Genomic DNA, 888,756 nt, shown 5'->3' on the forward strand with positions numbered 1-888,756 from the left:
GACCACGAGTACGTCGCCCCGCGCGAGCCCGTCGCCGCCTGATCCGCGGCGTGCCGCCGGCCCGTAGTCTGGGCCGCGTGCCGCACACACCGATCACCGTCTCCGGCGTCGAGGTGACACCGCTCTGCGACGCCGTGGGCCCCATGGGGGCGGCGATCCGCCGCCCGCTGCCCGAGATGTTCCCCGGTTCCGGGCTCCCGGACGAGCCGTGGGTCCTGCACTTCCACTGCTATCTGCTGCGTTCCGCGACGGGCCGCCTGACGCTGGTCGACACCGGCATCGGCGGCACCGGCTCCCCGGCGGCGAGCTGGGCGCCGGTCCCGGGCACGCTGGCGGGCGAGCTGGCCGCGGCCGGCGTGGCGCCCGCCGACGTCGAGACCGTCGTCCTCACCCACCTGCACAGCGACCACGCGAGCGGGGTGGTGACCGACGACGGCCGGCCCGCCTTCGAGAACGCCCGCCACGTGCTCCAGCGCGCCGAGCTGGACGCCGCCCAGGGCGGCACGCTCGACCGGCTGATCGCCCCGATCAAGGACCTGGTGCAGGTCGTCGAGGGCGACGCCGAGGTCGCGCCCGGCGTGCGCGCGCACCTGGCTCCCGGGCACACGCCCGGCCACCAGATCGTCCGGGCCGGCGATGTCGCCATGACCGGCGACCTGGTGCTGCATCCGGCCCAGCTCGCCGACCCCGCCGTGCGCTACGTGTACGACGACGACCAGGAGGCCGCCGCGCGCACCCGCGCCGAGGTGCTGGAGCGGCTGCGGGCCGAGCGGGCGGTGCTCGCCACCGCGCACTTCAGCGAGCCGTTCGTGCGTCTTTGATCGCATCCGGCACCATGTCTTCTCATGAAGACTCGCATCACGGCCGGCGTCGCGCTCGGCCTCGCCCTGACGGCCCCCGCCGCGGCTCCCGCAGAGGCGGCCGCGCCCCGGCCGGTGTCGGGCGCGGCCGTCTACGGCGGCGCCCAGCTCGCCCGCTACCAGGGCGGCGGCTGGAGCACGCTGGCCAGGACCGGCGCCCTGCCGCAGGTCGCCGCCTCGCCCGACGGCAAGAAGGCGGCCTGGGTGACCGACGGCGGCCGGCTCCAGGTCCGCCAGAACGGTAAGACCACCACCCTCGTCAGCGGCCTCCAGGGCGGCACGCCCTGCCTCACCCCCGTCTGGTCCCCCGACTCCACCCGCCTCGCCTACGCCGGCGGCGCCGACACGATCATGTCGGTCCCGGCCGACGCCGGCACCGCGCCGCGCGAGCTGGGCCGCTCCAAGGGCGTCTGCCACCTCGCCTGGTCGGCGAACGGCCGCTACCTCGCCGGCTACACCGGTACGGCCGACGCCGTCTACCGCCTCGACGTGCGGACCGGCAAGGCGGCGAGAGCCAAGGGCGTCAAGCTGGTCACGCACGTCCAGAGCCTGTCGCCGGACGGCCGCCGCGCCGTCGTGGAGTTCCCCCGGAACGCGGACGCGCTCGGCGACGGGAGCTGGCCGGCGGCCTTCAAGCCGGTCGTGCTCGACCTGGTGTCCGGCAGGCGGCAGGCCCCGAAGGTCAAGGGCCGGCTGATCGGCGCGACCTACCTGCCCGACGGCCGCCTCGTGGTGCGGGTGGCCGGCGCCGCCCACAACACGCTGGTCGTGCTCGACGCGGCGGGCAAGGAGCTGCAGCGGCTCGCCGAGCCGGCCAGGGCGAAGGACCGGGCGCTGCTTCAGGTTCTGCCATAGTGGCTGCTCCAGGTTCTGCCATAGTGCGTCTGTGAGCGATTTCTGGGCCACGGTCAACCGGCCGATCGCCGGGGCGGCCGCGTACATCACCGACGAGCGCGGCCGGGTCCTGCTGGTGGACCCCAACTACCGCGAGTTCTGGGGCTTCCCCGGCGGCATCATCGACGCCGGGGAGCACCCCGCGCAGGCGTGCGCGCGGGAGGTGACGGAGGAGGTGGGGCTGACGGTCGAGGTCGGCCCGCTGCTGACGGTGGCCTGGGTGGACGGGCAGCCCCGGGTGCCCTACGCGATGGTCAACTTCATGTTCGACTGCGGCGAGGTGGCCTCGGACACGCCGATCACGCTCCAGGCCGAGGAGCTGGACGACTACGGCTTCTTCACCGTCGAGGAGGCCGGGAAGCTGCTGGCCGGCCACGCGCACGCGCGGCTGATGGCGGCCGCGGCCGCCCGGGTCTCCGGGTCGATCGCCTACCTACCGCCCGGCGAGGGCCGGCTGGTCGGCCAGTAGCGACGACGGCAGGGCCACCATCGCGGTCAGGCCGCCGTAGGGCGAGGGCGTCAGGGTGACCTTGATGCCGTGCCGGGCGGCGAGCCGCGCCACCACGAACAGCCCGAGCCGGTCGCTGCGCGCGAGGTCGAACTCGGGGGTGTGGGTCAGCCGGTCGTTCAGCTCGTCCAGCTCGGCGCGCGGCAGGCCGAGCCCGCGGTCCTCGATCTCCACCAGGACGCCGTGCGGCCCGGTGGAGGTGCGCACGTCCACGCGGGTCTGGGGCGGCGAGAAGAGGGTGGCGTTCTCGATCAGCTCGGCCATGAGGTGGGCCACGTCGGTGACGGCCGGGCCCAGCAGCGCGACCGGCGGCGTCGAGAGCACCTCGACCCGCTCGTACTCCTCGATCTCGGCGACGGCGGCGCGCAGCACGTCGTGCATCGCCACCGGGTGCCGCCAGCCGCGTCCGGGGGCCTGGTCCGACAGGATGATCAGGCTCTCGGCGTGCCGGCGCATGCGGGTCGTCAGGTGGTCGAGCTTGAACAGGTCGGCCAGCATGTCGGGCTCCTCGGCAGCCCGTTCCATGCCGTCGAGCTGCAGGAGCTGGCGGTGCAGCAGCGACTGGTTGCGCCGGGCCAGGTTGACGAAGACCTGGCTGACGCCGTGCCGCAGCCGGGCCTGGTCCACGGCGGCCTCGACGGCGGTCGACTGCACCCGGTTGAAGGCCGCCACGATGTCGTCCACCTCGGAGCTGTGCGTCTTGACCTCCAGCGGCGCGGTCTCCTGCGGCGTGGGCCTGGAGGTGTCGGTGCGCAGCCGGGCGACCAGGCCGGGCAGGCGCACCTCGGCCAGCTCGGTGGCGGCGTCGCGAAGCCCGGCCAGCTCGCGCACGAGCCGGCGGCGGAAGCGCAGCGAGAGCAGGATCGAGGCGATCACCGCGACCAGGCCGACGCCGCCGGCCACGCCCACCTTGATCAGCAGCCCGATCGCGGCCGGCGTGACCCGGGCGGTGATGCCCTTCGTGGCGAGGGACTGGTCGCGCTCGACCAGCTTCCACAGGTTCTGGCCGTCGACCGGCCAGGTGGCGGCCGCCGCGGGCAGGCCGTCGGCCGCCGCCTGGCCCCTGATGGCGTCCTCGGTGTCCAGGAACTCCTTGTACGCGGGCGAGGTGGCCAGCTTCTCGAACGGGCCGCGCAGCTTGCCGTCGAGGTGCGAGAGCGCCTGCGTGTAGAGCAGCCGCCGGGTCGCGACCATCCCGGTGAACGCCTCCCGCTCCCGCGGCCCGACCTGGCCGGCGGCCAGCACGACCGCGATGACCGCCCGCTCCCGCGACAGCACGTCCTTGGCCTCGCCGAGCATGGTGACGGCCCTGGCCTGGCGGTAGAGCGCCGTGTCGGGGACCAGGATCATGGCGTCGTACATGCGGAAGGAGGCGTCGACGATGCCGCTGTAGCGGTCGATGACGTCGAGCGGCGCCGCCGAGCGGGCGTCCACGCCGCGGCGGACGTCGGTGAGCTGGTCGAGCTTGCCGTTGAGCGCGTTGAGCTGGGCCGCCATCTCCGGCGACAGGTCGCGCAGGGTGCTCGCGGCGGAGCGGAAGGCGGTGACGGCCCGGTCGGTGCGGCCCCGCTGCTCGGCGACCTCGTCGGCGGCCCGGCCGCTGACCAGGAACTCGACCGAGGCCAGCCGCTCCTGCTGCAGCTCGATGTTGACCTGTTCAGAGGGGATCGCCACTTTCGTGGCCAAATCGTTGATCGAGAGCAGGCGCAGCCCGTCTCCGCCGGTCAGGCCCGCCGCGAACGCCCACAGGCCCACGAGGGACAGCAGGGGGACGAGCAGCAGGACGAGGAGTTTCACCGCGATGGGACGGCCACGCTTGGGGGGCATGCGACCTCCGGGTGCATGATGAGATCGCCTCGCAGATTACACCCCCCTTCGGAAGGATTTCTGTGCGTCTTCCGCGTTCCCTCTCCGGCTGGACCATGGCGGTCTTCGGGTTCCTCGCCCTCGCGCTCGGCCTGCTCGGGCTGATCTCGCCCGCGACGCTGCTGGCCATGCTGGGGTTCGAGGTCCTCGACGTGCGCCCGCCCGGGGACTACACGCTCGTCTACATGGCCGCCTCGTCCATGGCGGCGGTCAACATGGGCGTGTACTACCTGTTCGCGGCCTCGGCCGACTACACGCCGTTCTTCCGCTGGACCGTGCCGTTCCGGCTGGTGACCTTCGCGGTCTTCACCACGCTCGTGCTGACGGGGGCCGCGCCGGCGAAGTTCTTCGGCGTCGGGCTCTGGGAGGGAGTGGGGGCGCTGGTGACGGGGCTCGCGCTGTGGCGCGAGGGCAAGCTTCTGCCCTCGCGCCAGCAGCACAGCGTGGCCTGAACGCCGTTACGGGCGGGTGTCCTCGGCGCCGCGGGAGACGAGCCGGTCACCCTCGGGCACCGTGTGGCGCCCGGTGGTGTGCTCGCGCTGCGCGGGGACCTGCTTGGCGGCGTGCTCGCGCTCGAGCTTGCGCTGCAGCTCGCGCTTCTCGTCCTCCAGCTGGGCCACCCGGCTGGAGGCTTCGGCCCTGGCGGCGCGCAGGTTGCGTCGCTGCTTGGCCGTACGGCGCGCGCCCGAGCTCATCATCCAGAGGCCCAGCACCAGGACGGCCGCCGCGACCGCCCCGAACAGGAACATCTCGACCTGGTTGAGCTCGAAGGTGTATCCGAACAGGATGTACCTGGTGCTCTCCTCGCTGAAGACCAGGACACCGGCGCCGACGGCGAGCAGGACCAGGATCAGACCCAGGAAAATCATCCGACTCACCCCTTGTCGTAAGAGTGGGTTTCTCCTGCCCGTCGGGCGAAGGGGTATGCGCGATGATGACTTTCATGAGACCAGAGCCCGGTCAGGTGCTGCACTTCTCCGAGGACCCGTCGATCGAGCGGTTCATTCCGCACGTGGCGGTCACCACCGCGCTCACCGAGCCGTACGTGTGGGCGGTCGGCCCGGAGCGCTGCCCCGACTACTGGTTCCCGCGGGCCTGCCCGCGCGCCATGGCGTGGGTGGGGCCGGCGACGACGGAGGAGGACCGCGCGCGGATCGTCGGGGCGGGCTGCGGCCAGCGGGTGCACGCCGTCGAGTACTGCTGGCTGCAGGCCATGCGGGACGTCAAGCTCTACGCCTACCGGCTGCCGGAGGCCGAGTTCGCGCCGATCGGGGAGCCGCCGCACGCCGTGGTGGCCACGGTGCCGGTCGAGCCGCTGGGCCCGCCCGAGCCGGTCGGCGACCTGTTCGAGCTGCACGAGGAGGCGGGCATCCAGCTCCGGGTGCTGCCCAACCTGTGGACGTTCTGGAACGCGGTGACGGCCAGCACCCTGGAGTTCAGCGGGATCCGGCTGCGCAACGCTCGTCGATGAGCGCGTTCAGCGTCTCCAGCGGCATCGAGGCGGGCGGCAGCTTCTCCCTGGCGTGCCGGTTGGCCTCGCGCTGCAGCACCTCGTTGACCGGGGTGGGCACGCCGTGCAGGCGGCCGAGCAGGACGATCTCGCCGTTGAGATGGTCGGCCTCGATCGAGCCCGCGCCCCTCGCCAGGCTCTGCCAGGACGAGCCGCCGCCGCGCCGCACGCCCTCGATGGGCTGGGCGTCCACCTGGTGCCCGCGCACCTCGGCCTCCTCCTCGGGGGTGGAGTAGGCGATGCCGGCCCGGTCGAGGACGGCCCGCGCCTCGGCCCTGGCCCGCTCGACCACGGCGGCCATGCCGTCGGGGTGGCCGACCAGGGCCTCGACGGCGTTGCCGAGGTTGCCGAGCAGCTTGCCGTGCTTCCAGCGCATCACGTCGGGGGCGGCGCGGGCCACCAGGCCGTGCTTGCCGAGGTCGGCGACGAGCTGCGCGGTGAGGTCGTCCACACCCTGGGGGTAGCGGCCGACGTGCAGCATCCCGGAGTACGGGTGCCCGTGCGCGGCCACCACGCCGGGCTCCAGGTGCTGGGCGGGCAGCCACACGCACACGCCCTGGACGGCGGCGAAGCGGCGCAGCGCCGTGCGCTCGTTGGCGACGCCGTTCTGGGCCAGCACCACGGGCAGGTCGCGGGACCAGCCGTCGAGGGCGGCGACGGTGTCCTGGGACTTGGTGGCCAGGATGAGCACGTCGCCGGCGCGCGGCGGCACCGGGCCGCCGGTGGCGGGGATGCGAAGGGTCTCCTCGCCCTCCGGGGTGATCAGGCGCAGGCCGTCGTCCCGCAGCGCCGCGAGGTGGGCGCCGCGGGCGACGAGGAGGACGTCGTGGCCGCCCTGGTGCAGGCGGGCCCCGATGGTGCCGCCGACTGCTCCTGCTCCGATCACTATGTAGCGCATTGTCGAAGAATGTCATCTTTCATTTCGCGAGGGCCACCTGGGTCGGCGCCGGAACGGCTGACCTCCCGGCCCGCTCCCTGACGATCGTGCGCAGCACCCGCCAGCCGTCGCGGACGGCGTTGAGGTTGCTGGTGCCGTGGATGCGGGAGCGCTCGTGGCTGGGCACCTCGCTGATGACGAGCCCGGCCTTGGCGGCGCGGACGTTCATCAGCGTCTCGATCTCGAAACCGTCGCAATCGAGGTCCAGTGCCTCCAGGTGGCGGGCCCAGAAGGCGTTGTAGCCGTAGCACAGGTCGGTGTAGCGGGTGCCGTAGAGCAGGTTCGTCAGGCCGGTGAGGACCTTGTTGCCGAGCGAGCGCCACGGGCTCAGGTCGTCGGAGCCGCCGCCGGGCGCGTACCTGGAGCCCTTGGCGAAGTCGGCGCCGGCCAGCAGCGCGTCGACGAAGCGGCGGATCTCCCTGCCGTCGGTGGAGCCGTCGGCGTCGATCATGACGATGATGTCGCCGGTGGCGGCGCGGAAGCCCTCGATGAGCGCGTTGCCCTTGCCGCGCCGGGACTGCACGACGACCCGCAGGTCGGGGCGCAGCCTCCGCGCGACGGCGACGGTGTCGTCGGTCGAGTTGCCGTCGACCAGGATCACCTCGTCGATCCATTCGGGCAGCGTGGCGAAGACATGGGGCAGGTTCTCGGCCTCGTTCATCGCGGGCACGATGACGCTGACGCTGGCGGCGGAAGGCTGCTTGTTCATGGGTCAAGGTTCTTCGGCACACATGCAAGCCGCTTGACATTGCCTTGCAGAGATCGTTCCTATGACTTGACGATCACCGCTTGGTCCACTTTAGTGATGATTTCTGCCACTGTTTCGTCCGGAGTCTGGCCCGACGTGTCCAGCCACAGCCCGAGACGCGGGGTCTCGTGGCGGAGCACGCGGTCGAGCGCGGCGGGCGTCCAGCCGCCGCCGTAGCCGGTCTTGGCCCGCGCCCGCTCCCGCTCGGCCACCACCGCGGCCCGCGGCAGGCGCTCGGCCAGCCGCTGGGCCACCGTGGACTTGCCCGAGGCCATGATGCCCGTGACGAGGAAGGCGCCCCTCACGCGCCCACCAGCTTGCGCACGCGGCCGGCGCCCACCGCGAGCAGCAACGTCGGCAGCCGGGGGCCGGTGTCGCGGCCCACCAGCAGCCGGTAGAGCAGGACGAAGAAGGCCCGCTGGGCGGCCTTCAGCTCCGGCGTCGCCGGGGCGTCGGCCGGCAGGCCCGCCCGGAGCTTCGGGACGCCGTACACGAGCGCCGTCAGCCCGTCGGGCGACCAGTCGTCCAGGCCGTCGGCCAGCAGCCGCAGCGACTCCCGCTCGTCGGGCCCGAGCGAGTCGAGCAGCTCCTCGTCCGGCTCCTCGCGCACCCGGGTGCGCTGGTCGGGGGGCAGGTGCAGCTCCACCCAGCGCGCCGCGCGGTCGAGGCGGGGGCGGGCGGCGTCGAGGTCGCCGATGCCGTCGAGGTCGCGCAGGATGCGCAGGATCTGCTCGCCGTGGCCGGTGGTGATGTCGGCGATCGAGGCCAGCGTGCGGTAGGGGACCGGGTGCGGGGTCAGCGCGAGCGGGCCCTCGGCCGTGGTGACCGCCCGGTCGTGGGCGGCCAGCTCGGCGGGCTGGCCCTGCCCGGCGGCGATCTTGCGGCCGAGGGCGTCCCACTCGTCGTACAGGCGGTGGATCTCCTGGTCGAAGGCGATCTTGAAGGACTGGGCCGGCTTGCGGCGGGCGTACAACCAGCGCAGCACCGGCGCCTCCATGATCTCCAGGGCGTCGGACGGGGTCGGCACGTCGCCCTTGGAGCTGCTCATCTTGGCCATGCCGGTGATGCCGACGAAGGCGTACATGGGGCCGATCGGCCGCTCGCCGCCGAACACCTCGCCCACGATCCGGCCGCCCACTGTCCACGCCGAGCCGGGCGAGTGGTGGTCGACGCCGGACGGCTCGAACAACACGCCCTCGTACGCCCACCGCATCGGCCAGTCGACCTTCCACACCAGCTTGCCCCGGTCGTGCTCGGCCAGCCGCACCGTCTCGCCGAAGCCGCACTCGCAGGTGTAGGCCAGCTCGGTGCTCTCGTCGTCGTAGGCGGTGACCGTGGTGAGGTCGCGCCCGCACAGCTCGCAGTACGGCTTGTACGGGAAGTAGTCCTCGACCTGCCTGCTGCGGTGGCGCGAGAGCACGGCGTCGATCGCGGCCCGCTCGCGCACCGCCAGCAGGATCTGCTCGCGGTAGGCCCCCGAGGTGTACTGCTCGGTCTGGCTGATCATCCGGCACCGCACGCCGAGGGCGTCCATCGCCTCGATCATCGGCGCCTTGAAGTGCTCGGCCCAGTTGGGGTGGGGGCTGCCGGGCGGCGCGGGCACCGCGGTGAGCGGCTTGCCGATGTGCTCGGCCCAGGACGGGTCGACGCCCGCGGGCACCCTGCGGAAGCGGTCGTAGTCGTCCCACGACAGCAGGTGCACGCAGGGCACCCCGCGCCGGCGCAGCTCGTCGGCCACGAAATGCGGGGTCATGATCTCGCGCAGGTTGCCCAGGTGGATCGGGCCCGAGGGGCTGAGGCCGGAGGCGCAGACGATCGGTTTCCCGGTGCCGCGCCGCTCCGCCTCGGAGATCACCTCGTCCGCGAACCTGGACACCCAGTCGCCTTCGCCACGTTCAACCATCGGGCCATTGTCCCGGTTTCGGAAGGTCCGGGCCAACGAGTCAGGAAGGTTCGATCCGCGGATCGGAGAAGACCTGCCCGGCGGCCCGGCGGCCGGCCTCCTCCGTGACGCGCAGGACGTACAGGCCGGCCTCGGGGAGGAGGGCCACCAGCCCGTAGCCGGTGTCCACCTCCTCCTCGGCCAGGCCCAGGACGTCGAGCGCGTCGGCGAGGGTGGCCCCGGGCGGCAGGCTCACCTGGAGCAGGACCATGTCAGGCCGCGCGCTCACCGCGCGTGCGGCCGAGCGCGGCCACCGCGGCGGGCGGGTCGATGACCCCCCAGCCGTAGTCGTAGTCGTAGCCGACGGTGCTGCGGTCGTCGGCGGTGCGGTTGAGCTGGGTGCGGAGCTGCTCGGGGGAGAGCTGCGCCGCCGGGCGCTGGGCGCGGATCGCGGCCACCACGCCGGCCGCGGTCGGGCAGGCGGCGGAGGTGCCGGTGTCGGCCTCGCCGACCGCGCCCGAGCCGGCGAAGTGCGTGTACGCGCACAGGTCGGGCTTGCGGTCGGCCAGCCGGGCCGGGCCCTGCGAGGAGTAGCCGACGCGCTCGCCGTGGGTGTCGACGCCGCCCACCGACAGCACGTCGGGGTGGCCGTTGGCGCCGACGATGGGCCGCTCGCGGAAGCCGCAGCGCCGGTCGGGGCAGTCGCGCCCGCAGTTGCCGGCCGCGAAGACGATGTCCGCGCCGGCGTCGGCCAGGCTGCCGACGATGACGTTGAACGGGTGCGAGGGGTTGTCGGAGTAGTTGCCGGGATGGCCGGGCGGGAAGTCGTTGTCGGGCGAGAACAGGCCCCAGCTGTTGGAGACCACGAGCGAGCGGGAGTCCTCGGGCATGGCGTTGAGCACGTCGCGCAGGTGGGAGTAGGCGGCGACCGCGTCGGACAGCAGGCCCGCCATGTCGCCCTGCTGCGACAGCAGGATCGGGATGTCCAGCAGCGTCGCCTTCGGGGCGGCCAGCAGCACGTCGAAGGCGCACATGGTGCCGTGGTTGACGGGGTAGCGGCCCGGCTGCTTGGGCACGCCCTGCGGGGCCCAGCTCCGCTCGGCGTCGATCGTGACGTCCTCGCCGAGGACCGAGCGGACGTGCTCGGCGTTGATGCCGGTGTCGCAGATCGCGACCGCGACGCCCTCGCCGTCGTAGCCCTGCTCCCACAGGTCGGAGGCGTGCAGCAGCCGCCTGACCTCGTGCCAGTCGCCGACCGGGCCGTCGCCGCCGCAGGTGGGGGCGACCGGCACGATCTGCGGGTCGACGAAGACGCCGGTGACCTCGCGGACCGCGGACTGCAGCCGGGAGAGGCGGGCGGGCAGCTCGGCGTCGGGGATCTCGCCGCGCACGAGCACGGAGGCGTGCTCGGGCGAGAGCGAGAACTCGACGCGGGCGGACAGCGAGTGCGCGCCGCCGTGGGCGGCGCTGGGCCGGGCGCGCGGCACCGCGACCGGGCTGAACGCCTCGTCGAGGCGGATGCCGGGCAGGTCGGAGACGACGTCGGCGACCGTGCTGGCGACACCGGGGTCGAGCACGGACGCGACGACGTCCGCCGCGGGACGGAGCTGGATCAGGACACGCATGCGATCTCCCTTGACGTGGGACGAGCGTTGCCATTTGATTACGCTCAGTCATACATGCCCGCCTGACCTGTGACGATGTCGCCGGGTAAGGATTATGTAACGGTGTGCGGGGCGGCCCGGGCGGCGCCGCCCCGCGCTCAGCCGAGCGTCGCCGCGTACGGGTCCCAGCCGTCCGGCAGCGGCTCCGGCGCGGTCAGGGTGGAGGCGATCGGCCGGAACTCGCCGCGCTCGCCCGCCTCGGCGATCGCCGCCATGAGGTCGAGCACGTGATAGGCCAGCTCGCCCGAGGCCCGGTGCGGGGTGCCCGCGCGCAGCGACCTCGCCATGTCAAGGACGCCGATGCCCCGGCTCGCGGTGGTGCCCGACACCGGCAGCTCGCGCCAGTCCGCGTCGTGCGGGCCGCGGACCAGCAGCGGCCCCTCGAAGGTGTTGGGGTCGGGCAGGGACAACGCGCCCTCGGTGCCGATGATCTCGATCAGCCGGCGGTTGACGGGCGAGTCGAAGCTGAACGTGGCCGCCGCCGTCGCCGTGCCGGGGAAGTCCAGCAGGGCGTTGACGTGGGTCGGCACGTCCACGGGGAACCTCTGCCCCGCCTTGGGGCCCGAGCCCACGACCCGCTCGGCGCGGGCCCGCCGGCTGCTCGCCGCCACCCGGGCGACCGGGCCGAGCAGCGAGACCAGGGCGGTCAGGTAGTAGGGACCGAGGTCGAACAGCGGCCCGCCCCCCGGCTGGTAGAAGAACTCCGGGTTGGGGTGCCAGGACTCCGGGCCGAGGCTCTGCGTGGCCGCCGTGACCGCGACCGGCTCGCCGATGAGGCCCGAGCGCAGCGCGTGCAGGGCGGACTGCAGCCCGGCGCCTAAGAAGGTGTCGGGCGCGCCGCCGACCCGCAGGCCGAGCGCGGCGGCCTCGGCCATGATCTTGGCGCCCTCGCCGGGGTCCATCGCGAACGGCTTCTCCCCGTACACGTGCTTGCCGGCGCGCAGCGACTCCAGCGCCACGGCCGCGTGCGCGACCGGCACGGTGAGGTTGACCACGATCTCGACCTCGGGCAGGCCGAGCACCGCCTCGAGCGGGCCGGACACGGGCACGCCGTGCTCGCGCGCGACCGCGGCGGCCCGTCCGGTGTCGAGGTCGGCGACGCCGAGCACGCGCACGTCGGGGAACGAGGTGAGGTTGCGGAGATACTGGCCACTGATCACTCCGGCGCCGACCAGGGCGACGCCGACGGGGCCGTCGGTCAAGAGGCCTCCAGGGAGGTGAGGTAGGCGTGGCTGTCGGCCAGCGCCGCGAAGACGTCGGTGGCGCACTCGTCGAGCTCGACCACGCGCCAGGCGTCCGGCGCGGCGGCGAGGACCGCGGGCACGTCCATCGCGCCCGCGCCCACCGCCGTGTGCGGCTCGCCCTTGACCACCGGGCCGTCCTTCACGTGCAGGGCGAGGGTCCGCCCGGCCAGGCGGCCGAGCAGGGCGGGCACGTCGGCGCCGCCCACGGCCGCCCAGTAGGTGTCGATCTCCAGGAAGACCTCGGGCGCGAGCAGGTCGGCCAGCGCCTCCAGCGCGTGCCGGCCGTCGATCCGCGGCTCGATCTCCCACCAGTGGTTGTGGTAGCCGATCCGCACGCCGTGCCCGGCCGCCCGCTCGGCCAGGCCGTTGAGCCGTTCGGCCACCCGCCGCAGGCCGTCCTCGGTGGTGAACTCCTCGTCGGCGAAGCCGCCGGGCACGATCGCCAGGTCGGTGCCGACCGTGGCGATCGCGTCGAGGACCTTGGAGGTGTCCTGGCTGAGCAGCGCGTACGCGTGCGTGGCCGACACCTGGAGCCCGAGGTCGTCGGCGACCCGGCGGAAACCCTCCGGGTCGGTGGTCGGGTCGAACGGCTCGACGGCCCGGTAGCCGATCCCGGCGAGACGCCGCAGCACGGCGTCGCGATCGGCGGCCAGCGCATCCCTGACGGTGTAGAGCTGGACGCTGACCGGTCGGCTCATCCGCGTACCCCCATCAGGTGCTCGAGCGCGAGCTGGTTGAGCCGGGTGAAGTGGAAGCCGCGGGCCGCGGCGGCCTCGACGTCGAAGTCGTCCTTGGCGAGGTCCTGCCAGGTCTCGCCGGCGGCCAGGGTGGGCTGGGCCAGCTCGGTCACGCGGGAGGCGGCCAGGGCCTCCTGGACCTCCGGGTCCTGGCGGAACTTGGCGGACTTGTCCTTGAGGATGAGGTAGGTGCGCATGTTGGCGGCGGCGGAGTCCCAGACGTCCTGCGGGTCGTCGGTGCGCAGCGGCTTGTAGTCGAAGTGGCGGGGGCCGTCGTAGCCGCCGTTCTCCAGCAGGTCGACCAGGAAGAAGGCGCTCTTGAGGTCGCCGTGGCCGAAGATCAGGTCCTGGTCGTACTTGGGGCCGTGCTGGCCGTTGAGGTCGATGTGGAAGAGCTTGCCGTGCCAGAGGGCCTGGGCGATGCCGTGGACGAAGTTCAGCCCGGCCATCTGCTCGTGGCCGACCTCCGGGTTGAGCCCGACCATCTCGGGGTGCGCCAGCTCGCTGATCAGGCCCAGGGCGTGGCCGATGGTGGGCAGCAGGATGTCGCCGCGGGGCTCGTTGGGCTTGGGCTCGATGGCGAAGCGCATGTCGTAGCCCTTGTCGAGCACGTACTGGCAGAGGAGGTCCAGGCCCTCCTTGTAGCGGTCGAGGGCGGCGCGGACGTCCTTGGCGGCGTCGGACTCGGCGCCCTCGCGGCCGCCCCAGCACACGTACGTGGTGGCGCCGAGGCTCGCCGCCAGGTCGATGTTGCGCATGACCTTGCGGAGCGCGTAGCGGCGCACGTCGCGGTCGTTGCTGGTGAACGCGCCGTCCTTGAAGACGGGGTGGGTGAAGAGGTTGGTGGTGGCCATGGGGACCTTCATGCCGGTCTCGTCCAGGGCCTTGCGGAAGGCGGCGACGGCCTTGTCGCGGTCGGGTTCGACGGCGAGCAGGTCGTCGTCGTGGAAGGTGACGCCGTACGCGCCGAGCTCGTGCAGCTTGTGGACGGTCTCGACCGGGTCGAGCGCCGGGCGGGAGGCGTCGCCGAACGGGTCGCGCGCCTGCCAGCCCACGGTCCAGAGGCCGAAGGTGAAGCGGTCGTCGGGGGTCGGGGTGAATCCGGTCATTTTCCTGCGCTCCGATTGTTTAGTCCATAATCTGTACATAATCCTGAGGAGGTGGACGGGGTGTCGTCAAGAGGAGTTCGGCATGATTCCATGCGCGCCCGTAACCTGGCCGTAGTGCTGGACGCCATCCACCGCACCGGACCTCATACCCGCGCCGCGCTCGCCGAACGGACCGGGCTCACCAAGACCACCGTCTCCAGCCTGGTCGCCGACCTGCTGGAGGCCGGGGTGGTCGCCGAGGGCGGGGCCGTGCGCGGCGGCGAGCGGGGCCGCCCCGGCGTGGCGGTCGGCCTCAGCGGGCAGCGCGTGGCCACGCTCGGGCTGGAGATCAACATCGACTACCTGGCGGCCTGCGTCGTCGACCTGACCCGCGCCGTCCGGCTCCGCCGCACCACGCCCGCCGACAACCGCAACTCCGACCCCGCCGAGATCCTCGGCCGGCTGCGCGCCCTCGCCCGCGACACCATCGCCGCCGCCGAGGCCGGCGGGCTGCGCGTCATGGGGGCCGCGCTGGCCGTGCCCGGCACCGTCGAGGGCGGCGTGCTGCGGAGCGCCCCGCACCTCGGCTGGCGCGACGTGCGCGTCGCGGACCTGGCCGGCGACCTGCCGATCACCATCGACAACGAGGCCAACCTGGCGGCGCTCGGCGAGCTGTGGTTCGGCTCGCGCGAGGCGGACTTCCTGTACGTGTCAGGGGAGATCGGCATCGGCGCCGGCCTGGTGGTCGGCGGCGCGCTGTTCAGGGGCACGTTCGGGCTGGCCGGCGAGCTCGGCCACGTCGTCGTCGTGCCCGACGGGCCCGCCTGCCGGTGCGGCGGGCGGGGCTGCCTGGAGGTGTACGCCGGCCAGGACGCCCTGCTCGGGCCGCTCGAGTCGGTGACCGCGCTGACCGGGCGGCTGGAGACGGGCGAGCCGCGCGCGCTGGAGGCGTGCGAGCGGGCCGGCCACGCGCTCGGGGTGGCGCTCACCTCGGCCGTGCACCTGCTCGACCCCGGCCGGATCGTGCTCGGCGGCGTCTTCGCGCCGCTCTTCCCCTGGCTCGCCGGGCCCGTCACCGACGGGCTCGGCGCGCGCCTCGCCCTGATGCGCGGCACGCCGCCCCCGGTCGTGGTGTCGGAGACCGGCGCCGACGCCGCCGTGCTCGGCGCGGCCGGGCTCATCATCCAGCGCATCCTCGCCGACCCGGCCCAGGCGCTCGGCCTCTGACGAGGGGTCCCTACGATGACGGGCATGCTGATCGAGGAACGCGAGACCGGCGACGGGGAGCTCGCCGCGCTGCTCGACGCGGCCTTCGCCGAGCTGGTCGCCCGCTACGGGCCCGAGGGCCGCTCCCAGGTGCGGCCCGGCGCCCGCTTCCTGGTGGCGGTCGTGGACGGGCAGGCGGTCGGCTGCGGCGCCGTGCAGCCGGTGGACGAGCTGACCGGCGAGCTCAAGCGCATGTACGTCCGGCCCGGCCACCGGGGCCGGGGCATCGCCAAGGCGCTGCTGGGAGCGCTGGAGGAGCTGGCCGCGGGCATGGGCCACCGGCGGCTCCGGCTGGCCACGGGGCTGCGGCAGCCGGAGGCGATCGCGTTGTACGAGCGGTGCGCGTACACGCTGACCGAACCCTACGGCAAGTACGTGGACGCGCCCCTGACCCGCTGTTACGCGAAGGCGTTAACGGCCGAACGACCCTAGCCGGGCACCGGGCGGACGCCTGCAATGGAGGGAGATCTCGGTAAGGAGGGACTCCGATGTCCGAGGTACTCATTCCCGGCGACGCGGTCGATGAGAAGGGGCGCGACGTGGCCGCCCCCGCCGCGGATCTCATGCAGGCGCTCAACCTGCAGTCGGAGGGCCAGCCCGCGGGCTATGACCTCATCAAGGCCGACGCCCTCTCGCTCACCAAGTGGATCACGAGCCTGATCGGCGGTGGCAGCGTCACTGTCGGCGGACTGGGCACGGCCCTGCTGTCCGGCACGACGGAGGTCGCCGAGCGGGTCGCGCTCATCGCCGGGCTGGCGCTGCTGCTGAGCGCCGCCGCCGTCAGTGTCGCCTGGGTCGTGATCACCGACGTCCGAACCAGGGCCGACGTCCAGAAGGCCCGGATCGAGGCGCGCACCGCCCTCGGCCACGACTACCTGGGGCTCGTCGACCGGTTCCAGCCGCCGCCCATCGTCCTGGTGCCGGACGGGCACGATCAGTAGGAGCCCGCGCGGGTCGGCCGGCGCCAAGTCAGGTCCAAGAGGGTGCTAAGAGCGGCGGCGCACCCTGGTGCCATCGACGACGACCAGAGGAGCGACGACCATGGCACCCGACACTCTCGGCTTCCGCATCGGCCACCGCGCGATGCGCGGCGACACCCGCCGGCTGGCCCGCCTGATGGACGGCGTGGCCGCCGGCGACGAGCGGGCCGACGCCGCCCGGCTGAAGGCCGTGGCCACGTTCACCAGGAAGCTGTGCGCCGGCATCCACCATCACCACCAGGCCGAGGACAACGTGCTGTGGCCGGTCATCGTCCGCTCGGCCGGGGCCGAGGTGGACCTGAGCGACCTCACCGACGACCACGCCCAGCTCGACCCGCTGCTGGAGGAGATCACCGCGTGCGCGGCCCGGCTCGGCCGCGACCCGGCCGCCGCCAAGCGCCTGGCGCAGGGCCTCGGCGCCCTCGCCGACCTGCTGGACGAGCACATCGAGGAGGAGGAGCGGCTGCTGTTCCCGATCATCGAGAAGTACGTGTCCGAGGAGGACTGGAAGGCGGTCGAGAACGAGGTGCGCAAGGGCGGCGACATCGCCTTCGACCTGCCGCGCATCTTCCAGTACGCGCGGCCTGAGGAGATGGCCGAGCTGCGGAGGCTGGCCGGGCCGGTGCTGGTCGCCATGCTGGCGCTGCTCAACCGGGGGCACCGGCGCCGCCAGCGGCTCATCTTCGGGGCAGCGGCATGAGGCGGGCGCGGGGGCGGCGGGTCAGCCGGTGCCGGTCAGGCGTTCGCGGGCGGCCTTGGCCCAGTGCGGCGAGCCGACCCGCTCGGCGACCTCCGCCGCCCGCGCGTAGTGCCCGTCCGCCTCGGGCAGCCCCAGCAGCCGGGCGAGGTCGCCGAGCACCAGCGCGACCGGCCCGAGGGTGACGGAGCCGCTGTTGAGCCCGGCCACCCGGTCGTCCCAGGGCAGCAGGGCGGCGTAGCAGCGCCGGGCCACCTCGCGGTCGGCGAGGGCGACGGCGGTCTGCGCGCGCAGCGCCTCCCACAGCAGCCAGTAGTAGTCGCGCGAATGGCGGCCCTGGGGGTCCCAGACGCGCCGGGCCGCGTCCAGGTCGCCGGCCGCGGCCAGGGCGCCCGCGTACAGCTCGCGGGTGCCGTCGTTCGGCAGGCGCGCGTGCAGGGCGGCCAGCTCGGGCAGCGAGGCGCGCACGTCGCCGCGCGCCATCCGCACCACGAACCTGCCGAGCATGCCCATCGCGTCGGCGTTGACCGCGCCGCGCTCGGCCATCTGCCTGGTGACCCCGGTGTAGATCGCCTCGGCCGTGTCGAAGTCGCCCTCGACGAGCTTACGCAGCGCCCCGAACAACGACAGGATGACCAGTGACAGGCCGAGCTGGCCGCTGGTGGAGACCGCGAGGCCGCTGTCGGCGTGCCGGCCGGCCGTCTCCAGGTCGCCGCGGCCGAGCGCGGCCATGAGCAGCGCGGAGTGGGCCAGCGTGAGGTAGCCGAAGAGCCGGTGCGTCGTGGCCAGCTCCAGCAGCTCCTCGCCGAGCGCGGTCAGCTCGTCGCGCCGCTCGGGGGCGAGGACGGCGAAGTAGCGGGCGTTCAGCGCCAGGCACAGCAGGTCGGGGCGGCCCAGCTCGCGGGCCAGCGCCACCGCCTCGGCCCCGGCGGCGTCCACGCGCGCGTCGTCGTGGCCCTCCACGGCGAAGACGAGGGCGGCCAGCAGCCGGCAGCGCGCCTCGGGTCCTGGGCCGGCGGCCAGCTCCCGCTCCACGTGCGCGACGAACTCCTCGTCGTAGCGGGTGTCCGGCTGGATGGTCCAGATGACCGGCGCGTCGTACGAGGTGAGCGCGCGCACGCCGGGCGACAGCCGGACCGCCTCCGCCCGCGCGGCGAGTGCCCCCGACACGTCGCCCGCGTGGCCGAGCGCCGACACCAGCCCGCACAGCAGCTCCAGCCGGGTCGCGTCGTCCGCGGCGAACGGCAGCGCCGCCCGGTACAGGGCCGCCGCCTCGCGGTGCGCGTGCAGTCCGGACGCCTGCGCGGCCGCCGCCCTGGCGTGGCCGACCGCGCCCGGCGCGCCGGCCTCCAGCGCGTGGTGGGCCAGCGCCGCCACCTCGCCCGGCCGCAGCCGCTCCAGCGCGGTCACCACGCGCCCGTGCAGCCGGGTGCGCCGGATCCGCGCCGTGTCCTCGTACAACACCTCGCGGACCAGGACGTGCGTGAACCGGACCCGTCCCGGGCCCGGCTCGGACAGCAGGCCGGTCATGACCCCGGCCTCCAGGCCGTCGAGCACGGTGTCCTCGTCGCCGTCCTGCAACGCGACCAGCACGTCCACGTCGGCGTCCCGGCCGACGACGGCGGCGTTGCGGAGCACGGTCTGCGCGGTGGCGGGCAGGCGGGTGATCCTCCGCCTGATCAGGTCGCGGACGCCGGGCGGCAGGGCCCGCGCCGCCCCTGGGCCCTCCGTGGCCAGCAGGCGGGCGATCTCGCAGACGAACAGCGGGTTGCCCAGCGTGCGCTCGCGCACCGTGCGCACGGTCGCGGCGTCGGGGACCTGCTCGGTGTGGCGTTCCAGCAGCTCGGCGACCGCGTCGTCGGCCAGCCCCGGCAGCTCCACGTGCCGGCTGCCGGCCGCCAGCGCGGCGAGCGTGGCGGCCAGGTCCTCGGTGGTCTCGGCGGGGCGGTGGGTGGCGACCACCAGGAGCCGGGCGGTCTGCGGCAGGTGGCGCAGCAGGTGCAGGGTCTCGCCGTCGGCGCGGTGCACGTCCTCCAGCACGACCAGCAGGGGCGCGCAGGAGGCGAGGTAGCCGGCCACGGCGCGGGCGAGCTGGAACTGGTTGGGGATGGGCACGCCGTCGTGCAGCAGCGGGGCCAGGCCGGCGGGATCGTCCGGCGGGCAGGCGGCGGCCAGGTGCCGGACGATCTCGCTCCACGCCCAGGCGGGCGGCGCGCCGCCGTCGATCTCGGGGCAGCGGCCGACCGCGACCCGCCAGCCGCGCCCGGCCAGCTCGGCCGCGAACGCCTCGGCCAGCGTGCTCTTGCCGGCGCCCGGCTCGCCGCCGAGCCAGACGGTGCGGTGGGCGGGCTGGGCGGCCTCGTCCCTGAGGATCGCGAGCTCACGCGCCCGTCCGACGATGACGGGCCCGGCGGCCTCCTCCCGCACCGGCTCCGGTGTCCTGGTCGGCTCCGGAGTCCTGGTCGGCGCTGTCCGGTGGGCCGGCGCCGGCTCGGGCGCGTGCAGCGTGTCGGACTGGCGAAGGATGTCCTGCTCCAGCGCCCGCAGCTCCGGCCCCGGGTCCACCCCCAGCTCCTCGGCCAGCCGCTCGCGCGCCCGCCGCAGCACCGCCAGCGCCTCCGCCTGGCCGCCCGCCCGGTAACAGGCCAGCGCCAGCAGCCGCACCCCGCTCTCGCGCAGCGGGTGACGCTCGACGTGCCCGCGCAGCTCGGGCACGACCTGCGCGTGCCGGCCCAGCAGCAGCGCGGCCTCCGCCCGGTGCTCGACGGCGAGCAGCCGCAGCTCGGCCAGCCGCTCGGTCTCGGGGACGGCCCACTCCTCGTCGGCGAACTCCCCGTAGGCGGGACCGCTCCAAAGCGCGAGCGCGCCGTCCAGCAGCTCGTACGCCACCTCGCCCGCCCCCCGCCGCAGGGCCGCCGCCGCCTCCTCGATGAGGCCGGGCAGCCGCCAGGCGTCCACGGCGTCCGCCGGCAGCCGCAGCCGGTAGCCGGGCGGGGCGCTCACCAGCACGCGGGCGGGGGCGCGCGGCGGCCGGTCCGGCTCGACGACGCGGCGCAGGTTGGAGACGTACACCTGGAGCGCGGCGAGCGCCTTGGGCGGCGGCTGCCCGCGCCAGAGGTCGTCGATGAACCGGTCGGTGGACACCACCTGCCCGCCGGCGGCGGCCAGGCGCGCGAGCACCGCCCGCTGCCGCGCCGAGCCCAGGTCGACGGGCCGGCCGTCGAGGTCGGCGTGGAGCGGTCCGAGCACGCGCAGGGCGAGCCGGGGTTCGTCCCGATCGGGGTGCCACCCATCTGTCACCAGCACAGAGTGGGGCAAAAGGCCCGCTCATGACAATGGCCGTCCAGCCGCTTCCCAACCAGCTCCAAGCGACCTCCAACCGCTCAGGAACAGCGGTAGCCGGCGGGCACCTGGGAGTCGCCGTTCGGGCGGCTCGCCTGGAAGCCGAACGTCGTGCTCTGCCCCGGGCCGAGCGCCCCGTTGTGCGCGGCGTTCCTGGCGGTCACGGTCTGGCCGCTCACCGTCAGGACGGCGTTCCACGAGCCCGTGACGGCGTGCCCGGCGGGCAGCGTGAACGTCACCGTCCACCCGGTGGTCGCCGAGGCGCCGTTGTTGGTGACCGTCACCGGCTGGATCACGTAACCGCCGCCCCACTGGGTCTGCGTGGTGGCGGTCACCGCGCACCCGCCGCCGGTCGCCGTCGTCGTGACGGTGACCGTGCCGGAGACGGGGGAGAGGTTGCCGGCGGCGTCGCGGGCGCGGACCTGGTAGCGGTAGGTGGTGCCGGCGGCCAGCCCCGAGTCCGTGTACGAGGTGCCGGTCGCGGTGCCGACCTGCGCGAACGTGCCGCCGGACGGGCCCGTCGCGCGGAGGACGTCGTAGCCGGTGACGCCGACGTCATCGGTGGCGGCGGTCCAGGCGAGGGTCGTGCCGCCCGAGGTGGTGCCGGAGGCCGTCAGGCCGGTGGGCGCGGTGGGCGGCGTGGTGTCGGTCCCGCCGGACGGCGGGACGCGGATGATCCGGTCGTCGGCGGCCACGGGGGTGCCGCGGCCGTCCCGGTTGCTGGTCGACAGCCACAACCAGCCGTCGGGGCCGACCACGCTCGCGCGCAGCCGCCCGTAGTCGCCCTGGAGCTCGGACACCGGCGTGCCCGCCGTGCCGCTCGCGGTGAGCGGCACCGCCCACACGCGCTGGCCGCGCAGCGCCGCCGCGAAGAGCGTGCCGTTCGCGTACGCCAGGCCGCTCGGCGACGCCTCCGCCGTGGGCCAGGTGACGATCGGGTTGCGGAAGGAGGTGCCGGAGCAGACGCCCTCGCAGGTGGGCCAGCCGTAGTTGCCGCCCGCCACGATCTGGTTGATCTCGTCCCAGGTGTTCTGGCCGAACTCGCTGGCGTACATGCGGCCCTGGGCGTCCCAGGCGAGGCCCTGCACGTTGCGGTGGCCGTAGCTGTAGACCCGCGAGCCGGGGAACGGGTTGCCGGACGGGACGCCGCCGTCGGGCGTCATGCGCAGGATCTTGCCGGCCGGGCTGTCGAGGTTCTGGGCGTTGGCGCTGTTGTTGGCATCGCCGGTGGACAGGTAGAGCAGCCCGTCCGGCCCGAACGCCAGCCGCCCGCCGTCGTGGATCGTCGCGCTCGGCACCCCGCTGAAGATCACCTGCTGTGTCTGGGGCGCGCTGAGCCGCAGCCTGACCAGCCGGTTGTCCCCGGCCGTGCTGGTGAAGTACGCGTACACCCACCCGTCCTGCGGGTACGACGGCGACACCGCGAGCCCGAGCAGCCCGCTCTCCCCGGACGCGCTGACCCCGCTGACCGTGGCCACCGCCGTCGCCGCCTGCCCCGGGCGCACCTGCATGATCCGCCCGGTGCCGCGCTCCGACACGAGGGCGCCGCCGTCCGGCAGGAACGCGATCGCCCACGGCACCTGCAGCCCCGTGACGGCCACCTCCGCCCGATCGAAGTCGAACCCGCCCACCGCCTGCGCCCGCGCCCCGGGCGCGGTCACGACGAACGCGAGCAGGGCCAGGACCAGGGCCGAGATGACGCGACTGCGCCGCATGACGGGCTCCTTGACCGGATCGGGGCACACCGATGTCAATACGGTAGGCATCCCGCCCGTCCCGCCTCAACGCCCCAGGGCCGCCGACCCCGCCGGCCTGCGCGGACGCCGGCCGCCTGATGAAACTTTCAACCTCCGGCCGCTCGGCGGGGGCGCGCTACGGCAGGACGGAGCCGGTCCAGAGCGTGGCGGCGGCCTGGTCGGTTGCGACCGCGCCGCAGCCTTCGCCCGGCCACCGGGAGTCGACGGAGGACGTCCCTGGAGCCCAGCGGCTGGTTCCATGAGAAGCCCTGCGCGCCGGCGTGGTCAGGGACGAAGACCCACCTGCCGAACGTCCCGCTGCCCTCGGGGTCGAGCACGGAGTGGCCGGATCGTCCCGAGGACCGACGCGATGACGTTCGACGGCGAGCGGGCGGCGGGTCAGCTCGCGGCCTGCTTCACCAGGGCGGCGATCCGCTCCGCGTCCTGCTCGGACAGGCCCTTGAGCGCGAAGGCGGTGGCCCACATGTCGCCGTCGTCCAGGTTGGCGGCGTCGTTGAAGCCGAGCGTCGCGTAGCGGGTCTTGAACTTGCGCGCGGGCTGGAAGAAGCAGACGATCTTGCCGTTCCTGGCGTACGCGGGCTGCCCGTACCAGAGCTTCGGCGTCAGGTGCGGTGCGACGGAGGTGACGATGGCGTGGACGCGCTCGGCCATCTCCCGGTCCGAGCCCTCCATCTCGGCGATCTTCTCCAGCACGTCCTGCTCGCCGTCGGCCTTGCCGCCGCGCCGGGCGGCCTTCTTCAGCTCCTGGGCGTGCTCCTTCATGGCGGCCCGCTCCTCCTCGGAGAAGCCGTCGAACGTGGTGGTCTGCTGCTTGTTGTCCGCCATTGGGTTCTTCCTCACGTGTGCGGCTGTTTGCGTGTTCTCAGACTAGTGAGCCGCGCACGGCGGAGGCTTCTTGAAAACTGACCAGTCCGCTCAGCCGGACAGGGGGCCGAGGTCGGCGACGATCCGGGCGAAGGCCCGGATGAGGTCGTTCTCCGTCTCCGCGCGCCACACCGCGGCGTAGGGCAGCACGCCGAGGTCGCGGACGGGCAGGTAGGCGATGTCCGGCCGGCTCCAGTAGCGCCTCATGTGGGCGGGGAAGAGGTTGACGATCTGCCCCGTGCTCGTCAGGGTGAGGACCTCCTCGGCGCTGCGCACCACGGGGCCGCGTTCGAGCAGCCGTCCCGAGCGGGTGTGGGGCGGGAGGTAGGCGTCGAACCAGTACTCCGGCCGTGAGGGGGTCTCGGCGTGCCGGAAGTCGGCGAGCATGTCCAGGGAGACCGAGTCGCGGCCGGCGAGCTCGTGGTCGGCGGCGACGGCGACCACCCGAGGCTCGGCGAGCATGACCGGGCCGGTCGTCAGGTCGGGCTCCTCGACCGGCAGCCAGGAGACCAGGACGTCGACGTCGCCGCTCCGCAGGCCGGCGAACGGGTCGACGAAGGGCGCGTGCTGGATGCGCAGCTCCCACTGCGGGTGGCGGCTGCGGAAGGTGTCCCAGTAGGGGCGCAGGTCGTGGGCGTTGACGGGCAGCATGCCGACCCGCAGCACGGCGGTGACGCCCTGCGCGGCCAGCTTGGCGCGGCGCATGCCGTCGTGGAGGCCGGTGTAGACGGGCCACAGGTCGTCGCGGAGCTGCCGGCCGAGCGCGGTCAGCCGGACGGTGCGGTTGGTGCGCTCGAAGAGCGGCGCCCCGATCTGGCGTTCCTGCTTCTTGATGGCCTGGGTGACGCGGGCGGGGGTGACGCGAAGCCGCTCAGCGGTGCGCCCGAAGTGCAGCTCGTCGGCCAGGGTCAGGAAGATCTCGATGTCGCGGAGTTCCACGGTCCTCCCTCCGTTAACGCGGGGGTTAATGCTGCCTTGCGCGGTTTGTCGTTGTTCCCGGCCACCGGTCGCGTTGATCCTAGTCGCCGGAGAGAGCGACCACTCCGGCGCTGTCAGCGGCCGCGTCAGGACGGCGACGGCCCGGCGTCAGCACGGTCCGCCATCGTCATCCCGTACACAGCACGACGCCACTGAAGGAGACCCCGACATGTCCGTCACCCTCACCCCCGAGGACAAGACCACCCTCCGCACCGCCGCCTACGGCGCCGTCACCCTGCTGGCCGCCGCCGACGCGGCCGGCAAGCCCCACAAGGCCGCCACCGCCGGCAGCATCGCCCTGGCCTCCGCCACCGGCCTGGTCGGCCACGTGCTCGCCGAGAAGACCAAGGACATCACGGTGGAGGGCAGGACGACGGCCGCGATCGCCGACCGCGTGCTGCCCGCCCTGACGGCCGCCATGCACCTGCTCAAGCAGCACGACCCCGCCGAGGCCGGCAACTTCCGCAGCACCGTCCTGGTCGCCGCCGACGCCGCCGCGAGCAGCCACCGGACCCCGCCCAGCCCCACCGTCGCCGACATGATCCACAAGATCACCGCCGCCCTCGACGCCTGACCCGCCGCGACCGCACCACCGAAGGAGCACCCCCATGGCACACACCGGCTTCACCCAGAGCGGCCTGCGCAGGCTGCGCGAGGTCCTGGACCGGCACGTCGAGTCCGGCAGGATCCCCGGCGTGGTCGCCCTCGTCGGCCGCGGCGACCACACCCACGTCGAGGCGCTCGGCACCATGCACCACGACGGCGGCGACCCGATGCGCCGCGACACCGTCTTCCGGATGGCCTCCACCTCCAAGCCGGTATCCATCGCCGCCGCCATGGTGCTCCTGGACGAATGCCGCATCCGCCTCGACGACCTCGTCCAGACGTGGCTGCCCGAGCTCGCCGACCGCCAGGTGCTCACCCGCCCCGACGGGCCGCTGGACGACACCGTGCCCGCCCGCCGCCCGATCACCGTGCGCGACGTGTTGACCTCCACCTTCGGCCTCGGCATGGACATGACCTCGATCGGCACCCCGATCATGAACGCCGTGTTCGCCAACGGCCTCACCCCCGACCTGCCCGAGCCCATGCCCGAGCCCGACGAGTGGCTGCGCCGCCTGAGCACCCTGCCGCTGATGCACCAGCCCGGCGAGCGCTGGCAGTACCACATCAGCAGCGACCTGGTCGGCGTCCTGGTCGCCCGCGTCACCGGCCGCCCCTTCGAGGAGTTCCTGCGCGAGCGCGTCCTCGGCCCGCTCGGCATGGACGACACCGGCTTCTCGGTGCCGGAGGACCAGATCGACCGGCTGCCCACCCTGTACGCCCCCGACCCGCAGACCGGCGCGTTCCAGGTCTGGGACGAGGCCAAGAACGGCCGCTGGAGCCGGCCCCCGGCGTTCCCCGGCGGGGGCGGCGGGCTGGTCTCCACCGCCGACGACTACCACGCCTACTTCCGCATGCTGCTCAACGGCGGCGTGCACGAGGGCCGGCGCGTCCTGTCCCGGGCCGCGGTCGAGCTGATGACCACCAACCGGCTCACCGCGGAGCAGCAGGCCGCCCGGCACGCGATGGCGGTGAACAATGTGCACATCTCCTTCGGCCAGGGCCAGCACGGCGGCTGGGGTTTCGGCATGGCGGTGCGCACGTACCGCGGCGACTACGCCCCGCTCGGCCAGTTCGGCTGGGACGGCGGCAGCGGCACCAGCACGTACGCCGACCCGGCCAACCAGCTCACCGGCCTCCTGCTCACCCAGGTCGGGATGTCCGTGCCGAACGCGGCGCACCTCATCCACGACTTCTGGACCACCGTCTACCAGGCCCTCGACGACTGACACCGCCCCCTGAGCCCGCGGCCGCGCCCCGCGGGCTCATCGCGTTCCGCCACAGCCGTCCGTCATGGCTACAGTCGTCCGTCATGGCCGAACCTTCCCCCTACCTGACCGCGACGGCGGACGCCTACGACGCCCTCGCCGAGATCTACGCCGACTTCGCCCGGAACTCGCTCGACCGCCTGCCGCTGGACCGCGCGATCATCGCCGCGTTCGCCGAGCTGGTGCGGGCCGGCGGCCCCCGGCCGGTCGCCGAGGCCGGCTGCGGCCCCGGCTACCTGACGGCGCACCTGCGCGACCTCGGGCTGGACGCCTTCGGCGTCGACCTGTCCCCCGCCCTGATCGACATCGCCCGCCGGGACTTCCCCGGCGTGCGCTTCGAGGTCGGCTCCATGGGCGCCTTCGACATGCCGGACGGCGAGCTGGGCGGCGTGGTGTCCTGGTACTCCGTCATCCACACCCCGCCGGCCGAGCTGCCGCCGTACCTCGCCGAGTTCCGCCGGGTGCTCGCCCCGGGCGGTCACCTCCTGGCGGGCTTCTTCGAGGCCGAGGACGGCCCGGTGGCGCCGTTCGACCACAAGGTGACCACGGCCTACCGGTGGCCGATCGACGAGCTGGCCGCCCTGGCCCGCGAGGCGGGCTTCGCCGAGGTGGCCCGCATGTCGCGCGAGCCCCTGGAGGACGAGCGCTTCCGCCGCGGCCACCTGCTGATGCGCGCGATCCAGCCCGACCCCGCGGCCACCGGGTGAGCCGTCAGGCCGGCCGCAACGCCACGTCGTCGATCTGGAACGCGGGCCCGGCGGCGCTCGCGTTCCAGACGAAGGTCCAGTCGACGCGGGTCGCGCCCGCGGGAGCGGTGAACGTGTCGGCCGCCTGCGTCCAGGCCGTCTGCCGGGCCAGCGTGATCGGGTCGGTACGCAGCACCGTGCCGCCCTCGTCGTGCCAGCGCAGGTTCCACGTGACGGCGGGCATGGGCGCCACGGCCTCCCGGTGCCACAGCGACGCGCGGTAGCTCGTGCCGGCGATCACGCCGCTGAAGCCGGGGAAGTTGTCCAGCGCCACCGCGCTGCCGAACGCCTCGGCGCTGGTCAGCCGCAGCGAGCCGGTGCCGCCGTGCGCGTCGCCGGTCCGGTGCTCCACGGCGGCGCCGTACCACGGGGTGTAGGGCGAGGTCGTGGCGGACTCGAAGTCCTGCGCGGCGATCGCGGGCGGCTCGGGAGCGGCGCCGTCGAACGTGCTGCGGGCGTCCTGGCCGTACTGGGGGCCGGCCCACTCGCCGGGCGTGATGCGCTTGCCCATGTCGGTGACCCTGAACTGCCACGGCCCGGTGTAGGTGTTGTCGTGCCAGGAGTTGTTCGACTCGTGGACGATCGCCTGCTGGATCACGGCGCCCTTGTACGGGGACCAGTCCGGATATGTCCCCCAATTGGACAGCAGGGCCATGTGCCCGCAGTACTGCGTCGGGCAGCCGCCGTGCACGTCGGCGGGGTCGAAGGCGAACGTGTTGTGGTGCACGTCGACGTTCTTCGTCCACCAGCGGCAGTCGGTGTAGAGCGGCTCGCTCGCGATGGCGGGGGCCGCGCACCGCGCGGTGTTGGTCGGCCCGACGATCAGCGTGCAGTCGCCGGTCGTCGAGGCGGGGCTGTTGCAGAACCGGTCGGCGTTCGCCCAGGCGGTGATCCCGCCCCAGTTGTTCTCCAGCAGGTTGCCGGTGATCTCGATCTTGCTCGTCCGGGCCGGCACGCGCGGCTCGCCGTCCGCCTCCGACAGGTAGATCGCCGCCTCCGGGAACGGGTCGCCCTTGGCCGCCCGCTCGGCGCCGGAGGCCCAGGCGTTGCCGCGCAGCGTGTTGTTCCTGATGATGGCGTTGTAGCTGATCTCGTAGAAGATGCCGAGCGAGTCGTTGTCCTCGATGAGGTTGTCCTCGATGAGGAAGTCGTTGTCGTTGGTGTCCGCCCAGACCCCGGGGCCGTGGTTGGCGTGGACCCAGTTGCCGGTCACGTCGGCGCCGTTCACCGCCCAGAACTTCATCCCGCCGGTGCACCCGCACCCCGGGATCTGGTGCTCCCAGTCCTGGGTGTTGTTGCCGGTGAACTCGTTGTCCGCGACGACCAGGCCGGTGATGGTGTTGCCGGCCTTGTACGCGTTCAGCCCGTACTGGCCGTTGTCCTTGAGGCAGTTGCCGCGGATCTGGTTCTCGGCCCCGGCCATCAGCCCCGCGCCGGCGTTGTCGCGGATCGTGTTGTGCTCCACGATCCACCGGTCGCCGGAGTCGTGGTTGACCGCGCCCTCGTCGTGCCGCGGGATGAAGCCCTTGATCGTCAGGTACCGGATCGTGACGCCGGTCGCGTCCCCGCCGAACGCGTACCGGTTCAGCCCCCGTCCGTCCAGCACCGCGCCGGGCGCCCCGATGAACGTCGCGCCTTTACCGGGGATGATCTGCGCGTACTCGCCGTCGCCCAGCTTGTGCGTGCCGGTCTTGAAGTAGTACGTGGTGTTCTCCTTGCGTAAGTCCACGCCGCTGTTGTCGCCCTCGGGCACCACGACCGCGCCGGCGGGCGGCGCAGTCGGCCCGTCGAGCGACGAACTGCCGCACACCGCCGCCTTCGCCGCCGCCGAACCGGCCGCGGACCCGGTCGTGGGCCCGGTCGTGGGCCCGGCCGCCTCGGCACTCGCCGGCGCCGTCCCGCCCATGACCACCAGGGCGAGCGCCGCGAGGGTCACCGGCCAACTTCTTCGCATCCCTGTTCCTCCAGGTTTCACGCACGTCTTGACCGCACTTGACCGCCGGCCGTCGCCAGCGTAGTGAGGACGGACGCACACTCTCAAGATCGCGGAGGCGAAGATCCCGGAAACACGTAAGGCCGCTTCCGACAATCGGAAGCGGCCTTCTCTGTGGCTACTGCTGCTCAAGTGATCCATCCGCTGGCCGGTCCTAGTCCCAGTCCTGCAGCTGCTGGAGCAGGTCGGCGTCGCCCTCCATCCGCAGCGAGCCGGCCGGGATGCGCTTGTACATGAGCAGGGCCATCTCGCTCGCCGTGCCGTGGATGGCGGCGGTGGGCTTGCTCTCGGCTGCCTCCGCCGCGGTGAGGCGGGTGAAGCGGGAACCGGCGGCGTCCACCGTCTGGCGCCAGGAGCCGGCCTCGGCCGCGTGGTAGTCCATGGTGGCGGGCTCGCCCGGCCACGGGATCGTGCCGGTGCAGACGGTGGCGAGGAACTCCTCGATGGCGTCGCCCGCCTCGGTCGTCGGCAGCTCCTGCGGGGTGCCGGCGGCCAGCTGGGCGTCGTAGGTGTGGATCAGCGACTCCGGGACGCGGCGGCGGGCCACGGCGGCCACCGTGTGCGGGGAGGCCAGCGGCTCCCACCAGGCCCAGCAGCCCCGGTCCGGGCCGGCCTCGCGCAGAGCGGCAAGCAGCTGCTCCGTCGAGTCGGCCAACCAGGTCATGAGGGCCTCGCGCTCTCTGGGCGCCGCCAGCCCGTCCTTGCTCGGCCGCTCGTCGCCGGGCGCGGTGTTCAGCACGATGTAGGCCCAGAAGCGGTCCCCCTCACTGAGGTGGTTCGCCAGGTCGTACAGCGTCCAGCCCGGGCAGGATGGGACGTCGGCGTCGAGGCTGGGGGCCGCGGCGACGGTGGCGCGGAACGCGGCGGACCGCTCGTCGATCATCCGCAGCAGGGTGGGGAAGGCGAGATGCTCAGTCATGTAAACCTTGTCTCACTCTGGGATCGGGACTCTCGCGCGCGGGAAAGCGCGCCGGACGCTCTCAGGCGCTTCGTGCCGGTGACTTCTCGTGGATGCTCGGTCACGTAGTCACGCAGTCAGTCACTCAGAGGACAAGAGAGGCCGCTTCCGAGCTTCGGAAGCGGCCTTCTACCTGCGGCGATACTGTCGGGGTGGCGGGATTTGAACCCACGACCTCTTCGTCCCGAACGAAGCGCGCTGCCAAGCTGCGCTACACCCCGGTGCACGCGCCGATCGGTGCGTACCTGGAAAAGTCTAGCGGACTCCCAAGGTGGTTGTGACCGTCTTCAGGGGCGGCGCGGGACGAGGGTGAGGAGGGAAGCCTCGGGGAAGCAGGCGAAGCGGGCCGGCGCGTACGGTGACGTGCCGAGACCGGCCGAGACGTGCAGCCAGGCGCCGTCGTGGCGGCTCAGCCCCTTCACGCGGGCGCGGTCGATGCCGCAGTTGGTGACCAGGGCGCCGTAGAAGGGGACGCAGAGCTGGCCGCCGTGTGTGTGGCCGGCCAGCAGGAGCTGGTAGCCGTCGGCGGCGAACAGGCTCATGTTGCGCGGCTCGGGGGAGTGCATGACGCCCAGGCGCAGGTCGGCGTCGGCCGGGGCCGGGCCGGCGACCAGGTCGTAGCGGTCGCGCGAGATGTGGGAGTCGTGGATGCCGGCCACCGCCACGTCGAGGTCGCCGACCTTGATGCGGGCCGTGGTGTTGTTCATGTCGAGCCAGCCCTCGGCGGCCATGCCCGCGCCCAGCTCCTCCCAGGGCAGGCTGGGGACGTGCTGGCGGCGCTCGTTCTTGGAGGTGCGCCACAGGTAGCGGGCCGGGTTCTTCGGCTTGGGGGCGTACAGGTCGTTGGAGCCGTAGACGAACAGGCCCGGGCGGGAGAGCAGGGGCTCCAGGGCGTGCAGGAGCGCGGGCACGGCCTCGGGGTGGGCGATCGAGTCGCCGGTGTTGACCACCAGGTCGGGCTTGAGCGCGCCCAGCGAGCGCACCCACTTGATGAGCATCGAGCGGCGCGGCGTCAGGTGCAGGTCCGTCAGGTGGAGGATGCGCACCGGACGCTGGCCGCGCTCCAGCACCGGCACGTCGAAGCGGCGCAGCCGGAACCAGTTGCGCTCGACGACGGACGCGTAACCCAGCCCGGCCAGGCCGAGACCGAGCATGGACAGGGGGACTGCGGCGGCTTTCCTCACCCAATCATGATGCCCGACATCCGGCACGAGGTGTCCGCGCAGGCGGCAAGATGGACCGCATGAGCGCATTGAAGGACAAGCTGAAGGCCGACCTCACGGCCTCGATGAAGAGTCGTGACGAGGTCCGCCTCCGGACGATCCGCATGGCGTTGGCCGCCGTCAACGTCGAGGAGGTCTCCGGCAAGCAGGCCAGGGAGCTGACCGACGACGAGATCATCAAGGTCCTGACGAAGGAGGCCAAGAAGCGGAAGGAGGCGGCCGAGGCGTTCGGCAACGCGGGGCGCGCCGAGCAGGCGCAGGCGGAGCTGGACGAGCAGGCGGTGCTGGAGGAGTACCTGCCGGCGCAGCTGTCCGACGAGGAGCTGGCCGAGCTGGTGGACGCGGCGATCGCGGAGACGGGCGCGTCCGGGCCGCAGGCCATGGGGCAGGTCATGAAGGCCGTGAACCCGAAGGTGGCGGGGCGGGCCGAGGGCGGCCGGGTGGCCGCGACGGTGCGGGCGCGCCTGGCCGCCACCTCGTCGTAGGCCGCTGGCCCGCGAGCCGGCCGGCCCTTCGCCATCAGGCCCCGGGCTCCCACGGAAGCTCGTGGCGGGTCCTGGAAGGGCCCTGGGGTTCCTAGGGGCTTTCCCGAGGCACCGGGGGGCTGAGCGCGTTTCTGGGCTTCCTGGCGACGGCAGGAGGCCCAGCGCGGCGCCCGGCGGCTCCCGGCGACGGCAGGAGGCCAATCCCAGCGCGCGGCGCCGCGCCCGCCCGGCGGCTCAGTTGCCGCCGAAGCCCGGCACGATGATCGGCCCGGCGTCGCCGCCGCGCCCGCGTCCGGTCCCGCCGTCGCCGCGCCCGTTGCCGCCCTGCCCCTGGTCGCCGTTGTCGGGCGGGTTGAAGATGTCGAACGGGTTCCCGTCCCCGTGCCGCCCCTCCTCCGGCTTCTTCTTCTTGGGCTTCGGCGCGCAGTGCTCGGTGCAGCCGCCGAACCGCGACCGGTCCACCGGCGTGAACTCGACCGGCTCGACCCCCTTGAGCGCGCTCAGCATGGAGTCCTTCCAGATGCGCCCGGAGATCGACGCGCCGTACACGTACGAGTAGTAGCGCCCGCCGATGGTGATGCCGATCAGCTCGTGGTTGGCGGCGCCGCGCGGGTCGCCGAGGGAGACCGCGGAGGCCAGGTTCGGGGTGTAGCCGGCGAACCAGGCGGACATGTAGTTGTCGGTCGTGCCGGTCTTGCCGGCCGCGTCCCGCCCGATGCCGCCCACCTCGGTCATCGTGCCCTTGGTGAACACGCCGGACAGGATGCCGCTGACCGCGTCGGCGACCTCCTCCTCCAGCACCTGCGAGCACTTCGGCTTGTACTGCTTGGCCTTGCCGTCGCGGTCCTTGATCTCGGTGATGGCGAGCGGCTTGCAGTACTGGCCGCGCGAGGCGAACACCGCGTACGAGCTGGCGATCGTCACCGGGTCGACCTCGTTGACGCCGAGCGTGAACGTCTCGACCTCCGACAGCTTGTCGCCGTCGGCCCGCTTGACGCCGAGCTTCTTGGCCATCTTGACCACGTCGCAGAGCCCGACCTGCTGTTCGAGCCGCAGGAAGAACGTGTTGACCGAGCCCCAGGTGCCGGTCTCCAGGGTCTTGAAGCCGCCGCCGCCCTCGCTGGAGTTCATGACGGTGTGGGAGGGGTCGCCGACGTTCTCGCCCTTGCAGTTCTTGAACGTGCTGTAGCCGTCGGCCTCGTAGCCGGCGGGGGCGGGGAAGCCGTCGCCGTACTTCAGGCCCTCCTCCAGGGCGGTGGCCAGCGTGTACACCTTGGCCGTCGAGCCCTGCTGGAACCCGCGGCCGCCGCCGTGCGCGGCGTCGGCCACGATGTTGTAGCTCATCTCGTTCTTCTTCTTGCTCCCGCCGAACTTTCGGGAGGCGGCCATCGCCTTGATCTCGCCGGTGCCGGGAACGACCATGGCCTGCGCGGCCACGGGCTTGTCCTTGGTGGACACGTACTTCTTGATCGCCTTCTCGGAGGCGGCCTGCATCTTGGGGTCGATCGTGGTCTTGATCGTCAGGCCGCCGCGCTGGAGCAGCTTCTTGCGCTCCTCGGGGTTCTTGCCGAACTCCTCGTTGTTGAGGATCTCGTACTGGACGTACAGGCAGAAGTACGGGTATTTGCTCTCTTCGCAGCCGCCGGGGAACTCGACGTCCTTGTAGCCGAGCTTCTTCGCCTTGGCGTCCGCGGCCTGCTGCGGCGTGATCTTGCCGATCTCGACCATCCGGTCGAGCACGGTGTTGCGCCGCTGCAGCAGCCGCTCCCGCGACTCGGCGCTGACGTTGGGGTCGGTGCGCGCCGGGTTCTGGACGGCGCCGGCCAGCGTGGCGGCCTCGGCGAGGTCCAGCTCGGAGGCGGGCTTGTCGAAGAAGCGCCGGGCCGCGGCCTGGATGCCGTGCGCGCCGGCGCCGAAATAGGCGATGTTGAGGTATTTCTCCAGGATTTGGTCCTTGGAGTACTTCCGCTCGATCGCCATCGCGTAGCGCAGCTCGGACAGCTTGCGGGAGACCGTGGTCTCGATGGCCGCCGCCCGCTCCTCGTCCGTCTCGGCCTTGTTGAGCAGCACCTGCTTGACGTACTGCTGGGTGATCGAGGAGCCGCCCTGGGTCACGCCGCCGCTGGTGAGATTCTTGACCAGCGCTCTGGCCGTTCCCTCCACGTCGATCGGCCCGTGCTGGTAGAAACGGAAGTCCTCGATCGCGATCAGCGCCTCCCGCATGATGGGCGCGACCTTGTCGAGGGTCACCGACTGGCGGTTCTCGTAGTAGAACTGCGCGATCTGCTTGCCGTTGGCGTCCATGATCTTGGTGCGTTCGGGAAGAGGGGGCTCGTCGAGCTCTTGGGGCTGAAGGTCGAGCCCCTCCAGCGCGCTCTTGGTCGACATCCCGGCTCCGCCGACCGCGGGCAGGGCCACGGCGGCCGCCAGCACCCCGGCCGCGGTCGCCGCGATGATCAGTCGCACGACGGCCAGAACGGGGTTGGAGCGATCTTTGCGCTGCGCATGCACGGTACCAAGGGTACGTCTAAAGGCTGACCGAATCGGTAGCCGCGCCACATTTCGCCTTGACGAGCCCGGGTGACTAGTCATTCCCGGTCAAGATGGCCGCGAGAAATTGGTCCTCTGGGGTCTGTCGGCCCGAACGTGTCGTTGCGTACGTTCTCCCTGCGGCAACTGAATACGGAGGCTCGGCGCCCGCGCCCGTCGGCCCCAAATGACGACTGACCACCTAAGGGGAGTGGGGTCGAAAAATGTGGATCACGGATTGGACCTCCCGTGCCGCCTGTAAAGGTGCGGATCCGGATGCCCTGTTCGTGCAGGGCGCCGCGCAGAACAGGGCGAAGCTCATCTGCCGGGGTTGCCCGGTCCGTACTGAGTGCCTCGCCGATGCGCTGGACAACCGCATCGAGTTCGGGGTGTGGGGCGGCATGACCGAGAGGGAACGACGCGCGCTGTTGCGCAGGCGTCCCGACGTTGACTCGTGGCGAGAGCTGCTCGAGTCGGCGAAAGAAGAGTACGAGCGTACGAATGAGCTGATCGCGGGCTGATCTGGCCCGGCGAGCGCGTGAGTACGGCCGGCGCCGTCCGCCGGCCGTACTTCCATGAATCACGCGGGGCAAGACCCCGCTACGCGCTCGCCAGCAGCTCCCCGATCTGCCGCAGACCGGCCAGATCGTGGACGTCCTCGGACATGGCGCGGACCTTCGCCACCGGCACCGTGGGATGTGCCGAGACGAAGTGCTCCCGTTCGCGGCCTTCGCGAGCGGCGAGCTGCATCCGACCGGCGTGCAGCCGCAGCACGGCGGCGGTCAGCTCGTGCTCGCCCCTGGATTCCAGGTCCTCGGCCGCGGCGGTGCTCCGCGCCGCCGAGAGCGCGGCGGCGGGGGACGTGTGCACCCGGTTGACCACCAGGCCGGCCAGGGGCATGCGTTCCTCGGCCAGCCGCTCGACGAAGTACGAGGCCTCGCGCATCGCGTCGCGCTCCGGCGCGGCCACCACCACGAAAGCGGTGCCGGGGGCCTGGAGCAGCCGGTACGTCATCTCGGCCCGCTGCCGAAAGCCCCCGAAGACGGCGTCCAGCGCGGAGACGAACGTCTGCAGGTCCTTGATGACCTGCGCGCCGAGCAGCTTGGTGAGCGCGCCGGCCATCAGCCCGAACCCGGCGTTCAGCAGCTTGAACGCGCTGCGGCCCCCGGCCTTGGCCGGCGCCGTCAGCAGCCGGATGAACCGGCCGTCCAGGAAGCGTCCGAGCCGCTCGGGCGCGTCCAGGAAGTCCAGCGCCGAGCGCGACGGCGGCGTGTCGACCACGATGAGGTCCCACTCGTCGGAGCGGCGGAGCTGGCCCAGCTTCTCCATCGCCATGTACTCCTGCGTGCCCGAGAAGCTGGAGGACAACGACTGGTAGAAGGGGTTCGACAGGATCTGCCGGGCCCGCTCGGGGTCGGCGTGCGCCTCGATGATCTCGTCGAACGTGCGCTTCATGTCGAGCATCATGGCGAAGAGCTGGCCCCCGCCGGCCTCCTCCTGCACCAGCCGCGGGGTGTTGTCGAGCTCGGTGAGGCCCATCGACTGCGCGAGCCGCCGCGCGGGGTCCACCGTCAGCACGACCGCGCACCGGCCGCGTTCGGCGGCCCGCAGGCCGAGCGCCGCGGCGGTCGTGGTCTTGCCCACGCCGCCCGCGCCGCAGCAGACGATGATCCTGGTGCCGCGGTCGTCGAGGATCGCGTCGATGTCCAGCCGGGCGGGCTCTTTCACGCTGCTCCCTGGGTGCGGATGCTCTCGGCCAGCTCGTACAGGCCGGCCAGGTCGACGCCGTCGGCGAGGAGCGGCAGCTCGAAGCTCGGCAGCCCGGCCTCGGCCAGCGACGCGCGCTCGGCGCGCTCCAGCTCGGTGCGGTGGGCGTGCTCGACGACCTCCTCGGCGAGCGCCTCGGCCAGCGCGTTCGCCTCGGCGCCGTCGGCGACCCCGGCGGCCTTGAGCCCGAGCACCAGCTCGCCGACGTCGAAGCGGCCCTTGACCGCCGCGTCGAGAGCGGCCCGCGGAAGCTGGGACTCCCGCACCATGTTGACGAAGATGCCGCCGGCCGGGAGCCCCGCCGAGCGCAGCTCCGCCACGCCGTCGAGGGTCTCCTGGACCGGCATCTCCTCCAGCAGGGTCACGAAGTGCACGGCCGTCTCGGGGCTCTTCACGACGCTGCTGACCAGCTCGGAGTGGTTCTTGATCGGGCCGACCCTGGCCAGCCCGGCGACCTCCTGCGTGACGTTGAGGAAGCGCGTGATGCGGCCGGTCGGCGGCGCGTCCAGCACGACCGTGTCGTAGACCCGGCGGCCGTTCCTGTTGCGCCTCCGCACGGCCTCGGTGGTCTTGCCGGTGACCAGCACGTCGCGGAAGCCGGGGGCGATGGTGGTGGCGAAGTCGACGATGCCCATCTTGCTCAGGGCGCGGCCGGCCCGGCGCATGCCGTAGAACATCTCCAGATATTCGAGCATGGCGTCCTCGGGGTCGATCGCCAGCGCGTACACGTCGCCGCCGCCGGGCGCCACGGCGATGCGGCGCTCCTCGTACGGCAGCGGCGGCAGGTCGAAGACCTGCGCGATGCCCTGCCTGCCCTCGACCTCGACGAGCAGCACCTTCTTGCCGCCCGAGGCCAGGGCGAGGGCGAGGGCGGCGGCGACGGTCGTCTTGCCCGTGCCGCCCTTCCCGGTGACGACGTGCAGCCGCACGTCCGCCCGATCCGTGTGCGGAAAGTCCACGATTCGAGGCTACCGAACGGTCACTTGTCGAAAGCCGGTGACCACCCTTTGAGATTGCTCACACTACTCTGGCCCTCATGAAGAAATGGGAGTACCTCACCGCCCCCCTGCTCATCCACAACACCAAGATGATCCTGGACAACTTCGGCTCCGACGGGTGGGAGCTGGTCCAGATCGTCCAGGGCGCCTCCCCCGAGCAGCTCGTCGCCTACTTCAAGAGGGAGAAGCAGTGACCCCCGAGGAGCGGCTGGCCGAGCTGGGGCTGACGCTGCCCGAGGTGGTGCCGCCGGTGGCGGCGTACGTGCCGGCCGTGCGCACCGGCAACCTGGTCTACACCTCCGGCCAGGTGCCCATGGTGGAGGGCAAGCTGGCGGCTGGTGGCAAGCTGGGCGCCGGGGTGAGCCTGGAGCAGGGCTACGAGATGTCCCGCATCTGCGCGCTCAACGCCCTGGCGGCGCTGAAGGCGGAGGTCGGCGACCTGTCGAAGGTCGTGCGCATCGTCAAGGTCGTCGTCTTCGTGGCCAGCGACCCGTCCTTCACCGACCAGCCGAAGGTCGGCAACGGCGCGAGCGAGCTGCTGGGCGAGGTGCTGGGCGAGGCGGGCAGGCACGCGCGGAGCGCGGTGGGCGTGGCCGCGCTGCCGCTGGACGCGCCGGTCGAGGTGGAGCTGATCGCCGAAGTCGGCTGAAGCGGGATATGTCACCATGACCGAGTGACGTTCTAGGAGGAGGTCATGTGACCGGATTTCCGCTTCCAGCCGAGCTCGCCGAGCGAGCCAGGGACCTCATCGCCGGGAAGATCGCCCCGGTGCCCCCGCGGGACGCCGCCACGGTGGTGATCCTGCGGGACGGCCCCGAGGTGTACCTCCTGCGGCGCAAGGCCACCATGGCCTTCGCGGCCGGCGCGTACGTCTTCCCCGGCGGCTCGGTCGACGTCCGCGACACCGACCACGCCGTGGCGTGGGCCGGGCCGTCGCCCGCCGAGTGGGGCGCGGTGTTCCGCGCCGACGAGCAGCTCGCCCGCGGGCTGGTGTGCGCGGCCGTGCGCGAGACGTTCGAGGAGTCCGGGGTGCTGCTGGCCGGCCCCGACCCCGGCTCCGTGGTCGCGGACACCACCGGCGACGACTGGGAGGCCGACCGGCTGGCCCTCATCGACCGCGACCTCGCCTTCGCCGACTTCCTCGCCCGGCGCGGGCTGGTGCTCCGCTCCGACCTGCTGAAGCCCTGGGCCCACTGGATCACCCCGGAGATCGAGCAGCGCCGCTTCGACACCCGCTTCTTCGTCGCCGTGCTGCCCGAGGGCCAGCGCACCCGCGACGTCGGCGGGGAGGCCGACCAGGTCGCCTGGACGCGGCCCGGCGAGGCGGTCGAGCGGGCGCACCGCGGCGAGATCTTCCTCATGCCGCCGACCTACCGCACGCTGAGCGAGCTGGCGGAGTACGCGAGCGTGGCGGACGTGCTCGCCGCGCCGCGCGACATCGTGACCATCCTGCCGAAGGCCGTGGAGATCGAGGGCGAGATGCGGCTGGTGACCACGTGAGCGGGCTGCACATCCCCATCGACACCCCCGACGGCTCCCGCACCGAGCACGCCGTCAACGTCCTGGCCCCCAACCCCGGCATCATGACGCTCGACGGCACCAACACGTGGGTGATCGGCGCCGGCGAGGAGGTGATCGTGGTCGACCCGGGCCCGGACGACCCCGCACACCTCGGCCGGGTGCGCGACCGGCTCGACGGCCGGCACGTCACCACGATCCTGCTCACCCACGGCCACTTCGACCACAGCGGCGGCGCCAGGAGCTTCGCCGCGATGGTGGACGCCCCCGTCCGCGCCCTCGACCCGCGCCACCGGCTCGGCGAGGAGGGGCTGGCCGACGGCGACGTGCTCACCGTGGACGGCCTGGAGCTGCACGTGTACGGCACGCCGGGCCACTCGTTCGACTCGCTCTGCTTCTGGCTGCCGCGCGACGGCGCGATGCTCACCGGCGACACCGTGCTCGGCCGCGGCACCACGATCATCGCCCGCGACGGCGGCCTCGCCGACTACCTGCGGAGCCTTGACCGGCTCCGCTCGGCCGCGGAGAGCCTGGAGGCGCGGGTGCTGCTGCCGGGCCACGGCCCGGTGCTGCCCGACCCGATCGCGGCGCTCGACGGCTACCTCGTGCACCGGCGCGAGCGGCTGGACCAGATCAGGGCGGCGCGGGCGCAGGGCGCGCGCACGCCGCGCGAGATCGTCCGCGTCGTCTACGCCGACGTGGACCGCTCGCTCTGGGCCGCCGCCGAGATGTCGGTGCGCGCCCAGCTCGACTACCTGGAACGGTTGTAGAGCCGGTCCATGTCGAGGATCACCACGGCCTTGGCCTCGATGCGCAGCCAGCCGCGCTGGGCGAAGTCGGCCAGCGCCTTGTTGACCGTCTCGCGGGAGGCGCCGACGAGCTGCGCCAGCTCCTCCTGGGTGAGGTCGTGGTGGACCCGCAGGCCGTCGTCGGTCTTGGCGCCGAACCGCTCGGCGAGGTCGAGGAGCTGCTTGGCGACGCGGCCGGGCACGTCGGTGAAGACCAGGTCGGCCAGCACGTCGTTGGTGCGCCGCAGGCGCTGCGCGAGCGCGCGCAGCAGGTGCAGCGCCACCTCGGGCCGGCCGGTGAGCCAGGGGCGCAGGTCGTCGTGGCCGAGACCGGCGAGGCGCACCTCGGTCAGCGCCGTCGCCGTGGCCGTGCGCGGCCGCGGGTCGAACAGCGACAGCTCGCCGAACATCTCGCTCGGCCCGAGCACGCTCAGCAGGTTCTCCCGGCCGTCCGGGGACGTGCGGGACAGCTTGATCTTGCCTTCGAGCACGACGTAGAGGCGGTCGCCCGTCTCGTTCTCGTGGAAGAGCGTCTGCCCCTTGGAGAGCTGGACCTCGGTGATGCTCGTCCGCAGCGCCGCGGCGCTCTCGCGGTCGAGCGCGGCGAACAGGGGGGCCTTGCCCAGCACATCGTCGGTGTTCACTCTGCCTCCTCTGCTGCCATTGTGACTCACCCCACTCCAGGCGGCACACACAGGTTATGGGAATGCCGGAGTGTTCTGGCTCGTCCGGGTGTGTCGAGTCTGCGTCGAGTCCGGGTCGAGTCCAGAGGGAAAGTTACCGGAGGCCCGGGTTCAGCAGGCGAGCAGGTCGTCCACGGAGGCCATCGCGGTCGCGACGGACTGGCCCAGCAGGACGCGCAGCACGTCGGCGGCGCGCGGGCGGGACCGGTGATCGGGGCGGCGGCACTGGGCGACCGCGACGCGCAGCGTGGGCGGCAGGGCCGCCGGGTCGCCGTCGCGGACGCCGGTCGCGGCGAAGACCACCAGGTCGGCCCAGGCCCGCACGTCGTCGGCCACCGCGCCCTCGTACCCGGCCGCCGAGGGCAGCCAGCCGATGAAGACCTGGCCGTGCGCGCCGAGCGCCACGCTGTCCTGGCTGAGCCGCAGCCCGGCCATGCCGCGCTCGTGCAGCCTCGCCATCGTCGCGGCGCAGGCCAGCGCCAGCCGGTGCAGCGCCTGCCCGCGCAGCGGCCCCGAGGCCCGGACGAACTCCGCCACCGTCGCACCCTGACCGCCCATGGCCACCCCTCCCGTGTCGCCAGCTTGTACGGGACCGGACCCGTCCGGGGTTCAAGCACGGGCGGAACCTTCTACCCTTGCGGTCATGGCGACGACAGCGGCGGGGCGCAAGCCGGAGACGCAGCTCGCACTCGTGCGGCGGGCACGCAGGATGAACCGGATCCTGGCGGAGACGTACCCGGACGCGCACTGCGAGCTCGACTTCCGCAACCCCCTGGAGCTGCTGGTCGCCACCATCCTGTCCGCGCAGTGCACGGACAAGCGGGTCAACATGGTCACTCCGGTGCTGTTCGCGAAATATCCGACGGTCGAGGACTACGCCGCCGCGGACCGCACCGAGATGGAGGAGATCATCCGCTCGACCGGCTTCTTCCGGGCCAAGACCAACAGCATCATCGGCATGGCCCAGGCCGTCTGCGAGCGTTACGGCGGCGAGGTGCCCGGCCGGCTGAAGGACCTCGTCACGCTGCCCGGCGTGGGCCGCAAGACCGCGAACGTGGTGCTCGGCAACGCCTTCGACGTCCCCGGGCTCACCGTCGACACCCACTTCCAGCGCCTCGTGCGCCGCTTCGGCTGGACCGAGGAGACCGACCCGGTCAAGATCGAGCAGGTCGTCGGCGAGCTGCTGCCGCGCCGCGAGTGGACGATCTTCTCGCACCGGGTCATCTGGCACGGCCGCCGCATCTGCCACGCCCGGCGTCCGGCCTGCGGCGTCTGCCCGCTGGCCGCGCTGTGCCCGTCGTTCGGCGCCGGGCCGACGTCCGAGGCCGAGGCCCGCAAGCTCGTCAGGTCCGGGCCCTTCTCCTGAGGGAAGCGGGTGAGGCGCCGGCGCGTTGGAGGAGGAGTGACCCAAGTCCCCGACTGGCTGATCCGCCTGGCGGAGCAGGCCCAGCAGCTCCCCGTCCCCCAGACCATGCTGCCCCCGGACGGGAGGGGACGGCCCGCCGCGGTGCTCATGCTCTTCGGCGAGGGACCGCTCGGCCCCGACGTGCTGCTCATCCAGCGCAGCACGCGCGGACGCAGGCACGCCGGGCAGCCCGCGTTCCCCGGCGGCGGCGTCGACCCCGAGGACGGCGGCCCGATCGAGGCGGCGCTGCGCGAGGCCGAGGAGGAGACCGGGGCCGACCCGCGCGGCGTGCACGTGCTGTGCACGCTGCCCGAGCTGTACCTGACCTACAGCGACAACCGGGTCACGCCCGTGGTCGCCTGGTGGCGGGAGCCGTCCGCGGTGCACGCGGCCTCGCCCGACGAGGTCGAGTCGGTCGAACGGGTGCCGATCGGCGAGCTGGTCGACCCGGCCAACCGGGTCATGCTGCGGCACCCGAGCGGCATGAAGGGGCCGGCGTTCCAGGTGCGCGGCATGCTCGTGTGGGGGTTCACCGCCATGATCCTCGACTCCGTGCTGCGCGCGGGCGGGCTCGAGCGGCCCTGGGACACCTCGCGCACCGCGGAGCTGCCCCCCGACCTCGACGGCCGCCCCCGCTAACGCCCCGACCACAGGGCGACCCCGAGCGAGGCCCAGCCGGCCACGTCGGCGTCGGTGTCGGCGGCCAGCACGCGCAGCGCGGCCAGCCCGGACGGGTCCGGCGGGTCGCCGAGCACGTGCTGCAGCGCGTACGCGGCGCCGTACCTGACCCGGGCGTCCCGGTGCGCGGCCAGGTCGATCACGGACGGCAGCGAGCGCGGGTCGGCCAGGTGCCCGAAGGCGATCAGCACCGAGTAGAGCACCATGGCGTCGTGCTCGCTGGCCGCGAGGTAGCGCAGCACCGGCAGCGTGCGGTCGGCGAACGGCCGCAGCATGCCCATGATGTCCACCCCGAGCAGGCGCTCGGCCACGGTGTCCGCGGCGCACAGGCGCCGCGCCTCGATGAACGACTCCAGGTCGCCGCGCTGCCGCAGCACGGAGATCACGTGCCAGCGCAGCGGGCCGTCCGGGTCGTCGTCGAGCAGGGCTGCCTGGATGAGATCGCGAACTGTTCCCTCGACCGGCGGCATAGCGCCCAAGGTAGCCAGGAGGGTGACGCGGTCCTGGCCGAAGACGTGCACGCTTGACCGTATCCCTGGCTACCTTTGAAGCGTGCGCGGTGATCTGCTTGACCTCATTCTGATCGGCCTCGTGATCGCCTTCGGCGTCTCGGGGTACCGTCAGGGGTTCATCATCGGGGCGATGAGCTTCGTGGGGTTCGTGGGCGGAGCCGTGCTCGGGGTCTTCATCGCGCCGCCGGTCTCGCGGGCCGTGGTCGACGGCGACACGCCGCAGGCGCTGCTGGCCATCGTGATCGTGTTCCTGTCCGCCACGATCGGGCAGTTCGCCTCCTCCACCCTCGGCGCCGTCGTGCGCAGCCACGTCACCTGGGAGCCGGCGAAGGTGGCCGACGCGGTCGGCGGCACGTTCGCGAGCGCGCTGTCGGTGCTGGTCATCGCCTGGCTGATCGGCTCGCTGATCGTCTCGACGTCCTTCTCGCCGCTGGTCGACCAGGTCAAGAACTCCGCGCTGCTCACCACCGTCGACGACGCGATCCCGCAGGCGGCCCGCAACTGGCAGGCGCCGTTCAAGAAGTTCATCGACCGCTCGGAGTTCCCGCCGGTCTTCGACGACATCGGCGCGGGGCAGCTCTTCGACGTGCCGCCGCCCGACCAGAGCGTGCTGCAGGGAAACCGGCTCGGCCGCGCCCGCCGCGCCATCGTCAAGGTGCAGGGCGACGCCCAGAGCTGCAACAAGCACATCGAGGGCACCGGCTTCGTCTACGCCCCCGGCCGGATCATGACCAACGCGCACGTCGTCGCGGGCGTCACCCGCGACCTGGAGGTCATCGACCACGACAACGTCCGGCACGAGGCCGTGGTCGTGCGCTACAACCCGCGCCGCGACATCGCCATCCTCTACGTGCCCGGCCTCGACCTGCCCCAGCTCACCTTCGACGGCGAGGGCAGCCGCGGCGACAACGCGATCATCGCCGGCTTCCCCAAGGGCAAGGGCTTCACCGCCGAGCCGGCCAGGATCGGCGGCAAGCTCGACGCCGAGGGCCCCGACATCTACCGCGACACCACGGTGACCCGCAAGGTGTACCAGATCCGCGGCATCGTCCTGCCGGGCAACTCCGGCGGCCCGCTGCTGACCGCCGACGGCCGCGTGTACGGCGTGATCTTCGCCGCCGCCGTCAACGAGAAGGAGACCGGCTACGTCCTGACGGCCGAGGAGGTCGCCCCCGACGCCGCCCTCGGCCGCACCGACACCTCGCCGGCCAGCACCCAGGAGTGCGACTGACCGCCCGCTAGCGCGGCAGCCGGTCCAGGATCAGGGCGATCGACTCGTCGGCGTCGCTGTCCTGGCCCAGGCCGGAGGCGGCCTTGCCCACCGCGTCGTACGCGCCGCCGTACGCCTGGGCGCGCGCCGCGCCCCGCGCGAACAGCGTCACCGCGCCGCGGCCGTTGCCGCGCTGCAGGTGCGTGAGCCCGACGCAGATCTGCGCCAGGCCCTGCCACAGTTCGCGCTCGTCCTCGGGGGCGCACTTCCAGCGGCCCTCGAACACCTCGTGGGCGTTGAACGGCAGCCCCTCGGCCAGGAACCGCCGCGCGTCGGCGAGGGCCTGCTCGGTGGTGGGCGCGTAGTCGTCGGGGACCCGCGGCATGCCGGGCGAGCCGTAGGGGAGCGGCCTGCCGTACGCGTCGCGCGGCCGGGCGTTGCGGGGCCGGCCCTCGGGGTCGCGGTCTCTCATCTCTCAGGCTCTCTCGTCAGGTGGGGGGCCCGCTCACCGGTCGGGCTCGTCGTCGGCCAGCCAGCCGAGCAGCTCGGTGTCGAACGCGTCGGGGATCTCCTCGTGCGGGAAGTGGCCGGCGCCCTCGAACAGCCGCCACCGGTAGGGGGCGGCGACGTACCGGCTCGATCCCTGGGCGGTGCGCGGCAGCGCGCGCGGGTCGAGCGCCCCGTGCAGGTGCAGCGTCGGGGCCTCGATCTCGGTGCGCATGGCGCGGGCGAAGCGCCGCCCGTCGGGCCGGAGCTGGGAGCGGCCGAACCAGCGGTGGTACTCCAGCGCGCAGTGCGCCACCGTCGGGATGCGGAACGCCTCGCGGTAGACCCGCGCGTCGCCGGCCTCCGGCCAGCCGGGTCTGGCCCACTCCTCCAGGTAGCGGCCCACGAGGGCGCCGTCCTTGCGGGTCAGCCGGTGCTCGGGCAGCAGCGGCACCTGGAAGCCGAGCGCCTGCCTGCTGGCCTTGAGCTGGCCCAGCGGGTCGGTGAGCAGCGCGTTCCTGAGCCGCAGCGGGTGCGGGGCGGACACGGCCACCAGCCGGCGCACGCACTTGGGGTCGAGCACGGCCATCGTCCAGGCCAGCAGCCCGCCCCAGTCGTGGCCGACGACGATCGCCCCGGTCTCGCCGAGCGCCCGGATCAGCCCCGCCGCGTCGGCGGCCAGCGTGGGCAGGTCGTAGCCGCGCGGCGGCTTGTCGCTGCCGCCGTAGCCGCGAAGGTCGGCCGCGACCGCCCGGTAGCCCGCCGCGGGCAGCGAGACGAGCTGGTGCCGCCAGGTCCACCAGAACTGCGGGAAACCGTGCAGCAGCAGCACCAGCGGGCCCTCGCCCGCCTCCACGACGTGGAAGCGGGTGCCGCCGGCGTGCACCGCCCGGTGCGTCCAGGGGCCCTGGATCTCGATGACCGACTCGTCAGGGCGCGTCACGGGTCACCGGCTCGCGCTCGCGGCTCGCCGCCTGACCGTCGGGGCTGACGGCCGGGAGCGTCGCCTCCTCCTCGGGGGTGGCGATCTCCTTCAGGCCCTTGATCGACCGGGCCGTGCGCTTCATCCCGGCCAGGCCCTTCAGCCGCCGGATCCCGACGAACACCAGCAGACCCGCGACCAGCAGGTAGAACACGGTCACGATGAGGAAGGCCGCCCACGTCGGCAGCCACTGGGCCAGCACGTAGGCGATCGTGAACGAGGCGAGGATCAGGCACAGGTGCGCCATGAAGGCGGCGGCGGCGAACAGGCCGCCGGCCATGCCCACCCGCTTGGCGTCGAACCTGAACTCGGCCTTGGCCAGCTCGATCTCCGAGCGGACCAACGTCGAGATCTGACTGCTCGCCTGGGCGACCAGGGAGCCCAGGGATTCTTCCTCGGGAGTCTGCGGCATGAACGTCTCCTATCGAGGCCCGGTGGCCGTGTCAATCATCATCCAGCGCATTGCGACGGTTGCGTACCCGAATGTGCAGCAGCCCCGCCGCGAGGACCGACGCGACCAGGCTGGCCGCGAGGATCCCCGTGGTGACGGCCTCGGCGCGCTGCCGGTCGTCGCCGTACGCCAGGTCGCCGATCAGCAGTGACACCGTGAACCCGATCCCGGCCAGCAACGACACGGCAGCCATGTCCCGCCAGTGGAGCTCGTCCGACAGCTTCGCCAGGCCGAGCCGCACCGACAGCCACGCGCCGCCGAACACGCCGAGGAACTTCCCAAGGATCAGTCCCGCTATCACTCCCAGAACTACCCGATCGGAGAAGATAGCGCCGAGGCTGGACCCGTCCAGCTTCACCCCCGCGGAAAGGAACGCGAACACCGGCACCGCGAGACCCGCCGAGACCGGGCGCAGGTAGTGGTCGGCGGCCTCGGCGGGGGAGCGGGGCTCGTCGTCGCGGGCGGTGACCCTGGTCAGCAGGCCGAGCGCCACCCCGGCCACCGTGGCGTGCACGCCGCTCGCCTCGACGGCCCACCAGGCGGCCACCGCGAGCGGCGCCAGCAGCCAGGGGTTCGTGACGTGGCGGCGCTGGAGCAGGCCGTACGCGGCGATGAGCGCCGCGCCGAGCAGGAGCGCGGGGACGTTCAGGTCGTGGCTGTAGAAGACGGCGATGACGGTGATCGCGCCGAGGTCGTCCACGACCGCGCAGGTCAGCAGGAACGCCCGCAGGGCCGCCGGCATCGCGCCGGCCGTGACCGCGAGGACGGCGAGGGCGAAGGCGATGTCCGTGGCCGTCGGGATCGCCCAGCCGCGCGCGGCGCCCTCCGCGCCCGCGCTGACCGCCAGGAAGACGAGCGCGGGGACGACCATGCCGGACAGCGCGGCGATGACGGGCAGCGCGGCCTTGCGCAGGTGGGCCAGCTCGCCGTGGACGAACTCCTCCTTGACCTCCAGCCCCGCCACGAAGAAGAAGACCGTCAGCAGGCCGTGCTGCGCCCATTCGTAGAGGGCGAGCGGGCCGAGCCGGACCCCGCGGATCGCCTCGTAGCCGTCGAGGGAGACGTTGGCCCAGATCAGGGCCCCCAGGGTGGCGGCGAGCATGATGACGCCGCCGATGGTCTCGGTGCGGAGGGCTTCGGCGACGGTACGGGCGTAGCGGGCGGTGACGGGCATGAGGGCTCTTCCGGGATCGGCGGATGCTACGCCGACCCGACTTCCCGGCACACCTGCGTACGACTGTACACAAAAGGGGCGCACACCACCTTTCGCGGCATGCGCCCCCTTTCTGGCCGGATCAGTCCTCGGACTTCGCCGACGGGAGCTTCTCCGAGATCAGGTTCATCACCGTGCTGTCGGCCAGCGTCGTGACGTCGCCGATGCTGCGGTTCTCCGCCACGTCGCGGAGGAGCCGTCGCATGATCTTGCCGGAGCGGGTCTTCGGCAGCTCGGGCACGACCAGGATCTGGCGGGGCTTGGCGATCGGGCCGAGCGTCTTGGCCACGTGGTTGCGCAGCTCGGTGGCGATGTCCGCGTCCTCCTCGGCGCTGCCGCGCAGGATCACGAACGACACGATGGCCTGGCCGGTCACCGGGTCCGTCGCGCCCACGACCGCCGCCTCGGCCACCTTCGGGTGGCTGACCAGCGCGCTCTCCACCTCCGTGGTCGAGATGTTGTGGCCGGAGACCAGCATGACGTCGTCCACGCGGCCGAGCAGCCACAGGTCGCCGTCCTCGTCCTTCTTGGCGCCGTCGCCCGGGAAGTACATGCCGGGGAAACGGCTCCAGTAGGTGTCGATGTAGCGCTGGTCGTCGCCCCAGATCGTGCGCAGCATCGACGGCCACGGGTCGCGGACCACCAGGAAGCCGCCGCCGCCGTCCGGGACGCTGGTGCCCTGGTCGTCCACCACGTCGGCGGTGATGCCGGGCAGCGGGCGCATCGCGGCGCCCGGCTTGGCGGCGGTCACGCCGGGCAGCGGGCTGATCATGACGGCGCCGGTCTCGGTCTGCCACCACGTGTCGACGACCGGGCAGCGGTTCTGGCCGATGTGCTCGCGGTACCAGACGTACGCCTCGGGGTTGATCGGCTCGCCGACCGAGCCCAGGACGCGCAGGCTGGACATGTCGTACTTGGCGGGGATGTCGTCGCCCCACTTCATGAACGTCCGGATCGCCGTCGGGGCCGTGTACAGGATCGTCACCTTGTACTTCTGCACGACCTCCCAGAACCGGCCGCGGTGCGGGGTGTCGGGGGTGCCCTCGTAGATGACGCTGGTGGCGCCGTTGGCCAGCGGGCCGTAGACGATGTAGGAGTGGCCGGTCACCCAGCCGATGTCCGCCGTGCACCAGTAGATGTCGGTCTCCGGCTTGAGGTCGAAGACCGCGTGGTGCGTCCAGGCCGTCTGCGTCAGGTAGCCGCCGGTCGTGTGCAGGATGCCCTTCGGCTTGCCCGTGGTGCCGCTGGTGTACAGGATGTACAGCGGGTCCTCGGCGCCGTGCGGCTGCGGCGTGTGCCGGTCGCTCTGGCGGCCGACGACGTCGTGCCACCACAGGTCCTTCTCGCCGAACGCGACGTCCTGGCCGGTGCGGCGCACCACGAGGACGTTCTCGACCTGCGGGCACTCGGCGACGGCCTCGTCCACGGTCGGCTTCAGCGCGCTCGGCTTGCCGCGACGGTAGCCGCCGTCGGCCGTGATCACCAGCTTGGCGTCGGCGTCGTCGATGCGGCTCTTCAGCGCGCTGGCGGAGAAGCCGCCGAACACCACGCTGTGGATCGCCCCGATGCGGGCGCAGGCCAGCATCGCGATCGGCAGCTCGGGGATCATCGGCATGTAGATCGCGACCCGGTCGCCCTTGGCCACGCCCAGCTCCTCCAGGGCGTTCGCGGCCTTGCTGACCTCGGTCTTGAGGTCGTTGTAGGTGAGGACGCGGGTGTCGTCGTCCGGCTCGCCCTCCCAGTAGTAGGCGACCTTGTCGCCGCGGCCCTCCTCGACGTGCCGGTCCACGCAGTTGTAGGCCACGTTGAGCTCGCCGCCGACGAACCACTTGGCGAAGGGGGCGTTCCACTCCAGGGTGGTGTCCCACCGCCTGGCCCAGGTCAACCGCTCGGCCGCGCGCTCCCAGAAGGCGAGACGGTCAGCGGCGGCCTCGTCATATGCGGCGGCGGTCACGTTCGCGGCCGCCGCCAGGTCAGCCGGAGGTGCGAACCGGCGGTTCTCCTGCAGCAGGTTGGACAGCGCCTGGGTCTCGTTGCCAGGGGTCTCCGGGGCCACCTCGTGCTCCTTCTATGGCCAGATTGGTTGGTCGTGTCCCACTTCACCAGCTCACGGCCTCCGCACACAAGAGGTCTAGACAGGTCTGTACCTGGGAGCGGTGAGGTGGGGACGGGGTTATCAGAGAGGCTTACCTTCGCAATTGAAATGTTGTCATCCTGAAATCCGGAGAATATGCGAGTTGGTCATGGCGGCTTTATCGGGCGGGGCGGAACGGCGGCCGGAAACCTCCGGCCCTTTCCCTCCCCGCGCCCCGACCCCTAACCCCTTTTCCTCGCTGTACGCCCCGTTCCCCTTCCAGCCCTGACTCCACTTGACCCCTCGCTCCGTTTCCCCTCGTTCCTCCCCGCCCCGGCCTCTTCCCCGGCCCCTGGCTCCCCTTCGGCCTCGGCCTCTGTCCGACCCCCAGCCTCTGTCCGACCCCTGGCTTCCCTTCGGCCTCAGCCTCTCCGACCCAGCCTCGCTCCGACCTCAGCCCTCAGTGGTCCCTCGCCCCGCACCGACCGCCGCTGCCTTGCAGCCCTCGCCCCGCCTTCCTGCGGCCTTCGCTGACCTGCGCCCCTCACCCTCGCGCTTCGCCTCTCCGCAGCCCGCACGTCACGTCCCCGCGTGCCCCGCTTCCACGCATCTCGCGACCCCAGCCCAGCACGCCGCCGGGTTCGACTTCCGCACGCCGACCTACTGCCGCTCACCTGCCTGTCGCCATCCCTTTCGCCCTGGCCCGGTTCCGTCCTGTCCCGTCCTGTCGCGTCCCGCCCCAGCCTCGCTCCAGGCATCGCCCAGCGCCTCCGCCCTCCCCTGAGCCACGCCCACCGACGACCCTCGCCGCTGGCCACCACCCCAAGCCGACACCCCACCAGCCGCCCAAGCCCTCAACCCTGACCCCCGCAGCCACAGCCCGACCTCACAGAAGACCCTCCCGGCCTCCGACCTCCAACGCCCCGATCGGCCGACACTCTGCAAGTCAGGCGCCCTGCGGCCGGTGGACCATACCGGCCGGTAGGGTCAGTCCTCGTGAGCGACCCTCTGGCCATCATCACGACCTTCCCCGGCGTACAGGAGGCCGTGGACCAGGCCCGTCAATCCGTCGACCGGCTCTACCGCCACCGCGTCCTGCGCCGCGCGAGCCCGGCGGTCTCCACCGAGTCGTCCCTGCGTGGCGCCCGCGCCTCGGCCGCCATCGAGGGCGTGGACGTCCCCCTGGACGCCCTCCGCCGCGACGAGGTCCACGACCCTCTGGTCCAGGGCGCCCTGCGCGCGTCCGCGGAGATGGGCCGGCTCGGCCCGACCTGGCGCCGCGCCCCCAGGCAGGTGCTCGCCCGCCTGCACACGGTCGCCGCCGCCGGCCTCGCCCCGGAGGCCGCTCTGGGCAGGCCGAGAGCCGAGGACGAGGCCCCGGACCCGCTCGGCCTCGGCCCGGCCCCGGACGCCAAGGAGACGGCCGCCCGCATGGACGGCCTCATGGACCTCCTCGAACGTCCCACGAAGGCGCCGGCGGTCGTGCTGGCGGCCGTGGTGCACGCCGAGCTGGCGGTGTTGCGGCCGTTCGGCGTCGTGGACGGCGTGGTGGCGCGTTCGGCCGAGCGGCTGACCCTGGTCGAGTACGGGCTGGACCCGAAGTCGCTGGTGGCCGTCGAGGTGGGGCATCACGAGCTGCCGTACGCGGAGGGACTGCGCGCGTACCTGAGCGGCACTCCGGAGGGCGTCGCCCAGTGGGTACAGCAATGTGCCTCCGCGGTAAGCCTCGGCGTCCGTGAGACGACCGCGATCTGTGAGGCGATGCAGAGGGGCTGACCCGCCCACGCGAGGAGCGGTCACCGGCAGCGCAAGGGAACCGGCCTCGGCCGCATAACGCCTGGTGGGGCAGGGTCACCGACATAGCTGACGGCGTCTCAGTCCTGAGACGCCGTCTGCCGGTGCATCACGCCGGGTTACCAAGCGTGCACCTCTATTCGTCGGAGCGGGTCAAGCCCGTCACGACGCGCCTCCCGCGGCTGGTCGCGCGTGGGTACCCGGCCGATGCACCCGGACAAGTGGTCCGTGACCCCTTTCTACGTCGGATCCGTCCTGATGGGAACCCCTCGGACCAAGACCTTTACCCGCACCCGCCATCCCCGCTGCCCGCCCGCGCGGGCACTCGATCCAGGTCCGGTTACCAATTCGTGATGATCACTCTCTGTGATCGCCTTTATGTGATCGTTATCAGTCCGCGAAAAAACTTGGCGAAAATGCGAGATTGCTGCTCGACGAAACTCGTTCGGATCGGGCAGCATACGGTGGTATCGCCCGAAACTGGAGCGCCGTTGCTCGGGATAGCTTTGCAAGTCCCTTGCCAGGCTCCGGTGAAGTGATGAAAGCTTTCTTCTGAAACGGGACCGGCTCTACCCCCCCGGAGCCGGACCGATCAGGCGACCCCCGCTCTCCCCCCCGGCGGGGGTCGCCCCTTTTTCCGCCCCAGCATCACCGCGCACCCCTCCGCCGCGCGCCTGCATTCCCGCGCCCGCACTTCCTCCGCCGCACGCCCAGGCCCTCAGCCCTGGCGCCTCCTCCGCTGTACGGCCGGCCATGAACCCGCACCCCTCCGCTGTGCGTCCCGGCCCTGAGTCCCGGCGCTCCCTCCGTGGTGCATCCCGGCCCTGGACCCGCATCATTCCCTGGCGCGGCCCTGCCCTGGACGCGCACCCCTCCTGGCGCGGCCCCGCCCTGGACGCGCACCCCTCCTGGCGCGGCCCTGCCCTGGACCCGCGCCCTCTTCAATGCCTTGCGCATCCTCCTCCCGCATGTCTCCCGGGTTATCCACAGGCTCCCCGCACTCCGAGCCACCCATCCCCAGAACCCCGTTCGCCCCCTCGCCGCACCCACCCTCCCCCTCACCCTGGACCTCCCACCGCTCCACCCGACCCACCCCGGGAGGCCCGATGCACCGCCCTCTGGTCATCACCGACGACCACGCCCTCCTCGACGACCTGGTCCGCATAGCCGCCGCCGCAGGCGCCCAACTCGACGTGGCCCACCTCCCCGCCCACGCCCGCCCGTACTGGAACCTCGCTCCTCTCGTAGCGATAGGCGCCGACCAGGCGGACGCGGTGGCCGCGACCGCACCCCCACCCCGCGACCAGGTCCTGCTGGTCACCCGCACCCCAGACGACCACGACACCTGGCGCAAATGCGTCACAGCGGGCGCCCAGGCCGTCATCACCCTCCCGAACGACGAACGCCACCTCGTCGACCGCTTCGCCGACGCCATGGAGCCCGAGCCCCGCTCAGGCCCCGTCCTCTGCGTGCTGGGCGGCCGAGGCGGGGTGGGCGCAAGTGTCCTGTCCGCCTGCCTCGCCCTGCACGCCTCCGGCAGCGCCCACCTCCGCACCCTTCTCGTGGACGCCGACCCGCTGGGTGGCGGCATAGACGCGTTGCTGGGCCACGAGGAGGCCTCGGGCGCCCGCTGGGGTGACCTGGTGGCCAGAGAGGGCCGCATCAGCAGCAGCGCGCTCCAGAAGGCCCTGCCCGCGTTCGGCGACCTCGCGATCCTGTCCTTCCACAGGGGCGACGGGGCTCCGATCCCCGCTCAAGCCATGCGCTCCGTCCTCGACGCCGGTCAACGAGGCTTCGATCTGGTGGTGGTGGACCTTCCGCGTCACTTCGACCCGGCCGCCCTCGAAGCGCTGTCCAGAGCGAAAACCACCCTGCTGGTGGCGGCGGCCGACGTCCGCGGCATCCTCTCCGCGGCCCAAGTGCTCGACCAGGCCTGCAAACACACGACGGACCTCCGCACGATCCTCCGCCCCGGCATCGTCGACACCGACACCGCCACCACGTCCCTGGGCATCCCGTACGCCGGCATCCTCCCCGACCAGCCCCGCCTCACCGCCACCCTCAACCGCGGCGAACTCCCCAAACTGGGCCCCCGCACCGCCCTCGGCACCCTCTGCACCGCCCTACTCCACGACCTCCTCCCAACCTGACCCAACCCCCGCCAACGCAGCCCTCCTACAACCTCAGCCCAACCACATCCCCCACCCGCCCAACCCCTGCCTCCATCCCAAGCCCCAACCCCCAACCCCTATCTCCCTCACCCCGCAGCGAACCCCCGCAGTCCCAGCCCGTAGCCCAATCCCGCGGCCCCAACCCCGCGGCCCCAACCCCCCCACCCCTCCGAATGCCGCAACCCTCAGATCCCGATCCCGATCCCGATCCCGATGCCTCAGAGCCCCATATCCATCCCCAGACGACTGGTCCCTCCATGACCGCCACAGCCCCAACCCCAACCCCAACCCCAACCCCAAGCGTGTCCCCAGAACTCGTCGAAGCCGTCCGCGTCCGCCTCGCCCGCACCGGCACCGAGCCCACCCCCGCCCAAGTCGCCGTCGCCCTGAGAGCCGAGAGAGCGGTCTACGGCGACGCCGAGATCCTCGCCGTCGCCCGGGCCCTCTGCGCGGACCTGATCGGCGCCGGCCCCCTGGAGCCGCTCCTCGCCCGCCCCGACGTCACAGACGTCCTGGTCAACGGCCCCGACGAGGTATGGGTGGACGACGGCAGCGGCCTCAGCCGCACATCGACCCGGTTCACCGACGACGCCGCCGTCCGCCGCCTGGCCCAGCGTCTCGCCGCCACGGCGGGGAGACGCCTCGATGACGCCTCCCCGTACGTGGACGCCCGGCTCACCGGCGGCGTACGCCTCCACGCCGTGCTCCCGCCCATAGCCCCGGAAGGCACCTGCCTGTCCCTGCGCCTGCCGCCACGCCGCGCGTTCACCCTGCACGACCTGACCACAGCGGGAACGGTCGCGCAGCCGGCCGTCGCGATCCTCACGGCCATGGTCACCGCCAGGCTGGCCTTCCTGGTGACCGGCGGCACCGGCACCGGCAAGACGACCCTCCTCTCGGCCCTGCTCTCGCTGGCCGATCCCGGCGAACGCCTCCTCCTCGTCGAGGACTCCGCCGAACTACGCCCTCTCCACCCTCACGTGGTCCGCCTCGAAACCCGCCCGCCGAACCTCGAAGGCGTCGGAGGTGTGGGCCTTCGCGACCTGGTACGTCAGGCACTCCGCATGCGTCCGGACCGTCTCGTGGTCGGCGAGGTCCGAGGCGCCGAGGTTGTGGACCTTCTTGCCGCCCTGAACACCGGCCACGAGGGCGGCTGCGGCACGCTGCACGCGAACACCGCCGCCGACGTCCCCCCTCGCCTGGAGGCACTGGGCTGCGCCGCCGGGCTGAGCCGCGAGGCCGTCCACAGCCAGTTGGCAGCAGCGCTCGACGCCGTCATCCACCTGACGCGCGACCGCCACGACGGCCGTCGCCGCATCGCCGAGATCTGCCTGCTCACCAGAACATCCACAGGCTTCGTCGAATCACTCCCGGCCCTGACCTTCGACCCGTCCGGCGCCACACATCCCGGCCCTGGCTACGAAGCCCTCGCCAGCGCCGTGCAAATCGCCCCGCACCCCCCGACAACGCACTGCCCGCCACAGCACAGGACCCCGAAAACTCATGACCGGAAGGAGAACCAACCTTGCCTCCCGCCGCCTGGCTAGCCGCGTTGTCCACAGCCTGCGCCCTCTGGCTGTGGACAACTCCCACCGCCGCCACAACCCGTCTCGCCAAGCTGACGACCCGGAGCCGCACCCCAAAAGTCACCACCCAACGCCGCAAACTCCTCGATCTCCTCCTCACCCCGCAGAGCCCGAAACGCCGCGCCGAGGCCTGGCGCCTGGCCTCCATCGAGCTGTGCCAGGCACTCACCGCCGAACTATCCACAGGCCGCACCCCAGGCGAGGCCCTGACCAGAGCGATTCCGGCCGTCAGCTTCCCCGACGCGGACGTCCTCCGCCCGGTTCTCGCCGCGGCCAGGGACGGCGGTGACGTCCCAGCAGCCTTGAGGACCGCAGCCCCTCAACAGGGCGGCGAAGGCTTATGCCACCTGGCTGCCTGCTGGCAGGTGAGCCTCACCGCGGGAGCTGCCCTGGCAGCCCTGACCGAACGGGTCGCCGCCACGTTACGGACAGCCCAGATGCACCGCCAGGACGTCGCAGCCCAACTGGCCGGCCCCCGCACCACGGCCAGAATGCTCGCCGTCCTCCCCGTGCTCGGCCTCCTCATGGCCGCCGCCCTCAACATGCACCCCCTGAACTTCCTCTTCGGCAGCCTCCCCGGGCTCGCCTGCCTGACCACAGGCACAGCTCTGAACGCCTGCGGCCTCTGGTGGACCAACCGCCTATCCACCACAGCCGACCCCTGACCTACCAGACCACCGAACCGCATCCCTAACCGCCACTACCGCCCCGAACTGCTGCGCGCCACCACCTCGTCCATCACCCACCGCACGGCCTTCGCCGCCTCGCGCCCCAACGCCGCCTACATCACACCGCCCCGACTTGGACCACCCCGACTTGGACCACCCCGACTTGGACCACCCCGACTTGGACCACCCCGACTTGGACCACCCCGACTTGGACCACCCCGACTTGGATCACCCCGACTTGGATCACCCCGACTTGGATCACCCCGACTTGGATCACCCCGACTTGGACCACCCCGACATGGACCGACTCCATCTGGATCGCCCCGACCTGGACCACGCCGACCTGGATCGACTCCATCTGGATCGCCCCGACCTGGGCCGCCTCCAACTGGGCCGTCCAACAAGCGACGGTCTCTCATCGGACCGTCCTCGCGCCGCGCCCTCCTACTGAACCCGAGCTAAGTGGTCCTCGCGCTGAGTCGTGCCCGTTGTTGTTGGGCCCCGCTGGTCCGTCCCGTCGGGGCCGTCTTCTGCGCTGGGCCGTTCTCACCGCGCGGGTGCCCAGCCGGGCGGGTGCCTAGCCGTGCGGGCCCCAGCCGGGCGAGTCCCCAGCCGACAGGTCCCGCGCTGGGCCGTACCCGCCGTCTGCTTTCTGCTGGTCGTTCCCGTTGGGCCGTGCCTCTGCGCCGCCCCCCTCACTGTGCCAAGCCCGCCCGCCACCAACCCCCCAACGCCCTACCTATCGGGACGACAACCCATGCCCCAACTGCTCTCCGCCCTGTGCATCGCCCTAGCCACGTGGCTCTGGTTGCCATGGCGCACTCCACAAGATCGCCTAGCCCGCCTGCGCCCTCCCACCCCCTCCGAGACCGCAAAAGGCCTGCTGCCCCCGGCGACCCCCCAACCTTCCCCCTCCGATTCAGCCGCACGTCCTCTCCGCGGTGCACAGCCACCCCCGACCTGGCTCAATCCCCCCGACGCCCAACCTCGTCCACCCATAACCCGCAGAACGATCATCACAGCCACAGCCACCGGCCTACTGATCGCCGTACTGCTCGGCGGCGCCCTAGGCGTCCTCGCCGGCCTCCTGATGACCCCCGCCACAGGCTTCTACCTGCACAAGAAACAACCGACAAAGACACAACACGACCGCCGACGGATCCTCGCCGACCTCCCGTTCGCCACCGACCTGATGACCGCCTGTCTTCTCGCGGGCCGCCCCGTCAGCTCCGCCACCGAGATCGCCGCCAACGCCATAGGCGGCCCTCTCGGCCAATGCTTGACCTGGGTGAGCAGTCAGCTCCGCCTCGGCGCAGACCCAGAGCCCACCTGGGCCCTCTTAGCTCAGGACCCCGCGCTGGGCCAACTCTCCCGCACCATGATCAGGGCAACCCAGAGCGGCACCCCCGTGGCCGACGCCCTGACCCGCCTCGCCGACGACGCGCGCGAAGCAGCGAGAGCGTCCGCCGCGGCAGCAGCGAGGCGCGTCGGCGTGAAAGCAGTGGCTCCTCTGGGCCTGTGCTTTCTCCCGGCGTTCGTCCTCCTGGGCATCATCCCGGTAGTTGCCGGCCTCGCCTCGGCAATCGTCCTCCCTTGACCGGCCTCACACCGCTTACCCGTTTCGCTGCCTAACCCCGCATCCTTATATCGCGCCTCCGCATTCTCGCCCTGCCGGAACTCAACGTCCCCGTTATCCACAGAACGCCGCTCGGCGACTACGGCCTGTCCGCATCCAGCGAAGCTAGGACCCAGTCAGCCGGAAAGCCCGGCTCCACCGAGCACCTGGAGGCACGATGCACAGTCCCGCCACCACGCCAGACACCATCAGCGCCGCCCCAGAAGGAACCACCACGGTCATTCCGCCGTCCGACTCCGGAAGCCGGCAGTCCAGCCACAGCGATATGCCGCGAATCGCAATCAGTAACCTCTCTTACCAGCAGGCCGCGAAGCCGGGCCACGTCATCAAGAAGAAGAGCCGGGCAGAGGCAAAGCCGACGCGTATCAGCGAATTTCCGATCACCGCGCAATCGAAGATCGAACCCAAAGCCCCGCATCCCGAGAAGCCGCGCGGAGCCGCTACCGCTGTTCCCGCTGACAGCCGTCAAGCGGCGCATCCCCAGCCTCGTCATCGCTACAACAGGTGGCTGTACTACGCGAGCAGGAACCGCGAACGCGGTATGTCCACAGCCGAATACGCCGTCGGAACCATCGCCGCCTGCGCTTTCGCCGCCCTTCTCATGAAGATCGTGAGCAGTACGGAGATCCAAGAACTCCTGTCCGGCATCATCAGCCGCGCTCTGAACACCAGCGCATGACTCCCCGCCCCAAGCGGCTCCTGCAGGGCAGGCCGTCGACGCGAGGGTCGGTGACCGCCGAGACGGCCGCGGTGCTGCCGGCGCTCATGATCGTCCTGGCCGCTGCCCTGTGGGCCATCCAAGCGGTCGCAGTCCAACTGCAATGCGTGGACGCGGCCCGCACGGCAGCCCGCGCCGCCGCGAGGGGCGAGTCGTTGGACGAGGTACGAATTGAAGCCCGGTCTGCCACGCGCCCAGACGCCCAAGTAGAGGTAAGTCGCGACACGGAGAAGACGACCGTCGAAATCGCGGTTCAAGTACGGCCGGCATGGGGTTCTGTACTACCGGCCGTGCGTGTATCCGCGTCGGCGACAGCAGACACAGAGCCATAACACAGTATCTGACCCTCCTGATTATTGATGCCGTGAGGACCATGGGACGGATGATGCGCGCTCATGCGAGTCACTTCGCACCGTGCTGAGACGCCACCGTCCCATGGTCGCAGCTAGCAGGAAGAGGACCCGGCCGCTGCAACAGCCCTTCGCGAAAGGGAAGAGCAAGTGAGCGAAGTATCGAGAGACGGAATCAACCCTCATACGCCAGAGCCGACGAACCGTAGGTCGCGTCAGGAAAAGCGTTTGTGGTGGCGAGGAGAAGTCGCGGCATTCGAGCATCACCAGTTGCAATTGGACGAGCCAGGCGTACGGGCGGTCGGTGGTGAACGGGGATCGGCCACTTTGTGGGGCGTGGCTCTGATGGGGCTTCTCATGGCTGTGGCCACGGCTTTCGCCATCGTGGGCACCGTACGGGTTGCCCGCTACCGGGTTAACAGCGCGGCCGATCTGAGCGCTCTGGCCGCGGCCCGGCTGGCGCTGCTCGATCCGCAGGAGGCGTGCGCCAGGGCCGGTGCGTTGGCGGTCGAGAACGGGGTCGAACTGACTCGATGTGAGATCAAGGACGAGGTGGCCGATGTCTGGACCTCGTTGTCGATCTCGCTACCGATCGGCGGCGCACGCACCGTCAAGGGCAGAGCGCGTGCGGGGCCGGTGACGTGACCGGTGCCTACGCAGCTCGCAGGGAGGCCCGCAGCGCGGTCGCCGACGTGCTCCCGGTGATCGGGCGCAACCCTTCACGTTCCTCGGTCACGGGGAGGCGGGGGCCGACGCGCTCGCGTCGGCGGCGCTGAATCGCTTCGGAGGATTAGGCGTCGTCACGATCCCGAGGGAATCTCGCGCGCCGGGACTTTCCGGCAGTGCAGGGCTGACGACGCTCACGTTCTGGTCGTGTGGTGAGACGGCTGGGGTGGGTCGAGGTTCCGGGGGTCGTTCAGGGAAGGCGCGAACGAGCGTCGCGTTCAGACCTGAAATGGCGGTGGCTCTGGGGCTTGTGAGGCTAGGTCGCAATCGAGTCACGACTTCTTGGACTCGGTGTCCAAGAGTCTGGTTGCTCACGTAACGTTCCGCTTACCCTCGGTCCATGCCGTTCGTGACGAAGGGTCTGGGAGAGCCGGAACGGAGTCGCTAGGGTGCGGGGCCGGGGGCGGTCGGTGACCGTATCGCCGGGCGGACTGCACTTCCGGTCGTCGCACGGAGCGCCCCCGACGGGGCGGCCGGGCGGCGCGAGGCTCTCGATGGAGGGAAGCGTCGTGACGGTAGTTGGCAGAGTGGCGGCCGCGGGGATCGTCGCGGTGGGATCCATGGTGTTCGGTGGATCAGCTCATGCGGCCGTGACGGCGGGAAGCAGCTCCTCCGGGCAGATCACTTCGCCGTCGGACGGCCAGGTCGTCTCCGGGTCGTCGGTGACCGTCTCCGCGCGTACGGGGCTCATGCAGCTGCGCATGGGGCTGTACGTCGACGGTCCCTCGACCTCGTCCCAGAAGGTGGCAGGCGGGGGCGCCAACCAGACGATCTCCGGGACGTTCGACACCGGCAACGCGCCGAACGGCACCTTCACCGTCACCCTCAAGGGCGAGATCACCGGCACCAGGTACGACAGCGTCACCTTCAAGCTGCGACGGCCCGCCGACACCCCGAGCAACGTGGAGGCCAACCTCCAGGGCACCAGCAAGGTCGTCGTGACCTGGAGCAAGGGCGCCGAACCCGACCTGCAGGCGTACCAGGTCTCCAACACGCAGTCGGGGGTCGTGGGGCGGCTGTCCGCGGACAGCGCGTGCTCGGGCGGGTCGTGCAAGGCGGTGCTGGCGGTGCCGGCCAAGGCGGCGGGGCAGAAGGTGGGATTCACGGTCAAGGCGTTCAGGAGCGACGGGGACGGAGGGACGGTCGGGTCCGGCGAGTCCGGCGCCGCCTACGTCAGCGTGCCTGCTCCGCCCGCCGCCCAGCCGAAGAAGGAAGTGGACAGGACGCAGCAGACGCCGCCGAAGGTGTCGAAGGAAACCAAGAAGGTCGATCCGCTGCCGACGTTGCCCGCCAAGAAGCAGACTCTGCCGTCGAGCCAGGCGACCGTCCACAAGCCCAAGGCGACGGCCAAGGCCCCGGCGATGCCAGACACGGACGCAGAGGGCAATCTGCCCATTCCGTCCGCCGATGCCCGGCAGGGCGAGGACGGTGGGCTGACGCCGTCGGGCGGCGCCGGGGACGGGGACAACAGGGCGACCGGCGAGGGCGACGGGGCCGGCAACGGCCGGGACGGTGACGGCAAGGACAGTGCGACCGTGCAGGTCGACGGGGTGAAGGCGCAGGCGGGCGAGTCCGCGTTGGGGAACGTCGGGCAGTACGGGCTGTATGTCGCCGGTGGGCTGTTGTTGCTGCTGCTCGGTGCGCATGCCGGGGCGTGGGCTCGGCGGCGGGCGTTGGCCGGTGAGGGCGGTGGCGGGCGCGCACCGGCGTTGGGAGCTCAGCCGGTGGCGGCCTCGGGTGCGGGGAGCCCTTCGGGGACGGGTGCTGCCGTGGGGCTGCGGACGGAGGCTGCGGCCGGGCTTGCGGCGGGGGCGGAAGGGTTACGAGGCGCCGCCGGTGATGTGGCGACGTCCGCCGGCGCGGGGGCTGGCGCCCTGGCCGGGGCGGGAACCGGGGCGGGAGCTGCGGCTTCTCGACGTAGACCTACGGTGATCCTCGCGGTGGCCAAGACGCGGATGCCGCAGGCGGAGAGGGAGAACCCAGCGCGGGGAGAGGCGCCGGGCGGTAGGGGGCAGGGGGCCGGGCGGGTTGAGCCGGCGGTCGGAGGGCGTCGGGTGGATGAGCCCGAGAGGCTGCCGCTTGGTGCGAGTGAGGGGCCGGGCGACGCAGCCGAGCGGCCTGGCAAGGACGGACGTGAGGGGCGGCAGGAGCCGGTGCGGATCGCGTTGCCCAGCTCGGCGGTGATCGACGTGTCGGAGCCGTCCGAGGCGGTGCCGCCGCAGCCTGCGGTGCGGATCGAGGAGCGGTGGGACGACTACCTGCCGCCTTCGCCCAGGTCGATGGAGGACAGCGGGTTCTGGGAGCGGCCGTTGCCGGGTGCGCTGGACTTCTGGGCGCCGGATGACGAGGGGAAGGGCGAGATCGGGAACGCCGACGGGACCGCAAACGGAAAGGGAAACGGGACTCGGGCTGGGGCGGAGGCTGGGGCTGGGGCTGGAAAGACCGCTTCCGCAAGGCGACGACACCAGGACGGACTCAGCTAGGAGCAGGGTGGCCCGGCCAGGCTCGGTCCGACGTGGCTGGGCCAGGGTCTTGGGCTGAGCGGGAGTGTCGGGTTGGGCCGGGGTTTCGGGCTGAGCCGGGGTCTCGGGTTGAGCCGGGGTTTCGGGTTGGGCCGGGGTTTTGGATTGGGCCGGGGTCTCGGGTTGGGCCGGGGTTTCGGTCGGATTGGGTCAGGGTCTCCGGGTGGGCCGGGGTCTCGGATTGGGTCAGGGTTTCCGGGTGGGCGGGGTCTTGGGGTGGGCCGGGGCGGCGGGGCTGGTTCGGGTGGCTGATCGGGAGCCCTGAGAACCGGTGGTGCGGGCGGCCGGGCTGGTGGGCGGCCTTGAAGGGCGGCGGGGATCTCGGGGGCGGTCAGCCGGGGGTGAGCAGGGTGTTCAGGAGTTGGATGGCGCCTCGCTTGTGCAGGGGTTCGTTGCCGTTGCCGCACTTGGGGGACTGGATGCAGGACGGGCAGCCGCGCTCGCACTCGCAGGAGGTGATCGCCTCGCGGGTGGCCGTCAGCCAGTCGTGCGCCCGGGCGTAGCCGCGTTCGGCGAAGCCGGCGCCGCCCTCGTGGCCGTCGTACACGAAGACCGTGAGCAGGCCCGTGTCGGCGTGCAGCTCCGTGGAGACGCCGCCGATGTCCCAGCGGTCGCAGGTGGCGAACAGGGGGAGGAGGCCGATGGAGGCGTGTTCGGCGGCGTGGGCCGCGCCGCCGAGGTCGATGCCCGCCTCCGCGAGGGGGGCCACGGCCGAGGCGGGGAGGGTCCACCAGACGGCTCGGGTGCGGAGGGTGCGCGGCGGCAGGTCGAGGGGTTCGTCGCCGAGCATCTCGCCCGACTGGAGGCGCCGCTTGAGGTAGGAGACCACCTGCCTGGTGACCTCCACCTCGCCGAAGTGCAGGGTTCCGGGGCCCAGCGGCTGGGAGCGCTGGGTGCCCAGGATGGAGATGTCGGTGATGTCGCGGGCGAAGGTCGAGTAGTCCGGGTCGGCGGCCGTGACCAGGGCCACGCCGGCCTCCAGGTCGAGGAGTTCCACGAGGAACGTCTCGCCCTGGTGCAGGTAGACCGCGCCCGTGTGGACGGTGGTGTGGGCGGAGGGCTCGTCCACGCTGCCCAGGAGACGGCCGGTGGACGCCTCCACCACCTGGATGGGGGCACCGCCGCCGCCGCGGATGTCGGCGAGGTCGGTGGCCCGCTCGCGCCTGGTCCAGAACCAGCCCGCCGGGCGTCTGCGCAGCAGGTTACGGCGGACCAGGTCGTCGAGGACGTCGGCCGTCGTCGGGCCGAAGATCGGCAGGTCGGCCTCGGTCAGCGGGATCTCGGCGGCCGCGGCGCACAGGTGGGGGCCCAGGACGTACGGATTGTCGGGGTCCAGGACGATCGCCTCCACCGGCCGGCCGAACAGGGCCTCCGGGTGGTGGACCAGGTAGGTGTCCAGAGGGTCGTCCCTGGCGATCAGGACGGCCAGGGCGTCCTGGCCGTCGCGGCCCGCCCGGCCCGCCTGCTGCCAGAGCGAGGCGCGGGTGCCGGGCCAGCCCGCGATCAGGACGGCGTCGAGGCCGGAGACGTCGACGCCGAGTTCGAGGGCGTTGGTGGTGGCCAGGCCCATGAGGGTGCCGTCGCGGAGCGCCTTCTCCAGGACGCGGCGGTCCTCGGCGAGGTAGCCGGCCCGGTAGGCGGCGATCTTGTTGGGGAGGTCGGTGAGGTCCTTCAGGTCGGGGAGGGCCCAGGAGAGGGGGTTCGCCGGGTTGCCGGTGCCGGTGCCGGTGGTGGAGGAGGAGGAGGCGAGGTTGTCGACGTCGGCGGGAGGGGCGGCGTCCGCAGGGGCGACGGCGTTGGGGCCCGGGCCCGTGTACGGCATGGAGAAGGCGACGTCGGCGAGTTTCGCGCGGGCGGTCAGTGCGACCGTCTCCGCGCCGCGCCGCGACCGGACGAAGGCCAGCGTGCGGACGTCGGCGAGCACGAGGTCGGCGAGGAGGTCGGCGGCCTCCGCCGTGGCCGTCCTGCGCACAGGTGCCCCTCCCTCGCCCCGTAGCTCGGTCAGGGGCGGCTCCCACAGCGCGACCGTGGTGGAACCCTTGGGAGAGGCGTCCACGGTCACCTCGTCCATCTCAAGCCCCGTCAGCCTCATGGCGAACGCGCCGGGCTCGCTGGCCGTCGCCGAGGCGAGCAGGAACGTGGGCGTCGAGCCGTACCGGGCGCACGCCCGGCGCAGGCGGCGCAGGATCTGGGCGACGTGGGAGCCGAAGACGCCGCGGTAGCCGTGGCACTCGTCCACGACGACCATGCGCAGCCGGCGGAAGAACGACGACCACTGCGCGTGCCTGGGCAGGATGCTCCGGTGGAGCATGTCGGGGTTCGTCAGGACGTAGTTGGCGTGCTGGCGTACCCAGGTGCGCTCCTCGAACGGCGTGTCGCCGTCGAACGTGGCCGCGCGCACCTGCGTGATGCGCAGCTCCCGCAGCCCGCGGAGCTGGTCGGCGGCCAGGGCCTTGGTCGGCGTCAGGTACAGGACCGTGCCGCCGTCGAGACAGGAGGCGACCGCCGGGGTCAGGTACGCCAGGGACTTGCCCGACGCCGTGCCCGTTGAGATGATCACGTTTCGGCCACGGAAAGCCAGGTCGGCGGCCTCGTACTGGTGAGGCCAGAGTCCTGTCACCCCGCGGTTCGCCAAGCGCGTAACCAGGACGTCCGGCGCCCAATCAGGCCAACGGGCTTGACCCGCCTGACGTGCTGGAACATGCTCCACATGGGTGACGCGCTCATGACGTGCGGGAACACCGAGCAGATGGCGGAGGAGTGGACCTGCTCGTTGTGGGGAGGATGCGGAGGAAGTCACTGTTTCCAGTCTTGCATCAGTGGGCAAAGTCGCCGGGAATCGTGATTTCGTATAGACACAAGCCAGGCACGTGGTTGAATGCCGCGCGTCAGGGTCGGACAGTCTGGGGCCACGCTCCAGATTGCCAGGCCGGCAAGAGTACTTTCGCAGGCGAGGCGCTGGAGGATCTGTGGATCTGAAGTTGGATCACCACAACGAGGACCGACTCACCATCGTCGAGGTCGAGGGTGAGATCGATGTCTACACGGCGCCGAGATTGCGTGAGCTCCTCATCGACCTGGTGAACAAGGGCAACTTCCACCTTCTCGTCAACATGGAGAAGGTCGACTTCCTCGACTCGACGGGTCTTGGCGTCCTGGTCGGCGGGCTCAAGCGGGTCCGGGCGCACGACGGCTCCCTGGAGCTCGTCTGCACCCAGGAGCGCATCCTCAAGATCTTCCGGATCACCGGTCTGACCAAGGTCTTCGGGATCTACGCTTCGGTCGACGAGGCCAAGGAAGCTCACGGCAAAGACAAGTAGCATGGCTACCGTCGAGCTGACGTTCAGCGCCCTCCCCGCGCACGTGCGCACCGCCCGGCTGGTCGCCACGGCGATCGCCCGCCGCACCGGCGTGGAGGAGTCCCTGCTGGACGAGGTCAGGCTCGCCGTGGGTGAGGCGTGCTCCCGGGCGGTCGAGGCGCACCGCGCCCACTGCCCGGGCGAGCCCATCCGCATCGAGCTACGTGACGATTCCGGGCGGTTCGAGGTCACGGTCAGTGACCAGGCCCCCAGCGACGAGATCCACCAGGAGCAGCCGCTCGACCTGGGCATGCTCTCCGACTCGTTCATGACGGGGTTCGGCCTCGCGGTGATCTCCGGGCTGGCCGACGACGTCGAGGTGTTCCCCACACCCAAGGGCACCGACATCCGGATGAGCTGGCCCGCCTCCAACGGGATCCCCAGGCACTGAGGGTGCCCCGCCGCTTTCGGGCGCCCCGCTTCGCGGGCGCCTGAAACCCCTTTTTCCCTCCTTGTACGGCAAGCCACCCTGGCGCCACCCGCCGACCATGGCGGGGGGCCTCCAGGGGGACGCCCTCTGACCCGCACAGGGCCGGCCGCCGCAACGGCGCACAGGCACCGGCTGCCGTGGTGAAGCGAACCCGCTGGCGTGCCGGACCCCGTGACGACCGGGGAATCTGCGCCGCCGACCGGGAGCGTCCCGCGCTGTCGAGAGCCGTGCCGGGAGCCGAGGGCCGACGATCGAGGGCCTCGGTTGAGGGCCGTGCCGAGAGCCGAGGGCCCCAGGTTGGGGGTCTGGGGAGGGCCGACGGTCAAGGGCCTGGGTCGAGGGTCTGGGGCAGGCCGACGATCGAGGGCCTGGGTCGAGGGCCGTGCCGAGAGCCGAGGGCCCCAGGTTGGGGGTCTGGGGAGGGCCGACGATCGAGGGCCTGGGTCGAGGGTCGTGCCGAGAGCCGAAAGCCGAAGGCCCAGGTTGAGGGTCGTGGGGAGGGCCGACGGTCAAGGGCCTGGGTCGAGGGTCTGGGGCAGGCCGACGATCGAGGGCCTGGGTCGAGGGCCGTGCCGAGAGCCGAGGGCCCCAGGTTGGGGGTCTGGGGAGGGCCGACGATCGAGGGCCTGGGTCGAGGGTCGTGCCGAGAGCCGAAAGCCGAAGGCCCAGGTTGAGGGTCGTGGGGAGGGCCGACGGTCAAGGGCCGTGATCCAGGAGTCGCAGGGCTGCCCGGGTGCCGGCGATCAGGTCGGGGTCGCCCGAGGCCAGGCGCAGATCCAGTGCCTCCCGCAACGCCTCGCGGGCTTCGCCGGGACGGTTCAGGTCGGTGAGGGTCTTGCCGAGGTGCTGGAGCGTGAAGGACACCAGCTCGGGCGCCTCTGCCCTGGCGAGGGTGAGCATCGCGCGGCACAACGGCTCCGCGGTTGCCGGGTCGCCCGCGTAACGGTGGGCGTCGGCCAGGTTGAGGGTGGTGGCGATGCGCCGGCGGGTGGTGTCGGCCAGGGCGTGGGCGCGGACGAGGTGATCGATCGCGGCTTCGTGCTCGCCGAGGACCAGCATGCCGACGCCCAGGGCGCGGAGCGTGGCGTGGTCGGCCGGGGCCTGCGCGCGGGCTGCGGCGAGGAGGGCGGCGAGCCGGTCGCGGTCGCGGGGGATCATGCGCTGGCGCTCGTCGTAGGTGATGAGCCGGTTGATCTCCTGGAAGAGCACCTTCCGAGCCTGAGGCGCGTCATGGGGCTCGACGGGCGATCTCTCCGGCGGGCGGCGTCTTCGTGGTGAAGAGGGCTGGTAGGGGCCGGAATCGTGGGGAGGGTCCGTCCTGTGTCGTGCCGGGTGCGTGTCCGGTGCGGGCGGCGCCCTTGACGGGCTCGTCGTGGGTCCCGGGCAAGCGTTCGATGGAGACCATTTTCGGTCGGTCCGAATCCTGTCCTTGTCTTGACCCTAAACCAACGGAAATTCCGCGTGTCAGACCGCAAACCGCCCCCCTGACCGGCTCTTACTGGACTCGCGGATAATTAGTGACCTTCGGAGCCTTCATATCCGTTCACTGCCTGCGTAGACTCCCGGCACCGGCCAAGGTGATCCGGCGGAACAGCGGATTCAACCGGAAGCGGCACCCACAACCCGGATGGTGCCGCAACACCCGCCGAGGAGGGGCGCAGCACCGCCCGGGCAGGACGACCGGTCTTGCCGAGGAGAACCATGAGCAGGCACATGCTGGCAGCGGAGCCAGCGTCAAATCTGGCCCTGAGTGGAAACAATCTCACCATCGTGATCGTGGTCGCCGCGGTCGCGCTCATCGCGCTGGCCGTGGCAGGTGGTCTGGTACGGGAGGTGCTGGGCGCGGGCCAGGGCACCGAGCGCATGCAGAACATCGCCCGAGCCGTGCAGGAAGGCGCCGCCGCCTACCTGGCCCGCCAGTTCCGCACGTTGGCGATCTTCGTCGTCGTGATCCCGTTCCTGTTGCTCCTGTTGCCGGGGGAGACGGACGTCCGCATCGGGCGGTCGATCTTCTTCGTGGTCGGGGCGGTCTTCTCCGCGCTGACCGGCTTCATGGGCATGTGGCTGGCCGTGCGCGGGAACGTGCGCGTGGCCGCCGCGGCCAAGGAGGCGGGCGAGAAGCGCGCCATGCGGATCGCGTTCCGCACCGGCGGTGTGGCCGGCATGTTCACGGTGGGCCTCGGCCTGCTGGGCGCGGCCGTCGTCGTGCTGCTCTACCAGGGCAACGCGCCGGGCGTGCTCGAAGGGTTCGGCTTCGGCGCGGCGCTGCTGGCGATGTTCATGCGAGTCGGCGGCGGCATCTTCACCAAGGCCGCGGACGTCGGCGCCGACCTGGTGGGCAAGGTCGAGCAGGGCATTCCCGAGGACGACCCGCGCAACGCCGCCACCATCGCCGACAACGTGGGCGACAACGTCGGCGACTGCGCCGGCATGGCGGCCGACCTGTTCGAGTCGTACGCGGTCATGCTGGTCGCCAGCCTCATCCTGGGCCGGGCCGCGTTCGGCGAGGAGGGCCTGGTCTTCCCGCTGATCGTGCCCATGATCGGCGTGATCACCGCGATCATCGGCATCTTCGTCACCGGCATGCGCGACCGCGACCGCAGCGGCATGGCGGCGATCAACCGCAGCTTCTTCATCTCGGCCGCCATCTCGGCGGTGCTGGTGACCGCGGCGGCGTTCTGGTTCCTGCCGTCGAACTTCTCCGGCCTGACCGGCTCGCGCGTGCAGTCCGACGCCGACCCGCGGCTCATCGCGATCGGCGCGGTCCTCATCGGCCTGGTGCTGGCCAGCGCCATCCAGCTGCTGACCGGCTACTTCACCGAGACCACGCGCCGGCCCGTACGGGAGATCGGCGAGAGCTCGCGCACCGGCGCCGCCACCGTCATCCTGTCCGGCATCAGCGTCGGCCTGGAGTCCGCCGTCTACTCGGCCCTGATCATCGGCGGCGCGGTCTACGGCGCGTTCCTGCTCGGCTTCGGGAACGTGACGCTCGCGCTGTTCGCGGTGGCCCTGGCCGGCACCGGCCTGCTGACCACGGTCGGCGTCATCGTCTCCATGGACACCTTCGGGCCGGTCTCCGACAACGCCCAGGGCATCGCGGAGATGTCGGGCGACATCGACGGCGAGGGCGCGCGCGTCCTGACCAGCCTCGACGCGGTCGGCAACACCACCAAGGCGATCACCAAGGGCATCGCGATCGCCACGGCGGTGCTGGCGGCCACCGCGCTGTTCGGCGCCTTCCGCACGGCGGTCGAGACCGAGCTGGCGCAGGCCGACACGGCGATCAAGAACGCGCTCGGCATCTTCCAGAACTTCAGCCTCAGCATCGACAACCCGAACGTCCTGGTCGGCCTGATCATCGGCGCCGCGGTGGTGTTCCTGTTCTCCGGCCTGGCGATCATGGCCGTCGGACGGGCGGCGATGCGGGTGGTGTTCGAGGTGCGCGACCAGTTCCGCAACAAGCCCGGCATCATGGACGGCACCGAGAAGCCGGAGTACGGCCGCGTCGTCGACATCTGCACCCGCGACTCGCTGCGCGAGCTGGCCACGCCCGGCCTGCTGGCGGTCATGACGCCGATCGCGGTCGGCTTCGCGCTCGGCTACGCGCCGCTCGGCGCCTTCCTCGCCGGCGCGATCGCCTGCGGCACGCTGATGGCGGTGTTCCTGGCCAACTCCGGTGGCGCCTGGGACAACGCCAAGAAGCTGGTCGAGGACGGGCACCACGGCGGCAAGGGCTCCGAGGCGCACGCCGCCACGGTCATCGGCGACACGGTCGGCGACCCGTTCAAGGACACCGCGGGCCCGGCCATCAACCCGCTGATCAAGGTGATGAACCTGGTGGCGCTGCTGGTGGCGCCCGCGGTCGTGCTGTACGCGGGCAACCCGGTGCTGCGGATCGGGGTCACCGTGGTCGCGGTGGCCGTCGTGGTCGGGGCGATCATCGTCTCCAAGCGGCGCTCGGCGACGGCCGAGCCGGCCAGCAACAACAACGACCGCAAGCAGGAGCCGGTCGCGTCCTGACGCCCGGCCGCGGCCCTTCTTCGGCAGTGGTGAACGCCCGCTTTCCCCGTGACCGTGACGGGGAGGCGGGCGTTCCGTCTTCGCAGGAAAGGGGCCGGTGCAGGCGGCGTTTGGGCGGTATTCCGGGGGAAGAGGGAAGATCCAGTTCAGGGGGTGGAAGGGGTTCGGCGATGGCCGGAGACCGGACGGGACGCGGCGGATCGGCCTGGCGGCACGGGCACCGGGGCAGGTGCGCGCGGCCCCGGGGGCCCGTGGTGGGAAACTGTCCCGGTGGAGAGCGAGAAGCCGCCCAACGGCGCGAAGACCTTGGGCCTGATCCTGCTGGCCATGATCGTCATCCTGGCCGTCCTGGTGGGGCTGTCCGTCTGGGCATCGAGGAGCGGGTGATCCGGTGCGGACGCTGATCGTGCTGCGGCACGCCAAGGCCGCCCACGTCGCCGGCCTGGCCGACCGGGAGCGGCCGCTGACCGACCGCGGCGAGCGGGACGCCGAGCGGGCGGGCGAGGAGATCAGGGCGGCCGGCCTGGAGCCGGACGCCGTGTTCTGCTCCCCGGCGGTCCGCACCAGGCGCACCGCCGAGCTGGCCTTCCCCGGCGCGGAGATCAGCTACGAGCGCGAGATCTACGAGGCCTACCCCGAGGACCTGCTGAGCGTGCTCCACCGGGCCGACCCCGAGCTCGGCACGGTCGTGTTGTGCGGGCACAACCCGGGCGTGCACGAGCTGGCCCTGAGCCTGGCCGGAGGCGAGTACGGGTTCCGGCCCGGGTCGTTCGCGGTCATCGAGCTCGACGCGGCCTGGGCGGACCTCCACCCGGGCGAGGGCCGCCTGGTCAGCCGCTGGGACCCCAAGGGCGAGGACTGACGCTTCGGAGAGCTAGCGCGGGGTGAGGACGCCGTCCTCGGCGTCGGCGGCCTCCACCTCGTCCCGCGAGATCCCGAGCAGGTAGAGGATGGAGTCGAGGTAGGGCGTGTTGACCGCGGTGTCGGCGGCCTGCCGCACGACCGGCTTGGCGTTGAACGCGATGCCGAGCCCGGCCGCCGCGATCATGTCCAGGTCGTTGGCGCCGTCGCCGATGGCCACGGTCTGGGAGATCGGCAGGCGGGCCGCGGCGGCGAAGCGCTCGAGGGCCCGCGCCTTGCCCGGCCGGTCCACGATGTCGCCGACGACGCGGCCGGTGAGCCGCCCGTCCACGACCTCCAGGACGTTCGCCGCCGAGTAGTCGATGCCCAGCTCCTCGACCAGCGCGTCGGTGATCTGGGTGAAGCCGCCGCTGACGATGGCGAAGCGGTAGTCGAGCCGCTTGAGCGTGCGGACGAGCGTGCGGGCGCCAGGCGTCAGCACGACCTCCTTGCGCACCTCGGCGAACACCTCCTCGGGCAGCCCCTCCAGCAGCGCCACCCGCTTGCGCAGCGACTCGGCGAAGTCGAGCTCGCCGCGCATGGCCTGCTCGGTGACGCGGGCGACCTCGTCCAGGCAGCCGGCGTGGGCCGCCAGCAGCTCGATGACCTCGCCCTGGATGAGCGTGGAGTCGACGTCCATGACGATGAGCCGCTTGGCCCGGCGGGACAGGCCGGTGCGCTGCACGGCGACGTCGACCTCCTGCGCGGCGGCCTCGGCGGCCAGCTCGACGCGGAGCGAGTCGGGGTTGGCGCCGGAGACGGACAGCTCGATGCAGGTGACGGGCCACTGGGCGAGGCGTTCGATGCGGTCGATGTTGGCGCCGGCGGCGGCGATGCGCCCGGCGATGCCGGCGATCGCGGCCGGCTGGAGCGTGGCGCCGAGGACGCTGACCGACAGCCGCCCGCGGCGGCGCTGCTCCTTGGCCTGGGAGCCGGTGGAGAGCTCGACCTCCATGCCGAGGTCTTCGGCCACCCGCTCGACGGCGGTCCACATGGCGCCGAGCGTCGTGCCGGTGCCGGTGGACGGCCCGCCCGCGTAGGCGACGAGCACGCCGAGCGTGAGCCTGCCTCGGATGACGACCTGCTCGATGTCCGCCACTGTCACGGGAAAGCCGGACAGGACGGAGAAGAGGCGCGAAGTGACGCCGGGCCGGTCGGGGCCGGTCAGGGTGATCAGGAGGGTGCGCTGGTCCACATCCAGCCACGGTACTGCGCCCGGTCCGATGCTCGCGCAGCAGGCTCGCCATTCGGACGCGGGCGCGGCAGCCGGAGGCGTCAGCGCACGACCGTGGTCTTCACGGACTTGGCGAAGAGGTAGCCGGGCACGCCGAGCCGGTCGAGCTCGCGCATGTCCATGTCCTCCATGCCCTGGTCGAGGTTGTAGGAGATGACGCCGAGGGCGGCCCGCTGGGTGCCCCGCGCGCTCTTCTTCGTCTTGGCGTAGAAGGTGACGGAGAACGAGGCGCCGACCTTGATGTCCTTGTCGGCCCAGCAGAAGAAGCCGCGGTCGGAGACCAGCATGCAGTCCATCTTCTTGCCGGTGGAGGAGTAGCGGATGTACCTGGGGTCGACGCCCTTGGGGAAGGCGCCGCCGACGAACCAGGCGTCCGCGGAGGCGAAGTACGGGCCCCTGTTGGTGGCCGAGATCTTGTACTTGATGTAGCTGCCGGCCTTGACCTTCTTGGTCGCCGACACCTGCACCGCGAACGCGGAGTAGGGCTTGGCCGCGGTCTTGGCGGTGGTCGCGGCGGTGGTCGCGGTGGTGGCTGAAGCGGGAACAGCGGGGACGAGCAGGGCGCCGGACGCCAGCATCGCCAGCACGGCACCCTTGGCAAGGGACTTGTGCATTACCTCTCCGGGTAAAGGAATTGGACATGGGGCCGTGTAATACAACAAGCCCCCCGTAAATTGCCCGCTGTGTCTATCACGATCTTAAAATCTGTGTAAAGCGTATTACTTCAGAATCAGGTGCGTGTCGCCGAACTCGTGCCACAAGTACCCCTCCCGCAACGCCTCCTCGTACGCCCGGGCCAGCGCGTCCACGCCCGCGACGGCCGACAACATGAGCAGATGGCTCGACCGCGGCTCGTGCAGCCCGGTGAGCAGCCCGGTCACCGCCCGGACGCCGGTCTCCGGGGTCACCACGTGCCGGGTCCAGCCGGACGCCGCCCGCACCAGGCCGGCCGCGTCCACGGCGCTCTCCAGGGCCCGCACCACGGTCGTCCCGGCCGCGACCACCCGGTTGCCGCTCTCGCGGGCCAGGTTGACCAGGCGTGCGGTCGGGGCGGGCACCGCGTACCGCTCCGCGTAGGGCGGCTCGTCCTTCTCCGGCGAGGCGACCCCGGTGTGCAGGGTGATCGGCGCGATCCCGATCCCGCGCGCCACCAGCGCCGTCACCAGAGCCTCCGTGAACGGCCGCGCCGCGCTCGGCATCTCCGCGCTGCCCGGCACGGTCGCGAACACGGTCTGGTACGCCTCGATCGGCCAGTCCTCCTCCACGTACGAGTACCGGATCGGCGCCCCGTACGCCCGCAGGTACGTCTCCACGTCCCGGTCCAGCTCGGCCCGCCACAGCCGGGGCGTCTCCCGCTCGACGAGCCGCAACGTGGCCCGTCCCGGCAGCGGCAGCCACTCGCCCGGCTCGCCCCCGGCGTACGGCTCGCTCGCCCTGGCGGTGCGCCGCCGCAGCTCGACCAGCCAGGTGCCGTCCTCGCGGGCGGTCGAGAAGTGCACCGCGAGCCGGTCCAGCCGGACCGCGGCGGGCAGCGTCGCCGAGTTGTTGACCACGATCAGGTCGCCGGGGGCCAGCAGGCCGGGCAGGTCGCGGAAGCGGTGGTGGCCGGGGGCCTGGTCGCCGCGCGACACCAGCAGCCGCACGTCGTCGCGCGAGCGGCCGCGCACCTCGGGCGGCTCGTGCGCCGACAGATCGGGCGGCAGCTCGAAGTCGGGCGCGAGGGCGGTCGGTCGGGGGCCTGCCTCGCCGTCGAAGCCGGTGGCGGTCATCGGGCGCTCCCCTCGCTGGTGGGATCCGGTGGAGGTCAAGGGGGTGCTCCCCTCGTTGTGGAGCCCGGTGGCGGTCATTGGAAGGTCACCCGGCCGCTGGCGGGGCGGGACGAGACGAGGTCGTGCAGGGCGGCGGCCACCTTGGCCGGGTCCGCGGCGCCGGCGGCCTCCTCGGCGCCGACGGCGTCGGCGAGCATGCGGGTGTTCATCTCGCCCGGATCGACCCACCAGACCCGGACGTCCGGCTCCTCGGCGGCCAGCACGTTCGAGAGCTGCTCCAGAGCCGCCTTCCCGGCGCCGTAGCCGCCCCAGCCTTCGTAGGCGCCGGTCGCGGCGTCGGAGGTGACGTTCACGATCGCGCCGCGCGCGGCCCGCAGCGCCGGCAGCGTGGCCTGGGCGAGCGCGAGCGGCGCGGTGACGTTCGTGGCCAGCAGCGCGGCGAACGCGTCGAGCGGGAGGTCGGCGAGGCGGGGCAGCGGCGTCGGGCCGAGGTCGCTGGCGTTGTTGACCAGCAGGTCCAGCTCGGGGGCCGCGCTGGCCAGCCGCTCGACGTGCGCGGGGTCGCTCACGTCGCCGGGGATCGCGACGGCGTCCAGCTCGGCGGCGGCGCGTTCGAGGTCGGCGGCGCCGCGGGCGGTGAGCACGAGACGCCAGCCGGCGCCGGCCAGCGACCGCGCCAGGGCCAGGCCGAGCCCGCGGGAGGCCCCGGTGATGATCGCGGTGCGGGTGGAGGTGGTGTGTGTCATGCCTCCGACGCTAGGAACGCGGCGGCGTGCGGACATCGGGCGCGGGACGGGCCCGCCCTGGGCACTTGGTCCTAGGACCCGCGAGCGGGACCAGCACCAGGACCGGAACCAGCACCACCGCCCGGCCCGGCCCGGGGCCGCCGGGTCGCCGGCGGATCCTAAAGTGGATGCCGTGACGGCCGACCGAGACGAGATCCTGCAGGCGGTGAGCTCCGCCGTGCTCGCGGTCACCCGGCACCTGTCCGTCCGTGAGGTGCTGCAGGTGATCGTGCGCTCCGCGCAGCGGCTGCTGGACTGCCGCTACGCCGCGCTCGGCGTGCCCGACGAGGACGGCTCGTTCGCCGAGTTCGTCGCCGAGGGCCTGACGGACAAGCAGTGGGACGCCATCGGGCCGCTGCCCCGCCAGCACGGCATGCTGGGCGCGATGTTGCGCGACGGCGCGCCCGTCCGGCTGCCCGACCTGCGCGCCGACCCGAGGTTCGAGTGGTGGCCGAAGGCGCACCCGGTGATGAAGGACTTCCTCGGCGTCCCCATCCGCGACGGCGAGCAGGTGCTCGGCATCATCTTCCTGGCCAACAAGCGCACGCCGGGCACCGGGTTCACCCAGGCCGACCAGGAGCTGCTGACGTTGTTCGCCGCGCACGCGGCGATCGCGCTGACCAACGCCCGCCTCTACGAGTCCGGCCGCGAGCTGGCCATGCTGGAGGAGCGCAACCGCATGGCGCGGGAGCTGCACGACGCCGTCACGCAGAAGCTGTTCTCGCTGCGGCTCAGCGCCCAGGCGGCGGGCACGATGCTGGCCAAGGGCCCCGACAGCGCCGGCCAGGTGGCGGCGGAGCTCGAACGCGTCCAGCGCCTGGCCGGCGAGGCGCTGGCCGAGCTGCGCGCGGTGATCGTGGAGCTGCGCCCGGCCGAGCTGGACCGGCACGGGCTGGCCGAGACGCTGCGCAAGCACGTCCGGCTGCTGGACCGGCTGCATCCGCCGGCGTTGTCGTTCGAGTGCGGCGAGCTGCCGCCGCTGAAGGCGGCGGTCGAGGTGGCGGTGCTGCGGGTGGCCCAGGAGGCGCTGCACAACGCGCTGCGGCACTCGGGCGCCGCCACGGTGGGCGTCCGCCTGGCCTTCGAGGACGACACGCTGAGGCTGACCGTGCGCGACGACGGCGGCGGGTTCGAGGAAGGGGAGTCGCGCGGCCTCGGGCTGGTCTCGATGCGCGACCGGGCCGAGGCGGTCGGCGGCGTGCTGAGCGTCGAGTCGGCGCCGGGCCGGGGGACCACGGTGCGCGTGGAGGTGGGCGGGTGATCCGGGTGCTGATCGCCGACGATCATCCGGTGGTGCGGCAGGGGCTGCGGACGTTCCTCGACCTGCAGGACGACATCACCGTCGTCGGCGAGGCGGGCGACGGCGCGCAGGCCGTCGAGCTGGTCGGGGAGCTGGCCCCCGACGTGCTGCTGCTGGACCTGAAGATGCCGGTGCTGGACGGCCTCGGCGCGCTGGAGCGGCTGACCGGCGGCCCCACGCGGGTGGTGGTGCTGACGTCGGTGAGCGACCGCGGCGACGTGGGCCCGGCCATGCGGGCCGGCGCGGCCGGCTTCCTCTACAAGGACGTCGACCCCAATGCCCTGGTGCAGGCGGTCCGGGCGGTGCACGGCGGCCAGGTGCTGCTGGCGCCCGAGGCCGCGGAGGCGATGCTGGCCGGGGAGGGCGCCCGGCAGGACGGGCCGGCGCCGGTGCCGCTCACCGAGCGCGAGCGCGAGGTCCTGCGGCTCATCGCGGCCGGCCGGTCCAACCGGGAGATCGCGCGGGCGCTGGCCGTGGCGGAGAAGACGGTCAAGACGCACGTGTCGAACGTGCTGATGAAGCTCGGCGTCCAGGACCGCACCCAGGCGGCCCTCTGGGCGGTCCGCCACGGGCTCGGGTGAGCACGTGACGCGGCTCACGTGGTGAGCGCGTACTTGTGCGCCGAACGAAGCACCGCCGCGGCCTACCGTCGGGGGCGTCGATCGGACGCACGTCGAACGGAGAACACACCATGTCCGTCAAGTCTCGAACCGCGCTCGCCAAGCGGCTGACGGCCGTCGCGGCCGCCGCCGTCGCCACGGGAGCCGTCCTGGCCGGGCCGGCCCGGGCAGCCGGTGAAGACCTGCAGGTCACGCTCAGGTTATGCACCATTTTCGCGAACAACATCAGCTGCGCCCAGGACTACGTCCTGGACAAGGACCCGGTGCCGGCGGGCTCGCCGTTCCGCCGGAACTACTTCCTCATCCACCGGCCGAACAGCGTGGTGCAGAGCAATTTCAACGTCCAGGTCTTCAGGAACGACGCGAACGGTCCGGTGATCGCGCAGACCAAGTCCGTCCTGCTGATCGACCAGCAGACGGGCAAGACGCTCGCCTCGGCGACCGGGCCGCTGGTCACGCTCGCGCCGAACGTGTCGACCATCAAGAACCTGTCGGTGTCGGAGCCGAGCAACCCCAGCCAGGCCAACAGCGGCTACCAGATCACCTGGCACAAGTGATCAGGGGCTGCGCAGCGGCTCGAAGATCGCGTGGTGCGCGGCCACGAGGGCGCGGCGCACCGCCCGGTCCAGCTCGCGCAGCGCGTGCCCCCGGGCGGCCACCTGCCCCGAGGTGATGCCCCGCTCGTCGGCCAGCCGCAGCACCGCCGCCAGCCGGGCGGCCAGCGCGGAGACGCGGTGGGCGCGGGCGGGGTAGCCGGGGGCCAGCTCGCCGCCCCGGCCGCCCAGCTCGGGACGGGCCTGGGCGGGGCCGTCGACGGACGACAGCGCCTCGGTGGCGGCGCGCATGGCTCCCGACAGCTCGCGCTCGGCCTCGGCCAGCGACGGCAGGTCGTGCCGGGCCGGGCCGGACTCGTGCACGTCGAGGCGGACCCCGACGTAGGACGAGCCGCGCCGGTCGGGCGCGGGCACCAGGCCGAGGTTGCGGTCGTCGAGCACGGCGATCGCGGCCTGGCCGGCGTCCACCGCCGCCGCGTTGAACGAGGCCGGCCCGGACAGCCCGAGCGGGTCGCCGGGCGCGGGCAGGGCCAGGCGCAGCTCGCGGAGGCCGCCCGCCCGCAGGTTCGCGAGGTAGGCCCGGAGCGGGACCTCGCCCGCGACGGCGGGCCCGCCGGCGGCTTCCACGTGGTCGGCCGCCTCGTCGAGGCCCACGTGACCGGCGAGCCACGCGTTGCCCCAGGCGACCAGGGAGGGACAGACAGGCGATTCAGGGCGCACCGATCCACGATAAGCGCTCGCCCTGCAATAGGTTTGTCCCGAGGGTGACTCCTGAAGGAGGTAACGGGGATGGGTGGTCAGGTGCTGCGGCTCCAGGACGTCGCCGTCAGGCGGGACGGAGCGGCCCTGCTGCGCGGCATCGACTGGACGGTCGGCGAGGACGAGCGGTGGGTCGTCATCGGCGCCAACGGTGCGGGCAAGACCACGTTGCTGCAGGTCGCGGCCACGTTGTTGTATCCGAGCGAGGGCGTGATCGAGGTGCTGGGCGAGCGGCTGGGGCAGGCCGACGTCTTCGAGCTGCGGCCCCGCATCGGCCTGGCGAGCGCGGCGCTGGCCGAGCGCATCCCGCCGGAGGAGAAGGTCATCGACCTCGTCCTGACGGCGTCGTACGGGGTGATGGGCCGCTGGACGGAGGAGTACGACTCCAACGACGTGACCCGGGCCGTCGAGCTGATCGACATGATGGGCGCGGCTCACCTGATCAGGCGCAGGTTCGGCACGCTGTCGGAGGGCGAGCGCAAGCGGGTGCAGATCGCCCGCGCCCTCATGCCCGACCCCGAGCTGCTGCTGCTCGACGAGCCGGCCGCCGGGCTCGACCTGGGCGGGCGCGAGGACCTGGTGCGGCGGCTGTCGGCGCTGGCTGGCGACTACCGCTCGCCGACGCTGGTGCTGGTGACGCACCACGTGGAGGAGGTGCCGATCGGGTTCACCCACGGGCTGCTGCTGCGGCACGGCTCGGTGGTGGCGCAGGGGCCGCTGGAGCACGTGATGACGGCCGACAACCTGTCGCAGACGTTCGGGGTGCCGCTGACATTGGAGCGCAGCCCGGAGGGCCGGTGGTATGCCCGGGCGTACTAGGCCCGGCCGTGCTTACTTGATCGCCATTTATCGACATAAAAAACGAATTAGGATCTCCGCAGCCGGTTCCCTCGACTTCGGAGCGTCGCCATGACCGTCGAGCAGCTCGTCGTGGTCCTCGTCGTGGTCCTCGCGGTGATCTTCGGGGTGGTCCGCACCGTCCGCATCATCCCCCAGGCCACGGCGGCCATCGTCGAGCGGCTCGGGCGCTACCACCGGACGCTGCGGCCCGGCCTCAACCTGGTCGTGCCCTTCATCGACCGCATCAAGGACATGATCGACCTGCGCGAGCAGGTGGTGTCGTTCCCGCCGCAGCCGGTCATCACCTCCGACAACCTGGTGGTCTCCATCGACACCGTGATCTACTTCCAGGTCACGAACCCGAAGGCGGCCACGTACGAGATCGCGAACTTCCTCACCGGCGTCGAGCAGCTCACGGTCACCACGCTCCGCAACGTGGTCGGCGGCATGGACCTGGAACGCACGCTGACCTCCCGCGAGGACATCAACACCGCCCTTCGCGGCGTCCTCGACGAGGCCACCGGCAAATGGGGCATCCGGGTCAACCGGGTGGAGCTGAAGGCCATCGACCCGCCCGCCTCCATCCAGGACTCGATGGAGAAACAGATGCGCGCCGACCGCGACAAGCGGGCCGCGGTGCTGGCCGCCGAGGGTCAGCGGCAGGCGGCGATCCTCCAGGCCGAGGGCGAGAAGCAGGCGTCGGTGCTGCGGGCCCGCGGCGAGGCCGAGGCGGCCGTGCTGCGCGCGCAGGCCGAGGCCGAGGCCCAGGCCATGCGCGCCAAGGGCCAGGCGGACGCGATCGGCATGGTGTTCCGGGCCATCCACGACGGCAAGCCGGACCAGCAGCTCCTCGCTTACCAGTACCTCCAGACCCTGCCTGAGATCGCCAAAGGCGAGGCCAATAAAATCTGGATCGTCCCATCGGAGATGGGAAAAGTCCTGGAGAGCCTTGGCGGCCTGTTCACACCCCCCAAGAGCCCAGACACGTAAGGAGTGCTCGTGACGGGGTGGGAACTGGTCGCGGTCTGCGCGGCCGGCGTGGTGGCCGGAGCCATCAACGCGGTCGTCGGGTCGGGCTCGCTGATCACGTTCCCGACGCTGGTGGCGATGGGCGTCGACCCCGTGACCGCCAACGTCTCCAACACGATCGGCCTGGTGCCCGGCTCCTTCACCGGCGCCTACGGCTACCGCGCCGAGCTGAGCGGCCAGCGCGAGCGGCTGCTGCGCCTGGGCCTCGCCTCGGCGCTCGGCGCGCTGATCGGCGGCGTCCTGCTGCTGTTCCTCGACCCTGACGTGTTCCAGATCGTGGTGGTCGTGCTCATCGCCCTCGCCTGCGTGCTGGTCGTGGTGCAGCCGCGGCTCAACCGGTGGCTGGCCGACCGGCGCGAGCACGCGAGCCCGCACGGCGGCCTCGCGCTGTGGCTGGGCGTGCTGGCCGCCGGTGTCTACGGCGGCTACTTCGGCGCGGCCCAGGGCGTGCTGCTGATCGGCCTGCTCGGCAGCTTCCTCGACGAGCACCTGCAACGCGTCAACGCGGCCAAGAACGTGCTCGCGCTGATCGTCAACGGCGTGGCGGCCGTGCTGTTCGTCCTCGTCGCCGACGTGGACTGGCAGGCCGTGGCCGGCGTGGCCCTGGGCGCGATCGCGGGCGGCTTCCTGGGGGCCCGGATGGGCCGGCGGATCCCGGCCCCGGTGCTGCGCGGCGTCATCGTGACCGTGGGAGTCGCGGCGATTATCGTACTGGTGTACGGATAGCGTGAAACGGGTATGACCCGGACATGAAGGGTGACCGGGTGGAGATCGTCATCGACGCGGGGGGCTCGCCCCGCACGTACGAGATCGCCGCCACCCGCGCGGGCCGGCGGGTGGAGATCGCCACGCGCCGGGGGCTCGTCGAGGTGAGCGAGGTCACCCGCGGCGGCACCCCCGTGCGCACGGCGAGGTTCATGTCCAGCCGGGTCCTCGCCCTGGTCGAGCATCCCGCCGCCGAGCCCGCCGACGGTTCCGGCGGAGCTAGCTGAAGTCCGCCGCGTGGTCCTCGGCCCACTGCCGGAAGGTCAGCGCGGGCCGGCCGAGCAGCCGCCGCACGGTGTCGGTGACGACCTCGGGGGCGCTCACGAAGCTCTCCCAGGTGCGCAGCGCGCTCTCCACGAACGCGGGCGCGCCCCACACCGCCGTGAGCTGCTCGCGGGCCTCCTCCGGCGGCTGCTCCTCCCAGCGCACCTCGCGCCCGATCGCCTCGCCGATCACCCGCACCTGCTCGGCCTGCGTCAGCCGGTCCGGGCCGGTCAGCACGTATGCCGCCCCGTTGTGCCCCGCCGAGGTCAGCACGTGCGCCGCCACCGCCGCGATGTCCCTCTCGTGGATCAGCGAGCGCGCCGCCCGCCCGAACGGCCAGCGCACCACGCCCCGCCGCACCTGGTCCGCCCAGAGGAGGGTGTTGACGGCGAAGCCGGCGGGCCGCAGGAACGTCCAGCCGAGGCCCGAGTGCCGGACCAGCCGCTCCAGCTCGTGGTAGTGGCTCTCCGGGGCGTCGGCCCCGGTGGCCGACAGGAGCACCACGCGCCGGGCGTGCTTGGCGATGGCGGTGACCACCTGGTCGGCGCCGTCCGCGGTGAAGGCGGGCCAGAGCAGGAAGACGCTCTCGACGTCCCGCAGCGCCGGTTCGAGGGTCTCGGGCGCGGTCAGGTCGCCCCGCACGGTCTCCACCGGCAGTGCCGCCCGCCCGGGGTCACGGGCGAGCGCCCGCACGTCCAGCCCGCCCTCGCCGAGCTGGGAGACCAACTGCCTGCCGACATTCCCGGTCGCGCCGGTCACCAGAATCTTGCTCATGACACGACCGTAGAACCTCAAGCAAGGTTCAGGTCAACGGTCGCACCTGGATCGTGCCGTCACGCCTGACGCGCGTCTCGAACGTGGGCGCGGGCGCGGTCGCCGGCCCGTGCCGCACCGAGCCGTCGTTCAGCCGGAACGTGCTGCCGTGCCACGGGCACACCACGCACGCCTCGCCGTTCTCCATGACCAGCCGGCCCTGGTGCAGCGGGCCCGCGAGGTGCGGGCAGAGGTCGGCGAGCACGGTGACGGCCTCGCCCTGCCGCAGCACGAAGAGCTGGATGTAGCCGAGCCGCCGGGCGACGGGCCGGCCGTCCGGCAGGTCCTTGATCGGGCACAGGTCGTGCCAGCCCAGCGGCACCAGGTGGGTGACCTGCGGCGCGTGGTTGGCGCCCGCGGCCTGGCGGTAGGCCAGGTGGCCGCCCAGGTACGCCCCCAGCATGCCGACGCCGAGCCCGGCGAAGGAGAGCATGCGGCCGGTCCGCTCGCGTCCGCGCAGGCGGACCAGCAGCGAGGCGGAGAACAGCCCCAGGGCGGTCAGATTGCCGGCCATGTGGACGAAACCCACCCGCTGCTGCTCGCGGTGCAGCGACGACCAGTCGGTCAGCCCGGCCGCCGCCGTGGGCAGCGAGCCGGCGATGCCGGTGGCCAGCAGCAGCCGGGCCGCGCGCGGGTCGGCGCCGGCCGCGTCCAGCACGGCGGCGGACACCCAGCAGCCCAGCGTGACCGAGGCCAGCGGCGGGTGCAGCGGCTCGCCGATCGGCACGCCGTGCAACAGGTCGCGCAGCCAGCCGGGCTTCACCCGCTCGCGGACGGTCTTGGCCAGCCCCCTGATCGGCGCGTCCATGGCCTTCGACTTCTCCAGCCGATCGGCCAGAGCGACCGGACCGGCGAATCCCTTCAATTGCCGACGCTTCGCTCGTACTGTCTCTTTCACGACAAGTCCCCTACCCCGGGCATACGGGGATCACTCGGCGAGGTGTCCCCTGGCCACCGAGAGTTCGACCAGTTCCAGGGCGTACCTGCCGAGCGTGGGCGAGCCCTCCTCGATGATGCGCACCTTCTCGCGCACCTGCGCGGCCCGCACCTTGAACAGCGGCCAGGTGCCGCCCTCGGTGTGATGGTTGGCCAGGATCGGGGCGAAGCGGTCGAGCGCCTTGGCGAACTTCGCCTCCGGCGTCTTGCGCTCCTCGAACTCGTCCCAGAGCGCCCGCAGCTCCATGCCCTGCTCGGCGGGCAGCAGGCCGAAGATGCGGTCGGCGGCGGCCCGCTCGGCGCCGGCCTGCGCGGCGACCTCGACCGGGTCGTAGATGAACGTGTCACCGGCGTCGATCTCCACCAGGTCGTGCACCAGCAGCATGGCCGCCACCCGCTGGAGGTCGGTCCCCGGCGGGGCATGCTCGCCGAGGACCATCGCCAACGTGCCCACGTACCAGGAGTGCTCGGCGGTGTTCTCCCGGCGCGAGCCGTCGATGAGATGGTTGCGGCGGATGATCCGCTTCAACTTGTCGATCTCGATGGCGAAGGCGATCTGGGCGTTCAGGCGGTCCTCTTCTGGCGCGATAGTCACGCGCAGCACCCTAATGTGCGCTGATCACCCCGGTTGGTGAAATCGTGACCGGAACTCCGTTGAACACCGCGTTGCCGCTGGGCGCATCGACGGCGTCGTCGTCGGTGAGATCGTTCACGCTGACGCCCGCGTGCTCGGCCGCGACGCGCTGCGCGCTGCCCGCGTGACCCCACCCGTGGGGCAGGCTGACCACGCCCGGCATGATCGTGTCCGTGGGCTCCAGCGCCACCGTGAGCCGCCCCTTCGCCGAGCGCACCTCCGCCTCGCCGGCCAGGCCCAGCCGGGCCACGTCGGCCGGGTTGATCTGCAGCGTGCAGGCGTTGCTGCCGCCGACCAGCGGGCCGACGTTGTGCAGCCAGCTGTTGTTGGAGCGCAGGTGCCGGCGGCCGATGAGGACCATCTCCGGCGGCTCCTCCTCCAGCTTCGCGCGCAGCCGCTCGACGTCGTCGAGCAGCCGCGGCGGGGCCAGCTCGATCCGCCCCGAGGGGGTCCTCAGCACCTCGCCGAGCCGCGGCTCCAGCGGGCCGAGGTCGAGGCCGTGCGGATGGTCGAGCAGCTTGCGCAGCGACAGGTCGCCCTTGCCGGCCCACTCGCCGTACGGGCCGAGCCGCAGCATCAGGTCGAGCCGCCGCTCGCCGCCGGTCTCGCCCTCCAGCGCGGCGCGCAGCTCGGCCACGTCCCGGCCCTCGACGCCGGAGCCGGGCGTCTCGGTGGCCTTGCGCAGCGTCTCGTCGATGACGAACGCGTCCAGGTCGCCCTCCAGGCCGCTGGCGATCATGGCCAGCCTGGCCAGGATCTGGGCCTCCGAGGGCTGCCCGTCCAGCGGCAGCAGCGGGGGCGAGTAGCGGGCGTAGTTGCGCACCGCGAAGCCGAGCAGCGCGAAGTCGTAGTGGCCGGACTGCAGCACGCGCGGCGGCGGCAGGATGACGTTCGCGTGCCGGGTGGTCTCGTTCAGGTACGGGTCCACGCTCACCATGAAGTCGAGGCGTTCGAAGGCCGCGTCCAGCCGGGCCCCGTGGGGCGCCGACAGCACCGGGTTGCCCGCGATCGTGAGCAGGAAGCGCACCTGGCCCTCGCCGGGCGTCTCGATCTCGTCGGCGAGCGTGGCCACCGGCAGCTCGCCGTTGGCCTCCGGCAGGCCGCGCACCCGGCTCTTCCACCGGCCCAGCGCGTACGGCCGCCGCCGCGCCGCGAACTCCGTGGCGGGCTTGGGGAACATCGCCCCGCCCGGCCGGTCGAGGTTGCCGGTGAGCACGTTGAGCACGTCCACCAGCCATTGGGCCAGCGTGCCGAACTCGGCCGTGCAGGTGCCCATCCTGGCGTACACGGCGGCCGTGCGCGCCGCGGCCAGCTCCCGCGCCAGCCGCCTGATCACCTCGGCGGGCACGCCGGTGCGCCGCGCCACCGCCTCCGGCGGGAAGTGCTTGGCCGCCTCCCGCAGCTCCTCCAGGCCGTTGAGCGCCTGCGCCGGCCGCGCCAGGTCCTCGGCGAGCAGAGTGTGGACCATGCCGAACAGCAGGTACGCGTCCGTTCCCGGCCGGACGAAGACGTGCTCGTCGGCCAGCGCGGCGGTGCGCGTGCGGCGCGGGTCCACCACGACCAGCCGCCCGCCGCGCCCGCGCAGCGCCTTGAGCCGCCCGGGGAAGTCGGGCGCGGTGCACAACGAGCCGTTGGACTCCAGCGGGTTGGCCCCAAGCATCAGCAGGTGATCGGTGCGGTCGAGGTCGGGGACCGGGATGGCCAGCGGGTGGCCGAACATCAGGCCGCTCGCCACGTGCTTCGGCATCTGGTCGGCGGTGGCGGCGGTGAAGACGTTGCGGGTGCCGAGCGCCTTGATCAGCGGACCGGCGTACAGCGCGCCCGCCATGGTGTGCGCGTTCGGGTTGCCCAGGTAGACGGCGACGGAGCTGCGGTCGGCCACGCGGTCGAGGCCCGCCTTGACGGCCGCGAACGCCTCGTCCCAGCCGGCCTCGCGCCACAGCTCGCCCTCGCGGATGATGGGCTTGCGCAGCCGGTCGGGGTCCTCGTCGAGGCGGCCCAGACTGGCCCCCTTGGGGCAGATGAAGCCCTTGCTGAACGGATCGTCCTTGTCGCCGCGGACGCTGGTCACGTGCCCGCCCTCGTCGAGGGTGAGCGTCAGGCCGCAGACGGCCTCGCACAGGGGACAAGTCCGGTGGACGGTCGACGTCATCACGACTCCTGAGTTCGCCAGATGAACTCATCTTGGCCCGAGCCGCGCGCATGGGGAAGCCCCGGAGCCCCCGCGGTCTCCGGGGCTTACCCCCTGGGGAAGGCCCCATTTATCCCCAGGCTTCTAGCCGATCAGCGCCGGCTCCCGTGGACGGCGCAGATCAGGCGGCTCCTTCAGGTCGGGCCGGAGCGGGACCCAGGCGCGCCGGCCGAAGAGCCGGTCGAGCCCGGGGCCGGCGGCGCCGGGCGTCTCGTCCCGCCGGACGACCTCCACGACGACGAACTGGGCCCGCGCGCGGTGCCGGTAGACGCTCGCGCTCCTCGCCCAGCAGGCCGCGGCGATCTCCTCGCTGTAGGCCTCGAACTCCTCGGCGCTGATCCCGGCCCGCGTGAGGATCAGCGCCTTCTCGCCGGTGGCGGTCGGGGTGATCCACAGGATCAGCGGGATGCGCCCGGCGCGGGTGTGCATCGTCGTCTCCAGGCAGACCCGCTGCAGGCGGTGCCGGGAGACGACGCACCAGTAGTGCGCGGCGATCCAGCCCCGGCCGGCCCTGGTGGCCGCCGGGACGGAGATCGCGCCGGCCGTCAGCGCGAGGGGCAGGAGGTGGCCGTCGCCCGCGGCCCGCACCAGGAGCGTGCCCGCCAGCCCGAGAACGGCGGCCAGCAGCAGCTCGGTGCGCGCCCGCCAGAGCCGGACCAGGGGCCCGCCGCCCCGCGCGGCGGGCAGGTCCTCGTTGGCGGGGTAGATCTGGTTGCGCGGGTTCCTCGGCACCTCACGTCACCTCCTCGTGCACCCTGCCGGGCACGCGGAGCTGGTCGAACCGTGGGTCGCGGTAGCGGCGCGCGCCGAAACCCGTCCTGGTCACGGTCCAGCCGACGTGGTAGGCGAACTCGTCGGGCTCCATGCAGATCTCGCGGTCGGCATAAGCGAGGAGTTCCCGAATCCGGGACTTGATTCGGCCAGGTCCCTTGGTACCTTGTGAGTACATAGAAGACCCCTTTCGCGGCATTTCTAGAGGTGGCTTCTTTGCCGGTCCGTCGGCTGGCGGCCGGTGCTCCCGCAGGGTGGCAGCCCATATGCGGAAGCCAGGTCGTCAGCCGCGGCCCGGCCTTTTTCGTGCCCGTGGCACGGGGTGCGCTGATCGCTCAGCGCTGCACTCGTCAGGTGGTCACACGTTCCTTCCGGCGGGGCGCCTCCCAGGTGGTGAGTGTCGATTCCGGGACGGCGACGTTGCCGGAGGAACGGCCCGGCATGCTCGGGCGCGTGGTCACAAGGGGGAGGCCCGGTACGTGCGGCGAAGTCGTCATGCCCGGCCTCCTCACATCCGAGAAAAACCTTTCTGGCTCGATCGTCCTCCGCGGGAGGGCCTGCTGCAATACCTCAAGCAAGGAAGATTTGCATTTTTTCGCTTCTTGCGCGGACGATTGCGGTGCAAGTTGCACGGAGGCATCGATCAAGGACGTTTCCTTGCTCCTACGCTCTCTCCGTGACAGCCTTCTCGCAAGGGCGTGTGGCACTGCTCGTGCAACTTGCAGTGTAAGATTGGGCGAACGGCCCAAAACGCCGTCCTCGAAACGGTCCCCGCCGGCTACACCTTCCTTACGGACAAGGAGAGCGGACGGTGCCATCGCAGCAGGGCAGTCCGACGGTACGCAGGCTCCGGCTCGGCCAGGAGTTGCGTTTGCTGCGTGAGCGTAACAAGCTCACCGGCGCCAAGGCGGCCAAGGAGCTCGGCTGGTCCGCCAGCAAGGTCAGTCGCATCGAGGCCGCCCGTACGATGCCCAGTGCCGACGACATCAAGGCCCTGGTGAAGCTCTACCGCGTCGACGGCGGCAAATTTGACGAACTCATCGGCCTGTTGCGGGATGCGGAGCAGCGCGGGTGGTGGGAGGATTACGAAGAAGCCCTGCCCGAGGAGTACACCAGATTCCTGGGGCTGGAGGCGGAGGCGATCTGCCAGCGATCCTGGGAACCGCAGATCGTGCCGGGCCTCCTGCAGACCGAGGATTACGCGCGGGAGGTCATCCTGGCCACCCGCGGCATCGCGCGCATCACGCACAGCGGTGTCCGCAGCCGCGTCGAGGCCCGCCTCGATCGGCAGCGCCGCGTCCTGCATCGCCCGGAGGCGTGCCGGCTCACGGTCGTGCTCGACGAATCGGTGCTGATGCGCCGCTTCGGCGAACCCTCGGTGATGCGCGAGCAGATGGAACATCTGCTGGAGATTTCACTGCTGCCGCACGTGAAGCTGCACGTCCTGACCCTGGACTCCCTGCACCCGGTCAACACCGGGCCTTTTATTCATCTGCAGTTTGCGGCGTTTGACGATGTTGTGTACCTAGAACAGCTGTATACTGCCAGCTTCGTCGAAGACCTCCAACTCGTGGCCGGATACGAAACCGCCTTCGAACACATAAGGGCGGAGGCCCTGGACGAGGACGAATCACGCGTTCTGATCCAGCGCAAGGCCATGGTGTGGCGCCGTTGACGACGACCACCTCAACAAGGGGCAATGACGCCCCTTCAGCTATTTGGGGAGATAATGCACAACCACCTTTCCAGGGCGGCTTGGCGGAAGAGCACCTTCTGCAATGGCGCAGACGCCTGTGTCGAGGTAGCGCCCCTCTCCGACGGCAACGTCGCGCTGCGTGACAGCAAGGTGCAGGACGGCCCGGTCCTCGTGTTCACTCCGGCGGAGTGGGCCGCGTTCACCTCGGGCGTCCGTGACGGCGAATTCGACCTGTCGACGCTCGCCGGAGCCTGAGAAAGGAAACGGCCCGGCGACGTTGTTGACGGCAACACCGCAGGGCCGGCCCCCGCTGGACCTTTTGGACGCAGCTCGGTTTTCGCAGACATCATGGCACACCATCCCCCCGGATGATCAAGCACGCCCGGACGTCGTCCCGCCGTGTGATAAGCCTCCTTATCAGATCTTCCCGAACGGGCCGCCGGGCCCGTAAGAATTGCGCCGGAAAGCGCATGCGGCGCGCCCTTTTCGCGAAGGGCGCGCCGCGTCGGCGTTCCACGGCGGTCAGGCGGCGCGGCGGCGCACCAGGAAGACCGAGCTGATCCCGGCGAGCACCGCGAGCCCCGCCATCGCGAGCGCGGCGCCCAGCGAGGCCGACACCGTGCCGTGGCCCTGGCTGAGCGAGATGAACAGGGTGCCGACCGTCGAGACGCCGATCACCTGGCCGAGCTGCATGACGGTGAGCAGGGCGCCGCTCGCGTCGGCCGCGTACGCGCCGTCCACCCGCTCGGTCGCCATGTTGGTGACCGCGACCTGCACGCCCAGCCCGGCCCCGATGAGGGCGCTCATGACCGCGTACGGCAGCCCGCCCCCGGCGGCGAGCCCGAGGCCGAGGTAGGCGGGGGCGGCCACCACGTAGCCGAAGGGCACCAGCGGGCGCTGCAGCCCGGCGGGCAGGCGCGGCCAGAGCAGCCCGACCAGCCCGAAGGCCAGCGCGCACGGCACCAGCATCAGGCCGGCGGCCAGCGGCGTGAGGTGCAGCTCGCCCTGGAGGTGCAGGGCCGAGGTGAACAGGAAGGAGCCCCAGGTCGCCGGGCCGAACAGCAGGATCGCGAGCCCGGGCCGCATGCCGGGGGCCCTTAGCACGCGGGCGTCCACCAGCGGCCGCCCGCCGCGCGCGGTCACCCAGCGCTCGATCCAGACGAACGCGCCGAACACGGCCACGCTCGCCCCCATCGAGATCCAGCCCCACACCGGCCAGCCGAGCTCGCGGCCGAGCATGAGCGGCACCACGAGCAGCAGCACCGCCGCCGACAGGCTGACCAGGCCGAGCGGGTCGAGCCCGGTGCCGCCGCCGCCCTGGTCGGCGGGCAGCACCTTGAGCCCGGTCGCCAGCAGCAGCGCCCCGACGGGCACCAGCACCAGGAACACGATCCGCCAGCCCGCGCCGAAGCCCAGCAGCACGCCGCCGAGCGCCTGGCCGACCACGATGCCGCCGCTGACCGTCAGCGACCACAGCCCGATCGCCCGGCCCCGGGCCGCGCCCTGGTAGTTGCGCTGGATCAGGGTCAGCACCTGCGGCATCATCATCGCCGCGCCCGCGCCCTGGACCAGCCGGAAGGCCACCAGCCAGCCGGTGGACGGGGCGAGCCCGGCGGCCAGCGTGGTCAGCGTGAACACCGCCAGGCCGCCGAGGAAGGCCCGCCGGTAGCCGAACAGGTCGCCGACCCTGGCCCCGGTGATCAGCAGGACGGCGTAGACAATGGTGTAGCCGGCCACGATCATCTGCAGGCCCGCACCCGAGGAGTGCAGGTCGGCCTCGATGGTCGGGGTGGCCACGTTGACGATGTTGACGTTCAGGATGGCCAGGAACTGTCCCACGAGGATGATCGCGAGGAGCAGGCCGCTGGCCCGGGTCCGTTCCTGTGGCTGCTTGGTGGGCAACGGGGACGTGACATCAGCGGTTTGCGTCATGGAGATCAGTTTGCCGCGCGTTCGATACCAGTAACGAGAGCCCACTTATACTGGTATTGAGGGTAACTGGATAACCGGTCCCGTCTGACCCCATAGTGGAGGAATGACGGTGGTGGAGGCGAAGCGCTCGGACCTGTCCGCGTTCTTGCGGACGCGCCGCGAGCGGATCACGCCGGAGATGGTGGACCTCGTCCCCGGCTCGCGCCGGCGCACCCCGGGGCTGCGGCGCGAGGAGGTCGCCCAGCTCGCCGGGGTCGGCGTGACCTGGTACACGTGGCTGGAGCAGGGGCGGCCCATCAACGCCAGCACGCAGGTCCTCGACGCCATCGCCCGCACGCTCAGGCTCGACCCCGCCGAGCGGCAGCACCTCTACCGGCTCGCCGGACACGCCGAGCTGCCCGTGCCGGTCGATTCGGGGCAGGTCACGCCCGAGATGCGGGCCATACTCGACCGGCTCGGCGACATGCCCGCCTGCGTCTCCAACAGCCGCTGCGACGTCCTCGCCTGGAACGCGGGCTACGCCGCGCTCTTCCCCGAGCTGGTCGCCGCCCCCGAGGGGGAGCGCAACTCGCTCTGGCAGGTCTGCGTGAACCCGCGCCCCGTCACCGAGCTGGTCGAGCTGTGCCAGGAGCTGGCGCGGGCCGTCGCCGTCTTCCGCGGCGCCTACAGCAGGCACGCCGACGACCCCTGCTGGCAGGACTTCGTGCGGCGGCTGTGCGCGGAGAGCGCCACGTTCGCCCGGCTCTGGGCCCGTCAGGACGTGGCCGAGCCCGGCCCCCGCGTCAAGCGCTACCGGCACGTCGAGCACGGGCCGCTCAGCTTCAGCACCACCAGCCTCACGGCCGGGCCGGAGATCCGGATGATCGTCTACACGCCGACGGACGAGGCGACCAGGTCCGTGGTGGACAAATTGGTGCGCTCTGCCATGTAATACGCCGCTCATGGCATGCTCAATCCCTGGAAAACAGGATTCGAGCGGAAGTGCGGCAGATGAGACTCCCCCGTGCCCTCCCGTTGTTCGCCGTCGTCGCCTCGGTCGCCTCACTGGCCGCGTGCTCGTCGGCGGCCCCGGAGAAGGAGCCGCAGGCCAAGCAGGTGGACCAGCAGGCGGCGGTGTCGCCGGAGGGCGAGCCGACGCCGGAGCGGCGGCCGTACACGATCTCCTTCGGCGGGGACGTGCACTTCGAGGGCGTCCTGCGGCCCCGGCTGGCGAGCCCGCGCACCGCGCTCGGGCCCATCGCGAGCGTCCTCCGCCAGGCCGACCTCACCATGGTCAACCTGGAGACGGCGATCACCACGGGCGGGACGCCCGCGCCCGGCAAGCAGTTCACCTTCCGCGCGCCGGCCAGCGCCTTCACCGCGCTCAAGGCGGCCGGGGTGGACGTCGTGTCCATGGCCAACAACCACGGCATGGACTACATGGAGAGCGGCCTCGCCGACTCGCTGGCGGCGATCAAGCGCAGCCGGTTCCCCGTCGTCGGGATCGGCAGGAACGCGGCGGAGGCGTACAAGCCGTACCGGAAGACCGTCAACGGCAACCGGGTGGCGATCATCGGGGCCACCCAGGTGCTCGACGCCGAGTTCATCCAGTCGTGGACGGCCACCGCCGACAAGGGCGGCCTGGCCTCCGCCAAGGACGAGGCGAGCCTGCTGCGGGCCGTGCGCCAGGCGCGCAAGAGCTCCGACACCGTCATCGTCCACCTGCACTGGGGCACCGAGATGCAGAAGTGCCCGAACCAGGCGCAGCTCTCGCTGGCCCCCAAGCTGGTCAAGGCGGGCGCGGACGTCGTCGTCGGCGGCCACGCGCACATCCTGCTCGGCTCCGGCTACCTCGACGACGCCTACGTCAGCTACGGCATGGGCAACTTCGTCTTCTACAACTCCAACCCGGCGACCACCGGCCGCACCGGCGTGCTGACGCTCACCATCAACGGCCGCAAGGTCCTGAAGGACCGCTGGACGCCCGCCACCATCCAGGGCGGCGTGCCGGTGCCGATGACCGGGGCCGCGAAGACGCAGGCGGTGGCCGACTGGCGGGCGCTGCGCTCCTGCACCGGGCTTTCCGCGAAGCCCTAGGCGATCTATATTTTGGACGGGAGGTCCAACAGGGGGGCGCGATGCGGTGGGTCGAGTCCGGTGACGTGCGGCTGGCGCTCCACGAGGACGGCGACCCCGCGAACCCGACGGTGCTGCTCCTGCACGGCTATCCCGACACGCACCGGGTCTGGGACGAGGTGGCCGCGCGGCTGACGGGCCGCTTCCACGTCGTGCGGTACGACGTGCGGGGGAGCGGCGCCTCCACCGCGCCACGGGACCGCCGGGACTACGGGCTCGACCGGCTCATGGCCGACCTGGAGGCGGTGCTCGACGCCGTGGGCGCGAGCAGGGCGCACCTGGTGGGGCACGACTGGGGGTCCATCCAGGGCTGGGAGGCCGTGGGGCGGCCCGGGCTCGCCGCGCGGCTGGCCTCGTTCACCAGCCTGGGCGGGCCGGGCACGGCCGACATCGCGGACTTCGCGCGGCACGGCCGGCGGCGTGACCGGCTGACCCAGCTCGTCCGGTCCTGGTACATCGGGGCCTTCCAGGTGCCCGTCGTGCCCGAGCTGGCCTGGGGCGCGCTCGTGCCCCGCCTGCTGGCGCGGGTGCTGCGGCGCGAGGGCGCGCTCCCGAGGGACGGGCACCCGGCCCCGACGCTGGTGCGGGACGGGCGCAACGGGCTGTGGCTCTACCGGGCGAACCTGCGCGGCCGGCGCCCCGCCGGCACGCCGCCGGTCGCCGTGCCGCAGGTCGACGTGCCTGTGCAGCTCGTCGAGGCGGCGCACGACGGGTTCGTGACCCCGGCGCTCGCGGGCTGGTGCGAGCGGCGGACGGCCCGGCTGTGGCGGCGCGTGATCGACGCCGGGCACTGGGCGCACCGCGGCCGGCCGGAGGTGGTGGCGGAGCTGATCGCCGGGTTCGTCGCGCACGTCGAGGGCGCGCCTCCGGGGCGGGAGCTGCGGCGGGCGCGGGCCGGGCGCGCGCCGCGCGGGGCGTTCGCCGACCGGCTGGTGGTGGTCACCGGCGCGGGGTCGGGGATCGGGCTGGCCACGGCGCGGGCGTTCGCGGCGCACGGCGGCGAGGTGGTGTGCGCGGACGTGGACGGCGCCGCGGCGGCGCGGGCGGCCGAAGGGATCGGGAAGGACCTCGGGGGCACGGCGTGGGCGGTGCAGGTCGATGTGGCAAATATCGATCAGATGGCTGCTTTTTCGCGAAATATCATCTCGGAATACGGGGTGCCGGACATTGTGGTCAACAATGCCGGGATCACCGTCGCCGGCCCCATTCTGGATCACACGGCCGAGCACTGGCGAAGAACGATCGACGTCAATCTGTGGGGCGTCATTCACGGCTGCCGGCTGTTCGGGGCCGCCATGGTCGAGCGGGGGCAGGGCGGGCACCTCGTCAACGTCGCCTCCCTGGCGGCGTTCGCGCCGACGCGGCTGCTGCCCGCGTACTCGGTGTCGAAGGCCGGCGTGAAGGCCCTCAGCGACGTCCTGCGGGCCGAACTGGCCGGGCACGGCATCGGGGTCAGCGTCGTGTGCCCGGGGTTCGTCTCCACGCCGATGGCCGGGCACACGACGTACGTGGGCGAGGACCGCAGGGAGAGCGCCGTGCGGTGGCTGGCGCGCCGGGGCTATCCGGCCGAGCGGGTGGCCGCGCACATTCTGCGTGCCGTGCACCGCGACGAGGCCGTCGTCCCGGTCAATCTGGAAGGCAAAATCGGTTATGCGCTGTCGCGGATTTCGCCCCGGCTGATGCGCAGGGTGGCACGGCTGGGCTGATCCCCGAGAAATCCATAAATTCCGCACCTAACGATCGCCCGTACAGGAGAAGATGAATCCGTGTCTTCGCCGCAAATCGATGATGACTGCTCACGGTCCCAAGCTCTCAGGCGGCGGCCCGCGCAGCGCCGCAGCGCGCGACGGGTCGAGCGCATGCTCGACGCCTGCGCCGAGTTGCTCGACGAGTCCGGGTACGAGGCCCTGTCCACCACCCGCATAGCGGAGCGGGCGGGCGTGGCCATCGGCTCGGTCTACCAGTTCTTCCCCGACAAACGGGCCATCACCCAGGAGCTCACCCGGCGCAACGTCGAGGAGTTCGTCCGCAGGGTGGACCGCCGCTTCCTGGACGAGGACTACCGCGGCTGGTGGGAGGCGGTCGACGCGATCATCGACGTGTACGTCGACATGCACCGCACGGTCGCCGGCTTCAAGAGCCTGCACTTCGGCGACGCCGTCGACCTCAACCTGCTCGACTCCGACTCCGAGAACAACACCGTCATCGCCGGACGGCTGCGCGGGCTGTTCCTGAAGGAGTTCGGCCTGGCCGACAGCCCGCAGCTCGACATCTCGGTGCTGGTGGCGGTCGAGGCCGGCGACGCGGTGCTCAAGCTGGCCTTCCGCCGCGACCCCGAGGGCGACCCCGAGATGATCGAGGCGGCCAAGCACCTCATCCGCGGCTTCCTGTCGCGCCGGCTCAGATCCTGGTCGCCGGTGTAGCTACTCCGCGCGGACGGCGTTCTCGGCGTCCCGCGGCAGGCCGGGCAGCCAGTCGGGCAACTCATCGCCGGACCGGCGCCCGGCGTGCCGGCCGTCGCCGAGCGCGCTGGCGGAGAACTCCTGCAACTGCGGGGTGGACGGCGTACGCGTGCACGGCGTGTAGGAGACGGGGCGCGCGTCGCGGGCCTCGCGGAGCTCCAGGCGCGCCTCCAGCGCGCGCAGGTTGCGCTCGGCGGCCTCGATCGCCTCCATCCGGGCCGTCAGGTAACCGGCGACGCCGGGCACGAGAGCCGACAGTACGACCGTACAGGCCAGCGCGAAGGTCATCTGCTTGGACATGCCCATCACAGCCCCTTCCGCTCGCGGGGACGCAAAGCAAGACGTATATCCCCATCGAGCAGGCCGAACACGCGGAGCGTGACCAGCCTTGAACGGGAGGTTACCGAAACTGGAACCGACCGGCGATGTGCATTGACCGGGCAAAGGCGCACGTGGCTCGGTAGTCTCGCGGTGTGGCGCATGTGACCCGTGAGCACCTTGATCGTCTGCTTGAGCAGGCCCTCCTGGCCGACGACCATGATTCCCTGGCCAGTCGGCTGTACGACGTCGCCCTCGGATACTCCTCCGGCGACGTCTCCAGGGCGTCCATCCTGGTCCTCGCCGCCGAGGAGTGGCGAGCGGCCGGACAACCGGCGCGCGCGATGGAGTGTTTCCAGCGCGCGGTCGAGGACGGCGGCGAGACCGGGTTCGATCCGCGTGCCGGCATCGCCGACACGCTCTTCGAGCTCGACCGGCCCGACGAGGCGAGGGAGGTCATCGAGACGATACGCGCCGAAGGCGGCATCTCCACGGCGACCGCTCACACCATCGCCGAGACGCTGGTGGCGTACGGAGACCTGCAGGGCGGGCTGGAATGGGCGACCCAGGCCGCCCTGGGGTCCGACGAGAGCGACCCCGAGCACGAGGCGGCGCTGCGCACGCGGTACCGCATCCGGGTCGACCTCGGGCTCCCCGAGGACGAACTGGACGCTCTCGTCCACTGACGGCCCGCCCGGCCCCGCCCGCGGGCCGGGCGCCGGAGCGGCGCGTGCATCGCCCCTCCACGGTGCACGGGCCATTCCGCCATGCTCCCGCGCCCGGGGCTGCCACCAGGCGCTCACGGAGGGGCTGAGCGGCTCTGAGGGGGATTGTGCGGGCGTGGGGAGAGGCGGTCAGCGTAGGCCGAGGCCCTGGACCAGGCCGGTGAGGCCGGCGACGCCCGGATCGCGGCCCGGCAGGACGGTGGAGCCGCCGAGGTCGCCGATCGCCCGCGGCAGCAGCTCGCCGATGACCCGCGAGCCCACCTCGCTCACCGGCTTCTCCAGGCCGATCGGGTCCTTGGCCCCCGAACCGATGATCCGGTTGTGCGGCTTCGGCGCGCCGCCGAGCGTGACGTCCTGCGGGATGCGCTTCTGCAGCGGCACCCCGGGCAGCCTGGGCACCATGGGCAGCGTCGGCAGGGCGGCGACGTGCGCCGCCGTGGACAGGTCCTCCATGCCGGCCGGCCCGGCCGCCGCCGGGAAGAACCGCGGCGAGGTGGAGGCCAGCGACGGCATGCCCCAGGTGGCGGCGAGCCCGCCGAGGTCGGCCATGCCGGGCACGGAGCGTCCCATGGCGAGCCCGGTCAGCCCGAGCTGGCGGGCCAGCCGCCCGGCGGCCATCGCGAGGTCGTTGACCTCCGGGGTGAACTCCTTGGTGCCCGGCACGTCGTTCAGATGCAGCTCGGTGCGCCCGGAGCAGCCGGCTAGGCCGTCGCGGGTCATGATGGCCCGCCTGCCGCAGGTGTCCGCGCCCGTGGGGCCCGCGGCGAGCCAGGTCACACCCGCGGCCAGCGTGGCCAGCGCGGCCGTCGCGACGATGGTCCGGATCTTGTGGGATGGCACCGCACGCCCCCTGGTCGTTGTCGGTGGTCTGACGAACGCAGACCGTAGTAGCCCCGGAGGCGCGGCGTGCGGCGCTTGTCCGAAGGGTGGGGCGAACCTTAACGAGACGGCGGCCCGATGACCGAGCGTGCACCGGGCCATGACACGCCGGAGCCCGGGAACCACGCGGGTTCCCGGGCTCCGGAGGTGTCTCAGGCGGCGCGCTGCACGAGCAGCTCGTCGTCGCCGAGCTCCACCGTGACCTTGTCGCCGTCGGCGACCTCGCCCGACAGCACGGCCTTGGCCAGCTTGTCGCCGATGGCGGACTGGACCAGGCGGCGCAGCGGGCGCGCCCCGTAGAGCGGGTCGTAGCCGGTCAGCGCCAGCCACTCGCGGGCCGCCGGCGTGACCTCCAGCGTCAGCCTCCGGTCGGACAGCCGCCGGGCCAGCCGCTCGACCTGGAGGTCGACGATCTGGGCCAGCTCCTCCGTGCCGAGGGCGTCGAAGAGGATCACGTCGTCGAGGCGGTTGAGGAACTCCGGCTTGAAGGCGGTGCGCACCGCCGCCATGACGGCGTCGCGCTTGGCGTCGTTCTCCAGCTTCGGGTCGATGAGGAACTGCGAGCCGAGGTTGGAGGTGAGGATCAGGATGGTGTTGCGGAAGTCGACCGTGCGGCCCTGGCCGTCGGTCAGCCGGCCGTCGTCGAGCACCTGGAGCAGGATGTCGAAGACCTCCGGATGGGCCTTCTCCACCTCGTCCAGCAGCACCACCGTGTACGGGCGCCGCCGCACCGCCTCGGTGAGCTGGCCGCCCTCCTCGTAGCCGACGTAGCCGGGAGGCGCGCCGACCAGCCGGGCCACGCTGTGCTTCTCGGAGTACTCGCTCATGTCGATGCGGGTCATCGCCCGCTCGTCGTCGAACAGGAACTCCGCGAGCGCCTTGGCCAGCTCGGTCTTGCCGACGCCGGTCGGGCCGAGGAACAGGAACGAGCCCGTCGGGCGGTCGGGGTCGGCGATGCCGGCCCGGCTGCGCCGCACGGCGTCGGAGACGGCCCGCACGGCCTCCTGCTGGCCGATGAGCCGGCGGCCCAGCTCGTCCTCCATGCGCAGCAGCTTGGCGGTCTCGGCCTCCAGCAGCCGCCCGGCGGGGATGCCGGTCCAGGACGAGATCACCTCGGCGATGTCGTCGGCCCCGACCTCCTCCTTGACCATGGCGTTCTCCGGCTGCTCGGCCTCGGAGGCGGCCTTCAGCGCCTGCTCCAGCCGCGGCACCTCGGCGTACATGAGCCGGGAGGCGGCCTCGAAGTCGCCGTCGCGCTGCGCCCGCTCGGCCGCGCTCTTGGCCTCGTCGAGCTGCTTCTTCAGCTCGCCGACCTTGTTGAGCCCGGCCTTCTCCTGCTCCCAGCGGCCGACGAGGGCGTTGAGCTCCTCCTGGCGGTCGGCCAGCTCCTGGCGGAGGCGGTCGAGCCGCTGGACGGAGGCCTCGTCGGTCTCCTTGGACAGGGCCAGCTCCTCCATCTTCATCCGGTCCACGGCGCGCTGGAGCTGGTCGATCTCCACGGGACGGGAGTCGATCTCCATGCGCAGCCGGGAGGCGGCCTCGTCCACGAGGTCGATGGCCTTGTCGGGGAGGAAGCGGTTGGTGATGTACCGGTCGGACAGCGCGGCGGCGGCGACCAGCGCGCTGTCGGCGATCTGCACCTGGTGGTGGGCCTCGTAGCGGCCCTTCAGCCCGCGCAGGATCGCGATGGTGTCCTCGACCGAGGGCTCGCCCACGTACACCTGCTGGAAGCGGCGCTCCAGCGCCGGGTCCTTCTCGATGCGCTCGCGGTACTCGTCGAGCGTGGTCGCGCCGATCATGCGCAGCTCGCCGCGGGCCAGCATGGGCTTGAGCATGTTGCCCGCGTCCATGGCGCCCTCGGCCGCGCCCGCGCCGACGACCGTGTGCAGCTCGTCGATGAAGGTGACGATCTGCCCGTTGCTCTCCTTGATCTCGGAGAGCACGGCCTTCAGCCGCTCCTCGAACTCGCCGCGGTACTTCGCCCCCGCGACCATCGCGCCGAGGTCGAGCGAGATGAGCCGCTTGCCCCGCAGCGACTCCGGCACGTCGCCGGCCACGATGCGCTGGGCCAGGCCCTCGACGACGGCGGTCTTGCCGACGCCGGGCTCGCCGATCAGCACCGGGTTGTTCTTGGTGCGGCGGCTCAGCACCTGCACCACGCGGCGGATCTCGGTGTCGCGGCCGATGACCGGGTCGAGCTTGCCGCCCCGGGCGCGCTCGGTCAGGTCGACGCCGTACTTCTCCAGCGCCTGGTAGGTGTCCTCGGGCGTCTCGCTGGTGACGCGGGCGTTGCCGCGCACCTTCTCGAACGCGTCGAGCAGCGCCTGCGCGGTCGCCCCCTGCGCCTTCAGCAGGTCGGCCACCTGGCCGCCGTCGGCGGCGAGGCCCACCAGCAGGTGCTCGGTGGAGACGTAGAGGTCCTCCAGCCGGTTGGCGTGCTGGGCGGCGGTGTTCATGACCGTCAGGAGCTGGCGGGAGCTCGACGGCGCCCCCACCGTCGCGCCCTGCGCCTTCGGCAGCCCGGCCAGCAGCTCCTCGGCGCGGGCCCGCAGCGTGCGCCAGTCGGCGCCGACGGCCTCCAGCAGCGGCACGGCGGTGCCGCCGGTCTGCGAGAGCAGGGTGGTCAGCAGGTGAACCGGGGCGATCTCGGGGTTGCCCTCCGCGGCGGCGCGCCGCATGGCCCCCGACAGCGCCTCCTGGCTCTTCTGGGTGAGCTTGTAGTCCATGTCTTTCTCAGGCCCCCGGTGGCAGCTCGTAGCGGATCAGCGCTCTGACCATCCGCATCTCGGCACGCAGGCGATGGACCTCCTCGCGCAACCGCAGGGTTTCGTTCTCGAGCTCGAGAATCCGCTTGATGCCCGCGAGGTTGATGCCCTCCTCCTGGGAGAGCCGCTGCACCTCGCGGAGCTGGATGATGTCTCTTGTGGAGTAGAGGCGGCCGCGCCCGGCCGTGCGGCCGGGGCTGACCAGCCCCAGCCGGTCGTACTGCCGCAGGGTCTGCGGGTGGAGACCGGACAGCTGCGCGGCCACCGAGATCACGTAGACGGGTGTGTCGTCGGAGAGATCGAAGTAGTTGGCGTCCATCGGCTCACTCGCTTCTGGCTCGCTGAATGAGGTCGGCGCGCGGGTCCTCGCCCGCGGTCGCGGTCTGGAACTCGTTGAGGAGCTCGCGCGACTTGTCGTCCAGCGTGTTCGGCACGAGCACCTCGACGGTGGCCAGCAGGTCGCCCTTGGTGCCGTCCTTGCGGGTGACGCCCCTGCCGCGCACCCGGAAGGTGCGCCCGTTGGGGGTGCCCGGCGGGATGCGCAGCGTGACCGGCATGCCCTTGAGGATGGGCACCTTGATCTCGGCGCCCAGCGCGGCCTCGGTGAACGTCACCGGCACGGTGACGGTCAGGTTGTCGCCCGACCGGCCGAACACCGCGTGCGGCTTGACGTTGGTCTGGATGTAGAGGTCGCCCGCGGGCCCGCCGTTCTCGCCGGGCGCGCCCTTGCCCTTCAGCTTGACCCGCTGGCCGTCGGCGACGCCGGCGGGGATGCGGGCCTGGATGGTGCGGGTGCTCTTGGCCCGGCCGCTGCCCTCGCACACGGGGCAGGGCACGTCCACGATCAGCCCGCGCCCCTTGCAGTCGCGGCAGGGCTCGGAGAAGGCGAAGTTGCCCAGGTTGCGGCTGGCCGCGCCGGTGCCCTCGCAGGTGGGGCAGACCCTGGGGGTCGTGCCCGCCTTGGCGCCGGTGCCGCTGCACGCCGTGCAGGCGGCCGAGCTGGTCAGCCTGAGCGACACCGTGGTGCCCTCGACGGCTTCGGTGAACGACAGCGAGACCTCGGACTCGATGTCCTGGCCCCGCCGCGGCCGGGTGGTGGTGGTGCGGGTGGACGCGCCGCCCTGCCGGTTGAACAGCCCGCCGAACAGGTCGCCGAGCCGCTCTCCCGCACCCCCCTGATGGGTCTGCCCGGTGCCCCCGAACAGGTCGCCGAAGTCGAACGAGAAGCCGCCGCCGCCCGGCCGCTGGCCGCCCACCCCGGAGCCGAACAACGTCCGCGCCTCGTCGTACTCCTTGCGGCGCTTGGTGTCGGACAGGACGTCGTACGCCTCGGAGACCTCCTTGAACTTGGCCTCCTTGGCGGGGTCGCCCTGGTTGCTGTCGGGGTGGTACTGCCTGGCCAGCTTGCGGTACGACTTCTTGATCTCGTCGGCGGTGGCGGTCTTGGGCACACCAAGGACGGCGTAGTAGTCCTTCTCCAGGTAGTCCTTGGTGCTCATCTACGGCCCTTCGTCCTCGTCAGCTTTCGTCTTCGGTTTCGCCCTGGGGGCCGGCGGCGGCCTCCTGGGGCTCTGCGGGCTCGGCCACGGCCACCCGTGCCGGGCGCAGGATGCGGTCGCCCATGCGGTAGCCGGGCTGGAACACCTCGACCGCGGTGGCCTCGCTCACGTCCGCTGAGTAGCTGTGCATGAGCGCCTCGTGGACGGTCGGGTCGAAGGGCTCGCCCTTCTGCCCGAACGGGGCGAGGCCCAGCTTGGTGAGGGCCGCCTCCAGCGACTCCGCCACCTTCGCGACGCCTCCCGTGAGCTCGCCGTGGTCGCGGGCCCTGCCGATGTCGTCGAGCACGGGCAGGAGCTCGGTCAGCACGCTCGCCACCGCCTGCTCCCTGACCGCCTGCCGGTCGCGTTCGACCCGCTTGCGGTAGTTCACGTACTCGGCCTGGAGCCGCTGCAGGTCAGCGGTGCGCTCGGCGAGCTGGGCGGCCAGCTCGCCGTCGGCGGCCGGACCGGCGGCCGGGCCGGCGGGCGGCGCCTCGGCGGACGGCTGCCCGTCCGCCTGCTGGGCGCCGGCCTCGCGCGGCTGCCCCGTCTCCGGGTCGATCTTGCGGTTGTCGCGGATCACCGGCTCCTCGTGCCCGTTGTCGCGCGGCGGCATCACTTGTCCTTCTTCGGCTCGTCGTCGACGATCTCGGCCTCGACCACGTCCTCGTCGGCCTTCTGGCCCTCGCCGCCGGCCGCGGCGTCCTGCGGGGCGCCCTCGGGGCCGGCCTGCTGGCCCTGGCTGGCAGCGTAGATCGCCGAGCCCATCTTCTGGCTGACGGTGGCGAGCTTCTCCGCGGAGGTGCGGATGACGTCGGTGTCGGTGCCCTCCAGAGCCTTCTTCAGCTCGGTGAGGGCGTCGTTGACCTCGGTCTTGATGTCGCCGGGGACCTTGTCGTCGTTCTCGCGGAGGAACTTCTCCGTCTGGTAGGCGAGCCCGTCGGCGTTGTTGCGGACCTCGGCCTCCTCGCGGCGCTTCTTGTCCTCCTCGGCGTACGACTCGGCCTCGCGCATCATGCGCTCGATGTCGTCCTTCGGCAGCGCGGAGCCGCCGGTGATGGTCATCGACTGCTCCTTGCCGGTGCCGAGGTCCTTGGCGGAGACGTTGACGATGCCGTTGGCGTCGATGTCGAAGGTGACCTCGATCTGCGGGATGCCGCGCGGCGCCGGCGCGATGCCGGTCAGCTCGAACGTGGCGAGCTTCTTGTTGTACGCGGCGATCTCGCGCTCGCCCTGGAAGACCTGGATCTGCACCGACGGCTGGTTGTCCTCGGCCGTGGTGAAGACCTCGGAGCGCTTGGTCGGGATCGTCGTGTTGCGCTCGATGATCTTGGTGAAGATGCCGCCCTTGGTCTCGATGCCCAGCGACAGCGGGGTCACGTCGAGCAGCAGGACGTCCTTGACCTCACCCTTGAGCACGCCCGCCTGGAGGGCGGCGCCGATGGCGACGACCTCGTCCGGGTTGACGCCCTTGTTGGGCTCCTTGCCGCCGGTCAGCTCCTTGACCAGGTCGGTCACGGCGGGCATCCGGGTGGAGCCGCCGACCAGCACCACGTGGCTGATGTCGGAGACCTTGATGCCGGCGTCCTTGATGACCTGGTGGAACGGGCCCTTGGTCCGCTCGAGCAGGTCGGCCGTGAGCCGCTGGAACTCCGAGCGCGTGAGCTTCTCGTCGAGGTGCAGCGGGCCCTCGGAGGAGGCCGTGATGTAGGGCAGGTTGATGCTGGTCTCGGACTGGCTGGACAGCTCGATCTTGGCCTTCTCCGCGGCCTCGCGGAGGCGCTGGAGGGCCATCTTGTCCTTGGCCAGGTCGACGCCGTGCGCGTTCTGGAAGCGCTTGACCAGCTCGTCGACGACGCGCTGGTCCCAGTCGTCGCCGCCCAGGTGGTTGTCGCCGGAGGTGGCCTTGACCTCGACGAAGCCGTGGCCGTCCTCGGAGCCGACGTCGAGCAGCGACACGTCGAAGGTGCCGCCGCCGAGGTCGAAGACCAGGATCGTCTGGTCCTGCTCCTTGTCGAGGCCGTAGGCGAGGGCCGCGGCGGTCGGCTCGTTGATGATGCGGAGCACGTTGAGGCCCGCGATCGTGCCGGCCTCCTTGGTGGCCTGCCGCTGGGCGTCGTTGAAGTAGGCGGGGACGGTGATCACCGCGTCGGTGATCTTCTCGCCCAGGTACGCCTCGGCGTCCTGCTTGAGCTTCTGCAGCACGAAGGCGCTGATCTGCTGCGGGGAGAACTTCTTGCCGTCGATCTCCTTGGACCAGTTGGTGCCCATCTCGCGCTTGACGGAGCGGATGGTGCGGTCCACGTTGGTGACGGCCTGCCGCTTGGCGACCTCACCGACCAGGACTTCGCCGTTCTTCGCGAAGGCGACCACGGACGGCGTGGTCCGCGAGCCCTGCGCGTTGGCGATGACGGTGGGCTCACCGCCCTCGAGGATCGAGACGACGGAGTTGGTCGTCCCAAGGTCGATACCTACCGCACGTGCCATGAGTACGTCCTTGTAGTCAAAGTTGAGTCGGTTGGACTCAAGCTACGGATGACTGTCGTCTTTGTCAAACGACTTGAGCCTACTCGACTCAACCCTCGTGAGCGTCACCGCATTCCCCCATCCTGCCCCGAATTTCGCGCGACAGAGCAGGCCCCCGGGCGGTGGGCGCGCTCCGGGGGCCTGCGGGTGCGGTGGCTCAGGTGATCGGGGTGTTCATGTCGGTCTGGATCTGGGCCGCGGTGAGCGCCCGGTCGTAGACGCGGACCTCGTCGAGCAGCCCGCTGAAGTACTCGCCCCACACGCTGTTGCCGCCGATCCGCAGCACGCCGTTGTCGGTGCGGATCGCCCCGGTCTTGTAGGTCTGGCCGACCTGCGTGCCGTTGACGAACAGCCGGAGGTAGCCGCCGTCGTAGGTGGCGGCGAGGTGGCTCCAGGCGTTGAGCGGGAGCTGGCTGGGCGCGCCGACGTCGGCGCCGCTGGTGGTGTGGATCGCGGTGTGCGGGCGGTTGCTGTCGCTGCCCGCGGTCAGCGTGTACGCCTCCCCGCCCGCGTGCTGCTTCATCACCACCGTGCGCCAGCCGGTCACCGCCGCCGGCCGGACCCACGCCTCCAGCGTCATCCCGGTCGTCAGCCGCAGGCTCGCCGCGTCGGGGACGGTGACCCAGCTCGACGTGCCGTTGAAGGACAGCGCCTGGCCGTAGCGGCCGGCGGCGTTCCACGTGGTCGCGGTGAGCGTGCCGGTGTTGCCCCTGCCGGAGGCGTCGGCGGTCGTGGCGCCCGCGCCCTCGTTCATGCCGTACGCCGCCACCAGCCCCGGCACGCCGGTCGCCGGCGCGTACGTCGCGGTGTAGGTCGTCGCGGTGGCCGGGGCGGCGATCTGGTGGGTCGCCGCGCCGCCGTCGGACCAGGAGGAGAAGGCGAGGCTCTGGCCGCCGGAGGTCTGCGGCGAGGGCGCGGAGACCGAGTTGCCGGAGCCGACGATCACCGTCCGGGTGAACGGGGTGGTGGCCTGCTCGCTGTTGAAGCCGAGCTTCAGGCCGGACGGCGCGGACTGGAAGGTCAGGTTCACCGTGCGGGGCTGGAGCAGCACGCTCTCGGTGTCGGTCAGGCCCTGGGCGTCGGTCACCGTGAGCCGCAGCTCCAGGTGCGACGGGTAGTCGTGGTCGGGGGCCTGGAAGGAGCCGCTCGCGCCGGTGAACGTGGTGATCTCGTGCTCGTGGCAGGTGCTCGGGCAGTGGTGCAGGATGAGCGTCCAGGTCATGCGGGAGCCGGGGATCGTGCCGTCCTGGGCGTCGGTGCCGGTGCCGGAGAACGCGATCGTCTGGCCCACCGCCCAGGTCGTGGTGGCGGCCGGCGTGGTGATGGCGGCCGTGGGCGCGGTGTTGTCCACGTTGACGGTGACCGTCGCGTCGCCCTGGCCGCCCCTGCCGTCGCGGACGCGGAGGCGCACCTCGTACGAGCCGGGTTGCGCGTAGGTGAACGTGGGCGCGGCGGCCGTGGAGTCGTCGAGGTCGCCGTCGCCGTCGAGGTCCCAGGCGTAGGTGAGCGGGTCGCCGTCGGCGTCGCTGGAGGAGACGCCGGAGAAGGACACCGTCAGCGGGGCGTCGCCCGAGGTGGCGCTCGCGTTGATCACGGCCGTGGGCGGATTGTTGGCGTAGAGGTAGCGGACGAGCGTCCCGTGGTCGTAGTCCACGGCGAACAGGTCGCCGCCGGGGCCGGTCACCAGCTCGACCGCCGGCATGCCGGAGTCGAAGGTCTGGATCGTGGCCGGGTCGGGCAGGCCGTTCGCGCCCTTGGTCATCACCCACACGCACTGGCGGCTGTAGTCGGACAGGAACAGCGCGCCGTCGTAGGCGGCCGGGTAGGCGCCGCCGGTGCCGTGGAAGGCGACGCCGCTGGCCGACGAGCCGCCCGAGGGGCAGGGGTCGTTCGGCGCGGGGCGGCTGTTGTGGTTCCAGGCGAAGTACGGCGTGACGTGCGCGGACGCGCCGGCGGCGTACAGGGTCTCGCACAGGGTCAGGTCGAGGTTGTCGTAGCCGCCCTGGCGGCCGGAGCCCTCGTAGCAGGGCCAGCCGAAGTTCGAGACCGGCGCGGTGGGGCTGACGACCCGGTTGATCTCCTCGAAGCTGTTCCAGCCGACCTCGGCGAGCCAGAGCTCCGAGGTGCCGGGGCGGACGGTGAGGCGGAACGGGTTGCGCAGGCCGTGGGCGATGATCCGGGCGGTGCCGGGGTCGGGGCTGGCGGCGTTGGGGTTGCCGGCGGCCGCAGCCCCCGTGTCCGGATTTATCCGGATCAGGGTGCCGTCGAGGCCGGCCGGGTCCGCGTTGGTCCGCACGTCCTGCGAGCGCAGCGCGCCGCCCTCCGCCGACGGCGGCGACAGGGCCGTGCCGACCGGCGAGGGCGGGTCGCCGCACGGGTTGTCCGGGGTCACGTCGGAGGAGGTCAGGTTGTCCTGGCCGTAGTCGGCGAAGTTGAAGCTCGCGCCGTCGCCGGCCGAGGCGTACAGCGCGCCGTCCGGGCCGAAGCGCAGGTCGCCGACCGAGTGGCTCGGGTGCTGCTGGCACCAGTCGGTGATCAGCGGGGTCTCCGCGCCCGTGGGGGAGATGACCGACAGGCGGCCGGTCACCAGGCAGCCGTCGCCGGTCGCGCCCGGCGGGGTGGGGCAGGGGTCGTCCGTGGCCCCGGCGGTGCCCCAGCGCGGGGCCGTGCCGCCGGGGACGGCGTCGTAGGTGTAGAGCACGTACAGGCGCGGGTCGGCCGGGAAGTTCGGGTGCAGGGCCATGCCCAGCAGGCCGCGGTCCCAGAAGTTGTGCACCTGCGTGCGGAGGTCGGCGTAGATCGCGGGCGTGGTGTCGGACAACGAGTCGAACACCTTGATCAGCCCGCTCTTCTCCGCCACGAACACCCGCCCGTCCGCGGCGAACTCCACGTTCGTCGGACGGCTGAGCCCGCTGATCACGGTCTGCCGCTGGAACGCCGGCGGCAGCGCGTGCGCGGGCGCGCCCGGCAGCGCGATCCAGCAGACGAGAGCGAGCAGGAGGGACGACGATAAATGGCCGAGTCTTCTCACAGGGACCCCCATGGCAGCGCGCGGCGTCACCCTCGACGCCCCCGCGCCTCCAGGTGCCTGATCGATGTATCGCAAGCAATCGATCGATTGTCAGCAGGGGTGTCCGCTGTTGGACACGGCGGATGCCGGGCGGGTCAGTGCTTGGCGCCGTCCACGAGCGTGCGCTTGCCGAGGGGCTTCTTCAGCTTGACGGTGGTGGTCTTCTGGATCGCGATCATGATGCAGGAGACGTTCTTCGCCTTGGGGGAGGCGCCCTCGTACAGGGTGATCGTGACCTTCCTGCTCGTCTCCTTGACCTTCACCCGGTCGAGCACCGTGCACGGCGCGACGCCCGACCACCAGGTGAGCTGCACCTTCCGGCCCTTGGAGACGGGCTTGGCCTTGGTCCAGCGGACCTTGTGGACGTTGACCGCGTCGCCCGTCGGCTTGACCGGCTTGGGGGTGTCGGCCGGGGTCGTGGGCGCGGTGGTGACCGGCGTCACGGTGACCGGTGACGGCGGGACCGGGGTCCGAGTGGGGGCGGCTGCGGGCGCTGTGGGCGCTGTGGCACAACTCGTCGCGAGCACCAGGGATCCGGCCAGCAGAGTCGCTTTCGTCATTGTGCGCATACCCTTACGACGGATCAGGGGCGCCCGCGGTTCAGCGGCCTGCCGGGGTTAGTGTGGTTCCCGTGCTCCGTCAGGCCATGCTCGCCGTCTCCAAGAGCGGACGCGCCGAACGCGTCATCTCCACCTCGCCTCTGACCAGGGACGTGGTCAAGCGGTACGTAGCCGACGACATCGCCGCCGTGATCACCGCGCTGACCCGCCGCGGGCTGCTGGTGACCGTCGACCACCTCGGCGAGGAGGTGCGGGACCGGGAGCAGGCCGGCGCCGCCGTCAGGGAATACCTCACGCTGCTCGGGGTGCTGCCGGCCGGCGCCGACGTGTCGGTCAAGCTGACCGCGCTCGGGCTGCGGCTGTCGGAGCAGCTCGCCTTCGACCACGCGGCCGCCATCTGCCGGGCCGCCGCCGGCCGCGGCGTCACCGTGACGCTCGACGCCGAGGAGCACGACACGATCCGCGGGCTGCACGCCGTGCACGCCGCGCTGCGGCGCGAGCACCCGGACGTGGGGGTGGTGGTGCAGGCGTACCTGCCGGACTCGCTGGAGCGGTGCGAGAAGCTCGGCGGGGCCCGGGTGCGGCTGTGCAAGGGGGCCTACACGGCGCCGGGGGCCTACCGCTCGCCGGGCGACGTCGACCGGTCGTTCGTGCGGTGTCTGCGGGTGCTCATGGCCGGGACGGCGTACCCGATGGTGGCCACGCACGACCCCCGGCTGCTGCGCATCGCCTCGACGCTGGCGGTGCTCGACGGGCGCGACGTGACCGGGTTCGAGTACCAGATGTTGTACGGCGTCCGGCCGGAGGAGCAGGCGCGGCTGGCCGGGCTCGGGGCGCAGATGCGGGTCTACGTGCCGTACGGGGACGACTGGTACGCCTACCTCATGCGGCGGCTCGCCGAACGGCCGCGCAACCTGGCGTTCTTCCTGCGCTCGCTGGTGTCCCGCCGGTAGCGGGCGGCTGTGGATAGGCTGCCAGGATGATTGCGATTCTGGGCACGGGCAAGATGGGCGAGGCCCTGCTGTCCGGGCTGCTGCGGGCCGGGTTCAAGCCGGGCGACGTCCTCGCGACCACCCGCCGGCCCGAGCGGGCGCAGGCGCTGCGCGAGACGTACGGCGTGCGCACCGTCACCAACGCCGAGGCGGCCAAGGCGGCCGACACGCTGATCCTGGCCGTCAAGCCCCAGGACATGGCGACGCTCCTGGCCGAGATCGCCCCGTACGTCCCGGCCGACCGGCTGGTGATCAGCGCCGCGGCCGGCATCACGACGGCGTTCGTGGAGCAGCGGCTCGGGGTGGAGGTCCCGGTCGTGCGGGTGATGTCCAACACGCCGATCAGGTTCGACGAGGCGATGAGCGTCATCTCGGCCGGCGCGCACGCCGACGAGGAGCACCTGAGGCTCACCGAGAACCTGCTGAAGCCGGTCGGCAAGGTGCTGCGCATCCCCGAGTCGCAGCAGGACGCCGCGACGGCGCTGTCGGGCAGCGGCCCGGCCTACTTCTTCTACCTGGTCGAGGCCATGGTCGACGCGGGCATCCTGCTCGGCATGCCGCGGGCGGCCGCGCTCGACATGGTCACCCAGTCGATCGTCGGGGCGGCCGTGATGCTGCGCGACTCGGGCGAGCACCCGGTGATCCTGCGCGAGGCGGTCACCTCGCCGGGCGGCACCACGATCGCGGCGATCGCCGAGCTGGAGCGGCACAGCGTGCGGGCGGCGTTCCTGGCCGCCATCGAGGCCGCGCGGGACCGCGGACGGCAGCTCGCGGGCGGCTGAGCCCGGTCCCCGGGCGGCCCACGGCGGGCCGGCGGGCGCGGACCATACGATGCTCGGGTGACGCCACGTCGCGGCCTCGCGCCGCTGCTCGTGCTCTTAGCATTGACCGGCTGCACGTCCGAGCCGACGCCCTCCGTCCAGGTCGGGGACGTCCGCCGTGCGCCGGTCACCGAAGTCGTCGAGGCCCCCGCCACCATCGGCGCGCGGGCCTCGGCGACCCTGCGCGCGCCCGCCACGGGCACGATCGCCAAGCTCTACGTCCGCGAGGGCCAGCGGGTGCGCAAGGGCGACCTGCTCGTCCGGATCAGCTCCCCCCAGGCCCGCGCCCAGCTCGGCCAGGCCCGCCGGGCGGCCAGGACGCCCGCGCCGCCGAGCCCCGCCACCTCTGTGCGCCTCCCCTCGCTGAACACCGCCGGCTTCGACCGCAAGGTGGCCGCGCACTTCGCCAAGGCGCGCAAGGCGGCCAGGAAGGTCGCCGACGCCCGCGTCCGTAAGCAGCTCCTCAACGCCATCGACCTCGCCCAGGCCCAGCACCGGGCGCAGACGGCCGCCCTGTCGACGATCACCGCCCAGCTCGGCCGCTCGATCAACGGCGTGCTGTCCGGCGTGACCAGCGGGCTGGCCGGCTCCATGGCCTCGTTGCAGGCCGCCTCCAAGGCCCAGGCCAGGGCCGCGGTCAAGGCGGCCGAGAGCACGGTGGCGGCGCTCACCGTGAAGGCCCCGTTCGGCGGCGTGGTCACGCTGGGCCGCGTCTCGGGCGGCGGCGCGGCGGGCGGCGTGGAGAGCCTGCTCGGCCAGTTGCCCGGCGCGGGTCAGGAGCTGCCGTCCCTGCCGGCGGGCGGGTCGGGGCCGGCCGGCACGCCGGTCGCGGCCGGCGTCCCGGTGGCGGCGGGCGACCCGCTCGTCACCGTCACCGACGTCTCCACCCTCCTGCTGGACGCCGACGTGGACGAGACCGACGTCCTCATGGTCAGGAAGGGCATCGAGGCGCAGGTCGAGCTGGACGCGGTGCCAGGGGCGACGTACTCGGCCCGGGTCACCGGCATCGGCGTCACCCCCAAGCAGGGCACCACGGGCGGCGTCAGCTACCCGGTGCGGCTCACGCTCGGCGCGGGCGCGTTCGACGACGGGACCCGCGCGCCGACCCCGAAGCCGGGCATGAGCGCCGTCACGCGGCTGACCGTGCGCGAGTCGCCGGCCGCGATCTCCGCGCCCGCCTCGGCCATCGTCTCCAGCGGGCGCGAGAGCGTGGTCTGGGTGGACAGGAACGGCGTCGCCGAGCGGCGCGTGGTCAAGCTGGGCGCGCAGGGCGAGGCGGTGGTCGAGGTGCTGACCGGGCTGTCGGTGGGCGAGCGGATCGTGGTCAAGGGCGCGGACTCCGTACGGCAGGGGCAGCGGCTGTCATGACGGCACTCACCACGGGAGGGCCGGCCATCGAGGCCGTGGACCTCGCCCGGCGCTACCAGCTCGACGGCGTGTCCGTGGAGGCGCTGCGCGGCGTGTCGCTGACGATCGGGCAGGGCGAGTTCGCCGCGATCGTCGGCCCGTCGGGCTCCGGCAAGTCGACGCTCATGCACCTGCTCGGCTGTCTCGACCGGCCGACGTCCGGGCGGCTGCGGATCAACGGGACGGAGATCTCCCGCCTGTCCGACGGCGAGCTGGCCGAGCTGCGCAACAAGACGATCGGCTTCGTCTTCCAGTCCTTCCACCTGCTGGGCCGCACCAGCGCGCTGGACAACGTGGCCCTGCCCCTGGTCTACCGGGGGATCGGCCGGGCGGAGCGGCGGGCGCGGGCCGGGGCGGCGCTGGAGTCCGTCGGGCTCGGGCACCGCCTGGGGCACCGGCCGGCCCAGATGTCCGGCGGCGAGCAGCAGCGGGTGGCGATCGCGCGGGCGCTGGTCGGCGAGCCCAAGGTGCTGCTGGCCGACGAGCCGACCGGCAACCTCGACACCGCCAACGGCGCCGAGATCATGGCCATCCTCGACCGGCTCAACGGCGAGCACGGCATGGCTGTGGTGCTCGTCACGCACGAGGGCGCGATCGCGGAGCGGGCCAGGCGGCAGATCCACGTCCGCGACGGCCTGATCGAGCTGGACACCGCCGCATGAGGGCGGGCGAGGCGCTGGCCATGGCGCTGGAGTCGCTGCGGGTCAACCGGCTGCGCAGCGCCCTGACCATGCTGGGCGTCATCATCGGCGTGCTGGCCGTGGTGGTGCTGGTGGCGATCGGCACCGGCGCCAAGGACGAGATCGAGAAGCAGATCTCCGGCCTCGGCACCAACATCATCCTGGTCGTCCCCGGCCGCATCAGCCTGGGCGCGGCCCCGACGCAGAGCAAGCTGGGCCTCGCCGACGTCGCGTACGTGCGCCGCGTGGTCGGCGACCCGGCCAAGGTGACGGTCTCGCTCCAGTCGGGCGAGACCGTGCGGGCCGGCCGGACGGAGGCGTTCGTCACGGTCGTCGGCACCGACCAGAACCTCGTCAACATCTTCGAGCGGCCGGTCGCCAAGGGCCGCCCGCTCAGCGGCACCGACGTCGACACCCGCCGCCGGGTGGCGGTGCTGGGCTCGGAGGTGGCCGACCGGCTGTTCGGCGACCTGGACCCGATCGGGCGGCAGATGTCGATCGCGGGAGCCAGGTTCCGGGTGGTCGGCGTGTACGCGACGGTGGGGCAGACGTTCGGGCTCTCCCGGGACCAGGAGGTGCACGTCCCGGTGACGACCGCGCAGCGGCTGCTCGGAATCGCCCGGATCAACGGGATGGCGGTCGGCGCGAGCGGCCCCGACGAGATCCAGCCGCTGTCGGACCGGGTCACGGCCGCGCTGCGGGCCCGCTACCCGGGCGAGCAGTTCTCGGCGGTCACGCAGACGGCGCTGCTCGGCACGGTCGGCAGCGTGCTGGGCATGCTCACCGGCGTGCTGGCCGCGATCGCGGGCATCTCGCTGCTGGTCGGCGGCGTGGGGGTGTCGAACATCATGCTGGTCAGCGTGCGCGAGCGCACCGCCGAGATCGGGCTGCGCAAGGCGCTGGGGGCCAGGCAGCGCGACGTCCTGGCCCAGTTCCTGCTGGAGGCGGTGCTGCTGACGACCATCGGCGGGCTGATCGGGATCCTGCTCGGCGTCGGCGGCTCGCTGGCCATCGCCGCCACCACCGAGGTGCCGGCCTCGATCACCTGGTGGTCGATCGTGCTGGCGTTCGGGGTGTCGGCGGCGGTCGGGATGTTCTTCGGCGTGGCGCCGGCGCGGCGGGCGGGCCGGCTGGACCCGGTGATCGCCCTCCGCGCGGAGTAGGCCGCGGGCCGGGTCAGGCGTCGCGGCGCTGCATGAGCACCGCGCCGGCGGCCACGGCCACGGCGATCCACACCAGGTAGACGCCGAACCCGGCCCACGGGGCCAGCGACGAGCCCGGGTCGCCGCCGGGCACGATGAGCTGGCCCGCGTTGGTGGTGAAGTACTCGGCGACGGTCCTGCCCCACTGGCCGGGCAGCTGCCTGGCCACGAGGGGCAGGACCATCATCAGCGCGATCGCGCTCACGATCGCCCCCGGCGTGTGCCGGACGAGCGTGCCGAGCCCCACGCCGAACAGCCCGCACGCGGTCAGGTAGAGGCCGGCCCGGACGGCGGCCCACGCCACCTCGCCCGCCGACACCCCGGCCGGCTGCATGATCGCCAGGCCGACGGCGAGCGCGCCGGCCGCGGAGAGCGTGCAGACGACCAGCGCGGTCGCGCTGAAGACCGCGATCTTGGCGGTGAGCAGGCTGAGCCGGCGCGGCACGGCCATCAGCGAGGTCCTGATGCCGCCCGTGCGGTACTCGCTGGAGATCACCAGGACGCCCAGGGTGGCGATGGACAGTGCCGCGAACATCACGCCGAGCAGGCTCACGCCGAGCGCCTGCGCCGCGTCGACCGGCCCCCGGCCGCTGCCCCTGATCGAGGCGGCGAGCAGCGCGCCGAAGCCGACCATCATCGCGGCGGTGACGACCAGCGTCCACACCGTCGAGCGGACCGAGCGCAGCTTGGTCCATTCCGACCTCAGGATGTCGATCATGACGTGAACTCCAGGCTGTCCTTGGTGAGCTCCATGTACGCGGCTTCGAGCGAGGGCTGCACGTACGTCAGCTCCTCCAGCGGGATGCCGGCCCGCGCGGTGAGGGTGCCGATTTCCAGCGTGCTCATCGCGGTCACCCGCAGGTGGTCGGGGTGCAGCTCGCCCACCTTCACCAGGTCGGCCACCTCGGCCAGGCGCGGGGAGCGCACCCGCACGTACCCCTGGGAGCTGCGGCCGATGAACTCCTCGACGCTCGTGTCGGCGATGAGCCGGCCCTTGCCGATGACGACGAGGTGGTCGGCGGTCTGGGCCATCTCGCTCATGAGGTGGCTGGAGACGAAGACCGTGCGGCCCTCGGCGGCCAGCTTGCGCATGAACGTGCGGATCCACAGGATGCCGTCGGGGTCGAGGCCGTTGACCGGCTCGTCGAACAGCAGGATCTCCGGGTCGCCGAGCAGCGCCGCGGCGATGCCGAGCCGCTGCGCCATGCCGAGCGAGAAGCCGCCGACACGGCGCCTGGCCACCTGGCTCAGGCCCACGGTCTCCAGCACCTCCGTCACGCGGCTCGCGGGCAGGCCGTTGCTCTGGGCGATGGCCAGCAGGTGGTTGCGGGCGCTGCGCCCGCCGTGCACGGCCTTGGCGTCGAGCAGCGCGCCGACCTTGCGGAGCGGGTGGCGCAGCTCGTGGTACGGCCGTCCGGCCACGAGCACCGAACCGCCGGACGGGCGGTCGAGCCCGAGGATCATCCGCATGGTGGTGGACTTGCCCGCGCCGTTGGGGCCGAGGAAGCCCGTCACCTGGCCGGGCTCGACGTCGAACGACAGGTCCGCCACCGCGACGGTGGCGCCGTACCGTTTGCTCAGGTTCGTTGCTCGGATGGCGGTCATGATCCCAGCGTGCCGTCGCGGCCCGCCGGTTTCGTCCTGCCCGAGGACCGTCTTCGCGCCGCGGCCGTAGGACCTGGGTCCTACTCTCCAGGGTGGACGAGCGCCGCCTCGTAGGCGACGATCACCGCCTGCGCCCGGTCCCTGACGCCGAGCTTGGCGAACAGGCTGGTCACGTGGTTCTTCACGGTCGAGGGGGAGACGGCGAGGTCGGCGGCGATCTCCGGGTTGGAGCGGCCCCTGGCGATGAGGACGAGCACCTCCCGCTCCCGGTCGGTCAGCCCTGGCAGCCCGGCGGGCACGTCCCTTCGCCGCGAGGCGCGCACGAACGTGCCGATCAGCCGGGTCAGCAGGCGCGGCGCGACGGCCGACTCGCCCCGGTGCACCACCCGCACGCCCTCGACCAGCTCCTCGGGGGAGACGTCCTTGGGCAGGAAGCCGTCGGCGCCCGCGCGGAGCGCCGCGACCACGTTCTCGTCGAGGTCGAACGTGCTCAGCGCGAGCACCCGCACCTCGGGCAGCTCGGCGGTGATCAGCTCGGTCGCGCGGACCCCGTCCATGGCCGGCATGTGCAGGTCCATGAGCACCACGTCCGGGCGCAGCCGCCGGGACAGCTCCACCGCCTCCGCGCCGTCGCCGGCCTCGCCCACCACGGACAGGTCGGGCTGGGCGTCCAGCATGAGCCGGTAGCCCGTGCGCACCAGCTCGTGGTCGTCGGCGAGCAGCACTCGGATCATGGTCTCTCCAGGGGGATGCGGGCGTGGACGCGGAAGCCGCCTCCGGGGCGGGGGCCGGTCGAGAGCTGGCCGCCGCAGAGCGCCACCCGCTCGGCCATGCCGCCGAGCCCGAACCCGGGCGCGCCGCCGCCCTTCACCGACCCGTCGTCCAGCACCTCGACCTCGACCGCGTCCGGCCCGTAGGCCAGCCGCACGCTGGCCCGGGCGCCGAGCGCGTGCTTGCGGGTGTTGGTCAGCGCCTCCTGCACGATCCGGTAGACGGCGAGGTCCACCGGCGCGGGCAGCGCGACGGGCTCGCCGGTGACGCTGAGGCTGGCGGGCAGCCCGGCCGACCTGGCCTCCTTGATCAGCGCGGGCAGCCGCTCCGCGCCGACGCCGGTCGCCGCGTCCGGCCCCTCGCCGGCGCCGTCGGCCCGCAGCACGTCGAGCAGCCGGCGCATCTCGGTCATCGCCTGCCTGGCGGTCTGCTCGGCGCTTTCCAGGGCGTTCCTGGTGACCTCCTGCTCGGCGGGCAGCGTCGCCCGCGCGCCGCCGACCAGGGCGTTGATGACGGTGATGTGGTGGGCGACGACGTCGTGCAGCTCCCTGGCGATGCGCCGGCGCTCCTCGCGCACGGCGGCGTCGGCGGCCTCGCGCCTGCTGCGCGCGGTCAGCTCGGTGCGCAGCCGGACGAGCTGGCCGATGCCGACGGCGGCGCCGACGGAGAACAGGTAGCCCACCCAGTTGCCGCGTCCTGGCCAGAAGAGCTCGCCCGCGACGGTGTAGGCGGCGTAGGAGGCGAGCGCGGTCAGGGCGGTGGTGCGGCCGGAGGTGTAGCGGCCGACGCTGTAGAGCGCGACGGCCGACGGCACGTTGGCGAGCTGGGTGAGGTGCGCGGCGAAGGCGGCGGCGTCCAGCGCGGTGACGAGCGCGGCGGTGAGGATCGGCCGGCGGCGGCGCATGAGCAGCAGCGACGCGCCGACCAGGTAGTGCGCGGCGCCCAGCGCCTGCCAGGCGAGGCCCTGCACGATCATGGAGACCAGGCCGATGACCGCGGGCACCGAGATGACGATCACCAGCGCCAGGTCGGCGACCTTGGGGCGGCGCAGGAACCGCACGGCTCTCCCGACCGCTCGCCCCATCCCCACGCCCAAACCCTAAATCATGAAATAAGCCCTTATCCGGCCGAGAGCCCGGGCTACAACGAGGAGTCCGCGCTGCGGTAACGTCGGCCAGAGGCGAGGCGGCACGCGGAGGGGTTGGCATGAGCCGGTCGGTACGGGTGATCTGGGACGACGCTCTCACCTCCTACGACTTCGGCCCCGGCCATCCCCTGGCCCCCGTCAGGGTCGAGCTGACGATGGCGCTCGCGCGCGGCCTCGGCGTGCTCGACAAGGTCGAGCTGGCCGGCTGCGACCCGGCGAGCGACGACGAGCTGGCCATGGTCCACAAGCGCGACTACGTCGAGGCCGTCAAGCGGGTGTCCGTCTCCGGCTTCCCCGACCTCGGCTGCGGCCTCGGCACCACCGACAACCCGGCCTTCAAGGGCGTGCACGAGGCCTCGGCGCTGATCTCGGGCGCCTCGCTGGCCGCCGCCCGCGCGGTCTGGGAGGGCACGGCCGAGCACGCCCTCAACATCGCGGGCGGGCTCCACCACGCCATGCCCGCCATGGCCAGCGGCTTCTGCGTCTACAACGACCCGGCGCTCGCCATCGCCTGGCTGCTGGAGCGGGGCGTGGAGCGGGTCGCGTACGTGGACGTGGACGTCCACCACGGCGACGGCGTGCAGACGGTCTTCTACGACGACCCGCGGGTGCTGACGATCAGCCTGCACGAGAGCCCGCGCACGTTGTTCCCCGGCACCGGCTTTCCCGAGGAGACCGGCGCGCAGGGCACCTCGGTCAACGTCGCGCTGCCGGCGGGCTGCGGCGACGCCGGCTGGCTGCGGGCCTTCCACGCGGTCGTGCCGCCGCTGCTGCGCGAGTTCCGTCCCGACGTCCTGGTCACCCAGCAGGGCTGCGACAGCCACGCCCTCGACCCGCTGGCCAACCTCATGCTCAGCGTCGACGGCCAGCGCGCCGCGTACGCGGCCCTGCACCGGCTGGCCCACGAGGTGGCGGGCGGGCGCTGGGTCGCGGTCGGCGGGGGCGGTTACGAGCTGGTCCAGGTCGTCCCGCGGGCCTGGACGCACCTGCTCGCCGAGGCGGCGGGCCATCCGGTCGCCCCGGCCACGCCGACGAGCGAGGAGTGGCGCAGGTACGTGCGCGAGCGCACGGGCGAGACGCCCCCGCTGACGATGACGGACGGCCGTAATCCGGAATTTCATGACATCTCGGGCGGTTATGACCCTGCGGACCCCATCGACCGTGCGGTCATGGCGACCCGGAAAGCGGTGTTCCCCCTGCACGGCCTCGACCCGATGCCCTAGCGCTCGACGTTCTGCGAAGGAAAGCTGTGCTGAGCCGCGACCAACTCCGTGATCATCTCGTCCGGACGCGCATTGCCGGCGATGTCGCGACCCCCCGGGAGAACAACCTCGACCACTTCAGCTCCCTGGCGAACGGCGACCCGTACTACGCGCTCGGCCTGACCTTCGACCAGCCGTGGTCCTTCCGCGACGTGCTCGCCCTCATGGCGAAGTCCTGCGGCGTCGTCGCCGACCCCGGCCACCGCTGGGGTCAGGACACCATCGACCCCGACCTGACGATCGACGCGATCGACGCCATGGCCGAGCGCGTCGCCGCGGCGCTGTCGCGGCCCGAGCCGCGGGTGATGTTCGCCACCGGCCACCCCACCGGGCTGCTGGCCGTGCACCTGCCGCTGGCCGCCCTCTGCGCGCGGCACGGCGCGCGGCTGGTGACGCCCGCCGAGGGCTGGACGTACGCGGGCTCCGGCTTCGGCCGCCCCCGCCGCATCCGCTACCTCCAGGACATCGCGATGCTCGACGACCGCGGCAACTTCGTGCACACCCACGACGCCGCCCCGATGCGGCACATGCTGCACGAGCTGGGCGACGAGCTGCCCGACCTGGTGATCGCCGACCACGGCTGGGCGGGCGCGGCCGGCAACGCCGGCGTGCCGACGGTGGCCTTCGCCGACTGCAACGACCCCGGGCTGTTCGTCGGCGAGGCGGAGGGCAAGATCGACGTGGTCGTGCCACTCGACGACAATGTGCTACCCCGTTTCTACGCTCCGTTGACCGAACGTTTGGTCACTCTGGTCACTCGCGCCCTCTGAGTTCAATTCGGCCCTCCCGATACCGTCTTTTCGCGCCTGCATTCCAAGGGGCTCGCCGTCCCTTTGCCAACTTTTGATACGGCTCCGGCGACTCTTATGTGTGGCAACTTGGACAGTTCCAACGTCCAGGCGAGGTGCTCGGCCCGGCTGCTCACCAGCGATTTCGCTGGTTCGGCTGACAGGAGGCTCCGGTGAGAGAGAAACTAGGGGGTTTGCGCACCCGGAGTCCCGACTTACGCTGACGGCAGTACACGTGCGTGAGCAATGGCACCAGTGGGGATAACCCGGAAACACGTGCGGAAGAGGCGTCCGATGGGTGCAGGCGAAAGACCTCTCAGCGAGGTGAAGTTCCTGACCGTCGCAGAAGTGGCGACGGTCATGAGGGTGTCCAAGATGACTGTGTACCGGCTCGTACACTCCGGCGAGCTCCCGGCCATCAGGGTAGGCCGGTCGTTCAGGGTGCCCGAGCAGGCGGTACACGACTATCTGCGGGAGGCCTACATCGAGGCAGGTTGACGTAGCGACGTGATGATCACGCCGTGAATGCTGTCGCGGGAGAGGCCCGGCCGCTCGCCACGCGCGGCCGGGTCCTCACCCCCCGAGGGGCGATCTACCGTGGATCGCCGGTAGTCTTGTGAGCCGGTGTGCGCTCGCACTCCGATCAGACTTGCTATCAGTACCTGGGGGTCCCGTGGGCTCTGTGATCAAGAAGCGCCGCAAGCGGATGGCCAAGAAGAAGCACCGCAAGCTGCTCAAGAAGACGCGCATCCAGCGGCGTAACAAGAAGTAACCTACGCAGCTGCGAGGCGCTGATGACCCACACCGTGCTCGTCACCGGGGTCTCGCGCCACATCGGCGCCCGGGTGTCGAGCGTTCTGGCCGCGGACCCGGACATCACCCGGGTCATCGGAGTGGACACCGTGCCGCCCCCCTCGCTGACGCGGGACGGCGGGGTCTCCCTCGGCCGGACCGAGTTCGTCCGGGTGGACCTGCGCAGCCCCGACATCGCTCAGGTGATCGCGGCCGCGGACATCGACACCGTTGTGCACATGAGCCTGGTCAGCGCTCCCTCGCGGGGCGGTGGCAGGGCCGCCATGAAAGAGCACAACATCATCGGCACCATGCAGCTGCTCGGCGCCTGCCAGCGGTCGGCGACCGTGCGGCGGGTGGTGGTCCGCTCCACCACCGCCGTCTACGGCTCGTCCCCGCGGGACCCGGCGGTGTTCACCGAGGACCTGGAGCCGCACGACGGCCCCAGCCACGGTTACGCGAAGGACGCGTGCGAGGTCGAGGGCTACGTGCGGGGCTTCGCGCGCCGCCGTCCCGACGTCACCGTCTCGCTGCTGCGTTTCGCCAACTTCATGGGGCCGGGCGTCGACTCGCCCCTGACGCGTTACTTCACCCAGCCGGTGCAGCCGACCGTGTTCGGCTTCGACCCGCGGCTGCAGTTCGTCCACGAGGACGACGCGGTCGAGGTGCTGCGCCGGATGGCGACGGAGGACCACCCCGGCACGTACAACGTGGCCGGGGCGGGCGTGCTGCTGCTGTCGCAGTGCGTGCGGCGGGCCGGCCGGCTGTCGCTGCCGCTGTTCTCGCCCGCCTTCGAGGCGCTCGGCAACGCCGCGCGCCGCGCCGGGCTGGTCGAGTACTCACCCGAGCAGCTCAAGCTCATGTGCTACGGCCGCGCGGTCGACACCTCGCGGCTGGAGGCCGAGCTCGGCTGGAAGCCCAAGTTCACGACGGGGGCGGCCTTCGAGGACTTCCTGCGCTCTCGCGGCCTGCGCCCGATCGGAGGTGTGACCGGTTGAGCGTTTCCCGCGAGTCGCGCGAGGAGGACGACGGACGCGTGGTCCCCATCAGCGCGGCGCCCTCCTTCGAACAGGCCGGGCCCGACCCGCTCGCCGAGCTGCTGGCCTTCGTCCGGCGGCGCGTCACCGGCGACTACGAGGTCGACGAGTTCGGCTACGACCCCGAGCTGACCGACAAGGTCTTCCTGGAGCTGGTCCGGCCGCTCTACACCCACTGGTTCCGGGTGGAGACGGTGGAGCTGAAGAACGTGCCCGACGAGGGCGGCGCGCTGGTCGTCGCCAACCACAGCGGCACGCTGCCGGTCGACGCGCTGATGCTCCAGGTCGCCATGCACGACGACGTCCGGCGGCCGCTGCGGCTGCTCGGCGCCGACCTGGTCTACCAGCTCCCGCTGCTCAGCCACCTGGCCCGCAAGACCGGCCACACCCTCGCCTGCCGCGAGGACGCCGACCGGCTGCTGCGCAAGGGCGAGCTGGTCGGGGTGTTCCCCGAGGGCTTCAAGGGCGTCGGCAAGCCGTTCTCCGAGCGCTACAAGCTGCAGCGCTTCGGCCGCGGCGGCTTCGTGGCCTCGGCGATCAGGGCCGGGGTGCCCATCCTGCCCACGGCCATCGTGGGGGCCGAGGAGATCTACCCGAAGATCGGCGACCTCAAGTCGCTGGCCCGGCTGCTCGGGCTGCCCTACCTGCCGATCACGCCGTTCTTCCCGCTGCTCGGGCCGCTCGGGCTGGTGCCGCTGCCGTCCAAGTGGATGATCGAGTTCGGTGAGCCGATCCGCACCGACGAGTACGAGCCGGACGCCGCCGACGACCCGATGACGGTCTTCAACGTCACCGACCACGTGCGCGAGACCATCCAGCAGATGCTCACCGAGCTGCGGCTGCGCCGGGGGCACGCCTTCCCGCCGTTCCTCTGAGCCCTGCAACCGCGCTCCCCTCCGCGGTGTTCTCGATGGCGAAATGTCGTGAACACCGAAGGGACCCACCATGGATCTCGAACTTTCCGGGCGCGTGGCGATCGTGACGGGCGCCTCCAGGGGCATCGGGCTGGCCGTCGCCCGCACCCTGGCCGAGGAGGGGGCGCACGTCGTGGCCGTGTCCCGCACCGCGGGCGGCGAGCTGCCCGGCAAGGCCCTGCACGTCGCCGCCGACCTCATGGACCCGCAGGCGCCCGCCAGGGTCGTGGCGCGGGCCGTCGAGGAGTTCGGCGGGGTGGACGTGCTGGTCAACAACGCCGGCGGGCCGCCGCCCGGGGTGACGCTGCCGCGGGTCGGCTTCCTGACGCCGGACGAGGAGGACTGGCAGGCCATGTTCGCCTTCAACCTGTTCTCCGCCGTGCGGATGATCCGGGCCGTCCTGCCGGTGATGACCGGGCGGGGCGGCGGCTCGATCGTCAACGTCTCGTCCGGGACGGCCCGGCAGCCCGGGCCGATGAACGTCGACTACGGCGCCGCCAAGTCCGCGCTCAACCACGTGAGCAAGGCCGTGTCGGAGGAGTTCGGCGGGCAGGGCGTGCGCGTCAACACGGTCTCGCCCGGCCCCGTGCTCACCGACTGGTGGACGAAGGAAGGCGGGGCGGCCGAGGTCATCGCGGGCATGGCCGGAGCCTCCAAGGAGGCCGTGGTCGCCGAGGTCGCGCCCGGCATGATGAAGCTGGTCACCGGACGGCTGGTCCGGCCGCAGGAGGTCGCCGACGTCGTCGCGCTGCTCGCCTCGCCGCGCTCCGGCAGCACCACCGGCGCCGAGTTCGCCGTGGACGGGGGCTTCCTCAAGGAGCTGTGAACCCGGGCGGCGGGTTGTGGCAAGACATGCGTGACCGATCCCCCACAGAAGGGCGGAGATGATCCTGCAACCCGCCACCCGAGGCGCGGACGCGGAGCTCGTGAACGCCTCGTGGACCGACCCCGAGGCGTTCGCCGAGCTGTTCGACCGCTACGCCGGAATGCTCTACCGCTACGTCTCCAAACGGCTCGGCCCCGAGCCCGCCGAGGACCTCGTCGGGGAGACGTTCCTGGTCGCCTTCTCCCGCCGCAGGAGCTACGACCTGGCCTACCCGGACGCCCGCCCCTGGCTGTTCGGCATCCTCACCAAGCTCATCTCCCGGCACCACCGCAAGGAGGCCGCCCGCTACCGGGCGCTGCTGCGGGCGCCGGTCGACTCCGCCGTCGAGTCGCCCGCCGACCGGGTGGCCGCCGGCGTCACCGCCCAGGCGGTGCGCGGGGAGCTGGCCGGCGCGCTCGCGTCCCTGCCCGCCAAGGACCGGGACGTGCTGCTGCTCATCGCCTGGGGCGACCTGACGTACGAAGAGGTCGCGCAGGCGCTCGGCATCCCGATCGGCACCGTGCGCTCCCGCCTCAACAGGGGCAGGCGGAAGGTGCGGGCCGCGCTCGGCGACACCAACCCCATGGAGGAGGAGTGACGATGGACGACCTCAGACTGCTCCGCGACCTCGGCGTGGAGCTGGAGCACGAGCCGCCCGCGACCCTCCTCAGGCAGCGTGAGCGGCTGCTGCGGGCCCGTACGCGGCGGTGGCGGGCGAGCTGGTGGGCCGCCGGGCTGGTCGCCGTGGCCACGGCCGCCGCGGTCGTGGTGCCCACGGTGCTGCTCGCCGGCCGGCAGACCGCCGTCCCGCCCGCCGGCTCGCAGGCCGTGGAGGTGCGCGGCGCCGTGAACATCCTGCTGATCGGCTCCGACAGCGTCCAGGGCGCGAACGCCGAGTACGGCCCCCACCGCGCGCGGCAGGCCGACGGCGGCGGGCAGCGCGCGGACACCATCATCGTCCTGCACGTGCCCGAGGACCGGCGCACCGTGACGGCGGTCAGCGTGCCCCGCGACTCGCTGGTGGCGATCCCCGCCTGCGCGGGCCGGGCCGCCCGTACCGACCTGATCAACTCGGCGTACGACAAGGGCGGCCTGCCCTGCCTCCGCGACACCATGCGCAAGCTGACCGGGCTCAGCTTCGAGCACACGGTGGAAGTGGACTTCACCGGCTTCAAGGGCATCGTGGACGCGCTGGGGGGCGTTCAGCTCACCCTGAGCCGCCCCGTGGACGACCCGCGCGCCAAGCTGCGGCTGCCCGCCGGCAAGGTCACGCTGAACGGCGAGGCGGCGCTCGGCTGGATGCGCTCACGGGCCGCCGGGGACGGCTCCGACATCGCCCGCATCAAACGGCAGGCGCAGCTCCTGCGCGCGATGGCGAAGAAGGTTCAGGGCGCGCTCGGGGAGGAGCACCGGCTCAAGGCCCTGCTCGGCGAGGTGCGCGAAGCGGTGCACACCGACCTGAGCGTGGAGGAGATGGCGGGGCTCGCCGGGTCGCTGGCGGAGGCCAAGGTCACCATGGCGGTCGTGCCGTGGAGACCGGCCGCGACCGACCCGAACCGGGTCGAGTGGCAGCAGCCCCAGGCCCGCGAACTGTTCGACACCCTGAAGTGACCCCCGCCCGCCCCGGTCACGGCCGGGGCCGTCGCGGGAGGGCGCGGAGGGATGGGGGCGGGGTGAGGGTCAGTGGCGGCGGTAGTGGCGGCGGAGGGCGATGCCGGCCGCGACGCCGCCCGCGACCGCCCCCACGCCCGCCGCGATGGGCAGCGCCGTCAGCGTCGCCTTGCGCCCCGTACGGAAGTCCTTGACCGGCCAGTCGTGCTTCCTGGCGTGTTCGCGCAGCTCGCTGTCGGGGTTGATCGCCACGGCGTTGCCCACTAGCGACAACATCGGCAGGTCGTTCGCCGAGTCGCTGTAGGCGGTGCAGCGCGTCAGGTCGAGGCCCTCGCGCCGGGCCAGCGCCCGCACCGCCTCGGCCTTGGCGGGGCCGTGCAGCAGGTCGCCGACCAGGCGGCCGGTGTAGATGCCGTTGCTGGTCTCGGCGACGGTGCCGAGCGCGCCGGTCAGCCCGAGCCGCAGCGCGATGACGCGCGCCAGCTCGACCGGCGTGGCGGTGACCAGCCAGACCCGCTGCCCGGCGTCCAGGTGGGACTGGGCGAGCGCGCGGGTGCCGCCCCAGATGCGGTCGGCCATGACCTCGTCGTAGATCTCCTCGCCGAGCCGTACGACGTCGTCGACCTTGGCCCCGGCCACGAACGCCAGCGCCGTCTCCCTCGCCACCGCGATGTGCTCGGGGTTCTCGCTGCCGCGCAGCCGGAACACCGCCTGGCCCACGGCGAACTTCACCAGGTCGGACGTGGTGAACATGCCGCGCGTGGCCAGGCCGCGGGCGAAGTGGTAGATGGAGGCGCCGCGCATCATCGTGTTGTCCACGTCGAAGAAGGCCGCCGCTTCCAGGTCGGGCTCGACCGGCCGGGCCGGCGCGACGGTGACCGCCGCCTGCGCCGCGGCCTCGCCCGCAACCTCGGGCTGGACCTCGTGTCGTCGTCCGAAAAGCCGCATGAGCTTCAGCTTAGCTACCTACTGCGGGGCGGCCAGACCCTCGATGTAGTCGAGGTAACCCTCGGCCTGGGCCTGCTGATCGCCGTTGAGCTGCGGAAGCATGGGGCCGACCATCTCCTTCTGGTCCCGCGCGAATTTCTTGATCTTCGGTGAGCGCGGTTCGGCCCGTTCCAGGCGGCTGATGCCCGAGCGGGTGGAGTCCTCCATGTCCTTGAGGGTCTTGCTGACCAGCGGGCCGTCGTCGGCGGAGCCGAGCAGGCTGGCGACCTCCCTGGCGCGGGTCTTGGCCGAGTCGAGCTCGCGCTCGCCGCGCTCGGCGTCGTCGGCGCTGAGCCGGACGAGCGTGCTCTCGGCGGCGCGCTTGAGCGGGTAGAGGGAGTCGCCGGGCACCGCCTGGTACGTGGCGAACGCCGAGACCATCATGCCCGCCGCCAGCCCGAACGAGGCCAGGTGGGACAGCAGGGGCCGCCGCCGCGCCGGTCGCACGGCCGGTCGCCGTTCGGACCGGGCGGGCCGGGGCCGGGCGTGCCGCGCGCCCCTGCCGTGGCCGAGCGGCCCGCGCCCGGTGCGCACGTCCCGCTCGCCCTCCCGATCGCCCCGCCGATCGACCCGTCGATCGACCCGTCGATCGACCCGCCGATCGACCTCGCCCGCGAGGGGCGACTCCTCCGCGAGCAGCGTCCGCTCGGCGAGGGCGACCTCCTCGGCGAGCGCGGCCCGTTCGGCGAGGCGCCCGGAGAGCAGGTCGGCGCGCAGCCGCGCGCGAAACGACGGCTCCGGAGCCCCGCCGATGGGCAGGCTCCGCAGCTCCGAGAGGTGTTCGAGCACGCGTTCCCGCCGCCTGCGCGCCCTACCCATGACAGTCGCTCCCGTCTGGCCGTGACACATGCTCAACGAGGAGCCGATGGTGGAGGTTACGCCAGGTCGTGCTTGAGCGCCCGGGCCAGCGCCCGGACGGCGCGGAACTGCAGCGCTTTGATCGCTCCACTCTTCTTCCCCATGATCAACGCGGTTTCCGCGAGTGAGAGTCCGTGCAGGAAACGCAGGACGACGCATTCCTGCTGTTCGGGATTGAGCTCACGTACGGCACGCAGCACGCGGTCGTTGATGATGGCCGTGACCACGGCGTTCTCCGGGATGTGCGAGCCGTCGAGCGGAACGTCGATGATCTCCCCAGTGGGGATCTCCAGCCGATATCGCCCCGATTTGAAGTGGTCCGTCACCAGGTTGCGGGCGATCGTCACGAGCCAGGCGCCGAAGTCGCGGCCCTGCCAGGTGAAGTCGGCGATCCTGCGTAACGCCCGCAGGAAGGTCTCGCTGGTCAGGTCCTCGGCGAGCTGGTGGGAGCCGACGCGGAAGTAGATGTAGCGGTAGACCAGATCCACGTAGCGGTCGTAGAGCGTGCCAAACGACTCCGTGCAGCCGTTCTTGGCGTGCAGCACCAGCGCCCGCAGGTCCACGTCCGCGGCCTGGTCCACCTCGTGCTCCGGCGCTTCTTCGCGCACGGCGAACTCGCCCGTCCGGGCAGGTCCAGCGAGCGCTGGCGCAAGCAGCCCGGCGAACGGCGACGAGTCAGGCATCCGGTATCCCTAGGGGTAAGGGGTGCGGCGTGCTCGAACACTCTAGAAATCAACCGGAAATTCCACAATCCACAGGGTGCTGGCATGACTAGGCGTAACCGACAGATAGCGTGAGGATCGACCTGTTCCCTCTTCGGCTACCGGCTGGGAGGCATCGTCCGGCAGCATTGGAGTCACCATGGAGATCCTCGTTGCTGTCATAGGTTTCGCCGGTGCGATCCTCGCCGGGTTCGCGACAGGTGCCCTGATCAAGCGGCTGCGCGACGAGCCCGAGGGCTGGCTGATCGGCTGGGTCGTCGCGGGCGTGGCGCTGTGCCTGTCACTGGCGGTGATCGGCATCGGCAGCCTCATGGGGTTCGGGGCGGTGACGTTCCGGATCTACCAGGTGACGGGGTCGCTGCTCGCGCCGCTCTGGCTGGCCGTCGGCATGATCCAGCTCCTGGCCGAGCGGGTGCCGCCGCGCTTCCTGGCGTGGCTGATGGGCATCGCGCTGACCATCGTCACCGGCGCGATCATGATCTTCGACCCGCTCAAGTCCCAGGACATGAGCAAGAGCGTGCCCGCCGGAGCGGCGTTCTGGGGCATCGTCCCCGGTTACCTGCTGATCGGCGTGCACGCGATCGCCGTCGTGATCATGCTGGCCATGCTCGTGGTCGCCGCGCTCAAATGGCGCAACGGCGACGAGTACGACACCGACAACCTGCACGCCTCCCTGGTCATCGCGCCCTCGGGCATCGCCCTGGTGGGCGCGATGCGCTTCACGGTGCCCCCGCTGTTCACCGCGGCGCTGCTGGCGGTGGCCGCGGCGGCGATCTGGTACACCGTGCTGCGGCCGCTCGCGCCGTACGACGACGAGGACGAGGACGACTTCCCCGACCGCGACGCGCCCGCCCGGCACGGCCAGGGCGCCGCGGCGCGGCACGGCCACGACGCCCCCGGGCGGCACGGCGACGTCAAGCGCCCGCTGCCGCCGGAGGACCACGACCGCACGGTCCCGCGCGGGCGCAGGGCCATGCCCGAGCCCGTGCCGGCCGCCGACCTGCCGCCCGCCGCGCCGCGCCGCGCCACCGGCCTCGGCGACCTGGTGGCGGAGTACCGCGCGGGCGAGCGCGAGGTCGACTACGCCGCCCGCATGGCGCCGCCCCCCGAGGACGGCCCCGCGACCGGCTACATCATGAACGGCCCCTCCGGCGCCCACGGCCTGAACGGCCCCTCAGGCCCGCACGGCATCCAGGGCCCGCACGGCACTCAGGGCCCGCACGGCATCCAGGGCCCGCACGGGACGCCCGGCGCGCACGCCTCCCAAGGGCTGGGCGGCCCTTCCGGCCCGCAGCGCCTGGGCGGCCCCTCCGGCCCGCAGCGCCTGGGCGGCCCCTCCGGCCCGCAGGGCACGCCCCGCCCCGAGTACGCCATGCCGCCCACCCCGCCCCCGCCCGGCCCGGCCACCGGCATGCTCTTCTCCGGCGCCGACCTGTTCTCCCCGTCCCAGCAGAACCAGCAGGGCCAGCAGAGCCAGCCCCAGCCCGGCGGCGGTGGCGGCCGCCCGTCCCCGAGCATCTACGGCCTGCTCACCGTCTTCACCATCATGGACGGCGCGGGCGAGGCGTTCGACCGGCTGGCCGAGAGCACGGTCGAGGCGGTGCGCCGCGGCGAGCCCGACACGCTCGTCTACGCCTGCCACGCGGTCAAGTCGGCCCCGCTCCAGCGCATCGTCTACGAGCTCTACCGCGACGAGGTCGCCTACCGCGACCACCAGCGCCAGCCGCACGTGGAGCGGTTCGTCAACGAGCGGCAGTCGATGGTGCTGGCCACCAACGTGATCGAGCTCAACGTCAACGCCGCCAAGGTGGTGCCGCTGCCCACCGTCATGTACTGAGCGCCGCCCGCAGCCGGGCCTCGTCGACCCGCCAGAAGTCGTGCTGCACTCCGTCGACGAGCGTCACCGGGATCATCTCCCAGTACTTCTCCCTCAGCTCCTCGGAGGAGTCGATGCTGATCTCCTCCCAGGACACGCCGAGCTCGCCGGCCACCCGGGCGACCACCTCCCGCGCGTCGTCGCACAGGTGACAGCCGGGCTTGCCGAGCAACGTGATGCGGTGCATACGGCAACCGTACCGCCGCGACTTTGTGCATCGGTTCACAAAGGGATTAACCTGAAAGACGGTTCTCATCCGTTTTCCGCGGCCTCAAGCCGCCTGTCCCCTGGAGCTCCGGCACGTGAAGAGCCCGTCCCAGCCTCGTGACCGAGGCATCCCCGAGGCGACGGTCGCGCGGCTTCCGTTGTACCTGCGGGCGCTGCACGGCATGGCGGAGCGGGGCATCGCGACGGTCAGCTCCGAGGATCTGGCCGTGGCCGCCGGGGTGAACTCCGCCAAGCTGCGCAAGGATCTTTCGCATCTCGGCTCCTACGGCACCAGAGGCGTAGGCTATGACGTGGAGTACCTCGTCTACCAGATCTCCCGTGAGCTGGGCCTGACGCAGGACTGGGCGGTCGCCATCGTCGGCGTCGGCAATCTCGGCCGCGCGCTGGCGAACTACGGCGGCTTCGTCTCCCGTGGCTTCCGGGTGGCGGCGCTCGTCGACGCCGACCCCGAAGTCGTGGGCGACACCATCGCGGGGTTGAATGTTGAGCACATCGACGAACTGGAAGCCGTCATCCAACGGCGTGGAGTCTCGATCGTGGTTCTGGCGACACCGGCGGAAGCGGCGCAGGAAGTCTGCGATCGCGTGATCGCCGTGGGCGTCACCAGCATCCTGAACTTCGCCCCCGTCGTGCTCACCGTGCCCGCCACCGTCGATGTCCGTAAGGTCGATCTCTCGATCGAGCTGCAGATTCTCGCGTTCCACGAGCAACGCAAGGCTGGAGGGCCACTCATGGCGGTGGACAGTCAATGAGTGTTCTGGCGATCGGACTCAGCCACCGCACCTCGCCGGTGGCTCTGCTTGAGCGCGTCTCCATCACCGGTGACGCCCTGGTCAAGCTGCTGCACGACGTGCAGGACGACCCGAGCGTCGCCGAGGCCATGGTGGTCTCGACCTGCAACCGGGTCGAGGTCTACGTCACCGTCGACCGCTTCCACGCCGCGGTCACCGCCGTGACCGGCCTGCTCGGCAGGCACTCGGGCATCCCGGTCGAGGAGCTCACGCCCCACCTGTACGTGCACTACGAGGAGCGCGCGGTCGAGCACCTGTTCTCCGTGGTGTGCGGCCTCGACTCCATGGTGGTCGGCGAGGGCCAGATCCTCGGCCAGGTCCGCCAGGCGCTCAAGCTCGGCCAGCGCCAGGGCACCGTCGGCGCCACCCTCAACGAGCTGGTCCAGCAGGCGCTGCGGGTCGGCAAGCGGGCGCACGCCGACACCGGCATCGACCACGCCGGGGCCTCCCTGGTCACGGCCGGGCTGTCGCTGGCCGGCGAGATCGCGGGCAAGCGGGCGCTGGTCGTCGGCGCGGGCTCGATGAGCTCGCTGGCCGCCGTCACGCTCCAGCGCGCCGGGGTCACCGACATCGTCGTGGCCAACCGCACGTACGAGCGGGGCGCCCGCCTCGCGGCGAACGTCGGCGGCCGGGCGGTCGAGTTCGCCGACATGCCCGCCGAGCTGGCCGCCGCCAACATCGTCATCACCTGCACGGGAGCGGGCCGGCACATCATCACGCCGGATATGCTGGACGGGCCCGCGTTCCTGCTGGACCTGGCGCTGCCGCACGACATCGACCCGGCCGTGCGCCGGCTGCCGGGGGTCCGGCTGGTCGACCTGGAATCCATCCAGGAGTCCGGCATCGGCTCGCGCGAGGTCGACGCGGTCGCGTCCGTGCGCGCCCTCGTCGTGGAGGAGCTTCGCGCCTACCTCGACGCCGAGCGGGCAGCCAAGGTCACCCCGACCGTGGTCGCGCTGCGCAGCAAGGCGGCGAGCGTGGTCGAGTCCGAGCTCGGCCGCCTCATGATGCGCATGCCCGACCTGGACGAGCGGGCCCGCGACGAGGTCGCCATGACCGTGCAGCGCGTCGTCGACAAGCTGCTCCACGAGCCCACTGTGCGTGTCAAGCAGCTCGCCGCCTGCCCGGGGGGCGATCATTATGCGGAGGCGCTGCGTGAGCTGTTCAACCTGGACCCGAAGGTGCCCGAGGCCGTGAGAGAGGTGGAGTTGTGACGTCCGGACCCCTGCGGCTGGGCACGCGCCGGAGCTCTCTGGCGACGACCCAGTCCCAGATGGTGGCCGACGGCTACACCGCCCGCACCGGGCGCGCGGTGGAGCTCGTCGGCGTCACCACGTTCGGCGACGTCACCAAGGCCCACCTCGCGCAGCTCGGCGGCACCGGCGTGTTCGTCAGCGCGCTGCGCGACAGGCTGCTCGACGGCGAGATCGACCTCGCCGTGCACTCGCTGAAAGACCTCCCCACCCGGCAGGACCCGCGCTTCACCCTGGCCGCGATCCCGGCCCGCCACGACCACCGCGACGCGCTGGTGGCGTCCCGCAAGTTCGCCGACCTGCCGGCCGGCGCGCGCGTCGGCACCGGCTCGCCGCGCCGGGTGGCCATGCTGAGCGCGCTCCGCCCCGACCTCGAGTACGTCGCCATCCGCGGCAACGCCGACACGCGCATCGGCAAGGTCGCCTCCGGCGAGCTGGACGCCGTCGTGCTGGCCTCCGCCGGGCTGCACCGGCTCGGTCGCGACGCCGAGATCGCCCAGATCTTCGAGGTCGACGAGCTGCTGCCGGCCCCGGGCCAGGGCGCGCTCGCGGTCGAGTGCCGCGCCGACCGCGCCGACCTCGTCGCCTTCCTCGGCGTGCTCGACGACCCGCGCACCCGCTCCGCGGTGAGCGCCGAACGGGCGCTGCTGGCCGCGCTGGAGGCGGGCTGCGCCGCACCAGTGGGTGCTTTCGCGGCCGATGACGGGCACACTCTGAACTTGACCGCCACGGTCGTCGCGATCGACGGCCGCGAGGCGGTCCGCAAGTCCGCCGCCGGCTCTCCTTCGGAGGCTGTCGATCTGGGCCGCCTCCTCGCGGCCCAGATGATCGCCGAAGGGGCCGACAGATTGATGGGGGAGCATTCCCATTGAGCTCCGATAGTCCAACCTCCGGTTTCGTCGCGTTCGTCGGCGCGGGTCCCGGCGACCCCAACCTGCTCACGCTCCGCGCCGCCGAGCTGCTCGGCAAGGCCGACGCCGTGGTGCTCGGCGACGAGACGCACCGCGCGCTGCTGCGTCACGCCCGCGAGGGGGTGCAGGTCGTCGAGGGCGGCGACGCGCTGCCCGGGCTCGTCAAGCGCGCCAAGGACGGCGGGCTGGTGGTCCGCCTGTGCGCGGGCGACCCCATGCTGTTCTCCTCGATCACCGAGGAGGTCGCGGCCTGCGCGGCGGCGGAGGTGGACTTCGAGGTCGTGCCCGGCGTGCCGCCCGCGACCGCCGTGCTCACCTACGCGGGCATCCCGCCGGCGACGGCCGTGCCCGAGTTCCGCGTGGTCGACGCCGCGCAGGAGCAGGACTGGTCCTCCCACGCCGCCTGCCCCGGCACGCTGGTCGTCTACAACGGCATCGCCGACGCCGTGGCCATCGGCAAGGCGCTGATCGCCGGCGGCAAGCCCGACACCACGCCCGTCGCGGTCAGCAGCGCCGGCACCACCACCGAGCAGTACACCGTCGTGTCCTCGCTCGGGCGGCTGCAGGCCGACCTCAAGCACGCCGGGTTCACCGAGCCGGCGCTGATCGTGGTCGGCGAGGCCGTGGGGCAGCGCGAGAAGCTGTCGTGGTTCGAGACCAAGCCGCTGTTCGGCTGGCGGGTGCTGGTGCCGCGCACCAAGGAGCAGTCGCGCAGCCTGTCGGAGCAGCTCGTCGCCTACGGCGCGGTGCCGGAGGAGGTGCCGACCATCTCGGTCGAGCCGCCGCGCACCCCGCAGCAGATGGACCGCGCGATCAAGGGCCTGGTCACCGGCCGCTACGAGTGGGTCGCCTTCACCAGCGCCAACGCCGTCAAGGCGGTGCGCGAGAAGTTCGAGGAGTACGGCCTCGACGCGCGCGCCTTCGCCGGGCTCAAGGTGGCCGCCGTGGGCGACGCCACCGCGCGGGCCCTGGTCGAGTTCGGCGTCAAGCCCGACCTGCTGCCCTCGGGCGAGCAGTCGTCCGAGGGGCTGGTGGCCGAGTGGCCGCCGTACGACTCGATGCTCGACCCGATCAACCGGGTGCTGCTGCCGAGGGCCGACATCTCCACCGACACGCTGGTGGCCGGGCTCACCGAGCTGGGCTGGGAGTGCGACGACGTCACGGCGTACCGGACCGTGCGGGCCGCGCCGCCGCCCGCGCCCATCCGTGAGGCGATCAAGGGCGGCGGCTTCGACGCCGTGCTGTTCACCTCGTCCTCCACGGTGCGCAACCTCGTCGGCATCGCCGGCAAGCCCCACAACGTCACCGTGATCGCGGTCATCGGGCCGCAGACGGCCAAGACCGCCGAGGAGTTCGGGCTCCGGGTGGACGTCATGGCCGACAAGCCGTCCGCCTCCGCGCTCGCCGCCGCCGTGGCCGAGTACGGAGCCAAGCAGCGCCAGGCGGCGCTGGCCGCCGGCGACACGCCGCGCCGGCCCTCGCAGAACCGCCGCGGCGCCAGAAGGAGAGCCAGATGAGCGCGCAGTACCCCGTCGCCCGCCCCCGCAGGCTCCGCCGCGACCCCGCCCTGCGGCGGATGGTCGCGGGCACCCGGCTGCACCCGGCCGAGCTGATCCTGCCGCTGTTCGTCAAGGAGGGCATCGACGCGCCGCAGCCGGTCGCCTCGATGCCGGGCGTGTTCCAGCACACCCGCGACTCCCTCCGCAAGGCGGCCCACGAGGCGGCCGAGGCGGGCGTGGGCGGGCTGATCCTGTTCGGCATCCCGGCGGTCAAGGACGCGCGCGGCTCGGCCGCCGACGACCCCGACGGCGTGCTGCAGCAGGCGCTGCGCGACGTGACCGCCGAGGTCGGCGACGCGCTCGTGGTGATGGCCGACACCTGCCTCGACGAGTTCACCGACCACGGGCACTGCGGCATCCTCACGCCGTCCGGCGACGTGGACAACGACGCCACTCTGGAGCGCTACGCCGCGATCGCGGTGGCCCAGGCCGAGGCCGGCTCCCAGATGATCGCGCCGAGCGGCATGATGGACGGCCAGGTGGGCGCCATCCGCGCCGCCCTCGACGGCGCAGGCCACGCGAACGTCCCGATCCTCGCCTACTCCGCCAAGTACGCCTCCGCCTTCTTCGGCCCCTTCCGCGACGCCGCCGAGTGCGCGCCGCAGTTCGGCGACCGCAGCACCCACCAGCAGGACCCGGCCGGGCCGCTGGAGGAGGCGCTGCGCGAGGTGCGGCTCGACCTGGCCGAGGGCGCGGACGCCGTCATGGTCAAGCCCGCCCTGGCCTACCTCGACATCATCGCCGCCTTCCGCCGCGAGGTGAACGTGCCGGTCGCCGCCTACCAGGTGAGCGGCGAGTACGCGATGATCGAGGCGGCCGCGGCCAACGGCTGGGTGGACCGCGAGCGGACGATCATGGAGTCGCTGGTCGCGATCAAGCGGGCCGGCGCCGACCTGATCCTGACCTACTGGGCCACCGAGGTGGCGCGGGCGCTCTAACCAAGGGGTTTCCCGTCAACTCGTGTGGCCTGTGCGTTAGAGTGCGATGAGAAGTGCTGGTGTGTCCCGCGTGAGCGAACGCCTGCCCGGAGCCGGGACCTCCTGAGGCGCGGGACTCGACGGGAGACACCAATGGTGGGGGTACCTCTGGCTCGGCGTACCAAAAAGCGGGCCCAGAAGCAGGCACGGCCGACGCGCATCGCGGCGGTCCTCGACTACGCGGCCCTGGGCTGGCCGGTGGTGCCGGGCGCGTATCCGCTGGCCACGGGGCCGCGGGCGTGTTCCTGCGACCGGCTCGGCTGTCCCGACCCGGGCGCCCATCCGCTCTCGCCGGCCTGGCCGCTGCTGGCCACGACCGACTCCGCGCAGCTCTCGCGCTGGTGGCAGGCCGACCCCGAGGCCGGGGTGATCCTGCCCACCGGGCGCGTCTTCGACGTCTTCGACGTACCGCTCACCACCGGCCTGTCGGCCCTGACGAGGATCGACGAGGCGGGAGCCCACTCCGGCCCGGTCGCCGCGCAAGGCGACCGGGTCTTGTTCTACGTGGCCACCCGAGGCAACCCCGAGGACGAGGACGAGTGGTGGTCCTGCCACCTCGACTGCGACCCGGCCACCATCGACGACACCCCGGGGCTGCGCTGGCACTGCCGCGACAGCTACGTGCTCGCGCCGCCGTCGCTGCTGCCCGGGGGCCGGCCGGTCACCTGGCTGCGCCCGCCGGACGGCCGTCCCCTGCCCGACCCGCTGCGCGTCCTGGAGTGGCTGGCCGACTGACGGGCCTGCCACGGGACGGCGGCCCGCCCCGACTAACCTGGTCGGGTGAGCCGCATACAGAACTCCGAGGACCTCTTCGCCCGCGCCCGCCGGATCGTGCCGGGAGGCGTCAACTCCCCGGTGCGCGCGTTCGGCGCGGTCGGCGGCACCCCGCGCTTCATGGCGGCCGGCCAGGGCCCCTACCTGACGGACGTCGACGGCAACCGCTACGTGGACCTGGTGTGCTCCTGGGGCCCGATGATCCTCGGCCACCGCCACCCCGCGGTCGTCGAGGCGGTCGCGGACGCGGCCGCCCACGGCTTCTCCTACGGCACCGCCACCCAGGGCGAGGTCGAGCTGGCCGAGGAGATCGTCTCCCGGGTGGCGCCGGTCGACAAGGTGCGCCTGGTCAGCTCCGGCACCGAGGCGACGATGAGCGCGGTGCGCCTCGCGCGCGGCTTCACCGGCCGGTCCAAGGTGATCAAGTTCGCCGGGTGCTACCACGGGCACGTCGACGCGCTGCTGGCCGCGGCGGGCTCGGGCGTGGTGACGTTCGGGCTGCCCGACACGCCGGGCGTCACCGGGGCGTCGGCGGCCGACACGATCGTGCTGCCCTACAACGACGTCGCGGCCGTCGAGGAGGCGTTCGCGCAGGCCGAGATCGCCTGCGTGATCACCGAGGCGTGCCCCGCCAACATGGGCGTGGTGCCGCCGCGCGACGGCTTCAACCGGCGGCTGCGCGAGCTGTGCACGGCCCACGGGGCGCTGCTGATCATGGACGAGGTGCTGACCGGCTTCCGCGTCTCGGCGGCCGGCTGGCACGGCCTGGACCCGGTCCAGGCCGACCTGATGACGTTCGGCAAGGTGATGGGCGGCGGGCTGCCGGCGGCGGCGTTCGGCGGCCGGGCCGACGTGATGGCCTACCTCGCGCCGGAGGGCCCGGTCTACCAGGCGGGCACGCTGTCGGGCAACCCGCTCGCCTGCGCGGCCGGGCTGGCGACGCTGCGGGCGCTGGACGCGGAGGCGTACGCGAAGGTGGACGCCGCCGCGCTGGCGGTCGGCGACGCGGCCGCGGAGGCGCTGGCCAAGGCCGGGGTGCCGCACCGGCTGCAGCGCGCGGGCAGCCTGTTCTCGATCTTCTTCACCGACGCGGAGGTGACGAACTTCGCCGAGGCCAAGACCCAGGACACCGCGGCGTTCACCGCGTTCTTCCACGCGATGCTGGACCAGGGCGTCTACCTGCCGCCGTCGGCGTACGAGGCGTGGTTCCTGTCCGCCTCCCACGACGACGAGGCGCTCAGCCGCGTCGCGGAAGCGCTGCCCGCCGCGGCCGAAGCCGCCGCAGGGGCCGCCGCAGCGGCGAGATAGCGGTGCCGGCGTAGAGCACGCCGCAGACGATGAGGGCCGCCGCCGCCAGCTTGAGCGGGGTGAGCGGCTCTCCCGTCACCAGGGCGGCCGACGACATGCCGAAGACCGGCACGAGCAGCGTGTACGGCGCCACGGTCGAGGCGTCGTAGCGCCGCAGCAGCCAGCCCCACACGCCGAACCCGCCGAGCGTCGAGACGAAGGCGACGTACAGCAGGGACAGCCATCCCTCGGCGGGGGCGGCGAGGTCGGGCACGCCCTCCAGCCACAACGACAGCAGCAGGAGCGGCGGCGCCGACAGGGCGCTGACCCAGACCATGAAACGCAGCGAGTCGGGCGGCGCGGCCCGGCGCTGCGCGACGTTGCCGAGCCCCCAGCAGGCCGCGGCGGCCACGCAGAGGACGAAGGCGAGGATCGGCCCCGAGACGCCGAAGTCGTAGGCGACCAGGGCCAGGCCGCCGAACGCGACGGCCAGCCCGAGGACGCGACGGGCGGTGAGCCGCTCCCCGAGCAGCGTCACCGCGAACACCACGGTGAACAACGCCTGCATCTGCAGGACGAGCGAGGTCAGCCCGGCGGGCATGCCGGCCCGCATGCCGACGAGCAGCAGGCCGAACTGTCCCACGCCGATCGTGGCCGCCACCCCTGCGACCCAGCGCCACGGGACCTGGGGCCGTCCCGCCAGCAACAGGGCGGGGAACGCGGCCATGGCGAACCTGAGGCCCGCGTAGAGCAGCGGCGGGAAGTGCCGCAGCCCTACCTGCATGACCACGAAGTTGACGCCCCAGACGGCCGCGAGGCCGACGGCGAGGGCGAGGTGGCGGGGGCGCACTCAGCGGGTGGGCTTCTGGTAGCGGATGCGCTGCTCGCGAGCCTGCTCGGCGAGCTCCTTGAGGTACGAGGGACCGGCGGGCTGCTGCTTCTTCGACTTGATGATTCGCATGCATCTATTTTCGCCTGCTACACATTCGACCACAAGCGAGACTTTCTACGCTAAACCCTTTAGTCTGGCTTACATGTTGGACTTGAACCGGCTCAAGGCCCTTCACGCTGTGCACGTCTACGGTTCGGTCGGCGCGGCCGCCGACGCGCTCATGGTCACCCCGTCGGCGGTGTCCCAGCAGATCGCCAAGCTGGAGCGGGAGACCGGCGCCCGGCTCGTCGAGCGCAACGGCCGCGGCGTGCGGCTCACCGACGCGGCCGGCCTGCTCGCCGAGCACGCCGAGCGCATCCTCGCCCTGGTCGAGACCGCCGAGGCCGACTTCGAGGCGCTGCGCGGCGCGGTCGTCGGCCGGCTCAACATCGCGGCCTTCCCCACCGCCGCCCGCGGTCTCATGCCGCACGCCCTGGTCGCCCTCCGTGACCGCCACCCCGACCTGTGGATCCAGCTGACCGAGCGCGAGCCCGAGCGGGTGGTGCGCGACGTGGCCAGGGGCGAGCTGGACCTCGGCGTCATCCAGGACTGGATGAACCGGCCCATGGCGCTGCCCGACGGCCTGTCCAGGGCCACCCTGCTCGACGACATCGCGGACGTGGCCCTGCCCGCCGCTCACCCGCTGGCCGGCTCGCGGGAGATCGAGCTGGCCGCCCTGCCCGGCGAGCGGTGGGTCAGCGGCTCGCCCGGCACCGTGTGCCACGACTGGCTGGTGTTCACCCTGCGCAGCGCCTCGCTGGAGCCGGAGATCGCCTGCATGGCCGACGAGTACCCGACCCAGCTCGCGCTGGTCGCGGCCGGGCTGGGCTGCGCGATCGTGCCGCGCCTCGGCCGCCACGTGCCCCCGGGCGTCGCCATGGTGCCGATCAGGCCGCGCCAGTCGCGCCGCATCTACGCCGTCTGGCGCGCCGACGCCGCCCGCCGTCCCGCGATCCGGGCCCTCGTGGACGCCCTCATGGAGGCCAGCAAGGAGCAGGAGAACGCCTGGGCCGTCCAGTAGCCGGGCCTTCGGCCGGCGGCCCGGCTCCCGGCCAGGAGCCGGGCTCTCAGCTCAGCGCGATGGCGGCCACCCCGCCGAGGATCACCCCCGCCGCCAGCAGCCGCCGCGCCAGGTCGCCCTCGGCCAGCAGCCGCCCGCCCAGCACCACGGCGATCAGCACGCTGATCTCCCTGGCCGGCGCCACCACGGTCACCGGCGCGAGCGTGAACGCGATCAGCACCAGCAGGTACGACACGAAGATCAGCACGGCCGCCCCGGCGATGCGCCACCGGTGCTCCCGCCACACCGGCGCGACGAGCGCCCGCCGCCGCGCCCCGAGCGCCACCGGGGCGAGCGCCAGCGCGCGCCCCACCTCGCCCAGGTAGATGAGCGTGACCGGGGCCACCCCGAAGGGCCCCACCACCTGCGAGTCCCACACCGTGTACGCCGCGATGAACACCCCGATCACCAGCCCGGCCGTCACCGAGCGCAGGTCGCCGCGGGCCGTGCCCCCGCCGAGCAGGAACACCCCCACCCCGACCAGCACGATTCCCGCCACGTTGGCCGCCGACGGCCGCTCGCCGAGGAACAGCACCGCGACCAGGCTCGCCAGCATCGGCCCGGTGCCCCGCGACACGGGGTAGACCACCGACAGGTCGCCGTGGCCGTACCCGCGTTGCAGCAGCACGAAGTACCCCATGTGCAGCGCCGTGCTGCCGCAGACCACCGCGAGGTCCCGCCAGGACGGCAGGTCGCCCGTCACCACCAGGAACCCGGCGAACAGCGGCGCCCACACCGCCGCCGAGGTCACCGCCACCAGCCAGACGAACACCAGGCCGTCGGCCCGCGAGGAACGCTTGCTCAGCAGGTTCCAGGTGGCGTGGGCGACGGCGGCGACGAGCACGAGGAGCAACGCCCAGGGACTCACCCCGGGACCCTATCTCCCGGCGAGCCCCGGCGGGCGAGCGGATAGGCTGTGCCCACCATGGCTGAAACCACCGTCGTCCACCTTCTGCGCCACGGTGAGGTGCACAACCCGAAGGGCATCCTGTACGGCAGGCTGCCCGGATACCACCTGTCCGAGACAGGTCAGCTCATGGCCGAGACGGTCGCCAAGGCGGTCGGCGGCCGTGACATCGTCGCCATCTTCAGCTCGCCCCTGGAGCGGGCCCTGGAGACCGCGGCCCCGCTCGCCGACAAGCTGGGCCTGGAGATCCAGCGGGACGACCGCCTCCTCGAAGCGGGAAACCTGCTGGAGGGCCGGCCCGTCGCGCAGGGGGTGGGGTTGTTCCGCGACTGGCGCAACTACCGCTACTTCTGGAACCCGCTGCGCCCGTCGTGGGGCGAGCCGTACCCGGCGATCGTCCGCCGGATGAAGGCGATGGTCGACGACGCGCGGGCGGCGGCGCGCGGGCACGAGACGGTGCTCGTCAGCCATCAGCTCCCCATCTGGGCGATCAGGTCGGCCGCCGAGGGCCGCCGGCTCTGGCACGACCCGAGGCGCCGGCAGTGCGCGCTGGCCAGCCTGACGACGTTCACGTTCGACGGCGACCGGCTCATCAGCGTCGGCTACAGCGAGCCGGCCGGCTCCCTGGACACCGGGCCGTCCGTGCCCGGCGCCTGATCCCGGTGTCCGGAGCGTCGGGGCCCGCCGGTAGAGTTGCAAGCTCTACCGGTTGTAGTACAAGGAGATCTCCCTCCGTGCGCGCCAAGTCCCTCTCCCTCGTCCTCCTGGCCCTGCTGGCCGGAGGTTGCGCCGGCAACCAGAGCGGCCAGCCGCAGGCGGGCGACACCCGGTTCGTCGCGGGCGACGGGAAGATGCAGGTGTTCGCTGTGAGCGAACGCAAGCCGGCGCCGGCCGTCCAAGGCCCCACCCTCGACGGCGGCTCGGCCTCGCTGGCCGCGCACAAGGGCAAGGTCGTCGTGCTCAACTTCTGGGCGTCCTGGTGCGGGCCCTGCCGGGCCGAGGCGCCGGTGCTCAAGGAGGTCGCGGCCAAGACCAAGGGCGCCGGGGTCGAGTTCATCGGCGTCGACTTCAAGGACCGCCAGGCCGACGCGCTGGCCTTCGAGCGCACCGAGCAGACCGGCTACCCGTCGATCTACGACCAGCCGGGCAAGGTCGCGCTGGCCTTCCAGGGCACGGTGCCGCCCGCGGCCATCCCGTCCACGCTGGTCATCGACGAGCAGGGCCGCATCGCCGCCCGCGCGCTCGGCGCGGTCAAGTACACCGACCTGATGAACACCGTCACCAAGGTCCGCGATGAGTGACGTCGTCGCCTCGGGCTCGCTGCTGCTGGCCGTGCCGATCGCGGTGCTCGCCGGGGTGGTGTCGTTCCTGTCGCCGTGCGTGCTGCCGCTGGTGCCGGGCTACCTGTCGTACGTGACCGGGATGAGCGCCGCCCCCGGGCGGGGGCGGCTGGTGCTCGGCGCGGGGCTGTTCGTGGCCGGGTTCGGGCTGGTGTTCGTGCTCAGCGGGGCGCTGTTCGGCGGGCTCGGGTCGCTGATGCTGCTCAACGCCGGCATCATCACGCGGGTGCTCGGCGTGCTGACCATCGTGCTCGGGCTCGCCTTCCTCGGCGTCGTGCCCGGGCTCATGCGCGACGTGCGCATCCACCGCCTCCCGGCGGCGGGGCTGGCCGGCGCGCCGCTGCTCGGCGTGGTGTTCGGCCTCGGCTGGACGCCGTGCATCGGGCCGACCCTGGCCGTGGTGCTGGCACTCGGGCTCAACGAGGGCAGCGCCGGCCGCGGCGCCCTGCTGGCCGTGGCGTACGCGCTCGGCCTCGGGCTGCCGTTCGTCGCCGCCGCGCTGGCCTACAGCAAGGCGCTGCGCACGTTCCGGGCCATCCGCCGGCACTCCCGCCTCATCACCCGCATCGGCGGAGGCATGATGGTGGCCGTCGGCGTGCTCCTGGTGAGCGGCCTGTGGGGGGAGATGATCGCGGCCATGCAGGGCGTGATCGGCGCGTTCGAGCCGGTGATCTGATGAGCGTCAAGGAGCTGGAGCGCGAGCAGGCGCCCAAGCAGGCGGGCTTCGGCCTCACCGGCTGGCTGCGCTGGGCCTGGCGCACGCTCACCTCGATGCGGACGGCCCTCATCCTGCTGTTCCTGCTGGCGCTCGGCTCCGTGCCCGGCTCGCTGGTGCCGCAGCGCAGCGTCGACCCCGACAAGGTCGCCCGCCTGTACGACCAGAACCCGGCGCTGGCCGAGTGGTACGACCGCCTCCAGCTCTTCGAGGTCTTCACCTCGGTCTGGTTCGCCGCCGTCTACCTGCTGCTGTTCACCTCGCTGGTCGGCTGCATCATCCCGCGCACCCTCACCTACGCGCGCGAGCTGCGCCGCAAGCCGCCAGCCGCGCCCAAGCACGTCACCAAGCTGCCCCACCACGCCGTCATCGAGCACGGGCCCGGCGTCGAGGAGGCCGCGCGGCGGCTGCGCCGGCTGCGCTTCCGCGTGGTCACCGGCGACGGCTGGGTCTCGGCCGAGAAGGGCTACCTGCGCGAGACCGGCAACCTGTTCTTCCACGTCGCCCTGATCGGCATCCTGCTCGCCATCGGCGCCGGCTCCCTGTACGGCTACCGCGGCAACGTCCTGGTCGTCGAGGGCGACGGCTTCGCCAACACCGTGGCCGCCTACGACCGGTTCATCCCGGGCAGCCAGGTGTCGGCCGAGTCGCTGGAGCCGTTCTCGCTGCAGCTCGGCGACTTCGCGGTGTCCTACCAGGTCGAGGGCGAGAAGCGCGGCCAGGCGCTCGACTACACCGCGCACCTCAAGGTCAACGACTCCCCGTCCGCGCCCGCCCGGGACGTCGACCTCAAGGTCAACGACCCGCTGGAGATCGGCGGCACGCAGACGTACCTGATCGGCAACGGCTACGCGCCGGTCTTCAAGGTCACCGACGGCAAGGGCCAGGTGGCCTACGAGGGGCCGGTGGTCTGCCTCATCGAGGACAAGGCCACGATGACCTCGGGCTGCGTGCTGAAGGCGCCCGACGCGCAGCCGGCGCAGCTCGGGTTCCTGCTGCGCTTCCTGCCCAGCAGCGTCGCGCTCCGCGACGGCACCTACGCCTCCGCCTTCCCCGGCGACCTCAACCCCGAGGTGCAGCTCCTCGGGGCCTTCTCCGGCGACCTCGGGCTGCGCGACGGGCAGCCGCAGTCGGTCTACGAGCTGGCCCCGCCGGAGAAGCTGAAGAAGCTCAAGCCGCTGCTCATGGGCACCAGCGTGCCCAAGCCGCTCGCCGTGGGGCAGTCCGTCGACCTGCCGGGCGGCGCGGGCAGGCTCCAGTACACCGGCGTCAAGCAGTGGATCACGCTGCAGATCGCCTACGACCCCGGGCGGCTGCCCGCGCTGCTGTTCGCCGGCACGGCCGTCGTGTCGATCGCCCTGTCGCTGCTCATCAGGCGGCGGCGGGTGTTCGTGCGGGTCACCGCGGACGGCGCCGCCGAGGTGGGCGGCCTCACCCGCACCGAAGGCTCCGCGGCGGGCTTCGCCGAGGAGTTCGCCGACATCGTCAAGGTTCTATCAGCAGGAGAGAAGGATGTCCGCTGAACAACTCGCCGAGCTGAGCGACCTGACCGTCGTCGCCGCGGTGCTGCTCTACGTCCTCGGGATGGTCGCCTTCGCGACGGAGCTGGCCTTCGGGCGCTACGTCGCGGGCAAGAAGGCTGCCACCGGCGCTGCCGCGGGGGCTGAGGGCGCCGCGCTGGCCGCCGCCAAGCGGCCCGTCGCGGTCGGCGCGGCCGGGGCCGACGGGCCTGAGGGGGCCACCGGCGTCCTCGACGCCGACGCCCCCGCCGACGCCCCCGCCGACACCGTCACCGGCGCGGCCGCGAACGCCCCGGCCGAGGCCGGGCAGGGCGGCGTGACGGCGCCGTCGCCGCTGGCGGCGCGGGCCGGCACCGTCGCCCTCGCGCTGGGCTGGCTCGGCTGGGCCGCCAACCTGGCCGCCATCATCACCCGGGGCCTGTCCGCCGGCCGGTGGCCGTGGGGCAACATGTACGAGTTCGTGGTGGCGATCTGCTTCGCCGCCGTCACGGCGTTCCTGCTCACCCAGCTCCGCCACAACGTGCGCTTCCTCGGCGCGTTCGTCATGGTGACGGCCGCGCTCGGGCTGGGCCTGGCGTCCAAGGTCTTCTACACCGCGGCCGGCCCGGTGGTGCCGGCGCTGAACTCGTACTGGATCGCCATCCACGTGACCGCGGCGATCATCGCCAGCGGGCTGCTCACGCTGGCGGGCGTCGCGGGCGTGCTCTATCTGGTGCGCGGCGAGGGCATGTCGCGCCTGCCCGCCCGCGAGGACCTGGAGCGGGTGGCGCACCGGGCGATCGTGTTCGCGTTCCCGCTGTGGACGTTCGCGGTGATCGCCGGCGCGCTGTGGGCGGACCGCGCCTGGGGCCGCTACTGGGGCTGGGACCCCAAGGAGGTGTGGTCGTTCATCACGTGGGTGGCCTACGCGGCCTACCTGCACGCGCGGGTGACGGCCGGCTGGAGGGGGAAGGCCGCCACCGTCGTGCAGCTCGTGGCGTTCGGCTGCCTGATGTTCAACCTGATCGGCGTCAACATCTTCATCAGCGGCCTGCACAGCTACGCCGACGTCTGAGCCGGGCTCAGGCCTCGTCGCCGCGCAGCCGCCGGTCGAGGTCCCGCAGGAAGTCGGGGTCGTCGTCGGGCCCCTTCGGCATGCCCGGGCCGTGGGTGACCGGCCAGGCCTGCCGGGGCGCCCGCGGCCGGCCGCGGGCCATCCAGACCAGGCCGCCGACGAGCGGGATCAGCACGACGACCATGATCCATAGAGCTTTTGGTACGTTCCGAACCTCATCTTCCGGAGTGGTGACGACGTCGAAGAGCGAGAAGAGCCAGAAGGCCAGCAGCGCCAGGCCGATCAGAACACCTGCCATGCCCGAACTGTAAGCCATCCGCGACGTGATCGTGCTTCCCGATGTCCCATTTCGGGTGACTAGGGGAAGATCCGCGTCGTACGGTGGTACCTGAAACGGCGGAGCCCACGGGGTTCCACGGGCGTTGAGAGGTGCGATGGCCTTTTCTCAGGACAAGGGCCGGCATCGTCGTGGTCGCTGGTGGCGGCGTGGGTCGTACCTCTTCTCGCGGCGGTCCGAGGCGCCCAGGGGAGCGGACCGTTCCTTCTGGTCCGACGTCCGTGAGAAGCCCAGGGAAGCGCCCGACGGCCCCGCCGAGGGTGAAAGGGTCAACGGGGCAGGGCGAGGCCGCAGACCGGGCGCTGAGCGGCCGGAACACCGCTCCTGGCCGGGCGCGGAACACCGTCCCGAGCAGCAGAGCTGGGACGGCTTCGCGCTCCGCGAGCGCCCCGAGCGACTGCCGGCCGCCGTCCTGGAACGTCCCCGCTACTCCTGGTACGACTTCGAGCTCGACGACCGCCCGCCGCGCGCCGAGCCGCACCGCCCGGACGCTCCCTCCCTGGGCGACGGCCTGCGCCACTGCGGGAAGCTGGAGTCCATCCTGCACCGCCAGTGGGACGCCCGGCAGGGCCCGCCGCCGCCCGACGTGGTCCGCGCGGTGGAGAGCCTGGCCCGGCTGCCCGACCGGCTGAAGGAGAAGCTCGCCGAAGGGCTGGAGGGCATCTACGTCGGTCCTGGCGGCGTCCCCGACCTCGACGACATGGGCTACTTACGCGGCGCTCCGCTGCCCTCCGGCCGCGCGACCTGGGACATCTGCGCCGGCGCGTACGGCGACCGGAAGATCGTCGTCGGCGACCGTCCCTCGCCGACCCCCGACGTGATGATGCACGAGGTCGGCCACGCCATCGACGACATCGACTCGGCGTACGGCGCCTGGGTGTCGGACTCCCCGGAGTTCGTCTACCTCTACGAGAAGGCCCGGCCCATCCTGGCCTCCGCCTTCCACCGCCAGGGCGGCGGGCTCGGCCGCAAGGAGTTCTTCGCCGACGCCTTCGCCGCCATCGCCGCCCGCCAGCGCCCGGCGCTGGTCGACATGCTCGGGGGTGACACGCGGATGGCGCTCGACGTCATGCTGTTCTTCAACCGGCGCTACGGAATCTAGGTGATTCGGTCATGTACGTCATCCGGCTCGCGGACGGGACCGTGCGCGTTCCGCAGAGCCTGACCAGCGAGGACGGCCGGCTGATCGGCAACGCCTACGCGGAGCTGCGGCCGGGCGATCCGGACTACGAGCGATGGCTGGCCGAGTCACTGACGGAGGAGGAGCTGGAGGAGCGCCGCCGGCGCTGGGAAGAGGAGAACGACGACCTGGAGCGCGAGTTCCTGGCGTTCAAGGCGCAGCAGGAGGACGCCTGAGGGTCACCGGCGGGACTCCGGACAGGCGCCAGCCACGGTCGGCGGTTGGCGCCGCCCCGTGCTCGCCGTACGCAAGTGTGGCCGGGAAGCACGCGAAACTCGGGTTCCGCAGGCGGTGACCCTGCCGGGTCGCAGGATCACCGTCTCGGACGGAACGTCAGACGCGCGGGGACTCACCTGCTGGCCTGTCGGCCGTGAGAACGTCCTCGCCTCGGAGAAGGGCGTGCACTTCCGACTCGCGGAAACGCCGGTGCCCTCCGGGGGTGCGGATACTGCTGATGCGGCCTGCCGCAGCCCAGCGCGTAACCGTCTTTGGGTCTACCCGGAAGAGGGCGGCAACCTCTCCAGGGGTCAGCAGACGCTCGCTGCTACTCTCCACCAATCTCTCCCCCTCGCATCCCGCTTCCTGCCAGCGGGCGGACAGGTAACCAGTGTGTCGAGCGAAGCCTGATTTATCCGTGGTTTTCGGAGAAGATCACGGGTTGTTATCAGCTGACTGCCCGATTGTTATATGATAGAGCCTCTTTGGGGCTCTCGTGGGTGTTTCTTTACGAAACTCCCTAACTGGGAACAGTAGCAGCGCACGTGCCCGATGCGAAGAGCGACCGGGACACAGGTCCGAGTAACCTCGAAGCCGTGCATCCCGTTCTCGTTTACACCGCGTCACGCATCGGCCTGTTCGTCGTGACCCTCGGGGTCTTGCGCCTGCTCGGCCTGCAAAACCCGCTGGTGCTCATCGCAGCGTCGTTCTTGATCAGCGGAGTGGCCAGTTACGTCCTGCTGTCCAAGCAGCGCGACGCCATGAGCGCGCGAATCAGCGACAGGCTCGACCGGCCGAAGCCGCAGGACGACTAGGGCAGGGGGAACATGCCAATCCGGGCATGGTACTCCCGTCCGAGTCTCGTTGTGTCACTACCGACAAGTAGTCCGCCAGGTTGCGCCGAAAACGCCTTCACGCCGATCCCTCGCTCCCGCGTGGGATTCCAGCCGAGCGCCATTCCGGTCCGCGGATGAATGGCGCCGATGCCCTCGCGTGACACCGCCCCCGGCCCGGCCGTGTCGCGTCCGCGCGGGTTGTTCAGCCAGCGCTGGTGCCCGCCCACGTACACCGCGGCCCCGGTCACCGCGACCGCGTAGAGCGAGTCGCCGCCCGTCGCGTTGACCCAGGTGGGACGGATCGCGGAGCCCTTCGCGTAGGTCTCGAAGCGGGCCGCCGTGTCGCACATGCCGCCCCGCGGGCCGCCCGTGGTGACGACCACGAAGTAGCTCCCGTCGGGGGAGAAGTCGAGGCCGCGCACGTACGACGGGAACGCCTCGGCGCACCTGCGCGCGTAGGCGTCGGTGCGCCAGGGCGCGACCCGCGCCGTGGGGCCGCTGACGTCGATCAGGCCGAGCTGCGGCCGCGACTGCCCGTCGAGCGTGGTGAACGAGCCGTCCACGGCCAGCCGGCCGCGCGACAGCGCCAGCGCGTAGACCTTCACCCGGGACGTCAGCGGCGCCCCCGGCGTCACGGCGAAGCCCGGGTCGGCCGCGCCCGTGGCGGCGTCGAGCCGGGCCAGGCCCTCGCGCGGCCCGGTGAAGTCGCCGCCCACGTAGAGCGCGCGGCCCTGCCGCACGACGGCGCTCACCGAGCCGCCGGTGAGCTGCGGCGCGAAACCGGTGTCGAGGGCGCCGTCGGACAGCCGGACCCTGGCCAGGCCGCGGGCGCGGACGTTGTCGACCCCGTAGAACTCGCCGCCCAGGTAGACGGTGCCCTGGTCGCCGGCGGCCAGCCCGTAGACGGGGCCGGTGACCACCGGGGCGAAGTCCGGCAGGACGCGCCCGGTCGGCAGGTCGAAGGCGAACAGGTTGTCGCGCGGCACGACCTCGGCGCGCGCGGCGTCGCTCACCTCGCTGAAGGAGCCGCCGACGACGGCGGTGCGGCCGACGACGGCGATGGCGTTGACGATGCCGTCGAGGACGTGCGGGGTGTAGTCGACCGGGTCGGCCGACACGACGCGGGTCTGCGTCACGTGGCCGTGGGCGGCGGGGGCACCGGCGATGATCGCCGCAAGGGCGACACGGGCAAGCATTCCCCAACAACTAGCAGACTCTCGGTAATATGACAGTCACTTTCCGTTGATTGTCCCGATAGCCATAAGCTTTCCCGCATGACGCGCGCTCAGTTGGACAAGCAGCCCGGCGAGGTCGCCGCGATGTTCGATCGCACCGCCCGGCGCTACGACCTCGTCAACGACGTGATCTCCCTCGGGCAGGTCAGGCTCTGGCGCAAGGCGGTGGCCGCCGCCGTGGACGCCGGCCCCGGCGAGGTCGTGCTCGACCTGGGCGCGGGCACCGGCACCTCCACCGACTCCTTCACCACGCTCGGCGCCCGGGCCATCGCCTGCGACTTCTCGCTCGGCATGCTGAGCACCGGCGTGCGGAGGCACGGCGGCAACGCGCTGAGCGGCGAGGGGGTGCCGTTCGTCGCGGGCGACGCGCTGCGGCTGCCGTTCGCCGACGACGCCTTCGACGCGGTGACGATCTCGGTGGCGCTGCGCAACGTGCACGACACCGAGCAGGCGCTGCGCGAGATGCGCCGGGTCACCAGGCCGGGCGGCCGGCTGGTGATCATGGAGTTCTCGCACGTCACCGTGGGGGCCTTCGACCGGGTCTACCGCGAGTACCTGATGCGGCTGCTGCCGCGGGTGGCCCGGGTGCTCGGCTCCAACGACGACTCCTACGAATACCTCGCCGAGTCGATCCGCGACTGGCCCGACCAGCGCACGCTGGCCGCCGCCATCCAGCGGGCCGGCTGGGAGCGGGTGGCCTGGCGCAATCTGTCGATGGGCATCGTGGCCGTGCACCGGGCTTTCAAGGCATCCGATAGGGCCTGATTTCGCAAAATTTCAGAAAATTCCCCCGCGCCGGATTTCCCCCCATGTCGACGCTCGGCCCGTCACGGGCGACACGCCGTCCCCAAGGATCACAGAACGGCCCCCCGACTGCCACTATGTACAGGAAAAGCAGTAGACTGCGGGCCGACAAGTTTGTGAAGGGGTTCACAAAGGAACGAAGGCGCCACACCCCGAGCCTTCGCGTGTGTAGGACAGGACAGTCCAGTGACCGTGCCAACAGCCAATCAGGCTGACGCCGACGTCATCGTCGTCGGCGCCGGTCCCGCCGGTTCCGCAACCGCCTTTCACCTCGCCCGGGCCGGTCTCGACGTGCTGCTCCTGGAGAAGACCAGGTTCCCGCGCGAGAAGGTCTGCGGCGACGGCCTGACCCCGCGGGCGGTCAAGCAGTTGCTGAACATGGGCGTCGACATCGACGCCCCCGGCTGGATCAGGAACAAGGGCCTGCGCGTCGTCGGCGGCGGCCTCCGCTTCGAGCTGGACTGGCCGCAGCTCGACCGGTTCCCCGACTTCGGCCTCGTCCGCACCCGGCAGGACTTCGACCAGATCGTCGCCGCCAACGCGGTCAAGAACGGCGTGCGGCTCATGGAGGGCGTCACCGTCACGGCGCCCGTCCTCGACGACCGCAGCGGCCACATCGTCGGCGTGGAGACCAAGGACGGGCGCACCTTCCGCAGCCGCCTGGTCGTCGCCGCCGACGGCAACAGCACCCGCCTCGCGCTCGGCATGGGCCTGCACAAGCGCGAGGACCGCCCCATGGGCGTGGCCGTGCGCACCTACTTCGAGAGCCCCCGCCACGACGACGACTACCTGGAGATCTGGCTGGAGCTCTGGGACGGCGACACGCTGCTGCCCGGCTACGGCTGGATCTTCGGCGTCGGCGACGGCACCGCCAACGTCGGCCTGGGCCTGCTCAACACCAGCGCCCAGTTCAAGAACATCGACTACCGCGACCTCCTGCGCCGCTGGACCAGGTCGATGCCGGCCGACTGGGAGTTCACCGAGGAGACGATGACGGCCCCGATCCGCGGCGCCGCGCTCCCGATGGCCTTCAACCGCCAGCCCCACTACACGCGCGGCCTGGTGCTCGTCGGCGACTCCGGCGGGGCGATCAACCCCTTCAACGGCGAGGGCATCGCCTACGCGATGGAGACCGGCGAGATCGCGGCCGAGGTCGTCGCCAAGGCCCTGCGCGGCACCACCCCCGCGCAGCAGGAGCGGATCCTCCGCACCTATCCTCAGACGCTGAAGGACGCCTACGGCGGTTACTTCACGCTCGGCAAGTGGTTCGTCGAGGCGATCGGCAAGCCGGGCGTGATGAGCTTCGGCACCAGGCACGGACTGCCTCACCCGAGGCTGATGCGCTTCGCCATCAAACTCCTTGGTAATCTCACCGACCGGCGAGGCGATGCGTCAGACCTGATCATCAACGCACTCTCGAAGGTCGCCCCACCAGCATGAATCCCGCAATCAACAGATCCGGCTGCGCGCCCGCGCGCGCGGCGACTCCAGAGGAGGCGTAGCGATGGACCTTTACGTGCCCATCCTGGTGCTCGCCGTTCTCGCGGGGGGCTTCGCGATCTTCTCGGTCGCCATCGCTCCCTTCACCGGCCCCAAGCGCTGGAACCGCGCCAAGCTTGACGCCTACGAATGCGGCATCGAGCCGACGCCCCAGCCCGTCGGTGGTGGACGGTTCCCGCTCAAGTACATGGTCACCGCGATGCTCTTCATCGTGTTCGACATCGAGATCATCTTCCTTTACCCGTGGGCCGTCTCGTTCGCGCCGCTGCGCAACGACGCCGGCCAGGTGATCATGCCGGGTCTCGGCCTGTTCGCCCTGGTGGAGATGCTCCTGTTCATCGTCACCGTGCTCGTCGCCTACGCGTACGTGTGGCGCCGCAAGGGTCTGGACTGGGACTGAAAATGGGACTTGAAGAGAAACTCCCCAGCGGGTTCATCCTCAGCACCGTCGAGGCGGCGGCCGGATGGGCGCGCAAGAACTCCGTATGGCCGGCCACCTTCGGCCTCGCGTGTTGCGCCATCGAGCTGATGGCCACCGGCGGCCCCCACTACGACCTGGCGCGCTTCGGCATGGAGCGCGCTTCGGCGTCTCCCCGGCAGGCCGACCTGATGATCGTGGCCGGCCGGGTGTCGCAGAAGATGGCGCCCGTGCTGCGCCAGATCTACGACCAGATGGCCGAGCCCAAGTGGGTCATCGCGATGGGCGTGTGCGCCTCCAGCGGCGGCATGTTCAACAACTACGCGATCGTCCAGGGCGTGGACCATGTCGTGCCGGTCGACATCTACCTGCCCGGCTGCCCGCCGCGGCCCGAGATGCTGATCGACGCCATCGTCAAGCTGCACGACAAGATCCAGAACATGAAGTTCGGCGCGCACCGGGCCAAGCAGATCGACGAGCTCGAACTGCAGGCGCTGCGCACGCTGCCGGTGATCGACCAGGGGGCATCGAAGTGACCTCGCCCGACAACCTGCCCGAGGTCCCCGACGCGCAGGTGCCCGACGTCCCGAAGGCCCCCGAGCCGCCGATCGCCCGTCACGGCATGTTCGGCGCCCAGGACTCCGGCGACACCTCGGGCTACGGCGGCCTCGTGGTGCGCCGCGCGCCGCAGCTGTCCACGCCCCGCCCGTACGGGAGCTACTTCGACGAGATCGTCGACACCCTGGCGCTCGACGACGCGATCGAGCGCGTGGTCGTCGACCGCGGCGAGCTGACCCTGCACGTCAAGCGGGAGCGCCTGCCGGAGGTCGCGCGGAAGCTGCGCGACGACCCGGCGCTGCGCTTCGAGCTGTCGCTCGGCGTCAGCGGCGTGCACTACCCGCACCTCGCGGGCGAGGAGCTGCACGCGGTCTACCACCTGTGCTCGATCACCCACAACCGGCGGGTGCGGCTGGAGGTGTCCTGCCCGGACGCCGACCCGCACATTCCATCCACGGTCAGCGTCTACCCTGGTCACGACTGGCACGAGCGGGAGACGTACGACTTCTTCGGCATCGTCTTCGACGGCCACCCGGGCCTGACCCGGATCATGATGCCGGACGACTGGGACGGCCACCCGCAGCGCAAGGACTACCCGCTCGGCGGCATCCCGGTCGAGTACCGCGGCGCCACCATCCCCTCGCCGGACCGGAGGAGGTACTACTCGTGAGCACGTCTTACGACGAGGCGACCGAGGGCAAGGTCTACTCGGTCAACGGGGCCGACTGGGACCAGGTCGTCAGCGGCGTCCGCGACTCCGAGGACGAACGCCTGGTCGTCAACATGGGCCCGCAGCACCCGTCCACGCACGGCGTGCTCCGCCTGGTGCTGACGCTCGACGGCGAGACGGTGACCGAGGCGCGCGGCGTCATCGGCTACCTGCACACCGGCATCGAGAAGAACATGGAGTACCGGACGTGGACCCAGGGGACCACGTTCGTGACCCGCATGGACTACCTCTCGCCGATCTTCAACGAGACGGCGTACTGCCTGGGCGTCGAGAAGCTGCTCGGCATCACCGACCGCATCCCGGCCCGCGCGCAGGCCATCCGCGTGATGATGATGGAGCTCAACCGCATCGCCTCGCACCTGGTGGCGATGGGCACGTTCGGCATGGAGCTGGGCGCGACCACGCCGTTCCTGTTCGGGTACCGCGATCGTGAGATGATCATGGACCTGTTCGAGTACATCACCGGCCTGCGCATGAACCACGCCTACGTCCGCCCCGGCGGCGTGAGCGTCGACCTGCCGGCCGGCGCGGTCGACAAGGTCGGCGAGTTCCTGAAGGAGATGCCCAAGCGGATCAAGGACATCCGCAAGCTCCTCGACGAGAACCCCGTCTACGTGCGGCGCACCAAGGACGTGGCCTACCTCGACCTGACCGGCTGCATGGCGCTCGGCGTCACCGGCCCCATCCTGCGGGCCGCCGGCCTGCCGTGGGACCTCCGCAAGTCGCAGCCCTACTGCGGTTACGAGACCTACGAGTTCGACGTCGCCACCGAGCGCGGCTGCGACGTCTACTCGCGCTACCTCGTCCGCATGAGGGAGATGGAGGAGTCCCTCAAGATCATCGAGCAGGCCCTCGACCGGATCGCCGGCGACCTCAAGGGCCAGCCCGTCATGATCGAGGACAAGAAGATCGGCTGGCCCGCGCAGCTCGCGCTCGGCCCCGACGGGTTCGGCAACTCGCCCGACCACATCGCCCACATCATGGGCACCTCGATGGAAGCCCTCATCCACCACTTCAAGCTGGTCACCGAGGGCTTCCGGGTGCCGGCCGGGCAGGCGTACGCCAGCATCGAGTCGCCCAAGGGCGAGCTCGGCGCCCACGTGGTCAGCGACGGCGGCACCCGGCCCTACCGCGTGCACTTCCGCGAGCCGTCCTTCTGCAACCTGCAGAGCTTCCCCGCCATGGCGGAGGGCGGCCAGGTCGCCGACGTGATCGCCGCGGTCGCTTCAATCGACCCCGTCATGGGAGGTGTGGACCGGTGACCTACTCGCCGGAAATCCGCGAGCGGCTCGAACGAGACGCCAAGGAGATCATCGGCCGCTACCCGAAGACGCGGTCGGCCCTGCTGCCGCTGCTCCACCTCGTGCAGTCGGAGGACGGCTACGTCTCCGACGACGGCCAGGAGTTCTGCGCCGAAATGCTCGGCATCAGCAAGGCCGAGGTCACGGGCGTGGCCACCTTCTACACCATGTACAAGCGCAAGCCCGCCGGCGAGTACCACGTCGGCGTGTGCATCAACGCGTTGTGCGCGGTGATGGGCGGCGACCAGATCTGGGAGGAGCTCACGGAGCACGTCGGCGTGGGTCACGAGGAGACCACCGGCGACGGCAAGGTCTCCCTTGAGCGCCTGGAGTGCAACGCGGCCTGCGACTTCGCGCCCGTCATGATGGTCAACTGGGAGTTCTTCGACAACCAGACGCCCGAGTCGGCCAAGCAGCTCGTGGACGACCTGCGCGCCGGCAAGGACGTGGCGCCCACGCGCGGCCCGAAGAAGCTGTGCACCTTCAAGGAGGCCTCGCGGGTGCTCGCGGGCCTGCCCGACGAGCTGGCGGGCGAGGGCCCGTCGGCGGCCGGCCCCTCGCTGGAGGGCCTGAAGGTGGCCAAGGCCAAAGGATGGAAGGCCCCCGAGGCATGACGACCACGCTCACCCCGGTCCTGACCGCGAACTGGGACCGGCCCGACTCCTACACCCTCGACGCCTACGGCGAGTACAAGGCGGCCAAGAAGGCGCTCGGCATGGACCCCGACGCCGTCATCCAGGCCGTCAAGGACTCCGGCCTGCGCGGCCGCGGCGGCGCGGGCTTCCCCACCGGCATGAAGTGGGGCTTCATCCCGCAGGGTGACGGCAAGCCGCACTACCTCGTCGTCAACGCCGACGAGTCGGAGCCGGGCACCTGCAAGGACATCCCGCTCATGATGGCCAACCCGCACGCGCTGGTCGAGGGCGTCATCATCACCTCGTACGCGATCCGGGCCAGCCACGCCTTCATCTACGTGCGCGGCGAGGTGCTGCACGTCATCCGGCGGCTGCACGCGGCCGTGCGGGAGGCGTACGAGAAGGGCTACCTCGGCAGCGACATCTTCGGCTCCGGCTTCAACCTGGAGCTGGTGGTGCACAGCGGCGCCGGCGCGTACATCTGCGGCGAGGAGACCGCGCTGCTCGACTCGCTGGAGGGCTTCAGAGGTCAACCGCGACTCAAGCCCCCGTTCCCCGCCGTGGCGGGCCTTTACGCCTCGCCGACTGTGGTGAACAACGTCGAGTCGATCGCGAGTGTTCCCTCGATCATCGCCAACGGCGCCGACTGGTTCGCCGGCATGGGCACCGAGAAGTCCAAGGGCTTCGGCATCTTCTCGCTCAGCGGCCACGTGACCAGGCCCGGCCAGTACGAGGCCCCGCTCGGCATCACGCTGCGCGAGCTGCTCGACATGGCGGGCGGCATCCGGGCCGGGCACCAGATCAAGTTCTGGACCCCGGGCGGCTCCTCCACGCCGATCTTCACCGACGAGCACCTCGACGTGCCGCTCGACTTCGAGGCCGTCGGCGCGAAGGGCTCCATGCTCGGCACCCGGGCCCTGCAGATCTTCGACGAGACGACCTGCGTGGTCCGCACCGTGCTGCGGTGGACGGAGTTCTACGCGCACGAGTCGTGCGGCAAGTGCACGCCGTGCCGCGAGGGCACCTACTGGCTCAAGCAGGTGCTCAAGCGCCTGGAGGCCGGCCAGGGCACCGAGGACGACCTCGCCACGATCACCGACATCGCGGACAACATCCTGGGCCGCTCGTTCTGCGCCCTCGGCGACGGCGCGACCAGCCCGATCCACTCCTCGGTGAAGTACTTCCGCGAGGAGTACCTCAAGCACTTCGAGATCGGCGGCTGCCCGTTCGACCCGAAGAAGTCCACTCTCTGGGGTGAGCAGTGACCGTCGTAGAGACCGAAACGAACCTGGTGACCCTGACCATCGACGGGTTCCAGGTCAGTGTCCCCAAGGGCACTCTGATCATCAGGGCCGCCGAGCTGCTGGGCATCCAGATCCCGAGGTTCTGCGACCACCCGCTCCTCGACCCGGCGGCCAACTGCCGCCAGTGCCTGGTCGACATCCCCGACGCCGGCAACGGCCGCGGCTTCCCCAAGCCGCAGCCGTCGTGCGCGATCGAGGTCGCCGAGGGCATGGTCGTGCAGACCCAGCTCACCTCGCCGGTGGCCGAGAAGGCGCAGCGCTCGGCGATGGAGTTCCTGCTCCTGAACCACCCGCTCGACTGCCCGGTCTGCGACAAGGGCGGCGAGTGCCCCCTGCAGAACCAGGCCATGTCGAACGGCCGCGGCGAGTCCCGCTTCCAGGAGCAGAAGCGCACCTTCCCCAAGCCGCTGCCGCTGTCCACGCAGGTGCTGCTGGACCGCGAGCGCTGCGTCCAGTGCGCGCGCTGCATCCGCTTCTCCGACCAGATCGCCGGCGACCCGCTCATCGAGTTCTTCGAGCGCGGCGCCAAGGAGCAGGTGCGCACGGCCGACGGCAAGCCGTTCAACTCCTACTTCTCCGGCAACACCGTGCAGATCTGCCCGGTCGGCGCGCTCACCGGCGCGGCCTACCGGTTCCGGGCCCGCCCGTTCGACCTGGTGTCCACGCCGAGCGCGTGCGAGCACTGCGCCTCCGGGTGCAGCCTGCGCACCGACCACCGGCGCGGCCGCGTCACCCGCCGCCTGGCCGGCAACGACCCGCAGGTCAACGAGGAGTGGAACTGCGACAAGGGCCGCTGGGCGTTCACCTACGCCACGCAGCCCGACCGGCTGAAGACGCCGCTGGTCCGCAACGAGGAGGGCGTGCTCGTGCCCGCCTCGTGGCCGGAGGCGCTGGCCGTCGCCGCCGAGGGCCTGGCCAAGGCCCGCGGCAAGGCGGGCGTGCTGGTCGGCGGCCGGGTCACGGTCGAGGACTCCTACGCCTACGCCAAGTTCGCCCGGCTCGCGCTCGCCAGCAACGACGTCGACTTCCGCGCCCGGCCGCACTCGGCCGAGGAGGCGCAGTTCCTCGCGCACGCGGTGGCCGGCAAGGGCATCGAGATCAGCTACGCCGACCTGGAGAACGCCCCGCACGTGCTGCTCGTCGGGTTCGAGCCCGAGGAGGAGTCGCCGATCGTCTTCCTGCGCCTCCGCAAGGCGGCCATGAAGAAGGGCCTCAAGGTCAGCTCGATCGCCCCGTTCGCCACCCCCGGCCTGGTCAAGATGGGCGGCATGCTCGTCCGCACCGCGCCGGGCGGCGAGGCCGACGCGATCGGCGAGCTGGTCGGCCGGCTGCCCGAGGGCACGATCGTGCTGGCCGGCGAGCGCCTGGCCACCGTGCCGGGCGCGCTGTCGGCGCTGGTCCGGCTGGCCAACGCCACCGGCGCCCGGCTCGCCTGGGTCCCGCGCCGGGCCGGGGAGCGCGGCGCGGTCGAGGCCGGCGCGCTGCCCAACCTGCTGCCGATCGGCCGCCCGGTCGAGGACGAGAGCGCGCGGGCCGAGGTGGCCCGCGTCTGGAACGTCGCCTCGCTGCCCGCCACCCCGGGCCGCGACACGGCCGGCATCCTCGCCGCCGCCCGCGCCGGCGAGCTGGACGCGCTGGTCGTGGCCGGCGTCGACCCCTACGACCTGGCCGACCCGGCGGCGGCGCTCGACGCCCTCGAGCACACGCCGTTCATCGTCAGCCTGGAGATCCGCGCCAGCGCCGTCACCGACCGCGCCGACGTGGTCCTGCCCGTCGCCGCGGTGCAGGAGAAGAGCGGCACGTTCGTCAACTGGGAGGGCCGCGGCCGCTCCTTCGACGCGCCGCTCAAGGTCCCCGGCCTGCTGAGCGACCTCGCCGTGATCGCCAACCTGGCCGACCGCATGGACGTGCACCTCGGCCTGCCGGACGCCAAGGCCGTCCGCCGCGAGCTGGCCTCGCTCGGCTCCTGGCGCGGCAGCCGGGTGCCCGCGCCGCAGCTCGCCACCCGCGCCCAGGCGGCCCCCGCGGCCGGCCAGGCGCTGCTGGCGACCTGGCACCAGCTGCTCGACGAGGGCAGGCTGCAGGACGGCGAGCCGTACCTGGCGGGCACCGCCCGCCCCGCCGAAGCACTGGTCTCCGAGAGCACGGCCGCCGAGCTGGGCGTCGCGGACGGCGACAAGCTGGTGGTCGGTGGCATCGTCACCCTGCCGGTGCGCGTCGCCGACCTGCCGGACCGCGTGGTCTGGGTGCCGGCGAACTCCGGCGGCTGCTCGGTCACCCGCGACCTGCGCGCGGTGGCCGGCGACATCGTCACCATCGGGAGCGCCTCATGACCCACGTTCTCGCGGCCGATCCCACCCTCGCCGACTTCGGCAAGGACCCGCTGTGGATCACCATCATCAAGGCCGTGATGCTGTTCCTCTTCCTGATGCTGGGCATCCTGTTCGGCGTCTGGTACGAGCGCAAGCTGATCTCGCGGATGCAGCACCGCTACGGCCCCAACCGGGCCGGCAAGTTCGGCCTGCTGCAGTCCGTGGCCGACGGCCTGAAGATGGGCCTCAAGGAGGACATCTTCCCGCGGACCGTGGACAAGGTGCTCTACCTGCTGGCCCCGGTGATCATGGTGATCCCGGCGTTCCTGGCCTTCTCCATCGTGCCGTTCGCCCCCATGGTCAACCTGTTCGGCGTGCAGACGCCGCTGCAGCTCGTGGACCTGCCGGTGGCGGTGCTGTTCATGCTGGCCATGGGCGCGGTGTCGGTGTACGGCGTGGTGCTGGCCGGCTGGTCGTCGCGCTCGCCGTACGCGCTGCTCGGCGGTCTGCGCTCGGCGGCGCAGGTGGTCTCGTACGAGATCGCGATGGGCCTGTCGTTCGTGGCGGTGTTCATCTTCGCCGGGACGCTGTCCACGTCCGAGATCGTCAAGGCGCAGGCCGACACCTGGTACGCGGTGCTGCTGATCCCGTCGTTCCTGATCTACGTGGTCTGCATGTTCGGCGAGGCCGCGCGCATCCCGTTCGACCTGCCCGAGGGCGAGGGCGAGCTGGTCGGCGGCTTCCAGACCGAGTACTCCTCGTCGCTGAAGTTCGCCCTGATCATGATGGGCGAGTACCTGCACACGTTCACCGCCTCGGGCATCGCCGTGACGCTGTTCCTCGGCGGCTGGCGGGCTCCGCTGCCGGCGTCGTGGGAGTGGGCGCACACCGGGTGGATGCCGGTGCTGTGGTTCTTCATCAAGTTCGTGCTGACCTTCAGCTTCATCGTGTGGGTGCGCGCCTCGCTGCCCCGCGTGCGCTACGACCAGCTCATGTCCCTGGGCTGGAAGGTGCTCATCCCGGTCAACCTGGCCTGGATCCTGCTCGTGGCGGCCGTGCGCAACGTGGTGGTCAACGAGGACAACCGCATGATCGGCGTCGCGCTCGGCGCGGTCATCGTGGTCGGCGCGCTGGCCATCTGGATGCGGTTCGACACCGTCAACCAGCGGCGCAAGGAAGCCAGGAAGGCCGAGGCCGAGGCCGAGTTCGAGCAACTGTCCAACGAGCCCGCGGCAGGTGGCTTCCCGGTGCCGCCGCTCGATCTGCCGCACTACCACGGGGTGCAGCACAAGGAGATTCCCAGTGGGACTAACTGATTGGCTGAACCCCGTCAAGGGCTTCGGGGTCACCTTCCACACGATGTTCAAGAAGCCCGTCACGACGAACTACCCGGAGGAGAAGAAGCCGACGGCTCCGCGCTTCCACGGGCGTCACCAGCTCAACCGCTGGCCGGACGGGCTGGAGAAGTGCGTCGGTTGCGAGCTGTGCGCCTGGGCGTGCCCCGCGGACGCGATCTACGTCGAGGGCGCGGACAACACCGACGCGGAGCGCTACTCCCCGGGCGAGCGCTACGGGCGCACCTACCAGATCAACTACCTGCGGTGCATCCTGTGCGGACTCTGCATCGAGGCGTGCCCCACCCGCGCGCTCACGATGACCAACGAGTACGAGCTCGCCGACTCCAGCCGCGAGAGCCTCATCTACACCAAGGAGATGCTGCTCGCGCCGCTGACCCAGGGCATGGAGCAGCCGCCGCACCCCATGCGGCTCGGTGAGACCGAAGAGGACTACTACCGGCTGGGGCGGACCAATGGGTGAGACCATCACGTTCTGGGTGCTCGCCGTCGTGTCCGTCGGCGCCGCGCTCGGCATGGTCTTCAACCGGAAGGCCGTCTACTCCGCGCTGATGCTCGGCACGGTCATGCTCAGCCTCGCGGTCCTGTACGCCGTGCAGGACGCGCCGTTCCTGGCCGCGGTGCAGATCATCGTCTACACCGGCGCGATCATGATGCTGTTCCTGTTCGTGCTCATGCTCGTCGGCGTCGACTCCTCCGACTCCTTCGTCGAGACGCTCAGGGGCCAGCGCTTCTGGGCGGTCATCGCCGCGCTCGGGTTCGGCACGCTGGTCGTCGTGGCCGTGGGCAACGCGGTCTTCGCCCCGCAGGCCGGCCTCCAGCAGGTCACCGGCGCGGGCGGCTACATCCGCTCGATCGCGCTCGAGCTGTTCACCAAGTACGTGTTCGCCTTCGAGATCACCTCGGCGCTGCTCATCACCGCCGCGCTCGCCGCGATGGTGCTGGCGCACCGTGAGCGGCTGATCGAGAAGCCGACCCAGAAGGACCTGTCCAGGGCCCGCTTCCAGGGCGACCACCCCTCGCCGCTGCCGGGGCCGGGCACGTACGCCAGGAACAACGCCATCGACATGCCGGCCCTGCTGCCGGACGGGTCGGTGGCCGAGTCCTCCGTCAACCGCTACATCGCCCGCTACGACGTCGAGCACGACCACCTGCCCGCCGACCCGCGGCTCGCCGAGGCCATCAGGCACACGGCCGAGCACGAGGAGGCCCCCACGGAGGCCGAGCAGGACGCGACCGAGCACGGCAGTGAGGTGACCAAGTGACCACGCACTACCTCGTCCTGTCCGGTCTGCTGTTCGCGATCGGCGCCATGGGCGTGCTGATCCGGCGCAACGCGATCGTGGTGTTCATGTGCGTCGAGCTCATGCTCAACGCCTGCAACCTCGCCTTCGTCACCTTCTCCAGGCAGGTCGGCAACCTGGAAGGCCAGATCATCGCGTTCTTCGTGATGGTGGTGGCCGCGGCCGAGGTCGTCGTCGGCCTCGCCATCATCGTGACGATCTTCCGAACCCGCAGGTCCGCGTCGGTCGACGACGCCAACCTGCTGAAGTACTAAGAGGTGACTGGTGGAGTCTATCGCTCAGATCACCCAGCACACCGGCGGCGTGATCGGCAACGCCTGGCTGATGATCGCCCTCCCGCTGGTCGGGGCGTTCATCCTGCTGGTGTTCAACAAGCTGACCGACCGCTGGGGCCATCTGCTGGGCGTGGCCATGTCCCTCGCCTCGTTCGTCGTGGCGGTGCTGGCGTTCTTCGAGCTGATCGGGTTCGGGGAGGCCGAGCGCCGCCGTGCGGTGCACCTGTACGAGTTCATCCCGAACCTCAACCTCGACATGGGGCTGCTGATCGACCCGCTGTCGATCAGCTTCGCGCTGCTGATCACCGGCGTGGGCTCGCTGATCCACATCTACTCGATCGGCTACATGGCCCACGACGAGCACCGCCGCAGGTTCTTCGCCTACCTGAACCTGTTCGTCGCGGCGATGCTCCTGCTGGTGCTCGCCGACAACTACGTCGGGCTGTTCATCGGCTGGGAGGGCGTGGGTCTCGCGTCCTACCTGCTCATCGGCTTCTGGCAGTTCAAGCCGTCGGCGGCGGTCGCGGCCAAGAAGGCGTTCGTCGTCAACCGCGTCGGCGACTTCGGCCTGCTGGTCGGCATGTTCGTCATCTGGACCTCGTTCGGCTCGCTCGCCTTCAAGGACCTCGCCGAGAAGACCTCCGGCGTCGAGAACGGCACCACGCTGGCCATCGGCCTGCTGCTGCTGCTCGGCGCGTGCGGCAAGTCCGCGCAGCTCCCGCTGCAGTCCTGGCTCCTCGACGCCATGGAGGGCCCGACCCCGGTCTCGGCCCTCATCCACGCCGCGACCATGGTCACCGCCGGCGTCTACCTGGTGGTCCGGTCCGGGGCGTTCTTCTTCCACGAGGGCTCGGGCGCGGCGCTCGCCGTCGCGATCGTCGGCGCGGCCACGCTGCTCGCCGGTGCGATCATCGGTTGCGCGAAGGACGACATCAAGAAGGGCCTGGCGGGCTCGACGATGTCGCAGATCGGCTACATGATGCTCGGCGCGGGCCTCGGGCCTGCGGGGTACGCGTTCGCGATCGGTCACCTGATCACGCACGGCTTCTTCAAGGCCGACATGTTCCTCGGGGCCGGCTCGGTCATGCACGGCATGAACGACGAAGTCAACATGCGCAAGTACGGCGGGCTCCGTAAGTTCATGCCGATCACGTTCATCACGTTCTTCATCGGCTACCTGGCGATCATCGGCTTCCCGCTGCTGTCCGGCTACTTCACCAAGGACGGCATCATCGAGACCGCCGTCGAGCACAACCAGGTGCTCGGCTGGCTGGCGGTGCTCGGCGCCGGCATCACCGGCTTCTACATGTCGCGGATGGTCTTCATGACCTTCTTCGGCGAGAAGCGGTGGGCCGAGGACGCGCACCCGCACGAGTCGCCCGCCGTCATGACGGTGCCGCTGATCATCCTGTCGATCGGCTCGATCTTCCTGGGCGGCTACCTCATCCTGAGCAACACGCTCATGAAGTTCCTCGGCCCGGCCGTGGGGCTGCCCGAGGAACTGCCGTCGTTCCACTTCGCCAGCGTCCCGGGCCTCGCGACGCTCGCGCTGGTCGCAGTGGGGGCGGGCTTCGCCTGGATGCGGTACGGGCGGGTCGAGGTGCCGTCGGTGCAGCCGCGCGGCTCGTTCCTCACCACGTTCGCCCGCCGTGACCTCTACGGCGACGCGCTCAACGAGTCGTTGTTCATGCGTCCCGGCCAGTGGCTGACCCGCATCGCGGTGTTCTTCGACAACCGCGGCATCGACGGCCTGGTCAACGGGCTGGCCGCGGGCATCGGCGGCAGCTCCGGACGCCTCAGGCGGATCCAGACGGGCTTCGCCAGAACGTACGCGTTGTCCATCTTCATCGGTGCCGCCCTGCTGACCGGCGCCCTGCTCCTCGTTGGGACCATCTGATGTCACCCTGGCTTCCGATACTCATGGCGGTGCCCGTGGTGGGCGCCATCGTGGTGGCCCTGCTCCCCAAGGGCAGCGACAAGCTGGCCAAGCAGGTCACGCTGCTGGTCTCGCTGGTGGTCCTGGTGCTCACGGGCGTCGTGGCGGCCGGGTTCAAGCCCGGCGGCGAGCGCTTCCAGTTCCGCGCCGAGTACGACTGGATCCCGAGCTTCGGCGTGAAGTTCGGGGTCGGCGTGGACGGCGTGGCGCTGGTGCTCATCGCGCTGTCGGCGGTGCTGGTGCCGATCGTGGTGCTGGCCTCCTGGCACGACGCCGACGGCGTGAAGACCGCCGACGGCACCCTGATCACGCCCAAGCGGTCGGTGAAGACGTACTTCTCGCTGCTGCTGGTGCTGGAGACGATGATGATCGGCGTCTTCGCGGCGACCGACATCTTCCTCTTCTACGTGTTCTTCGAGGCCATGCTCATCCCGATGTACTTCATGATCGGGTCGTACGGCGGGGCGCAGCGGTCGTACGCGGCCGTGAAGTTCCTGCTGTACTCGCTCTTCGGCGGCCTGCTCATGCTGGTCGCGGTCATCGGGCTGTACTTCGTGGCCGGCAAGTCCACGTTCATGTTCCCGCAGCTCGTCGGGGCCATCCAGGACCCGACGATGCAGAAGTGGCTGTTCGGCGGCTTCTTCATCGCCTTCGCCATCAAGGCGCCGCTGTGGCCGGTGCACACCTGGCTGCCCGACGCGGCCGCCCAGGCCCCGGCCGGCGCCGCGGTGCTGCTGGTCGGCGTGCTGGACAAGGTCGGCACGTTCGGCATGCTGCGCTTCTGCCTGGAGCTGTTCCCCGACGCGGCCAAGGCGTTCACGATGCCGATCGTCGTGCTGGCGGTCATCAGCATCATCTACGGCGCGATCGTCGCCATCGGGCAGACCGACATGAAGCGCCTCATCGCGTACACGTCGATCTCGCACTTCGGCTTCATCGTGCTCGGCGTGTTCGCGATGTCGTCCACCGCGTCCTCGGGCGCGGCGCTCTACATGGTCAACCACGGCTTCGCGACCGGCGCGCTGTTCCTCGCCGCGGGCTTCCTCATCGCGCGGCGCGGCTCGCCGTTCATCGGCGACTACGGCGGCGTGCAGAGCGTCGCCCCGGTGCTGGCCGGCTTCTTCCTGGTCGCCGGTCTGGCCGGGCTCTCGCTGCCGGGCCTGTCGTCGTTCGTCAGCGAGTTCATGGTCATGATCGGCACGTACCAGAGCGAGGCGCACGGCTCCGGCGCACTGACCGTCGCCGCGGTGATCTCGGCGCTGGCCGTCATCCTCGCCGCCGTCTACATCCTGTGGATGGTCCAGCGGACGCTGAACGGGCCGACGGCCGAGCCGGTCAAGGCCTTCAAGGACCTCAACGCCCGCGAGATCTGGGTCCTGGCCCCGCTCGTCGCGCTGATCATCGGGTTCGGCTTCTTCCCGAAGCCGCTGCTCGACGTGATCAACCCGTCCGTGCACCAGACGCTGACCAACGTGAAGGTGCCGGTCTCCACCATCGCTGAGAAGGGGACAGGTCAGTGAACCCCGCCATTAACGCGCCGACGATCGAGTACGGCACGCTGGCGCCGCTGCTGGTGGTGTTCGGCGCTGCCTGCATCGGCGTGCTCGTCGAGGCGTTCGCGCCTCGCTACCTGCGCAAGTCCATCCACGTGCCGCTCACCCTGCTGAGCCTGGCCGGCGCGTTCGCGCTGGTGCTGGTGCAGGTGCTGCGCGGCAAGGTGCCGACCGCCCCGTCCGCCATGGGCGCGGTGGCCGTGGACGGTCCTTCGCTGTTCATCTGGGGCGTCATCCTCATCCTGTCGTTCGTGTGCGTGCTGCTCATCAACGACGAGGGCCACTTCGTCGCCTCGGCCGCGGCCGTGCCGGGCAGCTCCGACGAGGAGGAGGCCGAGGCCGCCGACAACGGCTCCGGCCACACCGAGGTCTACCCGCTGGTGCTGTTCGCGGTGGGCGGCATGCTGCTGTTCCCGGCCGCGCACGACCTGCTGATGATGTTCGTGGCCCTGGAGGTCATGTCGCTGCCGCTGTACCTGCTGTGCGGCCTGGCCCGTCGCCGCCGCCTGCTGTCGCAGGAGGCGTCGATGAAGTACTTCCTGCTCGGCGCGTTCTCCTCGGCGTTCTTCCTGTACGGCACCGCCATGGTCTACGGGTTCGCGGGCACCGTCTCGCTGCCCGGCATCAACCAGGCCCTGGCGGCCGGCTCCGGGCTCGACCCGCTGCTGATGATCGGTCTGGCGCTGCTCGGCGTCGGCCTGATGTTCAAGATCGGCGCGGCGCCGTTCCAGGCGTGGAAGCCGGACGTCTACCAGGGCGCCCCGACCCCGATCACCGCCCTGATGGCCTCCGGCACGCTGATCGCGGCCGTGGGCGCGGTGCTGCGGGTGTTCTGGGTGGGTCTCGGCAACCTCGACTGGAACTGGCGTCCGGTGATCTGGGTCGTGGCGGCGCTCACCATGATCGTCGGCTCGGTGCTGGCGATCACGCAGACCGAGATCAAGCGGATGCTGGCGTACTCGTCGATCGCGCACGCGGGCTTCCTGCTCGTCGGCGTGATGGCCACGTTCGGCACCGCCCAGCAGAACGCTGTCTCCCTCAAGGCGATCCTGTTCTACCTGGCGGTCTACGGCGTCACCACGGTCGGCGCGTTCGCGATCGTCACGCTCGTCCGCGACCCGGGCGGCGAGGCCGGTCACCTGTCGCGCTGGGCCGGGCTCGGCAAGCGGTCCCCGCTGCTCGCCGGCACGTTCGCCTTCTTCCTGCTCGCCTTCGCCGGCATCCCGCTGACCAGCGGCTTCTTCGGCAAGTACGCCGTCTTCGCGGCCGCCCTGGACAGCGGCACGCAGGCCGGCGACTCCATGGGCGGCTGGATGGCGGGCCTGGTCGTGGTGGGCGTGATCGCCTCCGCGGTGGCCGCGTTCTTCTACGTCCGCGTCATCGTGCTGATGTTCTTCAGCGAGCCCGCGGCGGACGGTCCGGCGATCGCCGTCCCCAGTATGGGGACCGTGGCCGTCATCGCCGTTTCGCTGCTGGTTACCGTAGGAGTGGGGCTCTACCCGGAGTCCGTGCTCGGTATCGCCAACGACGCTGCTAGCAGCCTGTTCATTAGATAAGGGGAATCTCTATGTCTGCGCCTCCCGTGGTTGACCTTCCCATTGAGGACGAGCGGTTGGCGCAGGACGTGGCCAACGGTCTGGCCGCGGTCGAGAAACTCCTGCGCTCGTCGGTGGAGAGCGAGGACGCCTTCGTCACGGAGGCGTCCAAGCACCTCATCGAGGCGGGCGGCAAGCGGTTCCGTACGCTGATGGTGCTGCTGGCCGCGCAGTTCGGCGACCCGTCCGCGCCGGGCGTGGTGCCCGGCGCGGTCGTGATCGAGCTGACCCACCTCGGCTCGCTCTACCACGACGACGTCATGGACGAGGCCCCGGTGCGCCGGGGCTCGCCGTCGGCCAACGCCCGGTGGGACAACACCGTGGCGATCCTCACCGGCGACTACCTGTTCGCCCAGGCCAGCGACCTGCTCGCGGACCTCGGCCCCGAGCTGATCCGCATCCAGGCGCAGACCTTCTCCCGCCTGGTCCAGGGGCAGATCCGCGAGACCGTCGGCCCGCGCGCCGGCGAGGACCCGGTCGCGCACTACCTCAACGTCCTGGCCGACAAGACCGGCTCGCTGATCGCCGCCTCCGGCCGTTTCGGCGCGCTGCTGTCCGGCGCTCCCGCGGACGTGGAGGAGCGGCTGAGCCGGGCCTGCGAGGCGATCGGCGTGGCCTGGCAGCTCGGCGACGACCTGCTGGACGTGGCCTCCTCCGGCGCCGAGTCCGGCAAGACGCCGGGCACCGACCTGCGCGAGGGCGTCAAGACCCTGCCGGTCCTGTACGCGCTGGCGGCCGGCGACTCCCCGCGCCTGACCGAGCTGCTGTCCGGACCGGTCGCCGAGGACGACGTCGCCGAAGCCCTCGACCTGCTGCGCGCCCACTCCGGCATGGACCAGGCGCGGGCCGAGCTGGAGGCGTGGGTCGACCGGGCCCGGGCCGACATCTCCGGCCTCCCGGACATCCCCGCCCGGGACGCGTTCCTAGCCCTGTGCGACTACGTGGTCCGGCGCTCCGGCTGAGCGCGCCGTCTCCCGCCTGACCCGGGCGGCCTGGCGGGCCGTCCGGAGGCTGTCGTAGGTGAAGATCGCCAGGGCCAGCCACACGACCGAGAACCCGATCCACCGGCTGGACGGCATGACCTCCCTGGCGATCAGCACCCCGCAGGCCATCTGCAGGACCGGCGCGATGTACTGCAGCAGGCCCATCGTGCTGAGCGGCACCCGGATGGCGGCCGCGCCGAAGCAGAGCAGCGGCAGCGCCGTGATGATCCCGGCCCCGACCAGCAGCGCCGCGTGCCCGGCCCCCTGCCGCGCGAACGTGCCGTCCCCGCCCGCGTGCAGGAACACCAGGTAGCCGAGCGCCGGGAGCAGCAGCACCAGCGTCTCGACCGTCAGGCTCTCGGTCGCCTCGACGTTCGCCTTCTTCTTCACCAGCCCGTAGATCCCGAAACTGAACGCCAGCGTCAGCGCGATCCACGGCAGCCGCCCGTAGTCGAACGTCAGCACCAGCACCGCCAGCGCCCCGAACCCGACCGCCGCCCACTGCAGCGGCCGCAGCCGCTCGCGCAGCAGCACCACGCCGAACAACACGCTGACGAGCGGGTTGATGAAGTAGCCGAGCGCGCTCTCCACGACGTGGCCGCTGTTGACCGCGTAGATGTAGGTGCCCCAGTTGATGGTGACGGTGATGGCGGCGAGCGTCAGGAGCGCCAGCTTGCGCGGCTGCCGGCCCAGCTCCTTGACCCAGGACCAGTGGCGGCGCACCGCGAGCACCGCGACGACCGCCACCAGCGACCACACCATGCGGTGGGCGAGGATCTCGACGGCTCCGGAGGGCTTGAGGAGAGGCCAGTAGAGGGGGAACAGGCCCCACATGGTGTAGGCGGCGATCCCGAACAGCACACCGCGCCGAGAGTCAGGCATGTAACCCATCCTGGCTGATTACCACCCTTTACCACAAATTCCGTCCACTAAGTGGAAATGTGTAGCTGACCTAAAGCGTTGGGCGGAGTGAAGCCCGCCGACCCCTCCCGCGAGGGCGTGGGTAGGCTGACAGGAGGAGCGCGAGCGCACCTATGGAGGTAGTGCGATGGGCTGGCTTTTCGGCGGCAACAAGACATCGATGGTCCGGCCGGAGGACGCCCTGCCGGGCCGCGCGGAGCAGATGCCCGTGGCGCCGCGCCACGCGGTGCTGGACGCTCCGCTGGCCCCGCCGTACCCGGAGGGGCTGGAGGTGGCCGACTTCGGGCTCGGCTGCTTCTGGGGCGCCGAGCGCAAGTTCTGGCAGACCCCGGGGGTCGTCACCACGGCCGTCGGCTACCAGGGCGGCTACACGCCCAACCCGACGTACGAGGAGGTCTGCTCGGGCCGCACCGGCCACACCGAGGCCGTCCGCGTCGTCTACGACCCCGCCCGGATCTCCTACGAGGAGCTCCTCAAGGTCTTCTGGGAGGCCCACGACCCGACCCAGGGCATGCGCCAGGGCAACGACGTCGGCACCCAGTACCGCTCCGCGATCTACTACCACTCGCCCGAGCAGCGCAAGGCGGCGGAGGCTTCGCGGGACGCGTACCAGAAGGTCCTGAAGGCGGCCGGCTACGGCGACATCACCACCGAGATCGCCGAGGCGGGTCCGTTCTACTACGCGGAGGACTATCACCAGCAATATTTGTACAAAGTGCCCAACGGGTACTGCGGCATCGGCGGTACGGGTGTCGCCTGCCCGGTGGGCCTGACGTCCGGCGAGGCGTGAGCCGAACGCGGGCCAAGCGTCGCGCTTCTGTGCAGATAGATATACAGTTCATGTATGACTGTTCTGCACGACGCTACTGAGCTGAGCGTGACGGAGGCGGCCCAGCGAGGGGTTGCCCGCCTAGTGGCTGATGCGGAGCAGGGGACCGATCTGGTGGTCACCCGTCGGCGTCAGCCAGTGGCGGCCGTGGTGAGTATGCGCCGGGTCAACGAGCTGGAGGAGGCGGCGGCTGATCTGCGTGATCTGGCGCTGGTGCTCGCCCGGTCGGTTACGGACACGGGGGAGCGGGTCTCGCTCGATGAGGTGCTTGCCGCTTTCGGGCATACTCGCGAGTCGCTGTCCGCCATCCCGGACGATGAGTGAATCGTGTCCGACGTCGCCTTCACGGCGCCGGCGGTCGACGACCTTCGACGATCGGCCCAGACGCGGTACCCAAGGTGCTCAAGAAGATTCTTCTCCTGCTGGACAACCCTGAAGCTGGTTATCCGCTCGGCGGGGAACTGACCGGTTTCCGGAAGCTGGTGGTCGGTCGCAACACCTGGCGTGTCGTCTACCGCATCACCGAGGACAAGTCGGTGGAGATCTGCGAGGTGTGGGCTGTCGGTGAACGTGCCGACGCCGAAGTGTACGAGGAGGCGGCGGCGAGGGTCCGGGAGGCGGGTGCAGGCCGGCCCGAGATCATCCAGCTCGGCCAGGTGATCGAACGCCTCGGCGCACTGACCGATCACATCCGGGTGGAGAAAGCATCTCCCAGGGAACCCGTTCCAGATTGGCTCGCGGACCGCTTGATCTACACGGTCGGGATGGCGCGTGAGGATGTTGCCGCTCTTGACCTTGAAGAGGCGGTCGACACGTGGGCTGAGTACCGGTCCAAGCAGCCCAAGCGAGTTCAACCTGGGAATATCGACGCCGAGGTGGCCGGACGCCGTGCGCCGGATCAAGGACTACCTGACGCGGTATCCCGAGCAGTCCACCGTCCGGGTGGCCGGTGAGCACCGGCGAATTAGGTATGAGGACCTCCAGGAGTACAAGCGTCGCGATGACGCCAAGCACCGGAGGAGTCGTGATGAGGGAGCGCACCGATTGGAGTGAGCTCCGGGACCGACGGCTGTCGGAGCCCGGGCCGCCGAGGCTTATGACGCTACTCGTCTTGCCTGCGAACTCGTTCGCGCGGTATGGCGGATGCGGGAATCCCGCGGGTGGAGCCAGAGCGAGCCGGCCCGCGCTGCCGGGATGACGCAGTCGGCGGTCGCTCGTTTCGAGGCGGGAGGGACCGTCCCGACATTGCCTGTTCTCGAGCGTCTGGCCAGGGCCCTCGAGGCCGATCTGGAAGTACGCCTCAACCCACGTGCGTCTGCGGGCTCAGTTTGATCTGATCTGCGCGCGGGCGTAGCGGGACGGGTCTGGTGGGCGGCGCCGGGGGCCGGGTCAGGGGCGGTTGAGGTAGAGGAGGACGGCCTGGACGCGGCGGTGGTCCTCGTCGGAGGTGGTGAGGCCGAGTTTGGCGAGGATGGAGCTGACGTGGGTCTCCACCGTGCGGTCGGTCAGCCAGAGGCGGCGGGCGATGCCGACGTTGGTGCGGCCCTCCGCCATCAGGGCCAGCACCTCGCGTTCCCTGGCGCTCAGCGCGGCCAGCGGGTCGGGGGCGCGGCGGGTGTCGATGAGGCGGGAGACGACCTCCGGGTCGAGGGCGGAGCCGCCGGCGGCCACGCGTTGCAGCGCGTCGAAGAAGTCGTCCACGTCGAAGACTCGGTCCTTCAGCATGTAGCCGAACCGGCCCCGGGACACCAGGTCGACCGAGTGCCGGGTCTCGACGTGCTGGGAGAGCAGGACGATGCCGAGCGACGGGTGGGCGTCCCGGATGCGGCGGGCGGCGCGGGCGCCGTCGTCGGTGAGGTCGGGCGGCATGCGGATGTCGATGATGACCAGGTCCGGGTCGGCGGCGGCGACGGCGGCGACCAGGCCGGGGGCGTCCTGGGCCTTGGCCACCACCTCGTGCCCGGCGTCGGCGAGCAGGCGGGCCAGGCCCTCCCGGAACAGGGCGGAGTCCTCGCCGATCACGATGCGCACGGCAGCTCCGCCTCCACCAGGGTGCCCCCGCCCGCCGGGCTGCGCAGGCGTAACGCGCCGCCGGCCGCCTGCACGCGGTCGGCGAGGCCGGCGAGGCCGGTTCCGGGGCGGATCTCGGCGCCGCCCGGCCCGTCGTCGCTGACCCGTACGGTGACCCGGTCGCCGGCGCGGGCGACGCGCACCCCGATCGAGGCCGGTCCGGCGTGCTTGACGGCGTTGGTCATGGCCTCGCTCGCGACGTAGTAGGCGGTCATCGCCACGTCCTCGGGAAGGTCGTCGGCGGCGACGTCGAGCGTGACCGGCACCGGCACCTTGCGGGCCAGCATGACCAGCGCGTTGCCGAGCCCGTCGTCGAGGCTGCTGGGACGCAGGCCGTGCGCGATCTGGCGCAGCTCGGTGACCGCGGCGGCCAGCTCCGCCACGCACCGGTCGAGCAGGTCGCCGACGTCGACGGTGCCGTCGTGCAGGTGGCGCTGGGCGAGCCGGATCGCCATGCCGAGGGAGACCAGGCGCTGCTGGGCGCCGTCGTGCAGGTCGCGTTCGAGCCGCCGCCGCTCCTCGTAGCCGGCGTGCAGCAGCCGGGCGCGGCTGGCCTCGGTCTCGTCCAGGGCCCGGCTGACCTCGATGCGCAGCCGGACGACCTCGATGAGCAGCGCGCCGGCGTCGGCGGCCTCGCGCAGCAGCTCGCGGGTGCCGGTGGAGCCGCGCACGACGGCGCCGATGGTGTGGCCGCCGAGCCGTACGGGCGCGACGTGCGCGTCGCCGGGCTCGACCGGCGCGCCGCCCGCGTCGACCAGCCGGGACGTGCCGGGCAGCAGGTAGCCGACCCGCAGCGCCGGGTCCCGGAGCGCGGCGCGCAGGGTGGCCTCCAGCTCCTCGGGCTGCGCCAGACCGGCGTGCGTACGGTCGCGCAGCTCCGCGATGGCGGTCAGCACCGCCTGCCGCTGCGGGTAGAGGCGGCGGTCGACCTGGCGTTGCAGCCGCACACGGAGGGGGGACAGCGCGGCGGCGCAGATGGCCGTGCCCGCGGCCGCGGCGACCGGCGAGCCGCGGCCGGCGCCGAGCCCCACCAGGAACGAGGCGGCCGTGTAGAAGCCGAGCAGGATCGCCGTCACCAGGCCGTAGGTGACGGTGGCGCTGATCGCCCGGTCGATGTCGTAGAGGTCGTGCCGCAGCACCGCGATCGTGGTCGCCACCGGGATCGCGAGGGCGGTCACCGCCAGGCCGGCGAGCGCGAGGTCCGGCCCGCCGATGAACAGGTAGCTCGCCCAGCAGAGCAGCAGCGTCAGCGGCAGCGCGGCGGCGCCGAGCGCGAACCATTTGAGCTGCGCCCGCCGCACCTCCTCGCGGGTCCGCCGGTAGCGCAGCACCACCGCGGCGGCGGAGGCGACCAGCAGGCCGAGGAAGACCGGCAGCAGCGACAGCCCCGCCACCATCAGCGCCGGCCGGTACGCCTCAGGGAGCTGGAACAGGTGCGGCAGCGACGCGAACGGCTGCCGGTACGGACTGGGATCGAGCGCCCCGAACAGGATGAACACCGCAGGCACCACCAGCAGCCCGGCGACCACCCACCGCCATCGCCGGCCCGGCAGCCGCCCGTCGGGGAAGACCAGCATGAGCAGCGCGGCGGGCACGTACAGGAACATCCAGTCGCCCTGGGACAGGGCCACGTACAGCTCGGCGAGCGGCAGGCCGGGACGGCGGGCGATGGCCGCGAAGTACAGGTCGCCGGCCGTGACCCACACCGCCGTCGCGCCGACCAGCATGAGCAGCGGCCCGACCGCGCTGCCCGGCCGCCGGACGGCGACCACCATGCCGAGCACCACGGAGGGCAGCGCCAAGGTCGCGCCGGCCGCGAACTCGGTCGTGGCGCCCGCGTCCCCGGCGATCACGGCCAGCACCACCCCGGCGGCGGCGAGGACGCCGATCAGGGGCGCCAGGACGAACGCGAACAGACGCGGGATGGCCACGCCTCCACGGTAGGACCCGGGCGCTCCCGGATGAATACGTGCCAGCACGGAGCCGGTGAACACGTGGCAGCACGGAGCCCGGTCCCGTGCCCGCCCGGATCCGCCGGCCGGGTCGCGCGGCCGAGACTGCGAGCAGGCAACGAACCGAGGAGGAACCGATGAAACGCTCCCGTCTGCTCGTCACCGGCCTGGTCCTGGGCGGTCTGCTCGGCGTCGTCGACGTCGTCACGCTGCCGTTCGGCGACGGCGAGCACCCGCCGGTCGCGGTGGCCGTCGCCGGGGCGGTGCTCGGGCTGATCACGCTGGTCGGCGTCGTGTTCGCCTGGCGCGGCAGCCGGGCCGGGGTGGTCGCCGTGGTCGTCTCCAGGCTGCTGTCGGGGCTCACCGCCGTGCCGGCGTTCTTCGCGGACGGGGTCCCGGTCGCGGCGATGGCAGCGGCCGGGGCCGGCCTCGCGGTCACGCTCGGGTGCATCGCCCTGGTCGCGCCGTCGCTGCGGGTACGCGGCTGAACGCGCGACGTCCGGAGGGGGAGATCATGGACACGTCCGTCCGGGTCGCGGCGTCGCGCAGCGTCCCGCTCGCCCTGGCGCTGTTCACCGCGCCGTGGGGGCTCGCCGCCGCCAACGCCGCCTACGCCTGGGCCACCCGCGCCGGGGGTGGCGACGAGACCGGCGCGCAGACGCTCGCCCTGGCCGCGGCCCACCCCGGGCTGTACCGGCTGGGCAGCGTCGCGGCCATGCTGGGGAGCCTGCTCATGGTGCCGGCGGCGCTCGGCGCCCACCGGCTCCTGGCCGGCCGCAGCCCGAGGCTCGGCACCACGGGCGCGGTGCTCATGGCCGGCGGGTACGTCTGCTACTTCGCGATCGCCTTCACCGGCGTCATCGAGCTCGCCATGGCCGAGCGCGGCGGGCCCGTGCCGGACTACGCGGCCGTCCTGGACAGGGGCCAGGACGACCTGACGGGTCTCTGGGTGTTCCTGCTCTTCGTGCTCGGCAACCTGGTCGGGACGCTGCTGCTCGGCGCGGCACTGCTCCGCAGCCACCGGGTGCCCGCGTGGGCGGCGGTGGCGGTCCTCGCCTGGCCGCCGCTGCACGTGGCGGGGCTGGTGGCCGGCAGCGAGTGGTTCGAGGTGGCGGGCGGCGTCCTCCAGGCGGTGGGGCTGGGGGCGGCCGGGATCCGGCTCCTGAACGCCACTGGTTGAGCCGCCGGACCCGGTCCGGCGAAGCGGGGCCGCGTCCCGAGGAGGGGAGGGACGCGACCCGATGGGGGAGACGCGGCCCTGGGACGGCTGTCAGCGCAGCCACCTCAGGGCCGCGTCGGCGCAGTCCACGGGGGTGCTGTTGAAGGCGATGGCCGCGTTCGGGGCGTGCCGGCGGATCAGGTTGACGACCTGCTCGAACAGCGGGAGCAGCGGCTCGTGCGCGCGGATGCCGCCGCCGATCACCACGCAGCCGTACTCCGTGCGGGTCAGCGCCTCGGCGACGGCGGCCTCGGGGGCGTCGTCCGGCGCCAGCAGGCAGTAGTCGGCCTCGATGCCGAGCTCGATGAACCGGGCCTGGCCGCGCGCTATCGCCGCCTGCACGGGCTCGGGGTCCCAGCCCTCCAGCTTGGCGGGGTCGAGACCGAGCACCAGGACTCGTGCTGCGCTCACCGTGTCCTCCCGTCTGGTCGTGGAACGTCCTCCCGCATTGTGCCCCTGCCGGGCCTCAGCCGGTGGGCAGACCGGCCTGCCGGGCCAGGGTGGCCGGCGCCCGCCGCAGGCTCTCCGCCTCCTCGGCGGGGAGGCGGGCGGTCAGCTCGGCGTCCAGCACTGCCAGCAGGCCGGCGTGCTTGGGCTTGAGGTCGTGAGCCGCCAGCCGTTCGGTGAACCGGTCGGTCACGGCGGCCCCCAGTGTGCCGAGCCGGCGGTCGGCCCGGGGTGATCGAGGAGGTGCCCGGGGGGGAGCCGTACGTACGCACCGGGCCGTCCTGCTGGGACGACGCCGCCTGGCGCGCGGCGGGCTCGACCGGCGCACCGGGGACGCCGCCCTGCGGCAGCTCGAGGCCGCGGGCGGCGTGGTGACGTCGGTGGCGGGGTTCGCCGCCGACCTGGTGCGCGACTTCGCCCCGCCGGCGGGGCGGCGGGTCATCGCCGCCCTGCACGAGCTGGTGTGAGCCGCCCTGCACGTGCCGGCGTGAGCCGCCCCGCACGAGCCGGAGTGAGGCGTCAGCGTTGCGCGGCGGCCAGGCCGGTGCGGATCGTCGCGGCGTCGGCCGGCACCGCCGGCGACTCCCAGAAGTTGGCCGGGTCACCCGAGTACGGGGTGCCGTAGACCGGCGTGCCCGGCTCGAAGCGCCAGCTCTCCGCGAGCGGCCCGGCGTCGACCGCGTCGTAGCCGATCGCGTCCAGGAACCCGGTCGCCTCGCGCTTCGCCGCGTCGTCGTCCCCGGCGATCGCGAGGGCGCTGCGGTCGGGGGAGCCCGCGGGCCGGCCCAGCTCGGCGAGGTGCCGCCAGTTGATGTGGTTGAAGACCTTCACCACCTTCGACTCCGGCAGGTGCCGCTGCAGCAGCTCGCTGGAGGTGGTCGAGCCGTCGTCCAGCTCGGCGAAGTGGCCGTCGCGCTGCGGGTAGTAGTTGTTGGTGTCGAGGACCGTCTTGCCGGCCAGCGGCTCGACCGGCACGTCCCGGTACGCCTTGAGCGGGACGCTGACCACCACCAGGTCACCGGCCGCCGCGGCCTCCGCCGAGGTGGCCGCGCGGGCGTGCGGGCCCAGCTCGTCGACCAGGTCCCGCAGGGTCTCCGGGCCCCGCGAGTTGCTGAGCACGACGTCGTAGCCGGCCGCGACGGCCAGCCGGGCGACGGTGCCGCCGATATGTCCACTGCCGATGAAGGCGATTGTCGTCATGAATGCTGTATCTCCGGACACGGGCCGGGCATTCCCCGCCCGCGTCCGCGCGCCTCAGCCTGCGGCGGCCAGCTCTTCGAGCGCGCGCAGGCTCGGCAGCTCGAAGGGCGCGCCGACGGGGACCCGGCCCGCCCGCGCGTCCTCGCTCTCGCCCGCCCAGTGCCGCAGGGCCGCGAGCGGCGTGACGCCGCTGGCCTTGGCCCAGCGCAGCCGGCCGGTCCAGGCGACGGCGGCGTCGAACGCCGGGTCGCCCGCCTGCTCGCGGGGGACGTACTGGGCCGCGTCGTCGCTCGTCGCGGCCCACAGGTAGCCGATGACGGTGTCGTCCTTGAGCACCGGCACGTAACGGACCGGTGCGGACGTGGTGCGCGCGTAGCTGTCCGGCGCGTGGATGGTCCGGAACTGGGGCTGGTCCTTCAGTGACACGTTGTCTTCGTCTCCTCCGTCAGCGGCCGGCGCCGGACGCTCCGGGCGGCAGCACCCAGCCGTAGACATGCCATACGCCGTCACGTCGCTGCACGTCCTCGGCCAACCACGATACGCCGGTGCCCAGCAGCAGCTCCTGTTCCCCCAGCCGGCTGACCAGCTGCAGGTAGAAGGCCGGGGTGCCGGGAGGGACCCGCAGGTGCAGGTTGACGTTGCCGTGGAAGACCGGGCTGTCGCCGAGGTTCGTCGAGAAGAAGCCCGGGTCGTGCTGCACGGTGCCCGGCAGCTCGTGGACGGGCACCGTGAACAGGTCCGCGGTGAGGTCGACCGACCGGAACACGTCGATCGTCGCCGGGACCGGCTGGCGGTGCATGATGCCGTTTAGCAGCTCGATCTGCTCCTGGATGTATGCCTTCCTGGTGGCGAACTCGTTCGTGGGGCCGGTGATGGCGGAGTCGCCCTTGCGGAGGAATCCGTTCATCTCGATGTAGCCGTGGCCGGCGTAGAACCTCGACGCCTCCTGCTCGGGCAGCGTCAGGTCGCGGTACACGTCCGCCCAGACCGCGTCGCCGAAGGTCGGGCCGACGAGGCGGGAGCCGAACGGCGAGTCCACGGGGACGTGCGGGGCCGGGCCGGTGAAGTACAACGACCCGCTTCTGTGGATGACCTGGCCGGTCGAAGGGTGCGGTCCGTCGGCGACGAGCCCGGAGTAGGCCGCAGGCTTGCCGCCGGACGGGTGCGCGAAGGGATCGCCGGGAGCGGTGCGGGCGCCGAAGTCCACCGGGGGCTTGATCGCGTGCGTCGTGGCCTGCGGCGTGTAGTGCGCCTGCGCGGGCGGGGCCGCGTCCTGGTGGTACAGGGCGAGGATGTCCGGCAGGGCCTTGGCCAGGGCGGGGTGCAGCCTGTTGTTGTTGGCGAGGGAGTTCAGCTCTTTCAGCGTGAACCACCGCGCGTCGCTGGTCTCGAACGAGTCGAGCTTCGACGGCTCGAACATCGGCCCCTCGGCGGCCAGGTTCGTGTACGTCCAGCCGTCGTCGCCGACGTGCACCGCGTGCTCGCCCTTGAGCTGCAACGTGTTGAGGTAGTCCTGGCCGACGCCCAGCTCCTCGCTCAGCTCGCGGGCGGCGCCGTTGATCGGCTTCTCCAGGCTGTCGAGGGCGCCGCCCGGCAGCTGCCACTTGCCGGCGTTGGAGACGTACTCGCTCTGCTGCATGAGCAGGTAGCGGGCCTGGCCCTGCTCGTCGAAGGCGCGGATGAGCACGCCTGCGGCGCCGTACTTGCCCCATTGGCCGCCCGGTAGATAGCCGTCGCCTGATTTACCGGGATTTTCCAGGATTCGGAACGGCCCGGGCGAGGACTGCTGGTGCAGTGGGGGCGGCACGTCGAAGCCCGGCGGTTTCGCGCTCGCCGGCACCGTGGAGTCGCCGGAGTGCACCGGGGCGGGCGGGTCCGCGGTGTGCGAGCCGTTGATGAGGGCGTCGACGCCGAGGTTGGACTTGAAGGAGATGTCCTGCTTGGCGGGGGCGCCGGCGAAGGTGGTGCTGTCGGCGGCCGCCTGGGCGAAGGGGTGTGAGGCGGTGTTCTGTACGAAATGCCCGGTCGGGGTGGCGGCGGCGCTCGACGCGGACGGGTGCGCGGTGGTCGGGTGCGGGGTGGCGGGCGCCGGCTGCTGCGTCCAGCTGGGGGGCAGCTTGGACGAGGTGAAGGAGTGGCCGTCCTTGGGGTAGGGGGCCAGGGTGACGTCGTTCACGGGGCCGGCGGGGGGCGTGTGATCGGCGGACGGGCCGGCGCCCGACCTGCCGTGCGCGAGCGGGTTCCAGCTCGCCCAGTGCGCGTCGGCGCCGCCCAGCGCGCCCGAGGTGAGGCTCTTGAACAGCCGGTCCCAGTCGAGCGGCCGGCCACTGGCGAGCTGCGTCGTCAGGTCCGTGGCGGCGCTGGCCCCGGCCGACCGCGCCATCAGCCCCCACATCGACCTGGCGGGCAGCAGCCCGGTGAACCCCGTCAGGAAGGTGCCGAGCAGCGCGCCGGTGCCGCCCGACGCCAGGATCTGCTCCCAGTCGAGGTGGTCGCGCCGCGACTGGGACGCCTGGACCGCCAGGTCCATGCCGGCCATCAGACCGCCGAACAGGCCGATGTTGATCAGCAGCCGTCTGCCGAGCTGGGCGATCGCGAGCCGGGTGAGCTGGATCCGGGTGTTGGCGATGGACAGGGAGAGCGCTCCCCAGGGGCCGTTGGCGGCGGCCAGCAGCCAGGCGAGCTGGAAGATCAGGAACCAGACCGAAACCTCGATCATCCGTTTCGTGTACTGGACCTGGACGCCGAGGTCGTTGTACTGGAACGCGGCCGAGAAGAGCTCCTGGAGGAGGTCGCGCAGCGCCGGGTCCAGCACGTAGTCGACGCGTTCGCGGAACGCCTTGAGCGCCTCGCCGTCCCAGTCGTCGCCCGGCTGCACGTACGGCGCCATGAACTGCTCGGCCATGATGGTCTGCGCGGTGTGCGCGCAGGCGTCGGCGAGCCGGAAACAGCCGTCCTCGTCACCTTCGGGCCAGTCCATGCCGACGGCGTAGCCGACGTACGGCTTGGCCCAGTCCGGCACGAGGAAACCGTCGAATCCCAACGACGTTCACCAGCCCTGCGGGTAGGCCGGGTCGGTGGGATCGCTCGGGAGGTCGTTCAGCGACGTGTCCGGCAGGTCCTCGGTCCCGCTGCTCCCGTAGCCGTCGTAGCCGTCATAGCCGTCGTCGCGGGTGTAGCCCTCGGCGTCCTCGTAGTTGCGGGAGTTGTCCCTGAGCCCGTCGCGCATGTCCTCCACCTGCCAGATGTAGGTGGTGAAGGCATCGAAGACGCCGTCCTCGATCTTGTAGCGCTTCTTCTCCAGCTCCGCGCCGTAGTGGTCGTCGCCCAGAGGGTTGCCCACCTCGGCGAAGGTCTCATCCAGCCGCGAGCGCAGGTTGAACAGCAACGTCGCGTAGTCGTGCGCCTGCGAGGACCGCGTCCGCAGCCCGCCGAAGACGGCCTGGTACCCCTGGGACCGCGGGTCACCCACGCGCGCCCTCCTCCTCGTCCTCCTCCGAAGGCAGCTTGACCGGCTGGGGCAGGAACGACTCGACGCTCGCCCCCTCGCCGAACACGTCCTCCAGCGGCAGCCCGGCCGGCATGAACGGCGCCATGAGCTCCTTCGTCCGGCCGGCGACCTGCTCGGTGGCCGCGCCGATCTGCTCCATGATCGACCGGGCGAGCTGGGACGGCGACAACTTCCGGTACACCCGGGGGTCCAGCTTGATGCCCTGCACCTGACCTCGGGGCCCGACCGTCACGCTCACCATGCGGTCGCGGGACTCCGCCGTCACCGCCAGCTCGGACAACTCGGTGTAGGCCTGGCGCAGCTGGGCGGCCTGCCGGTTGTACTCCTTGGCCAACGCCTCGATGGTCAGCCGGAACTCGTCGCTCAAGCAGCTACCTCTCGTCCCACAGCACCGGAAGTCACATGTGCCACTGCCGTAACGTGGACGATATACGGTACTAAGTCCTTCTGCGGGGTGAAAGCGGGCGATGAGGCGGACCGGGTGACGGGCCCCCGGCCCACCCGCGCTGCCGAGGGCGTGGATGGGCCGGGGAGTGCGGGCGGTCAGGCGCAGGTGTAACCGGAGGGGAAAGAGGCGTCGCCGCTCGGGCGGCCGGCCTGGAAACCGAAGGTGGTGGTGGCGGCTCCGGGGGCGAGGGTGCCGTTGTAGCCGACGTTGCGGACCGTGACGGTCTGGCCGGAGACGCTGACGGTGCCGTTCCACGAGCCGGTCAGGGTGTGGCCGGCGGGCAGGGTGAAGGTGACGGTCCAGCCGTTCATGGTCGTGGTGCCGGTGTTGGTGATCGTCAGGGGTTGGATGACGTAGCCGGTGGACCACTGCGTCTGCACGGTCGGGACGGCGGCGCAGCCGCCGGTCGGGGTGCCGGGCTGCGTGGTGACCTGGACCGTGTTCGAGACCGGGGACAGGTTGCCGGCGGCGTCCCTGGCCCTGACCTGGTAGCGGTAGGTGGTGCCCGGGGTCAGGCCGGTGTCGGTGAACGAGGTCGTGGCCGAGGCGCCGGCCTGGGTGAAGGCGCCGCCGCTCGCGCCGGGCGCGCGCAGGACGTCGTAGCCGGTGACGCCCGTGTCGTCCGTCGCGGCCGTCCAGGTGAGGGTGGCGCCGGTGGACGTGGTGGCCGAGGCGGCCAGCCCGGCCGGCGCGGTGGGCGGCGTGGTGTCGGTGGTGGTGTCGCTCAGGGCCGGCGTCGTCCAGTCCCGCCACTCGGCGAGGTTGCCGCTCTTGACTGCCGCGATGCGCATCGTGCCCGTGGAGCCGCCCGAGCCGAGGAGGAACTTCTGGATGTTCTGCTGGAGCGGCGTCCGCCATTCCGGACGGGTGGCGCAGTGCGTGCCGTCCTGGACGTCGGACCAGTACGTGATGTTGCCGCCCGCGCCGAGCGCCTTGTAGATCTCGGCGCCGCCCAGCGCGGCCACGCTCGCGGACCTGGCGGCCAGCCAGTCGATGTGCGGGTTGTCCATGATGAACAGCCCGCGCGGCGCGATCATGCCGACGACCTCGTGGGTGTCCACCGGGAGCCGGGCCGGGCTGCCGGTGAAGGAGCTGAAGGCGTCGCCGAGCCACGGCTGCTCGGAGTACGCGCTGCTCAGCGGCTGGGCGCCGCTCTCGCCGGGGATCGCGCGGAGCGCGGCCACGCCGCCGCTGCCCGACTCGATCGGCATGGTCAGCGCGATGCGCTGGTCGAACGCGCCGGCCACGAAGGCGCCTTTGCCGTAGCGGGAGCAGCCGGTGACGCCGGTCGCGTCCGCGCGCAGGATGCCGCCGCCGGACTGCTCGATGACGTCGATGATCCGGCTCACGCCCCACGCCCAGGCGGCCAGCAGGCCCGTGCCGCTGGTGGCGCCGTAGATCGTGTAGAACGCGCCCTGCTTGCTGGTGCGGGCGGTGCCCTCCTTGCCGACGGCGAGGGGGTCGTAGCTGATGACGGCGGCGCCGGCCGCGCGGATGGTGGCCGTGTCCGCGCCGAGGCCGCCGAGGACGACCACGGCCGGGTACGGCCCCGAGCCGCCGCTGGTCGGCAGCTGTACGCCGGCGGAGAAGCCGGCGCTCCGGCCGTTGTGGGCGACGTTCACCGTGATGGAGCTGCTGGAGACCGTGCCGGTGACGCTGGACGGCTTCGGCGGCTTCTCGCCGTAGACGAACTTCTCCGCCAGCTTCTTGATCTCCTCCCTGCGGCAGCGCCAGTCGGCCTTGGCGGTGACGCGGCCGCCGCCGAGCTTCGTGAACGGGTCGGGCAGCTTCGTGACGGTGGGCAGCGATCCCGCGTCGGGCAGGCCGGGCACCGCGCAGCCGGCGCCCTCGTCCTCGACCCCGGCTGCCGCGAGGGGGGCCGTGGCCCCGGCCGTCGCCCCGGAGGCCGCGAACGTCACCGCCGCCGTCAGCGCGGCGACGGTCCAGCGCAAGGGGGAGCGGCTCAAGCTCGTGATCACCGGAGTTCTCCTTCCGGGTGGGCTGTCCAGCCGATGATCAGTGTGCGAAGGCGTATGAAAAGTGTCAAGAATTCTTTGAAATGTTTCGGTCGGCTGTTCGGCCACCTGGTGACGGAGCGACCGCGCCGATGAAAGTTTCCTCGTGGTCCGGTGAGGGAAGCCCGGCGGCTCGGGTCGGCCGAAACTTTCGAAGCGGCGCGGCGGCACGCCGGGAGCGCGAACGGCGCGTTACGCGGCCCTTTCGGGCAGGCGGCGGTTGCCGCACGGTTGCACCCGCCGGTGGACAGCGTGATCGAGGCGAACGATATTGGAGCCAAAGGAGGTTCATCCATGGAGGCACGCCTGGACCATCTCGTCTGCTGGGTCGCCGATCCGTCCGCCGCGCTGCGCTTCTACGAGCAGGTGGTCGGGTTGCCCGGGGTACGGGCCGAGGAGTTCCGAGAAGGCAAGGCCGGGTTCCCGAGCGTACGGGTCGCGCCTGAGACCATCCTCGACCTGATGGCCTACGAGAGCGCCACCGGCGTGGACGAGGGCACCGGGGTGCGGGGAACCGCCGGGCATCCGCTCAACCACTTCTGCCTGGCCGTCAACCGCGAGGACTTCGACGCGCTGCAGGTACGGCTCAAACAGCACGAGATCGAGGTCACCGGCACCGGCACGAACTCGTTCGGCGCGCAGGGCATCGCGCCTGAGGCCATCTACTTTCCCGACCCCGACGGCAACGTCATCGAGGTCCGCTACTACGAGTGAGGCGGCGGCGTCCGGAACTGTCGGAGGGCTCTGGTAGACAGGCGGGCATGGGTGTGAGCGTCGATGAGTTCCTGCAGATGCTTGACGAGCTGCCCGGCGTCAAGCTGAGCCACGGCGGCGAGTGGATCGGCCTCAAGGTCCGCGACAAGGGCTTCGGCTACCTGTGGGAGGCCACCGAGACGGTCGGGCTCAAGGCCACCATCGAGGAGCAGGTCGCGCTGGTGGCCGAGCGGCCCGAGGTGTTCGAGGTGCAGTTCACCGCCGGGCGCTTCGGCTGGGTGGTCGTGCACCTCGACCGCATCGACGCCGACGAGCTGTTCGAGCTGGTCGCCGAGGCGTGGTGCCTCACGGCGCCGCGTCAGATGGTGGAGGAGTTCGAGGCCACCCATCCGATCGGACAGCGGGTGCAGTCGGGGTAATCTCGGACATCGTGACCACCATCGCGATCTCCGATCACGCGTTCGGCGGCACGGTCCGGCTGCGGGCGTGGCGGGAGAGCGACGCTCCCGTCGTGCTCCGCGCGTTCCGGGTGCCCGACCTGCGGGAGCAGAGCGCGTTCCCCGTCGTCACGCCGCAGGACGCGATCGGGTGGATCGCCGGCTGGGAGGGGACGGGGCACGCCTTCGCCGTCACGGTCGGCGACGGCGGGCCCGTGGTGGGCAACGTGGCGATCACCGGCGTCGACGACCGGCAGAACGGATGGGTGTCGTACTGGGTGCTGCCCGAGGCGCGGCGGCTCGGGATCGCGGCGGCCGCCACCGACCGGCTCGCGCGCTGGGCCTTCCGCCGGCTCGGGCTCTACCGGCTGGAGCTGGTGCACCGGCTGGACAACCCGGCCTCGTGCCGGGTGGCGACCAAGGCCGGGTTCCGGATGGAGGGGATCGAGCGGGGCAAGGCGTACGGCGAGGGCGGCCTCCGGCACGACGTCGAACGCCACGCCCGCCTCGCCACCGACTGACTCCCGTTCGCGCCCCGACCCTCACCCGCGCCCCGGCCTGCGCCTCGGCTCGCCAGTGAAGGGGCGGCTGATCTACCCTTTCCGGGTGGACAGTGAGAGTCTGGCCGCGGCCGGCCTCCTGGCGGCGCTGAGCCGGACGGCGGAGATCTTCGCCGGCTTACGGCATCCCTTCGTCCGGCACGAGCACATCTCCACGTTCTTCCCGCCCGCCGGCGTCCGCGTCGGCCTCGCCTTCATCCTGCCCGACGGCCGCGAGGTGCGCTTCGAGGTCTCCCTCGCCGCCGTCGGCGACGCCTTCCAGGTCGAGGGCTCGATCACCGCCGAGAGCGAGACGATCCTCGCGCTGCCGCGCAGGGCCCTGCCCGACGTCCGCGACGCGCTCGCCGTCCTCGACGACTACGCGGACGAGGTCGCCGAGGCCGCGAACCGCACGATCGACCAGTTGCTGGAAGAGATCGTCTGACCGCGCCCCTGGAAGAAGGCCCAGCAGGCGGAGATTGGACATCGCTGTCTGGTTGTCAGACAATGTGCGCATGAGGAACGGACCACTCGCCGTCGTCGCCGCAGCCGTGCTCTGGGGGACGGCCGGCACCGCCGGGCTGCTCGTCTCGGCCGACAGCATCGCCCTCGCCGCCGCCCGCCTGGTCATCGGCGGCGCGGCCCTGGCGCTGCTGGGCGGCGTCGCGGTCCGGCGGGTGGCCGGCCCGGGGCTGCTGCTCGGGGCCGTCGCGGTGGCGGCGTACCAGCTGTGCTTCTTCGCGGCCGTGGCGCGCACCGGCGTGGCGATCGGGACCGTGGTCGCGATCGGGAGCGGGCCGGTCTTCACCGGGCTGCTGTCCTGGCTGCTGGAGCGGCGCCGGCCGAGCCGCCGCTGGACGGCGGCCACGGCGGCGGCGATCAGCGGCTGCGCGGCGCTGATCGTCGGCGGCGGGGCCGAGGCGGGCGGGCAGGTGGTGTCCGGGGTGCTGTTCGCGCTGCTCGGCGGCCTGCTGTACGCCTTCTACGCGGTCATGGCGGCGCGCGCGATCGGACGAGGGGGCGAGTCGAACGCGGTCATGGGCGCGATGTTCGGCGGCGCGGCCGTGATCATGTTGCCGGTGCTCGTCGTCAACGGCGGCGTCGGCTGGCAGCCGCGCGAGCTGCTGGCGGTGCTCTACCTGGGGCTCGGCTCGACCGCGTTGTCCTACTTCCTGTACGGGCGGGGCCTGCGCACCACGCCGGTGTCCACGGCGGCGACGCTGGCGCTGGCCGAGCCGGCCGTGGCCGCGTTGCTCGGGGTGGTGGTGCTGGGCGAGCGGCTGGCCCCGGTGTCGGTGGGCGGGCTCGTGCTGCTCGCGCTCAGCCTGGTCGTGGTGGCGGTGCCGGAGCGGCGGGCGCAGGCGGCGGCCGAGGCCCGGGTTCCGGCGGCGGCGGGCGTACCGGAAGGGCGTTAGAGTCGCAGGCGTGACGTTGCCGCTCAGACCCGTCTCCACCGTCGGGGCGCTCGCCGACGCCCTGCGCAGCAGGGTGCTGTCGGGCGAGATCCCGCCCGGCACGCCGCTGCCGGAGCAGGAGCTCGCGGCGTCGTACGGCGTCGCCCGCCCCACCGTGCGCGAGGCGCTGGCGGTGCTGGTGCACGAGGGGCTGCTGCGGCGGGAGCGCAACCGCAGCGCGTATGTCCCCGAGGTGACGATCTCGGACCTCGACGACCTCATGTACGTGCGTCGCCCCCTGGAGGACCTGATGGCGGGGGCGGTGGCCGGCCGGCGGGTGCCCCGGGCGGAGGCCGCGCTGCACCGCATGGCGGCGCTGCCCGCCTCGGCCCCGTGGTCGGAGAGCGTGGCCGAGCACATGGCGCTGCACGAGGCGCTGATCGAGGCGGTCGGCAGCCCGCGCCTGGAGCGGCTCTACGGCGTGCTCGCGGCCGAGACCCGGCTCGGCCTGGTACGCCTGCGCGAGGTCTACACCGACCGCGACGTGCTGATCGCCGAGCACCGCGACCTGCTCGACGCGATCGCGGAGGGCCCGGCGGACAGCGCGCGGGCGGCGGTCGCGGCGCACCTCAGCCATTCCTGGGGCGGGCGGCACTGAGCGGGCGATGCGCCTTTGAGCGCGAACCCTTGCGGGACTGCCACCGAACTCGCAAGAATCGCGGCCATGCACGGCAATCCGGTGCCGGACTCCTACGTGTACGTCACGGAAGAAGGCGTCACCCGTCACTACGCGGACGGTAGCGTCGAGGCCCTCGCGTGGGAGGACGTCGTGGAGGTCCGTGTCGTCACCGAGTCCGGCGAGGATGTGCTGTTCATCCTGCTCGACCGCGACGGCGAGGGCTGCGTCGTGCCCCGCTCGGCGACCGACGCCACGTTCCTCGCGCGCCTGCGCTATCTGCCGGACTTCGACCTCGACCGGCTGACGCTCGCGGCCGAGTCCGCGCACGACGGGGTCGTGGTGGTGTGGCGCAGCCCGGACCCGCCGTCGGCGCTGCCGGATCTGGAATACGACTAGATCAGCCAACGGCCCCGGCAATAAGCCGAAATATCGCCGTAAACCTCCTAATTCACCCTTATGGACCGCTGCACCAAATGGAGCGTTCCGTCAAGCCCTCGGCGTCCCCATCAAACGTCCGATTGTGGACGTTTGTTGTTATTCCCCATGCCGGAATCGATCTTTAATCTTTAGTGGGGGCCGCCGCCCTTAGGCAAGGGACGTCAAGACGTCGCGGAGCGCGGAGTTCACAGGGTGGTGCTATGAGGGTGGGGACCGGGGAGTCCGCTGTCGTGCTCCTCAAGGCCGTGCCACGCCGTGCGTCCAGCATCTGGACACGGGCGTACCTACGGCTTCTGCTGTACGGAGACACGACGTGCGCGCTGGCCGCCTGCGTGTGCGTGGTAGGGACACGGCTGCTGAGCGGCGCGTTCGTCCCGTGGGTGGAGTACCTGCTGGGGTTCGCGCTGGTCGTCGGCTGGCCGGGCGCGCTCGCGATGGGCGGCGCGTACCGCCAGCGGGCCAACGGGGAGGGCACCGAGGAGTTCAAGGCGGTCTTCAACAGCGGCGTCGCGCTGATGGCGACGGTCGCCATCCTGGCCTACGCCACGCAGACCGCGATCGCCCGCAGCTTCGTCATGGCGATGCTGCCGCTGGCGCTGGTCGCCACGCTCGGGTTCCGCTTCCGGATGCGCAAGCGGCTGCACCGCAGGCGGGCGGTCGGCGACTACATGCGCCAGGTCATCGCGGTCGGGCACCGCGAGTCGATCCTGGACCTGGTCGTGCAGTTCAGGCGGCAGCCCTACCACGGGATGCGGGTCGTGGGCGCCTGCCTGCCGCCGCAGCACGACCTGGACGCGGACCTCGACGGCGTGCCGGTGCTCGGCTCGTTCGGCGACGTGGCCCGGGTGGTCGAGCGGGAGCGGGCCGACGCCGTCGCCGTGCTGGCCTGCCCGGAGCTGGACGGCGCGGCGCTGCGCCGGCTGGCGTGGAGCCTGGAGACCGCCCGCACCGACCTGTTCGTCGCCCCGGCGCTGCTCGACGTGGCCGGGCCGCGCATCAGCATCAGGCCGGTCGCCGGGATGCCGCTGTTGCACGTGGAACATCCCGAGTTCGACGGCACCAAGCAGCTCGCCAAGGCCGTCTTCGACCGGCTGGTGGCCGCGCTCGCGCTGCTGCTGCTGGCGCCGCCGCTGCTCGGCATCGCGCTGCTGATCCGCCTCACCAGCGACGGGCCGGCGTTCTTCCGGCAGACGCGGGTGGGGAAGGGCGGGGCCGAGTTCAGTCTGGTGAAATTTCGTACGATGGTCGCCGATGCCGAGCGGCTCAAGGGCACCCTCCTCGAATCCAACGAGTTCGACGGAGTGCTCTTCAAGATTAGGAACGATCCAAGGATCACCCGCGTAGGCGCCTTCCTGCGCAAATACTCGCTCGACGAGCTGCCCCAGCTCCTCAACGTGCTGCGCGGCGAGATGTCGCTCGTCGGCCCGCGTCCGCCGCTGCCGCAGGAGGTCGCCGAGTACGGCGCCGACGTGCGCCGCCGCCTCGTCGTCAAGCCGGGCATGACCGGCCTCTGGCAGGTCAGCGGGCGCTCGGACCTGACGTGGGAGGAGTCGGTCCGGCTCGACCTGCGCTACGTCGAGAACTGGTCGCTCATCCTCGACCTGCAGATCCTCTGGAAGACCTGGTCCGTCGTCACCCGTGGAGAAGGGGCGTACTAGCCGTGAAAGCAATCGTGCTCGCCGGGGGGTCGGGCACACGGCTCCGGCCGATCACGCACACCTCGGCCAAGCAACTCGTGCCGGTCGCCAACAAACCGGTGCTGTTCTACGGCCTGGAGGCCATCGCGGCCAGCGGGATCACCGAGCTGGGCCTGGTGGTCGGCGACACCCACGCCGAGATCGAGGCGGCGGTGGGCGACGGGTCGGCGTTCGGGCTGCAGGTGACCTACCTGCGGCAGGAGGCGCCGCTCGGGCTGGCGCACGGCGTGCTCATCGCCCGCGACTACCTGGGCGACGACGACTTCGTCATGTACCTGGGCGACAACTTCGTGGTGGGCGGCATCAGCGGCCTGGTGGAGCGGTTCGCCCGCGAGCGGCCGGCCGCGCAGATCATGCTCACCAAGGTCGGCGACCCGCGCCAGTTCGGGGTGGCCGAGCTGGACGGCGCGGGCCGGGTGGTCGGCCTGGAGGAGAAACCGGAGCGGCCCAAGAGCGACCTGGCGCTGGTCGGCGTCTACCTGTTCAGCCCGGCGGTGCACGCGGCGGTGGCCGAGCTGAAGCCGTCCTGGCGGGGCGAGCTGGAGATCACCGACGCCATCCAGTGGCTGATCGAGGCGGGGCTGCGGGTGGAGTCCTCGGTGATCTCCGGCTACTGGAAGGACACCGGCAACGTCACCGACATGCTGGAGGTCAACCGGCTCGTCCTGGAGTCGGTCGAGCCGCGCGTCGCGGGGCACGTGGACGCCGGCAGCGAGCTGGTCGGCCGGGTCGTCGTCGAGCCGGGCGCGAGCGTCGAGCGCTCCCGCATCGTCGGCCCCGCCATCATCGGCGAGCGCGCCCGCGTCCGCGACAGCTACGTCGGCCCCTACACCTCGCTCGGCGCCGACTGCTCGCTCGCGGACGCCGAGATCGAGTACTCCATCGTCCTGCCGAGGGCGTCCATCGCCGGGGTGGGCCGGGTCGAGTGCTCGCTCATCGGCCACGACGTCGAGGTCACGCCCGCGCCCAACACTCCCCGGGCCCATCGTCTGGTGCTCGGCGATCACAGCAAGGTACAGATTTCTTCATGACAAGAGTCCTGGTGACGGGCGGTGCGGGATTCATCGGCTCGCATTTCGCCCGGAGCCTTCACGACGTGTACGTGACCGTACTCGACAAGCTCACCTACGCAGGCAACCGCGCCAACCTCGACGGCGTCCGCCACGACTTCGTGCACGGCGACATCTGCGACCCCGACCTGCTCGCGCGGGTCGTGCCCGGCCATGACCTGGTGGTGAACTTCGCCGCCGAGTCCCACGTCGACCGCTCGATCGAGGGCGCGGCGGAGTTCATGCGCACCAACGCGCTCGGCACCCAGACGCTGCTCCAGGCGTGCCTGGAGGCCGGGGTGCCGAAGGTGGTGCAGGTGTCCACGGACGAGGTCTACGGCTCCATCGACATCGGCTCGTGGGACGAGGCCGCGCCGCTGCGGCCGCGCTCGCCGTACGCGGCCTCGAAGGCGGGCGGCGACCTCATCGCCCGCGCGTACGCCATCACCTACGGGATGAACGTCTCCATCACCCGGTGCGGCAACAACTACGGCCCCCGCCAGTACCCGGAGAAGATCATCCCGCTGTTCGTCACCCGCCTGCTGCGCGGCGAGCAGGTGCCGCTGTACGGCGACGGCGGCAACGTCCGCGACTGGATCCACGTCCAGGACCACTGCGCCGGCATCCGCCTGGTCGCCGAGAAGGGCGCGCCCGGCGAGGTCTACCACATCGCGGGCACCGCCGAGCTGACCAACAGGGAGCTGACCGAGCGCCTGCTGGAGGCGTGCGGCCGCGACTGGGACGCGGTCCGGCAGGTCGAGGACCGCAAGGGCCACGACCGCCGGTACTCGCTGGACGACCGCAAGCTCCGGGCGCTCGGCTACCGCCCGGAGATCCCGTTCGAGCAGGGGCTCAAGGACACCGTCCGCTGGTACGCCGAGCACCGCGACTGGTGGAGCGGGGAGGGCTGATGAGGTGGTTGGTCACGGGGGCGGGCGGCATGCTGGCCGCCGACGTCCTCGCCCGGATCACGCGGACCGGCGAGCCCGTGCTCGCGCTCGGCCGCGCCGAGCTGGACGTGCGCGACCGGCGGGCGGTGCGCGACTTCTTCGCCGCCTACCGGCCCGGCGCCGTGATCAACTGCGCGGGCTGGACCGCCGTGGACGACGCCGAGACCCACGAGGCCGAGGCGCTGGCGGTCAACGGCGATGCGGTGCGCTGGCTCGCCGAGGCGTGCGAGCGCACCGGCGCCCGGCTGGTGCAGGTCTCCACCGACTACGTCTTCGACGGCACGGCCGCCGGCCCGTACGCGGAGGACGCCCCCACCGGCCCGCTGAACGCCTACGGCCGCACCAAGCTGGCCGGCGAGCGCGCCGCCCTGGAGCACGGGCAGTACGTGATGCGCACCGCCTGGCTCTACGGCGCGCACGGCGTCAACTTCGTCCGCACGATGATCCGCCTGGCGGAGGAGCGGCCCTGCCTGGACGTCGTGGACGACCAGCGCGGCCAGCCGACGTGGGCCGCCGACCTGGCCGACCGCCTGGTCCGGCTGGCCGGCGCGGACCTGCCGCCCGGCGTCTACCACGGCACCAGCGCGGGCGAGACGACCTGGTGCGGCTTCGCCAAGGAGATCTTCGCGCTGCTGGGCGCGGACCCCGCCCGGGTGCGGCCGGTGCCGTCCAGCGCCTTCCCCCGGCCCGCCCGCCGCCCCGCCAACAGCGTGCTGGCCTGCGGCAGGGGCGAGCCGATCCGGCACTGGCGCGAGGCGCTGCACGCGGCCTGGCCGGCCCTGATGGGGAGCCGTCAGTGCAGCGTGGCGTAGAACTCCCGGCACTTGTCGTAGTCGGGCAGCAGCCCGGCCGCGAGCGCCTCGGCGAGCGACGGCGCCGCCGCGTCCTTGTCCGACAGCACCGGCTCCAGCCCGGCCGGCCAGGCGATGCCGAGCGCCGGGTCGAGCGGGTGCACGCCGTGCTCGCCGCCCGGGTTGTACGGCTGCGAGCACAGGTAGACGACCGTCGCCTGCTCGCTGAGCGCCATGAACGCGTGCCCCAGCCCCTCGGCGATGAGCACCGCCCGGCGCGTCCGGTCGTCGAGCACCGCCGACTCCCAGCGGCCGAAGCCGGGAGAGCCCGCGCGGAGGTCCACGACCACGTCGAGGACCGCCCCGGACGCGCACGTCACGTACTTGGCCTGGCCCGGCGGCACGTCCGCGAAGTGCACCCCGCGCAGCACCCCGGCGCGCGACACGGAGCAGTTGACCTGCGCCACGTCGAGCCGGTGCGGCAGCCCCGCGGCCCGGAACGCCTCCAGAAAGGCGCCGCGGGGGTCGGTGTGAACGCGGGGGGTGAAGAGCCACGAGCCTTCGATCGAAAGGCGATCCACGAACGCAGCATGCCAGACCGCCGCTCGGATGCAAGCCGTCCCGGGAGGGATCTCTGATGATGACCGCAGTCTTCTCCAACAGCGCGGTGCCCGACGACCGCCGCCGCGAGCTGCTCTACCAGGGCGAGGTGTTCGTCTACTCGGCCTCGCCCGCCACCACGGAGCTGGTCGGCTTCGCGAGGGAGCTGATCGAGGACGCCTTCGGGGGCCGCGACCCGGAGACCGCCCAGCACGACATGGACGTCGAGGAGTTCGCCAAGCTGCTCGCCGACCTGAAGCCCCGCTTCATCCACCACCCGGAGTGCAAGCGCCTGCTGCCCATGGTCGTCGCCGAGCGCGGCTGCGACCTCGGCCAGACCTACTTCGACGTGCCCCGGTTACGCACCTCGACCTCCGACGACTACCTCGTCTCCGGCATCTCCTACGCCTTCCACCCGCACCGCGACTGCTGGTACTCCGCGCCGTTCAGCCAGGTCAACTGGTGGCTGCCGATCTACCCGGTGGTGCCCGAGAACGTCATGGCCTTCCACCCGAAGTACTTCGACCGGCCGGTGCGCAACGGCAGCGCGGGCTACGACTACGCCGAGTGGAACCGCACCAGCCGCCTGAGCGCGGCCGCGCACGTCCGCAGCGACACGCGGGTGCAGCCGCGGCCGGAGGAGCCCATCGAGCTGGAGCCGCAGGTGCGGGTGGTGCCCGAGGCCGGCGGGCTGCTGATGTTCTCCGGCGCGCAGCTCCACTCGACCGTGCCCAACACCTCGGGCCGCACCAGGTTCAGCATCGACTTCCGCACGGTGCACCTCGGCGACGTGCGCGCCCGCCGGGGCGCGCCGAACGTGGACGCCCGCTGCACCGGCACCACCCTGCGCGACTTCGTGCGCTGCGCCGACCTCGCGCCGATGCCCGAGGACCTCGCCCTGGACTACGAGGCCGCGGCCCTGGCGGGAGTGAGCTGACGTGACGACCTGCCGCCTGTGCGGCTCGGACGAGCTCATCGGCGTCGTGGACCTCGGCGCCACCCCGCCGTGCGAGCTGTTCCTGACCGCCGACCGGCTCGACGCGCCGGAGCCGACCTACCCGCTGCACCTGCGGGTCTGCACGCGCTGCTGGCTGGCGCAGCTCCCGCCGCTGATCACGCCGGAGGAGACGTTCACCGAGTACGCCTACTTCTCCTCCTACTCGACCTCCTGGGTGGAGCACGCGCGCCGCTTCGTCGAGGGCGCGGGGCTGCGCCAGGACGCGTTCGTGGTCGAGGTGGCCAGCAACGACGGCTACCTGCTGCGGCACGTGGTCGAGCGGGGCGTGCGCTGCCTCGGCATCGAGCCGTCGGCCAACGTCGGCCGGGCCGCCGCCGAGAAGGGCGTGCCGACGCTCACCGGCTTCCTCACCCCGGAGACCGGCCGCCGGGTGCGGGCCGAGCACGGCCCCGCCGACCTGGTGGTGGCCAACAACGTCTACGCCCACATCCCCGACGTGGTGGGCTTCACCGAGGGCCTGCGGGCGCTGGTGGCCGACGACGGCCGGGTGTCGATCGAGGTGCAGCACCTGCTGACGCTGGTGGAGCTCAACCAGTTCGACACGATCTACCACGAGCACTTCCAGTACTACACGGTGGCCTCCGCGCAGCGCGCGCTGGCGAGCGGCGGGCTGCACCTGGTGGACGTGGAGCTGCTGCCCACCCACGGCGGCTCGATCCGGCTGTGGGCGCAGCCGCGGGAGGCGCCCGTGTCGCAGCGGGTGGTGGACGTGCTGGCGCTGGAGAAGGCGGCCGGGCTGCACGAGCCGTCCGGGTACGCCGACTTCGCCGCCCGCGTCGCCAAGGTGCGCCGCGACCTGCTGCGCTTCCTCATCGACGCCGCCGACGCGGGCCGGACCGTGGTCGGCTACGGCGCCCCGGGCAAGGGCAATACGCTGCTGAACCACTGCGGGGTGCGGCCGGACCTGCTGGCGTACACGGTGGACCGGAACCCGTACAAGCACGGCCGCTACACGCCGGGCTCGCGCATCCCGATCCACCCGCCCGAGCGCATCGCCGCCGACCGGCCCGACTACGTGCTGGTGCTGCCCTGGAACCTGCGTGACGAGCTGGTCGAGCAGCTCTCCTACGTCCGCGAGTGGGGCGGGCGGCTGGTCTTCCCCATCCCGAGTCTGGAGGTCGTGGAATGAAGGTCGTGCTGTTCTGCGGCGGGCGCGGCACCCGCATGCGCAGCGACCTGCCGGGCGGCGAGCTGCCCAAGCCGATGCAGCTCGTCGGCCCGCGCCCGCTGGTCTGGCACGTCATGCGGTACTACGCGCACTTCGGCCACACGGAGTTCATCCTGTGCCTCGGCTACGGGGCACAGCACATCAAGGACTTCTTCCTGACATATCAGGAAACGGTGTCGAACGACTTCGTGCTCCGGGACGGGAACGTCGAGCTGCTGTCGACCGACATCTCCGACTGGCGGGTGTCGCTCATCGACACCGGGCTCGACTCCTCCATCGGCGAGCGGCTGCGCCGGGTGCGGCCGTACCTGGGGGAGGACGAGGTGTTCCTCGCCAACTACGCCGACGTGCTCACCGACGCCCCGCTGCCCGACATCATCGCCCGCTTCACCGCCTCGGGGGCCGGCGCGTCGATGATGGTCGTGCCGCCCACCAACACCTTCCACGTCGTGGACGTCGGCGAGAGCGGCCTGGTCGGCGCCATCACGCCGGTCGCCGAGCTGCCGCTCTGGGTCAACGGCGGCTTCTTCGTGCTGCGCCAGGAGGTCTTCGAGCACATCCCGGAGAACGGCGACCTGGTCGCGGACGGCTGCGCCGAGCTGGCCAAGCGGGGGCGGCTGATGGCCTACCCGCACCGGGGCTACTGGCGGCCGAGCGACACCGTCAACCAGCGCCTGGAGCTGGACCAAGCCTGGGCGAGAGGAGAGCGCCCGTGGGCGCTGTGGGAGAGCTGACCGGCCTCCGCCCGGCCCGTCTGGAGGCGGTGGTGGCGCTCGGCGCGCACTGCGACGACCTCGCGATCGGCGCGGGCGGCACGCTGCTCACGCTCTGCGCCGGCCGGCCGGGGCTGCGGGTGGACGCGCTGGTGCTGTCCGGTGGCGGCACCGAGCGGGAGGACGAGGAGCGGGCGGCGCTGGCCGCGTTCTGCCCGGGCGCGGACCTCGCCGTCACCGTGCTCAAGCTGCCCGACGGCCGGCTGCCCGTCCACTGGGACGAGGCCAAGGACGCCCTGGAGGACCTGCGCGCCCGCACCGCGCCGGACCTGATCCTCGCCCCCTGGCCGGGCGACGCCCACCAGGACCACCGCGGCCTGGCCACGCTGGTCCCGACCGTGTGGCGGGGCTGCCCGGCGCTCGGCTACGAGATCGTCAAATGGGACGGCGACCTCGGCCGCCCCTCCGTCTACCAGCCGCTCGCCCCCGGCGTCGCCGAGACGAAGGTGCGGCTGCTGCAGGAGCACTACCCCTCACAGCGGCACCGCCCCTGGTACGACCGGGAGGCGTTCCTCGGCCTGGCCCGCATCCGCGGCATCGAGTGCGGCGCGGCGTACGCCGAGGCGTTCCACACGAGCAAGCTCATCATCGATCTGGCCTCCGGAGGCTGACGTGCGGATTCTGTTGACCGGGCATCAGGGGTACCTGGGCACCGTGATGGCCCCGGTGCTGGCGGCGGCCGGGCACGAGGTGGTCGGCCTCGACTCCGGCCTGTTCGCCGACTGCGTGCTCGGGCCGGCCCCCGACGACCCGCCGGGGCACGCCGTGGACCTGCGGGACGTCCCGGCGGAGGCGCTGGCCGGCATCGACGCGGTCGCGCACCTGGCGGCGCTGTCGAACGACCCGCTCGGCTCGCTCGCGCCCGAGCTGACCTACGACATCAACCACCGCGCCTCCGTCCGGCTGGCGCGGCTGGCCAGGGACGCCGGGGTGCGCCGGTTCGTCTACGCCTCCACCTGCTCGGTCTACGGGGCCTCCGGCGGGGACGCGCTGGTGGACGAGGACGCGCCGCTCCGGCCGGTGACGCCGTACGCCGAGTCGAAGGTGCGGGTGGAGGACGACCTCGCCGGGCTGGCCGACGACGACTTCTCGCCGGTGTTCATGCGCAACGCGACGGCGTTCGGGTTCTCGCCCCGGCTGCGGGCCGACATCGTGCTGAACAACCTGGCCGGGCACGCCGTGCTGACCGGCGAGGTGCGGGTGCTGTCCGACGGCACGCCGTGGCGGCCCCTGGTGCACGCGCGCGACATCGCCGAGGCGTTCCTGCGGGCGGTCGAGGCGCCGCGCGCGGCCGTGCACGCCCAGGCGTTCAACGTCGGCACCGAGGCCAACAACGTGACGGTCAGGGAGATCGCCGAGGAGGTCGCGGCGGCCGTGCCCGGCGCCAAACTGACGATCACCGGCGAGACCGGCAGCGACCCGCGCTCCTACCGGGTGGACTTCTCCCGCATCCGGCGCGCGCTGCCCGGCTACGACGCCGGCTGGACGGTCAAGGCGGGCGCCGACGAGCTGGTGCGGGCGTACCGGGCCCATGGCCTGACCGCGCCCGACTTCGAGCGGCGCTACACCCGGCTGGCCCGCCTGGCCGACCGGCGGGCGGCGGGCACGATCGACGCCGGGCTCCGGCCGTGACCGGCGAGGAGATGCACGACCTCGTCCGCCGGCTCTACCCGCTGTGCCGCAGCATCACCGGCGACGGCGTGCGGCGCACGCTGGAGATCGTCGGCGAGCGGCTGCCGCTGGCCGTGCGCGAGGTGCCGACCGGGACCGAGGTGCTGGACTGGACGGTGCCGAAGGAGTGGAACGTCCGCGACGCCTACGTCAAGGACGCCTCGGGGCGGCGGGTGATCGACTTCCGGGAGTCGAACCTGCACCTGGTGGGCTACAGCGTGCCGGTGTCGGGGACGTACACGCTGGAGGAGCTGCGGCCCCGCCTGCACACGCTGCCCGACCGGCCCGCGCTGATCCCCTACCGGACCAGCTACTACGCCGAGACGTGGGGCTTCTGCCTCAGCCAGGACGCGCTGGAGCGGCTGCGCGAGGAGGACGGCCCGTACGAGGTGCGCGTCGAGTCCACCCTCGCCGACGGCTCGCTGACCTACGGCGAATACGTGGTCCCCGGCCGGTCGCCGGAGGAGGTGATGATCTCCTGCCACGTGTGCCACCCGTCCCTCGCCAACGACAACCTGGCGGGGATCGCGGTGGCGGTCGCGCTGGCGTCGCGGCTGCGCGCGCCCCGCTACACCTACCGGTTCCTGTTCGCGCCGGGCACGATCGGGGCCATCACCTGGCTGGCGCTCAACCGGGAGCGGCTGCACCTGATCGCGGGCGGGCTGACGCTGGCCTGCGCGGGGGACCCGGGGGCGCTGACGTACAAGCGGAGCCGGCGCGGCGACGCGCTGATCGACCGGGCGGTCACGCACGTGCTGCGCGGGCGGCCGCACGAGGTGCTGGACTTCTCGCCGTACGGGTACGACGAGCGCCAGTTCTGCTCGCCGGGCTTCAACCTGCCGTTCGGCGGCCTGACCAGGACCCCGTACGCCGGATACCCGGAATATCACACCTCGGGGGACAACCCGGAGTTCGTCACCCCCGAGGCCATGGAGGACACCCTCGACGCCCTCACGCGCGTCGTCGAGGTGCTGGAGCACGAGCGCACGTACGTGAACCTCAGCCCGTACGGCGAGCCGCAGCTCGGCCGCCGCGGGCTCTACGGATCACTGGGCGGCCGGAGTGACACGAAACAGGCCCAGATGGCGATGTTATGGGTGTTGAACCTGTCGGACGGGGAGCACGGCCTGCTCGACATCGCCGACCGATCCGGACTGCCGTTCGCCGCCGTGAAGGAAGCGGCCGAGTCGTTGCTGGAAGCCGGGTTGCTGAAGGAGAAGGCGTGATGGACCTCAAGGTCGGGGACGTGGTCGAGGTGCGGGGCGAGGCCGAGATCCGCGCCACCCTGGACGAGCGCGGCGAGCTCGACGGCCTGCCTTTCATGCCGGAGATGGCCGCCTACTGCGGCAAGCGCCTCACCGTCCACAAGGTCGCGCACAAGCTCTGCGACACCCAGACCAGGACCGGGCTCCGCAGGATGGAGCGGGCCGTGCACCTCGCCGGGGCGCGCTGCGACGGCTCCGCGCACGGCGGCTGCCAGACGGCCTGCTCGATGTACTGGAAGGAGGCCTGGATCAAGCGCGCCGACGACACGCCCTCGGCGGCCGAGCCCGACTCGCGGCTGCTGCCGCTCCTCCAGATCGGCACCCGCAAGCCGGACGACCCCGACCGCTACGCCTGCCAGGCCACGGAGCTGCTGCGGGCCGCCCCCGTCTGCCTGCCGGTGCGCAGCATGGGCCAGTACGTCACCGACGTGCGCACCGGCAACGCCGGCCTGCTCCGCACCCTCCAGGCCCTGCTGATCGGCGTCTTCGACCGGCTCCAGGACGTCAGCAAGCGGGTGCTGCCCCGGTGGATGTGGTTCAGGGAGGGCCGCCGCTGGGGGTTCCTCAAGCCGGCGCTGCACGGCAGGACCCCGGCGGCCTCGCTCGGCCTGCGGCCCGGCGAGCTGGTCAGGGTCCGCTCGAAGGAGGAGATCCTGGCCACGCTCAACCAGCAGATGCTCAACCGCGGCATGGGCTTCGAGGAGGAGATGTCGCGCTGGTGCGGCCACGTCGCCCGCGTCCAGACCCGCGTGGAGCGCTGCATCGACGAGCGGACCGGCGAGCTGCTCACCATGAAGACGCCCTGCGTGACGCTGGAGGGCGTGGTGTGCCAGGGCCTGCACAGCCTCAACTGCCCCCGGGAGTTCGTGCCCTTCTGGCGGGAGATCTGGCTGGAACGCGTCTGAAAGGACTCCATGGAAGAAGAGACACAGCGCGTCGACGAGGTGGGGGCCCGGGCGGGCCGCGGGCTGCGCTGGACCGTCCTCGGCAGCCTGGTCACCCGGGCCGGCTCCTTCGCGATGGGGCTGGTGCTGGCCCGGCTGCTGGCCGCCGACGACTTCGGCACGTACGCGGTGGCGCTCGCCGCGACGCAGCTCGTCATGCACGTCAAGGACATCGGCATCCAGGCGGCGATCATCCAGTGGCGCGGCCGGATCGAGGACATCGCGCCCACCGCCAGCGTGCTGAACTTCGCGGTCACCACGGCCGCGTACGGCGGGTTCTGGCTGTTCGCCCCGGTCTTCGCGCGGATGGCCGGCAACGAGGCGGCCACCGGCGTGGTGCGGCTGCTCACCGCGGTCGTGCTGGTCGAGGCGTTCACCGCCGTGCGCAGCGCGTCCCTGCTGGTCCGCTTCCAGCAGGACCGGCTCACGCTGGCCATCATGATCGGCTTCGTGGCGAACGCGGCGGTGGCCGTCACGCTGGCCTTCGCCGGGGCAGGGGCCTACGCCTTCGCGTGGGGGCAGGTCACGGCCTCGGTGGTCACCGGCGTGCTGATCTTCTTCTGGGGCCGGCTGCCGATCCGGGTCGGCTGGGACCGCGAGACGGCCGGCAAGCTGCTGCGCGTCGGCATCCCGTCGGCCGTCGGGTTCGGGCTGGAGGCCCTGCTCATGAACGCCGACTACGTCATCGTCGGCAACGTGCTCGGGGCCGGGCAGCTCGGCTACTACCTGCTGGCCTTCAACGTGTCGAGCTGGGTGCCGGGCATCATCGGCACCGCGCTCCGCTACGTGTCGCTGCCCAGCTTCTCCCGCCTGTCGGAGGACCCGGTGGCGCTGTCGGAGGGGGTACGGCGGGCCGTGCCGGTGATGGTGGCCTTCGTGCTGCCGCCCGCGCTGGTCATGGGCCTGCTCGCGCACCCGCTCATCGCGTTCCTGTACGGGGACCGGTGGGACTTCTCGGCCGGCGTGCTGCGCTGGCTGGCGGTGCTCATGGTGGTGCGGATGCTCATCTCCTTCCTGGCGGTGGACGTCCTGACCGGCCTCGGCGCCACCAGGACCACCGTCTGGCTCAACCTCGGCTGGGCCGTCGTCCTGCTGCCCGCCCTGCTGGCCGGGGCGCACCTCGGCGGCATCAGAGGCGCGGCCGTCGCCCACGCCCTGGTCGCCGTGCTGGTCGCGGTGCCCATGGCGCTGGTCATCCTGCACCGGGTGGGGGTGCGGCTCGCGCCCGTGCTGCCCGGCCTGGTGCGCCCGGCCGCCGGCGCGGTCGCGGCCGGGCTCGTGATGGCCCTGCTGGAGGGGGCCACCAGGACCGGGCCCGCCCTGGTGCAGCTCGTCGTCGCCGGTGGAGCCGGGCTGCTGGTCTTCGTCCTGATCGTGGTGCCGGGCGCCGCGCTGAAGAAACTCGTCACAAGGAGCGCTTGATGGCCGCATCCGAGTCGCTGGTCTCCGTGGGGGTGCCCGTCTACAACGGGGCCGGCCGCATCGAGGGGACGATCACGTCGGTCCTCGCCCAGGACCACGCCAACCTGGAGCTGGTGATCTGCGACAACGCCTCGACCGACGGCACCGAGGAGATCTGCCGCGACTGGGCCGCGACCGACCCCCGGGTGGTCTACCACCGGCAGCCGGAGAACATCGGGCAGATCCCCAACTTCACCGACGCCATCCGGCGGGCGCGCGGCGAGTTCTACCGGTGGGCGGGCGACGACAACTGGCTCGCCCCCACGTACGTCTCCCGCTGCCTGGAGGTGCTCGCCGCCGACGAGCGGCTGCTGCTGGTCACCACCCAGCAGGCCTACGCCTGCCCCGACGGCTCGACCAGGACCGCCGCCTACACCGGCACCGGCTACCTCTCCGGCGACCCGGTGGACCGCTTCGCCGAGAGCCTGCGCATGCTCAACGAGAACCCGCTCGCCATGGACCCGCTCTACTCCCTCATGCGCCGCGAGCGGGTCATGCGGGTCGAGCGCGGCCGGGTCATGCTGCGCGAGGACGAGATCTACGCCGCCCGCATGGCGCTCGCCGGGCCCTGGGGACACGTGCCCGAGATCCTGGCCGGGCGGGAGTGGGAGGCGCAGCCGCAGGGGGACATCGCCCGCAAGCTCGGCGTGCCCGCGTGGCAGGCCAGGTTCGCCACCCTGTTCCAGTGCAGGGAGCTGCTGCGCGCGCTCGGCGAGGTCCCGCTCACCCCGGCGCAGCGCCGGCGGGGGCGGGCGCTGGTGGCCCGGATGTACCTGCGGCGGCACGGGGTGACGGCGGCGCGCAGGGGCCGCAAGCTCATGTCGACGACGAGGCTGCTCGGCTCGCCGCGCTGACCCCGCCGCCGGGCCCTGGCCCTGGCCCCGATCAGGTCAGCTCAGGTGCTCCAGGAGCCGGTCCAGCGGGCGCGGCACGCGGCCGGGGTCGAGCGCCGCGACGAGCAGCGCGGAGTAGCGGATCTTCCGGCCGCTGCCCGAGCCCATGAACCGGCGCAGCTGGTCGTGCGGGTCCCGGCCGCGCCAGCCGGGCTGCTTCTGCAGGGTGCGGAACGAGCCCAGCTCGCCCTCGGCGTCGATGACCCGTTCGACGGCGGCCGGGCCGAGAGCGCGGATCAGCTCGTCCTCCAGGTCGGCGTCGCACACGAAGAAGCCGAGCCCTTCGAGGCTGTCAGGATCGGGAGCGAGGCCGGCGCGTTCGAGGCCGCGGCGGAAGTCGTCCTCCTCCCGGGCGTCGCACAGGCCCGCCAGCCGCAGGCCGCTGCCGGCGTACTTGCGGAGGTAGGCCCCGATGTTCGTGGCGCCGCCCATGGCCACGACGGTGACGCCTTCGGCCGCGAGGTCGCGGCCGCGGCGCGCGGCCAGCGCCTCGACCGCCGCCTTGTCGCTGACGCCCTCGACCAGGACCACGGTGCGCGTGTCGATCACCGGCCCAGCATCGCAGCCGGCCTGCGGACTTTCATCCGGTTTTAGGGCGGACGGCGGCCAGCCGCTCCCGCACGGCCACGCGCAGCGCGGCCGCGCTGCGATGGCGCTGGAACGGCAGCTCGCACACGGCCGCGAACCCCCGCGCGAACACCACCGAGGCCGGCACCGCCACCGCCAGCAGCACCAGGAGCCTCGCCACGCCCGGCCCCAGCAGCGGGGCCACCAGGAAGTGGTTGAGCGCGACCACGATCGGCGCGTGCACCAGGTACAGGCTGTAGGAGAACGAGCCGAGCGCGCGCACCGGCCGGGTGTCGAGCAGCCGCACCAGGGGACGCGGCCGGCCGCAGGCGACCGCGGCGAGCAGCAGCCCGGCGGCGGGCGCGAGCGCCAGGTCCACCCAGAAGAAGTTGGCCACCGTCCACACCGAGCCCCGCACGACGATCAGCACCAGCACCGGCACGGCCGCCCCGGCCGCCGCCCAGTGCAGGAACGCGCGCGGCCGGCCGCGCAGCACGCCCGCCGCCAGCACGCCGGCCGCGAACAACACCGCGAACTGCGGCGTCAGCCGCATCAGCGTCGCCACCGCCGGCACGGACGCGGCGAGCACGCCCACCGCCGCGACCACGACGGTGACGGCCCCCGCCATGGCCCACGCGCCGAGTCGGCGCACCAGGAGCAGCAGGAGCGGGAAGACGAAGTAGAGCTGCGCCTCGACGGCGATCGACCAGAGGGCCCCGTTGGGGCTGGGCGAGCCGAACACGTCCTGGAGCAGCAGGCCGTACACGACCACGGTCCGGCCGGTGGGCACCGGCTGGCCGGGCTGGGGCACCAGCAGCCAGGCCACCGCCAGGCTGAACGCCAGCGCCGCCCAGTACGGCGGCAGGATGCGCCAGGCGCGGCGGCGGGCGAACCTGCGCACCCCGCCGAGCCGCCAGCCGGCGCGGGCCGGGGAGACGGCCAGGGAGAAGCCCGACAGGGTGATGAAGACGACGACGGCGAAGTGCCCGTACAGCAGCCAGCCCGCCCAGCCGGGGCCGGTGTCGGCGGGGAAGCCGGGGAAGGACAGCAACCAGCAGTGGTGCAGGACGACGAAGAGGGCGGCGAGCCCCCGGATCCCGTCCAGCCCGCCCAGCCGCGCCCGCCCCGCCCCGCCGACCCCCGAAGGCGCCCCACCTACCTCGCCCGAAGCCGCCCCGCCGGTCTCGCCCGGAGGGCGGGAGGGCGCGGTGGTCGCCGGGTCGGGTGAGGAGCCGGTGCGGGAAGCGGGGGGAGGGTCGGCGGGGGAGCCTGCGGTTGCGCTCGTGACCGAGTCCATCCCCACCCCACCCCCGCCCCGGCCGCCCGCGGCAGCCGCCCTGGGTATATCGCGGCCTTTCCCGCCCGCGTAACAAGCAGAGCGAAAGCGGCGATGTCCTGATTGGAACGGTTTTTTTGGGGGGATGAACGACGCCCCGTTGCGCTGCATATCGGGCTGGGGATATATGGAATTCTGGAAGGCCATTCTGGGCCTTGCCCGTAACAAGTTCATCGGCGTCCCGGTGGCCGTCCTCGCCGCGGCCCTGGCCCTCGCGGGATATCTCGCCTTACCCGAGCGCTATGTGGCCAGCGCGTCCATGGTGCTGGTGACGCCGTCGGGCGGCGGCTCGATCGACCGGACGAAGCCGGTGGCGCAGACCAACCCGCTGCTGCAGTTCTCCGACGACCTCCGCACCACCGCCAGCATCCTGATCCTGGCCATGAACTCGCCCGACGTCTTCAAGTCCGTCGGCGTCACCGAGGACGGCTCCACCGACCTCACCATCGACGACGGGCGCAGCAACCCGACGCTGCTCGGCGTGGGCACCACCGGCCCCTTCATCTACGTCCAGGTCGAGAGCGGCACCCCCGCCGGGGCGACGAAGGTGCTGGCGGCCACCCAGGAACGGCTCCGCCAGGAGCTGGACGACCGGCAGAACGAGCTCAAGGCCCACCCCATCACGTTCGTCCAGCTCGACGACGTGGTACGGCTGGGGCCCGAGGCCGACGCGTCCACCAAGCTGCAGGGGGCCGTCGGGGGCGCGTTGTTCGGCCTGGTGGCGGGGTTCGGGGTGGCGTACGCGTTCGTCCGCGGCCGGCTGCGGCTGCCCGCCCGCCTCCGCCCCGCCCCCGAGGACCCGCCGGCGGAGACCCCGAAAACCACGGAGACCCCGGAGACCCCGCACGAGAACCACGAGAACGGCGTCCCGCAGAAGGTCGGCAGCCCCAACGGCAGGGCGCCGGACCGCGAAGCCGGCCCCGTCGAGGACGGGACCGGCTCCAAGGACGGCGACGCCGTGGACGTCGTCAGCGGCGCCGACGGCCGCGACCCCGACTGAGCGTCCCGGCAGGGGTCACTTGCGCGGCCCCATCAGGTCCGCCAGCGCCGGCGGCACCCACCGCTTGGCGACCTGGCGGAAGCTGCTCTTCCACTCCTCGCCCGGCCGCTGCTTGAACTTGGTGTCGTGCTCGTCGAGGACTTCCTCGGCCGGGCGCCCGTTGGTGTAGTAGTACAGCGCCATCGAGCGCCGCGCCCGGTCCTCGGGGCAGGTCAGCGGCTCGGGGTGGCCGTGGTTGGCGTCGTCGGTGGTGGCGAAGAGCACGAACCGGTTGAACACCGGCAGGATCTTGTGCTCGCAGCGGCTCATGTCCTTGTTCCAGAGCTGCAGGTGCCCGCCGTAGGACTCCTCCCAGTCCTTGTTGAGGTAGAGCAGGCCGTTGAGCCGGCGGTCCAGGTTGAGCCTGCGGTGGCGGTTGAAGTCGACGTGCACCTTCAGGTAGCCGCCGGGCTTGATCTGGTGCAGGCCGCCGCCGTCGTAGTGCGGGTCGGAGACCAGGTGCTCGATGCCGGTGAGCCGTTCGAGGAAGTCGATGAAGACCTGGCCGTTGAACTCCGCCAGCAGGTTCCTGGTCGCGGGGCCCATACGCTCGGTGTCGGCGAGGGCGAGCTTGATCTCGCGGGCGTTGTCGAACCGCTGCCACTCGGCGTCCCGCGGCTCCGGGAACTCGGCGAGCACCGGCTCCAGGACCTCGGGGGGCAGGAAGTCGTCGATGACGACGTGCCGGAACGGGCTCGCCTTGAGGAAGGACTCCCGCAGGCTGTCCGCCAGCGGGAGGAGATTGTCACGTTTGAAGGTGAATTCCGGAAAAGGCATTGCTGCTCCCCACCCTACGGAATTGGCGTGAATTCCCCGGGATGACATCGGGATATACCGTGATCTCGTTACGTGTTCACCGGTAACGCCGCATACGTCCGACGCCGATGACCGTATCGAGGGCTCGGGTCGTCCGGCTCGGGGGAGAGGGAGACGCCGTGGACTTCTGGGGGACGGTCCTGGTGGTGTTCCGGCGCTGGTACGTCACCGTGCCCGCGTTCCTGCTGGCACTGGGCGCGTCGTTCGCCGTCTACCGCACGGTCCCGACCGTCTACCAGTCGAACGCGGTGCTCGTGCTCACCATCCCGGTGACGGGCGGGAGCGTTCCAAGCAACCCCGACTACCCGAACCCCCGCACGAACCCGCTGCTGAACTACAACGGCTCGCTCAACGTCGCCGCCTCGATCCTGCTCCAGGCGCTCAGCGCGCCGGAGACCGCGGCCCGGCTGGGCGCGCCGCCGGGCGGGCAAACCACGTACGTCGTCCACAACGGCAGCCCCAACCCGGAGCTGCTGGCCAGCGGCCCGTTCGTGATCATCGCCGCGAAGTCGCCGTCCGCCGAGACGGCCCACACGCTGGTCACCCGGCTCGTCGAGCAGGCGCGGGCCGAGCTGGCCGCCCGCCAGAGCATGCTGGGAGCCCCGGTGAGCACGTACATCCAGCTCACCCCGATGGTGCCGCCGACCGCGCCGCAGGAGCAGCGCGGCGGCAAGAGCAGGACGGCGATGGCGGTGCTGGCGCTCGGCCTGTTCGCCGCCCTGACCGCCGGCTTCGCCGCGGAGAGCCTGGCCCCGGCGCTGCGGCGGTGGCGGACCGGGCCGCCCGCGCCCGAGCCCGCGCCCGAGCCCGGCGAGCCCCTGGTGCTGCGCCCGTGAAGGCGCTCGCCCTGACCAGGACCCCGCCCGGCGCCGACGTGGCCGCGCTGCCCCGCCCGCACCCCGCCGACGGCGCCACGCTGGGCGTCGTCTTCGTGGTCGTCCTCATGATCGTCCCGGCCCGGCTGGTGTTCCGCGGCCTGTCCTTCGCCATCACGCCCGCCGAGGCCGTGGGCCTGTTCGCGCTGATCTGGTGGTTCTGCGCGCAGCTCACGACCACGCTCGGCGCGGCCAAGGGCCGCACCCTGGTCCGCGGCGCCGTCTTCGGCTACGCCTGCTCGCTGCTCGCCACGTACGCCTACGCCGCCGCCGGCAACCTGCCGAGGGACGAGCTCGACCTGGCCGACCACTTTCTGATCACCGCGTTCGCGATGGTCGGCGTCGTGCTGGTCGTCGTGGACGGCGTGCGCGGCCGGGCCAGGCTCGACCTGGTGCTGAAGACCGTCGCGGTGATGGGCGCGGCGCTCGGCGTGATCGGGGCGGTGCAGTTCCTGCTGAAGTTCGACCCGACCAGGTACATGGTGCTGCCCGGCCTGCGCTTCACGCAGGAGGAGCTGTTCATCGTGGAGCGCAACGGGCTCAGCCGGGTGGCGGCGACCACCGGGCATCCCATCGAGTTCGCCGTGGTGTGCGCGATGATCCTGCCGATCGCGCTGCACTTCGCCTTCCAGGCCATGGAACGCCGGCAGCCGCACCTGCGCTGGTGGGCGTGCGCGGGCCTGATCGCGGCGGGCATGGTGTTCTCGGTGTCGCGCTCGGCCTTCGTCGGGATCGCGGGGGCGGCGGTGGTGCTGCTCGCCGGCTGGCCGCGCCGGCGGCGGCTGCTCGCGCTCGGCGCGATGGTGCTCTTCCTCGGCGCGGTGAAGGTGGTGGTGCCGGGGGTGCTCGGCGCCATCGTGGAGCTGTTCACCGGCCTGTCCAACGACTCCAGCCTGCGCTGGCGCACCATGGACTACACCGCCGCGGCCACCGAGATCTCCCGCCACCCGTGGCTCGGCCGCGGCCTCGGCACCTGGTACGCCCCGAAGTACCTGGTCTTCGACAACCAGTACATCCTGACCACGGTCGAGACCGGGATCATCGGCGTGCTGGCCTTCGCCGGGCTGTTCCTGGCCGGCATCTGGTCCGCCCTGCGGGCCCGCCGCCTGCTCGCCGACCCCGGCGACCGCGACCTCGGGCTGACGCTGGCGGCCTGCCTGGTGGTGCCGCTGATCGGCGCCGCCACCTTCGACCTGCGGGCCTACGCGGTGATCACCGGGCTGTCGTTCCTGCTGGTGGGGGCGGCGGGCGCGCTGATGCGCGAGGCCCGGCGCGGGCGGGCGGCCGCGGCGGGCCCGCTCACGCCAGCAGCCGCGCCTGCGCCTCCCGCCACGAGCCCGCCGACAGGTCACGGGCGCTGATCGCGGTGACCGGCAGCGGCCAGGCGAGGGCGAGGTCCGGGTCGTCGTAGCGGACGGAGACGTCCTCGGCCGGGTCGTGCTCGCGGTCGATGCGGTAGCAGACGTCGGCCTGCTCGGTGAGCGCCTGGAAGCCGTGCAGGAAGCCGGGCGGCACGTACAGGCAGGCGAAGGTCTCGTCGTCCAGCACCACGCTCATGCTCCCGCCGTACGTCGGCGAGCCGGGACGGGCGTCCACCAGCACGTCGTGGATCGCGCCGCGCGCGCACCTGACGAGCTTGGCCTCGCCGCGCCCCACCCGCCCGTGCAGGGCCCGGACCGTGCCGAGGCGCGAGCGCGACTGGCTGTCCTGGATGAAGGCGGCCGGGTCGAGCCCGTGCTCCTTCGCCACCGCCGCGTCGAAGGTGCGGGTGAAGAAGCCGCGGTCGTCGTGGTGCGGCGCCGGGACGAAGAGGAGGACGCCGTCGAGGGCGCCGCGCTCCGCTCTCATGGCCCTCATCCTCCTGGCTGGAGTGCACTTCCTGCCAGACCCACGCGTAACGGATTTCTCCGTCATGCCGATGATCCTGCGAAAGGTCGGGCTGGGCTGGGCCAGGCGAAGGAGCGAGGACATTCCGGCAGACCCCTTCACCGCGACCAGTCCTCCCGCGCGCGTCCGCGTGGGAGCCGTGCACGTCATGGCGCTCACCGAGACCGGGGTGGCCGACCACGTCTCCCGCGAGTGGGCCGCCGGCCGGGGCGGCGCGATCGTCACCGCCAACGTCGACATCGTCCGCGCCGCCACCCGCGACCCCGCGCTCGCCGCCCTCGTCGCCCGCTCGGAGCTGGTCGTCGCCGACGGCATGCCGGTCGTGTGGGCGGGCCGCCTGGCCGGCACCCCGATCCCGGAGCGGGTGACCGGGGCCTCGCTGGTGCACACCCTGTCGGAGCGCGCCGCGCGGGACGGCCGGTCCGTTTACCTCCTGGGCGGCGACGAGGGCGTCCCCGAGGCCGCCGCCGCCGTCCTTCTGGAACGTTGCCCGGGGCTGCGGATCGCGGGAACGCACGCCCCGCCGTACGGCTTCGACGCCGACCCGGCGACGCGGCGCGAGGCCGTGGAGCGGGCCCGCGCGGCCGCCCCCGGCCTGGTCCTCGTCGGCCTCGGCTTCCCCAAGCAGGAGCGGCTGATCCTGGAGCTGCGCGCGGCGCTGCCCGCCGCCTGGTTCCTGGGCTGCGGCGCGGGCATCCCGATGGCCGCCGGCCAGTTCCGCCGCGCCCCCGAGGTCCTGCAGCGCACCGGGGGCGAGTGGCTGCACCGGCTCGCGCTCGAACCCCGCCGCCTGGTCCGCCGCTACCTGCTGCACGACGCGCCGTTCGCCGTGCGCCTGCTGGCCGGCGCGCTCCGCGCCCGCCTGCTGGGCCGCGTCCGTCTCCTGGGAAGGTGAGCATGCTGGCGGTAGTGATCGTCACGTACTTCAGCGAGCGCGTCGTCGGCGACTGCCTGCGCTCGCTCCAGGCCGCCGGCGCGGGGGACGCCCGGGTGCTGGTGGTCGACAACGACTCGGCGGACGCCACGGTCGAGCGGGCGCGCGCCGCCCTGCCGGCCGTCGAGGTGGTGCGGACCGGCCGCAACGCGGGCTTCGCGGGCGGCGTGAACGCCGGGATCGCCGCCGCCCCCGGCTGCGACGTGCTCGTGCTGAACCCGGACATCCGCCTCGCCCCCGGCGCGATCACCGCGCTGCGGGAGGCGCTGGCCGTGCCGGGCACCGGCATCGCGGTGCCCCGGCTGACCGCCGAGGACGGCACGGTCCACCCGTCGCTGCGCAGGCGGCCCACCGTGCTGCGGGCGCTCGGCGAGGCGCTGCTCGGCGGGTACCGGGCCGGGCGGGTCCCGGCGCTCGGGGAACTGGTCGTGGATCCCGCCGCGTACGAGCGGCCGGGCACCGCCGACTGGGCGACCGGCGCCGCCTGGCTGGTCTCCCGCGCCTGCCTGGACGCGCTCGGGCCGCTGGACGAGCGGTACTTCCTGTACTCGGAGGAGACCGAGTACATGCTGCGCGCCGGCGACCACGGCCTCGCCGTCCGCTACGAGCCGCGGGCCGTGGCCGTGCACCTCGGCGGCGAGCAGGCCACGTCGAGCACGCTGTGGGCGCTCGCCACCGCCAACCGGGTGCGGCTGCACCGCGAGCGGCACGGCCGGGCCCGCGCGCTCGCCATGCGCGGCGCGGTCACGCTCAACGAGGCGGTCCGCGCGCTCGCCCGCCGCGGCGGGCCGGCGCCCGGCACCGGGCGGCCCTCCGCGCGCTGGTCCGGCTGCCCGCCTGGCCCGCGCCGCCGGGCGGGCCCGAGCCCCCGGGGTACGTCTGCTTCGCCGCCCAGGACTGGTGGTACCACAACCGGGCGCACTCCGACTTCCAGCTCATGCGCTCGATCGCCGCGCACCGCAGGGTGCTCGTCGTCAACAGCATCGGCATGCGCATGCCCGCGCCCGGCACCACCACCCACGTCGCCCGGCGCATCCTGCGCAAGCTGCGCAGCGTGGCCAAGTTCCTGCGGCAGCCGTACCCGGGCTTCCACGTGATGTCGCCGCTGCCGCTGCCGTTCTACGGCTCGCCGGTCCTCCGCCGGGTGAACGCCGTGCTGGTGCGGGCCCAGGTGCGGGCGGTGTGCCTGGCGCTCGGGCTGCGCCGGCCGGTGATGGTGGTCACCATCCCCACGGCGTGGGACGTGGTCCGGCCGATGCCCCGGCGCGCGCTGCTCTACAACCGCTCCGACCGGCACTCGGCCTTCCCCGAGGCGGACGCGGCCGTGATCGGCGCCCTGGAGGACGAGCTGCTGGCCCGCAGCGACCTGGTCCTCTACGCGAGCCGTACGCTGATGGCCGACGAGCGGGAGCGCACCGGCGAGCGCGCCCGCTTCCTCGACCACGGCGTGGACCTCGACCACTTCACCAGGGCCGCCGAGCCGCCCCCCGAGCTGGCCGCCGTCCCCGCGCCCCGCGTCGGCTTCTTCGGCGCGCTGGACGAGTTCGTGGTGGACGTCGGCCTGCTCGAACGCCTGGCCGCCGAGCTGCCGCAGGCGTCGCTGGTGCTCATCGGCGACGCCACCGCGCCGATGGACCGGCTGACCGCCCACCCCAACGTGCACTGGCTCGGCTTCCTGCCCTACGAGCGCGTCCCGGCCTGCGCCTCCGGCTTCGACGTGGCGATCATGCCGTGGCAGGACAACGACTGGATCAGGCACGCCAACCCGATCAAGCTCAAGGAGTACCTGGCCCTCGGCCTGCCGGTGGTCAGCACGGACTTTCCCGAGCTGGCGCACTACCGGGACCGGGTGCGGATCGCGGACACGCCGGACCGGTTCGTCGCGGCGGTCAAGGAGGCCCTGGCCGAGGGCGGCCCGCGCCCGGCCGCCGAGCTGCGGGCGTCGGTGCTGGGGATGTCGTGGGCGTCGCGGGCCCGGCGGCTCATGGAGCTGGCGGAGGGCGGTCGCCTCACGGGGCCGGCGGAGGGCGGCCGCTGATGCGGGGCGGCCGGCTGCTCCTCGCCGCGGCGGTGATCGTCGTCGCCGTGGCCGTCGTCTGGGCGGTCGTGGGCAGCTCGCAGGGCCGGTCGGAGGCTCCCCGGCCGTCGGCCTCCCGTTCGCGGGAGGCCGGCGCGCTGCCGCGCGTGCCGTGGGAGGGCGGCCCCGCCTACTACGACCGCTTCGCGAGCACCAAGGCCGCCGGCTGGACCGACCCGGCCTTCTTCCCCGTCGGCGTCTGGTACGAGTCCGTCATCACCCAGGACGACGTGAACAAGGACCGCGAGGCCGGGATCAACACCTACGTCGAGCTGACCGAGACCAGCGACCTGGCGCTGATCAGGAACAACGGCATGTTCGCGATCCCGAGCAAGCCGCTGCCCGGCTACGGCCAGGAGACCGTGGCCTGGCTGATCACCGACGAGGCCGACATGTGGGCCGGCCCCGGCGACGACGGCTGGACCGGCAACTTCCCCGGCCAGGGCCCCCTCTGCATCCCGGACGACCCGCACAAGGAACGCTGCGGCTACACGGTGATGAAGACGCTGAAGGACAAGCTGCCCAAGGACGGCCGGCCGCACTACGCCAACTATGGCAAAGGCGTCATGATCTACCAGAACGACCGTCAGGCCGGCCGGTTCGTCAACGACTACACCGACCTCGTCTCCCTCGACGTCTACTGGTACACCAGCTACTACGCCTGCGTGGACGCCCAGAACTCGCTGCGCATGACCGAGGAGCAGTGCCGCCGCTCGGCCAACTACGGCCTGCTCATCGACCGCCAGCGCAAGCTCGACGCCCAGGACGGCAAGCTCCAGCCCGTCTACGCCTTCGTCGAGGTCGGCCGGCCCGCCGCCGAGGACCGGCGGCAGATCGAGCCGGCCGAGGTCAAGGGCGCGGTGATGAGCTCGCTCATCCACGGCGCGCGGGGCGTCATCTACTTCAACCACAGCTTCGGCGGCCCCTGCCAGAGCCAGCACGTGCTGCGCGACGGCTGCGGCGTCAAGACCCGGCCCGTGGTGATCGAGGTGAACGCCCAGATCAAACGGCTCGCCCCGGTGCTCAACACCCAGTCGCTCGAGTACGACTTCGGCCCCGGCGTCGACACCATGCTGAAGGAGCACCAGGGCGCCTACTACCTGTTCGCCATGCCGTCGGCCACGGGCACGCCGGGGGCGCACACGTTCGCGCTGCCCCGCGGCCTGTCGCCCGGCCAGGTCGAGGTGCTGTTCGAGAACCGCCGGCTGCCCGTGGACGCCGGAGGCCGCTTCACCGACACCTTCACGAGCGAGAGCTCCTACCACGTCTACCGGATCACGGCCTCCTGAGCGGCCTGCTGAGCGGTCTCCTGGGCGGCCTGCTGAACCGCCGCCTCGGCGCGCGCGATGAGCCGCTGGAGGTGCAGCCCGCGCCGCACGTCGATCGAGTGCGGCCGGCCGCTCCTGACCGCCGCCGCGAACTCGGCCCGCAGCGCGGCCCTGGTGGGCGCGGAGTCCGGCGGGACGGCGGCGAAGTCGAGCGTCAGCTCGCCGTCCGGGCCGTAGAGCTCGAAGACCGTGCGCTTGCCCAGCCCGGGGACGTGCCCGCAGAGCGAGAGCTGGCTGACCGCGCCGCCCTCGTGGCGGCAGGTGAGCGCGAGGAAGCCGTCGCGGTCGCCGGCCGCGTCGAGGCCGGTGATCGGCCCGAGCGCCGCGTCGATGAGGTCGAGCGTGTGGGGGGCGTTGTTGTAGAGCACGCCGAGCCGCATCCGCCACGGGCTGTCCAGGAACGGCCCGGCCACGAACTCGCCGTTGACCACGCACGCCCGCGCGCCCAGCACGCGCATGCCGCGCGCCCGGTCGAGGAAGGCGCGCACCGCGGGCCGGTAGCGGTTGGTCATGACGAGCTGCGTGACGACCCCCGCGGCGGCCACCGCCGCCGCCAGCTCCTCGGCGGCGGCGAGGTCGAGCGCGATCGGCTTGTCGAGCAGCAGCGCCCGCCCAGCCCGCGCGGCGGCCGTCGCCAGCCCGGCCTGCACGTCGGGGGGCAGCGCGAACGCCACCGCCTCGCTGCGCTCGACCAGCTCGGCGTAGTCGGCGTAGAACGGCACGCCGAACCGCGCCGCCAGCTCCTCGCCCGCCGCCGCCCGCCGCGCCCACACCCCGGCCAGCCTGGTCTCCGGCCCCTGGGCGAGCACCGGGGCGTGGAAGTTCGCCGCCCACGGCCCCGCGCCGGCGAGGCCCACCTCGACAGGTCTCATCGCCCGCAATTCTGGCAGCAGGCGCGGCGCGGTGTCTCCCCCAGGGATTGGATCGGTCCTAATGCGGACGCCGGGCGCACAGCGGGCAGCCGCGCGCGTGCCGGGGGTCGGCGCGGCGGTGCACGGGCCGGCCGCGCACCGCCGCCGCCCGCCCGGCGGCCAGGGACGAGTCGCTGCTGAGGATGGCCACGTGCAGCTTCTGCAGGTCGGGGCCGGGCTCCAGGCCGAGGTCGGCGGTGAGGATGCGCCGGCCGGCCTGGTAGACGTCCAGGGCCTCGGCCTGCCGGCCGCTGCGGTAGAGCGCGAGCATGAGCTGGGCGCGGAAGTTCTCGCGCAGCGGGTGCTCGCGCACCAGCGCGGACAGCTCGCCGACCAGGGCGGCGTGCCGGCCGAGCCGCAGGTCGGCCTCCACACGGTCGCCGAGCGCCGCGAGGCGCTGCTCCTCCAGCCTGGTGGCCTGGCGGTGCAGCAGCGGGATGTCGTCCAGCCCTGACAGCGCCGGCCCCCGCCACAGTTCCAGGCCCTCCCGCAGCAGGTCGCTGGCCTGCGCGTCGTTGCCGGCCGAGATCGCCTGGCGGCCGCTGCGGGCGAGCCGCTCGAACGTCCGGGCGTCGACGTCCTCGGCGGGCACCCGGAGCTGGTAGCCGGTCGACTGGTGGGCGATGGCGACGTCGTCGCCCAGGGTGCGTCTGAGCCGGTGGAGCTGCAGCCGCAGCCGCTGGTGGCCGGCGTCGCCGGCCTCGGCGCCCCACAGGGCGTCGATCAGGGCGTCGCTGTGCGCGACGGCGCCGTCATGGCAGAGCAGGAGGGCGAGGAGGCTGCGCTGCTTGACCGAGCGCAGGGGTAAGGGTAACCCCCGGTCGGTCACCTCCAGGGCGCCCAGGATACGGAACTGCATACGTCCCCCCGCTGCACGGTCCGATCGGTTTTCTCGCTGACCGGTTGAGGATATGCCGCGCGAATGCGGCGGAAAACGCTCGTGAGGAAACTGTGCTGAAACGTAAGTGAAATCGGTCATGCGCACACTCGGGGCTGGCCGATGGTGCCTGCGTCGGCCTAGTGAGCATTCGTGCCTTCAGCGCCGAATGGGGGGATATGGTGGGTTCTTTTCGGCATTTCCGTGTTACCGCGTTAAGGACGTCGCGCCGCGCGTTGGCCCTGGCCAGCGCCACTGTCGTGGTTTTCGGTCCGGGTGCCTACGGCGCTTCCGCGACCGCAACAAAGCCCGACGGCGGACACGCGCACGCCGCTCCTTTGCGTGCGCCTATCGCGCGTCCAGAAGTGGACAAACTAGGCCCGCTGCCGAAGAAGAAAGGCACGTTACCGATCATCGGCTCGACCACCACCGCGCAGACCACCGCAGCACTGGCCGCCGCCGCCAGTGACCGCGTGGGGCTGCGGGTGCTCGTCGTCGCCGTGGACCAGGACGACTGGGGCATCGCCACCTGGCGCGCCACCCTCGACCGGGTCGGCGCCCAGTACGACGTCCTGCTCAGCAAGACCCAGCCGCTCACCGCCGCCGACCTCGTGCAGGCCGACGGCACCGGCAAGTACAACGCCGTGCTGCTGACCAACAACTCGCTGCTCTACGACGACGGCACCGGCTACGTCAGCGGCCTCGACGCCACGGAATGGAACGTTCTCTGGGCCTACGAGCGCGACTACGGCGTCCGCCAGGTCTCGCTCTACACCGCCTACGGCACCTGGCCCGAGGACTACTGCCTGCGCGCCGGCAGCGAGGGCGGCGTCGGCGACACCCCGATCGACACCGCGCTCACCACGACCGGCGCCGGCGTCTTCGACTACCTCAAGAGCGGCGCCGACGTGCCGGTCTCGCTCTCCTACGTCTACCGCTCCACGCTGGCCGCCGGCTGCACCGCCGACGCCGTGCTCACCAGCGGCTCCGACGTGCTCGGTGTCCGCAGCACGTCCTCCGACGGCCGCGAGCGCATGGCGCTGACCTTCACCAGCAACCAGTACCTGCCGCAGGCCGACCTGCTCACCTACGGCCTGTTCCGCTGGGCCACCCGGGGCCTGTTCCTCGGCGAGCAGCGCCACTACCTCAACGCCGACGTCGACGACTGGTTCAACTCCACCGACCACCTGTACGCCGACGGCCACCTGGAGACCGACCCCGGCTACCGGATGAGCAGGTCGGACGCGGTGAGCACGTACAACCAGCAGAACGGCTTCCGCGCCGCGAACCCGCTGGCCGGCGGCTTCAAGCTGAACATCGCCTACAACGGCGAGGGCGCCGACCCCAACGCCCTGCCGAGCTGCCTGCTCACGCTGCCCGGCCAGGACGGCCTGACCAGCTACTCGCGCTGCCGGGCGGCCTCGTTCACCTGGATCAACCACACGTTCTCGCACCCGAAGATGAACTTCACGGACTACCCGACGAGCTACGCCGAGATCCACGACAACCTCACCAGGGCGGCCGCGCTCGGCCTCAGCGTGGACCCGACCGTGCTCAAGACCGGCGAGTACTCCGGCCTCGGCGTCTACAACCCCGACCCGACCAACGACATCGACCCGCCCACCGACTACGGCCTGGCCGCCTCCAACCCCAACCTGTTGCAGGCCGCCAAGGACCTGGGCGTGAAGTACCTGCACGGCAACATGTCCTTCGCCAGCCACCGGCCGTCCTGCTTCAACTGCGGCATCCGCCACCCGCTGGAGCCGTCGCTGACGGTCGTGCCCGACTGGCCGACGAACATCGCCTACCACACCACCACGCCGGCCGAGGAGACGCTGTTCTACAACTCCTACTACGGCCCGAACGGCAAGTTCCCCTACTGGCCCGCCGACCAGACCTACCCGCAGGTGCTCGGCCACGAGAGCGACGTGGCGATGCAGCACGTGATGTCCGGGTCGGTCTACACGCACACCTTCCACCAGGGCAACCTGCGCAACTACGGCTCCAACCACAGCCTGGTCTTCGACTGGCTGAACGCGGTCATGGCCAAGTACAACGCGTACTACAACGTGCCGCTGCTCACGCCGAACTGGGGCACGCTCGCCCAGTACGTCGACCACCGCACCGACCACTTCGCCGGCCTGTCCTCGGTCAGCGCGGTCTACGACCGGGCGGCGGGCACCGTCACCTTCACCGCGAGTGCCGGCGCCATGGTCTTCGCCACCGACGTGACCGCCCCCGGCGCCGCCGCCTACGGCACCGACAAGGTCGCCCTGCTCAGCCTGACCGCCGGCACCCCCGTCACGGTCCCCGCGAGCGTGCGGCCGTGAAGGTGACGCTGGTGTCCGAGGGCACCTACCCGTTCGCCATGGGCGGGGTCAGCGTCTGGATGGACCAGCTCATCCGGGGCATGCCGGACTGCCGCTGGGACGTCGTGACGATGACGGTGGACGGCGAGGAGCGGCCGGTCTGGGACCTGCCGCCCAACCTGGACCGGGTGATCCCCATGCCGCTGTGGGGCCGCGTGCCCCGGCGCCCCTCGCGGGCGCCGGGGGTCGGCTTCGGCGAGGCCTACGGCCGCTTCCTGGAGATGGTGCTGACGCCCGCCGTCATGGGCGACGGCAGCGCGGAGTTCCTCGCCGTCCTGGAGGCGCTGCACGGCTACGCCCACGACGGCGGCGACCTGGTCGGCGCGCTCACCGCCAACGAGTCGCTGACCCAGCTCATGGACGCCTGGTACTGGAACAGGACCGACGGGCTCACCCTCGCCGACGCCGTCACGGCCGGCCACCTCATGGGCCACATGCTGCGCCCGCTCGCCGAGCCGCCGCCGCGCACCGACCTCGTGCACGTGGCCATGAACGGCCTCAGCATGCTGACCGCGATGACCGCCAAGTGGCGGCACGGCACCCCGGCCGTGCTCTCCGAACACGGCGTCTACCTGCGCGAGCGCTACCTGCAGTACGTGGACGAGCCGGTCTCGCACGCCGTGCGGGTGCTGCTGCTCAGCTTCTTCCGCCGCCTGGCGGGCGCCGCGTACGTGGCCGCCGACCGCATCGCGCCGCACTCGTCGTACAACCGGCGCTGGCAGATCCGCAACGGCGCCGACCCGGACCGCATCCGGATCATGTACAACGGCGTCGACCCGGACGACTTCCCCCTGGCCGAGAGCGACCCCGACGAGCCGACGCTGGTCTTCATGGGCCGCATCGACCCGCTGAAGGACCTGCACACGCTGCTGCGCGCGTTCGCGATCGTGCGCGACAAGGTGCCCGGGGCGCGGCTGCGGGTCTTCGGCGGCGTGCCGGCCGGCAACGAGCCGTACCACGCGAGCTGCGTGGAGCTCGCCGACGAGCTGGGGCTGGAGGACGCGGCGTGCTTCGAGGGCCGCGTCTCGACGCCGGCGGACGCCTACCACGCCGGCCACGTCGTGGCCCTGACCAGCATCTCCGAGGGCTTCCCCTACACCGTGGTGGAGGCCATGGCGTGCGGCCGTCCCGTCGTCGTCACCAACGTCGGCGGGGTGGCCGAGGCGGTGGGCGAGGCCGGGCTGGTGGTGCCGCCGCGCGACCACGTGGCCGCCGCCGAGGCGATGGTGCGGCTGCTGCGCGACGCCGGGCTGCGCCACCGGCTCGGCGGGCTCGCCCGCGAGCGCGTGCTGGAACGTTTCACGCTCCAGCAGTCGCTCGACGACTACCGCTCGGTCTACGAGGAGCTGCTGGGGGTCTCGGCATGACCGCGGTGGAGCCGTCACCCTCGCGCTCCATGGACGACCTCATCGAGCCGATGGGGACGGGGATCTTCCGCGCCGTCGAGCCGTTGCAGGTCGCCGCGATGCTGGAGTCCCAGGGGCTCAGCGACAAGATCGCCCGCGAGCGGTACGGCCACGACGACGTGTTCTCCCTGGCCGAGGCCGCGTACTCGCACATCAAGACCATGGAACGGCCCTCCCCGCCGGCGGGCGCGCCGCTCCGGCGGGCCAGGCCGCTCGCGCAGATGGCGCACGGCCTGCTCTACGGCCTGCCCGCCGCCCTGCTGCCGGCCGCCTCCGGCCTGGTCGGCACGCAGTTCCTCATGCCCGGCCTGGTGCTGACCACGGGGCTCGGCTGGGTGGTGGGCAGCGCGGCGGCGCAGCTCGCGTACACGCTGGTGGGGCGGGGCCACCCGCGCTCGGCGGGCCGGGTGCTGCGGACCGGGCTGGTGCTCGGCGTGCTCGGCGCCATGACGATGGCCGGCGCGCTCGCCCTGGCCAGGAACGCGCCCGTCGCGCTGGTCGCGCTCTGCGTCACGCAGATGGCCTTCCAGATCGCCTCCGGCCTGCTGCTGTTCTACCGGCGCGAGGGCTGGCTCGGCGTGATCATGCTGCCCGCGGTCGTGGCCGGCCTCGCCTACGTCGCCATCGGCGACCGGTGGGTGGGCCTGCTCGCGGTCTGCGTCGGCGTGGTGTGCGTGGCCGGCGTCGTCGGGGCCGCGCTGCTGCTCACGCTCGCGCAGGGCGAGGACGCCCCGGCCGAGCCCCCGCTGCGCCGCCTGGCCCGCGGGCACCTGCGCGGCCTGCTGCCCTCGTTCGTCTACGCCGCGCTGACCGCGCTCTTCCTGCTCCAGGCCGAGGCCCGCTACGTGCTCGACCGCACCGACATCGCGGTGGCCGGCGCCGGGCTCGTGCTCGGCATGGGCATCCTGGAGTACCGGGCCCACCGTTTCGACGACGAGGCCAGGGCCGCCGTCCGGGACGTCTGCTACCCCGCCGACTTCACCCGCCGCGGCCGGTGGCTGCTGGCCAAGGGCACGCTGGCCTGTCTCGCCGCGCTGTCCCTGCTGTCGGCGCTGCCGCTGGTCTTCCTGCACGTCACCGGCACCCTCACCGACGCGGGCCTGGCCATGGCCGGCGCGCACGTCACCGTCGGAGGCGCCTACTTCGTGGCGTTCCTGCTCGCCAACCAGGGCAAGGTCGTGCACCTGTGCCTGGCCCAGGCGGCGGCGCTCGCCGTCCATCCCGCCGGGCGCCTCCTCCTGCCCGGCGGCGGCTCGGCGACGGCCGACGTGCTGCTCTTCGCCGCCGCCGCGCTGCTGTTCCTGCTCATCCTGCTGGCCCTCATGGGCCACGGGCTGCGGGACGTCAGACAGTACTGCTGAACGAGATCCGACCGGAGGCAACCCCCATGCACGTCGTCATCCTCGCAGGCGGCAAAGGAGTGCGCCTGCGCCCGTACACCTCGGCGCTGCCCAAGCCCCTGGTGCCCATAGGCGAGGAGTACGCGATCCTCGACATCATCCTGCAGCAGCTCACCACGCAGGGCTTCACCCGGGCCACGCTCGCGGTCGGGCACCTCAGCCCGCTCATCCGCGCGTTCGTCGGCGACGGCTCCCGCTGGGGCCTGGAGGTGGACTACACCGAGGAGGTCGCGCCGCTGTCCACGATCGGGCCGCTCTTCCCCATCAGGGACCGGCTGCCCGAGCACTTCCTGGTCATGAACGGCGACGTCCTGACCACGCTCAACTACGCCGACCTGCTGGCCAGGCACGTCGGCACCGGCGCGCCGCTGACCGTCGCGACCAGCCCCCGCGTGGTGAAGATCGACTTCGGCGTGCTGGAGGCGAGCGGCGGCCAGATCGTCGGCTTCAAGGAGAAGCCGCTGCTCAGCTACCTGGTCAGCATGGGCGTCTACGCCCTGTCCCGCGACACCATCGCCCGCTACCCGGACGGCATGCCGTTCGGCTTCGACGAGCTGGTCCTCGACCTGCTGGCGCAGGGCAACCGGCCGGGCATCTACGAGTTCGAGGGCTACTGGCTCGACATCGGCCGCCCCGACGACTACGACGAGGCCAACGCCCGCTTCGACGAGTTCCGGCCGCTGCTGCTGCCCGCGGCGCGGGAAAGGGTGCGATGAGCACGGTCGTGGTGTTCGGGGCCACCGGGTTCCTCGGCCGGCCGGTCGCGGAGCTGCTGGAGGGGGACGCGCGGGTGACGCGGCTGGTCCGGCCGCGCCGGGCCGAGCTGGACCTGCTGACCGCCGCGCCCGCCGACGTGGCCGACCTGCTCGCCGCGGCCCGCCCGGCCGCGGTGCTCAACTGCGTCGGCCGGCTGTCCGGCGGCTACGACGAGCTGCTGCGCGGCAACGCCGGGGTGGCCGCCGTGCTGCTGGAGGCCGTGGCGCTCGCCGTGCCCCGCGCCCGCCTGGTCCGCCTCGGCTCGGCCGCCGAGTACGGCCCCGCCCTGCCCGGCGCCCGCCAGCGGGAGGACGGCCCGGCCCGGCCGACGGGCGCGTACGGCATCAGCCACCTCGCCGGCACCCTGCTGGTCGAGCGGGCCCGCGAGGTGGACGCCATGTCCCTGCGCGTCTTCAACCCCGTCGGCCCCGGCGTCTCCGCCGGCAACGTGCTCGGCCGGGTCCTGGAGCTGATCGGGGCCGCGACCGGCGACGTCGAGGTGGGCCCGCTGGGCGCGGTCCGCGACTTCGTGGACGTGCGCGACGTCGCCCGCGCGGTGGTCCGCGCCGCCTTCGCCGCCGAGCCCGCCGAGCGGGTGGTCAACGTCGGCAGCGGCCGGGCCGTGCTGGTCAGGGAGGCGGTCGCGCTGCTCGCCGAGGCGACCGGCTTCACCGGCGAGATCCGCGAGAGCGCCCCGGCCCCGGGCCGCTCCGACGCCGACTGGAGCCAGGCCGACACCGGGCGGGCCGAGCGCGTGCTGGGCTGGCGGGCGACCGTCCCGCTGACCGAGTCGATCAAAGCGATGTCGATCAAGGCGATGTCGACCCGGGCGACGGCGTGAGGGGGCTGCTGATGGCCGCTCTCCTCGCCACGCTGACCGGCTGCGCCCCCCGCGTGCCGCTGAACGAGGTGCGCACCTTCACCTACGTCCTCCAGAACTACCGCCACGGGCGGCTGGACGACGTGGCGAAGGCGCCGCACCAGCTCGCCGTCGTCGACCTGTCGCGCGACGGCACGGCCAAGGGCTACTTCACGCCGGCCGAGATCGCCCGCGTCCGGGCCACCGGCAAGATCGTCCTGGCCTACTTCGAGATCGGCTCGATCGAGAGCTTCCGCACCGAGGCCCGCACGCTGCCCGCCGGGCTGCGGCTCAACCTCTGGCCGGACTGGCCCGAGGAGCACTTCGTGCGCTACTGGGACCCGCGCTGGTGGGACCTGGCGGTCCGGCCGCGGGTGGACCAGGCGCTGCGGGCCGGGTTCGACGGGGTCTACCTCGACACGCCGCTCGCGTACGAGGAGATCGACCTCAGGCGGGTGCCCGGCGAGAGCCGGGCGAGCCTCGCCGCCCGCATGACCGGCCTGATCGTGCGGATCAGCCGCTACGCCAAGGCCGCCAGGCCCGGCTTCCTGATCGTCCCGCAGAACTCGCCCGAGCTGCGGCTCCAGCCCGGCTACGTTCAGGCGATCGACGGCGTCGGCATGGAGGAGCTGTTCTTCCAGGCCACCGGCCGGCCCTGCGTGCAGGACTGGTGCCGGGAGAACCTGGCGCACGCCCTCGCGCTGCGCCGGCTCGGCAAGGCCGTGCTCGCCACCGACTACGCCACCCGTCCCGCCGACGTCGCCGCCGCCTGCGCGAGCTACCGCCGCCACGGCCTCGCGGGCAACGTCACCGTGGTCGACCTCGACCGCGTCAGCCCGCCCTGCACCGCCACCAGACAAGGAGCATGAGATGCCGAAGACCGTCGGCGTGATCGGCATGGGGTACGTGGGCCTCACGCTGACCGCCGCCCTGGCCCGCAAGGGGTACGTCGTCCACGGCGTGGACGTCAGCCCGCGCGTGGTCGAGGCGCTGTCCAACGGGCGCGTCCACGTCTACGAGCCCGGCGTCCAGGAGGCGTTCGCCGAGCACCTGGGGAGCGCCGTCACCGTCTCCGACCGGCTGCCCGAGCAGCCGCTCGACGCCGCGATCCTGTCCGTCTCCACGCCCGTGGACCTGACGACCGGCGTCCCCGACCTGAGCCACCTGGCCGCCGCCGCCGAGCACGTCGCCGAGACCTGCGCGCCCGGCACGCTGGTCGTGGTGCGGAGCACCGTGCCGATCGGCACCAGCCGCGCCGTCGTGCTGCCGACGCTCGCCGCCCGCTGGGGCGAGCACGTGCGGCTGGTCATGGCGCCCGAGCGCACCATCCAGGGCCAGGCGCTGCGCGAGCTGGTCGAGCTGCCGCAGGTGATCGGCGGCCTGGACGAGGAGAGCCTGCGCGCGGGCGTCGAGCTGTTCGCGGGCCTGGCCGAGCAGATCGTGCCGGTCAGCGGGCTGGAGACGGCCGAGATGGTCAAGCTGTCCAACAACTGCCACACCGACCTGATCTACGCCTTCGGCAACGAGCTGGCGCTCATCGCCGAGCAGCACGGCCTGGACCCGCTGGAGGTCATCCGGGCCACCAACCTCGACTATCCGCGTCCCGACCTGGCCAAGCCGGGGTACGTGGGCGGCGGCTGCCTGTCGAAGGACCCGTACCTGATGATCGCCAGCACGTCGCGGCCGCCGTACCTGGTGGACCGGGCGCGGGCGCTCAACGAGCGGCTGCCGGGGCACGTCGCCGAGCGCGTGGTCGAGCTGGTCCGCCAGGCGGCCGGGCGCACGGAGGGGGTGCGGCTGTCGGTGCTGGGCTGGGCCTACAAGGGCTGGCCGGCCACCGACGACATGCGCGGCACCCCCGTCGCCGACATGATGCCGGTCTTCCGGGCCGCGGGCCTGACCGTGCTCGGCCACGACCCGCTCGTCGCCGACGACGTCATCCGCGCCTACGGCGGGGAGCCCGTCAGCCTCGACAAGGCGTTCGCCGACGCCGACGCGCTGCTCGTGGTCAACGACCATCCCGACTACCGGGGACTGGAGGTCGAGTCCCTGCTCGCCGGCTCCGGGGTGCGGGTGCTGTTCGACTCCTGGCGCATCCTGGACGAGGCCGCGGTGCTGCGGCACGGCGTCCGCTACGCCGGCATCGGCTACCTGGCGGGGGAGCGGGCATGAGGGCGCTGCTGCTGGGCGGGGCCGGGTTCATCGGGCTGCACCTGGCCCGCCGGCTGCTCGCCGACGGGCACGAGGTCACCGTCGTGGACGACTTCTCGCGCGGCCGGCGCGACGACGCGCTCGCCGGGCTGGCCGTCGAGGTGCGCTCGGCCGACCTCACCGACCCGGCCGCCTACGCCGGGCTCGAACCGCGGTGGGACCAAGTGTTCATGCTGGCCGCGGTGGTCGGGGTGCGCAACGTCGAGTCCGACCCGGCCCGGGTGATCCGGGTCAACACGCTGGCCCTGATGCACCTGCTGGACTGGATGGGGCCGGGGCGCGGGCGGCTGTTCTTCGCCTCCACCAGCGAGGCGTACGCGGGGGCGGTCAGCACCGGCCTGGCCGCGGTGCCCACCGCCGAGGACGTGCCCCTGGTCATCGAGGACGTCGGGTCGCCGCGGCACACGTACGCGATAAGCAAGCTGCTCGGCGAGGCGGCGGTGCTGCACACCGCGCGGGCCAAGGGGTTCGAGGCGGTCGTCGGCCGCTTCCACAACGTCTACGGCCCGCGCATGGGCGCCGACCACGTCATCCCGGAGCTGTCGCTGCGGGCCGCCCGCCGCGAGGACCCCTTCACCCTCTACGGCGCCGACCAGAGCCGCGCCTTCTGCCACGTGGACGACGCCGTCGAGGCGGTGGTCCGGCTCATGGCCGAGCCGCGCGCCGCGGGCCGGATCGTGCACATCGGCAACGACGCCGAGACCGGCGTCGCCGACCTGGCCAAGCTCGTGCTGCGGATCGCGGGCCACAGCCCGGAGATCCGGCACGTGCCCGCGCCGCCGGGCTCGGTCGCGCGCCGCTGCCCCGACCTCGCGCTGCTGCGCGAGCTGACCGGGTACGAGCCGCGCGTCGCCCTGGAGGAGGGCGTGCGGCGCACGTACGCCTGGTATCGGGAGTCGTGGACGGAATGACGCAGCCCATCGCGTTCTACTACGGGGCGGGCGAGCTGGAGCGGCTGTCCGGCTTCGACAAGGTCGTGCTCCAGGCCGACTTCTACGGCCCGGAGGAGCTGGAGCTGCTGCGCGGGCGCGGCGTGCAGACGCTCGGCTACCTGTCGCTGACGGAGGACGTGGGACCGCCCGCCCCCTGGCACCGCGCCGAGCGCAACCCCGACTGGGGCGGCGCGTTCGTCCACACCGGCGACCCGCGCTGGGTCGCGCACGTGGTGGAGCAGGCGCGCGCGGCCATCGGCAAGGGCTTTCGCGGCCTGTTCCTCGACACGCTCAACATCGAGCAGACCTACCCCGAGGACCTGCCGCACCTGCTGTACCTGATCGCCGCCGTGCGCGAGGAGACGCAGCCGGAGTACCTGCTGGCCAACCGGGGGTTCGGGCTGCTGCCGCAGCTCGCCGACCTGGTGGACGGCGTGCTGTTCGAGTCGTTCTCGGCCCGCTGGGTGGACGCCGGGAGCTACGCGCCCTGGCCGGAGGACGTGCTGGAGGTGCACGCCACGGTGGCCGAGCGGCTGCTCGGCCTCGACGTGGACCTCTACGCCCTCGACTACGCCGACAACGACGAGCTGTGCGACTTCGCGCGCCGGCGGGCGCGCGAGTTCGGCATGCTCTGCTTCGTCAGCGACCGGGTCCTGTCGCGGATCTGACGCGCCGCCGGCGCGTCAGATCCGCCGGCCGGTGTGCCGGCCAATGTGCCGGTAGGGCGCTCAGTTGATGCGCCAGGTGTCGCCGCCCATGAGCAGCTCGCCGAGGTCGCCCGCGCCCTGCCGCTGCGCGGCGGCGTCGAGCTGGTCGCTCATCAGCGACTCGTACGACGGCCGGTCCACGCTGCGGAAGATGCCGATCGGCACGTGCTCGAAGGCCGGCTCGTCCAGCCTGGACAGCGCGAAGGCCACCGAGGGGTCGGGGTCGTGCGCGTCGTGCACGAGGATCTGCTCCTCGCCCACGCTCGCGCGCGGCACGACCTCGATGCCGCCCCTGGCGCCGCGCACGACCGCCTTGGACGCGCTCGCGATCGGCTGCCCGTGCTCCAGCCGGATCGTGATGTCGTCGCGGACCTCGGGGTCCTTGAGCGGCTGGAAGGCGTCGTCGTTGAAGATGTTGCAGTTCTGGTAGATCTCCACCAGCGACGTGCCGCGGTGCGCGGCGGCCTCGCGCAGCACCGACTGCAGGTGCTTGCGGTCGGAGTCGATGGTGCGGGCCACGAACGACGCCTCGGCGCCGATGGCCAGCGACATCGGGTTGAACGGCTTGTCCAGCGAGCCCATCGGGGTCGACTTGGTGATCTTGCCGACCTCGGAGGTGGGGGAGTACTGGCCCTTGGTCAGCCCGTAGATCCTGTTGTTGAACAGCAGGATGTTGAGGTTGACGTTGCGCCGCAGCGCGTGGATCAGGTGGTTGCCGCCGATCGACAGCGCGTCGCCGTCACCGGTGATCACCCACACGCTGAGGTCGGGCCGGCTCGCGGCCAGGCCCGTGGCGATCGCCGGCGCGCGGCCGTGGATCGAGTGGAAGCCGTAGGTGTTGAGGTAGTACGGGAACCGCGACGAGCAGCCGATGCCCGACACGAACACGATGTTCTCGCGCCGCAGCCCCAGCTCCGGCAGGAAGCTCTGCACCGCGGCGAGGATCGCGTAGTCGCCGCAGCCGGGGCACCAGCGCACCTCCTGGTCGGACTTGAAGTCCTTCAGGGTCTGCTTGGCGTCGGTCTTCGGGACGAGCGACAGGCCCCTCCCGTTCACCAGCTCACTCACTGTCGATCACGTCCTGGATGACTCCGGCCAGCTCCTCGGCCTTGAACGGGAGCCCGCGCACACGGTTGTAGCTGATCACGTCGACGAGGTAGCGGGCGCGCAGCAGCAGCGCGAGCTGGCCCAGGTTGATCTCGGGCAGCAGCACCTTGTCGTAGCGCCTGAGCACCTCGCCGGTGTTGGCCGGCAGGGGGTTGAGGTGGCGCAGGTGGGCCTGGGCGACCTTGCCGCCCTCCCGCCTGATGCGCCGCACGGCCGCGGCGATGGGCCCGTACGTCGAGCCCCATCCGAGCACGAGCACCCGCGCGTCGCCGTCGGGGTCGTCCACCGCGAGGTCGGGCACGTCGATCCCGGCGATCTTGGCGGCCCGGGTGCGGACCATCAGGTCGTGGTTGTCCGGGTCGTAGGAGATGTTGCCGGTGCCGTCGGCCTTCTCGATGCCGCCGATCCGGTGCTCCAGGCCCGGGGTGCCGGGGATGGCCCAGGGGCGGGCCAGCGTCTCGGTGTCGCGCTTGAACGGCAGGAACGCGCCGTCCTCGCCGTTGGGCTCGGTGGTGAACGTCTGCGAGATGTCGGGCAGGTCGGCGACCTCGGGCAGCCGCCACGGCTCGGAGCCGTTGGCGAGGTAGCCGTCGGACAGCAGCATGACCGGCGTGCGGTACTTCACGGCGATCCTGGCCGCCTCGACGGCCGCGTCGAAGCAGTCGCTCGGCGACATCGGCGCCACGATCGGCACCGGCGACTCGCCGTTGCGGCCGAACATGGCCATCAGCAGGTCGGTCTGCTCGGTCTTGGTCGGCATGCCGGTGCTCGGGCCGGCGCGCTGCACGTCCACGATGATCAGCGGCAGCTCGGTGGTGACCGCCAGGCCGACGGTCTCGGCCTTCAGCGCCACGCCGGGGCCGGAGGTGGTGGTGACGCCGAGCGCCCCGCCGAACGCGGCCCCCAGCGCCGCGCCGACGCCCGCGATCTCGTCCTCCGCCTGGAACGTGCGAATGCCGAAGCGCTTGTGCTTGCTCAGCTCGTGCAGGATGTCGCTGGCGGGGGTGATCGGGTACGAGCCGAGGAACAGCGGCAGCTTGGCCTGCACGCTCGCGGCGATCAGGCCGTAGGCGAGGGCCTGGTTGCCGGAGATGTTGCGGTAGACGCCGGGCGCGAGCCGGGCCGGCTTGACCTCGTAGGAGACCGAGAACGACTCGGTGGTCTCGCCGTAGTTCCAGCCCGCCTGGAAGGCGGCGATGTTGGCCTTGGCGATCTCGGGCTTCTTGGCGAACTTCGTCTCAAGGAAGCGGATCGTGTGCTCGGTCGGCCGGTGGTAGAGCCAGCTCAGCAGGCCGAGGGCGAACATGTTCTTCGACCGCTCGGCGTCCTTCTTCGAGATGTCGAAGCCTTCGAGGGCCTTGACGGTGAGCGAGGTCAGCGGGACCGCGTGCACCCGCCACTCGCTGAGCGTGTCGTCCTCCAGCGGGCTGGTGGCGTAGCCGACCTTCTGGAGGTTGCGCTTGGTGAACTCGTCGGTGTTCGCGATGATGTCGCCGCCGCGGGGCAGGTCGCCGAGGTTGGCCTTGAGCGCCGCGGGGTTCATGGCCACGAGCACGTTCGGCGCGTCGCCGGGCGTGAGGATGTCGTGGTCGGCGAAGTGGAGCTGGAAGCTCGACACGCCGGGCAGGGTGCCCTGCGGGGCGCGGATCTCGGCCGGGAAGTTGGGCAGGGTCGACAGGTCGTTGCCGAACTCCGCCGTGCCCGCGGTGAAACGGTCGCCGGTGAGCTGCATGCCGTCGCCGGAGTCGCCGGCGAACCTGATGATCACGCGGTCGAGTTGCTGGACCTGCTTTGTCACAGCGGCTCAGTCCTCCTCGACGCGCCAAGGCGCGGTTGCATTGGGCGCGTTCTCTGTTTCCATGCTAGATCCTCGAAAGGTCACGCGTTTGCGAGCCGCCAAATGCGGGTAAACGCGGTCGGAGTCAGGGTGAGGTCGGAGAACTACGACGACACAGCCCCGACGCGAGCCTGCAGAGGTCTACATGCAGGCGGGCGAACAGGACGGTTCGGGTCACGAGCGCCAACTATACGTCCCCCCAACACGTGCGCTACGTCAGGGGCTGCTTACGGGACGGCTCGCTCCCTGACCTGTACAAGCGTCCGGCCTGCATGCCGGCAGGTCCGTACAACTCAGGAACGGTGACGAAGCTGTAACCCTTCCCGCGCAACCTTTTGAGGATGTCCGGAACCGCGGCCACGGATTCCCGGTGGATGTCGTGCAACAGGATGATCGCACCCGGGTGCGCGCCGCGGACACCCCTATCGGCGATGTCAGGGGTCGCGCCGCCCTGCTGGTCCATGGCGTCCACGTCCCAGGTCACCAGCGCGTACCCCTTCTCGCGCGCGACGTTGCGAAGGCCCTTGCTGACCGCCCCGTACGGCGGCCGGACCAGCGTCGGCGCCTGGCCGATGGCGGTGGCGACCGCGCTCCTGGTGCGCTCCAGCGAGTCGGCGATCTTGGGATTGCCCTGTTTGGACAGGTCCGTATGCGACCAGCTGTGGTTGCCGACGAGATGGCCCTCGTCGCTCATGCGGCGCAGCAGGCCCGGCTGGGCGGCCGCGTTGCCGCCGACGACGAAGAAGGTGGCCCGGACCTGCTCGCGTTTCAGCAGGTCGAGCAGCTCGGCGGTGTAGGGGCCCGGGCCGTCGTCGAAGGTCAGCGCCACGCACTTGGCGACGGCGCAGTCCACGGTGCCGGCCCGGCTGCTGGTGGCCTCGGGGCTGCGCGGCGGCACGGCGAACGGGCTCGCGGCCGGGCCGCCCCGCCGTCCGGCGGGCCCCTTCGCGGCCGCCTGCTGCGCCCGCCGGCCGAACGCCGACAGCAGCGGCGTCGCCCGCTTCGCGGGCACGGCCACGGCGACCCGGCCGAGCTGGCACGGCGCGAGCTGGCAGTCGTCGAACTCGACGACCAGGTCGCCCTCCCGGTTGAAGGCCATCGAGTCGAACTGGTCGCCGCCGCCCGTGACCTCGCTCCGCTCGACCTGCGCGCCGCGGCCCGCGAACTGCTCCTTGACCAGCTCGGCCAGCCGGCGCAGCGCGTCGCCGCCGGCGACCAGCCCGGTGGAGCCGGTGGTCCTGCCGGTGCTGGGGTCGTACCAGAGCGTGCGGGTGGCGTTCTCCCAGCTCGCCCGCAGGTACTCGCCGCTCCGCAGGCGCACCGCGATCGCCTGGGGGGAGGCGGCGGCGAGCTGCCAGTCCACGTTCAGCTCGGGGCGCGGGTCGGCGGGCTCGCCGCCCGCCCGCGCGCGGAAGTCGCCGAGCTCGCGCTGCGCCTGCTCGCGCAGCGCCCGGCCGAGCGCGGGCGCGCCGGACAGCTCCGGGTAGGTGATGTGCACGTAACGCGACCCCCGGGTGGCGTGGCCCTCCGTGATCGTCTCGGTGGTCAGGCCGGGAACGGTCGCCGGGTCGACGAAGTCGATCAGCGTCGGCTCTGCCGGGACCAGGACGTCCCGCTCGGGGGAGGCCGCGGCCAGGCCGCATCCTCCGGTCGAGAGGGCCAGCAGAGCGATTCCGGAGAAGAATCGCGTTTTGTGCATGCTTAGAGGCTATTGGGGCGATCTTACTGATTGTTGCGTTTTGCCCCGTTTTGAAGGGATGGGGTGGGAGGCTTTGACGGATCCTGGGTTTACCGCGCCGGCCGGGCTACGATCACGTCATGGACGGCTACTTCGGGTCGTACGCGCTGGTCGCCGCGCTGTTCGCGATCGGCGTCGCCATCGTCGCCGGCGCCCTCATGGCCAACCGGCTGCTCCGCCCGACCCGCCCCACGCCCGACAAGCTGACCACGTACGAGTGCGGGGTCGACCCCGTCGGCGAGGGCTGGGCGCAGTCGCAGGTCCGCTACTACGTCTTCACCTACCTCTACGTCGTCTTCGCCGTCGACGCGGTCTTCCTCTTCCCCTGGGCCACCGTCTTCGACGCGCCCGGCTTCGGCGTGGCGACGCTCGTCGAGATGTTCGTCTTCCTCGGCTTCATCGCGCTCGGCATCGTCTACGCCTGGCGCAAACGCGTGCTCACCTGGACCTGACGCTTGCGGAGCCGGTGATCCGCGCGAGAATGGACGGCATGGCAGCGACGGATCTCCCGATGCCCACCGTGGGCCCGGTCTCGCGGCTGGCGCCCAAGCCGATGCGCTTCGTGCTCAACTGGGGCCGCCGCTACTCCCTGTGGGTGTTCAACTTCGGGCTCGCCTGCTGCGCGATCGAGTTCATCGCCACGTCGATGAGCCGGCACGACTTCATCCGGTTCGGGGTCATCCCGTTCGCCAACGGCCCGCGTCAGGCCGACCTCATGATCGTCTCGGGCACGGTCACCGACAAGATGGCGCCGGCCGTCAAGCGGCTCTACGAGCAGATGCCCGACCCCAAGTACGTCATCTCGTTCGGCGCCTGCTCCAACACCGGGGGGCCGTACTGGGACTCCTACTGCGTGACGAACGGGGTGGACCAGATCATCCCGGTCGACGTCTACGTGCCCGGCTGCCCGCCCCGCCCCGAGGCCCTGCTGTACGGCATCACCAAGCTCCAGGAGAAGATCGCCGAGGAACGGCTCAGCGACCGGTACGTGTGGTCCCGGCCGCACGGGGACACCACATGACCGCCCCCGACCCCTCCGCGGCGGCCTCCCGGCTCGCCGGCGCGCTCCACGACCGCTTCGGCGAGCGCGCCCGCGTCTCGGAGTCCTACGGCGACCTCACCGTCGACGCCGGGCCCGACCTCTGGATCGACCTCCTGACCTTCGCCCGCGACGACCTCGGCCACGCCTTCTTCGACTGGCTGACCGGCGTCGACGAGCCCCCCGACACCTTCCAGGTCGTCGCGCACGTCTACAACCCCGACACCCGCGAACGCCTGCTGCTGCGCACCGCCGTCCCCCGCGCCGACCCCCGCCTGCCGTCCGCGGTCGCCGTCTACCGCGGCGCGAACTGGCACGAGCGCGAGACGCACGAGATGTTCGGCGTCGTCTTCGACGGCCACCCCCACCTCGTGCCCCTGCTGCTGCCCGACGGCTTCGAGGGCCACCCGCTGCGCAAGGACTTCGTCCTGGCCGCCCGCGTCGCCAAGGCCTGGCCCGGCGCGAAGGAGCCGGGCGAGTCCGGGCACGGCGCCCCGAGCCGCCGCAAGACCCTGCCGCCCGGCGTCCCCGCCGACTGGGGCACACCGCCCACCTGACCCTGCTGCTGGGAGCCGCCCGATGCTGCTGCACGTGGTGCTGAGCTTCGCCGTCATCCTCGTCGTGTTCCTGGTGCTGCCCCTGATCGTGGGGCAGACCGAGCACAAGGTCATGGCCCACATGCAGTCGCGCCTCGGCCCCATGTACGCCGGCCGCTTCCACGGCTGGGCGCAGCTCATCGCCGACGGCGTGAAGTTCGCCCAGAAGGAGGACGTCATCCCGGCCGCGGCCGACCGCCGCGTCTTCATGATCGCCCCCGGCGTGGCGCTCGTCCCGTACCTGGTGGTGCTCATCGCCATCCCCTTCGACCGCGACTTCGTGGCCGTCGACCTCGACCTCGGCCTGTTCTTCGTGCTGGCCGTCATGGGCGTGGGCGTGCTGGGCGCGATCATGGCGGGCTGGGCGTCGGCCAACAAGTACTCGGTGCTCGGCGGCATGCGGGCGGCGGCCCAGCTCATGTCGTACGAGCTGCCGCTCGTCCTCGCGGCCTCCTCGGTCGCGATGGCCGCCGGGACGTTGTCCATCCCCGGGATCGTCGAGGCGTGGCAGTGGTGGTGGCTGCCGTGGCAGGCGGTCGGGGGCGTGGTGTTCTTCCTCGCCGGCCTGGCCGAGCTGCGGCGGCCGCCGTTCGACATGCCGATCGCCGAGTCCGAGATCATCATGGGCCCGATGACCGAGTACACCGGCATGCGCTTCGCGCTGTTCATGCTGTCGGAGTACGTCGGGATCGTCGTGCTGTCCTTCCTGACGACCGTCCTGTTCCTCGGCGGCTGGCACGGGCCGCTGCTGCCCGGCTGGTTGTGGACGCTGGTGAAGGTGTTCGCGCTGGCGTTCGTGGTCATCTGGCTGCGGGTGACGTACCCGCGGCTGCGTGAGGACCAGCTCCAGAAGCTGGCCTGGGCCGTCCTCGTGCCCCTGGCCCTCGGCCAGCTCGCCCTGACCGGCGTGGTGAAGGTGCTGCTGTGAGACTCCCCCCCGCCGGCCGTTCGTCCCTCACCCCGAACGCCCGGCCCCCGCCCCGCCACCCCAAGGCGGGGTATTGCGAACGGGAGGTACGGCACGTGCGCGAACTCGCCCCGGTCTCCGGCGCCACACCGGGAGTCAGACGCCCGCTCGCCACGATGACCGCCGGCGCGGGCGCCCTCACGGTCACCGACCACGCCACCGACCACGCCACCGACCACGCCACCGACCACGCCACCGACCACGCCACCGACCACGCCACCGACCACGCCACCGACCACGCCACCGACCACGCCACCGACCACGCCACCGACCACGCCACCGACCACGCCACCGACCACGCCACCACCACGCCACCGACCACGCCACCGACCACGCCACCGACCACGCCACCGACCACGCCACCGACCACGCCACCGACCACGCCACCGACCACGCCACCGGCCGGACCGCCCAGGTCCCGCCCGCCGCCCTCCGCTCCTACCGCTACAAGCGCCCCGGCTCCGCCGAGCCGCACGGCGTGGCCGCGCTGGACGCCGACGGCCTCGTCCTGCTCGACCTCCCGGGCGGTCGACGCGTCCCCGACCTGAAGGACCTCGCCGAGCAGGCCGGCATCCCGGTCACCGAGAGCCGCCACCAGAGCGCGGGCGCGGTCGGCGCGAGCCGGGCCGCCTGCCGACCTCGACCGCTTCGCCCGGCGCGACGACCTGACGCTCGCCGTCCACACGATCACCCGCGACGAGCACGTCACCCTCGCCATCAGCCACCCCCTGACCCCGAACCCCGACCCTCCGTGTCCCTCCCTGTCCTCTTCCTGCCCTCTCCCTGTCAACCGGACGCGCCTCCCAGGCGGTAGTCATCCCTGGAGACGACGAGACGGAGACGACAGATGGACGACGGGTTCGCCGAGTACGTGGCACACCGCCACCTGCGGCTGTGCCGAATGGCGTACCTCCTCACCAGGGACTGGGACGCGGCCGAGGACCTGGTGCAGACCGCCCTCGCCAAGGCATGGGTGGCCTGGCGGCGGATCGAGGGCAACCCCGATCCGTACGTCTACCGCATCATCGTGAACACCCACGCCTCGTGGTGGCGGCGGCTGTGGCGGGGCGAGGTGCCGGTCGAGACCATGCCCGACCCGGCCGACCCGCGTGACCAGGCCGCCGCCGTGGACGACAGGACGGCGCTGTGGACCGCCATTGGCGCCCTGTCGCCGCGCCAGCGGGCGGTGATCGTCCTGCACTACTTCGAGGAACGGACGCTCACCCAGGTCGCCGGCATCCTCGGCTGCTCCTTGGGCGCGGTCAAGAGCCAGCTGAACAGGGCGCTCACCCGTCTCCGGGTCGACCCCGACATCCGCACCATGAACCTGGAGGAGCTGCAGCGATGAGGCACTCGGAGAACGACCTGCGCACGCTCTTGGAGCAGCACGCCCACGACCGGACGGGCCGCGAGCCCACCCTGCACCTGGACGCCATCGTCCGCCGGGGCCGCCGCGCCCGCCGCACCCGCCGCGCCCTGACCACGGCGGCCGCCCTGACCACCGCCGCCACCGCGACCACCGCCGCCGTCCTGCTGACCCCTCCCCTCGGACCGGACCGGACCGTGATCGCCCAGCAACCGGCCGCGCCCCACACCGGGACGACGCAGCAACCCGGCGTGCCACGTACCGAGCTCCTGCCGCCGGCCGCGCCACGTACCGAGCTCCCGCCGCCGGCCGCGTCACCTGTCAGCACGAGCCGGCAGCCGGACTCGGCGCAGCTCCAGACCTCCCCGAAGCCGCCCGCGAGCTTCCTGGTGCGGCTGGGGTCCAAGGAGATCCCCCTGTCCCTGATCCACTCCGAGAGCTTCACCACGACGGGCGCCGCCCGCACGGTGAAGTTCACCCCGACCAGCGTCTACACCGGCCACAAGGTGGTCTGCGCCGACCCCCGTGCCTGGGTCGTCGTCCAGATGCCCCTCAAGGGCGGCGAGAAGGGCGGCGCCTCCGGCCGATGCGGCGACGGCCTGACCGGCCACCACGACCGGCTCTCCGTACCTTCGGGCTGGCTCAAGCGCCCGCAGACGTTCCAGGTCTGGGTCTTCCCCGCGGACGCCCCCATCGTCGAGGTCGCCGACGAGCTCGGCCGCTGCCGCCGCTACACCGACAAGGCGGTCTGCGACGAGCAAGCGGCACAGGCGGCACTCTCCTTCCCGGACGTCCTCGACCGCCTCTCCACCAGAACCGGCACCCAACCGGGCAACTGGGCCATAGGCGTCTACGACCGCCCAACCCCTGCACCCCCGACCACCTCTCCTACGAAAGCCCGCAAAACCGCCAGCACACCCCCAACCCCGTAATCACCCACAACCGAGCCACACACCTGACCCACCCGGTCGGGTGACCCACCCCGGCCCACCTCGTCCGGGTCCGGTGTCCCCGTCCGGGTCCGGTGTCCTCGTCCGGGTCCGGTGTCCTCGTCCGGGTCCGGTGTCCCCGTCCGGTCCACCCGGCCGCGCGGTCCGCTTGACCCGCTCGCCTGTTTGGTCGGCATGGTCCGCTCGGCCGCTTGGCCGGTTCGCTCACTCCACCGGTCCGTGGTCCGCACGATCCGCTTAGCCGCTTGGCCGGTCCGCTTGGTCCGCTTGGCCGGTTCGCTCACCCCACCGGTCCGTCTGGCCCGCGCGGTCCGTCTGGCCCGCGCGGTCCGTCTGGTCCGCGCGGTCCGTCTGGTCGGCCTGTCCGCATGGTCAGCCTGGTCCGCTTGGCCGGTTCGTCTGGTCCGCTCGGTCGGTTTGCTCACTCCACCGGTCCGTGGTCCGCACGATCCGCTCAGCCGCTTGGCCGGTCCGCCTGGTCCGCTCGACCGATTCGCTCACTCCACCGGTCCCGGTCCGCATGGACCGCCTGGTCCGTTCGGTGCGCCTCGGTTCGCCGTTCCATCGTCCGCTCGCCAAGCGCGCTACACAGGTCCGTCCGTCCAGTGCACTCGCTCGTCCGGGTGCACTCACCGGTCCTGCACAGTCACCTGTCCGGCACGTCTGCCAATCCGACTCGACATACCCGTCCTACGGGCCCGCTTACCCGGGCCCGCCCGTCCCCAGACCCGCTTGCCCGAGCCCCATCGTCCACCAGATCCGCTTGCCTGGGCCCACCTGCCTACCAGGCCCGCTTGCCTGGGCCCACCTGCCTGGGCGCGCTTGCCTGGGCCTGCTTGCCTGGGCCCGCTGGCCCGGGCGGCCCGCTGGCCGGGCGCGCCCGGCCACCCGACCCGTCCATTTGCCGGGTGTGGCCCGTGTGGCCGTCAGCCTGAGCGCGCCGCCGACAGCCCGCTCTCGGCCTCTCCGCCCGAAGGTGGACGGTGAGCTTCAGTGGATGATCGCCAGCATCACGTCCGAAGCCGCCGGCCGTTCCTGCGGCCGCTTGTTGAGGCAGGACCCCACAACCCCCCGCAACCCAGGCGGCAACGGCGACAGGTCCGGGTGGAACGTGAGCACCCGGTTGAACACCGCCGGCACGGTGTCCTCCCCGAACGCCGGCCGCCCCGTGGCCGCGAACATCATCGTCACCGCCCAGCTGAACACGTCCGAAGCAGGCCCCACCTGCTCGCCGGTGAGCTGCTCCGGCGACATGTAAGGCGGCGTCCCCACCATCTTCCCCGCCGTCAGTGTCACCTGGTCCAGCCCCCGGGCGATGCCGAAGTCGATCACGCGCGGCCCGTCCGGGCCGATGAGCACGTTGCTCGGCTTGAAGTCCCTGTGGACAACTCCGGCCTTGTGGATGGCCGCCAATGCACCGGCTGTGGATAACGCGAGTCGCGTGAGCCCGTCCTCATCCCGCGGCCCGTGCTTCTTCACCAGCTGCTCCAGCGAGGGCCCGTCGACGAACTCGCTGACAATGTACGGGAACTGCCCGCTGATGTTGACGTCCAGCACCCGGGCTGTGGAAAACGTGGCCACCCGCCGCGCCGCCTCGACCTCCCGCGCGAACCGCGCCCGCGCCGTCTCGTCCACGAGGTCGTGCAGCACCTTGACGGCCACCCGCGCCCCGTTGGGCGCCGCCGCCAGATACACAGCCCCTTGCCCGCCGCGCCCGAGCGACCTCACGACCCGATAGTGCCCGATCCACTCCGGCTCGCCGGGCCGCCGCTGGTAGGTGGGCTCGGTGGTGCGCTGGTGCACGCTCTCCCGGGGCCCGTGCCGCTGGTCGCCCATGAGGTGCGGCCCCGGCCGCCGTTCCCCCGTCGAGGGGACGCGCGTGTGACCGCCCATCGGAGGCATGTGCCCCTGGGGACGTACACGCTGGTGTGGATGGACGGGAGCCCGCAGCCGCGCCTTGACCATGATCGGCACCAGCACCGCCGAGTGCACGACACCCCCGAACCAGGCCACGACGAGCCCCAGCGACACCAGGAACTGGAGCGGCTGCGGAATGTCCTCGATGTTGTCGTACGCGACCGCGCCGATCACGAAGGACCCGATGCAGACGAGGTAGACCGAGGCGGCGACGGCCTGGAAGGCACTACGCAGCCAGTACGCGGCGAACCCGATGCTGAACGGGGTCGCCAGCCCGCACGTGAACAGGGGCAAGCAGGCCCACGCGACGGCGGCCGCCCACGCCCCGCCACTGGGACGGACCGCTTGGCTGTGCTGCATGGCGGGAAGACTATCGTCCCGTCGTGGTTCATACCGGGCATGTGCTCAGCTTGTGGATAACCACCCCTCATCCTGTGGATGGCTGTGGAAAACCTGGGGACAACGCCCCTGCACATTCACGTCCGCGCCCACTTGCGTCATGATGTTGAACCATGGCGCGGATACCGGGAGTCGGACTGGCGAAGGGGCTGTCCATCACCCTTCGCCACATGCTGCGCAAATCGGTCACGCAGCAGTATCCCGAGGTCAAGCCCGCCCTCCCGCCGCGCAGCCGGGGCGTTATCGCCCTGGTTGAGGAGAACTGCACCTCCTGCATGCTCTGCGCCCGCGAATGTCCCGACTGGTGCATCTACATCGACTCCCACAAGGAGACCGTCCCGGCCCCGGAAGGCGGCCGTCCCCGCCAGCGCAACGTCCTCGACCGCTTCGCCATCGACTTCGCCCTGTGCATGTACTGCGGCATCTGCATCGAGGTCTGCCCCTTCGACGCGCTGTTCTGGTCCCCTGAGTTCGAGTACGCCGAGGGCGACATCCGCAACCTCCTCCACGAGAAGGACCGGCTGTCCGCCTGGGTGCAGACGGTCCCGCCGCCGCCCGCCCACGACCCGGGCGCCGAGCCGCCCAAGGAGCTCACCGCCGCTCCCCGCCGCCCGGCGTCCCGAGCCGGGACAGCCGCCCCTGCCGGCGCCGGGAGCGAGCGCCCCGCCCGCGCCCCCCGGCCCGCGACCGACCGTCCCACCAGGGAGTCTCGCACCTCGCAGCCCGCCCCCACCTCGGCTTCCGACGCCTCCACGACCGGCACAACGGGCCCGCGCCCCCTCGCCACGCCCGAGTCGTCCACAGTGCCCGAGTCGTCCACAGCGCCAGAACCGGGTGCCGAGGTTGAGCCGCACACCGGATCGGCCGTTCCCGAGCCTCCCTCCGACTCCGGCCAGGGCACAGGCCCGGTCGGGGGATCGGGCGCGGGATCGGGCGCGGGATCGGGCGCGTCCGGCCGGCCGCCGCGCGCTCGCCGGGCGACGTCCAACGTCCGTGGCATCCGCCCACCTGGCGCCCTCCCCGCCGCCGACCGCAACCAGGAAGAGGGCGCAGGCGCTGCCGCCCCCTCGGAGCCCCCTCCTCCGGACGCCGCCGCAGAGCCGAGCGTCTCCGAGCCGAGCGTCTCCGAGTCCGCACCCTCCGACGGCGACGGCGACGGGAAGCGTGACCCCGCCGCCTCTCGCGAGCAAGCTTCATCCACAGACGAGCCAACCTCAGAAAAGTTGTCCACAGCTTCGGGCGAGCCGCAATCGGAGGCCGATCCGGAGGTGCAGACTGCTGCCCCGAGTCCTCGCCGGCGGCGGATGGCCGACCCACGGTCCATACGTCCGCCCGGCAGGCTCGGCCCTGACGATCCGAAGGAGCCTGAGGAGGAGTCGTGACCGAGGCGGTGCCCTCCTACCTGTCGCCCACAGGGCAAGAGATCGTCTTCTTGCTCCTGGGCGCGGTAGCGGTTGGATCGGCGCTGCTCGTCGTCACGACCAGGCAACTGGTGCACGCGGCCCTCTGGCTCGTGGTCTGCTTCGGCGCCCTCGCGGGCTGCTATCTCGTGCTGACGGCCGAGTTCGTGGCCTGGGTGCAGGTGCTGATCTACGTGGGCGCGATCGTGGTGCTGCTGCTGTTCGGCATCATGCTCACCCGCGCCCCCATCGGCCGTTCCGACGACCTGAACAGCGGCAACCGCCTCGTCTCCGCCCTGGTCGCGCTCGCGACGGCGGCCGTCCTGGTCACCGTGGTCATCGACGGCTTCCGCGCGGCGTACACACCGCTCAATCCCGGCGAGGGCGCGGCCCGGTCGCTGGGGGCGAGCATCTTCGCGACCTGGGTGCTCCCGTTCGAGGCGCTGTCGGTGCTCCTGCTCGCCGCCCTGATCGGCGCGATCGTCCTGTCCCGTACGGACATTCCCGGCGGCTCGCCGCCGACCGCCACCGACACGCCCGCTCCGGCCGCGACGGACGGCTCCGCCCCACCTGACCAGACGACCGGGGGCCAGTAGTGCACATCGTCTACCCGGCGGTCGTCTCCGCGCTCCTGTTCTCGATCGGCGTCTACGGCGTGCTGGCCAGGCGCAACACGATCCTCGTGCTCATGTCGGTCGAGCTGATGCTCAACGCCGTCAACCTCAACCTGGTGGCGTTCGACGTGTGGCTGGCCGACCGGCTGCACAGCGGGCAGGTCCTCACGCTCTTCGTGATCGTCATCGCGGCGGCCGAGGTCGGGCTGGGCCTGGCGATCATCCTGGCCCTCTACCGCAACCGCCGTACGGTCGACCTCGACCGCCTCCGCGCCCTGGCCGAGCCGCCGGCATCCGTCCCGGAGGCGTTCCAGGGCGCGGGAGGGGCCGACGCGCCGGCCGCAGCCGACGGGGTGACGCGGCACTCAGGCGACGCGCCACGGGCCACGCCCGGTGCCGCGGGAACGCGCACGCCTGCGGAAGAACCGACGATCAGGGCGACGCCCGCGACCGACGATCCGTACGCGACCAACGATCCGTACACGGCCGACGATCCGTACGCGGCCGAGCGGCGCGGGGCGGCCGAGGAGAGCGGGCCCGCCGAAGAGCGTGGGGCGGCCGAGGCCGATCGGGGTCGTGGCGGTGGGCAGACCGTCAGGCGAGAAAGGCGAGAAAGGCGAGAAAGGGGCACGCCATGACGACGTTCCCGCTCCTGGCGGTCCTCCTCCCCTTCGTCGCCGCCTTCGCGGGCCTGCTGCTCTCCCGCCGGCCGCACCGGACGGGACGAACCCTCACGAAGCAGTCGGCGGACAGGCGCGCCAACACCCGGGCCGCCTGGATCGCCATCATCCCGACCACCGCCTCCACCGCCCTCGCGGCCTGGCTCGCCTGGGGCCACGGGTTCGCGTTCCTCACGGGCGACGGCACCACCCCGGCGACGGCCACCGGCCGGACGTACGGCACGCTCACCACCGGCGGCCTCCCGATCTCCCTCACCCTCCAGGCCGACGACCTGTCCGCGATCCTCGGCGTCCTGGTCACCCTCGTGGCCCTCGCCGTCCAGGTCTACTCGGTCGGCTACCTCGCCGACGACCCGCGCTACCCCTCCTACAGCGCGTTCATCAGCCTGTTCACCAGCGCCATGCTCCTGGTCGTGTACGCGGGCGACCTCCTGGTCCTCTACGTCGGCTGGGAGGTCATGGGCCTGTGCTCGTACCTCCTCATCGGCCACTGGTGGGAGGACAGAAGCAACTCGCGGGCCGCCGTGAAGGCGTTCCTGGTGACCCGGCTGGGCGATGTCGGCTTCCTGTTCGGCATCTTCGTCCTGGGCATGGGCGCGGGCAGCTTCCGCATCGCCGACGTCCTGGCCAAGGTGCCCGGGATGTCCACGGGCACGCTGGTGACCGCCACGCTGCTCCTGCTGGCGGGCGTGGCCGGCAAGAGCGCCCAGGTGCCGCTGCACACCTGGCTCCCCGACGCGATGGCCGGCCCGACCCCGATCAGCGCCCTCATCCACGCCGCCACCATGGTCGCCGCGGGCATCTTCATCGTGGCCCGGCTGTTTCCGGCGTTCCGCGCCGCGCCGCCCACGATGGACGTGCTCGCGGTGCTGGCCGCCCTCGGCATGCTCGGCGCCGCCCTCGCCGCCCTCGCTCAGGACGACCTGAAACGGGTCCTCGCCTACTCGACGGTCAGCCAGCTCGCCTACATGGCGGGCGGCCTCGCGGCCGGCTCCGACACCGCGGCGATCTTCCATCTGCTGACGCACGGAGCGTTCAAGGCCCTGCTGTTCCTCTGCGCGGGCGCGGTGATCCACCACGTCGGCTCCAACCTCATGACCCAGATGGGCGGCCTGCGCCGCGAGCTGCCGGTCACGTTCACGGCGATGACGATCGGCCTGGCCGCGCTGATGGGCCTGCCGCCGGCCAGCGGCTTCTTCAGCAAGGACGCGATCCTCGCCGCCATGGACGACGCCGTCGCCACCGGCACGCTCACCGACGCCGCGGCCCTGCTGCTCTACGGCTGCGCGCTCGCCACGGTGGCCGTCACCGGCGCGTACGCCACCCGCGCCTGGCTGCGCACGTTCTTCGGCGAGGCGCGAGTGGTCGCGCTCCCCGAGCCGGAGCCCGGCACGGCCCACGTCGTGGACGTCACCGAGGCCCCGAGGACGATGCTCGTCCCCGTCGTCCTCCTCGCCGCGCCCGCCCTGCTCCTGGGCCTGGCCGGCGGGCTGCACGTGGACCTCGGCGTGGCGACGGCCGGCGTCGTGCTCGCGCTGCTCGGCGCGGGGGCGGTGTACGTGTTCTGGCGCATGGACCCACTGGCCGACCCCGCCCGCCTCCTCGGGCCGCTGCGCACCCCCTGCGAGCAGGCGTTCTATGTCGACCACGCCTACTCCGCGCTGTTCGTCCGGCCGGTCCTGGTCCTCGCCCGGCTGGTGGTCAGGACGGACGACGCGGTCGTGGACGGCGCGGTGCGCGGCTCCGGCAGGTCGGCCCGCGGCCTGGCGGGCGTGCTGCGCCTGGCCCAGAACGGCAACGTCCAGCTCTACGTGAGCGGCCTGCTGGCGGGTGTCCTGTTGATAGCGGTAGGGGCGGTGGTGCTCACATGAGCGGGATGACCGGGATGGGCTGGGTGCCGGTCGCGCTGCTGGCCGTGCCGCTGCTGGGCGCGCTCGGCCTGGTCGTCTTCCCGTATGCCCTCCGCCCGGTGCTCCGCGCGTACGGGCTGGTCCTGTCGGGCGTCACGCTGGCCCTCGCCGCGCTGCTGGTGGTGACGTTCGACCACCGGCGGCCGGCCGGTCCGCAGTTCGAGGTGGACGTGCCCTGGATCCCCGGGCTCGGCCTGCGCTTCCATCTCGGGATCGACGGCATCTCGCTGCCGCTGGTCGCGCTGACGGCGCTGCTGACGTTCCTGTGCTTCGTCTACCTGTCCTGGGGCAGCGCCCGTGCCACCGGCCAGTTCCTGCGGGCCCGGCCGCGGGCGCTGGTGTTCACGCTGCTGGTGCTCGAAGTCGGCATGATCGGCACGTTCCTCGCCCTCGACCTGCTGCTCTTCTTCGTCTTCTTCGAGATCGTGCTCGTCCCGATGTACTTCCTGATCGGCGTCTGGGGCGGCGAGGGGCGGCGGGCGGCGTCGGTCAAGTTCCTGCTGTACACGCTGCTCGGGTCGGTGGTGATGCTGCTCGGGCTGCTGCTGGTCTGGGCGCAGACCGGCACGCTCGACATCGAGGCGCTGGCCGCGGCGCACGGCAGCGGGATGGCCAGGTCGGTGCAGGTCGTGGCGTTCGTGGCGATCGGTGTCGGGCTGGCCGTCAAGACCCCGATGTGGCCGCTGCACACCTGGCTGCCCGACGCCCACACCGAGGCGCCCACGGCGGGCTCGGTGCTGCTCGCGGGCGTGCTGCTCAAGATGGGCACGTACGGCTTCGCCAGGATCGCGATCCCGGTCCTGCCGGAGGGGGCGGTCGCCGTGGCGCCGTGGCTGGGGGCGTTCGCCGTGGTCGGCATCGTGTACGGCGCCCTCGCCTGCCTGGCCCAGCGCGACCTCAAACGCATGATCGCCTACTCCTCGGTCGGCCACATGGGCTTCGTCCTGCTGGGCTTCGCCACCCTCACCCCCACAGGCATCAACGGCGCCCTCTTCGCCAACGTCGCCCACGGGCTGATCACCGGCCTGCTGTTCTTCCTGGCCGGCGCGGTCAGGGAGCGCTACCGCACGGTCGACATGACGGTCCTGGGCGGCGGCCTGCTGGCCACGCTGCCGCGGCTCGGCTCGGTGCTGACGTTCGCCTCGATCGCCTCGCTGGGGCTGCCGGGGCTGGCCGGGTTCTGGGGCGAGATGCTGGCGCTCCTCGGGGCGTTCCGGCCTGCGGACGGGCTGCCGCGCGGGCTGTTCCTGACGTACATGGTGATCGGCGGGCTCGGCGCGGTGCTGACGGCCGCGTACTTCCTGGTCATGCTCTCCCGCGTCACCCACGGCCGGCCCGCGGCCGCCGAGGAGACCCCGTCCGGGTCGGTGGACGACCGGCTCGTCGGCGAGACCCCGGACGAACGCCCGGTCGTCCCCCTCGGCACCGAGGTCGCGCCCGGGGCCGCCGGGCGGACGGCCATCCTGGAGCCCGTCCTCCGCACCGACGACATCCGGCCGTACGAACTGCTCGCCTGGACCCCGCTCGTGGCCCTGATCCTCCTGTTCGGCCTCTGGCCCGGCCTCCTGCTCTCCCTCACCACCCCGGCCGTCCAAGCCCTGCTGGGAGCCGTCTCATGAGCCAGCAGATCGACTACTTCGCGATCGCGCCGCCGCTCGCGCTGGCCGTCACGGCCGCCCTGGCGCTCCTGCTGGACGCGTTCCTGCCGCAGCGCCAGCAGGCCCGCACGACCATGCTGGGCCTGGTCACGCTGGCCGGCGTCCTGACGGCGCTGGGCTTCGTCGTGGCCCAGGCGGTCGCGGGCCGGGAGCTCACCACGTTCTGCGTCCCGCCCGCGATCGACGTCCTGGGCCTGGACCCGTGCTCGTTCGTCGTGGACGGCTTCACCCTGATCTTCGCGGGGCTGGTGCTGGCGGCCTCCGTGGTGATCGTGCTGATGTCGATGACCGAGCTGGCCGGCGGCGCGATCCCGCCGGGGGAGTGGTACTTCCTCCTGCTGTGCACCCTCGTGGGCGCGGTGACCCTGCCCGCCTCCCGCGACCTGATCATGCTGCTGGTGGCGCTCGAACTCGTCTCGCTGCCGGTCTTCGCCCTCACCGCGCTCAAGCGCTACGACGGCCGCGCCTCCGAGGCGGCGGTGAAGCTGTTCGTGGTGTCCGTCGTGTCCACGGCGGTCATGTTGTTCGGCCTGTCGCTCCTGTACGGGATGACGGGCGCGGTCCACCTGTCCGAGCTGGCCGACGCGCTCGGGAAGGGGGCGCGGGCCGAGGCGCCGGTCGTCACGGTCGGCGTCGTGCTGGTGGTGGCCGGGTTCGCCTTCAAGATCGCGGCCGTGCCGTTCCACGCGTGGGCCGCCGACGTCTACCAGGGCGCCCCGGTGCCGGTGGCCGCGTTGTTGTCGGTGGTGTCCAAGGCGAGCGGGTTCGCCGGGCTGATCCTGGTGCTCGTCACGGCACTGCCCGGCCAGGCCGGCACCTGGGGCCCGATCGCCGCGATCGTGTCCGCGCTCACCATGACGGCAGGCAACCTGCTGGCCCTGCGCCAGCGCTCCGCCGTACGCCTGCTGGCCTGGTCCTCGGTCGCCCAGTCCGGCTACATCCTGGCCCCGCTGGCCGTCGCCGGTTCCCCGGCCGCCGCGTCCCGGGCGGTGGGGGCGTCCGTCGCGTACCTCGTCATCTACGCCGCCATGAACCTCGGCGCCTTCACCGTCGTCCTCCTCGTCTCCAGGGCCGCCGGACGCAACGAACTCGACGACTACCGCGGCCTGTCCCACCGCAGCCCCGCGGCGGGCATCGCGCTCGCCTTCTGCCTGGTCTGCCTGGCCGGCCTGCCGCCGGGGCTCGCCGGGCTGTTCGCCAAGGTGTTCGTCTTCCGCGCGATCGTCGAGGGCGGCGCCGGCTGGCTGGCGCTGGTCATGGCGGTCAACACCGTCATCGGCCTGTACTACTACGCGGTGTGGGCCGCCCGGCTGTTCACCCCGGCCGCCCCGCGCACGCTGGCCGCGCACCGCGCTCCTGCCGCGCTCTGGCCCGCGATGGGCCTGTCCGTGACGGTGGCGATCGTGTTCTCGTTCGCGCCGCAGCTCGTCCTCGACCTGGCGTCGTTGTGACGGACGGGCAGGTCGCGCTCCGCCCCCGGCTGAGCACTCCGGGGAACGAAGAGCCGGGTCGTCTTCGTTGGACGTGGTGAACCCAGAGCACGAAGGGGGGAACCTTGCACCACAACGGTCTGCGCACAGCCGTCCTGCTGGGCGGCATGTCGGCGCTGATCCTGCTGGTGGGCGCGTGGTTGGGCGGGGGCACCGGCGTCCGCATCGCGTTCGTTCTCGCCCTTGCGGGCAACGGCTTCGCCTACTTCTTCTCCGACCGGATCGCGCTGTCGGCCATGCGGGCCAGGCCGGTCAGCGAGGTCGAGCACCCCACGCTCTACCGGATCGTCCGCGAGCTGTCCACGCAGGCCAGGCAGCCGATGCCGCGGCTGTACATCTCGCCGACGGTGCAGCCGAACGCGTTCGCGACCGGGCGGAGCCCGCGGCAGGCGGCGGTGTGCGTCACGTACGGGCTGACCCAGCTGCTCGACGAGGCCGAGCTGCGCGGCGTGATCGGGCACGAGCTGTCGCACGTGTACAACCGGGACATCCTCGTCTCGTCCGTGGCCGGCGCGCTGGCCACGATGATCACCTGGCTCAGCTACATCGCGGTCTTCTTCGGCGGCTCCGACGACGACGAGGGGCCCGGCTTCCTGGGGGCGTTGCTCATGATGGTGCTCGGCCCGGTGGCGGCCGGCATGGTGCAGATGGCGATCTCCCGCACCCGCGAGTTCCAGGCGGACGAATCGGGCGCCCGGCTCACCGGCGACCCGCTCGCGCTCGCCTCGGCCCTCCGCAAGATCGAGCTGGGCGCGCGCCGGCTGCCGCTGCCCGAGAACAGCCGGCTGACCTCCGCGTCCCACATGATGATCGCCAACCCGTTCGCCGGCTCCGGCATCGGCCGCCTGTTCTCCACGCATCCGCCCACGTCCGAGCGGGTGGCCCGGCTGGAGCGCATGGCCGGCTACCGCCGCTGATGGCCCCCTTCCGATTAACCGAAGCCGAGCGGAAGGTGTGGAACGCCTTCCCGGCAGGCCAGTTCGTCGACCTCGGCCCGGTGACGCCCAGCAGGCCCGGCTCCGGCGCCGGCGACAACGCCCCCAAGGACGGCGACACCTGGGGCCCCGAACGGACGGTACGGGCCAAGGTCATCGCGTCCCTGCTGCTCGGCGCCAGGGAGGCGGGCGGCGGCTCGGTCCCGGCGGTGCGCCTGCGCGGCGCCCGCATCACCGGGCAGCTCACGCTCGTCGGGGGGACGGTTCCGTACGAACTGGTCATGAGCGGCTGCCACCTGGAGCAACCCGTCCAGCTCACCGGCGCCACCACCCGCACCATCCGGCTGACCGACTGCGCCCTGCCCGGCCTCAGCGGCGGCGGCCTGCGCGTCGCCGGCCACGTCAGCCTGTCCGGCTCGAACATCACCGGCACCGTCCGGGTCGCCAGAGCCGTGTTCGAGAGCGGCCTGTGGCTCGGCGGCACCAAGATCGTGAGCGACGACGGCGAGTGGGCCCTGTACGCCAACGCCACGGTCGTCGACTCCGGCCTCTTCCTCCGCAACGCCGACTGCGAGGGCGGCGTCAGCCTGGTCGGCGCCCGCCTGAACGGCGGCTGCTTCATGGAGGGCGCCACCCTCCGCAACCCGGGCAAGGACGCCCTGACCGCCGACAACGTCGTGGTCGAGGACGTCATGCGCCTCACCGACGGATTCCGGGCGGAAGGCTGCATCCGGCTGCGCGGCGCCCGCATCAACGGCAGGTTCGCCCTGCGCGGCACCGTGACCAGCCCCGACACCCGCTACGCCCTCCACATGAGCTACACCGAGATCCGCGAGGCGTCCCTGCTGCCCGCCGCGCCCATCGACGGCGTCGTCACCCTCGCGCACAGCAAGCTCGGCACCCTGCACGACGACCCCGACACCTGGCCCGCCAAGCTCCGCCTCAACGGCCTCACCTACGAACGGCTGCGCGGCCACGGCGTCGTCCGCCGGATCGAGTGGGTCACCCGCGACCCGGAGGGCTTCCGGCCGCAACCGTACGAGCAGCTCGCCGCCTGGTATCTGGGCGACGGCAACGACGCGCTGGCCCGCCGCGCCCAGCTCGCCAAGCTGCGCGCGCGCCGGCAGACGCAGGGGGTGGGCGGGCGCGTCTGGGGGCGCCTGCTCGACGTCGCGGTCGGGTACGGCTACCGGCCGTGGCTGGCGGGCATGTGGTTCGCGCTGCTGCTGGCGATCGGCACGGCCGTCTTCGCCGCCGTCCCGCCCCGAGCCCTCAAACCCGACGAAAGCCCCCACTTCAACGCGTTCGCGTACGCCTTCGACCTGCTGCTGCCGCTGCCGGCCTTCGGCCAGCGGGAGGCGTTCGACCCGATGGGGTGGACGCAGTGGCTGGCGTACGGGCTGATCGTCGCGGGCTGGATCCTCGCGACGGCGCTGGTCGCGGGCGCTACCCGCGTTCTCCGCCCGCAGTGATCTTGCGCAGGATGCCCGCCAGGTCCTCCGGGAAGTACGGCTCCTCGGTGCTCTCCAGCTCCTCCAGGCTCCACCACCGGAAGGCGAGCGTGGTGTCCTTCTCGATCTGCTCCATGTGCTCGAACGACACGGACGCCGTCTCGCCCACCCGGACCGCGTAGAACGTCTGGTCCTGCGTGATCGCGTACTCGCCCCACTCGAACGTGACCGTGACGGTGCCGTACGGGCCGCTGAACTCGTCGGCGTGGGCCCGGATGCCGACCTCCTCGAACAGCTCCCGCGCCGCCGCCTCGACCAGCGTCTCCCCGTCCTCCATGGCTCCGCCCACGGTGAACCAGAACGGCCGGTCGGGCCGAACGGGATCGATGCCGTGCAACAGGAGCACCCGATCCTGGTCGTCGAGGGGCAGGGCACGTGCCGTGAACCGGCGCAGAGGGATCTTCGTCACATTGTCGAGCTTACGGCGACGCTTTGCCCTTCCGGGCGAACGTCCAGGAAAAGGCACATGGCCGCCATCACCGCCCAAACCGCGACCACATGCCTCAACCCCGCCCGGAACCGCCCGGACCCGGACTGGAACCTCAACCGGCGCGCCCCACCTACCTCCGCACACCTCTACGCCTGCGTTGGCGAGCCGGTGACATCGGTGACCCACGACCTCCGCGACCCCCACGACCGCACGCCACGCCGGCCGCCACCGCCAAACAGACCCGAGCCCGCGCGAACAGCGACCCGACGCCTACCTACCGGTAATTCACGAACTGCAGCGCGATGTCCAGATCCTTACCCTTGAGCAGCGCGATGACGTCCTGCAGATCATCCTTCTTCTTGGAGCTGACCCGAAGCTCCTCGCCCTGGATCTGCGCCTTGATCCCCTTGGGCCCTTCGTCGCGAATCAGCTTCGAAATCTTCTTCGCGTTCTCCTGATCGATGCCCTCCTTGAGCCCGACCATCATCCGGTACTCCTTGCCGGACAGCTTCGGCTCCCCAGCATCGATGATCTTCAGCGAGAGCCCGCGCTTGACGATCTTCTCCTTGAAGACGTCCAGCGCCGCGTTGGCCCGCTCCTCGCTGTTCGCCTTGATCTCGATGTTGTTCTGCCCCGACCCGGACCAGCTGATGCTCGCCCCGGTGCCCTTGAAGTCGAACCGGTGCCCGATCTCCTTGACCGTCTGGTTCAGCGCGTTGTCGACCTCCTGCCGGTCGATCTTGCTGACGATGTCGAACGACGAATCAGCCACAACACCCACCCTCTCCACTGCTCCACTACGAAGTCCTCCGCCGGGCCCGCCCACCGCCCGAGCGCGCCGCCGCGTCCGGCGCCCCGGACCACTTCACCACTCCGGCACACCGACGACCCCGACACGCCCGAACGTACGGACCCAGCGAACGAGCCTAGCCAGCATCGCCGCCACATGCAGGCCGCCGCCCCCCTACCCCGATCATCCCGTCCGCCCCGCCTTCCCCCCAATCACACCTTTCACCCCCGTCCACCCACCCGCGCCCCCTCCACACCCCGCCGACAGATCCCGCCACGGGACAAACCGGTGTCACGTACACCTCCGAAGTCCGCTATCCTTCTGTGTGTCGCCGCGAGAGCGGAAGACAAGGCAGGTTGCCCGAGTGGCCAAAGGGAGCGGTCTGTAAAACCGTCGGCTCAGCCTACGCAAGTTCGAACCTTGCACCTGCCACACCAACGGGGAAGAGGCCCGTCACCAGCGGAAACGCGGTGACGGGCCTCTCGCTTTGTATCCGGCTGTCCACGGCCAGCACCGGCGCCCTACGGTTGATCGTTCCCAATGCGTTCCCATTCGATCAAGCCTTCAGAACGCCGGGTGATTCGTAAGCCGACGACGACCCCCTACACGAGCGCGGAGAGAAGAGCCGGGAACGTACGGTCGCTGAAGACCCAATGAGTTCCCCCACGAGCGCGGAAACCCCAGCGCCGCACCTACCCGCACCGCGGGTCACCCCCACTTGCTTGGGGAGGAGGGCCGTGCAAGGCCCTCGCGCTTCGCGCGACCCGGGTCACCCCCACGGGCGTGGGGAGGAGGCTGCTCGACCCCGTCCGGTCCGTAGCCGACCGGGTCACCCCCACGGGCGTGGGGAGGAGGTCCAGCACGTCCTGCTGTGCGGGCCGATCACCGGGTCACCCCCACGGGCGTGGGGAGGAGCCGTTGACCAGGTCTGATCCGAGCGACCAGAGCGGGTCACCCCCACGGGCGTGGGGAGGAGGATCGCCTGCTGGCAGCCGAGCTCAAAAGGATCGGGTCACCCCCACGGGCGTGGGGAGGAGACTTCCTGAGCTGGGCGAATATCGGTGGCCTGCGTAAATGTGGATGTCGGGGTTTGTCGTCATTCGAACCGGGGCCGGGAGAGGTGCTGGTGTCATTGAGTTGCTTCCCAGATTCGACGCATGGCGTCCCGTTGCTGACCGTAGATGCACTTGGCGTAGACCCGCAAGAGAACGTCAACGCTATGCCCTGCCCACTCGGCGACCTGAGGTGCGGGTACTCCGGCGTTGAGCCATGTGGATACGCAGGCGTGCCGGAGGGAGTAGGGAACCTCCATGAGAGGGGGACTTGGCCTCCGCGGAGGTGAAGGCCTGCGTTCTGGCTTCGTGAAAGACCTTCAGGTAGGCGCGGTCGGTCATCTGGCCGCCGCGCGGGCCGATGAAAATGCGTCCATCAGGGCCCGTGCCGAACTGCTGCAGGTGCTCGCGGAGCATCGCGCAGAGTTCCGGGTGGATGGGAACGGGCCGGGTCTCGCCTTTGGCTCGGTGCTTGAGTTCGCGACGCTCGCGTACCTTGCCGCTGTCGGTCCAGCGGCTGCCGGCACGAGGTTCGGCGTTGGTGCGCCGCATCTCGCCCCAATCGCCCTCGGGGAGACTGCTCAAGTGCTCCTCCCGTAGGTCCACCACTTCTTCCGGGCCTAGGGCGGCAAAGTACATGCAGCCGAAGAACGCCTTCATCCGCCTGCCGCGCTCACCGTACTTTTCGACGGCGTTGAGGAAGCGGCGTGCCTGGTCGATGTTGATGACCACGCGCGGGTCAATGGTGGTCAGGGCTCGGGGTTTGGACCACTTCACTGCCTTGAGCGGATTGGAGGGAAGGGCGCCGATCTCACAGGCGTACTCCATGGCGTTGTTGAGAACCATGCGCTTGCGGTTCGTGGTGTTCGCGGCGGCCGGCTTGCCGTCCTTGGTCTGGCTGATGCGGGCCAGGATCGCTCGTGTGAGTACGACTCCGGACCCCGGCTCAGTGAGGGCGGTGATGGTCGTGGTGTTCGCGTGCAGCCATTGGATGGCGTCGGCCAAGCCAGGAGGAGGCTGCTCGTTGTCCCGGATCCGACCGCTGTAGGACCAGCGGAGGGCGGCACGCAGCTTCTCGCGTGGCTGGTCATCGCTGGTCAGCAGTGCTTCAGTTGCATCGGTAAGTGCCTCAGCGATACCGCGCCTTGCCCGGCCCATTCGTAGGCGCCGCAGCACGAGGTCTCGGTGATGCGGATGTGGTCCTTGGGCAGGCGTTGGTACGGCTGCCACCGCACCGGTGGTGGTTCAGGAGGCTGGCTCACGGGCCTCGCTCCTTTGGGCGTACTTCTGCAGGTAGCGGTAGACCTTGCGACGGCTCCGCTGCCAGGTGCACTTGTAGGCGAGCTGCATGGGAGTGTCGGCGACCAGCTCCGGGAGTATCCGATAGGCGATCTCACCGCTGGTCGGCTTGGGGAGCGGCCTGGCGCGCCAAGTGCCGTCGGGGTGGCGCCAGACGTAGAACCGCCTGAACGCGCCGCGGAGATCGGGGGCGGACAGCGCTTCGCGGGCAGTCGTCATGTGAGTTTGCGTCCTCCGTCACGATTTTGGATAATTAGGTCTCTTAAAACTCTTCGAGAGAGGCGTTTGCCCACGTTAACGCTAGGGCCTCATGGCCACAAGGGTCATGGCAACATGGCCCTGTGACACTTGTGTGCCGTGATCGACTACAGCTCTGGGGTGCCGGTCTACCGGCAGGTCGCAGCTGCGATCCGCGACGACATCACGGCCGGCCGCTACCGGCCCGGAGCATGGTTGCCCTCGGAGTCCCAGCTCGCACAGATGTACGAGGTCGGCCGCGACACCGTACGCGAGGCCCTGGCCTACCTCCGCGCCGAAGGGCGGATCGCCACGGTGCGCAAGCGGGGGTCGATGGTGGCCACTGAGCCGGCTCGCGAGCCGCACCACATCCCGAGCGGGGCCAGGGTCATTACGCGCATGCCGACGCCGGACGAGCGGCGGGACCTGGCCACGTCAGCGGAGCTTCGGGAGTTCGGTGGCATGCCGGAGGGCGTACCGGTGTTCGAGGTCGTACCGGGGCCGCGGAAGCACCGCAAGGTTCTGCGCGGGGACCACGTGGAACTGATCGTTGAGAACGGGTCAGACGGGGACTGATCGCCGGCGGGCGACGATTGTGCGGGATAGCGCGGCAATGTGCGAACGGTGAAGGAAGAGTCCTGCCGAGCGTTGCCCTTGCCGCCTTACCTGCGCTGCTCCGCCTTAAGAGCGATTTTGCGGATTGTGCGGACGCTCTCTCCCGCACCTTCGACGCGGCGTCGGGGCTGCGGCTTCAGGGCAGCCCGTATCTTTTCCTGATCGTCACCGCTTCTTCCTCGGTCACCTCGGTCGGTGTCCGGCCCAGCGCCGTCTGCAACTCGCCGATGATGCCCTGGCCGGAGGCCCTCACCCGCGCCCGGAACTGGGCAAGCTGGGTGCCGAACAGCTTCGCCGTCGGCCCGGTCCATACGTTTCCGCTCTGGAACTGCTGGAAGGGCGTCTCGATGCCGCGGTCGATCTCCTCGACCATCGGGCCGACCATGCGCAGAACGTTTTGCAGTGCCTCGCGCAGCGGGTTGGACACCATCGTAGCCATGGTCAGTCCTTCGTCCTGCGGGGAGCGTTGGCGTCAGCGATCAGCTTTGGGGCGATCAGCTTCATCAGCGCGATCACATCGGCCGCGTTGTCCCGGCCTTCCACGCCCTTCGACATTCCGATGAACAACTGGGCTTTCCCTTTCACTAGCACGGCGCCGGCCTGAGTCTTCTCGGTTCTCCCGCCTTGGGTGTAGAACCCGATACCGCCCGAGAGGATCTCAGGTAGCGGCTTGCCGCCCGCTTTGAGCTGCGCCTTAACCCAGTCCTCCCCTCCCTCCGGAGTCAGGTCGATGTCCAGCAGCTTCTTCTTGTCGCCCGTGGACTCGAAGACATGGCAACCACCCACGCCCAGGCCATTGCCGAAGTTCAGGTTGAAATAACCGCTCGCGAACGGCTCCCGTACACCTGTCATCAATTCGACGGCGCGAAGCGGAATGTGGTCGCAGATGTAGGGCGGGGCGGCGGTGGTCGGCAGCGGTGTCTTGTCGACGGGCGGCTTCGAGGCGCTTGTGCAAGCGGTCGCCAGAGCCAGGGTCGCGCCGAGGGCAGCGAGCGTTCTTGTCATTTGTGCTCGCTGAATCCGCCCTGGTATGCATCGTTCAGCTTGTCTTTCGCGTCCTTCCATATCGTGCCCTTGTGATCGTCGTCGGCCCACTGCTCATAGGCTTCGAAGTCCGGATGCTGGACGGTGCCCTCAGGCGTCATCTCGGCCAGTGTCATCAGGCTTCCGTCGGGTTTGAGGAAGCTCAAGGAGCGGCGAGTGTCCTTTTTGAAGAGGTTGTGGTCGAACATCGCCTGAGCTACGAGTTGGGTCGCCAGGAACTTCGATCTCGCCTTCGTGGTGTTGGCGTCGTAAGTGGCCTGGTTCGTGTTGACATCGGTGTGAGCGCTATCTTCAAGCAGGCTGTTCCAGGCACCCACGACACCGACTCCAATGGGCCAAGCGCCTTGCTGCGGGATCGCCAGCCCCGAGTTGACCACCATCATGAATTCCTTCATCTTGCGCTCTTGGGCCTCGTCCAACTCCTGGCCTCGGGCTACGGCGGCAAGTCCGGTGGCATCGGTGATCAATCCGAATCCCGCGCCGGTCTCCTTCACGGCGGTCATGAAACGCTCGGCGTCGCCGGTTGCGGCGGTATGGCCGAGAGACCTTTTCGACCAGACGGTTTGGGCGGCCATCAGCGTCCCAACAGTTTCAGGGTCCTCTTCGAAGGCTTCTTTCATCACTGTGCGTATGTCCTCGGTGGCGAACTCGGCACCCCATGGATCGTCGGGTGGCTGGGTGGGATCTCTGACGGTACGAACACCGGTGCTGCCAAGCCCGGAATGCGACTGGTCGCGTCTTCGGAGCGGTGTAAAAGGCTCAACGAGGTAGGTGCCGTGGAGCGATCTTAGGCGGCCACCGTGTCGGGTGTCGACTCGGCCGTCGTGGTGCTGGTCGGGCGAAGCTGGGCGGGCGGGTGGAGCAGGGCACGGCGCAGGTCTTGAAGGATGCGCAGGCCCTTGCTGGTCATGGCGAAGCCGCGCCAGCCTCGCGCGGCCCGGTCCAGCACCGCCCACACGAGGGAGACGCAGGAGGTCTCGCCGGGGAAGCGGCCGATGACCTTGACGCGGCGGCGGGTCTCCCCGAAGGTGCGCTCGATGAAGTTGGAGTGGCGGATGCGTTTGTGGTGCTCGGGCGGGAAGCGCAGGTAGGTGGTCAGGCTCTGCCGGTCGGTCAGCAGGCTCTTGACCGCGGCCGGGTAGCGTCCGCCCCAGGTCTCGGCGAAGGCGTCGATGCGGGCCTGTACCCAGGCCACCAGGGCCGGGCCGGGCTCGATCTCCGTGCCGTCGTTGTTCAGGCTGCTGGTGTCGAAGATGTTCCAGAAGGCGGCCTTGACCTCGGCCTGGTCGCCGGCGCTGACCTTCGACAGGACGTTGCGGCATTTGTGGATCACACAGCGCTGGCGCAGCGAGCGGGGAAATGCCTGCTCGGCAGCGGCGATGAGGCCGGGCGCGCCGTCGGAGATGACCAGGAGCGGCGGACGCAGCCCGCGGATGGCCAGGTCGGTTAGGAAGTCGTGCCAGGCGTCGGTCGACTCGGCCGCGGCGGCCGACAGGCCGATGAAGACGGGTTTGCCCTCGGTGGTGATGCCCCAGGCGGCCAGCACCGGCTCGGCGCGCTGGCCGTCGTGCATCTTGAAGTGGCTGGCGTCCAGGAACAGGTAGTCCAGCTCGATGCCGGTCAGGTCGCGCCGGCTCCAGGCGTCGTACTCGGCGACGATGGCCTGGCAGATGGTCGAGACCGTCGACTTCGACAGTGCTGCCTCGGGGCCGAGGGCATCGGCCAGGGCGCCTTCGACGTCGCGCACGGACAAGCCACGCACGAAGGAGGCGATGACCAGGGTCTCCAGGGCGTTGGTGCGGGTCACGCCGGTGCCGAACAGGCGGGAGGCGAACGCCTCGGTGGTGCCGCGCAGCTTGGGCCGTGCGATGGTGACGGCTCCGGTGGTGGTCTTGATGGTGGTGGGGCAGTGCCCGTTGCGGTGGCCAGGTCGTACCACGGTCTCCTCTTCGCCGCTGCCGGTGACGGCGGCGGCGCGCTGGTAGCGGGCGCGGCCGAGGAAAGCGTCCACCTCGGCCTCGACGGCGGTCTGGATGATCAGGCGGGCGCCGAGCCGGGCGACGTCCTCGATGACCTCGACCAGGTCACGGCCTTCGGCGAACAGGGCGTCGATCTCGGCGCGGATGGCCTGAACGGGCGGTAGTGTGCGTGCCACGAGCGTAGGTCCTTGCGTAGTGCGAACTTTGGACGGTTCAGCACGGCAACCTACGCTCGTTCCCTTTTACACTGCATCTCGGACGCGACCGAATGCGACGCGGCATAAGCGACATCAGGGATGTAGGCGGAGAGGATGAGTGCTGTCGTGCTGGCTGGGACGGCGGACTTGGCGCCCTTAAGGGCTCGCTCGGCCTGCAAACCGACGAATTCCGAGGCCAGCCGGGCGGATAGGAAACCACGAGAGGGATGCTCTGCCGTGCCGTCGCGGTCTCGGAAGATCGTGGTGGCAGCTTCTATCGCACTGCCCACTGCCTTCTTGCCGTCCACCGTGGGGCGTTCAAGAAGATACCGCCTGAGCGCCGTGGGATCCTGGGCGAAGAAGTCCTGGGCGGCGGCGGGATTGTGACCCAGGGCCATCATCATGTCCACGATCGGATCGTCGTGAGGGTCGCGCAGGGCGATTCCGCCTTGAGCGGGGAGTTTACGGTCGTGGGCGTCGATGGCCTTCGCCACCTGCAGAAGGAAGGACGAGTCGAACGAGCCGTGTTTGATCGCCTTCGCCAGCGCTTGGTGGTCCTGCGGCCTCAGGCCGGTGGTGAACTCCTTGCGCCAGTCGGCGTCCAGCCGGGAACTGGCGGTGCCAAGGGCCTTGCTGAGCGCCGTCTGGAGGCGGATGAGCGTCTTGTTGCCCTTCACCGTCTTGGCCATGACGTTCCGGAACGTCGTCGCGCCCAGCGCGTTCATGAGCATCGTGGCGAAAGCGGGATCGCTGATGTGTTTCTCCAGCTCGGCGACGGTCTTCTCGTCAACCTTGCCGGTCTTCGCGGTTTCGGCCAGTTGGGTCGCGGCGGCATAGACGTCGGGGCTGCTGGAGGCCCGGTTGTAGAGGGCTTCGTCGAAGGGGACCATGTCGGCGGCGTCAGCGCCCCAGGTCGTGGTCAAGGACTGGATGGTCTCGTTGCGTTGCCGCAGTTCGGGACGTTTGGAGCTGATCCAGTTGCCCATCTCGCGCAGGGCCGTCAGGGCGGAGGTGTCGAGCTGGAGTTGGGTCAGGGCTTGCCGGATGCGTGGCTCGTGGACGCCGAGCGCGGTTTCGAGCCTGGCAAGGTCACGCTCAAAGTGGTCCATTTCCGAGGGCGTGATGCCGGAGTAATTCCAGTTCGGAGGCTTGGGTGTGAGCGAGGGCTTTGCCGGGTCGGGATCGCCGGTCTTGGCCGGCGGCGGTGTGGGTTGGCCGGGAGGGCGATCGGATGTGGGTAACGGGGTGGGGGTCGGCTCGGCTAAGTCCCCGGGCGGCTGGTCGGACTTGGCCAGCGGCGGTGGGGTCGGGGAAGGATCGGGCACCGGCGGACTCATGACGGGTCTCCAGCACGGAACGGCACGCGAACAGCCGGATTATCGCCGATGCGGGCATGCCTCGTCAGGCGCTCATAACGCAATCGCATGATCGTCGTCCCTGGCATGGTGAAGTGCGCGGTCGCCAGGATGTACGCGAAGCTCGCTCGCAGGGTTCGTTTCTCGAGCGACATGGTCTGAGGCTGATTTGGCGGGCCTTTCAGAAGGTCAGAGAGCGCCCGGCTGACCTCAGTCAGCATCCTTGAGATCCGCGTTCGCGGCTTCTGAGTGGAACACCCACGCCCGTGGGGAGGGCTCGGCCAAGAGTCACGAGATCCTGATCGAGATCGGAACACCCCCGTGTGTGGGGAGAACTGGGCACTCGGCATCCTCATCCACCACGCCGCCGGAGCACCTCCACGTGCGTGGGGAGGACGTGGTCCTCTCGTGGCGGCCCGCGTTGGCCGCCGGAACACCCTTACGTGCGTGGGGGAGGACCGTTGTCAAAGTTGTAGGTGAACGGCTCCTCGCGGAACACCCCCACGTGCGTGGGGAGGACGTCAGGGGACCCGGCCCTGGGCTCGAGGGCGGAGGAACACCCCCACGTGCGTGGGGAGGACATTGCGTGCGCGACCACGGCTTGCTCTGCCGTCGGAACACCCCCACGTGCGTGGGGAGGACGGCCCTCTGCCGTTCGGTGACCGCAAGGGGGCCGGAACACCCCCACGTGCGTGGGGAGGACCCTTCGTGGCCTGCTGTTTCACATGTTCACATGCGTTTCTCCCTGAACAAGCTGCGGCCCAGTGGCAGCGGCGAACTTGATGAGCTGGAGGCCGTCGAAGTCGACCACGTGACGCCGTCGCTGTCCCGATGTCTGCATGGTGAATCCCTGCTCGTTGTCGGCAGGGTGGATCAGCACCGCCATGCCCTCGCCCACGCTCGCGCTGACCGCAGCCCACAGTTCATCGCGGACCCGAGCAGAGACTGTACCCACGAAGAGACCCGGGCACGGTTCTATGAGCCACCGTGACAGCGCTCCACCGACATGATCGGGGACGGCGGTGGTGGAGATGACGATCATCGATGCCATCAGTCACTCCAGTGGAACATCGATGAACTCGTATCCGTAGTTGACCCCTGCGGGCAGCGCGCCGGCGTCCGGGTCCCACAGGTGGACCAGGTCCGTTGTCCGATCGCCGGAGTCGTTGCCGCTGCTGCTGTCAGGGTCCAGCAGGCTTTGGATATCGCGAACGATCTGCGGCATGAGCTTGAGCGCTCGAAACTCCTCACGAAGCCGCCTACGTGCCTCTCGCTCAGGGTCCTGCGAGCTGTACAGCGAGAAGGCCATCGGGATGGTGACGCGCGCCTTGTACAGGTCGGCCACGTCGTAGACGAACGCCATTTGGGTGCCGCTGTGGATGAACCCAAGAGCTGGGGAGCAGCCCAGCGCCAGGACGGCTGCGTGAACGACGCCGTACATACAGGCATTGGCTCCCGACAGCGCTTTGTTCACGGGGTCCTGGTCGTCCCAGGAGTCGGGGTCGTAGTTGCGGGTGAAGCGCTTGAGCCGGTATTTGATGGCCATCATCCGGTACAGCGCCTTGATCCGCTGTCCTTCCAGGCCGCGTAGCTGGGCAAGCGTGGCGCCCGGAGGGGCTGTTGACTGGCCGAACCGCATCTCGTACATGCGCACCGCCACTTGCAGGCTCAGGTCGTCACTGGCCCATGCACGGACCTGCTTCTCTAGCCAGGCAGTGGTGAGCGACGACGGCACGATGCCCGCGTAGCTGCGTACGCCGCCGGCGCCGACGCATACCAGAGAGGTCCCGTGCCGGGCGATCGTGGCCATGGCCGGCTGCGTGATGGACGTCCCAGGGCCGAGCAGGATGCACGCCAGGGAGGCGGTCGGGAGGTAGACACGATCGGTCCCGTTGCGGGAGGCGACTTGAGCACAGACGCCCGTGTCGTCCTGCACGATACGGACCGCCTCGGCGTACAGGAACGAGAGCGAGTCGGCCACCCGCGGCAGCATGGCCAGCGTGGGCGAGGCCAGCTTGCGGCGCGCGTTCGCGCTCACCGGGCCACAGCCAGGCTGAGCAGGCCGCAGCCGTAGCTCTTCCCGCGGCCGATACCACTGAGCACCGCCGCACGCAGCGCGTCAGGGTCGGTGACCACACCGCTGCCGTCGAAGCGAACCACCGCGTGACGGACGCTGCCCTTCGCACGGATGTCGCGCTCGGACAGAGCTTGGACGGTCGCGACGGCCAGGCCGTGGCCGGCCGCCTTGGCCCCCCACCACTCCTCGGCGTCCGGGCCCCGCAGAGCTTGGATCTTCCCGGCGTTCTCGCCCGCGCTCTTGCCCAGCCTCTTGGACGGGTTGGCGGCGATGCGGTACTGCACCCGCAGGCCGGCGCGCAGGTTGCCGAGCAGCGTGCCCAGTTCCCGCACGCTGATCTCGCCGTAGCCGTCCGGTAGCCGTTCCAGCTCGGGCTTCATGCTGCTCTGCACGAGCAGTTGGGTGCCCTGGCGGGTTTCCTCGACGCGGAACAGCACTCCCGCCGTGGCACGCGCCCGGTCGCCGATGTCGTCCGGCACGAGCAACATCAGCCGCTTGTGCAACCGGTCCGGGTCGCGCAGGTCGTTGTTGACATCCCGGCGGGTGAGGTCGGGAAGGATGCGCATCAGCCAGGCGGTCATCGTGCTCCCTCCTCGCCGATGTAGTCGACGAGGCAGTCCCAGAACGCCGCACCGCTGACGAACAGCCCATCAGCGACGGCTTGCGTGGTGATGCTGACTGCTCTGGTCCGGTAGCGCCGGTCGCAACGGCTGAAACTCTCCGGAACGTCGGCCAATTCGGTGACGGAGTCGGCCGTCTCTTCGGCGGACTCCGTGACGAACTCCGCCTCCGGCTGATCAGATCCGCGAAGAGCTCGCGCTATGGGCACTCGGGTCCGCAGGTCCGCCACCGGGTCAGCGGCAGTGCTGCTCAGCAGCAGAGGCTGGTCGGGCGGGCATGAGCGTCTGCCCAGGTACGGTTGCCAGCGCGGCTGCCGCAACGCTTCTGCGATCTCGGCCAGCCGCTCGTCCGGTCCCTCGACGGCCACGGTGAAGACGGCGTCCGAGAGGTACTGGCGCCGGGTCACCATGGTGGCCGTCCCCTGTGGTCGCTGGGTGCCGTCGGGCCGCGGCACGCCACGCGACATGCCGCCGCCGATCGTGTGGAAATCCAGCAGACGAACGCCGGGACGATCGATCCTGACGGTGAACCGCAGACCCTCGTAACCGGTCAGGGACCGTCCGCGTTCGAAACCCTCGGCGCTGGCCAGGAGGCCGATGAGGCCCGAGCGGGTCGGGAAGCGCAGCGTGTCGCGCTGGGCGAAGACGCTGTGCTCGCCCCACGACTGCAGCGGCCCGGCGAGCCGCAGCACCAGACCGCTCATGCCGCGGCTCCGCCGTGCGCCGCGGTCACCGCCCGCTCGATGAGCTGGAGGTAGGAGTCCATGGGGTCGCCGAGCCCCGTCAGCGGCTTCTCATCGATGCATGCGTACGCGTGGTCGATGATTCCGGTGGTGTTCCACAGTTTCTCCAGCCGGCCGGCGTGGTGGCTGAGCTGCTCGCGTGAGGGAGCGGCGAGGCCGCGCTCAGCGCGTACCGGTGCTTCGAAGGCAGCGGCGAAGGAGATCGGCCGGTCAGCGCGTACGGCGACGTGAACCAGGTCAGGCAGGGTGTTGGCGGCCGAGGCCGTCTGCTTCCCGGTCGGGAGGGAGGAGATGAACGCCGTCAGGAACGCCTTGGTCAGTTCTTCGGCCATGGCGAGGTCACCGCCCAGGTTGTCGCGCAGTCCGACGAGGTCCAGGCTGGCGTAGCGGTAGAAGACTCCCGCGCTGAACTCGGCGCTGTTCATGTGCCCGCTGCCGACCTCGTCCTCGGGGAGGCAGTCGTCCACCGCGGTGAAGAAGTCGATCTCCGGAGCCACCTCGTGCGTGGTGAAGGCGTGCGCGACTTGGACGACCCCCGCGACGCCGGCGCCCGGAAGTTCGGCCAACATGCGGCCGAACAGGTTGATAACGCCGTTACGCTCCGACAGCAGCTCGCCGACCTTGTCCACGGGCAGCGCGGCCTTGGGCTTCTTGACGCCGACCGTCTGCTCGATGGCCTGCCGGTGCTCGTCGGCCAGGTCTGCCAGCGCGTCCAGCGCCGCCCTGGGCAGGTACAGCAGCACGGAGGTGCCGCCCTTGTCCTCGAGCTTGAGTCCGTCTTTCTTGTTCGCCGACAGCACCACCTGGGCGCCGGCCGCGATGGCGGCCTCCTCGGACCAGCCCCGGTCCTGGAGCCGGGCGGCGACCTCGGCCGGCACACGCCGCGTACGGACGGCAGGGTCGCCGATGGCTCGTTCCACGTCCAGACGGACAGCGCGCTTCCAGCACTGGCTGGAGACGCGGGTACGTGTGGCGCCGCCGTAAACCAGGCTCTTGGGGGATCCGAGGTCGTCGCGGTTGAGGTTGGCGAACGGCACGGTCTGGAGGATGTGCACGTCGAGGTATCGGGGGGTGGTCACTGGTCCTCGCTCTCGGATTGGTCGTCGGCGTTGGGCGGCTCTGGCGCGTCGGCGCGGCGGTAGAAGTCCTGGAGCCATCTCTTGGTCACCAGATTGCGATCGTGCTCCCACCGGCTGAGGTCGCGCAGCAGCCGGCCCCAGTCGGGGTCGATCTCCTTGGTCGCCAGTTGACGGACCACGGAGGGCAGCTTGCGGTGAAGACCGGAGACGTCCTGACGGCACAGCAGGTGCAGCCGAGCTTCTACGGTGTCGCGGTTGAGCTTCTTGTCGCGGACGGCAGTGCCGAGCGTGGCTCCCAGGCTGACGGACGGACGTTCGGTCTTCTTGCGCGCGGCTTCCGGTTCGTTCGCGGACTCGTCCTGGACGAGTGGAGGAACGTCCTCTGCGTCCGCCTGCTCATCACGTCGGCGAGGCTGGGCCGCGATCATGGCCGCGACTCCGTAGTAGGCGTTCTCGACAGCCGATCGCGTTCGCTCCGACGGCAGCCACGCGGCGACCACAGAATGCGCTCGACGGGTCGCGGCATCGTCCACCGGTCGTCCCAGGCTCCGACGCAACGCCGCCCTGCTGCCGGGAGCGGTGACTTTCTTGTGGATGTAGGTGACGTACTTGTCCGCTGTCTCCAGCGAAACCGCCATCACCCCACCTCCCTTCAGTCGTTAGGTTCGCCTTTGCGCTTCAGGGCGAAGCGGATGAGGCCACGCTTGAGTTCGACAGCGCGCCGGACACGGGGAAGAACAGCGGCCTGATCGGTCACCTCGTCGTAAACCATCAGGGCCAGCTTGAGGAGCTGCTGTGCTGCGTCGTCAAAGGCCCGCGTGCGCACTCGCTGCCAAAAGAGCCGCTCGGCTCGCGGCCAGTAGCGGAACGAGCCGTCAGCCGGCCAGGGGCCCTCGGGGATGTCCTTGCGCGCAGGCTTGCCGTTGCCGTTGGACGGATCGTTGATGGCGATCCATGCCTGTCGCAGCGCGTACCGAAGCTGCGATTCCAGCTTCTCGGCTGTCTGCCGCATAGTGCTGATGGCCGCCGGCACGCCGTCTTCCTTCGCCAGGCCGAGCAGGGCCGGCGTCACGCCGACCGTCCACTCCTTGTCCCGTGTCTGGCCGTCCTGGTCGAAGCCGAAAGCGCGTGCTCTGAGACTCGGCAGGAGGAACAGGCGCAGGTCTTCGACGGCGGCCAGGACCATCGGGCGACGCGCATGGTTGTCCCCGGTGTCCTCCATGATCAGGGCGTCGAAGTCCCGTCACAGTGCGCGATTGCTGTCGGCCTGCCGCGCGTAGCGGTTACCGTCCTTGCTCTGTTGATAGATGAGGTACGGGTCTTCCGCTGGGAACTCTTCGTCTCGCCACGCCCAGGTGATCCAGGCGTCGGCGACGTGTGCGCCATCGGGAGAGCCCTCGAGGAGGACCGCATGTTGGAAACGGCCCGTGAGCACCCCGCCCAGGCCGCTGGGACACGGGGCCAGGCGTGTGGGGTCAGGCAGGTCGTGTGCCTCCCAGGGGGCTCGGTCGGTGCCCCCTGTGGCGAAGTGGTGCGCCGGCGGGATACCCGCCACCAGGGATTCGAAGACACTGGTCCCCACGGGATGGAATGAGACCGTCCGCCGCAGCGGGCCGGCCTTGCTGTTCCCGCCGGATACCGTGCCGGCCGTTCGTGGGGTGCATTGCCCGGAGGGTCCGTAGTACAGCTGGGTCAGCAGGTGGAAGATCGCATCTTCTGTGGGCAGCGGAGGGGGGTTCAGGGCTGTCGAATGGTTGAACCAGACCTGGTTGTTGCCGGCCGGCCTGGACATGACGAGCTTGTTCACCCCGGAGCTCGTCTTGCACTGGTCACGAAGGCGGGGGTCCTGCAGCCAGGGCCGGCTCAGGTCGAAGAGGTTGAACCGGTGTGCGTACTTGTCGAAGTAGTCCTCGGCCTTGTCCGGGTCGAAACGGCCCTTTTCCAGCACGTCGGCCTGGAGGTCGTTCCACCTGTCGCTCCCGCAGGTCATGTCGTCCAGGCCGGTGATGCGGGCGGCGATCACGGTGAGCACTCGCCACAGCCCGGCGGCGGCGGGGGGAGGAGATGCCTCGATGTCCGTCAGCTCGTGTGCGGTGCCGAAGAGCTCCCGCAGCCCGACCTTGCGCTGCTGAGGGCCTTCTCGTACGGGCAACCAAGAACGCTCCAGGAGGTCATAACCAGGGGCCTCGGGCGGACCGGCGATCGGGGGAGGTGGCACGTTCGGTCCGCCTTTCGATCGGTAGGCTTGGGGATGTAGCTACGGGTGGTTCGGGAGTGACGTAGAGCAGCGCTATGGTTTCGATCGTCAGTGCTGGTCCGTTACGGCTCGTCGTGCTCAAGGGATGGGGCGTTGTCCGTGGTTGCATCGCGGTCATCGCTGCTGAACTCTGACAGCCCAAGCTCTGGGGAGAGCCACACTTCCCGCTCGCCGAGCGCACCGGACGACTGCGGGTCAGTCAGCCGGACTACGACGAGGTCACGCAGATGTGCGCTGTCACTCCAGGACTCAGGAGTGGCGTCGCTTTCAGATCGCCCTCGTAGCCAATTCCCTGGAACAGGGATGGCGTGCAGAAGCACCTGACGTACCTGATCCTTGGTGAACCAGGTGCGGTTACCCTTCCTGCCGTTCGGCTTCACCGGCAGCGGCCGGTCCCCGAGCATGAGCTGTCCCTCGGCACCGGTTGTGCAGCACACCACGCGGCCAGAGTCCGCGCCGAGCCGCGTGGAGTATTCGGTCACGAAGTCATCGCCGGTGAGCTGGCTCAGATCATCCACGGCGCTGGGCACCGGGATGGCGGCCATCTTGGCGTACAGGTCCTTGGTCTGCTCGTCCGCGAGCCGGGCGAGGTCTTCCTCACGGGGAGCGGAGGCCGCGTCACCGAAACCTTCGTCGTACACCTGGTCAACGAGTTTCTGGACGTCGTCCGGGATGGCCACCTGACCCGCAGACAGAGCCGTGAGGGCGCTCCAGGTACGGCGTAGTAGCGCGGCGGGATATACGAACGGCCATGACCGGGGTATCTGCAGTGCCCCCGACTCGTCGACCGGTGTCAGCACCACGAGAGTCATCCTCGGCCGTAGCTGTACGTCCGCTTCGTGCTCTTCTCGGTCGACGGCCCAGCTTGGCCGCCACTTGTCGTACTGCTTATGCCGCTGGCAGCGGCCGGCCCGCTGCAGCAGCATGGCCATCGGCGCCAAGTCGCTGATCACGAGGTCGAAGTCCAGATCCAGGGATTGTTCGATCACCTGTGTGGCGACGAGGATCGCCGCGGTCGGGCGAGCATCCTGGGCGTCCTTGCCGAACCAGCGCACGGCCTCCTCGGTCGCCTCTGCTCGACGGCAGGCGGGGAACGTTAGTGCAACAAGCGGAGCGCCGGGACGGCACCCTCCTGTTCACCGAGCCATGACCTCAAGTCCAGATACGTGCGTTGCGCTTCCGCCACCGTGTTGCAGATGACGGCCGCACAACCGCCCTGCTGCACAAGAGGGTGCAACACCTGGCGCAATGTCGTCGTTCGCCGCAGGCGCTGCCTCGCGTCGAGCGGAACCTTGTGCAGATCGACGTGCAGCCTTCGCTCCCGGCTCTTGACCGGTACGGACTGCGCCGCGGTCGGGCTGACGTACAGCCAGCCCGGATAGGTCAGCTGGGGCACCTTGTTGTTCTTGTAGCCGGCGCCGGCCAGGTACGCCTCCGCCAGGCGCCGGCCCGTGGCCACGGGCAGCGTCGCTGACAGGAGGACAACGGGCACCTTCAACAACCCGAGCCACTCCAGCAGGACCTTGAGCAGGCCCTGCATGTAGGCGTCGTAGGCGTGGACCTCATCGATCACCAACACCTTGCCTGCCAAGCCGAGCATACGTAGCACGTTGTGCCGTCCGCGTAGCACGGCCATGAGCGCTTGGTCGATGGTCCCCACCGAGAGATTCGCCAGAAGTCCTCGTTTGCTTCCGCGCAACCAGGGGGTCGCCATGGGATCGCCCGTCACCACCTGGGCTTCGTCGCCTTCGGCTGTGTATGCGCTGTTCAGCCAGGCCATGCCGTGCAACAGCGTCAGCGAGGTGGCTCCTTCGACGCGGCGGCCTCGGAACTCATCCACCCGCCGGAGCATCTGGTCTGAGGTCGCCATGGTGGGGAGGCCGATGAAGTAGCCAGGCATGTGCGCTGCCTCGCCCATCAGACGTCCCGCGTGCAGCGCGGTCTCCGTCTTGCCCTCGCCCATCGGCGCAGTGATCAGTAACAGGCCGGGGTTGCTGCTGAGCAGGGCCGGCAGTTGCTCGCTCACTGAGAGCTGCAGATCGTTCGGGATGAACGGGAAGTCGTCGCTGTCAATCCCCTGAAAGCGTGGAGACGGTTCTATGCCACAGTGGCCCTCAGCAGGGCCGATGAGGCGTGTCTCTTCTCGATCATGTGACGTTCGAATGTGATGGGCGGCAGGTCGTCGTTGGCGCTATGCCGCCGAATGGTGTTGTAGAAGTCGGCAATCCAGGTCGCGATCTTCAGGCGCGCCTCGGTCCGGGTGCGGAAGCGATGGCGGTGCACGTACTCAACCTTCAGTGTGCTGTTGAACGCCTCAGCCGCGGCGTTGTCCAGCGCGCAGCCGACCCGGCCCATGGACTGCACCACGCCCAGGCGCTGGCAAAGCTCCTGGTAGCGAGCCGCAGTGTATTCCGAGCCGCGATCGGAGTGGAAGATCACCCCGTCCACATCGCCGCCGCGGGTGGCCACCGCCATCTGCAGCGAGGCGCAGGTCAGCGCGGCATCGTGGTGTTCGGACAGGGCATAGCCGAGCAGCCGGCGGGAGAACAGGTCCTCGACGGTGGCTAGATACAGCTTGCCCTCGTCGGTGTCGATCTGGGTGACGTCGCCGCACCACAGCACGTCCGGCGCCACCGCGTCGAACCGGCGGCGGACCAGGTCCGGGGCGGCCGGCCGTCTGCCCTGCCGGGTCAGCGAGCGCGGCCTGCGCCGCTTGCGGGCGACCAGGCCGAGCTCGGCCATCCTTGCTGCGACCGTGTTCTCCGACACCCGCCAGCCCGCCTCATGCAGGTCACAGGTGATCCGCGGCGAGCCGTAGGTGCCGCCTGAGGCGTTGAAACAGCGGGTGATCTCGGCGTCCAGGTCGGCTCGCCGCTGCTGGCGAGTGGTGGGTGTGTCCCGGCCGATGCGGTTCTTCCACTTGTAGAACCACGACTGCGACACCCCCAGCGCCCGGCAGGAGGTGATGTGGTCGATGTCGTACTCGGTCTTCTGGGAGCTGATGAAGGCCGCCACGCTTACCGGCCCATCGCCTCTTTGACCCACAAGACCACGGAACGCTTGAGGACATCACGCTCATCTTCCAGCTCGGCGCGTTCCTTCTCCCACGCCGTCCGCTCCTTGGCGTGCTGCTTGACCAGCTCGGCCTTCTCCCGCCGCAGCCGGGCCAGCTCCTCCTGCTCGGACTCCTCCAGCGTCTTGCCCCCGTCGCCGTTGTACTGCTCGTTCAGCCGGTCCATCTGCACCCAATTGTGCAACGTGTACGGGCTGATCCCCAGATCCCGCGCCACCTGGGCCACGGGCTTAGCGGTTTCCTTCACGATACGCACCGCGCCCGCCCGGAACTCCGGATCAAAGCGCCGCCGCGTGACTCCTGTCACGACCAAACCTCTTCCGGTTCGGTCTCCACGTTATGAGGGGAAGGCCAGAGGTGACAAGCCAACGGGTAGGGGGACGGCAGCCCTCGCGACTTGCCCCACAGAGCGAGATCGATGTCTGTTTCGCTCATCCGAGTCCTCAATCCGGCAGCATCCAAATGACGATCAGCAGCCCACTGCACCAGCCACTGGCCAAGAGTCCACACAGTAGAGTCGAGTGCCGACAAAATCCGTTGAAGGGACGGAGGCAGGGCCGTTGCGTTCTCATGTGATGAAACCGAGTAGCTGAAGAGCGTCGGCGGGGTGGCTGCGGTAGTGGTCGGTGGCGGCGGCGATGTTGGTCCAGCCGATCAGGCGGGCCAGGCCGATGGCGAGGTTGCGGAGGCCGGCCATGATGCGGGGTGCGGTGCCGGTGCGGATGCGGGAGGCGTCTTCGCGGTAGGTGACGTCGCGGATGTGGTGCAGGGCTTCGATGCTCCAGTGGCCGCGGATGAGTGCGGCGAGTTGGGCGTGGGTGATCCGGCCTGGTGGCAGGTCGGTGATGGCGTAGATGGTGACGATGGTGGTTTTGCCGGTGCGGTGGTCGGTGCGGCGGCGTTTGATCTGGATCGCCTGGGCGGCGTGCGGGAAGGGCAGGTGGGGGCGGGTGGTGCAGATCTTCATGCGGCGAATCTCGCGGCGGCCGTGCGCGGTCTGGTCGGTGCGGTCGTTGAGGATGGCTTCGCGCCAGGGCAGGGCCTTGAGCCGGTGCAGGAGCGTGGGCTGGTTGCCCTTGACGATGAACAAGTAGTGGCCGCCGGCGGCGATGACGTGGTGGGCGTGGTCGTGCTGGGTGTGCAGGGCGTCGGCGGTGACCACCACGCCGGTCAGGTCCAGGTGGGACAGCAGGGGTGTGAAGGCGGGGATCTCGTTGCTCTTGGCCTCGACCTGCCGTTGGGCGACGACGGTCTGGGTGTCGTGGCGGGTGGCGGCCAGTAGATGGATGACACCGTCCGGGGTACGGCTGCCACGCAGGGTCTTGCCGTCCACGGCCAGGCCGGACAGCGCCGTCCGGGCCGGGAGTTGGATATCGGTGGTGGGCGGGCCGCAGTCGGCGAGTGTGGCCAGGTAGGTGCAGGTCGCCGTGTCGAAGGCGTCGCCGTCCAGCCGGGCGAGCAGCCGTCCTAGGGTGCTGGCGGCCAGGCGCACGGTGCCGGGCAGGCCGGCCCGGGCGCGCAGGTCGGGGTCGTATCCGGTGATGAATCGGGCGATCTTGGTCAGGGAGGTTGCGCCGCCGAGCACGGCGAGCAGGGATATCGCCAGCAGCGGGCCGAGCCGGTAGCGGCGGCCTCGTCGGCTGCGCGGGTCCGGGATGGCGTCCAGGAGCTCGGCGAGTGTGGGCAGGTCAGCCGGTGGGTCGGTGATGGTGACGTGCTCCAGGTGGCGGGTGAGCACGTCGATCGGGGATGATGGCACGCGAACGCGGCCCCTGTTCTTGATCGACTGGCGTAGACACCCAACGATCTTCAGGGGTCGCGTTTGCCGTCTGCCTGCCGGGGTGCCCTCAACCGCCCGGCTTCATCGAGCCCGTGTATGTCTCGTCAGACGAGAACGCTTCGGCCCTGGGGACGGAGGGCGTGATTGCATTTGGCTCCGCGGTGGCCTGAAGCGGGGGCATGGCCAAGGTGGATCAATCGTCGCTCTCGGACAAGCCTTTACGGGTCCTGCAGTCCAGGAGGGTCCGTCTGTCCGTAGGAATGCCGTCAAAACCCGACACCGACTTGGTGATGGGTTGGTATAACTGCAGGTCAGCAAGTGTCCTCCCCACGCACTTGGGGGTGAGCCTTCCTCCGCGCCCACCGCGACCAGATTCGCCGCGTCCTCCCCACGCACTTGGGGGTGAGCCGACGCACCTGTACGGCGAAGGCCACGAGGAGACGTCCTCCCCACGCACTTGGGGGTGAGCCGCGACCCGCGCGCCGGGGGAGGTCCGCATCCTCGTCCTCCCCACGCACGTGGGGGTGAGCCGATCCGCGCGTCCGTCAGGGCGATGGCCGGCATGTCCTCCCCACGCACGTGGGGGTGAGCCGTCCGATGAGACACCTGGTGCAGATGACGCGGCGTCCTCCCCACGCACGTGGGGGTGAGCCGTCGTGGCAGGTCATGAGGACGATGTCGGAGTCGTCCTCCCCACTCACGTGGGATGAACTGGTTCACCGGTACCGGCCGCTACCTTGTGCGATGTGTCCTCAGCCTTGATCGTTCCCAGGGCGTTCCCATAAGGGCTTACTGCTATGAGAAGCTGCAGGTCAGACGCTTATTGCGATGGGACTGTGAAACCGTCGGCTCAGCCTACGCAAGTTCGAACCTTGCACCTGCCACCAGCAGTAAGTGCAGCTCAGAGGCCCTACGGGGCCTCTTCTGCGTTTCGGGGGCATGTCGCTGTAGGCAGCCCTGAGCGGCCGTTTGTCGGTGGTCGCGCAATACATGCGCAATGATCTTGGGGCTGTTTTCGCAGGTCGAGGCGGGCGTTTTGGGGGTCGTGTGCCCCAGGAAACGCGAACGGGCCCCGGAGATCATCCGGGGCCCGACGGCTTGTGGGTGGCGTGTCATGCCGCCAGTGCGTCGTCTATTCGTCGGTTCGCGATCTCCTGTTGGCCGTCGATGCACTTGGCGTAGACGCGGAGGAGGACGTCAACGCTGTGGCCCGCCCGCTCGGCTACCTCCGGGGCCGGAACGCCTGCGTTGAGCCAAAGGGAGACTGCCGCGTGCCGGAGATCGTAGGGGCGCTTGGCGAGCGGCGAGGCGACCTGGGCAGGCGTGAAGGCGAGCTTCCGGGCCTCCTGCCAGACTTCTGTGTAGGCCGTCGAGGCGACCACCCCGCCGCGCTCGCTCTGGAAGAGCCGGCCGTTCGGACCGAGCCCGAATTCGGCTATGTGGTCGCGGAGGATCTTGACCAAGGTCGGCGGGATGGGCACGGGCCGGACGTCATCCTGTCCGCGGTGCTTGAGTCCGCGTTCCTCGTGGGCATCGCCGGTGTCCGTCCACTGTGTGTTGACCTTCGGCCGGGAGGCGTCGATAAGGAGGCGTCCCCAGTCCGCCTTCGGAAGATCGCAGTCCTCCTTACGCAGGGCAATGGCCTCGGCGGGTCGGAGGGCGGCGTAGTACATGCACGCGAACAAGGCCGTGAGCCGCCTCCCGCGTCCCCGCCTGCCTATGTAGGTCACCGCGGTCAGCAGCTCTTGCGCCTGTCGAGGATTGACCACGATGCGTGGATCCACGGTCTCGGTGGTCTTGGGCGGCTTCCAACTTGATCCGGTGCAGCGGATTTGCCGAAGCTCATCCAACTCCACGGCGTACTCCAAGACTGCGTGCAGGACGGCTCGCCGCGTCGGGTGTCTGGGCCGTAAGTGGCTGAGCTGGAAGCTTGATCATCCCGTCCGTCATCGACCCGGGACAAGCCGAGCAGACCTTGACCCCGTGGCCCAGGCCCGCTTCCCCTCCGGGCGGGTCGAAGGCAGACGGGATGATCAAGTAGGGTCAGTCGTCAAATGCTCCCGTTGCGCCTGCCGCGAACCACATAACCGCGAACACGCCGATGTTGCCCCATGCCCACGGCCAGAGGGCCTCGATGTTGTAGATGTAAGCCAACAAAGGCAACGCTATGAGGATGATCACCCAAGCGACGCCGATTATCGGTATCTTCTTCCAGACTAGGGCGAAGGCGCCCCCGATCAAGCCCCATGCTACGACCGCTACCACACAAAACACGATGAAGCCGATGATCCATAGCGCGACGGTTAGGATGGTCCCGGCTCGATCGCTCGGAGTGTCGAGTGCGCTGAGGAGGATTTGCTGCACCATGGCTCGTGCCTCCGTGAGGGCCACTAGATGATGTGTGGTGCCTCCTACTGTGCGTGTCGGGCCAGTTGCAGATACAAACTGGCGCTTTTTGTCTAGAACATCTGCAGGCTGATCGTCCTGGCGCGCGCCTCGTGTGCATGCTCTGGGTTCGGCGGCGGCCACTACAACTGCTGGGCATGCCCCAGAAGGACGCCGGGACGCAGGTTCGATCGCTGTGCAATATGCGTGTAATGATCATGCCCACTGCGTATCCGCGTGGGGCTACGTCGCAGCTCGCATGCCGTGTCGGCTTGAGAAGAGTCACGAGCTGTAAAACCATCAAAGGAGGTTGCGGTGGTCGACCCCCTCGTTCAGTTTCGTTGGTTGGAAGCTTCGCCAGGAGTAGGAGACCGTGAGGATCTGCTCGGCGAGATTTTCTGTGTGTCCTTTTTTCGCGGCTCGAACCTGCTGAGGTGCTGCGACGCTTCGGGGCCGGACGCCCAGGGCGGGAGATGACCTTCCATGAACTCCGTGTCAAGGTTTGGGAGTCGGCAGGGGTCGGCAACGACTATGTCGGTGTCGTCCAGGTCGGTGAACCGCCCCGGCTTTGATGGAGACCTCAGCGGTTGATTGCTAGGGCTTCGTTGGGGTGGTGCTGAGCGTAGTAGATCGCCTCGAACTCCTCGGGCGGGAGGTGTCCGATGGCTGAGTGCAGGCGGGTCGTGTTGAACCAGGCCACCCATTCAGCGGTGGCCAGTTCCACCTCAGCCAGGCTGCGCCACGGGCCCCGGGGCTTGATCAGCTCGGTCTTGTAGAGGCCGATATGCGATTCCATCAGGGCGTTGTCGAGCGCGTCGCCGACCGTGCCGATGGAGGCGTCGATGCCGGCCGCCAGCAGATGGGTGGTGAACCGGAAAGAGGTGTATTGACTGCCCGCGTCCGAGTGATGAACCAGTCCCGGCCCGGCCGGGTGGCCGGTGCGCTCACGCCGCCACAGGGCCATGTCCAGGGCGTCCAGCACGAGCGTGGTGTGCTTGGTCAGCGAGGCGGCCCAGCCGACGATCGCCCGGGAGTAGATGTCGACGACGAACGCGACGTAGACCACCCCGCACCAGGCCGTCACGTGGGTGAAGTCGGCCACCCAGGTGGCGTTCGGCTGCTGGGCGGTGAAGTCGCGCTGCAGCCGGTCGGCCGCCCGCTCGTGCCCGGGATCGGGCGTGGTGGTGCGGATCTTCTTGCCCCGCCGGGCGCCGTGCAGGCCGAGTGCGCGCATCCGGCGCTCGACGGTGCAGCGGGCCACCCGATGCCCCTCGCGCAGCAGTTGCTGCCAGACTTTGCGGGCGCCGTAGACGCCGTAGTTGGCGGTGTGGATGCGCTGGATGTGGGCGTCCAGTTCGGCGTCGCGCACCGCCCGCGTCGAGGGCGGGCGCCTCTTGGCGGCGTAGTAGGTGCTGGTGGAGATGGGGCAGCCGTGCTCGGTCAGGACACGGCAGATCGGCTCGACACCGAACACGCCGGCGTGCTGGTCGATGAAGGTCACGAGTGCGTGTGCGGCCGGTCGAGCTCGGCCGCGAAGAAAGCCGATGCGGCCTTCAGGATCTCGTTCGCCCGCCGCAGTTCGGCGTTCTCCCGGCGCAACCGCTTCAGCTCGGCCGACTCGTCCGTCGTGCGGCCGGGCCGGCTGCCCTCATCGATCTGCGCCTGGCGGACCCAGGTACGCAGTGTCTCCGCGGTGCCGATGCCGAGCTTGGTCGCCACCGCGTTGATCGTGGCCCACTCGGTCGGGTAATCCGGCCGCACCTCGGCGACCATCCGCACCGCCCGGCGGCGCAGCTCGGCGGGATAGGGAGACTTACCAGGCATGGACTTGATCCTCTCAAGAGATCAAGTCTCCACCGAACCCGGGGCGATTCACGGTGAGTGGAGCGTGGCCGTCGAACCGGGAGGCTTCCAGGCGGTGCTGGCCGAGCCGCTGACCGGGCTGTCTCGGGGATGCGAGGTGGTTACCGTGGGACGGCACGATTATGCGGAGGACAGCTTCGTGTATGCGGTAGATGGCGAGGTCGTCACGAGGTTCGCGCCGCACCTGCCAGGCACTCGGTGGGGCAGTGACCCGGACCGGATCAACGAGCTCATGCGTGAAACCGGCTTGCCTCCGGAGAAGTTGGATAAAGAGGCATGGGAGGCGACCTGGGATGACAGGTTCACCAACAGGATCTCGCGTGCGTTCTTGCTGGCAGCCAAGATCACTGGCGTGGTGTTCACTCCCAGCGTCCTCGACGAGCCCCTACTTGTCGGGGCCATCAGTCAGTGATCACGAGGAGCGTGCACTGGTGTTGCGGGTGGCTACCAAGTCCACCCGGTTTACCGCCGATCCGAGTTCAAAGCGCCGGTCCTCTACAGGTGGAAGGCCCTCTCTCCCGATAGATCGGGCGGTTCCTGGGGGCGATCGTGGCTGGCTAACACCATGTTCGACTGCATTCCGGCCGACGAGTGGCGCATCCACTGACCCGCTCGTGTGGGACGACCACTCAGCGCGCTCCATCTAATGATCCGGAGTATGCCCGGAATGATCTTAGAGGTACATGGCTTGGGTACCGCCCCACCGCACGTGGGTGGGCAAGTGGAACCGGAACGTGTGACGCCCTGTGAAACCGTCGGCTCAGCCTACGCAAGTTCGAACATTGCACCTGACACATCAGCGGGAAGAGGCCCGTCACCAGCGGAAACGCGGTGGCGGGCCTCTCGCTTTGTGTCCGGCTGCCCACGGCCGGCACCGGCGGCGTACGGCTGATCGTGCCCAACGCTGCATCATTCGTAAGCCGACGACGGCCCCCTACCGAGCGCGGAGGGAAGAGCCGGGGACGCACCAGACCACGACGCGGTACGTGGTGTGGTCGAAAGGTGCGTCATTGGTGAGGGGATGTTCGAAGTCGGCCAGACGATCCAGGTCCATGAACAATTCCGCAGCTCTGGGCGTGGTCTCAGTCAGGGGTATGAACTTCGCAGGCATGCTGGCTGATGCCAAGGCAGGCGACCACACGTGATGCGTCCGGAGCTAGGAAAAGCTGAAAGTGATAGGCGAGTTCCGGACGATGCCCGGGATGAGGTGTTGCCGTCCGTAGGAGCTGAGCTGGGTGACTGCCTCCTCGAAGCCGAGGGATGGGATCTCTAGCCGGTGGGTGAGATGGGCGCGGCGCTGGTAAGTCCTGGTCAGGTGGAGGGCCTCGACCGGGTCCGGTCATATTTTGAAATGGGTGTAGCTCTTTCTCAGTGAGTGCCTGAGCTGGACTTTTGTGGCCGTGACTGTTTCGTCCAAGAACCGCCTTCTACTGTGAGTGCAGACGGTGAGGCGGTGGTGACGATGGGCTCGTTGCTCGAGGAGTTGGCACGGCGTGAGGCTGTGGCCCGGCAGCGGATCGAGGAGATCCGCGAGCAGATCGCCGCGTTGGAGTCACGGCTGGAGGATGAGCACGATCGGCTGTCACGGCTGGCAATCACCCGGGAGACGGTGGAGGAGATCTTGGGTGAGGCAGCCGAATTGGCCGCTGAGCCCAGCGAAACGGCCCCGATCAGCGCGGCCGGTGCGGTGCCGGTGCGGCCAGCGGTGCTCGGTGTGGTGACGGTGCCGCCGTGGCAGGCGGGCATGAGTGCGGCGATGCTGCCGCGCGCGTACCGGGACGCGGTGGAGATCATGGCCGATGCCGGGCGGGCGATGCGGGCCGGGCAGATCGCGGTGGCAATGGGCTTGCCGGATGAGGCCGCCAAGCGGGAAGGACTGCGCTCCAAACTGAAGCGCCTGGTGGAACGCGGCTGGGCCCGGGAGGAAGGACCGGGCTTGTTCATGGTGATCGAGCCGGTGGCGCGTGAGGTGTCCGGGCAGGGCGACGGATGGTCACGGGACGGCATCGCGGCGTCATCTGCTTCGTCACCGGGCGGGTGATTGCGGCAGGGCTCTTCCGCCGTCAGGTTCAAAGGTGCCAACCACATGTCCCCGGCGGAAGAAGAGCCCTATGCAGGCACCGTACGACACCGAGGTCACCACTGACGTCTTTGCGGAGGCGAGGAACACCTTCAACTGTCTCATCGGACAGCTCACCGGCACGGCGTCCGCGACGCTGACCCATGACCGGCTGGAGGAGACGATCGTCGAGCAGGGCCGTGAGAGCGGAAGAGGAGGACAGCGAGAGGAGGGAGGGAGGAGGAGCTGCAGCGCCAGATGCTGCAAGCACACCTTGATCTGCGGGCGTTGCGCGAGCGGCAGCAGGCGCACCACGCCCGCCAGGACCGCCAGGACGCCACGACCGCCGGAGTGACCGGGCCGGACGGCGTGGCGCGGCGGCGGCTGGAGAGCGGGCATCACCGCTTGCTGGCCACCGTCGTGGGGACGGTGACGGTCACCCGATGTGCCTGGCGCGCCCCCGGCGTGCGCAACGTATACCCGGCCGATGTTGCCTTGTCGCTGCCGGCGGTGCGGCACTCGGCCGGGCTGGCCAGGCTGGCGGTCATCGAGACGGTGCGCGGCTCGTTCGACGCCGCCCACGCCTCCCTCGTCGCGCGCTGCGGCAGCGTGATCGGCAAACGGCAGATCGAGCAGGCTATCGTGGCGGCCGCGGTCGATGTCGATGCCTTCTACGCCGCGCAGACGCCCGTTCCGTGCATCGCGTCCACGGTGCTGGCGATCAGCGTGGACGGCAAGGGCATCGCGATGCGCCCCGAGGCGCTGCGGCCGGCGACTGCCAAGGCCGCCCGCGCCCGCGCCACCTTCCGGACCCGGCTGGCGGCAGGGGAGAAACCGGCCCGCAAGCGGATGGCCACCCTCGGGGTGGTCTACGACGCCGAGCCCGCGCCCCGCCGGCCGCACGATGTGATCGCCGTACCTGGCGGCCGGGCCGGGCAGCGCCTGCCACGGGCCAGGCCGTCCGCGATGCGTAAGTGGCTGTGCGGCTCGATCGTCACCGGCCCCGGCCCGGTGATCGCCAAGGTCTTCGACCACGCCGAAGCCCGTGACCCCGGCCATGCCCGTCCTTGGGTCGTGCTCGTCGACGGAGCCCGTCACCAGCTCGATCTGATCGCGGCGGAGGCCGCCCGCCGCGGCATCGGCGTCCATGTCGTGATCGATTTCGTGCACGTCCTGGAGAAGTTATGGGCTGCCGCCTGGAGCCTGCATCCGCCCGCGGCTCCGGCCGCGGAGGACTGGGTCGCCGGCCACGCCCTTGCCCTGCTGGCCGGGCACACCGGCCACGTCATCACCGCGCTAACCGCGCAGGCCAGCACAGCTGGCGCGCAGCGCCGCGACGGCATCGACGCCTGCATCCGCTACCTGACCAACAACTTCGAGCACCTGCGCTACGACCAGGTACTCGAAGCGGGATGGCCGATCGCGACCGGCGTGATAGAGGGAGCGTGCCGTCATCTGATCGCAGACAGATTCGACCTGGCCGGGGCACGCTGGGGTCTGGCCGGAGCAGAAGCGGTGCTGAAACTCCGCGCTCTGATCGCGAACGGTCATCTTGAGAAGTACTGGCATTTTCACCTCGCCCGGCAACACGAACGTGTCCACCAGAGCGACTACCAGGACGGATACTCCCTCACGGCTTGATCGCTGCACTCACCGAGAAAGAGCCACACCCTTTTGAAATAGGCTCCAGCGGTGAGCGCTTGACGGCACGCAAGGCATGCTTTTCCTCCTGTGCTGTCGAGAAGTTGAACGAGTGTCTCTCTATCCACCAGGGCAGCGTACGCATGACCCGGTCCCCGGGAACCGTGCGATACGCGTCTAATGATCATGTTGCGGGAGAGTGCCGGTATCGCTCTGCACCCGCCGTGATGGTCATTAGCGCAACCCTCCAAGGAGGTTGCGGTGGCCGATCTCCTCGCCCCGCTCCGTGGGTTGGGAGCCTCGCCAGGAGACGGCTTGCTGCGCCGTTCGCCCAAGGCGGGAGATGACCTGCGGGCGGTGGATTCACAGGGCGGGTACTTCTGGGGCGGTCATGCAGCGGTCCAGGTGGTGGTACGGGAGCCGGCGCATGCCCGTTTGGTCGTGGGTGACGGTCAGCGCGGTCACCGCGGCCATGACGGAGCTCGAGCGCCGGACCCGTCACAGGAGGCGGGAACTCCCCAGCTCCACTCCGCACGTCAGAGGACCCCGCGCTGTTCGGTGCGGGATTGTCGGCGGGGTCAGGTGGTCAGGTGGTCAGTTGGGCGAGGGCCAGGGTGTGTGCTCGGGTGAGGGATTCGGGGGCCGGGCAGGGGACGTCCGGTTGTACGCCGGTGCCCTCCCAGTTGGTGCCGGAGACGGGGTTGATGGCGCGGCCGGTGGGGACGGTGGCTTCCAGGTGGGGGTGGACGGTCCAGCCTTTGCAGGGGTGGGCGCCGCCGCGGGTGGGTTCGCCGACGACGGTGGCGCGGCCGAGCTGTTGCAGGTCGTAGGTCAGTTCCTCGGCGGCGGAGAAGGTGGTGGCGCTGGACAGCACGTACAGCGGTTTGCTGCCGCCGAACCGCGCGCCGGGGACGTGCGGCAGGCTCCAGGACTGTTCGGTGCGCTCGCCGCTGCGCCAGTACATGGTGTTGAGGTGGGTGCGTTCGTCCAGGAGGTAGCTGCAGACGAAGGCGACGGTGTCCGGGTCGCCGCCCCGGTTGCCGCGGAGGTCGACGATCAACGCCTGGGCGCGGGCGGCCAGGGTGAGGGCGGCGGTCAGGGGCTCGGCGGCCCAGTCCAGCGGGAACAGCATCGGAGCCAGCTCCACCACGGCGACTCCTCCGTGGAGCAGCTCCACGCGAGGTGCGCCGCCCAGGGAGGTGTCGAAGTCGCGGCGGATGGATTCCAGGGTCGCCGCGCCCTGCTCGGGGGAGACCGGGTCGGCGTGGTACTTCAGTCTCAGGTGTTTGTCGCCGTTGACGGACTGCAGGTCCGCGGTGACCAGCCGGGCGAGTTTCTCGGCGTCGCCGACGTCGTAGGCGCCCTCGGCGAGGCGTCGCCGTAGCAGGTCGGCGAGCTGCTCGGCGGTCTCGGGGAAGACGTAGTGCTCGGTCACCAGCCGGGCTGTCTCGTCGATGACGGGGGCGGGTCGCAGGTGGGTCAGAGTCGTCATGGCCGGGAGTAGATCAGGGGCGTGACGAGAGCGTCAAAGCCGCTCGGACGCCTTCGGCAGGCGCGGTCGGCCCTGCCGGGTCGTGGGCGGGTCAGGTCCACGTCGCCGTATCGGGGTCGATGCCGTGGTCGCGGGCGTTGGCGTTGATGATGTCGCGGAGCCAGGTGGTCAGGCCGGGCTCGATGGCGTCGTAGTACGCCGTGAAGCCCGGGTCGGTGACGTAATTCCTCGCCAGGCAGACCTGCATGGCATGGGTGCAGTCGAAGTACACGTCCATCGAGGCCCTGTGCCGTTCGGCCAGGGTGTTGGCTTCGGCGCTGCCCGGCCGGACGCCGGCGCGCTTGGCCGCCGCCAGGTCCTGCTCGAGCGAGGCGATGTTGCCGGCGATGTGCTGCCACCTTTCGGGGGTCATGCCTGCGGCGCGTTCGGCGTACTGCGCCCATTGGGTCGTGTCGCCCCATCGGGCGCGTGCGCCGGCGGCCAGTGACGGGTTCCAGCGCTGCCCGAAGATCGCCACCTGCTCCTCGGCGGAGAGCAGGATGCCGGCGTTCGCGGCTTCGATCATGCGGTCGACCGCGTCGACCATCGTCCGCAGGCGGGAGATGCGGTCGAGGAGCTGGGCCCGCTGTTGTCTCAGCGGCACGGTCATGTCGGTCGCCGGGGCGTCGAGGAGTTCGCCGATCGCGTCGAGCGGCAGACCGAGCTCGCGGTAGATGAGCACCCGGTGGACGCGGGCGAGGTCGGTCGCGGAGTAGAGCCGGTAGCCGCCGCTGGTCCGCCCGGACGGGCGGACCAGTCCGATCGCGTCCCAGTGGTGGAGGGTGCGGACGGTGACTCCCGCGTGTGCGGCCGCGGCCCCGACGGTGAGTCCGCCGAGCTCCGTGGCGTCGTCGTCGTTCGTCGCGGTGCTGGTCACGCCGTCGAGTGTGCCACGCTTGTCCGGTTTCATGCCTTGGGGAGCATGAAGCCGTTCTCGTCGAGGTGGCGTTCCTCGGCGCTGTCGGCGGTGAGAGGGAGGGCGGCGGTGACGGTCACGCGGGCGTTCTCCGGCGTGGTGACGTTCAGCTCCAGGGCGTTCCATGGCATCTTGCGCGGTCCCGTCGCGGAGCCGGGCACCAGTGCGTCGCACGCCCGCGCGATCTCGTCGATCTGGCTCATCACGCAGCTGAGGCCGATGCCCACCGTCCCGGCGGCCGGGACGAGCAGGACGTCCTGGAACGCCCACCGCCGGAGGTGCGTGACCTGGCCCGGCATGGTGAACAGGTCGACGAACCCGAGTCCGCGGGTCCAGAACTCGACGGACGCGGACAGGTCCGCGGTCGGCACCGTCACGTACATCGGCATGCCGTAGATGCCGCGGAAGACCTCCGGCGGCGCCACGTCGGGGCCGGGCGCAGGGACAGGGCTGATCTCGAATGCCTCGTAGTGGTCGGCCATGTGTTCATGGTCGGGCCTGACGCGGCGTCAGGGTCAAGCTCGGCGCCGGGTCAGCGGTGGCGTCGGTAGTGCAGGTAGACGATGCCGTTGCTGGAGGTCGTTGTGGAGACCAGGTCGAGCTGGTACGACTTGGGGATGCCGTCGAACAGCCGGGTGCCCTCGCCCGCGATGTAGGGGAACATGCTCAGCTGGAGCTCGTCGAGCAGGTCGAGCCGCATGAGCGAGCGCCAGAGGCGAACGCCGCCCCAGACGATGATGTGACCGTCGCCGCCCTGCCGGAGCTTGTCGATCTCCTCTGTCGTGTCGCCGGCGGCGATCGTGGTGCCGGCCCAGCCGGCCGTCTTCATGGTGCGGGAGAAGACGACCTTGCGTCCGGAGTTGAGCAGGTCGGCGAACGGGTGGTCGGTGGCCGTCGTCATGGCCGCCGACATGCCCTCGTAGGCCGTGCGGCCCATGAGGTGGGCGTGCGCGCCGCGGAGGAAGTCGAGGTGCGCGGAGTCGTCGGGGTCGCGGTTCTCGGGCAGGTCGAAGCAGAACTTCCAGAAGTCGGTGTCCTCGTCGGCGAGGAGGCCGTCGAGGGAGTGGTTGAACACTGTCGCTATCAGCTTGCGCATGGTGGTCACGGCTCCGTGGGTCTCGGGTGTCCCTGATGCTTCAGACGGCGGTGCCGTCCGGAAGTCATCGGTGCCGGCGGGCTCAGAGGCCGGCCGCAGGCGGGGCACGGGAGGACGACGTCGTGGCCCTCGGCCCAGCCGTGCACGACGTCGCGGAAGGGCTCCCACGCCGCGTCGTCGAGCTGGAACTACTCGTCGACCAGGTCGAACGTCGTGGCACGCGGTGCGTTCGGTCAGGACGACTCCTGAGGAGATCAGCCAGTGCCGGACGTAGCGATGCGAGACCGGGGCCTTCGACGCACCGAGTGATACCTTCTGGGCATGGCCTACACCTTGGAGCAGCTGCGTGGCTTCGTGGCTGTGGCCGAGGAGTTGCACTTCGGGCGGGCGGCCATGCGGCTGCGCATGACCCAGCCGCCGCTGAGCCGGCAGATCCAGAAGCTGGAGGCGGCCGTCGGCGTGCAGTTGCTCGAACGGGACAACCGGCACGTGTCGCTCACCCCGGCGGGCGAGGCGTTCCTCGGCGAGGCGCGCCGCCTGCTGGCCATCGCCGAGGCGGCGCCCGACCTGGCGCAGCGCGTGCACCTGGGCACCCGCGGGCTGGTGCGGCTCGGGTTCACGGCGGCGTCGACGTTCGGGGTGCTGGGCGGGCTGCTCAACAGCCTGGAGTCGAAGCTGCCGGACGTCCGGATCGAGCTGTTCGAGATGGTGACGCGCGAGCAGATCACCGCCCTGGCCGCCGAGGACCTGGACCTGGGGCTGGCCCGGCCGCCGTTCGACCCGGAGCTGTTCAACTCGGTGCTGCTGCACCGCGAGGCCCTGATGCTGGCGGTGCCCGCAGGGCACCGGCTGACCCGCCTCGACCGGCCCGCGCGGGCGGACGACCTCGCCAGCGAGCCGCTGATCTTCCACTCCCAGCAGCGGGCGCGCTACTTCTACGACCTCGTGGTCAGCATGGTGCCGCTCACGCAGGAGCGCGTGGTGCACAGCGTCAGCCAGGTGCTCACCATGCTCTGGCTGGTCTCCGCGGGGCGCGGCATCGCGTTCGTGCCGGCCTCGGCCACCCTGCTCAACATCCCGGACGTGGCGTACGTGCCGCTGACCACGCACGTTCCCGAGCCGGTCGAGCTGCACCTGCTGTGGTCGCGGCACTCGCGCAACCCCGCGCTCGACCGGGTGCTGACCGTGCTGACCGACGATGCCGGCACGGTATCACGCGATACGTAAACACCATTGGACAAGTATCGTCCGTGGTTCTTACGGTGGCGGCGTGACGCTGACTCCTCCTAACGAGCTGGCCGGCCGCCTGACCACCGGCCTGCTGTCGTTCCCCGTGACCCATTTCGACGAGCACCTCGCCTTCGACGAGCCCCGCTACCGCGAGCACCTGGCGTGGCAGGCCGGTTTCGGTGTCGCCGGGCTGTTCGCCGGCGGCGGCACCGGCGAAGGCTTCTCGCTGACGTCGGAGGAGATCGACCGGGTGGTGCGCGCCGCCGTGGACGAGGTCGGCGACCGGCTGCCGGTCATCGCCCCGGCGACCGGCGGCACGGCCCAGGCGAGCGCCCAGGCCGTCGCCGCGCAGCGAGCCGGGGCCGCCGGGCTGCTGCTGCTGCCGCCGTACCTGACCGAGGCCAGCCAGGCCGGGCTGATCGAGCACGTGAGCGCGGTCTGCCGGGCGACCGACCTCGGCGTCATCGTCTACAGCCGGGCCAACGCCGTGCTGGACGACGACACCGTCGCCGAGCTCGCCGACCGCAACCCCAACCTCATCGGGCTGAAGGACGGTGTCGGCGACATCGAGCGCATGACCCGCACCTACGCCAAGGTCGGCGACCGCCTCATCTACATCGGCGGCCTGCCCACCGCCGAGACCTTCGCCCTGCCCCTGCTCCAGCTCGGCGTCAACACCTACTCCTCGGCGATCTACAACTTCGTGCCCGAGTTCGCGCTGCGCTTCTTCGCGGTCGTCCGCGCCCAGGACCGGGTGGCGGTGTACCAGATGATCAACGACTTCATCATCCCGTACATCGACATCCGCAACCGGGCGCGCGGCTACGCGGTCTCCATCATCAAGGCCGGGCTCACCGCCGTCGGGCGCGACGGCGGGCGGGTGCGGCCCCCGCTGACCGACCTCACGGACGACGAGCGGGCGGCGCTGGCGACCCTCATCGAGAAGGTCGGCGGGACGTCATGAGCCCGCGCACCCCCACCGTCGCCCGCGTCGAGGCGATCCCCGTGGCCGGGCGCGACAGCATGTTGCTCAACCTCAGCGGCGCGCACGGGCCGTTCTTCACCCGTACGCTGGCGGTCGTCACCGACAGCGCCGGCAACGTGGGGGTCGGCGAGGTCCCCGGCGGTGAGGCGATCCGGCACACCGTCGAGGCGGCCGGTGAGCTGCTGGCCGGCCGGCCCGTCGCCGAGTACGCGAGCCTGCTGCGCGAGGTGTCGGCGCGCTACGCCCACCTCGACGCGCGGGGGCGGGGGCGGCAGACGTTCGACCTGCGCACCGCGATCCACGCCGTCACGGCGCTGGAGAGCGCGCTGCTGGACCTGCTCGGGCAGCACCTCGGCGTGCCCGTCGCGGAGCTGCTGGGCGAGGGGCGGCAGCGCGCCGAGGTGCCGGTGCTCGGCTACCTGTTCTACGTCGGCGACCGCACCCGCACCGACCTGCCGTACGACGCGGGGAGCGACCCGGCCGACGACTGGGAGCGGCTGCGTCGCGAGCCCGCGCTCACCCCCGAGGCGATCGTCGCGCTGGCCGAGGCCGCGCGGGCGCGCTACGGCTTCGCCGACTTCAAGCTCAAGGGCGGCGTCCTCGACGCCGAGCAGGAGATCGCCGCCGTGCGCGCGCTGGCGGCGCGCTTCCCGGACGCCCGGATCACGATCGACCCCAACGGGAGCTGGCTGCTGGCCGACGCCGTCGAGGTGTGCCGCGACCTCGGCGGCGTGGTGGCCTACGTCGAGGACCCGGTCGGCGCGGAGGGCGAGCTGTCGGGACGCGAGACGATGGCCGAGTTCCGGCGCGTGACGGGCCTGCGCACCGCCACCAACATGATCGCCACCGACTGGCGGCAGCTCGCGCACGCCGTCCGCGCCGACGCCGTGGACATCCCCCTCGCCGACCCGCACTTCTGGACGATGCGCGGCTCCGTCCGCGTCGCGCAGCTCTGCGACGACTTCGGGCTCACCTGGGGGTCGCACTCCAACAACCACTTCGACGTCTCGCTGGCGATGTTCACGCACGTCGGCGCGGCCGCGCCCGGCCGGATCACGGCTCTCGACACGCACTGGATCTGGCAGGACGGCCAGCGCCTGACGCGCGAGCCGCTGCGCATCAGGGACGGCCGCATCGCCGTGCCGACCGCCCCGGGGCTCGGCGTGGAGCTCGACCTGGACGCGGTCAAGGCCGCCCACGAGCTCTACCTGGAGCACGGGCTGGGCGCCAGGGACGACAGCGCGGCCATGCAGTACCTTCACCCCGGCTGGCAGTTCGACCCGAAACGGCCGTGTCTGCTGCGGTGACCGGGGCGATCCGCCCTGATACGTCACAGTCCGGCGAACGTTGTCGATCACCTTGGGAACGGGCGCGCGGTGAGACGCATGCTTGCGGACGATCAGGGTAAGCCGGGCGCTATGTCTGCTTCGCGTTATGAGGGCTGGTTACTGGCGGGTCGTTACCGACTGCAGGCCGAACTCGGCCGGGGCGGCATGGGCCGGGTCTGGCGAGGCCGCGACGAGCTGCTCGACCGGCCGGTGGCCGTCAAGGAGGTCGCCCTCGACCACCGGCCGCAGTCCGAACGCGAGGCGCTGCTCCGCAGGACCATGAGCGAGGCCCGGCTGGCCGGCCGGCTGAGCCACCCGAACATCACCACCGTGTACGACGTGGTCGAGGCCGACGGGCGGCCCTGGATCGTGCTGCAGCTCGTGCCCGCGCCCACCCTCGCCGACGTCCTCGCGCAGGACGGCCCCCTGCCGCCCGCCACCGTCGCCGGGATCGGCCTCCAGATCCTGGACGCGCTGGCGGCCGCGCACGCCGCCGGCGTCGTGCACCGCGACGTCAAACCGGCCAACATCCTGCTGGACGACGACCGCCGGCACGCCGTCCTGACCGACTTCGGGCTCGCCACCAGCGTGGAGCGGCCGGTGGGCGTCACGGAGGCGGGCATCGTGGTCGGCACCCCGGCCTACATCGCGCCCGAACGCGCCCGGGGCGGCACGCCCACCCCGGAGAGCGACCTGTGGTCGCTGGGGGTGACGCTCTACACGGCGGTCGAAGGGCGGTCGCCGTTCGAACAGGGGGCGGCGCTGGCCACCATCAGCGCCGTGCTCACCGCCGACCCGGAGCCGTTCGAGCGGGCGGGGGCCCTGGCGCCGCTCATCGCCGCGCTGCTCAGCAAGGACCCGGCCGGGCGGCCCAGCGTCGCGGAGGCCCGCCGGCGGCTGCGGCGGGTCTGCGCCGTCGCCGCCGGTCCCGGTCCCGCTTTCGGTTCCGGTTCCGCCTCGCGGACCCGCGTCCTCGAGGTCGCCCCGCCCGAGCCCGTTCCGGCCGCGCCCGCCCTTTCCGCGTCCATTCCGGCCGCGCCCGCTCTTTCCGCGTCCATTCCGGCCGCACCCGCCCAGGCCGAGCGTGCCCCGGCCGAGCGTGCCCCGGCCGAGCGTGCCCTGGCCGTGTCTGTGCCGTCCGGGCCTCGTACGGCCGAGGCCGTCACCCGTGCGCCGGGGCGGCGTCGTTTCGGGGTCAGAGCCGGGGTCACGCGGTTCCAGCCGGACCACGTCCGGCATGTCGCGCTGGTGGGCGTGCTGGTCGCCGCGGCCCTGGCCGCCGCGAGCTGGCACACCGAGGCGCCCCCGACGGCCGCGGCGCGGCCCATGGCGGGCACCCCGCCCCGCCGGCCCAGCCGTCGCCCGCCGGGACGACGGAGACGCGGCCGAGCGGGGTGCTGCAGGCGCAGCCGGCGGCGGCCCGGCGGCGCACCGCCGACCGGCGCCGGACGGCCAGGCCCGCGGCGGCCCGCACCGCCGCGACCTCGTCGCCGCACGGCGAGGCCAGGAAGCTCGCCGAGCCGGCCAAGCACGTGCCGCCCAAGCACGTGCCGCCGGGGCTCGCCGTCGCGCACCCCGGGAAGGGGAAGGCCAAGGGCCGGAAGTAGCCGTCGTCAGCAGGCCCGCGCGCGGCTCTCCGACGGCTTCTCCCCGGCGGTCATGACGTAGCGGAAGTCGCACAGCGGGGCGCCGCCGGCCAGCGTACGGGTACGCGCGAAGCGCACGCCCGGCGGCAGGTAACCGCTGATCGCGAGGTCGCCCGCGCACATCAGCGGCGCCAGCTCGGGCGCGCCCTGGGCGGCGAGGAAGGCCACGGCGCCGCAGCGGGTGACGTCCACCCCGTAGAAGCGGCCGGGGGCGGGGGCGAGGTAGCGGAAGCGCCAGCCGGCGGGCTCGTCGAGCAGGTTGGCGCTCCAGAACCACCAGCGGCGCAGCAGCAGATGGGCGCGCCGGTGGCGGTAGACCCAGCGCACCAGCGGGCTGTCGAACTGGGCGCGCATCCAGGCGGTGACGAAGCGCTCGACGAGTGCCAGCCGCTCGGCCCGCGACAGGGCGGTGGGCAGGGCGGTGGGCAGGCCGGTGGGCAGGCCGGTGGGCAGGGCGGTGGGCAGGGCGGTGGGCAGGGCGCGGTAGAGGGCGAGGGAGTCCACCGCGATGCGCAGGGTCATCCGGCTCATCGGGGCGCGCAGGCGGGGGACGGCTGCTTCGAGGGCGTCGTACTGGCGGGACATCGACCGCCGCAGCCCGGCCCGCTGGGCCGGGCCGGACAGCAGGGGAACGGCGAGGCGCAGCGCGTGCCTCCGCTGCCGGCGGGAGATCGTGCTCATGTCCGCTCCCCGGACAGGGCGAGGCCGAGATGGGTGGTCAGGAGACGGGTCTCGCCGGTCACCAGGGCAGGGGAGGCGGCGGCCACGCGCGGGTGAGCCGTCACCAGGCACGGGCCGGGCCCCGGCGGATCGGGAGGTTGCGAGGTGAAGGTGACCTCGGTCCGTTCGGTCATGACGGTCTCCGGTCGCGGGGCGGCGGGACGGGCTCGCGGTGCAGGACGCGGTCCAGGCGGGCGGCGGCGTACCCGAGGACCGACAGCGCGGCCACGACGAGCAGGTCCGGCAGGGTGAGGGGGACGGTGCCGAGCAGGTCGCGGAGCAGCGGCACGTACAGGCCGGCGAGCTGGAGCCCGAGCGCGCCGGCCACGGCGAGCAGCAGCGCCGGGTTGGCGAGGGAGCCGGGCCGGGCGCGCGAGCCGAGCGCCACGCCGAGCTGCACGGCGCCGAGCGCGAAGAACGCCATGCTCTGCCAGGGACGCCCGGTGTGCAGGGCCCAGACGGCGACGCCGAGCGTGACGGCGGTCAGCACGACCGCGATGCGGATCACCCGCTGCCACAGGCCCGCGCCGAGGATGCTCTGGTCCGGCGGGCGCGGCGGGCGGCGCATCACGGCCGGGTCGGCGGGCTCGCCGCCGAGCGCGACGCCGGGCAGGCCGTGGGTGAGCAGGTTGACCCAGAGGATCTGGGCGGGCAGCAGCGGCAGCGCGAGCCCGAACAGCGGGCCGAGCAGCATGACGGCGATCTCGGTGGCGCCGCCGGACAGGCCGTAGACGAGGAAGCGGCGGATGTTGGCGTAGACGCGGCGGCCCTCCTCGACGGCGGCCACCACGGTGTCGAGATCGTCGTCGGCGAGGACCAGGTCGGCGGCCTGGCGGGCGACCTCGGTGCCGCGGCCGCCCATGGCGACGCCGATGTCGGCGCGGCGCAGGGCGGGGCCGTCGTTGACGCCGTCGCCGGTCATCGCGACCACCTCGCCGCCGGCCCGCATGCCCTCGACGAGGACGAGCTTCTGCTCGGGGGTGGCGCGGGCGTACACGGTGGCCCCGGCCGGCGGGCCGGGGGCGTCGCGGCAGTCCACGATGGGGTCGGCGGGGCCGATGACGCCGAGCTCGGTCGCGACGGCCCGCGCGGTGCCCGGATGGTCGCCGGTGATGAGGACGGGACGGATCCCGGCGCGGCGGCAGGCGGCGACGGCCGCGGAGGCGGCCTCGCGGGGCGGGTCGAGGATGGCGACCAGCCCGAGCAGCCGCAGCCCCTCCTCCGGCACCCGCTCCGGTACGCCGTCCAGGTCGGCGACGGCCACGGCCAGCACCCGGTACCCCTCGTGCGCGAGCCGTTCCGCCTCCGCCGTGGCCCCGGCCACCAGGGCGGGATCGGCGGCGAGGACCGGCGCGCGCAGCAGCGCCTCCGGCGCCCCCTTGCAGATCACCCGGGACCGGCCGCCGGGCAGCCGGTGCAGGGTGCTCATCCGCTTGCGCACGCTGTCGAAGGGCCGCTCGGCCAGGCGCGGGCAGCGCTCGTTCAGCTCGTGCCGGTCCAGGCCCAGCTTGGCCGCGGCGGCCAGCAGCGCGGCCTCGGTGGGGTCGCCGAGCGCCCGCCACTCCTCGCCGTCGTCGCCGCGCAGCAGCCGGGCGTCGTTGCACAGGGCGGCGGCGGTGAGCAGGCCGGTGAACGCCTCGGCGGGGGCGTCGCCGTCGAGCCGGCCGTCCGGGCCGTAGCCGGTGCCGGTGAGCGCGGCGCGGGCGGCGGGCGTCCACAGCCTGCGGACGACCATCTGGCCCTCGGTGAGGGTGCCGGTCTTGTCGGTGGCGAGGACGGTGACCGAGCCGAGCGTCTCGACGGCGTGCAACCGGCGGACGAGGGCGTGCCGCGCCGCCATCCGCCGCGCCCCGAGCGCCAGGCTGAGGGTGACCACGGCCGGCAACGACTCCGGCACGGCCGCCACCACCAGGCTGATCGCGGTCACCACCATAAGCTCGACCGGCTGCCCGCGTACCAGGCCCAGGGCCCCGACCACCACGCACAGGAACACCGTCACCCCGGCCAGCAGCCGCCCCACTCCGACCAGCCGCCGCTGCAACGGCGTCAGCCCGGACCCGGTCGCCATCAGGCCGGCGATCCGCCCGGCCGCGCTCGCGGCGCCGGTCGCGCACACCTCGGCCCGGCCGCGTCCCCTGACCACGACGGTGCCGGAGGCGACCTCGTCGCCGGCGCTCTTGTCCACCGGCACCGACTCGCCGGTCAGCGCGGACTCGTCCACCAGCAGCGCCGCCGCCTCCTCCAGCCGGGCGTCCGCCGGGACGATGTCGCCTTCGGCCAGCACCAGCACGTCGCCGCGGACCACCTCGGCCGCCGGGACCTCCTGCTGCGCGCCGTCCCTGACCACCCGGGCCACGGGCGCGGTGAGCGCGGACAGGGCGGTGATCGCCCGGTCGGCGCGCACCTCCTGCGCCACGCCGACGGTCGTGTTGACGACGATGACCAGCAGGATCACGGCCATGTCGGTCCAGTCGCCGGTGATCGCGGTCAGCGCCGCGGCCACCAGCAGCACGACGATCAGCGGGTCGCGGAGCTGCCCGGCGACCCGCCGCCACAGCGGGGCGGGCGGCTTGGCGGGCAGCAGGTTCGGGCCGTCCCGGTCCAGTCGCACGGCGGCCTCCGCCGACGACAGCCCACTGCGCGACATGACCATCGGTGCCCCCAAACCCGTTCCGCGGCGCGCGTCTCCCCCTATCCTCGCTGCTCACAGCGGTACGGCCAGGGCCGAAGGTCCCGCGCGCCGCCGTCCGACGACCTCACGCGGGCACCTCGGCCACGGAGTGAGGACCTTCGGCTCTGCTGCGCGCCGGCCGGGGTGCCTACCGTTGGGCTCGACCCCGTTCCTCGCCGTCGGAGGCTGCTGGAGGTCACGTGAACACACTCGCACCGGCGCGCCGGCCGCTCGCCGCCCGCCGAGCCGGTTACACCGTCGCCGCGGTCATCGACGCGGCCCTGCTGTACGCCGTCAACGTCCGCCCGGGGTGGCAGGTGGTGCCGTTCCTCACGGCGGGCACCGTCCAGGTGGTGTGGCTGGTCAACCTCTCGATGATCGTCGGGCTGGCCGCCAACCTGATCTACGTGATCCACGACCCGCGCTGGCTGCGCTCGGCGGGCGACCTGGCGGGGGCGGTGGTCGGCACCGCGGTGCTGATCAAGACCCTGCGGGTCTTCCCCTTCGCCTTCGGCGAGTCCGCCGTGAACTGGGAGCTCGTCGCGCGGACCGTGCTGATCGTGGCGATCGTCCTCACCGCCGTGGCGGCCGTCGCCCACCTCGTGTCCCTGCTGCGGCAGGCGTCCGGGAGGTAGCCGGCCCGGGGGCGGCGTGCCTGCGCCTGTGCCGTACGGCGAGCGCCGCGGTGGCCGCGGCGCCTGCCAGGGCGACGGCCCAGACGTGGGGCAGCAGCGCGGGCGGCGCCTGCTGGACGAGGACGAAAGCGCCCATGGCCAGCACGAACCACCCGAACCCTTTGCGTAGCCGGTCCGCGTCGACCCGGCCGGCGAGGGCGCCGCCGATGAGCCCGCCGACGACGGCGGCCGCGGTCACCGGCAGGGCCAGCGCCCAGTCGACGGGCGTGCTCGCCAGGTATCCGGCGAGGCCGGCCAGCGACTTCATGGCGATGACGAGCAGCGAGGTGCCCACGGCCACGCCCATCGGCAGGCCGCCGAGCAGGACCAGCGCGGGCACCACGAGGAACCCGCCGCCCGCGCCGACGAGCCCGGTCACCAGGCCGACGCCGATCCCTTCGGCGATCACCGGCAGGACGGGCAGCTCGTGCCGCGCCGGCCGGGCGGCCGGGACGCGGCGGTCGCGGATCATGGCGACGGCGGTGGCCAGCATCATGGCCGCGAAGGCCGCCATGAGCAGCGCCTCGGGCAGGTGCGGGCCGAGCAGCCCGCCGCCGTAGGCGCCCGCCATGCCGGCCGCGCCGAAGATCAGCCCGGTGCGCCAGCGGATGCGTCCGGCCCTGGCGTGGCCGACGGCGCTGACGGCGCTGGTCACCGCCACGACGAACAACGACATGGCGATGGCCTGCTTGGCCGGCACGCCGGCGAGGTAGACCAGCACCGGCACGGTGAGGATGGAGCCCCCGCCGCCGAACAGGCCGAGCGTCACGCCGACCACGACGGCGGCGGCGAGGGTCAGGGCGAACATTTATACCCCCCGGGGTATGCAGAAGTCATGGGAAAGCGCCTCCTCACGCGTTCGCCCGCGTCCCGCGCAGGCGGGTGAGCGCGGCCTCGACGTCCACGCCACCGGCCTGGTTGTACGGCAGCCTGGACAGCAGCAGGCCCATCGCGCAGGTGTCGGTGAGCGCGGCGACGGCCAGGCCCGCGCCGACGAAGGCGGCGACCAGCACCACGGCGGGGATCCACAGGCTCGCCAGCGCCGAGGCGAGCACGATGCCGCCGGCGACCAGGCGGACCTGCCGCTCCAGCGCCCAGCGGGGGCGCCCCCGCGTGACGGACCCGCCGAGGGCGGTCCAGGCGCTCATCCCGCCGTCGAGGACGACGACGTCGGCCAGCCCGGCCTCGCTCAGCGCCGTCCTCGCGCGCTCGGCGCGGCCGCCGGTCTGGCAGACGATCAGCAGCCGGCCGCCGGCGTCAGCGACGATGCGCCGCAGGTGGGCGTCGATCTGGTCGAGGGGCAGGTTGATGGCGCCGTCGAGGTGCGCGGTCGCGAACTCGGCCGGGGTGCGGACGTCCACGACGAGGACGTCGGGGTTGGTCGCGAGCAGATCGCGGGCGGCGGCGGCGTCGATGCGGGACACGGAAGGGGTTCTCCTGTTCGAGAGGCGGTGAGGGGATGGGTCAGGCGGCGCGGTGGTCGCGGAGCGCGGTGCCGAGCTCGGCGACGCCGGCGCCGGTGAGCACGATCGGCCGGTAGCCCTCGCGGGCGAGCAGGGCGGCGGCGATCGCGGCGCGGCGGCCGGAGGCGCAGGCGACCAGGACCGGCCGGGCCGGGTCGAGCTCGCCGGGGACGCCCTGGGCGAACAGGTCGGGCAGGAACCGCTCGACCGCGCCCGCCAGCGGCGTCTGCTCCCGTTCGGCCGGCATCCGCACGTCCAGCAACTGGGCGCCGGGCCGGGCCAGGAGCTTGACGAAAGCGTCGAGCCCGGCCAGCTCGTACGTCTGCGTGGCGGCCGCGCCGGGGCCGCGGAGCACGCCGCGGACGGTGTCGACGCCGATCTGGGCGAGCTGGGTGACGGCGGGGGCGACGTCCTGGCCGGGCTCGGCGACCAGGGTGATCGGCTCGGCGTAGGGGAGCAGCCAGCCCGTCCAGCTGCCGAAGTCGTCGTCCAGCTCGATGCCGTACGAGCCGGGCAGCATGCCACGGGCCTGCGCCTGGCGCGGCCGGAGGTCCACGACGTGCGTGCCGGGCGCGGGCGCGTCCAGCTCGGGCACCTGAACGGGGGGCATGGGCGGCACGCCGAGGGTGTTGGCCGGGCCCATGTGCCGGTAGAAGGCGGGGATGGGCATGGGGGCGGCGAGCAGCGTGTCCGCGAGCGTCTCGGGGTCGCCGATGGCGAGCAGCGGGTTGGTGCGCAGCTCGGCTCCGATGGTCGAGGTGAGGCGGCCCGCGCCGGTCGCGGTGCAGAACGAGCCCTCGCCGTGCGTCGGGTAGAGGGCGACGCCGGGCGGGAGCGCCGCCAGGCGGCGCAGCGAGACGTGCTGCAGACGGGCCAGCGAGCGGGCGCGCTCGGGGCCCAGCAGGTCGGGCCGGCCGGCCGAGGCGACCAGCAGGCTGCCGCCGGAGAACAACGCGACCGGCTCGCCGTCGATGAGCACCAGGTAGCTGGTGTGCTCGGGCGTGTGGCCCGGCGTGTGCACCGGGCGGACGGTCAGGCCCGCGCCGCCGTCGAGGTCCTCCAGGTGGAAGGCGGGCGTGTGCCGGTAGGCCGGGGCCGCGGCGGCCGGCAGGACCAGCTCGGCGCCGGTGCGCAGGGCGGCCTGCTCGCCGCCGGAGACGTAGTCGTTGTGCAGGTGGGTCTCCAGCACGAACCGCAGGTCCACGTCGCGTTCGGCGGCGGCGCTGAGGAAACGGTCGATGTCGCGCTGGGGATCGACGAGAACGCCCTTGCCCTCGTGGACCAGCAGGTAGGTCTGGTCGCCCAGGCCCGGTGTGCGGAACGCCGTGACGTCCGTGCTCATGCTTGCTCTCCTTATACCCCCGGGGGTACCTCCATGTGCTTCGAATATACCCCCAGGGGTACAGGGGTAGGCAAATCAGGCCTGGCGCGTCAGGGGGTGGTCGTGTAGCACTTCGCGCCGGCGCCCGGCGCGTAGCCGATCTGGCCGAGGGCGTCGGTGGCGACCGCCTCGTACACGGCGGGCCGGCTCGGCGAGCAGGCGAAGGTCTGGCTGACCTCGCCGACGCTGCCGTACTGGTCGGCGCTGGTGCTGTAGTGGACGCCGTCCACGTACCAGTCGACCCGCCACGGGCCCCAGCCGCCGATGACGGTCGCGGTGCACCTGATCTTCAGCCTGGTCCAGCTCTCGCACCCGACATGCAGGTACACGGCGAGGCTCCGGCGCGAGGCGGCGTCGGCGCGGTGCGCCGTCCCGCCCGCCAAGAGCGTGGCCGCCGTTGTCAGGGCCAGGGCCAGCGCGAGGGCGCGGCTCCGGTGGGCGTGTCGCATGTCGTCCCCCAGTGATCTCGGTTCCTGAGCACCAAGGGAAATGCATCGGGCCGGGCGGTGACAGGGCCACTGCCCAGCCGGATCACCGCCGCAGTGGCCCTGACGCGAGCCGGGTGGAACGCGGTGGAACGCCCTGCCGGGTGCACCAGCCCGCGCGACGACGGAGGTACCCGCCCCATGCCCAGGCCGAACCACACGACCACCCGCAGCCCGGACGTGCCCGTGCACCTCAGGCGGGACGGCCTCGACCCGGCCCCCGAACTGGCCCGCCTGCGCGCCGAGCGGCCGGTGACCAAGGTCCGGCTGCCCCGGGGCGCGGAGGTCTGGCTGGTCACCCGGTACGACGACGTCCGCGAGGTGCTGGGCGACGCCGCCCGCTTCAGCAGCGCCGACGGCGTGCGCGCGGGGCTCGGCAGGCCGACGCCGCGTCAGGGCGCGTTCGGGGTGCTCATCGGCTACGACCCGCCCGATCACACGCGGCTGCGGCGCCTGCTGGCCCCGGAGTTCACGGTACGGCGGATGGAACGCCTGCGTCCCCGCGTCGAGGCCATCGTGGCCGGGCACCTGGACGCCATGGCCGCCGCCGGGCCGCCCGCCGACCTGGTCACGTCCTTCGCGCTGCCCGTCCCGTCCCTGGTGATCTGCGAGCTGCTGGGCGTGCCGTACGCGGACCGGGCGGAGTTCCAGCAGCGCAGCGCCCGGCGGCTCAGCGTGACGCTCGACGCGGAGGCGCAGGTCGCAGCGGGCCTGGAGTCCCAGGCGTACCTGCGGGAGCTGGTCGCCCGGCAGCGCAGCGACCCCGGCGACGACCTGATCGGCATGCTGGTCCGCGAGCACGGCGCCGGGCTCGCCGACGAGGAGCTGGTCGGGCTCGCCGACCTGCTGCTGCTCGCCGGGCACGAGACCACCGCCAACATGCTCGCCCTCGGCACGCTCCTGCTGCTCCGCGACCCGGAGCAGCGGGAGCTGGTACGCCGGGGGCAGGACGTGGACCGGGCGGTGGAGGAGCTGCTGCGGTATCTGTCCGTCGTGCACGCGGTGCTGCCGCGTACCGCCCGCGAGGACGTCGTGCTGGCGGGGGAGCGGATCAGGGCCGGGGACGTGCTGCTCTGTTCGCTGCCCGCGGCCAACCGCGACCCGGCGGTGGGCGGCGACCCGGAGCGCTTCGACGTCTCCCGCCGCCCGGCGAGCGGTCATGTCGCCTTCGGGCACGGCGTGCACCACTGCCTGGGGGCGCCGCTGGCCCGCCTGGAGCTGCGCGTCGCCTTCCCGGCGCTGCTGCGGCGCTTCCCCGGGCTGCGCCTGGCGGCGCCGGTGGAGGAGCTCGCGTTCAAGAGCCTGGCGGTCATCTACGGGGTGGAGTCACTGCCCGTCACCTGGTGAACAGCCCTGCTGTGCGTGGCGGTCAGGAGCGCGCCCGTGCGGATCAGACCGGCCAGCAGCACCGGGACGCCGACGGCCCAGCAGCGCAGGCCGGCCAGGGGTCCCTCGTTCACGTGCCGCCCGTTGCCCTGGACCTCGGGCGCGAGCGCGCCGGCGATCACCGGCAGCAGGAGCAGCGCGACGCCCGCGAGGAGCAGCGCCAGGCTCGCCGCGAACGACTGCCGCGGCCGGTAGGGGCGGGCGGCCAGCAGGGTCAGGACGACGGCGCAGCAGGCGGCGGGCGCGGCCACCTTGCCGGCCCAGTGCAGCAGCATGGTCGTCCCGTACCACCGCTCGTCCGGCAGGGGCTCGGCGAAGTAGAGGACCGGATCGGGCGGGCCGTTCAGGTCGCGGGCCGTGCCGAGCAGGCTGCCGCCGACGAAGGCGCCGGCCAGGACGGCCCAGCGCCGGGTCGCCGAGAGGTTCGCGGGCGGCAGGACCGCGAGGGCGGCCGTGGTGGCGAGCAGGCCGAGCACGACGCCCTTGGCGGTGCCGTCGGCGAACGGGATCCACGCGTTCCAGGGGTAGTTGCGGACCGTGGCGGCGGTCCAGGCGCCTACCGCGCCCCAGGCCAGGGCGCCGGCCGCGACCCCCGCGCACAGCAGGTCCCAGATGCGGCGGTCGCGGTCGAGCGCGGGAGGTCGGGGGGCCATCGGATCACTATGGCGGGCGGGAGGCCGATGGGCAATCGCGGGCGGATGCGAGCGGAGACGGGCGGAACGGTACGTGGTTGCGAGAGGAGAGGGGCGGTCAGGGTGGTAAATGCGGGCGGTATGGTGCACGCTTGTGATGATGTTCCGGATCAGCGAGGCCGCCGCGCTGCTCGGCGTGAGCGCCGACACCGTCCGCCGCTGGGTGGACGCCGGCCGGCTGCGGGCCGAGCGGGACGAGCACGGCCACCGCCGCGTCAACGGCCCCGACCTGGCCGCCTTCGCCCGCGCCCAGGTGGAGGCCCCCGGCGGCGGGGGCAGGTCGTCGGCGCGCAACCGTTTCCGCGGCATCGTGACCGAGGTGCTGAGGGACGCGGTGATGGCGCAGGTCGAGATCGCCGCGGGCCCGTTCCGCGTGGTGTCGCTGATGAGCCGCCAGGCGGCCGACGAGCTGGGGCTGGAGGCGGGAGTGGTGGCGGACGCGGTGATCAAGTCCACCAACGTCGTCGTGGAGATCCCCGGCCACGAGCGCGTGGCCGGCGGCCAGTGAGGAGCCTGCCTTGGTGACCGGACGACTCTCCCGGCGGGCAGCCGCGTTCGCCGCCGTGCTCCTGCTGGGCACGGCGGGGTGCGGCGCCGGCCCGACGGCCGCCACCCACGCGCCGGCGGACGGCGGCGGAGGGGGCGGGAAGGTGACGGTGTTCGCGGCGGCGTCGCTGACCGAGACGTTCACCGCGCTCGGCAGGACCTTCGAGGCCGCCCACCCGGGCACGAAGGTGACGTTCAACTTCGGCTCCAGCGCGACCCTGGCCCAGCAGATCACGCAGGGCGCGCCGGCGGACGTGTTCGCCGCCGCCAGCCCCGCCACCATGAAGACGGTGACCGACGCCTCCCTGGCCGCCACGCCGGCGACGTTCGCGCGCAACAAGCTGCAGATCGCCGTCCCGGCGGACAACCCGGCGAAGGTGGACGAGCTGAAGGACCTCGCCGACCCCCGGGTGAAGGTGGCCCTGTGCGCCGAGCAGGTGCCGTGCGGGGCGGCGGCCGTCAAGGCGCTCGACGCCGCCGGGTTGAAGGTCACGCCGGTCACCCTGGAGCAGGACGTCAAGGCCACGCTGACCAAGGTCGAGCTGGGCGAGGTGGACGCGGCGCTGGTGTACCGGACGGACGTGATCGCGGCCGCGGGCAAGGTGCGCGGCATCGCGTTCCCCGAGGCCGACCAGGCGGTCAACGACTACCCGATCGCGGTGCTGACGAAGGCGCCCGCCGGCGACCTGGCCAGGCGGTTCGTGGCCCTCGTACGGTCGTGGCAGGGCGCGGACGTGCTGGCCGAGGCCGGTTTCGAGGCCCCTTGACCGCGCTGCGAAGACGCCGGGGCGTCGCCGGCCGGCTGCCGTGGATGCTGGTCGTGCCGGCGCTGGCCGGGCTGGCGTTCCTGGTGCTGCCGCTCGCCGGGCTGCTGGTCCGCGCCCCCTGGGCCACGCTGCCGCGGCGGCTGGCCGAGCCGCACGTGCTGGAGGCGCTGCGGCTGTCGCTGGTCACCGCCACGGTCGCGACCGCGGCGTGCCTGCTGCTCGGCGTGCCGCTGGCCTGGCTGCTGGCCCGTACCGACTTTCCCGGCCGCCGCGTGGTCCGGGCCCTGGTCACCGTGCCGCTGGTGCTGCCGCCGGTCGTCGGCGGCGTCGCGCTGCTGCTGGTGCTGGGCCGGCGCGGGCTGCTCGGGCAGTGGCTGGAGTCGAGCTTCGGGGTCACGCTGCCGTTCACCACGGCGGGGGTGGTGGTGGCCGAGGCGTTCGTGGCGATGCCGTTCCTCGTCATCAGCGTCGAGGGCGCGCTGCGCGCCGCCGACCAGCGCTACGAGGAGGCCGCCGCCACGCTGGGCGCCTCGCGGTGGACGGTGTTCCGCCGGGTCACGCTGCCGCTCATCATGCCGGGGGTGGTGGCGGGCGCGGTGTTGTGCTGGGCGCGGGCGCTCGGCGAGTTCGGCGCGACGATCACGTTCGCGGGCAACTTCCCCGGCACCACGCGGACCATGCCGCTCGCGGTCTACCTGGCGCTGGAGACCGAGCCGGAGGCGGCGATCGTGCTCAGCCTGGTGCTGCTGGCCGTGTCGGTGGTCATCCTGGCCAGCCTGCGCGAGAGGTGGGTGAGCGCGCCATGACGTTGCGGGCCCGGCTGGTGGTGGAGCGGGCCGCGTTCACGCTGGACATCGAGGTGGCGGCCGAGCGGGGAGAGGTCGTCGCGCTGCTCGGCCCGAACGGCGCGGGCAAGACCACCGCCCTCCGCGCGCTGGCCGGGCTGACGCCGATGACCGGCGGGCACATCACGCTCGACGGCAGCACCGTGCACGCCCTGCCGGCCGACCGGCGGCCGATCGGCATGGTGTTCCAGGACTACCTGCTGTTCCCGCACCTGTCAGCCCTGGACAACGTCGCCTTCGGGCCGCGCTGCCAGGGCCTGTCCAAGGCGGAGGCGCGCGCGATCGCCGCCGGGCTGCTGGAGCGGGTCGGGCTGGCCGAGCACGCCGCCGTCCGGCCGCGGCGGTTGTCCGGCGGGCAGGCGCAGCGGGTGGCGCTGGCCCGTGCGCTCGCCGTCCGGCCGCGGCTGCTCCTGCTGGACGAGCCGCTGGCGGCGCTGGACGCGCACACCCGGCTGGAGATCCGCTCCCGGCTCCGCCGCCACCTGACGGACTTCGACGGCGCCACCGTCCTGGTCACCCACGACCCGCTGGACGCCATGGTGCTGGCCGACCGGCTGATCGTCATCGAGCGCGGCGCGGTCGTCCAGCAGGGCGCCCCGGCCGAGGTGGCGCGCCGGCCGCGCACCGACTACGTGGCCCGGCTGGTGGGGCTGAACCTGTACCGGGGCGTGGCGGACGGGGCCCGGGTGCGGGTCGGCGAGCTGCTGTTCAGCACGGCTGAGCAGCTCGCCGGGCCGGCGTTCGTGGCGTTCCCGCCGGCGGCCGTCGCGCTCTACCGCTCCCGGCCGGACGGCAGCCCGCGCAACCTGTGGCAGGGCCGCATCGAGGGCATCGAACGGCACGGCGACAACGTCCGCGTCCACCTGGACGGGCTGGTCGCCGCCTTCGCCGACATCACGCCCGCCGCCGTCGCCGAGCTGGACCTGAGCCCGGGGCAGCAGGTGTGGGCGTCGGTGAAGGCGACCGAGACGCACGCCTACCCGGCCTGAGCGCGGCGCCGGCTCAGAACGCGGGGTCGCCCGGCGGCGCGGGGTGCGGGATGTCGGGGAGCTTGGGCCGGGAGTGACCGTTCGCGGGGACGTAGAGGTGCCCGTCCTCGCTGAGGGACCAGCCGAGCAGCTTCAGCAGCCGGCCCACCACGGGCCTGATCGCGTCGAGCACGAGCTTGCGCGGCGCGGGCAGCCCCGCGGCCGTCGAGGTGATCTTGCGCAGGCCGGTCACGTCGATGAAGGTGAGCGCGCCCAGGTGGAGGTGCACGTCACCGTCGCCCTGGCGGACGGCCCACGCCAGCGCGCGGGCCAGCAGGTCATGGCTGTCCCGGTCGATCTCGCCGCTCACGCGCAGCCCGAACGGGTGCACGACCGGCGAGATCCGGGCGTTGCCATCGAAGGTGAAGGACGTCATCACGCCTCCGGCGGATCCAGGACCTGATCCGGGCGCGGCTGAGCACCCCGTGCCGGGGCGTGAGCGCAGCGGCCGGCGCGCGCGGACGCGCGCGGGCGGCACCGGCGCCACCGGACACCGGTGATCGGCCGTGTGCTCGCAGTCGCGCCCGGCTCAGCTCGCTTACGAGGTCACGCGTCGCTACTGCCCGCGACGGAGCGTTCCATGCCTGTCACCCCCGCACGCTGGGCTTCCCCGGCGAACCGGACGGCGGTGAGTTTAACGATCGCAAGCCCGGTAACCCGTTAGACGCCCGGCTTTTCCACTCAATGACCCCTGACCCCGGGTGTGACGACATGACTGCTGAGTACGAGCTGCGCCGCCCGGGCGGCGCCGACCTCGGGTACGTGCGCCGGCTGGTGCGCGCGCACGCCGAGCACAGCGGGCTGGCGCCCGAACGGGTGGAGGACCTCGTCCTGGCGGCCAACGAGGCGGCCACCAACGTGCTGGACCACGGCGGCGGGCACGGCAGGATCGCGGTGCGCGAGCACGACGGCGACCTGGTCGTGGAGATCACCGACGCCGGCGGCCGGCTGCGCGAGGAGCACCTCGCCGCCGCCGACGGCTCCGGCCTGTGGGTGGTGCGCAACCTGTGCGACGAGGTCAGCGTGGCGCGCAACGGGGCGGGGTCGTCGCTGCGGCTGCGCATGGCCAAGGTGCGCGAGCCCGCCGGGCCCCGGCCTGTCGCGACGGGCTCAGGGGCGTTCGGCGGCGGCGTCGCTCGGGCGCGGACGTCCTGAGCCGTCCTCGGGCGGCTCGCCCTCGCCCCGGCCGTCAGGGGACAGCGGCGTGGCGCGGTGGCACCGCAACCGGATGACCCGCCGCGGCCCCGGCCACTCGCGCGGCGGCACGTCCGCCGACGAGCGCTCGCCCGGCGGCTCCGCCACGGACCGGTAGGCCATGAACAGCTCCAGCCGGGAATGCCCCTCCGGATGGTCCAGCCGCACCTCGTCGCACACCTGGCGGATCACCCAGAGCCCCATCCCGCGGGTGGGCGGCCACGGCGGCGGGCGGTCCAGGTCGGCGGGGCGCAGCCGGCCGGCCGGGTCGACGATCTGCACCCGCACGCCCCGCGCCTCCCGCCACAGGTGGATGGCGCCGGTGCCGGCCCCGTGCTCCAGGACGTTGGTGACCGCCTCGTTGACCGCGAGGACGAGGTTCTGCAGCCGGTCGCCCGCCAGCCCCGCCTCGGCCGCGAAGGCGTGCACCGCCTGACGGATGGTGTGCAGGTCGGCGTCGATCGGCAGTGACCTGCCAATCGGCTTGTCCATCACGTCCTCCGTCCTCACGCCGGCAGCCGGAGCGCTCCCAGACAGGGATACGGCTCCGGGCGCGGCGATGGTCGCCGCGGAAGCCGAAAAACCATCGAAAGCAGCTCGCATCAGCCAGTGTCCCGCTTCAGCGTGACGAACGGTTGCAGATCGCTTAACCCGGACGAGCCTGCTTCAGCAGGCACAGCGTTGGGGGGCGCGTCGGGCCACGCCCCCGGGCGGGCCTCACAGGGCCAGGAGGTGGCGGGCGGCGGTGCGGGCGCCGTCGTCGCGCATCTTCCCGGCGAGGGCCTGGGCGCGGGCCGCCACGTCCGGTTTGAGCGCGCAGTCGAGCGCGGCCGTCAGGGACCCGGCGGACGGGACGCCGGGCGGGTGCGCCGCGCCGATCCCCAGCTCCTGGACCCGTCCCGCCCAGTAGTGCTGGTCGTAGAGCTGCGGCAGCACGACCTGGGGAGCGCCGGCGCGGGCGGCCGCGGTCGTGGTGCCCGCCCCGCCGTGGTGCACGACGGCGGCCACCCGCCGGAACAGGGCCTGGTGGTTGACCTCGTCGACGGAGAGCAGCCCGGGCGGCGCGAGCTGCCCCCAGCCGCGCGCCACGACCGCCCGCACGCCGAGCTCGCGGGCCGACCCGGCGACCGCCTCGGCGAGGCCGTCCGGCACCCGCATGCTGCCGAAGCCGTAGTAGACGGGCGGCTCGCCGGCGTCCAGGAACGCCTCCAGCTCCGCGGGCAGGGGACGCTCGTCGGGGAGGAGCCAGGCGCCGGTCTGGAAGACGGCGTCGTCGCCGGGGGACGGCCAGGGCGCGAGCGCGGGGTCGGCGGCCAGCCACGGCAGGCCGGTGAGGACGTGACCGCGCACGTCACCGGCCGGCGGCAGGCCGAGCGCGGCCCGCCCGGCGTCGAGCGCCGCGCCGAACAGCTCGTTGAAGCTCTCGGCGTCGCGTTCCCACAGCTCGCGGTTGCCGGACGCGGGCGGCCGGCCCGGCACGAGCGGCGGCGCGTGGTGCGGCGAGGGCAGGACGGCCGGGCAGTAGGCGGTGAAGACGTAGGGGATGCGCAGGGACTCGGCCACCGAGCGGGCGGCCAGTTGCAGGGCCGTGGCGGCCACGATCACGTCGCAGCCCCCGGCGGCCGGGACGAGCGTCGCGAACTGGGCGGCGACCGTCTCCTCCGCGAGTGAGCGCCGGTGCTCCCGCACGCGGGGCGCGGCGGTGGCCGTGCTCCGCAGCTCGGGGCCGATGGCGACGACGGGGAAGCCGAGCCCCTCGATCCACGCGCGGAAGTCGGGCGGCACGCAGAGCCGGGCCTCGTGGCCGAGCTCCCGCAGCTCCGTGGCGAGCGCCACGAGCGGCTGCACATCGCCGCGCGACCCGATGGTGGACAACAACACGCGCATGGCGAGACCCCCAGAGCATCCGGCTCACGACCTCCCGATTGTGCGGGAGGGCCGGGGTCTTGCGGCAAGTCCCCCTCGCCGCTGTACGGTCAAAGCGGCGAGGGGGACGCGGCACGGGGTCGCGGAGGGTTTACGGCACGCGACGCCTGCCCCAGAGGCCGGCCGCCAGGGCCACGCCCACTCCGGCGAGCACCACCTGGAGGATCAGCTCGATCCAGTCGATGCCTTTGGTGTCGGCCACCCCGAACGCGGCGGCCACGGCGGTGCCGATCAGGGCGGCGACGATGCCGATCAGGATGGTGAGCCAGATCGGGATGTTCTGTCTTCCTGGCACGACCAGGCGTCCGAGGACGCCGATGATGAGCCCGATGACGAGGGCGGAGATGATGCCGGTGACTGCCACGCTGCACGCTCCTGTCGCTCGGCGACCTGACCTGGGGGCAGGTGCAGGTCCTCGCGTCTTTACCTGACAGTGCGGTTGCTGCCCATTTGCGCAATATAGAAACAACGGCCTGATCGCGGGCCCGGCCGGGGCGACGGCCGTTTGCGCAAAGCACCGGACCCAGGCGTTCCCGCACGCTACCGTGACCACCGCGGTGACCACCGCGGACAGGGCATGACCTGCACAAACCGTGGGAGGTGCGATGGACGCCGACCGCCTGCTCGCCGCGGCCGTGGACGCCGTGCCGCGCGCGCACTACACCGACCATCCCGAGCTGGGCGCGCCGCCGCAGACCTCGCCGCCCAAAGTCGTCCAGCGCGACCTCGCCCGGGCCGGGGCCGGCCTCAGGGGCGCCCGGGTGCTGGAGATCGGCACCGGCACCGGCTACACGGGCGCGCTGCTCGCCCAGCTCGTCGGCCCGGCGGGGCTCGTGGTGTCCGTGGACGTGGACGGGCGGCTGGTGGAGCGGGCCCGGCGGCTGCACGCCGAGCGGCGCTGCCCGGTCACGGTCGTGTGCGGCGACGGCCACGACGGCGTCCCCGACCACGCGCCCTACGACCTGGTCATCGGCTGGTGCGCCCCCGCCCTGCTGCCCGACGCCTGGCTCAAGCAGACCCGGCCGGGCGGGATCGTCAGCACCCCCGTGTACGTGGCCCCGGCCGCCCGCGCGGTCGGCCACGTCCGCGCCGAGGTCACCGGCGACGGCGGGCTGACCGGCGTCCGGCTCGCCACCGCCTCCTACGTCGACATGGGCGACGCGGCGAACGTCACGCTGGGCGCGCCCCTGCTGCACCTCGACGCCACGTGCGGGCCCTCGTACGTGTCGGTGGCCTGGCGCGGGCGCGCCGGCGGCGAGCCGGCGGCGGCGCTCGCGCTCCTCGACCGGCCGGGCCACGCCGAGCCGCACCCCGTCGGCCTGCACGGCGAGCAGGCCGCGGCGGCCTGGCACACGCGCGCCCTACGTCGCCGCCCGCGACCACGCGCGCGGCGAGGGCGCGTTCAGCACGGGGCAGCGGCGCGCCGGCGGGAGTCGGCCTCGGCCTCACCGGCGGCGGGGACGCCGCCGTGGTCACCGGCTCCTGGGGCTGCGGGCCGCCACCCCGGCTCGGCCGCGCTGGCGGCGCTGCGCGAGCACCTGCGGGCCTGGGACGCGGCCGGCCGGCCCGGCCTGGACCGGCTGGCGGCCGAGGTCACGCCCGCCGACGGCGGCCGGCGCGTCCAGGTGACGCTGCCGCCAGGGGCGGCGTGAGCGCGGTCACGGCGACGGGCTGGCGGTCGGGGACGGCTCCTGCGCCGGGGCGCTGACCTGCGGCAACGGCGCGATGACGTTGTTCACCAGGGCGGTGGCGACCGTGGTGCCGGCCGCGATGACGACCGCGGTCACCGGCGCGGCGAGGGCGCGCAGGCTGCGCACGTTCCGCAGCCGCCCCCACGGCTCGCGCGCCAGCGACATGAGCCGCCACTCCCACCACAGCCCCAGCCCGATGCTGACCACCGCGATGTCGCCGAGCGCCACCAGCATGCCGATCAGCGCCTCCCGCACCGTGGGCGCGCCCGGGTCCGCGGACATGGCCGCGGCCAGCGTCTGGAGGTATCCCGGCAGCTCCACCAGGGCCGCGGCGACCAGCAGCGTCAGCGACTTCGCGATCGGGTCGTCGCCGCGCACCCGCGGGTAGAAGTAGCCGAAGACCAGGCACAACGCGGGCAGCGTCAGCAGCGTCATCGCCGCGAGCAGGATCTGCCCCGGGGTGCTGCGCCAGGTGTCGAGCGACTCGTAGACCCGCAGCGCGGAGAAGGGCAGCGACAGCAGGATCCCCACCCCGAACGCGGCCAGCCCGTTGCGCCAGGGCGAGTGCCCGGCGAGCGTGGTCAGCGCCAGGTCGGAGTCCAGGGGCCGGGCGCTGCCGTCGGCGGCGCGTTCGAGCGCCGCCCGCCGCTCCTCGAACGCCGCCACCTCCAGCCCCTCGGCCGGCGGCCGGCGCAGCAGGTTCGTCAGCGCCGCCCGGACCGTCCTGCGCCGGATCAGGTCACGTACGAGCAGCCGGTGCTCGGCCCCTGACACCTCGGCCCCCTCGGGAGGCGGGCGGGACAGCAGCCAGGTGACCCCCGCCCAGGCCGTCACCGGCAGGACCAGCAGGCCCCCGGTCGGCTGCAGCCGCAGCACCAGCAGGAGCAGCACCGCCGTGTGGTAGGCGGTGGCCGCCGTCAGCGCCGCGCCGCCCGCCCCGATCCTGCGCAGGCGGAGCAGCAACATCGCCAGCACCAGCGCCGGCAGCCCGACCAGCATGATCGGCAGCAGCGTGGCGGCCGGCTCCTCGCCCGCCTCCTGGGTCCACGGCCGGAGCAGCCAGGACTCGGGGAAGATCGCGTAGACGACGACGGCGAGGCTCAGCGCGACCGCCGCGCCGCCGCCCGCGGTCCACGCCGCCGACCAGCGGCGGTTCACCTCGGCGAGCCAGCCGCACGCGGTCAGGGCGAAGGACGTGGCGAGCAGGACGGTCCACACGGCGATGCCGGGGAAGGCGCCCGTCCACACCGCCCGGCCCGCCGGCAGCACGCCCGACCCGGCGAGCAGGAGCACCGCCCAGGGCAGCAGCCGCCGCCACGGCCGCACGAGCGCGCAGCCGGTCAGCAGGGCGGCGGCCCCCGCCAGCCACCAGGCCACGGCCGCCGGGCCGAGCAGCACGCCGAACGCCCACAACGCGAGCGTCGCGCCCGACACGGCCACCGCCGTCCAGGCCGCGACGGCCGCCGGGCGCCGCCCCTCGCCGCCGAGCGCGCGGCCGGCCGAGCGCAGCGCGAGCACCGGCAGGCCGATCACCAGGAGGGCGAGCCCGGCCCAGCGCGCCGCGCCGGCGCCGCTCAGCCCCAGGACGAGCGCGGCGGCGGGCAGCGCCGCGAGCAGCCGGTTGCGGCGCCGCCGCCACCAGTCCCGGCCGAGCGCCCGCGCCAGCGACATCCCGACGAGCAGCGTGCCGGCGATCGCGGCCGCCCAGGCCAGCGCGGTCCCGGCCCGGGTCAGCGGGGCGACGTCGGAGCGCTGGAACTCCTCGCCTGAGCCGGTCGCGGTGTCCCGGCCCTCCTCGACCCGGGCCGCGATGACCGGGTCGTCGGTCAGGTAGTCGGCGACCGAGGCGGTCTCGCCGTCCCGGACGAAGGCGGCCCTGAGCGCGCCGCCGCCGGCGTCCAGGCGGGCCGAGCGCGCGTCCTGGGCGAGCGGCGGCGGGCCGGTCACGCCGGCCAGCGTCCAGCCGTGCGCGGCCACGACGAGCTGGTGGGAGGAGAAAGGCAGCCGGCCGGCGTCCGGGTCCGGCGGGGTGAACTCGATCCCGACGAACGTGGCGCCTCCGTCGGCGGCGTAGTTGCCGTAGCCGACGCCGGTGAAGGTGACGACGGCCTGCCGGGACCCCGGCTCCACCCGGATCGCGGGCGGGAGGAAGGCGGCCGGGTAGACCGTGTTCGTCTCGGCGGCCTCGGTGTCGCCGAGCCTGCTGGTGACGAACGCGGTGGGCGCGCTCGCCGCCGCGCCGAGGCGCAGGGCCGCGAGGTCCGGGTCGTCCGCGGGCAGGCGCAGCTCGTGCGTCACCCGCAGCTCGTAGACGCGGTCCGTCAGGTCGCCCCGGTCGAGGACGGCCCGCGCGGCGGCGGGGTGGCGGCGCCAGGCGCCCGGCGCGGCCTCGGCCAGCGACACCCACGTCGTGGCGGTCCGCGGGACGGGCGCCGGCGTGGGGGAGGCGCGCGGCGGCTCGACCACCAGCAGCGCCCTGCCGGCCGCCGGTCCGGGGGCGGGGTCGCCGGCGGCTCCGCACGCGCCCCACACGTCGTACCGGCCGGCCGGCAGGCCCGTGCGCAGTGTGGCGACGCCGCGCAGCCCGCCCGTGGCCGCCCGCTCGTCCAGCAGCACCGGCTCGGCGAAGGCGGCGGAGCCGGCCGTGGCGTCCGTCGCCCCCGCCCCGCACGAGACCGTGACCGCCACCTCGGCCGCGCCCGGCGGCACCAGCGGCGGGTCGAGGACGACCGCGGCCTGCGGCGGCGCGGGCTCCTCCGACGGCGGGCCGGCCGCTCCCGGCGGGGGAGCGGGCGCGATACGGCCGACCAGCCACACGCCGGCCGCGAGCAGGACGAGGGCCACGCCGAGCCACCCGAGCGGGCGGCGGCGTGGCCGGGCGGGGGGCTTGTCCACATCCGGCATCATCGGGGGAGCCGGGGCTCCCGCTCAACGCCGGCGACGGATTCCTCGCGCGCCGCTGATCAGTCGGCGACCTCGATGGCGAACGCCGGGCAGACGGCGGCGGCCTCGCGCACCGCGGCGTGCCGGTCCTCGCCCGGCTCGGCCTCCAGCAGGACGACGATGCCGTCCTCGTCACGCTGGTCGAACACCTCGGGCGCGATCAGCACGCACTGCCCGGCGCCGCAGCACTTGTCCTCGTCGACGGTCACTTTCATGCGGTGTCTCCCTCGATCGGTGATTACCAGCGGACCGGTACGGTGCGCAGACCGCCGACGGCCAGCCCCTCCACGCGCTCCAGCTCCGCCTCCGGCACGGCCAGCTCCAGCGTGGGCAGCTTGCGCAGCAGCACCTCCAGCACGACCTGCAGCTCGGTGCGGGCCAGCGCCTGCCCGAGGCAGGAGTGCGCGCCCGCGCCGAAGGCGAGGTGCGGGTTGGGGCTGCGGGTCAGGTCGAACTCGCCGGCCGCCTCGAAGGCGCTCTCGTCCCGGTTGGCGGCGGCCATGCTGCAGATGACGGTGGTGCCCCGCGGCAGCTCGGTGCCGTCGATCTCGGTGCCCTCCTTGAGGTAGCGGGGCAGGCCGAAGCCGGAGTTGGCGTCCAGGCGCAGCGACTCCTCGACGGTGCCGCGGATCAGCGTGGGGTCGGCCAGCAGCGCCTCCCAGCGGGCGCGGTCGGCGAGCAGCATGGCGACCATCTTGCCGATCATGTTGGCGGTGGTCTCGTGCCCGGCGACCAGCAGCGCCATGCCGGTGACCAGGATCTGCAGGTCGCTCAGGCCGCCCTCGTCCGGGCCGCCCGCCGCGATCAGCTCGCTCAGCAGGTCCTCGCCCGGCTCGGCGCGCTTGCCGGCCAGCAGGTCCGTCATGTACTGGAAGAACTCGGCCTGGGCGGCCTCGATCTCGTCCTTGCCGTAGCGGGTGAGGTTGAGCAGCGTGTCCGACCAGTACGAGAACCGGTCGCGGTCCTCGGCCGGGACGCCGAGCATGTCGCAGATCACGTACACCGGCAGCGGGAAGCCCAGCGACGCCTTCAGGTCGCCGGGGGCGCCGCGCCCGACCATCTCGTCGATGAGGTCCTCGGCGATCCTGGCCATGGCGGGCCGCATGGCGTTCATGCGCTTGGCGGTGAACCACTTGCTGACCAGCCGCCGCCAGTGCTGGTGCTCCTCGCCGCCGTCGGGGATGATCGTCGCCATCTCGCTGCTGAAGACGCCGCCGCCGTCGGCCGACAGCCGGGCCGCGTCGGGCGCGTTGAGCTGGCGGGTGAAGCGCGGGTCGGCCAGCACCCGCTTGACGTCCTCGTAGCGGGTCAGCAGCCGGGCGCGGTCGCCGCTCGGCAGCTCGACGTGCGCGACGGGACACTTGGTGCGCAGCTCGGCCCACTCCGCGGGCGGCTGGAGCGCCGCGTCGTTCGGGATGGGGTAGGGCAGGACCTGCTCGTCGATGGTCATGCGTCTCCTTGGGAAGAGGGGTGGGGCGCTCGTCACGCGGGCGTGAGCGGCTGGCCGGCCAGGACCTGCTGGCGCAGCAGGCGGGCCTGCTTGGGCATGTTCCAGCCGAGCACGGCGGTGACCCGGCCGCCCTCGCGGTAGAGAGCGGCGAAACGGTGCTGCTCGGGGTCGCCCTCGGCGACGGTGACGGCCGCCGCCGGGGACGGCAGGCCGTGGGCCTGGATCTTGACGTCGTACTGGTCGGTCCAGAAGTAGGGGATCGGCGTGTACGGGCGGTCCGCGCCGAGGATGTTCGCCGCGACCGTCTGGGCCTGCTCGGTGGCGTTGGTGCGGTTCTCCAGGCGCAGCCGCCGGCCGAGCCCCTCGTGGTGGAAGGAGGCCACGTCGCCGACCGCCCAGACGCCGGCGGCGGCGCGGCAGCGGGCGTCGCACTCCACGCCGTCGCCCAGGCCGAGGCCGCTGCCGTCGAGCCAGCCGGTGGCCGGGCGGGAGCCGACGGCGACCACGACGGCGTCGGCGGGCAGCAGCTCGCCGGTGGCCAGCCGGACGCCGGTCACCCGGCCCCCGTCGCCCACCAGCTCGCGCACCGCGACGCCGAGCCGCAGCCGCACGCCGCGCTCGGCGTGGACGCGGGTGAGCAGGCCGCCGACGTGCGCGCCGAGCTGGTCGCCGAGCACGGCCTGGCCCAGGCCGGCGAGGGTGACCTCCAGGCCCAGGCCGCGGGCGGTGGCGGCGATCTCGCCGCCCAGCACGCCCTCGCCGACGACCACCAGCCGGGTGCCCGGGGTCAGGTGGGCGCGCAGGGTCAGGGCGTCGTCGAGGCCGCGGAGGACGTGCACGCCCGCCAGGCCGTCCTGGCCGGGTAGCCGGTGCGGGACGAGGCCGGTGGCGAGGACCACGGCGTCGGCGCGCAGCACGCGCCCCGAGGCGGTGGTGACCGCCCGCGCCCCGACGTCGAGCGCCACGGCCGGCTCGCCCCTGACGAACTCGGCGCCCAGCGCGTCGAGCTGCGGCCGGCCGCGCAGCCGGGCCCGCTCCGGCTCCCAGGCGCCGGCGAGCACCTGCTTCGACAGCGGCGGCCGGTCGTAGGGCAGGTGCGGCTCGGCGTCGAGCAGCGTCAGCCCGCCGTCGTGGCCGAGCCGGCGCAGTGCTTCGGCGGTGCTCAGGCCGGCGGCCGAGGCGCCGACGATCAGAACGTCCACGTGATCCTTTCCGTCGGTTCCGACCCGACCACAGTACCTTACAACTGCAAGTTAACTGACAGATGTAAGCCAAGGGTAAACTCAGTAGGTGGCCACCACGAAAGACAGCAGGACCCCGTCCGTAGACCGCCGCGTCCTCCGCACGCAGGCGACTCTCGCGCGGGCGCTGCTCGCCCTCGTCGAGGAACGGGAGCTGTCCCGGATCAGCGTCTCCGACGTGGCCGAACGCGCCGGCGTCAGCCGCACCGCCTTCTACGACCACTACCGCGACGTGCACGAGCTGGCCGAGGCCGCCAGCACCGCGATGATCGACGGCCTGATCAGGTCGCTGCCCTCCCCGGGCCCCGGGTCGGCCGATCCCGAGCGGGAGGCCACGCGCTCCCTGGAGGCGTTCTTCGCCAGCCTGGCCGAGCACGCCGGGCTCTACCGCAGCCTGCTCGGGCCGCAGGGCAGCGCGCGGGTGGCCGACCACATCCGCCGCCGGCTCACCGCCGCCGTCCACAACCGCGTCCGCCAGGCCAACGACGGCACCGCCCCGGCCGACCCGCTGGACATCCCGCACGACGTGCAGGCCGCGTTCACGGCCGGGGCGATCTTCGGCGTGGCGGCCGACTGGCTCCAGCGCGAGTGCCCGGAGCCGCCCGCGCGGATGGCCGCCCTGACCTGGCCGCTCTTCCACGCGCTCTACGGCGTCGTGAACCCGCCGGGGGCCGCCGCGTCCTGAGCCGGGCGGCTTCCCAAGTCGGCTCCAAGCCATGGACAAGAGCGGTCACGCAGCATGGCCGTCCGTGAGCGGATATTTCACGAGAACTCTGACGAAAATCGCCGCGGGTGCGGCGGTCGTCCTGGCGGTCGCGCTGCCCGCGGCCCCGGCGGCGGCCGACGAGTCGCCCGACGCGCGGCCCGACGTGCCCGTCGGCACCTGGCTCGCCGCCCGGACGCAGCCCGCGGTGCAGCTGACCAGCTTCACCTACACCGGCACGGTCGCCGTGCCGACCAGCAGCATCAACGAGAACGCCTTCAACGCGCTGACCCAGCAGGCCGTCGTCGCCGTGCAGAACGGCAAGATCTCCTCCGACGAGCGCAGCATCGCCAAGTGGCTCTTCCAGCGCATCGCCGCCGACGTGGACGCCTACCTCGTCGAGAGCACCCCGGAGCGCACGGTCGAGGCCGAGGTCGGCGGCATGTGCACCGGCTGGTGGGTCACCCCCGACGGGTACATGGTCACCGGCGCGCACTGCGTCCAGGTCGGCGACAAGGAGCTGAACCAGCTCTTCGCGCAGCAGGCGCTGGCCAAGTTCAACGAGCAGGACGCCAAGGAGATCATCAAGGGCCTGCAGGGCATCGAGGCCGACGAGGAGATGGTCAAGCTCGCCCAGCAGATCTACGTCACCTTCAACAGCACCCACATGCGCCTGCGCGACCTCAAGCAGAGCCTGTCGGTGCTGCAGAGCCTGCCCGGCGGCGGCGTGGACAAGACCGCCAAGGCCGTCCCTGCGGAGCTGGTCTCGGTGGGCGAGAGCTACCCGGGCAAGGACTTCGCGCTGCTCAAGGTCAACGGGCAGCAGAACCTGCCGACCGTGCCGCTCGGCGAGGACGCCGACGTGCGCACCGGCGACACCCTCTACATCAGCGGGTTCCCCGGCCTGGTCACCAACACCCCGTTCTTCAGCCTGGAGTCGAAGCTGGAGCCGGCGCTGACCGAGGGGCCGTACAACGCCAAGCGCACCACGCAGACCGGCGTGCCGTACATCCAGACGCAGGCCCCGTCCTACCACGGCAACTCCGGCGGCCCGGTGTTCAGCAAGGACGGCAAGGTCGTCGGCATGCTGATCGCGGGCACGGTGAGCGAGGGCGGCGAGGCGTCCGAGAGCGAGAGCTTCGTCCTGCCGGTGAGCATTATCAAGGAGAAGCTGGGCGAGAAGAACATCAAGGCCGCCCAGGCCACCACGACCACGCGCTACAACGAGGCGCTGAACGACTACTTCCGCAACTACTTCGAGGACGCGCTGCCGAAGTTCCGCGAGGTCCAGGCGCTCTTCCCGAACCACCCGTACGTGGCCAAGTACATCAGCGAGTCGCAGACCGCGATCTCGGCGGGCAAGGACGAGTCGCCGAAGCCCGTCCTGCTGTGGGTGCTGATCGGGGCCGGCGTGGTGGTCGTGCTGGTGCTGGCCCTGGTGCTGTTCCGGGTGCTGGGCAAGCGGCGGCGGTCGCGGCCGGCGGTGTCGTACGGGCCCGCGCCGCAGGCGCCCGCGTACAACGCGGTGCCGTCGCCGCCGTGGCCGCAGCACCAGCTCCCGGCCGCCCCCGGGCACCACGGCCAGGGCGCGAACGGCTACCAGCACGGCCCGGGAGCCCAGCCCCAGTACGGCTCGGGCCCCCAGTACGGCCCGCCGCCCACCCCGCAGCCCCAGCAGCCCCAGCAGCCCCCGCACGACCCTTACGGTCAGCACGGCTCCTACGGTCAGCAGGGCTCCTACGGGCAGTCCGGCCCGCAGGCGCAGCCCGGCCCGTACGGCCAGGCGGGCCCGTACGGCGAGCCGACCCGCAACGTGCGCTACGGCCAGTTCGCGCCCCCGCCGGATGGCCGGCAGCAGTGACGGCCGGGGCGCCTCCCGGCACGTCACGGGACCGCCCCGAGCCGGATATCCGGTGATAGCCGGTAGTTTGACGGCCATGCGACTGCGTGTGCCGGCATTGCCCGGGTCCCTCGTCCGCCTGGAGCCGCTGGAGGAGCGGCACGTCGCCGACCTCGCGGCGGCGGCCGAGGAGGACCGTTCCTCCTACGCCTTCACCCTCGTCCCGAGGAGCGCCGACATGGCCGCCTACGTGCGGGGGCAGCGGGAGCGTCCGGGGCTGACGCCGTTCGCGCAGGTGCGGGTGGCCGACGGCAGGGCCGTGGGCTGCACCGGCTACTGGGACCCGCGCACCTGGCCAGGGCGGGAGGCGCTGCTGGCCGTCGAGATCGGCTGGACCTGGCTGGGCGCCTCGGCGCAGGGCACGGGGATCAACGCCGAGGCCAAGTACCTGCTGTTCGAGCACGCCTTCGAGGTGCTCGGCGCGGCCCGGGTGGACCTCAAGACCGACGCGCGCAACGCCCGCTCGCGGCGGGCCATCGAAAGGACCGGGGCGCGGTTCGAGGGCGTGCTGCGCAAGTGGTCGCCGTCGTGGGCGCCGGGCGAGGAGGGCGGGGTGCGGGACTCCGCCATGTTCTCGGTGATCGACGAGGAGTGGCCGGACGTCAAGGCCGCGTTGCGGCTCCGGCTCGGGTCGCGGCGATGAGACGTCCGATGGCCGCCAGCGCGCGGGTGTGACCGGCGGCGACAGTGGGAGGCATGAGCAACACCACCACTGCCGCGGCGCATGTCCGCATCGAGCCGAACATCCTCTACTTCGGCACCCCGGTCGTGCTGGTCTCCACGGCCAACGAGGACGGCTCCCCGAACCTGGCCCCGATGTCGTCGGCGTTCTGGCTCGGCTGGCGCGCGCTGCTGGGCCTCGGCGCGCGCTCCCGGACGGCCGGGAACCTGCTGCGCACGCGGGAGTGCGTGCTGAACCTGCCCTCCGCCGCCCAGGCCCCCGCCGTGGACCGGCTGGCGCTGACCACGGGCGCGGACCCGGTGCCCGAGCGCAAATGGGAGCGCGGCTACCGGCACGTCGCCGACAAGTTCGGCCGCGCGGAGCTGACCCCGGTGGCCTCCGAGACGGTCGCGCCGCCCAGGGCCGCCGAGTGCCCGGTCGCGATGGAGAGCGTGGTCGAGGCGGTGCACCCGATCGGCGACGACGGCGGCACCCTGGCCTTCGAGGTGCGGGTGCAGCGCGTGTGGGCGCACGAGGAGATCCGGCTCGCGGGCACGGACGACCACATCGACCCCGACGCCTGGCGTCCGCTCATCATGAGCTTCCAGAAGTTGTACGGGCTCGGCCCGCAGGTGCACCCGTCGACCCTGGCCTCGATCCCGGAGCGCATGTACCGCAGCGACGACCTGGAGCGGGCCAGGGAGGTTCAGAGCAGGTCGAGCCAGGTGTGATCGGGGCACACCCGCTCGATCTCCGCGCGCGGCAGCCAGGCCGCGCGGGTGCTCTCCGAGCCGGCCGGCGGCTCGGTGGGCGCGCCGGGGCCCGGCAGGACGGCGCGGAACATGGCCATGTAGGCCAGCGACGGGTAGCGGTAGCCGGCGGGCGGCGGCTCCAGCAGCTCGATGCGCTGCCAGGCGAAGGCGGACAGCGCGGCGGCCGGCAGGCGCAGCCCGGTCTCCTCGTACAGCTCGCGGGCGGCGGCCTCGGCCGCGCTCTCGCCCGGCTCCAGGTGCCCGCCGGGGATGTCCCAGCCGCGGCCGGCCCGGTCCACGCAGGTCAGCAGGGTGCGGCCGAGCCCGTCGGAGACGAAGGCGAAGGCGGACGTCGTGCTCCCGGCGGGCGGGGTGTCGCCGGTGAGGATGACGTCCAGGCGGTGCGCCACGGGGATCCAGGGGACGGTCTTCGTCGCGATCGGCTCGGTCACCAGGCAACCTTCAGGTCCGCGCGAAACGCATGTCAAGGCATCATTGGGGTGAAAAGTCCTTTCCGTCCGTGAAGATGGGGGAACGCCCTGTACTTGATCCGTAACGCCGCGAGACTTTGGACCGTTCTCATCCCCGCCCTGGCGCTGCTCGCGCTCGGGCTCTCCTGGGGCCGCGAGCTGCCGGGCGCGCTCGTCGTCCTCGTCGCCCTGCTCCTGGCCGGCGCGGTGCTGGCCGCCGTGCACCACGCCGAGGTGATCGCGCACCGCGTCGGCGAGCCGTTCGGCTCGCTCGTGCTCGCCGTGGCCGTCACGGTGATCGAGGTGGCGCTCATCGTCAGCCTCATGATCTCCGGCGGCGGCCAGACCGCGACGCTGGCCCGCGACACCGTGTTCGCCGCCGTGATGATCACCTGCAACGGCATCGTCGGCCTGTCCCTGCTCACCGTCACCCTCAAGCGGCGCACCGCGGCGTTCAACGCCGAGGGCACCGGCAAGGCGCTGGCCACCCTGGCCACGCTCAGCACGCTGAGCCTGGTGCTGCCGACGTTCACGACGAGCGCGACCGGGCCGGCGTTCTCGGGCCCGCAGCTCGCCTTCGCGGCGGTGGCCTCGCTCGCGCTGTACGGGTTGTTCGTCGTCACGCAGACCGTCCGCCACCGCGACTACTTCCTGCCGGTCGCGCGGGACGGCGCGGTCCTCGACCCCGGCGAGCACGCGCCCCGCCCCTCCGGCCGCACCGCGCTGACCAGCCTCGGCCTGCTGCTGGTCGCGCTGGTGTCGGTGGTCGGGCTGGCCAAGGTGGAGTCGCCGGTGATCGAGGCCGCGGTGTCGTCGGCCGGGCTGCCGCAGGCCGTCGTGGGCGTGGTGATCGCCCTGCTGGTGCTGCTGCCCGAGACCATCGCGGCCGTCCGCGCGGCCCGCCGCGACCAGGTGCAGATCAGCCTCAACCTGGCGCTCGGCTCGGCGATGGCCAGCATCGGGCTGACCATCCCGGCCATCGCGATCGCCTCCCTCTGGCTCGACGGGCCGCTGCTGCTCGGGCTCGGCGGGACGCACCTGGTGCTGTTCGCGCTGACGGTGGTGGTCTCGACGCTCACCGTCGTGCCGGGGCGGGCCACGCTCATGCAGAGCGGGGTGCACCTGGTGCTGTTCGCGGCGTTCCTGTTCCTCGCCGTCAGCCCCTAGATCACGCCCTCAGACCACGCCTGTCCGCATCGCGCGGACCCCGAGGCGCAGGCCGAGCGCGGCGATCAGGCAGGCGGACGCGGTGCCGTACAGGACCGAGGGGGCGGTCAGCTCCCCGGCGAACAACGCGCGCTGCGCGTCCACGATGTACGTCACCGGATTCGCCCGCCCGATCGCCCGCAGCCACGCCGGGGCGGTGTCCAGCGGCAGCAGCACGCCCGACAGCAGCAGCAGCGGGAACAGGATCGACTGGCTCACCATGTAGAACAACGTCCCGTTCGGGGCCGACCTGAGCGCCAGCACGAACGAGAACGCCCCCAGCCCCACCCCGAACACCACGAGCTGGGCCAGCCCCGCCAGCACCCCGGCCGCGTGCAGCTCGAAGCCCAGCGGGATCGCCAGCAGGATGATCAGCACGGCCTGGGTCAGCAGCAGCACCATCGCCTTCAGCGCCCGGCCGACCAGCATCGCGCGGCGGTCGAGCGGCGTGACCAGCATCCGCTCCATCGAGCCGCCGAGCAGCTCGACCAGCAGCGAGTAGCCGGCCCCCATCGGCCCGGTCAGGCACATCATCACCAGGATGCCCGGCACGAACCACTGCCACGACGTCCCCGTCGCGCCGTCCAGCAGCGCCCCGAACAGGAACAGGAACAGCAGCGGCTGCCCCATCTCGAACAGCAGCGCGGCCGGGTTGCGCAGCGAGGGCCGCAGCTCGCGCGAGAAGACGGTGGCGGTGTCACGCAGGAAGGTCGTCATCGGTGAGGCTTCTCCCGGTCAGGGTGAGGAACACGTCGTCGAGGGTGGGGCGGACGGTCTCGGCCGTGACGACCTCGATCAGCTTGGCGTCGAGGGCGCGCAGGAGGCCGGGCAGCGCGGCGGGGGCGTTGGGGACGCGGATCCGCACGGTCGTGCCCTCCGCCGTGCCCTCCGCCGTGCCCTCCGCCGTGCCTTCGAGGGCGCTCGCGGCGCGGCGGGCGTCCTCCTCGGTGCCGGTGGTCAGCGTGACGCGGTCGCCGGCCAGGTCGTTCTTGAGCTGTTCCGGGGTGCCGTCGGCGATGACGCGGCCGTGGTCGACGATGACCACCCGCTCGGCCATCGCGTCGGCCTCCTCCAGGTAGTGGGTGGTGAGGAACAGCGTGGTCCCGTACGCCTCGCGCAGCCGCAGGATGTGCTGCCAGATCTCGGCGCGGCTCTTCGGGTCCAGGCCGGTCGAGGGCTCGTCCAGGAAGAGCAGGTCGGGGCGGTGCACGAGGCCGAGCGCGAGGTCGAGGCGGCGGCGCTGGCCGCCGGACAGCGTGCCGGGCGTGCGGCCGGCCAGCGGGGCCAGGTCGAGGAGGTCGAGCAGTTCGTCGGCGCGGGCGGCCGCCGCGCGCGCCGGCAGGCCGTAGCAGCGGCCCTGGGTGACCAACTCGTCGCGGACGCGGAACTCCTCGCCCGCGCTGTTGCGCTGGCCGACGTAGCCGATGCGGGAGCGCACGCCCGCCGGGTCGGTGGCCACGTCGTGGCCGGCCACCGTGGCGGTGCCGGAGGTCGGGGGCAGGAGGGTGGTGAGGATGCGCAGAGTGGTGGACTTGCCTGCGCCGTTGGGGCCGAGGAAGGCCACGAGCTGGCCGGCCTCGACGTCGAGGTCGAGGCCGCGCACGGCCTCCACCTTCTCCTTCTTCATCGTGAACGTGCGGGTCAGCGCCCGGGCTCGGATCATGTCGGTCGGTCTCCTGCGGGCATGACGAAGAAACCCCTGGTCGGGGGCTCGGTGGGCGGGATCCGCACCAGTTTGCGCAGGGAAAACCCGCTTTGGCAAACGTGAACATCACGTATATATACGGCGCTGACCTGCGGAAACACCGGGTGCGGGGGTGAGTCGCGGACGGCGATTTCCGCCGCCCCGACCTGCGGTTTCGCGGGACGTGGGGCACCGATTCCAGCGCCCCGGCGCGACGGCGTCGCACCGGCCGGCTCGGTGGAATGATGCGATCTGTTGATATTCGCGGCCTTGCGAAATTCCGCGGAACCCCGCGATGATCCTGGCCGTGAAACGTCTGGGATTATTAGCGGCGATCGCGGCACTGGGCATCGGGGCCGGTAGCGGGAGCGCGTACGCGGCCGACGGGGTGCCCGGCGTCGACGTCAGCAACTGGACCGGCGAGATCGACTGGCCGAATGTCGCCTCCGGCGGCGCGAAATTCGCGTTCGTGCAGCTCACCGAGGGCACGGATTACCGTAACCCGAGTTTTGACGCCCAGTACGGCGGCGCGGTGTCGGCGGGCCTGTATCGCGGCGCATATCACTTTGCGCAACCGCACGAATCCGATGGGGCGACGCAGGCGGAATTCTTCCTGCAGAACGGCGGCGACTGGATCTCGGACGGCATGACGCTGCCCGGCGTGCTCGATATCGAGGACAACCCGTACCAGGACAAGAACGGAAAGAACAACTGTTATGACCTGTCCGCCAAGGACATGGTCACCTGGCTCAAGGATTTCACCAGGCGCTACAAGGAGCGCACCGGCCTGCGGGTGATCATCTACACCACGACGAGCTGGTGGCGCACCTGCACCGGCGACTCGGCGGCCTTCTCGGCCAACCCGCTCTGGCTGGCCCGGTGGGGGTCCGACCCGGGCGAGCTGCCGAAGAGCTGGACGGCGTACACGTTCTGGCAGTCGGCCGACAAGGGGCCGCTGGTGGGCGGCGGCGACGTCTTCAACGGCGCCGAGGACGGCCTCAAGGCCCTCGCCAACCCGCCGGCCGAGATCTCGGTCACGGCGGCGGCCAAGAGCCGCAGGAAGTACACGGTGACGCTGCGGAACACCGGCCCGTACCCGGTGACGAACGTCAAGGTCGCGGGGCGGACGTTCGGCGGGCAGCGGGTGACCGGGGCCTCGGGCGGCTGCCGGTTCAGCGGCACGGCGGTGCGCTGCACGGTCGCGGAGGTGGAGCGCGGCGGGAAGGTGACGCTGACGTTCACGACCCGGCCGCGCAGGGCGCGGGGCGCGGTGGGCATGGACGTGACCGTCGGAACGGCGAAGTTCACCATCAAGGTGCGATAAGGCACCATAAAACGCGGAATCTGCTGTCACGGGGACGGAGACGGGATGACGCGCCACCGCACGGACCCGGTCGCGCATCCCCGCACACCCCTCGGCCCGCGGGCGGTCGCGCGCCCCCGCCCACCCCTCGGCTCGCGGGCGGTCGCGCTGCTCGTGCTGGCGTCCCTGCTGCTGGCCGCCACCGCCTCCGTCCCGGTCTCGACCTGGACGCAGCCGCGCATCGTCCGCCTGGCGTACGAGATCGAGCGTCGCGGCGTCGTCTACTCGTGGGGCGGCGGCCACGCCGAGCGCCCGGGCCCGTCCAAGGGCACCTGCCAGGGCTACCGGGGCCGCATCAAGCCCTGCCCGGCCGCCCGGACGCGCGGCCTCGACTGCTCCGGCTTCACCCGCTGGGTGTACGCCCTCGCGCACGGCCGGGACGTCCTCGGGCCGGGCAACACCGACGACCACGTCCGCCGCCTGCACCGGGTGGACGCCGCGCCCCGCCCCGGCGACCTGGTCTTCTTCGGCGTCATCACCCCCACCAGGGTCAGCACCCACCACGTCGGCGTCTACCTGGGCGGCGGCAGGATGATGAACGCCCCGGAGACCGGCGCCGAGGTGCGCGTCGACGCCGTGGACCGCCTCAAGGACTTCGCCGGTTTCTACCGGTACTGATCCGGTATGGCGGTAACGCCTGTGGCGTGGCGAAAATTGAGAGACCCGGAGGCTACTCTGTGCCGCTATGGAAAGGCGATGGGTCGGTCTCGACGGATACGAGGTCGTGGGCGCCGTGCGAGCCGGGCGCCAGGTGCTCCGGGTGCGCAGGCACGGCCGGGTGGTCGCCGACTGCTCGTCGGTGGCCGAGGTGGCCCGGCACGTCGATCTGGCCGACCTCTGTGAGGTCGTCGAGCTGCCGGTGCGCGCCCCGGCGGCGGAGATCGTCGCGGAGGCCGGAACCAGTTCGCATCATCGCTGAGTGCCGTGTATGGTTACACCTGTCCGCAGCGCCGGACAGGCCCCTATAGCTCAGTCGGCAGAGCGTCTCCATGGTAAGGAGAAGGTCAACGGTTCGATTCCGTTTGGGGGCTCCACTCCTGACAAGGCACGACGCCCGGTCCGAGATCACTCGGAGCCGGGCGTTCCTCGTCTCCGGGGGACGATCCCTGAAAGGGCCGGCTCAGACCCGCTTCGGCACCTTGCCGGCGCTGCTGAGGACCAGGCGCATCGCCCGGTGGCCGAAGTCGGCGGCCGGGGCGAACATCAGCGGGCAGCCGCCGTCGATCACCGTGACCCCGTTGCGCCGCCCGTACTCCGTCGCCGCGGCCGAGACGCTGCCGGCGCCGAACGCCCGGTGCATCCACACCTGCCGGATGCCGAGCCCGACGCACTCCCGCATCGTCGCCTCGCCGGTCTCCGGGCGGGTGGCGATCACCACCGCCTCGACGCCGTCCGGGATGGAGGCCAGGTCCGGGTAGCACCTGTCGCCTTCGACCTGCTCGGCGTTCGGGTTGACGGCGAAGACCTCGTAGCCGAGCTCGCGCAGCCGCCGGTAGACGACGTTGCCGCCGTGCTCGCCCGGGCTCCGGGACACTCCCGTGACCGCGATCCGCTTCGCGCTCAGGAACTCCGCCGCCGCCTGCTTCATGGTCGTCATGGCCGCCTCCCGCGTGCCCGGGACGCCCCTCCGCGGACGCGTCCCTGCCGTCAGGCTCCGCCCGCCCCGCCGGGGCCGCCAGGGCCCAAGGTCCCGATCTGAGGCTCCTCTAAGGTTCGCCGACGGTTGGGTGAAGGCGGGCGCGGTTGGGTGGCCTCGTGGCCGGCGTCGGAGCCGGCCGGGACGAGGGAGAGATCATGGTTCGAGGCAGGACCGCGCTGGTCATGGCCACGGTCGCGACGCTGCTGCTGGGCGGGTCCTCGGGGGCGCTGGCGGCCTCCGGGCCCCGGCATCCCGGCAAGGACGAGATCCGCCCGCCGGCGGTCGTCAAACAGGACGACTTCAAGAAGCGGGAGGCGTGCGGCACGGACACCAAGGATCCGGTGCGGAAGAAGCAGACCCGGGCCGACCAGCTCAAGATCGCCAAGGCGCTCGCCGACGAGCTGGGGGTGAGCCTCGGCAAGGCGATGCGGGCCGTGAAGGAGCTGGACGCGCTCTCCGAGCAGGGCGGCGTGGACATCGACTCGGCGGAGTTCGCCGCCATCGCCGAGCGGCTCGGCGTGTCGCCGGCGCGGCTGGACAAGGCGATGCGGGCCGTCAAGCGGGCCTTCGCCGAGAACGAGGGCCAGGACAAGATGGACAAGCGGACGGACCCGGCGGACGGCTCCTGACACCGGACGGCGGCTCCTGGCAGTGGGCGGCGGCTCCTGGCGACGGGGGGCGGGCTCCTGACACCGGACGACGGCTCCTGGCGACGGGCGCTGGCCCCGGAGCGGGTGAGGCGGGGAGAGTGGCGGCATGAACGTCCTTGTGGCCGACGACGACGAGGCGGTGCGCCGGTCCCTGGCCCGCGCCCTCGCCCGCGAGGGCTACCACGTCAGCACCGCCGCCGACGGCCTGCGCGCCCTGGAGGCGGCGGGCGGCGGCCGGCAGGACGCGGTGGTGCTGGACATCATGATGCCGGGCCTCGACGGCCTGGAGGTGTGCCGCCGGCTGCGCTCCGGCGGCGACCGCACCCCGATCCTCATGCTCACCGCCCGCGACCTGGTCGCCGACCGGGTCGCGGGGCTGGACGCCGGCGCCGACGACTACCTGGTCAAGCCGTTCGCGCTGGAGGAGCTGCGCGCCCGCCTGCGCGCGCTGCTCCGGCGCAGCGGCGCCGCCCAGGAGGTGCTGCGCTTCGCCGACCTGGAGCTGGACGCCGCCGCCTGCCGGGCCCGCCGCGGCGCCCGCGTGCTCGACCTGACCAGGACCGAGTACACGCTGCTCAAGGTGTTCCTGCGCAACCCCGACCGGGTGCTGAGCCGCGGCGTCATCTTCGACGCGGTCTGGGGGTACGACTTCGGCCCGTCCTCCAACGCGCTCTGGGTCTACATCAGCTACTTACGCGCCAAGCTGGAGGCAGGGGGCGAGCCGCGGCTGATCCAGACCGTGCGCGGCCTCGGGTACGTGCTCCGGGAGGAGCCGTGACGCTGCGGACCCGGGTGGCGCTGGCCGGCGCGGCCGTGGTGGCGGCGGCGCTGCTGGCGGCCGCGCTGGTGCTGTACCCGGCGATGGCGGCCGGGCTGGCCCGGCAGCACGACGGGGAGCTGGTGCTGGCCGCCGGGCAGGCGCCGCGCCTGCTGAAGGCGCTGAAGGTCAACGCGGACCCGCTGCCCGCCGGCCCGGTCCAGGTGGGGAACACGCTGCTGCAGTTCTACCCGCCGCCGGTCGAGGCGGGACCGGTCCGCGGCTTCGCGCCGCTGGAGGAGGTCGACGTGGCGGTCGCCTACGGCAAGAGCAGCCCCTACTTCAGGGAGCTGACCTACGGCGGGGAGCGGTACCGGGTCTACACGGCGCCGCTCGCCGAGGTGGAGGAGGGCCTGGTCCGCACCGCGTTCCCGCTGGACCGCGACGCGGCGACGCTGAACGGGCTGAAGATGTTGCTGGCCGGGCTGACGCTGGGCGGCGCGCTGGCGGCCGGGGCGGGGGCGCGGCTGCTGGCGGGCCGGGTGCTGCGGCCCATCGGCCGGCTGACGGACGTGGTGGAGCGGGTCACCGCCACCCGCACGCTCGCCGTGGACGGCCTGGACGGCCTGCCCGGCTCGGGCCGCGACGAGGTCGCCCGGCTGGCCCGCTCGTTCGCCACCATGGCGGGCGCGCTGCACGAGTCGCTGGTGGCGCAGCGGCGGCTGGTGGCCGACGCCTCGCACGAGCTGCGTACGCCGCTGACCAGCCTCATCACCAACCTGGAGCTGCTGGGAGAGGGCCGCGGCACCGCGGACCCGCAGGCGCCGGCGCTGGTGCGCGAGGCCCGCGAGCAGGCGGGGGAGCTGCGGGCGCTGGTCAACGACCTGGTCGAGCTGGCCCGGCACGGCGACGCGCAGCCGCACGTCGAGGACGTCCGGCTCGACCTGGTCGCCGATCGGGTGATCGAGCGGGCCCGGCCCCGCGCGCCGCACGTGCGCCTGCGGGCCGAGCTGGCGGAGTGCCTGGTGCCCGCCGACGCCGACGCGGTGGAGCGGGCGGCCGCCAACCTGGTGGACAACGCGGTCAAATGGAGCCCGCCGGGCGGCGAGGTGCTGGTGCGGGTGACCCCTGACGGCACGCTGTCGGTCGCCGACGAGGGGCCCGGCATCGCGCCGGCGGACCTGCCGTTCGTCTTCGACCGCTTCTACCGCGCCGACGCCGCGCGGGCGCTGCCGGGCTCGGGGCTCGGCCTGGCGATCGTGCGGCAGATCGCCGAGGCGCACGGCGGCTCGGTACGCGCCGAGCCGCTGCCGCGCGGGGTGCGGCTCGTGCTGGTACTGCCGCCGGCCGCCTGACGTCACTCCTCGATCTCGGTGCTCACCGTGCCGGCGGCCGGGGCCTTGATCGACACGCGGCGGCCCCACGAGGTGAAGCGGGTGTCGAAGGACAGGGTCTTGCCCTCCATGGCCGAGTTGTCGAAGACGCCGGTCGCGTCGTACGAGCTGGTCACCCGGGTGACCAGGCCCTTGCCGCTGAAGGTGAGGCGGTAGGACACCTTGGTGTCGTCGTGGAAGCGGATCGGGACCGAGCCCGCGAACCACTTCGAGACCTTGTCGAGCTGCTTGAACGTGATCGTGCCCGTGAGCGTGTTCCCCTTCCGCGTGCCCTTCTTGACCAGGGCCGCCAGCGTGGACGGCTCGACGGGGTTGATCACCTGGCCGTAGAAGCCGGAGCCGCCGCCGTGCAGCCCGCCGGTCCGGTACCAGCGCTTGCCCTCGGGAAGCTGCTCGGCCCAGAAGCCGCCGGACAGGTAGGTGTGCTTGCCGATGGTGATGACCCGCTCCGCCTTGTCGGTGATGAGGTCGGTGGAGGTGAGGTCGGCGGCGGCCAGGCCCTTTTTGTCGAACTGGAAGGTGCCGGTGCGCCGCTGCATCACCTTCTTGGTGGTGCCGCCCATGAGGGTGGTGGTCTCGGTGAAGCGGACGCCGTGGCCCGGCTTGAGCTGGGCCTTCAATGCCCGTACGGGGTCGGTGGCCGCCTGGGCGGGGGCGGGGGCCAGCAGCAGGGCGCCGGCGGCGGCGGTCATCATGGCGATCATGCGTCTCATAGCGGGCGATCGTGCCAGCTCCTGATCACGGTTTCGTGCAGGACCGGTCCCCGGAGGGAATAGGATTTCAGGTAATGGAGGTTCCTGAGGCATACTGGTCCTACCCCTGCCCGATCAGGTGAGTTACGACTCTGGTCGCCGCTTCGGGTATCCTCTACGGGGCCGGGTTCGTACCGGCCCAAAGGCGGAGTAGCTCAGTCTGGCAGAGCAAACGGCTCATAATCGTTGTGTCGCCGGTTCAAGTCCGGCCTCCGCTACTGCCCAGTCCCAGGTCACCGACCTGGGTACGGGTATGTCCCTGTCCCGAACGTAGAAAGGCACTCCCCAGTGGCTGCCACCGACGTTAGGCCGAAGATCACGCTGGCCTGCCAGGAGTGCAAGCACCGCAACTACATCACGCGGAAGAACCGGCGCAACGACCCGGATCGGCTTGAGCTGAAGAAGTACTGCCCCAACTGCCGCTGCCACCGCGCGCACCGCGAGACCCGATAGCAGCTCGCCAGGGGGGGCTCTTCTCCCATCCTGCATACCACCGCACAACCGGCGTCCCCGTTGTGGGCGCCGGTTTGTCGTGTCTGCTCCCGTTTCCGGCGACGCCGTCCGGCCGCGTAAAAACCCGGCCAACCGCAGGGGACAGCCGAACCTTGTTCTGTTACCGTCGCCTCAGCAGCGCTCGGCTGACGGACACGCGAGGGAGCACTGATGGCCTTGAACCGTGACTTCGTGGGCAGAACCTACCCACCCGGCGCACCCTACGAGGTCAGCCGGGTGAAGATCAGGGAGTTCGCGGCGGCGATCGGTGACGGCAACCCGCTCTACCGGGACAAGGAGGCCGCCCAGGCGGCCGGCTACCCCGACGTGATCGCGCCGCCCACGTTCCCCATCGTGTTCAGCCTCCAGAGCGGCGGCGAGGCGCTGGCCGACCCCGACCTCGGGCTCAACTTCGCGATGGTGGTCCACGGCGAGCAGCGGTTCGAGTACGCCCGTCCCATCTGCGCCGGCGACCAGCTCGTCACCACCGCCACCATCACCGACATCCGCTCCGCCGGGCGCAACGAGCTGCTGACCGTGCGCAGCGAGGTCACGACCGTCGAGGGCGAGCCGGTCTGCGTCACCTACAACACGATCGTCGAGCGCGGAGGGGCGGGCTGATGGCGGCCACGGTCAGGTACGACGAGGTGGAGGTCGGCCAGGAGATCCCGGCCGTGGACTACAACGTGCGCCGGCTCAACCTGGTGATGTACGCGGGCGCCTCGGGCGACTTCAACCAGATCCACTGGAACGAGCGCTTCGCCAAGATGGTGGGGCTGCCGGACGTGATCGCGCACGGCATGTACACGATGGCGCAGGCCGGGCGGTTCGTCACGGACTGGGCCGGCGATCCGGGCGCGGTGGTGGACTTCGGGGTGCGGTTCTCGTCCATGGTGGTCGTGCCGGACGACGACCAGGGCGCCACGATCTCGGTGAGCGGCGTCGTGGAGGAGAAGCTGGAGGACAAGCGCGTGGTCGTCGCGCTGACCGCCAGGGCCGGCGACGCCAGGGTGTTGTCCAAGGCGCAGGCGGTCGTCCAGCTCGCCTGACTTTGTGATGATAAGTCGGGCGGCTCTCGGGTACCCGTGTGCCTATGACTGAAGCTGCGCGACAGGTATGGCCCACGGTCCGGTCGATCCCCGTCTCCGCCGTGACCGACGCCAAGCCGCCCGGGCGGCTGCGACCGGCCCACCCGGAGCAGGTGGCGGGCGGCACCGGAACGGGACGCGACACGGCGGGCGGCGCCCCCGGCCCCGACGGCACGGGCGGCGCCGCGTCGGACACCGGCGGCGCCGTGTCGAGCACGGGCGTGGGGACGGCGGGCGCCCGGGGCGCGCACGCCCGCATGAACCCGGCCGCCGAGCTGGGCTTCTCCGGCGACCCCGGCCAGCACGGCGACCACGGCGACGAGCTGCTGCACGCCCAGCGCATCTGGGACGGCGCCCTCGCCACCAACCGCCTCGACGACGCCGGCGTCAACGCCGAGCGGCAGCGCGTGGAGACCAAGGACGTCACGGCCGCCGTGAGCCTGCTGGTGGACGGCTGGCCCGCCGACGTGCGCGCCTGCGTCGAGTCGTTGCTGGAGCACACCCGGGCCAAGGTGCTCGCCTTCGACCTCGGCGACGTGGACGGCGCGGGCGACGTGCTGGACGAGCTGGCCGCGCGCGACCCGGAGCGCGTCGCGGTGTGGCACGTGGCCGAGCGGCCGCACTGGCGCGGCGGCACCGCCACGTGGGGCGAGAGCCGCGCCAAGCTGCTGCGGCTCGACGAGTCGGACGTGCACGTCCTCATGGAGACCACGGTGGCGCTGCGCGGGGACGCGCTGACCCCGCTGCTCGCGGCCATCGCCGAGGGCGCGACCGCCGCCGGCTGGCAGGGCGTGGACCTCTACGACGACGGCCCGCGCGAGGCCGGCCCCGGCCGGGTCCAGGCGCTGACCGGCGAGGTCGTCGCGGTGCGGCGGCAGGCGGCGCTCGGCGCGCTCCCCGAGGACGCGCACTGGGGCCGCAACGCCGACCTGGCGCTGTCGCTCGGCCTGCGCGGCGAGCTGGTGGTGCCCGAGGGCCCGGCGCCCGTGGCGCGGCTGGGCGCCCACGACGTGCCCGCCGGCTACGCCGACCAGGAGTCCCGCCGCAACTACGACGGCGTCCTGCGCCTGCTGAGCGCCCGCACCCCGTGACGGGGACGGCACGGCGTGCTGACGAGGCCGCGCGGCTCATAAGCTAGTGGCCCATGGAGATGCTCGCGCCGTACACCACGCTGGGTCTGGGCGGCCCGGCCCGCGACTTCGCCGAGGCGACGACGGCGGAACAGCTCGTGTCCCTGATCGCCGAGGCCGACGCCGGGGCCGTGCCCACGCTGGTGCTCGGCGGCGGCAGCAACGTCGTGGTGGCCGACGCCGGCTTCGACGGGCTCGTGGTGAAGGTGGCCACGCGGGGCGTGTCGGTCTCGCGCGATGGCGAGCAGATCGTCGTCACCGTCGAGGCGGGCGAGGACTGGGACGCCCTGGTGGCGCGGGCCGTCAGGGAGGGCTGGTCGGGCATCGAGTGCATGTCCGGCATCCCGGGCCTGGTCGGGTCCACGCCCATCCAGAACGTCGGCGCGTACGGGCAGGAGGTCGCCCAGACCGTGCGCTGCGTGCGCGCCTACGACCGGCGCACCCGCCACGTCGTCGACCTGGAGGCGCGGCAGTGCGGCTTCGCCTACCGCGACAGCATGTTCAAGCGCGACCTCGGGCGCTACGTCGTGCTGGCGGTCACGTACGCGCTGGAGCTGTCCGACCGGTCCGGCCCCGTCCGTTACGAGGAGCTGGCCAGGCGGCTGGAGGTCGAGCCGGGCGAGCGGGTGCCGCTGGAGCGCGCCCGCGAGGCGGTGCTCGGGCTGCGGCGCGGCAAGGGCATGGTCCTCGACCCCGGCGACCCCGACACCCGCAGCGCCGGCTCGTTCTTCACCAACCCCGTCCTGACCCCCGAGCAGGCCGCCGAGCTGGCCGTCCGCGCCCCCGGCCACCCGGGCTGGGCGATGCCCGACGGCTCGCTCAAGGTGCCGGCCGCCTGGCTCATCGAGCAGGCCGGCTTCCCCAAGGGCTACACCCGGGGCCCGGCGCGCATCTCCACCAAGCACACCCTCGCCCTGACCAACCCGTCCGGCGACGCCACCGCCGCCGACCTGCTCGCGCTGGCCCGCGAGGTGCGCGACGGCGTGCGCGAGAAGTTCGGCGTCACGCTGGTCAACGAGCCGGTCCTGGTGGGCTGCGCCCTGGGGGAATAGGCGCCTGGCCGGGGCTGTTATGGTTGGTTGCAATTACCGAAGGGGAGTAGTCCCAATCGGGTGATCGACATACTGGCGGCGCCTTCGCGCGGCGCCCGGTCATCCGGGCCTTCATCGCAGGGCGGACGAGACCTTCGGCCTGGCAGTCAGTTCATCTACGGAACAGGACGCTGCCGGGCCGAAGCCGTCGTGCCCGACATCTCCCCGGGTTCACGCTTCCGGTCCGGCTCGCGTGCGAGAAGAGGACCCTGTGGAAGCGTTCTGGATCAGTCTCGTCGCCATCTTCGTGGCCGAGCTGGGCGACAAGAGCCAGCTCATGGCGATGACGTTCGCGACCCGTTTCAAGACCCGGACCGTGCTCCTGGGCATCACGATCGCCACGACCGCCGTGCACCTGCTGAGCGTCGCCGTGGGCGGCCTGCTCGGCGACGCGCTGCCGACGACGGCCATCTCCGTCGTGGCCGGCCTCGCCTTCCTCGGCTTCGCGGTGTGGACGCTGCGCGGCGACGAGCTGACCGAGGAGGAGTCCAAGAAGGCCCAGCGCACCACCAGGAACGCCCTGATCGCGGTGACGGTGGCGTTCTTCCTGAGCGAGCTGGGCGACAAGACCATGCTGGCCACGATCACGCTGGCCACGCAGCACGACTGGGTGGGCACCTGGATCGGCTCGACGGTCGGCATGGTGGCCGCCGACGCCCTCGCCATCCTGGTCGGCCGCCTGCTCGGCAAGCACCTGCCGGAGAAGGTCATCCGTTACGGCGCCGCCGCCGCCTTCGCCGTCTTCGGCGTCGTGCTCCTGGCCGAGGCCCTGCTGTAATCGGATCCATGGAGATCTGGATCAACCCGCACTGCTCGCACCAGGACGGGTGAGCCGACGCCGGCGTAAGGTGAACGTTCTTGTGCGGAGAGTAGTCAATTCGATACCCTGTGTGATTCTGTGGAAGGTACAGGACGACCTCTCACAGAAAAGGATCGACATGTTCACCCCCAAACGCCGGCTCGGCGTCGCGGTGCTTGGCGGCGCGCTGCTGCTCCCCCTGGTCCCGGCCGCCCCGGCCGCCGCCGCCAACGGGCTGCTGGTCAACTCGGTCACGAAGACGGGCGACCTCGTCCACATCAACATCTCCTACAACTGCGACAAGCCGGTCGACAGGGTCCTGGGGGTCGCCTTCAAGGACCAGGACAACCTGGCGACCAAGACCGCCGTCCCCAAGTGCGACGGCGTCACGCACAAGGCCGACCTGAAGGCCGTCGTCAAGAAGGGCGCGATCGCGAAGGGCGACAAGGTCCACGTGGTCGCCGAGCTGTACCACCAGGTCGACAAGACCACCAAGACGGTCTACGTGCAGAAGCTCCGCACGCTGACCGTGCAGTGATCGCTCACGACAGCAGCGACAGCCGGTGGGCGGCGGCGGCCGCCTCGCCGCGGGTGGTGGCGCCGAGCTTGGCCAGGATGTTCGACACGTGCACGCTGACCGTCTTGGCCGAGATGAACAGCTCGGCCGCGATGTCGCGGTTGGTGCGGCCCTGGGTGACCAGGCGCAGCACCTCCAGCTCGCGCGGGGTCAGCAGCTCCGACGGCTCCTGCGCCTGCGGCGCGCCCCCGCCCACCCGGCGGGCCAGCGTCTCGATGTCCTCGACGAGCGGCGTGGCCCGCAGGCCGCGGGCCAGGGGCAGGGCCACCTTGAGCCGGGCCGCGGCCCCTTCGCGGTCGCCGGCCCGCGCGGCCGCGGTGGCGGCCCGCAGCAGGGCCTTGGCCTGGTTGTGCGGCCGGTTGAGCCGTTCCCAGCCGGCCGCCGCGGCGTCGAAGTCCCCGCTGTAGGACAGCCGGTACGCCTCCACCACCGGCCCGATCACCGACAGCTCGGCGGCGACCTCGGCGGCCCGCGCCCGCACCGCCGCGGCCCGTTCCGGCTCGGCGGCCTCGGCGGCGTCGCAGACCGTGCGCAGCAGGGAGAGCAGCCGCCAGCCCAGCATGGCCTTGCTGGAGCGCGCCGGGTGCGCGAGCACCCGTTCGGCCGTGGCCAGCGCCTCCGACGGCTCGCCCCGCAGCAGGTGCCAGCCGATGTGCAGCCGGGCGTTGTTGGTGATGTCCTGGACGAAGTCCTCGGCGCGTCCCTTGAACACCCCGATCTCGGACAGGATGTCCTGCACCAGCTCCACCTCGCCCCGCGCGAGGGCGATGTCGGCGCGCACGCGCAGCAGCGCGAACCGGGTGCGGAGCGCGGGCCCGTAGGCGAGGGCCGACTCGACGATGTCGATGGCCTCGTCCCACCGGCCGATGGTCTCCAGGCCCTCGGCCCAGTTGTTCATGATGAACAGGCCGCTGCCGCGCAGCCTGCCCCACTTCTTCGCGGTCTCCCAGCCCTGCTCCGACAGGCGCAGGGCCTCCTCGTGGCGGCCCATCTCGATGAGGGAGTCGATGTTGTTGCCGATCGCCCGCAGGATGAGCCGGTGGGACTGCTCCTCGCGGCCGATCTCCAGCGCCTGCTCGTTGAGCGAGATCACCGACTCGGTCTCGCCGTTGAGCGAGTGGCCGAGCGCCAGGTTCATCAGCAGATCGGCCTCCATGGACCGGTCGCCGTGCTGCCGGGCCAGGCGCAGGGCCTCGGGGATCAGCTCGCTCGCCTCGGCGACCGCGCCGCGCAGCATGAGGTGGCGGCTCAGCGAGGTGACGACCTCGGCGCGTTCGAGACTGTCCTCGGGGACGAGCCGCAGGGCGTGCCTGAGGTCCTCGATGATGCCCGGGTGGCCCTTGGAGTTCTTGAAGTTGGCCCGCCGCACGATGAGCTGCGCCACCCGGCCCGGCTCGCGGGTCTCGTCGAGCTGCTTCAGCGCGGCCTTGACGAACTTCATGCCCTTGTCGACGTCGCCGCCCGCGTTCGCGGCCTCGGAGGCGCGCTCCAGCACGGCCGTGTGGTCGGCGCCGATGCGCTCGGCCGCGCCGGGCACCCGGTCCCAGAGCATGAGGACGCGCTCCAGCAGCGGCACCGCCTCGGTGTAGGCGAACGCCCTGAACGACTTCTGCGCCGCCTCCCAGGCCGAGATCAGCGCCCACAGGTCGTTGCGGGCGCCGTACCAGTGGTGGGCCAGCTCGACCGCGGCGCGGCCCGGCGGGACGAGCGTGCGGTCCTTGGAGATCTCCTCGGCGTAGCGGGCGTGCAGCCGCTGGTGCTCGCCGGGCAGCAGCTCCTCGTGCACCGCCTCCTGGATGAGGGAGTGGCGGAAGACGTACGCACGGTTGTCGGCGACCTGGAGCACGTTGCCCGCGATGGCGGGGCGGAGCGCGGTCTCCAGCGCGACGTCCGACAGGCCGCTCACGGCGGCCAGCAGCGCGTGGCCGACCCGGATGCCGCCGGCCGCGGCGATGCGCAGCACGCGCTGGGTCTCCTCGGGCAGCCGCTCGACCGAGTTGAGTATGAGGTCCTGCATGGACTCGGGGAAGGCGCACTCCTCGCCGCTCTCCAGCATGGCCTCGACGAACAGCGGGATGCCCTCGCTGCGCTCGTAGACCTTCTCGACCTTGGCGTAGGCGGGGACGCTGCCGAGGATGCCGGCCATCTGCTGGGCGACCTCGTCGCGCGACAGGCGGGGCAGGTCGAGCCGGTGCACGCCCTGCACCCGGCCGAGCTCGGCCAGCACGGGCCTGAGGGGATGCTGGCGGTGCAGGTCGTCGCTGCGGTACGTCATGACGATCAGCACGTGCGGGATGTGCAGGTTGCGGCTGAGGAAGGCGATGAGGTCGCGGCTGGACCGGTCGGCCCAGTGGATGTCCTCGATGACCAGGACCGTGGGGCGGGTGTCGGCCAGCCGCTCCAGCAGCGTGAGGATCTGCTCGAACAGCCGTGCCCGGCCGGTGTCGGTCTCGCCGTCGCCGAGCGGCTCGCCGAACTCGGGCAGCAGCCGGGCGAGGTCGCGCTGGGCGCCCTCGGGCAGCAGCGCGGCGACCGCGGCGGGGCCCTGCTCGCGGACGAGCTGGCGGAGGGCGGCGGTGAAGGGCGCGTAGGCGAGGCCCTCGGTGGACAGCTCCACGCAGCCGCCGAGCAGCACCTGGGCTCCGTCGGCGGCGCAGCGCTCGGTGAAGCGCTGGACGAGCCGGGTCTTGCCGACGCCGGCCTCGCCTCCCAGCAGGACGGCTGTCACCTTGCCCTTGAGCGCCTCGTCGAAGCTCTCCGAGAGGGCCGCCAGCTCCTCTTCCCGCCCGACGAAGACGGGACTGACAGATCGTCCCCGCATGTCATCCAGCATGTCATGCCTTCTCAGATGCTTTCGCCGAATTATGACGCTTTATGGGGGGAGCGAGGCCCGGCCGCGAGGGAGGTGGCGGCCGGGCTCTCGTGGGGCGGTCATGACGAGCGGCGCTTGCCGAAGACCGAGCGGCGCTCGGCCTTGTTGGCCTGCTCCGCCTCGCGTACCCGGCGGTGCTCGGCGGCGGCGCGGCGCAGCTCGTTCGCGTGGCTCTTCATGAGTTCGTACTCGATCTCGGGATTCATACCGTGTCTCCTGACACTTGGTGCGTCTTCCTGACATTTCTAGAGTCGGGCTAAGGTGCCCTTCGTCACATCGGGTGGATGCCCTATCTCTCAAGCCGGGAGCGCACGCGGCATACCTAGGGAGACCCCGGTTGCGCCTTAGGCGATCGGTTTGGAGGACGCGGGGCCGGTCGGCGATGCTGTGATGGTGTCAACTATGACGACTTCGCTCGCGGACGTCGCCGCGTCCGGCGCGACGCTGCGGGCCTTCCTGCACGGCCTGCCCGGCGTCGACCGGGTCGGCGCGGACCAGCGGGCGGCCACGCTCGGCACCCGATCGATCAAGACCACCGCCAAGGCCACCGCCATCGACCTCGCCATCTCCATGGTCGACCTGACCACGCTGGAGGGCGCCGACACGGCCGGCAAGGTGCGCGCGATGTGCACCAAGGCCGTGCGCCCCGGCGGCGACGCGCCCCGGGTGGCGGCCGTCTGCGTCTACCCCGACCTGGTCGCCGTGGCCGCCGAGGCGGTGCGCGGCTCGGGGGTCAAGGTGGCCTCCGTCGCCACCGCGTTCCCGAGCGGGCGCACCTCGCTGGAGGTCAAGGTGAGCGACACGGCGCTGGCCGTCGCCGCGGGCGCCGACGAGATCGACATGGTGATCGACCGCGGCGCGTTCCTGTCCGGCGACTACCTGAAGGTGTACGAGGAGATCGTCGCCGTCAAGGCCGCGTGCGGCGCGGCGCACCTCAAGGTCATCCTGGAGACCGGCGAGCTGGCCACCTACGACAACGTGCGGCGCGCGTCCTGGCTGGCGATGCTGGCCGGCGCCGACTTCATCAAGACCTCGACCGGCAAGGTCTCCCCGGCCGCCACGCTGCCGGTGACGCTGGTCATGCTGGAGGCCGTGCGCGACTTCCGCGCGGCGACCGGGCGGCAGGTGGGCGTCAAGCCGGCCGGCGGCATCCGCACGACGAAGGACGCGGTCAAGTACCTCGTGCTGGTCAACGAGACGGCCGGCGACGACTGGCTGACCCCCGACTGGTTCAGGCTCGGCGCGTCCTCGCTGCTCAACGACCTGCTCATGCAGCGGCAGAAGCTGGCCACCGGGCGTTACGCCGGCCCCGACTACTTCACGTTGGACTGATGATGGCGATCTTCGAGTACGCACCCGCCCCCGAGTCCCGCGCCGTCGTCGAGCTCCAGCCGGCCTACGGGCTGTTCATCGACGGCGAGTTCACCGACGGCTCCGGGCCCGCGTTCAAGACCGTCAACCCGGCCACCGAGGAGCCGCTGGCCGAGATCGCCACGGCCACGTCCGACGACGTGGACCGGGCGGTCCAGGCGGCGCGCAAGGCGTTCGGCGTGTGGAGCGCGCTGCCCGGCGCCGAGCGGGCCAAGTACCTGTTCCGCATCGCCCGGATCATCCAGGAGCGGGCCCGCGAGCTGGCCGTGCTGGAGTCGCTCGACAACGGCAAGCCCATCCGCGAGTCGCGCGACGTGGACCTGCCGCTGGTCGCCGCCCACTTCTTCTACTACGCCGGGTGGGCCGACAAGCTGGAGTACGCCGGGTTCGGCCGGAGGACGACGGACGGGCGCGGCGGCACCAAGCCGCTGGGCGTCGCCGGGCAGGTCATCCCGTGGAACTTCCCGCTGCTCATGCTGGCCTGGAAGATCGCCCCGGCGCTGGCCTGCGGCAACACCGTCGTGCTGAAGCCGGCCGAGACCACCCCGCTGAGCGCGTTGTTCTTCGCCGACATCTGCCGGCAGGCCGACCTGCCGCCCGGCGTGGTCAACATCGTGACCGGCGCGGGCGAGACCGGCGCGGCCGTCGTCGCGCACCCCGACGTCAACAAGGTCGCCTTCACCGGCTCCACCGAGGTCGGCCGGCTCATCGCCCGCGCGGTCGCGGGCACCGACAAGAAGCTGACGCTGGAGCTGGGCGGCAAGGCCGCGAACATCGTGTTCGAGGACGCCGCCATCGACCAGGCCGTCGAGGGCGTCGTCAACGGCATCTTCTTCAACCAGGGCCACGTCTGCTGCGCGGGCTCGCGCCTGCTGGTGCAGGAGTCCGTCCAGGACGAGCTGCTGGCCGCGCTCAAGCGGCGCATGGCCACGCTGCGCGTCGGCGACCCGCTGGACAAGAACACCGACGTCGGCGCGATCAACTCGGCGGCGCAGCTCGCCAAGATCCGCGAGCTGGCGGAGCTGGGCGAGAGCGAGGGCGCAGAGCGCTGGTCGGCGCCGTGCGAGCTGCCCGAGCGCGGCTTCTGGTTCGCCCCGACCGTCTTCACCGGGGTCGCGCAGTCGCACGCCATCGCCAGGGACGAGATCTTCGGCCCGGTGCTGTCCGTGCTGACCTTCCGCACCCCGGCCGAGGCCGTCGAGAAGGCCAACAACACGCCGTACGGGCTGTCGGCCGGCATCTGGACCGAGAAGGGCTCGCGCATCCTGTGGATGGCCGACAAGCTGCGCGCGGGCGTGGTGTGGGCCAACACGTTCAACAAGTTCGACCCGACCTCGCCGTTCGGCGGCTACAAGGAGTCCGGCTACGGCCGGGAGGGCGGCCTGCACGGGCTGGAGGCCTACCTTGACGTGTGAGCATCGCCGCCCGGAGCGCGGGAGACGGCGTGCGCAGGCCACCCGCGGTCACGCCTTCGCCCGCGCCGGGCGGCCCGTCCGCACCGGCTGGTACGCCCACCGCTGCGGCGTGAGCCGGTGCGGCCAGGTCTTCGTGCCGGTCCAGATGTCGCAGGAGTCCACGTGGAGGGGGCGGGGCGATGAGTAGGTTGTCCGTCAGAAAGACCTACAAGCTGTACATCGGAGGGGCGTTCCCGCGCTCGGAGAGTGGGAGGTCCTATCCCGTGACCTCGGCCAAGGGCGACTTCCTCGCCAACGCCTCGCTCGCCTCCCGCAAGGACGCCCGCGACGCGGTGGTGGCCGCGCGCAAGGCGTTCCCCGGCTGGTCGGGCGCGACGCCGTACAACCGGGGGCAGATCCTCTACCGGGTCGCCGAGATGCTGGAGGGGCGGCGGGCGCAGTTCGCCGACGAGCCGGCCTCGGGCGGGGCGGGCGGCAAGCGGGCGGCGCTGGAGTCCGTGGACGCGGCGGTCGACCGGCTGGTCTGGTACGCGGGCTGGTCCGACAAGATCGCCTCGGTGCACGGGGCGGCCAACCCGGTCGCCGGTCCCTACTTCAACCTGTCGGCGCCCGAGCCGACCGGCGTGGTCGCGGTGGTCGCGCCCGCCGATCCGCTGCTCGGGCTGGTGTCCGTGGTCGCGCCGGTGATCGTCACCGGCAACACCTGCGTGGTGGTGGCCTCCGAGCCGTCGCCGCTCGCCGCGATCACGCTGGCCGAGGTGCTGGCCACCTCCGACCTGCCCGGCGGCGTGGTCAACCTGCTCACCGGGCGGCAGGCCGAGCTGGCGCCCTGGCTGGCCGCCCACATGGACGTCAACGGGCTCGACCTCACCGGCGTCACGGACACCGAACTGGCGCTGCGCTGCGAGCAGGAGGCGGCGGAGAACCTCAAGCGGGTGCTGCGGCCCGCCCAGGAGGACTGGACGGTCGATCCGGGGATCGGGCGGATGACCCGGTTCCTGGAGACCAAGACGGTCTGGCACCCGAAGGGCGCCTGAGGCCCAGGGCCGCTCAGCGGCGGCCGGCCGGGCTCGCGGGCCCGGGAGGCCGCTCAGCGGTAGCCGGGCGGGCGCAGCGGCGGGTGGGCCGCCTGGAGCTGGGCGGCCAGGCCGAGCAGGTGCGGCTCGCCGCCCGGCGGGGCGACCAGCTGCACCCCGATCGGCAGCCCGCTGGAGTGGGTGGCGATCGGCACGGTGAGCGCGGGCCAGCCGCACATGTTCCACGGCCCGGCGCCGGGGGCGAAGCGCACGTTCAGCAGCACGTTGCTGACGAACCCGCGCTCGCCCCACCGCTCCGCCCGCGGCGGGACGGCCGCGAGCACCGGCATGACCAGGGCGTCCGCGTCGCCGAACCACTGGTCGGCCCCGTAGGCGCGCCAGCGCTCCCGGCCCCGCGCCCCGCCGGCGCGCAGCCTGGCCAGGCTTCGCCCGGCGCGGGCCAGGGCGCGGGTGCGCCGCTCCAGCCGGGCCGGGTCCAGGCCCTCGGTCGTGGTCGCGGCCAGGCTGAGCCAGGTGGCGATGGTGGCGGGGCCGAGCCAGACGGGCAGCCTGCGCGTGTGCTCGACCACCGTGTGCCCGGCCACGCGCAGGGACTCCGCCGCCGCGCGCACCGCGGCCTGGAACTCCTTGTCCACCGGCAGGCCGGGCGGCAAGGGCTGCGGGGCGTAGGCCACCCGCAGGTCGAACGGCTCCGGCCCGTCGGGCGGCGGCTGCGGCCGCCACACCTCGTCGTCGTCGGCCCACACCGACCGCAGCATCGGCGGGCGCGGGTCCACGCGGCGGCCGGCTTGCCACGCTCCGGCCAGCGTCGGGTCCGCGGCCAGCACCGAGAGCGCCAGCGCCAGGTCCTCGGCGGTGGTGGCGATCGGGCCGTTCTCGGTCAGCCCGTTCCAGTCCTGCGCGGGGGCGGGCACCAGGCCGGCGCCGGGCTTGACGGCGAGCACCCCGCAGGCCGCGCCGGGGATGCGGAGCGAGCCCAGGCCGTCGTTGCCGAGCGCGAGCGGCGCCATGCCGGCCGCCACCGCCGCCGCCCCGCCCGAGGAGGAGCCGCCCGGGGTGCGCTCGGGGTTCCACGGGTTGCGGACGGTGCCGTACGCGCTGTCGCCGACCGCCACCAGCCCCAGCTCGGGCATGTTGGTCAGCCCGATGACGAGCGCGCCCGCCGCGCGCAGCCGGGCGACCGTCTCGTGGTCCTGCGCCGCGGGCGTGGCGGAGGACGCCGCCGAGCCGAGCCGGGTGGGCTCGCCCGCCACCTCCAGGTTGTCCTTCACCGCCACCGGGACGCCGGCGAGCGGCAGCTCGGCGAGGTCCCGGCGCTTCTGGAGGGTCTGCGCCTCCTCCACGGCCTGCTCGCGCACGGCCCGGAACGCGCCGACCCGCGCGTCCCGGGTCGCGATGGCGTGCAGATGCTCCTCGACGACGGTCACGGCGGTGACCTCGCCCTGCCGGACGGCCGTCGCGATCTCGATAGCGGACCTGCCTGCCCACAACATGTCTAGAGTGTGCAGGTTTTCACTCTTTGTTGCGACCCCTAGCCCTGAGGCTCTTCCGCCGGGCAGCGGGTGCCCCGGGCGGGCACGGTCAGCGAGATCAGGTAGTCGTCCATCGCCCGCGTGGTGCACTCCGTCATGCCGTAGACGCCGTGACCCCAGCCCTCGTACGTGAGCAGCCTGGCCTTCGGGCCGAGCTGACGGGCCACGTTCGCCGACCACTCGTACGGGGTGTCGGGGTCGTGCTTCGAGGTGGCGACCAGCAGCGGGGCGCTGCCCTTGTAGCGCAGCCGGTGCTGCGGGTTGTTGACCGGGTGGCCCTGGCAGATCGGCATGTCGCCCATCGGCATCGGGTTGTAGCGCATGTCGGGCGCGACCGCGTTGGAGGCGCGCATCACGTCGGCGTACTGCGCGTAGCTCCGCAGCCCCAGGTTCCAGTCCTCGCACAGGATCGCGGTCGGCAGCTCGGCGGTCTCGCCGCCCACCTGCCAGTTGCCGGGCGGGCCCGGCATGTCGTCCGGCACCGGGCCGCCGTCCAGGGCCAGCAGCACCTTGGCCTCCAGCCGCCAGGAGGGCGCCTCGTTCATGATGACGCCCAGCCACAGCAGGTTGTGGGCCGGCACCGGGCGGCCGTCGCCCGGCCACAGCAGCTCGCCGCGGTCCGCCTTCTCCAGCAGGCTCTTCCACAGCGCCCGGACGTCACGCCCGTGCAGCACGCACTCGCTGTCGCGCTCGCACCAGGCGACGAACTCGTCGAAGCTGTCCTGGACGGTGGCCGCCTCGGTCACCTGGAACGCCTTGACGTCCAGGCTGTGGTCCATGTTGCTGTCCAGCACCATGGCCCGGACCCGGTTCGGGAACAGCTCGGCGTACATCTGCTGGGCCAGCGTGCCGTAGGAGACGCCGTACGAGGTCAGCTTCTCCTCGCCGAGGGCGGCGCGGATGGCGTCCATGTCGCGGGCCACGTTGACCGAGTCGAGGTGGTCGTACAGCGGGCCGGTGCGCTTGCGGCAGTCGGCGCGCAGCTTCCTGTCGAAGGCGACCCACTTGTCGTAGTCGGCCTGGCTGGTCATGACCGGGTACGGCATCTCGTTGTAGACCGAGGCCGAGCAGGTCACCGAGCCGCTGCGGGCGACGCCGCGCGGGTCGTAGCTGACGATGTCGAAGCGCCGCTGCACGTCCTCGCTGAAGCCGGAGGGGCGCAGGATGTCGTTCACGCCCGAGTTGCCGGGGCCGCCGGGGTTGGTCAGCAGCGACCCGATGCGCGCGGCCGGGTCGGTGGCCTTGCGCCGGGCGAGGACCAGGTCCACGGTGCGGCCGTTCGGCCGGGACCAGTCGATCGGCACGGCCAGGGTGCCGCACTCGACGCTGGGCTCCTCCTCGCACGGCGCCCAGGTGATGCCGCGCCTGCCGACCTCGTCGGTCACGTCCTGGCCGGTGATCGCGGCGAGGGCCGCGCCGGGGGCCGTTAACAGCGTGGCGACCGTCACGAGGGCGGTGGCGATCACGGTGGTTCTTCTTGGCACAGTGCTCCTGTCGTCGATCGACCGGCGGAAGATCATGACCCCGAATCTAACAGGTGGTGGTTCCGCCCATTGACATATGACTCGTTAGCTTTTATGCCATACGCGCAACGGGCCGGCGACGCGGAAACCGTGCCGCAGGGCGTCGGACGGGTCCTGCTCGTACCCGACCAGCGGGCGGCCGGGGAACAGGCCAGCCGCCGCCGAGACGACCGCCGCCCAGACGTCGTCGGCGTCGCAGCCCGCGGCGAACACGTTGGAGACGCCGACCACCCGCGCGCGCGGGGTGAGCACGCACCCGCAGACCACGTCGCCGCCGCCGATCCGGCCGCCGAGGATCGTCACCTCGTCGAGCAGCGCGGCCGGGAACAGGCCGCGCACCTCGCCGCCGAAGCACGCCTGCTCCCACGCGGGCAGCGTGCCGGGCGTGACCCGCTCCCACGTGACCCGGCCGGGCCGGGGCGCGGGCGCGGGGTGGTGGATCCACCGGGCCTCGAACAGCACGTCGAAGCCGGGCAGGTCGAGCGCGGCGAAGCTGTCCTTGACCGAGGCGCCGGGGCCGGCGTCGATGCGGCCGAGCACGTCGGCCGCCGTCGCGGCGGGGGAGAGCGTCACGGCGTCCGGGTAGTAGAGCGGGGTCCTGACGGCGCTGGTCCAGGCCCGTTCGGCGAACACCCCGCCGCCGCCGTGGGCGCGGCACATGCTCGCGCACCACTCGGCGTTGTCGCGGGCGGCCAGGGCGGTCACGGTCACGGGCGGGTCCTCGGGTTCGTGCGGCGGGTGGGCGGCGCGGTGAGCGGGTCCTCGGGCCAGGGGTGCCTAGGGTAACGGCCGCGCAGCTCCGCGCGGACGGCCCGGTAACCCTCCCGCCAGAACGAGGCCAGGTCCGCCGTCACCGCCACCGGACGCCCCGCCGGGGACAGCAGGTGCACCAGCACCGGCACGCCCGCGATCCGCGGCGTCTCCCGCAGGCCGAACACCTCCTGCAGCTTCACCGCCAGCACCGGCTGCTCGCCCGAGTAGTCGACCCGGACCCGCGACCCGCTCGGCACCTCGACGCGCTCGGGCGCGACCTGGTCCAGGCGCGCGCTCCACGGGACCAGCCGGAGCAGGGCCTGGGCCACGTCGATGCGCTCCAGGTCGGCGCGGCGGCGGGCGCGCGACAGCTCGGGCTCCAGCCACCTGTCGGCCAGGGCGACGAGGTCGTCCACCGGCGGCCAGGGGTCGCCGAGGGCGCGGTGGCAGAAGGCCAGCCGGTCGCGCAGCTCCCTGGCCTGCCTGGTCCAGGTCAGGACGTCCTCCGTGCGCAGGCCGTGCAGGACGGCGGGGCGGACGTCGGCGTCCGTGAGCGGGGTCGCGGACAGCTCGATCGCGCCCAGGCGCTCGACGGTGCGGGCCGTGACGTCGCCGCGCCGGCCGCCCGGCGGGACCCGCCACTCGACCTCGTCCTCGACGGTGACCGGGTGGGCGCGCCTGGCCGTCTCCTCGTCGATCGGCACGGCCTGCCGGACGCGGGCCGACGCCGACCCCGTGGGCCGGTCGGCCACCGCGATCGCGAGCCATTCCGCGCTCCGGAGGCGGGAGCCGTCGGCGAGCTCGGCCCGCGTCCCGGACGCCATCAGGTAACCCCCGCCCCGCCGCCGCGCCACCCGTTCCGGGAACGCCAGCGCCACCACCAGCCCGGCCACCTCCTCGTCGGACCCCTCGGGAGAGGAGGCCGCGGCCCCGGCCGGCTCGGCCGGGCGGCCGGGCTGCCTGGGCTCGGCGGGCCTGGTGGGTGCGGGGGCGGCGGATGTGTTGCGGAGGCGGCGGGTCTCCTGGCGCCAGCGGGCGGCGAAGCCCGTCCCGCCGCGCCGGGCCGCGCGCCAGACCTCCACCAGGTCGTCCCCCGCGTCCCTCGGCAGTTGCTCCGAGAGCAGCGCCACCACCTCGGCCGCGCGCGGGCCGCCGTCGAGCAGCGCCCGGGCCAGCCGCGGGTGCACGCCGGCGAGCGCCATCCGCCGCCCCCGCCCGGTGACCTTGCCGCGCCCTGGGCCGGGGCCGGGCTCCAGCGCGCCCAGCTCGCCCAGCGTGCGGACGGCGGCCGCCAGGGCGGCCGGGGGCGGCGGGTCCAGCAGCGCGAGGCCGCTCGCGTCCGGGTCGCCCCAGCAGGCCACCTGCAGCGCGAACCCGGTCAGGTCCGCCAGCGCGATCTCCGGCCGGGGATGCTCGGCCAGCCGCTCGTGCTCGGCCTCGGTCCAGCAGCGGTACACCGCCCCCGGGGCCTCGCGCCCGGCCCGGCCGGCCCGCTGCCCGGCCGCCGCCTTCGACACCCGGACGGTGGTCAGCGAGCCGAGCCCCCGCGCGTGGTCGGTGCGCGGCTCGCGGGCCAGCCCCGAGTCCACGACCACCCGCACCCCGGGCACCGTCAGGCTCGACTCGGCGACGGACGTGGCCAGCACCACGCGCCGGGCCGTACCGGGGGCGAGGACGGCGTCCTGCACGTGCGCGGGCGCCCGTCCGTGCACCTGGAGGACGTCCACGCCGGCCCCCGCCAGCAGCCCGGCCACCCTGGCGATCTCGCCCACGCCGGGCAGGAAGCACAACACGTCGCCGTCGCGCTCGCCGAGCGCCCGGCGGACCACCGCGGCGACGTGCGCCAGCAGCGCGGGATCGACGCGCAGGCCGTGCGGCGGGGCGACCGGGCGCGGCGGCGGCGCCCACACGGTCTCGACCGGGTGGGTGACGCCGCTCGCCGCCACCACCGGGCCGCCGAGCAGCCGGGCCCAGCGCTCGGCGTCGGCGGTGGCCGAGGTGGCGAGGACGCGCAGGTCGGGGCGGAGCGTGTCGCGCACGTCCAGCAGGAACGCGAGGGCGGTGTCGGCGTCCAGGTGGCGTTCGTGGCATTCGTCCAGCATGACCGCGTCCACGCCGGCCAGCTCCTGGTCGCGCTGGAGGCGCTGGAGCAGCACGCCGGTCGTGACCACCTCGACCATCGGGTTGGCGCCGGTGTGGCGCTCGCCGCGGATCGTGTAGCTGACGCCCATGCGCCGGGCCGCGGCCCGCACCGCGAGCCGGCGCGGCTCGGCGACCAGCACCCGCATCCCGGCCTCGGCCAGGGCGAGCGGGACCACGGTGGTCTTGCCGGTGCCGGGCGGCGCGGTCAGCACGGCCGTGCCGCCCGCGGCGAGCGCGCCCAGCAGGCCGGGCAGGACGTGCCGGATCGGCAGCCCGTCCCCCAGAGCGCCGGTCACGGGAGCGTCGCGTTCAGGGCCGGTCCCGGCAGCGTCGCGGTCGGCGCCGGTCACGGGAGCGTCGCGTTCAGCACCGAGTCGAGCAGGCCGGGGAAGCGGCGGTCGAGGTCGTCGCGGCGCAGGCTCATGTACTTCAGCCTGCCCACCTGCTTGGTCAGCACCACGCCCGCCTCGCGCAGGGTGCGGTAGTGGTGCGAGGCCGTGGACTTGTGCACGCCGAGGTCGTCGCCCGCCACCCCGCACGACATCTCGCCGGCCACGGCCAGCCGCATGACGATCTCCAGCCGCACGGGGTCGGCGAGCGCCCGCAGGACCTCGGTGAGCTCGATGTCCTCGGTGGCGGGATGCGGCAGCAGGCGCATGGGTGAAACCTTATCTCGGTTCAATGGTTTGACAACAATCCAACTATAAGTCAGTTTGATGAGCATCCAACTGTTCTGTCGTGGAGGCTCCATGAGTTCGCGGCTCTACTCCCTGGCTGTCGGGAATTTCGCCATCGGCACCGGCATGTTCGTCACCGCCGGGCTGCTTCCGCCCATCTCCGCCGACCTCGGCGTCTCGCGTTCGGCGGCGGGGCAGCTCATGACGGTGTTCGCGCTGGCGTACGCGGTGCTGTCGCCCCTGCTCGCCGCGCTGACCGCGCGCCTTTCCCGCCGGCGGCTGCTGCTGCTCGCCCTCGGCGTCTTCGTGGCGGGCAACGCGCTGACCGCGCTCGCGCCGACGTACCCGCTGGTCCTGGCCACGCGGGTGCTCGCCGCGGCGGGGGCGGCGATGTTCACCCCGACCGCGTCCGGGGTGGCCAACGCGCTCAGCACGCCCGAGCGGCGCGGCCGGGCGCTGGCGCTGGTGATGGGCGGGCTGAGCGTGTCGTCGGCGATCGGGGTGCCGCTCGGCACCTGGCTCGGCGGCGCGGCCGGCTGGCGGGCCACGCTCTGGCTGGTGACCGGGCTCGGCGTGCTCGGGCTGGCCTGGGTGGCCGCCGCGGTGCCCGAGGTCGTGGTCGCCTCCTCCGGGCGGCTGAAGGAGCGCTTCGCGCCGCTGGCCGAGCGGCGGGTGCTGGCGGTGCTGGCGACGCAACTGCTGATGTTCGCGGCGGGGTTCACCGCCTACACCTACATCGGGTCGCTGTTCGACCTGCCGCTGACGGCCGTGCTGTGGGCGTGGGGGCTCGGCGGCGTCGCGGGCAACCAGCTCGGCGGGCGGCTCACCGACCTGTACGGCCCCCGCCGGATGATCATCCTCGGCCTGGCCGCGTCCACGGTCTTCCTGGCCCTCATCCCGGTCGCCAACCTCGCCCTGCCCGTCGCGCTGGTGTGGGCGTTCCTGTGGGGCGCGCTCGGCTGGCTGGTGGCCCCGGCGCAGCAGTTCAGGACCGTCGCGGCGGTGCCGGGCAACGTGCCGATCGGGCTCGGGCTGCTGTCGTCCGCGCAGTACCTCGGGCTGTTCGTGGCCGGGCTCGCGGGCGGCGTCGCGCTCGACGCCTACGGCCGCGCCGGCGTGACCGCGCTCGCCACCGCGCTCGGCCTGACGGCCCTGCTGGTCACCCTCGCCACCTACCGAGACCTGGCGAAGGCGCCGGTCGCCGAGCGGGCCTGATCTTCTCCCTCTGCCAGCGGACGCCGCATCGTCCCCGCGGCGGACGACGGCCCGCGTCCCCGGCGCCTACCGTCGGCGGCATGTTGAACAACCAGGTGACCTTCCGCCGCGTCGCGGCAGGCGTGCTCCTCATCGCGGCCCCGCTGTTCCAGGCCGTCGCCGTCGTCGTCGACCCGGGCACCTGGGGCGACGACCGCGAGGCGGTCAGCTACGGGGCCAACCCCGCGCTCGCGCAGACCGAGTCGGCGCTCTACCACTGGAGCTGGCTGCTGATGGCCGTCGCGGCCCTCGGCCTGGTGCACGTCACCAGACGCCGGGCGACCGTGCTCGGCCATCTCGCGGGCGCGGCCACCGTCGTCGGCTACATCTCGGCGTCGGCGCTGCTCATGGCCGATCCGGTCGAGTGGTGGCTGGGCCGGCACTACCCGCCGGACCGGGCGCAGCAGATCCTCGACGAGATGCTGAACCTGCCCGGCGTCGTGATCGGCTTCCAGATGCCGTGGATGTTCTTCGCGCTGCTCGGCCTGCCGCTGCTGACCGTGGCCGTGTGGCGGGCGCGCTTCGTCGGCTGGTGGGTGCCGCTGCTCGTCTTCGCCGGGTACGTGCTGTCGTTCCCGGTGCCGTACGGGCCGGTGACCGTGGCGTTCTGGGTGCTGCCCGTCATCGCCCTGGGCCACACCGGCCTCAAGATCCTCAAGATGGGCGACGAGGCGTGGGCGGCCTACTACCCGGCGCCCGTGCCCGCCCCCGCCGTCGCGCCGGAGACCGCGCCGGCCTGAGGGTCGAGCCAGCCCATGGTGACCGCGAAGAGGATGAACAGCCCCAGCAGGATTCGGTAGACCACGAAGCCGGTGAACCGGTGGGTGCTGATGTAGCGCAGGAACCAGGCGACCGCCGCGTACCCGACGGCGAACGAGATGACCGTGGCGAGGATGGTCGGCCCCCACGCGGGGGCCGGCCCCTCGCCGATGTCCTTCAGCTCGAACAGCCCCGACGCCAGCACCGCCGGGACGGCCAGCAGGAACGAGTACTTCGCGGCGTCCTCGCGCCGGTAGTCGAGCAGCAGGCCCGCCGTGACCGTGCCGCCCGAGCGGGACACGCCGGGGATCAGCGCCAGGGCCTGGGCGAAGCCGTAGATGATCGCGTGGGTGAAGCTGAGGTGCTTCTCCAGCGTCAGCTTGTTGCGCGCGGTGTGGTCGGCGAACCACAGGATGATCCCGAAGACGATCAGCGTGGCGCTGACCAGCCGCAGGTCGCGGAAGACCGTCTCGATCTGGTCCTTCAGCAGCAGGCCGAGGATGCCGATGGGCAGCGTGCCGGCGATGACGTACCAGCCCATGCGGGCCGCCCAGTGCCGCCGCAGCTCCTTGTTCCACAGGGAGCGGGTCCAGGTGGAGATGATCTCCCAGATCTCCTGGCGGAAGTAGATGAGCACGGCGGTCTCTGTGCCGAGCTGGATGACCGCGGTGAACGCCGCCCCGGGGTCCTCCCATCCGGCGAAGGCGGAGACCACGCGGATGTGGGCGCTGGAGGAGATCGGCAGGAACTCCGTGAGCCCCTGGACCAACCCCAAGATCACCGCTTCCAGCCAGCCGATCACGAGGACACCTTTCCGGGACGCGCGCGCGTAGTGACGAAGGCGAGGTTAGCGGAACTTCGCCCGCAGCTCGCGGCGGACGGCCACACAGCGCGGGCTCCCGGTGGGCCCCCGGCCGGGTGCCGTTAGGACTTCCAGACCGGGGCGTTCGCGCGGGCGAAGCCGGCGAAGTCGCGCGCGGGGCGGCCGAGGGCGCGCGGCACGCCGTCGGCGACGCTCGCGTTGCGGCCGTCCAGGACGCCGGTGAACAACGTCGCCAGGCCCTCGGCCTCCTCGCGCGGCAGGCCGGCGGCGACGGCGGCGGCCACGTACTCCTCGGGCGTCACCCGGACGAACTCCACCCTCCTGCCGGTCGCCGCCGACAGCTCCGCGGCGGCCTCGGCGAAGGTCAGCAGGCGCGGGCCGGTCAGCTCGTACACCTGACCGGCGTGGCCGTCCTCGGTGAGCGCGGCCGCGGCCACGTCGGCGATGTCGTCCGCGTCCACGAACGGCTCCGGCACGTCGTCGGCGGGCAGCGCGATCACGCCCGCGCGCACCGGCTCCAGGATGAAGCCCTCGCTGAAGTTCTGCATGAACCAGCCGCAGCGCACCACCGTCCACTCCGCGCCGGACTCCTGGACCGTGCGCTCGCTCGCCCGCGCCTCCGGCTCGCCCCGGCCGGACAGCAGCACCAGCCGCCGCACGCCGGCCCGCACGGCCAGCCCGGTGAACGCCCGCACCGCGTCGTACGCGCCGGGAAAGGCGAGGTCGGGGTAGTAGGACACGTACGCCGCCGTCACGCCCTCCAGCGCGGCGGGCCAGGTCGAGCGGTCCGCCCAGTCGAACGGCGGGGTGGCGGAGCGGGAGCCGAGGCGTACGGGCAGGCCGCGGGCGGTGAGGTGGTCGGCGACGCGGCGGCCGGTCTTGCCGGTGCCGCCCAGAACCAGAATCGTCATGTGTCCTAGTAAGCCGCGATACCGGAAAGACTCTCCATGGTTGAGAAGCGCATTGGCATATGCGATCGTCTAGCCATGGATCAGCTCGCGGCGTTGCTGGACGGCCCGCGGGCCCGGGGCGCGTTCCTGCTCCGCTGCGTCCTCGACCCGCCGTGGTCGATCCGGGTGCAGGACGAGGCGCCGCTGTCGGTGACCGCCCTGGTGCGCGGCGAGGCGTGGGTGCTGCTCGACGGCGCCGAGCCGGTACGCCTCGGGCCGGGCGAGGTCGCGGTCAACCGGGGGCCGGCGCCGTACGTGGTGGCCGACCGGCCCGGCACCGAGCCGCAGATCGTCATCCACCCCGGCCAGCGCTGCACCACGCTCGACGGCGCCTCCCTCGCCCAGGCCATGGACCTCGGGGTGCGCACCTGGGGCAACGACCGCGACGGCGGGACCGTCATGCTGACCGGCACGTACACGATGGAGGGCGAGGTCAGCAGGCGGCTGCTGGAGGCGCTGCCGCCGCTCGTCGTGCGGCCGGGCGGGCCGGTGACCACCCTGCTCGGCGCGGAGATCGTCAAGGACGAGCCGGGCCAGGAGGCGGTCCTCGACCGGCTGCTCGACCTGCTGCTCATCGCCGTGCTGCGCGGCCACTTCGCCACCCACGACGCGCCGGCCTGGTACCGCGCGATGGGCGACCCGATCGTCGGCAAGGCGCTGCGCCTGCTCCACAACAACCCCGCCCATCCGTGGACGGTCGCCGCGCTGGCCGCCGAGGTCGGCGTCTCGCGGGCGTCGCTGGCCCGGCGCTTCACCGACCTGGTCGGCGAGCCGCCGATGGCCTTCCTCACCGACTGGCGGCTGGCGCTCGCCGCCGACCTGCTGCGCGAGCCCGACGCCACGATCGGCGCCGTCGCGCGGAAGGTCGGCTACGGCAGCCCGTTCGCGCTCAGCGCGGCCTTCAAGCGGGTGCGCGGCGTGAGCCCGCAGGAGTACCGGCGGCAGCCGGCCGGAGCCGCCGGGTGAAACCCCTGCTGCTGCTCGACGTGGACGGCGTGCTCAACCCGATCGGCCGCCCCGCCCCCGGCTACCGGCAGTTCCGCTGCCTCATCGACGACGAGACCTACGTCGTGCACCTCGACCCGCGGCACGGCCCCCGCCTGCTCGGCCTCGCCGCCGCCACCGGGGCCGAGCTGGTGTGGGCGACGACCTGGGAGCACCACGCCAACGACTGGATCGCGCCGCGCATCGGCCTGCCGTCGCTGCCCGTCATCGGCGTCAACGCCGCGGCCGGGCCGGTCAGTGAGCACGGCGAGATGTTCAAGACCCCGCACGTGGCGGCGTACGCGGGGCGGCGGCCGTTCGTCTGGTTCGACGACCAGGTGTGGGCCGAGGACGAGGAGTACCTCAGGGTCCATCAGGGTCTCGGCGATTTCCTGCTCGTGCACGTCGACCCCGCACGCGGACTGACCAGCCGTCATCTGGGCATGGCACATGAGTGGCTGACCCTTACAGGGTTTTCTCAGGGTTCCTGACGGGAGTTCCGCGACCGCCCCGTCCGTTCTCCTGACAGAACGAGAAACGGAAGGAACATCATGTACCGCTCACGAGAGCACAGGATCCTCGCCGGCGTCTGCGGCGGCATCGCCGACAAGCTGGGCCTCCCGCCCACCCTGGTCCGGATCCTCTGGCTGCTCCTTTCCCTCATTCCCGGACCGCTGTGGGTCGTCTACGTCGCGATGTGGATCCTCGTCCCCGAGGAGCCGAAGGGCTACCGCACCGTGTGACCCGGGACGACCGGCCGAGGGCGGCCCGCCCTCGCGCCCGACGCCCGCGACCCGCCCGGGTGCCCCGTCCCCGGGCAGGTCCGGGGCGGCTTATCCTCGAAGCATGAGGGCAAGGCCGCTGACACTCCTCCAGGACGATCTCGTCGACTACGACACGGCGATGCGGCGCATGACCGACCTCGTCGGGCAGCGCCAGCGCGACGAGCGGCCCGACACGCTCTGGCTGCTCAGCCACCCCTCCATCTACACCGTCGGCCGCCGCACCCCGGCCGCCCACCTGCCCGACCCCTCGCACGGCATCCCCGTCGCCGAGACCGGCCGCGGCGGCCAGCTCACCTACCATGGGCCCGGGCAGCTCGTCGGCTACCTCATCGTCAAGCTCGGCGAGGAGGAGGGCATCGTCGACTACGTCCGCGAGGTGGAGCTGCGCCTGGTGGAGGCCCTGGGCAAGCTGGGCCTCCCGGCCGAGCGGCGCGACACCCCGCCGGGCTCCGAGCTGCTGACCGGCGTCTGGACCACCGAGACCGGCCGCAAGATCATCTCGATCGGCATGCGGCAGAGCCGCGGCGTCACCAGCCACGGCTTCGCCCTCAACGTCGACGGCGACCTCACCCCGTGGAACTGGGCGGTGGCCTGCGGCATGCCCGACGTCGACATGACGTCGGTGCAGCGCGAGCTGGGCACCGCGTCGATGCCGCAGGTCCGCGAGGTCGTCGCCGAAGCCTTCGAAGCCGCCTGACGCGGCCGGCCCCGGCGTCTCAGACGGTCTCGGGCTCGTCGACGGTGCGGCGGGGGCCGGTGAACCAGTGGCGGGCGGAGAGGGTCCACCACAGGGCGATGAGGATCAGGACGACGCCCACCGCGATCGGCGCGTAGTTGAACGACGTCCAGGTGAAGCCCGGGTTCCCCGGCACCCCGGCCGGGCTGAACGGCATGATGAAGTAGATCGAGACGACCACGATCTCGACGCAGGCGATCCAGCACATCGCCTTGTACTTGCGCCCCAGCGTCCACGGCCCGGGCCGGAAGGCGGCGCCCATGCGCAGGCGGAGCCAGATCGGGATGAGGAAGGCCAGGTAGAGGCCGATGACGGCGATCGAGACGACGGCGTAGAAGGCGACCGGGGTGGTCAGGCCGGCCGGGGCGTAGAGTGCGGGCAGGGTGATCAGGGCGGCCACCACGCAGCCGGCGACGATCGCGTTGACGGGCGTGCGGTTGCGGTCCACCTTCGACCACAGCCGCCAGCCGGGCACCGCGCCGTCCCTGGAGAAGGCGTACGTCATGCGCGACATCGAGGTCACGCAGCTCATGCCGCAGAAGAACTGGCCGATGGTGGAGATGGCGAAGATCGCGGTGGCGAGCGGCGAGGACAGCGCGGTCTCGAAGATGGCGCCGACGAAACCGGACTGTTTGTTGAGCTCGTCCACGTTCGTCGCGGCGAACAGGAACGCCAGCAGCAGGATCCAGCCGCCGATCGCCGAGTAGAAGATCGACTGCCACAGGCCGCGGGCGGCGGTCCTGGCCGCGCCGTGGGTCTCCTCCGAGACGTGGGCGCAGGCGTCGAAGCCGGTGATCGTGTACTGGGTGAGCAGGAAGCCGAGCGGCAGCACGTACAGCCAGAACGGCACGCCGTCGGCGCCGGAGCCGAAGCCGGAGTTGTTGTTGGTGCCGAAGAAGACGAAGGACGCCGACTGGTGGCTGTCCGGGGCGAAGATCAGGATGGCGACGACGATCGCGGCGCCCGCGACGTGCCACCAGACGGAGACGTTCTGCAGGAGCGAGATCAGCTTGTGGCTGTAGATGTTGATCAGCGCGTGCAGGGCGAGGATGACGACGAACAGCAGGAACGCCTGCGGGAGGGTGGCCTCCCAGCCGCCGCCGGTCAGGCGGTTGAGGGTGATGTTGAGGAACGTGGCGCAGCCGTAGTCGACGGAGGCGGTGACGGCGACGAGCCCGATGAGGTTGAGCCAGCCGGTGAACCAGCCGTGGACGGGCTTGCCCATCGTGGCGGCCCACCAGTAGATGCCGCCCGCCGTCGGGTACGCCGAGACCAGCTCCGACATGCAGAGGCCGATGATGAGGATGAACAGCGAGATCACCGGCCAGCCCCACGAGATGGCGATGGGGCCGCCGTTGTTCCAGGCCTGTCCGAAGGTCGTGAAGCAGCCGGCGAGGATCGAGATGATGGAGAAGGAGATGGCGAAGTTCGAGAATCCGCTCCAGGTGCGCGCGAGCTCCTGCTTGTAGCCGAGCTCGGCGAGTCGCCTGGAATCCTCGTCAACGGTCATTGAGGTCTCCCTGGGGGGCGCGGAGGACGCTCCTTTTGGTCTACGTCTAGACCATTTCCGGCCCAGGGACAAGGCGTTACGAGTGAGTTTCGGATCTGTCAGGCCGCCCCGCGGCCTCTCGGGGAGGCCGCGGGGGCCGCGCTGCGGCGGCTACTTGCCGAACGCGTCGATCGCGGCCTGGCAGAACGCCTTCAGGTCGTCGGGCTTGCGGCTGGTGACGAGGGTGTTCTGGCCGTCCTCGTCCACCACGACCTCCTGGTCCACCCAGGTGGCCCCGGCGTTGCGGAGGTCGGTCCGGAGGCTCGGCCAGGACGTGACCGTGCGGCCGCGCACCACGTCGGCCTCGACCAGCGTCCAGGGCGCGTGGCAGATGGCCGCGACCGGCTTGCCGGCGTCGAAGAACGCCTTGGCGAACCGCACGGCCTCCGGCTGCGTGCGCAGGAAGTCCGGGTTGGCCACGCCGCCGGGCAGCACGAGGCCGTCGAAGGACGCGGGGTCGGCGTCGTCCACCGTGTCGTCCACGGCGAAGGTGTCGGCCTTGTCCAGGTGGTTGAAGCCCTGGATCTGCCCGGAGCCGGTGGAGACCAGCCGGGGCGTGCCGCCCGCCTGCTTGACCGCCTTCCACGGTTCGGTGAGCTCCACCTGCTCCACTCCCTCGGGAGCGACGAGGAAGGCGATGGTCTTGCCGTTCAGCATGAGAACTCCCCTGGGATCTGTGCGTTTTCTCCCCTCTATCCGGGCGTGTCGAATGTATGCGTCTTTACCCCGAGGGGGTATGCTCGGTCCCATGACTGTCACGACATACCAGGTTGAGGGCATGACCTGTGGCCATTGCGTCAGCTCCGTGACCGAGGAGGTCGGGGGCCTGGCGGGGGTCAGCGGGGTCGAGGTGGATCTGGCCTCCGGGGCCATGACGGTGACCAGCGCGGCGCCGCTCGAACGGGCCGCGGTGGAGGCCGCCGTCAACGAGGCGGGCTACGAGCTGGCCGGCAAGGTCGAGCTGCTGCCCCTGGCGGGCGGCGGGGTGAACGGCGGGGCGGACGGCGGGTCCTGCTGCGGCTCCGGCGGCTGTCACTGACCTGGCGGCCGGGCGCGGGCGGCCGTGTGGAGCGCCCACGCGGCGCCCGCGCCCACGGTGTACCAGAGCAGGTCGGGCGGGTTGAACGTGCTGCCGAGCAGCGGCCGCAGCACCGCCGGGATCTCCCCGAGCTGGGCGAACTCGATCGCCCAGCTCAGCCCGGCCGACGCCAGGGCGGCCGCCCACGGCCGCGTCCGGGGCAGCGCGAGCAGCACGAGCGCGTAGATCAGGACGGTGTAGAGCGCGTCGCCGGCGTACTTCGGCACCGGGCCGTCCCACAGCAGGCGCACGCCCAGCCCGGCGGCGACGGTCAGGACGGCGGCGAGAGCGGTGATCGGGCGGGGCACCGGTTCACGGTAGTGCCAGGAGCACTGAAAATTTACACCGCCAAAGGATACGAAGATGAAACAATTTTCCGTGTCTCGTTGACACGCGGTCTCCGTATGGTGTGCCTTTCCATACACAGGAACCCCCGCCTGAAGGTGAGGCACTCATGAGGAAATGGCTCGCGCGCCTGGCAGCGCTGGGCGTGGCGGTGTTAATCGCAGGTCAAGGCACAACGGCGGCCCTCGCGCAGGATCCGTCGGCGGGGAAGAAGATCCTGAAGGTCGGCGCGACGCAGGCCATGGACTCCATGAACCCGTTCCTCGCGGTCCGCCTGGTCTCGACCTCGATCCACCGCTGGATGTACGGCTACCTCACGGTGCCCGACTCCAAGACCCTCCAGCCGAGCCCCGACCTGGCCGAGTCGTGGACGACCTCGCCCGACGGGCTCACCTGGACGTTCAAGATCCGCCAGGCGAAGTGGTCCGACGGCCAGCCGATCACGGCCGACGACGCCGCCTGGACGTTCAACAAGATGATGACCGACGAGGCCGCCAAGACGGCGAACGGCCCCGCGGTCGAGAACTTCGAGAGCGTCACGGCCAACGGCCAGGACCTCGTCATCAAGCTCAAGGCGCCGCAGGCGTCCATGCTGGAGAACCCGGTCCCGATCATGCCCAAGCACGTCTGGGAATCGGTGACCGACATGGCGAACTACGACGCCGAGAAGTACCCGTCGGTGAGCAGCGGCCCGTACATCGCGGTCGAGCACAAGAAGGACCAGTACGTCAAGCTGCAGGCCAACCCCAACTACTGGCGGGGCAAGCCGAAGATCGACGAGCTGCAGGTCATCTTCTACGACAACCCGCAGGCCGCCATCGCCGGCCTGAAGAAGGGCGACATCGACCTCATCGGCCGGCTCAGCCCGCCCGAGTTCGAGGCGATCCAGAACGACCCGAACATCGAGGCCTGGAACACCCAGGGCCGCCGGGCCGCGTACCTGCAGATCAACCACGGCGCCACCACCAACGACGGCAAGCCGCTCGGCGACGGGCACCCGGCGCTGAAGGACCTCAAGGTCCGCCAGGCCCTGCACTACGCCATCGACAAGCAGAAGCTCGTCGACGAGGTCCAGAACGGCCTGGCCAAGCCCGCCGACGGCTCGATCGTGCCGCCGCTGTACAAGGACTGGTTCTGGGAGGCCACCGGCGAGGAGAAGGTCACCTACGACCCGGCCAAGGCCAACCAGATCCTCGACGACGCCGGCTACAAGAAGGGCGCCGACGGCGTCCGCACGATGCCCGACGGCAAGCGCAAGCTGGAGTTCCGCTTCAGCATCCACACCGACACCCCGATCGAGGACAAGCTCGCGGAGTACCTGACCGGCTTCTTCAAGGAGATCGGCATCACGCTGACCACCAAGAAGCTCGACTCCAGCAAGTTCACCGAGGAGACCGGCGTCACCGGCCTGTTCGACATCGCGATCAGCGGCTGGTCGGTCAACCCCGACCCCGAGGAGGTGCTGGCCACCCACCTGTGCAGCAGGCGGCCGGCCCCCAACGGCGAGGGCGGCGGCACCGAGTCGTTCTTCTGCGACGACACCTTCGAGAAGCTCTACCAGGAGCAGCTCAAGGAGCTCGACCGGCCCAAGCGCGTCGAGCTGATCAAGCAGATGCAGGAGCGGCTCTACACGCAGGCGCCGATCATCGCGATCTACTACACCAACGACCTCGAGGGCTACCGCAAGGACAAGATCACCAGCATCACCCCGATCCCCGAGGACAAGGGCCTGCTCTACGGCGGCAGCGGCTACTGGCCGTTCTACACCGTGGACGTCAAGGCCACGTCGGCGGCGAGCGCGGGCGGCGGCGGCGGCTCGAACACCGGGCTCATCGCCGGGATCGTCGGTGTCGTGGTGGTCCTCGGCCTCGGCGCCTTCTTCCTGACCAGGCGGCGCAAGAGCACCGCAGACGAGCGCGAATGACCACACCTCTGGAGTCAGCGGAGCCCGCCGTCCAGGCGGCGGGCCCCGCTGACGACCGCCCCGCCCGCCACGGCACGCTGCGCTACGCGGCGTCCAAGGCCGGCGGGGCGCTGTTCAGCATCGCCATGGTGATCGTCGGGACGTTCTTCGTCTTCCGCCTGCTTCCCGGCGATCCCGTACGCAACCTCGCGCAGGGCCGCAACATGACGCCCGCGCAGCTCGACCTGGAACGTCACCGGCTGGGCCTGGACAAGCCGCTGATCGACCAGTTCCTCGACTTCGTCGGCAAGACCCTGCGGCTCGACCTCGGCACCTCCTACGAGTACAAGCGGCCGGTGCTCGACCTCATCGGCGAGCGCCTCGGCCCGACCCTGCTGCTGACCGGCACCGGCCTCGCCATCGCGGTCAGCCTCGGCATCTGGCAGGGCACCCGGGCCGGCTGGCGGCACGGCACCCGCTTCGACCGCTTCTCCACCGGGGCGTCGCTGGTGCTGTGGTCGGTGCCCACGTTCTGGCTCGGGTTGCTGCTCATGATGGTCCTCGGCGTCGGCATCGGGCCGATCCCCGGGCTGTTCCCCTTCCGCGGCATCGAGAGCGTGGACGCGCCGGACGGGTTCGCGTACGTGCTGGACGTGGCCTCCCACATGGTGCTGCCCTGCCTGACCCTGGTCGCCGTCGTCTACGCCCAGTACCTGCTGGTCATGCGCTCCTCGCTGCTGGAGGAGGTCAGCCAGGACTACATCACCGTGGCCCGCGCCAAGGGGCTGCGGGACGACGAGGTGCGGCGGCGGCACGCGGTGCCGAACGCGCTGCTGCCGACGGTGACGCTGGTGTTCATGCGGATCGGGTTCGTCGTGGGCGGCGCGGTCACGGTGGAGACGATCTACACCTGGCCCGGGCTCGGGCAACTGTTCTACGAGGCGGTGCGGGTGCCCGACTTCACGCTCATGCAGGGCACGTTCCTGCTGATCACGGTGGCCGTGATCGTCATGAACACGCTGGCCGACGTGGTCTACCACTTCCTGGACCCGCGGGTGAGGTCGGCATGACCAGCCTCGCCGCCACGCGCCGGCGCCTCGCGCTGAGCCGCTTCTGGGCCGAGTTCCGCACCCACAAGGCCGGGCTGGCCGGGGCGGTCGTCCTGCTGGTCGCCGTGGTCCTCGCGCTCGCCGCCCCGCTGTTCATCAGCGAGGACGTGACCAGCGTCGTCCAGGGCACCGGGCAGAAGTGGGCGGCGCCCAGCCTCGCCGAGCCGTTCGGCACCGACGAGTCGGGCCGCTCGATCCTGCTCATGGTGTGGTGGGGCTCGCGCACGTCGCTGCTCATCGGCTTCCTCGCCGCGCTGCTCAGCGTCGTGATCGGACTGGTGGTCGGCGTCGCGGCCGGGCACTTCCGCGGCTGGGCCGGCGGCGTGCTCATGCGGGTGACCGACTGGTTCCTGGTGCTGCCGTCGCTGGTGACGGCGCTGGTGCTGGCGGCCATCCTGGGCGGCAGCACGTTCACGATCATCATGGCGATCGGGATCACCACCTGGCCCTCGACGGCCCGCCTCATCAGGGCGCAGACCCTCGCGGTGGAGGCCCGGCCCTACATCGAGCGGTCGAAGGCGCTCGGCGCGGGGCACTGGCACGTCACCACCCGGCACGTCCTGCCCAACGTGGCGCCGCTGCTGCTGGCCAGCACCACGCTGGAGGTCGCCAGCGCCATCGTGACCGAGTCCACGCTCGCCTTCCTCGGCGCCAGCGCCAACAAGACGTCGTGGGGCACGATGCTGCGCGGCTCCTACGACTACGGCGCCGCCACCAACGCGGCCTGGTGGTACATCTTCATCCCCGGCCTCGCCATCCTCACCGTGGTCATGGCGTTCACGCTGGTCGGCCGGGCGCTGGAGGCCGTGCTCAACCCGCAGCTCAGGAGGGCCGCATGAGCCTCTTGGAACTCGACGACGTGTCCGTGACGTACCGCATCGCGGCGGGCGAGGTGCCCGCCGTGCGCGGCGTGTCGCTGACCCTCGGCTCCGGAGCGGCACTCGGAGTCGCCGGCGAGTCGGGATCCGGCAAGTCGACGCTGGCCATGGCGCTGCTCCGGCTCCTGCCCCGGGACGCGCGCGTCGGCGGCCGGATCCTGCTCGACGGCGAGGACGTCGCCGCCATGAAGTGGGGCCGCCTGCGCGCGGTCCGCTGGGCGGAGGCGTCGATCATCTTCCAGGGCGCCCAGCACGGGCTCAACCCGGTGCGCAGGATCGGCGACCAGATCGCCGAGCCGCTGCTCACGCACAACCTGGCCAGACCGGAGGGCGCCCGCAAGCGGGTGACCGAGCTGCTGGAGCAGGTCGGGCTGCCGGCCTGGCGGGCGCGCAGCTACCCGCACGAGCTGTCGGGCGGGCAGCGGCAGCGCGTGATGATCGCGATGGCGCTGGCCTGCTCGCCCCGCCTGATCATCGCCGACGAGCCGACCACCGCGCTCGACGTGATGGTCCAGGCGCAGGTCCTGACGCTGATCAAGGAGCTGGTGGCCGAGCACGGCATCTCGCTGATCATGATCTCGCACGACCTGTCGGTGCTCGCCGACGTCTGCGACCAGCTCGCCGTCATGTACGCCGGCCGCGTCGTCGAGCACGGCCCCTCCGCGCAGGTCTTCCACGACCCGAAGCACCCCTACAGCAGGGCGCTGGCGGCGGCGTTCCCGACCGTGGGCGACCCGGCCTCGCGCATGGCCCCGAAGGGGCTCGGCGGCGACCCGCCCGACCCCATGCAGCTCCCGACCGGCTGCGCCTTCCACCCGCGCTGCCCGGTCGCGCTGGCGGAGTGCCCCACCCTGGACGTGGAGCTCTGGCCGGCCGGCCCCGGCCGCAGCGCGGCCTGCGTGCACGTACGGGCGAAGGAGGAGGCTCGATGACCGAGACGCAGACCCCCGCCGAGTCGGTCGCGACCTCGCGGCCCACCCTGCTGGAGGCCCGCGACCTGCACGTGGAGTTCAGCTCCCGGGGCCGCAGGGCGCGCGCCGTGGACGGCGTCAACCTGGCGATCGGCAAGGGCGAGATCGTCGCGCTGGTCGGCGAGTCGGGCTGCGGCAAGACCACGCTCGCCCGCACCCTGCTCGGCCTGGAACGCCCCTCCTCGGGCGAGGTCCGCTTCGACGGGGCCGCGCTCGACTACCGCTCGCGGGCGCTCAAGGCGTACCGGCGGCAGGTGCAGCTCGTCCTCCAGGACCCGATGGGCTCGCTCAACCCCCGGCACACCGTGTACGAGGCCGTCGCCGAGGGCCCGCGCATCCACGGCCTGGCCGACGAGCGGGACGTCGTGGCCACGGCCCTGTCCCGGGCCGGGCTCCGCCCGCCGGACCGCTTCTTCCTGCGCTACCCGCACGAGCTGTCGGGCGGGCAGCGGCAGCGCGTGGTGATCGCGGGCGCGCTCGCGCTGGACCCGAAGGTGCTGATCGCCGACGAGCCGGTGGCCTCCCTGGACGCGTCGGTGCGCGGCGAGATCCTGGCGCTGCTGCTCCGGCTGCGCGACGAGCTGGGCCTGTCGGCGCTGGTCGTCACGCACGACCTCGGGCTGGCGTGGAACATCGCCGACCGGGTGGCGGTCATGTACCTCGGCAGGATCGTCGAGTCGGGGCCGGTGGAGCAGGTGCTGACCGCGCCGCGGCACCCGTACACGCAGGCGCTGCTGTCGGTGCTGCCGGAGTCGCCCGAGCGGGTGGTGCTGACCGGCGAGCCGCCGGACCCGACCCGCATCCCGGGCGGCTGCCGCTTTCACGCCCGCTGCCAGGTGCTCGCCTCCGGGCGGGCGGCCGAGGCCGGGGTGGACGGCCGGTGCCGGGGCGAGCTGCTGTCCGTGCTGCCCGCGCGGCCCGAGGCGCAGGCGGCCTGCTACTACGCGGACGCGGTGAGCTAGCCGAGGTCGGCGTCGTGCACCAGGATGGCCGCCTGGACCCGGTTGGCCAGGCCCAGCTTGGCCAGCACCCGGCTCACGTGCGCTTTCACCGTGGCCTCGGTCAGCCGCAGCTCGCGGCCGATCTCGGCGTTGGACAGGCCGCGGGCGAGGGCCCTGATCACGTCCTCCTCGCGGCCGGTGAGCGCGGCCAGACGGCGGCGGGCGGTCTCGGCGCGGGACGGCGCGCGGTCGGCGTAGGAGGCGATCAGCCGCCTGGTGACCGACGGCGACAGCATGGCCTGGCCGGCCGCGACCGTGCGGACGGCGGCGGCCAGCTCCCTCGGAGGCGTGTCCTTGAGCAGGAACCCGACCGCGCCGAGGCGCAGCGCCTCGTGGACGTACGCGTCGAGGTCGAACGTGGTCAGCATGACCAGCTTGGGCGCGCCGGGCGCGGCCAGCAGGCGGGCGGCGGCGGTCAGGCCGTCGACGCCCGGCATGCGCACGTCCATGAGCACGACCTCGGGGCGCAGCCGGGCCGCCGCCGCGACCGCCTCCGCGCCGTCGCGAGCCTCGCCGACCACGGCGATGTCGCCCGCCGCCTCCAGGATCAGCCGCAGCCCCGAGCGCACCAGCTCCTCGTCGTCGGCCACCAGGACCCGGATCACGCGGGGATCCTCGCCGCCACGAGGAAGCCGCCGCCGTCCTCGGCGCAGGTGCGGAGCGTGCCGCCGAGCAGCTCCACCCGTTCGCGCAGGCCCACCAGCCCCCAGCCCGCGCCGGGCAGCCCCGCGGGGGCGGCGGGCGGCGGCCCGTTGCGCACCTCGACCTCCAGCGCCTCGGGGCGGTAGCGGACGCGCACGTCGGTGCGGGCGTCCGCGGCGTGCTTGTGGACGTTGGTGAGCGCCTCCTGCACCACCCGGTACGCGGTCCGTCCCACGGCCGGCTCCACCGCCCGCGCCTCGCCCTCGTCGCGCCGGACGACCTCGATGCCGAGCGCCCGCGACTGGTCGAGCAGCCGGTCGAGGTCGCCGAGCGTCGGCAGCGGGGCGGAGACGGCCGCGGCGGGCTCGGGGGAGCGCAGGACGCCGAGGACGTCGCGCAGGTCCGCCAGCGCCTCCCGGCCGATCCCGCCGATCAGCGCGGCGGCTCGCGCGGCCGCCTCGTCGGCCGTGCGCACCTCCAGCGCCCCGGCGTGCAGCACGATCAGCGACACCCGGTGGGCGACCACGTCGTGCATCTCCCTGGCGATCCTGGCGCGTTCCTGCGCCCTCGCCTGCTCGGCCCGCATGACCTGCTCGCGTTCGGCGCGCCGGCGCACCTCGTGCCTGGCCCGCGTCCACAGGCCGAGCGCGAACGGCAGCCCGATCACGGCCACCGCCAGGAACAGCGCGTTGCCGGGGGTGGCGGCCAGCATCTCCTGCGGGCCGGCGCGCCACGCGCCGACCAGCGCGGACGCCCCGCACACGGCGGCGCAGCCCCCCAGGTACGCGGCCGAGTCCCGGCCTTTCGCCAGGTCGCGGCCGGCGAAGTAGGAGGCGGCCAGCAGCGGCGGCCACAGCAGGAACCAGACGTAGGCGGCGGCCCCGAGGGCGGCGAGCGGCCACCAGGAGCGCCGCGCCCACCACGCGGCCGCCCCGGCCGCCGCGGCGACCGCGACCGCCGCCGGCAGCGGCAACCCCGACGGCGCCCCCGCCTGCCCCTGGAGGACGGGCAGCGAGAGCGCCGAAACCGCCGCGCCGAGCAGAACGAACCGCATGCCACCAGCGTAAGGGCCGGTCCGGCGCCGGCTTTACGACGAAAGTAGCGGTCCCGCCCGACGATCGGCGCTCCCGCCCGCGCGGCCCCCGCCGCCAGCCTGGAACGCATGCTGAAGACGCTGATCGCCCTGTCCCTCGTGGCCACGCCCCCGCAGGCGGACCTCGCGCTGCCCGCCCCCACCGGTCCGTTCCCCGTGGGCGCCGCCGCCCTGCACCTGGTGGACGCGGACCGCCCCGACCCCTGGAACCCGGCGGCGGACGAGCGCGAGCTGCTGGTCACCCTCTGGTACCCGGCCCGCGCGGACAACGGGAGACGGGCCCCCTACCTCACCCCGCAGGAGTCGGCCGCCGTCCTCGCGCCGTACCAGGACGTGCCTCCCGACGCGCTGACCCGCGTCAGGACCCACGCCGGGCAGGACGCGCCGGTCCGCGCGGGCCGGCTGCCGCTGGTCGTCCTGTCGCCCGGCTTCAGCTTCCCCCGCGCCACCCTGACCTCTCTCGGCGAGGACCTGGCCAGCCGGGGCTACCTGGTGGCCGCCGTCGAGCACACCTACGAGTCGGCCGCCACCACGTTCCCCGACGGCCGCACCACCACGTGCCTGGCCTGCGTGCCGGGCCAGGACGGCGCGAAGGTCGCCGCGAGCAGGGTCGCCGACGTGCGCTTCGTCCTGGACGAGCTGACGGCGGGCCCCTGGGGCCGCTCGATCGACGGCTCGCGGATCGCCATGGCCGGCCACTCGATGGGCGGCAACAGCGCGGCCCTCGCCCTGGCGAAGGACCGGCGCATCAAGGCGGGGGCGAACCTGGACGGCACCTTCGACCCGCTGGTCAGGCGGCTCGACCGGCCGTTCCTGCTGGTCGGCGCGCCGAAGTCGCACGCGTGGAACGGCACCGACGACTCGTGGAAGAAGTCCTGGGCCGGGATGAAGGGCCAGAAGAAGTGGATCACGGTCACCGGGACCGACCACAGCGCCTTCGTGGATCACGCCGTGCTCCGCCCCCAGGTCGGCCTGCCGGCCCAGGAGCTCGACGGCGAGCGGGCGCTGCGCATCACCCGCGACCACCTGGCCGCCTTCCTCGACCTGCACCTGCGCGGGAGGAAGACGCCGGTCGCGCACTACCCCGAGGTCGTGGCTCAGCCGTCGAGGTAGTCCTTGAGCGTGATGGCGTTGGCCGCGCGGTGGATCGGCCCGGCGACGCGCTCGATCATGCGGTCGCGGCCCGGCAGGTGGGGGAGCAGCCGGATCATCCGGAGCTGGAACCACAGGGCGAGCCGCGACGGGACCACCATGCCCTTGAGGTTGGGCTCCGCGAGCGCCTGGTTGGCCTCGGCGAACGCGCGCAGCTCCCGCTCGTAGCCCTCCGGCCCGCGGCCCGCGGCCAGCTCGCCGGCCAGCACGTACGCCCCCACGATCGCCAGGCTCGTGCCCTGCCCCGAGGCGGGGGAGGCGCAGTAGGCCGCGTCGCCGAGCAGCACGGCCCGCCCCCGCGACCAGCGGTCCATGCGGATCTGGCAGATCGCGTCGAAGTAGAAGTCGTCGGCCTTGCGCATGTCGTCCAGCAGGCGCGGCACCTGCCAGCCCATCCCGGACATGGCCTCGGCCACCAGCTCCTTCTGCCGCTCGACGTCGCGGTGGCCGGTGGCGAGCGGCGGGGCGGACCAGATGAACGCGGCCTTGGCCACGCCGTGGTCCTGGCGGGTGCTGTAGACGTTCGCGGTGCGGCCGGGGGCGGCGTGCACGGCCTCCTCGCGGTCCAGGCCGAGCGGGTCGGGCACCGAGCAGATCGAGATGTAGTGGCCGAGGTGGCGCAGGTAGCGCCGCTCCTCGCCGAAGGCCAGCCGGCGGACGTTGGAGTGCACGCCGTCGGCCCCGATCACCAGGTCGAACCGGCGGGGGCGGGAGCGCTCGAAGGTCACCGTGCCGTCGTCGGCGATGGCGGTGATCGAGTCGTCGAAGACGTACTCGACCTCGTCGCGGGTCAGCCCGTACAGCAGCTCGTTGAGGTCGCCGCGCATGATCTCGGCGTCGTCGCCGGTGCGGCCGCCGAACAGGTCGGCGTCCATGGTCGCGACCGGCCGGCCGGCGGCGTCGTAGTGGGTGGCGACGCGCATGCCGGTGCCGCGGGCGCGGACCGCGTCCATGAGCCCCATGCGCTCGACGACGCGCAGCGCCGCGCCGCGGATGTCCACCTTGTAGCCGCCCTGGCGGACGGCGGGGGCCCGCTCCACCACGGTGACCGTGAAGCCGTGCCTGCGCAGCCAGTAGGCCGCGGAGGTGCCGGCGATGCTCGCGCCGGAGATCAGGATGTCCGTCATGCCGAGAACGGTACAACTGTCTAAGACGCTTGTCTAGGACGAATGTGCTACCGTTCCCGGCATGGGAAACAGGGAGGACCTGCTGGCCGGCGCGAAGCAGTGCCTGATCGACAAGGGCTACACGCGCACCACGGCACGCGACATCGCCCGCGCGTCCGGCGTGAGCCTCGCCGCGATCGGCTACCACTTCAAGTCGAAGGAGACGCTGCTCAACGAGGCGTTGTTCGAGGTCATGCGCGAGTGGGGCGAGGAGCTGGCGGCGACGCTGCCGGCCGGGATCGAGCCCGGGGCGGCCCGGCTGGACCGCTTCGCGGCCGTGTGGGACCGGGTGCTGGAGTCGTTCGAGCGGCTGCGCCCGCTCTGGGTGACGCAGCTCGAACTGCTGGGGCAGGTCGAGCACCTGCCGGAGGTGCGCGCGCAGCTCGCCGCGGCGAGCGTGGAGGCGCAGGCGGGGCTCGCCGAGCTGTTCGGCGGCGGCGAGCCGGGGGCCGATCCCGAGCGGGAACGGCTGACCGGGGCGCTCTACCAGGCGCTGCTGACGGGGTTCCTCGCGCAGTGGCTGCTCGACCCCGGGCGCGCGCTGTCGGGCCGCGAGGTGGCCGCGGCCCTGCGCATGGTGACCGCCTGACGGGCGCTCGTCCTGAGCGCCCGAAAGGCTCAGAAGCTCAGAGGCTCAGAAGGCGCTGATCGTGGCCGGGGCGCGCTCGGCGCGGCTCAGCGTGCGGATGACCGCCGTCGGGCCGTGCCGGTGCACCGCGAGGCGGGCCAGCAGCTCCACCACCGGCCCGATGACCTGCTCGGGCAGCGCGGGCGTCTCGATGCCGACGCTCGCCGCCAGGTCGTCGGCGTGCACCACCAGCTCGACCAGGCGGGTGAGCAGGAAGTCGTCGAGGGTGAGCGCCCAGCCGGACGCCTTGACGAAGACGACCCGGCCGGCGGGCTCGGCGGGCAGCGCCGCCGTCTGCGCGCCGAGCAGCTCCCGGGCCCGCTCCACCAGGGCGGCCGGGCCGTCGGCGGCGGCGGCCTCGCCCCCGCGCCGGATGCCGACGTTGATCTCGTGGTCGAGGCCCGCCTCCACCCACGGCGAGCGCGAGTAGTGCTCCAGCAGCGTGATCGGCCGGTGGCCCGTGCCGTCGGAGCCGAGCACGTCGCGGACCCGGACGAGCTGGTGGGCCAGATGCCCCGCCAGCCCCGCGACGCTGAACTCGGTGAGCGCGCTCGGCTTGTCCCAGGCCGCGGCCACGGCCGGCGCGCCGAGCAACGACACCGCCGACGTCGCGGCGATCAGATACGACTGCCTGATCTCCCCCATGTGCCGCCCTTCCCGTGTCTCAGGTCGTGACCCGGGCCAAGACTATCCCTCCCACGATCAGCGCGAGCGCGGCCATCCGCCCGGCCGAGACGGGGTCGCCGTTGAGCACGATGCCCAGCGTGATCGCGCCGACCGCGCCGATGCCGGTGAAGACGGCGTACGCGGTGCCGACCGGCAGCGTGTTCATGGCCCGCGACAGCAGCCACACGGCGGCGGCCATGAGCATGAGGGAGACCAGCGTGGGCAGCGGGCGGGTGAAGTTCTGCGTCGGCTTGATGCTCTGCGACCAGGCCACCTCGACCAGCCCGGCCAGCACCAGGATCAGCCAGTTCACCGCGCCGCCGCCTCCTTCCGCACCGCCTCCGCGGCCGCCGCCACGGACTCCTCGTGCTGCTCGCGCAGGTGCGCGAGGGCCGGGTCGAGCCGGGCGTTGACCAGCTCGGCGTGGATGAAGGTGACGTCCTCGACCCGGAAGTGGCCGCGCAGGAAGTCGCGCAGGTAGCGCTCCTCGTGGTCGTACGGCTCGCGCGGCGTGCCCGGCCCGTACGCGCCGCCCCTGGCCCCGGTCACCACGAACGAGCGGCCCGCCAGCGACATCCTGGGGAAGGTGATCTGGTCGAGCCACGCCTTCAGCGCCGACGGGATCGAGTAGTTGTACATCGGCGTGCCGATCAGGATGACGTCGGCGGCCACGACCTCGGCGAGCAGCGGCTCCACGATCGCCCACGCGGCCCGCTGCGCGGGCGTCCGGACGGCTTCCGGGTAGCGGGCGAGGTCGGTGATCTCGTGCTCCAGGACGTGGTCGCACAGCTCCGTCCACGCCTCGCCGATGTGCGGCACGGGATGGGCGGCGAGGTCGCGGTAGGCGTACCCGGCTCCGGGGTGGGCCGCGCGCCAGGTGTCGGCGTACAGGGCCGACAGGCGGCGCGAGAAGGAGTTGCGGCGCGCGCTGGCGTCCAGGTGCAACAACATGACGGGTTCTCCTCAGCTATGTGGACACCGTGTCCGCTTACTATAAGCGGACGTCGTGTCCACATACAATGGGCGCATGGAAAGAGCCGACGCCGCCCGCAACCGCGCGCGGATCCTGGAGGCGGCCGCCGCGCTGTTCGCCGAGCGCCCGCCGCAGGACGTGACGATGGACGACATCGCCAGGAAGGCCGGAGTGGGCCGGGGCACGCTCTACCGCCGCTACCCCGACCGCGCCTCGATCGCCGTCGCGCTGCTCGACGAGCACGAGCGCGAGCTCCAGGAACGGCTGCTGCGCGGCGACCCCCCGCTCGGCCCCGGCGCGCCCCCCGCCGACCGGCTGGCCGCCTTCTACGCCGCCATGGTGCGCCTGCTGGAGGACCACGCCCACCTGGTGCTCGGCACGGAGGTGGGCCGCTCGCGCTTCGCGACCGGCGCGTACGGCTTCTGGCGCGCCCACGTGCGCGCGCTGCTGGTGGCGGCCGGCACCCCCGGCCCCGACGCGCTGGTGGAGGTGCTGCTCGCGCCCCTCGCCCCCGAGGTGTACGGCTACCAGCGCACCACGCTCGGCCTCACCCCGGACCAGATCGCCGCCGCGCTGGCCCGGCTGACCGCCGTGCTCAGGTGAGGATCTTGCGGATCGCCGACCGGATGAACGCGCGGGCCAGCTTGGCCCGCCGGAACCGGCTCAGCCCGGGCCGCGGCGTGCCGTACCGGCGGGCCCGCACGTCGGCCACCACGATCTCGGGCGCGCCCAGCCCGGGCAGCAGGTCCAGCGCCTCCCGCTTGCTGATCAGCCGCCCGTCGGCGAGCGTGACCGCGGCCCGCGCGACCGTCACCGTGCCGAGGTCGACCCAGACGTCGCGCAGCCAGCGCCGCCGCCCGCGCGTCATGACCAGCCAGAAGTCCCGCAGGTCGGCCCGGACGAACTCGGCCAGCTCCGCGTCGGAGACCGGCGGCAGCAGCTCGGCGGGCGGCGGGCCGTACAGGTGGAGTGCCTTGGTGTGCAGCTCGCGCCGGGTGACGGGGGTGACCGGGCGGCGGAAGATGCGCTCGTGCGCCCACGTCACGTGCTCGGCCGCGAGGTCCGCCAGCTCCTGCCGGGCCAGGTACGAGCAGTGCAGCTTGTCGGCCAGCGGCAGATCGATCGCCCGGTGCGCGGCCTTGAGCCGCCGCCACTGCTCCATCGTCACCGGCTCGGCCACGACGGCGATGAGGTCGAGGTCGCTGCGGCCCGGCTGGTAGTCGTCCGTCGCCAGCGACCCGTGGGCCCATAACGCGACGAGGGGGACGGTGGGCTCCACGGTCTCCAGGAAATGCCTGAGCAGGCGGTCGGTCGCTGCGTGCATGATGGCCACTATGATCGATCCTCGCCTGACTGGGAAGGTCGCGTTGATCACCGGCGCCAATCACGGCATCGGGGCCGCGACCGCGACGGCGCTGGCGGCCCAGGGCGCCGCGGTCTTCCTGACGTACAAGAGGCTCCGGCCGCTGAAGCATCCGGCCTATCCCGAAGCCTACGACCTGGCCCGCGCCGGCGACGCGAGCGACGTGGTGGCGCGCATCCGCGAGGCGGGCGGCCGGGCCGAGGCCGCGGAGGCCGACCTCGCCGACCCGGCGGCGCCCGGCACGCTGTTCGACCTGGCGGAGAAGGCGTTCGGGCCGGTCGAGATCCTGGTCAACAACGCCAGCGGCTGGCTCAGCGACACCTTCGCGCCGCGCGGGGAGGACGGCTTCGGCCGCCCGCTGCGGCCGGTGGACGCCGAGACGTTCGAGCGGCAGTTCGCGGTGGACGTGCGCGCGTCCGCGCTGCTCATCGCCGAGTTCGCCCGCCGGCACGTCGGACGGGGCGCGAGCTGGGGCCGCGTCATCGGGCTGACCTCGGAGGGGCCGCACGGCTTCCCCAGCGAGGTGAGCTACGGCGCGGCCAAGTCTGCCCAGGAGAGCTACACCATGTCGGCCGCGCACGAGCTGGGCCCGTACGGCGTCACGGCCAACATGGTGCACCCGCCGATCACCGACACCGGCTGGGTCAACGACGAGGTGGCGAAGCTGGCCCGCGAGCACGGCCCGCTGCGCGCCGTCGGGCAGCCGGAGGAGGTGGCCGAGGTCATCACCTACCTGGCCTCCCACCAGGCCCGGCGGGTGACCGCCCAGGTGATCAGGATGTACTGAACAGGGCGCTGACCGACTCGCCGTCGTGGATCCTGCGCATGGCCTCGGCCAGGGCGGGCGCGATCGACAACACGGTCAGCTTGTCGCTCGGCTTGGGCGGCGGCACGGTGTTCGTGCAGACGATCTCCGCCACCTCGGGCAGCGCGCTCAGCCGCTCCACCGCCCCGCCGGAGAACAGCCCGTGCGTGCACGCCACGCGCACCGAGCGCACGCCCAGGTCGCGCAGCCGGTCGAGCAGCTCGATGACGGTGCTGCCCTTGGCGATCTCGTCGTCCAGGATGATCACGTCCTTGCCGGTCACCTCGCCGATCACCGAGCTGATCACCACTCGGTCGTCGCTGAAGCGCTGCTTGGCCCCCATGGCGACGCCGGTGCCGAGCAGCCGGGCGAAGTGCGCGGCCTCCTTGGCGTTGCCGAGGTCGGGGGAGACGACGACCGTGTTCGACAGGTCGTAGCGGCGGAAGTGCGCGGCCAGCTCGCGCAGCGCGTGCAGGTGGTCGACCGGCACGCTGAAGAAGCCGTGGACCTGCGGCGAGTGCAGCGTCATCGCCAGGAAGCGGCTCGCGCCGGCCGCCACCATCAGGTCGGCGACGAGCCGCGCGCCGATCGAGATGCGCGGCTGGTCCTTCTTGTCGGAGCGGGCGTAGGCGTAGTGCGGCAGCACCACCGTGGTGCGGGCCGCCGACGCGCCGCGCGCCGCGTCCAGCATCAGCAGCAGCTCGACCAGGTGCTCCTGCACGGGCGGCACCAGCGGCTGGATGAGGAAGACGTCACGCTCGCGGCAGTTCGCCTGGAGCTGCACCTCCAGTACGTCGTTGGCGAACCGGCTGACCTGCACCGGGTGCAGGGGCGTGCCCAGGTGGGCACAGATCTCTTCGGCCAGTTCGGGATGGGCACTGCCACTGAAGACCGTGATGTCTCGCACGATTCCGTAAGCATAGCCACCGACCGTCCGAAATCACGAGATCAGGTCGGGCGTGAGCGCGCCGAGGTCCGGCAGCACCCGCCAGGCGAGGGCCAGCGCGTCCGGCGCGGGCGGGTAGCGTGGGTGCGGCACCGCGATCACCCGCATCCCGGCGGCGTGCGCGGAACGCAGCCCGTTGCTGGAGTCCTCGACCGCGACGCAGCCGCGCGGGTCCACCTGCATGCGCCGCGCCGCCTCCAGGTAGCCGTCGGGCGCGGGCTTGCCGCGTTCGACCTCCTCGGTGGACACGGTGGCCGCGAAGCACCCCTCCAGCCCGGCCGCCTCCAGCACCACGTCGATCAGCCGGCGCGGGGACGAGCTGGCCAGCCCCAGCGTGAGCCGCCCGGCCAGCTTCCGCACGGTCTCCACGGCGCCCGGCATCAGCGGCACCTCGTCGCGGTAGCGCGCGGCCATCCGCTCGACCACCCCGCGCGCGATCTCGTCCGGCTCCAGGCGCACGCCCAGCTCGTGCAGGTACGCGGCCCACTCGCCGGTGCTCATGCCCATGAGCCGCGACTGGGTGTCGGGCCGCCACGTGCCGCCGTGCCCGGCCACGAACGCCCGCCGCACCTCCTCCCACACCGGCTCGGAGTCGACCAGCACGCCGTCGAGATCGAACACACAGGCTTCCATGGTCGATCAGCTAATCACACGGCTCCAGCGGCGGCCGGTGTCGCCCCAGGATGTCCTTAATTGCCCGAGATTCATGCTTCTCGGGAAGTTTGTTGAGCTAGCCGGGACGGAGTACCGGGCAGGCGCAGAGTCATGGCAGACCTTCCATTTCACGACAGGGGCGACTTCGACGACGCGGATCGCGGCTTCGTCGCCAAGCTCAGCCCCGGCGTGATCAAGACCGCCGACGGCAGGGTCGTCTGGGACATCGACGCCTACGACTTCCTCCAGGACGAATGCCCCGACACCGCCCATCCGAGCCTGTGGCGGCAGGCCCAGCTCCGCGCCCGGCACGGTCTGTACGAGGTCACCGCCGGCGTCTACCAGGTCCGCGGCCTGGACCTGGCCAACCTGACGCTGATCGAGGGCGACAGGGGCGTCGTCGTCGTCGACCCGCTCGGCTCGGTCGAGTGCGCCGCCGCCGCGCTCAGGCTCTACCGGGCCCACCGCGGCGAGCGCCCCGTCACCGGCGTCGTCTACACCCACCCCCACGCCGACCACTTCGGCGGCGTGCGCGGCGTCGTCCAGGACGAGGTCCCGATCCTCGCCCCGGCCGGATTCCTGGAGCGGGCGGTGGCGGACAGCCTGTACGCCGGCCCGGCCAGGGCCCGCCGCGCCGTCTACATGCACGGCCCCGCCCTGCCCCGCTCCCCGGAGGGCCAGATCTGCTCCGGCCTCGGCCTGGCCGCCGCCTCCGGCACCCGTTCGCTGCTCCCGCCGACGCTTGAGGTCGCGAGCACCGGCCAGGAGGAGACGATCGACGGCGTCCGCCTGCTCTTCCAGCTCAGCGCCGGCGGGCTGGCGTTCCTGCTGCCCGACCGGCGCGCGCTCGGCCTGCCCGAGCACGCCGCCCACGGCCGGCACGCGGTGCTGTCGCTGCGCGGCTCGCCGGTGCGCGACCCCCGCGCCTGGGCGCGCGGCCTCGACCGGACGCTCGCCCTGCTCGCCCCGCACGCCGACGTCGCCTTCGCCGCCCACCACTGGCCCACCTGGGGCGGCGACGGCATCGCCCGCTTCCTGTCCCGGCAGCGCGACCTGTACGCCTACCTGCACGACCAGACCGTGCGCCTGATCAACAAGGGCCTGACCGCCGCCGAGATCGCCGCGGCCGTCCGCCTGCCGCCCGAGCTGGAGCAGACCTGGCACGCCCACGGCTACCACGGCTCGACCGGCCACGACGTCAAGGCGATCTACCAGCGGTACCTCGGCTGGTTCGATGGCAACCCGGCCCACCTCTGGGAGCACCCGCCGCGGGAGAGCGCCGTCCGCTACGTCGAGTGCCTGGGCGGCGGCGCGGCCGTGGTCGCCTTCGCCCGCCGCTACCTCGACGAGAACGACCTGCGCTTCGCCGCCCAGCTCCTCAACCACGCGGTCTTCGCCGACGAGGGCAACAAGGAGGCCCGCGACCTGCTCGCCGAGGTCTACACCCGGCTCGGCCACGGCGCCGAGAACGCCGCCTGGCGCAACTTCTACCTGACGGGCGCGCTGGAGCTGGCCGACGGCATCGTCCCGGCCACGCCGGAGCGGGCCGTGCCGGACGTGCTGGGCGCGCTGAGCGTGGCGCAGATCTTCGACACGCTCGCCGTGCGGGTGGACGGGCCGCGCGCCTGGCACGAGCGCCTGTCCATCGACTGGCACCTGACGGACCTCGGCGAGCGCCACCGTACGACGCTCTCCAACGGCGCGCTCATCCACCAGCCGGACCCGCCCGCCGCCGAGCCGCCCGACCTGACGCTGCGGCTGACCAAGGCGCAGCTCGTGGAGCTGATGGCGGGCAAGGGCGTGGAGGGCGTGGAGCGGGAGGGCGACACGGCGGCGCTGAAACGCCTGGTGGGGGTGCTGGACCACCCGATCCCGGACTTCGCGATCGTCACGGCCTGAACCCGTTCCGGAAACGGGGCGTGCTCAGGGGTGCGGGCGGGCGGCCTGCTCGTCGAGGAGACGGCCGGCCTGCTCGCCGAGCGCCCGCGCGGCCTCGGCGCGCATCGCCTGGCAGGCCAGCGCCAGCAGCGTGACCACGGCCGCCGCCAGCCCCGGGCCGGCCACGAGCGGCATCGTCAGCTCGCCCGCGTGCCAGGCCGCCGCGAGGACCGCCACCGCCGTCACCGTGCCCACCCCGAACATGGCCAGCCAGAGCGGCAACATCCGCACGTACGCGAACAGCAGCGGGAACACCGGCCACACGAACGGCGCGGCGGCCACGGCGAGCGCCAGCCAGAGCGCCGTCACCGCCGCCAGCCACACCTGCCCGGCCACCGGCCGGTCCTCGACCGAGGGCCCGGCCGCGTACACGATCCCGAGCAGCACACCCGCGGCGGCCACCCCCACCTGATCCTCGTGGAGCACGGTGACCACGGCGATCGCCAGCAGCCCGAAGGCCGTGAGGTGCACCGCCCACCCGAGCAGCCGCAACGGTATGTCCATCATCAATCACCAACGGTAACCGCCCGGCGGCCGGAAGGCGACGACCGCGGGCGGATCAGGCGCGCGTCCGCCGCGCGGTGGCGAGGAAGTACAGCGCCCCGGCCAGCACCAGCGCGATCACCACCCCGATGTTCGCCGCCCCGAACGTGGACGTCTTCAGCTCCTCGCTCATCAGGAACCCGACGACCTTGGCGATGTTCTCGTCCGCCGAGGTGATGAGCCCCATCCCGACGACCGACGCCACCACGAGCGACCCCACCCCCGCCCAGTTGACGGCCGGCCCGCCGGCCCGCAGCAGCCCCTCGTCGTAGCCGTGGCCGCCGTCCCGCAGCCGCCACATGTCCACCAGGAAGATCGCCACCCAGGCCGCCATGACGACCCCGACGATCGCCAGGAACGCCTGGAAGGTGCCGAAGAAGCTGTCGCTGACGAACAGCAGGTAGTAGCCGCCGAGCACCATGAGCAGCCCGTCCACGAGCACCGCGTAGTGCCGCCGCAGCGGCACCCCGAGCGCCAGCATGGACAGCCCGGACGAGTAGATGTCCATGATCGCGCCCGCCAGGAACCCGCCGATCGCGGTCAGCAGGTACGGCAGCAGGAACCACGTCGGCAACGCCCCCGCCAACGCCGCCACCGGGTCGCCGCCCGCCGCCTCGGCCAGCTTCGGGTCCCCGCCCGTCAGCAGCACGCCGAACACCAGCAGCACCGCCGGCGGCAGCGCCCCGCCGAGCGTCGTCCACAGGGCCACCGCCCGCCCGGAGGAGCGCGCGGGCAGGTAACGCGAGTAGTCCGCGCCGCAGTTGACCCAGCCCAGGCCGAGCAGGGTCATCGCGAAGATGATCCCGCCGATCCACTCGCCGGGCCCGGAGGCGTCCCGCGCCGACGCCCCGAGCTGGGGCAGCATGAGCGCCATGTAGACGACGGTCAGCACGACGAACACGTACGTCAGGTAGCGCTGCACCACCATGATCAGCGCGTGCCCGTACACGCCGACCGCGATCACCACCAGCGCCGCGACGGCGAAGCAGAGGGCGGTGGCGGTCGTGCGGGGCAGGCCGGGCGCGAGCCGGCCGAGGATGGCCGCCCCGCTCTGCGCCGACAGCGTGACCAGCACGATCTCCCAGCCGACGTTCGAGACGTACGAGAGGGCGGCGGGCAGCTTGTTGCCCTGGTAGCCGAACGGCGCCCGGCCGAGCGTCATCGTCGGCACGCCGGACCGGCTGCCGCCGATCGCGACCAGGCCCACCAGCAGGAACGACAGCGCGTACCCGGCGGCCCCGGTGACGATCGCGGGCACCACGCCGAGGCCGAGCCCGACGATGTAGACGCCGAAGGCGACCCCGAACAGCGACAGGTTGGAGCCGGCCCACGGCCAGAAGAGGTCCCTCGGCCGGCCGTGCCGCTCGGCCTCCGGGACCGCGTTGATGCCGTTCTGCTCGACGGCCATCGTGTCCATGATCGGGACGTTACCTCCCGTTCGTACCGAAACCCATCGCGTGGGGATATCGGGATCGTTACGGCGACGAAATCCTGGTTAGGGAAGGACGATATTCGCCGGGAGGGGTTGCCGCTCATGGAGGCGTCGGGGATCGACACGCGCAGGCGCGCGCTGGGCGTGTGCCTGGTGGCCGCGTTCATGACCGGGCTCGACGTCAGCATCGTCAACGTGGCGCTGCCGTCCATCCGCGAGGGCCTCCAGGCGAGCGAGGACGGCCTGCAGTGGACGCTGTCCGGCTACGCGCTCACGTTCGGCCTGCTGCTGGTCCCCGCCGGGCGGCTCGGCGACGCCCGGAGCCGGCGGACGTTGTTCCTGTGGGGCGTGGTGCTGTTCACGCTGTCCAGCGCCGCCTGCGGCTTCGCCTGGAGCATGAACGTGCTCATCGTGGCGCGGCTCGTCCAGGGCATGGCGGCCGGCCTGCTGAACCCGCAGGTGTCGGGGCTGATCCAGCAGATGTTCCGCGGCTACGAGCGGGGCCGCGCCTTCGGCGCGCTCGGCGCCACGATCGGCGTCTCCACCGCCGCCGGGCCGCTGATCGGCGGGGCCCTGGTGACCGCGTTCGGGCCGGAGCTGGGCTGGCGCTGGGTCTTCCTGGTCAACCTGCCGATCGGCCTGGCCCTGGTGCCGCTCGCGCACCGCCTGCTGCCGGCCAGGACCACCTCCGACGGCGAGGCCGGCCGGCGGCACGAGAGCATGGACCCGGTCGGCGTGCTGCTGCTCGGCCTCGGCGTGGCCTGCCTCCTGCTGCCCTTCATCCAGCAGCACCAGTGGCACGGCCAGGCGAAGTGGCTGCTCGTCCCGCTCGCCCTGCTCGTCCTGGCCGGCTTCGTCGCCTGGGAACGCGCCTACCGCCGTGAGCCCCTGGTCGACCTGTCCCTGTTCCGCAAGCGTTCCTACAGCCTCGGCTCGGCCATCGCCCTGTTCTACTTCGCGGGCTTCACCGACATCTTCTTCGCCTTCACCCTCTACCTGCAGAGCGGCCTCGGCTACAGCCCCCTGATGGCGGGCCTGTCGATCACCCCGTTCGCGCTGGGCTCGGCCTCGGCGTCGGTGGTCGGCGGGCGGCTGGTGTCGAAGGCGGGCCGCCGGCTGGTCACCGCCGGGCTCGTCACCGTGATCGCCGGGCTGGCCGCCACGATGGCCGCCACCCTGCTCGTGCCCGGCCACCACGTCGGCCTGGCCACCGCCCTGCCGCTGCTCGTCGCCGGCGTGGGCAGCGGCCTGGTCATCTCTCCGAACCAGGCGATCACCCTGTCCGAGGTGCCGCCCGAGGGCGGCGGCAGCGCGGCCGGGGTCCTGCAGACCGGTCAGCGGCTCGGCTCGTCCATCGGCATCGCGGCGGCCGGCTCGGTCTTCTTCGGCTCGCTGCCGCAGGGCTGGCCGACCGCGTTCCGGCACGGCCTGTTCGTGGTCCTCGCCTGCGTCTGCGTCGCCCTGCTCGCCGCGCTGCTCGACCTCGCCCGCACCCGCCGCGCCTGACCCCGCGTCCGCCGCGCCCGCCCTGAACGCTCAGAACTCGCATCCGCCCGGGTCGAGCAGGTCGTCGTCGTCGAACTCCGGGGGCGGAGGCGGCGGCGCCGGCCGCCACGAGCCGCGGTCCAGCCCCGCGCCCGTGGGCCCGGAGACCCGCACGGTGAGCCCGTGACCGCCGCGGGGACCGGCTTCCAGCGACACCTCGATGTCCCGCAACGCCCTGTCCTCCTGCTCTCGCCACCTGTCGTCCGATCCGAATGATGGACGGCCCGGATGCACGGAGCGTGGCGAAACGCCCCTCATGGCACCTCGCTTACCGAATCTCGATCCCCTGTAGGGGCGGCGCGGGACCCGTAGACTCCGGTCGTGGACCTGCGGCAGCTCACCGACGCGATCGAGGCCGTCTCCAGCCGGTACGCCGCCTCGCTCGGCGTCGAGCGGGACGACGTCTGGCACCTGCTGAAGCTCCAGGAGGAGGTGGGCGAGCTCACCCAGGCGTTCCTGACGCGCACCGGCCGCGCCAGGACCAGGGGCCGCACGCCCGACGAGATCGAGTCGGACTTCCGGTCGGAGCTGGCCGACGTCCTCTGCCACGTGCTGCTGCTCGCCCACCACCACGGGGTGGACCTGCAGGCGGAGGTCGACCGCAAATGGCTGAGACGCTGAAAAACGGGTGGCGCGGCGGTGCCGGGCGGCAGTTCACTGGGCCCGTCCCGCCCAGCAGAGGAGTCCTCCCCGCATGATCGTGATCACGGGCGCGTCCGGCGCTCTCGGCCGTCTCGTCCTCGACCGCCTGCGCGCCGCCGGGGCGGAGGCGACGGCCGTGGTCCGCGACCTCGCCCGCGCGCCCGCCGGCGTTCCCGCACGTCAGGGCGACTACGACGACCCGGCGAGCCTGCGGGCCGCCTTCGCGGGCGCCGGGCGGCTCCTGCTGATCTCCTCCCCGGAGCTCGACACCGCCCGCCGCGTCGCGCAGCACCGCAACGCCGTGACCGCCGCCAAGGAGGCCGGCGTGGGCGCGCTCGTCTTCACCAGCTTCCTGGACGCCGACACCGTCGCGACGGGCCTGACCGAGGCGTACCACGCGACCGAGCGGGCCGTCCTGGACAGCGGGCTGCCGTACACGCTGCTGCGCCACCCCTTCTACAGCGACGCCCTCCTGCCCAGGGTCACCGCCGACGGGGAGATCACCGGCACCACCGGCGGGCGCGGCCTCAACACCGCCTTCCGCTCCGACCTGGCGGCCGCGGCGGCGAACGTCCTGACCGGCGACGGCCACCTGGGCCGCGCCTACGACCTCACCGGCCCGCTCTGGACCCACCCGGAGGTCGCCGCGGCCCTCGGCGTCCCCTACCGCGAGCTGCCCCCGGACGCCGAGCAGGGCCCGATGGCCTGGATCTCCGCCCGCGTCCGAGCGGGCGCCCTGGAACGGCAGACCCCCGACCTCGAACGCCTCCTCGGCGGCCCCGCCGAGACGGTCCTCGCCCGCCTCCAGCGCCGGCCCTGACCGGCATCGGCATCGGCATCCACTACGGTGGCGGGTCATGACCGACTTCATCTCCCTCCCCTTCTACGACCTGTTCCACGAGAACGGCCACGTCCCGGTCATCCGTGAGACGCTGCCCTCGCTGCTCACCGGCGTGACGAGGAGCATCCTGGAGGTCGGCGCCGGCACCGGCCTGATCACCACGTCGCTGGCCGACTGGAGCCCGGCCGAGATCTTCGCCCTTGAGCCCTCGGACGGGATGCGCGCCATCCTGCTGTCCCGGCTGAACGCCCGCCCGGAGCTGCTCGACCGCGTGACGGTGCTGCCCTGCGACGCGCTGAGCGTGCGGCTGCCCGAGCCGGCCGAGTGCGTCGTGATGATCAACGTCCTGTATTCCTTGCCGCACGACTACCGCAGGCGCCTGTGGCCGGTCCTCGCCGAGCAGCTCGAACCCGGCGGCCTGCTGGTCTTCACCTGGCGGGCCGGCGGCGCCCCGCAGGTGCGTCCCGTCGAGAGGCTGGAGTCCCGGCGGGTGGGCCGGCACACCTACTCCGTGTGGTCCGGAGTCACCGAGTCGGACGAGAAGGAGACCTTCACGGGCCGCTTCGTCTACCGGATCACCGAGGGCGACGAGGTGATCAGCGAGGAGGAGGTCGTCGGCGAGGCCTATCGCCCGCTCTGGGAGACGGTGGAGAGCGAGCTGACCGGGGCCGGCTTCACCCAGCAGCCCGGCGCCCCCGACGGGCTCCTCGCCTGGCGCCGCGCCGGTTGAGTAGCCCCCTGCTCAGGCGCGCGCCCGCCGCCCCGGTGACCCTGGTCCCCAGGTCACACGACGGGGAGGTACGAGGGTGGGGACATTACGCGCGCTGGTGACGGCGCTGCTGCTCGTGGCCGGGGTGACGCTGGCCGGCGTCGCCCCGGCCCACGCCGAGACGCACACGGTCACCGTGAACCTCTACAGGGTGGTCGAGCTGTCCTGCGACGAGGGCGACGGCGAATCCTGCACCAACGACTACTATCCGAAGTTCAACATCGACAACCAGGGCCTGTTCGACGGCAGCGACGACTACTGCTGCGCCCACGGCAAGGACTTCACCACCAACTGGACGCGCTCGGCCACGGTGGACGAGTCCCACAACCAGATCGACATCCACCTGGAGCTGTGGGACCAGGACGACCTGAGCGGCGACGACGTCATCCACTGGGTCAAGGACAGGGACTACCTGGACCTCAAGTTCGACCTGTTCACCTGCGTCTTCACCGGCAGCGGCCTGACCACGCAGCAGGGCGCGAACCTGCCGACCCTCGCCGGGCAGAGCGAGGCCGGCGGCGCGGACTCCGCCCGGGCGTACTTCAGCATCAGCACCCCGCACTGCAAGGACGTCCTGGAGCAGACCGACAGCGACGGCGACGGCCTGATGAACGGCTGGGAGACCCCCACCGGCGGCCTCGACGTCGACCACGACGGCACCGTGGACCTGGCGCTCGGCCAGGCACCGTACGACGCGCTGCCCTACCGCAAGGACCTGTTCGTCGAGGCGGACCACATGCGCGGCTTCGCGCCGCAGACCGGCGCCCTCGACGACGTCGTCAAGGCGTTCGCCGCCGCCCCGGTCGACCCCGACCCGGCCGCGCCTGGCGGCTTCCGGGGGATCACCCTGCACGCGATGCCGGGGGAGGAGGTGCCGGCGGTGCACGACGTGCTGTTCGACAGCGACGGCCCCGGCCCCCAGGACGACTTCAACGACCTCAAGCACGGCAACCCGCAGGTCAGGCAGCCGGGCGCCTGCTCGGGCTTCTTCGGCACGCCGGCCGACCGGTCCAGCGCGAACTGCGTGAACATCCTGGACGCCAAGCGTCAGGCGTTCCGCTACATGATCTTCGGGGACACGTACCAGGAGGACCCGAAGTCCTCGGGCCGCGCCGAATGGGACGCCACGAGCCCGGGCGGCGGCCCGATCGGCGGCAACGACTTCATCGTCACGCTCGGCGGGTTCAGCGACACCGGCATCGCCAAGGCCGGCGGCCGGCGCGACGCCGAGGCGGCGACGTTCATGCACGAGCTGGGCCACAACCTGAGCCTCGGCCACGGCGGCGGCGACGCGGTCAACTGCAAGCCGAACTACCCGAGCGTGATGAACCACGCCCTGCAGTTCTCCAGCCGCGACTCCTCCCGGCCGCTGGACTACACCAGCGCCTTCCGGGGCACCGCCTTCGGCACGCCGCTCGACGAGGCCCACCTGAACGAGAACAGAGGCGTGTACGGCACCCCCGCCAACCCCAGCCGCAACATCGTCTACGGCGTGGCCGGCAAGCTCAGGGTCGCCCCCGCCACCGACGGCCGCATCGACTGGAACGGCGTCAACGGCGACAAGGAGGGCGACATCCCCGCCGACATCAACCACATCGACTCGGTGGGCGCGTGCAAGGACGCCAGCGCCGGCGAACGGCTCGGCGGCTTCGACGACTGGGCGAACATCCAGTACGACCCGCGGCTCAGCACGAAGTTCTTCACCGACGGCGCGCGGCCCGGCCTGCCCGACGAGCTGGACGAGAAGACGGTCCTGGCGATGACGCAGCAGGCCGACCTCAAGGTCGTCAAGTCGGCCGACCAGGCCGAGGCCGCCGGCGGCGACACCGTGAGCTACACGGTCGAGGTCAGCGACCTCGGCCCGGGGCCGGCGTCCGGCGTCTCGCTCGCCGACACCCTGCCCGACGGCACCCGGCAGGAGCGCCAGGTGCCCGACCTGGCCGCCGGCGCCGTCCACACGGTCGCGCCGAAGATCACCTACCAGGTGCCGTGCGACACGGCCGACGGCACGGTGCTCACCAACCGCGTCACCGTGACCGGCCACGACGCGGCCGGCGTGCCCGACCCGTACGTGGGGGACAACACCGCGCAGGCCACCACCACCGTCCGCGCGCCGGTGCTGACGGCCGCCACCACGGCGACGGCCACGGTGAACGCCGGCGAGGCCGTCACCTACACCCTCACCTACGCCAACACCGGCGGCGGCGCGGCCGCGAACGTCACCGTCACCGACACCCTGCCGGCCGGCGTCTACTACAGCCAGGCGCTCGACACGGGCGCCGGCCCGAAGCCGGACGCGGTGACGCTCAACGCCGACGGCACCAGGACGCTGGTGTGGAAGCCGGGACAGGTGCCCGCCGCGTCCGGCGAGCAGAAGATCGTCTTCACCGCGCGGCCGACGCTGCTGGCCACCGCGGGCACCACGTACCAGAACAAGGTGTCCGTGAGCTACCGCAACGCCGGCGGGGCCTGCGACTTCGCGCCGGTCACCGGCACGGCGACGACGACGGTCACCGCGCTACCGCCCAGCAGGACGCCGCTGCTCGCGACGGCGTGGGCGCTGCGCCCCGACCTCCGCACCGCCGAGGTGCTGGCCCGCGTCCAGGCCACCGACACCCGCTTCGACGGCGCCGACGGCTCCGCGCCCGACGGCGCGCTGTCCCAGCGGGAGGCGTCGGCGGCGCTGACGCTGCCGGTGACGCAGCCGCGCACGCTGCGGGCCGAGCTGCTCGCCACCGCGCTCAACCTGGGCACGCGCCGGATCAACGCCGGCACCGCCGTCGACACGCTCACCCTCCGCCGGCTGCGGCTGGACACGGTGGGCGACGCCGTCCGGTACGCCCAGGCGACGCTGGCCGAGCCGCCCGCCGTGGGCAACGTGGTCCGCTACGCCGACTCCACGCTGACGCTGACCGAGATCAACTCGGGCGTGGCCGAGCGCTACTGACGCCGTCACACTTCCGGCGGCTCAGGGTTCAAGGGGATGCCGGGCCGACCGCGGCCCGGCATCCCGTGAAGGAGAGTGTTCCGATGTCCACAGCCGCCGTCGTCGTCACCGTCCTCGCCGCCCTCTGGGTGGGGTTCTCCGCCTTCTCGGTCTTCGCCCGCGCCAAGTGGGTCGTGGAGCCGCTGGCCGAGTACGGCGTCCCGCGCGCGGCCTGGCCCTGGCTCGGCGCGGCCAAGGCCGCGGGCGCGGCCGGCCTGATCGCGGGGCTGTTCGTGCCCGTGATCGGCGTCGCCGCCGGCGTCGGCCTGGTCGTGTACTTCACCGGCGCGGTCGTCACCGTGCTCCGCGCCCGCAGCTACAAGCACATCCCGTTCCCGCTGCTGTACCTGGCGCCGGTCGTGGTCGCCATGGCGCTGGCGTGACCGGTCACCGGCGGGCGGCGAGCCGGGCCGCGTACTCCTTGACCGTCAGCGCGAGGGCCATCGTCTCCGGGCCGAGCAGCAGCCCGGCGCAGAGCAGCCGGTACCAGAACGCGGCGGTCAGGGGGCCCTCGGCCAGCCCCTCGGCGGTCCAGCGCAGCACCTCGGCGAAGACCGGCAGCAGCAGGACGCAGAACCAGGCGACCACGCCGGCGAAGCCCGCCAGCCACACCCACCGGAACCAGCGCCCGACCCGCAGGTCGGTCTCGGTGGCCTCGGCCAGCTCCGCCGCCTGCTCCGCCGTCAGCCGGCCGAACGCCCGCCGCAGCATCAGCGACTTCACCCGCCACAGGTTGCGGCAGCCGAGGGCGTTGACCAGCACCGCGTACAGGTCGGTGCGCAGGAAGACCAGGCACTGCCACAACATCTGCATGACCTTGATGAACACCCACGCGGCCAGCAGCGAGGCGACCAGCCCGGGGGCCGCCCACAGGCCGGTGTCGATCAGCAGCCGGCCGGTGAGCAGCACGGCCAGCAGCACGGAGTCCACGGCGAGGCCGGCCAGCAGCGGCCCGTAGCGCTTGCCGCGCGGCAACGTCCAGAGCTGCGTGAGGTCGGTCTCGAACACCAGCATCCACAACCGGCGGTCCACGCCGAACCGGGTCTGGATGCCCGCGGCCCGCGCGCCGAGCCAGTGGCCGCACTCGTGGCCGGCCGCCGCGAACCACACGAACGGCAGCCAGGCGAGCGCGCTCAGCCCGGTGTCGCCGAAGGCGAAGGCGTCCGCGGCCGGGTCGGGGAGCAGGCCGGGCCGCAGCACGAACACGGCGACCGCGTAGAGCAGGCAGGCGGCGTAACACGCCCAGGCGACCGGGCCGAAGAACGGGCGGACCGCCTCCGGCCGGACGGCGGTCATCCACCGCCGGGCCTGGATGGGCGCGGTCCTGACCGGCTCCTGGGCCTCGTCGTCGTCGGCCAGGAAGCCCAGCTCGCCGAGGGTGGCGACGAACGAGGGCACGTTCACCGGCTGCCCGGCGAACTCCTCGGCCTCGGCCGCCGCCTCCGCCACGGTCGCGCCCCGCCGCAGCGCCTCGATCACCACCCCGCCGACCGCCGGGATCGTCACGAACGCCCCGGTCGCGGCGTCGCCGACCAGCACCTCGTCCTCGCCCTCGGGGACGACGCTGAGCGGCTTGAGCCGGACGGTCGCCGAGCCGGGGTCCTCGGTCCGCGCGGCGGTCACCGGCCGCCGTCCGCGCGGCGCGGCGCGAGGCGGCAGACCTCGCAGTCCGGGTTCCGGGGGAGGGGCTGCCACTCCGGCGTCAGCCCCTCGCGCAGGTCGAGCGTCACCCGGTACCCGGCCGCGCGCGGCGGCTCGTACCCGGTGAGGTAACGCTGCGCCTCGAACGCGAGCAGCGAGCCGACCTGCATCGCCATCGGCCCGGTGAGCGGGTTGCTCAGCTTCATGTTCTCCACGATCCGGTACGCGACGCCCTCCGAGGTGTCCTCGGCCGGGCGGTCGGCGTAGTCGCAGGCCAGGCAGGCGGTGCGGCCGGGATCGACGGAGAGGTACATGAGCTGGCTGCGGTTCGCGCCGCCCAGCACGTACGGGACGCCGGCCCGGACCGCGGCCTCGTTCGCCCAGAGGTTGGCGTGCGGGTGGCCGTCGAGGCCGCCCGCGATCAGGTCCACGCCCTGGACGAGGTCCGCGAGGTCCTCCGGCGCGGACACCCAGCGCTCGACCGGGCGCACCTTGATGGACGGGTCGTACTCGCGCACCCAGGCGGCGGCGCGCTCGGCCTTCGGCAGGCCGAGGTCGGCGTGGTGGTAGAGGAACTGGCGGGCGAAGTTGCGGGACTCCACGCGGTCCTGGTCCACCAGCGTCAGCTCGCCGACGCCGAGGCCGGCCAGGCATTGCACCAGTGACGAGCCGCCGCCGCCGACGCCGAGCACCAGCACGTGGGCCTCGCGCATCGAGCGCTGGAAGGCGGCCCGGTGGCGGCCGAGCGCGGCGTGGGTGCCGTAGAAGCTGAGGTTGGAGAAGTGCCGCTCGTCCTCGGCCGGGTCGCCGAGCGCGCGGCCGTCGGCGTCCTCCACCAGGCCGAGGGAGTCGAGCCCGGCCAGGCCGCGGCCGACGTCCTCCTCGGTGAGCCGGAAGCCGTGCCCGGCGAGGGACACGCTCAGCTCGGCCGCCGTCTGCGGGGCCCGGCGCAGCTCGCTCAGGAGCGCGGCCACCTGGCCCTCGGGATCGCTCAGGGTCATCGCCTCGCGAGCGTCGAAGACCACCAGGAGATCCTCGCCGGTCGTCTCCCACTCGCATTCCTTCAACGCCACACGCATCGGGCCTCCAGCGCCGGCCGGTTGGGGCCCACGGGGCGGGCGGCGCTCGGCACGCCCGCCCCGTGGGATGATCGTCAGGCGGTGTCAGCGCCTCACGTGGCGGGGTTCTGGGTGGCCTTGACGGACTCGACCTTCTTGACCTTGATCTCCATGGTGTTCCTCCTCGTGAGGTAGCGCGGCCCTGAGTGCCACTGGTGACCAGAGTGACCCGGGGTGCTGAAATGTCGCTTATTTTCGGCTGAGTCGCCTGATGGCCGACGGGGTAGTGATCATTGCGGACACTTCCTCGACGGCGGTCAGCGACTGGAGGCAGGAGACGAGTGACGGCGAACGGCGTCGAGTTCCGCCTGCTGGGTCCGGTGGGAGTCTGGGACGCCGGGCGGCGCCTCGGCCCGTCCACCGCGCAGCAGCGCACCGTGCTGGCGATGCTGCTGCTCGAACCCGGCCGTCCGGTGCCGGTCGCCCGGCTGGAGACCGCGCTGTGGGGCGCCGAGCCGCCCGCGTTCTCGCGCAACGCCGTCCAGGGGCACATCTCGCGGCTGCGCCGGCTGCTGGCCCCCTGTCCCGAGGCGGCGCTGACCACCTCGGCGCGCGGCTACTGCCTGACCGTCGACCGCGACCGCGTCGACCTGCACCGCTTCCGCGCCCTGACCCGCTCGCCCCACGCCGGGCCCGAGCAGGCCGCCGGCCTCCTCCGCACGGCCCTGGCGCTCTGGCAGGGGCCGCCCCTCGCGGACGTGGCGGGCCGCTGGCTGGCCGACGTCGTCGTACCCGGCCTGGAGGAGGAACGGCTGACCGCCCTGGACCGCCGGGCCGAGCTCGACCTGCGCCTCGGCCGCCACCAGGAGGTCGCGGCCGAGCTCGCGCCCCTGGTCGGCGAGAACCCGCTGCGGGAACGCCTGGTCGCCCTGCTGATGACCGCGCTGCTGCGCGGCGGCCGCCGCAGCGAGGCCCTCGCCGTCTTCCGGCGCGTCCGACGGCACTTCGCCGAGGACCTCGGCATCGAGCCGGGGGCCGAGCTGCAACGCCTGCACCAGGCGATCCTCGCCGGCCACGACGAACCACGCCCGAAGGCGACGCCCGGGCCGTCGGGCGGCGCGCCCGCCCTGTCCGGACCGTCGGGCGGCGCGCCCTCCCCGCCTCCGCTCGCCGTCCCCCGGCACCTCCCCCCGGACACCGAGCTGTTCACCGCCCGCGACGACGAACTCGCCGCCCTCGACCGCCTCACCACCTCCGGGACCGCCCTCGCGCCCTGCGTGATCACCGGCACCGGCGGCGTCGGCAAGACCACGCTCGCCGTGCACTGGGCCCACCGCGTCCGCGACCGTTTCCCCGACGGCCAGCTCTACGTGAACCTCCAGGGCTTCGGCCCCACGCACGCCGTCCGCTCCCCGGCCGAGGCGGTGCGGCTGTTCCTGGACGCCCTCCAGGTGCCGCCGCAGCTCGTGCCCGCCACGCTGGAGGCCCAGGCCGGCCTCTACCGCAGCCTGCTGGCCGAGCGGCGGGTGCTCGTCGTGCTCGACAACGCCCTCGACTGCGACCAGGTCCGCCCGCTGCTGCCGAACGCGCCCGGCTGCCTCGCCCTGATCACCAGCCGCGCCGAGCTGACCGGCCTGGTCGCGGCGGAGGGCGCCCGCACGCTGTCCCTGGGGCTGCTGCCGCCCGCGCACGCGCGCGAGCTCCTGACCCGCCGCCTCGGCGCCGGCCAGGTGGACGCGGATCCACAGGCGGTGGACGACATCGTGGACCGGTGCGCGGGCCTGCCGCTGGCCCTCGCCATCGTGGCGGCCCGCGCCCAGACCCGGCCCTCCTTCCCCCTCCGCACCCTCATCTCCGACCTCTCCGCCCCGGAGGATCCCGCGGACGAGACGGACAACCCCGACACGCTGGACGTCCTGGACGGCGGCGACGCGGCCACCAACATGCGCACCGTCCTGTCCTGGTCCTACCGCGCCCTCACCCCGCCCGCCGCCCGCCTGTTCCGCTTACGCGGCCTCCTCCCGGCCCCGGAGATCTCCACGGCCGCGGCCGCCAGCCTGGCCGGCGTCCCCGTACGGGAGGCCCGCCGGCTCCTCGCCGAGCTGACCCGGGCCAACCTCGCGACGGAACGCGCCCCGGGCCGCTACGGCTGGCACGACCTGCTCCGCGCGTACGCCGCCGAGCTGACCCGCCTCCACGACCCGCCCGCCGAGCGCCACGAGGCCCTGCACCGGCTCTTCGACCACTACCTGCACAGCGCCCGCGCCGGCGACCGGCTGCTCGACCTGCTGCACCGCGTCCCGCTGGTCCTGCCGCCGCCCCGGCCGGGGGTGGTCCTGGCCCGGCTCACCGACCGGGCGCAGAGCCAGGCGTGGTTCGCCGCCGAGCACCGGACGCTGCCGGCCGTGATCCGGCACGCCGCGAGGTCCGGATTCGACGCGCACGCCTGGCAGCTCGCGGGCGCCTGCTGGGGCTTCCTGTCCCAGGAGGGACGCTCCGACGACCAGGAGGCCATGTTCCGGCTCGCGCTGGAGGCGGCGGAGCGGCTGCGCGACCGGGCCGCCGCCGCGCACGCCCGCGTCGGCCTGGCCCACGCCCTCACCCGGCTCGGCCAGGACGCGGCGGGCGAGGCCCACCTGCGGGCCGCGTACGAGCTGTTCGGCGGCCTCGGCGACCCCGCCGGGCAGGCCCGCTGCCTGGTCTACCTGAGCGTGCTGAAGGACCGCCACGCCGAGCACCGGGCGGGCCTGGCCCTGAGCGAGGAGGCGCTACGGCTCTACCGCGCGGCCGGCGACCGCGCGGGCGAGGGCCGCGTGCTCAACAACATCGGCTGGTTCCACGCCCAGCTCGGCGCGCACGAGCAGGCCCTGCGCCGCTGCCGCGAGGCCCTGGCCGTCCACCGCGAGCTGGACGACCTGCCCGGCGAGTCCGCCACCCTCGACAGCCTGGGCCACATCCACCACCTGCTCGGCCAGTACGAGGAGGCGATCGCCTACTACCGGCGCTCCCTGACCTGGCGCGGCGGCGGCAAACGCGCGCTGGGCGCCCGCACCCTGCGCCGCCTCGGCGAGGCCCAGCTCGCCGCGGGACACCCGCAGGAGGGCGCGGAAACCCTCCGCGAGGCCCTGACCCTGCTCACCGAGCTCTCCCCGGGCGACGCCGAAGCCCTCCGCGTCCGCCTCGCCACCCTGCGGCCCGAGCCGTCGGTCACCGGTGACAGGGGTGACGCACCATGAACACGTCCACCTCGTCCTCGCGCTCCGTCACGAACCCGTGCCGCTCGTAGAGCCGGCGCGCCGCGCTGCCCTGCAACACGTTCAGCCGCACGACCGTCCCCTCCCGGTCGCACCGCTCCAGCAACTCCCGCAACACCCCGGACCCGATCCCCCTGCCCTGCCACGCCGGGTCCAGGAAGAAGTGCTCCAGCCAGTGACAGCCCTCCGCGGGCCGCAGGGCGACGCACCCGCCGAACGCCCCGCCCAGCTCGATCACCCAGGCGTGCTCCGGCACGTACGCGTCCCGGAACCGCTGCCGCACCCGATGCTCGTCGAACCGCCCCAGCCGCACCAGATCCGGCCGCATCACCACGGCCCGCAACTCGGCGATCATCTCGACATCTTGCGACAAAGCTGGCCGAAGCTCCCAATCCGCCATGATCGCGATGTTATCGCCACCATCCGCCCACCCCGACAAGCCCTACCGCCGCCCCGCCCGGCGAGGAATCAGGCGGTGATCCGGGTCATCTCCCGTAGCTCTCCCCGGGTCGACTCGCAGTCCATCGCCCGCAGCCGGGCCAGCACCCGTCCGGCGTCCGCGTTGAACCGCAGCTCCTCCGGGCAGCCTTCGACGATCCGCCACAGCAGCGCCATGGCCGCGCCGGAGTCGCCCTCCATGGCGTGCGCGGTGGCCACGGCCAGCAGGTGCCGCGCCTGGCGGTCCCTGTCGGGCAGGCGGTCGGCGTCGACGTCCGCCGCGAGCCGGACGGCCCGCGCGTACCGGCCGGTCCGGACGGCGACCGCCACGCGGTGCACGTCCACCTCCAGCGCGAACTCCGGGCCCAGCCGGTCGCCGATCTTGCGGGCGTGGTTCAGCAGCTCCTCGGCACGCAGCACGTCGCTCTCCTCGGCGGCGGCGAGCGCGGCCGTCAGGTAGCAGAGCCCGGTGACCTGCGGCGATCCGGGCCGCTCGTCGATCACCGCGAGGCACAGCCGCCGCGCGTCGGCGTACCGGCCGAGCGAGACGAGCACGCCCGCGACCTCGGCCTGGGTGATCGCCGAGCCCGCCGCTGAGCCCGCCGCTGAGCCCGCCGCTGAGCCCGCCGCTGAGCCCGCCGCTGAGCCCGCCGCTGAGCCCGCCGACGAGCCCGCCGACGAGCCCGCTGACGAGGCCACCGCGCGGTCGGCGGCGAGCAGGGCGAGCGCGTACTGGCCGCTGCTGCGCAGCAGCGCCGTGAACAGCCGGTACACCTCGGTGAGGCCGGCCGCGGCGGTCTCCCGGTCCGCGCCGGTGGCGTCCCTGGCCGACCGGTCGGCCATCGACAGCAGCGGCGGCAGGCGTCGGCGCGTCTCGGTGTAGCGGCGGGGGGAGCGCTGCCAGATCTCCCAGGCCGCCGTCACGTGCTGCCGCACGCGTGTCACGTTCTCGGCCGCCTCGCCGGTGGGCCGGCCGGGCAGCAGCAGCGCGTTCCCGACCTCGTCGGGCTCGGGGTGGTCGCAGGCGGGCGGGAGTCTCGTGCGGCCGGCGACGAGCTCGGACAGGTCCTCGACGTGCAGCACTTCGGCGATCCGCATGATGGTCGACAGCCGGTCCAGGGGCCGTACCCCGTTCTCGACCAGGCGGAGCCATTCCTCGCTGCAGCCGACCAGGTCGGCCAGGATCCGTCGGGTGAGGCCGCGCGAGCGGCGCCTGGCCATGATCCGCGCGCCGTCGACCAGGAAATCGCCGACCATGCTGCCACAGTAGGTGAGGAATCCGCGGCCCTCGGTGGCCGGAAACGACGGCAACTCCTTGCCACCCTATCCTCCCTGGAATGTGGGTTATACTGGAGGGTTCGGCATGACACAACTCCAGTTGGATCTAGCCGGTCGGGCTCCGCCGACACTGCCGCTACACCGTTCGGCAGGAGGAGACCACGATGGCGATCGACGTCGAGTCGATTCGGAAGGAATTCCCGTTCTTCGAAACCGCCCCTGACGAGTCCCGCCCACCCGTGTACCTCGACAGCGCCGCCACCACCCAGAAACCCGCCGCCGTCCTGGACGCGCTGCAGCACTACTACGTCCGCACCAACGCGAACGTGCACCGGGGCGTGTACCGGCTGGCCGTCCAGGCGACCGAGCTGTACGAAGGGGCGCGAAACAAGATCGCCGCGTTCGTGCGCGCACCGCGGGCCGAGGAGATTGTGTTCACCAAGAACGCGACCGAGGCCGTCAACCTGCTGGCCAACTCCCTCATCTGGGCCGACGGGCGGCTCCGCGTCGGCCCCGGCGACGAGATCGTCCTGACCGAGATGGAGCACCACTCCAACCTGATCCCCTGGCGGCTGCTGGCCGAGCGGGTGGGGGCGACGGTCCGCTACCTCGGCATCACCGACGACGGCCGCCTCGACCTCTCCGACCTGCACGAGAAGATCAACGAGCGCACCAAGGTCGTCGCGGCCGTGCACGCCTCGAACATCCTGGGCACCGTGAACCCGGTCGCGACCATCGCCGCCCGCGCCCACGAGGTCGGCGCCCTGATGGTCGTGGACGCGGCCCAGTCGGTGCCGCACCTCGGCATCGACGTGACGGCGCTGGGGGCCGACTTCGTCACGTTCTCCGGCCACAAGATGTGCGGCCCCACCGGCATCGGCGCCCTGTGGGGCCGGCACGAGCTCCTGGAAGCGCTCCCGCCCTTCCTCGGCGGCGGCGAGATGATCGAGCACGTCGCGGTGGACGCGATGCACTACGCCGCGCCCCCGCTGAAGTTCGAGGCCGGCACGCCCCCGGTCGCGCAGGCCGTCGGCCTCGGCGCCGCCTGCGACTTCCTGAGCGAGCTCGGCATGGACGCGATCGCCGCCCACGACCAGGCCCTCATCGAGTACGCCCTGGACCGGCTCGGCGGCGTGCCCGGCATCCGCTTCATCGGCCCGACCGACACCGCGAACCGGCTGCCGCTGCTGTCGTTCGTGGTGAACGGCATCCCGCTCCAGCGCATGCGCGCGAGCCTGGACGAAGCGGGCATCGCCGTCCGGTCCGGCAACCACTGCGCGCAGCTCGCGTGCAGCCGGTTCGGCGTGCCCGCCGCGATCCGGGCCTCGTTCTACCTGTACAACTCCCCGGACGAGGTCGACATTCTCGCCGAGACCCTGGAGACGGCCACGAGGTCCCGGGCCGCCGTCACCGCGGACACCGGCTTCGGCGTCGACCAGGTACGGCCCTACCAGGACGTCCTGCTCCCGTCGATCTTCCAGCCGTGGGCCGAGCACCTGGTCGAGACGCTGGCGCCGGCCCCCGGCACCAAGGCGCTCGACGTCGGCACCGGCCCGGGAACCGTCGCCCGGGTGCTCGCCAGGGCGATCGGCCCCACCGGCGCGGTGGTCGGCACCGACCCCAACCCCGCCATGCTCACCCTCGCCGCCGAGCTCCCCGCCGTCGACGGCGCCCCCATCCAGTACTCGGAATGCGGCGCCACCCCGCTGCACGTGTCCGACCACGCGTTCGACCTGATCACCATGCAGCAGGTGCTGCAGTTCGTCCCCGACCGGGGCGCGGCGCTGGCCGAGCTGCGCCGGGCCGCCCGCCCCGGCGCGCGGATCGCCATCGCCACCTGGCAGCCTCTGCACCGCAACCCGCTCTTCCGCGCCCTGCACGACGCCGTCGCCACCGTCCTCGGCCCCGACCTGGCGGCGCTCTTCGAGGAACCATGGTCCCTGCCCGGCACGGAGGTCGCCACGCTGGCGAAGGAGGTCGGCTTCGTGGACGTCGAACTCCGCGACCGCACGCTGCCCACCACCGTTCCCGGCGGGCCTGACGCCCTCTGCTGCCTGTTCGACTTCTCCGCGATCAGCCCGTACGCCGGACCGCGCCGCGCCGACCTGGTGGCGGCCGTACGCGCGAACCTGGCGCACTGCACGGACGCCGCCGGCGTCCACTCGGAGACCGCGGCGACCCTGGTCACCGCCCGAGCCTGACCGCGAAGGCCACTTCCCACCCTCGGGAAGTGGCCTTCCCTGCGCCCGTCGCAGCCACTCAAGAGCCCGCCTGTCCGGCAGGACCTCCGGCCGCCTACGATCCGCCCACGGCGCCTACCTCCTCCGGAGGGCACGAGGCGGAGGGCACGGCGATGTGGCTGCTCCCCAGCCCGCCCGCCGAGGCGGCCGTGATGACGGCGTGGGCCGAACACGGTCACCCGCTGCTGTCGTGGAGCGACGACCTGCTGTTCTTCGCGGTCATCTGCTGGGAAGCCGCTGCCCGCGGCCTCTCCGGCCCGCGCGAGACCGAGCCGTAGGCGCGGATCAACGGGAGAGTGACCGCCCTCGTTGCGCTCGTCGTCCTCCTGCTCGCGGTGGGGCGCCTGGTCGCGGTATCGGTCGCCGCGTGGCGCGTGCTCCTCACCCTGACGACCGCCTGAACCCCGCCGGCCCGGACAGCGCGCCCTATGGTTCTTTCATGAACGAGGCACTGCGGCTGGCGCCCATCACCCCTGCCAACATCGAACTGGCCATCGCTGTGAAAGTCCGCCCCGACCAGGAGCATTTCGTCTCGCCGGTGGTGAAGTCCCTCGCAGAGGCCTACGTACAGCCACAGGTCGCCTAGCCTCGCCTCATCCTGGACGGCGACCGTCCCGTCGGATTCCTCATGGCCTTTCTCGACATCGACTGGGACGGCAAGGGCGTCGATTTCCGATCAGGCTTGTGGCGCCTCAACGTGATACCCGAAGCATAAGGACAAGGCGTCGGCCGATTCGCCGTCAGGGCCGTGGCCGCCGAGATCAAGCGCCGCGGCGGCAGGCGCATGTACGTCTCGTGGGAGCCGGGAGAAGGCGGACCCGAGAACTTCTACCTGAAGCTCGGCTTCCAGCTGACGGGCGAGGTGAGCGGCGGCCAGCGAGTCGGAGTACTGGACCTGCGCTGAAAGCCCGGGGGCACACCACAGAGGATCGAACTGCATCAAACCGCGCTCCGCACCCCGAGCCCGACCTGGCCTGTTCGCCTGTGAGTGATCGTCATGGAACCCTGCCAGCCGCGAGATCGTTATTCCCCACGGCAACTGCTGCATCGATTCGACAAGAGAGACCAGCGCCCTATGGCACGGCTTCGCCATGATGAGCAGGAAATGGGCCGGACCATCGCGGAGGCTCGGCGGGCCTATCAAGAAGGCCGTGAGGTCTTCGTGTTCCGACTCCGGGTCAAGCCCGAAAGGATGCGCGCATGGGCGGTGCCGGAGGCCCCCGAACTGATCGAGGGCGTCGAGCGTGAAGGATGGTATCTCAGCCACGTGTCGGAAAGCCTGATCGGAGATGCGCACCCGCTGATGACCTGTATCCTCCGTCGCCGCCGCTGATCGCAGAGCGTTGTGCGCTGGGGTTGGACAATGCCGCGGCGCGGACAACAAGATCTCGGCATGGGAACCGACATCCACGGATTCATCGAGTGCCGCACCTGGACTCCCGGTCTCGATGTCGGCGAGACCGCCTGGTGCGCTGCTGCTGCGAACTCCGAAGAGACAATCGAAGGCTTCGTAGTCTCTCAGGCCACTGGCGACCGGTAGAGGTCACCACGACCGACTGGGACGAACCCGCCCTCCACTCGACCGACATGGCCCAGCACCGGCAGCTTCCCGATCACGACCCGGAACTCGTCCACCGCTCGGTATGGAGCCGCAGATTCGCTCGGGTGAGTGGCGTGGACACCTTGACGGTCGACCCTCATCAGGTTGCCGTGCTTTGGGCGGAGGGCACCGAGTGGAGGGATGGAGACACCGTCTTCCGCGTCGAACGTGCCACGCGCCGCCGCGCCGTGCCACCCGACAGCCTCTGGCAGGGTATGGACAGTGAGGCTCTCCAACCTGATCGCGCTGATCAGCAGGGACGACGCTGGTTCCCAGTGAGACAGTAGTCGACCTTGACCGCAGCGCCTCGTTGTCTTGCCGTGCCGTGATTCCGCTGTCCCATCACACCCTGATCCGTCCTGCCGGGCTGATCCGCGTCCGGCTTGCTGAGCGCGGCTGCCGGTGGTGACGTCTCGCAAGCCGTAATCCGAGGCTTGAAAGTCGTCCTCCGATCGAAGCATCGCTACTGTATCTAACCCGGAATCGACAGATATCTACTATGCCGCAGCCATGGTCCTCAGGGGCCGTGCTCAAGCGGGATTCGTAGATCCACTACACGCAGGAAAGAGACGGATTTCTCCGCAGCCAGTTCACGAAGATCATCCAGGTATCCGCTCGCGACGAACCCGTACGCGAGCCCGGAGCGCGCCGCGGAACGCATGTCCGCCAGGTTCAGCCCGAAGGTGGCCAGAGCAGACTGGTCCTCAGCGGTAAGGCTGGAAACCCACGCGCGAAATCCCGACGTAGAAGACGCGGGATGGTCCGAGGCGCATGTCGGCAATCCCCGGTCCATGCAGAAGGAAACGTCCCAAGAAACGGGCTTGCGGTCTTTCCGGCGCGGCGAGAAGAAAAGAACGTCGGCTCCGTCGGGCCAGAACCTTTGAATCGATTCCTCAGTCTGCGGAGCGGTCAACCACACAACGGCGAGCGCGATGACTCCCCGGGGCGGAACCTTTGATTTCAGCAGCGCTTGGTCGTCAGGCAGCAAACGTCGTCCGGCATCCTGGTCCGACACTTCCAATGCTCTCGTCATCCGCCAGTCGACGAGCTCGGGCGGGGACGGCATCCCCCTCTCATCTAATTTCAGCGTGACCGGACGTCTCGCTTCGGGTCCATGCGTCAAAGGAAGCGGAGGGCGAGGCTCCACTAGGACGGAGACACTCTCATCGGTTGTCGAGGCTCCGCTGGCCATGGTGAACAGATAGTCTGGATGAGCCGTCGACAAGGCATTGAGCAGCAGGAGCCGCCGCTTCGTTGACACTGGCTCATCTCGCCAGATCATCAGCGGCACTACCACGATGGCGGTGATGATGACCACCAGAACGACAGCCAGGACAATCGGACGCTTCTTTGAAGCCGTTCTAGAAAAGGCACTAGCCAAACTGTCACGCCTCGCTTTCTATTCATCAGTGCTAAGGAGCCGAGGCGTTGCCGCCCAGGCACTGGCGACGCCCGCGCGACAAGCCTCGAATTCCTGCTCCAGTCTAGTGGCTTGTTCGTTGGAGTAGACCTCTTCTGGCAGGTCCCCGCCATATATCCGGAAGTCCATACGCGGTCATCGTCCCGATAGATCTGACACCTTGCGAAGTCGAAGTAATATTCGCTGGCGAGATAGTGCTTGTACCGCTGGATCCAGCAATCCTCACCGGCGGCGGGCGGGCACTCCGCCAGGATCAGTGGCCGGTAACAGCAAGAAGCTCCTGGTAGACGGGTTGATCACCACAATCCACACCGTCGCCACCAGGAGCTTCAGGTGCTCCTCTGTCGTGCCGCCGTCGATGTGTCGCACCAGACCCTGAACCACGTCGCCGGAGTGATCCTCAGGCACCGCGAGACGATGAGGTCGCCCTGGCGGCGGCTCAACCCAGGCCGGCAGGCCCTGCTGGTGCTGGTCTACCTGCGCAAGGGCGAGACCTACGCCGAACTCGACGCCGGCTTCGGGGTATCGACGGCAACCGCGTGGCGATACGTGGAGGAGACGGTGGCACTGCTGTCGGCTCGCTCGCCCAGGCTCGGCCAGGCACTGCGCGAGGCGAAGCGGACGGGCTGCACTACCTGGTGCTGGACGGCACCCTGATCTGCACCGACCGGATCAAGGCCGACCAGCCGTACTTCTCCGGCAAACACCGTGTGCACGGCATGAACATCCAGGTCATCGCCTACCAGATGGGACGAAGCTGTGGACGTCCGGCGCTTTGCCCGGCAAGGCCGACGATCTGACCGCCGCCCGCATCCGGGGCATCCTGCGCGCGCTGGTACAAGCCGGGATCATCGCCCTGGCGGACAAGGCGTATCAGGGAGCCGAGGGCCCAGGGCTCACCCCGCACAAGGGCGGAGAAAAGCCCGAGTCCCAGAAGCAGGCCAATCGCGCCCACGCCAAGCTCCGCGGACCCGGCGAACGCGCAAACGCCCAGCTCAAAAGCTGGAAGATCCTCCGAAAGCTCCGCTGCAGCCGTCAAAGGCCGGCCACCCCTGCAAGGCCATCGCCGTCCTTCAAAACCATCGCGTCGCTCAGGCTGCGTGAGCCTGAAATAGGTTCCGTCATGCGTAGGCTCGCGTACGTCCACGGAGACAATGCTGTCCGCTTGGTGGCCGCCGAGCGCGAGCTGCCGTCCTGGGTGAGAACGTCCAATGCATGTTCGGTCTCCGCGTCGCTGCGGATGGTGATGGTGTCAGCCATGTAGCCCACTTAAGACGTTCTGTCACGCGGCACATGCTGAACTCGCCCCAGACGTCCAAGAGCGAGCATGGCGAGGTGTCGATGTCGTACGAGAGCGCGTTGCTGCAAAGTCAAGCTGATTCACGGCCGACGGACCGGCCCAGCGGGTAACCAGGCAGCAGCGAACGGTGAGCGAGGAGTTTTCTGGGAGTCGAAGGGGGCGGAGCCCCCTGGGAAGTGCGGCCTGGAGCTGCCGAATGCGCGAAGCGCTCCAAGCGAAAGCCCGTGCAGTGAGAGCGGGTGACGGGAATCGAACCCGCGCTGTCAGCTTGGGAACTGCATCGATCACGGCTTGATGAGGCGCTGAACTGGGCAACGGACCGGTCCTGAATGATCGTGGTTGACTCCTCGTCACCCCTCCTAATGGCCGCTAATGGCCCGGCACTTGCGGCGGGTGACATCACCGCGGTTATGACAAAGTGAGTAGTGTGGACAGACCGGCGAACGATCTAGACATTGTGGAGATCTTGAGGGCGGTTCGGGTCGGCGACATCGTCTCGGGGACGATCACTCAGGTGGGACGTCCTCACGGGGCCGCGGTGAGGCTCGACGGGCGGCTGGGTCTGGCATCGGCGGACATCGGGCCTTTGGACGTCTCCTGGTGTCGCCGGTCGGATGAGGTCATACAGGTCGGCCGGCGCGTCACCGCCGAAGTGATCGATGTCGATGAGGAACGGGGAAGAATCGCCCTGTCCCTGGCCGCAACCGAGAATCCCGAACTCTGGGCATTCCTGAAAGGACTCCGCCCTGGCGAGGTACTCAGCGGCGAAGTGGCAGACGTGCAGGGGTTCGGTGTGTTCGTGGCGCTGGATGATGGCCCGCCGCATCCCGTCTATCCAGGAGTAGGGTTCATCACGATCCCCGAACTGTCCTGGCGACATCTCGATGAGGTCTCTGAGGTCGTAGAGGTAGGGCAGCGGGTCACCTGTTCCGTCCTCTGCTTCGATACCTACCAGGGCGAAGCCAGGCTCTCCCTTCGCGCACTTCAACCTGATCCCTTCGAGGAGTTCGCCGACGCGGCTCACGAGGGACAAGAGTTCTTCGGAACCGTGACCAAGCTCGTCCCGTTCGGAGTCTTCGTCAGACTCGTAGAAGGCATCGAGGGCCTGGTGCCCTTGGACGAACTCGTCTCCATGCCTGTCGAGACTCCCGAAGAGGTCATTGAAGTCGGCGACCGCGTCAAGGTGACCATCATCAGCCTGGACCGCGACCACCGCCGCGTGCTCCTCGCCCGCAAGAAGGCCGATTCTGGTCCTCATCGCCTTGATGGCACCTGACGGGCGACAACACGCTCCCGGACCGATACGAGCGCGCCGGCCTCCCCGAAAGCGTGAGGTACGTACAGACAGGTGCCCGCTATCCGGTGGGCCGGGGCTGAGGAACGAAGCCCCGGACCTTCGATCGCCCCCAACCCGTTCGGTGACTAGGGTCTGTCTCGAAGCGTTGATCAACGGCGTGTCGGAGCCGGGCAAGCGAAGAGGCCTCCGGTAAAGGGTTCATCGACCAAGAAGAACCTGTAACCGGCGACCTCGTGGCCACCTTAGCGGTGACGCGGCGGTTCGACCTCACCGATGCGCAGTGGGCGCGGCTGGAGCCGCTGCTGCCCGCGCCGAAAAGGCCAGGTCGGCCGTCGCAGTGGAGCAAGCGCCAACTGATCGATGGGATCCGCCGGCGGGTCCGGGTCAGCGCGCCGTGGCGGGACGTGCCGGAGTGCTACGGCTCCTGGCAGGCCGTCTACAGCCTGTTCCGCCGCTGGCAGCGAGCCGGCATCTGGCAGCAGATCCTCACCCGGCTGCAAGCGATGGCAGATGCCCGGGCCTGCTCGGCTAGCAGGTCGGGGCGGACTCCACCATCTGCCGGGCGCACCAGCACGCCGCCGGCGCGTCGCGGTGGGGTGAACTGCAGGCCGAGCCACCCGGCGGAGTGCGGCCCGAGCCTGCCGATCACGCCCTGGGACGCTCCCGGGACGGGTTGCCGACCAAGCTGCACCTGGCCTGTGAGCAGGGCCGGCGGCTGCTGGCCGTGGTACTCACCGCCGGGCAGCGCGGTGATGCGCCGCAGTTCCCCGCCGTCATGGCAGGGATCCGGGTGCCCCGGCTCGGGCCGGGTCGCCCGCGCACCCGGCCCCAGACCGTCCGCGTCGATGAGGCATACTCCTCACGCGCGATCCGGCAGCACCTCCGCTCCCGCGGCATCCGCTGCACCATCCCCGAACCTGTCGACCGGATCGCCGCCCGCAAGCGGCGCGGCAGTCGCGGCGGCCGGCCACCAGCGTTCGACCCCGTCGACTACCGCGCCCGCTCGGCCGTCGAGTGTGGCATCAACCGGCTCAAACGGCATCGCGGCATCGCCACCCGGTTCGACAAACTCGCCGTCCGCTACGAAGCCGCCATCCACATCGCTGCCATCAACGACTGGCTCGTCCTTCTTTGAAACACGTCCCAACGCCCGCCTGATCATCCCGTCTGCCGTTGACCCGCCCGCAGGGGAAGCGGGCCAGGGCCACGGGTACCAGATGGAGCGCCCTACTGGACGAACGATTTGGTACCCGTGCACCTGGTCTGCTTGGCTTGTCCCGGGTCGATGGCAGACGGAATGATCAGACTTCCACCTCAGCCAGCTACGAACCTTGCGCGTCGCCTTGGCGATCATCCCGGAGCTGGAGCGCCCCCGCCGGAGGCGCCTCTACCGCGTCACTACTCAGGGTGTAGCGACCCCACCTCACCACGAAGCACGCGCCCTTGCGGGGACTGCGGCGGTTGGAGCAGATCATTGCCGATACGCAGGACAGCGCGACGCATGGCGGCGGGACGCTTCTTGCGGAGGGCGGCTTCGAGCACGGCCTGGCGGATGGCCGCCGAGCGCGAGTTGCCGTCCTGGGTGAGAACGTCCAACGCGCGCTCGGCCTCCGCGTCGCTGCGGAAGGTGATGTAGCCAATGCGACGTCTTGTCTTACGCGACATGTGCTGAGCTCGCCGAGACCTCCGAGATGGAGCATGGCGAAGTGCCGGGTATCGAGGTCGGACGAGAGCACATAGCCGCTCCCGGGATATCTGAATCGTGTGCCTGAGCTCGGGGGGCGCAACTGATCCACGGTGGCCGATGGACCGGCCCGAAGGGTAACCAGGCAGCGGACGGCGAGCGGAGCGAGCGAGGGGTTTTGGGGGTCGAAGGGGGCGGCGGAGCCCTCTGGGAAGCGCGGCCTGGAGCTGCCGAATGCGCGAAGCGCTCCAAGCGGAAGACCGTGCAGTGAGAGCGGGTGACGGGAATCGAACCCGCGCTGTCAGCTTGGGAAGCTGATGTTCTGCCATTGAACTACACCCGCGCGCCCCTCCCGAAGACGGTGACCGCCCTCAGGGAACTCGCGTCCCCCACTGTAGCGGAAGTTTGGGCCGTAACAGCAATCCCGTGCCCCCGGACTTCGCGTCCGACCGGTAGGTTGCTCACCGTGCTGCTATCTGACCGTGACATCCTCGCCGAGATCGACGCCGGCCGCCTGGTGCTGGAGCCCTTCGAGCGGGAGATGCTCCAGCCGTCCAGCATCGACGTGCGGCTGGACCGGTTCTTCCGGGTGTTCGAGAACCACCGTTATCCGCACATTGATCCGGCGGTGGAGCAGCCGGATCTGACGCGGCTGGTGGAGCCGGACGGGGATGAGCCGTTCATCCTGCATCCGGGGGAGTTCGTGCTGGCCTCGACGCTCGAGGTGATCACGCTGCCGGATGACCTGGCGTCGCGGCTGGAGGGGAAGAGCTCGCTCGGGCGGCTCGGGTTGCTGACGCATTCGACGGCGGGGTTCATCGATCCGGGGTTCAGCGGGCATGTGACGCTGGAGTTGTCGAACGTGGCGACCCTGCCGATCAAGTTGTGGCCGGGGATGAAGATCGGGCAGTTGTGCGTGTTCCGGCTCAGCTCGCCGGCGGAGCATCCATACGGGTCCGCCCGGTACGGTTCGCGGTATCAGGGGCAGCGGGGGCCGACGCCGTCGCGTTCTTATCGGAACTTCCATCGGACGAAGATCTGAATCAGATGAACATCAGGTGAACGGCCGGGGAACATTGTGGTGAACGAGGGCGCGATTCGCGGTCTCGGACGAAGACGTATCAGCTGCTCATAGCGGGCAGGAGCTGCAAAAAGGGCCCCAAGCTAGCCACATTCCCGGTGTCGCACAACATACGGGGGGTAGCCAGTAGGCGAAGGGGACATGAAGTTCGCATTTTGCCTGGTAGGCCATACCCTCTTCCACGGACCATCCCCGCACATCTGGAGAACGACGTGCGCCTGCGTCTCACGCCACGTGAGGACAGCTACTACGACCTGTTCGCCGACTCGGCGAACAACCTGGTCACGGCATCGCGCCTGCTGGTGGAGATCATCAGCGACGGCTCGGACAGGGAGGCCCTGGCCGAGAAGATGCGCGCCTGCGAGCACGCCGGTGACGAACGCACCCACGCGATCATGAACCGGCTCAACGAGAGCTTCATCACTCCGTTCGACCGCGAGGACATCTACCGTCTCGCCTCCAACCTCGACGACGTGATGGACGCCATGGAGGCCGCCTCCGACCTCATCGTCCTCTACCAGCTCGACCACCTCCCCAAGGACGTCGTGCGCCAGGTCGAGGTGCTGGAGCGCGCCGCCGAGCTGACCGCCGAGGCCATGCCCCGCCTCCGCTCGATGAAGAACCTCAACGAGTACTGGATCGAGGTCAACCGCCTGGAGAACCAGGGCGACCAGGTCTACCGGCGGCTGCTGGCCAAGCTGTTCAGCGGCGAGTACGACGCCCTCACCGTCATGAAGATGAAGGAGGTCGTCGACGCCCTCGAAGAGGCCGCCGACGCCTTCGAGCACGTGGCCAACACCGTCGAGTCGATCGCGGTCAAGGAAAGCTAGGCCCGACCAGTGGACCTCACGCTCGCCCTCGTCATCGGCGTGGTCGTCATCGCTCTGGCCTTCGACTACACCAACGGGTTCCACGACGCGGCGAACGCCATCGCGACCTCCGTCTCGACCCGGGCCCTGACCCCCAGGGCCGCCCTGTTCATGGCGGCCGCCATGAACTTCATCGGCGCCCACCTGGGCACCCAGGTGGCCCAGACGGTCGGCAAGGGCATCATCGACGCCCCCGACGGCTCCCACGGCCTGGTGATCGTGGCCTCCGCGCTCATCGGCGCCATCGTCTGGAACCTCATCACCTGGTACTTCGGGCTTCCCTCCTCCTCCAGTCACGCCCTGATCGGCGGCCTCGTCGGCTCGGCGATCGCCTCGGCCAGCGTCGTCCACTGGGACGGCGTGTTCGAGAAGGTCGTCATCCCGATGGTGTTGTCGCCGGTGATCGGCTTCACGCTGGCGGCGCTCATCATGATCTCCATCTACTGGATCTTCCGGCACAGCCAGCCGGGCAAGACCAACCGCGGCTTCCGCTACGCCCAGACCGTCTCGGCCGCCGCCATGGCGCTCGGGCACGGCCTCCAGGACGCGCAGAAGACCATGGGCGTGATCTTCCTGGCCCTCACCGTCGGGGGCTTCGCCTCTCCCGGCGACGAGATCCCGCAGTGGGTCATCCTGGCCGCCGCGGGCGCGATCTCGCTCGGCACGTACTCGGGCGGCTGGCGGATCATGCGGACGCTGGGGCGGCGCATCATCGCCCTCGACCCGCCGCAGGGCTTCGCCGCGGAGTCCGCGGCGGCGACCGTCCTGTACGTGGCCGCCATGGGGTTCGGCGCGCCCATCTCCACCACGCACACGATCACCACGGCGATCATGGGTGTCGGCGCGACCAAGCGGCTCAGCGCCGTGCGGTGGGGCGTGGCCGGCAATATCGTGACCGCCTGGGTCCTGACCATCCCGGCCGCGGCCCTGGTGGCGGCCGTCTCCTACTTCGTCCTGCACGCCATCGTCGAATAGGCCGGAACACGGATACGGGGCCGTCATCGTCTAACAGGCCCGAACACGGGTGCGGGCCCGCCAGCGTCGCCGGGCCCCTGCGGGCTCAGGGCGCGGGCTCAGGGCGCGGGCTCAGGGCGCGGGCTCAGGGCACGGGCTCAGGTCGCCGCGTACATCACGTCCACGTCCCAGCGGGCGAAGCCCAGGGACTCGTACAGCCTGATCGCGGCCGTGTTGGCCTCGTCCACGTACAGCATGGCCTGGGCGAGGCCGCGCGCCCGCAGATGGTGCAGGCCGGCCAGGGTGAGGGCCTTGCCGAGACCGGTGCCCTGCTGGGACGGGTCGACGCCGACGACGTACACCTCGCCCAGCGGCTCGTGGCCGTGGTCCTCGTCGCGGTCGGACGCGCCGTGGATCTTCGTCCAGTGGAAGCCGGCCAGCCGGTCGCCGCGGAAGGCCAGGAAGAAGCCCTCCGGGTCGAACCAGCCCTCCTGCTCGCGTCGCAGCAGGTCGTCCATGGTCCAGGCGCCCTGCTCGGGGTGGTGGGCGAAGGCGGCGGCGTTGACCTTGAGCCAGGACTCCTCGTCCTGCCCGGGCACGAACGTCCGCAGCCGCACCCCCTCGGGCAGCGCGTACGGCGCCAGCGGCGCGAACAACGACCGGCGCATCTGCCAGAGCGAGCGCACCCGCTCCATCCCGAACGCCGCCGCGAGCGCCCCGGCGGCGGCGTGGTCGCCGTGCGCCCACAGGCGCAGCCGCCCGCCGGCGCGGTCGAGGACGGCGCGCAGCAGGTGGGCGCCGTTGCCCGCGCGGCGGCGCGCCGGGTGGATGACCAGCTCGGCGCTCGGCCCCTCGACCTCGTCGGTCGGGTCGACGTGGGCATAACCTGCCAGAACATCGTCCTGGTAGAGCAGGAGCGAGCGCGCCCGCGGGTCGCCGCCGTAGCGGAGGTGGAGCATCACGTGCTCGTTGAGCGGGCGGACGCCGTCGGCCTCCGTCGCGGCCTCGACCAGGCCGAGCACTTCGGCGATCTCCGGGTCGTCCAGTCGTTGCCTGATTTCCACGCGCACGCTCACACGAGAACTCTAGGCGTATGACTGGCAAATAACGCCATGCCACGGCCGGATAAATCGTTACCTTTGCGACATCGGCCGCATGGATTCCCGCTCTAACGTCTTAGGCCATGACGTCTCGTTCCTTCCTCCGGCTGGCCCTCGCCGGAGCCGTCGCCTCGGGCGCGGTCGCGCTGGCCGCGCTCCCGGCGGCCGCGAGCCCGAGCAGCCATGCTCCCCGCACGGTCCCCGTGCGGCTGCTCGCGCTCAACGACTTCCACGGCAACCTCGAACCCCCGACCGGTTCCTCCGGCCGCATGGTGGACGAGAGCGGCAAAACGGTCGATGCGGGCGGCGCGGCGTACGTCGCCGCGCACATGAAGGCCCTGACCGACAGGAACACGATCGCCGTCGCCCAGGGCGACCTCATCGGCGCCTCCCCGCTGATCTCGGCGGCCTACCACGACGAGCCGTCCATCGAGTTCATGGACAAGCTGGGGCTCAAGGTCGCCGCCGTCGGCAACCACGAGTTCGACGAGGGCTACGCCGAGCTGCGCCGCATCATGGACGGCGGCTGCCACCCGGTCGACGGCTGCTCCCCGGCCGGCGCGTGGAAGGGCGCGAAGTTCGACTACGTCGGCGCGAACGTGCTGTTCAAGAACCCGGGCGAGAAGACCGACGCGCTCGCCGCGCTCGGCGCCAAGCAGGCCGAGGCCAAGAAGCTCCTGGCCGACTGGGGCGTGCCCGCCCTGCCGCCGGTCAGCGTCAAGTGGATGAACGGCGTGCCGATCGGCTTCATCGGCCTGGTCACCCAGACCACGCCGAGCATCGTCACCGCCGAGGGCATCAAGGACCTCAAGTTCATCGACGAGGTCAAGGCCGCGAACGTGGCCTCCAGGATCCTCAAGCTGGTCGGCGTCAAGGCGCAGGTCGTGCTGGTGCACGAGGGCGACCAGGTTCCCCCCGGGCAGTCGCCCGACACGTGCGCGGCCGTCCCCGGCGCCGGCTCCCGCATCGCCACGCAGGTGGACCCCGAGATCGACGTCGTGCTGAGCGGGCACTCGCACCAGGCCTACCTCTGCAAGGTCAAGGACCCGGCGGGCAACGACCGGCTGTTCTCGCAGGGCGGGTCGTTCGGGCGGGTCATCACGCAGGTGGACCTGAACGTCAACCTCAGGACCCTGGACATCGACCGGTCCTCGGTCGTCGCGGACAACCACGTCGTGACGCGGACCGTCGATCCGGATCCCGAGATCGCCACGTTCGTCCAGACCTGGAAGGACCGCGTGGCGCCGGTCGCCAACAAGGCGGTCGGCAGCATCACCGCCGAGATCGGCAACACCGCCGGCCCCTCCGGGGAGTCCCCGCTCGGCGACCTCATCGCCGACGCCCAGCTCGCCGCGACGAAGACCGGCGGCAACGCCCAGATCGCGCTGATGAACCCGGGCGGCGTGCGGATGCCGCTCACCTATCCCTCCTCGCCGGCCGACGAGGGCGACGGCGTCGTGACCTACGGTGAGGCGTTCGCCGTGCAGCCGTTCAACAACCTCATGCAGGTCGTGACGCTGACCGGCGCCCAGCTCAAGACGGTGCTGGAGCAGCAGTTCACCGGCGGCCCCAACAACCAGGCGTTCACCAAGATCCTCCAGCCGTCCGCGAACTTCACCTACACCTACAGCGCGGGCGCGCCCTGGGGCTCCAAGGTGTCGGACATGAAGATCGACGGCGTGCCGGTGACGGACACCCAGACGATCAGGGTCGCCGCGAACAACTTCCTGGTCGGCGGCGGCGACGCCTTCACGGGCTTCACCGCCGGCACCGACCTGTGGAGCGGCCCGCTGGACATCGACGCCTTCGTCGCCTACCTCGGCCAGAACAGCCCCATCGCCCCGCCCGCCACGAACCGCATCACTGTGGTGAGCTGACCACGTCACGGGCCCGCTCCCGGAGCGGGCCCGTAATGCGGTTGACCCGCGACCCCGCCGGAGGCCACTCTCGGACGGGTGCGCATCGAGTTCACCAGGTTCACCGCGGCCGACGCCGGCGCGCTGGCCGACTTTTTGACCGGCGAGGACTGGCCCTACCACGCCGGCGTCCAGGACCGCGAGGCCGTGCGCCGGCGGGCCGCCGCGGGCGGCTACGACGACGCCGAGAACCGCACGTTCTGGATCGTCGCGGACGGGGAGCGCGCCGGGCTGGTCAGGCTGCAGGACCTCGCCGACGACACCCCCATGTTCGACCTGCGCGTACGGGCCGCGCACCGGGGCCGCGGCATCGGCACGGCCGCCGTCGCCTGGCTGACCCGCTACCTGTTCGCCGAGCTGCCCGGCGTGCGGCGCGTCGAGGGCACCACCCGCCAGGACAACCACGCCATGCGGGCCGCCTTCCGCCGCAACGGCTACGTCAAGGAGGCCCACTACCGCCGGGCCTGGCCCGCCCCCGACGGCGCCCGCCACGACGCGGTCGGCTACGCGATCCTGCGCGAGGACCTCGAGTCGGGCGAGATCACCCCGGTCGCGTGGGACGACGAGCTAACTTGAGCTCGGTCGCGAGCAGGCCCATCATGAGGAAGTCGTACCGCCGGCCCCGGGTGCGGAACGCCTCCCGCTTGCGCCCCTCCTCCACGAACCCCACCCGCGTGTACGCCCGCACCGCCGCCGTGTTGTCCGCCACCACCCACAACGTCAGGCGGTGCAGGCCCATCTCCTCGAAGGCGTACCGGCAGATCACCCGCAGCGCGTCGGTGCCGTAGCCGCCGCCCCGCCGGTCGCGGTCGGCGATGGCGATGCTCTGCAGCTCGGCCTCGCCGTGCCGGAAGTCGGTGCCGCCGAGCGCGACGTAGCCGATGAGCCTGCCGTCGTCGAGCGCCTCGATGCCGAGCACCATCTGCTCGAAGGTGTTGCGCGGGCGGTTCTGGCCCTTCTCGATGTTCTGGGCCAGGGAGATCGGCGGGGAGCCGTCCATCCACAGGCCGATCTCGTCGTCGTGGTACCAGCGCCACATCAGCTCGCTGTCGGCCGGCTCCAGGGCTCTCAACCGCACGCGTTCTCCGGTCATCACGCCGGACAGACCTACCAGCGAACGCGGGCAGGGCGCAAAGGATTTTCGCTGGTGACGGCCATCGCGGGCGGGCGCCCTCCGGCAGAGCCACGGATGAAGCCCGGAGGGCGGCGGGCGATGGCCGCCGCCCTCCAGTGTGCGCGGCCCGGTCCCGGGGCGGGGCCGCTTCCGGCACCGGTGACCCCTACTTCCGGCCGCGCGGGTCCTCGCGTGCGTCAGGCGTACAGGAAGTAGTAGCTGTACTGCTGCTCGCAGTGCCACCATCCCCACCAGCCCTGGGTGTAGCCGTACTGGCCCACCCGCTGGCACTCGGAGTAGTCGTAGAAGACCCCTCGCAGGCTTTCCGCGTGCGCCGGGGCGGCGTTGAGCGACACCAGCGCGCCGCCGGCCAGCAGGGCCGAGACGAGCAGAGCACGTACCTTGCGCATTGATCCTCCCGCAGGGACGGTTCCTGCCGCGATTGTCACCGAGGAGCCGTTCCACCGCTGGTCGGACGGGGGGTAAAGAGCGGTGGAAGGGTGCTGACCAGCTCTTATCGATCAACGGGCCGGTGAAACTTTCACTCACTCCCGCGCCGGTTTCAGCGTCGTCCGGGCGGGGTACGGCCGTCGTTGATTTCTGAGCTGCCTGGTGTCAGGAGCCACAGATGTCCCGTATCACGCTCACGCCTGCCGCCCGTGAAGCTCTGCGCGACGACGAAGTGGTGTTCTTCGACTGGCACGCGACCGGTCTCTGCTGCGCTGACGCCGGCGAGTTCTCGGTCCGGCCACTGCGCCGCTCCCGCCTCCCGAAGCAGGCGCGCGGCCTCGTGCGCGACGTGGTGTACGCGCACCCCACCGCCTGGGTGCACCTGGCCGAGCTGCCGGTCGCGATCGACTGCCGCCCGCTTTGGCGCTGGCGGCGCTTCACCACCGATCTGCCGCCGGACGCCGGCCTCCGCTGCTGCCTGGGGCGGCCGCTTGATGGCTTTCATGGGAGGTAACCGGTGAAGCTGCGGTCCATCATCATCTGGACGGTGGTCGCCCTCGTGGGCGCCACCGGCTGGGCGGTGCTCGCGCTGTCCAGGGGCGAGAACGTCAACGCGGTGTGGCTGCTGTGCGCCGCGCTCGGCTCGTACGCCATCGCCTACCGGTTCTACGCGCGTTTCATCGTGCGCCGGGTGCTGGGGGCCGACGACCGCCGGGCCACCCCGGCCGAGCGGCTCGACAACGGCATCGACTACCAGCCGACCGACCGCCGCATCCTGTTCGGGCACCACTTCGCCGCCATCGCCGGGGCGGGGCCGCTGGTCGGGCCGGTGCTGGCGGCCCAGATGGGCTACCTTCCCGGCACCATCTGGATCATCGCCGGCGTCATCTTCGCCGGGGCCGTCCAGGACATGGTCGTGCTGTTCTTCTCCATGCGCCGCAACGGCCGCAGCCTCGGCCAGATGGCCCGCGAGGAGATCGGGCCGTTCGGCGGCGCGGCGGCGCTCATCGCCGTCTTCGCCATCATGATCATCCTGCTCGCGGTGCTGGCGCTGGTCGTGGTCAACGCGCTCGCGCAGTCGCCGTGGGGTGTCTTCTCGATCGCGATGACCATCCCGATCGCCCTGTTCATGGGCTTCTACCTGCGGGTGCTGCGGCCGGGCAAGGTCGTCGAGACGACCGTGATCGGGGTCGCGCTGCTCGTCCTCGCGATCGTGGCGGGCGGCTGGGTGCAGGGGTCGAGCTGGGCGCCGGTCTTCACGCTGAGCCCGTCCGCGCTCGCGCTGTGGCTCATCGCGTACGGGTTCGTGGCCGCGGTGCTGCCGGTGTGGATGCTGCTCGCGCCGCGCGACTACCTGTCGACGTTCATGAAGATCGGCACGATCGCGCTGATCGCCGTCGGCATCGCCGTCACCCTGCCGCCGCTGCGCACGACCGCCTTCACCGACTTCGCCTTCTCCGGCAAGGGGCCGGTCTTCGCGGGCTCGTTGTTCCCGTTCGTGTTCATCATCATCGCCTGCGGGGCGTTGTCCGGGTTCCACTCGCTGATCTCCTCCGGCACCACCCCGAAGATGATCCAGAAGGAGAGCCAGGTCCGCATGATCGGCTACGGCTCCATGTTGATGGAGTCGTTCGTGGCCGTGATGGCCATCACCGCGGCCTGCGTGCTGTCGCCCGGCCTCTACTTCGCGATGAACGCCCCGGCCGGGGTGGTCGGCACCACCGTGCAGTCGGCCTCCCAGGCGGTCGCCGGCCTCGGCTTCACCATCACCCCCGAGCAGCTCCAGGCCGCGGCGGCGGCCGTGCAGGAGCACACGCTGATCGCCCGCACCGGCGGCGCGCCGACGCTGGCCGTCGGCATCTCGCAGATCTTCTCCGGCTTCCTCGGCGGCACCGGGCTGCAGGCGTTCTGGTACCACTTCGCGATCATGTTCGAGGCGCTGTTCATCCTCACCACCGTGGACGCGGGCACCCGGGTGGGCCGGTTCATGCTCCAGGACACGATCGGCAACCTGTGGAAGCCGGTGGCCCGGGTGAGCTGGTGGCCGGGTCTGGTGGCCACCAGCGCGGTGGTCGTGGCGGCCTGGGGCTACTTCCTCTACCAGGGCGTCAACGACCCGCTCGGCGGCATCAACCAGCTCTTCCCGCTGTTCGGCATCGCCAACCAGCTCCTCGCGGCGGTGGCGCTCACCGTGGCCACCACGTTGCTGATCAAGAGCGGGCGGCTCAGGTGGGCCTGGGTGACGGGCGTGCCGCTGGCCTGGGACGCGGCGGTAACGCTGACCGCGAGCTACCAGAAGGTGTTCTCCGCCGACCCGACGCTCGGCTTCTTCGCCCAGCGCGACCGCTACCAGGCCGCGCTCGACCAGGGCAAGCTGCTCGCGCCCGCCAAGAGCACGGACGCGATGCGGCAGATCGTGGTCAACTCCACTGTGGACGGCGTGCTGGCCGCGCTGTTCGCCGTCATGATCATCATCGTGATCCTGGACGCGGCCCGCGTCTGGGTCAAGGCGATCCGGGCCCGCGAGCCGCTGCCGACCACCGAGGCGCCGTTCGAGGAGTCGAAGCTGCTCGCGCCGTCCGGCCTCATCGCCACCCGCGAGGAGAAGGCGGCCATGGCCGCCGAGGCCGGGGCGTCGTCGGGTTAGAACTCCTTGATCACGCGGGTGAGTGTGGCGTTGAGCTCGGCGAGACCGTCCTCGCCGAGCATCGCCGCGAGCCGCCGCTCCACCTCGTCGATCGCGGCGTAACCGGCCCGCAGCGCCGCGTCGCCGCGCGCGGTGAAGACGATCAGCTTGGCCCGGCGGTCCGCCGGGTCGGGGACCCGGCGCAGGTAGCCCAGGCGCTCCAGGTCGTCCACGAGCGCGCCCATGGCCTGCGCGGTCATCTGCGCCTTGGCCGCGAGCCGGCTGAGCCTGATGCCGTCGTGCTCCATGTGGAAGAACACGGCCTGGTGCGCGGGGCGGATGCCGGGCGCGTGGGTGCGGGCCGCGTCCTCGACGACGCCTTGAAGGCGCAGGAACGCCTCGTACAGCAGGGCCACGACGTGCGGCGGATGTGTGGCGGCCATGGGGCTTCTCCATCTGCTAAGGCTGCCTTATATTAAGGCCACCTTAGCGAATGGGGGGAAGCGATGGACCAGGAGGAGATCTGGGCCGCCCTCGCCGTCGAGCGGCGCGGCCTCGCCGACCTGCTCGCCGCGCTGCCGGCGGCCGACTGGGAACGGCCCTCGCTGTGCGCGGGCTGGCGGGTGCGCGACGTGGCGGCCCACCTCACGTTCGCCACCGCGCACACCGGGCGGGCGCTGGCCGCCTTCGCCCGCGCGCGCGGCGACTTCGACCGGGCGATCCACGACAGCGCCGTGCGGCTGGCCAGGCGGCTGTCCCCGGAGCGGATCGTGGCCGAGATCCGCCGCTCGGCCGGCTCGCACCGCCGGGCGCCCTCGACCAAGCCGCTCGACCCGCTGTTCGACGTGCTCGTGCACGGCCAGGACATCGCCGTGCCGCTGGGCCTCGACCGGGCCGTGCCGGTCGCGGCGGCCCGCGCCTGCGTCGCGCACGTCTGGGGGCGGGGCTTCCCCTTCCACCCGCAGCGGCGCTTCGCCGGGCTGCGCTTCGCCGCCACCGACGCCGGCTGGGCGGGCGGGGCGGGGGAGCGCGTCGAGGGGCCGGTCGGGTCGCTGCTGCTCGTGCTCAGCGGGCGGGCCGCCGGGCTGGCCGGGCTGACCGGCCCGGGCGTCCCCGAGCTGGCCGAACGCCTGACACCGACGGTGCGGGCGGGGTGACGCTGGGCGGTCAGGGCGCGAGCCAGCGGGCCGTCGGCCAGCCCTCCCGCCGCCACGCGCTGTCCCAGAACATCCACTCGTAGGCCGCCGCCGTCCGGTAGGCCCGCGCCATCGCCTCCCGCGTGCCCGGGTCCGCGGCGGCGGCGAGCCGGTCGGCGATGGCCTTGGCCTGCGTCACCGACGCCGCGAACGCCGGGTCGGAGTAGGTGGAGATCCACTTGCCGTACGGGTGGCCGGTGAGGTCGCCCGCCCGCCGCAGCAGCGCCGTCCCCACGTCCTGGTAGATCCAGAAGCACGGCAGCACCGCCGCCGCCAGCACCGGGTACGGCGCCGCCAGCGCCGTGGCCTGCAGGTACGACGCGTACGCCAGGCACGTCGGCGAGGTGGGCAGCCCGGCCGCGTCCGCGCCCAGCTCGGCCACGTACCCGGCGTGCAGCAGCCGCTCGGCGGCCAGCGCGGTGTGCGCGCTCTGCGCGAAGAACGCCGCCTCCGCCGGGTCGGCGGCGCGGGCCGAGGCGGTGGCGAGCGCCTTGGAGAACGCCTCCAGGTAGCGGGCGTCCTGCACGATGTAGAAGGCGAACCGGCCGGCGTCGAGGGTGCCGTCGCCGAGCGCGACGTTGAACGGGTGCTCGTGGATGGCGGTCATCAGGTCGGCCGTACGCAGCCACATGTCATCGCAGAACATGACGTCCCTTCGCTGGTGGGAGCTGAATCAGGTTCGAACAGGGGCTCAGAGGCGCAGCTCGGGCGGGAAGCCGGTCCAGCGCAGCCCGGCCGGCAGGTGCGCCGTGTCGTTGAGCAACAGGAGCGCGGGCGGCCGGTCGGCGGTGTAGCGGATGACGGTGAGCGCGGCGTTGGCGTGGTTGAGCCCGAGCCAGCGCCGCGGCGGGGCCTCCAGGGCGGCGCGCACCAGCCAGCCGATGAGGAAGTTGTGCGTGACCACCAGCTCGTGGCGGGGCACGTCGCCCGCCACCGGGCCGGTGAACGCGCGCTCCGCCGCCTCCGCGAGCGCGGGCTCGGCCGCCGGGAAGCGCCGGACGAGGTCGAGCAGCGGCCCGGCCACCTCCTCCTCACCCGGCGTGTACGGGACGTAGTCCCCGGCCGCCTCGGCGGGGAGCAACGGGACGTCAGGGAGATACCGCCCGACCAGGTGGGCCGTCTGCGTGGTGCGCAGGGCGGGCCCGTGGTGCACGGCGGCGAGCGGGACGTGGCGCAGTCGTTCGCCCAGCAGCACGGCCTGGCGGCGGCCCGCGGGGGTCAGCACCGCGTCGTCGCCGTCGCCGATGGCCTCGGCGTGCCGGGTGAGGTACAGGTAACGGGTCATGATCTGGCCCATTGTCCCCGATATCGTGGGCTGATGACCGGCGATGAGACGCGCGAGGGCGTGACGCTGACCAATCTCGACCAGCCGCTGTTCGACGGGGCCGAGGCCACCAAGCGCGACCTGGTCGACTATCTCGACGCGATCGCCGGCCGCCTGGTGCCGGCGCTGCGCGGCCGGGCGCTGTCGGTCGTCCGGGTGCGGCCCGGGCAGGAGCCGTTCATGCAGAAGAACCTGCCCAAGTACGCGCCCGCGTGGATCGAGCGCGTCTCGGTGTGGGCGGAGGCGTCGCACCGGCAGGTGACGTACGCGCTGTGCAACGACCGGCGAACGCTCATCTGGTTCGGCAACCAGCGGGCGGTGGAGTACCACCCCGCGCTGTGGGCCGGCGACCACTTCACCCACCTGGTGCTGGACCTCGACCCGCCGGAGGGCTCGGAGTCGTTCGGGCTGGCCGTGCGGGCGGCGTTCCTGGTGCGGCAGGCGCTGGCGGAGGCGGGGCTCGCGGGCGCGGTGAAGACCAGCGGAGCCAAGGGCGTGCACGTGTTCGTGCCGGTGGAGGCGGGCGTGCCGGCGGAGGACCTGGCCGCCGCCACCCGCGCGCTCGGGGCCCGCGCCGAGCGGGTGGACCCCTCGCTCGCGACCACGGCGTTCATCAGGGAGGACCGCGCGGGCAAGGTCTTCATCGACTCGACGCGGGCGGGCGGCGCGACGGTCGTGGCCGCCTACAGCCCGCGGATCCGGCCCGGCGTGCCGGTGTCGTTCCCGGTGCCGTGGTCGGACCTCGACCGGGTCGCGCCACGGGACTTCACCGTCCGTACGGTGCCCGCCCTGGCCGGGGCGGGCGACCCGTGGGCGGAGGCGATGCCCGCGCCGCAGCGGCTGCCGGCCGACCTGGTGGAGGAGGGGCACACGATCCCGGTGGCGCGGGTGCAGGCGATGCACGAGGGCAAGCGCCGGGCCCGCGCTCGCCGGAACGAATCCTGAAATAGGGGACACTTTCTGAAATAAGGGACACTGGGCCTTTTCACTGGCTGAGTGCCGGGTTACGGTCGCGTTCGGCGCGGCTCGGGGGGAAACGCGCGCCTTTCCCGTATCCGGCAAGCTGGGAGCTTCCTCGTATGCGCATGCCCAGACCCGTCGTCGCCCTCGCCTTACCCCTGGCGCTGATCGCCACGGCCCTCACCGCGCCCGCCGCCACCGCGTCGGCCACGGGCCTCGACGACGTCTTCGCCAAACTGCTCGTCAAGCAGGTCAAGGGCGCCAACGTCACCAAGCACCTCCAGGCACTCCAGTCCATCGCCGACGCCAACGGCGGCACCCGGGCCGCCGGCACCCCCGGCTACGACGCCTCCCGCGACTACGTCGCCGGCAAGCTGCGCAAGGCCGGCTACAAGGTCACCCTCCAGCCGATCAACTACGTGCGGAGCTGGAGCGAGAAGAGCCCGGCCACCCTTGAGGTGCCCGGCGGCAAGGCGTACGTGCCCGGCGAGGACTTCTTCACCTTCGAGCCCTCCCCGTCCGGCGAGGTCACCGCGCAGGTCCAGGGCGTGGACCTGACGCTGCCGCCGGCCCCCGCGCCCAGCTCCACCAGCGGCTGCGAGGCGGCCGACTTCGCCGGGTTCGTCGCCGGGCGCATCGCGCTCATCCAGCGCGGCACCTGCCCGTTCGTCAACAAGGTGCAGAACGCCCGGGCCGCCGGCGCGAGCGGCGTCATCGTCTTCAACGAGGGACAGCCGGGCCGGACCGACGCCTACCCGCTGGACATCGGCGAGTGGCGGGCCGGCATCCCCATGGTCTTCGCCGACTTCGCCGTGGGCAACGAGCTGGCCGCCACGCCCGGCGCGACCGTGCACCTCAAGGTCGACGCCGACCTCGTGCTCGGCACCAACGACAACGTGATCGCCGAGTCCCGCCTCGGCGACCCGCGCAACGTCGTCATGGTCGGCGCGCACCTCGACAGCGTGCCCGCCGGGCCCGGCATCAACGACAACGGCTCGGGCAGCGCCGCCATCCTGGAGGTCGCCCGGCAGATGGCGCTCTACCCGGTGAAGAACAAGGTCCGCTTCGCCTTCTGGGCGGGCGAGGAGATCGGGCTGCTCGGCTCCGACCAGTACGTGGCCTCGCTGTCGCAGGAGCAGCGCGACCGCATCCGCCTCTACCTGAACTTCGACATGATCGCCTCGCCGAACTACGCGTACAAGCTGTACGACGGCGACGACTCGGACGGCGTCGGCTCCCCGGCGGGCCCGCCCGGCTCGGCCCAGATCGAGCAGCGGCTCGCCGCGTTCTTCGGCTCGCGCGACCTGCCGACGAACGGCACCGACTTCGACGGCCGCTCCGACTACGGGCCGTTCATCGAGGTCGGCATCCCGTCCGGCGGCATCTTCACCGGCGCCGAGGGCATCAAGACGGCCGAGGAGGCCGCGCTGTTCGGCGGAACGGCGGGGGCCGCCTACGACGCCTGCTACCACCAGGCGTGCGACACGATCGCCAACATCGACGCGACGGCGCTGGACGTCGACTCCGACGCCATCGCCGACTCCGTCGCCCGCTACGCCTTCGACCTGAGCACCATCCCGCCGCGCACCACCGCCAAGGCCGCCGCCGCCCTGACGGCGGCGGGCACGGCGAGCTGACCCGCTCCACCATCCCCGCGCCGCCGGGCGTGGCCGCTCCCTTTCACGGGGACGCGGCCACGCCCGGCCGCAGCGCCGCCACGACCGCCTTCGGGTCGTCGGCGAAGAACGTGACCCGGGTGACCTCGGCCCGCCGCCCCAGCGGCCGCACGGCCGTGACGGGCCGGGCCAGCTCGACCGTCACGTTGGTACGCGACCCCACCGCCACCCGCAGGTGCCCGTCCACCACGGACACCAGGCGCTTCTCGTCCGCGCCGCGCCCGGCCCGCACCCCGGTGATCAGCTCCCTCGGTACGCGCAGGTCGAAGTAGGCGCCGTAGCGCACCCGCAGTTCCTCGCCGGTGACCACGTGCGGCCGCGTCGCGCAGGTGGCGGCCGTCATCAGCCCGAACAGCACCCCGTACACGCCGGCCACCAGCACCGGGTACCGCACCCACCCCGGCACCCCGACCGCGGCCAGCAGCAGGTCCACCACCACGGTCTCGACCGCCATCGCGAACACCAGCAACGCCAGCGTGACCGCCTGCTCCCCGGCGTACCCCGCCGCCACCGCCCCCGGTGGCACCCCGTGCCGCCGCCGCAGCACCCACAGCACGAGGCCGCCGAACCCCTTGACCTCGAACCCCAGGACCCGCAACGCCACCCTGACCATCCATGCCCCTTCCGTCGCCTCCCCCCAAGTGCACACGTTGACGTCGCGTCAAGGTCAAGCCGGCGCCCTGCGTATTGACATGCAGCCGTTCGGCTGCCTATCTTAAAGGCAGCCAAACAGCTGCATATCCATCGAGGGCAACGGGTACGAGGACGGGCATGGACGAGGTGTTCAAGGCACTGGCCGATCCGAGCCGGCGCGCGCTGCTCGACTCGCTCAACGCCCGCAACGGGCAGACGCTGCGCGAACTGTGCGCCGGGCTCGACATGGCCCGGCAGTCCGTCAGCAAGCACCTCGCGGTGCTGGAGGAGGCCGGGCTCGTCACCACCGTGCGGCGGGGGCGGGAGAAGCTGCACTACCTCAACGCCGCGCCCGTGCACGAGATCGCCCACCGGTGGATCAGCCGCTACGACCAGGCCAGGGTCCAAGCCCTGGCGGACCTGAAACTCGCCCTGGAGGAACCCCCGATGGACGCGCCGACCTTCGTCTACACCACCTACATCCGCACCACCCCACAGAAGCTCTGGCAGGCGCTCACCGAGCCCGCCTTCACGAGCCGCTACTGGGCCACCGAGTTCACCACCGACTGGGCCGCCGGCTCGCCGATGACCTGGGACAACCACGGCGTCGTGATCGACGACCCGGAGCAGGTCGTCCTGGAGTCCGACCCCTACAACCGGCTCTCCTACACCTGGCACGCCATCACCCCCGAGCTGGCCAAGCGCTTCGGCTGGGACGAGGAGATGCTCGCCCGGCTGTCCGGCGAGGCCCGCTCGAAGGTCACCTTCACCATCGAGGAGGCCGCCTCGCAGGTCGTGAAGCTCACCGTCGTGCACGACGGCTTCCAGCCGGGGTCGAGCCTGGCCGAGATGGTCAGCCACGGCTGGCCCAACGTGGTGGCGAGCCTGAAGTCGCTGCTGGAGACGGGCGAGCCGCTGCCCGCCGACGCCTGACCGCGACCCCGCGGGCACGGTCACGAGCCCTTCGCCACCCTCCCCCCGGCCGCCTGAACAATCTGGCATGGCGTTGAACCCCCGGCCGCCGCCCGGCGTACAACGTGGCGGACAACGGCACCCGCGGAGGTGCCTGACCTGCGCCGATCACCTGCCACGGGGATGCGATGGCGATGGACTTTCACGGATGGAGCGACGGCCTCGCGCTGCGGCCGCGCGACTACCTGGCGAGCGGCGGCCGGCCGCTCCTCGACGTCGTACGGAGCGAGGGCCCGTTCCGGGGCGAGACCCTCTACCTGCTGGCCCTCGGCACCGCCGCCACCATGGCGCGGCTGCACCTGGCCGGGATCGCGGGCCTGCGGCTCGGCCCGGACAACGTGCTGCTCGGCCCGTACGGGCAGGCGAGCTTCGCGCCCGGCCCGCGCGACAGCGAGTTCCCGTCGCACGACGTGCGGGCGTGGGCCGAGGTGATGGTGTTCGCCGCGACCGGGCAGGAGGCGGGGCCGGGCGAGGAGCCCGACCTCGACCGGCTGCTGCCCGCGCTGCGCGCCGTCGTGGACGAGTGCCGCCGCCCCGACCCCGAGTGCCGCCCCACGGCCGCCGACCTGGTGGCCATCCTGCTCGGCCGGCCCGCCCCGCCCCACCGGGCGGCCGCCGAGCGGCTGCTGCGCGAGGCCGAGAGCCGGCTCCGGCCGCACCGGCCGCCCGCGTACGAGGAGTCGCTGGTCGCCGTGCCGCTGTGGCGCAGGCCCGCCTTCCTCGCCGGGGTCGCGCTCGGGCTGGCCGTGGTCGCGTTGCTGGCCGGGGCGGTCGTCCTGGTCTCCGCGCTGGCTGCGGGGAACGTTCCAGCGGGCGCGGTGCCGCATGGCTGACGAGTTCGGCGCCGACCTGCGCGAGGCCGCAGCAGTCGCCCGCGACCTCAAGAGCATCCGCGCCGCGCTCGACGGCGGCCGGCTCGGCGCGCTCGCCGCCCACAGCGGCTCGGCGAAGGTGGACGAGGCCGTCCGGACGTTCTTCGCCGAGTCCTCCGACAACCGCGAGCGCATGGACCGCCTGCTCGACCGCGCCGCCGGCCTGCTCGACGCCCTGGTCGAGGGCGCGACCCGGCTGGACGCGGGCCTCGCGGACTCGCTCACCACCAAGACGGGAGACGCGTCATGAAGGACCTCGGGCTCGGCGTGCTCGTCGGCATCCTGCTGGGCACCGTCGCGGCGTCGCTGACACTCGCGCTGGCCGACCTGCCTGTGGCGGCGCGGGCGTCGGCGGTGGAGGTGTACCGGCATGGCTGAGCCGCCCTTCGGCTTCACGGTACGGGTGCCGGACACCTGGTACGCCTTCGACGTGCTGCGCGCCGGCCGTACCGGCGACCTGGCCCGCCTGGTCGACGCCCGGGTGGCGGCCGCGCCCGAGCTCGCCCCGCACCGGCCGCTGCTGCTCAAGGTGCTGCGCGAGGTCGCCGACCTGGCGGCCAGGCGCGGCGCGGTGTTCTGCGCGGCGATGACCGACCACGGGGCGGGCGGTGCCGTGCTCGCCACGCTGATGGCGCTGCGCACGCCGGGCCCGCAGGACCCGGCCGGCGCCACGCCCGAGGCCATCGCCGCCGGCCTCGCCGGGCGCGGCGCCGAGCTGGTCGAGCTGGACGCGGGCCGCGCCGTCCGCGTCGCGGACGTCCGGACCGGCGGGGCGGGCGAGCCCGGCGCGGTCACCATGCAGACCCTCGTGCCGGTGCCCGGCGGGCACGGCGTGCTCGACCTGGTGCTCACCAGCCCGCACCCGGAGCTGGCCGAGCCCCTGCTCGACCTGTTCGACGCGATCAGCGCCACCCTGGCCTGGTCCGATCCCGTATCAGCCGCGAAGGAGTGAACGATCATGGCAGGTGGCATCCATCACCTCAGCTTCGCCCAGGTGGAGAGCAGCGCGACCCGGCTCAACAAGGAGAAGGAGGACATCGAAAGCCGCCTGACGCAGCTCAAGGCGATGATCGACCAGCTCGTCAGCAGCGACTTCGTCACCGAGCGCGCCTCGGGCAAGTTCCAGCAGGACTACGACCAGTGGAACACCGGCGCCCGGCAGGTCATGCAGGGCCTGGAGGGCATGAGCACCTTCCTCAAGACCGCCGTCGCCAAGCACCACGAGCTGGACGCCTCGCTCAGTGGCGGCGCGGGGGCGTGACGAGATGCCGGGCGGATGGGAGGTGCTCGGCCTGACCGGCGACCCCGCGCCCGGCGACCCGGGCCAGGTGCGGGGGCTCGCCGGCCGGCTGCTGGAGGAGGCGCGGCTCGCCGAGGACAACACGGCCCGGCTCAACGCCGTCTCCGGCGGCGCGGGAGCCCTGCGCATGCGCGGCGACTACGCCGCCGCCTACGGCGAGGCGCTGGGCGAGCTGCCCGGCGAGCTGGCCAAGCTGGGCAGGGCGTACCGGGGCGCGGGGACCGCGCTCATGACGTACGCGGGCAGCCTCGAGCAGGCCAGGCAGCAGGCGGGCGCGGCGCTCGACCAGGGCCGCGCGGCCGAGGTCCGCTACCAGGGCGCCCTGCGCGAGGTGCGCGCCCAGCTCCTCCGGCCCCACCGGCGACCTGGCGCAGGTCGAGGCGGCGGTCGGCGCGGCCGACCCGGCCGTGCGGGCCGCCGTCCGGCCGGCCGTGCAGCGGGCCCGCGACGCCGAGACCGACCGCGCCCGCGCGCGCCGGATCGCCGACGAGGCCGCGCGGCTGCGCGGCGACGCCGAGTCGCGCGCGGTCAGGGAGCTCGAGGACGCGCTCGACGGCAGCGGCATCAAGAACAAGACCTTCCTGGAGAAGGCGTGGGACGTGATCTCGACGCCGTTCCGGTCGTGGGACGACTTCGTGTCGTTCGCGGGCAAGGTCGCCATGGTGGCCGGGCTGGTGGTGCTGGTGATCGGCACCGGCGGGCTGGCCGGGGCGATCCTCGCCGGGGTGGCGGTGGCCGCGGGGGCGGTGGTGCTGGCCGACGCGCTGAACAAGTACCGCCAGGGCCGCGGCTCGCTCGGCCAGGTGGCGCTGGCCGCGGTCGGGGTGCTGCCGTTCGGCAAGGGCGCGGGGCTGCTCGCGCAGAGCGTCAAGGCGCTGTCGCGGCTGCGCGGCGCGGCGGCCCTGGTACGGGGCGGCGGCGGGCGCGCGCTCGGGCTCGGCGCGCTGCGCGCCGGCCTCGGCGGTACGGCCACCTCGATCCGCTCAGCGATCAACGCCGGCGGCACCCGCGCCGGCGCGGCGGCGAACGCGGCCTGGCAGCGCGGCCGCCAGTTCTTCAGCAAGGACCCCGTGCACTTCCCGACCGGCATCGTGCTGCTCCCGCAGACCGACGTGGACCTGCCCGGCGTGCTCCCGCTCCGCCTGGAACGCACCCATCTGTCCGCGCACCGCACCGGACGCTGGTTCGGCCGCTCCTGGGCCTCGACCCTCGACCAGCGCGTGGAGGTGGACGACGAGGGCGTGTGCCTGGTCACCGAGACCGGCGTCCTGCTCGCCTTCCCGCACCCGTCGCCGGACGGCGGCGAGCCCGCCCTCCCCGCCGACGGCCCACGCCTCGAACTGCGCGCCGACGGGGACGCGTACACCGTCACCGACCCCCTGACCGGCCGCACCACTCACTTCGCCGGCCCGGGCGAGGTCCGGCCCGTCAGCGCGGTCACCGACCGCAACGGCAACCGCATCGACTTCCACTACACCCCCGACGGCCTGCTGACCGACGTCACGCACTCCGGCGGCTACCACCTGGACGTCGAGACCCGGCAGGGCCGGGTGGTCGAGATCCGCCTGCGCGGCGCCGGCCAGACCCTGCTCACCTACGGCTACGACGACGACACCGGCGACCTCACCGAGGTGGTCAACTCCTCAGGGCTGCCGCTGCGGTTCTCCTACGACGAGGAGGGCCGGATGACGCGGTGGCTGGACCGGATCGGCACCTGGTACGCGTACACGTACGACGAGGAGGGCCGCTGCGTCTCCGGCACCGGCGCCGGCGGCGTCTTCGCCACCGAGATCGGCTACGGCGACGGCGTCACCACCGCCCGCGACTCCCTCGGACACACCACCACGTACCACTACAACGACCTCCTCCAGGTCACCCGCGAGACCGACCCGCTGGGCCACGCCACCCACTACCGCTGGGACCCCTTCGACCGGCTCCTCGCCCGTACCGACCCGCTCGGCGCCACCACGGAGTTCGGCTACGACGACGCCGGCGCCCTGCTGTCGGTCGTCCGCCCCGACGGCGCCGTCCGCCGCGTCACCCGCACCCCGCTCCACCTCCCGGAGACCGTCACCGACCACGACGGCACCACCACGACCTTCACCTACGACGACCGCGGCAACCCGCTCTCCGACGGCACGACGACCTGCTCCTACGACGAGCGCGGCGCCCTGACCTCGATCACCGACGCGCTCGGCCACACCCACGCCCTCCGCAACGACCCGGCCGGCCTGCCCGTCGCGATCACCGACCCGCTCGGCGGCACCACCCGCCACGACCGCGACCCCTTCGGCCGCGTCACCGCGACCACCGACCCCCTCGGCAACACCACCCGCCACACCTGGACGGTCGAGGGCCGCCCCGCCACCCGCACCCTGCCCGGCGGCGCCACCGAACACCGCCGCTACGACGCCGAGAACAACCTCATCGAGCACGTGGATGCCCTCGGCCAGGTCACCCGCACCGAGATCGGGCCGTTCGACCAGCCCGCCGCCCGCACCACGCCCGACGGCGCCCGCCTGGAGTTCGCCTACGACACCGAGCTGCGCCTGCTGGCGGTCACCGACCCGCAAGGGCTGACCTGGCGGTACACCTACGACGCGGCGGGCGGCCTCACCGAGGAGAGCGACTTCGACCAGCGCGTCATCACCTACGCCCGCGACCCGGCGGGCCGCGTCACCGAGCGCGTCAACGGCGCGGGCCAGTCCACGACGTACGTGCACGACGTGCTCGGCCAGGTCGTCGCGCGACACTCCGGCGGACAGGCCACGACCTTCGCCTACGACGAGCTCGGCCGCCTGGTCCGGGCCGCGAACGCCGACGCCGTCCTCACCTTCGCCCGGGACGCCGCCGGCCGCGTCACGGCCGAGACGTGCAACGGCCGCGCCGTCACCTCCGCCTACGACGCGGCGGGCCGGCGCACCGCGCGCCGCACCCCGTCCGGCGCGCGGACGGCCTGGGCCTACGACGCGTGCGGGCAGCCCGCCTCCGTCCGGACGGGCGGGCAGACGATCCGGTTCGGCTACGACCCCGCCGGCCGCGAGATCTCCCGCGACTTCGGCGCCGACGTCACGCTGACCAGCCACTGGAGCGCAGACTCCCGGCTCGACAGCCAGATCCTGACCGCGGGCCCGGCCCAGCGGGTCGTCCAGAGCCGCCGCTACGGCTACCGCGCCGACGGGCACGTCACCGAGATCGACGACCTGCTCGCCGGGCCGCGGCGCTTCGACCTCGACCCGGTCGGGCGCGTCACCGGCGTGCTCGGGCCCGGCTGGTCGGAGCGGTACGCGTACAACGTGGCCGGCCAGGTCACCGACGCCCTCTGGCCCGCCCCGGCCGACTCGCGCGGCCCGCGCGCCTACACCGGCACCCTGATCCGCCAGGCCGGCCGCACCCACTACGCCTACGACCGCCAGGGCCGCCTGGTCCTGCGCCGGCAGAAGGGCCTGTCCGCCAAGCCCCGCACCTGGCACTACACCTGGGACGCCGACGACCGCCTGACGTCCGTCACCACCCCCGACGGCACCCGCTGGCGCTACCTCTACGACCCGCTCGGCCGCCGCATCGCCAAGGAGCACGCCGACGGCACCCACCGCACCGACTTCGTCTGGGACGGCCTCACCCTCGCCGAACAGTCCACCGGGGACCGCACCACGTCCTGGGACTGGCAGCCCGGCACCTTCCACCCCCTCGCCCAGACCGACCGCCACCACGACCAGGACCGGTACGACGAACGGTTCCACGCCATCACCACGGACCTGATCGGCACCCCGACCGCCCTGGTCGCCCCGGACGGCACCCTCACCTGGCGCCCCCGCCCCCACACCCTCTGGGGCGCCGGCCCCGCCGACACCGACTGCCCCCTCCGCTTCCCCGGCCAGTACGCCGACCCCGAGTCCGGCCTCCACTACAACTTCTTCCGCTACTACGACCCGGAGAGCGCCCGTTACCTCAGCGACGACCCGCTCGGCCTGCTCGGCGGGTCGGATCCGGGCGCCTACGTGGTCAATCCGTACTCCTGGTGCGACCCGTTCGGGCTGAGCCCGTACCGGCCGCAGGGCGCGTCGCGGCCGTACGTCAACCCCAGGGGAAACTGGACCAACGACCTGTACACGGTGGACCGGCAGAAGATGCTCAAGCACCTCGACGGGACGCCGGGGGAGAGCCAGTTCCTGTTCCATGTGGAGGCCGAGAAGCTAGCATTGGACGCGGCCGCCTTCGCTGACGCGAACAACCTGTGGGTCCTCAACAAGGCCCGCGTGCTCGTCACCAACGGGCCGATCGGCGTGCACGCCCGGACCGGCCATCTCACTGACTGGATAACGGTCACCAGGAGTGGAAAGAAGATCCACGCCTGGCCCATGTTGCCGTCGAGCGTTCCTTGAGGAAAGAGGAAGATATGACGGAGCTGGGTGGTTGGCTGCGAGCCGCCAACCTGAAGGGTTTCATGCTCGCGCTCTCGGAGATCATCGCCTACGACTTCGACGACTCCGACTGGGACGCCATCGCTTTCGGCCTGGAACGGGACGCGGAGAAGGACGCCTGGTTCACCTACCCCCTCGGGCACGCGGGGCTGACGGTGACGATCTCCAAGGCGACCGAGGAAGGGACGATCGATCTCAGGATCGCCGTTCCGGACGGGATTCCCTGCCTGCGCGAGAAGATCGACGTCGCCTGGATGGTGTTCAACCAGTTCGACGTGAACCCCGACGTCGAGATCCTGTAGGTCACCACGGTCGCCGGGAGGTGAGCGGCTCGGTGCGTGAGGTCAGGTGGCGGTCCTTCTCGCGTGCGGACTACGACGCGCTGGCCGAGAAGGCCGCCGCGCTGCTGGCGGGTCTGCGTGACGGCGAGGTCCAGGAGGTCGCCTACCGGGAGGAGGAGTGTCCCGCCTGCGGGCGGCGGGGCCTGCGCTCGTTCTACCGGGACCACGTCGGCGAGCGCCGCACCGTCGGCATGTCCTCCGTCTGGTGCACTCATTGCCACCGGTACGCGTCGGCGACGACCGTCACCATGGCCGCCGCGGGCTTCGACGTCGACCGGGTGCCCGAGGGTGTGGTGCGGGGGCTCGGCGGGCTGGAGTTGCCCGAGTACCTGGACGCGCTCGACCGGCTCTGGGACGAGGGCGTGCTGCCGCAGCGGATCAGGCGCCGGTGAGGGCGATCTGGATCAGGTCGGTGCGGCGGCCCACGGACAGGTAGGCGCGGCCCGGCGGTCCGGTGAAGAACTGGTCGGGTTCCAGGGTGAGGGCGTGTTCGCGGGCCGTCACGCGGTTCGACGGGGCGAGGACGACGCGGGCGCCGGCGCGGAGGGTCTCGGTGACCTCCTGGGACAGGGCGCGGCGGTGGCCCTCCAGTATCGGGGTGGCGTCGCCGGCCAGGATCAGGGCGCGGCGGCCCAGCTCGGCAGGGGTGAGGAGGTCCTGGAGGAGGGTGGGGAGGGTGTCGAAGTTCTGCTCGCCCGGAGTGATCGTGAGCTGGTCGAAGTCGTCGAGGAGCACGGCGTAGGGGGTGCCGGCGAAGGGGGCGGCCGCGGCGCGGAGGTCGGCGTCGGTGAAGGCGGTGCCGGTCAGGAGGCGGGCGCCGGGCGGGAGGGCGCGGGCCAGCGGGGAGCGGGGCGGGGCGAGCGCGAGGACGCCGACGCCCGCGCGGAGCAGGCCGGTGGCGAGGACGAGGGCGGCGTTGCTGCGGCCCGAGCCGGGCGGGCCCGAGACGAGGGCGAGGTGCGGGCCCGCGCCGAACAGGTCCAGGGCGACCGGGCGCACGTCCGGCCCGCCGACGCCGATCGGGATCCCGCCGGCGCTGACAGGGGTCGCGCCGACGCTGACAGGGGGGCCGGCGAGTTCGTCCAGGGGGAGGGCGGCGGGCAGGGGCGGGAACGACTTCGGGAACGGGGGGCCCGGCAGCGGCCACGGCGGGTCGAGGGGCAGGGCGATCTGGGCGTGCAGGCCGGTGGCGGCGTCGATCGCGCGGCCGGGCAGCACCGGCGGCGACACCATGCCGGACGACGCCAGGTACGAACGCCGCGTCTCCTCCCGCGCGAAGGGCAGGAGCAGCCGCCGCGAGAACAGGTCCGGGGTCTTGCCCCGCAGCATGTCGTGCCCGCCTGCCGCCACCACATGCACGCCGACCGGCGGGCCGCCCGCGACGACGCCGCGCAGCGTCACCAGCAGCGAGGTCTCCACGAAGTCGGGGTCGCCGCGGTTCTCGAAGTACTCCCAGCCGTCGATGAGCAGCACGATCACGGGCGGCCGCGGCGACGGCCGGGCCAGGCGGCGGCGGTCCACCTCGCCGGCGAGCCAGGTCACGAGCCGGCGGATCCGGTCCGGTTCGGCGGCGTTCGCGACCGCGCCGCAGATCGGCAGGCGTTCGTAGGGGGCCAGGCCGCCCGGCTGGTTCTCGATGACGTACAGCCACACCTGGGCGGGCGGGCAGCGGGTGGCCAGGCTGGAGATGAGGGTGCGGGCGAACGTGGTCCGGCCCGACTGGGGGCCGCCGGCCACGAGCAGCCGTTCGGTGCCGGCGAGGTCGAGCGTCATCGCGGGCTGGGCCTGGAGGGCGGGGTCGTCCAGAAGGGCGAACGGCACGGGCGGCGGGTCGCCGGGCGCGGGGGAGCGGGCGGCGTGGCGTCCCCGGGCCGCCGCCGCCCCCGGCAGAAGCGCCGGGTCCGAGGCAGCGGGAGAGGCAGCGGGAGAGGCGGAGGAGGGAGCGGGAGAGGCGGCGGGAGAGGGGTGGGGCGGCGGCGCCGGATCGAGGGCGGCGGGCGGGGGGAGGATGGCGGTCAGGTCCAGGGCGGCGGGCAGCGGCGGCAGGAGCGGGCGGAACGGCGGCTCGAAGGCCAGGCGCCCGGCGGCGGCGCGGACGGCGGCGATCGCGAGGTCCTGGTCCGTGGGCCCGTTCGCGGGCCGGGACGGCGGCTCGGGCCGGGGCAGGCCGAGCGCCGTCCACGGCAGCACCCGGGCACGCGCCGGCGCCGCGCCGGCGGCGGGCGGCGGGTCGCCGAGGTAGCCGGTCTGGAAGAGCTGCGGCGTCCGCTGCTCGCCGCCCACCCGCATGATCATGCCGCGCCCCCGCAGCCGGGACGGGATCGCGGCGGCGTCCGGCACGCCCAGCACCTCCACGCTGTCGGAGGGCTCGTTCTGGCGCAGGGTGACGCGCAGCGAGATGTTGTTGCGGAGCTCGGGCGACAGCTTGCCCTGCAACGACTGCGTGGCCAGCACCAGGTGCATGCCGAGCGAGCGGCCCTTGGCGGCCACGTTGACCAGCTCGCGCAGGAAGTCGGGCGAGCTCTCCAGCACCCGCGCGAACTCGTCGAACACCATCACCAGCCGCGGCAGCCGCCCGCCGGCCGCCCAGTAGGCGTCGATCTCGCCGCCGTGCCGGGCGAGGATCGCCTCCCTGCGGCGGACCTCGGCCCGTACGGAGGCGAGGACGCGCCGGGCGGCGCTCTCGTCGAAGACGTCGGCGGCGGTGTCGCCGGTGGAGCGGATCAGCCCGACGACGTGCGGGCAGTGCTCGAACGGCAGGAACGCGCTGCCGCCCTTGAAGTCCACCAGCACGAGGTTGAGCTCGTCGGGCCGGTTGGCCAGCAGCAGGGAGGTGACGAGGGTCTGCAGCAGGATGCTCTTGCCCGCGCCGGTCGCGCCGCCGAGCATCGTGTGGGGGCCGTCGGCGGCGAGGTCCACGGTGACGGGGCCGGCGCCGTCGGCGCCGACGACGACCCTGGTGGTGGGCCCGGGGTCGGTCGCCCAGCGGGCCAGCACCCCTTCCGGGGTGAGCTCGCCGCCGAGCACGTCGAGCAGCCGCACCGCGGACGGGATCACGCGTTCGGCGCGGGCCAGCGTGAGCCGGTCGCGCATCGGGGCGACGGCCCGGGCGATGCGCTCGGCCGCCGCCTCGCTCAGGCCCTCGGGACGCACGGCGGCGGGCAGCCCGCGCCGGGCCCGGGTGAGCAGCATGGACGCCCCGTCCAGCTCGCAGACGCCGCGGCACTCGTTCAGGCTGCGCTGGTCGGCGCAGATGACGTGGACGCCGACCGACGGGCCCTCGCGCAGCACCTCGCGCACGCCGGGGACGTCGCGGAGGGCCCGCGCCCCGTCGAGCACGACGACCACCTCCTCGGCGAAGCGCCGGTGCTGGTCGCGGGCCTTGAGACGGTCGGTGACGAGGTCGCGCAGCTCCTCGACGCGTGCGGTCCTGGTCTCGGGCGTGTTGCCGACCAGGCAGGGGACGGGGCCGCCGTCCGGGGCCAGGTGCGGCAGCCAGCGGGTCCAGGCCAGGCGTTCGCCGCCGGAGGCGGTGATGAGGACCAGGCGCAGCTCGTCGGGGGCGCGCAGGGTGCCGAGCTGGACCAGCAGCCAGCGGAGCAGCGCGTCCACCGGCTCGGGCGGGCCGATGACGCCGAGCACGCCGATCTCGCGCAGGTCCACGGTGACCGGGACGCCGCGCAGCACCGGCTCGGCGAAGCCGGGCCACGGCTCGCCGTCGAAGCGGATCGCGGCGGGCTCGTCGGCGACGCCGACCCGCAGCGTCAGCCCGTCGGGGGAGTCGGCGTTGCGCGGCCACAGCCCGGGGCCCTCGTGGGTGGCGGCGTAGGTGAGGTCCACCTCGTCGGGCGCGACGAGGTGGCGCAGCCACTGCTCGCGGACGACGTGCCGCCTGATCCGTTCCAGCGTCTCGTGCTTGCGGGCGTCGAACTCCCGCTCTTTCCTGGCGCGCTGCCGGCCCTCGACCCACTGCGTGGCGAAGAACGTGATCGGCGTCAATATCCCGAACAGCAGAAAGTACGGACTTTTTAACAAGATCGCCATCGCGACCGAAATGGGCAGCGGCAGCAGTGACGAAAGCAGCGCGGCGGCGGTATTCCGCTGCGGCGTCTCGTTCCTGGGCAGCGTGATCACGGCCGCCGGGACGGCGGGCGCGGGGGAGAAGGCCCGGTCGAAGTCGATCCGCCCGTCGGCGGCGCGGGTGGTCCGCAGCCGGGACGGCGGCAGCGGCGCCCAGCGCAGCCGGTCGTCGCCCACCTGGAGCACCCCGTCCGGCCGGAGCGGCACCGGCTCGCGCACGGGCAGCTCGTCCACGAGCGTGCCGTTGCGCGAGCCGAGGTCGGTGACCGTGACCTCGCCGGTCCAGGACACGTCGAGGCGCGCGTGCTGCCGGGACACCCGCTGGTCGTAGGGGAGGCAGACGCCGGTCTGGTCGCGGCCCACGACGTGGGCGCCGGGGCTGACCCAGATCACCCGGCCGGCGTCCGGCCCGGCGAAGACGCGCAGCGCCCCGGCCGCCGCGAGGGGACGCCAGGGCTGCGCGCGCTCGGGCTCGCCGATCGAGATCGTCGCGCCGGGCACGATCGGGCCGCCCGCGACGGTCGCCTCGGGGTCGAGCTTGCCGGTGCCGACGAAGCACGGCCGCCCCGCGACGGGGACGGGCAGGGCCCGCAGCAACGAGCCGACGGTGGTGCCCGGCTCGGCCGTCACCTCGACGTCGCACTCGGCAGAGGTCGCCGGATCGCGGATCGTGGTCCGAATGATCATAGGCCCCTCTCCGGAGGACCGGAGGACTTAACCTGATTTATCAATTAAATCTAGCTGTACGACCAGAGGGGCAAAGTACATGGCCGCGGCCCTCGCCGCTAGCTAGAGTAATAAATCCCATATCAGCGCGGTATTTAATGATATCCGCAGTACGCGAGGAGCCCGCCCCCTTGTGAGGAATCACCGCGTAACCGAAGAGGCCATGGTCCGCGCCCTCTACCGCGAATACGGCGCCCCGCTGATGGCCTTCGCCGTCCGGCTGACGGGCGGCGACCGGCGCTGGGCCGAGGACGTCGTCCAGGAGACCCTGGTCCGCGCCTGGCGCAACATCCACGACCTCCGCACCGACAGCGGCTCGCTCATGCCCTGGCTGGCCACCGTCGCCCGCCGCGTCGTCATCGACGACCGCCGCCGCTCCGGCCACCGCCCCCTCGACACCGTCGAGGAGATCCCCGAGCGCGCCCAGGCCACCGTCGCCGAGGACGAGCGCCTGCTGCGCGAGATCGTGGTGACCGACGCCATGCTCTCGCTCTCGCCCGCCCACCGCCAGGTGCTCACCGAGACGTTCCTGCTCGACCGCACGGTCGCGGAGGCGGCCGAGACGATCGGCGTCCCGGTCGGAACGATCAAGTCCCGCGTGTACTACGCCATGCGGGCCCTGCGCGTCGCATTGGAGGAAAGGGGGGTGATGTTGCCATGAATCCTCCGATGCGGCACATGATGGAGAGGGGGGTGGTACGGCCATGAACGAGGTCCAACACGAGGACGTCGCCGCGTACGCGCTGGGCCTGCTCGACGAGGGGGAGCGAGCGGCCTTCGAGCGCCACCTGGCGGGCTGCCCGAGCTGCGCCGCCGAGGTCGGCATGTTCGCCGAGATGGGCGAGCTGATCAAGGGGGTGCACCCGGACGACCTGCTGCCGAGCCCGCCCGACCCGCAGGTCGAGTCGCTGCTGGTGCGCCGGGCCGCCGCCGAGCGCCGCCGCCGCGGCCTGCACCGCACGATGACGGCCGCCGCCGCGTGCGTGCTCATCGCGACCGGCGTGTTCCTGGCCGTGCGGTCGTTCACCGGCGGCCCGAACCCGGACAGCGTCCACAGCCCGGCCGCGGCCCTGCTCATGACCGGCAGGACGTACACGGTCACCGACCCGGCCACCGGCGTCAACGCCGTCGTCGGCCTGGAGGACAAGGGCTGGGGCACCCACGTCGCGTTGCAGCTCAAGGGCGTCAGGGGGCCGCTGCAGTGCCGCCTGCTCGCGGTCGGCGACGACGGCCGCTCCGAGACGGTGGCGAGCTGGGGCGTCCCCGACAAGGGGTACGGCGTGCCGGGCGCGCCCGACCCGCTGCTCCTGCACGGCGGCACCAGCCTGACCCAGGACCACCTCAACCACTTCACCGTCGAGACCTTCGACGGCCGCACGCTGGCCACGATCGCGACCTGATGCGCGTCGACCTGCACAGCCACAGCAGCGCCTCCGACGGCACCGAGCCCCCGGCCGCCGTCGTGCGCCGGGCCCGCGAGCGCGGCCTCGACGTGCTCGCGCTGACCGACCACGACACCGTCGCGGGCCATCCCGAGGCGATCGGCGCCCTGCCCGCCGGGCTGACGCTGGTGCCCGGCATGGAGCTGTCCTGCCGCCGCGACGGGCAGAGCGTCCACCTGCTCGCCTACCTCTTCGACCCGGCCGAGCCCGAGCTGCGCGCCGAGTGCGGGCGGCTCAGGGCGGCCCGCGAGACCCGGGGGCGGCTCATGGTCGAGCGGCTGGCCGAGCTGGGCGTGCCGGTCACCTGGGAGCAGGTCGCCGCGCTGGCGGCGGGCGGCCCGGTCGGGCGGCCGCACATCGCCCGCGCCATGGTCGCCGCCGGGGCGATCGCCGCGCCCGAGCTGGCGTTCACCCCCGAGTGGATCGGGACGGGCGGCCGGGCCCACGTCTCCCGCTACGCGCTCGACCCCGTGCGGGCGGTGCGGCTGGTCAGAGCCGCGGGCGGGGTGCCGGTGCTGGCCCACCCCAAGGCGGCCAGGCGCGGGGCGACGGTGCCCGACGCGGACATCGCCGAGCTGGCCGCGGCCGGGCTGTTCGGGGTCGAGGCCGACCACCTGGACCACGACGAGGCCGCCCGCGCCCGGCTGCGCGTGCTGGCCGGCGAGCTGGGCCTGGCGGTCACCGGCTCCAGCGACGACCACGGCGAGTTGACCGGGCACCGCCTCGGCTGCGAGACCACGGCCCCCGAGGTGTACGAACGCCTCGTCGCCGAGGCCACCGGCGCGGCCCCCGTGGCGGCTCCGCGCGAGTAGGGCCGCGAGGCGCCGCCGGTCAGCCCGGCTTGCGCGGGGCCGCGAAGTGCGTGACGAACCAGTCGCGGGCGTGGTCGGCGACGGCGTCGAGGGCGCCGGGCTCCTCGAACAGGTGGGTCGCGCCCGGCACGACCGTGAGCCGGCTCTCGACGCGCAGCCGCCGCTGGGCCTCCTGGTTCAGCTCGACCACCACCGGGTCCCGGCCGCCGACGACGAGCAGCGTGGCGGCCCGCACGGCGGCCAGGCGCGGCCCGGCGAGGTCGGGACGGCCGCCGCGGGAGACGACCGCGGCGATCTCGTTGCCCGGCTCGGCGGCCGCCCACAACGCCGCCGCCGCGCCGGTGCTGGCCCCGAAGTAGCCGATCGGCAGGCCGGCGGAGCGCGGGTCGTCCCTGGCCTGGCGGGTGCGGTCCAGGAGGCGTCCGGCCAGCAGGGCGATGTCGAAGACGTTCGCCCGGTCGGCCTCCTCCTCGGGCGTCAGCAGGTCGAACAGCAGCGTCGCCAGGCCGGCCTCGTTGAGCGCGCCGGCGACGTACCGGTTGCGCGGACTGTGCCGGCTGCTCCCGCTGCCGTGCGCGAACAACACGAGCCCCTGAGCGGCGTCAGGGACGACCAGGTCCCCATCCCCGGCCATGCGCAACACCTCCCCACCTGCCGGCACCGCTACCCTCGTGCGGCGGCCTCTACCCCCCGCCGCGCCGCCCGCCCTCGCGGCGCCGGGGCCGGGGTCAGTGGAGGTCGGGCGGAGGGGGCATCCGGGCGCCGCGGACCTGGGCGGCGATCGGGTCGAGGGCGGCCATCTCCTCGGGGGTGAGCGTGAGGTCGAGGGCGGCGGCGTTCTCGCGCAGCCGTTCCGGGCTGCGGGTGCCGGGGATGGGGACGACCGTGACGCCGAGCTCGTCGCCCCGCTGCGCCAGCCAGGCCAGCGCGACCTGCGCCATCGTGGCCCCGTGCGCCTCGGCGGCCCGCCGGACGGGCGCGAGCAGGGCCTCGTTGTGCGTGGCGTTGGCGGCCTGGTAGCGGGGCAGGCCGCGGCGCAGGTCGTCGGGGGCCAGGCCGTCCGTGGAGACGTGCCGGCCGGTCAGGAAGCCGCGGCTGAAGGGCGCGTACGCCACGTAGCCGATGCCCAGCTCCGCGCAGAGCGGCCCGACGGACGCCTCGTCGTCGCGGCTGAACAGCGACCACTCGTTCTGCACGGCCGCGATCGGGTGCACGGCGTGCCCGGCGCGCAACTGCCGGGCGTCGACGTTGGACAGGCCGAGGTGGGCGACCTTGCCCTCGGCGACCAGCTCGGCCATGGCGCCGACCGTGTCCTCGATGGGCGTGGCGAAGTCGGGGTGGTGCAGGTAGTAGAGGTCGATGCGCTCGACGCCGAGGCGGCGCAGGCTGCCCTCGCAGGCCTCGCGCACGTACGCGGGGTCGCTCCGCACCCCCACCAGCTCCCCGGTGCCCGGCGCGCGCACGGCGGCGAACTTGGTGGCGACCGTGATCGGCCCGTCCGCCCGCCGCTCGGCGAGGAAGCCGCCGATCAGGCGCTCGTTGGCGAAGTCGACGCCGTAGTAGTCGGAGGTGTCGAGGAAGGTGACGCCGAGGCGGGCGGCGGCGCGCAGCGTGGCGAGCGCCTGGTCGTGGTCCGTCGGGCCGAGGAATTCGCTGAGGCCCATGCAACCGAGGCCGATCGCGGGCACCTCCAGGCCGCCGCCGCCGAGTTTGACCGTACGCATGACGCGACTCCCTTGATAATATGCGGGACGGGCGTCCCGGTTATTTCCCGGAATATACGGGACGGCCATCCCGCTTGTCTATGGAGCCGGAACGGAAGCCGTATGAGCAGGCCATTGCGCGCCGACGCCCAGCGCAACAGGGCGCGGGTCCTGGAGGTGGCGGCCGAGACGTTCGCCGCCGAGGGGCTGTCGGTGCCCGTGCACGAGATCGCCCGCCGGGCCGGGGTGGGCACCGGCACCGTCAGCCGGCACTTCCCCACCAAGGAGTCGTTGTTCCAGGCGATCCTGCTGGAGGGCATGGAACAGCTCGTCCGGCGCGCGCACGAGCTGGCCGGCGGCGAGCCGCCCGAGGAGGCGTTCTTCGCCTTCTTCGGGCTCATGGTCGAGGCGGGCGCGGCCAACCGGGGCCTGGTGGACGCGCTGGCCGGCGCCGGGTTCGACTTCGAGGGCGTGGCGGCCGACAGCCGATACGACGTCATGGGCGCCTGGCGCGTGCTGCTGGAGGCGGCCCAGGGCGCGGGCGCGATCCGCCGCGACGCCGACCTGGCCGACGTCAAGGCTCTGCTCAACGCCTGCGTCGCGCGCGAGCGGCCGCATCCCGACCCGGTGGCCCGCGCCCGCATGCTCACCATCGTCCGCGAGGGCCTGCGTCCCTGACGCATACTGGCACAGATGTCCGATCTCTCCGCCTTCCGCGCCAGGGGCAGGCAGGCCCTGCTGTCCGGCCGGGCCACGTACGACCCGCCGCTCACCGAGGGAGCCCGCCGCTGGGGGGCGGCGGGCGTGCTGCGGCCCGAGGGCGAGGTCGTGGCGCGGCTGTCCGCGCTGGCCGCGACCCTGCCCGCGCCGGGCCACTGGGTGCACGGCGGCCCGTCCCTGCACGTCACCTTCCGCTCGCTGGAGCCCTACCGGGAGCACGTCCCCGAGGACGACCCCCTGCGCCGCGCGTACGCCGGGGCCCTGGCCGAGGCGGCGGCCGGGCTGCGGCCCGCGCGGCTGCGGCTGCGCGGGGTCTCCCCGCACCCGGGCGGCGTCCTGGTCCACGGCCGCCCCGAGGACGACACGCTGGACCTGCTCGGCAAGCGCTTCGCCGGGGCCCTGGCGAGCCGGGGCGTCCGGGACCTGGACCACGGCCGCCGCCGCGACCTCTGGTACGTGAGCCTCGCCCACTTCGCCGGCCCGGTCCGCGACCCGGCCGCCGTCGTGGCCTGGTGCGACGCCCACGCCGACGCCGACCTCGGGACGGCCGAGCTGGACTCGGCCGAGATCGTGCGCTTCACGCTCACCGGCGATCGCATCGCCGTCCACAGCCTGGAGCGGATCGCCCTGGCCGGCGGGGCGGCCCCCGTGTGACGCCCCGCCGGCCGGAGGCCGTGCTCAGCCCAGCACCAGCGCCGTCACGAACTGCAGCAGGTGCCAGGCCGCGTACGCGCCCGCCGCCCAGACCGCCCACTCCTTGCCCCGCCGCACCCGCGAGATCCAGCGCAGGTCCTCCACCGGGTCCTTGCGCGCCCGCGGCACCCGCGTCACCAGGCGGACGGCGCTCAGCCAGGAGAAGGCGGAGACCAGCAACAGCCCGATCGAGAGCCCGAGCAGCACCCCGGACCCGGCGGGCACGTCCCACGGCACCTGTCTGACCCAGGCGGCGGCCACGCCGGCCAGCAGCGCGAGCGTGATCCGCCGGTCCCTGCGCGCCTGCCGTCTGAGCCACTGCAGGTCGCGCCGTAGCTGGTTCTTGAGCATCCGGATCACCTCCGCCGTTCGTGGCCGTCGTCCTCAGTGAACGGCAGGGCGGCGGTGAAGATCTGCGACCTCACAACCCGGATTTGGCGACTTTTAGCGGGAATTCACGATAAATAGCGGAGTTCTTCCGTGACGCGGCGGGTCTCCAGCACGTCGCCGGTCTCCTCCAGCGTCCGCACCGCCTCCGTCAGGCAGGCGACGGCCGTCTCCCGGTCCTCCAGCCGCGCCGCGATCAGGCCGAGCGCCCGCAGCGCCCACCCGAGGTCCCGCCGGGTGCCGCACTCCTGGTGCACGTCCCTGGCCTGCCGCGCGTGGGCCAGCGCCTCGGCCGGGCGGTCCAGGTCGAGCAGGATCAGCGCCAGCGTGGTCAGCGCCGCCGCCCACCGGTCCCGGGTGCCGGTCTCCTTCTGCAGCTCGACGGCCTCCGTGGCGGGGCCGAGCGCCGCCGCCGGGCGGCCCGCCGCGTGCAGGGCCTGCGCGGTGGACAGCAGCGCGCTCGCCCGGTTGTCGCCCAGCTCCTCCCTGATCGCCAGCGACGCCCGCGCCGCCCGCAGCGCGGGCTGGTGCTGCCCCAGCGACAGGTACGTGTACGCCAGCGTCTCCTGCACGTCCGCCTCGGCCCGCCGGTTGCCGGTGCCCTGCACGATGTCCAGGGCCTCCAGCGCGTACACGAACGCCACCTGCGGCTGCCCCTGCCGCCGCCGCACCCGGGCCAGCCGGTTGAGCATGCGGGCCTCGCCCGGCGCGTCGTGGATCACCCGGCTGATCGCCAGCGCCTGGCTGAGGTAGTCGCCGGCGCGCAGGTAGTCCGCCAGCCGCCAGTGCACCAGCCCGATGTCGCCCAGCGTCTCGGCCTTGCCCTGCTCGTGGTGCAGCTCCACCTGCACCGCGAGCGCCTGCTCGTAGCAGGCCAGGGCCTCGTCGTAGCGGGAGCCGTTGCGGGCGATGCGGCCGAGCGCGGCGAGGGCCCGGCCGCTGCCGTGCTGGTCGCCGGCCGCCGTGTAGCCGGCCAGCGCCCGCTCGGCGTCGCGCCGGGCGTCGTGCGGCAGGCGCAGCAGGTCGTAGATCTCGGCCAGGCAGAGCAGGGTGTCGGCCTCGGCCTGCTCGTCGCCCAGCTCCTGGCAGATCGACAGCGCCTCCAGGCCCTCCGACAGGGCGGCGTCGGGCCGGCCCAGGTCGCGCTGGACGCGGGCCAGCAGGATCAGGCTCTCCGCCGTGCCGCGCCGGTCGCCCAGCTCCTCGCGCACCCGGAGGGCCTGGCCGGCGTACTGGAGGGCCGGCTCGTAGCGCTCCTGCGACAGGTGCAGGCGCGACAGCGTGTGCAGGCAGCTCGCCACGCCGGGCCGGTCGCCGATCCGGCCGTACAGGTCGAGGGCCTCGGCGGCGCAGCGGAGCGCGTCCTCGCCCTTGCCCGCCAGGCCGTGCACCTCGGCGAGGTCGTTGAGCGCGCGGGCGCGGCCGACGTCGTCGCCGAGCGAGGTGTGGTCGGCCAGCGCCTCGCCGATGAAGCGGGCGGCGAGCGTGGACGGCCCGATGTCGCGGTGGATCGAGCCGAGGTTGCCGCGCATGAGCGCGATCGCCCGCCTGTTGCCCACCTGCATGGCCGAGCTGAGCCCGGCCTGCTGGATCTCCAGGTTGTTCTCGTAGTGGCGGAGCCGCCGGAACGGCGCGAAGACCGCCTCGGCCAGCCGCCAGGCCATCCCGTACGCGCCGCTCTCCTCGGCCAGCCGCACGGCCGACACCAGCGAGCGCCGCTCGGCCTCGAACCACTCGCGCGGCGTCGCCGGGTCGGTGGCCACCGCGAGGTAGTGGTCGAGCAGCCGGGCCCGCGCCTCGCGCACGCCCGCCTCGGCGTGCCGGCCGAGCTCCCTGGCCAGCCGCTTGACCAGGTCGTGCACCCGGTAGCGGGGGCCGGGCAGCGGCTCCACCAGGTACGCCCGGTGCAGCCCCTCCACGGCGGCGACGGCCTCGCCCACCGGCACGCCGAGCGCGGCCGCCAGCACCTCAGGGGTGAAGTCGCGCCCCGGCAGCAGCCCGACGTGCCGGAACGCCCGCCGCTGCCCCGGGCTCAGCGACTCGTACGCGAGGTCGAGCGCCGACCTGAACGCCTCCTCGGGGTCGCCGACGAGCAGCCGACCGGGCCTCCGCAGCTCGCGCACCCGCTCCTCGACGCCCATCCCGGGGTTCTCGGCCAGCTTGGCGGCCGAGATCCGCAGCGCGAACGGGTGGTAGGAGCACACCCGGGCCAGCTCGGCCAGCGCGTCCCGGTCGGCGGCGCGCGGCGAGTCCTTGCCGAGCACCCCGACGAGCAGCGCCACGGCGTTGCCCGGGTCGAGCACGGGCAGGTCCATGAGGTCGGCGTGCCCGGTCGCGCGCAGCGGGGCCATGCGGGTGCGGCTGGTGATGAGCACCACGCAGTCCTTGCCGCCCGGCAGCAGCGGGCGCACCTGGGCGGCGTCGGCCGCGTTGTCCAGGATGAGCAGCAGCCGCCGCCCGGCGGTCCTGCTCCGGTAGAGCAGCATCAGCTCGGCCTCGTCGGCGGCGGGCTCGCCGACGCCGAGCGAGCGCAGGATCTGGCCGAGCGCCTCCACCGCGCTCATCGGCGGCTGGCTGGGCGACTGGCCGCGCAGGTCGATGACGATCTGGCCGTCGGGGAACCGGTCGGCGTGCAGGTGCCCCCAGTGGGTGACCAGCGCGGTCTTGCCGACGCCCGGCAGGCCCTGCACGACCATGGCGCCGGTGCGGCGGGGCCGGTCCAGCCAGGCGGTGAGCAGGTCGAGGCTCTGCTGGCGGCCGGTGAAGTCGGGCACGTCGGCGGGGAGCTGGCGCGGCTTGGGCAGCTCGCCGACCGGCAGCGGCTCCGCCGGGGCGCCCGGCCGGGTCAGGAACGGCGTCACCCGGCCGGTGAAGGGCGCCGACAGGTGCTCCCAGTCGCCGGCGGCGGCCCGCAGCGCGGCCGGGTCCTCGACGCGCAGCCGCCGGTAGCCGGGGCGCACCAGCCAGCCGCGCTGCGTCCACTGCTGGAGCTGGCGCTGCACCACGTCGGGCGAGCTGCCGACCAGGTCGGCCAGGGTCTCCATGGACAGCGGCGGCGCGGACTCGGCGGCCAGGCCGTAACGCTCGTCGAGGTGCAGCAGCCACACCGCGAGCCGGGCCGCGACCGGGGCGCGGGCCAGGGCCTCGTGCCGGCGGGCGGCCACGTTGCGCGCGAACAGCTCCTGCACCAGCGCGGTCGCGACGGCGGGGCTGGCGGCGGCGTGCTCGCGCAGGCCGCGGAGGTCGATGGGCCAGGCCCGCAGCTCGGTCAGCGCGTCCACCCGGACGCGCTCGGCGGGGCTCCAGAAGGCCAGCTCGCCGATGAGGTCGCCGTCGCCGCGCAGGTCGTGGATGGACTCGCGGTCGCCGGCCGGGGTGTACTCGCGGGCGTAGCCGTAGTCGATGACGTAAACGTGGCTGGGAGCCCGCAACGGGGAGCAAATGGTCTCGTTACGCCGGAACACGCGCGGCCGGGCGCCCTCGTCCACCAGCGACCTGAACGACCACACCCCGACACCACCCATCCTCGGACGGCGGTGTCCTCGACCTGACAGACCTTCTACGGACCGACCACCAATGTGTCACACCGGGCGGCCGTGCTGTCAAATGCGTGTCAGACGTTCGCGGCGTCGGTCCGGTCGGGGACGAAGCGGTAGCCGACGTTGCGGACCGTGCCGATCAGCGACTCGTACTCGGTGCCGAGCTTGGCGCGCAGCCGCCGGACGTGCACGTCGACCGTGCGGGTGCCGCCGAAGTAGTCGTAGCCCCACACCTCCTGGAGGAGCTGGGCGCGGGTGAAGACCCGGCCGGGGTGCTGCGCGAGGTACTTCAGCAGCTCGAACTCCTTGAAGGTGAGGTCGAGCACCCGGCCGCGGAGCCGGGCGGTGTAGGTGGCCTCGTCGATGGACAGGTCGCCGCTGCGGATCTCGTCGGGCACCTCCTCGGCGGCGGCCTGGGTGATGCGGCCGGTCGCCATGCGGAGCCGGGCCTCGACCTCGGCGGGGCCGGCGCTGTCGAGCAGGACGTCGTCGACGCCCCACTCGGCGGTCATGGCGGCGAGGCCGCCCTCGGTGACGATGACCAGCAGCGGGCAGTCGATGCCGGTGGTGCGGATCAGCCGGCACAGGCTCTTGGCCTGGACGAGCTCCTTGCGCGCGTCCACGATGACGGCGTCGGCGGGCGGGGTGTCGATGAGCGCGGACGCCTCGGCGGGTGCGACGCGGACCGAGTGGAGCAGCAACCCCAGCGCCGGGAGCACCTCGGCGGACGGCTCGAGGGCGTTGGTCAGCAGGAGCAGGTTGCTCATTACGGCCTCCTCAAACGCGCAAGGACCCGGGGGCTACGTCGCCCAGGTCCTGTGAGTGAGGATATCCCACGAGTAAGTCGCGTCCATTGCGGGTCCACCAGGTGAACAGCGCGTCTCCTGGAACAACCTCGTTAAGGACGCCGCACAATAGATCTGTACCGATTGTGAGGATCGCATGGCCACTGGAAAAATACGGTATTGGGCGGCGGCCAAGGACGCGGCGGGCGTTGCGGAAGAAACGTTCGAAGCCGTCACACTTGGTGAACTGATGACGAAAATCACACAGAATCGCGCAGAGTTGGCGCAGGTCGTGCGCCGCTGCTCGTTCCTCGTGGACGGCTCGCCCGTCGGCAGACGCCCCCACGACGAGGTCGCCCTCGGCGACGGCGTGACCGTCGAGGTGCTGCCGCCCTTCGCCGGCGGGTGATCATCCGCTTCGTGGGGGAATGAGAGCCTCCATCGATAGGCTCTAACCCCCGCCTGCACAGGGAGCCCCATGCGCAAGCTGATCGTTTTCCTGATCGTGCTGGTCATTCTCCTTGTCGCCGTCGACCGCGTGGCCGCCGCCGGGGTCGAGCGCGACCTGTCGAACCGCATCGCGGCGGCCGCCGACCTCTCCGGCACGCCCACGGTGACAATTGAGGGCATCCCATTTCTCACTCAGGCCATCAGCGGGCGGTATCCAGAGGTACGGTTCAATCTCGGCACGTTCACCTACGGAGGCGTGCCGGTGAAGAACCTGCGGGGCGCCGCCTACGACGTGACGGCGCCGCTGGCCGACGTCCTCCAGAACAGAGCCAACATCCGGGCCGGCCGCGTGAGCATCAGCGGCACCCTCACCAGGGCCACGATCGACAAGTACGCCCCCAGCGGCGTCAAGATCGGCGGGAACGGGTCGCGGCTCACGGCGTCGGGCGAGGTGACGGTGGGGGTGAGCAAGGTGAAGTTCAACGCCGAGATGCGGGTCGACGTGGCCGACGGGGGCATCAGGCTCCAGGCCGTGAAGATCCAGGGTGTGCCCGACCAGCTCGCGCAGTTCGTGTCGTACACGATCCCGTTCAAGGGGAAGCTGCCGTTCGACGTGAAGGTGACCGGGGTGAAGAGCGTGGCCGAAGGATTGGAGTTCTCGGCCGAGGCGACTGACGTGCCGCTCCGTGGATGAGGTTGAACCGATCCGTCCCGTCGTACGTGATGAGGACGTGACCGCAGCCGACACCGCCGACGAGGAACTGGTGAAGACCCTCTTCGACGAGCACGCGGGGCCGCTCTACGGCTACGTGCTGCGACTGACCGGTGACTCGGGGAGGGCTGAGGACGTCGTGCAGGAGACGCTGCTGCGCGCCTGGCGGCATCCCGACGCGCTCACCGACCGGCCGATCCGGGCGTGGCTGTTCACCGTGGCCCGTAACCTCGTGGTGGACCAGCACCGCGCCAAGAAGGCCCGGCCGCAGGAGACCGGCGACGAGGCGCTCACCGTGCTGCCGGCCGAGGACGAGCTGGAGCGCGCGGTCGAGTCGTGGGCGGTGGCCGAGGCGCTGGCCGCGCTCCGGCCGGAGCACCGCGAGGTGCTGATGGAGGTCTACTACCGGGGACGATCGGTGAAGGAGGCGTCGGCGACGCTCGGAATCCCGCCGGGAACGGTCAAGTCACGCACGTACTACGCCCTGCGCGCGCTCAAGCTCGCACTGGAGGAGCGGGGGCTGGCGCCGTGATGACGTGCGAAGAGGTGCGGATGTCCCTGGGCGTGCACGCCCTGGGCGCGCTCGACCCCGAGGAGGCGCTGGAGGTCGACCGGCACCTCGCCGACTGCGAGGCGTGCGGCGCGGAGCTGCTGGAGCTGGAGGACGTCACCTCCTACCTGGAGAAGGTGTCCGAGCGCGACGTCGAGCTGGTCGCCAGCCCGCCGCGCCAGGTGCTCGACCGGCTGCTCAACGACCGCGTCCGGCGCACCCGGCGCGGGCGGATGCTGCTGCTGTCGGCCGCGTCCGTCGCCGCGCTGGTGCTCGGCGGCACGGTCTGGTCCGCCGTGACCGGCGACGGCGGCCCGGCGACGACCGCCGCCCAGGCGCCCGAGAGCGCCGCCTCGGCCCGGGAGCCCGCGACCATGGCCGACCAGGGCCAGGCGCTGAGCGCCGGGCCCGAGCGCAAGGCCGTGCCCACCCCGTCGGCCAGCAGCAGGGCGGTGACCGGCCCCGAGTTCAAGGGCGAGAACGAGGAGGCCGACTACTACGCCACCGTCATGGCCTGGCCCGACGAGGACGGCACCGAGCTGGGCGTGCAGGTGCGCGGCGTGCCGGCCGGCACCAGGTGCCACGTGCTGGTGATCGGCGCCGCCGGGCAGCGGGACGTCACGGAGAGCTGGGTCATCGGGACCGGCGCCTACAGCAGGCGCACCGCGTTCCGGACGGAGACCAGGCTCGCGCTCAAGGACATCGCGCGCTTCGAGCTGGTCGACGACCGCTCCGGCAAGGTGCTGGTCAAGGTGGCCGGGAAGTAATCACGGAGCCCGCCGGTTGCACCTGAGGTGACGGGTTCGTCGACGGGTCCGCTGTCCGCGGCCGATCTCGGGGCCGCGCTCGGCGAGCGGGCGACGCTGGTGCACTTCGCCACCGCGTTCTGCCAGCCGTGCCGGGCGACCAGGCGGGTGCTCGCCGACGTCGGCGCGCTGGTGCCGGGCGTGCGGCACGTCGAGGTCGACGCCGAGTCGCGCCTCGACCTGGTCCGCCGGCTGGAGATCACCGCCACCCCCACCGTGCTCGTGCTGGACGGCGCGGGGCACATCGTCAAACGGGCCTCCGGCCTGCCGCGCAAGGCCGACGTCCTGGTGGCGCTCGCCGCGGCCGTGGAGCGGGAAACGTCTCACCAACCGGACGAGATGTGACAGATGACGAGACGCCGAGTAGTGTCGTGCGCATGACCCTTTCGACAGAGCTGCTCACGAAGCGGCGCGCGGTTGACTTCTGCCGCGTGGCCACCGCGCTCTGTCGCGCTGCCTGAGGACGATCTAGCGCGGATCGACGATCCGCCCCATCGACCCTTCAGGAGCATCCCGCGATGCGTGCCGACCTTGAAACGTCGCGCCTCCGCGCGCCGAACCCGACCCTGACTCCCGCCCTCGTCGCACCGACGGGGCGCTTCCGGGTGCCCGGGGCCGCGCGCACCTCGCCGGTGCTCCACACGAAGATCCTCAACGCAGCCTCGGGATCCAGCCTTGGCTGCGCCACGTACCCGCATATCAGCCGTCTACTGCCCGCCGCCAACATGGAGGTTTCCCAATGAGCCGCTCCGCCGCACTGGTGGACGCCGACTGGGTCGAGGCCAACCTCGACACCCCCGGAGTCGTTCTCGTCGAGGTCGACGAGGACGTCAGCGCCTACGACAGCGGTCACATCCGTGGCGCCGTCAAGATCGACTGGCGGAACGACCTGCAGGACCCGGTCCGCCGCGACTTCGTGGACAGGACCGGCTTCGAGGCCCTGCTGTCCGACCGCGGCATCTCCAACGACGACACGGTGGTGCTGTACGGCGGCAACAACAACTGGTTCGCCGCCTACGCCTACTGGTACTTCAAGCTCTACGGCCACGACAACGTCAAGCTGCTCGACGGCGGGCGCAAGAAGTGGGAGCTCGACTCGCGCGAGCTGGTCAAGGACGTCCCCGAGCGGCCGAAGACCCAGTACGTCGCCCAGGAGCAGGACTCCGCGATCCGCGCCTTCCGCGACGACGTGGTCAACGCCATCGGCAAGCTCAACCTGGTCGACGTGCGCTCGCCCGACGAGTTCACCGGCAAGCTGCTGGCCCCCGCCCACCTGCCGCAGGAGCAGGCCCAGCGCGCCGGCCACGTGCCGACCGCCCGCAACATCCCGTGGTCCAAGGCGGCCAACGACGACGGCACCTTCAAGTCCGACGAGGACCTGCGCACCCTCTACCAGAACGCCGGCGTCGACTTCGGCAAGGACACCATCGCCTACTGCCGCATCGGCGAGCGCTCGGCGCACACCTGGTTCGTGCTGCACGAGATCCTCGGCCAGCAGAACGTGAAGAACTACGACGGATCGTGGACCGAATACGGCTCGCTCGTGGGCGTGCCGATCGAGCTGGGGGAGGCCCGCTGATGACTGCACAGGGTTGCGGAGCGCCGGAGCAGACCGTGGCGCTGCCCGCCGGGATCGACCTGTCCAACCAGGCCGTGATCCAGGGCGTCGTGACCGGCGCCGGCACCGCCTACGCCCGCCTGCTGGACCGCTCCGGCGAGTTCACCGGCGAGGTCGTGGTGTCCGAGGACGGCGTCTTCCGCTTCTTCGCCGCTCCCGGCGACTGGACCGTCCGCATCATCGCGGGCGGCGGCGTCACCAGGGACGTCCAGGTCGAGGCCAAGCTGGGCGAGGTCGCCCAGCTCGCCGTCGCCGTCTGAACAGCGTGCGAGCAAGGGCCCGCGCCGGCATCGCCCGGCGCGGGCCCTTCCGCGTGCAACCGATCCCGGCCCGGCGGTGTTCTTCCTGACGTGAGTGCTATCGACCCCGTCGCCAAGGCGCTGCTCGACGACCTCGACGAGGGGTTCGCGGAGCTGTACGCCGGCCACCGCAACCTGGTCTTCTCGACCGCGTTGCGGCTGAGCGGCAACTGGTCCTGCGCCGAGGACCTCACCGCGGAGGCGTTCCTGCGGGCCTATCGGGCGCTGGCCGGCTACGGCCCCGACCGTCTCGCGGCGCTCCAGCCGCGGGCGTGGCTGATGACCGTGCTGATGAACCACTGGCGCAACGCGGCCCGCGCCAAGGCCCGCAAACCCCCGCCCGACCTGCGCGACGAGCCGCTGGACGAGGTGGACCCCGGCCAGGACGTCGAGGCCGCCGCCGAGCGCCGCGAGACCGGTGACGAGCTGGCCGCGCTGCTCGGCCTGCTGCCGGCCGAGCAGCGGGCCGCCGTGGTGCTCCGGCACGTCGCCGACCTGCCGGTCGCCGAGATCGCCACCGTGCTCAGGATCCCGCAGGGCACGGTGAAGTCGCACGTGTCGCGGGGGTTGCAGCGGCTGCGCGCACTGGGAGGCGTTCGATGACCGAGGACCGTCTGCTCGCCGGGCTGGCGGCGCTGGCCGCCGACGCGCCGGACGAGCTGTTCGAGCGCGTGGCCGCCCGCTGGGTCGCGGTGCCGTCCGCGGTCGGCGAGCTGCGGGTGGCCTGGACCGGCCGGGGCGTGGCGTACGTGCGCGGCGCGGAGGGGTTCGCGCGGGCGTTCCGCGCGCGCTTCGCCCGGCCTCTCCTGCCGGCCGCCCGGCCGCCGCTGCCCGCCGCCCGGCCGCCCGCCGGGCTGCTGCCCGCGTTGCGCACCGGCCGGTCGAGCGGGGTGCGCCTGGACCTGGACGGGCTGAGCGCGTTCCGCCGCGAGGTGCTGGAGGCGGCGCGGACGATCCCGCGCGGCGAGGTCCGCCCGCACTCCTGGATCGCCGCCCGCCTCGGCCGCCCCACGGCCGCCCGCGCGGTCGCGGCGGCGCTGGCGGACAACCCGGTGCCGCTCCTCGTGCCCTGCCACCGCGTGGTCGGCGCGGACGGCCGGCCCGGCGAGCACGTCCTCGGCGCGGCGGCCGGCGAGCGGCTGCTGCTGGCCGAGGGCGTGGACCTGGAGCGCCTGCGCCGCCTGACCGGGCAGGGCGTGTTCTACCTGGCGAGCGACACCACCGGCGTCGTCTGCTTCCCCACCTGCCACAACGCCCGCCGCATCACGCCCGCCCACCGGCACGGCTTCCGCACGCTCGCCCAGGCCCGGGCGGCCGGCTACCGGCCGTGCCGCACCTGCCGCCCCGCCCCCGCTCAGGGCTTGGTGGGGTAGCGCATGAGCAGCGTGGCCCTGACGAGGTCGGGGCCGTGCGCCCGGTAGCCGTGGGGCACGTCCGAACGCCAGGAGATGTGGTCGCCGGGCCCGGCCGTCAGCGGCTCCTTGATGGGCCCGGCGCTGAGCGTGCCGCTGAAGACCGTGACGTGCTCGGTGACGCCCTCGTGGTGCGCGGGCGAGGTCTGGGTGAGGCCGGGCGGGACGCGCACGCGGTAGAGCTCGTAGGTGACCCGGTCGTCCTCGAAGACCTCCAGCAGCTCGGCCTCCATGGCCGTGCCGCGCATGATCTGCGGCTCGGGCGGCGGGTCGAGTATGGCCCCGATCGGCACGCCGAGCTGGGCGGTGATCGCCCACAGCGTCTCCAGCGTCGGGTTGCGGGTGCCGGTCTCCACGCCCGACAGGGTGGCCTTGCCGATGCCCGCCCGCTTGGCGAGCTCGGAGAGGGAGACGCCGCGCGCCTGGCGCAGCTGCCGCAGCCGATCTCCCACCACGCGCGGGTCGGTGTCGAACGCGGGGAGCGGTTCCATACCGTTCATGCTGCCGTACGGGCCGCGGATCGCGCCGGGGATTATCGACTTGTCACCCCCGGCGCAGCCCATCGCGTTTCCCGGGTTGCTGCTGCGTCATAAGGGACATACCGCTACGATTCCACAGATGTCCAGTTCGACAGGCGTGATGGCACCACCCCTGACTGGGCCTACGCCGGCTCAGCGGATGCCGTCGCCGTACTCGTTGCCCCTGCACGCGCTGCGCCTGGCGGGGAAGTGCGCCCTGCCCCTGATCCTCTGGTTCGCCGCCGGCGAGCTGGCCCGCTTCGCGCTGCTGTACGGGGCCACCGAGGTCGCCTACGGCGAATGGCGCCAGGTCCGGCTGATCGCGGTCATGACGCTGCTCACGCTCATCATCCTGTCGGCGATGACCGTCACCACCGGCATGCTGCACGCCCTGCGCGGCGCGCTCTGGGAGACGCGCGCGCGGACGGAGTCGGGCGTGGCGCAGGAGCGCTTCTTCCGCACCCTCGACCGGGTCGCGCCGGCCTTCGCCGTCCTCTACCTGTCCTGGGGCTTCCAGACCGAGGACGCCAGGGACGTCTACCAGATGGACATGTTCCATCACATCGACGACATGATGAACGCCGCCTGGTTCGGCGAGAGCAGCACCGCCGGCCGCTCCCTGACCGACCTCGACTGGCGCGTGTCGCTCGGCGCCATGGCCGTCACCTTCGGGCTGAAATGGCTGTTCGCCAAGGCCCTGGAGAAGCGCAAGAGCGGCTTCTACGGGTTCCTCGCCGCCTTCTCCGAGTTCGCGTTCGTCTTCTACGGCCTGAACGCCACCGTAGCCTTCGGCAACGCCCGCGCCGAGTGGATGGAGCACCGCAACGTCGTCGCGGGCGGCGAGGAGGCCCTGACCGCCGCCAAGGAGAACGTGCCCGTCTGGGACTGGATCACCGGCGTGTTCGCCGAGTACTGGCCGCTGTTCCTCGACGCGGTCGCCGTGCCGCTGGCCTGGCTCACCGTGGCGATGCTCGTCTTCGGCGCCTTCTCCGACGACGCCCGCGCCCTGGTCAAGGGCACCCGGCTGGAGCGGGGCGTGGACCGGCTGGAGAACAGCCACGACCTCACGCAGAAGTCGTTCGACCAGCTCACCGGAGGCTTCAAGGACCGCTGGCTGCCGCTGGCCAACTCGCTGCGGATGGTGTTCAGGAGCGGCTTCCCGCTGTTCGGCATGATGTGCCTGTGCTACGTGGCCCTCTCGGTGGGCGGCGACTACGCCCTGCGCGGCGTGGTGCACCTCATCGGCGGCGCCGAGGACTGGGCGTGGATCTACCGGATCGTGCCGCTGTCCTTCGTACGGGACCTGGTGGTGACCGTGCTGACCATGGCGCTGCTGGCCGCCACGTACGACCTCGCCGCGACGCGGGCGCGACTGCGCGGCGAGGCGTTCGACGACGCCGCCTGAAGCCGCCCGGGTCGCGCTCAGCGCCGCCTGAACCGCAGCACCACGACGTCGATGCCCCTCGCCTCCATCTTCTCCCGGTTGAACAGGTCCTCGGTCGGGGTGTCGGAGCGGTAGTCGCTGGGCTCGAACGACAGCTCCACCTCGTTCGCCACCGGCGTCGGGACGATCGCCAGGCCCTCGATCCGGTAGTCCTTGCCCACCACCAGCCGGTCCGTCGGACGGTCGCCGACCGGCTGGATCGGCACCGTCCACTCGCGGCCCGCCTTGTCCAGGAGCTTGACCCGGTTGGGCTCGGCGGTCATGGTGGCGCTCGACTCGTCCACGACCCGCTTGGTGATGTCGATCTTCAGCCAGGTCACCTCGGGGCCGTGCTTGCTGCCCTCAGGAGCCTTCGTCGGGGTGATGGCGACCCGGTACTCGGTGTTGTAGGCCTTGCCCGGCCGGCCGGCCGGGACGATCGTCTCGTTGAGGTTGAGGCCGCGGGTGATCTGCTGGTGGTAGAAGGCGTAGCCGTCGTAGGTGCGGGCGCCGACGGTGAGCAGCGACACGACGACGGCGCCGGCGGCCACCAGGAGCAGCCTCCGCCGCCCGCCCGCCCTCGACGCGCCCCCCACCGCCCCCTGCCCCGCGGCCCCGACCCCGGCCTCAACCCCGGCCGGACCCTGCGCCACTCCTGGCCCTTGCCCGGCTCCTGCGCCCAGCCCGGTCCCCACGGCCAGCCCGGTACCTGCGCCCTGCCCGGCTCCTGCGCCTAGCCCAGGCCCCGCGCCCTGTCCGGCTCCTGGGCCTTGCGCTGCTGTCGGGCCTTGCGGCATCCCCAAGCCCAGCGCGTGCGGCCCCGGGGGCTGCGGCGGTGACTGCGGCGGCCATGGCTGACCGCCCGGGCCGCCGTGAGCGGGCGCCATGGGGTGAGCGAGGCCACCCTGAGGCTGAGGGCCGCTCTGAGGCTGAGGGCCGCTCTGAGGGTAAGCGCCGCCCTGAGGGTGGCGCGCTGCGGAGGGCGGCCACACCTGCTGATCGGGCTGATACGGCCGCCCCCGATCCTGCGGCATGCCCTGCGGCCCGCCCATGCCAGGGGCTTGTGGCCCGCCCATCCCGGGGGCTTGTGGCCCGCCCATCCCGGGGGCTTGTGGCCCGCCCATCCCGGGCGTGCCCGTGCCCGGCGCTGGAGGGCCGCCGACCCCGGGCGTCTGGGGAGCGCTCATGCCGGGCGGCTGCGCAGACCCCATGCCGGGTGCGGGCGCGGAGGGAACTCCGGGGGCCTGCGGCATGCCTCCCGGAGGCGCTTGGGGCCTGCGATACCCCGCCGCTCCCTCCGGCCCCTGCGGGTAGCCCGCAGGGCCGCCTGGGCCCTGGGGCTGCCCGGCGTGAGGGGACTGCCCGGCGTGAGGAGCCGAGCCCTGGGGGTGCCCGGCATGAGCGCCCGGGCTCTGGTGCTGCCCGGTGTGGGCGCCCGGGCTCTGCGGGTGTCCCGGGTGAGCACCAGGGCTCTGCGGGGGTCCCATGTGGGTGCCAGGGCTCTGCGGGGGTTCCGTGTGGGTGCCGGGGCTCTGCGGGTGTCCGGCGTGGGCGGGGGTGTGTGGCTGGCTGGCGTACGGGCCTGGGGGCTGAGGGCGACCGGTGGCGGGGTACGGCGGGTACGTGTCGGGGGGCTGCGGCATGGCGTGGCGAGGCGCGCCCTCAGGCCGGTGCGGCGACCCCTGGCCTCCGAGGCCCTGGCCTCCGACGCCCTGGCCTCCGAGGCCCTGGCCTCCGAGGCCCTGGCCTCCGAGGCCCTGGCCCCCGAGGCCCTGGCCCCCGACGCCCTGGGCCTCAGGCCCCTGGCCGCCGACGGGCGGTGGTGCGGCGTGGCGGGGGTGGGCGGGACGCTGATCGGCCGGCTCCGGACGACCCGGGGGCAGGGGACGGCCCGGGTGCATGCCGGGCCCCGGCGGGAGTCCCTGCCCGGGCGGCTGCGCGTGGGCCGACGGGGGTGGCGGGGGCGGGGCGTCCTGGGGGTTCCTGGGGACGGTGGCCTCCCAGCTCTCCGCCGCCGGCTCCCGCTCCTCCCGCCCGTCGTTCTCGGGCGAGAACCAGTCGCGCTCGTTCGTGCTCATACGACGATCACTTCTTCACGATCGAGTAGACGTCCTGTGCCGAGGCCGCGAGCTTGCGCGCCCCCTCGGCGTCCAGGCCGAGGTCCACCTCGACCTGCGGCTGGTACGGCTCCACCACCACACCTTGCTGCGGCAGCTCGAACAGCACGCCGGCACCCGGCAGCGCCGACGCCGGCACCTCGAAGTAGAAGCGCCCGCTGACCCAGATGTCCGGCTGCACGAACGTGTTGGACAGCGTGAGCGACCGGTCCACCCGGTCCGTCGCGTCGAACTTCTTGCCGTCGGCGGTCACCAGCACGGGCGGGGCGAGGTTGTACGGCTTGAGCGCCGACTTGGCGGAGGCCGTGACGATGAGGAACAGGTTGTCCGTGGCGAGGGTCTCGGAGGAGCCCTGGAGGGACTTGGCGGCGGCGACGGAGTCGAGCCTGAGGGTGAACCGGCGGGCGTCCACGTCCTCGCCCTTGACGCCGCTGTAGACGACGGGGTCGGAGACCTCGCCCTCGCCCAGCTTGAGCGTCTGCAGCGCCATGGCGCCGGCGATCAGCAGCAGCCCGGCCAGGGCGGCGATCAGGCGCGGGCCGAGCGCGGTCCGGCGGCGCTCGTCCCCGGGGCCGGACGCGGGCCCGGTGCCCGGGCGGGACGGGACGACGGCGGCGTGGGGCTGGGTGGCGGTCATGTGCCGGCCTCCTGCTTGACGGGCAACGTCACCCGGGCCTTGATCTCGGGGTAGAACTTGTCGCCCACCGGCTTGGAGACCATCTCCCAGGTGGGCGTCGCGTTGAGGAAGCTGGTGCCCTCCTCGAAGGAGGCCACGTCCAGCGTCATCTTGTCCGGCGGGCGCTGCCCCTCCTTCAGCCGGTAGCGGACGATCACCTGTGTGGGGACGTCCGGCTGGAGCTGCTGCGTCTCGTCGCCCTTGACCAGCCCGAACACGAACGGCCCCGACTCCTTGTCGAAGGCCGGGCTGATCTTGACGAGCGAGGCCGCGAAGCCGAAGCGGCTGACCGCCTGCTCGATCTTCTCGGCCGGCAACCCGACCATCGCGGTCTCGTCGCTCTTGTTGGTGACGTCGAAGACCAGCTCGACGAAGCGCTTGTCCTCGTCCACGATCGACTTGGCCTTCTCCACCCGCACCCGCGACTCGACGAACTTGGTGGAGTACATGCCCTGGTCCAGCACCGCGCCCTGGCTCAGCGGCTCCGGCGTCTCGGGAGCCTCGTCGAGCCCGCCCAGCAGAGCGGTGACGCCGACGGCGGTGAGGGCCACCAGCGCGATGGCGGGCACCACTACCGGGCGTCTGGGCCTGTCATTGCTGCCGCCGGAGGGTTCCGTCATGGGTAGTGATGGTAATAGGTATCGCTTGTCCCATCTGCCGCATTGCTCCCATCGCTCTGGCCGAATTGCCGAGAAACTCTGCCGTTCAGGGGCCCGAAGCTCTTACGCTGTCACGAGGCGGGAAAGGGCTAGTCCTCATTGGGTGAAGATTCGCGGCCGGAGGGTCACGTGACGGACGTGCATCCCGAGCATGCCCAGCTCCAGGCGGACCGCATCTACCTGGGCTGGCAGTACATCCTGTTGCACCCCGACCCAGGCCCGCCGCCCAAACGTCCCTCCCCCGAGGAGGGCCAGGCCGCCGGCGGCCCCGATCCCGCCCAGGTCGAGCTGGTCCGGCGCGAGCGGATGCAGGAGGACATGCTCAACCGGCCGGTCCGGCTGTTCCGCGTGTTCGCGCTGGTGCTGAGCGTGCTGATCCTGGCCGTGGCCATCGCGGGCTACCTGGCCTGGTCGTTCGCGCTCGTCGGGCTGGTCGCGGCCGGCGGGGTGGCGGTCATCTGCACCTTCGCCCTCATGCAGGGCGACCGGGCGGTCCGCTACCGCGTGCTGGAGCAGCAGGCGCGGGACCAGCGCCGGCGCCAGGAACGTGACAAGGAGCTGTTCAAGGCCCAGGAGGACCACGCCAGGCGCTACCGCGAGTGGCAGGAGTCGAAGGACCGCCACGACCGCCAGCTCACCTGGTACGCCGTCGCCGTCCCCGACGAGATCGACCGCATCGACGTGGCCGGCGGCACCCTGCCCGGCTGGTCCGCGCTGGTCACGCTGCTCGGCGCCACCCGCCTCTACAGCGGCGGCCACCTGACCGTGCTCGACCTGTCCGAGGGCGCGATCGCCAAGGACCTCATCGAGCTGGCCCGCAAGGGCGGCGACGACCCCCTCGTATGGGTGCTGCCGGTCGACCTGCCCAAGCTCGACCTCGGCGCCACGCTCAAGCCGGAGGCGTTCGCGGACGTCCTCGCGCACGTCGTCAGCGTCAGCGAGGAGCACCGCACCACCCGCGACCTCAGCTTCGACAACGCCATCCTGGAGCGGGTGCTGGAGGTGCTCGGCGAGAACGCCACCATCAGCCAGGTCACGGCCGCGCTGCGGGCCCTCGCCCAGGTCGGCGACCCGCGCGACGACCTGCGCTTCGGGCTCATCACCGCCACCCAGCTCGAACGCATCGGCACGCTGTTCGGGCGCGGCGTCAGCGACCGCGTGGTGATCGAGCGCGCCTGGGCTCTCGAATCGCAGCTCCGCAAGCTGGAGACGCTCGGCACCGAGGCCGTGCGCCTGCCGCCCGCCCGGCTGCGCGTGGTCAGCATGGACCGGCAGGCCGGCGTCTTCGGCAACCGGGTGCTCGGCACGTACGTCGCCACCGCGCTCACCCACATCCTGCGCCAGTCGCCCGCCTCCGACCGGCCCTGGTACCACACCATCATCGTGGCGGGGGCCGACAAGCTCAGGGGCGACGTCCTCGACCGGCTCATGGACGCCTGCGAGACCTCGCGCACGGGGCTCGTCCTGACCTACCGCTCGCTCACCCCCACCGTGCGCGAACGGCTCGGACGCGGGCACGCGGCCGTCGCGTTCATGCGGCTCGGCAACGCCGAGGACGCCCGCGTCGCCAGCGAGCACGTCGGCACCGAGCACCGCCTGGAGCTGGCCCAGCTCACCGAGACCATCAGCGACTCGCTGCCGACCCTCAACGGCGGCTACACCTCCACGATCTCGCAGGTCGACGACGAGCGCGAGGAACGCGACGAGGGCCAGGCCGACCTCGCCGAGGACATCACCGAGTCCACCGAGTGGGGCCGCACCGCCGACAAGATCTCCGAACGGGAGCGGGTGCTCCAGCGCTCACGCGAGTTCCTGGTCGAGCCGCACGAGCTGCAACAGCTCCCCACGACCTCGGTCATCGTCACGGACGCCACCGCCGAGGGCCGCCGGGTCCGCCTCGCCGACGCCAACCCGGCCATCCTCACCTTCCCCAAGACCACGCTCGGCGAGCTGGAGGACGTGCGCGAGGCCGTGCTCGCGCTCGACCCCCGGCACCCCGACGGCGAGGAAGAGCCCCCACCCAACCTCGGCCCGCCCCCACCCCGCCTCGACTGGCGCAAAGGCCGCCCATGACCGCCCCGAAGGCGAGGGACTCTTCCTGCTGTCCGAGAGGGCCGGATGTGACCGCCTCTCCCCGCTGGCCGGAAGGGCCGGGCATGGCCGCCTCTCCCTACCAGTCGGGAGGGCCGGGCATGGCCGCCTCTCCCTACTAGCCGAAAGGGCCGGGCATGGCCGGTTAATGAGATGGTCAATGTCAAGGTGACGAGCTGGCGGTTGCTGGAATTTGGCGAAGAACCGTCTCTGGGGGATTGATGATGCAGCCGAGCGTCTCGCTCAGCGGGCCCTGGTATCGAATCCAGTCGATCGCCGCGCCCTCGCGAAGCTCGTCGGCGGAATGGGATTTCGTCACCGTGCTGCCCGCCGTGCTGTCGGCGGCGCAGCGCGACCGGCCGTTCGTGATCGGATGGCTGTCGCGCGGGTCCGGCGCGCCGCTCGAACTCATCACCAACGCCGGCCCGCTGTCGCCGCCGCGCCAGCCGCGCCGCGCCACCGACGTGCCGGACCGGCCGAAGGGGCCGCAGCCGTTGCTGTTCCCGGGTGGGGCGCGCGGCGTGCCGCTGTCGGAGGAGTACCTGGCCGACCTGGCGGACCTGGTCTGGATGCCCTGCCCGGGACGGCAGGCGCCGCCGCTCGGCGGCCGGGAGCGACACGGCGACCCGGACGAGCTGACCCGGCCCACGCTGTTCGAGGCGACGCTGGTGACGCTGATGTCGCGGCCGTTCGCCTGGCTCGTCGTGGCCGAGCCGACCGACCTGCTGGACGCCGAGGTGGCGCACCTCCGCACCCAGCTCAACGTGCTGCGCCAGTACGGCGACGCCTCCGAGCGCTCCCGTTTCGACGCCGAGCGGGCCGAGCGGCGCATGCAGGAGCTGGACGCCTTCCGCGAGGCCGGGCTGTGGAACGTGCGCGTGCTGGCCGGCGGGGCGACCGCCGAGGAGCTGCGGCAGATCGCGCCCGTGCTGGTCGGTTCGGTGGAGATGAGCCATCACCCGTACCGGCTGCGGAGCGCGCACGGGGCCGCGTACAGCCTGGGCGAGGCCCTGGCCATCACCATGCAGGACCCCGCCGACGGGGCGGCCGCGCCGTTCGCCGCGACCGCGGGGGCGCTCGCAGCGCTGGCCGGGCTGCCCCGCCGCGAGGTGCCGGGCGTCCGGGTGCTCGACTCGGGGTTCTTCGACGTGACGTCCGAGGCCGACGGCGGCGAGCTGGAGCTGGGCGAGATCCTGGACGGCCAGGACCGCGGCGTCGGCATGTTCCGGGTGCCGCTCGCCACGCTCAACCGGCACGCCTTCGTCACGGGGGCGACCGGCTCGGGCAAGTCGCAGACCGTCCGGCACCTGCTGGAGCAGCTCAGCCGGGCGCGCATCCCGTGGCTCGCGATCGAGCCGGCCAAGTCCGAGTACGCCGCCATGGCCGGCCGCCTGGACGCCCCGGTCACCGTGATCAACCCGTCCGCGCCCGACGGCGTGCCGTTCAGCGTCAACCCGCTCGAACCCGAGCCGGGCTACCCCGTGCAGGCCCACATCGACATGGTCAGGGCGCTGTTCATGGCGGCCTTCGACGCCGAGGAGCCGTTCCCGCAGATCATGTCGCTGGCGTTGCAGCGCGTCTACGAGGCCACCGGCTGGGACGTCGTCACCGGCGGCGCCGTGCCCGGCAGCAGCGTCCCGCCCAGCGTCCCCACCCTCGAACAGCTCCAGCAGCACGCCATGGACGTGATCAAGGAGATCGGCTACGGCCGCGAGGTGCAGGCCGACGTGGAGGGCTTCATCTCGCTGCGGCTGCGCTCGCTGCGTGTCGGCTCGGCGGGGCGCTTCTTCGAGGGCGGCCACCCGGCCGACATCGGCGGCCTGCTGGAGCGCAACGTGGTGCTCGCCATCGAGGACGTCGCCAACGACGAGGACAAGGCGTTCCTCATGGGCACGCTGATCATCCGGATCGTGGAGCACCTGCGGATGCGGGCCCGCAAGGAGCGCTCGCACGGGCTGCGGCACGTGATCGTCATCGAGGAGGCGCACCGGCTGCTGCGCGACCGCGGCCACGGGCGCGCCTCCACGCACGCGGTCGAGCTGCTGGCCGGCATGCTGGCCGAGATCAGGGCGTACGGCGAGGGCATCGTCGTGGCCGAGCAGATCCCCACCAAGCTCGTCCCCGACGTGGTCAAGAACACCGCGCTGAAGGTCGTGCACCGGCTGCCCGCCGAGGACGACAGGAAGCTCGTCGGCGCGGCCATGAACCTGAGCGAGGAGCAGTCGCGCCACGTCGTGTCGCTCCAGCCCGGCTCGGCGGCGGTCTTCGCCGACGGCATGGACCGGCCCCTGCGGGTACGGGTGCCGCTCGGCGAGGGACGCGAGAAGGTGCTGCCGGGGCCGCCGCCGCCCATCCGCGGCCGGCGGTCGGCGGCGTGCGGGGCGCAGTGCCGGGGCGGGCAGGCGTGCACGCTGGTCGAGCTGCGCGAGGCCGACGTGCTGGCCGACGCGCCGGAATGGGCGTGGCTGCGAATCTGGTGCGACACGGTCGTGCTCGCCTTCGTCAGCAACCGGCCGCTGCCGGGGGTGCCGCGCGTGTTGTCGGCCGCGTGGGGGGAGCTGCCCGCGCGGCGGCGCGAGTGCCTGCTCGCCACCCTCGTCGAACGGTCGGTGCAGCGGCGGGCCTGGTCGCTGCGGAGCTGGTTCGACCCCTCGCTGCTGACGGAGAAGGCGGCGGAGAAGGCCACGCGGCTGCTCGCCGGGCTGGAGTCCGGCGGCGAGCGGCCGGGGGCGTCGTGGGTGATCCCGCAGGTGCGGTGGCTGCACGAGGTGGACCGGCTCTTCCCGCACGGGCAGGCCGCGCCCAACCTGCGCAGCCCGGCGCCGCCCATGGAGTACGCCCTGTTCCGCCCGCCCCACGGCAACGGCAACGGCTCGCCCGACCGGGTGCACACCGAGCTGCTCGGCCACCGCGCCAAGGCGCTGCGCCACCACCCGCTGTCGATGGAGGTGGACCGGAACCGGGCGCTGGCCTGGCGGGTCATCCTGGGCGACGACGAGAACGAGGCGGTGCAGCGGGACATCACCACCGTCGCCATCGGCATCGAGTCGTCGGCCCGGATCCGGCACGTGGGGCAGACGATGGGGGCGGGGTGGCTGGAGGGCGTGCTGTCCTGGCCGCGCCGCTTCGTCCTGCCCTTCGACCACGGCGGCACCCCGGAACTCGCCTTTCCCGCCGCCCCGTCCCCCGCCCCCGTCCCCACCCCGACCCTCTGACGGTCGGCTACGGGCTGAGCTCCTTCCGGGAGGAGGTGGCCGGTGGTCGCGGGCCGAGGTGGGCGGGTCCGCTCGGGGGGACGGCCGGGGGTGGCTGCGCGAGCCGGGAGTGCCGTGAGCTGGGGGAGACGGGTCAGTGGCCGCGGCGGCGGGCGAGGCGTTTGCGGCGGGCCGCTTCGCGCCGTTGCTCGTCCTGTTCCCTCCGCAGGTCCCGCCGCGCCGCCGAGGCCGCCGCCTTGCGGCTCTCCAGCTCCAGCCGCATCGCCTCCTGCGCCGCCGTCCCCCGCTGGGGCGGGACGCGGGCGGCGGCGCGGGCGGCGAGCTTGGCGGCCCGCTTGGGGTTGACCCGCCCGCCGGGGTCCCGCCGGTCGGCGGCGACCGGGGGAGCGGCGGCGGCCTGCCGTAGCAGCGCCACCCCGTGCCGCTGCAGGTACGCATACAGCTCCGGGTCCGTCGGCTCGCCGCCGAGCACGAACCGCACGGCCCGCACCACGCCGCTGCCTTCGTCCTGGACCTCCAGGACCCCGACCCAGAACCCGCCGTCCAGATAGACGGAAAGCGTCACCATGACGTTCGCCCTCCTGTGGGCATGCCGAAACGCCGGCCTGACGAGGCCGCTTCCGGCACACCGGACATCCCAGGAAGGGCGGATACGGACACCATCGCCCGGGCTACCGACCGGGCCGCGTTTTCGTGTGCGTAACGAGACTACGGCCCGAGGCCGACTAGGATCCATGCACATGACCCAGCTTCCTCTGCGGGCTCAGCTCGCCAGCGCCCTGGGACGCAGTGCCGCCACGCTGTCCAGGATGACCGGCCGGGGCGACGGCTCGGTGATCGGGGGCCGGGTCGGCCTGATGCTGGAGCCCGACCTCCTGCGCAAGCTGGCCCGTGACCGCAAGCTGGCCCTGGTCAGCGCCACGAACGGCAAGACCACCACCACCCGCCTGATCACCTCCGCGCTGCTCGACCTCGGCGAGGTCGCGACCAACGCGTTCGGCGCGAACATGCCGGCCGGGCACGTCTCGGCGCTGTCCCAGCACAAGAGCGCCCCTTACGGCGTCCTCGAGGTGGACGAGAAGTACCTGCCCGAGGTGCTCGACACCACCGGCGCGAGCGTCGTCTGCCTGATGAACCTCAGCCGCGACCAGATGGACCGCGCGGCCGAGATCTGGCTGCTGGCCCAGAAGTGGCGCCGCGCGCTGTCGGGCAAGCCCACCCACGTCATCGCCAACTGCGACGACCCGCTGGTCACCTGGGGCGCCTCCACGGCGGCGTCGGTCACCTGGGTGGCGGGCGGCCAGCGGTGGAAGGAGGACTCCTGGTGCTGCCCCGAGTGCGGCGGCCCGCTCGACCGCAAGGACTCCTTCTGGGCCTGCCGCGAGTGCACCTTCCACCGTCCCGAGCCGCAGTGGGTGCTCGACGGCGACCAGGCGATCGACCCGCGCGGGCAGCGATGGCTGCTCGACATCCAGCTTCCGGGCTCGGCCAACCGCTCCAACGCCGTGATGGCGCTGGCGGTGGCGGAGGCGTTCGGGGTGCCGGTGGAGCGGGCGCTGCCCCGGCTGCGCGAGGTCACCTCGGTGGCCGGCCGCTACACCACGGTCGAGCGCGACGGCCGGCACGCGCGGCTGCTGCTGGCCAAGAACCCGGCGGGCTGGCTGGAGGCGTTCGACGTGGCCGACCCGCAGCTGCCGATCATCCTGTCGGTCAACGCGCAGGGCCCCGACGGGCGTGACACGTCGTGGTTGTGGGACGTCGACTACCGCATCCTGCGCGGCCGCCCGGTGTTCGTGACCGGCGAGCGCCGGCTCGACCTGGCGCTCCGGCTCGACGTGGCGGACGTGCCGTTCACCCTGTGCGGCTCGTTCTCGGAGGCGCTGGCCATGCAGCCGCCTGGCCGGGTCGACGTGATCGCCAACTACACCGCCTTCCAGCAGATCCGATCGGAGTTCGGTCGTGCCGTCTGACAGCGTCCTGCGCATCGTCTGGATCTACCCTGACCTGCTGAGCACGTACGGCGACCAGGGCAACGTCCTGGTCCTGGAGCAGCGCGCCCAGCGGCGGGGCATCGAGACCGAGACGATCCACGTGCGCTCGTCCGACCCGGTGCCGGAGAGCGGCGACATCTACCTGATCGGCGGCGGCGAGGACCGCCCGCAGATCCTGGCCGCCCAGCGCCTGCGCAAGGACGGCGGCCTGCACCGGGCCATCGCGGGCGGCGCGGCCATGCTGGCGGTGTGCGCCGGCTACCAGATCATGGGCAGCACGTTCGGCGGCGAGGAGGGCCAGCCGGTCGACGGCATCGGCCTGCTCGACATCGCGAGCACGCGCGGCCCGGCGCGCGCGGTGGGCGAGCTGGTGGCCGAGGTGGACGCGGCGCTCAACCTGCCCACGCTGACCGGGTTCGAGAACCACATGGGCGTCACGAGCCTCGGCCCCGGCGTCCGGCCGCTGTCGCGCACGGTCAAGGGCATCGGCAACGGCAACGGCTACGAGGGCTGCTACGCGGGCCACGTGGTGGGCACCTACCTGCACGGCCCGGCGCTGGCGCGCAACCCGGCGCTGGCCGACCTGCTGCTGTCGTGGCGGGTGGGGCAGCTCGCCCCGCTGGACGACTCCCGTTACGAGGCGCTGCGCCAGGAGCGCCTGGCCACCGTCCTCGCGGCGGAGTAGTCCTCTGCTGAATCCGGGCAAATTGGGGTAGATGGTTCGCCGTGGGATCTACGGTGACCGTCCCCCAGACCCGGACGATGAGCGGCGAGGAGCTGTCCGCCGACGACGCATGGGCGACCCTGCGCCGGTACGGCGGCTGGCACCTCGTCCGCGACTCGCTGATCAGGTTCCGCTACGGCGACGGCATGAGCCACGCCCGCGCGCTGGCCTTCCAGCTCTGCCTGGCCATCATCCCCGGCGCGATCGCCCTGGTCGGCCTCAGCGCGGTGACCGACCAGGACGAGCTCGGCCACGTCCTGGAGCTGACGCTGCGCGGCCTGGCGCCCGGCGGCGGCGCCGAGGCGGTCAAGGAGGCGCTGCAGGGCGGCAACCACGTCTCGGGCAAGCTCGCCCTGCTGCTCGGCCTCGGCACCACGCTGGTGGCGCTGGCGACCGCGATGGCCCAGTTCGAGCGGGGCGCGAACCGCATCTACGGCGTCGAGCGCGACCGGCCCTTCCACCGCAAGTACGCGCGGGCGGCCCTGCTGGCGCTGACCGCCGGGGTCCTGATGATCACCGGCTTCACCGTCCTGGTGGGCGGGGGCGCGCTCGGGCACGCCATCTCGGAGGTCTACGGCTGGGGCGACGGGGCGCGCGGGGCGTTCTCGCTGGTCCGCTGGCCGCTCGGCTTCCTGCTGGCGATGGTGAGCACGGTCACGCTGTTCCGGGCCTCGCCCCGGCGGCGGCAGCCGGGGCACACCTGGCTGGCCGTGGGCGCGCTGGTGGCGCTGGCCTTATGGACGGGCTTCACGCTGCTGCTGGCCCTCTACACCGACAACAACGGCTCCTTCGGCGACACCTACGGGCCGCTGACCGCCGTGATGGCGTTGCTGCTGTGGTCGTTCCTCAGCTCGATCGCGCTCTTCCTCGGGATCGCGTTCGCCGCCCAGCTGGAGGCGTGCCGGGCCGGCTGCGTCGAGCCCGCGCGGCCCGACCCGGGACCGACGGCGGAGGAGGAGCGGGAGCCGCTGGTCGGCGCGGTGGGGTCGGCCGCGATCGGCGCGGTGCGCGACCTGCTGGCCAGGCGCCGCCGGCCCGCTGCCCGGCCCTAGTAGACCAGCGCCTGCACGCCCTCGGCGGTGACCTCCTCGACGAACGTGGGCGCGCCGGCGATGCGCACGCCCTCGATGACGTCGTCCACGGTGATCTCGCGGCGGGCCGCGCACTGGGTGCACAGGGTCACCCGCCCGGCCGCGAGCACGGCGTCGAGCAGGTCCGTCAGCGGCGCGGCGTGCGGCAGGGCGAACTCCTTCGCCCGCCCGGGCAGCGCGAACCACGACGCCTCGCCGGTCAGCCACAACGAGACCGGGACCCCGCTCGCGAGCGCGGCGGCGGCGACGTTGAACGCCTGGTTGCAGCGCTCGGGAGCGTCCGCCCCGGCGGTAACCTTGATCACCAGTGATCGTGCCATGTCCGCCACCCTAGCCTCAGCCGGGCGCCACTAGGCTTGGGGACCATGGAAGAACCTGAGGTGCACCCCGCCCTGGAGCCGATCGCGTTCCTGCTCGGCCGGTGGGAGGGCGCGGGCGTCGGCGGCTACCCGACGATCGAGAGCTTCAACTTCGGGCAGGAGATCGAGTTCGGTCACAACGGCAAGCCGTTCCTGACCTACGTCAGCCGCACCTGGCTGCTCGACCAGGACGGCGACCGGGTCCGGCCGCTCGCCACCGAGACCGGCTACTGGCGCGCGCTGCCCGAGCGGCAGCTCGAGGTGGTGCTCGCGCACCCCACCGGCGTCGTCGAGATCTACATCGGCGAGGTGGTCTTCCACAAGATCGAGCTGCGCACCGACGTCGTGGCGCGCACGGTCACCGCGAAGGAGTACACCGCGGGCCACCGGCTGTACGGGCTGGTCAACGGCAACCTCATGTGGGCCTACGAGATGGCCGCGATGGGGCAGCCGCTGTCGGACCACATGTCGGCCGAGCTGAAGAAGGTCTCGTGAGCACGCCCTTCACCGCCGACGCGGTGGAGGCCATCAAGCGGCACATGAACGACGACCACGCCGGCGACTCCCTGCTCATCGTGCGGGCGCTCGGCGGCCGGCCGGCCGCCACCACGGCCGTGACCAGCGACGTGGACGCCGAGGCGATCGAGTTCACGATCGACGGGGGCGAGCGCGTACGCGTGCCGTGGGGCGCGACGCTCACCGAGCGGGCGCAGGTCCGCAAGGCCGTGGTGACGCTGTACCGGCGGGCCTGCGCCGAGCTGGGCGTCGCGCCCCGGGGTGAGCACTAGGCGGTGCCGTAGGCGGCGGCGATGTCCTTGGAGGAGGCCCACCTGCTGTAGGTGGGCGACTGCGGCCAGCCCTCGGGCACGTCCTGCCACTCCTCCTGCCGCCCGTACGGCAGCACGTCGATCAGCGCGAAGGTGTGGCTGAGCTGCTCGGTGCCCCGGCCGGCGGTGTGCCAGGTGCGGTAGACGGCGTCGCCGTCGCGCAGGAACACGTTGACGGCGAAGCCGCCGCCGGGAGGCGCGCCGACGTCCGCGCCGAACGGGCTGTTCGCGGTGGAGTACCAGGTCATCTTGTTGCCGACGCGGCGCTTGTAGGCGAGCGCCTCGTCGATCGGGCCCTGCGTGACGATGACGAACCGGGCGTCGTAGGCGTCCAGGAACTCCAGGCGGGTGAACTGCGAGGTGTAGCCGGTGCAGCCCGGGCACTGCCACTCCTTGCCCGCGAACCACATGTGGTTGTAGACGATGAGCTGGCTCCTGCCCTCGAAGACGTCGGCGAGCCGGACCGGCCCGTTCTCGCCCTCCAGGACGTAGTCCGGCATCCGCACCATCGGCAGGCGGCGGCGCTGCGCGGCGATGGCGTCGAGCTCCCGGGTGGCGGCCTTCTCCCTGGCGCGCAGCGCGTCGAGCTCGCGCTGCCAGGTCTCGGCGTCGACGACGGGCGGTAGTGCGTTCGTGCTCATGGTCCCTCCGGAGGACGTCGTACGGTGCTGTCGTACGGTGCTCAGTCGTACGGTGCTCAGGAGAAGACCGGCGGGGAGCGCGAAACTCATCGGGACATGAAGAAGGGCCCCAGGCATCACTCCGCCCGCGGGTGCGGGCGGGCCGGATGGACCAAGGCCGGGATTCGATCCCGCCCTCCGGCTGCCAGGGGCCCCGGTGGTTGCCTCGTATTCGCGTCACGTCACGAGACCGAGACAGGCGTCCGCGACGTCAGCGGACAACCACCTCGCTAGCCCGACTATGACTAACCATTATTCGGACCACCTCCTTTCCGCGTACCCATGAAGCTATGTGGTGTTTCGTCCCGTAGGCAAGTGAATATCACCGGGCCGTACACTCGGGGGCATGACCGAGACGCAGTGGCACGAGGAACTTCGCGCTAAGGGCTACCGGGTCACGCCGCAGCGCCAGCTCGTCCTCGAAGCGGTCAAGGAGCTGGAGCACGCCACCCCCGAGGAGATCTGCGTCAAGGTCCGGCAGACGGCGCGCGGGGTCAACATCTCGACCGTCTACCGGACGCTGGAGCTGCTGGAGGAGCTGGGGCTGGTCACCCACACGCACCTCGGGCACGGGGCTCCCACCTACCACCTGGCGGCCGAGGCCGACCACGTCCACCTGGTGTGCCGGGGCTGCGACCGGGTCATCGAGGTGCGGCCGGAGCTGGTCGAGGGGCTGGTGAAGGCGCTCGACGACGAGATGGGCTTCGCGACCGACGTCCACCACCTGACCGTCTTCGGACGTTGCCGCGAGTGCCGATAGCCTGGAGGGCATGCGTAGCCCTCTGCTCGACCTTCCCGGCGCCGTCGCGGCCGACGCGCCGGACTCCGACGTAGCCGCGCACTACGGCGACCTGTTCGCCGAGCAGCGCGCGCTGGCCAAGGGCGAGGCGGTCGTCGACCGCAGCAACCGCGAGGTGGTCCGCGTCTCCGGCGCCGACCGGCTGAAGTGGCTCAACGACCTCACCTCGCAGAAGCTCGACACGCTCAGACCGGGCGAGTGGACCCAAACCCTCGACCTCGACCTCCAGGGCCGCGTGCTGCACCACCTGACGCTCGTCGACGACGGCGAGAGCGTGCTGGCCCACGTCGAGCCGGGCACCGCGCAGAGCCTCGTCGACTACCTCGACCGCATGCGGTTCATGCTGCGGGTCGAGGTGTCGCGGGCCGACGACCTCGCCGTGCTCTCCACCGCCACCGACGACTTCCTGGTGCCGCGCGCCGAGCTGCCCGAGCACCTGGGCAGGCCGCTCGCGGGGCTGTGGGCGTACGAGGCGCTGCGCATCGAGGCGCACCGGCCCCGGCTGGGGTTCGAGACCGACCACAAGACCATCCCCCACGAGGTGGGCTGGATCGGCGCCGCGGTGCACCTCAGCAAGGGCTGCTACCGCGGCCAGGAGACCGTGGCCCGCGTGCACAACCTCGGGCACCCGCCGCGCCGCCTGGTCTTCCTGCACCTCGACGGCAGCGTCGACACGCTGCCCGTGCACGGCGATCCGGTGATCTTCGAGAGCCAGGAGGTCGGCGTCGTCGGCTCGGCGGCCCGCCACCACGAGCTGGGGCCGATCGCGCTGGCGGTGGTCAAGCGCACGGTGCCGGTCGACGCGCCGCTGCTGGCCGGCGGCGTGGCGGCGAGCCAGGAGGTCGTCGTGCCCCCGGACGCCGGCCGCAACGTCGCCATCGACCCGTCCCTGAGGCGGCGCATCCGCTAGCGGCGGGGCGGGTCCGCTAGAACTCCAGCACGAGGGTGATCGGCCCGTCGTTGACCAGCGACACCTTCATGTCCGCGCCGAACACCCCGGTCTCCACCCGGGCGCCGAGCGCGCGCAGCTCCTCGACCACGGCGTCCACCAGGGGCTCGGCGACCGGCCCCGGGGCGGCGGCCTGCCAGGTGGGCCGCCGGCCCTTGCGCGCGTCGCCGTAGAGGGTGAACTGGCTGATCACCAGGAGCGGCGCGTCGACGTCCGAGCAGGACTTCTCGCCGTGCAGGACGCGCAGCCCCCACAACTTGGCGGCCAGCTTGGCCGCCTCCGCCCTGGTGTCGGTGTGCGTGACCCCGACCAGGACGAGCAGGCCGGGCTCGGCGATCGCGCCGGCCGTGCGGCCGTCCACCTCCACGGACGCTGAACTGACTCGCTGCACCACTGCTCGCATGGCATCTCATTCTGGACCAGGTGAAACCCTCCGTAGACTCGACCCGAAAGGAGTGCGCCAAATGTCGCTGATTGTGGAGGTCGTGCGGTCCGGGTTCGTGGAGTCCACGCACCAGGCTCGCATGCTGACGGTGGACGCGGAAGGCCGCCTGGTCGAGACGCGGGGCGCGGTGCACGTGCCGGCCTCGCCGCGGTCGTCGATGAAGCCGCTCCAGGCGCTCGGCATGCTGCGCTGCGGCCTTCCGCTGGAGGACGAGCTGCTGGCGCTGGCCTGTGCCTCGCACTCGGGCGAGCCGTTCCACGTGGACGGGGTGCGCAAGATCCTCGGCGAGGCCGGGCTGGAGGAGTCGGCGCTGGGCTGCCCCGAGGACTACCCGGCCGACCGGAGCGCGACCGAGCGCGGGCGCGTCTACATGAACTGCTCGGGCAAGCACGCCGCCATGCTGGCCACCTGCGTGCTCAACGACTGGCCGCTGGAGACGTACCTGCAGCCGTCGCACCCGCTCCAGCGCGCGATCAGGGACACCGTGGAGGAGTTCACCGGCGAGCGTGTGGCGGCCTCGGGCGTGGACGGCTGCGGCGCGCCGCTGTTCTTCGTCTCGATGCTCGGGGTGACCAAGGCGTTCCGGGCGTTCCCGAGGTCGTCGCCCGACTCCTACGAGCGCAAGATCTTCGACGCGATGCGCGCCCACCCGGAGTGGACGTCCGGCACCGACCGGCCCGAGGCCCGGCTCATGCGGGCGCTGCCGGGCCTGATGGTGAAGGCGGGGGCGGAGGGCTTCGACGCGTTCGCCTTCGAGGACGGCCGCGCCGGCACCGTCAAGATCGAGGACGGCTCGCCGCGCGCCCGGGTGCCCGTCACGGTCGCGGCGCTGCGCTCGCTCGGCCTGGACGCCCCCGAGCTGGCCGAGCTGGCCACCCCGCCGGTGCTCGGCGGGGGACGGCCGGTCGGGGAGGTGCGGATCCGCTGACCGCCCGCCGCCGGCCGGCCGCCGGTCAGAGCGTGCGGAACTGGCGGGTCGCGGAGATGGCGCCCGAGGTCGTCGTGCAGAACGTGCGCATCGACCCGGCGAACTTCGACAGGTCCCACTCCGCCGGCCCGTGGTACCAGTAGAGGTTGTCGGCCTGGTGGCCGTTGCCGGTGACGGAGGCCACCACCCGCGACCAGTGCTCCACCCCGTCGAAGATCACCGCGTAGGGCAGGTAGCGGGAGAACAGCTCCACCCGGTGCTGCTCGGGCACGTGCCCCAGCTCGCCGGAGAACAGGTACTCGCGAAAGCCCAGGGTGTGCGCGAGCGCCGCCGAGCCCTTGGCGGTCTTGGCCGGCATGTACTGCCCGCCGACCGCGAGCGCGGCGCCCGCGATGATGACGGCGAGGCCGAGCAGCCCGTACGTGGTGAACCAGGCCAGCCCCACCGTGGCCAGCACGCCCGCGGCGATGAGGATGACGCCGATCGTCGTCCACCGGGTGCGCTCGGTGTCGGGCCGGCGGGCGAACCAGCCCTGCTTGACCACGTCGGCGTAGAGCGCGTCGCGCACCTTGCCGAGGTGCGTCGCGAACGTTCCGGTGAGCTGGGACAGCAGCACCGCGTCCCGGCCGTCGAAGATGGCGTCGTAGAGCGCCTTCTCGTAGGGCAGCAGGGCGTTGACCGGCGCCGTGGGCAGCCGCACCAGCAGCCAGTCGGGGGCGTCGTAGGTCTGGCGGGGCTGCTCGTCGATGCGCAGGTAGCCGCGCACGGCGAGGTCCACGATGGTGGCGGTGACGTCCACGACGTCGGCCTGCTCGTCCACGAGCGTGCCGATCTGGCCGGGCCGCACCCCGTCGGGCGGGGAGAAGTGACCGTTCTGGACCGGGCTGACCGCGCCCTGCTCGTGGCCGGCCACCCGGGCGTCGCGGCCTCGCGTCCAGTAGAGCAGGCCGATGCCGCCGAGCAGCAGCACCAGCAGGCCCGCGAGCGCGCCGCCGGTGACGGTGTTCAGCGTGAACGCCGACGCCAGCGAGAAGCGCCGCTCCAGGATCGGCGCGCCCTTGCTGGAGCCCGAGGGGAAGCCGATGACGACGGTCAGCGCCTGGCCGGGGGCGATGTTCTCCTGCTCGAAGTCGGCCTGGGTGGCCGAGTGGTCCATGGAGGCGGCGGTGCAGCCGACGGCCGAGGTCAGCTCGCCGGCGAAGCAGGACAGGTTCTGCACCTGTCCGGGGCCCTGCACCTTGACCGTGGCCTTGGCGACCTGCTGGTTCCAGCCGCTCACCGCGAACCAGCGCAGCTCCTCGACGCCGCCCGTGGACATGACCGCGCCCTTGACGTCGTACTCGACGGTGCCGCCCGTCACGGTGAGGGTCTCGCCGTCGAAGGTGCCGCCCTTGACGTTCGTGATCTGGTAGAGGCGGTCGTTGTCGTCGTCGTACCGGGTGCGGGTGATGAACGTGCGCGCCAGCCCACTCGACCCCCCGCTGATCTTCTCGACCACGTGGAGGGTGCCGTCCTTGCCGAGGGTCATCGTGACGTCGTCCGTGATGCCGGCCGCCGCGCCCAGGGCGGCGGGAGCGGCGGTCAACGTCAGAGCGGCGGCCCCCAGCGCGGCCAACGTGAGTCTGATTCCGGTCATGGCGGCAAATCGTAGCGGTTCGTCCCGTCAATCGAGTGTGATGGCGGTGGCCGCCCGCTGAATGCTCTCGGGGGCCGCGCCCTGGCCCGGGTTCTCGGTGGCGAGGGCCTGGTTGGCGGCGACGAACGGGCGCATGCGGTGCTCGTAGCGGTCGAGCGCGGCGGCCGGGCCGGCGGCGAGCTCCTGCGCCAGCACGTACGCGCCGACCATGGCGAGGCTCGTGCCCTGCCCGGACAGCGGCGAGGCGCAGTAGCCGGCGTCGCCGACCAGCGTCACCCGGCCGGCCGACCAGCGCTCCATCTTGACCTGGGCCATGGCGTCGAAGTAGAAGTCGTCGGCCTTCCACATGGCCTCCAGCAGCCGGGGGCCCTCCCAGCCGAGGCCGGCGCAGCGCTCCTGGATCAGGCGCTTCTGGGCGTCGGTGTCGCGGTGGTCGTAGGCGACGGGGCCGTCCTGGAAGCCCAGGTTGACGCGCATGGTGGTGGTGTCGCGGTCGCTGTAGACGCAGCCGCCGACCGCGCCGTCCTGGAACCAGGTCTGCCAGTGGTCGAGGCCGAGGAAGTTGGGGGCGGTGAAGATGGAGACGTACGCGCCGAGGTGGTGCACGAAGCGCTCCTCCGGGCCGAAGGCGAGGCGGCGCACGTTGGAGTGCAGGCCGTCGGCGCCGACCACGTAGTCGTAGCGGTCGCGGCGGCCGCTGTCGAAGGTGACGTCCACGCCGTCGGCGTCCTGGGCGAGGGCGGCGATCGAGTCGCCGTAGCGGATGTCGGGGGCGGCCGCGTCCATGAGCAGAGCGGTGAGGTCGTCGCGCATGATCTCGACGTCCGGGCTGTCGAACGCGCCGCCGCTCAGCGTCCCCTCGGTGCTGCGCATCAGCTCGTTGCCCTCGCCGTCCAGCATGGACATGCCGCGCATCGTGGTGCGGAGGGCCCTGGCCTGCTCCAGCACGCCCATCCGGTCGGCGACGGTGAGCGCCGCGCCCCTGATGTCGATGGCCTGGCCGCCGCTGCGCGGGGCCGGCGCCCGCTCGACGAGCTCCGCCTCGGCGCCGTGCCGCCGCAGCCAGTAGGCCAGGACGGGGCCGCCGACACTCGCTCCGGAAATGAGGACCTTCATGTTCGCGCTCCTTCTGTACGTTGTACGCAGAACTGAATGTACGGCGTACATACAGCAGGCCGCAACGCTATGATGAGCAGATCTGTACTAGGACAGGGGAGAGCATGGAAGTCCCGCCCTACGCGCGCATCGCGGCCGACATCAAGCGGCGCGTCGCCGACGGCCGGCTGCGTCCCGGCGACCGCGTGCCGTCCACCCGCCAGCTCGCCCGCGACTGGAACGTGGCCCTGGCCACCGCCACCAGGGCGCTCGCGCTGCTCGCCCAGGAGGGCGTGGTGATCGCCGAGCCGCGGGTCGGCACCGTGGTGGCCGAGCCGCTCCGCTCAGGCCGCGCCGCCCAGGGGCCGGCCGCCCGCCGGGGCGCGCCCGCCGGGCCCGACGGCACGCGGGAGCGCGTGGTCCGCGCGGCCGTCGAGATCGCCGACGCCGACGGCCTCGACGAGCTGACCATGCGCGGCCTCGCCGACCGGCTCGGCATGGCCACCATGTCCCTCTACCGGCACGTCGGCGGCAAGGACGAGCTGGTCCTGCTCATGCTCGACACGGTGATCGGCGACCACCCGCTGCCCGCGGAGCCGCCCGCGGGCTGGCGCGAGGCGCTGGAGACGACCGCCCGGCTCCAGTGGGCCGCCTACCGCGCGCACCCCTGGATGGCCGACGTCTCCTCGCTCTACCGGCCGCTGCCCTCGGCCGGCCTGCTGAAGCACTCGGAATGGGCGATGCGCGCCCTGGCCGGCACCCGGCTCGACGCCACGGCCAAGATGCACGTCCACATCCTCGTCCACAGCTTCGTGCAGGGCCTGGCCGCCAACATCGAGCAGGAGCGGCGGGCCCGGGCCGCGACCGGGCTGAGCGACGAGGAGTGGATGAGCGCGCAGGAGGAGCGCATGCGGCAGGTCAGCGAGTCGCCGGGCTACGGGGCCTTCGCCGCGTTCCTGCGCGAGCTGGGCGACTTCGACCTCGACCTCGACCGGCTCTTCGAGTTCGGCCTGCGCCCCCTGCTCGACGGGCTCAGCCGGATGATCGACTAGTCGGAGATCTGGATGCGCAGGCGGCGGAACCCCTTGCCCTTGCTCTCGATCTTGGCCACCTTGATGCGGCCGATCTGCTTGGTCGAGGCGACGTGGGTGCCGCCGTCGGCCTGCGTGTCGAGGCCCACGATGTCGACGATGCGGACGTCCTGGACGCTCTCCGGCACGAGGTTGGTGGCGGTGCGGATGATGTCGGGGATCGCGAACGCCTCGGGGCGGGGCAGCACCTTGACGTCGATGCGGCGGTCGGCGGTGATCTCGGCGTTGCAGGCGTCCTCGACCGCCTCCTTGAACCCCGGCGGCACCTCGGGCAGGTTGAAGTCCATGCGGGCGCTCAGCTCGTCCATGTTGCCGCCGGTGACCAGGCAGCCGTAGTCGCGGAAGACCACGCCGCACAACACGTGGAGGCCGGAGTGGGTGCGCATGAGCGCCGAGCGGCGCGCGTCGGCCACCGCCGCCTCCACCACCGTGCCGGCGGGCGGCACCGGGTCGCCCTCGGCCGGGACGAGCTGGAGGTCGTCGCCCTTGCGCACACCGACGATGCGCGTCTCCACGCCCTGCCAGATGAGCACCCCGTGGTCGGCGGGCTGGCCGCCGCCGCCCGGGTAGAAGGCCGACCGGTCGAGCACGATCCCCTCGGGCGAGGAGTCGAGCACGACGGCCTCGAAGTCGCGCAGCGCCTGGTCGGCCAGTTCGAGCCTTCGGGTACGCCCGTGGACGTCATAGGTCATGACGGCAGCCTAGAGCTTGGTCACCAGGGGCCGTACGGGCCGTTGTTGCCGCCCCGGCCGCCCATGCCCTTGACCGCGGGCTTGACGTCCACGATGTAGACGGTGGCGGCGATGACGGCCAGGATCGAGAAGATGCCGAGCCCGATGCCGAGGAAGCCCTCGCTGCCGATGAGCAGGAACGCGTTGAAGTAGCTCCACGCCCCGGCCCCGGAGAACAGCGTGGCCAGCACCAGGATGAGCAGCCAGATGGGCTTCTGGAGCTTGCCCGCCGCGAGGAACGCGTTGGTCGGCACCCGCAGCGCGTGCACGAGCGCGTAGACCGACATGCCGAAGATGACGGCGGCGAGCACCAGGAAGAGGAGGTTGAAGACCCCGTTGATCAGACTCATGTTGTCGGCTCCGCCCAACGCGCGAGATGAAAACCGGTCCCCAGCCTAATAGGCGGGACCGACAGCCGGGCAACCCCGAGCGGAAAGGCCCGTCTCCGCATGAACGGGACGGGCCTTTCCAGGGGGAACGGTCAGGCCTTGACGGCCTTGGTGGTGCGGGTGGTCTTCTTGACCGGCTCGACGGGCTCGGCGACGGGCGGCTCGGCGGCCTCCGACACCTCCTCCAGCTCGAGGGCGGCCGTGCCGGTGGCCTTGCTGACGACCTTGCGGCCCCGCGTGGCGAAGTCCTCGTAGACCTCGGTGGCGCGGTGGCCGAGCTGGTCGGCGTACTCGCGGGCCTTCTCGGGGAACTCGCGGGCCACGGACTCGACCTTGTCGGCGTAGGCGCGGGTGCGCTCGGGCAGCTCGCGGGCCAGCTCGTAACGCCGCGCCTGGAGCCGCTGGAGCTGCTCGGGCAGCTCGCGCAGCTTCTCGACGGCGTAGTCGCCGACACCCGCGACCGCGTAGAAGGGCTTGGAATCGGTGAGCTTCTTGACCTCGGTGGCGAGCGTCATGGGTTAACCTTCCTTGGTTTCCGGGGTGACGTTGCCGTTGCGTGAGGTCGCCGCGTAGGGCTCAAGAGCGGCGAGAAACTCCTCGGGCAGCGGCTCGTCGTCCTGCTCGGAGCCGGACCGGGGGCGGGCGTCTTGGGAGGTCTGCTCGCCCTCGGCCGGCTGCTCCTTGCGGAACGACTCGTAGATGTCGATCAGCACCTGGCGTTGCCGTTCGGTGAGGTGCGCGTCGGCGCGGATCGCGGTGATCACGTCGCTCGGCGGTTCGCGGTCCTCGATCAGGCCGGCCTGCACGTAGAGCGCCTGCGAGGAGATGCGCAGACCTTTGGCGATCTGGTTGAGGATCTCCGCGCTCGGCTTGCGCAGGCCGCGTTCGATCTGGCTGAGGTAGGGGTTGGAGACCCCGGCAGCCGCCGCGAGCTGGCGCAGCGAGATCTTCGCCTGCTGCCGCTGCTCGCGGATGTATTCACCGATCGAACCGACCTTGGGTAGTGCCATACCCATAGTCTGCCGCCCGCTGCTTGCAATTGCAAACGCGGCGGTTAACACCAGCAAGCATCAGAGCTGGTAGAACCACAGGGCGGGCGCGGCGGTGAGCAATGTCACAGCGAGCGTGAGGTAGCCGTAACGCACCGAGAACGCCAGCTCAGGGCCCGGCTTGACCAGGCGGTCGACCCGCGCCATCACGTTGTGGACGTGCACGCCCAGCATGCCGTGCGGCGTCGGCATGGCCCCCGCCGAGCCGAACCGCAGCAGCGCCGTGGCCAGGCGCCGCGGCGAGCAGTAGCGGCGGGCCCGGTCGTCGGCGGCCATCTCGATGAGCAGCTCGACCTGCGCCTGCGCGTCGGCCACCACCTTCGACCAGGGCAGCGCCCTGCGCAGCGCGGCGAACGGCAGCAGCACCAGGTCGTGCCGCTCGCGCACGTGCGCCGCCTCGTGCGCCAGCACCGCGGCCAGCTCGTCCTGCGACAGCAGCTTGCGCGCCCCCTCGCTGACCACGACCTGCGAGCGCAGCCCCGGCACGCAGTACGCCGCCGCGCCCGGATGGTCGAGCACCCGCACGCCGGGGATCGACGGGTCGTCGTGGGCGATGAGCGCGAGCAGCATGCGGTGCCGGCGGCGGGCCCGCAACGCCTGCACGCCGGCCGTCAGCAGCACCGCGACCAGCACGGCCAGCGCGGTCAGGCCCGCGATCATGGCGAGCACGTGCAGCGGGTCCCACGCAGCGGCGGGCGTCTCGCCCCGCGCGAACGCGATGAGCCCCGGCAGCACGCCGAGGTCGTAGGGCTGGACCGCGTACGCCAGCATGGCGCCGGTCGTGGCGAGGCCCCAGGCCACGCCCAGGGACTGCCAGAGAATGATGGCCAGCCGCGGCGCGCGCGGGGTCCAGTCGGCTTTGGTGAAACGCCAGGAGCCAACGGCGCACGCCGCAGCGAGCGCTGCCAGCGCCGCTGCCGTGATCACTCTTCCTCCAGCTCCGTGAGGGCTCTGCGCAGGATCTCCGCCTCGGGGCCCGACACGGCCTGGGCGAAGCGGGTCAGGGCGGCCGATCGGTCGCCCGTCAGGTCCAAGGCTTCCAGCATAAGCTCGGCGATGTACGCGTCGCGGCTCTCCGCCGGCTGGTAGCGCCAGGCGCGGCCGTCACGGGTGCGGTGGAGGAAGCCCTTGCGGGTGAGGCGGTCGAGGACGGTCATCACCGTGGTGGGGGCGAGGTCGCGGTCGGCGATGAGCCTGCCGACCTCGCGGGCGGTCAACGCCCCGTCTTCCGCCCACAAAATGTCCATGATGCTGCGTTCAAGCTCGCCGAGACCCTTCACGTTCTTCAGGGTAGCTCTACAGGGCGTCGAGCTGGCATCCGGGAGGCTTGAGATGAATATCACGCTGGTCAAGGGCGACATCACCGAGCAGCGGGCGGACGCCGTGGTCAACGCCGCCAACTCCTCGCTCCTCGGCGGGGGCGGCGTGGACGGCGCGATCCACCGGCGCGGCGGCCCAGAGATCCTGGAGGCGTGCCGGGCGCTGCGGGCCGGCCGGTACGCCGGCGGCCTGCCGACCGGCTCGGCGGTGGCCACGACCGCGGGCCGGCTGCCCGCCCGCTGGGTGATCCACACCGTGGGCCCGGTCTATTCGCCGTCGCAGGACCGCTCGGACCTGCTGGCCTCGTGCTACCGCGAGTCGTTGCGGGTGGCCGACGAGCTGGGGGCGGCCACGGTCGCCTTCCCCGCGATCTCGACCGGCATCTACGGCTGGCCGATGGACGACGCCGCCCGCATCGCCGTGGAGACGGCGCGGGCGGCGGAGACGTCCGTGACGGAGGTCACGTTCGTGCTGTTCGACGGCCCGGCCTACGCGGTCTTCGGGTCCAGGCTCGGTCAGCGGGCCTAGGGGAGATCAGCGGGGGTCGATCGCCGACCAGGAGAGGGTCACCTCGCCCAGCCGCCAGCGCCGCGCCCCGCCCAGCGGCGGGCGCGCGCAGACCGGCCAGGAGTCCCCGAGCAGCCGGACGGCGGCCAGCCAGCGCTGCCGCGCCCCGTGCGCCCCGTAAGGCGCGCTCACCGCCCACGCGCGGTCGAAGTCGCGCAGGAACGCATGGACGCGCTCACCCGGCACGTTGCGGTGGATGAGCGTCTTCGGCAGCCGGTCGGCCAGGTCGGAGGGCCGCTCGAAGGCGTCGAAGCGGGCCGAGAACGTCAGCGTCCGCGGCCCCTCCCGCGACAGGTCCACCCACACCGCCCGCCGCCCGGTCTCCGAGCAGGTGCCCTCCACCAGCGCGCCGTCCGGGGCCAGCTTGCCGCACAGCAGGTCCCAGTAGCGCCAGGCGTCCGCCTCGGCGTACTGGCGCAGCACGTTGAACGCCCGGACCAGCGTCGGCGGCCGGTCCACGGGCAGCTCGAAGCCGCCGAGCCGGAAGCTCAGCCCCTCCCGCTCGTACGGCTTGGCGAGCGCCACCCGCGCCGGGTCGATCTCGATCCCCACCACCTCGACCCCGGGCGCCGCCCGGCGCAGCCGGGTGAACAGCTCCAGCGTCGTGGTGTGCGAGGCCCCATAGCCCAGGTCCACCACCAGGGGCCGGTCGGCGGCACGCAGCCGCCGGCCGTGCGCCGCGACCACCCAGCGGTCGCAGCGGCGCAGCCGGTTGTGGCCGGTCGTGCCCCTGGTGACGGCGCCGACGGGCCTGGTCACCGAACCCGGTGCACCTTGTGCTGGGCGGCCTGCGCGCGCGGGCGGATGACCAGCCGGTCGACGTTGACGTGGGCCGGCCTGGTGACGCACCAGGCGATCGCGTCGGCGACGTCGTCGCTGCTCAGCGGGTCGGGGACGCCCTCGTAGACGCGGTCGGCGGCCTCCTGGTCGCCGCGGAACCTGGTCACCGCGAAGCCCTCGCTCCGCACCATGCCCGGCGCGATCTCCACGATCCGCACCGGCTGCCCGACCAGCTCCAGGCGCAGGGTCTCGGCCATCGAGCTCTGGGCGTGCTTGGCCGCGCAGTAGCCGCCGCCGCCCTCGTACGACACCAGGCCGGCGGTGGAGGTCAGCATCACCAGCACGCCGTCGCCGGAGGCGATCAGCTTCGGCGTCAGCGCCTGGACCATGCGCAGCGAGCCGAGCACGTTCACGTCGTACATGCGCTGCCAGTCGTCGAGCCGGCCCTCGGTCACCGGCTCCAGGCCGAAGGCGCCGCCCGCGTTGTTCACCAGCACGTCGCAGCGCTCCAGCGAGGCGGCCAGCGCGTCCACCGACTCCTGGGAGGTCACGTCGAGCGTCACCGGCCGGACGCCGGGGGCCTCGGCGGCCAGTTTGTCGAGCCGGTCGCGGCGTCGCGCGCCGGCCACCACGTCGTACCCCTCGGCGGCGAGCCGGCGCGCCGTCGCCTCGCCGATCCCGCTGCTCGCCCCGGTCACCACAGCCGTCTTCCGCATGCCCACATCCTGCCAGCGCCCGCCGCGCCCGCCGTCCGCACCCCCGCTATCACCACTTGTCGGGAATGTCGCAAAAATCTGGATAGTTACCTGCAAGGAGGTGGTGCCGAGTGAGGCGACGACGGGTCGGCCGGGTCGCGACCATCAGCATGCACACATCGCCCCTGGACCAGCCCGGCACGGGCGACGCCGGCGGCATGAACGTGTACATCGTCGAGTCCGCCAGACGGCTCGCCGACCTCGGCGTCGAGGTGGAGATCTTCACCCGCGCCACCGCCCGCGACCTCCCCCCGGTGGCCGAGCTCGCCCCCGGCGTCCTCGTCCGGCACGTCGCCGCGGGACCGTACGAGGAGATGGACCGCGCCGAGCTGCCCGCCCAGCTGTGCGCCTTCCTGTCCGAGGTGCTGCGCACCGAGGCCATGTACGACCCCGGCCGCTACGACGTCATCCACTCCCACTACTGGCTGTCCGGCCAGGTCGGCTGGCTGGCCAAGGAACGCTGGGGCGTCCCCCTCGTGCACACCATGCACACCATGGCCAAGGTCAAGAACCTCCTGCTGGCCGCCGGCGACAAGCCCGAGCCCCAGGCCCGCGTGGTCGGCGAGGAGCAGGTCGTGGACATCGCCGACCGCCTGGTCGCCAACACCGCCGACGAGGCCCGCGAGCTGATCGACCTGTACGGCGCCGCCGAGGAGCGCGTCGCCGTCGTCAACCCCGGCGTCGACCTCGACGTGTTCCGCCCCGGCTCTCAGGCCGCCGCCCGGCACCGCCTCGGCCTGCCGCTGGGCGCGCACGTACTGCTGTTCGTCGGCCGCATCCAGCCGCTCAAGGCCCCGGACGTGCTGCTGCGCGCCGCCTCCCGGCTGCTCATCGAGGAGCCCGCGCTGCGCGAGCGCCTGGTCGTGGCCTGCGTCGGCGGCCCGTCGGGCAACGGGCTGGCGCGGCCGTCCATGCTCACCGAGCTGGCCGCCGAGCTGGGCATCGCCGACGTCGTCCGCCTCGTGCCGCCGGCGCCGCAGCAGGAGCTGGCCGACTGGTACCGGGCGGCCACGGTCACCGTCGTGCCGTCGTACAACGAGTCGTTCGGCCTCGTCGCCCTGGAGTCCCAGGCGTGCGGCACGCCGGTCGCCGCGGCGGCCGTCGGCGGGCTGCGCACCGCCGTCAGGGACGGCGTCTCCGGCCTGCTCCTCGACGGCCACGACCCGGCCGAGTGGGCGCAGGCGCTGCGCCGCTTCGTGACCGCTCCCCACTGGCGCGACCAGCTCGCGAGAGGCGCGCGCGGGCACGCCGCCGCGTTTGGCTGGCAGGCCACCGCCTCCCGCCTGGTCGAGGTCTACACGGCCGCGCTCGCCCACCTGCACAACACGCCCGTCGCGGTGAATCTGTAGCCTGCCTAACCATGCGAGATGTCGTCGAAGCCGCGCTCAAGGCCGCGGACGTCACCTACGACGAGCCGCGGCCCGGGGCCTTCCTTGTCAAGCTCCCCGGGCAGCACAAGCTCGCCACCATGACCTGGCTCATCGTCGGCGAGCGGGTGCTGCACGTCGAGGCGTTCTTCTGCCGCAAGCCCGACGAGAACCACGAGGAGTTCTACCGCTGGCTGCTGGAGAAGAACGGCTCCATGTACGGCGTGCACTTCTCCCTCGACCCCGTCGGCGACGTCTACCTGGTGGGCCGCCTCCCGCCGGCCGCCGTCACCGAGGAGGAGGTCGACCGGCTGCTCGGCTGCGTGCTCACCTACGCCGACGACTGGTTCGACCGCGCGCTGGAGCTGGGCTTCGCCTCCTCCATCCGGCGCGAGTGGGAGTGGCGGGCCAAGCGCGGCGAGTCGCTGGCCAACCTCCAGGCGTTCGCCCGCTTCGCCGACCCCGGCCGCTGAACCTCCCTTTCCCCTTCCCACCCATAGGATTGGGACATGGCGACTTTGGTGCTGCTACGGCACGGCGAGAGTGACTGGAACGCGAAGGGCCTGTTCACCGGCTGGGTGGACGTGAGCCTGTCCGCCAAGGGCGAGGACGAGGCCCGCCGCGGCGGCAAGCTCCTCGTGGAGGCCGGGCTGCGGCCGGACATCGTCCACACCAGCCTGCTCACCCGGGCCATCCAGACGGCCCAGCTCGCGCTGGCCGAGGCCGACTTCATGTGGCTGCCGGTCAAGCGGAGCTGGCGGCTCAACGAGCGCCACTACGGCGCCCTCCAGGGCAAGAACAAGGCGCAGACGCGCGAGGAGTTCGGCGACGAGCAGTTCATGCTCTGGCGCCGCTCCTACGACGTGCCGCCGCCCCCGATCGCCGACGACGACGAGTACTCCCAGGCCGGCGACGCCCGCTACGCCCTGCTCCCGCCGGAGCTGATGCCCCGCACGGAGTGCCTGAAGGACGTCGTGGAGCGCATGCTGCCCTACTGGTACGACGAGATCGTCCCCGACCTCGCGGCCGGCCGCACGGTGCTGGTGGCCGCGCACGGCAACTCGCTGCGGGCCCTGGTCAAGCACCTCGACGGCATCAGCGACGAGGCCATCGCCGGCCTCAACATCCCGACCGGCATCCCGCTGGTCTACGAGCTGGACGAGGAGTTCCGGCCGCGCGTGCGGGGCGGCGAATACCTCGACCCCGAGGCCGCCAAGGCCGCCATCGAAGCAGTGGCCAACCAGGGCCGCTGAGCCGCACGCCCTCGCCGGAGGCCCCGGCCGCCCTGTGGCGGGTCAGGGGCCGATGGTGGGGCCGAAGGGGAGGCCGCGTTCGGCCTTGGCGACGCAGTCGGGGCACACCGGCACGTCGACCGAGCGGGCCACCGCCTCCGGTGTCGCGGGCCGCATCGTGCCCGCGACCGTGAACCCGGGCGGCAGCCCGGTCATCTGGTCGACCAGGAACGTCGTCACTTCCGCGGGGTCGTAGTCGAACTCCCGCCTGCAGGCGTAGCAGCGCCCGCTCTCCACCGCCATGGCCCGCCCCTTCCGAGACGGGCCCAGCTTACGACGTCCGCGCCGCGGGCGTCAGGACGGGCGGCTGCCGGTGACGAGGTAGACGACGTCCTGCGCGACGCGCACCGCGTGGTCGGCGTACCGCTCGTAGTAGCGGCCGATGAGCGTGATGTCGATGGCCGCCTCGATGCCGTGCTCCCAGTCCTTGCTGAGCAGGAGCCGGAACAGCCGCCGGTGCAGCCGGTCCATGGCGTCGTCGTCCTGCGGCAGCTCCAGGGCCGACTCCACGTCGCGCGAGGAGATGCAGCCGCCGGCCTTGGTGATCAGGTTCTCGGCGATCTGGCCCATCTCCACGATCGTGGAGCGCATCTGGGGCGGGATCGCCGAGTCGGGGTGGCGCAGCCGGGCGACCTTGGCGACGTGGACCGCGAGGTCGCCCATCCGCTCCAGGTCGGTGCCCATGCGCAGCGCGGTGATGACCAGGCGCAGGTCCACCGCCACCGGCTGCTGCCTGGCCATGAGGTCGAAGATCGTGGCCTCGATCTCGGCGAAGATCGCGTTGACTTCCTCGTCGCGGGAGATGACACTCTCGGCGATCGCCAGGTCCGAGTCGAGGAGGGCCGTGGTGGCACGGGAGATGGCCGACCGGGCCAGCCTGGTCATCTCGACCAGTTTGTCGGTCAGGCCTTCAAGTTCTTCATGGTACGCGTCGCGCATGCCGTCACCGTACGTGGCGCATGATGAACGAACTCCTACCGCGAGATGAACTTTCCAGGAAAGGGACGTTCATCCCCTGATGAGGGGGTCTGTCCCTGGGAAAACGCCACCTACCATCGAAGGCATGAGTGAGATGGCCATGAGCTTCGCGGCCCTGGCCGGGTTCGTCGTGGGAGCCCTGGCGGTCCTGTTCTACCGCAACCAGATCGAGGCCCCGAGCCGTTCGGCCAACGCCGACGGCGCCGAGAGCGGCGCCGCGCTGCCGCAGGGCGTGGCCTCCGTCCTCGCGGTGCTGCCCTCCTCCGCCGTGGTGCTCGACGCCCACGACCGGGTCCTTCGCGCCAGCTCGGCCGCGCGGGCCTTCGGCCTGGTGAAGGGCGACCGGCTGATGGCCGCCGAGCTGCTCGCCCTGGCCCGCCAGGTACGCCGCGACGGCGAGATCCGCGAGAGCGAGATCGACGTCGCGGGCCACAAGTTCGGCCAGGAGACCACCAACTTCGCCGTCCGCGTGGCGCCTCTCGGCTCCTACGGCCAGGTGCTCGTCCTGGCCGAGGACCAGACCGAGCGGCGGCGGGTCGAGGCGGTGCGGCGCGACTTCGTCGCCAACGTCAGCCACGAGCTGAAGACCCCCGTCGGCGCGCTCAGCCTGCTGGCCGAGACCATCCAGGACGCCGCCGACGACCCCGAGGCCGTCACCCGCTTCGCCAACCGCATGCAGCACGAGGCGGCCCGGCTCAACTACCTCGTCCAGGACCTCATCACGCTGAGCAGGATCCAGGGCGCCGAGCCGATCCCCACTCCCGGCCAGGTCTCGATCGACGAGGCCGTCCACGACGCCATCGACCACTGCAACACCAAGGCCGCGGCCAAGGACATCGCGCTCGTCACCGGCGGCACCGAGGGCCTGCGCATCTGGGGCGACGACGAGCTGCTGGTCACGGCGCTCCGCAACCTCATCGACAACGCGGTCGCCTACAGCCCGGAGCACACGCGGGTCGTGGTGAGCGTCCGCCCGGCCGGCGACTCGGTCGAGATCAGCGTCAGCGACCAGGGCATCGGCATCCCGGAGGAGGCTCTGGAGCGCATCTTCGAGCGCTTCTTCCGCGTGGACGCCGCGCGGTCGCGGGCCACCGGCGGCACCGGGCTCGGTCTCGCCATCGTCAAGCACGTCGCCGCCGCGCACGCGGGCGAGGTGTCCGTCTGGAGCAAGGAAGGGTCCGGCTCCACCTTCACGCTCCGCCTGCCCGCCTTCGGCGGCACGGCGGTGGCCGTACCACCCGCTATTCCCCTGGAGGCAGCCACATGACCCGAGTTCTCGTCGTCGAGGACGAGGAGTCGTTCTCCGACGCCCTGTCCTACATGCTGCGCAAGGAGGGCTTCGAGGTCTCGGTCGCGGCGACCGGGCCGGAGGCGCTCGACACGTTCGACCGCAACGGCGCCGATCTGGTGCTGCTCGACCTGATGCTGCCGGGCCTGCCCGGCACGGAGGTGTGCCGCTCGCTGCGGCAGCGTTCCAAGGTGCCCGTGATCATGCTGACCGCCAAGGACAGCGAGATCGACAAGGTCGTGGGCCTTGAGCTGGGCGCCGACGACTACGTGACCAAGCCGTTCTCCTCGCGCGAGCTGGTGGCCCGCATCCGGGCGGTGCTGCGCCGGCAGGGCGACGTCGTGGAGGAGCTGGAGAGCGCCGTGCTGGCCGTCGGGCCGGTGCGCATGGACGTGGACCGGCACGTGGTCGCGGTGCGCGGCGAGCAGGTGCAGCTCCCGCTGAAGGAGTTCGAGCTGCTGGAGGTGCTGCTGCGCAACGCCGGACGGGTGCTGACCCGCGGCCAGCTCATCGACCGCGTCTGGGGCGCCGACTACGTGGGCGACACCAAGACGCTGGACGTGCACGTCAAGCGGCTGCGCGCGAAGATCGAGGCCGACCCGTCCAACCCGCGGTGCATCCTCACCGTGCGGGGCCTGGGCTACAAGTTCGACGTGGTGGACGACTGAGAAACCCCTTGTTCCGGTACGGGCCGCGTACCGGGACAAGGGGTTTTCCGCTGGGTCAGTGCGCTTCCTCGGCGGGGGCCGAGGCGGACGGGGTGGGCGTCGGGGCCGGCGTCGCGCCGGGCGCGGCGGGGTACTCCGCGAATTCGCGGCTGCGCGTGACCACAGGCACGTTCAGGGACACGATCCCGGCGTTGGCGAACTGGAGGTCCAGCTTGACGGTCTCGCCGCCCCTGAGGCTCCTGGAGATCGACTCGAGCATGAGCTGGGGGGTGGGCTTGCCGGTGTTCACGAGCTGGTTGCTCGGGATCTGGACGGGGGCCGTGACCTTGACCGTGCCCATGGTGCCGGCCGAGACCGCCTGGAGGGTGTCGGGGGTGCCCGTGGTGTTGAGGATGTTGAGGTAGATCGGGGCGGAGCCGCGCCAGGGGAGCTGCGCCCCCGAGTCCGGGCCGAGGATGAACGCCTGCGGGATGTGAATGCCGCGCGAGCCGTAAGAGCCGTTCTCGATCAGGGCCTGTGCCTCGTTGGGCGCGTACGGCTTGTTGGTGGTGGCGTCGAATCCGGCGCCGCAACCGGCGAGCACGGGGGCGATCAAGAACGCGGCGGCGGCGGCAATCCAGCGACGGCTGGTCACGAGCGGGTACTCCTTGGGTCTTGCGCATGCGTGTCGGGGGCTCTCGCGCATGTATGGCCTACGCGTGAGTGCAGCGCCAACCATATCGATCCGAATCCATGGTCATATCCGCGCCCCCGCAGGTCATTCGCTATGTCCGGAAATGTCAGACATAGAGTTGCGCGCTTGTCAACCCCCAATATGCCGCTTTGACCTGCAGTTATGAGGATTTCACTGTTCCGGGAGGCTGTGGATGCGTGGTACCCTGGAGTACAGCGGAAGGGGTACTTGTCACATGACTTTCCAGGTCGGCGACACTGTCGTCTACCCCCACCATGGGGCTGCTCGGATCGAAGCAATCACGAAGCGATCCATCAAGGGTGAGGAAAAGACCTACCTGGTGCTCAAGGTCGACAAGGGCGACCTTACCGTCCAGGTGCCAGCCGAAAACGCAGAACTCGTCGGTGTGCGCGATGTCGTCGGCCAGGAAGGCCTTGAGCGGGTTTTCGACGTCCTTCGCATGCCGCACACGGAAGAGCCGACCAACTGGTCTCGCCGTTACAAGGCCAATCTGGAGAAGCTCGCATCCGGTGATGTGAACAAGGTCGCCGAAGTCGTTCGGGACCTGTGGCGGAGGGACCGCGAGCGCGGTCTGTCCGCGGGCGAGAAGCGCATGCTCGCCAAGGCGCGTCAGATCCTGGTCAGTGAGTTGGCGCTCGCCGAGAAGACCAATGAGGACAAGGCTGAGGCCCTTCTCGACGAGGTTCTCAACAGCTGAACGCGAATCTTCCACGGGTGGGCGTCGGTGTCGACGTCCACCCGTTCGCTTCGGCGGCCTCGGGGCGCGAGCTCAGCCTCGCCGGGCTGCACTGGCCGGGGGAGCCCGGCCTCGACGGCCACTCCGACGGCGACGCCGCCGCCCACGCCGCCTGTGACGCGCTGCTGTCCGCGGCCGGGCTGGGCGACCTCGGCCGGCTGTTCGGCACCGCCGACCCGCGCTGGGCGGGCGCCTCTGGTGCCGTGCTGCTCCAGGAGACCGCCCGCCAGGTGCGCGCGGCGGGTTACGAGATCGGCAACATCGCCGTCCAGGTGATCGGCAACCGGCCGAAGCTCGCCCCCCGGCGGGTCGAGGCCGAGCTGGCGCTGAGCGGCGCCGCGGGCGCCCCGGTGAGCGTGTCCGCCACCACGACCGACGGGCTCGGGCTGACCGGAAGGGGTGAGGGCATCGCCGCCATCGCGACGGCGCTGGTGGTGAACCTGTCCCCGTAGCCGGGCGTCTCTCATGTGGGATGCGTGAGGGTGTCCCGGCGGGCCGTCAGCCGGCCCGCCCTGAGCGGAGGCGGCGGTTCGTCACTGGCGCGGTACGGACCGCCGCCTTCCTTATACGTTGGGTTGTTTGTCCTGTTCAGCGGGTAGGTCTCCCCAAGACATGTGAACGTCTTCGGGGGGAGCTACACATGATCGGCGCGATTGTCTCCGCCGTGGTCATCGGCGCCATCGTCGGTGCGCTGGCCCGGCTGCTGGTGCCCGGCAGGCAGAACATGTCCATCGGGCTGACCCTCATCGTCGGCATCGTCGCCGCGCTCATCGGCACGCTGATCGCCCAGGCGCTCGGCTGGGCCGATACGCGAGGCATCGACTGGATCGAGCACATACTCCAGCTCGCGCTGGCGGTCATCGGCGTGCTGCTCGTGACCCGGATGGGCATCGGGCGGGGGCGCGGCGGCGGACGTACACGCGGAACCATGACCTGACCTGCGTAAACACAAATCCGCGCATAAAAGCCGGAGATCGGGTAGCGAACATCCCCGTGGAGGTGAACGGCTCACCCTCACGGGGAGGTTTCGAACCATGACAATCCAGTCCATCCTTGGCGCCATCGTGATTGGCGCCGTGATTGGCGCAGTCGGTCGCCTGCTGCTTCCCGGCAGGCAGGCCATCGGGTGGATTCTCACCGTCGTCGTCGGCATCGTGGCCGCCCTCCTGGGCACGCTGCTCGCGCAGGTGCTGGGCGTGGAGACGACTCCCGGCATCGACTGGATCGAGCTCGTGATGCAGGTGGTGCTGGCCATCGTGGGTGTCGGCCTGGTCGCCGGCCTGAGGCGCGGCCATCGCGTCTGACCAGAGAACTGACGGCCGTACCGCAGATCCGCGGACGCCGGGCATACATCGGCCCGCCTCGGGAGCCGATCCGATCGGACAGCTTCGATCGGACCGCCTTCCGGGGCGGGCCTTCCTGTGCGTCAGTCCTCCGGGGGCCGCGGGGTGCTCCGCAGGCGGCCCGACGGGGCCGGGGGATCGTCGTGGATCACGGGGTGCGGGGCGGTGTCCGCTAACTCGTCCTCAGCGCTCTGGGCGGTCTCCGCGGGGGGCTGGGCGCGGGGCGCGGGGGCCGGGCGGTCGTCGTCCAGGATGATGGGCTGGGGCTGGGTGTCGGCGTTCCTCGGGTCGGGGCGGGGGTGCACGAGGACGTCGGTGGGCTTGTAGCGGTCGCCCCAGCGGACGGGGCGGGTCGGGGCCTTCTGCGGGGGCTCCCCGGCGTCCTCGGCGTCTTCGGCGTCTTCGATGTCCTCGATGTTCCGGGCGTCCTGCGCGGGCTCTTGGGGTCGCTCGGGGGCGTGCTCGTCGTGGGGCGCGGCGTGCCACTCGGCGACCTGCTCCGAGACGGGGGCCTCCTCCTGCGGCTCCTGCGCGGGCTCCTCGGGCTCCTGGGGCTCGGGGCGCTGGAGCGGCGTCTCCCGTGCTCCCCGGACGCGGATCTCCTGCGTGGGGACGCCCGCCTCCTCGATCTCGTCGCGCTCGTCCTCGTCGCGCATGGGAGCGTCCACGGTCTCGTACGGAGAGACGGGGGGCGTCTCCGGGGCGGGCGTGGGCCCGACGACCGGCGTGGGCTCCAGCACCGGCGCCGGTGCGTCGGTCATGAGCGGCGGCGCCTCGGTGACCAGCGGCGGCGCCTCCGTGACCAGCGGCGGCGGACCGGCCTCGGCCGTGCCCCGCCGGTGGAACGGAACGAGGTCCGCCTCGTCCTCCTCGTCCTCCTCGCGGGCGCCGCCGCGTCCGCCCGCCTGCACGTGCTTGATCATCAGCAGCCAGATCCACAGGGCGACGGCGAGCATGACCCAGGGGGCCAGCGCCACCCCCATGGCCGCCTGCCGGGGATCGATCGCGAGGCGCAGCGCGGTGGCCGCGTTCACCGCCGCCGCGGCGACGATGAGCAGCACCAGCACGGCCGCGGCCTGGAGGCGTACCAGGAACCGGGCCGAGCGCAGCAGCAGGACGCCGACCAGGGCGACCACGAGCAGCGCGTCGAAGGCGGCGGGATAGAGGTAGGCGAGATCGGGCCGGGCCTCGCCGACGACGGCGAGCGCGCGCAGGTCGTCGAACGACAGCGCGCACGCGGCCCCGGCGAGGGCGGCGACCGCGAGCCCCGCGAGGGCGATGCCCAGGCGCCGGAGCACAGAGGGGGGAGTCACGTCCATGGCGGTTTCGAGCCTACAGAACAATGTGATTCCGAGACCGATCAAGGGAGAGACATGGCCGAGTTGCCAGCAGAAGCCCGCAACCTCCTGGACGCGCCCAATTTCGCCACCGTCACCAGCATCAACCCCGACGGCTCCCCGCAGTCGAGCGTGGTGTGGGTCCGCACGGAGGGCGACGACGTGCTGTTCTCGACGGTCAAGGGACGGGTGAAGCCGCGCAACTTCGAGCGCGACCCGCGGACGAGCCTGCTGGTGATCGATCCGGCCGATCCGTACCGGTATCTGGAGGTTCGTGGCACAGTGACCGTGTCGCCCGATCCGACGGGCGCGCTCATCGAGGAGCTGTCGCAGAAGTACCGCGGGCAGCCGTGGCAGGACAAGCCGGGCACCGAACGGCTCATTGTCCGGATCCGGCCGGAGAAGGTCGTGCTCCGAGGCTGATTTATCGGCCTGATGACGCCCTTGAGGCGTTAGCCTTGCCTTCGTGAGCCTGCACATCTACGACACCAGCACGCGCGCCATCCGTGAATTCGTGCCGGTCGAAGCCGGCCGGGCGTCGATTTACCTGTGTGGGGCCACCGTGCAGGCTCCGCCGCACATCGGGCACATCCGCTCGGGCGTCAACTTCGACGTGCTGCGGCGCTGGCTGACCCGCTCCGGCTACGACGTGACGTTCTGCCGCAACGTCACCGACATCGACGACAAGATCATCAGGGTGTCGGCCGAGGAGGGCGTGCCCTGGTTCGTGGTGGCCGAGCGCAACCAGCGGGCCTTCACCTGGGCGTACGACACGCTGGGCTGCCTGCCGCCGACCGTCGAGCCGCGGGCGACCGGGCACGTCCCCGAGATGATCACGCTGATGCGGCGGCTCATCGACCGCGGCCACGCCTACGCCTCCGGCGGCGACGTCTACTTCGACGTCCGCTCCTGGGCCGACCACTACGGCTCGCTGTCCAACCAGAAGCTCGACAACATGCGGGCCGCGGCCGACACCGACGACGAGTCGTGCAAGCGCGACCCGCGCGACTTCGCCCTGTGGAAGGGCGAGAAGCCGGGCGAGCCCACCTGGCCGACGCCGTGGGGCCCCGGGCGTCCCGGCTGGCACCTGGAGTGCTCGGCGATGGCGACGAAGTACCTCGGGCCGACGTTCGACATCCACGGCGGCGGCATCGACCTGATCTTCCCGCACCACGAGAACGAGATCGCCCAGTCCCAGGCGGCCGGCGACGGCTTCGCCCGCAACTGGATGCACAACGGCATGCTCAAGATCGGCGCGGAGAAGATGAGCAAGTCGCTCGGCAACTCCCTGCTGATCCCCGAGATGGTGCAGAAGGTGCGCCCGGTCGAGCTGCGCTACTACCTCGCGGCCCCGCACTACCGCTCCTCCATCGAGTACTCCGAGGAGGCGCTGCAGGAGGCGGCGGCCGCGTACCAGCGCATCGAGGGCTTCGTCACGCGCGCCGCCGAGGTCATCCACGACGTGGACGCCGACGCGCCGCTGCCGCAGGCCTTCGCGGACGCCCTCGACGACGACCTCGGCACGCCGCAGGCGCTCGCGGTCGTCCACGAGGTGGTGCGCGAGGGCAACGTGGCGCTGGCGCGGGGCGACAAGGAGGCCGTGGCGCGGCTGCTCGCCGAGACCCAGAACATGCTCGACGTGCTCGGCCTCGACCCGCGCTCGCCGCAGTGGCGCGGCACCGGCTCCGACCTGACGCCGGTCGTCGACGCGCTGGTGGCGGTGGCGCTGGAGCAGCGCAAGGCGGCCCGCGCCCGCAAGGACTACGCCTCCGCGGACGCGATCAGGGACCAGCTGGCGGCGGCGGGCATCACGGTGGAGGACACGCCGCACGGGGCGCGCTGGGAACTGTCCCGCTGACCGCCCGAACCGACCTGCCTTCGGCCGCCGCCGTTCCGCGGGACGGCCCCTCGGAAGGGCCGGCGCTCCCGATCCCTCCTCGAATGGGAAGATGCGGAAGATCCGTTCGTACGACTCGGAGGAGAAGCCTCGGCATGGCCGTCATCCACCAGACCGATCTCAAGCCGTCCAAGCTGGAGCTGCTCACCTCCTGGCTCCCCTCCCGGGCTTGGTACTCCGGCAGCGACGCAGGCGGACCGCGGCTGGCCAAGGCGGGCGGCTTCCGCCTGGACGACCCCGAGGGCGAGGTCGGCATGGAGTTCATGGTGGTGACCGACACCGCGGGCGCCGAACCGTCCACCTACCTGGTGCCGCTCACCTACCGGGGCGCCCCGCTCGACGGGGCGGAGCACGCGCTCGTCGGCACCATGGAGCACGGGGTGCTGGGGCGGCGCTGGGCGTACGACGGCTGCCACGACCCGGTGCTGGTCGCCCAGTTGCTGGCCCTGATCGAAGGCCGCGTCCAGGCCCAGGACCAGAACGTCAGCGACACGCCCGACCCGGACGTCACCCGCTCCTGCACCGCCGACGGCCTCGCCCCGGCGCAGTACACCGCCGTCGACGACAAGGAGGGCACCGCACTGCGGGCAGCGGACGGCACGGTCCTGCGCCTGCACCGGCTCCTGCGCCCGGCCGCCACGGACGACGTCCTCGCCGCCCTTCCGCCGTCGGCGAGCGGTCACGTCGCGGGCTCTTGGCGGGCGGCGGACGGGGCTCGCGCACGGGGGCTGTTCGCCGTTCTGAACGCAGGCTCCCGCGCCTGACGAGGCGATCGCCGTTCACTGCCGACCATCGGTCCTTCCGGCGGCATCGGCTGATCCGGTGGGCATCGGCTACTTCGGCGGCCGCCGGGCCACTGCCGGTGCGTCGCTGGCCATCGGATCCTCGGGGACGTCGGCCTCGGTAGGCGTCCGCCGACTCGCCGATCCACACCGGCCTTCGAGAGGCCGACCCCTCTGCGGGAGCCCGCCCGCACCCCGGACGACGTCAAGCTCTAGGGAATCTTCGCTTCTTACGGGGCCCGCCGACTCACCCGACGAGGCCGGGCGTTCGCGGGGCCGTGTGCCCAGATGGCCGTCGGCCCTTGAGTGGTCACTGCATCCTTTGGTGGCTGCCGGTCGCTTGGCGACGAGCGGCCTACCGGTGGCCGCCGATCCCTGGGAGCCGTCGGCCTTCGTGTGACGAGGCCACCGCCACCACTGGCCTAAACGCTCACTCCATTCACCCTCAGCGCAACGTCCACGTTCCCGCGCGTCGCGTTGGAGTAGGGGCAGACGCGGTGCGCGCCCTGCACCAGCCCCACCGCCTGATCGACGTCCCCGATCGACGGCAGGGTGACCCCGAGCTCCACCCCCAGCCGGAACGTCCCGTCACCCTGCGGGATCAGGTGCACCTTGGACTCCACGACCGCGTCACCGGCCTCCACGCCCTCCCTCCGCCCGAGCATGCTCAGCACCGCGGAGAAACAGGCGGCGTAACCGACCGCGAACAACTGCTCGGGGTTGGTGCCGTCCCCGTCCCCGCCCAGCTCTTTGGGCTGCCGGAGCCGTACGTCGAGCTTGCCGTCCGAGCTGACCCCGTGCCCGTCGGCCCGTCCTCCTGTAACGGTCGCCTCCGCCGTGTACATCGGCTTGGTCATGCCGTCCACTCCCTGCCTCGCGTTCCCGTCCCGTCTTCTTGTTTGTGAATCATAGACTTCAAAAACCGAAAGTCAACGATTAAGATCGAGAACGCCACCCTCCGGCAACCGTGTGTCTTATGGCCGCTGGGTCGAAATCCTCAAGGTGGTACTGATCCCTGGAGGCGACATGTCAGGATCCGGTCCTCGAAGCGGTCACTCGCTTCCCGTCCACACCAGGCGGGTCCTTTGCCTCGCCGCTTCGTCGGGAGGCTCCGCTTCCCCGGCGAACGTCGATACCTTGGCGGGCGTCGCCGCCGCGACCTGTCCCGAAGCCGGCGCGGCGCTGCCCTCGACCCTGGTCGCCAAGCGCGGGACGCGCGCAATCGGCCCGTCGTACGACTCTCACAGCGTGGCCACGACACAGGAACCCGTCGCGCAGCGGGTGGTGTCGGCATGACGACCTTCGTCCTGGTCGCCGGCGCGTGGCACGGACCATGGGCCTGGGACCGCGTGGTCCCGTTCCTCGACCGGGCCGGGGCCCGCACGATCGTCCCGGACCTGGCGTACGCACCTGGCACAACCCTCCGGGATCACGTCAACCAGGTGCTCGCCGCCCTGCCCGCAACCAGCAGAATCGACTCCACAACCGTCCCAGGCACCGACCGCGGAGTCGGCTCTGGAACCGGTCGCACAACTGGCCGTGAAACCGGGTGGTCCGACCATGACCCTGCCGACCAGGTGATCCTCGTCGGTCACAGCTACGCGGGTCTCGTCGTTCGCCAGGCAGCCGACATGCGCCCCGACCGGATCGCCCGCATCATCCTGGTGGACGGTTGGGCGGGCCCGACCGGAAGCAGCATGTTCACCCTCGCCCCGCCCGCCTTCGCCCAGGCGATGCGGGCCGCGGCCGAAGCCACCGCAACCCCAATCCGGCGTTCCCAGAGTCCCGCGTACGAGAACCCGACGCCCCAGACCCCTGCGCCCCAGAACCCCACACTCCAGAACCTGGCGCCCCCGGACCCCGCGCCCCCGGACCCCGCGCCCCCGGACCCCGCGCCCCCGGACCCCGCGCCCACAGACCAGCGGCTGATCCCGCCCCCTCCGCCTCACCTCTTCGGCGTGACGGACCCCGCCGACGCCGCCTGGCTGACCCGGAACCTCCGCCCCCACCCCCTCCGCACGTTCGAGGACACGACGGAGCTCACCGGCGCAGTCGCCGCCATCCCCGGCACCGCGATCCACTGCCGCCCCCAGACCTACCCCTTCGAACGACTCGGCCAGGCCATCGGCTACGACACCATCCCCATCGACGGACCCCACGACATCATGGTGGCCGCCCCGGAAGCCCTCGCCACGCTCCTCCTCTCCCTCGCCGCAGAATCACTCGGTTCAGGAACCGGAAGCCGCTGATTAAACTGCTGAAGTGGACCGTACGTACAACCAGTTCTGCGCCACCGCCAGGACCCTGGACATCGTGGGCGAGCGCTGGACGCTGCTCATCCTCCGCGACCTGCTGACCGGCCCGAAGCGGTTCTCCGACTTCCAGAACAGCTTGCGCGGCCTGGGCACCGGCCTCCTCGCCGCCCGCCTGAAGCATCTTGAGCACGAGGGCCTCATCCGCAAGATCACCCTGCCGCCGCCCGCCCGCACTCCCGCCTACGCGCTGACGGAGGCCGGCGACGAGCTCGGCCCCGCGATCCTGGAGCTGGCCAAGTGGGGCATGAAGTGGGCGATGGGCGAGCGCCGCGAGGGCGAGGCGTTCCACGGCGGCTGGGCGGTCCTCGGCCTGCGCGCGTACTTCGATCCGAGTGCCGCCGAGGACGTGCGGGCGATCTACGAGTTCCGCATCTCGGGCGAGGTCTTCCACGCCATCGTCGAGAACGGCACCATCGAGACGATCGTCGGCCCGGCGCAACGTCCTGACGCCGTCCTGGAGATCGACGACGAGGTCCTGATCGACATAGCCGCCGGCCGCACGACGTTCGGGCAGGCCGTCAGGGAACACCGTGCCCAGGCCAGCGGGGCTCCGCAGGCCATCCTCGCCCTGGTCAGCATGTTCCGTGCCCCGCAGCCCCAGTCGCGGAGGCAGCCCGGGCAGGCATGACCGGACCGGCGTACGGAGGCTGCGGGAGCGCCCGCCAACGGCCGATCCGCGGACGTACGTGCTCGGTGGCTCATCCAGCCCCAGGTCGGAGCCGGTTCGCGCGGAATCCGAACCTCCGCGCAGCGTGACGGCGTGCCGGCGTCCCGTCCTGGAGGCCGGCCCCCGTCAGGCGCCTGACACCCCGGACGACGCCGAGGCCCGGCTCCGTCCGCGGACCGACGACCTCCTGAGCCCACCACCCCGTCCTGGCCCCCGGTATGACTGAGTGGGATGAGGCGCATGACGGCCCGAGTACCCTTATGGACATGGCAGCAGGCGGTAGGGCTTCGGGCAGGCCCGCGAAGAAGAAGGGCCCGTCCAAGGGCACCGGCGGTCAGAAGCGCCGCGGGCTCGCGGGCAAGGGGTCCACCCCGCCTGCCGAGATGCGCCACTGGTACAAGGACAAGGCGCGCACCGAACGCATCGCCCGCGAGGAGCGTACGGGCGGCACCGGCACCCGGCGTCCGGCTGCGGCGGGCCGCCAGCGTCGTTCGGAGGACGCCCCGGAGTACATCGGCGGCCGGAACCCGGTCCTGGAGGCCCTGCAGGCAGGCGTCCCGTGCACGGCTCTCTACGTGGCGCAGCGCGTCGACAACGACGATCGCGTCCGCGACTCCATCAAGATCGCCGCCGAGCAGGGCATCGCCCTGCTCGAAGTCACCCGTGACAAGCTCGACCGCCTGACCGAAGGCGCGGTCCACCAGGGCATCGCCCTCCAGATCCCGGCGTACGACTACGCCCACCCGGCCGAGCTGGTGGAGCTGGCGCAGGACGCCGCCGAGACCCCTCTGATCGTCGCCCTCGACTCGGTGACCGACCCCCGCAACCTCGGCGCCATCGCCCGCTCCGCCACCGCGTTCGGCGCGCACGGCCTGCTCGTCCCGTCGCGCCGCTCCGCCGGCGTCACGGCGGGAGCCTGGAAGACCTCGGCCGGCACCCTCGCCAGCCTCCGCGTCGCCCGCGCCGCCAACCTGACGGCCGCCCTGCGCGAATACCGCGACGCCGGCCTCTTCATCATCGGCCTGGACGGCGGCGGCGACACCGATATCGCCGACGTCGACCTCCTGACCGAGCCGGCCGTCATCGTGGTCGGCTCCGAGGGCAAGGGCCTGTCCCGCCTGGTTCGCGAGCAGTGCGACGTGCTGGCCCGCATTCCGATGGCCACCGCCGCCGAGTCCCTGAACGCGGGTGTGGCGGCCGGTGTGGCGTTGTACGAGGTCGCTCGTCACAGACGTCTCTAGCGTCTACACTGGTAGGCCGCGCCGACGTAGCTCAATCGGCAGAGCATCTGTCTTGTAAACAGAAGGTCAGGGGTTCGATTCCCCTCGTCGGCTCTGCACCAGGAAGCCCCTGAACAGGCGTCATGCCGTCAGGGGCTTCTTCGTTTGTCAGGACAATGTCGGGATCTTGCTAACGGGCGTGCTAACACGGCCGCTATTCGGTGACGGCCTTGGCGAAGACGTCGGCAGCGGTGGCGGCCTGCTCATGAATGACGTGGGCGTAGATCCTGAGGGTGATCGCCAGGTCGGCGTGGCCGAGTCGGGCCGCGAGGACGTGGACGGGAACGCCGGCCAGGAGCAGCGTCGTCGCGTGGATGTGGCGGAGGTCGTGCAGGCGGGCATGGGGGAGTTGGGCTCGCGGGTTCTGCTTGTTGTGGGTTTCGATGAGCTTGGGCATGAGCGAGCTGGGCGTGTCCGGGAAGAGCGGATCTCCCCAGCCAGTCGTAAAGACGTACGCACCGCCGCCCTTCCAGGACTCGCCGAGCCTTAGGCGTTCCTCGTCCTGGCGGGCGCGGTGGGCCTTGAAGACTCTGACCGTGCTGGGGTCGAGGGACACGACGCGGGAGCAGGTCGGTGGCGAGCTGTTCGGAGACGCCCAGGCGGGCGCGGATGGAGTCGGCGGAGATCGGTTCACCGTGCTTGGCGTGGTGCTCGTCAGCGACGCGGCGGGCGTAGTCCACGAGCGCCGGGTCTGGTGCCGAACCGGGACGTCGCGGGACTCTGCGGGGACGGTTGAGGACGGTTGCGCGGAAGGTGAGGACGTCTGCGGGACGTCCTGTGGTGTGTCGGTGCCGGTGGTCGTGGCGCGGCGTTCGAGCATCGACACCGCGACGAGGAAGGCGCCGGCCGGGGTTGCGGCGGTGATCCAGCCCCAGACGGTCGGTGTGGCTTGGGCGAGGTTGGCGGCCAGTGACAGAACGATTCCGCCGGTCAGGACGAGGACGGGCCAGGAGATCGGGCCGCGCCGGGTTCGGTGGGTCTTCTTGTCGCGTTGGCGTTCGCGGGCGGCCATGACGCAGGTCAGGTCGATGCAGATGGCGATGGCCCAGGACATCCAGCCGGTCTGTCCGTGTTCGCTGGCGGTGTCGCGGATGTGGGTGAACGAGCCTGCGCCCGCGATGAGTGCCAGGACGAGGACAGGGCCGGTGTCGAGGAGCCGGGCGGTGATGCGGCGCATCTCAGCTCCTCCTCGCAGCGACCGGGTTCAGGCGGTCTGCTGGTCGGGTGTTGGGACGGGTTGAGCGATCATCACCTCGGCCCAGGGCGGTGCCAGGTGGGCGTAGGTAGTGGCGGCCTGTTCGGCGGTGTGCTCGCTGACGTAGGAGGAGCGGGCGCGGTACCACTGGCCGTCCTGGGAGGCGACGATGGCGACGCCAGGTGTCTCGGCGGCGATGGCGCGGGCCGAGTCGAGCGCGGCCGGGTAGGAAGAATGAACGCCTCTACGATCAAGGAAAGTCAGGCTGCCGCGAGCGCCGATGACGGCTGACGATCTGCCGCGTCCAGTGTGTGTACCAGTCCAAGAACGGCACCGGTTCGCTCCAGCCCCCATGCAGACGGCCCGACGGCTCAACATCCCTCCAGGGAGCCGACGGCCACCAGTACATGTCCTTCACCCATCCCATCTCGGTAAGCCAGACCGTGCCGGCGTACTCGCCGTTCATGGCGAGCATGCTGATCCACGAGCACCCGTGGCTGCACAGGAACATCGTCCCGGGTGAGGGTTTGTCCATCCACAGGGTGGGGTCTGCTTCCTCGGCGGCGAGGCGCCGCAGTTGCCGCACATCATCCCGGGTCACCGGGAAGGGCTCCCACGGGTAGGCGGCGACGTCGGGTTCCTCCTGGAAGTCCTCACGCTCCCGTTGGGTCTCTTCCACGATCCAATGCAGGTCGAGCAAGGGGCCTGGACGGACTCCCCGGCCGAATCGCAGCAGGAACGACCGGAACTCGTCAGGCAGCGGCGCGCCGATCACTTCCTCAAGAGCCACAACCTCGGATTCCGGCAGAGGCACAGCCGTTGAGAGATCAGCAAGCCGGGAGAGCTCAGCAGCCATCTCATCCAGGCTGACGTCTGACCGCATGGATTCTCCCGGTTGAAGCGTCAACGCGTACAGGCTAACGGCGTCGAAGAGCGGGTGACTGGGCTCGGGTTTGGGCTGCGTGCCCCAGCATCCGGCCACAGGAGGGTGGTGCGATACTCACCGAATGCCGCTCTACATTCCTCGCGAGGACGCCGGTTACCTCGCCGGCGCCGTACCGGTACTGGTTCTCGTCTCGACCGAACAGATCGAGCGGCTTCCCGTCTTCCGGCTCGATGCGGGCAGGCCGTTGCCCTGTGAGGGCTGGCAGTTCCTCGCCGGCCTGACCGCCTCAGTGGTCGACGGCCCCGGTGATTCCGGGATCTTCGTCGAAGGCATCGCCCGTCCCGAGGAGGCCGAAGAGCGCTTCGCATGGCTGGAGGCCGTCGACCGTTCCGGCGGTGCGGTCGTGCTGGTCGTCGACTCGCACAGTGCGGTGGACGACTGGGCGGCACTGGCCGATGGCGGGAAGGCCCGGGGCGGGTTCGTACCCGCGGTGCAGCGGACCGATTGACCGCCGAGCGGCAGGACCAGCAGCGTCTCGGGACAACCGAGGTCTGGCCGATCTTGCTAACGCTGTTGCTAACAACGTCCCTGGACGTCGGTGTACGCCCGTGGACGATCTCGAACTGGCTTGTGAACAGCAGGTCAGAGGTTCGATTCCCTTCGTCGGCGCTGCCCCGTCAGGGGCTTTTCGTCGGAGGCGGTCGTCGTGGCCCGGGCGGGTCTCGTAGTGCAGTGTGATCAAGAGGGGGAGACCTCGTTGCGGGTTCACTCTTGTGGTGGCAGGCGAGGCTCAAGCCGCGTGCGTGGAAAGCCGGTGAGGCGGAGGACGGGATCATCGCAGGGTTCTCTGGTGGCGGGTGGTCCATGCGGTCGGGGCGGCGGCCAGGGTGAGGGCTCCGGCGAGCCACAGGACGGCCTGGAGCGGCAAGGTGTCGACGGCTGCGGCGCCGGCCAGGGCGCCGAGGCCGATCGAGAGGTTGAACACCGCGACCCACAACGCGGACGCTTCCTCGACGGCCTCCGGCGCGGCCTTGATCATCCACGTCTGCAGGCTCGTGGAGACCCCGCCGTACGCCAGGCCCCAGATCACGAGCAGGGTCACGCCGCCCATGGCGGTGAGTCCCGCCACGGGGTAGAGCAGCATGGTCGCCCCCAGGGCGGCGGCGATGACCAGGACGGTGCGGTGCGGCCTGCCGGCCACGGTGGCGCCCGCGGCGAAGTTCCCCGCGACGCCGGCGACGCCGAAGGCGAACAGCAGCGGCCCGACCAGGCGTCCGTCGATGCCGGACAGGTCGCGCAGCACGGGGCTGATGAAGGTGTAGGCCGTGAAGTGGCCGGTCACGATCAGGAACGTCGCCAGGATGCCGGCCCGGACGCCCCCGTTGCGGAACTGGCCGGCCAGCCGCCGCAGGCCCACGGGCTGAGCCGCCGTCAGCGGCGGCAGCACCGCCAGCAGGGTCACCAGCACGGCGAGCGCGAGGGCGCTCAGCGCGCCGAACGCGATCCGCCAGTCGGCCAGCCCGCCGATCAGTGTGCCGATGGGGACGCCGGCGACGTTCGCGGCCCCGACGCCGCCGAAGATGATCGCGGTGGCGCGTGGCACGCGCGCGGCCGGGACGAGCCGGACGGCCAGGGCTCCGGCGATGGCCCAGAACCCGCCGATGGCCACGCCGACCAGCACCCGGGCGGCGATCAGCAGCGGGTAGGCGGGGGCCAGGGCGGACGCCAGGTTGGCGAGCGTCATGAGCCCCATGAGGGCGACGAGCAGGAGCCGGCGGTCCATCCGGCCGACGAGCAGCGGGACCGTCGGGGCGGCGACGGCGGCGACGATGCTGGGGACCGTGACCATCAGCCCCGCCGCGCCCTCCGAGACCGACAGTGCCGAGCCGACGGGGGTGAGCAGTCCGATGGGCAGCTGCTCCGCCGTGACCAGGAGGAACGTGCCGAAGGCCACGGCGCAGACGGCGGCCCAGTGGCTTGTCGGCGGGGTGTCTCGGTCGCTCGCGGGCGGGTGCGTGGCCGTCACGTCGGGTTCTTCCTCTCAGTTTGGGAGCGGTCGCTCCCGTATGGCGGCACACCCTAATACGGGAGCGATCGCTCCACAACTTTGTTAGGGTGGGGGCATGGCACGACCCAGGGAGTTCGACGAGCAGGACGTGGTCGCCAGGGCCGCCCACCTGTTCTGGTGCCGCGGCTACAACGCCACGTCCGTCCGTGACCTGGGCGCCGAGCTCGACCTCAAGCAGAGCAGCCTGTACCGGACCTTCAACGACAAGCACACCCTGTTCCTGCGGGCGCTGGACCACTATTGGGCCACCGAGTCCGCCCAGGCCGAGGAGCGGCTGAGCGTCGCCGGCTCCAGCCTGCGGATCCTGCGGGAGTGGCTGATCTGGATGGTCACGCACGAGGCCGGGCGCGGCTGCTTCGTGGTCAACACGGCGACCGAGCTCGGCGCCACCGACCCCGCGGTCCTGGAACGGACCGAGGCCGCGTTCGAAGGCACGCGGAAGAGCCTCGCCTCGCTCCTTCGGCGCGGCGTCCGCGACGGCGAGCTGCCCGCCGGCCTGGACGTCGAGGCCGCGGTGGAGTCGCTGTTCACGACGGTGCTCGGGCTGCGCGTACGGGAACGCGCCGGACACGACGCCGAACGGCTGACCACGGCTGTCGACTTCACGATCAAGATGCTGGCCGGGCCCGCGACCACCTGACCCCTGCCGGAGCCCGGCCGGGTCAGGGCAGTCAGGTGGAGGGCGAGCGCGACGCGCGTCCGGGGCGGTCGCGGATCAGGGGAAGGCGACGGCGGGCATCGGGCAACAACAGGTGACCGACGTCCGCCGACCGCAAGGCGTATGCATGCATGAGCCCCACCTGGCCGCCGCTCCTCAGGACGCCGCGGAACCGTCATCCGACGACGACGCGGCGGCGATCGAGCGGTCCTGGGACGAGCCCGAGTGTTTCGGCGCCGTCTTCGACGCGCACTATCCGGACATTCATCGCTACGTCTCCCGCCGCCTCGGTCCGCACGCCGCCGACGACGTCTCCGCCGAGACGTTCGCCCTGGCCTTCCGCCGGCGGCGCCGCTACGACCTGAGTCACCGCAGCGCCCGTCCCTGGCTGTACGGCATCGCGACGAACCTCATCAGCCGGCACCGCCGCGACGAGGTGCGCCTCCTGCGGGCGGTGGACCGGCTGCATCCTCAGGCGGAGCCGGCCGGGGGCCACGAGGAGGAGGTGACGGCCCGGGTGAGCGCGGAGAGCGTCAAGGGCGCGCTGGCCGAGGCCGTCGCCGCCCTGCCCGCCGCGCAGCGTGACGTGCTGCTGCTGGTGGCGCTGGCCGGGCTGAGCTACGACGACGTGGCGCGGGCCCTGGACGTGCCCTTCGGCACGGTGTCCTCGCGGCTGAACCGGGCGCGAAGGAAGCTGCGCGAGGCGCTGGGCGACACGAACCCGCTGCTCGACGAGGAAGAGGCCTGACGATGAACGAACTGGATCTCGTCCGCGGCGTGTACGGCGACCCGCCTCCTCCGTCCGCGGCCGCCACGGCGACGGCCCGCCGCCGCATGCTGGGCCAGGACGCGCCTGCGCCGGTACGCCGGCGTCGCGCCTGGCGGGTGCCGCTAGGCCTGGCGGCCGCCGCCACGGCCGCGGCGGTGGCGGCCGGCGTGACGCTCACGTCGGGCGGCGAGCCCGCACGGCCCCGTCCGGGCCTGACGGCCGGCCCGGAGGCTCCGTCGCCGCGCGGCATGATGCTGGCCGCCGCCTCCCGGGCGGAGCTGCAGCCGGAGGGCCGCTACTGGTACACGCATCAGCGCCACGCCTTCGCGGCGCTCGCGCTGGGCAGGACCGGCGGGTACGTCGTGGAGGAGCGCGACGAGTTCTTCAGGTGGACGGGACGCAGCCGTGGCGACGGCACCTCCTTCTACGGCCGTGACTTGTCCGGCAAACCCCAGACCAGGGCCGACGCCGACGCCTGGCGCGCGGCGGGCTCCCCGTCGAGCTGGCGGATCCGCTCGTCGGGGCTCACCAGGACCCTCGGCTCCGAGCCGGGCCCCTGGCAGGAGGACGATCCGGACGCCCAGGGCGGAGGCGCGTTCCACATCGCGGGCGTCGGCCGGTTCACCTACCAGGAGCTCCAGGACCTGCCCACCGGGCCCGAGGCGTTGCGCGAGATCCTGTGCGAGGGCTCGATCACGTCCGCCGACGGCGGATCGGGTGCGCCGAAGCGTTGCGACGAACCCAGGCATGTGCTGGACCACGTCTTCTTCATGCTCGCGGACACGCCCGTCCCGCCCAAGGTACGGGCCGGTCTCATGCGCCTGATCACCGATTACCCCGGCGTGCAGCGGCTCGGCGCCGTCACCGATCCGCTCGGGCGGGCCGCGGTCGCCCTCGCGGTCTCGTTCGAGAGCGTCGACGGCCGCGGGACGATCCAGCGGCAGGTGCTCTTCGACCAGCGGACCGGCGAGCTGCTGGGCAGCCGCGACATCCAGCTCAAGCCTGGACGGAACAGTCAGAAGTGGCAGGTCCCCGGCCGCATGCTGGACTACTGGCTGGTGGTGGACGCGGGCTGGTCCGACACCAGGCCCGTACTCCCCGGCTGACTCCGGCGGCCGGGCAGGAGGTCAGTGGACCGCTTCCGCGTACGTCGCGAGGGTGGCCTCCGCCGTGCGGGCCCAGGAGTAGCGGGCGCGGACGTGGGCGGCGCCGCGCCGGGCGAGGGCGGCCGCGTGGCCGGGGTCGTCGAGGCAGCGGGACAGGGCCGCGGCCAGCTCCGCAGGCGAGCCGGTGCGGCAGCGGACCGCTCCGTCGCCGACCACCTCGGGGGAGTAGCCGGGGCCCACCACGACCGGCCGGCCCAGCGCCATCGCCTCGACCGCGACCAGCCCGAACGGCTCGTACGACGAGGGGAAGACGCACACGTCGGCGGCCAGGAAGTGCGCGAACACCTCGGGCGCGCCCAGGAAGCGGTGGGTGGCGACGACGTGCCGGCCGACGCCCTCCCGCTCGATCAGCCGGGCCAGCTCGGCGGCGTCGCCGGTGCCGGGGCTCTGCCCGCCGACGAGCACGACCCGCAGGTCGTCGTGGTCGCGAAGCAGCGCCGGCACGGCCCTGACCAGGGTGTGCGCGCCCTTGTGCGGTGACAGGCGGCCGGCGAAGACGATCAGCCGGCCGGCGCCGCCGGGCAGGTAGCGGGCCCGGACCTCCGAGCGCAGCCGGTCGCGGTCGGCGTCGGGCAGCGCGGCCAGCCGTACCAGCTCGGGGTCCTCGAAGCCGTGCGGCACGACGCGGAGGCGGCCGGGCGGCCAGCCGCGCGCCACGAGCTCGTCGCGCATGCCCGCGCTGGGCACCACGATCAGGGTGGCGAGCCGGGCCTGCGCCGTCTCCAGCGCGGTGATGCCGACGGTCACGGCGGTGCGGCGGGCGCCCGTGGCGGGGTTGTGCTCGCAGGTGTGCACGTGGAAGACCACCGGCATCCGGCCGAGCAGGCGGCACAGGATCCCGGCCAGGCAGCCCATCCAGTCGTGCACCGCGACGACCGCGCCGGAGCGGTCGGCGCGACCCGAGCGACCCGAGCGACCGGCGCGGTCGGCGCGCAGGACGCGGGCCGCGACCCGGACGTTGAAGGCGAGCAGCCCGGCGATCCTGACGAGCGGCCGGACCCGGGCGCCGGGAGCCCCCGCGGTGCGCAGCCGGTGCAGCGTGACGCCGCCGGTCCGGTCCGTTCCCGGACGCCGGCGCGGGCCGGCCGCGCCGAACACCTCGACCGGGACGCCGGAGCCGGCCAGGGCGGGGATCATGCGCTCGGCGTACCGGCCGAGGCCGCCGACGACGTTCGGCGGGACCTCGGTGCAGACGACGTAGCAGCGGCGCGGCGGAGGCGAGGGAGGGCTGTCGGCGCGGGCCGTCATGCGGCTTGGCATCTCCCATCCGAGGTCACCGCCCGGCCGGCCGGGCGGTCGCTTCGGAAGGTGACCCTATCCGGTGCGCACGCGGTAGCGCAGGTGGAGCACCCGGTTGCCCTGGATGACCACGTGGGGGTCCTCCAGCAGGTGCTGGGCGTCGACGGAGCCGAAGTAGCGCTTGCCCGCGCCGAGGACCACCGGCGCGACGTCCATGGCCACCTCGTCGACGAGCCCGGCCGCCAGCACCTGGCCGCCGACGTCGCCGGCGGCGACCTCCACCGTGCGGTCGCCCGCCAGCCGTCGCGCCTGCTCCACGGCGGCCTCGACGCCCTCGACGAAGTGGAAGGGGGCCGCGGCGTCCCAGTCGTCCGGCATCGGCCGGTGGGTCACGACGACCATGTGGTCGATGCCGCTCGGCGGCCGGCCGCCCCACCCCTTCGTCAGGTCGAAGACGTGGCGGCCGACGACCGTCACCCCGATCTCGTCCCAGTACGGGCGGACGTAGTCGTAGGACGCCTGGGTGACCTTCACCTCCCCCTTGTCGTCCAACGGGACGTCACCGCCGGACATCCAGTCGAACAGCGGCCCGACCTGGTCGTTCGGGTCCGCGATGAAGCCGTCCACGGACACCGTGCTGTACAGGACCACCTTGCCCACGAGGGTTCTCCTCTGCTCGTCAGCTCGCCGGTGCCCATGGTGGCCCGCCGGAGGCCGCCGGCTCTTGTAAGAAACTAAACGGCCGGCAGCGGCCCGACGTCGAGGGCGTGGCCGGGGTGCTCGCGCAGGAACCGGCGGCGGGCCTCGACGTACCGGGTCGGGGTGAGCCCGGTGAACGTCCGGAACTCGTGGCCGAAGTGGGCCTGGTCGAAGTAGCCGGCGCGGCCGGCCAGGTCGGCCCAGTCGACCGGCCCGGCGGCGTCGATCGCGCGCACGGTGGCGGCGAATCGGTAGGTGCGGGCGAGCCGCTTCGGCGTGAGGCCGATGAGCTCCTTGAACCGCTGCCCCAGGTGGGCGCCGCTGACGCCGGCCGCCGCGCTCAGGTCGCCGATCACCACCGATCCCCGGGTCGCCGCGATGACGCCGCTCGCGTGGCGGACCAGCCCCAGCCCGGTGGTCTCGCGCGTGCGCCGCATGAGCCGTGTCAGCTCGTCCTCCAGCAGCGTCAGCATCTCGTACGGCCCGCGCGCCGCGGCCAGCCGGTCCCGCAGCTCGCACACGGCGCGGCGGCCCCAGACCTGCTCCACCGTCAGCGGCCGGTCGCGCAGCTCGGCCGCCGGCATCGGCAGGAACGGCGCCAGCCCCCACGGCTTGAAGTGCACGCCGACCGACCGGGTGCGCGGCGGGTAGCCGAACTCCAGGGCGCGGGTGAGGGTGGTGATCACGCAGCCGTCGGCGTACTCGGCGGACTCGATGGCCACGGACTCGGTGGCGGCGCGGATCCGGAACGGCGCCCCGAGGTTGAGGATGAGCACCGCCGACGGCATCGGTGGCAGCGTCAGCCGGGAGTACGGCGGCGCGCCCGCCAGGTAGTAGAGGTCGTCGATCAGCCCGGCGAGCGGCTTTCGTGGTGCTTTGGACACGTACTCCACGTCTCCCAGCATCGCCGGGCGCGGCCCCCTCGCGCGACAGGGGCTCAGCGGGGGCCCGCGCCCGCGCCGTGGGCCTCGGCCGACAGGTGCTGCCAGTCGGACCAGGTCTTGAGACGGGCGTCGTACGCGTCCTGGATCATCGGGTAGAAGCCCTGGCCGAACAGGACGCGCAGGGGCGGGCTGTCGAGGTCGGCGAGCTTGAGGAGGGCCTGCGCGGCGGCGGCCGGGTCGCCCGCGGGCTGCTTGCCGGCGAGCGCGCCGAGGCGGGCGCGGAGGCCGTCGTAGGCCGGGTCGGTGCTGGACATGTGGCCGTTGGCGAGCGGGTCCGGGTTCTTGCCGCCCCTGGTGGCGAAGCCGCCGGGCTCGACGATGGTGACCTTGACGCCGAACTCGGCGACCTCGCCGGCCAGGGCCTCGTTCAGGCCCTCCAGCGCCCACTTCGAGGCGTGGTACGCGCCGCCGAGCGGCATCGCGATCACCCCGGCCGCCGAGGAGAGCTGGATGATGTGCCCCGAGCGCTGCTCGCGCAGGTGCGGCAGGACCGCCTGGACGACCCACACCGCGCCGAACAGGTTGGTCTCCATCTGGTCGCGCAATTCCTGCTCGGTGAGCTCCTCGACCGCGCCGACCTGGGCGTAGCCGGCGTTGTTCACGACGACGTCGAGGCGGCCGAAGCGGTCCACGGCGCGCCGCACGCCGTCGAGGACGGCGGCTCTGTCGGTGACGTCCACGGCGAGCGGGAGCACCGCGTCGCCGTACGCGGTGACCAGGTCGTCGAGGTCGGCGGCGTTCCTCGCGGCGGCGGCCACCCGGTCGCCGCGGGACAGGGCGGCCTCGGTGAAGTGGCGGCCGAGGCCGCGGGACGAGCCGGTGATGAACCAGACCTTGCTGCTCATGATGTCCTTCCTGGGGTGGTGAGCGGGTGGTCGTTACCAGGCGACGGGGCCGAGGCGGTCGACGAAGACGCCGGTGGGGCCGTCGGGGTCGAGGGTGGCGAGCCGGATGATCGGGTCGGTGCCCTCGGTGACGGTCAGCTCGCCGGTGTGGTGGTTCATGTCGGTGGCGGTGAACTTGCGGTTGGCGACCTCGCCGGGCGTGGCGACGTTGAACTTGATGTGCGGCAGCGCCTGGGCGTAGCGGACGGTGATCATGTTGAGGGCGGCCTTGGAGGAGCTGTAGGCCAGCTCGTGCATCTTCGAGACGCGCTGCTCCGGGTCCGTCACGACGGCGAACGAGCCGCCGCCGCTGGAGACCATCACCACGCGCGGGTGGTCGGCGGCCTGGAGGAGGGGCAGGAAGGCGTGGGTGACGCGGACGGGGCCGTAGACGTTGGTGTCGTAGACCTCGTGCAGGTCGGCGACGGTGGCGTCCGCGGGCGGGACGATGCCGCCGGGGGCGCCGGCGTTGTTGATGAGCACGTCGAGGCGGTCGGTGTGCTCGGTGACCAGGCGGGCGGCGGCGGCGGCGGACTCGTCGGAGGTCACGTCGAGGGGGACGAGGATCGCGGTCACGCCGTCGGCGGCCAGCTTGTCCACGGCGGCCTGTCCTCGGGCCTCGTCGCGGGAGCCGAGGAAGACGGTCCAGCCCATCAGGCCGAGCCGGCGGGCGGCCTCCAGGCCGAGACCCTTGTTGGCTCCGGTGATCAGCACGGTGGTGGGGCGCGGGGCGCTGTTGTTGTCGCTCATGTCCGGGAGACGACGTGGCGTCCGGGCCTGTGACATGACGTGAGCGAGGTCACAACGCCGGGAATCGGGGCGATTCGGTGCAGTAAAGGCACGGACGGGTGCGGGTGCGGGGCGGATACCGTGCAGAAAGGCGTCCGGGGGCGGGAGCGGGCCTAGGTTCGCGAAGTATGCGGAGAGTGGACGTACTGGTCGTCGGGGCGGGCCTGGCCGGGCTGCACACGGCCCGGCTGCTGGCCGGGCGCGGGCTGGACGTGCTGGTGGTCGACCGCCGCCGGTCGCTGGCCACGGGCATCAGGACGACGGGCATCTTCGTGCGGCGCACCCTCGACGACTTCGACCTGCCCGGGCACCTGCTCGGCCCGGGCATCAGGGACGTGCTGCTGTACCCGCCGTCGCGGCGCTCGCCGGTCAGGCTCACCAGCGAGCGGGACGAGTTCCGCGTCGCGGACATGGCGGGCGTGTACGCGTACGCCCGCCGGGCCGCGGAGACGGCGGGGGCGCGGGTGGAGCTGGGCGTCCGCTACGCGGGGCCGGCGGCGGGAGGTGCGCGGCTGGCGGGGACGGAGCCGGTGGCGGCGCGGTTCGTCGTCGGGGCGGACGGGGCGCGCTCGCGGGTGGCGCGCGACCTCGGCCTCGACGTCAACCGCCGGTTCCTGGCCGGCGCCGAGCTCGTCCATCCGGTCGCGCCCGGCGCGGGGCGGGCGCCGGCGTTCCACTGCGTGCTGGACCCGCGGATCGCGCCCGGCTACCTGGGGTGGGTCGTCGACGACGGGCGGGAGGCCCATGTCGGCGTGGCGGGGTACCCGGGGGCGATGCGCGGTGGCGTCCGCCGGCTGCTGGACGCCTTCGTCGCCGCCGGGCCGCCCGGCCACCCGGCGCCGGCCGGGCCGGTGGCGCGCAGAGGGGGGCCGATCCCGGTGGGCGGGGTGCTGCGGCGGCTGGCGTGTCCCGCCGGGCTGCTGGTGGGGGACGCCGCGGGCGCGGTGTCGCCGCTGACGGCGGGCGGGCTGGACCCGTGCCTGCGCCTGTCGGAGCTGGCGGCGGCGGTCGTGGCGGAGTACCTGCGGACGGGCGACGAGCGGGTGCTGCGGCGCTACGACGGGGGCGCGTTGCGGGCCCGGTTCCGGGGGCGGCTGCTGTCGCGGCGGGCGTTCGCGGGCATCCGGTCGCCCGCCGTGGCGGAGGCCGCGGTGGCGGCGCTGCGCGGCCGGGCCGGGCGGGCGGTGGCGGCGCGGGTCCTGTTCGGCGACGGGTCCTTCCCCGACGTGCGGCCCGACGCCGTGGGCGGCCCGGTCACGAGGAGCCGGAGTGGGTGACCCCGCTCACGCGGGGCTGAGGGTGGCGGCGAGGGTGGCGCCCAGCTCCCAGCAGGCCGCCAGGTCGTCCTTGCCCGGCGCGCCGGTCACCGTCACCGGCGGCCGGACGCGCTCCCAGCCGAGCCCGCCCGCGATCGACTCGACCGCCCGCACGGCCCCGGTCGTGTCGTCGTTGCCGTGGACGTACAGCCCGTACGGCAACCGCCGGGTCTCCTCCAGGCACGGGTAGTAGACCGTGTCGAAGAAGTGCTTGAGCGCCCCGCTCATGTAGCCGATGTTGGCCGGCGTGCCCAGGAGGACGCCGTCCGCCTCGAACACGTCCACGGCCGTGGCGCGCAGCGCCGCCCGCGCGACGACCTCCACGCCCTCGACCTCGTCGGTGGCGGCGCCGTCGCGCACCGCCTCGAAGAGCGCCTGCAACGCGGGCGAGGCGGTGTGGTGCACGATCAGCAGGCGGCGGACCTCACGCGGCGACACGAGGGCGATCCTCTCACGCCGGGGTCAGCCGCGGACGGCGTGGATCTCGTCGAGGTGGCTCTCCACCCAGGAGCGGAGCAGGCCGAGGGGCCCGGCCACGCCGCGGCCGAGGTCGGTGAGCGCGTACTCGACGTGCAGCGGCACCGCCGGGTAGATCGTGCGATCGACGAACCCGTAATCCTCCAGGCGGCGCAGCGTCTGGGTGAGCACTTTCGGGCTCACGCCCTCCAGCCGCCGCTGCAGCGCGCCGAAGCGTTGCGGCCCGTCCTCCAGCGCGCCGACCACCAGGGCCGACCACTTGTTGGCGAGCATGTCCAGGACGTCCCGGCAGGGGCACTGCGCGGCGTAGACGTCGTGGCGGTCGTGCAGGCCGGTCCGGCAGGTCATCGGCATCCGCAGAACCCTTCCTCGGCGGGTTATAACTTCCCAAAGGATAGTAGTCGCCCTTGCGAGTTACTACCGTCCTTTGGATAGCTTCGGCTGCGGCCGGGCCGTACGACGCCCGGCCGGTTCGAGACAGAAGCGAGGAGACACCCATGCGCGCGATCATCCAGGACACCTTCGGCGGCCCGGAGGTGCTGCGGCTCGCCGACGTGCCGCGGCCGGCCCCGCTGCCCACCGAGATCCTGGTACGGGTGCACGCCGCCGGCGTCAACCCGGTCGACTGGAAGACCCGCCAGGGCGGCGGCATGGCCGGGGTGCTCGGCGAGCCGCCGTTCATCCTGGGCTGGGACGTCTCCGGGGTGGTGGAGGAGGCCGGGTTCGGCGTGACGGTGTTCGAGCCGGGGGACGAGGTGTTCGGCATGCCGTGGTTCCCGCGCCAGGCCGGCGCGTACGCCGAGTACGTCACCGCGCCCGCCCGCCAGTTCGCCCGCAAGCCGCGCACGATCGGCCACGAGGCCGCCGCCGGGACGCCGCTGGCCGCGCTCACCGCCTGGCAGGCCCTGGTCGACACCGCCGGGATCGCCGCCGGGCAGCGGGTGCTGATCCACGCGGCGGCGGGCGGCGTGGGCCACCTCGCGGTGCAGATCGCCCGGCACGCGGGGGCGTACGTGATCGGCACCGCGAGCGCGCCCAAGCACGACTGGCTGCGCTCGCTCGGCGCGGACGAGGTGATCGACTACACGGCCACGTCCTTCGAGGAGGCGGCGCGCGACGTGGACGTGGTGCTCGACCTGGTCGGCGACGGCCACGACCGGACCAGCACCCGCTCGCTGGAGGTGCTGCGGCCCGGCGGGCTGCTGATCGCGGTGCCGTCCGGGGTGGCGCCCGAGCTGCTCGACCGGGCCCGGGGACGCGGCCTGCGCGCCACCGGCATCCTGGTCGAGCCGGACGGCGCGGCGCTGACCAGGATCGCCGAGCTGATCGACAAGGGCGAGCTGACGGTCGAGGTGGACGAGGTCCTCCCGCTGGAGGAGGCTGCCGAGGCGCACCGCCGCGGCGAGCGGGGACGCACCCGCGGCAAGATCGTCCTCACTGTCGCTTGATGGGAAAAGTTACCCTTTGTCGCCTATTGCGCTCTTTGTCCCCGTAGGGGCACTATCGGCGCATGGCAGAGCGCGATCTTCGCAGCGGCGACCTGGAGCTCGACCGCCTGATGGCGGAGTTCCAGGCGAGCTCCCGGGAGCTCTCCGACGTCATGGGCCTGGTCGGGGACGTGACCGGGCAGGCGGAGAGCCCGGACGGCAAGATCCGGGTGCGGGTCTCGTCCTCGGGACAGCTCACCGGCCTGCACCTCGACCCCAGGGCGATGCGCCTGGGGTCGCAGGAGCTGGCCGAGGCGATCATGCGGCTCTCGCGCCGCGCGGCCGAGGACGCGGCCCGGCGGCTCATGGACGTCGCCCGGCCCTACCTCGACGGGCCGGCCGGCGAAGCCGGGACCGGCCGGCCCCGGCGGTGATCGGCCCGGCCGATCACTTCGGGATCAGGCTGCGCGTGCCGTGGATGATGAACTTCTGGTACATCTCCTCCTCGGTCAGGCCGTGCTCCGCCCCGGGCAGCGGGTTGTCCCCGTGCTGGGCGTCCATCACCATCGAGTACGTCGTCGAGGCGGTCAGCCGGGGCACGAAGCTGCCGGTGTTCAGCGTGTGCCCGCCGGGCAGCGGCACGTCGGTGGCCACGGTCCGGAGGCCGGGCACCTTGGTGACCAGGGCCGCGCTGCCGTCGGCGACCGCGTCGAAGGCCAGGTTCGCCACGAAGTGCTCGCGGAACGCGGTGAGGTTGTAGCCGGCCGAGCGCACGTCGTTCCCGGACAGGTCCGTCTTGATGCCGGCGAGGTGGTTGAGCCCGAGCGGCAGGACCACCTCGCCCGTCGCGTACGCCGCGCTGTCGGCCACGTAGTAGGCGAACATCGGCAGGAGCAGCGTCACGAACCGGTTCGCCGTGGCGGTGAGCAGCACCGCCTTCCGCTTCATGATCGCCTGGAAGAGCTTCCAGGTGACCACCTGGTAGCCGATCGTGAACATCATGTCGACGGTCATGATCCAGCACATCACCCGCAGCGCGTGATTGATCTTCTCGATCACGTCCGCGAACGCCCGGCAGGCCCGGGCCGCGTTGCGGTGCTTGAGCGAGACCGCGAGCACGGCGGGCCCGTACGTCCCGGTCCAGAACGTCCTGAACTCCTCGACCGCCGGGTCCTGGCTCTTCGTCCACACGGTCTCGGCGGCCGTGTTCGCCTCCCGGAAGTGCGTGTCGATCGCGTCGGCCAGCTCGTCCAGGGCGTCGGCCGCCTCGCGGATGCGCTCGGGGTCGCCCTCCAGGTACGAGACGCCGAACAGGACCTCGGGCGCGAGCAGCCCCGCCGCGCCCGCGCCGGCCATGCCGCCCAGCGCGACCTTGGTGCCGAGGCCGAGTGCCATGCCCGCCCCCTCAGGCCCGTTCGACCGGCGTGGAGGGCACGCTGATCTCGTCGTTCCTGCGCCGGGCGAAGGCGACCAGGTCCCGGACGAAGGCGTTCCTGTCGACCATGCTCGCCCAGTCGGCGGCCTTGACGTTCCTGCTCATCGCGACGACGGCCGAGCCGATGCCCTGGTACGCCTCGGCGAGGTTGCGAAGGGCCGTGCTCAGGTCCTCGTAGGCGCCGTCGAAGCCGGGGTGGCCGTCCTGCCCGCGCCGGAAGATCCGGGCCGCCTCGTCGCTCGCCGGGTCGCCGAAGTGGGGGATGAGGGGGTCGAGCCGGGTGCGCACCCGGCTGACGGCGCGCGCGAACTCGCCGCCCTCGGCATGGATCGCCTTGCCGCCGGCCTCCGTGCTGGTGTGGTCGATGTCCACAAGAGTCCCTTTCGTCCCGCGCGTCACCCCACGCCAGTCTCTGAACCCTTTGTTGCCGGCGCATGACTTCCCGGTTGCCAGTGGTGACCAAACCCGAGAGAGCGCTCTCTTGACAGGGGCGGTGAGATTGCCGGAAGGTTTCGGTTGACGCACTTCCGTGGATCCGATGAGGTAATCGCGATGGTCCGCACCCCCCGAAAAGGAACGTTGCTCGCCGCCTGCGCCGCACTCGTCTCGGTGCTCGCGCTGCTCGTCCCCCTCGCCGGCGCCGCGAGCGCCGCCCCCGCGCCCGGTCCCCTGGTCTGGTCCGACGAGTTCGACGGAGCCGCCGGCAGCGCCGTCGACGCCGCCAAATGGCGCTTCGACATCGGCGGCGGCGGCTGGGGCAACAACGAGCAGGAGTACTACACCAACAGCACCCGCAACGCCGCCCTCGACGGCGCCGGGAACCTGGTGATCACCGCCCGCCGTGAGAACCCGGCCAACTACCAGTGCCACTACGGCACCTGCCAGTACACCTCGGCGCGGCTCCTCACCTCCGCCACCTTCACCCGCGCCTACGGCCGCTTCGAGGCGCGCATGAAGCTGCCCAGGGGCCAGGGAATCTGGCCGGCGTTCTGGATGCTGGGCAACGACATCGGCTCCGCCGGCTGGCCGAACAGCGGCGAGATCGACATCATGGAGAACATCGGCCGCGAGCCGAACACCGTGCACGGCACCATCCACGGCCCCGGCTACTCCGGCTCGGGCGGCATCGGCGCCGGCTACACGATCGGCTCGGCCTTCGCCGACGCCTTCCACACCTTCGCCGTCGACTGGTCGCCCAACCTGCTCGTCTGGTACGTGGACGGCGTCGAGTACCAGCGCCGCACCCCCGCCGACCTGGGCGGCAACCGGTGGGTCTTCGACCACCCGTTCTTCATGATCATGAACGTCGCGGTGGGCGGCTACTGGCCCGGCTACCCCGACGCGACCACCACGTTCCCGCAGTCCATGACCGTCGACTACGTCCGCGTCTACGCCCCGCCCACCGACACCGGCACCGGCGGCCGGATCACCGGCTACGGCGGCAAGTGCGTCGACGTGGCCGGCGCGAGCACCGCCAACGGCACGGCCGTGCAGCTCTACGACTGCAACGGCACCGCCGCCCAGAGCTGGTCGTGGAACTCCGACGGCTCGGTGCGGGCGCTCGGCAAGTGCATGGACGTCACGAGCGGGTCCACCGCCAACGGCGCGCAGGTGCAGCTCTACGACTGCAACGGCACCGGCGCGCAGAAGTGGACCTACAACTCGGGCACCGGCCAGATCGTCAACCCGCAGTCCGGCAGATGCCTCGACGCGACCGGCGTCAGCTCCGCCAACGGCACCCGGCTGCAGATCTGGGACTGCACCGGCGGCGCCAACCAGAAATGGGCCAGAAGCTGAGAGAGCGCGTTCTCGTCCCCCGGGTGGCCCGGTCATTCCCTGCGGGGAATTGTCCGGCCGCCCGGGGCGGGCGCACGATCGGCCGCATGAGTGACACGGTGACGACAAGGCGCATGCCGGCCTGGCGGGCGCGCAGCGGGGGCGGCATCGACGGGCTGGAGCTGCGTGAGGAGCCGGAGCCCGTCCCCGGGCCCGGCGAGGTGCTGGTGGCCGTCAAGGCGGTCTCGCTCAGCTACCGGGAGCTGCTGGTGCTGCGCGGCGAGTACGTCCTGCCGGTGAAGGACGACCTGGTGCCGGTGTCGGACGGCGCCGGCGAGGTGGTGGGCCTGGGGCCGGGGGTGCGCGGGACGCGGATCGGCGACCGGGTGACCGCCGGGATCTTCCCGTACTGGGCGGCCGGGCCGTTCGGGCGGCCGGAGCAGCTCCCGCAGCTCGGCGGCTCGCTGGACGGCCTGCTGGCCGGGAGGGTGGTGCTGCCGGAGAGCGCGCTGGTGCCGGTGCCCGCCCACCTGTCCTACGCCGAGGCCGCGACGCTGCCGTGCGCCGCGGTGACCGCCTGGCACGCGCTGGAGGGCGTCCGGGCCGGGGACACCGTCCTGACGCTGGGCACCGGCGGCGTGTCGCTGTTCGCGGCGCAGCTCGCCCGGCTGCTCGGCGCGCGGGTCCTCGCCACCACCGGCGACCCCGGCAAGGCCGGGCGGCTGCGCGCGCTCGGCGTGGACGAGGTCGTGGTCCGCGGTGAGGGGCCGGGCGACTGGCCCGAGCGGGTGCGCGCGCTGACCGGCGGCCGGGGCGTGGACCGGGTGGTGGACGTGGTCGGCGACCTGCCGCGCGCGCTGCGTGCGCTCGCGATGTCCGGTGAGGTGGCCTTGGTCGGGTTCCTGGGGGCGGAGCCGCCCGCGCTGGACCCCCGGGCGTTGTTCGGGGCGGCCGCCCGGGTCCGGGCCGTCGCGGCCGGGAGCCTCGCGCACTTCGCCGCGATGAACCGGGCGATCGAGGCGGGCCGGATGCGGCCGGTGCTGGACCGGGTGTTCCCGTTCGAGGAGGCCGTCGGCGCCTTCCGCTACTACGCGGACGAGCGGCCGTTCGGCAAGGTCGTCATCACGGTGTGAGCGCCGGTCACGCCGTCGCGGCCGGCAGGCGCAGCACGAAGCGGGCGCCCGCGTCGGAGTCCTCGATGGTCAGGGACCCGCCGTGCGCGGCGGCGATCTCGCGGGCGATCGGCAGCCCGAGCCCGGTCCCGCCCGCGTCCCGGTTGCGGGAGGCGTCCAGGCGGGTGAAGCGCTGGAAGACCACCTCGCGCTGGTCGGGCGCGATGCCCGCGCCGTCGTCCAGCACCTCCAGCACGGCCTCGCCGTCCTGCCGCCGCACGGTCACCAGGACCTGCTCCTCGGCGTGCCGCTCGGCGTTGTCCAGCAGGTTGGTGAGCAGCCGGACGAGCTGGAGCTGGTCGCCGGTGACGACGACGCCCGGCTGCACGCTGGTGATGACCCGCCTGGCCCGGTGCCGGCCGGCCTCGGCGTTGACCAGCTCGCCGAGGTCCACCGGCTCGCGGGCGGCCGGCGCGCCGGCGTCCAGCTTGGTCAGGGTGAGCAGGTCGGTGACGATGGCCTGGAGCCGGTCCAGGCTGTTGCACACCTGGCGGGCGGTCTCCGGCCAGTCGGCCTCCTCGGGGTGGAGCAGGGCGTCCTCGACCTGGGTGCGCATCGCGGTGATCGGGCTGCGCAGGTCGTGGGAGGCGTCGGTGGCGAAGCGGCGCTGCCGCTGCATCGCGATCTCCTGCTGCCGCATCGCGTTCTCCAGCCGCTCCAGCGTGCGGTTGCCGGTCTCGGCGAGGTCCCTGATCTCGTCGTCGTGCTCCGGCACGGGCAGGCGCATCGCGCCGTCGCCGCCGGCGGTGATCTCGGCCAGTCTCCTGGTGATGCTGCTGACCGGGGCGAGCGTCTTGGCGACGATGTGCGAGACCCCGAAGTAGGTGAGCGTGACCAGCAGCGCCGTCACGCAGACCTGGAAGAGCAGCACCTTGGAGCTGACGTACCAGGGGACGGACGGGGCGTAGGCGAAGATCCGGTACTCGCCGTCCGGCTGGTAGGCGATCAGCGCCACCACGGTCTTGCAGGAGCCGGGGAACGCGGGCAGGTCGCAGACGTGCGGCAGGCTGTCGTTGGCCTGGTTCGGGTGGGGGAGGGCGGTGGTCTGCTGCGGCCGCCCGGCCAGGTTCGGCGTCCACGCGAGCGGGCGGCCCGACGGGTCGAGCACCTGGACGCCGTCGAGGCCGTAGGACGGCAGCACCCGGGGGAGCCGGTCGTGCTTGACCATGAGCAGGACGCGCAGCACCCGGCTTGACGTGTCGTGCGCGTTGATGGTGGCGACCTGGTTGCGCACGCCCCACAGCACGAACCCGCTGACCACCACGTTCAGCAGCAGCATGACGATGGCCGCGTACAGCGCCAGCCGCCTGCGCAGCGACTGCCCCAAGCGTGTCTTCACACCGTCCCCCGGCGCCCAGGACATCACAACGAGCGCGTTCATCGGGACTTTGGGCGACAAAGGTTAGATAAAAGGTCAGAAGAAATGCGAGTTATCTACAAGATTGTCCGGTGCTACGCGGGGCAGTGGGGCGGGGATGTCCTCCCCCGACCTCATCCTGGCCCTCGGCGGCGCCGCCGCGCTGCTCGCCGCCGTCCTGCCCGCCCTGCTCGCCCGCCGGGCGGTCTCCCTGCCTCTGGTCTACCTGCTCGCCGGCATGGCGCTCTACCTGCTGCCGATCGGGCTGCCCGAGCCCGACCCCGTCGCCCACCGGACGGCGGTGGAGCACGTCACCGAGATCTGCGTGCTGGTCTCGCTCATGGGCGCGGGGCTGGCGCTCAACCGGCGCGCCGGGCTGCGGAGCTGGTCGTCCACCTGGCGGCTGCTCGGCTGGGCGATGCCGCTGACCATCGCGGGGGTCACGGCCGCGGCCATGGGCCTGCTGGGCTGGCCCCTCGCCGCCGCGCTGCTGCTCGGGGCGGTGCTCGCGCCCACCGACCCCGTGCTCGCCTCCGACGTCAGCGTGGGCGAGCCCGCCGACGCCGAGAACGCCGACGACGAGGTGCGCTTCGCGCTCACCTCCGAGGCCGGGCTGAACGACGGCCTGGCCTTCCCGTTCGTCTACGCCGCCATCGCCCTCGCCACGGTCGGCGGCGCGGGCTGGGCCGCCGGGTGGGCGCTGACGGACGTGCTCTACCGGATCGTGGCCGGGGTGGTCTGCGGCCTGCTCATCGGCCGCCTGCTCGGCCGGCTGTTCTTCCACAGCCGGGCCGAGGAGCTGCGGCTGGCCGAGCACCGCGACGGCTTCGTGGCGCTGGCCGCCACCCTCCTCGCCTACGGCGTCACCGAGCTGGTCAGCGGCTACGGCTTCATCGCGGTGTTCGTCGCCGCCTGCGCCATCCGCCGGGTCGAGCACGGCCACGGCTACAACACGATCATGCACGGCTTCGTCGAGCAGCTCGAACGCCTCTTCACCGCCTGGCTGCTGCTCCTGCTCGGCGGCTTCGTCGCGGCCGGCGGCCTGGCGCCGCTCACCTGGCGCGGCGCGGCCGTCGGGCTGCTGCTGCTCCTGGTCATCCGGCCGCTGTCCGGCCGGATCGCGCAGATCCGGGGCCTGGCCGGGCCCCGGGAGCGGTGGGTCATCTCCTTCTTCGGCATCCGGGGGATCGGGTCGCTGTTCTACCTCGCGTACGCGCTCGGCCACGCCGACTTCGGCGTGCCGGGCGAGGAGCTGTGGGCGGTGACCGCGTTCACCGTGATGATGTCGGTGGTCCTGCACGGGGTCACCGCCACGCCGGCCATGAGCCGGCTCGACGCCCTGCGCGAGCGCCTGCCGGCCCGTGGGTGATCAACCGGTCAGCGGAGGAGGGACGCCCAGCCGGGACGGCCGGGCAGCGGGCCCGGGTACGGACGCGGCGCCTGCTTGGCCGCCATGTCGGCAGGCGGCACCGCCGGGCAGCGCGCACCGGGCGCGGGCAGCGCGCCGGACACCAGGTACCGGTCGAAGGCACCCGTCGGGCAGTCGCCGCGGCCGTAGATGCCGTGGCCCCACCCCTCGTACGTCAGCAGCCGGCCCTCGCGCCCGATCTGCAGCGCCGCGTTCACCGCCCACGGGTAGGCCGTGGCCGGGTCGTGCACGGCGTTGCCGAGCAGGAGCGTCGGCGAGCCGTCCACCTTGAGCCGGTGCTGCGGGTTGGGCGTGGCCGTGCCCTGGCAGGCCAGCGCGAGCGGGTGCGCCGCGGCGCTGACCAGCATGTCCGGCGCGATGGCCGCCGACCTGCGCAGCAGCCGCGCCCAGTCGCGGTAGTCGCGCACCGGCAGCGCGTAGTCCTGGCAGAAGACGAAGCCGGCGTCGTTCACGGTGTCCTCGGCGGTGTCCCCGGCGGTGTCCTCGGCGGTGTCCCCGGCGGCCCTGGCGGCCGGCGGGGCGAGCAGCGGGCTCGCCGGCACCTCGGCGCCGCTGTCCATAGCCGCCAGCAGCTCGGCCAGCCGGCTCCAGGCCGGGCCGTAGAACGCGCTGAACGCCAGCCCGATGAGGTCGAGCTTGCGCAGCTTGACCTCCGGCTGCCCGGGGAAGGACACCTCGCCGCGCTCGGCGCGGGCCAGCAGGTCGTGCCACACCGCGCGGACGTCCCTTCCGTGCAGGGCGCACGAGGTGGTCCGGTCGCACCAGGCGACGAACTCGTTGAAGGAGTCCTGCGAGGTCCACGACTCGGTGTCCAGGAACGCCTGGGTGCCGAGGCTGTGGTCCATGTTGCTGTCCAGGGCCAGGGCGCGGATGCGGCGCGGGTAGCGCTCGGCGTAGAGCTGGCCGATCAGCGTGCCGTACGACACCCCGTAGTAGGTCAGCTTGTCGTCGCCGAGCGCGGCGCGCAGGGCGTCGAGGTCGCGGATGACGTACCCGGTGTGCACGTGGTCGAAGAGCGGGCCGGTGCGCCGGCGGCAGTCGTCGCGGTAGCGCTTGTTGTAGGCCAGCATGGCGTCCCAGTCGGCCTGGCTCTTCAGCGACAGCGGGTCGGGCGCCTGCTGGGCGAGCTCCAGCGAGCAGGTGACGGGGTGGCTGCGGGCCACGCCGCGCGGGTCGAAGCCGACCACGTCGAAGCGGCTGGTGATCTCGGGGGTGAACCCGAGCCAGTCGTTCAGCACGGCGTCCACACCGGAGCCGCCTGGGCCGCCCGGGTTGATGACCAGCGAGCCGACGCGGGCCGCCGGGTCGCTCGCCCTGCGGCGGGCGAGAGCCAGCTCGAACGTCCCCGCGCCCGGGTTGTTCCAGTCGATCGGCACGGTGAGCGTCCCGCACTCGACCTCGGCGTTCTCCGCGCACGGCGCCCACTGGACGGCGGGCGCCGCGGCGGCGGCGGTGGCCGGCACGAGCGGCGCGGCCAGGGCCAGCAGGAGAGTGAGGATCAGGACCGGTCTTCGCATCGCGATGTCCAATCGTCGGGGACCTGATCATCGGTCAGGACGCCCGACAAAGCCATCCGACTATAGTAGGAAAAGCGAGTCATCCTCGGGGACCTGTTCGAGGGCGCCCGCCGCCCCGCCTCAGCCCCGGGCCGCGCCCACGGGCCGGCCGCCGGAGCCGCGCACCGCGCACAGCAGCCGGTTGTTGCCGCGCTGCCACAACGCGCCGACCTCGCTGAACCCGGCCGCCCGCAGCGCCTCGACGTGCTGCGACAGCAGGTGCGACTCCGATCCGTGGTGGCCCGCCCCCGCCGTGGTGCGCTCCGCGTCCAGCTCGGCGAGCGCGGGGTCCGCGCCGACGGCCTCCCACCAGGTCCGCCAGTCCTCCGGCCGCCGCGCGCCGAACACCCGCTCCGCCTCGCGCTCGTGCACCGCGCGCTCCAGCCGCGACAGCGTCGGCGTGACGTCGTCGCTGTCCAGGTGGTCGCCGTTGAGCAGCACGCCGCCCGGCCGCAGCACGCCGGCCAGCTCGGCGTAGACGCGGCGCAGGTCGGGGCCGGAGATCCAGTGCAGCGCCGTCGTGCTGACGGCCGCGTCGGCGGGCCGGTCGAGGCCCAGCAGGTCGCTCCAGCCGGGCCGGCGCAGGTCCGCCGGCACGAACGTGAGCCGCGGGTAGGCGGCCCGGCCCAGCCCGAGCAGCAGCGGGTCGGCGTCCACCGCCACGACCCTGGCCTCCGGCAGCCGTTCCAGCAGCCGGGCCGACAGCGACCCGGGCCCGCAACCGAGGTCGATGACCAGCGGGTCGGGCCGCCCGAGGGCCTCGACGGCGTCGATCAGGGCGGTGAAGCGCACCTCGCGGTCGGGGAGGTAGCCCTCCTGCTGGCGGTCCCAGCGCTCGATCCATTCCAGTGCGGCATCGTGGGTGAGCATGGACGTCTCCTTGTGACCGTCGTTTATGCTTTCGGCAGTCACAACTTAGAACACGAAGGTGTAACCGGTCAATTGGACTTCAACAGTCACACTGATGGGGTGGTCCGGGTGACGGTGGCGTTGGTGAACGCCCTGACCCCCGGCGAGCAGCGCGGACGCCCCCACCCCAGCCCCGCCGACGCCGGCGCAGCGGCCACCGCGGCCCTGCGCTCCGTGTACGGCTCGTACCGTGAGATCACCGCCGCCGACGGCGCCGAGCTGGCCGCGGTCGCCGGCCGGCTGCGCGAGGTGTTCGCCGCCGTCGACGCGGGCGACGTCGACAGCGCCGCGACCACGGTCAACGCGCTGCTGGAGGAGTTCCACGCCCGGCCCATGCTGGAACGGCACGACGGCGAGCCCTGGCACCTGCACTTCCACGGCAAGGGCGGCACCACGGCCGGCGAGTGGGGGGCCGGCTGCGCGACCGGCCTCGCGATCGTGCTCGGCAGCGAGTTCGCCGACCGGCTCGGGGTCTGCACGGCCCCGCACTGCGACCGCGTCTACGTGGACGTCTCCCGCAACGGCACCCGCCGCTTCTGCTCCACCGCCTGCCAGAACCGGGTCAAGACGGCCGCCTTCCGCGCCCGGGGCCGCGAGAGGTAGCGGACATCGGAAAAGACGGCTTACCGGGAGGCGGCTTTCCCCTTACCGGCCGAACCGGCCGCGGCGGGGAGCCGTGAGCGAGGGTGTCCTGAAGTCCGATGGGAGAGGAATCGTCCCATGCGCAGACACTTGGCAGCCGCCACCCTCGCCGCCGCTGCCGCCGCCACCGCCCTCGTCGCGCTCCCGGCGCCGGCGAGCGCGTCCACCGCCGCCGGCCCGGCCGCCGCGGCGCGGGTCGTGCTGACCGGCAGGCAGGAGGTCCCCGGGCCGGGCGACCGCGACGGCTTCGGCACGTTCTCCTACCGCGTCCGCGGCGGGAAGCTGTGCTACGTGCTCACCGCCCGCAGGATCGCGCCCGCCTTCGCGGCGCACGTCCACGCGGGCCGGCGGGGCGTGGCGGGGCCGATCGTCGTCACGCTCAAGGCGCCGGCGAAGGGCTCCGCCAGCGGGTGCGTCAAGGCCGTGCGGCACCAGAACCGCAGGAACGCCGCGCTCGTCCTCACCTTCCGCGAGCTGCGCGGCATCGTACGCACGCCGCACCGCTACTACGTGAACGTGCACAACGCGAAGTTCCCCAAGGGCGCCATCCGCGGCCAGCTCTGACCGCGGCCCCCTGCTCCAGCTCCCCGGCGTGCGGACGGGGAGCTGGAGCCCGTTCTCATCCGGCCCCCGTCTCCTCGGGACCGAGCCGTTCTGCCTCTTCGTGCAGCGCGAGGATCAGCACCAGCTCCAGCCGGAGCTCGGCGAGGTCCGGCGTCGCCAGGCCGTCGAGGACGCGCATCATCAGCCTCCTGACGATGAGACGCCCCAGCGGCCACAGGGGTTTACCGGTTTACCCCTCGGATCTGAATCGTTCCCACGCCGACTGGCGGGTCATGCCCAGGGCGGTCCCGATGCGTTCCCAGCTCACGTTCCGCTCGCGCAGTTGTGTCACCCAGTCGTGCAGATTGTCGTCGACCTGAGCCTGCACGGCCGCGATTTTCGGTAGATGGTCGAGTATTTGTTGATCTGTCATGGTTTCCCAGGCGGGCAACCGCGGCTCGGTGGCGGAGGCGGCGCGTTCGGTTTCCAGAATCGCCGTGCACAGTTCTACACATTCGTTACAAATGTGAACACCGGGACCGGCGATGAGTTTGTTCACGTCCGCGGCTCCCTTATGGCAGAAAGAACAGCGGAGTTTGTCCTTCCAGTCAGGCATTCCCTGACGGTACACCCGTCAGGCCGCACCTGACAACCCCTCGGTCCTGTTCCGCCGCGAGAACTGCGCCTGCAGGATCGCCTGGCGTTCCTCGGTGATGCGCTGGCAGATCACCACGTAGGCGTCCAGGATCTGGCTGTAGGCCAGCCGCGCCTGCTCCGCCTGTTCGTACAGGCGCACGAAGAGGTCGACGTCGCCGCCGCGTTCGGCCTCGGCCAGCAACACCCGCGCCTCGCCGACGATCTCTTCCGCGCGCGCCCTCGTACGGCGCAGCAATGCCGAGCACTCCTGCAGTTCCGCCAGCCGCGCGGACGCGGCGATGAACTCGACCTTGTGCACACTCACGCCGTCCACGGCCGGCCTGCGGAGATCCGATCCCATTTCCTGCCACCTCCCGGTCAAGGTTGCCTAACTGTAGACGCGCATACCTCGCCAGTGGATCACACCACGGAACTGGGCGTATCTCGATGCACCCGGCGGAGAGGTTTCTCCCTCCCGGGAGGAAAACCTCTTTCCTGAATGCCGTTCGGTCGCACATGAATGTGGTAATTGGCGGCCCTGCCTGCGGTTTCAGAGAAATGCCGTGATTACCCGTTGTTCAGCAAAAGCCGGAGAGGAAGACGTCCGATCGGGCCCCCGGAGGCCGCGTGTTGGTCACATACTGAAAACGGAAAGCAACGGAGCGTGAGCACGGGAGTGGTGGAGCGATGCCGGCGACTGGGAACGACGACGCGGTGGACGTCAGTGTCGTCATCCCCGCACACAACTGCCGCGACTACCTGGACAGATGCCTCACGTCCGTGCTCGTGCAGCGAGTCAAGAAGGAGATCGTCGTGGTGGACGACGGCTCCACCGACGGCAGCGCCGAGCTGCTCGACCTGTACGCCTCCTACCACAAGGACTGCGTGCGGGTCGTGCACCTGGAGGGCAGCGGCGGCGCGGGCCGCCCGCGCAACGTCGGCATCGAGCACGCCACCGGCCGCTACGTGTTCTTCTGCGACGCCGACGACTACCTCGGCCCTGAGGCCCTGGAGCGCATGGTCGCCATGGGCGACCGCAACGGCTCCGACATCGTCCTCGGCAAGATCGTCGGCCACGGCCGCCGCGCGCCGATGTCGATGTTCCAGCGCAGCGCCGACCGTGTGGCGCTGGCCGACAGCACCGTCTACAACAGCCTGAGCTGCTTCAAGCTCTTCCGCCGCGACATGCTCCAGCGCCACCGCATCCGCTTCGGCGAGGGCATGTTGGTCGGCGAGGACATCATCTTCAGCGTCCACGCCTACTGCCACGCGCGGGTGATCTCGGTGGTCGCCGACTACGACTGCTACCACCTGGTCGCCAGGCCCGACGGCAGCAGCATCATGCAGCAGCCCGGCAGCCGCGACCCCATCGCCTGGCTCACCATGATCCGCGAGCCGATCCGCCTCATGGCCCGGCACGTCCCGCCCGGCCCGCTCCGCGACCACCTGCTGCGCCGGCACTTCCGGCTGGACGCCTTCGCCCAGCTCGGCTCGGTCTTCCTGGAGAGCGACGACATCCGGCGCAAGGACATCGCCCGCGAGGTCGCCGCCCTGTGCGAGGAGTGGTACACGCCGGGCGTGCACGAACGGCTGGGCAGCATCGACCGGCAGCGGGCCGGCGCGCTCGACGACATCGACCGCCTGGTGCGCCTGGCCCGCATCGAGAGCGCCACCGTGCGCCGCCGGCTGACCGGGCTGCGCTGGGACGGCGACCTGCTGGTGGTGACCGGCGCGGCCCGCCTCGACGGCATCAGCAGGGACGACGGGGTCGCGGTGATCCTGCGCTCGCGCTACGACCCGCACGCCGAGCTGGTCGTGCCCGCCCAGCGCAAGGGCGGCGAGTTCGCCGCCAGGATCGACGTCTCCGCGCTCGACTCCGGCATCTGGGACCTCCGGATCGCGGTCGAGCTGGAGGGCGTGGTGCGCCACGGCCGGCTCGGCGCCGAGCGCGACGGCGACATCACCCGGCCCGCGCCCCGGCTCGTCGGCGAGATGGCGGTGCTGCCGTACTTCACCCGCGACAACGGCAACCTCAGCATCGACGTCGGCGGCCACGTGGTGGACGTGCCCGGGGTCGCCCGCCTGCGGCGCACCCGCTGGTCCCTGGGCCACCGGCTGCTGGTGGACGGCGAGGTCAGCGTCGCCGGGGCGACGCCGCCTGCCGAGGCGGTCCGGCAGTTCGTCTGGCGCGAGCGGCGCACCGGGCGCGAGCGGACCGAGCCGGTCACGTCGTTGCCCGGCGGCACGTTCACGGCCCGGCCCGCGATCGGCCGGCTCGCGCCCGGCACCTGGGACGCCTACCTGGAGCTCGACCTGGGCGGGCCGCCCGCGCGGTTCAGGATCGAGGCCGAGGAGGAGGCGGTGGCCCCGCCGCGCCGGTGGCGGGGGGCGGCCCTGCTGCGCAGCGTGCGGCCGTACGCGACGGCCCGCAAGGGACGGCTCAGCGCGGTGGTGAGGAGGATGACGGCGCGGAGCATCGCCAGAAGAATCTTGAGGTAATTGCCATCTATGTGCAGGTGCAAGCCGATGACCTAAAGTAGGGACGTTGTTCGTCCTCTTTTGGGAGGTCGTCCCCTTTCTGGGAGGCAAGGTCGTGCACGTACCTGATGGGTTCTTCGACGCGGTGACGTCCATTTCCGCCGGGGTCGTGGCGGCCGCCGGGGTCGGGGTGTGCCTGCGCGGCGCGCGGCGCGAGCTCGACGACCGCACCGCGCCCATGGCCGGGCTGGTCGCCGCGTTCATCTTCGCCGTGCAGATGCTCAATTTCCCGGTCGCCGCCGGCACCAGCGGCCACCTGCTGGGCGGCGCGCTGGCGGCGATACTCGTCGGCCCCTATACCGGCGTGTTGTGCATGGCCGTGGTGCTCCTCGTGCAGGCCGTGTTCTTCGCCGACGGCGGGCTCACCGCGCTCGGCGTCAACGTCACCGTCATGGGCCTGGTCACCGTGCTCGTCGGGTGGGGCGTCTTCCGGCTGGTCAGCGGCCTGTCCCGGAGCAGGGGCGGGGTGACGGCGGCCGCCTTCCTCGCGGCGCTGGTCTCCGTGCCGGCCGCGGCGCTGGCGTTCACGCTGCTGTTCTGGATCGGCGGCACCGCGCCGATCGAGGTGTCGGCGGTGGCCGCCGCGATGGGCGGCGTGCACGTGCTCATCGGCCTCGGCGAGGGCGTCATCACGGCGATGACCGTCGGCGCGGTGCTGGCCGTCCGGCCCGACCTCGTGTACGGCGCCCGCGGCCTGGCCACCCCCCTGGTGCTGCGCGGCGCCACGGGCACGACCACCACCGTCGGCGCGCAGGAGCCGGCGGCGCCCGCGGCGCGCGGCGGGCTCCGGCCGTTCCTGCTCGCCGGCGTCGGGGTGACGCTGGTGCTGGCCGGACTGGTGTCGTTCGCCGCCTCCTCCTCGCCCGACGGGCTGGAGGCGGTGGCCGAGACCCACGGCTTCTCCGGCCGGGCGGCCGACCACTCGTTCGGCGGCTGGGCCCTCGCCGACTACGGTGAGGTCGGGGGCATCCCCGTCGGCATCGCCGGGATCATCGGCGTCGGGCTCGTGCTGCTCATCGCCGGTGCCGTGGCCCATGCCGCCAGGAGACGGAACAAGATCAAGGTGTGAGACGTGGGCGCGGGCCATCATCACCAGCTCTACCTGCCGGGCGACTCCGTCGTGCACCGGCTGCCGCCGCAGTGCAAGCTGCTCGCGGTCCTCGCGTTCGCGATCGTGGTGGTGGCCACGCCGCGCGAGCGGTTCTGGGCGTTCGCCGCCTACGCCGTGCTGCTCGGCGTCGTCGCGGCGGCCGCCCGGGTGCCGCTGCGGCACGTCACCCGCCGGATGGCGATCGAGCTGCCGTTCGTGCTGTTCGCGGTGCTCATCCCGGTCATCGGGCTGGGGGAGCGGGTGAGCGTCCTGGGGGTCTCGCTGAGCGTGGCGGGGCTCTGGGCGGCCTGGAACATCCTGGCCAAGGCCACGCTCGGCGTGGTCGCCTCGATCCTGCTGGCCGCCACCACGGAGCCGCGGGTGATCCTGCTCGGCGCGCAGCGGCTGCGGCTGCCGGGCCTGCTGGTGCAGATCGCCATGTTCATGCTGCGCTACATGGACGTGATCCTCGACGAGATGCGGCGGATGCGGGTGGCGCGCGAGTCGCGGGGGTTCGAGGCCAGGAACGCCCGGCACATCCCGGTGCTCGCGCGTTCGGCGGGGGCGTTGTTCATCCGCTCGTACGAGCGGGGCGAGCGGGTCCACCTGGCGATGCTGAGCCGCGGCTACACCGGCCAGATGCCGATAATTACCGATATGACGGCATCGACCGCCCATTGGGCGACCGCCCTCGCCCTGCCCGCCGCGGCCCTCGCGGTGCTCGCTCTCTCGGCCTCAGGACTGTTGTGAACTCTCTGGAAGTCAGGCAGCTCGCCTACGCCTACCCCGACGGCACCCAGGCGTTGTTCGGCGTGGACCTGTCGATCGCGCGCGGCGAGCGGGTGGCCCTGCTCGGCCCCAACGGCGCGGGCAAGACCACGCTCGTCATGCACCTCAACGGAATACTCACCGCCGGGCACGGCACCGTCACCGTGGCGGGCACCCCCGTGCGCAAGGACACCCTCAAGGAGGTCAGGCAGCGCGTCGGCCTGGTCTTCCAGGACCCCGACGACCAGCTCTTCATGCCCACCGTGCGCGACGACGTGGCCTTCGGCCCGGCCAACGCCGGCCTGCGCGGGGCGGAGCTGGACCGGGTGGTGGAGCAGGCGCTGTCCCGGGTCGGCATGCTGCAGGCGATCGACCGGCCGCCGCACCACCTGTCCTTCGGCCAGCGCCGCCGGGTGGCGGTCGCGACCGTGCTGGCCATGGAGCCGGAGATCCTGGTGCTCGACGAGCCCTCCTCCAACCTCGACCCGGCCGCGCGGCGCGAGCTGGCCGAGATCCTGCGCTCCCTGGAGGTGACCGTGCTCATGGTCACGCACGACCTGCCGTACGCGCTGGAGCTGTGCGAGCGGGCCCTCATCCTCTCCGGCGGCGTGATCGCCGCCGACGGGCCCACGCGGGAGCTGCTGGCCGACGCGGAGCTGCTGGCCGAGCACCGTCTGGAGCTCCCGTACGGTTTCGCGATCCCGGCCGTGTGACCTGGACCGCACCGGCTTGCCCTCGTATATCCAACTCTTCGTAGTCTGTGCATGCCCGGCAACGGGGCATGTCGAAGTACAGTGGCTCATCGAGGAGGGGCCAAATGAAGCTGCGGCTTGCGCGACATGCCCTGGGAGACGCCGTGGTGGTGGCCGTTGAGGGAGAGCTCGACCTGTTCACCGCACCGTTCCTCCGGGACGAGGTACGCGACGCCATCAAGCAGGACGGCGCGAAGCTCGTGCTCGATCTGCAGCAGCTGTCGTTCATGGACTCCAGCGGGTTGTCGGTGCTGATCGAGGCCTGGCGGCTGGCCACCGGGGAGGGCGGCGGCGTCTCGCTCGCCGCGCCGCAGGCGCCGGTCGCGCGCATCCTGCGCACGACGGGGCTCGACCGGCGCATCAAGGTCTACTCCGACGTGGACAGCGCCGTGGGTGAGATTTAACCGACCCCAAGTAGAACTTCATTCGGTTATCGGGTTAGGGTCCGGGATATGGACGTGAACGGATCCTCAACAATCATCTCCGGCGGCGCCAGCGGCCTCGGCGAGGCGACCGCCCGCGAGCTGGCCCGCGCCGGCGCCACCGTGGTCGTGGCCGACCTCAACGAGGAGCGCGGCAAGACGGTCGCCGACGAGATCGGCGGCGTCTTCGTCAAGACCGACGTGTCGGACGACGAGCAGGTGCAGGCGGCCGTGGACGCCGCCGTCGCCACCGGCAAGCCCCTCCGCGTGGTGGTCAACAGCGCCGGCATCGGGTGGGCGGAGCGCACGGTCAACCGTGACGGCAACCCGCACAACCCGGCCACCTACCGCAAGGTCATCGAGGTCAACCTGATCGGCACGTTCAACCTCATGCGCCTGGCGGCGGCGGCCATCGCCAGGACCGAGCCGGCCGACGCCGACGGCCAGCGCGGCGTGGTCGTCAACACCGCCTCCGTGGCGGCCCTGGAGGGCCAGACCGGGCAGCTCGCCTACTCGGCCTCCAAGGGCGGCATCGTGGGCATGACCGTGCCCGCGGCGCGCGACCTGGCGGCCATCGGCGTACGGGTGAACACGATCTGCCCCGGCATCATCGACACCCCCATCTACGGCTTCTCGCCCAACTCCGAGGAGTTCAAGGCCAAGCTCGTGGCGCCGGTCGTCTTCCCCAAGCGCATGGGCCGCGCCGACGAGTTCGCGCACCTGGTGCGCTCGCTCGTCGAGAACGACTACATCAACGCCGAGGTCATCCGCTTCGACGGCGGCATCCGCTTCCAGCCCAAGTAGCCGGGGGGTTCCTCTCGTGTCTGACGAAGTGCTCGTCGAGGAGTCCGGCAACGTCGCGATCATCACGATCAACCGCCCGAAGGCCCGCAACGCCGTGAACGGCGCGGTGGCGCGGGGGATCGCGGAGGCGCTGGACGGCCTGGACGCTCGCCCCGAGATTTCCGCATATGTCCTGACCGGTGCGGGTGGTACGTTCTGCGCCGGCATGGACCTCAAGGGCTTCCTGTCCGGCGACTTCCCGGTCGTGGAGGGCCGCGGGTTCGGCGGCCTCACCGAGGCCCCGCCGAAGAAGCCGCTCATCGCGGCCGTCGAGGGCTACGCCCTGGCCGGCGGCTTCGAGATGGCGCTGGCCTGCGACCTCATCGTGGCCTCGGCCGAGTCCACGTTCGGCCTGCCGGAGCCCAAGCGCGGGCTCGTGGCGGGCGCGGGCGGCATCATGCGGCTGCCGCGGCGGATCCCGTACCACGTGGCCATGGAGATCGCCCTGACCGGCGACCACTACCCGGCCTCGCGCCTGTACGAGCTCGGCCTGGTCAACCGCATCGCCGAGCCGGGCAAGGCCCTGGAGGACGCGCTGGAGCTGGCCCGCAAGGTGGCCGCCAACGCGCCGCTGGCCCTCGCCGCGACCAAGAAGGTGATCATCGAGTCGCAGGACTGGCCGCTGGCGGAGATGTTCAAGAAGCAGGGAGCGATCATCAACCCGGTGTTCGGCTCCAAGGACGCCATGGAGGGCGCCGCCGCGTTCGCGGAGAAGCGCGCCCCCCAGTGGAAGGGCGAGTAGCCGCCGTCCCGCCGTCACCCCCTCCCGCGCCCGCGCCCGCGCGCCGGGGCGGGAGGGGCTTTACGCGCGCATGACTCTTCCTGCGTACGGTAAAGAAAGAGGAGACGAGCTACTGGGAGAGCGCATGGGCGACTATTCGGGTTCCAGGTTCGATTCCGCCAGGCGCGGCGCAGGAGCCCTGCTCTCGGGAGCGCTCAGCGCGTTCATCATCGTGGCCGTCATGCTCGCGATCATGTGGGTCGTCGAAGGGGTCGACTTCTTCCTCAACGGCGCCCTCGACCACAACTTCGGGATCGTCGGCTGGGAGCCCGAAGGGCTGGTCGGCATCGTCTTCGCGCCGTTCCTGCACGGCGGCTTCGGCCACCTCATGGCCAACTCGCTGCCGCTGCTCGTGATGGGTTTCCTGGCCGGGCTGCGCGACGTGCGCAAGTTCCTCTGGGCCACCCTCATCATCATCCTGGTCGGCGGCCTCGGCACCTGGCTGATGAGCCCCATGGTCATCACGGTCGGCGCGAGCGGGCTGATCTTCGGGTACTTCGGCTACATCATGGCCAGGGGGCTGTTCGACCACCGGGTGCTCGACATCGTCATCGCGATCGGCGTGGGCATCGCCTACTGGGGGATCCTGGCCGGGCTGCTGCCCAACCAGGAGGGCATCTCCTGGCAGGGCCACCTGTGCGGGCTCGTGGCCGGCGTGCTGGCCGGCTGGGTGCTGCGCCGCAGGAAGCACGAGATCCCCGCCCACTGACGAGAGCGGGCGGGGACCGGCGCCGGATCGGGCTAGAGGCGCTCGACCACGTGGTCGATGCAGACCGTCAGCGCCTCGACGTCGGCCGGGTCGACGGCCGGGAACATCGCGATGCGGAGCTGGTTGCGGCCCAGCTTGCGGTAGGGCTCGGTGTCGACGATGCCGTTGGCGCGCAGCACCTTGGCCACCGCCGCGGCGTCGACGTCGTCGTTGAAGTCGATCGTGCCGACCACCTGCGAGCGGAACTCGGGCGCGGCGAACGGCGTGGCGTAGGACGACTTCTCGGCCCAGGTGTAGAGGCGCGAGGCGGAGTCGGCGGTGCGGGAGGTGGTCCAGGCCAGGCCGCCGTTGCCGTTCATCCAGTCGAGCTGGTCGGCCAGCAGGAACAGCGTGGCCACGGCCGGGGTGTTGTAGGTCTGGTCCTTGCCGGAGTTGTCGATCGCGACCGGGAGGCTGAAGAACTCGGGCACGAAGCGGCCGGAGGCGGCGATCTCCTCGACCCTGGCCAGGGCGCGCGGCGACATGAGCGCGATCCACAGGCCGCCGTCGGAGGCGAAGCTCTTCTGCGGGGCGAAGTAGTAGACGTCGCTCTGCGCGACGTCCACGGGCAGGCCGCCGGCGCCGGAGGTGGCGTCCACGAGCACGAGGGCGTCGTCGCCGCCGACCCGCTCGATCGGCATCGCGACGCCGGTGGAGGTCTCGTTGTGGGTGAGCGCGTAGACGTCCACGCCGTCCTCGGCCACGGCCGTCGGGTGGGTGCCGACCTCGGACTTGATGACGCTCGGCTCGGCCAGCCACGGCGCCTTGCCGGTGACGGCGGCGAACTTCGAGGAGAACTCGCCGAAGGACAGGTGCTGCGACTTCTCGCGCACCAGCCCGAACGCGGCGATGTCCCAGAACGCCGTGGTGCCGCCGTTGCCCAGCACGACCTGGTAGCCCTCGGGCAGCGAGAACAGGTCGGCGAGGCCGGAGCGGACGCGGCCGACCAGGCTCTTGACCGGCTTCTGGCGGTGCGAGGTGCCCATGTACTCCGCGCCGGAGGCGGCGAGCGCGGCCAGTTGCTCGGTGCGAACCTTCGAGGGCCCGCAGCCGAAGCGGCCGTCGGCGGGCTTGATGTCAGCGGGAATCACGATGTCAGCCACATGAAGGAGCCTACCGACCGGCGCGGCGTGGCTCGCACGGGGTCCGGGATCTGAGACGCGGATCTCACCGACCGATCATGACAAAACGGCCGTCGCGCGGGTGCGAGCCGCGCGACGGCCGTCCGTCTCATCCGGCGGTCAGAGCTTGCCGGCGACCTCGTCGGCGCCCGGCACGTCGCTCAGCGGGCGCGAGGACGGGCCCACGTAGTTCGCGCTGGGGCGGACCAGCCTGCCCGTGCGCTTCTGCTCCAGGATGTGCGCCGCCCAGCCGGCGGTGCGGGCGCAGGTGAACATCGAGGTGAACATGTGCGAGGGGACCTCGGCGAAGTCGAGCACCACGGCCGCCCAGTACTCGACGTTCGTGGCCAGCACGCGGTCGGGCTTGCGGGCGTGCAGCTCCTCCAGCGCGGCCTGCTCCAGCGCCGCGGCGACCTCGTAGCGGGGCGCGTCGAGCTCCTTGGCGGTGCGGCGCAGCACGCGGGCGCGCGGGTCCTCGGCGCGGTAGACGCGGTGGCCGAAGCCCATGAGCCGGTTGCCCTTGTCCAGCTCGCTCTGGACGTACTTCTTGGCGTCGCCGAGCTGCTCGACGCCCTCGATCATGTGCAGCACCCGGGCCGGGGCGCCGCCGTGCAGCGGGCCCGACATGGCGCCCACGGCGCCGGAGAGCGCCGCCGCCACGTCCGCGCCGGTGGAGGCGATGACGCGGGCGGTGAACGTGGAGGCGTTCATGCCGTGCTCGGCGGCGGAGGTCCAGTAGGCGTCGATGGCCTTGACGTGCTTGGGGTCGGGCTCACCGCGCCAGCGGATCATGAAGCGCTCGACGATGGTCGTGGCCTCGTCGACCTTGCTCTGCGGCACCATCGGCAGGCCGAGCCCGCGCGCGGACTGTGCCACGAACGACAAGGCCATCACCGAGGCGCGGGCGAGCTGGTCGCGGGCCTCCTCGTCGCTGATGTCGAGCAGGGGCTTGAAGCCATAGGCCGGAGCCAGCATGGCGAGCGCGCTCTGCACGTCTACGCGGATGTCACCGGAATGGACAGGGATGGGGTACGGCTCCGCCGGGGGCAGGCCCGGCTGGAACTTGTTGTCGACCAGCAGGCCCCAAACGTGCCCGAACGGGACACGGCCGACCAGCTCTTCGATGTCGACGCCCCGGTATCGAAGGGCGCCCCCTTCTTTGTCCGGTTCCGCGATCTCGGTCTCGAAAGCTACGACGCCTTCGAGCCCGGGTTTGAAGTCGGACATACTCGGCCGCCTCCCTTTCTGCCATGTTCCGGCAATGCAAAGCCTTGATGTCGAGATACCGGCGGGTCAATTTAACCCCCTCCCAGCTCATGCTCGGTCTCCGGACCCGCCGAAGAGTCAAAGCCGCTGGTGGGGAGCGGTGTATGGGATCTACCACACGAGCGCGCAAGAATACCGTCTCGTGGATGCCACCCCGCGCCCGCCCATGCTGGCGGGGCTCCGACGCGCGTACGAGGGCGAGCCGATGCTCGAGTCCGACCTCGCGTCCGACCCGATCGCGCAGTTCACCGTCTGGTTCGAGGAGGCGGCCGCCGCCGGGCTCCCGGAACCCAACGCCATGGTGCTGGCCACGGCCTCGGCCGGCGGCCGGCCGAGCGCCCGCACCGTCCTGCTCAAGGGCTACGACGAACGCGGCTTCGTCTTCTACACCAACTACGAGTCGCGCAAGGGCCGCGACCTGGCCGAGAACGCCCGCGCGTCCCTGCTGTTCCCCTGGCACGCCATGCGCCGCCAGGTGCGCGTGGACGGCACCGTGACCCGCATCTCCCACGAGGAGTCGGCGGAGTACTTCAACTCCCGCCCGTACGGCTCCCGCATCGGGGCGTGGGCGTCGCGGCAGTCGGCTGTCGTGCGCTCCCGGGAGGAGCTGGACGCCCGCTACGAGAAGCTCGCGGCGCGCTGGCCGGATGATCCGCCGGTGCCCGACTTCTGGGGCGGTTACCGGGTCCACCCGGTGGAGGTGGAGTTCTGGCAGGGGCAGCTCGACCGGATGCATGACCGGCTGCGCTACCGGCGGACCCCACCCGGATGGGTTCTGGAGCGTCTTGCACCTTAATGTTCGGTAAGTGGCTTTCGGGGACTTGATCAAACGTCATCTGGTGGACACCCGGCCCCTGGGGGTGCCCGCGTACCGGCGGATCTGGCTGGGCCAGGCGGTCTCGCACGTCGGGGTCGGGGTGACCGTCGTCGCGGTCGGCAAGCAGGTCTACGAGATCACCGGGTCCTCGTTCTGGGTCGGCCTGCTCGGCCTGGCCAACCTCGTCCCGCTCGTCGTCTTCGGGCTGTGGGGCGGGGCCGTGGCCGACGCCGTGGACCGGCGCAGGCTGCTGCTCGCCGGATCGGCCGTGGCCTGGGCGGCGACGCTGTTCATCCTCGCCCAGGCGCTGCTCGGCCTGGACAACGTCTACGTGATCTTCGCCGCGGTCGCGGTGAACGCCACCGGGTTCGCCATCACCGGGCCGACCCGGGGCGCGATCATCCCCCGCATCCTGGAGCCCGAGCTGGTGCCCGCCGCCAACGCGCTCAACTCGCTCGTCTACAGCATCGGCGCGGTGATCGGGCCGATGGTCGGCGGGGTGCTGCTGGCCGGCGGCGGGTACGCGGGCGCGTACGCGGTGGACGCCCTGCTGTTCACCGCCGGCCTCTACGCGGCCCTCAGGCTGCCCGCCCTGCCCCCGGCGGGCGAGGTGACCCGTCCGGGCGCGCGGGCGGTGCTGGAGGGGCTGAGCTTCATCATGCGCAGCCCCGTGCTGCTCATGTCGTTCGTCGTGGACATCATCGCCATGGTCTTCGCCCTGCCCCGCGCGCTCTACCCCGAGGCGGCGGACCTGTGGTTCGGCGGCTCGGACCTGGCGCTCGGCTGGCTGAACTCGGCCATGGCCATCGGCTCGGTCGCCGGGGCGCTGTTCTCCGGGTGGGTCGGGCGGATCAGGCGGCAGGGCGTGGCACTGGTGGTCGTCATCGCCGTGTGGGGGCTCGCCGTGGCCGCCGCCGGGACGACCCAGCACCTGTGGCTGGTGGTGGCGTTCATGGCGGTCGGCGGGGTGGCCGACGTCATCTCGTCGGTGTGGCGGCAGTCGATCCTGCAGCTCTACGCGCCGGACGAGATGCGGGGGCGCATGCAGGGGGCGTTCATGGTGGTCGTGGCCGGCGGGCCGCGGCTCGGCGACCTGCGGGCCGGGGCGACGGCCACGGTGTTCGGCCTGACGGGGGCCTGGGTCGGCGGCGGGCTGGCCTGCGCCGCCGTGGTGCTCGTGGTCGGGCTGTCGGTCGCGGGCTTCCGCGACTACCGCTCCGGCACGGTGGCCGGGCGGCGGCCCTAGCCGGCCTGCCCAGGCGGCGGGCTCAGGCGGCGCGGGAGGCGGCCTTCAGGTCGTCGAGGAAGCCCGCGTACGCGGCGTCGCGGTCCGGCGCGCGCAGCACGGCGGACGGGTGGATGGTCGCCACCGCCAGCCGGTCGCCGAGCGGTATCGGCTCGCCCCGGTGCCGCGTCACCTTGAACGTCCGCCCGAGCAGCGAGCGCGCCGCCGTCGCGCCCAGCACCACGACCACGCGCGGCTCCACGGCGGCCAGCTCGGCCATGAGCCACGGCTGGCAGGCGGTGATCTCGGCGGCCGTCGGCTTCTGGTGGATGCGCCGCTTGCCGCGCGGCACCCAGGAGAAGTGCTTGATCGCGTTCGTCACGTACACGTCGTCGCGGTCGATGCCCGCCTCGGCCAGCCCCTTGTCCAGAATGCGGCCCGCCGGCCCGACGAACGGGTGCCCCTGGCGGTCCTCCTGGTCTCCCGGCTGCTCGCCCACGAGCATGTACGCCGCCCGCCGCGGCCCCTCCCCGAACACCGTCTGCGTGGCGTTCCGGTAGAGCTCGCACCCCTCGCAGCAGGCCGCCGCGGCCCGCAGCGCGTCGAGGTCGAGCCGCTCGGGAAGGAAGTCGGCGGCGCTGTTGTTGCCGTCCTTAACCATCGTCGGTCGTTCTCCCAATAGGGTTCCCTGCGTGACCAATGTGCCCGAGGCGGACGGGCTCAGTCCCCGCCACGACCGGCGTAACATTCAGTTGGGAGGACTGTCTTGACCGCACACGGCCTGATCGACACGACGGAGATGTACCTCCGCACGATTTACGAGCTCGAGGAGGAGGGCATCGTCCCGCTGCGCGCCCGCATCGCCGAGCGCCTGCAGCAGAGCGGTCCCACCGTGAGCCAGACCGTCGCCCGCATGGAGCGCGACGGCCTCGTCCGCGTCGAGGGCGACCGGCACCTGTCCATGACCGAGCTGGGCCGCCAGCTCGCCACCCGCGTGATGCGCAAGCACCGGCTCGCCGAGTGCCTGCTGACCCAGGTGATCGGCCTGCCGTGGGAAGAGGTGCACATCGAGGCGTGCCGGTGGGAGCACGTGATGTCGGAGTCCGTCGAGGCCCGGCTGGTGACATTGCTGGACAACCCGACCGCCTGCCCGCACGGCAATCCCATTCCCGGGCTCGCCGAGCTGGGCGCCAAGGAGCCGGTCACGGCCGAGCCCGACGGGCTGGCGTCGATGTGCGACGTCGCCACAGGAGCGAAGAATGTGCCCGTGGTGGTGCGGCGAATTAGCGAACAAGTGCAAAGTGATCCCGCTGTGATGCTTAAACTCAAGCAAGTTGGGATACAACCCGGACGCGAGGTCACGCTCGCGGCGAGCGACGACGGTGTGCGGGTGACAGGTGACGGTGACGCGAACGACACTCCCGCGGAGCTTCCGCGCGATGTTGCCGCGCACGTTTTTGTCTCCAAGCGCTGACGCGCGCGCAGCGGCTTGGTTGAATCCCTCCTGGGAGGCCCTCCACTCTCCCCAGACCAAGACTGTTGCAGGAGCGCTCGTGGTTCGCTGTGCATGCTCGCCACCCCGAGGAGTGGTCTCCGGATGAAGCGTTGGGGGGATCTGTCACAAGATGCGGCTGATCACCTTGCTGCCGGGTCCGTCTTGGACCACGCCGAGATGGCGGTGGTCGTCACCGACCGTTTCAGCAATCTTCTCTACTGGAACCCCTTCGCTGAGAAGCTCTTCGGCCGCCCGGGCAGAGCGCCTTCGCGTGACGCCTCCGTCCTGTCCCTCGGGATCATGGAGAAGGACCACCCGCAGGCGATAGAGCTGGCCAAGCACGTGCTCAAGGGCGGCGTGTGGGAGGGCACCTTCGACGTCAAGCGGGGCGATGGCACGATCGTCTACGTCCGCGCCCAGGCGGTGCCGCTGCGGCACACCTCGGGCGCCGTGACGGGCATCGTCATCACCGCCCGCGAGGCCCTGCGCAGCAACGAGCGCGAGAAGGACCGCTTCGGGCTGCTGGAGCGCATCGGCGAGCGGCTGGCCGGCTCGCTGTACGTCGAGGAGACGCTGAAGCGCGTCGCCGAGATGCTCGTCCCGCAGTTCGCCGACCACTGCTTCATCGAGCTGATGGAGGGCGACCGCCTGGTCCGCCGGGTCTCGCAGCACGTACAGGGGTGGTCGCCGCCGTCGGGCACATGGAAGCCGGTGGGGGCGGAGATCCGCTACCCCTCCGGCCACTACGCGGACACGGCGCTGCGCCGCCAGGAGACCATCCTCGTCGAGGACTTCGCCACCAGCAGCTTCCCCGCGCCCAGCGAGGGCGGCGCCCGGCTGTGCGGCGAGGTCGGCATGACCTCCGCGATCGTCGCCCCGCTCCTGGTACGCGGCGAGACGCTGGGCCTGATGTACCTCGGCCTGTCCAACCTCACCGACCGCCGCAGCCCCCACTACGACGCCTTCGACCGTGACTTCGTCGGCGCCATCGCCACCCGCGTGGCGGTCGCGATCGACAACGCGCTGCTGTTCGAGGAGGAGCGGCACACCGCCGAGTCGTTCCAGAAGTACCTGCTGCCGAGGGCCCTGCCGCAGCTCGACGGCCTGCAGATCGCGGTGCGCTACTACCCGGCGGCCCCGCTGGCCTCCCACGGCCAGGGCATCCAGACCCAGGTCGGCGGCGACTGGTACGACGTGATCCCGCTGTCGGCCGGCCGGGTCGGCATCGTGATCGGCGACGTCGAGGGCAGGGGCGCCAAGGCGGCGGCCATCATGGGCCAGCTCCGGGCCGCCCTGCGGGCCTTCGCCCAGGACGACAAGTCGCCGGCCGACATCCTGGCCAGGCTCGACGAGTGGACCCGCATCATCGCCACGCCGGAGAAGGACGACAACGGCGCCGACGTCAGCATCCCGCCCATCGTGACCTGCCAGTACCTCGTCTACGACGCCTGGTCGCGGCAGCTCTCCTTCGCCAACGCCGGGCACGCCCCGCCGCTGCTGCTGGTCGACGGCCAGTGCCTGGAGATGGACATCGAGGAGGTCGGCCAGCCGCTCGGCGTCCGCGCCAAGGGCCTGCACGCCGACCTGGTCTACAAGGAGGAGACCCGCACGCTCCCGCCGGGCGCGGCGCTGCTGCTCTACACCGACGGGCTGATCGACCGCCGGCCCGGCCGCGACGGCCGCATGCCGAGCGACGCCGAGACGCTGGGCGTGCTGTGCGAGAAGCTGGCCAAGATGTCCGAGGCCGACGTCGAGCGCATCGCCGACGCCGCCACGGTGGCGGTGCCCGGCGAGATCGACGACGACATGGCGATCCTGGTCGTCCGCTCCGCCGACGGCGACCTCGACGTCGAGGAGCGCACGTTCCCCGCCCAGCCGATCATGGTCGGCGAGGCGCGGCGCATGGCCTCCGAGGCCTTCGCCGGGTGGAACGTGCCCGAGGAACGCGCCGAGCTGGCCTGCCTGCTGGTCTCCGAGGTCGTCACGAACGTCGTGCTGCACGCCTCCACCGCCACCGTGCCGCGCAGGGAGCTGTCGGTGGAAGGCCCGCCGCTGCCGTTCGAGGAGTCCTGGGACATCCCGGGCATGGAAGAGGAAGCGGTCGGCGACAAGGAGTTCACGCTCCGGCTGCGCAGGGGCGGCGAGTCGGTCTGGGTCGAGGTGTTCGACCAGGACCTGCGGCTGCCGCGCATCCGCAGCGCGGGCGAGAACGACGAGGGCGGGCGCGGCCTTTACCTGGTCGACCAGCTCGCCCGGCGCTGGGGCTCGCGTCCTACCAAGGAAGGCAAAGCCGTCTGGTTCGAGATTCCCACCCGCGGCAGGTGAGTGTTCTACTGGCGGGATGGACCTGGCCTTCGAACGGCGGGGCACGGGCGCGCCGCTGATCCTCATCCACGGCATCGGGCACCACTGGCAGGCCTGGCTGCCGGTCATGGACCGGCTGGCGGCGACGCGCACGGTGATCGCCCTCGACCTGCCGGGGTTCGGCGACTCGCCGGGGCTGCCCGCGGGCACCCCGTACACCGCCGAGTCGCTGGCTGACGCGGTCGAGTCGTTCTGCGCGTTGCTCGGCGTGCGCGAGCCGGCCGTGGCGGGCAACTCGCTCGGCGGCTATCTCGCGCTCGAACTGGCCTCGCGCGGGGTGGTCCGCTCGGCCGTGGCGTTCTCGCCCGCCGGCTTCTGGTCCCGTTCCGAGTACGTCTACGCCCGTACCCTGCTGCGCGCGCTGCGGGCCACGGCCCGGGCGCTGCCGCCCGAGCGGTCCGCCCGCCTGGCCGAGTCGCCGGCCGCCCGCGCGCTGTCGGCGGGGCTGCTGGTCGCCCACCCCTCGCGGCTGGCGCCCACCGCCCTGGCCGCCGCCACGCAGGCGCTGGCCGCCGCGCCGGGCTTCGAGCAGACGCTGGAGTCGTTCGACGGGCTGATGCCGCCCGCGCCGCCCAAGACGCCGATCACGATCGCGTGGGGCGAGCACGACCGGCTGCTGCTGCGCAGGCAGGCGGTGCGCGCCGCCCGGTGGTCGGGGGAGCGGGTCAAGCTGCTGACGGGCTGCGGCCACGTGCCCATGAGCGACGACCCCGAACTGGTGGCCCGGGTGATCCTCGAAGGCGCCTAGACCTTCGTCTGGCCCCAGACGAGCAGCATGGCGATGATGAACACGATCATCACGCCCGCGTAGCCGACGGCGCCCAGCCGGAAGGCCCGGCGCACGCGGTTCAGCACCCAGGCGAACAACAACGCCAGGAAGACCAGGAGGATCAGGCCGCCGTAGTCCATGCCCTCCAGTATGCGGCGCGCGGCGGGCCCGCGCGCGGCGCGTACCGGAACCTGGCCGGCTAGAAACCGAACGAGCGGCCGATGATCTCCTTCATGATCTCGGTGGTGCCGCCGTAGATCGTCTGGACCCGGCTGTCCAGCCACGCCTTCGCGACCGGGTACTCCATCATGTAGCCGTAGCCGCCGTGGAGCTGGAGGCAGCGGTCGATGACCTTGTTCTGCAGCTCGGTCGTCCACCACTTGGCCTTGGCCGCGTCCACCGCCGTGAGGGCACCGGCGTTGAGCGCGAGGACGCACTTGTCGACGTAGTGGCGGGCGATCTCGGTCTCGGTGGCCAGCTCGGCCAGGACGAACCGGGTGTTCTGGAACGAACCGATGCTGCGGCCGAAGGCCTGGCGGGTCTTGCAGTACTCGATCGTCTGCTCCAGCACGGTCTCGGCGGCGGCGACGGCGGCCACCGCGATCGACAGGCGCTCCTGGGGCAGGTTGTGCATGAGCTGGAAGAAGCCCTCGCCGTCCTCGGGGCCGAGGCGGTTGGCGACGGGCACCCGGACGTTGTCGAAGAACAGCTCCGCGGTGTCCTGGGCCTTCATGCCGACCTTGTCCAGGTTGCGCCCCCGGTGGAAGCCCTCCATGCCGCGCTCGGCCACGACCAGCGTGGTGCCCCTGGCCCCGGCCTCCGGGTCGGTCTTGGCGACCACGACGACGAGGTCGGCGTTGACGCCGTTGGTGATGAAGGTCTTCTGGCCGTTGAGCACGTAGTGGTCGCCCTCGCGGAGCGCGGTCGTCCTGATGCCCTGGAGGTCGCTGCCCGCGCCGGGCTCGCTCATCGCGATCGCGGTGATCAGCTCGCCGCTCGCGAACCCGGGCAGCCAGCGCTGCTTCTGCTCGTCGTTCGTCAGTTCCACGACGTACGGGGCCATGACGTCGTTGTGCAGCGAGAACCCGAGCCCGGACGCGCCGTGCCGGATGATCTCCTCGACGATGACCGCGTTGTACCGGAAGTCCTTGATGCCCGCGCCGCCGTACTCCTCGGGCACCGAGAACCCGAACATGCCCAGTTCCCCGGCCTTCTTCCAGATCTCGCGCGGGACGATGCCGTCCTTCTCCCACTGCGCGTGGTGCGGCACCACCTCGCGGGCCATGAACTCGCGCACCGTCTCCCGGAAGAGCCGGTGTTCCTCGTCGAAGAGATCCCTCTCCATCTGCCACCTCCCGAACAGGATTCTGGTGGTGGACACGGCTTCATCACAAGTAACGGAAGATGCGGCATTCCGTGTGTGTTCTGGGTCTTTGCGACTCTAAGATCTACCCTCGGTCTATTTGTGGGTGATCGGAGTCTCCCCGTGAGTCGGTTGCACAAGGCGTTGATCGCCGCGGCGGTCACTTCCGTGGCTGCGTTAGGTGTGACGGTGCTGCCGAGCCTGCCCGCGTCGGCGGCGCCGGCCGAGCTCGAGGTCGAGTACATCTGCACGCCGACCGGCACGAGCAGCATCGTCAGGCACGGTCCGGTGCGGTTGACCACCAACCTCACCTTCGAGACGGACCTGGTCGTCGGCGGGCCGCTCAAGTACTCCTGGAAGCTCGGCTACACCGGCGACGGCAGCCGGCTGCAGTCGCCCGGCTACTTCGGCCCGGGCGGACAGGTGCACGCGGTCGGCAACCTCGAGCTCAAGAGCAACTGGGTGGGCATCCTGCAGCCCAAGGGCAGCGCCGAGCCGGAGGACGGCCTGCGCCCCGACGACCCGCTCGGCCTGCCGCCGCTGCTGAACAGCCCCGGCATGATCGACAAGGCGGGCACCATCAGGATCACGCCGAAGGACATCGACCTCGACTTCACCCCGCCGGACAACAGCGTCGTCATCAACGACGGTGACGACGCCGACAACCCGAGCGACATGCAGATCGTCTACAACGGCACGTGGACCTCGATCGACGACCGTCCATCCTCCGAGCACCACGTGCACAACGACCTGCACGAGACCACCGAGCTGGGCGCCTCCGCCGAGCTGACCTTCATCGGCACGAGCGTGACCTACATCGGCCCGACCGACAAGGACGCCGGCCCGGTCGACATCTACCTCGACGGCATCAAGCGGGCGACCGTCGACCCCTCGCGCGACGCCGACGACGACCCCGTCAACGACGACCTCGACGGCGGCCAGGAGCTCTGGAAGTCGCCCGAGCTTACCTACGGCAAGCACGTCGTCAAGGTCGCGAACGCCTCCACCAAGCAGGCGTGGCTGGACGCGTTCGAGGTCTCGACCGCCACCTCGCAGACCCCGACCGGCTTCCACAGCGCCAAGTGCAAGCCGGCCAGCACGCCGGGGACGATCGTGGTGACCGTCGGGGAGCCGCAGACCAGCCCGACGCCGACCGTCACCCACACGCCGACCAACAGCCCCACGATCACGCCGACCTCGACCGGCACCGGCTCGCCGACGAGCACGTCCTCGGCCTCTGTGTCGCCGTCCTCCCAGATCACCCACCCGTCGATCGTGATCGTCGGCCCCGGCGGCACGACCGGCACCCCCACCGCCACCCCCACGGGCTCCGCCAGGCCCACGGTGACGAAGTACGTCAGACCGCAGGTGGTCAAGACCCCCAAGGGCGGCGTGAACACCGGTGAGGCGCCGGATCCGCCGCTGAACACAGGGGCGTACACGCTGATCGCGGGCGGATCCGCGATGTTCATGGCCAGCGCCGCGGGCGGACTGCTGGTGTGGCGCCGCCGCGCCGCGCACGCCGGAGGTGTGAAGTGACGAGCGAGCAGCAGCAGACGCAGCCGGCGCAGCCGGCGCAGCCGGCGCAGAAGCGGAAGTCGACCCTCAACAAGGCGATGCCGGGCCTGCTGATCGCCGGCTCGCTGGCCGGGGTGGGCGCCGTCATGGTGGGCCTGCTCTCCCTGGCGCCCCCGGTGGACGACGGCTCCAGCCCGCTCGCGGCCGGCGCCGAGCCGTCCACGGTGCAGATCGAGAACGCGGGCGCGTTCGTGCTGCCGCCGACCGTCGGCCCCGGCGGCAAGAGCGGCCTCACCCCGGCCCGCATCGACGCGCCGCCGCCGGTCGCCGCCGTGCCCACGATCGCCCCGATCCCGGCCGCCAAGACCGCCAAGGCCAAGGCCGCCGCCAAGCCGTCGCGCATCAAGATCCCGAAGATCAAGGTGAACGCGCCCGTCGGCCAGGTCACCGTGGACATCAAGGGCAACCTGGGCACCCCGTCCCTGAGCAAGCCGAACCAGACCGGCTGGTACCGCTTCTCGCCGCTGCCCGGCGAGAACGGGCCGACGATCATCAACGGCCACGTCAGCACCCGCAAAGGCCCCGCCGTCTTCGCCCGCCTCTCGGAGCTGGTCAAGGGCGACAACATCTACGTGTACCGGTCGGACGGCAAGATCGCCCGCTACACGGTGAGCGGGATCGAGCAGGTCAGCAAGGCGTCGTTCCCGACCAACCGGGTGTACGGCAACACCGACGGGGCCCAGCTCCGGCTGATCACCTGCGGCGGCGTCTACAACAAGGCCGGCCACAGCTACAAGGACAACATCGTGGTGTACGCGACCCTGTCGAAGAAGAAGGTCTGATGACGGTTGTGGCCGGAATTTCCGGGTTTACGGGAAGTTGACAGGTAGAGTTCGTAAGATCTCGACCTAACCGTGACCGAACGCTGGGATTCTGGCACGACTGTTGTGTCCGCTGTGAAACGGAGAAGGATCGTGCACATGTCTCAGGCGTGGCGCCGCCTCGCCCACAAGACATTCGCCCTGGGGGCAGCGGCGTCGCTCGCCCTCCTGGTCGGTTCGATCTTCGTTGTCACGACCTCGACGGCGGCGTCGGCAGCGGTGACGAAGTCGTACGCCTACACCTGCTCCGGAGGGCCCTTCAGCAACACGTCGCTCAGCGTCGGGCTCAGCGCTCCCGACTCGGCCACGGCGGGTCAGTCCTTGGATCTCACGGTCACCATTCCCGCGCTGACGCTGACGACGGCTCCGACCGCGGCCACCACCGTCCAGGCGACCCTGGACCTCACGCCTACGGGCGGCACGGTCTCGGACGCGGGCGCGAAGACGGGCGCCGCCGTGACCGCCAACCAGACCACCGTGCCGGCCGGCAACGTGACGTACAAGATCGCGGTCACCGCCGGCGCCACCGGCAACGTGACGGTGCGGCCGGGGCAGCTCAAGCTGGCGCTCACCAGCGCCGCGACGACGGTGACGACGTGCAACACCACCTCGACCGAGACGCTGAGCGTTCCGATCGGGACGGGTGGCGGGAACGGTACCGGCACCGACCTGGTCCAGTACGAGTGCGTCGGCCCCGCCACCACGGACACCCAGGACGTCGAGATCAAGGTCGAGCTGACCATGCCGACCTCCGCCACCGTCGGCACGCAGTTCGCCGTCAAGTGGAAGGGCACGTACACCACGGGCAAGGAGCTGAAGGCCCCGAGCACCGGTCAGACGCCCAGCGCGTCGATCTTTCCCTACGCCGCGCTGACCGGCATCTCCGGCTTGACCTCCGCCACGGGGCAGGGCACCACCGGGACGATCACCGCGGGCGCGATCATCCCGCTGCCCACGGCCACGATCGACCTCAAGGCGACCGCGAGCAGCGCGGGCACGGTCACCGTCAAGCCGTCAAAAATCAACTTCGGGTCGAACACCGCCTCGGGTACGCAGCCGGCGATCGAGTGCACGGTGCAGAACGAGAGCGCGCTCAAGAGCTACACGTTCACGGTGAGCACGTCGTCCTCGACGTCGAACAGCCCCTCCCCGTCGCCCACGCCCACCACCACCAGCCCCAAGCCGACCAGGACCCACACCGAGATCGTCACCGTCACCCCGTCCAGCTCGAAGTCCACCCGCAAGTCCCAGACCCCCAAGGCGGGCGCCGACACGGGTGCGGGCGGCACGATGGGCCCCGACGGGCGGGCGTTCATCCTGACCGGGACGGCGCTGGTGGCCGCGGCCGCGGTGGGCGGGCTGGTCCTGCGGCGGCGTAACGCCGCCAGGGGCTGAGTGGGATGGCCGGGTACTACCCCTACGGCGGCGGGCCGCCGGCTCCTGAGCCGCCGCAGGACAAGGGCGGCACGGCTCTGCGGGCGGTGCTGATCGTGGCCGCGATCGCCGGGGTCGTGACCGTGGTGGCTGGGCTGCTGATCGTGCTGCGCTCGCCCGACGAGTACGGCCTGGCCTCCAACCGGGACAGCCTGGCCCTGCCGTCCAAGCCGCAGGCGAGCGGCAAGCCGGAGCAGGCGTTGTTCCAGGCGGCCCCGGACGTGCCGCCGCCGCTGCCGCAGATCACGCCGGCGCCGCCGATGTTGCCGTCCACCCCGGTCCGGATCGTGATCAAGCGGCTGGGGATCAACGCCCCGATCGAGGCGGTCGGGCTGGCGAAGGACGGCACGATCCAGGTGCCGCCGGCGAACGACCCGAACCTCGTGGGCTGGTACCGGAACATGTCCACGCCGGGCGAGGCGGGCCCGGCGGTGCTGCTCGGGCACAAGGACACCCGCACCCGCAGCGCCGTGTTCAGCAGGCTGTTCGAGATCAGGAACGGCGACACGATCGAGGTCAAGCGCCAGGACAGGACCACGGCGGTCTTCACCGTGGGCGGCGTGGAGCAGGCGAACAAGAAGACGTTCCCGACCCAGCGCGTCTACGGGCCGCAGGACAACGCCCAGCTGCACCTGATCACCTGCGGCGGGACCTACAACCGGAACACCGGTCACTACACCGACAACATCATCGTCTACGCGACGATGACGAGCTCCTATCGAAGCTGAGCGCGGAGGCGGGCATGGGCTGGATGGCGAAGCGGAGACTGCGTACTGGCCCCACGGCGGTGCTGCCGGCCAAGGTGCAGCCGGCCGAGCTGCTGCGGATCGTCCGGCTGGCCGACCCGGGCGCCCGCCTGGACGGCGACGACGTCGTCGCGACGGACGTGCGGATCTGCGCCCCGGTGGAGGCCGAGCCCGAGCTGACGGGCGGCGAGCTGGAGAAGTCGTGGGCGGTGCGGGTGGCCGGTGAGGGGCCGCTGCCGCTGGACTTCTTCGACCGGTTCCTGGCCGAGGGCATCGCCTACCGGCTGAAGGGGCTCGCGGTGTGCCGCGGCGAGGTGAGCGATCCGGCCGACGAGGAGAACGCCGGACCTGCGGTGATCGTGCCGGTGCGCCCGTCCGCCGAGGAGCTGGCTCCGCTGCTGGAGCCGCAGGAGGACGACGAGTTCACGTTCGTGGCGGGCGAGGTCCGGGCGGTGCTGGTGCCGCAGAAGGGGCAGCCACCCGCGGTGGCGGAGCTGCTGCCCTTCGCGACCGAGCTGACCGCGATCGAGCTGCGCGGCGAGGAGCAGGCCAAGCTGGGCGCGCTGGCGCTGGAGCTGGCCGACCGGCTCCAGGGGCTGGTGGTGGACCGGTGGCGGTTCCGGATCGACGCCCCGGAGGACCTTCTCCCCCCGGAGTGAGAGGCCACAGAACGTCGTTCTGTTGTACGCTGCCCCTAGTAACCGAATAATGCTCGGTTTCCAGGAGGCACTGTGGCAGAGGCGTACATCGTCGGGGCGGTCCGCACCCCGGTCGGCAAGAAGAAGGGCGGTCTGTCCACCGTCCACCCCACTGACCTGGCCGCTCACACGCTGAAGGCGCTCATCGAGCGCACCGGCGTCGATCCCGCCGCGGTCGAGGACGTCATCCTGGGCTGCGTCATGCAGTTCGGGCCCCAGAGCATGGACATCGCCCGCAACGCCTGGCTGTCGGCCGGCCTGCCGGAGACCACCGCCGGTGTGACGATCGACCGCCAGTGCGGCTCGTCCCAGCAGTCGATCCACTTCGCGGCGCAGGGCGTCATGTCCGGCACGCAGGACCTCGTCGTGGCGGGCGGCGTCGAGTCGATGAGCGTCGTCCCGATGGGCTCGTCCATCAAGGCCGCGCTCGACCTGGGGATGCCGTTCCCGTTCGGCGAGAAGTGGGTCGAGCGGTACGGCAAGCAGGAGATCTCGCAGTTCCGCGGCGCGGAGCTGATGTGCGAGAAGTGGGGCTACACCCGCGAGGTCCTGGAGCAGTTCGCGCTGGAGTCCCACCAGCGCGCCGCCAAGGCCATCGCGAACGGCTACTTCAAGGAGCAGATCGCCCCGGTCAACGGCGTCGAGGACGACGAGGGCCCGCGCGGGGACACCACTCTGGAGAAGATGGCCTCGCTGAAGACCCTCAAGGAGGGCGGCCAGATCACCGCGGCCACCTCCTCGCAGATCTCCGACGGCTCGGGCGCGGTGCTCATCGCCTCCGAGCAGGCCGTCAAGGACCACGGGCTGACCCCGCGGGCCCGCATCCACCAGCTCGCGCTCATGGGCGACGACCCGGTCTACATGCTGACCGCGCCGATCCCCGCCACGCAGCGCGCGCTGAAGAAGGCCGGCATGTCGATCGACGAGATCGACGTCGTGGAGATCAACGAGGCGTTCGCCCCGGTGCCGCTGGCCTGGATGCACGAGCTCGGGGCCGACCCGGCCAAGGTCAACCCCAACGGCGGCGCCATCGCCCTCGGCCACCCCCTGGGCGGCACGGGCGCGATCCTCATGACCAAGCTGCTGCACGAGCTGGAGCGCACCGGCGGCCGCTACGGCCTGCAGACGATGTGCGAGGGCGGCGGCCAGGCCAACGTCACGATCATCGAGCGGCTCTGACCGTCAGGACGAGAAAGTGGGGCGCCGCCTCCAGGCGTAACGAGGGAGGCGGCGCCCCGAACTACCCATCCCGGTAGTTGCTCGTGTGGCCCCCTGGACAACGACGGTACGGGCGGGCCCTGAGCAGGCGCAATCGAATTACCCGCGGGCCGCCGCGATCACCAGGCGGGGCGTGCCCGCACCGGTAGCCGGTCACGCGTCGAGGTGGCGGGCGAAGCCGGTCACCATGGCCGCGAGCCCCGCCTCGAACCAGCCGTCGTAGAAGGCGGACTCTCCGGTGGGGCCGGGCGTGCCCCCGGGCGGGGCGCCGACCTGGGCGAGCGCGTGGCCGAGGACGTACACGGCGACGGACTGCACGGCGGTGGTCGCCTCCTCGCCGGCGACGCCCGCCCGCGCGAAGGCGCCGAGCAGCCCGGCCAGCAGGGCCGTGCCCAGCTCGACGTCCACGGGGTGGACGGCGAGCAGCGGCACCGCGTTCGGGTGGGCGAGCAGGACGCGCCGGTAGCTCCGGGCGAAGCCGGTCAGCGCCTCGGGCCAGGCCGCCTCCCCGGGATCGGTCGCCGCCTCGGCGAACAGCCGGTTGACCACCTCGGCCAGCAGCGCCTCCCGGCTGGGGACGTGCCGGTAGAGGGACATCGCGGCCACCCCCAGCTCGGCGCCGAGGCGGCGCATGGTGAGCGCCTCCAGTCCCTCGGCGTCCAGCACCCGCACGGCGGCGGCCACGATGCGCTCGACGGTCAGCACGGCCGGGCGGCCCGCGCGCCTCCTGCCCTCGCTCATCCGGACAGCGTAACGGCGAGCGTGGTCCCCAGCATGATCAGGGACAGCACGCCCACCACCATGTGCTGCACGTCGATGACGACGTCGTGCCCGGCCGTGGGCAGCACCTTGAGCGTGCGGGCGTAGTCGCGCCGGTAGGTCTCGCGCTGCGCCGCCGTGCTGAGGCCCGCGTACGGCAGCCACCAGCTCGTCACGTGCCCGAACACGATCAGCCCGGCCAGCGCGGTGGCGGCGACCAGCGACCAGGTGCGCCCGAGGGCCACGCCGGCGGCGATGAGCAGCGGGAACGGGTAGTTGATCGCGGCGGCGATCCTGCGGTGGCGCAGGTTGCCGGGGCGCAGGTCGTTGAGCGGGAACATCGGCACCCACTCGGTGAGGACGAGCCAGGCCAGCCATAAGCCGGGGACGACGGTCGCGAGCACTCTCATGTCAGCTCCTCGTTTTTGCGTACCTTGTAAGCTTACACAGTACGCAAATCCGGGCGACGATGACGGCCAGCCCCGCGAGCCCCGCCACCAGCAACGTGATCGACAGCGGCGCCGGGAAGTAGGTGAGCTGCGCCCACGTGACCGTCCGCCCGTTCATCAGGAACGAGGTCCAGTCCGGATAGGACGCCAGCACCAGCACCGGGAGCAGGGCCGGCAGCAGCCGGAGCGCGGCCCGCCACCGCGGCCGGCCGGCCCGGCGCGCGGCCCAGCGGCGGGCCCGCAGCACGCCCAGCACCCCGAGCGCGGCGGCGGCGAGCGCGACCGCCCCCAGGATCGCCTCGTAGAGCTGCCGGTCGCCGCCCGGGACCTCGGGCCTACGTCCCTCGCTGAGAGCGGTCAGGCCGAGCATGATGGCGTACGTGTCGTCCTGGAGGGCGGCGCTGTTGGTCATGACGGCGAAGCCGTAGCCGGTGCGCGGCGAGATGGCCTCGACCGCCGTGTACGTGAACAGGTTGCCGGAATGCGTGAGCTGCCCGGTCTCCTGCTCCACGCCCCACCCCATCGCGTACGGCCGGATCGCGATCGGTTTGTGCATCTCCTCCAGGCTCTGCCGCTTGACCAGCGGCCGGCCGTGGCCCGTCTGGGTGACGAGCCACTTGCCCATGTCGTTCGCGGTGGTGACGACGCCGCCCGAGCCGCTGCCGTTGAGGAAGGCGGGCAGCTCGGGACGCGGCAGCCAGAGCCCGTAGACCGAGTTGTAGCCGTCGGCGGGGCGGACCTCCTGGTCGCTGACGGCGCTGGAGGTCATGCCGAGCGGCCCGAAGACGCGGTCGCGCAGGTAGGAGCCGAAGTCCCGGCCGCTCGCCACCTCGACCAGCCGGGCGGCCAGGTCGTAGTTGACGTTGCAGTACTCCCAGCGGGTGCCGGGCTCGGCCCGCAGCCGCCCGCCGGCCAGCCGGGCGGTGTAGGCGGCCAGATTGGTCGTCTCCTCCAGCGCGTTGATGTCCACGGTGGTGTCGGACAGGCCGGAGGTCTGGTTGAGGAGCTGCCGGACGGTGACGCGGGCGGCGCGCGGGTCGGCCATCCGGAAGCCGGGGAGCTGCGCGGCGACCGGCTCGTCCAGCCGGATCCGGCCGCGCTCGACCAGCGTCATGACCGCCGTCGCGGTGAACGACTTGCTGACCGAGGCCACCCGCATCGGCGTGTCGGCGGTGACCGGGCGGCCCGCCGAGTCGTGGCCGTACCCGGCGGCGTGCACGACCTGGCCGTCGTGGGTGACGACCACGGACACGCCGGGCAGGCCGGTGGCGGCCAGGGCGTCGCGCATGTACCCGTCCACGGTGGCCGGGGTGAGCTGGGCGGGCGCCGGGGTGGCCAGCGTGCCGGCGGCGAGGAGGCTGATCAGGAGCGATTTCACGCCTCAGAACCTAGAAAGGGACACCCCCTTACCGAATCGGCCGTCCGTCCAGAACCACCCCTGACGAAAGTCAGGTCTCGCCGGGCGCGGGCAGCGGGGTGGGCACCGCGTTCTGCATCTGCTGGAAGACCACCGAGGTGCGGAAGCCGACGATCTCCTTGCGCTTGCTCAGCTTGTCCAGCAGGAACGCGTGCAGGTGGTCGAGGTCCTGCACGGCCACGTGCAGCAGGAAGTCGTCGCCGCCGGCCAGCACGAAGACGCTCAGCACCTCCGGCATGCCGCCCGCCGACGCCTTGAACGCGTTGATCACCGCCCGGCTCAGCGGCCGGACCTGGACCGAGACCATCGCCTGCGTGCCCCGGTTGAGCGCGGCCGGGTCGATGTCGGCGTGGTAGCCGCGGATCACGCCGCGGCGGGTGAGCGAGCGTACCCGTTCGAGACAGGTCGAGGGGGCGATGCCGAGCTGCCTGGCCAGCTCGCGGTTGGACTGCCGCGCATCCGTTTGGAGCAGCCGCACGATCGCCGAATCAAGTTCGTCCATGACCGGAGATTCTGCCCTGTCTCCGGCCGGACGGTCGGCTGACCCCTCGTGGTGTCGTGCAACTGCTCTACTTTCGAGCCTATGACGCAACAGACGGAAGCTCGCATGACGGCAGGACAGGGCACGGCGCTGCTGGTGGGAGCGGTGCTCGGGCCAGGCATGCTGGTGCTGCCGCAGCTGGCCGCCGCCGCGGCGGGCCCCGCCTCCGTGCTGGCCTGGGCGGGCCTGCTCGCGCTCAGCGTGCCCGTCGCGCTGACCTTCGCCGCGCTCGGCGCGCGCTACCCGGACGGCGGGGGAGTGGCGAGCTTCGTCGGGCTCGCCTTCGGCCGGCGCGCCGCCGCCGTGACCGGCTGGTGGTTCTTCGGCGCGGTGCCCGTCGGCACGGTGGCCGGCGCGATCGGCGGCGGCCGGTACGTCGAGGCGTGCTTCGGCGTGGACGGCACCCTCGCCGCCTGGCTCATCATGCTGGCCGCCGTCGCCGCCAACGCCGCCGGCCTCCGCACCTCGGGTTGGCTCCAGCTCGGCTTCGTGCTGCTGCTGGTCGGGCTGCTGGCCACCGCCGTGATCGTCGCCGCGCCGCACGGACGGGCGGCGAACCTCACCCCGTTCGCCCCGCACGGCGCGGCAGGCGTGGCGAGCGCGGCCGGGGTGCTCATGTTCGCCTTCGCCGGGTGGGAGGCGGCCAGCCACCTGTCCGCCGAGTTCGCCGACCGCAGGAACGGCCTGGTCCGGGCCACCGTCGTGACGCTCGCCGTGATCGCCGTGCTCTACCTCGGGGTGTCGCTGACCTCGGTCGGCGTGCTCGGCGCGGACATGAGCGGCGTGCCGCTGACCGGGATGCTGGAGCTCGGCCTCGGCGGCGCCGCGCGGCCGGTGACCGGGGTGGTGGCGGTGCTGCTGACGTTCGGCGCGGTCAACACCTACCTGGCCGGCGCGGCCCGGCTCGGCGCGGCCCTGGCCAGGGACGGGGCGCTGCCCTCCTGGTTCGCGGCGGGCGGGGAGGCGGGGCGGACCCCGTACCGGAGCCTCGGGCTGGTGGCGGCGCTGACGGTGCCGGTGCTGGTGTCGGGGGCCGACCTCGACGTGCTCATGCGGGCCACCTCGGCGTGCCTGACGGCGGTCACGGCGGCGGGCGTGGTGGCCGCGGTCCGGATGTTGCCGGCGGGCCGGCACCGCGGCACCGCCGTGGCGGGGGCCGCGCTGTCCGTGGCGGCGCTCGCGTTCTGCGGCGTCTACCTGCTGGTTCCGGCCGTGTTGGGGCTGGTGGCGGCCGCCGTTCTTACGGCCGGCTCTCGCCGACCGTATAAAAAGGGCATATAAACGGCGAGAGGCGCCGTCAGGCGGGCACCAACTCATCGTCACCGGGACGGCGCGATGTCGGGAGGGTGCGATGACGCAGCACGCCAAGTACGAGGAATCCAGGGCGGTCGGCGAGCAGGCGCGCGAGAAGGAGTGGGCCCGGCCCAGCTTCGGCAAGCAGCTCTTCCTCGGCGACTTCCGCCTGGACCTGGTCCACCCGGCGCCGGCGCTGCCCGACGAGGCCGCCAAGCGCGGCGAGGAGTTCGTCCGGGCCGTGCGCCGCTACCTGGACGCGCACGTCGACCCCGCGCTCATCGAGCGCACCGGGCAGATCCCGGACGAGGTGGTCAGGGGCCTGGCCGAGCTGGGCGCCTTCGGCATCACGATCGGCGAGGAGTATGGCGGCCTCGGCCTGCCCTACCTGTACTACTGCCGGGCCCTCATGCTCGTCGGCTCCTACTGCCCGGCGCTCGCCACGCTGCTGTCGGCGCACCAGTCGATCGGCGTGCCGCAGCCGCTGAAGCTGTTCGGCAGCGAGGAGCAGAAGCGCGAGTACCTGCCGCGCTGCGCCCGGGGCGAGATCTCGGCGTTCCTGCTCACCGAGCCCGACGTCGGCTCCGACCCGGCCCGCCTGGCCACCACCGCCACCCGCGACGGCGACGACTACGTGCTGGACGGCGTCAAGCTGTGGACGACCAACGGCGTCGTGGCCGACCTGCTCGTGGTGATGGCCAGGACCGGCAAGAAGATCAGCGCGTTCGTGGTCGAGGCCGACTCGCCGGGCATCACGGTCAGGCGGCGCAACGCGTTCATGGGCCTGCGCGGCATCGAGAACGGCGTCACCGAGTTCTCCCAGGTCAGGGTGCCGGCCAGGAACCTGATCGGGCGCGAGGGCGAGGGCCTGCGGATCGCCCTCACCACGCTCAACACCGGCCGCCTCTCGCTGCCCGCCACCTGCGCGGGCAACGCCAAGTGGGCGCTGAAGATCGCCCGCGAGTGGGGCAACGCCCGCGTGCAGTGGGGCCACAACATCGGCCGGCACGAGGCCGTCGCCACCAAGCTCGCCTTCATCGCGGCCACCGCGTACGCGCTGGAGGCCGTCATGGAGCTCAACAGCCGCCTGGCCGACGACAAGCGCAACGACATCAGGATCGAGGCGGCCCTCGGCAAGCTCTACGCCTCCGAGATGGGCTACCGCATCCTGGACGAACTGGTCCAGATCAGGGGCGGCCGCGGCTACGAGACCGCCGAGTCGCTGGCCGCCCGCGGCGAGCGCGGCGTGCCGGCCGAGCAGATGCTCCGCGACTCCCGCATCAACCGCATCTTCGAGGGCTCCACCGAGATCATGCGCCTGGCGATCACCCGGGAGGCCGTGGACGCGCACCTGTCGGCCGCCGGCGAGCTGATCAACCCGGACGCCTCCCGCCAGGAACGCGCCCAGGCCCTCCGCCGGGCCGGCCGCTTCTACGCGGGCTGGCTGCCGACGCTGGTCGCCGGCGCGGGCACGCTGCCCGGCGGCTACGGCGCCTTCGGCCCCCTCGCCGGGCATCTCCGCTTCGTGGAGCGGACCAGCAGGAAGCTGGCCCGGTCCACCTTCTACGGCATGTCCCGCTGGCAGGGCCGGCTGGAGCACCGCCAGGCGTTCCTCGGGCGGATCGTGGACGTCGGGGCCGAGCTGCTGGCCATGACCGCCGTCTGCGTCAAGGCGGCGGGCGACTCGGCGGACCTCGGGCGGCGGCCGTACGAGCTGGCCGACACCTTCTGCCACCAGGCCAGGCTGCGGGTGGAGGCGCTGTTCGACCGGCTCTGGGACAACACCGACGCCCGCGACGCCCGCCTGGCCGGGTACGTCCTGGAGGGCCGCTACGACTTCGTCGAGGAGGGCGTGCTCGACCCGTCCATCGACGGGCCGTGGATCGGCTCGCCCGAGGGCGGCGAGAACGTCCGGCGGAAGATCGTCTGACATCCGGTCTAGACCGGGTGTGCGCAACCGGCGGCCTTACTGTTGCCGAACCGCAACAGGCCGGTATAGACCGGATGGGGAACGCGGGCTTACGCTGACGCAAACGCGGCGAGCTCCGGAGCGCTCCGGGCTGCTCCGGGCTTCCGCGTGCTCATCCCCCAGGGCGGGTCCGGGCCCACTGGTACGGACCAGCGTCACCCGTCCGACGATAAGGCGGTATCTCCAGTGAACAACAAGCTTGCGGGCGGCGCCGCTGTCGGCCTCGCCGCGCTGCTGGTCCTGGCCGGCTGCGGCTCGGAAGGCTCCGGTGGCGGCGGCGGCAACCAGGCCTCCTCCGGCGGCCAGGTCACGCTCAAGATGGTCGCCGCCGACTACGGCGACGGCCCCGGCAAGCCGAACTCGGGCGAGACGTTCTGGAAGGGCGTCGTGGACGAGTTCCAGGCCGCCAACCCGAACATCAAGGTCGACGTCCAGGTCATCAACTGGAACGACATCGACAAGCAGGTCGCCACCATGGTCCAGAACGGCCAGGTGCCCGACATCCTGCAGACCGGCGACTACTCCGGCTTCGTCAAGGACAACCTGCTCTACAAGGTCGACGAGGTGCTGTCGCCGAACGTCTCCGGCGACCTGCTGCAGAAGTTCGCCGACTTCGGCAAGGTGGACGGCACCGCGTACGGCATCCCGTTCGTCTCCTCCGCCCGCGCCCTGTTCTACAACAAGGACCTGTTCGGCAAGGCCGGCATCAACGAGCCGCCCAAGACCTGGGACGAGCTCAAGGCCGCCGCCGAGAAGCTGAAGGCGGCCGGCGTGACCCAGCCGTTCGGCCTGCCGCTCGGCCAGGAGGAGGCCCAGGCCGAGTCGTTCCTGTGGATGCTCGGCAACGGCGGCGGCTACAAGGACGCCTCCGGCAAGTGGGCGATCAACTCCGCGCCGAACGTCGAGACCTTCACCTACCTCAAGGGCCTGGTCGACGCCGGCCTGACCACCCCGAACCCCGGCACCAAGGACCGCAAGACGGTCTGGGAGGACTTCGGCGCCGGCAAGGTCGGCATGGTCAACGGCGGCCCCATGTCGATCCCGATCTTCGACGCGGCCGGCCTGAAGAACTACGGCGTCGCGCCCATTCCCGGCAAGTCCGGCCCGCTCGACACCACGCTCGGCGTCATGGACTGGATCATGGCGTTCAACAAGAACGGCCACGCCGCCGAGATCAAGAAGTTCTTCGACTTCTTCTACACCGGCAACGCCGCGCAGAAGATCTCCGACACGTACAAGCTGCTGCCCGTCACCAACAGCGGCATCAAGAAGCTGTCGGGCGACGAGAAGCTCAAGCCGTTCCTGGACGCGCTGCCCAACGCCAGCTTCTACCCGTTCCAGGACCCCAAGTGGGCCGAGGTGAACCCGGCGATCAAGCAGACCATCGGCGGAGCCGTCAAGGAGGACCCGGCCAAGGTCCTCGGCGAGCTGCAGAAGGTCGCCGAGGCGGGCTGATCGTGGCCGGCCCGGCTCCCTCCACGGGGAGCCGGGCCGACTTCATGATGGAAGGTCTTCAATGAAAAGGTTGCGCGCCCTCGAACCCGTCGCCTGGGTCGGGCCGGCCGTGGTGCTCATCGCGGTGGTCGTGCTCTGGCCGGTGATCGAGATGATCAGGTCGTCGTTCCTCAAGATCAGCCGGTTCGGCGTGGTCCAGGGCGGCAACGGCTGGGCGAACTACGACAAGCTGGTCAGCGAGAAGGACTTCGCGGACATCATGGTCCGCAGCGTGATCTGGGTGGTCGCGGTCGTCGCGCTCACCGTGCTGATCTCCCTGGCCCTCGCCCAGCTCTTCAACCAGCGCTTCCCGCTGCGCAAGCTGGCCCGCTGGGCGCTCATCGCCCCCTGGGCGGCGTCCGTGCTGATGACGGCGATCATCTTCAAGTGGATGCTCGACCCCGAGGTGGGCGTGATCAACCAGATCCGCCTCAAGCTCGGCCTCATCGACGCCATGGGCGGCGCGGCGGCCGACCAGCTCGGCGACGCCTCCACGGCCATGCCGTGGCTGGTGTTCGTGGCGGTGTTCGTGTCCGTGCCGTTCACCACGTACGCGCTGCTCGCCGGCCTCGCCACCATCCCCGGCGACGTCTACGAGGCGGCCAGGATGGACGGCGCCGGACGGTTCCGTACGTACTGGTCGATCACGCTGCCGCTGCTGCGCCCCGCGCTCACCGTGGCGGCGCTGATCAACGTGATGAACGTCTTCAACAGCTTCCCGATCATCTGGGCGATGACCCACGGGCAGCCCGGCTACTCCACGGCCACCTCGACGATCCTCATGTTCATCCTCAAGAGCTCCGACATCGGCGAGTCGGCCGCCATGTCCGTGGTCAACTTCGGCATGGTCATCGTGCTGACCGTGATCTTCCTGCGGGTGTCGCGGTGGAACAAGGAGGTGGCGTGATGGCCGTCGAGACCGCGCCCCGGCAGACCCGTCCCCATCCGCACGCCCGGACCCGGGGGCCCGTCGTGCGGCGCATGCCGAAGCTCAAGACCGTGCTCGTCGCGGCCCTCGCCTACGTCATCGCGCTGATCTTCCTGTTCCCGTACGTGGTGATGCTGCTCACCTCGCTGCGGGCCCAGGACTCGCTGCGCGAGGTGACGTTCTGGCCGGACGAGTGGGTGTGGTCGAACCTGGCCAACTTCTGGAGCAGCGGCCTCGCCGGGAACCTCTGGGTCACGATCAAGGTGGCCGCCGGCTCGACCGTGCTGGTGCTCCTGGTGGCGCTGCCGGCCGCGTACTACTCGGCCCGGCACCGCTTCAGGGGACGGACCGCGTTCCTGATCCTGGTGCTGATTACCCAGATGTTCCAGCCGACCGCCATGCTGGTCGGCATCTACCGCGAGTTCTACCAGTTCGGGCTGGTCGACACGATCTGGTCGCTGATCCTGGTCAACGGCGGCTTCAACCTGGCGTTCGCGGTGTGGATCCTCAACGCCTACTTCGCCTCGATCCCGCGCGAGCTGGAGGAGGCGGCGTTCATCGACGGCAACGGGCGCTTCGGCGCGCTGTTCCGCATCACGCTGCCGCTCGCCATGCCCGGGGTCATCACGGCGCTGATCTTCACGTTCATCGCGGCGTGGAACGAGTTCGTGGTCGCCCTCACGCTGACCACGACGCCCGAGAGGCAGCCGCTCACCGTGGCGCTGAACTCCTTCATCGGGCAGTACCAGGTGGACTGGCAGAACCTGTTCGCCGGGTCGGTGATCGCCACGATCCCGGTGATCATCCTGTTCGCGCTGATCGAGCGCAAGGTCGTCGGCGGCCTGACCGCCGGATCGATCAAGTGAGCGCGGGGGAGGCCCGACCGGCCTCCCCTCCGCCTCACTGCCCGTAGTCGCGCGGGACGCGGGCCACGCAGAAGACCGTCTGGCCGAACGGCGGCCGGACGAAGCGCTCGATGAGCCGCGTCAGCGGCACCACCGTGCGGTCGTAGATCTTGACCAGGCGCGGGTCCGGGTAGCCGACGCCGCCCCGGCGCACCGCCGCCCACCAGGCGATGCCGCCCAGGAAATTGATCGGCTTCAGCACCTCGACGTCCAGGCCCGCGCGGGCGACCGTGGTGCCCAGCGTCTTCGGCGTGTAACGCTGGACGTGGCCGACCTTGCGGTCGAAGTCGCCGTAGAGCTGCATGTAGCCCGGCACCCAGATGACGATCCGGCCGCCCGGCAGGGTGACCCTGGCCAGCGAGCGCAGCGCCTCGGCGTCGTCCTCGATGTGCTCCAGGACGTTCATCAGCACGACCGTGTCGACCTTGTCCTTCAGCGGGATGTCGGTCGGCAGGCCGAACTGCAGCACGTCGATGTCGTCGCGGCCGGCGAAGCGCTTCTCCAGCTGCTCCACGCAGTAGGGGTCGAAGTCGCTGACGACGAGCCGGTCGAGCCGGGGCAGGAACTGCTCGGCGAAGTGGCCGAGCCCCGAACCGATCTCCAGCATCGAGCGGCCCACGTGGGGGGCGACCATGTCGAACTCGTACTGCCGATAGTTCTTGGCCTCGTCCCCACCGAGGTGGTTCTCCAGGGCCTCGTCACCGGCCGCCGGTTGCACTACACGGTCATACCCAGAAGACATAGTCCCGTTCCTTCTAGGGGGCACACGGATTGCCCGAGTCTAATGCCCCGATCAACGGCGGGGGTCACGCGATCCACTGGACGCACTTCCCTGCGACGCCTGGTTTGCGGTGGAATCTGACTCGTCATGGACGACGACGAGGCGATCACGCGCTCGCTGGACGGGGACCTGGCGGCCTATGAGGCACTGGTCGCCCGCTACAGCGCGCTCGCCCACCGTACCGCGTACCTGCTCGGCGCGGGCGACGAAGCCGAGGACGTGGTGCAGGAGGCGTTCGTCAAAGCCTTCCGGCACCTGTCCGGCTTCCGGCGCGGCGCGGCGTTCCGGCCCTGGCTGCTCCGCATCGTCGCGAACGAGACGCACAACCTCACCCGGTCGCGGGGCCGGCGCGCGGCCCTGGCGCTGCGGCTCGGCGCCGAGGCCGACGAGCGCGCCCCGGACGACCCCGAGGGCGCGGCGGTCGCGACCGACCGGCGGGCGCGGCTGCTCGCGGCCGTGCGCGCGCTGCCGGAGCGGGAACGCCAGGCCGTGGTGTGCCGGTACTTCTTACAGCTGACGGAGGCGGAGACGGCGCAGGTGCTCGACTGGCCGGTGGGCACCGTCAAGTCCAGCACCCATCGGGGGCTGGCGCGGCTGAGGGAGGAGGTCGGCAATGAACTCGCGTGAACCCGGCGACGGCCCCCACGACGACCCCCGCCCGGCCGCCCCCGGCGACGGCTTCCCCGCCGACCCGGGCTCCGCCGACCCGGGCTCCGCCGACCCGGGCTCCGACGACCCGGGCTCCGACGTCCCTGGTGACGGCTTCCCCGCCGACCTCAGCTCCGCCGACCTCGGTTCCGTCCTTCCTGGGGACGCTGGGGACGGGGACGGGCTGGAGTCCGAGCTGTTCGCGCTCGGCGACCTGCTCGACGTGCCCGCTCCGCCGCCGCCCGCCGACGTGGCCGCCGCCGTCCGCGCCCGCCTGCGGGACGCCACCGCACCCGAGCCCATCCCTCCGTCCTCCATGCCGGAGCCCGTTCCGGGTCCCGGGGACGGGACGGGGGCGGGTTCCGGGGGCTCGCCCGATCCGGCGCACGGGCCGCACCCCACTCCTTACCGCCCGCCCGTCCGCCGGCCCGCCCGGCGGCGGCGGGGGCGGTGGAAGGTGGTGGTGGCCGCGCTCGTCGCCGTGGCCGCCGTCACGGCCGCCACCCCGCAGGGCCGGGCCGCCGTGGTGCGGATCCTCCGGTTCGCCGGCGTCGAGCTGCGGGTCTCGGAGAGCGGCCCGGCCCCCGCCGTCCCGGAGAGCAGTCCGGCCCCCGCCGTCCCGGAGAGCAGCCCGGCGCCCGCCACCTCCGCCCCGGGGTCGCTGCCGGGGGAGCGCGCGGTGGCGCCGTCCGCCCTGCCCGGCCTGGCCAGGTTCGAGGTGCGGACGCCGCGCCGCCTCGGCCCGCCGCGCGCGGCCTCGGTGTCCGAGGGCGGCCGGGTGGTGTCGATGTTCTGGCCGGGCGGCGTCCGGTTCGACCAGTTCGACGGCGAGCTGGAGCCGTACTTCTTCAAGCAGGTCGGCGCGCCGTCCCTGGAGCAGGTCGAGCTGGACGGCGGCGGCGAGGCGTGGTGGATCGGCGGCGAGCACCCGCTCGGCTACCTGCGGCGCGCCGACGGCACGCCGGTGCCCCTGCGCCAGGCGGCCCCCACCCTCATCTGGACCGGCCGCGGCGTCAACTACCGCCTGGAGGGCGTACGGACGGCGCGGGAGGCCGCAGCGGTCGCGGCCTCACTCCAGTGAGCCGGTCAGCCAGTCGTCCACGCCCTTGAGCAGCTCCTTGCGCACGGACTCGGGGGCCGCCGACGAGCGCACCGACTGCCGGGCCAGCTCCGCCACCTCGGCGTCGCTGAACCCGTACACCTCTCTGGCCAGCTCGTACTGCCGCAGCAGCCGGGTGCCGAACAGCAGCGGGTCGTCCGCGCCCAGCGCGATCGGCACGCCCGCGTCGAACAGCCGCCGCAGCGGCACGTCGGCGGCCCGCTCGGCCACCCCCAGCCCGACGTTCGAGGTCGGGCACACCTCGCAGCAGATCTGCCGGTCGGCCAGGCGCGACATCAGCCACTCGTCCTCGGCCGCCCGCACGCCGTGCCCGACCCGGTCGGCGCCGAGGTCGTCCACGCACTGCGCGACGCTGCGCGGGCCCATCAGCTCGCCGCCGTGCGGCACGGCCAGCAGGCCGCCCCGCTTGGCGATCCTGAACGCGCGCTCGAAGTCGCGGGCCTGGCCGCGGCGCTCGTCGTTGGACAGCCCGAACCCGATCACGCCGTGGTCCTTGTACTGCATGGCCAGCCGGGCGAGGGTGTTGGCGTCCAGCGGGTGCCGGGTGCGGTTGGCGGCCACGATGACGGCGATGCCGATGCCGGCGTGCTCGGCGGCCCGGCGCACCGCGTCCAGCATCAGCTCCAGCGTCGCCGTCAGGCCGCCGAACCGCTGGGCGTAGCCGGACGGGTCCACCTGGATCTCCAGCCAGCGGGACCCGGCCGCCACCTCGTCCTCGGCGGTCTCGCGCAGCAGTCGGTAGACGTACTCGGGACGCGTCAGGACGGACCTGGCGATGTCGTACAACCGCTGGAACCTGAACCAGCCGCGCTCGTCGGTGGCCCGCAGCTTGGGCGGCCAGTCCTGCTCCAGCGCGTCGGGCAGATGCAGCCCCTGTTCCCGGGCCAGCTCGATCAGCGTGGCGTGCCGCATGGAGCCGGTGAAGTGCAGGTGCAGATGCGCTTTCGGGAGCGTGACCAGGGGCCTTGGCATTCGCTTATCTTGCCACTCGTCGCGCGGCCGGGTTCGCGGGTCGCCGGGAAGACCGCCCGGCGGACGGGAAAGCGGCGGCACCGGAAAGGGCGGTACGGGCCCCGCCCGGTGGGGGATCATCGGGGCATGATCCCGGAAGGGCGCGTGGACGGGCAGGGGTGGCGCGGGGCGCTCGCGGCGCTGGCGTTCGCGGTGACGGCGGCGGCCATCTACGGGCTGTTCGCGTCCGGGTTCGGGCGCGTGCGGGCGGGCGCGGGTGAGACGGGCGCGGGTGAGGCGGGCGCGGGGGAGACGTCCGCGCCGGCCGCGAGGCCGCAGGCCGGGGCCGTCGCCGTGCCGAAGCCGGCCGTGCCCGGGCTCGCGGTGATCGCGGACGACTTCTGGCTCACGTACCTGCCGCCGGGCCTGCGGCGCAGCGGCAGCGGGCCGATCGGGGCCGGGCCGGGGGGCGGGACGGGCGGCTGGGCCAGGTACGGCACGCCTGCCGCGTACGTCGAGGCCCGGGTCGAGCGCGGCCCCGTCGCCGCCGACTGGCCGCGCTACCGCGCCCACGTCCCGCTGCTCGACGCCCGCGGGACGGTCCTGCGCGGCAGGCCGGCCGTCGTGGGCCGCGATCCGCGCGGCGGCCGGGCGGTCGCGTGGCTGGAGCGGCCGGGCACCGGCGCGTGGGTCAGGGTCAGCGAATCACTCGGCAAGGAACTCCTCGCAGTTGCCGCCTCGGCCCATGCTCCTGTAGGAGACTAAGACCCTTTCCCGCACCCTTGCTGCGGGTGCGCACACACGTCATGGGGGGTCGATGCGGCGGCTGGCGGCGGTGATCCTCGTGCTCGCGCTCTCCGGCTGCGCGGGCGGGCACGGCGACGGCGACGGCGACCGGGACGGCGGCGGCGCTCCGGAGGCGGGCACGCCGGTCGTCTCCCCGTCCGCCGGGTCGGCGGGCAGCCGGGCGTCGTCGTTGTCGTGCGGGGCCGACGAGGTGCACCTGCCCGCCGTGTCCGGCAGGCTCGAACGCGCGGGCGCGTTCTCCCGGCTGCCCGCGCTCGCCCGCCCGCTCGACGTGCGCGGCCTCATCTGGAGCAGCAACGACGAGCGCCTGTACGCGGGCGTGGTGTGCGGCCCCCGCACCGCCGAGCAGTTCGCGACGCTGGTGGCCAGGGCGCGGCTGACGGCGTACGAGGGCCGGCCCGCCCTGCGCTGGACCACCCGCACGGGCGTGCGCAACCTCATGTGGCTGGAGCGCCCGGGCGTCGCGGTCTACGTCGCCGCGACGCCCGGCCTCACCGCCCAGATGCGGCGCGTCGCCGCGGGGATCGAGTGACCGCGCCCACGACCGGGCCCACGACCGGGCCCACGACCACGCTTACGACCCCGCTCACGACCGGGCCCACGACCGCGCTTACGACCCCGCTCACGACCCCGCTTACGACCGGGCCTCCGACAGCAGCTTGCCCAGCCGGCTGACGCCCTCGGCCAGGTCGTCGTCGCCCAGCGCGTACGACAGCCGGAAGTAGCCCGGCGTGCCGAACGCCTCCCCGGGCACCACCGCGACCTCGGCCTCCTCCAGGATCAGCTCGGCCAGCTCGCCCGACGACCGCGGCCGCCGCCCGCGCAGCTCCTTGCCGATCAGCTCCTTCACCGACGGGTACGCGTAGAACGCCCCCTTCGGCTCCGGGCAGAACACGCCCGGGATGTCGTTGAGCATGCGGACCATGGTCTGCCGCCGCCGGTCGAAGGCGGCGCGCATCTCGGCCACCGCCGACAGGTCGCCGGAGACCGCCGCCAGGGCCGCCATCTGGGCGACGTTGGAGACGTTGGAGGTGGCGTGCGACTGGAGGTTGGTGGCGGCCTTGACGACGTCGGCCGGGCCGATGAGCCAGCCCACCCGCCAGCCGGTCATCGCGTACGTCTTGGCCACGCCGTTGAGGATCACGACCTGGTCGCCCAGCTCGGGCACCGCCGTGGCGATGCTGGTGAACTCGGCGTCGCCGTACACCAGGTGCTCGTAGATCTCGTCGGTGACGACCCACAGGCCGTGCTCGGCGGCCCAGCGGCCGATCGCGACCGTCTGCTCGCGCGAGTGGACCGCGCCCGTCGGGTTGGACGGCGAGACGAACAGCAGCGCCTTGGTGCGCTCGGTGCGCGCCGCCTCCAGCTGCTCGACGCCCGCGAGGTAGCCGGTGGACTCGTCGGTGACCACGTCGACCTGCACGCCGCCCGCCAGCTTGATCGCCTCGGGGTAGGTGGTCCAGTAGGGCGCGACGACCAGGACCTCGTCGCCCGGGTCGAGCAGCGTCGCGAACGCCTCGTAGACCGCCTGCTTGCCGCCGTTGGTGACCAGCACCTGGGACGGCTCGGCGGCGTAGCCGGAGTCGCGCCGCGTCTTGGCGGCGATGGCCTGCTTGAGCTCGGGCAGCCCGCCCGCCGGCGTGTACTTGTGCATGCGCGGGTCGCGGGCGGCCTCGATCGCGGCCTCGACGATGTAGCCGGGCGTCGGGAAGTCGGGCTCGCCCGCGCCGAACCCGATGACGGGACGCCCGGCGGCCTTCATGGCCTTCGCCTTGGCGTCCACGGCCAGCGTGGCGGACTCGGAGATCGCGGCGATTCTTGCGGAGATGCGGCGTCGGCTGGACATGGTCCCATCGTCCCACGCCGCCGTGACCTGGGCGATCAGGTTTCGGTTCGACGTACCCGGCATTCCCCCGTATGCTTCAGCTCGGTCCTTCCGCCGCATGTCGGCGCGCGGTTCGGTCCAGGCAGTGATTCAATCAGGGTAGTCTGGTTGATGACATAGGGCACTGGCGCAATTGGTAGCGCACCGGTCTCCAAAACCGGCGGTTGGGGGTTCGAGTCCCTCGTGCCCTGCGAGTGCGGTCCGCGCATGACAGGCGTGTAAGCGCGCCGCAGAACTGCGTTGGATACGACGAATTCAGGTGAGGACTGTGGCGATCGACACGCGCGGCGAGACCGCAGACAAGCCCAGTGGCGAGAAGAAGACGCGCACTTCACCTGCCCTCTTCTATCGGCAGGTCGTCAACGAGCTTCGTAAGGTCATCTGGCCGACACGCAAGGATCTCGTCACCTACACCACGGTCGTTCTGATATTCGTTCTGATCATGGTCGCCATCGTGTACGGGCTCGACAGCGCCTTGGGATGGGCAGTGCTCAAGCTCTTCGGCCAGTCCTGATCCCGACGCCGCCGGTGCCGACTGACGGAGTCGCCCAACGATTCGACGAAAGAGGAAGAGTCACCGTGTCCGAGTCTTCATTTCCGGCGGACGAGTCTCGCGACGAGTGGGACGACGAGCTGGAAGAGGCCACTGAGGAGACCGCCGCGGCGGATCCCGAGGAGGCCGGGGTCGCGGAGCTCGCGGAGAGCGACGAGGCGCCCGACGCCGAGCCTTCCGCCGCCTCCGACGACGACGCTTCCGACGACGCTTCGGTCCTTCCCGACGTCGACCCCGTCGAGGAGTTCAAGCAGTCGCTGCGCGGCCTGCCCGGCGAGTGGTACGTCATCCACTCCTACGCCGGCTACGAGAACCGCGTGAAGTCCAACATCGAGAGCCGCAACGTGTCGCTCAACATGGAGGACTACATCTACCAGGTCGAGGTGCCGACGCACACCGTCCAGGAGTTCAAGAGCGGCAAGAAGGTGCCGGTCAAGGAGCGTGTGCTGCCCGGCTACGTCCTGGTGCGCATGGAGCTGACCGACGAGTCCTGGGCCGCGGTGCGCAACACCCCGGGCGTCACCGGCTTCGTCGGCCTGTCCAACAAGCCGAGCCCGCTCAGCCTCGACGAGGTCGCCAAGCTGCTGGCGCCCGAGCCGACCGAGGAGACCAAGAAGGCGGCCACCAAGACCGCCACGGGCCCGACGGTCGAGTTCGAGATCGGCGAGTCGGTCACGGTCATGGACGGCCCGTTCGCCACGCTGCCGGCCTCGGTGAGCGAGATCAGCCCCGAGTCGCAGAAGCTCAAGGTGCTCGTCTCGATCTTCGGCCGGGAGACCCCGGTGGAGCTCTCGTTCAACCAGGTCTCGAAGATCTAGGGCCATCACCTACACTTAGACGTTCGGACTGGCCGCCTGCCGTGTCGGGCGGCCTCCGACATGTCAGGGCCGCATCCGCCGCCTAGACACGCATCACAATCCAGGACCCGGAGAAGGACACATGCCTCCGAAGAAGAAGATCGCCGCGTTGGTGAAGGTCCAGCTCCCCGCTGGCCAGGCCACCCCGGCACCGCCGGTGGGTACCGCCCTCGGTCCCCACGGCGTCAACATCATGGACTTCGTCAAGCAGTACAACGCTGCGACGGAGGCCCAGCGGGGCAACATCATCCCCGTTGAGATCACCATTTTCGAGGACCGCAGCTTCACCTTCGTCACGAAGACGCCGCCGGCCCCCGAGCTGATCAAGAAGGCCCTCGGCCTCGACAAGGGCAGCGCGGTCCCGCATCGCGACAAGGTCGGCAAGCTGAGCCGCGAGCAGCTGCGCAGCATCGCCGAGACCAAGATGCCCGACCTCAACGCCAACGACATCGAGGCCGCTGAGAAGATCATCGCCGGCACCGCCCGGTCGATGGGCATCACGGTCGCCGAGTAACACCCTTCCCAGACGCGTGGGAGGGCCGGACCGCTCCCGGCCCGAATACCACTAGGAGTAAAGAATGAAGCGCAGCAAAGCGCACAAGGACGCGGCGGCCAAGGTCGACCGCGACAAGCTCTACACGCCGGTCGAGGCCGCGAAGCTCGCCAAGGAGACCTCGACCACCAAGTTCGACGCGACCGTCGAGGTCGCGCTGCGGCTGGGCGTCGACCCTCGCAAGGCCGACCAGATCGTGCGCGGCACGGTCAACCTCCCGCACGGCACCGGCAAGACCGCCCGGGTCCTGGTCTTCGCGACCGGTGACCGTGCCGAGGCGGCCCGCGAGGCGGGCGCCGACATCGTCGGCGCCGACGAGCTGATCGACGAGATCTCCAAGGGCAACCGGCTCAACGAGTTCGACGCCGTGGTGGCGACGCCCGACATGATGGGCAAGGTCGGCCGTCTCGGCCGCGTCCTCGGCCCGCGCGGTCTCATGCCCAACCCGAAGACCGGCACCGTGACGCCCGACGTCGCCAAGGCCGTGACGGACATCAAGGGCGGCAAGATCGAGTTCCGCACCGACCGGCAGGCCAACCTGCACTTCATCATCGGCAAGACGTCCTTCGGCGAGCGTCAGCTCCTGGAGAACTACGCCGCCGCCCTGGACGAGGTGCTGCGGCTCAAGCCGTCGGCCGCCAAGGGGCGCTACCTGAAGAAGGTCACCTTCTCCACGACGATGGGCCCGGGCGTCCCGGTCGACCCCAACGTCACCCGCGGCATCACCGCCGACCTGGCCGAGTAGGGTTCTCCCGCTCTCGGCGAAGCCCCGCCCGTCTCGCACGGGCGGGGCTTTCTCATGCCTGAGCGCGGTCTTGGCGACGGGGGAGGGCGGGGAGTCGTGGCCTTTCCGTCTCATGAGCCGGTGGCGGTGGTGAGGCGGGTGGCGAGGGCGCGGATGCGGGCGACCAGCTCGGGCGGTTCGTGCACCTCGAAGTCGATGTCCATCAGCGCGACCCAGACGGCCAGCTCGTCGAGGTCGTTGGCCCCGCTCTGGACCAGGCACGACCGTTCGTCGATCGGCTGGACGGCGCCCGCCGTGGCCGGCAGGTGCTCGGCGACGACCTCGGCCGGCGCGTGCAGGGTGAACCGGCCCTGGTACCGGTAGGGCGCGCTGGAGATCGACCGGGACACGTACGCCGCCAGGTCGGGATCGGGCGGCTCCCTGGGCACGAACCGGGGCCCGTTCGGGGTGCGCAGCCGCAGGCGGTCGATGCGGTAGGTGCGCCAGCCGGCGCGGCCGGTGTCCCAGCCCAGCAGGTACCAGTGCCGTCCGGAGTGGACGAGCCGGTACGGCTCGGCGGCCCGCACGCTCTCCTCGCCGCCGTGCGTGCGGTAGTCGAAGCGCAGCGTCTCGCGGTCGCGGCAGGCGGCGGCGATCGCGGCCAGGGACGCCGGCTCCACCGCCGAGCGCGCCCGTCCCATCGGCACGGTCATCGACCGCAGCGCGTGCACCCGGTGCCGCAGCCGCGACGGCAGCACCCGTTCCAGCTTGGCCAGCGCCCGCAGGGCCGTCTCCTCGATGCCGGACACCGCGCTCCCGGCCGCCGTCCGCAGCCCGACGGCGACCGCCACGGCTTCGTCGTCGTCGAGCAGCAGGGGCGGCAGGTCGGTGCCCGCGCCGAGCCGGTAGCCGGCCGTTCCGGGGCTGGCGTGCACGGGGTAGCCGAGCTCGCGCAGCCGTCCGACGTCGCGGCGGACGGTCCGCGTGGTCACGCCGAGCCGTTCGGACAGCTCCGCGCCGGACCACTCGCGGTGGGTCTGCAGCAGCGACAGCAGTTTCAGCAACCGGGCCGAGGTCTCCAGCATGCCGTCCAGACTGCCGTACAGCTAGGACCGTAGCTGTCCTGACCGGTTCCTAACGTGGTCGGCATGACGTCCGCCACGGAGATCACTCCGTTCCGCATCGACATCCCGCAGGCCGCGCTGGACGACCTGCACGACCGGCTCGACCGCACCCGCTGGCCCGACGAGCTGCCCGGCGTCGGCTGGTCGTACGGCATCCCGGTCTCGTACGTGCGCCGCCTGGCCGAGTACTGGCGCCACGGCTACGACTGGCGCGAGCACGAGGCGGCGCTCAACGCGCACCCGCAGTTCACCACCGAGATCGACGGCCAGAACGTGCACTTCCTGCACGTGCGCTCGCCCGAGCCGGACGCGCTGCCGCTGATCCTCACCCACGGCTGGCCCGGCTCGGTCGTGGAGTTCATGAAGGTCATCGGCCCGCTCACCGACCCCAGGGCCCACGGGGGCGATCCCGCCGACGCCTTCCACGTCGTCGCCCCGTCCATCCCCGGCTTCGGCTTCTCGGGGCCCACCCGCGAGGCCGGCTGGGACCTGCGCAGGGTCGCGGCCGCGTGGGCCGAGCTGATGAGCCGGCTCGGCTACGGCCGTTACGGCGCCCAGGGCGGCGACAGCGGCTCGGTCATCTCGCCCGAGCTGGGCCGCCTCGCGCCGGACCGGGTGGCCGGCGTGCACGTCAACGGCGCGCTCGGCTTCCCTTCCTTCGACCCGGCCGAGCAGGACGGGCTCACCGAGGCCGAGCGGGCGAGGTACGCGCTCTACGCCGACGACGACCGCTCCGGCTACGCGGTCATCCAGTCCACCCGGCCGCAGACCGTCGCCTTCGGCCTGCACGACTCGCCGGCCGCCCAGCTCGCCTGGATCGCCGAGAAGTTCAAGGAGTGGACCGATCCGGCGTACGAGCTGCCCGAGGAGGCGGTCGACCGCGACCAGTTGCTCACCGACGTGAGCGTCTACTGGCTGACCGGCACCGCCGCCTCGTCCGCCCGCCTCTACAAGGAGGGCTCGGCGCAGTGGGGCGCGCCGGTGGAGCGTTCGGAGGTGCCGCACGGCGTCGCGGTCTTCCCGGGGGACGCGGGGGTGCGGCGGGTGGCCGAGCGCGAGCACAACGTGGTCCACTGGTCGGAGTTCGGCCGAGGCGGCCACTTCGCCGCGATGGAGGCCCCGGACCTGCTGGTGGACGACGTGCGGGCGTTCTTCCGCAAGCTGCGCTGACCCGCGCGGCGGCCGCGAGGCGTCGTCACCGCCGAGGCGGGAACATCGGTTTGTGCAGAAGCAGTGCAGAGGGTGTGGGGGAGAACCCTGGGTTTTCCCCTAATTGTGCGGGGAAGCCGCTACCTTCCCGGTTCACAAACGTAGGGTCAAGACATGCTGAAGCGCACGATAAGTCTCGCCGCGGCGGGAGCCGCGCTCGTCGTGGCCGCGGTTGCCGGTTGTGGCACGAACGCCCAGCCCATCCAGGTCAATCTTGCGGCCTCTGAGGTGCTGGCGCAGGCCGCGCAGAAGACCGCCGAGGTCACCAGCTACACCGTCGACGCGGTGCTGAACGCCACGGACACCCAGGAGGGCAGCGGCCGGGTCCAGGGCCGCATGCTCTACCAGAGCAAGCCCGACCTGGCCGTGGACCTCACGCTCGACACGGTGGACATGGGCGGCAAGAGCCTGCCCGGCGGCGTCCGCGCCGTGCTCCAGGGCGACACCGTCTACGTCAAGGTCGAGGCGCTCAACAAGATGCTGGGCGCGACCAAGCCGTGGATCAAGGTGTCGCTGGACCAGGTGGGCGACCGCTCCCAGGTGGACCAGTACTTGGCCCAGATCCAGCAGTTCGACCTGGCCAACGTCACCAAGCTCGTCACCGCCTCCAAGGACGTCAAGTCGGTCGGCAACGAGAGCGTCAACGGCGACGACACCACCCACTACAGCGGCTCCTTCCCGGTGGACGCGGCCGTCCTGCTCCTGCCCGCCGACAAGCAGTCGCTGGCCCGCACCAGCCTGGCCGAGCTGAAGGACGTCAAGTTCGACATCTGGGTCGCCTCCGACGGGCTGCCCCGCAAGCTCGCGCTGAACGGCCAGAAGGAAGGCGACAAGCTCGACGCCACGCTGTTCTTCAAGGACTTCAACAAGCCCGTGACCATCCAGGCCCCGCCCGCGGACCAGGTCGGCGACCTGCCGCAGGCCCAGGGCACGACCAACTAGGAACGGACTTCCCGAGAGCGATTTGGAAACTCGGCGGCCAGGACGTACTCTGGTCGTTGCCGAAGACCGCCGGTCGTCGTCAGGTGCTCACATCCTGACGACCGAAGGATCCACGTCCTGTGGACGGCCCGCGCAGGTGTGATGCGAGTTTCCCCGCATGGTTTCCATGCGCGTGAGCCCCGTGTGCGCCCTGCGCCCGGGGCCGTTCTCATTTCCAGGGCCCTTCGCCGGCGGCACATCTGGAAGGAGGCCCATGGCGAGGGCGGATAAGGCGACGGGCGTTGCCGAGCTCAAGAGCGAGTTCGAGGGCAGCTCTGCCGCCGTTCTGACCGAGTACCGCGGTCTCACCGTCGCGCAGCTCAAGGATCTGCGCAAGTCTCTCGGTGAGAATGCGAAGTTCGCCGTGGCGAAGAACACCCTGACCAAGATCGCCGCCAACCAGGCCGGCGTGACGGGTCTGGACGACCTGCTGGTCGGCCCCACCGCCGTCGCCTTCGTCAAGGGCGACGTCGTCGAGGCGGCCAAGGGTCTGCGTGACTTCGCCAAGGCCAATCCCCTTCTGGTGATCAAGGGCGGTGTCCTCGAGGGCAAGACGCTCGACGCCACCGAGATCACCAAGCTCGCCGACCTCGAGTCCCGCGAGGTCCTCCTCGCGAAGCTTGCCGGTGCGCTCAAGGCGAAGCAGAGCGCCGCTGCCGCTATGTTCGCCGCGCTCCCCACGCAGATGGCTCAGCTGGCCGACGCCCTCCGCGCGAAGCGCGAAGAGGCGGGCGAGTAACACGGGGGTTGCCGCATTCACCCGCGGTCCCGTTCCTAGTTTTCAGCAAGTCCTAAACGTAAGGAAAACATCATGGCGAAGCTCAGCAACGACGAGCTCATCGACGCCTTCAAGGAGATGACCCTCCTTGAGCTCTCCGAGTTCGTGAAGCAGTTCGAGGACATCTTCGACGTCAAGGCCGCCGCCCCCGTCGCGGTCGCCGCCGCCCCCGCCGCCGGTAACGGCGCCGAGACCCCCGCCGCTGAGGAGCAGGACGAGTTCGACGTCATCCTCGAGGCCGCCGGCGACAAGAAGATCCAGGTCATCAAGGAGATCCGCGCCCTCACCTCCCTGGGCCTCAAGGAGGCCAAGGACCTGGTCGACGGCGCTCCGAAGCCGGTCTTCGACGGCAAGGTCAACAAGGAGCAGGCGGAGAAGGCCAAGGCTGCCCTCGAGGGCGCCGGCGCCACCGTCACCGTCAAGTAAGACGGTTCTGGCTCTACCGAGCTCTTTCTGAGAAGGGGCGGAGGACATCCTGGTGCCGGATGTCCGCCGCCCCTTCTCGCATGTCCGGAGCCGGTCCGGCGGGGCCGTTCAGGCAATTCTCATGAACGTCTCAGCGCGTCTCCAAACCGCGTGCCTAGCGTGCGGGATGTGAAACAGAAGTCTCGTTGGGCGCTCGCCGTCCTGCTCGTGGGCGCGGGCGTGCTCTATGTCTGGGGCCTCGGCGCTTCGGGGTGGGCCAATTCGTACTACTCGGCGGCGGTGCAGGCCGGCAGCCAGAGCTGGAAGGCGTTCTTCTTCGGGGCCTCCGACGCCGCGAACGCGATCACCGTGGACAAGACGCCGGCCTCGTTGTGGCCGATGGTGCTCAGCGTGCGGCTGTTCGGGCTGAACTCGTGGGCCGTGCTCGTGCCGCAGGCGCTGATGGGGGTCGCGACGGTGGCCCTGGTGCACGCCTCGGTGCGGCGGCTGGCCGGGCCGTGGGCGGGACTGCTGGCGGGGGCCGTGATGGCGCTGACGCCGGTGGCGGTGCTGATGTTCCGCTTCAACAACCCCGACGCGCTGCTGGTGCTGCTGCTGACCGCCGCCGGGTACTGCGTGGTGCGGGCCCAGGAGCGCGGCGCGACGCGGTGGCTGGTGCTGGCGGGGGCGGCGATCGGGTTCGCGTTCCTCGCCAAGATGTTGCAGGCGTTCCTGGTGCTGCCCGGGTTCGCGCTGGTGTACCTGCTGACCGCGCCCGTGGCGGTCCGGCGGCGGGTGGGGCAGCTGCTGCTCGCCGGGGCCGCGATGGTGGCCGCCGCCGGGTGGTGGCTGCTGGCGGTGGCGCTGGTGCCCGCGTCGCAGCGGCCGTACATCGGGGGCTCGCAGGGCAACAGCGTGCTGGAGCTGGCCCTCGGCTACAACGGCATCGGCCGGCTCAACGGCGGCGACTACGGCGGCCTCGGCAACCTCAACCAGCAGGCCGGCTGGCTGCGTCTGTTCGACACCGAGGCGGGCGGGCAGATCTCCTGGCTGCTGCCGGCGGCGCTGGCGCTGCTCGTCGCGGCGACCTGGCACACCAGGCGGGCGCCGCGGACCGACCCCACGCGGGCGGCGCTCTGGGTGTGGGGGAGCTGGCTGGTGGTCACGGGGCTGGTGTTCAGCCTCATGCAGGGGATCTTCCACGCGTACTACACGGTGGCGCTGGCGCCGGCGATCGCGGCCCTGACCGGCATGGGGGCGGCCGTGCTGTGGGAGCGCGGGGCGCGCCGGCTGCTCGCGATGGTGGTCGCGGGGACGGCGGTGTGGTCGTACGCGCTGCTGGCGCGCACCGCCGACTGGAACGCCTGGCTGGGGACCGCCGTGCTGGTGGCGGGGCTGGGGGCCGCGCTGGCGATGTTACTGACCCGGCGGGTGGCCGCGGTGGTCGCGGTGGCGGTGGCGGCGTGCCTGGCGGGGCCGGCGGCGTACGCGGTGGACACGGCCGCGACTCCGCACACCGGGGCGATCCCGACGGCCGGGCCCTCCACGGGCGGCGGCTTCGGACGTCCGGCGGGCGCGGCCGGACGCTTCCGGGACGGCGGCGGCGACGGCAGTGGCGGTCCGGGCGGCGCCTTCCAGCCGCCCGGCGGGGGACGGCCCTTCCGGCAGGGTGGCGGGATGCGCGGCGGCGGCATGGGCGGCCTGCTGAACGCCGGCACCCCGAGCGCCGAGCTGACCACGTTGCTGCGGACCGGCGGCTCCGCCTGCACGTGGGCGGCGGCCACCGTCGGCTCCAACAACGCGGCCGGCTACCAGCTCGCCTCGGGCCTTCCGGTGATGGCGGTGGGCGGCTTCAACGGCACCGACCCCGCGCCGACGCTGGAGGGGTTCCAGCGGTACGTGGCCGACAACAAGATCTGCTACTTCGTCGGCACGGGGATGGGCGGCTTCGGCGGCCGCGGCCCCGGCGGCAGCCCGGCGGGCAGCCCCTCGGGCACGGGCGGGAGCGACGACGCCGCCCGCATCGCCGCCTGGGTGCGGCAGACGTTCACCGCCACCACCGTCGGCGGCGTGACCGTCTTCGACCTCACCCAGAGCTAGGAGCGCCCAGGAGCCCGGGTCAGACGCCGGCGGCGGCGCGGACCCGGGCGATGGCGCTGGTGTCCATGTAGTCCCTGGTGTGGACGATCTCCCCGTCACGCACCCGCAGCACCAGCAGGCCGGGGACGGCGACCGCCTGGTCCCCGGCCCTGACGTGGGTGACCTGCTCGACGATCACCACCTCCGGGTCCTCCGTCCGGTGCAGCGCCAGCCGCCGCACCTCCTCGGCCTCGAACGGCGTGCCGCCCCACATGGCCCGGTAGCCCGCGCGGACGGCCTCGCGCCCCGCGAACGGCGCGAGCCCCCCGAACGGGAACTCGTGCAGCCCGTTGGCGGCGTAGAGGCCGGCCAGCTCGTCGGCCGACTTGTGCGCCATCGCGGCGTGGTAGCCGGCGACGATCTCCTCGATGGACATGGGTCTCCCCGCATTTCGCTCAACGGTCGTTGACTCAACGAGCGTAGAGCGAAAGGGCGTACCCGGTCAACGCGTGTAGAGTCGGCCGGGTGGACGACCGATCGCTGCCCCGGGCCGAGCGGCGGCGCAGGACCGAGGAGCGCATCCTCGGCGCGGCGCGGGCGCTCTTCGCCGAGCTGGGGTTCGAGCGCACCACGATCCGGGCGGTCGCCCGCGCGGCCGGGGTCGACCCGGCCCTCGTCATGCAGTACTTCGGCAACAAGCAGGAGCTGTTCCGGCACGCCGCCCAAGCGGTCCCGCCCCCCGAGGACGGCCTCGACGCCGACGGGCTGGTCGACCACCTCCTCGGCACTCTCGACACCAAGATCGGCGCGCTGTCGCAGGGCTCCCTCGCCATGATGCGCTCGATGCTCACCCACCCCGAGGCCGCCGCCGCGGCCCGCGAGGTGCTGGGCCGGCAGATCGACCGCCTGGCCGCCTCGATGCCCGGCGACGACGCGCGGCTGCGGGCCGCGCTGATGACGATGGTCATGCTGGGCGTCACGGTCGGCCACCAGCTGCTGGAGCTGGAGGAGCTGCGCGGCGTGTCGACCGAGGAGATCGCGCGAGCGCTGCGGCCCGGCCTGCGGGCGCTTACTGGACCTGATGTCTCATAACCGCTTCCCAAGCGGGCGGCCGTCCCGTTACGGTGAGGTCATCGTTCGCGACTGGGAGGTGGCCGGTGGGCGTCGAGGTCGTGGTGGAAGGGCTCACCAAGTCGTTCGGGCGCCAGGTCATCTGGGAGGACGTCTCCTTCACGCTGCCCGCCGGGCAGATCTCCGTGCTGCTCGGCCCGTCCGGCACCGGTAAGTCGGTCTTCCTCAAGACGCTGGTCGGCCTGCTCCGCCCCGACCGCGGCCACATCTGGATCGACGGCCACGACCTCGCCAACTGCCCCGAGAGCAAGCTGTACGAGCTGCGCCGGCTGTTCGGCGTGCTCTTCCAGGACGGCGCGTTGTTCGGCTCGCTCAACCTCTACGACAACATCGCCTTCCCGCTCCGCGAGCACACCAGGAAGAGCGAGAGCCAGATCCGCGACGTGGTCATGGAGAAGATCGAGCTGGTCGGCCTGCTCGGCGCCGAGACCAAGCTGCCGGGTGAGATCTCGGGCGGCATGCGCAAGCGGGCCGGGCTGGCCAGGGCGCTGGTGCTGGACCCGGAGATCATCCTGTTCGACGAGCCGGACTCGGGCCTCGACCCGGTGCGCACGGCGCTGCTCAACCAGCTCATCGTCGACCTCAACACCGAGGTCGAGGCCACGTTCCTGATCGTCACGCACGACATCAACACCGCCCGCACCGTCCCCGACAGCATCGGCATGCTCTTCCGCAGGGAGCTGGTGATGTTCGGGCCGCGCGAGATGTTGCTCTCCAGCGACGAGCCGGTGGTGCGGCAGTTCCTCAACGCCCGCCGGCACGGCCCCATCGGCATGTCGGAGGAGAAGGACCTGTCCGAGCTGGAGGCCGAGGCCCAGATGGGGCACGACCCCGGCGTGCTGCCGCCGATCCCGCCGCAGCTCATGCCGACCGGCGACCGCATCCGCCGCACCCAGCAGCCGCCCGGCACCTGGCTCGCGGCCAACGGCGTGATCCCGCCGCAGGGCTCCTTCGTGGACGAGCGGGGCCGCAACTGGCTGGAGGAGTACCCGCGCCTGGTGAACGCCCGCCTCCACGGCGTCCAGTAGGAACCTCGGCCCTCGGGTGGTTCCCGGTAGGACCTCCGGGCCGACGGGAGCCTCAGCGGCCGTCTGAGGGCCGTCTGGGGGGCATTTTAAGGGGATCCGCCGCCCTTGCCCGGGTTCCTACACCCCATCGGTCGTTTCGGGGACCCCAGGCGCGGACGCCGCGTTATGATCCGGCGACCGGGGAGGGGGTGATCAGCCATGGCACCAGCGGCCGTCCGGCCCGCGCGCATCGTGATCACGATTCTCGCCGCCACGCTGGCGGCGCTCGTGGGCACGGGCGCCTGGATCGCCGCCGAGGCGCGCGAGGAGCAGGGCAGGGCGGGCGACAGGGACGCCGTGCTGCTGGCCGCCGGCTCCCACGCCAGGAACCTCGTCTCGCTCGACTACCGGACCGTGGACGCCGATCTGCAGCGCATCCTCGACACCTCCACGGGCCCGGCCAGAGCCGAGTACGTCGCCGCCGCCGCCAAGCTGAAGTCCACGACGATCAAGAGCAAGGTCGTCCAGACCGGCGTGCTGCGGGCCACGGGCCTGGTCTCGCTGACCGGCGGCAAGGCCAAGGCGCTGGCCGTGGCCGACGTGGAGATCCACTGGGACGGCTCCGCCAGCCCGCCCCAGGAGCGCTACTACCGCTGGGCCATGGACCTGGACAAGGTCGGCGGCGTCTGGCTCGTGTCGAAGGCGGTGCAGGTGCCGTGAGGGCGTTCGGGATCGTGCTGCTGAGCGTCCTGGTGGGCGTGGCCGGCGTGCTGGTGCCCACCATGTGGTTCAACCTGCGCGAGCTCAGGGAGGCCGACGCGGCGGGCTCGGCCGCCATGGCCGCCGCCCGCCGGGCCGCGCCCGAGCTGCTCTCCTACGACTACCGCACGATCGAGCGGGACCTCGCCAGGGCCGGCGCGCTCACCACGGGCGAGCTGACCCGGCACTACAGGGAGCTGACCACGAGCCTGGTGACCCGGGCCAAGGCCGAGAAGGTGGTGCAGACCGCCTCCGTGGCGGGGGCGGCGGTCGAGCGGGCCAGGCCCGACCGGGTCGAGATTCTGCTCTTCGTGAACACTGGTACGGTCAGGGAGATCCCCGGCCGCTCCGGGCCGCAGCAGCAGGTGGCGCAGAGCCGGGCGAGGCTCGTGATGGTCCGGCAGGGCGACCGGTGGCTCGCCGCCGATCTGTCCACTCTGCTGGGGGCGGCGTGAGGACGGGACGGGGACGGCGGGGGTTCATGATCGGGGCCGGGCAGGCCCGTGATCAGGGCTGGAGCTCCCGGGCGTGCCGCTTCCCTCAATTGTTACCAAAAATCTGGTTTAGCGAAGCCTTCGATAGGGGTAACCCAGTCACAGCTACACCGGTAGTCGGCATGGGTTCGACCCCTGGTGTGACGGAGCGTTAACCGCCCCCGTTCGCGGGTATCGTCTTGGGCCGTGGCGGTAGGCGATCGGTCACGCAGGGGAGAAAACCCAGCGTCCGGGCCCTGAACCGGCGAAAAGTCGGGCTCACGGGCTTGACGTTTCCGCCCGAACGGGCGATGCTGCGACCAACGTGGAGCATGCAGCGAGAGCGAAGTGGACAGGCGTGTGCCGATCGGCTACACTGCCCCTTTGCGCTGCCCTTTGACGACCCGCGATGCTTGCTCACGTTGCGAGGTTGTCTGGCGTGCGTGTAGTCAGTCCGCCGCGAGCCCTCGGAAGGACATCTGTTGGCAGCCTCGCGCAACGCCTCCGCCGTACCCGCTGGTCCCCGTCGCGTGTCTTTCGCGCGTATCCAGGAGCCTCTCGAAGTTCCTGACCTTCTGGCCCTGCAGACCGAGTCTTTCGATTGGCTGCTCGGAAACGAGAAGTGGAAGGCCCGGGTAGAGGCGGCTCGTCAGGCCGGGCGCAAGGACGTCCCGACCCAGTCGGGCCTCGAAGAGATCTTCGAAGAGATCAGTCCCATCGAGGACTTCTCGGGGACCATGTCCTTGTCGTTCCGCGATCACCGGTTCGAGCCGCCGAAGTACTCCGTCGATGAGTGCAAAGACAAGGACATGACCTTCTCCGCCCCGATGTTCGTCACGGCGGAGTTCATCAATAACACCACCGGTGAGATCAAGAGCCAGACGGTGTTCATGGGGGATTTCCCGCTCATGACGCCGAAGGGCACGTTCATCATCAACGGCACCGAGCGTGTGGTGGTCTCGCAGCTGGTGCGTTCGCCCGGTGTGTATTTCGAGCGCACCGTGGACAAGACCTCCGACAAGGACCTGTACGGGTGCAAGGTGATCCCGTCGCGGGGGGCCTGGCTGGAGTTCGAGATCGACAAGCGTGACAGTGTCGGTGTGCGCATCGACCGTAAGCGCAAGCAGGCCGTCACCGTGCTTCTCAAGGCTCTGGGGTGGACCAGCGAGCAGATTCTCGAGCGGTTCGGTCAGTACGAGTCGATGCGGGCGACCCTGGAGAAGGATCACACCGCCGGTCAGGACGATGCTCTGCTGGACATCTACCGCAAGCTGCGGCCGGGTGAGCCGCCGACCAAGGAGTCGGCGCAGACGTTGCTGGAGAATCTGTACTTCAACGCCAAGCGGTACGACCTGGCGAAGGTCGGCCGTTACAAGATCAACAAGAAGCTGGGGGTCGACGCCGAGATCACCCAGGGCACCCTCACCGAAGAGGACATCGTCGCCACCATCGAGTACATCGTCCGGCTGCACGCCGGCGAGGAGTCGATGCCGGGCGCCGGTGACCGCGAGGTCATCGTCGAGATCGACGACATCGACCACTTCGGCAACCGCCGCCTGCGCAGCGTCGGCGAGCTCATCCAGAACCAGGTCCGTCTCGGCCTGGCCCGGATGGAGCGCGTCGTGCGCGAGCGGATGACGACCCAGGACGTCGAGGCGATCACGCCGCAGACCCTGATCAACATCCGCCCGGTCGTGGCGTCGATCAAGGAGTTCTTCGGCACCTCGCAGCTGTCGCAGTTCATGGACCAGACCAACCCGCTGGCCGGCCTGACGCACAAGCGGCGTCTGTCCGCGCTGGGCCCCGGTGGTCTGTCCCGTGAGCGGGCCGGCTTCGAGGTCCGTGACGTGCACCCGTCCCACTACGGCCGGATGTGCCCGATCGAGACCCCTGAGGGCCCCAACATCGGCCTGATCGGCTCGCTCGCCTCCTACGGGCGCATCAACGCCTTCGGCTTCGTCGAGACGCCGTACCGCAAGGTCGTCGACGGCCGGGTCACCGACCAGATCGACTACCTCACGGCCGACGAGGAGGACCGCTACGTCAAGGCGCAGGCCAACACGACGCTCAACGCCGACGGCTCCTTCGCCGAGGCGCGCGTCCTGGTCCGCACCAAGGGCGGTGAGACCGAGCTCGCCCGTGCCGACGAGGTCGACTACATCGACGTGTCGCCGCGCCAGATGGTGTCGGTGGCCACCGCGATGATCCCGTTCCTCGAGCACGACGACGCCAACCGCGCGCTCATGGGCTCCAACATGCAGCGGCAGTCGGTGCCGCTGCTGAAGAGCGAGGCGCCGCTGGTCGGCACCGGCATGGAGTACCGTGCCGCGACCGACGCCGGCGACGTCATCAGCGCCGAGAAGGCCGGCGTGGTCGAGGAGGTCTCCGCCGACTACGTCACCGTCATGAACGACGACGGCACGCGCACCACCTACCGTGTCGCCAAGTTCAAGCGCTCCAACCAGGGCACCAGCTTCAACCAGAAGCCCATTGTCGCCGAGGGCGACCGGGTGGAGGTCAACCAGGTCATCGCCGACGGCCCCTGCACCGACAAGGGCGAGATGGCGCTGGGCAAGAACCTCCTGGTGGCGTTCATGCCGTGGGAGGGCCACAACTACGAGGACGCGATCATCCTGTCCCAGCGCCTGGTGCAGGACGACGTGCTCTCCTCGATCCACATCGAGGAGCACGAGGTCGACGCCCGCGACACCAAGCTGGGCCCCGAGGAGATCACCCGGGACATCCCGAACGTCTCCGAGGAGGTCCTCGCCGACCTCGACGAGCGCGGCATCATCCGGATCGGCGCCGAGGTCGTTCCCGGCGACATCCTGGTCGGCAAGGTCACGCCCAAGGGCGAGACGGAGCTGACCCCGGAGGAGCGGCTGCTGCGCGCGATCTTCGGTGAGAAGGCGCGCGAGGTGCGCGACACCTCGCTGAAGGTGCCGCACGGCGAGTCCGGCAAGGTCATCGGGGTGCGCGTGTTCTCCCGCGAGGAGGGCGACGAGCTGCCGCCGGGCGTCAACGAGCTGGTCCGCGTCTACGTGGCCCAGAAGCGCAAGATCACCGACGGCGACAAGCTGGCCGGCCGGCACGGCAACAAGGGCGTCATCTCCAAGATCCTCCCGGTCGAGGACATGCCGTTCCTGGAGGACGGCACCCCGGTCGACATCATCCTCAACCCGCTGGGCGTGCCCGGCCGGATGAACGTCGGCCAGGTCCTGGAGACCCACCTGGGCTGGATCGCGGCCCGCGGCTGGGACATCACCGGAGTCCAGGAGGCGTGGGCCGAGCGCCTGCGCGACAAGGGCTTCGGCCAGGTCGAGCCGCGCACCAACGTCGCGACCCCGGTCTTCGACGGCGCCCACGAGGAGGAGATCGTCGGTCTGCTCCAGAACACCGTCGCCAACCGCGACGGCCAGCGCATGGTGCAGCCCTCCGGCAAGGCCCAGCTGTTCGACGGCCGCTCCGGCGAGCCGTTCCCGTACCCGATCTCGGTCGGCTACATCTACATCCTCAAGCTGCTCCACCTGGTCGACGACAAGATTCACGCCCGCTCGACCGGCCCCTACTCCATGATCACCCAGCAGCCGCTCGGCGGTAAGGCCCAGTTCGGCGGCCAGCGCTTCGGTGAGATGGAGGTGTGGGCGCTGGAGGCGTACGGCGCCGCCTACGCCCTGCAGGAGCTCCTGACCATCAAGTCCGACGACGTCCTCGGCCGCGTGAAGGTCTACGAGGCCATCGTCAAGGGCGAGAACATTCCCGAGCCCGGCATCCCGGAGTCCTTCAAGGTCCTCATCAAGGAGATGCAGTCGCTGTGCCTCAACGTCGAGGTGCTCTCCAGCGACGGCATGTCCATCGAGATGCGCGACACCGACGAGGACGTCTTCCGCGCCGCGGAGGAGCTCGGCATCGATCTGTCCCGGCGTGAGCCGAGCAGCGTGGAAGAAGTCTGAGGGGGAGATCGCACAAAATGCTGGACGTCAACTTCTTCGACGAGCTCAGGATCGGCCTGGCGACCGCCGACGACATCCGTCAGTGGTCGCACGGCGAGGTCAAGAAGCCGGAGACCATCAACTACCGCACCCTCAAGCCGGAGAAGGACGGGCTCTTCTGCGAGAAGATCTTCGGCCCGACCCGCGACTGGGAGTGCTACTGCGGCAAGTACAAGCGCGTCCGGTTCAAGGGCATCATCTGTGAGCGCTGCGGCGTCGAGGTGACCCGGGCCAAGGTCCGCCGTGAGCGGATGGGCCACATCGAGCTGGCCGCGCCGGTCACGCACATCTGGTACTTCAAGGGCGTCCCGTCGCGCCTCGGCTACCTGCTCGACCTGGCCCCGAAGGACCTGGAGAAGGTCATCTACTTCGCGGCCTACATGATCACGCATGTCGACACCGAGATGCGTGAGCGTGACCTGCCCTCGCTGGAGGCGAAGATCTCCGTCGAGCGGCAGCACATCGAGCAGCGCCGCGACGCCGACATCGAGACCCGGCAGAAGAAGCTGGAGACCGACCTCGCGGAGCTGGAGGCCGCCGGCGCCAAGGGCGACCAGCGCCGCAAGGTCCGCGAGGGCGCCGAGCGCGAGATGCGCCAGCTCCGTGACCGGGCCCAGCGCGAGCTGGACCGGCTGGAGGAGGTCTGGAGCCGCTTCAAGAACCTCAAGGTCCAGGACCTCGAGGGCGACGAGCTGCTCTACCGCGAGATGCGCGACCGCTTCGGCCGCTACTTCAAGGGCGGCATGGGCGCGCAGGCGATCCAGGACCGCCTGATCGGCTTCGACCTCGACGCCGAGGCCGAGAACCTGCGCGAGACGATCCGCAGCGGCAAGGGCCAGAAGAAGGCCCGCGCGCTCAAGCGGCTCAAGGTGGTGTCGGCGTTCCTCAACACCACCAACTCTCCGCGCGGCATGGTGCTCGACTGCATCCCGGTGATCCCGCCGGACCTGCGGCCGATGGTGCAGCTCGACGGTGGCCGCTTCGCGACCTCCGACCTCAACGACCTGTACCGCCGGGTCATCAACCGGAACAACCGCCTCAAGCGTCTGCTCGACCTCGGCGCGCCCGAGATCATCGTGAACAACGAGAAGCGGATGCTCCAGGAGGCCGTGGACGCGCTGTTCGACAACGGCCGGCGCGGCCGCCCGGTCACCGGCCCCGGCAACCGTCCGCTGAAGTCCCTCAGCGACATGCTGAAGGGCAAGCAGGGCCGCTTCCGGCAGAACCTGCTGGGCAAGCGCGTCGACTACTCCGGCCGTTCGGTCATCGTCGTCGGCCCGCAGCTCAAGCTGCACCAGTGCGGCCTGCCCAAGCAGATGGCGCTGGAGCTGTTCAAGCCGTTCGTGATGAAGCGGCTGGTCGACCTCAACCACGCCCAGAACATCAAGTCGGCCAAGCGCATGGTCGAGCGCGCCCGCCCGGTGGTGTGGGACGTGCTCGAAGAGGTCATCACCGAGCACCCCGTGCTGCTCAACCGCGCTCCGACGCTGCACCGCCTCGGCATCCAGGCGTTCGAGCCGCAGCTGGTCGAGGGCAAGGCCATCCAGATCCACCCGCTCGTCTGCACCGCGTTCAACGCGGACTTCGACGGCGACCAGATGGCCGTGCACCTGCCGCTGTCGGCCGAGGCCCAGGCCGAGGCGCGCATCCTGATGCTGTCGACCAACAACATCCTGAAGCCGGCCGACGGCAAGCCCGTCACCATGCCGACCCAGGACATGGTCATCGGCCTCTACTGGCTGACCACGCAGAAGGACGGCGCCGTGGGCGAGGGCCGCGTGTTCGGCTCGATCGCCGAGGCGCAGATGGCCTTCGACCGGCGCGAGCTGGAGATCCAGGCGAAGATCCAGATCCGGCTGAAGGACGTCCTGCCCCCGCGCGAGTGGGTGGCCCCCGAGGGCTGGGAGCCGGGCGACCCGATCCGGCTGGAGACGACGTTCGGGCGGTGCCTGTTCAACCAGACGCTGCCCGAGAGCTACCCGTTCGTCGACTTCCAGGTCGGCAAGAAGCAGCTGTCCACGATCGTGAACGAGCTGGCGGAGACCTACCCGAAGATCGAGGTCGCCAACTCGCTCGACGCGCTCAAGGACGCCGGCTTCCGCTGGGCGACCCGCTCCGGCGTCACGATCTCGATCGAGGACGTCGTCGCGCCGCCGAACAAGACCGACATCATGGAGAACTACGAGCGCCGGGCCGACAAGGTCCAGCGCGAGTACGAGCGCGGCCTGATCACCGACGAGGAGCGCCGTCAGGAGCTCATCGAGATCTGGACGCACGCCACGGCCGACGTCGAGACCGACATGGTCAACGCCTTCCCGGCGACCAACCCGGTCTGGATGATGGTCAACTCCGGCGCCCGTGGCAACAAGATGCAGGTCCGGCAGATCGCCGGCATCCGCGGCCTGGTGTCCAACACCAAGGGTGAGACGATCCCGCGGCCGATCAAGGCCTCGTTCCGCGAGGGCCTGTCGGTGCTGGAGTACTTCATCTCCACCCACGGTCAGCGGAAGGGTCTGGCCGACACCGCGCTGCGCACCGCCGACTCGGGTTACCTGACCCGTCGTCTGGTGGACGTGGCGCAGGACGTCATCGTGCGCGAGATCGACTGCGGCACCGACCGTGCGGTCCCGCTGCACGTCGGCGAGCGCGACGCCTCGGGCAACCTGGTCAAGGCGGAGAACGCCGAGTCCAACGTGCACGGGCGCATCCTGGCCGAGGACGTCGAGGTGGACGGCAAGGTCATCGTGCCGGCCGGCGTCGACATCAACGACACGCACGTCACGAAGCTGGTCGAGGCCGGCGTCGAGACCGTGCGCACCCGCAGCGCGCTCGTGTGCGAGGCGAAGATCGGGGTCTGCGCCACCTGCTACGGCCGTTCGCTGGCCACCGGCAAGCTCGTGGACGTCGGCGAGGCGGTCGGCATCATCGCCGCCCAGTCGATCGGCGAGCCCGGCACCCAGCTGACGATGCGGACCTTCCACACCGGTGGTGTGGCGGGCGCCGACATCACCCACGGCCTGCCCCGTGTCACGGAGCTGTTCGAGGCGCGCATCCCCAAGGGTGTCGCCCCGATCTCCGAGGCCGAGGGCCGGGTGCGGATCGACGAGACCGACAAGACCAGGAAGATCGTCATCACTCCGGACGACGGCTCGGAGGAGATCGCCTACCCGGTCTCGATGCGCTCGCGCCTGCTCGTGCAGGAGGGCCAGCGCGTCTCGGTCGGCACCCAGCTGGTGGCCGGCGCGGTCAACCCCAACGAGGTGCTGCGCATCCTCGGCCCGCGGGCCGTGCAGCTGCACCTGGTGGCGGAGGTCCAGCAGGTCTACCGGTCGCAGGGTGTGTCGATCCACGACAAGCACATCGAGATCATCGTCCGGCAGATGCTCAAGCGGGTCAACGTCCTGGAGTCCGGCGACACCGACCTGCTGCCCGGCGAGCTCGTCGAGCGGCCGAGGTTCGAGCAGATGAACCGCGAGACGGTGGCCGAGGGCGGCACGCCGGCCGCGGGCCGTCCGGTCCTCATGGGCATCACCAAGGCGTCGCTGGCCACCGAGTCGTGGCTGTCGGCGGCCTCCTTCCAGGAGACGACGAGGGTCCTGACGGACGCGGCGATCCACGCCAAGTCCGACTCGCTCCTCGGCCTGAAGGAGAACGTCATCATCGGTAAGCTCATCCCGGCCGGCACGGGCATGCCCCAGTACCGCAACATCCGGGTGGAGCCGACCGAGGAGGCCAAGGCCGCGATGTACACGGTCGGCGGCTACGACGGCTCGGCGGCCGACTACACCTTCGGCACCGGCAGCGGCGAGGCCGTGCCGCTGGAGGAGTACGACTTCGGCCAGTACAACCGGTAACACCGTTCCGACCGGCGCGCCCGGCCCCCTGGGAACAAGGGGCCGGGCGCGCCGCGTTGTGTCCTGTGGACGGCGGCGCGGGTCGCGGTCCGGTGACGGTTGGCCGTACTGCGAACGTAAGCTCCTGCGGCCCTATATCATTAGGCGACAGCTGTGGATGGGCCGCATTCGGACGAGGCCCCGACGACCCGGAGTGGCATGGCTTAGCGGTCATGCTGCGCCGTTTTGACGTGTCGCTCGGGCCTGGGTAGTCTTGAGCTTCGTGCCCGTCTGCATGCGGGCTCTCGACCGTGCGCTCATCACAAAGCGCAGGACGGTCTTCCGGCTCGTAAACCTCGCGGGACGTCTGCGTGAACAACGCGACACGCCCGAGCGCGGGGGCACCGGGGCGGAGAAAACCAGCAGGTCATGACACCGGCAGAACCTGCGAAACGCACCACCCAATGACGTAACACCGGCCAAGGCACGAAACGGAGTGGCAGTGCCCACTATTCAGCAGTTGGTCCGCAAGGGCCGGCAGGACAAGGTCTCCAAGACCAAGACTCCTGCCCTCAAGGGGAGTCCGCAGCGGCGCGGCGTCTGCCAGCGCGTTTACACCACGACTCCGAAGAAGCCCAACTCGGCACTGCGCAAGGTGGCCCGCGTTCGGCTCACGAACGGCATCGAGGTCACGGCTTACATCCCCGGTGTGGGTCACAACCTTCAGGAGCACTCCATCGTGCTCGTGCGTGGCGGTCGTGTGAAGGACCTGCCTGGTGTTCGCTACAAGATCATCCGCGGTTCGCTCGACACCCAGGGTGTCCGCAACCGCAAGCAGGCCCGCAGCCGCTACGGCGCGAAGAAGGAGAAGAGCTAACAATGCCTCGTAAGGGTTCTCCTGGCCGTCGTCAGCTCATGTCTGACCCGGTGTACAGCTCGCCCCTGGTGACCGCTCTGATCAACAAGGTCCTCCTCGACGGCAAGCGTTCCATCGCGCAGTCGATCGTGTACGGCGCCCTCGAGGGCTGCAGGGAGAAGACCGGCAACGACCCGGTCGTCACCCTGAAGCGCGCGCTCGACAACGTCAAGCCCACCCTCGAGGTCCGCAGCCGCCGTGTCGGTGGCGCGACCTACCAGGTGCCGGTGGAGGTGCGCGCCGCGCGCAGCACCACCCTGGCGCTGCGCTGGCTGGTGCAGTACTCCCGCGCCCGCCGCGAGAAGACCATGACCGAGCGCCTCATGAACGAGCTCCTCGACGCCAGCAACGGCCTCGGGGCGAGCGTCAAGAAGCGCGAGGACACCCACAAGATGGCCGAGTCCAACAAGGCCTTCGCCCACTACCGCTGGTAACCCCGGCGGGTCCGACGAGACGACGAGGACGCGAGTTACAGTGGCCGCTACGACCGCTCTTGACCTGGCCAAGGTCCGCAACATCGGGATCATGGCCCATATCGACGCGGGCAAGACCACCACGACCGAGCGCATCCTGTTCTACACCGGCATCAACTACAAGATCGGTGAGGTCCACGAGGGCGCTGCCACGATGGACTGGATGGAGCAGGAGCAGGAGCGCGGCATCACCATCACGTCCGCCGCGACGACCTGCGAGTGGCTCGGTCACACGATCAACATCATCGACACCCCGGGTCACGTCGACTTCACCATCGAGGTGGAGCGTTCGCTCCGCGTCCTCGACGGCGCGGTCGCCGTGTTCGACGGTGTCGCGGGTGTTGAGCCCCAGTCAGAGACGGTGTGGCGTCAGGCGGACCGCTACAACGTCCCGCGCATCTGTTTCGTGAACAAGATGGACCGGGTCGGCGCGGAGTTCCACCGCTGCGTCGACATGATGGTCAGCCGTCTCGGCGCCACGCCGGCCGTCATCCAGCTCCCGTGGGGCGTCGAGGCCGACTTCAAGGGCGTCATCGACCTCATCAAGATGAAGGCCCTCATCTGGAGCGCCGAGGCTGCCAAGGGCGAGATGTACGACACCGTCGACATCCCGGCCGACCACGCCGACGCCGCCCGTGAGTGGCGCGACCGCCTCATCGAGACGGTCGCCGAGAACGACGACGAGCTGATGGAGCTCTTCCTGGAGGGCACCGAGCCCACCGAGGAGCAGCTGATCGCGGCCCTCCGCCGCGCCACGCTGACCAGCGCCATCAACCCGGTGCTCTGCGGCACCGCGTTCAAGAACAAGGGCGTGCAGCCCCTGCTCGACGCGATCGTCGCCTACCTCCCCGCCCCGACCGACATCCCGGCCTTCAAGGGCCACGCGGTCGGCAACGAGGAGAAGGTGATCGAGCGTCACGCGGACCCGAGCGAGCCGTTCTCCGCGCTGGCCTTCAAGATCGCCAGCGACCCGCACCTGGGCAAGCTCACCTACATCCGCATCTACTCCGGAACGCTCGACACCGGTTCGCAGGTCGTGAACTCGGTGAAGGGCAAGAAGGAGCGGATCGGCAAGATCTACCAGATGCACGCGAACAAGCGTGAGGAGCGCCCGCAGGCGATCGCCGGCCAGATCGTCGCCGTCATGGGTCTGAAGGACACCACGACCGGCGACACCCTGTCCGACCCGTCGAACCAGGTCGTGCTCGAGTCGATGACGTTCCCGGCCCCGGTCATCAACGTCGCCATCGAGCCCAAGACCAAGGGCGACCAGGAGAAGCTCTCGACCGCCATCCAGCGGCTCGCCGAGGAGGACCCGTCCTTCCAGGTCCGCCGCGACGAGGAGACCGGTCAGACGGTCATCTGGGGCATGGGCGAGCTTCACCTGGAGATCCTCGTCGACCGGATGCGCCGCGAGTTCAAGGTCGAGGCCAACGTCGGCCGTCCGCAGGTCGCCTACCGCGAGACCATCCGCCGCAAGGTGGAGAAGGTCGACTACACCCACAAGAAGCAGACCGGTGGTTCCGGCCAGTTCGCGCGGGTGATCATCGACCTGGAGCCGCTGGGCGAGGGCAACGACGGCTACGAGTTCGAGAACAAGGTCTCGGGTGGCCGCGTCCCGAGGGAGTACATCCCCTCGGTCGACGCCGGCGCCCAGGAGGCCGCCGAGTTCGGCGTGCTGGCCGGCTACCCGATGGTGGGCGTGAAGGTGACGCTCCAGGACGGCGCCGCGCACGACGTCGACTCCTCGGAGATGGCCTTCAAGATCGCCGGCTCGATGGCCTTCAAGGAGGCCGCGCGCAAGGCGGACGCCGTTCTTCTCGAGCCGATGATGGCCGTCGAGGTCACCACGCCCGAGGACTACATGGGTGACGTCATCGGCGACCTCAACGGCCGCCGCGGGCAGATCCAGGCGATGGACGAGCGGGCCGGCGCCCGCGTCGTCCAGGCGCTCGTGCCGCTGTCTGAGATGTTCGGCTACGTGGGCGACCTTCGTAGCAAGACGCAGGGGCGCGCGAGCTACAGCATGCAGTTCGACTCCTACGCGGAGGTGCCCCCGGGCATCGCCAAGGAGATCGTCGCGAAGGCCCGGGGCGAGTAGGTTCCGGTCCCTGGCGGGGTGGTGCGAGCCACCCCGCCGCTCCAGGGTCCTGGGACTTCCCGGGCCCGAGTGTGTAGACGAAAGTCAGTCAGATTCTCAAGGAGAGAACCAGTGGCTAAGGCCAAGTTCGAGCGGACCAAGCCGCACATGAACATCGGCACCATTGGGCACATCGACCACGGCAAGACCACGCTGACCGCGGCGATCACCAAGGTGCTCCACGACCGTTACCCCGAGCTGAACAAGGCGACCCCGTTCGACAAGATCGACAAGGCGCCCGAGGAGAAGGCCCGCGGCATCACGATCTCCATCGCGCACGTCGAGTACCAGACCGAGAAGCGCCACTACGCCCACGTGGACTGCCCCGGTCACGCCGACTACGTGAAGAACATGATCACCGGTGCCGCCCAGATGGACGGCGCCATCCTGGTGGTCGCCGCCACCGACGGCCCGATGCCGCAGACGAAGGAGCACGTCCTCCTGGCCCGCCAGGTCGGCGTCCCCTACATCGTCGTGGCCCTCAACAAGGCCGACATGGTGGACGACGAGGAGATCCTGGAGCTCGTCGAGCTCGAGGTCCGCGAGCTCCTCTCCGCCCAGGAGTTCCCCGGCGACGACCTGCCGGTGGTGCGCGTGTCCGCGCTCAAGGCCCTCGAGGGCGACGAGAAGTGGGCCGACAGCATCATCGAGCTCATGAACGCCGTGGACGAGAACGTGCCCGAGCCGCCCCGTGAGACGGACAAGCCGTTCCTCATGCCGGTCGAGGACGTCTTCTCGATCACCGGTCGCGGCACGGTCGTCACCGGCCGTATCGAGCGCGGTGTCGTCAAGGTCAACGAGCAGGTCGACATCATCGGCATCAAGTCCGAGAAGACGACGACCACCGTCACCAGCATCGAGATGTTCAACAAGATGCTCGACGAGGGTCACGCCGGTGACAACGCCGCCCTGCTGCTGCGCGGCATCAAGCGCGAGCAGGTCGAGCGCGGCCAGTGCATCATCAAGCCGGGCACCACGACCCCGCACACCGAGTTCGAGGGCCAGGTCTACATCCTGTCCAAGGACGAGGGCGGCCGGCACACGCCGTTCTTCAACAACTACCGCCCGCAGTTCTACTTCCGCACGACGGACGTGACCGGCGTGGTGAACCTCCCCGAGGGCACCGAGATGGTCATGCCGGGCGACAACACCGAGATGCGCGTTGAGCTGATCCAGCCCATCGCCATGGAGGAAGGCCTCAAGTTCGCGATCCGTGAGGGTGGCCGCACCGTCGGCGCCGGTCGGGTCACGAAGATCATCAAGTAGCTGGACCGTCGGGGCGGCGGCCGGCCCCGGATCCCTCCGGGACCGGCCGCCGCACGACGTCAAGGACCTCGCGCAAAGCGCCGTGATCCAGCAGTCGCTTCGGCCGCAGTGACCGAAGTCACTGCCGGATCACGGAAGAAAAGGCAGATCGACTGCGTCTGCCTCGTGGGGTCACGCAGGCTCGACCTGCATGAACATCAGCGGCAACAGGCCGCACGATACTTTTTCAGACGACAGCGAAGGACACCGAGGCCACTATGGCGGGACAGAAGATCCGCATCCGGCTTAAGGCCTATGACCACGAGGTCATCGACAGCTCGGCCAAGAAGATCGTCGAGACGGTGACGCGGACTGGCGCGAAGGTCGCGGGCCCGGTGCCGCTGCCGACCGAGAAGAACGTGTACTGCGTCATCCGCTCGCCGCACAAGTACAAGGACAGCCGCGAGCACTTCGAGATGCGCACGCACAAGCGGCTGATTGACATCATCGACCCGACCCCCAAGACCGTCGACTCGCTCATGCGGCTCGACCTCCCCGCGGGTGTCGACATTTCGATCAAGCTCTGAGGGAACGCACTGACATGGCTAAGACGATCAAGGGCGTCCTGGGCAAGAAGCTCGGCATGACCCAGGTCTTCGACGCGGACAACCGGATGGTCCCGGTCACCGTGGTCGAGGCCGGTCCGTGTGTGGTGACCCGCGTCCGCACCGCCGAGAAGGACGGCTACGCCGCCGTCCAGCTCGGTTACGGGCAGGTCGACCCCCGGAAGGTCAACAAGCCGCTCGGCGACTACCTGCGCAAGCACGACATCACCCCGCGCCGTTACTTCGCGGAGATCCGCACCGACGACGCGAGCGACTACACCATCGGCCAGGAGCTGCTGGCCGACACCTTCGAGGCCGGCCAGTTCGTCGACGTGACGGGCAAGAGCAAGGGCAAGGGCTTCGCCGGTGTCATGAAGCGGCACGGCTTCGGTGGTCTGGGCGCGTCGCACGGTACGCAGCGCAAGCACCGCTCGCCGGGTTCCATCGGTGGCTGCGCCACCCCGGGCCGCGTATTCAAGGGTCTGCGCATGGCTGGTCGGATGGGCAACGTCCGCACCACCGTGCAGAGCCTCAAGGTTCATTCCGTGGACGCCGAGAAGGGTCTCATCCTCATCAAGGGTGCGATTCCCGGCGCGAACGGCAGCCTGGTCCTCGTCCGTACCGCTGCCAAGAAGGGGGCTGCCAAGTGAGCACCACTATTGACGTCCTCGACGCCAGCGGCGCGAAGACCGGCACCGTCGACCTCCCCGAGGACATCTTCGGGGCGAAGGTCAACATTCCGCTGATCCACCAGGTGGTCGTCGCCCAGCAGGCCGCTCGCCGGCAGGGCACGCACAAGACCAAGACCCGTGGTGAGGTCTCCGGCGGCGGCAAGAAGCCGTACCGCCAGAAGGGCACCGGCCGCGCCCGTCAGGGCTCGACCCGCGCGCCGCAGTTCACCGGCGGTGGCACCGTCCACGGTCCCGTGCCGCGTGACTACTCGCAGCGCACGCCCAAGAAGATGAAGGCCGCCGCGCTGCGCGGCGCCCTGTCGGACCGCGCGAGCGGCAACCGCGTGCACGTCGTCAGCTCGCTGGTCACCGGGGAGACCCCGAAGACCAAGGCGGCGCTGGAGGCCCTGCGCAAGATCACGCAGTCCCCGCGCGTCCTCGTCGTGGTCGACGAGGCCGACGAGCTGACGTGGCTGAGCCTGCGCAACGCGCCCGAGGTCCACCTGCTGGACGCCGGGCAGCTCAACACCTACGACGTGCTCGTGCACGACGACGTGGTCTTCACGCAGGAGGCCTACGACCAGGTCGTCGCTCGCCTGAGCAACAGCGGGAAGGAAGAGGCCTGATGGAGAAGATCGCCGACCCGCGCGACATCATCATCAAGCCGGTCGTCTCCGAGAAGAGCTACGGCCTGATCGATGAGAACAACAAGTACACGTTCCTGGTGAAGAAGACCGCGAACAAGACCCAGGTCAAGATCGCCGTCGAGCAGATCTTCGGGGTCAAGGTCACCAGCGTGAACACGATCAACCGGCAGGGCAAGCGCAAGCGCACCCGCACCGGCTACGGCAAGCGTCCCGACACCAAGCGCGCGATCGTGAGCCTGGTCGAGGGCGATCGGATCGACATCTTCGGTCAGATCGGCTAGCAGCCACAGAAAGAGGCGGGCTCCCGAGGGCCCGCGGGTCGAGACCGCCGCACTCCGGTGCGGCGGGCTCACCCATGTAACCGACGAAGGATGAACGAAAAAGATGGGCATCCGTAAATACAAGCCGACGACTCCGGGTCGCCGCGGTTCGAGTGTCTCGGACTTCTCCGAGATCACCCGCAGCGAGCCCGAGAAGTCGCTGCTTGCGCCCCTTCACAACAAGGGCGGCCGCAACGTACACGGCCGGGTGACCGCACGCCACCAGGGCGGCGGCCACAAGCGCGCCTACCGGATCATCGACTTCCGTAGGCATGACAAGGACGGCATCCCGGCGAAGGTCGCACACATCGAGTACGACCCCAACCGCACCGCCAACATCGCTCTGCTGCACTACGCCGACGGCGAGAAGCGCTACATCATCGCGCCGACGGGCCTCAAGCAGGGCGACCGAATCGAGAACGGCCCCGGGGCCGACATCAAGACCGGCAACTGCCTGCCGCTGCGCAACATCCCGACGGGTACCTTCATCCACGCGGTGGAGCTCCGTCCGGGCGGCGGCGCCAAGCTCGGCCGCTCCGCGGGCGCCCAGATCCAGCTGCTCGCCAAGGAAGGCCAGTACGCCACCCTTCGTATGCCGTCCGGTGAGATGCGCATGGTGGACGTGCGCTGCCGGGCGACGGTCGGCCAGGTCGGCAACGCCGAGCAGGCCAACATCAACTGGGGCAAGGCCGGCCGTATGCGGTGGAAGGGCAAGCGCCCCACCGTCCGCGGTGTCGCGATGAACCCCGTCGACCACCCGCACGGTGGTGGTGAGGGCAAGACCTCTGGTGGTCGCCACCCGGTGAACCCCAAGGGCAAGCCCGAGGGCCGCACCCGCCAGGCCAACAAGGCCAGCGACCGGTTGATCATCCGTCGTCGCAGCAAGAGGAAGAAGCGGTAGGAGCAGCCGAAATGCCACGTAGCCTTAAGAAGGGTCCCTTCGTGGACGACCACCTTCAGAAGAAGGTCGACGTCCAGAACGAGAAGGGCACCAAGAACGTCATCAAGACGTGGTCGCGGCGCTCCATGATCGTTCCCGACATGCTCGGGCACACGATCGCCGTGCACGACGGCCGCAAGCACGTCCCGGTCTTCATCACCGAGTCGATGATCGGCCACAAGCTGGGAGAGTTCGCCCCGACGCGGACCTTCCGCAGCCACGTCAAGGAAGACCGCCGCAGCCGGCGGTAAGCGTCCCGGAAGTAGGAGAAAGCGATGGAAGCCAGGGCTCAGGCGCGGTTCGTCCGTGTCACGCCCCAGAAGGCCCGCCGTGTGGTGGACCTCATTCGCGGGCTGCCCGCTTCGGAGGCGCAGGCCGTGCTGCAGTTCGCTCCCCAGTCGGCGAGCGAGCCGATCTACAAGGTGCTCAGCTCCGCCATGGCGAACGCCGAGCACAACTTCGACCTCGACCCGCAGACGCTCGTCGTCAGCCGGGCGTGGGTCGACGAGGGCCCGACGCTGAAGCGGTTCCGCCCGCGTGCCCAGGGTCGTGCCTATCGGATCAACAAGCGGACGAGCCACATCACCGTGATCGTGGAGTCCCGCGAGCCGAAGGGAAGGACCCGATAGTGGGCCAGAAGGTTAACCCGCACGGGTTCCGCCTCGGCATCACGACCGACTTCAAGAGCCGGTGGTACGCCGACAAGCTGTACAAGTCGTACGTCGCCGAGGACGTAGCGATCCGCCGCATGCTGCAGAAGGGCATGGAGCGGGCCGGCATCTCCAAGGTCGAGATCGAGCGCACCACGGACCGCGTGCAGGTGGACATCCACACCGCGCGTCCCGGCATCGTGATCGGCCGGCGCGGCGCCGAGGCCGACCGCATCCGCGGCGACCTGGAGAAGCTGACCAAGAAGCAGGTCCAGCTCAACATCCTCGAGGTCAAGAACCCCGAGATCGACGCGCAGCTCGTCGCGCAGGGCGTGGCCGAGCAGCTGTCCAGCCGTGTCTCGTTCCGCCGCGCCATGCGCAAGGCGATGCAGTCGGCCATGAAGTCCGGCGCCAAGGGCATCCGTGTCCAGTGCGCGGGTCGTCTGGGCGGCGCCGAGATGTCGCGGTCGGAGTTCTACCGCGAGGGCCGCGTGCCGCTGCACACCCTCCGCGCGGACATCGACTACGGCTTCTACGAGGCCCGCACGACCTTCGGCCGCATCGGCGTGAAGGTCTGGATCTACAAGGGCGAGGCTCCGACCAGCCGCGCCGAGCGCGAGGCGGCCGCCGCCGGCGCCCGGGCCGGCCAGCGTCGTGAGCGTGACGACCGTCGCGGTGGCGGCGGCGACCGTCCGCGTCGTGGTGGCGGCGACCGCCCCCGTCGTGGCGGCGGCCGTGGCGACCGCGCCCCCCGCAACGAGGCGGCCGCGCAGGCCGCCCCCGAGACCGGCCCGGCCGCGCAGCCGGGTGCTGAAGGGAGCTGACCATGCTGATCCCGCGCAGGGTCAAGCACCGCAAGCAGCACCGGCCCGACCGCAGCGGAGCCGCCAAGGGCGGCACCAGGGTCGTGTTCGGCGAGTTCGGCATTCAGGCCGTTGAGCACTCCTACGTGACCAACCGCCAGATCGAGTCGGCTCGTATCGCCATGACCCGTCACATCCGCCGTGGCGGCAAGGTGTGGATCAACATCTACCCCGACCGTCCGCTCACCAAGAAGCCCGCCGAGACCCGCATGGGTTCCGGCAAGGGCTCGCCGGAGTGGTGGATCGCCAACGTCAAGCCCGGACGCGTGATGTTCGAGCTGTCCGGCGTGGCGGAGCCGGTCGCTCGCGAGGCGCTTCAGCGTGCGATCCACAAGCTCCCGATGAAGTGCAAGATCGTTAAGCGTGAAGTGGGTGAGGCGTGATGGCTAAGGGCCTGACCGCCGGAGAGCTGCGGGTGGAGGACCAGGACACCCTGGTCCAGAAGCTCAAGGAAGCGAAGGAGGAGCTGTTCAACCTCCGCTTCCAGGCGGCGACCGGTCAGTTGGAGAGCCACGGGCGGCTGCGCGCCGTCCGCCGCGAGATCGCCCGTATCTACACCGTGATGCGCGAGCGGGAGCTCGGCATCGTCACGGTCGAGAAGGAGTCGAGCGATGGCTGACGAGACCACCACCAGCACCGAGACCGCCGAGGCCGGCAACGACCAGCGGAACTTCCGCAAGGTCCGCGAGGGCCTCGTGGTGAGCGACAAGATGGACAAGACCGTCGTCGTCGCCGTCGAGGACCGCGTCAAGCACCGCCTGTACGGCAAGGTCATCCGCCGGACGACCAAGTACAAGGCGCACGACGAGGCCAACGCCTGCGGCGTCGGCGACCGCGTGCTGCTCATGGAGACCCGTCCGCTCTCCGCCACCAAGCGGTGGAGGGTCGTGGAGATCCTCGAGAAGGCCAAGTAAGGCCCTCTCGCATATACCGCGCCCCGTGGGGGCTCTCAGAGCCCCCATGACGGCGTCCAAGGACGCGGGGTCCTCCGGGACCTCGCGTCGCCTGCGGTGCGGCCCCAGCGGGGTTGTGGCCGTGGGAACAAGACAACATCGGGTTCCGCCAGGCTCAGCGATGAGAACCGGCGCGACTAACAGGAGTTCAACGTGATCCAGCAGGAGTCGCGGCTCAAGGTCGCCGACAACACTGGTGCGAAGGAGATCCTTTGCATCCGTGTGCTCGGCGGCTCGGGCCGACGCTACGCGGGTATCGGCGACGTGATCGTCGCCACTGTCAAGGACGCGCTGCCCGGCAGCACCGGCGTCAAGAAGGGCGACGTGGTCAAGGCCGTCGTCGTCCGCACGGTCAAGGAGCGCCGCCGGCCCGACGGCTCCTACATCCGCTTCGACGAGAACGCCGCCGTCATCATCAAGGACAGCGGCGACCCTCGCGGCACTCGTATCTTCGGCCCGGTGGGCCGCGAGCTGCGCGACAAGAAGTTCATGCGCATCATCTCGCTCGCCCCGGAGGTGCTGTAATGCCGAAGCTGCACGTGAAGAAGGGTGACCTGGTCGAGGTCATCGCCGGCAAGAACAAGGGCGCCAAGGGCCGGGTCATCGCCACCGTTCCGGGCGACGACCGCGTGGTGGTCGAGGGCGTCAACATGATCAAGAAGCACGCGAAGGAGACCCACCAGGGTCCGCGCGGCGCCAAGACCGGCGGCGTGCAGACCATGGAGGGCCCCATTCACGTCTCGAACGTGAAGAAGCTCAAGGACGACAAGCCCGCCGACAAGAAGGCCGACGACAAGAAGGCCGACGAGAAGACGGGTGAGGACAGCTGATGACCGCCACCACCGAGACCGAGCGCACCGAGACCGAGCGCCCGACCCCGCGGCTGAAGACGAAGTACCGCGAGGAGATCGTCGAGCAGCTCCGCGAGCAGTTCGACATCAAGAACGTCATGCAGATCCCCGGGCTGACCAAGATCAAGGTCAACATGGGCGTCGGCGAGGCGGCTCGTGACTCCAAGCTGATCGAGGGCGCGGTCCGCGACCTCACCGCGATCACCGGCCAGAAGCCGGCCGTCGTGCGGGCCCGCAAGTCCATCGCCCAGTTCAAGCTGCGCGAGGGCATGCCGATCGGCGCGCACGTCACGCTGCGCGGCGACCGCATGTGGGAGTTCCTCGACCGGCTGCTGTCGCTGGCCCTGCCCCGTATCCGGGACTTCCGCGGCCTGTCGCCGAAGCAGTTCGACGGCAACGGCAACTACACCTTCGGTCTGACCGAGCAGGTCATGTTCCACGAGGTCGACCAGGACAAGGTGGACCGGCCGCGCGGCATGGACATCACGATCGTGACGACCGCGACCAACGACGACCAGGGCCGGGCGCTGCTGAAGCTCCTCGGCTTCCCGTTCAAGGAGGCCTGATCCAATGGCGAAGAAGTCGCTGATCGCCAAGGCGGGGCGCAAGCAGAAGTTCGAGGTCCGGGCCTACACGCGGTGCTCGCGCTGCGGCCGGCCGCGCGCCGTCTACCGCAAGTTCGGCCTGTGCCGCGTGTGCTTCCGCGAGATGGCGCACCGGGGCGAGCTGCCCGGCATCACCAAGTCGAGCTGGTAGATACCCTGGAGGGCGGCGTGAGTGCCGCCCAACAGGCACCCATATTTCGTAGGAGAAGACAGGACGCCCGACGCGGGCGTCCGTGACCGCGCCGAAGGTCCACCGGCAGAGCGCTGCTTGGCCGACTGGAAACCGCGGCGAGGAAGGCCACTGGCCATGACGATGACCGATCCGATCGCAGACATGCTCACGCGTCTGCGCAACGCGAATTCGGCGTACCACGACAGCGTGTCGATGCCGTACTCGAAGATCAAGGCGCACATCGCCGAGATCCTCCAGCAGGAGGGTTACATCCAGGCCTGGACCGTCGAGGACGCCAAGGTCGGCAAGAACCTCGTGGTGGAGCTGAAGTTCGGCCCGACCCGTGAGCGTTCGCTCGCGGGCCTGCGCCGTGTTTCCAAGCCCGGTCTGCGGGTGTATGCGAAGAAGGACAACCTGCCTCGGGTCCTGGGCGGACTGGGCGTCGCGATCATCTCGACGTCCCACGGCCTCATGACCGACAAGCAGGCCGGCAAGCGTGGCGTGGGCGGGGAAGTCCTCGCCTACGTCTGGTAGAGGGGAGGAACCCAGCATGTCGCGTATCGGACGGCTGCCCATCCCTGTGCCCAGCGGTGTGGACATCTCGATCGACGGCCAGAACGTACAGGTGAAGGGTCCGAAGGGCACGCTCACCCACACCGTCGCGGAGCCCATCACGGTGGGCCGCGACGACGACGGCCACATCGCCGTCACCCGTCCCAACGACGAGAACAAGGTCCGTGCCCTGCACGGCCTCTCGCGCACGCTCATCGCCAACATGGTGCAGGGCGTGACCCAGGGCTACTCCAAGTCCCTGGAGATCGTCGGCGTCGGTTACCGCGTCCAGGCCAAGGGCCCGACGCAGCTGGAGTTCTCTCTGGGCTTCAGCCACCCGGTCATCGTGGACGCCCCCGAGGGCGTCACCTTCCGCGTCGAGAAGCCGACCCTGTTCCACGTGGACGGCATCGACAAGCAGAAGGTCGGCGAGGTCGCCGCCAACATCCGCAAGTTGCGCAAGCCCGACCCGTACAAGGGCAAGGGTGTGCGTTACCAGGGCGAACAGATCCGCCGCAAGGTCGGAAAGGCTGGTAAGTAGGCATGGCTCCGAAGACTGCGTTCAGCAAGCACACGGCTGCCCGCACCGTCTCGCGGGCCCGCCGTCACCGCCGCGTCCGCAAGTTCGTCGTCGGTACGGCCGAGCGTCCGCGCCTGGTCGTCAACCGCTCGACGCGTCACATGTTCGTCCAGATCGTGGACGACTCCGTCGGCCACACGCTGGTGAGCGCGTCCACCATGGACCCCTCGCTGCGCGCGCTGGAGGCGGACAAGACCGAGAAGGCGAAGAAGGTCGGCGAGCTCCTCGCTCAGCGGGCCAAGGAAGCCGGGATCACCAAGGTCGTCTTCGACCGCGGTGGCAACCGCTACGCCGGGCGCATCGCCGCGCTGGCGGACAGCGCCCGCGAAGGCGGGCTGGAATTCTGATGACCGCAATTGAGATGAGGAACCACTGATGGCTGCAGCTCCGCGTCGCGGTGGCGGCACCGGTGGCGAGCGGCGGGACCGTCGTGACGATCGCCGCGGTGGCGCCGCCGACAAGGGCGTCTCGTACATCGAGCGCGTAGTGAAGATCAACCGCGTGGCCAAGGTCGTGAAGGGTGGTCGTCGCTTCAGCTTCACCGCCCTCGTCGTCGTCGGCGACGGCAACGGCCTGGTCGGCGTCGGTTACGGCAAGGCCAAGGAAGTCCCCGCGGCGATCGCCAAGGGCGTCGAAGAGGCCAAGAAGCACTTCTTCAAGGTGCCCCGCATCCAGGGCACCATCCCGCACACCGTGCAGGGCGAGGAGGCGGCCGGCGTCGTCTTCCTGCGTCCGGCCTCGGCCGGTACCGGCGTCATCGCCGGCGGCCCGGTGCGCGCGGTGCTGGAGTGCGCGGGCATCCACGACGTCCTGTCGAAGTCGCTCGGCTCCGACAACCCGATCAACATCGTGCACGCCACCGTGGCTGCTCTGAAGGGTCTTTCCCGGCCCGAGGAGATCGCCGCCCGCCGTGGCCTGCCGATCGAGGACGTGGCCCCGGCCGCCATGCTCAAGGCCCAGCGTGAGGGCCTGGCGGAGGCCGCGGCCGCGAAGGCGGTGAGCTAGTCGTGGCACGCCTGAAGATCACTCAGGTTCGCTCGAAGATCGGTGGCAAGCAGAACCAGCGCGACTCGCTGCGTTCGCTTGGCCTGAAGCGAATCGGCGACGTCGTCGTCAAGGAGGACCGTCCCGAGATTCGCGGGATGGTCGCCGTGGTGACGCACCTCGTCGAGGTGGAAGAGGTCGACTAGTCATGACTGACAAGGCTCCGCTCAAGATTCACGACCTCCGTCCGGCCCCGGGCGCCAACAAGGCCAAGATCCGCAAGGGTCGCGGCGAGGCGTCCAAGGGCAAGACGGCCGGTCGGGGCACCAAGGGCACGCACGCCCGCACCACGATGCTCCCGGGCTTCGAGGGTGGCCAGGTGCCGCTGCAGAGGCGTCTGCCGAAGCTCAAGGGCTTCTCCAACGCCCTGTTCAAGACGACCTACCAGGTCGTCAACCTGGACCGGATCGGCGAGCTGTTCCCCGAGGGTGGCGAGGTCACCGTCGAGGCGCTGGTCGCCAAGGGCGCTGTTCGCAAGAACCAGCTCGTGAAGGTGCTCGGCACCGGCGAGATCTCCGTCGCGGTGAACGTGCAGGCGCACGCCTTCTCGTCCGCGGCGAAGGACAAGATCGCCGCGGCCGGTGGCTCCGTTACCGAGCTGTAGCAACGCTATGACGAGGCGTGGGGGCTCTGACAATGGGCTCCCACGCCCGTAGTGCGTTAGAGTTCGCGAGACGGCAGGCTTCTGTCCGGCTCGTTTGACAATGAGACTCAGATGGCAGATCCCCGCACCATCGCATACTCACATCGCCGAATAGGCGCGCAGGAGGGACCGTGCTGACCGCGTTTACCCGGGCGTTCCGGACGCCGGACCTGCGCAAGAAGTTGCTCTTCACGCTGGGCATCATCGCGCTTTTCCGTCTCGGCTCGGTTCTTCCGACACCGGGAGTCCACGTCCAGAATCTGGCGGCCTGTTTCGACCAGGCCCGCAACTCGTCCACCGGCAACATCTACGGGATGGTGCAGCTCTTCAGTGGCGGTGCGCTCCTGAAACTTTCGGTGTTCGCGCTGGGCATCATGCCGTACATCACCGCGAGCATCATCCTTCAGCTGCTCGTCGTGGTCATCCCACGACTCGAAGCGCTGAAGAAGGAAGGCCAGGCCGGCCAGACCAAGATCACGCAGTATACGCGGTATCTGACCATCGGTCTCGCGGTGCTGCAGTCGACGGCGTTCATCGCGCTCGCGCGCACCGGCCAGCTCTTCCCGAACTGCCAGCAGAACGTGCTGATCGACCCGGACGACATCTTCAGCATCGTCACGATGGTCATCATCATGACGGCCGGCACCTCCGTCATCATGTGGCTGGGCGAGCTGATCACCGACCGGGGCATCGGCAACGGCATGTCCATCCTGATCTTCACCCAGGTGGTGGCGGTCTTCCCGTCCGAGTTCGCCAACATCTTCCAGGCCAACCCGTTCACCTTCGCGGTGGTCATGGTGGTCGGCGTCTTCATGATCGCGGCCGTGGTCTTCGTGGAGCAGGCGCAGCGCCGCATCCCGGTCCAGTACGCCAAGCGCATGGTCGGGCGCCGGATGTACGGCGGCACGTCCACCTACATCCCGCTGAAGGTCAACCAGGCCGGCATCATCCCGGTCATCTTCGCCTCCTCGCTGCTGTACCTGCCGCAGCTCGTCACCTCGCTCTTCACCACGAGCGACAACGTGGTGATCCGGTGGATCTCGCAGAACCTGGCCACGGGCGACACGCCGATCTACATGGCCACGTTCTTCGTGCTGATCATCTTCTTCACGTACTTCTACGTGTCCATCACGTTCAACCCCGCTGAAGTCGCCGACAACATGAAGAAGTACGGTGGTTTCATTCCGGGCATCCGCCCCGGCCGGCCTACGGCTGAGTACCTGAACTTCGTGCTCACCCGCCTGACCGCTCCGGGGTCGCTCTATCTGGGTCTGATCGCCATGATCCCGATCGTCGCTCTCGCGGTGTCCGGTGCGAGCCAGAACTTCCCGTTCGGAGGGACGAGTATTCTGATCATGGTAGGCGTCGGCCTGGACACGGTGAAGCAGATCGAGAGCCAGCTGCAGCAGCGTAACTACGAAGGCTTCCTGCGGTAGTGCGTCTCGTTCTGGTGGGGCCCCCTGGAGCGGGTAAGGGGACGCAGGCCCAGTACATCGCATCGAACCTGTCCATCCCGAAGATCTCGACAGGTGACATCTTCCGTGCCAACGTCTCCGGCGGCACGGAGCTCGGCAAGCTGGCCAAGACGTTCATGGACCGCGGCGACCTGGTGCCCGACGAGGTCACCATCGCCATGGTCCGCGACCGCCTGTCCGAGCCCGACGCGCAGGACGGGTTCCTGCTCGACGGGTTCCCGAGGAACGTCGCGCAGGCGGAGATCCTGCGCGACATGCTCAAGGACTGGGGCCAGGCGCTCGACCTGGTGCTGGAGCTGGTCGTCGACGACGACGAGGTGGTCAGGCGGCTGGCCGGCCGCCGCACCTGCAGCCAGTGCGGGCGCATCTGGCACGTCGACTTCGACGACAAGAAGGACGACCGGTGCGACGCGTGCGGGGGCGTGCTCTTCCAGCGGGACGACGACAAGGAGGAGACCGTCCGGCACCGGCTGGAGGTCTACCAGGAGCAGACCGCGCCGCTGGTCTCGTACTACGCCGAGGAGGGCGTCCTCGTGGGGGTCGACGCGACCGGCCCGGTCGAGGAGGTCACCCGGCGGGCCATGGAGGCGATTCGTCCCTTCATGGGCTAGCTGCGGCGGCATCGATATGCGGAGGTGGCACGGGTTTCCGTGCCACCTCGCGGCTATTGTGGGGGGAATGGGGCCCCCATCGTGGCCCGTTGAGACCCAGGGGGGCAGAACATGTTCAAGAGGAACCGGCACGGCATCCAGATCAAGTCGCCGGAGCAGCTGGAGAAGATGCGGGCGGCCGGGCTGGTGGTCGGGCGCACGCTCGACCTGCTGAAGCGCTCGGTGGAGCCCGGCATGACGCCGCTCGACCTCGACGCCATCGCGGAGAAGGCGATCCGCGGCGAGGGCGCGATCCCGTCGTTCAAGGGCTACCAGGGCTTCCCCGCGACGATCTGCGCGTCGGTCAACGACGAGGTGGTGCACGGCATCCCGAGCGACGCCCGCAAGCTGCGCGAGGGCGACATCATCTCCATCGACTGCGGCGCGATCCTGGACGGCTGGCACGGCGACTCCGCCGTCACCGTCCCGATCGGCGAGGTGGACCCCAAGCTGACCGAGCTGATCCGGGTGACCGAGGAGGCCATGTGGCGCGGCATCGCGGCGCTGCGGCCCGGCCGGCACCTGTCCGACATCGGCCACGAGGTCGAGCGCTACGTGAAGTCCCAGGGCCGCTACGGCATCCCGCCCGAGTACGGCGGCCACGGCATCGGCACCGAGATGCACATGGACCCGTGGATCGCCAACCACGGCCGGCCCGGGCGCGGCCCGGTGCTGGAGGAGGGCATGTGCCTGGCCATCGAGCCCATGGTCAACCTCGGCACGGAGCGCACCCGCGTGCTGTCCGACGACTGGACCGTGGTCACCGTGGACGGGAAGTACTCCGCGCACTTCGAACACAGCGTCGCCGTGACACATAATGGTCCTTGGGTGCTCACCGCTCTGGATGGGGGCGAAGGGCGCCTGGGAGGACACCAGCAGAGCTGAACACGGGAGTGGTGGGATGGCGAACAGCCCCGAGATGCGTGCCTCAGACGCCGACCGCGACCGGGTTGCCGCCGTCCTCCGCGAGCACACCGCGCAGGGCCGCATCACGATGGACGAGTTCAACGAGCGGCTCGAACAGCTCTACAAGAGCAAGACCTACGGTGAGCTGGCCAAGCTGACCTCCGACCTGCCCGACGTCGACCTGCGCCACCGCCAGCTCGCCAAGGCCGAGCAGGCGCCGGCCAAGCGCGCCGCCAACCACGCCGGCATGAAGGCGGCCTGGGGCGCGTGGGCCATGGCCAGCGGCATCAACTGGGTCATCTGGTTAATCGTGAGCGTCAGCTCGGGCGAGCTCATCTACCCGTGGCCGATGTGGGTGATGGGCCCGTGGGGCGTGATCCTGCTGATCAGCACCGTCTTCGGCAACAACCAGCCCAAGCGCCAGTAGCCGGAGTGTGCACTACTGCACTGTGTGCAATCGTGCGCAGTGCGGAAACGCCCGGATTCCTAACGTGAGCGGTGTCGGGAACACCACACACCGGAGGAATTCCATGCGCAAGGTCCTCGCAGCCGCCGCTCTCGCCGGCTCGATCGCCGTCACCGGCCTGTCCGTGGCCGCCCCGGCCGCCCAGGCCGCGACCGCCACCGCCGCCACGAGCGCCACCACGGCGACGTCCGTGCACAGCTGGGGGCGCTACTACTCCAGCAACCACAAGGCCTACACGTACGGCAAGACGTGGAAGTCGGGCAACCGGGTCTACACGCACTGGTACGGCAAGGAGTCCACGCCGAAGCGGGGCTACGTCTGGTTCAAGTACTACTCGGGCGGGAGCTGGCACGCCTTCTACCGCGGCTGGGACGGCTCGTACAACGAGACGTGGTCGAAGCCGGGCATCAAGAAGCTGTACACCTACACCTGCTGGGGCGGTCCCACGAAGTACTGTGGCCCCTCGCACCGCATCTACTGATCGGTTCCGCGCGACGGCCCGCCGGGTTCTCTCCCTCGGCGGGCTTTCCGCTGCCCGGATGAGGTAGACTGACCCATGGTTGTGTCAGGACACCTGGCACGCATTTCGCGTTTTGGGCTCAGGTGTCGTACACTCCTTAGTCGGCTCACTATGACTATCACGCGTCGGCGGTCTGCCTTGACCGCCGCTCTCTCCGAAGCGTGAAGGTCGCGGCTGCGTAGTGAACCGGAGCCTCAGACGACCGATCAGTGAAACGCGAGGAATTTTGGCCAAGAAAGACGGCGCCATCGAGATCGAGGGCACTGTGGTCGAATCGCTCCCGAACGCCATGTTCCGGGTGCAGCTCGACAACGGCCATAAGGTCCTGGCCCACATCAGCGGACGAATGCGGATGCACTACATCCGGATTCTGCCCGACGACCGGGTAGTCGTTGAACTGAGCCCCTACGACCTGAGTCGTGGGCGGATCGTCTACCGATACAAGTAAGACGTCTGAGGAACTAAAGGACAATGAAGGTAAAGCCGAGCGTCAAGAAGATCTGCGACAAGTGCAAGGTGATCCGCCGGCACGGTCGCGTCATGGTGATCTGCGACAACCTGCGCCACAAGCAGCGCCAGGGCTAGTCGCCGCAAGGCTTCTCCGAGTCCGCCCCGAACGAGGGAGCGGGCTCGACGCATGAGGAGCCTCGAATCAGTTAGCGCGTCCCAGCCTGGGCAGGCGGCTTGGCCGAACCACTCAGGAGACCCCCGGTCGGAGGCCGGGGCCCTCACCCCGGGCATGGGGAGGGGTTGAGCGACGCAAGACCTCCGCCGAAGAAAAGGAGAATGCCCACCATGGCTCGCCTGGTTGGCGTCGACCTCCCCCGCGAGAAGCGGCTGGAGATCGCTCTCACCTACATCTACGGGATCGGCCGCACCCGCGCCAAGGAGATCCTCGAGGCCACCGGTGTCAGCGGGGACCTGCGGGTCCACCAGCTCAGCGACACCGAGCTCGTCCCGATGCGTGACTACATCGAGGCGAACTTCAAGATCGAGGGTGACCTGCGCCGCGAGGTGCAGGCCGACATCCGTCGCAAGATCGAGATCGGTTGCTACCAGGGCATCCGGCACCGCAAGGGCCTGCCGGTCCACGGTCAGCGCACGCAGACGAACGCGCGTACCCGCAAGGGCAAGAAGAAGACCGTCGCCGGCAAGAAGAAGCCCGGTAAGAAGTAGTCCACGCAGCCGCGGGACCGAAGACCTCAGGAGTAACGGCAAACAATGCCTCCTAAGAGCCGTCAGGGCGCGCCGAAGAAGGTGCGCCGCAAGGAGAAGAAGAACGTCGCTCACGGGCACGCCCACATCAAGAGCACGTTCAACAACACGATCGTCTCGATCACCGACCCCAACGGGAACGTGATCTCCTGGGCCAGCGCCGGCCACGTGGGTTTCAAGGGCTCCCGCAAGTCCACCCCGTTCGCCGCGCAGATGGCCGCCGAGAACGCCGCCCGCCGCGCCATGGAGCACGGCATGCGCAAGGTCGACGTCTTCGTCAAGGGCCCCGGCTCCGGCCGTGAGACCGCGATCCGCTCGCTGCAGGCCACCGGCCTGGAGGTGGGCTCGATCCAGGACGTCACCCCGGTTCCGCACAACGGTTGCCGGCCGCCGAAGCGCCGCCGCGTCTGAGATAGCCCAGGAGAATACAGAGAAATGGCTCGTTACACGGGCGCGGACTGCAAGCTCTGCCGTCGCGAGAAGACCAAGCTCTTCCTCAAGGGCAGCAAGTGCGAATCCGCCAAGTGCCCCATCGAGATCCGTCCTTACCCGCCGGGTGAGCACGGCCGCGGACGTCCCAAGGAGTCCGAGTACCAGCTTCAGCTTCGTGAGAAGCAGAAGACCCGCCGCATCTACGGCGTCCTCGAGAAGCAGTTCCACAACTACTACGAGGAAGCCTCCCGCAAGACGGGCAAGACCGGTGAGGTGCTGCTCCAGATCCTGGAGAGCCGCCTCGACAACGTGGTCTACCGCGCCGGTTTCGCCCAGTCGCGCGACGCCGCCCGCCAGCAGGTGCGCCACGGCCACATCCTGGTGAACGGCAAGAAGGTCGACATCCCGTCGTACCTCGTGCGCGAGCACGACATCATCGAGGTCCGCGAGAACAAGCGCAACCTCATGCCGTACGAGGTCGCCCGGGCCACGGCCGGCGAGCGCACGATCCCGGCCTGGCTCGGCGTCGTGCCGGACAAGCTCCGCGTCCTGGTGCACCAGCTGCCCGTCCGGCAGCAGATCGACACCCAGGTCCAGGAGCAGCTCATCGTCGAGTACTACTCGAAGTGAGCCTTCGGCCGAGGCATGGTTCGCCGTGCCTCGGCTACGCTTTTATCGGAGTGGCGTCATATAGCGGGCGTCACACGAAAAAGGGGAGAACCCACACATGCTGATCGCTCAGCGCCCGACTCTCCTGGAAGAGTCGCTCGACGACACCCGGTCCCGGTTCGTGATCGAGCCGCTGGAGCCGGGCTTCGGTTACACCATCGGCAACTCGCTGCGTCGCACGCTGCTGTCGTCCATCCCGGGCGCGGCCGTGACGAGCATCCGCATCGAGGGCGTGCTGCACGAGTTCTCGACCGTTCCCGGGGTCAAGGAAGACGTCACCGACATCATCCTCAACCTCAAGGAGCTGGTCGTCTCCTCCGAGCACGACGAGCCGGTCGTGATGTACCTGCGCAAGCAGGGCCCGGGTGAGGTCACCGCCGCCGACATCGCGCCGCCGGCCGGGGTCGAGGTGCACAACCCCGAGCTGCGCATCGCCACGCTCAACGGCAAGGCCAAGCTGGAGATGGAGCTGACCGTCGAGCGCGGCCGCGGCTACGTCTCCGCCGCCCAGAACAAGCAGCCGGGCCAGGAGATCGGGCGCATCCCGATCGACTCGATCTACTCCCCGGTGCTCAAGGTCACCTACAAGGTCGAGGCCACCCGAGTCGAGCAGCGCACCGACTTCGACCGCCTCATCCTCGACGTCGAGACCAAGCCCGCCATGAAGCCCCGCGACGCGGTGGCCTCCGCCGGCAAGACCCTCGTCGAGCTGTTCGGCCTGGCCCGCGAGCTCAACGTCGAGGCCGAGGGCATCGACATCGGCCCGTCGCCGACCGACGCCGCCCTGGCGGCCGACCTGGCGCTGCCGATCGAGGAGCTCAACCTCACCGTCCGCTCGTACAACTGCCTCAAGCGCGAAGGCATCCACACCGTGGGCGAGCTGGTCGCGCGGAGCGAGCAGGACCTCCTCGACATAAGGAATTTCGGCGCCAAGTCGATCGAAGAGGTCAAGCAGAAGCTGCACGAGATGTCGCTGTCGCTCAAGGACTCCCCGCCCGGGTTCGACCCGAGCGCGGTGGCCGGCGGCGGCTACGACGACGACGACAGCGCGTACGTCGAGACCGAGCAGTACTGATCACACACAGATAGCGCGGGCCCCTCGCGAGGCGGGGGGCCTGGCGGCCCGACCTCGGTACCTGGCACGGCCGGGGCGGGTTGACTCCTGAGGAGAGAATCCCATGCCCAAGCCCACCAAGGGTGCACGTCTTGGCGGCAGCCCGGCGCACGAGCGGCTGATCCTGGCCAACCTCGCGACCGACCTGTTCCGGCACGGCAAGATCCGCACCACCGTCGCGAAGGCCAAGCGCCTGCGCCCGGTGGCGGAGCGCCTGATCACCAAGGCGAAGAAGGGCGACATCCACAACCGTCGCCAGGTCCTGACCGTCGTCAAGGACAAGGGCGTCGTCCACCACCTCTTCACCGAGCTCGCGGTGACGTTCGCCGAGCGTCCCGGTGGCTACACCCGGATCACCAAGGTCGGGCCGCGCAAGGGCGACAACGCCCCGATGGCGGTCATCGAGCTGGTGACCGAGCCGCTGAACGCCGTCACCACGCGCCGCACCGAGGCCCCCGCCGCCGCTCCGGCCCCCGCCGCCGAGGCCGAGGAGCCCAAGGCCGAGACCGCCGAGGAGCCCGAGGCCGCCGCCGAGGAGACCCCGGCCGCCGAGGCCGAGGCCGAGGCTCCCGAGGCTTCCGAGGCCAAGGACGAGGCGAAGAAGGACGAGGCCTGACCGTTCAGGCCGGCTGAATCGGGCCCGGACCCCATCCACGGGGGCCGGGCCCTTTTCTCATCTGGGGAGGATCATCGTGGTACGGCTCCGTCTCGACCTCGCGTACGACGGGACCGGGTTCTCCGGCTGGGCCAGGCAGCCCGGCCGCCGCACCGTCCAGGGCGAGCTCGAACAGGCGCTCGGGCGGATCCTGCGCCTCGCCGAGCCCGTCACGCTGACCGTGGCCGGACGGACCGACGCCGGGGTGCACGCGCGCGGCCAGGTCGCCCACCTCGACGTGCCGGACGGGTCGCTGGGGGAGCTGGACGGCAACCGGGGGCCCCTGGCCGTGGCCGAGCGGCTCGCTGCGCTCGTGCGGCGGCTCGGCGGGGTCCTGCCGCCCGATGTGCGGGTGCACGGCGTCAGCGTGGCTCCTGAGGGCTTCGACGCCAGGTTCTCGGCGCTGTTCCGGCGGTACGCGTACCGGGTGGGCGACGCGGCAGGCGGCGTGGACCCGCTGCGCCGGCACGAGGTCGTCTGGCACAACCGCCCCCTCGACGTCGGCGCGCTCAACGCCGCGGCCGCCCGGCTGCTCGGCGAGCACGACTTCGCCGCCTTCTGCAAGAAGCGGGAAGGGGCCACCACCATCCGCGAGCTCCAGCGCCTGGACTGGACGCGCGAGCCGGACGGCGTGCTGGTCGCCACCGTCGTCGCCGACGCCTTCTGCCACTCGATGGTGCGCGCCCTGATCGGCTCGCTGCTGGCGGCCGGCGACGGGCGGCGGCCCGTGGAGTGGCCCGGCGAGGTGCTGACCCGGGCCGTACGCGACTCGGGCGTGCACGTCGCCCCCGCCCACGGGCTGTGCCTGGAGGAGGTCGGCTACCCGCCGGAGGCCGAGCTGGCCGTGCGGGCCGCGGCCACCCGGCGGGTGCGCACCCTCTCAGCCGCCGGTGACGCGGCGCTCCAGGACGAGTGAGGTCTGGTCGCGGAAGGCGCCGCTGACCTTCGGCAGCGTCTTCTCCTCGTCGGACGGGGTGCGGCCGTCGGCGTACGTGGCGTAGCTGAAGACGATGTAGCGGCCCCAGACCAGGCCGGCCGCGTACCCGCCGGCGATCTGCACCCGCTCGCCGCCCGAGCCCTCGGGGCCGGGCAGGCCGCGGAACCAGACGTTCTTGCCCAGGTTCTTCGCCTGGTCGGCGGCCGTGGCGGCCTCCTTCGTCGGCAGCACCGCGATGCCCGTCGTGACCGCGTAGCGCTTCTTGGCGTCCACGTACGTGGCGCGCAGGACGCGCGTGCACTTCTGCTCCTTGAGCGCCTCGGCGAAGGCGCCCACGGCCGCCTTGTCGCAGGTCGTCTCCATGCCGGACTTGACCCGGGTGAACGTCGCGCCGGCCGCGCTCACCTTCTTCTTCGGGAACGCCTCCGACAGCGACAACTTCTGCGGGTCCGTCTGCTCCGAGTTGAGTATCGACGCGCCGGGGCCGCCGGTCGAGTCGGGCGTCTGCCCCTGCCCCGCGCCGGTCGAACCGGACGGGGCCGCGGTGCGGGCGGCGGCCGTGTTCGACGGGGACTGGCTGACCGCCTGGTAGGCGAAGAAGCCGCCCGTGGCGACGCCCACCAGGGCCAGGGCGCCCAGGGTCACCAGGAGGGCGCGCTTGCCGCCGCCGGACGGCGGGGCGGGCGGCGGGGGCGGGATCTGGAACGGGGGCTGCTTGAACGCGCCGGGCGGGAACGCCGGGCCGCCCGCCGCGCTCACGCCTCCCGCGCCGGGCCTGGTGGTCGTGGTCGCCGTCAAGCCGTGCGGCGGGGTCGGGAGGTCCAGGCTCGTGGACTGGCGCTGGCCCCAGGAGTCGCGGTCGAACGGGAGGTCGGGAAGCCTGTGGGGCGCCGTGGCGCCCGGCGGGAGGGGCGGCCAGACCGGGACGTCGCCGGGCTCCGGGGGGCGGGGCGGGGTGGGGGCGTCGGGGTCGAAGGGCGGCGGGGTCGGGTGGTCGCCGCGGTCGGCCGCCTGGGGGTCGAAGAACTGGGCGGGCGGGGCGAGCTCGTGGGCGGGGTCGCGCGGGGGCGCGGGCTCGGCCGGCTCGGGGGACGGTGGAGTGGTGGTGTCCGCCGGCGGCTGCGGGGTGGCGTCGTCGTTGTCGTCGTTGTCGCCGGGAGAGGTGGAGTGGGTGTCCTCCGCACGCTGCCCGGCCGCAGGGGCGGCCACAGGGGCGGCGAGAGGGGTCGTGCGGGCGTGGGGGTCCTGAGGGGTCAGCGGGGGGTTGGCGGGATTCGTCGCGTTGGCGTCGTCGCCCTCGGGGGCGTCGGCGTTGGGGGCGGGGTGCGTGGCCTGGTGGGGCTGGTCGGCGGAGGCTTCCGGCGCGGACGGGGTCCGCTGCGGGGCATCGGACGCGGCGATCGGGGCGAAAGGGGAGCCGGGATCGGTGCGGGATCCCGTCCCAGGGCCGGAGCCGAAGGCGACGCCGGGTTCGGTGCCGGGTTCGGTGCGAGGCTCGGTGCGAGGCTCGGTGCGGCGTCCCGGGCCAGGAGTGGTGCCGAAGGCGGTGCTGGGGTCGGTGCCTGGTTCGGTGTTCGGAGCGGTGGGGGCGGGTGTGGGGCCGGGCTGGAAGGCGTTCGGGCCGGGGGCTGGCTGGGAGAGGCCGGCGGGCGTGCTGATGGACTGCGGGCCGCTCGGGCGCTGCAGGCCCGGCCGGGTGGCGTCGAAGGCCGAGGACGGGGGCTGGGGCTCGTCGGGCTCGGCGACCAGCTCGCCGGTGGCGGCCGGCCACGGGGGCATGGCGTGCGGGTCCGAGACGGGGGCCGGCCATACGGGCATGCCGGCGGCGGCGGCGGTGAAGGCGGGCGGCGGCTCCCACGGCGGCGCGCCAGGCACCACCGGTTCACCGGGCCACGGCGGGATGTCCTGCGCGGTGCGCTGCCGGTCGTCGGCCCGCTGCTGGTCGGCGGTGCGCTGCTGGTCGTCGGAGGCCCGGGCGGAGGCAGCGGCCGGGGCGGAGGTGGGGGTGGCGGCCCAAGGGGCGTCCTCAGCGTGCCAAGGGGCGTCCTCAGCGGGCGCGTGGCCGGTCGGCGCCTGATCGGCCTGCAGCGGACCCGCCCACGGGTTGCCGCCCGACGGCCCGGGGCCTTGCGCGGGCCGGGGTCCGGCGGGATGCAGCTGCGGGTGCGGGGGCTGCGGGCCCTCGCCCTCCACGCCCTGGGGCCCGTAGGACGGCTCCTGGCCCGGCACGTACCCGCCCCCATGGGGGAGCTGGTGAGGCGCGGCCTGCCCGGGCGCGCCCGCGTACGGCGCGGCGGGCTCGACGAACTGCGGCCCGGTGTCCCCCGGCCGACCCGAGTGCGGCCCCGACTGCCCGGCGTGTGGCCCGGTATGGGCGGGCTGGCCCGAATACGGGCCCGATGGCGCGGCGTGCGGCCCGGTGTGGGCGGGCTCCGTTGCATGGGGCCCGGTCTGGCCCGGCTGAGCGAGATGCGGGCCCGGCTCGCTGAGGTAGGGGCTCGTGTGGCCGGGCTGGGCCGGATATGGGCCTGATGGGGCGGCGTGCGGCCCGGTGTGGGCGGGCTCCGTTGCATGGGGCCCGGTCTGGCCCGGCTGAGCGAGATGCGGGCCCGACTCGCTGAGGTAGGGGCTCGTGTGGCCAGGTTGGGCCGGATGCGGGCCCGAGTGGGCGGCGTGCGGGTCGGTGAGTCCAGGCTCGGTGGCATGGGGCCCCGCCGGGCCCGGCTGGGCGAGGTGCGGGGCTGATTGGCCGGGGTGGGGGCTGAGGTGGCCGTGGTCGCTGGTGTGCGGGCCGGGCTGGGCCGGGTACGGGTCCGACGGGCCGGGGTGGCCGGGCTGGGTCGGGTACGGGCCCGATGGCGCGGCGTGTGGCCCGGTGTGGGCGGGCTGGGTCGGGTACGGGCTCGGCGGGGTGGGGTGCGGGCCGGGGTGGGCGGGCTCGGGTGCCCAGGGGCCCGCGTGGCCGGGGTGGGTGGGGTGTGGGCCCGATGAGGGGGTGGTGGGGTACGGGTTGCTGCCGGAGTGGGGCGAGGGGGCGTAGCCGTGACCGTGCCCGAGGTCGGGGGTGCCGTACGGCGGGTGGCCCGGGGTGGGGTGGGGCTGGTTGCCGGGCGAGGTGGGCGGGAGGGAGAGGGGGGTGGGTGGGGTGGTGGGGGGAGCGGGGTGGCGGGGGGTGTGCGAGGGGTGGCCGGGGTCGGTGTCGGAGTGGTCGGCGTACCAGTCGTACGCCGGGTCGCCGTCGCCCCCCGTCTCCCACGGCTGAGCCCCCTCGGGCCCCGACGGCGGCTCGCCGGACGGGGACCCCAGGACCGGGGGAACGACGGATCGTGTCTCGTCGCCGGACTCCTCCTCGGCGGAGGGTGCGGCGAGCACGGGCGGAATGTCCCGCCCGCTGGTCTGGCCGAAGCTCGGCGGCGGCGTCGCAGGTCTGGCCGGGCTGCCGGCGTCCCTGCGATCGTGTTCAGACCCGGGTTCCTGACCACGCATAGGGCGAGCCTAGCGAGAGTGGCGAGATCGTTACGTCGGTATGGGGGTTCCCGGAGGCGGCGGGCATCCCGTTTGGGCGGGTAGAGGGGGTCGAAGACGGGTTACGCCGGCGCGCTGCCGTTCAGCGTCCGGTTGTCCAGGGCCTTGAAGACCGTCGCCCGCGTGATGTCGTCAATAGCCTGGGAAATGCGCTTTTGTCCCTTGGAATCGGGCTTGGTGCCGTTCTTGTTCTGGAACCAGACCATGATCGCGTAGTGGCCGTGCGTCCAGATGCGGGCCCCGCCGCTGCCCGACCCTAGAAACTTGGTGACACTGTCCTTACCGACGAGCGGTTTCACGTAGTTCTGCTCGTCGCCGACCTTGGCGACCTTGCCCGCGTTCTTGCCGGTCGAGAGGTTGGCCACGCCGACCGTGCCGATCACCGTGCCCGCCTTGTCGCGGAAGCTCGCCCGGACCAGCTGCGTGCACTTGGCGGCCTTGAGCGCCTTCTGCAGCTTGTCGCCGAGCGCGCCGTCGGTGCACTTCTTGTCCTTGATGGTGATGGTCGTCTCGTAGCCGCGGCCGGCGGCGGTGAACTTGCCCTTCTTGCCGAACATCTCCTTGACCGAGATCGGGTCGGGGTCGGTGGAGCGGTTCTCCGCGTAGCCGTACTTGCCGGGCGGCACGGACGGCAGCGGGGCCGAGGTGCGCTGCGTGGTGGCGGTCTCGGCCGTGCTGGGGCCGTCGGCGTTCCACATCAGGGCGATGCCGCCGCCGAGCGCGCCGAGCAGCAGCACGCCACCGATCGCGAACCACAGCGGGGCGCGCGAGCGCGGGCCCTCGTCGTACGGGCTCCAGCCGATCCTGCTGTTGACCTGGGTCGTGCCGCTGGACGACCCGCCGCCGGAGCCCTCCTCCGGCGCGGGCGCGGACTCCGCGGGACCGGGGCCGACGGCGCCGAAGCCGCCCGTGCCGGGGCCGCCGGGACCGGCGCCGCCGGGACCGAAGCTGCCGGGGCCGGGGCCGCCCGTGCCAGGGCCGCCGGGACCGGGGCCGCCCGGGCCGGGAGGGGTGAAGGCGCCGAAAGATCCGTAAGGGGCCGTGCCAGGCGTGCCGGGCGCTCCCGGCGACGCCGGGCCCTCGGTGCGGGGCTCGTCGGCGGGCCGGGCCCGGCGCGAGCGGCGGGGGCCGCGCTCCTGGGCGTTCTCAGGCTGCTCGGGAAAACCCATGCGGCGACATTACCGTGACATGGCTCATTGGGTTCCGAAGTCCTGGGTCCACCACGGGCCGTCGGGGCCGGAGGCGACGCCGACGCCGATGGCCTTGAGCCGGCAGTCGAGGATGTTCCTGCGGTGGTCGTCGCTGTCGAGCCAGCCGCGCACGGCCTCCTCGGGCGTGCTGTAGCCGGCGCCGATGTTCTCGGCCGCGCCGTAGCGGTAGCCGGCGCGCTCCATGCGGTCCCAGGGGGAGGCGCCGGAGGGGGAGTTGTGGGTGAGCCGGCCGCTGCGGGCCATCTCCAGGGCGTGGACGCGCGCCGAGCGGGTCAGGCCGCCGTCGACGCGCAGCGGGCCGCAGCCGCTCCTGCTCCTGGCCTGGTTGGTGAGCGTGACGACCCTGGACGCCAGGCCGGGGATCAGCGCCACCTCGGCGCCCTGCTCGTCGCCGAGCACCTGCGTGGGGTCGTTCTGGGCGTCGAAGGAGCCGGGGATCTGGCCGTCGGTGCGCCTGGCGGTGGGCTTGGGGGTCGCGCCGCCGGGCAGCCGGTTGGCCGTGACCTCCCGGGGGATGCTTTCGAGCTGCTGCGCGGCCCTCCGGCCGGCCGTCGGCGCGGGGTTGGCGGTGGCGGCGGCGGGCGGGGCGGTGCCGTTGAGGTAGATGTGGGGGTCGGGCTGCGGGTCGTCCGTCAATCGACCGATCAGTACGCCGGTGAACAGCACCGCCGCCATGAGGCAGGTCAACACACCCAGATGGCTCCGGCGCCGAGCGCCCCGCTGGGTTGGCCGGGTGTGAGAGTTCTGCCACATACCGCAGTCAACGATAGGGATGTCGGGTCCTGGGAAAGAAGGGGTCCCAGGGAAACGAAATCGAACCGTTCTGAGTCGGGTAGAATCTCCGGCGGGTACCGGTCTTTTGACCTGCAGACAGGTGGGCGGGTAACCTAATCGTTCGTTGTGTGCATAGGTCCTGCGTGACCAATGCGCGGCGCGTCCGGCGTCATCTCCCGTGATCTGAGGAGACGGAAGGTCCGGGCTGCCGTGTGCCCGCACCGACCGACCAATGTAGCTGTCGCATCCGACAGCGCCGAAGACGCGAGCAAAAGAAGGCTACGACCGTGCGCACGTACTCACCGAAGCCCGCCGACGTCCAGCGTCAGTGGTACGTCATCGACGCGACCGATGTCGTGCTGGGCCGGCTGGCCAGCCACGTCGCGACCCTGCTCCGCGGCAAGCACAAGCCGATCTTCGCCAACCACGTCGACACCGGTGACTTCGTCATCGTCATCAACGCGGACAAGATCGCGCTGAGCGGCAACAAGCTTGAGCAGAAGAAGGCGTACCGCCACTCGGGCTACCCGGGCGGTCTGCGTTCCGTCTCGTACGGCGAGCTCATGGAGAAGCGGCCCGAGAAGGCCGTCGAGAAGGCCGTCAAGGGCATGCTGCCGAAGAACTCCCTCGGCCGGAAGATGGCCAAGAAGCTGAAGGTCTACGCGGGCGCCGAGCACCCGCACCAGGCGCAGAAGCCCGTGCCGTTCCAGATCACCCAGATCGCCCAGTAGTAGTTCGAAAGATTTAGAGGAGAACCGTGGCTGAGCCCACCGGTGTCGAGACGGCCGTCGAGACGGCCGAGCTGGAGGACTACTCCGGCGAGGACTTCCCTTCCGAGTACACCACCGAGTCCGCCGCCAGCGCCGACGCTCCCGTGCGTAAGCCCGTCACCACGGGCAACTCGTACGGCACCGGCCGCCGTAAGGAGGCGATCGCCCGCGTGCGCATCGTCCCCGGCAGCGGCAAGTGGACGATCAACGGTCGTTCGCTGGACGTCTACTTCCCGAACAAGGTCCACCAGCAGATCGTCAACGAGCCCTTCGTGGTGCTCGGCGCCGAGGAGGCGTTCGACGTCATCGCGCGCATCGACGGCGGCGGCGTCACCGGCCAGGCCGGCGCGCTGCGCATGGGCCTGTCCCGCGCCCTGGCGATCCTGGACGTCGAGGTCAACCGCCCGCCGCTGAAGAAGGCCGGCTTCCTCACCCGTGACGCCCGCGCCACGGAGCGGAAGAAGTACGGCCTCAAGAAGGCCCGCAAGGCTCCGCAGTACAGCAAGCGCTAAGTTGGCGCGCCTTTTCGGCACCGACGGGGTACGGGGGGTCGCGGGCCGCGACCTCACGGCCGAGCTCGCCATGGACCTGTCCGTGGCGGCGGCCCACGTCCTCGGCGATGCAGGCGCGTTCGCCGTCACCGGGCGTCACCCGGTGGCGGTCGTAGGCCGGGACCCGCGCGCCTCGGGGGAGTTCCTCGAGGCCGCCGTGGTCGCCGGCCTCGCGGCGTCCGGGGTGGACGTGCTGCGTCTCGGCGTGCTGCCCACTCCCGCCGTCGCCCACCTGACGGCCGCGCTCGGCGCCGACCTCGGCGTCATGTTGTCGGCCTCGCACAACCCGGCGCCGGACAACGGCATCAAGTTCCTGGCGCGCGGCGGCTTCAAGCTGTCGGACGCGGTCGAGGACGAGATCGAGCGGCGGCTCGGCGAGGAGTGGAGCTTCCCCGTCGGCTCCGGCGTGGGCCGGGTGCGTGACGCCTACGGCGAGGCCGACCGCTACATCTCGCACGTGCTGGCCACCATGAGCCACTCGCTCGACGGGCTCGACGTGGTGGTCGACTGCGCCCACGGCGCCGCCCACATGGTGGCCCCGGAGGCGCTGGTGCGGGCCGGCGCCCGGGTCGAGGCGATCGGGGCGCGTCCCGACGGGCTCAACATCAACGACGGCTACGGCTCGACGCACCTCGACCGGCTCCGGCAGGTCGTCGTCTCGCGCGGCGCGGACCTCGGCGTGGCCTACGACGGCGACGCCGACCGCTGCCTCGCGGTCGACCACACGGGCGAGATCGTGGACGGCGACCGGATCATGGCGATCCTGGCCGGCGCGATGCACGACGAGGGCCTGCTGGCCAAGGACACCGTGGTCGCGACCGTGATGTCCAACCTGGGCTTCAAGCTGGCGATGCGCGACGCGGGCATCTCCGTGGTGGAGACCGCGGTGGGCGACCGCTACGTGCTGGAGCGGATGAAGTCCGACGGCTACAACCTGGGCGGCGAGCAGTCCGGCCACGTCATCATGCTGGACCACGCCACCACCGGCGACGGCCTGCTGACCTCGCTCCACCTGCTGGGCGTGGTGGCCAAGGGCGGCGTTCCGCTGAAGGAGCTGGCGTCGGTGATGACGCCGCTGCCGCAGATCCTCATCAACGTCAAGGACGTCGACAAGGCCAGGGCGGGCGTCGGCGAGCTGACGTCGGCCGTGGCCGCGGCCGAGGCGGAGCTGGGGGAGACCGGCCGGGTGCTGATCCGGCCGAGCGGCACCGAGCCGATGATCCGGGTCATGGTCGAGGCCGCGTCGGAGGAGCACGCCACGCAGGTGGCCAACCGGCTCGCCGACGTGGTCCGCCGCGCCTGCGGGGTCTGAGCCGCGCCTGCGGTCCGAGGCCGAGACGAAGGGCCCGCGGGAGAGACGCCTCTCCCGCGGGCCCTTCTGCGTACCCCTGGGCCTTCCGCTCTTCCCGCGCGCCCGCCGGTTATTCGTCCCCGGTGAGGGAGAAGGCCCGCAGCCGCCGGCCCGCCCCGAGCACGCCCACGACGGTGACGACGACCAGGGCCGGCACGGCGAAGCCGAGAGTGACGTCCACCAGCAGGAACGGCGTGTCGGCGATCTGCCCGGCGACGGACTGGCCCCAGTGCTGGACGGAGAACTTGCGGGCCCCCGGCACGAGGTTGCCCACCACGCTCTCCCAGACCAGGGCGTAGATGATGCCGATGGTGACCGCGTGCCGGGTGACGACGCCCAGCAGGAGGAACAGCGCGGCGTAGGCGACGCCGGCGACCAGCGCGCCGAGCGCGAAGCCGGCGGCGATGCCGGCCTCGCCGCCGACCAGGATCCAGCCCGCCACGTACGTCGGCACCGCCGCGAACACCGCCAGCAGCGAGACCGCCACCACGAACTTGGTCCTGATGATGACCGCTCGGGAGATCGGCTTGGACAGCAGGTGGATGATCGTGCCGTCGTCGATCTCGGGCGCGATGACGCCGGTGCCCGCGATCAGGCCGAGCAGCGGCAGCATGGTGCCGAGGGCGAAGGTCTGGAGCAGCGTCACCGCGTTGCGCTGGTCTCCCTCGCCGACGATCCGGAACAGCACGGCGAGCCCGATGAGGGCGAGGGGCAGGAGCAGCAGCAGAATGATCCGCCGCCGCCCGAGCAGCGCGCGGTAGGTGATCCCCGCCACTACGGTGTTCATCAGGTGCTCCGGTTGATCAGGTAGGAGAAGACGCTCTCCAGGTCCTCGTCGGCAGGGGAGACCTGGTGCAGGCGGACGCCCTCGGCCTGGGCGAGCTTGGGCAGCAGGCGGGTGAAGCGGCGGAACTCGGTCGCCTGCACCTCCAGGCCGTCGGGGCGCAGCGTGATGCCGCCGGCCGAGGCGTCGCGGATGAGGGCGGCGGCGAGCCGCCGGTCGTCGCTTGAGCGGATCATGAACAGGTGCGGCCGGTCGGTCATCAGCCGGCGGATGTCGCGGAAGTCGCCGGAGGCGGCGTGCCGGCCGGCGACCAGCACCTCGATGTGCTGGGCCACCCGCTCGACCTCCTCCAGGATGTGCGAGCTGAACAGGATGGTCTTGCCGGCCGTGCCCATGCCCCTGATGAGGTCCATGAGGTGGAGGCGCTGGCGCGGGTCCATGCCGTTGAACGGCTCGTCGAGCAGCAGCACGGGCGGGTCGTGGACGAGCGCCGCGGCGACCTTGACGCGCTGGCGCATGCCCTTCGAGTACGTCTCCACCCGCCGGTCCTTCGGCTCTTCCATCTCCACGGTGGCGAGGGCCTTGCGGGCGGCCTCGACGGGGTCGGGCAGGCCGTGGAGCCGGGCGGCGGACAGGACGAACTGCCAGCCGGTGAGGAAGCCGTACACGCCCTCCCGCTCCGGGACGAGACCGATATTTCGGTAGATGTGGTGGTTCTTCCAGACGCGGTCGCCGTCCAGCGTGACCGTGCCGCCCGACGGGGCGAGGAAGCCGGCCATCAGGTGCAGCAGCGTCGACTTGCCCGCGCCGTTCGGCCCGAGCAGGCCGGTGACGCCGGGACCGATGGTCATCGTCACGTCGTTGACGGCCACGACGTTGCCGTACCAGCGGGACACCTGGGAGAGCTCGATCTTCATCGGGCGGCCGCCTTCCGGTAGCGCAGCGCGAGCGCGGCCAGACCGGCCCCGATCAGCAGGACGAGGACCGCCGCCGAGACCGGGCCGCTGGGGTAGGCGGCGCTCTCGATCGAGTGCGGCGGGGTGCCGAACAGCCAGGACTGCACGGAGTCGACCAGCCAGAACGGGTTCAGCAGCCACGCCCAGGCGGCCGCCTCGTCGTGGCCGGTGGAGTAGAGGGCGCCGTAGACGACCGGCACGGACGCCGACGACAGCAGGTAGACGACCATCACCGAGGCCACGCCGAGCCCGCGCCGCGGCGTGAACGAGGCCAGCGCCAGCCCGAACACCGACAGCAGGACCGCCAGCACCAGCGCCATGAGCACCGCGCCCGCGTACTCGCCGGTGGCCGGGTCGCCCGGCATGTCGATGATCAGCTCACCGGCGAAGGTGAGCGTGAGCGGCACCGCGACCAGCAGGAACACCGCCGTCGTCATGGCGGCGACCTTGGCGGCGACGTACTCGGTGACCGAGACCGGCCGCGACAGGTAGAGCGGGAGCACCCGGTAGCGCAGGTCGGGGGCGACCACGGTGGGCGCCTGCGCGGCCAGGAAGATCGCCACCACGGCCTGCATGATCACCGCGTACCCGCTGTAGGCGACGCCGCGCTGCTGCAGCAGCGCCATCAGGGCGATGCTCACCACCGCGGGCAGCAGCATGATGGCGAACAGCGCGAACGGCATGATCTTGCTGCGGGCCGGGCGGCCGAGGCCGAAGACGCCGCGCAGGCTGTGCACGGCCAGCGCCTGGAAGGCGTGCGCGCGGCCGAGCCGCGGCCCGTCGTAGTGGCGGTAGCCGATGTCGTAGATTTCAGACACCCGCGGCCTCCTCCCTGAAGACGTCCTCGATGCGGTGGCGGCCCTGCTCCATGCGGATCAGGCACAGGTCGAGCCCGGCCGCGGCGTCGCGGATCGCGTCGTACGTCTCCGGCCCCAGCACCTTGACCACCAGCAGCCGGCCCTGCGGCGAGACGGTCTGCCCGGCCTCGGCCAGGCGGGCGGCCAGCGGCTCCAGGCCCTCCTCGACCTCGACCGTGACGGTCTCGGTGGCCTGGGTGAACTCGCCGATGGCCGACGAGCGCAGCAGCCGCCCGGCGTCGATGACGATGACGTGGTCGCAGATGCGCTCCAGCTCGCCCAGCAGGTGGGAGGTGACCACCACGCTGATGCCGAACTCGGTGCCGATGCGCCGGATCAGGGCGAGCATCTCGTCCCGGCCGCGCGGGTCGAGGCCGTTGGTGGGCTCGTCCAGGAAGATCAGTTTGGGGTCGTGGACGAGCGCCTGGGCCAGCTTGACCCGCTGCTTCATGCCGGTGGAGTAGCCGCCGACGACGCGGTAGCGCTCCTCGGCCAGGCCGACGTGGCGCAGCACGTCGGCGGCCCGCTCGCGGGCGGCGGTGCGCGGGAGCCCGGACATGCGGGCGAGGTGGACCACCAGCTCGGTGGCGGACACGTCGGGAGGCAGGCACTCGTGCTCGGGCATGTAACCGACCAGCCTGCGGATGGCGGCTCCCTGGGAGGTGACGTCCAGGTCGAGCACGCGGGCCGTGCCGCCGCTGGGCGGCAGCAGGCCGAGCAGGATCTTGATCAGCGTCGACTTGCCCGCGCCGTTGGCCCCCACCAGCCCGGTCACGCCCGGCCCCACGGTGACCGTGAGCTGGTCGACCGCGGTGACGGTGGGGAAACGCTTGGTCAGCCCCTCGGTGGCGAGGATGTGCATGAGCCGGACCCTACCTGGGTGGCCCGGGCCGTGGCCTCGGTCATACGGATGAACGTCGTCCTACTTGAGGCCAGAATCTGCGCTGGATCAGGAGGGTGACGGTGCCCGAGATGACCATGCCGAGGATGTTGACCGCGAGCTGGGAGACCGAGCCCGCGACCTCCTTCCAGTCGGCGAGGGCCAGCGCCACCGCCACGTAGCCGGCCGCCGGGACGGTGGTGACCGAGATGAACACGCCGATCAGCGCCGACGACTTGCCCGCCGTGACCGACAGCACCCCGGCCGCGCCGGCCAGCAGCGCCACGATGAACGACCACCGGTCGGGCTTGACGATGAACTGCACCTCCGCGTTGCTCCGCAGGTTGCCGATGTCGATCCAGCCGAGCAGGTGCATGGCGAAGGTGACCGCGAAGGTGATGACGATGGCCACGAGGAAACCGACGACAAGCGTGCGGAGCGAGGTCGCGATGAGGTGGCCGCGGTGGTTCAGCAGGCCGAAGCAGATGGCGGCGATCGCCCCGAACTCGGGGCCGAGCACCATCGCGCCGACGATGAGGATCGGCGAGTTCTGCAGCACGCCGATGCCCGCGAGCAGGGTGGCGATGGTGAGGAAGGCCAGGTACGCCCACGTGATGCGGGAGTCGGAGGAGACCCGCTGGCCGAGCTCCTCCCAGATGACCGCGTCGTCCGGGTCGCCCGGCGCCTCCTCGATGGCCTCGATCGCGACCTTGGACAGCGACAGGTCGACCTGCTCGGCCGCGATCGAGCCCTCTTCCTTGAGCCAGGCGAGCCGGCTGATCACCTCGTTGGCGGACTCCCTGGCCGCGTCGCAGAGGATGACGTCGCCCTCGGGCACGCGGCCCGCGCCGGCCAGGACGACGATGTTGGTGACGCCGGGGCAGTCGTCCAACACCGCCGTCACCTCGTCGGTGCGGGCGGCCGGGCTGATCAGTCGCAGGTGCAGCACGTGCCCATTGTGGTGGATCGCGCCGTCGATCGGACGTTGACGAGGTTTTGATGCGGGTGCCCGAGGCTCCCTGACATGGTTCGGTACAAGTGCCACGAACACGGCGAACAGTGCTGGTTCGCCGATCTCGACGACCAGGAGTGCGGTGGCAGGTTCGCCCTCTACCTGTTCGAGGAGGTGGCGTTCAGGTCCGGCGAAGCCGTACCCGCCTGACCGCGTGGTCGGCGCCCTTCTTCAGGACGAGGTCGGCCCGGCCCCTGGTGGGGGCGATGTTCTCGACCAGGTTGCGCTCGTTGATGTCGCGCCAGACGTTCACGGCGAAGACGGTGGCCTCCTCGTGCGACAGCTCCGCGATGTGCCGGAAGTACGACTTCGGGTCCTCGAAGGCGGTGCGGCGGAGCTTGTGGAAGCGTTCGACGTACCAGGTGCGGATGTCCTCGGCCTTGGCGTCCACGTAGATGGAGAAGTCGAAGTAGTCGTTGACGGCGAGCGAGGTGGGCGGGGCGGGCTGCAGGACGTTCAGCCCTTCGATGATGAGGATGTCGGGGTTCTTCACGGTCTGGACCGCGCCGGGAACGATGTCGTACTCCAGATGGCTGTAGACGGGCGCCTGCACCTCGGCCGCCCCCGCCTTGACCTCCGCCACGAACCTGACCAGCGCCCGCCGGTCGTAGCTCTCCGGGAAACCCTTGCGCTGCATGATCCCCTTGGCCTCCAGCACCGCGTTGGGGTAGAGGAAGCTGTCGGTGGTGACCAGCTCCACGTGCGGGTGCTCGGGCCAGCGGGCCAGCAGCGTGTGCAGCAGCCGCGCCGTGGTGGACTTGCCCACCGCGACGCTCCCGGCGATGCCCAGGATGTACGGCACGCGCTCCTCGGGGTGGCCGAGGAACGCGCTCAGCACGCTGCTGCGTTGCTTGGATCCGGTGAAGTGCAGGTTGAGCAGCCGGGTCAGCGGGAGGTAGATGTCCGTGACCTCGGTCAGGTCGATGGGGTCGTCCAGACCGCGCAGCTCTTCCAGCTCTTCGGCGGTGAGAGTCAAGGGCGTGTTCTTGCGGAGCTCGCTCCACTGCTCCCTGCTCAGTTCCACGTAGCCGTTGTTCACCTAGGCAGCGTAGCGATGTACGACAAATCAGATCATGGGCGGGCCCGGATTCGGTGTCCACAGCCTGTGGACAAAACATGGGGATTATCGAGAGCCTGTTCGGGGAAAGAAGATCGGTTCCGCGAAATCGTTATGCAATGGTTGGCGGGCGGCTACTGTTCCAAGGCGTGGATCGCCGTCGCTTCCTCACCACCATGACCGTCGCCGGCGTCGCCGGGCCCTTCGCCGGAGTCGCCTGCGCCGGGCGGCAGGGCGGCGCCCAGGCCGCCCCCAGCGGGTACGGCCCCCTCCGCCCCGTGCCCGACCTGCGCGACGGCAAGGTGCGCCTGCACCTGCCCGACGGCTTCAGCTACCGCTCCTTCAGCGCGGCCGGCGAGAAGTTCAGCGACGGCGGCGTGGTGCCCGGCAGGCACGACGGCATGGCCGCCTTCGCCGGGCCCGGCGGCACCGCCATCCTGGTGCGCAACCACGAGGTCGGCGGGGCGGTCGGCGCGTTCGGCGACCGGGAGCGGGCCTACGACCCGATGGCCGGCGGCGGCACCTCCACCCTGCGCGTCACCCGCCGGGGCGAGCTGGTCAGGTCCACCCCGTCGCTCACCGGCACCATGCTCAACTGCTCCGGCGGCCCGATGGCCTGGCGGGCCTGGCTGAGCTGCGAGGAGACGGTCAACGGCCCCGACGTGGCGGACGCGCCGGGCGGCGCGGGCAACGCCAGGCTCACGCGGAAGCACGGCTACGTCTTCGAGGTGCCGCTCGGCCGGGCGGCAACGGCCGAGCCGGTGCGCGCGGCCGGGCGCTTCGCGCACGAGTCGGCCGCCTTCGACCCCTCCACCGGCGCCATCTACCTGACCGAGGACAACTTCTCCCACCCCTCCGGCTTCTACCGCTACCTGCCGCCCAGACACCCGATGCTGGCGGGCAGGCTGCTCGACGGCGGACGGCTGCAGATGCTCGCCGTCGCCGACGCCGACCGTGCGGACCTGTCGGCGGGGCAGCCGCCGGGCGCCGCCTACGCGGTCGAGTGGGTGGACATCGACGACCCCGATCCCGGCTTCCGCGCGCGGACGCCGTACGACGAGGCGGTGCAGGCCGTCGGCCGGCAGGGCCGGGCCAAGGGGGCGGCGATCTTCGCCCGGCTGGAGGGCGCGGTGTACCACCAGGGCACCGTCTACTTCGTCTCCACCCAGGGCGGCGACACCTCCCCGGCCGACCCGATGCCCGAGGGCTTCGGCAAGGGACGCGGCCAGGTGTGGGCGTACGAGACCTGGAGCCGCAGGCTCCGGCTCGTCTACGAGTCGCCGCGCGCCGCGGTGCTCGACCTGCCCGACAACATCACCGTGAGCCGCCGCGGCACGCTCGTGCTGTGCGAGGACGGCGACGGCGACAACTACCTGCGCGGGCTCACCCCGGCCGGGCGGCTGTTCGACTTCTGCCGCCTGGCGCCGATCAGCGGCGACCCGGGCGCCGAGTTCGCGGGCTCCACGTTCGGGCCCGGCGGGCACACGCTGTACGTCAACGTGCAGTCCAAGCAGGGCAGGTCGTTCGCGATCTGGGGCCCGTGGGAGCGCGGGCTGTTCTAATGAAGGCATGATCCTGGGCATCGGCGTCGACGTGGTGGACATCGCGCGCTTCGAGCGCGCCCTCGAACGCACCCCGGGCCTGCGCGAGCGGCTGTTCACCGAGGGCGAGCGGCCGCTGCCGGTGCAGTCGCTGGCCGCCAGGTTCGCCGCCAAGGAGGCCGTGGCCAAGGCGCTCGGCGCACCCCGCGGGCTGGGGCACCAGGAGGCCGAGGTGTGCCGCGACGAGCTGGGCAAGCCCGAGCTGCGGGTCAGCGGCCGGGTCGCCGAGACGGCCTACGAGCTCGGCGTCAAGCGCTGGCACATCTCGCTCAGCCACGACGCGGGCGTGGCCGTGGCCTACGTGATCGCGGAGGGATAGTTTCGGATCATGCGCACCGCCTACACCGCCGACCAGATCCGCGCCGCCGAGCACACGCTGATGGCCACGCTGCCGCCGGGCACGCTCATGCAGCGCGCCGCCGCCGGGCTGGCCGCCGCCTGCGCCGCCCTGCTGGGCAAGGTCTACGGCAGCCGCGTGGTGCTGCTCGTCGGCAGCGGCGACAACGGCGGCGACGCCCTCTGGGCGGGCGAGCGGCTGGCCCGGCGCGGCGCCCGGGTGGCGGCGGTGCTCGCCGGGGCCAAGACGCACGAGGCGGGGCTGGCGGCGTTCCTGCGGGCCGGGGGACGGGTCGCCGAGCGTGACGCGCTCGGGACGGCCGACCTGGTCGTGGACGGGCTGGTCGGCATCGGGGCGTCGGGGGCGCTGCGGGAGCCGTACGCGGGGCTGGCGGAGGAGGCGAACGCGGGCCGCGCGCCCGTCGTCGCCGTGGACGTGCCGAGCGGCGTGGACGCGAGCACCGGCCGGGTCGAGGGCGCGGCCGTGCGCGCCCGGCTGACGGTCACCATGGGCGCGCTCAAGACCGGCCTGCTGGTGGACCCGGGCGCGGCCCGCACCGGCCGGGTCGAGCTGGTGGACATCGGGCTCGGCCCCCACCTGCCCGGCCCCGACGTGGCCGCGCTCACCGACGGCGACGTCGCCGGCCTGCTGCCGCGCCCCGGCAACGAGTCCGACAAGTACCGCAGGGGCGTGCTCGGCGTGCTGGCCGGCAGCGACCTCTACACCGGCGCGGCCGTGCTGGCCGTGGGCGGGGCGCTGCGCGCCGGGGCGGGCATGGTGCGCTACGCCGGCCCGGCCGAGCCCGTGGCACAGGTGCGCGCCGCCTGGCCGGAGGCCGTGATCACGCCGCTCGACCGGCCCTCGATCGAGGACGTCGGCCGCGTGCAGGCATGGGTGCTCGGGCCCGGCCTCGGCACCGGCGACTGGGCGCACGAGCTGGCCGCCCAGGTGCTCGGCACCCACCTGCCGGTGCTCGTGGACGCCGACGGGCTGAGCGTGGTGGCGGGCGACCGCTCGCTGCTGCGGCGCTCCGCGCCCACGCTCATCACCCCGCACGCCGGCGAGCTGGCCCGGCTGATCCGCGCCGGCCGCGAGGACATCGAGGCGGCCCGGCTGGAGCACGCCCGGGCGGCGGCGGCCGAGCTGGGCGTGACCGTGCTGCTCAAGGGCTCGACCACGGTGGTGGCCGAGGAGTCGAGGCCGGTCCGGGTCAACCCGACGGGCACGTCCTGGCTGGCCACCGGCGGCACCGGCGACGTGTTGTCGGGGGTGGCGGGCGCGCTGCTGGCGCAGGGGCTCGGCCCGTACGACGCGGGGTCGTGCGCCGCCTACCTGCACGGGCTGGCCGGCCGGCTGGCCGCCGACGGCGCCCCCCTGGCCGCGGCCGACGTCGCCACCGCCGTGCCCGCCGCCGTCCGCGCCCTGACGGCCCGGACCTGACGGCCCGGACCTGACGGAATCTTCCGCCCGGCGTCCCCCGGAGGGCGAAAATCGCGCTCGACCACGGCGGTGAGCTGCCACACTGGAAGGATGTACTCCTCGATGGCCACGCCCGCCGAGGCACGCGTCGACCTGGCCGCGATCAGGCACAACGTCGCCCTGCTCAAGGAGCGCACGGGCGTCGAGCTGATGGGCGCCGTCAAGGCCGACGCCTACGGGCACGGGCTGGTGCCGTGCGCGCGGGCCGTGCTGGAGGGCGGCGCGAGCCGGCTCGGCACCGCGTTCGTCAGGGAGGCGCTGGAGCTGCGCGCGGGCGGCGTGAGCGCCCCCGTCCTGGCCTGGCTCATCACCCCCGGCGAGCCGCTGGAGGAGGCCCTGCGGCACGACGTCGAGCTGTCGGCCGCCGACGTGCGGCTGCTCGACGAGATCGCCGCCGCCGCGCGCCGCGCAGGCCGCGCCGCGAAGCTGCACCTGGAGGCCGACACCGGCATGAGCAGGGGCGGCGCCCCGCTGGCCGCCTGGCCCGGTCTGCTGGCCAGGGCGCTGGAGCTGCGGGCCGAGGGGGTCGTCGAGATCGTCGGCCTCTGGTCCCACTTCGCCTGCGCCGACGTCCCCGGCCATCCCTCGGTGACGCAGCAGCTGGAGGCGTACGAGGAGGCGCTGAAGCTGGCCGAGCAGGCGGGCGCGGCCGGCTCCCACGTGATCAGGCACCTGGCCAACTCCGCGGCCGGCCTGACCCTGCCCGAGGCCCGCTACGACCTGGTCCGGCCGGGCATCGCGATGTACGGCCTGAGCCCGATCCCCGAGCAGGGCGGCTTCGGCCTGCGCCCGGCGATGACGCTGGTGGCGCGGGCCGCGCTGGTCAAGCGCGTGCCGCGCGGCTCAGGGGTCTCCTACGGCCACCTCTACACCACCGACCGCGAGACCACGCTGGCGCTCGTCCCGCTGGGCTACGCCGATGGCATACTCCGGCACGCCACGGGCAGAGCGGAGGTGCTCGCGGGAGGGCGGCGGAGGCGGGTCGCCGGCCGCGTGTGCATGGACCAGTTCATGATCGACATGGGTGACGACCCGCTCGCCGCGGGCGACGAGATCGTGCTGTTCGGCCCGGGCGACGGGGGCGAGCCGACCGCTCAGGAGTGGGCCGATACGCTCGGCACGATCACGCATGAGATCGTGACCAGGATCGGCTCGCGGGTGCCGCGGGTCCACACCAGCACGGGTGCTTGACGCGCAGAAGGATCGGGGAGATGACGACGACAACACGGCGCCGCAGGGTAGGCATCGCCGGCGCGCTCGTCGGCGCGGCGTCCGCGGGGGTCGCGGCGGCCGCCATGGCCAAGCGCTACGCGGTCGGCCGCATCAGGCTGCGTCCCGACACCGAGGCCAGCGAGCCGTTCGGCGAGCTGCGCGGCAGGGAGCGCACCTTCGTCACGAGCGACGGCGTGGAGCTGCACGTGGAGCTCGACGGCCCCGAGGACTCCCCGGTGACCATCGTGTTCTGCCACGGCTACTGCCTCAGCTCCGAGTCCTGGCACTACCAGCGCAAGGACCTGCGCGAGAACTACCGGCTGCTGCTGTGGGACCAGCGCTCCCACGGACGCTCGCAGCGCGCCCAGGCCGACGAGGCCATGATCGACCGGCTGGGCGACGACCTGGCCGAGGTGATCGAGGAGTTCGTGCCCGGCCCGTGCGTGCTGGTCGGCCACTCCATGGGCGGCATGACGATCATGGCGCTGGCCGACCGCCACCCGGCGCTGTTCGGCGACCGGATCCGGGCGGTGGCGCTGCTCGCCACGTCGGCGGGCAAGCTGGCCGAGCTGACCCTGGGCCTGCCCGCGGCGTTGTCGAAGGTCTTCCACAAGGTCGCGCCCGGCACGGTGTCGCTGCTCGGCAAGCGCGGCGCGCTCATCGACCGCACCCGCCACGCCGGCAGCGACATCGCCTTCCTGATGACCCGCTACATGGGCTTCGGCGACTCGAGGAACGTCAGCCCCACCGTCGTCGACTTCGCCGAGTCCATGATCAGGGCCACGCCCACCGAGGTGTTCGCCGACTTCTACCCGGCCCTGATGAACCACGACAAGCTGGCCGCGCTGCACGTGCTCGACCCGGTGCCCACCGCCATCATGGTGGGCGAGCACGACTGGCTCACCCCGCCCGACCACAGCAGGGCCATCGCGGCGGCGCTGCCCAAGGCGCAGCTCACCGAGGTGCCCGACACCTCGCACCTGATCCAGCTCGAACGTCCCACGGTGGTCAACGACGCGCTGCGCGACCTGGTCAAGAGGGTGGAGCCGTAGTGATGCGAGCGGCCACCGCGGAGGCCATGCGCGCCTTCGGCGCCCGCCTGGCCGCGCACCTGCGCGCCGGCGACCTGGTCGTGCTCTCCGGGCCGCTCGGCGCGGGCAAGACCACGCTGGTGCAGGGCATCGCCGAAGGGCTGAAGGTGCGCGGCCCCATCACCTCGCCGACGTTCGTCATCGCCCGCGTGCACCCGTCGCTGCGCCAGGGCCCGCCGCTCGTGCACGTCGACGCCTACCGGCTGGGCGGCGACCTGGAGGTGGACGACCTCGACCTGGACGCCTCGCTGGAGGAGTCCGTCACCGTCGTGGAGTGGGGCGAGGGGCTGGTCGAGGGCCTCGCCGACGACCGGCTGGAGCTCCACATCGACCGCGAAACGGGCGACGAGGCCCGGGTCGTGACCGTGCGCGCCGTGGGCCCGCGCTGGGCCGACACGCCGGTTGATCGGCTCGAAGGGTAAAACCCCGGCCGTCCTCCGGTAAAGCTGGCACCCTTGACGTACCGGGCCCGCGATTAAATCATGATCGTTGGCTAGGGATTCGCCCAGATTTTCTGGGTATCAGGGAGGGCGACATCCACGTTTTGGGTGGATGCTGGTGGCAAGACGGCAAAGTGGGGTGCGGCCGGTGCTCAGGGTCAGGCGTGTCGCGTACGCGGGAGCCATCGTCATGGTCGGTCTGACCGGCTGCACGGCCTCGGCCGAGACCACACCCACAGCCACACCGACGGCGACGGGCACCACAAGCCCCACCGGCACCACGAGCCCCAGCTCGGTGCCCACCGTCACCAGGCCCAGCATCCAGGTTCAGCTCAACCCCGACCGGGTCACCGCGGGCCAGACCAACACGGTCTGGATCCTCGCCAACTGCCCGGTGCCGACCGGCGGCCCCGCCCACACCGGCACCGCCCAGTCGCGGGCGTTCGTCACCGGCGCCACGCTCAACCCGGTGCCGTCCGGCGCCAGCTCGCCGACCCCCACCGGCACCGTCAACGGCTCGCCCTGGGTGCGCGGCTCCGCGCAGGTGTCGGGAACGGTCCGGCGCGGCACCTACACCGTCAGCGTCAAGTGTGACGGCACCAACGACGCCGGCACCGCGAGGCTCCGGGTCGTGGCCGGCGAGGCCCTGCCGACCCACGTGCCCACCCGGGCCCCGCGCGCGGGCGGCGGCGGCACGTACGCCAAGGACTTCGAAGAGGACTCCTCCATCCCCTACGGCCCGGCGGGCGTGCTGGTCGGTCTCGTGGCGATCGCGGGCATCGGCTGGGCGGTCAAGCGGCGCAAGGCGTAACGCGATGGCACGACCGGGACGGGTCGTCGTCGCGGGGATCGTCACCGGCCTGGTGCTGGTCGCCTTCGGCAAGGGCGCGCAGCAGCAGGCGTCCACGCCCGCCGCGAACGTCGTGCCCGAGAGCATCGACATCCCCTCCATCGACCTGGAGGCCCCGCTCATGAAGCTGGGCCTGGCCAAGAACGGCGACGTCGAGCTGCCGCCGTACGAGAAGCCCAAGGTCGCCGGCTGGTACGAGGGCAGCGCCGTGCCCGGCGAGAAGGGCGCCTCCGTGATCATCGGGCACGTCGACACCAAGACCGCGCCCGCCGTGTTCTACAAGCTCAGGGACTTACGCAAGGGCCAGACGGTCAAGGTCGAGCGCAGCGACGGCAAGACGGTCACGTTCAAGGTCGACGCGATCGAGCAGGTGCACAAGGACAGCTTCCCCACCCGCCGGGTCTACGTCGAGGACGGCCTGAAGCTGGTCACCTGCGGCGGCAAGTTCGACTACGCGCGCGGCGAGTACCTCGACAACATCATCGTCTACGCTTCCCAGGTATGAGCCACCCTCCTGCCTCCGGCGGCACCCGCGTGCCCTGGGCCGAGGTGCATCCGGCGGTCCGCGCGAGCGTGGAGGAGTTCCTCGGCGCGCCGGTCGCCGAGGCGGTCACCCAGCCCGGCGGGTTCTCCCCGGCCGCCGCCGTCCGGGTGCGCACCGAGGACGGCCGGCGCGCCTTCGTCAAGTCCGTCGGTCCCGAGCCGAACCCCGACACCCCGCGCATCTACCGCTCCGAGCTGAAGATCGCCGCCGCCCTGCCCGCGTCGGTGCCCGCGCCCCGGCTGCTGACCGGCTTCGAGCTGGCGGGCTGGGTGACGCTGGTCTTCGAGGACGTCGAGGGCGGCCATCCCGAGCTGCCCTGGCGGCGCGACCAGCTCGACCTGGTCCGCGACGCCGTCGGGCGCATGGCGCGGGCGCTCACCCCCTCGCCCATCGACGCGCCGCCGATCGCCGAGGTGTTCGGCGAGGCGTTCCAGGGCTGGCGCCGGCTGACCGGCGAGGACACCACGGGCCTCGACCCCTGGGCGCTGCGCCACCTCGGCGAGCTGGCCGAGCTGGAGTCGTCGTGGGAGCGGGCCGCGGCCGGCGACAGCCTCGTGCACGCCGACTTGCGGGCCGACAACATCCTGCTGTCCGGCGAGCGCGTCTACGTCGTGGACTGGCCGTGGGCCTGCCATGCCGTGCCCTGGTTCGACCTGGTGGGCATGCTGCCGTCGGTCGGCATGCAGGGCGGGCCGCGGCCGTGGGAGCTGTTCGACGACCCCGACCCGGCGGTGACCGCCGTGGTCGCCGCCCTGGCCGGGTACTTCGTGCGGCAGTCGCGTCAGCCGGCCCCGCCGGGGCTGCCGACCGTGCGGGAGTTCCAGGGGGCGCAGGGCGTGGTCGCGCTCGACTGGCTGCGGCGGCGTACGGGCTGGGCGTGACGGCGGCCGGGCCGGGCGTCACGGCAGGGTGAGCGCCGCGCTGCCGGTAGGCTAATCAGTCGTGCTGGTCCTGGCCTTTGATACCGCGACACCCGCCGTCACCGCCGCGCTCCACGACGGCGAGCGGGTGCTCGCCGAGCACACGACGATCGACGCCCGGCGGCACGGCGAGCTGCTCGCCCCCACCGTCGAGCTCGTGCTGGCCGAGGCGCGCGCGACCCTGCGCGACGTGACGGCGGTGGTGGCCGGCAGCGGCCCCGGCCCCTACACCGGGCTGCGTGTCGGCCTGATGACCGCGCAGGGCCTCGCGACCACGCTCGGCGTCCCGGCGTACGGCGTCTGCACGCTCGACGCGCTCGCCTACGGCAGCGGCCTGGGCGAGCCGTTCATCGCCGCCACCGACGCCCGGCGCAAGGAGGTGTTCTGGGCCCGCTACGCCGACCTGCGCACCCGCGTGGAGGGGCCGTTCGTGGACCGGCCGGCCGACGTGCCGGCCGAGGGCGTGCCGGTCATCGGCGCCGGCGCCGACCTCTACCGTGACGTGCTGCCGGCCAGGGGGGCCGAGGCGCCGCCTTACCCGTACGCGGGGGCGCTGGCCGCGCTCGCCGCCGAACGGCTGGCCGCGGGCGTCCCGCTCGACCCGCCGCGCCCCATCTACCTGCGCCGCCCCGACGCCGTCGTGCCCGGCGCGCCGAAGAAGGTGCTGGCGCCCGCCGAGACCCGCGGCGAGAGCAAGCGGGAGCCGGCGTGAGGCTGCGGGCCATGACCATGGCCGACCTGCCGGCGGTCATGGCGATCGAGCGGGCCACGTTCCCGCTCGACGCCTGGAGCGAGGGCATGATGCGTGGCGAGCTGGCCGACATGCCGCGCTCGCGCCACTACGTCGTGGCCCTGGTCGAGGACGAGATCGTCGGCTACGCCGGCCTCGCCGCCGCCGCCGACCAGGCCGACGTGCAGACCATCGCGGTCCTCGACAAGCACCAGGGCCGCGGCATCGGCGGCGCCCTGCTCACCGAGCTGCTGGCCGAGGCCAGGCGGAGGGGCGCCCGCGAGATCTTCCTGGAGGTCCGCGCCGACAACCCGCGCGCCCAGGCGGTCTACCGGCGCTTCGAGTTCGAGGAGATCGGCACCCGCCGCCGCTACTACGACGACGGCACCGACGCGATCATGATGAGAAGGAAGCTCGATGGCTGACGAACCCCTGATCCTCGGCATCGAGACCTCCTGCGACGAGACCGGCATCGGCATCGTCAGGGGCCACACCCTGCTGGCCAACACCATCGCCTCCAGCATGGACGAGCACGCCAGGTTCGGCGGCGTGGTGCCGGAGGTCGCCTCGCGCGCCCACCTGGAGGCCATGACGCCCACGGTGGAGGCGGCGCTGGCCGCGGCCGGGCTGCGCTTCGCCGACATCGACGCCGTCGCCGTCACCGCCGGCCCCGGCCTCGCGGGAGCGCTGCTGGTCGGCGTGGCGGCGGCCAAGGCGTACGCGCTCGGCCTCGGCGTCCCCCTCTACGGCGTCAACCACCTGGCCGCCCACGTGGCCGTGGACGAGCTGGAGCACGGGCCGCTGCCCAAGCCGTGCATCGCCCTGCTGGTCTCCGGCGGGCACTCCTCGCTGCTGCTCGTCCCCGACGTGACCGGCGACGTGATCTCGCTCGGCTCGACCGTGGACGACGCGGCGGGCGAGGCGTTCGACAAGGTGGCGCGGGTGCTGGGGCTGCCGTTCCCCGGCGGCCCGCACATCGACCGGGCCGCCCGCGACGGCTCCGGCACGGCGATCGCGTTCCCGCGCGGCAAGCTCGACGACGGCACGCTCGACTTCTCCTTCTCCGGCCTGAAGACCGCCGTGGCGCGGTGGGTGGAGGCGCGCGAGGCGGCCGGGCAGGGCGTGCACGTGCCCGACGTGGCCGCGTCCTTCCAGGAGGCCGTGGTGGACGTGCTGACCCGCAAGGCGCTGCAGGCCTGCCGCAAGTACGGCGTGGGCGACCTGCTCATCGGGGGCGGCGTGGCCGCCAACTCGCGGCTGCGGGCGCTGGCCCAGGAGCGGTGCGACGCGGCCGGGGTGCGGCTGCGGGTGCCGCGGCCGGGGCTGTGCACCGACAACGGCGCCATGGTGGCGGCGCTCGGCTCCGACCTGGTCGCGGCCGGGGTCGAGCCGTCCAGCCTGCAGATCCCGGCCGACTCGTCGCTGCCGGTCACCACCGTCCGCGTCTGACCGCGGGTCCCCGGCCGCTCGCGTCCCGAGGGGGGAGGAGCGGCCTCGCCCACCCCCTCGGGCACGGGTACGGCGGCCCGTCAGTCCTTGCCGCGGGTGGGCCGCAGCAGCGCCTCGGCGAGCACCAGCATGGTCTCCTCCAGCGCGCCGAGCCGCCTGGTGAGGTCGCCGGCGGCGGGCTCGACGATGCCGGTGACCGTGCGGGCCAGCTCGTCGCGGTCGGGACGCGAGCTGACCAGCTCGGTCAGCGCCTCGGCGGCCGCCGTCAGGCGCTCGGCCTGCTCGCCGGCCTGCGTGCCGAGCAGCTCCGGCAGCCCCAGGGACGCGGGCAGCTCGTCCACCCGGCGGCCGACCGCCTCCAGGCGGCCGTCCATGGCGTCCAGGTGCTCGCCGGCCTGCTCGGCCCGGGCGGCCAGGCCGCCCAGGTGGCCGTCGAGGCCGGTGAAGCGCGTGTCGAAGCCGTCGAAGCGGCCGCTCAGGTGCTCCTCGGCCTCCACCAGGCGCTCGTCCAGCGCGTCGAGCTGGGTGTCGAGCTTGTTGAAGCGGCCCTCGCTGCGGTTGGCGGCCTCGCCGACGCGCTGGTCGGTCGCGGCCACGCGCTCGTCCAGCGCGGTGAAGCCGCCGTCGAGGCGGACGTCGAGCGCGTCGAAGCGGTCGTCGTGCCGGCCGAGATGGCCGTCGACGGTGGCCAGGCGCTTGTCGAGCCCGCCGAGCTGGCCGCCCATCTGGGTGAGCCGCTTGTCCACGCCCACCACCCGGCCGTCGAGGCCGTCGAGGCGGGTGTCGATGTCGGCCAGGCACTCGTCGGCCGACTCCAGCCGGCCGTCGAACCCGGTGAGCCGGGAGTCGAGGCCGAGCAGCCGGCCCTCGGCGCGGTCGAGCCGGGCGTCGACGCCGTCGAGGCGGGCGGCCAGGCGCTGCTCGCTCTCGCCGAGCTGCACGGCGAGGTGCTGGTCGGTCTCGTCGAGGCGGGTGGTCAGGCGCTGCTCGACGGCGGCCAGGCGGCCGTCGAGGCGGTCGTCGGTCTCCTGGAGGCGGGCGGCGACCAGCGTGGCGTTCTCGTCGAGGCGGGCGGCGACGCGCGCGTCGGTCTCGTCCAGGCGGGCCGTGAGGTGCCGGCCGGTCTCCTCGACGTGGGCGGCGGTCTCGTCGAGCTTGGCGGTGAGGCGCTGGTCGGTGGCGTCGAGCTTGGCGGTGAGTCGCTGGTCGGTGGCGTCGAGCCTGGTGGTGAGGCGCTGGTCGGTGGCGTCGAGCCGGGCGTCGAGCCGCTTGCCGGTCTCCTCCAGCCGGGCCGTGCCGTCGTCGAGGCGCGCGCCCAGGCGCTGCTCGGCGGCCTCGACCTGGCCGGAGAGCTGCTCTGCGGTGGCGGTGAGCCGTTCGCCGACGCCCTCGGCGAGCTCGCCGACGACGGCCTCCACCCGGTCGGTACGGGTGGCCAGATCGGCGACCGACTTGTCGAGCCTGGTGAAGCGGCTGGCGGCGGCCTCCATGCTGGAGTTGAGCCCGGCCAGCATCGCGGCGAAATCGGACATGCCCTTGGTGATGCCATCGGTGGTTTCGAGCACGGACTGCAGGCGTTTGAGCGCTTCGTCCACGTTCTCGCCCACGGTGCCGAGGTCGGCCCACAGGCTCGGCAGCTCGGCCACGGGGGCGACGCGGGCGTCCACGTGGCCCACCCGCTCGCCGACGGCGTCCACGTGGTCGCGTACCGCCTCGACGTGCTGCGCCAGGCCCTCCGCCCACATCGGGGGCTTGGCGGCGATGTCCTCGAGCCGTCCGTTGACGGACTCCAGGGCGCCGCTGAGGCCGCCGAGCTCGCGCTCGCGCACCTCGCGGAGCAGCCACTCCATGCCTTCGAGCCGCTGGCGGATCTCGTCGAGGACGGCGCCCTGCGTGCGTTGCTCGTAGACGTGGTCCTGGGCGGCGCGATTGAGCAGGTCGCGCATGCGCTCCGAGACGCCCGAGTAGCCTCCTGACGTGAGAAGGGTCGTGTGGTTGGAATTGTCCACCGAAAGGCTCCTTCGCTCGCCGACGGGTTGCCGCGCAGCGGTGGGATAGGTCCGGTTTGCACATGAATGGCGAGAAACGCGGGAAACCGCATTAGGGGGAGAGCTCCCGACCGCCAACCTTAGCCTTTCGATCAAGGTCCGTCAGTGCTGAATTGAAAGATCGTGGTTGACGGGCGATTGACCGTTTTCCATGGTCAGGCAGGCGGGAAGGTATCGCAAATGAGCGCATATGGCCGCTCCAAAATGCGGGTCAGGATGATTACCGCTGACTTTTCCCCATTGAGCCGCAAGTCTGCCCGGAGCCGCTCGATGTCCACCGCCGAGCCGCGTTTCTTGATGGTGACGTTCCCGACGCTCCGCTCGCGCAGCGCCGCCCGCAGTTTCTTCAGCGAGAACGTCATGACCTCGTCCACCGCGTACCTGGCCGCCCATGGCGTGTCCACCGGCTCGTCGGCCGCGATGTAGGCGATGCGCCGGTCGATCAGCCGCCCGCCGACCAGCTCGGCCACCTCGGCCACCAGGTGCCCCCTGATCGCGGCGGGGTCGGGCTCGTAGACGTAGCGGCCCAGCGGACCGACAGGGGTGTCCGGCTCCTGGCCGGTCGCGGCCAGGGTGTGGCCGCCGGGCAGCAGCGTGGCCCGGCGGACCGGCCGGCGGCCGGCGCCCGTCCAGAGCGCGGCCTCCTTCAGCTCGCCCTTGTACGACACCCACTCGGTCTCCGACCCTTCGGGCATGTACTCGTAAGGGAAGCCGGGGGCGACCTTGACGCAGCCGCGGCGGGCCCGCGACAGCAGGTCGAGCACGGTGGGCCAGGGCGGCGAGTAGGCCATGGGGTCGAACGTGCGCCCCCGGCCGCCGCGCCTGGCCGGGTCGGCGAAGAGCGCGTCGTACTCCTCGGGCCGCACCGCCCCCGCGTTGCCCACGACCACCCGCACCCGGTCGCCGACGCCGAGCGCCTCGGCGTTGGCGGTGGCGACGGCGGCGGTCAGCGGGTCGACGTCGACGGCGGTGACCGTGCAGCCGGCCCGCGCCAGGGCCAGGAAGTCGCCGCCGATGCCGCAGCAGACGTCGAGGACGTGCGGGCCGGCGTCCGGGTCGGCGCCCGGGCCGGTGAGGCGGCGGGCGCGGTGCTCGGCGACCTCCTTGCGGGTGGACTGCTCCAGGCCGTGCGGCGTGAAGAACATCAGCCCGGCGTCCTCGCCGAACTTGGCCCGCGCCCGCTCGCGCAGGCCGGCCTGGGTGAGCGCGGCCGAGGTGAGCGCGGCGTCGTAGGTGCGGCGCAGCGTCGTGGCGGCGACCACCGGGTCGGCGCCGGCGGCCGTCAGCTCCCCGGCCTCGGCGAGCGCCTGCCGGCCGCGCGGGGTCAGGAGCTGTCGGAAGGCTTCGAGGTCCACGTCCCCCGACGCTACCGCTCCGCGGCCCCGTCCGGGACGCACGCGGGGGCCGGGGCGTCACCGAGGGACAGCAGGAGCTTGCGCAGCAGCCCGGCCAGCGCGTCGCGCTCGCCCCCGGTGAGCCCGGACAGCAGCCGCGCCTCGTGGGCGGCGTGCCGTTCGAGCAGGTCGTCGGCCACCCGCCGGCCCTCGGCGGTGAGCGCGACGAGCGTCATGCGCCGGTTGCCCGGGGCCGGCCACCGGTCCACGAGGCCGCGCTCGACCAGGTGGTCGACGCGGTTGGTGAGCGCGCCGGGGCTGACCATGGCGGCGGCGGAGAGGTCTTTCATGCACAGCCGGGCGTCCTCGGCGCGGAGCAGCGTGGCCAGCATGTCGTACTCCCACGTCTCCAGCCCGTGCTCGGCCAGGAACTCCTTGACGCCGCGCTCCAGCAGCCGGGAGGCCCGGGAGACCCGGGCGACCACGCCGGCGGGGGAGACGTCGAGGCCGGGCCGGGCGCGGGCCCACTGACCGATGATCTCGTCCACCGCGTCGTCCATGAGCCTGATCCTACGACATTGAAATGTTCGACGTCGTCGAGTACCTTCGGCCTCGAAGTCTTCGATGTCAAAATGTTCGAGGTGGGAACGATGAAGGTGCTCGTGATCGGCGCGACCGGTTACATCGGGGCGGCCGTGGTGGAGCTGCTGACCGCGCGGGGCCACGAGGTGACGGCGTACGTGCGCCCGGCGGCGGACGGCGCCAGGCGGGTGCCCGGCGCCGCCCGGGAGCGCCACGGCGACCTGGCCGACCCGGCGGCGCTGGAGTCCGCGATCGACGCGGACGTGGACGTGGTCGTGCACGCCGGCCAGCTCACCGGAGACCGGGAGACCGACCTCGCGGTCGTCGGCGTGCCGGCCGCCGCCGGCAGGCGGCTGGTGTACGTCAGCGGCGTCTGGGTGCTCGGCGCGACCGACGGGGCCGACGAGGACAGCCCCGCGAGGCCCATCCCGCTCGTCGCCTACCGGGACGAGGTGGAGCGGCTGGTGCTCGGCGGCGGCGGCTCCGTGGTGCGGCCCGGCGTCGTGCACGGCAAGGGCTCGGGCATCCCGGCGCTCCTTCGCGACCTGGCCGCCCAGCGCGGCACCGGCGTGTACGTCTCGGCCGCCGGCGAGGTGCCGACGTGGACGTTCGTGCACGTGGACGACCTGGCCGAGCTGATCGCGGCCGTGGTGGAGCGCGGCGTGCCGGCCGTCTACCACGCCGTCAGCGAGGAGGCCGTGCCCGTCTCCGGCGTGGCCGAGGCGGCGGCCCGGGCCGCGGGCGTCAAGGAGACGGCCGAGCCGTGGCCCCTGGAGGAGGCCGCGGAGGCGCTGGGGGCGGGCTTCGCCGAGGCGCTGGCCCTGAGCCAGCGGGTCTCCGCCGCCCGCACCCGCGCGGCGCTGGACTGGCGGCCGAGCCGCCCGGGCGTCGTCGCCGACCTCGCCGAGGGCTCGTACGTGTGACGAGGCTCATGGCCGGATCTGATCGCTGTGAGCAGACGCCGACGCGTTCGTGTTGACTGTCAAGGCCCTCTTGCATATGTTTCCTGTTGGCACTCTCACCCTGAGAGTGCCAACGTGCGACGAGGCAGGTCTGACACCCGCGACGGCAGGCCCAGCTGGTCGCCTCTTCTGATCATTCAAATCTGAAGGGGAGGTCCGATCGTGACGACCGCCACCAAGGTTCCCGTTAAGCCGCTCGGCGACCGCATCGTGGTTCAGCCGCTTGAGGCCGAGCAGACGACCGCTTCCGGCCTGGTCATCCCGGACACCGCCAAGGAGAAGCCGCAGGAGGGCCGAGTGCTCGCGGTGGGCCCCGGCAACTGGGACGAGGACGGCGAGAAGCGGATTCCGCTCGACGTCTCCGAGGGCGACATCGTCCTCTACAGCAAGTACGGCGGCACCGAGGTCAAGTACGGCGGCGAGGAGTACCTCGTGCTCTCCGCCCGCGACGTTCTCGCGATCATCGAGAAGTAAGCCGGATGCGTCGAGCCCCGGGCGCTCATAGGGCGGCCGGGGCTTTCGACGCCAGGAGAGGACTTTCAGCATGGCGAAGATCCTGGAGTTCGACGAGGACGCGCGGCGCGCGCTCGAGCGTGGCGTCAACGCCCTCGCGGACGCCGTGAAGGTAACCCTGGGCCCGCGTGGCCGCAACGTCGTCATCGACAAGAAGTTCGGTGCTCCGACGATCACGAACGACGGCGTGACCATCGCTCGTGAGATCGAGCTGGAGGAGCGCTACGAGAACCTCGGCGCCCAGCTCGCCAAGGAAGTTGCCACCAAGACCAACGACATCGCGGGCGACGGCACCACCACCGCGACGGTCCTGGCGCAGGCCATGGTCCGCGAGGGCCTCCGCAACGTCGCCGCCGGCGCCTCGCCGCTGTCGCTCAAGCGCGGCATCGACCAGGCCGCCCGCGCGGTCAGCGACAAGCTGCTCGCGGTGGCCCGCGAGGTCGGCGACAAGAAGGAGATCGCCAACGTCGCGACGATCTCCGCCCAGGACGCCAAGATCGGCGAGCTGATCGCCGAGGCGTTCGACAAGGTGGGCAAGGACGGTGTCCTCACCGTCGAAGAGTCCAACGCCATGGGCATGGAGCTCGAGTTCACCGAGGGCATGCAGTTCGACAAGGGCTACCTGTCGGCCTACATGGTGACCGACCCCGAGCGCATGGAGGCCGTCCTGGAGGACGCCTACATCCTGCTCACCCAGGGCAAGGTCTCCTCCATCGCCGACTTCCTGCCGCTGCTGGAGAAGATCGCCCAGACCAAGAAGCCGCTGCTCGTGGTCGCCGAGGACGTCGAGGGCGAGGCCCTGGCCGTCCTGGTCACCAACAAGATCCGCGGCACCTTCACCTCCGTCGCCGTCAAGGCCCCCGGCTTCGGCGACCGCCGCAAGGCGATGCTCCAGGACATGGCCATCCTCACCGGCGGCCAGGTCGTCAGCGAGGAGGTCGGCCTCAAGCTGGAGCACGTCGGTCTCGAGGTGCTCGGCACCGCCCGCCGCGTCGTGGTGACCAAGGACACCACGACCATCGTCGACGGCGCCGGCGACGCGCAGGCCATCGAGGACCGCGTCAAGGAGATCAAGCTCGCCATCGAGCAGTCCGACTCCGACTGGGACCGCGAGAAGCTGCAGGAGCGCCTGGCCAAGCTCGCCGGCGGCGTGTGCGTGCTGCGCGTCGGCGCGGCCACCGAGGTGGAGCTCAAGGAGAAGAAGCACCGCCTGGAGGACGCGATCTCCGCCACCCGCGCGGCGATCGAGGAGGGCATCGTCTCCGGCGGTGGCTCCGCGCTCATCCACGTCTCCAAGGAGCTCGACGACCTCGGCCTGTCCGGCGACGAGGCCACCGGCGTCACCATCGTGCGCCGCGCGCTGGTCGAGCCGGCCCGCTGGATCGCCGAGAACGCCGGCCTCGAGGGCTACGTCGTCACGCACAAGGTGGCCGACCTGCCCGCGGGCCACGGCCTCAACGCCGCGACCGGCGAGTACGGCGACCTGATCGGCCAGGGCGTCATCGACCCGGTCAAGGTCACCCGCTCGGCCGTCCAGAACGCCGCCTCCATCGCGGGCATGCTGCTCACCACCGAGGCTCTCGTGGTGGACAAGCCCGAGGAGGAGGCTCCGGCCGCCGGCCAGGGCCACGGTCACGGCCACGGCCACTGACCGGTCCCTCGCAGCACCCCACCGTCACGGCCCGTCTCCAGCCGCCTTCGCGCGGCCGGGGAACGGGCCGTCCGGCTTTTCCAGGGCCCCGTCAGGGGGCGGGCGCCGTGCCGAAGGGGTTGTCGATCGCGTAGCGCCAGTGCCCGTCGGGGCCGTGGCGGGCGACGTCCGTGGCGGTGCCCTCCAGGCGCACGCGCTCGCCGTCCGCGCCCGTGCCGTCGATCACCCAGTCCACGACGAGCAGGGCGAGGTCCCCCGAGACGTACACGTGCCTGGGCCGCACCTCGATCGGCAGCCCGAGCGCCACGAACGCGGCGTTGGCCGCCCGCGCCTCCGCCCCGGCCAGCGGCCGGCCCGGCTCGGGGACGAACACCGCCCCCTCCTCGTAGACCTCCGCGAGCGCCGCCAGGTCACCGCTGTTGAACCGCTCGGCGAACACCGCCGGCACGTCCTGCGGCCGTGCCGCGAGCCGGGACGCCATCATCCATCCCCCGCCTTTCCGTTCGTTCGCGCGGATGTGCGCGGCACACGCTAGGAGGCGCCCTCGTGACTTCCCAAACGGTTGGCCACGGCGTCCGTCCGGGCCTGCCCGACGACCCGCGGGCCGCCGTGGCCGCGCCGAGCCCGTCGTGCCCGGTGGAGATCGCCCTCGACGCGCTGCGCGGCCGCTGGACCACGCTGGTGGTGCGCGAGCTGCTGCGGGGCGAGCGCACGTTCACGGAGCTGCGGCAGGCGCTGCCCGCGCTGTCGGACAAGGTCCTGTCCGACCGGCTGGCGCACCTGGCGGGGGCCGGGGTGCTCGTCCGCACCCGGCAGGCCGGCTGGCCGCCGCGCACCCGCTACCGGCTCACCCCGCGCGGCCGCCGGCTCGGGCCCGTGTTGCAGGCGTTGTGGGACTGGGGCGCGGAGCCGGAGTGAATACCCTGGTCGCCGGGAGGTGGCGGGATGGAGTACCGGCGGGCGGTGCGGAGGTTGCGGCGGCTCGCCGAGACGTGCGACCAGACGCGCAGGGTGGCGGCGGCCGAGCCGTTCCTGCGGGCGGCGTACGTGTTCGGCGAGCTGGTGGAGGGGGCCGATCCCGTCGACCGGCTCGAGGTCGTGCTCGTGGTGAACCTGCCGCCCGAGGAGGTGACCTGGGGCACGCAGCCGGCCGGCGCGGCCTGGCTGGTGGACTTCCTGGAGCTCGACAAGGGCGGCGTGAGCTTCTGGTGGCGCTCGTACCGGGAGCCGGTGTGGAACCACCTGATCAGGGAGCCGGTGCGGTTCTGGTCCGTGGAGGAGGGCATCGACGCGGGCGTGCTCGACGCGCTCGGCGACCGGCGCGCCGACCTGCTGCGGCGGGACGCGCCGCGCGGCGGCGAGGAGGAGGTGCGGGCCCGCACCGGAGAGGAGCTGGCGGCGGCGCTCGCGCATCTGCGTGAGGTGCGGCGCTCGTACTGGGACCGGAAGTGGCGGCGGCGGCACCGCGGCCTCGGCCGGTATCCGGAACACCAGCTGTGGGAGGCCGTGGCCGGCTACCTGGATCTCCTGGACGCCGACGACGACGGTCAACACTTGTAGGCCAACACGTGTTGACAGTGGCGGCCGCTCCGGCCTACCGTTGTGCCAACAGACGTTGACCTAAGGAGGCGTCATGGACGCCGAAGTGCTCATCGCCGGAGCCGGCCCCGCCGGGCTCACCGCCGCGATCGTCCTGGCCCAGCACGGCAGGCAGGTCCTCATCGTCGACGCGCAGGCCGAGGCGGCCCACACCTCACGCGCCGCCGTCGTGCACCCGCGCACCCTTGAGGTGCTGGAGCCGTACGGCGTGGCGGAGCGGCTGGCCGCGCACGGCGTCCACACCCCGGTCTTCACCATCCGCGACCGCGACAAGGTGCTGGTGCCGGTGCCCTTCGACGGCCTGCCCACCGCGTACCCGTACACGCTGATGATCTCCCAGGCCGACACCGAGGCCCACCTGCTGGCCCGCCTGGAGGAGCTCGGCGGCAAGGTGCTCAGGCCCGCCCGGGTGTGCGAGGTCGAACAGGACGCCGGCGGGGTCACCGCCACCCTGGACGACGGGCGCCGGGTCCGCGCCGCGTACCTGATCGGCGCCGACGGGCTGCACAGCACCGTCCGCCGGAGCGCCGGGATCGCCTTCGAAGGCGGCACCTACGCCGAGTCGTTCGTGCTGGCCGACGTCCGGCTGTCCGGCGGGGTGCCGCGCGACGAGGTCGTCCTGTACTTCTCGCCGGCCGGGCTGGTCGTGCTCGCCCCGCTGCCCGGCGGCCTGCACCGCATCGTCGCCACCGTGGACGAGGCCCCCAAGGAGCCCGGCATCCCGTTCGTGCAGCGGCTCCTCGACACCCGCGGCCCCGAGGCCGAGCCCGCCCGGGTCGAGGAGCTGGTCTGGAGCTCGCGCTTCCGGGTGCACCACCGCATCGCCGGCGCCTACCGGAACGGCCGCGTCCTGCTCGCCGGCGACGCCGCCCACGTGCACTCGCCGGCCGGCGGCCAGGGCATGAACCTGGGCGTGGACGACGCCGTGCAGCTCGGCGAGGCGCTGGCCCGGGTGCTCGCCGGCGAGCCCGACGCCCTGCTCGACTCCTACGCCGCCACCCGCCGCCCGCAGGCCCAACGGGTCGTCGCCCTCGCCGGGCGGCTCACCGCGCTGGCCACCGTCGCCTCGGGGCGCCGGGTGCTGCGCAACCTGGTGCTCGGGGTGGCGGGGCACGTCCCGGCCGTCCGGCGGCGGCTCGCCTGGCAGCTCTCCGGCCTCGACCGCCGCCCGGCCGCCTGACCCTCCCACCCCGACCCTTGCCTTCTGGGGTGCGCGTCCTCTGCGGGGGGCTCGTCTGCTGGAGGTGCCCGTCCGTCAGGGGTGCCCGTCTCTCGGGGACGCGGGCCCGGGGGGTCCGTCTCCTGGGGTGCCCGTCTCTCGGGACGCGCGTCCCTTGGGAGTGAGCGTCTCTAGGGAGTGACCGCCCCGGGTCGTCGCGGGCCGGGCACTCGCTTCCGGGGCCGAGGACGCCGCCCTCCCGCATCCGGCTGGGCCCGCCGGCGGGGCGAGGGGCCGGGGCGGCGTCGGCGGGCTCGTGGGGCCCGCCACGGGGTGGTCCTGCCGGCGCGGTTCGCCCGGCGGGGCCCCAGCGCGGGGGCGTCAACGGTGGTTGCCGGATTTCGTTCGGTTGGGCGGAAGTGGGGGAAAAGGTGGATTAATGGAGTAAACCGGTGGGCGATGATAAGCGTCGAGGCCCTGGCAATTGTCGTGCATATCGGCTTATCGAGTGAAATATTATGTCAGCCATAAGCCTTAGTGTGGTCACGCGATTACTGCTGGTTATCGTCGCGTCAATGTGACCAATCCGTAGCCGTTCGCGATGACGACAGGCCGGATCAGTGCGGGCATCATGCCTATCGTGAGCGAGGGAAGCGTCGCCGACGCCAAAATTGGGGTAAGGCTCGCGTCGAGACTTCCGGCACGGACGGATGACTCCGACCTTAGGGAACTGACGAGCCTCGCCGTACAGGGGGATCGCAGCGCGATCGAATCCCTGCTCGGTGAGTTGCGTCCGATGGTGGTGCGGTATTGCCGCGCCAGGCTGGGCAGGGTTTCGGGGCAATATCACATTGCCGATGACGTCGCCCAGGAGGTCTGCATCGCGGTGTTGTCCGCGTTGCCGCGGTACCGGGACATGGGGCGGCCGTTCGCCTCCTTCGTCTTCGGCATCGCCTCGCACAAGGTGGCCGACGCGCTGCGGAGCTCGGTGCGCTCCGCCGTGCCGACGCAGGACCTGCCGGACGGGCCGGACGAGGGCCCGGGCCCGGAGGAGACCGTGGTCCGCTACATCGAGGTCGAGCACGCCCGCCGGCTGCTCGCCCGGCTGCCCGACAACCAGCGCGAACTGCTCCTGCTGCGGGTCGTCTCCGGGCTGTCCGCCGAGGAGACCGGTAATGTACTCGGTATGTCACCAGGTGCGGTCCGCGTCGCCCAGCATCGGGCGCTGGCCAGGTTGCGGCAGATGGCGGAGCTGGAGTCGGCTTGACGCCGGAGGACGAGACCGACGCGCTGTTCGACGTGCTCGGTCGTGGAGAGCTGCCCGGGCCAGGGTCCGCCCACGCGGGCGACCCGGCGGTGCGCGTGCTGGCCGCCCTGGTCGGTGAGGTTCTCGATCAACCGCCCGCGCTGGGCGGGCTTCGCGCGTTCGGAGGACGGCCCCGGTGTGCCGAGGCCGGCGACGGTGGCCGGAGCCGCTCCTCAGAGCCCGACGATCTCGGTCAGCGCCGCTCCTCCGTGTCGATGACGCCGTCCACGTAGCCCCGGGCGTACTCCCAGGTCACGTAGTCGGCGGGGTCGGGATGGAAGGCCGGCTCGTGCACCTGTGGCTGGCCTTTCTCGATCATCTGCCGGAGGTTGCCGCGCAGCAGCTCCCAGTCGAAATAGTGCTGCTCACCACATTCCGGGCAGTCGAGCACGAGACCCAGCACCCCCTGCGGTTCGAGCAGGGAGCGGAAGACCTCGACGTCGGCGAGGTCGGTGATGGCCTCGTCACGCTCGGACGCGGTCAGTGGCTCCGCGTCGTCGAGCGCGCCCATCGCCGAGGAAGGGTCGTTCGGGTCGTCCGCGAACGGGTCGCGGGGGACGTCTTCCAGCACCTTCCCACCATATGACCGATGCGGCCCCAGCGGTGAGTATCTGACACCGGCGGTACGTGTCCCGTCCGGGTGACGGCCTCGATCCGGCCATCTCCCGGTCTGGTGCCGGCCATGTCCGCCGGGCCGCCGCGTGTCAGCTCAGCCAGCCGCGCCTGGTCGCCTCCACCCCCGCGTGGAACCGCGACTGGGTGCCCAGCTCGGCCATGGCGTCGGCGAACCTGGCCCGCACCGTCCGGACCGAGACGCCGAGCTGGCGGGCGATCGAGTCGTCGCACATGCCCTGCGCGGCCAGCCGCAGCACCTGCACCATGCCGTCGACCTTGCGGCCCCAGGGGAGCGGCACGGCCCGCGCCCACAGCTCGTCGAACAGCGCGCGCAGCACGCCGACGACGATCGGGGTGCGGACCAGGTAGAAGTTGTAGGCGTGGTCGGGCAGGTTGCCGCCCCAGTACGGCGGCAGGCCCGCCACCTCCATGCCGATCGTCATGAACCAGCTCGGCACCCGGTGCAGGGTGCGCACCTGGCCGCCGGTCTCGATGAGCTCGGTGAGCTGGGCGCGGACGCCGGGCAGCGCGAGGGTGTCAACGGGGATGACGGCGCGCACCGTGAGGAGTTTTCGTTTTTGCGCGTCGATCCATGGATCCGCAAATTTCCGAACAAAATCCGTTATGGTGCGCTCGTCCGGTATAGCGGTGATTAATTCCATGCCCGGCGACTGCACGGCGATGCCGACGACGCTTTCGTAGAGCATGTCCGCGCCGCTCGCCAGCTCCACGGTGAAGGAGCCGCTCTGGTAGTCGCGGCCGGCGTCGTAGTCGCGGATGAGGCTGCGGATCGAGCCGAAGGCGGAGTCGATCATCCGGCTCTCCTCGGCCAGCCGGTCGAGGCGTTGCGCGATCACCCGGCCGAGGGCGGCGGCCGGGTGCCTGGCCAGGTACTCGCCCGAGCGTTCGTCCACCACCCCGAGTTTGACCAGGTCGTCGAGCTGGCGGCCGACCTTCTCCTCCGGTCCGTCCATGACCTGCGCGATGTCCGTGCGCGTGGCTCGGTGCAGCCGCAGGATGGCCGTGTACAGCGCGCGCTGGGCAGGGTCGAGGCCCAGCGTCTCTAGCGGATCTGACCCGGTGCGGTACTCGTTGCGCATTGTGTGCGGCTCCGTAGGGGGAACACGGGCGTGCCGCGAGAATAACGCCGCATTACGCCCTTGTCCGCTTCTTGGGACGACTCACAGCTACCTTGCATCTACCCGGTGCTCCCGCTGTGCAACTTCGTGCAATTGCACGTTTGGACATTGCGGTGTGCCGGTGAGTAACGCAGGATTCACTTAGCGTCGGCATCGCGACAAGGTGCGGAAGCGCAGCCCATCAGGACGCGGAGGGGGGTTCGGTGGTGCGTAGCGCCGCCGTACCGATGCCGGTGGCCGGGGGATGGGACGGATCACCGACCGTCCCATCCCCCGGCACTTTTCATGTTGCGGCGGATGCCGGGAGCACGACGGACCGTGGGGGTCATCGTCCTCCCGGCATCCGTGCGTTATGCGCAGGCCATAGACTTAGGCGAATCATCGCGACGGCAGAGGGGGCCGCAGCATGTCCAAGTTCACCGAGACCGGACTGACCTTCGACGACGTCTTGCTGGTTCCGGCGTACTCAGACCTGCAGCCGGGCGAGGCCGACACGGTCTCGCGCCTGTCGCGCGGCATCACGCTGTCCATCCCGCTGGTCTCGGCCGCCATGGACACCGTCACCGAGGCCCGCATGGCGGTGGCCATGGCCCGGCAGGGCGGCATCGGCGTCCTGCACCGCAACCTCGCGGTCGAGGAGCAGGCCCAGCAGGTCGACCTGGTCAAGCGGTCCGAGGCCGGCATGGTGACCAACCCCGTCACCTGCAGCCCCGACGACACGCTCGCCGACGTGGAGCGGCTGTGCGCGACGTACCGGATCTCGGGGGTGCCCGTGACCGACGTCTCGGGCGCGCTCGTCGGCATCGTCACCAACCGCGACATGCGCTTCGAGACCGACCAGTCGCGCCCGGTGCGCGAGGTCATGACGAAGATGCCGCTGGTCACCGCGCCGGTCGGGGTGTCGCGCGACGAGGCGTTCGCGCTGCTGCGGCAGAACAAGATCGAGAAGCTGCCGCTGGTCGACGCCGACGGCCGGCTGCGCGGCCTGATCACGGTCAAGGACTTCACCAAGAGCGAGCAGTACCCGCTGTCCACCAAGGACGCCGACGGCCGCCTGCTCGTCGGCGCGGCCGTGGGGGTCGGCGGCGACGCCGAGCTGCGCGCCAAGGCGCTCATCGAGGCCGGCGTCGACGTCATCGTCGTGGACGTCGCGCACGGCCACTCCAAGGGCCTGGCCGACATGGTCGCCAAGCTCAAGGCCAACAGCAAGGTCCAGGTGATCGGCGGCAACGTCGCCACCAGGGCGGGCGCCCAGATGCTGGTCGACGCGGGCGCCGACGCGGTCAAGGTCGGGGTCGGCCCCGGCTCGATCTGCACCACCCGGGTGGTGGCCGGGGTGGGCGCGCCGCAGGTCACGGCCATCCACGAGGCGTCCAAGGCGTGCGCGCCCGCGGGCGTGCCGGTGATCGGCGACGGCGGTCTCCAGTACTCCGGCGACATCGTCAAGGCGATCGCGGCCGGCGCCGACACGGTCATGCTGGGCTCGCTGCTGGCCGGCTGCGAGGAGTCGCCCGGCGAGCTGATCTTCATCAACGGCAAGCAGTTCAAGTCGTACCGGGGCATGGGGTCGCTCGGCGCGGTGCGCAACCGCGAGCGCGGCGGCACCTCCTTCAGCAAGGACCGCTACGCGCAGGCCGACGTGGGCGGCGAGGACAAGTACATCCCCGAGGGCATCGAGGGCCAGGTGCCCTACCGCGGCCCGGTGGCGGCCGTCGCGCACCAGCTCGTCGGCGGCCTGCGCCAGGGCATGTGGTACGCGGGATGCCGCACGATCGAGCAGATGCACACCGACGGGCAGCTCATGCCGATCACCGCGGCGGGCCTCAAGGAGAGCCACCCCCACGACATCCAGATGACCGTGGAAGCTCCGAACTATCACAGAAGGTAAGTTCCATGACTCAGCAGGTGGAGATCGGCCGGGGGAAGACCGGGCGGCGGGCGTACGCGCTGGACGAGATCGGTCTGGTGCCCTCGCGCCGCACCCGCGACCCGGAGGAGGTCTCGATCGCCTGGCAGATCGACGCCTACCGGTTCGAGCTGCCCGTCGTCGTCGCGCCCATGGACAGCGTGGTGTCGCCGGCCACCGCCATCGAGATCGGCCGGCTCGGCGGCCTGGCCCCGCTCGACCTCGAAGGGCTGTGGACGCGTTACGAGGACCCGCAGCCGCTGCTGGAGGAGTGCGCGGCGCTCGACGCGGCGGCGGCCACCAAGCGGCTCCAGGAGATCTACGCCGCGCCGATCAAGGAGGAGCTGATCGGCCGGCGCATCGAGGAGATCCGGGCCTCCGGGGTGACCACGGCCGTGCGGCTGTCGCCGCAGCGCACCGTCCAGTACCACAAGGCGGTCATCGACGCGGGCGTCGACATCTTCGTCATCCGCGGCACCACCGTCTCGGCCGAGCACGTCTCGGGGCGGGCCGAGCCGCTCAACCTCAAGCAGTTCATCTACGAGCTGGACGTCCCGGTCATCGTGGGCGGCTGCGCCACCTACACCGCGGCCCTGCACCTCATGCGCACGGGCGCGGCCGGGGTGCTGGTGGGCTTCGGCGGCGGCGCCTCGCACACCACCCGCAACGTGCTGGGCGTGGCGGTGCCGATGGCGACGGCGATCTCCGACGTGGCGGCGGCGCGGCGCGACTACATGGACGAGTCGGGCGGCCGGTACGTGCACGTCATCGCCGACGGCGGCATGGGCACCTCCGGCGACATCGCCAAGGCCATCGCCTGCGGCGCCGACGCCGTCATGGTGGGCTCCCCGCTGGCTCGCGCCGCCGAGGCGCCCGGCCGGGGCTTCCACTGGGGCTCCGAGGCGCACCACCCCGACCTGCCCAGGGGGCGGCGGGTCGAGTTCGGCACGGTGGGCACGCTGGCGCAGATCCTGCACGGGCCGTCCAGCGTGGCCGACGGGTCGATGAACCTGATGGGCGCGCTCAAGCGCACGATGGCCTCCACCGGCTACTCCGACATCAAGGAGTTCCAGCGCGTCGAGGTGGTCGTCGCGCCCACCCAGCGCTGACGGCTCCCCGAGCACGGCGGCCCGCCACCCGGTCATCCGGGCGGCGGGCCGTTCTCGTGTTGCGCCCTTTTCCTAGATGTTCTAGGTTTGTGCCTAGGAATCCTAGGGAGGGCACGTGGCGCGAGCGGGACTGACGGCCGAGCGCATCACCCGGGCGGCGGCCGACCTGGCCGACGCGGCCGGGTTCGACAACCTCACCGTGTCGGCGCTGGCCCGGCACTTCGGCGTCAAGGACGCCAGCCTGTACTCGCACGTCAGGAACCTGAAGGACCTGCGCACCCGGGTCGCGGTCCTCGCCGCGGGCGAGATGGTCGACCTCATCGCCGCGGCGGTGGCCGGGCGCTCCGGCAAGGACGCGCTCGCGGCCTTCGCGGGCGCCTACCGCGCCTACGCCCTGCGCCACCCCGGCCGGTACGCCGCCACGCAGAGCAAGGTCGACCTCGACCAGGTGGCCGACCTGTCGCCCTTCCTGCGCACCGGCGAGCTGACCTACGGCATGCTGCGCGCCTACGACCTGGAGGAGCCCGACCTGACCGACGCCGTGCGGCTGCTCCGCAGCACGTTCCACGGCTACACCAGCCTGGAGGCCGCGGGCGGCTTCCAGCACTCCCGGGACGTGGACGCGTCCTGGAACCAGGCGATCGAGGCCCTGCACGTGACGCTGACGCACTGGCCGCGGGCGGGCGAGGAGGAACGATGAGAGAAGGCGCCCTGCGCGTCCCCGGCGCGGAGCTGTTCTACGAGGTGCGCGGCGCGGGCCCGATGCTGCTGCTGGTGCCCGGCGGGGGCGGCGACGCCGGCACCTTCGACGGCGTCGCCGACGTGCTGGCCGCGCACTTCACCGTGGTCGCCGCCGACCCGCGCGGCTACTCCCGCAGCCGCCTCGACGCCCCCGGGCCGGTGGACCAGCGGGTGGAGACGCAGAGCGAGGACGCCGCCCGGCTCATCGACCACCTGGGCGGCGGCAGCGCGTACGTCTTCGGCGGCAGCGACGGCGGCATCGTCGTGCTCGACCTGCTGGCCCGCCACCCCGGGCGGGTGCGGCGGGCCGTGGTGCACGAGCCGCCGTGCGTCGCGGTGCTGCCGGACGCCGCCGAGCAGCTCGCGTTCTTCGGCAGGGTGTACGAGATCTTCCGGGCCGAGGGGGTGGCGGCGGCCGGAGCGTATTTTATGGCGGGCATCGGCAACACGCTCGGGCCGATGCCGGACCCGGCGACGCTGCCGCCCAGGGCGGCCGGGCGGGTGACGCGGACCCTGGCCAACGTGCCGCTGTTCATGGAGCACGAGCTGCGCCAGTTCACCGCGTACGAGCCGGACCTGGCCGCGCTGGAGGCCGCCGCCGGCCGCCTGGTCCTGGCGGCCGGGGAGGAGACGCGGGGGCGCCTGCCGTACCGGCCGGCCGCGGAGCTGGCCAGGCGGCTCGGGCTCGAGCTGACGGAGTTCCCCGGCGGGCACGGCGGGTACACCCAGCGGCCCGCCGAGTTCGCCGAGCTGCTGACCCGCGTGCTGCGGGACTGAGGGAGGAAGAGGCGGATGGCGGGACGGGTGTGCGTGGTCACCGGGGCCAACCGGGGGATCGGGCTGGAGGTGGCGGCGCGGCTCGCGCGGGCCGGCGACACGGTGCTGCTGACGGCCCGCGACCCGGCCAAGGCCGAGCGCGCCGCGCGCGGCCTCGCGGGCCGGGTGGAGCCGCGGCGGCTGGACGTGTCCGACGACGAGTCCGTGGCGGAGTTCGCCCGGGGCGTGCGCGAGGCGCACGGGCGGGTGGACGTGCTGGTCAACAACGCGGCCATCCACTACGACACCTGGCAGCGCGCCTCCGGCGCCGACCTCGGCGTGGTGCGCGAGGCCTTGGAGACGAACCTGCTGGGCGCCTGGCGGGTGACGCAGGCGCTGCTGCCGCTGCTGCGCGCCGGGCGGCACGGCCGGGTGGTGAACGTCTCCAGCGAGGCCGGCTCGCTGGCGTCCATGGGGGCGGGGACGCCCGCGTACGCGGTGTCGAAGGCCGGCCTGAACGCGCTGACCCGGATGCTCGCCGCCGAGCTGCGCCGCGACCGCGTGCTCGTGAACGCGGTCTGCCCCGGCTGGGTGGCCACCGACATGGGCGGCCCGGGCGGGCGGCCGGTGGCGGAGGGCGCGGCGAGCGTGTTGTGGGCGGTGGACCTGCCGGACGACGGTCCGACGGGCGGCTTCTTCCGTGACGGCCGGCCGCTGCCGTGGTGACCCGTTGACAACCGGAACGGCCGTTCCGTAGGGTTCAAGCGGATCAGTCGTTCCGGATATTTGGGGGTATGTCATGTCCGCGACTCCGAGCGCCCGCGAGGTGGCCGAACGCTTCCTGGCCGCGGCCACCGGCGACGGCCTCGCCGACCTGTACGCCGAGGACTCCGTCATCGAGCTGCCCTTCAGCCCGGAGGGCCGGCCGCTCCGCTTCGAGGGCAGGGAAGGGCACCGGGCCCGCTTCGCGCGCGCCGCCGGGATGCTCCGCCACGAGCGCACCGCGAACGTGACGATCCACGAGACCACCGACCCCGAGGTGGTCGTCCTGGAGTTCGACCTGCACAGCGTGGTCATCCCCACCGGGCGGCCGGTCGTGCGGACGTACGCGATGGTGATGCGCGTCCGCGACGGGCTGATCACGCACTCCCGCGACTACGCCGACACCCTGGCGGCGGCCGAGCTGACCAGGGAGCTGAGGTCGCTGGTGCCGTAGGCTGCTGCGGTGCCCGATCTTCAGCACACCCACGAGGTGGCCTACGACGGCGACGTCGTCACCAAGCGCTACCTCGGCACCAAGCCGGGCGCGGCCGAGCGGGAGTGGCGGGCGCTGACCCTGCTGGCCGAGCACGCGCCGGGGCTCGCGCCGCGGCCGATCGCGTTCGAGGCGGGCGTGGTGTCCATGAGCCGCCTCGACGGGGTGCCGCTGCGCGGCCTGCCGGCCCCCGGCGAGCACGCCGCCGCCCTGGCCGACGCGCTGGCCGAGCTGCACGCCGCCGTCCCGGCCCGGGTGCTGCGGGACGTCCCGGTGCGGCCCTGGCAGCGCGAGGCGGTCTGCGACTGGATCCGGCTCCAGGGAGCGCGCTGGCGGCCCCGCGGCCCGCTCGCCGACCGCGCCGTCCGGGAGGGGCTGCGCTGGCTGGCGGGCTGGCGGCCGGGCGAGTCCGGCGTCACGCCCGTCTTCGGGGCGGGCGACGGCAACCTCGCGAACTTCCTGTGGGACGGCAGCCGGGTGCGCATCGTCGACTTCGAGGACTCCGGCCGCAGCGACCTCGCCTACGAGCTGGCCGAGCTGGCCGAGCACGTGTCGATGTGGGTGGACGGCGACCTGGAGATCGCCCGCCGCTTCGAGCTGAGCCCCCAGGAGGAGCGCCGGCTGCGCGAGTGCCGCAAGGCGCACACCCTGGTCTGGTTGTTCCTGCTCTCCCACGACGACCCCGCCGACCCGCGCAACCCGCCCGGCACCTTCGATCGCCAGGCCGAGCGGGTGCTGGCAACATTGGGCGCGTGAGACTCGCCGGACCCGACGACCTGACCGCCGTCGAACAGCTCGTGCGCGACGCCTACGAGCCGTGGATCCCCGTCGTCGGCATGCGCCCCCTGCCCATGGACGCCGACTACGGCGCACTCATCGCCGCCCGCCGGGTGCACGTCACCGACGACCTGCGCGGGCTGATCGTGCTCGTGCCCGAGGACGGCGCGCTGCTGGTCGACAACGTCGCCGTCCGGCCCGACAGCCACGGCCAGGGCATCGGGCGCGGCCTGCTGGCCTACGCCGAGCGGGAGGCGCGCCGGCTCGGCCTGCCCGCGCTGCGCCTCTACACCAACGTCAGGATGACGTCCAACATCGCCCTGTACGCCTCGCTCGGCTACGCCGAGACCGGCAGGATCGGCGTCGAGGGCCGCTCGGCCGTCCTCATGCGCAAGGAGCTCAGCCCTGCAGCACCCCCAGCAGGTGGCTGACCTCGCGGGCCACCGCGTCGCGGCCCGCCTTGACGTACTTGCGCGGGTCGACCACGCGCGGGTCGTGCTCCAGGTAGTCGCGGATCGCGCCGGTGAACGCCTTGTTGAGGTGCGTCGCGATGTTGATCTTCTTCATGCCCTGCCGCACGGCCGCCCGCAGCACCTCGTCCGGCACGCCCGACGAGCCGTGCAGCACCAGCGGCACCGGCACCGCGGCCCGCAGCTCGGCGATGAGCTCCAGGTCCAGGACGGCGTCCTTGGTGGTCATGGCGTGTGAGGTGCCGACGGCCACGGCGAGCGCGTCCACGCCGGTGCGCCGCACGTACTCGACCGCCTCGTGCGGCTTGGTGCGGGCGCCCGGCGCGTGCACGCCGTCCTTGCCGCCGACCTCGCCCAGCTCCGCCTCCACCCACACGCCGCGCTCGTGGCACCACGCCGCCACCTCGGCCGTGGCCCGCACGTTGTCCTCGTCGGGCAGGGCCGAGGCGTCGAACATGACCGACCCCAGCCCCAGCCCCACCGCCTCCTCCACCAGCGCGCGGTCGGTGGCGTGGTCGAGGTGCACCGCGACCGGCACCGCGGCGCGCCGGGCCACGGCCAGCGCGGCCAGCGCGACCGGCTCCAGCGCCCCGTGGTAACGCACGCAGTTCTCGCTGATCTGCAGCACGACCGGCAGGCCCAGGGCCTCGGCGCCGGCCACGATGGCACTGGCGTGCTCGAGCTGGATCACGTTGAAGGCACCCACCCCCGCGGGTGACTGCCGGACGAGGTCGCCGATGGCGGCGAGGGGCATGGTCGCTCCTTACGTGATGACGATCTGGGGATGGATGTCGTCGTAGACGCCGCGGTCGAAGTCGCCGGCCACCGGCGCGGCCACCGCCGCCGCCCCGAGCGCCGCCGCCCGCCGCAGCCGCTCCGGCCACGGGGCCGCCTCGACCAGGCCCAGCGCCAGCCCGGCCACCAGCGAGTCGCCCGCGCCCGTCGGGTTGCCGCGCACGGTGTACGGCATCCGCGCCCGGAACGTTCCCTCGCCGGTCACCGCCAGCAGCCCGCCCGCGCCCAGCGACACCACGACCGACTCGGCGCCCTCGCCGCGCAGCACCTCCGCGCCCCGGTCCGGCGGGCCCGGCACGGCCCTGGCCAGCTCCTCGGCGTTGGGCTTGACCACCGACGGGCGGCCCTTCGGCGCGTGCCGCAGCGGGTCGCCGTCGGCGTCGACGATGACGGGCGCCGGCACCAGAGCGCTCAGCGTGGCGTAGAAGTCGGCCGGCACGCCGCGCGGCAGGCTGCCCGACAACACCACCACGTCGGCGCGGGCGGCCAGCGCCGCGTAGTGCCGGGTGAAGGCCGCCAGCTCGTCCGCCGCCACCTCCGGCCCCGGCTCGTTGAACAACGCCGTGCGGGCCGCGCCGCCGGTCTCCCTGACCGCCAGCGTCGTGCGCGAGTCGCCCTCGATCGCGAACACCGCGCTGGGCAGCTCCGCCGCCCGCAGGTCCGCCTCGATCGCCCGCCCGGTCGGCCCGCCGGCCAGGCCGGTGACCAGCACCTCCTGGCCGAGCGCGGCCAGCACGCGGGCCACGTTGACGCCCTTGCCGCCCGCCCGCCGGTGCACCCCGCCGACCCGGTTGACGCCGTCCCAGTCGACGGCGGGCACCTCGTAGGTCACGTCGAGCGCCATGTTGAGCGTCACCGTGAGGATCATCAGGGCTCCGTGATCCAGACGCCGTCCTTCATGACCCCGTCCACCTCCAGCTCGGGCGAGAGCACCACCAGGTCGGCGGCCTTGCCGACGCCGATCGAGCCGATGCGGCCCGCCAGGCCCAGCACCCGCGCCGGCGTCAGCGAGGCCACCTGCACCGCGTCGGGCAGCGACAGGCCCAGCTCGCGCACGGCCCGGCGGAAGGCGACGTCCATGGTCAGCGTGGAGCCCGCGATCGAGCCGCCCTCCACCAGCCGCGCCACGCCGTCGTCCACCCGCACCCGCATCGAGCCGAGCAGGTAGTCGCCGTCGCCCAGCCCGGCGGCCGACATGGCGTCGGTGACGAGCACCGTCCGGCCCGGCCCGGCCACCTCGTACGCCAGCCGCAACATCGCCGGATGCACGTGCACGCCGTCGTTGATCAGCTCGACCGTGACGCGCTCGTCGTCGAGCAGCGCCGCGATCGGGCCCGGCGCCCGGTGCCCGAGCGGCGGCATCGCGTTGTACAGGTGCGTCGCCACGCTCGCGCCCGCCTCGATGCCCTCGATCGTGCGCTCGTAGTCGGCGTCGCTGTGGCCGATCGCGGCGATCACGCCCTCGGCCGCCGCCGATCGGATCGTCTCCAGCGCCCCGGGCAGCTCGGGCGCGATCGTCAGCATGCGCACGTGCCCGCGCCCCGCCTTGACCAGCCCGGCGAACTCCTCCGGCGACGGCTCGCGCAGCAGCGTGGGATCGTGCGCCCCGCACCGGCCGGGCGCGATGTACGGGCCCTCGAAGTGGATGCCCGCCAGCAGCCCCTCCTCGCACAGCTCCGCCAGCGCCGTCGCCGCCCTGGCCAGGCCCTCGGGGGCGGCGGTGACCAGGCTCGCCATCATCGTGGTGGTGCCGTGTCGCCGGTGCAGCGCCACGGCCTGCCGCGCCTGGTCGAGGTCGCCGGTGGGGAAGGAGCCGCCGGCGCCCCCGTGGTTGTGCACGTCGACGAAGCCGGGCACGACGTGCCGCCCGCCCACGCTCAGGCCCGGCCCGGGGGCGCTTCCGGAGCCGACATGCGTGATGCGGCCGTCTTCGATGGTCAGCCACCCCTCGTGCACTCCCTCGGGAGTCACGATCCTGGCGTCGGCGAGAGTAAGGCTCATGGGGAAAGGATCACAGATCGCGTGAGGTGCATGGGCTCGTCGGGGTCGAGGCCGCGGGCGAAGGCGCGGGCGACGGCCACGCGCTGGGCGCGGATCAGCTCGGCCATCGGGTCGAGGTCGCTCTCCACGAACGTCGCGCCGGTCTGCTCGACCTGGGCGCGCAGGCCCTCGGGGGCGGCGCCGAGCATCCAGGTGACGCGGCCGGGCGCGCCGATGCTGATCGGGCCGTGGCGGTACTCCATCGCCGGGTACGCCTCCGTCCAGGAGCGGGACGCCTCGCGCATCTTGAGAGCGGCCTCCTGCGCCAGCCCGACCGTCCAGCCGGTGCCGAGGAAGCTGAACTGCTCGGCCTCGACCAGCTCGGCGGGCAGGGGGTCGGCGACGGCCCGCTCGGCGTCGGCGACGGCCCGGGTGAGGTCCTCGCCGAGCGAGGCGCGCAGCAGCGCGAGCTGCGTGGTGGCGAACCTGGTCTGCACGACCGAGCGCTCGTCGGCGTAGTCGAGCACGATCACTTCGCCGGCGGCCCGCATGATCGGCGTGCGGGGGTCGGCGGTGATGGCGGTGGCCGGCGTGCTGACGCGGGCCAGCAGCTCCAGCACCTCCGTGGTGGTGCCGGAGCGGGTCAGCGCGAGCACCCGGTCGTAGGCGCGGCCGGTGGGGAACTCGGAGGCGGCGAACGCGTCGGTCTCGCCGTGCCCGGCGCGCTCGCGGAGCGCGGCGTAGGCCATCGCGATGAACCAGGAGGTGCCGCAGCCGACCACGGCGACCCGCTCGCCCTCGCGCGGCAGAGCGCCCGCGGGGACGTCGGCGACGGCCCGCCGCCAGCACTCCGGCTGGGACGCGATCTCGGCTTCGGTGTGGGTGGTCACCCGGGGCCTCCCCTAGATTGATTGTTTCTGCTTCGTTTATAGCAGGAAAGCGCAAGATTGGGCAGTGGTGGCTCCAGTCCGCCCGGTGTGCCACGCTTGCTCCTGACCACATCCGCTAGGAGGCCCCGTGTCCCGCTACGACCGCTGGAACGCCATCCTCGAACTGCTCGCGCAGGAGGGCCGGCTGTCGGTGGAGGAGGCGGCGCAGGCGCTCGAGGTGTCCACCGCGACCATCCGGCGGGATTTCGACCAGCTCGCGCAGCAGCAGATGCTCATGCGCACCCGGGGCGGCGCGGTCGCGCAGAGCGTCAGCTACGACCTGCCGCTGCGCTACAAGACCGCCCGGCACGCCGACGAGAAGCACCGCATCGCGGCCGCGGCGGCCGAGCTGGTCCAGCCGGGCGCGGTGGTCGGGCTCAACGGCGGCACCACGACGTCCGAGCTGGCCCGCACGCTGGCCACCCGGCCCGCGCTGGAGAGCGGCTTCACGGTCGTCACGAACGCGCTCAACATCGCCGCCGAGCTGACCGTCCGCCAGCACGTCAAGATCGTGGTGACCGGCGGGGTGGCGCGGCCGCAGTCGTACGAGCTGATCGGCCCGCTGGCCTCAGGGGTGCTGGAGCAGGTGACGCTCGACGTGGCCTTCCTCGGCGTGGACGCCCTCGACGTCGAGGTGGGCGCCTCCGCGCACCACGAGGGCGAGGCCAGCGTCAACAACCTGCTGATCAGCCGGGCCGCGCAGGTCGTCGTGGTGGCCGACTCCTCCAAGGTCGGCAAGCGGGCCTTCTCCCGCATCTGCCCGGCCGGCCAGATCGACACGCTGGTCACCGACGACCGGCTCTCCGACGAGCTGGCGGGCGGGCTCAGCGACGCCGGGGTCAAGGTGGTGCGCGCCTGAGTGCGCGTCCTGGGTATGTAGGGAGCCTCAGGACGTACTCAGGGGGTGTCATGGCGTCGGGGATGGGCGCGGCCCGGCTAGGGCCGGCCGAGCGGGCGGCGGCTCTGGAGCGCATGGCCGCGCGGGAGCTCGACGTGGTCGTGGTCGGCGGCGGCGTGGTGGGGGCGGGCGTCGCGCTCGACGCGGCCACCCGCGGCCTGGACGTCGGCCTGGTCGAGGCGAGGGACTTCGCCTCCGGCACGTCCTCGCGCTCCTCCAAGCTGATCCACGGTGGCCTGCGCTACCTGGAGCAGCTCAACTTCGAGCTGGTGCGCGAGGCGTTGCAGGAGCGCTCGCTGCTGCTCCAGCGCATCGCGCCGCACCTGGTGCGGCCGGTGCCCTTCCTGTTCCCGATGACGCACCACCTGTGGGAGCGGCCATACGTGGGCGCGGGCGTGGCCCTGTACGACACGCTCGGCTTCGCCACCGGCCTGACCAGAGGCGTGCCGGGCCACCGGCACCTGTCGCGCTCGCGGGCGCTGCGGCTGGCCCCGGCGCTGAAGAAGAGCGCCTTCACCGGCGCCGTCCAGTACTGGGACGCGCAGGTGGACGACGCCCGCTACGTGATGACCATGCTCCGTACGGCGGCCACGTACGGCGCGCACGTCGCCCCGCGCACGCAGGTCGTCGGGTTCCTGCGCGAGGGCGAGCGGGTCACCGGCGTGCGGGCGCGCGACCTGGAGACGGGCGCGGAGCTGGAGATCCGGGCCCAGCAGGTGGTCAACGCGACCGGCGTGTGGACCGACGACATCCAGGAGCTGGTGGGCGGGCGCGGCCAGATCCACGTCCGGGCGTCCAAGGGCATCCATCTGGTGGTGCCGCGCGACCGCATCCACTCGCTGACCGGGATCATCCTGCGCACCGAGAAGTCGGTGCTGTTCGTCATCCCGTGGGGCCGCCACTGGATCATCGGCACCACCGACACCCGCTGGACGCTCGACAAGTCGCACCCGGCGGCCTCCCGCACCGACATCGACTACCTGCTCGACCACGTCAACGCCGTGCTGTCGGTGCCGCTGACCCGCGACGACGTGGAGGGCGTCTACGCCGGGCTGCGCCCGCTGCTGTCGGGGGAGTCCGAGGAGACCTCCAAGCTGTCGCGGGAGCACGTGGTCGCGCATCCGGTGCCGGGGCTGGTGATGATCGCGGGCGGCAAGTACACCACGTACCGGGTGATGGCCCGCGACGCCGTCGACGCCGTGGCGCACGGCCTCGACCAGCGGGTGCCGCCCTCGTGCACCGACCGGGTCCCGCTGGTGGGCGCGGAGGGCTACCAGGCGCTGTGGAACTCCCGCCACCGCCTCGCCCACACCTCCGGGCTGCACGTGGCCAGGATCGAGCACCTGCTCCAGCGGTACGGCTCGCTCATCGACGAGGTGCTGGAGGTGATCGAGCGCGACCCGTCGCTGGCCCGGCCGCTGACCGGGGCCGACGACTACCTGCGCGCCGAGGTCGTGCACGCCGCCACGCACGAGGGCGCCCGGCACCTCAACGACGTGCTGACCCGGCGCACGCACATCTCCATCGAGACCTTCCACCGGGGCCAGGCGGTGGCGCAGGAGGCCGCCGAGCTGCTGGCCGGCCCGCTCGGCTGGGACGACGAGCAGGTCAAGCGGGAGGTCGAGTACTTCACCAAACGCGTCGAGGCCGAACGCCGCTCCCAGGAGCAGGACTCCGACCAGGAGGCGGACGCGATCCGGCTGGGCGCGCCGGAGATCGTCCCCGTCGTCCTCCCGGAGTGAGCCCCGAGCCCGGGTGAGGCGGGCGGCCCGGTGCGGCCGCCCGCCCGCCGGATCAGTAGATCGCGGAGTCGTGCACGTCGAGCAGCGGCTCCTTGACGCCGTCGCCCGAGTCGTCGGTCCAGTTGAGGTTGCCGCTGCTGATCAGCGTGCTGCGCACGGCCAGCGCGCCCGCCCGGCTGGTGGGCTTGCGGCTGCCCGCGGTGAGGATGCCGGCCGCGCCCGCCACGTGCGGGCTGGCCATCGAGGTGCCGCTGATCGTGTTGTAGCCGCCGTTGCGCCAGGTCGAGTAGATGCAGGTGCCGGGCGCGGTGATCTCGACGGTGGAGCCGTAGTTGGAGTAGAAGGCCGAGGTGTCGTCCTGGTCGGTCTCGCTGCGGCAGGAGAGCCGGTTGCCGCCGAGGCCGCCGGGCAGGCCGTCGTTGTCGGTCAGCGCCGAGACGGTGACCACGTCGGGGTGGTTGGCCGGGAAGAAGCCGGAGGTGTTGGCGTGGCTGTTGCCGGCGGCCACGACGACCACGATGCCGGCGTTGGTGGCGTTGGTGATGGCGTTGCTGATCGCGCTGCTGGAGCAGCCGCTGCAGCCCAGGCTGAGGTTGATGACCTCGATGGTCGCGGCGCGGGCCACCACCCAGTCGAGGCCGGCGGCGATGGCCGACAGGGTGCCCGAGCCGGAGGCGTTGAGCACCTTCACCGCGTGGATGCGGGCGCCGGGGGCGACGCCGACCGAGCCGATGCCGTTGTCGATGGCGCCGATGATGCCCGCGACGTGCGAGCCGTGGCCGTTGTCGTCGTTGCCGGAGTTGTTGACGCAGAGGCCGGTCTGGCAGTTGGCGCGGGCCACCACGTTGAGGTCGGGGTGGGTGTAGTCGACGCCGGTGTCGACCACCGCGACGTCGGTGTCGACGCGGACGTCGTCCGTGCCGTCGATGTCGAGGTGGGGGTTGCTCGGGCCGAAGATCCGCCGGACGCCGGTGGGGACGGTCTGGGCGAAGGTGTGGACCTCGGCGTCGGGCTCGACGCTGAGCACGTTGGGGTTGCTCTTGAGCTGCTCGGCCGCGGCGGCGCTGAGCTGGGCGGTGTAGCCCTTGAAGGCGTGCTCGTAGACGCCGACGACCTGGCCGCCGTAGCGGGCGGCCTGGTCCTGGGCGAGGCTGCGCGGCGCCTCCCGTGTGAACGGCTTGAGCTGCACGATGTAGGTGCCGTCGGGTGCGGCGGCGGCCGTGGCGCCGAGCGGCGTCAGGGGTAACGCGAGCGCGCCGGCGAGCAATGCGAGCAGGGGGGTGAGTGGTCGCATGGCAGCGTGAGCCCTTTCTCGACGAAGATCGGACACTTGCTGTCAGCAAAGCTTTCACGACTTGTCGGGCATGTCCATGAAGGTGCTGTCCGATAGCCGCTTTCGGTCTTTATCGGAAGGGGACCCACGCCTGCGCGGCGAGCGTCGCGGCGTCGTTGACCTGCAGCCCGTCCTGGGACAACGTCCAGATTGAGGAGCCGATCACCATGGAGCGTTGAATGCCGGGTTGGTATGGCTGGTCGCCGTTCTGCCGGTGCTCCGGGTGCTTGATCATGCCCAGCCGCTCGACGCCGGAGTCGCCGATTCGCAGCACGAGCGCGCCCGACTCGTTCTGCTGGTACAGCGGGACCACCGACAGGCCGGTCTTCGGCCAGTACAGGAACGCGTGCGGGTCCCACTCGGCCTCCGAGCCGGAGTCCCGCTGGAACAACTGCGACAGCCGGCGCGGCGCGGCCGGGTCGCTGACGTCGAACAGCGAGATCTGCGTGCCCAGCGTGCGGCCCTTCTCGCTGGCCTCCTGCCCGATCCCGATCAGCCGCCCCGCCGCCCCGGGATGCAGGTACGCCGAGTACCCGGTGATCTTCAGCTCGCCGGTCACCTTCGGCGCGGCCGGGTCGCGCAGGTCGAGGGCGTAGAGCGGGTCCACCTGGCGGAAGGTGACGCAGTAGCCCGCCGGGCCGATGAAGCGCACCGAGTAGATGCGCTCGCCCTCGCCCAGGCCGCCGACCTCGCCGGTCCGCGCCAGCGTGCGGGCGTCGAGCACGTGCACCGTGCTGGAGCTGCCGCGCCCGTCGGGGGAGACGATCGTGGTGGCGGCGCGCAGGTGGCCCTCGTACTCCGAGAGCGAGTACTGGTTCAGCAGCCGCCCGGCGACCTTGCCCGAGGCCACGTACGACGGCGCGCCCGGCGCGGTGACGTCGAAGCGGTGGATCTCGGTCTCCTCCGGCGGCGCGGTCGGCGTCGGCGCCGGCTCGCTCGGGGTGGGCTCCTCGGCCGGGGCGTCGCCGCTGGGCTTCGCCGGGGTCTCCTCGACCGGGGCCGGCGGCAGCGGCCACCACCAGCGGGGGTTGCTGGCGACGTACAGGCTGGTGCCGGTGCCGTAGACGATGTCGCCGTCGGCGGCCAGCGCGATCGGGTCGGTGCCCGCGCCGGTCAGGCCCTTCGACAGGTCCAGGGTGTGGACGGTCAGCAGGGACGTCCCCGTGTAGTCGGCCGGGTGGCTGATCCGCTCGCACGGCACCGTGCCGTCCGTGGTGCGGCCCGCGGCGTCGGTGATCTGCACCTTCGGCAGCCACGCCTGCAGCGGGGCCCGGCGGACCGTCTCCTGGTTGGCCTTGAGCAGGTCGGCCTCCGTCGACTTCTCCCCGGGCTGGGGGAACTCGATCTCCGGCTGGCTGCGGGTGACGATCCGGACCGTCGAGCCGACCATCCTCGCGTCCACGTACGTGCCCTGCGGCTTGACCGTGCCGATCACCTTCGGCCGCGCCCCGGCCAGGTCCACCAGCACGTACCGGGTGTCGCCCGCCGGGACCAGGCCGGTCGTCTTGACCATGACGTCGCCGTAGCCGCGGAACAGCACCAGCGCCCGGTCGCCGGACAGCAGCAGGTCGGCGGGCGCGTAGAAGCGCTGGTCCCCCTCGGTCAGGTCGAGCGAGCCCGTCACCTCGCGGGTCGCGGTGTCGACCACGCGCAGGGTGCCGTTCGTGACCGTGACCACGCGGTCGCCGTCGGTCTTGACCAGGTCCGGCTCGTCCACGCCGGCCTCGTGCACGTTCGTCGTGGAGTGCTCGGGGGTCGACTCCGCCTTCGCCACCGACGCGGTGTCCTCCCGCGCCATCGCCATCGGGAACACGTTGCCCAGCCCGTACGCGCTCACGTTGCGCGCCGTGTGCTCGCGCAGCCCCGCCAGCAGGTCGTCGCAGCTCGTGTAGGCCACCAGGCGGACCGCGCCCAGCGAGACCGGCTTCGGCCGGGCGGGCTCGTCCTCGGCCGCCGGGGTGCAGGCGGCCGCCGCCGTCGCCAGCGCGGCGACGGCGGCGGCCGTGCGGATCAACGTCTTCATGACCTCATCACGGGCGGCGGGGCCGGATGGTTCAGGAGCCTCGCTGCGGGTTGACGGTGAAGGCGGGGCTGAAGTCCAGATCGTCCGGCACCTCCAGCAGCTTGCGCAGCAGCGCGCCGGTGAAGTCGATGACCTGGATCTCGTCGGCGTCGTTGTTGTCCTGCTCCCAGCAGTAGAGGTGGGTCTCGTCGTAGAAGCCGAGCACCTTGTCGCAGTCGGAGCCGAACTTGCGCACCCGCTTGCCGGACGCGGTGTCCCAGATGCAGTGGTCGCCGTCGCCGCCGCCCGGGCAGTCGGTGACGAACGACCTGCCGGAGGGCGAGAAGATGTCCTGGGTGCCGGCCGACAACGAGCCGATGCCGGGCAGCGAGCGGGTGGCCTTGCCGTTCAGGTCGAAGAAGCGCAGGCCCTGGTCGTTCTTGCCGCCGTAGACGTTGACCACGCCCTCGTCGTCGGCGTCCCAGCCGAAGGCGGTGTCGCGGACGGCGGTGTCGCTGACGTTGACCGTGGTGGCCTTCTGCGCGGCCACGTCCACGATGACGAAGCCCAGGTAGACCCACTTGTCGGCGCCGGTCTTGCGCTCGATGTTGAACAGGATCTTCGAGCCGTCCTTCGACCAGGCCCGCATGCTGCTGATCAGCGGGGACTTCACGGTCTTGATCGTCGAGCGCTCGCCGGTGGTGCGGTCGGTGACGACGACGAAGTCGTAGTCGTCGGAGCTGTAGTCGCGGCCCCGGCCGGCCAGGTAGCGGCCGTCGGGGGAGACCATGGACTCCCAGTTGCCCGCGTACTTGGTGTACGGGCCGCGCAGGGAGTTCCTGGCGTAGTCGACCCAGTCGTCCTTCTTCTTGTCGTAGACCTCGTAGGAGGTCAGGACGATGGCGTCGCCCGGGTTCTCGTACAGGTGGATGTCGCCGCCGGGGAGCGTCTTCTTCGTGCCGGTGCGCGGGACGTCGGCCACCGGGGCCGGCGTGCTCGGCGTGCTCTGCCGGGGGCGGCCGGAGGAGCCGGTGGGAGAGCCGGTGGGAGAGCCGGAGGCGGCCGTGCCGGTGCCGGCGGACCTGTCCAGGGTGACGATCACGATCACGCCGGCGAGCACCAGTAACGCGACGGCGGCGGTGACGCCGGCGATCAGCGGGCCGCGGCTCCTGCGCCTGGGCTCCTGGGGGCCGCCGCCGTACATGCTGGGGTGGGTGGTCTGGCCGTACGGGGGGTGCGGCGGCTGCCACGGCTGGTGGGGCGGCGGCGGGACGGGGCCGGAGTGGGCGGCGGGCTGGGGGTAGGGGACCGGGCCCGACGCGGGGCCGCCGGGGTACGGGGGCTGCGGCTGGTACGGCCCGGAGGGCTGGGGGTGGTGTTGTGGTCCCGACGGATGGGGAGGCGGCGGGGCCTGGTGCGGAGGGCGGGGGGCGGCCTCGGCGGCGGCCTGGGCGAGGATGCCCGCGTTCGGCGCCGGGTGCTGCAGCAGGCGCATGATCACCTGCTCGGCCGTGGGCCGCTGCGCAGGGTCCTTGTTGAGGCAGGCGGCCACCACGTCGAGCAGCTGGCCCTCCAGCACGCCCAGGTCGGGCTGCTGGTTGAGGACGCGGTTGATCACGGCGGGCATGGTGTCGCTGCCGAACGGAGCCCGTCCCGACGCCGCGAACACCATCGTGGAGCCCCAGGCGAACATGTCGGCGGCCGGCCCGACGGCGTGCCCCATGATCTGCTCGGGCGGCATGTACGACGGCGTCCCCACGACCATGCTGCTGATCGTCGAGGTGGCGTTGAGCGCCCGCGCGATGCCGAAGTCGATCACCCGGGCGCCGTCCGCGCCGATGATCACGTTGGCCGGCTTGAAGTCGCGGTGCACGATGCCGGCCTGGTGGATCGCGGCCAGCGCGGTGGCCGTGCCGATGGCCAGCCGGTGCAGCACCGACCCGGTGCGCGGCCCCTCCTCCTGCACCACGCGGTGCAGCGAGGGCCCCTCGATGTACTCGCTGACGATGTACGGCCGGTCCTGCTCCACGCCGGTGCCGAGGACGGCGGCGGTGCAGAACGGCGCGACCTGCTGGGCCACCTGGACCTCGCGCAGGAACCGCTCCACGCTCACGGCGTCGCCCGACAGGTCGGGCCGCAGCCACTTGACCGCGACCCGGGTGCCCGAGGAGTCCTCGGCGAGGTAGACGACGCCCTGACCGCCCTCGCCGAGCCGGCCGAGGAGATCCAGGCCCCCCAGCCGTTGCGGATCTCCCGGACGTAGCGGAGCGAAGGATGCCATGTAGTGATTCTTGCGCCACCGCGCGGATCCGCAAAAACTACCGGCGGGTAGGCCGGCGGAATATCCTTCTGCCATGCGCGTCACCGCCAGCGGCAGGACACAGGACATCATCTCCCCCTTCACCGGCGAGACCATCGCTGAGCTGCCACTGTGCGACGTCGAGGACGTCGCGGCGGCCTACCGGCGGGCTCGCTCGGCCCAGGCCGCCTGGGCGGCCAGGCCCGCCGCCGCCCGCGCCGAGCCGTTCCTGCTCCTGCACGACGCGATCCTCGACCGGCGCGAGGAGATCCTCGACCTCGTCCAGGACGAGACCGGCAAGGCCCGCAAGCACGCGATGGAGGAGGTCCTCGACGTCGCCGGGTGCAGCCTCTACTACGCCCGCCGCGCCGCGCGCCTGCTCGCCCCGGCCCGCCGCCAGGGCATCTTCCCGGTCGCCACCCGGGTCAGCGAGCTGCGGAGGCCCAAGGGCGTGGTGGCGGTGATCTCGCCGTGGAACTACCCGCTCTCGCTCGGCGTCACCGACACCGTCCCCGCGCTGCTGGCCGGGAACGCCGTCGTCCACAAGCCCGACACCCAGACCGCCCGCTCCACGCTCTGGACCATCGACCTGCTCGCCGAGCTGGGCATGCCGCGCGAGATCTGGCAGGTCGTGCTGGGCGAGCCCGCCGACATCGGCGACGCGCTGCTCGACCACGCCGACTACGTCGCCTTCACCGGCTCCACGCGCGGCGGCCGGAAGATCGCCGAGGAGGCGGCCAAGCGGCTCATCGGCTGCTCGCTGGAGCTCGGCGGCAAGAACCCGATGCTGGTGCTCGACGACGCCGACCTCGACGTGGCCGTCCAGGGCGCGCTCCGCGCCTGCTTCACCAACGCCGGCCAGCTCTGCCTGTCGGCCGAGCGCCTGTACGTGCACGAGTCCGTCTTCGACGACTTCGCCCGCCGCTTCGTCAAGCAGGTCAAGAACCTCAAACTGGGCGCCGGACACGACTGGTCGGTGCAGATGGGCTCGCTCACCTCGCGGCGGCAGCTCGACGCGGTCGCCGCGCACGTGGACGACGCCCTCGCCAAGGGCGCCACGCTGCTGGCCGGCGGGCGCGCCCGGCCCGACCTCGGCCCGCTGTTCTACGAGCCGACCGTGCTCACCGGCGTCACCGAGGACATGGAGCTGTGCCGCAACGAGACGTTCGGGCCGGTCGTCGCGCTCTACCCGTTCGCGGCCGACGACGAGGCCGTGGAGCTGGCCAACGACACGATCTACGGGCTCAACGCCTCCGTCTGGACCCGCGACCTGGCGCGCGGCCGGGCCCTCGCCGCCCGGCTCAACGCCGGCACGGTCAACCTCAACGAGGGGTACGGCTCCGCGTACGCCTCCTACGACGCGCCCATGGGCGGCATGAAGTCCTCCGGCCTCGGCCGCCGGCACGGCGCGGAGGGCCTGCTGCGCTACACCGATGCCCAGACCGTCGCCTCGCAGGCGGGCTGGCTGGGCTTCGAGCCGCCGTTCGACCTGACCGCCGAGACGTGGGCCGGGGTGCTGGCCGGCACGCTCAAGGCGATGCGGAGGCTGCGGCTCCGATGAGCTTCGACGTGCTGGTCATCGGGTCGGGGTTCGGCGGCAGCGTCGCCGCGCTGCGGCTGGCGGAGAAGGGCTACCGGGTCGGCGTGCTGGAGGCCGGCCGCCGCTTCGACGCCGCCACCCTGCCCGCCACCTCCTGGCGGGCCCGCGACTTCCTGTGGGCGCCGTGGCTGGGGCTCAAGGGCATCCAGCGCATCCACGTGCTGCGCGGCGAGCGGGGCACGGGCGTGATGGTGCTGGCGGGGGCCGGGGTCGGCGGCGGGTCCCTGGTGTACGCGAACACGCTGTACGAGCCGCTGGACCCGTTCTTCGCCGACCCGCAGTGGGCGGGCATCACCGACTGGCGGGCCGAGCTCGCCCCCCACTACGACCAGGCCAGGCGCATGCTCGGGGTCACCGTCAACCCCGCCTTCACCCCGGCCGACGAGATCATGGCCAGGGTCGCGGAGAAGATGGGCGTGGGCCACACCTTCCACCTCGCGCCCGTCGGCGTGTACTTCGGGCCGGACGGCGTGGACCCGTACTTCGGCGGGGCCGGCCCGGCACGGCGCGGCTGCGTCCAGTGCGGCCAGTGCATGACCGGCTGCCGCCACGGCGCCAAGAACATGCTCACCGAGAACTACCTGTACCTCGCCGAGCGGGCCGGCGCCCGCGTCCATCCGGAGTGCACCGTCACCTCGGTGCGCCCGCTGCCGTCCGGCGGCTACGAGGTGACGGCCCGGCGCACGGGCTCGCTCACGGCGCGGCGCTCGTTCACCGCCGCGCAGGTGGTCTTCGCGGCGGGCACGTACGGCACCCAGCGCCTGCTCCACAAGCTGCGCGACACCGGCGTCCTGCCCGGGCTGTCGCCCCGGCTCGGCGCGCTCACCCGGACCAACTCCGAGGCCCTGCTCGGCGTCGAGCGCCCGCGCGGCCGCTCCGGCGAGAAGCTGAACACCGGCGTCGCGATCACCTCCTCCATCCACCCCGACGCCGACACCCACATCGAGCCCGTCCGCTACGGCGACGGCTCCAACGCCATGGGCCTGCTCCGCACCCTGCTCGTGGACGGCGGCCAGAACCGGCTGCGCGCCTTCGCCCGCGAGGTCGCCCGGCAGCCGCTGCGCGCCCTGCGCCTGCTCGACCTGCGGCGCTGGTCGGAGCGGACGGTGATCGCGCTGGTCATGCAGGCCAAGGACAACTCGATCACGGTGCGCCGCACCCGCTGGGGCCTCCGCTCCTCCCGGGGCCACGGCGAGCCGAACCCGACCTGGATCCCGGCCGGGCACGAGGCCGTCCGGCACGCCGCCGCCGAGCTCGGCGGGCTGGCCGGGGGGACGTGGCTGGACCTGTTCGACATCCCGACCACGGCCCACTTCCTCGGCGGCTGCGCGATCGGCTCCTCGCCGGAGACGGGCGTCATCGACCCGTACCACCGGGTGTACGGGCACGAGGGGCTGCACGTGGTGGACGGCTCGGCCGTCTCCGCCAACCTGGGCGTGAACCCGTCCCTCACCATCACCGCCCAGGCCGAACGCGCCCTGTCCCTGTGGCCGAACGCCGGCGACCCCGACCCGCGGCCGCCGCTCGGCGCGCCGTACGTCCGGCTCGCCCCGGTCCGTCCCCGCCACCCGGCCGTCCCCGCCGGCGCCCCGGCCGCGCTCCCCCCGGAATAGAGGCCACCGGCGTCGTGTCCGATACAGGCATGAACATCCGTTACGTCGGCGGGCCGACCGCCGTGCTGGAGCTCGGCGGCGTACGACTGCTGACCGACCCCACCTTCGACGCGCCCGGCGACTACCCCATCGGGAACCGCGCGCTGACCAAGACCGCCGGCCCCGCGATCGGCGCGGACGCCGTCGGCCCGGTGGACGCCGTCCTCCTCTCCCACGACCAGCACCCGGACAACCTGGACCGGGCCGGCCGCGCCTACCTGGCCGGCGCGCCCCTCGTCCTGTCCACCGCCTCGGCCGCGGAACGCCTCGGCCCGCCGGTCCGCGCCCTGCCCGCCTGGACGAGCGCCGAGGTGGGCGGCGTGCGGATCACCGCCGTCCCCGCCCAGCACGGCCCCGACGGCACCCTGCACCTGGTGGGCGAGGTGACCGGCTTCGTGCTGTCCGGCCCCGGGCTGCCCACCGTGTACGTCAGCGGCGACAACGCCTCGCTCGACGTCGTCAGGGAGGTGGCCGGGCGGGTGGGGCCGGTGGACGTGGCGTTGCTGTTCGCGGGCGGCGCCCGTACGCCGCTGGTCGACGGCTACCTGACGCTCACCAGCGAGGACGCGCGGGCCGCCGCCGAGCTCCTCGGCGCCAGGGACGTCGTCCCGCTGCACTTCGAGCACTGGGCGCACTTCACGCAGGGCCGCGAGACGGTCGCCGAGGCGTTCGCGGGCCACCCCGGCCGGCTGCACCTTCTCGCGCCGGGCGAGACCACCGGTGATCTACGATCCTCGGCATGAGCGGCACGGACCACTTCGCGGGGGACCCGCGTACCAACCGGGAGCGCATGCTGGCCGGCGACCTCTACATCGCCGACGACCCCGACAGCGCCCGCATCGCGCAGCGGGCGCTGTCGCTGCTGGAGACGTACCGGCTGCAGACCATCGCGGGCGAGCACGAGCTCGCCCGCCGCACCCTCGCCACCGTGCTCGGCACCCTCGGCCCCGACGCCTACGTCAAGCCGCCGCTCTACGTCGACTACGGCGAGAACATCCACATCGGCGCCCGCACCTTCGTCAACTACAACCTCACCGCCCTGGACGTGGCCACCATCACCATCGGCGAGGACTGCCAGATCGGGCCCGGCGTGCAGCTCCTGACCCCCACCCATCCCGTCGAGCCGCAGCCGCGCCGCGACAAGCTGGAAGCCGCCAAGCCCATCACCATCGGCGACAACGTCTGGCTCGGCGGTGGCGTGATCGTGTGCCCGGGGGTCAGCATCGGCGACGACAGCGTGGTCGGGGCGGGGGCGGTCGTCACCCGCGACATCCCGCCCGGCGTCGTCGCGGCCGGCAACCCGGCCCGCGTCCTCCGCCCCCTCTGACCCCCGCCCCTGCCTCCGCCCTGCCTCCGCCCCCACCCCTGGCACCGCCGCGCATCTCCCGCCCCGACCTGCCACCCTTGGACGGGTGAGCTGGAACACCGACGCCTTCGCCACCCTGACCACCCCCGAACAACCCCCCACCCCCCTGATCGACCTCCCCCTCCCAGCCGCCCCCGGCATCCGGCTCCTCCTCAAGGACGAGTCGAAGCAGCCCACCGGCAGCCTCAGGCACCGCCACGCCCGCGCCCTGTTCCGCCGGGCCGTGGCCGACGGCCTGGTGACGGAGGGCACGACGATCGTGGAGGCCACCGGAGGCAACGCCGCCGTCGCCCAGGCCTGGTTCGCGCGACGGCTCGGCCTGCCGTACATCGTGATCATGCCCGGCGAACGCACCGAGGCCCGCGCCCGCGCGGTGGAGGACCTGGGCGGCGAATGCCGCTTCCGCACCCCGCCCCTCGCCATCTACGACGCCGCCCGCGCCCTCGCCGCCGAGCTCGGCGGCCACTACCTCGACCAGTTCGGCCGGGCGACGCCGCACGACCTCGCGGAGGAGCTGTTCGCCCAGCTCGGCGAGCCGCCCGCCTGGGTGGTGACCGGCGCGGGCACCGGCGCCACCTCCGCCACGCTCGGCCGCTGGGCCCGCGACCACGGCCTCCCCAGCCGCGTGGCCGTCGCCGACCCCGACAACTCCGCCTACTTCCCCGGCTGGACCCTCGACACCCCCGACTACGCCACCGGCATGCCCTCCCGCGTCGAAGGCATCGGCCGCCCCCGCGTCGAGCCCGGCTTCCGCCCCGACCTGGTCGACCTGGTCATCCCCGTCCCTGACGCCGCCGCCGTCGCCGCCGCCCGCCACCTCCGCACCCACACCGGTCTCCCCGTGGGCGCCTCGTCAGGCACGGCCCTCTGGGCGGCCCTGGAGTTGGCCGACCGCATGCGCGCCCGAGGCGAGACCGGCACCGTCGTCTCCCTGATCGGCGACGCCGCCCCCCGCCACCTGTCCACGTACCACGACGACACCTGGACCGCCGCCAAGAACCTCGACCCGGCCCCCTACACAGCCGAACTGCACACCCGCACGACCGCCTGACACCCGGCCGGCTCTTCGACGACGGCCGCTCGACGCCGCCGATCCCGCCCGCACCAGGCGGTGCCTGCGATGAGCGTGCAAGGGGGTGGGGGAGGACATCCCCGGATGGCCGGAGCAGCACGGCTGGAAGGTGCGCCTCCGGAAGCGAAACGGCCCGAGCGTCACCGCTCGGCGCTGCCGGACGCCGATCGCCGGCGTTGCGGGCCGGGCCGCCGCACCGTCATGATCATCCATCATGAAATGGCAAGTGATACCCGCGATCGTGCTCGGGCTGACCGCGCTGCCCGCCCCCGCGCAGGCGAGCGCCCCGGACGTGGTGGCGGCCGTGAAGCGGCTGCAGAGCCAGGGCGCCGCGGTGAAGATCTACCAACGGACCAGCGCGGGCTGGCCGGAGGATCCGCGGGTGGAGGCGTTGCCGACGCGGGAGTGCGGGCGGCGGGACGACGCGCCCGTCGTGACGGGGCTGGCGAAGCTGGGCCGGGGCGGGGTGGTGGCCGCCGACGTGCGGCGCAAGGTGGTGACCCAGGAGTGCCCGCTGCGGTTCCTGAAGGAGGACGCGGCCGGCGGTGACCGGCGGGCGGCCGACCAGGTCAAGATCGCCTCGGCGGTGCACCGGGTGCGGGCGGCCGGCGGCCGGCTGTACGTGTCCGGGCCCGCGTACGGCGGCGGCGCCGGATGGCGCGCGCTCGGCAGGGCGTCCGCCGGCGCGGCGCTCTACGGCGACCAGATCATCGACCCCTTCGACGTCGACACCCTGAAGTTCCTCGTCAGGACGGCGACCATCAACCGGGCCGGCCCTCCGCTCCACGACGCCGACAACCGCCGCACCGGCAAGACCTGGGCCTACCGCGGCACGACCACCTTCGCCGCGCTGTTCCGCGCGTCCAAGCCGTTCCGCGACATGCTCGGCGGGCGGCTCGACCCGCAGGTCGGCAGGATCTCGTTCATGTACGGCGTGCACACCGACCTCAGCGGCCGGCCGGTCACGGTCATCACCGTGTGGCGGACGGACCAGGCGCTCCGGATGCGGGGCGCCAAGTCCGCCACCCGCTACAGCTGGGACGTGAAGGCCGCCGTCCCGGCCCCCGCCGCCACCGTCGGCGCCGGGCGTGACCCCTACGGCGACGACCTGCTCGACGCCTTGAAGCTCGACGCCTTGAAGTAGGAGGGCGCCCGAGGACGGGCAGCGCTCAGGAGAGCGGGTGGCTGATCCAGACGTTCGGTTCCACGTACACGGCGTGGTCGTGTTCCGCCTGGCAGCGCACCGGGGTCAGCGCCCCCGGCACCTCCACGTCCCCGCTGCGGTCGAAGGCGAGACCGGTCCAGGAGCGCCACTCCGTGAGCGTGCCCGCCACCACCATCGACCGCGGCGCCACCTTGACGATCTTCCCGCCCGCCCGTACGTGCACCCGCAGCCAGGCGTCGTGCGGCAGGCCGTCGTCGCGGGTGCGCCAGGCGTACTCGGCCATGGGGGTGCGGGGCTCCAGGTGCTTGCGGTTGGGACGGACCGGGGCGACCAGTTCGGCGAAGCCGAGGAGGGCGGCGCGGTCGCGCATGGCCGCCAGCATGATCGCGGACAGGCCCTTGCCCTGCTGGTCGCGGCGGACGCTGATCTCCAGCGCGGAGACGCCGTTCGGGCGCTGCCCGCGCTCGCGCGCCAGCCAGCCGAGCCGGATCACGCCGTCCCAGCCGTCGTCGGGCAGCTCGGCGGCCTCCGACCGGTACGGGATCATGCAGGCTCGCGCGACCGGCCGCCCCGGGTCGGTGTCGTCCTCGGCGACCAGCACGTACTCCGCGTACGTGGTGTCGGCGAAGGGGTAGAACAGGTCGGCCAGCGGGTCGTTGAACACGAACTCCGGCCACGTATGGTCCATCTGCCACACCGCCGGCGCGAGCTCGGGCCGCTCGGCGAGGGTCGTGATCGCAAGGCCCATGCCGATCATTGTCACACCACGCTGGACGGAAACGAGGGTGGTTTTCACCTCTTAATGCGATCTGTACGACGTGCGCTACCGTCGGCCCATGACAGAACTCAACCCCAGGCTGCGCGCGGTCGCCGACCTCATCGTGGCCGAGGCGCGCGAGAACGGCGGCAGGCACGAGTACGACGGCCGCGTCCAGGACCTGTCGCCCGAGGGTGTGCGCGCCGGGCTGGCGCGGCTCGGCGAGGGCGCCGCGCCGGACGACGCGCACGACGCCGAACACCTGCGGGTGTTCGAGGAGAGCTTGCGCTTCCAACTCGGGAAGCTGGAGCTGCACCGCAAGAACCCGCTGCTTCACCTGTCGAACCTCGAACTGGCCTGCTACGACCGCGACTACGCCCCGGAAGAGGAGCGGACGCGGGCCAAGGCCGCCCACCTCGCCCTCTGGCCGGACGCTGTGGACGCCGCGATCGCCTCGCTCGACCAGGTCGCCGCCCCCGTGGCGCAGTCCCTGCTCGGCGCCGTCCAGGGCCTGTCGGCCGGCATCGGCGACCAGGCCGCGCTGGCCGCGCACGGCCGGCTCGTCGCCCACCTCGAACGCGCTGCGGCCGAAGGCGACCCCGACGCCTCCCTCGGCGGCGACGCGCTCAGCAAGCTCATGGGCACCGCCGAGGGCCTGCCCGTGGACCTGGGCCGGCTGGCCGAGCGCGCCGACGCCGAGCGCGACCGGCTCATGTCGCTGCTCGCCGAGGCCTGCGCCAAGCTGGGCCGCGCCGGGCAGCCGCCGCTGGAGGTCGCGCGCGAGCTGGTCAAGCAGCACCCCAGCGCGGACGAGGTCATCGAGGCGGCCCGGATCGGCACCGCCAAGGCGATCGCGTTCACCAAGGAGAAGGACCTCGTCCCGTACCACGACGGCGAATGCCTGGTCGGCCCCGCGCCCGAGTCGCGCAGCTGGGCGATGGCGATGATGGCGTGGAACGCGCCCGGCGAGCCCGAGGGCCCGTCCTGGTACCACATCACCCCGCCGCACCCGTCCTGGCCGCAGCAGGAGCAGGAGGAGTGGCTGGAGGTCTTCAGCCACGCGACGCTGCCCGCGATCAACGTCCACGAGGTCGCGCCGGGGCACTTCTCCCACGGCCGGGCGCTGCGGCGGGCGCCGTCCGAGGTGCGCAGGCTGCTCATGTCGAACGCGTTCATCGAGGGCTGGGCCCACTACGCCGAGGAGCTGTGCGTCGAGGAGGGCTTCGAGCCGGACGACCCGCGCTTCGAGATCGGCGTCTGGCTGGAGGCGCTCATCCGCGTCACCCGCCTCGCCTGCGCGATCGGCGTGCACACCGGGCAGATGACGGTCGAGGAGGGCGCGCGCCGCTTCGAGTCCGACACGCACCTGCTCGGGCCGGCGGCGCTGTCGGAGGCCCGGCGGGCCACGTTCGACCCGACCTACGGCCGCTACACCTGGGGCAAGCTGCTCATCCTCGACCTGCGGGAACGGGCCCGCAAGGAGTGGGGCGCGGGCTTCACCCTCCAGCGCTTCCACAAGGAGCTCCTGCATCTCGGTTCGCCGCCCCTGGGCCTCATGGAGGCCATCCTGTAGCGTCGGGCGGGTGCGGGAGCTCGCCGGCAAGGTGGCGGTGGTGACGGGCGCGGCCAGCGGGATCGGCCGGGCTCTGGCGCTGCGGTTCGCGGCCGAGGGCATGACGCTGATGCTGGCGGACGTGGATCACGGCGGGCTGGCGGAGACGGCCGCGTACGCGAGGGAAGCCGCCCGGTCATGGGCGGCTGCCCAGACGCCGGCGGCCGCCGACACGCGGGCGGCAGGCAGGCGTGGGTCTGCGGGTAGTGGGTCTGCGGGTAGCGGGCTCGCGGGTAGTGGGCTTGCGGGGTGGGCGGACGGTCGCGCGGCCGGTGAGGTGCGGACGCAGATCACCGACGTCTCCGACGCCGCCGCCGTGGCGCACCTGGCCGACCGTTGCTTCGGCGAGCTGGGCGCCGTCCACGTCCTGTGCAACAACGCGGGCGTCTACCAGGGCGGCCACATGTGGACGCGCACCGAGGAGGACTTCGCCTGGCTGCTCGGCGTCAACCTGTGGGGCGTCCTGCACGGCATCCGGGCCTTCGTCCCGCGCATGATCGAGCAGGACGTGGAGGGGCACGTCGTCAACACGGTGTCCGTGGCCGGGCTGTCGGCCGCGCCCGGCTCCGGCGGGTACGCCGTCAGCAAGCACGCCGCCCTGGCCGCCTCCCTGGCCCTGGCCCAGGACCTGGCCGCCGCCGACGCCAAGCTCCGGGTGACCGCGCTCTGCCCCGGCGCGGTCCGTACCCGGATCGCCGACTCCGCCCGCGTCCGTCCGCCCACCCTGGCCACCACGCCCGGGCCGGACGAACTGGACGCCCGCGAGCACGTCAGCCGGCGGGCCGAGCGCGGCATCGACCCGGCCGAGGTCGCCGAGCTGGCGGTGGCGGCCATCCGCGAGGAGCGGTTCCTCGTGCTGACGGACGCGGCGCACGCCGCCCGCCTGCACCGCCAGTACGAGGTCCTGCTGCGCGGCGGCCTTCCGCTCCAGCGCTGACCGGACGACTGACGGCCACCGGGCCGCCGAGCCGGGCGGCCGGGCGTCAGGGTCGGTGGCGCCTCCGGTAGGCGCGCTGGCGGCAGGCGCGCGAGCAGTAGACGCGGGGGCGGCCCGACGGGGCGGGGTCGAGCGCGGCCCCACACTCCGCACAGGGCTCCGCACCGGACGACGGGCCGCCTCCCGTACCGGACTCCGGGCCCCCTCCGGCACCGGACCCCAAGCCCGGCTTCGGGCTGGGCTCCGAGCCCGGCTTCGGGCTGGGCTCCGAGCCCGGCTTCGGGCTGGGCTCCGAGCCCGGCTTCGGGCTGGGCTCCGAGCCCGGCTTCGGGCTGGGCTCCGAGCCCGGCTTCGGGCTGGGCTCCGAGCCCGGCTTCGGGCTGGGCTCCGAGCCCGGCTTCGGGCTGGGCTCCGAGCCCGGCTTCGGGCTGGACTCGCGGCCCGACTCCGGGCCGGACTCCGCACCCGACTTCGCGAGTGGCTCGCGGCCCGACGACTTGGGGCTGGGCTCCCGGCCCGGCTGCGCGATGGGCTGTGTGCCGGTCTCCGGGGCCCGGCCTCCCTCGGATCCTTCCCGTGGCGTACCGGCCGCAGTTTCGTCACGGCTTTCGTAACGCTCGCGGATGAGGGCTTCGACGCCGTCGAGCAGGCGGCGCAGGCCGAACTCGAAGGAGTCCTCGGGGTGGTCCCAGCCGCCGGCCGTCCACAGGTGGGAGAGGGCGGGGTAGCGGTCGAGGCGCGCGTACAGGGAGTCGCGCCCGCCCCACCACTCCTCCTCGGACACGCCGCTGCGGCGCTCCTCGCGCTGCGTCTCGACCAGCAGCAGGGCCTCGGCGTCCACGAAGCGGCCGACCAGGCCGACGACCGCGATCACCTCGGACGGGGTGAGCGGGGTGCCGAGGAGCGTGCCGAGCATGTAGTCGTAGTGCGCCACGGCGTTGGGACCGGGCAGGTGGCGGGTGCCGCGTATCTCGGCGAGCCAGGGGTGCCGCTGCCGGATCGCCCACGCCTGCCGCGCGACGCCCTCCAGCCGTTCCCGCCATCCGACGCCCCCGCCGCCACCCCCACCCCCACCGCTGCCTCCGCCGACCCGCCCGTCGCCGCCCCCATCACTGCCCCCACCGGTGCGCCCGTCGTGGCCGTCGTGGCCGTCGTGGGGGCGCCGGACGTCGGCGTGTTCGGCCAGGACCTCGTCGCGCATCAGGTCGACGAGGTGATCGCGGCTCGGCACGTGCCGGTAGAGCGACATGGTGGTGAAGCCGAGCCGGTCGGCGACCTTGCGCATCGACAGGCCCGCCAGCCCCTCGGCGTCGGCCAGCTCGACGGCGGCCCGGACGATCCGTCCCACGCTGAGGCCGGGGCGCGGCTCCCGCTCCTCCTCCTGCCGCCACAGCAGCTCGATCCCGCGATCGGGATCACCCCCCGGACGTCCCGCCATTGCCGCCTCCCTTGTTTATGGTGTACTACTACGTGTACACCGTAAACAGCAAAGGTGGTGGAGATGTTCCACGTCCAGGTAGCTCCATGGGGTGACGACTCCGCTGACGGTTCCCCCGCGCACCCGTTCGCCACGCTCGGACGCGCGCTCGCGGCGGCCAGGCAGGCCCCGGGCCCGGCCGTCGTGTCGTTGCGCGGCGGGACGCACGTGCTGACCGAGCCGCTGCGGCTCACCGAGGCCGACTCCGGTCTCGTCCTCCAGGCCCACGCGTACGGCACCGCCGGCCAGGAGGCCCCGATGATCAGCGGCGGCCGGACGATCACCGGCTGGCGCGTGGCCGGCGGCGTCTGGACGGCCGACGTCGGCGACCTCGACACCCGCCAGCTCTACGTGGACGGCCGCAGGGCCGCCCGCGCCTCGATCGACGCGCTGCCGGGCGCGGCCCGCGCGACCGACACCGGTTACGTCACCGACGCCCGGCTCGCCTGGCAGAGCCCGCAGGACGTGGAGTTCGTCCACCGCGGCGTCTACCCCTGGTCCGAGGCACGCCTGAAGGTGGCCGGCGTGACCACCGACGACGGCTCGACCATGATCACCATGGCCCGCCCCGCCTTCGACCGGGCGCTGGAGCTGTACAACTCGACGTGGGCCGGCACGACCCAGCGCGGCCCCGGCCTGCCCACCCGCATCGAGAACGACCCGAGCTTCCTGCGCGAGCCCGGCACCTGGGTGCTCGACCGCTCCCGCCCCGGCCGGCACGTCCTGCGTTACCTGCCGCGGCCGGGCGAGCACCCGGAGCGCACGGCGGTCGTCGCGCCCGCGCTGGAGCGGCTGGCCGGCGTCGAGGGCGCGCGGCAGGTGACGTTCCGAGGGCTGGTGTTCGCCGACGCCACCTGGCTGGGCCCCGAGCAGGGGTTCGTGCACTACCACGGCAGCGGCTACTACGAGGGCGGCGGCGTGGCGACGGCGGTGCTCGGCGAGGGGGCGTCCGTGACGTATCCCACCGCGTCCGTGACGATTCCCGCCTGCGTGGCGATCGACGACGCGGACGCGGTGGCGGTGGAAGGATGCCGGTTCACCCGACTGGGGGCCTCCGGGCTCAGCATCACCGGCGGCTCGGAGGTCGCGGTGCGCGGCTGCACGTTCGACACCCTGTCCGCCGGCGGCGTCGTGGTGACCGGCGGGCGCGACGTCGCGATCGAGGACAACCTGGTGCGCCACATCGGGCTCGACCACAGCGGCTCGCCCGGCATCGCCGTCACCGCCGCGCACGGCTGCCTGATCGCCCACAACGAGGTCACCGACGTGCCGCACTGCGGCATCGTCGTCGGGCCGGGAAGGGGCGCCCAGATCCTGCGCAACCGCACCGCCGACACCATGCGCGTGCTGGCCGACGGCGGCGGCGTCTACCTGAGCGGGGTGCAGGGCGGCTCGTTCGAGGACGGGGCGGTGGTGCGGGGCAACGTCATCGAGGACACGCGGACGCCGTACAACTTCGGCCTCTACCTCGACTACGGCGCGGCGTGGGCGACGGTGACGGAGAACGTCGTCGTGCGCGCGGACAACACCGCGGTGCTGCACGTCGGGCCGCCGCTGGAGCACGTGGTGTTCCGCGGCAACATCTGGGACGCCGACCCGCTGGGCCACGACAGCCCGCCGGACGGGGTCACGTACGAGGACAACCGCACCATCAAGGACGCGAGCGAGCTGGCCGCCGCCACCGCCGCCATCCGCGCGCGGGCAGGCCGCCGCCGCTCCTGAGCATCACCAGTGCCGCTCGTGCGTCAGGACCCGGACCACCTCCCCGTCGCGCCGCACCAGCAGCCGCACGCAGTCGCCCGGCAGCACGTCCTTGTAGATCCCCGGCTCCACCGCGAACGCCTCCGCCCACTCCGACCGCCCGTCGTGCAGCGCGATGAACCGGGCCCGCCGCTCGGCGTCGTACCAGCGCTTGACCACGTGCCCGATGACCTCCCGCCGCCGGGGCGCGCCCGCGGCGGGCCCGGCGGGCTCGACGGCGGCCCCCCGCCAGCCGCTGCCCGTGAAGATCCACTCATGCCCCGAGGCCGGCGGGACGGTCTCCGCGACCTCCCGCCCGCTCGCCGTGAGCAGGAACCCCCGCCCGCCCAGCAGCAGGCTCCCGCCCGCCACGAACGACACCATCGTCGCGATGCCGCCCAGCCACGACACCCCCGCCCGGGCGACGGTGGCGAACCACGGGACGACGAGCGCGACCGCCAGCACCACCGGCACGATCATGCTGGGCCACCGCCGCCGGGCCAGCCCCAGGTCGATCGCGTGCCGCTGGACGAGGGGCAGGAAGTCGCCCTCCAGCGCGGCCCCGTCCGGCATGAGGGCGACGACGCGCAGCTCGCCCGCGCCCGCCATGCGCTCGCGCACCCGGTCCAGCGCCCACCGCTGGTACGCCGCCGGCGGCTCCCCGGGGCCGTCCGCCGGGGAGGGGCCGGGGCCGTCCGTGAGGGAGGGGCCGGGGCCGTCCGTGAGGGAGAGCAGGTCGCCGTCCACCCGCGCCCGCCCCAGCTCGGCCAGCTCGAACAGCGTCGTGTGGAACACCTCCTGCGCCCGCATCCCGCGCAGCAGCTCGGCCACCGCCTGCGGGACCGGCCGCCCGGGGCCGGCGGGCGCGGGGGACCCGGCAGGCCGCTCCCGGCCGGCCACCCCGAGGGCGACCGCCAGGATGGCGGCCCAGAGAGCCCAGGCGGCCGCCGGCCAGACAAGATCCATCGTTCTGTGTTAGCACGAGAGGCGGCGGCAGGCCAGGCGTAATACCCGGGGCCGATAGACTGGACTCACCGCACGTCGCCTTTGGGGGGTTCTCTCGGTGTCAGAATTCGACACGGTGCTGGTGGTCGACTTCGGCGCACAGTACGCGCAGCTCATCGCCAGGCGGGTGCGCGAGTGCCACGTCTACTCCGAGATCGTCCCCTCGACGATGCCCGTCGAGGAGATGATGGCCAAGAACCCCAAGGCCATCATCCTGTCCGGCGGTCCCTCGTCCGTCTACGCCGAGGGCGCGCCGCCGGTGCCGCACGGGCTGTTCTCCACCGGCGTGCCCACGTTCGGCATCTGTTACGGCTTCCAGGCGATGGCGCAGGCGCTCGGCGGCACGGTCGCCCGCACCGGCGTGGCCGAGTACGGCGGCACCTCGCTCGACGTGCTGGACGAGGGCGTCATCTTCGCCGGGCTGCCGGCCAGCCAGAAGGTCTGGATGTCCCACGGCGACAGCGTCTCGGCCGCCCCCGAGGGCTTCACGGTCACCGCCTCCACGGGCGAGACCCCGGTCGCGGCCTTCGAGCACCCCGGCCGCGGCCTGTACGGCGTGCAGTTCCACCCCGAGGTGCTGCACTCCGAGCACGGCCAGGCGGTGCTCAAGCACTTCCTCGACGCGGCCGGCTGCCGGCCGAGCTGGACGATGCTCAACATCGTCGAGGAGTCCGTCGAGACCGTCCGCCGCCAGGTGGGCGAGGGCCGGGCGATCTGCGCGCTGTCCGGCGGGGTCGACTCCGCGGTGGCCGCGGCGATCGTGCAGCGGGCCATCGGCGACCGGCTGACCTGCGTCTTCGTCGACCACGGCCTGCTGCGCAAGGGCGAGGCCGAGCAGGTGGAGCGCGACTTCGTCGCCGCCACCGGGGTCAAGCTGCGGGTGGTCGACGCGGCCGAGCGGTTCCTCAAGGCGCTGGAGGGCGTCACCGACCCCGAGGAGAAGCGCAAGATCATCGGGCGTGAGTTCATCCGCGTCTTCGAGGACGAGCAGCGCGCCATCATGGCCGACGGCCCGGTCGACTTCCTCGTGCAGGGCACGCTCTACCCCGACGTCGTCGAGTCGGGCGGCGGCACCGGCACCGCCAACATCAAGTCCCACCACAACGTCGGCGGCCTGCCGGAGGATCTGCAGTTCACGCTGGTGGAGCCGCTGCGGGCGCTGTTCAAGGACGAGGTGCGCCGGGCCGGCGAGGAGCTGGGCCTGCCCGCCGCGATGGTGTGGCGGCAGCCGTTCCCCGGTCCGGGGCTCGGCATCCGCATCGTCGGCGAGGTCACCCGCGAGCGCCTGGAGATCCTGCGCGAGGCCGACGCGATCGCCCGCGAGGAGCTGTCGCGCGCCGGCCTCGACCGGCAGATCTGGCAGTGCCCGGTGGTGCTGCTGGCCGACGTCCGCTCGGTCGGCGTGCAGGGCGACGGCCGCACCTACGGCCACCCGGTGGTGCTGCGGCCGGTCACCTCCGAAGACGCGATGACCGCCGACTGGTCGCGCGTCCCGTACGACGTGCTCTCCCGCATCTCCACCCGCATCACGAACGAGGTCCGCGAGATCAACCGCGTCGTCCTCGACGTGACGAGCAAGCCCCCGGGCACCATCGAGTGGGAGTGACCCGGGCGGCCTAGGCAAGGGCGAGGGCGAGCAGGACGAGCGCCGAGCCGCCCATCACCAGGGCGTGCCGGACGTTCTGCAGCCCCGGCATCACCCAGGACGGGAAGCCGCTCTCGGCCGCCCGCAGCAGCGCCCGCACGTCGATCCTGGCCAGCTCGGGGTCGCCCTTGCGGGCGAAGGCGGCCTCCACCGACCTGGCGGCGGTGAGCTGGCTGTAGAGGATCACCAGGTTGCCGGCCAGCACGACCGGCTGGAGCGCCCACGACAGGGTGCCGCCCAGGGGGCTGCCGGTCAGGTTGAGCACCGCGAGCGCGGTCATGACCAGGGCGACCGCGACGGGCACGGCGCTCTCGTGGCCGCTCGCGTCGAAGCGCATCCCGTTGTCGGCGAGGACGCCGGGGGAGACGCCCTGACGCCGCAGCTCCGCGTGGGCCGCGTCGGTGGCCCGGGGCCCGTAGCGGTGCCGGACCAGCGGGATCGACACGAACGAGAGAGCGACGAGGAGCTGCAGCACGGCGGCGAACGTCATCATGGCGGGTTCTCCTTCAGTAAGGCGGGCGGTCGTCCTGACGAGGAAGACGATGCCGGGCGGCCCTGACCGCGCGCTGCCAGGCCGCTGTCACGGCCCCGGGCCGCCGCTGACAGCGAACGAACGTGAGAAGGAGTCTCGTTCGAGCAAAATCGATCAGCCCCCGTACGCATATCCGTGAGAATGGGGGGAAGAGAAGCTGGCTCTGCGCCAACTCCGCAACCAGGTTGGTGACGGGACGCCTGAGGCGCCGTCCGGTGCGTAAGGCATCTGGCGCGGGCGGGAAGGAAGAAACGCCTGTATGGCCCACGCTGGTGAGCATGACGGCTGGGTGCCGCTGGTCCTGCTCGTGGAGGACGATCCACAGGACGCGCTGATCGTGCGCGAGCTGCTGGAGGACAGCGGCCTGGCCGTACGCCTGGAATGGGCACGCTCGGTGAAGGAGGCGCGGCAGGCGCTGCGGCGGCTGCGGCCCCAATGCGTGCTGCTCGACCTCGACCTGCCCGACGCCTACGCGTTCTCGGCGCTGCCGGCCGTGCTGGAGGAGGCCGGCGACGCCGCCGTCGTCGTGCTGACGGGCCTCGCCGAGGAGCAGGCCGGCCTCGCCGCGGTGACCGCCGGCGCCCAGGACTACCTGGTCAAGGGCCGGGTGGAGGCCGAATGGCTGGGCCGCGCGCTGCGCTACGCGATGCAGCGCAAGCAGGCCGAGCAGGCGGCGGTGGCGCTGCACGCCGAGCGCGTGCGCGCCAAGGAGAACGCCCGCCTGGAGCGCGGCCTGCTGCCCACCCCGCTGCTGCAGTCCATGCCGATCCAGGTGGCCTCGCGCTACCAGGCCAGCCGCGGCTCCCAGACCCTCGGCGGCGACTTCTTCGACGTCGTCGAGTCCGACGACAAGATCGTGCACGCGGTGATCGGCGACGTCTGCGGCCACGGCCCCGACGAGGCGGCGCTCGGCGTGTGCCTGCGCATCGCCTGGCGCGCGCTCGTGCTGACCGGATTGGAGGGCGGCGCGCTGCTGCGCCAGCTCGAACGCATCCTGGCCGCCGAGCGGCCCAGCCCCGAGATCTTCGTGACGATGTCCACGCTGGTGCTGGAGCCGGACCGGCGGACGGTGCGCCTCTGGCGCGCCGGCCACCCGGGCATGTTCGTCCACACGCCGGAGGGGGTCACCCTGTCCGAGCCGGCGCAGGGGCCCGCGCTCGGGCTGCCGATCGACGGCGACTGGGAGCAGCACGTGATGGAGCTGCCGCCGGGCGGCGGGCTGACGTTGTTCACCGACGGCCTGTTCGAGCGCCGCCTGCCGGGCGAGCCGCCCCGGTGGCTGGGCGAGGAGGGCCTGCTGGAGCTGGCCAGGAAACGCGCGCACCTCGACGGAGAGCGCTTCCTCGACGCGCTCGTCGAGGACGTCGAGACGGCCGCCCCCGAGACCGCCGCCGACGACCTCGCCGTGGTCCACCTGCGCTGGAACGACGATCTGTGATCCTCGCCCCGAGTCCACCCCCTCCGAGAGACGACCTGTGAACGACACCCCTCCGCGCGGCTGGCGCCGCCTGACCGTCCACGCCTGGTTCGTCGCCGTGCTGGCGGTCGTCGCGATCCTGGTGATCGCCTGCGCCGTCGTCGCCACGGTCATGCTCGACCGCACCGCCCGCCTGTCGAACCAGCTCATCGAGGGCATCTCCCCGGCCAGGGTCGAGGCCGCGCAACTGGAGAACGCCCTGCTCGACCAGGAGACCGGCGTCCGCGGCTACCTGCTGACCGGGCGGCGCGACTTCCTGGAGCCGTACAGCGAGGGGGTGCGCGCCGAGCAACGCAGCGGCGGCCGCATCGCGGACCTGCTCAAGGACCGCCCGGGGCTGGTCGCGGACGTCGGCGCGGTCCGCGCCGCGGCCGAGGCGTGGCGGCGCGACTACGCCCAGCCCGCGATCGCCGCCAAACAGGACGACGCCACCGTCACCGCCGCCGGCAACGAGGGCGGCAAGCAGAGCTTCGACGCCATCCGCGCGCGGCTCGACCGGCTCTCGGCGGAGCTGACCCGGGCCCGCACCGCCGCGCAGAGCGAGCTGGACCGGGCGCAGCGCATCCGCAACTGGGCCTTCGTGGCCATGGTCGTGCTGTTCCTGCTGGCCGGCATCGCGATCGCGGTGCTGCTGCGCCGCGCGATCGGCCGCCCGCTGGACGAGCTGCGCGTCGCCTCCCGGCACGTCGCGACCGGCGACTTCGGCCACCCCATCCCGGAGCGGGGCCCGGCCGACATCCGCGAGCTGTCCCGCGACGTGGACCTGATGCGCACCAGGCTGGTGCGCGCGCTCCAGGAGTCCCACGAGGCCCAGGGCCTGCTGCGCGCCCAGACCGCCGACCTCGACGCGCAGGCGGTCGAGCTGCGCCGCTCCAACGCCGAGCTGGAGCAGTTCGCCTACGTGGCCTCGCACGACCTCCAGGAGCCGCTGCGCAAGATCGCCACGTTCTGCCAGCTCCTGCAGAAGCGCTACGGCTCGGTGCTGGACGAGCGCGGCGCCCAGTACATCCACTTCGCGGTGGACGGCGCCACCCGCATGCAGGTGCTCATCAACGACCTGCTCAGCTTCTCCCGGGTCGGCCGCATGTACGACGACCGCAAGCCGGTCGACCTCGACGACGCGCTCGACAAGGCGCTCGACGACCTGTCCACGGCGGTCGAGGAGTCGGACGCCCGCGTCGAGCGCCCCGACGACCTGCCGACCGTGACGGGCGACCGCACCCTGCTCGGCCTGCTCTGGCAGAACCTGCTGGGCAACGCCATCAAGTTCCGCCGCGCGGGCGAGCGCCCCGAGATCCGCGTCGAGTGCGTACGCGGCGAGCAGGGCGAGTGGCTGCTGTCGGTGTCGGACAACGGCATCGGCATCGAGCCCGAGTTCGCCGAGAAGGTCTTCGTCATCTTCCAGCGCCTGCACAACCGCGAGACCTACGGCGGCACCGGCATCGGCCTGGCGATGTGCCGGAAGATCGTGGAGAACCACGGCGGCCGCATCTGGCTCGACACCGGCTACACCGGCGGCACCCGCATCTGCTTCACTTTGCCTGACCCGGCCCTTGATCCCGTTTCGGAAAGCGACTCATGACCACTCCGCAGGCCATCGAAGTGCTCCTCGTCGAGGACGACCCCGGCGACGAGCTGATCACCCGAGAGGCGTTCGAGGACAACAAGATCCAGAACAACCTCCACGTCGTCAGGGACGGCCTGGAGGCGCTGGACTTCGTCTACCGGCGCGGCGAGTACGCCGAGGCGCCCCGTCCCGACCTCATCCTGCTCGACCTCAACCTGCCGAAGTACGACGGGCGCCAGGTCCTGGAGAAGATCAAGGGTGATCCCGACCTGCGCGCGATTCCCGTCGTCGTCCTCACGACCTCCTCCGCCGAGGAGGACATCCTGCGCAGCTACGACCTTTTCGCCAACGCGTACGTGACCAAACCCGTCGATCTGGAGCGGTTCCTGGCCGTCATCCGCCAGATCGACGAGTTCTTCGTCACGGTCGTCCGGCTGCCCGGCCGCCTGCAGACGCCGGGCGGCGCCTGACCCTCGTCCGACGGCGAGGGGCCGGGCCGGCTCAGGCGGCCGGCCGGTAGGACGACGGGCCGTCGTCGACGCACTGCCGCGTCTCGTCGAGCAGCAGGTCCACGACGTCGGACAGCCGGCCCTCCCGCTCGTACGCGCGCCGCTGCCGGGCGGCCGAGCTGCCCCGCGCCAGCGCCTCCCGCGTCAGCTCGGAGATCAGCTCCCAGTCGCCCGTCTCCTCCAGCTCCGGCCGCAGCCCGTCCACCAGGTTCCTGAACACCTCGGCGGCGGCTCTCGGCACGCCCTCGACCGGGTCGACGAGGTCGCCCTCCAGGCCCGAGCGGGTGGCCTGCCAGGTGGCCGCGCGCACCGGTTCGAGCTGCATCTCCCGGTACGGGTCCCGCCGCACCGCCGCCAGCTCCCTGGTGACCAGCGCGCGGAACAGCCCGGCGATGAGCACGATGTCGTCCACCCGCGGGCAGGAGTCGCAGACCCGCAGCTCGACGGTCGGCACGTGCGCGGACGGCCGCACGTCGTAGTAGATCATCCCGGGGTCGGTGATCGTGCCGGCCTGGATGAGGTCCTGGACCATGCGCTCGTAGTCGGCCGCCGAGTCGAACTTGGTCATCGGGCCGGACGTGGGCCAGCGCTGCCACACCAGCGTCCGGTAGCTGGCGTACCCGGTGTCCTCGCCGAACCAGAACGGCGAGCTGCACGACAACGCCAGCAGCGGCGGCAGCCACGGCGTCACGCTGTGCGCCACCGCCGTCGCCAGGTCCTTGTCCTCGACCTGGACGTGCACCTGCGTGCCGCAGATCAGCTGCTCGCGGGTGAGCAGCTGGTAGTCGTCCAGCATGCGCTCGTAGCGCGGGTCGTCCGACACCTTCATGCGCGACTTGTCGGCCAGCGGCACGGTGCCGGCCGCCACGATGCCGAGCCCCAGCTCGTGCGCCGCCTGGATGACCAGGCCGCGCAGCTCGCACAGGTCCTTGCCGAGGTCCTCCAGGCGGGCGAACGGCTCGCTGTTGGCCTCGATCGTGGAACGCTGCAGCTCCTCCGAGAAGCGGCCCTTCGGCAGGATGTCCAGCAGCGGCCCTGAGCGGGTCGAAAGGTGCCTGGTCCGCAGGTCCACGATGTGGAACTCCTCCTCGACGCCCACCGTCAAGGGTCCTGTCCAGCCTGACATGATGTCTCCCGCCTCTACGCCCGGTTCACGAAGCGGTCCTCTTTCCAGAAATGAGCCTTTTGCACCTGGCCAGCGCATTGCCCGGCCGCCACCGGGCCGCGCGGCGGGCCGCGGCGCGCGCGAGCCGCCCCGCGCTGCCCAGCAGCAGGGGCACCAGCAGCACCCCGATGAGGATCGGCGAGGCCATGTACCGGAAGTCCTGCGCCGAGATGTTGGCCAGGACCGCGAGCTGCTGCCCGGCGACCACGGCCGCCACGCCCAGCACGTACCGGTTGCGCCGGGCCGCCGCGCCGAGCGCGACCGCCAGGTACGACAGGTACGCCCACGACGCGCCGCGCCACAGCGCCCAGTCGTACTCGGGGGCCAGCGACCCGGTCAGCCAGGGGCCGGCCACCTGGTACAGCTCGTGCGACAGCGGCCGCAGCGAGAACACCCACCGGCCGGGGAAGTCGGCCACCTTGCCGGGGCCGACGTAGGTGTCGGCCGTCGGCCGCAGCGAGAAGCGGTACGTGCCGCCGCCCGTGAACCGCGGATCGCCCACCGGCCGCCACGCGATCGCCCCGCGGCAGAGCCGGGCGTCCACGACCAGCCCGGGGTCCTCGGTCAGCAGCCGCCGCCACAGGGCCAGCAGCTCGCCGGCGTGCGCGTCGGCCTGCGGCCAGCTGAAGTCCTCGCGCCAGATCAGCGTGTTGATCGTGTAGCAGGTGCCGCCCCACCACCAGCGGTCCAGCGGCGCCACCGACTCCAGCAGCGCCCGGTCCTCGGCGCGGAACAGCGCGGGCCGGTCCCTGAAGGCCACCGCGAGGTCGCCGAAGGCCGTGTGGTACACGTACGTCTTGGCCGGGGCCGCGATGCCGACCTGGGGGAGCACCACGTTCGTCAGCAGCAGCGGGAGCGCCGCCGCGACCGTGCCGACCAGCAGCAGCCGCAGCCGCCGGGCCCGGAGCACGACGAGCAGCGCCACCACGGCCACGCCCACCACCAGGAAGCCGTTCGCCCGGAACAGCCCGAGCGCCAGCGACAGCGCCCCCAGCGCGGCGAGCCCCGGCCCGCTCACCCGCCGCGCCGCCGCGAACCGCGCGCACACGCCCGCGACCGCCACCGCGCAGATCGTGAACGGCACGTCCTTCCACAACGTGACCGTGAACGCCCCCACGGGCGGCGCCAGCGGCATCAGCACCACGACCGCCGTGGTGAGCCGGCGTGGCGCGCCCAGCGCCTTCAGCGACTGCGCCAGGAACGTCAGCGCCCCCGCCATGGCCGTGGTCTGCGCGAACGTGACCGCGCCCAGGTCGCCCGTCTCGGTGAAGCTCAGCCACATGATCGCGTCGTAGAGCACCGAGTGGTCGCTCACCCACGGGCCGACGACCGTGTGGCTCAGGTACAGCACCGAGTCGCGGCTGAACAGGCCGGGATAGAAGGCCGCCCACCAGCAGCCCAGCACCGCCTGCACGGCGAGGAACGTGCCCAGCGCCGGCCACGGCCGAGGGGGCCGGGCGACGCTCGCCGCTGCGGTGTCGCTCCCCATGTCGCTCGCAATCCGGGGCTGGACGTCCGGGGTGTAGGGCCTGGGCCGGGTCTAGGGGTAGCTCACCCCGGGCTCCAGCGCCCTGCCGGTGCCGCGGAGCAGCGTCGGCACCGTGACGAGGTGGTAGCCCTGCTTGCGCAGCTCCTTGAGGATGCCCGGCATGGCCTTGACGGTGGCGGGGACCGTGTCGTGCATGAGGATCACGCCGTTGCGCCTGGCCAGCTTCAGCACCTTCGCGGTGATCTTGTCGGCGTCGCGCAGCGACCAGTCGAGCGTGGTGCCGGTCCAGAGGACCTGCGCGAGGTCCGCCTCCTCGGCGGCGCGCAGCACGCGCTCGTCGGTGTGCCCGTACGGCGGGCGGAACATCGTCGGCCGGTGGCCCGTCGCCTTCTCGATGACCTCCTTGCCCAGCCGGATCTCCTCGCTGATCTCCTCGTCCAGCAGGCGCGGGAGCGAGGTGTGCGAGTAGGTGTGGTCGCCGATCGCGTGCCCCTGGGCGAGCGTCTGCCTGGCGATCTTCGGCCGCCGTTCGACCTGCTTGCCGACCAGGAAGAACGTGGCCTTGGCGTTCGCCTTGCGGAGCACCTTCAGCAGCTCGGGCGTGTGCTCGCCGGGGCCGTCGTCGAAGGTCAGCGCGAGGCACTTCACCCGGGCGCAGTCCACCCGCGCTTGGGCCGCCTGCGGGGCTTGCGGGGCGGCGGCGGGCGTCAGCGTCAAGGCCGCGGCGAGGAGGGCGTGAATCACCACAAGCAAAGCCTAGAGCCAACGCGATCCGCCCGCGTTCCGGCCCCGCCCCGCCCGGCCGTTCCGGCCCCGCCCCGCCGGGCCGCTCCGGTCACCGTCCCAGTCGCGCCCGCAGGAAGAGACTTACCCCGCGCAACGACCTGACCGGCAGATACCGCTCCGCCCGAACCACCGCCGACAGCCCAGTGTTGAGCAGCCCCGGCATGCGCCGCAGGTCGCTGCCCACGGACCGCCGCCGGTGCCAGGTGACCAGCGGCCGCAGCAGCACGTTCCAGCTCCAGATGCGGTCCACCTCCAGCCCGGCCTTCTCCACCACCACGGTCAGCGACTCCCGCCGGTAGCGCCGCAGGTGCCCCACCGCGTCGTCGTGCGACGACCACAGCGTCATGTCGCACGGCACCGCGATCAGCGCGTGCCCGCCCGGGGCCAGCACCCGCGCGATCTCCTCGGTGACCAGGTGGTCCTCGCGGATGTGCTCCAGCACGTCGAACGCGGTCACCAGGTCGACGCTGCCCGTCTCGAACGGCAGCGCCCGCGCGTCCGCCCGGACCGCGCTGATGCCGCGCTGCCGGGCGATCTCCAGCGCGGTCTCGCAGGTGTCGGTGGCGGTCGCGTCCCAGCCGGCCTCGGCCAGCACGCGGGTGTTCCCGCCGCCCGCCGCGCCGACGTCCACCGCCACCCCGGGCCGGCCGAGCGCGCGCAGCTCCCGGCGCAGGATCTCCCGGCGCTCGCGGTACCACCAGTGGCCGTCCTCCAGGGCGATCAGCCGGCGGATCTCTTTGGTGTCCATGACGTTCTCTCAGTCTCTCGTGAGGGGTGACGCGGTGACGCGGATCACCAGGAGCAGGCAGTACGCGGCCACGACCGCGCCGGCCTCGGCCGGGCGTCCGGCACCGGGGGGCAGCAGGTTGAGTGCGGCGGCGGCGAGCGCGTGATTCACGACGACGAACAGCACCGCGCGGAGCCGCAGGACGGCGGTCACGGCGCCGGCCAGGACAAGAGCGCACACATTGGCGGTCGCGGGTCCCTGGAATTCCCGCAGCAGCCAATAGACCAGCGCATAGAGAACGACGGAGAACAACAGGAAGAAGGCCCCTTGAGACCGAGCCGTCCCGCCCCGGACCGCCCCGGCCGAGTGAGCCGGGACCGGCATCGCCTCCGGATGCCACGGCACCGGCTCCGGCCGGGCCGCCACCGGCGCCCGGCCCCGTCCCGCCGCGATCGTCCAGGCGACCCTGGCCAGGCCCTTCAGGTCGTCGTACGCCGTCCGCACCACCTGGACCCGCGAGTCCACGTCCTCGACCCAGTCCACCGGCACCTCGTGCACGCGCAGCCCGTTGTGCTCGGCCAGCAGCAGCAACTCCGTGTCGAAGAACCAGCCGTCGTCCTCGACCTTGTCCATGAGCGGCCGCACCACGCGAGCCCTGGCCGCCTTGAACCCGCACTGCGCGTCGCTGAACCCCGCGCCGAACCCCTGCCTGAGCAGCGCGTTGTAGCCCCGCGAGATCAGCTCGCGGCGCGCCGAGCGGCGGATGCGCGCGCCGCGCCCCAGCCGGGTGCCGATCGCGATCTCCGAGTGCCCGCTGGCCACCGCCGCGACCAGCGGGAACAGGGCGTCGAGCGCCGTGGACAGGTCCACGTCCATGTACGCCACGATGTCGGCCGGGCTCTCCCGCCAGGCCGCCCGCAGCGCCGCGCCCCGGCCGCGCACCTCGATGCGGCGCGCGTGCACGTGCTCGTGCTCGCCGGCCAGGGCCGTCGCGACCGGCCAGGTGGCGTCGGTGCTGCCGTTGTCCACGATCGTGATGCGCCACGGCAGCGGGAAGCCGGCGTCGAGGAACGCCGCCAGCGTGCGCACGCAGCCGGGGAGCGCGCGTTCCTCGTTGAGCACGGGGATGACGATGTCGACGCTCGCCGGCCGGGCCGCCGTGTCCAGGACGCGGGGGGTCGGCTGCATGGCGGCACGCGTGTCCATCGAATTCCCTGATCCTTTGCCTGTGGCCGTCGTTCAGGGAAATGGTGATGGGGCGTCCTGCGGGTCGCGCGCGTTTTCCCTCCACTGTTCCCGGGCCAGAGGAGAGTTTTACCTCCCGGGGATCTCGTAAACGGAAAACCGTGCGTTACGGAAGCGCAGGACGGCATATTCATCGAGTTTCCGAGTGTTACCGGTGAAAAGCCACCGCACGCCATGTCTCCGGCCCAGCTCCCGGACGTTCTCCGCAGCCGGGGCGGTGAAGACGGCGTCGTTGGCCGCGAGCCGGGCCGCGTCCGCGAACGGCACGTCCAGATAGGAGCCGCCGGTCGCTCCGGCGCGCGAGAGCGTGCTCTCGGCGTACGCCCAGCCCTCGACGAGCACCCGCCGCTCGCTGAAGGCCGCCACCCAGTAGTGCCGGCTGTCGCAGGCCGGCCCGGCGACCGCCCGGCAGTGCAGGTCGGTGGCCACGACGTCCCCGGGCCCGGAATGCTCCCGCACCCACCGCGCCGCCTCCCGCCCGCCGCGCGGGATCACCCGCTCGCGCCGTTCCCCGTCAGGCACCACATGCCCGACGACCGCCGACGCGGACGCCGGCACCCCGTACCCGGCCAGCAACGCCACCACCACCAACCCCGCCCCCCGCCGCCCCACCCCTCGGCACTTGACCACGCGCAGCCACACGGCGACGGCCACCCCCGCCAACCCCAGATAAGGTCCCACCACCCACAACAACCCACTCGTGTCCGCCGGCACCCGCACGACCCCGTCCAGCACCGCCTCGACCGCCAGGACCGCGAGCGCCACCGCCGCCCCCACCGCACCCCACCCCACCGGCGCCCGCCACCCCACCGGCCGCGCCCTCCGCCAGGCCGCCACCACCCCGCACACGGCCGCCACCGACAGGTAGGGCCGCACGCTCTCCAGGAAGTAGAGCTGCGACTCCGCCGGATGCCCCAGCATCAGCACCGCGCCGACCCCCGCGACCCCCATCCCGACCAGCAGCAACAGCGACGGCTCCACCACCCGCCGCCCCAGCCCCGCCACCCCGCCCCACACGCACCCGACACAGAAGAGCTGCACCAGAGCCAGCACCGCCACCACCACGACGGAGACCTCCCCAGCCCCCACCCCGGTCGCCGCCCGCCACAGCCCCCGCATGGCCGCGAAAGGCGCGACCTCCGTCCCCTGAGACCCCCGCCCGAACACCACCACCTGCGCCGCCCGCCGCGGGAAGCTCCCGTGCGTCGTCCGCCTCATGCGCCAGGGCCCGCAACCCGTCCGGGTCGCGTACGACGAGCCGCCGATGGCTGGTCCCCACCACGTCGCGAGCGCGGAGCCGGGCCAACGCCCGGTGCAGGCTGGGCTCCGACACCCCGATCAGGGACGCCAGCTCCGGCTGGCTGAGCGGGACCGCGATCCACACGCCCTCGGCGCAGCGCCGGCCGTAGCTGTCGGCGAGGTAGTCCAGCACCAGCGCGAGCCGCACGCCGACCGGCGCGCCGCTCACCAGCAGCCGGTAGCGGGTCGCCCGTCGGAACTCGCCGAGCGTCGCGGCCTGCAGCGCCCGTGCCGCCGCGGGCCGCTCGTCGAGGAAGCCGAGGAAGGCCCGCCGAGACACGATCCGCGCCACCAGCCTGGTCAAGGCCAGCACCGAGGCCGAGCGAGGCTTGCGGTCCAGCGCGGCCAGTTCCCCGACCACGTCCCCCTCCCCGCGGACGGACAGCAGGACCGCCCGGCCGTCGACGGTGTTGCCGAGCACCTTGCCGTACCCGTCGAGCAGCAGGAACACGTCCGTGTCCGGGGCTCCTTCCTCGATCAGCGGCTCGCCTGGCTGGAACGTGCGCTGCGCGCCCAGCCCCAGCAGGCTCTTGCGGTCGTCCCCGGCGAGGGAGCCCAGGTAGGTCGCCGTACCCCAACGCCGGGCGTCGGCGGACGGTTCACGCACCATGCCGCCGCCAGCCATGAGACGGGCCGACGACCCGGGCGCGCGCCGCCGCCCGCCGGCGCTCGACCAGCAGAGCGGCGCCCACCAGGGCGGACGCGCCGGCCCCCACGACGGCCACGCCCGCGGCGTCGCTGACCGTCACGGCCAGCACCGCGGCGATCAGCATCGCGCCGACGTGCAGGGACTGGTCGATCAGGTACGGCGCCTCCGCCCAGCCGTGGCACTTCTTGACCCGGATCAGCAGGTGCACGACCCAGCGCCGGTCGATCACCGCGTGCGTGCCCGCCGACACGATCAGCGCCGTCGCCATGCCGGGAACCTCCATCGGGACCGCCACGCAGACCAGCGCCAGCGCCACCACCTGCGTGGCGACGTAGCCGGCGACATGCCGCCAGCAGGCCCCCCATCCGGTCCACGGTGACGCGCCCGCGGCCAGCCGCGCCGCGTCCGGTGCCGCCTTCGCGATCGCGACGCTGTTGCTCTGCACCACGTGATCGCCGATCTGATGCCCGGCGTACAGGGCGGCGAACGTGACGGCGGCGATCGCAGCCGCATCGGCACCTGACACGGTGACTCCTCTCCTGCGCGGTCGGCTGAAGTCAAACACAGCGCGGAACGGGCGATGTCATCATCTGATCTGATTCCTCGCCCGGCGAGGGCCGGCCGATCCGAGCGGGCCGGACCGGGCGGCGGCCTCCAGCCGGCGCAGGAACAGCTCGCGCAGGCTCGACCAGCGTCCGGCGAACGCCTCTGGAGAGGAGACCAGGTAGCGGACGACCCACTTCACCGGCCTGGCCACCGCCAGGATCTCCGCATCGGGGAGCACGCCCGCCCGGTGGATGCGCCCGCGGGCAGGTCGGGACGTTCGGCGACGACGCACAGCACGTGCTCCGGCCAGGGCTGCTCCCGGTGCGCGGCGAGGAGGTCCGCCCAGGGCGGCGTCTCGCCGTCGCGGGTCGCCGCCGCCAGCGCGGCCTCGCTCTCGAACGGGTCGCGGGCCGCCCGCAACACCTCCACCAGGGACGGAACCGGCCCGCGGACCGGCGAGCGGGCGGCGATCCGGCGGCGCAGCCTCGCCTTGGTCAGGGCGACGTACGCCGTGGTTCGGTCCGTCCCCCGCATAGTGTCCGTACGCCCACACCCGAGGGTCGTGCGCGCACCCGGTCAGATCCGCGGCGAACAGCGCCCGGGGCGGCATCCCCGCCGCCGCGAAGCGATCCAGGACCCTGCTGCGGACGTCGCCGGCCCGCGACGGGCCGAGCAGGTCGCGCCGCCACATGTGCTCCAGCGCGTCGTCCGGCAGAGCCGAGATCAGCTCGATGAGCAGCCGGTCGGGCGCCTGGGACAGGAGCCGCAGGTCGGACGCCTCCGACGCCGGTCCGCGCCTTCGTGTGGCGTACGGCACAGCACCGCGCTGTCACAACGGGCGGGGCGCCGACGCCACATGACTGTCAGGATGCGTGCGCCCCGCCGGGTGGAGCCACCGCGCGACCACCAGCAGGTGGAACGGAAGGACAGCATGAGCAAGGTCTGGTTCGTCACCGGTTCGTCCCGCGGCCTGGGCCGGGAGTTCGTCGATGCCGCTTTGTCGCGCGGCGACCGGGTGGCCCCGACCGCCCGGACCGCCGAAAGCCTCGACGTGCTGCAGCAGGTCTACGCCGATCAGCTCAAGGCCTGGGCCGACTGGCAGGACCTCTCGGCGGAGGCGCGCGGCGCCCTCGATCGAGCGGACCGCTGACGCAGGCCCGAGCCCACCCTCCAACCGACAGGAGCGACACATGAGGCATCGCATCGTCATCCTCGGCGCCGGCTATGCCGGGGCCTACGTGGCCGGGAACCTGGCCCGCCGGCTGTCCCGCAAGGACGTCGAGATCACCGTGGTCAACGCCGTGCCGGACTTCGTCCAGCGCATGCGGCTGCACCAGCTCGCGGTCGGCCGGGGCATCGAGGCTCCCCGGCTCGCCGACGTCTTCGCCGGGACGGGGATCGAGCTGCGCCTGGCCCGCGTCACCGCCGTCGATCCCGAGCGCCGGATCGTCACCATGGCTGACGCCGACGGCGTGGCCGGCGGCGGCGGGGAGCTCGGGTACGACACGCTGGTCTACGCGCTCGGCAGCGGCGGCGACGACGGCGGCGTTCCGGGCGCGGCCGGGCACGCCTTCGACGTCGCCGCCAGGCCCTCGGCGCTGCGCCTGCGCGAGCGCCTGGACGGCCTGGGCGACGGCGGGCGGGTGGTGGTCGTCGGCGACGGGCTGACCGGCATCGAGGCGGCCACCGAGATCGCCGAGGCCCGGCCCGGCCTGTCGGTGACGCTCGTCGCCCGCGGCGAGCTGGGCGCCCGGCTCTCCCCCGGTGCGCGCCGTTACCTGCGCCGGGCCTGCGACCGGCTGGGCGTCACCGTCGTGGAGCGGACCAGCGTCGAAGCCGTCGAAGCGACGCGGGTGTTGTGCGCCGACGGCACCGCCCTGGCGTCCGACGTGACCGTGTGGACGGCCGGATTCGCGCTCAGCCCCGTCGCCGCCGCCGGCGGGCTGCAGGTCACCGGCAAGGGACAGATCATCGTCGATCGCAGCATGCGGTCGGTCTCGCACCCGGACGTCCACGCCGTGGGCGACAGCGCCTACGCCATCGGCGACAACGGCCGGCCGCTGCCGATGTCCTGCGCGTCGGCCGGCTACACGGGCCGGCAGGCCATCGAGGCGATCGTGGGACGCCTGACCGGGCGCAGGGTCGCGACCACCAAGCTGGTCCACACCTACAACCACATCAGCCTCGGGCGGCGGGACGCGATCCTGCAGACGGTCGACGGCCAAGGGCAGGCGAAGCCGGCGTACCAGGGCGGCCGGCGGCACGCATGGGTCAAGGCGGGCGTTCACAGGGTGGCGCTGTGGGCCACCTCGCACCCCACGTACGGCTTGCCCAGGCGCAGGCACCGCCTGGTCGCCGCGCCGCCGTACGCGACCGCCGGGAAGACCCGCGCCTGACCGCCGCACGGTTGCGGCCGACAGCGGCCGTGCGATCGTTGTCCATCCGGAGGCGGACCACCGAGGGAGAGCGCAGGCGAGGTCGGCACCCTGTGGGCCCTCGTCCCGCGCTTCGACGCCGAGGATAAGGTCGACCGGCGGCTCCGGCCTCGGCGGGGCACCGCCGGGACGAGGGGGTGAGCCCACCCCTGACGGCCGTGACACGTCCCACCAGCAGCGAGGAGCCCATCCGTGACAGACACGACGTCCTTCCTGCTCGAACGCCTGCACGCGGCCGGCCTGACCGACGTCGTCGCGGTCGAGCCGGCCACCGGCGGCCTCGCCGCGATCGCCGGCCTCGCGCGCCGCGGCGACGGCACGTCGGTGTTCGTCAAGGCGTTCGGCGAGCCGCCGTCGGACGACGCCTTCGCCGCGGAGGCCGAAGGGCTCACCGTGCTCCGCCGGACGGGCGCCGTCGCCACGCCCGAGATCATCCTTGCCGACCGCGACCTGCTCGTGCTGTCCGTGCTGCGGCCCCGCCCCGCCGACGAGGCCTTCTGGGAGAAGCTCGCGCATGCGCTCGCGCACCTGCACACCACCACGCAGCACCCCCGATTCGGGTGGCATCGGGACAACTGGCTGGGCCGTCGCCGCCAGGTCAACACCTGGAACGACGACGGGTACGAGTTCTTCGCCCAGCACCGTCTGCTGCGCTGGCTCGGCGAGCGCCGCGTCCGGGAGGCGCTCGGCGTCGCGGACCGGGCGGCGCTGGAGCGGTTGTGCGACCGGCTGCCCGAGCTGCTGCCGGCCAGGCCCGCGTGCCTGACCCACGGCGACCTGTGGGCGCAGAACGTCATGACCGCCCCTGACGGGCGGCCCGCGCTGATCGACCCGGCCGTGTCGTACATGTGGGCGGAGGTCGACCTGGCCCACCTGTGGACGACGGCGCCGCCGCCCGAGGCGCACGTGTTCTTCGACCTGTACGCCGAGCTGACCGGGCTCGACCGCGACTGGCGGGCACGGATGCCGATCCTCCAGCTGCGCCAGCACCTGGCCGTGATCGCCCAGTTCGACCCCGACTGGGGCGCCGCCGACCTCGTGCGCGCCACCCTCGCCCCGTTCCGGCGACGGCCCTGACCAGGCGAGCGGCCGCCACACCGGTGCACACCCCCCCGGGGGCCCGGCGCACATCACCGGCCGCCGTAGCCCATCTCCCATGCCCAGACGGCGATGCCCACCCGGTTGCGTACTCCCAGCTTGCGCTGGACGCTGGCGACGTGCGTCTTCACCGTTCCCGGCGAGATGAACAGCTCGGCGGCGATGTCGGCGTTCGTCTTTCCTTCCGAGACGAGTCCGGCGATCTCGGTCTCCCGCTCGGTCAGCGGTTCGAGAGGGGACGGCGGACGGGGACGTCGCGGGCGGGAGATGTGCCGCAGCAGGCGTACCGTGATCGACGGGCTGATCAGGCTGTCACCGGCCATCGCCGCCCGTACGGCCTCCACGAACAGCGCCGGGCCGGCGCGCTTGAGCAGGAATCCCGACGCGCCGTGGCGCAGCGCGGTGTAGACGTACTCGTCCAGGTCGAACGTCGTCACGACGACCACCCGGGTGGCCTGCGTCAGGCCGTGGCCGGACGGGGTGGCCGCGAGCAGGCGGGTGACCTCGAGCCCGTCCATGAGCGGCATCCTGATGTCGACCAGCGCGACGTCCGGTTGGAGCTGCCGGGCCAGGTCGACGGCGGCCCTGCCGTCCGCCGCCTCGGCCACGACTGTCATGTCCGGCTCGTTGTCGAGGATGCGGCGCAAGCTGCGGCGGACCATCTCCTGGTCATCCGCGACCAGAACCCGTATCGTCACTTCAATCCCTGATGCTGGTCGCGTGGAAGCTCGAACCACGGGGCGTGGGGAGCAGCGCCGTGACGCGCCAGCCCGTGTCGCACGGGCCGGCGCTCAGCGTGCCACCGAGCGCGGTGACGCGCTCCGTCAGCCCGATCAGTCCGGTGCCGCCGCGGTGTCGTCTGCTCCGCCGCTGTCCGCTCCCGTAGATGTCACCCCGGTGACCGGGTGGGGACGTGGCGCCGCCGTCGTCGCAGATCGAGACCTCGATCGCGGAGTCGGACACCCGAAGGGCGGCGACCGTCACGTGCGTGGGCCGCCACGCGTGCCGCCGGATATTGGTCAGCGCCTCGACCACCACTCGATACGCCGTGCTCTCGGCCTCTCGCGGCAGCTCCTCCGCCAGCCCGGGTTGGATGTCGAACGCGACCTCGGCCGTTCCGGTCGTGGCGAAGCGCTCGATCAGGGCGGGCAGATCGCTCAGGCCGTAGGCCCCGCAGGACGACGTCTCCCCTTCCTCGTCGAGGGTGTACAGGGTGTGGTCGAGCGAGGCGAGCGCTCGGACGCCGGCCTGCTCGATGCGGCCGAAGGCGGCCCGCGCGGCGACGGCCTCCAGGTCCTTGACCTGGGCCGCCTGGGCCTCCAGCACGATGGCGGTCACCTCGTGGGCGATGAAGTCGTGCAGGTCGCGGGCGAGGTCGTGGCGCTGCTTGCGGCGCGCGCCGGTGATCGCCCGCGTGCGCCGGACGTCCAGCGAGCGCAGGTAGAGCCCGACGCCCACCGCGCACCCGGCGGCGGCGAGCGCGAGAGACGCCCCGATCACCGCTTCCTCCACCGGCAGTGTGGGGACGCGCAAGGCCACGCGCAGCGGCAAGGCCGCGGTCGTCAGGACCAGCAATGCCCCCACCACCGCCGCGTACGGGGCCGGCGCCCGTCGAACCGTCAGCGCGGTCAGGACGACCAGCGCGGTCACCTCGACGAACATGAACACCACCACCACGTCCGGCACGGATCCCCGGTAGGCGACGTCCATCAGGACCGAGACCGCGCAGGCCGCGCCGGTGGTGACGGCCGCGAACCCCGGGGGCCGGCGCAGCAGCACCGCGGCCACGGCGGCCACCGCCGTCCAGGCGGCGAGGGGAGCCGGTGTGCCGGCGGCCGTCATGGCCAGGATCGTGATGACCGTCATGGCCGAGATGATGACGATCCACCAGATGCGACGCCTTGCGCCCGCCGGCGGGGATTGGTGCACCATTCATCGAGCCTAGTGCTCGGCTCTCGGCGATGATCAAGCTTTGGTCAGGCCTTGCGGCAGAGGACATGATCGATCAGTGTCGCGGCGGCCTTGTCCTGGCGGAGCAGGGCGTCCAGCGAGTCCTTGCGCTCGCTCGACATCGAGACGATCACGCTGAGCTTGCCGTCCGCCGAGACGCCCGTCCGGGTCATGTAGCCCAGGATGTCCCCTCCGTGTCCCCAGGAGACGCCGCCGCAGGACAGCGGACGGGTGAACACCCCCAGCCCGTACCGGGCGCCGGGCCAGATGCGGTCCGTCTGCTCGTCGACGGGGACGGTGTGCCGCATCTGCGCGAGCTCGGCCCGGCCCAGCAGCTTTCCGCCCAGCAGGGCGCGGAAGAAGCGGTTGAGGTCGGCGGTGGTCGATATGAGGCCGCCGGAGGCGTCGGCGTCGCGGTGTTCGGTGACGTCCGTCGGCTTTCCCTTCGCGGAGTAGAAGTCGTAACCCCTGGCGTGCGGTTGCGGGACCTTGGCGGACCTTCCCGGCCACAGCGTGTGCCGCAGGCCGAGCGGCCTGATGATGCGGTCCTCGACCTCCTGGTGCCACAGCCGGCCGGTCACCCTCTTGATGATCATGCCGAGCAGGGCGTATCCGGTGTTGGCGTAGCTCCACCTCTCGCCGGGCGCGAAGTCGGGCTGGTGGCGCATCGCCCGCGCCACCACCTGCTCGGGGGTGAAGGTGTCGAAGCGGTGCTGGTAGTACTCCTTGGCCGAGCCGATCGCGGTCGGGTAGGGGTAGTCGTCATGGATGCCGCTGGTGTGCTGGAGCAGGTCGCGGACCGACATCTTGCCGCCGTCGTTGCCGTTGCCCGTCACCAGGCCCGGAAGCCACTGCTCCACGGTGTCGTCCAGCGACAGCCGGCCCTCGCTGACGAGTTGCAGGATCACGGTGGCCACGAAGGTCTTGTTGTTGCTGCCGATGCGGAAGTAGCCGTTCGCGGGGACCGGGCGCCTGGTCCTGAGGTCAGCGACCCCGCTGGTCGCGATCATGCTCTTGCCGTCGGGTCCGACCACCTGGGCCTGTACGCCGACGACTCCGGCGTCGCGTACCGCGTCGGCGTCGTGCTGGAGATCGGCCTGGTCGTAGGCCCGCGACTGGTCATGCTGTGGTGGGAGCGTCGCCGAGACGGCGATCGCGGTGATCAGCGTGACGGCCTTGACGGCCAGGGCTTGTCCCGCAATGAGGTGAAGCATCGGTACCCCCGGTTCTTGTTGCCGCTCGGTCGCCAGCAAGCATCGCGGGGTGGTTGAGCCCGCCGCATCTGCCATTCGGCAGATTCGGGGTCCTGAAAGGCGCGGAGGAGCCGACTGCCATCTTGAAAACAAAATTCCAGTCTGTTTTCATAGACGAACTCACTCTTCGGAAGGGGGTACGCGACATGCGTGCCATCATCATCGGAGCGGGCATCGCCGGGCTGGCCGCGGCGCTGCGCCTGCACCAGGCGGGCTGGGAGACGCTGGTGGTCGAGCGGGCCCCGCAGCGGCGCGGCGGCGGCTACGGGGTGACGTTCGGCGGCATCGGCTACGACGGGGCCGAGCGGATGGGCATCCTGCCCGAGCTGAGGCGGCGCGCCTTCGTGACCCGCGAGCTGGTCTACCGCAAGCCCAGCGGCGAGCGGCGCTTCGCGCTCAGCGGCGAGACGATCGCCGCGACGATGGGCAGGAAGTCGTTCACCATCCTGCGCGGCGACATCGAGGCGGTGCTGTACGAGGCCGTCGCCGAGCACACCACGATCCGGTTCGGCACCACGCTCACCGCCGTCGAACAGGACACCGACGAGGTGCGTGTCACGCTCAGCGACGGCCGCACCGAGCGTGCCGACCTGCTGATCGGCGCCGACGGGCTGCACTCGGCGACCCGGGCACTGGTCTTCGGCCCGGAGGAGGACTACCGGCTCGACCTGGGGCACCGGGTCGCGGTCTACATGCTGAAGGAGCGGCCGGAGGGGCTGCCCGCGGGGACGACCGGCTCGATCAGCGCGGGCGGGCGGACGTTCGCGCTGATGAGCGTCGGCGACGGCCGCACGGCCGCGTTCTTCGGCTACCGCACCGACGGCGGCCGGGCGGGAACGTCCCTGGAGGAGCTGGGCGAGATCTACGGCGACATGGGCTGGCTGGTCCCCCAAGCCCTGGACGGACTGAGGACGGCCGAGTCGGTGTACTTCGACAGCATCAGCCAGATGGTGGTCGACCGGTGGAGCCGGGGGCGGGTCGTGCTGCTCGGCGACGCCGCATGGTGCGTCACGCTGTTCGCCGGCTACGGCTCCTCGCTGGCCGTCGGGGGCGCCGACCGGCTCGGCGCCGCGCTGGAGCGCCACGGCGGCGACGTCCCGGCCGCGCTCGCGGAATGGGAGGCCGAGCTGCGGCCTGAGGTCGAGAAGAAGCAGAGGCTCGGCCGCCGGGTCAAGGGCGTGTACGCCCCACGCAACCCGCTGGTACTGGAGCTGACCCAGCTCCCGCTGCGGCTGTCGGCATGGGGGCCGGTGCGCCGGCTGGTCGAGCGCAAGTTCCAGCTCGCGGGTTGAGGGGAGGTCGATGCGGGTCCTGGGGGGTGCGGTCCCGCCGCATAATCTGAAGACGTTTGATCGACCATCGGAAGGTGCACCTCATGCCTCCCGCCTTCTCGGCCGCGGAAAAGGCGCGTATCACGCGGCTGCTCCTGGACAACGGCCTGCGGTTGTTCACCACCCAGGGCCTGCGCAAGACCTCCCTGGAGGATCTGGTCGCCGGGACCGGGATCGCCAAAAGCACCTTCTACGTCTTCTTCGACTCCAAGGAGGCGCTCTACCTGGAGCTGATGCTCGGCCAGATGGCCGAGGTCAAGAGCAGAGTGGTCGACGGGGCGCTGCGCAAGGAGCCCGACACCCGCGCCGGGCTGCGCGCCTTCCTGCACGCCACCCTGGCCGAGCTGGACGGCAACCCCCTCTACGGCAGGCTGATGACCCACCCCGAGGAGATGGGGGCCGTGGTCAGGAAGCTGGACCCGGAACGGGTGACCTCCGCGCCGGACAACCCGGTCACCGCACTGGCGGCCTACCTCACCGAACACGGTGACGACCTCGCCGACGACGACCCGGAGGTGATCGTCGGCGTCCTGCAGGCCGTCCTCATGATGCCGCTGCACCGGGACCGGCTGGCCCGCCCCGACCTGTACCCGCAGATCCTCGACCGGCTCATCGACATCGTCGCCACCGGTCTCACCAGGCCGGAGCGGTAGGATCAGCGTGACGCTCCCGTTGGATGACCGGCGGCACGACGGCCGACGGGCGGCTGGATACGGTCTCCAGCGGATCCGGCCCGGCGTCCAGTTGCTCCTGGGGCGCGCCCAGGTTCTGGCCTCAGCGAGGCTGCCGTCCCCGACACACGGCTGGACGGGGTGAGAACCCGCCGCTGGGCCGCCTGCCTCGGCGTAGGAGCGACCTCACCGGCGCGGCATGGGGCGGCAGAAGACAGTGGAAGGATTGCGAGAGTGACAGCAAGACCTGGTGACATCGACAGCGCGGCCATCGACAGCGCGGCCATCGACAGGGCTGCCGGGGTGCTGCGCGGCGGAGGTCTGGTGGCCTTCCCCACCGAGACCGTCTACGGCCTGGGCGCGGACGCCGCCGACGGCGCCGCCGTGACGCGCGTCTTCCAGGTCAAGGGGCGTCCGCCCTCCCACCCGCTGATCGTCCACCTCGCCGGGGCGGAGCACCTGGGCGATTGGGCCGAGGACGTGCCCGCTCCCGCGCGGCTGCTGGCCGAGCGCTTCTGGCCCGGACCGCTCACGCTGGTGCTGCGGCGCGGCCCCCGGGTGCCGCTGGAGACGACCGGCGGCCTGGACACCGTGGCGGTGCGCGTGCCCGCCCATCCTGTCGCGCTCGCGCTGCTGTCCGCCTTCGGCGGCGGCATCGCGGCCCCGTCCGCCAACCGCTTCGGCTCGGTCAGCCCCACCATGGCCGGCCACGTCCGCGCCGAGCTCGGTGACGCTGTCGACGTCGTGCTGGACGGCGGCCCCTGCCAGGTCGGCGTCGAGTCGACGATCGTCGACGCCACGGGCGAGACCCTGAGCATCCTCCGGCCCGGCGGAGTGACGCGCGAAGACCTCGAAACGGCGCTGGGCCACCCGCTGACGGTCCCCTCCACGAGCCGCGTACGGGTGCCCGGCCAGCACCCTTCGCACTACGCGCCGCGGGCACGGGTCGTCCTGGTCGAGCCCGAGCAGGTGATCGCCGAAGCGGAACACGCGCAGGAGTCCGGCCACCAGGTGGGCGTCCTGCTTCCTGCCGGTCTCGCCGACGCCGAGGTGAAGGCGCACGCCGTGGTGGCGGTCCCGGCGTCGATGCCCGCCTATGCGCGCCAGCTGTATGGCTTCCTGCGCGAGCTCGACCAGCGAGGCTGCGACCTCATTGTGGCGTCCTTGCCGCAGGAGGCGGGGCTGGGCCTGGCCATCGCCAACCGGCTGCGCCGCGCCGCGGGACCGCGATCCGGCCGGGCGTGACGACGCTGCCCAAGAGGGTGGCCGGCGCTCGGACCGGCGCCACCGCGCCGACCTGGGAGAAGGTCGCGCATCTGCAGATCGATCAGTCACGCGCGGATCTGGACCGGCTGCTGGTGTACGACGCCGGGCTGAAGACGACCCGCCGGCCGAGCGCCAGCAGAACCGGCTCGAGCTCCCGGCCGCGCGGCGTCAGCTCGCATCGTTTTTGGGAGTTGGAAAACACCTTCCCAGGTCCTGGCTCGGCTTGTCATCGTGTGGCGATCGTGGCGGTCAGGCCTTCGCTTTCGCGACGTTGTGCGATGAGCGTTTCTATTCTGGCTGCCACCGTCGGCAGTCCGCCGTCGCCGAGCGTTTGGCCGTCCCGCAGCCGGGTGAGGTGGCGGATGACGGTGAGGTGCTCAGCGAGGGTGGCGGGCCCTGCCGGATAGGTGGCCTTCAGCAGCTCGGAGGCGGTGCCAGGGGCTCCGGTGACCACGTGTCCAAGTTGCTTGACTGCGGTGTCGGTGAACTCGGCGACGTCGATGCCTGCCGCCCGCACGGTGTCGAGGGCTCTGAGCAGGCCGAGTTGGGCGTCATACCAGAGGCCGAAGAGAGTGAGATCCCAGATCGCGGCCGCTTGTGGTGCCTCTCCCACGAAGTGCGGCGTGCTCAGCAAGCCCAGGAGCGCGCGGTGTCGCTGAAACGCCGATCGTGAGCCGCCGTACAGGATGGTCGCCGCGTCGGTGCCGATCATCTCCGGCGAGGTCTGGATGCCCGCACCGAGGTAGGACGCCCCCAGGGCGGCCACTCGCTGGGCGGCACGTTCCGCGTCGTCAGGGGTTCCGGTGCACATCGCGACAATCGTTCGTCCGGACAGGTCTTCATCCAGTTCGGCGAGGCACTGCTGCACGGCGACGTAGTCGGTGAGGGTGAAAAGGGCCAGCGTGGCAGAGGACACCGCTTCTCTCACCGACCCCGCCGGCCGTGCCCCGGCGGCGGCCAACGGGTCGAGGCGACTCGGCGTGCGGTTCCACGCCACCACGTCGTGACCATGGGCGAGCAAGCGACGTGCCACCGCACTGCCGATGGCACCCGCGCCGATCACAGCAATCCGGTGGTCAGAGGTCTTGCGTTCCGTCATGGCGATGATCTTGCATCATCAACCTTACTTGAGGTCAAGGTGTCATTTGTAACGTTTGTCCGTCTTGACCAAGACCGAATTCGTTCCTGCAAGATTCAGTAGAAGGAGTTCGAAGACACCTGGCCCGCGGGGCGGGCCGGTGATGTACGTGCGCACCGCGGAGGCCGGCCGGGCCGAGCCACGTCGTGAGGGCGGTTCGGAGCGCATCGAAGTCTGGTCGCTCGCCGGCGCGGGTGACCCAGGCAACATGTCCGTCGGGACGGATGAGTACGGCGTCGAGATCGGAGTCCTCGGCGGGACGAGCGCGAACGAGATCGACTCAGCCCGCCCACCCGGTCACGACGGCATCGAGCGGGGGGAGACCGCCAAGATCCAGCAGCACCGCATGGGCGCGGTGCAGGAGTTCGTAGACGCGGCCGAGGTCGAGGGCGAGATCCGGGATCCAGCGGCCGAGAAGGTCGTCGGTCCCCTCCATCGGGTACCGGAGGTCGGTCGCCGTGATCATGCCGGCCAGGCGCAGCCGTACCTTGTCGATGCCGATGAGATCGTCCAGCACCTCGCGCAGGGCGGAGGTGTGATCGTCCACCTGCCAGAGGGCGGTCTGGACGCGGGTGTTGTGCAGGACGCGGGCGGCGACCGGGTGGCGTTCGGCCTGGTAGGTGTCGAGCAGCAGGTCAGGGGCCTGGCCGCGGACGACGGCGGCGAGCTTCCAGCCGTGGTTGACCGCGTCCTGCACGCCGTGTTCAGGCCCTGACCGCCGGCCGGGAAGTGGATGTGCGCGGCGTCGCCGGCCAGGAGAACCCGGCCACGCGGTAACGGTCGGCCTGGCGGGCCGCGTCGCCGTGTCGGGAGAGCCGGCCCAGTCCGGGCCGTACGACAGCACGGAGAACCTGCCGTGCTCGCGCCGCTCCTGGAAAATGTCGGCCGCGGGCGGCTCGGCGAGCTCGCGCACGAGGGCTGCGGCCCCCGTCGTAGCCGACAAGGCTTTCTGGTCACCGACGAGATGCGCGCCCGGCTGTCACCGGTCCAGTACGCGCACCTCAACGTCCTGGGCCGCTACGCCTTCACCCACGCTGACGTCGGCTCCGGGCTGCGCCCCTTCCACGACGGCCGGGCGAGCTCGCCGCCGACGGGCGGTCAGCAGCAGAACTTCAGGTATTTCTGCAGGTCGGCGAGGATGCGGGTGACACCGTCACGATCGCCTCGATACAGGACCTCCTTGCCGTCGCGGCGGGAGGTGACGATGCCGCCGCGACGCAGCAGGGCAAGCTGCTGGGAGGCGGCGGACTGGCTGATTCCCGCGCGTTCGGCGACCTGGTTGACCGACAGCTCGGCGCCCTGGGCGAACAGCAGCATGATCTGCTGGCGTCCGGGGTTGGCCAGGGCTTTGAGGAAGTCCTGGGCGGCCTGGGGTAGGTGTGGCGCGCACGTGGCGCCCACCGCGTTGTCTGCCGTCGCGCCCGCCGGCTCGGCTGGTGATGTCGTGAGTTCGGCCATGGTGCTCCCTCCTGCTCCGGCACTCTATCTCTCATTTCAACTTATTGACATATTACAAAATGACGGTACGTTCTGCGGCATGCCCCTCGACAACGACACCATCGTGATCGTCGGAGCCGGACAGTCCGGCCTGGCCGCTGCCCATGCCGCCCTGGAGCAGGGGCTACGGCCCCTGCTGCTGGAAGCCTCCGATCGGGCCGCCGGATCCTGGCCGCGCTACTACGACAGCCTCACCCTGTTCTCGCCCGCCCGATACAGCAGCCTGCCCGGCCTTCCCTTCGACGGCGACCCCGAGCGCTACCCACGCCGCGACGAAGTCGTCATCTACCTGGAGCGGTATGCCGCCGCCCTGATCGAGCGCGGCGCCGAGCTGCGCACCGGCGCCCGCGTCGAGGCCGTCCACCTCGCCGGCGAGTCCGGCGCGAGCCGCTTCCTCGTACGTCTGGCCGACGGGCAGGAGCTGGCCGCTCCTGCCGTCATCGCGGCCGGCGGTTCCTTCGGCCGCCCGCACCGGCCCGCGCTGCCCGGCCTGGACACCTTCTCCGGCCCGGTGCCGCACGTCGCCGACTACCGCTGCCCGGCCTCGCTGTCCGGCGAGCACGTCGTCGTGGTGGGGGCGGGCAACTCGGCGGTCCAGGTCGCCTACGAGCTGGCCGCCGAGCGCCGGGTGACGCTGGCCAGCCGGGAGCCGATCCGGTTCGTGACCCAGCGCCCGCTGGGACGTGACCTGCACTTCTGGTTCCGCGTGACCGGGTTCGACCGGCTGCCGCTGGCCCGCGCCGAGGCCCCGCCCGCCTCGCCGGTGCTCGATGACGGCCGCTACCGTCAGGCGCTGCGCGAGGGCCGCTACACGCGCAGGGCGATGTTCACCCGCTTGGACGGCGATCACGCGCTCTGGTCCGACGGCGGCCTCGAGCGCGTCGATGCGGTGCTGCTGGCCACCGGCTACCGGCCGGACCTGCCCTACCTCACCGACCTGGGCGCACTGGACGACGGCGGTCACCCGCGCCAGCGCCGCGGCCTGTCGCTGACCCATCCCGGCCTGGGCTATCTGGGCCTGGAGTGGCAGCGCACGCCCTCCTCCAACACCCTGCGCGGCGTCGGGGCGGACGCCGCGTACGTGGTGGGGATGCTGGCCCGCCACCTGCGCGGCGACTGATTTGACTTCCGTCTAAGCAGTGACGCATGATGTCTCCTGCTTAGATGAGCTTCTATTCAAAGGGGTGCGTGATGCGCGCTCTGTTCACCCGCCGCCTCACCCGCCGTCATCGAGCGCGCCCGCCTCTACGCCACGTTCCCGTCCTTCCGCTGACCCACGCGCCCACCTGGAGAGTGTCATGAGTGACAGTTGCTGCGGCACCACCACGATCGAGACCGAGCAGTTCACCACTCCTCAGCAGACCGCCCCGGGGATGATCGGCTTGCCGGTCGTCGTGATCGGCGCCGGGCCGGTCGGGCTGGCCGCCGCCGCCCACCTGGCCGAGCGCGGCATCGGCTTTCTCCTCTTGGAAGCCGGTGACCGGGTTGCCGCCTCGGTCGCGCAGTGGGGACACGTGCGGGTGTTCAGCCCGTGGAAGTACAACATCGACGCCGCCGCCCGCCGCCTCCTGGAGGCCGACGGCTGGACGGCCCCGGACTCCGACTGGCTGCCGACCGGCGCTGAACTCATCGACGACTACCTCGCCCCGCTGGCCAAGCTGTTCGGCGACCGGGTGCGGCTCGGCGCGAAGGTGACCGCGATCAGCCGCCTCGGCCACGACCGCATGCGCACGACAGGCCGCGAGCAGGTGCCGTTCCTGATCCGGCTCGGCGACGGCACCGAGTTGCAGGCGCGAGCGATCATTGACGCCTCCGGCACCTACACCAGCCCGAACGTGCTGGGCGCCAGCGGCCTGCCCGCCCACGGCGAGCACGAGGTGTTCGTCGACCACGCGCTGCCGGACGTGCTCGGCGCCGACCGCGACCGCTACCAGGGCAGGCACACCCTGGTCGTAGGGGCCGGCCATTCGGCCGCCACCACTCTGCTCGCGCTGGCCGAGCTGCCGGACACGCCGATCACCTGGGCGATCCGCGCCGGCAGCGCCGCCCGCACCTACGGCGGCGGCGACGCCGACGCTCTCCCGGCCCGCGGCGCGCTCGGCACCCGGCTGCGCGCCCACGTCGAATCGGGCCGCATTACGCTGCTGACGGGATTCATCACCCACCGCGTCAACGCCACCGACCAGGGCATCCAGGTGATCAGCCGGGCCCCTTCCGGCCACGAGCAGAGCGTCACCGTGGACCAGGTCGTGAGCGCGACCGGCTACCGCCCCGACCACTCCATCGCCTCCGAACTGCGCCTGGACCTGGACCCGGTGCTCGGCTCCACCCGCGCCCTGGCCCCGCTGATCGACCCCAATCAGCACTCCTGCGGCACCGTCCCGGCCCACGGCGTCGACGAACTCGCCCACCCCGAGCCCGGCTACTACGCGGTCGGGGTCAAGAGCTACGGCCGTGCCCCGACCTTCCTCATGGCCACCGGGTATGAGCAGGTCCGCTCGGTCGTTGCGGCGCTGGCCGGGGACTGGCAGGCGGCCCGCCACGTGCAGCTCGACCTGCCCGAGACCGGCGTGTGCTCCTCCAACCTGGTCGAGGCCCAGGAGCAGCGCGCCGGCCTGGCCACCGGCATCAGCGGCGGCCTGCTGGCGGCCCCCCTCCCGCTCACCACCGTCGGAGCTCCGGTGGAGTCCGGCGGCAGCTGCTGCGGCTGAAAGGAAGCACCCCGATGTCTGACGGCTACCCCACCGCCGCCCAGAAGGAGACGTTGCGCGCCCAGCACCAACCCCGGCTACGCTCCGGCGATCGCCCGGGCGGCGGGAACGCTCGCCTGGCGGCTGCAGGCCCAGGGCCTCATCGCCGAGACCCACGCCGGCGACTGGGCGACCACGACTGAGGGCCGCGCTGATCGCCTGTCCAACCTGAGTTCCCCCGCCGAGACCGCCGCCCTTGGACAGCAGGGCGGCGGTCCGCCGCGTTCCGGCCATGGTCGGCGGGTCGTCGCTGCCAGACCATCGGCTACGGCGTGCTCTACTACGCCTTCTCCGTCTTCCTCGTCCCGATGGCTCAAGACCTGGACGCCACCAACGCCCGATCTGTGCGCCGCTCGCCGGGCGGTGGCGCGACGCCCACGGCGGGCGCCCTGATGCCGTGGCAGCTCTACCTGGTCTTCGCCGCCATCGGCATCGCCTGTTCGATGGTGCTGTACGAGGCCGCGCGCGAGGCGCCTATAATTTAGACCGGCATCGAATTAAGGAGTCGCGTCATGGCAGCCCCCGCCCCCACCCCGTGCTGTGCGCCGATCGCCCGCGAGCCGCTCAGCGAAGCCGACGCCGCCGACCTGGCCACCCTGCTCAAGGCCGTCGCCGACCCGGTACGGCTGCGCCTGCTGTCGCTGATCGGCTCCCACCCCGGCGGCGAGGCGTGCGTGTGCGACCTGACCGGCGTCTTCGACCTGACCGCCCCCACCATCTCCCACCATCTGAAGGTGTTGCGCACCGCCGGGCTGATCGACGGCGAACGCCGTGGCACGTGGGTCTACTACCGGATCATTCCCGAGGTGGTGAACAAGCTGGGTGCGCTGTTCGCCCCGCTCGCCGCCCCCGCCAAGGCGCAGAACGGCTCGGTGGACGTGGAACTCCTCACTGCATGACCGCGGAGAGCAGCTGCACACCGCCGGGTGCTGGTCGTCGGCGGCGGCAACTCCGCCGCGCAGATCCTCGCCGAACCCTCCCAAGTCGCTCGGACAGGACACCAATAACATCGTCGCCGTCGCGCCCGTACGCGACGCCAGAGGCCGGGGCGCGCAACGTCCGGAAGCCGGCCGCCGAGATGGCTGCCCAGCTCCAGGCACAAGCAGGCATTATCAAACCCTCTTACTTTGATATTTGTCTATCTTGACGGGCATCTAAGTAGCGTGAGATCGTCTCTTTTGATTCGACATGCATCTAAGTGTTGATGTCTCGACCTCGCACCGGCGGAAGGGAAACCACCATGACGACGAACCAGACCAGCGGCGGCTTCATCGGCGATCTGGCGGAGGCTTTCACGCCGCCCGCCGCCGGGGGTTGCTGCGGAGCCCCCGCCAGCGACACGGCCCAGCAGGCAGCGGCGACCGCCACCTCGTGCTGCGGCAGCACAGCCGCCGCGCAGCAGGCCGCCCAGGCCGGCTGCTGCGGGCAGGCCCCAGCCGCCATCCCGGCCGCCGAGGCAGCCTCCACCGGCTGCTGCGGATGACCTCCACCATGCCGGACATCCCTCAGGCGCCCGGCCTGGGTGCCGTCGTGGAGCGGGTGTCGGCGGCGCGAATGCCGGCCACGGTGCACGAGCTGGCCCGCGACCACTACGCGGGCCGGCGCGTGGGCACGCCCGGAGGCCGTGCCGCCGCCGCCTGGCTCGCCGAGCGGCTGCGCGAGCTGGGCGCCGAGGTCGAACTCGACTCCTTCCCCGTCACCGACGTGCGGGAGCTGTACGCCACCCCGATGCTCGAATGGAGCACAAGCAGCCAAGCGCTGCGCCTGGAGCACCGGCGCGACTTCGTCGAGCACCTCGCCTCGGCTGAGGCGCCGGACCCGCGCACCGCGCCGCTGGCCGCCGCCTCCGAGGCCGGCCTGCGCGGCCGATGGGTGCTGGCCGAGGCCGGGGACTGGGCGCAGGCGTGCGAACGAGCCGAGGCCCACGGCGCGGCCGGAGTGCTGGCCGCGCGCGGCACCGACGCCGAGGGGTGGATGCCCAAGATGATCGCCGGACCGGCCACCCGCGCCGTCCCGATCATCGCCTTGCGCACCGACCTGCACGCTCGCCTGGCCGACGCGCTGGCGGTCGGGCCGGTGCTGGTGACCGGGTCGATGCCGCTCCGGCAGACCTCGGCGGACGGCCACAACGTGCACGCCCGCTTCCCCGCCTCCTCGCCCGCCGGGGGCGTGGGGACCGGGCCGCGGGTCCTGCTGACCGCGCACTACGACGGCGTCGGCGACGACCCCGGCATGCGGCTGCCCGCGGCCGCCGACAACGCCTCCGGCGTGGCCGCCGTCCTGGAGGCCGCCCGCGTCCTGACAGCGGACCCGGCCACGCGGGCCGAACTGTCGGTGGCCTTCCTGGACGCCGAGGAGACCGGGGCATGGGGCTCGGCCCACCACGCAGCCGCCCTGCCGCCCGGCACCCTGGTGATCAACCTCGACGGCGCCGCGCACCTGCACCGGGCAGCCGCCGTCGAAGCCGGCGGCCCCGCCCACGCCCTGCTGGCCACCCTCGACCAGGCCGCCCGCCTGACCGGCGTGCCGCTGCGAGCGGGCGCGATGGCCTCCGACAACCGCCGCTACGCCGCCGCCGGACTGGCCGCGATCGGCATCGGCATGGGCATGCCCGGCTACCAGACCCCCGCCGAAACCCCCGACCGCGTCCAGCCGGGCACCCTCGTGGCGGCGGCGCGCCTGCTGGTCGCCACGGTTGGACTGCTGGCCGTCCAGACCTCGGTCTGATCAGCTCACGATGACACCAGGCGGTGTCCTCGTCGACTGCTCGCCCGCGGGGATGCCGTCGGGCCACGTCGCCGGGCCGGGCGGTGATGGTGTGGTAGTGCAGGACGACGACGGCGAAGGCCCTCGCCGAGTCGGCGAGGGCCTTCGGGCCACGTGTGCGTACCGGTGTGCGTGTCGCCTCTCGGCGAAGGGCACAACGCGGCTCCAGCCGAACGGTAGTCCGCGAAGGCGATAGGTGAGGCCCGGGGACACTGGGCACACCGGCCACGACGGATGTAACCATCGGACGGCCATCCCTGTTCCCGGCCGCCGTCCCGAGCGGCGACTCAGGTCCCGGTCAGGGTGCTGCGGCGCTCGATCATCAGGACGTCCCGCCAGAGACCGTGGTGACAGCCGATGCGCTCGCGGGTGCCCACGACGCGGAAGCCGAGCGCCTGGTGCAGGCATAGGCTCGCGGCGTTCTCCGGGAAGACGCCCGACTGGATCGTCCAGACACCGGCGTCCTCGGCGGCGGCGATGAACGCCGCCAGCAGCGCCCGGCCGATGCCGTGAGCCTGGCAGCCGGGGTGAACGTAGATGCTGTGCTCGACCACTCCGGCGTACACCGGACGGGACGAGACCGCCGAGGCGGCCACCCAGCCGAGCACCTCGCCGGAGTCGGCGTCCACCGCCACGTACCGCAGGTGCGGCAACCGGCTCGCGGTGAACCCCTCCCAGCTGGGCGCAGTGGTCTCGAAACTGGCCTGGCCGGTGTCCAGCCCGGCCTGGTAGATGGCCAGCACCTCGGCGGCGTCGCTCTCGCGCATCGGCCGGATCTCCAGGCCGGGCCCGATGGCGGGCTTGACGGCCTGGACGATGGCCGAGTGCGCCCCGTCGCCGTGATCGGCGGTCAGCACGATCCGCACGCCGACGAACCCGGCCGCCGCCAGCAGCTTGCGGTACTCGGTGACCGGCAGTGCCCCGGCCTCGCAGCCGATGCGCTGCTCGGCCGCCCGGCGGCGCTCCGGGTCGAGCTCGCCGTCGACCACCACGTCGCGGACGCCGAACCGGCCGCCCGGCCGCAGCACCCGGAACGCCTCGGCCAGCGCTGCCGCCTTGTCGTCGGACAGGTTGATCACGCGGTTGGAGATGACCACGTCCACCGACCGGTCCGGCAGCGGCACCCGTTCGATCGTGCCGTGCAGGAACTCGACGTTGCGCGCGCCGGCCTGCTCAGCGTTGCGTCGCGCCGGCGCCAGCATGTCCGCGCCGGCATCCACCCCGTACACCCTGCCCTGCGGGCCGACCCGGCGGGCTGACAGCAGCACGTCGATGCCGCCGCCTGAGCCGAGATCCAGCACCGTCTGACCGGCACGCAGCTCGGCGACCGTCCCTCCGGCGTCCGCGGCCCGGGCCGGCGCGGAGTAGTGGTCGATGATCTCGTCGTACGCCATGGCCAGGCTCCTTCACTCGCAGGTGGGCGCGACCGGTGCGGGGTTGCCCATGACCACGTCGGCGGCGGTCGGGAAACAGCTCACGCAATTCTCGTTGATCCGGTACAGGCTGGAGGTGCCTTGCTTGTCGACCAGTACGAACCGCACCTCGGCCAGGATCTTCAGATGGTGGGAGACGGTGGACTGGCCCACCCCGGACGCGGCCACGATCTCGCCCACGCTCATCGGCGCGCGCCGCCGGGCCAGCAGCGACACGATCTGGATCCGGGTCGCGTCCGCGAGGGCCTTGAACCAGCTCGCGTACTCCTCGGCCTCCGCGCGCGGCAATGGCCCCTTGTTCTCATTCATCGTCAATCGACGATATTCGATTATTCGGGAAAGTGGAAGCCCGGCGCCAGCTCGTACATGAAGGGCGGCTCTCGCCACAGGGCTACTTCGGGGCTGGTGGCGCGGACCCGGGCGGTGGGCCGTTGGCGAACGGGCTCAGGCCGATCCAGCTCGGGAACGCGCGGCGGAGCGGGGCGGGGCCGTCGAGTTCGACGCGGCCGTCGTCCAGTGCCGTGCGCAGGCTGAGCCGGCCCAGGAAGACGTCGGCCATCGCGCGCAGCTCGGCGTCGACGTACAGGTTGATGTCGAGGCCCGGGTCGGTGATGCACAGGTCGGCGTCCGGGCCTTGGATGATCAGCCAGAACGCCGGCGGACGGCTGCGCGGCCGGAACTGGAATCGCACGACGGTGCGCTGCGCCGGGAGGTTCCCCGTGCGCAGCCGGCGGCGCAGGAACCACATGAGCAGGCCCGCGTCGAGGTGCTCGGCGCGCAGTTCGGCCGCCGCGAAGCGGTAGCCCCAGTGGCCGAGGGCGTCGATCACCGGGCGGAGCGCCTGGCCGGAGTCGGTGAGGTGGTACTCGGGGCCGGCGCGGCGTTCCAGCAGCCCGACGCGTTCCAGCCTGGTCAGCCGCTGGGCGAGCAGGGAGCGGGAGATGCGGGGCAGGCCAAGCACGCGGTCATCGTGCATCCGCGCCACGGCACGGGCAAGTTCAAAAGCTGTACCGCTGCTGGTCGAGCACATGTGCTGGTGTCCGGGCCGCATGCGGCTCTCCGCGGCGCCGATGGCTCCGACATCGAATGTTCACATCTGGGATCGCCTGGCCGCGGCGGGCGCTGGGCGTCCTCGCGGCGTTCGCCGCCGTGGTCACGCTGATGGCGGGGCCCGCCTCCGCCGAGGTGTACCAGGAGTGCACCGGCGCGACCAAGAGCAACGTGTGCTTGACCATCACCGATCTCGGCAGCGGTGTCGTCAGGGTCGACATCGGCATCGACTACCACATCTCGCTGGAGGACGCGCGGGCGATCCTCGCGCCTCCGGGTGATCCGTTCATGGCCAAGATGTTCGGGGACGACCCGAGCTTCGACAACTTCCTGTTCTGGGTCGACCTCGACCCGGCCCAACTGGGCGCTTCGGCCGAGAACGGGCTCAGCGCCGGCTTCTCCAGGACCGTCCCCCGCAGCTGGCTCAACGAGGACTGGGAGGGCCGGGACGAGGTGTACGGCCAGGTCGTCCTGGAGGACCCCCGCACTGGCACGATCCAGAGGTTCAACAGCCCCGTGATCAGCCTCAACGCCTAGAACGCGGCGCCGGCGCCCCCTCAGCTGATCCCGGCGAGGGGGCGCCTGCTCATGCCCTCGCGGGTACGCCGTCCGGTGGTCAGATCATGCCTCCGGCGGCGTTGACGGTCTGGCCGGTGATCCATCGGGCGGCGTCGGAGGCCAGGAACGCGACGACGTCGGCGATGTCGGCCGGCTCGCCCAGGCGGCCCAGCGGCGTGCGGGCCTCGGCGTCGTCGATGACGTGCGGGGGCACGGTGTTGATGACGTCGGTGCGGGTCAGGCCGGGCAGGACGCTGTTGACCGTGACGGACCTGGCGCCCACCTCCCAGGCCAGCGTGCGGGCGAGCTGGTCACCGGCGGCCTTGCTCGCGGCCAGCAGCGCCATGCCGGGCAGCGGCGACACGGTCAGCGCGGAAGAGATCAGGATGATCCGGCCGTGGTCGCTGATGCGCCGCGCGGCCTCGCGCAGCGCCACGAACGTGGCCCGGACGTTGGCGTTCAGGTACTGGTCGAAGTCGTCATCGGTGGCGCGGGCCAGTGGCCCGGCGGTGGCCGTGGCCGCGTTGTTCACCCACACGTCCACCCGGCCGTACTGGCTCTCGGCCGCGTCGAACAACTCCTGGACCGCCTCGGGGCGGGTGATGTCGGTGCGGACCGCGGTGGCCAGGCCGCCCGCGTTCTTGATCTGGTCCACCGCCTGGGCGGCCGTCTCCTGGTCGCGGGAGCCGATGACGACGCGCATCCCCGTCGCGGCCAGCCGGTCGCTGATCGCCCGTCCGATTCCGCGCGATCCGCCGGTGACGACCGCGACCCGATCCTCGCTACGCATGACTCCTCCAATTGGTCGATTCTCTCGATAGTCCATAGCATCGACTAATTTGGTAGAGGGTGTCAACTGTCCAGGTAGTAGACTTCCTGCCATGGCCTCCGCATCCGATGACGAGCTCGTGGAAACGCTGATCGGCGTCTTCATGGAGATCGACGGCCTGTTCAGCATGGCGAGCCGCCGGCTGGGCCTGACCCCGCAGCAAGCGCAGCTGCTGTGTTTCGCCCACCGGCTGCAGCCGTCCTTCGGCGAGCTCGCGACCCTGCTGCACTGCGACAAGACCAACATCACCGGCCTGGTCGACCGGCTTCAGCGACGCGGCCTGCTCACCCGTCAACCCGACCCCGACGACCGCCGGGTGACGCGCGTCCACCTCACCCCTGAGGGCGAGACGGTCACCGGCCAGTTCCAGCAGGCCATCGACACCGCCCTGGCCGCCCGCTTCAGCTCCTGGCCCAGCACCCAACGCGACAGCCTCGTCCACCTGCTCCGGTCCGCCACCACAGCACTACGTCCCTGACCTCGGCCGTCACTGTTGTCGCGGTCGAGCGGCGGGCTCTGGCCCTACCGCGCGCGTCCGCCTCCGGGCACGGTCACGTCGCGCCCGGCGACACCAGCCCGGTCTCGTACGCGAGCACGACGGCCTGGACCCGGTCCCTGAGCCCGAGCTTGGCCAGGATGCGGGCCACGTGGGTCTTCACCGTCGCCGGGCTGAGAGTCAGCCGTTCGGCGAGCTCGACGTTGCTCAGCCCGGTGGCCAGCAGCCGCAGCACCTCCAGCTCCCGCGCGGTCAGCTCCGACAGGTCCCGGTGCGGGGCCTGAGGACCGGCGTCGTCCCGGCGGGCGAACCGCTCCACCAGGCGCCGGGTGATGGCCGGGGCGAGCAGGGCGTCGCCGGTGCGCACCAGGGTCACCGCGGCCACCAGGTGCTCGGGGGTGACGTCCTTGAGCAGGAAGCCGCTGGCCCCGGCGGCGAGCGCGGTGTAGACGTAGTGGTCGAGGTCGTAGGTGGTCAGGATGAGGACGCGGGTGCTGCCGGTCGTGTCGTCGGCCAGGATGCGCCGGGTGGCCTCGATGCCGTCCATGCGCGGCATCCTGATGTCCATGAGGACGACGTCCGGCCTGGTACGCCGGGCCGCCTCCACGGCTTCGGCGCCGTCTGCCGCCTCGGCCGTCACCTCGATGCCATCAGCGGCCAGGATCATCCGGAACCCGGTGCGTACCAGGGCCTGATCGTCGGCGATGATCACGCGGAGAGAGTGGCTCATGAGGCTCGCCACGGTACCCGGGCCAAGATCCGGTACCCTCCCGCGGGGGTGTGTCCCGCGTTCAGGGTGCCGCCGTAGACGGCCAGCCGTTCGCGCAGCCCGATCAGCCCGCGCCCGCCTGGGTGCGACGGGCCGCGCCGTGTGCCGCCGGTGTCGGTGACCTCGATCTCCAGCCGGTCGTCCTCGTGGCGGATCGAGACGGACGCCGCCGCGCCCGCCGCGTGCTTGATCGTGTTCGTCAGGGCCTCCTGGACCACGCGGTAGGCGGCCAGATCGATCCCGGCGGGCAACGGGTCGGGCGGCAGCGACAGCTCGACGTCGACCGGGATCCCGGCGGCCCGGACCCGGGTGACCAGCGCGTCGAGCTGATCGAGCCCAGGCTGCGGCGCGAGCGCGTCCTGCGTATCGGGCGGCCTGTTCTGCGTGGCCTCATCCCGGAGGGCGCCGTTCTTGATGGCCTCGTTCTCCGTGGCCAGCAGGCCCATGACGTGACGGAGCTCGGACATGGCCGCCCGGCCGCCCGCCTCGATCGCGAGCAGCGCCTGCTTCGACTCCGCGGGCTCGGCGTCCATGACCTTGCGCGCCGCCCCGGCCTGGATCACCATCACGCTCACGTTGTGGGTCACGATGTCGTGCAGCTCGGCGGCGATCCTGGCGCGCTCCTCGTCCACGGCCGCGCGGGTGGCCTGCGCCTGGGCCCGCTGGAGCGCGTCCAGGCGATCCCGGCCGGCCCGCAGCCGCCCCTGCCAGAAGCGGACGGCCACCGCCAGCCCGCCCGCCCCCGCCAGCACGACGACAGGGCCCAGCCAGGACGGCAGCGCGGGGACGACGTCCTGGAAGACCACGCCGGTCAGCACGGCCGCCGCCGCCAGCCCTCCCGCCGCCGCCGGCCGGTGACGGCTGTAGGCGAGCGCGCCGTAGGCGGCGACGGCGCCGGCGAGCACGGTGATCCACGTCGCGGCCTCGTGGGTGGCCAGCGCGGCGAGCACGACCGTCCAGAAGACGGCCAGCGGGTACCGGCGCCGCACCGCGAGCGGCAACGCGGTCAGGATCACCAGCGGCGGGGGCGGACCCTGCTCCGAGCGGGCCCGCGGGCCCGGCGGGGCCGGCGGGGCCGGGCTCACCGGCCGGGCGGGCGGATCGGGACGCAGCCGCAGGGACACGGCCGCCGGCCCTTGCCGCCCCTCGGCGGAGGCGTCGTGCAGATCGGCCACCGCGGCCACCGCGAGCACGGTCAGCAGCAGCGCGAGCACCAGGTCGGCCACCAGCGCCCGGCGTGACGGCCGGACGCGCGCCTCCTCCGGGCGCAACACCTCCCACACGTGCTGCCGCCACATCCGCCACCTTCGTTCCACGCTCATCGGGACATTGTCCCGGCTGCGCGACCGGCCACGCATCCGTCCCGATGACGGGAGCGCCGCCCGCCGGGACTACATCGCAGTGATGACGCCGGGCTCGGGTCGTTCCCCGGAGCTACCCGGATTCGGCACGACGGCCGACGCGCCCGCCGCGTGACCGCGCCTAGCGTCGTCCCGTCCGCGGGACGACCGCGGCCTCCCGAGAAAAGGCGACACACTGATGCATCTTGCGAGAACGACGGTCCTCGCCCTGGCCGGGCTGCTCACCCTCACCGCGCCCACTCCCGCCGCCGCGGCGCCGGCGGCGGCGCCGCGGCTGCCCGCGCCGACGGGCTCCCACGCGGTCGGCGTCACCTCCCTCCACCTGACGGACGCCTCCCGGCATGACCCATGGGTCCCGGCGGCGACGTCGAGGGAGTTGATGATCTCCCTGTGGTATCCGGCGGCCGGGACGCGAGGCAGGCAACAGGCCCCCTACGTGACGCCGAAGGAGTCCGAGCTGCTGGTCAAGGACGCGGAGCTGCCCGTCGCGCCCGACACGTTGAGCAAGGTGCGGACCAACGCCTTCACCGACGCCGTGCCCGCGGGCCGCAAGCGCGGCCTGCCCCTGGTGGTGCTCTCCCCCGGCCTCGGCTCCCCGCGCAGCTCACTCACCAGCCTGGCCGAGGATCTGGCCAGCAGGGGCAACGTCGTGGTCGGGATCGACCACACCTACGAGAGCGTCGCCACCGCCTTCCCCGACGGGCGGGTCGCCACGTGCGTCGCCTGCGGGAACAAGGACGCGGACTTCGGTGAGCAGGTGGTCCGCAGCCGCGCGGCGGACGTCTCCTTCGTCCTCGACCAGCTCACCGGCGCGAAGCCGAAGTGGCGGGGAGCCGCGCTGATCGACCGGTCGCGCATCGGGATGGCCGGTCAGTCCGTCGGCGGCGCGAGCAGCATCGCGGCCATGGTGCGCGACAAGCGCATCCGCGCCGGGGCGAACCTGGACGGCACCACCTTCGCCCCGATCCCCGAGGGCGGCCTGGCCCGGCCGTTCCTGTTCATGGGATCGCCGGCGATGCACAGCCCCGGCGGCAAGGACGGGAGCTGGGGGCGCGACTGGAAGCAGCTGACCGGCTGGAAGCGGTGGCTGGTGGTGACCGGAGCGGAGCACGCGTCCTTCACCGACGTCCCGCTGCTGGCCGAACAGCTCGGCATCGACCTCGGGTTCGCCATGACCGGAGCCCGCTCCGTGGAGATCACCCGCACCTACGTCGCCGCCTTCTTCGCCCGCCACCTCACCGGGAAGCCGCAGCCCCTGCTGGACAAGCCGTCCGCCCGCTATCCCGAGGTGACGTTCGGCGGTTAGGGCCTCCGGCGGAGACCCACCACGTGGTCGCCCGTAGCCCTGATCGCGTCGACCCCCTACCGTGGACCGCGATGATTTTCTGGCCGCGCCCGAGTCTGATCGTCGAGACCGAGGCGGACCGCAGGTCGGGCCAACTCGCATCATCGACACGAATCGGACGAGCAGGAGTCGATATGAGCGGCATCAGAGTGCTGGTGGCGGGGGCGAGCATCGCGGGGCCGGCGCTGGCCCACTGGCTGCGCCGGCGGGGGGCCGAGGTGACCGTGGTGGAGCGCGCCCCCGGGCTGCGCCCCGGCGGGCAGGCGGTGGACGCGCGCGGGGTGGCCAAGGAGGTCATCCGGCGGATGGGGCTGGACGCGCCGGTGCGCGCGGCCCGCACCGACACCGCGGGCGCGTACATCGTGGACGCCGACGGGAACGTGCTGGAGACCCACCGCGCGGACGACCACGGCGGCGACGGGTTCATCGCCGACATCGAGATCCTGCGCGGGGACCTGTCCCGGGTGCTCTACGACGACACCCGGGACGGTGTCGAGTACGTCTTCGGCGACCGGATCGCCGAGCTCAGCCAGGACGCGGACGGCGTCGACGTGGTGTTCGCCGGCGGCGACCGGCGGCGCTTCGACCTGGTGATCGGGGCCGACGGGCTGCACTCGCAGCTACGCGCGATGGTCTTCGGGCCGCACGAGCGGTTCATCCGCCATCTCGGGCTCGTGCTGGCCTTCTACAGCGTGCCCAACGAGTTCGGCGTGGACCGCTGGATGATCGACCACCAGGAGGCCGGCCGGTCCGCCGGCCTGCGGCCCGTCCCGGACGCGACCCGGGCGATGGCCATGTTCTCCTTCCCCGCGGCCGACTTCGACGTCGACCACCGCGACGTCGAGGCGCAGAAGCGCCTGCTGCGCGAGCGGATGGACGGCTTCGGCTGGTTGACGCAGCGCATCCTCGCGCACGTGGACGACACCCCGGACTTCTATCTGGACCAGGTCGCTCAGGTGGTGATGGACCGCTGGTCGAGCGGGCGGGTGGGGCTGCTCGGGGACGCGGCGTTCAGCGCGTCCCCGATGTCGGGGGCGGGCACCGGGCTGGCCCTGGTCGGCGCCTACCTGCTGGCCGGAGAGCTGGCGGCCGCCGGGTGGGACCCGGAGGCCGGGTTCGCCGGCTACGAGGCCCGGATGCGCTCGTACGTGGAGGCCAACCAGGAGATCGGCCGGCTGCACGTCCACAGCCTCGGGGTGCCGGGGCCGGACGCCGGGCCGGGCCCCGATTTCGCCGGCGAATGGTTCGCCGAGCTGATCGAGCGCGCGATCAACGGCGCCGAGCTGCCCGACTACGCGGGGGTGCCGGACTCCGGGGCCTCGGCCGGGCTGCCGATCAGCTCGTAGCCCACCGCCTCGGCCGGGCCCTTGCGCGCGCCGTCAACGCCGGCGCGTCGGCAGGACCAGCAGGGTGATCGAGTTCGCCGGGTACGTCGCGGTGACCCGGCCCTGGCGCACCAGGAGGTCGTCACCGCGCACGATCGAGCCGAGATCGGCCGGGCCGTAGGTGAACCGCTGCGCCGTGGCGTTGCCGTGCAGCCCGGCGATCGACAACGGTGCGGTCAGCTCACCGCCGGTCTTGTTGATGACCATCAGGGTCAGCGCCTTGTCGCGGGAGCGTTGCGCCCCGTAGACCGCCAGCTGCCCCTGGTCGCCGCTGGCCGCCGACACGCTCACGTCACCGAACCGGCTCCCCGCGCCGTCGTAGTTGCGATACATCCGGAACGCGTAGGCGCCGGGCTGGGCCGGCTGGGGTTCGCCCCAGATGGTGGCGAGGTCGAGGCCCTCGCGCCCGAAGATGCCGAGGACGTCGGCCTGCGCCAGGGCGCCGTTGATGTCGTCCAGCGCGCCCCAGTTGTACTCGGTGATCGCGGTCTTCGTGCCGGGGTAGTACTGCGCGACCCAGTCCTTCATCTTGCGGATGAACTGCAGCGGCGGCGCGTTCACGCCCGAAGGGCCGATCCAGGACTCCTCGACGTACGTCGGGTCCCAGAGCGAACGCGTGGAGCGCAGCCGCCACGCGTTCGAGTCCGGGTCCTTGCCGCCGTTGATCTGCGGGTAGTAGTGCTGGTCGAAGTAGTCGAGCAGGCGCTTGCCGCCGTGCGTGTCGCTGTAGTCCTTCATGTTCTTCAGGAACCACTGCGACAGGTTGAGCCCGCCGTGCGCGGCCGCGTCGGCGCCCGGCGCGCACCCGTCCACCCCGGACGCGACCCACTCGCAGTATCCCCAGCCGGACGGGCCGAGCACCGCCGCGCTCGGGTCGGCGGCCTTGATCGCCGCGGCGGTCGTGGTGCTCTTGCCGCCCAGTTCGTCGTAGGAGACCGCCTCGGGGTGCACGTCGCGGTGCGTGGAACTCCACAGCACCGGCTCGTTGTCGAGCTCGTAGATCGGTACGCCGCCGCGCGCCGCCGTGCCGAACTGGCTCACCAGGTGCGACACCATCTCGCCGGCGAACGCGGCGTCCGCCGGGATCGAGGTGTCGGCGGGCACCGCCCCGGTGAGGTTGGCGTTGTCGAGCCGGCCGTTGCCGCAGCCGGCGTCCCACGGGTCGAAGGAGTCCTGCGCGGGGAACCGGGCGGCGGGGAATCCGCAGGCGAACGGGTGCTGGTCGGGCGAGTCCTTGGCCACCCACCCGCTCATCGGCACGGTGACGACCTGCTTGCTACCGCGGTCCTGGCTGGTCTTGACGTACGCCTCGACCGTGTTGTCGGGCCCGGCGACGATGTTCTCGAAGTACCAGTCGCTTCCGGTGTTGTAGGTGTGGTTCTTGAAGTTGTAGCGGGTGCTCGCGTTGCCGCCCCAGCGTGTCACCGGCAGGCCGATCTCGGCGGCGAACGCCGGGTCGGCGCCGTTCATGCCGTAGATGTCGGGACTGATCGGGTGCCGGGGGGCGGACAGGTCCACCGACAGCGCGGGCCCGGCCGCGGCCGCGGCCGGCTGCAGGGACGCCTGGGCGGTCAGCGTCCCCGCCACGAAGGACACCGCCACGCCGAGGGTCGCGGCCGGTCGCGGCTTCCACCGTCGTCGAGCATCCATCGTCGGGGCTCCTGTCATCCGTCCATGGTCAACAATCGACGAGCGTGACCAGATGCTTCACGGGTGTCAAGGCGCTGCTGTGGCGTCCAGTGGGCGGCTCGGCGCGGGTGCGGGGTACGTCTCCTGGTCAGGCCCGTCAGCGGCTCGTGAACGACCCGGCTGCGGTTCCGGGGGCGGCCTGAAAGTTGCAGAGCCGGCGGCTGCCCGGCCTCACCCGGCCGGCTGGGGGGCCGCCAGGCTGGACAGGAGCTTGAGCCGTTCTTCGGAGGTGCTGCCCGGCTCGGCGGTGTAGATGGTGAGGCCGTACACCGTCCGTACGGAGACGGGCAGGTCGAGAGACCGGTAGGTCAGCTCCAGGTCGCCGACCTGCGGATGCCACAGCCGTTTGCTGCCGACATGGCTGATACGCACGTCGTGGGCGGCCCACTGGCCGCGGAAGCCGGTGCTGAGCGTGGACAGCTCACCGACGAGGTCGCGCAGGGCCCGGTCGTGGGGGTCGCGTCCGGCCTCGGCGCGCAGCAGCGCGGCGCTGACGACGGCGGCCTCGTCCCAGTCGACGAAGAACCGCCGCGAGTCCGGGTCGAGGAAGACGTAGCGGGCGAGGTTGGCGCGGCCGTGCCCCGTGGTGACGGGGCTGTCGAAGACCGGCGCGAGCAGGGCCCGGGCCAGCGCGTTGGAGGTGACGATGTCCTGGCGGCCGTTGCGGACGAACGCCGCCGACATCGTCATGGAGTCCAGCAGCCACTGGACCGACGGCGGCACCTCGACGTCCCTGCGGCGCGAAGGCGCCCGGCGGGCGGCGCGGGCCAGGCCGAACAGGTAGGTGCGCTCGTCCTGGTCCAGGCGAAGGGCCTGGGCCACCGCGTCGAGCACCTCTTCCGACACGCCGCCGATGTGGCCCTTCTCCAGCCGCGTGTACCACTCGGTGCTCACCCCGGCCAGCACCGCGACCTCTTCGCGGCGCAGCCCGGGGACCCGGCGCCGGCCGCTGGTGGGCAGCCCGACCTGCGCCGGGGTGAGCTTGGCGCGCCGGGTGGCGAGGAAGTCGCGGATCTGGGCGCGGTTGTCGGGCCGGTGGTCCATGCCCTCCACGGTAGCCGCAGGGTTCGCGCGGGTGGCCGTGGCAGGGGGGTCGAGCTTGTCCCCCCGACAGACGCGCTCTGCCTCGCGCGCGGCCGGCCGGGTTGCCTGGGTCCGTCAGGTGACACACCAACAGGATCTCCGACACCCAGGAGCATGACCATGACCGGCAAGACCGTACTGATCACCGGCGCGACCAGCGGCATCGGCGCGCACACCGCACGACTGCTGCTCGACCGCGGCCACCGCGTGGCCGTCACCGGCCGCGACGAGACCAGGCTGAAGTCCTTCCTCGACGAGAGCGGCCACCCCGACCGGCTGCTCGGCATCGTCGCCGACGCCGCCGACTGGCCGGCCACCCGGGCCGCGGTGACCCGCACCGTGGCCCGCTTCGGCGCCCTGCACGCCGCGGTGGCCAACGCCGGCTTCATCCCCGCCGACCATCCGCGCACCATCGCCGACGGCGACCCGGAGCTGTGGGCGCCGATGGTCCTCACCAACGTCCTCGGCCCCGCCCTGCTGGCCAACGCCGCCCTGCCGCACCTGGAGGCCACGGGCGGGCGGCTGGTGCTCATCGGCAGCGTCGCCGGCCTGAAGAACAGCCCCGCCAACCTCTACTCCGCCACCAAGTGGGCCGTCACCGGCATGGCCGAGAACCTGCGGATGTACGCCACCGGCCGCGGCGTCGGCGTCACCCTCGTCAACCCCGGCATGACCGACACCGCCTTCTGGCGAGGCGGCGTCCCGCCCTTCGCCCTGTCGCCCGAGCCGGTCGCCGAGGCCGTCTGCTTCGCCCTCGGCCAGCCGGCCGGCGTCGACCTCAACACCCTGACCATCCGGCCGGTCGGCCAGCCCGCCTGACGCAGGTCCGGCCGGGCGGCTGCGGGGCCTCCGGGGTTGACATTGCTAGCTATTTCAGTCATGTTTGAAATAACTAGGAAGGAAGAACATGGAACACGTGACCTTCAACAGCCTCGGCACCCGCTGCGCGGGCGACCTCTACCTGCCCGAGACGAACGAGCCGGTCCCCGGGCTGGTGCTCGGGCACAGCGGGGTGATGGTCAAGGAGGCGCTGGCGTTCTTCGCGCCGTACTTCGTCAAGGCCGGCTTCGCGGTGCTGGCCATCGACTACCGCACGGTCGGCTCCAGCGAAGGCGAGCCGCGCGGCCTGGACTATCCGGAGCGGCAGGTGGAGGACTTCCGCAGCGCCGTGTCCTACCTGCAGAGCCGTCCCGAGGTGCAGCCGGAGCGGATCGGGGTGTGGGGGGTGAGCATCGGCGGCTCGGTCGCGGCCCAGGCCGCCGTGCTCGACCGGCGCATCAAGTGCGTCGTCGTGCAGAGCCCCAGCGTGTGGAACGGCTGGCGGTACCTGGAGCGCCTGCTCGGCCGCGCCGGCGTCCACGAGCTGCGCGAGCGGCTGCAGCAGGACTGGCAGCGGCGCTACGAGGGCGGGCAGAGCGCCCGTGTGCCGCACCTGACGCTGGAGGGCGACAGCGTCAAGGACACCCCGGACATGTCGACCCGTCTGTTCCCCACCTACCGCAACGAGAAGACCCTCGACTCGGCCGAGCACCTGCTCACCTTCGCGCCGGAGGACCTCATCCACCGGCTCGCGCCGACGCCGCTGCTGATGATCGCCAACGGCGGCTGGGACCCGTACCACATGCTCGAGGAGGCGCAGAGCGCCTTCGCCAAGGCGGGCGAGCCCAAGCGGCTCGCGGTGCTGCCCTACGACGTGCTCGGCCTCTACACCGGCCCGGGACTGGAGGAGGCGACGGCGCTCGCGATCGACTGGTTCGACCTCTACCTGCGCAGGACCCGGCTCGCCGACATCACCCCGGCACCCACGTACGAGTCGGTGGCCGCCATGACACAGTGAACCGGCACACGATCAGCAACGGAGGGAACGCGACGATGAGCACCGAGGAACAGCTGGACCGCCAGATCCGCTGGGTGGAACGGGTGGCCGCCTTCTGCGTCGAGGAGTGGGGGCTGCCGCCCATCACCGGGCGCATCCTCGGCTGGCTCATGATCTGCGACCCCGCCGAGCAGTCCGCCGGTCAGATCGCGGACGTCATCCAGGCCAGCCGGGCCTCGCTCACCTCCAACATGCGCTTCCTCACGGCCATCGGCCTGGTCAAGAAGGTGAGAAGGCCCGGCGACCGCGTCTCCTACTACCGCATCGAGGACGACGCCTGGCAGAAGGTCATCCAGCGCAAGCTCCAGAGCCTGAGCGCGTTCGGCGAGATCGCCGACGAGGGGCTCGACCTCGTCGGCGGCGAGGGGCACCGCACCGAGCGCATCAAGGCCGCCCACGACTCCCTGACCTGGCTGCAGAACCTCGCGGCCCGTCATCCGCTACACCGTTAAGGAATCCCCATGCACCGCTGGAAACCCGAACTCGGGCTGATCCAGGAAACGCTGCTGCTCACTCTCCACGCCAGGGCCCTGGACGCCGGGCGGCCCGACCCGATCCTCGGCGACAAGCTCTCCGCGGACCTGGCCGGCACCATCGACTACGACTTCGGCAAGCTGAAGGTCAAGCCCAACCTCGTCCTCACCACGGCACTGCGCGCCAAGAAGCTCGACGACGTCGTGCGCGCCTTCGTCGCCGCGCACCCGGGATGCGTGGTGCTCGACCTGGGCTGCGGCCTGGACACCAGGGTGTTCCGCTGCGATCCGCCGCCCGGCGTCGACTGGTACGACATCGACTTCCCGGAGGTGGTGCACCTGCGGGCCGCCTGCCTGCCCGGCCGTTCCCACCTGGTCGGAGCCGACCTCACCGGCTCCGACTGGCTCACCGCCATCCCCCGCGACCGGCCGGCCGTGATCGTCGCCGAGGGGCTGCTGCCCTTCATGCCCGGCGACTCCTTCCAGGCGATGACCCGCGCGCTGACCGGCCATCTCCCCGCGGGCGAGCTGGCGCTCAACGGCTACACCCGCTTCGCCGCCTGGGCGATGAAGTACCACCCCACCATCAAGGCGCTCGGCATCAAGGCCGCCCAGGGCTTCGACGACCCCCGCGAACCGGAGTCCTGGCAGGCCGGCCTCGAACTGGTCGAGGAGCAGATCCTCACCCGCGCGCCGGAGACGGCCCGCTTCCCGCAACCGCTGCGCGCGCTGACCCGTCTCACCGCCCGCAGCACGGCCCTGTCCCGGCAGGGGGCGCGGATCCTCCGCTACCGGTTCTGACGCGGGGCCGCGCGTAGGGATGGCGTCAAGATTCGGCGGCCGGCCGTATGAATGCCGTCAAGACCGGCCATAACGGGCCATTTCCGGCGTTTGCTTGCTTCTCAGTCGCCGTTCGGGCGGTTGTCACCCTGGTCACGACATTGAGGAGTGAGTGGAGATGGCCGACGTCATCTTCGTCGCCCTGACGATCGCGGTCTTCGCGGTCCTCGGGCTGGTCGTCAACGCGGTGGAGAGGCTGTGAGCGCCGTCAACGCCGCCGGGCTCGTCGTGGTCGCCGCCCTGGTGGTCCTCATGGTCGCGGCGCTGCTGTTCCCGGAGCGGTTCTGATGTCCCCCGCCCTGGCCGGGATCGCCTTCACCGGATCCCTCCTGCTCGCCCTTGTCGTCTGCTACAGACCGCTGGGCGACTACATGTACCGGGTCTACACCGGCACCCGGCACTCCCGGGCCGAGCGGGTGATCTACCGGCTGCTGGGCGTCAACGCCGACAGCGAGCAGCGGTGGGGCGTCTACGCGCGCGGCGTGCTGGCCTTCTCGGTGGTCTCCGTGCTGTTCCTGTACGGCCTGCAGCGGTTGCAGGACCACCTGTTCCTGTCGCTCGGCATGAAGGCGGTGGAGCCCGCCCTGGCCTGGAACACCGCGGTCAGCTTCGTCACCAACACCAACTGGCAGGCGTACTCGGGCGAGGCGACGATGGGCCACGTCGTGCAGACGGCGGGCCTGGCGGTGCAGAACTTCGTCTCCGCCGCGGCCGGCATGGCCGTGGCCGTCGCCCTGGTCCGGGGCTTCGCCCGCAGCAGGACCGACACCGTCGGCAACTTCTGGGTGGACCTGGTGCGCGGCACCGTCCGCATCCTGCTGCCGATGGCGTTCGCCGGCGCGCTGGCGCTGGTGGCCGGCGGCGCCGTCCAGACCTTCGCCGGGCACCGCACGTGGACCACGCTGACCGGCGGCGAGCAGACGTTCACCCCGGGCGCGGTCGCCTCCCAGGAGGCCATCAAGGACCTGGGCACCAACGGCGGCGGCTTCTTCAACGCCAACTCGGCCCACCCGTTCGAGAACCCGACGGCGTGGACCAACTGGGTCGAGATCCTCCTGCTGCTGGTGATCGCGTTCTGCCTGCCGCGCACGTTCGGCCGGATGGTCGGCGACGACCGGCAGGGCTACGCGATCGTGTCGGTGATGGCGGTCATCGCGATCGTCAGCCTCGGCGTCACGCAGTGGGCGGAGCTGTCCGCGGGCGGCACCGTGCCGCAGGCGGTCGGGCAGGCCCTCGAAGGCCGCGAGGCGCGGTTCGGCACGTCCGGCTCAGCGGTGTTCGCCACCGCGACCACGCTCACCAGCACCGGCGCGGTGAACTCCTTCCACGACTCCTACACCGCGCTCGGCGGCGGCATGCTGATCTTCAACATGCTGCTCGGCGAGGTCGCCCCCGGCGGCACCGGTTCCGGCCTGTACGGCATGCTGATCCTGGCCGTGATCACGGTGTTCGTCGCCGGGCTGATGGTCGGGCGCACGCCGGAGTACCTGGGCAAGCGGATCGGCGCCCGCGAGATCAAGCTCGCCTCCCTGTACTTCCTGGCCACGCCGCTGCTGGTGCTGCTCGGCACCGCCGTCGCGATGGCCACCGCCACCGGCCGCGCCGCGATGCTGAACTCCGGCCCGCACGGCCTGTCGGAGATCCTGTACGCCTACACCTCCGCCTCCAACAACAACGGCTCCGCCTTCGCCGGGGTCAGCGTGAACACCCCGTTCCACAACGTCACGCTCGGCCTGTGCATGGCCTTCGGCCGGTTCCTGCCGATGGTGCTGGTGCTGGCGCTGGCCGGGTCGCTGGCCCGGCAGGCGCCGGTGCCCGCCTCGGCCGGGACGCTGCCGACGTACCGGCCGCAGTTCGTCGGCATGGTCGTCGGCGTGACGGTCATCCTGGTCGCCCTGACGTTCCTCCCGGCGCTGGCGCTGGGACCGCTCGCGGAAGGACTGCGGTAAGCCATGCCGACACAACTCAGCCGGTCCCCCGGGCAGTTCCTCGGCTCGCTGCCGGACGCGCTGCGCAAGCTGGACCCGCGGATCATGTGGCGCAACCCGGTGATGCTCGTCGTCGAGATCGGCGCGGTCCTCACCACGGCGCTGGCGGTGTCCGACCCGTCGTGGTTCGCGTGGGCGATCGTGGTGTGGCTGTGGCTGACCGTGCTCTTCGCCAACCTGGCCGAGGCCGTCGCCGAAGGCCGGGGCAAGGCCCAGGCCGCCACCCTGCGCGCGGCGAGGCGCGACACCGTCGCCCGCCGCCTGACCGGCTCCGCCGAGGAGCGGGTGCCCGCGCCCGAGCTGCGGCAGGGGGACCTGGTCGTGGTCGAGGCCGGGGAGGTCATCCCCGGTGACGGCGACGTGGTCGAGGGCATCGCGTCCGTGGACGAGTCGGCCATCACCGGCGAGTCCGCGCCGGTGATCCGCGAGTCCGGAGGCGACCGCAGCGCCGTGACGGGCGGCACGAAGGTGCTCTCGGACCGGATCGTCGTCAGGATCACGCAACGGCCGGGCGAGAGCTTCGTGGACCGGATGATCGCCCTGGTGGAGGGCGCGAACCGGCAGAAGACGCCGAACGAGATCGCGCTCAACATCCTGCTCGCCGCGCTGACGGTCATCTTCCTGGTCGCCACCGCCACCATGCAGCCCCTCGCGATCTACTCCAAGAGCATCAACCCGGGCGTGCCGGACTCGCTCGCGCTGACCGCCGACGGCGTCACCGGCATCGTCCTGGTCTCGCTGATCGTCTGCCTGATCCCGACCACGATCGGGGCGCTGCTGTCGGCGATCGGCATCGCCGGCATGGACCGCCTCGTCCAGCGCAACGTCCTGGCGATGTCCGGCCGCGCCGTGGAGGCGGCGGGGGACGTCTCGACGCTGCTGCTGGACAAGACCGGCACCATCACCCTCGGCAACCGGCAGGCCGGCGCGTTCGTCCCGGTGCGGGGGGTGAGCGAGCGGGAGCTGGCGGAGGCGGCGCAGCTGTCCAGCCTGGCCGACGAGACCCCCGAGGGCCGTTCGATCGTGGTGTTCGCCAAGCAGCACTACGGCCTGCGCGAGCGGGAGGTCCACGGCGCCGAGTGGGTGCCGTTCACCGCCAGGACCCGCATGAGCGGGGTCGACGTGGACGGCCGGCAGGTGCGCAAGGGCGCCGCCACCGCCGTCATGACATGGGTGCGCGACTCCGGCGGCCACCCTGCCGACGACCTCGGCCCCCTCGTGGACGGCATCTCCGCCTCCGGCGGCACGCCGCTGGTCGTCGCGGAGAAGGGCCGCGTGCTCGGGGTGATCCACCTCAAGGACGTGGTCAAGGAGGGCATGCGGGAACGCTTCGACGAGATGCGCCGCATGGGCATCCGCACCGTCATGATCACCGGCGACAACCCGCTGACCGCCAAGGCCATCGCGGACGAGGCCGGCGTGGACGACTTCCTCGCCGAGGCCACCCCCGAGGACAAGCTCGCCCTCATCAAGAGGGAGCAGGAGGGCGGCCGCCTGGTCGCGATGACCGGCGACGGCACCAACGACGCCCCGGCCCTGGCCCAGGCGGACGTGGGCGTCGCCATGAACACCGGCACGTCGGCCGCCAAGGAGGCCGGCAACATGGTCGACCTCGACTCCAACCCGACCAAGCTGATCGAGATCGTCGAGATCGGCAAGCAGCTCCTCATCACCCGGGGCGCGCTGACCACGTTCTCCATCGCGAACGACGTCGCCAAGTACTTCGCGATCATCCCGGCCATGTTCGCCGCCGTCTACCCCGGCCTGGACGCGCTCAACATCATGCGCCTGGCCAGCCCCCAGTCCGCGATCCTGGCAGCGGTGATCTTCAACGCGCTGGTCATCGTCGCGCTCATCCCGCTCGCCCTGCGGGGGGTGCGGTACCGGCCGTCCAGCGCGTCCAAGCTGCTCAGCCGCAACCTGTACGTCTACGGGCTCGGCGGCATCGTCGTGCCGTTCGTCGGCATCAAGCTCATCGACCTGATCATCCAGTTCCTTCCGGGGATGTCATAAATGGACCGCATGCCCAGCTGGATCCGCCGGCACCTGGCCGCGCTGCGCGCGCTGCTCGTGCTCACGGCGGTCACCGGCGTCCTCTACCCGCTGGCCGCCACCGGCGCCGCCCAGGCGCTGTTCAACCACCAGGCCAACGGCTCCATGGTCGCGGGCGGGCACGGCAGCGCCCTGATCGGCCAGTCCTTCACCGACGCCGCCGGCCACCCGGTCAGGAAGTACTTCCAGTCCCGTCCGTCGGCGGCCGGCGACGGCTACGACCCGACCGCCACCTCCGCGAGCAACCTCGGCCCCGAGGACGTCATCGACACCCCCGGCCGGCCGTCGCTGCTCACCCAGGTCTGCGCCCGCTCCAAAGCCGTCGGGGAGCTGGAGGGCGTCAGCGGCGCCCGCCCGTACTGCGCCCCGGACGGGGTCGGCGCGGTGCTCAAGGTCCTCCCTGGCCGCGCCGTCAGCGTCAACCAGCCCTGCCCCGCCACCCCGTTCGTCGTGGAGTACCAGGGGCTCAAGGTCGAGTGCGCGCGGCCGGGACAGGACCACGCGGCCGGCCGCACCGTCCCGGTCCGGGGCGAGGCCGAGGCGGTGGTCCCCGCCGACGCGGTGACCGCCGGCGGCTCCGGCCTGGACCCGCACATCTCCGTCGCCTACGCCGACCTGCAGGCCCCCCGCGTCGCCGCGGAGCGCGGCCTGAGCCTCGACCGGGTCAAGGCGCTGATCGCCCGGCACACCACCGGCCGCGCGCTCGGCTTCATGGGCGAGCCGGTGGTCAACGTGCTCGAACTCAACCTCGCACTCGACGGGAGGTGACATGCGCGGGCGGCTGCGGGTCTACCTCGGGGCGGCGCCCGGGGTCGGCAAGACGTACGCGATGCTCAGCGAGGGCCGCCGGGCCCGCGAACGGGGCAAGGACGTGGTCGTGGGCTTCGTCGAGACCCACGGCCGCCCCCGCACCGCCGTCCTCCTGGACGGCATGGAGGTCGTCCCGCGCCGGTCCGTCGTCCATCGCGGCGCCACCTTCACCGAGCTGGACGTGCGGGCGGTCGTCGCGCGGGCCCCCGCCGTGGCGCTGGTCGACGAGCTGGCCCACACCAACGTGCCCGGCTCGAAGCACGCCAAGCGCTGGCAGGACATCGAGGAGCTGCTGGACGCCGGCATCGACGTCGTCACCACGGTCAACGTCCAGCACCTGGAGTCCGTCAACGACGTCGTCCAGGAGATCACCGGCGTGCCGCAGCGCGAGACCGTCCCCGACGAGGTGGTGCGGCGGGCCGACCAGATCGAGCTGGTGGACATGTCGCCGGAGGCGCTGCGCCGCCGCATGGCGCACGGCAACGTGTACGCGCCGGAGAAGGTGGACGCGGCGATGTCGAACTACTTCCGCGTCGGCAACCTCACCGCGCTGCGCGAGCTCGCCCTGCTGTGGGTGGCCGGCAAGGTGGACGACCAGCTCGGCCGCTACCGCGCGCAGCACGGCATCGACCACCCGTGGGAGACGCGGGAACGGGTCGTGGTGGCGCTGACCGGCGGCCCCGAGGGCGACACCCTGATCCGCCGCGCCGCCCGGATCGCCGCCCGCACCAAGGGCGCCGACCTGCTGGCCGTGCACGTCACCCACGCCGACGGGCTGGCCGGCGCCGACCCGGCCGACCTCGCCCGGCAGCGTTCGCTCGCGGAGAGCCTGGGCGGCAGCTACCACCAGGTCGTCGGCGACGACGTCCCGCGCGCGCTGCTCGGCTTCGCGCGCGGCGTCAACGCCACCCAGCTCGTCCTCGGGGCGTCCCGGCGCGGCCGGTTCGCGCAGCTCCTCTCCCGGGGGGTGGGGGTGGAGACCACCGCGCTGTCCGGCCCCATCGACGTGCACCTGGTCACCCACGAGGAGGCCAAGAAGGGCCGCGGGCGGCCCGGCCGCTCCAGGGCCGCGCTGGACGGCGGACGCCGCCTGACGGGGTGGGCGGTCGCGGTCGCCGGGATGCCGCTGCTGACGGCCGCGCTGCTGCCGGCCCGGGACGTGATCTCGCTGCCCAGCGAGATCCTGCTGTTCCTGTGCCTGGTCGTCGGGGTCGCGCTGACCGGCGGCAGGTGGCCGGCCATGGCCGCCGCCGTGGGCGGCTCGCTGCTGCTCAACTGGTACTTCACCCCGCCCTTCGGGCGGCTCACCATCGCCGACCCGGAGAACCTGCTCGCCCTGGTCGTGTTCGTGCTGGTCGCGGCCGCGGTCAGCACGATCGTGGACCTGGCGGCCCGGCGGAGCAGGGAGGCGGCGCGGGCCCGGGCCGACGCCGAGGTGCTGTCCACGCTGGCCGGGCACGTGCTGCGCGGCGAGGCCGCGCTGCCGTCCCTGCTCGCACGGCTGCGCGAGACGTTCGGGCTGGACTCGGTCACCCTGCTCGAACGCGCCGGCGAGCCCGCCCCCGACGACCAGGCCGAGCCCGCCGCGTGGCGGATCGCGGCCACCTCCGGCGGCGAGCCCTGCGTCTGCCCCGGCGCGGCAGACACCGACGTGCAGATCGGTGAGGACCTGGTGCTCGCCGCCCGCGGCCGGCTGCTGGACGCCGGCGACCGCCGCGTGCTGGAGGCGTTCGCCGCCGAGGCCGCCGTCGCGCTGCGCCAGCGACGCCTGCAGGAGGAGGCGGACCGGGCCGGGCCGCTGGCCGAGGCGGACCGCATGCGGACCGCGCTGCTGGCCGCCGTCAGCCACGACCTGCGCACCCCGCTCGCCGCCGCCAAGGCCGCCGTCCAGAGCCTGCGCGGCCGCGACGTCGCCTGGACGGCGCAGGACCGCGACGAGCTGCTGGCCACCGCCGACGAGTCGCTCGACCGCCTCGACCGGCTGGTGGCCAACCTCCTCGACATGAGCCGCCTGCAGGCCGGGGCGCTCGGGCCGGCCCCGCGGCCGGTCGCCCTGGAGGAGGTCGTGCCTCGCGCGATCGACGACCTCGGGCCGCTGCGCGACCGCGTCGAGGGCGACGTCTCCGTGGACCTGCCGGAGATCGTCGCCGACCCGGCGCTGCTGGAACGCGTCCTGGTCAACCTGATGAGCAACGCGGTCCGCCACAGCCCGCCCGGCCGCCCGGTGCTGGTCACCGCGAGCCGGCACGGCGACCAGGTGGAGATCCGGGTGATCGACCGCGGCCCCGGCATCCCGCCCGAGATCCGCGACCGGGTGTTCCTGCCGTTCCAGCGGCTCGGCGACCGCCACAACGACACGGGCGTCGGCCTGGGCCTGGCGCTGGCCCGTGGCCTGACCGAGGCCATGGGCGGCACCCTCGAACCGGAGGAGACCCCGGGCGGCGGCCTCACCATGATCGTGACGTTGCCCGTTCCGGCAGGCCGTGACCGGACGACGGCGGCGGGACCGCCGGACGCCTCCTCCTAGCCGGATACCGCGCTGGTTGACCTCCCGGCGCAGGCTACCGCGGCCGGTTGACCCGCAATTCCGCCAGGCAGTTGACGACAGTCAAGGGCGCGCGTGGATATTTTCGCGGCAATGACCGACCCCGCCGGAAGGTGACCACTGATGATCGCAACACGGGTAGCACTCGGCGTGGCCGTGGCCGCCGCCGCCCTCCTCGCCGCCCCGGGCGGGCCGGCCGTCGCGGCCGTCGCGGCCGAGCCGGCCCCGTCCCGCGAGCCGGTGACGCCTCCGGACGGCACCGACGTCGTCATCACGGAGGAGGTCCACGCGGCCGGGCTCATCAACTACTCCTGCGGACCGAACTACAACCCCTACGACTACTACCCCGCCAAGGCCGACAGGACCCGGCTGGAGTACGCGGCCGGCACGTCACGCGGCGGCGCGGGACTGTACAGCGGCACGTGGGACTCCAGCATCTGGTGGGCGTGGGGCAGCGGCCTGCGGGCGGGCGACAAGGTCTCGCTCGACTGGTCCGACACCGGGGGCGCCTCCTACCACGCCTGCCACAAGACGATCGCCAGCGGCGCGAGCAGCGGGACCACGGGCGGCGTCAACGAGGTCGACGGCCGCTACTTCAGGGCCTGCGTGAAGGGCGGCAGCAGCTGGCGTTGCACCCGCTGGTGGCACGTCCAGGGCTCGTGAGCGGCGGCCCAGGACCGGCAGTCCCGGCCGGGCACGTCCGGCCGGCCCCACGCAGAAGGGAGATCCACAGGATGAGCGGCTCTCGTCCCGCCTTACGCGTCGCCGCGCGGGCCACGGTGACGGCCCTCGCCGCCGTCGCGACCGCGGCGATCGTCCTCCCGGCCCCCGCGCACGCGGACGGCACGTACCGCTGGCAGAACGAGTACACACGCCAGTACCTGGAGGTCTACCAGAAGTCGAAGGCCAACGGCGGCATCGTGTCCGTCTGGCGCTACAACGGCGGCAAGAACCAGCTGTGGAAGGACACCAAGACCAGCGCCGGCTACTACCGCGTCCGCAACGTCAACAGCGGCAAGTCCATGGACCGCTGGGACTCGGCCTTCTCCCCCAGCTACAACGGCGCCGCCTGCCCGGTCACGCAGTGGAGCTGGTGGGGCGGGGCCCAGCAGCAGTGGAAGGGCCGCAGCGTCTACAGCCGGATCTACAACCGCCGGTTCCTCATCTGGTACAACTGGCGCGGCTGCCGGGGCGACCTCTGGCACGACACGCTCGGCGTGCTGCAGCCGTTCCACTACTCCAACGTCATTCTCTACTCGCGCGACTACTGCACGGAAGGCCGCTGGATCGGCAAGGGCGAGTGCTTCTGGAGGAGGAACGGCAAATGAGGAAGAGCACTCCGCCGCTGCTGGCCGCCGGGGCCGTGCTGCTGGCCGCCGGCGCCGCCGCGTTGCAGCTCCAGCCGACCGCGTACGGCTCCGCCGCCGCGCCGACGCTCGATCCCGACCCGCTGCCCACGACGAGCGAGGTCACGCCGCTGCCCGGGCCGACGGGGGCGCTCGGGCCCGACCCCACGCCGATCCCGGAGCCGGCGATCACCGGCGTCCCGTCGGACCCGGGCGCCGCGATGCCGCTGGACGCGTACATGACGTCCATGGCCGACATCCACACCATCGACCTGGCGAAGGACGCGGCGACCGCCACGTGCATGGCCTCGCTCGGGTTCTCGGCCTGGACGGCGGGCGTCGTACGGAACTGGAACCCCGAGGACTACGTGGAGTCCGACCTGGTCGAGCCGCTCGACGCGGCGGCGGCGGCCCGGTCCGGGTACCCGCGGCCCGCGCTCGACCCCGCGGTGTCGGCCGCGGCGGCCAAGCCCGAGGACCAGCGCGCCGCCTCCCCGGAGGAGATGCAGGCCTACGACGGCACGGCCGCCACGACCGGCTCCGGCCAGGCCATCCCCGAGGGCGACTGCGCGGCGAGCGGCGAGACGAAGGTCCTCGGCCAGGCGACGGCGCTGGCCGCCGACCCCCGGCTGCTGGCCGACGACGCGAGCTTCCTCGCGCTGGAGCACACCGCCGTCAAGCAGTCGCTGGAGCAGTGGGTGACCTGCATGACGGCCAAGGGGTACGCCTACGACAGCCCCCTGAGCGCCCGCGCCGACCTGCGCTGGGCCGCCCGGGAGCCCGGCGTGGCCGCCACGCAGGCGGAGAAGCAGGCCGCCGCCGACGACGCCGCCTGCGCGCAGGGCGCGAACCTGCTCGCGACGTACCGGACGGCGAAGCGGGCCTACGAAGAGGTCATGGTGCGCGACCAGCGGCAGGCGCTGACCGAGTCGCTGTCCGTTTTCGCCACCTGGGTGGAGCGCGCCGAAGCGGTGCTGGCGGGCCGCTGACCCGCGCGATTCACCACCCGGTCACGATCGGTCACGATCCGGGGCCTCGCCTCCGATGCCGAGCGGAGTTCTCATGATGCGACGTACGGTCCGCCGACTCATCGCCGCCGCGGCCCTCGCGGCGGGCCTGCTCGCGGCGCCGCGGACGGCGTGGGCGCAGCCGCCCAGGATCGACCCCGGGCTGGCGGAGAAGCTGTCCGCCGGCGGCGAAGTACGCGTCAACGTGCTGACCCGGGACCCCGCCGGCCTGGCCGCCGCGGCCTCGGCGGTCACCTCCGGCCAGGTGGTCCAGAGGCTGTCCCGGGTGCCGGTGCTCACGTTGCGCGCCGGCCGGGCGGAGGTGGAGCGGCTGGCGGCGCAGCCGGGCGTGCTCCGCGTCACGGAGGACGTGCCGGTGCCGCCGTCGCTCGCCGAGAGCGTGCCCCTGATCGGCGCGGACCGCACCCGCGAGGCGGGGCTGACCGGGGAGGGCACCGTGGTGGCCGTCCTCGACTCGGGCGTGGCGAGCGGCCATCCCTTCCTCGGTGGGCGGGTCATGGCCGAGGCGTGCTTCTCCCCCAGCGATCCCGCGTACGGGGCCTCCAGCCTGTGCCCGAACGGCGCCGACCAGCAGGAGGGGCCGGGCGCGGCGGACGCCGACAGCGGGCCGTGCGCGTACCTGGACTGCTCGCACGGCACCCACGTGGCCGGGATCGTCGCGGGCGAGGAGACCGGCGACGCGGCGGGCGGCGTGGCGCCGGGGGCCGGGCTCGCCGCCGTGCAGGTGTACAGCAGGTTCGACTCCTTCTCCTACTGCGGCAGCGCCGGGCCGCCGTGCCTGCTGAGCTTCGTCAGCGCCCAGCTCGCCGGGCTGGACAAGGTGCTGGAGCTGATCGACCAGGGCGTCCCGGTGGCCGCGGTCAACCTCAGCCTGGGCGGCGGCAGGTACACCGCCGCGTGCGACGACGACCCGCGCAAGGCCGCCATCGATCGGCTGCTGGCCGCCGGGGCGCCCACGGTGGTGGCGGCGGGCAACAACGGCTACGCCGACGCGGTCAGCGCGCCCGCCTGCGTCTCCTCCGCCATCGCGGTCGGCAGCACCACCGACCAGGACGAGGTGTCGTCCTTCAGCAACCGGGGGCCGCTGCTGGACCTGTTCGCGCCCGGCTCGGACATCGTCTCCTCGGTCCCGGGCGGGGGGTGGCAGTCCAAGAGCGGCACGTCCATGGCGGCCCCGCACGTCGCCGGCGCCCTGGCGGTGCTGCGCCAGGCCCGTCCCTCCGCCACGCCGGCCGAGCTGGAGTCGGCGCTGAAGGACACCGGCAGGCCCATCGCCGGCGGCGCGGCCGTCACCCCCCGCATCCAGCTCGACGAGGCCGCGCTCGGCGCCGCCGCCGGGCCCGGCCCCCACCAGCTCTTCCCGGCCCGTGCCCGGGTCCTCGCCAACGTGCAGATCAGCGCCAACTCCACGATGACCGTCCCGGTGGCGGGCGTCGCCGGGCTGCCCGCCGGCGGCATCGCCGCGGTCGCGCTCAACGTCGCCGCCAAGGGCGACTTCTTCAACACCGGCTCGCTCGCCGTCTACCCGTCGGGCGAGCCGGAGCCGCCCGGCGACGTGCTCTTCTACGACGCCACCCGCTACGCCTCGAACCTGGTCTGGGCGAAGACCGGCGACGACGGCGCGATCAAGCTGGACAACCGCAGCGACCGGCCGGTGCGCGTCTACCTCGACGTGCACGGCTACACCCTCGACCACGCCGCGGCCACCGCCGGCGGCACCTACCGGCCGGTCCCGCCCGCGCGCGTCGCCGACCGGGTGTCCGTCCCGGCGCTGGGGAATCTGGAGCTGTCCACGCCCGGCCTGCCCGACCCGCAGGCCGTCGCCCTGACGGTGCTGGTCAAGAGCGCCTCCACCGGCACGGTCCGGGTCTACCCCGCCGGCGACGCCTTCCCCGCCGACGTCAACGCCGACTACCCGGCGGGCACTCCCGTCCAGTTCGCCGCCCTCGTCAAGCCCGGCGCCAACGGGAAGATCAACCTGTACAACCTGGGCGCGGGCGCGATCGAGGTCTCCGCCGAGGTGACCGGCTACTACACCACGGCCGAGCGGGCGTCCCTGGTCAGGGCGATCGACCCGGTCACCGTGGCCGACCGCGTGCCGATCGCCGCCGGCGGCACGTACGCGCTGCGGCCCTCCGGGATCCCCACGGCGGGCGTGTCGGCCGTCGGCCTCGTCGTCCGCGCCGGCGGGGCGGCGAACGGCACCGTCGAGGTCGTCCCGCCGGACGGCGTGAACGTGCGGGCGGTGGCGTACGCGGCGGGCAGGGACACGGCCGGCTCCGTCACCGCCGCGCTCCGCCCGGACGGCACCGTCGTGCTCAGGAACACCGGCGCCTCCCCTGTCACGATCTCCGCGGACGCCTACGCCTCCTTCGGCGCCAGGTAGCCCCCTCTCCCCCAAGGATCTCGCATGAACCTGATCCGAGCGCTCGGTCCCGTCATGGCCGCCGCGCTGCTCAGCGCCGGGCTCACCCTTCCGGCGGACGCCGCCCCTCCGCCGGGCCCCGACGCGCCGGAACCGTCTGCGGCCTCGTCGTCCGTGGCCCCGTCCGAGCGGGACCGGGTGCTGGCCGCGGACTGGCGCACCTCGCCCGACCTGGCCTGGACCACCGACGGCGACGCGAGCGGCTTCCACGTCCTGGTGGCCGAGGAGCGCACCGGCTACGCCTGGCGCACGCTGGCGACGCTGAGCGAGCCGGGGTTCGACACCGACCGCTGGATCGGCAACGTCTGCTTCACCGCCTCCGGCGGCAAGGCGGTGGCCGTCTACGCGCCGCGCGCCTTCACCAACCAGGCCGCCCTGTTCGACCGCGGCGCCTTCACCGCGCTGATCGACGTGCCCACGGGCAAGGTCACCAAGCTGCCGGTCCGCTCCACGCTGGCCTACTTCAACCCGGGCTGCGGCCAGGGCGAGCGCAGCGTGCTCACGCAGGCCAAGGGCGGGGCGGAGCCGGGCGGCGGGCCGGCCCGCACCCGGCTGTCGGTGCTGGACGCGGCTTCGGGACGGCTGGCCGCCCCCGTCGAGCGGCCCGGCCAGGTCACCTCCGCCGTCCCGGTGCGCGGCGGCATCGTGGCCGCCACCGGCAGCAGCCTGCAGCTGCTGCCGGCGCGCGGCGAGCCGCGTGAGCTGGCCGCGGCCGCGTCGGTGCCGTTCCGGCTGGCCGCCGACGGCGCGGGCGGCGTGGTGTTCATGGAGCATCAGGGGGACGTCGCCCGCGTGCGCCGCGTGCCCGTGGCCGGGGGCGCGGCGGCGGAGCTGGCCTCGGGGCCGCTCACCGGCGTCGACGTGTCCCCGGGCACCGGCGGCAGGGTGTTCCTCACCGGGCGGCTCACCCCCGCCCGGCCGCTGCCCGCCTCGGTGACCCGCGTGGACGTCCCCGCCGGGTCCAGGCTCTCCACCCACGGGCGGCTGGCGGTCCTGCCCCAGCAGCGGCCCTCGATGGGCGGCGGGGCCGAGCCGTCCCAGGAATGGGTGCGCTCGATGACCTCGCAGCGCCCGGGCGAGCCGCAGGTCGTCACGCTGAGCACCAGGATCACGGCCACCGGCAGGGACGCCGCCTTCACGGTGGGCGTGACGGACGGCGAGCCCGCCACCGCCTCCAGGACCGTCGCGGCCGCGGCCAGCTCCTCCACCGGGACGGTGGACACCGGCGCCTACTGCTCGGTGCCGCGCAACGACCCGCGCACGCAGGTCTACCAGCCGACGCCGCGGCAGGTCGAGTGGGCCGCCGACCAGGCGGTCGTCGGCAACCTGGCGATGCTGCGCCCGGACGACTGGAAGCGGTCGGGCCTGTCGCAGTGGCGGCCGCAGGGCGAGTTCCCGCCGCTCCCGCTGGCCGGCGGCGGCCGGGTGCCGGTGCAGGTGTTCCTCGGCATCATGTCGCAGGAGACGAACCTGTGGCAGGCCACCGGCCACGTGCTGCCGGGCAGCACCGGCAACCCGCTGGTCGGCAACTACTACGGCCGTGAGCTCTACAACGACGACCCGGCCGACGACTGGGTGATCGACTGGGACAGGAGCGACTGCGGCTACGGCATCACCCAGATCACCGACGGCATGCGCAAGCAGGGCCACGAGCGGCCCTGCAAACCGGACGAGAACTTCTGCGAGGTCGCGCTGCCGTCCTGGCAGCAGCGCGAGATCGCGGTCGACTACGCCACGAACATCTCCGCCGGCCTGCGCATCCTGCAGGACAAGTGGAACCAGACCCGCAACGCCGGGCTGATCCACAGCGACGGCGACCCGAAGTGGCTGGAGAACTGGATCTTCGCCATCTGGGCCTACAACTCGGGCTTCCACCCCGACCAGCACGACGGCTCGCCGTGGGGCGTGGGCTGGGCCAACAACCCCGCCAACCCCGTCTATCCGGCCAACCGCCACTTCTTCAACATCAACCCGCACGATCCCGCCGAGCCGCAGCTCTGGCCGTACCAGGAGAAGGTCATCGGCTTCGCCGCCTACTCCATCTCCACGCCCGACGGCCCCGGCTTCCGCCCGGCCTGGTGGATCAGCGACCAGGACCGGGACGCGGCCAAGCCGCCCGTCATGACCTTCTGCGACCCGGGCAAGAACGACTGCGACTACGGCGACAAGGCCGCGCCGTGCAAGCACAAGGACGCCTCCGGCCAGTACGACCTCAAGTGCTGGTGGCACACCCCCACCTGGTACCGGTTCTGCGGCAACGGCGTGTGCGGGCACGAGCTGCTGCGCTTCGGCACCTCCTATCCCGAGCAGCCCGACGGCACCCACTACGCGCCCGACTGCTCGCTCGACGGCTTCCCGTCCGGCACCGTGATCGTGGACGACGTGCCGTCCTCGGTGCCCATCGTCCGGGCGGGCTGCACCAGGACGTGGGGCGACCAGGGCTCGTTCACGCTCTACTTCAACGAGGTGGACCCGGGCCCGTACGTCTCCAGGGTCGACTTCCACCAGCTCGGCGGCGGCTTCGGCGACCACCTGTGGTTCACGCACACCCACGACGCCACCGACCCCGGGCAGCTCAGGTTCGGCGTCACCGGCATCTGGCGTCCGCCCGGCTCGGTGACCGGGTGGACCCGGATCAAGGTGCACATCCCGGAGCGCGGCGCCCACACCCAGCTCGCCGACTACGTCATCGACCCCGGCGGCGGCGCGCCGACGCAGCACCGGATCGTCGGCCAGCACTGGCAGAAGAACATCTGGGTGGACCTCGGCGTCTTCCAGCTCGGCTCGGGCGCGAACGTGTCGCTCAGCAACCTGACCAGGCGCGGGGAGGGCCGCGAGTGGGACTGGGACATCGCCTTCGACGCCATGGCCTTCGTCCCGACGGGCAAGCCCAAGGTCGACTACGTGGCCCTCGGCGACTCCTACTCCGCGGGCCAGGGCAACGAGCCGTACGACGAGGTCAGCAACTTCACCCTGGGCACCCGCGGCTCGACCTGCCACCGGTCGAAGGCCGACGCCTACGCGCGGCTGGTCCGGTGGCCCGGCTCGGCGGCCACCATCGAGAACGAGGCGCGCGCCGGCGCCGGCACCACCAGCTTCGCGTTGCTGGCCTGCTCGGGCGCGCAGACCAAGCACGTCACGGGCGACGCCTACGCCAACGGCGAGCCGCCGCAGATCGACCAGGGCTACCTGAACGCCGGCACCGACCTGGTGACCATGACGATCGGCGGCAACGACGTGGGCTTCTCCGACATCATCAACCGCTGCACCACGACCCTCGACTGCCGCGACCCCAGCACCGAGCAGGCGATCACCGGCGTCGAGGGCACCCTGGCCGGCACGTACGAGAAGATCCACCAGCAGGCGCCGAACGCCCGCATCATCGTCCTCGGCTACCCGCACCTGTTCGACCCGCAGAAGGAGGCGCCGCTGACCTGCCTCAGCTCCGTGCGGATCGGCCAGCTCGACGCCCTGTGGCTCAACGAGATGACCGACAAGATGAACGGCGTCATCGCGGCCGCCGTCGCCCGCGCGCGCCAGCAGGGGGCGGCCATCTCCTTCGTCGACCCGGTGCCGGCCTTCACCGGCCACGCGATCTGCGACGACGACCCGTACGTGCGCGCCGTGGACGTCACCACCGACGGAGCCTCCTACCACCCCAACCCCGAGGGCCAGCGGGCCTACGCCGCGCTGGTGCAGTCCGAGCTGGACGGCTGAACCGGAAGGCGAGTACGAACCATGCCGAACCTCTTCGCGCGCCCGCTGGCGGCGCTCGCCCTGCTGCTGACCCTCGCCCAGCCGGCCTGGCCCGCCACGGCCGCCACGGCGCCCGGCGTCGTCGAGACGGTGGTGAAGGAGGGGCGCGTCCTCGATCTCACCATCACCTCGCCGCTGATCAACGTCCCCGGCAGGGTGCGGCTGCTGCTGCCGCCCGGCTACAGCAAGGACGCGGCCGGCCGGTGGCCGGTGCTCTGGCTGCTGCACGGCGGCGGCGGCTCGTACACGGACTGGGACGTGAAGGGCGCGGTGGACGCGATCGTGGGCGACCGCCAGGTCCTGGTGGTGATGCCCGACAGCGGCCCCTGCTCGGGCTACGTGGACTGGAAGGACCCGTCCCTCCCGCCGCGCAAGTGGGAGTCCTTCCACATGGGCGAGCTGTACGACCTGCTGCGGAACGAGTACCGCGCCGGCGACCAGCAGGCCATCGCGGGCCTCTCCATGGGGGGCGGCGGCGCCGTCGGGTACGCCGAGCACTATCCCGGCAGGTTCCGGGCGGCCGCCTCCTTCAGCGGCGCGCTCGACCTCGACTATCCCGGCGGTCCCGGCCTGCCCGCGATGGTCGCGATCCAGAGCGGGGCGACGGCGTGCGGCGTCACCGTCGAGCAGATCTACGGCCCCGTCGGCGGCGCGTACTGGAACCGGTACAACCCCGCGCGCAACGCCGAGGCGCTGCGCGGGACCCGGCTCTACATCGCCACCGGTGACGGCCAGGCGGGCACGGACGCGTCAGGGGCGGGCAATCCCGTGCTGGTGGACGTGGTCGAGCAGTCGGTGTACGGGATGGCCGCGCGGTTCACCGACCAGCTGGGCGAGCTGGACATCCCCGCCCGGGTGCACTTCAAGCCGTTCCACCGGCACGACTGGGTCAACTGGCAGGGCGAGCTGCGGCGCTCGCTGGACTTCCTGCTCCGCCCCTGACGGCCCCGGTGGTCAGGGCGACCATCCGGTTCGCGCGCAGGGCGGGCAGCTTGGGGCGTTCTTCGGCGTGCACATGACGATCTCCGTGCCGTTCAGCCGGCGCCGGCGAGGAGGCGTTCGCGGCCGACGGCGGCCGCGGCCGTCCGCCAGCCGAGGACGCAGAAGAGCAGCAGGGCCGCTGCGGCGACGAGGGCCGTCGGCGGGGTGGCCGGGATGACGCGGTAGGCGACCAGCGTCGTCACCGCGACGCCCGGCAGGCTCAGCAGCACGGCGACCTGCCCGGCGACCCGGGGATCGCGGGCGCGGGCCGAGACGGTGATGCCGATCCAGATGGACGAGAGCGCCAGCGGCGGGGTGAACAGGAGCTGGGCGAGCAGCCCAGGGCCGCTGACGAACGCCGCCGCCACCGCCGGGTGCGCGAACAGCTCGGTGGCGGCCAGGAAGAGCGCGAAGACGCCGTAGGCGACGCCGAGCGACGGGACGAGCGCCGCCAGGGCCTTGCCCAGCAGCAGCTCGGCGCGGCTGATCGGGGTGGTGAGCACGGGTTCGAGCGTGCCCTGCAGCCGCTCCCCCACGACCGCGTACGCGGCCGGCGCGGCGGGCACCAGCACCGGGATGCCCAGCATGTAGAGCAGGGCGGGCTGGTGCCCCAGCGCGGTCGCGGCCGAGGGCGGCAGCGTGAAGACCTGGACGAGCGGCGGGATGACGAACATCACCGGAAGCACCGCCATCGCCAGCACGAGCGTGGAGTTGCGCCGGTAGTCGTGCAGCTCCTTGCGGATGATGGCGCGCACCCGCCGCCTGCTGACGGTCATGCCGGTCCGCCTGCGTCCTGGTGCTCCCCGGTGGCGAGGAGTTCGAGGTAGACGTCCTCCAGGGAGTGCCGCGACTCGCCGATGGACAGCACGTCGGCGCCGGCCGCGACCAGCGCCCGGGTGACGGCGGGCGCGGCCGCCGACGGGTCGGACACCGTCAGGACGTAGCCGGCCGGGCCGTCCTCGCGCCAGCCGCGCACGCCGGGCAGGCCGGCGAACAGCCGGCCCGGGTCGTCGAGCGGGGCGGCGGCGCGCACCGCGAGCGTCCGGCCGAACAGGCGTTCCCGCAGCTCGGCGGGCTTGCCGACCATGCGCAGGGTGGTGTTCAGCATGGCGACCCGGTCGCACAGCCGCTCGGCCTCCTGGAGGCGGTGCGTGGTGAGGAAGACGGTGACGCCCTGCCCGCGCAGCCCGCCGATCAGCTCGTGGACCTCGCGGGCGGCGGCCGGGTCGAGGCCGGAGGTGGGCTCGTCGAGGAAGAGCACCTGCGGGTCGGCCAGCAGCCCCCTGGCCAGCGCGACCCGCTGGCGCAGGCCCTTGGACAGGGCGCCGCAGACGTCCTGGGCCCGGCCGGCCAGGTCCACCGCGCGCAGGGCGCGGTCGATGCGGGCGGCCGGGGCGGGCACCTCGTACAGGTCGGCGAAGCAGCGCAGGTTCTCCAGCACGCTCAGCCGCAGCCACAGGCCGGGTGACTCCGGGACGATCGCGATGCGGCGGCGGATGCGCGCCCCGTTCGCCGGGGTGAGCGGGAGCCCGGCGACCGTCGCCCAGCCCGAGGTGGGGGCGAGCAGGGTGCCGAGCGTCCGCACGGTGGTCGTCTTGCCGACGACTAGATTAGGACCCCTAAGGCCGTTACTAAGAGGAGTCGAGCGATGACGGAAACGCGGAATCCGCTGGTCGGCGGCGGTGTCAAGATCTGGCCTCTCAACGACAACGAGACCCCGCCCGCGATCGTCCCTCCGTGCGTTGCGGGTGTCTATCTGCGCATCTCCGACGACGAAGAAGGACTGGAGTTGGGAGTCAAGCGCCAAGACGCCGACGTGGTGAAGAAGGCCATCGAAGCGGGCGCGACAGAGGTGCGCCGCTACTGCGACAACGACATAGGCGCGTCCACCCGCTCCAAGAAGACACGTCCGGACTACGACCGCATCATGGCTGACGCCAACAGCGGCGAACTGCACATGATCGCGTATTACACGAACTCCCGGCTCACGCGCAGGCCCGCCGAGTACGAAGGCATCATCAAGACAGTCGAGGCCACCTCTGTCCGCTTGGTGTCGGTGAAGTCCGGGCATATCGACCTGACCACAGCGGATGGGCGGATGCTGGGTCGTATCTTGGCAGCAGCCGATGCAGCCGAGGCCGAGCGCATCGGGGAACGTGTGACGCGCAAGCACGAGGAGCGTCGAGAGCACGGTCTGCCGCACGGGGGCGGACCGGTTCTGGGATATCTGCCGCCCGACCCGGCCCAGGGCATCGGGTACATGACCCATCTCGACTCGCGGGCGGTCAAGTACCTCAACGACGGGGCCGACATGGCCCTGAATGAGGCAGGCTGGACCGCGATCATGGATTATTGGAATGCTGGCGGATTCCACCGGCTCAACGGCACTCCATGGCTGACGCGGGACGAGGTCAAGGCCACCTTGCTCGCGCCCAAGCGGGCCGGATTGGTCGTACATCAAGACAAGATCATCGCCACGGGCACCTGGCCCGCCGTCATCCCTGCGGACAAGTGGGAGAAGCTGGCCACCAAGTACCCGATGACCGAGAGAACGAACGGAGACAAGACCCGCCGCAGCAAGCGCCGCCGCTCCAACCCTGCCCTTGCCAAGCCCGGCCAGGGCGTACGCAGGCACCAGAACAGCGGGTTGATCATCTGCGGGCGGTGCGCGGCCAAGATGCGCGTCAAGAAGCCCGGAGGCACCCGCCAAGACATGTGGGTGTGCGCCAAGGGCACCGGAGGATGCGGCGGGATGGGCCGCAACAAGAAGTGGGTAGACGGCCTGATCGAGGCATACGTTGTCCAGCGCATCGAAGAGGAGTACGCCACCACCGCCACCGAAGCGGTGAACGCCATCGAGGTCGAGCGGCTGAAGAAGGAGATCAGCGACCGGGAAACGCTCATCGAAGACGCGCTCAGAACGGCGAAGGACCCCAGTATCCCCGGCTACACATTCGCCGACGCCGGACGATCCATGCGCGAGCTACGACTAGAGATCGACGGCTTCAAGCGCCAGCTCGGCGAGGAGATCTCGAAAGAGAGGGTGATCACCACCAGCAAGGACGAGCTGATCGCGACGTGGCTGGACGACGCCCCCACCACCGTCGAGGCCCGCGCGGCAATCGGCCGCCGCTACATCGAGCACGTGATGATCCACTCCCTGCCGTACGCGGGCCGATGGAGCCCGGCCAACTACCCCGCCGATTCCATCACCATCATTGGCAAGTAGCAGCCGCAGCAGCACCCAGCAACCCGTCTGAGCCCCGGACCCACTTGCAGATCCGGGGCTCAAAACCTGCTCAGGACGCTGAACGTCCCGCCTTACGGAGGTGCAGCACCAGCCCCGTCAGAGCCCGGTTACGCTCCTCCCGATCAGCATCCGATGCGGCCTGCGCGTCCCGAATTGCCTGATCACGCACCGCAGCCAGCAGCGCAGGAGACACCCCCGCAGAGCCGTCCCGGGCGCGCTGGTCACCCAGCCGCGAGCCCGCCGAACCGCGACCGCCCCCCTGACCATGATCACCAGATGGGGTGCCCTGCCGCCCCCTGTCGCGGCCCCTCCCACCCGCCCCCGGCTCCGTCGTGGCTGACCGCCGACCGCTAGCAACCCTCCCGCCAGCAACACCAGAAGTGGAGCCTTCGGCACTGCTTCCCTTCTTCTTGCGCCCCCGCCCTGTCGCCACCTCCGCCGACCCGCAGGCCGAGCCGTTCTCGTCCGGATCGAACAGCGACAGTTGCACTTGCGTCATCGCCCCACCCCATCCCCGTCCAGAACCCGCACGACCTCTGTACTCTGCACCCCGCTGACGAGACCCAAATCGTCGGTGCGGTGACGCCGGCCGAACTCGCTCACGCTCGCCCTACGGGTGGCCTGCGGCCATTCCGCCGGCCTCACCCAAACCGGAACCGTCTGAGCTGCCTCCGTTCTCCGCCCTGGCCTGCTCCAGAGCCCGCCGCCACCGCTGACGCTCCGCGACCAGTTCCAGCAGCCGCACCGTCAACGACGGCACATCCGGATCGGTGGTCGCCGCCATCTGCCAGACGAACCGAGCCCGGTCCGCGACCTCATCCGGCACCCCCAGAGCCTCCAGCACGAAGGCCCGCCGCTCTCGCTGATGCTCGCCCAGCGTCTTGCCCGACCACTTACGCGAGACCAGCACCCGCCGCCCGCCATAACCCAGGCAGCTCACCCCGTGCGCCTTGAACCGGCACCGGCCCGGCATCAACCCCGCCTTGGCGCCCTTCGGCTGAACCCCGTACCGCAGCCAGTTCGCACACGCCGCCGAACACGGCTCATACCGCAGCGCCTCCAGCAGCCGCCCCGCATGCCGCCGCCGCGCCGAACTGCCGTCCCCGCCAGCATCCAGCGCCCCGCCGCTGACCGCCTTCACCAGATACTTCGCCAGGTAGCGCACACACCGGTTCGCGTCGTCGGTTCCCGAGATCACGCCCTGCATGTCGATCTGATCGCCGAACCGCGCCACATGCAGCGGCCCCGCCCCCTCATCCGCCGCGAGCCGGTCAAGCGCCTCATCCCACGTCGGCAGAACCTCCCCCGTGACCGGCTCGACATAACCCACCCCCTCCGCCCAGACAGGCAGACGGTCCCCCTCCAGCAGCGGCCCATCAGTCGCGGGCCACCACACCTGGTGGTACGTCGCCGCCACCACCTGACGCACCTCCCGACGCGCCAGCGTGCCCCGGATCGCCATGTGCAGATGCGGCGCAAGCCGCTTCTGGAACTCCACCGCCGCGAAATACTGCACGTCATAGCCCGCCACCCGGCGAACGTTCTGCACGAACCGATCCACCAGCTTGGAGAAGTGCAGCGCATCCCGCGCCGCCCGCCGATAGTCGTAGCCGTCCGCATCCACCGGCACGCCATTGCGCACCTTGCCATAGGAGGGCAGCGTCACCGTGACGAACATCGACGGCTGATACACCTTCCCCTCCCTCCCGGTGAACGTCCGCCCCAGAGTGCTCCCGCTTCCGTCTCGCTTGGGCAGCTCCGGCGCGTCCTGCCGCCGCCGCGTGGACCGCACCCGCCGACTCCCGGCCCCCTCCCGGGCCTCGCCCTCTCCCGCGGTCTCGATTTTGAAAGAGCCGGCCGACTCCTCAACCCCTGCCCGGCCACCGGCCGGACCGATGAGCGGTTCCGCCTCCAGATGCCAGCCCTCACGGCACTGAGCCATCCGGGCGAGCCGAGTGCGCCGGGCGCACGGCGGGCACTTGTCCTCCAGTCGCGCCCCGCACGCCACGTTCACCAACCGCCGCTGACCGCTCTGCTGATCCTGCACCCACATCGCCAGTGGCCGGACGCACACCCCGGCCTGCTCCGCCAGCACCTTGGCAACCTGAGGGGAAAGGAGCCGCGCACCCTCCCGAGCACGCGGCGTCCCCCCGACGGGAGCATCCGTCAAGCGGCCCCCTCACCGCTGTACGCGCTACCGAACCCCTCCGTCTCGGCGTACGGCTCCCCACCGTCGTCCTCGCCGAAGTCCTCCCCGAACTCCTCGCCCGGCTCGTTCTCCGTCATCAGCGAGCAGGCCCGCACCCCACAGGCACGGCACTCCACGAGCGCCCGCACCACGTCCCAGACCAGCCGACCGACCTCGCCGCACTGCGCGCAGCGCAGCCCGTACAGGATCTCCTTCACGCAACCTCCCCAGCCGCCGTGTACTGCATGACCATGCGCTTGATCTCGTCGTTGCTCGTGTAGCCAGCCCGGACCCGGATCGGCTCGGGCGAGTTCTCCAACCGGACGTAGGCCACGCCCGCCCCCACGCTCGGGTCGTCCGGATCGAAGGGAATCTGATCGCACAGCGCGCCCCGGTCCCGCGCGCCGTCGCCGAGCACCATGTCCACCTGCTCCGCCTCATCCAGCCGCAGCGCGATCCGGTCGGGGAACAGGTTGCGGATGCTCATCACGTCCTTGCGCGGGTCTTGCAGCGCCGCCATGACCGCCACCCCGACCGCCCGCCCCTGCGTGGTCAGCGTCGAAAGCGCCGCCATGACCCGCACCTTCAGGCCCTTGTCCGGCTGGTAGGCGGTCAGGAACGCCACCTCATCGACGATGACGAGGATGAACGGGTCCTGCGTCGTGGGGTCGTGGTCGCGTCGCACGCCCCCGTACCGGCTCGCCCGCTCGTGCATCACCTCCACCGCCTTCTCCAGCAGGACCGCGCACTCCTCGGCCGTGGCCGCGTACCGCTGGAACAGCGCCCGCCCGTAGGCCAGCTCCATCCGCTTGGGGTCCAGGCCCCACAGCTCCGCGAGCCCCGCCTGTGTCGCGGGCAGCAGCCCCCGCACCGCCGCCCACAGATAAGAGCCCTTGCCCGACCCCGTAGCCCCGGCGATCAGGAGATGCGTGCCATGCACCCGCATCCGAAACAGCCGCCCGTCCTCGGTCAGGCCCGCGAACACCGCATGCACATGCGGCCGGTCCGGGATGGGTTGCGGCGGCAGCACCTTGGCCAAGGCGTCCTTGCGCGGGAAGGTCAGCAGCAGCCGCCCCGGCTTGAGCACCTTGACCCGGCAGCGGTCCGCGCCGAACCCGTGCGCCAGCCCCGCCGTCGAGACGGCCCACTCATCCGGGTCCTGCCCCGACAGCATCCGGACCGTGACCCGGTCGGCGTATCGGTCACAGGTGACCTTGACCAGATCGGGCAGGTAGCTGCGCCCGCCCAGCGATCGGCCGAGCCCGGCCACCGCCATGATCCCGGCCCACTTGCGCCGGTAGACCCACATCCACCGGCACCAGGTCAGCGCGGGCAGCGCCACGCACGCCTCAAACGAGGAGCGCGACAGCGCGAACCAGCTCGCCAGCGCGGCGATTTCGAGACCGGCGACGGACACCCAGACCCGCCAGCCGAAGAAGTACACCAGCGCACCCGCCGCAGCCAGCAGGGTACACGCGACCGGATGCCGCCACACCGTCTTGACCAGCGCGGCCACCATCCGCGACAGGTGGACGGCCAGGAAGACGATGCCCGGAGTCCGGACGACGACCGGCCGGTAATGGATCGAGGTGTCCGGCCGGGTGGAGACGACGTTCTGAACCTCGTCCCCGGGAAGTTTGCGCAGCACAAAGACGCCTTTCGCCTTGAGCGTGACGAATCAGAGGAGAAGAGCCCACGGAGCGCCCTGGCAGCCCACTCACGCAGGGCAGAGCTACCAAGGCACACCGCAGGAGAAGCGACGACGACTGAGAGACCACCGAAGCCGAATCAGCTCCAGCGGCATCGACAGTGCGCTACGTCGAGAAGAGCCCCGCGACAGCGACGCAGCCCCGCCGCATCGGTTTCGCGCACGCCGTCAGCGACGACGGCCGGAACTCCTCACACAGGGCGACGGAACATGCCGTCGCAGCATCCATCGGCAGCAGCTCGGCCACTACCGGCATCCCCCTGACCCGCCGCACCGGCGAGCCCTCCCGGGGCGTCACTGGGCGGCCTTAGCCCCGCCCCTGGCTCTGGCGACAGTAAGCGTCGCCGATCGAATCCCCGTCGCCTTGAACGAGTACGCCAGGCGGCCGTTACCGCCCACGTAGGGGGTCACGGTCAGTCCCTCGAAGATGACCGGAACGAGTACCACCGGCAGCCCGGCCAGCTCTGCCGGAGGCTCCGGGATCTCCGGCTCAACCGGAGAGAGGACCTTGACGGTCAGCGACTTCACCGCCGCCTTGAGGTCGGGATCGGCGTCCAGCACCGGCACCGCCCACATCAGCTCACTGGTGAGCTTGTCACGCGCCGCCACCGGACGATCCTTGGTGCTCGCGTCGAAGTCGAGCACCGGCACGACCGCCCCCATCACACAGCAACCATGCGGAAACACGATCTCGTGCGTCACGGGGATCGGACCCTGAAGGGCCAACAGCTACCTGCTTCCCTGGTGTCGAGAATTTTTCGGGAGTCGTAAGAGTAACGGACCGGTGACCCTCCGCGTTCCCCGATTTTGCCAGCCAGGCGCGCTCACACCTCATCGCGACCAGGATCAAACACGCTCTGATATCACCCCAAGTGGGGGGCATCGAGACATCGGGATAGCTGTGCGAATTGGACGCATCGGCGGATTTGGGTCATTACGGCAGGCATCATAGGCCGACTATGACCTGCGTCACAATTTGATGTCAGCGATCTTAGTGAGCAGCGAGAGAGATGCATGAAAACAAAAGTCCGACATGTCGCATTTAGACTCGATGCATCCAGCCCGGCATCTATTGGTCACATACATTCGGGACCAACGACCCTCGCGCGAAACAAGATAGCTGGCAAGGCTGGAGCCAGGCGGCTTAGAGCTTCCGCACACGCGCAGCAGCACCTCTCACGTGATCGCGAGGTAGCAGTCATGGGCAAATTGAACTCGAAGCAAGTTATTGCAGCAATTGCACTCGGAACCCTCACGCTTGGCGGATCAGTCGGCGCTGCGATTATAAACCGGACCGGTAGCACCGTAGCAGGCGCAGGCTCGACTCAAACACCCACAACTGGAATAACGTCACACAGCAGCCATTGGCCCGGCTCGGCGAACGGTAAATCCTTGCTGAATATGCAAGCCATTCCGCTTGAGCAGTCCACCTTGTCCGGCGGCGCCTATTCTGTTGGATCTACATCCATCGGAGGTAAGCAATACAACAACGTACTCATAGGCAGCATATATTCGCAGTGCTCGGTGGGAGCCGAATACTATCTCAATGATACCAAAACCTTCACGGCAGAAGTAGGAATGCTAGACGAAGGAGGATCGAACAGCATTCTGCAAGTCGAGGTGCAGGTTGACGGTTACTCTGCATGGAGTACCTTCCTGAGCCCAGGTCGCCCTTCCCCGGTGGAGGTATCCGTCGCGGGTAAAGACAAGATCGCTCTACTCGTCAGTGCTCCGTGTGACGGGAAAGTTAAAGCAGGATGGATAAACCCCACCCTGCACAGCTAGATCTAAAGCACTTGTGCGGCTTGGCTTGATTAGCCGTGGCGAGGCCGGCCGAACTCGCTTGCGCTCGCCCTACGGGTGGCCTACGGCCATTCCGCCGGCCTCGCCACTCCCGCCGCTCCACGCTCTCCCAGACCAAGCAGAGATTCCATCTGTCGCATGGCAGTGACGTTGCGCCTCACGTCGTGAACACGCACCAGCCGCGCGCCCATGTAGACGCACATACTGTTCGCGGCGACTGTTCCATGCGTGACCGCCTGCGTGCCGCGCTCCACTCCCAATGATTCCCAGATGAGATGCTTGTTGCTTACCGCGGCCATCGCGGGATAGCCAAGACGCGCGATATCCTTGAAATCGCGCGTCAGTTCAAGTGAGTCGAATGTGTTTTTGTGCAAGTCATGGCCAGGATCGATGAAGATGCGGTTGGGCTGGATGCCGTGCTGCAAGGCATGCTCCACCCGTGACTGCAAGAAGCGCGCCACATCTGCTGTGACATCGCTGTAAGTGGGCCTCTCCAGATGAATCCCCGGACCCGCCAGGCTATGAGCGACGATAACACCCATGCCGGTTTCGGCGACGACTTCAGTCATCCCCGGACTCTGCAAGGCATAGGTGTCGTTAACGATCTGTGCTCCTGCCTGGTGGGCCGCCAGCGCTACCTCAGGCAGGTGAGTGTCGATCGAGATTACCGCATCCGTCTTTTCTCGTATCGCCTCGATCACCGGTACCACTCGGTCAATCTCCACCTGTGCTGGCAACTGCGTTCGGACCCCGATGAATGCCCGGCCGCCGACGTCGATCCAGTCAGCCCCCTCCGCGACCACCTCCTCCGCTCGACGCGCGAGGCTTTCCACTTCCATGGACTTGTGGGGGTCGAGGTTGGAGTTAGGCGTTCGGTTGAGTATGGCCATCACCACAACACGTCGTGAGAAGTCGAACTCCTTCCCACCGATGAAGCGGACTGGCTCTACCAGCTCCGGGTAAAACGCCGGAATGTTTATGGACACTGCGTTACTCCCTCCTGAATCGCATGACAATCCGGAGCAGTGCAAAGAATGCGAGAGACCCCAGGCCGATCAGCACAATGGTGACAACGATCTGCCACCATGTCTGTGTCTTCATCATGGCGAAACCGCCGCCCACTGCGAAGCCTGCGAGCGTGACAAACAATCCAAGGATTTCCACGACCTTGAGCAGCCCGTCTCCGACGAGTCTTTCTGCGCTGCGAACCCTCTCCTCCATGTCCTGTATGGCTTTATGAATATGCTTGTCGGCCCGACTTCTTAGCTCGGTCGCCAGCCTCTGGGCGAGATCATCGCCAGCCTTCTCCAGGTCCGCTCTGGCCTCGATAATCTGCCACTCCCGAACATAGTCCTGATGAATGGCATTGTTGCCGCAGCCGAGCATGTCCATTGCTCGATATACATCGGCCAACGCCTTTTCCGTCTCACCGAGACGAGAGAACGCACGGGCTCGCCGAAAATACAAATTTCCTCCGGCTTCACCGCGCCCGATCATGTCGCCCGACAGAGCGAGAATCAGTTGCGGTTGGTCGGGAAGGTAGTACCCGATCCAAAGGCCGTCGAGGCACACATGACGGCTCACCTGATCGGCGTCCACAGCCTCAACAGACTGCATATACATGTGCCGTCCATCTGGCTCCCGAAGTCCGAACGCCGCGAACGCCCCGAAGGCGCGAATCAAAGCGTCGTCATGCTCCCGCAGCCATATGTGCGCAGATTCATGGAGCAGGCGGAACCTAAAGTCGAACCGAAAACGTTGCCCTCTGGTGTAAATGGTGATCAGTCGAAGCAAGTCAAGGTCCACAAATTCCACAGGCTTGATTGACTCTGTTGGTATATCCTCGCCAGCCTCGCGACTTGCCCAGCTCAGGTCTGACGTCAGCGCCCGCAGTTCGGGTACAGTCAGACGCACCTCTTCCGCCAGTGCCGCCAACTCCGTAAGCCACACCTGACAGCCCTGACCGATCAGGTCGCTTACATTTCTACTAATGATTTCGACCCTTTGCGAGCGAGGCGACTTCTCCAGCCTGCGCAGGAGCTTGACCCTGGAATAGCTTCCCTCTTCAGCTAGCTCCGCAGCCTCGCCAGTCATTTCGGTCACGGCGTTTTCCTCCCTGCGGCCGATGGGTTCGCGACAAGAGCCACCTTAGCCGCCAGGTGGCACAGGTCCACCCCCGCCGGAGATCAGGTAAGCAATCAGTGGCATTCGTAACTTAAATCATCGCCGTCCTCGGACGCCGCATATGGCCGAAAAGCGAAGAGTCAAGTTGCCGAATTATTCTTATGGGTATCAAGGGGCGGCAGCGCTCGCCGCCGCCGCCCGGCGGGCGACGCTCGCCGCGCCGCCCGGCCAGCGGATCCGGGCATGCGGCCTGGAGGCCGGTCCCGGCCCGCGCCAACCGGCGCGGCGAGCGCAACCCGCCGCCCGCCGACCGCCCCCGCCACCGTGACCACGCTCCTCGCCGCCCGCCTGCGCGCATCCGCCCCGACGCACCAGTTCCCGCACGCCCCCTGTAGTCCCGTCTGCCCCTCGCTCACTCCCTACAACAAGCGAAGCGAAGTCGCTTAACTACAAACAGTTATAACCAAGGCTTCGACCGATGAGGAGGAAGGGATGGCTTCAGTGAAAGGGCGCAGGACGCTCGTGGTCCTGATCTGCGGAACGCTTCTGATCAGCGCCGCGCCCGCCATCAGTCCGGCTTATGCACACACCACCACGGCACCATGCCAGAAGGTCCAGATCACTGGACGAAAGGTCGCAATCCGTCAGTTCCCGAACGGAGCGCCCATCAGGGTCGTCAGGCGCGGCACCCTGCTTCAGGGAGTCTGCAACGTCGTAGGGAACGAGAACATGCGCTACGCCAGCAAGTGCGGCAGGGCCGGACGGGAGTGGCATCAGGTCATCTCCGGACGCCTCAGCAACGGCAGCAAGTACGGCTACGTACCCACCACCTGCGCACACGTCGTTTGACAGCCCAGCAGGGTGAGTAGCCACCTCCGGCCGTGAAGGCGTGGGGAACTGCTTGGCGGCACGAACCAGACAATTCCCCATAGCCATCTACGACCTTCTCCACTGACGCCGCCTCTGAGTGTGATCCACACTTCCTCGTCTCACAGGCGCGGCGAGGCCGGCCGAACTCGCTTGCGCTCGCCCTACGGGTGGCCTTCGGCCATTCCGCCGGCCTCGCCGCTCACGCCGGTCGTACCAGGACGCCAGCGGTCACCTCCTTTCGGATACCGAACACTGGCCTGCAACGATGTGCGGCGGCAACGCGGGCGCCTCACCCCTGCCGGGAGAGGAACTTCAACCGCCTTGCCGCCGCTTGGGGTGAGGTGTCCCAAGAGCGGTCCGGCTGGGCCGTCTCGCCTCACCCCAGCTCAAGAGATGCGATTTTCCAGGTAGTAAGCGAGGCATCGAAGCCCGTCCGGGCTTGCCCTGACTGCCTCCCATGAGCCATACGTGCGGAGAAGCACCTCACGTACAAACTCAGGACTAGGAAGACCGGCGGTCCGGCGGCTCTTCTCCCGATCCAACGGGATGGCGGGGACGTAGAGCGCGATGAACGGTCGCGGCTCCGTTGCGTCGGCGATGGAGTCCGACGTAGTGGCAGGCTGCTGGCTGTCCCAGCGTGGCCCCTTCATCGGAGATGTCCCATGAGCAGAGCTGTCCAAAGAGCTGCCCCCACTGCGCCCGACCAACGATCCGTCTCCGCCATCGCGCCTCCGCGCTCAACCCTCCGAATCCAGCGCAGGCAGTAGTTCTTCCCCTCCATCTGTCGAAGCTCGAACGAGGCCCCTGCGCAGTCGCACGGCCGCCGGAGCCGAGGCGGTGGCGCGGGCCATGGAGGCGGTGACCTCCTGCGCGGCGGGCGCCGGGCAGGTCCAGGCGCTGGGCGAGATGCTGTCGGCGCTCGTGGTGCAGACCCACAGCGTGCAGGCGGTGCGGGCGGCGGTGGAGCAGGCCGGCGGGTTCGCCGCACAGCTGGCCGACATCGAGGAGGTGGCGGCCTTCCACGGCGATGCGCATGAGCTGCTGGTGTACCGGTTCTTCAAGAAGGACCGGCCGGCGCTGTTCGAGCTGGCAGGCAAGCTGCAACTGAAGGCCACCTCCAGCGACGATTCGGTGCTGGCCGCGCTGGCGCACGCCCGGGAGCACGCACCCAAGCGGCGCGACTTCATCCCGCTGCCGCCGGCGGTGCAGGAGGACGAGCCGGAGTCGGGCATCGCGTTCGCCTCGGGCAACTGGCGGCGCGCGGTCACCGACCGGCGCCGTCCCGGCATGGTGGCACGGCGGCACTTCGAGGCGATGGTGTTCTGCTACCTGGCCGAGGAACTGCGCACCGGCGACGTGGCCGTGCTCGGCTCAGGCGAGTACGCCGACTGGAGCGCCCACCTGCTGCCCTGGGAAGAGTGCCAGCCGAAGCTGGCCGCCTTCTGTGAGAAGGTCGGGCTGCCCGACACTCCCGCCGGTTTCGTCGCCCACCTCAAGGACGCCCACCTGAGCGCGGCCGCGCATCTGGACGCCGGCTACCTCGACAACGCCGACCTGATCATCGACGACACTGGCGTGCCCACCCTCAAACGCCGCCGCGGCAAGGGCAGCGATGCCGAGGCCGAACGGCTGGCAGCCGAGATCGAACGGCGCATGCCCGAACGCTCCCTGCTGTCGATCGTCGCGCGTACCGCTCACTGGCTCACCTGGTATCGCCACTTCGGCCCCGCCTCCGGCTCCGACCCCAAGATCAAGGACAAGCTGGGGCGATACTCGCTGGCCGTGTTCACCGGCGGCATCAACATCGGCCCGTACGAGGCGGCCAAGCACATCGCCGGCGTCACCGCCCGCGAGCTGTCCACGGTCCGCAACCGGCACATCACCCTGAAGAAGCTGAACGCCGCGATCGCCGACGTGGTCAACGCCTTCGCCGAGCTGGACGTGGTCAAGGCATGGGGGGACGGCAGCACGGTGGCCGCCGACGGCACCCAGGTCGACACCTACATCGACAATCTGCTCGCCGAGACCAGCATCCGGTACGGAGGATTCGGCGGCATCGCCTACCACTACATCTCCGACACCTACGTCGCGCTGTTCTCCCGGTTCATCCCGTGCGGGGTATGGGAGGCGGTGCACCTGATCGAAGGGCTGCTGGCGAATGCCTCCGACATCCAGCCCTCCACCGTGCACGCCGACACCCAGGGCCAGAACTTCCCGGTCTTCGCCCTGGCCACGTTGTTCGGATTCGACCTGATGCCACGCATCCGCAACTTCAAGGACCTGATCTTCTTCCGCGCCTCCGAGAAGATCACCTACCCGCACATCGACCAGCTGTTCGGCGAGAGCGGCCGCAACGTCATCGACTGGAAGCTGATCGACAAGCACTGGGCCGACCTGATGCAGGTGGCGATCTCCATCAGCGAGGGCCGGCTGAGCTCGGCCACGCTGATGCGGCGGCTGCGCTCCAACTCCCGCAAGAACCGCATCTACAAGGCCTTCCGCGAGGTCGGCCGCAGCGTACGTACCGTCGCTCTGCTGCGCTATCTGGCCGACCCGGCGCTGCGGGCCCGGGTCACCGCGGCGACCAACAAGGTCGAGTCCTACAACGGGCTCTCCAAGTGGCTCGGCTTCGGCGGCGTGCTGGCCGACAACGATCCTGAAGAGCAGGAGAAACTGATCAAATTCAACACCCTGCTGGCCAACCTGGTCGTCTTCCACAACGCGCTGGACATCTCCGACATCGTTCGGCAGCTGGTCGCCGAGGGCTGGCAGATCACCGCCGATCAGCTCGGCCAGATCGCGCCCTACCTGCGCGCCCACATCAGCCGCTTCGGCGCGTACGCCACCGACGAGCTGCGTCACCGGCCGGATCCGTTCGATCCCCTGCTGAAGGAGGTCGACTTCACCGAAGTCGAATTGGCCGCTTGATCCGGGCGCGGGCTGGTGGCCGTCAGGTGGTGGGCCGTGTCTCTCTCGCCTGCACCTTTCCTACGATGGGGGAGCGGGAGTTCGGTGCCGAGGTGGTCCGCTGGTCACCTGGTCGAGGCGGCGGGCCGATGCCGGACACGAGGCTTGAGTCCCTCGCCACTGCGGGTCTGCCCGCTGTGGCGGGGAGTCAGGAGGGCCGGCGTGGATGTGTGGATGATTGCTCGTGTGCTGTGGTTGCGGAGTGTGCTGCGTGGCCGTGAGGGGTGGAGCGCGGCCCGGCTGGTCGGCTATCAGCGGCGCCGGCTGGCGCTGCTGCGCGAGTACGCCTACGCCCGTTCACCGTTCTACCGCCGCTTCCACCGGGGTCTGGAGCGCGCCCCGCTGGCCGAGCTGCCCGTGCTGACCAAGGCCGATCTGATGGATCGTTTCGACGACATCAGTACCGTGGCCGGCGTGCGGCTGTCCGGGGTGCGGGCGTATCTGGAGACGTTGCACGGTGAGGAGCGTTTTCGGGGACGCTACTGGGTGTCGGCTACCTCGGGCAGTTCGGGACGTATGAGCATCATTCCCAGCGATGCCCGCGAGTGGGCCACCGTCATCGCCTCTTACGCCCGGGCCAACGAGTGGGCCGGCATCAGCGCCGGACCTGTTCATCCGGCCTCGATGGCGGTGGTCAGCTCGACCACCGCCTGGCATCAGTCCGCCCGCGTGGCGGCCACGGTGCGCAGCCCGTTCCTCAAGAGCGTCCGTCTGGACGCCGCCTCTCCCCTGCCGGACCTGGTTGCCCGGCTCAACGAGCTCAGGCCGGACGTGCTCGTGGCGTACGCGTCGATGATCCGCATGCTGGCCGATGAGCAGCTGGCCGGGCGGCTGCGGATCGCGCCACGCGCCGTCAACTCCTCCTCGGAGGTCCTCACCGAGGAGAGCCGGGACAGGGCCGGGCGTGCCTGGGCGGTGCCGCCCTTCAACGTGTATGCCGCCACCGAGACCGGCGGCATCGCCGCCGAGTGCGGCCTCCACCAGGGCATGCACCTGTTCGAGGACCTGGTGATCTGCGAGGCCGTCGATGATGGCTACCGAGGCGTTCCCGTCGGCGTGGAGGGGGACCGGCTGCTGGTCACGGTGCTGTTCAGCCGGACCTTGCCGCTCATTCGCTACGAGATGACCGATCGGGTCCGTCTGGCGGCCGGGCCGTGCCCGTGCGGGCGGCCGTTCCGGCTGCTGCGGTCGATCGAGGGGCGCACCGACGACGTCCTGAGCCTGCCCGCGCCGGGTGGCGGCGTGGTCGGCGTCCATCCGGTGGTCTTCCACCAGGTGCTCGATCTGCTGGATGCCGCCGGGTGGCAGGTACGCCGGCAGGGCGGGCGGCTGGAGCTCCTCGTCGCCACGCCCGGCGGCGGGTTCGATCCGGGCGGGACCGCGCACGCGGTCTCGGCTGCCCTCACCGCCGCGGGTGTGCTCCCGCCCGAGGTCCACGTGCAGGTGGTGGACGCCATTCCGGCCGGCGCGGGCGGCAAACGCCCGCTCATCGTGGCCCCGCCCGCTTCGACGTGACGGGCGCACGGTGCGGGGCCGGCTCGGCCTGGCTGTGTGACCAAGCCGCTCATGCGGATCACCTTGCCGGCAGGCGGTCCTCAGCTGCCGGCGAAGTGGTCGTGCCTGCCGCGCAGGGTGTCCAGGCGCGTGTGGTACTCCTCGGTGTCGATCTCGCCGCGTGCGTACCGCTGTGCCAGCAGTTCTTCGGCGGCCGGGGGCGGGCTGAGCGGTCCTGTGGCCCTGCGCGCGGCGCGGACCGCGAGGACGATCGCGGTGATCACCAGCGCCCAGAAAGCCACGGTCGTCAGGCCCATCAGCGCGTAGCCCCAGCCGGTCATGTGGTCATAGCCCCACCACATCATCGTGATCACCTCTGGTTCATCGGATTCTCTCATCGTCGGTGAACAGATGTTTGCCGAGGTAGGGACCTTCGCCCCGGGGAGGAGGGTCCTTGGTAACCACGCCGTGCCGGTGACCGCGCCTCGGCCGGCGGCCGCAACTGCTCCCGCCGGGCGGCTCGGGGGTGAGGGGGAGGTGGGACTTGCGGCCCTACCACCATCGCCGATGGTCCTCGGGATGGGCCGCAGGCTGTCGCCGGGCGGTGTGCGGAGTGACAATCGCCAGGAGAGGCCGTCCCCGGCCGCAGGCCGGAGGGGAGACGTGATGAACAGCACGGCGCGTGATGAGCGTCATCGGCGCTACTGGGACCGGGTCGCCGCGTCCTACGATCGGCAGATGCGGTTTTGGGACCGCAGGCTGTTCGGCGACACCCGCGCGTGGATCTGCGGGCAGGCCCACGGCGACACGCTCGAGGTCGCGGTCGGCACCGGGATGAACCTGCCTCTCTACTCCGGCGACGTCCGGCTGACCGGCATCGAGTGGAGCCCGGCCATGCTCGCCCGCGCCCGCCGCCGCGCCACCGAGCTGGGACTGAAGGCGGACCTACGCCAAGGGGACGCCCGGGCGCTGGACTTCCCCGACGCCACCTTCGATGTGGTGGTGTGCACCTTCTCGCTGTGCTCGATCAGCGACGACCGGCAGGCCGTCGCGGAGATGGTCCGGGTACTGCGTCCCGGAGGACTGCTGCTGCTCGCCGATCACGTGGCGGGCGCGAACATGCTGGTTCGCGCGATCCAGCGGCTGGCGGAGGTGGCGACCGTGCCGCTGGCGGGCGAGCATTACCTGCGCCGCCCGCTGCGCCATCTGGCCGCGCACGGGCTGTCGGTCGAGCGCCGTGACCGCTTCAAGCTGGGCATCGCCGAGCGCTTGGCCGCGCGCAAACCGCCGGCCGCACCGGCTGAGCCCCGACCGGCTGACCCTGCGACCGGCTGACCCTGCGACCGGTTGAGCCCGGCGCCGGCGCCGGCCCTGGTCAGTGACGGGGCCGTCGCCGGGGCCCTTCGTCAGGGCTGCAGGTAGCCCAGGAGGGTCATCATGCCGGATTCGGCGTGGTAGACGTTGTGGCAGTGGATCATCCACAGGCCCGGGTTGTCGGCGTCGAAATCGACCTGGAGCCGGCTGTTGGGCAGCACGATGACGGTGTCCTTGCGGATGCCGCCTTCGGCCAGGGCGAAGGTGTGGCCGTGCAGGTGCATCGGATGCCACATCATGGTCCGGTTCACGAACGACAGCCTGACGCGTTCGCCTGATCGCACCGGTGAGATGGCCGCTGAGATGGCCGCCGGGTCGTACTTTTTGCCGTTGATCGCCCAGTCGTAGGCCATCATGCCGCCGGTGAGTTCCAGCTTGATCGTGCGGTCGGGGTTCTTGGCAGGCAGCCGTGCTTCTTCGGCCGGGCGTAGGCCGGCGTAGCCGGCGAGCTCGCCGTCCAGTTCGCCGGGGCGCAGCCCGGCACCGGGGGCCGCAGCGCTGGGGCTGGTGCGGATCAGGCCGCGGGCCAGCGCGTTCTTGCCTTCGGCCAGGGCGACCAGCGGGAAGACGCCATCGCCGAGGGTGACCAGCACGTCGTAGCGTTCACCCATGCCGATCAGCAGCGCGTCGGTCTCGGCGTGCCGGACGGGCATCCCGTCGGTGTGGGTGACGGTCATCCGGTGCCCGGCCAGCGCCACCCGGAAGGCGGTGTCGCCGCCGGCGTTGATGATCCGCAGCCGCAGCCGGGTTCCCGGCCGGGCGCGGAAGGTCTGCGGGCTGGCGGGGATGCGGCCGTTGAGCAGGAAATACGGATAGCGCACGTCGCCGGCGTCGCCACCGAGCAGGAGGCTGGTGGCGCCCATCAGCATGTGCCCCCCACGGCCACCGGACGGGGTGGCCGAGGCGCCGGGAGTCATGCCGTCCATGCCGTCCATGCTGTGGTCCATACCGGGCATGTCGGGCATGTCGTGTGTCGTGCCGGTGCCGTGGTTCATGCCCATGCCGCGTGACAGCTCGGTCAGGACCTCCTCGGGGGTGCCGGTGATTCCGTCCAGCCAGTCGTCGAGGACGACGATCCACTCCTCGTCGTAGCCGAGCGGCTCGTGCGGGTCCTCCACGATGAGCGGGGCGTACAGGCCGCGGTCCAGCTGGGTGCCGGAGTGCGGGTGGAACCAGTACGTGCCGGGGCGGGCGGCGGTGAACTGGTAGGCGAACTCGGTCCCGGCGGCGATGGGCTGCTGGGTGAGGCCGGGCACGCCGTCGGCGTCGTTGCGCAGTGCCAGGCCGTGCCAGTGGATGCTGGTGTCCTGGGGGAGCCGGTTGGTCAGGTGGGCGCGGATGACCTCGCCGGCCTGGACCCGGATCGCCCTGCCCGGGATTGCGTCGTCGTAGGCCCAGGTCCGCACGGACAGGCCGCCGAGGTCGGCCTGGGTCGCGGCGGAGGTCAGGCGGACGTCGCGGAGCGCGCCGGGGCGGCGCGCTCGTTCGGCGGCGCTCACTTGCGCGCCGGTCGGGGTGACGAACGCGGGCCTGGCGGCGGGCGCGCTGGCGCAGGCGGTCAGGGCGGCCCCGCCCAGCAGGCTGAGGCCGGCAGTGCGGAGCAGGGTACGTCGATCGATGTGCATGATGGATGCCTCGCTGATGGTCGGCTGATGGTCGTGTTCACGGATGAGTGGCGGCCGGACCGGTGGGGCGCAGGGCCCTGAGGGGTCCGTTGTCCGGCGCCTTCAGGTCCGCAGGACGACCGTTCGCATCAGCACGAGCGCGGCTGGTGGGCCGCGCAGCGTTGCGGCCAGGTGCCATTCCGCAGGCAGGCGATCGCGCGTACGCGCGACGATCAGGCCGGCCAGGTGCAGCAGCGGCACGGCGAACACGACGAGAGCCGCCAAAATCGCCAGACACACCGCCGCGGCGTCGCCCCGCGGGTCTTCGCCGCCCGGGTCTTCGCCACCGTGCGTCGTACCGCCGTGTGTCGCCGACGCCGGGGATCGGTGACCGCCGGCGTCGCCGGGGGCGGCGGAAGGGGCGTACGCGTCATGGCAGTGGGCCAGACGGTAGTGGGCGGGCTGGCGACCGGCGGAATGGCAGGGGGCGGGGCCGCCGATGTGGCCGAGCGTGTGCATCGCGGCCAGACCCACTGCGAGGAGCACGGCCAGCAACGGCGAAAGCAAGCTGACCCGCCCGCCGTTGAGCCCGCCGCGCTGTCTGCGCCCCACGCCTTTGAGGCTATGCATCGCCGGCCGGGGATGTCGTGGGTTCGGCGGATCGCCCGTGGCGCGAGCATGGGGCTGGCGAGCCTGCTCGCTCACGCGGGCGGGGAGGACGACCTGTGCGTCGGTCACGACGGGGAGCGCGGCGGCGAGCCTGCCGCGGTGAAGGCGTCGCGGCAGCCGGTCGAGCAGAACCAGTACGTGACGCCGCTGCGCTCGGCCGCGGCCGCGGCGGTCTGTGGGTCGACACGCATCCCGCATACCGGATCGGTCGCCGGGGCAGGCCCGCCGAGGGCCTGATCGGGGGCCTGATCGGGGGCGTCGGTGGGAGGGTCGGTGGGGGTGTCGACCGTGATGGGCAGGCCGGCAGGGATCGGCGCGGGAGCCAGGGGTGGCGCGGTGAAGCGGCGCAGCCGGTTGGCGTTGCCGACCACCGACAGCGAGGACAGCGCCATCGCGGCGGCGGCGATCATCGGGCTGAGCCGGATGCCGAGGAACGGATACAGCGCCCCGGCGGCGACCGGAATGCCGATCACGTTGTAGACGAAGGCCAAAAACAGGTTCTGCCGGATGTTGCGCATGGTGGCGCGGGACAGACGCACGGCGGTGACGACCCCGGCCAGCGCGCCGGAGATCAGCGTGATGTCGGAGGCCTCGATGGCCACGTCGGTGCCGGTGCCGATGGCCAGCCCCACGTCCGCCTGGGCCAGCGCGGGGGCGTCGTTGATGCCGTCGCCCACCATGCCCACCCGCAGCCCGCCGGCCTGCAGGCGGGCGATCTCGGCGGCCTTGCGGTCGGGCAGCACCTCGGCCAGCACCCGGGTGATGCCGACCTGACGGGCGATGGCCTCGGCCGTGCGCCGGTTGTCCCCGGTGATCATGATGACGTTCAGGCCCAGCCGCCGCAGGGCGGCGACCGCGGCGGCCGAGTCGTCCTTGACGGTGTCGGCCACGCCCAGCGCGCCGGCCGGCTCGCCGTCCACGGCGACCATGATCGGTGTCCGTCCGGCCCGGGCCAGCCGCTCGGCGATGCCGGCCAGCGGGACGGCGTCGACGTCGTAGCGGCGGAGCAGGCGCGCGCCGCCGACCAGGACCCGATGGCCGTCCACGCTCGCCACGACGCCCTGACCGGTGACCGAGTCGAACCGCGCCGGATCACTCAGCGGCAGGCCCCGCGCTCTGGCCCCCTCCACCACGGCCCGGCCCAGCGGGTGTTCCGAGACGCGCTCGGCCCCAGCCGCCAGCCGCAGCAGGTCCTCGGCCGTCCGGCCGCCGAGCGGATGGACGTCGGTGAGCGCGGGCTGCCCGCGGGTGATCGTGCCGGTCTTGTCCAGCACGACCGCCTGCAGCTTGTGCGCGGTCTCCAGCGCCGCGGCGTCGCGGATCAGGATGCCGGCCTGAGCGCCCTTGCCGGTGCCCACCATGATGGACAGCGGGGTGGCCAGGCCCAGCGCGCACGGACAGGCGATGATCAGCACCGCGACCGCCGCCACCAGCGCGAGCGTCAGCGCCGGCGGCGGGCCCGCGATGAACCACACGGCGAAGCTCACTATCGCGATCGCGATCACCGCCGGCACGAAGTAGCCGGAGACCAGGTCGGCCAGGCGCTGGATCGGCGCGCGGGAGGCCTGCGCGGCCTGCACCAGCCGGATGATCTGCGCCAGCATGGTCTCCGCGCCCACCTTGTCGGCGCGGAAGGTGAAGGCGCCGCTCTGGTTCACCGTCGCGCCGACCACCTCATCGCCGGGCCCCTTGTCGACCGGGATGGACTCACCGGTGACCATCGACTCATCCAAGGTCGAACGGCCCTCCAGGATCACCCCGTCGACCGGGACCTTCTCTCCCGGGCGCACGAGCACCGCGTCCCCCGGCCGTACCTGCTCGACCGGGATCTCGCTCTCCTCTCCGTCACGTATCACCCGGGCGGTCCTGGCCTGCAGGCCGATCAGCTTGCGGATGGCCTCACCGGTGCCCGCCTTGGCCCGCGCCTCCAGCAGGCGGCCGAGCAGGATCAGCGTCAGGATCACCCCGACGGCCTCGTAGTAGACCTCGCGTGCCTGCTCGGGCAGCACGCCGGGAGCCAGGGTGACCAGCAGGCTGTAGCCGTAGGCGGCACACGTGCCCAGGGTGATGAGGCTGTTCATCTCCGCCGAGCGATGCCGCAAAGCCAGCCAGCCCGTCCGGTGGATCGGCCAGCCGGTGTAGAACATCACCGGCGTGCTCAGCGCCAGCTGCAGCCACGGGTTCAGCAGCGCCAGCGGCACCCAGGCCGCGCCGAACACCTCATGCGCCATCACGGCGAAGACCACCGGAACGGTCAGCACGGCGCCCACCATCAGCCGGCGCGCCAGGTCGCGGATCTCGGCACGCCGTTCGGCCGCCTCGGAGTCCCTCGGCGGTGCTAGGTCCTGCAGCGGTGCCACGTCTTGCAGCGCCACCTCCTGCGGCGGCTCGCTGTGCTTCAGCGGCTCAGCCTGCGAAGGCGCCGGCGAGCCGGGCGCTGCGGACGCGACGGTCCCGGCCGGTTCGACGATCAACCGGCCGCGGATCATGTTCATCCCGCAAGCGAAGCCGTACTCGCCCACCTGCCGGGGATCCAGCTCCACGACGCTCGTGGTGAAGGCGGGCAGCGGCCGGCTGATGCCGAAGTCGGGGAAGACGACCCGGGAGGTGCACTCGCCGCTCTCGCGCCGATCGAAGATCAGGCGCGCGGGAACGCCTTGCCGCAGGCGGACCACGTCTGGGGAGTACCCCCCGCGTACGACGATCCGGGCCTGCTGCACCCCCTGGCGCACCTCGGCCCGGCCGCCACCGCGCCTGCCGAAGAAGTACCAGGCCAGCGCCGCCAGCAGAACCCCCGCCAGCCCGATGACGATCCAGTCGGCGGCGTTCACGACCCCTCGCCCCCGCCGCCGGAGCGCTCGCGATCCCGCTCACGCGGACGATCCTTGTCGTGCGCGGCCATGCCGCGCATCATCATCACCATCATCAACGGGCAGCCGAGCCCCAGCAGCACCAGCACGACGGTGCCGAACGGCGCCCCAGCGGCGACGGCCACCCCTGCGACCACGACGGCCACGGCCGCCAAGATCAGATGTTGCCTCACCATCACGACCTCCTCGGGCGCGTCCCCCCGGCACGGTCCGCACCGCGACCCGCCCGGACCGCCGGACCGTCCCGTCAGGGGTTCCTCCAGCCAGCATGCCCGTATTCCCCTAGGGGGTATATGGACCAACGTCCCGGACCGGCGGGACCAACGCCCTCCAGGCGATCCCCCGATGGCCCCCGCGACCAGTTCCCAGATAATCCATGTTATCTGGCAAGATAGCGATCACGCCTCCGGCGCGAGCTGGGCGCCGGCCATCTGGCGCGGCAGCTTCGTTTCCGAGTTATCTGGCAACTTCGAGGATGGGGTGGGTTGGCGCGATGGATCCGGTCATCGCCGAGCAGCTCGGCCGCTCCCACCCGCTCGCCGCGCACCTCGACGACTTCCTCACCGACCTGGCCAACGCCGGGCGCTCCACGCACACCCGGCGCGCCTACCGCGGCGACCTGATCGCCTTCGCCGCCCACCACGGCGACGACCTCGCCGAGCTAACCGCGACGCCGATCCGCGCCTTCCTGGCCGGGCTCGCCGAGCTGTCGCCGGCCAGTCGCAAGCGCAAGCGCGCCGCCGTCGCCTCCTTCACCAAGTGGGCCGTCCGGCACGACCTCCTGCAGGCGAACCCGATGGACCGCATCGACACCGTCAAGGCGCCGAAGAACCTGCCCCGCCCCGCCAGCGCGGCCGACGTCGCCAGGGTGCTGGCGGTGATCTGCTCGCGGCGGCCGCGCAAGGAGGCGCCGTTGGACCGGCTGCGCGACCGGGTGCTGTTCGAGACCGCCTACGTGTGCGGTGCCCGCGCCGCCGAGGTGTGCGGCCTGCATGTCGAAGACCTCGACCTGCGGCTGGACGACGAACACGTCCGCATCTGTGGCAAGGGCGGCAGCGTGCGCACCGTCCTGCTGGATGACCGCGGCTACGTCGCCCTACTCAAGCTCTACCTGGCCCGCGCCGGCTACACCGCCGGGCCGCTGTTCCGGGCCTCGATCAACGGCCGCGGCGGATCGCTGTCCTACGACGCCGCCCACCACCGCTGGCAGGGCTACTGCGCGCAGGCCGGCGTGGAGATCGACATCCACCAGTTGCGCCACGCCCACGCCACCGAGCTCATCAACGCCGGCGTCTCCATCGAGGCCGTCCGCCGACGACTCGGCCACGCCTCCACGGAAACGACACAGCTGTACGCGCTGCTGGACGACAAGGTCGCCGACGCCGAGATTCGCGCCGCCCGGCGGCGGCGCGAACGAACAGCGCGCTGAGGAATCTTCACAACCAAGAGCAGCCTCAGCTGACTGGGATCAAGATCCTTCTCAGCGGCAACGGCTGTCCACCAATATCGGGCCATCGTCAGCTATGGAGCCGTGTGGTCACCCTAGTCAGCGACATGACTATCCCTTTCTCCCGTACTTGGTCTGCCCCCCATCAGGGATATGACCCCTTCCACGTCGTGACGAGCATGTCCAGTTGTTCAATCTGATCGGTTCCGTGTAGTGCCTGCCAGCTCCGCCGCCACCGCCCGTTCCCGCAACTGCGCCGCCTCGGCCCGGGCCGCCTCCAGCTCCGCCCGCAGATCCTCGACCCGCATCCGCTGCAACCGCAGCTCCGCCCGCGCCTCGTCCAGTTCCTTGGCCGTCGCCTCGACCCGCGCCTTCTCCCGCGTCACGGCCTTGCGCTCCCGCGCCAGCGCCGCCGCTCCCTTCTCCTCGACCTCGGCCACCTTCCCGGCCATCCTGCCGGCCTCGGCCGCCGCCTTCTCCGCCTCCTGCACGGCCGCGGCCCGGTCCCGCCCGGCCTCCGCTGCCGCCCGCTCGGCCGCGACGGCCCGTTCCAGCGCTCGTTCCCGCTCCTGCGCCGCGGCCTCCTCCCGGGCCTGGGCCGCGATGAGCTCGCGCTCGGCCCGCTCACGTTCCCGAACGGCGACCACGGCCTCCTCCCGAGCCCGGTCCCGCTCCTCCCGGTCCTGCCGCGCCGCCTCCTCAGCCCGCCCCACCTCGGCGCGAGCCGCCTCCCGCGCCCGCGCCACTTCCGCCTGCGCCTCCTCCTGGGCTCGCGTCACGGTCACCTGCGCCTCGTCCTGCGCCCGTGCCACCGCCGCCTGGGCCTCTTCTTCCGCTCGGGACACTGCGGCCCGAGCTTCTTCCGCCGCCCGGGCGGCCTCCGCCCTGGCCTCCGCGGCCCGCCGGTCCGCCAGCTCCACCCGCTCGGCCAGTTCCCTGGCGGCCTGATCCCGCGCCTGTTCAGCCAGCTCCGCCTGCCGCGCCGCGTCCGCAGCACGCCGTTCTGCGAGGTCCGCCCGCCGTTGCGCCTCCTCGGCCGTCTGCAACGCCTGCCGCTCGGTGCTGGCCGCCTCCCGCAACGCCGCCAACGCCTGCTCCCGAGCTCGCTCGGCGTCGCTGAGGGCGGTCTCCTTCTCGTTCTCCGCCTCTTCGAGCCGTGCTCGCATCTCCGCCGTCTGCCTGCGCGCGTGCTCCGCCGCCTCCCGCGCGAGCCGTACCTGCTCGAACGCCTGCTCCCGCTCCGTACGGGCGATCGCCACGCGCGTGTGCGCCTCCGCCTGCACCGCGCTGAGCTTCGCCTCGACCCCGGCCGGGCTGAGCTCCTCCGCCAGAGCCCGCGCCAGTGGCTCGATGGCCGCCGCCAGCCCGCTCTCCATCCGGTCGTACAACTGCTCGGCCCTGGCCAGAGCGCCTTCCAGGCCGGGGGTGGCGCGCCGCAACTCCCGTTCCCGCTTGGCCGCCGCCTGACAGTCCTTCTCCGGGCAGTACGCCTTCGGCCGCCCCCGCCCTCGCCGCTGCTCAATCGGCGCCCCGCAGTGCTTGCAAGGCGTCACAACACTGGTCTCCGCAGTCACACGCTGACTCTATCATTTTTGATTTTCCAGAAAATCAAATTCAGAAAAGTCGATGTGTTGCGCGTGGTGGAAGCGACGCCAACTTGCGAGAAGAAAAGATTCCCGCAAGTTATGGATGCGGACGGGCGGGGCCCGTGCCCGGTGGTGAGTTGGCGCGCCTCGCGGTTGCCATCGCGGCCGCGGGAGAAGGGCCTGGCGATCTTCACCGGAATCCGGCAGCGGCACCGGTACCGCGCGGGCCCGCTATCACCGGGCATCGTCCTCAGCAGGGTCGAGTGCCTGGCCTTTCCCGAGGCCAGCAAGCAGCGGGACTGGGAGCAGCGGGTGTGCTCGCGGCTGGCCGAGACGTTCTTCGCGGCCGAACGCCATCCCGAGGCCGTCCGCCACGCCGAGCAGGCGCTCATAGTCTCCCGCGACATCGGCCACCCCACGGCGAGCCCCTGCGGGCCCTTGGCAGCGTGACAAGGAGCATGGACTGCCTGCAACAGGCCTTCGGCATCTTCGCCAGGCTCGGCGTCCCCGAAGCCACCGATCTCATGCTCCTACTCGACGGCATGCTTGACCGCGATCTCCGGCTAACCTCGACCTGCAGTTGGCGCGGCCTCGGTGAGGGGACGGCCGTGTACAGATCGGGGTGACCTCATTCACTTGGACCGAACGTCTCTCGGCAAGATCAGCAAGACGCCTCCGGCATCGAAGTCGTGTGCGCATGCGGTCGGCGCAGTCTGGCAGGATCGTGACTCGTGATCGACGAGCTCGCGAAGGACCACCTGTACGGGAGACTGCGGCGGGACCGCGAGGCGCTGCTCTGGAAACTCGACGGCTTGTCCGAATACGACGCCCGCCGGCCTTTGACAGCGACCGGGACCAATCTCCTCGGCCTGGTCAAACACCTGGCCACCGTCGAGGCCAGGTATTTCGGCGAGATCTTCGACCGTCCTTCCCCGGAACCGCTGACCCGGTGGCAGGACTCCGACGGCAGCGATCAGTGGGCGGCCGAAGACGAGACCCGCGAACAGATCATCGCGTTCTACCGGCGCACGTGGGAACACTCGGACGCGACGATCAAGGAGCTTCCCCTCGACGCCCCCGGCCACGTGCCGTGGTGGCCGGAGCCTTGTCCGAACACGAACCTGTTCGCCATCATGCTCCATGTCCTCAGCGAGACCGTCCGGCATGCCGGGCACGCCGACATCCTGCGCGAGGGCCTCGACGGCCGGACCGGGTTGCGCGCCGAACACGAGGTGGCGATCGACGAGGAAGCCCGCGCCGCCTACCGCGCGAAGATCGAGCGGATCGCCAGGGCTGCCGCACAAGCCAAGGGGTGACCACGATCGCGTCACCGTGGTCCTGCCCAGGACGGAGCTGCGTCCGGTCCACTTCACGGCCTACGCGAAGGTATGATCATCGGCCTCTGGCCTGCTGAAAGGTCCTCCGACCCTGGACCCGCTGGGTCGTCGTGGTGGAGCGCGGGTCGGAGACGGGCAGCGAACGGGTCGATGCGGTCGGCCGGCAGCCGACGTTGCCCGGGTGGTAGATGGCCGCCCGCACCGAGGCCCGCACCGAGGCACGTCTGCACGGATTCACAAAGGGGTTCAAGGGGGCCGGTGCCGGGCTACCGGATCCGGTACGTCGACCACGTCTTCGCGCCCGGTGGCGAAGTGGCGCCCTGCCGGTGGGGACGCCTGCCCCACGTCCGCGAGACGGTCCTGGCCGGGGACTTCGAGGACCACGTCGTGATCGGCGTGGGGGCCGCGCGACGGCTCGGCTTCCGTGCTCAGGAGCTGGCCGGCCCGACCGTCTGGTGATCGGTCTCGCGCATCCCTCGTGGGTGCGCGCTGACGGCTGAAAGGGGCGGGCCGGAAAGGGGATTTTGTGGTATTTGTGTGATCTAGGCATTGGGTCGAGCAGGGAACAGACGTGATCCATCAGCGGCCGATGATCTCGCCGACGCTCGTCGGCCGTGCCGGTGAGCTGGCCCTGCTGACCGAGACCGTCACCAGCACTCCGGCGGTCGCCGTGGTCGAGGGCGAGGCGGGCATGGGCAAGACCCGCCTGGTGGGCGAGCTGTCGCGGACCGGTCTTCGCGTCCTGACCGGCGGTTGCGCCAGGATCAGGGAGCCGTTCCCCCTGGGCCCGATCGTCGAGGCGCTGCGCGAGGTGTCCGATGACCTGACCGGCCTGTCCAAGGTCGCGGGCGCGCTGCGCCCGCTCCTGCCCGAGCTGGCCGAACGCCTGCCGGAACCTCCCGAGCCGCTGGACGACCGCGCGGGGGAGCGGCACCGGGTCTTCCGCGGCCTCGGTGAGATCCTGCGCGCGCTGGGCCAGGCGGTGCTGGTCGTGGAGGACCTGCACTGGGCCGACGAGCAGACCGTGGAGTTCCTGGGTTACCTGCTGTCCGACCCGCCCAGCGACCTGGCCGTGGTGCTGACCTACCGCGCCGACGAGGCCTCGGCCGACCTGCGCGCGGTGACCGCCCGCCTGCCACGCGCCGTCGCCCACGCCCGCGTACGGCTGGCGCCCATGGACGTGGCGCAGACCAGGGCGCTGGCGGCGGCGATCCTGGGCACCGAGGAGGTCTCGCTGGACTTCGCCGAGCACCTGTGCGAGCGGGCCTCAGGCGTCCCGCTGGCGGTGCAGGAGCTGGTGGCGCTGCTGCGCCAGCGCGGGACGCTCATGCACCGGGGCGGCGAATGGGCACGCAGGACCATCGCCAGGCTGGACGTGCCCGCGGGCGTGCGCGACCCGGTGCTGGAGCGGGTGGGCCGCCTGTCGCCGCAGGCGGAGGCGGTGGTCAGGGCCGCCTCGGTGCTGTACGAGCCGATGCCGGTCGAGGTGCTGGCGACCACCGCCCGCCTGCCGTACGAGAGCGCGCTCGACGGGCTTGACGAGGCGGTTGAGCACGGGCTGCTGGCCGCGCGCGGCGAGACGGCGGCGTTCCGGCACGTCCTTGCGGCGCAGGCGGTGTACGAGGAGATCCCGGCGGCCCGACGGCGCGACCTGCACGCCAGGGCCGCGGCCGCGGTCGGGTCGATGCCGTCGGTGCCGCTCGGGCAGCTGGCCCATCACCACCGGCGCGCCGGGCACATGGCGGAGTGGGTGGAGGCCGCGGAACGCGCCGCCGACCAGGCGCGGCGGCTGGGCGACGACGCCGAGGTCGTCAGGATCCTGGAGGCGGTCCTGCGGCACGCCCCGCTGGAGGCGGAGCACCGCGGGCGGCTGACGATCAAGCTCGCCTGGGCGGCCGAGGGGCTGCTGCACATCCCCGACGTCATCGACCTGCTGGCCCTGGCGTTGGACCAGGCTCCCTCACCGGTGGTCCGCGCCGAGCTGACCCTGCTGATGCTCTACCTGAAGGACGCGACGGGGCAGAGCCCCGGCCCCTGGTTCGAGGCGCTGGCCGCGGCGGTGGAGGACCTGGACGTCGAGGCCCAGCCCGAGCTGGCGGTGCGGATGATGACCGTCCTGAGCATGGGGCGGGACGCCAGGACCGCCGACCGGCGCTGGATGGACAGGACGCTGGCCGTCCTGCCCGCGGTCAGGAACGCGCACCTGCAGATCTTCGTGCTCGGCAAGATCACCAGCAGTATGGTGCTGATGGGCGATCCGCGCTGGGCCGAGCTGATCGAGGAGGTGCGCGGGAGCCTCGGGCACCAGGCCTGGCACCGGGCGAAGGTCAACGCCTACTACTCGATCGGCTCCGCGCTGGCCTTCGTCGGTGACCACGTCCAGGCGCAGACGATCTTACGCGTGGCCCTGGAGGGCGCGGCTCCCCTGGCCGAGGTGAGCGGCGGGGACATGATCGACCGATGCCGTTCCGCGCTGGCGGTGGCCGACTACTGCGCGGGCTCCTGGGACGGGCTGACCACCGAGACGGCCCTGCTGGCCGAGCGGCTCAGCGAGCGGCCCAAGGACAGGTACGCGACGGCGACCGTGGCCGCCTGCCTGGCGCTGGCCCGCACCGACGCGGCCGGCGCCGAGTCCGGCATCCGCCAGGTGATGATCGAGGTCCCTGGCAACATGGACGAGACGTCGCTGCTGGTCACCGCGCTGTTACGGCAGGCCGTCGCGCGCGGCGAGCCGGAAAGGACGGTGGCGGAGGTCCTGCCGCTGGCCGAGTCGTGGTTCGAGCGCGGCCTGCGGCCTTCGGAGGTGCGGATCCTGCCCGCCCTGACCGAGGCGATGGTGGCGGCCGGGCGCGCCGGACAGGCCGCGGACCTGGTGACCCGCGCGGAGCAGGCGCTCGCGGGCCTGGCCGCGCCGCTGGCTCCCGCCGCGCTGCGCCACGCCCGCGGCTTCCTCGACCCCCGCGGCGGCCACTTCACGGCCGCGGCCGAGCTGTACGACGCCGTCCACTGCCCGTACGAGGCTGCCCAGGCCAGGGAGCGGGCCGGCACCGACGAGCAGCTCAGGCAGGCCATCGACGCCTACGAGGCGCTCGGCGCCCGCTGGGACCTGGACCGCGCGGCCCGGCTGGCCCGCGAGCGCGGCCTGTCGCTGCCCGCCAGGCACCGGGGCGGCACCCGCGGCTACGGCGACGCCCTGTCGCCCCGCGAGCGGGACGTCGCCCGGCTGGCCGCCTCCGGGCGGACCAACAAGGAGATCGCGCAGGAGCTGTTCCTGTCGGCCAAGACGGTGGAGCGGCATCTCAGCTCGGTCCTGCGCAAGCTGGGCCTGCGCTCGCGGATCGAGCTGGCCCTCATGGGGGACGCCGCCACGGCGGATTGAGGGATCTCCCGCATAGCTAGCCGAATGTCGCGTTCGTCACGATCATCGCATGCCCGACATACACCAGGCCGAGGACGAGCCCGTTACGGACGTGCCCACCGAGGACGAGGTCGAGGACCTCGCGCCCGAGGGCGATGACGACAAGGACGGCTGGGTCAAGGCATGATCACATCCCCCTCCCGGCTGGGCGCGGCCTGCCTCGCGCTCACGCTGCTCACCGGGCTCGGCACCGCCAGAGCCGCGACAGAACCCCCCCAGGAAGCCGCGACCGGGCCGGCCGCCACGGCCACCACCCCCACCACGGTCACGCTGGTCACCGGCGACAAGGTGCTGGTGGACCCCACCGGCGGCTCCACCGTCATCGACCCGGGCGACGGCGTGTTCACCCAGCTCGCCCTCAACGGCGACGAGTACGTCATCCCCGCCGAGGCCGCCCCGTTCCTGGGCGCCACGCTGGACGTCCGCCTGTTCAACGTCAGCTACCTGGTACGCGCGGGACTGGACGACGCGCACGCCGACGCCCTGCCGGTCAAGGTCGAGGCGGGCGGCGTGGCCACGCTCGGCCGGCAGTCCGGCAGCCTGCCCAAGAAGGACGCGGAAGCCTTCGGCCGGGAGCTGGCCGGCAGGTGGAAGGCCGGGCAGAAGCCGGGCGCCGGCCGCATCACGCTGGCCCCGCCGCAAGGCGCCCCCGCCCTGCCCGCCGACCCGATGGCCGGCCCGACGGCCGCGCGGAGCGACTATCCCGACTACCACACGGTCACCGTCGACTCCGTCGACCGCGACGGCAAGCCCGGCGTCATGCTCGGCACCATCCACAGCCTGGACGACCCGACGTTCACGTTGTTCCAGGTGGGCAGCGGCGTGGAGGGCACCTCGGAAGCCGTCTTCAGCGTGCCGGAGGGCGACTACAGCATCGAGGCCAGCGTCCTGACCGGACCGGTCGGGGACCTGAGCTCCACCGGCGCCCTGGTGATCGAGCCGGAGTTCTCCGTCGAGCAGGACCTGTCGCTCACGCTGGACGCGCGTAAGGCCGTGCCGTACGAGGCGACGTTCGAGGGCGTGCCGGGGACCGGCCGCACGCAGTACGACCTGATCACCTACAACCGCACCACGGTCCAGGGCGAGCAGGTCGGCAACCCGCCCTTCGGCAACTCGGTGACGGCACTGTTCCTCATGCGCCTGGTGTCCGGAGGGGACTTCGGGGTGCACACCCTGTACGCCACCCCGACCAGGCGCGTCACCAAGGGCAGCCTGGACTTCCTGGCCATGACCTCGATCGGCGGTCCCGGCGGGAACGACCCCACGTACAAGGCGGCCTTCCACGAGCCCGGCGGCGTGCCGGCCTCGCTCACCCGCACGGTCAGGCGCGCGGACCTGACGACGGTGGAGTCCACGATCCACAACACCCCGGGGGCCACGTCCCAGCACCAGGAGCTCCTGAGCATGGTCTACCTGCCGTGGACGCAGACCACGTTCGGCGTCACCGCGCCCCTGGACGGCGGCAAGCGCACCGACTACTGGTACAGCAACGCCCCGGGCGAAGTCGTCTGGGAGCCCATCCTGCGGCCGGACCTGGGGCTGCGCCTGTTGGGGGAGCGCCGGCTGGTCCGGCCGGGCCAGCGCGTCGCCGAGACCTGGAACAAGGGACCGCAGGTGCCCTCCAGCAGCGCGCCGTACACGCAGGAGGCCCTGATCGGGCTCCAGGGCACGCCCGACACGAACGTCACCAGCGCGCTGCGGCAGGTGTGCGTGGCCTGCCGGCAGGACGATCTGGCCCTGCTGTACCTCAACCCGTACGCCGACTCCACCGCCGGCCACTACCGCTCGGCCCTCGACGGCCTGGCGCGGGTGGAGTTCTACCGGGACGGCGCGCTCGCCTTCACCTCGGCGACCCGGGGCGACGGCCTGCGCCTCACGCAGCTGCTGGACCTGCCGCTGCTGCCTGAGCCCGCCGAGTACCGGCTGAAGGTGACCGGCGACAACCCCGGCGTCGAGGACGCCACCAGCACCACCGACTGGACCTTCCGCACCACGAGCCGCGACCGGGCGGCCGACCTGCCCGACTCGGCGCAGTGCGCGCCCGACCCCACCCGCCGCTGCTCGTTCCTGCCCCTGCTGTTCGTACGGCCCGACCTGCTGCTGGACATCGCCGGCGCCACCCCCGCCGACCGGCCGTTCGAGGTGGCCTTCACGGTGCGGCACCAGCAGTACCAGGCCGACCCCAGGGGGGTGAAGGCCACCGTCTCGGTCTCCTACGACGGCGGCACGACCTGGTCGCAGCCCCAGCCCGCGACCCGGGGCCGCGACGGCCGCTTCACCACGACCCTCGCCGCCCCTGGCGGCGGCGAGTACGCCGCCCTGCGGATCAAGGCCGTCGACCGCGACGGCAACGCCGTCGAGCAGACCAACCTCCGCGCCTACCGGCTCGCACCGAAGGACCAGTGACCGTGATCATCTCCCGGCTGCTCCCCGCGATCGTGCTCGGCCTGACCCTGCTCGCGCCGACGTCGGCGCAGGCCGCCGACGACTGCCGCACCCCCGACTGCCTGCTGAAGGTCAACGCCAAGCCCGACGAGGACGTCAGCGGCGGGCTCAGGGCGGCCGACCTGCAGGATGCCTACAAGCTGCCCTCGTCCTGGCTGGGCGGCGGCCAGACCCTCGCGGTCGTGGTGCCGTACGGCCATCCCACCGCCGAGCGCGACCTGAACGAGTACCGCAAGGGCAACGACCTGCCGCTGTGCGACGAGGTGTTCCCCTGCTTCCGTCACGTGAACCAGCGCGGCGGCGCCGACCGGCCGCTGACCCACAACGGCTACGCGCTGCACGTCGCGGCCGGGCTCGACATGGGCTCGGCCACCTGCCCCAACTGCAAGCTGCTGCTGGTCGAGGCCGACGACGAGACGCCGGCCAATCTGGGCGCCGCGGTCGACCAGGCGGTCGCCCAGGGCGCCGACGCGGTCGCGGTGATGAGCGGCTCCTACGAGTACGCCGGCCAGCGGGCCGACGCGGCGCACTACGACCACCCCGGTGTCCCGATCGTCGCGGGCGGCGGCTCCGGGTTCGGCAGCGGCGTGGGCAGGCAGCTGGTCCCGGCCGCCTACGGATCGGTGATCGCGGTGGGCGCGACCGTCCTGTGGCGTGACCCGGGCAACGCGCGCGGCTGGAGCGAGATGGCCTCCTCGGAGTCCGGCTCGGGCTGCTCGGTGTACGAGGCGCGCCCGACCTGGCAGCCGAAGGGGCAGTGCGGCGCCAAGCGCACGGTCGCCGACGTGGCCGCGGTGGGTGACGCCCGCTCGCCCGTCCAGCTCTACGAGAGCACCTCCTGGGGTGGCTGGATCGGCGTCAGCGGCACCCCGATCAGCGCCGCGCTGATCGCCGGCGTGTACGCGCTGGGCGACAACGGCCAGGACATCGTGCCCGGCCAGAAGCTCTACGGCTCCGGCCAGTACCTGTTCGACATCACCTCCGGCGCCAACGGGTCCTGCGGCGGCGCGCCGCTGTGCACCGCCAGGCGCGGATACGACGGGCCCACCGGCATGGGCGTCCCCAACGGCATCGGCGCCTTCTGAGGAGCATGCGTGCGCAACCTAAGCAGAACCGCGGTCGCCCTGGCCGCGACGGCACTGACCACGACATTGACCACCGGGCTCACGACCGGCGCGGCCACAGCGGCCCCGACGTGCACCCCCGCCTGGAAGCTGCTCGACGTGCCCGCCATCCCCGACGGCGGCTACTCGGTGGCCCACGCCTCGTCCGTCTCGTCCAAGCAGGTGATGCTCACCACCGAGGGTGACCGCACCTCCGCCACCCTGACCTCGGACGGCAGGTCGGTCAGGCTCCTGAGCCAGCAGATCCCGCACGCGGCCATGGCCCCTGGCGGCGCCTGGGAGACGACCTTCGACTCGAACTCCAGCGGCTGGGCGCGCTACCAGTTCCGCTACGGCGACACCTACGGCAGCGGCATCCCGGTCTTCGCGCGCCTGTACGGCGGGCGGTGGACCTTCGTGCCCACCGCGCCTTCCCCCGATCCCACGGTGAGCAGGCCCAACCTCCAGGGCATGGACTCGATCTCGCCCTCGGCCGCGTGGAGCGTCGGCGAGTACACCACGCAGAGCGCGGACTCCGCCGGCGCCGCCATCCAGCAGTGGGACGGCAGGGTGTGGAAGAACATCGACAACCCGGCGCGGACCAGGGCCAACGCGACCCTGCGTGCCGTGTCCGCGCGCTCGCGCGACGACGTGTGGGCGGTCGGCAGGCAGTTCACCGACCCCGGGCGGATCGAGTCGCTGATCCTGCACTACGACGGGAAGGCGTGGACGGAGCTGCCCGGCGCGCCCGGGGTGCTCGCCGAGCTCGTCTCCGTGAGCGCTCGCGCCTCCGACGACGTCTGGGCCGTCGGCTTCGAGCGCAAGGGCGACGTCTTCGGCCCCGTGGCGCTGCACTGGGACGGCACGTCCTGGAGCAGCGCGGCCACGCCGTCGGCGGCCTGGACCATGCCCATGACCGTCTACGCGGCGGGCCCCAGCGACGTGTGGATCACCGCGATGTCGCCGGCCGACGGCTCGACGCAACCCCCGTTGCAGCACTGGGACGGCACGTCCTGGACGGACGTGCGGCCCGAAGGCGTCCAGCCGCCCGGCTCCGTGTACATCTACGCCTCGCTGACCGGCTCCGGGCCCAAGGACGTGTGGGCGACCGGCCAGATCCTCAACGGCAGCGGCTGGGAGTCCACCTCGCAGCCGCTCGTCGCGCACCTGAGCTGCGAAGGACGCTGACATGAAGATCATCACTTTAGCGGTGGGCGCGGTCCTGGCCGGCTGCCTCCTGGCCCCCGCCCCGGTGGCGGCGGCCGACGACCCCGGCCCGCTGCGCGGGGACGTGCGGGCGGCCTACGCCGCCAAGGACCGTACCGACCTGTGGGTGCTGCTGTCCGAGCGGGCCGACACCAGGAGCGCCGAGCGGGCCAGGACCCGCACCGCCCGCGGCGAGCAGGTCGTGCGCGCCCTGCGCGACACGGCCGACCGCTCGCAGGCCCCGCTGCGCAAGCTGCTGAAGGCCGAGGGCCGCAAGAGCGAGACGTTCTGGGCGGCCAACGCCGTGTACGTCCGCGACGTCCCCCTGAGCCTGGCCGAGAAACTGGCGAAGATGGACGGCGTGAGCGAGGTCAGGGCGCCCAGGACCTACCCGGTGGCCCTGCCGGTGGAGACCAGGGCCGCCGCCGCGACGGCCGCCGCCGTGGCGTGGGGCGTGGCCGACATCAAGGCCGACCAGGTGTGGCAGCAGTACGGCGCGCGCGGCGAGGACATCGTCGTGGCCAACGTCGACACCGGCGTGGAGTACACCCACCCGGCGCTGGTCGGCTCCTACCGCGGCAACAACGGCGACGGCACCTTCACCCACGACTACAACTGGTACGACGCGGCCGGGAACTGCAAGGAACCCGGCCCGTGCGACGGCCACGGCCACGGCTCGCACACCATGGGCACCATGGCGGGCGACGACGGCAAGGGCGACCAGATCGGCGTCGCGCCCAAGGCCAAATGGATCGCCGCCAGCGGATGCCAGAGCGGCGGCTGCGCCGACCTGGACCTGATGCGGGCCAGCCAGTGGCTGCTGGCGCCCACCGACGCGGCCGGGCAGAACCCCGACCCGGCCAAGCGCCCGCACATCGTCAACAACTCCTGGGGCAGCGACCTGCCCTCCAACGAGCCGATGTTCGAGGAGGTCCAGCAGGCGTGGGCGGCCTCGGGCATCTTCGGCGTGTGGTCCAACGGCAACGAAGGACCCGACTGCCGCACCTCCGGCACTCCGGGCAGCCGGACGCTCAACTACTCCGTGGGCGCCTACGACAGCACCGGCACGATCGCCTCCTTCTCCAGCCGGGGCGACGGCCAGGACGGGCAGGTCAAGCCCAACATCTCGGCTCCCGGCGTGGACGTCCGCTCCTCGGTCAAGGGCGGCGGCTACGCCACGATGTCGGGCACCTCGATGGCCGCGCCGCACGTGTCGGGCGCGGTGGCCCTGCTGTGGTCGGCCGACCCGGCCCTGGCCCGCGACATCGAGGGCACCCGTACGCTGCTGGACCTGACCGCCATCGACACCGCCGACCCGCAGTGCGGCGGCGACGCGGCCGACAACAACGTCTACGGCGAGGGCCGCCTGGACGCGCTGGCGCTGGTGCGGGCGGGCGCCCAGGGCCTCGGCACGCTGTCGGGCACCGTCACCGACGCCGCCACCGGCAAGCCGCTCAAGGACGCCACCGTGGCGCTGAGCGGGCAGCTCAACCGCCGCTCCACCTCCGGCGAGGACGGCGCGTACACCTTCAGGCTGCTGGCCGGCGACTACCAGCTCAAGGTGAGCGCCTACGGCTACCAGGACGCCACCGCGACGATCCAGGTGCCCAAGGACGGCTCGACCGAGCAGGACGTCCCGCTCACCCCGACCGAGCGCAAGACCCTGTCGGGCACGCTCACCGACGGCTCGGGCCACGGCTGGCCGCTGGGCGCCAAGGTGAGCGCCGACGACGGCCAGGGCCACACCTGGGACGCCACCGCCGACGCGCTCACCGGCCGCTGGTCCCTGTCCCTGTTGCCCGCCACCACCTACACGCTGCGCATCACCCCGGCGGTGCCGGGCTACGACCCGATCGACAAGCAGGTCAGCCTGGGGGCGCAGGACCAGACCGTGGACGCCGCCCTGCCCGCCGCACTCGCGTGCGTGGCCCCCGGCTACGCCGCGAGCAGGTCGGGCACGCCCGAGCTGTTCAGCTCGGGCAAGCCCACCGGCTGGCAGGTCACCGACGTCGATCCCGGCTTCCCCGGATTCACCCACCAGCCGGGCTGGGTCTTCGACAACCCCGGCGCCAGGGAGAACAGGACCGGCGGGAGCGGGAGGTTCGCCATCGTCGACTCCGACCACTCCGGCAAGGGACACGTCCAGGACACCTACCTGACCGGCCCGGTGCTGAACCTGGCCCAGCACACCAGCCCGGTGCTGGAGTTCGCGGGCGACCTCAAGGCCGCCGTCAACTCCGTCGCCTGGGCCGACCTCAGCCTGGACGGCGGCCGTACCTGGGCGACGGTGTGGACCCGTAAGGGCTTCCCCGGCGCCGCGGGCCCGGCCGCGCAGGTGGTGTCGATCCCGCAGGCGGCGGGCAAGGCCAAGGCCCAGGTCCGCTTCCACTACCGGGGCAACCGCTCGGGCTGGTGGGCCATCGACGACGTCTACGTCGGCGACCGCGCCTGCCACAAGACCGGGGGCGGCCTGGTGACCGGCGTGGTCACCGACGCCGCCACCGGCAAGCCCGTACAGGGGGCGGCGGTCGCCTCCGGCGGGCGCACCGCCACCACCGACGCCTCCGGCGCCTACTGGCTGTTCTCCTCCGGGACCGGCGCCCGGGAGGTGACCGTCACCAAGAGCGGCTACGCCGCCAGGACCGCCACCGCCACCGTCACCGCCGACCGCGTCACCGGGCTCGACGTGAAGCTCGCGACCTCCTGACCGCCCGCGCCCCCGGCGGCTCACCGCCGGGGGCGCCGCACCCCATCGGGCAGCCGGTGGGCCGACAGTGCGGGCCGGATGAACTCGCGGGTTCGATCAGCCGATGGGCGGCGCGAGGTATTCCAGCGCATAACCGTCGCCGGAGGGGGTCACGCGGGCGATGCCGGGTGAGTCGAGGTGGGCGCCGGCCACGAAATGGTGCGGTCGGGTCAGTCGTTGGAGGAGGGCCGCCCGTGCGGCGCGGGCCTGGGCCTGGTCTCCGTCGAGCTCCCAGGACACGTTCGGCTGGTCGAACTGGAGCGTGGGGACGTGCACGGTGTCGCCCCAGACGAGAAGGTGGCCGGTGCCGCTCCTGACGTCGTAGACGGTGTGACCGGGGGTGTGGCCCGGTGTCGGGACCGCGGTGGTCCAGTCGTTGATCGCGACCTCCTCCGACACGAGTACGACCCGGTCGCGGATCGGTTCGAGCCGCCCGGTGAACACCGAGAGGTCGCCCGCGCCGATCCACACGCGCTCGAGTTTCGTGAACGCCTCCGAACCGTCCGGGGCGACCAGGCCGCTCACGTGGTCCTCGTGCCGGTGGGTGATGGCCACCTCGGTGACCTGCGCGCGGTCGATGCCCGCTTCGTCGAGCGCGTCGTAGATCAATCCCATGGTGGGGTCGTGCCAGACGTCGGACGCGCCGGTGTCGATGAGGATCGACCGCGTGCCGTCGGTGACGAAGAAGGCGTTCACCGACAGCCGCAAGTCGCCGCCGGCCAGCGGGACGGTGGTCGGCAGCTCATCGAGCGGGCGCCCGTCCTCGTCGCGGAGCCGGGTCGGCGGCATGTCGATGTACCCGTCTCGCAACGAGATCACCCGCAGGTCGCCGAATTCGAACGTGGCATGGAGCCGGCCGCTCGAGATCAAACGCATGGAACCTCCGTCAGGTCGGGCGCACGTCACTCTTCGCGCGTCTCTGATAGAAGAATCATTCTTCTTTAGGAGAGACACTACACTACGGGCAGCGACGGCATTCAACGACCGAGGAGCACGGTGGTCCGGCAAGACGCGAACGCGCCCGAAACACAGCACGGCGACGACCTGGCCGGCGCGTTCGGCGCCAACGTGCGGCGACGCCGCGAGGAGGCGGGGCTGACGCTGGAGCAGTTGTCCGTCCGGTCGTCGGTCAGCCGGGCGATGCTGTCCAAGGTCGAACGCGGCGAGAAGAGCCCGACGATTGGCGTCGCGTCCAGGATCGCCCACGCGCTCGACGCGTCCCTGTCGGACCTGATCGGTGCTCCGGCTCCCGCCGCGTCCGGTGCGGCCATTGTCATGCGCAAGAAGGACCGTCCGGTTTTCCGTGACCCGGAAACCGGCTTCGAGCGGCACATGGTGTCAGCGGCCCCGGGCGCGACAGGAGCCGAGATGATCGTCCACCATCTCCCCGCTCAGGTCTCCACCGGGCTGCTGCCCGCGTATCCGCCGGGTACGGAAAAACAACTCCTGGTGCTCGACGGCACCCTCACGGTCGCGATCGGCGGGATCAGCGAGACCCTGAACACAGGCGACTCCATGTTCTTCCAGGCCGACGCGGACCACGGCTTCGCCAACAGAACAGACGCGCCCTGCGAATACGTCATGGTCATCTCGCGCAGAACGTGACCGGTTGGCGCCGTCCTCCACGTACGCGGACACGCCGGTCTCTCGCGCGGTGGCGATGAGCATGGGGATGAAACCGTGATCTTCGGGACGGCGGCGATCCCGGTCGCGATCGGGCCCGTCCTGCTCGGCGCTCTCCCGGACCGGGCTCAACGAACGCACGTTCTTCCGGCACTTCCCCGACAACCGGGAGGTGCTCTTCGACGGCGAATCCGGCCTGCGCGTCCCCGACGCAGGCGGTGGCCGAGGCGCCCGGCCTTCCACCAAGCGGCCCAAGCCTAGAGGGAACTTGACCCGGTTGTGGCCATTCTGCGAGTAGAGCGCGGGTAGTTCACCGCCAGTCCGGCATGTTCCCTTCCGCGCGGTGGCGGAGGACCGGCCGGGCGGTGAGCAGCGGGCCGACGGGCCCCAGGCCGCGAGGGGTGGCAGTGCCGAAGGACGGCGGGCAGCAGGACGCGGGCCGGGAGGCGCGCGCCCCGTCGTCGGCCGATCTGGTCATCGTCCTGGTCACGCTGGTGGTGCTGGTCGGCGGGTCACTGGCGTTGTTCGGCCTGGACGCGCTCGACGGCCCGATCCAGGTGGCGCTCGTGCTGTGCGCGCTGGTCGCGATGCTGGTGGTGCTGAAGAACGGGCACCGCTGGGAGGAGGTCGAGGCGAGCGGGCAGCGGGCGCTGTCGTCGATCACCAGCGCGGTCTTCATCCTGCTCGCCGTGGGCGCGCTGATCGGCACCTGGAACATGTCGGGGACGATCCCGACCCTGGTGTACTACGGGATCCAGGTGCTGTCGCCGGGGTGGTACTACGCCGCCGCCGCGCTGATCTGCGGCGTCGTGGCCATGTCGATCGGCAGCTCCTGGACCACGGCGGCCACGATCGGGGTCGGATTGGTGGGCATCGCCACCATGCTGGAGGTGTCGGCGCCGATCACCGCCGGGGCGGTGATCTCGGGCGCGTACCTGGGGGACAAGCTGTCGCCGCTGTCGGAGACCACCGTGCTGACCGCGCAGATGGTCCGCGTGAACGTCTATGAGCACATCAAGCGCCAGGCCTGGACGTCCGTGCCGGCCTTCGTCCTCGCTTTCGCGCTGTTCCTGCTGATCGGGCTGGTCTGGGGGCGGGCCGCGACGGGCCTCGGCGACACCGCCAGCGAGCTGAACGCGCTCGGCCACCTCTACTGGATCACCCCGCTGAACCTGCTGCCGCTGCTGCTGCTGGTCGTGTTGTCGGTACGCAAGGTGCCGGCCACGCTGGCGCTCATGGCGGCGGCGATCTTCGCCGGCATCGTGGGGATCTTCACGCAGCCCGCCGTGATCCGCGCGTTCGTGGCCGAGCCCGCGCTGAACCCGGTCGCCGCCGGGATCAAGGCGATCTGGCGGGCCATGGCGAACGGGTTCGAGAAGAGCTCCGGCCTCGCCGACGTCGACCGGCTGCTGTCGCGCGGCGGGATGGACAGCATGTTGCCCACGCTGTGGCTGATCATCGGCGCGGTCACGTTCGGCACCGTGCTGGAGGAGTTCGGGCTGCTCAACCGGCTCATCGAGCCGATGGTGCGGGCGGCCAGGAGCACCGGCCGGCTGTTCGTGACGGTCTTCGCCAGCGCCTTCGGCCTCAACCTCATCGCCGGCGACCAGTACATCGCGCTGGTGCTGCCGTCACGGATCTATCGGGCGGAGTTCGCCCGGCGCGGCCTGGCGCCGACGAACCTGTCGCGGCTGGCCGCCGACAGCGGGACGGTCACCTCACCGCTGGTGCCCTGGAACTCCTGCGGGGCGTTCATGGCCGCCGTGCTGGGCGTGCCGACCCTCGCCTATCTGCCGTTCTGCTTCTTCAACCTCGCCAGCCCGCTGCTCAGCGTGGTGTACGGCATCACCGGCTTCCGGATCGAGCGCCTCCCGGCGGAGCTCGCCCCCGACATGGACGTGACGGGCCGGCCACCGTCGTGACCCAGACCGGCACGCACACCGAGGGCGCGCGGAAGATGTCGCTGCCGATCCTGACCGGGATGGTGGTCGGGTCGATGGTCGGCGCCGGCGTGTTCTCGCTGCCGCGCAACTTCGCCCAGGCCACCGGGGTGCTCGGCGCCGTCGGCGCGTGGCTGATCGCCGGCGCGGGCATGCTGATGCTCGCCTTCACCTTCCAGACGCTGGCCGTGCGCAAGCCGCACCTGGACGCCGGCGTGTACGCCTACGCCAAGGCGGGGTTCGGCGAGTACCCGGGCTTCTTCTCCGCCTTCGGCTACTGGGCCAGCGCGTGCGTGGGCAACGTCTCGTACTGGGTGCTGATCAAGTCGACCCTCGGCGCGGTGATCCCCGCGTTCGGCGAGGGCGCCACGATCGCCGCCGTGGCGGTCTCGGCGATCGGTGTGTGGGCCTTCCACTTCATGATCATGCGCGGCGTGCGCGAGGCGGCCAGGATCAACCAGATCGTCACGGTCGCCAAGCTCCTGCCGATCCTGCTGTTCGTGGTGATCCTGGCGGTGGCGCTGCGCGGCGACGTGTTCGGCCCGAACCTGTGGGCCGGCGCCGCCCGCACCCCCGGCGCGCTGTTCGAGCAGATCAGGGCGACCATGCTGGTGACCGTGTTCGTGTTCCTGGGCGTGGAGGGGGCGAGCGTCTACTCCCGCTACGCCCAGCGGCGCGCGGACGTGGGCCGGGCCACCGTGCTCGGCTTCCTGGCCGTGCTCGCGCTGTTCGCCTCGGTGACCATCCTGTCCTACGGCGCGTTGCCCAAGGACCGGACGGCGCAGCTGCGCCAGCCGTCCATGGGCGGCGTGCTGGAGTCGGTCGTGGGTACCTGGGGCGCGGCGCTGATCGGATGCGGGCTGATCGTCTCGGTGCTGGGCGCGTACCTGGCGTGGACGCTGATGGCGGCCGAGGTGCTGTTCGTGGCCGCCAAGGACCACGACATGCCGGTATTCCTGGCCCGCGAGAACGAGCGCAACGTGCCCGTCGCCGCGCTCGTCATGACCAGCGCGCTCATCACCGCCGTGCTGGCCGTCACCCTGTTCTCCGACGACGCCTTCACCTTCACGCTGAAGCTGACCAGCGCGCTGTCGCTGATCCCGTACCTGCTCGCCGCCGGGTACGCGCTGCGCCTCGCCCTCACCGGCGAGACCTACGACGACACCCCCAGAGGCCGGGGCAAGGACCTGACGATCGCGGCGCTGGCCACCGTCTACACCGCGTTCCTCATCGTCGCGGCCGGGCCGACGTTCGTGTTGCTGTCGTGCGTGGTCTACGCGCCCGGCACCATCCTGTTCGTCCTGTCGCGCCGGGAACGCGGCCTGCGTCCCTTCTCCGTCCCGGAGCTGATCCTGTTCGCCGTCGTCGCCGCCGGGGCGCTCCTCGGCATCACCGGCCTGGTGACCGGCCGCATCACCATCTGAGCCCCATACAGAGCCGCACAGACAGAGCCGTACAGACAGAGAGGATGAGCGGTCATGAGCGATCAGCCCTTCGGGGTGCACTCCGAGGTGGGCGTCCTGCGCAAGGTCATCGTCCACCGGCCGGACCTGTCCCTGCGCCGGCTCACCCCGACCAACAACCACGACCTGCTGTTCGACGACATCCTGTGGGTCGAGCAGGCGCAGACCGAGCACGACGCCTTCGTGCGGGTGATGCGCGAGCGCGGCGTCGAGGTGTACTACCACCACGAGCTGCTCGCCCAGGCGCTGGAGGCGAGCTTCGAGGCCAAGCAGCGCGCCGTCGAGCACGCCGTCACCCACCTGACCGTCGGCCCGGCCCTGGTGGACGGCGTCCGCGAGACCCTGGCCGGCTGGAGCGGGGACAAGCTGGCCAGGCACCTCATCGGCGGCCTGACCAAGGAGGAGTTCGGCGTGGCGGAGCTGGACGGCCACTCGCTGGTGGCCGCCGCCGGCCACCCGCGTGACTTCATCCTGCCCGCGCTGCCCAACTCGCTCTACCAGCGCGATCCCGCGGCCTGGCTGTACGGGGGCGTGTCGCTCAACCCGATGTACTTCCACGTCCGGCTGCTGGAGACGATGAACCAGTCGACCATCTACCACCACCATCCGATGTTCGCCAGCGAGGACTTCTCCTACTGGTACCCCTACGCGGGCGAGGACGACCGGTTCAACGAGGAGTCCTTCGGCAACGCCGCCATGGAAGGCGGCGACATGATGCCCATCGGCAACGCGACGGTGCTGATCGGGATCAGCGAGCGCACCAACCCGCGCACGATCGAGCACCTGACCCTGTCGATGTTCGCCGCGGGCGCCGCCGAGCGGGTCATCGCCGTGGAGGTGCCGAAGGCGCGCTCCTACATGCACCTGGACACCGTCTTCACCTTCCTGGACGCCGACAAGGCCAGCGCCTTCCCGCCGTTCCTGGAGGCGGCCGTCGCCTACAGCCTGCGGCCCGGCGACAAGAGCGGCACCCTCGACGTCCACCGCGAGCGGGGCCTGCTGCCGGCCCTGGAGGACGCGCTGCGCATCCCGCGCCTGGACATCGTGCCCACCGGCGGCGACGACTACCAGCAGGCCCGCGAGCAGTGGGACTCCGGCAACAACTTCTTCGCCCTGGCCCCGGAGGTGGTCGTCGGCTACCACAAGAACCAGTTCACCAACCGCAAGCTGCGCGAGCACGGCGTGGAGGTCATCGAGATCGAGGGCTTCGAGCTCGGCAAGGGCCGCGGCGGCACCCACTGCATGACCTGCCCCGTCCAGCGCGACCCCGTGTGAACGCCGCGGCCCGCCGACGGACGAGTGCGGCGCATGTCCGAGCCTGCCCGGGACGCTGAGGCCAACCGCGCGATCAGCCTGGCGCTGCGCGTCGGCGAGCTGATGCTGGGGAGCGGAGCGAGCACCGAGAGCGTCACGAACGCCATGCGCGCCGTCGCCCGCGCGTACGGGGTGCGTCGCATCGAGGTAGATGTGAACCTGTCGGCGCTGACGCTGTCGGACGTCCCGGACGACGGCGGGCTGCCCGTCACCGCCGAGCGGCGGGTGCGCAGGCGCGAGCCGGACTTCGCCCACCTGGTCGCGCTGCACGACCTGGTCGGCGAGATCGTCGCGGACGAGCTGCCGCTGGCGACGGCCCGCCGCCGCCTGCGCAGGATCGACCGGCCGGCGCCGGTCCATCCGCCCTGGGCGGCGGCCACGGCGCCCGCGCTGGTCGCGGCCTCGGCGGCGGTCCTGACCGGCGGCGGCCCGGTGGTGGCGCTGGCCGCGTTCGTCGCCACCCTGCTCGGCGACCGCGCCGGCAGCTGGCTCGCCAGGCGGGCCGTCGCGGAGTTCTTCCAGACAGCGGTGGCCGCGGCCGTCGGGACGGCGGCCGCGGTGCTCATGATCTGGCAGCAGGTGCCCGTCCGGGCCTCGGCGATCGTCGTCGGCGCGGTGATCGCGCTGCTGCCCGGCCGGTCGCTGGTCGCCTGCGTGCAGGACGGCATCGCCGGCGAGTACGTCACCGCCACGGCCCGGCTGTCGGAGGTGGTGTTCGTCGTGACGGCCGTGCTGTCGGGGATCGGTCTCGTCCTCACCTTCGCGGTCCAGGCGAAGGTGCCGATCAGCGTGGAGGACGCGCCCTCGGCGCCGCTGTCGTTGTCGGCGCCGCAGCTGTTCGGGGCGTTCATGCTGGGGCTGACGTTCGCGGTGGCGCTGCGGGTGCCGCCCAGGCACATCCCGCCGGCGGCCGTCGGCGCCCTGGTCATCTGGTGCGTCTTCGTCTGCCTCCGCTGGCTGGGCTGGCCGTCCGTGCTGGCCACCGCCGTGGCGGCGGCCACGATCGGGGTGCTGGGATCGCTGTACGGGAACCGGGTGCGGGTGCCGCCGATGGTGTTCGTGATTCCCGCGATCGGGCCGCTGCTGCCGGGCTCGGTGCTGTTCCGGGGCATGCTGAAGCTGAACCTCGGCGACGTGACCGGCGGCACGCACTTCCTCATCGAGGCCCTGTCGGCCGCGCTGGCCATCGGCGCGGGCGTGATCCTGGGCGTCAACGTCCTGCGCGCTCTCCATCGCACGGCGTAAGGCGGCGCGGAGGACGCGAGGCCGGACGCCCCGGAGGGCGGGCCGTGACGGCATGTGCGCCACGTCACGTCACGTCGCGCGGGTCGGCGGTGTCTTGAGGGCATGACGAACGACAGCACACCCCACAAGATCGTGGTCATCGGCGGCGGCTACGCGGGAACGGTCGCGGCCAACCACCTCCAGCTGCGCACCGATGTCGACATCACGTTGGTCAATGCCCGCCCGAAGTTCGTCGAACGGATCCGGCTGCACCAGTTCGTGGCCGGCGACCACGACGCCTCGGTCGACTACGGCACGCTGCTCGGCGACGGCATCCGGCTGGTGGTCGACAACGCCACCCGCATCGACACCGCCTCCCGCAGGGTGGAGCTGGCATCGGGCCGTGCGCTGGACTACGACTACGTCATCTACGCGGTCGGCAGCACCGGCGCGGTCCCCGCCTCGGTGCCGGGCGCGGCCGAGTTCGCCTACTCCGTCGCCGAGTTCGAGTGCGCCGAGCGGCTGCGCGCCAGGCTGGCGGAGCTGCCGGCCGACGCCGCGGTCACCGTGGCCGGCGGCGGGTTGACCGGCATCGAGACCGCGGCGGAGCTCGCCGAGCAGGGACGCACGGTCACCCTGGTCTGCGGCGGGCGCCTGGCCCCGTCGCTCAGCGAGGCCGGCCGCCGATCCGTCGCGACGTGGCTGTCCGAGCACGGCGTCACCGTGCTGAAGGGCAACGCGGTGGCCGAGGTCCGGCAGGACGCGGTCGTCCTGGCCGACGGAGCGGTACGGCACAGCGCGCTCACCGTCTGGACGGCCGGTTTCGGCGTGCCGGGCCTGGCGGCGGCCAGCGGGCTGCGCGTCGACGAGCTCGGCCGGCTGCTCACCGACGAGACGCTCCTCAGCGTCGACGACGACCGCGTCGTCGCGGCGGGTGACGCCGCCTCGCCGTCGGGCCGGCCGCTGCGGATGAGCTGCCAGGCCGCGGTCCCGCTCGGAGTGCAGGCCGCCGACACGGTGCTGAGCCGCATCGCGGGAACGGCACCGGCGGTGATCGACCAGGCCTTCAAGGGATCCATCATCAGCCTGGGCCGGCACGCCGCCACGATGCAGCCCGCCCACGCGGACGACACCCCCTTGGACACCTGCGTCGACGGGCGGCGGGCCGCCGAGATCAAGGAGGAGTTCTGCCGGAAGGCTGTCACGGGGATCGGCATGGAGGCCCGCAGCCCGGGTGCCGTCGTGTGGCAGAAGAGCGGGCCGCGGGCCGTGCCGACGGCGGCGTCCGCATGAGCACCGACGAGCACGCCGAACGGTTCACCCTGCTGCGGCCGCTGCTGTTCGCGATCGTCTACGAGATACTCGGCTCGGCGACGGAGTCCGACGACGTGCTGCAGGACAGCTACCTGCGGTGGGCGGAGGTGGACCTGGCGACGGTCCGTGACAGCAAGTCGTATCTGGCGCGGCTGGTGACCCGCCAGGCGCTCAACGCGTTGCGGGCCGGCGCGCGCCGGCGCGAGGACTATGTCGGCGTGTGGCTGCCGGAGCCGCTGCTGCTCGACGAGCACGACGCGTCGGCGGACGTGGTGCTCGCCGAGTCGGTGTCGATGGCGATGCTGGTGGTGCTCGAGACGCTCACTCCCTATGAGCGGGCGGTGTTCGTCCTGCGCGAGGTGTTCGGCTTCGACTACGACGAGATCGCCTCAGCGGTGGGCAGATCGGTCGCGACGGTGCGTCAGGTGGCGCATCGGGCCCGGGAGCACGTGCGGGCGCGGCGCAAGCGCTCGGAGCCCGCCGGCTCGGCCAGGACGGCGCGGGTCACCGAGCGGTTCATGGCCGCGGTGACCACCGGCGACATGGAGGGGCTGCTCTCGCTGCTCGCGCCGGACGTCACCTGGACCGCCGACGGCGGCGGCAAGGTGATCGCGGTGCGCCGGCCGGTGGTGGGCGCGGAGAAGGTGGCCGCGCTGCTGCTGGGCATCGTCCGCCCGGACCTGCGGATCGAGCTCGTGAACTGCAACAACGCGCCCGCCCTCGTCGCCTACAACGGCGACCACCTGGAGGGTGTCTTCCTGGCCGACGTCGTCGACGAGAAGATCACCCAGTTCTACGCGATCCGCAATCCGGACAAACTCCTCGCGCTGGCGGCACCACGTCAGATCAGCCGATAGCCGGCCGTGAGACCTCGCCCTGCCTGCGGGCTCGGACGGACGCGGTCAGCTGTGCCCCCGATGGCGTCGATCGACAAGACGGCCTATCCGCGATTCGAGCGGACCATCTCGGAGCGCGAGTTGCGCGAGGCGTACTCGCCGAGTCAGATCGCCCACTTTGCGGCCGAGGCCCGATTGCCCCGGTTGGGCAGGACTCGGATGAGCCGGGCGCAGTGCGTGTCCGGGCGGAACGCCGGCGACAGCGGCGTCGTCGAACGCCGTCAGCACCAACAGGATGGGCATCATCACGAAGTCCTGGATGTGGTGACCGGCCTCTGCGCGGCGGGCAGGAACAGGTCGCCCAGATGCCCCGCCGCCATGCCGAACGCCATGACGGCGTGCGGCCATCGCCTGCTGGGAGGGACGGAGGGCAGCGGCGCCGGCGCGAGGGCCAGGACGCGCCGCTAGCCTCGGCCGAGCGCGGGCCCGCGCAGTGGCCGCAGTGCCAGGCCCCAGGCGATGACCTGGTCCAGCATGGTGTCGACCGCGTTCTCCTGCTGCGCCGCCGGCCTGAAGTCGGTGAGCAGCCTGAGCGTGACCTGAGCGCGTACGTCGGCGATTTGCAGTTCACCCATCATCAGCCGCAGGTGCTCCACCGCTCGGGTGCCGCCGTTGACGCCGTAGCTGACGAATCCGGCTGATTTGTTGTTCCATTCGGCGTACAGGAAGTCGAGGGCGTTCTTCAGGGCGCCGGAGGTCGAGTGGTTGTACTCGGGCGTCACGAACACGTAGGCGTCGAAGGCCGGCATCACCTCATCCAGCAATGGCGGGTCGAGGTCGACAAGCTGAGCGGGCAGCACTGCTCAATGCTCAAGGTCAGGGCCTCCTCACTGGCGCATCTCGAAGGTGTCCTGGAGCAGATCGGCAAGCACGGCCAGATGGACACCCACATCGTCCTGTCCACGCAGTACCACGACCCGCGCGTGCGCCGCGGCCATCCCGACCGGCCTGTGACGGCCTCCACAGGGTGGACGCGCCGCCCTGCGGGAACCGCGCACTCGACAGACTGACCCCTTACCGGGCGAAGTCCCGGGAGCCGTTCCTCCTGACCCCGCCGCCTGGATTGGCGCGTGAGCGACCGGACGCATGCCCGCATGGGTCAGAATGTGCCGATGACGATCTCCGCTGCCGGCTCCGGTCCCGTCCGGATCGTGACGGCCGTTCTTCGCGACGGCGATCGGGTGCTGCTGTGTCATCGAAGCGCCGGACGCCGTTGGTATCCCGATGTGTGGGACCTGCCGGGCGGTCATGTCGAGGAGGGGGAGGATCCGAAGGAGAGCCTGGTCCGCGAGCTTCGGGAGGAGCTGGGCATCACGGTCTCGGAGCCGTCCGGCCCGCCGATGCACGAGATCCGGACGGCGACGTTCGCCATGCAGATCTGGTTGATCGACAAGTGGGCCGGGACACCCGTCAACGCCGCGCCGGACGAGCACGACGCCGTGGCGTGGTTCCACAGGCCGGCCTGGTGCGGATGGACGCACTTGTAAGTGCGTACTTGTCGCGCTTCGACGACTAACCAAGAGTTAGTGGCCAAAGCCGGCGAAGCGACAAGGAGACCCGCCATGCTCGACGCGGCACCACGCGCTCGGATCACCCTCGGGACGACCACCGTCACCTACCTGCCCGACGGGGAGGCGCATCTCGACCCAGGCGTCATCTTCCCCACCTCCGGCCCGGACGGCTGGGCCGCCCACGCGCCCTACCTCGACGCCGACGGCAGGCTGCCGGTCAGCATCGGCTCGTTCCTCGTCGACACCGGCGCGCACCGGGTGCTGGTGGACCTCGGGCTGGGGGCGGTCGCGTTCGAGGTGCCGGGGATCGGCTCGTTCCGCGGCGGAGCGCTGCTCGACAGCCTGGCCGCGGAGGGGCTGCGGCCGGGCGACGTCGACACCGTCGTGTTCACCCACCTGCACCACGACCACGTCGGCTGGACCAGCGACGTCGCCCCCGCCCCGGGCAAGGCGCCCGCCGCGCCCGGGAGCGGCCTGACGTTCGGCGGCGCGCGGCACCTCGTGGACCGGGCCGAGTGGGAGCACTGGCTCGGCATCGACGAGGTCATCGGGCCCGACCCGCTGGCCGTGCGCAAGCCGCTCGGCGAGGTGGTCGAGTACGTCCGGCGGGGCGAGCCGATCGTGCCCGGCGTGCTGGCGGTCGCCACGCCCGGGCACACCCCCGGCCACCTCAGCCTGCTGGTCACCGACCCGGGCACGGACCGCCGGCTGCTCGTCCTCGGCGACGTCATGCACACGCAGGCGCAGGTCAGCGAGGCGGACTGGAGCTTCGTCCTCGACGTGGACGCCGAGCAGGGCATCAGGACCCGCCGCGCCCTGCTGGAGGACTACCAGGACGAGCGCACGCTCGTCGCGGGCGGCCACTTCGCCGGCACGGTGTTCGGCAGGTTCCTGCCGGCGCGGCCCCTGCATCGCTGGGCCGCCGCCCCTCACGCGGGGTCGTCGGCGGCCTCGCGGGCGCGTTCGACGTCGTCGATGTAGCGCTCGGCCCAGGCGCGGACGGCCTCCATCGGCTCGCGCAGCGTACGGCCCAGCGGGGTGAGGCTGTAGGTGACGCCCCGGTCAGGGCCGGGACGGCGGGCGACCAGCCCGTCACGTTCCAGGCTACGCAGCGTCTGGGCGAGCATCTTCTCGCTGATGCCGTCGATCTGGTCGCGCAGCCGTCCGAAGCGCTGCGGCCCCCGCTCCAGGGCGCCGATCAGCAGCACGCTCCACTTGTCGGCCAGCCGGTCGAGGGCCTGGCGCGAGGGGCAGGCCGCGCTGTAGACGCTCGCCAGGTGGCCGTCGGGCAGGCGCGCGCGGGAGGGCCTGCGGGTGCCCGGACGTGGGCGGGGGACCGGAGTGGTGGGCATGCCGGCCAGCTAACCAAGGGAAAGCTCCGCAGGCAAGGCCGGCGAGGACGGCGTGCCCGTGACGTGGCGACCGTGACCCGTCAGTCGACGACCATGCCGCCGGTGAGGTTGACGATCGCCCCGCTGATCGCGTTGCCGCGGTCGGAGGCGACGAAGACGGCCGTGTCGGCGATCTCGGCGACCGTGGGGAGCCGCCTGTTGAACGTCCGGCCGGTCATGCGGGTGTGGAACTCCTCGGCGGTGATGCCGTGGGCGGCGGCGTGCAGGCCGTACACCTCCGCGAGCTGCGGCGTCTCGGGCATGCCGGCCGCGTTGAGGCACACGACGCGGACGCCCCGCGGCCCCAGCTCGGCGGCCAGCCCCCTCGTCAGCGACTCGACCGCGGCCCACGCCGGGGCCATGCCGCCCATGAGAGGGAGTGCGGAGCGTGACGGGCTCGCCGTGATCGTCAGGATCACGCCCGACCCCTGGCCGGTCATCCGCCGGCCGGCGGCCCGGGCGGTCAGGAAGGCGGCCTTGGGGTAGGTGGTCATGGGCAGGTCGAAGCCGCCGCTGGGCAGGTCGACCAGCCGGGTGCCCTGGATGCCGGTCTGCGGGAGGCTGACGGCGTTGAAGGAGACGTCGATCGAGCCCGCCTCCCGTGCCACCGCGTCGGCGTGCGCCTCCACGGCGTCCTCATCCAGTACGTCCACCGTGGCGACGCCGGCGACGCCGCCCGAGGCCCGGATCTTGCGGGCGACCGTCTCCAGCGCGGCGCCGGTGCGCCCGGCGAGGAACACGCGCGCTCCCTCGGCGGCGAAGGCGCGGGCGACCGCGCCTCCGACGAAGCCGCCCGCTCCGTAGATGATCGCGTTCTTGTTCTCGAGCAGCACTGATACTCCCGGAGGTGTCATGCGACGGTTCCAATTTTTTGGAACTGTTGGGAGCGTAGCGCGGCCCGCCTGACTGTTCAACTATTATCGAACTATGCCTGGATCGCCGACCCGTCAGCTCTTCCACCCCGACGTCGCCGACCTCGTCCTGACCGACGTGCTGTTCGCGCTGAGCGACCCGGCCCGCCTGGAGATCACCCGGCGGCTCGCCGAAGGGCCGCTGGAGGTCGCGGCCTGCCGGCCCACCGGGGCCGACATGCCCAAGTCGACCCTGTCGCACCACATCAAGATCCTGCGCGAGGCCGGCGTCGTACGCAACGACCCGCACGGCCGCCAGCGCTACGTCAGCCTGCGCCGCCAGGACCTGGAGCTGCGCTTTCCCGGCATGCTCGACCCCATCCTGCGCGCGGCCCCGGTCGGCGGCCAGGACTGATCGCCCTGACCGCCGACCGGCTTGCCGGGACGGCGGTCACTCCGCCTTGGCGGCCTCCAGGACGGGCACGGAGGCGGCGCGGCGCGCGGGCAACGTCGAGGTCGCCAGCGTCGCCACCGCCGCACCCGCCACGACCAGCGGGAACAACCACCACGGCGGTTCCGGGCGCAGGTAGGAGCTGCCGCTCGTCACGTGCAGCAACGCCAGCGTCCCCATCGCGAACCCGAGGCCGAGGACCGTGCCGAGAGCGACCACGGCCGCCGCCTCCCAGCGCACGACCGAGCGGATCTGCCCCATGGTCGCGCCCACGGCGCCCAGCAGGCCGAACTCCCGCCCGCGCTCGGCGACGCCCATCGACACCGTGGTCGCCATCCCGAACAGCGCCAGCAGCAGCGCCATGCCGACGAAGGTGTGCGTCGCGCGCAGCGCGCGGGTGAGCGACCGCGACGCCGCCTCCACGTACGCGTCCCGCCCGAGCACGCGGACACCCGGCACCCCGGACACGGCGCGCGCCAGCCTCTCCGGCGAGCCGCCGCGCACGAGGACCGCCTGGGTGGCGGCGTTGGCGTCGAGCAGGTCCATCGTCGCCGGGGCCACCAGCGCCTGGTCGGCGAACAGGTGGGAGGGGTCGTGGTAGGCGCCCGCCACCGTCAGCGTGACCCGGCCCTGCGGGCCGCGCACGACGACGTCCTGGCCGCGCCGGAGCCCCCGTTCCCGCAGGACGGCCGACGACAGCGCGATCTGCCCGGTGCGCAGCGCGGGCGGCCGGCCGCCCAGCCGCAGGACGTCACGCAGCCCGTCCTGCTCGATGCCGCTGACCAGGAAGCGGAACGGCTCGGCCGCCTCCTCCGGTTCCGCCGGGCCAGCGGGGGAGACCAGCCTGACCTCGGTCCGGGTCAGGGCCGCCGCGCGGGACACCCCGGGCCGGCCCGTGACCATCGCCGCGACCTCCCTGGCCAGCGGCGCGGGCGCGCCCTCGGCGGTCCTCGCGGTCGAGGCGATCACGTGCTCGGCCGCCATCACCTGACGGCCCGCCTCGCGGAAACGGTCCTGCACCGACACCGTGACCAGCACCACCGAGGCGACCAGCGCGACGCCGAGCATCAGGGAGGAGGCCGCCGCCGAGACCCGGCGCGGGCTGCGCGTGATGGTGGCGTGCGCCAGCCGTCCGGTCTCGCCGCTGACCAGCGTCCCGGCGCGGCCCACCAGCCCGCCGAGCGGCCCGACGAAGAACGGCGTGAGCACGGCCAGCCCGGTCACGGCCAGCAGCGACCCGAACAGGATCATCAGGGCGACGACGAACGTGCGATCCGGGCCGGGCGGCTCGCTCGCGCGGACCGCGACGGCCACCGCGTACCAGGCGCAGGCGCCCGCGAGGATCAGGGACGCGGACAGCAACCGTGGCCAGCGGCGTTCCCGGGGTTCCGTGACGCTGCTGCGCAGCGCCTGGACGGGCGAGACGCCCGCGGCCCGGTGCGCCGCCCGCCACGCGGCGGCCTGGGTGACCAGGATCCCGGCCGCGGCGGGCAGGGTCAGCGCGACCCAGCCGTACTGGGGGGCGGAGGCCGAGACGTCGAAGCCGTCCCGCGCGAACAGCCCGATGATCAGCTCGGCGACCGGGAAGCCGGCGGCCACGCCGCCCACGGCGGCGATCGCGCCCAGCGCCAGCGCCTCCAGCCGGATGAGCCTGCCGATCTGCCGCGGGGTGGCGCCGATCGCGCCGAGCAGCGCGAGCTGCCGCGTGCGCTGCCGGACGAGGGTGCCGAAGGTGTTGGCCACCACGAACAGCCCGACGAAGATCGCCACAGCGGCGAGCATGCCGACGACCCCGGCGACGGAGGCGCCCTCACCGGCGGCGGCGGCGCGCTGCGCCTGGCGTACGGCGGCGGCGGTGCGCACGGTGGCGGCGCCGCGCAGGTCGCGGGCCAGGTTGGCGCGCAGCCGGTCGGCGGGCACGCCCGGCGCGGCCTTCAGCCAGAGGCTCTGCCAGGTGCCCTCGGGCAGCATCGCGGCCCGCCGTACGGTCTCGGGCGGGGCCAGCACCAGGTCGCCCGCGGCCACCGCGCCCCGGCCCTGGACGCTGACGATCCCGGTGATCCGCACCTGGCGCGTCCGGTGCGGCAGCGTCAGCGTCATGGTGTCGCCGACCCGCAGCTCCCCGGCGCGCGACACGTGCCCGACGACCGCGACCTCGTCGTCGGCGGCGGGGGCGCGTCCCGCCTCCAGCCGGTAGGGGTTCAGCCGCGGGTCGGGCACCCAGGGGCGCAGCAGGGTACGGCCCTCGGCGGCGGCCGTGATCGCCTGCCCGCCGGGGCGCGCGGCGGTCACCGTCACCGTGGCGTCGCCGGCGGCGGCCGCCACGTCCGGCCTGGAGGTGACGCGGTCGAGCCGGATCCGGCCGTCCGGTGGCGCGTACGGGTCGTCCGGGTCCGCCGTGCCGCCCTGCACCAGCACGTCCGCGCGGGCGTACTCGCTGGCGTCGCTGCCCGACACCGCCTCCTGCGCGCGCAGCGCGAACTGCAGCGAGCCCGCGATGAGCGCGATCGATCCCAGCGCCGCCAGGAGGGTGGCGGTCAGCCGCAGCCAGCCCTCGGCGAACGTCCGGCGCGCGATGAGCCACAGAGGGTTCCCCACGGCCTCAGTCCTCGATCTTGCGCATGCGGGTGTGCACGGCGTCGATGGTGGGTTCGGTCAGTTCGTCCGCGATCGTCCCGTCGGCCAGGAACAGCACGCGGTCGGCGTACGCGGCGGCCACCGGGTCGTGCGTCACCATGACGACGGTCTGCCGGTAGTCGTCGACGGCCGCGCGCAGGAAGCCCAGCACCTCCGCGCCGGAACGGGAGTCCAGGTTGCCCGTCGGCTCGTCGGCGAACAGCACCTCCGGCCTGCTCAGCAGCGCCCGCGCCACGGCGACCCGCTGCTGCTGGCCGCCGGACAGCTCCGCGGGCCGGTGCGCCAGCCGCGCGCGCAGCCCCAGCGCGTCCACCACCGTGTCGAACCATCCCTGCTCGACGCGACGGCCCGCCAGCCGCACGGTCAGGCGGATGTTCTCCTCGGCGGTCAGCATCGGCAGGAGGTTGAACGACTGGAAGACGAAGCCCATGCGGTCGCGGCGCAGCTCGGTGAGCCGCGTGCGCGACAGGCCGGTGAGGTCGATCCCGCCGACGACGACGGCGCCGGACGTCACGGTGTCCAGACCGGCCAGGCAGTGCAGGAACGTCGACTTCCCCGACCCCGACGGACCCATGATCGCGGTGAACCGGCCCCGGACGAACGTGGCGGAGACCCCGCGTAACGCGCTCACCGCGCCGTCGCCGGCGCCGTACGTCTTGACCACCTTCGCCGCGCTCATCACCTCGTCGGCGCCGGCTTGGGCCCCGGTCATCGGCGCCCTCCCGCACGGCGACGGAGGATGGGCGCGTCCAGCTCAGGCATAGGAGTCTCCCGGTCAATCGTCATACTCATCTGAGATAATCTCAGATGAGACTACCTCACGTGCCACTAGACTGGGCGCATGCGCCATGACCTGCTCGACCGGCTCCTGTCCGGCGACGGCGGCCCGGCCGCCGATCACGTGGGGCTCGGCATGCTGCTGGCCGAGGCCCACAACCGGAGCCGCGAGCGGCTGAACGAGGCGCTGCGGCCGCTGCGGGTCGACGTCCGCGGGCTCACCGTGCTGCTCGCGCTGCCCATGTACGGCCCGGTCAGCCAGCGCGACCTGATCGCCCAGATGGGCATCGACAAGTCCACGATGGTCCGGCTCATCGACGAGCTGGAGGACGGCGGGCTGGTCTCCCGCGAACGGGCGCCGCAGGACCGGCGCGCGTACTCCATCGTGCTCACGCCCCGCGGCGAGCAGACCCTCGCGCAGGCGCGGCGGGTCACCGGACAGGTGGGCGACCACCTGTTCGGCTGGCTCACCGAGCCCGAGCGCCGCCGGCTCGTCGAGCTGCTGCGCGGCCTCGCCGAGCACTCCGCCGCACCGTGACCCCGCACGGGCCGGCGAGCGGCGCCCGTCCGACCTGTCATACTTCGCACGGCATCAACAGTTTCGGCAGGTAGGACGGGGGAGAGGGGACAGGTGGAGCTGCGTGACATCGAGATCTTCCTGACCCTGGCCGAGGAGTTGCACTTCGGCCGGACCGCTGAGCGGCTGCACGTGTCGGTCGCGGCGGTGAGCAAGGCGGTCAAGAAGCAGGAACGGGCCATCGGGGTCGAGCTGTTCGCCCGCAACAGCCGCAACGTACGGCTGACGCCCGTGGGGGAGCAGCTTCGCGACGACCTGCGCGGGCTGCATCAGGGGTTGGCGCAGAGCCTGGAGCGGGCCCGGCTGGCGGCCCGGGGCAAGACCGGCACGTTGCGGGTCAGCCTGTTCCCCGTCAACGTCCAGGAGATGCGCCGGTACTGGGACACCTTCCGCTCCCGGTACCCGCAGTGGGAGCTGCGGCTGCGCGTGTCGGCCTATCCGGATCCGTTCGCCCAGCTGCGCGACGGGGAGGCCGACGTCCTGGTCACCTGGCCGCCGCTGGACGAGCCCGACCTGACCGTGGGGCCACTGCTGTTCGCCGAGCCCAGGGTGCTGGCCATGGCCGAGGACAACGACCTGGCCAAGTGGTCCACGGCCTCCATCGAGGCGGTCGGCGACTACCGGCACGTGATCGTCGAGTCGGTGCCGGATGAGTGGATGGCACGCTACGTCCCCGAGCTCACCCCCAAGGGCCGGCCGATCGAACGCACCGCCGTCGTGCACAACATCGAGGACATCCTCATGTACACGACCATGGGGGAGACGATCTCCCTGTTCCCGGCCCACGTGACCCGCTACTACCCGCGCCCCGGCATCGTCTACCGGCCGGTCACCGACATGGAGCCGCTGCCGTACGCGCTGGTGTGGCGCAGCGACGCGGAGAACGACCTGATCCGCGCCCTCGCCCGGGTGGTGCGCGAGGTGGGACCGCTGCCCGGCTGGGACCGTTGACCCCAGGTTGACGACCGTTGCGATGGTCGTCGTTGTTCCCGGCACCGCCCGGCGTGATGCTTGTTCCGTCCGAAGAACACGCCCTGTCGGGAGGTGAAGGGGAACGTGTCCTTTTCTGATGCCGAGGCATGAACATCGTCTCTTCCACGATCTCCCTGACCGTCGACGATCCGGCCGCTTCCAGCCGGTTCTTCACCGGGCACCTCGGCTTCCGCCAAACCCTGACCGGCGACGGGTTCATCGCGCTCGGCCGTGACGACGCGGCCGTCGACCTGCTGCTGGTGGAGCGCGACGCCGAGCGCTGGCGGCCGAGGCAGGAGGACCCGGACGCGATCGTGGTGTTCGCGGTCACCGGCCTGGCCGCGGAGTACGAACGGCTGCGCCGCGAAGGCGCCGCCATCACCGTCCCGCTGCGGCGGGAGCCATGGGGAGAGCTGACGATGCGGCTCAGCGACCCCAACGGCGTGGCGATCCAGCTCACCGAGTGGATCCCGCCGGCCACGGGCTGACGCGGGCCCGGCCCGCTCGAACGATTTCCCCTTTGACGCAAGGAGCATGCGAGCATGTCCATCACCCTGTCCGAACAGGACGAATCCACCCTGCGAACGGCCGCGTGGGGCGCGGTGTCGCTGATGTCGGCCGCCGGCGCCGCCGGCTCGGCCCACAAGGTCGCCACCGAGGGCGCCATCGCCTTGACCTCGGCGACCGGCCTGGTGGGGCACGTGCTCGCCACGGCCCCCAAGGGGATGAAGTACGGCAAGTCGGTCGCCGAACTGGCCGACCAGGTGCTACCGGCCTTGGCGGCGTCCATGAGCCTGCTCAACCAGCGGGATCCGGCCGAGGCCGGCAACTTCCGTCATACCGTCCTGGTCGCCGTCGAGGCGAGCACCCGGCCCCAGCACGGCACGCCTGGCCCCACCCTGACGGAGATGGCGCGGAAGATCACTGAGGCCCTGGACGCCGCCGCCCCCGGTCCGGACCGCCCGGAGCTGCAGAAGATCATTCAGGAGCTGGTCGACTCCGGCATCGTCGGGGTGACGCTGCGCGTGCGTGACGAGCGGGGCGAGTGGGTCGGCAGCGCAGGGGCGGGCGAGCTCGGGGGCATCGAGGCCCCGCCGGCGGACGGGCACGTCCGGATCGGCAGCAACACCAAGACGTTCACCGCGACCGTGGTGCTGCGCCTGGTGGCCGAGGGCAAGATCGGCCTGGACACCCCGGTGGACGACTACCTGCCCGAGTTCGGGCTGGACCGGCGCATCACCGTGCGGATGCTGCTGCAGCACACCAGCGGCGTGTTCAACTTCACCGGCGAGTACTTCGAGGACGGCACGTTCGTCCCGGGGATCCCCGCCACCCCCGCCGGCAAGGAGTGGGTGGACAACCGGTTCCACACCTACCCGCCGCGGGAGCTGGTACGGCTGGCGCTGTCCAAGCCGGCGAGGTTCGAGCCGGGCACCGGCTGGAGCTACTCCAACACCAACTACGTGCTGGCCCGGCTGCTGATCGAGCAGGTCACCGGCCGCCCGGTCGCCGAGGAGATGCGGCGCCTCATCCTGGGGCCGCTCGGCCTGACGGGCACCGTCCAGCCGACCACCGAGCAGGACCTCCCCGCGCCGTACGCGCACGCCTACTACCGCTACGAGGAGGACGGCCGGACCAGGACGGTCGACGTCACCCGGCACAACCCGTCCTGGCTCTCCAGCGGCGGCGACATGATCTCCACCACCCGGGACCTGCAGACGTTCATCACCGCGCTGGTGGGCGGCAAGCTGCTGCCGGCCGAGCTGCTGGCCGAGATGTGCACGCCCGAGTCCAAGGCCGGCTACGGGCTGGGCGTGTTCGTGCAGCCGACGCCGGACGGCGGCACGGTCATCACGCACAACGGCGGCATGGCGGGCCACGCGGCGCTGATGTACAGCACGCCCGACGGCCGCAGGACGCTGACCGCCGCGCTGAACTACGTGGACGACGCCGCCATGTCCGCGGCCGCGGCGTTCCAGCAGGCGACGCAGCGCCTCGTCGCCGAGGTGTTCGGCGGCGGCCAGGCCGGGCCGGCTCAGTAACGGGGGCTCGCCCACCGCGGGGCCGTGCCCCCGGTGGGCGGGACACGCGGCCTCTCGTCAGCGGGCGCCGACCCGGCCTCCTGACGCGGCGGGCGACGGCGGGTAGTCCTCCACGATCATGGAGTTGTACAGGCGCGCGCTCTTGGCGGCGAGGCGGAGGAGGGCGCGCCCGGGCCCCGCGGGCAGGGCGGAGACCAGGCGGGCGCCCTGGGCCAGGCCCCACGCCCCGAGGCGTGAGGTGGGGATCAAGGTCCTGGCCGCGCTGAGCGCGGCCGCGCGGCTGCCGCGCACGTGCCCGGCCATCGCGCGCTCGTAGGCGGGGAAGGCGCGCTCGTGGTCGCCGCCCGCCCGCGCCAGCTCGCCGGCCAGGACGTACGCGCCGACCACGGCCAGGCTGGTGCTGCCGCCGACGGCCGGGCCGGGGGAGTAGCCCGCGTCGCCGACGAGCGTCACCCTCCCACGGGACCAGGTGTCCATCCGGAGCTGGCTGATCGAGTCGAAGTAGAACGCCGGGGTGCGGTCGAGCTCGTCCAGCCAGCGGTCGACCTCGGGGTGCATGCCGCCGAACGCGCCGCGCAGCAGCTCCTTCTGGCGGGGCACGTCCTGGTGGTGGTGGCCGAGCTCGCGCTCGCTGCGGAACAGGAACAACGCCCGCGCCTCGCCGAGGTGGCGGGCGCCGTACATGCCGGCGGTGCGGCCGGCGCCGACGTGCATGATCAGCTCGCCGTCGAGGGCGGGAACGGCGGGCAGGGTCAGCACCCCGAAGTAGGCGCCGATGAAGGCGCTGAAGCGGGACTCCTCGCCGAAGACCAGGCGGCGCACGTTGGAGTGCAGGCCGTCCGCGCCGACCACGAGGTCGAAGCGGCGCGGCGCGGCGTTCTCGAACCGTACCTCGCCGTCGGGCGAGATCGCGGTGATCGAGTCGCCGAAGACGTACTCGACGTCGTCGCGCGTGGCGTCGTGGTAGATCTCGCTGAGGTCGTCGCGCATGATCTCGACGTGCCGGCCGGAGGCGGCGCCGAAGATCTTGGTCAGGTCCGCCCGGGCGGGACGCCGCGCGCCCTCCCGGTGGACGGTCATGCGTTCGGTGCCGGTGGCCCGCTCCTCAAGGCGCGCGAGCACGCCCATCTTCTCCGAGATGTCCATCGCGGGCCGGAACAGGTCGACCGCGTGCCCGCCCGTCTTGCGCAACGCCGGGGCCCGCTCCACGACGGTCACCTCGAAGCCGTGCCGGGTGAGCCAGTACGCCAGCACCGGACCGGCGACGCTGGCGCCGGAGACGAGAATCCGCGCCGAACCTTTCTTTGACACGCCGTAAGACTTCACTATCTCTTACATCATGTCAAGACTATGGCTGGACGCGGTTCGAGGGGAGCGAGCGGCGCGCCCAGGGACGCTCACGTGCTTGGACCGCTGGCGACCACCAGCACAGCCCAACGGGCGCCCGACGGCGCCTCGATCCGCACCGTCTCCACGGCAGACTCCGAAGCGTAGCGATGGTCGACGGTGTACGCCCCGAACCCGGCACTGCACTGCCGCGCGCTCTTCCAGCCCTTCTGCGGCACGATCACCAGCATGCCCCGGGAGCCCACGCAATCGACGGCGACCTTGTAGAAGTCGCCCGCCTTCACCTTCCCGGCCCACTTGGTCTGGTGGCCCGAGTCGGCGACATGCTGCAGAAGGACCTTGCCCTTGACTTTCGTCCGTAGATCTATCAGGGGGCGCTCCGGCAGCAAGGTCGCGGGAACCGAGGATGCCGGTGTGGAAACCGGCGCGGGCGAGCTCGATCCCGCAGGCGGACGAACACTTCGTCACGGAAGGTGCGGGACAACACGGCGACGCCCTGACTGAAGGCGAGCACGTGCATGGCCGGCTCGTCGGCCTCGTATCAAGTTACAAAAGTTGCAACTTGTAACCAACTCCCGTAGCTTGCCCGTATGGAGCAAAGAGGCCATGACCGCGAGCGGACCGGGAGCAAGCGCTGATGCCTGCCCGGACCCCCCTGGACGCGGGCGCCATCCTGGCGGCCACGGAGGACATCCTGCGCCGCCACGGACCGGACAAAGCGACCGTCATCGACGTCGCCCGGGCGCTCGGGGTCAGCCACGCCGCCGTCTACAAGCACTTCGCCTCCAAGCAGGCGCTGCGCGAGGCCGTGACCCGGCGCTGGCTCGACCGCAACCGTGACACCCTCGCCGTCGTCGCGGCCGACCGCGCGGTCCCGCCGGCGCGGCGGCTGCGTGCCTGGTTGCACGCCGTCCTGGCCGTCAAGCAGGCGAAGATCCGTGAGGACCCGGAGCTGTTCGCCGCGTACGGGATCCTCGCGGCCGCGCACAGCGCCGTCGCCACCGACCACGTCGCCGACCTGCTGGCCCAGCTGACGGCCATCATCGCCGACGGCGTCGAGGACGGCAGCTTCCGCACCGGTGACCCGCGGGCCACCGCCCGCGCGGTCTTCCACGCCACCGCCAAGTACAACCACCTCGCCCATGCCGCCGAATGGCAGGACCCGGGCATCGGCGCCGAGCTCGACGAGGTGTGCAGCTTGCTGCTCGAGGGGCTGCGGGCCCCCGCATCCCCATAGCCGCACCGGACAAGGAGCACGAACAACTGTGGTGCAAGCAATCGGAGTGACGACACCAGGTGGACCGGACGCGCTCGCCGAGCTCGATCTGGCGCCCGAACCGATCGGTCCCGGTCAGGTCAGGATCCGGGTCACCACCGCCACGGTGAACCCGGTCGACGCGGTCATCCGCTCCCGTCCGCGGCAGGACGAGGCGGACGCGGTGCGGGTGCCGGGCATGGAGGTCGCCGGCGTGATCACCGAGGTCGGCCCCGTCGTCGACCGCGCGTTCACGGTCGGGGACGCCGTCATGGCCATCGTGGTGCCCTCGGGCGAGCACGGCGGCTACCGGGCGGACCTGGTCGTGCCGGCGCGGTCGGTCGCGAAGATCCCGGCCGGCCTGTCGGACGTCCAGGCCGCCACCATCCCGATGAACGGGCTCACCGCGCAGCTCGCGCTCGACACGCTGGCGCTCCCGGCCGGGGCGACGGTCGCGGTCACCGGCGCCGCCGGGAGCGTCGGCGGATACTTCGTCCAGCTCGCCAAGCAGGCCGGGCTGGTCGTCGTCGCCGACGCCGCCCGCCAGGACGAGCCCTTCGTCCGCGCCTGCGGGGCCGACGAGGTCGTGCCACGGGGGGACGACTACGTGGCGCGGGTCCGCCGCCTCCGCCCCGGCGGCGTCGACGGGCTTCTCGACGCGGCCGCGCTGGAGGCCGCCGCGCTCCCGGCCGTCAAGGACGGCGGCACCGTCGTCACCGTCCGCGGCTACCAGGGGGACGGGACCGGACGGGTCCGCGTCGCCCCGATCTTCGTCCGGGACTACGTCGAGGCCCCGGCCGAGCTCGACCGGCTCGCCGCACTCGCCGGCGACGGACGGCTCACCGTCCGCGTGGCCGGCCGGCTGCCCGCCTCCCGGGCCGCCGACGCGCACCGCTCCCTCGGACGACGCGGCGTTCGCGGGCGGTTCGTCCTGCGGTTCGACTGACCGGTCCCGCCGCCGAGCGCGGTGCGGTCATGTGACGCGTGTCACCGCGGCCGGATGTCACACAGCGGCGAGCTCCAACGCCTTGTGCATGAGCAGCATTCGCGGTGAACAGGCGGGAGCCAGCCATGACCGAGCGCCAGGACGCGACGACCGGCACAGCCGAGCCGGCGGCCGGTGGCGACCGGCTGGACGCGGCGACCCAGGCGTTCCTCGCCCACCGCAACCTGCTGTTCACCGTCGCCTACGAGATGCTCGGCTCGGCGGCCGACGCCGAGGACGCCCTGCAGGAGACCTGGTTGCGGTGGGTCAAGGTGGACCTCGCACAGGTGGCCGACCAGCGCGCCTACCTGGTGCGGATCACCACCCGGCGGGCGCTGGACCGGCTGCGCAGCATGAGACGCCGCAAGGAGGACTACGTCGGCCCGTGGCTGCCCGAGCCGCTGCTGACCGCGCCGGACGTGGCCGAGGACGTCGAGCTCGCCGAGAGCGTGTCGATGGCGCTGATGCTCGTCCTGGAGACGCTGTCGCCGACCGAGCGCGCCGTCTTCGTGCTGCGCGAGGTCTTCGACGTCCGCTACGAGGAGATCGCGGCCGCCGTCGGCAAGGCCCCGGCGACCGTCCGCCAGATCGCGCACCGGGCCCGCCGGCACGTCGACGCCCGGCGGCCGCGCGAGGCGGTCTCCCCGCACCAGGCCCGGGCGGCTGTGGAGTCGTTCCGGCGCGCCCTCGACACCAGGGACCTGCAGGGCCTGCTCGACGTGCTCGCCCCTGAGGTCGTCCTGGTGAGCGACGGCGGCGGCGTCAAGCAGGCCGCGCCGCGGCCGGTCATCGGCGCCGGCAAGGTGGCCCGCATGATCGTCAACGGCCTCGGCAAGGCGCGGGTCGCGCTCACCAGCGAGCCCACCGTGGTCAACGGCGGCCCGGCGCTCCTCCTGCGGGTGGACGGCGAGCTCGACGGCGTCATAGCGGTCCGGGTCGAGGACGCCCGCATCACCGGTCTCTACTACGTCCGCAACCCGTGCAAGCTCACCCGCATCACCTCCGAGACCCCTCTCACGCTGAGGTAGCCCCTGCGGCCGCCGCGTCACTGAAAGGTCATCCATGACAGACAACATCGCCGGCACCGCCGAACTCGCCGATCTGGAGATGCCGGTCCAGCGGGGTTGCCCGTTCACTCCGCCCGCCGCCTACGAGCGGTTGCGCGAGCGGGCGCCGATCAGCAAGGTCCGGCTGGCCGGTGGGGGCGAGGCGTGGTGGGTGTCCGGGCATGAGGAGGCCCGGGCCGTCCTCGCCGACGGCCGTTTCTCCTCCGACAAGCGCAAGGACGGCTTCCCGCTCTACAGCCTCGACGAGGAGACCCTGCAGCAGTTCCGCAGCCAGCCGCCGCTGATGCTCAGCATGGACGGCGCCGAGCACGCCGCGGCCCGCCGTCCGCTGATCGGCGAGTTCACCGTGCGGCGGGTGGCCGCGCTGCGCCCGCGGATCCAGGACATTGTTGACCAGTTCATCGACGGCATGCTCGCCGCCGGCCGGCGTCCGGTGGACCTGGTGCGGGCGCTGGCCCTGCCGGTGCCGTCCCTGGTGATCTGCGAGCTGCTCGGCGTCCCCTACGCCGACCACGACTTCTTCCAGAGCCGCACCGCCATGATGGTGAGCCGGACCTCTCTGACGGACCGCCGGCGCGCTCTCGCCGAGCTGCGCGCCTACCTCGGTGACCTGATGACGCGCAAGGAGTCGGAGCCGGGGGACGACCTGTTCGGCCGGCTGATCGCCCGGAAACGCGAGGAGGGCGACCTCGACCACGCGGCCCTGGTGAGCCTGGCCTTCCTGCTGCTGACCGCCGGGCACGAGACCACGGCGAACATGATCTCGCTCGGCGTGGCCGGGCTGCTCACCTACCCGGAGCAGCTGGCCCTGATCAAGGCCGACCCGGGCAGGACGCCCATGGCCGTGGAGGAACTGCTGCGCTACTTCACCATCGCCGACGGGGTGACCTCCCGGCTGGCCACCGACGACGTGGAGATCGGCGGCGTGAGCATCAAGGCCGGCGACGGCGTCATCGTCTCGACGCTGTCGGCCGACTGGGACCCGGCGGTGTTCGAGGACCCGGCCACGCTGGACGTCGAGCGCGGCGCCCGCCACCACCTGGCCTTCGGCTTCGGCCCGCACCAGTGCCTCGGCCAGAACCTGGCCCGGCTGGAGCTGCAGATCGTCTTCGACACGCTGTTCCGCCGCCTCCCCGACCTGCGGCTCGCCGCCCCGGCCGAGGACCTGCCGGTCAAGACCGACGCCGTCGTCTACGGCCTGCACGAGCTCCCTGTCACCTGGTAAACAGGACATGACGCGGACCAGAGCCCCCAGCCGGGTCCCGGCGCGGCGTCTCCGCCCTGGTCCGAGGGAGAGGCGGCGGGACATGCGGGTGACGATGACGAGCGTGCCGAAACGGGCTGACCGCGCGAACGAGGACTTCACCTGCGCCGGGCCGACGGCGGCGGTGCTGATCGACGGCGCCGGCATCCCCGGCGCCGAATCGATCTGCCGGCACGGCGTGGCATGGTATGCCGCCCGCCTGGGCGGCTGCCTCCTCAGCCTGCTGTCACTCGCGCAGGACCGCGGCCTTCCTGCGCTGCTCGCCGAGGCCATCGAGCAGGTGACCGACGATCATCGTGACACCTGCGACGTGGCCGACCCCATCAGCCCGTCGGCGACCGTGGCCGTGCTGCGCCTGTCCGGCGGCCTCCTCGAGTACCTGGTGCTCGGTGACTCGATCCTGGTGCTCGACGGGGCGGGCGCTGCGCCGTTCGTCGTGTGCGATCCCCGTGAGGTGATCATCAGCCGGTCGTACCAGCCCGCGATCGAGGCCGCCGCCGAGGGTGGCGACGAGCGCCGCCGGCTCCTGCGGGACCTGCGCGCCAACCGCAACCGGCCGGGCGGCTTCTGGCTGGCCAAGGACGACCCGCGGGCGGCGGCCGAGGCGATCGCCGGGAGCCGCCCGATCTCCGGGCTGACCGCCGCCGTTCTGCTCAGCAATGGGGCCGGCCGCATCGTGGACCGGTTCCGGCTCGCCGACTGGCCACAGGTTCTGGCCGTTCTGGCGGCGAGCGGACCTGCCGAGATCATCCGTCAGGTCCGGGAGGCGGAAGCGCGTCATGGGGTGGCGGCGGACGATGCGACGATCACCTACTGCACCGATCTCAGCGAGGCCGCCGACGCGGCGCGCCCTGCCGTCCAGCTCATGCCCGGGCCGCGAACCGCGCGCGTACCCACAGGCAGCCGAGCAACGAGAGCCCGGCGCACCCGGTGATCGCCATGACGACCGGGCCCGCGGACGGCGGGCCGGTCAGCAGGCCGCGGAGCGTCTCGACGAGCGGGGTGAACGACGACGACGGAGGCCATGGCCGCACCTCAGGCCCCTTCTTGCCGGCCGGCACGAGCCCGATGATGATCCCGATGGCCACGAGGCTCCCGAACAAGGCGTCGTAGCGGGCCAGCGGGCCGCGCATCGCGTGGCGGACATCGAGGCCGTCCAGGACGAGCTTGCCCGCGTACGCCTTGCGCGGCGTCGTGGCCGCCATCACCGAACCGTTCATGGTCGTCACGGTCGCGAACCGCGCTGATGCCCGCCCGGTGTCACGCTGACACGGCCGCTGACACGGCCGGTCGCCGGTACGGCTCAGCCAGGCAGCAGCTCGGTGAGCAGCCTCTCCACGCGCGAGCGGAGGTCGTCCCGGATGAGGCGGACGGCGTCGATGCCCTGTCCGGCCGGGTCGTCGAGCTTCCAGTCCTCGTAGCGCTTGCCGGGGAAGATCGGGCAGGCGTCGCCGCAGCCCATCGTGATGACCACGTCAGAGACCTGGACGGCGTCGGTCGTGAGGGCCTTGGGCCGCGCAGAGGTGATGTCGACGCCGACCTCACGCATCGCCTCGACGGCGACCGGGTTGACCTGATCGGCCGGCGCCGACCCCGCGGAGCGGACCTCGACCCGGCCCGCGGACAGGTGGGTGAGCCAGCCGGCGGCCATCTGGGACCGGCCGGCGTTGTGCACGCAGACGAACAGGACGCTGGGCTTGTCAGACACGTACGTGCTCCTCACTGAACAGGCGGCGGCAGGCCAGGCTGACGTAGACCAGGGCGACCAGGACGGGGACCTCGATGAGCGGGCCGACCACGCCGGCCAGGGCCTGGCCGGAGGTGACGCCGAAGACGCCGACCGCGACGGCGATGGCCAGCTCGAAGTTGTTGCCGGCGGCGGTGAAGGCGAGCGTCGTGGTCTTGTCGTACGGCAGGCCGATCGCCCTGCCGGTCAGGAAGCCGCCGCCCCACATGAGGGCGAAGTAGGCCAGCAGCGGCAGCGCGATGCGGGCCACGTCGCCGGGCCGGGAGGCGATGGTGTGGCCTTGCAGGGCGAACAGGACGACGACGGTGAACAGCAGCCCGTACAGGGCGATCGGGCCGACGCGCGGCAGGAAACGGCTTTCGTACCAGGCGCGGCTCCGGGCGCGTTCGCCGAGCTTGCGGGAGGCGTAGCCGGCGGCCAGCGGGACGCCGAGGAAGACGAGCACGTAGCAGGCGATGTCGAAGGCCGAGACCTGGAGCGCGGACTGCGCGAGGCCGAGCCGGCCGGGCAGCACCTGGAGGTAGAACCAGCCGAGCGCGCCGAACGCGAGCACCTGGAAGAGGGAGTTGAGCGCCACCAGGACGGCGGCGGCCTCGCGGTCGCCGCAGGCCAGGTCGTTCCAGATGAGCACCATGGCGATGCACCGCGCGAGCCCGACGATGATCAGCCCGGTGCGGTACTCGGGCAGGTCCGGCAGCAAGATCCAGGCCAGCGCGAACATGACGGCCGGGCCGAGCACCCAGTTCAGCAGCAGCGAGGAGATCAGCAGCCGGCGGTCGCCGGTGACGGCGCCGAGCCGGTCGTAGCGGACCTTGGCCAGCACCGGGTACATCATCAGCAGCAGCCCGAGCGCGATCGGCAGCGAGATCCCACCGACCTTCACCGCTTCCAGCGCGGTGTCCAGACCCGGTACCAGCCGTCCGAGCAGCAGCCCTGCGGCCATCGCCGCGATGATCCACACCGGCAGGAACCGGTCGAGCGTGGACAGGCCGGCGATGACGCCCCGCGCGGACATCGTGGTGCTCCTCAGACGCCGGCGGGCAGGCCGAGCAGGGCCGCCAGCTCGCCGAGGGTCTCGGGGACGAGGCGGTAGTACACCCAGGAGGCGCGCCGCTCGGAGGTGAGCAGCCCGACCTCCTTGAGCACCTTGAGGTGGTGGCTGATGGTGGGCTGGGACAGCGCGAACGCGCCCGTGATGTCGCACACGCACACCTCGCCGCCGGCGCGGCTGGCCACGATGGACAGGATGCGCAGCCGCACCGGGTCGCCCAGCGCCTTGAACACCCGCGCCACTCCGGCCGCCCGCACGGCGTCCAGCGGCTCGCGTGTGAGCGGCGGGCTGCACTCCAAGAGCTCCAGGGGTTCCACGCGCCCTCCACATGAACAGGCACCCAAATCGATGCTTCTCTATATTGACACGAATCGAAGCCGCGAGGAACCGGCGGAGAGTCCGCTCCAGGCGACAGGTGTCCCGGGATCCATCGTTGTCGCGCCCACGCTCATGCGCTGCCGCGTCGGTCGCCGCGTCGGTCGCCGTGTCGGCCCTCCGCTCCCGGAAACGGGGTGTGTCCAGTTTCCGTACAGTCCCTCTCCGGTCCGGCGCGCGGCCCACACGCTGATGTAGTAGCTGCGAATCTCAGCCTCGGTGGGGACACGTAAGGCAGTGGTCGAACTGGATCAGCGTGCCTTGGAAACGTTCAGGTCGTGGGATGCAGTTGTTCGGGTGCGCAGTCGTGCCTGGAAGCGTTCGGTGTTGATGACGGCGCGGCGGTGGATTCCCCGGCAGACCGTGGCGGCGTCGTCGTGGGCGTGAACGGTAAAGGTGAGCTGTGTGCCGTCGATGACGCTGAGCTCGGCATGAACGGTAAGGGTGCTACCAGGAGGTGTGGGGGCCTGGTGGCTGAGGTCGACATGCACGCCCAGGGTCTGCTCGCCATCGTGCAGGTGCCCGTCCAGGACGCGCATGCAGGTCCATTCCACGATGCCGACCAGGTAGCCGGTGGCCAGAACCGAGGGTAGGGCGACGAAATGGTCAGATTCGGGCAACAGGTGCGGAACGGTGCGTTCGATCGGAACTACATAGTCCAGCCGTGCGGCCAGGCCCGGCTGAAGTGAAGCGTGCATATGATGGCCCTCCTGTCCGGCGGCGGGTCAGCCGCCTGTGGCGATGACACCAGCCTTATCTATCATCAGCACGACGCTGCGGACCGGGACGACAGGTCGGTGTGGCATTCCTGCCGAGACCGTGAACGCCTGCCGAGGACCAAGTTCGACCGTGTCGGCGCGCTCCAGCTCGATGCGGAACAGTCCTCGCATGACTCCCAGGCGCACCCATACGTCCCCCCATCTGGTTTGGTTGTACCAGGAATCGTCAGGCTGGTCGATCAACGCCTGGACGTCCATGGTCTCCAGGGCGGTGAACAGCGGCTGTAGTGAAGGGCGTAGCTGGCCTGCGGCATGGTTTTCCTCCTTGCGGGCGGCAGCCGAAGCTCCGAGATGGTGCTGGAGTCGGCCCTCGGAGTGTGGAGGAACGGAAACGTACGCTTAAGAGCGCCTAACACAATGACGAGAGGCGCCGCCAGCAGATGAGCGCGCAGGCCAGCTTGAGGAAGGGCTCGTGGATGTCGGCGCGGATCTCCCAGCGGATGTGCAGGCGTCGGAAGGCGTGCAGCAGGGCGAAGGTCTGCTCGACGACCCAGCGATGTTTGCCCAGGCCGGAGCCGTGCTCGGTGCCGCGGCGGGCGATCAGCGGGCGGATCTGCAGTTCGCGTACCAGGCGGCGGTACTTGTCGTGGTCGTAGCCGCGGTCGGCGAGTACTGCGTCGGGACGCCGGCGGGGCCGGCCGCGCTTGCCGCGCACCTTCGGGATGGCGTCCAGCAGCGGGCGCAGCTGGGTGACGTCGTTGCGGTTGGCGCCGGTCAGGATTACCGCGAGGGGGGTGCCGGTGGCCTCGGTGATCAAGTGATGCTTGCTGCCGGCCCGCCCGCGGTCGACCGGGGACGGGCCGGTCTGCGGGAGAAGTCGAGGGCGTCGGCGGCCCGCAGCCGATCGAGCAGCACCTCATGCAGCCGCTGCCACACGCCGGCCTTGTTCCACTCGGCCAGCCGCCGGCACGTCATGCCCGAGCCGTAGCCGAGTTCCTGTGGCAGGTGCTCCCAGGCGATCCCGGTGTGCAGCACGAACAAGATGCCCTGCAGCGCCAGCCGGTCATCCAGCCGCTTGCGTCCCGGATGCCGGAAGCGGCGCTGACGCTGCGGCAACAAGGGCTCGATCATCGCCCACAGCTCGTCGCTGACCTCCTGTGGCTTCGCCTTGGCCATCCGTGCTCCTCTCGCTCGGCTACAGCGAGAGATCAAAGCACAACAAAGATCATTCTGTTAGGGGCTCTAAGCCCGCTCCTCCGGCTCACTGATGGTGCGTGATCGTCATTGAGTGGGAGGACGCTGGTGTAAGTTTCCGTTCCATTCGCCTCTGGCGTCGCGGCCGAGACTGAAGCTGGGCGCGCGGCAGGTGACCCGTTGGCGGTCGAGCGGCAACGGTTCGATTGCTCGGGTCACGGCAAGCAGGGCGTGGCCCTACTTTGCGTTTATGCCGGTGCATTTCCTGAGCGATGGCGAGGCCGCCCGCTACGGGCTCTGCGACGACGTACGACCGGCCTTCCAGCAGAGCGAGGACGGCATCGCCCGGGCAATGGCCACGGGCAGGGGCATCGACGGCGTGCTGCGTGTGGGGTTCGTGGGCACCGCGGTCGGCAGGTTCGTGATCGAGGTCTCCGATCACCGAGAGCCGCTACGCCGAGGGCACCTCGCTCCTGCACGGCGACCAGATAGACGTCCTGCTGGTCGGCGCACCGTCGCTGGAGCCGGAGGTGGCGGTCTCCTCCCGGCCCCCGTTCGCGCGCCGCGAGTCGGTCTCGATGGAGGACCTGGCCCGCGACAAGGTGCTGCGACCCAGAAACTTCACCGGCGAGGCGGACGCGCTGGTGGTGCCGCGCACCACGCCGGGCGGCCTGCCGATCGCGCGCGGCCTCACGTTCGGCACCATCCAGGAGATGCTCGCGCTCATCGGGGCGGGCAAGGGCGTCTTCATCGTGCCCGCGCACGCGCGCCGCGCGTTCACGCAGGCGGCGGCCGACTACCTGCGCCTGCATCCGGATCCGGATCCGCTCAACCTACGCGTCGGTCAGCACGAGCTTGGCGCCGAGGCCGATGAACGCCGCGCCGAAGACGCGCCGCATCCAGGTCAGCACCCGGGGCCTCGTGATCACGTGCTGTCGGACGGCCGCGGCGGCCAGCCCATAACCGACGAAGACGACGAAGGTCAGCGCCATGAAGACGGCACTCAACTGTAGCATGCGCAGGAACGCGTTGGGCTCGGTCGCGCTCACGAACTGTGGCAGGAACGCGAAGAAGAAGATGGACAGCTTCGGGTTGAGGATGTTGACCAGCACCCCGGAGGCGATCATCCGCCCGGCGCTTCTGGGCGCTGCCTCCGCCTCCACGCTGAGCGCACCCCGCTCCCGCAGCGTGCTCCACGCCATGTAGAGCAGGTAAGCCACGCCCAGGTACTTGAGGGTCTCGAAGGCGAGCGCGCTCGTGTGCAGCAACGCGGCGAGACCGGTGATCGCGGCCGCCATGTGCGGGACGATGCCCAGCGTGCAGCCGAACGCCGCGACGGCCCCTGCCCTGCCGCCGTGCGAGAGCCCGGCCGCCAGCGTGTAAAGGACGCCGGTGCCCGGCGTGATGACGATGACGAGCGACGTCACCAGGAACTCGATGCTCACGACGATCTCCAGGGCTCGGGGGACGGCCCAGCCAACCACCTCTCCACCTTCTATGTCAAAACAAGTTCTCTTTAGAAGGTGTCTTTCCATCCAGCACGGCAAGAGATGATCACGAAGTAGGGGTGACGGTAAGAAATGTGTCAGTGCGCCATGGAAAGCGCTGTTTGTCCGAATGGAGGTGGAAGACCACCATCGCCCGGCTGTCGTAGCGGCGGGGTGAAGCAGGAGGCAGCCTGAGCCGGGGATCACCGGGGAGGGCGGGAGCAGCCTCGACGAAGTCGGGTCGGTCCAGCACTACCGGATGGGCCGGGCCCGGTGAGCGAGACGGGAAGGTATACGCGAGGAACCGGTGTCTTACGCCTCTTGAATTCTTGCCAGCTCCAACCCGGTGGATGTGGGCTGGTCAGCGGTGCGTACTCGCTCCTCATGACGGGCGAGGAACTTCTGGTCGGGTATTGGCAGCCTGGGCTGGGAGGTCACGGTGAAGGACTACGGCGTAGCCGTGGCGAGGCCGCAGGGGTAGAGCCGGGTGCCTAACCCGTTGATCGGACAGCAGTGAACATGGGAACCGTTCGGGTTCGTTCTCCTGCTGCTTGCCTTTCCAGGCGGGCGGCGGGAGATAGGTGTGATGCCCGCCGAAGGCCCGAGCGGGGCGGAGCCGCCGTAGTACTCGGAGCTGGGGAGAGCCCGGCACGTGGGGAAGGGCGGCAGCGTGTCGGTCAAGGAGAAGAGTGCAATGTCCGAAGATGCGCCGGTGAATGCCGGCGCCGTGAGGTGGCCGGACGCTGATCCGGCTTACCTGGCGGTACGGAGGATGCAGAGCAAGTTGCACCGGTGGGCGGTCAAAGACCCTGACCGCCGGTTTGGTGACCTGTTCAACCTCGTCTATGACCCGGCGTTTCTGATGCACGCGTGGGAACGCGTGTCCACCAACACCGGAGGACGAACTCCGGGAGTCGATCGGGCCACAGCCTTACAGATCGAGACCCGGATCGGGGTTGAGGCTTTCCTGGCGCAGATTCGCACCTCGCTGAAGTCGGGCGAGTTCGAACCTGCTGAGGTGCGGCAGGTGATGATTCCCAAGGCGGGCGGCAAGTTGCGCAAGCTGGGCATCCCCACCATCGCCGACCGAGTGGTCCAGGCCAGCCTCAAGGCGGTGCTGGAACCCATCTTCGAGGCGGACTTTCTGCCGTCCTCATATGGGTTCCGCCCCAACCGGCGAGCACACGACGCCGTCGCCGAGATCCACCATCTGTCCTCGGGCTCCATGAAGTACCACTGGATCCTGGAGGCCGACATCCACGCCTGTTTCGACGAGATCGAGCACACGGCGCTGATGACCCGGCTGCGGGCAAGGATCTCCGACAAGCGCGTGAACACGCTGGTGAAGGCGTTCCTGAAATCCGGTGTCATGACGACAATCGGAGACTGGGAAGCGACACCGGCCGGAACACCCCAGGGTGGCGTCCTGTCTCCGCTGCTGGCCAACATCGCCTTATCCGCGCTGGACGAGCACTTCGACCGGCAATGGAAACGGGAGATGCGAACCGACAAGTGGCGGGCCAGGCGCAGGAGGAACGGCCTGGGCAACTGGCGGCTCATCCGATACGCCGACGACTTCGTTGTGGTCGTATCCGGCGAACGCCACCATGCCGAGGCCCTGCGCGAGGAGGTGACAGGCGTGCTCGCCCCGCTGGGGCTGCGGCTGTCACCGGACAAGACCCGCGTCGTCCACATCGACGAGGGCTTCGACTTCCTCGGCTTCCACATCAGAAGGCAGCGCAAACGAGGAACGCAGAAGTACTACGTCTACACCAAACCGTCCAGGAGAGCGATCCAAGCGATCAAGGACAAGGTGAAAGACCGAACACGCAGGGCCTACCAGGACATGCGCCCAGACGAGCTGCTGATCAGCTTGAACCGGACGCTGCGTGGATGGGCGAACTACTTCCGGCACGGAGTGTCCAAGGCGATCTTCGGCGCGATTGATTACCACGCATGGCATCGCATCGTCGCCTGGATCTTCCGCAAGCACTCCCGGATCAGCTGGCAGCAGCTGATCCGCCGGTTCTGCCTGCCCGGCACCTGGAAGCTGGCCTGCAACGGCGTCGAGTTCACCGGCGCATCCAGCGTCAAAGTGACCCGTTACCGCTATCGCGGAACCAAGATTCCGACGCCGTGGACACCACCACCGGCAACCGCCGCTGCAGGCGGTTGACCACCGGGCAAGACACGCGGAGAGCCCGGTGCATGGAGACATGCACGCCGGGTTCGGCGGGCGGGTCAGGGAAACGGGCTAATCGCAAGACCAGCACCGCGCCCTGGCCCGACCCAACTGGGCCCCGAACGGGCATGATCGCCGTTCGTCGTGGTCCTCGCCGAGGTGGTCGCCCTGCAGGCGGCCAATGTGGGTATCTGAGGGAGGGCAACCGACCGGCCAGTAGCGTTAGCGAGCCGTCGGGGCTCGGGTTGTCGCCACCAGCGGTTCCAGCGCTGATGTTCGCCGGGGTGGCTTATGTGTCCTTGGTCTTGGCGTCAGTGAGGGTCTTGTGGACGACGCCGATGGAGACCTTGACGCCGGTGGCGATGGTGCGGATGGATTCGCCGCGTTCGCGGCGGGCGAGGATGGCGGCGCGTTTGTCGTCGTCGACCACGGGTGGGCGTCCGCCGACCCGGCCGCGTTTGCGGGCGGCCTCCAGACCGTTCATGGTCTTGCGGGTGATGTCGCGGCGGCGGTCTTCGGCCAGGGCAAGCGCAAGGTCGAGGATGAGGGAGCGTTCGGTGTGCTCACCGGCCGCGGTGCCCTCCAGGACCTTGACGCCGACGCCGCGCTGGAACAGGTCGTTGAGGACGATCAGCCCTTCCAGGAGGTTGCGGCCGAGGCGGTCGACCTTCTGGACGGTGAGCGCCTTCGAGGAGCCGCCCTTCGTTCATCGAACGTGCCGCGAGGGGTAGCTGAACGCTACCTGGAAATGAACGGCAAGATGAACGTTCTGACTCGCCGCGGCGGCTCTCCAACGGGGGGCACGGAAGAAGCGTTAGCCAGCATCCGCCGCAGCGCCGCCCACGCGCCGAGTCATGATCCGCCTAACGGAGGATCCGTACCTCCGCACCGGGTAGATCAGACCACCAGCGGTCATAACGGCGGTATACCCCCGGCTCGCGGTCGGCCAGCAGCGCCGTCAGCGCCTGCGCCTCGGCGGCCAGCTCGTCCCATATCGGGCCGGGCAGCGGATGGAACGCGGTGGCCTCGATTCCGTCGCCGGCCGGCCGCCACACGCCGGCGACGTAGCCGTCGACCAGGAGCGTCGGCAGGACATCGCCGTTGGTCCGGGTGACGAGCCTGCGATACTGCGGCGGGATGATGCGGCTGCGGTCGGCGTGGGCGAGCAGGACGTTGTCCCACATGGGCAGCAGCCGTGCGGGGGCGGGCGTGTCTCCGGCCGGGCGAGGCGCGCCTGGCAGGTCGAACAGCTCCGAGCCGTCCGGTCCGGTCAGCCGCTGGAGTGTGCCTGCGAGGGCGTCGATCGCGGCGCGGGCGCGCTTGCGGGTCACCAGTGCGAATTGCGCCACGTCGACAGCCGACGCCGGGCCGAACCCCTCCAGATAGCGCAGGACCAGCGTTTGCAGGGCCTGGTCGGCTTCCGCTCCGAGCGTCGGCGGGATTCCGGCGGCGACGTAGGCCGGGCGGGCGCCGAAAGACCACGGCGCTCCCGTGGCAGCGTGCAGGAGCGGCGCATAGGTCCGCAGCGCCCACCACACGCCCTTCGGTGGAACGCCGAGCCGCTCTTCGATCCAGGACTGGATCTCGTCCGCGACCCGGGGCTGGTCGGCGAAGGCCAGCAGGTCGCCGACCAGTGCGTCGGCGTCGGCCGGGGTGATGCCGCTGCGGGTGAAGCGGGGGTCGCCGAGCCGGGCGCCGCGCAGCGAGGGCTGCATCGCCTCATGGAGGTGGGGATGGTCGTCGGCGTGAACGGCGTGCAGCGTGATCCGCAGGAGCGTGGCCTTGACGATCTTGCGGTCGGCGAAGGCCGCGTCCAGGTCGGCCGGGTCGAACGCGGTGATCCGGTTCCATAGTGCCAGGTACGGCGAAGCCGCGTGTTGCGCCTGCAGGGCGACCACCCGGCGCACCGCCTCGGTGACATCGAGGGCCTCCCGCCCCAGAAGTAGCTGGCGGGCCAGGGTGGACCGGTTGAGTTCGCGCGTGGTGAGCATGCCGTCATTCCTCCTCGGCCGGCAGGGTCGGATAGTCCGTCATGGGATACAGGCCGACGGCGAATCCGTAGGTCGTCTCACCGGAGCGAGGTATCAGGTCGAACTCCTGCACGAGGTCTTTGATCCGGTGCCAGAACTCGGTGGCCTGATCGGGCGAGATGCGGGCATGCCGGATGAACGCGTGCAGCTGGTGAGCCTGATAGGCCGCGGCGGATTCCTTGGCCGCGACCTCGAAGTCGTTGAAGTCCAGCGGCAGTGGGCCGCCGCCCGGGGCTTGGCCGACGCCGACGTAGAACATCCGGGCTGTGCGGCCGTAGTAGCGCTCGTCGATCGCCCGTACGCGCCGGGTCCGTACCACGTACAGCAGCCCGGCCTCGGCCAGAACGTTGACGTGGTGCGCGACCGTGCTCTTGGGCCGTTTGACCGCGGTGGCCAGCTCGGTCACGGTCGCGGCCCGCTCGTGCAGGAGGCCGAGGATCGTGGTGCGCAGCGGATCGCTGATGGCTCGGACCTGCTCCGCGGTGGTGAGCACGATGGTGTCGGCGAGCTCGTAGTCGGGAACATTGGTTGACATATCCAGACTAATCTACCATCTTCGATTGTTCGAGATATACGGTTCATAGGAGGCGGCTCATGGCAGAGATCTTGTTGTTTCACCACATTCAGGGGCAGACGACCGGATTCCTCGGCTTCGCCGACGAGCTACGCCAGGCCGGGCACACCGTGCACGCACCGGATCTCTTCGCCGGGCGCACCTTCGCCAGCCTGGACGACGGCCTGGCCCACGCCGAGAAGATCGGCTTCGACAACCTTCTCCAGCAGGGTGTCCGCACTGCCGACACTCTGCCGAGCGAGATGGTGTACGCCGGCTGGTCGCTCGGCGTCATGCCGGCCCAGACGCTGGCGCAGGCGCGGCCGGGCGCCCGCGGGGCGCTGCTCTTCGAGGCCTGCCTACCCGCCGCGGAGTGGCCGGAAGAGCTGCCCGTGCAGATCCACGGCATGGACGCCGACCCGGTCTTCGCCGGCGACGGCGACCTTGACGCCGCCCGCACCCTGGTCGCCTCGGCCAAGCACGGCGAGCTGTTCGTCTACCCGGGTGACCGGCACCTGTTCGCCGACGCCGGCCTGCCCTCCTATGACGCCCACGCGGCCGCGCTGCTCATGCGCCGCACACTCGACTTCCTCGGCCGAACCGCACCGTGACGGACAGGGATACTGCCTCAATGGCTGCTGAGTACGCCCAGAGTGACCAGTTCCGTGGTGCCCGCATCGCACTTGAACTCGATCGCGGCCATCAGCTTGGGCAGCATCCGCCGGTAGTAGGACGAATACGAGCTGGTCAGCACGGTCCGCACCTGGGCCTTGAACGTCTTGGCGTCCGCTTTCGCCTCGGCCACCAGCGCCTTCAACGTCGCCTCCCCGCCCGCTACCGCGGGGAACACCACCTGCCGGACCGTCCCCTCCGGCCACCACAGTGATGCCTCGGCGATGGAGAACAGCTTCTCGGTCTTGCGGTGCACCTTCTTGGCCTCGGCCTCGATCGCCCGCTCGACCTTCCGCTCCGCCCGGGTGTTGACCAGCGCCCCCATCAACGACGATCGAATCGCCCGGGCCCGCCAGGAGGCCACCAGCCGATCCGAGTAGCCGCCGAGCAGATCTGCTGGAAGCCCGAGCGTCCTGGCCCGCCGCAGCTTCCGGATCTCCTCCAGCAACGTCTCCAGGCCCAGCCGGCCAGGGTCGGACCTCAGCTCCTGCAGGAACCCGTCTTCGCCTGTGGCCAGCTCCCACGGCGCCCGCGTCGAGTCCGCCGACGACCCGTTCAGCACATGCAGGGAGAACTCCCGCTCGGAGCGTGCTCTGCCTGCTCCTGCTATCCGCTCGACCCGGCCCGGCGACTCAATCTTCAACGTCCGGCAGCGGGCCAGCAGCGCCGCCCGCAGCCCCTCGTCGGTGAACACCATCGGACAGATCTTGTCTGCCAGCCACGTGGCCAGCACGTCCTCATCCGCCCGGGTCGACTCCCGAAACCCCAGCGCCTCACGCACCTGCTTGCGGTGGTACCCGATCGTCGACCCAGACCACCGAGGTCCCAGAACAGCGCAGGGCCGACCTTCACCTGCCCCGCCACGTAGTCGACGGCGGCCTTGGGTACCTCGCCCGCGTGCCGCGGGAACCGGCCCTCCTGCTCGAAGAATTTCAGCAACAGACCAAAGCCCAGACGTGTCGCGCCCGTCTGGGGCAACACGATCGAACGGGGAACACCCCTACGCCCCGGTACGCGCGATTCGTGACGACCACGAACCGCAACCGTGATCCAGCTCATCGCTACTTTGTGGCTGGAGCCACCTTCGGGAGCGGAGGGCCGTGTCAGGACGGCGACGGTCCGGTGTCAGCGCCTCCGGCGATCGTGGAGGCGTGCCGGGGCGGACCCGGCACCCGACCAAGGCAATGACGCCGGACATCGCGGGCATCGGCCTGCGGGCAAGGAGCTTGATCATGGGAACCGCCGGTTTCTCCGAGGCAGGGCTGCGCAGGGTGCGCGAGGTGCTGGCCCGGCATGTCGACTCGGGGAAGATCCCGGGCGTGGTCGCCCTGGTCAGCCGGGGCGGCCGGGCGCACGTCGAGGCGCTCGGCACGATGCGGCACGACGGCGGCGCGCCGATGCGCCGCGACACGATCTTCCGGATGGCCTCCACCTCGAAGCCGGTCTCGATCGCCGCGGCGATGGTGCTGCTGGACGAGTGCCGGCTGCGGCTGGACGACGTGGTCGATCCGTGGCTGCCCGAGCTGGCCGACCGTCAGGTGCTGACGCGGCCCGACGCCGAACTGGACGACACCGTCCCGGCGCGCCGGCCGATCACCGTACGGGACGTGCTGACCTCCACGTTCGGTCTCGGCATGGACTTCACCGCCCTGGGCAAGCCGATCATGAACGCCGTCTTCGAGAAGGGCCTCACCCCGAACCTGCCGACCCCGGTGCCCGAGCCGGACGAGTGGATGCGCCGCCTGGGCGAGCTGCCGCTGATGTACCAGCCCGGCGAGCAGTGGCAGTACCACATCAGCAGCGACCTGGTCGGCGTCCTCGTCTCCCGGGTCACCGGCCAGTCGTTCGAGGAGTTCCTGCGTGAGCGCGTCTTCGAGCCTCTCGGCATGACCGACACCGGCTTCCACGTGCCCGCCGACCAGATCGACCGGCTGCCCACCCTGTACGCCCCCGACCCGGCCACCGGCGAGTTCCTCGCCTGGGACGAGCCAGAGAACGGCCGGTGGAGCACACCGCCGGCGTTCCAGGGCGGCGGCGGCGGACTGGTCTCCACCGCCGACGACTACCACGCCTACTTCCAGATGCTGCTCAACGGCGGCCTGCACCGCGGCAGGCGCATCCTGTCGAGGCCGGCCGTCGAGCTGATGACCACCAACCGGCTCACCCCCGAGCAGAACGCCGCCCGCACGGCCCTGGCGGTCAACAACGTGCACATCTCCTTCGGCCAGGGCCAGCAGGGCGGCTGGGGGCTCGGCATGGCGGTGCGCACCTACCGCGGCGACTACGCCCCCGTCGGCCAGTTCGGCTGGGACGGCGGCAGCGGCACCTCCGCCTACGCCGACCCCGCCAACCAGCTCACCGGCATCCTGCTCTGCCAGCTCGGCTACTCCGTGCCCAACCCGGCCCACCTGATGAACGACTTCTGGACCACCCTCTACCAGGCCCTCGACGACTGAGCCCCGGCCGCCGGGCGCGGGCGCGCCCGATCGGGCGTGACTACGGCCAGGGTGACGGCGGCGGCTCCTGCGAGCGGAGGACCGGGGCGAGGGCCCGCGCGTCCGGGTGGAGGGCCCGGGCGCACCGCGTGAGCGTCTCCGCGAGCGCGGCGCGGTCCGGGACGTCGATCTCGGCGAGCATGACGGCTTCGATGTCGTCGAGGGAGCGGTCGCACCGCCGCAGGGTGCTCAGGCCCTTCGCGGTGAGGCGGGTGCGCAGCGCGCGGCCGCCGCGGGGATGCGGCTCGCGGCGGATCAGGCCGCGTTGTTCGAGGTCGCGGATGACCAGGTTCATCGCCTGCGGGGTGACGAAGGCGATGCGGGCCAGGTCGGCCGAGGACGGCGCGTCGCGGAGGCGCAGCTCGGCGAGCGCCATGTATCCGGTGGTCGTCATGCCGTGCCGGGCCAGCGCGTCATCCAGGCAGGCGCGGATGCGGCGTTCCAGCCGGAACACCAGATAGCTCACATGGGGCGGCGGGGCGTCCGGCGCAGCGGCCGCGGGGGTACCCGGATCGGTCACCAGGAGACGATATCGCGCCCCGCCGAAAGGGGCCGCGAATGTAAGTTTCATCCCGTTATCAAGTGCCTTGATAACAAGGTACTTGATAACCAGGGGAAACAACTTCACCCCAGGTGGACCGGCGGGCAGCCGCACCGGGCGCGCATTGACGGTGGAGAGTGGCGCTTCTATTTTCCAGCGACCGACCTCATTACGCGGCGGACCGGTCCGCGGCGCGCCGCGGACAAGGAGAGGAGGAGCGCGAATGACACGATTGACCACCGTGCTGGCCAGTGCCTGCGCCGCGGCGCTCTTTGCCGTCATGACCGTGGTGCTCGGATCGCCGGCCGCCGCCGCCAGTCTGGTGGAGGTGACCAGCTTCGGCACCAACCCGGGCAACATGCGGATGCACGTCTACGTGCCGGACTCGCACCCGGCCTCGCCGGCGATCGTGGTGGCGATGCACGGCTGCGGCGGCTCCGGCCCCGGCTTCTACCAGGGCAGCGAGTTCGCCTCGCTGGCGGACCGCTACGGCTTCGTCGTCATCTACCCGACCGCCACCCAGTCGGCGGGGTTCGGCAACTGCTTCGACACCTGGTCGGACGCGGCCAAGCAGCGCGGCGGCGGCAGCGACCCGGTCTCGATCATCTCGATGATCAACTACGTCGAGCGGACCTACCAGGGAGACCCGAACCGCGTCTACGCCACCGGAAGCTCGTCCGGCGGCATGATGACGCAGCACATGCTCGCCCTCTACCCGGACGTGTTCAAGGCGGGCGCCTCCTTCATGGGCGTGCCCTTCAACTGCTTCGCCGGCGCCGCCGACTACCCGCCCGGAAGCAGCAAGTGCACCGGCGGGAGCATGGACCGCACACCCCAGCAGTGGGGCGACGCGGTCCGCCAGGCGTACCCGGGATACTCCGGCCCCCGCCCGCGCGTCCAGCTGTGGCACGGCACCAGCGACACCCTGGTGCCGTACTCGCTGCTGCGGGAGTCGATCGAGCAGTGGACCAACGTGTTCGGGCTGAGCCAGACCCCGACCAGCACCGACACCCCGCAGTCGGGCTGGACCCGCAGCCGGTACGCCGACACCTCCGGCACCGTGCAGGTGGAGGCGTACAGCGTCCAGGGCGCCGGGCACGTCCTCCCGCAGAGCGGCATGGCGCTCTACGCCGTCCAGTTCTTCGGCCTGACCACCAGCCAGACCGACACCACGCCGCCGACCACGCCCGGCACCCCGGCGGTGTCGAACGTGACCGCCACCAGCGCCACGCTGACCTGGGCCGCGTCCACCGACCAGGGCGGCTCCGGCCTGGCCGGCTACAACGTCTACCGCGAGCAGGGCGCCACCGACCCGCAGCTCGGCCAGTCCGCCACCACCTCGATCACCCTGACCGGCCTGACGGCCGGCACGCAGTACCAGGTGTACGTCCGGGCGCGGGACGGCGCGGGCAACCTGTCGGGCAACTCCGCGACCGCCACCTTCACCACGACCGCCGGCGGAGGCGACACCACGCCGCCGACCGCCCCGTCCGGGCTCACCGCCTCGAACACCACCGCCACCGGCACCACCCTGACCTGGACGGCCTCCACCGACGACACCGGCGTGACCGGCTACGACATCCTGCGCGCCCCCGGCGCGTCGGGCGGGACGTTCACCCAGGCCGGCACCTCGGCCACGACCTCGTTCACCGACACGGGCCTGACCGCGGGCACCACCTACCGCTACCAGGTCCGGGCCCGCGACGCCGCCGGCAACGTCTCGGCGGTGTCCGGCACCGTCCAGGTCACTACGCAGGGCGGCACCACCGGCGCCTGCTCGGCCACCCCGACCGTGCAGTCCCAGTGGGCGACCGGGTACGTGATCCAGCCGCTGACCATCACCAACACCAGCACCGCGACGATCACCAGCTGGACGGTCACGTTCACGCTCCCGGCCGGGCACACGCTCACCGGCTCGTGGAACGCCACCGTCACCACCAGCGGGCAGACCGTCACGGTCAGGAGCGTGAGCTTCAACGGCACGCTCGCGCCGGGAGCCAGCACCACCAGCTTCGGCTTCCAGGCGAGCAGGCCCAACGGCAACACCGCCCTGCCGTCCGGCTACACCTGCGCCTGACCGCCCGCGCGCTCCGCTGATCACGGTCCCGCCACCGGGGCCGTGATCAGCGGAAGAAGGCGGACAACGCGCCGGCCACCGTCCCGGGGGCGTTCTCCATCGGGATGTGCCCCGCCCGCGGCACCCGGGCCAGGGTGGTGCCCGGCATCTCCCGGGCGAAGCGCTCGGCGTACGCGACCTCCTGGAACGTGTCGTCCTCGCCCCACACCAGCAGCTTCGGCGTGGTGTCCGCGCGCAGGGCGGGCACCAGGTCCAGGGTGTAGCTGCTGTCGGCGGCGCCGGCCAGCGCCATCCAGGAGCGGCACACGCGCGGGTCGGTCCACGGGTCGAGGTAGTCGGCGAGCTCCGCCTCCGTCGCGGGCCTGGCCAGGGCGGTCGTCACCGCCGTACGGCGGGCCGCGAGCAGCTCCTCCACCGTCGTCGCGGCCACCACGGCCGGGTCCCGGTAGCGGGCCACCCCCGGCACCGGCCAGGAGTCGTAGGTGACGGAGTTGACCAGGGCCAGCCGGCCGACGTCCAGCTCCCCGCGCACCAGCAGGTGCTGGGCGATCGCGCCGCCGATGTCGTGCCCGGCGACGCTCAGGGGCCCCCGCGCCCCGAGCGCCGCGGCGAAACGCGCCACCCACGACGCCAGCGCGGGCACCGCCGCCGTCTCCAGCGTGAGCTCCCCCTCCGACCGGCCCAGGCCGGGCAGGTCCACCGCCACGGGACGCAGCCCGGCCGCCGCCAGGTCACTGAGCACCGGCAGCCACACCCGGCTCCAGTACGTGCCGTGCAGCAACAGCACCACCGGCCCACGCTCGCCCGCGGTCAGGTAACTGGCCTGCCGCCCGTCCACCTCGATCGTCAATCTCTGGATCATGGGCATAACCATCCGGTTCTGATCCGGCTTTCGTCAAATATCATTTAGGGTATGCCGCTATGACGTTGGCGCAGCTCCGGGCGTTCATCGCGGTGGCCGAACACGGCGGCTTCACGGCCGCGGCCGAGCACATCGGCATGTCCCAGCCCGCCGTGAGCCGCGCCGTCACCGGCCTGGAGCGGGAGCTCGGCGCGCCCCTGTTCGTCCGGCACCGCGACGGGATCGCCCTCACCGAGGCCGGCCGGCGCGCCCTCGCCCGCGCCCGCGAGACCCTGCGGAGCTTCGACCTCATCCGGGCCGAGGTCGCGGCCGCCGCCGGGCAGGTGACCGGGATGCTGCGCCTGGCCAGCCTCCCCAGCGCCACCGGCACCCTCATGGCCCGGCCGCTGCGGGCGTTCACCGACCGCTACCCGCAGGTCCAGATCCGCCTGTTCGAAGGCGTCGACGACGACATCCGCGCCTGGCTGAGCCGGGGGGCGGCCGAGATCGGCGTCGTCACGCTGCCCGCGCCCGGCCTGCACACCCTCCACCTCAGCACCCACGACATGGTGGCCGTGCTGCCCGCCGGCCACCCCCTGGCCCGGCGGCCCGACGTGCGCCTCGCCGACCTCGCCGGGCAGCCGTTCATCCTCAGCACGGCGGGCTGCCGTCCCCTGATCATGGGCGCCTCGCAGGCGGCGGGCGTCCGGCTGGACATCGCCTACGAGGCCGGCGGCCCCGCCGCCATCCTGGAGATGGTGGCCGCCGGGCTCGGCGTCAGCATCGTGCCCACGCTGGGCCTGCCGGCCGACCTCGGCGCCGTGACGGTGCGGCCCCTGGCGCCGAGGATGACGCGGTCGCTGGCGCTGGCCGTCCCGTCCCTCCAGGACTGCGCGCCCGCGGCGCGCGCCTTCCTCCGGCAGTTCGAGGAAGAAGATCGCTGACGTCCTTCTCCTGCATGTCTGGAATGACGGGCGACCGTGAGCGCATCATGGAGTGGGTGGAGCAGGCGGCGGTGTTCTGCATCGACGAGTACGCCGTGCCGCCCATCGCCGGCCGCGTGCTGGCCTGGCTGATGATCTGCGACCCGCCGGAGCAGTCGGCCGGCCAGATCGCCGAGGCGATCGGCGCGAGCAGGGCGTCGCTGGCCACCAGCATGCGCCTGCTCATCGACGCCGGGTTCGTGCGCCGCCGCACCCGACCAGGGCAGAAGACCCACTACTACCGCGTGGACGACGACGCCTGGGAACGGGTCGTCCGGCGCAGGGTGGCGGGCCTGGCCGCCTTCCGCGAGATCACCGCGGCGGGCATGGAGCTGACCGGCTCCGACCCGGCGCGCGCCGGGCGGCTGCGCGCGGCGCACAACGTCTTCGACTGGATGGACAAGGCCTTCGCGAGCATGCCCGGGCCGCAGCCGAACGAGGGAGCTGCCGATGAGGCGTGAGCAGGGCCGCAGCGCCATCGTGGCCGGGGCCGGGATCGGCGGGCTGGCCGCGGCCGTCGGCCTGCTGCGCGGCGGGTGGGACGTGACCGTGCTGGAGCGGGCCCCGGAGCTGGGGGAGGTGGGCGCCGGCTGGTCGTTCGCGCCCAACGCGCTGCGCGCGGCCGACGCGCTGGGCGTCGGCGAGGAGTTCCGGGCGTGCTCGGTGCCCACCGAGGCGGGCGCCACGATGCGGCTGCCGGACGGGACCTACCTGATGCGGTTCCAGCCGGACGCCGACCCGCCACTGCTCGCCAACCACCGCGCCGACCTGCAGCGCGTGCTGGCCCGGCACGTGCCGGCCGAGCGGATCCGCACCGGTGCCGAGGTGACCGGCGTCCGCCAGGACGGCGACGGCGTCACGGTCACCTGCCGGGACGGCGGCGAACTGCGGGCCGACCTGCTGGTGGGAGCGGACGGCATCCACAGCACGGTACGCCGCCGCGTCTGGCCGGACGCGCCCGAGCCCGTCTTCCAGCGCATCCTGTGCTGGCGCGGGGTGACCGAGCCGGGCGCGGTCCGGGCGGTGCGCGGGTTCCAGACCTGGGGCCGCGGCGCCCGGTTCGGCGCGCACCCGCTGACCGCGGAGCGGGTGTTCTGGTTCCTCACCGTCCGGCAGGAGCAGCCGGGCCTGCGCTTCGACGACGACCTTGGCGAGGTGGCGGCCCGCACGCGCGGCTGGCACGAACCCATCCCGGCCCTGCTGGCCGCCACGCCGCCCGGAGCGGTGCTGTGCCACGACATCCACGACCTGGACCCGCTGCCCTCCTACGCCGAGGGCCGCGTCGCGCTGCTCGGCGACGCCGCCCACGCCATGACCCCCTTCCTGGCCCAGGGCGCCTGCCAGGCGCTGGAGGACGCCGTCGTGCTCGCCGCCGAGGCGGCCACGGCGAGCTCCGTCCCGCAGGCCCTCGCCCGTTACGACCAGGCCCGCCGGCCCCGTACCCAGCAGGTGCAGCGCATGGCCAGGACCGACCCCAGGCTCAGCCTGTCCACCAGCCCGGCCACCTACCGGCTCATGACCACGATGACCCGCCTGGCCTCCTCCGGCGTGGCCCGCCGCAAGAGCGCCCGGCTCTGGGAGTGGGCTCCTCCCGCTCTGTCCACGGAAGGCGCACGATGACGATCGAGCACATCAGGTTCCGCAGCGGCGACGTGCACTGCGCGGCCGACCTCCACCTGCCCCAGGAAGCCGACGGGCCGGTGCCCGGCGTGGTGATGGGACACAGCGTCCACATGGTCAAGGAGGCGCTGGCGCCCGGCGCCGCCTACCTGGTCCAGGCCGGCTTCGCCGTCCTCGCCCTCGACTACCGCACCATCGGCGCCAGCGAGGGCCGGCCGCGCGGCCAGGTCTTCCCGCACCGGTACGTGGACGACGTCCGCAATGCCGTCACCTGCCTCCAGGGCCGGCCCGAGGTCGACGCGGACAGGATCGGGCTGTGGGGGCACAGCCTGGGCGCCACCGTGGCGATCCAGGCCGCAGCCCTCGACCGCCGGGTGCGATGCGTCGCCTGCCAGAACCCCAGCATGTTCAACGGCTGGCGCGCCATGGAGAAGGCCCGCGGCCGGGCCGGCGTCCAGGCGATGCTCGACGTCGTCGACCAGGACCTGCGGCAACGCCAGGAGACCGGCGAGGGCATCCGCATGCCGCTGCTCGGCACCGGCGACCCGCACATCGTGGACTACCTGCGGCTCGCCAAGGAGGTCTTCCCGACGTTCGACGACGAGGTGGAGGCCGAGTCGCTGGCCCAGGTGCTGCAATGGGCGCCGGAGGCGTTCCTCGAGCGCGTCGCCCCGCGGCCGCTCCTCATGGTCACCGGGCGCGAGGACCTCACCCACGACATCGACGAGGTCCTGACCGCCTACGACCGGGCCCGCGAACCGAAACGCCTGGAGATCCTGCCCTACGACGAGCGCGGCCTGTCCGTGGAACCCGGGCTCGGGCAGGCGATGCGGCTCGCGGCCGAATGGTTCCGCCGGCACCTGGTCGAGGCGCAGCCGTTCGTCCCCTCCCCGCCGGCCGCTCGGGTGCGCGCCGAGGGGCTGCGGCCCGAGTTCACCCCCCAGTGACCGTTCACGCGCCTTCTGCACCGAACCCGCACCGATGGCGCGCGTCGTCCGCACACGCGTCTGCTTGGCTGGCGTCATGACGGAGCGTGCGCGGGACATCTTCTGGACGTTCGGATGCGGGCTCTCCGTGGTCATCGCCGTCGGGTGCGCGACGTTCGGGACCTTCCTCGACCTTCACCTGGTGGCCCGCGCGCAGCTCTACTGCCAGGGCGACCTGAGCTCCGGCGAGAGGTTCGCCGGCGTCTGGTGGTCGCTGAGCCGGGTCGTGATCTTCCCGATCGTCTCGGTGTTGTCGGCGCTGGCCGCGCAGGCGCTCCACCTGCCGGCCCGGCTGCCCTGGCCGGCCGCCGTCGTGGTTGCCCTCGTAGGCCGGTCCGGCGGCGGACAAGCTCTAGGCTGGCGGGGGTGACGGGATCGGCGGCGGGCGCGCGGACGCAGGAGCAGATGCGGCAGCGGAACCTGAGCGAGGTGCTGAGACGCGTCCACCAGGAGGGCGCCGTGTCACGGGCCGCGCTGGGCCGCCGGATGGGCCTCAACCGCAGCACGATCATGGACCTGACCGCCGAGCTGATCGCGGCCGGCCTCGTCCGCGAGGGCGTCCCCACCGGCCGGGGCCGCGCGGGGCGGCCGTCCATCGTGGTCATGCCCGAGCAGGAGAAGGTGTACGGGCTCGCCTTCGACGTCGCCGTTGACCGGCTGCTCGCGGCCCGGGTCGGGCTCGGCGGCCGGGTCCTCGACCGGCGCGAGGCCGTCCGCGCCCGCGCGGGGGTGGATCTGGAGGACGTCGTCGGCGTCCTCGCCGCCTTCGGCCGTGAGCTGGTCGCCGGGGCCGGTCCTGGGGCGTCGTGCGTGGGGGTCGGCGCGTCGTACTGCGGGTTGATCAGGCGCGCCGACGGCACGGTCCGGTACGGGCCGCACCTCGGCTGGGTGGACCAGGCGTTCGGGCCGGAGCTCGCCGCCGGGCTCGGCCTCGGGCTGCCCGTCGAGGTCGGCAACGAGGCGCACCTGGGCGCGGTCGCCGAGCACGTGCGCGGCGCGGGACGCGACGTGGACAACCTCATCTACCTGCACGGGGACGTCGGCGTCGGCGGCGGCATCATCGTCGGCGGCACACTCCTGGACGGCGACGCGGGCTACGGCTGCGAGCTCGGGCACATGCTGGTCAACCCGTTCGACGGCCGGCCGTGCCTGTGCGGGTCGCGCGGCTGCCTGGAGGCCGAGGTGGGGGAGGAGGCGCTGCTCGACTACGCGGGACGGGCCGCCGACCTCGTCGGACGCGACGGCATCCGGGCCGTCGTCGCCCTCGCCGGCGCCGGTGACGCCCGCGCTCGGGACGCCCTCGACCGGGTCGGCGACTGGCTCGGCGTCGGCGTCGTCAACCTCATCAACCTGTTCAACCCGGCGCTCGTGGTCTTCGGCGGCATGCTCAGCGACGTCTACCCGGCGGCGGCGTCCCGTGTGCGCGCGCGGATCGACGCGCATGTGCTGCCGGTGTCTCGTGAACGGGTCCGCCTGGCCGTGACGGCCCTGGGCGACGACACCACGCTCGCCGGGGCGGCCGAACTCGCCTTCGCCGACCTCCTGGACAACCCGCTCGGCGCGCCGGCCGCCCTGCGGTGACGGCGCCGGGCCGGCTCATCGCGGGCGCGGCGCCGCCTTGCGCTCGTGCCAGCGGCGCATCATGGCGCGGGTCTCGTCCCTGAGGAACTGGATGAGCTCCAGCGTCTCGTTCAGCCGGTCGGCCGCCGGTGAGGCGCCCAGGATCGCGAGGCCTTCCCGCAGGTCGGCCTCGCCCCGATCCAGGAACGGGTTGGCGAGGAACGTGGACTCGTACCACGAGCCGTCCACGACGTAGGCGTGGCGGCGCGATCCCGGGTCGCGCTCGGTGCGGATGAGGCGGAGCTGGACCAGGTAGCGGACGGCGCCCGAGACGCCGCCGGTGCTGGCCCGCAGCCGTTCGGCCAGCTCGGCCGCGGTCATCCGGCCGCTCTCGCTGGCCAGGAGCGTCGCGAAGACGCGGGCGGCGAGGCGCGGGAAGCCGGCGTCGGTGAGGGTGGAGGCGAACCGCTCGACGAATCTGCCGAGCTCGTCCCGCTCGTCTTCGCGCACATCGCTCCCTTCGTGCGTCCGCAGCGGCAAGGGTACCGCAACCGCACGAACTTTCAGTAATCATTGAAATTTCATGCCGTTGTGCACCAGACTGCGCAAAAGGAGATGCGGAGGAGAGATGAACCAGCCAGCCAAGAACCGGACGGCCGGGCGACGGCTCGCCGACCTGCTGTGGACGAAGTACGCCCGGCTGCCCGCCGCGACGGGCGACTACAGCGTGACCCGCGACGTGCGGATCCCGATGCGGGACGGCGTCGAACTGCTCGCCGACCTCCTGGAGCCGAAGGGGCCGGCGTCGGGGACGATCCTCGTCAATTCCCCCTACGGCTACAACGTGATGGGCACGGCGATGACGGGCGGGCTGTTCGCCTGCCGCGGCTACCGGGTGCTGCTGGTCCGGTGGCGGGGCACGTTCGGGTCAGGGGGCACCTTCGAGCCGCACATGCGGGAGGCCGGCGACGCGGCCGACATCGTGGCGTGGATGCGCGAGCAGCCGTGGTTCGACGGGCGTTTCGCCGCGCACGGCTTCTCCTCCGTCGGCTTCGCCGCGTGGGCCCTGCTGATGGATCCGCCTCCCGAGCTGGTGACCGCGGTGATCGCGTGCGCGCCCCACGACTTCCGGGCCCTCGCCCACCCCGGCGGGGCTTTCCTGCTGAGCACGATGCTGGAGTGGTCGTTCGTCACGACCAGGCAGGAGGAGCCCATCCTGCCGCGCGTGCTCGGGGTCATGTCGGCCCGGGGCCGCGTCAAGAAGGCCCTGGCGGCCCTGCCGCTGGCCGGCGCCGCCGAGGAGCTGCTGGACGGGAAGGCGCCCTGGTACCGCGAGTGGGTGAGCCGGCGGGACCTGGAGGACCCGTGGTGGAAGCGCGCCGACCTGACGCCGGCGCTGGAGCGAGCCCGCGTCCCGGTGCTGCTGCAGGGCGGCTGGCAGGACGGTTTCCTGCGCCAGACGCTGGCGGGGTACGCGCGGCTGGCCGGGCGGGGCGTCGAGGCCGGGCTCACCATGGGCCCGTGGACGCATGCCCAGGCGGGCGCCGAGGGCACCCGCGTCCTGCTGCCCGAAGCCCTCGCCTGGTTCGACGAGCACCTGGCCGGGTCGCGCCGGCAGCGCCGGGCGGCGCCGGTCAGGGTGTTCGTCAGCGGCCCCGGCGGAGGGTGGCGCGACCTTCCGGCGTGGCCGCCGGCGACGGCCGAGCGGATCCTGTACCTCCGCTCCGGCGGCCTCCTGGCCGCTCAGCCCGCGGGCGCGGGGGAGACGGCCGGGTTCACCTACGACCCCGCCGACCCGACCCCCACTTACGGCGGGGCGTTCGTCACGCAGGTCTCCCCGGGGCTGACCGCGGGCTACACGGACGACAGCGCGCTCGCCACGCGTCCCGACGTGCTGGCGTTCACGTCGGAGCCGCTGAGCGCGGAGGTGGAGGTCGCCGGCGGCCCGGTGGTGGAGCTGGGCCACAGCTCCGACAATCCCCACGCCGACCTGTTCGTCCGGGTGTCGGAGGTGGACGCCCGGGGCCGCTCGCGCAACGTCAGCGACGGGTTCGCCCGGCTCGGCCCCGCGGCGGTCCAGGGGGTGGTCCGCGTGGAGCTGGACGGGGTGGCGCACCGGTTCGCGCGGGGCAGCCGGATCCGGCTGCTCGTCGCGGGCGGTTCGTTCCCGCGCTGGGAACGGAACCTGGGCACCGGCGAGGACCCGGCCACCTCGGCGAAGACGCTGCCGTCCCGCCGGACGATCGACCTGCCGAGCTCACGGCTCGCGCTCCCCGTGCAGGACGTGTAGTCCAGGCGGGCGCCGCCGCCAGATACCTGTTTCTCCTGAACAAAAAGAACAGAACGGCCACTTTCGTATCGCGCGAGCGACATCTTGTGCTTTTCCGGTAGCTCCGTACGATTGCCAGTTGTGCAGGACCCGACAAAAAGCGGAGAGAAAGGAAAAGCTCATGAGCACCATGTACGAGGAGAAGCCGAAGCGGCAGCGAGGCGCGGTTTTCAACGCCAATGCGATCGGCGGCGCCTGGGCCGAGCACGTCGTGGCGACGGCGGCGCTCGTGGCCAGCCAGAACCAGCCCATGGCCGCCGGGCAGGCGACCTCCTGCCGGATGTCCTGGGGCCCGCACCACGTCTACGACGGCCATTCGAGCTCCGGCTACCACGGCGAGATCGACTGCCTGAACCAGGCCTACCTGGCGGGCGCCACGCTCGGCGCGGGAACGTTCCAGGCGCTGTCCAACCCCGTCTGCCTGGTGTGCTGCACCGTCCTCCACGCCGTCGGCATCACGACCGTGCCGGCCAAGGCCGGCGGGTCGAAGGAGTACGGCAACTACTCGCTGCCCGGCTGGGTGTTCGACGACGAGGCGCCGGGCGGGGTGCTGTCGAACGTCCTCGGCGGCACGGCGTACGAGGCGTGGATGAAACTGTCCGACGAGGCCAGGAAGCGGGCGGACAACCGCAGCGAGCTCATCAAGCAAATGGTGGCGCTGCTGCGCAAGTACTGATGCCGGAAAAGGCGCGGAAGCCCGGTCGCGATTTGCGGCCGGGCTTCCGTTCGTCGCGTTATCGAGGGGGCGGAATTTCGATCGAGGCGAGTTTCGCCGGATCGACGATGAGGTGAATATCGGTGATCCGGCCCCCGGCGACGGTGAAGGCGATGACGGAGAGAGGGGTTCCGTCGGAGCGCCACGACATGTGGCCGGGCACGCCGTTGACCAGCACGGGCCGCTGGCGGGCCACCTCGCCGGCGAACATGCGGGCGCCGGAGGCGACCGCGGTGGCGCCGAGGGTGACGACGACGCCGCCCGGGGTGTCGACGGTCAGCTTCACGTCCGGGTCCAGGACGCGCAGGAGCGCCTCGAAGTCGCCGCCCAGCGCGGCGGCCCGGAACGCCTGGACCGCCTCCCGGTGCTCGGGGCCGGGACCCGCCGGCCGGTCCCTCGTGGCCTGGACCTTGCGGCGGGCGCGGCTCGCGGTCATCTTGGCGGCGTCGGCGGACTTGCCCAGGATCTGGCCGATCTCGTGGAACGGGACCGCGAACATGTCGTGCAGGACGAACGCCAGGCGCTCGGCGGGGGTGAGCGAGTCGAGCACGACGAGCAGGGCGAGGCCCATCGCGTCGGCCAGCGCCGCCTGCTCGTCCGGCGTGGGCTCGTCGGCCGGCGTCACCACGAGGTCCCCGAACTCGTGCCCGTAGGCGGTCTCGGGACGGGCTTGGCGGGATCGCAGCAGGTCCAGGCTGATGCGGCCGACCACGGTGGTCAGCCGGTCGCGCTGGGCCTCGAACGCCTCCGTGACGGCGTGGGCGATCACGGGTTGCGCGGCTTCCGCTGCTGGCGGAGCGAGATCCGGTTGCCGTCCGGGTCCACCGCCTCCGCGCGGACCCCGAACGGGTAGTCCCCGGGTTCGGGTTCGGCGAAGGTGACGCCGCGCGTGCGCATGACCTCGAAATCCTTCCGCAGGTCGTCGGATTCGAGGATCAACGGGCCGGGCACGGCGTCCTGGCCGTCCTCGCCCGGCTGCCCCGCGGCCGCCGGGTGCGACCACAGGAGGATCTGCACCGCGCTGCCAGGAACGATGGTGGTCAGCATCCTGTTCTCCGCTTCGCTCGTGTTCGGTCGTCGCCCCTATGACGAGCGCGGGCGGAGGAAGGTAACAGGCTACTTGGACTCGACCCGTCCGACCGCGTCCGCCCCGGTCGTCAGGGCTTCGCAGGCCGTCCGCCAGGCGGGGTCGCCGGGCCGGAGCCGGGTGCGCAGGTACGCCGCGGTGAGGCGGCCGAGGGCGGCGACCCGCTCGGGGCTCTCGTCGGTGGTCTCCGCGGCGTCGTAGCCGGAGATGCCGCCGAGCAGGTGCCCGGCGCCGAACAGCGTGAGCAGGGTCTTGGGCGCGGGCGCGAGATGGTACGGGTCGGCGTGCCAGTCGGGGCCGACGTCGGTGAAGTGGCGGGAGTCGTCCTTGTCGCCGGCGACGACCAGGGCGGGCGTGGTCATCGTGGAGAAGTCGGTGGTGTGGAAGAACGGCACCTTCTCGGCCATCCAGCCGTTGAGGACGTCGCCGCCCCTGCCCGGCGCGGCCAGCAGGACGCCCGCCTTGATGCGCGGCTCGGCGAGGCTCACCTCCTCGCCGGTGCCGGGGTCGGTGATCCGGGCGCCGAGCAGGAGAGCGGCGGTGTGGCCGCCGAGCGAGTGCCCGGCGACCGCGACCTGGTCGTGGTCGAGCCGCCCGGCGAGCTGCGGCACCGTGCTCTCGAGCTCGCCGAGGCGGTCGAGGATGCGGCTCATGTCCTCGGCGCGCGAGCGCCAGAAGAAGGGGGCTCCTGGGGCGTCGGCGAGCCGGTGGCTGAGGGTGCGGGAGCTGAGGTGCGTGGGCTGGACGACGGCGAACCCGGCGGCCGCCCACAGGTCGGCGATGGGCGCGTACCCGTGCAGGGAGGAGAGGTGGTTGGAGCCGCCGTGGCCGTGGGAGAGCAGGACGACGGGCAGCCCGGTCCCGGTCGCGGGCGCGGAGACGCGGACGTGGAGGTCCACGGGGCGGCCGGGCACGGACAGGACCACCGGGCTGTAGGACAGGACGGGGGTGGGGGAGGCGGGTGCACTCATGGCGTGCGGGTCCCTTCTTGGCGGGGTGGGAAGCGGTACGTTGTCCCGGTTATATTCGGATCAATGTCCCGTTTTGTCAAACCGGCAGCGGATGCGCCTCCCGCGCGCTCAGCCCTGGCTTCGGCCGGCGCCGCAGAGCGCCCGCAGCGCGTCGACGTCGACCTCGCGAAGATGACCAGGACCCCGGTATGCCACCCTTGACCTCCTGCACCAGGTGATCAGCGACGACAGGGCCGACTTCGACCTGCGGGCGCAGGCGCTCGGCGAACGGGCCGGCGGACCTGGCGCCCTGCCGGGCCGGGGAGGCTGTCGACGTCCTGCTGGGCATCGCCGGTGACGAGCGGATCGAGGCCGCGCCGGCCGCGAACGCTGCCCACGCCCTCGCCCGCCTTCGCCCCGATCGCCGTGCCGAGACCGTCACACGCCCGCTGGCCCTGCGACCCGACGCGGAAGCGGCGCCCGGCACCCGCCATCACATCGACAACACGCTGGACGGACTGGCACCACCGCCGCAGCTGGTGATCAGGTCGTGTGACGACCTGCCGTACCGGTCCAGGCACAGCCGGTGGGCGTTCTTACCGGACTTCTTGTCGGCGACGATCCACTGGTGGACACCCGCGCGTCCCCGATGCGGATCTCGGTGGGTCGGGTAGGGAAGACGGCGAACGGGTCGGCGGGCCGCCTGGGAATTGGGCGAGATCGTCGAACGCTACGACGAATCAGGGGATGATCGCCAAGTCGCCTGTCAGACCGCTTCACAGATCACCGATGAGTTCGACTGGCCCCCCGAGTCAGTCCCAGCACAACGAACCTACCGATAAGGGGCTATCCCATGACCGAGCTGAACGCCGACCTCGCCCGACGCGCGATCGTCGAGCACACCCGGCACCTGGCCGAATCAGCCGTCGCGGCCGGACCCTCCGCCGTCGTGCCGACGACCCCGGAGTGGACCATCGCCGAGCTGGTCAAGCACGTGGGCCAGACGCAGAACTGGGTCGCGGAGATCGTCGAGCGGCGCATCACCGACCCCACCCAACTGCCCACCGAGCTGGCTGAGTTCCCCGCCGACCCCGGTCAGTGGCAGGCGTGGCTGACCGAATCCGCGCAACGGGTCGCGAACGCGTGCTCTGATGAGGCGCTGGTGGCTCCGGTGTTCAACGCCTCCGGCGACCAGCGGTCCGGAGGACGGTTCTGGATGTCGAGCATGCTCAACGAGGCGGTCGTCCACGGCTTCGACGCGGCCACCGCGGCGGGCCGGCCGACCGAGGTCGATCCCGAGGTCGCAGCCGCGCTCATCGGCAACCATTTCGCGATGCTGACCTCTCCCACGTGGGAGATTCAGCGGCCGGAGTCGGCCCACGCGATCCGGGGCACCGGGCAGACCTTGCAGTGGCTGGCCACCGACGCCACCGACGGCACGAACGCCTGGCTCGTCGAAAGGCGGCCCGACGGGGCCAGGTGGCAGCCTGGAGTCCGGCAGGCCGATGTGACGGTGAGCGGCCCGGCGCAAGCGCTGCTGCTGACCTTGACCCGGCGGCTCCCCCTCACCGACGGCCAAGCCCACAAGATCAGCATCGACGGCGACACCGACCTGGCCCAGCACTGGCTCGACAACACCGCCCACGCCAGCAACTGACCGGCACCCGAACTCGCCGGTGCCTTGTGGGTCAGCGACACGGTCGAGCTCATTTCGGGGCAGCCCGCCGGCGAGACCTGCATGGCCGGAAGCGCCGCAGACCGACGTCCCGCCTCGGCTCCCCGCTCGGGTCTGTGTAACCAGCCCCGAAGTAACTCTCTGTAGCTTTCGTCGCCATGTGTTTCTGGAGCCGCTTGATGGGGGGCAGTTACATAGTCATGCCGCTGACCTCGGCACAGTAGACGGCGGCGGGCGGCTGAGGGCGCATCGAAGCCTGAGGCGTTGAGCGCGCGGAATTTGATCAACGGCTGGTCAGACGTTGCCGGCGTCCGCGAGGCTGTCAAAGAGATGGTCACGGGCGGGCGAAGGTACCGGCGAGTCGCGGCGGAGCGGGGTCGCCGGCGGGAAGGCCGCATTCATGGCAGACCTTCCCTTCGGCGACCGGGCGGACTTCGAGGCCGCCGATCGCGGCTTCCTGGCCGCGCTCGACCCCGCAGTCATCAAGACAGCCGATGGCCGGGACGTGTGGGACGGCGATGCGTACGGTTTCCTGGCGCAGGAGTGCCCGGACACCGCGCATCCCAGCCTGTGGCGGCAGGGGCAGTTGTGCGTCAAGCAGGGTCTGTACGAGGTCACCGACGGCATTTATCAGATCCGCGGCCTGGACCTGTCGAACATGACCCTGATCGAGGGCGAGCGCGGCGTCGTCGTCGTCGACCCGCTGCTGTCGGTCGAATGCGCGGCGGCCGGGCTGAGGCTCTATCGCGAGCAGCGCGGGGACCGCCCGGTCTCCGCGGTGATCTACACCCATTCCCACGCCGACCACTTCGGCGGGGTGCGGGGTGTCACCGACGGCAGCGTGCCGATCCTGGCCCCGGCCCACTTCATGGAGCACGCGGTGTCGGAGAACGTCTACGCCGGTACCGCGATGAACCGCCGCGCCACCTACATGTACGGGCCGGCGCTGCCCCGCTCGCCGGAAGGGCAGATCGGGGCCGGGCTGGGCCTGACCACGTCGACCGGGACGATCTCCCTCATCCCGCCGTCCAAGGACGTCACGCGCACCGGGCAGGAGGAGACGCTCGACGGCGTGCGTTTCGTCTTCCAGCTCACCCCGGGCACCGAAGCACCGGCGGAGATGAACTTCCTCATCCCTGAGCGCCGGGCGCTGTGCATGGCCGAGAACGCCACGCACAATCTGCACAACATTCTGACCCTGCGCGGCGCGCTGGTCCGTGACACGCGGGTCTGGGCGCGTTATCTGACCGAGGCGATTGCCCTGTTCGCCGGCCAGGCCGAGGTCTGCTTCGCCTCGCACCACTGGCCCACCTGGGGCGCCGAGAACATCGTCACGTTCCTGTCGCAGCAGCGCGACCTGTACGCCTACCTGCACGACCAGACGCTGCGGATGCTGAACAAGGGCATGACCGGGACCGAGATCGCCGAGGCCATGCGCATGCCTCCGGCTCTGGAGCGGGCGTGGCACACCCACGGCTACTACGGTTCGGTCAGCCACAACGTCAAGGCCATCTACCAGCGCTATCTGGGCTGGTTCGACGGTAACCCGGCCCATTTGTGGGAGCACCCGCCGGTCGAGCAGGCGCGCCGCTACGTCGAGTGCATGGGCGGACGCGACGGCGTCCTCGCCTACGCCCGGCGCTACCTCGACGACGGCGACCTGCGGTTCGCCGCCACGCTGCTCAACCACGCCGTCTTCACCGACGAGAACGACAGCCAGGCGCGTTCGATGCTCGCCGAGGTCTACACCCGGCTCGGCCACGGCTGCGAGAACGGCACCTGGCGCAACTTCTACCTGGTCGCAGCACTGGAACTGACCAGCGGCATCGTCCCCGCCGACCTCGACACCACCTCGCCGGAGATGCTCGCCGCCCTGACCGTCGAGCAGGTCTTCGACTCCGTGGCCATCCGCGTCGACGGGCCCAAGGCGTGGAACGAGAGCCTGGCCATCGACTGGCACCTGACGGACCTGAACCAGCGCCACCGCACCACGTTGTCCAACGGCGCGCTCATCCACCAGCCCGACCCGCCGCAACAGCCGGCAGACCTGACGCTCACGCTCACCCAGCGGCAACTGCTCGGCCTGGTCACCGGCCGACAGGCCGACGGCATCGAGCACGAGGGCGACATGGAGGTCCTGCGCCGCCTCACCGCCGTCCTGGAGAACCCGGATCCCGCGTTCTCCATCGTGACGCCGTGAACCCCGGCCGGGCCGCCCGGGAATCGCGCCCCGGGTGGCCCCGCCCGCAGGCAAGCAGGCCGCGCAGACCTTCGGCGAGGAACGCCGTTGTGCCGGTTGAGCCAGCCGCGCATCCGCTGAAGCCGCTGTTCGCCGTCCGCGCTGACGGTGGTGGCGCGGGCGAAGACCGTGCTCGCCGGGCCGCAGGGTGGCGGTGGCGACGGCGGTGAGCGACGTGGCGACGAGCGCGAAAAGCGTAGTCACCGGTCCGAACAACGAGGCATCCAGCATCACCACGGTGACAGAGACGGCGGGGTGCACATCGACTGACCGCGCGCTGATCGGCGGCTCGGTCAGGCACTCGGACCTGCGGGGAAGAGGATCGCCCAGGCCGGCGCCGCGATCTTTCTCGGAAGGCTGTGACAGCCTCAGGAGGGTGCTCCCACCCGGCCGGCGTGGATCGTGCTGCCTTGCGTGGTCTCGACCACGATCGGCACCCCGTCCGGGATCCGGCCGTGAAGCGCGCTGAGCAGGCCGGAGATCGGCGGCGGCTCGCCCGGCGTCCGTACGCGGATGCGGATCTCGCGGGAGACGACGTCGGCGCCGGTGACCGACGAGCCCGGCACCGCGGAGATCCACTCGTCGGCGACCGTCTGGGCCTGCGCACTCCACGCGGTCAGCAGGTAGCTGATCACGGTGTTGGCCGACAGCGGCAGCAGCACCACGGCGGCCAGCAGCACCAGGGTGAGCCGGGTACGACGGCGGCTCCGGCCGGAGCTTGCGGCGGGCTCGGCCGCGTACCCGGTCGCCGTGAACACCACGATACCGCCCAGCACCAGCGCCAGCAGGTTGGACAGGAAGAGCACGAGCGCGCCGAGCGTCAGCCAGCCCGCCCCGTGGCCGAGGCAGACGCCGGCCACGGCCAGCGGCGGGACCAGGGAGATCGCGATCGCCACGCCCGGCAGCACGGCGGCGACGTCGCGGCGGGCGTGCGCGACGGCTCCGGCCAGCCCGGTGGCGAGCGCGGCCACCAGATCCATCAGCTTGGGGGACGTGCGGGCGGCGATCTGGCTGTTGGCCAGCAGCGCTTAGGAGGTGGGCAGCAGCAGCGAGAAGACCATCCCCACCGCGATCACGAGCAGGCCGCCGAAGACCACGAAACCGATCGCGCCCTGCCCGCGGCGCCGCACGATCGCCAGTGCGATGCCCATGATCGGCGTGCCCAGCGGTGCGATGATCATGGCGCCGATGACGGTGGCCGTGGAGTCGGAGTGGATGCCGGCCGCGGCGATGACGGCCGACAAAGCGAGCATCGTCCAGAACGCCGACCGCTTCGTGCGTACGTCCCCCGAGGACAGGTCCAGAATCTCGGCCAGTTCCTCCAGCGGGCGGCGTTGCGCCGCGGGCAGGACACGCTCGCGGAGACGGCTCAGCACGCACTCACCGCCTTTTTCGGCTCCTGCTGCCGGCCAGTGCGCCGATGCAGATCCCGACGACGGTGCACGCCACCAGCGTGACCCACAGCGGGGCGATCACCGCCATCGTGAACAGGCGGATCACCGCGTCCTGCCGGTTCTGCAGGATGAACGCGGCCGCCAGCACCAGCAGCACGAGCGCCAGCCAGACGCGCGGCGGTATCGCCCCGAGACGGCCTCGCGGGCCTTGCTCTGCCACGAATACCTCCAGATGGGTGTGAGCGCCGGTGTTTCGATCAGGCCTTCACCAGCGCGACCGGAAGGGCCGCTCGCGAGGAAGCCCGTTTCCGCCGGCACAGGGCCGGTCTCGATACGGGCTCGCCTCCCGGGCACGGCCGGCCGCCGGCAACGCCGCCCCACTGCGATGGCCGTCGTCCAGCACGGCACGCTCATGCGTGCGGTGAAGGTGTCGAGGCGGCCGGCGGGCCGGCTGATCGGGACCCAGGCGACGGCCGGCATGCCGCCCAGCAGGCCGAGGATCATGCCGAGCAGGAAGCCGCCCAGGTTGGAGTAGACGAACGACGCCAGCGACAGCAGCACCGCGATCAAGCCGGGGAACAGCCCGCGTCTCACGCCGCGCCCGCTCTGCGTTGCCGCCCTGCCCGCCGGTGAGCCGGAGCGTGATCGTACCCCCGGGCGTCGGTACGAGCGCGCTCGTGCACAGCTCGGTGACCGCGGCCCGCCGGACGCCGGCCACGATGACGGGGAACGTCCGGCCCTTCCTGGTGCGGTCCACGTCGGTGGCCACGGAGAAGCCCTGGCCGCGCAGCTCGCCGGCGACAGGAACGAGAAGCAGACCGAAGCGCTTCCAGCGCACGCGGGCCTGCTCGGCCATGATGCGTTCCCTTTCACGTAGGCCCAGCAAGCGAGCCAGAACTCTGTTACACACAGTCACAGTCCGGTCTATTGCCGAGCATGCGGGACATCCACGGTGCTCGTCGACCTACACGCCGGACGCCGCAGCGCTCATGGCGTGCTGCTGGACAAATTTGCCCACATCTAGAAGGGCAGGCAGTTGTGCTGGGCAGGGTGTCCGACAGATGTGCGCAGCGACGCCCTTCGGGGGTTGATGCGACCGTTCACGGTATCCCGACGCCTTTCCCTGGCGATCAGATGCGAAGGCTCAGCCAGTCGGAGCCGCCCAGAAGATGCCCCCACATTCGGGCGAGGTGAGCTGAAGCCGGCCGGCCGGCGGCTTCTTCGTCGTCCTCTCCGTGCCCTTCACGGCCCGGCGGCCCGGGCGGGCAGTTTGAGCGCCGCGGGGACGCCGAGCGCGGCGACGGCCGCGAGGAGCAGCAGCGCCGGCCCCATCGCGCCGCCGAAGGCCGCGGCCGTCCACGGCGAGCCCGCCGGGCCGGGCGCGAGGAGGGTGATCGTCGCGGTGGCCAGGGCGATGCCCACCGCAGGGCCGACGTTCAGCACGGTCTGCTTCAGCCCGCCGGACACGCCCACGTCCCCGACCGGCGCCTCCCGCACGACGACGGCCGTCGCCGTCACCATCACCGTGCCGAACCCGGCCCCCATCAGGAGGAACGCCGCCATCATCGTCGGCGAGGCGGCCGACCTGTCCACGCAGGCGAGCAGCAGCATCCCGCCGCTGACCAGGGCCATCGCCCCCAGCACCGTACGGCGGGCGCCCTGCCGGCGCAGGAGCACGGCGGCGACCGGCGCGCCGGCCACCATCATCACCGCCAGCGGCAGCACGTGCAGCCCGCTCTCCAGCGGGTCCAGCGCCAGCACCTCCTGCAGGAAGTAGCTGCCGACGAACAGCGCCCCGAACATCGCCGCCGAAGCCGCCAGCAGCACGGCCAGCGCGGCGGTCAGCGGCCCCGGCGCGAGCACCTGCCGCGGGATCAGCGGGTGAGCGGCGACCCGCTGGTGCCGGGCGAACGCCCCGCCCGCCACGGCGGCCGCACCCAGCCCGAGCGCGCTGGACCAGGTCCAGCCCGTACGCGGCAGCTCGACCAGCGCGTGCACCAGCCCCGCCAGCGCCACGGCCAGCAGGCCGGCCCCGGCCGGCCCGAGCCGATCCGCCTGCCCCGCACCGCGAACGACCCCGGCCGCGCCCGGCGCCGGGACGCGGCGGGCTCCGTCCGAGTCCGGGACGCCGACGGCTGCGTCCGGGCGCGGGAGGCGGATCGCCGGGGTGGCCGCGGCGATCGCGAGGGCCGGAACGACGTTCAGCAGGAACACCGCGCGCCAGCCGAACTGGGCGGTCAGCGCGCCCCCGACCAGCGGCCCCGCGGCGGCGGCGAGGCCGATGGCGCTGCTGCGGACGGCGACCGCCATGGGGAGCCGGTCGGCGGGCAGGGCGGCGCGGAGCATCCCGAGCGTCGCCGGTTGCAGCAGCGCGCCGAACACCCCTTGGGCGACGCGCAGCCCGATGACCCAGCCGATGCCGGGTGCCAGCGCGATCGCCGCCGAGGTGACGGCGAAGCCGAGCGTCCCGGCGGCGAAGACGTTGCGGTGGCCGTAGCGGTCGCCGAGCCGCCCGGACAGGACGAGCAGCGCCGCCACGGCGATGAGGTAGCCGGTGCTGGTCCACTGGATCTGCGCGAACGTGGCGTGCAGGTCCCGTTGCATGGCGGGCTGGGCGATGGTGAGCACGGTCCCGTCGAGGGCGACGACGACCGCGCCGGTGACGCTGGCGGCCAGCGTGAGGTGCGGCCGGGGCGTCACCGCGGCTCCGGCCCGAGGTGCGCGTCCAGGGTGGCGCGGAACAGCGGTTCGAGTTCGGCCGCCCCGGTGGTGAGCTGCAGGCTGCCCCAGCTCCAGAGTTGGACGAGCCCGTGCGCGTTGGCCCAGAGCGCGCCGGCGGCGACGCGCGGGTCCGCGCCGGGCCGCACCCCGGCCCGGGTCAGCAGGCCCACCACCACGTCGAACAGCGGCAGGCTGGCCTCCCGCAGCCCCAGGTGGTTGCTCTCCAGCAGGTCGTGGCGGAACATCAGCTCGTACATGCCGCGGTTGTCCAGCGCGAACCGGACATACGCCCGGCCGAGCGCCGCGAGCTGCGCTCGTGGATCGGCCCGGCCGTCGCCGAGCGCCCGCGCGACCTCCGCGCCGAGAGCGGTGAAGCCCTCGCGGGCGATGGCGGACAGCAGCTCCAGGTGGGTGGGGAAGTAGCGGCGCGGCGCTCCGTGCGAGACCCCGGCCCGCCGCGCGATCTCGCGCAGCGACAGCGCCTGCGTCCCTTCCTGGGTGACCAGTTCCACGCCGACCTTGACCAGACGGGCGCGCAGCCCGGCGTCCTCATGCATAGACACTGTCTACCAGTACGACGTAGACACTGTCTACGCCGCGCCCGCGCCTGCCTCCAGGGCAAAGGGCAAGCCGTCATGGGCGACGACCCGCGACTTCAGCGCGTGACCGCAGTGGGGGCGACCGGGCATGACCAGCACGACCACCTGGGCCGCCCCCGGAGATCAGTTCTCGCGGGTCCAGAGGGGCGCGATCCGCTGCTCGCGGAATCGCCAGCCCGCCGGCGTCCGCGCCAGGGCGCCGGTCACCCGCAGGCCACCCGTGAAGTGGGGCGCCTGGCCGTCGCGGTAGTAGAACACGAGCGAGTAAGCCGAGACAGTCGCCCGATCGCCGTCGACCTCCGCCAGCAGGTCGGTGGTCAGGTGCTGGGCCCGCTGCCCCTCGACGTCACTGCGTCGCATGAAGTCGACGATCGCGTCGATGCCGTGGAGCACGCCCCCGCGCGGCGAATGCACCGCCACATCGTCGGCGAAGACGGTGGCGACGTCCTCCCATCGCTTCTCATCGAGCAGGCGTGCGAAGCGGGCGAACAGGTCGGCGATCTCAACGCGGTCGGCGGTCGAGGTATCCGTGGACATGGCGTCCTCTTTCATTCGGTGAAATAACGTTTGTGCCTCTAACGTTTCCGACGTGAACGAATCTACATCGTTAGTGGGGCGAACGCAACAGGGGTACGATCACCATCATGAGCAGCAGAGACGAAGCCGCCGACATGCCACACGACGGCAAGACGCAGACGCCGGAAAGACTGCGCCGACGAGCCAGCCGCCTGCTGTCAGGCATGACCGCACGGTCGGACCGGCTGGTGAACGAGGGACTGGCCAAGGCCGACGCCCGCAAGTGGCACTACGCCGTGCTGGCCTCGTTGCAGGAGCACGGCCCGGCCAGCCAGGCGACGCTGAGCCGGCGCACCGGCATCTACCGCAGCGACATGGTCGGCGTCCTCAACGAACTGGCCGAACGCGATCTCGTCGAACGGATGCCGGACCCCGACGACCGCCGCCGCAACGTCATCACGATCACCACCCAAGGCCGCCGGCGCCTGCGCTACCTTGACCAGGTCCTCGACGACCTCCACGACGAGCTGCTCGCCCCGCTGACCCCCGCCGAACGCGACCAGCTCGTGCAGTTGCTCACTCGCCTGCTGGACCACCACACGCAGGCGAGTGAGCCTCCGAGCTCCTAACCCCCTCCACCCTCCTGGGGCCGCCCCCAGGTAGCGATCGATGTCGCAAGGACGGCACGGTGCAGATCGTCTACTTCCGAGTCTCCACCGCGACCCAGTCCCTGCCGCAGCAGCGCGCCAGCCTCACCGAGGCCGGCCTCCTCGCGCGTTCGGCAAGATCGCCACCGAAGCCGGTCTCCCCGTCACCCAGAGGCAGACTCCGTCAGCATATGCTGACAAATCGCGTTCGTCAGCATATGCTGACGCCATGGAGGTAGCCAAACTGGCCGAGGCGACCGCCGACCAGGACCCCGGTGTGGGGCTGGCAGCGGTGGCCGCGCTTCGGACCCTGCTCGAAGAACTGGAAGCCGTGCACGTCTCCAACGCCCGCGCCCAAGGCTGGTCCTGGGAGCGGATCGCAGACGCCCTCGGTGTACGGCGGCAGACCGCCCACCGCAAGCACGCCCGCCGCACGAAAGGATGACGCGTGTTCGACAAGTTCGCAGAAGGCGCCCGCCGCGCCGTGGTCAGGGCCGGCATCCTGGCGCTCGACGCCGGGCGGCCGGCCCTCGACGCCGACCTGATGCTGCTCGGCCTTGCCGAGGTGCGGCCGTTCACGCTGCGCACGTTCACCGCGACCGCCGCCGCTGCCGTACGAGAACGCGTGGACACGAACGACTCCAGGACGCTGCTCGCCACGCTCGGCATCGACCTCGACCGGGTCCACCGCAGCACCCGCTCCGGCACCGACGACCCGAGAGCCTGGAGCCTGCGCCGCACCCCGGCCCGGCCGCTGCGGGTCGTGCTGTACGGGCCGCTCGGCCAGCTGCCTCTCGCCATGCACGCCCGCAAGGCGGTCGAGGTGGCCGTGTGGCGGGGATCGGGCCGTCCGGCCACCGGCGAGGACCTGTTGTGGGGGCTGCTCGCCGATCACGCCAACGGCGCCGCCCGCATCCTCACGGACGCCGGCGTCGACCTGCGCGAACTCGTCCGGGAGCTGCGGGGGTCCGACGCTCGCCGGAGCGCCTAGCTCGGGTCGCGGAGCGCCGGGATCGGCTGGTGACGCGGCGTTACGGGCGGTCCTCCCACTGCTCGACCGTGGCCCGGGCGCCGATGCGGTGCAGGCTGTCGAGGGCTTCGAGGTAGGGGCCGGTGAAGGCGGGCCGATGGCGGAGGTCGCCGAACAGGGTCTCGTCCTCGAGGAAGGCGAGGGGGTCGGTGAGCCGGCGGGCGGCCCGGTCCGCGAGGTCGGCCCGTCGCCGGTCGACCACGTCGATGCGCCGCCCCTGTTCGTCGACTCCTTCCGCGTACCTGGCCCAGCTCGCGACCACCAGGGCGGAGCGCCGGACGTCCTGGCCTTCCGCCAGGCGGGCGAGGGTGACGGGCAGGAGGAACTTGGGGATGCGGTCGGAGGAGTCGGCGCACAGCCGGGCCAGGGTGTCGCTGATCTCCGGGTTGGAGAAGCGTTCGATGAGCTGTCTCTTGTACCCGGGCAGGTCGACGCCGGGCACCGGGCCGAGGGTCGGCGTCGCCTCCTCCTCCAGGTAGGCGCGCAGGAACCGGGCGAACGCGGGGTCGCGGCAGACCTCGTGCGTGAACCGGTGGCCGGCCAGGTAGCCGAGGTAGGCCAGGGCCTGGTGGCCGGCGTTGAGGAGGCGGAGCTTCATCAGCTCGTACGGCTCGACGTCGTCGACGAACTGGACGCCGACGCGTTCGAGCGCGGGCCGGCCGGACGGGAACCGGTCCTCGACGACCCACTGGTGGAACGGCTCGCACACCACCGGCCAGGCGTCCTCGACGCCGAACTCCTCCAGCAGCCGTTCGCGGTCGAGGCGGGAGGTGACCGGGGTGATGCGGTCCACCATCGAGCTGGGGAAGCTGACCTCCCGGTCGATCCACTCGCCGAGCTCCGCGTCCCTGAGACCGGCGAAGGCGCTGAGCGTCCGCCGCGCGACCTCACCGTTCTGGGGCAGGTTGTCGCAGGACAGGACGGTGAACGGCGCGGTCCCGGCCGCCCGGCGCCGGGCGAGCGCCTCGGTCAGGAAGCCGAACGCCGAGGACGGCCGTCCGCCGGCGCGCGCCTCGGCGAGCACGGCCGCGTCGGCCTCGAACTCGCCCGTGCTCTGGTTGACGTGGTAGCCGCCTTCGGTGATCGTCAGCGAGACGATCCGGACGGCGGGATCGGTGAGCGCGGCGAGCACCGCTTCGGGGTCGTCCGGCGCGAACAGGTAGCCGATCATCGAGCCGATGACGCGGGGACGGGGCGGGCGGTCCGCCTCCTTCTCGACCAGCGTGTAGAGGGTGGACTGGGCCCGCAGCGCGTCCCGCATGGCCGCGTCCTCGGCCCGGACGCCGACGCCGACGATGCCGAACCGGGCGGCGTCCGGCTCGCCGGGCTCGCCGAACAGCGCGTCGAGGTACATCGCCTGGTGCGCGCGGTGGAAGCCGCCCACTCCGAGGTGGACGATCCCGGCGCGAAGCCGGGTCCTGTCGTAGCGCGGCACGGGGACCCGCGCCGCGATGGCGGGGAGGTTGTCGGGGGAGAGTCTCATCAGGCTTCCTGTGTCAGTGGTCGTTCGCGATGCCGGACCCGAGCTCGGACAGGGCCGGCGGGTCCGCGCCGCGGCGGGTGACGGTGACGCCGGCGGTCAGGGCGGCGAAGCCGCCGACGGCCCGCAACGTGTCCGCGGGGATCGCGCCGGGTCCGCGCAGCGCATCGGCGAGCTCCAGCTCCAGGACCTTGCGGAGCAGGCCGGACAGGTAGGCGTCGCCCGCGCCGATCGTGTCCACCACCCGCGCGGCGACCGGGGGGACCTGGACCCGGTGCGCGCCGGAGGCCAGCAGGGAGCCTCCGGCCCCCGCGGTCAGCCCGACGAGCGACACGCCGAGTCCCAGCAGCCTGCCGGTCACGTCACCGGGTGCGTGGCCGGGGTAGAGCCAGGACGCGTCCTCGTCGCTGAGCTTGACGATGTGGGCGTGCGCGCAGAGGCGCTCGAACCGGCTCCGGACCTCCTGCCGGGGCGGCAGCAGCGAGGGCCGGATGTTCGGGTCGAGGCTCACCACGGCCCCGCGCCGTCGCGCGGCCTCCAGGAGCTCCCGCACCCGGGAGGCGCCGGGCTCCAGGAACAGCGCCAGCGAGCCGGCGTGCACGAGGCCGGCCTCGGCGACCGGTACGTCCGCGCGCAGGTCCCAGGTGACGTCCAGGTCGTAGGTCGCCGAGCCGTCGGCGGCCAGCGTCGCGGTGGCCACCGAGGTGCGGGCTCCGGCCGGCTCCGCGGACACGACCTGCGTGCCCGCGGCCCGGAGGTGGGCGCGGATCCGGTCCCCGTAGCGGTCCTGGCCGAGCGCCGTCACGAACTGGACGGGCACCTCCAGCCGTCCGAGCGCGACCGCGACGTTGAGCGCGGAGCCGCCGGGCGTCACGGACCTGTTCCCGTCGTGATCGGCGATCACGTCCATGACCGACTCGCCGATCACGACGACGGCCGGGGGTGGTGGGGTCATGCCGATATCTCCTGTCCTTGATCGTCACCGTGGGGCGGACGATCACTGGAACCGTTTGACCACGCCGTCCGCCAGCGTGTCCGCGGCGGCGGCCAGGTGCATCCCCGCCGCGTCCAGCCGGCACAGCAGCAGGGTCGTCTTCAGCGTGTCGGCGGTCAGCGGGCGGGCGAGCAGCGCGGAGACCGCGTGCTGGTACGCCGTCCGCAGACCTTGCTTCTTGGCGTGCAGGGCGCGTTCGGCGGCCTGCCGGGGCGCGCGCGGCAGCAGCCGGACCGCGTCGCCGAGCTCGCCGACCCCCCGGGTCAGCGCGGCGAGCACGGGACGGAAGGCGTCCCCGTCGCCGAGCGCGAACAGGTCCGCCTCGCGGACGAAGTCGCGTACCGCGTCGAGCACGTCGTCGACCGAGCGGGACAGCCGGAACAGGTCCTCCCGGTCGATGGGCGAGCTGACGCTGCGGTGGAGCTGGGCGACCAGCAGGCCGCGCCGGGTGTCGCCCTCGTGCTCGATCTCGCTGATCCGGCTCCGGGCGACGTCCGGGAGCAGCTCGCCGCCGGCGAGCGCGGCCGCCAGCGCGACGCCGTCCTCGGCGGCGGCGAGCTGGTCGAGGATCAGCCCGGCGAGCACCTGGTCGTTGCGTCCGGACAGCTCGCGGAACAGGTGGCGGAGACGGAACGGCATCAGCGGATCGCCTCCAGCGTCAGGCATCCCACCGCACTGACCGCGAACGCCGCCGGCAGGGTCAGCAGCCAGGCGCGTCCGAGCCGCGCCACTCCTCGCCAGCGCACCCGCCGGGCTCCTCCGGACAGCCCCGTGCCCACCATGGCGCCGGAAAGGGACTGGGTCATGCTCACCGGGGCCCCGAGCGCGGCGGTGCCGAGGACGACGCCGGCGCCGGACAGCTCGGTGACCACCACCGCGTCCTGACGGCCGCTGGTGAGCTGCCCGGCGAGCGCCGCGGCGAGCCTGGGCAGCCCGATCATGCCGCCCACCAGGAAGCAGCCGGTGACGATGGCGAGGGCCGCCGGCGACGCGGCCGGCGCCGCCGGGCCGCCGCTCTGCACGGCGGCCCAGACCGCCAGCATCTTCTGGCCGTCGTTGGCGCCGTACGCCAGGCAGGTGGCGATGAGCGCGCCGGCGTGCAGCCGGCGCAGCCGCCGGCCCGCCCCCTCCGGCGCGGGCAGCGCGCCGACCAGCTTGGTCACGGCCAGGGCGGCGAGGGCGCCGGCCACCGGCGACCCGGCGGCGACCAGCAGGACGAGCCCGACGACCGGCCAGTTCACCGCGGTGTGAGCGCCGACGCCCGCCCCGGCGATGCCGCCGATCAGGGCCAGGGTCAGGCTGGTCGGCAGGCCGCGCGCGGACAACGCGGCGGTCACCAGGATCGCGCCGCCGACTCCCGCGGCGACGGCGAGGCCGGCGTCGGCGCCGTCGAAGGCGACCAGCCGCCGGCCGAGGGTCGCGGCCACCGCCGTGCCGAGGACCACCGGGGCGGCGGCGACCGCGGCGGCGAGCAGGACCAGCCCAGTGACCGGCCGGAACCCGGGGATGCGCAGGCCCATCCCGACCAGGGCGCCGGCGTCGTTGAAGCCGGTGAAGGCGGCGAAGAGGGCGGCCAGCGCGATACCTCCCCAGCTGATGTCCGTCATCGGCGTCTCCTCAGGGCTTCGCGCGGGTTCTTCGGGTACGGGTCACTCCGCTCAACCGGTCCGGGCGGCCAGCAGCGAGGCCAGCCGGTCGACGGTGACGGTCTCCAGCGGGACGACCACGGCGCCGTGGCCGTCGGCCAGGGCCCCGCCGTCCTCGGGCACGGCCACGACCAGGCAGCCCGCGGCCAGCGCCGCCGCGATGCCCTTGGCGGAGTCCTCCAGCGCCACGCAGTTGCGCGGGTCGGCGCGCAGCCGTTCGGCCGCCGTCAGGTACGCCTCCGGATGCGGCTTCGGGTGGGTCACCTCGTCGCCGCACACGACGGTGTCGAACATGCCGGGGTCGAGCTGGGCCAGCACCTCGTCGACCAGGACGCGGTGGCTCGACGTCACGAGCGCCGTGGGGATGCCCTGCCTGCGGACGGATTCCACCACGGACCGGGCGGCCGGCCGCCACGGCACCCCGAGGGCGAACAACTGCCGGGTGCGTTCCAGCAGCCACGCGGCCGACTCCTCGACGTCGGCCTCGACGCCCAGGTCCTCCTGGACGATCCGGGCGGTGTCCCGCAGGTTGCCGCCGACGACCCGGCGGCGGGTCTCGGCCGACAGCCGGCCGCCGAGCATGGCGGCCAGATCGGCGAGGCTGACGTCCCAGAGGGGTTCGCTGTCGAACAGGGTGCCGTCCATGTCGAACAGCGCCGCTTCCAGCGGGGCGCCGCCCGCAGCGGCCGTCATCGGCCGGCCTCGGCGAGCCAGCGCCGCAGCGTGCGGGGGTCGTCGCTGGTCGTCCCGTCCACGCCGAGGTCGAGCCAGTGCCGCAGGTCGTCCTGGTCGCGGGTGGGCCAGCCGTGCACCGGCACGCCCTCGTCGTGCAGCCGCCGGACGACGTCGGCGGTCAGCCCTTCGCCGCCGCTGTGGATGCGGCAGGACCCGGTCTCCTCGATGAGCTTGCGGTAGCCGCCGGGATGGGCCTCGGCGTCGGTCCAGCTCGACACGATGATGCCCCGCGCGATCTCCGGCAGCTTCCCGGCCACGGCGACCATCGCCTCGACGGAGAAGCCGGTCAGGATCGTCCGCCGCGCGTAGCCGGGATGGCGGGGGAAGAAGTCGGCCAGGCCGTCGATGGCGGCCAGATCCTTGATCTCCAGCTGGATCAGCCGCGTCGTGGCCTGGTACATCTGCTCCAGGGTGGGCACCCGCTCGCCCCCGCCCACGTCGACCGAGCTGATCCGCGACCAGGGCAGCTCCGCGACCGGGCCGAGGCCCTTGCCGTCCGGCCCGGCCGCGACCCGGTCGAGGGTCGCGTCGTGCAGCATGAAGAGCTGCCCGTCGGAACTGATGCGGACGTCGGTCTCCACCTCGTCGACGCCGACTTCTTCCGCCACCCGGTAGGAGGCGAGGGTGTTCTCGGGGGCTTCGGCCATGGCGCCGCGGTGACCGACGATGGCAAATGTCACAATGATCCTTTCTCGCTGCAATGCTGATGGTCAAGTGAGGGGCCGCGCCGCCGCCCGGCGGCGCGGGGGGACCGGCGTCAGGACACCAGCCGGCGATACTTCGGCAGCACGCGCCGGATGGCCGGGTCGAGCTTCTGCGCCGTCTCGCGCAGCACCTCGGCCGGGCGGGCTCCGGAGGCGTACACGGCCTCCAGCGCGAGCACCATCTCGGCGACCGTCTCGTTCACGTACCGGCGCATGACGTCCGGCTGGCGGGCGCGGCTGAGCTGATCCTGGGCGACCTGGTACGCGGGGGTCGCGGCGTTGCGCTTCCTGATCTCCGGCGAGGCGAGGGACGTGGCGGTCACCGGCAGGTAGCCGGTGTTGAGGCTCCACTCGGGCGCGCCCCTGGTGATGAGGTACTTGACCACTTCCCAGGTCGCCTCCTTGCGGGCCTTGGTCGCGTTGCGCATGACCGCCAGCCCGCTGCCTCCGGTCGGCACGCCGGGCGCGTCCTGCTCGGGCAGGAAGGCGGCGCCGATCTCGAACGTGGCCGCCTTGAGCAGCGAGGAGAGCGCGCCGGTGGAGTTGCAGATGGTCGCCGTCACGCCGGCCGCGAAGTCGGCGTTGATGTCGCCGGACAGGTAGGCCATCCGGTCGTCGTGGATGAACGCCCGGTCGAACTCCAGGGCGGCGACGGTCTGTTCGGAGTCCAGCCGCGGCGTCATGCCGTCGGAGTAGGCGCCGCCGAAGGCCCACGTCGAGCCCTGGAAGTACCAGTCGTCCTTGCCGGTGTAGCCGCGCATCTTGACCGGCGAGCCGCGGTACGTGAAGCCCTTGAGCTGGCGGCCCCATTCCCGCAGCTCGGTGAACGTCTTCGGCCCGCGGTCGGGCAGCCCGGCGCCGGCGAAGATCTCCTTGTTGTAGTAGAAGAGCGGCGTCGAGCGGGCCCAGGGCAGCCAGTAGACCTGGCCCCGGACGGTGCCCTCGGCCAGGAAGCGCGGGTGGAAGGCCGCGGGGCCGAAGCTCGCGTCGAAGTAGCCGTTCAGCGGCTCCAGCGCCTCGGCGAGGAAGTAGCGGTTCCAGTTCACGTCGCTGAGCGTGACGAGGTCGGGCACCTGGGCCAGGGCGAAGCTGGCGGCCAGTTTCGAGTCGAGCGCGGGGTATCCGGGGAACAGCTGGATCTCGCAGAAGATGTCCTGCTGCGCGGCGTTGAACCCGTCGATGACCGTCTGCAGGACCTCGGCGTTGTGGGAGGTGAAGGCGCTCCACAGCACCACCCGCCGGCGGCGCGCGAACCGCGCCGGCACCTGCCCGCTCACCTGGGCGTAGTCGCCGGGCTGGCGGCCGACGCAGCCGGTCAACGCCAGGCCGGCCGCGGCCGCGGTGGCGCCGGTCAGGAGCCGGCGGCGGCTGAGACTGGTCCTGGTCACACTGATTCCTCTCTGATCGGGCCGGAGGGCGGGCCGGGGAGTGGGCCGGGGAGTGGGCACGTGGCGGTCATCGGCGGACCACGCCGCCGGCCAGGCCGGCGACGATGTAGCGCTGCGCCAGCAGGAAGACGACCGCCATCGGCAGGACGACGAACAGGGTCCCGGCCATCAGGGCGCCCCAGTCGTTGATGCCGTCGTTCTCCTTGAGGTAGAGCAGCCCGATCGGCAGCGTCCGCATGTTGATCGAGTTGGTCGCGATCAGCGGCCAGACGAAGCCGTTCCACTCGTCGATCAGCGCGATCAGCCCGACGGTGATGATCGCCGGCCGGGACATCGGCACGATGAACGAGACGATCGTGCGCAGATGCCCGGCGCCGTCCAGTTGCGCCGCCTCCAGCACCTGCCGCGGGATCGACCGGAAGAACTGGTAGAGCAGGAAGGTGCCGAAGGCCGACGCCACGCCCGGCAGGATCAGGCCGGCATAGGTGTTCACCAGGTTCAGCCGGCCGATGGTGATGTAGTTCACCAGCAGCGTCACGTGCCCCGGCACCATCAGCGCGCCGAGCATGAAGATGAACAGCCAGCGCTTGCCCGGGAAGGGGAGGAAGGCGAAGGCGTACGCGGTGGAGATCGCCAGCACCACCTTGAGCAGCGTCCCGATCGCGGCCACCACGACCGAGTTGACCAGGAACTGGTCGAACGGGGCCAGCGTCCAGGCGTTGACGAAGTTGTCCAGGGTCAGCGAGCGCGGGATCAGCCGCAGTGGCCAGCTGTTGATGTCGGCGTTCGTCTTGAACGCCGTGCTGACGAAGAGGTAGATCGGGACCAGGAAGACCAGGGCCGCGGCCACCAGGGCGATCGCGCTCCACCAGCGCGGGCGGCGGGCGCCGGCCGGCCGGCGCGGAGCGGCCTCGGCGGCCGCCGGGGTCGGCATGATCGTCATCAGTAGTGCACCCTCCGCTCGACGAACCGGAACTGCAGCACGGTGATCGCCATCAGCACCACGAACATGATCATCGAGGCCGCGCTCGAGGTGCCGACGTCGGTCCGGCTGAACGCGGCGTCGTAGATGAACCAGCTCAAGGTGGTGGTCTCACCGGCGGGACCGCCGCCGGTCATCATGGCGATCACGTCGAACGCCTGGAAGGCCGAGATCGTCTGCGTGATCACCAGGAAGAAGGTGGTGGGGGAGAGCAGCGGGAAGACCACCCGCCGGAACGCCGTCCACCGGCCGGCGCCGTCGATGCGGGCCGCCTCCAGCACCTCGGCCGGGATCTGCTGGATCCCCACCAGGTAGACGATCGCGACGAAGCCGAGTCCCTTCCAGATGGAGACGATGATCAGCGCCCACAGCGCCCAGGAGCCGTCGGTCGTCCAGGCCGGCGAGCTCGTGCCGAACGCCTCGAACACCAGCCGGCTGAGGCCGTGGTGCGGATCGAAGATCAGCAGCCAGATGGTCGCGATCGCCGCCCCGGACAGCACGTGCGGGGAGAAGGCGAGCGTCTGCACCGCCGTCGTGCCCCGGACGCGCTGCGCGAACAGCAGTGCCAGCGCCAGGCCGAGCACCAGGGTCACGACCACCACGACCACGACCCACACCAGCGTGCGCCACAGGACCTCGGGGAAGGCCGAGCTGCTGAACAGCGCCTGGTAGTTGAGCAGGCCCACCAGGTCGGCCTGCGGCGAGATGAAGTCCCAGGTGGTGAAGCTCAGGTAGATGTTCTCGATGATCGGCCAGTACGAGAACACCGCGATCAGCGCCAGGTTGGGCAGCGCGAACGCGGCGAACAGCAGGTACCCGCGCCGGCGCCGGCGTGTCGCCGCGAGCCGTAGCTCGGCGGCCCTTCCCCCGGGATCGACCGGCCGGCGGGCGCCGACCGACAGAGCGGATCTCGCACCGAGATCGCTTGCTCCACTGCTCACGGGCTACCACCCATCCGCATCGACGACGAAACGCTGGCGACTTTACTGGCGACCCAGCGATCGGCCCTGGTCAGACGATTGCGAATCTGTGATTATTGCGCGAACGTTTCGAACAGCTACGCAAGGGTGCACAACCGGATGTCAAGCTCGTTTCAGGGCCGTGCCTTCGACCGTCAGCAGCGCATCCTCGACCACGTCCGGAGCGAGGGCCGAGCGGTCGTCTCCGAGATCGCCGGCCTGTTCGCGATCTCGCCCGCGACCCTGCGCAGGGATCTGCGCACGCTCGAGGCACAGCGGCTGATCGTCCGTTCGTACGGCGCTTTCTACCCCACCGACATCGGCCGCTACGAGACGCCGGTGGAGTACCGGCACAAGGCCCGCTCCGAGGAGCGGCTCGCGATCGCCGAGGCCGCGGTGGACCTGATGGCCGACGTCGGCACGGTGCTCCTCGACGAGGGCGCGCTGCCGGAGGACCTCGTCGGGCCGATGCGCAGGCTGGAGCGCATGACCGTGGTGACCAGATCCCTGACCGTTGCTGCCGAACTCGGCCGCCACACTGAGCACGATGTGATCATTGTGGGCGGCCGGGTCCGGCCGGCGACCATGGGAACCGTCGACCGCTGGGCGACGGCCATGCTCGGGGAGCTGAACGTCGACCTCGCGTTCATGGGCGCCAACGGGGTGTCGATCGAACGCGGGCTGACGACCCCGGACCCGGCGGTGGCGCAGGCCAAGTCGGCGGCCATGCGGGCGGCCCGCCAGGTCGTGCTGCTGTGCGAGCACACCCGGTTCGGGGTGACCAGCTTCGCCAAGTTCGCCGACGTCGAGCAGCTGGCCTGGATCATCACCGGGAAACAACTGTCCCGATCGTCCGCGCAGCGCTACGGCGCGGTCGGCCCCCGGGTGCTGCGCGTGTGACCGGTGAATGTCCGGTCGCCGCCCTGGCCGCGTGGTTCGGCCTCGGCGAGGTTGGGGGCATGAGCTTCCGCAGAAGAGTCCTCACCGCCATGGCCGCCGCCCTCCTGGCGCTCGCCGGTCTCGCGCCTGCCCAGGCGGTCGCGTCCGCGTCGGAGGCGGCGTCCGCCCAGGCTCCCTCGTACTGCGTGATCGTCGTCGGCAAGGCCCCGCCGGGGGAGCCGTCGCCGATCCGCTCCCGCGCCTGCGGCAACGACTACGCCACCGTCCAGCGCCAGGCCGGCGCGCAGCAGACGGTCCTGCTCATGGAGTGGTTCTGGAACGCCAACAACCAGCCGCCCCTGCTCACCCGCATCCACGGGGACTACGGCGACTGCGACTCCGCCGGCTACCGCATCATCGTCAAGGACGACTGGGCGAACAACATCTCCGGCTTCAACGCCGAAAGCCACTGCAACGTCGTCACGGGCTTCAACTGGCCGTCCACGGTCGACTGGAGCGGCGACGAGCAGACCTGGGCCAACTACTCGGTGTGCGCCTGCCTGTCGCAGGGCTGGGTCGGCTCGTTCATGAACGACCGCATCGAGGCGTTCTGGATCAGAAGGGGCTGACGGCCGCCGTTCCCGGCCCGCCGGTCAGGACGCGTTCGTCATCGTGTACCACGTCGGCACGAACGTCAGCAGGACCACCGCGCCGACGACCACGAGCGACCAGAGCGCGCGTGCGCCGGTGAGGTTCGCGGGGGAGACCGGCCGCCGCTTCCACCGTCCGACCGCGATGATCGCCGTCGGGCCGCCCAGCAGCACGTTCGCGGGCACCAGCGCGTACTCGCCGCGCACGATGTGGAAACCGGCCGCGAGGATCATCGTCAGGGTCAGGCCGGCGGCGGCGAGCGGCGTCAGCGCCGGCTTGACCTTCGCCATCGCCGGCAGGATCAGGCCGATGCCGCCCAGCACCTCACAGATCCCGATGAAGACGATCAGGGGTTGCGGCACCGCGGCGTACCAGGCCACGGCGTCCGGCGCCGCCGCGTACAGCGAGTCGTCGTACATCAGCACCTTGCCGAATCCGCTGCCGGCGAAGAAGAAGCCGAACACCGCTTGCAGGGCCCAGAGCACGCCGTTGAGCGTGACCCTCTTCGTGGCCTTGGCGGTGGTGGGCAGGGCGGTGCTGAGGTGTGGGTTCATGGTGTCACTGCCTTCTCGGTGGGTTCGTCCGCCCCACAGCCTGTCCGCAGGCCGGTACCGGCGACAACGCCAGGTCCGATAACGTGCCTTAACCTCACACTTAACGACGAAAGCGTGCGCGTGGAGCTGCGGGACATCGAGATCTTCCTGACCCTGGCCGAGGAGCTGCATTTCGGCCGGACCGCCGAGCGGTTGCACGTGACCCCCGCCCGCGTCAGTCAGGCGATCAAGAAGCAGGAGCGCCGGATCGGCGCCGCCCTGTTCGAGCGCAACAACCGGGCCGTGACGCTGACGCCGATCGGCAGGCAGCTCGTCGCCGACCTCGGCCCGATGTACCGCGGGCTGCGGGACGGCCTGGCACGCGCGGTCCGCGCGGCCGGCGGGAAGACCGAGGTGTTGCGCCTCGGCATGCTCTCCAGCAACGTCCAGGACTTCCGGCCGCTGCTCGACGGGTTCCACGCCCGGCAGCCCGCGTGCGAGGCGCAGATCCGGTACGTCGGGTTCGGCGACCCGTTCGGGCCGCTGCGGGCGGGGGAGGTCGATGTGCAGATCGCCTGGCTGCCGGTCAGGGAGGCCGACCTCACCGTCGGGCCGGTCGTCCGCGTCGAGCCCGTCGTCCTCGCCGTCGGCGCCGGTCACCGCCTGGCCCGGCGGGAGACGGTGTCGTACGAGGACCTGGCCGACGAGCTCGTCATCGGCGGCGCGAAGCCCGACTACTGGCGCGAGGCGCTCGTGCCCAGGCACACCCCGAGCGGCCGGCCGGTCCGCCTGGGGCCGGCCGTGACCGCCGAGAGCGAGCTGCTCCCCATCCTGTCCAACGGCGAGGCCGTCGCGCTCGTGCACTCCCACGCCGCCCGCTACCACTCCCGGCCCGACCTCGCCTACGTGCCCGTCCGGGACGCCCCTCCGGCGCGCTGGGCGCTGCTGTGGCGCACCGCCACCGAGACCGACCTGATCCGCTCCTTCGCGCGCACCGCCCGCCAGGTGGGACCCGTCGTCGCTACATGATCAGCTTCACACCCTGCGGGTCACGGGCTTCGTCTGCTGCGGCCTGGACGCCGATGACGTCCAGCAGCCGCAGCCGCTCGGCGGTCTCGCTGCCCTCCGCCGCGCTGAAGGCCATGATCCGCAGGTCGGTGCCGAGCGCCGCCAGGAAGTCGCAGTCGAGGGTGAGCTCACCGACGCTCGCGTGCCGGACCGTCTTGGTCAGGGACTCGTGCACACCCACCACGCCGGAGTCCCACAGCGCCGCGAAGTCACCGCTCCGGGCACGGAGCCCGTCGATCAGCGCGGCCAGCCCGGCGTCCTTCGGATAGCGGGCCGACGCCGCTCGCAGGTCGGACACGAAGGCCGCGCGGTGACCCGTCTTCCGGCTCACCGCCTGGGGATAGCCGGCGGGCGGCGCGACGAAGGACCACCACACCGCGTTCCTCCCGAAGCCGCGTGACGGCGGCGGGTCGCCGAACAGCGCCGCCCACAACGGGTTCCAGGTGATGAGGTTCCAGGCGGCGTCGTACACGCTCAGCGGTGTGCCGGTCAGCCGGTCCAGCAGGCGCTGAACGCCCGCCGGCACATGATCGCAAACCTGCCCGGCGCTCGGCGCCGCCTGACCGGCGAGCACGAAAAGGTGCTCACGCTCCGCCGTCGTCAGCCGCAACGCCCGCGCCAGCGCGGACAGCACCTGCGGGGACGGGTTCGTCGACCTGCCCTGTTCGAGCCGCACGATGTAGTCGACGGACAAGCCGGCGAGCAGGGCGAGCTCTTCACGCCGCAGGCCCGGCGCGCGCCGGCCGCCGTCGTCCGGCAGGCCGGCCTCGGCCGGTTTCGTGCGGTCCCGCCAGGCGTGCAGCGCCCTGCCGAGATCCGAGGTTCCGGTCATCTCCCCGAGTATCGCCGATCGGCCGCGTCCCCGTCCTGGTACTGCGGGTCCACCGGCTGCGGCGGGCACTGGCCGAGGCCCGCGGATCCGCCGACGGTGGATGCACCGGCCGACCGCCGGTGGCCGGCGGGGCCCCACCCGCCGCGCGGCGCCGAAGGAGCACGTTCATGAAGTACCGCAACCTCGGGCGGACCGGGATCAAGGTCAGCCCCTACGGTCTCGGCACGCTGATGTTCGCCAGCCAGATGGGCAACGACCCGGACGAGTCGGCCCGCATCATCCACAAGGCGATCGACGCGGGAATCAACCTCATCGACACCGCCGACCGCTACGCCGACTCCGAGGACATCGTCGGAAGGGCACTGAAGGGCCGCCGCGACGAGGTGGTCCTGGCCACCAAGGTCGGCCTGCCCATGGGCGAGGACGTCAACCGGCAGGGCGGCTCCCGCCGCTGGATCACCACCGCTGTCGAGAACTCCCTGCGCCGGCTCGGCACCGACCACATCGACGTCTACCAGCTCCAGCGGCCCGACCCGGACACCGACCTGGAGGAGACCCTGTCCGTCCTGACCGACCTCGTCAGGGCCGGCAAGGTGCGCGCCGTCGGCTCGTCGACCACGCCCGCCTCGCTGATCGTCCAGGCCCAGTGGGCCGCCGAACGCGCTGGCCTGCAGCGGTTCCGCACCGAGCAGCCCCCGTACTCGATCCTGAACCGCGGCATCGAACGGGAGGTCCTGCCGCTCGCGCGGGAGTACGGCATGGGCGTCATGGTGTGGGGCCCGTTCGGTCAGGGCCTGCTGACCGGCCGGGTGCGCAAGGGCGGTGACAACGACCTCAAACGCGCCCGGTTCTCCCGGCACCTGTCCGACGAGCGCCGCATCGACGTCGTCGAACAGCTCGTCCCGCTCGCCGAGGAGGCCGGCCTGCGCCTGACCCACCTGGCCATGGCCTTCGCCATCGCCCACCCGGGCGTCACCGCCGCGCTCCTCGGCCCGCGCACCATGGACCATCTCGACGACCTGCTGGCCGGAGCCGACGTCGAGCTGTCCGACGACCTCCTCGACCGGATCGACGCGATCGTCCCGCCGGGCACCGACGTCACCGCGCTCGACCAGGAATACCGGCCCCCGGCCCTGCTCGAGACCGCTCTCCGGCGTCGCCCCGCAGGGCTCCGGTCGGCGGCCTGAACCCCAAGGGGCCGGGAGTCGCCAGGAAGGACCACGCGGTGAACCGGCTGATCGACTCCACCTCGCGTTGCCACCCCCGTTACCCGCTATCTGGACAATCCGGGCACTATGGGGCTGTGGAACGTGACGAGTTCGGTGCCGCGGTGCGGCAGCTGCGGGAGAGCACGGCGCCTGCGGCTGTCGGGCTGCCGATCGGCCGCCGGCGGGTGCGAGGGTTGCGGCGGGAGGAACTCGGCGAGCTCGCGGGCCTGTCCGCGGACTACGTACGCCGTCTCGAGCAGGGGCGCAGCCATCCGTCGGCCGGGGTGGTGAACGCCATCGCGCGGGCGTTGCGGATCGGACGGGCGGAGTACGAGCGGCTCTGCGCGCTGGCCGGGTACGCCGCCGTGGACGGGCAGGTGCCGAACGAAGTCGGCCCGGGCGCGATGCGGCTGCTGGAGCGGTTCACCGACACTCCGATGTTCGTCTCCGACGCGGCGATGAACCTCATCGCCGTGAACAGCGCGTTCATGGCTCTGAAGCATTGGGAGCTCACCGGGGACCCGTGGGAGTGGAACATCGCCTGGCGTACGTTCTGCGACCCGTTCAGCGGTTTCAAGCAGTCCGCGGATGACGCGACCGACCATCAGGCGGTCCTGGTCGCCCGCCTGAGGAGCGCGCTGTTGCGCTACCCCGCCGACGCGTCGCTCGCCGCGCTGGTGGACGAGATGCGGAGCCGGAGCAGCCTGTTCGACACCTTGTGGCGCGCGCCGCGACCGGTGGCGGCCTACGAGAGCAGTGCCGCGTTCATTCATCCGGACGGCGGCTCCGTCACGCTCGTCGGCAGCCTGCTCGCCATCCCCGGCGACGACCTGGCGGCTTTGATGCTCACCGCGGCGCCGGGCTCGGCCGATGCGGCGCGCCTGGCGGAGATCGTCTCCGACGGCGGGGAACCGTCCATCATCAGGGTGGGCCGGCCTGGCCCGGGCTGACCCCGCCGCGAGGAGCGGGGCGGCGCTCAGCGGGGTGCCAGGATCCGTAGCTGGAGCATCGCGGCGAAGCGCTGCTCCGGGTCGTCCAGGTCGATCTCGCCCACCTCCGCGGCCCGTCTGAGCCGGTAGCGCAGCGTGTTGGGGTGGATGAACAGCGCGGCGGCGGCCTTGCCCACGTCGCCGAGGGCGTCCAGCCACGCCTCCAGCGACTGGACGAGGCCGGCGTTGTTGCGCTCGTCGTACTCCATCAGGCGGGCGATCGCGCCGACCGGCCGCTCGCCGCGCGCCGCCGCGAGGTCCCGCAGCTCCAGGACCAGGGCGAGCGTCTGGACGTCGTCCAGCCGGGCCACGCGGAGCCCGGTGTGGCCCTCGCGCATCACCCGGAGCACCCGGTCGGCCTGCGCCTTGCCGTGGACGATGCCGCTGATGTCCGCCCCGGCCGGGGCGACCGCGACGATGGCGGGCAGGCTGCCGCCGACCCGGTCCACGAAGTCGGAGGCCAGCCGGACGGCCCGCTGTTCGGGGTCGCCGGTCGGGACGATCACCGGCAGCAGCCCGTGGACCGTGCCGCCGACGGCCGCCACGGCGGCGGACGGCACCGCCGCCGACAGGTGGACCGACAGGGCGTCCGCGAGCCGTTCGAGCTCGGCGGCCCTGGCGTGGTCGGCGGTCCAGGCGTGGTCGTCGCCGGTGAGCAGGGCCGCGCTCACGATGACGAGGGTGCGGCCGGACAGGCCGAGCCGCGCGAGCGCGTCCCGCGCGCCCGCGCCGCCCTCCAGGACCGTCGCCATCAGGTCGGCGCGCAGCCGCCGCCGCACGTCGGCGCCGGCGCGGATGCGCAGCAGGTGCAGCGCGACCAGTTTCGAGGCGTCGAGCAGGGCGTCGGTGCGCTCGCTGTCCACCTCGCCGTCCATGGCGGCCCAGATCGAGCCGAGGATCTCGTCGCCGGCGCGGACGGCGATGGCGACGCGCTGCACCGTCATCCCGTCGTGGCCGAGATCCTGCGGCGTGACGACGACCGGCCGCTGGTAGCGGTAGAGGTCGCGGAAGACGCCCAGCTCGGTCAGGCGGGTGGCGTAGCGTTCGGGGACCTGCCGGCCGATGACGGTCTCGACGCGGGAGGCGTCCGCCTCGTCCTGGCGGCCGGAGAAGGCGAGCACGCGGGAGTTGCGGTCCTCGATGGTGATGGGGGCGTCGAGGAGCGCGGCCACGGCGTTGGCCACCGCGAACAGGTCGCCCGACGGGAGCCCGCCGAGCGACTCGTGCTCGTGCTCGCCGATGTCCCCTTCGGCGAGCATCGACCGGATGAGCGCGGTGAGCTGCGCCCACGTGGCGCCCCGGCGCAGGCCGATGAGGGCCACCCCGCTCCTGGCGGCCGCCTCCCGCACCTCGGGGGTCAGGGCGACCGGCGCCCGGACGACCAGGCCCACCGCGTCGTGGTCGCCGAGCGTGCCGAGCAGCCGGGACAGCGTGCCGCCCGACGGGTCGACGCCGACGCCGAGCACCAGCGAGCGCGGCGCGAGCACGGGCTCGTCGAGCGGGTCGTGGATGACGAGTCCGCTGATCTCCTCGCGCTGGTCGACGTCGCCGGCGACCAGTTCGAGCAGGGTGGTCCCGAGATCGTCCAAGACCCGGCCGAGGCTGGCACGGGGACGCTGGCTCACGCCCCGCAGTATAGGAGCCCGAGCCGCGGGGTCCGATCGTCGGACGATCAGAGGACGATCAGAGGAGGATCAGAGGTCGATCCACTCGGTGGCCGTCGTCACCGCGTCGAGCGCCTCCGGGATCGGCGTGACCCCCAGCCCGGGGCCGTCGGGGACCGCGATGTGGCCGTCGTCCAGGACGATCGGCTCGGTGATGTCGGTGCGGTAGAAGCGGTCGGAGGCCGAGACGTCGCCCGGCAGCGTGAATCCGGGCAGACCGGCCAGGGCGACGTTGGCGGCGCGGCCGAGGCCCGTCTCCAGCATGCCGCCGCACCAGACCGGGATCCCGTTGGCCACGGCCAGGTCGTGGATCCGCCGGGCCTCCAGGTAGCCGCCGACCCGGCCGGGCTTGATGTTGATGATCTGGCAGGCGCCGAGCGTGATGGCCGCGGCGGCGGTCTGCGCCGAGACGATCGACTCGTCCAGGCAGATCGGCGTCGCCAGATGCCGCGCCAGCGTGGCGTGGCCGAGGACGTCCTCCTCCTCCAGCGGCTGCTCGATCAGCAGCAGGTCGAACGCGTCGAGCTTGGCCAGGTGGCGGGCGTCGCGCAGCGTGTAGGCGGTGTTGGCGTCCACCTGCAGCAGCACGTCCGCGCCGAACCGCGCGCGCACGGCGGCCACCGGCTCCAGGTCCCAGCCGGGCTGGATCTTCAGCTTGACGCGCACGTACCCGGCGTCCAGGTAGCCCTCGACGACCGTCAGGAGCTGCGGGATCGAGTCGTGGATGCCGACCGACACCCCGCTGGGGACGCGCTCCCGGACGGCGCCGAGCTCCCGGCCGAACGAGCGGCCGAGGGCACGCAGCTCCGCGTCGAGCACGGCCATCTCCAGGGCGGCCTTGGCCATGCGGTGCCCCTTGACCGGGTGCGTGAGGCCCGCGATCGCGGCGGCGCCCGAGCGCGCGATCGCCGCCTGCCCCTCGGGGGTGGAGAGCCGGGGGAGCAGGTGGTGGCGCAGCACGTCCAGCTGGGAGCCGACGTACTCGCTGGAGTAGAGCGGGTCGGCCAGCGCGACGCACTCGCCCCAGCCCTCGGCGTCGTCGGTGACGGCCTTGAGGAGGAGGACGTCCCGCTCGTTCTGGGTGCCGAACGAGGTGCGGAACGGCGACACGAGCGGCATCGAGACGCGGCGAAGCTCGACTCCTCGCAGTTTCATGGGATTCTCCGGATCTGTTCGGTGTCGGTGTCGATATCCGGGCCGGCGAGCCGGACGAGGTAGCCGAGCTCGCGGTCGAAGTCGACGACGCGGCCGCCGGCCGCCATCAGCGGCTCCAGCTCGGCGCGGAGCCGGTGCCGCCAGCCCCGGGCGGCGGCCGCGTCGCGGGCGCGCAGCGCCTCGATGTCGGCCGGGGCCGCGACCCGCCTGCTCGACGGGCCGGCGGCCGGCCGTTCGCGGGGCGTGCCCGAGCAGGCGGCGCGGACCCGCGGCGCGAGCAGCTCCCAGCGCACCAGCAGCCGGTCGGTGTCGTCGCCGCCGTTGATCGCGTCGTGCATCGCGCCGTAGAAGTTGGTGAGGTACTCCACCGGCAGCGCGCCCAGCTTGACGATGTTGAAGTAGGCGTTGCGGCTGACCAGCGGGTCGAAGGTCCACTCGACCGCGACGATGCCGCGGGCCAGCGCCCAGGCGCGCTGGTGGAGCTTGAGCGCCATCCCGGTGCCGCGGCCGGCCAGCCCCGGAGCCACCCCGGCGATGTGGCTGTGCAGGGTGCGGGCGGCCGGCTCCTCGTGGAAGCCGATGCAGACCCCGACCAGCCGGTCCCCGTCGTACGCGCCGGCGACGTAGTTGCCGGCCTTCGTCAGCGCCCGCAGGAACTCCACCGTGATCAGGGGGTTCTCGGGGCGGCCCCAGATCTCGACGAGCAGGGCGATCACGGCGTGGGCCTCGTCCAGCTCCCGCAGCTCCCGGACCGTCACGCCCGCCTTCGCGGCCCATCGCGCCGCGTCCTCCGCCGCCAGGCCGACGGCCGCGGCGGCCTCGACGCCCACGTCACGCCCTCCGGACGCCTGGATGCTCATGCCCGCTCCTCCAGGAGTTCGGCGATCAGCTCGCGCAGCAGCACCGTGCGGTCGAGCAGCCGGTCGACGAGGACGTGCTCGTGGTCGGCGTGGGCGCCGCCGCCCACCGCGCCCAGGCCGTCCAGCGTCGGGGTGCCGACACCCGCGGTGAAGTTGCCGTCCGAGGCGCCGCCGACGGCCGTGCCCGTGACCGGCGGCAGCCCGAGCCGGGCCGCGACGGCCGCGGCCCGCTCGAACAGCGCCCGGCTCGCCGGCTCCTCCAGCGGCGGCCGGTTGACGCCGCCGGCGATCTCGATCACCGCGCCGGGCTCGGCCGGCGCCAGAGCGCGCAGCGCCCGGTCCACCCGGAGCTGCTCGGCCCCCGTCCAGGCCCGCACGTCGACCGCGAACGAGCCGTGGGCGGGCACCGTGTTCGCCGTCGTGCCCGCGCTGATCACGGTAGGGGTGACCGTCGTGCCGGCCGCCGGGTCGCCGAGGGCGTGCACCGCGACGGCGAGGCGGGCCAGCTCGATCGTGGCGTTGACGCCCTTCTCCGGCTCCAGCCCGGCGTGGGCGGCACGGCCGGTGACCCGGACCTCGTACATGGACACGCCCTTGCGGCTCAGCTTGAGCGCGCCGCCGTCGGCCGACGCCTCCAGCACGAGCGCCGCCCGCGACCGCCGGGCCTCCTCCTCGATCAGCGCGCGCGAGCTCGGCGACCCGATCTCCTCGTCGCCGGTCACCAGGAGGGTGACGCCGTCGCGCGCGGGCAGGTCGGCGACGGCGTGCACGGCCATGACGAGCCCGGCGAGCATGTCGAAGCAGCCGGGGCCGCGCACCACGCCGCCGGCCAGCTCGAACGGGCGGGAGGCCAGGGTGCCGAGCGGCCAGACCGTGTCGTGGTGGGCCAGCAGCAGCACCTGCCGGTCGCCGTCGCCGAAGCGCCACCGCAGGTGGGAGCAGCCGTCGATGACGATCCGCTCGGGCTCGGCGCCGAGCCGGGCGGCCCCGACGCGGGCGACGAGGCCGGCCGACCTGGCGATCGCGGCGTGGTCGGCGGAGGGCGACTCGCACTCGACCAGCTCGCGCAGGTCGGCGAGGAGCGGCGGGAGGCTGAGGGAGCCACGCGAGGTGAGCGGCACGGTCAGCCGAGCTTCTTGGGGGTCGCGCGGGCGCCGTAGTGGACGTACTCCTCGCCGGTGGGCAGCGAGTAGAACGTGACCGGGGCCCACGACTCCATGCCCTCGGGGCGGACGGCGTACATGCCGGGCGAGACCGGGGTCAGCTCGTACGTCTCCACCTGCTCGCCCTCCAGCTCGGCCAGGGGGCCGGTCACGGTGGTGCGCAGCATCGGCTTGCCGTCCTCCTCGAACACCTCCAGGCGCACCGACTCGCGCTCGTACGTGCCCGCGTACGGCGTCAGGTCCACCGTGACCGGCTCGGCCGGCGGCTCGAACGGCGCGGGCAGCCGCACCCCGGTCAGCTCGCCGAAGATCTCGTCGTAGAGGTCGGCGTAGAGGTCGCGGGTGCTGCCGCCGTTGGTGGTGAGCGCGACCGCGACGCCCGCCTCCGGCAGGACGCGCAGGAACGCCGCCTGGCCGATGGTGTTGCCGTCGTGGCCGTAGGCGCGGTGGCCGTTCCAGTCGCAGCGGAACCAGCCGAGCCCCCACGAGTCGCCGAGCAGGTGCTTCTCGGGGCAGTCGGTCTGGTACGCCGACATCGCGGCGGTGCCCTGCTCGCTCAGCACCCGGGTGCCGTCGGCGGCGAGCCCGCCGGTCAGGTGCAGCCGGGCGAAGGCCAGCACGTCGGCGACGGTCGAGGTGATCAGGCCCGCCGGGCCGACCGAGCGGGGCAGGGCCCACACCGGCGCGACCACGGGCTCCTCGCCGCCCTTGACGTGACCCATCGCGTGCCCGAAGACCATCGCCTCCTCCGGCAGGGTGGTGGTGCGGGTCAGGCCGAGCGGGGCGAAGAGCTGCTCCTTCATCGCCTGGTCCCAGGTGTTGCCGGTGACGACCTCGATGATCCGGCCGAGCAGGGAGTAGCCCGCGTTGCAGTAGGACCAGGTGACACCGATCGGGTGGTTCTGCGCGGTGTCGGCCAGCAGCGCGACGTACTTCTCCAGGGCGTCGTCGCCCCGGCCGGTGTCGGTGAACAGGTCGCCGTCGATGCCGCTGGTGTGGGTGAGCAGGTGCCAGACGGTCACGGCCGCGGTGGTTCCCGGGTCGCGCAGCCGGAAACCGGGCACGATCTTCGCCACCGGGGTGTCGAGCGCGAGGCGGCCCTCGTCCACGAGCTTCATGATCACGGTCGCGGTCCAGACCTTGGTGATCGAGCCGATCTGCCAGACCGAGTCGGTGCGGGCCGGCTGGCCGGTGCCGGCGTGGAGCACGCCCGCCGCGGCCGTGACGAGCTCGTCGTCGTCGCCGATCCTGAGGATGCCGAGCTGGGCGCCGGGGACGCCGTGCTTCCTCGTGAGCTCGTCGAGGCGGCTCTGCCAGTGGGCCTGGTCGATGGCGCTGGTCATGTCTGCTCCTTAGCAGCGGTCGGGATGAGCGGCGTGGCGTCTGTGTCCCCGGAGGTCCGGCGTGCCGCTCCGGGGAGCGCGGCGAGGAGATGGCGGGTGTACTCGTGCCGGGGCGCGCCGAGCACCTGGGCGGCGGGGCCGTGCTCGACGATCTCCCCGTCGCGCATCACGGCCACGCGGTCGGCGACGTACCGGACGACCGCCAGGTTGTGGGAGATGAACAGCATGGACAGGCCCAGCTCGCGCCGCATGTCGCGGACGAGGTTGAGCACGGCGCCCTGGACGGAGACGTCGAGCGCCGAGGTGATCTCGTCGGCGAGGATCACCTCGGGCCGGGCGGCGAGCGCCCTGGCCAGCGCGACCCGCTGCCGCTGCCCGCCGGAGAGCCGCCCCGGCCGGTCGCCGGCCCGGGCCGCGTCCAGGTGCACCAGCGCGAGCAGGCGGCTGATCTCCGCCTGGCGGGCCTGCCTGCCGAGGCGTTCCGGCATGGCCTCGGCGATGCTCTCGCCGACGGTCATGCGGGGGTCGAGCGAGGAGTACGGGTCCTGGAAGACCAGCTGCACCGGACGCACGCGGCCCCGGCTCGGCACCGGGCGGCCGTCCAGCAGGATCCGGCCGCCGGTCACGGGGGCCAGGCCGACGGCCGCCCGCGCCAGGGTGGACTTCCCCGATCCGGACTCGCCGACCAGGCCCACGATCTCGCCGTCGCCGACCTCCAGGCTGACGTCCTTCAGGACGGTGTGCGGGCCGTACCGCACGCACACGTCGTGGAAGGCGAGGACGCTCACTGGTGCACCTCCTCGGTGCCGACGGCCGACGGCCGCCCGGCCTTGTGGCAGGCCACCCGGTTGCCCGCCGGGTCGGCCTCCAGCAGGGGCTCGACCGACCGGCAGTGGTCGTCGGCGAGGGGGCAGCGGGCCGCGAACGCGCACCCGTCCGGCACCTGCGCGGGATCGACCGGCAGCCCCGGGATGACGGCGAGCGGCCGGTCCAGGTCGGTGTCCATGTCCGGCACGGCCGCGACGAGCGCCCGCGTGTACGGGTGCCGCGCCAGCGTCCGCAGGCCGTGCGCGGGCAGCTCCTCGACGATGCGGCCCGCGTACATGACGAGGACCCGGTCGCACACGTCCGTCACCACCGACACGTCGTGGCTGATGAGCAGGAGAGCCGCGCCGGTGTCGCGGCGCACGTCGGCGAGCAGGCCGAGCACCTGCCGCTGGACCGTGACGTCGAGCGCGGTGGTCGGCTCGTCGGCGATGATGAGCCGCGGCGTCCCCATGAGCCCCATGCCGATCATCGCCCGCTGGCGCATGCCCCCGGAGAACTGGAAGGGGTGCTGCCTGGCGCGCCGCTCCGGCTCGCGGATCCGGACCGCGCGCAGGCGGTCGACCGCGCGGGCGAAGGCCGCCCTGCGGCTCAGTCCCTGGTGGAAGCGGCTGACCTCGGCCAGCTGCGACCCCACCCGGTGCGTCGGGTTGAACGACGTCATCGGGTCCTGGAACACCACGGCCAGCGACGTGCCGAGGCGTTTGCGCAGGGCCGCGGGGTCGCCGGCGGTCAGCAGGTCCTCCCCGGCGAAGGCCAGGTGGCCCGCCTCGACGCGGATCGGCTCCTCGACGAGCCTGGCCACCGCCAGGGCCGTCATCGACTTGCCGGAGCCGGACTCGCCGACGACGCCCACGGCCTCGCCGTCCCGGACGGCGAACGTGACGCCGCGGACCGCGCGGACGGGCCCGCCCGCGCCGGGGATCGTCACCCGCAGGTCGTCCACCGACAGGACGGCGTCCTCGGCGGGCGGCGTCGCGGCGGCCGGTCGGGGCTCGCCCGCGACGGTCCCGGTCCGGCCCCGGCGGGTGGTGCCGGTGACCTCGTCGAGGCCGAACGCCGTGGCCAGGGCCTCGCCCGTGAGGTTGAAGGCCAGGCCCGCGAGGATGACGGCGAGGCCGGGCCCGAGCGCGGCGACGGGGTTGGTGTAGATGCCGTTGAGCCCGTCCTGCATGAGCTTGCCCCAGTCGTAGGCCGGGGACTGCACGCCCAGCCCGAGGAACGAGAGCCCGGCGAACGACAGCAACACGCCGCCGGCGCCCATCGTCGCGTTGACGATGAGCGGCTCGGCGATGTTCGGCAGCACGTGGCGGCGCAGGACGCGCAGCCGGCTCACGCCCGCGATGCGGGCCGCGGCCACGTAGTCCCGCTCGGCGACGCCGGCGATGAGCGTGTGGCACAGCCGCGCGAACGACGGCGCCCCGGCGAGCCCCACCGCGAGCGCCGCGCCGCGCTCGCCGACGCCGAACACCACGGCGAAGAAGAGCACGAGCAGCAGCCCGGGGAAGGCCACCAGCACGTTGACGGCCCACGTGACGAGGCGGCCCAGCCGGCGTCCCACCAGCATCGGCGCGGCTCCGAGGGCGAGGCCGAGCACGAGGCTGACCGCCGTCGCCCCGAGCGCCAGCACGATCGAGAGCCGGGTCGCCACGAGGACCCGGTGGAACAGGTCCCGGCCGAGGTTGTCGGTGCCGAGCCAGTGCTCGGCCGACGGGCCGGCGAGCAGGTTGCCCGTGTCGACGACCGTCGCCCGGTCGCCCCACAGGATCGGCCCGAGCACGGCCACGGCCAGGACGACGACCAGCAGGCCGACCCCGGTCAGGCCCACGGGACGGCGCAGCAGGCGTGCCGCCGGCATCTCAGGTGGCTCCGATCGTCGAGCGGGGGTCGAGCAGCGCGAGCAGCACGTCCACGAGGGTGTTGACGAGCAGGACCCCGACGCCGTAGACCAGGACGGTGCCCTGCACCAGGGGATAGTCCTTGGCGACGATCGAGGAGACGATCGTGGAGCCGAGGCCGGGCCAGGCGAAGACGTTCTCCACCAGCACCGTCCCGGCCACCAGCGAGCTGAGCAGCATGCCGCCGAGCGTCAGGCTCGCCGTCACGGCGTTCGGCAGGGCGTGCACGAGCTGCACCCGGACGGGGGTGAGCCGCTTGGCCCGCGCCGTCCTGATATAGTCGGCCTCCATCACGGCCAGCATCTCGACGCGGACGATGCGCGAGAGCACCGCGGCGGGGCCGATCGCCAGCGCGAGCGTCGGCAGCACGTACGAGCCGGGGCCGTCGAGGCCCGCCACCGGGAAGATCCTGGTCTGCACCGCCAGCAGGTAGACCAGCCCGACCGCGAGCAGGAAGTCGGGGATCGCGCTCAGCACGACGCTCGTGCCGGTGACCGCCAGCTCCGTGCGCCGGCCCTTCCCGCGCCGCGTGATCACCGCCATCGTCACGCCCACCGGCACGGCGACGACCAGCGCCAGGACGAACGCGGCCACGGCGAGCTGCACCGTCGCCGGCAGCCGCTGGCCGATCATCTCACCCACGGGGAGCCTGCTGGTGATCGAGACGCCCAGGTCGCCGTGGAGCAGACGCCCGAGGAAGCGGGCGTACTGCTGCCAGAGCGGGTCCAGCAGGCCGAGCTCCTCCTTGGTGGCCTGCACCAGGTCCGCGGGGGCGGTCGGGCCGAGCGCGGCCCGCACCGGATCCCCCGGGACCAGGTGGATCATCAGGAACGAGGCGGTCACCAGCACCCAGAGGCCCAGCAGCAGCCGCCTGGTCCGCCGCAGCGCGAAGCGGAGCCACGGATGCGACCACACGGCGGCCGCCCGGCCGCCGGGGCCGGGCGCGGCCAGGGTCGGGCTCTTCATCGTCAACCGAGCATCCGGATGCTGGTCGGGACGATGCTGCCGATGATGGACAGCTTCGCGCCCTTGACGAACGTCGGGACCACGTTGTTGGCGAACGGCACCACGTCGGCCGCCTTGTAGAGCGCCTGCTCGGCGGCGAACCAGTCCCCGCAGCCCGCGGCGCCGTTCGCCTTCATCGCCTTGGCGGCGGCGGCGAGATAGCCGGCGTTGTCGATGTGGGCGAAGTTCGTGCCCTTCGGGGCGGCGGCGCCGGAGACGAACGGCATGACCTGGTCGGGGGTGCTGACGTTGAGCGGCATCCAGACGATGTCCCAGGCCCCGGTGCCGAAGACCGCCCCGGACGCCTCGGTCTGGGTCTGCTGCTTGGCCGTGACCTCGGCCCCGACCGCCTTCCACGCCGCGACCGCGAGCTCGGCGGCGGCCCCGCCGCCAGGGCCGAGCGTGTTCGGGTAGAGGAAGGTGAGCGCGAGCTTCTTGCCGTCCTTGACGCGGACGCCGTCCGGGCCCTTCGCCCAGCCGGCCGCGTCGAGCGCGGCACCGGCGGCGGCGACGTCGAAGGACGGCAGGTGGCCGGTGACCGCGTCGCCGGTGCAGCCGAGCGGGTCCATGGCGGCGAGCTGGGTCGGCGGCACCCCCTTGCCGGAGGTCAGCGCGACCTGGAGCTGCTTGAGGTCGAGCGCCTGGGTGAGCGCCAGGCGCACGGCCGGGTCGGCGGTGGCGTGCCCCTCGCCCTGGTTGTACCACTGCTCGCCGATCAGCGCCTGCTGGCCCACGGACTCCAGGCCCGCCTTGGCCAGGCGGTCGGCGTCGGGGCCGGTGATCTGGACGGCGTTGACGGTGCCGGCCAGCAGCTCGTTGGCGGACGTGGTCTCGTTCGCGACGATCTTGACGACGACCTTGGCCGGCAGGCCCGCCTCGGCCGTGGTGACGCCGCCGGGACCCCACGTGTACCCCTTGCGCAGCTCGTAGGTGTACCGCGTCGAGGGGACCGCCTCGGTGAGGACGTACGGGCCGGTGCCGTTCGTCCTGGCCTTGAGGGTGGAGCGGTCCTTCAGGCCGGCGTCGCACACCATCGGCAGGTTCGCCAGCGCGGTCAGCACGAACGGGGCCGGCGCGGCGAGCTTGAGGGTCACCGTGGAGCCCGAGGCGGAGGCGGTCGTCCCGGCCGGGATGAAGACCCCCAGGAAGGGGCTCTTGTTGTCCGGGTTCACCACGTACGTGATGTTGTCGACCACCGTCTGCGCCGTGAACGGCTTGCCGTCGGCGCAGGTGATCCCATCCTTGAGCTGGAGGGCGACCTTCGTGCCCTCGACCGTCCACGATGCCGCCAGCTGCGGCTGGATGGTTCCGTCCTTGGCGACGGCCACCAGGTTGTCGTAGGCGAACTGCGTCAGCCCGAACAGCCCGCTCGTCGCCGACCCCTGCGGGTCCAGGGCGCCCGGGTCCGCGGCCAGGTTGAGGGTGAACGTCCGGCCGCCGGCGGAGCCGCCCGGCGCGGCGGAGCCGGGCGCGTCGCTGCCGCAGGCAGCCAGGCCGGCCGAGCCGGCCAGCGTCAGGGCGAGCGCCGCGAGGGCCCTCGTGCGGGTGGGGGTCATGCGGGTCCTCATTCCGGAGGGTGTGAGCGGGAGATCTCAGGCGCGGGCGACCACGCGGCCGTAATGGAGGTACTTCGCGCGGCCCGCGTCGTCGCGGCCGATGAAGGCGAACACCTGGTGGACACCGCGGGTCGGGTCGAGCGAGATCAGCGAGTCGCCCTCGAAGGCCACGAGCCGGGTGCGCGTCGGTTTCTCGCCGATCTCGGCGATGACGTCCTTGGGCACCCGGTCGAGCCAGATCGTGCCGTCGTCGTCCTGGCTGACGGTGATGTCGTAGATCGTGTCGGCGTAGCGGCCGAGGTAGGGGGCCGGGTCGATCTGCCGGGGCGCGGCCGGCGGCACCGGGCGGCCCGGCAGGGCGATGCCGGTGAGCTGCTCGAACAGGTGCGCCAGCACGTCGGTGAAGATGCCGAAGACATCGCCGCCGTTGGTCAGCAGCGCGATCGCGACGCCGTGACCGGGCGCGACCCGCAGGAAGGCCGCCTGGCCGATGGTCCCGCCGTCGTGGCCGACGACCGTGTGCCCGCCGTGCTCCTCGATCTCCCAGCCGAGCCCCCACGCGCTGCCCATGGCGGTGAGCCGGGGCAGCCGCACCTGCGGCCGCCACATGTCGGCCACGGTGCCGGGCCGCAGCACGGGGGTGCCGTCCGGCGCGGCCCCGCCGGCCAGGTGCGCGGCGACGAAGGCGAGCAGGTCACGCGGGGTCATGGCGAGCATCGAGCCGGCCGGGGCGTTCGAGCGGGCGAGCGCCCAGGCCGGCGCCGGCACCATCGCGCCGTCCTCGCCCGGCACGTGGCCGACGGCGGCGCGGTGCAGGATCGCCTCGTACGGGCTCGGCGCCACGTGCGTGAGCCCGAGCGGCGCCACCAGCCGCTCGGTCAGCACCTCGTCGAACGGCTTGCCGCGCAGCACCTCAACCAGGCGGCCGAGCACCACGAAACCGGTGTTGTTGTAGGAGAACACCTCGCCCGGCGGGAAGAGCTGCGGGATGTCGTGGATCGCGGCCAGGTACTTCTCGATCGCGTCCGCGCCACGGCCGGTGTCGGTGAAGATGTCGCCCTCGAAGCCCGCGACATGGCACAGCAGCTGCCGGGTGGTGATCACGGCGGACGCGGCCTCGTCCCCGACGCGGAACTCCGGCAGGTACGCCCGCACCGGCGCGTCCAGGTCCACCAGGCCCTCGTCCACCAGCTGCATGACCAGCGCGCTGGTCCACAGCTTGGTGATCGAGCCGATCTGGAAGATCGAGTCGGTGGTCGCCTCGACGCCGGTGGCCCTGCTCAGGACGCCGCCGGCGGCGGTGAGCACCTGGCCCTGGGTCAGGACGGCGACCGACGCGCCCGGCACCCCGCGCTCGGCCACGATCCGCGCGAAGTGCTCGTCGAGCCAGCTCTGTACGCTTTCCGGCGACATCATGCCGCTGAGGCTAGAAGGCGACCCCCGCTGCCGTACTCGTCGGATCGGACAACTCGGGCCGGTGCGGCTTGTCCGATCCGACGAGAGCGGGGATCCTGCGCGGTGTCTCCCTCGGCGTCGAGCGCGCCCAGGGCCGCCTCCGGCGGGTCATCCCGGCTCGGTCCGGTCCGCCAGTTCGGTGAGCCGGCGTTCGAGGAAGCGTCGTTCCGCGCCGTCGTCGGTGAGCCGTCTCGCGCGGAGGAGGGCCTCGCGCGCCTCGCCGGTACGCCCGAGGCGGCGCAGCAGCTCGGCCCTGGTCGAGTGCAGGTAGCGGAAGTCGGCGAGGCCGAGACGGTCGACGATGCCCAGCCCGGCCTCGGAGCCCTCGGACTCGGCGACCGCGATGGCGCGGTTGAGCTCCACGACGGGCGAGCCGGTCAGCTGGGCGAGCCGGCCGTACAGGGCCGCGATCTGCGCCCAGTCGCACGGGGTCTCGGCGTGCAACGAGGCGATGGCGGCCTGCAGCACGTAGGGGCCGCGGCCGCCCAGGGCGAGCGCGCGGTCGAGGCTCGCGCGGCCGGCGGCGATCTGCCCGGCGTCCCAGAGCGTCCGGTCCTGGTCGCCGAGCAGCACCAGCTCGCCGTCGCGGAAGCGCGCCCCGCGGCGGGAGTCGTGCAGGAGCATCATCGCCAGCAGCCCGTGCACCTCGGGCTGGCCGGCGAGCAGGCCGGCCAGCGCGCGGCCGAGCCAGATCGCCTCCGCGGCGAGCTCGTCGCGGCCGCCGTACCCCTCGTTGAAGATCAGGTAGACGACGGCGAGCACCGCGTCGAGACGTTCGGGCAGCAGATGGGCCGGCGGCACCCGGAACGGGATCCCCGCGGCCTTGATCTTGCGTTTGGCCCGCACGAGCCGTTGCGCCATGGTGCGCTCCGGCACCAGGAAGGCGCGGGCGATCTCGTCGGTGGTGAGCCCGCCGAGGGTGCGCAGGGTGAGCGCGACCTGCGCCTCGATCGCGAGCGCCGGATGGCAGCAGGTGAAGATGAGCTCCAGCCGCTCGTCGGGGAACGTCGTGGTGTCCACCGGCGCCTCCGCGCGGTCGTCGGTGACGAGCAGGCCGAACCTGGCGGTGAGGGCCCGCTCGCGGCGGATGCGGTCCGTCGCCCGGTTGCGTGCCGTCGTCATCAGCCACGCGCGCGGGTTGCTGGGGACGCCGTCGCGTGGCCACCGGTCCGCGGCGATCGCGAACGCCTCCTGCGCGGCTTCCTCGGCGACGTCGAAGTCGCCGAGGAAGCCGATCAAGGTGGCCAGGACGCGGCCCCATTCCTCGCGGAAGACCCGTTCGAGGGTCGTGACGACGAAGGGTCCTGTCGTCAGGGTGCCTCCTTCGACCAATACACCTCGGAGGGGCGGATCTCGATCGCGCCGCCGTGTCGGGCCGCCGGGTGACGGGCGGCCAGCTCGATCGCCGCGTCGAGGTCGTCGGCCTCCAGGATGAACCAGCCGCCGACGGCCTCCTTCATCCCGACGAACGGGCCGTCGGTCGTCAGCGTCCTGCCGCCCTCGACCCGCACGGTCGTCGCGTCCTCCGGGCGGCCCATCGGCACTCCGGGGGTGACGCCGGGCGCCCGGCTGATCTCCTGGTAGTCGGCGTGGATCTGCTTCCGCTCCTCCTCGGACAGCGCGGCCTGCCCCTCCAGCGCCGTGCCCTGATAGATCAACATGATGTACTTCATCCGTTCCTCCTCATCGCCACCAGATGGTCGCGCAGTAAGACGAACGGCGCGCGACGGAATCGACAGGCGGCGCCGAGAAATCCGCTCGCCGGTCGGCCGCTGTCGATGTACCGGTTGCCGCGGGAGCCGCCGAGGATCGCGGGTGGCGACGGGGACGCTAGGCCGCGTACGTCTCGAACTCGGCGACCCTCGGGGTGCCGGAGGAGCCGGTGATCCGGAAGGTGATCTTGGTGAGCGAGGTGGGCGTGAAGGTGATGGTGCCCGCCCCGCTGCCGGACTTCAGGACGGCTCCGGTGCCGGCGTTGAGGAGCTGCCAGGAGCCGATGGCGCCGGCGGCGCCCGAGGCCTCGCGGATGACGACCCTGGAGACCGTCGTGGCGGAGCCCCACTTGATCGAGATGTCGCCGGTCGAGCCGGCCGGTGACCAGTAGGTGCTCAGGTTGCCGTCGCGGACGTTGCCGTAGCTCGTGCCGTCGGCCTTGCTGGAGCCGTCGGAGCCGGCGCCGATGCTGAGGTTGGGCCCGCCGGCCGTGGGCGTGGTGGTCGGCGTCACGGTGGGCGTGGCAGTGGGGGAGGAGGTCGGGGTCTGCGGGGTGCAGCTGCCGTTCGACACCTGCAGCCCCTTGCCGGCGCCGGCGGTCTGGCGGACGATGGCCGGCACGCAGCTCGCCCCGTCGAGGGTGTAGGCGTACGGGATGCTGACGCTGGTGTTGGACTGCGGGTCGGGGCCGGCGGGGTTGGTGTCGGCGCCGGGGGCCGACCAGGTCACGTTGTCGAAGATGTTGCCCGCGACCTGCCAGTAGCCGGCCTCGCTGGTGTAGAAGGTGCCGAGGACGTCCTTGGAGTCCTTGAAGTAGTTGTTCTCCACCTTGGCGCGGGCGCCGGCGCGGGAGTTGATGCCCGATTCATGCAGGCTCACGTAGGAGTTGTTGTAGATGTGGGCGATGCCGCCGCGCAGCAGGGGCGTGCGGGAGTCGATGTTCTCGTACAGGTTGTGGTGGAAGGTGACGTAGCCGTTCGAGCGGTCGCTCTCGCTGGAGCCGATGAGCCCGCCGCGGCCGGAGTTGCGGAGGATGCTGTAGGACAGGGTGACGTACTGGGTGTCGTCCTTCATGTCGAACAGGCCGTCGAAGCCCTCCGCCTCGCCGCCCGACGCCTCCAGGGTGGCGTGGTCGACCCACACGTTGCGGACGCCGCTCTCCATGCCGATGGCGTCGCCGCCGTTCGACGTGGGCGAGCCCGACTTCTTGACGTTGCGGACGGTCACGTTGCGGATGATGATGTTGCTGGACTCGCGGATGTGGATGCCGAGCTGGTCGAAGACGGCTCCGCCGCCGACCCCGATGATCGTGACGTTGCTGATCTGCTTGAGCTCGATGACGCCGGCCGCGGTGTTGCAGCTGTCGCCGGACACCTTGGCCGTGTTGCCGTGGTTGATGGTGCCCTCGACCTCGATGGTGATGGGGGTGCTGCTGCTGGCGCGGTTGCACAGGGCCGCGTGGATCGCGGTCCCCGTGGTGGCCCGTACCGTCTGCCCGCCCGCGCCGCCGGTGGTCCCGCCGTTGCCGGTCGCGTAGCCGGTGGCGCCGTCGGCCGCCGCCGACGCCTGGGGGCCCGGCAGGGACACGCCGACCGCAGCCGCCGTGGCCGCCGCGGCCAGTGCCGCTCCGAGTCGTAACCCGACTGCTCGCCTCATCCTCGTCCCGCCTTCTGCTTCGTTCCGGATGCGACCCACACCGTAGGAAAGCGCTTTCCGAAATGTCAACGAGGCGTGAAACTTTCATCGGCGCCGCGGGCCGGCGCGGGATCAGCCGCGCGGGCCCAGCCCGGACGGGGCCGCGCGCGGCGGCGCCGGCTCCTTGAGCTCGATGAACAGGGCGTGCGTCGCGCTGTCGCCGATGTTCTGCCCGGCGTGCTCCTGGGCGTCGAGCCAGCGCACCTGCCCCGCCTCCAGGGACAGCTCGACCTGGCGCGCGCCGGCGGTGAGGCGGCGGGTGAACGACGACAGCGTGACCATGACGCTGTCGGGGTGGCGGTGCGCGCGGCCCGCACCCGCGCGGCGCTGGTCGAGGCCGCCCGCCGACTGCTGGCCGCCGCGCACCCCGAGATCGACCTGCCCTCCCTCCTCCCGGCGGACCCGCCCGCCGACCCCATGGCCCGGCTGGACCTGGTGATGGCCGCCTTCGTCCAGCTCACGCTGGACTGGGAGCCGCAGCTCCGCACGTCGCTGCGGCTGTCCCTGCAGCCCGGCGCCGCCCAGCCGCACCTGCGCGGCGGCCGCGCCATCGGCTGGATCGAGGACGCCCTGACCCCGCTGCTCGGCACCCACCCCGGCCTGGACGTCCACCGCCTGGCCGTGACGATCCGCTCGGCGACCGGCATCGAGTCGCTGGTCTGGCTCACCGACATCGCCGGGCTCACCCGCCGGCAGGCGGCCGACACCATGCGCTGGTCGGCGCGGGCGCTGCTCGCCGCCGCCCTCGGCGAGGACGGCGGCGCGGCGCCCGGCGGGTCCCGCTAGCTCGCCGGGACCGGCTGCACGAAGAAGACCTGCGCCCCGTTGGTGGTGGTGCTGGTCGAGGAGCAGTGGAAGACGTCCATCGTGGTCGGGACGAGGGCGTTCTGGAGGACGTCCAGGCACCGGCTGCCGTTGGACACATGGGAGATGACCTCCAGGTGGCCGCCGCTCGGCGCCTGCTGGAGCGACCACACCAAGTCGCTGATCCCGGTGCAGTCGATGGTCTGGACCTGGGCGAAGTCGGTGTTGGACAGCGCCCGCAGGCAGTTGCCGGTGACCGTGTTCTGGATGTGGTACGTCGTGTTGACGCCCTCGCCGCCCAGGCGCCAGAACCACCAGCGGACAGCGGGGTTCGCGCAGCTGTCCTGCCGGACCTGGATGTCGGGCCCGGTGTCGGCCGGGTCGGGCTGCACGCACAGCTTGCTGTCGACGTTCTGGATCACGTACGGGCCCAGCGGCGTGCCCGCGAAGCTCGGCTGCGCAGCGGCCAGCGGCACCAGGGCCATCAGGCCGCACGTGGCGAGCATCGTGAGGAGTCTGCGGCGGATGGTCATGTCGTTCCCCTTGTGGTGATGGTGGTGTGTCGAGCCGGCACGGCGTCCAACGTAGGCAGGGCGGACACCGGCGAAGAATCCGGATTTCTACCTACATGGCGGCCCGTGGCACGCCGTACGCCCGCCTGCCGCCCGGAATCACCTAGGCGCTCGCCCGTTGCGCGCTGGCCCAGACCGCGATCTGGGTGCGGGCCCGCACGCCGAGCTTGGCCCGCGCGTGCTCCACGTGCGCGTCCACCGTGCGCACCGACACGCCCAGCACGCGGCCGATCTCGGCGTTGGTCAGCCCCTCGGTGATCAGCATCGCGACCTGCATCTCGCGCTCGGTCAGGGTGACGCCGTCCGGCGCCTGGCCGGCCTGGTCGCGCAGGAACGCCAGGACGGCCGCGGCCGCCGCGTCCTCGCCCTCGGCGTAGATGGGCTGCGAGCGCCCCTCCAGGGTGGCCAGCTGCGCGCCGGGAATCAGCGCGGCCAGCTCCCGGCCCAGCTCGAAACGCACCGCCCGGCCGCCGCGGCGGTGCAGCACCAGCGTGGGCGCCTGGATGCGCGGCAGCTCGTCGGCGATCTCCGTCCGGTAGAACATCTCCAGCAGGTCGGCCGCCGTGTCGGCGCTCGCCGCGGCGCGTTGCAGCCGCACGAAGCCTTCGGCCAGCTCGGCCGGCGCGTGCGGGAGCCAGATGTCGGCCAGGACGCGGGAGCCGAGCCCCCAGTGCGCCCGCACCAGCGCCGACACCGCACGACGGACCTCCCGCGGCGCCAGGTCGCCGCCCCGGGCGCAGCTGCCGTGGATCAGCAGCGCGCTGACGGCGTCCGGGTGGCGGGCCGCGAACGCCGCCGCCACCTGCCCGCCGTCGCACGACCCGAGCAGGACCGGCCGTCTCAGCCCGAGGTGCCGGACCAGCGCGCCCAGGACCTCCAGCTCCGAGTCCAGCGAGAACGCCCGCCGCCCGCGGTCGGACAACCCGCAGCCGGGCCGGTCGAACCGGACGACGGTGCAGCGGCGGGCCAGCGTCTCGACGAACCGCCGGTGCCCGGCCACCTCCCACAACACGCCCAGGTGCGACACCCAGCCGGACAGGAACACCAGCGGCGGCCCGCTGCCCACCACCGAGTACGCCACCCGCCCGTGCGGCGTCGCCGCGAACCTCACCACCTGCTTCACCGGGCCCCCTCGGCGGGTCCCGCGATCGTCTCGCCTGTGCTCAGCACGGTTCTGCCTCCCGGACGCCTGACTCCCGGCCTGGAGGCGTGCCATCCCGTTCCAGACCCGGGCGGATGATCGCTAAGGTGTCCGGTCATGGGCGTCCTGGTCGACTACTTCACGGCGGACTCCGACGAGTCGGCCGGGCGGGCCCTGACCGGCGGGCCGGGGTACGCGAAGCTGCCGTACGTCGACTGCAAGGGCTGGCTCGACGAGCCGGGCGACCTCGCGGCCGAGCTGAGCGGGCGCGACGTCAGCGAGTTCGGCGACTGCGGGAACGTCGTGGACGACGGCGAGGTGTCGGGCGTCGAACGGGTGACGCCGGAGACGGTCGCCGCGCTCGCCGCCGTGGACGACGCGCGGCTGCGCGAGTACGCCGACGACGAGCTGCTCACCGAGTACGAGGTGGAACGCGTCACCGCCCTGCGGGACCTGGCCCGCGAAGCGGTGCGGCTCGGCCATGGGATGTATCGCTGGACGTGCGTCTGAACGCGGTGAACAGCTCCTCGCGCAGCGCGGGCGGCAGCTTGCGGCCCAGCGCCGACGGGCTGACCAGGGCCTCGTCGTCGTTCTGCGCGCTTGCCGTGGCGACCAGGAACCGCAGCCTGAGCCGGGCCTCCCGGCGGTGCCGCTCCTCCGGCCAGGCGTCGACGAGCGGCAGCACCGCGCGCGCCCGCTCGGTGACGCGGTCGAGGAGCGCGTAGCCGGGCAGGCCGGGGAAGCGCTGCGCCCGCAGGTCGATGTGGTGGAAGGCGACCCCGTCGAGCTCGGCGCCGGTGAAGTCGTTGCCGGTGAAGTCGTTGCGGGCCCGGCCGAGCACGGCCTGGTCGCGGCCGGCCGGGCGGCCCCAGAAGTTGACGTCGCGCACGCGGCCGAGGAAGACGCACCCGACGAACTCGGCCTCCCTGGTGGCCGTCTGCTGCCTCAGCCGGGACCGGTCGAACACACACCGCTCGAAGCGCACGTTGCCGAAGAAGGTGTGCTCCGCGAAGCGGGTGCGGCGGAAGACGCAGTCGCGGAAGACGGACTGCGGCCAGGCGGCGCCGTCCCATTCCCGCCCGCCGATGCCCGAGCTGGTGCCGCCCATGGTCAGGCTCTCGAACACGGCCTCGGAGAAGTCGCACCCCTCGAAGGTGCTGCCGTTACCCGGCACCGACGGGATCCGGCCGGCGGCGGACCGCCCCGAAATGCGTGGACATTTCTTCGCAACATTCATTCAAGCTTTTATCCAGAAACGCTCCCGACGTATTCTCGCCGTTCCCTCGTCCCAGCATTGACCGCAGTGATCGACCGGTAATTCAATTCATCTGTAAGCGCGATCGGCGACGCAGAAAGAGGAGAGCAGATGGACGCGGAACTGCGGCGTGAACCGGCCGAGCTCAACGAGGCCACCGCCCTGACGGCCACGGACACCGGGGTCGAGGTGGTCAGCGTCGAGGAGCAGGAGAAGCAGATCAGCTCCACGATCGAGGGCCTGCCGGACGCGGCGGCGATTCTTTCCTACGAATACTGATCGCCGTTCGGATCGCGAATGCGCCGCCCCGGCGCATTCGCGGTCCGGGCCGCACCGGAGGAAAAGGAAAGGAGCGCCGTGTACGAAACCACACAAGCCCATCCCCAGCGCGTCGGCGGCTGGGGGCTGTTCCAGCTCGACGACGGCGCCACCGTGGTCGCGCGGGACCCGCGCCGGGTCGTCATCCGGGCGCAGCCGCGCGCCGGCCTGACGCCCGACGCCATCAGGACCCTGTTCGACCTGCTGGACGGCAGCCGGTCCGTCGACGGCGTGGTGGACGCCATCCAGGACCGGCACCCGGAGGTGTCGCCCACCGCCGTGCGGCACCTGGTGCGCAGGCTCGCCGAGCAGCGCGTCCTGGTGGACGCCCGGGCCCCCGTCCCCGACGGGCTCACCCTGGACGACCTGGCCTCCTACCGGCGGCACCTCGCCTACTACGCCGACTTCGAGACTCCGCAGCGCAGCCGTTTCGACATCCACCTGGCCGTCAAGCGCTCGCGCGTGCTGCTGGTCGGGCTGGGCGGCGCGGGCAGCCTGATGGCGGCCTCTCTGGTGTCGTCCGGCGTGCGCAGGCTGATCGGCGTGGACGGCGACGCCGTCGAGGCCACCAACCTGCACCGCCAGCTCTTCTACACCGCCGACGACATCGACAAGCCGAAGGCCGTGGCCCTCCGCGAACGCCTCCAGGAGCGCGCCCCCGACCTGGAGTTCACCGCCGTGCCCCGGTACCTGATGTCCGGGGGCGAGCTGGAGGACCTGCTCGACGACGTGGACCTCGTCATCCACGTCGCCGACTACCCGCCGCGCGGCTCCCGCATCGAGACGACGCGGGCCTGCCAGCGGCGCAAGGTGCCGCTGCTGCTGTTCTTCAACGCCATCGCGGGCCCGCTCTGCATCCCCGGCGAGACCGCCTGCTACCGGTGTTACGAGCGCGCCTCGGCGCGGGCGCACAGCGCGTACCGCAACGTGCCGGAGCAGGTGGACGCGCACTCGCCGTACACCTCGCGCACGATGCCGGGCCTCAACATGCTCATGTGCGGCCTGGCCACCTGGGAGGCCGTCTCCTTCCTGGCCGGCACCGAGACGCCCGCGACGATCAACGGCATGGTCGCCGTCGACGCCCCCTCCGGCCAGGCCAGGCGCGTCCCGCTGGAACGCGACCCCGGCTGCGACGTGTGCGGCGGCTGAGGGAGGCAGGCGTGCGTTTCAAATCGGTGAGCACCGTCGAGGTCGCGTTCGGGGCGGACGACGCCCTGCCGCCGCCGGCCGGGATCGAGGCTCCGGCCGGCGGGCAGGGGCCGCTCGGGCTGCTCTACGGGCCGTACCTCGACCTGCGCGAGGCTCGCTACGGCGCCCTGCACGCCCGCGGCGTGGACCTCGCCTTCCGCAACGTGGAACGCGGCGTGCCGCCCTTCCACTGGCACCAGCAGGTGCACCCGCCCGCGTTCCGCCCGCTCCTCGCCCGCCATCTCAACGCCCCGCCGGTCGCCGCCGTCTCGCCCCGCGACGCGCTGGCCCACGGCGGCGACGGCCGGACCGGCCGGCTGCTGGAGTGGCTCGACCACGTCCGAGACCTGTCGGTCCCGCGCCGCGTCGCCCTGGCCAAGCTGCTGGTCAAGCTGGGTTTCGACCGGTACGCGCTGGAGCTGTTCGGCGAGCCGGGCCCCGTCGGCCGTCTCGGGGACGACGGCGCGGCCGACCTCGCCTACATCCTGGCCGCCGCCCGCTCCAACCTCGCCACCGGCTACGCCATCGGCCCGCCCGGCACCTCCGTCACGTACTGGCCGGGCGACCTGGAGCGGCTGGCCCGCGAGGCCCCGCCGGGCAGCCGGGCGCGCATGTCGGCGGCGATGTTGTTGTGCGTGCTCTTCGGCAAGATCGCCAAGGACGCGGACGCGGTGGCCCGCTACGCCGCCGTCGCGCGGGCCGCGCACGACCGGCTCGACACCGGCGGCGGCCCGTTCCACCGCGATCTCCTCCGCAGCCAGCTCCTGCGCGCGGTCTCGTTCGAGCCCATGCTGCGCGGCGACCGCGACGCGGTGACGGCGCAGCTCGACGAGGCGGAGGAGCTGGCCCGCGGGCTGTGCGCCGGCGACCCCGACCAGGAGCTGCTGCGCGCCGAGAACCTCGCGACCCTCATGGAGACCCGCACCCGCGAGGCGCAGTGGCGCGGCGACCTCGACCTCGCCGAGGCCCGCGTCCGCGAGAGCGTCGCGCTGAACGAGCTGGACCCGATGCGGCACATCGTGCTCGGCGAGGTGCTGAAGCAGCGCGGCGACTGGCCAGGCGCCGCCGCGGCCTTCGAGCGCAGCGCCCGCCTCGGGCCCTCCACCAGCCCCGTCGCCTGGTTCATGGCCGGGTACGCCCGCGAACGCCTCGGCGACCCCGAGCACGCCGTCACCTGCTACCTGTCCTGCCTGGCCCTCGACCCCGGCGCGGTCTCGGCCACCCTGCGGCTGCGCGAGCTGCTGCCCCGCACCGGGCTGCCCGGCCTGGCCGAGCCCTGCCTCGACCACCTGCGCTCCGCGCTGCGCGGCCGGGCGCCCGCCGGCGCGACGGGCCCGCGCCGGCTCTGGGACGCCGCGCCCCGCGCGGGGGAGCGCGCCGCCCGATGAACCCGCCCCACGGAGAGGAGGCCGCCCGATGACGTCCAGGACCACGGACGAGATCGAGTCCGTCGAGCTCACCCGGCCCGTCGTCGAACGGTTCGCCCGCGACCACCTGCACCGCCGCCCGGTCCTGCTGACGGGAGCGGCCGCCTGGCTGCCCGCCCTGTCGGCGTGGAGCGTCGCGGCGCTCGCCGAGACCTTCCCCGCCGAGCCGTTCCCCTGCTACGAGACGCGCGGCGGCCACCCCATCTCCACCCACAAGGACCTGACCGGCGTCGTCCGGGAGAGCGCCATGACCGTCGCCGCCTTCGCGGCGCGGGCGGCCGGGCCGGGGGAGTGGCGGGCCCAGCTCCGCCTCCGCCTGTCCGACCCGCACGTCCGCGAACGCCTGGAGCCCGACCTGCGCTACCCGGCCGGGCTGTTCGAGACGCCCGCGAACCCCGAGGTGACGGCCGTGTGGCTGGCCTCGCCCGGCAGCCGCACCCCGGTGCACCGCGACGGCGGCGACGGGCTGCTCGGCCAGATCGCCGGGCACAAGCGCGCCCACCTGTTCCCGCCGGAGGCCGACCCGCTCGTGCTGGAGCGGATCGCCGCCATCAGATCCTTCCCCGGCACGTACGAGGAGTACGCCGCGACCTGCGACGACCCTCTCCCGTGCCTGGCCGCGACGCTGTCTCCCGGTGACGTGCTCTACATCCCGCGCGGATGGTTCCACGACATTGACAGCCCCGGCCTGTCGGCCTCGCTCGTGCTGCGTAACTGATCGCTACCGGAGGGCTAGCCCCATGCGCATACTCCTGGTCAACATGCCGACACCGCCGAAGGAGTCCTTCGGGCGGCGCAGCCAGCCGCTCGGTGTCGCCTACCTGGCGGCGTACCTGCTGGAACGCGGCCACGACGTCGAGATCCACGAGGGCAACGGCGCCGGCGGCGGCATGGACGCGCTGGTCGAGCGGTGCCTGTCCGCCGAGGCCGGCCTCATCGGCTTCTCCAGCACCACCCCGTCGTTCCCGTTGGTCGGCGAGGCCGCCGCCCGCTACCGGGCGGCCGGCGGCCGGGCGCTGCTCGTCGCGGGCGGGCACCACGTCAGCGCGGTGCTGCCGACCGCCGTGCTCGCCGAGGTGCCCGAGCTGGACGCGGTGGTCACCGGCGAGGGCGAGCAGACCCTGGGCGAGCTGGTGGAGGCGCACGAGCGCGGCGCGGGCCTGGCCGGGATCCGCGGCCTGAGCTGGCGCGACGGCGACGACCTGCGGTGGAACGGCTCCCGCAAGCTGCTGTCGTCGCTGGAGTCGTTGCCGCTGCCCGCCCGGCACCTGCTGCCGCCGCTCAGCGAGTACGCGGGCGTGCGCCGCTGGCCGACGCTCGACGTGGTGCCGTGCGCGACGATCGCGGCCAGCCGCGGGTGCCCGTACCGGTGCTCGTTCTGCGACATCCAGTCCTTCTACCGGCGGGAGGACGGCCCGATGCGGCGGGTGCGGCGGCCCGAGTCGGTGGCGGAGGAGATGGCCATGGTCAACCGCGAGTACGGGGCCGAGCACTTCGCCTTCGTCGACGACCTGTTCCCGTACGCGCCCGGCTGGGTGCAGCGCTTCTCCGACGCGCTGGTGGCGGCCGGCAAGCCGGGGACGTTCTCGTTCGCCGCCCGCGCCGACCACGTCGTCAAGCATCCCGGCCTGCTGGCCGCGCTGGCGGCCGGCGGCTGCTCGTCGATCGAGATGGGCATCGAGAGCGGCAGCCAGAGCGTGCTCGACCGCTACCGGAAGGACCTCAGCGTCGAGGTGAACCTCCAGGCGATCAGGCTCATCCACGACTCGGGCATCCGCACGATCATCGACTACATCATGTTCGACCCGTGGTCGACGCCGGTCGAGCTGGCCGAGAGCCTGGACTTCCTGGAGGCGGCGGGCGCCGACGCGGGCTACCCGACGACCGCCTACAGCCGCCTGACGTTCTACCCCGGCACCCCCCTGTACGACCGGTGGGCGGCCGGGCCCATGCCCGACCCGGACGACCCCGAATGGTTCGAGAACCGGGACGTGCACCGCGTCTGGGCCGCGCTCGGCGCCTTCAGGGACCGCGCCCAGCAGCGGGTCAACGACGAGATCGAGGCGTGGCGGCACATCCACCGCGGGGCCGTGCAGGGCGGCGACGAGGAGCTGCGGGGCGCGGCCGTGCGGCAGATGTACGCGCTGCGCCGGCTGCCGCACCGCGCGCTGCGCGAGCTGGTGAACCTGACGCTCAAGGGCGGCCTGGACGACGACGGCTCGGCGGAGGTGGTGCGCCGGTCGCTGGCCGTGCTCGACGCCTCGGCCGCCGGGCGCGGCGACCTCGCCGCGACCGGCGCGGGCGCGGGCCGCGACGCCGACCGGCTGCTCAGCGCCTGCGAATGAGCCGCGGACGAGCCGCGGACAAGCCGCGGACGAGCTGCAGACGAGCCGCGGACGAGCCGCGAGTGAGCCGCGCATGAGCCCCTTCGCCTCCCTCGCCCGGCCCCGGCTGCTCACCGGCGGGCCGTTCCGGTGGTTCCTCGGGGCGCGGCTGCTGTCGATGGCCGGCGACCACCTGTTCACGGTCGCCCTCGCCTTCGCCGTGCTGGAGGCCGGGCACCCGGCGGCGGCGCTGGGCGCGGTCGTGGCGGCCGGGCTGGTGCCGAAGATCGTGCTGACGCCGCTGGCCGGCACCTGGTGCGACCGGCTGGACCGCCGCCTGGTCCTCGTCGCCGGCGACCTCGTGGCGGCGGCGGCGACCGCCGCGGTGGCGGCCGTGGTGGTCGCGGGCGGGGCGTCGGTGCCGGTCCTGGTGCTGCTGGCGGCGCTGCTCGGGGCGGCGACCGCGTTCTTCGACCCGGCCGCGATGGGGCTGATCGCGGAGATCGTCCCGGAGCCGCGGCGGCGGCAGGCGAACGCGAGCCTCGGCCTGGTCTCCAGCGCGGCCATGATCGCCGGGCCGGCGCTCGCCGGCGTCCTGGTCGCGCTGCTCGGCCCGGCCCCGGTGATCGCCGCCGACGCCGTCAGCTTCGCGCTGAGCGCCGCCCTGCTGGCCCGGATCGACCGCCCGCGCCCGGCCCGGCCGGCGGCGGCCCGCCGGTCGCTGCTCGGCGACCTCGGCGAGGGCTGGCGCGAGTTCGCCAGGCAGACGTGGCTGTGGCTGCTCACCGCCCAGTTCGCCGTGTACGTGTGCGGCGGGCTGACCCTGTTCACCGTGCTCGGGCCGGTGATCGCCCGGGACCGGCTGGGCGGCGCATCCGCCTGGGGGCTGATCCAGGCCGGGCTCGGCGTCGGGTACCTGGCCGGGCGGCTGGTGTCGTTCCGGTTCCGGCCCGCCCGCCCGGCCCTGGCGGCCTGCCTGCTGGTGGCCGCGACCGTCCCGGGAAACGTGGCGCTGGCCTGCGCGGGCTCGCCGCTGCCGGTGCTGCTCGGGCAGGCGCTCACCGGCTGGGCGCTGGCCGTGTACGCGACGCTCTGGTCCACCCTGGTGACCGGCCGGATCCCCGAGGACCGGCTGTCCCGCGTGGTGGCCGCCGACCAGGCGATCTCCCTGACCACGCTGCCCCTCGCCTCAGCCGCCGTGGCGGCCCTGGCCGCCGTGACCGGGTACCGGGCCGCGCTCGTCGGCGGAGCCGCCGCGACCCTGCTCGTCACCGCTCTGGTCGCGCGTACGCGGGCGATCGGCGCGGTACGCGACGCACCCACCTGAGGAGGACACATGGAGCACGTGGAGGACCCGCCCGCGCCGGGCTGCCCGGGGATCAGGCGGATCACGACGCCGGCCGGCGACCCCGCCTGGCTCGTCACCGGCTACGAGGCGGCCCGGTCGCTGCTGGCCGACGCCCGGGTCGGCCGGTCGCACCCGGACCCGGGCAACGCGCCGCGCTTCTCGGAGTCGACGTTGTTCGGCCGGCCGTGGGGCCGGGTGGAGACCGAGCGGGCCGAGCACGCCAGGATGCGGCGGCTGATGGCGCGCGCGTTCTCCGCCGGGCAGTCCGAGGCGCTGCGGCCGCAGATCCAGGCGACGGCGGAGCGGCTGCTCGACGAGCTGGCCGCGCTGCCCCGGCCCGCCGACTTCCACCGGGCGGTGTCGCAGCCGCTGCCCGCCCTGGTCGTCGCGATGCTGCTGGGCGTGCCGGCCGAGGACAGCGAGCGTTTCCACCGCTGGTCCGACGACTGGACGCACGCCGACGACCACCAGCGGGCCCGGTCGGGGATGGAGAACCTGCGGGCGTACATGACGGACCTGGTGCGGCGCAAACGGGCGAGGCCCGGCCAGGACGCGATCTCCGACCTGCTGGGCGTGGCCGACGGCTCGGGCGAGGTGACCGAGAGCGAGGTGGTCGCGCTCGCCACCACCTTGTTGTTCGCCGGCAACGAGACCACCGTGGCCGCCATCGACAAGGGCGTCCTGCTGCTCCTGCGGCACGAGGAGGCGCGCGCCGCCGTCTGGCGCGATCCCGGGCTGGTGCCGCTCGCCGTCGAGGAGATCCTGCGCGCCCGGAGCCCGATGCCTCCCGACCCGGCGACCGAGCAGCTCGGCATCGTCCGCTACGCCCACTGCGACCTGGAGGCCGGCGGCGCCGCCATCAGGGAGGGCGACCTGATCCTCGTCCGCAAGCTGGACGCCAACCAGGACCCGGACGTCTTCCGCGACCCCGCCCGCTTCGACGTCACCCGCCGTCCGAACCCGCACCTGACGTTCGGTCACGGCCCGCGCTACTGCCCGGGGGCGCCGCTGGCCCGCATCGAGCTGCAGGTGCTCTTCGCCGCCCTGCCCGCGAGGTTCCCGGGGCTGCGGCTGGCCGACCCCGCCAGTCCGCCGCGCCGCCAGCCGGGACGGCTGACGCCGCATCCCGAGAACCTGCTGGTGACCTGGTGACCGGCCTGGCCGCGGCGCCCGCCGCCACGCGGGACGCCTTCCGCCGCACCATGGCCAGGTTCGCGACCGGGGTGGCGGTCGTCACCACCCGGCACGGCGGAACCGACCACGCGATGACCGCCAACTCGCTGACGTCGGTGTCGCTGGACCCGCCGCTCGTGCTGTTCTGCGTGCGGCGGGGCGGCCGCTTCCACGACGCGGTGCTGGCGGCCGGGGCGTGGGGCGTGTCGGTGCTGCCCGCGTCGATGGAGGACGCGGGCCGCTTCTTCGCCCGGCCCGGCCGGCCGGAGGCGGGGGCGGCCACCCGGTGGCCGCGTCACCGGGGCCGCTCAGGGGCGTTGCTGTTCGACGGGGCGCTGGCCGTGCTGGAGGCGGAGACGCGGGCCGTGCACGACGGGGGCGACCACGTGATCGTCGTCGGCGTCGTGACCGCGCTCGGCACCCCGTCCGACGGCCGTCCGCTGCTCTACCAGGACAGCCGCTACCGGACCGGGTGAGCCTCGCCCACGAGGGGCCGGGCGCGGGCGAGCGCGGCGGCGCGGGCGGCCGGGGGCTCCTCGGCCTCGGCCCGCTCGCGGGCGTAGACCCAGGTCAGCTCGTGCATGCCGAACCCGGCCCCGTCCGGCCCGTCCGGGGCGGTCACGTCGAGCAGGCAGACGTCCACGAGCGCGGCCAGGACGTCGTGCGCCGCCGGCACGTCCACCTCCAGCAGCGCCGCCGCCACCGACGCCGGGAACGGGGCCGGCCCGACCAGGCCCAGCAGCCGGAACAGCCGCCGCGCGGTCCCGTCGAGCAGCCGGTACCCGGCCGCCAGCGTGGCCCGCACGTCGGCCGTGCCGTGGGACAGGGCGTCGAGGCGGGAGCGCGGGTCGGCCAGCCGCGCCGCCAGGTGTCCCACCGGCCAGTGCGGGCGCGCCGCCAGCCGGGTCGCGGCGATCCGCAGCGCCAGCGGCAGCCCGCCGCACAGCCCGGCCAGCGCGGCCGACGGCTCCGGCTCGCACTCCACCCGCTGGTGCCCGGCAACCCTTCGCAGCAGGTCCAGGGCGTCGGCAGGGGAGAGCAGGCCGAGCTCCCACAGGCGCGCGCCCGGCAGCCCCACCAGCCGCAGCCGGCTCGTCGCGACGACCGCGCAGCCCGGCGTCCCCGGCAGCAGCGGCTCGACCTGCGCCTCGCCCGCCGCGCCGTCCAGCACGACGGCCACCCGCCGGCCGGCGAGCAGCCCCCGGTACATCTCCGCCCGCTGCTCCACGCCGGGCGGCACGGCCGCCGGGTCCACGCCGAGCGCGCGCAGGAAGCGGCCGAGCACGTCGGCGGGGTCGGCGGGGCGCGGGTCCAGGCCGTGCAGGTCCACGTAGAGCTGCCCGTCGGGGAACGCCTGCCGCAGCCGGTGCGCGGCGAGCACCGCCAGCGCGCTCTTGCCCACGCCGCCCGGCCCGGACAGCACCGCGACGCCGACGCCGCGTTCCGCGCCGGCCAGCAGGTGCCGCGCCAGCTCGCGCACCTGCGCTCGCGGCCGACCAGGTCGGCGGTCGCGGCGGGAGCTGGCCGGCCGCCCGCCCAGCGGCGCGGCCGGGGGCACACCGTGCGCCACGATCCGGGGGCCGGTCCGGGGCGCTGCCTGCGGCTCGTCGCGGCGCCCGGCGGGCTCCGCCGGCGCGAGCTGCTGGAGCAGGCCCTGCAGCTCGGAGCCCGGCGCGAGGCCGAGCCGGTCGCCCAGGTGTTCCTTGACCTCCTCGTACACGCGCAGCGCCTCGGCCTGCCGGCCGCACCGGTAGAGCGCCGTCATGAGCTGGGCGGCCAGCCGCTCGTCCAGGGGGTGGGCCAGCGCCATCTCGTAGATCCTGGCCACCACCTGCTCGGCGTGCCCCGAGCCGAGCTGGATGTCGTGGTAGCGCAGCGCGGCGGCCACCCGTACCTGCTCCAGCCGCACCCGGGTGCCCGCCGCCCAGGGTCCCGGCAGGCCGGCCAGCGGCTCGCGCCGGCACAGCCCGAGCGCCTCGTGCAGCAGCGCCGCCGCCCGCCGCGTCTCCGGGGCGGCCTGCGCCTCGTCCACCAGCCGCAGGAAGCGGTGCAGGTCCACCCGGGCGCGCTCCACCCGCAGGACGTACCCGCCGGCCCGGCGCTCCAGCTCGACGTCCTCGGTGTGCAGCAGCGCGCGGAGGCGGGTCACGTACGAGTAGAGGGTGCGGCGCGCGCCCGGCGGCGGCGCGGCGCCCCAGAGGCCGTCCACGAGCTGGTCGGCCAGGACCACCTCGCCCGCGTCCGAGAGCAGCATCGCCAGCACGCAGCGCTGCTTGGCCGGCCCGAACAGGACCTCCCGGCCGTCGTCCGAGGTCGCGTGGATGGGACCGAGCATTCTGAAGTGCACGTTCTGCCTCCCTGCTGCCTCCCCGGTTCTCGATCAGCAGGATGCGCGCGGCTCCGCATGGAAGCCGAATGAATTGCGCATGCCGGGCACGGGTTCGGCCGTTCTCGTGATCTTCGAGGGGCCGGGGCCCTACACTCAGGCCAATGCTGTTCCGTCTCCTCGGCCCCGTGCTGCTGGAGCAGGGCGCCCAGCGGGTCGCCTTCACCGGCAAGCAGGGCGCGCTGCTCGCGGCGCTGCTGCTGGACGCCGGCCGGGTGGTCTCCGTCCAGCGGCTGGCCGAGTCGGTCTGGGACCCGCCGCTGCCCAGCGCCCCCGCCTCCCGGGTCAGGATGCTGGTGTCCGAGGTGCGCCGCGCCTGCGCGGCCGCCGGCGCCGACGTGATCGAGACCCAGCGCCCCGGGTACGTCCTGCGCCTGGCCGAGGGCGGGCTCGACCTGGACGGCTTCCAGGTGCGGCTCGGCGCGGCCCGCGAGTCCGCCGCCGCCGGCCGTCCCGACGAGGCGCTCGCGCACTACGAGGACGCCCTCGCCTGGTGGCACGGCACGCCGCTGGACGGGATCACCGGCTCCTTCGCCGAGGCGCAGGCCGTGCGGCTGGCCGGGCTGCGCCTCGACGCGCTGGAGGAACGCCTGGCCGTGCTGCTCGACCTGGGCCGGCCCGCCGACGTCGCCACCGAGGCCGGCGCGCTGGCCGCCGCGAACCCGCTGCGCGAGCGCCTGCACGAGCTGCTCATGCGGGCCCTGTACGCGAGCGGCCGGCGCACGGAGGCCCTCGACGTCTACCGCGCGCTGCGCCGCCGCATGGTGGACGAGCTGGGCCTGGAGCCCGCGCACCAGCTCCAGCGGCTGCACCAGCGCATCCTCCAGCCGGAGCCGCCGCCCGCCGCGCCCCGGCCCGACCGGCCGCCGCCCGCCGTGCCCGTCCCCTCCCAGCTGCCCGCCGCGCCGCCGCGCTTCACCAACCGGGACCGCGAGCTGTCCGAGCTCGACCGCCTGCTGAGCGCGGACCCCGGCAGCGTCGGCATGGCGGTGATCAGCGGCCCGGGCGGCGTCGGCAAGACGTGGCTGGCGCTGCACTGGGCGCACGCGCACCGCGACCGCTACCCGGACGGCCAGCTCTTCGTCAACCTGCACGGCTTCGACAGCGCCGGCGAGCCGGTGCCGCCCGGCACCGTGCTGCGCCGCTTCCTGCAGGCGCTCGGCCTGCCGCCCGCCGCCGTCCCCGGCGACGCCGACGCGCAGGCGGCCCTCTACCGGTCGCTGCTGGCCGACCGCCGGATGCTGGTCGTCCTGGACAACGCCAGGGACGCCGCCCAGGTGACGCCGCTCATCCCCGGCGGCCCCGGCTGCTCGGTGCTGGTGACCAGCAGGAACGCGCTCGCCGGGCTGCACACCACGCACGCGGCCCGCCTTCTGGAGGTGGCCGTCTTCTCCGACGACGAGGCCCGCCGCATGCTCTCCCGCCACCTCGGCCCCGAGCGGCTGGCCGCCGACCCGGCCTCGGTCGCCGTGCTGCTCGAACACGCCGGCGGCCTGCCGCTGGCGCTCGGCGTGCTGGCCGCGCGGGCCGCCGCGCACCCCGCCTTCCCCCTGTCCGTGCTCGCCGACGAGCTGCGCGACCCGGACACCCGGCTCGACGCGCTCCAGACCGGCGACCTCGGGATCGACCTGCGCACCGTGATCGCGGCCTCCTACGCGGCGCTGGACGCCCCGGCCGCCCGGCTGTTCCTGCTGCTCGGCGTCGTCCCGGTGGCCGAGGCGGGGCTGCCCGCGGCGGCGGCGCTCGCCGGGCTGCCGGCCGCCCGCGCCCGCGTCCTGCTCGCCGCGCTGGAGGCCGCCAACCTGGTCAGGCAGCCGTCGCCCGGCCGCTACCGCATGCACGACCTCATCCGCCTGTACGCCGCCGAGCGCGCCGCCGCCGACCTGCCCGCCGACGCGCGCGACGCGGCGCTGACCCGGCTGGTCAGGCACTGCGCGGCCACCGCGTACGCCGCCGACCGGGCGCTCTACCCGCACCGCTACGTGATCGAGGTGGCCGGGGCGGCGGACGTGCCCGCCTTCTCCGAGCCCGCCGCCATGGCGTGGTTCGAGAGCGAGCTGCCCGGCCTGCTGGCCGCCCAGCGGCTGGCCGCCGGGCTCGGGCTGGACACCGAGACGTGGCAGCTCGCGTACGGGCTGAACACGTACCTGATGCGCCGCGCCCACCTCGCCGAGCGCGTGGCGAGCTGGGACGTCGCGCTGGCGGCGGCCGACCGGCTGGGCGGGGACCTGGTGGGCGCGATCGTCCGCTGGCACGCCGGGTCGGTGTGCGGCGTGGCGGGCCGGCTCGACGAGGGCGTCGCGCACCTGGAGCGGGCGCTCCAGCTGTTCCGCGCGGCGGACGACCCGGCCGGGCTGGCGCACACGCACCACATGCTCGCCTGGCTGCTCACCGTACGCGGCGAGCCTGCCCAGGGCCTCGCCCACGGGCAGGCCGCGCTCGCCCACCACCGCGCGGCGGGCGAGCCGATCTGGGAGGCCAACAGCCTCAGCGGCCTGGGCTGGATCCACATGCAGCTCGGCGACGACGAGCAGGCGCGGGCGTGCTGCGAGCAGGCCCTGACGTTGTTCCGCCGGCACGACGACAGCAGCGGCGAGTCCGCCACGCTCGACAGCCTCGGCCGCCTGGCCTCCCGGCGGGGCGACCACGAGAGCGCCGTCGGCCACTACGCGCGCTGCCTCGCCCTGCGCGAGAGCAACGGCAACACCTGGCAGGCCGCCGACACGCTGGTGGCGCTCGGCGACTCCCACCACGCCCTCGGCGACGCGGACGCGGCCGAGACGGCCTGGCGGGCGGCGCTCGCCCTGTACGAGCCGCACCACCGCCACGCCGACGTCGCCCGCGTCCGCGCCAGGCTCGGCCTTTGACCCGGCGCCCGGAGCCCGTCCGGGACGCTGTCAGGCGTCCTGCGGCGAGAAGCCGCTGACCGCCTCGACCGCCCGTTCGACCGACGGCTCCACCTGGAAGACCGCCCTCAGCCCGAGGATCGTCAGCCTGCGCTCCAGGCGGGCCGGCAGGCCGCACAGCACCAGGCCGCACCCCTGCCGGCGGCTCTGCTGCAACAGGCCGACCAGCACGCCCACGCAGCGGGAGTCGCAGAAGGACAGGCCGCTCAGGTCCAGGACCAGCCCGTTCGTCGGCGTCCTCGCCCACGCGTCGCTGACCCGGCGGTGCAGCACGTCGGCGACCTGGTAGTCGAGCTCTCCGGCGGCGAAGACCACGATGACGCGCCCGCGCCTCGCCACCGCCATAGTGAATTGTTCCGCCGCGTTCCTTTCTTCGTCACTTTCGCCCATGACATCGGCCCCTGCCCATCCGGCCCGGGGGGCAACGCCCATGCTCAGGGGATTTTCCGGCGACTTGCGTGTCCGTCCCCGGCCGGCTCATGGGGGCGGCGGGTGCGGAAGGTGCGGCGGTAGGCGTCCGGCGGCACCCCGACGGCGCGGTTGAAGTGCCGGCGCAGCGTGGTCGCGGTGCCCATGCCGGTGGCGCCCGCGATGGCCTCCACGCTCTCGTCCGTGGTCTCCAGCAGCTCCTGCGCGCGGCGGATGCGCTGGTTGAGCAGCCACTGCAGCGGGGTGGTGCCGGCCATGGTCCTGAAGTGGCGGCCGAGGTGGCGCGAGCTCATGTTGGCCCGGCGGGCCAGGTCCTCGACCGTCATCGGGCGGTCCAGGTGCCGGCCCGCCCAGGCGAGCAGGTCGCTGAGCGGGTGGTCGTCCGGCTCGGGGACGGGGGTGGCGATGAACTGGGCCTGCCCGCCGGGCCGGTGCGGCGCCACGACCAGCCGGCGCGCGACCGCGTTGGCGACCGCGCTGCCGTGGTCGCGGCGGATCAGGTGCAGGCACAGGTCCAGGGCGGCGGCCTTGCCGGCGGAGGTGAGGACGCGGCCCTCGTCCACGTAGAGCACGTCCGCGTCGACCTCGATCCCGGGGAAGCGGCCAGCGAGCGCGTCGGCGTGCGCCCAGTGCGTGGTGGCGCGCCGCCCCTCCAGCAGCCCGGCGGCGGCCAGGACGAACGCTCCGGTGCACAGCGACGCCACCCGCGCGCCGGCGTCGTAGGCGGCGCGGACGGCCGCGACGAGGTCGGCCGGCGGGTCCACGTCCACGTCGGCCCAGCCGGGGACGATCACCGTGTCGGCCCGGGCGAGCAGGTCGAGCCCGCCGTCGGGGTCGAGCAGGAAACGGCCGTCGGCCCGCACCGGGCCCGTCCCGCAGATGGAGACCTCGTACCAGTCGGCGACCGGCGCCGACGCGGGCGGCGGGGTGCCGAGCAGCTCGTAGGCGAGGGAGAGTTCGAAATGCAGGATGCCGTCGGAGACGGCCACCGCGACTGTGCTCACGTCCGGAATTGTACGCATCGTGTCGTTCCGGACGCTCGTGCGGGCCTGGTGACGCTCGCCATGATGTCGGTGTCGAACTTCGGATGAGGGAGAACATGATGAGCACGGGTGCTGTGGTGACGGTTTACGGCGCGTACGGTCACACGGGCCGTTTCCTGGTGGCGGAGCTGGTGCGGCGCGGCTTCACGCCGGTGCTCGCCGGGCGGGACGCCGCCAAGCTGGAGGCGCTGGCGGCGGAGTACCCCGGGCTCGACGCCCGGCCGGCGTCCGTCGCCGACCCCGCCTCGCTGGACCGCGCGCTGGACGGGGCGGCGGCGGTGATCAACGCGGCCGGGCCGTTCGCCGACACGGCGGGCCCCGTGATCGAGGCGGCGTTGCGGGCCGGCATCCCGTACGTGGACGTCGCGGCCGAGATCGAGGCCAACGCCGACACCTTCGAGCTGTTCGCGGAGCGCGCCCGCGAGGCGGGGGCCGTCGTCGTGCCCGCGATGGCGTTCTACGGCGGGCTCGGCGACCTGCTGGTCACGGCGGCGATGGGCGACTGGACGGCGGCCGACGAGGTGCACGTGGCCTACGGCCTGGACAGCTGGCACCCCACGGCCGGGACCCGGGTGTCCGGCGTGGTCTCGCGCGAGCGGCGCGGCGGGCGGCGGGTGCGGTTCAGCGGCGGCAAGCTGGAGTACCGCGACGACGCCGCCTCGACCGGCACGTGGGTGTTCCCCGAGCCGCTGGGCGCCCGCGAGGTCGTCGCGGAGTTCTCGATGGCCGACATCGTGGCGGTGCCGAGCCACGTGGCGGTGCCCGAGGTGCGCACGTACATGACGGTCGAGGCGGCCAGGGACGTCGCCGGCCCGGACACCCCCGCCCCCGTCGCGGTGGACGAGGACGGGCGGTCCGCGCAGTCGTTCGTCGTGGACGTCCTGGTCCGCTCCGGCTCGGCGGTGCGCGGCGCGGTCGCCCGCGGCCAGGACATCTACGCCGTCACCGCGCCGCTCGCGGTGGAGGCCGTGGACCGCGTCCTCACCGGCCGGACGAAGGCCACCGGGGTCGTCTCGGCGGGCCGCGTCTTCGACGCGCCGGACTTCCTGCGGGCGCTGGCGCCGCACATCACGGTCGAGCTGGACGGCGGCCGCGACGGCGAGCGGCGCGGCCTGGCCAACCTGTCCGTCAAGCAGTGACCCGGGCGCTCAGTCGTGCCCCGTCGGCGGGGGCCGGCCGTCGGGCGGCGGCGCTGTGCCAGGCGGCGGAGGCTGGCCCTCGGCCGGCGGGGGCGGGGTGAAGGCGCCCGCGGCGGCGGCGAGGACGGCGGTGCGCGCCGCCCGCTCCGGCAGCCCCGGATCGACCGGCGAGCGCAGCAACATCAGCTCGTGGTAGAGGGGCGCGGTGGCCGCGACGAGCAGGGTCCGCGCGTCGGTGCCGGGCGGCAGCTCGCCCCGCCGCACCGCCCGTTCGACGATCACCTCGCACCGGGCGTACCGGTCCTCCCACAGCCGGGCCACGCCGCGCGCCGCCTCCTCCGACCGGAACGAGGCCGCCAGCAGGGCCGCCGCGATCGGCGGCCGGGCGGTCAGCGCCTCCTGGTTCTCCCGGTTCAGCGCGATCAGGTCGCCCAGCAGGGAGCCGGTGTCGCGCGGCTGCCAGTCGTCGTCGCCGGCCGCCTCGAACACGTCGGTGAGCAGGCCGCCGACGTCCCGCCAGCGCCGGTACACCGTGGCGCGGTGCACGCCGGCGCGGGCCGCGACGCCGTCCACGGTCAGCTCGTCGTAGCCGCGTTCGGCGAGCTCGGCGCGGACCGCGTCGAGGACCTGCGCGCGGACGCGGCCGGTGCGGCCTCCGGGGCGACGCCGGGGCGGCGGGTCCGGGGACGTCGTGGCGGGGTCGCCGGTTTGCTCATCGTGGACGGGCATGCCTTAATGTAGCACCTGTCGCATTAATGAAGGGTGTCGCCGTGCAACCGCTCGTCCCGGCCGATCCGTCCGTCCTGCATCCCATGCCCGGCCAGCCGCGCGTGGTGCTGCTCCGGCCGCTGGTCGCCTCCCCGCTGATCGAGGTGGGGGAGTTCTCCTACTACGACGACCCCGACGACCCGACGGCGTTCGAGACCCGCAACGTGCTCTACCACTACGGGCCGGAGAAGCTGGTCATCGGCAGGTTCTGCGCGCTCGGCACCGGCGTGCGCTTCATCATGAACGGCGCCAACCACCGCATGGACGGCCCCTCCACCTTCCCCTTCCCCACCATGGGCGGCTCCTGGTCCGACCACTTCGACCTGCTCACCGGCCTGCCCAACCGGGGCGACACCGTCGTCGGCAACGACGTCTGGTTCGGCCACGGGGTGACGGTGATGCCCGGCGTGCGGATCGGCCACGGCGCGATCATCGCCACCGGCAGCGTCGTCACCTCCGACGTGCCCGACTACGGCATCGCCGGCGGCAACCCGGCCCGCCTCATCCGCACCCGCTTCAGCCCCGAGGACGTCGCCCGCCTGCTGGCGCTCGCCTGGTGGGACTGGCCGGTCGAGCACATCACCGCGCACGTCAGGACCATCATGTCGGGCAGCGTCGCCGACCTGGAGGCCGCCGCCGCGGCCGTCGCGGGCGGGGGCGAGTGAGACCATGGCGCACCTCGCGATGGTCGGCATCCCGGCCGTCAGCCACGTCCTGCCCGGCATCGAGGTCGTCCGCGAGCTGGTGGCGCGCGGCCATCGGGTGACCTACGCCAACGACCCGGCGGTCGCCGACCTGATCACGGCGACCGGCGCCGAGCTGGTGCCGGTCGCCTCCACGCTGCCGGTCGCCGACAACGACTGGCCCGCCGACCCCATCGCCGCCATGTCCCTCTTCCTGGACGACGCCGTCCAGGCGCTCCCGCAGCTCCGCGCCGTCTACGACGCCGACCCCGCCGACCTCTACCTGTACGACATCGGCGCCTACGCCGCCCGCGCCCTCGCCGAGGCGCAGGGCCGGCCGCTGCTGCAGCTCTCGCCCACGTTCGTGGCGTGGGAGGGCTACGACGAGGAGGTGGCCGCCGGGCTGTGGGCGCTGCCGGGCGCCGGCGCCTACCGGGCGAGGTTCGCGAGCTGGCTGGCCGGCTCCGGAGCGGTCACCACCGACGTGGACGCCTTCTCCGGCCGGCCTGAGCAGGCCCTCGCGCTGATCCCCAGGGCGATGCAGCCGCACGCCGACCGGGTGGACGCCGGCGCGGTGACGTTCGTCGGCCCCTGCTACGGCCCGCTCAGGGAGCAGGAGGGCTGGACGCGGCCCCCCGGCGCGGACCGCGTCCTGCTGATCTCGCTCGGCTCGGCCTACACCCGGCAGCCCGCCTTCTACCGGGAGTGCCTGGCGGCCTTCGGCGGCCTGCCGGGCTGGCACGTCGTCCTGCAGATCGGCCGGCACACCGACCCGGGCGAGCTGGGCGAGATCCCCGCCAACGTCGAGGTGCACCCGTGGGTGCCGCAGCGGGCGATCCTGGAGCAGGCCGACGCCTTCGTCACGCACGCCGGGATGGGCGGCTGCGGCGAGGGGCTGGCGGCGGGCGTCCCGATGATCGCCGTGCCGCAGGCCGCCGAGCAGTTCCTCAACGCCGACCGGCTGGTGGAGCTGGGCGTCGCCCGCCGCGTCGACACCGCGGACGCCACCGCCGAGGTGCTGCGCGCCGCGCTCACCGGCCTGGTCGCCGATCCGGAGGTGGCCCGCCGCCTGGCCCGGCTGCGGGCCGAGGCGCGGGCCGAGGGCGGCACCACGCGCGCCGCCGACCTCATCGAGGGCCTGCTCGAAGGGGCGTGACCCGGCCCGTCACCGGCTCGTGAGGACGACGAGCTGCCGGGTCGCCCGGGTCATCGCGACATACCGGTCCACGGCCCCTTCGACGCCCTCGCCGAACGTCTCCGGATCGACGAGGACGACCAGGTCGAACTCCAGCCCCTTCGACAGCTCAGGGGTCAGCGACCGCACCCGGCTCGAGCCGCGGAAGGCGGGGGCCCCGATCACGCAGGCGGTGCCCTCGGCGTGCGCGGCGAGCCAGTCGTCCAGGACCGTGTCCAGCTCCGTGACCGGCCCGTACGTCACCGGGACGCCGCTGCGGCGGATGGAGGTGGGCACGTTGGCGTCGGGGAGCGCGGCCCGGATGACCGGCTCCGCCTCGGTCATGATCTCCTCCGGCGTGCGGTAGTTGATGCCGAGCGAGGCGAGGGTGACGCGGTCGAGCCCGACCCGTCCGAGGCGTTCCGTCCAGGACTCGGTGAAGCCGTGCCGGGCCTGGGCGCGGTCGCCGACGATGGTGAAGCTGCGCGACGGGCAGCGCAGCAGCAGCATCTGCCACTCGGCGTCGGTCAGCTCCTGCGCCTCGTCCACGACGACGTGCGCGAACGGGCCGGCCAGCAGGTCGGGGTCGGCCGTGGGCAGCTCGCTCTCGTCCACCAGCGAGTTGCGCATGTCCTGCCCGTGCAGCATCGTCACCAGGCCCTCGCCGTCGTCGTCGGCCTCCAGCAGGTTCTCCACGACCTGCGTCATCTGCTCGCGCTGGGCGGCGAGGGCGGCGTCCTGGCGGCGTTTGCGGCGCGAGGTCTCCGGGTCGCCGAGCCGCTGCCGGGCCGCGTCCAGCAGCGGCAGGTCGGACACCGTCCACGCCTGGGGGTCCGCGCGCTGCAGCAGCCGGATCTCCTCGCGGCTCAGCCAGGGGGCACACAGCCGCAGGTAGGCGGGCACCGTCCAGAGGTCGCCGACGAGGTCGGCGGCCTCCAGGACCGGCCACGCCCGGTTGAAGGTGGTCATCAGCTCCCGGTCCTGCAGCAGCGACCTGCGCAGCAGGGCGGGCGAGACGTCCTCGGCGTCGAGCTTGTCGGCCAGGATGGTGACCAGTTCCTCCCAGATGCGGTCGCGGGCGTCGTTGTGCGGGGTGCCGGGCTCCGGCGCGTCGAACGCCTCGGCCCAGTCCTCGGCGCTCAGCCGGACGTCGGACCAGTGCGTGGTGACGGTCATGCCCTTGGTGGGCGGGTTCTCGTAGAACCTGACGGCCGTCTCGATGCCCTTGACCAGGTCGGCGGAGGCCTTCAGCCGCGCCACCCGCGGGTCGGCCTCGACCGCCGCGCCCGCCCCCTCGCGGACCAGGTCGCGCAGCGTGCAGGTCTGCACGCCCTCCTCGCCGAGGCTGGGCAGGACGTCGGCGACGTAGGCCAGGTAGTGCTGGTGCGGGCCGACGAACAGCACGCCGCCGCGGTGGTGGCCGAGCCGCGGGTCGGAGTAGAGCAGGTAGGCCGAGCGGTGCAGGGCGACGACGGTCTTGCCGGTGCCGGGGCCGCCGTCCACCACGAGCGCGCCGCGCGAGCCGGCGCGGATCACGGCGTCCTGGTCGGCCTGGATGGTGCCGAGCACGTCGCGCATGCGGGGCGAGCGGCTGCTGCCGAGACTGGCGATGAAGGCGGACTGGTCGTCGAGCGCGGCGTGCCCGGACAGGCCGTCGGCGGTGAACACCTCGTCCCAGTAGTCGCTGATCCGGCCCTTGGTCCAGCGGTAGCGGCGGCGGCTGGCCAGCCCCATGGGGTTGGCGTGGGTGGCGCCGAAGAACGGCTCGGCGGCGGGGGAGCGCCAGTCGAGCAGCAGCCGGCGGCCGGCGCTGTCGGTGAGGCCGAGGCGGCCGATGTAGACCGGTTCGTCGTCGTCGGCGCCGGCCATGTGCCCGAGGCACAGGTCGAGGCCGAAGCGGCGCAGCGCGCGGAGGCGGGCGCTGAGCCGGTGGATCTCCAGGTCCCGGTCCATGGCCTGCCGGCCGGCGCCGCCGGGCGCGCGGCGCTCGGCGGCGAGCCGGGCCGACAGCTCGGCGATCGTCTGTTCCAGGGTCTCCGCGATGGCCGCGAAGTGCCGCTCGTCGCGGGCGATCAGCGCCGGGTCGGCCTTGGCAGAAAGACGCTCGGGCAGATCGAACGCGCTCTGGGTGGTCACACGCACTCCGGATTCCCCGTTTCCGCAGGTATTGGCTTTCGGGCGACGATTCTGCGGCACGACCGGGGTCTTGTGGCAAGCCCCCCTGTGCGCTATACGTTAAGAGTGGAAAGAGGTGTTCTATCCCCTTTCCATCCCTCTCCTGACCTTCTCCGCCCGCCCGGCCGCTAGCTGCGCGGCTGCCGGGGAAGAGGAGCCCCATGTCTGAAAGCGATCTGACCATGGGCGTCGAGGAGGGGTTCATTCTCGTGGACCCGGAGACCGGCGCGGTCGCCCCGGTGGCCGACAAGGTGCGCGAACGGGTCGGCGGCCCCCGGCACGGCCAGGTGGTGACGGAGCTGACGAAGTTCCAGATCGAGACCAACAGCGGCGTGCACACCGACCTGCCGGGCCTGCGGGAGGAGCTGGTACGGCTCCGCGCGGCCGTGGTCACCGCGGCCGAGGGCGCGGGCGTGGGCGTGGCCGCGACCGGCGCGGCGCTGACGGGCGACGAGGGCCGGCCGCCGATCACCCCGTCGCCGCGCTACCAGCGGCTGCGGCAGGAGTACGGCGACGTGCTGCGCGGCCAGGGCGTCGCGGCCTGCCACGTGCACCTCGGCATCGCCGACCGCGAGGAGGCCGTCCAGGTGATCAACCACCTGCGGCCCTGGCTGCCGGTGCTGCAGGCGCTGACCGCGAACTCGCCGATCAGCGACGGCGCGGACACCGGGCACGCGAGCTGGCGGACCGTGGCGTGGAGCCGCTGGCCCAGCGCCGGCCCGCCGCCGTTCTTCCGGTCGGGCGAGCACTACGACGAGCTGGTGGAGGGGCTGCGCGCCTTCGGCGCCATCCTGGATCGCGGGATGGTCTACTGGCAGGTCAGGCTCTCCCACCACCAGCCGACGATCGAGGTCAGGGTGGCCGACACGGGCCAGACGGTGGCCGAGGTGGTGCTGCTGGCCGGGCTGGTGCGGGCACTGGGCGCCACGGCCCTGGACGACGTGCGCGCGGGCCGGCCCGCGCCGGCCGTCGACCAGACGTTGCTCGGCGCCGCCTCCTGGCGGGCCGCCCGCGACGGGCTGGAGGGCGAGAACGTGGACCTGCTCACCGGCCGCCGCATGTCCGCGTGGCGGCTGGTGGACCGGCTGATCGACCACGCCGGCCCGGCCCTGCGGGCCCTCGACGACCTGCCGCTGATGGACGAGGGGCTGGACGTGCTGCACCGGCACGGCTCGGGCGCGGCCCGGCAGCGGGCCGCGTACCGGCGGCGGGGGCTGGTGGGCGACGTGGCGCGGATGCTGGTCGAGCAGTCCCGGCAGGACGTGCCGCGCCTGGCGGGCTGACGGCCCCCGGCTCAGGCCCCCTCCACCCGCCCTCGCGGGCCGGGGTCGCGGGCCAGCTCCGCGCGCGCCGCCGCCCAGGCCGGGTCGCCGGGGTGCAGGGCGCTACGCAGGTAGGCCCAGGTCAGCCGCTGCACCAGGGCGACCCGCGCGGGGTCGGCGTCCGTCGTCTCCGCGACGTCGTGCCCGACGATGCCGCCGAGCGAGTGCTCCGCCCCGAACAGGGTGAGCAGGCTCTTGGGGCCGGGGCTCAGCGTGTACGGGTCGGTGAACCAGTCCGGGCCGCGCACGGACAGCGGCGACCGGTCGTGGTCGCCCGCGACGACGAGCGCCGGGGTGGTCATCCCCGTGAAGTCGGGGTTCATGAACGGGAAGTGCTCGGCCGCGAACGGCGTCAGGTCGGCCCCGCCCAGACCCGGCGTGGCGAGCAGCACGCCGGCGCCGACGCGCGGGTCCGACAGGTCCTCGCCCGGCTCGCCGCCGGGCCCGAGGACCCGTGCCCCCAGCAGCATGCTCGCCGTCTGGCCGCCCCAGGAGTGCCCGGCGACAGCGATTTTGCCCTGGTCCAGCCGCCCGCCGAGGCCGGGGACGGCGGCTTCGAGACGGCCGAGCCCGTCGAGGGCGCGCTTGAGGTCCTCGACCCTGGTGCGCCAGATCGACGGGGTGCGGGGGTCGTCGGGGGCGAGGCCCAGCGTCCGGGAGTCGAGGTGGGTGGGCTGGACGACGGCGAAGCCGTGCGCGGCCCAGTAATCGGCCAGCGGGGCGTAGCCGTCCATGGACCAGCCGAAGCCGTGCGAGAAGACGACGACCGGCAGCGCCTGCCCGGTCGCGGGGGCCGAGACGCGGACCCGCAGGTCCTCGCCCCGTCCCGGGGCCGGCAGCACCACCGGCTTCACCGAGACGATGGCCGGGTCGAGTGTGGTCATGAGAGGTCTGTCCTTCGGGTCGCCGGTTCTCTGGCATGATGAGAGGGAGTTGAAACGGGACCACGTCCCACTTGAACGATACGGGACACTGTCCCGGTTAGCAAACCCGGCACCGGAGGACGAGACCGTGCACGACAGCGGAGGGGGCGCGGGCGGGGCCGCCCCGCGCAAGCGGGCCGACGCCCGGCGCAACGAGAAGAGCCTGCTCGACGCCGCCGCGGCCGTCTTCGTGGCCGCCGGCGTCGAGGCGCCGATCCGCGACATCGCCGCGCGGGCGGGCGTCGGGACGGCCACGATCTACCGCCACTTCCCGACCCGGGCGGACCTCATCATCGCCGTCTACCGCCACCAGATCGAAGCCCTCGCCGCGGCCGGGCCGGAGCTGCTGGCGGCCGGGCCGACCCCGCACGCGGCGCTGGGACGCTGGATCGAGATGTTCATCGACTTCCTCGTCACCAAGCACGGCCTCGCCGCCGTGCTGAACTCCGACGACGCCGGCTTCCAGGCGCTGCACGCCTGGTTCCTCGACCGGCTGGTGCCCGTGTGCGCCCGGCTGCTCGACGCCGCGGTCGCCGCCGGCGAGATCCGCGACGACGTCGAGGCCCTCGAGCTCATGCGGGGCGTCGGCAACCTCTGCATCGGGGCCGAGGGCGACAACCCGCACTACGACGCCCGCCGCCTGGTCGGCCTGCTCATCACCGGCCTCAGGACAGGTCAGCCGAGCACCGGGTAGTTGGCGCGGAACACGTTGTGCGGGTCGCGGGCCCGCTTGATCTCCCGCAGCCGCGCCAGCGTGCCGCCGGAGAAGGACCGCTCCGCCGTCTCGCCGGGGGACAACATCGTGTACGGCTTGCGGCCGCTGACGTAGGCCCCCAGGTCGGCCACGACCTCGGCCTGCCGGGCGTGCGTCACGCCGGCCGTGTGCGGCAGGCCGACGCCCAGCAGGGTGAGCAGGTACGGCTCGGTCAGCGCGCCGCTCGCGCCGGCCCCCTCGCCCGGCTCGGCGAGCGCCCCGCCCAGGTGCCTGATCTGCACGTTGATCAGCGGCTCGACCGGCCTGTCCAGCAGGAGCTCCACCGCGTCCGCGTCCAGGCCGGTGAGCAGCTCGGCGCGGGCGATGGACGGGACCGGGTCGGTGGGCTCGGCGGTGACGGTCCCGAGGTCGGCGACCGGGACGACGCCGCGGCTGTCGGAGATCGCGCCCTCGATCTTGTCGAGGCGCGCCAGCAGGTCCTTGCCCTCCGCCGCCTCGCCGAGGTGGACCAGGTCCAGCGTCACCATCGGCGGCGTGCCGGGGAGCTGGAGCCGGTTGATCCAGACGCTGAGCTCGCGCGGCGCGCCGGCGGTGATCTCCAGGAACGCCTCGTGCACCTCCCTGGTCCGGTGCTCCGGCCAGATCACGCGGCCGCCGTACAGGACCGGCGCGGGGTACAGCTCCAGTTCGAGCGCGGTCACGATCGCGAAGTCCCCGCCGCCGCCGCGCAGCGCCCAGAACAGGTCGGGATCGGAGCCGGCGCTCACCCGGCGCGGCTCGCCGTCGGCGTCCACGATGTCGAAGGCCCGCACGCTGTCGGAGGCGAAGCCGTGCCTGCGGCTGAACCAGCCGACGCCGCCGCCCAGGGTGTAGCCGGTCACGCTGACCCCCGGCGCGCTGCCGGACAGGCCGGTCAGGCCCAGCGGCCCGGCCGCCGCCAGCACCTGCCCCCACTTCGCGCCCGCGCCCACCCGGGCCACGCGCTCCTCCGGGCGCACCTCCACCTCGTTCAGCAGGCCGGTACGCAGCAGGATCAGGCCCTCCACAGCACCCGAGGCGCCGTGCCCGCTCGGCTGCGCGGTCACCGTCAGACCGGCCCGCCGCGCGTGGCGCACGAGCGCCGCCACGTCGTCGGCGTCCGCGGCCTCCGCCACGGCCGCCACGGGCTGCCCGACGGTCAGGTTCCACGGGGTGGCCGCCTGCGCGAAGCCGTCGTCACCGGGCAGGAGCACGCGCCCCCTGAGCACACCGCGCAAGTCGTTCATCGTCATCGTCGTCTCCTTTGTCGTGAGAAATCAGTGGTGTCAGGCAGTCTCGCGGAGGACCAGCGCCCCCGTGACCGCGATCAGCGCCGCGGTCAGGCCGTGGACGGCGAACGCGGCGGCCGCGGAGCCGTGATGGGCCAGGACGTTCACCATGTCGCCGAACGGCGCGACCGCCATCATCAGCAGGACCCACCCCAGCGCGCGGCGGTGCCCCGTCACCAGCAGGACGCCCATGGCCAGGCCCATCGCGATCTCACGGCTGCCCTTGATGACCGGGAAGCCGCTGCCGTCGCCGGGCCAGTCCGGCAGGCCGGGGAAGGTCGTCCCGAGCGGCAGCACGAAGGACAACCCGAGGTACAGCGTGAACAGGACGATGGCGACCGCCAGGATGGTGTTGACCTTCTTCAATGACATGTCCTTCTCCTTCGATCGCGGATCACCGGTCGGTACGTGACGTGTTCAGGCTGCTCCCGGGCGTTTGGAGGGCGCTTGGAGCCGATTTGGAACGTCCGGCATACGATGTGCGAATCATGGTCTTCATCCGGGTGCTGGGCGCGTTCGCGGCGGAGGTGGACGGTGCGGCCGTCCATCTCGGCGGGCCGCGGCAGCGGGGCGTGCTGGCGCTGCTGGTGGCGGCGCGCGGGCAGGTCGTGCCGGTCGACCGGATGATCGAGGACCTGTGGCACGGTGAGCCGCCCGGGCGGGCGCTGCTGTCCCTGCAGGCGTACGTGTCGAACCTGCGCCGGCTGCTGGAGCCGGGACGCCCGCCGCGCACGCCGGCCCGGCTGCTGGTCAGCGCGGCGCCGGGCTACGCGCTGCGGCTCCCGTCTGAGGCGGTGGACGCCTGGCGCTTCGAGGGCCTGCTGAGCCAGGCGCGCGCGGACACCGACCCGCGTGCCGCGCAGGCCCGGCTCGCCGAGGCGCTGGGGCTGTGGCAGGGCCCGGCGTTCGCCGAGGTCGCCGACGAGCCGTGGGCCGCCGCCGAGACGGCCCGGCTGAACGAGCTGCGCCTGGTCGCCGCCGAGCTGCACGTCGCGGCCGGTCTGCGCCTCGGCGACCCGGCCGCGGTGGTGCCCGAGGCCGAGCGGCTCACCCGCGACGAGCCCCTGCGCGAGGAGGGCTGGCGGCTGCACGCCCTGGCGCTGTGGCGCAGCGGCCGCCAGGGCGACGCGCTGGCGACGCTGCGCCGCGCCCGCGGCATCCTCGCCGACGAGCTCGGGCTCGACCCCGGCCCGGACCTGACGGCGCTGGAGGAGGCGATCCTCACCCAGCGCACGGACTTCCTGCGCGCGACCGCGCCCCCGCCCCCGCCCGTGCCCCTGTCCGTGCCCCCGCCCGCGTCCCCGCCTCCGTCCGCGTCCCCGTCCGCGTCCCCGTCCG

General features: G+C 72.1%; 890 protein-coding genes, 7 tRNA genes, 16 pseudogenes and 2 CRISPR repeat arrays (2 of these 915 cut by a window edge). Of the genes and pseudogenes, 538 read left to right on the top strand and 375 right to left on the bottom strand.

Annotated elements, in window-relative coordinates; translation table 11 throughout:
- The 4 genes in view from MF672_RS12055 to MF672_RS12070 are tightly spaced (at most 35 nt apart) and all read left to right on the top strand, a layout consistent with a single transcriptional unit that may run on beyond the window.
- On the top strand, positions 1-42 hold the 3' portion of the coding sequence (locus MF672_RS12055) for a hypothetical protein (RefSeq protein ID WP_242374239.1). 105 nt of this gene lie to the left of the window's left edge; 42 of the gene's 147 nt are visible here — the last part of the coding sequence; its start codon lies off the left edge, out of view; it ends in the stop codon at positions 40-42.
- Positions 43-77: 35 nt separating this feature from the next.
- A complete protein-coding gene (locus MF672_RS12060) occupies positions 78-821 on the top strand; it encodes an MBL fold metallo-hydrolase (protein WP_242374238.1) in 744 nt (247 codons plus the stop codon).
- Between the two features lie 24 nt (positions 822-845).
- Positions 846-1,715 carry a TolB family protein gene (locus tag MF672_RS12065; RefSeq protein ID WP_242374237.1) on the top strand — a complete coding sequence of 290 codons (870 nt, stop codon included), beginning with the start codon at positions 846-848 and terminating at the stop codon, positions 1,713-1,715.
- Between the two features lie 31 nt (positions 1,716-1,746).
- Entirely contained in the window at positions 1,747-2,223 is a 477-nt protein-coding gene (locus MF672_RS12070) for an NUDIX domain-containing protein (RefSeq protein ID WP_242374236.1), read from the top strand.
- Here the strand turns inward: MF672_RS12070 and MF672_RS12075 are convergent.
- Positions 2,188-4,089 (bottom strand): sensor histidine kinase, encoded by a 1,902-nt coding sequence (locus tag MF672_RS12075; RefSeq protein ID WP_242374235.1) that lies wholly within the window; start codon positions 4,087-4,089, stop codon positions 2,188-2,190. The genes MF672_RS12070 and MF672_RS12075 overlap by 36 nt on opposite strands.
- A gap of 62 nt (positions 4,090-4,151) precedes the next feature.
- Here MF672_RS12075 and MF672_RS12080 point away from each other — a divergent pair, with 62 nt between their 5' ends.
- Positions 4,152-4,580, top strand: a complete 429-nt coding sequence (locus MF672_RS12080) for a hypothetical protein (RefSeq protein WP_242374234.1) — start codon at positions 4,152-4,154, stop codon at positions 4,578-4,580.
- A gap of 6 nt (positions 4,581-4,586) precedes the next feature.
- Here the strand turns inward: MF672_RS12080 and MF672_RS12085 are convergent, their stop codons facing one another.
- Positions 4,587-4,997 (bottom strand): NADH dehydrogenase subunit 6, encoded by a 411-nt coding sequence (locus tag MF672_RS12085; RefSeq protein WP_242374233.1) that lies wholly within the window; start codon positions 4,995-4,997, stop codon positions 4,587-4,589.
- A gap of 74 nt (positions 4,998-5,071) precedes the next feature.
- Here MF672_RS12085 and MF672_RS12090 point away from each other — a divergent pair, with 74 nt between their 5' ends.
- Positions 5,072-5,599, top strand: coding sequence for a DUF6886 family protein (locus MF672_RS12090; protein ID WP_242374232.1), 528 nt, complete (start codon positions 5,072-5,074; stop codon positions 5,597-5,599).
- Here MF672_RS12090 and MF672_RS12095 read toward each other — a convergent pair.
- The 9 genes from MF672_RS12095 to xylA all read right to left on the bottom strand — a co-directional run bounded on the left by MF672_RS12095 (position 5,565) and on the right by xylA (position 13,959).
- Positions 5,565-6,536 carry a ketopantoate reductase family protein gene (locus MF672_RS12095; protein ID WP_242374231.1) on the bottom strand — a complete coding sequence of 324 codons (972 nt, stop codon included), beginning with the start codon at positions 6,534-6,536 and terminating at the stop codon, positions 5,565-5,567. The genes MF672_RS12090 and MF672_RS12095 overlap by 35 nt on opposite strands.
- Before the next feature lie 19 nt (positions 6,537-6,555).
- A complete protein-coding gene (locus tag MF672_RS12100) occupies positions 6,556-7,284 on the bottom strand; it encodes a glycosyltransferase family 2 protein (RefSeq protein WP_242374230.1) in 729 nt (242 codons plus the stop codon).
- Positions 7,285-7,343: 59 nt separating this feature from the next.
- Positions 7,344-7,628: an AAA family ATPase gene (locus MF672_RS12105; protein WP_242374229.1), complete on the bottom strand. Its 285-nt coding sequence runs from the start codon at positions 7,626-7,628 to the stop codon at positions 7,344-7,346.
- Positions 7,625-9,226, bottom strand: a complete 1,602-nt coding sequence (lysS, locus tag MF672_RS12110) for a lysine--tRNA ligase (protein ID WP_242374228.1) — start codon at positions 9,224-9,226, stop codon at positions 7,625-7,627. The genes MF672_RS12105 and lysS overlap by 4 nt, the downstream gene beginning before the upstream one ends.
- Before the next feature lie 40 nt (positions 9,227-9,266).
- Positions 9,267-9,494 (bottom strand): hypothetical protein, encoded by a 228-nt coding sequence (locus tag MF672_RS12115; protein ID WP_242374227.1) that lies wholly within the window; start codon positions 9,492-9,494, stop codon positions 9,267-9,269.
- Positions 9,478-10,830, bottom strand: a complete 1,353-nt coding sequence (locus tag MF672_RS12120; RefSeq protein WP_242374226.1) for a S8 family peptidase — start codon at positions 10,828-10,830, stop codon at positions 9,478-9,480. The genes MF672_RS12115 and MF672_RS12120 overlap by 17 nt, the downstream gene beginning before the upstream one ends.
- A 137-nt stretch (positions 10,831-10,967) precedes the next feature.
- The gene (locus MF672_RS12125; protein WP_242374225.1) at positions 10,968-12,071 is read right to left on the bottom strand and encodes a Gfo/Idh/MocA family protein; all 1,104 of its coding nucleotides are present in this window, start codon (positions 12,069-12,071) and stop codon (positions 10,968-10,970) included.
- Positions 12,068-12,811 carry a sugar phosphate isomerase/epimerase family protein gene (locus MF672_RS12130; RefSeq protein ID WP_242374224.1) on the bottom strand — a complete coding sequence of 248 codons (744 nt, stop codon included), beginning with the start codon at positions 12,809-12,811 and terminating at the stop codon, positions 12,068-12,070. The genes MF672_RS12125 and MF672_RS12130 overlap by 4 nt, the downstream gene beginning before the upstream one ends.
- Complete coding sequence (gene xylA / locus MF672_RS12135; RefSeq protein WP_242374223.1) at positions 12,808-13,959, bottom strand: xylose isomerase; 1,152 nt, start codon at positions 13,957-13,959, stop codon at positions 12,808-12,810. The genes MF672_RS12130 and xylA overlap by 4 nt, the downstream gene beginning before the upstream one ends.
- Positions 13,960-14,049: 90 nt before the next feature.
- Here xylA and MF672_RS12140 point away from each other — a divergent pair, with 90 nt between their 5' ends.
- From MF672_RS12140 to MF672_RS12155, 4 genes are all read left to right on the top strand, one after another.
- Positions 14,050-15,165, top strand: coding sequence for an ROK family transcriptional regulator (locus MF672_RS12140; RefSeq protein ID WP_242374222.1), 1,116 nt, complete (start codon positions 14,050-14,052; stop codon positions 15,163-15,165).
- Between the two features lie 24 nt (positions 15,166-15,189).
- Positions 15,190-15,636, top strand: a complete 447-nt coding sequence (locus MF672_RS12145; RefSeq protein WP_242374221.1) for a GNAT family N-acetyltransferase — start codon at positions 15,190-15,192, stop codon at positions 15,634-15,636.
- Positions 15,637-15,692: 56 nt separating this feature from the next.
- The gene (locus MF672_RS12150; RefSeq protein ID WP_242374220.1) at positions 15,693-16,145 is read left to right on the top strand and encodes a hypothetical protein; all 453 of its coding nucleotides are present in this window, start codon (positions 15,693-15,695) and stop codon (positions 16,143-16,145) included.
- 100 nt (positions 16,146-16,245) lie between these two features.
- On the top strand, positions 16,246-16,884 hold the full coding sequence (locus tag MF672_RS12155; protein WP_242374219.1) for a hemerythrin domain-containing protein: 639 nt from the start codon (positions 16,246-16,248) through the stop codon (positions 16,882-16,884).
- 21 nt (positions 16,885-16,905) lie between these two features.
- Here the strand turns inward: MF672_RS12155 and MF672_RS12160 are convergent, their stop codons facing one another.
- From MF672_RS12160 to MF672_RS12175, 4 genes are all read right to left on the bottom strand, one after another.
- A complete protein-coding gene (locus MF672_RS12160; protein WP_242374218.1) occupies positions 16,906-20,181 on the bottom strand; it encodes an ATP-binding protein in 3,276 nt (1,091 codons plus the stop codon).
- Between the two features lie 83 nt (positions 20,182-20,264).
- Positions 20,265-21,938, bottom strand: coding sequence for a PQQ-dependent sugar dehydrogenase (locus tag MF672_RS12165; RefSeq protein ID WP_242374217.1), 1,674 nt, complete (start codon positions 21,936-21,938; stop codon positions 20,265-20,267).
- Positions 21,939-22,358: 420 nt separating this feature from the next.
- On the bottom strand, positions 22,359-22,805 hold the full coding sequence (locus MF672_RS12170) for an iron chaperone (protein ID WP_242374216.1): 447 nt from the start codon (positions 22,803-22,805) through the stop codon (positions 22,359-22,361).
- A 90-nt stretch (positions 22,806-22,895) separates the two neighbouring features.
- Positions 22,896-23,783, bottom strand: a complete 888-nt coding sequence (locus MF672_RS12175) for a LysR family transcriptional regulator (protein ID WP_242374215.1) — start codon at positions 23,781-23,783, stop codon at positions 22,896-22,898.
- A 208-nt stretch (positions 23,784-23,991) separates the two neighbouring features.
- Between MF672_RS12175 and MF672_RS12180 the strand changes: the two genes are divergently transcribed.
- From MF672_RS12180 to MF672_RS12190, 3 genes are all read left to right on the top strand, one after another.
- Positions 23,992-24,396: a hypothetical protein gene (locus MF672_RS12180; RefSeq protein ID WP_242374214.1), complete on the top strand. Its 405-nt coding sequence runs from the start codon at positions 23,992-23,994 to the stop codon at positions 24,394-24,396.
- 34 nt (positions 24,397-24,430) lie between these two features.
- The gene (locus MF672_RS12185) at positions 24,431-25,654 is read left to right on the top strand and encodes a serine hydrolase domain-containing protein (RefSeq protein WP_242374213.1); all 1,224 of its coding nucleotides are present in this window, start codon (positions 24,431-24,433) and stop codon (positions 25,652-25,654) included.
- Positions 25,655-25,737: 83 nt separating this feature from the next.
- Complete coding sequence (locus MF672_RS12190) at positions 25,738-26,400, top strand: class I SAM-dependent DNA methyltransferase (RefSeq protein WP_242374212.1); 663 nt, start codon at positions 25,738-25,740, stop codon at positions 26,398-26,400.
- Positions 26,401-26,404: 4 nt separating this feature from the next.
- On the opposite strand, the gene MF672_RS12195 is transcribed toward MF672_RS12190, so the two are convergent.
- The 4 genes from MF672_RS12195 to MF672_RS12210 form a co-directional block, all read right to left on the bottom strand.
- Positions 26,405-28,393: a right-handed parallel beta-helix repeat-containing protein gene (locus MF672_RS12195; RefSeq protein WP_242374211.1), complete on the bottom strand. Its 1,989-nt coding sequence runs from the start codon at positions 28,391-28,393 to the stop codon at positions 26,405-26,407.
- Between the two features lie 193 nt (positions 28,394-28,586).
- Positions 28,587-29,351: a maleylpyruvate isomerase family mycothiol-dependent enzyme gene (locus tag MF672_RS12200; RefSeq protein WP_242374210.1), complete on the bottom strand. Its 765-nt coding sequence runs from the start codon at positions 29,349-29,351 to the stop codon at positions 28,587-28,589.
- 186 nt (positions 29,352-29,537) lie between these two features.
- Positions 29,538-29,611: transfer RNA gene (locus MF672_RS12205), tRNA-Pro, on the bottom strand.
- 66 nt (positions 29,612-29,677) lie between these two features.
- Positions 29,678-30,544 (bottom strand): metallophosphoesterase, encoded by an 867-nt coding sequence (locus MF672_RS12210; protein WP_242374252.1) that lies wholly within the window; start codon positions 30,542-30,544, stop codon positions 29,678-29,680.
- Between the two features lie 89 nt (positions 30,545-30,633).
- Here MF672_RS12210 and MF672_RS12215 point away from each other — a divergent pair, with 89 nt between their 5' ends.
- A complete protein-coding gene (locus MF672_RS12215) occupies positions 30,634-31,098 on the top strand; it encodes a GatB/YqeY domain-containing protein (RefSeq protein ID WP_242374209.1) in 465 nt (154 codons plus the stop codon).
- A 234-nt stretch (positions 31,099-31,332) separates the two neighbouring features.
- On the opposite strand, the gene MF672_RS12220 is transcribed toward MF672_RS12215, so the two are convergent.
- Positions 31,333-33,564: a transglycosylase domain-containing protein gene (locus tag MF672_RS12220; RefSeq protein ID WP_308210481.1), complete on the bottom strand. Its 2,232-nt coding sequence runs from the start codon at positions 33,562-33,564 to the stop codon at positions 31,333-31,335.
- A gap of 287 nt (positions 33,565-33,851) precedes the next feature.
- On the opposite strand from MF672_RS12220, the gene MF672_RS12225 reads away from it, so the two are divergent.
- Positions 33,852-34,148 carry a WhiB family transcriptional regulator gene (locus tag MF672_RS12225; protein ID WP_020542548.1) on the top strand — a complete coding sequence of 99 codons (297 nt, stop codon included), beginning with the start codon at positions 33,852-33,854 and terminating at the stop codon, positions 34,146-34,148.
- A gap of 79 nt (positions 34,149-34,227) precedes the next feature.
- Here the strand turns inward: MF672_RS12225 and bagB are convergent, their stop codons facing one another.
- Both bagB and bagA read right to left on the bottom strand, forming a co-directional pair.
- Positions 34,228-35,355, bottom strand: coding sequence for an ATPase BagB (bagB, locus tag MF672_RS12230; RefSeq protein ID WP_242374207.1), 1,128 nt, complete (start codon positions 35,353-35,355; stop codon positions 34,228-34,230).
- Entirely contained in the window at positions 35,352-36,353 is a 1,002-nt protein-coding gene (gene bagA, locus MF672_RS12235) for an ATPase BagA (protein WP_242374206.1), read from the bottom strand. Before bagA ends, bagB begins: the two co-directional genes overlap by 4 nt.
- A gap of 77 nt (positions 36,354-36,430) precedes the next feature.
- Here bagA and sp36 point away from each other — a divergent pair, with 77 nt between their 5' ends.
- Genes sp36 through MF672_RS12255 form a run of 4 tightly spaced genes read left to right on the top strand, consistent with a single transcriptional unit; the run spans position 36,431 to position 38,680 of the window.
- On the top strand, positions 36,431-36,586 hold the full coding sequence (gene sp36 / locus MF672_RS12240; RefSeq protein ID WP_242374205.1) for a Sp36 family protein: 156 nt from the start codon (positions 36,431-36,433) through the stop codon (positions 36,584-36,586).
- Positions 36,583-37,041 (top strand): RidA family protein, encoded by a 459-nt coding sequence (locus tag MF672_RS12245; protein WP_242374204.1) that lies wholly within the window; start codon positions 36,583-36,585, stop codon positions 37,039-37,041. Before sp36 ends, MF672_RS12245 begins: the two co-directional genes overlap by 4 nt.
- Before the next feature lie 47 nt (positions 37,042-37,088).
- Positions 37,089-37,892, top strand: coding sequence for an NUDIX hydrolase (locus tag MF672_RS12250; RefSeq protein ID WP_242374203.1), 804 nt, complete (start codon positions 37,089-37,091; stop codon positions 37,890-37,892).
- Complete coding sequence (locus MF672_RS12255; RefSeq protein ID WP_242374202.1) at positions 37,889-38,680, top strand: MBL fold metallo-hydrolase; 792 nt, start codon at positions 37,889-37,891, stop codon at positions 38,678-38,680. Before MF672_RS12250 ends, MF672_RS12255 begins: the two co-directional genes overlap by 4 nt.
- Here MF672_RS12255 and MF672_RS12260 read toward each other — a convergent pair.
- Both MF672_RS12260 and MF672_RS12265 read right to left on the bottom strand, forming a co-directional pair.
- Positions 38,662-39,342 carry a Crp/Fnr family transcriptional regulator gene (locus MF672_RS12260; RefSeq protein WP_242374201.1) on the bottom strand — a complete coding sequence of 227 codons (681 nt, stop codon included), beginning with the start codon at positions 39,340-39,342 and terminating at the stop codon, positions 38,662-38,664. The genes MF672_RS12255 and MF672_RS12260 overlap by 19 nt on opposite strands.
- A 150-nt stretch (positions 39,343-39,492) precedes the next feature.
- Positions 39,493-39,918 (bottom strand): hypothetical protein, encoded by a 426-nt coding sequence (locus MF672_RS12265; protein WP_242374200.1) that lies wholly within the window; start codon positions 39,916-39,918, stop codon positions 39,493-39,495.
- Positions 39,919-40,024: 106 nt separating this feature from the next.
- Between MF672_RS12265 and nth the strand changes: the two genes are divergently transcribed.
- Complete coding sequence (gene nth, locus MF672_RS12270) at positions 40,025-40,747, top strand: endonuclease III (protein ID WP_242374199.1); 723 nt, start codon at positions 40,025-40,027, stop codon at positions 40,745-40,747.
- Positions 40,748-40,783: 36 nt separating this feature from the next.
- Positions 40,784-41,425, top strand: a complete 642-nt coding sequence (locus tag MF672_RS12275; RefSeq protein ID WP_242374198.1) for an NUDIX hydrolase — start codon at positions 40,784-40,786, stop codon at positions 41,423-41,425.
- Here the strand turns inward: MF672_RS12275 and MF672_RS12280 are convergent.
- Positions 41,422-41,934: a HEAT repeat domain-containing protein gene (locus MF672_RS12280; RefSeq protein WP_242374197.1), complete on the bottom strand. Its 513-nt coding sequence runs from the start codon at positions 41,932-41,934 to the stop codon at positions 41,422-41,424. The two genes, MF672_RS12275 and MF672_RS12280, sit on opposite strands and share 4 nt — an antisense overlap.
- A gap of 82 nt (positions 41,935-42,016) precedes the next feature.
- On the opposite strand from MF672_RS12280, the gene MF672_RS12285 reads away from it, so the two are divergent.
- Positions 42,017-43,207, top strand: a complete 1,191-nt coding sequence (locus MF672_RS12285; protein ID WP_242374196.1) for a MarP family serine protease — start codon at positions 42,017-42,019, stop codon at positions 43,205-43,207.
- Positions 43,208-43,214: 7 nt separating this feature from the next.
- Here the strand turns inward: MF672_RS12285 and MF672_RS12290 are convergent, their stop codons facing one another.
- The 5 genes from MF672_RS12290 to acs form a co-directional block, all read right to left on the bottom strand.
- Entirely contained in the window at positions 43,215-43,658 is a 444-nt protein-coding gene (locus MF672_RS12290) for a DUF309 domain-containing protein (protein WP_242374195.1), read from the bottom strand.
- 33 nt (positions 43,659-43,691) lie between these two features.
- The gene (locus MF672_RS12295) at positions 43,692-44,615 is read right to left on the bottom strand and encodes an alpha/beta fold hydrolase (protein ID WP_242374194.1); all 924 of its coding nucleotides are present in this window, start codon (positions 44,613-44,615) and stop codon (positions 43,692-43,694) included.
- Positions 44,602-45,066 (bottom strand): phage holin family protein, encoded by a 465-nt coding sequence (locus tag MF672_RS12300; RefSeq protein ID WP_242374193.1) that lies wholly within the window; start codon positions 45,064-45,066, stop codon positions 44,602-44,604. Before MF672_RS12300 ends, MF672_RS12295 begins: the two co-directional genes overlap by 14 nt.
- Positions 45,067-45,097: 31 nt before the next feature.
- Positions 45,098-46,279: a Na+/H+ antiporter NhaA gene (gene nhaA / locus MF672_RS12305; RefSeq protein WP_242374192.1), complete on the bottom strand. Its 1,182-nt coding sequence runs from the start codon at positions 46,277-46,279 to the stop codon at positions 45,098-45,100.
- A 121-nt stretch (positions 46,280-46,400) separates the two neighbouring features.
- A complete protein-coding gene (gene acs / locus MF672_RS12310; RefSeq protein ID WP_242374191.1) occupies positions 46,401-48,374 on the bottom strand; it encodes an acetate--CoA ligase in 1,974 nt (657 codons plus the stop codon).
- A gap of 1,014 nt (positions 48,375-49,388) precedes the next feature.
- On the opposite strand from acs, the gene MF672_RS12315 reads away from it, so the two are divergent.
- From MF672_RS12315 to MF672_RS12355, 9 genes are all read left to right on the top strand, one after another.
- Complete coding sequence (locus tag MF672_RS12315) at positions 49,389-50,168, top strand: Fic family protein (RefSeq protein WP_242374190.1); 780 nt, start codon at positions 49,389-49,391, stop codon at positions 50,166-50,168.
- 1,124 nt (positions 50,169-51,292) lie between these two features.
- Positions 51,293-52,336 carry a septum site-determining protein Ssd gene (gene ssd / locus MF672_RS12320; protein WP_242374189.1) on the top strand — a complete coding sequence of 348 codons (1,044 nt, stop codon included), beginning with the start codon at positions 51,293-51,295 and terminating at the stop codon, positions 52,334-52,336.
- 278 nt (positions 52,337-52,614) lie between these two features.
- On the top strand, positions 52,615-53,904 hold the full coding sequence (locus MF672_RS12325) for a TadA family conjugal transfer-associated ATPase (protein WP_242374188.1): 1,290 nt from the start codon (positions 52,615-52,617) through the stop codon (positions 53,902-53,904).
- Positions 53,883-54,608 (top strand): type II secretion system F family protein, encoded by a 726-nt coding sequence (locus tag MF672_RS12330; protein WP_242374187.1) that lies wholly within the window; start codon positions 53,883-53,885, stop codon positions 54,606-54,608. Before MF672_RS12325 ends, MF672_RS12330 begins: the two co-directional genes overlap by 22 nt.
- Before the next feature lie 1,093 nt (positions 54,609-55,701).
- Positions 55,702-56,208, top strand: coding sequence for a type II secretion system F family protein (locus tag MF672_RS12335; protein ID WP_242374186.1), 507 nt, complete (start codon positions 55,702-55,704; stop codon positions 56,206-56,208).
- Between the two features lie 196 nt (positions 56,209-56,404).
- Positions 56,405-56,926, top strand: a complete 522-nt coding sequence (locus MF672_RS51785) for a DUF4244 domain-containing protein (protein WP_308210482.1) — start codon at positions 56,405-56,407, stop codon at positions 56,924-56,926.
- Positions 56,923-57,297, top strand: coding sequence for a TadE family type IV pilus minor pilin (locus MF672_RS12345; protein WP_302893197.1), 375 nt, complete (start codon positions 56,923-56,925; stop codon positions 57,295-57,297). The genes MF672_RS51785 and MF672_RS12345 overlap by 4 nt, the downstream gene beginning before the upstream one ends.
- Before the next feature lie 168 nt (positions 57,298-57,465).
- The gene (locus MF672_RS12350; protein ID WP_242374185.1) at positions 57,466-57,960 is read left to right on the top strand and encodes an Rv3654c family TadE-like protein; all 495 of its coding nucleotides are present in this window, start codon (positions 57,466-57,468) and stop codon (positions 57,958-57,960) included.
- Between the two features lie 782 nt (positions 57,961-58,742).
- Complete coding sequence (locus tag MF672_RS12355) at positions 58,743-60,524, top strand: fibronectin type III domain-containing protein (RefSeq protein ID WP_242374184.1); 1,782 nt, start codon at positions 58,743-58,745, stop codon at positions 60,522-60,524.
- Positions 60,525-60,894: 370 nt separating this feature from the next.
- Here the strand turns inward: MF672_RS12355 and MF672_RS12360 are convergent, their stop codons facing one another.
- A complete protein-coding gene (locus MF672_RS12360; protein WP_507161370.1) occupies positions 60,895-63,363 on the bottom strand; it encodes a DEAD/DEAH box helicase in 2,469 nt (822 codons plus the stop codon).
- 169 nt (positions 63,364-63,532) lie between these two features.
- Here MF672_RS12360 and MF672_RS12365 point away from each other — a divergent pair, with 169 nt between their 5' ends.
- Positions 63,533-63,883, top strand: coding sequence for an STAS domain-containing protein (locus MF672_RS12365; protein WP_020542579.1), 351 nt, complete (start codon positions 63,533-63,535; stop codon positions 63,881-63,883).
- Position 63,884: 1 nt separating this feature from the next.
- Positions 63,885-64,313 (top strand): ATP-binding protein, encoded by a 429-nt coding sequence (locus MF672_RS12370; protein WP_242374182.1) that lies wholly within the window; start codon positions 63,885-63,887, stop codon positions 64,311-64,313.
- Between the two features lie 735 nt (positions 64,314-65,048).
- On the opposite strand, the gene MF672_RS12375 is transcribed toward MF672_RS12370, so the two are convergent.
- A complete protein-coding gene (locus MF672_RS12375) occupies positions 65,049-65,561 on the bottom strand; it encodes a tetratricopeptide repeat protein (RefSeq protein ID WP_242374181.1) in 513 nt (170 codons plus the stop codon).
- A 492-nt stretch (positions 65,562-66,053) separates the two neighbouring features.
- Between MF672_RS12375 and MF672_RS12380 the strand changes: the two genes are divergently transcribed.
- Positions 66,054-68,372 (top strand): sodium-translocating pyrophosphatase, encoded by a 2,319-nt coding sequence (locus MF672_RS12380; RefSeq protein ID WP_242374180.1) that lies wholly within the window; start codon positions 66,054-66,056, stop codon positions 68,370-68,372.
- A 391-nt stretch (positions 68,373-68,763) separates the two neighbouring features.
- Positions 68,764-69,234 (top strand): SixA phosphatase family protein, encoded by a 471-nt coding sequence (locus MF672_RS12385; RefSeq protein WP_242374179.1) that lies wholly within the window; start codon positions 68,764-68,766, stop codon positions 69,232-69,234.
- A gap of 12 nt (positions 69,235-69,246) precedes the next feature.
- Here MF672_RS12385 and serB read toward each other — a convergent pair whose 3' ends face one another.
- The 4 genes from serB to MF672_RS12405 form a co-directional block, all read right to left on the bottom strand.
- Entirely contained in the window at positions 69,247-70,467 is a 1,221-nt protein-coding gene (gene serB, locus MF672_RS12390; protein ID WP_242374178.1) for a phosphoserine phosphatase SerB, read from the bottom strand.
- 80 nt (positions 70,468-70,547) lie between these two features.
- Positions 70,548-71,120, bottom strand: coding sequence for a hypothetical protein (locus tag MF672_RS12395; protein WP_242374177.1), 573 nt, complete (start codon positions 71,118-71,120; stop codon positions 70,548-70,550).
- Positions 71,121-71,225: 105 nt separating this feature from the next.
- A complete protein-coding gene (locus MF672_RS12400) occupies positions 71,226-72,275 on the bottom strand; it encodes an S-adenosylmethionine:tRNA ribosyltransferase-isomerase (RefSeq protein WP_242374176.1) in 1,050 nt (349 codons plus the stop codon).
- Between the two features lie 74 nt (positions 72,276-72,349).
- Positions 72,350-73,021, bottom strand: coding sequence for an SDR family oxidoreductase (locus tag MF672_RS12405; protein ID WP_242374175.1), 672 nt, complete (start codon positions 73,019-73,021; stop codon positions 72,350-72,352).
- Positions 73,022-73,193: 172 nt separating this feature from the next.
- On the opposite strand from MF672_RS12405, the gene MF672_RS12410 reads away from it, so the two are divergent.
- The 3 genes from MF672_RS12410 to MF672_RS12420 all read left to right on the top strand — a co-directional run bounded on the left by MF672_RS12410 (position 73,194) and on the right by MF672_RS12420 (position 75,537).
- The gene (locus MF672_RS12410) at positions 73,194-74,321 is read left to right on the top strand and encodes a GAF domain-containing sensor histidine kinase (RefSeq protein ID WP_242374174.1); all 1,128 of its coding nucleotides are present in this window, start codon (positions 73,194-73,196) and stop codon (positions 74,319-74,321) included.
- On the top strand, positions 74,318-74,941 hold the full coding sequence (locus MF672_RS12415; protein WP_242374173.1) for a response regulator: 624 nt from the start codon (positions 74,318-74,320) through the stop codon (positions 74,939-74,941). Before MF672_RS12410 ends, MF672_RS12415 begins: the two co-directional genes overlap by 4 nt.
- Before the next feature lie 110 nt (positions 74,942-75,051).
- Positions 75,052-75,537: a hypothetical protein gene (locus MF672_RS12420; protein WP_242374172.1), complete on the top strand. Its 486-nt coding sequence runs from the start codon at positions 75,052-75,054 to the stop codon at positions 75,535-75,537.
- On the opposite strand, the gene MF672_RS12425 is transcribed toward MF672_RS12420, so the two are convergent.
- Positions 75,538-76,254, bottom strand: coding sequence for an Rv1486c family protein (locus MF672_RS12425; RefSeq protein WP_242374171.1), 717 nt, complete (start codon positions 76,252-76,254; stop codon positions 75,538-75,540).
- A 69-nt stretch (positions 76,255-76,323) separates the two neighbouring features.
- On the opposite strand from MF672_RS12425, the gene MF672_RS12430 reads away from it, so the two are divergent.
- From MF672_RS12430 to MF672_RS12445, 4 genes are all read left to right on the top strand, one after another.
- Positions 76,324-77,112 (top strand): ABC transporter ATP-binding protein, encoded by a 789-nt coding sequence (locus MF672_RS12430; protein WP_242374170.1) that lies wholly within the window; start codon positions 76,324-76,326, stop codon positions 77,110-77,112.
- Positions 77,113-77,202: 90 nt separating this feature from the next.
- Positions 77,203-78,123 carry an SPFH domain-containing protein gene (locus tag MF672_RS12435; RefSeq protein WP_242374169.1) on the top strand — a complete coding sequence of 307 codons (921 nt, stop codon included), beginning with the start codon at positions 77,203-77,205 and terminating at the stop codon, positions 78,121-78,123.
- A gap of 9 nt (positions 78,124-78,132) precedes the next feature.
- Complete coding sequence (locus MF672_RS12440) at positions 78,133-78,888, top strand: sulfite exporter TauE/SafE family protein (protein WP_242374168.1); 756 nt, start codon at positions 78,133-78,135, stop codon at positions 78,886-78,888.
- A gap of 23 nt (positions 78,889-78,911) precedes the next feature.
- Positions 78,912-79,154 carry a DUF8836 family protein gene (locus MF672_RS12445; protein ID WP_242374167.1) on the top strand — a complete coding sequence of 81 codons (243 nt, stop codon included), beginning with the start codon at positions 78,912-78,914 and terminating at the stop codon, positions 79,152-79,154.
- Here the strand turns inward: MF672_RS12445 and MF672_RS12450 are convergent.
- From MF672_RS12450 to MF672_RS51325, 6 genes are all read right to left on the bottom strand, one after another.
- Positions 79,147-79,965 carry an NAD(P)H-binding protein gene (locus MF672_RS12450; RefSeq protein ID WP_242374166.1) on the bottom strand — a complete coding sequence of 273 codons (819 nt, stop codon included), beginning with the start codon at positions 79,963-79,965 and terminating at the stop codon, positions 79,147-79,149. The genes MF672_RS12445 and MF672_RS12450 overlap by 8 nt on opposite strands.
- Before the next feature lie 28 nt (positions 79,966-79,993).
- Complete coding sequence (locus MF672_RS12455; RefSeq protein ID WP_242374165.1) at positions 79,994-80,869, bottom strand: Rieske (2Fe-2S) protein; 876 nt, start codon at positions 80,867-80,869, stop codon at positions 79,994-79,996.
- Between the two features lie 63 nt (positions 80,870-80,932).
- Positions 80,933-81,544: an HD domain-containing protein gene (locus tag MF672_RS12460; RefSeq protein ID WP_242374164.1), complete on the bottom strand. Its 612-nt coding sequence runs from the start codon at positions 81,542-81,544 to the stop codon at positions 80,933-80,935.
- A gap of 1 nt (position 81,545) precedes the next feature.
- Positions 81,546-83,726, bottom strand: coding sequence for a molybdopterin-dependent oxidoreductase (locus MF672_RS12465; protein ID WP_242374163.1), 2,181 nt, complete (start codon positions 83,724-83,726; stop codon positions 81,546-81,548).
- A gap of 123 nt (positions 83,727-83,849) precedes the next feature.
- Entirely contained in the window at positions 83,850-84,497 is a 648-nt protein-coding gene (locus MF672_RS12470; protein WP_242374162.1) for a hypothetical protein, read from the bottom strand.
- A gap of 1 nt (position 84,498) precedes the next feature.
- Entirely contained in the window at positions 84,499-84,630 is a 132-nt protein-coding gene (locus MF672_RS51325; protein WP_302893198.1) for a hypothetical protein, read from the bottom strand.
- Positions 84,631-85,347: 717 nt separating this feature from the next.
- On the opposite strand from MF672_RS51325, the gene MF672_RS12475 reads away from it, so the two are divergent.
- Positions 85,348-86,211, top strand: a complete 864-nt coding sequence (locus MF672_RS12475) for a helix-turn-helix domain-containing protein (protein WP_242374161.1) — start codon at positions 85,348-85,350, stop codon at positions 86,209-86,211.
- Between the two features lie 54 nt (positions 86,212-86,265).
- Positions 86,266-86,487 (top strand): DUF397 domain-containing protein, encoded by a 222-nt coding sequence (locus MF672_RS12480; RefSeq protein WP_242374160.1) that lies wholly within the window; start codon positions 86,266-86,268, stop codon positions 86,485-86,487.
- Positions 86,488-86,754: 267 nt separating this feature from the next.
- On the opposite strand, the gene MF672_RS12485 is transcribed toward MF672_RS12480, so the two are convergent.
- Positions 86,755-88,164 (bottom strand): MFS transporter, encoded by a 1,410-nt coding sequence (locus tag MF672_RS12485; RefSeq protein WP_242374159.1) that lies wholly within the window; start codon positions 88,162-88,164, stop codon positions 86,755-86,757.
- 103 nt (positions 88,165-88,267) lie between these two features.
- Between MF672_RS12485 and MF672_RS12490 the strand changes: the two genes are divergently transcribed.
- The 4 genes from MF672_RS12490 (at position 88,268) to MF672_RS12505 (ending at position 92,702) form a co-directional block, all read left to right on the top strand.
- Entirely contained in the window at positions 88,268-89,095 is an 828-nt protein-coding gene (locus MF672_RS12490) for a helix-turn-helix transcriptional regulator (protein WP_242374158.1), read from the top strand.
- 59 nt (positions 89,096-89,154) lie between these two features.
- Complete coding sequence (locus MF672_RS12495) at positions 89,155-90,240, top strand: CapA family protein (protein ID WP_242374157.1); 1,086 nt, start codon at positions 89,155-89,157, stop codon at positions 90,238-90,240.
- Positions 90,241-90,281: 41 nt separating this feature from the next.
- Positions 90,282-91,985: an SDR family oxidoreductase gene (locus MF672_RS12500; RefSeq protein WP_247815231.1), complete on the top strand. Its 1,704-nt coding sequence runs from the start codon at positions 90,282-90,284 to the stop codon at positions 91,983-91,985.
- Between the two features lie 153 nt (positions 91,986-92,138).
- Positions 92,139-92,702: a TetR/AcrR family transcriptional regulator gene (locus MF672_RS12505; protein WP_308210483.1), complete on the top strand. Its 564-nt coding sequence runs from the start codon at positions 92,139-92,141 to the stop codon at positions 92,700-92,702.
- On the opposite strand, the gene MF672_RS12510 is transcribed toward MF672_RS12505, so the two are convergent.
- On the bottom strand, positions 92,703-93,041 hold the full coding sequence (locus MF672_RS12510; RefSeq protein ID WP_242374029.1) for a hypothetical protein: 339 nt from the start codon (positions 93,039-93,041) through the stop codon (positions 92,703-92,705).
- A 173-nt stretch (positions 93,042-93,214) separates the two neighbouring features.
- Here MF672_RS12510 and MF672_RS12515 point away from each other — a divergent pair, with 173 nt between their 5' ends.
- The gene (locus MF672_RS12515; RefSeq protein WP_242374028.1) at positions 93,215-93,745 is read left to right on the top strand and encodes a tetratricopeptide repeat protein; all 531 of its coding nucleotides are present in this window, start codon (positions 93,215-93,217) and stop codon (positions 93,743-93,745) included.
- A gap of 168 nt (positions 93,746-93,913) precedes the next feature.
- Here the strand turns inward: MF672_RS12515 and MF672_RS12520 are convergent, their stop codons facing one another.
- The 8 genes and pseudogenes from MF672_RS12520 to MF672_RS12555 form a co-directional block, all read right to left on the bottom strand.
- On the bottom strand, positions 93,914-94,624 hold the full coding sequence (locus MF672_RS12520) for a hypothetical protein (protein ID WP_242374027.1): 711 nt from the start codon (positions 94,622-94,624) through the stop codon (positions 93,914-93,916).
- A gap of 191 nt (positions 94,625-94,815) precedes the next feature.
- A complete protein-coding gene (gene clpB / locus MF672_RS12525) occupies positions 94,816-97,389 on the bottom strand; it encodes an ATP-dependent chaperone ClpB (protein ID WP_242374026.1) in 2,574 nt (857 codons plus the stop codon).
- Between the two features lie 34 nt (positions 97,390-97,423).
- Positions 97,424-97,747, bottom strand: a pseudogene (locus MF672_RS12530) (heat shock protein transcriptional repressor HspR); the annotation flags it as partial.
- 4 nt (positions 97,748-97,751) lie between these two features.
- Complete coding sequence (gene dnaJ, locus MF672_RS12535) at positions 97,752-98,927, bottom strand: molecular chaperone DnaJ (RefSeq protein WP_242374025.1); 1,176 nt, start codon at positions 98,925-98,927, stop codon at positions 97,752-97,754.
- 19 nt (positions 98,928-98,946) lie between these two features.
- Positions 98,947-99,582: a nucleotide exchange factor GrpE gene (gene grpE / locus MF672_RS12540; protein ID WP_242374024.1), complete on the bottom strand. Its 636-nt coding sequence runs from the start codon at positions 99,580-99,582 to the stop codon at positions 98,947-98,949.
- Entirely contained in the window at positions 99,582-101,453 is a 1,872-nt protein-coding gene (gene dnaK, locus MF672_RS12545) for a molecular chaperone DnaK (protein WP_242374023.1), read from the bottom strand. Before dnaK ends, grpE begins: the two co-directional genes overlap by 1 nt.
- A 196-nt stretch (positions 101,454-101,649) precedes the next feature.
- Entirely contained in the window at positions 101,650-104,523 is a 2,874-nt protein-coding gene (locus MF672_RS12550) for a LamG-like jellyroll fold domain-containing protein (protein ID WP_242374022.1), read from the bottom strand.
- Positions 104,524-104,657: 134 nt separating this feature from the next.
- Positions 104,658-105,005: a hypothetical protein gene (locus MF672_RS12555; protein ID WP_242374021.1), complete on the bottom strand. Its 348-nt coding sequence runs from the start codon at positions 105,003-105,005 to the stop codon at positions 104,658-104,660.
- 188 nt (positions 105,006-105,193) lie between these two features.
- On the opposite strand from MF672_RS12555, the gene MF672_RS12560 reads away from it, so the two are divergent.
- The 5 genes from MF672_RS12560 to MF672_RS12580 are packed head-to-tail and all read left to right on the top strand — an operon-like array spanning position 105,194 to position 110,185.
- Complete coding sequence (locus MF672_RS12560) at positions 105,194-106,075, top strand: proline dehydrogenase family protein (RefSeq protein WP_242374020.1); 882 nt, start codon at positions 105,194-105,196, stop codon at positions 106,073-106,075.
- A gap of 26 nt (positions 106,076-106,101) precedes the next feature.
- A complete protein-coding gene (gene proC, locus MF672_RS12565) occupies positions 106,102-106,896 on the top strand; it encodes a pyrroline-5-carboxylate reductase (RefSeq protein ID WP_242374019.1) in 795 nt (264 codons plus the stop codon).
- 57 nt (positions 106,897-106,953) lie between these two features.
- Positions 106,954-108,303, top strand: a complete 1,350-nt coding sequence (locus MF672_RS12570) for an efflux RND transporter periplasmic adaptor subunit (protein WP_242374018.1) — start codon at positions 106,954-106,956, stop codon at positions 108,301-108,303.
- Complete coding sequence (locus tag MF672_RS12575; protein WP_242374017.1) at positions 108,300-109,004, top strand: ABC transporter ATP-binding protein; 705 nt, start codon at positions 108,300-108,302, stop codon at positions 109,002-109,004. Before MF672_RS12570 ends, MF672_RS12575 begins: the two co-directional genes overlap by 4 nt.
- Positions 109,001-110,185, top strand: a complete 1,185-nt coding sequence (locus MF672_RS12580; protein WP_242374016.1) for an ABC transporter permease — start codon at positions 109,001-109,003, stop codon at positions 110,183-110,185. The genes MF672_RS12575 and MF672_RS12580 overlap by 4 nt, the downstream gene beginning before the upstream one ends.
- A 13-nt stretch (positions 110,186-110,198) precedes the next feature.
- Here the strand turns inward: MF672_RS12580 and MF672_RS12585 are convergent, their stop codons facing one another.
- From MF672_RS12585 to MF672_RS12600, 4 genes are all read right to left on the bottom strand, one after another.
- Positions 110,199-110,942: an ABC transporter permease gene (locus tag MF672_RS12585; protein ID WP_242374015.1), complete on the bottom strand. Its 744-nt coding sequence runs from the start codon at positions 110,940-110,942 to the stop codon at positions 110,199-110,201.
- The gene (locus tag MF672_RS12590) at positions 110,939-111,829 is read right to left on the bottom strand and encodes an ABC transporter ATP-binding protein (RefSeq protein WP_242374014.1); all 891 of its coding nucleotides are present in this window, start codon (positions 111,827-111,829) and stop codon (positions 110,939-110,941) included. The genes MF672_RS12585 and MF672_RS12590 overlap by 4 nt, the downstream gene beginning before the upstream one ends.
- An 80-nt stretch (positions 111,830-111,909) precedes the next feature.
- Positions 111,910-112,563 carry a response regulator gene (locus MF672_RS12595; RefSeq protein WP_242374013.1) on the bottom strand — a complete coding sequence of 218 codons (654 nt, stop codon included), beginning with the start codon at positions 112,561-112,563 and terminating at the stop codon, positions 111,910-111,912.
- Positions 112,560-113,684 carry a sensor histidine kinase gene (locus MF672_RS12600; RefSeq protein ID WP_242374037.1) on the bottom strand — a complete coding sequence of 375 codons (1,125 nt, stop codon included), beginning with the start codon at positions 113,682-113,684 and terminating at the stop codon, positions 112,560-112,562. The genes MF672_RS12595 and MF672_RS12600 overlap by 4 nt, the downstream gene beginning before the upstream one ends.
- Positions 113,685-113,806: 122 nt before the next feature.
- Here MF672_RS12600 and MF672_RS12605 point away from each other — a divergent pair, with 122 nt between their 5' ends.
- From MF672_RS12605 to MF672_RS12645, 9 genes are all read left to right on the top strand, one after another.
- The gene (locus tag MF672_RS12605) at positions 113,807-114,970 is read left to right on the top strand and encodes an acetoin utilization protein AcuC (protein ID WP_242374012.1); all 1,164 of its coding nucleotides are present in this window, start codon (positions 113,807-113,809) and stop codon (positions 114,968-114,970) included.
- A 26-nt stretch (positions 114,971-114,996) separates the two neighbouring features.
- Complete coding sequence (locus MF672_RS12610; RefSeq protein WP_242374011.1) at positions 114,997-115,779, top strand: phosphatase; 783 nt, start codon at positions 114,997-114,999, stop codon at positions 115,777-115,779.
- A gap of 312 nt (positions 115,780-116,091) precedes the next feature.
- Positions 116,092-116,295: a helix-turn-helix domain-containing protein gene (locus MF672_RS12615; RefSeq protein ID WP_026214222.1), complete on the top strand. Its 204-nt coding sequence runs from the start codon at positions 116,092-116,094 to the stop codon at positions 116,293-116,295.
- Between the two features lie 175 nt (positions 116,296-116,470).
- Positions 116,471-116,569 carry a 30S ribosomal protein bS22 gene (locus MF672_RS12620; protein WP_018654693.1) on the top strand — a complete coding sequence of 33 codons (99 nt, stop codon included), beginning with the start codon at positions 116,471-116,473 and terminating at the stop codon, positions 116,567-116,569.
- Between the two features lie 22 nt (positions 116,570-116,591).
- A complete protein-coding gene (locus MF672_RS12625; protein ID WP_242374010.1) occupies positions 116,592-117,587 on the top strand; it encodes an NAD-dependent epimerase/dehydratase family protein in 996 nt (331 codons plus the stop codon).
- Positions 117,584-118,501 (top strand): lysophospholipid acyltransferase family protein, encoded by a 918-nt coding sequence (locus MF672_RS12630; RefSeq protein ID WP_407654721.1) that lies wholly within the window; start codon positions 117,584-117,586, stop codon positions 118,499-118,501. The genes MF672_RS12625 and MF672_RS12630 overlap by 4 nt, the downstream gene beginning before the upstream one ends.
- A gap of 70 nt (positions 118,502-118,571) precedes the next feature.
- Entirely contained in the window at positions 118,572-119,366 is a 795-nt protein-coding gene (locus tag MF672_RS12635) for an SDR family NAD(P)-dependent oxidoreductase (protein ID WP_242374009.1), read from the top strand.
- A 58-nt stretch (positions 119,367-119,424) separates the two neighbouring features.
- Positions 119,425-120,003 (top strand): RNA polymerase sigma factor, encoded by a 579-nt coding sequence (locus MF672_RS12640; RefSeq protein WP_242374008.1) that lies wholly within the window; start codon positions 119,425-119,427, stop codon positions 120,001-120,003.
- Positions 120,004-120,005: 2 nt separating this feature from the next.
- Complete coding sequence (locus tag MF672_RS12645; RefSeq protein ID WP_242374007.1) at positions 120,006-121,016, top strand: LCP family protein; 1,011 nt, start codon at positions 120,006-120,008, stop codon at positions 121,014-121,016.
- 69 nt (positions 121,017-121,085) lie between these two features.
- On the opposite strand, the gene MF672_RS12650 is transcribed toward MF672_RS12645, so the two are convergent.
- From MF672_RS12650 to MF672_RS12660, 3 genes are read right to left on the bottom strand one after another with little or no spacing between them, the layout of a single operon-like run.
- Positions 121,086-121,964 (bottom strand): HAD family hydrolase, encoded by an 879-nt coding sequence (locus MF672_RS12650; protein WP_242374006.1) that lies wholly within the window; start codon positions 121,962-121,964, stop codon positions 121,086-121,088.
- Positions 121,965-121,982: 18 nt separating this feature from the next.
- Positions 121,983-122,822 carry a DUF5667 domain-containing protein gene (locus tag MF672_RS51330; protein ID WP_302893199.1) on the bottom strand — a complete coding sequence of 280 codons (840 nt, stop codon included), beginning with the start codon at positions 122,820-122,822 and terminating at the stop codon, positions 121,983-121,985.
- A 56-nt stretch (positions 122,823-122,878) separates the two neighbouring features.
- Entirely contained in the window at positions 122,879-123,544 is a 666-nt protein-coding gene (locus MF672_RS12660; RefSeq protein WP_242374005.1) for a sigma-70 family RNA polymerase sigma factor, read from the bottom strand.
- Between the two features lie 178 nt (positions 123,545-123,722).
- Here MF672_RS12660 and MF672_RS12665 point away from each other — a divergent pair, with 178 nt between their 5' ends.
- Positions 123,723-125,420: an antibiotic biosynthesis monooxygenase gene (locus tag MF672_RS12665; RefSeq protein ID WP_242374004.1), complete on the top strand. Its 1,698-nt coding sequence runs from the start codon at positions 123,723-123,725 to the stop codon at positions 125,418-125,420.
- On the opposite strand, the gene MF672_RS12670 is transcribed toward MF672_RS12665, so the two are convergent.
- Positions 125,410-125,646: a glutaredoxin family protein gene (locus MF672_RS12670; protein ID WP_242374003.1), complete on the bottom strand. Its 237-nt coding sequence runs from the start codon at positions 125,644-125,646 to the stop codon at positions 125,410-125,412. The genes MF672_RS12665 and MF672_RS12670 overlap by 11 nt on opposite strands.
- 115 nt (positions 125,647-125,761) lie before the next feature.
- Here MF672_RS12670 and MF672_RS12675 point away from each other — a divergent pair, with 115 nt between their 5' ends.
- The 7 genes from MF672_RS12675 (at position 125,762) to hemL (ending at position 133,260) form a co-directional block, all read left to right on the top strand.
- The gene (locus tag MF672_RS12675; RefSeq protein WP_242374002.1) at positions 125,762-126,439 is read left to right on the top strand and encodes a redox-sensing transcriptional repressor Rex; all 678 of its coding nucleotides are present in this window, start codon (positions 125,762-125,764) and stop codon (positions 126,437-126,439) included.
- Positions 126,436-127,692 carry a glutamyl-tRNA reductase gene (locus MF672_RS12680; protein WP_242374001.1) on the top strand — a complete coding sequence of 419 codons (1,257 nt, stop codon included), beginning with the start codon at positions 126,436-126,438 and terminating at the stop codon, positions 127,690-127,692. The genes MF672_RS12675 and MF672_RS12680 overlap by 4 nt, the downstream gene beginning before the upstream one ends.
- Positions 127,689-128,603 (top strand): hydroxymethylbilane synthase, encoded by a 915-nt coding sequence (gene hemC, locus MF672_RS12685; RefSeq protein ID WP_242374000.1) that lies wholly within the window; start codon positions 127,689-127,691, stop codon positions 128,601-128,603. The genes MF672_RS12680 and hemC overlap by 4 nt, the downstream gene beginning before the upstream one ends.
- Positions 128,600-130,159: a bifunctional uroporphyrinogen-III C-methyltransferase/uroporphyrinogen-III synthase gene (locus MF672_RS12690; protein ID WP_242373999.1), complete on the top strand. Its 1,560-nt coding sequence runs from the start codon at positions 128,600-128,602 to the stop codon at positions 130,157-130,159. Before hemC ends, MF672_RS12690 begins: the two co-directional genes overlap by 4 nt.
- The gene (gene hemB, locus MF672_RS12695; protein ID WP_242373998.1) at positions 130,156-131,139 is read left to right on the top strand and encodes a porphobilinogen synthase; all 984 of its coding nucleotides are present in this window, start codon (positions 130,156-130,158) and stop codon (positions 131,137-131,139) included. The genes MF672_RS12690 and hemB overlap by 4 nt, the downstream gene beginning before the upstream one ends.
- 132 nt (positions 131,140-131,271) lie before the next feature.
- Entirely contained in the window at positions 131,272-131,913 is a 642-nt protein-coding gene (locus MF672_RS12700) for a bifunctional DNA primase/polymerase (RefSeq protein WP_242373997.1), read from the top strand.
- Positions 131,914-131,967: 54 nt separating this feature from the next.
- The gene (gene hemL / locus MF672_RS12705) at positions 131,968-133,260 is read left to right on the top strand and encodes a glutamate-1-semialdehyde 2,1-aminomutase (RefSeq protein WP_407654768.1); all 1,293 of its coding nucleotides are present in this window, start codon (positions 131,968-131,970) and stop codon (positions 133,258-133,260) included.
- On the opposite strand, the gene MF672_RS12710 is transcribed toward hemL, so the two are convergent.
- Positions 133,190-134,089: an EamA family transporter gene (locus MF672_RS12710; protein ID WP_242373995.1), complete on the bottom strand. Its 900-nt coding sequence runs from the start codon at positions 134,087-134,089 to the stop codon at positions 133,190-133,192. The two genes, hemL and MF672_RS12710, sit on opposite strands and share 71 nt — an antisense overlap.
- A gap of 184 nt (positions 134,090-134,273) precedes the next feature.
- On the opposite strand from MF672_RS12710, the gene MF672_RS12715 reads away from it, so the two are divergent.
- Positions 134,274-135,191 (top strand): LysR family transcriptional regulator, encoded by a 918-nt coding sequence (locus tag MF672_RS12715; RefSeq protein WP_242373994.1) that lies wholly within the window; start codon positions 134,274-134,276, stop codon positions 135,189-135,191.
- A gap of 46 nt (positions 135,192-135,237) precedes the next feature.
- Here the strand turns inward: MF672_RS12715 and MF672_RS12720 are convergent, their stop codons facing one another.
- Positions 135,238-136,098, bottom strand: coding sequence for an EamA family transporter (locus tag MF672_RS12720; protein WP_242373993.1), 861 nt, complete (start codon positions 136,096-136,098; stop codon positions 135,238-135,240).
- A gap of 57 nt (positions 136,099-136,155) precedes the next feature.
- Between MF672_RS12720 and MF672_RS12725 the strand changes: the two genes are divergently transcribed.
- From MF672_RS12725 to ccsB, 5 genes are all read left to right on the top strand, one after another.
- A complete protein-coding gene (locus MF672_RS12725) occupies positions 136,156-136,794 on the top strand; it encodes a histidine phosphatase family protein (protein WP_242373992.1) in 639 nt (212 codons plus the stop codon).
- A 77-nt stretch (positions 136,795-136,871) separates the two neighbouring features.
- Positions 136,872-137,438: a TlpA family protein disulfide reductase gene (locus MF672_RS12730; RefSeq protein ID WP_242373991.1), complete on the top strand. Its 567-nt coding sequence runs from the start codon at positions 136,872-136,874 to the stop codon at positions 137,436-137,438.
- Positions 137,431-138,153 carry a cytochrome c biogenesis CcdA family protein gene (locus MF672_RS12735; protein ID WP_242373990.1) on the top strand — a complete coding sequence of 241 codons (723 nt, stop codon included), beginning with the start codon at positions 137,431-137,433 and terminating at the stop codon, positions 138,151-138,153. The genes MF672_RS12730 and MF672_RS12735 overlap by 8 nt, the downstream gene beginning before the upstream one ends.
- Complete coding sequence (gene resB, locus MF672_RS12740; protein ID WP_242373989.1) at positions 138,153-139,715, top strand: cytochrome c biogenesis protein ResB; 1,563 nt, start codon at positions 138,153-138,155, stop codon at positions 139,713-139,715. Before MF672_RS12735 ends, resB begins: the two co-directional genes overlap by 1 nt.
- Complete coding sequence (gene ccsB / locus MF672_RS12745; protein WP_242373988.1) at positions 139,705-140,766, top strand: c-type cytochrome biogenesis protein CcsB; 1,062 nt, start codon at positions 139,705-139,707, stop codon at positions 140,764-140,766. Before resB ends, ccsB begins: the two co-directional genes overlap by 11 nt.
- A 7-nt stretch (positions 140,767-140,773) precedes the next feature.
- Here the strand turns inward: ccsB and MF672_RS12750 are convergent, their stop codons facing one another.
- Positions 140,774-141,064: a PLD nuclease N-terminal domain-containing protein gene (locus tag MF672_RS12750; RefSeq protein ID WP_242373987.1), complete on the bottom strand. Its 291-nt coding sequence runs from the start codon at positions 141,062-141,064 to the stop codon at positions 140,774-140,776.
- Positions 141,065-141,200: 136 nt separating this feature from the next.
- On the opposite strand from MF672_RS12750, the gene MF672_RS12755 reads away from it, so the two are divergent.
- Both MF672_RS12755 and MF672_RS12760 read left to right on the top strand, forming a co-directional pair.
- The gene (locus MF672_RS12755) at positions 141,201-142,205 is read left to right on the top strand and encodes a hypothetical protein (RefSeq protein ID WP_242373986.1); all 1,005 of its coding nucleotides are present in this window, start codon (positions 141,201-141,203) and stop codon (positions 142,203-142,205) included.
- Positions 142,206-142,216: 11 nt separating this feature from the next.
- The gene (locus tag MF672_RS12760) at positions 142,217-142,459 is read left to right on the top strand and encodes a hypothetical protein (protein ID WP_242373985.1); all 243 of its coding nucleotides are present in this window, start codon (positions 142,217-142,219) and stop codon (positions 142,457-142,459) included.
- A gap of 157 nt (positions 142,460-142,616) precedes the next feature.
- On the opposite strand, the gene MF672_RS12765 is transcribed toward MF672_RS12760, so the two are convergent.
- Positions 142,617-142,838, bottom strand: coding sequence for a BldC family transcriptional regulator (locus MF672_RS12765; protein WP_026214226.1), 222 nt, complete (start codon positions 142,836-142,838; stop codon positions 142,617-142,619).
- A gap of 257 nt (positions 142,839-143,095) precedes the next feature.
- Here MF672_RS12765 and MF672_RS12770 point away from each other — a divergent pair, with 257 nt between their 5' ends.
- Positions 143,096-143,314, top strand: coding sequence for a DUF4229 domain-containing protein (locus tag MF672_RS12770; protein ID WP_242373984.1), 219 nt, complete (start codon positions 143,096-143,098; stop codon positions 143,312-143,314).
- Here MF672_RS12770 and MF672_RS12775 read toward each other — a convergent pair.
- Positions 143,311-144,531 carry a delta-60 repeat domain-containing protein gene (locus tag MF672_RS12775; RefSeq protein ID WP_242373983.1) on the bottom strand — a complete coding sequence of 407 codons (1,221 nt, stop codon included), beginning with the start codon at positions 144,529-144,531 and terminating at the stop codon, positions 143,311-143,313. The two genes, MF672_RS12770 and MF672_RS12775, sit on opposite strands and share 4 nt — an antisense overlap.
- Positions 144,532-144,609: 78 nt before the next feature.
- On the opposite strand from MF672_RS12775, the gene MF672_RS12780 reads away from it, so the two are divergent.
- From MF672_RS12780 to MF672_RS12860, 17 genes are all read left to right on the top strand, one after another.
- Positions 144,610-145,335: a demethylmenaquinone methyltransferase gene (locus MF672_RS12780; protein WP_242373982.1), complete on the top strand. Its 726-nt coding sequence runs from the start codon at positions 144,610-144,612 to the stop codon at positions 145,333-145,335.
- 225 nt (positions 145,336-145,560) lie between these two features.
- Positions 145,561-146,814: a geranylgeranyl reductase family protein gene (locus tag MF672_RS12785; RefSeq protein WP_242373981.1), complete on the top strand. Its 1,254-nt coding sequence runs from the start codon at positions 145,561-145,563 to the stop codon at positions 146,812-146,814.
- A gap of 64 nt (positions 146,815-146,878) precedes the next feature.
- Positions 146,879-147,274 (top strand): NADH-quinone oxidoreductase subunit A, encoded by a 396-nt coding sequence (locus MF672_RS12790; RefSeq protein ID WP_020542657.1) that lies wholly within the window; start codon positions 146,879-146,881, stop codon positions 147,272-147,274.
- A gap of 2 nt (positions 147,275-147,276) precedes the next feature.
- Positions 147,277-147,828 carry a NuoB/complex I 20 kDa subunit family protein gene (locus MF672_RS12795; protein ID WP_242373980.1) on the top strand — a complete coding sequence of 184 codons (552 nt, stop codon included), beginning with the start codon at positions 147,277-147,279 and terminating at the stop codon, positions 147,826-147,828.
- Complete coding sequence (locus MF672_RS12800) at positions 147,825-148,520, top strand: NADH-quinone oxidoreductase subunit C (protein WP_407654722.1); 696 nt, start codon at positions 147,825-147,827, stop codon at positions 148,518-148,520. Before MF672_RS12795 ends, MF672_RS12800 begins: the two co-directional genes overlap by 4 nt.
- Positions 148,517-149,842: an NADH-quinone oxidoreductase subunit D gene (locus tag MF672_RS12805; protein WP_242373979.1), complete on the top strand. Its 1,326-nt coding sequence runs from the start codon at positions 148,517-148,519 to the stop codon at positions 149,840-149,842. Before MF672_RS12800 ends, MF672_RS12805 begins: the two co-directional genes overlap by 4 nt.
- The gene (nuoE, locus tag MF672_RS12810) at positions 149,839-150,495 is read left to right on the top strand and encodes an NADH-quinone oxidoreductase subunit NuoE (RefSeq protein ID WP_242373978.1); all 657 of its coding nucleotides are present in this window, start codon (positions 149,839-149,841) and stop codon (positions 150,493-150,495) included. The genes MF672_RS12805 and nuoE overlap by 4 nt, the downstream gene beginning before the upstream one ends.
- Positions 150,492-151,781, top strand: coding sequence for an NADH-quinone oxidoreductase subunit NuoF (gene nuoF, locus MF672_RS12815; protein ID WP_242373977.1), 1,290 nt, complete (start codon positions 150,492-150,494; stop codon positions 151,779-151,781). The genes nuoE and nuoF overlap by 4 nt, the downstream gene beginning before the upstream one ends.
- A complete protein-coding gene (locus MF672_RS12820) occupies positions 151,778-154,153 on the top strand; it encodes an NADH-quinone oxidoreductase subunit G (protein ID WP_242373976.1) in 2,376 nt (791 codons plus the stop codon). The genes nuoF and MF672_RS12820 overlap by 4 nt, the downstream gene beginning before the upstream one ends.
- The gene (nuoH, locus tag MF672_RS12825) at positions 154,150-155,448 is read left to right on the top strand and encodes an NADH-quinone oxidoreductase subunit NuoH (RefSeq protein ID WP_242373975.1); all 1,299 of its coding nucleotides are present in this window, start codon (positions 154,150-154,152) and stop codon (positions 155,446-155,448) included. Before MF672_RS12820 ends, nuoH (MF672_RS12825) begins: the two co-directional genes overlap by 4 nt.
- On the top strand, positions 155,435-155,950 hold the full coding sequence (gene nuoI / locus MF672_RS12830; RefSeq protein WP_302893200.1) for an NADH-quinone oxidoreductase subunit NuoI: 516 nt from the start codon (positions 155,435-155,437) through the stop codon (positions 155,948-155,950). Before nuoH (MF672_RS12825) ends, nuoI begins: the two co-directional genes overlap by 14 nt.
- A complete protein-coding gene (locus tag MF672_RS12835) occupies positions 155,943-156,752 on the top strand; it encodes an NADH-quinone oxidoreductase subunit J (protein WP_242373974.1) in 810 nt (269 codons plus the stop codon). Before nuoI ends, MF672_RS12835 begins: the two co-directional genes overlap by 8 nt.
- Complete coding sequence (nuoK, locus tag MF672_RS12840) at positions 156,749-157,045, top strand: NADH-quinone oxidoreductase subunit NuoK (RefSeq protein WP_020542667.1); 297 nt, start codon at positions 156,749-156,751, stop codon at positions 157,043-157,045. Before MF672_RS12835 ends, nuoK (MF672_RS12840) begins: the two co-directional genes overlap by 4 nt.
- A 70-nt stretch (positions 157,046-157,115) precedes the next feature.
- Positions 157,116-158,963 (top strand): NADH-quinone oxidoreductase subunit L, encoded by a 1,848-nt coding sequence (gene nuoL / locus MF672_RS12845; RefSeq protein ID WP_242374032.1) that lies wholly within the window; start codon positions 157,116-157,118, stop codon positions 158,961-158,963.
- Positions 158,963-160,522 (top strand): NADH-quinone oxidoreductase subunit M, encoded by a 1,560-nt coding sequence (locus tag MF672_RS12850; protein ID WP_242373973.1) that lies wholly within the window; start codon positions 158,963-158,965, stop codon positions 160,520-160,522. The genes nuoL and MF672_RS12850 overlap by 1 nt, the downstream gene beginning before the upstream one ends.
- Entirely contained in the window at positions 160,519-162,111 is a 1,593-nt protein-coding gene (gene nuoN, locus MF672_RS12855; protein WP_242373972.1) for an NADH-quinone oxidoreductase subunit NuoN, read from the top strand. Before MF672_RS12850 ends, nuoN begins: the two co-directional genes overlap by 4 nt.
- A gap of 11 nt (positions 162,112-162,122) precedes the next feature.
- Positions 162,123-163,112: a polyprenyl synthetase family protein gene (locus MF672_RS12860; RefSeq protein WP_242373971.1), complete on the top strand. Its 990-nt coding sequence runs from the start codon at positions 162,123-162,125 to the stop codon at positions 163,110-163,112.
- On the opposite strand, the gene rarD is transcribed toward MF672_RS12860, so the two are convergent.
- Positions 163,074-164,015, bottom strand: coding sequence for an EamA family transporter RarD (gene rarD / locus MF672_RS12865; protein ID WP_242373970.1), 942 nt, complete (start codon positions 164,013-164,015; stop codon positions 163,074-163,076). The genes MF672_RS12860 and rarD overlap by 39 nt on opposite strands.
- Before the next feature lie 166 nt (positions 164,016-164,181).
- Between rarD and msrA the strand changes: the two genes are divergently transcribed.
- The 4 genes from msrA (at position 164,182) to MF672_RS12885 (ending at position 166,215) form a co-directional block, all read left to right on the top strand.
- Positions 164,182-164,844 (top strand): peptide-methionine (S)-S-oxide reductase MsrA, encoded by a 663-nt coding sequence (gene msrA / locus MF672_RS12870; RefSeq protein ID WP_242373969.1) that lies wholly within the window; start codon positions 164,182-164,184, stop codon positions 164,842-164,844.
- Positions 164,845-164,898: 54 nt separating this feature from the next.
- The gene (locus MF672_RS12875; RefSeq protein ID WP_242373968.1) at positions 164,899-165,207 is read left to right on the top strand and encodes a type II toxin-antitoxin system Phd/YefM family antitoxin; all 309 of its coding nucleotides are present in this window, start codon (positions 164,899-164,901) and stop codon (positions 165,205-165,207) included.
- Between the two features lie 74 nt (positions 165,208-165,281).
- Positions 165,282-165,836, top strand: coding sequence for a type II toxin-antitoxin system RelE family toxin (locus MF672_RS12880; RefSeq protein ID WP_242373967.1), 555 nt, complete (start codon positions 165,282-165,284; stop codon positions 165,834-165,836).
- A gap of 190 nt (positions 165,837-166,026) precedes the next feature.
- On the top strand, positions 166,027-166,215 hold the full coding sequence (locus tag MF672_RS12885; RefSeq protein WP_507161371.1) for a helix-turn-helix domain-containing protein: 189 nt from the start codon (positions 166,027-166,029) through the stop codon (positions 166,213-166,215).
- Positions 166,216-166,272: 57 nt separating this feature from the next.
- Here MF672_RS12885 and MF672_RS12890 read toward each other — a convergent pair whose 3' ends face one another.
- Entirely contained in the window at positions 166,273-166,914 is a 642-nt protein-coding gene (locus tag MF672_RS12890; protein ID WP_242373965.1) for a response regulator transcription factor, read from the bottom strand.
- Positions 166,902-168,884 carry a sensor histidine kinase gene (locus MF672_RS12895; protein ID WP_242373964.1) on the bottom strand — a complete coding sequence of 661 codons (1,983 nt, stop codon included), beginning with the start codon at positions 168,882-168,884 and terminating at the stop codon, positions 166,902-166,904. Before MF672_RS12895 ends, MF672_RS12890 begins: the two co-directional genes overlap by 13 nt.
- A 158-nt stretch (positions 168,885-169,042) precedes the next feature.
- On the opposite strand from MF672_RS12895, the gene MF672_RS12900 reads away from it, so the two are divergent.
- Positions 169,043-169,393, top strand: coding sequence for a hypothetical protein (locus MF672_RS12900; RefSeq protein WP_242373963.1), 351 nt, complete (start codon positions 169,043-169,045; stop codon positions 169,391-169,393).
- A 26-nt stretch (positions 169,394-169,419) separates the two neighbouring features.
- Positions 169,420-170,085, top strand: coding sequence for a DUF4386 family protein (locus MF672_RS12905; protein ID WP_242373962.1), 666 nt, complete (start codon positions 169,420-169,422; stop codon positions 170,083-170,085).
- Positions 170,086-170,175: 90 nt separating this feature from the next.
- On the opposite strand, the gene MF672_RS12910 is transcribed toward MF672_RS12905, so the two are convergent.
- Both MF672_RS12910 and MF672_RS12915 read right to left on the bottom strand, forming a co-directional pair.
- Positions 170,176-170,535 carry a hypothetical protein gene (locus tag MF672_RS12910; RefSeq protein ID WP_242373961.1) on the bottom strand — a complete coding sequence of 120 codons (360 nt, stop codon included), beginning with the start codon at positions 170,533-170,535 and terminating at the stop codon, positions 170,176-170,178.
- Between the two features lie 55 nt (positions 170,536-170,590).
- Positions 170,591-170,764, bottom strand: coding sequence for a hypothetical protein (locus tag MF672_RS12915; protein ID WP_242373960.1), 174 nt, complete (start codon positions 170,762-170,764; stop codon positions 170,591-170,593).
- Positions 170,765-170,777: 13 nt separating this feature from the next.
- Here MF672_RS12915 and MF672_RS12920 point away from each other — a divergent pair, with 13 nt between their 5' ends.
- A complete protein-coding gene (locus MF672_RS12920; RefSeq protein WP_242373959.1) occupies positions 170,778-171,038 on the top strand; it encodes a hypothetical protein in 261 nt (86 codons plus the stop codon).
- A gap of 52 nt (positions 171,039-171,090) precedes the next feature.
- Here MF672_RS12920 and MF672_RS12925 read toward each other — a convergent pair whose 3' ends face one another.
- The 6 genes from MF672_RS12925 to MF672_RS12950 all read right to left on the bottom strand — a co-directional run bounded on the left by MF672_RS12925 (position 171,091) and on the right by MF672_RS12950 (position 177,709).
- Positions 171,091-171,771: an NADPH-dependent F420 reductase gene (locus MF672_RS12925; protein WP_242373958.1), complete on the bottom strand. Its 681-nt coding sequence runs from the start codon at positions 171,769-171,771 to the stop codon at positions 171,091-171,093.
- A 54-nt stretch (positions 171,772-171,825) separates the two neighbouring features.
- Positions 171,826-172,197: a hypothetical protein gene (locus MF672_RS12930; protein WP_242373957.1), complete on the bottom strand. Its 372-nt coding sequence runs from the start codon at positions 172,195-172,197 to the stop codon at positions 171,826-171,828.
- Between the two features lie 19 nt (positions 172,198-172,216).
- On the bottom strand, positions 172,217-174,814 hold the full coding sequence (locus MF672_RS12935) for an NUDIX domain-containing protein (RefSeq protein WP_242373956.1): 2,598 nt from the start codon (positions 174,812-174,814) through the stop codon (positions 172,217-172,219).
- A gap of 6 nt (positions 174,815-174,820) precedes the next feature.
- A complete protein-coding gene (locus tag MF672_RS12940; protein WP_242373955.1) occupies positions 174,821-175,243 on the bottom strand; it encodes a hypothetical protein in 423 nt (140 codons plus the stop codon).
- Complete coding sequence (locus tag MF672_RS12945; RefSeq protein ID WP_242373954.1) at positions 175,236-175,649, bottom strand: YbaB/EbfC family nucleoid-associated protein; 414 nt, start codon at positions 175,647-175,649, stop codon at positions 175,236-175,238. Before MF672_RS12945 ends, MF672_RS12940 begins: the two co-directional genes overlap by 8 nt.
- A gap of 176 nt (positions 175,650-175,825) precedes the next feature.
- Positions 175,826-177,709, bottom strand: a complete 1,884-nt coding sequence (locus tag MF672_RS12950) for a glucuronyl esterase domain-containing protein (RefSeq protein WP_242373953.1) — start codon at positions 177,707-177,709, stop codon at positions 175,826-175,828.
- A gap of 330 nt (positions 177,710-178,039) precedes the next feature.
- On the opposite strand from MF672_RS12950, the gene MF672_RS12955 reads away from it, so the two are divergent.
- From MF672_RS12955 to rfbD, 11 genes are all read left to right on the top strand, one after another.
- Positions 178,040-178,459, top strand: a complete 420-nt coding sequence (locus tag MF672_RS12955; RefSeq protein ID WP_242373952.1) for a VOC family protein — start codon at positions 178,040-178,042, stop codon at positions 178,457-178,459.
- 47 nt (positions 178,460-178,506) lie between these two features.
- A complete protein-coding gene (locus MF672_RS12960; protein WP_242373951.1) occupies positions 178,507-178,878 on the top strand; it encodes an MmcQ/YjbR family DNA-binding protein in 372 nt (123 codons plus the stop codon).
- A gap of 11 nt (positions 178,879-178,889) precedes the next feature.
- Complete coding sequence (locus MF672_RS12965) at positions 178,890-179,417, top strand: GNAT family N-acetyltransferase (RefSeq protein ID WP_242373950.1); 528 nt, start codon at positions 178,890-178,892, stop codon at positions 179,415-179,417.
- 85 nt (positions 179,418-179,502) lie between these two features.
- Positions 179,503-179,880 (top strand): hypothetical protein, encoded by a 378-nt coding sequence (locus MF672_RS12970; RefSeq protein ID WP_242373949.1) that lies wholly within the window; start codon positions 179,503-179,505, stop codon positions 179,878-179,880.
- A 70-nt stretch (positions 179,881-179,950) separates the two neighbouring features.
- A complete protein-coding gene (locus MF672_RS12975; protein ID WP_242373948.1) occupies positions 179,951-180,850 on the top strand; it encodes a DMT family transporter in 900 nt (299 codons plus the stop codon).
- 10 nt (positions 180,851-180,860) lie between these two features.
- Positions 180,861-181,487 (top strand): GntR family transcriptional regulator, encoded by a 627-nt coding sequence (locus MF672_RS12980; RefSeq protein WP_242373947.1) that lies wholly within the window; start codon positions 180,861-180,863, stop codon positions 181,485-181,487.
- Between the two features lie 66 nt (positions 181,488-181,553).
- On the top strand, positions 181,554-181,904 hold the full coding sequence (locus tag MF672_RS12985) for a hypothetical protein (RefSeq protein ID WP_242373946.1): 351 nt from the start codon (positions 181,554-181,556) through the stop codon (positions 181,902-181,904).
- A 242-nt stretch (positions 181,905-182,146) separates the two neighbouring features.
- Positions 182,147-183,604, top strand: coding sequence for a sugar transferase (locus MF672_RS12990; RefSeq protein WP_242373945.1), 1,458 nt, complete (start codon positions 182,147-182,149; stop codon positions 183,602-183,604).
- Between the two features lie 2 nt (positions 183,605-183,606).
- Positions 183,607-184,674, top strand: a complete 1,068-nt coding sequence (locus tag MF672_RS12995; protein ID WP_242373944.1) for a glucose-1-phosphate thymidylyltransferase — start codon at positions 183,607-183,609, stop codon at positions 184,672-184,674.
- The gene (gene rfbB, locus MF672_RS13000; RefSeq protein ID WP_242373943.1) at positions 184,671-185,603 is read left to right on the top strand and encodes a dTDP-glucose 4,6-dehydratase; all 933 of its coding nucleotides are present in this window, start codon (positions 184,671-184,673) and stop codon (positions 185,601-185,603) included. The genes MF672_RS12995 and rfbB overlap by 4 nt, the downstream gene beginning before the upstream one ends.
- Positions 185,603-186,454, top strand: coding sequence for a dTDP-4-dehydrorhamnose reductase (gene rfbD, locus MF672_RS13005; protein ID WP_242373942.1), 852 nt, complete (start codon positions 185,603-185,605; stop codon positions 186,452-186,454). Before rfbB ends, rfbD begins: the two co-directional genes overlap by 1 nt.
- Here rfbD and MF672_RS13010 read toward each other — a convergent pair.
- Complete coding sequence (locus MF672_RS13010) at positions 186,436-187,014, bottom strand: dTDP-4-dehydrorhamnose 3,5-epimerase family protein (RefSeq protein WP_242373941.1); 579 nt, start codon at positions 187,012-187,014, stop codon at positions 186,436-186,438. The genes rfbD and MF672_RS13010 overlap by 19 nt on opposite strands.
- Positions 187,015-187,070: 56 nt before the next feature.
- Here MF672_RS13010 and MF672_RS13015 point away from each other — a divergent pair, with 56 nt between their 5' ends.
- Genes MF672_RS13015 through MF672_RS13055 form a run of 9 tightly spaced genes read left to right on the top strand, consistent with a single transcriptional unit; the run spans position 187,071 to position 196,187 of the window.
- The gene (locus MF672_RS13015) at positions 187,071-187,970 is read left to right on the top strand and encodes a phytanoyl-CoA dioxygenase family protein (protein WP_242373940.1); all 900 of its coding nucleotides are present in this window, start codon (positions 187,071-187,073) and stop codon (positions 187,968-187,970) included.
- A 1-nt stretch (position 187,971) separates the two neighbouring features.
- Positions 187,972-189,180: a class I SAM-dependent methyltransferase gene (locus tag MF672_RS13020; protein WP_242373939.1), complete on the top strand. Its 1,209-nt coding sequence runs from the start codon at positions 187,972-187,974 to the stop codon at positions 189,178-189,180.
- Positions 189,177-189,953 (top strand): glycosyltransferase family protein, encoded by a 777-nt coding sequence (locus MF672_RS13025; RefSeq protein WP_242373938.1) that lies wholly within the window; start codon positions 189,177-189,179, stop codon positions 189,951-189,953. The genes MF672_RS13020 and MF672_RS13025 overlap by 4 nt, the downstream gene beginning before the upstream one ends.
- Complete coding sequence (locus tag MF672_RS13030) at positions 189,932-190,603, top strand: PIG-L deacetylase family protein (RefSeq protein WP_242373937.1); 672 nt, start codon at positions 189,932-189,934, stop codon at positions 190,601-190,603. Before MF672_RS13025 ends, MF672_RS13030 begins: the two co-directional genes overlap by 22 nt.
- A 1-nt stretch (position 190,604) precedes the next feature.
- Positions 190,605-191,624, top strand: a complete 1,020-nt coding sequence (locus MF672_RS13035) for an NAD-dependent epimerase/dehydratase family protein (protein WP_242373936.1) — start codon at positions 190,605-190,607, stop codon at positions 191,622-191,624.
- Positions 191,621-192,889, top strand: coding sequence for a DUF4910 domain-containing protein (locus tag MF672_RS13040; protein WP_242373935.1), 1,269 nt, complete (start codon positions 191,621-191,623; stop codon positions 192,887-192,889). Before MF672_RS13035 ends, MF672_RS13040 begins: the two co-directional genes overlap by 4 nt.
- On the top strand, positions 192,889-193,833 hold the full coding sequence (locus MF672_RS13045; RefSeq protein ID WP_242374031.1) for a hypothetical protein: 945 nt from the start codon (positions 192,889-192,891) through the stop codon (positions 193,831-193,833). The genes MF672_RS13040 and MF672_RS13045 overlap by 1 nt, the downstream gene beginning before the upstream one ends.
- Positions 193,834-193,842: 9 nt before the next feature.
- Positions 193,843-195,294, top strand: a complete 1,452-nt coding sequence (locus tag MF672_RS13050) for an oligosaccharide flippase family protein (protein WP_242373934.1) — start codon at positions 193,843-193,845, stop codon at positions 195,292-195,294.
- On the top strand, positions 195,294-196,187 hold the full coding sequence (locus MF672_RS13055; RefSeq protein ID WP_242373933.1) for a glycosyltransferase family 2 protein: 894 nt from the start codon (positions 195,294-195,296) through the stop codon (positions 196,185-196,187). Before MF672_RS13050 ends, MF672_RS13055 begins: the two co-directional genes overlap by 1 nt.
- A 36-nt stretch (positions 196,188-196,223) precedes the next feature.
- Here MF672_RS13055 and MF672_RS13060 read toward each other — a convergent pair whose 3' ends face one another.
- Both MF672_RS13060 and MF672_RS13065 read right to left on the bottom strand, forming a co-directional pair.
- A complete protein-coding gene (locus MF672_RS13060) occupies positions 196,224-196,775 on the bottom strand; it encodes a TOPRIM nucleotidyl transferase/hydrolase domain-containing protein (RefSeq protein ID WP_242373932.1) in 552 nt (183 codons plus the stop codon).
- A 31-nt stretch (positions 196,776-196,806) separates the two neighbouring features.
- On the bottom strand, positions 196,807-198,090 hold the full coding sequence (locus MF672_RS13065; protein WP_242373931.1) for an acyltransferase family protein: 1,284 nt from the start codon (positions 198,088-198,090) through the stop codon (positions 196,807-196,809).
- A 166-nt stretch (positions 198,091-198,256) separates the two neighbouring features.
- On the opposite strand from MF672_RS13065, the gene MF672_RS13070 reads away from it, so the two are divergent.
- Positions 198,257-199,129: a hypothetical protein gene (locus tag MF672_RS13070; protein ID WP_242373930.1), complete on the top strand. Its 873-nt coding sequence runs from the start codon at positions 198,257-198,259 to the stop codon at positions 199,127-199,129.
- Positions 199,130-199,144: 15 nt separating this feature from the next.
- On the opposite strand, the gene MF672_RS13075 is transcribed toward MF672_RS13070, so the two are convergent.
- Positions 199,145-199,945 (bottom strand): 2OG-Fe(II) oxygenase, encoded by an 801-nt coding sequence (locus MF672_RS13075; protein ID WP_242373929.1) that lies wholly within the window; start codon positions 199,943-199,945, stop codon positions 199,145-199,147.
- Positions 199,946-200,103: 158 nt separating this feature from the next.
- On the opposite strand from MF672_RS13075, the gene MF672_RS13080 reads away from it, so the two are divergent.
- The gene (locus tag MF672_RS13080; protein ID WP_242373928.1) at positions 200,104-200,820 is read left to right on the top strand and encodes a hypothetical protein; all 717 of its coding nucleotides are present in this window, start codon (positions 200,104-200,106) and stop codon (positions 200,818-200,820) included.
- Positions 200,817-202,220, top strand: coding sequence for an O-antigen ligase family protein (locus tag MF672_RS13085; protein WP_242373927.1), 1,404 nt, complete (start codon positions 200,817-200,819; stop codon positions 202,218-202,220). The genes MF672_RS13080 and MF672_RS13085 overlap by 4 nt, the downstream gene beginning before the upstream one ends.
- Here MF672_RS13085 and MF672_RS13090 read toward each other — a convergent pair.
- Positions 202,159-202,707 carry a dTDP-4-dehydrorhamnose 3,5-epimerase family protein gene (locus tag MF672_RS13090; protein ID WP_242373926.1) on the bottom strand — a complete coding sequence of 183 codons (549 nt, stop codon included), beginning with the start codon at positions 202,705-202,707 and terminating at the stop codon, positions 202,159-202,161. The two genes, MF672_RS13085 and MF672_RS13090, sit on opposite strands and share 62 nt — an antisense overlap.
- Before the next feature lie 70 nt (positions 202,708-202,777).
- Here MF672_RS13090 and MF672_RS13095 point away from each other — a divergent pair, with 70 nt between their 5' ends.
- The 4 genes from MF672_RS13095 to MF672_RS13110 are packed head-to-tail and all read left to right on the top strand — an operon-like array spanning position 202,778 to position 207,046.
- The gene (locus MF672_RS13095) at positions 202,778-203,641 is read left to right on the top strand and encodes a WecB/TagA/CpsF family glycosyltransferase (RefSeq protein ID WP_242373925.1); all 864 of its coding nucleotides are present in this window, start codon (positions 202,778-202,780) and stop codon (positions 203,639-203,641) included.
- A 2-nt stretch (positions 203,642-203,643) separates the two neighbouring features.
- Positions 203,644-204,777 (top strand): glycosyltransferase family 2 protein, encoded by a 1,134-nt coding sequence (locus tag MF672_RS13100; protein WP_247815232.1) that lies wholly within the window; start codon positions 203,644-203,646, stop codon positions 204,775-204,777.
- Positions 204,669-205,718, top strand: a complete 1,050-nt coding sequence (locus MF672_RS13105; RefSeq protein ID WP_247815233.1) for a glycosyltransferase — start codon at positions 204,669-204,671, stop codon at positions 205,716-205,718. The genes MF672_RS13100 and MF672_RS13105 overlap by 109 nt, the downstream gene beginning before the upstream one ends.
- Positions 205,718-207,046: a hypothetical protein gene (locus tag MF672_RS13110; RefSeq protein ID WP_242378585.1), complete on the top strand. Its 1,329-nt coding sequence runs from the start codon at positions 205,718-205,720 to the stop codon at positions 207,044-207,046. The genes MF672_RS13105 and MF672_RS13110 overlap by 1 nt, the downstream gene beginning before the upstream one ends.
- On the opposite strand, the gene MF672_RS13115 is transcribed toward MF672_RS13110, so the two are convergent.
- Positions 207,025-207,957 carry a Gfo/Idh/MocA family protein gene (locus MF672_RS13115; protein WP_242378584.1) on the bottom strand — a complete coding sequence of 311 codons (933 nt, stop codon included), beginning with the start codon at positions 207,955-207,957 and terminating at the stop codon, positions 207,025-207,027. The two genes, MF672_RS13110 and MF672_RS13115, sit on opposite strands and share 22 nt — an antisense overlap.
- 58 nt (positions 207,958-208,015) lie before the next feature.
- A complete protein-coding gene (locus tag MF672_RS13120) occupies positions 208,016-208,855 on the bottom strand; it encodes an AfsR/SARP family transcriptional regulator (protein WP_242378583.1) in 840 nt (279 codons plus the stop codon).
- Between the two features lie 383 nt (positions 208,856-209,238).
- Between MF672_RS13120 and MF672_RS13125 the strand changes: the two genes are divergently transcribed.
- The 9 genes from MF672_RS13125 to MF672_RS13165 are packed head-to-tail and all read left to right on the top strand — an operon-like array spanning position 209,239 to position 219,474.
- Positions 209,239-211,203 (top strand): Agd3-related carbohydrate deacetylase, encoded by a 1,965-nt coding sequence (locus tag MF672_RS13125; RefSeq protein ID WP_242378582.1) that lies wholly within the window; start codon positions 209,239-209,241, stop codon positions 211,201-211,203.
- A complete protein-coding gene (gene pelF / locus MF672_RS13130; protein WP_242378581.1) occupies positions 211,200-212,609 on the top strand; it encodes a GT4 family glycosyltransferase PelF in 1,410 nt (469 codons plus the stop codon). Before MF672_RS13125 ends, pelF begins: the two co-directional genes overlap by 4 nt.
- The gene (locus MF672_RS13135) at positions 212,606-214,009 is read left to right on the top strand and encodes a hypothetical protein (RefSeq protein WP_242378580.1); all 1,404 of its coding nucleotides are present in this window, start codon (positions 212,606-212,608) and stop codon (positions 214,007-214,009) included. Before pelF ends, MF672_RS13135 begins: the two co-directional genes overlap by 4 nt.
- A 26-nt stretch (positions 214,010-214,035) precedes the next feature.
- Positions 214,036-214,764, top strand: a complete 729-nt coding sequence (locus MF672_RS13140) for a sugar phosphate nucleotidyltransferase (protein ID WP_242378579.1) — start codon at positions 214,036-214,038, stop codon at positions 214,762-214,764.
- Entirely contained in the window at positions 214,761-215,645 is an 885-nt protein-coding gene (locus MF672_RS13145) for an NAD-dependent epimerase/dehydratase family protein (protein WP_242378577.1), read from the top strand. Before MF672_RS13140 ends, MF672_RS13145 begins: the two co-directional genes overlap by 4 nt.
- An 11-nt stretch (positions 215,646-215,656) precedes the next feature.
- On the top strand, positions 215,657-216,532 hold the full coding sequence (locus tag MF672_RS13150; protein ID WP_242378575.1) for a glycoside hydrolase family 191 protein: 876 nt from the start codon (positions 215,657-215,659) through the stop codon (positions 216,530-216,532).
- A gap of 1 nt (position 216,533) precedes the next feature.
- On the top strand, positions 216,534-217,835 hold the full coding sequence (locus MF672_RS13155; RefSeq protein WP_242378573.1) for a nucleotide sugar dehydrogenase: 1,302 nt from the start codon (positions 216,534-216,536) through the stop codon (positions 217,833-217,835).
- Positions 217,832-218,785, top strand: a complete 954-nt coding sequence (locus MF672_RS13160; RefSeq protein ID WP_242378563.1) for an NAD-dependent epimerase/dehydratase family protein — start codon at positions 217,832-217,834, stop codon at positions 218,783-218,785. Before MF672_RS13155 ends, MF672_RS13160 begins: the two co-directional genes overlap by 4 nt.
- Positions 218,782-219,474 (top strand): putative glycoside hydrolase, encoded by a 693-nt coding sequence (locus MF672_RS13165; protein WP_242378561.1) that lies wholly within the window; start codon positions 218,782-218,784, stop codon positions 219,472-219,474. Before MF672_RS13160 ends, MF672_RS13165 begins: the two co-directional genes overlap by 4 nt.
- Before the next feature lie 60 nt (positions 219,475-219,534).
- Here the strand turns inward: MF672_RS13165 and MF672_RS13170 are convergent, their stop codons facing one another.
- The 4 genes from MF672_RS13170 to MF672_RS13180 all read right to left on the bottom strand — a co-directional run bounded on the left by MF672_RS13170 (position 219,535) and on the right by MF672_RS13180 (position 224,156).
- Entirely contained in the window at positions 219,535-220,581 is a 1,047-nt protein-coding gene (locus MF672_RS13170) for a 2-oxoacid:ferredoxin oxidoreductase subunit beta (protein ID WP_242378559.1), read from the bottom strand.
- A complete protein-coding gene (locus MF672_RS13175) occupies positions 220,574-222,418 on the bottom strand; it encodes a 2-oxoacid:acceptor oxidoreductase subunit alpha (protein ID WP_242378557.1) in 1,845 nt (614 codons plus the stop codon). The genes MF672_RS13170 and MF672_RS13175 overlap by 8 nt, the downstream gene beginning before the upstream one ends.
- Positions 222,419-222,542: 124 nt before the next feature.
- The gene (locus MF672_RS52090) at positions 222,543-222,635 is read right to left on the bottom strand and encodes a putative leader peptide (RefSeq protein WP_407654723.1); all 93 of its coding nucleotides are present in this window, start codon (positions 222,633-222,635) and stop codon (positions 222,543-222,545) included.
- Positions 222,636-222,668: 33 nt separating this feature from the next.
- Entirely contained in the window at positions 222,669-224,156 is a 1,488-nt protein-coding gene (locus MF672_RS13180; RefSeq protein ID WP_242378555.1) for a polysaccharide deacetylase family protein, read from the bottom strand.
- A gap of 119 nt (positions 224,157-224,275) precedes the next feature.
- Here MF672_RS13180 and MF672_RS13185 point away from each other — a divergent pair, with 119 nt between their 5' ends.
- From MF672_RS13185 to MF672_RS13215, 7 genes are all read left to right on the top strand, one after another.
- On the top strand, positions 224,276-224,647 hold the full coding sequence (locus tag MF672_RS13185; protein WP_242378552.1) for an NADH-quinone oxidoreductase subunit A: 372 nt from the start codon (positions 224,276-224,278) through the stop codon (positions 224,645-224,647).
- 38 nt (positions 224,648-224,685) lie between these two features.
- The gene (locus tag MF672_RS13190) at positions 224,686-225,216 is read left to right on the top strand and encodes an NADH-quinone oxidoreductase subunit B (protein WP_328517123.1); all 531 of its coding nucleotides are present in this window, start codon (positions 224,686-224,688) and stop codon (positions 225,214-225,216) included.
- A complete protein-coding gene (locus tag MF672_RS13195) occupies positions 225,213-225,791 on the top strand; it encodes an NADH-quinone oxidoreductase subunit C (protein WP_242378550.1) in 579 nt (192 codons plus the stop codon). The genes MF672_RS13190 and MF672_RS13195 overlap by 4 nt, the downstream gene beginning before the upstream one ends.
- 22 nt (positions 225,792-225,813) lie before the next feature.
- Positions 225,814-226,758, top strand: coding sequence for an NADH-quinone oxidoreductase subunit NuoH (gene nuoH, locus MF672_RS13200; protein ID WP_242378548.1), 945 nt, complete (start codon positions 225,814-225,816; stop codon positions 226,756-226,758).
- 95 nt (positions 226,759-226,853) lie between these two features.
- A complete protein-coding gene (locus MF672_RS13205; protein WP_247815234.1) occupies positions 226,854-227,345 on the top strand; it encodes a hypothetical protein in 492 nt (163 codons plus the stop codon).
- A gap of 299 nt (positions 227,346-227,644) precedes the next feature.
- Positions 227,645-228,145 carry a SigE family RNA polymerase sigma factor gene (locus MF672_RS13210; RefSeq protein ID WP_242378544.1) on the top strand — a complete coding sequence of 167 codons (501 nt, stop codon included), beginning with the start codon at positions 227,645-227,647 and terminating at the stop codon, positions 228,143-228,145.
- Positions 228,142-229,095 (top strand): hypothetical protein, encoded by a 954-nt coding sequence (locus MF672_RS13215; protein WP_242378541.1) that lies wholly within the window; start codon positions 228,142-228,144, stop codon positions 229,093-229,095. The genes MF672_RS13210 and MF672_RS13215 overlap by 4 nt, the downstream gene beginning before the upstream one ends.
- A 1,008-nt stretch (positions 229,096-230,103) precedes the next feature.
- Here MF672_RS13215 and MF672_RS13220 read toward each other — a convergent pair.
- Positions 230,104-231,390 carry a serine/threonine-protein kinase gene (locus tag MF672_RS13220; protein ID WP_242378539.1) on the bottom strand — a complete coding sequence of 429 codons (1,287 nt, stop codon included), beginning with the start codon at positions 231,388-231,390 and terminating at the stop codon, positions 230,104-230,106.
- Positions 231,391-231,599: 209 nt separating this feature from the next.
- Here MF672_RS13220 and MF672_RS51335 point away from each other — a divergent pair, with 209 nt between their 5' ends.
- From MF672_RS51335 to MF672_RS13260, 8 genes and pseudogenes are all read left to right on the top strand, one after another.
- Positions 231,600-232,811: a 4Fe-4S binding protein gene (locus MF672_RS51335; RefSeq protein ID WP_302893201.1), complete on the top strand. Its 1,212-nt coding sequence runs from the start codon at positions 231,600-231,602 to the stop codon at positions 232,809-232,811.
- On the top strand, positions 232,808-233,425 hold the full coding sequence (locus MF672_RS13230) for an NADH-quinone oxidoreductase subunit J family protein (RefSeq protein ID WP_242378536.1): 618 nt from the start codon (positions 232,808-232,810) through the stop codon (positions 233,423-233,425). Before MF672_RS51335 ends, MF672_RS13230 begins: the two co-directional genes overlap by 4 nt.
- Positions 233,425-233,706: pseudogene (gene nuoK, locus MF672_RS13235) on the top strand (NADH-quinone oxidoreductase subunit NuoK); the annotation flags it as partial. The gene MF672_RS13230 and the pseudogene nuoK (MF672_RS13235), both read left to right, overlap by 1 nt.
- A gap of 371 nt (positions 233,707-234,077) precedes the next feature.
- Entirely contained in the window at positions 234,078-235,994 is a 1,917-nt protein-coding gene (locus tag MF672_RS13240; RefSeq protein ID WP_242378534.1) for an NADH-quinone oxidoreductase subunit 5 family protein, read from the top strand.
- A 5-nt stretch (positions 235,995-235,999) separates the two neighbouring features.
- Positions 236,000-237,652, top strand: coding sequence for a complex I subunit 4 family protein (locus MF672_RS13245; protein WP_242378587.1), 1,653 nt, complete (start codon positions 236,000-236,002; stop codon positions 237,650-237,652).
- Positions 237,649-239,142 carry an NADH-quinone oxidoreductase subunit N gene (locus tag MF672_RS13250; RefSeq protein ID WP_242378532.1) on the top strand — a complete coding sequence of 498 codons (1,494 nt, stop codon included), beginning with the start codon at positions 237,649-237,651 and terminating at the stop codon, positions 239,140-239,142. The genes MF672_RS13245 and MF672_RS13250 overlap by 4 nt, the downstream gene beginning before the upstream one ends.
- A 104-nt stretch (positions 239,143-239,246) precedes the next feature.
- Positions 239,247-240,098 carry a zinc metalloprotease HtpX gene (gene htpX, locus MF672_RS13255; RefSeq protein ID WP_242378530.1) on the top strand — a complete coding sequence of 284 codons (852 nt, stop codon included), beginning with the start codon at positions 239,247-239,249 and terminating at the stop codon, positions 240,096-240,098.
- Between the two features lie 35 nt (positions 240,099-240,133).
- Positions 240,134-241,588, top strand: a complete 1,455-nt coding sequence (locus MF672_RS13260) for a hypothetical protein (protein WP_242378527.1) — start codon at positions 240,134-240,136, stop codon at positions 241,586-241,588.
- On the opposite strand, the gene MF672_RS13265 is transcribed toward MF672_RS13260, so the two are convergent.
- Positions 241,563-242,036, bottom strand: a complete 474-nt coding sequence (locus tag MF672_RS13265; protein ID WP_242378525.1) for an NUDIX hydrolase — start codon at positions 242,034-242,036, stop codon at positions 241,563-241,565. The genes MF672_RS13260 and MF672_RS13265 overlap by 26 nt on opposite strands.
- A 295-nt stretch (positions 242,037-242,331) precedes the next feature.
- Positions 242,332-242,838: a YajQ family cyclic di-GMP-binding protein gene (locus MF672_RS13270; protein ID WP_242378523.1), complete on the bottom strand. Its 507-nt coding sequence runs from the start codon at positions 242,836-242,838 to the stop codon at positions 242,332-242,334.
- 359 nt (positions 242,839-243,197) lie between these two features.
- Between MF672_RS13270 and MF672_RS13275 the strand changes: the two genes are divergently transcribed.
- Positions 243,198-243,279: transfer RNA gene (locus tag MF672_RS13275), tRNA-Tyr, on the top strand.
- 272 nt (positions 243,280-243,551) lie between these two features.
- Positions 243,552-243,884: direct repeats of the CRISPR family, unit length 29 nt; unit sequence CGGGTCACCCCCACGGGCGTGGGGAGGAG.
- Between the two features lie 180 nt (positions 243,885-244,064).
- On the opposite strand, the gene MF672_RS13280 is transcribed toward MF672_RS13275, so the two are convergent.
- On the bottom strand, positions 244,065-244,904 hold the full coding sequence (locus tag MF672_RS13280) for a tyrosine-type recombinase/integrase (protein WP_242378520.1): 840 nt from the start codon (positions 244,902-244,904) through the stop codon (positions 244,065-244,067).
- A 240-nt stretch (positions 244,905-245,144) separates the two neighbouring features.
- Entirely contained in the window at positions 245,145-245,417 is a 273-nt protein-coding gene (locus tag MF672_RS13285) for a hypothetical protein (protein ID WP_242378518.1), read from the bottom strand.
- A 138-nt stretch (positions 245,418-245,555) separates the two neighbouring features.
- Here MF672_RS13285 and MF672_RS13290 point away from each other — a divergent pair, with 138 nt between their 5' ends.
- Positions 245,556-246,011: a GntR family transcriptional regulator gene (locus tag MF672_RS13290; RefSeq protein WP_242378516.1), complete on the top strand. Its 456-nt coding sequence runs from the start codon at positions 245,556-245,558 to the stop codon at positions 246,009-246,011.
- A gap of 175 nt (positions 246,012-246,186) precedes the next feature.
- Here the strand turns inward: MF672_RS13290 and MF672_RS13295 are convergent, their stop codons facing one another.
- The 22 genes and pseudogenes from MF672_RS13295 to MF672_RS13395 form a co-directional block, all read right to left on the bottom strand.
- Positions 246,187-246,489, bottom strand: a complete 303-nt coding sequence (locus MF672_RS13295) for a hypothetical protein (RefSeq protein WP_242378514.1) — start codon at positions 246,487-246,489, stop codon at positions 246,187-246,189.
- Between the two features lie 2 nt (positions 246,490-246,491).
- Positions 246,492-247,055: a hypothetical protein gene (locus tag MF672_RS13300; protein WP_242378513.1), complete on the bottom strand. Its 564-nt coding sequence runs from the start codon at positions 247,053-247,055 to the stop codon at positions 246,492-246,494.
- Positions 247,052-247,714 carry a hypothetical protein gene (locus tag MF672_RS13305; RefSeq protein ID WP_247815235.1) on the bottom strand — a complete coding sequence of 221 codons (663 nt, stop codon included), beginning with the start codon at positions 247,712-247,714 and terminating at the stop codon, positions 247,052-247,054. Before MF672_RS13305 ends, MF672_RS13300 begins: the two co-directional genes overlap by 4 nt.
- A gap of 167 nt (positions 247,715-247,881) precedes the next feature.
- On the bottom strand, positions 247,882-249,249 hold the full coding sequence (locus tag MF672_RS13310; protein ID WP_247815236.1) for an IS256 family transposase: 1,368 nt from the start codon (positions 249,247-249,249) through the stop codon (positions 247,882-247,884).
- A gap of 50 nt (positions 249,250-249,299) precedes the next feature.
- Positions 249,300-250,607 carry a hypothetical protein gene (locus MF672_RS13315; RefSeq protein ID WP_247815237.1) on the bottom strand — a complete coding sequence of 436 codons (1,308 nt, stop codon included), beginning with the start codon at positions 250,605-250,607 and terminating at the stop codon, positions 249,300-249,302.
- Entirely contained in the window at positions 250,604-250,846 is a 243-nt protein-coding gene (locus MF672_RS13320) for a hypothetical protein (protein ID WP_242382933.1), read from the bottom strand. Before MF672_RS13320 ends, MF672_RS13315 begins: the two co-directional genes overlap by 4 nt.
- 500 nt (positions 250,847-251,346) lie before the next feature.
- On the bottom strand, positions 251,347-251,676 hold the full coding sequence (cas2e, locus tag MF672_RS13325) for a type I-E CRISPR-associated endoribonuclease Cas2e (RefSeq protein ID WP_242382935.1): 330 nt from the start codon (positions 251,674-251,676) through the stop codon (positions 251,347-251,349).
- Between the two features lie 3 nt (positions 251,677-251,679).
- Positions 251,680-252,663 carry a type I-E CRISPR-associated endonuclease Cas1e gene (gene cas1e / locus MF672_RS13330; protein ID WP_242382936.1) on the bottom strand — a complete coding sequence of 328 codons (984 nt, stop codon included), beginning with the start codon at positions 252,661-252,663 and terminating at the stop codon, positions 251,680-251,682.
- Positions 252,660-253,283 carry a type I-E CRISPR-associated protein Cas6/Cse3/CasE gene (gene cas6e, locus MF672_RS13335; RefSeq protein WP_242382939.1) on the bottom strand — a complete coding sequence of 208 codons (624 nt, stop codon included), beginning with the start codon at positions 253,281-253,283 and terminating at the stop codon, positions 252,660-252,662. Before cas6e ends, cas1e begins: the two co-directional genes overlap by 4 nt.
- Positions 253,280-254,026: a type I-E CRISPR-associated protein Cas5/CasD gene (cas5e, locus tag MF672_RS13340; RefSeq protein WP_242382941.1), complete on the bottom strand. Its 747-nt coding sequence runs from the start codon at positions 254,024-254,026 to the stop codon at positions 253,280-253,282. Before cas5e ends, cas6e begins: the two co-directional genes overlap by 4 nt.
- Complete coding sequence (cas7e, locus tag MF672_RS13345; RefSeq protein WP_302893202.1) at positions 254,023-255,144, bottom strand: type I-E CRISPR-associated protein Cas7/Cse4/CasC; 1,122 nt, start codon at positions 255,142-255,144, stop codon at positions 254,023-254,025. The genes cas5e and cas7e overlap by 4 nt, the downstream gene beginning before the upstream one ends.
- Positions 255,141-255,782: a type I-E CRISPR-associated protein Cse2/CasB gene (casB, locus tag MF672_RS13350; RefSeq protein WP_242382945.1), complete on the bottom strand. Its 642-nt coding sequence runs from the start codon at positions 255,780-255,782 to the stop codon at positions 255,141-255,143. The genes cas7e and casB overlap by 4 nt, the downstream gene beginning before the upstream one ends.
- A gap of 14 nt (positions 255,783-255,796) precedes the next feature.
- Positions 255,797-257,362: pseudogene (gene casA, locus MF672_RS13355) on the bottom strand (type I-E CRISPR-associated protein Cse1/CasA).
- Between the two features lie 101 nt (positions 257,363-257,463).
- A complete protein-coding gene (locus tag MF672_RS13360; RefSeq protein ID WP_507161376.1) occupies positions 257,464-258,213 on the bottom strand; it encodes a hypothetical protein in 750 nt (249 codons plus the stop codon).
- Positions 258,214-258,297: 84 nt separating this feature from the next.
- Positions 258,298-258,486: pseudogene (locus MF672_RS52095) on the bottom strand (hypothetical protein); the annotation flags it as partial.
- A gap of 11 nt (positions 258,487-258,497) precedes the next feature.
- Positions 258,498-259,427: a CRISPR-associated helicase Cas3' gene (cas3, locus tag MF672_RS13365; RefSeq protein ID WP_242382949.1), complete on the bottom strand. Its 930-nt coding sequence runs from the start codon at positions 259,425-259,427 to the stop codon at positions 258,498-258,500.
- A 71-nt stretch (positions 259,428-259,498) separates the two neighbouring features.
- Complete coding sequence (locus tag MF672_RS13370; RefSeq protein WP_242382951.1) at positions 259,499-260,416, bottom strand: IS3 family transposase; 918 nt, start codon at positions 260,414-260,416, stop codon at positions 259,499-259,501.
- Positions 260,417-260,418: 2 nt separating this feature from the next.
- Complete coding sequence (locus MF672_RS13375; RefSeq protein ID WP_302893203.1) at positions 260,419-260,781, bottom strand: transposase; 363 nt, start codon at positions 260,779-260,781, stop codon at positions 260,419-260,421.
- Positions 260,782-261,042: 261 nt separating this feature from the next.
- A complete protein-coding gene (locus MF672_RS13380; RefSeq protein WP_247815238.1) occupies positions 261,043-262,233 on the bottom strand; it encodes an ISAs1 family transposase in 1,191 nt (396 codons plus the stop codon).
- A 341-nt stretch (positions 262,234-262,574) separates the two neighbouring features.
- Positions 262,575-262,907: a CRISPR direct-repeat array (repeat unit 28 nt; unit sequence GTCCTCCCCACGCACTTGGGGGTGAGCC).
- Between the two features lie 459 nt (positions 262,908-263,366).
- Complete coding sequence (locus MF672_RS13385) at positions 263,367-264,110, bottom strand: tyrosine-type recombinase/integrase (protein ID WP_308210485.1); 744 nt, start codon at positions 264,108-264,110, stop codon at positions 263,367-263,369.
- A gap of 187 nt (positions 264,111-264,297) precedes the next feature.
- Positions 264,298-264,621 carry a hypothetical protein gene (locus tag MF672_RS13390; protein ID WP_242384078.1) on the bottom strand — a complete coding sequence of 108 codons (324 nt, stop codon included), beginning with the start codon at positions 264,619-264,621 and terminating at the stop codon, positions 264,298-264,300.
- A 598-nt stretch (positions 264,622-265,219) separates the two neighbouring features.
- A protein-coding gene (locus MF672_RS13395) for an IS3 family transposase (protein ID WP_247815177.1) occupies positions 265,220-266,463 on the bottom strand; the annotation gives its coding sequence in 2 pieces (ribosomal slippage) (positions 265,220-266,181 and positions 266,181-266,463; 1,245 coding nt in all).
- Here MF672_RS13395 and MF672_RS13400 point away from each other — a divergent pair.
- From MF672_RS13400 to MF672_RS13410, 3 genes and pseudogenes are all read left to right on the top strand, one after another.
- Positions 266,462-266,914, top strand: a complete 453-nt coding sequence (locus tag MF672_RS13400) for a DUF6461 domain-containing protein (RefSeq protein WP_247815239.1) — start codon at positions 266,462-266,464, stop codon at positions 266,912-266,914. The genes MF672_RS13395 and MF672_RS13400 overlap by 2 nt on opposite strands.
- Before the next feature lie 1,041 nt (positions 266,915-267,955).
- On the top strand, positions 267,956-268,543 hold the full coding sequence (locus tag MF672_RS13405; RefSeq protein WP_242384119.1) for a hypothetical protein: 588 nt from the start codon (positions 267,956-267,958) through the stop codon (positions 268,541-268,543).
- Positions 268,544-268,613: 70 nt separating this feature from the next.
- Positions 268,614-270,202: pseudogene (locus MF672_RS13410) on the top strand (ISKra4 family transposase).
- Positions 270,203-270,788: 586 nt separating this feature from the next.
- Here the strand turns inward: MF672_RS13410 and MF672_RS13415 are convergent.
- From MF672_RS13415 to MF672_RS13430, 4 genes are all read right to left on the bottom strand, one after another.
- Positions 270,789-271,694 carry a S41 family peptidase gene (locus MF672_RS13415; protein ID WP_242383535.1) on the bottom strand — a complete coding sequence of 302 codons (906 nt, stop codon included), beginning with the start codon at positions 271,692-271,694 and terminating at the stop codon, positions 270,789-270,791.
- Between the two features lie 91 nt (positions 271,695-271,785).
- Positions 271,786-272,610 carry a MerR family transcriptional regulator gene (locus tag MF672_RS13420; protein WP_242383534.1) on the bottom strand — a complete coding sequence of 275 codons (825 nt, stop codon included), beginning with the start codon at positions 272,608-272,610 and terminating at the stop codon, positions 271,786-271,788.
- Between the two features lie 29 nt (positions 272,611-272,639).
- Positions 272,640-273,131 carry a VOC family protein gene (locus MF672_RS13425; RefSeq protein ID WP_242383533.1) on the bottom strand — a complete coding sequence of 164 codons (492 nt, stop codon included), beginning with the start codon at positions 273,129-273,131 and terminating at the stop codon, positions 272,640-272,642.
- Positions 273,132-273,181: 50 nt separating this feature from the next.
- Positions 273,182-273,745 carry a dihydrofolate reductase family protein gene (locus tag MF672_RS13430; RefSeq protein WP_242383532.1) on the bottom strand — a complete coding sequence of 188 codons (564 nt, stop codon included), beginning with the start codon at positions 273,743-273,745 and terminating at the stop codon, positions 273,182-273,184.
- Positions 273,746-274,066: 321 nt separating this feature from the next.
- Here MF672_RS13430 and MF672_RS13435 point away from each other — a divergent pair, with 321 nt between their 5' ends.
- The 4 genes from MF672_RS13435 to MF672_RS13450 all read left to right on the top strand — a co-directional run bounded on the left by MF672_RS13435 (position 274,067) and on the right by MF672_RS13450 (position 278,956).
- The gene (locus MF672_RS13435) at positions 274,067-274,972 is read left to right on the top strand and encodes a LysR family transcriptional regulator (protein ID WP_242383531.1); all 906 of its coding nucleotides are present in this window, start codon (positions 274,067-274,069) and stop codon (positions 274,970-274,972) included.
- A 43-nt stretch (positions 274,973-275,015) separates the two neighbouring features.
- Complete coding sequence (gene kdgD / locus MF672_RS13440) at positions 275,016-275,939, top strand: 5-dehydro-4-deoxyglucarate dehydratase (RefSeq protein WP_242383530.1); 924 nt, start codon at positions 275,016-275,018, stop codon at positions 275,937-275,939.
- Positions 275,936-277,267: an enolase C-terminal domain-like protein gene (locus MF672_RS13445; protein WP_242383529.1), complete on the top strand. Its 1,332-nt coding sequence runs from the start codon at positions 275,936-275,938 to the stop codon at positions 277,265-277,267. The genes kdgD and MF672_RS13445 overlap by 4 nt, the downstream gene beginning before the upstream one ends.
- Positions 277,268-277,378: 111 nt before the next feature.
- Complete coding sequence (locus MF672_RS13450) at positions 277,379-278,956, top strand: serine/threonine-protein kinase (RefSeq protein ID WP_247815241.1); 1,578 nt, start codon at positions 277,379-277,381, stop codon at positions 278,954-278,956.
- Here the strand turns inward: MF672_RS13450 and MF672_RS13455 are convergent.
- The 3 genes from MF672_RS13455 to MF672_RS13465 are packed head-to-tail and all read right to left on the bottom strand — an operon-like array spanning position 278,902 to position 282,307.
- Positions 278,902-279,615, bottom strand: a complete 714-nt coding sequence (locus MF672_RS13455) for an L-2-amino-thiazoline-4-carboxylic acid hydrolase (protein WP_242382180.1) — start codon at positions 279,613-279,615, stop codon at positions 278,902-278,904. The genes MF672_RS13450 and MF672_RS13455 overlap by 55 nt on opposite strands.
- A complete protein-coding gene (locus MF672_RS13460; RefSeq protein WP_242382181.1) occupies positions 279,612-279,788 on the bottom strand; it encodes a hypothetical protein in 177 nt (58 codons plus the stop codon). The genes MF672_RS13455 and MF672_RS13460 overlap by 4 nt, the downstream gene beginning before the upstream one ends.
- The gene (locus MF672_RS13465; RefSeq protein WP_308210486.1) at positions 279,785-282,307 is read right to left on the bottom strand and encodes a cation-translocating P-type ATPase; all 2,523 of its coding nucleotides are present in this window, start codon (positions 282,305-282,307) and stop codon (positions 279,785-279,787) included. Before MF672_RS13465 ends, MF672_RS13460 begins: the two co-directional genes overlap by 4 nt.
- A gap of 218 nt (positions 282,308-282,525) precedes the next feature.
- On the opposite strand from MF672_RS13465, the gene MF672_RS13470 reads away from it, so the two are divergent.
- A complete protein-coding gene (locus MF672_RS13470) occupies positions 282,526-282,960 on the top strand; it encodes a hypothetical protein (protein ID WP_242382183.1) in 435 nt (144 codons plus the stop codon).
- Here the strand turns inward: MF672_RS13470 and MF672_RS13475 are convergent.
- The 4 genes from MF672_RS13475 to MF672_RS13490 all read right to left on the bottom strand — a co-directional run bounded on the left by MF672_RS13475 (position 282,899) and on the right by MF672_RS13490 (position 286,292).
- The gene (locus MF672_RS13475) at positions 282,899-283,807 is read right to left on the bottom strand and encodes a sulfite exporter TauE/SafE family protein (protein WP_242382184.1); all 909 of its coding nucleotides are present in this window, start codon (positions 283,805-283,807) and stop codon (positions 282,899-282,901) included. The two genes, MF672_RS13470 and MF672_RS13475, sit on opposite strands and share 62 nt — an antisense overlap.
- 43 nt (positions 283,808-283,850) lie before the next feature.
- Entirely contained in the window at positions 283,851-284,423 is a 573-nt protein-coding gene (locus MF672_RS13480; RefSeq protein ID WP_242382185.1) for a rhodanese-like domain-containing protein, read from the bottom strand.
- A 40-nt stretch (positions 284,424-284,463) separates the two neighbouring features.
- Positions 284,464-285,804 (bottom strand): MBL fold metallo-hydrolase, encoded by a 1,341-nt coding sequence (locus MF672_RS13485; protein ID WP_242382186.1) that lies wholly within the window; start codon positions 285,802-285,804, stop codon positions 284,464-284,466.
- A gap of 89 nt (positions 285,805-285,893) precedes the next feature.
- Positions 285,894-286,292 (bottom strand): hypothetical protein, encoded by a 399-nt coding sequence (locus MF672_RS13490; RefSeq protein ID WP_242382187.1) that lies wholly within the window; start codon positions 286,290-286,292, stop codon positions 285,894-285,896.
- Between the two features lie 177 nt (positions 286,293-286,469).
- Between MF672_RS13490 and MF672_RS13495 the strand changes: the two genes are divergently transcribed.
- Positions 286,470-287,675, top strand: a complete 1,206-nt coding sequence (locus MF672_RS13495; RefSeq protein WP_242382188.1) for a cytochrome P450 — start codon at positions 286,470-286,472, stop codon at positions 287,673-287,675.
- Here the strand turns inward: MF672_RS13495 and MF672_RS13500 are convergent.
- The gene (locus MF672_RS13500; protein WP_242382189.1) at positions 287,642-288,367 is read right to left on the bottom strand and encodes a hypothetical protein; all 726 of its coding nucleotides are present in this window, start codon (positions 288,365-288,367) and stop codon (positions 287,642-287,644) included. The two genes, MF672_RS13495 and MF672_RS13500, sit on opposite strands and share 34 nt — an antisense overlap.
- Before the next feature lie 139 nt (positions 288,368-288,506).
- Between MF672_RS13500 and MF672_RS13505 the strand changes: the two genes are divergently transcribed.
- Genes MF672_RS13505 through MF672_RS13520 form a run of 4 tightly spaced genes read left to right on the top strand, consistent with a single transcriptional unit; the run spans position 288,507 to position 291,553 of the window.
- A complete protein-coding gene (locus MF672_RS13505) occupies positions 288,507-288,914 on the top strand; it encodes a TOBE domain-containing protein (protein ID WP_407654724.1) in 408 nt (135 codons plus the stop codon).
- A gap of 10 nt (positions 288,915-288,924) precedes the next feature.
- Positions 288,925-289,719, top strand: coding sequence for a molybdate ABC transporter substrate-binding protein (gene modA / locus MF672_RS13510; protein ID WP_242382191.1), 795 nt, complete (start codon positions 288,925-288,927; stop codon positions 289,717-289,719).
- A 44-nt stretch (positions 289,720-289,763) separates the two neighbouring features.
- Positions 289,764-290,525, top strand: a complete 762-nt coding sequence (gene modB / locus MF672_RS13515) for a molybdate ABC transporter permease subunit (RefSeq protein WP_242382199.1) — start codon at positions 289,764-289,766, stop codon at positions 290,523-290,525.
- Positions 290,522-291,553 (top strand): ABC transporter ATP-binding protein, encoded by a 1,032-nt coding sequence (locus MF672_RS13520; RefSeq protein WP_242382192.1) that lies wholly within the window; start codon positions 290,522-290,524, stop codon positions 291,551-291,553. Before modB ends, MF672_RS13520 begins: the two co-directional genes overlap by 4 nt.
- 13 nt (positions 291,554-291,566) lie before the next feature.
- On the opposite strand, the gene MF672_RS13525 is transcribed toward MF672_RS13520, so the two are convergent.
- Positions 291,567-291,968, bottom strand: coding sequence for an STAS domain-containing protein (locus MF672_RS13525; RefSeq protein WP_242382193.1), 402 nt, complete (start codon positions 291,966-291,968; stop codon positions 291,567-291,569).
- Positions 291,969-292,303: 335 nt separating this feature from the next.
- Between MF672_RS13525 and MF672_RS13530 the strand changes: the two genes are divergently transcribed.
- Positions 292,304-292,747 carry an ATP-binding protein gene (locus MF672_RS13530; RefSeq protein ID WP_242382194.1) on the top strand — a complete coding sequence of 148 codons (444 nt, stop codon included), beginning with the start codon at positions 292,304-292,306 and terminating at the stop codon, positions 292,745-292,747.
- On the opposite strand, the gene MF672_RS13535 is transcribed toward MF672_RS13530, so the two are convergent.
- The 3 genes from MF672_RS13535 to MF672_RS13545 all read right to left on the bottom strand — a co-directional run bounded on the left by MF672_RS13535 (position 292,703) and on the right by MF672_RS13545 (position 295,076).
- Positions 292,703-293,278, bottom strand: a complete 576-nt coding sequence (locus MF672_RS13535; protein WP_242382195.1) for an ATP-binding protein — start codon at positions 293,276-293,278, stop codon at positions 292,703-292,705. The two genes, MF672_RS13530 and MF672_RS13535, sit on opposite strands and share 45 nt — an antisense overlap.
- Before the next feature lie 225 nt (positions 293,279-293,503).
- A complete protein-coding gene (locus tag MF672_RS13540) occupies positions 293,504-294,673 on the bottom strand; it encodes a glycosyltransferase (protein ID WP_242382196.1) in 1,170 nt (389 codons plus the stop codon).
- A gap of 130 nt (positions 294,674-294,803) precedes the next feature.
- A complete protein-coding gene (locus MF672_RS13545; protein ID WP_242382197.1) occupies positions 294,804-295,076 on the bottom strand; it encodes a GlsB/YeaQ/YmgE family stress response membrane protein in 273 nt (90 codons plus the stop codon).
- Positions 295,077-295,317: 241 nt separating this feature from the next.
- On the opposite strand from MF672_RS13545, the gene MF672_RS13550 reads away from it, so the two are divergent.
- On the top strand, positions 295,318-296,364 hold the full coding sequence (locus MF672_RS13550; RefSeq protein ID WP_247815242.1) for a protein-L-isoaspartate O-methyltransferase family protein: 1,047 nt from the start codon (positions 295,318-295,320) through the stop codon (positions 296,362-296,364).
- Between the two features lie 6 nt (positions 296,365-296,370).
- Here MF672_RS13550 and MF672_RS13555 read toward each other — a convergent pair whose 3' ends face one another.
- From MF672_RS13555 to MF672_RS13570, 4 genes are all read right to left on the bottom strand, one after another.
- Positions 296,371-299,298: a hypothetical protein gene (locus MF672_RS13555; protein ID WP_247815243.1), complete on the bottom strand. Its 2,928-nt coding sequence runs from the start codon at positions 299,296-299,298 to the stop codon at positions 296,371-296,373.
- 68 nt (positions 299,299-299,366) lie between these two features.
- Positions 299,367-299,561 (bottom strand): ferredoxin, encoded by a 195-nt coding sequence (locus MF672_RS13560; protein ID WP_242384128.1) that lies wholly within the window; start codon positions 299,559-299,561, stop codon positions 299,367-299,369.
- A gap of 23 nt (positions 299,562-299,584) precedes the next feature.
- Positions 299,585-300,796, bottom strand: a complete 1,212-nt coding sequence (locus MF672_RS13565) for a cytochrome P450 (RefSeq protein ID WP_242384127.1) — start codon at positions 300,794-300,796, stop codon at positions 299,585-299,587.
- A 32-nt stretch (positions 300,797-300,828) separates the two neighbouring features.
- A complete protein-coding gene (locus tag MF672_RS13570) occupies positions 300,829-301,998 on the bottom strand; it encodes an NAD(P)/FAD-dependent oxidoreductase (protein ID WP_247815244.1) in 1,170 nt (389 codons plus the stop codon).
- Positions 301,999-302,086: 88 nt separating this feature from the next.
- Between MF672_RS13570 and MF672_RS13575 the strand changes: the two genes are divergently transcribed.
- From MF672_RS13575 to MF672_RS13590, 4 genes are all read left to right on the top strand, one after another.
- A complete protein-coding gene (locus tag MF672_RS13575) occupies positions 302,087-302,722 on the top strand; it encodes a TetR/AcrR family transcriptional regulator (RefSeq protein ID WP_242374255.1) in 636 nt (211 codons plus the stop codon).
- Between the two features lie 64 nt (positions 302,723-302,786).
- Positions 302,787-304,601: a S1 family peptidase gene (locus MF672_RS13580; protein WP_242374256.1), complete on the top strand. Its 1,815-nt coding sequence runs from the start codon at positions 302,787-302,789 to the stop codon at positions 304,599-304,601.
- A gap of 76 nt (positions 304,602-304,677) precedes the next feature.
- Entirely contained in the window at positions 304,678-305,283 is a 606-nt protein-coding gene (locus tag MF672_RS13585) for a GNAT family N-acetyltransferase (RefSeq protein ID WP_242374257.1), read from the top strand.
- A gap of 53 nt (positions 305,284-305,336) precedes the next feature.
- Positions 305,337-306,032 (top strand): flavin reductase family protein, encoded by a 696-nt coding sequence (locus tag MF672_RS13590; protein WP_242374258.1) that lies wholly within the window; start codon positions 305,337-305,339, stop codon positions 306,030-306,032.
- Here the strand turns inward: MF672_RS13590 and MF672_RS13595 are convergent.
- Complete coding sequence (locus MF672_RS13595; RefSeq protein WP_302893205.1) at positions 306,008-306,505, bottom strand: NUDIX domain-containing protein; 498 nt, start codon at positions 306,503-306,505, stop codon at positions 306,008-306,010. The two genes, MF672_RS13590 and MF672_RS13595, sit on opposite strands and share 25 nt — an antisense overlap.
- A 93-nt stretch (positions 306,506-306,598) precedes the next feature.
- Here MF672_RS13595 and MF672_RS13600 point away from each other — a divergent pair, with 93 nt between their 5' ends.
- Positions 306,599-307,690 carry a calcium:cation antiporter gene (locus MF672_RS13600; protein ID WP_242374259.1) on the top strand — a complete coding sequence of 364 codons (1,092 nt, stop codon included), beginning with the start codon at positions 306,599-306,601 and terminating at the stop codon, positions 307,688-307,690.
- 9 nt (positions 307,691-307,699) lie between these two features.
- On the opposite strand, the gene MF672_RS13605 is transcribed toward MF672_RS13600, so the two are convergent.
- Together MF672_RS13605 and MF672_RS13610 are read right to left on the bottom strand one after the other, a co-directional pair.
- Entirely contained in the window at positions 307,700-308,446 is a 747-nt protein-coding gene (locus tag MF672_RS13605; RefSeq protein WP_242374260.1) for an ABC transporter permease, read from the bottom strand.
- Positions 308,427-309,392, bottom strand: coding sequence for an ATP-binding cassette domain-containing protein (locus tag MF672_RS13610; RefSeq protein ID WP_242374261.1), 966 nt, complete (start codon positions 309,390-309,392; stop codon positions 308,427-308,429). The genes MF672_RS13605 and MF672_RS13610 overlap by 20 nt, the downstream gene beginning before the upstream one ends.
- A gap of 328 nt (positions 309,393-309,720) precedes the next feature.
- Here MF672_RS13610 and MF672_RS13615 point away from each other — a divergent pair, with 328 nt between their 5' ends.
- From MF672_RS13615 to MF672_RS13630, 4 genes are all read left to right on the top strand, one after another.
- Positions 309,721-310,737 carry a GH25 family lysozyme gene (locus MF672_RS13615; protein WP_242374262.1) on the top strand — a complete coding sequence of 339 codons (1,017 nt, stop codon included), beginning with the start codon at positions 309,721-309,723 and terminating at the stop codon, positions 310,735-310,737.
- 45 nt (positions 310,738-310,782) lie between these two features.
- A complete protein-coding gene (locus tag MF672_RS13620; protein ID WP_242374263.1) occupies positions 310,783-311,394 on the top strand; it encodes a C40 family peptidase in 612 nt (203 codons plus the stop codon).
- 67 nt (positions 311,395-311,461) lie between these two features.
- A complete protein-coding gene (locus MF672_RS13625; protein ID WP_242374264.1) occupies positions 311,462-311,695 on the top strand; it encodes a transposase in 234 nt (77 codons plus the stop codon).
- A gap of 39 nt (positions 311,696-311,734) precedes the next feature.
- A tRNA-Thr gene (locus MF672_RS13630) sits at positions 311,735-311,810 on the top strand.
- An 86-nt stretch (positions 311,811-311,896) separates the two neighbouring features.
- Here MF672_RS13630 and MF672_RS13635 read toward each other — a convergent pair.
- The gene (locus MF672_RS13635) at positions 311,897-312,373 is read right to left on the bottom strand and encodes a CoA-binding protein (RefSeq protein ID WP_242374265.1); all 477 of its coding nucleotides are present in this window, start codon (positions 312,371-312,373) and stop codon (positions 311,897-311,899) included.
- Positions 312,374-312,570: 197 nt separating this feature from the next.
- Here MF672_RS13635 and MF672_RS13640 point away from each other — a divergent pair, with 197 nt between their 5' ends.
- The 3 genes from MF672_RS13640 to MF672_RS13650 all read left to right on the top strand — a co-directional run bounded on the left by MF672_RS13640 (position 312,571) and on the right by MF672_RS13650 (position 315,177).
- The gene (locus MF672_RS13640) at positions 312,571-313,044 is read left to right on the top strand and encodes a hypothetical protein (RefSeq protein WP_242374266.1); all 474 of its coding nucleotides are present in this window, start codon (positions 312,571-312,573) and stop codon (positions 313,042-313,044) included.
- 127 nt (positions 313,045-313,171) lie between these two features.
- Entirely contained in the window at positions 313,172-313,843 is a 672-nt protein-coding gene (locus tag MF672_RS13645) for a response regulator transcription factor (RefSeq protein ID WP_242374267.1), read from the top strand.
- Positions 313,840-315,177 (top strand): sensor histidine kinase, encoded by a 1,338-nt coding sequence (locus tag MF672_RS13650; RefSeq protein WP_242374268.1) that lies wholly within the window; start codon positions 313,840-313,842, stop codon positions 315,175-315,177. The genes MF672_RS13645 and MF672_RS13650 overlap by 4 nt, the downstream gene beginning before the upstream one ends.
- 2 nt (positions 315,178-315,179) lie before the next feature.
- On the opposite strand, the gene MF672_RS13655 is transcribed toward MF672_RS13650, so the two are convergent.
- On the bottom strand, positions 315,180-315,929 hold the full coding sequence (locus tag MF672_RS13655; RefSeq protein WP_242374269.1) for a hypothetical protein: 750 nt from the start codon (positions 315,927-315,929) through the stop codon (positions 315,180-315,182).
- 183 nt (positions 315,930-316,112) lie between these two features.
- Between MF672_RS13655 and MF672_RS13660 the strand changes: the two genes are divergently transcribed.
- The 8 genes from MF672_RS13660 (at position 316,113) to MF672_RS13695 (ending at position 321,106) form a co-directional block, all read left to right on the top strand.
- Positions 316,113-316,186, top strand: a tRNA-Met gene (locus tag MF672_RS13660).
- Between the two features lie 70 nt (positions 316,187-316,256).
- The gene (gene rpmG / locus MF672_RS13665) at positions 316,257-316,421 is read left to right on the top strand and encodes a 50S ribosomal protein L33 (RefSeq protein WP_019632658.1); all 165 of its coding nucleotides are present in this window, start codon (positions 316,257-316,259) and stop codon (positions 316,419-316,421) included.
- Positions 316,422-316,631: 210 nt separating this feature from the next.
- Positions 316,632-317,081: a MaoC family dehydratase N-terminal domain-containing protein gene (locus MF672_RS13670; protein ID WP_242374270.1), complete on the top strand. Its 450-nt coding sequence runs from the start codon at positions 316,632-316,634 to the stop codon at positions 317,079-317,081.
- Positions 317,081-317,509, top strand: coding sequence for a MaoC family dehydratase (locus MF672_RS13675; RefSeq protein ID WP_242374271.1), 429 nt, complete (start codon positions 317,081-317,083; stop codon positions 317,507-317,509). The genes MF672_RS13670 and MF672_RS13675 overlap by 1 nt, the downstream gene beginning before the upstream one ends.
- Positions 317,510-317,610: 101 nt before the next feature.
- A complete protein-coding gene (locus tag MF672_RS13680) occupies positions 317,611-318,639 on the top strand; it encodes a hypothetical protein (protein ID WP_242374272.1) in 1,029 nt (342 codons plus the stop codon).
- Positions 318,640-318,692: 53 nt separating this feature from the next.
- The gene (locus MF672_RS13685) at positions 318,693-319,730 is read left to right on the top strand and encodes a UDP-N-acetylmuramate dehydrogenase (RefSeq protein WP_242374273.1); all 1,038 of its coding nucleotides are present in this window, start codon (positions 318,693-318,695) and stop codon (positions 319,728-319,730) included.
- Positions 319,731-319,980: 250 nt separating this feature from the next.
- A complete protein-coding gene (locus tag MF672_RS13690) occupies positions 319,981-320,547 on the top strand; it encodes a TMEM165/GDT1 family protein (RefSeq protein ID WP_242374274.1) in 567 nt (188 codons plus the stop codon).
- A gap of 160 nt (positions 320,548-320,707) precedes the next feature.
- Entirely contained in the window at positions 320,708-321,106 is a 399-nt protein-coding gene (locus tag MF672_RS13695; protein ID WP_242374275.1) for a hypothetical protein, read from the top strand.
- A 4-nt stretch (positions 321,107-321,110) separates the two neighbouring features.
- Here MF672_RS13695 and MF672_RS51340 read toward each other — a convergent pair whose 3' ends face one another.
- Together MF672_RS51340 and MF672_RS13710 are read right to left on the bottom strand one after the other, a co-directional pair.
- Positions 321,111-323,966 carry an ATP-binding protein gene (locus MF672_RS51340; RefSeq protein WP_302893206.1) on the bottom strand — a complete coding sequence of 952 codons (2,856 nt, stop codon included), beginning with the start codon at positions 323,964-323,966 and terminating at the stop codon, positions 321,111-321,113.
- 110 nt (positions 323,967-324,076) lie between these two features.
- Positions 324,077-324,223: a hypothetical protein gene (locus MF672_RS13710; RefSeq protein WP_242374276.1), complete on the bottom strand. Its 147-nt coding sequence runs from the start codon at positions 324,221-324,223 to the stop codon at positions 324,077-324,079.
- Positions 324,224-324,419: 196 nt separating this feature from the next.
- Here MF672_RS13710 and deoC point away from each other — a divergent pair, with 196 nt between their 5' ends.
- From deoC to MF672_RS13725, 3 genes are all read left to right on the top strand, one after another.
- Positions 324,420-325,349 carry a deoxyribose-phosphate aldolase gene (deoC, locus tag MF672_RS13715; protein ID WP_242374277.1) on the top strand — a complete coding sequence of 310 codons (930 nt, stop codon included), beginning with the start codon at positions 324,420-324,422 and terminating at the stop codon, positions 325,347-325,349.
- Positions 325,349-326,803: an aldehyde dehydrogenase family protein gene (locus tag MF672_RS13720; protein ID WP_242374278.1), complete on the top strand. Its 1,455-nt coding sequence runs from the start codon at positions 325,349-325,351 to the stop codon at positions 326,801-326,803. The genes deoC and MF672_RS13720 overlap by 1 nt, the downstream gene beginning before the upstream one ends.
- A 179-nt stretch (positions 326,804-326,982) precedes the next feature.
- Positions 326,983-327,840 (top strand): aldehyde dehydrogenase family protein, encoded by an 858-nt coding sequence (locus MF672_RS13725; protein WP_242374279.1) that lies wholly within the window; start codon positions 326,983-326,985, stop codon positions 327,838-327,840.
- 53 nt (positions 327,841-327,893) lie between these two features.
- Here MF672_RS13725 and MF672_RS13730 read toward each other — a convergent pair whose 3' ends face one another.
- The 5 genes from MF672_RS13730 to MF672_RS13750 form a co-directional block, all read right to left on the bottom strand.
- Entirely contained in the window at positions 327,894-329,333 is a 1,440-nt protein-coding gene (locus tag MF672_RS13730) for an amidase (RefSeq protein WP_242374280.1), read from the bottom strand.
- 38 nt (positions 329,334-329,371) lie between these two features.
- Positions 329,372-330,838, bottom strand: coding sequence for an alpha/beta fold hydrolase (locus MF672_RS13735; protein ID WP_242374281.1), 1,467 nt, complete (start codon positions 330,836-330,838; stop codon positions 329,372-329,374).
- 102 nt (positions 330,839-330,940) lie between these two features.
- Positions 330,941-331,606 carry a hypothetical protein gene (locus MF672_RS13740; RefSeq protein ID WP_242374282.1) on the bottom strand — a complete coding sequence of 222 codons (666 nt, stop codon included), beginning with the start codon at positions 331,604-331,606 and terminating at the stop codon, positions 330,941-330,943.
- Positions 331,603-334,086 carry an ATP-dependent helicase HrpB gene (gene hrpB, locus MF672_RS13745; RefSeq protein WP_242374283.1) on the bottom strand — a complete coding sequence of 828 codons (2,484 nt, stop codon included), beginning with the start codon at positions 334,084-334,086 and terminating at the stop codon, positions 331,603-331,605. Before hrpB ends, MF672_RS13740 begins: the two co-directional genes overlap by 4 nt.
- Before the next feature lie 50 nt (positions 334,087-334,136).
- Entirely contained in the window at positions 334,137-334,448 is a 312-nt protein-coding gene (locus MF672_RS13750) for an ArsR/SmtB family transcription factor (RefSeq protein WP_242374284.1), read from the bottom strand.
- A 91-nt stretch (positions 334,449-334,539) separates the two neighbouring features.
- Here MF672_RS13750 and MF672_RS13755 point away from each other — a divergent pair, with 91 nt between their 5' ends.
- Positions 334,540-335,682 (top strand): MFS transporter, encoded by a 1,143-nt coding sequence (locus MF672_RS13755; protein WP_242374285.1) that lies wholly within the window; start codon positions 334,540-334,542, stop codon positions 335,680-335,682.
- An 80-nt stretch (positions 335,683-335,762) separates the two neighbouring features.
- Positions 335,763-336,461, top strand: a complete 699-nt coding sequence (locus MF672_RS13760; RefSeq protein WP_242374286.1) for a hypothetical protein — start codon at positions 335,763-335,765, stop codon at positions 336,459-336,461.
- Here the strand turns inward: MF672_RS13760 and MF672_RS13765 are convergent.
- Positions 336,407-337,279: an undecaprenyl-diphosphate phosphatase gene (locus MF672_RS13765; protein WP_242374355.1), complete on the bottom strand. Its 873-nt coding sequence runs from the start codon at positions 337,277-337,279 to the stop codon at positions 336,407-336,409. The genes MF672_RS13760 and MF672_RS13765 overlap by 55 nt on opposite strands.
- Before the next feature lie 125 nt (positions 337,280-337,404).
- Positions 337,405-338,214, bottom strand: a complete 810-nt coding sequence (locus MF672_RS13770; protein ID WP_242374287.1) for an NmrA family NAD(P)-binding protein — start codon at positions 338,212-338,214, stop codon at positions 337,405-337,407.
- 75 nt (positions 338,215-338,289) lie between these two features.
- Here MF672_RS13770 and MF672_RS13775 point away from each other — a divergent pair, with 75 nt between their 5' ends.
- The 4 genes from MF672_RS13775 to lipB all read left to right on the top strand — a co-directional run bounded on the left by MF672_RS13775 (position 338,290) and on the right by lipB (position 340,719).
- The gene (locus tag MF672_RS13775; RefSeq protein WP_242374288.1) at positions 338,290-339,219 is read left to right on the top strand and encodes an AraC family transcriptional regulator; all 930 of its coding nucleotides are present in this window, start codon (positions 338,290-338,292) and stop codon (positions 339,217-339,219) included.
- Entirely contained in the window at positions 339,216-339,728 is a 513-nt protein-coding gene (locus MF672_RS13780; RefSeq protein WP_242374289.1) for an HAD domain-containing protein, read from the top strand. Before MF672_RS13775 ends, MF672_RS13780 begins: the two co-directional genes overlap by 4 nt.
- Positions 339,729-339,788: 60 nt before the next feature.
- Positions 339,789-339,980 (top strand): PspC domain-containing protein, encoded by a 192-nt coding sequence (locus MF672_RS13785; protein ID WP_242374290.1) that lies wholly within the window; start codon positions 339,789-339,791, stop codon positions 339,978-339,980.
- Positions 339,981-340,083: 103 nt separating this feature from the next.
- Positions 340,084-340,719: a lipoyl(octanoyl) transferase LipB gene (gene lipB / locus MF672_RS13790; protein WP_242374291.1), complete on the top strand. Its 636-nt coding sequence runs from the start codon at positions 340,084-340,086 to the stop codon at positions 340,717-340,719.
- Positions 340,720-340,738: 19 nt separating this feature from the next.
- Here lipB and MF672_RS13795 read toward each other — a convergent pair whose 3' ends face one another.
- Positions 340,739-342,268, bottom strand: coding sequence for an amino acid permease (locus tag MF672_RS13795; RefSeq protein WP_242374292.1), 1,530 nt, complete (start codon positions 342,266-342,268; stop codon positions 340,739-340,741).
- 150 nt (positions 342,269-342,418) lie between these two features.
- A complete protein-coding gene (locus MF672_RS13800; RefSeq protein WP_242374293.1) occupies positions 342,419-342,964 on the bottom strand; it encodes a type 1 glutamine amidotransferase domain-containing protein in 546 nt (181 codons plus the stop codon).
- Between the two features lie 91 nt (positions 342,965-343,055).
- On the opposite strand from MF672_RS13800, the gene MF672_RS13805 reads away from it, so the two are divergent.
- A complete protein-coding gene (locus tag MF672_RS13805; protein WP_308210487.1) occupies positions 343,056-343,346 on the top strand; it encodes a heavy-metal-associated domain-containing protein in 291 nt (96 codons plus the stop codon).
- Here the strand turns inward: MF672_RS13805 and MF672_RS13810 are convergent.
- Positions 343,340-343,693 (bottom strand): ribosomal maturation YjgA family protein, encoded by a 354-nt coding sequence (locus MF672_RS13810; RefSeq protein WP_242374294.1) that lies wholly within the window; start codon positions 343,691-343,693, stop codon positions 343,340-343,342. The genes MF672_RS13805 and MF672_RS13810 overlap by 7 nt on opposite strands.
- Before the next feature lie 146 nt (positions 343,694-343,839).
- On the opposite strand from MF672_RS13810, the gene MF672_RS13815 reads away from it, so the two are divergent.
- Genes MF672_RS13815 through MF672_RS13835 form a run of 5 tightly spaced genes read left to right on the top strand, consistent with a single transcriptional unit; the run spans position 343,840 to position 349,553 of the window.
- On the top strand, positions 343,840-345,654 hold the full coding sequence (locus tag MF672_RS13815) for an ABC transporter substrate-binding protein (protein ID WP_242374295.1): 1,815 nt from the start codon (positions 343,840-343,842) through the stop codon (positions 345,652-345,654).
- Positions 345,651-346,703: an ABC transporter permease gene (locus MF672_RS13820; protein WP_242374296.1), complete on the top strand. Its 1,053-nt coding sequence runs from the start codon at positions 345,651-345,653 to the stop codon at positions 346,701-346,703. Before MF672_RS13815 ends, MF672_RS13820 begins: the two co-directional genes overlap by 4 nt.
- Complete coding sequence (locus MF672_RS13825; RefSeq protein ID WP_242374297.1) at positions 346,700-347,581, top strand: ABC transporter permease; 882 nt, start codon at positions 346,700-346,702, stop codon at positions 347,579-347,581. Before MF672_RS13820 ends, MF672_RS13825 begins: the two co-directional genes overlap by 4 nt.
- Positions 347,578-348,552 (top strand): ABC transporter ATP-binding protein, encoded by a 975-nt coding sequence (locus MF672_RS13830; RefSeq protein WP_242374298.1) that lies wholly within the window; start codon positions 347,578-347,580, stop codon positions 348,550-348,552. The genes MF672_RS13825 and MF672_RS13830 overlap by 4 nt, the downstream gene beginning before the upstream one ends.
- Positions 348,549-349,553: an ABC transporter ATP-binding protein gene (locus tag MF672_RS13835; RefSeq protein WP_242374299.1), complete on the top strand. Its 1,005-nt coding sequence runs from the start codon at positions 348,549-348,551 to the stop codon at positions 349,551-349,553. Before MF672_RS13830 ends, MF672_RS13835 begins: the two co-directional genes overlap by 4 nt.
- Here MF672_RS13835 and MF672_RS13840 read toward each other — a convergent pair.
- Positions 349,550-350,197 carry a response regulator gene (locus MF672_RS13840; protein ID WP_242374300.1) on the bottom strand — a complete coding sequence of 216 codons (648 nt, stop codon included), beginning with the start codon at positions 350,195-350,197 and terminating at the stop codon, positions 349,550-349,552. The two genes, MF672_RS13835 and MF672_RS13840, sit on opposite strands and share 4 nt — an antisense overlap.
- On the bottom strand, positions 350,194-351,288 hold the full coding sequence (locus MF672_RS13845; protein WP_242374301.1) for a sensor histidine kinase: 1,095 nt from the start codon (positions 351,286-351,288) through the stop codon (positions 350,194-350,196). Before MF672_RS13845 ends, MF672_RS13840 begins: the two co-directional genes overlap by 4 nt.
- A 108-nt stretch (positions 351,289-351,396) precedes the next feature.
- Between MF672_RS13845 and MF672_RS13850 the strand changes: the two genes are divergently transcribed.
- A complete protein-coding gene (locus MF672_RS13850) occupies positions 351,397-352,440 on the top strand; it encodes an alpha/beta hydrolase family protein (RefSeq protein ID WP_242374302.1) in 1,044 nt (347 codons plus the stop codon).
- Here the strand turns inward: MF672_RS13850 and MF672_RS13855 are convergent.
- Complete coding sequence (locus MF672_RS13855; RefSeq protein ID WP_242374303.1) at positions 352,425-353,606, bottom strand: FAD-dependent monooxygenase; 1,182 nt, start codon at positions 353,604-353,606, stop codon at positions 352,425-352,427. The genes MF672_RS13850 and MF672_RS13855 overlap by 16 nt on opposite strands.
- Before the next feature lie 61 nt (positions 353,607-353,667).
- Here MF672_RS13855 and MF672_RS13860 point away from each other — a divergent pair, with 61 nt between their 5' ends.
- Entirely contained in the window at positions 353,668-354,234 is a 567-nt protein-coding gene (locus MF672_RS13860; RefSeq protein WP_242374304.1) for a TetR/AcrR family transcriptional regulator, read from the top strand.
- Between the two features lie 45 nt (positions 354,235-354,279).
- Here MF672_RS13860 and MF672_RS13865 read toward each other — a convergent pair whose 3' ends face one another.
- The 3 genes from MF672_RS13865 to MF672_RS13875 are packed head-to-tail and all read right to left on the bottom strand — an operon-like array spanning position 354,280 to position 355,890.
- Entirely contained in the window at positions 354,280-354,918 is a 639-nt protein-coding gene (locus tag MF672_RS13865) for a maleylpyruvate isomerase N-terminal domain-containing protein (protein WP_242374305.1), read from the bottom strand.
- A 19-nt stretch (positions 354,919-354,937) separates the two neighbouring features.
- Positions 354,938-355,252 carry a DMT family transporter gene (locus MF672_RS13870; protein ID WP_242374306.1) on the bottom strand — a complete coding sequence of 105 codons (315 nt, stop codon included), beginning with the start codon at positions 355,250-355,252 and terminating at the stop codon, positions 354,938-354,940.
- Positions 355,249-355,890, bottom strand: a complete 642-nt coding sequence (locus tag MF672_RS13875; RefSeq protein WP_242374307.1) for an FMN-dependent NADH-azoreductase — start codon at positions 355,888-355,890, stop codon at positions 355,249-355,251. Before MF672_RS13875 ends, MF672_RS13870 begins: the two co-directional genes overlap by 4 nt.
- 76 nt (positions 355,891-355,966) lie before the next feature.
- Here MF672_RS13875 and MF672_RS13880 point away from each other — a divergent pair, with 76 nt between their 5' ends.
- Positions 355,967-356,515 carry a TetR/AcrR family transcriptional regulator gene (locus MF672_RS13880; RefSeq protein WP_242374308.1) on the top strand — a complete coding sequence of 183 codons (549 nt, stop codon included), beginning with the start codon at positions 355,967-355,969 and terminating at the stop codon, positions 356,513-356,515.
- On the opposite strand, the gene MF672_RS13885 is transcribed toward MF672_RS13880, so the two are convergent.
- A complete protein-coding gene (locus MF672_RS13885) occupies positions 356,508-357,236 on the bottom strand; it encodes a nucleotidyltransferase domain-containing protein (RefSeq protein ID WP_242374309.1) in 729 nt (242 codons plus the stop codon). The genes MF672_RS13880 and MF672_RS13885 overlap by 8 nt on opposite strands.
- A 10-nt stretch (positions 357,237-357,246) precedes the next feature.
- On the opposite strand from MF672_RS13885, the gene MF672_RS13890 reads away from it, so the two are divergent.
- The gene (locus tag MF672_RS13890; protein WP_242374310.1) at positions 357,247-358,062 is read left to right on the top strand and encodes an SDR family NAD(P)-dependent oxidoreductase; all 816 of its coding nucleotides are present in this window, start codon (positions 357,247-357,249) and stop codon (positions 358,060-358,062) included.
- Here MF672_RS13890 and MF672_RS13895 read toward each other — a convergent pair.
- The gene (locus tag MF672_RS13895) at positions 358,049-358,987 is read right to left on the bottom strand and encodes a ribose-phosphate diphosphokinase (RefSeq protein ID WP_242374311.1); all 939 of its coding nucleotides are present in this window, start codon (positions 358,985-358,987) and stop codon (positions 358,049-358,051) included. The genes MF672_RS13890 and MF672_RS13895 overlap by 14 nt on opposite strands.
- A gap of 33 nt (positions 358,988-359,020) precedes the next feature.
- The gene (locus MF672_RS13900; protein WP_242374312.1) at positions 359,021-359,647 is read right to left on the bottom strand and encodes an HAD family hydrolase; all 627 of its coding nucleotides are present in this window, start codon (positions 359,645-359,647) and stop codon (positions 359,021-359,023) included.
- A gap of 144 nt (positions 359,648-359,791) precedes the next feature.
- Here MF672_RS13900 and MF672_RS13905 point away from each other — a divergent pair, with 144 nt between their 5' ends.
- A complete protein-coding gene (locus MF672_RS13905) occupies positions 359,792-361,579 on the top strand; it encodes an alkyl/aryl-sulfatase (protein WP_242374313.1) in 1,788 nt (595 codons plus the stop codon).
- A gap of 24 nt (positions 361,580-361,603) precedes the next feature.
- Here the strand turns inward: MF672_RS13905 and MF672_RS13910 are convergent, their stop codons facing one another.
- Both MF672_RS13910 and MF672_RS13915 read right to left on the bottom strand, forming a co-directional pair.
- A complete protein-coding gene (locus MF672_RS13910; RefSeq protein ID WP_242374314.1) occupies positions 361,604-362,125 on the bottom strand; it encodes a hypothetical protein in 522 nt (173 codons plus the stop codon).
- A gap of 52 nt (positions 362,126-362,177) precedes the next feature.
- The gene (locus tag MF672_RS13915; RefSeq protein ID WP_242374315.1) at positions 362,178-363,578 is read right to left on the bottom strand and encodes a purine-cytosine permease family protein; all 1,401 of its coding nucleotides are present in this window, start codon (positions 363,576-363,578) and stop codon (positions 362,178-362,180) included.
- Between the two features lie 117 nt (positions 363,579-363,695).
- Between MF672_RS13915 and MF672_RS13920 the strand changes: the two genes are divergently transcribed.
- The gene (locus tag MF672_RS13920; RefSeq protein WP_242374316.1) at positions 363,696-365,099 is read left to right on the top strand and encodes an MFS transporter; all 1,404 of its coding nucleotides are present in this window, start codon (positions 363,696-363,698) and stop codon (positions 365,097-365,099) included.
- Positions 365,100-365,129: 30 nt separating this feature from the next.
- Here MF672_RS13920 and MF672_RS13925 read toward each other — a convergent pair whose 3' ends face one another.
- The gene (locus MF672_RS13925; RefSeq protein ID WP_242374317.1) at positions 365,130-365,309 is read right to left on the bottom strand and encodes a hypothetical protein; all 180 of its coding nucleotides are present in this window, start codon (positions 365,307-365,309) and stop codon (positions 365,130-365,132) included.
- A gap of 150 nt (positions 365,310-365,459) precedes the next feature.
- Here MF672_RS13925 and MF672_RS13930 point away from each other — a divergent pair, with 150 nt between their 5' ends.
- From MF672_RS13930 to MF672_RS13950, 5 genes are all read left to right on the top strand, one after another.
- Positions 365,460-365,759 carry a pyrophosphohydrolase domain-containing protein gene (locus MF672_RS13930; RefSeq protein ID WP_242374318.1) on the top strand — a complete coding sequence of 100 codons (300 nt, stop codon included), beginning with the start codon at positions 365,460-365,462 and terminating at the stop codon, positions 365,757-365,759.
- A gap of 73 nt (positions 365,760-365,832) precedes the next feature.
- Positions 365,833-366,600, top strand: coding sequence for an NAD(P)H-binding protein (locus MF672_RS13935; protein WP_242374319.1), 768 nt, complete (start codon positions 365,833-365,835; stop codon positions 366,598-366,600).
- Between the two features lie 37 nt (positions 366,601-366,637).
- Positions 366,638-367,351: a class I SAM-dependent methyltransferase gene (locus MF672_RS13940; protein ID WP_242374320.1), complete on the top strand. Its 714-nt coding sequence runs from the start codon at positions 366,638-366,640 to the stop codon at positions 367,349-367,351.
- A gap of 76 nt (positions 367,352-367,427) precedes the next feature.
- Entirely contained in the window at positions 367,428-370,337 is a 2,910-nt protein-coding gene (locus MF672_RS13945) for a hypothetical protein (protein WP_242374321.1), read from the top strand.
- Between the two features lie 83 nt (positions 370,338-370,420).
- Positions 370,421-370,759 (top strand): DoxX family protein, encoded by a 339-nt coding sequence (locus MF672_RS13950; protein ID WP_242374322.1) that lies wholly within the window; start codon positions 370,421-370,423, stop codon positions 370,757-370,759.
- Positions 370,760-370,763: 4 nt separating this feature from the next.
- On the opposite strand, the gene MF672_RS13955 is transcribed toward MF672_RS13950, so the two are convergent.
- Both MF672_RS13955 and MF672_RS13960 read right to left on the bottom strand, forming a co-directional pair.
- On the bottom strand, positions 370,764-371,999 hold the full coding sequence (locus tag MF672_RS13955) for a hypothetical protein (RefSeq protein WP_242374323.1): 1,236 nt from the start codon (positions 371,997-371,999) through the stop codon (positions 370,764-370,766).
- Positions 371,996-373,096 (bottom strand): HesA/MoeB/ThiF family protein, encoded by a 1,101-nt coding sequence (locus MF672_RS13960; RefSeq protein WP_242374324.1) that lies wholly within the window; start codon positions 373,094-373,096, stop codon positions 371,996-371,998. The genes MF672_RS13955 and MF672_RS13960 overlap by 4 nt, the downstream gene beginning before the upstream one ends.
- 320 nt (positions 373,097-373,416) lie before the next feature.
- Here MF672_RS13960 and MF672_RS13965 point away from each other — a divergent pair, with 320 nt between their 5' ends.
- Positions 373,417-376,311, top strand: a complete 2,895-nt coding sequence (locus MF672_RS13965; RefSeq protein ID WP_242374325.1) for an AfsR/SARP family transcriptional regulator — start codon at positions 373,417-373,419, stop codon at positions 376,309-376,311.
- On the opposite strand, the gene MF672_RS13970 is transcribed toward MF672_RS13965, so the two are convergent.
- On the bottom strand, positions 376,283-376,684 hold the full coding sequence (locus MF672_RS13970) for a GNAT family N-acetyltransferase (protein WP_242374326.1): 402 nt from the start codon (positions 376,682-376,684) through the stop codon (positions 376,283-376,285). The genes MF672_RS13965 and MF672_RS13970 overlap by 29 nt on opposite strands.
- Positions 376,685-376,797: 113 nt before the next feature.
- Positions 376,798-378,024 carry a helix-turn-helix domain-containing protein gene (locus tag MF672_RS13975; RefSeq protein WP_242374327.1) on the bottom strand — a complete coding sequence of 409 codons (1,227 nt, stop codon included), beginning with the start codon at positions 378,022-378,024 and terminating at the stop codon, positions 376,798-376,800.
- Between the two features lie 185 nt (positions 378,025-378,209).
- On the opposite strand from MF672_RS13975, the pseudogene MF672_RS13980 reads away from it, so the two are divergent.
- The 6 genes and pseudogenes from MF672_RS13980 to MF672_RS14000 form a co-directional block, all read left to right on the top strand.
- Positions 378,210-379,439: pseudogene (locus MF672_RS13980) on the top strand (aminotransferase class V-fold PLP-dependent enzyme); the annotation flags it as partial.
- A gap of 66 nt (positions 379,440-379,505) precedes the next feature.
- Positions 379,506-380,246, top strand: a complete 741-nt coding sequence (locus MF672_RS13985; RefSeq protein WP_302893293.1) for a class I SAM-dependent methyltransferase — start codon at positions 379,506-379,508, stop codon at positions 380,244-380,246.
- Positions 380,247-380,398: 152 nt separating this feature from the next.
- On the top strand, positions 380,399-380,563 hold the full coding sequence (locus MF672_RS13990) for a hypothetical protein (RefSeq protein ID WP_242374328.1): 165 nt from the start codon (positions 380,399-380,401) through the stop codon (positions 380,561-380,563).
- A gap of 161 nt (positions 380,564-380,724) precedes the next feature.
- Positions 380,725-380,871 (top strand): hypothetical protein, encoded by a 147-nt coding sequence (locus MF672_RS51790; RefSeq protein ID WP_308210490.1) that lies wholly within the window; start codon positions 380,725-380,727, stop codon positions 380,869-380,871.
- A 162-nt stretch (positions 380,872-381,033) separates the two neighbouring features.
- Positions 381,034-381,189, top strand: a complete 156-nt coding sequence (locus MF672_RS51795) for a hypothetical protein (protein ID WP_308210491.1) — start codon at positions 381,034-381,036, stop codon at positions 381,187-381,189.
- 84 nt (positions 381,190-381,273) lie between these two features.
- Positions 381,274-381,618 (top strand): hypothetical protein, encoded by a 345-nt coding sequence (locus tag MF672_RS14000; protein ID WP_242374329.1) that lies wholly within the window; start codon positions 381,274-381,276, stop codon positions 381,616-381,618.
- A gap of 784 nt (positions 381,619-382,402) precedes the next feature.
- Here MF672_RS14000 and MF672_RS14010 read toward each other — a convergent pair.
- On the bottom strand, positions 382,403-383,203 hold the full coding sequence (locus MF672_RS14010) for a hypothetical protein (protein WP_242374330.1): 801 nt from the start codon (positions 383,201-383,203) through the stop codon (positions 382,403-382,405).
- A 435-nt stretch (positions 383,204-383,638) separates the two neighbouring features.
- On the opposite strand from MF672_RS14010, the pseudogene MF672_RS14015 reads away from it, so the two are divergent.
- Positions 383,639-384,359 (top strand): annotated as a pseudogene (locus MF672_RS14015) (transposase family protein); the annotation flags it as partial.
- On the opposite strand, the gene MF672_RS14020 reads toward MF672_RS14015, so the two are convergent.
- Positions 384,341-384,565, bottom strand: coding sequence for a hypothetical protein (locus MF672_RS14020; protein WP_242374358.1), 225 nt, complete (start codon positions 384,563-384,565; stop codon positions 384,341-384,343). The pseudogene MF672_RS14015 and the gene MF672_RS14020 sit on opposite strands and share 19 nt — an antisense overlap.
- Positions 384,566-385,032: 467 nt before the next feature.
- Here MF672_RS14020 and MF672_RS14025 point away from each other — a divergent pair, with 467 nt between their 5' ends.
- The gene (locus MF672_RS14025) at positions 385,033-385,881 is read left to right on the top strand and encodes a S1 RNA-binding domain-containing protein (RefSeq protein ID WP_242374331.1); all 849 of its coding nucleotides are present in this window, start codon (positions 385,033-385,035) and stop codon (positions 385,879-385,881) included.
- Positions 385,882-386,150: 269 nt separating this feature from the next.
- Positions 386,151-387,037, top strand: a protein-coding gene (locus MF672_RS14030; protein WP_407654770.1) for an IS5 family transposase whose coding sequence is annotated in 2 segments (ribosomal slippage) — positions 386,151-386,436 and positions 386,436-387,037 — 888 coding nt in all. Because the reading frame shifts where the segments join, the coding sequence is not laid out codon by codon here.
- Between the two features lie 263 nt (positions 387,038-387,300).
- Here the strand turns inward: MF672_RS14030 and MF672_RS14035 are convergent.
- Both MF672_RS14035 and MF672_RS14040 read right to left on the bottom strand, forming a co-directional pair.
- Positions 387,301-387,567, bottom strand: a complete 267-nt coding sequence (locus MF672_RS14035; RefSeq protein ID WP_242374332.1) for a hypothetical protein — start codon at positions 387,565-387,567, stop codon at positions 387,301-387,303.
- A 291-nt stretch (positions 387,568-387,858) separates the two neighbouring features.
- A tRNA-Gly gene (locus MF672_RS14040) sits at positions 387,859-387,929 on the bottom strand.
- A gap of 123 nt (positions 387,930-388,052) precedes the next feature.
- Here MF672_RS14040 and dcd point away from each other — a divergent pair.
- The 3 genes from dcd to MF672_RS14055 all read left to right on the top strand — a co-directional run bounded on the left by dcd (position 388,053) and on the right by MF672_RS14055 (position 390,511).
- A complete protein-coding gene (gene dcd, locus MF672_RS14045; RefSeq protein ID WP_242374333.1) occupies positions 388,053-388,628 on the top strand; it encodes a dCTP deaminase in 576 nt (191 codons plus the stop codon).
- 251 nt (positions 388,629-388,879) lie between these two features.
- Complete coding sequence (locus MF672_RS14050; protein WP_043625094.1) at positions 388,880-389,497, top strand: DUF47 domain-containing protein; 618 nt, start codon at positions 388,880-388,882, stop codon at positions 389,495-389,497.
- Between the two features lie 9 nt (positions 389,498-389,506).
- Positions 389,507-390,511, top strand: coding sequence for an inorganic phosphate transporter (locus MF672_RS14055; protein WP_242374334.1), 1,005 nt, complete (start codon positions 389,507-389,509; stop codon positions 390,509-390,511).
- A 137-nt stretch (positions 390,512-390,648) separates the two neighbouring features.
- Here the strand turns inward: MF672_RS14055 and mshD are convergent, their stop codons facing one another.
- On the bottom strand, positions 390,649-391,566 hold the full coding sequence (gene mshD / locus MF672_RS14060; RefSeq protein WP_242374335.1) for a mycothiol synthase: 918 nt from the start codon (positions 391,564-391,566) through the stop codon (positions 390,649-390,651).
- Positions 391,567-391,673: 107 nt separating this feature from the next.
- Here mshD and MF672_RS14065 point away from each other — a divergent pair, with 107 nt between their 5' ends.
- Both MF672_RS14065 and MF672_RS14070 read left to right on the top strand, forming a co-directional pair.
- Positions 391,674-393,467 carry a bifunctional metallophosphatase/5'-nucleotidase gene (locus tag MF672_RS14065; RefSeq protein WP_242374336.1) on the top strand — a complete coding sequence of 598 codons (1,794 nt, stop codon included), beginning with the start codon at positions 391,674-391,676 and terminating at the stop codon, positions 393,465-393,467.
- 78 nt (positions 393,468-393,545) lie between these two features.
- A complete protein-coding gene (locus MF672_RS14070) occupies positions 393,546-394,082 on the top strand; it encodes a GNAT family N-acetyltransferase (RefSeq protein ID WP_242374337.1) in 537 nt (178 codons plus the stop codon).
- Here the strand turns inward: MF672_RS14070 and MF672_RS14075 are convergent.
- Both MF672_RS14075 and MF672_RS14080 read right to left on the bottom strand, forming a co-directional pair.
- Positions 394,048-394,584, bottom strand: coding sequence for a GNAT family N-acetyltransferase (locus MF672_RS14075; RefSeq protein ID WP_242374338.1), 537 nt, complete (start codon positions 394,582-394,584; stop codon positions 394,048-394,050). The genes MF672_RS14070 and MF672_RS14075 overlap by 35 nt on opposite strands.
- Positions 394,585-394,817: 233 nt before the next feature.
- Positions 394,818-395,030, bottom strand: a complete 213-nt coding sequence (locus MF672_RS14080) for a hypothetical protein (protein ID WP_242374339.1) — start codon at positions 395,028-395,030, stop codon at positions 394,818-394,820.
- Positions 395,031-395,248: 218 nt separating this feature from the next.
- Here MF672_RS14080 and MF672_RS14085 point away from each other — a divergent pair, with 218 nt between their 5' ends.
- Both MF672_RS14085 and MF672_RS14090 read left to right on the top strand, forming a co-directional pair.
- Positions 395,249-395,584, top strand: a complete 336-nt coding sequence (locus MF672_RS14085; RefSeq protein ID WP_242374340.1) for a hypothetical protein — start codon at positions 395,249-395,251, stop codon at positions 395,582-395,584.
- A gap of 3 nt (positions 395,585-395,587) precedes the next feature.
- Positions 395,588-397,717, top strand: a complete 2,130-nt coding sequence (locus MF672_RS14090) for a carbon starvation CstA family protein (RefSeq protein ID WP_242374341.1) — start codon at positions 395,588-395,590, stop codon at positions 397,715-397,717.
- On the opposite strand, the gene MF672_RS14095 is transcribed toward MF672_RS14090, so the two are convergent.
- Positions 397,714-398,139 (bottom strand): MarR family winged helix-turn-helix transcriptional regulator, encoded by a 426-nt coding sequence (locus MF672_RS14095; RefSeq protein WP_242374342.1) that lies wholly within the window; start codon positions 398,137-398,139, stop codon positions 397,714-397,716. The two genes, MF672_RS14090 and MF672_RS14095, sit on opposite strands and share 4 nt — an antisense overlap.
- A gap of 63 nt (positions 398,140-398,202) precedes the next feature.
- Here MF672_RS14095 and MF672_RS14100 point away from each other — a divergent pair, with 63 nt between their 5' ends.
- Positions 398,203-398,853: a maleylpyruvate isomerase family mycothiol-dependent enzyme gene (locus tag MF672_RS14100; protein WP_242374343.1), complete on the top strand. Its 651-nt coding sequence runs from the start codon at positions 398,203-398,205 to the stop codon at positions 398,851-398,853.
- A 10-nt stretch (positions 398,854-398,863) separates the two neighbouring features.
- Here the strand turns inward: MF672_RS14100 and MF672_RS14105 are convergent, their stop codons facing one another.
- Positions 398,864-399,523 (bottom strand): TenA family protein, encoded by a 660-nt coding sequence (locus MF672_RS14105; protein WP_242374344.1) that lies wholly within the window; start codon positions 399,521-399,523, stop codon positions 398,864-398,866.
- A 60-nt stretch (positions 399,524-399,583) separates the two neighbouring features.
- The gene (locus MF672_RS14110; protein ID WP_242374345.1) at positions 399,584-400,177 is read right to left on the bottom strand and encodes a histidine phosphatase family protein; all 594 of its coding nucleotides are present in this window, start codon (positions 400,175-400,177) and stop codon (positions 399,584-399,586) included.
- A 33-nt stretch (positions 400,178-400,210) separates the two neighbouring features.
- Between MF672_RS14110 and MF672_RS14115 the strand changes: the two genes are divergently transcribed.
- Positions 400,211-401,161, top strand: coding sequence for a DNA polymerase domain-containing protein (locus MF672_RS14115; RefSeq protein ID WP_242374346.1), 951 nt, complete (start codon positions 400,211-400,213; stop codon positions 401,159-401,161).
- A gap of 140 nt (positions 401,162-401,301) precedes the next feature.
- Positions 401,302-402,813, top strand: a complete 1,512-nt coding sequence (locus MF672_RS51345) for a M28 family metallopeptidase (protein ID WP_302893208.1) — start codon at positions 401,302-401,304, stop codon at positions 402,811-402,813.
- Between the two features lie 43 nt (positions 402,814-402,856).
- On the opposite strand, the gene MF672_RS14130 is transcribed toward MF672_RS51345, so the two are convergent.
- The gene (locus MF672_RS14130) at positions 402,857-403,456 is read right to left on the bottom strand and encodes a hypothetical protein (protein ID WP_242374347.1); all 600 of its coding nucleotides are present in this window, start codon (positions 403,454-403,456) and stop codon (positions 402,857-402,859) included.
- Positions 403,457-403,623: 167 nt separating this feature from the next.
- Between MF672_RS14130 and MF672_RS14135 the strand changes: the two genes are divergently transcribed.
- The 9 genes from MF672_RS14135 to MF672_RS14170 all read left to right on the top strand — a co-directional run bounded on the left by MF672_RS14135 (position 403,624) and on the right by MF672_RS14170 (position 411,786).
- Positions 403,624-404,418 (top strand): ArsR/SmtB family transcription factor, encoded by a 795-nt coding sequence (locus tag MF672_RS14135; protein WP_242374348.1) that lies wholly within the window; start codon positions 403,624-403,626, stop codon positions 404,416-404,418.
- A 173-nt stretch (positions 404,419-404,591) separates the two neighbouring features.
- The gene (locus tag MF672_RS14140) at positions 404,592-405,290 is read left to right on the top strand and encodes a hypothetical protein (protein WP_242374349.1); all 699 of its coding nucleotides are present in this window, start codon (positions 404,592-404,594) and stop codon (positions 405,288-405,290) included.
- A complete protein-coding gene (locus MF672_RS14145) occupies positions 405,283-405,579 on the top strand; it encodes a hypothetical protein (RefSeq protein WP_242374350.1) in 297 nt (98 codons plus the stop codon). Before MF672_RS14140 ends, MF672_RS14145 begins: the two co-directional genes overlap by 8 nt.
- Entirely contained in the window at positions 405,576-405,707 is a 132-nt protein-coding gene (locus tag MF672_RS51350; RefSeq protein ID WP_302893209.1) for a hypothetical protein, read from the top strand. The genes MF672_RS14145 and MF672_RS51350 overlap by 4 nt, the downstream gene beginning before the upstream one ends.
- The gene (locus tag MF672_RS14150) at positions 405,700-406,281 is read left to right on the top strand and encodes a hypothetical protein (RefSeq protein ID WP_242374351.1); all 582 of its coding nucleotides are present in this window, start codon (positions 405,700-405,702) and stop codon (positions 406,279-406,281) included. The genes MF672_RS51350 and MF672_RS14150 overlap by 8 nt, the downstream gene beginning before the upstream one ends.
- Before the next feature lie 6 nt (positions 406,282-406,287).
- Complete coding sequence (locus MF672_RS14155; protein WP_242374352.1) at positions 406,288-406,590, top strand: WXG100 family type VII secretion target; 303 nt, start codon at positions 406,288-406,290, stop codon at positions 406,588-406,590.
- A 446-nt stretch (positions 406,591-407,036) separates the two neighbouring features.
- Entirely contained in the window at positions 407,037-411,014 is a 3,978-nt protein-coding gene (locus MF672_RS14160; RefSeq protein WP_247815245.1) for a DUF6531 domain-containing protein, read from the top strand.
- A gap of 14 nt (positions 411,015-411,028) precedes the next feature.
- Positions 411,029-411,355 (top strand): hypothetical protein, encoded by a 327-nt coding sequence (locus MF672_RS14165; protein WP_242381535.1) that lies wholly within the window; start codon positions 411,029-411,031, stop codon positions 411,353-411,355.
- A 32-nt stretch (positions 411,356-411,387) separates the two neighbouring features.
- Complete coding sequence (locus MF672_RS14170; protein ID WP_242381536.1) at positions 411,388-411,786, top strand: hypothetical protein; 399 nt, start codon at positions 411,388-411,390, stop codon at positions 411,784-411,786.
- Here the strand turns inward: MF672_RS14170 and MF672_RS14175 are convergent.
- Positions 411,773-416,161 (bottom strand): FtsK/SpoIIIE domain-containing protein, encoded by a 4,389-nt coding sequence (locus MF672_RS14175; protein WP_242381537.1) that lies wholly within the window; start codon positions 416,159-416,161, stop codon positions 411,773-411,775. The genes MF672_RS14170 and MF672_RS14175 overlap by 14 nt on opposite strands.
- 202 nt (positions 416,162-416,363) lie before the next feature.
- On the opposite strand from MF672_RS14175, the gene MF672_RS14180 reads away from it, so the two are divergent.
- The 3 genes from MF672_RS14180 to MF672_RS14190 are packed head-to-tail and all read left to right on the top strand — an operon-like array spanning position 416,364 to position 418,454.
- A complete protein-coding gene (locus MF672_RS14180) occupies positions 416,364-416,861 on the top strand; it encodes a sigma-70 family RNA polymerase sigma factor (protein WP_242381538.1) in 498 nt (165 codons plus the stop codon).
- Positions 416,862-416,904: 43 nt separating this feature from the next.
- A complete protein-coding gene (locus MF672_RS14185; RefSeq protein ID WP_242381539.1) occupies positions 416,905-417,600 on the top strand; it encodes an anti-sigma factor family protein in 696 nt (231 codons plus the stop codon).
- Positions 417,600-418,454 carry a PHP domain-containing protein gene (locus MF672_RS14190; protein WP_242381540.1) on the top strand — a complete coding sequence of 285 codons (855 nt, stop codon included), beginning with the start codon at positions 417,600-417,602 and terminating at the stop codon, positions 418,452-418,454. Before MF672_RS14185 ends, MF672_RS14190 begins: the two co-directional genes overlap by 1 nt.
- A gap of 19 nt (positions 418,455-418,473) precedes the next feature.
- On the opposite strand, the gene MF672_RS14195 is transcribed toward MF672_RS14190, so the two are convergent.
- Together MF672_RS14195 and MF672_RS14200 are read right to left on the bottom strand one after the other, a co-directional pair.
- Positions 418,474-419,088, bottom strand: a complete 615-nt coding sequence (locus tag MF672_RS14195; protein WP_242381541.1) for a dienelactone hydrolase family protein — start codon at positions 419,086-419,088, stop codon at positions 418,474-418,476.
- A gap of 94 nt (positions 419,089-419,182) precedes the next feature.
- On the bottom strand, positions 419,183-420,178 hold the full coding sequence (locus MF672_RS14200) for an aldo/keto reductase (protein WP_242381542.1): 996 nt from the start codon (positions 420,176-420,178) through the stop codon (positions 419,183-419,185).
- Positions 420,179-420,280: 102 nt separating this feature from the next.
- On the opposite strand from MF672_RS14200, the gene MF672_RS14205 reads away from it, so the two are divergent.
- Together MF672_RS14205 and MF672_RS14210 are read left to right on the top strand one after the other, a co-directional pair.
- Complete coding sequence (locus tag MF672_RS14205; RefSeq protein ID WP_242381543.1) at positions 420,281-420,835, top strand: TetR/AcrR family transcriptional regulator; 555 nt, start codon at positions 420,281-420,283, stop codon at positions 420,833-420,835.
- Positions 420,836-420,850: 15 nt separating this feature from the next.
- The gene (locus MF672_RS14210) at positions 420,851-421,531 is read left to right on the top strand and encodes a hypothetical protein (RefSeq protein WP_242381544.1); all 681 of its coding nucleotides are present in this window, start codon (positions 420,851-420,853) and stop codon (positions 421,529-421,531) included.
- A gap of 24 nt (positions 421,532-421,555) precedes the next feature.
- On the opposite strand, the gene MF672_RS14215 is transcribed toward MF672_RS14210, so the two are convergent.
- From MF672_RS14215 to MF672_RS14225, 3 genes are all read right to left on the bottom strand, one after another.
- Positions 421,556-421,921: a hypothetical protein gene (locus MF672_RS14215; RefSeq protein ID WP_242381545.1), complete on the bottom strand. Its 366-nt coding sequence runs from the start codon at positions 421,919-421,921 to the stop codon at positions 421,556-421,558.
- A 104-nt stretch (positions 421,922-422,025) separates the two neighbouring features.
- On the bottom strand, positions 422,026-425,481 hold the full coding sequence (locus MF672_RS14220) for a tetratricopeptide repeat protein (protein ID WP_242381546.1): 3,456 nt from the start codon (positions 425,479-425,481) through the stop codon (positions 422,026-422,028).
- Between the two features lie 89 nt (positions 425,482-425,570).
- Positions 425,571-426,263, bottom strand: a complete 693-nt coding sequence (locus MF672_RS14225) for a response regulator transcription factor (protein WP_242381547.1) — start codon at positions 426,261-426,263, stop codon at positions 425,571-425,573.
- Positions 426,264-426,438: 175 nt separating this feature from the next.
- Here MF672_RS14225 and MF672_RS14230 point away from each other — a divergent pair, with 175 nt between their 5' ends.
- The 10 genes from MF672_RS14230 (at position 426,439) to MF672_RS14270 (ending at position 432,089) form a co-directional block, all read left to right on the top strand.
- Positions 426,439-426,690, top strand: coding sequence for a MoaD/ThiS family protein (locus tag MF672_RS14230; protein ID WP_242381548.1), 252 nt, complete (start codon positions 426,439-426,441; stop codon positions 426,688-426,690).
- A 69-nt stretch (positions 426,691-426,759) separates the two neighbouring features.
- Entirely contained in the window at positions 426,760-427,425 is a 666-nt protein-coding gene (locus MF672_RS14235) for an LmeA family phospholipid-binding protein (protein ID WP_242381549.1), read from the top strand.
- Between the two features lie 37 nt (positions 427,426-427,462).
- A complete protein-coding gene (locus MF672_RS14240) occupies positions 427,463-427,975 on the top strand; it encodes a sigma-70 family RNA polymerase sigma factor (protein ID WP_242381550.1) in 513 nt (170 codons plus the stop codon).
- Positions 427,975-428,760 (top strand): anti-sigma factor family protein, encoded by a 786-nt coding sequence (locus tag MF672_RS14245; protein WP_242381555.1) that lies wholly within the window; start codon positions 427,975-427,977, stop codon positions 428,758-428,760. Before MF672_RS14240 ends, MF672_RS14245 begins: the two co-directional genes overlap by 1 nt.
- Before the next feature lie 27 nt (positions 428,761-428,787).
- Positions 428,788-429,144: a thioredoxin family protein gene (locus MF672_RS14250; RefSeq protein ID WP_242381551.1), complete on the top strand. Its 357-nt coding sequence runs from the start codon at positions 428,788-428,790 to the stop codon at positions 429,142-429,144.
- Positions 429,145-429,176: 32 nt separating this feature from the next.
- Entirely contained in the window at positions 429,177-429,260 is an 84-nt protein-coding gene (locus MF672_RS52100; RefSeq protein ID WP_407654771.1) for a putative leader peptide, read from the top strand.
- Between the two features lie 278 nt (positions 429,261-429,538).
- On the top strand, positions 429,539-430,378 hold the full coding sequence (locus MF672_RS14255) for a sulfurtransferase (RefSeq protein WP_242381552.1): 840 nt from the start codon (positions 429,539-429,541) through the stop codon (positions 430,376-430,378).
- Complete coding sequence (locus MF672_RS14260) at positions 430,378-430,677, top strand: DUF1416 domain-containing protein (RefSeq protein ID WP_242381553.1); 300 nt, start codon at positions 430,378-430,380, stop codon at positions 430,675-430,677. The genes MF672_RS14255 and MF672_RS14260 overlap by 1 nt, the downstream gene beginning before the upstream one ends.
- 90 nt (positions 430,678-430,767) lie before the next feature.
- Complete coding sequence (locus MF672_RS14265) at positions 430,768-431,319, top strand: RNA polymerase sigma factor (RefSeq protein WP_242381554.1); 552 nt, start codon at positions 430,768-430,770, stop codon at positions 431,317-431,319.
- On the top strand, positions 431,316-432,089 hold the full coding sequence (locus MF672_RS14270) for a methylated-DNA--[protein]-cysteine S-methyltransferase (protein ID WP_247815246.1): 774 nt from the start codon (positions 431,316-431,318) through the stop codon (positions 432,087-432,089). Before MF672_RS14265 ends, MF672_RS14270 begins: the two co-directional genes overlap by 4 nt.
- On the opposite strand, the gene MF672_RS14275 is transcribed toward MF672_RS14270, so the two are convergent.
- Positions 432,071-432,619, bottom strand: a complete 549-nt coding sequence (locus MF672_RS14275) for a helix-turn-helix domain-containing protein (RefSeq protein ID WP_242377443.1) — start codon at positions 432,617-432,619, stop codon at positions 432,071-432,073. The genes MF672_RS14270 and MF672_RS14275 overlap by 19 nt on opposite strands.
- 187 nt (positions 432,620-432,806) lie before the next feature.
- On the opposite strand from MF672_RS14275, the gene MF672_RS14280 reads away from it, so the two are divergent.
- Positions 432,807-434,051, top strand: a complete 1,245-nt coding sequence (locus MF672_RS14280) for a hypothetical protein (RefSeq protein ID WP_242377446.1) — start codon at positions 432,807-432,809, stop codon at positions 434,049-434,051.
- 17 nt (positions 434,052-434,068) lie between these two features.
- Here the strand turns inward: MF672_RS14280 and MF672_RS14285 are convergent, their stop codons facing one another.
- From MF672_RS14285 to MF672_RS14295, 3 genes are all read right to left on the bottom strand, one after another.
- On the bottom strand, positions 434,069-434,665 hold the full coding sequence (locus MF672_RS14285; protein WP_242377448.1) for a hypothetical protein: 597 nt from the start codon (positions 434,663-434,665) through the stop codon (positions 434,069-434,071).
- Positions 434,666-436,154: 1,489 nt separating this feature from the next.
- Positions 436,155-436,823, bottom strand: a complete 669-nt coding sequence (locus MF672_RS14290; RefSeq protein ID WP_242377450.1) for a hypothetical protein — start codon at positions 436,821-436,823, stop codon at positions 436,155-436,157.
- Positions 436,820-437,482, bottom strand: coding sequence for a hypothetical protein (locus tag MF672_RS14295; RefSeq protein ID WP_242377452.1), 663 nt, complete (start codon positions 437,480-437,482; stop codon positions 436,820-436,822). Before MF672_RS14295 ends, MF672_RS14290 begins: the two co-directional genes overlap by 4 nt.
- A gap of 168 nt (positions 437,483-437,650) precedes the next feature.
- On the opposite strand from MF672_RS14295, the gene MF672_RS14300 reads away from it, so the two are divergent.
- Both MF672_RS14300 and MF672_RS14305 read left to right on the top strand, forming a co-directional pair.
- Positions 437,651-439,594 (top strand): hypothetical protein, encoded by a 1,944-nt coding sequence (locus tag MF672_RS14300; RefSeq protein ID WP_242377454.1) that lies wholly within the window; start codon positions 437,651-437,653, stop codon positions 439,592-439,594.
- Between the two features lie 239 nt (positions 439,595-439,833).
- The gene (locus tag MF672_RS14305; protein ID WP_242377456.1) at positions 439,834-442,827 is read left to right on the top strand and encodes an ATP-binding protein; all 2,994 of its coding nucleotides are present in this window, start codon (positions 439,834-439,836) and stop codon (positions 442,825-442,827) included.
- Between the two features lie 133 nt (positions 442,828-442,960).
- Here MF672_RS14305 and MF672_RS14310 read toward each other — a convergent pair whose 3' ends face one another.
- On the bottom strand, positions 442,961-443,395 hold the full coding sequence (locus MF672_RS14310) for a DUF2992 family protein (RefSeq protein WP_242377459.1): 435 nt from the start codon (positions 443,393-443,395) through the stop codon (positions 442,961-442,963).
- A 172-nt stretch (positions 443,396-443,567) separates the two neighbouring features.
- Here MF672_RS14310 and MF672_RS14315 point away from each other — a divergent pair, with 172 nt between their 5' ends.
- Genes MF672_RS14315 through MF672_RS14325 form a run of 3 tightly spaced genes read left to right on the top strand, consistent with a single transcriptional unit; the run spans position 443,568 to position 446,594 of the window.
- On the top strand, positions 443,568-444,797 hold the full coding sequence (locus MF672_RS14315; RefSeq protein WP_242377461.1) for a MurT ligase domain-containing protein: 1,230 nt from the start codon (positions 443,568-443,570) through the stop codon (positions 444,795-444,797).
- Positions 444,787-445,503 (top strand): type 1 glutamine amidotransferase, encoded by a 717-nt coding sequence (locus tag MF672_RS14320; RefSeq protein WP_242377463.1) that lies wholly within the window; start codon positions 444,787-444,789, stop codon positions 445,501-445,503. Before MF672_RS14315 ends, MF672_RS14320 begins: the two co-directional genes overlap by 11 nt.
- 53 nt (positions 445,504-445,556) lie before the next feature.
- Positions 445,557-446,594 (top strand): YihY/virulence factor BrkB family protein, encoded by a 1,038-nt coding sequence (locus tag MF672_RS14325; protein WP_242377464.1) that lies wholly within the window; start codon positions 445,557-445,559, stop codon positions 446,592-446,594.
- Here the strand turns inward: MF672_RS14325 and MF672_RS14330 are convergent.
- Entirely contained in the window at positions 446,591-446,953 is a 363-nt protein-coding gene (locus MF672_RS14330; protein WP_242377465.1) for a DsrE family protein, read from the bottom strand. The two genes, MF672_RS14325 and MF672_RS14330, sit on opposite strands and share 4 nt — an antisense overlap.
- Positions 446,954-446,998: 45 nt before the next feature.
- Between MF672_RS14330 and MF672_RS14335 the strand changes: the two genes are divergently transcribed.
- Both MF672_RS14335 and MF672_RS14340 read left to right on the top strand, forming a co-directional pair.
- The gene (locus tag MF672_RS14335) at positions 446,999-447,487 is read left to right on the top strand and encodes a heme-binding beta-barrel domain-containing protein (RefSeq protein ID WP_242377466.1); all 489 of its coding nucleotides are present in this window, start codon (positions 446,999-447,001) and stop codon (positions 447,485-447,487) included.
- The gene (locus MF672_RS14340) at positions 447,484-447,780 is read left to right on the top strand and encodes a DUF2470 domain-containing protein (RefSeq protein WP_242377467.1); all 297 of its coding nucleotides are present in this window, start codon (positions 447,484-447,486) and stop codon (positions 447,778-447,780) included. Before MF672_RS14335 ends, MF672_RS14340 begins: the two co-directional genes overlap by 4 nt.
- Here the strand turns inward: MF672_RS14340 and MF672_RS14345 are convergent.
- The gene (locus tag MF672_RS14345; RefSeq protein ID WP_242377468.1) at positions 447,777-448,460 is read right to left on the bottom strand and encodes a DUF899 domain-containing protein; all 684 of its coding nucleotides are present in this window, start codon (positions 448,458-448,460) and stop codon (positions 447,777-447,779) included. The genes MF672_RS14340 and MF672_RS14345 overlap by 4 nt on opposite strands.
- A 385-nt stretch (positions 448,461-448,845) precedes the next feature.
- Here MF672_RS14345 and MF672_RS14350 point away from each other — a divergent pair, with 385 nt between their 5' ends.
- Together MF672_RS14350 and ygfZ are read left to right on the top strand one after the other, a co-directional pair.
- Entirely contained in the window at positions 448,846-449,259 is a 414-nt protein-coding gene (locus MF672_RS14350; protein WP_242377469.1) for a Fur family transcriptional regulator, read from the top strand.
- Positions 449,260-449,269: 10 nt separating this feature from the next.
- Positions 449,270-450,208, top strand: a complete 939-nt coding sequence (ygfZ, locus tag MF672_RS14355; RefSeq protein ID WP_242377470.1) for a CAF17-like 4Fe-4S cluster assembly/insertion protein YgfZ — start codon at positions 449,270-449,272, stop codon at positions 450,206-450,208.
- Between the two features lie 16 nt (positions 450,209-450,224).
- Here ygfZ and dtd read toward each other — a convergent pair whose 3' ends face one another.
- The gene (gene dtd / locus MF672_RS14360) at positions 450,225-450,650 is read right to left on the bottom strand and encodes a D-aminoacyl-tRNA deacylase (RefSeq protein ID WP_242377471.1); all 426 of its coding nucleotides are present in this window, start codon (positions 450,648-450,650) and stop codon (positions 450,225-450,227) included.
- A gap of 61 nt (positions 450,651-450,711) precedes the next feature.
- Here dtd and MF672_RS14365 point away from each other — a divergent pair, with 61 nt between their 5' ends.
- Entirely contained in the window at positions 450,712-451,620 is a 909-nt protein-coding gene (locus MF672_RS14365; RefSeq protein ID WP_242377473.1) for an asparaginase, read from the top strand.
- A 25-nt stretch (positions 451,621-451,645) separates the two neighbouring features.
- On the opposite strand, the gene MF672_RS14370 is transcribed toward MF672_RS14365, so the two are convergent.
- Positions 451,646-453,256, bottom strand: a complete 1,611-nt coding sequence (locus MF672_RS14370; protein ID WP_242377475.1) for a DUF2207 domain-containing protein — start codon at positions 453,254-453,256, stop codon at positions 451,646-451,648.
- A gap of 27 nt (positions 453,257-453,283) precedes the next feature.
- Positions 453,284-454,372: an FAD-dependent monooxygenase gene (locus MF672_RS14375; RefSeq protein WP_242377477.1), complete on the bottom strand. Its 1,089-nt coding sequence runs from the start codon at positions 454,370-454,372 to the stop codon at positions 453,284-453,286.
- 104 nt (positions 454,373-454,476) lie between these two features.
- On the opposite strand from MF672_RS14375, the gene MF672_RS14380 reads away from it, so the two are divergent.
- Complete coding sequence (locus tag MF672_RS14380) at positions 454,477-455,403, top strand: TetR/AcrR family transcriptional regulator (protein WP_242377479.1); 927 nt, start codon at positions 454,477-454,479, stop codon at positions 455,401-455,403.
- On the opposite strand, the gene MF672_RS14385 is transcribed toward MF672_RS14380, so the two are convergent.
- The 6 genes from MF672_RS14385 to MF672_RS14410 form a co-directional block, all read right to left on the bottom strand.
- Positions 455,400-456,134, bottom strand: coding sequence for an alanyl-tRNA editing protein (locus tag MF672_RS14385; RefSeq protein WP_242377482.1), 735 nt, complete (start codon positions 456,132-456,134; stop codon positions 455,400-455,402). The genes MF672_RS14380 and MF672_RS14385 overlap by 4 nt on opposite strands.
- Positions 456,135-456,154: 20 nt before the next feature.
- The gene (locus MF672_RS14390) at positions 456,155-456,523 is read right to left on the bottom strand and encodes a DUF2516 family protein (protein ID WP_242377484.1); all 369 of its coding nucleotides are present in this window, start codon (positions 456,521-456,523) and stop codon (positions 456,155-456,157) included.
- Positions 456,524-456,654: 131 nt separating this feature from the next.
- Entirely contained in the window at positions 456,655-457,077 is a 423-nt protein-coding gene (locus MF672_RS14395; RefSeq protein WP_242377486.1) for a hypothetical protein, read from the bottom strand.
- A 3-nt stretch (positions 457,078-457,080) separates the two neighbouring features.
- Positions 457,081-457,572 carry a helix-turn-helix domain-containing protein gene (locus MF672_RS14400; RefSeq protein ID WP_242377488.1) on the bottom strand — a complete coding sequence of 164 codons (492 nt, stop codon included), beginning with the start codon at positions 457,570-457,572 and terminating at the stop codon, positions 457,081-457,083.
- A gap of 60 nt (positions 457,573-457,632) precedes the next feature.
- Positions 457,633-458,538, bottom strand: coding sequence for a M56 family metallopeptidase (locus MF672_RS14405; RefSeq protein ID WP_242377489.1), 906 nt, complete (start codon positions 458,536-458,538; stop codon positions 457,633-457,635).
- A complete protein-coding gene (locus tag MF672_RS14410) occupies positions 458,535-458,891 on the bottom strand; it encodes a BlaI/MecI/CopY family transcriptional regulator (RefSeq protein ID WP_302893210.1) in 357 nt (118 codons plus the stop codon). Before MF672_RS14410 ends, MF672_RS14405 begins: the two co-directional genes overlap by 4 nt.
- 52 nt (positions 458,892-458,943) lie before the next feature.
- Here MF672_RS14410 and MF672_RS14415 point away from each other — a divergent pair, with 52 nt between their 5' ends.
- Complete coding sequence (locus MF672_RS14415) at positions 458,944-459,459, top strand: O-acetyl-ADP-ribose deacetylase (RefSeq protein WP_242377490.1); 516 nt, start codon at positions 458,944-458,946, stop codon at positions 459,457-459,459.
- 6 nt (positions 459,460-459,465) lie between these two features.
- Here the strand turns inward: MF672_RS14415 and MF672_RS14420 are convergent, their stop codons facing one another.
- Positions 459,466-460,257 (bottom strand): class I SAM-dependent methyltransferase, encoded by a 792-nt coding sequence (locus MF672_RS14420; protein ID WP_242377491.1) that lies wholly within the window; start codon positions 460,255-460,257, stop codon positions 459,466-459,468.
- Positions 460,254-460,994: an SDR family oxidoreductase gene (locus tag MF672_RS14425; protein WP_242377492.1), complete on the bottom strand. Its 741-nt coding sequence runs from the start codon at positions 460,992-460,994 to the stop codon at positions 460,254-460,256. Before MF672_RS14425 ends, MF672_RS14420 begins: the two co-directional genes overlap by 4 nt.
- A gap of 149 nt (positions 460,995-461,143) precedes the next feature.
- Between MF672_RS14425 and mshA the strand changes: the two genes are divergently transcribed.
- From mshA to MF672_RS14440, 3 genes are read left to right on the top strand one after another with little or no spacing between them, the layout of a single operon-like run.
- Entirely contained in the window at positions 461,144-462,382 is a 1,239-nt protein-coding gene (gene mshA / locus MF672_RS14430; RefSeq protein WP_242377531.1) for a D-inositol-3-phosphate glycosyltransferase, read from the top strand.
- A gap of 11 nt (positions 462,383-462,393) precedes the next feature.
- Positions 462,394-462,873 (top strand): type III secretion system chaperone family protein, encoded by a 480-nt coding sequence (locus tag MF672_RS14435; protein WP_242377493.1) that lies wholly within the window; start codon positions 462,394-462,396, stop codon positions 462,871-462,873.
- 36 nt (positions 462,874-462,909) lie between these two features.
- On the top strand, positions 462,910-463,653 hold the full coding sequence (locus MF672_RS14440) for a phosphoglyceromutase (protein WP_242377494.1): 744 nt from the start codon (positions 462,910-462,912) through the stop codon (positions 463,651-463,653).
- A gap of 42 nt (positions 463,654-463,695) precedes the next feature.
- Here MF672_RS14440 and MF672_RS14445 read toward each other — a convergent pair whose 3' ends face one another.
- Both MF672_RS14445 and phoU read right to left on the bottom strand, forming a co-directional pair.
- Positions 463,696-463,935: a hypothetical protein gene (locus MF672_RS14445; RefSeq protein ID WP_242377495.1), complete on the bottom strand. Its 240-nt coding sequence runs from the start codon at positions 463,933-463,935 to the stop codon at positions 463,696-463,698.
- Positions 463,936-463,986: 51 nt separating this feature from the next.
- Positions 463,987-464,631 carry a phosphate signaling complex protein PhoU gene (gene phoU, locus MF672_RS14450; protein WP_242377496.1) on the bottom strand — a complete coding sequence of 215 codons (645 nt, stop codon included), beginning with the start codon at positions 464,629-464,631 and terminating at the stop codon, positions 463,987-463,989.
- Between the two features lie 133 nt (positions 464,632-464,764).
- Here phoU and MF672_RS14455 point away from each other — a divergent pair, with 133 nt between their 5' ends.
- Both MF672_RS14455 and MF672_RS14460 read left to right on the top strand, forming a co-directional pair.
- A complete protein-coding gene (locus MF672_RS14455; RefSeq protein ID WP_242377533.1) occupies positions 464,765-465,937 on the top strand; it encodes a sensor histidine kinase in 1,173 nt (390 codons plus the stop codon).
- Positions 465,934-466,626, top strand: a complete 693-nt coding sequence (locus MF672_RS14460) for a response regulator (RefSeq protein WP_242377497.1) — start codon at positions 465,934-465,936, stop codon at positions 466,624-466,626. The genes MF672_RS14455 and MF672_RS14460 overlap by 4 nt, the downstream gene beginning before the upstream one ends.
- Positions 466,627-466,681: 55 nt before the next feature.
- Here the strand turns inward: MF672_RS14460 and MF672_RS14465 are convergent, their stop codons facing one another.
- Positions 466,682-467,260 carry a copper chaperone PCu(A)C domain-containing protein gene (locus MF672_RS14465; RefSeq protein ID WP_242377498.1) on the bottom strand — a complete coding sequence of 193 codons (579 nt, stop codon included), beginning with the start codon at positions 467,258-467,260 and terminating at the stop codon, positions 466,682-466,684.
- 274 nt (positions 467,261-467,534) lie between these two features.
- Here MF672_RS14465 and MF672_RS14470 point away from each other — a divergent pair, with 274 nt between their 5' ends.
- The 4 genes from MF672_RS14470 (at position 467,535) to MF672_RS14485 (ending at position 469,360) form a co-directional block, all read left to right on the top strand.
- Entirely contained in the window at positions 467,535-468,017 is a 483-nt protein-coding gene (locus tag MF672_RS14470; RefSeq protein WP_043624891.1) for a CarD family transcriptional regulator, read from the top strand.
- Positions 468,018-468,034: 17 nt separating this feature from the next.
- The gene (gene ispF, locus MF672_RS14475) at positions 468,035-468,508 is read left to right on the top strand and encodes a 2-C-methyl-D-erythritol 2,4-cyclodiphosphate synthase (protein WP_242377499.1); all 474 of its coding nucleotides are present in this window, start codon (positions 468,035-468,037) and stop codon (positions 468,506-468,508) included.
- A 188-nt stretch (positions 468,509-468,696) separates the two neighbouring features.
- Positions 468,697-468,993: a GlsB/YeaQ/YmgE family stress response membrane protein gene (locus MF672_RS14480; protein WP_242377500.1), complete on the top strand. Its 297-nt coding sequence runs from the start codon at positions 468,697-468,699 to the stop codon at positions 468,991-468,993.
- Positions 468,994-469,090: 97 nt separating this feature from the next.
- Positions 469,091-469,360 (top strand): GlsB/YeaQ/YmgE family stress response membrane protein, encoded by a 270-nt coding sequence (locus MF672_RS14485; RefSeq protein WP_242377502.1) that lies wholly within the window; start codon positions 469,091-469,093, stop codon positions 469,358-469,360.
- 122 nt (positions 469,361-469,482) lie between these two features.
- On the opposite strand, the gene MF672_RS14490 is transcribed toward MF672_RS14485, so the two are convergent.
- Positions 469,483-470,718 carry a DUF2637 domain-containing protein gene (locus tag MF672_RS14490; RefSeq protein WP_242377505.1) on the bottom strand — a complete coding sequence of 412 codons (1,236 nt, stop codon included), beginning with the start codon at positions 470,716-470,718 and terminating at the stop codon, positions 469,483-469,485.
- 54 nt (positions 470,719-470,772) lie between these two features.
- Between MF672_RS14490 and MF672_RS14495 the strand changes: the two genes are divergently transcribed.
- The 3 genes from MF672_RS14495 (at position 470,773) to MF672_RS14505 (ending at position 473,397) form a co-directional block, all read left to right on the top strand.
- The gene (locus tag MF672_RS14495; RefSeq protein WP_242377507.1) at positions 470,773-471,159 is read left to right on the top strand and encodes a PPOX class F420-dependent oxidoreductase; all 387 of its coding nucleotides are present in this window, start codon (positions 470,773-470,775) and stop codon (positions 471,157-471,159) included.
- 43 nt (positions 471,160-471,202) lie between these two features.
- Positions 471,203-472,594 (top strand): cysteine--tRNA ligase, encoded by a 1,392-nt coding sequence (gene cysS / locus MF672_RS14500; protein ID WP_242377509.1) that lies wholly within the window; start codon positions 471,203-471,205, stop codon positions 472,592-472,594.
- Positions 472,595-472,728: 134 nt separating this feature from the next.
- Positions 472,729-473,397: a maltokinase N-terminal cap-like domain-containing protein gene (locus MF672_RS14505; RefSeq protein WP_242377511.1), complete on the top strand. Its 669-nt coding sequence runs from the start codon at positions 472,729-472,731 to the stop codon at positions 473,395-473,397.
- Between the two features lie 440 nt (positions 473,398-473,837).
- Here MF672_RS14505 and MF672_RS14510 read toward each other — a convergent pair whose 3' ends face one another.
- Positions 473,838-474,272 carry an organic hydroperoxide resistance protein gene (locus MF672_RS14510; RefSeq protein WP_242377513.1) on the bottom strand — a complete coding sequence of 145 codons (435 nt, stop codon included), beginning with the start codon at positions 474,270-474,272 and terminating at the stop codon, positions 473,838-473,840.
- Between the two features lie 435 nt (positions 474,273-474,707).
- Between MF672_RS14510 and MF672_RS14515 the strand changes: the two genes are divergently transcribed.
- The 4 genes from MF672_RS14515 to MF672_RS14530 all read left to right on the top strand — a co-directional run bounded on the left by MF672_RS14515 (position 474,708) and on the right by MF672_RS14530 (position 477,731).
- Positions 474,708-475,664 (top strand): alpha/beta fold hydrolase, encoded by a 957-nt coding sequence (locus MF672_RS14515; RefSeq protein WP_242377514.1) that lies wholly within the window; start codon positions 474,708-474,710, stop codon positions 475,662-475,664.
- 13 nt (positions 475,665-475,677) lie between these two features.
- Positions 475,678-476,358, top strand: coding sequence for a winged helix-turn-helix transcriptional regulator (locus tag MF672_RS14520; protein ID WP_242377515.1), 681 nt, complete (start codon positions 475,678-475,680; stop codon positions 476,356-476,358).
- 305 nt (positions 476,359-476,663) lie between these two features.
- The gene (gene rlmB, locus MF672_RS14525) at positions 476,664-477,638 is read left to right on the top strand and encodes a 23S rRNA (guanosine(2251)-2'-O)-methyltransferase RlmB (RefSeq protein WP_242377516.1); all 975 of its coding nucleotides are present in this window, start codon (positions 476,664-476,666) and stop codon (positions 477,636-477,638) included.
- A gap of 20 nt (positions 477,639-477,658) precedes the next feature.
- Positions 477,659-477,731: transfer RNA gene (locus MF672_RS14530), tRNA-Thr, on the top strand.
- A gap of 100 nt (positions 477,732-477,831) precedes the next feature.
- Here MF672_RS14530 and MF672_RS14535 read toward each other — a convergent pair.
- Complete coding sequence (locus MF672_RS14535) at positions 477,832-478,854, bottom strand: DUF2637 domain-containing protein (protein WP_242377517.1); 1,023 nt, start codon at positions 478,852-478,854, stop codon at positions 477,832-477,834.
- A gap of 268 nt (positions 478,855-479,122) precedes the next feature.
- The gene (locus tag MF672_RS14540; RefSeq protein WP_242377518.1) at positions 479,123-479,728 is read right to left on the bottom strand and encodes an SMI1/KNR4 family protein; all 606 of its coding nucleotides are present in this window, start codon (positions 479,726-479,728) and stop codon (positions 479,123-479,125) included.
- A 151-nt stretch (positions 479,729-479,879) separates the two neighbouring features.
- On the opposite strand from MF672_RS14540, the gene MF672_RS14545 reads away from it, so the two are divergent.
- Complete coding sequence (locus tag MF672_RS14545) at positions 479,880-480,266, top strand: hypothetical protein (RefSeq protein ID WP_242377520.1); 387 nt, start codon at positions 479,880-479,882, stop codon at positions 480,264-480,266.
- 324 nt (positions 480,267-480,590) lie between these two features.
- On the opposite strand, the gene MF672_RS14550 is transcribed toward MF672_RS14545, so the two are convergent.
- Positions 480,591-481,784, bottom strand: coding sequence for an MFS transporter (locus MF672_RS14550; protein WP_242377522.1), 1,194 nt, complete (start codon positions 481,782-481,784; stop codon positions 480,591-480,593).
- Between the two features lie 97 nt (positions 481,785-481,881).
- Between MF672_RS14550 and MF672_RS14555 the strand changes: the two genes are divergently transcribed.
- From MF672_RS14555 to MF672_RS14565, 3 genes are all read left to right on the top strand, one after another.
- Positions 481,882-482,466 carry a TetR/AcrR family transcriptional regulator gene (locus MF672_RS14555; RefSeq protein WP_242377524.1) on the top strand — a complete coding sequence of 195 codons (585 nt, stop codon included), beginning with the start codon at positions 481,882-481,884 and terminating at the stop codon, positions 482,464-482,466.
- A 145-nt stretch (positions 482,467-482,611) separates the two neighbouring features.
- Entirely contained in the window at positions 482,612-483,232 is a 621-nt protein-coding gene (locus tag MF672_RS14560; protein WP_242377526.1) for an RNA polymerase sigma factor, read from the top strand.
- Positions 483,233-483,234: 2 nt separating this feature from the next.
- Positions 483,235-484,359, top strand: coding sequence for a CU044_5270 family protein (locus MF672_RS14565; protein WP_247815247.1), 1,125 nt, complete (start codon positions 483,235-483,237; stop codon positions 484,357-484,359).
- A 21-nt stretch (positions 484,360-484,380) separates the two neighbouring features.
- Here MF672_RS14565 and MF672_RS14570 read toward each other — a convergent pair whose 3' ends face one another.
- From MF672_RS14570 to MF672_RS14590, 5 genes are all read right to left on the bottom strand, one after another.
- On the bottom strand, positions 484,381-485,679 hold the full coding sequence (locus MF672_RS14570) for a glycosyltransferase family 4 protein (RefSeq protein ID WP_242375368.1): 1,299 nt from the start codon (positions 485,677-485,679) through the stop codon (positions 484,381-484,383).
- A gap of 54 nt (positions 485,680-485,733) precedes the next feature.
- Positions 485,734-486,318: a dihydrofolate reductase family protein gene (locus MF672_RS14575; protein WP_242375367.1), complete on the bottom strand. Its 585-nt coding sequence runs from the start codon at positions 486,316-486,318 to the stop codon at positions 485,734-485,736.
- Positions 486,319-486,392: 74 nt separating this feature from the next.
- Positions 486,393-487,250: an AraC family transcriptional regulator gene (locus tag MF672_RS14580; protein WP_247815248.1), complete on the bottom strand. Its 858-nt coding sequence runs from the start codon at positions 487,248-487,250 to the stop codon at positions 486,393-486,395.
- A gap of 44 nt (positions 487,251-487,294) precedes the next feature.
- Positions 487,295-488,146 carry an SDR family NAD(P)-dependent oxidoreductase gene (locus MF672_RS14585; protein WP_242375365.1) on the bottom strand — a complete coding sequence of 284 codons (852 nt, stop codon included), beginning with the start codon at positions 488,144-488,146 and terminating at the stop codon, positions 487,295-487,297.
- Between the two features lie 33 nt (positions 488,147-488,179).
- The gene (locus MF672_RS14590) at positions 488,180-488,935 is read right to left on the bottom strand and encodes an SDR family NAD(P)-dependent oxidoreductase (protein WP_242375364.1); all 756 of its coding nucleotides are present in this window, start codon (positions 488,933-488,935) and stop codon (positions 488,180-488,182) included.
- Between the two features lie 167 nt (positions 488,936-489,102).
- Here MF672_RS14590 and MF672_RS14595 point away from each other — a divergent pair, with 167 nt between their 5' ends.
- On the top strand, positions 489,103-490,251 hold the full coding sequence (locus MF672_RS14595) for an NAD(P)/FAD-dependent oxidoreductase (protein WP_242375363.1): 1,149 nt from the start codon (positions 489,103-489,105) through the stop codon (positions 490,249-490,251).
- Positions 490,252-490,257: 6 nt separating this feature from the next.
- On the opposite strand, the gene MF672_RS14600 is transcribed toward MF672_RS14595, so the two are convergent.
- Together MF672_RS14600 and MF672_RS14605 are read right to left on the bottom strand one after the other, a co-directional pair.
- The gene (locus MF672_RS14600) at positions 490,258-490,728 is read right to left on the bottom strand and encodes a flavodoxin family protein (RefSeq protein ID WP_242375362.1); all 471 of its coding nucleotides are present in this window, start codon (positions 490,726-490,728) and stop codon (positions 490,258-490,260) included.
- A 24-nt stretch (positions 490,729-490,752) separates the two neighbouring features.
- Positions 490,753-491,121 carry a winged helix-turn-helix transcriptional regulator gene (locus MF672_RS14605; RefSeq protein WP_242375361.1) on the bottom strand — a complete coding sequence of 123 codons (369 nt, stop codon included), beginning with the start codon at positions 491,119-491,121 and terminating at the stop codon, positions 490,753-490,755.
- A 143-nt stretch (positions 491,122-491,264) separates the two neighbouring features.
- On the opposite strand from MF672_RS14605, the gene MF672_RS14610 reads away from it, so the two are divergent.
- Positions 491,265-492,215, top strand: coding sequence for an NADP-dependent oxidoreductase (locus tag MF672_RS14610; RefSeq protein WP_242375360.1), 951 nt, complete (start codon positions 491,265-491,267; stop codon positions 492,213-492,215).
- A 62-nt stretch (positions 492,216-492,277) separates the two neighbouring features.
- The gene (locus MF672_RS14615) at positions 492,278-492,628 is read left to right on the top strand and encodes a YbaB/EbfC family nucleoid-associated protein (protein ID WP_242375359.1); all 351 of its coding nucleotides are present in this window, start codon (positions 492,278-492,280) and stop codon (positions 492,626-492,628) included.
- Between the two features lie 13 nt (positions 492,629-492,641).
- Here MF672_RS14615 and MF672_RS14620 read toward each other — a convergent pair whose 3' ends face one another.
- Together MF672_RS14620 and MF672_RS14625 are read right to left on the bottom strand one after the other, a co-directional pair.
- On the bottom strand, positions 492,642-493,589 hold the full coding sequence (locus MF672_RS14620) for a WXG100-like domain-containing protein (protein ID WP_242375358.1): 948 nt from the start codon (positions 493,587-493,589) through the stop codon (positions 492,642-492,644).
- Between the two features lie 10 nt (positions 493,590-493,599).
- On the bottom strand, positions 493,600-494,001 hold the full coding sequence (locus tag MF672_RS14625) for a hypothetical protein (RefSeq protein WP_242375357.1): 402 nt from the start codon (positions 493,999-494,001) through the stop codon (positions 493,600-493,602).
- A 180-nt stretch (positions 494,002-494,181) separates the two neighbouring features.
- Between MF672_RS14625 and MF672_RS14630 the strand changes: the two genes are divergently transcribed.
- Positions 494,182-495,426: a glycoside hydrolase family 16 protein gene (locus MF672_RS14630; protein ID WP_242375356.1), complete on the top strand. Its 1,245-nt coding sequence runs from the start codon at positions 494,182-494,184 to the stop codon at positions 495,424-495,426.
- Positions 495,427-495,512: 86 nt separating this feature from the next.
- Positions 495,513-496,538: a zinc-dependent alcohol dehydrogenase family protein gene (locus tag MF672_RS14635; protein WP_242375355.1), complete on the top strand. Its 1,026-nt coding sequence runs from the start codon at positions 495,513-495,515 to the stop codon at positions 496,536-496,538.
- A 7-nt stretch (positions 496,539-496,545) separates the two neighbouring features.
- Here the strand turns inward: MF672_RS14635 and MF672_RS14640 are convergent, their stop codons facing one another.
- Positions 496,546-497,916: a sensor histidine kinase gene (locus tag MF672_RS14640; RefSeq protein WP_242375354.1), complete on the bottom strand. Its 1,371-nt coding sequence runs from the start codon at positions 497,914-497,916 to the stop codon at positions 496,546-496,548.
- Positions 497,917-498,052: 136 nt separating this feature from the next.
- Here MF672_RS14640 and MF672_RS14645 point away from each other — a divergent pair, with 136 nt between their 5' ends.
- Positions 498,053-499,303: a cation:proton antiporter gene (locus MF672_RS14645; RefSeq protein WP_242375353.1), complete on the top strand. Its 1,251-nt coding sequence runs from the start codon at positions 498,053-498,055 to the stop codon at positions 499,301-499,303.
- Between the two features lie 8 nt (positions 499,304-499,311).
- Here MF672_RS14645 and MF672_RS14650 read toward each other — a convergent pair whose 3' ends face one another.
- A complete protein-coding gene (locus MF672_RS14650) occupies positions 499,312-500,880 on the bottom strand; it encodes an alpha/beta fold hydrolase (RefSeq protein WP_242375352.1) in 1,569 nt (522 codons plus the stop codon).
- A 120-nt stretch (positions 500,881-501,000) separates the two neighbouring features.
- Entirely contained in the window at positions 501,001-501,789 is a 789-nt protein-coding gene (locus MF672_RS14655; protein WP_242375351.1) for a class I SAM-dependent methyltransferase, read from the bottom strand.
- Between the two features lie 108 nt (positions 501,790-501,897).
- Between MF672_RS14655 and MF672_RS14660 the strand changes: the two genes are divergently transcribed.
- Positions 501,898-502,431 carry a CGNR zinc finger domain-containing protein gene (locus MF672_RS14660; protein WP_308210492.1) on the top strand — a complete coding sequence of 178 codons (534 nt, stop codon included), beginning with the start codon at positions 501,898-501,900 and terminating at the stop codon, positions 502,429-502,431.
- A 117-nt stretch (positions 502,432-502,548) separates the two neighbouring features.
- Positions 502,549-503,034, top strand: a complete 486-nt coding sequence (locus MF672_RS14665; RefSeq protein WP_242375349.1) for a CHRD domain-containing protein — start codon at positions 502,549-502,551, stop codon at positions 503,032-503,034.
- Positions 503,035-503,089: 55 nt separating this feature from the next.
- On the opposite strand, the gene MF672_RS51355 is transcribed toward MF672_RS14665, so the two are convergent.
- From MF672_RS51355 to MF672_RS14675, 3 genes are read right to left on the bottom strand one after another with little or no spacing between them, the layout of a single operon-like run.
- Positions 503,090-503,215 (bottom strand): hypothetical protein, encoded by a 126-nt coding sequence (locus tag MF672_RS51355; RefSeq protein WP_302893212.1) that lies wholly within the window; start codon positions 503,213-503,215, stop codon positions 503,090-503,092.
- A gap of 48 nt (positions 503,216-503,263) precedes the next feature.
- The gene (locus MF672_RS52105; RefSeq protein WP_407654725.1) at positions 503,264-503,629 is read right to left on the bottom strand and encodes a ClpX C4-type zinc finger protein; all 366 of its coding nucleotides are present in this window, start codon (positions 503,627-503,629) and stop codon (positions 503,264-503,266) included.
- Between the two features lie 18 nt (positions 503,630-503,647).
- Positions 503,648-504,010 (bottom strand): hypothetical protein, encoded by a 363-nt coding sequence (locus tag MF672_RS14675; protein ID WP_247815249.1) that lies wholly within the window; start codon positions 504,008-504,010, stop codon positions 503,648-503,650.
- Positions 504,011-504,336: 326 nt separating this feature from the next.
- Between MF672_RS14675 and MF672_RS14680 the strand changes: the two genes are divergently transcribed.
- The 8 genes from MF672_RS14680 to MF672_RS14715 all read left to right on the top strand — a co-directional run bounded on the left by MF672_RS14680 (position 504,337) and on the right by MF672_RS14715 (position 511,552).
- Positions 504,337-506,148 (top strand): glycosyltransferase family 2 protein, encoded by a 1,812-nt coding sequence (locus tag MF672_RS14680; protein ID WP_247815250.1) that lies wholly within the window; start codon positions 504,337-504,339, stop codon positions 506,146-506,148.
- A 94-nt stretch (positions 506,149-506,242) separates the two neighbouring features.
- Positions 506,243-507,256 carry an energy-coupling factor ABC transporter permease gene (locus MF672_RS14685; protein ID WP_242375346.1) on the top strand — a complete coding sequence of 338 codons (1,014 nt, stop codon included), beginning with the start codon at positions 506,243-506,245 and terminating at the stop codon, positions 507,254-507,256.
- A gap of 3 nt (positions 507,257-507,259) precedes the next feature.
- On the top strand, positions 507,260-508,027 hold the full coding sequence (cbiQ, locus tag MF672_RS14690) for a cobalt ECF transporter T component CbiQ (protein WP_242375345.1): 768 nt from the start codon (positions 507,260-507,262) through the stop codon (positions 508,025-508,027).
- Positions 508,024-508,758 (top strand): energy-coupling factor ABC transporter ATP-binding protein, encoded by a 735-nt coding sequence (locus MF672_RS14695; protein WP_242375344.1) that lies wholly within the window; start codon positions 508,024-508,026, stop codon positions 508,756-508,758. The genes cbiQ and MF672_RS14695 overlap by 4 nt, the downstream gene beginning before the upstream one ends.
- A gap of 104 nt (positions 508,759-508,862) precedes the next feature.
- The gene (locus MF672_RS14700; RefSeq protein ID WP_051112646.1) at positions 508,863-509,201 is read left to right on the top strand and encodes an STAS domain-containing protein; all 339 of its coding nucleotides are present in this window, start codon (positions 508,863-508,865) and stop codon (positions 509,199-509,201) included.
- A gap of 48 nt (positions 509,202-509,249) precedes the next feature.
- Positions 509,250-510,023 carry an SDR family NAD(P)-dependent oxidoreductase gene (locus MF672_RS14705; protein ID WP_242375343.1) on the top strand — a complete coding sequence of 258 codons (774 nt, stop codon included), beginning with the start codon at positions 509,250-509,252 and terminating at the stop codon, positions 510,021-510,023.
- 16 nt (positions 510,024-510,039) lie between these two features.
- Positions 510,040-510,804, top strand: coding sequence for a crotonase/enoyl-CoA hydratase family protein (locus MF672_RS14710; protein ID WP_242375342.1), 765 nt, complete (start codon positions 510,040-510,042; stop codon positions 510,802-510,804).
- Between the two features lie 124 nt (positions 510,805-510,928).
- Positions 510,929-511,552 carry a rhomboid family intramembrane serine protease gene (locus MF672_RS14715; RefSeq protein WP_242375341.1) on the top strand — a complete coding sequence of 208 codons (624 nt, stop codon included), beginning with the start codon at positions 510,929-510,931 and terminating at the stop codon, positions 511,550-511,552.
- Positions 511,553-511,584: 32 nt separating this feature from the next.
- On the opposite strand, the gene serC is transcribed toward MF672_RS14715, so the two are convergent.
- Both serC and MF672_RS14725 read right to left on the bottom strand, forming a co-directional pair.
- Positions 511,585-512,694, bottom strand: coding sequence for a phosphoserine transaminase (serC, locus tag MF672_RS14720; protein WP_242375340.1), 1,110 nt, complete (start codon positions 512,692-512,694; stop codon positions 511,585-511,587).
- Positions 512,695-512,832: 138 nt separating this feature from the next.
- A complete protein-coding gene (locus MF672_RS14725) occupies positions 512,833-513,939 on the bottom strand; it encodes a citrate synthase 2 (RefSeq protein ID WP_242375339.1) in 1,107 nt (368 codons plus the stop codon).
- Between the two features lie 181 nt (positions 513,940-514,120).
- On the opposite strand from MF672_RS14725, the gene pdxH reads away from it, so the two are divergent.
- Entirely contained in the window at positions 514,121-514,774 is a 654-nt protein-coding gene (pdxH, locus tag MF672_RS14730) for a pyridoxamine 5'-phosphate oxidase (RefSeq protein WP_242375338.1), read from the top strand.
- Between the two features lie 43 nt (positions 514,775-514,817).
- Positions 514,818-516,041, top strand: coding sequence for an MFS transporter (locus MF672_RS14735; RefSeq protein WP_242375337.1), 1,224 nt, complete (start codon positions 514,818-514,820; stop codon positions 516,039-516,041).
- A 22-nt stretch (positions 516,042-516,063) separates the two neighbouring features.
- Here MF672_RS14735 and MF672_RS14740 read toward each other — a convergent pair whose 3' ends face one another.
- The gene (locus tag MF672_RS14740) at positions 516,064-516,681 is read right to left on the bottom strand and encodes a UdgX family uracil-DNA binding protein (RefSeq protein ID WP_242375336.1); all 618 of its coding nucleotides are present in this window, start codon (positions 516,679-516,681) and stop codon (positions 516,064-516,066) included.
- 105 nt (positions 516,682-516,786) lie between these two features.
- Between MF672_RS14740 and MF672_RS14745 the strand changes: the two genes are divergently transcribed.
- The 3 genes from MF672_RS14745 (at position 516,787) to MF672_RS14755 (ending at position 520,627) form a co-directional block, all read left to right on the top strand.
- Positions 516,787-517,494, top strand: coding sequence for an iron-dependent transcriptional repressor DtxR (locus MF672_RS14745; RefSeq protein WP_302893213.1), 708 nt, complete (start codon positions 516,787-516,789; stop codon positions 517,492-517,494).
- 123 nt (positions 517,495-517,617) lie between these two features.
- Entirely contained in the window at positions 517,618-519,840 is a 2,223-nt protein-coding gene (locus MF672_RS14750) for an ATP-binding SpoIIE family protein phosphatase (protein WP_242375335.1), read from the top strand.
- Positions 519,841-519,856: 16 nt separating this feature from the next.
- On the top strand, positions 519,857-520,627 hold the full coding sequence (locus MF672_RS14755) for an alpha/beta fold hydrolase (protein ID WP_242375334.1): 771 nt from the start codon (positions 519,857-519,859) through the stop codon (positions 520,625-520,627).
- Here the strand turns inward: MF672_RS14755 and MF672_RS14760 are convergent.
- The gene (locus MF672_RS14760; protein WP_242375333.1) at positions 520,624-520,788 is read right to left on the bottom strand and encodes a hypothetical protein; all 165 of its coding nucleotides are present in this window, start codon (positions 520,786-520,788) and stop codon (positions 520,624-520,626) included. The two genes, MF672_RS14755 and MF672_RS14760, sit on opposite strands and share 4 nt — an antisense overlap.
- 59 nt (positions 520,789-520,847) lie before the next feature.
- On the bottom strand, positions 520,848-521,993 hold the full coding sequence (locus tag MF672_RS14765; RefSeq protein WP_242375332.1) for an acyl-CoA dehydrogenase family protein: 1,146 nt from the start codon (positions 521,991-521,993) through the stop codon (positions 520,848-520,850).
- Positions 521,994-522,179: 186 nt separating this feature from the next.
- Here MF672_RS14765 and MF672_RS14770 point away from each other — a divergent pair, with 186 nt between their 5' ends.
- The 6 genes from MF672_RS14770 (at position 522,180) to MF672_RS14795 (ending at position 528,467) form a co-directional block, all read left to right on the top strand.
- A complete protein-coding gene (locus MF672_RS14770) occupies positions 522,180-523,550 on the top strand; it encodes a hypothetical protein (protein WP_242375331.1) in 1,371 nt (456 codons plus the stop codon).
- A complete protein-coding gene (locus MF672_RS14775; protein ID WP_242375330.1) occupies positions 523,547-524,371 on the top strand; it encodes a class F sortase in 825 nt (274 codons plus the stop codon). The genes MF672_RS14770 and MF672_RS14775 overlap by 4 nt, the downstream gene beginning before the upstream one ends.
- Positions 524,372-524,509: 138 nt before the next feature.
- The gene (locus MF672_RS14780; protein WP_242375329.1) at positions 524,510-525,805 is read left to right on the top strand and encodes a hypothetical protein; all 1,296 of its coding nucleotides are present in this window, start codon (positions 524,510-524,512) and stop codon (positions 525,803-525,805) included.
- Positions 525,806-525,810: 5 nt separating this feature from the next.
- Positions 525,811-526,572 carry a class F sortase gene (locus MF672_RS14785; RefSeq protein ID WP_242375328.1) on the top strand — a complete coding sequence of 254 codons (762 nt, stop codon included), beginning with the start codon at positions 525,811-525,813 and terminating at the stop codon, positions 526,570-526,572.
- Between the two features lie 23 nt (positions 526,573-526,595).
- Positions 526,596-527,249 carry a hypothetical protein gene (locus MF672_RS14790; protein WP_242375327.1) on the top strand — a complete coding sequence of 218 codons (654 nt, stop codon included), beginning with the start codon at positions 526,596-526,598 and terminating at the stop codon, positions 527,247-527,249.
- A gap of 72 nt (positions 527,250-527,321) precedes the next feature.
- Complete coding sequence (locus tag MF672_RS14795) at positions 527,322-528,467, top strand: acetyl-CoA C-acetyltransferase (RefSeq protein WP_242375326.1); 1,146 nt, start codon at positions 527,322-527,324, stop codon at positions 528,465-528,467.
- A gap of 192 nt (positions 528,468-528,659) precedes the next feature.
- On the opposite strand, the gene MF672_RS14800 is transcribed toward MF672_RS14795, so the two are convergent.
- The 4 genes from MF672_RS14800 to MF672_RS14815 form a co-directional block, all read right to left on the bottom strand.
- Positions 528,660-529,247, bottom strand: coding sequence for a TetR/AcrR family transcriptional regulator (locus MF672_RS14800; protein WP_242375325.1), 588 nt, complete (start codon positions 529,245-529,247; stop codon positions 528,660-528,662).
- The gene (locus MF672_RS14805; RefSeq protein WP_242375324.1) at positions 529,244-529,675 is read right to left on the bottom strand and encodes a hypothetical protein; all 432 of its coding nucleotides are present in this window, start codon (positions 529,673-529,675) and stop codon (positions 529,244-529,246) included. The genes MF672_RS14800 and MF672_RS14805 overlap by 4 nt, the downstream gene beginning before the upstream one ends.
- A gap of 1 nt (position 529,676) precedes the next feature.
- On the bottom strand, positions 529,677-531,092 hold the full coding sequence (locus MF672_RS14810) for a serine hydrolase domain-containing protein (protein WP_242375323.1): 1,416 nt from the start codon (positions 531,090-531,092) through the stop codon (positions 529,677-529,679).
- Positions 531,093-531,162: 70 nt separating this feature from the next.
- A complete protein-coding gene (locus MF672_RS14815; RefSeq protein ID WP_242375322.1) occupies positions 531,163-531,633 on the bottom strand; it encodes an Lrp/AsnC family transcriptional regulator in 471 nt (156 codons plus the stop codon).
- A gap of 105 nt (positions 531,634-531,738) precedes the next feature.
- Here MF672_RS14815 and MF672_RS14820 point away from each other — a divergent pair, with 105 nt between their 5' ends.
- The 5 genes from MF672_RS14820 to MF672_RS14840 all read left to right on the top strand — a co-directional run bounded on the left by MF672_RS14820 (position 531,739) and on the right by MF672_RS14840 (position 538,222).
- Positions 531,739-532,953: an APC family permease gene (locus MF672_RS14820; RefSeq protein ID WP_242375321.1), complete on the top strand. Its 1,215-nt coding sequence runs from the start codon at positions 531,739-531,741 to the stop codon at positions 532,951-532,953.
- Positions 532,954-533,023: 70 nt separating this feature from the next.
- A complete protein-coding gene (locus tag MF672_RS14825; protein ID WP_242375320.1) occupies positions 533,024-534,895 on the top strand; it encodes an acyl-CoA dehydrogenase family protein in 1,872 nt (623 codons plus the stop codon).
- Positions 534,896-535,120: 225 nt separating this feature from the next.
- Positions 535,121-536,389, top strand: coding sequence for an extracellular solute-binding protein (locus MF672_RS14830; protein ID WP_242375319.1), 1,269 nt, complete (start codon positions 535,121-535,123; stop codon positions 536,387-536,389).
- 61 nt (positions 536,390-536,450) lie between these two features.
- A complete protein-coding gene (locus tag MF672_RS14835) occupies positions 536,451-537,335 on the top strand; it encodes a carbohydrate ABC transporter permease (RefSeq protein ID WP_242375318.1) in 885 nt (294 codons plus the stop codon).
- A complete protein-coding gene (locus MF672_RS14840) occupies positions 537,335-538,222 on the top strand; it encodes a carbohydrate ABC transporter permease (protein WP_242375370.1) in 888 nt (295 codons plus the stop codon). The genes MF672_RS14835 and MF672_RS14840 overlap by 1 nt, the downstream gene beginning before the upstream one ends.
- 34 nt (positions 538,223-538,256) lie before the next feature.
- Here the strand turns inward: MF672_RS14840 and MF672_RS14845 are convergent, their stop codons facing one another.
- Positions 538,257-539,003, bottom strand: coding sequence for a class I SAM-dependent methyltransferase (locus MF672_RS14845; protein WP_242375317.1), 747 nt, complete (start codon positions 539,001-539,003; stop codon positions 538,257-538,259).
- Positions 539,004-539,129: 126 nt separating this feature from the next.
- Between MF672_RS14845 and MF672_RS14850 the strand changes: the two genes are divergently transcribed.
- Positions 539,130-539,669, top strand: a complete 540-nt coding sequence (locus tag MF672_RS14850) for an RNA polymerase sigma factor (RefSeq protein ID WP_242375316.1) — start codon at positions 539,130-539,132, stop codon at positions 539,667-539,669.
- Entirely contained in the window at positions 539,656-540,771 is a 1,116-nt protein-coding gene (locus MF672_RS14855) for a hypothetical protein (RefSeq protein WP_242375315.1), read from the top strand. Before MF672_RS14850 ends, MF672_RS14855 begins: the two co-directional genes overlap by 14 nt.
- Here MF672_RS14855 and MF672_RS14860 read toward each other — a convergent pair.
- The gene (locus MF672_RS14860; protein WP_242375314.1) at positions 540,760-541,782 is read right to left on the bottom strand and encodes an adenosine deaminase; all 1,023 of its coding nucleotides are present in this window, start codon (positions 541,780-541,782) and stop codon (positions 540,760-540,762) included. The two genes, MF672_RS14855 and MF672_RS14860, sit on opposite strands and share 12 nt — an antisense overlap.
- A 126-nt stretch (positions 541,783-541,908) precedes the next feature.
- Here MF672_RS14860 and MF672_RS14865 point away from each other — a divergent pair, with 126 nt between their 5' ends.
- Both MF672_RS14865 and MF672_RS14870 read left to right on the top strand, forming a co-directional pair.
- Entirely contained in the window at positions 541,909-542,526 is a 618-nt protein-coding gene (locus MF672_RS14865) for a hypothetical protein (protein WP_242375313.1), read from the top strand.
- Between the two features lie 52 nt (positions 542,527-542,578).
- Positions 542,579-543,100: a hypothetical protein gene (locus tag MF672_RS14870; protein WP_242375312.1), complete on the top strand. Its 522-nt coding sequence runs from the start codon at positions 542,579-542,581 to the stop codon at positions 543,098-543,100.
- Positions 543,101-543,202: 102 nt separating this feature from the next.
- Here the strand turns inward: MF672_RS14870 and MF672_RS14875 are convergent, their stop codons facing one another.
- Complete coding sequence (locus MF672_RS14875) at positions 543,203-544,414, bottom strand: pyridoxal phosphate-dependent aminotransferase (protein WP_242375311.1); 1,212 nt, start codon at positions 544,412-544,414, stop codon at positions 543,203-543,205.
- Between the two features lie 157 nt (positions 544,415-544,571).
- On the opposite strand from MF672_RS14875, the gene MF672_RS14880 reads away from it, so the two are divergent.
- From MF672_RS14880 to rplA, 5 genes are all read left to right on the top strand, one after another.
- A tRNA-Trp gene (locus tag MF672_RS14880) sits at positions 544,572-544,644 on the top strand.
- 77 nt (positions 544,645-544,721) lie between these two features.
- Positions 544,722-544,967, top strand: coding sequence for a preprotein translocase subunit SecE (gene secE / locus MF672_RS14885; RefSeq protein WP_242375310.1), 246 nt, complete (start codon positions 544,722-544,724; stop codon positions 544,965-544,967).
- A 65-nt stretch (positions 544,968-545,032) separates the two neighbouring features.
- The gene (gene nusG / locus MF672_RS14890) at positions 545,033-545,824 is read left to right on the top strand and encodes a transcription termination/antitermination protein NusG (RefSeq protein WP_242375309.1); all 792 of its coding nucleotides are present in this window, start codon (positions 545,033-545,035) and stop codon (positions 545,822-545,824) included.
- A gap of 121 nt (positions 545,825-545,945) precedes the next feature.
- Positions 545,946-546,377 (top strand): 50S ribosomal protein L11, encoded by a 432-nt coding sequence (gene rplK, locus MF672_RS14895; protein WP_148442008.1) that lies wholly within the window; start codon positions 545,946-545,948, stop codon positions 546,375-546,377.
- A 64-nt stretch (positions 546,378-546,441) separates the two neighbouring features.
- On the top strand, positions 546,442-547,161 hold the full coding sequence (gene rplA, locus MF672_RS14900; protein WP_242375308.1) for a 50S ribosomal protein L1: 720 nt from the start codon (positions 546,442-546,444) through the stop codon (positions 547,159-547,161).
- Positions 547,162-547,271: 110 nt separating this feature from the next.
- Here the strand turns inward: rplA and MF672_RS14905 are convergent, their stop codons facing one another.
- Positions 547,272-548,225, bottom strand: a complete 954-nt coding sequence (locus tag MF672_RS14905) for a helix-turn-helix transcriptional regulator (RefSeq protein WP_242375307.1) — start codon at positions 548,223-548,225, stop codon at positions 547,272-547,274.
- A 63-nt stretch (positions 548,226-548,288) separates the two neighbouring features.
- On the opposite strand from MF672_RS14905, the gene MF672_RS14910 reads away from it, so the two are divergent.
- From MF672_RS14910 to MF672_RS14930, 5 genes are all read left to right on the top strand, one after another.
- Positions 548,289-549,434 (top strand): epoxide hydrolase family protein, encoded by a 1,146-nt coding sequence (locus MF672_RS14910; protein ID WP_242375306.1) that lies wholly within the window; start codon positions 548,289-548,291, stop codon positions 549,432-549,434.
- A 153-nt stretch (positions 549,435-549,587) separates the two neighbouring features.
- Positions 549,588-550,415, top strand: coding sequence for an SCO4651 family lipoprotein (locus tag MF672_RS14915; RefSeq protein ID WP_242375305.1), 828 nt, complete (start codon positions 549,588-549,590; stop codon positions 550,413-550,415).
- Positions 550,416-550,668: 253 nt separating this feature from the next.
- Entirely contained in the window at positions 550,669-551,193 is a 525-nt protein-coding gene (gene rplJ / locus MF672_RS14920; RefSeq protein ID WP_242375304.1) for a 50S ribosomal protein L10, read from the top strand.
- Between the two features lie 72 nt (positions 551,194-551,265).
- The gene (gene rplL / locus MF672_RS14925) at positions 551,266-551,658 is read left to right on the top strand and encodes a 50S ribosomal protein L7/L12 (RefSeq protein ID WP_242375303.1); all 393 of its coding nucleotides are present in this window, start codon (positions 551,266-551,268) and stop codon (positions 551,656-551,658) included.
- A 168-nt stretch (positions 551,659-551,826) separates the two neighbouring features.
- The gene (locus MF672_RS14930) at positions 551,827-553,737 is read left to right on the top strand and encodes a glycosyltransferase family 39 protein (RefSeq protein ID WP_242375302.1); all 1,911 of its coding nucleotides are present in this window, start codon (positions 551,827-551,829) and stop codon (positions 553,735-553,737) included.
- 19 nt (positions 553,738-553,756) lie between these two features.
- Here MF672_RS14930 and MF672_RS14935 read toward each other — a convergent pair whose 3' ends face one another.
- Entirely contained in the window at positions 553,757-554,152 is a 396-nt protein-coding gene (locus MF672_RS14935; protein WP_242375301.1) for a nuclear transport factor 2 family protein, read from the bottom strand.
- 89 nt (positions 554,153-554,241) lie between these two features.
- Between MF672_RS14935 and MF672_RS14940 the strand changes: the two genes are divergently transcribed.
- The 44 genes from MF672_RS14940 (at position 554,242) to truA (ending at position 588,799) form a co-directional block, all read left to right on the top strand.
- Entirely contained in the window at positions 554,242-554,808 is a 567-nt protein-coding gene (locus tag MF672_RS14940; protein WP_242375300.1) for a TetR/AcrR family transcriptional regulator, read from the top strand.
- Between the two features lie 65 nt (positions 554,809-554,873).
- Complete coding sequence (locus MF672_RS14945) at positions 554,874-555,875, top strand: ABC transporter ATP-binding protein (protein WP_242375299.1); 1,002 nt, start codon at positions 554,874-554,876, stop codon at positions 555,873-555,875.
- Between the two features lie 198 nt (positions 555,876-556,073).
- Complete coding sequence (locus MF672_RS14950; RefSeq protein ID WP_242375298.1) at positions 556,074-556,574, top strand: Rv1363c family protein; 501 nt, start codon at positions 556,074-556,076, stop codon at positions 556,572-556,574.
- The gene (locus MF672_RS14955; protein ID WP_242375297.1) at positions 556,571-557,068 is read left to right on the top strand and encodes an Rv1363c family protein; all 498 of its coding nucleotides are present in this window, start codon (positions 556,571-556,573) and stop codon (positions 557,066-557,068) included. Before MF672_RS14950 ends, MF672_RS14955 begins: the two co-directional genes overlap by 4 nt.
- A gap of 500 nt (positions 557,069-557,568) precedes the next feature.
- Positions 557,569-561,039 carry a DNA-directed RNA polymerase subunit beta gene (rpoB, locus tag MF672_RS14960; RefSeq protein ID WP_247815251.1) on the top strand — a complete coding sequence of 1,157 codons (3,471 nt, stop codon included), beginning with the start codon at positions 557,569-557,571 and terminating at the stop codon, positions 561,037-561,039.
- 17 nt (positions 561,040-561,056) lie between these two features.
- Positions 561,057-564,932, top strand: coding sequence for a DNA-directed RNA polymerase subunit beta' (locus MF672_RS14965; RefSeq protein ID WP_242372123.1), 3,876 nt, complete (start codon positions 561,057-561,059; stop codon positions 564,930-564,932).
- Between the two features lie 481 nt (positions 564,933-565,413).
- Positions 565,414-565,788, top strand: coding sequence for a 30S ribosomal protein S12 (gene rpsL / locus MF672_RS14970; RefSeq protein ID WP_020542315.1), 375 nt, complete (start codon positions 565,414-565,416; stop codon positions 565,786-565,788).
- A gap of 2 nt (positions 565,789-565,790) precedes the next feature.
- Positions 565,791-566,261 carry a 30S ribosomal protein S7 gene (gene rpsG / locus MF672_RS14975; protein ID WP_043623423.1) on the top strand — a complete coding sequence of 157 codons (471 nt, stop codon included), beginning with the start codon at positions 565,791-565,793 and terminating at the stop codon, positions 566,259-566,261.
- Between the two features lie 91 nt (positions 566,262-566,352).
- Complete coding sequence (fusA, locus tag MF672_RS14980; protein ID WP_242372122.1) at positions 566,353-568,401, top strand: elongation factor G; 2,049 nt, start codon at positions 566,353-566,355, stop codon at positions 568,399-568,401.
- A gap of 111 nt (positions 568,402-568,512) precedes the next feature.
- A complete protein-coding gene (tuf, locus tag MF672_RS14985) occupies positions 568,513-569,706 on the top strand; it encodes an elongation factor Tu (protein WP_242372120.1) in 1,194 nt (397 codons plus the stop codon).
- Positions 569,707-569,963: 257 nt separating this feature from the next.
- The gene (gene rpsJ / locus MF672_RS14990; RefSeq protein ID WP_012887830.1) at positions 569,964-570,272 is read left to right on the top strand and encodes a 30S ribosomal protein S10; all 309 of its coding nucleotides are present in this window, start codon (positions 569,964-569,966) and stop codon (positions 570,270-570,272) included.
- A gap of 14 nt (positions 570,273-570,286) precedes the next feature.
- Positions 570,287-570,940 (top strand): 50S ribosomal protein L3, encoded by a 654-nt coding sequence (rplC, locus tag MF672_RS14995; protein WP_242372119.1) that lies wholly within the window; start codon positions 570,287-570,289, stop codon positions 570,938-570,940.
- Positions 570,937-571,587 (top strand): 50S ribosomal protein L4, encoded by a 651-nt coding sequence (gene rplD, locus MF672_RS15000; protein WP_242372118.1) that lies wholly within the window; start codon positions 570,937-570,939, stop codon positions 571,585-571,587. The genes rplC and rplD overlap by 4 nt, the downstream gene beginning before the upstream one ends.
- Complete coding sequence (rplW, locus tag MF672_RS15005) at positions 571,587-571,889, top strand: 50S ribosomal protein L23 (RefSeq protein WP_080043238.1); 303 nt, start codon at positions 571,587-571,589, stop codon at positions 571,887-571,889. Before rplD ends, rplW begins: the two co-directional genes overlap by 1 nt.
- Before the next feature lie 103 nt (positions 571,890-571,992).
- Positions 571,993-572,829, top strand: a complete 837-nt coding sequence (rplB, locus tag MF672_RS15010) for a 50S ribosomal protein L2 (RefSeq protein WP_242372117.1) — start codon at positions 571,993-571,995, stop codon at positions 572,827-572,829.
- Between the two features lie 11 nt (positions 572,830-572,840).
- The gene (gene rpsS / locus MF672_RS15015) at positions 572,841-573,119 is read left to right on the top strand and encodes a 30S ribosomal protein S19 (protein ID WP_026214153.1); all 279 of its coding nucleotides are present in this window, start codon (positions 572,841-572,843) and stop codon (positions 573,117-573,119) included.
- 24 nt (positions 573,120-573,143) lie between these two features.
- Positions 573,144-573,497, top strand: coding sequence for a 50S ribosomal protein L22 (gene rplV / locus MF672_RS15020; RefSeq protein ID WP_020542306.1), 354 nt, complete (start codon positions 573,144-573,146; stop codon positions 573,495-573,497).
- Entirely contained in the window at positions 573,497-574,342 is an 846-nt protein-coding gene (rpsC, locus tag MF672_RS15025) for a 30S ribosomal protein S3 (protein ID WP_242372115.1), read from the top strand. The genes rplV and rpsC overlap by 1 nt, the downstream gene beginning before the upstream one ends.
- Before the next feature lie 2 nt (positions 574,343-574,344).
- Entirely contained in the window at positions 574,345-574,764 is a 420-nt protein-coding gene (gene rplP, locus MF672_RS15030) for a 50S ribosomal protein L16 (RefSeq protein WP_020542304.1), read from the top strand.
- Positions 574,764-575,000 (top strand): 50S ribosomal protein L29, encoded by a 237-nt coding sequence (rpmC, locus tag MF672_RS15035; RefSeq protein ID WP_026214152.1) that lies wholly within the window; start codon positions 574,764-574,766, stop codon positions 574,998-575,000. The genes rplP and rpmC overlap by 1 nt, the downstream gene beginning before the upstream one ends.
- The gene (gene rpsQ, locus MF672_RS15040) at positions 574,993-575,295 is read left to right on the top strand and encodes a 30S ribosomal protein S17 (protein ID WP_242372112.1); all 303 of its coding nucleotides are present in this window, start codon (positions 574,993-574,995) and stop codon (positions 575,293-575,295) included. Before rpmC ends, rpsQ begins: the two co-directional genes overlap by 8 nt.
- A gap of 192 nt (positions 575,296-575,487) precedes the next feature.
- Entirely contained in the window at positions 575,488-575,859 is a 372-nt protein-coding gene (gene rplN / locus MF672_RS15045; protein ID WP_043623452.1) for a 50S ribosomal protein L14, read from the top strand.
- Positions 575,859-576,164: a 50S ribosomal protein L24 gene (rplX, locus tag MF672_RS15050; protein ID WP_242372110.1), complete on the top strand. Its 306-nt coding sequence runs from the start codon at positions 575,859-575,861 to the stop codon at positions 576,162-576,164. The genes rplN and rplX overlap by 1 nt, the downstream gene beginning before the upstream one ends.
- Positions 576,164-576,751, top strand: a complete 588-nt coding sequence (rplE, locus tag MF672_RS15055; RefSeq protein WP_247815252.1) for a 50S ribosomal protein L5 — start codon at positions 576,164-576,166, stop codon at positions 576,749-576,751. The genes rplX and rplE overlap by 1 nt, the downstream gene beginning before the upstream one ends.
- Before the next feature lie 4 nt (positions 576,752-576,755).
- Positions 576,756-576,941, top strand: coding sequence for a type Z 30S ribosomal protein S14 (locus tag MF672_RS15060; protein WP_020542298.1), 186 nt, complete (start codon positions 576,756-576,758; stop codon positions 576,939-576,941).
- A gap of 156 nt (positions 576,942-577,097) precedes the next feature.
- Positions 577,098-577,496 carry a 30S ribosomal protein S8 gene (gene rpsH, locus MF672_RS15065; RefSeq protein ID WP_020542297.1) on the top strand — a complete coding sequence of 133 codons (399 nt, stop codon included), beginning with the start codon at positions 577,098-577,100 and terminating at the stop codon, positions 577,494-577,496.
- Between the two features lie 16 nt (positions 577,497-577,512).
- Positions 577,513-578,055: a 50S ribosomal protein L6 gene (rplF, locus tag MF672_RS15070; protein WP_242372108.1), complete on the top strand. Its 543-nt coding sequence runs from the start codon at positions 577,513-577,515 to the stop codon at positions 578,053-578,055.
- A gap of 2 nt (positions 578,056-578,057) precedes the next feature.
- Positions 578,058-578,441, top strand: coding sequence for a 50S ribosomal protein L18 (gene rplR, locus MF672_RS15075; protein ID WP_242372107.1), 384 nt, complete (start codon positions 578,058-578,060; stop codon positions 578,439-578,441).
- Positions 578,442-578,469: 28 nt separating this feature from the next.
- Complete coding sequence (rpsE, locus tag MF672_RS15080; protein WP_103960875.1) at positions 578,470-579,099, top strand: 30S ribosomal protein S5; 630 nt, start codon at positions 578,470-578,472, stop codon at positions 579,097-579,099.
- A 2-nt stretch (positions 579,100-579,101) separates the two neighbouring features.
- Positions 579,102-579,284: a 50S ribosomal protein L30 gene (gene rpmD, locus MF672_RS15085; RefSeq protein ID WP_020542293.1), complete on the top strand. Its 183-nt coding sequence runs from the start codon at positions 579,102-579,104 to the stop codon at positions 579,282-579,284.
- A 2-nt stretch (positions 579,285-579,286) separates the two neighbouring features.
- A complete protein-coding gene (gene rplO / locus MF672_RS15090) occupies positions 579,287-579,742 on the top strand; it encodes a 50S ribosomal protein L15 (RefSeq protein ID WP_242372106.1) in 456 nt (151 codons plus the stop codon).
- A gap of 170 nt (positions 579,743-579,912) precedes the next feature.
- Positions 579,913-581,217, top strand: coding sequence for a preprotein translocase subunit SecY (secY, locus tag MF672_RS15095; RefSeq protein ID WP_242372104.1), 1,305 nt, complete (start codon positions 579,913-579,915; stop codon positions 581,215-581,217).
- Positions 581,217-581,867 (top strand): adenylate kinase, encoded by a 651-nt coding sequence (locus tag MF672_RS15100; protein WP_242372102.1) that lies wholly within the window; start codon positions 581,217-581,219, stop codon positions 581,865-581,867. Before secY ends, MF672_RS15100 begins: the two co-directional genes overlap by 1 nt.
- Before the next feature lie 111 nt (positions 581,868-581,978).
- Positions 581,979-582,791: a type I methionyl aminopeptidase gene (map, locus tag MF672_RS15105; RefSeq protein ID WP_242372101.1), complete on the top strand. Its 813-nt coding sequence runs from the start codon at positions 581,979-581,981 to the stop codon at positions 582,789-582,791.
- A 34-nt stretch (positions 582,792-582,825) separates the two neighbouring features.
- Positions 582,826-583,239, top strand: a complete 414-nt coding sequence (locus MF672_RS15110) for a DUF1707 SHOCT-like domain-containing protein (protein WP_242372100.1) — start codon at positions 582,826-582,828, stop codon at positions 583,237-583,239.
- 103 nt (positions 583,240-583,342) lie between these two features.
- Complete coding sequence (locus MF672_RS15115; protein ID WP_242372099.1) at positions 583,343-583,759, top strand: hypothetical protein; 417 nt, start codon at positions 583,343-583,345, stop codon at positions 583,757-583,759.
- 265 nt (positions 583,760-584,024) lie between these two features.
- Positions 584,025-584,246, top strand: coding sequence for a translation initiation factor IF-1 (gene infA / locus MF672_RS15120; protein WP_012887858.1), 222 nt, complete (start codon positions 584,025-584,027; stop codon positions 584,244-584,246).
- 23 nt (positions 584,247-584,269) lie between these two features.
- Positions 584,270-584,383, top strand: coding sequence for a 50S ribosomal protein L36 (gene rpmJ / locus MF672_RS15125; protein WP_003956441.1), 114 nt, complete (start codon positions 584,270-584,272; stop codon positions 584,381-584,383).
- A 210-nt stretch (positions 584,384-584,593) separates the two neighbouring features.
- Positions 584,594-584,974 (top strand): 30S ribosomal protein S13, encoded by a 381-nt coding sequence (rpsM, locus tag MF672_RS15130; RefSeq protein ID WP_080043219.1) that lies wholly within the window; start codon positions 584,594-584,596, stop codon positions 584,972-584,974.
- A 45-nt stretch (positions 584,975-585,019) separates the two neighbouring features.
- A complete protein-coding gene (gene rpsK / locus MF672_RS15135) occupies positions 585,020-585,424 on the top strand; it encodes a 30S ribosomal protein S11 (protein ID WP_020542285.1) in 405 nt (134 codons plus the stop codon).
- Between the two features lie 24 nt (positions 585,425-585,448).
- Positions 585,449-586,075 (top strand): 30S ribosomal protein S4, encoded by a 627-nt coding sequence (rpsD, locus tag MF672_RS15140; protein WP_242372098.1) that lies wholly within the window; start codon positions 585,449-585,451, stop codon positions 586,073-586,075.
- Between the two features lie 97 nt (positions 586,076-586,172).
- Positions 586,173-587,189 carry a DNA-directed RNA polymerase subunit alpha gene (locus MF672_RS15145; RefSeq protein ID WP_020542283.1) on the top strand — a complete coding sequence of 339 codons (1,017 nt, stop codon included), beginning with the start codon at positions 586,173-586,175 and terminating at the stop codon, positions 587,187-587,189.
- A 103-nt stretch (positions 587,190-587,292) separates the two neighbouring features.
- Positions 587,293-587,844: a 50S ribosomal protein L17 gene (rplQ, locus tag MF672_RS15150; protein ID WP_242372097.1), complete on the top strand. Its 552-nt coding sequence runs from the start codon at positions 587,293-587,295 to the stop codon at positions 587,842-587,844.
- Positions 587,845-587,920: 76 nt separating this feature from the next.
- Entirely contained in the window at positions 587,921-588,799 is an 879-nt protein-coding gene (gene truA / locus MF672_RS15155; RefSeq protein ID WP_242372096.1) for a tRNA pseudouridine(38-40) synthase TruA, read from the top strand.
- Here truA and MF672_RS15160 read toward each other — a convergent pair.
- The 3 genes from MF672_RS15160 to MF672_RS15170 all read right to left on the bottom strand — a co-directional run bounded on the left by MF672_RS15160 (position 588,764) and on the right by MF672_RS15170 (position 594,246).
- Positions 588,764-592,192, bottom strand: a complete 3,429-nt coding sequence (locus tag MF672_RS15160; protein ID WP_242372094.1) for a hypothetical protein — start codon at positions 592,190-592,192, stop codon at positions 588,764-588,766. The genes truA and MF672_RS15160 overlap by 36 nt on opposite strands.
- 215 nt (positions 592,193-592,407) lie before the next feature.
- Complete coding sequence (locus MF672_RS15165; RefSeq protein WP_242372092.1) at positions 592,408-593,514, bottom strand: hypothetical protein; 1,107 nt, start codon at positions 593,512-593,514, stop codon at positions 592,408-592,410.
- A gap of 24 nt (positions 593,515-593,538) precedes the next feature.
- Positions 593,539-594,246 (bottom strand): CAP domain-containing protein, encoded by a 708-nt coding sequence (locus MF672_RS15170; RefSeq protein WP_242372090.1) that lies wholly within the window; start codon positions 594,244-594,246, stop codon positions 593,539-593,541.
- 371 nt (positions 594,247-594,617) lie between these two features.
- Here MF672_RS15170 and rplM point away from each other — a divergent pair, with 371 nt between their 5' ends.
- The 3 genes from rplM to glmM are packed head-to-tail and all read left to right on the top strand — an operon-like array spanning position 594,618 to position 596,963.
- Entirely contained in the window at positions 594,618-595,061 is a 444-nt protein-coding gene (gene rplM / locus MF672_RS15175; RefSeq protein WP_242372087.1) for a 50S ribosomal protein L13, read from the top strand.
- Between the two features lie 26 nt (positions 595,062-595,087).
- Positions 595,088-595,612, top strand: coding sequence for a 30S ribosomal protein S9 (gene rpsI / locus MF672_RS15180; RefSeq protein WP_242372085.1), 525 nt, complete (start codon positions 595,088-595,090; stop codon positions 595,610-595,612).
- Between the two features lies 1 nt (position 595,613).
- On the top strand, positions 595,614-596,963 hold the full coding sequence (gene glmM / locus MF672_RS15185; RefSeq protein ID WP_242372082.1) for a phosphoglucosamine mutase: 1,350 nt from the start codon (positions 595,614-595,616) through the stop codon (positions 596,961-596,963).
- Positions 596,964-597,072: 109 nt separating this feature from the next.
- Here glmM and MF672_RS15190 read toward each other — a convergent pair whose 3' ends face one another.
- Genes MF672_RS15190 through MF672_RS15210 form a run of 5 tightly spaced genes read right to left on the bottom strand, consistent with a single transcriptional unit; the run spans position 597,073 to position 601,428 of the window.
- The gene (locus MF672_RS15190; RefSeq protein ID WP_242372080.1) at positions 597,073-597,789 is read right to left on the bottom strand and encodes an ABC transporter permease; all 717 of its coding nucleotides are present in this window, start codon (positions 597,787-597,789) and stop codon (positions 597,073-597,075) included.
- A complete protein-coding gene (locus tag MF672_RS15195; protein ID WP_242372079.1) occupies positions 597,789-598,703 on the bottom strand; it encodes an ABC transporter ATP-binding protein in 915 nt (304 codons plus the stop codon). The genes MF672_RS15190 and MF672_RS15195 overlap by 1 nt, the downstream gene beginning before the upstream one ends.
- Positions 598,700-599,560: an ABC transporter permease gene (locus MF672_RS15200; RefSeq protein WP_242372078.1), complete on the bottom strand. Its 861-nt coding sequence runs from the start codon at positions 599,558-599,560 to the stop codon at positions 598,700-598,702. The genes MF672_RS15195 and MF672_RS15200 overlap by 4 nt, the downstream gene beginning before the upstream one ends.
- Positions 599,553-600,461, bottom strand: coding sequence for an ABC transporter ATP-binding protein (locus tag MF672_RS15205; protein ID WP_242372077.1), 909 nt, complete (start codon positions 600,459-600,461; stop codon positions 599,553-599,555). The genes MF672_RS15200 and MF672_RS15205 overlap by 8 nt, the downstream gene beginning before the upstream one ends.
- 40 nt (positions 600,462-600,501) lie before the next feature.
- Positions 600,502-601,428, bottom strand: coding sequence for a DUF389 domain-containing protein (locus MF672_RS15210; RefSeq protein WP_242372076.1), 927 nt, complete (start codon positions 601,426-601,428; stop codon positions 600,502-600,504).
- Between the two features lie 75 nt (positions 601,429-601,503).
- On the opposite strand from MF672_RS15210, the gene MF672_RS15215 reads away from it, so the two are divergent.
- Complete coding sequence (locus tag MF672_RS15215) at positions 601,504-601,641, top strand: hypothetical protein (protein ID WP_242372075.1); 138 nt, start codon at positions 601,504-601,506, stop codon at positions 601,639-601,641.
- Here the strand turns inward: MF672_RS15215 and coaA are convergent.
- Positions 601,613-602,515, bottom strand: coding sequence for a type I pantothenate kinase (gene coaA / locus MF672_RS15220; protein WP_242372133.1), 903 nt, complete (start codon positions 602,513-602,515; stop codon positions 601,613-601,615). The two genes, MF672_RS15215 and coaA, sit on opposite strands and share 29 nt — an antisense overlap.
- Positions 602,516-602,697: 182 nt before the next feature.
- Between coaA and MF672_RS15225 the strand changes: the two genes are divergently transcribed.
- The 12 genes from MF672_RS15225 to tsaD all read left to right on the top strand — a co-directional run bounded on the left by MF672_RS15225 (position 602,698) and on the right by tsaD (position 613,201).
- Positions 602,698-604,110, top strand: coding sequence for an alkaline phosphatase PhoX (locus MF672_RS15225; protein ID WP_242372074.1), 1,413 nt, complete (start codon positions 602,698-602,700; stop codon positions 604,108-604,110).
- A gap of 7 nt (positions 604,111-604,117) precedes the next feature.
- The gene (locus tag MF672_RS15230) at positions 604,118-604,468 is read left to right on the top strand and encodes a holo-ACP synthase (RefSeq protein ID WP_242372073.1); all 351 of its coding nucleotides are present in this window, start codon (positions 604,118-604,120) and stop codon (positions 604,466-604,468) included.
- 9 nt (positions 604,469-604,477) lie between these two features.
- The gene (locus MF672_RS15235) at positions 604,478-605,926 is read left to right on the top strand and encodes an NAD(P)H-hydrate dehydratase (RefSeq protein ID WP_242372071.1); all 1,449 of its coding nucleotides are present in this window, start codon (positions 604,478-604,480) and stop codon (positions 605,924-605,926) included.
- Between the two features lie 102 nt (positions 605,927-606,028).
- On the top strand, positions 606,029-607,156 hold the full coding sequence (gene alr, locus MF672_RS15240; protein WP_242372131.1) for an alanine racemase: 1,128 nt from the start codon (positions 606,029-606,031) through the stop codon (positions 607,154-607,156).
- Positions 607,157-607,176: 20 nt separating this feature from the next.
- Entirely contained in the window at positions 607,177-608,229 is a 1,053-nt protein-coding gene (locus MF672_RS15245; RefSeq protein WP_242372069.1) for an alpha/beta fold hydrolase, read from the top strand.
- 2 nt (positions 608,230-608,231) lie between these two features.
- The gene (gene tsaE / locus MF672_RS15250; protein ID WP_242372067.1) at positions 608,232-608,690 is read left to right on the top strand and encodes a tRNA (adenosine(37)-N6)-threonylcarbamoyltransferase complex ATPase subunit type 1 TsaE; all 459 of its coding nucleotides are present in this window, start codon (positions 608,232-608,234) and stop codon (positions 608,688-608,690) included.
- A gap of 208 nt (positions 608,691-608,898) precedes the next feature.
- A complete protein-coding gene (locus tag MF672_RS15255; protein WP_242372065.1) occupies positions 608,899-609,519 on the top strand; it encodes a hypothetical protein in 621 nt (206 codons plus the stop codon).
- 4 nt (positions 609,520-609,523) lie between these two features.
- Positions 609,524-610,063 carry a class F sortase gene (locus tag MF672_RS15260; protein ID WP_242372063.1) on the top strand — a complete coding sequence of 180 codons (540 nt, stop codon included), beginning with the start codon at positions 609,524-609,526 and terminating at the stop codon, positions 610,061-610,063.
- Positions 610,060-610,983, top strand: coding sequence for an aminoglycoside phosphotransferase family protein (locus tag MF672_RS15265; protein ID WP_242372062.1), 924 nt, complete (start codon positions 610,060-610,062; stop codon positions 610,981-610,983). Before MF672_RS15260 ends, MF672_RS15265 begins: the two co-directional genes overlap by 4 nt.
- 61 nt (positions 610,984-611,044) lie before the next feature.
- Positions 611,045-611,734, top strand: coding sequence for a tRNA (adenosine(37)-N6)-threonylcarbamoyltransferase complex dimerization subunit type 1 TsaB (gene tsaB / locus MF672_RS15270; protein WP_242372061.1), 690 nt, complete (start codon positions 611,045-611,047; stop codon positions 611,732-611,734).
- Positions 611,735-611,745: 11 nt separating this feature from the next.
- On the top strand, positions 611,746-612,177 hold the full coding sequence (rimI, locus tag MF672_RS15275; RefSeq protein ID WP_242372129.1) for a ribosomal protein S18-alanine N-acetyltransferase: 432 nt from the start codon (positions 611,746-611,748) through the stop codon (positions 612,175-612,177).
- Positions 612,170-613,201, top strand: a complete 1,032-nt coding sequence (gene tsaD / locus MF672_RS15280) for a tRNA (adenosine(37)-N6)-threonylcarbamoyltransferase complex transferase subunit TsaD (protein ID WP_242372060.1) — start codon at positions 612,170-612,172, stop codon at positions 613,199-613,201. The genes rimI and tsaD overlap by 8 nt, the downstream gene beginning before the upstream one ends.
- An 80-nt stretch (positions 613,202-613,281) precedes the next feature.
- Here the strand turns inward: tsaD and MF672_RS15285 are convergent, their stop codons facing one another.
- From MF672_RS15285 to MF672_RS15295, 3 genes are all read right to left on the bottom strand, one after another.
- Positions 613,282-615,210 carry an apolipoprotein A1/A4/E family protein gene (locus tag MF672_RS15285; RefSeq protein ID WP_242372059.1) on the bottom strand — a complete coding sequence of 643 codons (1,929 nt, stop codon included), beginning with the start codon at positions 615,208-615,210 and terminating at the stop codon, positions 613,282-613,284.
- 194 nt (positions 615,211-615,404) lie between these two features.
- Entirely contained in the window at positions 615,405-616,604 is a 1,200-nt protein-coding gene (locus MF672_RS15290) for a class I SAM-dependent methyltransferase (RefSeq protein WP_242372058.1), read from the bottom strand.
- Positions 616,605-616,615: 11 nt separating this feature from the next.
- Entirely contained in the window at positions 616,616-617,143 is a 528-nt protein-coding gene (locus MF672_RS15295) for a MarR family winged helix-turn-helix transcriptional regulator (RefSeq protein WP_242372056.1), read from the bottom strand.
- Positions 617,144-617,233: 90 nt separating this feature from the next.
- Between MF672_RS15295 and MF672_RS15300 the strand changes: the two genes are divergently transcribed.
- The 3 genes from MF672_RS15300 to groL all read left to right on the top strand — a co-directional run bounded on the left by MF672_RS15300 (position 617,234) and on the right by groL (position 620,291).
- Entirely contained in the window at positions 617,234-618,088 is an 855-nt protein-coding gene (locus MF672_RS15300) for an NAD-dependent epimerase/dehydratase family protein (RefSeq protein ID WP_242372055.1), read from the top strand.
- Between the two features lie 201 nt (positions 618,089-618,289).
- A complete protein-coding gene (gene groES, locus MF672_RS15305; RefSeq protein ID WP_425571062.1) occupies positions 618,290-618,601 on the top strand; it encodes a co-chaperone GroES in 312 nt (103 codons plus the stop codon).
- 70 nt (positions 618,602-618,671) lie between these two features.
- Positions 618,672-620,291: a chaperonin GroEL gene (gene groL / locus MF672_RS15310; protein WP_242372053.1), complete on the top strand. Its 1,620-nt coding sequence runs from the start codon at positions 618,672-618,674 to the stop codon at positions 620,289-620,291.
- A gap of 91 nt (positions 620,292-620,382) precedes the next feature.
- Here the strand turns inward: groL and MF672_RS15315 are convergent, their stop codons facing one another.
- On the bottom strand, positions 620,383-620,775 hold the full coding sequence (locus MF672_RS15315; protein ID WP_242372052.1) for a YybH family protein: 393 nt from the start codon (positions 620,773-620,775) through the stop codon (positions 620,383-620,385).
- A gap of 62 nt (positions 620,776-620,837) precedes the next feature.
- On the opposite strand from MF672_RS15315, the gene MF672_RS15320 reads away from it, so the two are divergent.
- The 4 genes from MF672_RS15320 (at position 620,838) to MF672_RS15335 (ending at position 624,316) form a co-directional block, all read left to right on the top strand.
- Positions 620,838-621,209, top strand: a complete 372-nt coding sequence (locus MF672_RS15320) for a winged helix-turn-helix transcriptional regulator (RefSeq protein ID WP_242372051.1) — start codon at positions 620,838-620,840, stop codon at positions 621,207-621,209.
- A gap of 27 nt (positions 621,210-621,236) precedes the next feature.
- Positions 621,237-621,851 carry a DUF7711 family protein gene (locus tag MF672_RS15325; RefSeq protein ID WP_242372050.1) on the top strand — a complete coding sequence of 205 codons (615 nt, stop codon included), beginning with the start codon at positions 621,237-621,239 and terminating at the stop codon, positions 621,849-621,851.
- Between the two features lie 73 nt (positions 621,852-621,924).
- Positions 621,925-623,070, top strand: coding sequence for an FAD-dependent monooxygenase (locus MF672_RS15330; protein ID WP_242372049.1), 1,146 nt, complete (start codon positions 621,925-621,927; stop codon positions 623,068-623,070).
- A gap of 610 nt (positions 623,071-623,680) precedes the next feature.
- Entirely contained in the window at positions 623,681-624,316 is a 636-nt protein-coding gene (locus tag MF672_RS15335) for a sigma-70 family RNA polymerase sigma factor (RefSeq protein ID WP_242372127.1), read from the top strand.
- Between the two features lie 232 nt (positions 624,317-624,548).
- Here the strand turns inward: MF672_RS15335 and MF672_RS15340 are convergent, their stop codons facing one another.
- Together MF672_RS15340 and MF672_RS15345 are read right to left on the bottom strand one after the other, a co-directional pair.
- Entirely contained in the window at positions 624,549-624,926 is a 378-nt protein-coding gene (locus MF672_RS15340; protein WP_091090209.1) for a DUF5319 domain-containing protein, read from the bottom strand.
- A gap of 133 nt (positions 624,927-625,059) precedes the next feature.
- Positions 625,060-626,070: a helix-turn-helix transcriptional regulator gene (locus tag MF672_RS15345; RefSeq protein WP_242372048.1), complete on the bottom strand. Its 1,011-nt coding sequence runs from the start codon at positions 626,068-626,070 to the stop codon at positions 625,060-625,062.
- A 445-nt stretch (positions 626,071-626,515) separates the two neighbouring features.
- Here MF672_RS15345 and guaB point away from each other — a divergent pair, with 445 nt between their 5' ends.
- From guaB to MF672_RS15385, 8 genes are all read left to right on the top strand, one after another.
- Positions 626,516-627,997, top strand: coding sequence for an IMP dehydrogenase (gene guaB / locus MF672_RS15350; RefSeq protein ID WP_242372047.1), 1,482 nt, complete (start codon positions 626,516-626,518; stop codon positions 627,995-627,997).
- 5 nt (positions 627,998-628,002) lie between these two features.
- Complete coding sequence (locus MF672_RS15355; RefSeq protein ID WP_242372046.1) at positions 628,003-629,124, top strand: GuaB3 family IMP dehydrogenase-related protein; 1,122 nt, start codon at positions 628,003-628,005, stop codon at positions 629,122-629,124.
- A gap of 115 nt (positions 629,125-629,239) precedes the next feature.
- A complete protein-coding gene (locus MF672_RS15360) occupies positions 629,240-629,824 on the top strand; it encodes a TetR/AcrR family transcriptional regulator (RefSeq protein ID WP_242372045.1) in 585 nt (194 codons plus the stop codon).
- Positions 629,821-630,642 carry an alpha/beta fold hydrolase gene (locus tag MF672_RS15365; RefSeq protein WP_242372044.1) on the top strand — a complete coding sequence of 274 codons (822 nt, stop codon included), beginning with the start codon at positions 629,821-629,823 and terminating at the stop codon, positions 630,640-630,642. The genes MF672_RS15360 and MF672_RS15365 overlap by 4 nt, the downstream gene beginning before the upstream one ends.
- A gap of 15 nt (positions 630,643-630,657) precedes the next feature.
- Positions 630,658-631,347, top strand: coding sequence for an SDR family oxidoreductase (locus tag MF672_RS15370; protein ID WP_242372041.1), 690 nt, complete (start codon positions 630,658-630,660; stop codon positions 631,345-631,347).
- Positions 631,348-631,420: 73 nt separating this feature from the next.
- The gene (locus MF672_RS15375; protein WP_242372040.1) at positions 631,421-631,837 is read left to right on the top strand and encodes a nuclear transport factor 2 family protein; all 417 of its coding nucleotides are present in this window, start codon (positions 631,421-631,423) and stop codon (positions 631,835-631,837) included.
- A gap of 9 nt (positions 631,838-631,846) precedes the next feature.
- Positions 631,847-632,632, top strand: coding sequence for a phosphotransferase (locus MF672_RS15380; RefSeq protein ID WP_242372039.1), 786 nt, complete (start codon positions 631,847-631,849; stop codon positions 632,630-632,632).
- Entirely contained in the window at positions 632,629-633,084 is a 456-nt protein-coding gene (locus MF672_RS15385; RefSeq protein WP_242372038.1) for a GNAT family N-acetyltransferase, read from the top strand. The genes MF672_RS15380 and MF672_RS15385 overlap by 4 nt, the downstream gene beginning before the upstream one ends.
- Here MF672_RS15385 and MF672_RS15390 read toward each other — a convergent pair.
- Genes MF672_RS15390 through MF672_RS15405 form a run of 4 tightly spaced genes read right to left on the bottom strand, consistent with a single transcriptional unit; the run spans position 633,053 to position 636,788 of the window.
- Entirely contained in the window at positions 633,053-633,877 is an 825-nt protein-coding gene (locus tag MF672_RS15390) for a class II fructose-bisphosphate aldolase (protein WP_242372037.1), read from the bottom strand. The genes MF672_RS15385 and MF672_RS15390 overlap by 32 nt on opposite strands.
- A gap of 9 nt (positions 633,878-633,886) precedes the next feature.
- Positions 633,887-634,786 carry a 1-phosphofructokinase family hexose kinase gene (locus tag MF672_RS15395; protein ID WP_242372036.1) on the bottom strand — a complete coding sequence of 300 codons (900 nt, stop codon included), beginning with the start codon at positions 634,784-634,786 and terminating at the stop codon, positions 633,887-633,889.
- Positions 634,786-635,919, bottom strand: a complete 1,134-nt coding sequence (gene nagA / locus MF672_RS15400) for an N-acetylglucosamine-6-phosphate deacetylase (protein WP_242372035.1) — start codon at positions 635,917-635,919, stop codon at positions 634,786-634,788. The genes MF672_RS15395 and nagA overlap by 1 nt, the downstream gene beginning before the upstream one ends.
- Positions 635,916-636,788 carry an SIS domain-containing protein gene (locus tag MF672_RS15405; RefSeq protein WP_242372034.1) on the bottom strand — a complete coding sequence of 291 codons (873 nt, stop codon included), beginning with the start codon at positions 636,786-636,788 and terminating at the stop codon, positions 635,916-635,918. Before MF672_RS15405 ends, nagA begins: the two co-directional genes overlap by 4 nt.
- 127 nt (positions 636,789-636,915) lie before the next feature.
- On the opposite strand from MF672_RS15405, the gene MF672_RS15410 reads away from it, so the two are divergent.
- On the top strand, positions 636,916-637,686 hold the full coding sequence (locus MF672_RS15410; protein WP_242372032.1) for a DeoR/GlpR family DNA-binding transcription regulator: 771 nt from the start codon (positions 636,916-636,918) through the stop codon (positions 637,684-637,686).
- A gap of 50 nt (positions 637,687-637,736) precedes the next feature.
- A complete protein-coding gene (locus MF672_RS15415) occupies positions 637,737-639,467 on the top strand; it encodes a glycerol-3-phosphate dehydrogenase/oxidase (RefSeq protein WP_242372030.1) in 1,731 nt (576 codons plus the stop codon).
- A gap of 52 nt (positions 639,468-639,519) precedes the next feature.
- Here MF672_RS15415 and MF672_RS15420 read toward each other — a convergent pair whose 3' ends face one another.
- From MF672_RS15420 to MF672_RS15435, 3 genes are all read right to left on the bottom strand, one after another.
- Entirely contained in the window at positions 639,520-640,761 is a 1,242-nt protein-coding gene (locus MF672_RS15420; RefSeq protein WP_302893215.1) for a S8 family serine peptidase, read from the bottom strand.
- 109 nt (positions 640,762-640,870) lie between these two features.
- The gene (locus tag MF672_RS15430; RefSeq protein WP_242372028.1) at positions 640,871-642,823 is read right to left on the bottom strand and encodes a beta-propeller domain-containing protein; all 1,953 of its coding nucleotides are present in this window, start codon (positions 642,821-642,823) and stop codon (positions 640,871-640,873) included.
- A 31-nt stretch (positions 642,824-642,854) separates the two neighbouring features.
- Positions 642,855-645,083 (bottom strand): protein kinase domain-containing protein, encoded by a 2,229-nt coding sequence (locus tag MF672_RS15435; RefSeq protein ID WP_242372025.1) that lies wholly within the window; start codon positions 645,081-645,083, stop codon positions 642,855-642,857.
- A gap of 73 nt (positions 645,084-645,156) precedes the next feature.
- Here MF672_RS15435 and MF672_RS15440 point away from each other — a divergent pair, with 73 nt between their 5' ends.
- From MF672_RS15440 to MF672_RS15465, 6 genes are all read left to right on the top strand, one after another.
- The gene (locus tag MF672_RS15440; protein ID WP_242372024.1) at positions 645,157-646,662 is read left to right on the top strand and encodes a succinic semialdehyde dehydrogenase; all 1,506 of its coding nucleotides are present in this window, start codon (positions 645,157-645,159) and stop codon (positions 646,660-646,662) included.
- Positions 646,659-648,314, top strand: a complete 1,656-nt coding sequence (locus tag MF672_RS15445; protein ID WP_242372022.1) for an FAD-dependent oxidoreductase — start codon at positions 646,659-646,661, stop codon at positions 648,312-648,314. Before MF672_RS15440 ends, MF672_RS15445 begins: the two co-directional genes overlap by 4 nt.
- 29 nt (positions 648,315-648,343) lie before the next feature.
- Positions 648,344-649,096 (top strand): MBL fold metallo-hydrolase, encoded by a 753-nt coding sequence (locus tag MF672_RS15450; protein WP_242372020.1) that lies wholly within the window; start codon positions 648,344-648,346, stop codon positions 649,094-649,096.
- The gene (locus MF672_RS15455; protein WP_242372018.1) at positions 649,093-649,680 is read left to right on the top strand and encodes a sugar O-acetyltransferase; all 588 of its coding nucleotides are present in this window, start codon (positions 649,093-649,095) and stop codon (positions 649,678-649,680) included. Before MF672_RS15450 ends, MF672_RS15455 begins: the two co-directional genes overlap by 4 nt.
- Before the next feature lie 85 nt (positions 649,681-649,765).
- Positions 649,766-650,770: a PLP-dependent cysteine synthase family protein gene (locus MF672_RS15460; protein WP_242372016.1), complete on the top strand. Its 1,005-nt coding sequence runs from the start codon at positions 649,766-649,768 to the stop codon at positions 650,768-650,770.
- Positions 650,771-651,005: 235 nt separating this feature from the next.
- Positions 651,006-651,935: a hypothetical protein gene (locus MF672_RS15465; RefSeq protein WP_242372014.1), complete on the top strand. Its 930-nt coding sequence runs from the start codon at positions 651,006-651,008 to the stop codon at positions 651,933-651,935.
- Positions 651,936-651,960: 25 nt separating this feature from the next.
- Here the strand turns inward: MF672_RS15465 and MF672_RS15470 are convergent, their stop codons facing one another.
- A complete protein-coding gene (locus MF672_RS15470) occupies positions 651,961-652,704 on the bottom strand; it encodes a GNAT family N-acetyltransferase (protein WP_242372013.1) in 744 nt (247 codons plus the stop codon).
- Positions 652,705-652,792: 88 nt separating this feature from the next.
- Between MF672_RS15470 and MF672_RS15475 the strand changes: the two genes are divergently transcribed.
- Positions 652,793-654,286, top strand: a complete 1,494-nt coding sequence (locus MF672_RS15475) for a DUF885 family protein (protein WP_242372012.1) — start codon at positions 652,793-652,795, stop codon at positions 654,284-654,286.
- A 10-nt stretch (positions 654,287-654,296) separates the two neighbouring features.
- On the top strand, positions 654,297-655,262 hold the full coding sequence (locus MF672_RS15480; protein ID WP_242372011.1) for an SDR family NAD(P)-dependent oxidoreductase: 966 nt from the start codon (positions 654,297-654,299) through the stop codon (positions 655,260-655,262).
- A gap of 46 nt (positions 655,263-655,308) precedes the next feature.
- Here the strand turns inward: MF672_RS15480 and MF672_RS51360 are convergent, their stop codons facing one another.
- Entirely contained in the window at positions 655,309-656,700 is a 1,392-nt protein-coding gene (locus tag MF672_RS51360; protein WP_308210499.1) for a TetR/AcrR family transcriptional regulator, read from the bottom strand.
- 63 nt (positions 656,701-656,763) lie between these two features.
- Here MF672_RS51360 and MF672_RS15495 point away from each other — a divergent pair, with 63 nt between their 5' ends.
- Complete coding sequence (locus MF672_RS15495) at positions 656,764-658,461, top strand: right-handed parallel beta-helix repeat-containing protein (RefSeq protein ID WP_242372010.1); 1,698 nt, start codon at positions 656,764-656,766, stop codon at positions 658,459-658,461.
- Between the two features lie 3 nt (positions 658,462-658,464).
- Here MF672_RS15495 and MF672_RS15500 read toward each other — a convergent pair whose 3' ends face one another.
- Positions 658,465-659,445, bottom strand: a complete 981-nt coding sequence (locus tag MF672_RS15500; RefSeq protein ID WP_242372009.1) for a hypothetical protein — start codon at positions 659,443-659,445, stop codon at positions 658,465-658,467.
- Between the two features lie 97 nt (positions 659,446-659,542).
- Between MF672_RS15500 and guaA the strand changes: the two genes are divergently transcribed.
- The gene (guaA, locus tag MF672_RS15505; RefSeq protein WP_242372008.1) at positions 659,543-661,090 is read left to right on the top strand and encodes a glutamine-hydrolyzing GMP synthase; all 1,548 of its coding nucleotides are present in this window, start codon (positions 659,543-659,545) and stop codon (positions 661,088-661,090) included.
- 10 nt (positions 661,091-661,100) lie between these two features.
- Here guaA and MF672_RS15510 read toward each other — a convergent pair whose 3' ends face one another.
- Positions 661,101-661,622: a hypothetical protein gene (locus MF672_RS15510; protein ID WP_242372006.1), complete on the bottom strand. Its 522-nt coding sequence runs from the start codon at positions 661,620-661,622 to the stop codon at positions 661,101-661,103.
- 298 nt (positions 661,623-661,920) lie between these two features.
- Here MF672_RS15510 and MF672_RS15515 point away from each other — a divergent pair, with 298 nt between their 5' ends.
- The 3 genes from MF672_RS15515 to MF672_RS15525 are packed head-to-tail and all read left to right on the top strand — an operon-like array spanning position 661,921 to position 665,175.
- Positions 661,921-663,099, top strand: coding sequence for a PP2C family protein-serine/threonine phosphatase (locus MF672_RS15515; protein WP_242372004.1), 1,179 nt, complete (start codon positions 661,921-661,923; stop codon positions 663,097-663,099).
- A 37-nt stretch (positions 663,100-663,136) separates the two neighbouring features.
- Positions 663,137-664,720 (top strand): sensor histidine kinase, encoded by a 1,584-nt coding sequence (locus MF672_RS15520; protein ID WP_242372002.1) that lies wholly within the window; start codon positions 663,137-663,139, stop codon positions 664,718-664,720.
- Complete coding sequence (locus tag MF672_RS15525; protein ID WP_242372000.1) at positions 664,717-665,175, top strand: response regulator; 459 nt, start codon at positions 664,717-664,719, stop codon at positions 665,173-665,175. The genes MF672_RS15520 and MF672_RS15525 overlap by 4 nt, the downstream gene beginning before the upstream one ends.
- A 31-nt stretch (positions 665,176-665,206) precedes the next feature.
- Here the strand turns inward: MF672_RS15525 and MF672_RS15530 are convergent, their stop codons facing one another.
- The 10 genes and pseudogenes from MF672_RS15530 to MF672_RS15570 all read right to left on the bottom strand — a co-directional run bounded on the left by MF672_RS15530 (position 665,207) and on the right by MF672_RS15570 (position 673,654).
- Positions 665,207-666,340 carry a carboxylate-amine ligase gene (locus MF672_RS15530; protein WP_242371998.1) on the bottom strand — a complete coding sequence of 378 codons (1,134 nt, stop codon included), beginning with the start codon at positions 666,338-666,340 and terminating at the stop codon, positions 665,207-665,209.
- Positions 666,341-666,365: 25 nt separating this feature from the next.
- Complete coding sequence (locus MF672_RS15535) at positions 666,366-667,868, bottom strand: hypothetical protein (protein ID WP_242371996.1); 1,503 nt, start codon at positions 667,866-667,868, stop codon at positions 666,366-666,368.
- 51 nt (positions 667,869-667,919) lie between these two features.
- A complete protein-coding gene (locus MF672_RS15540) occupies positions 667,920-668,615 on the bottom strand; it encodes a polysaccharide deacetylase family protein (RefSeq protein ID WP_242371995.1) in 696 nt (231 codons plus the stop codon).
- Positions 668,616-668,703: 88 nt separating this feature from the next.
- Positions 668,704-669,402 carry a class I SAM-dependent methyltransferase gene (locus MF672_RS15545; protein WP_242371993.1) on the bottom strand — a complete coding sequence of 233 codons (699 nt, stop codon included), beginning with the start codon at positions 669,400-669,402 and terminating at the stop codon, positions 668,704-668,706.
- Between the two features lie 9 nt (positions 669,403-669,411).
- On the bottom strand, positions 669,412-670,587 hold the full coding sequence (locus tag MF672_RS15550) for a glycosyltransferase (protein WP_242371991.1): 1,176 nt from the start codon (positions 670,585-670,587) through the stop codon (positions 669,412-669,414).
- A 108-nt stretch (positions 670,588-670,695) separates the two neighbouring features.
- Entirely contained in the window at positions 670,696-671,844 is a 1,149-nt protein-coding gene (locus MF672_RS15555; protein WP_247815253.1) for a hypothetical protein, read from the bottom strand.
- Between the two features lie 16 nt (positions 671,845-671,860).
- Positions 671,861-672,550 (bottom strand): annotated as a pseudogene (locus tag MF672_RS52110) (Crp/Fnr family transcriptional regulator); the annotation flags it as partial.
- Positions 672,525-673,100 carry a DUF3307 domain-containing protein gene (locus MF672_RS15560; RefSeq protein ID WP_242383501.1) on the bottom strand — a complete coding sequence of 192 codons (576 nt, stop codon included), beginning with the start codon at positions 673,098-673,100 and terminating at the stop codon, positions 672,525-672,527. The pseudogene MF672_RS52110 and the gene MF672_RS15560, both read right to left, overlap by 26 nt.
- Before the next feature lie 60 nt (positions 673,101-673,160).
- Positions 673,161-673,319: a hypothetical protein gene (locus MF672_RS15565; protein WP_242383502.1), complete on the bottom strand. Its 159-nt coding sequence runs from the start codon at positions 673,317-673,319 to the stop codon at positions 673,161-673,163.
- Entirely contained in the window at positions 673,316-673,654 is a 339-nt protein-coding gene (locus MF672_RS15570) for a hypothetical protein (protein WP_242383503.1), read from the bottom strand. Before MF672_RS15570 ends, MF672_RS15565 begins: the two co-directional genes overlap by 4 nt.
- Positions 673,655-674,051: 397 nt before the next feature.
- Between MF672_RS15570 and MF672_RS15575 the strand changes: the two genes are divergently transcribed.
- The 3 genes from MF672_RS15575 to MF672_RS15585 all read left to right on the top strand — a co-directional run bounded on the left by MF672_RS15575 (position 674,052) and on the right by MF672_RS15585 (position 676,632).
- Positions 674,052-674,270 carry a hypothetical protein gene (locus tag MF672_RS15575; protein WP_242383504.1) on the top strand — a complete coding sequence of 73 codons (219 nt, stop codon included), beginning with the start codon at positions 674,052-674,054 and terminating at the stop codon, positions 674,268-674,270.
- A 40-nt stretch (positions 674,271-674,310) separates the two neighbouring features.
- On the top strand, positions 674,311-675,516 hold the full coding sequence (locus MF672_RS15580; protein WP_242383505.1) for an NAD(P)/FAD-dependent oxidoreductase: 1,206 nt from the start codon (positions 674,311-674,313) through the stop codon (positions 675,514-675,516).
- A gap of 231 nt (positions 675,517-675,747) precedes the next feature.
- A complete protein-coding gene (locus MF672_RS15585) occupies positions 675,748-676,632 on the top strand; it encodes a fructosamine kinase family protein (RefSeq protein ID WP_242383506.1) in 885 nt (294 codons plus the stop codon).
- Between the two features lie 53 nt (positions 676,633-676,685).
- Here MF672_RS15585 and MF672_RS15590 read toward each other — a convergent pair whose 3' ends face one another.
- The 3 genes from MF672_RS15590 to MF672_RS15600 form a co-directional block, all read right to left on the bottom strand.
- Positions 676,686-677,351, bottom strand: a complete 666-nt coding sequence (locus MF672_RS15590; protein ID WP_242383507.1) for a response regulator — start codon at positions 677,349-677,351, stop codon at positions 676,686-676,688.
- A 1-nt stretch (position 677,352) separates the two neighbouring features.
- Positions 677,353-678,519 (bottom strand): sensor histidine kinase, encoded by a 1,167-nt coding sequence (locus tag MF672_RS15595; RefSeq protein WP_242383508.1) that lies wholly within the window; start codon positions 678,517-678,519, stop codon positions 677,353-677,355.
- Positions 678,520-678,629: 110 nt separating this feature from the next.
- Positions 678,630-679,817, bottom strand: coding sequence for a serine hydrolase domain-containing protein (locus MF672_RS15600; protein ID WP_242383509.1), 1,188 nt, complete (start codon positions 679,815-679,817; stop codon positions 678,630-678,632).
- Between the two features lie 185 nt (positions 679,818-680,002).
- Between MF672_RS15600 and MF672_RS15605 the strand changes: the two genes are divergently transcribed.
- From MF672_RS15605 to MF672_RS15615, 3 genes are all read left to right on the top strand, one after another.
- A complete protein-coding gene (locus MF672_RS15605) occupies positions 680,003-681,148 on the top strand; it encodes an FAD-dependent oxidoreductase (RefSeq protein ID WP_242384027.1) in 1,146 nt (381 codons plus the stop codon).
- Positions 681,149-681,231: 83 nt separating this feature from the next.
- Complete coding sequence (locus tag MF672_RS15610) at positions 681,232-681,840, top strand: TetR/AcrR family transcriptional regulator (RefSeq protein ID WP_242384026.1); 609 nt, start codon at positions 681,232-681,234, stop codon at positions 681,838-681,840.
- Between the two features lie 252 nt (positions 681,841-682,092).
- Positions 682,093-683,103 (top strand): L-threonylcarbamoyladenylate synthase, encoded by a 1,011-nt coding sequence (locus MF672_RS15615; protein ID WP_242384025.1) that lies wholly within the window; start codon positions 682,093-682,095, stop codon positions 683,101-683,103.
- 247 nt (positions 683,104-683,350) lie between these two features.
- Here MF672_RS15615 and MF672_RS15620 read toward each other — a convergent pair whose 3' ends face one another.
- The 4 genes and pseudogenes from MF672_RS15620 to MF672_RS15630 all read right to left on the bottom strand — a co-directional run bounded on the left by MF672_RS15620 (position 683,351) and on the right by MF672_RS15630 (position 685,720).
- Positions 683,351-684,223 (bottom strand): NAD(P)-dependent oxidoreductase, encoded by an 873-nt coding sequence (locus tag MF672_RS15620; RefSeq protein WP_247815254.1) that lies wholly within the window; start codon positions 684,221-684,223, stop codon positions 683,351-683,353.
- A 34-nt stretch (positions 684,224-684,257) separates the two neighbouring features.
- Positions 684,258-684,530: pseudogene (locus MF672_RS52115) on the bottom strand (aromatic-ring hydroxylase C-terminal domain-containing protein); the annotation flags it as partial.
- Positions 684,531-684,542: 12 nt separating this feature from the next.
- A pseudogene (locus MF672_RS52120) lies at positions 684,543-685,219 on the bottom strand (FAD-dependent monooxygenase).
- A 141-nt stretch (positions 685,220-685,360) separates the two neighbouring features.
- Positions 685,361-685,720, bottom strand: coding sequence for an ArsR/SmtB family transcription factor (locus tag MF672_RS15630; RefSeq protein ID WP_242378850.1), 360 nt, complete (start codon positions 685,718-685,720; stop codon positions 685,361-685,363).
- A 79-nt stretch (positions 685,721-685,799) separates the two neighbouring features.
- Between MF672_RS15630 and MF672_RS15635 the strand changes: the two genes are divergently transcribed.
- The 6 genes from MF672_RS15635 (at position 685,800) to MF672_RS15660 (ending at position 691,236) form a co-directional block, all read left to right on the top strand.
- Positions 685,800-686,879, top strand: a complete 1,080-nt coding sequence (locus MF672_RS15635) for a flavin-containing monooxygenase (protein WP_242378849.1) — start codon at positions 685,800-685,802, stop codon at positions 686,877-686,879.
- Between the two features lie 178 nt (positions 686,880-687,057).
- Positions 687,058-688,470, top strand: coding sequence for an FAD-dependent oxidoreductase (locus MF672_RS15640; protein ID WP_242378848.1), 1,413 nt, complete (start codon positions 687,058-687,060; stop codon positions 688,468-688,470).
- 311 nt (positions 688,471-688,781) lie between these two features.
- Positions 688,782-688,994 carry a hypothetical protein gene (locus tag MF672_RS15645; protein WP_242378847.1) on the top strand — a complete coding sequence of 71 codons (213 nt, stop codon included), beginning with the start codon at positions 688,782-688,784 and terminating at the stop codon, positions 688,992-688,994.
- 27 nt (positions 688,995-689,021) lie between these two features.
- The gene (locus MF672_RS15650) at positions 689,022-689,408 is read left to right on the top strand and encodes an ArsR/SmtB family transcription factor (RefSeq protein WP_242378845.1); all 387 of its coding nucleotides are present in this window, start codon (positions 689,022-689,024) and stop codon (positions 689,406-689,408) included.
- A 341-nt stretch (positions 689,409-689,749) separates the two neighbouring features.
- A complete protein-coding gene (locus tag MF672_RS15655; protein WP_242378844.1) occupies positions 689,750-689,992 on the top strand; it encodes a hypothetical protein in 243 nt (80 codons plus the stop codon).
- Positions 689,993-690,000: 8 nt separating this feature from the next.
- Positions 690,001-691,236 (top strand): M28 family metallopeptidase, encoded by a 1,236-nt coding sequence (locus MF672_RS15660; RefSeq protein ID WP_242378842.1) that lies wholly within the window; start codon positions 690,001-690,003, stop codon positions 691,234-691,236.
- A gap of 326 nt (positions 691,237-691,562) precedes the next feature.
- Here the strand turns inward: MF672_RS15660 and MF672_RS15665 are convergent, their stop codons facing one another.
- The 3 genes from MF672_RS15665 to MF672_RS15675 all read right to left on the bottom strand — a co-directional run bounded on the left by MF672_RS15665 (position 691,563) and on the right by MF672_RS15675 (position 693,669).
- On the bottom strand, positions 691,563-692,669 hold the full coding sequence (locus MF672_RS15665) for a GNAT family N-acetyltransferase (protein ID WP_242378840.1): 1,107 nt from the start codon (positions 692,667-692,669) through the stop codon (positions 691,563-691,565).
- Positions 692,670-692,681: 12 nt separating this feature from the next.
- Entirely contained in the window at positions 692,682-693,017 is a 336-nt protein-coding gene (locus MF672_RS15670) for an ArsR/SmtB family transcription factor (RefSeq protein ID WP_242378837.1), read from the bottom strand.
- Between the two features lie 82 nt (positions 693,018-693,099).
- Entirely contained in the window at positions 693,100-693,669 is a 570-nt protein-coding gene (locus MF672_RS15675; protein WP_242378835.1) for a winged helix-turn-helix transcriptional regulator, read from the bottom strand.
- Between the two features lie 125 nt (positions 693,670-693,794).
- On the opposite strand from MF672_RS15675, the gene MF672_RS15680 reads away from it, so the two are divergent.
- Positions 693,795-694,295, top strand: a complete 501-nt coding sequence (locus MF672_RS15680) for a hypothetical protein (protein ID WP_242378832.1) — start codon at positions 693,795-693,797, stop codon at positions 694,293-694,295.
- 79 nt (positions 694,296-694,374) lie between these two features.
- On the opposite strand, the gene MF672_RS15685 is transcribed toward MF672_RS15680, so the two are convergent.
- Entirely contained in the window at positions 694,375-695,106 is a 732-nt protein-coding gene (locus MF672_RS15685) for an SDR family NAD(P)-dependent oxidoreductase (protein ID WP_242378829.1), read from the bottom strand.
- A 91-nt stretch (positions 695,107-695,197) separates the two neighbouring features.
- Between MF672_RS15685 and MF672_RS15690 the strand changes: the two genes are divergently transcribed.
- Positions 695,198-695,623 carry a MarR family winged helix-turn-helix transcriptional regulator gene (locus MF672_RS15690; RefSeq protein WP_242378827.1) on the top strand — a complete coding sequence of 142 codons (426 nt, stop codon included), beginning with the start codon at positions 695,198-695,200 and terminating at the stop codon, positions 695,621-695,623.
- 73 nt (positions 695,624-695,696) lie between these two features.
- On the opposite strand, the gene MF672_RS15695 is transcribed toward MF672_RS15690, so the two are convergent.
- Complete coding sequence (locus tag MF672_RS15695) at positions 695,697-696,371, bottom strand: response regulator (protein WP_242378822.1); 675 nt, start codon at positions 696,369-696,371, stop codon at positions 695,697-695,699.
- On the bottom strand, positions 696,368-697,732 hold the full coding sequence (locus MF672_RS15700; RefSeq protein ID WP_242378819.1) for a sensor histidine kinase: 1,365 nt from the start codon (positions 697,730-697,732) through the stop codon (positions 696,368-696,370). Before MF672_RS15700 ends, MF672_RS15695 begins: the two co-directional genes overlap by 4 nt.
- Positions 697,733-697,949: 217 nt before the next feature.
- Between MF672_RS15700 and MF672_RS15705 the strand changes: the two genes are divergently transcribed.
- Together MF672_RS15705 and MF672_RS15710 are read left to right on the top strand one after the other, a co-directional pair.
- Positions 697,950-699,077, top strand: coding sequence for an alpha/beta hydrolase family protein (locus MF672_RS15705; protein ID WP_242378816.1), 1,128 nt, complete (start codon positions 697,950-697,952; stop codon positions 699,075-699,077).
- A 173-nt stretch (positions 699,078-699,250) separates the two neighbouring features.
- A complete protein-coding gene (locus MF672_RS15710; protein WP_242378801.1) occupies positions 699,251-700,462 on the top strand; it encodes an FAD-dependent monooxygenase in 1,212 nt (403 codons plus the stop codon).
- A 33-nt stretch (positions 700,463-700,495) separates the two neighbouring features.
- Here MF672_RS15710 and MF672_RS15715 read toward each other — a convergent pair whose 3' ends face one another.
- A complete protein-coding gene (locus tag MF672_RS15715; RefSeq protein ID WP_242378798.1) occupies positions 700,496-702,151 on the bottom strand; it encodes a glycoside hydrolase family 44 protein in 1,656 nt (551 codons plus the stop codon).
- Between the two features lie 210 nt (positions 702,152-702,361).
- Positions 702,362-703,234 carry a helix-turn-helix transcriptional regulator gene (locus tag MF672_RS15720; RefSeq protein ID WP_242378794.1) on the bottom strand — a complete coding sequence of 291 codons (873 nt, stop codon included), beginning with the start codon at positions 703,232-703,234 and terminating at the stop codon, positions 702,362-702,364.
- Positions 703,235-703,393: 159 nt separating this feature from the next.
- Between MF672_RS15720 and MF672_RS15725 the strand changes: the two genes are divergently transcribed.
- The 15 genes from MF672_RS15725 (at position 703,394) to MF672_RS15795 (ending at position 723,354) form a co-directional block, all read left to right on the top strand.
- A complete protein-coding gene (locus MF672_RS15725) occupies positions 703,394-704,092 on the top strand; it encodes an SDR family oxidoreductase (protein WP_242378792.1) in 699 nt (232 codons plus the stop codon).
- Between the two features lie 88 nt (positions 704,093-704,180).
- Complete coding sequence (locus tag MF672_RS15730) at positions 704,181-705,110, top strand: alpha/beta hydrolase (RefSeq protein WP_242378790.1); 930 nt, start codon at positions 704,181-704,183, stop codon at positions 705,108-705,110.
- 35 nt (positions 705,111-705,145) lie between these two features.
- Positions 705,146-705,601 carry a GbsR/MarR family transcriptional regulator gene (locus MF672_RS15735; RefSeq protein ID WP_242378775.1) on the top strand — a complete coding sequence of 152 codons (456 nt, stop codon included), beginning with the start codon at positions 705,146-705,148 and terminating at the stop codon, positions 705,599-705,601.
- Positions 705,602-705,610: 9 nt separating this feature from the next.
- Positions 705,611-706,423, top strand: coding sequence for a class I SAM-dependent methyltransferase (locus tag MF672_RS15740; RefSeq protein WP_242378773.1), 813 nt, complete (start codon positions 705,611-705,613; stop codon positions 706,421-706,423).
- Between the two features lie 237 nt (positions 706,424-706,660).
- Positions 706,661-706,750 carry a K(+)-transporting ATPase subunit F gene (locus tag MF672_RS15745; RefSeq protein WP_242378771.1) on the top strand — a complete coding sequence of 30 codons (90 nt, stop codon included), beginning with the start codon at positions 706,661-706,663 and terminating at the stop codon, positions 706,748-706,750.
- The gene (gene kdpA, locus MF672_RS15750) at positions 706,750-708,411 is read left to right on the top strand and encodes a potassium-transporting ATPase subunit KdpA (RefSeq protein ID WP_242378769.1); all 1,662 of its coding nucleotides are present in this window, start codon (positions 706,750-706,752) and stop codon (positions 708,409-708,411) included. Before MF672_RS15745 ends, kdpA begins: the two co-directional genes overlap by 1 nt.
- Positions 708,412-708,414: 3 nt before the next feature.
- Positions 708,415-710,463, top strand: coding sequence for a potassium-transporting ATPase subunit KdpB (gene kdpB / locus MF672_RS15755; protein WP_242378766.1), 2,049 nt, complete (start codon positions 708,415-708,417; stop codon positions 710,461-710,463).
- Positions 710,464-711,270 (top strand): potassium-transporting ATPase subunit C, encoded by an 807-nt coding sequence (locus tag MF672_RS15760; RefSeq protein ID WP_242378763.1) that lies wholly within the window; start codon positions 710,464-710,466, stop codon positions 711,268-711,270.
- Position 711,271: 1 nt separating this feature from the next.
- The gene (locus tag MF672_RS15765) at positions 711,272-713,839 is read left to right on the top strand and encodes a DUF4118 domain-containing protein (RefSeq protein ID WP_242378761.1); all 2,568 of its coding nucleotides are present in this window, start codon (positions 711,272-711,274) and stop codon (positions 713,837-713,839) included.
- A gap of 141 nt (positions 713,840-713,980) precedes the next feature.
- On the top strand, positions 713,981-714,520 hold the full coding sequence (locus MF672_RS15770; protein ID WP_242378759.1) for a hypothetical protein: 540 nt from the start codon (positions 713,981-713,983) through the stop codon (positions 714,518-714,520).
- 71 nt (positions 714,521-714,591) lie between these two features.
- Entirely contained in the window at positions 714,592-715,185 is a 594-nt protein-coding gene (locus MF672_RS15775) for an RICIN domain-containing protein (protein ID WP_242378757.1), read from the top strand.
- On the top strand, positions 715,182-716,192 hold the full coding sequence (locus tag MF672_RS15780; protein WP_242378755.1) for an RAD23 family protein: 1,011 nt from the start codon (positions 715,182-715,184) through the stop codon (positions 716,190-716,192). The genes MF672_RS15775 and MF672_RS15780 overlap by 4 nt, the downstream gene beginning before the upstream one ends.
- Positions 716,193-716,265: 73 nt before the next feature.
- On the top strand, positions 716,266-718,617 hold the full coding sequence (locus MF672_RS15785) for a S8 family peptidase (protein WP_242378753.1): 2,352 nt from the start codon (positions 716,266-716,268) through the stop codon (positions 718,615-718,617).
- A 24-nt stretch (positions 718,618-718,641) separates the two neighbouring features.
- Positions 718,642-722,373 (top strand): GDSL-type esterase/lipase family protein, encoded by a 3,732-nt coding sequence (locus MF672_RS15790; protein ID WP_242378751.1) that lies wholly within the window; start codon positions 718,642-718,644, stop codon positions 722,371-722,373.
- 21 nt (positions 722,374-722,394) lie between these two features.
- Positions 722,395-723,354, top strand: a complete 960-nt coding sequence (locus tag MF672_RS15795; RefSeq protein WP_242378749.1) for an alpha/beta hydrolase — start codon at positions 722,395-722,397, stop codon at positions 723,352-723,354.
- A 92-nt stretch (positions 723,355-723,446) separates the two neighbouring features.
- On the opposite strand, the gene MF672_RS15800 is transcribed toward MF672_RS15795, so the two are convergent.
- Together MF672_RS15800 and MF672_RS15805 are read right to left on the bottom strand one after the other, a co-directional pair.
- The gene (locus MF672_RS15800) at positions 723,447-724,169 is read right to left on the bottom strand and encodes an ABC transporter permease subunit (protein WP_242378748.1); all 723 of its coding nucleotides are present in this window, start codon (positions 724,167-724,169) and stop codon (positions 723,447-723,449) included.
- Positions 724,166-725,149, bottom strand: coding sequence for an ABC transporter ATP-binding protein (locus tag MF672_RS15805; protein ID WP_302893295.1), 984 nt, complete (start codon positions 725,147-725,149; stop codon positions 724,166-724,168). Before MF672_RS15805 ends, MF672_RS15800 begins: the two co-directional genes overlap by 4 nt.
- On the opposite strand from MF672_RS15805, the gene MF672_RS15810 reads away from it, so the two are divergent.
- The gene (locus tag MF672_RS15810; protein ID WP_242384133.1) at positions 725,042-726,622 is read left to right on the top strand and encodes a recombinase family protein; all 1,581 of its coding nucleotides are present in this window, start codon (positions 725,042-725,044) and stop codon (positions 726,620-726,622) included. The genes MF672_RS15805 and MF672_RS15810 overlap by 108 nt on opposite strands.
- 631 nt (positions 726,623-727,253) lie before the next feature.
- On the opposite strand, the gene MF672_RS15815 is transcribed toward MF672_RS15810, so the two are convergent.
- From MF672_RS15815 to MF672_RS15830, 4 genes are all read right to left on the bottom strand, one after another.
- Positions 727,254-728,738 (bottom strand): replication initiator, encoded by a 1,485-nt coding sequence (locus MF672_RS15815; RefSeq protein WP_308210500.1) that lies wholly within the window; start codon positions 728,736-728,738, stop codon positions 727,254-727,256.
- A 71-nt stretch (positions 728,739-728,809) separates the two neighbouring features.
- The gene (locus MF672_RS15820) at positions 728,810-729,049 is read right to left on the bottom strand and encodes a hypothetical protein (RefSeq protein WP_242383580.1); all 240 of its coding nucleotides are present in this window, start codon (positions 729,047-729,049) and stop codon (positions 728,810-728,812) included.
- The gene (locus MF672_RS15825; protein ID WP_242383579.1) at positions 729,046-730,479 is read right to left on the bottom strand and encodes an FtsK/SpoIIIE domain-containing protein; all 1,434 of its coding nucleotides are present in this window, start codon (positions 730,477-730,479) and stop codon (positions 729,046-729,048) included. The genes MF672_RS15820 and MF672_RS15825 overlap by 4 nt, the downstream gene beginning before the upstream one ends.
- Positions 730,480-730,833: 354 nt before the next feature.
- Complete coding sequence (locus tag MF672_RS15830; protein ID WP_242383578.1) at positions 730,834-731,241, bottom strand: plasmid replication, integration and excision activator; 408 nt, start codon at positions 731,239-731,241, stop codon at positions 730,834-730,836.
- Between the two features lie 498 nt (positions 731,242-731,739).
- Between MF672_RS15830 and MF672_RS15835 the strand changes: the two genes are divergently transcribed.
- Positions 731,740-732,324 (top strand): NPCBM/NEW2 domain-containing protein, encoded by a 585-nt coding sequence (locus MF672_RS15835; RefSeq protein ID WP_242383577.1) that lies wholly within the window; start codon positions 731,740-731,742, stop codon positions 732,322-732,324.
- Between the two features lie 80 nt (positions 732,325-732,404).
- Here MF672_RS15835 and folP read toward each other — a convergent pair whose 3' ends face one another.
- Positions 732,405-733,328, bottom strand: a complete 924-nt coding sequence (gene folP / locus MF672_RS15840; RefSeq protein ID WP_242383576.1) for a dihydropteroate synthase — start codon at positions 733,326-733,328, stop codon at positions 732,405-732,407.
- 4 nt (positions 733,329-733,332) lie between these two features.
- The gene (locus MF672_RS15845) at positions 733,333-734,445 is read right to left on the bottom strand and encodes a hypothetical protein (protein WP_242383575.1); all 1,113 of its coding nucleotides are present in this window, start codon (positions 734,443-734,445) and stop codon (positions 733,333-733,335) included.
- 513 nt (positions 734,446-734,958) lie between these two features.
- Between MF672_RS15845 and MF672_RS15850 the strand changes: the two genes are divergently transcribed.
- The 3 genes and pseudogenes from MF672_RS15850 to MF672_RS15860 all read left to right on the top strand — a co-directional run bounded on the left by MF672_RS15850 (position 734,959) and on the right by MF672_RS15860 (position 739,818).
- Positions 734,959-735,315: a hypothetical protein gene (locus MF672_RS15850; RefSeq protein WP_242383574.1), complete on the top strand. Its 357-nt coding sequence runs from the start codon at positions 734,959-734,961 to the stop codon at positions 735,313-735,315.
- A gap of 975 nt (positions 735,316-736,290) precedes the next feature.
- Positions 736,291-738,264 (top strand): annotated as a pseudogene (locus MF672_RS15855) (Tn3 family transposase); the annotation flags it as partial.
- A gap of 201 nt (positions 738,265-738,465) precedes the next feature.
- Complete coding sequence (locus MF672_RS15860) at positions 738,466-739,818, top strand: phenylacetate--CoA ligase family protein (RefSeq protein ID WP_242376346.1); 1,353 nt, start codon at positions 738,466-738,468, stop codon at positions 739,816-739,818.
- 80 nt (positions 739,819-739,898) lie between these two features.
- Here MF672_RS15860 and MF672_RS15865 read toward each other — a convergent pair whose 3' ends face one another.
- On the bottom strand, positions 739,899-740,162 hold the full coding sequence (locus tag MF672_RS15865) for an SHOCT domain-containing protein (RefSeq protein ID WP_242376398.1): 264 nt from the start codon (positions 740,160-740,162) through the stop codon (positions 739,899-739,901).
- 301 nt (positions 740,163-740,463) lie between these two features.
- Between MF672_RS15865 and MF672_RS15870 the strand changes: the two genes are divergently transcribed.
- The gene (locus MF672_RS15870) at positions 740,464-741,132 is read left to right on the top strand and encodes a class I SAM-dependent methyltransferase (RefSeq protein ID WP_242376347.1); all 669 of its coding nucleotides are present in this window, start codon (positions 740,464-740,466) and stop codon (positions 741,130-741,132) included.
- A 71-nt stretch (positions 741,133-741,203) separates the two neighbouring features.
- On the opposite strand, the gene MF672_RS15875 is transcribed toward MF672_RS15870, so the two are convergent.
- From MF672_RS15875 to MF672_RS15890, 4 genes are all read right to left on the bottom strand, one after another.
- A complete protein-coding gene (locus MF672_RS15875; protein ID WP_242376348.1) occupies positions 741,204-742,796 on the bottom strand; it encodes a multicopper oxidase family protein in 1,593 nt (530 codons plus the stop codon).
- 102 nt (positions 742,797-742,898) lie between these two features.
- On the bottom strand, positions 742,899-743,387 hold the full coding sequence (locus MF672_RS15880) for a hypothetical protein (RefSeq protein WP_242376349.1): 489 nt from the start codon (positions 743,385-743,387) through the stop codon (positions 742,899-742,901).
- 122 nt (positions 743,388-743,509) lie between these two features.
- A complete protein-coding gene (locus MF672_RS15885; RefSeq protein WP_242376350.1) occupies positions 743,510-746,275 on the bottom strand; it encodes a heavy metal translocating P-type ATPase in 2,766 nt (921 codons plus the stop codon).
- Positions 746,272-746,490, bottom strand: coding sequence for a DUF2933 domain-containing protein (locus tag MF672_RS15890; RefSeq protein WP_242376351.1), 219 nt, complete (start codon positions 746,488-746,490; stop codon positions 746,272-746,274). Before MF672_RS15890 ends, MF672_RS15885 begins: the two co-directional genes overlap by 4 nt.
- Positions 746,491-746,807: 317 nt before the next feature.
- Between MF672_RS15890 and MF672_RS15895 the strand changes: the two genes are divergently transcribed.
- Positions 746,808-747,743 (top strand): tyrosine-type recombinase/integrase, encoded by a 936-nt coding sequence (locus tag MF672_RS15895; protein WP_242376352.1) that lies wholly within the window; start codon positions 746,808-746,810, stop codon positions 747,741-747,743.
- A gap of 209 nt (positions 747,744-747,952) precedes the next feature.
- Here MF672_RS15895 and MF672_RS15900 read toward each other — a convergent pair whose 3' ends face one another.
- Positions 747,953-749,200, bottom strand: a complete 1,248-nt coding sequence (locus MF672_RS15900) for a coiled-coil domain-containing protein (protein ID WP_242376353.1) — start codon at positions 749,198-749,200, stop codon at positions 747,953-747,955.
- Between the two features lie 300 nt (positions 749,201-749,500).
- Between MF672_RS15900 and MF672_RS15905 the strand changes: the two genes are divergently transcribed.
- The 8 genes from MF672_RS15905 to MF672_RS15940 all read left to right on the top strand — a co-directional run bounded on the left by MF672_RS15905 (position 749,501) and on the right by MF672_RS15940 (position 761,563).
- The gene (locus MF672_RS15905) at positions 749,501-749,797 is read left to right on the top strand and encodes a hypothetical protein (RefSeq protein WP_242376354.1); all 297 of its coding nucleotides are present in this window, start codon (positions 749,501-749,503) and stop codon (positions 749,795-749,797) included.
- A 281-nt stretch (positions 749,798-750,078) separates the two neighbouring features.
- On the top strand, positions 750,079-750,663 hold the full coding sequence (locus MF672_RS15910; RefSeq protein WP_242376355.1) for a DinB family protein: 585 nt from the start codon (positions 750,079-750,081) through the stop codon (positions 750,661-750,663).
- A 279-nt stretch (positions 750,664-750,942) separates the two neighbouring features.
- Positions 750,943-751,143 (top strand): hypothetical protein, encoded by a 201-nt coding sequence (locus MF672_RS15915; protein ID WP_242376356.1) that lies wholly within the window; start codon positions 750,943-750,945, stop codon positions 751,141-751,143.
- 112 nt (positions 751,144-751,255) lie between these two features.
- On the top strand, positions 751,256-754,063 hold the full coding sequence (locus MF672_RS15920) for an ATP-binding protein (RefSeq protein WP_242376357.1): 2,808 nt from the start codon (positions 751,256-751,258) through the stop codon (positions 754,061-754,063).
- A 162-nt stretch (positions 754,064-754,225) separates the two neighbouring features.
- A complete protein-coding gene (locus MF672_RS15925; RefSeq protein WP_242376358.1) occupies positions 754,226-756,508 on the top strand; it encodes a hypothetical protein in 2,283 nt (760 codons plus the stop codon).
- Positions 756,505-757,632: a S8/S53 family peptidase gene (locus tag MF672_RS15930; protein ID WP_242376359.1), complete on the top strand. Its 1,128-nt coding sequence runs from the start codon at positions 756,505-756,507 to the stop codon at positions 757,630-757,632. Before MF672_RS15925 ends, MF672_RS15930 begins: the two co-directional genes overlap by 4 nt.
- A 9-nt stretch (positions 757,633-757,641) precedes the next feature.
- Positions 757,642-758,838: a hypothetical protein gene (locus MF672_RS15935; protein WP_242376360.1), complete on the top strand. Its 1,197-nt coding sequence runs from the start codon at positions 757,642-757,644 to the stop codon at positions 758,836-758,838.
- A gap of 1 nt (position 758,839) precedes the next feature.
- Complete coding sequence (locus MF672_RS15940) at positions 758,840-761,563, top strand: S8 family serine peptidase (RefSeq protein ID WP_242376361.1); 2,724 nt, start codon at positions 758,840-758,842, stop codon at positions 761,561-761,563.
- 96 nt (positions 761,564-761,659) lie between these two features.
- On the opposite strand, the gene MF672_RS15945 is transcribed toward MF672_RS15940, so the two are convergent.
- Complete coding sequence (locus tag MF672_RS15945) at positions 761,660-762,478, bottom strand: MBL fold metallo-hydrolase (protein ID WP_242376362.1); 819 nt, start codon at positions 762,476-762,478, stop codon at positions 761,660-761,662.
- A gap of 120 nt (positions 762,479-762,598) precedes the next feature.
- On the opposite strand from MF672_RS15945, the gene MF672_RS15950 reads away from it, so the two are divergent.
- The 8 genes from MF672_RS15950 to MF672_RS15985 all read left to right on the top strand — a co-directional run bounded on the left by MF672_RS15950 (position 762,599) and on the right by MF672_RS15985 (position 771,784).
- Entirely contained in the window at positions 762,599-763,207 is a 609-nt protein-coding gene (locus tag MF672_RS15950) for a helix-turn-helix domain-containing protein (RefSeq protein ID WP_242376363.1), read from the top strand.
- A gap of 419 nt (positions 763,208-763,626) precedes the next feature.
- Positions 763,627-765,147, top strand: coding sequence for a Na+/H+ antiporter NhaC (gene nhaC / locus MF672_RS15955; protein ID WP_242376364.1), 1,521 nt, complete (start codon positions 763,627-763,629; stop codon positions 765,145-765,147).
- Positions 765,144-766,589 (top strand): basic amino acid/polyamine antiporter, encoded by a 1,446-nt coding sequence (locus MF672_RS15960; RefSeq protein WP_242376365.1) that lies wholly within the window; start codon positions 765,144-765,146, stop codon positions 766,587-766,589. The genes nhaC and MF672_RS15960 overlap by 4 nt, the downstream gene beginning before the upstream one ends.
- A gap of 54 nt (positions 766,590-766,643) precedes the next feature.
- Positions 766,644-767,903, top strand: coding sequence for an arginine deiminase (locus MF672_RS15965; protein WP_242376366.1), 1,260 nt, complete (start codon positions 766,644-766,646; stop codon positions 767,901-767,903).
- Between the two features lie 33 nt (positions 767,904-767,936).
- The gene (locus tag MF672_RS15970; protein ID WP_242376367.1) at positions 767,937-769,187 is read left to right on the top strand and encodes a threonine/serine exporter family protein; all 1,251 of its coding nucleotides are present in this window, start codon (positions 767,937-767,939) and stop codon (positions 769,185-769,187) included.
- Between the two features lie 102 nt (positions 769,188-769,289).
- The gene (locus MF672_RS15975) at positions 769,290-770,459 is read left to right on the top strand and encodes an NAD(P)/FAD-dependent oxidoreductase (RefSeq protein WP_242376368.1); all 1,170 of its coding nucleotides are present in this window, start codon (positions 769,290-769,292) and stop codon (positions 770,457-770,459) included.
- Positions 770,456-771,337, top strand: coding sequence for an RNA polymerase sigma-70 factor (locus MF672_RS15980; protein WP_242376369.1), 882 nt, complete (start codon positions 770,456-770,458; stop codon positions 771,335-771,337). Before MF672_RS15975 ends, MF672_RS15980 begins: the two co-directional genes overlap by 4 nt.
- A gap of 60 nt (positions 771,338-771,397) precedes the next feature.
- On the top strand, positions 771,398-771,784 hold the full coding sequence (locus MF672_RS15985; RefSeq protein WP_242376370.1) for a hypothetical protein: 387 nt from the start codon (positions 771,398-771,400) through the stop codon (positions 771,782-771,784).
- Here MF672_RS15985 and MF672_RS15990 read toward each other — a convergent pair.
- On the bottom strand, positions 771,781-772,176 hold the full coding sequence (locus tag MF672_RS15990; protein WP_242376371.1) for an NADPH-dependent FMN reductase: 396 nt from the start codon (positions 772,174-772,176) through the stop codon (positions 771,781-771,783). The two genes, MF672_RS15985 and MF672_RS15990, sit on opposite strands and share 4 nt — an antisense overlap.
- A 6-nt stretch (positions 772,177-772,182) precedes the next feature.
- On the opposite strand from MF672_RS15990, the gene MF672_RS15995 reads away from it, so the two are divergent.
- The 3 genes from MF672_RS15995 to MF672_RS16005 all read left to right on the top strand — a co-directional run bounded on the left by MF672_RS15995 (position 772,183) and on the right by MF672_RS16005 (position 773,868).
- Positions 772,183-772,386, top strand: coding sequence for a hypothetical protein (locus MF672_RS15995; protein ID WP_242376372.1), 204 nt, complete (start codon positions 772,183-772,185; stop codon positions 772,384-772,386).
- 60 nt (positions 772,387-772,446) lie between these two features.
- Positions 772,447-772,863, top strand: a complete 417-nt coding sequence (locus MF672_RS16000) for an NUDIX domain-containing protein (RefSeq protein ID WP_242376373.1) — start codon at positions 772,447-772,449, stop codon at positions 772,861-772,863.
- A 75-nt stretch (positions 772,864-772,938) separates the two neighbouring features.
- Positions 772,939-773,868, top strand: a complete 930-nt coding sequence (locus MF672_RS16005; protein WP_242376374.1) for an MBL fold metallo-hydrolase — start codon at positions 772,939-772,941, stop codon at positions 773,866-773,868.
- Here the strand turns inward: MF672_RS16005 and MF672_RS16010 are convergent.
- Positions 773,817-774,239, bottom strand: coding sequence for a winged helix-turn-helix transcriptional regulator (locus tag MF672_RS16010; RefSeq protein ID WP_242376375.1), 423 nt, complete (start codon positions 774,237-774,239; stop codon positions 773,817-773,819). The two genes, MF672_RS16005 and MF672_RS16010, sit on opposite strands and share 52 nt — an antisense overlap.
- Before the next feature lie 80 nt (positions 774,240-774,319).
- Positions 774,320-775,111, bottom strand: a complete 792-nt coding sequence (locus tag MF672_RS16015) for an SDR family NAD(P)-dependent oxidoreductase (protein ID WP_242376376.1) — start codon at positions 775,109-775,111, stop codon at positions 774,320-774,322.
- A 94-nt stretch (positions 775,112-775,205) separates the two neighbouring features.
- Between MF672_RS16015 and MF672_RS16020 the strand changes: the two genes are divergently transcribed.
- A complete protein-coding gene (locus tag MF672_RS16020) occupies positions 775,206-775,544 on the top strand; it encodes an ArsR/SmtB family transcription factor (RefSeq protein ID WP_242376377.1) in 339 nt (112 codons plus the stop codon).
- Between the two features lie 36 nt (positions 775,545-775,580).
- Here the strand turns inward: MF672_RS16020 and MF672_RS16025 are convergent, their stop codons facing one another.
- Both MF672_RS16025 and MF672_RS16030 read right to left on the bottom strand, forming a co-directional pair.
- Positions 775,581-778,178, bottom strand: coding sequence for an FtsX-like permease family protein (locus MF672_RS16025; RefSeq protein ID WP_242376378.1), 2,598 nt, complete (start codon positions 778,176-778,178; stop codon positions 775,581-775,583).
- A 4-nt stretch (positions 778,179-778,182) separates the two neighbouring features.
- Positions 778,183-778,929: an ABC transporter ATP-binding protein gene (locus tag MF672_RS16030; RefSeq protein ID WP_242376379.1), complete on the bottom strand. Its 747-nt coding sequence runs from the start codon at positions 778,927-778,929 to the stop codon at positions 778,183-778,185.
- Between the two features lie 129 nt (positions 778,930-779,058).
- Here MF672_RS16030 and MF672_RS16035 point away from each other — a divergent pair, with 129 nt between their 5' ends.
- From MF672_RS16035 to MF672_RS16050, 4 genes are all read left to right on the top strand, one after another.
- Positions 779,059-779,532 (top strand): MarR family winged helix-turn-helix transcriptional regulator, encoded by a 474-nt coding sequence (locus tag MF672_RS16035; protein WP_242376380.1) that lies wholly within the window; start codon positions 779,059-779,061, stop codon positions 779,530-779,532.
- A 93-nt stretch (positions 779,533-779,625) separates the two neighbouring features.
- Positions 779,626-780,522 (top strand): LysR family transcriptional regulator, encoded by an 897-nt coding sequence (locus MF672_RS16040; RefSeq protein WP_242376381.1) that lies wholly within the window; start codon positions 779,626-779,628, stop codon positions 780,520-780,522.
- Between the two features lie 128 nt (positions 780,523-780,650).
- On the top strand, positions 780,651-781,031 hold the full coding sequence (locus MF672_RS16045; RefSeq protein ID WP_242376382.1) for a VOC family protein: 381 nt from the start codon (positions 780,651-780,653) through the stop codon (positions 781,029-781,031).
- Positions 781,032-781,085: 54 nt separating this feature from the next.
- On the top strand, positions 781,086-782,585 hold the full coding sequence (locus tag MF672_RS16050; RefSeq protein ID WP_242376383.1) for a serine hydrolase domain-containing protein: 1,500 nt from the start codon (positions 781,086-781,088) through the stop codon (positions 782,583-782,585).
- Between the two features lie 57 nt (positions 782,586-782,642).
- Here MF672_RS16050 and MF672_RS16055 read toward each other — a convergent pair whose 3' ends face one another.
- Positions 782,643-783,896, bottom strand: a complete 1,254-nt coding sequence (locus tag MF672_RS16055; protein WP_242376384.1) for an FAD-dependent monooxygenase — start codon at positions 783,894-783,896, stop codon at positions 782,643-782,645.
- An 86-nt stretch (positions 783,897-783,982) separates the two neighbouring features.
- Positions 783,983-784,321 carry a hypothetical protein gene (locus MF672_RS16060; RefSeq protein WP_242376385.1) on the bottom strand — a complete coding sequence of 113 codons (339 nt, stop codon included), beginning with the start codon at positions 784,319-784,321 and terminating at the stop codon, positions 783,983-783,985.
- A 248-nt stretch (positions 784,322-784,569) separates the two neighbouring features.
- Between MF672_RS16060 and MF672_RS16065 the strand changes: the two genes are divergently transcribed.
- The 5 genes from MF672_RS16065 (at position 784,570) to MF672_RS16085 (ending at position 789,437) form a co-directional block, all read left to right on the top strand.
- Entirely contained in the window at positions 784,570-785,169 is a 600-nt protein-coding gene (locus MF672_RS16065; RefSeq protein ID WP_242376386.1) for a TetR/AcrR family transcriptional regulator, read from the top strand.
- A 46-nt stretch (positions 785,170-785,215) separates the two neighbouring features.
- Positions 785,216-786,133, top strand: a complete 918-nt coding sequence (locus tag MF672_RS16070; RefSeq protein ID WP_247815257.1) for a quinone oxidoreductase family protein — start codon at positions 785,216-785,218, stop codon at positions 786,131-786,133.
- Between the two features lie 125 nt (positions 786,134-786,258).
- Positions 786,259-787,200, top strand: a complete 942-nt coding sequence (locus MF672_RS16075) for an RNA polymerase sigma-70 factor (protein ID WP_242376388.1) — start codon at positions 786,259-786,261, stop codon at positions 787,198-787,200.
- A 34-nt stretch (positions 787,201-787,234) separates the two neighbouring features.
- Entirely contained in the window at positions 787,235-788,464 is a 1,230-nt protein-coding gene (locus MF672_RS16080) for a cytochrome P450 (RefSeq protein ID WP_242376389.1), read from the top strand.
- 82 nt (positions 788,465-788,546) lie between these two features.
- Positions 788,547-789,437: an integrase gene (locus tag MF672_RS16085; RefSeq protein WP_242376390.1), complete on the top strand. Its 891-nt coding sequence runs from the start codon at positions 788,547-788,549 to the stop codon at positions 789,435-789,437.
- On the opposite strand, the gene MF672_RS16090 is transcribed toward MF672_RS16085, so the two are convergent.
- The 7 genes and pseudogenes from MF672_RS16090 to MF672_RS16120 form a co-directional block, all read right to left on the bottom strand.
- Positions 789,367-789,723, bottom strand: a complete 357-nt coding sequence (locus tag MF672_RS16090) for a hypothetical protein (protein WP_242376391.1) — start codon at positions 789,721-789,723, stop codon at positions 789,367-789,369. The genes MF672_RS16085 and MF672_RS16090 overlap by 71 nt on opposite strands.
- A gap of 83 nt (positions 789,724-789,806) precedes the next feature.
- Positions 789,807-790,211: an arsenate reductase ArsC gene (locus MF672_RS16095; protein ID WP_242376392.1), complete on the bottom strand. Its 405-nt coding sequence runs from the start codon at positions 790,209-790,211 to the stop codon at positions 789,807-789,809.
- Complete coding sequence (arsB, locus tag MF672_RS16100; RefSeq protein ID WP_302893217.1) at positions 790,204-791,265, bottom strand: ACR3 family arsenite efflux transporter; 1,062 nt, start codon at positions 791,263-791,265, stop codon at positions 790,204-790,206. Before arsB ends, MF672_RS16095 begins: the two co-directional genes overlap by 8 nt.
- A gap of 11 nt (positions 791,266-791,276) precedes the next feature.
- A complete protein-coding gene (locus MF672_RS16105; protein ID WP_242376393.1) occupies positions 791,277-791,618 on the bottom strand; it encodes an ArsR/SmtB family transcription factor in 342 nt (113 codons plus the stop codon).
- Between the two features lie 309 nt (positions 791,619-791,927).
- Complete coding sequence (locus MF672_RS16110) at positions 791,928-792,374, bottom strand: thioesterase family protein (RefSeq protein WP_242376394.1); 447 nt, start codon at positions 792,372-792,374, stop codon at positions 791,928-791,930.
- A gap of 27 nt (positions 792,375-792,401) precedes the next feature.
- Positions 792,402-792,653, bottom strand: coding sequence for a cupin domain-containing protein (locus MF672_RS16115; RefSeq protein ID WP_242376395.1), 252 nt, complete (start codon positions 792,651-792,653; stop codon positions 792,402-792,404).
- A 151-nt stretch (positions 792,654-792,804) separates the two neighbouring features.
- Positions 792,805-793,571: pseudogene (locus tag MF672_RS16120) on the bottom strand (IS5 family transposase).
- A gap of 596 nt (positions 793,572-794,167) precedes the next feature.
- On the opposite strand from MF672_RS16120, the pseudogene MF672_RS52125 reads away from it, so the two are divergent.
- Positions 794,168-794,356: pseudogene (locus MF672_RS52125) on the top strand (LysR family transcriptional regulator); the annotation flags it as partial.
- 66 nt (positions 794,357-794,422) lie between these two features.
- Here MF672_RS52125 and MF672_RS16130 read toward each other — a convergent pair.
- Positions 794,423-795,073, bottom strand: coding sequence for a LysE family translocator (locus tag MF672_RS16130; protein ID WP_242376397.1), 651 nt, complete (start codon positions 795,071-795,073; stop codon positions 794,423-794,425).
- A gap of 673 nt (positions 795,074-795,746) precedes the next feature.
- Between MF672_RS16130 and ltrA the strand changes: the two genes are divergently transcribed.
- Positions 795,747-797,252, top strand: coding sequence for a group II intron reverse transcriptase/maturase (ltrA, locus tag MF672_RS16135; protein ID WP_242384135.1), 1,506 nt, complete (start codon positions 795,747-795,749; stop codon positions 797,250-797,252).
- Between the two features lie 295 nt (positions 797,253-797,547).
- On the opposite strand, the pseudogene MF672_RS51375 reads toward ltrA, so the two are convergent.
- From MF672_RS51375 to MF672_RS16155, 3 genes and pseudogenes are all read right to left on the bottom strand, one after another.
- A pseudogene (locus MF672_RS51375) lies at positions 797,548-797,940 on the bottom strand (recombinase family protein); the annotation flags it as partial.
- A gap of 181 nt (positions 797,941-798,121) precedes the next feature.
- A complete protein-coding gene (locus MF672_RS16150; protein ID WP_242375178.1) occupies positions 798,122-799,249 on the bottom strand; it encodes a winged helix DNA-binding domain-containing protein in 1,128 nt (375 codons plus the stop codon).
- A gap of 4 nt (positions 799,250-799,253) precedes the next feature.
- Positions 799,254-799,823 (bottom strand): ArsR/SmtB family transcription factor, encoded by a 570-nt coding sequence (locus MF672_RS16155; RefSeq protein ID WP_242375177.1) that lies wholly within the window; start codon positions 799,821-799,823, stop codon positions 799,254-799,256.
- 59 nt (positions 799,824-799,882) lie between these two features.
- On the opposite strand from MF672_RS16155, the gene MF672_RS16160 reads away from it, so the two are divergent.
- Positions 799,883-800,452, top strand: a complete 570-nt coding sequence (locus MF672_RS16160; protein ID WP_242375176.1) for a dienelactone hydrolase family protein — start codon at positions 799,883-799,885, stop codon at positions 800,450-800,452.
- Between the two features lie 17 nt (positions 800,453-800,469).
- Here the strand turns inward: MF672_RS16160 and MF672_RS16165 are convergent, their stop codons facing one another.
- Entirely contained in the window at positions 800,470-801,294 is an 825-nt protein-coding gene (locus tag MF672_RS16165; protein WP_242375175.1) for a hypothetical protein, read from the bottom strand.
- Positions 801,295-801,745: 451 nt separating this feature from the next.
- Here MF672_RS16165 and MF672_RS16170 point away from each other — a divergent pair, with 451 nt between their 5' ends.
- Positions 801,746-802,969, top strand: coding sequence for a serine hydrolase domain-containing protein (locus tag MF672_RS16170; RefSeq protein WP_242375174.1), 1,224 nt, complete (start codon positions 801,746-801,748; stop codon positions 802,967-802,969).
- Positions 802,970-803,009: 40 nt separating this feature from the next.
- Here the strand turns inward: MF672_RS16170 and MF672_RS16175 are convergent, their stop codons facing one another.
- Entirely contained in the window at positions 803,010-803,528 is a 519-nt protein-coding gene (locus tag MF672_RS16175) for a MarR family winged helix-turn-helix transcriptional regulator (RefSeq protein WP_242375173.1), read from the bottom strand.
- Positions 803,529-803,772: 244 nt separating this feature from the next.
- Between MF672_RS16175 and MF672_RS51380 the strand changes: the two genes are divergently transcribed.
- Entirely contained in the window at positions 803,773-805,626 is a 1,854-nt protein-coding gene (locus tag MF672_RS51380; RefSeq protein ID WP_302893218.1) for an extracellular catalytic domain type 1 short-chain-length polyhydroxyalkanoate depolymerase, read from the top strand.
- Positions 805,627-805,672: 46 nt separating this feature from the next.
- On the opposite strand, the gene MF672_RS16190 is transcribed toward MF672_RS51380, so the two are convergent.
- The gene (locus MF672_RS16190; RefSeq protein ID WP_242375172.1) at positions 805,673-806,488 is read right to left on the bottom strand and encodes an alpha/beta fold hydrolase; all 816 of its coding nucleotides are present in this window, start codon (positions 806,486-806,488) and stop codon (positions 805,673-805,675) included.
- A 59-nt stretch (positions 806,489-806,547) separates the two neighbouring features.
- On the opposite strand from MF672_RS16190, the gene MF672_RS16195 reads away from it, so the two are divergent.
- The 6 genes from MF672_RS16195 to MF672_RS16220 all read left to right on the top strand — a co-directional run bounded on the left by MF672_RS16195 (position 806,548) and on the right by MF672_RS16220 (position 811,637).
- Positions 806,548-807,411 carry a LysR family transcriptional regulator gene (locus tag MF672_RS16195; protein WP_242375171.1) on the top strand — a complete coding sequence of 288 codons (864 nt, stop codon included), beginning with the start codon at positions 806,548-806,550 and terminating at the stop codon, positions 807,409-807,411.
- Positions 807,412-807,434: 23 nt separating this feature from the next.
- Positions 807,435-807,911 (top strand): GbsR/MarR family transcriptional regulator, encoded by a 477-nt coding sequence (locus tag MF672_RS16200; RefSeq protein ID WP_242375170.1) that lies wholly within the window; start codon positions 807,435-807,437, stop codon positions 807,909-807,911.
- Positions 807,901-809,070 (top strand): FAD-dependent monooxygenase, encoded by a 1,170-nt coding sequence (locus MF672_RS16205; RefSeq protein ID WP_242375169.1) that lies wholly within the window; start codon positions 807,901-807,903, stop codon positions 809,068-809,070. The genes MF672_RS16200 and MF672_RS16205 overlap by 11 nt, the downstream gene beginning before the upstream one ends.
- Entirely contained in the window at positions 809,067-810,017 is a 951-nt protein-coding gene (locus MF672_RS16210) for an alpha/beta hydrolase (protein ID WP_242375168.1), read from the top strand. Before MF672_RS16205 ends, MF672_RS16210 begins: the two co-directional genes overlap by 4 nt.
- 76 nt (positions 810,018-810,093) lie before the next feature.
- Positions 810,094-810,426, top strand: a complete 333-nt coding sequence (locus MF672_RS16215; protein ID WP_242375167.1) for a hypothetical protein — start codon at positions 810,094-810,096, stop codon at positions 810,424-810,426.
- A complete protein-coding gene (locus MF672_RS16220; RefSeq protein ID WP_242375181.1) occupies positions 810,414-811,637 on the top strand; it encodes an ROK family transcriptional regulator in 1,224 nt (407 codons plus the stop codon). Before MF672_RS16215 ends, MF672_RS16220 begins: the two co-directional genes overlap by 13 nt.
- 15 nt (positions 811,638-811,652) lie before the next feature.
- Here the strand turns inward: MF672_RS16220 and MF672_RS16225 are convergent, their stop codons facing one another.
- Positions 811,653-812,126 (bottom strand): GbsR/MarR family transcriptional regulator, encoded by a 474-nt coding sequence (locus MF672_RS16225; RefSeq protein ID WP_242375166.1) that lies wholly within the window; start codon positions 812,124-812,126, stop codon positions 811,653-811,655.
- A gap of 118 nt (positions 812,127-812,244) precedes the next feature.
- Here MF672_RS16225 and MF672_RS16230 point away from each other — a divergent pair, with 118 nt between their 5' ends.
- Both MF672_RS16230 and MF672_RS16235 read left to right on the top strand, forming a co-directional pair.
- Positions 812,245-813,906: a CocE/NonD family hydrolase gene (locus MF672_RS16230; protein ID WP_242375165.1), complete on the top strand. Its 1,662-nt coding sequence runs from the start codon at positions 812,245-812,247 to the stop codon at positions 813,904-813,906.
- A gap of 160 nt (positions 813,907-814,066) precedes the next feature.
- Positions 814,067-814,621: a hypothetical protein gene (locus MF672_RS16235; RefSeq protein ID WP_242375164.1), complete on the top strand. Its 555-nt coding sequence runs from the start codon at positions 814,067-814,069 to the stop codon at positions 814,619-814,621.
- Positions 814,622-814,679: 58 nt separating this feature from the next.
- On the opposite strand, the gene MF672_RS16240 is transcribed toward MF672_RS16235, so the two are convergent.
- From MF672_RS16240 to MF672_RS16250, 3 genes are all read right to left on the bottom strand, one after another.
- A complete protein-coding gene (locus MF672_RS16240) occupies positions 814,680-815,429 on the bottom strand; it encodes a sigma factor-like helix-turn-helix DNA-binding protein (protein WP_242375163.1) in 750 nt (249 codons plus the stop codon).
- On the bottom strand, positions 815,426-815,707 hold the full coding sequence (locus tag MF672_RS16245; RefSeq protein ID WP_242375162.1) for a VOC family protein: 282 nt from the start codon (positions 815,705-815,707) through the stop codon (positions 815,426-815,428). Before MF672_RS16245 ends, MF672_RS16240 begins: the two co-directional genes overlap by 4 nt.
- A 69-nt stretch (positions 815,708-815,776) precedes the next feature.
- Entirely contained in the window at positions 815,777-816,718 is a 942-nt protein-coding gene (locus MF672_RS16250; RefSeq protein WP_242375161.1) for an alpha/beta hydrolase family protein, read from the bottom strand.
- A gap of 832 nt (positions 816,719-817,550) precedes the next feature.
- Between MF672_RS16250 and MF672_RS16255 the strand changes: the two genes are divergently transcribed.
- Both MF672_RS16255 and MF672_RS16260 read left to right on the top strand, forming a co-directional pair.
- Positions 817,551-818,354 (top strand): maleylpyruvate isomerase family mycothiol-dependent enzyme, encoded by an 804-nt coding sequence (locus MF672_RS16255; RefSeq protein ID WP_242375160.1) that lies wholly within the window; start codon positions 817,551-817,553, stop codon positions 818,352-818,354.
- A 418-nt stretch (positions 818,355-818,772) separates the two neighbouring features.
- Positions 818,773-820,572, top strand: a complete 1,800-nt coding sequence (locus MF672_RS16260) for an alkyl/aryl-sulfatase (protein WP_242375159.1) — start codon at positions 818,773-818,775, stop codon at positions 820,570-820,572.
- Between the two features lie 407 nt (positions 820,573-820,979).
- On the opposite strand, the gene MF672_RS16265 is transcribed toward MF672_RS16260, so the two are convergent.
- From MF672_RS16265 to MF672_RS16295, 8 genes and pseudogenes are all read right to left on the bottom strand, one after another.
- Positions 820,980-821,636, bottom strand: a complete 657-nt coding sequence (locus tag MF672_RS16265) for a DUF389 domain-containing protein (RefSeq protein ID WP_308210531.1) — start codon at positions 821,634-821,636, stop codon at positions 820,980-820,982.
- A 3-nt stretch (positions 821,637-821,639) separates the two neighbouring features.
- Positions 821,640-821,987, bottom strand: coding sequence for a DUF389 domain-containing protein (locus MF672_RS16270; RefSeq protein WP_242375157.1), 348 nt, complete (start codon positions 821,985-821,987; stop codon positions 821,640-821,642).
- 4 nt (positions 821,988-821,991) lie between these two features.
- Complete coding sequence (locus MF672_RS16275; RefSeq protein ID WP_242375183.1) at positions 821,992-822,225, bottom strand: LapA family protein; 234 nt, start codon at positions 822,223-822,225, stop codon at positions 821,992-821,994.
- A 254-nt stretch (positions 822,226-822,479) separates the two neighbouring features.
- A pseudogene (locus MF672_RS52135) lies at positions 822,480-822,599 on the bottom strand (DUF6114 domain-containing protein); the annotation flags it as partial.
- Positions 822,600-822,618: 19 nt separating this feature from the next.
- Positions 822,619-822,861 (bottom strand): annotated as a pseudogene (locus MF672_RS52140) (DUF6230 family protein); the annotation flags it as partial.
- Between the two features lie 386 nt (positions 822,862-823,247).
- A complete protein-coding gene (locus tag MF672_RS16285; RefSeq protein ID WP_242375156.1) occupies positions 823,248-824,705 on the bottom strand; it encodes an MFS transporter in 1,458 nt (485 codons plus the stop codon).
- Positions 824,702-825,283: a TetR/AcrR family transcriptional regulator gene (locus tag MF672_RS16290; protein ID WP_242375155.1), complete on the bottom strand. Its 582-nt coding sequence runs from the start codon at positions 825,281-825,283 to the stop codon at positions 824,702-824,704. Before MF672_RS16290 ends, MF672_RS16285 begins: the two co-directional genes overlap by 4 nt.
- A 165-nt stretch (positions 825,284-825,448) precedes the next feature.
- Entirely contained in the window at positions 825,449-825,862 is a 414-nt protein-coding gene (locus MF672_RS16295; protein WP_242375154.1) for a nuclear transport factor 2 family protein, read from the bottom strand.
- Between the two features lie 203 nt (positions 825,863-826,065).
- Between MF672_RS16295 and MF672_RS16300 the strand changes: the two genes are divergently transcribed.
- The 3 genes from MF672_RS16300 to MF672_RS16310 all read left to right on the top strand — a co-directional run bounded on the left by MF672_RS16300 (position 826,066) and on the right by MF672_RS16310 (position 827,479).
- Positions 826,066-826,470: a MarR family winged helix-turn-helix transcriptional regulator gene (locus MF672_RS16300; RefSeq protein ID WP_242375153.1), complete on the top strand. Its 405-nt coding sequence runs from the start codon at positions 826,066-826,068 to the stop codon at positions 826,468-826,470.
- A gap of 247 nt (positions 826,471-826,717) precedes the next feature.
- Positions 826,718-826,933, top strand: coding sequence for a helix-turn-helix domain-containing protein (locus tag MF672_RS16305; RefSeq protein ID WP_242375152.1), 216 nt, complete (start codon positions 826,718-826,720; stop codon positions 826,931-826,933).
- 3 nt (positions 826,934-826,936) lie between these two features.
- On the top strand, positions 826,937-827,479 hold the full coding sequence (locus tag MF672_RS16310) for a Clp protease N-terminal domain-containing protein (RefSeq protein ID WP_242375151.1): 543 nt from the start codon (positions 826,937-826,939) through the stop codon (positions 827,477-827,479).
- A 40-nt stretch (positions 827,480-827,519) separates the two neighbouring features.
- Here the strand turns inward: MF672_RS16310 and MF672_RS16315 are convergent, their stop codons facing one another.
- The 9 genes from MF672_RS16315 to MF672_RS16355 form a co-directional block, all read right to left on the bottom strand.
- Positions 827,520-829,001 carry a mannitol dehydrogenase family protein gene (locus MF672_RS16315; RefSeq protein WP_242375150.1) on the bottom strand — a complete coding sequence of 494 codons (1,482 nt, stop codon included), beginning with the start codon at positions 828,999-829,001 and terminating at the stop codon, positions 827,520-827,522.
- A 13-nt stretch (positions 829,002-829,014) separates the two neighbouring features.
- The gene (locus MF672_RS16320; RefSeq protein ID WP_242375149.1) at positions 829,015-829,953 is read right to left on the bottom strand and encodes a carbohydrate kinase family protein; all 939 of its coding nucleotides are present in this window, start codon (positions 829,951-829,953) and stop codon (positions 829,015-829,017) included.
- A 42-nt stretch (positions 829,954-829,995) separates the two neighbouring features.
- Positions 829,996-830,631 carry a DUF47 domain-containing protein gene (locus tag MF672_RS16325; RefSeq protein ID WP_242375148.1) on the bottom strand — a complete coding sequence of 212 codons (636 nt, stop codon included), beginning with the start codon at positions 830,629-830,631 and terminating at the stop codon, positions 829,996-829,998.
- Positions 830,631-831,599 carry an inorganic phosphate transporter gene (locus MF672_RS16330; protein WP_242375147.1) on the bottom strand — a complete coding sequence of 323 codons (969 nt, stop codon included), beginning with the start codon at positions 831,597-831,599 and terminating at the stop codon, positions 830,631-830,633. Before MF672_RS16330 ends, MF672_RS16325 begins: the two co-directional genes overlap by 1 nt.
- 51 nt (positions 831,600-831,650) lie before the next feature.
- The gene (locus tag MF672_RS16335) at positions 831,651-832,331 is read right to left on the bottom strand and encodes an HAD family hydrolase (RefSeq protein ID WP_242375146.1); all 681 of its coding nucleotides are present in this window, start codon (positions 832,329-832,331) and stop codon (positions 831,651-831,653) included.
- Positions 832,328-833,053 carry a glycerophosphodiester phosphodiesterase gene (locus MF672_RS16340; RefSeq protein ID WP_242375145.1) on the bottom strand — a complete coding sequence of 242 codons (726 nt, stop codon included), beginning with the start codon at positions 833,051-833,053 and terminating at the stop codon, positions 832,328-832,330. Before MF672_RS16340 ends, MF672_RS16335 begins: the two co-directional genes overlap by 4 nt.
- 77 nt (positions 833,054-833,130) lie before the next feature.
- Positions 833,131-834,465, bottom strand: a complete 1,335-nt coding sequence (locus MF672_RS16345) for an ABC transporter substrate-binding protein (RefSeq protein WP_242375144.1) — start codon at positions 834,463-834,465, stop codon at positions 833,131-833,133.
- Between the two features lie 67 nt (positions 834,466-834,532).
- Complete coding sequence (locus MF672_RS16350) at positions 834,533-835,408, bottom strand: carbohydrate ABC transporter permease (RefSeq protein WP_242375143.1); 876 nt, start codon at positions 835,406-835,408, stop codon at positions 834,533-834,535.
- Positions 835,408-836,388: a carbohydrate ABC transporter permease gene (locus tag MF672_RS16355; protein WP_242375142.1), complete on the bottom strand. Its 981-nt coding sequence runs from the start codon at positions 836,386-836,388 to the stop codon at positions 835,408-835,410. Before MF672_RS16355 ends, MF672_RS16350 begins: the two co-directional genes overlap by 1 nt.
- 138 nt (positions 836,389-836,526) lie before the next feature.
- On the opposite strand from MF672_RS16355, the gene MF672_RS16360 reads away from it, so the two are divergent.
- Both MF672_RS16360 and MF672_RS16365 read left to right on the top strand, forming a co-directional pair.
- On the top strand, positions 836,527-837,306 hold the full coding sequence (locus MF672_RS16360; protein ID WP_242375141.1) for a DeoR/GlpR family DNA-binding transcription regulator: 780 nt from the start codon (positions 836,527-836,529) through the stop codon (positions 837,304-837,306).
- A 59-nt stretch (positions 837,307-837,365) separates the two neighbouring features.
- Positions 837,366-837,914: a hypothetical protein gene (locus MF672_RS16365; RefSeq protein WP_247815258.1), complete on the top strand. Its 549-nt coding sequence runs from the start codon at positions 837,366-837,368 to the stop codon at positions 837,912-837,914.
- A 24-nt stretch (positions 837,915-837,938) separates the two neighbouring features.
- Here MF672_RS16365 and MF672_RS16370 read toward each other — a convergent pair whose 3' ends face one another.
- On the bottom strand, positions 837,939-838,490 hold the full coding sequence (locus MF672_RS16370; RefSeq protein ID WP_242375139.1) for a DoxX family protein: 552 nt from the start codon (positions 838,488-838,490) through the stop codon (positions 837,939-837,941).
- A gap of 114 nt (positions 838,491-838,604) precedes the next feature.
- Between MF672_RS16370 and MF672_RS16375 the strand changes: the two genes are divergently transcribed.
- Positions 838,605-839,498 (top strand): LysR family transcriptional regulator, encoded by an 894-nt coding sequence (locus MF672_RS16375; RefSeq protein WP_242375138.1) that lies wholly within the window; start codon positions 838,605-838,607, stop codon positions 839,496-839,498.
- On the opposite strand, the gene MF672_RS16380 is transcribed toward MF672_RS16375, so the two are convergent.
- The gene (locus MF672_RS16380) at positions 839,491-840,369 is read right to left on the bottom strand and encodes a helix-turn-helix domain-containing protein (RefSeq protein WP_242375137.1); all 879 of its coding nucleotides are present in this window, start codon (positions 840,367-840,369) and stop codon (positions 839,491-839,493) included. The genes MF672_RS16375 and MF672_RS16380 overlap by 8 nt on opposite strands.
- 167 nt (positions 840,370-840,536) lie before the next feature.
- Between MF672_RS16380 and MF672_RS16385 the strand changes: the two genes are divergently transcribed.
- Both MF672_RS16385 and MF672_RS16390 read left to right on the top strand, forming a co-directional pair.
- Positions 840,537-841,556, top strand: a complete 1,020-nt coding sequence (locus tag MF672_RS16385) for an aldo/keto reductase (protein ID WP_242375136.1) — start codon at positions 840,537-840,539, stop codon at positions 841,554-841,556.
- Positions 841,557-841,672: 116 nt separating this feature from the next.
- Positions 841,673-842,527: a helix-turn-helix domain-containing protein gene (locus MF672_RS16390; protein WP_242375135.1), complete on the top strand. Its 855-nt coding sequence runs from the start codon at positions 841,673-841,675 to the stop codon at positions 842,525-842,527.
- A 26-nt stretch (positions 842,528-842,553) separates the two neighbouring features.
- Here MF672_RS16390 and MF672_RS16395 read toward each other — a convergent pair whose 3' ends face one another.
- From MF672_RS16395 to MF672_RS16460, 14 genes are all read right to left on the bottom strand, one after another.
- A complete protein-coding gene (locus tag MF672_RS16395; protein WP_242375134.1) occupies positions 842,554-844,191 on the bottom strand; it encodes a PucR family transcriptional regulator in 1,638 nt (545 codons plus the stop codon).
- A 69-nt stretch (positions 844,192-844,260) separates the two neighbouring features.
- A complete protein-coding gene (gene menC / locus MF672_RS16400; protein ID WP_242375133.1) occupies positions 844,261-845,385 on the bottom strand; it encodes an o-succinylbenzoate synthase in 1,125 nt (374 codons plus the stop codon).
- Positions 845,382-846,245 (bottom strand): GNAT family N-acetyltransferase, encoded by an 864-nt coding sequence (locus tag MF672_RS16405; RefSeq protein WP_242375132.1) that lies wholly within the window; start codon positions 846,243-846,245, stop codon positions 845,382-845,384. Before MF672_RS16405 ends, menC begins: the two co-directional genes overlap by 4 nt.
- Complete coding sequence (locus tag MF672_RS16410; protein WP_242375131.1) at positions 846,242-847,366, bottom strand: M20 family metallopeptidase; 1,125 nt, start codon at positions 847,364-847,366, stop codon at positions 846,242-846,244. Before MF672_RS16410 ends, MF672_RS16405 begins: the two co-directional genes overlap by 4 nt.
- Before the next feature lie 2 nt (positions 847,367-847,368).
- Positions 847,369-848,751 (bottom strand): serine hydrolase domain-containing protein, encoded by a 1,383-nt coding sequence (locus tag MF672_RS16415; RefSeq protein ID WP_242375130.1) that lies wholly within the window; start codon positions 848,749-848,751, stop codon positions 847,369-847,371.
- Positions 848,748-849,539: an ABC transporter ATP-binding protein gene (locus tag MF672_RS16420; RefSeq protein ID WP_242375129.1), complete on the bottom strand. Its 792-nt coding sequence runs from the start codon at positions 849,537-849,539 to the stop codon at positions 848,748-848,750. The genes MF672_RS16415 and MF672_RS16420 overlap by 4 nt, the downstream gene beginning before the upstream one ends.
- Entirely contained in the window at positions 849,536-851,434 is a 1,899-nt protein-coding gene (locus tag MF672_RS16425) for a dipeptide/oligopeptide/nickel ABC transporter permease/ATP-binding protein (protein ID WP_242375128.1), read from the bottom strand. The genes MF672_RS16420 and MF672_RS16425 overlap by 4 nt, the downstream gene beginning before the upstream one ends.
- 1 nt (position 851,435) lies before the next feature.
- A complete protein-coding gene (locus MF672_RS16430; RefSeq protein ID WP_242375127.1) occupies positions 851,436-852,440 on the bottom strand; it encodes an ABC transporter permease in 1,005 nt (334 codons plus the stop codon).
- 2 nt (positions 852,441-852,442) lie between these two features.
- Positions 852,443-854,035: an ABC transporter substrate-binding protein gene (locus MF672_RS16435; protein WP_242375126.1), complete on the bottom strand. Its 1,593-nt coding sequence runs from the start codon at positions 854,033-854,035 to the stop codon at positions 852,443-852,445.
- A 36-nt stretch (positions 854,036-854,071) separates the two neighbouring features.
- The gene (locus MF672_RS16440; RefSeq protein ID WP_242375125.1) at positions 854,072-855,451 is read right to left on the bottom strand and encodes a serine hydrolase domain-containing protein; all 1,380 of its coding nucleotides are present in this window, start codon (positions 855,449-855,451) and stop codon (positions 854,072-854,074) included.
- 147 nt (positions 855,452-855,598) lie between these two features.
- Positions 855,599-856,822: an RNA polymerase sigma factor gene (locus MF672_RS16445; protein WP_242375124.1), complete on the bottom strand. Its 1,224-nt coding sequence runs from the start codon at positions 856,820-856,822 to the stop codon at positions 855,599-855,601.
- Positions 856,801-857,163: a YciI family protein gene (locus MF672_RS16450; protein WP_242375123.1), complete on the bottom strand. Its 363-nt coding sequence runs from the start codon at positions 857,161-857,163 to the stop codon at positions 856,801-856,803. Before MF672_RS16450 ends, MF672_RS16445 begins: the two co-directional genes overlap by 22 nt.
- 157 nt (positions 857,164-857,320) lie before the next feature.
- Positions 857,321-858,859: a pectate lyase family protein gene (locus MF672_RS16455; protein WP_242375122.1), complete on the bottom strand. Its 1,539-nt coding sequence runs from the start codon at positions 858,857-858,859 to the stop codon at positions 857,321-857,323.
- Between the two features lie 111 nt (positions 858,860-858,970).
- Positions 858,971-859,180 (bottom strand): hypothetical protein, encoded by a 210-nt coding sequence (locus MF672_RS16460; RefSeq protein ID WP_242375121.1) that lies wholly within the window; start codon positions 859,178-859,180, stop codon positions 858,971-858,973.
- Between the two features lie 12 nt (positions 859,181-859,192).
- Between MF672_RS16460 and MF672_RS16465 the strand changes: the two genes are divergently transcribed.
- Positions 859,193-859,684 (top strand): hypothetical protein, encoded by a 492-nt coding sequence (locus tag MF672_RS16465; RefSeq protein WP_242375120.1) that lies wholly within the window; start codon positions 859,193-859,195, stop codon positions 859,682-859,684.
- Here MF672_RS16465 and MF672_RS16470 read toward each other — a convergent pair.
- Together MF672_RS16470 and MF672_RS16475 are read right to left on the bottom strand one after the other, a co-directional pair.
- Positions 859,681-860,235: an RICIN domain-containing protein gene (locus MF672_RS16470; RefSeq protein ID WP_242375119.1), complete on the bottom strand. Its 555-nt coding sequence runs from the start codon at positions 860,233-860,235 to the stop codon at positions 859,681-859,683. The genes MF672_RS16465 and MF672_RS16470 overlap by 4 nt on opposite strands.
- A 142-nt stretch (positions 860,236-860,377) precedes the next feature.
- On the bottom strand, positions 860,378-861,397 hold the full coding sequence (locus MF672_RS16475; protein ID WP_242375118.1) for an alpha/beta fold hydrolase: 1,020 nt from the start codon (positions 861,395-861,397) through the stop codon (positions 860,378-860,380).
- 135 nt (positions 861,398-861,532) lie between these two features.
- Here MF672_RS16475 and MF672_RS16480 point away from each other — a divergent pair, with 135 nt between their 5' ends.
- Positions 861,533-861,925: a hypothetical protein gene (locus MF672_RS16480; RefSeq protein ID WP_242375117.1), complete on the top strand. Its 393-nt coding sequence runs from the start codon at positions 861,533-861,535 to the stop codon at positions 861,923-861,925.
- Here MF672_RS16480 and MF672_RS16485 read toward each other — a convergent pair.
- Positions 861,852-862,589, bottom strand: coding sequence for a pentapeptide repeat-containing protein (locus MF672_RS16485; RefSeq protein ID WP_242375116.1), 738 nt, complete (start codon positions 862,587-862,589; stop codon positions 861,852-861,854). The two genes, MF672_RS16480 and MF672_RS16485, sit on opposite strands and share 74 nt — an antisense overlap.
- A gap of 192 nt (positions 862,590-862,781) precedes the next feature.
- Between MF672_RS16485 and MF672_RS16490 the strand changes: the two genes are divergently transcribed.
- From MF672_RS16490 to MF672_RS16525, 8 genes are all read left to right on the top strand, one after another.
- On the top strand, positions 862,782-862,949 hold the full coding sequence (locus tag MF672_RS16490; RefSeq protein ID WP_242375115.1) for a hypothetical protein: 168 nt from the start codon (positions 862,782-862,784) through the stop codon (positions 862,947-862,949).
- Between the two features lie 78 nt (positions 862,950-863,027).
- Complete coding sequence (locus tag MF672_RS16495; RefSeq protein WP_242375114.1) at positions 863,028-864,137, top strand: TOMM precursor leader peptide-binding protein; 1,110 nt, start codon at positions 863,028-863,030, stop codon at positions 864,135-864,137.
- 11 nt (positions 864,138-864,148) lie between these two features.
- Positions 864,149-865,564 carry a tetratricopeptide repeat protein gene (locus tag MF672_RS16500; RefSeq protein WP_242375113.1) on the top strand — a complete coding sequence of 472 codons (1,416 nt, stop codon included), beginning with the start codon at positions 864,149-864,151 and terminating at the stop codon, positions 865,562-865,564.
- A 28-nt stretch (positions 865,565-865,592) separates the two neighbouring features.
- Positions 865,593-866,321, top strand: coding sequence for a cupin-like domain-containing protein (locus MF672_RS16505; RefSeq protein WP_242375112.1), 729 nt, complete (start codon positions 865,593-865,595; stop codon positions 866,319-866,321).
- A gap of 22 nt (positions 866,322-866,343) precedes the next feature.
- Entirely contained in the window at positions 866,344-867,948 is a 1,605-nt protein-coding gene (locus MF672_RS16510; protein ID WP_242375111.1) for a B12-binding domain-containing radical SAM protein, read from the top strand.
- A 73-nt stretch (positions 867,949-868,021) separates the two neighbouring features.
- Positions 868,022-869,254 (top strand): MFS transporter, encoded by a 1,233-nt coding sequence (locus MF672_RS16515; RefSeq protein WP_242375110.1) that lies wholly within the window; start codon positions 868,022-868,024, stop codon positions 869,252-869,254.
- Positions 869,255-869,263: 9 nt separating this feature from the next.
- Positions 869,264-870,427 carry a cytochrome P450 gene (locus MF672_RS16520; protein ID WP_242375109.1) on the top strand — a complete coding sequence of 388 codons (1,164 nt, stop codon included), beginning with the start codon at positions 869,264-869,266 and terminating at the stop codon, positions 870,425-870,427.
- Complete coding sequence (locus MF672_RS16525) at positions 870,424-870,924, top strand: flavin reductase family protein (RefSeq protein ID WP_302893219.1); 501 nt, start codon at positions 870,424-870,426, stop codon at positions 870,922-870,924. Before MF672_RS16520 ends, MF672_RS16525 begins: the two co-directional genes overlap by 4 nt.
- Here the strand turns inward: MF672_RS16525 and MF672_RS16530 are convergent.
- A complete protein-coding gene (locus MF672_RS16530; RefSeq protein ID WP_247815259.1) occupies positions 870,909-872,795 on the bottom strand; it encodes an AfsR/SARP family transcriptional regulator in 1,887 nt (628 codons plus the stop codon). The two genes, MF672_RS16525 and MF672_RS16530, sit on opposite strands and share 16 nt — an antisense overlap.
- Positions 872,796-872,938: 143 nt before the next feature.
- Between MF672_RS16530 and MF672_RS16535 the strand changes: the two genes are divergently transcribed.
- On the top strand, positions 872,939-875,701 hold the full coding sequence (locus MF672_RS16535; protein WP_242378333.1) for an AfsR/SARP family transcriptional regulator: 2,763 nt from the start codon (positions 872,939-872,941) through the stop codon (positions 875,699-875,701).
- A gap of 30 nt (positions 875,702-875,731) precedes the next feature.
- Here MF672_RS16535 and MF672_RS16540 read toward each other — a convergent pair whose 3' ends face one another.
- Both MF672_RS16540 and MF672_RS16545 read right to left on the bottom strand, forming a co-directional pair.
- Positions 875,732-876,079 (bottom strand): STAS domain-containing protein, encoded by a 348-nt coding sequence (locus tag MF672_RS16540; RefSeq protein WP_242378331.1) that lies wholly within the window; start codon positions 876,077-876,079, stop codon positions 875,732-875,734.
- A gap of 95 nt (positions 876,080-876,174) precedes the next feature.
- Positions 876,175-877,173 (bottom strand): helix-turn-helix domain-containing protein, encoded by a 999-nt coding sequence (locus tag MF672_RS16545; protein WP_242378328.1) that lies wholly within the window; start codon positions 877,171-877,173, stop codon positions 876,175-876,177.
- A gap of 98 nt (positions 877,174-877,271) precedes the next feature.
- Between MF672_RS16545 and MF672_RS16550 the strand changes: the two genes are divergently transcribed.
- A complete protein-coding gene (locus MF672_RS16550; protein WP_242378326.1) occupies positions 877,272-878,351 on the top strand; it encodes a saccharopine dehydrogenase family protein in 1,080 nt (359 codons plus the stop codon).
- Between the two features lie 9 nt (positions 878,352-878,360).
- Here the strand turns inward: MF672_RS16550 and MF672_RS16555 are convergent, their stop codons facing one another.
- Positions 878,361-879,080: a TetR/AcrR family transcriptional regulator gene (locus tag MF672_RS16555; protein ID WP_242378324.1), complete on the bottom strand. Its 720-nt coding sequence runs from the start codon at positions 879,078-879,080 to the stop codon at positions 878,361-878,363.
- A gap of 83 nt (positions 879,081-879,163) precedes the next feature.
- Here MF672_RS16555 and MF672_RS16560 point away from each other — a divergent pair, with 83 nt between their 5' ends.
- Positions 879,164-879,784 carry a CatB-related O-acetyltransferase gene (locus tag MF672_RS16560; protein WP_407654773.1) on the top strand — a complete coding sequence of 207 codons (621 nt, stop codon included), beginning with the start codon at positions 879,164-879,166 and terminating at the stop codon, positions 879,782-879,784.
- Between the two features lie 4 nt (positions 879,785-879,788).
- Positions 879,789-880,958, top strand: a complete 1,170-nt coding sequence (locus MF672_RS16565) for a macrolide family glycosyltransferase (RefSeq protein WP_242378321.1) — start codon at positions 879,789-879,791, stop codon at positions 880,956-880,958.
- A 9-nt stretch (positions 880,959-880,967) separates the two neighbouring features.
- Here the strand turns inward: MF672_RS16565 and helR are convergent, their stop codons facing one another.
- Positions 880,968-883,118: an RNA polymerase recycling motor ATPase HelR gene (gene helR / locus MF672_RS16570; protein WP_242378320.1), complete on the bottom strand. Its 2,151-nt coding sequence runs from the start codon at positions 883,116-883,118 to the stop codon at positions 880,968-880,970.
- 194 nt (positions 883,119-883,312) lie between these two features.
- Between helR and MF672_RS16575 the strand changes: the two genes are divergently transcribed.
- On the top strand, positions 883,313-884,434 hold the full coding sequence (locus MF672_RS16575; protein ID WP_242378319.1) for a carboxylate-amine ligase: 1,122 nt from the start codon (positions 883,313-883,315) through the stop codon (positions 884,432-884,434).
- A gap of 11 nt (positions 884,435-884,445) precedes the next feature.
- Here the strand turns inward: MF672_RS16575 and MF672_RS16580 are convergent, their stop codons facing one another.
- Positions 884,446-885,357, bottom strand: a complete 912-nt coding sequence (locus tag MF672_RS16580) for an alpha/beta hydrolase family protein (protein WP_242378318.1) — start codon at positions 885,355-885,357, stop codon at positions 884,446-884,448.
- 127 nt (positions 885,358-885,484) lie between these two features.
- Here MF672_RS16580 and MF672_RS16585 point away from each other — a divergent pair, with 127 nt between their 5' ends.
- Positions 885,485-886,090 (top strand): TetR/AcrR family transcriptional regulator, encoded by a 606-nt coding sequence (locus tag MF672_RS16585; protein ID WP_242378317.1) that lies wholly within the window; start codon positions 885,485-885,487, stop codon positions 886,088-886,090.
- On the opposite strand, the gene MF672_RS16590 is transcribed toward MF672_RS16585, so the two are convergent.
- Together MF672_RS16590 and MF672_RS16595 are read right to left on the bottom strand one after the other, a co-directional pair.
- Positions 886,072-887,382, bottom strand: a complete 1,311-nt coding sequence (locus MF672_RS16590) for an FAD-binding oxidoreductase (RefSeq protein WP_242378316.1) — start codon at positions 887,380-887,382, stop codon at positions 886,072-886,074. The two genes, MF672_RS16585 and MF672_RS16590, sit on opposite strands and share 19 nt — an antisense overlap.
- Before the next feature lie 33 nt (positions 887,383-887,415).
- Entirely contained in the window at positions 887,416-887,790 is a 375-nt protein-coding gene (locus MF672_RS16595) for a DUF4267 domain-containing protein (RefSeq protein ID WP_242378315.1), read from the bottom strand.
- 116 nt (positions 887,791-887,906) lie between these two features.
- On the opposite strand from MF672_RS16595, the gene MF672_RS16600 reads away from it, so the two are divergent.
- Positions 887,907-888,756 carry the beginning of an ATP-binding protein gene (locus tag MF672_RS16600; protein ID WP_242378313.1) on the top strand. Its footprint extends 2,477 nt past the window's final position, so the window shows 850 of its 3,327 coding nt (coding positions 1-850); its start codon is at positions 887,907-887,909; the stop codon falls past the right edge of the window.

The organism is Actinomadura luzonensis (assembly GCF_022664455.2).
Taxonomy (GTDB): Bacteria; Actinomycetota; Actinomycetes; order Streptosporangiales; family Streptosporangiaceae; genus Nonomuraea; species Nonomuraea luzonensis.

What these genes read in the sequence shown, in the direction of transcription:
- MF672_RS12065 (WP_242374237.1), top strand. Translation starts at nt 846, where the DNA reads ATGAAGACTCGCATCACGGCCGGCGTCGCGCTCGGCCTCGCCCTGACG.
- MF672_RS12075 (WP_242374235.1), bottom strand. Translation starts at nt 4,089, where the DNA reads ATGCCCCCCAAGCGTGGCCGTCCCATCGCGGTGAAACTCCTCGTCCTG.
- MF672_RS12085 (WP_242374233.1), bottom strand. Translation starts at nt 4,997, where the DNA reads ATGATTTTCCTGGGTCTGATCCTGGTCCTGCTCGCCGTCGGCGCCGGT.
- MF672_RS12090 (WP_242374232.1), top strand. Translation starts at nt 5,072, where the DNA reads ATGAGACCAGAGCCCGGTCAGGTGCTGCACTTCTCCGAGGACCCGTCG.
- MF672_RS12095 (WP_242374231.1), bottom strand. Translation starts at nt 6,536, where the DNA reads ATGCGCTACATAGTGATCGGAGCAGGAGCAGTCGGCGGCACCATCGGG.
- MF672_RS12100 (WP_242374230.1), bottom strand. Translation starts at nt 7,284, where the DNA reads ATGAACAAGCAGCCTTCCGCCGCCAGCGTCAGCGTCATCGTGCCCGCG.
- lysS (WP_242374228.1), bottom strand. Translation starts at nt 9,226, where the DNA reads ATGGTTGAACGTGGCGAAGGCGACTGGGTGTCCAGGTTCGCGGACGAG.
- MF672_RS12120 (WP_242374226.1), bottom strand. Translation starts at nt 10,830, where the DNA reads ATGCGTGTCCTGATCCAGCTCCGTCCCGCGGCGGACGTCGTCGCGTCC.
- MF672_RS12130 (WP_242374224.1), bottom strand. Translation starts at nt 12,811, where the DNA reads ATGAGCCGACCGGTCAGCGTCCAGCTCTACACCGTCAGGGATGCGCTG.
- xylA (WP_242374223.1), bottom strand. Translation starts at nt 13,959, where the DNA reads ATGACCGGATTCACCCCGACCCCCGACGACCGCTTCACCTTCGGCCTC.
- MF672_RS12140 (WP_242374222.1), top strand. Translation starts at nt 14,050, where the DNA reads ATGCGCGCCCGTAACCTGGCCGTAGTGCTGGACGCCATCCACCGCACC.
- MF672_RS12145 (WP_242374221.1), top strand. Translation starts at nt 15,190, where the DNA reads ATGCTGATCGAGGAACGCGAGACCGGCGACGGGGAGCTCGCCGCGCTG.
- MF672_RS12150 (WP_242374220.1), top strand. Translation starts at nt 15,693, where the DNA reads ATGTCCGAGGTACTCATTCCCGGCGACGCGGTCGATGAGAAGGGGCGC.
- MF672_RS12155 (WP_242374219.1), top strand. Translation starts at nt 16,246, where the DNA reads ATGGCACCCGACACTCTCGGCTTCCGCATCGGCCACCGCGCGATGCGC.
- MF672_RS12165 (WP_242374217.1), bottom strand. Translation starts at nt 21,938, where the DNA reads ATGCGGCGCAGTCGCGTCATCTCGGCCCTGGTCCTGGCCCTGCTCGCG.
- MF672_RS12170 (WP_242374216.1), bottom strand. Translation starts at nt 22,805, where the DNA reads ATGGCGGACAACAAGCAGCAGACCACCACGTTCGACGGCTTCTCCGAG.
- MF672_RS12180 (WP_242374214.1), top strand. Translation starts at nt 23,992, where the DNA reads ATGTCCGTCACCCTCACCCCCGAGGACAAGACCACCCTCCGCACCGCC.
- MF672_RS12185 (WP_242374213.1), top strand. Translation starts at nt 24,431, where the DNA reads ATGGCACACACCGGCTTCACCCAGAGCGGCCTGCGCAGGCTGCGCGAG.
- MF672_RS12190 (WP_242374212.1), top strand. Translation starts at nt 25,738, where the DNA reads ATGGCCGAACCTTCCCCCTACCTGACCGCGACGGCGGACGCCTACGAC.
- MF672_RS12195 (WP_242374211.1), bottom strand. Translation starts at nt 28,393, where the DNA reads ATGCGAAGAAGTTGGCCGGTGACCCTCGCGGCGCTCGCCCTGGTGGTC.
- MF672_RS12200 (WP_242374210.1), bottom strand. Translation starts at nt 29,351, where the DNA reads ATGACTGAGCATCTCGCCTTCCCCACCCTGCTGCGGATGATCGACGAG.
- MF672_RS12210 (WP_242374252.1), bottom strand. Translation starts at nt 30,544, where the DNA reads ATGCTCGGTCTCGGCCTGGCCGGGCTGGGTTACGCGTCCGTCGTCGAG.
- MF672_RS12215 (WP_242374209.1), top strand. Translation starts at nt 30,634, where the DNA reads ATGAGCGCATTGAAGGACAAGCTGAAGGCCGACCTCACGGCCTCGATG.
- MF672_RS12225 (WP_020542548.1), top strand. Translation starts at nt 33,852, where the DNA reads ATGTGGATCACGGATTGGACCTCCCGTGCCGCCTGTAAAGGTGCGGAT.
- sp36 (WP_242374205.1), top strand. Translation starts at nt 36,431, where the DNA reads ATGAAGAAATGGGAGTACCTCACCGCCCCCCTGCTCATCCACAACACC.
- nth (WP_242374199.1), top strand. Translation starts at nt 40,025, where the DNA reads ATGGCGACGACAGCGGCGGGGCGCAAGCCGGAGACGCAGCTCGCACTC.
- MF672_RS12280 (WP_242374197.1), bottom strand. Translation starts at nt 41,934, where the DNA reads ATGCCGCCGGTCGAGGGAACAGTTCGCGATCTCATCCAGGCAGCCCTG.
- MF672_RS12290 (WP_242374195.1), bottom strand. Translation starts at nt 43,658, where the DNA reads ATGAGAGACCGCGACCCCGAGGGCCGGCCCCGCAACGCCCGGCCGCGC.
- MF672_RS12300 (WP_242374193.1), bottom strand. Translation starts at nt 45,066, where the DNA reads ATGCCGCAGACTCCCGAGGAAGAATCCCTGGGCTCCCTGGTCGCCCAG.
- nhaA (WP_242374192.1), bottom strand. Translation starts at nt 46,279, where the DNA reads ATGCCCGTCACCGCCCGCTACGCCCGTACCGTCGCCGAAGCCCTCCGC.
- ssd (WP_242374189.1), top strand. Translation starts at nt 51,293, where the DNA reads ATGCACCGCCCTCTGGTCATCACCGACGACCACGCCCTCCTCGACGAC.
- MF672_RS12325 (WP_242374188.1), top strand. Translation starts at nt 52,615, where the DNA reads ATGACCGCCACAGCCCCAACCCCAACCCCAACCCCAACCCCAAGCGTG.
- MF672_RS12335 (WP_242374186.1), top strand. Translation starts at nt 55,702, where the DNA reads ATGACCCCCGCCACAGGCTTCTACCTGCACAAGAAACAACCGACAAAG.
- MF672_RS51785 (WP_308210482.1), top strand. Translation starts at nt 56,405, where the DNA reads ATGCACAGTCCCGCCACCACGCCAGACACCATCAGCGCCGCCCCAGAA.
- MF672_RS12345 (WP_302893197.1), top strand. Translation starts at nt 56,923, where the DNA reads ATGACTCCCCGCCCCAAGCGGCTCCTGCAGGGCAGGCCGTCGACGCGA.
- MF672_RS12355 (WP_242374184.1), top strand. Translation starts at nt 58,743, where the DNA reads ATGGGGCTGTACGTCGACGGTCCCTCGACCTCGTCCCAGAAGGTGGCA.
- MF672_RS12370 (WP_242374182.1), top strand. Translation starts at nt 63,885, where the DNA reads ATGGCTACCGTCGAGCTGACGTTCAGCGCCCTCCCCGCGCACGTGCGC.
- MF672_RS12380 (WP_242374180.1), top strand. Translation starts at nt 66,054, where the DNA reads ATGAGCAGGCACATGCTGGCAGCGGAGCCAGCGTCAAATCTGGCCCTG.
- MF672_RS12395 (WP_242374177.1), bottom strand. Translation starts at nt 71,120, where the DNA reads ATGCACAAGTCCCTTGCCAAGGGTGCCGTGCTGGCGATGCTGGCGTCC.
- MF672_RS12400 (WP_242374176.1), bottom strand. Translation starts at nt 72,275, where the DNA reads ATGACCGCCACCGGCTTCGACGGCGAGGCAGGCCCCCGACCGACCGCC.
- MF672_RS12405 (WP_242374175.1), bottom strand. Translation starts at nt 73,021, where the DNA reads ATGACACACACCACCTCCACCCGCACCGCGATCATCACCGGGGCCTCC.
- MF672_RS12420 (WP_242374172.1), top strand. Translation starts at nt 75,052, where the DNA reads ATGTCCGTCAAGTCTCGAACCGCGCTCGCCAAGCGGCTGACGGCCGTC.
- MF672_RS12430 (WP_242374170.1), top strand. Translation starts at nt 76,324, where the DNA reads ATGGGTGGTCAGGTGCTGCGGCTCCAGGACGTCGCCGTCAGGCGGGAC.
- MF672_RS12435 (WP_242374169.1), top strand. Translation starts at nt 77,203, where the DNA reads ATGACCGTCGAGCAGCTCGTCGTGGTCCTCGTCGTGGTCCTCGCGGTG.
- MF672_RS12445 (WP_242374167.1), top strand. Translation starts at nt 78,912, where the DNA reads ATGAAGGGTGACCGGGTGGAGATCGTCATCGACGCGGGGGGCTCGCCC.
- MF672_RS12450 (WP_242374166.1), bottom strand. Translation starts at nt 79,965, where the DNA reads ATGAGCAAGATTCTGGTGACCGGCGCGACCGGGAATGTCGGCAGGCAG.
- MF672_RS12465 (WP_242374163.1), bottom strand. Translation starts at nt 83,726, where the DNA reads ATGACGTCGACCGTCCACCGGACTTGTCCCCTGTGCGAGGCCGTCTGC.
- MF672_RS51325 (WP_302893198.1), bottom strand. Translation starts at nt 84,630, where the DNA reads ATGGAGCCCGACGAGTTCGCCTACCACGTCGGCTGGACCGTGACCAGG.
- MF672_RS12480 (WP_242374160.1), top strand. Translation starts at nt 86,266, where the DNA reads ATGCACAACCACCTTTCCAGGGCGGCTTGGCGGAAGAGCACCTTCTGC.
- MF672_RS12485 (WP_242374159.1), bottom strand. Translation starts at nt 88,164, where the DNA reads ATGACGCAAACCGCTGATGTCACGTCCCCGTTGCCCACCAAGCAGCCA.
- MF672_RS12490 (WP_242374158.1), top strand. Translation starts at nt 88,268, where the DNA reads ATGACGGTGGTGGAGGCGAAGCGCTCGGACCTGTCCGCGTTCTTGCGG.
- MF672_RS12495 (WP_242374157.1), top strand. Translation starts at nt 89,155, where the DNA reads ATGAGACTCCCCCGTGCCCTCCCGTTGTTCGCCGTCGTCGCCTCGGTC.
- MF672_RS12500 (WP_247815231.1), top strand. Translation starts at nt 90,282, where the DNA reads ATGCGGTGGGTCGAGTCCGGTGACGTGCGGCTGGCGCTCCACGAGGAC.
- MF672_RS12505 (WP_308210483.1), top strand. Translation starts at nt 92,139, where the DNA reads ATGCTCGACGCCTGCGCCGAGTTGCTCGACGAGTCCGGGTACGAGGCC.
- MF672_RS12510 (WP_242374029.1), bottom strand. Translation starts at nt 93,041, where the DNA reads ATGTCCAAGCAGATGACCTTCGCGCTGGCCTGTACGGTCGTACTGTCG.
- clpB (WP_242374026.1), bottom strand. Translation starts at nt 97,389, where the DNA reads ATGGACTACAAGCTCACCCAGAAGAGCCAGGAGGCGCTGTCGGGGGCC.
- dnaJ (WP_242374025.1), bottom strand. Translation starts at nt 98,927, where the DNA reads ATGAGCACCAAGGACTACCTGGAGAAGGACTACTACGCCGTCCTTGGT.
- grpE (WP_242374024.1), bottom strand. Translation starts at nt 99,582, where the DNA reads ATGCCGCCGCGCGACAACGGGCACGAGGAGCCGGTGATCCGCGACAAC.
- dnaK (WP_242374023.1), bottom strand. Translation starts at nt 101,453, where the DNA reads ATGGCACGTGCGGTAGGTATCGACCTTGGGACGACCAACTCCGTCGTC.
- proC (WP_242374019.1), top strand. Translation starts at nt 106,102, where the DNA reads ATGATTGCGATTCTGGGCACGGGCAAGATGGGCGAGGCCCTGCTGTCC.
- MF672_RS12575 (WP_242374017.1), top strand. Translation starts at nt 108,300, where the DNA reads ATGACGGCACTCACCACGGGAGGGCCGGCCATCGAGGCCGTGGACCTC.
- MF672_RS12580 (WP_242374016.1), top strand. Translation starts at nt 109,001, where the DNA reads ATGAGGGCGGGCGAGGCGCTGGCCATGGCGCTGGAGTCGCTGCGGGTC.
- MF672_RS12585 (WP_242374015.1), bottom strand. Translation starts at nt 110,942, where the DNA reads ATGATCGACATCCTGAGGTCGGAATGGACCAAGCTGCGCTCGGTCCGC.
- MF672_RS12590 (WP_242374014.1), bottom strand. Translation starts at nt 111,829, where the DNA reads ATGACCGCCATCCGAGCAACGAACCTGAGCAAACGGTACGGCGCCACC.
- MF672_RS12595 (WP_242374013.1), bottom strand. Translation starts at nt 112,563, where the DNA reads ATGATCCGAGTGCTGCTCGCCGACGACCACGAGCTGGTGCGCACGGGC.
- MF672_RS12600 (WP_242374037.1), bottom strand. Translation starts at nt 113,684, where the DNA reads ATGGGGCGAGCGGTCGGGAGAGCCGTGCGGTTCCTGCGCCGCCCCAAG.
- MF672_RS12605 (WP_242374012.1), top strand. Translation starts at nt 113,807, where the DNA reads ATGAGCCGGTCGGTACGGGTGATCTGGGACGACGCTCTCACCTCCTAC.
- MF672_RS12615 (WP_026214222.1), top strand. Translation starts at nt 116,092, where the DNA reads ATGGGTGCAGGCGAAAGACCTCTCAGCGAGGTGAAGTTCCTGACCGTC.
- MF672_RS12625 (WP_242374010.1), top strand. Translation starts at nt 116,592, where the DNA reads ATGACCCACACCGTGCTCGTCACCGGGGTCTCGCGCCACATCGGCGCC.
- MF672_RS12635 (WP_242374009.1), top strand. Translation starts at nt 118,572, where the DNA reads ATGGATCTCGAACTTTCCGGGCGCGTGGCGATCGTGACGGGCGCCTCC.
- MF672_RS12640 (WP_242374008.1), top strand. Translation starts at nt 119,425, where the DNA reads ATGATCCTGCAACCCGCCACCCGAGGCGCGGACGCGGAGCTCGTGAAC.
- MF672_RS12645 (WP_242374007.1), top strand. Translation starts at nt 120,006, where the DNA reads ATGGACGACCTCAGACTGCTCCGCGACCTCGGCGTGGAGCTGGAGCAC.
- MF672_RS12650 (WP_242374006.1), bottom strand. Translation starts at nt 121,964, where the DNA reads ATGCGGCTTTTCGGACGACGACACGAGGTCCAGCCCGAGGTTGCGGGC.
- MF672_RS51330 (WP_302893199.1), bottom strand. Translation starts at nt 122,822, where the DNA reads ATGGGTAGGGCGCGCAGGCGGCGGGAACGCGTGCTCGAACACCTCTCG.
- MF672_RS12660 (WP_242374005.1), bottom strand. Translation starts at nt 123,544, where the DNA reads ATGCCTGACTCGTCGCCGTTCGCCGGGCTGCTTGCGCCAGCGCTCGCT.
- MF672_RS12665 (WP_242374004.1), top strand. Translation starts at nt 123,723, where the DNA reads ATGGAGATCCTCGTTGCTGTCATAGGTTTCGCCGGTGCGATCCTCGCC.
- MF672_RS12670 (WP_242374003.1), bottom strand. Translation starts at nt 125,646, where the DNA reads ATGCACCGCATCACGTTGCTCGGCAAGCCCGGCTGTCACCTGTGCGAC.
- MF672_RS12680 (WP_242374001.1), top strand. Translation starts at nt 126,436, where the DNA reads ATGAGTGTTCTGGCGATCGGACTCAGCCACCGCACCTCGCCGGTGGCT.
- hemB (WP_242373998.1), top strand. Translation starts at nt 130,156, where the DNA reads ATGAGCGCGCAGTACCCCGTCGCCCGCCCCCGCAGGCTCCGCCGCGAC.
- MF672_RS12700 (WP_242373997.1), top strand. Translation starts at nt 131,272, where the DNA reads ATGGTGGGGGTACCTCTGGCTCGGCGTACCAAAAAGCGGGCCCAGAAG.
- MF672_RS12715 (WP_242373994.1), top strand. Translation starts at nt 134,274, where the DNA reads ATGTTGGACTTGAACCGGCTCAAGGCCCTTCACGCTGTGCACGTCTAC.
- MF672_RS12725 (WP_242373992.1), top strand. Translation starts at nt 136,156, where the DNA reads ATGGCTGAAACCACCGTCGTCCACCTTCTGCGCCACGGTGAGGTGCAC.
- MF672_RS12735 (WP_242373990.1), top strand. Translation starts at nt 137,431, where the DNA reads ATGAGTGACGTCGTCGCCTCGGGCTCGCTGCTGCTGGCCGTGCCGATC.
- resB (WP_242373989.1), top strand. Translation starts at nt 138,153, where the DNA reads ATGAGCGTCAAGGAGCTGGAGCGCGAGCAGGCGCCCAAGCAGGCGGGC.
- ccsB (WP_242373988.1), top strand. Translation starts at nt 139,705, where the DNA reads ATGTCCGCTGAACAACTCGCCGAGCTGAGCGACCTGACCGTCGTCGCC.
- MF672_RS12750 (WP_242373987.1), bottom strand. Translation starts at nt 141,064, where the DNA reads ATGGCAGGTGTTCTGATCGGCCTGGCGCTGCTGGCCTTCTGGCTCTTC.
- MF672_RS12755 (WP_242373986.1), top strand. Translation starts at nt 141,201, where the DNA reads ATGGCCTTTTCTCAGGACAAGGGCCGGCATCGTCGTGGTCGCTGGTGG.
- MF672_RS12760 (WP_242373985.1), top strand. Translation starts at nt 142,217, where the DNA reads ATGTACGTCATCCGGCTCGCGGACGGGACCGTGCGCGTTCCGCAGAGC.
- MF672_RS12775 (WP_242373983.1), bottom strand. Translation starts at nt 144,531, where the DNA reads ATGCTTGCCCGTGTCGCCCTTGCGGCGATCATCGCCGGTGCCCCCGCC.
- MF672_RS12780 (WP_242373982.1), top strand. Translation starts at nt 144,610, where the DNA reads ATGACGCGCGCTCAGTTGGACAAGCAGCCCGGCGAGGTCGCCGCGATG.
- MF672_RS12790 (WP_020542657.1), top strand. Translation starts at nt 146,879, where the DNA reads ATGGACCTTTACGTGCCCATCCTGGTGCTCGCCGTTCTCGCGGGGGGC.
- MF672_RS12795 (WP_242373980.1), top strand. Translation starts at nt 147,277, where the DNA reads ATGGGACTTGAAGAGAAACTCCCCAGCGGGTTCATCCTCAGCACCGTC.
- nuoF (WP_242373977.1), top strand. Translation starts at nt 150,492, where the DNA reads ATGACGACCACGCTCACCCCGGTCCTGACCGCGAACTGGGACCGGCCC.
- nuoH (WP_242373975.1), top strand. Translation starts at nt 154,150, where the DNA reads ATGACCCACGTTCTCGCGGCCGATCCCACCCTCGCCGACTTCGGCAAG.
- MF672_RS12835 (WP_242373974.1), top strand. Translation starts at nt 155,943, where the DNA reads ATGGGTGAGACCATCACGTTCTGGGTGCTCGCCGTCGTGTCCGTCGGC.
- nuoL (WP_242374032.1), top strand. Translation starts at nt 157,116, where the DNA reads ATGATCGCCCTCCCGCTGGTCGGGGCGTTCATCCTGCTGGTGTTCAAC.
- MF672_RS12850 (WP_242373973.1), top strand. Translation starts at nt 158,963, where the DNA reads ATGTCACCCTGGCTTCCGATACTCATGGCGGTGCCCGTGGTGGGCGCC.
- MF672_RS12860 (WP_242373971.1), top strand. Translation starts at nt 162,123, where the DNA reads ATGTCTGCGCCTCCCGTGGTTGACCTTCCCATTGAGGACGAGCGGTTG.
- rarD (WP_242373970.1), bottom strand. Translation starts at nt 164,015, where the DNA reads ATGCCTGACTCTCGGCGCGGTGTGCTGTTCGGGATCGCCGCCTACACC.
- msrA (WP_242373969.1), top strand. Translation starts at nt 164,182, where the DNA reads ATGGGCTGGCTTTTCGGCGGCAACAAGACATCGATGGTCCGGCCGGAG.
- MF672_RS12875 (WP_242373968.1), top strand. Translation starts at nt 164,899, where the DNA reads ATGACTGTTCTGCACGACGCTACTGAGCTGAGCGTGACGGAGGCGGCC.
- MF672_RS12885 (WP_507161371.1), top strand. Translation starts at nt 166,027, where the DNA reads ATGCGGGAATCCCGCGGGTGGAGCCAGAGCGAGCCGGCCCGCGCTGCC.
- MF672_RS12900 (WP_242373963.1), top strand. Translation starts at nt 169,043, where the DNA reads ATGAAACGCTCCCGTCTGCTCGTCACCGGCCTGGTCCTGGGCGGTCTG.
- MF672_RS12905 (WP_242373962.1), top strand. Translation starts at nt 169,420, where the DNA reads ATGGACACGTCCGTCCGGGTCGCGGCGTCGCGCAGCGTCCCGCTCGCC.
- MF672_RS12925 (WP_242373958.1), bottom strand. Translation starts at nt 171,771, where the DNA reads ATGACGACAATCGCCTTCATCGGCAGTGGACATATCGGCGGCACCGTC.
- MF672_RS12955 (WP_242373952.1), top strand. Translation starts at nt 178,040, where the DNA reads ATGGAGGCACGCCTGGACCATCTCGTCTGCTGGGTCGCCGATCCGTCC.
- MF672_RS12960 (WP_242373951.1), top strand. Translation starts at nt 178,507, where the DNA reads ATGGGTGTGAGCGTCGATGAGTTCCTGCAGATGCTTGACGAGCTGCCC.
- MF672_RS12975 (WP_242373948.1), top strand. Translation starts at nt 179,951, where the DNA reads ATGAGGAACGGACCACTCGCCGTCGTCGCCGCAGCCGTGCTCTGGGGG.
- MF672_RS12985 (WP_242373946.1), top strand. Translation starts at nt 181,554, where the DNA reads ATGCACGGCAATCCGGTGCCGGACTCCTACGTGTACGTCACGGAAGAA.
- MF672_RS12990 (WP_242373945.1), top strand. Translation starts at nt 182,147, where the DNA reads ATGAGGGTGGGGACCGGGGAGTCCGCTGTCGTGCTCCTCAAGGCCGTG.
- rfbB (WP_242373943.1), top strand. Translation starts at nt 184,671, where the DNA reads ATGACAAGAGTCCTGGTGACGGGCGGTGCGGGATTCATCGGCTCGCAT.
- rfbD (WP_242373942.1), top strand. Translation starts at nt 185,603, where the DNA reads ATGAGGTGGTTGGTCACGGGGGCGGGCGGCATGCTGGCCGCCGACGTC.
- MF672_RS13015 (WP_242373940.1), top strand. Translation starts at nt 187,071, where the DNA reads ATGATGACCGCAGTCTTCTCCAACAGCGCGGTGCCCGACGACCGCCGC.
- MF672_RS13025 (WP_242373938.1), top strand. Translation starts at nt 189,177, where the DNA reads ATGAAGGTCGTGCTGTTCTGCGGCGGGCGCGGCACCCGCATGCGCAGC.
- MF672_RS13045 (WP_242374031.1), top strand. Translation starts at nt 192,889, where the DNA reads ATGGACCTCAAGGTCGGGGACGTGGTCGAGGTGCGGGGCGAGGCCGAG.
- MF672_RS13050 (WP_242373934.1), top strand. Translation starts at nt 193,843, where the DNA reads ATGGAAGAAGAGACACAGCGCGTCGACGAGGTGGGGGCCCGGGCGGGC.
- MF672_RS13055 (WP_242373933.1), top strand. Translation starts at nt 195,294, where the DNA reads ATGGCCGCATCCGAGTCGCTGGTCTCCGTGGGGGTGCCCGTCTACAAC.
- MF672_RS13065 (WP_242373931.1), bottom strand. Translation starts at nt 198,090, where the DNA reads ATGGACTCGGTCACGAGCGCAACCGCAGGCTCCCCCGCCGACCCTCCC.
- MF672_RS13070 (WP_242373930.1), top strand. Translation starts at nt 198,257, where the DNA reads ATGGAATTCTGGAAGGCCATTCTGGGCCTTGCCCGTAACAAGTTCATC.
- MF672_RS13075 (WP_242373929.1), bottom strand. Translation starts at nt 199,945, where the DNA reads ATGCCTTTTCCGGAATTCACCTTCAAACGTGACAATCTCCTCCCGCTG.
- MF672_RS13090 (WP_242373926.1), bottom strand. Translation starts at nt 202,707, where the DNA reads ATGAGAGCGGAGCGCGGCGCCCTCGACGGCGTCCTCCTCTTCGTCCCG.
- MF672_RS13095 (WP_242373925.1), top strand. Translation starts at nt 202,778, where the DNA reads ATGATCCTGCGAAAGGTCGGGCTGGGCTGGGCCAGGCGAAGGAGCGAG.
- MF672_RS13100 (WP_247815232.1), top strand. Translation starts at nt 203,644, where the DNA reads ATGCTGGCGGTAGTGATCGTCACGTACTTCAGCGAGCGCGTCGTCGGC.
- MF672_RS13105 (WP_247815233.1), top strand. Translation starts at nt 204,669, where the DNA reads ATGCGCATGCCCGCGCCCGGCACCACCACCCACGTCGCCCGGCGCATC.
- MF672_RS13110 (WP_242378585.1), top strand. Translation starts at nt 205,718, where the DNA reads ATGCGGGGCGGCCGGCTGCTCCTCGCCGCGGCGGTGATCGTCGTCGCC.
- MF672_RS13115 (WP_242378584.1), bottom strand. Translation starts at nt 207,957, where the DNA reads ATGAGACCTGTCGAGGTGGGCCTCGCCGGCGCGGGGCCGTGGGCGGCG.
- MF672_RS13120 (WP_242378583.1), bottom strand. Translation starts at nt 208,855, where the DNA reads ATGCAGTTCCGTATCCTGGGCGCCCTGGAGGTGACCGACCGGGGGTTA.
- MF672_RS13135 (WP_242378580.1), top strand. Translation starts at nt 212,606, where the DNA reads ATGACCGCGGTGGAGCCGTCACCCTCGCGCTCCATGGACGACCTCATC.
- MF672_RS13140 (WP_242378579.1), top strand. Translation starts at nt 214,036, where the DNA reads ATGCACGTCGTCATCCTCGCAGGCGGCAAAGGAGTGCGCCTGCGCCCG.
- MF672_RS13145 (WP_242378577.1), top strand. Translation starts at nt 214,761, where the DNA reads ATGAGCACGGTCGTGGTGTTCGGGGCCACCGGGTTCCTCGGCCGGCCG.
- MF672_RS13150 (WP_242378575.1), top strand. Translation starts at nt 215,657, where the DNA reads ATGGCCGCTCTCCTCGCCACGCTGACCGGCTGCGCCCCCCGCGTGCCG.
- MF672_RS13155 (WP_242378573.1), top strand. Translation starts at nt 216,534, where the DNA reads ATGCCGAAGACCGTCGGCGTGATCGGCATGGGGTACGTGGGCCTCACG.
- MF672_RS13160 (WP_242378563.1), top strand. Translation starts at nt 217,832, where the DNA reads ATGAGGGCGCTGCTGCTGGGCGGGGCCGGGTTCATCGGGCTGCACCTG.
- MF672_RS13165 (WP_242378561.1), top strand. Translation starts at nt 218,782, where the DNA reads ATGACGCAGCCCATCGCGTTCTACTACGGGGCGGGCGAGCTGGAGCGG.
- MF672_RS13180 (WP_242378555.1), bottom strand. Translation starts at nt 224,156, where the DNA reads ATGCACAAAACGCGATTCTTCTCCGGAATCGCTCTGCTGGCCCTCTCG.
- MF672_RS13185 (WP_242378552.1), top strand. Translation starts at nt 224,276, where the DNA reads ATGGACGGCTACTTCGGGTCGTACGCGCTGGTCGCCGCGCTGTTCGCG.
- MF672_RS13190 (WP_328517123.1), top strand. Translation starts at nt 224,686, where the DNA reads ATGGCAGCGACGGATCTCCCGATGCCCACCGTGGGCCCGGTCTCGCGG.
- MF672_RS13195 (WP_242378550.1), top strand. Translation starts at nt 225,213, where the DNA reads ATGACCGCCCCCGACCCCTCCGCGGCGGCCTCCCGGCTCGCCGGCGCG.
- nuoH (WP_242378548.1), top strand. Translation starts at nt 225,814, where the DNA reads ATGCTGCTGCACGTGGTGCTGAGCTTCGCCGTCATCCTCGTCGTGTTC.
- MF672_RS13210 (WP_242378544.1), top strand. Translation starts at nt 227,645, where the DNA reads ATGGACGACGGGTTCGCCGAGTACGTGGCACACCGCCACCTGCGGCTG.
- MF672_RS13215 (WP_242378541.1), top strand. Translation starts at nt 228,142, where the DNA reads ATGAGGCACTCGGAGAACGACCTGCGCACGCTCTTGGAGCAGCACGCC.
- MF672_RS13220 (WP_242378539.1), bottom strand. Translation starts at nt 231,390, where the DNA reads ATGCAGCACAGCCAAGCGGTCCGTCCCAGTGGCGGGGCGTGGGCGGCC.
- MF672_RS51335 (WP_302893201.1), top strand. Translation starts at nt 231,600, where the DNA reads ATGCTGCGCAAATCGGTCACGCAGCAGTATCCCGAGGTCAAGCCCGCC.
- MF672_RS13240 (WP_242378534.1), top strand. Translation starts at nt 234,078, where the DNA reads ATGACGACGTTCCCGCTCCTGGCGGTCCTCCTCCCCTTCGTCGCCGCC.
- MF672_RS13245 (WP_242378587.1), top strand. Translation starts at nt 236,000, where the DNA reads ATGACCGGGATGGGCTGGGTGCCGGTCGCGCTGCTGGCCGTGCCGCTG.
- MF672_RS13250 (WP_242378532.1), top strand. Translation starts at nt 237,649, where the DNA reads ATGAGCCAGCAGATCGACTACTTCGCGATCGCGCCGCCGCTCGCGCTG.
- MF672_RS13285 (WP_242378518.1), bottom strand. Translation starts at nt 245,417, where the DNA reads ATGACGACTGCCCGCGAAGCGCTGTCCGCCCCCGATCTCCGCGGCGCG.
- MF672_RS13295 (WP_242378514.1), bottom strand. Translation starts at nt 246,489, where the DNA reads ATGGCTACGATGGTGTCCAACCCGCTGCGCGAGGCACTGCAAAACGTT.
- MF672_RS13300 (WP_242378513.1), bottom strand. Translation starts at nt 247,055, where the DNA reads ATGACAAGAACGCTCGCTGCCCTCGGCGCGACCCTGGCTCTGGCGACC.
- MF672_RS13305 (WP_247815235.1), bottom strand. Translation starts at nt 247,714, where the DNA reads ATGAAAGAAGCCTTCGAAGAGGACCCTGAAACTGTTGGGACGCTGATG.
- MF672_RS13315 (WP_247815237.1), bottom strand. Translation starts at nt 250,607, where the DNA reads ATGAGTCCGCCGGTGCCCGATCCTTCCCCGACCCCACCGCCGCTGGCC.
- MF672_RS13320 (WP_242382933.1), bottom strand. Translation starts at nt 250,846, where the DNA reads ATGCTGACTGAGGTCAGCCGGGCGCTCTCTGACCTTCTGAAAGGCCCG.
- cas2e (WP_242382935.1), bottom strand. Translation starts at nt 251,676, where the DNA reads ATGGCATCGATGATCGTCATCTCCACCACCGCCGTCCCCGATCATGTC.
- cas6e (WP_242382939.1), bottom strand. Translation starts at nt 253,283, where the DNA reads ATGACCGCCTGGCTGATGCGCATCCTTCCCGACCTCACCCGCCGGGAT.
- cas5e (WP_242382941.1), bottom strand. Translation starts at nt 254,026, where the DNA reads ATGAGCGGTCTGGTGCTGCGGCTCGCCGGGCCGCTGCAGTCGTGGGGC.
- casB (WP_242382945.1), bottom strand. Translation starts at nt 255,782, where the DNA reads ATGGCGGTTTCGCTGGAGACAGCGGACAAGTACGTCACCTACATCCAC.
- MF672_RS13360 (WP_507161376.1), bottom strand. Translation starts at nt 258,213, where the DNA reads ATGACTCTCGTGGTGCTGACACCGGTCGACGAGTCGGGGGCACTGCAG.
- MF672_RS13390 (WP_242384078.1), bottom strand. Translation starts at nt 264,621, where the DNA reads ATGGTGCAGCAAATCCTCCTCAGCGCACTCGACACTCCGAGCGATCGA.
- MF672_RS13400 (WP_247815239.1), top strand. Translation starts at nt 266,462, where the DNA reads ATGGACTTGATCCTCTCAAGAGATCAAGTCTCCACCGAACCCGGGGCG.
- MF672_RS13415 (WP_242383535.1), bottom strand. Translation starts at nt 271,694, where the DNA reads ATGACGACTCTGACCCACCTGCGACCCGCCCCCGTCATCGACGAGACA.
- MF672_RS13425 (WP_242383533.1), bottom strand. Translation starts at nt 273,131, where the DNA reads ATGGCCGACCACTACGAGGCATTCGAGATCAGCCCTGTCCCTGCGCCC.
- MF672_RS13430 (WP_242383532.1), bottom strand. Translation starts at nt 273,745, where the DNA reads ATGCGCAAGCTGATAGCGACAGTGTTCAACCACTCCCTCGACGGCCTC.
- MF672_RS13435 (WP_242383531.1), top strand. Translation starts at nt 274,067, where the DNA reads ATGGCCTACACCTTGGAGCAGCTGCGTGGCTTCGTGGCTGTGGCCGAG.
- MF672_RS13445 (WP_242383529.1), top strand. Translation starts at nt 275,936, where the DNA reads ATGAGCCCGCGCACCCCCACCGTCGCCCGCGTCGAGGCGATCCCCGTG.
- MF672_RS13450 (WP_247815241.1), top strand. Translation starts at nt 277,379, where the DNA reads ATGTCTGCTTCGCGTTATGAGGGCTGGTTACTGGCGGGTCGTTACCGA.
- MF672_RS13455 (WP_242382180.1), bottom strand. Translation starts at nt 279,615, where the DNA reads ATGAGCACGATCTCCCGCCGGCAGCGGAGGCACGCGCTGCGCCTCGCC.
- MF672_RS13460 (WP_242382181.1), bottom strand. Translation starts at nt 279,788, where the DNA reads ATGACCGAACGGACCGAGGTCACCTTCACCTCGCAACCTCCCGATCCG.
- MF672_RS13465 (WP_308210486.1), bottom strand. Translation starts at nt 282,307, where the DNA reads ATGGTCATGTCGCGCAGTGGGCTGTCGTCGGCGGAGGCCGCCGTGCGA.
- MF672_RS13475 (WP_242382184.1), bottom strand. Translation starts at nt 283,807, where the DNA reads ATGTTCGCCCTGACCCTCGCCGCCGCCGTCGTGGTCGGCGTGACGCTC.
- MF672_RS13485 (WP_242382186.1), bottom strand. Translation starts at nt 285,804, where the DNA reads ATGAGCACGGACGTCACGGCGTTCCGCACACCGGGCCTGGGCGACCAG.
- MF672_RS13490 (WP_242382187.1), bottom strand. Translation starts at nt 286,292, where the DNA reads ATGCGACACGCCCACCGGAGCCGCGCCCTCGCGCTGGCCCTGGCCCTG.
- MF672_RS13495 (WP_242382188.1), top strand. Translation starts at nt 286,470, where the DNA reads ATGCCCAGGCCGAACCACACGACCACCCGCAGCCCGGACGTGCCCGTG.
- MF672_RS13500 (WP_242382189.1), bottom strand. Translation starts at nt 288,367, where the DNA reads ATGGCCCCCCGACCTCCCGCGCTCGACCGCGACCGCCGCATCTGGGAC.
- MF672_RS13505 (WP_407654724.1), top strand. Translation starts at nt 288,507, where the DNA reads ATGTTCCGGATCAGCGAGGCCGCCGCGCTGCTCGGCGTGAGCGCCGAC.
- modB (WP_242382199.1), top strand. Translation starts at nt 289,764, where the DNA reads ATGCTGGTCGTGCCGGCGCTGGCCGGGCTGGCGTTCCTGGTGCTGCCG.
- MF672_RS13520 (WP_242382192.1), top strand. Translation starts at nt 290,522, where the DNA reads ATGACGTTGCGGGCCCGGCTGGTGGTGGAGCGGGCCGCGTTCACGCTG.
- MF672_RS13525 (WP_242382193.1), bottom strand. Translation starts at nt 291,968, where the DNA reads ATGACGTCCTTCACCTTCGATGGCAACGCCCGGATCTCGCCGGTCGTG.
- MF672_RS13530 (WP_242382194.1), top strand. Translation starts at nt 292,304, where the DNA reads ATGACTGCTGAGTACGAGCTGCGCCGCCCGGGCGGCGCCGACCTCGGG.
- MF672_RS13535 (WP_242382195.1), bottom strand. Translation starts at nt 293,278, where the DNA reads ATGGACAAGCCGATTGGCAGGTCACTGCCGATCGACGCCGACCTGCAC.
- MF672_RS13540 (WP_242382196.1), bottom strand. Translation starts at nt 294,673, where the DNA reads ATGCGCGTGTTGTTGTCCACCATCGGGTCGCGCGGCGATGTGCAGCCG.
- MF672_RS13550 (WP_247815242.1), top strand. Translation starts at nt 295,318, where the DNA reads ATGGACGCCGACCGCCTGCTCGCCGCGGCCGTGGACGCCGTGCCGCGC.
- MF672_RS13560 (WP_242384128.1), bottom strand. Translation starts at nt 299,561, where the DNA reads ATGAAAGTGACCGTCGACGAGGACAAGTGCTGCGGCGCCGGGCAGTGC.
- MF672_RS13565 (WP_242384127.1), bottom strand. Translation starts at nt 300,796, where the DNA reads ATGACCATCGACGAGCAGGTCCTGCCCTACCCCATCCCGAACGACGCG.
- MF672_RS13585 (WP_242374257.1), top strand. Translation starts at nt 304,678, where the DNA reads ATGCGACTGCGTGTGCCGGCATTGCCCGGGTCCCTCGTCCGCCTGGAG.
- MF672_RS13590 (WP_242374258.1), top strand. Translation starts at nt 305,337, where the DNA reads ATGAGCAACACCACCACTGCCGCGGCGCATGTCCGCATCGAGCCGAAC.
- MF672_RS13605 (WP_242374260.1), bottom strand. Translation starts at nt 308,446, where the DNA reads ATGACGACCTTCCTGCGTGACACCGCCACCGTCTTCTCGCGCGAGCTG.
- MF672_RS13610 (WP_242374261.1), bottom strand. Translation starts at nt 309,392, where the DNA reads ATGATCCGAGCCCGGGCGCTGACCCGCACGTTCACGATGAAGAAGGAG.
- MF672_RS13620 (WP_242374263.1), top strand. Translation starts at nt 310,783, where the DNA reads ATGACGCGCCACCGCACGGACCCGGTCGCGCATCCCCGCACACCCCTC.
- MF672_RS13625 (WP_242374264.1), top strand. Translation starts at nt 311,462, where the DNA reads ATGGAAAGGCGATGGGTCGGTCTCGACGGATACGAGGTCGTGGGCGCC.
- MF672_RS13635 (WP_242374265.1), bottom strand. Translation starts at nt 312,373, where the DNA reads ATGACGACCATGAAGCAGGCGGCGGCGGAGTTCCTGAGCGCGAAGCGG.
- MF672_RS13640 (WP_242374266.1), top strand. Translation starts at nt 312,571, where the DNA reads ATGGTTCGAGGCAGGACCGCGCTGGTCATGGCCACGGTCGCGACGCTG.
- MF672_RS13645 (WP_242374267.1), top strand. Translation starts at nt 313,172, where the DNA reads ATGAACGTCCTTGTGGCCGACGACGACGAGGCGGTGCGCCGGTCCCTG.
- MF672_RS13655 (WP_242374269.1), bottom strand. Translation starts at nt 315,929, where the DNA reads ATGAGACGCATGATCGCCATGATGACCGCCGCCGCCGGCGCCCTGCTG.
- MF672_RS13670 (WP_242374270.1), top strand. Translation starts at nt 316,632, where the DNA reads ATGGCCTTGAACCGTGACTTCGTGGGCAGAACCTACCCACCCGGCGCA.
- MF672_RS13675 (WP_242374271.1), top strand. Translation starts at nt 317,081, where the DNA reads ATGGCGGCCACGGTCAGGTACGACGAGGTGGAGGTCGGCCAGGAGATC.
- MF672_RS13685 (WP_242374273.1), top strand. Translation starts at nt 318,693, where the DNA reads ATGGAGATGCTCGCGCCGTACACCACGCTGGGTCTGGGCGGCCCGGCC.
- MF672_RS13695 (WP_242374275.1), top strand. Translation starts at nt 320,708, where the DNA reads ATGTTCACCCCCAAACGCCGGCTCGGCGTCGCGGTGCTTGGCGGCGCG.
- MF672_RS51340 (WP_302893206.1), bottom strand. Translation starts at nt 323,966, where the DNA reads ATGCGGGGACGATCTGTCAGTCCCGTCTTCGTCGGGCGGGAAGAGGAG.
- MF672_RS13710 (WP_242374276.1), bottom strand. Translation starts at nt 324,223, where the DNA reads ATGAATCCCGAGATCGAGTACGAACTCATGAAGAGCCACGCGAACGAG.
- deoC (WP_242374277.1), top strand. Translation starts at nt 324,420, where the DNA reads ATGACGACTTCGCTCGCGGACGTCGCCGCGTCCGGCGCGACGCTGCGG.
- MF672_RS13720 (WP_242374278.1), top strand. Translation starts at nt 325,349, where the DNA reads ATGATGGCGATCTTCGAGTACGCACCCGCCCCCGAGTCCCGCGCCGTC.
- MF672_RS13725 (WP_242374279.1), top strand. Translation starts at nt 326,983, where the DNA reads ATGAGTAGGTTGTCCGTCAGAAAGACCTACAAGCTGTACATCGGAGGG.
- MF672_RS13730 (WP_242374280.1), bottom strand. Translation starts at nt 329,333, where the DNA reads ATGTTGTGGGCAGGCAGGTCCGCTATCGAGATCGCGACGGCCGTCCGG.
- MF672_RS13750 (WP_242374284.1), bottom strand. Translation starts at nt 334,448, where the DNA reads ATGCGCCTGCTGCCGCATCCCGCCACCGAGGACATCGAGCTCACCGAG.
- MF672_RS13755 (WP_242374285.1), top strand. Translation starts at nt 334,540, where the DNA reads ATGAGTTCGCGGCTCTACTCCCTGGCTGTCGGGAATTTCGCCATCGGC.
- MF672_RS13760 (WP_242374286.1), top strand. Translation starts at nt 335,763, where the DNA reads ATGTTGAACAACCAGGTGACCTTCCGCCGCGTCGCGGCAGGCGTGCTC.
- MF672_RS13770 (WP_242374287.1), bottom strand. Translation starts at nt 338,214, where the DNA reads ATGACGATTCTGGTTCTGGGCGGCACCGGCAAGACCGGCCGCCGCGTC.
- MF672_RS13775 (WP_242374288.1), top strand. Translation starts at nt 338,290, where the DNA reads ATGGATCAGCTCGCGGCGTTGCTGGACGGCCCGCGGGCCCGGGGCGCG.
- MF672_RS13785 (WP_242374290.1), top strand. Translation starts at nt 339,789, where the DNA reads ATGTACCGCTCACGAGAGCACAGGATCCTCGCCGGCGTCTGCGGCGGC.
- lipB (WP_242374291.1), top strand. Translation starts at nt 340,084, where the DNA reads ATGAGGGCAAGGCCGCTGACACTCCTCCAGGACGATCTCGTCGACTAC.
- MF672_RS13795 (WP_242374292.1), bottom strand. Translation starts at nt 342,268, where the DNA reads ATGACCGTTGACGAGGATTCCAGGCGACTCGCCGAGCTCGGCTACAAG.
- MF672_RS13800 (WP_242374293.1), bottom strand. Translation starts at nt 342,964, where the DNA reads ATGCTGAACGGCAAGACCATCGCCTTCCTCGTCGCTCCCGAGGGAGTG.
- MF672_RS13805 (WP_308210487.1), top strand. Translation starts at nt 343,056, where the DNA reads ATGACTGTCACGACATACCAGGTTGAGGGCATGACCTGTGGCCATTGC.
- MF672_RS13815 (WP_242374295.1), top strand. Translation starts at nt 343,840, where the DNA reads ATGAGGAAATGGCTCGCGCGCCTGGCAGCGCTGGGCGTGGCGGTGTTA.
- MF672_RS13820 (WP_242374296.1), top strand. Translation starts at nt 345,651, where the DNA reads ATGACCACACCTCTGGAGTCAGCGGAGCCCGCCGTCCAGGCGGCGGGC.
- MF672_RS13825 (WP_242374297.1), top strand. Translation starts at nt 346,700, where the DNA reads ATGACCAGCCTCGCCGCCACGCGCCGGCGCCTCGCGCTGAGCCGCTTC.
- MF672_RS13830 (WP_242374298.1), top strand. Translation starts at nt 347,578, where the DNA reads ATGAGCCTCTTGGAACTCGACGACGTGTCCGTGACGTACCGCATCGCG.
- MF672_RS13835 (WP_242374299.1), top strand. Translation starts at nt 348,549, where the DNA reads ATGACCGAGACGCAGACCCCCGCCGAGTCGGTCGCGACCTCGCGGCCC.
- MF672_RS13845 (WP_242374301.1), bottom strand. Translation starts at nt 351,288, where the DNA reads ATGCGGTTCGTTCTGCTCGGCGCGGCGGTTTCGGCGCTCTCGCTGCCC.
- MF672_RS13850 (WP_242374302.1), top strand. Translation starts at nt 351,397, where the DNA reads ATGCTGAAGACGCTGATCGCCCTGTCCCTCGTGGCCACGCCCCCGCAG.
- MF672_RS13855 (WP_242374303.1), bottom strand. Translation starts at nt 353,606, where the DNA reads ATGACGGACATCCTGATCTCCGGCGCGAGCATCGCCGGCACCTCCGCG.
- MF672_RS13860 (WP_242374304.1), top strand. Translation starts at nt 353,668, where the DNA reads ATGGGAAACAGGGAGGACCTGCTGGCCGGCGCGAAGCAGTGCCTGATC.
- MF672_RS13865 (WP_242374305.1), bottom strand. Translation starts at nt 354,918, where the DNA reads ATGGGGGAGATCAGGCAGTCGTATCTGATCGCCGCGACGTCGGCGGTG.
- MF672_RS13875 (WP_242374307.1), bottom strand. Translation starts at nt 355,890, where the DNA reads ATGTTGTTGCACCTGGACGCCAGCGCGCGCCGCAACTCCTTCTCGCGC.
- MF672_RS13880 (WP_242374308.1), top strand. Translation starts at nt 355,967, where the DNA reads ATGGAAAGAGCCGACGCCGCCCGCAACCGCGCGCGGATCCTGGAGGCG.
- MF672_RS13885 (WP_242374309.1), bottom strand. Translation starts at nt 357,236, where the DNA reads ATGCACGCAGCGACCGACCGCCTGCTCAGGCATTTCCTGGAGACCGTG.
- MF672_RS13890 (WP_242374310.1), top strand. Translation starts at nt 357,247, where the DNA reads ATGATCGATCCTCGCCTGACTGGGAAGGTCGCGTTGATCACCGGCGCC.
- MF672_RS13905 (WP_242374313.1), top strand. Translation starts at nt 359,792, where the DNA reads ATGGCAGACCTTCCATTTCACGACAGGGGCGACTTCGACGACGCGGAT.
- MF672_RS13910 (WP_242374314.1), bottom strand. Translation starts at nt 362,125, where the DNA reads ATGATGGACATACCGTTGCGGCTGCTCGGGTGGGCGGTGCACCTCACG.
- MF672_RS13915 (WP_242374315.1), bottom strand. Translation starts at nt 363,578, where the DNA reads ATGGACACGATGGCCGTCGAGCAGAACGGCATCAACGCGGTCCCGGAG.
- MF672_RS13920 (WP_242374316.1), top strand. Translation starts at nt 363,696, where the DNA reads ATGGAGGCGTCGGGGATCGACACGCGCAGGCGCGCGCTGGGCGTGTGC.
- MF672_RS13935 (WP_242374319.1), top strand. Translation starts at nt 365,833, where the DNA reads ATGATCGTGATCACGGGCGCGTCCGGCGCTCTCGGCCGTCTCGTCCTC.
- MF672_RS13940 (WP_242374320.1), top strand. Translation starts at nt 366,638, where the DNA reads ATGACCGACTTCATCTCCCTCCCCTTCTACGACCTGTTCCACGAGAAC.
- MF672_RS13950 (WP_242374322.1), top strand. Translation starts at nt 370,421, where the DNA reads ATGTCCACAGCCGCCGTCGTCGTCACCGTCCTCGCCGCCCTCTGGGTG.
- MF672_RS13960 (WP_242374324.1), bottom strand. Translation starts at nt 373,096, where the DNA reads ATGCGTGTGGCGTTGAAGGAATGCGAGTGGGAGACGACCGGCGAGGAT.
- MF672_RS13970 (WP_242374326.1), bottom strand. Translation starts at nt 376,684, where the DNA reads ATGATCGCCGAGTTGCGGGCCGTGGTGATGCGGCCGGATCTGGTGCGG.
- MF672_RS13975 (WP_242374327.1), bottom strand. Translation starts at nt 378,024, where the DNA reads ATGGTCGGCGATTTCCTGGTCGACGGCGCGCGGATCATGGCCAGGCGC.
- MF672_RS13990 (WP_242374328.1), top strand. Translation starts at nt 380,399, where the DNA reads ATGTGGCTGCTCCCCAGCCCGCCCGCCGAGGCGGCCGTGATGACGGCG.
- MF672_RS51790 (WP_308210490.1), top strand. Translation starts at nt 380,725, where the DNA reads ATGAACGAGGCACTGCGGCTGGCGCCCATCACCCCTGCCAACATCGAA.
- MF672_RS14020 (WP_242374358.1), bottom strand. Translation starts at nt 384,565, where the DNA reads ATGGCTGACACCATCACCATCCGCAGCGACGCGGAGACCGAACATGCA.
- MF672_RS14035 (WP_242374332.1), bottom strand. Translation starts at nt 387,567, where the DNA reads ATGTCGCGTAAGACAAGACGTCGCATTGGCTACATCACCTTCCGCAGC.
- MF672_RS14065 (WP_242374336.1), top strand. Translation starts at nt 391,674, where the DNA reads ATGACGTCTCGTTCCTTCCTCCGGCTGGCCCTCGCCGGAGCCGTCGCC.
- MF672_RS14080 (WP_242374339.1), bottom strand. Translation starts at nt 395,030, where the DNA reads ATGCGCAAGGTACGTGCTCTGCTCGTCTCGGCCCTGCTGGCCGGCGGC.
- MF672_RS14085 (WP_242374340.1), top strand. Translation starts at nt 395,249, where the DNA reads ATGTCCCGTATCACGCTCACGCCTGCCGCCCGTGAAGCTCTGCGCGAC.
- MF672_RS14095 (WP_242374342.1), bottom strand. Translation starts at nt 398,139, where the DNA reads ATGGCCGCCACACATCCGCCGCACGTCGTGGCCCTGCTGTACGAGGCG.
- MF672_RS14100 (WP_242374343.1), top strand. Translation starts at nt 398,203, where the DNA reads ATGGACCAGGAGGAGATCTGGGCCGCCCTCGCCGTCGAGCGGCGCGGC.
- MF672_RS14105 (WP_242374344.1), bottom strand. Translation starts at nt 399,523, where the DNA reads ATGTGGCTGCGTACGGCCGACCTGATGACCGCCATCCACGAGCACCCG.
- MF672_RS14110 (WP_242374345.1), bottom strand. Translation starts at nt 400,177, where the DNA reads ATGACCCGTTACCTGTACCTCACCCGGCACGCCGAGGCCATCGGCGAC.
- MF672_RS14115 (WP_242374346.1), top strand. Translation starts at nt 400,211, where the DNA reads ATGACCGGCGATGAGACGCGCGAGGGCGTGACGCTGACCAATCTCGAC.
- MF672_RS51345 (WP_302893208.1), top strand. Translation starts at nt 401,302, where the DNA reads ATGCCCAGACCCGTCGTCGCCCTCGCCTTACCCCTGGCGCTGATCGCC.
- MF672_RS14135 (WP_242374348.1), top strand. Translation starts at nt 403,624, where the DNA reads ATGGACGAGGTGTTCAAGGCACTGGCCGATCCGAGCCGGCGCGCGCTG.
- MF672_RS14140 (WP_242374349.1), top strand. Translation starts at nt 404,592, where the DNA reads ATGGACTTTCACGGATGGAGCGACGGCCTCGCGCTGCGGCCGCGCGAC.
- MF672_RS14145 (WP_242374350.1), top strand. Translation starts at nt 405,283, where the DNA reads ATGGCTGACGAGTTCGGCGCCGACCTGCGCGAGGCCGCAGCAGTCGCC.
- MF672_RS51350 (WP_302893209.1), top strand. Translation starts at nt 405,576, where the DNA reads ATGAAGGACCTCGGGCTCGGCGTGCTCGTCGGCATCCTGCTGGGCACC.
- MF672_RS14150 (WP_242374351.1), top strand. Translation starts at nt 405,700, where the DNA reads ATGGCTGAGCCGCCCTTCGGCTTCACGGTACGGGTGCCGGACACCTGG.
- MF672_RS14155 (WP_242374352.1), top strand. Translation starts at nt 406,288, where the DNA reads ATGGCAGGTGGCATCCATCACCTCAGCTTCGCCCAGGTGGAGAGCAGC.
- MF672_RS14165 (WP_242381535.1), top strand. Translation starts at nt 411,029, where the DNA reads ATGACGGAGCTGGGTGGTTGGCTGCGAGCCGCCAACCTGAAGGGTTTC.
- MF672_RS14175 (WP_242381537.1), bottom strand. Translation starts at nt 416,161, where the DNA reads ATGATCATTCGGACCACGATCCGCGATCCGGCGACCTCTGCCGAGTGC.
- MF672_RS14180 (WP_242381538.1), top strand. Translation starts at nt 416,364, where the DNA reads ATGGTCCGCGCCCTCTACCGCGAATACGGCGCCCCGCTGATGGCCTTC.
- MF672_RS14185 (WP_242381539.1), top strand. Translation starts at nt 416,905, where the DNA reads ATGAACGAGGTCCAACACGAGGACGTCGCCGCGTACGCGCTGGGCCTG.
- MF672_RS14190 (WP_242381540.1), top strand. Translation starts at nt 417,600, where the DNA reads ATGCGCGTCGACCTGCACAGCCACAGCAGCGCCTCCGACGGCACCGAG.
- MF672_RS14195 (WP_242381541.1), bottom strand. Translation starts at nt 419,088, where the DNA reads ATGGCCGGGGATGGGGACCTGGTCGTCCCTGACGCCGCTCAGGGGCTC.
- MF672_RS14200 (WP_242381542.1), bottom strand. Translation starts at nt 420,178, where the DNA reads ATGCGTACGGTCAAACTCGGCGGCGGCGGCCTGGAGGTGCCCGCGATC.
- MF672_RS14205 (WP_242381543.1), top strand. Translation starts at nt 420,281, where the DNA reads ATGAGCAGGCCATTGCGCGCCGACGCCCAGCGCAACAGGGCGCGGGTC.
- MF672_RS14210 (WP_242381544.1), top strand. Translation starts at nt 420,851, where the DNA reads ATGTCCGATCTCTCCGCCTTCCGCGCCAGGGGCAGGCAGGCCCTGCTG.
- MF672_RS14215 (WP_242381545.1), bottom strand. Translation starts at nt 421,921, where the DNA reads ATGCTCAAGAACCAGCTACGGCGCGACCTGCAGTGGCTCAGACGGCAG.
- MF672_RS14220 (WP_242381546.1), bottom strand. Translation starts at nt 425,481, where the DNA reads ATGGGTGGTGTCGGGGTGTGGTCGTTCAGGTCGCTGGTGGACGAGGGC.
- MF672_RS14225 (WP_242381547.1), bottom strand. Translation starts at nt 426,263, where the DNA reads ATGAGCAACCTGCTCCTGCTGACCAACGCCCTCGAGCCGTCCGCCGAG.
- MF672_RS14230 (WP_242381548.1), top strand. Translation starts at nt 426,439, where the DNA reads ATGGCCACTGGAAAAATACGGTATTGGGCGGCGGCCAAGGACGCGGCG.
- MF672_RS14235 (WP_242381549.1), top strand. Translation starts at nt 426,760, where the DNA reads ATGCGCAAGCTGATCGTTTTCCTGATCGTGCTGGTCATTCTCCTTGTC.
- MF672_RS14245 (WP_242381555.1), top strand. Translation starts at nt 427,975, where the DNA reads ATGACGTGCGAAGAGGTGCGGATGTCCCTGGGCGTGCACGCCCTGGGC.
- MF672_RS52100 (WP_407654771.1), top strand. Translation starts at nt 429,177, where the DNA reads ATGACCCTTTCGACAGAGCTGCTCACGAAGCGGCGCGCGGTTGACTTC.
- MF672_RS14255 (WP_242381552.1), top strand. Translation starts at nt 429,539, where the DNA reads ATGAGCCGCTCCGCCGCACTGGTGGACGCCGACTGGGTCGAGGCCAAC.
- MF672_RS14260 (WP_242381553.1), top strand. Translation starts at nt 430,378, where the DNA reads ATGACTGCACAGGGTTGCGGAGCGCCGGAGCAGACCGTGGCGCTGCCC.
- MF672_RS14270 (WP_247815246.1), top strand. Translation starts at nt 431,316, where the DNA reads ATGACCGAGGACCGTCTGCTCGCCGGGCTGGCGGCGCTGGCCGCCGAC.
- MF672_RS14275 (WP_242377443.1), bottom strand. Translation starts at nt 432,619, where the DNA reads ATGGAACCGCTCCCCGCGTTCGACACCGACCCGCGCGTGGTGGGAGAT.
- MF672_RS14280 (WP_242377446.1), top strand. Translation starts at nt 432,807, where the DNA reads ATGCCGTCGCCGTACTCGTTGCCCCTGCACGCGCTGCGCCTGGCGGGG.
- MF672_RS14290 (WP_242377450.1), bottom strand. Translation starts at nt 436,823, where the DNA reads ATGACCGCCACCCAGCCCCACGCCGCCGTCGTCCCGTCCCGCCCGGGC.
- MF672_RS14295 (WP_242377452.1), bottom strand. Translation starts at nt 437,482, where the DNA reads ATGACGGAACCCTCCGGCGGCAGCAATGACAGGCCCAGACGCCCGGTA.
- MF672_RS14305 (WP_242377456.1), top strand. Translation starts at nt 439,834, where the DNA reads ATGATGCAGCCGAGCGTCTCGCTCAGCGGGCCCTGGTATCGAATCCAG.
- MF672_RS14310 (WP_242377459.1), bottom strand. Translation starts at nt 443,395, where the DNA reads ATGGTGACGCTTTCCGTCTATCTGGACGGCGGGTTCTGGGTCGGGGTC.
- MF672_RS14315 (WP_242377461.1), top strand. Translation starts at nt 443,568, where the DNA reads ATGACCCAGCTTCCTCTGCGGGCTCAGCTCGCCAGCGCCCTGGGACGC.
- MF672_RS14330 (WP_242377465.1), bottom strand. Translation starts at nt 446,953, where the DNA reads ATGGCACGATCACTGGTGATCAAGGTTACCGCCGGGGCGGACGCTCCC.
- MF672_RS14335 (WP_242377466.1), top strand. Translation starts at nt 446,999, where the DNA reads ATGGAAGAACCTGAGGTGCACCCCGCCCTGGAGCCGATCGCGTTCCTG.
- MF672_RS14345 (WP_242377468.1), bottom strand. Translation starts at nt 448,460, where the DNA reads ATGAGCACGAACGCACTACCGCCCGTCGTCGACGCCGAGACCTGGCAG.
- MF672_RS14350 (WP_242377469.1), top strand. Translation starts at nt 448,846, where the DNA reads ATGACCGAGACGCAGTGGCACGAGGAACTTCGCGCTAAGGGCTACCGG.
- ygfZ (WP_242377470.1), top strand. Translation starts at nt 449,270, where the DNA reads ATGCGTAGCCCTCTGCTCGACCTTCCCGGCGCCGTCGCGGCCGACGCG.
- dtd (WP_242377471.1), bottom strand. Translation starts at nt 450,650, where the DNA reads ATGCGAGCAGTGGTGCAGCGAGTCAGTTCAGCGTCCGTGGAGGTGGAC.
- MF672_RS14365 (WP_242377473.1), top strand. Translation starts at nt 450,712, where the DNA reads ATGTCGCTGATTGTGGAGGTCGTGCGGTCCGGGTTCGTGGAGTCCACG.
- MF672_RS14370 (WP_242377475.1), bottom strand. Translation starts at nt 453,256, where the DNA reads ATGACCGGAATCAGACTCACGTTGGCCGCGCTGGGGGCCGCCGCTCTG.
- MF672_RS14375 (WP_242377477.1), bottom strand. Translation starts at nt 454,372, where the DNA reads ATGAAGGTCCTCATTTCCGGAGCGAGTGTCGGCGGCCCCGTCCTGGCC.
- MF672_RS14380 (WP_242377479.1), top strand. Translation starts at nt 454,477, where the DNA reads ATGGAAGTCCCGCCCTACGCGCGCATCGCGGCCGACATCAAGCGGCGC.
- MF672_RS14385 (WP_242377482.1), bottom strand. Translation starts at nt 456,134, where the DNA reads ATGACCTATGACGTCCACGGGCGTACCCGAAGGCTCGAACTGGCCGAC.
- MF672_RS14390 (WP_242377484.1), bottom strand. Translation starts at nt 456,523, where the DNA reads ATGAGTCTGATCAACGGGGTCTTCAACCTCCTCTTCCTGGTGCTCGCC.
- MF672_RS14395 (WP_242377486.1), bottom strand. Translation starts at nt 457,077, where the DNA reads ATGACGCTCGCCACCGAGGTCAAGAAGCTCACCGATTCCAAGCCCTTC.
- MF672_RS14400 (WP_242377488.1), bottom strand. Translation starts at nt 457,572, where the DNA reads ATGGCACTACCCAAGGTCGGTTCGATCGGTGAATACATCCGCGAGCAG.
- MF672_RS14415 (WP_242377490.1), top strand. Translation starts at nt 458,944, where the DNA reads ATGAATATCACGCTGGTCAAGGGCGACATCACCGAGCAGCGGGCGGAC.
- MF672_RS14425 (WP_242377492.1), bottom strand. Translation starts at nt 460,994, where the DNA reads ATGCGGAAGACGGCTGTGGTGACCGGGGCGAGCAGCGGGATCGGCGAG.
- mshA (WP_242377531.1), top strand. Translation starts at nt 461,144, where the DNA reads ATGCACACATCGCCCCTGGACCAGCCCGGCACGGGCGACGCCGGCGGC.
- MF672_RS14435 (WP_242377493.1), top strand. Translation starts at nt 462,394, where the DNA reads ATGCGAGATGTCGTCGAAGCCGCGCTCAAGGCCGCGGACGTCACCTAC.
- MF672_RS14440 (WP_242377494.1), top strand. Translation starts at nt 462,910, where the DNA reads ATGGCGACTTTGGTGCTGCTACGGCACGGCGAGAGTGACTGGAACGCG.
- MF672_RS14445 (WP_242377495.1), bottom strand. Translation starts at nt 463,935, where the DNA reads ATGGCGGTGGAGAGCGGGCGCTGCTACGCCTGCAGGCGGGAGTTCGAC.
- phoU (WP_242377496.1), bottom strand. Translation starts at nt 464,631, where the DNA reads ATGCGCGACGCGTACCATGAAGAACTTGAAGGCCTGACCGACAAACTG.
- MF672_RS14455 (WP_242377533.1), top strand. Translation starts at nt 464,765, where the DNA reads ATGGCCATGAGCTTCGCGGCCCTGGCCGGGTTCGTCGTGGGAGCCCTG.
- MF672_RS14460 (WP_242377497.1), top strand. Translation starts at nt 465,934, where the DNA reads ATGACCCGAGTTCTCGTCGTCGAGGACGAGGAGTCGTTCTCCGACGCC.
- MF672_RS14470 (WP_043624891.1), top strand. Translation starts at nt 467,535, where the DNA reads ATGACTTTCCAGGTCGGCGACACTGTCGTCTACCCCCACCATGGGGCT.
- MF672_RS14480 (WP_242377500.1), top strand. Translation starts at nt 468,697, where the DNA reads ATGATCGGCGCGATTGTCTCCGCCGTGGTCATCGGCGCCATCGTCGGT.
- MF672_RS14485 (WP_242377502.1), top strand. Translation starts at nt 469,091, where the DNA reads ATGACAATCCAGTCCATCCTTGGCGCCATCGTGATTGGCGCCGTGATT.
- MF672_RS14490 (WP_242377505.1), bottom strand. Translation starts at nt 470,718, where the DNA reads ATGGACGTGACTCCCCCCTCTGTGCTCCGGCGCCTGGGCATCGCCCTC.
- MF672_RS14495 (WP_242377507.1), top strand. Translation starts at nt 470,773, where the DNA reads ATGGCCGAGTTGCCAGCAGAAGCCCGCAACCTCCTGGACGCGCCCAAT.
- MF672_RS14505 (WP_242377511.1), top strand. Translation starts at nt 472,729, where the DNA reads ATGGCCGTCATCCACCAGACCGATCTCAAGCCGTCCAAGCTGGAGCTG.
- MF672_RS14510 (WP_242377513.1), bottom strand. Translation starts at nt 474,272, where the DNA reads ATGACCAAGCCGATGTACACGGCGGAGGCGACCGTTACAGGAGGACGG.
- MF672_RS14515 (WP_242377514.1), top strand. Translation starts at nt 474,708, where the DNA reads ATGACGACCTTCGTCCTGGTCGCCGGCGCGTGGCACGGACCATGGGCC.
- rlmB (WP_242377516.1), top strand. Translation starts at nt 476,664, where the DNA reads ATGGCAGCAGGCGGTAGGGCTTCGGGCAGGCCCGCGAAGAAGAAGGGC.
- MF672_RS14535 (WP_242377517.1), bottom strand. Translation starts at nt 478,854, where the DNA reads ATGCGCCGCATCACCGCCCGGCTCCTCGACACCGGCCCTGTCCTCGTC.
- MF672_RS14540 (WP_242377518.1), bottom strand. Translation starts at nt 479,728, where the DNA reads ATGGCTGCTGAGCTCTCCCGGCTTGCTGATCTCTCAACGGCTGTGCCT.
- MF672_RS14545 (WP_242377520.1), top strand. Translation starts at nt 479,880, where the DNA reads ATGCCGCTCTACATTCCTCGCGAGGACGCCGGTTACCTCGCCGGCGCC.
- MF672_RS14555 (WP_242377524.1), top strand. Translation starts at nt 481,882, where the DNA reads ATGGCACGACCCAGGGAGTTCGACGAGCAGGACGTGGTCGCCAGGGCC.
- MF672_RS14560 (WP_242377526.1), top strand. Translation starts at nt 482,612, where the DNA reads ATGCATGAGCCCCACCTGGCCGCCGCTCCTCAGGACGCCGCGGAACCG.
- MF672_RS14565 (WP_247815247.1), top strand. Translation starts at nt 483,235, where the DNA reads ATGAACGAACTGGATCTCGTCCGCGGCGTGTACGGCGACCCGCCTCCT.
- MF672_RS14570 (WP_242375368.1), bottom strand. Translation starts at nt 485,679, where the DNA reads ATGCCAAGCCGCATGACGGCCCGCGCCGACAGCCCTCCCTCGCCTCCG.
- MF672_RS14585 (WP_242375365.1), bottom strand. Translation starts at nt 488,146, where the DNA reads ATGAGCAGCAAGGTCTGGTTCATCACCGGCTCGTCCCGCGGCCTCGGC.
- MF672_RS14590 (WP_242375364.1), bottom strand. Translation starts at nt 488,935, where the DNA reads ATGAGCGACAACAACAGCGCCCCGCGCCCCACCACCGTGCTGATCACC.
- MF672_RS14595 (WP_242375363.1), top strand. Translation starts at nt 489,103, where the DNA reads ATGCGGAGAGTGGACGTACTGGTCGTCGGGGCGGGCCTGGCCGGGCTG.
- MF672_RS14605 (WP_242375361.1), bottom strand. Translation starts at nt 491,121, where the DNA reads ATGCCGATGACCTGCCGGACCGGCCTGCACGACCGCCACGACGTCTAC.
- MF672_RS14610 (WP_242375360.1), top strand. Translation starts at nt 491,265, where the DNA reads ATGCGCGCGATCATCCAGGACACCTTCGGCGGCCCGGAGGTGCTGCGG.
- MF672_RS14615 (WP_242375359.1), top strand. Translation starts at nt 492,278, where the DNA reads ATGGCAGAGCGCGATCTTCGCAGCGGCGACCTGGAGCTCGACCGCCTG.
- MF672_RS14620 (WP_242375358.1), bottom strand. Translation starts at nt 493,589, where the DNA reads ATGGCACTCGGCCTCGGCACCAAGGTCGCGCTGGGCGGCATGGCCGGC.
- MF672_RS14630 (WP_242375356.1), top strand. Translation starts at nt 494,182, where the DNA reads ATGGTCCGCACCCCCCGAAAAGGAACGTTGCTCGCCGCCTGCGCCGCA.
- MF672_RS14635 (WP_242375355.1), top strand. Translation starts at nt 495,513, where the DNA reads ATGAGTGACACGGTGACGACAAGGCGCATGCCGGCCTGGCGGGCGCGC.
- MF672_RS14645 (WP_242375353.1), top strand. Translation starts at nt 498,053, where the DNA reads ATGTCCTCCCCCGACCTCATCCTGGCCCTCGGCGGCGCCGCCGCGCTG.
- MF672_RS14650 (WP_242375352.1), bottom strand. Translation starts at nt 500,880, where the DNA reads ATGCGAAGACCGGTCCTGATCCTCACTCTCCTGCTGGCCCTGGCCGCG.
- MF672_RS14655 (WP_242375351.1), bottom strand. Translation starts at nt 501,789, where the DNA reads ATGCTCACCCACGATGCCGCACTGGAATGGATCGAGCGCTGGGACCGC.
- MF672_RS14665 (WP_242375349.1), top strand. Translation starts at nt 502,549, where the DNA reads ATGCGCAGACACTTGGCAGCCGCCACCCTCGCCGCCGCTGCCGCCGCC.
- MF672_RS51355 (WP_302893212.1), bottom strand. Translation starts at nt 503,215, where the DNA reads ATGATGCGCGTCCTCGACGGCCTGGCGACGCCGGACCTCGCCGAGCTC.
- MF672_RS52105 (WP_407654725.1), bottom strand. Translation starts at nt 503,629, where the DNA reads ATGCCTGACTGGAAGGACAAACTCCGCTGTTCTTTCTGCCATAAGGGA.
- MF672_RS14675 (WP_247815249.1), bottom strand. Translation starts at nt 504,010, where the DNA reads ATGGGATCGGATCTCCGCAGGCCGGCCGTGGACGGCGTGAGTGTGCAC.
- MF672_RS14680 (WP_247815250.1), top strand. Translation starts at nt 504,337, where the DNA reads ATGCCGGCGACTGGGAACGACGACGCGGTGGACGTCAGTGTCGTCATC.
- MF672_RS14700 (WP_051112646.1), top strand. Translation starts at nt 508,863, where the DNA reads ATGAAGCTGCGGCTTGCGCGACATGCCCTGGGAGACGCCGTGGTGGTG.
- MF672_RS14705 (WP_242375343.1), top strand. Translation starts at nt 509,250, where the DNA reads ATGGACGTGAACGGATCCTCAACAATCATCTCCGGCGGCGCCAGCGGC.
- MF672_RS14715 (WP_242375341.1), top strand. Translation starts at nt 510,929, where the DNA reads ATGGGCGACTATTCGGGTTCCAGGTTCGATTCCGCCAGGCGCGGCGCA.
- MF672_RS14725 (WP_242375339.1), bottom strand. Translation starts at nt 513,939, where the DNA reads ATGTCCGACTTCAAACCCGGGCTCGAAGGCGTCGTAGCTTTCGAGACC.
- MF672_RS14740 (WP_242375336.1), bottom strand. Translation starts at nt 516,681, where the DNA reads ATGGTTAAGGACGGCAACAACAGCGCCGCCGACTTCCTTCCCGAGCGG.
- MF672_RS14750 (WP_242375335.1), top strand. Translation starts at nt 517,618, where the DNA reads ATGAAGCGTTGGGGGGATCTGTCACAAGATGCGGCTGATCACCTTGCT.
- MF672_RS14755 (WP_242375334.1), top strand. Translation starts at nt 519,857, where the DNA reads ATGGACCTGGCCTTCGAACGGCGGGGCACGGGCGCGCCGCTGATCCTC.
- MF672_RS14760 (WP_242375333.1), bottom strand. Translation starts at nt 520,788, where the DNA reads ATGGACTACGGCGGCCTGATCCTCCTGGTCTTCCTGGCGTTGTTGTTC.
- MF672_RS14765 (WP_242375332.1), bottom strand. Translation starts at nt 521,993, where the DNA reads ATGGAGAGGGATCTCTTCGACGAGGAACACCGGCTCTTCCGGGAGACG.
- MF672_RS14780 (WP_242375329.1), top strand. Translation starts at nt 524,510, where the DNA reads ATGTCTCAGGCGTGGCGCCGCCTCGCCCACAAGACATTCGCCCTGGGG.
- MF672_RS14785 (WP_242375328.1), top strand. Translation starts at nt 525,811, where the DNA reads ATGGCCGGGTACTACCCCTACGGCGGCGGGCCGCCGGCTCCTGAGCCG.
- MF672_RS14790 (WP_242375327.1), top strand. Translation starts at nt 526,596, where the DNA reads ATGGCGAAGCGGAGACTGCGTACTGGCCCCACGGCGGTGCTGCCGGCC.
- MF672_RS14800 (WP_242375325.1), bottom strand. Translation starts at nt 529,247, where the DNA reads ATGAGCGAGGGCAGGAGGCGCGCGGGCCGCCCGGCCGTGCTGACCGTC.
- MF672_RS14805 (WP_242375324.1), bottom strand. Translation starts at nt 529,675, where the DNA reads ATGAGAGTGCTCGCGACCGTCGTCCCCGGCTTATGGCTGGCCTGGCTC.
- MF672_RS14815 (WP_242375322.1), bottom strand. Translation starts at nt 531,633, where the DNA reads ATGGACGAACTTGATTCGGCGATCGTGCGGCTGCTCCAAACGGATGCG.
- MF672_RS14820 (WP_242375321.1), top strand. Translation starts at nt 531,739, where the DNA reads ATGACGGCAGGACAGGGCACGGCGCTGCTGGTGGGAGCGGTGCTCGGG.
- MF672_RS14825 (WP_242375320.1), top strand. Translation starts at nt 533,024, where the DNA reads ATGACGCAGCACGCCAAGTACGAGGAATCCAGGGCGGTCGGCGAGCAG.
- MF672_RS14835 (WP_242375318.1), top strand. Translation starts at nt 536,451, where the DNA reads ATGAAAAGGTTGCGCGCCCTCGAACCCGTCGCCTGGGTCGGGCCGGCC.
- MF672_RS14840 (WP_242375370.1), top strand. Translation starts at nt 537,335, where the DNA reads ATGGCCGTCGAGACCGCGCCCCGGCAGACCCGTCCCCATCCGCACGCC.
- MF672_RS14845 (WP_242375317.1), bottom strand. Translation starts at nt 539,003, where the DNA reads ATGTCTTCTGGGTATGACCGTGTAGTGCAACCGGCGGCCGGTGACGAG.
- MF672_RS14850 (WP_242375316.1), top strand. Translation starts at nt 539,130, where the DNA reads ATGGACGACGACGAGGCGATCACGCGCTCGCTGGACGGGGACCTGGCG.
- MF672_RS14855 (WP_242375315.1), top strand. Translation starts at nt 539,656, where the DNA reads ATGAACTCGCGTGAACCCGGCGACGGCCCCCACGACGACCCCCGCCCG.
- MF672_RS14860 (WP_242375314.1), bottom strand. Translation starts at nt 541,782, where the DNA reads ATGCCAAGGCCCCTGGTCACGCTCCCGAAAGCGCATCTGCACCTGCAC.
- MF672_RS14865 (WP_242375313.1), top strand. Translation starts at nt 541,909, where the DNA reads ATGATCCCGGAAGGGCGCGTGGACGGGCAGGGGTGGCGCGGGGCGCTC.
- MF672_RS14870 (WP_242375312.1), top strand. Translation starts at nt 542,579, where the DNA reads ATGCGGCGGCTGGCGGCGGTGATCCTCGTGCTCGCGCTCTCCGGCTGC.
- MF672_RS14875 (WP_242375311.1), bottom strand. Translation starts at nt 544,414, where the DNA reads ATGTCCAGCCGACGCCGCATCTCCGCAAGAATCGCCGCGATCTCCGAG.
- rplK (WP_148442008.1), top strand. Translation starts at nt 545,946, where the DNA reads ATGCCTCCGAAGAAGAAGATCGCCGCGTTGGTGAAGGTCCAGCTCCCC.
- rplA (WP_242375308.1), top strand. Translation starts at nt 546,442, where the DNA reads ATGAAGCGCAGCAAAGCGCACAAGGACGCGGCGGCCAAGGTCGACCGC.
- MF672_RS14905 (WP_242375307.1), bottom strand. Translation starts at nt 548,225, where the DNA reads ATGCTGGAGACCTCGGCCCGGTTGCTGAAACTGCTGTCGCTGCTGCAG.
- MF672_RS14910 (WP_242375306.1), top strand. Translation starts at nt 548,289, where the DNA reads ATGACGTCCGCCACGGAGATCACTCCGTTCCGCATCGACATCCCGCAG.
- MF672_RS14915 (WP_242375305.1), top strand. Translation starts at nt 549,588, where the DNA reads ATGCTGAAGCGCACGATAAGTCTCGCCGCGGCGGGAGCCGCGCTCGTC.
- rplJ (WP_242375304.1), top strand. Translation starts at nt 550,669, where the DNA reads ATGGCGAGGGCGGATAAGGCGACGGGCGTTGCCGAGCTCAAGAGCGAG.
- rplL (WP_242375303.1), top strand. Translation starts at nt 551,266, where the DNA reads ATGGCGAAGCTCAGCAACGACGAGCTCATCGACGCCTTCAAGGAGATG.
- MF672_RS14935 (WP_242375301.1), bottom strand. Translation starts at nt 554,152, where the DNA reads ATGTCCATCGAGGAGATCGTCGCCGGCTACCACGCCGCGATGGCGCAC.
- MF672_RS14950 (WP_242375298.1), top strand. Translation starts at nt 556,074, where the DNA reads ATGGCACCAGCGGCCGTCCGGCCCGCGCGCATCGTGATCACGATTCTC.
- MF672_RS14965 (WP_242372123.1), top strand. Translation starts at nt 561,057, where the DNA reads ATGCTGGACGTCAACTTCTTCGACGAGCTCAGGATCGGCCTGGCGACC.
- rpsG (WP_043623423.1), top strand. Translation starts at nt 565,791, where the DNA reads ATGCCTCGTAAGGGTTCTCCTGGCCGTCGTCAGCTCATGTCTGACCCG.
- fusA (WP_242372122.1), top strand. Translation starts at nt 566,353, where the DNA reads ATGGCCCATATCGACGCGGGCAAGACCACCACGACCGAGCGCATCCTG.
- rpsJ (WP_012887830.1), top strand. Translation starts at nt 569,964, where the DNA reads ATGGCGGGACAGAAGATCCGCATCCGGCTTAAGGCCTATGACCACGAG.
- rplC (WP_242372119.1), top strand. Translation starts at nt 570,287, where the DNA reads ATGGCTAAGACGATCAAGGGCGTCCTGGGCAAGAAGCTCGGCATGACC.
- rplW (WP_080043238.1), top strand. Translation starts at nt 571,587, where the DNA reads ATGGAGAAGATCGCCGACCCGCGCGACATCATCATCAAGCCGGTCGTC.
- rplB (WP_242372117.1), top strand. Translation starts at nt 571,993, where the DNA reads ATGGGCATCCGTAAATACAAGCCGACGACTCCGGGTCGCCGCGGTTCG.
- rpsS (WP_026214153.1), top strand. Translation starts at nt 572,841, where the DNA reads ATGCCACGTAGCCTTAAGAAGGGTCCCTTCGTGGACGACCACCTTCAG.
- rplV (WP_020542306.1), top strand. Translation starts at nt 573,144, where the DNA reads ATGGAAGCCAGGGCTCAGGCGCGGTTCGTCCGTGTCACGCCCCAGAAG.
- rplP (WP_020542304.1), top strand. Translation starts at nt 574,345, where the DNA reads ATGCTGATCCCGCGCAGGGTCAAGCACCGCAAGCAGCACCGGCCCGAC.
- rpmC (WP_026214152.1), top strand. Translation starts at nt 574,764, where the DNA reads ATGGCTAAGGGCCTGACCGCCGGAGAGCTGCGGGTGGAGGACCAGGAC.
- rpsQ (WP_242372112.1), top strand. Translation starts at nt 574,993, where the DNA reads ATGGCTGACGAGACCACCACCAGCACCGAGACCGCCGAGGCCGGCAAC.
- rplX (WP_242372110.1), top strand. Translation starts at nt 575,859, where the DNA reads ATGCCGAAGCTGCACGTGAAGAAGGGTGACCTGGTCGAGGTCATCGCC.
- rplE (WP_247815252.1), top strand. Translation starts at nt 576,164, where the DNA reads ATGACCGCCACCACCGAGACCGAGCGCACCGAGACCGAGCGCCCGACC.
- MF672_RS15060 (WP_020542298.1), top strand. Translation starts at nt 576,756, where the DNA reads ATGGCGAAGAAGTCGCTGATCGCCAAGGCGGGGCGCAAGCAGAAGTTC.
- rpsH (WP_020542297.1), top strand. Translation starts at nt 577,098, where the DNA reads ATGACGATGACCGATCCGATCGCAGACATGCTCACGCGTCTGCGCAAC.
- rplF (WP_242372108.1), top strand. Translation starts at nt 577,513, where the DNA reads ATGTCGCGTATCGGACGGCTGCCCATCCCTGTGCCCAGCGGTGTGGAC.
- rplR (WP_242372107.1), top strand. Translation starts at nt 578,058, where the DNA reads ATGGCTCCGAAGACTGCGTTCAGCAAGCACACGGCTGCCCGCACCGTC.
- rpsE (WP_103960875.1), top strand. Translation starts at nt 578,470, where the DNA reads ATGGCTGCAGCTCCGCGTCGCGGTGGCGGCACCGGTGGCGAGCGGCGG.
- rplO (WP_242372106.1), top strand. Translation starts at nt 579,287, where the DNA reads ATGACTGACAAGGCTCCGCTCAAGATTCACGACCTCCGTCCGGCCCCG.
- map (WP_242372101.1), top strand. Translation starts at nt 581,979, where the DNA reads ATGTTCAAGAGGAACCGGCACGGCATCCAGATCAAGTCGCCGGAGCAG.
- MF672_RS15110 (WP_242372100.1), top strand. Translation starts at nt 582,826, where the DNA reads ATGCGTGCCTCAGACGCCGACCGCGACCGGGTTGCCGCCGTCCTCCGC.
- MF672_RS15115 (WP_242372099.1), top strand. Translation starts at nt 583,343, where the DNA reads ATGCGCAAGGTCCTCGCAGCCGCCGCTCTCGCCGGCTCGATCGCCGTC.
- rpmJ (WP_003956441.1), top strand. Translation starts at nt 584,270, where the DNA reads ATGAAGGTAAAGCCGAGCGTCAAGAAGATCTGCGACAAGTGCAAGGTG.
- rpsM (WP_080043219.1), top strand. Translation starts at nt 584,594, where the DNA reads ATGGCTCGCCTGGTTGGCGTCGACCTCCCCCGCGAGAAGCGGCTGGAG.
- rpsK (WP_020542285.1), top strand. Translation starts at nt 585,020, where the DNA reads ATGCCTCCTAAGAGCCGTCAGGGCGCGCCGAAGAAGGTGCGCCGCAAG.
- rpsD (WP_242372098.1), top strand. Translation starts at nt 585,449, where the DNA reads ATGGCTCGTTACACGGGCGCGGACTGCAAGCTCTGCCGTCGCGAGAAG.
- MF672_RS15145 (WP_020542283.1), top strand. Translation starts at nt 586,173, where the DNA reads ATGCTGATCGCTCAGCGCCCGACTCTCCTGGAAGAGTCGCTCGACGAC.
- rplQ (WP_242372097.1), top strand. Translation starts at nt 587,293, where the DNA reads ATGCCCAAGCCCACCAAGGGTGCACGTCTTGGCGGCAGCCCGGCGCAC.
- MF672_RS15165 (WP_242372092.1), bottom strand. Translation starts at nt 593,514, where the DNA reads ATGGGTTTTCCCGAGCAGCCTGAGAACGCCCAGGAGCGCGGCCCCCGC.
- MF672_RS15190 (WP_242372080.1), bottom strand. Translation starts at nt 597,789, where the DNA reads ATGAACACCGTAGTGGCGGGGATCACCTACCGCGCGCTGCTCGGGCGG.
- MF672_RS15195 (WP_242372079.1), bottom strand. Translation starts at nt 598,703, where the DNA reads ATGAAGATCGAGCTCTCCCAGGTGTCCCGCTGGTACGGCAACGTCGTG.
- MF672_RS15205 (WP_242372077.1), bottom strand. Translation starts at nt 600,461, where the DNA reads ATGCACATCCTCGCCACCGAGGGGCTGACCAAGCGTTTCCCCACCGTC.
- MF672_RS15215 (WP_242372075.1), top strand. Translation starts at nt 601,504, where the DNA reads ATGGTTCGGTACAAGTGCCACGAACACGGCGAACAGTGCTGGTTCGCC.
- MF672_RS15230 (WP_242372073.1), top strand. Translation starts at nt 604,118, where the DNA reads ATGATCCTGGGCATCGGCGTCGACGTGGTGGACATCGCGCGCTTCGAG.
- MF672_RS15235 (WP_242372071.1), top strand. Translation starts at nt 604,478, where the DNA reads ATGCGCACCGCCTACACCGCCGACCAGATCCGCGCCGCCGAGCACACG.
- alr (WP_242372131.1), top strand. Translation starts at nt 606,029, where the DNA reads ATGGCCACGCCCGCCGAGGCACGCGTCGACCTGGCCGCGATCAGGCAC.
- MF672_RS15245 (WP_242372069.1), top strand. Translation starts at nt 607,177, where the DNA reads ATGACGACGACAACACGGCGCCGCAGGGTAGGCATCGCCGGCGCGCTC.
- tsaE (WP_242372067.1), top strand. Translation starts at nt 608,232, where the DNA reads ATGCGAGCGGCCACCGCGGAGGCCATGCGCGCCTTCGGCGCCCGCCTG.
- MF672_RS15255 (WP_242372065.1), top strand. Translation starts at nt 608,899, where the DNA reads ATGGTCGGTCTGACCGGCTGCACGGCCTCGGCCGAGACCACACCCACA.
- MF672_RS15260 (WP_242372063.1), top strand. Translation starts at nt 609,524, where the DNA reads ATGGCACGACCGGGACGGGTCGTCGTCGCGGGGATCGTCACCGGCCTG.
- MF672_RS15265 (WP_242372062.1), top strand. Translation starts at nt 610,060, where the DNA reads ATGAGCCACCCTCCTGCCTCCGGCGGCACCCGCGTGCCCTGGGCCGAG.
- rimI (WP_242372129.1), top strand. Translation starts at nt 611,746, where the DNA reads ATGACCATGGCCGACCTGCCGGCGGTCATGGCGATCGAGCGGGCCACG.
- tsaD (WP_242372060.1), top strand. Translation starts at nt 612,170, where the DNA reads ATGGCTGACGAACCCCTGATCCTCGGCATCGAGACCTCCTGCGACGAG.
- MF672_RS15295 (WP_242372056.1), bottom strand. Translation starts at nt 617,143, where the DNA reads ATGGACGACGCGGTGGACGAGATCATCGGTCAGTGGGCCCGCGCCCGG.
- MF672_RS15300 (WP_242372055.1), top strand. Translation starts at nt 617,234, where the DNA reads ATGAAGGTGCTCGTGATCGGCGCGACCGGTTACATCGGGGCGGCCGTG.
- groL (WP_242372053.1), top strand. Translation starts at nt 618,672, where the DNA reads ATGGCGAAGATCCTGGAGTTCGACGAGGACGCGCGGCGCGCGCTCGAG.
- MF672_RS15315 (WP_242372052.1), bottom strand. Translation starts at nt 620,775, where the DNA reads ATGATGGCGTCCCGGCTCGCGGCACGGCCGCAGGACGTGCCGGCGGTG.
- MF672_RS15325 (WP_242372050.1), top strand. Translation starts at nt 621,237, where the DNA reads ATGGAGTACCGGCGGGCGGTGCGGAGGTTGCGGCGGCTCGCCGAGACG.
- MF672_RS15330 (WP_242372049.1), top strand. Translation starts at nt 621,925, where the DNA reads ATGGACGCCGAAGTGCTCATCGCCGGAGCCGGCCCCGCCGGGCTCACC.
- MF672_RS15335 (WP_242372127.1), top strand. Translation starts at nt 623,681, where the DNA reads ATGCCTATCGTGAGCGAGGGAAGCGTCGCCGACGCCAAAATTGGGGTA.
- MF672_RS15345 (WP_242372048.1), bottom strand. Translation starts at nt 626,070, where the DNA reads ATGCGCAACGAGTACCGCACCGGGTCAGATCCGCTAGAGACGCTGGGC.
- guaB (WP_242372047.1), top strand. Translation starts at nt 626,516, where the DNA reads ATGTCCAAGTTCACCGAGACCGGACTGACCTTCGACGACGTCTTGCTG.
- MF672_RS15355 (WP_242372046.1), top strand. Translation starts at nt 628,003, where the DNA reads ATGACTCAGCAGGTGGAGATCGGCCGGGGGAAGACCGGGCGGCGGGCG.
- MF672_RS15365 (WP_242372044.1), top strand. Translation starts at nt 629,821, where the DNA reads ATGAGAGAAGGCGCCCTGCGCGTCCCCGGCGCGGAGCTGTTCTACGAG.
- MF672_RS15370 (WP_242372041.1), top strand. Translation starts at nt 630,658, where the DNA reads ATGGCGGGACGGGTGTGCGTGGTCACCGGGGCCAACCGGGGGATCGGG.
- MF672_RS15375 (WP_242372040.1), top strand. Translation starts at nt 631,421, where the DNA reads ATGTCCGCGACTCCGAGCGCCCGCGAGGTGGCCGAACGCTTCCTGGCC.
- MF672_RS15390 (WP_242372037.1), bottom strand. Translation starts at nt 633,877, where the DNA reads ATGCCCCTCGCCGCCATCGGCGACCTCGTCCGGCAGTCACCCGCGGGG.
- MF672_RS15395 (WP_242372036.1), bottom strand. Translation starts at nt 634,786, where the DNA reads ATGATCCTCACGGTGACGCTCAACATGGCGCTCGACGTGACCTACGAG.
- nagA (WP_242372035.1), bottom strand. Translation starts at nt 635,919, where the DNA reads ATGAGCCTTACTCTCGCCGACGCCAGGATCGTGACTCCCGAGGGAGTG.
- MF672_RS15415 (WP_242372030.1), top strand. Translation starts at nt 637,737, where the DNA reads ATGGCGTCGGGGATGGGCGCGGCCCGGCTAGGGCCGGCCGAGCGGGCG.
- MF672_RS15420 (WP_302893215.1), bottom strand. Translation starts at nt 640,761, where the DNA reads ATGCGACCACTCACCCCCCTGCTCGCATTGCTCGCCGGCGCGCTCGCG.
- MF672_RS15430 (WP_242372028.1), bottom strand. Translation starts at nt 642,823, where the DNA reads ATGAAGACGTTGATCCGCACGGCCGCCGCCGTCGCCGCGCTGGCGACG.
- MF672_RS15435 (WP_242372025.1), bottom strand. Translation starts at nt 645,083, where the DNA reads ATGGCATCCTTCGCTCCGCTACGTCCGGGAGATCCGCAACGGCTGGGG.
- MF672_RS15440 (WP_242372024.1), top strand. Translation starts at nt 645,157, where the DNA reads ATGCGCGTCACCGCCAGCGGCAGGACACAGGACATCATCTCCCCCTTC.
- MF672_RS15445 (WP_242372022.1), top strand. Translation starts at nt 646,659, where the DNA reads ATGAGCTTCGACGTGCTGGTCATCGGGTCGGGGTTCGGCGGCAGCGTC.
- MF672_RS15450 (WP_242372020.1), top strand. Translation starts at nt 648,344, where the DNA reads ATGAACATCCGTTACGTCGGCGGGCCGACCGCCGTGCTGGAGCTCGGC.
- MF672_RS15455 (WP_242372018.1), top strand. Translation starts at nt 649,093, where the DNA reads ATGAGCGGCACGGACCACTTCGCGGGGGACCCGCGTACCAACCGGGAG.
- MF672_RS15465 (WP_242372014.1), top strand. Translation starts at nt 651,006, where the DNA reads ATGAAATGGCAAGTGATACCCGCGATCGTGCTCGGGCTGACCGCGCTG.
- MF672_RS15470 (WP_242372013.1), bottom strand. Translation starts at nt 652,704, where the DNA reads ATGGGCCTTGCGATCACGACCCTCGCCGAGCGGCCCGAGCTCGCGCCG.
- MF672_RS15475 (WP_242372012.1), top strand. Translation starts at nt 652,793, where the DNA reads ATGACAGAACTCAACCCCAGGCTGCGCGCGGTCGCCGACCTCATCGTG.
- MF672_RS51360 (WP_308210499.1), bottom strand. Translation starts at nt 656,700, where the DNA reads ATGGCGGGACGTCCGGGGGGTGATCCCGATCGCGGGATCGAGCTGCTG.
- MF672_RS15495 (WP_242372010.1), top strand. Translation starts at nt 656,764, where the DNA reads ATGTTCCACGTCCAGGTAGCTCCATGGGGTGACGACTCCGCTGACGGT.
- MF672_RS15500 (WP_242372009.1), bottom strand. Translation starts at nt 659,445, where the DNA reads ATGGATCTTGTCTGGCCGGCGGCCGCCTGGGCTCTCTGGGCCGCCATC.
- MF672_RS15510 (WP_242372006.1), bottom strand. Translation starts at nt 661,622, where the DNA reads ATGATGACGTTCGCCGCCGTGCTGCAGCTCCTCGTCGCTCTCTCGTTC.
- MF672_RS15515 (WP_242372004.1), top strand. Translation starts at nt 661,921, where the DNA reads ATGGCCCACGCTGGTGAGCATGACGGCTGGGTGCCGCTGGTCCTGCTC.
- MF672_RS15525 (WP_242372000.1), top strand. Translation starts at nt 664,717, where the DNA reads ATGACCACTCCGCAGGCCATCGAAGTGCTCCTCGTCGAGGACGACCCC.
- MF672_RS15530 (WP_242371998.1), bottom strand. Translation starts at nt 666,340, where the DNA reads ATGTCAGGCTGGACAGGACCCTTGACGGTGGGCGTCGAGGAGGAGTTC.
- MF672_RS15535 (WP_242371996.1), bottom strand. Translation starts at nt 667,868, where the DNA reads ATGGGGAGCGACACCGCAGCGGCGAGCGTCGCCCGGCCCCCTCGGCCG.
- MF672_RS15545 (WP_242371993.1), bottom strand. Translation starts at nt 669,402, where the DNA reads ATGGACACCAAAGAGATCCGCCGGCTGATCGCCCTGGAGGACGGCCAC.
- MF672_RS15550 (WP_242371991.1), bottom strand. Translation starts at nt 670,587, where the DNA reads ATGGACACGCGTGCCGCCATGCAGCCGACCCCCCGCGTCCTGGACACG.
- MF672_RS15555 (WP_247815253.1), bottom strand. Translation starts at nt 671,844, where the DNA reads ATGAGGCGGACGACGCACGGGAGCTTCCCGCGGCGGGCGGCGCAGGTG.
- MF672_RS15570 (WP_242383503.1), bottom strand. Translation starts at nt 673,654, where the DNA reads ATGCGGGGGACGGACCGAACCACGGCGTACGTCGCCCTGACCAAGGCG.
- MF672_RS15575 (WP_242383504.1), top strand. Translation starts at nt 674,052, where the DNA reads ATGAGCAAGGTCTGGTTCGTCACCGGTTCGTCCCGCGGCCTGGGCCGG.
- MF672_RS15580 (WP_242383505.1), top strand. Translation starts at nt 674,311, where the DNA reads ATGAGGCATCGCATCGTCATCCTCGGCGCCGGCTATGCCGGGGCCTAC.
- MF672_RS15595 (WP_242383508.1), bottom strand. Translation starts at nt 678,519, where the DNA reads ATGACGGTCATCACGATCCTGGCCATGACGGCCGCCGGCACACCGGCT.
- MF672_RS15600 (WP_242383509.1), bottom strand. Translation starts at nt 679,817, where the DNA reads ATGCTTCACCTCATTGCGGGACAAGCCCTGGCCGTCAAGGCCGTCACG.
- MF672_RS15605 (WP_242384027.1), top strand. Translation starts at nt 680,003, where the DNA reads ATGCGTGCCATCATCATCGGAGCGGGCATCGCCGGGCTGGCCGCGGCG.
- MF672_RS15610 (WP_242384026.1), top strand. Translation starts at nt 681,232, where the DNA reads ATGCCTCCCGCCTTCTCGGCCGCGGAAAAGGCGCGTATCACGCGGCTG.
- MF672_RS15620 (WP_247815254.1), bottom strand. Translation starts at nt 684,223, where the DNA reads ATGACGGAACGCAAGACCTCTGACCACCGGATTGCTGTGATCGGCGCG.
- MF672_RS15630 (WP_242378850.1), bottom strand. Translation starts at nt 685,720, where the DNA reads ATGGCCGAACTCACGACATCACCAGCCGAGCCGGCGGGCGCGACGGCA.
- MF672_RS15635 (WP_242378849.1), top strand. Translation starts at nt 685,800, where the DNA reads ATGCCCCTCGACAACGACACCATCGTGATCGTCGGAGCCGGACAGTCC.
- MF672_RS15640 (WP_242378848.1), top strand. Translation starts at nt 687,058, where the DNA reads ATGAGTGACAGTTGCTGCGGCACCACCACGATCGAGACCGAGCAGTTC.
- MF672_RS15650 (WP_242378845.1), top strand. Translation starts at nt 689,022, where the DNA reads ATGGCAGCCCCCGCCCCCACCCCGTGCTGTGCGCCGATCGCCCGCGAG.
- MF672_RS15655 (WP_242378844.1), top strand. Translation starts at nt 689,750, where the DNA reads ATGACGACGAACCAGACCAGCGGCGGCTTCATCGGCGATCTGGCGGAG.
- MF672_RS15660 (WP_242378842.1), top strand. Translation starts at nt 690,001, where the DNA reads ATGCCGGACATCCCTCAGGCGCCCGGCCTGGGTGCCGTCGTGGAGCGG.
- MF672_RS15665 (WP_242378840.1), bottom strand. Translation starts at nt 692,669, where the DNA reads ATGGCGTACGACGAGATCATCGACCACTACTCCGCGCCGGCCCGGGCC.
- MF672_RS15670 (WP_242378837.1), bottom strand. Translation starts at nt 693,017, where the DNA reads ATGAATGAGAACAAGGGGCCATTGCCGCGCGCGGAGGCCGAGGAGTAC.
- MF672_RS15680 (WP_242378832.1), top strand. Translation starts at nt 693,795, where the DNA reads ATGTTCACATCTGGGATCGCCTGGCCGCGGCGGGCGCTGGGCGTCCTC.
- MF672_RS15685 (WP_242378829.1), bottom strand. Translation starts at nt 695,106, where the DNA reads ATGCGTAGCGAGGATCGGGTCGCGGTCGTCACCGGCGGATCGCGCGGA.
- MF672_RS15690 (WP_242378827.1), top strand. Translation starts at nt 695,198, where the DNA reads ATGGCCTCCGCATCCGATGACGAGCTCGTGGAAACGCTGATCGGCGTC.
- MF672_RS15695 (WP_242378822.1), bottom strand. Translation starts at nt 696,371, where the DNA reads ATGAGCCACTCTCTCCGCGTGATCATCGCCGACGATCAGGCCCTGGTA.
- MF672_RS15700 (WP_242378819.1), bottom strand. Translation starts at nt 697,732, where the DNA reads ATGAGCGTGGAACGAAGGTGGCGGATGTGGCGGCAGCACGTGTGGGAG.
- MF672_RS15705 (WP_242378816.1), top strand. Translation starts at nt 697,950, where the DNA reads ATGCATCTTGCGAGAACGACGGTCCTCGCCCTGGCCGGGCTGCTCACC.
- MF672_RS15710 (WP_242378801.1), top strand. Translation starts at nt 699,251, where the DNA reads ATGAGCGGCATCAGAGTGCTGGTGGCGGGGGCGAGCATCGCGGGGCCG.
- MF672_RS15715 (WP_242378798.1), bottom strand. Translation starts at nt 702,151, where the DNA reads ATGGATGCTCGACGACGGTGGAAGCCGCGACCGGCCGCGACCCTCGGC.
- MF672_RS15720 (WP_242378794.1), bottom strand. Translation starts at nt 703,234, where the DNA reads ATGGACCACCGGCCCGACAACCGCGCCCAGATCCGCGACTTCCTCGCC.
- MF672_RS15725 (WP_242378792.1), top strand. Translation starts at nt 703,394, where the DNA reads ATGACCGGCAAGACCGTACTGATCACCGGCGCGACCAGCGGCATCGGC.
- MF672_RS15730 (WP_242378790.1), top strand. Translation starts at nt 704,181, where the DNA reads ATGGAACACGTGACCTTCAACAGCCTCGGCACCCGCTGCGCGGGCGAC.
- MF672_RS15735 (WP_242378775.1), top strand. Translation starts at nt 705,146, where the DNA reads ATGAGCACCGAGGAACAGCTGGACCGCCAGATCCGCTGGGTGGAACGG.
- MF672_RS15740 (WP_242378773.1), top strand. Translation starts at nt 705,611, where the DNA reads ATGCACCGCTGGAAACCCGAACTCGGGCTGATCCAGGAAACGCTGCTG.
- kdpA (WP_242378769.1), top strand. Translation starts at nt 706,750, where the DNA reads ATGTCCCCCGCCCTGGCCGGGATCGCCTTCACCGGATCCCTCCTGCTC.
- kdpB (WP_242378766.1), top strand. Translation starts at nt 708,415, where the DNA reads ATGCCGACACAACTCAGCCGGTCCCCCGGGCAGTTCCTCGGCTCGCTG.
- MF672_RS15760 (WP_242378763.1), top strand. Translation starts at nt 710,464, where the DNA reads ATGGACCGCATGCCCAGCTGGATCCGCCGGCACCTGGCCGCGCTGCGC.
- MF672_RS15765 (WP_242378761.1), top strand. Translation starts at nt 711,272, where the DNA reads ATGCGCGGGCGGCTGCGGGTCTACCTCGGGGCGGCGCCCGGGGTCGGC.
- MF672_RS15770 (WP_242378759.1), top strand. Translation starts at nt 713,981, where the DNA reads ATGATCGCAACACGGGTAGCACTCGGCGTGGCCGTGGCCGCCGCCGCC.
- MF672_RS15775 (WP_242378757.1), top strand. Translation starts at nt 714,592, where the DNA reads ATGAGCGGCTCTCGTCCCGCCTTACGCGTCGCCGCGCGGGCCACGGTG.
- MF672_RS15780 (WP_242378755.1), top strand. Translation starts at nt 715,182, where the DNA reads ATGAGGAAGAGCACTCCGCCGCTGCTGGCCGCCGGGGCCGTGCTGCTG.
- MF672_RS15785 (WP_242378753.1), top strand. Translation starts at nt 716,266, where the DNA reads ATGATGCGACGTACGGTCCGCCGACTCATCGCCGCCGCGGCCCTCGCG.
- MF672_RS15790 (WP_242378751.1), top strand. Translation starts at nt 718,642, where the DNA reads ATGAACCTGATCCGAGCGCTCGGTCCCGTCATGGCCGCCGCGCTGCTC.
- MF672_RS15795 (WP_242378749.1), top strand. Translation starts at nt 722,395, where the DNA reads ATGCCGAACCTCTTCGCGCGCCCGCTGGCGGCGCTCGCCCTGCTGCTG.
- MF672_RS15800 (WP_242378748.1), bottom strand. Translation starts at nt 724,169, where the DNA reads ATGACCGTCAGCAGGCGGCGGGTGCGCGCCATCATCCGCAAGGAGCTG.
- MF672_RS15810 (WP_242384133.1), top strand. Translation starts at nt 725,042, where the DNA reads ATGACGGAAACGCGGAATCCGCTGGTCGGCGGCGGTGTCAAGATCTGG.
- MF672_RS15835 (WP_242383577.1), top strand. Translation starts at nt 731,740, where the DNA reads ATGGGCAAATTGAACTCGAAGCAAGTTATTGCAGCAATTGCACTCGGA.
- MF672_RS15850 (WP_242383574.1), top strand. Translation starts at nt 734,959, where the DNA reads ATGGCTTCAGTGAAAGGGCGCAGGACGCTCGTGGTCCTGATCTGCGGA.
- MF672_RS15865 (WP_242376398.1), bottom strand. Translation starts at nt 740,162, where the DNA reads ATGATGTGGTGGGGCTATGACCACATGACCGGCTGGGGCTACGCGCTG.
- MF672_RS15870 (WP_242376347.1), top strand. Translation starts at nt 740,464, where the DNA reads ATGAACAGCACGGCGCGTGATGAGCGTCATCGGCGCTACTGGGACCGG.
- MF672_RS15875 (WP_242376348.1), bottom strand. Translation starts at nt 742,796, where the DNA reads ATGCACATCGATCGACGTACCCTGCTCCGCACTGCCGGCCTCAGCCTG.
- MF672_RS15890 (WP_242376351.1), bottom strand. Translation starts at nt 746,490, where the DNA reads ATGGTGAGGCAACATCTGATCTTGGCGGCCGTGGCCGTCGTGGTCGCA.
- MF672_RS15895 (WP_242376352.1), top strand. Translation starts at nt 746,808, where the DNA reads ATGGATCCGGTCATCGCCGAGCAGCTCGGCCGCTCCCACCCGCTCGCC.
- MF672_RS15925 (WP_242376358.1), top strand. Translation starts at nt 754,226, where the DNA reads ATGATCACATCCCCCTCCCGGCTGGGCGCGGCCTGCCTCGCGCTCACG.
- MF672_RS15940 (WP_242376361.1), top strand. Translation starts at nt 758,840, where the DNA reads ATGAAGATCATCACTTTAGCGGTGGGCGCGGTCCTGGCCGGCTGCCTC.
- MF672_RS15945 (WP_242376362.1), bottom strand. Translation starts at nt 762,478, where the DNA reads ATGCGTTTGATCTCGAGCGGCCGGCTCCATGCCACGTTCGAATTCGGC.
- MF672_RS15965 (WP_242376366.1), top strand. Translation starts at nt 766,644, where the DNA reads ATGAGCGATCAGCCCTTCGGGGTGCACTCCGAGGTGGGCGTCCTGCGC.
- MF672_RS15970 (WP_242376367.1), top strand. Translation starts at nt 767,937, where the DNA reads ATGTCCGAGCCTGCCCGGGACGCTGAGGCCAACCGCGCGATCAGCCTG.
- MF672_RS15975 (WP_242376368.1), top strand. Translation starts at nt 769,290, where the DNA reads ATGACGAACGACAGCACACCCCACAAGATCGTGGTCATCGGCGGCGGC.
- MF672_RS15980 (WP_242376369.1), top strand. Translation starts at nt 770,456, where the DNA reads ATGAGCACCGACGAGCACGCCGAACGGTTCACCCTGCTGCGGCCGCTG.
- MF672_RS15985 (WP_242376370.1), top strand. Translation starts at nt 771,398, where the DNA reads ATGGCGTCGATCGACAAGACGGCCTATCCGCGATTCGAGCGGACCATC.
- MF672_RS15995 (WP_242376372.1), top strand. Translation starts at nt 772,183, where the DNA reads ATGCTCAAGGTCAGGGCCTCCTCACTGGCGCATCTCGAAGGTGTCCTG.
- MF672_RS16005 (WP_242376374.1), top strand. Translation starts at nt 772,939, where the DNA reads ATGCTCGACGCGGCACCACGCGCTCGGATCACCCTCGGGACGACCACC.
- MF672_RS16010 (WP_242376375.1), bottom strand. Translation starts at nt 774,239, where the DNA reads ATGCCCACCACTCCGGTCCCCCGCCCACGTCCGGGCACCCGCAGGCCC.
- MF672_RS16020 (WP_242376377.1), top strand. Translation starts at nt 775,206, where the DNA reads ATGCCTGGATCGCCGACCCGTCAGCTCTTCCACCCCGACGTCGCCGAC.
- MF672_RS16030 (WP_242376379.1), bottom strand. Translation starts at nt 778,929, where the DNA reads ATGACCGGGGCCCAAGCCGGCGCCGACGAGGTGATGAGCGCGGCGAAG.
- MF672_RS16035 (WP_242376380.1), top strand. Translation starts at nt 779,059, where the DNA reads ATGCGCCATGACCTGCTCGACCGGCTCCTGTCCGGCGACGGCGGCCCG.
- MF672_RS16045 (WP_242376382.1), top strand. Translation starts at nt 780,651, where the DNA reads ATGAACATCGTCTCTTCCACGATCTCCCTGACCGTCGACGATCCGGCC.
- MF672_RS16050 (WP_242376383.1), top strand. Translation starts at nt 781,086, where the DNA reads ATGTCCATCACCCTGTCCGAACAGGACGAATCCACCCTGCGAACGGCC.
- MF672_RS16065 (WP_242376386.1), top strand. Translation starts at nt 784,570, where the DNA reads ATGCCTGCCCGGACCCCCCTGGACGCGGGCGCCATCCTGGCGGCCACG.
- MF672_RS16075 (WP_242376388.1), top strand. Translation starts at nt 786,259, where the DNA reads ATGACCGAGCGCCAGGACGCGACGACCGGCACAGCCGAGCCGGCGGCC.
- MF672_RS16080 (WP_242376389.1), top strand. Translation starts at nt 787,235, where the DNA reads ATGACAGACAACATCGCCGGCACCGCCGAACTCGCCGATCTGGAGATG.
- MF672_RS16085 (WP_242376390.1), top strand. Translation starts at nt 788,547, where the DNA reads ATGCGGGTGACGATGACGAGCGTGCCGAAACGGGCTGACCGCGCGAAC.
- MF672_RS16090 (WP_242376391.1), bottom strand. Translation starts at nt 789,723, where the DNA reads ATGAACGGTTCGGTGATGGCGGCCACGACGCCGCGCAAGGCGTACGCG.
- arsB (WP_302893217.1), bottom strand. Translation starts at nt 791,265, where the DNA reads ATGTCCGCGCGGGGCGTCATCGCCGGCCTGTCCACGCTCGACCGGTTC.
- MF672_RS16110 (WP_242376394.1), bottom strand. Translation starts at nt 792,374, where the DNA reads ATGCACGCTTCACTTCAGCCGGGCCTGGCCGCACGGCTGGACTATGTA.
- MF672_RS16115 (WP_242376395.1), bottom strand. Translation starts at nt 792,653, where the DNA reads ATGGACGTCCAGGCGTTGATCGACCAGCCTGACGATTCCTGGTACAAC.
- MF672_RS16150 (WP_242375178.1), bottom strand. Translation starts at nt 799,249, where the DNA reads ATGCTCACCACGCGCGAACTCAACCGGTCCACCCTGGCCCGCCAGCTA.
- MF672_RS16155 (WP_242375177.1), bottom strand. Translation starts at nt 799,823, where the DNA reads ATGTCAACCAATGTTCCCGACTACGAGCTCGCCGACACCATCGTGCTC.
- MF672_RS16160 (WP_242375176.1), top strand. Translation starts at nt 799,883, where the DNA reads ATGGCAGAGATCTTGTTGTTTCACCACATTCAGGGGCAGACGACCGGA.
- MF672_RS16170 (WP_242375174.1), top strand. Translation starts at nt 801,746, where the DNA reads ATGGGAACCGCCGGTTTCTCCGAGGCAGGGCTGCGCAGGGTGCGCGAG.
- MF672_RS51380 (WP_302893218.1), top strand. Translation starts at nt 803,773, where the DNA reads ATGACACGATTGACCACCGTGCTGGCCAGTGCCTGCGCCGCGGCGCTC.
- MF672_RS16190 (WP_242375172.1), bottom strand. Translation starts at nt 806,488, where the DNA reads ATGATCCAGAGATTGACGATCGAGGTGGACGGGCGGCAGGCCAGTTAC.
- MF672_RS16195 (WP_242375171.1), top strand. Translation starts at nt 806,548, where the DNA reads ATGACGTTGGCGCAGCTCCGGGCGTTCATCGCGGTGGCCGAACACGGC.
- MF672_RS16200 (WP_242375170.1), top strand. Translation starts at nt 807,435, where the DNA reads ATGACGGGCGACCGTGAGCGCATCATGGAGTGGGTGGAGCAGGCGGCG.
- MF672_RS16205 (WP_242375169.1), top strand. Translation starts at nt 807,901, where the DNA reads ATGAGGCGTGAGCAGGGCCGCAGCGCCATCGTGGCCGGGGCCGGGATC.
- MF672_RS16210 (WP_242375168.1), top strand. Translation starts at nt 809,067, where the DNA reads ATGACGATCGAGCACATCAGGTTCCGCAGCGGCGACGTGCACTGCGCG.
- MF672_RS16215 (WP_242375167.1), top strand. Translation starts at nt 810,094, where the DNA reads ATGACGGAGCGTGCGCGGGACATCTTCTGGACGTTCGGATGCGGGCTC.
- MF672_RS16230 (WP_242375165.1), top strand. Translation starts at nt 812,245, where the DNA reads ATGAACCAGCCAGCCAAGAACCGGACGGCCGGGCGACGGCTCGCCGAC.
- MF672_RS16235 (WP_242375164.1), top strand. Translation starts at nt 814,067, where the DNA reads ATGAGCACCATGTACGAGGAGAAGCCGAAGCGGCAGCGAGGCGCGGTT.
- MF672_RS16245 (WP_242375162.1), bottom strand. Translation starts at nt 815,707, where the DNA reads ATGCTGACCACCATCGTTCCTGGCAGCGCGGTGCAGATCCTCCTGTGG.
- MF672_RS16250 (WP_242375161.1), bottom strand. Translation starts at nt 816,718, where the DNA reads ATGAGTGCACCCGCCTCCCCCACCCCCGTCCTGTCCTACAGCCCGGTG.
- MF672_RS16255 (WP_242375160.1), top strand. Translation starts at nt 817,551, where the DNA reads ATGACCGAGCTGAACGCCGACCTCGCCCGACGCGCGATCGTCGAGCAC.
- MF672_RS16260 (WP_242375159.1), top strand. Translation starts at nt 818,773, where the DNA reads ATGGCAGACCTTCCCTTCGGCGACCGGGCGGACTTCGAGGCCGCCGAT.
- MF672_RS16290 (WP_242375155.1), bottom strand. Translation starts at nt 825,283, where the DNA reads ATGCATGAGGACGCCGGGCTGCGCGCCCGTCTGGTCAAGGTCGGCGTG.
- MF672_RS16295 (WP_242375154.1), bottom strand. Translation starts at nt 825,862, where the DNA reads ATGTCCACGGATACCTCGACCGCCGACCGCGTTGAGATCGCCGACCTG.
- MF672_RS16300 (WP_242375153.1), top strand. Translation starts at nt 826,066, where the DNA reads ATGACCGCACGGTCGGACCGGCTGGTGAACGAGGGACTGGCCAAGGCC.
- MF672_RS16305 (WP_242375152.1), top strand. Translation starts at nt 826,718, where the DNA reads ATGGAGGTAGCCAAACTGGCCGAGGCGACCGCCGACCAGGACCCCGGT.
- MF672_RS16315 (WP_242375150.1), bottom strand. Translation starts at nt 829,001, where the DNA reads ATGAGACTCTCCCCCGACAACCTCCCCGCCATCGCGGCGCGGGTCCCC.
- MF672_RS16320 (WP_242375149.1), bottom strand. Translation starts at nt 829,953, where the DNA reads ATGACCCCACCACCCCCGGCCGTCGTCGTGATCGGCGAGTCGGTCATG.
- MF672_RS16325 (WP_242375148.1), bottom strand. Translation starts at nt 830,631, where the DNA reads ATGCCGTTCCGTCTCCGCCACCTGTTCCGCGAGCTGTCCGGACGCAAC.
- MF672_RS16330 (WP_242375147.1), bottom strand. Translation starts at nt 831,599, where the DNA reads ATGACGGACATCAGCTGGGGAGGTATCGCGCTGGCCGCCCTCTTCGCC.
- MF672_RS16335 (WP_242375146.1), bottom strand. Translation starts at nt 832,331, where the DNA reads ATGACGGCCGCTGCGGGCGGCGCCCCGCTGGAAGCGGCGCTGTTCGAC.
- MF672_RS16350 (WP_242375143.1), bottom strand. Translation starts at nt 835,408, where the DNA reads ATGACGATCATGCCGACCCCGGCGGCCGCCGAGGCCGCTCCGCGCCGG.
- MF672_RS16360 (WP_242375141.1), top strand. Translation starts at nt 836,527, where the DNA reads ATGTCAAGCTCGTTTCAGGGCCGTGCCTTCGACCGTCAGCAGCGCATC.
- MF672_RS16365 (WP_247815258.1), top strand. Translation starts at nt 837,366, where the DNA reads ATGAGCTTCCGCAGAAGAGTCCTCACCGCCATGGCCGCCGCCCTCCTG.
- MF672_RS16370 (WP_242375139.1), bottom strand. Translation starts at nt 838,490, where the DNA reads ATGAACCCACACCTCAGCACCGCCCTGCCCACCACCGCCAAGGCCACG.
- MF672_RS16380 (WP_242375137.1), bottom strand. Translation starts at nt 840,369, where the DNA reads ATGACCGGAACCTCGGATCTCGGCAGGGCGCTGCACGCCTGGCGGGAC.
- MF672_RS16385 (WP_242375136.1), top strand. Translation starts at nt 840,537, where the DNA reads ATGAAGTACCGCAACCTCGGGCGGACCGGGATCAAGGTCAGCCCCTAC.
- menC (WP_242375133.1), bottom strand. Translation starts at nt 845,385, where the DNA reads ATGAAACTGCGAGGAGTCGAGCTTCGCCGCGTCTCGATGCCGCTCGTG.
- MF672_RS16405 (WP_242375132.1), bottom strand. Translation starts at nt 846,245, where the DNA reads ATGAGCATCCAGGCGTCCGGAGGGCGTGACGTGGGCGTCGAGGCCGCC.
- MF672_RS16415 (WP_242375130.1), bottom strand. Translation starts at nt 848,751, where the DNA reads ATGACCAGCGCCATCGACCAGGCCCACTGGCAGAGCCGCCTCGACGAG.
- MF672_RS16425 (WP_242375128.1), bottom strand. Translation starts at nt 851,434, where the DNA reads ATGCCGGCGGCACGCCTGCTGCGCCGTCCCGTGGGCCTGACCGGGGTC.
- MF672_RS16430 (WP_242375127.1), bottom strand. Translation starts at nt 852,440, where the DNA reads ATGAAGAGCCCGACCCTGGCCGCGCCCGGCCCCGGCGGCCGGGCGGCC.
- MF672_RS16435 (WP_242375126.1), bottom strand. Translation starts at nt 854,035, where the DNA reads ATGACCCCCACCCGCACGAGGGCCCTCGCGGCGCTCGCCCTGACGCTG.
- MF672_RS16440 (WP_242375125.1), bottom strand. Translation starts at nt 855,451, where the DNA reads ATGATGTCGCCGGAAAGCGTACAGAGCTGGCTCGACGAGCACTTCGCG.
- MF672_RS16450 (WP_242375123.1), bottom strand. Translation starts at nt 857,163, where the DNA reads ATGAAGTACATCATGTTGATCTATCAGGGCACGGCGCTGGAGGGGCAG.
- MF672_RS16455 (WP_242375122.1), bottom strand. Translation starts at nt 858,859, where the DNA reads ATGAGGCGAGCAGTCGGGTTACGACTCGGAGCGGCACTGGCCGCGGCG.
- MF672_RS16460 (WP_242375121.1), bottom strand. Translation starts at nt 859,180, where the DNA reads ATGGTCACGCTGTCGTCGTTCACCCGCCGCCTCACCGCCGGCGCGCGC.
- MF672_RS16470 (WP_242375119.1), bottom strand. Translation starts at nt 860,235, where the DNA reads ATGACCATCCGCCGCAGACTCCTCACGATGCTCGCCACGTGCGGCCTG.
- MF672_RS16480 (WP_242375117.1), top strand. Translation starts at nt 861,533, where the DNA reads ATGGGCGTCCTGGTCGACTACTTCACGGCGGACTCCGACGAGTCGGCC.
- MF672_RS16490 (WP_242375115.1), top strand. Translation starts at nt 862,782, where the DNA reads ATGGACGCGGAACTGCGGCGTGAACCGGCCGAGCTCAACGAGGCCACC.
- MF672_RS16505 (WP_242375112.1), top strand. Translation starts at nt 865,593, where the DNA reads ATGACGTCCAGGACCACGGACGAGATCGAGTCCGTCGAGCTCACCCGG.
- MF672_RS16510 (WP_242375111.1), top strand. Translation starts at nt 866,344, where the DNA reads ATGCGCATACTCCTGGTCAACATGCCGACACCGCCGAAGGAGTCCTTC.
- MF672_RS16515 (WP_242375110.1), top strand. Translation starts at nt 868,022, where the DNA reads ATGAGCCCCTTCGCCTCCCTCGCCCGGCCCCGGCTGCTCACCGGCGGG.
- MF672_RS16520 (WP_242375109.1), top strand. Translation starts at nt 869,264, where the DNA reads ATGGAGCACGTGGAGGACCCGCCCGCGCCGGGCTGCCCGGGGATCAGG.
- MF672_RS16535 (WP_242378333.1), top strand. Translation starts at nt 872,939, where the DNA reads ATGCTGTTCCGTCTCCTCGGCCCCGTGCTGCTGGAGCAGGGCGCCCAG.
- MF672_RS16550 (WP_242378326.1), top strand. Translation starts at nt 877,272, where the DNA reads ATGAGCACGGGTGCTGTGGTGACGGTTTACGGCGCGTACGGTCACACG.
- MF672_RS16555 (WP_242378324.1), bottom strand. Translation starts at nt 879,080, where the DNA reads ATGCCCGTCCACGATGAGCAAACCGGCGACCCCGCCACGACGTCCCCG.
- MF672_RS16560 (WP_407654773.1), top strand. Translation starts at nt 879,164, where the DNA reads ATGCCCGGCCAGCCGCGCGTGGTGCTGCTCCGGCCGCTGGTCGCCTCC.
- MF672_RS16565 (WP_242378321.1), top strand. Translation starts at nt 879,789, where the DNA reads ATGGCGCACCTCGCGATGGTCGGCATCCCGGCCGTCAGCCACGTCCTG.
- MF672_RS16575 (WP_242378319.1), top strand. Translation starts at nt 883,313, where the DNA reads ATGTCTGAAAGCGATCTGACCATGGGCGTCGAGGAGGGGTTCATTCTC.
- MF672_RS16580 (WP_242378318.1), bottom strand. Translation starts at nt 885,357, where the DNA reads ATGACCACACTCGACCCGGCCATCGTCTCGGTGAAGCCGGTGGTGCTG.
- MF672_RS16590 (WP_242378316.1), bottom strand. Translation starts at nt 887,382, where the DNA reads ATGACGATGAACGACTTGCGCGGTGTGCTCAGGGGGCGCGTGCTCCTG.
- MF672_RS16595 (WP_242378315.1), bottom strand. Translation starts at nt 887,790, where the DNA reads ATGTCATTGAAGAAGGTCAACACCATCCTGGCGGTCGCCATCGTCCTG.